Origin of the sequence: Mesobacillus jeotgali (assembly GCF_014856545.2) — a bacterium.
Lineage (GTDB): Bacteria > Bacillota > Bacilli > Bacillales > Cytobacillaceae > Mesobacillus.
In genome coordinates, this window is record NZ_CP109811.1 from 3,530,888 (window position 1) to 4,453,633 (window position 922,746).

The window sequence follows — 922,746 nt, forward strand, 5'->3', positions numbered from 1 at the left end:
TTAAGTGCTTTTGCCACTTTGATTTTGGAATTTTATCCGCTTTGGTCGCGATGATAATAACGGGTATTTCATAATGCTTCAAGAAATCATACATCATGACATCATCCTTTGAAGGCGGATGCCTCAGGTCAACGATCAAAAGCATTGCTTTCAATTGTTCTCGTGATGTGATATACGTTTCAATCATCTTGCCCCAGGCTTCACGCTCGGACTTCGAAACCTTGGCGTATCCGTACCCTGGAACATCAACAAAATGAAGTATTTCATTGATCAGATAAAAATTCAGTGTCTGTGTTTTTCCAGGCTTTGATGAAGTCCTGGCGAGGGCTTTTCTATTAAGCATTTTATTGATAAAAGAAGACTTGCCAACATTCGACCGGCCTGCAAGGGCGAACTCCGGAAGATTGCCTTCCGGATATTGATTCGGCCTTACAGCACTGATCACGATTTCTGCACTATTTACTTTCATTGAGAATCACCGCTGGCAAGAGCGTGCTTCAATACTTCATCTAAATGAGAAACTAACACAAATTCAAGCTCCTTACGTACACTTTCTGGAATATCATCAATATCTTTTTCATTATCCTTTGGACAAATAACCTTGGTTAAGCCTGCTCTGTGGGCGCTCAACGATTTTTCCTTAAGACCGCCAATTGGCAATACTCTTCCTCTAAGCGTTATTTCTCCTGTCATACCCACTTCCCTGCGGATCGGCTTTCCTGACAAAGCAGATACAAGCGCAGTAGCAATCGTAATACCCGCTGAAGGACCATCTTTTGGAACAGCACCTTCAGGAACATGGATATGAATATCATTCTTTTCATGGAAGTCCGGATCAATGTCCAGATCCTTCGCTTTTGAACGCACATAGCTGAAGGCAGCCTGTGCAGATTCCTTCATGACATCTCCTAGCTTACCAGTAAGGACAAGCTTGCCTTTTCCTGGTGACAGGGAAACTTCTATTTGGAGGGTATCGCCACCAACGGTCGTATAAGCGAGACCGGTGGCAACACCTATCTGATCTTCCAACTCCGCCTGCCCATACCTGAACTTAGTCTTTCCGAGGAAGTCCTCGACGTTCTTTTCACTGACGATCACACGTTTTTTCTCACCGGAAACAACGATTTTCGCTGTTTTTCTGCAGATGGATGCAAGCTGCCTCTCAAGGGAGCGCACACCAGATTCCCGTGTATAATAACGAATTACCTTCGTAATCGCTTCATCTTTCATCTGAAGCTGTGATTTTGACAGACCATGGTCCTTGATTTGTCTTGGAAGAAGATGATCCTTGGCAATGTGAAGCTTTTCCTGCTCGGTATAGCCTGCAATATTGATGATCTCCATTCTGTCGAGCAGCGGGCCTGGTACAGTTGAAAGATTATTGGCAGTAGCGATGAACATTACTTTTGAAAGGTCATATGCCTCTTCAATGTAATGGTCGCTGAAATTATGGTTTTGTTCCGGATCCAGTACCTCTAGCATTGCGGAAGAAGGGTCCCCACGGAAATCATTGGACATTTTATCGATTTCATCAAGAAGGAACACAGGGTTAATCGTTCCTGCCTTTTTCATCCCCTGGATGATCCTGCCCGGCATCGCACCGACATAAGTCCTTCTGTGGCCGCGAATTTCTGACTCATCACGGACACCGCCCAAAGATACCCTTACAAAGTTGCGGTTCAGGGATTTAGCGATCGACCTGGCCAGGCTCGTTTTACCGACTCCCGGAGGTCCAGCCAAACACAGGATCGGTCCTTTTAATGAGTTCGTCAGCTTCTGGACTGCCAGATACTCAAGTACCCTTTCCTTGACTTTTTCTAATCCATAATGATCCTTATCAAGAATCTTTTCCGCCTTGCTGATATCCAGGTCATCCTCTGTCGACTTTGACCATGGCAAAGCAACAAGCCATTCAATATAATTTCGGATTACTGCGCTTTCAGCAGAAGTTGTCGGGACTTTCTCGTAACGGTCGAGTTCCTTCAAAGCCGTTTCCTTCACATTTTCAGGCATTCCGGCAAGCTCGATTTTTTCGGTAAGTTCAGCAATTTCTCCTGTCTTTCCTTCCTTTTCACCAAGCTCCTTCTGGATTGCCTTCATCTGCTCACGCAAATAATATTCCTTTTGGGTACGTTCCATCGAACGTTTTACACGCTGGCCAATCTTTTTCTCAAGACCCAGCACTTCTTTTTCATTATGGATGATTTCGATGACACGATTCATCCGTTCCTTGATGTCAATTGTCTCAAGAATCTCCTGTTTCTCTTTGAGCTTAAGAGGCAGATGGGAGGCAATGATGTCCGCCATCCTTCCAGGCTCCTCGATATCAGAAACAGATGCATACGTTTCCGCAGAAATCTTCTTGGACATCTTTATGTATTGTTCGAAATACTCAAGCATTGTCCTCATCAATGCTTCATCTTCGACATCTTTTGACTCATCATCCTCGAAGGTTCTTACTTTGCAGGAAAAATGGTCATTCTCGTCAAAAAGTTCAATGATTTCAGCTCTGGACAACCCTTCAACCAGCACTCGGATCGTTCCGTTCGGGAGCTTCAGCATTTGTTTGACGCGAGTCAATGTACCCATCTGGTACAAATCCTCCTCGCCGGGTTCATCTATGGATATATCCTTTTGGGTTGTAAGATAGATTAAATGGTCATCCACCATTGCCTTTTCCAATGCCTGTACCGATTTTTCTCGACCTACATCCAAATGCAGAACCATCGTCGGGTACACAAGCAAACCGCGCAGCGGCAGGAGTGGGACAGTGTGCTCATTCTTATTCGCCATGACATTGCACCTCCAACATGCATTGTATCAAACCATAAGTATAATAATACTTTGTTGTTCAATTCTATCGTATTTATTTTCAGGTGTCTAATAACAAGAGCATTTAGCATCGTTTTGCGTCATTGATTAGTATCCTGATATTTATGCGAAAATATGTCTACATCTGAAGTTACTTTCAAAAGCAAACGGTATCTATTTTTGGAAGCAGCAACTTCAACATGGTAACCTCTATTACACCCTCTTTCCTTTTTCAGGGAAAAATAAACCCGCTTTTCTTCGTAAGTTGCTATGTGAATTATTGATGGAAGTTATTATAGTTTTTGTCTCTAACTTCACGGCTGCTCCCAGGATTTTTCTCTAAAAGGCCTATTGATCCCCTGGTCAGTAAAAAAACCCCTAAAAAAAGAACGCCGGCAAGCGTTCTTTTTCGCGTTATTAGCTCGTCTCTTTTTGTGTCAGTTCATCGGCTGCCTTGATAATCTGCTCTCTCGGATGATCTTTTAAAAGAGCAATTTCAAAGACTTCGATCAGGTGGGTGACTGGAATAATCTCTATATTAGTTATTTCATTAAGGATGGTCTGCACATTTTCCTGCGGAATAATTACCTTTTTGGCACCCGCCTTTTTCGCAGCCTTCACTTTAGGATAAACACCGCCAATCGGCTTCACATTGCCATGGATACTGATTTCTCCTGTCATAGCGACAGTATTGTCCATTGGGATTTTATAAATGGCTGAATAAATCCCCGTTGCCATCGCGATTCCGGCAGATGGTCCGTCGATTGGAGTACCGCCAGGGAAATTAACATGGATATCAAATTCATCGGCCGGGACACCCATCGACCGGAGAACGGTGATGACATTTTCAATTGACCCTCGCGCCATACTCTTTCTGCGAATTGATTTTCCCTGTCCGCCGATGCTCTCTTCATCGACGATCCCTGTAATATTGATGGAGCCTTTTTCTTTTGCTTTAATGACCGTCACTTCGATTTCAAGAAGTGCACCTGTATTTGGTCCATAGACAGCCAGCCCATTGACAAGACCAACTGCTGACTTTTCATTGATTCTTCTTTCCATTCTCGGTGTCAGCTGGCTTGAATGCACCACCCATTCGATTTCTTCTTCTTTAATGTAGGTACGTTCATCTGTTATGGCCAATCCTGCAGCAATCTGTACCATATTAACGGCTTCGCGCCCATTCCGTGCATAGTTTGACAAGATTTCAATCGCTTTATCACTCATAGTCAGTTGTACTTTTTCAGCAGCATTTCTGGCTACTTCAGAAATTTCCTCTTGGCTTAGCTCACGGAAAAATACTTCCATGCATCTCGACCTGATCGCCGGAGGGATTTCGCTTGGAGTTCTTGTCGTTGCTCCTACAAGGCGGAAGTCTGCCGGGAGCCCATTTTTGAAGATGTCGTGGATATGGCTTGGGATTTGAGTGTTTTCTTCATTATAATACGCACTCTCTAGGAACACTTTCCTGTCTTCTAATACTTTCAATAGCTTGTTCATTTGGATCGAATGCAACTCTCCAATTTCATCAATGAATAATACTCCGCCATGAGCATTGGTAACAGCCCCTTGTTTTGGCTGAGGAATACCTGCCTGGCCCATCGCTCCGGCCCCTTGATAGATCGGGTCATGAACCGAACCAATCAGTGGGTCAGCGATTCCTCTCTCATCAAACCTCGCCGTCGTAGCATCCAGCTCAACAAATACTGAAGATTTCTTGAAGGGGGATTTTTGGTTTTGCTTTGCTTCCTCCAACACAAGCCTGGCTGCAGCAGTTTTCCCTACTCCCGGTGGTCCATAGATGATGACATGCTGCGGATTAGGTCCACATAAGGCAGCTTTTAGTGCCTTGATTCCATCTTCCTGTCCGACAATGTCCTTGAAGCTTGATGGTCTGACTTTTTCAGCTAGCGGTTCACTCAGGGAGACCGATCTCATCTTCCTTAACTGTTCCATTTCCTTTCGGGATTCCCGATCGATTGACACTTTTTGAGTCCGCTGATTCTTAAGTAAATTCCAGAAATACAGCCCGATGATGATTCCGAAAAACAGCTGTATGAACAAGGCGATTCCGGTCCAACTCAATTATATTCCCTCCCATAAGTTGATACTATTGGCTTTAACCTAGTATCCCCCTGACAGTGTTGGAATAAACAATATTTTCAAGTGAATTTTCCCACCTGAAGAGACCTTGGTTTGGTAGTGAAATTAATAGTTTTTCTCCAATTCGAAAGAAGGTTTTGACCTAGTTCGGACAGCTTTTATTCTTTCAACACCAAACCTGTCTGAAGTTACCCTTTCTTCTGACAACTTTTCTTCCTTTAACAGCAAACCTGTCTAAAGTTGCCCTTTCTTTTGACAGCTTTTCCTCCTTTAACAGCAAACCTGTCTAAAGTTGCCCTTTCTTTTGACAGCTTTTCCTCTTTCAGCACCAAACCTGTCTGAAGTTCACCTTTCTTTTGACAGTTTTTCTTTTTTCAGCACCAAACCTGTCTGAAGTTGCTCTTACTTTTGACAGCTTTTCCTCTTTCAGCACCAAACCTGTCTTAAGTTACCCTTTCTTTTGACAGCTTTTCCTCTTTTAACATCAAACCTGTCTTAAGTTACCCTTTCTTTTGACAGTTTTTCTTTTTTCAGCACCAAACCTGTCTTAAGTTGCTCTTACTTTTGACAGCTTTTCCTCTTTCAGCACCAAACCTGTCTGAAGTTACCCTTTCTTCTGACAGCTTTTCCTCTTTCAACACTAAACCTGTCTGAAGTTGGCTCTACTTTCTCCGCTAAACCTGTTCGAATTTCATTGTGGCAAATAAAAAAATCCCGGTGAAAAATTCACCGGGATTTATGCTTATTAAGCTGAATTTCTTTCGTCTTTAAGAACAGTACCATCCTCTAACACGAGCTTTGGCGGCATGTTGTTTTCGATTGTTTCCTTCGTGATGATGCATTTAACAATGTCATCACGTGAAGGAAGGTCGAACATGACATCCAGCATGATGCCTTCGATGATTGAGCGAAGTCCGCGGGCACCTGTTTTGCGCTCAATTGCTTTTTTGGCAATTTCAATCAGTGCGTCGTCTTCGAAGTCAAGCTCGACATTATCCAGCTCAAGCATTTTTTGATACTGTTTTACAAGTGCGTTCTTCGGTTTTGTCAGGATTTCGACTAGCGCTTCTTCATCAAGCGGAGTCAAGCTGGCAATTACTGGAAGACGACCGATGAATTCAGGGATCAACCCGAATTTCAGCAAGTCTTCAGGAAGCACTTTTGAAAGCAGTTCCTTCTTGTCTAGATCTTCCTCTTTCTTTTCAGAGCCAAAGCCAATTACTTTCTGGCCAAGGCGGCGCTTGATGATTTGTTCGATACCGTCGAATGCTCCGCCACAAATGAACAGGATATTCGTCGTATCGATCTGGATGAATTCTTGATGTGGATGCTTTCGTCCACCTTGTGGCGGTACGCTTGCAACTGTCCCTTCAAGAATTTTCAGAAGTGCCTGCTGTACACCTTCACCGGAAACATCTCTAGTAATAGAAGGGTTTTCGGATTTTCTGGCGATTTTATCGATTTCATCGATATAAATGATTCCTTTTTCAGCCTTTTCCACATCATAATCAGCTGATTGGATCAATTTTAGCAGAATGTTTTCAACGTCTTCACCAACATAACCTGCTTCTGTCAGTGATGTTGCATCCGCGATTGCGAATGGCACATTGAGAATACGTGCCAAAGTTTGTGCCAGCAACGTTTTACCGCTGCCTGTTGGCCCGATCATCGCAATATTACTCTTCGAAAGTTCAACGTCATCAATCTTGCTGTTTGAGTTGATACGCTTATAGTGATTGTAAACGGCTACAGACAAATTCTTCTTCGCCTGGTCCTGCCCAATTACATACTCATTAAGAATATCGCGGATTTCCTGTGGTTTTGGAACATCCTTAAACTCAACTTCTTCTTCAGTGCCAAGTTCCTCTTCAACGATTTCTGTGCATAATTCAATACACTCGTCACAGATATAGACGCCTGGCCCTGCTACCAATTTGCGGACTTGATCCTGCGTCTTGCCGCAGAAAGAACATTTGAGCTGCCCTTTTTCATCATTAAATTTGAACAATGCCTTCACCCCTTGAGAACTTCTAAACATATATAAAGCTGCGATTCATAAGCAAACGATCAGTTAAGTAACAGTTTTTCTGCTTCAGTCGAGCAGGTATGTATTGCATTGTATCACATTTTGCCAGGGTACAGGAAATAATAACCCTCGGCCATTTCAGTTTCGCGCTTATGAATCGAAAAAAATATGTACTAACACATCTTATCCATAAATCATGCCATTAAATCGACTTAGAGCAAATTGCTAAAAAAATTATGTATGTATATTGGTGTTAATTGTAGAAAACAAGGCACGATTTACTCGCGCCTTGTTCCTATATTATATACTAAGTATAAAATTCACTTTGAGAAATGTCTAGCTTCAGCGCCTAGCCCCTCGAGTCACTTCGATCCGCCCGATGAAGTCAAAGAACGACTTCACCGGTCGGCCCTCCAGTGCTTGTCGGGGCTGACCAAGGCGCTTACGCTTTTCTCTTATTATGCAACAGTTTTGCTGTTTTCTACAAGGAAATCAACTGCTTTTTTCAATTGAAGGTCGCCTTTGATTCCGTCAAGGCTTCCGCCTAGTGCTGCTTGGATTTGGTCAGCAGTCATATTGTACATTTCAGACATTTTTTGAAGCTCTGCACTTACTTCTTCATCTGTAACTTCGATGTTTTCAGCTTTTGCAATTGCTTCAAGAGTCAGGTTCACACGTACGCGTGTAGCAGCTTCTTCTTTCATTTGTTCGCGAAGAGCAGCTTCGTCCTGTCCAGAGAACTGGTAGTACAGGTCAAGGTTCATGCCTTGCATTTGCAAGCGTTGTTCGAACTCATTTACCATGCGGTCGATTTCAGTATCGATCATTGATTGAGGAACATCGATTTCTGCGTTAGCTGCTGCTTTTTCTACAACAGTGTCACGTTCGAAATGTTCTTTTTGGTGACCTTTATCGTGTGCAAGACGATCTTTGATCTTCGTCTTAAGCTCATCTAAAGTTTCAACTTCTTCATCAGCATCTTTAGCGAACTCGTCGTCTAGAGCTGGAAGTTCTTTTCCTTTGATTTCGTGAATTTTTACTTTGAAAGTTGCAGGCTTACCAGCAAGTTCAGCTGCATGGTACTCTTCAGGGAAAGTAACCTCTACATCTTTTTCTTCGCCAGTAGCTGTTCCAACTAGCTGCTCTTCGAAGCCAGGGATGAATGAACCTGAACCAAGTTCAAGTGCATAGTTTTCAGCTTTTCCGCCTTCGAAAGCTTCGCCGTCAACGAATCCTTCGAAATCGATGACAACACTGTCGCCATTTTCAGCAGTGCCTTCTTCTTTAACAACAAGCTCAGCTTGCTTTTCTTGCATTGCTTTTAATTCGTTCTCTACTTCTTCATCAGTTACGTTTGTGTCGAATGCTTCTACTTCAAGTCCTTTGTACTCGCCAAGCTTAACTTCAGGCTTAACTGTAACAGTTGCCTTGATGATCAAGCTCTTGCCCTTTTCGATTTGTTCTACATCGATTTCCGGGCGGTCAACTGGCTCGATACCAGTTTCGTCGATTGCATTTGAATATGCTTCTGGAAGAAGGATATCAATTGCATCCTGATATAAAGACTCTACGCCGAAACGCTTTTCGAACATTTGGCGAGGCATTTTTCCTTTACGGAATCCTGGTACGTTAATTTGCTTAACGACTTTCTTGAATGCAGCGTCAAGACCTTGGTTGACCTTTTCTGCATCTACTTCAATTGTTAGAACCGTTTGGTTCCCTTCTCTTTTTTCTACCTTTGCAGACATACAGTTCCCTCCAACAATAATCTATTGTCATTTTCATTCGACGATGAATACTCTTGTTAACCAAGCAATATTCCAGATTAAATGTAAAATAGAATGATTTTTACATAATACAACCACTACATTATAACACAGGATTATTTCGTTTCAACAGCCTGGACTATATTATCGGGTAAGAAATTTCTTCTAGCCTCCGGATAAAGTCCAAAACCTGCTCTGCCGCCTCGGCCTCGCTATGGTATATTTCCGCAAATGACTCGAGCGGATCTTCGAATCCATAATACTCATTGGCGGTAAAATGGCAGGCAGCAGCCCATGCCGAAGCCTTCCCGATTGGCAGTTCGAAAGGATAGACCAAAAAGAGGTATCGTTCGACCAGCCTTTGTACATTTTCAAATAAAACAGGATCATCACTTTCAATCTCGCGGCTTAAAAGTTGGATGACACCGCTGTCCTCGATATATTCCTTCAGTTCGGGTAAACGTGCTGGATTGAACAATTCTTCCCATTCGAATTTATGCACCAGTGTTTCTTCTGCATACTCTTGTTCTTTCAATATATTAAGCAGCATCGTTTTTAAAAAGGGATGCCCTTCTCCTGATACGACATATTCCTTGATTTTTTCAATATAGGGTCTTATGTTTACCTTCGCAAGTTCAGCAGCAACCATTACCTGATCGTTCGGGCTCTTATAGTCAAACAGATTAAGCTCTTCCTCTTCAGGCTCATCTTCAAAACTCTCAATGGGTTCCATTTCTGTATCGCCGTTCAGCATCCGCTTGCCAAATTCAAGCATGGTGATGAAATGCTCATGCTTGTCACCCGGGATTTCCCGTTCCTCCAGAAGAGCTTCGATGGTCGCAACAACTTCTTTGTATTCATTCAACTGGACAAGGATCATTAGATACATATCAATCACTTGTATGTAATCACCCAGTCCGCTCCGGAGCATCTCCGCCACAATTTCCTTGGCCTGATGGGTATTGCCTGCTTCATAATTAGAAAGGGCGAGGCCAACGTATACATCACTGTTCTCAGGGTCATGCTCCAAAGCCTGCTCAAGAAACTGAATAGCATCCCTGTACTTCCGCTGTTTTAAATAGTCGAGGCCCTTTTCCAACAGACGCTTTTCCAGACCGGGAAATAGGATCACATTATCCTCGTTGGATTCCCGTTTTTTCATACACATACCGCCTTACTTTTTAAAAGTTCACTATATTAATTCCATTGTATTTTTCTTTGAGTTCAGCTTTTTTAGAAAGTTTAGCATGAATCCCTGAAAAAACAAAAAGATTCACAAGCTATGCCTGTGAATCAATCGTTTTTTATAAGTTAGATTACTTTTTCTGTATGCTTATTCTCATATTCTCTGATACTGTCTTCAAGCTGGAGCGTTAGTTCGATTTCATCCCAGCCATTGAGGAGCATGTTATACCAATACGGAGAGATATCAAAACTTGCTTTGAATCCCTCGTGGTCATAAACCACCTTCTGTTCCAGCGAAACATTTAGTTCATATTGCTGCCCGCTTGCATTCGTAAGCAAATAGGTTACGTCTTCCTCTGGCAGAACGATCGGGAGAATTCCGTTTTTCAGGCAATTTTGTTTAAAAATATCCGCAAATGATGGAGCAATCAAAACCTTGAAGCCATAATCCAGCAACGCCCATGGCGCATGCTCCCTGGATGAACCGCAGCCGAAATTCTCATTCGCTATTAAAATGGATGTTCCTTCGTTATCCGGATGATTCAGCTCAAATTCTTCATTGAGCTCACCGTTAGTCTTATAGCGCCAATCGTAAAACAGATACTGTCCAAATCCCGTTTTTTCGATTTTCTTAAGAAATTGCTTCGGAATAATCTGGTCAGTGTCAACATTTGTCCGGTCCATCGCAGCAACTTTCCCCTTCATTTCTGTAAATCCCGTCATTTTAGGCTCCTTTCATCGAAAAATATCTTTTTGTTAAACTAAATACATTAAAGTCGTAGCTTTTTCAAAGCAAACTCAGAAAATAGGTAGTGAAATGACCCGAAATTTCCGTTTTCGGGTCATTTTCAAGTCGGTATTTTTAGCTGGAAAAATTTTTCTCTTATTCAACGATGATTATTGCACGTAGGACCTCGATAATTGCACCATTCAGGCTATTATTTGAACAAAAAATCACATTAATTGCACCATTAAGACGACTAATTGCACCTTATCCCATTATTTGGTAAAAACCCTAAACGGTAATGCCCGCCATCGACCTGACATCGACAAAGTGCCCATGAAGGGCGGCAGCTGCTGCCATTGCGGGGCTGACTAAATGGGTGCGGGCTCCGGCTCCCTGTCTGCCCTCAAAATTCCTGTTTGAAGTGGAGGCACAGTGCTCGCCAGCCGGTACAATGTCTGCGTTCATACTCAGGCACATGCTGCAACCGGATTCCCGCCATTCAAATCCTGCTTCGATAAAAATCTTGGCGAGACCTTCTGCTTCTGCCGCCTTCTTGACCTGCTGCGAACCGGGTACGACAATCGCATCGACTCCAGCGGCCACTTTTTTACCTTTGACGATGTCGGCCGCCGCCCTGAGATCCTCTATTCTTGAATTCGTGCAGGACCCGATAAAGACTTTCGTTACATTAATATCCGTAATCAGCTGACCTTCCGTTAGTCCCATATAATCAAACGCTCTTTGTACAGACTTCCTTTCTGCATCAGTCTCACATTCTGCCAGATAAGGCACTCTTTCTGTTACTGGAGCAGTCATTGACGGGTTCGTACCCCAGCTGACCATAGTTGATATGGCATCGCCATCTACCGTGATGGTATGGTCATATTCTGCATCATCATCAGAGCTGAGCTGCTGCCATTCAAGGATTTTATCGAGGAAGGCATCTCCCTGTGCTACATATTTCCTTCCATTCAGATAAGCGAAGGTTTTTTCATCAGGGGCCACGAGGGAGGCCTTGGCTCCTCCTTCAATGGACATATTGCAGATAGTCATCCTTTCCTCCATCGACATCTTCCTGATGGCATCGCCGCAAAATTCAATTACATAACCGGTACCGAAATTGACTCCATGTTTACTGATAATGAACAGGATGAGATCTTTAGCGCTCACTCCAGGTGCAAGAGAGCCGGACACCTCAACTTTCAATGTTTTTGGCTTTGTCTGCCAGAGTGTTTGAGTTGCCAGCACATGTTCAACCTCACTGGTGCCAATTCCGAAGGCGAGGGCTCCGAATGCACCATGCGTAGAAGTATGGCTATCTCCGCAAACAATTGTCATCCCAGGCTGTGTTAATCCCAATTCAGGTCCGATGACATGGACGATGCCTTGCTCAGGACTGTCAAGGTCGGCCAGTGTAATGCCGAATTCAAGACAATTCTCCCTTAAGGTATCCATCTGGGTCTTCGCAACAGGATCAGTGATCTCATGCCGGTTAACTGTTGGTACATTGTGGTCCATGGTCGCAAACGTCAAATCCGGGCGCCGAACAGACCGTTTTTTCTGCCTCAGTCCCGAAAAAGCCTGCGGGGAGGTTACCTCGTGAACAAGATGGAGGTCAATATACATAAGGTCTGGTTTGCCTTCCTCCTGACGCACTATATGCTTCTCCCAAATTTTTTCGATGATCGTTTTCCCCAAAAATACCCTCCCCTTTTTTAAATCATTTTTCATCTATTTATTTGCAAACTGTCTGATAGTTTAAATTCCTGCTTTATGCGTAAGCACCCATGATATTCAGGATCGCTTCATTGTCCAGCAGTGCCGCTTTAATCTCTTCAACCATCCCTTCAGTCGTTAAAAATGGTGTGCCAAATACGGCAATGTCGCGGGTTCTGCTGCCAGCGTCCAGCACCTGCTCTACCGCATTCTCGATTGCCTCAGCTTCTTCTTGAAGGCCAAAGGACAGTCGAAGCATCATTGCGGCTGACAGGATCATTGCGATCGGATTGGCCGCGTTCATACCAGCGATATCTGGTGCAGAACCGTGGATTGGCTCATATAGATATGGCCCTGCAGCCGAAACACTTGCTGACGGCAGCATGCCAAGCGATCCGGTAAGCACGGAGGCTTCATCGCTTAAAATATCCCCAAACATATTCTCTGTGACAAGTACATCGAACTGGCGCGGGTTCTTGATCAGCTGCATTGCGGCATTATCGACCAGCATATGGTCAAGCTGGACATTTGGAAAATCCATGGCGACCTCTTCCGCTGTTTCGCGCCACATCCGGCTCGATTCCAGAACATTAGCTTTATCGACAGAAGTGACCTTCCCTTTTCTCATGGCAGCCAGTTCAAATGCGTAACGGATGACTCTCTCCATCTCGTTTTTCTGGTAAAACAATGTATCTACTACAGAAGCTTCGCCTTTCTGGACAGATCTCTCACTTGGCTTCCCAAAATAGAGCCCGCCCGTCAACTCCCTGACCACTACCATGTCAACCCCTTCAACAACATCCTTGCGCAGTGGCGAGATCCCGGAAATACTTGAGTAATATTGAACAGGACGGACATTCGCATACAAACCGAGCTCTTTCCGGATTTTCAGCAGTCCTTTTTCAGGGCGAATATGACCAGGCATCCGATCCCATTTAGGGCCGCCTACAGCACCTAACAGAACTGCATCACTGGACTTGCAGAGGTCTAGTGTATGCTCCGGCAGCGGCGTTCCAAATTCATCGATTGCTGCTCCGCCGATTTCTCCATAAGTAAAATGGAACTTTTGGTTAAAAAGTTCAGCAACTGCCTGGAGGATGGTAACCGCCCCCCTGCTTACTTCTTTGCCAACGCCATCTCCTGGCAGGATTGCGATCCTTTTTTCCATTACATTCGCCTCCGATTTCTTAAGTATATTTTTTAACCGCTGACTGCGACTTTCTTCGTTTCTTCCATAAATAGAACTCTATTGACTGCATTTAAGTACGCCTTTGCCGAAGCTTCAAGCACATCCTGTGCGAGGCCTCTTCCACTTGTCTCGACACCGCCAAAGTCCAGCTTTACATATACCTGCGCCAGGGCATCCCTGCCTGCTCCAACAGATTGAATCCTGTAATCTAGCAAGCTAGCCTTTTCTTCCATGCAATTTTCAAGCGTATTATATAAAGCTTCAATGCTGCCAGAACCTGTAGACGCTTCCTGGATCTTTTCATTTTGGCAGCCATAAAGGGTGACCGTCGCAGTTGGCACCTGGTTGGTCCCATATTGGACCTGAATGGAATCAAGACGGTAATATTGCTGTTCTTTTGACAGATTCTCTTCCAGGATGATGGCCACTAGGTCATCATCTGTCATTTCCTTTTTCCTGTCCGCAAGTTCCTTGAAAACGGAAAATAATTTATTGATATCCTGCTCAGGGACCGTCAGCCCAATCTCATTCAATCTGTTGCGGAAAGCGTGGCGGCCAGAATGCTTTCCGAGAACCATCGAGTTATTCTGCAGTCCAACAAGCTCAGGCGAGATGATTTCGTAGGTTGTTTTCTCCTTCAAAACTCCATCCTGGTGGATTCCCGATTCATGTGCAAAGGCATTCCTTCCCACCACGGCTTTATTGGCTGGTACCGCCATACCGGTCAACTTGCTGACAAGGCTGCTCGTTCTGCTGATCTCCTTAAGGTTCAATCTAGTTTCCGCCTGGTAAAAGTCTTTGCGGATATGAAGAGCAACTGCGAATTCTTCGATTGCTGCATTTCCTGCCCGCTCCCCTATCCCATTGATCGTTCCTTCAACCTGTGCGGCTCCTGCAGATACAGCTGCAAGTGAGTTGGCGATCGACATTCCAAGGTCATCATGACAATGTGCTGAAAGTTCGACCTTACTAATAGAAGGAACATGCTCTCTCAAGTAAGTGAATATTTGGCCATACTCCTGCGGCGAAATATATCCGACAGTGTCAGGAATATTGATAACCTTTGCACCGGCTTTAATCACCTCTTCTACAATTTCAGCAAGGAAATCAAGCTCGGTCCGGCAGGCATCCTCAGCAGACCATTGAATGACAGGAAACTTGGCTGCCGCATACTTTACGGTTCTTACCGCCGTTTCAATGACCTCAGCTTTTGTCTGCTTCAGCTTATGGATCCTGTGGATCGGTGAAGTGGCGATGAATAAGTGAAGCCTAGGCTCTGCCCCATGTCTCAATGCTTCCCAGGCAGCGTCGATATCTGTTGTAACCGATCTTGCCAGCCCTGTAACCGAACATCCTTTAATTTGGCGTGCAATTTCAGCTACGGAAGCAAAGTCCCCTTTAGATGCTGCTGGAAATCCCGCTTCAATAATGTCAACATTCAATCTCTCTAATTGCCTGGCAATCTCCAGCTTTTCGGAAAAATTCAAATTGACCCCGGCTGACTGCTCTCCATCCCTCAATGTCGTATCAAATATTTTAATTCTTCGCACTGGCAGCCACTTCTCTCTGCTTTTGTTTGTTGACAAACGGCATCATCTTTCTTAATTCTCTTCCTACCTCTTCGATCTGGTGGCGGTTTTCTTTTTCATTGATAGCATTAAAGACCGGCCTGTCGTTTTCATTTTCCTCAATCCAACCTTTTGCAAAAGTTCCTTCCTGGATGTCTTTCAGAACTCTTTTCATTTCCTCTTTAACCTGGTCATTGACCACTCTCGGTCCGCTGACAAAGTCGCCCCATTGAGCTGTGTCCGAAATCGAATAACGCATTCCTTCAAGTCCGCCTTCATACATCAAGTCCACGATCAGCTTCAGCTCATGCATCGTTTCGAAGTAAGCCAGTTCCGGCTGATATCCTGCTTCGACAAGTGTTTCGAAGCCTGATTTCACGAGCGAGGTCAAACCGCCGCATAACACTGCCTGTTCTCCAAATAGGTCCGTTTCGGTTTCTTCCTTGAAGGTTGTTTCAAGCGCACCGGCCCTCAATGCACCGATCGCTTTCGCGTAAGCAAGTGCAAGTTCCCTTGCAGTCCCCGATACATCCTGATGGATCGCGAACAGTGCCGGCACACCTGCTCCTTCTTGATAAGTCCTTCTAACCAAATGTCCAGGACCCTTTGGAGCTACTAGCAAAACATCACAGCTTTCCGGCGGGACAATCTGGTTAAAATGAACGTTAAAGCCGTGAGCGAACATAAGCGCCTGGCCTGTCAGCTGAGGTTCGATCTCATTTTTGTACACCGCAGTCTGCCGCTCATCCGGCAGAAGAATCATGACCACATCAGATGATGCCACAGCTTCAGCAACTGTTTTAACTTCAAAGCCATCCTGCTCCGCTTTCTCCCATGACTTCCCTTGTCTTAACCCAATGACAACCTCAACCCCACTGTCACGAAGATTTTGCGCATGGGCATGACCCTGTGATCCATATCCAACTACCGCCACTGTTTTCCCGTTAAAATAAGTCTCATTTGCATCACCGTTATAGTACATTTTCGCCATATTTACTCTCCCTTTCCGGATATAAAATTAGTGTATTTTTAATCGGTTTCTTCTTGAGTCTTGCTTTTCGATCAGTTCTTGAATGAAGTAACTTCTGCCAAAGATTTTCGTTTATCACTTGTTTGACTAACAACAACCTTTACGAAAAGATTTTTATCAAACAAATGAAAATGTTTTTTGCTGCCCTGTCCGCTGGTTTCCCCTAGGGAATGCTGTCGTTCCGGTACGGGCCAATTCTCTGATTCCGTATGGTTTAATCAAATCGATAAATGCCTCAATTTTTTCCGTTTCGCCTGTCAGTTGGATGATGATGCTATCCTTGCTGACGTCGATCACCGAGGCCCGGAATGGTTCAATGATCGAGTAGATTTCTGCCCGGTTATGCGGCAGGACTGGCACCTTCATGAGAATCAGCTCTCGCGCGACAATCGCCTGGTCACTGATATCTGCCACCTTAAGGACATCAATCTGTTTATTGAGCTGTTTCGTGATTTGTTCGACCATCCCGTCATTCTCCACATGGACAACACAGGTAATCCGCGAAACTCCCTCCTGCTCGGTGAGGCCTACTGAAATGCTTTCAATATTGTAGTTCCGCTTCGAGAATAAGTTTGTGATCCTGTTCAGTACTCCTGGCCGGTTCAATACCGTCATCGTTATGATTCTTTTCATTTCTTCACTCCCACCATTTCGTGGATTCCTTTCCCAGGTGCGATCATCGGGTAGACATTTTCGGCTCCGTCGACCCTGAAATCGAGCAGCACCGGCTCTTTGTCATGCAGGACCTGATTCAGAATTAAATGTGCTTCTTCCTCCGAGTGGATTTCAAACCCTTTGATGCCATAGGCCTCAGCCAGTTTTACAAAAGATGGCTGGACCGGATTTTTACTGTGGGAATATCTTTCTTTATAAAAAATCTCCTGCCATTGTCTGACCATCCCAAGCGCCTTATTATTGAAAATCGCTATTTTGATTGGCAGCTGGAATTCAGCAATGACCGCCAGCTCCTGTGTTGACATCTGGAAGCCGCCATCTCCGAGAACGGCGACAACACAGGCAGATGGATCTGCCAGCTGTGCTCCAATGCTTGCAGGCAGGCCAAATCCCATTGTCCCGAGTCCCCCGGAGGTCACCCATCGATCCGCTTGCTGGAACTGATAATATTGTGCTGCCCACATTTGGTGCTGGCCAACATCGGTCACGACAATCGCTTCACCCGCCGTTTTTTCATATAGGAGTTCCATAACCTTTTGCGGTTTTAGCATTTCACTGTTCTCGTAATGGTAAGGATGATCCTCCTTCCAGGCTGCGAGCGTTTCCACCCATTCTTCCTGGAGTGGAGGCCTGCCTTCCAGCTTTAACAACTGTCTTAATGCCTCTCCTGCATCACCGACAACCGGGATTTGCGTTGGCACATTTTTGCCGATTTCAGCTGGATCGATATCGATATGGGCAACAGTTGCTTTCGGAGCGAAATGCTTTAAATTTCCGGTCAGCCGGTCATCGAATCTTGCTCCAATATTGATCAGCAGGTCACAATTATACAGCGCCATATTTGCTGTATAGCAGCCATGCATCCCCGCCATGCCAAGGAATAGTTCATGTCCCGCCGGAAAGCCTCCCAACCCCAGTAATGTGTGGACAACATGAAGGTTCTGCTGTTCAGCATATTCTTTTAAGAGATTCGAAGCCTTTGCGTGAAGGACACCTGCCCCAGCAAGAATGACCGGCCTTTTTGCCTTGCTGACAGCTTCCGATAGTTTTCTTACTTGAAGGAAATTCGGCTCCACTGTCGGCTGATAGCCTGGAAGGTGGATTTCCTCCTCCGCTGGTACTGCCGATACGCCTGCTGCCATGTCCTTAGGGAAATCTATGACGACTGGTCCGGGTCTTCCGCTTGTCGCTATATAAAATGCTTCCTTGATGATTCTGGGGATGTCTTTGATATCCCGAATCTGATAATTGTACTTCGTAATAGGAGTCGTGATACCAAGGATGTCAGCTTCCTGGAAGGCGTCTGTACCGATTACTCCTGTCGCAACCTGGCCCGTAAAGACGACCAGCGGCAATGAGTCCATCATGGCATCAGCGATGCCGGTAATAATATTGGTCGCTCCGGGACCAGAAGTCGCGATTACTACTCCAGGTTTCCCGCTGATTCTCGCGTATCCTTCCGCCGCGTGGATCCCTCCCTGTTCATGCCTTGGCAAAACATGAAGAATGTTAGAATCATAGAGTTTGTCGTAAATCGGAAGGACAGCCCCTCCCGGGTAGCCGAAAATGACTTCGACGTTTTCCTTTTCCAGGGCTTTAAGCAGCATATCCGCACCGCTTACTTCACTCGTTTTAGCCTTTGTTTCCTTCAAGGCAGCTTCCATTTATCGAACCTCCCATTGTGAACTCACAGTTTTTTTCAAAATAAAAAAGCCCACTCCATCTCCATATGCCAGGTATGCCAGGCAAAGGGATGGAATAGGCTTTATCTCCTTATTCCACGGTACCACCCTTATTCACGCATGATGCGTGCACTCGTGACAGCTTCAGCTGCCGGTTTTGATAACAAGTGCAGGGCACTCGACCAGTTTTACTAGGTTTCCTTTCGAACTGGCGCTCCAGGGTGAGTTCACTTATCGCGGCATCTCCGGTTCCCAGCAATCCCGGCTCTCTGTGCATGCTGATCGCAATAAATTACTTGTCCCTGTCTTCGCTTTATCCATATTCAATTAGACTTTTATTCAGATCAACTGACTTGGTGGGCTTTTTCCGGATAGACCTGGATTCCATCGGCTACAACCTTTGCCCTGAACTCACGCAGGATGTTTTGCGTATGCTCTCCCGGCACTCCATCGCCGATGACTCTTCCATCTACTTTTACGACTGCGATTACTTCTGCTGCAGTCCCGGTAAGGAATACTTCGTCAGCTGTGTATACATCATGGCGGGTAAATGGTTCCTCCTTGACCTCATACCCCAGATTTTTGGCGATTTCAATGACGGCATTCCTAGTGATCCCTTCCAGTGCCCCTACGTACCCTGGCGGTGTGAGGAAAGTGTTGCCTCGCACGATAAAAATATTATCCGCGGATCCTTCGGCAACATAGCCCTGGTCATTCAGCATAAGTGCTTCACTTACATTTGCCAGATGAGCTTCGATTTTCACAAGAACATTATTCAAATAATTCAGTGATTTCACTTTAGGACTTAATACATCGGGACGATTTCTCCTTGTCGCGACCGTTACAATTTCCAGTCCACGTTCATACAATTCCTTTGGAAAAATAGCCAGGGGCTCCACAATGATGACGACATTCGCTTTCGGGCACTTATAGGGATCCAACCCAAGGTCCCCGACACCTCTGGAAACGACAATGCGGATATAAGCATTTCTCAATTGATTCCTCTCGACCGTGTCAACAACCAGGCCGGTGAACTCCTCCTTAGAGTGTGGCATGTTCAGCATAATGGACTTGCCTGACCGGTAAAGCCGGTCCATGTGTTCTTCCATCCTGAAAATGTTGCCGCTGTAAACCCGTATCCCTTCAAAAATACCGTCTCCGTATAGAAATCCATGATCATATACCGAAACCTTAGCATTTTCCTTGGTGACAAATTCACCATTTAAGTAGATCCACTGATCGGGCACAATAAACACTCCTTTAACGAATAGACGCTTTAAATTATTAAATTTACAGGTTAAAAAAATACAGTTTTACATTATTCACAAATTAATATAAAACTATGACTCGCTTTAGTTGCATTCAACTTGTTTTTTTATTTGAGGATTATCTTACGCCCAATTTTCACACTCGTCAACACCCTTTTTCTAAATTATTTGATAATTTAGATTAGTTAGTTTATTTGTATACGCTTACATTGTTGATATATTCACATTTAAATAAAATGAAATTTTTTTTGGTTGGCACATATATTGGACTTCGGTTTTCGAGATTGTCTACGAACTGGAGGGCATAAAAAAAACTCACCTTGGAGAAGGTGAGTTAAGGTATGTAGTTTAAATGGCGTCCCAGGAGAGATTCGAACTCCCGACCGTACGCTTAGAAGGCGTATGCTCTATCCAACTGAGCTACTGGGACTTGGTTGTTTTTTAAAGACAAGATTTATTATATTAGCCAAATAACTAAATGTCAATAAAAAATCAAAACTTTTTTCTGAGGGAAACCAGCTGACTCCCCTCAGAAAATCATTATAGTAGTTTTAACTTGTTTTGTGAAGTGAAAACTCCTGCCTTAACTCTGATATCTCACCATTTCCATAATCATAGATCCGCAATACCGCTTTTTTGTCTATCAGCTCCAGGATCGCATAGCTCTTTTCAGACCGGCCGCGTGGAAGCCTGATGCTTCCAGGATTGATGAACAGTACATCGTCTACCATTTCTGCACCCAGCAAATGGGAATGTCCAAAGCATACGACATCAGCCTCTAGTTCTTTTGCCTTATAGTACAAGTTTACGAGTGTAGACTTCACCGAGTATAGATGCCCATGTGTCACAAAAATCTTCACGCCATTAATCACATGAATTTCATCATCAGGAAAATGGCCATAAAAATCACAATTTCCCTTCACCGATTTGAAATTCTTAATAGCAGCATCATCTTCAGATAGCTCTGAGTCACCGCAATGGATCATCAAGTCCACATCATTGCCATGCAGCTTCTCAATTCCTTCTAGTAACTCTGTTGACCCGTGGCTGTCACTGACAATCAGCACCCTACTCATGGCGTTCCTCTCGCCCTTTAAGAAGATCATCCAGTTTTCTGATCGCATTGGCCCTGTGGCTGATTTTGTTTTTTTCGTCAGATGCCAATTCAGCCATAGATTTTCGCTTTGTTTCTACGAAGAAAATCGGATCATAGCCAAAACCGTTGGTACCGCGACGTTCATTAAGGATTCTCCCTTCACATGTACCGAATACAGTCACTGTTTCCTTCCCTGGCTCTGCCATTGCGAGTGCACAGCAGAATCTTGCGGTGCGCTCGCTTTCTGGCACATCGTGAAGTTCATCGAGAACTTTGTCAATGTTGTTTTCATCATTTTTCTCAGGTCCTGCGTAACGTGCCGAATACACACCCGGCCGTCCTTCCAATGCGTCAATCTCAAGCCCTGAATCATCTGCAATCACTTTTACTCCAAGAATATTAGCGATTGCCTCAGCTTTTAGGATTGCGTTCTCTTCAAAAGTTGTCCCTGTTTCCTCTACATCATCAAGCTCTGGGTAATCGAGCAAAGTTTTTACCGCCATCCCTTTTGGCAAAAAAAGTTTCTCGAATTCCTTCGCTTTTCCTTTATTTTTTGTCGCGATTATGACAGATTCCATTTTTAGAACTCCCCTATCTCTGTTTTCCGCCCGCAATTTTGGCAGTCAATTCTTCTCCCAGAGCTTCCTTCTGTTTTTCAAACAATTCCGTGATTCCATCCTGTGCGGCCTTTAAGAGCTCTTGTAGCTGGCTGTATGAAAAAGTAGCTTCTTCTCCCGTTCCCTGCAGCTCAACGAACTCCCCATTGCCGGTCATAACAACATTCATGTCGACATGGGCGGCAGAATCCTCGACATAATTCAAATCAACAACAGCCTCACCGTTCTTAAGGACACCGACACTCGTCGCAGCAAGAAGATCAGTCACAGGAAAAGCAGACAGCTTCTTTTGCTTGCTCAGCTTCTCAAGTGCCATAGCCATCGCAACAAAAGCTCCTGTGATGGAAGCAGTACGAGTGCCCCCGTCCGCCTGGATGACATCGCAATCGACCCAAACAGTACGCTCGCCAATAGCCTCAAGGTTTACAACTGCGCGCAAAGCTCTCCCGATCAAACGCTGGATTTCCATCGTTCTTCCTGATATCTTTCCTTTTGCCGCCTCACGAATATTCCTCTGTTCTGTAGCGCGCGGCAGCATTGAGTATTCTGCTGTAATCCATCCTTTTCCTTCGCCCCTCATGAACGGAGGAACACGGTCCTCGATGCTGGCAGTACAAATCACCTTTGTATCTCCAACAGAGATCAGCACAGAGCCTTCTGGATGCTTCAGGTAATCCGTTTCAATATGTATTGGTCTTAATTGCAAGGGTTCACGCCCATCAAATCGCATTATAAATATCCTCCTTAGCATGATCAAAAGCAGGCAGCCTGCCCGGTAACCACAATATAAATAAGAGGCAGGAAATACGCCTGCCTCTTCGAATGTCTTTAATTAGTATATCAAAATCTGGCTATTAAAAACTACCTGTGTTCACTTTTTCAGGCCTTGTAACCGGCTCAGCCAGCTTTTCTCCTGATTCTGTAAGAACATCTGCCTTTCCGTTCACCGTAAGAGCCACACTCTCAACCCCTGTCTGTTCTGTCAGTGATAGCACAAGGGAATTCAGCAGGTGTTCAGACACCATTTTTTCTTCAAAGCTGCCATAAATGGATTCATTGAAGTTCAATGTTACCTTGCCATCCTCAACCTTAGGTGCGTCAAGAAGCTTTACACCTGACTGGAAATCTGACAGAAGATTGGAAGCATACGCCGGCCCTTCAACAAGCTCGTTTACGATTGCAGTAATGTTATCCTTCATTTCATTGCTGACGCGTTTTGTTACTGGAACATAATAATATGCGCCTTCCTCGCCGCCAATATAATATACCGTGACCGCTTTCGTGTTTGTGATATCCACGACATCTGTATTGTCAGTATTGATGCCATCCGCACGGCTCAGCTCTCCACCGATAGGAGTGCCGCCTACAGGCATCGCTTCAAGAGGGGTGCCATTCATTTGAAGCTTAACTTCATCAATGGTATCAAACTGTGTGAGCGTCCATGTCACAGCCTGGAGAATCCTTTTCTCATCCTCTTTTTGATAGGATCCGAATTCCTTTGAAAAATCAACCGTTGCCGTGCCGTCCTTGATGTTCACTGTCATTTGTGTGTCAGCTGGGAGGACGGCCCTGAAGCCATTTGGAAGCATTTGCTCGACTGGCCCATTTGCAACAAGGTATTCCAGTGCCTGCTTAGCGACACTTTCTGTTTTCGGAAGATCCATTGTCTGTGAGACAACATAGCCATTTTTATCGATTAAATACAATTCTGTCTGGATAGATGTTTCAACCGCTTCTGTACCATCCTCCGTTGTTTCTGTAGAAACATTTTCATCAAGAGCCTCCCCCTCTTCCATGAACGTGACATCCTGCGGAGGATCGATCTTTTTCTTTTCCTCGCCCCCGAACAGCCCACACCCTGATAGGAATACCGTAGTTGCCAATGTAGCAGCTGTAACGACCACAGCCTTTTTATTTTTTGACATATAAATCCCTCCAAAGACAGTTTGTACTAATATGTATACGAGCCTATGGATATTTTAGACCGCCTTTAGGAAGATTTTTAAGAAATGCAGAAAAATAAAAAAGACCTCCGTCTCCGGAAGCCTTGTTAACCTAATTTAATTTTCTCAACGTTATCAATTGGCCTCTCCAGCCACTGGGATGCTATAGCAGAAAAAATTGTTCTGGAGCCTGTCATGTAATAGAAATGCTGCGGAAGTTCTTCTCTGTCAGCAAACATGTCGTTATGGCCGAGAATCGTGCTTACCTCTCGCGCTGTTTCCTCGCCTGAACTGATCACCTTGACCTCAGGTCCCATCACTTCCTTAATGAGCGGCTCGAGCAAAGGGTAGTGGGTGCAGCCAAGGATCAATGTATCAAGTCCCTGTCCCTGCAGTGGCTGAAGGGTTTCAGTTACCACTTTCTTTGCGACACGTCCATCGTATTCTCCACTTTCTACAAGCGGCACGAACTTTGGGCAGGCGAGTGCTTCAATGGCAGTCTTACGATTGATGGATTTCAAGGCATGCTCGTACGCACGGCTTTTTACCGTGCCTTCGGTTCCAATAATGCCAATTTTATAATTGTCTGTTACCTTGATCGCTGTCCGTGCACCTGGCTGGATGACACCTAACACAGGTATCGGGAGTTCATTTCTTATCTCGTCAAGGACCACAGCAGTCGCTGTATTGCATGCAATAACCAGCATTTTAATATTTTTTCCTAAAAGAAAACGGGTCATTTGCCAGGTGAACCTCTTCACTTCCTCAACAGGTCGAGGACCATATGGACAACGTGCCGTATCACCAACATAGATGATCTGCTCGTATGGCAGCTGTCTCATGACCTCCTTGGCAACGGTTAACCCGCCTACTCCTGAATCAATGATTCCTATTGGTCGATTCAAAAAACTCGCCTCATTCTCCACGCATTTCTTGATGTAATTTCGCTAAGCCCTCTTTAAGGGACACTATTTCCTCACCTGAAAAATCCTTCAATACCTCTTGAAGGTATAGCTGGCGTTTCTTGATCACTTCATCGATGATCCTTTCCCCTTCGTCCAGAAGATGGATGCGGACTACACGCCTGTCATTGGGATCCTTCACCCTGACAACAAGCTCATTTTTCTCCATCCTGTCTACTAGATCCGTGGTCGTGCTGCAAGCCAGGAACATTTTATTCGACAGCTCCCCAATTGTCATATCCCCATCCTCAAATAGCCATTGCAGCGCAATGAACTGTGGAGGCGTGATCGTGTAATTGCTGAGGAGCTCGCGTCCCTTCTGCTTAATAATACCTGATATGTAACGCAGATCCTTTTCGATATCAGCAACCGTCTCCAGTCCCTGATTCTTTTCTACCCCTTCAAGTTTCATCTGTAACAACTCCTAAAATCTATTTCCTTTATCCATAAAACTTGTTTTCCAAGCAGAGATGATTTTTACTATTGCCCTTATTTTCTACTTTTTTCGAGCAAATTTCAAGACAGAATTCCGATAAGAGCCTGTTTTACCCTATTAAACATCTTAACCGGCCCCCCATTCGGGATGGCCGGTCAATGATTAAAGTTCTAGCTCTCCCATACGCAGGAGCTCTACAACAGCTTGGGAACGCCCCTTTACACCAAGCTTTTGCATGGCGTTTGAAATATGGTTCCGAACCGTTTTTTCGCTGATAAATAATTCACTAGCGATCTCTTTTGTTGTTTTGTCTTGTACTAACAGTTCGAAAACTTCTCTTTCGCGTTTTGTGAGTAATGGCTTGTGAGTATAATCATTTTCCTTCAAGTATTGTAACCCTCCTTGCCTTCGCCAGCTGTGAACTGCGGGGTGGGTATAAATTTAGTCAAAATATCATATGTGAAGGAAAGAGGTGTAGTGACAACATTTAAGGGACTTCATGCCAATTTTTATTTTTATACGCAAAACTTATTTAACGGCGGATTTTTTGCTTTCTGAAAACAATTGCCTCATTTCCTCTGTCCAGGAAACACCCTTGCCTGTTCTCTTGGAAATTTGCACGATTGTCCCCCTGCCAGTCAAGCAGATTGAGCCATCCGCTTTTTTGACCATATAGTGAAGGTCAACTGAAGAATTCCCAATTGAGTTGGCTTTCACATATATTTTCAGGTCTTCATCAAAGAAAATCTGGCTTTGATAATCACACTGAAGATCGGCAACGACCGGAATCGTCTCATTCTCTGGCTTGACCCAATCCTGCATGAATCCCTGGCTTTTGAAATATTCAATTCTCGCCTGTTCGAAATATGTAAACGGAACTGTGTTGTTTAAATGCCCAAACATATCAGTTTCCGAAAACCGAACCTTCACCTGATAAAAAAATTCAAACTCCTCTTCCCAGCTTACAATCTCGTTAATGTATTCCATCTTTTTCATGCTGTAACCTCCCAAAAACTGAATGAACATTCATTCTTTTCTTTATTATAAATATATTTAGTCATTTTGGGAATAAAAAAGGCTAAAACAAAAACCAACACAGGAATATTATAGCTGTAAAAGAAAAAACCTCCCTTTCCGAAGAAAAGGAGGCTGGATTTTAAACTTGATCGCTTCCGAAGAAGTTCTTGAATGACTGGAATGTTGTATCACGGTTCAAGGCAGCGATTGATGTTGTCAATGGAATTCCTTTAGGGCAAGACTGAACGCAGTTCTGTGAGTTACCGCAGTTCGCAAGTCCGCCGTCTCCCATGATTGTTTCAAGACGCTCGCCTTTGTTCAAAGCACCTGTTGGGTGTGCGTTGAAGAGACGAACCTGTGATAATGGCTGAGGCCCAATGAAATCTGACTTGTCGTTTACGTTAGGGCAAGCCTCAAGGCAAACGCCGCAAGTCATACACTTGGAAAGTTCATAAGCCCACTGACGCTTTTTCTCTGGCATACGCGGACCAGGTCCAAGATCGTAAGTACCATCGATTGGAACCCATGCCTTTACGCGCTTCAAAGAATCGAACATGCGGCTGCGGTCAACCTGAAGGTCACGGACAACCGGGAATGTTCTCATAGGCTCAAGCCTGATTGGCTGCTCAAGCTGGTCAACGAGCGCAGAGCATGACTGGCGCGGGCGGCCATTGATGACCATAGAACACGCACCACAAACCTCTTCAAGGCAGTTCATATCCCAGGAAATTGGGGTAGTGGCTTCACCTTTTGTATTTACAGGATTACGACGAATTTCCATTAGTGCAGAAATCACGTTCATATTTGGACGGTAATCAAGTTCGAACTCTTCCTGATAAGGGGCTGAATCAGGAGTATCCTGGCGGCTGATGATAAAACGGACAGTTTTTTTCTCTGACATGCTCTATTACTCCCCTTTCTTCTTAGAATAATCGCGCTTACGCGGCTGGATTAATGATGTATCAACATCTTCATAATGGAATGCTGGCGCAGAGTTTGCATCAACAAACTTCGCCATAGTTGTCTTCAAGAAATCCTCGTCATTACGATCAGGGAATTCTGGTTTATAGTGAGCCCCACGGCTTTCATTTCGGTTATAAGCACCGATTGTGATAACACGTGCAAGCTGAAGCATGTTTTGAAGCTGACGTGTGAACACAGCACCCTGGTTGCTCCATTTTGCCGTATCGTTAATATTGATATTCTTATAGCGCTCCATTAACTCGACGATCTTTTCGTCTGTTTTCTGAAGTCTATCATTGTAGCGAACAACGGTTACATTGTCCGTCATCCACTCACCAAGCTCTTTGTGAAGGACATATGCATTCTCTGTTCCATCCATGGACATAACATTGTCCCACTTCTCCTGCTCCATCTTGACAGCATCATCGAAAAGTGCTGAAGAAATAGCATCTGAGCTCTTTTCTAGGCCGTTGATGTAACGGATTGCGTTTGGACCTGCAACCATACCGCCGTAGATTGCTGACAATAACGAGTTGGCACCAAGACGGTTCGCACCGTGCTGAGAATAATCTACCTCACCCGCAGCAAACAGGCCTGGAATATTTGTCATCTGATCATAGTCAACCCAAAGTCCGCCCATAGAATAGTGAACGGCAGGGAATATTTTCATAGGAACTTTTCTTGGGTCATCGCCCATGAATTTCTCATAGATTTCGATGATACCGCCAAGCTTGATATCAAGCTCTTTTGGATCCTTGTGTGATAGATCGAGGTAAACCATGTTCTCGCCGTTGATGCCAAGCTTCTGGCTTACGCATACGTCAAAGATTTCACGTGTCGCGATGTCACGCGGCACAAGGTTTCCATAAGCTGGATACTTCTCTTCAAGGAAGTACCATGGCTTGCCATCCTTGTACGTCCATACTCGTCCACCTTCTCCACGGGCAGATTCACTCATCAGGCGGAGTTTGTCATCTCCCGGGATTGCAGTAGGGTGAATCTGGATGAATTCCCCGTTAGCGTAATAACCACCCTGCTGATAAACGATCGCAGCAGCAGAACCAGTATTGATAACTGAGTTCGTTGTTTTACCGAAGATGATACCAGGACCACCAGTTGCCATAATGACAGCATCAGCAGCAAATGATTTGATTTCCATTGAAGTCAGGTTCTGTGCTACGACTCCGCGGCACACACCTTCCTCATCCTTAATTATTCCGAGGAATTCCCATCCTTCATACTTTGTGACCAAACCAGCCACTTCATGGCGGCGAACCTGCTCATCCAAAGCGTATAGAAGCTGCTGTCCAGTTGTCGCACCCGCAAATGCTGTACGGTGGTGCTGCGTGCCTCCAAAGCGGCGGAAATCAAGCAGGCCTTCCGGTGTACGGTTGAACATTACACCCATACGGTCAAGAAGGTGAATGATTCCAGGCGCTGCTTCAGCCATCGCTTTAACTGGCGGCTGGTTCGCAAGGAAGTCACCGCCGTAAACTGTATCATCAAAGTGCTCCCATGGAGAGTCACCTTCACCTTTAGTATTTACTGCACCGTTGATTCCGCCCTGTGCACATACAGAGTGGGAACGTTTTACCGGCACAAGAGAAAACAGTTCAACAGGAGTTCCTGTTTCTGCAACTTTTATTGTAGCCATTAAGCCAGCCAAACCGCCGCCGACTACGATCACCTTACCTTTACTCATCGTGACTCACTCCCTTAAATCCATGTCTGTCTTTCATATCCGATTAAAAGTAAATCTTTTTAGCAAATAGTCCTGAAAAAGGCCTTATACAAATGCTAGGATTGCGCGGACACCTACGATGGAAAGCGCAATGAAAACTCCGATAGTGACGTAAGTAGAAATCACTTGAGAACGTGGTGTTACAGTGATTCCCCAGCTCACGAAGAATGACCATAATCCGTTCGCAAAGTGGAAAGTTGTAGAGATGACACCAATTAAATAGAACCAAAGCATGAATGGAGATGAAAGGATCGTCTCCATCATCTGGAAGTTAACTTCTGCACCAAATGCTGCGGCAATACGAGTTTCCCATACATGCCAAGCTACGAAAATCAAAGTAATCACACCTGACACACGCTGAAGCATGAACATCCAGTTTCTGAAATAGCCATATTGGCCTATATTGTTTTTAGCCGTAAAAGCAATATAAAGACCGTAAATTGCATGGAATAATAACGGTAAGAAGATAATGAAAATTTCTAAAAAGTACCTGAAAGGCAATTGCTCCATAAAATGTGCTGCGTTATTGAATGATTCTTCTCCCCCTGTAGCAAAATGGTTGACTACAAGGTGCTGCATAAGGAAAAGACCTACTGGAATGACACCCAGCAAAGAATGCAGCCTCCGCCAATAAAACTCTTGTCTACCTGCCATAAGTATACCCCCCTGAAATTTGGCCGTGATGTCCGGTTTCTCTCCCCAACCCTATTAATCTAACAGATTGATCCAACCTAACATCAAAAAATAAGCATTTCTTACAATTATGTGACATGTCCATTTTACTCCCATCATAATAGAGCGTCAAGAAAACGGATACATAAAAATGCTTATATAAATAAAATTTTTAAAATATATTGATATTGTAAAAATCCCACTTTCTAATTATTCCAACGCGTTAAAGAGTATATTAAAATAATACTATTGCCTGTTGGATATGACTGATAAAATTTTCCCTATCCAATAATTTTTGAATAACGAAGTATCGGGTATGGTATAAACATGGAAAAATCTTATAGAATTTCTTATGCCATGCAAAATTTAACAACTTTTTAATTTTATGAATATGGTTGTTTTCACGGCAAATTGTTTATAATAGAGTGATAGAAAGAGGGGAGAACATGAGTGAAATAACTACTTCAGAGCAAAAAACAGAGAGCGAGCCACTGGCCGTCACTGCGTTTGGATATGAATTGGTCAGGGAAGTCCTCCTGCCGGAATTGCTCGGCAAAGATACACCAGAAATCCTGTATTGGGCCGGAAAACGCCTCGCCCGGAAATATCCTTTATCAACCCTTGACGAAACCTTCCGCTTCTTCCATGATGCCGGCTGGGGTGCATTAACCATTAAAGAAGAATCCCGAAGAGAAATGGTGCTTGAACTTAGCAGCGAGCTAATTTCCTCACGATTGAAAAATAACCCCAATTCCACTTTCCAGCTAGAAGCCGGTTTCATTGCCCAGCAAATGGAACAACAGAAAAAAGTAACAGTCGAAGCCTTCGAACACCCAAATAAAAAATCATCGAAAATCCTGTTTACGGTCAAATGGGATAAGAGTGATCTGATTGAATGATTGAGGAAATCAGCATCACTTTTAACATGATAGGATGGGTTACTGCGCCCGGATTTACCCGGGGCGCAGTAACCCTTTTATTTTTTTAACTAGTAATTGAGTGACCCAGGGTTCAGTCTCAAATTTCCCTTTTATGTTACCCATTTATCTCTCATCCCTAGTTCGGTCACAAGTTCCCCTTTCTTGTGACCGTGAGCTCTCGCTTTTTCCTTTCACGGGCACAAGTTTCACTTTCTTGTGACCGTGAGCTCTCGCTTTTCTCTTTCACGGTCACAAGTTTCACTTTCTTGTGACCGTGAACTCCCGATTTTTCTTTTCACGGGCACAAGTTCCTCTCTTTTGTGACCGTGAACTCCCGTTTTCTCTTTTCACGGTCACAAGTTTCCCTTTCTTGTGACCGGCAGCTCCCGTCTTTTCTTTTCACGGGCACAGGTTTCCCTCCTGCCCCCTTGGTCACCAGGCGGCACTTGGACCTGCACGCCCACCACCCTTGCACCTGGACAAAAAGCTTCCCCAATTTTACAACCAGGAAAGCTTCTTAACCGACTCTCTTAATTCGTCTTAACTGCTTCGGAGTATAGCTCAAATGCTTCATGCAATGATTCTACTGCGTTTACCATTTGTTTTTCATCAACTACAGTAGAGACTTTGATTTCGGATGTGCTTACCATCTTTACCTGGATTCCGTGTCCTTCAAGGACTTCGAACATTTTGGCAGCTACACCAGGGTTTGAAACCATTCCCGAACCTACAATCGACACCTTTGCAAGGCCGGTTTCGGATTCCACCGCCTGATAGTTCAATGCTTCTTTATTTCTTTCCAATACGTCCAGTGCCTCCGGGAGGTCGTTACTCTTAATGGAGAACGAGATATTCGCTAATCCCGCTTCTGTACGGCTCTGGACAATGATGTCGACATTGATGTGGTTCTGTGCCAGTGTTGTGAATATAGTTGAAAGTCCTTTTAATGAAGTGCTAACTCCTAGGACTGATACTCTCGTGATTTGGTCTTCAAACGCTACTCCGCGTACGATTAAATTCTGTTCCATTTCATTCTCCTCCTCGATGATCGTGCCTCTTTCTTTTTCCATGCTGGATCTTACTTCAAGCGGCAATCCATAGTTTTTCGCGAATTCCACCGCACGCGGGTGCAGCACGCCTGCCCCCAGATTGGCCAGCTCTAACATTTCATCATAGGAAACGCTAAGCAATTTCCTCGCGCTCTTCACATATCTTGGATCGGTCGTGAACACACCGGTCACATCGGTATAGATATCGCATTTATCAGCCTTCAGAGCCGCCGCAAGGGCTACTGCCGTGGTATCTGAGCCGCCGCGGCCAAGTGTGGTGATTTCACCATCATCCGTAACTCCCTGGAATCCCGCGACAATGACAACCTTGCCACTCTCTAAATCTCTGGCAATCCTGTCGGTCTCGATATCAACAATCCTGGCGTTCCCATGGACAGGTTCAGTTTTGATCCCTGCCTGCCAGCCTGTATAGGAAACCGCATCAATGCCATTTTGCGCTAATGCCATTGAAAAAAGTGCGATCGTAATTTGCTCACCTGTTGTCAACAGCATATCCATCTCTCTTTTTGATGGCGCGCTGGAAATATCATTCGCCATGTCGACAAGATGGTCTGTCGTCTTGCCCATTGCTGATACAACAACGACCACATTATTGCCGTTCTGCAGTTCTTCCGCTGTCCTGCTGGCAGCGTTCCTGATCCTTTCGACATTGCCAACCGATGTTCCGCCAAATTTCTGTACAATCAATCCCATAAGTTTCCCCTACCTTTTCATTCTGTATTTTTGCCTCTAATAGAGTTTCATGGCCAAGCCGCATATGTATTTTTCCCGATCCTTCTTTAAAAAAGTTCCAGAAAACAGAAAAAGCAATGGAAGTGGCTCCCATTGCTTGATAAACGTGTATATACGCTGCAACATGAGATAGCACTCCAAGATGGCAATCTTGACAATCCAGCGTTTATTCAACGAAGGACCAGCGAGAAAATCGATAGGCATTTCCCCACTTCGGCGAACATCCCCTTTCAAAGTCCATCCTCGAATCCTACAATTCTCCTGACTTTTACTCTTGAAGCTCGCACCTCTATCTTCACTTTAATGCTCTAAAGTGATAGCTATATGAAATTTTTCTCATTATAGCATACCTAAAAATAGAATGCTACCTTAATCCTGTAATTTCTGAAATAGCTCCTCTGCCACATTTGCCGGCAGGCCGGCAGCGTTCAACTCTTCCACAGAGGCGTCCCTCATTTTTTTCACCGAACCGAAATGCTTCAACAGGGCCTTCTTGCGCTTTTCGCCAATGCCTGGAATATCATCGAGGAGTGACTGAAAAGCGCTTTTGCCTCTTAGCTGGCGGTGGAAGGTAATCGCGAACCGGTGGACCTCATCCTGGATTCTTTGCAGCAGGTAAAACTCCTGGCTGTTACGCTCCAGTTCGATCACCTGCAGCGGATTACCGTAAAGCAGCTGGGAGGTCCTGTGCTTGTCATCCTTCGCCAGACCGGCAATCGGGATATCAAGTCCCAATTCATTTTCAAGTACATCACGCGCGGACTCGATATGTCCTTTTCCGCCATCGATGATGATCAAATCCGGCAGCGGCAATCCCTCTTTCAGGACACGTGTATACCTGCGCCTGACAACTTCCCTCATGGATTCATAGTCATCCGGACCTTTGACTGATTTAATTTTATATTTGCGGTATTCCCTTTTTTCAGGCTTGCCGTCGATAAAAACAATCATCGCTGATACCGGATCGGTTCCCTGAATGTTCGAGTTATCGAAGGACTCAATCCGATGAGGGGTGTAAATGCCCATTTGCTTGCCAAGGTTTTCAACAGCCTTGATGGTCCGTTCCTCATCACGCTCGATTAGTGAAAACTTTTCTTTCAGGGCGATACCCGCGTTCTTGGACGCCAGGTGGACTAGTTCCTTCTTCTTCCCGCGCTGCGGCTTTAGGACTTTCACTTCAAGCAGACCCTCTGCCAATTCCAGGTCCACTCCCTCAGGTACCAGTACTTCCTTCGGCTTGAAATGCTCATTTTTCGAATAAAATTGCCCCAGGTATGTGAGGATATCTTCTTCAGGTTCATTGTGGATCGGAAACATTGAAACTTCCCGTTCAATCAACTTTCCCTGACGGATAAAGAAGACCTGAACACACATCCAGCCCTTGTCGACCGCATAGCCGAATACATCGCGGTCGGTAAAGTCCGTCGTCGTCATCTTCTGCTTTTCCATCGTTGCCTCTATATGGGCGATCTTGTCGCGAAATTCCTTCGCTCGTTCAAAATCCAATTCCTCGGCAGCTGCAGCCATTTTAGCCGTCAAATCTTCCTTGATTTCCTTATAGCCCCCATTGAGGAAGCGAGTGATTTCATCCGTAATCTGCTTATACTCGTCCCTGCTGATGTCCTTGACGCAGGGTGCTAGACATTGGCCCATATGGTAATAGAGGCAGACGCGGTCTGGCAGCGTCGAGCACTTTCGGAGCGGATAAATCCTGTCCAGCAGTTTTTTTGTCTCGTTGGCCGCCTGTACATTTGGATATGGCCCAAAGTATTTGCCGCTGTCCTTCTTTACTTTTCTCGTAATGATCAGCTTTGGATGCCGTTCCGCAGTCAGCTTGATGAACGGGTATGATTTATCATCCTTGAGCATGATATTGTATTTCGGGTCATATTTTTTGATCAAATTGATTTCGAGAAGCAGCGCTTCCATATCAGAGGAGGTGACGATATACTCAAAATCCTCAATTTCATTGACCAGTCGAAGAGTTTTACCGTCATGCGATCCTGTAAAATAAGAACGGACCCTGTTCTTCAATACTTTGGCTTTCCCTACATAAATGATGGTCCCCTGCCTGTCCTTCATCAAATAACAACCTGGCTGAGCAGGGAGAAGAGCAAGCTTATTCCTGATCTGTTCATTCATGCCGTTCACCTCCTGTTACGGTGTCCATTTATATAAAATAATCTTATGATAGACTGGGTCAAAAATTTTACCCGAAGCAAAAGATTCTACCTTCTCGAGCTTCCCGTCAGGATCAAAACCCTGCGACCGGAAACCGTCGACAACACTGTTGGTTAGATAAACCGTCTTTCCTTTATATAACCCCTGGTCATGGAGGAAATTCCTATAGGTGTAAATTCTCTTATGCGGGTAAGACATTTCGAGATACTGAAGCACCCTTGTTTCTTCCCATGTATACAAAACAAAGTCCTCTTGCTGCTCCTCCAAATAATCCGCAAGCTGATAGACTGCCGGCTCGTTTACAGCCTGTTTCTGTATATAACCAGAAGAAATAATTGCCTGGGCAATGATTACTGCAACTACTAACGGGCTCGCATACATCTCTGCCCTTTTTTTAAAAAAGACAATAAGGCCGAGAAACACCAGCAATAGCGCCAGCGGCAGTATATGCCTCGGCTTATCGATATTCTGGGCAAAAAGTGCCCAGACAGCATAAGCGAGGAGCAGCAATACGCCGAGATAAACGCTGTTTTCCTTTAAAACTTTCCTTTTAGATGCCTGCAAAAAAATAACTATGCCAATAACTATATATAATACCATCAAAACAGTTGTTCGTGAAAAGATTCCCCACCATAAAATGTTGGTAAACAGGAATGCTTTCAACCTTGCCCAAAAAGACAGTTCATTTGACGCTGAGGTGCCGCCCCATTCCTGAAAATGCCCGCCAGTGAAACCAAAAGCAAGCTCCAGGAAATTAGAGAGGCCGCCTTCAGAAACAATCAGACCAGCAACCCAGATCAACTGAAACAATCCAGCGAGGACCACGTATTTGATAACGCCGCCCAAGGCAAGCTCCCGTTTTTTCCATTTCCTGTACAGCAGATAAATGAGCCCGATTCCCATCGGAATATAGCTCAGCCTGATTCCCAACAGGACACTGAACAAAATCAGGGGAAGCAGCATCCATTTGCCTGCTGGCCTGGACTCTGTGGCCGCGATACTCCAGAAAAACCACCAAAAAGCTGCAAGAGCGGCACCCTCCGACATTGGCTGGTTCACGATGATCAATGGATAACTGGCAGTATAAATGGCAGCTGCAATGAGGAAGGCATTCGTCCTGCTCAAAATTTTAGATGCAAGAAAATACACCGGCAGGATGGAGCTGGCATACACTAAGACATTAAATAAAACCAGTGCCTGATTTGGATAATCTACAAAAAACTTCAGCAGCATACCGCCCAAAATAAAATACGGATATCCGGGAAAATGCGGCTGCATCGCACGAAGATCATATCTGTCCATCGCCAGGGTAAAATCAACTTGATCCCATGAAGCGACGAAGGGATTAAGTGAGTTCAACTGGACGGCGAAAATGTAAAGGACCGCAAGCGAACTCAATCCAAGAATGATTATTCTGTTCAGTTTTTCTAAATTCATTATTTTACACCAACTAACTTCCACAGGGGGCATTTTTACGTATGAAAAAAGTACAAGGAAATTCCCTGTACTTTTCTGGAGAGAGGATCATGCAGCCTCAAAATCAAATTACTTATTTTACTTGTGGATTCAATACTACTTGCTTGTTCTCTGCTGCCTTATTGTCAGCAGCCTTTTCTTTCTTAGGACTGCGTGATGAAGTCAGCAGGAAGATCGCAGCAAAGTAGCCAAAATATGCGATTACCTCTTCAATTGAAGGCATAGATGAGTATCCAAACAGAGCCTTCAGGAAGATGCCCACATCGCCAGAGATCAGCGGTGCGACACCAGTATCACGAAGATAATGCGCATAATCAATCGGGTGTTCCGGCAGTAGCCACGTTATATCATAAACATGGTACATAACACTTCCGATAATGTTTACATCCTGCATCATTGAAATTGCCTGAACGAGCAATCCGGCAGAAATCAGGATAATGAATGCACCCGTAATTTGGAAGAAAGTCTTAAGCTTAACCTTCATAGTACCTTTGAAGAACATGTAAGAGACGGCAACGGCAATCAATGTACCTGTGATAGCTCCCCATCCCTGCATGGCAGCACCGATGTTACCACCTGTGATTGCTGCAAAGAAGAAGACCGTTTCAATACCTTCACGCAAGACGACAAGGAATGAATGGATGACCATACCGACAATATTACCTGTCGTGATGAATTTCTTCATTTTGCCTTCCATATTGCCTTTAAGGTCCTTACTGTGGCTTGCCATCCAGAATACCATCTGGGTCAAGAGAACAGTGGACACAATCATGATTCCTATTTTCAAATAAATTTCACTGCCCATTGCAGCGAAGCCTGTGAACACAACCTGGAACAAAATCGCAACTCCGATACTTGCCAAAACAGCAAGTCCGGCACCCAGCCATACATACTTTGTATACTTTGGATTACCTGTTCTCTTTAAATAGGTTGTGATGATTCCGATGATTAATAACGCTTCCAATACTTCCCGAAATGTAATCAATAACGCTTGAACTTCCATTGCTGATTCTCCCCTCTCCAAGGTGTCATCTATCTATATTACTTTCTACGTTTAATGCCAATCACAACTATTGCACCAATGACCGCAACGATCAAGATCAAAGGAATCCAGTTACGGATATTTGAACGATCTGTCCAGTCCTTTTTGCCAGGGCCCGCTTCTTCCTCTGTATCTGTAAAATGCCCGACTTCCAGACTCGGAAGATCAAATTCGTCTTGCAAGGTATTCAGGATATTTTCTTTTTTCTCTTTAAAGATTTCTATGTCAGAAGGCTTCTTCCCTACTCCAAAGAGTCCGGGATTTCCTAGTGCCTCAAGTGCAGCATCAAAGTCAGCTTTTATTTCTTTGTCTGCTTCAGGGTTATTCGCCTCTACCTTTGGTGATAGCGCTTGATATGTAGCATATCCCTTTGCCAGCAGTTTCTTTGAAGTGTCATACTCCTCAAAGCTTTTTTCAATGCTTTCAAGCCTTCTCGCAACATTTAACACGAGGAGTTTCTCCATATTTTCAATCGTAGCTTCTTTATCTTCTGCTTCCAGACTTTCGATGATTACTTCTCCCGGCTCGGTTCCCATGTGCATATCGATTTCTTCTTTAACCGTTTCAAACAGGGATGTGGCAGCCGAGAAGTTTGGAGGGTCCTCATCCAGCTTCAACTGCATTTCCTTATAGACTTCAGCGACTTTCTCTTCATTTGGATCACCATATGAATAAGCGCTGGCAGTCTGAGGAATGCCGTTAATGAGAATTAATATCAGTGAAAAACAAAAAAATAGAGCTTTTTTCATTTACTGTTCCCTCCTACAATGATAATGATAATGATTATCATTATGAATGTCAATCATATTTAATAATCGTCACTTTATTGTCACTATTTTTACTGTTTTTAGATGGGCATTCTTCCACCCTGGTTACCTTTGAGACAGGCCTGGACATTTCGCGATAGACTGCCGGCACAACATTCGTCATATATTTTTTGAATGAAATGAAAGATGTCCCCGTTGTCCTGACGCGGTATTTAATCGGAATTTCAAGGACCCTGAATCCCTTCCTGACAAGATTGAGCGTCAATACTTGCGCATAATTGTAATCATGGATGATTTCCGCATTCTCAAGCACTTTCCTCGAAAAAGCCCTCATCCCGGACTGGCCGTCATACAACCATTTTCTCAACAATAATGTTTGCAGGAAGGTGAAACAATAATTCCCCATCCTTCGATGAAATTTCATCCCTTTTATTGTGCCCATAAATCGGGAACCCATTGTATAATCCGCTTCCCCATTTAGTATCGGTTTGACTATTTCAGGTATCTGCCATGCCGGATACTCTCCATCTGCATCAATCATCACACCGACATCTGCACCCATCCGGAAGCTTTCTTCTATTCCCTTTCGGACCGCGGCACCAAGACCGCGGTTTTTCTCAAAGCTTATAATATGGTCAGCGCCAGCTTTTTTCGCTTCAGCAACAGTTCCATCTGTCGAACCATCATCAATGATTAAAACCTCCACTTGATCCGCTCCGGCGAAGGTACGAGGTATATTTTCAATCACTTCCGCAATAGATTCTTCCTCGTTGAAAGCCGGCAAAAATACAATAACTTTACTCAATTTAAATTCTCATCCTTCTCTGCTTTTATTGCATCCATTAAAACTTTTCCTCTGCTGCTCGCCGGATAAGGGGCACCCATCAGATAGGAAATCGTCGGTGCCAGGGATACAAGGCTGTGTTTCTCTTGCACTTTTACGCCCTTGGCGATGTGTGGTCCATGCATAAAAAATGGAACAAACCGTTCTCCTTCATCCAGGTGTCCGTGGCCGCCGATGCCATCAGCCTGTCCGTGGTCCGCACAGACTACTAGTGTTGTGTTCTCCATCTTCCCTTCAGTTTCCAGCCATTGAACAAACTCTTGGATCAGCGCGTCTGCTTCCTCAATCTTTTCAATATAATCATCATAGAGAACGCCGCGGCTGTGGCCAACCTGATCCGTACCGATCATCTGGACGATAAACAGATCCGGGTCCTGCTCATCCATGATTTTTCTTGCCCTCGCAAGCATGTTCGTATCTGCTTTGTCCTTATGCATGACAGCTGTAACGGTCTCGACATCACTGCCCATTGCATCAACAAGGTGAGCAATGCCAAGGAGCCGCCCTCTTTTGCCCACTTTGCGAAGCGAGTCAAATATTGTTTCTGTGTTAACTCCAAGTTTATAGACCATATTCGATTTGATGCCATGCTCAAACGGATAGGTCCCAGTGAACATCGAACTAAAGCAAACAACGGTCCTTGCAGGATACAATGTTTCCATATTCAAATATTCAGTTCCATTCTCTTTTAACTGATCGAGGAATGGTGTATTTGCTTCATAAAAGCGTTCTTTACGCATTCCATCAATGACAATGACAATGACCTTATCGGACAGGCCATTCTCCGGCACTTCCGGTCCATCATCCTTCGTGTAGCTCTCATAGGCCTTTGGCTTCCAGTCAAATAAATATCGGTGAAGAATAAAGGCAAAGAGGAGAACAAAGCCATAAAAAATAGCAATATCAAAAAACGGTAAATTTGCACCAGCGGTTAAGGTGCTGAATGACAGTTCCCATAGAGAAAGCAGCAGGAAAACTTTTGGAAGCTGCTCCTGGGCATTCCCGCTGGTAGAGTCACTATTCTTCAAAACAAGCTTCCAAAATCTCGTGAAGTTAAGCCATGAAGTACCAATCCTTAGGTGATAGTAAAGCGTTCCCCAGAAAAACACCGTGAAGAAAAAGTACAATCCAGCTGCGAAAAGCAGAAGATTAATATTAGGTTCAGGCCAAACAATCATAAAAACAACGAATGGTATCCACAAATAGTTTCTCAAGAAAAGTGGAAAATCATAAATAAAATAGATGACGAATATCGGAAGCACCATAAGGAAGGAAAGTAAAAACTCTACTATGCTTCCTGTACTCCCTAAGTCTCCGAGATGAAATAATACCATTGTGCCAACTGTAAAAATTGGCGTAAAGGGCTTCCCCTCATTAAGCAAATTCCAGCTTCGGGCCGCGAATTTCTCAAACTTCGAAGCACTTTTCATAATTCGTTGCCCCTTTCCCTAGTCCATTTTTTCAGTAAGTGCGCCGGTACAGGATAAGCAGCCAATGCAATCCCTCCGACTATAAAAGAAAATAAATATTTCAATCCATGGGTAATGACCGCAGCTGTATAGGCATTTTCAGGAGCTATTCCATTTGCTCCTAACGCAAAAACCATTATGGCCTCATAGCTGGCGATTCCTCCAGGTGTAATCTGGAAGATCTGCCCGGCAACCGTAATGCTGTTAACCCAAATTGCCTGTACAAAGCTGATGTTGCTTCCCCCATTCAATACAACCCCATAAATGACTGCTGCTTCCAGGATCCAGCTTATCAGGGTCAGCATAATGATCCAGATTCCCCGCCAGCCAATGAAAGCATTTTTCATTATAGTTAATTGTCTGTCAAAGAAAGCACGGAATTTATAGTAAAGAATAATTGTGACAACCACACCGCTTACTCCCAGCCATACGAAAAACTTCCCATTCAAAGGCAGCTCAAGAAAGGCCAAACCTGCCGAAGCCATTCCAAATAGAATGATCGTATCCATCACCCGCAGGACGATCACAGAATTAAATGCTTCTAACCCCGTAATATCAGGCTCCCTTGCTTTCAAGACACCAATCCTCGCAAAATCACCCGCTTTTACAGGCAGGAGGTGATTCAGAAGCAAGCTGTAAAAAAGACCGTACATGCAGGTTGTAAGTCGTACTCTATTGTTCAGATAAAGCTTCCAGGCTGCTCCTCTTGCCAAAAAAGCAAGGAAATAACTGCTGAAAATGAGCAACAAAATTCCAGGTTTTGTTGCGATTGCCTTTATTTCCTCTATCATCATCCCTGCATCAAGATAGTAAAACGTCATAATCAGAAATGCGGTAATCAGCAGAATGGAAATTAGTTTCTTAAAGGTAGTTTTCATACTGCTCAGCCCATGCCACAGTCTCTGCGATTCCTTTTCTGAAGTCCACCTCTGGTTCATAACCAAGCAATTCCCGTGCCAGGGAAAGATCAGCCCATGTCCTGTCTACGTCTCCGGCACGGTTTTCTTCACGACTAATTTTCATATCAGGATAGTAAATCCGGAGCTCGTCCAAAAGCTGATTCATCGAAACCGGCCTGCCGGATCCAATATTGATAATGGCACTTTGCTCTAAATTTTTTAGAGCAAGGCTCATGCCGTTCACAATGTCACTTATATATGTATAATCACGAGATCCGCCCTCGCCAAAAATCGTTATTTCTTCTCTGTTTTTCAATTTTTTTATGAAATTAGCGATTGCCATATCCGGCCTTCCCCATGGACCATAAACAGTGAAAAATCTTAGGATTTTAACATCCATCCCATATAAATGGCCATATACATGACAAAAAGATTCAGCTCCGTATTTTGAGGCAGCGTAAGGAGAAATAGGTTTGCCCGATGCCATATCTTCTTTGAACGGGATATTTTTCATCATTCCATATACGGATGATGAAGAAGCAAAAATGACCTGCTTCACACCAGCCTTTCCGGCTCCTTCTAGTACGTTAACGGTAGCCTTTACATCATAATCTATGTATTCAAGCGGACGAAGAATGGAATAGGCAACTCCCGGCAAGGCCGCAAGGTGCACAATTGCTTCCGGTGATATTCTTTTGATCATGTCGATGGTCTTCTCACGTTCCAGAAGATCTGCTTGATAAAACTGGAAATCACCAGCCTGCTTAATGACTTCCAGATGCTGTTTTTTTCTCTCCACAGAGTAGTAAGGGTGCATGTTATCGATGATAGCCACCTCATGCTGCTCCTTCAGCATTTTCACGGCAAAATGGCTTCCGATGAACCCTGCTCCTCCAGTAATCAAAATTTTCACGATTACACCTCTTTCTTTCTCAAGCCATTTTACCATAGTATTTCATCTAAAAACGAAAATAGAGCCGCATCGCTGCGGCTCCCGTTTTCTAAAGCAGACTATCTACTGCTGAAATCACTGCGTCGCCTTTTGCTTTGGCATCTTCCGGCTTATTTTCCGCAATGGCATTATACCATGCTTCAGCATCTGCAAATACGGCCTGAGTTTTTTCTTCACCTAACTTTTCAGTCATCTGCCCTTGAAGCATTTTCAGGAACATGTTCCCTTCCATTGCGCCTACTTTAGCTTCAACAGCATTATCTTCGGCTGCAAGCTTTGGTGCCTTTTCGTAATAGCTTTTGATTTTGCCGGCCACTGCTTTAGCGAATAATGCATTTGTTTCTGCAGCTTTGATTGTTGACGGATCCGTCGTGTTCAGCGTGAATAGTTTGTCTAACTCAGCAGCTGCTGCTTCATCTCCGCCGCCAAGTGATCCTTTAATTGCCTGGTAGAATCCCCATGCTTCAGCCTGCATGATGGACAATTCTTTTGCCTCTTTTCCTTCCTTCGCTCCAGCTTCCATCTTTTCAGCATATGATTTAGCTGCCAGGTAGTAGCTTCTGTAGATTGACTTGTCTGTTACTTGAAGATAAACCTGGAAGTCTTCAGCATTGCCTGAGTTGAGTGCTTCTTCCTGCGCGGATAATCCTGAGTTGATATTCTCAACAAGGCTAGAGTCACCGCTTAGTTCGTAGTAGTTATCTCGTTTTTCAGCTGTTGGAATAAAAACTTTTTCAGCCAGGTGCTTGATTTGTACGAATGCAAGGTTAGCATCTTCCTTCTTATCCTCAGTCAAAGCAGTTACTGCTTCCTTTTGTAGTGCTTTTTGATTTTGATAGAAATATGATTGCGTTGTCTTATCAGTCAATTGAACAGCGATAATTGGCTCCATTTCTCCGCTCTTTCCAGCTGTAAGCGCAGCCTGGATTGCCTGGTCGAATTCAGGGGTAAGCTCTGCTACGTCTTTTTGAAGACCTGCTTCATATTGTTGTTGGACAGTATCCCAGTTAACTTCCTGGCCTTCTTTTGCTTTTACTAGTTCGGACATCATATCAGCATAAGCTGCAGCCTGCTTTGCTGCATCTGTATCTTCTACCTTTACTTCTTTGTTTTCTTCAGTCTTTGTGTCTTCTTTTTCTTTATCTGTTTCAGCCTGTTTGTTTTCTTCAGGCTTCTCTGCCGTTTCATCTCCTCCGCAAGCTGCCAATACTGTGCTTGCCATTAAAAAAACTTGCAAAGACTGCTTTCAGATGCTTTTTCTTGTTCATGTTTCAAATCCCCCTATGTAATGTTAGTAATTTTATAAATGATAATGATTTTCATTGACAATTGTAATTATAGGCGAGAATGATTATCACTGTCAACGAACTTTGTGAGAAAACTTTGACAAACTTGTGAAATCATATTTTTCCCGGTTTAAAGGATCTTAGTCTACCGTGGTCGTTTTGGTAGAACCCATTCGAACATCAAAACTCTTATTGCCCCTTGATTATTAATGATATCATCGCGGTTAAAGGAAGTTGGGGAGTATAAGCTTCCGGGCGAGCGAGGACCGTATTTTGTTCTTTTTTACAGCTTATCCATTCTATCAGGTCCAAAACTCCTCAAAAAAATCCCGCCTTCGAGGAAGGCGGGATTTTCACATTCATTTTTAGATATGCTGTTGCAGGCGTCCTGCAAGTGCTTCTTTTGGTTGGAAACCAACTACTTTATCAACCGGCTGACCATCTTTAAGGACAAGTAGTGTCGGGATGCTCATGATGCCGTATTGAGCTGCAGTCTGCTGATTATCATCAACATCAAGCTTAACAATTTTCACTTTGTCTCCCATTTCTGAATCTAATTCTTCAAGCACAGGAGCGATCATTTTACATGGGCCGCACCAAGGTGCCCAAAAGTCAACAAGCACTAGGCCTGATCCTGTTTCGTTAGCAAAAGTTGCGTCAGTAGCATGTGTAATAGCCATTTGAATGCCTCCTAAATAAATCTGAATACTAACGTCAGTATATCACCGTTTACCAATTGATGCTATTTATCTGCTCTTGTTGTAATTTACCCTTTTCACATATGAATATTCCCATTTTATTCGTTTTTACAGACAAAAAAAACGGACGAGTGTGACGTCCGCTTTTTGGATTGAAATATTAAGCGTTTACTTTAAGCTTCTTGAATTCTTCAGTAAGCATTGGAATAACTTCAAATAAATCGCCAACAATGCCATAGTCTGCAACTTTGAAGATATTTGCTTCTGGATCTTTGTTGATTGCGACAATGACCTTGGAGTTGGACATACCTGCAAGGTGCTGGATTGCTCCGGAAATACCGGCAGCGATGTATAAGTCTGGAGTTACGACTTTACCTGTCTGCCCGATTTGCAGTGAATAATCACAGTAGTCAGCATCACATGCACCACGTGACGCTCCAACAGCTCCGCCAAGAACGTCAGCAAGTTCCTTCAATGGCTCGAAGCCTTCTTCGCTCTTCACACCGCGTCCGCCTGCTACTACAACTTTTGCTTCGGAAAGATCTACACCTTCAGTTGCTTTACGGACAACATCCTTGATAATTGTTCTAAGATCTTTAATCTCTGCAGAAACAGTTGAAATCTCACCCGACTTACCTGCATCCTTTTCAAGTGGAGCGATATTATTTGGACGGATTGTCGCAAACACTAGTCCATCGGTAACAATCTTCTTTTCAAAGGCTTTACCAGAATAGATTGGACGAGTGAATACAAGGTTGCCGCCTGCTTCTTCAACCGCTACAGCATCAGAGATCAGGCCTGAACCCAATTTGCTCGCGATTTTAGGAGCAAGATCCTTTCCAAGTGATGTATGACCAAAAATGACTCCTTCTGGACTTTCCTGCTCGATGACAGCCATCAATGCTTGTGAATATCCATCTGGTGTATATTGTGCAAGCTTGGCATCTTCTACTGCCACAACTTTGTCAGCACCATACTGGTATAGGTCGTTCCCTAATGAGCTTACAGACTCTCCGATCAATACTCCAACTACTTCTCCGCCCTCAGCAACTGTTTTTGCAGCTGCAATCGCTTCGAAAGAAACATTTCTAAGTTGTCCGTCACGTGCTTCTCCCAATACTAATACTTTTCTCGCCATTTGATTTACCTCCTGCGTATTTATTCTTCCTTTATGTCTTAAACGACTTTCGCTTCTGTGTGAAGCAGGTTGACAAGTTCCTTAACCTGATCAGCAAGTTCGCCTTGAAGGACTTTTCCTGCCTCTTTTTGCGGAGGAAGATAAATTTCGATTGTCTTTGTCTTAGCTTCTACATCGTCCTCATCCAGATCAAGATCATCAAGCTCAAGCTCATCAAGCGGCTTTTTCTTTGCTTTCATGATTCCTGGAAGAGATGGATAGCGAGGCTCATTCAGCCCCTGTTGTGCAGTTACAAGAACAGGAAGGCTTGTCTCAATGACTTCTGAATCCCCTTCTACGTCTCTAGTAATTGTAGCAGTAGTTCCGTTGATCTCTAGTTTCGTAATCGTTGTTACATAAGGCATTCCCAGCTGTTCAGCAACACGAGGTCCTACCTGGCCAGAACCGCCATCGATTGCGACATTTCCGCCAAGGATAAGGTCAGCTTCTTTATCCTTAAGGTATTCAGCAAGGATTTTTGCAGTTGTGAACTGGTCGCCGTCTTCAACGTCATCTTCGATATTGATCAATACCGCTTTGTCTGCTCCCATAGCCAAAGCTGTACGCAGCTGCTTCTCTGTTTCTTCATTGCCTACAGAAACGACAGTAACTTCGCCGCCGTGAGCGTCTCTTACCTGGATTGCTTCCTCAATCGCATATTCATCGTAAGGATTGATGATGAATTCAGCGCCATCTTCATTAATCTTGCCGTTTGAGATCGTGATTTTTTCTTCTGTATCGAATGTCCTTTTCATTAGAACGTAGATATTCATTTGTTCCCCTCCTAAGTATTCAAACATTTTAGCTGTTCTAAAGATTAGAAAAATTTATTTTAAAAAAATTTGCTGCTAAAAGGTTTGCTTATCTGCCTTTAAAATCAGGCTGCCTTTTTTCCAGGAATGCCTTGATTCCCTCCTGGCCGTCCTCCGACAGGAAGACATCGCCAAAATACTTGGCTTCTTCCTTAACACCTTTGTAAAAGGATTCATGCTTGGAATAGTTCAATAGTTTAATAGCTGCGCCCAGGGAAACTGGACTCTTTTTCGCAATTTTCCCGGCAAGCTTGTATGCGTTTTCAAGCAACTGTTCCTCAGGATAAGCATGGTTGGCCAATCCATATTGGACTGCTTCCACACCAGTGATGGGGTCGCTTGTAAACAGCATCTCGGCCGCTCTTGCTGCGCCCACATATCTTGGCAGTCGCTGGCTGCCTGCAAACCCTGGAATCAGACCAAGCTGCAGCTCTGGCAATCCCAATTTTGCGCTTTCGGCTACAAGGCGGAAGTGGCATGCCATTGCAAGCTCCAGGCCGCCGCCCAATGCCGCTCCATGGATGGCAGCGATAATCGGCTTTGGAAAATGCTCCATACGCTCGAAAAGATCCTGGCCATATTCAGCTAGTTTGGCAAAATCTTCTCCGGTTTTAATAGTGGTGAATTCTTTGATATCCGCTCCTGCAGAGAAGAACCTGCCTTCACCATGGATTAATACAACCCTGATTTCTTCATTCCCCTCGATCTCATCCAATACTCCTGAAATTTCTTTCAGCAGCCCGGATGCTAGGGCATTCGCCGGCGGACGGTCAATCGTGATCGTGGCGATCCTGTCCTCCGCAGACCATTTAAGATACTCCACATTTTCCCCTCCTTTTACATGAAGGCAAGTTTCGCATCCTGGAAAATCTCCTTTCTGCGAAACTAGCCTTTTTCCCCTGCCTTTTCCGCTTACTGGCATTCAAAGTGCCGGAAAGCCGGGAAAGACGTGATTAAAGGACCGGTTTGGTGTCCTGGTAACCGCAGCCATTGATTAGCAGCTGGTGTACCGCTTTTGCCAGGTCAGTAAGATTGTATTTCTGTTCATTCATTACCCATGAAGTCGCAGTTTCATCTACTGTACCAAAAATCATCTGCCTTGCAAGACGCAAATCCAGGGAGCTTGAAAACTCTCCATTCTCTATGCCTTCCAAAATGATTTTGTCGATCAGCATTAAGTAGCCCTTAAGCACCTCGTTGATTTTATGCCGGAGATCCTTATTTGACTGCCTTAGCTCCAGCTGGGTTACAATTGCAAGATGCCGGTCATCTGAAAGAATCTTAAAATGCGTTTCGACCAACATATATAATTTCTCTGTTGCTGTTTGTTTTCCTGCAATTTTTTCTTCAATACTTCCCACGAAGTAACCCATTTTCTCCTGGAACAGAGAAATCAGTATGTCTTCCTTATTCTTGAAATACAAATAAATGGTCCCATCAGCCACTCCAGCCTGCTTTGCTATTTTAGAAACCTGCGCCTGGTGGTAGCCGTTTTCTGCGATAATGACCACTGCTGCGTCAATTATTTGCATATATTTCGGCCTGTTTTTCTTCATTTCTTTCACTCCCGCTCCAGGAAAAGCACAAGCATTAAATGCTACAGTGGCACACTCCCGTTTACGATTTTTGTCTGCAATACTATCCACTGAATGAATCGTCATTCATATTTTTATAATAGTATTCACTCACATTTCTGTCAAGGAAATGTGTTTCATTTGGACAAGCCTTCTCATTCAAAAAGAAAGAGCCGATATTGGGAGCCGGCTTTTTAAGTTAAGCTCGCTTCTGCTGGTCTTCCTGGTTCTTTGCTTTCTCTTCATCCACCAATGCTCTTCTAAGAATCTTACCTACCGCTGTTTTGGGAAGTTCTGCCCTGAACTCATACAATCTTGGCACCTTGTATGCGGCAAGATGTTTTCGGCAATATTCATTCAGTTCATCTTCTGTTGCTTGTGCACCTTCCTTAAGCACGATATATACTTTTACCGTTTCGCCTCGATATGGATCCGGTATGCCTGCTGCTACTGCTTCCTGAACAGCTGGATGCTCATAAAGGACTTCCTCGATCTCACGCGGGTAAATATTAAATCCTCCGGCAATGATCATGTCCTTCTTCCGGTCAACAATATAAAAATATCCTTCCTCGTCCATATAGCCAAGGTCTCCGGTCAAAAGCCAGCCGTCCTTAAGCACTTGCTCCGTTTCTTCCGGCCTGTTCCAGTAGCCTTTCATTACCTGTGGGCCCCTGACTGCTATTTCGCCAATTTCACCAGGCGGAAGCGGTTCTCCGGTTTCCATTGAAAGGACGACAGAATCCGTATCCGGCCAAGGAACACCTATGCTTCCTTTTACCCGCTTTTTATCCCATAGGAAGTTGGCATGTGTAACCGGGGAGGATTCAGTCAGGCCATAACCCTCAACAAGCTTTCCGCCGGTGACTTCCTCGAATTTCTCCTGTACCTCTACTGGCAGCGGTGCTGAACCGCTAATACATGAATCAATCGAAGACAGGTCATATTTTTTAATATCTGGATGATTCAACAGGCCAATGTAAATGGTAGGTGCGCCAGGGAAGAGTGTTGGCTTTTGTTTTTGTATCGTCTTCAATGTCGTTTCAGGGTCGAATTTCGGTAAAAGTACCATTTTCTGGCCCTGCATGACAGAAAGAATCAATACTGCCGTCATACCATACACATGGAAAAATGGCAGGATTCCCAGGACTGTCTCTTCACCCTCTTTACATTTGTACAGCCAGGCATTGCTCATTGCCGCATTCGCAATCAGGTTTTTATGAGTCAGCATGACTCCTTTCGGAAACCCTGTGGTTCCTCCGGTATATTGCAACAAAGCCAGGTCAGCTTCAAAGTCAGTTTCATATTCTTTTATGTTTCCAGCCGGTTGTTTCATAATTTCGGTAAAAAGATGATTCTGGCCTTCATGCTTCACGTTTACGATGATGCCATATTGTTTTTTCTGGATGAATGGATAGACAAGATTTTTTGGGAAAGGAAGATAGTCCTTGATAGCGGTTACAATTACATTCTCTAAATCCGTATTTGCGATGACCTTTGACACCCTAGGGAATAATATGTCGAGCGTGATGATTGCCTTAGCCCCGGAATCCTTCATCTGGTATTCAAGCTCTCGTTCCATATACAAAGGGTTCGTTTGGACGACAATACCGCCGGCCATCAGGATTGCGTAGTAACTGATGATAGACTGAGGAGTATTTGGGAGCATGATCGCAACCCTGTCTCCTTTTTCAATTCCCAGGTCTTGCAAATAAGCAGCCAGTTTTTTCGCATAGTTGTAAACTTGCTTGTACGTCAGTTCTTTGCCCATGAAGTGGATAGCGATCTTATCAGGGTATTTTTCAGCAGTATGCTTTAAATAGTCCTGGACCGTTGCCTCCTTAAGGTCCAAATGAGCAGGGATTTCTGGAGGGTATTGCGACAGCCATGGCTTTTCTACTTCCATCTTGTTGCCTCCTTATTTAAAATTTTTTGAAAATTCTATCTCTCATTATAATATAATGGTCTTTTTATGACAATTAGAATAGTTTTTTGGAGGATTATAGGGACAAACACCCAAGTCTGGTGGAATAACACGTTGATTTCCACTCCAGACAGTTCGCTTTCCGCGGGCGTGGCGGGGAGCCTCCTCGGCGCAAAATGCGCCTGTGGGGTCTCCCCAGCCCCTCACTCCCGCAGGACATTGATTGAGCTTCCTCGAACCTGCCCACGCACGATGGAAATGCGTTAGCATTTTCGGAGGAGTTTACGTGCCTTCCGTTCCAATCAACTAGTGCCCGTTTCCCAGAAGATCTAGCAGCCAACTCCTTACACTATTCTGTTCAACCAAAAAAGCTAAAATAAATAAAAAAAGGCTGTAAATCAGAAGGTCAAATTAATACCTTTTATTTACAGCCCTTTCAAATCACTATACAAAAAACATCATATAGACTATGCCGACTAACAGGAATACTCCGCATAGAATCAGCAATATTTTAGCCAGTTTTTCCATTCTTTAGATCCCCCTGTTAAATTCCTGCGCCGATGATATAAGACAGGCCGATGGAAATGACCATGGATATCAGGCCTACTGCACGGTTGTCGTTTTCTATTTCCTTATCGATGTTGAACTTGGGTGTCAGGAATTCAAAAATAAAGTATCCGATCAAAAGCAGGATGAAACCGAAAACTCCCCAGCTGATCATCGTAAGCAGTGAATCATGCTGATTGATGGAATGGCGGAATATATTCGCTACACCGAAGATTTTCCCGCCGGTGGCCATTGCAACGGAAATATTGCCTTTTTTGATTTCTTCCCAATTGCGATATTTTGTCACTAGTTCAAAAACAGCAAGGAATACGACGATGCAGAGAATCGATACACTGTAGTAGCCAGCTGTCACTATAAATTCATTTTCCCAGAAATGATCCATATCCATTCTCCCTGATAAAAATTTACCCCACTGCCTATTATAAAGTGTTCAGACAGGGATTTACATTTATTTAGGCTTTTTGGGCAAAACTTTAAAGCTTTCAACGAACAATGAGCGTTTTAACCGTAACGTTACTTGAATTCTACTACAGTCACACCTGTTCCGCCTTCTCCTGCATCGCCGAATCTTATTTTCTTGACCGAACGATGGTTGCGAAGGTATTCCTGGACTCCCTGCCTTAATGCTCCAGTTCCTTTGCCATGGATGATATTGACCCTTGGGTAGCCGGCGAGCAAGGCATCATCGATATATTTCTCAACCCTCATAAGAGCATCTTCATAACGCTCACCCCGGAGGTCCAGCTCAAGGCCGACGTGGAAGTCCTTACCCTTCACGATCGCGAGCGGCTTTGTTTCTACCGGCTTAGGAGTATTGAGATATTCCATATCCGATTCTTTGACTTTCATCTTGAGAATGCCAATCTGCACTTGCCATTCTTTCGCATTGACGCGCTCGACAAGATGTCCTTTTTGGTCAAATGTCAGAACCTTGACCTCATCTCCAGCCTTGAATTCGTGCTTTGCCGGTTTCGCTTTGCCTCCGCCTTTTTTACTCTGGCTAAGCTCAGGAGTCGCTTCGCTAAGGCGTCTCCTGGCATCAATTAATTCATGTTCTTTGATTTCGGCTCCTTTTTCGAGCCTTAGCTTGCGAAGGTCGCGAATGATTTCTTCAGCTTCTTCCTTTGCTTTTTCCACAATGGAAGCTGCTTTACCTTTTGCCTTTTCGGCTAGTTCTTCTTTTTTCTGATAATACTCAGCCGTCTGCTTTTGCAGATCCATATGCAGGTGTTCTGCATCTTTTAACAATTGATGCGCTTCTTCCCGGTCTCTCTCTGCCTGCTTCCGGCTTGATTCAAGGGAAGCAATCATATTTTCGACCTCATTGCTGTCTGCGCTTATATAGGATCTTGCTGTATTGATGACCGACTCTCTTAAACCCAGCCTCTTGGAGATTTCGAAGGCATTGCTTCGGCCTGGCACGCCGATCAATAGTTTATAGGTAGGGCTCAGTGTTTCGACGTCAAATTCAACACTCGCATTGGTGACGCCTTCCCGGTTGTAGCCGTAGGCCTTTAACTCTGGATAGTGAGTTGTCGCAATCACTCTTGCACCGCGCTGATACACTTCGTCCAGGATCGAGATAGCCAGAGCGGCTCCTTCCTGGGGATCCGTGCCGGCACCCAGCTCATCGAAAAGCACAAGGCTATTGTGATCAACCTTTTCAAGGATATCTACGATATTGACCATATGGGAGGAAAAAGTACTTAAACTTTGCTCAATCGACTGTTCGTCACCGATATCGGCATAAACTGAGCCAAAAACTGCCACCTCAGAGCCATCAAGAGCGGGAACCTGCAACCCGGCCTGCGCCATAAGAGTACAAAGTCCGACTGTCTTTAAAGTAACGGTTTTACCCCCGGTATTCGGACCGGTGATTACGATTGTCGTATAATCATCACCCAAAGTGATAGTATTAGGGACTACTTCGTCCATCGAGATCAATGGATGCCTTGCCTGGAAAAGGTTGATTCGGCCGTCATCATTGACTTTTGGTTTCGAGCCCTTTATCTTTCTACCGTATCTTGCTTTCGCAAACATGAAGTCAAGCTCGCCCATGATGCTTACAATCTGCAGGAGTTCATCATGGTGATCGGCGGTTAGTGCTGAAAGCTCAGAAAGAATCCGTTCGATTTCCTGCTGTTCTTTTACACGGATGCTCTGAAGCTCGTTATTCAGCTGGACAACAGATTGAGGCTCAATGAAAAGAGTCTGTCCTGATGAACTCTGGTCATGGATGATTCCGCCGTAATGTCCACGGTATTCTTGTTTTACTGGAATGACAAAACGGTCGTTCCTGATGGTGATGATGGCATCCGAAAGCATTTTAGCCGCGTTAGAGGAGCGAATCATACTTTCTAACTTTTCTCGCACCCTTGATTCCCTCGTACGTATCTGCTGCCGGAGCGATCTAAGTGCTTCACTCGCACCGTCAAGAACTTCGCCGCCTTCATCGATCGCATTCCGGATCGATTCTTCCAAATTCGCCAGCACGACGATCCCTTCCGTATAGTTCAGAAGAATAGGTACTTCTGTAACCTCCTGCAGATCGTCCACAAAGCGCTTCATCTGTCGACTTGCATGGACAGTGCTTGCCACCTGGACCAGCTCAAGCGGACTGAGCATCCCGCCAATTTGCGCCCTTTTCACATGCGGCCTAATATCATGGATCCCGCCTAACGGTACATTTCCTTTTAGTCTCAGAACCTTTGCTGCTTCATCTGTTTCTTCCTGCAAACGGGATACTTCCGAGAAATCAACAGAAGGCATCAAAGCAATTGCTTTTTCCCGTCCTAACGATGATGAGACGTGTTCAATCAGTTGGTTCCTGATTTTATCAAATTCAAGTGTTTTCAAAACTCGCTGCTGCACAAAATTTCCTCCTTCTTCTTAATCGAAGGTTCTTTTTTAGGTTCCTATAAAATAGAAACTTTATTTATTACGGCCGTGCAGGAATTCTAGCAATCCGTTCAAATCCAATGCATTCAGGACGGATGATTCCTTGATCCAGCCTTTCCTTGCGGCTGTTACGCCTATCTGCATATGCTCTAGCGTATCCACTTTATGTGCATCTGTATTAATGACAAGCTTGACTCCTTCTTCCTGAGCTTTCCTGAGGTGTTCGTATGCAAGGTCAAGTCTGTTCGGGTTGGCATTCAATTCAAGTGCTGTATTTGTTTCTTTTGCCAGCTGAATCAGCATGTCGATATCAACTGAATATCCTTCACGACGTCCGATCAGCCTTCCAGTCGGATGGGCGATGATATCCACATGGGCATTTACTAGAGCAGTCTTCAAACGATTCATGATTTTTTCGGTTGGCTGGGAAAAAGAAGAGTGAATCGATGCAATGACCAAGTCGAGGTCTGCAAGCAAATCATCTTCAAAATCCAATGAACCATCCGGTAAAATATCCATTTCAATACCCGTTAAAATTGTGAAGTCATCGAACTTTTTGTTCAGTTCTTTCACTTCTTCAATTTGCTTTTTGAGGCGTTCCGGCGTCAGGCCGTTCGCTACCTTCAAATACTGGGAATGGTCGGTGATCGCCATGTATTTATAGCCTCTTGCGATACAATCCTTTGCCATTTCCTCGATGGAATGGCCGCCATCGCTCCACGTTGAATGCATATGAAGATCACCTTTAATGGCCTCCAGGGTTATAAGTTTCAAATCTTCTTTATATAGCTCGACCTCCGAGCCGTCTTCCCTTAACTCAGGCGGGATGAAAGGAAGACCGAAATACTGGTAAAATTCCTCTTCCGATTTGAAAGTGGTGTTTTCACCTGTTTCTACATTTTCTACACCATATTCGCTGATCTTTTCTCCTTTTTCCTTCGCAAGCTGCCTCATTCTCACATTGTGGTCTTTTGAACCAGTGAAGTGATGGAGCGCAGTAACAAATTCTTCCGGATCAACAAGGCGAAAGTCGACGTTTACATCATAATCCAGACCAAGTGTGACCGATACCTTCGTATCGCCAGCAGCGATAATTTCTTTGATTTTTGGCAGCTTGACCAGTTCGTCCTTCACAGCCAAGGGCTTTTTTGTAGCAATGATAAAGTCCAGATCCTTGATCGTCTCTCTCATCCTCCGCAGGCTGCCAGCTTTTGAGAATTGTTCGATATCCTCTATTTTTTGAAGATATGACTCAATTAATTCCGCAACTGGAAGCATATAAGCAAGCGGCAAGCGATCTGGCCTTGTGCCAAAGTTCTCGATCGCAGCAAGAATTTTTTCTTCCGATTTCTTGCCAAATCCTGCTAGGTCACGGATTTTTCCTGCCTTCGCAGCTTCTTCAAGGTCATGGATACTTTCCACACCAAGCTCCTTATATAACTTGGCAATCTTCTTCCCGCCCATTCCCGGCAGCTGCAGGAGCGGAATCAGCCCGCTTGGCACTTCTTCCTGCAATTCCTTCAGTTCTGTTGACTGTCCTGTATCCATAAATTCCTGGATCACACCAGCAGTGCCCTTTCCTATTCCTTTGAGTTCAGTGAGCTCACCCATCTCGGACATGCTGCGCTCATCCCCCTCAAGAGCAGCCGCGGCTTTACGGAATGCGGAAACCTTGAATGGATTTTCACCTTTTAATTCCATATATATAGCGATCGTTTCAAGTAATTGTACGATATCTTTTTTATTCACAGACATGATGTCCACCTGCCTTTTCAATTTCTCGACCGGATTATGCCGGACGCAGTCATTGTCTTCTATTTTATAGAAAACAAGCCCAGCTGTGAAATTAAATGAAAAATTTCAGGGTGTAGATTTAAAAATAGCCTGTATGTAAGCAGTTTTCTCTATGGTTATTTCTTTCCATCCACTGGCGAGCCTTTATGTAAAAGACCCAGTAAAAGAAAAAACTTCTCCGCAACAGAGAAGTTATGCAGCCATATGTTCGATCCAAAGTTGTTTAATTTGCTGGGAAAATACTGGGGTATTTTTTATGATATTTTCGGCTAGAATTGAATCGTTCAGAGGTCCCTGAACAGCCTGGATCGGCAATAAAGCAGCGATGTATAGAACGATAAACAAAAGCAGGTAAACTTCGACAAAGCCGAGGAACCCTCCGGCCCAGACGTTCAATTGCTTGAGAATTGGAAGGTGGGCGACAAAATCAAGCATCGAACCGATGATCTGGAGCAGAATTTTCACGGCAAAGAAAATGGCTGCAAAAGCAATTGCCCGGTAATATGCATCTTCTAAATTGGCATTCTCAAATAGCAGGTTCAATGTTGTATTGCTGCCAAGATTCGGATATGGAATCCACAGAGTCAGCTTTGGCGCAAGCTGGTCATAGTATATGTACGCAACGATAAAGGCTGCGATAAATCCAGCCAAATGGATGGTCTGCAGGATGAACCCCCTCTTCAATCCTACGATGAAGCCAATAAGCAAAATAGCTAATACAGCAAGATCAAGCATTCATTTTTCAGTCCTTTAACCTTTTAATTTCCGCTTCGAGCGATTCTACACGATCTTTCATTTTTATGTAATCATTAACGGCATTCACAGCCGTCAACACAGCTAATTTACTAGTATCAAGTGAAGGATTCGCTGAACCGATTTCTCGCATTTTATCGTCTACCATCGAGGCAATGAGCCGGATATGGCTGGTGCTTTCTGAGCCGACTATTGTGTATTGCTGTCCGTATATATCGACAGTCGACCGATTTTTTTTTGTGTCTGACAACATTTATGCCCCCATTCATAAGAATCCTATCTTATACTATAACATGAACGTAAAACGCTGGGAAGTATTTGCCTGTCAGATCAGTATGTTTTTTGGAAGAAAATGTCTAACTTTGAAAAGGCAAAACAGGGAGTGTAGAGAAATGGGAAATAGTGTCCTTCAGAAAAATCCGGAAGAAATCAATAAGATGAAAGAGTATTATCGTAAATTTCTAATTGATAAGCTTCCCCCCGGCAGCGTTTTTGCAGCCAAAACTCCTTCCTGTGCCATCACTGCCTATAAATCAGGAAAAGTACTGTTCCAGGGAAAAGATGGCGAGGCCGAGGCAGCAAGGTGGGGGACAGCAATGGCGCCTTCTGCTAAAAAAGCAGCCGCACCAGTTCCAGGATCGCATTTACCCAAGAATATAAGCGAAATGTCCATCATTGGTTCGGACGAGGTTGGCACGGGCGACTTCTTCGGCCCAATCACTGTTGTTGCTGCCTATGTCAGGCGGCAAGATATACCCGTATTAAAGGAACTAGGAGTCCAGGATTCAAAAAACCTCAAGGATGATAAAATCATCGAGATCGCCAGGCAGCTTGTAACCTTTTTGCCCCACAGCCTGCTGACACTGCACAATGAAAAGTACAACCAGATGCAGATGAAAGGTATGTCGCAGGGAAAGATGAAAGCCTTGCTGCACAATCAGGCGATCAATCATGTTCTTGAAAAAATTGCCCCTGAAAAACCTGAAGCGATTCTAATTGATGAATTCGCAAAAGAACCCATTTACTTCGCCCATTTGAAGGGCCAGCGGAAGATCATCCGGGAGAACGTCCTGTTCAGCACAAAAGCAGAAGGAATTCATCTCGGTGTGGCAGCAGCTTCGATGATTGCCCGCTACGCGTTTGTCCGTCACTTTGAGAACCTGAGCAAACGAGCAGGATTCACGATTCCGAAAGGTGCCGGCGCAGCCGTGGATAAAGCAGCGGCCAGGCTGATCCTTGATAAAGGTGTCGATGTATTGCCAGAATTCGTTAAACTTCATTTCGCCAATACTGAAAAAGCGAAGAAGATTGCGAGGATTTAGAGCGGTTTTTTCTGGAATAAATAAGCCGTTTTTTCCAGTTCGTGGAATTATTGGGGATTTTCGCGGGAATCCCCCGCATAATCGTGGAATCCTATGTGCCAGCCGCTCTATCAGAGCTATATCTGACTAATTTCAGTTTGATTTACGCGGGTAGGAGCTATTACGCCTGAGTTTCAACTGGTCTTTGGAAAGCATTCGCATAATTTCACGATTTATTACCGATGTACATATGAAAAAGGCAGCCCGGGGGCTGCCTTTTTAAATTTTATCCTCTTAAAACTGCTCCAGCTTTTTCTTCAAGAGCTGTAAGGACTTTATTATGTGCTTTTGCAATGTCCTCGTCTGTCAATGTTTTTTCTGGATCGAAATATTTCAATGAGAATGCAAGTGACTTCTTGCCTTCTTCCATTTTTTCACCTTCGTAAAGATCGAAAACATGTACTTCTTTTAAAAGTGCTCCGCCTGCTTCAGTGATGATTTCCTCAAGGTCCCCGGCAGCAGTTGCTTTTTCCACAACAAGAGCTATATCCCTTGTGATGGACGGGAAGCGTGGGATTGCTGTGTACTGCAGCGGTTCAGTTTCTGCTTCCAATAATGCTTTTAGTGATAACTCGAACACATAAGTTTCCTTCAGGTCGAGTGATTTTTGCATGGTTGGATGAACCTGGCCGATGAAGCCGATGACATTGCCATTCAGCAAAATTTCAGCAGTGCGTCCAGGGTGCAGTCCATCCAGCTGAGCCTTTTGGAATCCAAGCTGGCTTTCAAGGCCAAGCTTGGCAGACAGGCCTTCTACAATTCCTTTTAATACAAAGAAATCTACAGGCTTCTTTTCACCTTGCCATGGATGGCTTTCCCACAGACCTGTAATGGCTGCAGCAAGATGTTCGCGCTCCTCTGGAAGCTCTTCATTATTGTTTTTCAGGAAGACTGCTCCCGTTTCATAAACAGCGATACTGTCTATCTGGCGGGCATTATTGTATTTCAATACTTCAAGCAGCTGTGGCACGATGCTTAAGCGCAACAGGCTGCGGTCTTCACTCATCGGCATTGCCAGTTCAACAGGCTCGCGCTTATCCAAAGCGTATTGTGTTGCTTTCTCGGCACTTGTCAGGGAGTACGTCACTGCCTGGTAAAGTCCCGCGCCTTCCACGTAGCGGCGGACAACACGGCGCTTTTTCTGGTACTCCGATAAGTGTCCTGGTGTTGATTCACCTTCAGGAAGGGTAGTTGGGAGGTTGTCATAGCCATACAGACGGCCAACTTCTTCGACTAAATCCTCTTCAATTGTGATGTCTCCGCGGCGAGTAGGAACTGTAACTGTAATCGTGTCATTATCGACAGATGTTTCGAACTTCAGGCGGGCAAAAATGTCCTCAACCTGCTTCATTTCAAGGTCTGTTCCCAATACTTTATTGATTTTTCCAAGAGTGGTTGAAACAACAACCGGCTTCACATCGAGTGAATCAGCTTCCACTACGCCGCCAAGAAGTTCCCCTCCGGCAAGCTCGATCATCAATTCCGCCGCACGTTCTGCAGCAGGGCGCACTCTTTCAGGATCCACGCCTTTTTCATAGCGTGAGCTTGCTTCGCTTCGCAAACCATGGTCCTTTGAAGCCTTTCGGATGGCACCGCCTGTAAAATAAGCGGACTCAAGCAGGACAGTTGTAGTATCGCTGCCAACTTCGGAATTTGCTCCGCCCATTACGCCTGCAAGCGCAACCGGCTCTGTTCCGTTAGTGATGACAAGGTGATCAGGAGTCAATGTGCGCTTCGCATCATCAAGCGTTTCAATCACTTCCCCATCTTTCGCGCGGCGGACAAGGATTTCTTTTGATCCCAATTTATCGTAATCGAATGCGTGAAGAGGCTGGCCATACTCCAATAAGATAAAGTTCGTGATATCAACTACGTTATTGTGCGGACGGATGCCTGCAGCCATCAGCCTTGTTTGAAGCCAAACTGGTGATGGGCCAACTTTTACATTCTTGATCACTTTCGCAACATATAGGGGATTATCTTCTTTCGCCTCAACTGTTACGTTAATATAGTCGCTTGCCTGCTCTGATGAAGTCTCAGGCTGTGGATTCGGAAGTTTAACATCCTTACCTAGAATCGCTCCGACTTCATATGCGACACCAAGCATGCTCATTGCATCAGCACGGTTTGGGGTCAAGCCAAGCTCAAGGATTTCGTCATCCCTGTTAAGGACTTCCAGCGCGTCCTGGCCGATTTCCGTGTCAGGAGTGAAATTGTAGATTCCCTCAGCATACTCCTTCGGTGCCAGCTTGCCTTCAATGCCAAGTTCCTGAAGTGAGCAAATCATCCCGTGGGATTCTTCTCCGCGAAGCTTTGCTTTTTTAATTTTGAAGTTGCCAGGAAGAACAGCACCCACTGTTGCAACGGCAACCTTCTGTCCTTTGCCGACATTAGGCGCACCGCAGATGATCTGGACTGTCTCACCGTTTCCAAGGTCAACGAGTGTTTTGTTTAGCTTCTCTGCATTCGGATGCTTTTCACATTCAAGGACATGGCCGACAACTACGCCCTTCAAGCCTTCATTTAATTTTTCTACGCCTTCTACCTCGATGCCGCTCTTGGTGATTTTTTCGGCAAGCTCTTCAGCAGAAACGCCTTCCAAATCGATATATTCTTGCAGCCATTTATATGATACCAACATGGTTTTACCCTCCTAATCCTTATTCTTCAACTGAAAATTGCTTCAAGAAACGGACATCGTTAGTATAGAAATGACGGATGTCGTCGACTCCATATTTGAGCATCGTGATACGCTCAGGTCCCATTCCGAATGCAAATCCGGTGTATTTCTTTGAATCGTATCCAGCCATTTCAAGAACATTCGGATGGACCATCCCTGCTCCTAGAATCTCAATCCAGCCAGTTCCCTTACATACGCTGCAGCCTGATCCGCCGCAAATTTTACAGGAAATATCCATTTCGACAGATGGCTCAGTGAAAGGGAAGAAGCTTGGGCGCAGACGGATTTCACGGTCTTCGCCGAACATTTTCTTTGCAAAAACTTCAAGCGTTCCCTTCAGGTCGCTCATTCTAACATTTTCATCGACGACAAGCCCTTCAATCTGCATGAACTGGTGGGAGTGTGTCGCATCATCGTTGTCACGGCGATATACCTTGCCCGGGCAGATGATTTTAACCGGACCCTTGCCCTGGTGTTTTTCCATCGTCCTTGCCTGGACAGGGGAGGTGTGTGTGCGCATCAATGTTTCTTCTGTGATGTAGAAGGAATCCTGCATATCACGCGCTGGATGCCCCTTCGGAAGGTTCAATGCTTCAAAGTTATAGTAATCTTTTTCAACTTCCGGACCTTCTTCTACTGTGTAACCCATACCAATGAAAAGATCTTCAATTTCCTCGATGATGCTTGTAAGCGGATGATGGCTGCCGGTCTTTACAGGTCTACCAGGAAGTGTTACATCAATTTCTTCAGCAGCCAATTGCTTTTGGACGGCTGCCTCCTCGAGTTCCTTTTGCTTCACTTCGATCTGGCCGGAAATCGCATCGCGGACTTCATTTGCCAGGGCACCCATTTTCGGTCTTTCTTCAGCCGATAACTTGCCCATTCCTTTTAGCACTTCTGTGATTGGACCCTTTTTTCCAAGATAGGAAACGCGAATATCATTTAATTCTTTAAGGTCGGCTGCTGCGGCGACTTTTTCAAGAGCCTCAGCCTGCAGTTCTTTTAAACGATCCTGCATGGTAAATCCTCCTTCATATTCTTCTTTTTTGAACACAAAAAGACCTCATCCCGGATAAAGGGACGAGGTTCAAGGTTATCGCGGTACCACCCTTTTTAACAGGCAATACTGTTATGTATTACGTGTTCGCTTCATTGAGATAACGGCTTGTGCCGGTGCATCTTTACGCTTAGAGAAGCGGTCCCGATGCCAACTTAGGAGGTGAACTTCGCTTGTATGTTCCATAAAAATGCTTCCAGTCACCGGCATTTTCTCCCTGGATGGCCATCTTCAAGCTACTTTTCTCCGTCAACGTTTTTAAAATATTATTTTTGCTGTTTATTATATTATAATCTAAGCGCAGTATCAAATGGTTTTAGCGCCTATTTTGCTGTTTTTAAATAATATAGCAGAATACCTGCAGCCACAGCGACATTCAGTGACTCACTTTTACCGTAGATTGGGATATAAAGATTTTGCGTTGTTTTGTGCAGCAGTTCTTTCTTTACACCGCTTCCTTCATTTCCAACGAGCAAGGCGAAGGTTTCCTTATTGTCCACTTCCGTAAAAACAACTCCATTCTCAAGAGCAGTTCCATAAACCGGTATGTCCTCAGCTTGTAGTTTAGTGGTCCACTCGGACAGGTCGCCACTTAACACTGGCAAATGGAAATGGCTTCCCTGGGCAGAACGGAGCACTTTCGGATTATACATATCGACACTGCCTTTTCCGACAACGACTGCATCAACCCCGGCTGCATCGGCTGTCCTGATCATCGTACCCAGGTTGCCCGGGTCCTGGACAGAATCGATCAGCAAATAGCTTTTTCCTTTTGTCAGCGTCTGCTTCGGCTGCCGGCATACTGCAAATATCCCCTGAGTCGTTTCCGTATCAGCAAGCTGCCTGCTGATTTCATCCGTCACAACCGTAACAGGAATGGAACCGTAATCAAGACCAGGCGGCAGCTCCGTTTTTTCGCTTAAAATAATTTCTTCTACATCTTCTTTTTTTGTGAGTGCTTCTTCAACTAAATGGAAGCCCTCGACAAGGAACATGCGGGTCTTGTCGCGTTCCTTACGCGTCAGCAATTTTTTCCACTGTTTAACTTGCGGATTTTTATCAGATTGAATGTACTTCAACTCTGGCTCTCCTTTAATATGGCTTGTCAATTTTACTATTATAGCTCAAAACAGATACATAATAAAACCAAAATTGTTAATCCTATAACCATCTTGGTATTTTGAAAGGAGTTTGAACAAAGGATGAACTTAAACCTTAGGAATGCTGTCATTTCAAATGTAGCAGGAAATTCACAGGACGAGCTTAAAGATACGATCGTCGACGCAATCCAGAACGGCGAGGAAAAAATGCTTCCAGGGCTAGGGGTTTTGTTTGAAGTAATCTGGCAAAACGCCTCAGAGGAAGAAAAGCAGGAGATGCTGAACGCTTTGGAAGATGGATTGAAAGGAAAGCAATAATTTGGGAAGGACTCCTTCATTTTGAGGAGTTCTTTTTTTGTTGCTTTTACACCAAGGTGTAAAACGGGAATATCTTCGCATATTTATTTTGGAAGCATCTTCGAAAAGAGCTTCAATGCGAAAACAGCCATCTATAAAAATAAAGATGAGGAAGCCGTCGGCTCCCTCTTTTATTGCTTATTCAAAAGTTATTTTTTCAACTGTTTCTTTATCAAGACGCTTGATGACTTCAACGATCAGCTTTACAGCGTTTTCGTAGTCGTCACGGTGAAGCATCGCTGCATGTGAGTGGATGTAACGTGTCGCAATTGTGATGGACAACGCCGGTACACCGCGATGTGTCAGGTGGATAGCACCAGAGTCAGTTCCTCCGCCTGCTACTGCATCGAACTGATATGGAATATTCAGTTCATCAGCCAGGTCTGTTACAAAGTCACGAAGACCCTTGTGTGACACCATTGATGCATCATAAATGATGATCTGTGGCCCGTCACCCATTTTGCTGAGCGCTTCTTTTTCGGTTACGCCAGGAGTATCACCGGCGATTCCTACATCAACGCCGAAAGCGATGTCAGGCTGAATCATTTGTGCAGAAGTTTTCGCACCGCGAAGGCCTACTTCTTCCTGAACAGTTCCAACGCCATATACAACGTTTGGATGCTTTGCATCTTTAAGCCCCTTCAGGACATCGATCGCGATTGCACAGCCAATGCGGTTATCCCAAGCTTTTGCAAGAAGCATCTTTTCATTGTTCATGACAGTGAATTCGAAGTAAGGTACGACCATGTCGCCAGGAGTAACTCCCCATTCCTTTGCTTCGTCACGGCTTGAAGCACCGATATCGATGAACATATCCTTGATATCAACTGGCTTTTTGCGTGCTTCTGCAGGAAGGATGTGAGGCGGTTTAGAACCAATGACCCCAGTGATTTCACCTTTGCGGGTAACGATGGTCACTCGTTGCGCAAGCATGACCTGGCTCCACCAGCCTCCGACTGTCTGGAAGCGGATGAATCCTTTGTCATCGATGCTTGTTACCATGAAGCCAACTTCGTCCAGGTGGCCAGCAACCATAATTTTTGGTCCATTTTCATTGCCGACTTTCTTTGCAACCAGACTGCCAAGACCGTCTGTTGTTACTTCATCAGCAAATGGAGTTATGTATTTCTTCATTACTTCTCTAGGCTCACGCTCATTGCCGGGAATGCCTTTGGCATCGGTTAAATCTTTCAGCATTGTTAATGTTTCATCTAATTTCGCCATTATTTCGACTCCCTTAATATGTAGTTTCGAATCCTATTATACTAGACAAGCGAGGTATTGTACAAAAAATTCTGCCTAATAGCCTTGTCGCTGCCTATCATAATTTACTTCATTTTTCTTAATATATGCCTGTTCAATTTGTTCTTCATTCAAGCCTAGCAGCTGGGCAAGCTTCAGATAGCTCTGAAATAATTGTACGTAATCTTCTTTCCTGCGGCTGTTCCTGAATTTTTGTACGAACTCATAAATCGAGAGGAACTGCTTGGTAGTGTCCAGTTCATCCGATTGGCTTTGCGGGATTGTCTCGAGATCATCATAACCACACTCAATACCCAGAGACAGGATAAAATGAACTCCATCCACAAATTCCTCAAGGATGATTTCTGTTTGGGAGGGCGGCTTTACACTCCAAAACTTGAAGCATCTCGTCTCATTCGCAAGCTCGCCGATTTCAACAAGCAGCGCCAGAACCTTCCTGTCAAATAAATCTTCTGCCTCTAATTTATGCTGTGATTCAATATGATGATCCAGTGCTTTTTGCATTTCAAATAGGGTGATTGTATTCATTGTTCAGCTCCATTTAGTCATTTATTAATTAGTAGAAACTGGCTTCTCGATACAGACAGCCATTAGCTTCGTATACTTCAATTCTGCTTCATACACGAGGTTATTTTGACAGCTTTTCTTGCTTTCTCTACAAACCTGTCACAATTCCGGCTTTTTCTTGACAGCTTTTCTTGCTTTCCCATCAAACCTGTCACAATTCCGGTCTTTTCTTGACAGCTTCCCCTTGTTCTCAGTAAAACCTGTCCGAACTTGATCCGACTTCGAACAGTTTCCGCCGTTTCCCCCTAATCCTGTTTTCTGCTCGTGCGGGTACTCCACAAAAAAAGTATAAATCAATTATAAAATAGTTGAAACTATTTGGAATCTCATCCGTAAATAAGGAAAGTTCGCATTGGAGGGGCAGTCATGATCCTGCTTTTACGTATTGTTATCTTGCTTTTATTTATTTTTCTAATATACAGCGCTGTGAAATATTTATTCCATCCGAAAAGAAAGCTGGAGCTTGCTCATGAGCAGAAGCGTTTCTTTTTGCTGGATGATTCAGACAATGTCCGGAAGAATTTCTTATTAACATATAAGGGTGTTTTATTTGAAGGGGAAAAGTATTTAGGCACAACTCCATCTGCTTTTGAAGTTGTTTCCATTTTCATCTGGCCTAAAAAGACGTCTGCGTTGAAGGGGCTCGTCATGGAAGATTTCCAATTCATTGAACGGAAAATCCTCGAGAGCTATCCAGTGGCTAAAATCGACTGGAAAAGCCCGATTAAGGAGTTCATGGCGAATCATGACCAGGATGGGGAATTATAGAATTAAAAAGCGTCCGATCAATACCGGACGCTTTTTCTTATGCCATTAGAATCATAAAAGTTAGCGCTATGTTCTCGTATCAAAAAATTCCCGCCATTTAATGAACGTAATTTTCTCCCGTAACATATAGGCTAACACCAAAAATAAAATCATCAAAATAAGGCCTGTGGCTGAGTCAAACTCTCCGACATACTCCCCGAATATCGTATAAAAGATGACGAATGGAATATTCCCGAGAAATGAAGCAAACATAAAGTCTTTAAATTTACTTTTCCGCTCGTAAAGGCAAAAGCTAAGCAACTGGTAATGTATCACCGGCACAAGCCTCAACAGCGCAACCTGGGCGACGGTTAGATCCCTGAAGCGCCCAACCAGCCTTTTTTTCAGCCTGCTCAATTTGTTCAACATCTCTGGAATCTGTCTCATTAAAAAGTAGAATAATATACTTGCTCCCGACAAACCGAGCAGCGAATATACAATTCCAGGTACGACCCCAAAGATTAATCCTCCAGCGATGCAGACAACCGCAGGAGGTATGAAAACAAATTGGCGGAAAACATGAAACAAGATGAATACAACCGGTGCATACCAGCCTCCAGATTCCACAATTATCAGCAGCATTGACCACGCATCATCCATTCTTGTCACCTGCCCGCGAGTCTCTGTTGCTACTAGCTTATAAAATCATACAAGCTGTTATGCCAAAAGCTTAAATAAATATGTAAATATACCAATTTCAATAATTGCCAGCAGCGGCATTCCATACTTAAACTGGGTATGCTTCGTCTTATGCCTGTAATGCTTCATACCAGCTGTTGCCCCGGTCGCTCCTCCAAGAAAAGCAATATTCCATAATGTTTTTTCGCTTATTCGATAATGATTGTTTCTTGCCCGCTTTTTATCTATTCCCATGGTTAAAAATCCTGCAAGATTCATGACTATGATCACGCCAGCCAAAATCCAGTTCTCCATATCTCCACTTCCCCTTCATAGTTCTATGGCCTCATTATATCTTATAAAAAGAAAAAACCACTCTCAGTATGAGAATGGTTTATCTTATCGGTTTGATTACTTGTTGAATTGTTGCTTAGCTGTTTCAGCCAATTGAGCGAATGCTGCTGCATCGCTTACTGCAAGTTCAGCAAGCATTTTGCGGTTTACTTCGATACCTGCAAGCTTAAGGCCGTGCATCATACGGCTGTAAGAAAGGCCGTTCATGCGAGCTGCTGCGTTGATACGAGCAATCCAAAGTTTGCGGAAGTCGCGCTTCTTCTGGCGACGGTCGCGGAATGCATACATTAGGGACTTCATAACCTGCTGGTTAGCAACCTTGTATAATGTATGTTTAGAACCGAAATAACCTTTTGCTAATTTGATGACTTTTTTACGACGCTTGCGCGTAACTGTACCGCCTTTTACACGTGGCATGTAATTTCCCTCCTATATAAATCGAGATCGCTCGAGTTTACTTAATGTTGTCAAGCATGTGACGAATACGTTTGAAATCGCCTTTTGAAACGATTGCAGATTTGCGAAGCTTACGCTTAGCTTTTGTAGACTTGTTAGCAAATAAGTGGCTAGTGTAAGCGTGTGAACGCTTAAGCTTGCCAGTTCCAGTTTTCTTGAAACGCTTGGCAGTGCCGCGGTGTGTTTTCATTTTTGGCATAGGGACTTCCTCCTCGTTACTTTTCAGTTTTAGGTGCTAGTACCAGGAACATGCTTCGGCCATCCATCTTTGGATGCGATTCAATTGTCGCTACATCTTTGCAAGCTTCAGAGAAGCGATCAAGTACACGCTGACCGATTTCCTTATGAGTTATAGCACGACCTTTAAAACGGATTGATGCTTTAACTTTATCGCCTTTTTCCAGGAACTTGATAGCATTGCGCAACTTCGTGTTGAAGTCATGCTCATCAATTGTCGGGCTAAGACGTACTTCTTTTGTTGTGATGATCTTCTGGTTCTTACGTGCTTCTTTTTCTTTCTTTTGCTGTTCAAACTTGAATTTTCCGTAGTCCATGATTCGGCCTACAGGAGGCTTCGCGTTCGGAGCAACAAGGACAAGATCAAGATTTACGCGCGCTGCGATCTCAAGAGCCTCAGCTTTGGATTTAATTCCTAATTGCTCGCCGTTTTGATCGATCAGACGAATTTCGCGAGCACGAATTCCCTCGTTTAGTAACATCGCATCTTTGCTAATAATTAGCCACCTCCAGGGTTTTATCGAATACATTGTCAAGGAGAAGAAGTACATTGCAAGGACAAAGCCTTTATCTTGCTCACACAATGACATACGATATAGTCCAATTTTTATTTTGCAATAAAAAAAGTGCAGGCGACGACACCCACACTTACGGAAACAAAATAATTAGACGTTTACGTATTACCTGCCAACAGCTTAAGTGCGTCAACCAGGTGAGAAGCGGGTGCTTCTTCTTTCCTAAAACTTGTATTCAGTTCACTCTTGCTAATATAGCATAAAGAAATTGATGTGTCAAACGAATCACTTTCGTTAACTGCAACAAAAAGTATTGTATCAGATAGAAATTCAAGCTGCAATACTTTTTTTCATGCATATTTAAATTTCTCTGTCACGGAATCAGTGCAATATATATTTTGTCACAGCTAAAATCCTTATTTCTTGCTATAATTAATGGTAGAAATAGACAGGAAAGCTGGTGTACATATGCTGATCGCAATCATTATCACCGGTGTGGTCACTGGACTGCTCGCTGGCACCGCATTGAAGTTTTTCAGGACTGGCTATGGTTTTTCCAATGATATTGACAATACGCCTGTTAATATCAAATCATGCCGTAATTGCGGCCAGAGGATTCAGCGCAGCTATACAAAGAATTTGTGTCCTGCCTGTTCCAAACCGATTGAATAATAATAAAAAATAAGAGGAGCCAGCAGGCTCCTCTTATTTTTTGTCCAGCCCCATCGCTAGTCGGGACTGATCAAGGCATTTGCGCATTCCTTATTTCTTCGCTTCCTTCCTGAATGACTCCAGGAATTCATCAAATGAAATTGTTTCGGATTTCTGTTCGCCGTATTTACGGACGTTGACTGCTTTGTCAGCGACTTCATTGTCACCGACCACGAGCATGTATGGAACTTTCTGCATTTGCGCTTCGCGGATTTTATAGCCGATTTTTTCGTCACGGCCATCGATTTCAACGCGGAAGCCTTCTGCTTTTAGCTTTTCTTTGATTTCTCTTGCATAGTCATAATGGACGGAAGGAGAAACCGGGATAATTTGCGCCTGGACTGGAGCCAGCCAAGTCGGGAACGCTCCTTTGTATTCTTCGATCAAAAAGGCTACAAAGCGTTCCATCGTCGATACGACACCGCGGTGGATGACGACTGGGCGATGATGCTTTCCATCTTCTCCGATATAAGTTAGGTCAAAGCGTTCTGGAAGCAAGAAGTCCAACTGGACTGTTGAGAGAGTTTCTTCTTTGCCAAGAGCAGTCTTAACCTGGACATCAAGCTTAGGGCCGTAGAATGCCGCTTCGCCTTCTGCCTCGAAATATTCAAGACCCATTTCATCCATCGCTTCTTTAAGCATAGCTTGAGCCTTTTCCCACATCTGATCATCATCGAAGTATTTCTCTTTATCCTCAGGATCTCTGTAGGATAAACGGAAAGAATAGTCATTCATATCAAAGTCCTTGTAGACTTCAAGCACAAGCTCAACTACACGTTTGAACTCTTCCTTGATCTGGTCAGGGCGGACAAACAGGTGAGCATCGTTCAAAGTCATGCCGCGCACACGCTGCAAGCCAGCCAGCGCGCCGGACATTTCATAACGGTGCATTGTTCCAAGCTCAGCAATCCTGATTGGAAGTTCCCTGTAGCTATGGATGCTGTTTTTGTACACCATCATATGGTGCGGACAGTTCATCGGTCTTAAAACAAGCTGTTCATTTTCCATCTCCATTACCGGGAACATATTTTCCTGATAGTGGTCCCAGTGTCCTGAAGTTTTATAAAGGTCGACACTTCCCATTACCGGAGTGTAGACATGGTCATAGCCAAGGCTGACTTCTTTATCTACAATATAGCGTTCGATGATGCGGCGGATTGTCGCACCCTTTGGAAGCCATAGCGGAAGCCCCTGGCCTACCTTCTGTGAATTTGTAAATAAACTTAGTTCTTTACCAAGTTTGCGGTGATCACGCTCTTTTGCTTCTTCAAGCAGCCTCAAGTGCTCTTTCAGGTCTTCCTTCTTGAAGAAAGCAGTACCATAGATACGCTGGAGCATCTTATTATCGCTGTCGCCGCGCCAGTATGCACCAGCAATGCTCAGCAATTTGAATTCCTTCAGCTTTCCAGTCGATGGAACATGCACGCCGCGGCAAAGGTCAACAAAATCGCCCTGCTCATACAAAGTGACTTTTTCATCAGCCGGGATTGCTTCAATCAACTCAAGCTTATATGGATCACCAAGCTCTTTGAAAAACTTCACTGCCTCATCACGGCTTACTTCTTTACGTACAATCTCAATGTTCTCATTGATGATTTTCTTCATTTCCTTTTCAATTTCCGGCAAATCTTCCGGAGATAAAGAGTGTTCCATATCGATATCATAGTAGAAGCCGCCCTCGATTACCGGCCCTACTCCAAGGTTTACATCTTTATACAGACGCTTGATTGCCTGTGCCATTAAGTGAGCTGAGCTGTGGCGCAGGATTTCAAGCGCTTCCGGATGGTCCGGAGTGACGATTTCAATCGCTGCATCCTCTTCGATCGCTCTCTTGAGATCAAACGGCTGTCCATTGACCATACCGGCAATGGCTTTCTTCTTTAGGCCCGGGCTGATCGAGCTGGCGATATCTTCAGTCGTTGTGCCTGCCGGAAACTCCTTCACTGCTCCATCTGGAAACGATATTTTTAACATGTCTGCCATTGGCTTTTCCTCCCTTTAAAAAAGTGGCGCAATTTTTTGCGCGAAAAATAAAAAAACCCGTCCCTGAAACAGGGACGAGTTTGATCACACGTGGTTCCACCCAATTCCCACTCTTGCGCAAAAATAACGCAGGAATGGCTCTGGTTGCGGTAACGGCTTCTGCCGCCAGCCAATACTTGCCCTATGGGCGTTCACAGCTGGAGTTCAGAGGTGGTAAGCGTTTCTTTAGTGTTAGGAAGTTTTCAGCCAAGCCTTCCCTCTCTGGAAACCTTTCAAGAATGCCCATGTCCTCATCATTACATTTACTATTGATTTAGTATGTACGTAATTATAGTTTGTAATGTTTTGAAAATCAAGTGGGCTATTGTATATTTTCACGATCCTCTTTAAAAAAGTTTACTTTTCATCATGAAAAGCAGAAACTGGATTGACTTTCACACGTTCTTCAAAAAGATTGATGATCGTCCTTACTAACGGCTGATGGGGATCGTCCGTGTACAAGTAAATGGTCTCAGGCGCAATCGACAGCAGCGGAGCAATCGTTCCCGAGTCAACATAGACTGGATGATTGACAAGCAGCTTGCGGTCAATTGTTTTAAACAGATCACTCCGTTTCATTTCTGTGAATTGCTGATTATAAAAAATCATATTTTCGCCGATCACCAGATATAAATGGGACATCTGCGGTTTCCTTTCCTCCAGGAAATCTCTCAATGTATGCAGGAAAACCTGGTACTCCTGTTCCATCTTATACTCATCTATTGCGACCTCTACCCATTTCGAGAGCTGCTCAATATAGGCCTTCAGCCTGAACATCACAAAGGAGTCGAAGGAAAATGAAATTCTCTCATTAAAAATTTCATTGATTGAACTCTGGATGATCCCTTGCTCCTCGACACCTTCCATGAAAGGCACAAGTTCTTTACGATTGCCTTCGATGACGGAGTAAATGATATCAAGGATTTGATCCTGTTCTTCACTGTCATTATAAAAATATGATTCTGCCAGGATGACTCTTAGCCAGTCATCGCGTTTCACATTCACTATAAAATCATAAACACTTTTTTTGAGTAATTGCATTCTTTCCTTTTCACAAAATTCTTCTGGAATAATCACTCTATTTCGATCTTCATTAAGAAGAATTGAATTCGTTTCCTGCCATGAAGCAAGCCTGGTGACTAAATGCTGATACAAATTCCAGGCATCCTGCTTTTTTTGGAAGATGATTTCAATCAACCATATCCCCCCTCTTAAATAATCCCTGATTATATATATGGGGGACTTGGACAATTTAGAAGTATCCATATGATGTATAAAGGGGAATAAGTGCAAAAAAAATGCGCCGCAGCTTGATTAGCGGCGGCACATTTTTATATTCTGCGATTCTTGCCTTCGACTTTAACCGGCTCGGCAAGATATTTAATCCGTTCCATGATTCTTGCTGCCTTCAATTGTTCTTCTTCTCCCCGCTGGCTGTGCGTCAAATGATGCTCCAGCCCTTTAAGGTCAAAGTTCGATGTAAAGAAGGTTGGAAGGTTCTCCAGCATCCGGAACTGCAGGATTGTCCCGAGGATTTCATCCCTTGCCCAGCTGCTCATTGTTTCTGCTCCGATGTCATCAAGCATAAGAACATTTGCCTTTTTGATGGCTTCCAGCTTCTCATTGACAGTATGGTCACCAATCGCATTTTTCATTTCCCGGAAAAATTCAGGCACATATACAATCAATGAACTGATTTGTTTCTGTGCCAATTCATTCGCGATTGCGCCTAGCAAGTAGGATTTACCTGTTCCAAACGGGCCATGAAGAAACAGGCCCTTTTGCTTTTGGCCCTGCTCATAATTCTCAACAAAGTCTTTTGCCATCTTGATCGCCTTGAACCTGCCGGCATCATCGAGCTCAATATCCCCGAACGATGCCTTCAAAATTTCTTTAGGCACAAAAATGCTGTTGATCAGGCGTGCGTTCTTTTGCTGCTCATCATGCATGACCTTCTTTTTGCATCGGTCATATTTTATGTCAATGAAATTTCCTTTTATGAAAAGCTCTGGCTCATACCCTTTAATCATATTCTTGCAGCCTGCGAGGCTCTCGCAATCTTCACAGCCTTTGCTCTGGTTGGAGAACTCATACAACTTTGACATGCTGCCGTCGAGCATTTCCCTGGTAATATACTCAGCATTCTCATCCAGGAATTCCTTGATGTGCTTATCCTGCATGACCTGCCTCTTAATCGCTTCATATCGCTCCTGGAAATTCTGGTTATTCGCCAGCTTCTTCAACGTTTCATTAATGTTTTGCAAAAGGATCACCTCCCAGATTTAAATTTCTTCAGTTCTTCTTCAAGCTTTTTCTTTTCTATTTCAAAATCAGGGTCTGCGGCTGCAGGATCTGTTTGTTGCTGAGGTTCACCCTCGCCCTTTTTCCCAAACCAATCCGGCAGCACTTCTTTGCGGACGGGCTTTCTTTTTCCTGATGAGGAAGGTGTCTTCTTCCCTTCGGCCCATTCAAGATACTGCCTGTGCTCGCTTTTAGCCAGCTGCATCGCATCCTTGACCGTCGATATCTGCTTCCTGGACCAGTGGCTGGCAATTTTTTCGATGTAACCCTTGGTCAGCTTCATATCCGTCTTGAGCATAACATATTGAACTAAAACATTCACGACTCCCGGAAGCAGCTTTTGCTTGAACATTACCTCTTCAATGATCTGCAGATCCCCTTTAGACGGCTCGGCACCGCCTGAGAGATCAATCAGAAGCTGGCGAGGGGATGTTTTCTCAAAATAAACCACCAATTCCTCTTCCTGCGTTTTGGGCTTTTCGATCCCAGCTTTATGCTGGACAGGCTGCGTCCGGTCCATAAGTGCAGGAAGCTGGTCCTGGTGTTCAAATTGGTACCAGTCACGGGCGGCCTTCCGCAATTCCTCTACATCAATTTCATTTTCAGCATTTACAGAGCTCAATACGATATTCTTCATCTTCAGGGCATCAATTCCATATAGGAAAGCAAGGTTGCTGATTGCTTCTTTAACCTTCGAGGTAAAGGCCTTTTTAGGTATGAGAGATTCCTGAAGTCCTCCCAAAAGCAAATCGAAGTTGAACTCCGCAGGATCAATCTGTATTTTCGAAGCCTCGGACCTGCCGATAAACGCATTGCCTTCCTCCGTGTCAAGATCGGCCGCTGAATCCTCATTATGGATAAGTGCCTGAGTAGGCACAGACAAGAAAACGTCCTGGAATGCCTTCGTAATTTCCTCATAGCCAGGCTCGGATTCTGTACTTTTATCACTGAAAAATCGCTTGAGCCGCAAAAATTGATTTTTACCGACTTTGCGATACAAATAGACATTCAACATGCCATCAAGGAAGTATTGTTCAGGAGTCAACGGCGGCTGCAATTCATAAATGAATGAACGTCCTTCCTCGCCATTTTTCACATAGGTCTTCAGCAATCCCATGCCTTCAAGCTTTTGGCGAGCCTGATAAATATCCTTCAGGTTCATATCCATGATTGTCATCAAGTTATGGTGTGTGACAGGCTGTGACCAAAGACGATTTTCTTCGAGTTCAGCCCATAGGGTCATATAAAGGCTTAAACAAGCTGGCCCAATCAAAGGCTGGTATAAGAAAGTGAGCACCTTGCGATCGTAGTCATGCAATAAACCACCAGATGCAACAATATATTGGTCTACAGGCAAAGTCTCTTGCCAATGCTGAGCCATCCTATTCCCTCCATTCTTAATTGTAAGGCTCTGCTACCAAGGCTGTTGATTTCCGTTCCAGGCGCTTCGCTTTCCGCGGGGCTGGCGATGAGCCTCCTCGTCGCTTCGCTCCTGCGGGGTCTCATCTGACCAGCTAAGCCCGCAGGAGTCTTCGCGCCTTCCACTGCAATCAACAGGGCTTTTAAATAAAGTTTGACTTTAACAGAGCCTAATAAAAAAAAGACTATGTAATAAATCCCGAAACAAATTACATTTTCCTCTAGAAAAAACACATGAACAGCCTTAAAAAGAGCTGAAGTTCCCTTCAGCTCTTCAGGATGGTACCGAGGTGTTATGATTGTTCTCTCTTTAATAACTCTTTCAATTCATCAATAAAGACATTGATATCCTTAAACTGGCGGTAAACTGATGCGAATCGGACATAGGCGACTTCATCAATCTTAGCCAGCCTGTCCATGACCATTTCTCCAACGGCTTCGCTCTTAACTTCAGAGACTCCATGGCTGCGAAGTTCTTTTTCTACTTCGGAAACCAGATCTTCAAGTTCTTTTAAAGCGACTGGCCGCTTTTCACAAGCTTTAATCAGACCGCGAAGGAGCTTCTCCCGATTGAACTCTTCACGCGTACCTTCTTTTTTTACGACAATCAAAGGAATTTCTTCAACCTTCTCAAATGTGGTGAAGCGAAATCCGCAAGCTTCGCATTCGCGTCTTCGTCGAATTGATCGGCTATCGTCAACCGGTCTTGAATCAAGAACCCGGGTAGAGTTATTTTGGCAAGTTGGACATTTCATCTCGATCAGCTCCGAATATTTTGAAATATAGAATGAGCGAAGGACCATTCACTTTTTCCGCCAATACGTCCCTAAGCATTATCCTTAATATTATCTTATAAAAAAGATGGTGTCTGGACAAGTGGAACTATTGATTTCCGTATTTGCCTGCGCCAATGAATGTGTGCGTTTTGTCCAGCTTCTCATATATCTTAGTCAACTCTTGTTTGAGGACAGGGTTGATGCCTGCCAATGAAAACTTTTCTGTAGAGATATGTAAGTCGACCGCGGTCTCAAATGGTTTTGTCGTGATTACAGTGGCCGTTAAAAAGGCTGGAATCTTCCCCTTCAACTCGGCTGATATTTCTCCATGATCCTTGGAAACACTCGTAATCTTGTATGAAGAGTCAGCCTTCAGCAAGTCTTCGACACTTTGGAACATCTGGTTAAAGTTCGCTTTATAATAACGTGTCTTAAGCTGGTCGTCCCTGTTGTTTTCACTTGTTCCGCTGAATTTCTCGTACCGTCCTGTTATGGATTTTAATAATGACATCAAAAATCCTCCTGCATATTATTTCTACTAACAGTTTACCGTATTTTTAGGTAAATTAAAAAGAGGTGTATCGCTACACCTCTTGAGAATTTTCATATTTTCAATTATAGAGCTTTAGCTTGTGCTTGCTTTACATGCACAGGACCCATGCCGCGTGGAATTTCGATATTCTCACGAGTTTGAGCACCTAGAGCTTCTGCAATATAGTCAGCTGCAATGTTAGGATTCAGATCGCCGCAAGTGTATACATCAATGCTGGCGTACCCGTGTTCTGGGAAGCTGTGAATAGTTAAATGAGATTCAGAAATAATGACAACTCCGCTTACACCTTGTGGCGCAAATTTGTGGAAAGCCACCTCGCGGATTTCAGCACCTGATTTCAATGCTGCTCCAACAAAAGTTTGTTCAATAAAATCCATATCATTCAATTTTTCAAAATCGCAACCCCAAAGTTCAGAAATTACATGACGACCCATTGTTTCCATATTCAATTTCCCCCTCTAACATTATTAGAATGAATTCCTTAGCTTCAATGGTATCTTAACTACCACGGGGGAAAGTTAGTCCAGAGAGGTCCTAACCCTTTAAGTAGCCAATTGGTACCGTTATTAAGAAGTTCACGATGACTAGTATACTTTGTTTATATTTTTTTTGCAACACATGAAAACAAATTTTTTTCATGAATTTTAAGCTTGAATTTTTATAGTCTGATAGATAGCGAGTCCATGGGCTTTCAAAGGGTCTTCCGCTTAAAAATCGGTATGTATTTTACATGGTGATCTCTGAAAATCACGATCTGAAATGGGCAGTAATATTATACAAAAATAAAAAGCTTGCCGATAAGCAAGCTTTTTACATTATAAGAATTATCCTACCTTTACAGTTGCAGAGTTAGACATTGCGTGGGCTACATGCTTTGTCAGGTCAACAACTCTGCTGGAGTAACCCCATTCATTGTCATACCAGGCAAGAACCTTTACCTTGTTTGCTCCGATGACCATTGTAGACAAACCATCAATGATCGCAGAATGTTCATTCGTGTTAAAGTCGATTGAAACAAGTGGATCTGTCGTGATATCAAGAACGCCTTCGAGCTTACCTTTAGATGCTGAATAGAATGCATCATTGATTTCATCCACTGTTACCTCACGCTTCAGATCGACAACCAGGTCAACAAGCGAAACATTCGGTGTCGGTACTCTCAGCGCCATGCCATGCAGCTTTCCTTTAAGCTGTGGAAGAACAAGAGAAAGTGCCTTTGCTGCTCCAGTTGAGGTCGGAATGATCGATTGGCCGCAAGAACGCGCCCTGCGCAGATCCTTGTGCGGATTATCGATATTATTCTGGTCATTCGTATAAGCATGCACAGTCGTCATCAAACCGTTTTCGATACCGAAAGTATCATCCAGCACTTTCGCGACCGGTGCCAGGCAGTTTGTCGTGCATGATGCATTTGAAATGATATCATGTTTTTCAATATTTAATGCGCTTTCATTTACTCCCATGACAATAGTGATATCTTCATTCGTACCAGGTGCTGTCAAAATCACTTTCTTTGCACCAGCATCGAGATGAAGAGCAGCCTTGTCACGTGAATTGAATTTCCCTGTAGCTTCTATGACAATATCAATCTTCATTTCCTTCCATGGAAGCTCAGCAGGATTTCGATTGCTTAATAGCTTAACTTTCTTACCGTTGACAACCAGGTGATCATCAGCCGGGATGACTTCTCCAGCAAATTGCCCATGAGTGGAATCATATTTTATTAAATGCGCCAAAGTTTCAGCTGGATAGCTCGCATTAATCGCAACAACCTCAAGATTTTCTTCAAGAATGGCTCTTCTGAACACCATTCTTCCAATTCTCCCAAAACCGTTAATCGCAATTCTCGCCTTCATTGTACGGCCCCTTCCGAATTAGTGTTATACTCAATAACCCCTTTGTATGGTATTAGTATAACATATTAAAATTTATTTGTGATAAATAAATGCACACATTTAAAATTTAAAATAATTCTGATAATAATAATCATTTAGGAGGACCCAAATCAGGATAACTGTATTTAGTGAAAATGGAATTAAATTGAGTGAAATCAGGATTAAATCGGCCGAAAAAGGAATCCGCAGGCCAATCGATTCCGGGAAAACAAAAAAGAGCCTATTCGGCTCTTAAGATTTCCCATTCACTTAAAATATCCCTCAGCTGCTGCTTCGATTGCTCGATGTTGCCACTGTTATCGATGACTGCGTCTGCCAGACTGACTTTGTCCTTCAGCGGCATTTGTGATTTGATGCGCGCAGAGGCTTCTTCTTCCGAGAATCCGTTCCGCTTCATCAGCCTTTCCAGCTGAGTCTGTTCATCCACATAGACGACGATGATTTTTTCTACGAGTCCTGTCAGCTTGCTTTCAAACAGAAGCGGAATGTCCAGGACTACTGCCTTTTCATTTGCAGCTTCTGCTTTTGCTCTCTTTTGGGCCATCCGCTCCCTTACGGCTGGGTGGACAATCGAATTGAGCAGCAATCGCTTTTCTTCATTGTTAAAAATGATCTCACCCAATTTAGGACGATTTATCGTGGTGTCATCATCTAAAATGTCCGTGCCAAATTGGCTGACTATATCATTGTATGCTTTCTCTCCTGGTTCAACAGCAAGCCTGGCTTCAATATCTGCATCAATAACAGTCATGCCCATGTCAGTGAACATGGCGGATATCGTGCTTTTTCCGCTTGCTATACCTCCTGTCAATCCGATAACTAATGACATTCTCACTGTATCCTTTCAAGGGCCATTTAAAGCTTCATCAGCCCGATTATGATCAATAAAATTCCTGGTACAAAGGAAAACCTTTGCATCCATCCACTCTCCGAAAAATAACTGCCCATCCTCATTCCTGCATACACAAATAAAGAACTCATGAAGGCAACTGTCAAGGCTAGATATCCTGGAGAAAAACCTAAAAATGCTGCCCCTACCCCTGCACCAAACGCATCAAGCGACAGGGCAAGCCCGAGCATGACAGCTTCAATTCCATTGATGGTACCCGAGCGGTCAAAATCTGCTGTCATTGGCTTTTTCAAAATGTTGATAACGATGCCTAAAGATTTGATTTCTAGATTCAGAATGATTTTTTCGTGGCAGAGCAATTCTGTTTTGTCTTCGCGAAAAAATTGGAACAAGACCCATCCGCCTAAAACGATCAAGACAGTACCGCCCAGCGTCTCTGCCATTCCTGGTGAAAAAAAGCTCTCGAGAAAATGCCCGATCATCATCGCTGCCATCAGGACGACAGCCGAACAAACTGCAATTACAGAAATTGATTTAATCGGGATCTTCATTTTCCTCAATCCATACGTTAACCCTACACTGAAACTGTCAAGGCTGACAGCGAATGCAAGTAAAAGCAGGGAGATTGTTTGTGCCATAAACTGAGCTCCTTCCTGTCAATCGCTACGTTAGTATATGGAAGGAGCCCATTTATGGTGAGAAAATCAACAAGCCAATATACAAGAAAAGCGCAAGCGCCTTGGTAAGCCCCGACAAGCGTTGTAGGGCCGACCAGTGAAGTCGTTCTTTGACTTCATTGGGCGGACCGAAATCAAAAAGTATAGCCGACTGTCCAGAAACGCAGAAACTGGAGACTCCGACAAAGAAGCGCTTTTTGCTTCTGGGGCGGAGTTGAAGTTTCGGAGTTTCTAGGAGGTGCACTAGACAATTCGAAAAGCGGAGGCGACTGCCCAACTCCGACAAGCGTTGGAGGGCTTGACTGTGAAGTCGCTCTTTGACTTCATTGGCAGGACCGAAACGTCTCGAGGAGTTAGGAGCCGCAGCTATACATGCGTCTCGAGCTGCTCAAAGCTAACGCTTCTCGCAAGATACTCAGGGAAGCACAAGCAAGGATGAAAACTGGCTAGGCGCTGGAGCTGGACAATTCTCGAAGTTGAAATGATATAAATTCTGATATTATTATTTAAGCTTCTGGCACGACGGGCAGTAATGCGTTCCCCGCCCGCCAACAACGGTTTTCTCCAATGGTGTTCCGCAAACCTTGCATGGTTCACCCTTGCGCCCGTATGCATAAAGCTGAAGTTGGAACATGCCAATCTGTCCTTGTGAGTTCACATAAGAACGAATGGTACTGCCGCCTTTCTCAACAGCTTCAGACAAAGTGCTGACGATTTCCTTATAAAGCACTGCCTCCTCATCTGGAGTCAGAGTATTAGCAATCCTTTCCGGATGGATTTTTGCCCGGAACAGTGCCTCATCCACATAGATATTCCCGAGGCCAACCAGGATTTTCTGGTCAAGCAGAGCCGGCTTTATTTTCCGATTCGTCCTTTTCAGCTTTTCTGACAGCCATTCTACGGAAAAATCGTCCGAGAATGGCTCTGGCCCTAAATCGGCAAGAGGCTGCGTTTCAAACTCTTTCCCTTTTTCATAAAGGTGCATTGTGCCGAATTTCCTGACATCCTTGTAGCGCAATTCAGTTCCATCGGTAAAATGGAAAATGACGTGCGTGTGTTTATCCACAGGTTCATCCGTATTGAATACTCCATATTTCCCTTCCATCCTTAAGTGGGACACAAGCGCGAAATATTCCGTGTAAAAAATCAGGAATTTCCCTCTTCGGCCAACCTCTTTTATCGTCTGGCCTAACAGTGCATCGTTGAACTGCTCGACCTCATTCGGGCGCTTAATTATCTTTGGCCAAAAACAGAGACTTCTTTTATTTCTTTTCCTATCGTCAGGACCTCTAATGTTCGTCTGACGGTTTCGACCTCTGGTAGTTCAGGCATTTTATCCCGCCTTTCTCTGTAAGTATCCTGTTACAGCTCCTATTTTGCGTCATACCAGGTCGGGCCGTATGAAAAGTCCACTTTTAACGGTACTTTCAATTCAATTGCATTTTCCATGACATCTGGCACTATTTTTTTCAGCAGTTCGATCTCATCCTCAGGTGCTTCAAAAATCAATTCATCATGTACCTGAAGAAGCAATCTTGTCTTTACGCCTTCTTCGCGGAGTCTCTCTGCCATATCAATCATTGCCTTTTTAATAATATCTGCGGCACTGCCCTGGATCGGGGTGTTCATTGCTGTCCGTTCCGCAAAACTTCTCAAGTTGAAGTTGCGGGCCGTAATTTCCGGAATATATCTGCGGCGATGCAATAATGTCTGGACATAGCCCTTAGCTTTTGCATCTTTGATGATTTCGTCCATATACCCCTTCACTCCTGGATAGCTTTCCAGATAGCGGTCAATGAATTCGCCCGCTTCCTTCCTTGTGATATTCAGGCTCTGGGATAATCCGTAATCGCTGATTCCGTACACAATTCCAAAGTTGACCGCCTTCGCATGCCGGCGCATATTGGAAGTGACTTCATCTTTCCCTACATTGAACACTTCCATCGCAGTCTTCGTATGGATATCCATATCGTTCCGGAAGGCATCGATCAGTTTCTCATCTCCCGCAATATGGGCGAGGACTCGAAGTTCAATTTGCGAATAGTCAGCCGCGAAGATGACCCAGCCTTTTTCTGAAGGAACGAATGCCTGCCTGATTTTCCGGCCTTCTTCAAGCCTGATTGGGATGTTCTGCAGGTTAGGGTCTGTTGAGCTTAATCTTCCAGTTGCTGTTAAAGCCTGGTTGAATCTTGTATGGACTTTTTCCGTCTCTTTATTGACCACCTTTTGCAACCCTTCAATATAGGTGGATTGCAGCTTTCCCAACTGGCGGTAGTTAAGAATTTCTTCAATGATTCTATGCTTAGGCGCCAATTTTTCAAGGACATCCGCAGAAGTAGAATAACCTGTCTTCGTCTTTTTCGCAGCAGGCAGTCCCAGCTTTTCAAACAGGATGACACCCAATTGTTTAGGTGAGTTGATATTGAACTGTTCTCCTGCCATTTCGAAAATCTTTGTTTCAATTTCGGCTAAACGGCCTTTAATTTCTTCACCCATTTTATCCAGGCGGTCCATATCAAGCTTGACGCCCTGGTATTCCATATCCGCAAGCACAAGCGACAATGGCATTTCAAGGCTGCTGAACAGATCATGCTGATCATTGTCCCACAGCTCCTGCTCAAGCTTTTCTTTTAATGACACTAGTACAGCCGCCTTGCGCACAAGATGCTCTCCTAGGACGCTCTCCTCCGGAATTTTTCGTTTAGCACCTTTGCCATAGACAGTATCGTCTGACTGTACGCTCGCGAATCCATGCTGTTTCGCGATGGCAGCCAGATCGTCCGGTGACTCGGAAGGGTTGATGATATAGGATGCCAGTGACACATCGAAGTCAGCACCCTTCAGGTGGATGCCATGATGGCGCAGTGATACCTCAGATCGTTTCGCATCATAGACTGTTTTTTTGCTAGACTCATCCTCAGCCCATTTCTTGAACTCTTCAGACTCCAGGGCAACTTTTACAGGCAGGTAGAAGCTGCCGTTTTCATTTACAACAGCAAAGCCGATGATATCGGCGTAATGGTAGTTATCTTCAAGTACTTCAACATAAAAGCCATTATCTTTTGCAAAAATATTTTGTTCAATTTTATCCAGCTGCTTGAACTCAATGTCTTCAAGCTCTGCATCATCTGCTTCCGCAACTGCGCCCAGCTTGTCCAGAAGGGAATTGAACCCGAGCTCCTTGAACATTTTCACGAGCTTCTCGTTCTCTGCGCCTTCATACTCAAGCTCGCTCAACTCCAGGCTTACAGGGGCTTCACGAGTGATGGTCGCGAGTTCCTTGCTCATGACTGCCTGGTCTCTGAACTCTTCCAGTTTTTCCTTAAGCTTTTTCCCGCAGACTTGATCAATCGAATTCAAAAGATTTTCAAGTGTGCCGTATTCCTTCAACAGCTTGATTGCCGTCTTTTCACCTACACCAGGAACCCCAGGTATATTATCCGATGCATCACCCATGAGACCTTTCATATCAATGATCTGGTCGGCTGTCAGACCATATTTTTCCTTGATATGCTCAGGAGTATATTCTTCAATATCAGTGATCCCTTTTCTTGTGATACTGACTGTGGTCTTGTCAGAGCTCAGCTGTGTCAAGTCCTTGTCACCTGAAATGACCTTTGTTTCAAAGCCTTCTTTTTCAGCATGTAAACTCAAGGTACCGATAATATCATCAGCTTCATAATTCTCCAGCTCATATTGCGAAATGCCATAGGCCGTCAGCAATTCACGGATAAACGGAAACTGCTCCGAAAGCTCCGGCGGAGTTTTTTGCCTTCCTCCCTTATATTTGCTGAAGGTCTTATGCCTGAAGGTCGTTTTCCCGGCATCAAACGCAACAAGAATATGCGTGGGCTTTTCATCCTCGAGAATTTTCATCAGCATCATCGTAAAACCATAAACTGCATTCGTATGTATTCCTTTTTCATTGTTCAACAGCGGCAAAGCGAAAAACGCACGATATGCAATACTGTTTCCATCTATCAACACAAGCTTTTTAGACATGATATTCCTCCTCTTTGTAGACACAGGTATGTGGACCCGTTCCAAGTACAATTTTATGACTCTATATAGAAAAAAGACCGTTAGATTCCTTCCTATTTTATCATGAGAGATGATAGAAAGAAAAATAACGGCCTTTTGGTTGGCTCTATTAGTTTGTATAACCCATCAGCATTCTTGCGTACGGTGAATCAGATGGAAGGACAATGACGGTTTCGCCGTTGATTGTCTTTTTATAGGATTCCAGTGTACGGAACATCGAATAGAATTCTGGATCCTTGGAGAACGTTTGGTTGTATACTTTTGCAGCTTCCCCTTCACCTTCACCTCGGATGGTTTCAGCGTCTGCCGATGCCTTTGCCAGAAGCTCTTTCACTTCCCTGTCCGTCTGGGCGATGACTCTGTTTTTCTGGGCATCCCCCATGGATAGATATTCTTGCGCCTTAGACTCACGCTCAGAGATCATTCTCGTAAATACAGACATTTCATTTTCTTCCGGCAGGTCGGTCCTCTTCATTCGGACATCTGTCACTACGACTCCATAGTTACCGCCAGCGAGCAGCTCATTGACTTTTTCAGTCACCCTGTCATTCAATGATCCGCGGGATGACTTTTCATCATTGATGATTTCGTCATAGTCCAGCTTACCAAGCTCAGAACGGACTACCGAATAGATAAATTCCTCCATTCTCGACTCTGCACCCTCTAGCGTTCTCGCATTGCTAATCATCTTTTTAGGATCTTCGATTCGCCAAATGGCATAATTGTCGATCAACATTCTCTTTTTATCCATTGTGTTGATTTCCGCCTGGGAAACATCATATGTCATCTGATATTTAGGCAGAGTTGTGACACTCTGAATAAACGGGACTTTGTAATTCAAACCAGGTTCATCGATAATCCTGACAACCTCTCCAAATTGCCTTACCACTTTATACTCGCCTTGTTTCACGATGAAAACATTAGTGAAAATGAAGACAAGCAGCGCAATAAGGATGACCAGGAAAATTCCGAATTTAGTATATTTTCGCCAGGAACCACCACTGCGTTCATTTATGTCAATCACGTTTTGATCAGCCATTATCCTTTTCACTGCCTTCCTTCTCTGACTTAGGTTTATCTGCTTCAAGCGGGCGAATCGGGAAATACTTCATTGTGTTGCCATCATCATTCATGATGTAAATCTCCGAACCAGGCAAGACCTGCTCAAGTGTTTCCAAAATTAAACGCTGTCTTGTGATGTCCGGATTGGTTTTGTATTCAACTAGCAGTTTGTTGAATACCGCCACGTCACCTCTGGCCCGTTCGATCCTCGCGGCTTTTTCCCCTTGTGCCCTTGAGATAAGCGCATCCTTTTCCCCTTGCGCTTCATTCAGCTTCTGGTTTTGGTATTTCTTCGCTTCATTTATTTTCGTGTTCATTGTTTCACGCGCATCTGTAACATTGGTAAAAGCCTTGCGCACTTCTTCATTTGGCAATTCAACATCCTGGAGCTTTACACCAAGGACGGATACACCCATATCGTACTTTTCAATCAGTGATGATAACAAATCACGGACTTCCGCTTCGATTTCTGCTTTTCCTGAAGTCAATGCTTCATCAATTTCGGAACTTCCGATAATGCTCCTTACAGACGCTGATGTAGCATCATATAAGATTTCTCTAGGATTATCTGCGTTAAATAAATATTTTTCAGGGTCAGTTATTTTCCATTGAACAACCAGGTCGGCAAGGACGATGTTTTCGTCACCAGTAATCATTTTAGTTTCATCAGGAAATTCCTTAATTTCTCCATTCTTTTCCTCATAACCAAACTGAAGGCTGAACGTTTCTTTTGATAGCTTTTCAACACTCTGGATTGGCCAAGGCAGCTTGAAGTGCAAGCCCGGTTCACTTATACCTTCCTCCACTTTTCCAAACGTCAATATGACAGCCTGTTCAGACTCATCGACCGTATACCATGTCGTGAACGCTGAAATACCTAAAATAATGGCCAGGACGACAATTCCGCTCGTCACGTAAATTTGCTTTAAGCTCACCATCTCATTCCCCTCTTCCTATGTTTCTGTCTATATTTGTTTTTACGTTTAAAAAACGTAAAAGTTTCAAAAGAATGATAACTGAGTAACAGTTTTGAAACAATGGTGCTTTTTGGATTTTTAAAGGGTTCGAAAACTGGGGTATAAATCGAATGAAAAAAGCACAAGCGGGGTCGGCTTGTGCTTCTTTCTTGCTCCTTGGATGAAGGGGTTATTCACTAATGATTGTAACAAGGAACTGTTAAGGAAAAATAAACCTGTTGTTAAGGGAATGTAAATTCATTTTAAAAAAGGAAATAGCCCAATTCAGTTTCGAATTGGGCTGAGATGGTATGCTCATTGAATTTCCACTCGGATAGGAGAAAACTACTGATCTTTATTGAGGCAGCTTTTTAAAAAGCTTGATCGTAAAAGTTGTTCCTTTGCCTATCTGGCTGTCGACTTCGATATGTCCTTTATGAGCTTCAACTATGTGTTTCACAATCGCCAGGCCAAGGCCCGTTCCTCCGGAGTTCCGGCTTCTTGCCCTGTCCACCCGGTAAAATCGTTCGAATATCCTCGTTATTTCACTTTTTTCAATTCCTATACCGGAATCCTTGACCACAACGGAGACAGAATCTTCCTGGCCGGATAAAGTAATCTCAACCCTGCCGCCATTTGGGGTGTAGGTGATGGCATTGCTGACAAGGTTGATCAGCACTTGCTTCAGCCTGTCTGCATCTCCTTCAATAACCGCGCTATCGCCTGATTGACCAAGTTTCAGGAGGATATCCTTTTGAGCAGCTTTTCCTTTTAAAATTTCGATGACTTCATTAGCTTCTTTTATAAGATCAACCTCTCCTATTGTCAGCCGGAAGCCTTGCTGCTCGATCTTAGACAGATCTAGCAATTCCTGGATCAGTAACTGGAGACGATCACTTTCTTTTAAAATGATTTCAAGGAAAGCTTCCAGCGCAGCTTTGTCATTCATCGCTCCATCCAGAAGCGTTTCCGAGAATCCTTTGATCGAGGTGATTGGCGTCTTTAGCTCATGCGAGACATTCGCCACGAAATCCTTCCTAATCTGTTCCAATTTTTTCAGTTCGGTAATGTCATGGAAAACAAGAAGGATTCCCTTCCAGACATTGTTTGTACCGATAATCGGAACCCCGTATACTTCGAAGTGCCGCCTTTCGATTTCCATAGGCAAAACAACTTGTTTCCTTACTTTTTGCTCGGTCATAAAAATCTCTTCAACCATATGGGAGATTTCTTCATGCTCAATGACTTCATAATAAAGCTTGTATAGGTATTCAGCAGACTCCACATTAAAGATTTCCTTGTATGGCTTATTGATCAAGTTGATATAGCCCCTGCTGTCTATCAGAATCAAACCGCTGCCCATATTCTCAATGAGTGTCGTCAGTCTATCCTGCTGGGATTCCTTTAGCTTCATTAGTTCCTGAAGATTTCTTGCCAGGATATTAATTGAAGAACTCAGCATGCCCGTTTCGTCAATGTGATCTTCATAAGTTCTGGCCCGATAATTCCCTTTTGCCAGCTCAATCGCCACATTTGTCGCAGACTCGATTGGTTTCGTATAGCGGTTAGTGATTCTTGTACCAAGAAGGATGATCACAACCAAAGCCATGCCAAGACTAATGGTCAGAATCCACCAGATTTGCCGGTAAGCCTTCTGCAGTTCATCAATCTTTGTTGTTAAAAATACATACCCCTCTTTATTACCATCATGGAGAAGCGGGTTCCAATAATAGTGCAGATCAAAGCCCCCACCCACCTCAAGGTCACTCTGTTCCGACGGTTTGTCTTCCACGATGTCGCCAATTATATCCCTGTGCCGGTTGATTTTAGTGCTTGATAGTTCTCCCGTATCATGTTGAATATCACCCTCAAGATCAACAATCGTAATCCTTGCGTTAAGCAGGTCGCTCATCCTTGAAATTTCTTCGTTATCCAGTGAAGCGAGCCCTCCATTTTGTTCGATATTGGAGGTTAAAAGATTAATTTCAATCTTCAGCCGCTCATTAAATGAATTTATATAATAATTTTTGAATAATTGTCCTAAAAGCAGCCCCAGGCCTATCAACACGATGATGATCAAGGTAATGAGGGCAAATAGGAGACGAGTCCGGTACTTTGTCATTCTCCCTTTGGTTCCTCCAGCTTATAACCAAGGCCTCGAATAGTTTTGATATAGGATGGCTTCTTTGTGTTTTGTTCAATTTTTTCACGCAAATGGCTTATATGTACGTCGACAATTCTTGTATCCCCTGCAAAGTCATAATTCCAGACAGCACTGAGCAACTGGTCACGTGTAAGAACCCGTCCTTTATTCTTCGACAGATAGAGAAGCAATTCGAATTCTTTCGGAGTAAGTTCAAGTAATTTTTCCATAAAGTAAGCTTCATAGAATTCCGGCATGATTTTAAGCTCGCCAATTCTGATCTGCCCCTCGTCCTCCTGCTTTTCTTCCACTGGTTCATGCTGTGTCTGTGTCCTACGGAGAATCGCTTTTACCCTCGCTACAACCTCACGCGGACTGAATGGTTTGGTCATGTAATCATCAGCGCCTAACTCCAGACCAAGCACCTTATCAAACTCATCATCCTTTGCCGTAAGCATCAAGATCGGCACATTGATTCTCATCTGTCTGAGTTGTTTACATACTTCCATGCCATCCAGCTTCGGGAGCATCAGATCCAAAATCATCAAATCCGGCTTATCATCTGCTGCCAGGCGGATCCCTTCTTCACCGTCCATTCCAGTTACCACTGAATAGCCAGCCTGTTCGAGATTATACTTCAGCAGTGTCACAATCGATTGTTCATCATCCACAACCAAGACCTTCTTGTTCATATGAGCCTCCAAAAAAGTTATTACCCCTGTTTCATCCAATAGCTCTATTTACATTATAATATCAACCCAACAGGTAAAATCAAATTTAAAACTAAAAGGGATGCACAAATATTGTGCATCCCAAAAGTTTAAAAGTTTTCTAGTGCTTTACCATCCATACGCTGGACTGGGTATGGAGGACAGACGAGAAGTTTCCCCGTTACAACTGTCTCATCCTCTTCATTTTTTCCCATAATTGTAATTTCAACATTATGCTTGCTTTTGATCACTTCTGTTACTTCAAAAAAGAATTGGACTGTTCCATAATGGTAAACTGGTTTAACATACTCAATATCCTGCTTCAAAATATGACTTCCAGGTCCTGGTAGGTATTTTGAAACAGCTGAAGTGATGATTCCATTCAGCATGATTGCTGGGACAATAGGCTTTTCATAAGGTGTCTGTGACGCGTAATCATGCTGGATATATAAAGGATTCGCATCATTCGTCAATCCCAAATACAACAGGAGATCTTTGTCCTCGATTTTTTCTGTTAAGGTCAATTTTTCCCCGACAGTGATTTCTTCTATTTTCCTGCCAAGCTTACGTTTTCTTCCAAGCAGCATAGCATTTACCCCTTTGCAATAGAAGTTCTGGTCCCAAGTTCATATACTTTATAAATTGTGTAAAAAAATCGGGGAATATTCCCCGATTTTTTAATTTACTAGTAATCTGTTAACGACTAAGCAAGAACTGCCATGACGTTGCGGACAGCTTCTGCAGACTTATCAAGTGCTGCTTTTTCTTCAGCAGTCAGTTCAAGCTCGATTACTTTCTCGATACCGCCTGCACCGAGGATTGTTGGAACTCCAAGGTAAATTCCTTCGTATCCATACTCTCCTTCTAGATAGGCAATAGAAGGCAATACACGTCGCTGGTCCTTCAAGATCGCTTCGCACATTTCAACCAAAGAAGCTGCTGGCGCATAGTAAGCGCTGCCATTCCCAAGAAGGTTGACGATTTCGCCGCCGCCTTTGCGGGTGCGTTCAACGATAGCATCCAGGCGATCTTTTGGAATAAGTGTTTCAAGAGGAATGCCTCCTGCATATGAATAACGCACAAGTGGAACCATGTCATCACCGTGGCCTCCAAGAACAAAACCAGTGACGTCTTTAACTGAAAGGTTTAATTCCTGGGCAACGAAAGTACGGAAACGGGCGGTATCCAATACTCCTGATTGGCCGATTACGCGATTTTTAGGAAAGCCCGACTCTTTGAAAATAGTGTATGTCATCGCATCGACCGGATTAGTCAATACAACAATGAAACTGTCAGGAGAGTGCTTGGCGATTTCCTGGGCTACACTTTTCATGATTTTTTGGTTCGTCTGGACAAGGTCATCACGGCTCATGCCAGGTTTACGTGCAATACCAGCTGTTACAACAACGATGTCTGAGCCTTTCGTATCTTCATAGCTGGAAGTACCGGTAATGTTAGCGTCAAAACCCTGGACCGGGCTCGCTTCAAGCATATCTAGTGCTTTACCCTTTGTAGGATTTTCCATTTGCGGGATATCGACTAATACTACATCCCCTAGTTCCTTCTGTGCTAGCAAGAATGCTGTTGTTGCTCCTGTGAATCCTCCACCAATGACTGAAATCTTTTTGCGTTTCAATGACATAAGGCTTCCTCCTCAGAACGAATATATTTTTAAAATATATGTTATTTATGTAAAGGCTATCCTTATAAAGGATAGCCTTTCGCACATTTTTAGCCCATGTTCTTGATCAGTTCATCACCGAACTCAGAAGTCTTGACTTCTGTAGCGCCATCCATCAAACGAGCAAAGTCATATGTTACAACCTTTGAAGCGATTGACTTTTCCATAGACTTGACGATCATGTTCGCTGCTTCAGTCCAGCCAAGGTGCTCAAGCAGAAGTACGCCTGAAAGGATAACTGATGATGGGTTAACTTTATCTAAACCAGCATATTTAGGAGCAGTACCATGAGTAGCTTCGAAAATAGCGTGGCCAGTTTCATAGTTGATGTTTGCTCCAGGAGCGATACCGATACCGCCTACCTGTGCTGCAAGTGCATCAGAAATGTAGTCTCCGTTAAGGTTCATTGTTGCAACAACATCGAACTCTTTCGGACGTGTAAGAATCTGCTGAAGGAAGATATCTGCAATCGCATCTTTAACGATGATTTTGCCGGCAGCCTCTGCGTCAGACTGAGCTTTATTCGCTGCATCAGTACCTTGCTCTTCCTTAATCTTGTCATACTGAGCCCATGTGAATACCTTATCGCCGAATTCCTTTTCAGCAAGTTCATAACCCCAGTTTTTGAACGCACCTTCAGTGAATTTCATGATATTGCCTTTATGTACAAGCGTTACTGACTTACGGCCTTCAGTGATGGCGTAATTAATCGCTGAACGTACAAGGCGCTCTGTTCCTTCTTTGGAAACAGGCTTGATTCCAAGACCTGAAGTTTCAGGGAAACGGATTTTGTTTACACCCATTTCATTTTGCAGGAACTCAAGAAGCTTCTTAGCTTCATCAGATCCGCTTGCATACTCGATACCAGCATAGATATCTTCAGTGTTTTCACGGAAAATAACCATGTCAGTGTCTTGCGGGCGTTTAACCGGAGAAGGAACACCTTCGAACCAACGAACAGGACGCAGGCATACGAATAGATCCAATTCCTGGCGCAATGCAACGTTAAGGGAACGGATTCCGCCGCCGATAGGTGTTGTTAAAGGACCCTTAATAGCGATTAAGTACTCATTGATTAAATCTAAAGTTTCGCTTGGCAGCCACTCACCAGTCTGGTTGAATGCCTTTTCTCCAGCAAGAACTTCTTTCCAGACAATCTTGCGCTCACCCTTGTATGCTTTCTCAACAGCTGCATCAAGAACGCGGACAGAAGCTGCCCAGATGTCAGGACCTGTACCGTCACCTTCGATAAAAGGAACGATTGGATTGTTTGGTACGTTTAAAACTCCATCTTTAACTGTGATTTTTTCACCTTGCATGTTATTCTCTCCCTCCAGAATCCTAATTCATTAACAGAATCAAAGGTTAGCAGGCTTGGTTGCCACTAACCTTGCATGCGGAAATATCAGTCACCCTTTTCACCTATTAAGGAGCTGAAAAGGGTGCTTAACTTCCTTACTCTCCTATTACAGCAATTTTTCACTGAAAAGTAAAATATTGCTCCTCTATCTCTTTAAATTATCTCATTTCAATGGAAACATATTCCTGTTTACCAGGACCCGTGTAATCAGCACGAGGGCGGATCAGACGGTTGTTGTCATACTGTTCAAGAATATGTGCAAGCCAACCAGACACACGGCTTACAGCAAAGATTGGCGTGAACAGGTCATGATCGATGCCAAGGCTGTGGTATACAGATGCAGAGTAGAAGTCAACGTTTGGCGGCAGGTTCTTTTCGCCTGTCACGATTTCTTCGATTTTTGTGGACATTTCGTACCAGTGAGGTTCACCAGTCAGTCCAGTCAGCCTCTTGGACATTTCTCTCAAATGCTTCGCACGCGGATCTCCCTGGCGATATACGCGGTGTCCAAAGCCCATGATTTTTTCTTTGTTCGCAAGCTTTCCACGGATTGCCGGCTCTACATTATCAAGAGTGCCGATTTCAGTCAGCATCTTCATAACTGCTTCATTTGCTCCTCCGTGAAGTGGCCCTTTCAATGCACCGATCGCAGCTGTGACTCCAGAATACACATCAGAAAGAGTCGCAACACATACACGCGCAGTGAATGTTGAAGCATTAAGTTCATGGTCAGCATGAAGGACTAATGCCTTGTTCATTGCTTCTACAGCTACTTCATCAGGCTCTTCTCCAGTCAGCATGTATAGGAAGTTAGCCGCGAAGTTAAGGTCTTCTCTTGGCGCGATAGGCTCAAGACCCTTTCTTACTCTTGCGAAAGCCGTTACGATAGCCGGCATCTTAGCCTGCAGGCGGATTGCTTTGCGATAATTAGATTCTTTTTCCATTACATCCGCTTCATCATCATACAATCCTAAAAGAGATACAGCTGAGCGAACTGCAGCCATCGGATGGACCTTGTCAATCGGGTACATCTTGAAATGTTCCAATACTTCTTTTGGCAAAGCTGCATTCTCTGCAAGATGCTTCTTCAATTCGTCCAATTCTGCGGCTGTAGGAAGCTTGCGGTGCCATAATAAGTAAATCACTTCTTCGAAACTAGCATTTTCTGCTAGATCGTCAATGTCATAGCCAACATAAGTCAGCGTGTCATCGATAATAGAGCTGATAGAAGATGTTGTTGCCACTACCCCTTCAAGACCACGTGTTACTGTCATACTCAATCTCTCCTTTGTAGTTAATTTCCCCATATCCCATTTTGTCTGTATGTTGGACTGCTGTTAAAAACAGCGATGTCAGAAAATAGAAATTTCTGACACTTTATACGAAAAGCCGGACCATTCGCCGGCGACAGACCGAATTCAGCCGAAATGCCACTATATGATGCTATGGGTATCGAGCGCTTGCTCAGGCAACCGGCAAAAAGAAAATGCTTACATTTTGTTAAATATAAAAACCGTGGATTCTCACTCCACCCCCGGGCCTATGTAGAGGATGGAAGCAGTTACAAGTCCTATTATAAACAATTATCTGACATTTGTGAATGAAAACAACTTAAATCAAAATAAAATATTATTTTACAAAAAGGCTATTTAAAGAATTCAAAGATTTTCATAGCCGCAAATGCGATACCAGCCCCAATCAGAGGGCCTACTGCTACTCCTTTGAATAATGAAACAGCCAAAATTGTTCCCAGTACAAGTGCAGTTGTTATATGGGGATCTTCAGCAAGCAAGGTAACCCCGCCTTTTGCAAGCAGAGCAACTGCCATTCCTGAAATCAGGGCGATCCATGCATAAGGTGACTTGAAAGCACCGCCTAAATCTTTGAAGCCGATATCACCGCTTGCGATTGGTGCCAGGACAGCAATAGTGATGACCGTTACACCCCAGTTAATACCCTTCCCCTGCAGCAGCGAAAATGTCTTGGCCTCAAATCCGGCAATCTTCATCACAATCAGGACCAGCACCGCAAAAATTAGTGATTGGTTTTTCGCCAGAAAAGCAATCGCCAATAAAGTTAGTAAAAAAAGCATAGGCTCTAGCATAAATTTGTCATCCTTCCACGGTTAAAACTATTGTAACATAATTAAAAATATTACACCAAACAAGTAGGATTTTGATCAATGCACCTGCTGATTATACGCCTTAGCTGTTTGTTTAAATTCGAAAAATTTCTTTAGGATTTTGTTAGGACAAAACCAATCATGTGTCAGGCCATGAACGGGATATTTAGGACTTTAAAGGATTTTTAAAAATTAAATCGAATCTTTTAAAAAGGAAAGCCGTATATTTTAGGTAATTTTCAGGACTGGCTTCAAGATTTTAAGATATGCAAAAAGTATCGGCAACCAGTTGGCCATTCCAAAAGGAGGAACCTGTTTGAATCCCGTATACCTGCATAGAACATTGCGTTTCATTTTTGTCATTGGTGCCGTTGTGGCCGGTGCGTTTGCACTTTTTTTCGTTTCTAAGGTAACTTATCCATTCATCATCGGTTTCCTGATTGCCTTTATGATGAATCCGCTCGTCAATTTCTTCCAGACACAGGCAAAAATGCCAAGAGCCCTGGCAGTATTCATTTCCCTATTGCTGATTATGCTGGTGTTTGCAGGAATGGTTACACTGCTTGTAGTCGAAATTGCTTCGGGAGCAGAATACCTTGCGAAAGTAGTCCCTGAACATCTGATTACCTTGATTGATTATATTGAACATTTATTTGCCGCTCAACTCATACCCATTTACAACCAGCTAACCGGTATGTTCCAAAGCCTTGAGTCAGGCCAGCAGGATACCATAATGGATAATATCCAGAATGTCGGCGCAACCATCGGAACAACGGCAGGGAATTTTATCAAGGACTTTTTCGAAAAATCCCCAACATTCTGTCCTGGTTTCCGAACGCAGCAACTGTCCTCATTTTCTCGCTGCTGGGTACTTTCTTTATAAGTAAGGACTGGTATAGATTATCATCAATGGGTACTAGGATTTTGCCTAATCGCGCAAGGACAAGCAGCAAGACTGTGTTTGACGATTTAAAGAAAGCCTTATTCGGGTTTGTCAGGGCTCAGGCAACATTGGTTTCGATCACTACCGTCATCATTCTGATTGGATTGTTGATTCTTCGTATCGATTATGCCATCACGATTGCCCTCGTTACCGGTATAGTGGATATCATTCCCTACCTCGGTACGGGTGCAGTTTTCGTTCCGTGGATTATCTATGAGCAATTGCTGGAGAGATGAGTACGGCAATCGGGCTAGGTATTTTGTATGTTGTTGTATTGGTCCAGAGACAGATAATGGAGCCGAAAATTCTTTCATCAAGCATTGGCCTTGACCCGCTGGCGACCTTGATCGCCCTGTTCGTCGGCTTCAAAACCATCGGCTTCCTTGGACTGATTGTCGGTCCAGTCATCCTGGTGATTTTCAATACCCTGCAGCGCGCGAATGTATTCCAGGATATTTGGTCCTTCATTAAAGGAAAAGACGAGGTTATCATAAAATAGGGGCTTTCTTCTGGTTGAATCACTTGGTTTAAATAGAATACTAAAAAACGCCAACCGATAGGGGTTGGCGTTTTATTGTCATCGAATGACTTTAATCGTACCTTTATCGATCCAGTTACGGAATAATTTCAGCATCAGTGCTTTGAAAAACTTCCTGGTCGGTGGTGCCAGCAGTAAAAATCCCAGAGCATCTGTTATGAAACCCGGTGTCAGCAAAAGAGTACCTCCGACAAGAATGCTCACCCCATCCAGGATGACATCTCCAGGCATCATGCCTCTGCTTAACTGGTTCTGAGTTCGTCTTATCGTTTCCAAACCCTGCTGCTTTGCCAAAAAAGCTCCGAGGAAACCTGTAAGGATGATGAGCAGGATCGTCGGCCATATACCAATTGTTTGACCCGCAAGAAGCAGGACGGCAATCTCAGCAGCCGGAACAATAACTAAAAACAAAAAAATATATTTCATTCTCCACCTCAATGTATTGGAATAGCGTGTCCTTCTATTATACGTGCCGGGATGCTGAGAATACAATAATATGATTGCTGGAGATCTTTTAGAAATCGAATACTTGTCATGAATTTCGTTTAAAGTTTGTATGACCCAAAGTCAACTTCAGACAGCTTTTCCTCACTTCCTATGAAAGCTGTCCGAACTTGGCGCTACTTCAGACAGCTTTTCCCCGTTTCCTATAAAACCTGTCCGAACTTGGCGCTACTTCAGACAGCTTTTCCGCATTTCCTGTAAAACCTGTCCGAACTTGGCGCTACTTCAGACAGCTTTCCGCATTTCCATGAAAGCTGTCCGAACTTGGCGCTACTTCAGACAGCTTTTCGCATTTCTCATGAAAGCTGTCCGAACTTGCGCTACTTCAGAAGCTTTCCGCATTTCCTGTAAAACCTGTCCGAACTTGCGCTACTTCAGACAGCTTTCCCCGTTTCCTATGAAAGCTGTCCGAACTTGGCGCTACTTCAGACAGCTTTTCCGCATTTCCCAAGAAAGCTGTCCGAACTTGGCGCTACTTCAGACAGCTTTTCCGCATTTCCTATAAAAGCTGTCTGAACTTAGGCTAACTTGTGACATCTTTTCCCCGTTTCCTATGAAAGCTGTCCGAACTTGGGCTAATTTGTGACATCTTTTCCTCATTTCCTATGAAAGCTGTCTGAACTTGAGCTAACTTGTGACAGCTTTTCCGCATTTCCTATAAAAGCTGTCTGAACTTAGGCTAACTTGTGACATCTTTTCCCCGTTTCCTATGAAAGCTGTCCGAACTTGGAACGGCTTCAGCAACATAAAATAAAAGCGTGAAATCAAAGTTGATTTCACGCTAAATTTGGAGCCTACCTTAATTATAAAACGCTGGCATGTCCTTTGTAGATGACGCCTCTTGCAGAGTCTACGGTGATTTCCTGGCCATCTTTGAATAGTTGCATGGCGTTTTCTACGCCAACGATGACTGGGATTCCAAGGTTTAATCCGACTACTGCTGCGTGGCTTGTCAAACCGCCTTCTTGTGTGATCAAGGCGCTGCACTTCTCGAGTGCCGGCACCATTTCACGGTCTGAACCGATTGTTACCAGGATGCTGCCTTGTTTTACCTTGCTGATCGCTTCTTGTGCATCCTTTGCGACGACTACTCTTCCGTATGCAGATTTACGTCCGATACCTTGAGCCTTTGCAAGGATATCGCCTACTACATGAATCTTCATCAGGTTCGTAGTGCCTGCTTCTCCAACCGGTACTCCAGCTGTAATGACGACGAGGTCACCGTGGGAAACAAGGCCGCTGTTCACACTTTCTTCTACTGCGATAGCGAGCATTTCGTCTGTTGTTTCAGCTTTCTGGCCTAGTTGTGGATATACTCCCCATACAAGAGCCAGGCGGCGAAGAACATGGTCATTCGAAGTCGCTGCAATAATTGGAGCCTTCGGACGGTATTTTGAGATCATACGTGCTGTATGTCCGCTTTCAGTCGGCGTGATGATTGCATTGACTTCAAGATTCAACGCTGTATGTGCAACCGATTGTCCGATAGCATCCGTGATATTGTGCTCTGTGTCTTTGCTGCGAGCTGATAAAAGTTCTTTATGATCAAGCGCTTGTTCTGCACGTGATGCGATGTTATGCATTGTCTGTACAGCTTCAACTGGATATTGTCCAGCAGCTGTTTCACCGGAAAGCATGATGGCATCTGTACCGTCAAAGATCGCGTTTGCTACGTCACTTGCTTCCGCGCGTGTAGGACGAGGGTTGCGCTGCATGGAATCAAGCATCTGAGTTGCCGTGATAACAGGCTTGCCAAGTGTGTTGCACTTTTTGATCAAATCTTTTTGCACAAGTGGTACTTCTTCAGCCGGGATTTCAACACCAAGATCACCACGGGCAACCATCAAGCCATCAGAAACTTCAAGAATTTCGTTGATGTTGTCGACGCCTTCCTGGTTTTCGATTTTCGGAATGATTTGGATACGAGTTCCGTTGTTTTCCTCAAGAAGCTGGCGGATTTCCAATACATCTGTTGCACGGCGTACAAAAGATGCTGCGATAAAATCTACGCCTTGCTCAATACCGAAAAGAATATCCTTTGCGTCTTTTTCTGTGATTCCCGGCAAGTTGACAGATACACCAGGAACGTTGACACCTTTTTTATTCTTAAGCGTTCCGCTGTTAAGAACTCTGGTTTTGATTTCATTGCTAGACTTGTCGATGCTGATAACTTCCAGCCCGATCAAACCATCATCTAGGAGAATTTTAGCCCCTGGATGAACATCTTCGATCAACTGGTCATAAGTAACTGAAAACTTTTCTGCAGTACCCAGAACTTCTGTCATAGAAACGATGCACTCCTGGCCAGTCGTTAGCTCGATCGCTCCGTTTTCCATATCGTTCGTACGGATTTCCGGGCCTTTTGTATCAAGAAGAATACCAACATTCTTCCCTGTTTTACTTGCAGCTTCTCTGATATTCTTGATACGTGCTGCGTGTTCCTCGTGATTTCCGTGTGAAAAATTAAGACGGGAAACATTCATACCTGCTTCAATCAATTGAACCAATTTGTCAACACTTTCACTAGCGGGACCAATTGTACAAACAATTTTTGTTTTGCGCATAGCTTGCAACCTCCTGGTTTACTGTAAAGAGATTAGATAGAAAGCTCTTTCGATAATTTATATAAGTTCAAGTCAACAGTATGTTCCTTTGCCAAAGCTTCAATGATATCGTAATCAACTAGTTGATTATTTTCCATTCCGACAGCACGTCCACCTTTACCTTCCAATAAAAGCTCTACTGCCCGTGCTCCCAGCCTGCTTGCAAGTACACGGTCGAATGCTGTAGGCGTTCCGCCGCGCTGAACATGGCCAAGGACTGTTACGCGTGTGTCAAAGTCAGTCTCTTCCTGCAGTTGCTTCGCGAAATCATATCCGTTCATGACGCCCTCTGCCACAACAATGATACTGTGTTTTTTCCCGCGTTCATGCCCTTTTTTAAGGCGGTGAGCTATATCCTTCATATCATGCGGATCCTCAGGAATCAGGATTGTTTCCGCACCGCCTGCCAGACCAGCCCATAATGCCAGGTCTCCAGCATTGCGTCCCATTACTTCGACAACAAATGTTCTTTCATGTGAAGAAGCAGTATCACGGATTTTATCGATTGCATCGATGACAGTATTAAGCGCTGTATCAAATCCGATTGTGAATTCAGTTCCTGGGATATCATTGTCAATGGTTCCAGGCACACCTACACAAGGGAATCCCTGCTCCGTCAACGCCTTTGCCCCTCTGTAAGAACCGTCTCCGCCAATAACGACTAGTCCGTCAATACCAAGCTTATTTAACTGCTGTATTCCTTTTTGCTGGCCTTCCTTTGTCTTGAATTCTTCACTTCTTGCGGAATAAAGGAAAGTTCCGCCTCGATGAATGATGTCACCAACTGATCCAAGTTCCAGCTTTTTAATATTTCCGCTCATCAAGCCAGCGTAACCGCCATATACACCATAAACCTCTACATCATGGTAGATGGCTTTTCTAACAACCGCACGTACGGCAGCATTCATGCCAGGCGAATCCCCGCCGCTCGTCAAAACACCAATTCTTTTCATCTTTTCACCTCATTCAGTATGTACTGTACCAAAAAACTAATCACTGTAGTATCCTGTTACTAGCTTATCTTATTATGAACAGAATACCCGGGAATATTTCTAAAATACCACGTAGAATACCGTATCTCAACTGAATCCTCAATATTGACAATAAGACGGAATTATCACGTAATTGCAAGCGCTTCAATAGGATTTTTAGCCAAGCTGCCTCCGCATTTATGACTGATTTTAGGTACATGTCCGAGTTGTCAAGCTTAAATTTTATAAAATAAAAAATAAAACGTGCAGATTGGCACGTTTTATTTTACCCCTATAAATTCAGTTGGAAACGAAAACTCTCCAATTCGTTTGTATTTTTCATAGCGCTGGCTCAGCAGTGTTTCTTCATCCAGCACAAGCAGTTCGGACATCGAATCTTTTAAAACTTTATCCATATACTTTGCCTGCTGCTTCAGATCTTTATGCGCCCCGCCTTTTACTTCGGGAATGATCTCATCTATGATTCCAAGCCCCTTCAAATCTGGAGCTGTAATCTTCATCGTTTCGGCGGCTTTTTTCGCCAAGGAAGAATCCTTCCAGAGAATAGCCGCTGCGCCCTCAGGTGAAATAACGGAGTAGGTCGAGTTTTCCAGCATGTGAATATAATTGCCGACTCCAAGAGCGAGTGCTCCCCCGCTTCCGCCTTCGCCGATGACAACACAGATTACCGGAACCGTAAGTCCAGCCATCTCGAATAGATTTCGGGCAATCGCTTCACTTTGCCCGCGCTCTTCTGCCGCTTTTCCGGGATAAGCTCCCTTCGTATCGATAAAGCAGATAATTGGGCGCCTGAATTTTTCAGCTTGCTTCATCAAACGGAGAGCTTTCCTGTAACCCTCGGGATGTGGCATGCCAAAATTTCTGCGGATATTTTCCTTTGTATCCTTTCCGCGCTGATGGCCAATGACTGTCACCGGATAGCCATGGAACTTCGCAATACCGCCAACGATAGCTTCATCATCTCCAAATGTCCTGTCTCCATGACATTCAAAGAAGTCGGTAAATAACAAAGAAATATATTCAAGCGTAGTAGGGCGGTTCGGATGACGGGCAATCTGCACCCTATCCCATGGTTTCATGTTTTCGTATATTTCCGATTCAAGCTTTTGGAGCCTCGCTTCAAGTTTATCTATTTCAGAAGTGAGATCGACATCGGCTGTCCTGGTAAATTCCTTTAGCTCGCTGATTTTTTTTCTTAGTTCCAAAACCGGTTTCTCAAATTCTAGTTCTCCTGCCATTCGAATGTCCCTCCTGGCTGATGGATTTCAAGTATTCCCGCAATTTTCTCCTTCAGTTCTGTTCTCGGAATCACAGCATCTAGCTGACCGTGCTTAAGCAAGAATTCCGATGTCTGGAAGTCTTCTGGAAGTTCTTCACGGATTGTCTGTTCAATGATTCTTCGTCCTGCGAATCCAATCAAAGCTCCTGGTTCTGCGAGATTGTAATCCCCCAATGAAGCAAAGCTCGCAGAGACTCCTCCTGTTGTCGGGTGAGTCATGATCGAAATGATCAACCCGCCATTATCACTGAACCTTTTCAATGCGACACTTGTTTTGGCCATTTGCATCAAGCTGAGAACACCTTCTTGCATCCTCGCTCCGCCCGATGCGGTAAAAATGATGAATGGAATGGATAATTCATCGGCTTTTTCAATTGCCCTCGTAATCTTTTCGCCTACCACAGAACCCATGCTTCCCATCCTGAAGGTCGCATCCATAATCGCAATCGCGACATCAAATCCGCCAACACTGCCTACCCCAGTAACAACAGCTTCATTTAAGCCTGTCTTATCCTGGTCCTTTTCTAGCTTTTCCTCATATCCAGGGAAGCCCAAAGGATTGCCTGAAACCATCTCGCGGTTCAATTCCCTAAAACTTCCTGCATCCAGGAAGCTATCAATTCGTTCCGCTGAATTCATCTGATGATGGTAACCGCATTGGAAACACACCTTACAATTTTTATTCAGCTCTTTTGTATACATGATTTTCTTGCAGTTCGGACATTTCGTCATGATTCCTTCAGGAACATCCTGTTTCGCTGCTTCAGAAGGAATTGTCGCGTACTTTTTCTTTTTCGTTTTCGTAAAAAGCTCCTTAAGCAAGTTAAAACCCCCTCCGAATAATACTGGTTGTTTTGTAATACCCTAAATTTAGGAACAAAGCACTAAGTGGCCAGACCACTATTTCAAAAAAGAAAGAGAGGCTGCCCTCCAGGCATCATAGGCATGTCCACAAGTATATAACATCCTTTCTACAAAAGATGTTACTTCATGTCGTCATTCCGTCGACATTTTCCGCAACATGCGATACCTTTCCAGGATCAGATCTCCTTTTTTTGATTCAAGTGAGTCTGCCAGTTTGTGATAGTCTTGTTTTTCAGCTGGTGATGCTTTAAGCTGAAGAGCATTATAATAATCATTCAGTATATACCAAATTCGATAAAAAAGATGATTGTCGGCAAGTTCGGCAATTTTCCTGAAAAATTCCTCGTCCTCAAAATTATGGTCATCTATCCAGACCTTTAATCTTCTGATTTCGTCTTCCTGTATCTTTTCGGATGCCAGGTACAGACAATCGACCTCAATCATATTTTTCGTTTCGACAACATCATTTTTTGCTTTTTCATCCTGCAGGATAAAGGTGCTTAATAATTGGACAAGCTGGTTGCCGCGGAAGTCCCTGATGAATGTTCCTTCTCCCCTTCTCGTCTCAATCAAGCCGAGAAGCTCAAGGGCGCGTAATGCCTCGCGAACGGAGGAGCGCCCGGCATTCAGGCGCTCTGAAAGTTCACGTTCGGATGGAATTTTATCCCCTGGCTTTAAGCCGTCTTTATTAATCATTTCCCTTAGCTGCCTGACGATTTCCACATATACCTTTGTGCTTTTTTCAGGCTGTGCCACTAAGAGATCACTCACCTTTTCCAATCAATGCAAGGCGCATGGTGCGCTCTTTAACTTCTTCCGGATCCACTTTAATACGTGCGACACCGGTTTCCATCGCCGCATTTGCAACAGCCGCTGCAACAGCAGGTGCCACACGCGGGTCAAACGGGCCAGGAATGACGTAATCGCTTGAAAGCTCGGATTCCTCAATCAAGCTGGCGATTGCATTAACAGCAGCTACCTTCATCTTTTCATTGATATGGGTAGCCCTGGCATCCAATGCTCCGCGGAAGATCCCCGGGAATGCAAGAACATTATTCACCTGGTTAGGGAAGTCGGATCGGCCTGTACCTATGACTGCCGCTCCAGCTGCCTTGGCTTCATCAGGCATGATTTCCGGCACCGGATTTGCCATCGCAAAAATAACAGGATCATTATTCATCGTCTGGACCATTTCAGAAGTCAGTGCTCCAGCGACAGAAACTCCGATGAATACATCTGCTCCTTTAATCGCATCCGCAAGTGATCCTTCCACATTGTCTCGGTTCGTGAATTTAGCCACTTCGTCCTTGATCGCATTCATGCCGTTAGGGCGGCCCTCATAGATCGCACCCTTTGTATCGCACATGATGATGTCCCTGACTCCGTAAGAATAGAGAAGCTTAATGATCGCAATTCCAGCTGCTCCTGCTCCGTTCGCGACCACTTTAATTTCATTCATTTTTTTGCCGACAATTTTCAAGGCATTTACGAGACCAGCCACTGTGACAATCGCAGTTCCGTGCTGATCATCATGGAATACCGGAATATTCGTTTCTTTTTTCAAGCGTTCTTCTATAGCGAAACAATTTGGAGCTGCGATGTCCTCCAGGTTGACTCCGCCAAAAGTCGGCTCAAGCAGCTTTACAGTCTCGACAATCTTATCAACATCTGTTGTATTCAAACAAATAGGAAAGGCATCGACTCCGGCAAAGCTCTTAAAAAGAACAGCTTTTCCTTCCATTACTGGAAGTGCCGCTTCAGGACCGATATTCCCCAGGCCCAATACAGCTGTGCCATCAGAAACAACGGCTACCATATTGCCCTTCATTGTATAATCAAAAACAGTTTCCGGCTTATCATATATTTCCTTGCAAGGCTCCGCCACCCCTGGCGAATAAGCAAGGCTTAAGTCCCTTGCATTCCTTACAGGCACTTTTGATTTTGACTCTAATTTCCCTTTGTTTACACGGTGCATGTGCAAAGCTTCTTCACGTAAAGTCAACTCAGGTCCACTCCTTAGTTATAGGCTTTCTTCGTCAAAATTTGGCTTTTGCCGTACTCCATTCAGCTATGAACCAGAGAAGAGCAATATTTTAGCCAAAACGACAATGATAAAATACCTGGTTATAGAAAAAGTCTTCAGTGGTCTGACCACACATATCCTTTTCCAATATAACACATCTATTATACTTGTAAAGAACTAATTTTTCAGGACAACGTTATTATCACCCAATACCGTTCTTAAGTCTTCCATACTTCCTCGTTCTGTGTTCACGCTGTACTCGCCAGGCAGCAGCAGCGATTTTTCGGTTTCTTCGTTATACACAATTACCTGCACATCACCTGGATGTTTTTTCAATAAAGCTTTGAGTTCTTTCACCTTTTTGGCACTGTCCGTCCCTTTAGCGATCCGCAAATATAAAACTGGTTCTTTTTTCGCTTCCCTTTCAAGCTCAAGAACCTGGTTCACGATAAATTGGCTCTTTCCTTCCCGTTCATCGAATTTGCCTTCGAGCAGCGCCATTTTCCCCTGGCCTAAAACATTTCCATATTGCTTATATACTCCTGGGAATACGACAGCATCTGTTTCCCCGCTTGCATCGCTAATGGTAAGGAAAGCCATTGCTTCGCCTTTTTTCGTCCGGATTTTCTTATCCTCGGTGATATAAACGCCAAGCCTGACTTTGCTTCCAGGAGATTTCGAGGCAATCCTTTTGACACCGGCCGCCTTGAATTCTTTTTCATAAATGGATGCAGGGTGCTTCGACAAATACACTCCTAGTACTTCCTTTTCCAGGCTGAGTTTATCTTCGATCCGCATCGGATCGACCTCGGTATACTTTGGCTTCAGGGAAAACTCTGCTTCTGCGAACATATCAATCTGGCCGGAGTCATCAGGAGCCACAAGCTGTGCATGTTCAATCGCAACATCAACACTTGCTAAAAGGACGGCGCGGTCCTGGCCGAATTCATCGAATGCGCCTGAATAAATCAGTGCTTCGAGCACTTTTCTTGTAGCAGCCTTTTGGGGCACACGAATGCAAAAATCGAATATATCCTTAAAAGGCTGGTTTCGTCTAGCCTGGAATATTTCCTTCAGTGAGGCGATTCCTACTCCTTTTATTCCGGCGAGGCTGTAGCGGACTGCATCCCCTTCTGGCTGGAAGCTGAAGGCACTTTTGTTGATGGAAGGAGGAAGAAGTTTGATCCCCATTTGCTGCAGCTCTCTTGCATATTGTGCGATTTTAACATCATTGCCGATTGCCGACGTCAGCAGCGCCGCCATAAAATAAAGCGGATAATGAGCTTTGAGGTACGCCAGCTGGTAGGCAATCATGCTATATGCGACTGCATGGCTTCGGTTAAAGCCATAATTAGCAAATCGGACGATCAAATCATAGATAAGATTCGCTGTTTGCGTGTCATATCCTTTCTTTAAAGAACCATTCACAAAATGTTCACGTTCCTGGGCAAGAACTTCCTTCTTCTTTTTTGAAACTGCTCTCCTCAGCAAGTCCGCTTCTCCCAGGGAAAATCCGGCTAGCTGTGAGGCAATCTGCATGATTTGCTCCTGGTAAACGATGACCCCGTAAGTGTCCCGGAGAATGGGTTCGAGGTCCTTATGGTAATAGTCAATAGGCTGCCTTCCGTGCTTGCGGTCAATGAACAACGGGATATTTTCCATAGGGCCTGGACGATACAGGGCATTGACTGCGACTATATCTTCAAACCTCGTTGGTTCAAGCCTTGTCAGCACCTTCCTCATCCCTTCAGATTCCAGCTGGAAAATACCTGTCGTTTCTCCCCTTCCAAGCATTTCGAAGGTTAGCTTATCTTCAGGCGGGATATCGTGAATGTCCAGCTCACGCCTTGTCTTTTGCTTGATGGACTGAAGGATTGAATCGATCAAGGTCAGGTTCCTTAAGCCGAGGAAGTCCATCTTCAACAAGCCTAATTCTTCAAGGTGATCCATTGAATATTGGGTAAGGAACACTTTCGACTGGCCGGACTGGATCGGCACGACATTTGTAAGCGGCTGTTCACTGATCACGACACCCGCAGCATGTGTGGACGTATGCCGGGGCAAGCCTTCGAGCTTCATTGCCGTTTCAAGGATTCTCTTATTCTTGGACGATTCTTCGATAAAACTCCTTAACCCGGCAGACTCCTCGACTGCATCTTTCAGGGTAATGCCAAGCCTCGATGGTACAAGCCTTGATAGACGTTCGAGCTCTTTCGCGTTCAAGCCGAATACGCGGCCAACGTCCCTTACCGCTGCTTTTGCAGCAAGTGTTCCAAACGTTGCAATCTGTGCAACATGAAGCTCCCCGTATTTTGCCGCGACATATTCAATAACTTCATCCCTGCGGTTATCAGGGAAGTCGATATCGATATCAGGCATTGAAATACGTTCTGGATTCAAGAACCTTTCAAAGAGAAGATTATGTTCAATCGGGTCGGCATCCGTTATGTACAATACATATGAAACGATTGAACCAGCCGCGGAACCACGTCCCGGTCCGATGAGGATGCCTCTTTCCCGTGAGTATTTTATGAAATCCCAGACAATCAGGAAGTAATCGCTAAAGTTCATTTTCTTAATGACTGACATTTCATATTTCAGCCTGTCTTTGTGTTGTTGTGACGGATTTCCGTATCGCTCTTCTAGTCCCTTAAAACATAGTTCCTCGAGCATCTCATCAGCATTTTTTCCCGGAGCCACCGGGAACTTTGGCAGATGCCTTGTTTCAAAATCAAGCATGACATTGCAGTCCTCTGCTATTTTCAGGGTATTTTCCAATGCTTCTGGATACTCCGAGAACAGCTCGCACATTTCTTTTGCCGGCTTTAGGTAAAACTCACTGCTGCCCAGCTTTTCACGGGCATCATCCTGGAGCTTCTCCCCATTTCTAATCGCCAGCAGGCACTCCTGGGCAAATGAATCTTCTTTTTCCAGATAATGCACCTGGTTGGAAGCAGCCAGTGGAGTGTTGGTTTCTTTCCCCAGTCTTGCCATCTGTTCAACCAGCTCCCTTTGTCCTGGTAGGCCTTGGTCCTGAATGGCTAGGTAAAATTGATCCCTGCCGAATATCTGTTTATATAAATCCAGCGTCTTTAGCGCGTTCTCTTTTTCACCGTTCGTTAAGTAATATTCTATTTCTCCCTGGGTTCCCGGAGTAAGTGCAATAAGTCCAGAAGCGTAATGCTTCAGCCATTTCACCGGTATTCCCTCTGGAGATTTTGTCTGTACAGCACTTGAAATCTTGATCAGGTTCTGGAACCCCTGGTTGTTTTTCGCGAGCAGCACAAGCGGAAAAGACTCATGTTCCAAAGTCTGGCTGACAACGTCAACCGTCAGGCCCAGCAAAGGTTTGATCGAGTTCTTCAGGCATTCTTTGTAAAACGCTACTGTTCCGTACATTACATTGCGGTCCGTCAGTGCGAGTGCGGAAAATCCTTTTGCCCTGGCATCGCGGACTAGCTGCTCTACTGTCGCCGTACTCGTGAGCAGGCTGTATGCACTATAGACATGAAGGTGAATAAATGGCATTTCTCTCACACCCTTAAAGGTTAGGTTCATCTTCTTTCATTATAGGCTTTTCAGGCAAAAAAAGAAAATATGTTCTCATTGCTTCAAGGAAGTTTAAACATATTGATTGCAGATTGTCCATATGATGAATTACGAGGAAAAAATCTACCATTAACTGAGGGTGTTTTATTTGAATCAGCCATTTGCTTCCCATCTGTTCGAAGCCTATTTTATCGCGCTCGGTGTTTTGCTTGGCGGCTCGCTGATTGGCGGATTAGCCGCTTTTTTGACAGGACAGCCTTTGATGACGGAAATTGCCCGCTTCTCAAGTTCTATTCGGATATGGGCGATCATTGCTGCGATCGGCGGTACCTTTGATACTGTCTACAGCTTCGAACGCGGGCTTTTAAACGGTGAAACGAAAGATATTTTCAAGCAATTCCTATTGATCCTTACAGCCATGGGCGGTGCGCAGACGGGAGCACTGCTGATCAACTGGCTGACGCAGGAGCATGTCTGAAATGAGGATTCCGCCATATTACCGCAGGCCAGAGTGGCAGAGATTTTTTTCTGGTATGGCTATAGGCGCTCTACTGAGCTGGGTTTTGTTTTTATACATTAACGGAGTTTTATTGGAAAAACAGGCAAAAAAAATTGAGCAGCAGAAGGATGAAATAGCCGACCTGAAAAGCGATATCCAGATCTGGATGGAGGATTACGAAGAATTAAACAAGAAGAACCAGGAGAATTTGACTGTCCAGGAGATCAAAGTGAAAATCGTCAATGATAAAAAATATAAGCAGCTTGATACCCTAAGCATCTATGAGATCGAGGAGGAAACCAAGGGCCAGTTGAACATGCTGCTTGCCAAGGATCTAGATTCGGTTTTCAAGAGCAGGGATCTGATCACCAAAGTCATTGAGAACAAATCCATCAAGGTGAATGACAAACGCTACAAGCTGAAAATCAAGTCGATGGTCATCTATACTTCCGTGAGCATCCAGGTGGAGATTAGTTTGGATTGATCGGAGAGCCAGTATTCGTGCCTGGTTCGGGAGAGAGCATGGGGGATCCTTACGATTACAGCTGCTTTTTGACAGCTTTGGAGCGTTGTGCATGAGAGCTGTCACAATAACCGCGTTTTCTTGACAGCTTTGGAGCGTTGTGCATGAGAGCTGTCACAATAACCGCGTTTTCTTGACAGCTTTGGGCTTTGAACCCTGAAACCTGTCACAATAACCAAGTTTTCTTGACAGCTTTGCGCTCTCAATCCTGAAACCTGTCACAATAATCATGCTTTCTTGACAGCTTTGGGCCTTGAACCATAAAACCTGTCACAATAACCGCGTTTTCTTGACAGCTTTGCGCTCTCAATCCTGAAACCTGTCACAATAATCATGTTTTCTTGACAGCTTTGACTCTTGAACCCTGAAACCTGTCACAATAATCATGCTTTCTTGACAGCTTTGGGCCTTGAACCATAAAACCTGTCACAATAACCGCGTTTTCTTGACAGCTTTGCGCTCTCAATCCGATTAAGCCCATATAATTGTGTAAATAGAAAATGAGTCATATTAATTCCTTTTGTCCTACAATGTTATCAGCGACGAAAAACATGTGGAGGAATTAATTATGACTCAATTACAGTTTAACCTAAATCTAGATCTTTTAAAAGAATCCGTGATGGATTCAGACATCGATTCTGTGATCAAAGCATCCATTGTCCTGGTATTAAATGAATTCATGGAAAAAGAACGTGATGACCATTTAAAAGCGCGTGCTTATGAGCGTACACCTAGTCGACACGACTACCGGAACGGCTACTATGATCGTGAGCTTCTCTTAAGCATTGGAAAGATTGTGCTCAGAGTCCCTCGTACTAGAAACGGTGATTTTTCAACCACTGTATTTGAGCAATACGCTCGATGTGACCAGGCTTTCGTGCTATCCATGCTTGAAATGGTCGTAAACGGGGTTTCCACGAGGAAAGTAACCAATATCGTGGAACAGCTCTGTGGACATAAAGTATCCAAATCGTTCGTATCCACTCTCACGGAGAAGCTGGATCCTATCGTGAACCAATGGGCAAACAGGCCACTCAATACAATGTACTACCCTTATATCTTTGCCGACGCTATGTATATCAAAGTAAGAGAACACAATCGTGTGGTATCCAAAGCTGTCTATATCGCCACTGCCGTTGATGAGACCAACAGACGGGAAATACTGGGCTTGCGAGTCGATCATGTGGAGAGTTTTGAAGCGTGGCAGCGATTCTTTCATCACTTACAGTCACGAGGGCTACAAGCACCAAAACTGATCATTTCCGATGCCCATAAGGGCTTGAAGTCTGCCATTGAGAAAGAATTTGTAGGATCTGCCTGGCAGCGATGCACTGTCCATTTCAAAAAGAATATCATCACTCATATGCCGAAAAAAGATATGGATGAAGTAAAAATCGCACTAAAAAGAATTTTCGAAGTAGCGAAGGTAAAAGACGCTAGAAAGTATAAAGATGAGTTCATCAACACATTTGGTGACAATCCAAAATTGGAGAAGGCTATAGAAATCTTAGAAGAAGGTTTCGAAGATGCCATCCAATATCTAAATGAAAAACCCATGTTTCATAAGCATATTCGAAGCACAAATTCATTAGAAAGAATAAACAGTGAAGTCCGTAGGAGAGAAAAAGTGATTAGAATCTTTCCTAACACACAATCCGCATTCAGATTAATAGGAGCTGTCCTAATGGATTACGCTGAGGAAGTTAACAAGAGAATAATCCCTGAAAAAGAAGAGAAAAAACAGAAGAAGTAGTAGGCGCTGCGAAGCGAAAATTTTGATGTTCTGGAAGGGGGGTACCCCCCTTCCAGAACATCAAAAACATATAAGCTGTTTAACTTGTTTTTCATAAGGAATGAATTTACACAGAATAATGGGCTTGACTCTCAATCCTGAAACCTGTCACAATAATCATGTTTTCTTGACAGCTTTGACTCTTGAACCCTGAAACCTGTCACAATAATTATGTTTTCTTGACAACTTTGGGCTTTGAACCCTGAAACCTGTCACAATAACCGCGTTTTCTTGACAGCTTCGAAGCTTGCCACATAAAACCTGTCACGATTCCGGCTTTCCTTTGAGGAGTTCTACGCAGTAGCTGTCAAACTCCCGCCAGAAAATAAAGGGAATTCCCTCCAGTTACCTTCAGCTTGTGTGACTCTTGATAAAAACGGGAATTATAAGCATATGCGAAGGAATAGACAGGAGGGATTCATATGAGTTTTAACAATGGAGCTGGAAATAGCGGCAGTGGTGTTGGCGGAGGAGTTTTTCCGGCTTACGCCATGAACAACGCGAATCGTGAAAACCAGGTGAAATTGAATGAGGATCAGTATGATATATATGTGAATGATGATTTTGTCGGTCAAAAAAGCCTAAAAAATCAGGGTGAACATCTTTCTGACATCGATGACTTCTTAAAACAGCAAGGAATCACGGATTTTACAGCTTCCCAAGACGGTGACCACTATAAGATCCAGACCGATGGATTGAATGCGGAAATCATTGATGCTTTAAAGGTTTATTTTAATAATAGATGATGTGAATAAGAAAGGTGCGCTTCAGTATTGAAACGCACCTTTTTTGTGGAGTTTTATTCCTCACATGCTTTGATTAAGTCTGCAAGAACCCGGTCAACATCGTCCCATGAATAAATGGATGCACCTGCAGCCAGCGGATGACCTCCGCCATTGTAATTTCTGGCGATCGTATTGATAACAGGCCCTTTGGAACGCAGGCGCACCCTGATTTGATCCTCTTCCTCAATGAAGAATACCCAGGCCTTGATGCCCCTGACATTGCCCAGCTCACTTACAAGCAATGATGCTTCAGATGGCTTGACTGAATATTGATCAAGCAGCTCACGTTTCATCACTACCTTGGCCGCACCATTTTCCAGCAGTTCAAAGTTCTGGAGGATGTATCCGTTCAACTTCACCACATTTGGCGCCAGCTCATACATTTTGTCATAAAGCTCTGTACGCGAGAAGTTATAGTGGATCAGTTCTCCTGCATAAGCAAAAGTTTTGTTAGTGGTGCTCGGATACAGGAACCGGCCAGTGTCGCCGACAATTCCGGCATACAGCAATCTGGCTGCCTCATCTGACATCTTCAGGTCCTGGTCCTTGAAAGTAAGGTAAAACTCATAAATCATTTCACTTGTAGAGCTTGCTGAAGTATCTACCCATTGAAGATCACCGTACGGATCTTCATTCGGATGATGGTCAATCTTGACAAGCTGCTCCCCTAAACGGTAGCGCTCATCACATATCCGCTCGGCATTCGCTGTATCACAGACAATGACAAGCGCGCCTTTAAAAGTATCGTCCGAGATAGAATCAAGCCTTCTCAAGTAATTAAGCGATGGCTCCTCTGCGCCTACAGTGTAAATATTCTTTTCAGGATACGAAGCCTTCAGGATTTCAGCCAGTCCTCCCTGCGAACCGTACGCATCAGGGTCCGGCCTTACATGACGATGGATAATGATCGTTTCATAATTTTCAATAGCCTCAAGTATTTGCTCTTTCATAAAAATGCTCCTCCATCTTTTTCATATCTTAATTATGAACATATTTTTTGGAAAAGAAAAGCAGGAACCTCATCTGGCAGGGTACCGGCATTCTCTCCCATTCTTCAACCTTTGCTTGGCAATCCCCATGTATAAGCTGTAAAATAGAGTAGATTATGAATTTGGAGGAATCGCAATGCCTATTCTCGTTTTATTGATTGTTCTTTCATTTGTCTTCTATATCTTTTACAAGATTAAATATGTCCGCAGCAAAAGGCCTGCAGAGCGCAGCTGGCTTTCTGCCAAATCGAGCATCGCCCTGGGTTTGTTCGTCGCCTTGTTCGGAATCAATCAATTGTTCCTTTTCCAGACTGCTGTCACATACATCGTAGGTGCTATTTTCATTGTCATTGGTTCGCTGAGCGTCTGGGGCGGGATCAAAGCATATAAGTTCTACCTTCCACACGCTGCCAAGGAAGCTCAGGAAAATTAGACACAACAAAGCCGACCCTGTTAAGGATCGGCTTTTTTCAACTGTTAATGTCTGTCGATCAGCTGGCACATCATCATCGCCTTACCGACAAGAACGCCGTCATTGAAGGCTTCGATATCGACCTTACCGAACTTCCTTCCCACCTCTAGAACCTTCGGATAGATCTCTATGACACTGTCAATCTGCACCGGCTTGATAAAATAAATCGTCATATTCTCGACAACCAGATCCCCTTTTTTGTATCCACGCAGCACGCGGTTCGCGGCTTCTGTAACGATTGTTGTAAACACGCCATATGAAATCGTCCCAAGGTGATTCGTCATCTGTGGAGTCACCTGGCAGCGGAAAATGTCTTCATCCTTTGTTTTTCCTTTTGCCAGAACAAGCTGGTTCGTTACCGTATCATCAAGTGTTTCCCCCACCTGCGGCTGGCGCTGGATCATTTGCAGGGCCTTCAATACATCCTGTCTGCTGACAATGCCCTGAATCCTGTTGGCATCGTCCACAACTGGCAGGACTTCAATACCTTCCCACACCATCATGTGGGCAGATGACGCTACACTCGTCGAACCGCTTACGGTCATCGGTTGTTTTGTCATGATTTTCTCAATCAATGTATCCTGTTCATGCCCCATGACGTCCTTCGATGTGATCATCCCGATTACTTTCATATTCTGGTCCACTACCGGAAAGCGGCTGTGAAGCGTCTCATCCTTGTGTCGGTACCAATCTGACACACGGTCATTGGCCTTGAGGAAAATCGTTTCCGTGACCGGTGTAAGAATATCCTCCACAAGGATAATTTCCTTTTTGATCAACTGATCGTAAATCGCACGGTTGATCATCGTCGCTACTGTAAAAGTATCATAGCTGCTGGAGATGATCGGCAGCTGCAATTCATCGGCCAATTTCTTTACATGGTCTTCAGTATCAAAACCACCGGTAACTAAAACAGCTGCTCCTGCCCGCAGTGCCTGTTCATGTGCTTTGTCGCGGTTCCCGACGATCAGCAGGTTTCCTGCACCGGTATAACGCATCATCGCCTCCAGCTTCATCGCCCCGATGACGAATTTGTTCAATGTTTTATGAAGCCCGGCACGTCCGCCCAGCACTTGCCCATCGACGATATTAACAACTTCTGCAAAAGTAAGCTTTTCAATGTTCTCTTTCTTTTTCCGTTCAATCCTGATGGTGCCCACACGTTCAATTGTGCTGACATACCCTTTATTTTCAGCATCCTTAATTGCTCTATATGCAGTTCCTTCGCTTACGTTAAGCGCCTTGGCGATTTGGCGTACCGAGATCTTTTCTCCTATTGGCAATTCATCTATATATTGAAGTATTTGTTCATGCTTAGTTGCCAAGACTTTCACCCTTTTTAATATTTTTCCGTACAAAGTAGTTCTATCCATTATTATTATAAGGTTTATAAGGGTTGGATTCAATTTAATTAGGATGGAAGTCCTTTATATAGAAAAAACTGGCTGATCCTCTCAGCCAGTGTAAACGCGTGATTTTCTTTTCAAGCTGTTTTCCATCTTCCTGCTGCCTGCGCTGGAACGTTTTTTCGGCGTGTATAAAAAGGCTGCAAGATTTCCTGCGAAGACCAGCAGAGCCAGGAACAGCCATGAACCAGCAAATAAAGCTTCTTTTCCTCCCAGTTGGAAGTTGAGCTCCGGCATTCCTATGTAAAGCATCATGCCGCATAACAGCAAGTATAACAAGTAACGGTTCTTCTTCATTTTCCCCCTCCTACAGGTTGTCTTAGTTTATGTTTATGCTTCCAAAGCTAGAATTAGCATGTTAAATAGAAAAAGCTGCACAACTTTTTGTGCAGCTAGTGACTTCTATAATTCAATTGCCTCTCCTGCTTCGAGAACGGTGCCTTTGTTTTTCTTAAGCATTTTTATAAAAGCATGTGGATCCTGCTTGATTGGCGGGAATGTATTGAAATGGATTGGCACCACTTGCTTCGCGTTGAGGAATTCCGCGGCCAACGCCGCATCTTCCGGTCCCATTGTAAAATTGTCGCCGATCGGCAGGAATGCCAGGTCAATCGGGTGTCTCTCGCCAATCAGCTTCATGTCGGAAAACAGCCCCGTGTCACCTGCATGGAACACAGTCTTTCCTTCTGCCATGAACAGAATTCCGGCAGGCATGCCGCCATAAATAATTTCATTATTTTCAGTGACCATGCCTGTCCCATGGAAGGCAGGCGTCATTTTAACCTTGCCAAAATCAAATTCATAAGCTCCGCCAATCGACATGCCGTGCGTGTTCAAGCCCTTCCAGCTTAAATATGTAGCCACTTCGAAATTGGCGATTACAAGCGCATCATGCTTCTTCGCCAGCTCGACCGTATCCCCTAGGTGGTCTCCATGTGCATGGGTCAGGATAATGACATCTGGCTTCACATCCTCCACCTTCAGATCGGTCAGATCATTGCCGGTAATGAACGGATCAATCAGGATGGACTTCCCATTTGTTTCAATTTTAACAACAGAATGGCCGTGATAAGATACTTTCATATTATCTCTCCTTTCATTCTAGGCTTTTGGCAAAGGCTGTTGCATCAAATCAGCGCAACATGTACCTTTAGCGCAAAAAGCCCTATAACTAAAATATTTCAACACCCTTTGTCTATCTCCTTCTACCATTTTCTTTATACCCAACAGCATCATTCGTTAAAAGTTTTACTTTTCACCTGCGAATTGCTACTCTCATAGTGTGATGTACATATCAGAGGAGGAATTTCTATGACGGAAAGATTGGCTGCGTTATCAGGATGGATGAAGGACAATGGTGTAGATGTCACTTTTGTTACATCTCCTGACAATGTATTTTACCTAAGCGGATTTTTAAGCGATCCTCACGAAAGACTGCTGGCAGTTGCGGTATTCCAGGATGCCGAGCCTTTCATGATTTGCCCGGCAATGGATAGAGAAAATGCGAAGAATGCCGGATGGGAGCTTGAAATCATCGGCTACAGCGATACAGAGGATTCAATGGAACTTGCTTACAACGCGATTAAAAAGCGCGTTCCTTCAATCAAGAAAACCGCGATTGAGAAGGAACAATTGAACGTAGAGCGTTATGAAATAATGTCTGGCCTTTTTGGCGGCTCGGAGTTTGTTTCGGCAGAAGAAAAACTGCGCTTGATGCGAATGATCAAAAGTGAAGAAGAATTGCAGAAATTGAGAGTAGCATGTGAGCTGGCTGACTTTGCCATCCAGACAGGGGTTAATGAAATCCAGGAAGGCAAAACCGAGCTAGATGTACTTGCAGCGATTGAATATGAATTGAAGAAAAAAGGAGTAACGGAAATGTCGTTCTCAACGATGGTCCTTACTGGTAAAAATGCCTCGGCACCGCATGGCACACCAGGCCTGACAAAGATCAAAAAAGGTGACCTCGTCCTGTTCGACCTAGGTGTTGTGATGGATGGCTACTGCTCTGATATCACAAGGACCGTTGCTTACGGTGAGATCAACAAACAGCAGGAAGAAATTTATAACACCGTTTTAAAAGCACAGCTGAAAGCCCTTGATACCGCACGAGCAGGTGTTGCATGCTCGGAGGTCGACCTTGCTGCACGCCGTGTGATTGAAGAAGCTGGATACGGCGACTACTTCCCTCACCGCCTGGGCCACGGACTCGGAGTCAGCGTCCACGAATATCCATCATTGACCAGCACGAATCCTTTAAAAATGGAAAAAGGAATGGTGTTCACCGCTGAACCAGGGATTTATGTACCTGGTGTCGCAGGCGTAAGAATTGAAGATGATGTCGTCATCACCGAAGATGGAATCGAGATTTTAACGAAGTTCCCTAAAGAATTAGTATATGTATCGTAAAATAAACCACAAACCGCCTGAGATTCCTGATCCAGGCGGTTTGTTCTGGTGTAAAAGCTAATTACCATAGCGGAAATACTTCGTTTCGACTTTCTTATAGCGAAAATTTCTTTTTTATAGCGATTTTTGACTTTTTATAGCGAATTTCGATTTTTCATAGCGAAAAATTTCTTTTTATAGCGAAATCCCGATTTTTATAGCGAATTGGAAAATATCCGCGTTTTTTTCCAGTTAAAAAAGAGCAGCATGTCTAGCTGCTCTCCTTCTATTTAGCGATTATCCACTTTTTCAGGATACATGTCGTGGTTCATCATCCGGTAGTTTGCCATTTCTTCATACTTCGTTCCTGGCTTGCCGTAGTTAGTATACGGATCGATCGAGATGCCGCCTCTTGGCGTGAATTTGCCCCAAACCTCAATATACCTTGGATCCATCAACTTGATCAGGTCATTCATGATAATGTTCATGCAATCCTCGTGAAAGTCACCGTGGTTCCTGAAGCTGAACAGATATAATTTCAGCGCTTTGCTCTCAACCATCAATTTGTCAGGAATGTAGCTAATGTAAATCGATGCAAAATCAGGCTGCCCTGTGATCGGGCATAGACTTGTGAATTCCGGGGTATTGAATTTTACAAAATAATCCCGATATGGGTGCTTATTTTCAAACGTTTCAAGGATTTCAGGAGAGTACTCAAACAAGTACTTTGTTCCCTGATTGCCTAACAGTGTCAAATCTTTCATTTCCTCATCTTTTCTTCCAGCCATTATAAAAGCCTCCTATTTGATCTGCAACGCTTTTTTCGAGGCCCATGAACTCTGCTTATCAAATAAAAAACCATATCCTCTGGGATATGGTTGAAATTTTTCAAAGCCATAGTTTTTTATAGAGGGTGTCCGCTATGAACCTCTCCCGCGATTGCAGTATGATTTATTCATTTTTATATAGCAACTATAATGAAATACCCCTTCAAAGTCAAAAGAAAATTTTGAGAGGAAATATGACAAATTCATGTATTTCCATTTTTTATTTTAAACATATGTTCACGAGGTTATTTACATATGTTCACCTACCTGATATATTATTCATGTAAGTGACACATAATAAATTTGGGTTATATATTTTTTCATTTAGATGAAAGCGTTTCAACTATTTTTATACGGAAAGGGTTTGAAATTAATGACAAACGATTTAGCAAGAATGATTGACCACACATTACTTAAAGCAAATGCAACTGAAGCGGAGATTGTAAAGCTGGCTGAGGAAGCAAAAGAATATAAATTCGCTTCTGTTTGCGTTAACCCAACATGGGTACAGAAGGCTGCTGAAATTCTTAAGGATGCTGAAGAAGTGAAGGTTTGCACAGTAATCGGCTTCCCCCTGGGTGCTACAACTTCAGAAACAAAAGCATTCGAAACAAAGAATGCAATCGAAAACGGCGCGACTGAAGTCGATATGGTCATCAATATCGGTGCCTTGAAAGACAAGCAATATGATCTAGTTGAAAAGGATATCAAAGCGGTAGTTGACGCTGCAAAAGGCAAAGCACTGACTAAGGTCATCATCGAAACTTGCCTTCTTAACGACGAGGAAAAAGAAATCGCATGCAAGCTTTCTGTCAAAGCAGGCGCAGATTTCGTTAAGACTTCAACTGGTTTCTCAACAGGCGGAGCGACTGTAGAAGATATCGCTCTAATGAGAAAAACAGTCGGCCCTGATGTTGGGGTTAAAGCTTCCGGCGGAGTCAGAAGCCTTGAGGATGCACAGAACATGATCGAAGCTGGCGCAACAAGAATCGGCGCAAGCTCTGGCGTGGCAATCGTTAACGGCCTGACTTCTGAGTCTTCATACTAATAGGAACTGCTAAAAAATATCAATTGGGAATGGGGAATGGACGATGGATAAGAACACGCTTGTTGAAAAAGCAATTGAAGCAAGAAGCACAGCATACGTTCCATATTCTAAGTTTCAGGTTGGCGCTGCAATCATAACAAGTAATGATAATGTATTCCTGGGCTGCAATATCGAAAATGCATCCTACGGATTGACAAACTGTGCCGAAAGAACAGCCATTTTCAAGGCAGTCTCTGAAGGTGACACAGAGATCAAGGCGATTGCAGTAGTCGCTGACACTGAAGGTCCTGTTTCTCCTTGCGGTGCCTGCCGCCAGGTAATTGCAGAGTTCGCAACTGACGAAACGAAAATTTACCTTGCCAATCTGAATGGCGATGTAAAGGAAACGACAATCAGCGAAATCCTTCCTGGATATTTCACATCCAAGGATATGGATAAGGTTGATATGTCCAAGAAAATGGTATAGATTGATTATTCTAAGTTAACAAGGGGCAACTCCTATAGAGTTGCTCTTTCTTATTTGAACGCTTAAGGAGGAAAGAGCTGACCCATCAATAGGGCGGCATACATCATGGGAGACGCAGGTTTATTACTATCAGGCGCAGCACTCTTCCTGAACAGCTTGATGCTATTAGGAAAGGCTAACGCGAAGAGTGTAGCAGTATTCAATTTATTTATCGGGGCATTACAAGTAATCGTGCCCTTCTACTTGATTGCCGTATCAGACCAGAGCAACTGGACGGTCTACAGTCTGGCAAGCATCTTTCTCTTTGGTTTTACTTATTTATATGTTGGGTTGACCTTGTGGAACAATCTTGATGGCACCGGCCTTGGCTGGTATTCCCTCTGGGTTGCTGTCCTCGCCATCATTTATGCTGCGGTTGCCTATGTCCATTTTGATGACATCGTCAACGCGCTTACATGGCTGATGTGGGCCTACCTTTGGTTCCTGTTCTTCTTATCAATGGGATTGAACAAGAAAATAGATGCATATGTCGGGAAAGTTGCGATGGTACAGTCATGGCTGACATTAACCTTCCCGGCACTGTTGTCGATGACTGGTTTATGGAAAACCAACCAAGTTGCCAGTGCATGGATTTACTTCTTAATTGCCGCTTTTGTTTATTTTGCTTATATTACATTAAAGCTGAAGAGATCTTCGGCCAGAACTGAGAAATTCGCGTAATACCAAAAAACCTTCCTGCCGAAATGGCCAGGAAGGTTCTTTATTTGGATTTACTTCGCAAGTACGTTTGTCAAAACAGGAACGACCTGCTTCTTGCGGGAAACAACACCTTTAAGTGTCGCAGTATTATCTTCAAGAGTTACATTGAATGCTTCCTCAACAGCTGCAGCCTTTTTACCAATCGCAAGCGCTGCAGAATCATTCGTCAATATATCAGTGATGACCAGCAAGAACAGATCCAAGTTCTTTTCAGTTATCTTATTGATCAATGCTTCTTCAAGCTCTACCTTGCGCAAAAGAACATCATTGACATCAACAGTGTTTACCTGTGCGATTTCAACCTTGGAATCTCCCATCTGGAATTCCTTGGCGTCAAGGGAAATAAGCTCTTCAATTGTTTTGCTGCTAAGATCCGCGCCAGCCTTCAGCATTTCAAGGCCGTATTCCTCAGCATCTACTCCTGCGATTTCAGCCAATTCACGTGCAGCTGCAACGTCCTGGTCTGTGCAAGTCGGGGACTTGAACAATAATGAGTCAGAGATGATCGCAGACAGCATTAGTCCAGCGATATTCTTTTCGATTTTCACATTGTTTTCTTTGTACATCTTATTTAAGATTGTCGCCGTGCAGCCTACTGGCTCAACTCGGAAATAGAGTGGGTCACTCGTCTCGAAATTCGCCACGCGGTGGTGGTCGATAACCTCAACGATTTGAACATCTGTAATGTCATCAGCACTCTGCTGGCGTTCGTTATGGTCAACAAGGATAACCTTGTCCACTTCTTCTGAAACTCTGCCTGCAAGGCGTGGTGCTTCAGCTTTGAAGTAATCAAGAGCATACTGAGTTTCTCCATTAACCTGGCCCAAACGTACCGCTTCTGCATCGACACCAAGCTTTTGCTTCAAGTTAGCATAGGCAATGGCAGAGCAGATTGTATCCGTATCAGGATTTTTATGTCCAAAAACAAGTACTTTTTCCATCATGACACTCCTCAATAACAAATTAACACGGTCATTCTAGCAACTAGAATATATCCCATAAATAATATACGCTAAAATTGAAAGATTTTAAACAGCTTTGTCATAAATAGACTTGCTTTTCCAGTCCAACAGGCTAAATAAAAGATCCGGAATATTTCATCCGGATCCAGAAAAATTAAATTTGCTCTAACAATGTTTTTGTTTCAGAGTATACAAGGTTATGTGCTTCTGCTACTGCCTGGTAAGTCACATAGCCATTGAGCGTGTTGATTCCCTTCAGCAATGCTTCATTGTCCAGGCAAGCCTGCTTGTAGCCTTTGTTCGCAATCTGGACAGCGTATGGCACTGTCACGTTCGTCAAGGCGATTGTTGATGTTCTAGGAACTGCCCCCGGCATGTTGGCAACTGCGTAGTGAACGACGCCGTGCTTTTCATAGGTAGGGTTATCATGTGTTGTGATTCTGTCAGTTGTTTCAAAGATTCCGCCCTGGTCGATTGCGATATCGACAACTACTGAGCCTGGGTTCATTGACTGGATCATTTCCTCTGTCACAAGCTTAGGAGCCTTCGCGCCTGGAATCAATACCGCACCGATAACGAGGTCAGAAGCTTTGACTGCTTCAGCAATATTCAAAGGGTTGGACATTAGCGTTGTAATGTCAGAACCGAAGATATCATCCAGCTGACGAAGACGGTCTGGGTTCAAGTCGATCATTGTGACCTGAGCACCAAGGCCGACAGCCATTTTAGCTGCGTTCGTGCCAGCTACACCTCCGCCGATGATTGTTACTTTTCCTCTTTGTACACCTGGAACGCCTCCAAGCAGGATTCCTTTTCCACCGTGAACTTTTTCAAGGAACTGCGCACCGATTTGTGTAGACATGCGGCCAGCAACCTCACTCATAGGAGTAAGCAATGGAAGCGAACCGTTAGCCAGCTGTACCGTTTCATAGGCAATACCGACAACCTTATTCTCGATCAATGCCTTAGTCAGTTCTGGTTCTGGAGCAAGATGCAAATATGTAAATAAAATTAAGCCTTCACGGAAATACCCGTATTCTTCTGCTAGGGGTTCTTTAACCTTCATGACCATATCCTGTGCCCATGCTTCTTCTGCACTTCCAACGATCAGAGCACCGGCAGCCTTGTAGTCTTCATCTGTAAAACTTGAGCCAATTCCAGCTCCAGTTTCAATGAAAACTTCGTGCCCGAAATTTACTAGGTTAACTACTCCTGCAGGCGTCATAGCCACACGATTTTCATTATTTTTTATCTCTTTAGGTACACCGATACGCATTTTTGCATACCTCCTATATAATAATTGCCCTACCATTTCAGCCCTGCCACCACTATATCATTTTTTCAATGAGTAAAGAAATATCGAAGCAAGATGAAAACACTTTCATTTTAGTAGAAAAAAATACTTTTGGCAAAACAATTCGTACAAATTTCCCTAAAATATACTATTCTGTATATTTTTAATTTTCGAGGAAGGAGTAATGAAAAATAAAAAGGCTTGCCGAGCAATGGTTCTCAGCAAGCCACCCTAGCCAGACTATTTTACTTTTTTGATAGAGAACTTAGCAGGCATTATTATAGCCTGTAAAGATCGAATACGGCTTTATCTATGTTGCTCGTTGTTTTCTGCTGCTGCTTTCATCTGTTCCTGCGGGACTACTCCGCTGTTGTATGAATCCATGATTTGCTGGCTTACCTGCATGACACCCTGATCATCGTAATCGTAAAATGACTGGCCGCGCTGTTCCTTTTTATCCATGTGAAATCCTCCTTCAATATGATGCTTGCATCTATAGTTTTCGTTGGATTGTCACAGCTATACCAATGAAACTGTTGTATAATATAGGTAAAGGAGGCGAGAACTATGGCACTTTATTATAAGAACATTTTAGTTGCCGTTGATGGTTCTAAACAAGCAGCATGGGCTTTTAAAAAAGCCATTGAAATCGCAAAAAGAAACGACGCTCGTCTGGTCATGACCCACATAATCGATTTACGCACCTTTGCAACTGTAGAGGCATATGACCGCACCATCTCAGAGCGTGCGACACAGTTTGCTACAGAGTTGATGGAAAGCTACAAACAGCAGGCACTCGAAGCTGGTATCAAAGATGTAGAGTATGACATCGATTATGGTTCACCAAAGGTCAAGATTGCGAAAGATGTTGCAAAAAAATATAACGCCGACCTGATTATTTGCGGAGCAACAGGAATGAACGCAGTGGAACGCTTCTTCATCGGAAGTGTCTCCGAGCATATCACCCGCTATGCATCTTGTGATGTCCTGGTTGTCCGGACTGACAAAGAGAATTAACCTGACTGACATACAAAAAGCACGAAGTATCTTTATATTGATACTTCGTGCTTTTTTCCATTATAATGACGTTTTTGCTTTCTCGATCTGAAGTTTCACTTGTGAAAAACCTGTGCCACCAGCACTGTTTCGTCTTTTCACGGCATTATAAGGATTCAATGCTTCGAAAATATCTTCTTCGAACAATGGGTTCATGGATTTGTAGGCTTCCAGTGGCAGGTCTGCAAGATAGCAGCCTTTTTGGATACAATCAAGGACAAGCTTGCCGACGATTTCATGTGCTTCACGGAAAGGTATGCCTTTCGCTGCCAGATAATCAGCCAGCTCTGTCGCATTTGAAAAATCTTTTTTAACTGCTCCTGCCATATCCTCCGTTCTCACCTTCATCGTACTGACCATGCCAGCGAAAATTTTCAGGGCGCCCTTCACTGTTTTGACCGTATCAAACATTCCTTCTTTATCTTCCTGCATATCTTTGTTGTACGCCAAAGGCAACCCTTTCAAGACCGTCAAGAGCCCCATCAGGCTTCCATAGACGCGACCTGTTTTACCGCGGATCAGTTCTGCCATATCCGGATTCTTCTTTTGCGGCATGATGCTGCTCCCTGTCGTGAAGGCATCTGAAAGCTCTATGAACTGAAATTCCTGGCTCGACCAGAGGATAAGTTCCTCGCACAATCGTGACAGATGCATCATTAAAATCGAGCTATCTGACAGGAACTCAAGAATAAAATCACGGTCACTCACAGCATCCAGGCTGTTTTCATAGATGCCCTCAAACCCGAGAATTTCTGCTGTCATATGGCGGTCAATCGGAAAAGTAGTTCCCGCAAGCGCCCCCGCCCCAAGCGGAGACAGATTGATCCTTTTCATGCTATCCGCAAATCGCTGTTTATCGCGGTCAAGCATCCAAAAGTAGGCCATCAGATGATGGGCAAAAGAGATCGGCTGTGCCCTCTGCAAGTGAGTATACCCCGGCATCAATGTCTCAATATTTTGTTCTGCCTGTTGTACCAAAGCTCTTTGGAACTCAGAGACCAGCTCGATGATTTCAGATACCTGATCTTTCAGGTATAAATGCATATCAGTCGCCACCTGGTCGTTCCTGCTTCTTGCCGTGTGGAGTTTGCCGCCGGTTGGACCAATCAATTCTGTCAGGTGATGTTCAATGTTCAGATGGATGTCCTCGAGTTTGGCTGAGTATTCGAGTTCTCCATTACTTGCTTTCTCCTCCAGTTTTCTTAGTCCTTGGATAATGTTGTCTGCTTCAGCTTCTGATATGATTCCGCACTTCGCAAGCATAGTTGCATGGGCGATACTGCCCTCGATATCCTGCTTTGCCAGTTCCTGGTCAAAGCCGATCGATGCCCCGAATTCATCGACCCATTCCTCAGCGGAGCCGGTGAATCTGCCTCCCCATAATTTCTTCACACTGTCACCTTCTTGCCCTGGACCATGCTGTGGACAACTGTTGGCAGTCCCCACAGATTGATGAATCCAACAGCAGAATTATGGTCGAACTCATCGTCAGCAGTGTACGTCGCCAGTTTTTCATTGTAAAGAGAATATGGAGATTTTCTGCCTTCAATGATTGCATGCCCTTTGAAAAGCTTGACGCGGACAGTACCCGTCACATGCTTCTGTGTTGATTTCAGGAACGCTGCCAGGGCATCCTGAAGCGGTGAAAACCAGAGCCCTTCGTAAATTAATTCGGTCATCTTTTTCTCAATAACCGGCTTAAAATGGGCTACCTCTTTTACAAGTGTGATATCCTCCAGTTCCTTATGCGCCTTTATCAAGGTCATCGCAGCAGGAGCTTCATATACTTCACGTGACTTGATGCCGACTAGACGGTTTTCCACATGGTCAATCCTTCCGACACCATGCTTGCCTGCAATACTGTTTAGCTCAAGAATCAATTCTGAAAGAGGATAAGTTTTCCCATCAATCGCTGTTGGTACACCCTCAACAAATTCAATCTCGATGATATCCGGTGTATCCGGCGTGTCTTCAAGCTCCGCCGTCAATTCATAAGCCTCTACTGGAGGGGCCTGCCACGGATCCTCAAGAATTCCGCATTCATTACTTCTTCCCCAAAGGTTCTGGTCAATGGAGAACGGGCTGTCTAGATTGATTGGAATCGGGATGCCATTGTTGGCTGCATATGCAATTTCTTCCTCACGTGACCATTTCCACTCACGGACAGGTGCAATGACCTTCAGCTCGGGATTCAATGCTTTGATTGAAACCTCAAATCGTACCTGGTCATTTCCTTTTCCTGTGCAGCCATGCGCAACAGCTGTTGCACCCTCCATTTCTGCTACTTCTACTAGTTTCTTAGAAATCAAGGGACGAGATAATGCAGATACGAGCGGATATTTACCTTCGTATAAAGCATGGGCCTGCAGAGCGAAAAGTGCATATTCATTGGCGAATTCTTCTTTTACATCCAAAACGTATGATTGAATTGCGCCTACCTTCAAAGCCTTTTCTTTTATGAACTGAAGATCCTTTCCTTCACCAACATCAAGACAGCAAGCTATTACCGCGTAACCCTGGTCCTTTAGCCATTTGATCGCAACAGATGTATCAAGCCCACCAGAATAGGCAAGCACCACTTTATTTTCAGCCATTTTTTCATACTCCTCTTCTTCGAATATTTATACATAAATTTAAATTTTTATTCATGTTTATAAAGTTAACAGGTTTTTGGGCACATTTCAAGATAAAATATGATTTTTTTATAATCCCGTGCATCTGCTCATAAATCAGACTGGTCTGGAAGCAGGATTAAAAGTATAGTAGAATGTAAGCAAGATTACCGGAATGGGGGCACCATCAGAAATGGAACAATTTTTTCTTTTTAACAGCCGACTGGGCATTCCCCTGCCAGACCTGCAAGGTAACTGGGAAGATTACAGCATTGATACACGGCACGCAATTCTTCTCCATTGGGAAAAAATTCGCGGCAGCATACCTGACCGGATCGCCGAGCTCGAAAAAACAATCAACCTGAAGCAAGCCCAGCTTTCCGATGAAAGCGACTTCATCCGCTCCTGTGAACTGAACAGTGAAATTTCCGAGCTTGCGTCCATCATCAATGACCTCTGGCTCTGGTATCGCACCCAGCAGGACATTTCAGCTGAGAAAATTCATCGATAATACTTTCATATGCATAAAAAATAGCCTGGAAGCTCCAGGCTATTTTTTTATGTTTATTTTTATTGAAGAAGTAAACGGCTCCTATTAAAAAAAACTGCCGCTGCTAAACTCAATTACGGTTTCCAGTTTCCTCAAGTTGGTGTATGGTTTAACCAATAAGGGTGCTGCCAATCAACACAAAAAAATCGTGATTACTAACTTCATGTATGCTGCCTTATCAATTTTTTTCCCATGATGACATAAGCTTCACCTTCTTCATTTGGATAAAACGCATCGTTTAAAACAGTCCATCCCAGGTATTCATATAGACTTCGGGCAGATTCATTATTATGTTGTGTTGTTAAAACCGCTGTTTTATGTTCTGCACCATCTACCAGCCGGGTTACCAATTGTTTTGCCAACCCTTGATTTCTAAATGCAGGATGCACCCCTAACTCAACAAATTCAAAACAATCTTCCAGCCAGTTTTGATATTCTTCTCGGTTAAAAGCTTTTGTCAGCAGCCCATGATAATACTGACCCGGCTGAGAAAAGTAACCATAAGCATAACCAGCCATATCCCCCTGCTCAGAAATTGCCACAATTCCTCTATAACCCTCATAACCTGAATGCCTCAACACTCGGTCCCTAATGGAACTATCTTCCTGATCCCATACTTGCTGGTATAAGTCCGCAACTTGGTTCAATAACTCTTCGTCACTAATAATTTCTCTATACTCGAACATCTTGTTTGCTTCCCCCTTTTTCTTTTGGACAGCTTTTCTCGTTTTCCTCTCAAACCTGTCTTAAGTTCGCTCTTCTTTTGACAGCTTTTCTTGTTTTCCCCTCAAACCTGGCTGAAGTTTGCTCTTCTTCTGACAGCTTTTCTTGTTTTTCTCTCAAACCTTTCTTAAGTTGACCCTTCTTTTGACAGCTTTTCTTGTTTTTCTCTCAAACCTGTCTTAAGTTCGCTCTTCTTTTGACAGCTTTTCTTGTTTTTTTCGCAAACCTGTCTTAAGTTCGCTTTTCTCTTGACAGCTTTTCTTGTTTTCCCCTCAAACCTGGCTGAAGTTTGCTCTTCTTCTGACAGCTTTTCTTTTTTTCTCAAACCTGTCTTAAGTTGACTTCTTTGACAGCTTTTCTCGTTTTCCTCAAACCTGTCTTAAGATCGCTCTTCTTTTGACAGCTTTTCTTGTTTCTCGCAAACCTGTCTTAAGTTCGCTCTTCTTTTGACAGCTTTTTCTCGTTTTCCAGTCAAACCTGTCTTAAGTTCGCTCTTCATTGACAGCTTTTCTTGTTTTCCATCCAAACCTGTCTTAAGTTGCCCCTTCTTTTGACAGCTTTTCTCGTTTTCCAGTCAAACCTGTCTTAAGTTCGCTCTTCTTTTGACAGCTTTTCTCCTTTTTCAGTCAAACCTGTCTGAACTGAAGCTGATGCTAACAGATCAAATACCATTTCCCTTTTCTCTGGGAACTCCATTCAGTTATTCAACCTAATTGCTCAAATTCCTTTTAAAAAACAAAAAAAGATGAAATCCGTTAAGATTCCATCCACAATTAGTTATAAATCCTTTGTCAGTTCTCTTACTACGTGTCCAATTTCGGGAATGATCAGTTTTTCCATTGCCAAGCGTACAGCACCTGTTGAGCCTGGTGTTGAGAAGACGGCACGGTCATTCACGACTCCGGCTGCGGCACGCGATAGCAGGGCAGCCGAACCGATATCCTCGGTATAGCTGAGCATGCGGAAAATTTCACCGAATCCAGGTATTTCTTTTTCGAAGATGCTTTGGACTGTTTCGATTGTGACGTCACGTTTGGCAATCCCTGTGCCTCCATTGGTAAGCACGACATCCACATCAGAATTGCTGCAGCCTTTCAGGACTTCTGATTTAATCGGATCTGCCTCATCTTTGACGATTACATAATCGACAATCTTATGACCTGCAGCCTCGAGCATTTCCATCATCAATTTGCCGCTCTTATCTGTTTCCGGTGTTCTTGTATCGCTTACTGTTATGACTTTGCAGCGCACCTGGCTCGGTGCAGCCTGCTTGTGTTCCTGAGTACTCATAACCCTACAGAGCTCCTTTTTCTTTGAAATATCTCATCTGGTAAAATTTATGGGCAAAGTCAGTGACCCTTCTCGTCAATTGATAGTTTGCCCCTGCTCCAATCGCCATGCTGATCACCGGCATACCCTGGACATGCTTTTTGCGGAACATCAGAATCGCCATTCCCTTGAAAATCTGTTTGATTGGCTGTTCCAGCCATGTTACGTCCGTGAGATCATCATTGCCTTTATAGAAATAATAATCCTCTGCCTGTTCAAGGTCATTTTTCAACTCTTCCCAGCCAGCGCTCTGCATCCTTGAAGGCATTGTCGCCGTATGGAATACCTTCAATGCGACCATCATTTCAAATGGAGTATTTACTTCAAATCCATACGTCATCGCAACCAGCTGGACAATTCGCAGATTTATGACCGCCATTGCCGGCATATCTGCTCCTAGTACAAGGTTTCCACCGCTTCCCGACATACCGCCCTGGACAAAGGAATAAAGTCTGTGGCGGGCAATTTGCTGCCTGGCAATGAATTCAAGCTGTTCAATCGGCAGCTCCCTTAAATCCTCAATCGTTTCGAGGTCAGGCTGAAAAACCCGCCCGGCAGAAAGAATGCGTTCCTTGGCATCCATCTGCAGCTGTGAACCCTGAATAAGAGAGTGAAGATGGAAAAGCCAGCCGTCGAACAAAGTGAAAAAGCGTTCCTGAACCTCTTCTGGCAAAAGCGAAAAAGACCGTTCAAGATATCGATCATACGCCAATTCAAAATCATTTGGTTCATAATCGTAGAGATTGTTTTCCCAAGCACTTAATTCATCCAGCACCTTTTGTTCCCGTTGAGTCAAAGGCATTGAAAAACCTCCAGCATATCTGAATTTTCTTCCAGTATAGCACAAGAAAAGCGGAAGCGCCTTGGTCAGCCCCGACTGGAGCTGGACACAATCCAAAATTCCGACTCCACACAAAAAGGCAGAAGCATCTGCGCTTCTGCCTGAAGAAATGTGATTTATTTAGCCAAACGCACGACATCACGAGCGATCATGACTTCCTCATCTGTCGGGATGACCATTACTTTTACTGGAGAGTGCGGGTAGCTGATGAAAGCTTCTTCGCCGCGCACTTTGTTCAAAGCTGGATCCCAGTAGATGCCCATGAACTCGAGGCCCTGAAGGACGCGGGCACGAATTGCAGAACTGTTTTCACCAATTCCAGCCGTAAAGATGATCGCGTCGACACCGCACATGCGTGCTGCATATGAACCGATGTATTTATGGATTCTGTCTGCAAAAACTTTCAAAGCAAGCTCTGCACGTTCATTTCCTTTTTCTGCTTCGTCTTCTATGTCACGAAGGTCACTTGAGAATCCGGATACACCAAGCATGCCGCTCTCTTTGTTCAGTACATCCAATACTTCATCAGCGTTTTTATCTGTTTTTTCCATGATATATGGAATCAAGGCAGGGTCAATGTTACCTGAACGAGTCCCCATCGTCACACCCGCAAGCGGAGTGAAGCCCATGGATGTATCAATTGATTTTCCTCCTTCAATAGCCGCGATACTTGCACCGTTTCCAAGGTGGCATGAAATCAAGCGCAGGTGCTCAACCGGACGGCCAAGCATTTCAGCTGCACGCTGTGAGACATACTTGTGTGAAGTACCATGGAAGCCATATTTACGGATTCCGTACTTTTTGTAGTAGTCGTATGGAAGGCTGTAAAGGAATGAATTCTCAGGCATTGTCTGGTGGAAAGCTGTATCAAACACAGCAACCGCCGGCACATTTGGAAGCACCTGCTGGAATGCGCGGATACCAGTCAAGTTAGCTGGATTGTGCAGTGGCGCAAGCTCAGAAAGCTCCTCGATTTTTTGTAGTACCACATCGGTGATCAATACTGAATCACTGAACTCTTCACCGCCGTGAACAACACGGTGGCCGATTCCTTCGATTTCATCAAGAGACTGGATGATTCCTAAAGACGTTAGTTTATCAAGAAGGATTTTTACCGCTACCTCATGATTCGGGATATCAGTAACTTCCTTGTTCTTTTCGCCATTAACAGAAATAGTGAAAATGGAATCTTTCAAACCGATTCTTTCCACGATTCCTTTAGTGATAACTTCTTCGCTTGGCATTTCGAACAATTGGAACTTAAGTGACGAACTGCCGGCATTGATTGCAATTATTTTAGACATTTGTACCGCTCCTTTTATATAACAACCTGATTAAAAATGCAGTGAAATAGTACACCTTTATTGTGTGCCACAGGCTGCAAATATATCTCTCATTCCCCCATTTAAACACTGTCTTTTTCACATTTCAAGCAAAGCTTTTCTAAATAGAAAATGAGTTTTTATTCAGATACTTCTAAGGATTAGAAAAAAATATTGACATCGTCTATATACCCGAAACAAATGAAAAAAGAACCGGAAATCTATCCGGTTCTATTGCTGTTCTGTTTTATTGTCTTTAAACCATTGATCGATTTTATTCAGCATCCTGTTCACGGCTGGGCCGTCGGATAGCTTTGGAAGCTCGGCTAGGAGTGCCTGTTTTGGCGTTTTTACTTCTTCACCATTCTTTTGCAGGATAAGGATACTTTTAGCTGCCTGCTTGTTTTTAAACAAAGAAGCCGGAAGCTGTAAAATCCCCTGGACAATCAGATGGTTTTTAATGAACTCATGCAGCATTGGGGCTTGTTCACTTTCAAAGAGACCATTCGGGATCATGAAGAACAAATATCCGCCTTCTTTTACATGCTTCGTACCTTGCTCAATGAACATGTGATGAGAGTATGTATGGCCTTCTTTTGCTTTTACCTCATATTGCTCAGCTCGAAGGTCATTCGGATAATAACCGACTGGAAGGTCACAAATGACTGCATCCGCCGGATCAACAAACAATGGTTCAAGGCTGTCTTGATTGAAAAACTCCACCGGATGCTTCTGTAGATTGGCATTTACGAAAGCCAGCCTGATCAGCAGGTCATCAATTTCAACACCGACAGACTCGATTTCCTTATCATTCTGCTGGTTCAATACCGTCGCCAGCAGGTTCCCAGTTCCCACCGCAGGGTCAAGCAGCCTAAATGACTTCTTGTCGACAAACTTATTGACCAGGTAGCCAATGAACATGCCGACAGAATCAGGTGTCATTTGATGGTTCGGCTGAACGTGCTCCTTCATCCCCTTCAAAATTGCAAGCTGGAAACCTTTGCGGATGTCTTCTTTGCTAAAAGAATCAAGGTTAGTCTCCTTATAAACTTTTTCAAGACGTTTTGTTGTGATTTCGTTCAGTTCGTCCTGGAGAACTGTGCCCTGGAACATGTTTTCCCCGCTTTCAGCCAGAGCCTCTAAATATGTACATGATAACTCTTCTTTTAGGATATCTGCAGTTGTATTGAATGCAGTAAATAATTGTTCGACCGGAGTCATACTCACTTTTCTTCCTCCTGATTTGAATAGATATTTATATATTTTAGCCGTGTTTCGCCTTGTGTACAAGGCATATGGCTGGAAAGGAATTGGACAAGCTTTGCAAACCACGCATTTTAAACAGCTGTTTTATCGGACACTTTCCCCGCTTTCCGCCTTCTGTTTGGCCGATACAGCCTTCCTATCGGACACTTCCTCTGCTTTCCGCCTTCTGTTTGGCCGATACAGCCCTCTATCGGACATTTTCCCCGATCTACACCTTCCGTTTGTCCGATAGGAGGCTAGGCAGCGTTGGAACCTGTATTCAAAGTAAAACAAGCCGCAGTTCCATTCTGCGGCTTGTTCCAATGTTGTGTGTTTTAGTTTGCTTGCTTTGCAGCTTCTACTGCTGCTTCGTAATTCGGGTGGTCTGTTGCTTCGCTTACATACTCAACGTATGTTACTTTGTCGTTTGAATCAACAACAAATACTGCGCGAGCGAGCAGGCGTAGTTCCTTGATTGCTACTCCGTAAGCTTCTCCGAATGAAAGCTCGCGGTGGTCGGATAGAGTCTGGACGTTCTCAATTCCAGCTGCTCCGCACCAGCGCTTTTGAGCAAATGGAAGGTCAACGCTGACTGTCAGAATTTTAACGTTATCAAGGTTGGCAGCTTCCTCATTGAAACGGCGAGTCTGTGCGTCACAAACTCCTGTGTCAAGTGAAGGAACAACACTGATCAAACGTACTTGTCCTTTTGAATCCTGAAGTGTCACTTGAGAAAGGTCATTCGCAAGCACTTTAAAATCTGGTGCCTGGTCTCCTACCTTTACTTCATTTCCTAGCAATGTAACTGGGTTCCCCTTAAATGTAACAGATGCCATACCTGCTCATCCTCCTTGTCCATTTTATGTACAGTGTTAATATATCTTTTTAAGAATTTTTTTGCAATTATTTTAAATAAAGCGCAAATATGCTTTGCCCTGGGTCAGTCTTCTGGCACAAGCAAACTGCCTCTTCATTTTGAAAAGGCAGCGTGGTCCTAAATATCAAGATCAGTTTTCGGGCCATTATAGTCATTTTGCTTTTGATCCTTGTTCTGGCTGCTGTTCTGGCTGCTATCCTGGCTGTTCTGGTCCTTCTTGGACAACATTTGCTGGATTTTTTCCACCGCCTGAGGAGCCAGGTCTAGAATCTTCTCATACAAATGTGTATTTTCATCAAGATGAAGCATTTTCACACCCCTGGAACTGACGATCAAGAAAGCAATTGGCGTGATAGAAACACCGCCCCCGCTTCCTCCTCCGAATGGGTGCTGTGCTCCTCCGGATTGTCCTCCAGAACCGCCTGAGCCACCTGAACCTCCCTTCGAGCTTTCCAACACGAACTCACTTCCACCTGCAGCAAAACCGAAACCTACCTTTGAAACTGTCAGGATTACACTTCCATCCGGTGTTTCTACGGGGTCCCCAATGATTGTGTTGACATCAATCATTTCTTTCAAGCTTTCCATGGCAGTTGTCATTAATCCTTGAATTGGATGGTCGGACATTCCTGTTTCCTCCTTAATTTAGACAGAATTAGTATTTTCACCGGAAAGAGCGGATAATGGCTTTGATTTAAATTCAGGCCAGCCGCCTCTCCAATATTTAACCAGCTTTATACCTGCTAAAATAGCATGCCCGACTCTGACTTGTATCATACATTTAAAACTAGTAATTGATACGGTTTGCTGGAAGCTTGGTGTAATCGTCATGACAGGCATTTCTTTCATTTTCATATAGTTGCTCAGTACTCCAATGACCCCTCCTTTGACTGCCCAAAAGGCACCCGTTAATACGCCTGTGGCTGCTGCGTCCGAAACGCCCACCACCGTATGCCACTCAATATTCCTGATCGTCACCTTTTTTAAGAAATTCCGGATGATTTTATGGAGTCCGACGATGTGATTGATCAGCTGCTTGAAATCATGAAGGCTGCTTAGTAAATCATTTTTATCAACCTGAGTGGTTTTTTGTTGTTTCATATTTTCATCGGGCCCTGATCTGACTTTTTGCTCGGCAATAATGGTAGGAGAATTATCATCAATTTTCACAACCGGAACTTCGATCTTGAACTTGATTAATCCGCCCCAGGCTTTAATTGTTACCTTGAATGATCATTATCATTGCCGTGGAAATAATCTAAAAAAATCTTAACTTTTGTAAAAAGGATTATAAGTACAAGCACCGTGAGAAGCAGTATGGCCAGCAGCACCCATTTCATTGTCCTCCACAACCTTTCAGCTTATTATTATCAACAAAAAGGCAAAAAAATAAACCTGCCGCAGCAGGTTCATTTTAACGTGGTTCATATATGACGGTTGTATCAGCAAACAGGTCATGCAGGCCCTGTTTCTTTTTCGTAAAAGCAACGACCACATACAAAATCATGATCGTCGCTGAAATGAAGCGGCCAACCCACTCGCGGAAAATAACGGTTCCCCATGTAAGCCCCTTTCCATCCAGCTCCACCACTTTCAAGCCAAAGACCATTTTCCCAAGGGTTTGGCCAAAGAATTTTGTCATTAACACAAAATATAAATAGAAGACGACTGCAGTCGCGATGGTCATCGGCGAAAAAATTCCATCTTCAATCAACGATAGATCCAGTGCCCGGAATACAGGATTGATGATCATCCGGTTGATACTTCCGATGACAATCAAGTCAAGCAGGTAGGCCCAGAAACGTGTCCAGAACCCGGCATAGAGACCGGCATATATATGATTCTCCGGTTCAAACCCGCCTTTTACATAAATATCAGCTTCCGGATTGCCCCGGGCTTGTAAATTTCCTGAATCAGACTGGAGTGTTGGGCGGTCGGTTTCCGCTTGATAGCCCGATCTGTTATCAGAGGGTTCAGAACTATTCATGATATCGTTGCCATCTTCCGTTTGAGACGGTACATTCTCCCGATCTTTAAAGTCATCCGAATTCATTTTTCCCCCTCCTTATTCCGCATATAAATACATGAGGCGCGGAGAATTAGGCTGGGACAATAACTTCATCAAGCCTGCCATTTCTGCGTCTTTCCCCATGATTTTTTGGGCACCCATGCTGAAAAATGAACCGAATCCCAAGCTTTCTGTGTATTTAACAACAGTAGCGTCGCCAAGTTTTTGGTCCTTCCTGACACTGTCGATGACATCCTCAAGATAACCAAACCCATCGATCAAATCCAGCTGCTTTGCCTGGCGCCCATCATAAATCCGGCCATCCGCAATTTCTTTTACCCGTTCAACAGACAGATCGCGCCCTTCCGAAATGACCTTTACGAATCCTTCATACGAATTGTCAATCATCGATTGCAGGATTTTGCGTTCATCTTCTGTCATCGGTCTGGATGGGCTCATGATATCCTTGTATGGCCCGCTTTTGATTGTCGTGAATTCAACTCCATACTTTTCCGCCAGACCTGCATAGTTAACTCCTTGCATGATAACACCCAGCGATCCGGTAAGCGTCTCAGGGCTTGCAAAGATTTTATCTGCTGGAGCAGACACATAATAACCGCCCGAAGCGGCCATTGACCCCATCGATACATAAACCGGTTTTTTCGTTTCCTTTTGGATTTCCTTGATCTTGTCATGGATTTGAGCACTTTCCACGACGCCGCCGCCAGGAGAGTTCACTTGCAGGATGATCGCCTTAACATCATCTGCTTCCTTGACATAATCCAGCTGTTCCAAGAACGCCCTGTGATTATAGAGCGGACTTTCAAAAAATGATTCAGCATCCCCAGTATCCTGGATCACTCCATTAATGGACAATACTGCTATTTTGCTCAGCATGTCACCTTCTTCGATAATTTCTTCCGCAAACATTTCTTCCGAGACTGCAAACATATCTGTAAAAGCACTTTCTGCGTCACTGAAAGCGAATGTAGACAGAAGATTAATAACTGTTGATGCAATGAATAACCCGACGGCAATCCCTAAAGCCGCCCACCTTTTACCATTCATCTTGAAGCCCCCTTGTAAGTTTCTGTACTTTCACAACCTTATGAAAAAATGATAAACTGATGTCAATAACATTTATTTTAGCAAAATTTTTTAAAAGTGGGTAAAAATATGGAAGAATTACATAATGTTTGGAGGAATTTATAATGCCAGATCGCCGCAATATTTATTTTTACCATACGCCAGATACAACCATGTTGGAAAAAGTTGAGCCCTTATATGAACTGGCTCGCCGCTATGATTTTAATATTATAAATGACCATCGTACCGCAAATATCATCGTAAGCATTGGTGATGACGGTACCTTTCTTCAGGCTGTCAGAAAGACAGGCTTCCGAGATGATTGTCTGTATGCCGGCATTTCGATCACCGGTTCCCTGAATATGTACTGCGATTTCCATCTTGAAGACACAGATAAAATGATTGAAGCAATCACAAATGCCCAAATCGAGGTCAGGCGCTACCCGACCATCGAGGTAACAATCGATGAAGAGACAACTTTTGGCTGCCTGAATGAGTTCAGCGTCCGTTCAGCAATCATCAAAGCTTTTGTGATGGATGTATTCATCGACGACAAGCATTTTGAAACATTCCGTGGTGACGGGATGATCGTCGCAACTCCTACAGGAAGTACAGCGTACAACAAGTCGGTTAATGGCGCAGTTGTCGACCCGCTGCTCCCTTGCATGCAGGTGAGCGAGCTCGCTTCAGTCAATAACAACCATTACCGGACACTCGGCTCATCTTTCATCCTCAGCGGTGACCGCAAGCTTACCTTCAAGGTTGCCCAGGACGGCAATGATTATCCAATCATGGGGATGGACAACGAAGCGGTGAGCATCCAGCATGTCGAAAAATTTGATGTGAAGCTGAGCAACAAAATCATCAAGACTGTCAAACTTAAGGACAACTCTTTCTGGGAAAAAGTGAAGAGAACCTTTTTATAAGCAGCAAGTCTTAGACAAAAAAAGCCCAGGGTGAACTCTGGGCTTTTTAGGTATGGACCTTTCTATCAATCAATATTAGTGAGTTTGTGCCTTTTCTGAGCCTGCCAGGTATTGACCAATCTTGGAACTCCTGCTAATAAACTCACCATAAAACTCCACATCACATATCTCCATTCTCCTGTGAATACAGAGACTCCAAGAAAGAAAACAAGCTGTCCAACAAGCGCAAACCAAGTAGCAATCCAGGCAATCCTTAAATTCTCCTTCATTTCACCACTCCCGACTAAGCAATCTATTCCGTTATCATTTTAACATATTTTTCCTTTATTTACATCTTCACAATTAGAAAAGAGCTGCGGAATCTTCCGCAGCTCACTTTTTTACATAGGCATTCCTTTTTCTTTTTTCCACTTAACCGTCAAAGCTGCGGCCATCTTAGTTCTTGATAGAGAGTAGAGAATCAATGCCGACCAGATAAAGGTAAAGGCCAGCAGGTGGACGGACGAGAATGTTTCGTGATAGACGAAAACTCCAAGGATGAGCGTCAATGTTGGAGCAATATACTGCAGGATCCCCAGTGTTGCGAGCGGAATCCTTTGCGCTCCTTTTGCGAAAAACAGCAAGGGAACTGCCGTAGCCGCCCCTGCACCTGCAAGCAGCAGGGTCGTCGACATTGAACCCGAAAACAGGGAGTTCGTTCCCTGGATCATAAGGTAGCCAATGTAGATAGCTGCGAGCGGCATAACGACCAGTGTTTCGAGCGCAAGCCCAACAGCGAAATCCACCTTTATCAGTTTCTTCGCCAATCCGTACAGGCCAAAAGAGATTGCAAGTGTTAAAGCGATCCATGGAAATTGTCCGTAAGAAATTGTCATAATCAGCACACCGATTCCTGCAAGCGCAAACGATATATATTGCAGCAAGGAAAGACGTTCCTTCAGGAATACCATCCCTAGCAGGACGCTTACGAGCGGATTGATATAATATCCCAGGCTTGCTTCGATCATCTGGTCTGTATTGACTGCCCAGATATACATGAACCAGTTAATACTGATCAGCATCGATGCCACAGCCAGGGCGGCTAGTTGCTTCTTATTTTGGGCCAACCCTAGCAATGTCCCGGTGAAAAGTCCCCATTTCTTATTAAGGACTAGAATGGCAGCAATGAAGAAAAACGACCAGAACACACGGTTAGCAAGGATTTCATCAGCATTTACATGATTCAATAGCTTCCAATAAACAGGAAGGACACCCCATAATATATAAGAAAAAGCTGCGTACAAAACTCCAGCTTGTTGTTCGGTCCTTTTATCCATCCGAACAGCCCCCTAATCTTTCTAGACTCGAAATAATATCATTATAAAGGTGGAAGCTAGGACTGACAATCATTTTTTTTAGGTTAATTGCAGACAAAATTTGCGGATACCTCTACTTCTTGCTTCACCGTAAGGGCAATGGATGTCGCTTTTTTCTGATTCTGCACCTTTTTGTGTCTCCATTAGGGCGATGGATGTCTCTTTCTCTTGATCCAGCATCTTTAGTGCCTCCATACGCGGAATGGCTTCGGCTTTTCTCATAAAAAAATAACCCATACTTGGGTTATTTTACATTTCGTGGTTTAAGCTTGAAGTTATAGCCAAATGTCTCTTCAGCCGAGGATATTTTATAGCCAAACCCTGGCTTGAAATCCAGGAAGATTTTATCCGGGAGAGATTCCACAGACTTTTTTGGCACGAAAAAGTTAATGCCGCTTTCTGTTATCACTTCATCATCAGCCTGCTTTTCCTCTATTTGCAGTTGGATGTCCGTTGCGATCGAACATGTTCCAACAAACTCTGCAAGAATTCTTATTCCTTCGTTTTCGCTGAATTGGACCTTGTTTAACTCTTCTAGTGCAGCCTTCCTGATTTCGATTTCCATAGATGATCACCCTTTCTATTTTAAATATACCCAAGTTTTCATCCTCAACGCATCCGTTGCATTTCCCTATGTGTAAAATACAAAAAGCAGACACTTGGCCTGCTTTTTGTTATTACTATTTATTTTGCACCTTCCAATTCCTTCTTGCGCAATTCGATGCGGCGAATTTTACCGGAAGTTGTCTTTGGGAGTTCTTCAAGAAACTCAATTTTCCGTGGGTACTTATATGGTGCGGTCAATTCTTTTACGTGCTGCTGCAGCTCAGCAACAAGGTTCTCCTGTTCAGGACTGACACCGTCACGCAGGACAACAAAGGCTTTGACGATATGGCCGCGAATTTCATCAGGTGATGCGACCACAGCACATTCTTTAACATAAGGGTGTTTTACCAGGGCATCCTCTACTTCGAAAGGCCCGATCGTATAACCAGAGCTGATGATGATGTCATCGCCGCGTCCCTCAAACCAGAAGTAGCCTTCTTCATCTTTGCTCGCTTTGTCTCCTGTTACATAGTAATCGCCGCGGAACTGCATCGCTGTCCGCTCAGGATCCTTGTAATAGTTTTTGAATAGTGCTGGTGTTTCAACATGGACTGCGATATCCCCGACTTCTCCTGGAGCACAAGGCTGACCGTTTTCATTGATAATTTCGACGCGGTTTCCAGGCGTTGGCTTGCCCATCGACCCCGGTCTTAGTTCCATGCCTTTCGTTACGCCGACAAGCAGAGTATTTTCCGTCTGTCCATATCCATCACGCACTTCAACATTGAAATGCTTTTTAAATGTATCAATTACTTCACGGTTAAGCGGCTCTCCTGCAGAAACAGCACTGTGGAGCCCTGGCAGATTAAAGTCACTTAAGTTTTCTACCTTTGCCATCAGACGGTACTCCGTCGGTGTGCAGCAAAGGACATTCACATTGTATTTTTGCAAAAGTGATAAATATTTTTGCGGCTCGAACTTGCCCTGGTAAACCAGGCCGGTTGCTCCTGTGCCCATAACCGATAAAAATGGACTCCAGATCCACTTTTGCCAGCCAGGACCGGCAGTTGCCCAGACCGTGTCACCATCCTGAATGCCAAGCCAGTTTGTCGCTGCTGTGCGAAGATGCGCATATGCCCATCCATGTGTATGGACGACTCCCTTTGGATTGCCGGTCGTTCCGGATGTATAGCTGAGGAATGCCATATCATCTCGTTCTGTATTTGCCAGCTGAAGCTCATCCGATGCTGTTTGCATTTCTTCATCAAGATGGATCCAGCCTTCTTTCTCGTCTCCAATAACGAACTTTGGCAGGCTATCGGCTTCTTCGATTCCAGCGAATTCATTTGTAAAAGGTGCATAGCTGACAATTGCTTTTACATCACCATGGTTGATTCGATATTGAAAATCTTTCGTTCTTAGCATTTCCGAACTAGGAATGACGACCAATCCCGTTTTCAACGACGCAATATATACCTGGTAGGCCTCAATCAATCTTGGCACGACGACCAGCACGACATCCCCTTGCTGCAAACCATGTTTCAAGAAAACGTTTCCAATTCTATTCGCATTATTGAGTAGTTCTCGATATGTAATCTCTTTTGTACTTCCTGCTTCATTTTCCCAGATAATCGCTTTTCTTTCCTGGTCCTGTGCGTAACGCTCCATTTCTGACACCAGATTATACTTTTGCGGCGCAATCAATTGTTCCCTGTTCATACTCTTCCCCCTACTCATGTTTTTTTTAGGCTGTTCCGCATAGCGAATCATTGCCTGTCTATCCCCACTTTTCATTATACAAAATTATTTAAAAATTTAAAATTATATGATAACACTTTTTTAATATAATAAATTGCAACAAAAAAAGAGCAGGGCATCTGCCCTGCTCCTTGTAGCCATATTATTAATTTTTAATTAGCGAGAGAATCCGCCACCAAGTTGTTGTTCAGCCATTTGAACCAAACGCTTAGTGATCTCTCCACCTACAGAACCGTTAGCGCGAGAAGTAGTTTCTCCGCCCAACTGTACACCAAATTCAGAAGCGATTTCGTACTTCATTTGGTCAAGAGCTTGTGATACTCCAGGTACTAGAAGTTGATTTGAGCTGTTGTTGTTTGCCATGTGTTTCACCTCCTTGTGAGTATAGAATGTGTAGAAACACATGGCTTAATTCAAAACTTTAATTGGTAATTGTTCACAAATTTATCATAATCTAAAATAGGTCATTCATTGTATCATCCACTGTATCCGAAGCTGGTTTAAGAACGATTCGCTCAGTGCCTTCAACTGCTCTCTGGATCATTTCCTCGAAGTCGAAAAAACTTTCAAAGTTCTGGACTTTATCCAGCTTTGGCTTTGTTTTTGGTGATGAAGGAACAAAAACGGTACAGCAATCCTCATAGGGGCGGATTGATATATCATGGGTATCAATTTCATGGGCGATATCCATGATTTGCAGTTTGTCCATTGTGATTAAAGGCCGGATGATCGGCGTGGTAGTCACTTCATTGATAGCATACATGCTTTCAAGCGTCTGGCTGGCAACCTGGCCAAGACTTTCACCGGTGATAATCGCAAGGCCGCCCTGCTTTTCCCTAACGGCGTCCGTGATGCGCAACATTAGTCTTCTTGTCGTTGTCATCGTGTAGTTTTCCGGTATTTGCTTATGAATGGCCTGCTGGATTTCAGTGAATGGCACTATATGAAGCGCAAAATGTCCGTTCACCTCTGCAAGTTTCTTTGAAAGGTCGATTACCTTCTGCTTAGCGCGTTCACTTGTGAAAGGCGGGCTGAAAAAATGGACACCTTCGACTTCGAGCCCTCTTTTCATCGTCAGATAGCCGGCAACAGGGCTGTCAATTCCGCCAGAAAGCATCAGCATTCCTTTGCCGCCAGATGCAGCAGGAAGTCCTCCCGCACCCTTGATCGTTTCGGCAGAGATATAGGCAGCTTCTTTCCTGATCTCTATCTGAAGATTTATATCAGGTTTCCGCACGTCTACCTTCAAGTCTTCAACATTTCTTAAGATATGGCCGCCAAATTCCGAATTGATTCCGTTTGTGTCCAATTCGAATGTCTTGTCAGATCGTTTAGCGGTTATTTTAAAAGTTTTGCCAGGCTTATGGATTTTCCTGAAAAGCTCCAGCGCCGCATCTTTCATTTTTTCGAGATCTTTTTCAACCTTAATTGCTGGGCTGAAGGATTGGATCCCGAATATCCCTTTCAGTTTCTCGCCAATCCCATCGCTATCTTCACCGTTCAGAAGGATGAACATGCGGTCACGTTCTGCCTTGATGGCCACATTCGGATAGTCGCTTAAGACTCTCTTGATATTTTTCCTGAGGCGATCGATAAATTTATTCCTGTTTCTTCCTTTTGTCGATATTTCTCCATATCGAACCAAAATACGGTCATACATCATTTCTTTACTACCTCGCTTAAATGTTTTACTGTATCTGCAATTGCCTTTACGGCTATTTTTACTTCTTCTACTGTATTGCTGTATGTCAGGCTGACCCTGATCGCGCTCTCCGCTTCCGACAGTGGCACTCCCATTGCCAGCAAGGTTTTGCTGGCAGCTTTCTTCTTTGAAGAGCAAGCGCTTGTTGTTGATACATAAATATTCTTTTCTTCCAGCGCATGCACAAATGTTTCCGCCTTCAATCCATGGATTGAGAAGTTAAGGATATGGGGCGCGCTATTTTCTTTTGGAGTGTGAATAGTTATTTCCTTGATTTGGCTGATGCCACTTCTTAATGTTTCCATTGCCGCTACCATTTGATTCAGGTTTTCTTTTCTATGTTCAAATGTCATTCTTAGTGCCTTTGACATTGCAACAAGGCCCGCTACATTTTCTGTTCCGCTCCGCTGCTTCCACTCCTGATTCCCGCCAGAAAATAATGGGGAGAGGGTGACCCCTTCTTTGATGAACAATGCGCCTGTCCCTTTCAGGCCATGGAATTTATGACCCGAAATGGTGGAAAGGTGGATTCCAGCTTCGTAAAAATCCAAAGGCACCTTTCCAACTCCCTGAACGAAATCAACATGGAAAAACGCTTTAGGGTACTTTTTAAGCAAGCTCCCAATTTGCTTTACAGGCTGAATCGTGCCGACTTCATTATTGACATGGATCACGGAAACGAGGATGGTATCATCACGCATTTCTCTCTCAATCGAATCCGCACTGATAAAGCCGTTACCATCAGGTTTCACATACGTGATCTCAAAGCCGAGCGATTCCAGCTGGACCATGGCATTATGGATTGAAGCATGTTCAATGCTTGTGGTAATGATATGCCTGCCTCTTTCCCGATGAGCCAGAGCGATTCCTTTTACCGCTAGATTATTGCTTTCCGTTCCTCCGGATGTAAACAGGATTTCTGCTTCCTTTACATTTAGCAGCCTGGCGACCTGGGAACGTGCCTGCTGCAGCAGCTTCTCTGACTGGCCGCCAATTTTATGGAGTGATGAAGGATTTCCGAAAAAATCCGTTGAAACCTTAACAAATGAGTCCAATACTTCTTTATAGGGTTTAGTTGTGGCACTGTTGTCTAAGTAAATCATCGTATCCCCCCTTGTCTTTCATGCTAACTAAAAATCTTATCATAAGAAGTAATCAATGAAAATAAATGGAATGGATATTTTGTAGTATGCCCCGAAGCAGGTATCACCCAAAAAAACAGGTCTCCATTGCGGAGACCCAAGTTTACATCACTCTTTTTCAGATAACATTTGCTCAATTCTATTCAAGGCACCAGGATCCACTTCTTCAATTGAAGTCGCGGCCTGTTCAAGGGCTTCACGATAATCGTAATTGCGGAAATGTTCTTCTGCTTCCCGAAGTCCGCGGTCAACCGAAGGATATCGGCTTCGGTATCTGTTTCCATATTGGATGACCCGCTCGGCCAGCATGACAGTCTCAACGATTTCTTCAGTCGATGCTTCCAGCTTTTCAACTGTGAGCACTGAGATTTCAAGATATTGTTGGACAACAGGAATATCAAGCGGCTTTTCCTCAAGCTTTTCATTGACTTGTTTGATGCTTTCATTGGCATCTTCAAGAAGATATTTATATTCCTGTGACAAACCTGGCATATTGCTTTTCGAGACGGTGCGAATCAGATCAGAAATCTTTTTCGACAGATCCCTGACTTTCTCCCTTGCCGCCATTTCGTCCTTCCGGAGGGCACTCAACTTCTCCATCAATACTTTTTGCTCTTCGACAAGATTATCGAGCAGCTCTTTCGCTTCCTCAAGCTCCTGTTTAATCAGGCTTTGCGCTGTATCGTTTTCGGTGATTCTGTGATCGATCAGCTCAAAGCGCTTTAGCAGGCCTTTGAGCTGATGTTCTACATTCGTTTGTGCTGAGAGCTCTTTATCATTAAGGTGGTAGCTCTCCTGGATATGCTTTGTCTCTTCTTTCAACGTCTTGCTTTCTGTTATTGCTTTTACGAGAATTTCCTTCGCTTCATGTTCGGTCTTCGTGATGTATTGTTTAGCTATGACTTCCTCTTCAAGGAGATCGAATAGCTTCTCTATACGTTCCTTCAACCCCTGGATACCCTGTTCAGCGGCTTCGACATCGCCTTTCTCCAGAGAAGCTATATATTCAGTCAGTTCTATGCTGATTTCCTCAACTTCTTTATCAGCGTTCAGATGGTCAAGAACATATCCTTTTGCAGTCATCTCTCTGACTCCGTCCTTCAGGTCGCTCACCTGGGAAGGTATGACTGATTGGCAGTCATGCAGCAGCGCGGGAATTGATTCCATTTTACTGGATACCTGTTCAAGCATTGCCTGGATGGACAGCACGATTTCCCTTGCTTCAAGGTAGTTGCCATTCTCTGTTTTCTCATCAAACTCAACGAATTTTACCTGGATGTTTTCAAGCATCGCCTCAAGACTTGCCTCAGCGCTTCCGAAGCTGTGACGGTGCGAAAGAAGGTTTTTCTTGCTATCTCTGTATTGCTCCTTCAGTCCATCGATTTCCTCACGGTTTTTTTCTTCACTTCCGACAAGTTCATTCAATTCGCCAAGGATCTTTTTAATCTTATCCTCTGTCTCCGTAAGCCTTCGGTCAATGACTGCCAGAGATTCCTTGGCCTTCTTGAACCGATACTTATCGATATACTCTTCTGCATCAAACAGATAATCCTCGATGCCCGGCAGCTTGGATGTCACAAGTTCATCCCACTCCTGGCGCCAGCGCTCAAAAAGCTCCTCTGTCTGGCCAGTCATGTTCAACTGTTTTACTTTTGACATTTCATCGAGTACAGGACGGTTCATGATATCAATCTTCCATGATTCATACCTGTCGACCTCGCTGTAATACTTACGTTTCATAAAATATCCGCTTAAAAAAAGAATTATTAATAAAGCAATTCCGCCAATTATGTACTCCATTGTTATCCCCCTGGCCTCACAAATTCCAAGTTCTGAATCCTTCTATATAAAATGAATTTATAAATGAGTGTATAATGTATTTATATTACCATGTAAACGACATTTTTTGACTATTAAATTCATATTTTTTGTTGAAATTATCCGAAATAAGCCGATTTAACTTGAAATTTCGCCTTAAATATTACTTTAGGAGGTCAGAAATTATGAAGGATGGCCACGTTCACACATCTTTTTGCCCTCATGGCACGAAAGATTCGTTAGATGACTACGTCCAGCGGGCACTTGAGCTTGGCTGCAAGGAAATCACCTTTGCCGAGCATGCCCCTTTACCAGAAGGATTCAAAGATCCTACACCCTTGCAGGACAGCGCAATGCGTTTTGAGGATTTGGAACCATATTTTCAAAGTATCGAAGAAGCAAAGAGAAAATATCGCGGAAAAATAAAAATCAATACTGGTTTCGAGATTGATTTTATCGAAGGATACGAGGTTCAAACGGCCAATTTCCTCAGTAAATTCGGACCGCGGCTAGACGATGCCGTTCTATCGGTGCATTTTCTGAAAAATCCTGCAGGAGAATATGATTGTCTTGACTACAGCCCGGACAACTTCGGGAAGATGGTTAAAGAATATGGTTCTGCCGAACTGATTCATCGACACTACTATCAGACCGTCTTAAAATCCATTCATGCTGATCTGGGGCCATATAAGCCTAAACGAATCGGACATATTACCCTTGCGAATAAATTCCGCTTAAAATATCCAATTGCGCAGGAATGTACTGATGAAATCATTGAAATCCTGGAGACCGTATCGAAGTTTGGATATGAGCTGGATTATAACGGAGCGGGTACCGCAAAGCCTTTATGCCGTGAGCCTTATCCGCCAGATTGGGTAGTCAGCGAAGCCAAAAAGCTCGGGATCAGGCTTGTGTACGGATCTGATGCCCATCAGGCGAAGGAATTGGGACAGGGACTTGACAGAATGCTTGTAAAACAAAAATAAGGAAACCGGCATTTTGACCGGTTTCCTATATATTAATCAACATTTTTTCATGCACTTGATGGCCTGTACCAAGGGTTCCTTTGACCCATTGTGAGATCTCATGGCTGTACTTGTCAGCAAAGTATTTTTCATGAGGCTGCACATGCAGAACCTCCGTCACATAATGGGTGTTCAGGAACGGCATCGACAGCAGACCTTTTAACTGTAAAATGCTGTACTGGACGGAATGCTTTTTGAATTCCCCATTCTCCATCCCAGCCTCAAGCACCTTTTTAAACATATAGCGTTCTTTTACATGATAGGTGGACATAATCTCCCTGACAACCTGAGAATCGATTGTCATTTCTCTTAAAATGAACCTTGTCAATTGGATGTTCTGGCATTGGTATCTCAATACATTGTCAACCATTGCGTTCAGGCACAATTCCGCACCGTACTCCAGCAACGAAAAGCCCTTTTCCAATTCTTCCATATAGCTTTCGAAAAAAACGGTAAAACAATTTTCGAGGAGTCCATTCTTATTCCGGAAGTAGTATGAGATATTCGCTGCATTTACGTCTGCCTTTGCTGCAATATCCCTTACTGATGTCCCATTGAACCCCTTCGTATTGAATAAGTAGATGGCCGCATCAATAATCGCAGCTTTTGAATTTTTTCTCATTGCTCCGCCCCTCGCTTTCCGCAATTAACCTTACTGTTTACCTTTCTGGAAATCATTTAAATTTCCTTTATAAAAAGCTCGACAAAGTCTCCATTGTTTCGCCGATTTTTGATACAATGTAGATTAAAACTTCAAGAATGAGGGGGAAAAACTGTGTTTAAAGTCGAAACATACAGCGACAGCCGTGAAAAAAATTACGATTTATTGATAAAGCAACTCAAAGCCTTGGTGGAGGATGAAAAGAATGCGATCGCGAATTTCAGCAATGCATCAGCTTTATTGAACCAATTCCTCGATCGCGTCAACTGGGTCGGCTTTTATCTGATGGAGGATGGAGAGCTTGTCCTCGGACCATTCCAGGGCCTTCCAGCCTGTGTGAGAATCCCGCTCGGCAAAGGAGTTTGCGGTACAGCCGCATCCACCCAGGAAACATTAAGAGTGGAAGATGTCCATGCCTTCCCGGGCCACATCGCATGTGATGCCGCTTCCCAATCAGAAATCGTCGTTCCGATGATCAAAGACGGTCAAGTCATCGGCGTTCTTGATATTGATTCACCGGAAAAAAATCGCTTTGATGAATTGGACCAGCAAAAACTCGAGGAATTCGTTGACATGCTGTTACAGTATATAAGCTGATATTGAAAAACCCTCCCATTTCACGGGAGGGTTTTTGTAATGAATCTCTTAAATCGATCCAGTCTCCATAGTACTTTCTTTCCTTACAGCTTCGAATGCTGCTTCAAGATCATCTCTGATATCCTGCCACGCTTCCAATCCGACTGAAAGCCTGAGCATGTTGTCTTTAATACCCATTTTTTCTCTTGCTTCTTTTGGCACTACGGCATGAGTCATTGTCGCCGGGTGCTGGATCAATGTTTCTGCATCTCCAAGGCTAACCGCAATCTTAATTAGCTTTAACTTGTTGATAAATGCCTGTGCTTCCTTTTGACCTCCCTTTATATTGAAGGAAATAAGGCCGCCCGGCTTGCGCATTTGCTTTTTCGCAATGGCATAATCGGGATGCTTAGGGTCGCCTGGGAAGATTACCTCTTCAACAGCAGGATGGCCTGAAAGATACTCTGCCAATTTTTCGGCATTGTCACAATGGCGGTCCATCCTGACCGGCAGTGTTTTCAACCCGCGAAGCAATAACCATGCATCAAATGGCGAGATGACGCCGCCAATGTCCTTTTGTGTTGTCATGGCGATTTTAGACATAATATCCTTAGGGCCGACTGCTACACCCGCTATAACATCACCATGTCCGCAAATATATTTCGTTGCGCTGTGGATGACGAAATCACAGCCAAGCTCGATCGGATTCTGAAGATAAGGTGAGCTGAATGTATTATCAACAACTACCGGAATTCCTTTTTCCCTGGCGACGTCCGCGACCACCTCCAGGTCAACGAGTCTCATTGTAGGATTAATCGGCGTCTCGATATAGATGACTCTTGTCTCTGGGGTAATGGCAGCCAATACTTCTTCTCTTGTCGACATCATTGAAAAATCATGGTTAATCTCATATTTTTCTTTCATGAGCTGCAGAAGTCCAAACGTACACCCATACACTCCCTGTGAGCAGAGAATATGGTCACCTGTGCGTGTCAGTGCTACCAGTATCGCAGAGACAGCAGCCATCCCTGAAGCGAACGCAAGGGCTTTCTCCCCTTTTTCAATCGTCGCCATCCTTTCTTCAAGCATCGCAACCGTAGGGTTTCCAAGACGAGAATAGATGAATCCTTCCTCTTCCCCGGCAAAGCGCCTTTCTCCCTGTTCAGCAGTATCGAAAGTGAACGTACTAGTCTGAAATAATGGAGGCGCAAGGCTTCCCCTGAATTCGTCCGATTTATATCCGGAATGGATTACTTCTGTTTCGAATCTTTTCTCTCCCATTATGATTCCTCCTATTTGTTCTGTAAACGCTTACAATTTACCCCCATTATCAGGATATGACATTTACCCCTTTATTGAAAGTAATTTCTCTCACACCTCGACAAAAAGTCCTGTGGTTCATTAAACGAAAAAAGCACTCATTCCTGAGTGCTGACAAGAAAAGCTTTTGCGCCTTGGTCAGCCCCGACAAGCGCTGGAGAGCCGCCCTATGAAGTCGTTCTTTGACTTCATAGGGCGGCTTGAAGCGCTCGAGGGGCTTGGCGCTTGAGCTGGACAATTCTCAAAGTGAAGTTACACATTGTCACTAAAGCAAGATTGTTCTTCATTCTGGACGACTACTTTATTTTTACCTGACCCCTTTGCCAGATATAAAGCCTGGTCGGCCCTTTTAAAAACTGTCTTGGTCGTGTCCTCCTGTCCCCTGATCCATGTGGAGACACCGCATGAAACAGTGACATTCGGGTTCGTATTTTTTTCAACTTTATCTACCAGTCTATTCGCGATTTTGACACCAGTCTCGAGAGGGGCACCTGGCAAATAAATCGCCAGCTCCTCCCCGCCCCATCTTGCACCTATGTCTGTTCCGCGGATATTTTGGGCGATCTGGCGAGCCAGCTGGATGAGTACTTCGTCTCCAACCTGGTGGCCATATTGATCATTAACACTTTTAAAATTATCAACATCAATCAAAATAAAGGTTCCCTGTTGGTCTTCAAGCATGGAAAGATTCATTTTTTCATCTAAATACCCTCGAGAATACAGCTTCGTCAAATGATCCGTTACAACCATTTTCTCCAGCTCTTCTCGAAGCATCGAATTGGTGAAAGCCAAAGTTGAATGGTGAATAAGAGACTGGAGCAGCTTGAATGTATCAAACGCAAAGTGATAAGGCTCTTCATGCATGACAAGAGCAAATCCCTTTAATTCACCGCTTTGGATCATCGGAACACCCATTACCGAGTGGAAATGCAAGGGAGCGTCCTCACGATCTGAAGAGATATCTCCCAGGAACAATGGCTCCATATCCTGACGGATTCGATGGGCAACGCTCAATATGTAGCTGGAAGCCTCCTTTGAAAAGAAAAAGCTTGTGCTGCCCTGGAGGACAGAGTAATCTTCATGTTCATCGTCAAGCATAATGAAACCGACTTCCTGGGCATTAAAGGACTTGATGATTTGCCCGCAGATAAATTTCATGGTATCTGTCAGGCGCAAACTTGTGTTCAACTGATGTGAAGTTTCATTGATCAGCTGCAAGTCGGAAATCAATTTCCTGGATTGCTCATAAAGCTTGGCATTTTCCAGTGCACTCCCGGCAGTATTGGCGAGAAGCTTGATGAACTCTACTTCATTTTGCGGGAAAACCAGTGAGTTTGGGGCTATGACCTGCAAGACACCGTAAACACCCTGTTTTCCTTTCAAAGGGGCGTACATGATTGAATTTTTTTCTGAGACAGAGTCCTCGAACTGGATCTGTCCGCTTACATACGACTGCATCGCCGTCAGGTTATCGCTATCGTATTCAAGGTCTCTGACCGGTAAGCCCCCATATCCCTTATGATCATGGGACAACAGCAGGTAATAGGTGAAAGAAGGGTATACTTCCTTTAATGTGGAAATGATTTCACCAAGAACGGCATCCATGTCCATCGTTGAATGGAATTTCTTCGTAACCCTGAATAATTGCTTGTACCTTTTTTCTTCTTCCATTGTTTCCGCCAGGCTTCGCACTCTCTCAATGAACACATTGCATTCATAAGATAGCTTATTGAAGAAGAAGTCCGATAATCGGTTTAGGAAGTCGCTGTCCATTTGGAAGCCAAACAGACCCTTTGGTTTTTCATTATCTTTCAAAACCAGCAACAGTTCATGCTGAGGCATGGATTCTGGATATTTAATGAAGGCATAAGGTTTAGCTGCCAGCTCATTCACCAGACAATGTGGAAAAGTCTCCAACCCACCTTCATTAGTCGATAGACGGGTTGTGGCCTCCAGGAACATCCCTTCTTTCCATTCCTGGCAGCTGTAAAAGTCGACCACATCGGCTTGCAGAAGTTCTTTTAAAATAGCCGTCATTTGCGAGAGAACCTCTGAGGAAGAAAAAGAAAATCTGCCAGTGCTGATCAAATCGAAAAATTTACTTTTCAGTTCTAATATAATTTCCCGTTCTAATAATTCTTCCATATATATCACCTGATTTAAAATCACTTAACAGCGATTTGTAAGTAGCTGTTTTGACAGGCAGCTGCCTGAATAAACTAAAATGATTCATCACGCGGCAAGGTAATATCCAAATATTTGAAAAATAAAACAATTACTATTCATTATACCATAGACCTAGTAAAATAGTATGATATAAAAGACAAACTTTTCAGAGGAAAAGATAGATAATCAGAGGCTTAAATTTCAATATAGACTTGACTTCTACACATAATAAATTATATAATACTCTTTGTGTAAAATATCGCAGCCTATGTGGTCTACATTATGTATGTATTTTGTTCCTCAAACTATGTTTGATGGTGTATCTCGTAACCCGCTGCTGCTAGGGCGAAGGTACATGAAAACAAAATACCCATAAATGTTTAATCACAATCTGTTTTTATTTTACAAAATAAAAACTAAGGAGGAGTCATTCATGGCTCGTTATACCGGCCCAAGCTGGAAACTATCCCGCCGTCTTGGAATTTCACTAAGCGGTACAGGTAAAGAATTAGAAAAACGCCCTTACGCACCAGGTCCTCATGGTCCTAACCAGCGTAAAAAGCTTTCCGAATACGGATTGCAACTTCAAGAGAAGCAAAAGCTTCGCCACATGTACGGAGTTACTGAGCGCCAGTTCCGTAACTTGTTCGACAAAGCAGGCAAAATGCCTGGTAAGCACGGCGAAAACTTCATGATTCTTCTTGAAGCACGCCTTGACAACGTTGTTTACCGTCTTGGTCTTGCTCGCACTCGTCGTGCAGCTCGCCAGTTAGTAAACCACGGTCACATCATGGTTGATGGTGCACGCGTAGATATCCCATCTTACCGCGTAGCTCCTGGCCAGACAATCACACTTCGTGAAAAGTCACGCAACCTTGATGTAGTTAAAGAAGCAATCGAAGTAAACAACTTCGTACCTGACTTCTTGACTTTCGACGCAGACAAGCTAGAAGGAACTTTCACTCGCATGCCTGAGCGTTCTGAACTTCCAGCTGAAATCAACGAAGCTCTTATCGTTGAATTCTACTCTCGTTAATAGAGTGCTTAAAGAACCCCAGCCGATTTGGCTGGGGTTTTTGTTTTGGCGCAGAAAAAGTGTAAAAATTCACCGTTTGCGAATAAACTATTGATTTTTGCGAATAAATTTCTTTTTTTGCGAATAAAGTCATAAATTTTGCGAATAAACCTTCCATTTTTGCGTTTAAAAGTATTACATAAACCAAAATAACTTAAAAACAGCCACCTGGGTTCATCCAAGATGGCTGTTTTCTGCATCTAATGAGCTGTTTTTTCATATGATGCAACAAACTCTAGTACTTAATCATAAAGTATTTCTTTTTACCGCGTCGGACAATCGTGAACTGGTCTTCTATTTTGTCTGCATCGCTTAGTACATAAGCAGTATCAGTGACGCGTTCTCCGTTTAGAGAGACAGCGCCGTTTGAAACATCTTCACGTGCCTGGCGCTTGGAAGGAGAGATTTTTGCTGCAACGAGCAAATCGACTAGTCCTTGTTCTTCTTCCCCTTCTACTGTAAAAGAAGGAACGTCCTTGAAGCCTTGCTTGATTTCGTCAGCGCTCAGGTTTTTAATGTCACCGCTGAAAAGGGCCGCTGAAATCCTGATTGCCTGCTGTAAAGATTCTTCTCCGTGGATCATGCGTGTCATTTCTTCAGCAAGGGCTTTTTGTGCCTTGCGCAGATGCGGCTCTTCCTTAACAGCCTTTTCCAGCGCTTCGATTTCTTCTTTTTCTAGGAAAGTGAAGAATTTCAAGTATTTCACTACATCGGCATCTGCTGTGTTAATCCAGAACTGGTAGAACTCATATGGTGACGTTTTTTCCGGATCAAGCCATACAGCGCCGCTTTCTGACTTTCCGAATTTTGTACCGTCTGCCTTTGTGACAAGCGGGATTGTCAGACCGAAAGCCTTGGAGCCTTCATCAGACATTTTGCGGATCAACTCAAGACCGGTCGTAATATTTCCCCACTGGTCGCTTCCGCCAATCTGCATTTTGCAGCCGTGTTTTTCATATAAGTGGTAGAAGTCCATTGCCTGCAGGATGGTGTATGTGAATTCGGTAAATGAAATGCCTGTTTCAAGCCTTGAAGCGATTGTATCCTTTGCCAGCATGTAATTGACGCCAACATGCTTTCCGAAGTCACGCAGGAATGTTACGACATCCATGGAACCGGCCCAGTCGTAGTTGTTTACCATCATTGCTGCATTTTCACCTTCTACGCTGAAAATTTGTTCCAGCTGCTTTCTGATTCCATCTACATTTACCTGTACTTGTTCAAGTGTCTGCAGTTTACGCTCCTCACTCTTGCCGCTTGGATCGCCAATCAAGCCGGTCGCTCCTCCGACAAGAACAATCGGACGATGCCCTGCATTTTGAAAACGGCGCAGCGTAAGGAACGGAAGAAGGTGTCCGATATGCATGCTGTCCGCGGTTGGGTCCACACCACAGTAAAGAGAGATTTTCTCCTTTGAAAGCAAATCCTTCATTCCCTCTTCATCTGTCTGCTGGTAAATAATCCCGCGCCATTCGAGATCTTTTAGTAATTCCATTTCTTCTTCCTCCATTCAAAAATATATTTCGCAACCGGATTTTTAACAACAAAAAACGCCCCTGCAATAAATGCAGGGGCGCTGTATGCGCGGTACCACCCGGCTTGAAAACAAAATAAAAAAATGTCTTCCACTCAATAAAATAACGGTTAGACCGTCCGCGGCTACTATGTTACTTAAGTTCACTGCGGCGCTCAGGGAGGTAATTCATCCTTCTGTTTGTACCGGCTCACAGCAGCCGCCGGCTTTCTGAAACATTGACAGAAGCACTACTCATTCCCTTCACAGCTTTTTGCTATAAAGTTAATAAAGCATTTTTACCATAAAGCGATACTTGTTGTCAAATTCGACATTAATTTTCAGAAAAATTAACATTAGCATCTATTCGACAGCCTGTTTATGCTATAATGTATGTGATTTTAGGGGGAATGATATGAATGCATGAAGGAAAACAGGCTTGGAAAGAGAAGCTTAAATCCTTTGGTGCTTTTTTTACGAATAAAAAGACCGTAAAAGGAGCCCGGATTACTTATTCGGTTGTCTGGAACATGCTGTTGTTATTAATCATTGTATTAGTTCTCGGCGGTGGCTTCGCCGCAGGCACAGGTGCCGGGTACTTCGCATCCCTTGTCAAAGATGAACAAATCCGACCTTATGAAAATATGAGGAAAGATATATACAACTATGAAGAAACCTCGGATTTATATTTTGATAACGATGTTTATCTTGGCAAGCTCCGAACGGACCTTTACCGCGAGGAAGTAAAACTTGACGATATGTCGAAGCATTTGATAAATGCAGTAGTTGCAACCGAAGATGAGTACTTTTACGAGCATGACGGCGTCGTTCCAAAAGCAATCATGCGCGCACTTTTCCAGGAGGTCACAAATTCAGCAACATCCTCCGGGGGAAGTACACTGACACAGCAGCTCATCAAGAACCAGATCTTGACCAATGAAATTTCCTTCGAGCGTAAAGCGAAAGAAATCCTGCTCGCCCTTCGTCTCGAAAAATTCTTTGATAAAAAAGAAATCCTTGAAGCGTACCTAAATGTCGCTACCTTCGGACGAAACGCAAACGGCAGCAACATTGCCGGTGTCCAGGCTGCAGCAAAAGGCATCTTCGGAAAAGAAGCGAAGGATCTTACATTGCCGCAGGCTGCATTTATCGCCGGACTTCCGCAGAGTCCATTCGGCTACACGCCATTCAGCAGCGACCGCGGCAAACTGAAGGATACGGCCGGTCTTGAGCCAGGCCTGTCTAGATACAAGACAGTCATCACAAGGATGCATGGAGCTGGTTTCATTTCCGATGAAGAGTTCAACGATGCAATCAATTACGATATCACCAAGGACTTTGTAAAAGAAGTTCCAAGTGATAATACGGTTGAGCAATATCCGTTCCTTACTTTTGAAATCGAGAAACGATCCGTTAAAATCTTGGCAGAGATTCTCGCTCAGCGTGATGGCTATGAACCTGAAGATCTGAAAAAAGATGAAAAACTGATGGCAGAATACCAGGCCCTTGCAGACCGCGACATCCGCCAGAATGGCTATAAGATTTATACGACCATCAATAAAGAGATTTATGAAAAACACCAGGAAACAGCAAATAAGTACCCTTATTATGGCAGGAATAAACCACAGGAAGTTCCTGACCCGGATGATCCAAACAAAACCATTGTCATTGATGAACAGGTTGAAATTGGGGCCGTGTTGATCGAAAACAAAACTGGAAAAATTATCAGTTTTGTTGGCGGACGTGACTTTGACATCCAGCAAAGAAACCACGCGACCGATTCACCAAGACAGAATGGTTCCACAATGAAACCATTACTGGCCTATGCACCAGCGATCGACATGGGGAAATTGCACCCAGGTTCAGTCTTGCCTGACGTAGAGGTCCGTTTAAACCCAGCAAAGCCTGGAACACCTTGGCCGACCAACTATGATAAACAGTACAGGGGCTTAACCTCAGTTAGGCATGCGTTAACCAAGTCATATAATGTTCCAGCTGTTTTGGCATACAAAAATGTATTGGGACAAAGGCCTGCTACTTATTTAGATAAGATGGGCTTCTCTTCCCTTGTCAAAACCGACTATGAAATACTTGCACCATCTATTGGATCAATAGATGGCGGTGTAACTGTTGAGGAAAATACGAATGCCTTTGCAACTTTCGGCAATATGGGGAAATTCGTTGATGCCTATTTAATCGATAAAATTGTCGATAAAAATGGAAATGTCATTTTCCAGCATAAAGCTGAGCCTGTAGATGTGTTTAGTCCTCAAGCTTCTTACTTGACTCTTGATATGATGAGGGACGTTATCAATCGGGGAACGGCAACTGCTTTAAAAGGCAGGCTGAAATTTGGCTCTGACTGGGCTGGGAAAACAGGTACAGGTCATGATTATTATGATTCATGGTTTGTAGCCACCAACCCTAATGTTTCTTTCGGGGTATGGCTCGGTTACGACCATAACAAATCACTAGAGAGAAGCTACAAAGGGCTATCTTATGGAGTCCGGACCCAATATATCTGGGCTGACCTAATGAATGATGCCTATGATGTCGCACCTCAGCTAGTCGATCCTGAAGAACGCTTCAAGATGCCTGGCGGAATCGTCAAGAGGTCTTATTGTGCTGTATCCGGCTTGCTTCCATCAAGCGCTTGCTCTAAAGCAGGACTTGTTGAATCGGATTACTTCATTGCGAAATACGCACCAATCAAGGTAGATGACAGCCTGGTAGAAAACAAATTCGTTACCGTTGGCGATAAGCGCTATATAGCACTTGATACAACTCCGGCTGAATTCACGGATACTGGAGTAATATTGAATCCTGAATATATGGAAAGCATCATCGGGCATAAAATCAGTGACCCGCAGCAGCTCATCCCTAAAAATGATGCCTGGAATAAAATCCTCGTTGCGGATGATAAGCTGAGTGAAAACGGAAAGACGCCAGCAGCTTTGGGTATCAAGCTTTCCGGAAAAACGATTACCTGGGGCAAGCACCCAGAAAATGATATTGTCGGCTACCGGATCTATAACAACAAGAAAAAGGTCGGCAGCATCAAGGCAGGAGCTGAACTTGCTTTCAATGCAGGGGACGGTTCATTCTATGTTACGGCAGTCGATATCGCCGGTAAAGAATCCGCTCCATCCAATATCATTGAAATCGGACAGAAGCCAGAGCCTAAGGATCCTCCGGATGATCCTGAACCAAAAGATCCGCCACCAACCGACCCTAAACCGAAAGATCCACCTAAGCCACCGCCACCACCTCCTCCAGGAGACGGTGACGGAGATGGTGACGGAGATGGAAATGGTAACGGCAATGGGAATGGTAACGGAAACTAGCAATTGAATCTAAGCAGAAACACCGCATCTTGTTGGATGCGGTGTTTTTTTACAGTAATACAAAAGAGCGTGAAGTCAGACTTCACGCTCTTTTGTATGATTCTATTAGTCTTCCATTGTGGACAAATCGCCAGTTGGGAGATCGAGTTCCCAGGCTTTCAATACACGGCGCATGATTTTACCGCTTCGTGTCTTAGGAAGCTTGTCGCGGAATTCAATTTCTCTAGGTGCAGCATGCGCAGCAAGGCCCTTTTTAACGAATTGGCGAATCTCTTCGATCAATTCATCCGACTGCTCATAACCGTCACGCAATGCGATGAACGCCTTGATGATTTCACCTCGGACTGGGTCTGGCTTGCCAATGACACCCGCTTCAGCAACTGCAGGGTGTTCAACCAGCTTGCTTTCTACCTCAAATGGTCCAACACGCTCTCCGGAAGTCATGATGACATCATCAATTCGTCCCTGGAACCAGAAGTAGCCATCTTCATCCATATACGCTGAGTCACCTGAGACATACCAGTCACCAGGCATGAAGTAAGACTCATATTTCTGAGGATTGTTCCAAATCGTATGCATCATCGATGGCCAGCCCTTTTTGATCGCCAAATTGCCCATTCTGTATGGCGGCAATTCATTTCCCTGATCATCGACAATCGCAGCTTTTACGCCTGGGATTGGCTTACCCATTGATCCAGGCTTGATTTCCATGCTTGGGTAGTTACAGATCAATTGTGCCCCTGTCTCCGTCATCCACCATGTATCATGGATGCGCAGGTTGAACACCTTCATTCCCCATCTAACTACCTCAGGGTTCAACGGTTCGCCGACGCTCAGGATATGGCGAAGACAGCTGAGGTCGAATTTCTTCACTACCTCATCTCCAGCACCCATCAGCATCCTGAAGGCAGTTGGCGCGCTGTACCAGACTGTCACTCCGTACTCTTCGATCATCTTGTACCATGTCTCTGGATTGAAACGGCCGCCAATGATGACATTCGACGTTCCTGCAAGCCATGGACCGAAGATTCCGTATGATGTTCCTGTTACCCAGCCTGGATCCGCTGTGCACCAGTAGACATCTTCTTCTTTAAGGTCAAGTACCCATTTAGCAGTCTGATAATGCTGGATCATCGCATTATGTACATGGAGTACGCCTTTCGGTTTTCCAGTGGAACCAGAAGTATAATGCAGGATCAGGCCATCTGTACGGTCAACCCACTCGATATCAAGCTTTTTGCTGGCTTCTGATAGCTTTTGTTTGAAATCAACGTACTTGTCGTTCTCTTCAATATTATCGCCGACAAGAAGAATATGCTTCAGGTCAGGAAGTTCATCAACAGGAACACGCTCAAGCAGCTCAGGTGTTGTCACCAATACCTTTGCCCCGCTGTCCTGCAGTCTGTCACGGACAGCACCTTCCATGAATGCTTCGAAAAGCGGGCCAACGATCGCGCCTAGCTTGACCGCCCCGAGAACTGCGAAATACAGTTCTGGAGAACGAGGCATGAAGATAAACACGCGGTCCCCTTTTTCTACATCACCATAAGTTTTAAAGACATTGCCAGCTTTATTTGAAAGCTCCTTCATTTCTTTAAAAGTATATTTTTCCTTGCGCACCCCATCCTGATAATAAAGCGCAATTTTATTTTTCCTGAACCCTTCTGCATGGCGGTCAATCGCCTCGTAAGCCATATTGACCCTGCCTGTCTCGGACCAGGAAAACTCTTTCTCCGCTTCACTCCAATCAAACTGGCCATGAAGCTCTTGATAATTTTTCAGGTTATGATCCCCTTGTGTAACTGGTAGCGCTTCCACTTTCATATATCCATCCCCCTTGGCTTTATATTTAAAATCCATTATAGTATAAAAATTCGATTTTCTCAATTTTTAAAATATTGATAGAATATAAAACATTATTGGTGAGGTGCGATTTCCTTAAGAAAAGTCTTAAACTAAAAACAGAAAATTTTGTGAAAGCGCTTTTATTTGTTAGATTTTATGTATAATAGAATTATCGTTTGAATTGTTGACGGGTGGTGACTGAATGGAACATAAAAAGACTTATAACGCAAAAGAATTAAAAACTCCTCATGGCCGTTTGATCATTGAAGGCCCGATTTCTCCGGAAAAACTTGCAAGCTATGAATTCCATGAAGATTTAGTGGCTTTTCGTCCCCCTGCCCAGCAGCACAAGGCATTGGTTGAGATTGCCGGTCTGCCGGAGGGACGAATAATTGTAGCCCGCTCAGGCCATATGATTGTCGGCTATGTTACTTATCTCTATCCTGACCCGCTTGAAAGATGGTCTGAAGGAAAAATGGAAGATTTAATAGAACTTGGTGCAATAGAGGTCATTCCTGAATTCCGCGGCAGCCGGGTCGGCAAGAATTTGCTGATGGTTTCCATGATGGATGACGCCATGGAAGATTATATTATTATCACGACTGAATACTACTGGCATTGGGACCTGAAAGGAACCGGCTTGAATGTTTGGGAATACCGCAAAGTCATGGAAAAAATGATGAATGCCGGCGGTTTGACCTGGTACGCGACAGATGATCCGGAAATCAGTTCCCATCCAGCAAACTGTTTGATGGCGCGAATCGGCAAGAGGATTGGGCCGGAATCGATCCAGAAATTTGACCAGCTGCGGTTTATGAACCGTTTTATGTATTGATGATTAAAGCTCTTTTCGTAAACTTTGTTGCCTTCTCAACTTTATTCAGGGGTCTCCTCGAAAAGAGTCCCGACCTCTTTTAAGCACGATTTTAGATCATGTACGAAAGACAACAATCAATGCGAAAACAGCCTTTATTAATAAGAAGCCTCATCATGCAAGGAGGAAGGAACCATGATCGTCGAGGAAATTATGAAAAGGGATGTCACGACACTTTTTCCTGAAAATACAATTGCGGATGCAATCAAGCTGATGGCGGATAAAAAAATCCGCCACATCCCAATCGTGAATAAGGACCAAGGTGTGATCGGCCTGGTATCCGACAGGGATATCAAAGATGCCGCTCCGTCCGTTTTTCATTGGGATGAGCATAAGGGCGAACTTGACAACCCTGTAAAATCGATTATGACGACGAATGTGATCACGGGACATCCACTCGATTTTGTCGAGGAAATTTCTGCAATCTTTTATGAACATAATATCAGCTGCCTGCCGATCACCAAGGATAAAAAGCTGGTAGGTATCGTCACTGAAACGGACCTGCTCCATACACTTGTTGAGCTTACAGGTGCTCATCAGCCAGGATCGCAAATTGAGGTGAAAGTACCAAACAAAGCGGGCATGCTTTGTGAAATTGCATCTGTTATCAGCATGAGGAAAGCCAATATTCAGAGCGTGCTAGTGTACCCTGACCAAAAGGATGAACGTTATAAAATCCTCGTTGTAAGAATACAGACGATGAACCCAATCGCAGTGATCGAGGACTTGAAAAAAGCCGGACATCACGTACTCTGGCCTAACCTGCCGGGTGTTTCATCATGAGTGATCGCTCTGTCTTCGTCTTTTCAGAGGAGCTGCTGAACTATCGCTTCAGCAGCCACCATCCTTTCAACCAGATCAGGTTGAAGCTTACGCTGGATTTGCTGCGCAAGATTGGCGCAATTGATGAAGAGCATATAGTTGCGCCCCGGATGGCAACGGATGAGGAACTTCACCTCGTTCATGACCCCAATTTTGTAAACGCTGTTAAGCTTGCTGGCCAGGGAAAGCTTAAGGGTGAATCCGCGGAAGGATATGGACTGGGAACGGAAGACACACCAATTTTTGAAAATATGCATGAAGCGAGCGCTCTGCTTGTTGGGGGGACCCTGAAAGCCGTGGATTATGTTATGACCGGCAAAGCCAGCCACGCACTGAATCTCGGTGGCGGCCTTCATCATGGCTTCCGTGGAAAAGCATCCGGCTTCTGTATTTACAACGACAGTTCTGTGGCGATCAAGTACCTGCAGAAAAAATACAATGCCCGCGTCTTATATGTCGATACGGATGCCCACCATGGTGATGGCGTACAGTGGTCATTCTACGATGATCCTGATGTATGCACTCTGTCAATCCATGAAACGGGACGCTACCTGTTCCCGGGTACAGGAAATGTGAATGAACGCGGCCAGGGCAAGGGCTATGGATATTCCTTCAATATCCCTGTCGATGCCTTCACAGAAGACGACTCCTGGCTTGATGCCTATAGACATGCTCTGATGGAAGTGGCCGAGTTTTTTAAACCAGATGTCATTCTCACCCAGAATGGTGCAGATGCGCATTACCTTGACCCTTTGACTCATTTATCGGCTACGATGAAAATTTACCGTGAAATCCCCAAGCTTGCGCATGAAGTCGCCCATAAATATTGCGGTGGAAAATGGATTGCTGTAGGAGGCGGAGGCTACGATATTTGGCGCGTTGTGCCAAGAGCCTGGTCACTGATCTGGCTTGAAATGATTGAAAACTCAAACTGTTATGGCAGCTTGCCTCAGGATTGGATTGAGGAATGGAAGGATCAGGCACCTGTGGAATTGCCAAAGGAGTGGGACGATCCAGAAAATTTATATCCGCCAATTCCGCGAAAGCCGGAAATCACTGAAAAGAATGCCCAGACAGTTGAGAAGGCCTTGTATCCAATCAGGTCAAATAAAAAATCTGAAACTGTTTAGAGTGGAAACCGGGAGATTCAATGGCCCGGTTTTTTCTGTGTTTTTTAAAAAGCAGAGGATGACCGCAAAAGGTAATCACAATCGATCTATTTGGATTTGGTCGAAATAATTATGGATTTGGTCGAATAAATCGAAAATGTGGTCGAATTATTCGGAAAAGTGGTCGAATTAATTAGAAAAGTGGTCGAATAAATCACAAATGTGGTCGAATTATTCGAAAATGTGGTTGAATTAATTAGAGGAGGTGCCTGGGTCAATATATCCGTGGTAAAAAAACGGCTGTTATTAGATATATTTTGGTTCTTTGGTCGCACTTTTTCAATTCAGCGGCCAATTTCTCTTTTCAAACTCATGTTTTTGTCATTTTCTCTTCGATTACATAAAAAAGCCGCTTGCATCAAACTGCAAACGGCTTCCAAATTATTTCGTTGATTTCCTGTTCTCAATCCGGTGCGGAAGGACAACGATATTTTCATCTACATTTTCTTTGTTCATATACTTCGTCAGTAAGCGCATGGCAACTGCTCCGATATCGTATAAAGGCTGGACAATTGTTGTCAGCTGCGGACGTACCATAAGAGTCAATCTTGTGTTATCCGAACTGATTACTTCGAAATCTTCAGGAACGCTGTAGCCGCGGTCAAATGCACCATGAACTACGCCAAGTGCCATTTCATCCGAACCGACAAGGATTGCTGTTGGTTTCTGATTAAGCTCAAGGATTCTTTCAATTGCCTCGAGACCTGAATCATACGTATAATCTCCTTCGACAACAAGCTCTTCGTTATACTCAATTCCTGCATCTTTTAATGCTCGCTTGTATCCTTCGAGCTTCTTATCCTTATTGATTGGCTCAATCTGAGGACCAATAACGAATGCGATTTCTTTGTGGCCTTTTTCAATAAAAGCAGATACAGCATCAAAAGTTGCCTGCTCGTAATCAATATTGACGGATGGAATTTCACCTGTTTCCTCGATTGATCCAGCAAGGACGATCGGGACCGGGGATTTCTTGAATTCTTCAACATGCTCGGCCTTAATATTGCCGCCCATGAAAACAATTCCGTCTACTTGTTTGCCAAGCATTGTGTTTAACAGATGCAATTCTTTTTCAATATTCTGGTCAGAGTTGCTCAAGATAATATTGTATTTGTACATCGTAGCGATATCTTCGATTCCCCTTGCCAGCTCAGCGAAGAACGGGCTCGCGATATCAGGGATGATAACGCCGACAGTCGTCGTCTTTTTGCTTGCCAATCCCCTGGCAACAGCATTCGGGCGGTAACCCAGACGGTCAATGACCTCCATTACTTTCTTCCTTGTAGCCGGCTTTACATTGGGGTTTCCGTTAACAACACGTGAAACCGTTGCCATTGAAACGTTCGCTTCCCGTGCAACATCATATATTGTAATGTTCATCTATTTCACTCCTTCAGATAATAAACGGCGCTTTTCAGTTAGTGTACAGCAAAAATTGCCACAATAATCATATTTTAAGTTTGTGATTATATGTACAAGCATAATTATGTTATTAATCATACGACATCCTTATCAATCCCGCAATCTGAACAGCTTAAATTAATACATTTTTATCAGTATTTCTGATTAATCCAGCTGAATTTGGACGTAATGACCGTTTCTAATAAGTTACCCTGAAATTGTCCATAAAAAAACCTTCCTGATGAAAGGAAGGTTTCAAGAACTTTTATACTCTTACAAACGGAGTGGATTTCAATCCTTCTAAAAATTCATCAAACTGCTTCAGATCCATCTGCTGGGCATTGTCTGATAATGCTACTGCTGGATCTGGATGAACTTCTGCCATCACTCCATCTGCCCCGATTGCCAGTGCAGCTTTTGCTGCTGGCAGTAGCAGGTCTCTCCTGCCTGTAGAATGGGTAACATCAACCATGACTGGCAAATGTGTTTCCTTTTTCAAAATTGGCACTGCAGAGATATCAAGTGTATTCCTTGTAGCCCTTTCGTACGTCCGAATTCCCCGCTCACACAGGATGATCTGGCCATTGCCCTGTGACATGATATATTCAGCCGCATTGATGAATTCTTCAATTGTGGCGGCAAGTCCACGTTTTAGTAAAATTGGTTTATTCACGGCTCCTGCTGCCTTAAGCAACTCAAAGTTCTGCATATTGCGGGCGCCGATTTGGATAACGTCAAGGTAGTCGACAGCGATTTCGATATCAGCAGGTGTGACGATTTCACTAATCACTGCTAGATCATATTCATCCGCAACTCTTTTCAAGATTTTGAGACCTTCCACTCCCAGTCCCTGGAAGTCATAAGGTGAAGTTCTAGGCTTGAAAGCCCCGCCGCGCAGCATTCTAAAGCCTTTTGCTTTAACTGCTTCAGCAACGGTTGCCACTTGTTCATATGATTCAACTGAACAAGGACCAAAAACAAAGTCTGGTGTTCCGTCGCCGATTTTTAAACCCTTAATGTCAATGATGGTATCATCCGGCTTTTTCTTCCTGGAAACGAGAAGTGCTTTGCGGTGATCATCCGATTGAAGCTCCAGTCCTGCCTTGAAAATTTCTTTAAAAATATGTTCAATCGTCGAATTTTCAAAAGGGCCGTTATTTTGCTCTTTGATCAAATCAAGCATTTCCCTCTCACGCACAGGGTCATAACGGTACACACCCTGAGTTTCCTTTGCACGGCCAATTTCCTGGACGAGCAGGGCTCTTTCATTAATTAATGATAGAAGCTCTAAATTCAATTCATCCACACGATTTCTTAGCTGGTCAAGATTTTTACTCATTTTCTGTCCCGTCCTTTCGGAATACATTTTTGCCCTGACACCAAGACTTTTCAAACAAAGAAGCACCAAATCCTTTAACTGCACTCAAGAATTGTATAACCTGATCTCTTTACCACACCAGGATTTATAAAATCAGGTTTCTGCGGCTCCCAGCCTAAAGCAATGTCATTATAAAGCCGATATTAGAATAGGAGCTCGGGTGCAATGATGCAGTTAAAGTGCTATGGATCAAGCTGTATAATATGATAAAGGTAATTATATCTGAAATAATTTGGATTGTCACGTAAAATTCTTTAATAATTAAACGCTTTTAAGTGATAAAGCATCGTATGAGAACTTAAGTTAGAGGGTGCATGATGTGCATGTAAATAATAAACTATTTGCGCTAGATATAGGAACCAGGTCTGTAGTAGGAATCATCCTGGAGGAAGCTGATGGCCACTATGAAGCTGTCGACATCATGGTCAGGGAACACAAGGAACGGTCGATGCTGGACGGCCAAATCCATGATGTATTGTCAGTTTCTGAAATCATTACTGAAATTAAAGAGGCACTGGAAGTTTCACATGGCCCTTTGACCAAGGTCTGTGTCGCTGCAGCCGGCCGCGCGCTGAAAACAGAACAATCGAAAGTGGCAGTTGATATCTCCGGCAAGCCGATGTTTTCAAAGCAGGATATCCTCCACCTTGAATTAAGTGCAGTCCAGCAAGCACAGGCAGCTGTTGCTGGTGAAAAAAACAATGAGCATCACTATTATTGTGTCGGATACTCGGTTCTTTATTACCAGCTTGATGGAGAAGGAATCGGCAGCCTGATTGACCAGCGGGGAAATGAAGCCTCTGTGGAAATCATTGCGACCTTCCTCCCAAAAGTTGTCGTTGAATCATTGCTTGCTGCACTGGACAGGGCCGGACTTGAAATGGACGCACTTACCTTGGAACCGATTGCCGCGATCAATGTGCTGATTCCTGCATCAATGAGGAGATTGAATGTCGCTCTTGTTGATATAGGCGCGGGGACTTCCGACATCGCGCTCACAGACTCAGGGACAGTAATTGCCTATGGAATGGTACCAGTGGCAGGAGATGAAATTACGGAAGCTGTTAGTGATGAGTTTCTGCTGGACTTCCCTCTTGCTGAAAAAGCAAAGCGGGACCTGCTTGTAAATCAATCAATTACGATCACAGACATCCTTGGCTTTGAAACAGAGGTCAGCAAGGATGAAGCCGTTGAACGAATTGCGCCTGCGATTGACCGTTTGGCAGGAACAATCGGAGAGGAAATCCTGAAGTTGAATGGCAATAAGCCCCCTAAAGCAGTCATGCTTGTTGGCGGTGGAAGCCTTACCCCTGATTTACCCAGGAGGCTCGCCGCTATGTTAAACCTTCCGGAAAACAGGGTCGCCATCCGTGGTCTCGATGCCATCAACTCTGTTTCATTTGCAGCACATATTACGAAAGGGCCAGAACTAGTCACACCAATCGGGATTGCGATTGCTGCGAAACAGTCTCCTGTCCAGTATCATACTGTTCATGTGAACGGCCAGCCGGTAAGGCTTTTCGAAGTGAACAAATTGACAGTGGGCGACTGTCTGCTGGCTGCCGGGATAAAGATGAATAAGCTTTACGGCAGGCCGGGCCTCGCCAAGATTGTCAGCCTGAACGGCAAAAATGTGACAATACCAGGCAAGCATGGACAACAGCCTGTGTTACTGAAAAATGGGATTCCCTGCTCATTCGATGATCAGGTGGATGGAGGCGATCAACTCACTGTCCAAAAGGGCGAGGATGGAGTCAGACCAGAATTGACTCTTGGCGACTTAATCGGCGATCTTCCATCCAAGATGGTGATCATTAATGGCCAAAGGTATGAAGTTAGCGCGAAGATGACCTGCAATAATCTCCCGGCTTCTATGTCCAAACCAGTCGAAGACAGGGATGAGATCATCTTTGAAATGCCCGATACAATCGAAAGTATTCTGAAGGAACTAAACCTTGCAGAAATGCTTAATGACACTCGCCCATTTTTGATAAAGATTGACGGAATACAGCACAAGGTCACAGAGTTCATGGGAAAAATGTTTGTTAACGGACTGGAAGCAAAATTACAAACGAAAATTGACCATCTGGATAATATCCGTTTTGAAAAAGGAAAAAAACCTACCTTGAGAAGATTAGTAGAAAAACTGGGGGTCCCTGCTACTGAATCCATGCCGATTTTTTTCAACGGCCAGCAGGTTCAGCTCGAGCAGGAATTAATTCAATTCTCCCGCGGGGGCACTAAACTGGGAATGAACGAACGCATACACAGCGGAGACCTTTTAACCACTAAACAAAAGAATGTGCAGCCCTTCATCTTCCAGGACTTATTCAACTTTGTACAGTTTGAAATTCCAACGGACAGCCGAGGATTCACTCTATTAAAAAATGGGGAAAAAGCGGGATTCGACGACCGGTTGGCACCCGGTGATGAGCTGAATATAACTTTCGAGAACCCTATGGTTTTAAAGTAAAAAAACATCCTACCGGATGTTTTTTTACTTTACATTTTCTTCTTTTGCTCCCGCTAATGATTTTGCAGTAATTTTAAAATGGGAAGCATGCCAGGCAACGTCTGAATTCACAAATAAAATGGCCTGCGGCGATTCATGTTTGACATGGAATTTCTCAGCAATATGGTTGGAAAGGTCACGAGAATCCTGGACTGTCAGATAATATAAATTATCGCTGCCATTGTTTTCGAACTTCGCGAATTCATCGTAACCAGCTGCTGAGATCGGGCAAGTCGTGCTGTGCTTCAGCATGAAGAATGTTTCTCCGGAATCGACAAGTTGGTCAAACTGTTCAATTGAATCAATCTTTTTCATCTTACTCTCTCCTTTTTTAAGGCTCTTTACGGTAACATTGTTACTTTCAACAATTTCATACGAAAAAGGCTTTTATATAAAAAATAAAACGGTGAAGTTATCTTACCACTTCACCGTTTCATTGACAATTTTACTGATTCAGCTTGCTTTCGGTATCATCGAAAGCTTTTTGTGTTTCTTCAAGCTTCTTTTGGATTTCTTCTCCAGTGGCAGTATGCGTGTTGTCCATAGAGCTTGTCTCTGCCATTGAAGTAGGAACTTCTTGAAGTTCTCCTTCGTCACCATCTGTATTCTGTGAAGTGTCTTCGTTCTTGTTCTTCATATCCTTCACCTTGTTGACAATGGTTGAAGACTGCTGCGAAACAGTTTCTTTCAAGCCGCTTGCCTTCTCCTTCGCTGCAGAAGCAAGATCAGCACTCTTGTTCTTTAGGGAAGAAGTCTGCTCATTAAGTGAGCCTCTTAACTCTTTTCCTGATTTAGGAGCAAGCAATAGTGCCGCCAATGCCCCAGCAAGCCCCCCAACAATAGCTCCAGTCACAAAATCTCTGGAATTGCTGTTTGTTTCCCTCATTGATCCATTTACATCATACTGGCTTTGTTCCCTGTTCATTTTATCTCCACCTTTCATTAATACCGAACACGTTCACGCTGCCTCGTTACCATCTCTTCGCTCTCAAGCTGATGGTCAATCTTGGCTGTTTTTTTTGATTGCCACTTGTCCTTCAGTTCAAGGAATACATTACTCCACTGAACAACCTGTGAAATCTTGTCCTTATTCTTGTCAATCTGAAGGTCCACCATTGTCTGGACATTGTGAATAGATTGATTGAATCTCTGAACAGAATTTCCTACATCCCTCACAGCATTAACAACACCGTTCAAGCTCTCAGATTTTCTGGAAATATCGTCGGCCAAATTGTTAGTTTTGTGCAGAAGCTCCGTCGTTTCACGAGTCACTCCATCCAACTGCTTCTCCAGGCCATCAAGTGTGCCTGATACACTGTCTAAAGTTGTTTGTAAGGATTTAAGAGTTTTGGACAATGAGACTACCAAAACCAAAAACGCAATTGCTATAACAGCAACACTTAGATACAAAATAATTTCCACTGTTGAACACCTCCGTTAGCATATGTACATTTTACCCCGCAGATTGCGACATAAACCACCTTGTCTAATATGTATTTCAATATAAGCATACCCTTTTCCTTCCTGATTAAGAATATCTTTCTACAATTTATAAATCCAGCATTAAGTAGAGTTCAGAGGAGAATATTCATTCAGTCTGATAAAAAAGATAGAGGGGCTTTAATTTTGTTTTTCTGGCACAAATAAACTTCATTGATAGAGGCGGATTTGCTTGCATAGGGGCTCTTTCTCCCTGAACGGGGCCCTTATAAAGGCGGAAGAACTTGCATAAGGGTGTCTTTCACCTTGTACGGCACCCTTATAAAGGCGGAAGAACTTGCAAAAGGGCCTCTTTCGGCTTGAACGAGACCCTTATAGAGGCAAAAGGACAAGCATAAGGGCCTCTTTCAGCTTGAACCTACCCGTGCGCCAACTTGCTTAGGGTCACTGCATTAAGGAGCTAATCAAATTGATTATTCTTACAGCCCTAAAAGGAAATGAGCACAAACTTCTGCGTTTCGGTTACAATATGATTATGTGTTTTATTTTTATACATAGGAGTGATTTCGTGAAAGACCCTCGTATTCAAAAACTGGCAAAGAACTTGATCAATTATTCGGTCAAGCTTCAAAAAGGGGAAAAAGTCCTGATTGAGAACTTTGGACTACAGCGCGAGCTTGTTACGGCTCTCGTGAAAGAAGCATACGAAGCTGGAGGCTATCCATTTGTATCATTGAAGGACCACCAGGTGGATCGTTCATTGCTTATGGGCGCCCAGCAGGAGCAATTCGACATGATTGCTGAGTTTGAAGCTAATGTGATGAGCAAAATGGATGCGTACATCGGTCTTCGTTCTGGCGATAACATCAATGAACATGCTGATGTTCCGGCCGATAAAATGAAGATCCATGGTGATACGGTTGGCAAGAAAGTTCATAGGGACATTCGCGTTCCAAAAACGAGATGGGTTGTTCTTCGTTACCCTAACTCGGCAATGGCACAGCTTGCGAAGATGAGTACTGAAGCCTTCGAAGATTTCTACTTCGACGTCTGTAACCTTGATTACGGAAAAATGGATCAGGCAATGGACAGCCTGGCAGACTTGATGAACCGCACCGACAAGGTACGAATCACCGGACCAGGAACTGACTTGACCTTCTCCATTAAAGATATCCCAGCTATAAAATGTGCGGGTGAGCTAAATATTCCTGATGGTGAGGTTTATACTGCTCCTGTTCGTGATTCAGTCAATGGCGTAATTACCTACAATACTCCGTCCCCATACCAGGGATTCACTTTCGAGAATGTGAAGCTGACATTCAAGGATGGAAAAATCGTTGAAGCATCTGCAAATGATTCAGAGCGCATCAACAAGATTTTTGATACAGATGAAGGGGCTCGTTTTGTCGGAGAATTTGCAATTGGCGTGAATCCATATATCCTCCATCCAATGCAGGACATCCTGTTCGATGAAAAAATCGATGGAAGCTTCCATTTCACACCAGGACAGTGCTATGACAATGCATTCAATGGCAATCATTCGAATATTCACTGGGATATGGTCAATATCCAGCGCCCTGAATATGGCGGCGGAGAGATTTATTTCGATGACGTTCTGATTCGTAAAGATGGACGCTTTGTCATCCCTGAACTCGAGGGCTTGAACCCTGAGAACTTAAAATAAAACTAGAGGGCATAAATACGAAAAGGATGCGGACCAATAGGCCGCATCCTTTTCTTTATAACAGAGAGGATGAACTTTCTACTTCGAGAATTGTCCAGCTGCGGCTCCTAACTCCTCGAGACGCTTCGGTCCTGCCAATGAAGTCAAAGAACGACTTCACTGTCAGGCCCTCCAGCGCTTGTCGGAGTTGGACAGTCGCCTCCGCTTTTCGTTATACTTGTAACTCTTTTTCATATGCTTCCTGGAACTTCTGGATATCACCAGCGCCCATGAACAGGATGACGCCATTGCTATGCTCTTTCAGAAGCGAGGTATCTTCCTCAGCGATGATTTCTGCGTCGTCGATTTTTTCTTTTAGATCGGTAATTGATAGCTTCCCATGAATTTCACGGGCAGAACCAAAGATTTCGCACAAATACACCTTATCTGCTTTATTCAAGCTTTCCGCGAACTCGTTCAGGAATGCTTGAGTCCTTGTAAAGGTGTGCGGCTGGAAAACCGCGACGATTTCACGATCAGGATACTTCTGCTTTGCAGCTTCGATTGTTACTTTGATTTCTGTAGGATGATGTGCGTAGTCATCAATGATTACCTGGTCTGCAATTTTCTTTTCGGAAAATCTCCGTTTCACGCCTTCGAAAGTCTCAAGCTGGGCCTGGATCACTTTGGATTCGATATTTTCGTAATGGCATAAAGCGATGACAGCGAGTGAGTTCAGGACATTATGGTCACCATAAGCCGGAATCGAGAACGTATCATAGAATGTATTCCGGACAAAAACATCGAACGTCGTACCCTCAGTGGACTTAACGATATTGCGAGCCTGGAAATCATTTTCTTCGCCAAAACCATAAAATACAACTGGTACCTTGGCCTGGATTTTTTGCAGCTGCTCGTCGTCACCGCATGCGAAAATACCCTTTTTGACTTGCCATGACATCTCCTGGAATGCAGAGAAAACATCCTCGATATTGGCAAAGTAGTCCGGGTGGTCAAAGTCGATATTCGTCATGATGGCGTAATCCGGGAAATAGGAAAGGAAATGGCGGCGATACTCACATGCTTCAAACACGAAGTATTGAGCATCCTTGTCACCTTTTCCAGTGCCATCACCGATTAGGAATGATGTAGGTTTTGCACCTCTCATCACATGCGCCAGCAATCCTGTAGTCGAAGTTTTCCCATGAGCCCCTGTAATCGCAACACTTGTAAAGTTTTGCATGAAATCACCAAGGAATCGGTGATATCTGATGATTGGAAGGCCAAGCTCCAATGCCTCCTGAATCTCTTCGTGAGTATCCGGATAGGCATTGCCTGCAATAACTGTCATTCCAGGCTGTATATTTTCCTTATTAAACGGAAGGATCTTTATTCCAGATTTCTCAAGGGCTACCTGGGTAAAGAAGTGCTTATCATAATCGGAGCCCTGTACCTGATAATCCATATCATGGAGAACTTGAGCTAACGCACTCATTCCAGACCCCTTTATACCTACAAAATGGTAAATAGTCATATAAAGAACCTCCAACAACGTCTGTATGTAACACAGTATATGACAGATATCCCGATTTGCTCATTTCGCCTGTACACTATATCAAACAGTGCAAAATGCAATGGTGATGTGTCTGTCATTCATGTATTGAATCATTATAACATCATTACGGTAAATAACACAGTTTCATTAGTGCTGCTTCCAAAAGGACCGTTTTTTTTGCCAAAACTTATATCCAAAATGACAGTGCCCAATGAATCTCTCCGTTAAAAATGAAATCATGAATAAAAGTACATATTCCCTTAGTTAGTTGCTTTCAAACTTGTTAAAATTCGACTCTTTCAAGCCGGGGATTCGGCCAGAACCTTCTGCCTGACTTTGCCTGATGTTTTCCATTCAACATGACATTGTCGCCAGTAAAGCCTATTTTCAACTTTAACAGGCTGCCGCCTACGCCATACATGTCGACTGGCACATCATGCTTTTCAAACTCCAGGATCCTTTTTTCACTGAAGCCTCCGCTGACAACAATTTTAACATGGTCAAAGCCTTCATCATCAAGTGCTTTCCTTAGTGCGAAAATCAATTCTGCATTCACTCCGCGGGGGTCGAATGTTCCCAGCAAGTGCTGGTTGCGCAGGAAGTACTGGTCGATTAGTGTTCGTGAAGTATCTACCCTGACACCCTTCAGCTTTTCGCCAAACTCCCTTGCGACTTTCAAAGAGTCAGTAATCGCATCATTATTATAATCAACAAGAGCGATCAAATCATCATTCGGAAAGGTTTCGTGATAAGCACGGGTTGCTGCGACGATATCGCCATTGAACATTTGGATCAATGCATGCGGCATCGTTCCCATACCATGCTTTCCCCACCATTCATTCATCGCATGTGTGGCCTGGGCAGTGGCACCTCCGATATAGGCAGCGTAACCATCACCAGCTTGTGTTGTATAATGGTCGTCACGGTCTCCCATGAAAATGACCGGCTTTTGCTTACCTGAATAACTCGCTGCCTTCACAACATTATAAACATTCGTCGAGACAGAAGTTCTTCTCGCCAGGATGCCATCGATAATTCCCTCAAGATAACCAAAACTCTGGTAAGGACCTGTAATGGTCAAGACCGTTTCAAACGGAGAGATTTTATCCCCATCCTTAAGCGAATGGATTTCCAGTTCCTCAGGGCGGTCCGCGAACGTTTTTACCAGGGCGATCACTTCATCCGTACCACACAGAACAGCTTCGTCCTTCTGGAAAAACTGCATGGTGATGATGTTGTCTGCTTGGTATTTCTTTACGAGCTCCCGAGTCTTAAGGAAATACACAGCTGAAAACCAGCCGTCCCGGATCCTTTCATCAAATTTAAATGTATGATTGGTCAGGCGGCTGATTTTCCCCTGCATTTTCAATTCTATTTCTTTCATCCAAAAAGCTCCTTCAATACAACCCAACGTCTATAGGCATTTATCCTTATTATAATTACATGCAGATAAAGAATACCACTTATTAATTGAATGCACTACTTTCCTGGAGGGCCTCAAGGTCAGCAGCAGTAATCAAGACATCCCTTGGCTTGCTGCCCTTACCCTCAGAAATGAATCCTTGCTGCTCCATCATTTCAATGAGTCTGGCTGCGCGGTTATAGCCAATTTTAAAACGGCGCTGGACGCTTGAAGTTGAAGCGCCGCCCTGATCGATGACAAATTCACATGCTTCATAAAAAAGCTCGTCTTCGTCCTCTGTCACCTGGGCCTTCTTTAACAGTTCTTCCTGTTCAAACAAATATTGTGGATCCCGCTGCTCCCTGACAAATGCAACGATGTCATCGATCTCATTGTCGGTCACGAAGGTACCCTGCAGGCGGAATGGCTTTGATGATCCATTTTCCAGGAACAGCATGTCCCCGCGGCCAAGAAGCTTTTCTGCCCCACTGATATCAATGATCGTCCTGGAATCCACCTGTGAGGAAACAGAGAAGGCAATTCTTGTAGGAACATTCGCTTTGATCAGACCAGTGATGACATCAACAGATGGGCGCTGAGTCGCGATAATCAGGTGGATACCACAGGCACGTGCCTTCTGGGCGATCCGGCAAATCGCTTCCTCGACATCACCAGGTGCCATCATCATCAAATCCGCCAGCTCATCAATTACGATGACGATATATGGGAGCTTATCAGAAAATCTGCGATGCTTCTCGGCAAGTTCATTGAACCTGCTGATATCACGGACACCTGTATGTGCAAACAATTCGTAACGGCGTTCCATTTCCTCAACTGCCCATTTAAGCGAGGCTGTCGCCGCTTTTACATCTGTGATGACCGGGCTGACAAGGTGCGGAATGCGGTTATAAGGTGCCAATTCAACCATTTTCGGGTCAATCAGCAGCAGCTTCACCTCATCTGGATGGGCTTTATAAAGCAGGCTCACCAGCATCGTATTGATGCAGACACTCTTCCCGGATCCAGTGGCACCGGCAATCAATCCGTGAGGCATCTTTTTCAGATCAGTCACAATTGGATTTCCGGCAATATCAAGACCCAGAGCGACCGATAACGGAGATTCTAGATCCATAAAGCCTGCAGACTGTAAAATTTCACTCAATAATACCGGCCTGCTCGAGTGGTTTGGTACTTCAATACCGATTGTGTGCTTCCCTGGTATCGGAGCCTCGATTCGGATATCCTTCGCCGCAAGGCTTAGCTTTATGTCATCTGATAGATTGGTAATTTTATTGACTTTAACACCTGGTTCCGGCTGTACCTCAAAACGGGTAACAGATGGACCCTGTGTCACATTAACCACCCTGGCCCCTACATTAAAATTCCTCAGGGTTTCGTTAAGCATATGCTCCTGTTCTGAAAGCCACTCAGGATCAGGCGCTTTGAACACTGGAGGGCTCAACAAATCCAACGGCGGGAAATCGTATACAGCTGCTGGATGGACTTCTGTCTGCAGCGGCTCAACTTGAGTAAATGAATGGTGTTCTTCCTGTTCGGATTTCACTGGCGCTGGTGCAGCAGAGGAACTTGCCATTGTTGGTTCATCCTGCTGAATAAGCTGAACATCTGATGAATTTACGTCTTTAGATGAATGATCTTGTTCAATAACTGAAATCTCTTCAACATCAGATTGCTTATTCCTTTCTGACTGTTCAGAAGCACCCGTCTTTCTTTCTTCCGTCATAAAAGAAGGATATTTAGACATATTGCGTGCTTCCCATTTCCTCTTGTCCTGCTTAAGCATGAGAACATTAAAAGGAAGCTGCCTTTTTGGTTCTGCAGGTTTAGCCTCAACTGGTTCAGCGTCAAGATTTTGTTCTGCTTGTGGCTCCTCATATGAAACTTCTATTTCTTGATTTTCTACAGTTTGCACATATGAAGAATGACCATTTAGCACTTCCTCTTTTTGTTGGAAGTCTATTGTTTCTGAACTTTCTTCGGTTTGTTGGAAGTCTACTGTTTCTGAACTTTCTTCGGTTTGTTGGAAGACGATCACTTCATGTACTTCTTCGACTTGTTGAAAATCAATATCTTCTGGTTCAAGTTGCGGCTCAATCACTTCTATCTGTTCCTGGTCATGTTGATAGCTTATTGCTTCTGGCTCTTTGACCACGGGCTCTTTTCCGGCTTCAGTCAGCACTTCAATTTGTGAAATTGCATGACTAGACTCAGGCTCATTATCGAGAATGATATCGATTGCTTCAGATTCCAGGTTCCACTGTTCTGCTTGTTCCTCGATTTCAGCGACCTCAAAATCCTGGGTTTCAGCAAGATCATCTTCTATGTATATTTCTTGCGTTTGTTCTTCATTATGAACTGTTGTTGAATCAGGAAACGCCTCTACAGCAGGTGCTTGCGGCATCCTGTTTGTATCGGTTTGACTGGATTGTTCGACCAGGCCCGCTTGACTCCTCTCAAAACCAGTCAATTCGAATTCAACATCTTCAAGGTTTGTTTGAGTCTGACTTTTACTAGGAGGCCTGTTAAACGCATAAATCGGTGACGGTATTTCTGTTGGTCTGAATGGCTGCCTGAATTTAGGTCCGCTGTCCTTCCGCGTTTCGTAATGGAACTTTGCTGCAGGTTCCTCGGTTTTATTTGGCCTGGATGCTTCTTTTTGTTTCTTATTTGGTTCACGTTTGAATGTGCTTCGAGCATCCACGACGGGATCCCGGTGCGGATCGTGAAAAGGATCACTTCCAGGTTGACGTTCATTCGTCATTCTCAACGAACCTTGCTCTTTAATGAAAGGCTTTATTTCATCAACTTGGCTGGCCCTTTCCTGCCGCCCTTTTCTCGGCTTTGTTTTTTCTGAGGCTGGGTTCTCATCCGGGATCAGCGGGAAACGAAACTGACCTTTTGGATATTGGTATAATACTTTTGCTTCTATATCCCTTTTTTCACTCTTCTCACTTTTTAATGGCTTTGAGACAGGCTGATCCTGATCCATACCAGTAAATTCATCATCGTTATCGTTTTGGAACTTGGTAAAAATCTTTTTAATCCAACTCAATTTAAATCACTCTTTCTTTCGCATTTCATTATTATTTTAACAGTAAATCCATATTTTTCGAGATAAATTGAAAGAATGAGCATTTTTTACGAGAAGAAATCTTCAGGAACAATCAACTTTAGGCTCAGTTATTTACAAAACATGGCACCATATGTACATAAAGGAAAGTGCAAGCGCCTTGGTCAGCCCCGACAAGCGCTGGAGGGCCGACCGGTCAAGTCGTTCTTTGACTTCATTGGGCGGACTGAAACCGAAAAGTATAGCCGACTGTCCAGAAACGCAGAAACTGGAGACTCCGACAAAGAAGCGCTTTTTGATTCTGCCGGCGGAGTTGAAGTTTCGAAGTTTCTAGGAGGCGACACTAGACAAATCGAAAAGCGAAGACGACTGCCCAACTCCGACAAGCGTTGGAGGGCCTGACAGTGAAGTCGCTCTTTGACTTCATTGGCAGGAGCGAAACGTCTCGAGGAGTTATGAGCCGCAGCTAGACATTCGTCTCGAGCTGCTCAAAGCTAACGCTTCTCGCAAGATACTCGAGTAAGCACTCTCAGTGATGAAAACTGGCTAAGCGCTGAAACTAGACAAAGGAAAAAAGCCCGATATTTCCGGGCTTTCGCTACTATCCTTACTATTCCTTTTTTGTTTTCCCTAAAATAAAGATTGGTTCCAATTCTCCATCTTCATACAGGAAACTCAGAGCAGTGATTGGCACTCTTCCACTCGCAAAAAAGCTCATTGTCATTTGTGCCAAAATATCATAGCCTGTGTTATTTTCCACATCGGCGATAATCAAGACATCTTGATGGGGAACCGCCACAGTCATGGTTCCCTTCATTCTTTTCTTCATTTCATTCAAAAAACTTGTATTCAAAATCCTGCTCGCATCATAACCGTCATTTGTATTGAGGAAATAAAAGGTGTTCTCGGCCACACGGTCCTCTTTTATTTTTACAGAGAGGGAACGAACATTGAACAAAGCGGTCTCGCGGACCTGACCCGCTGACCATCCTTCTTTTTTCAAAAGCTTCGAATCAATCAGCCTGTATGTTGTGCCTAAATCCAAAGCATAATAGATCCTTGTTTCGGCGGTATGATCATCATAAAGGAATGGAACTCCTTCCTCAGCTTCCGTTGGGAATGATGTCGAACGGATGACAGGAAAAATATTTTTTTCCTTTCCTGACAATTCGAGCTGGCTTTCCATCGCATTGAGGCCTTCCGATACATAATAGACCACCTCATCAATCGCTTTTTCCTTTTGATCCTGCCACTTAGCGACAATCCCAGGCAAAGCGATGGTAATGCCGCGTCCAGTTGTTATATTTTCAATTCTCAACTGATCCTTTTCCCTGTCATAGGAAAAAGTCCGGTCGGGGTGTTGAAGACGATTCTCCAGCTCTTTTCGCATTTTTCTGCTATCCATAGTACTGCCCTCCATTTCTTCAGGAGTTTCTGCAACTCATTTTACATGAAATTTCCCTCCACCTCAAAAGATGGAGGGAAAGATTTAAGCAAGACCTTCAATGAAATTTTCGATTTCAGTCTGTGTCTTTCTGTTCTTGCTGACAAAACGGCCAAGCTCTTTGCCATTTTCAAAAGCGACAAAGCTAGGAATGCCGAAAACATCCAGCTGGATGCAAAGATAGATAAAATCATCACGATCAACCGAAACAAATTCGTAATCGCTGTATTTGCTTTCAATTTCAGGCAGCACCGGTTCGATTACACGGCAATCCGGGCACCAGCCCGCTGTAAATAAAAATATATGCTTGCCATCGTTTTTCAACGCTTCAAACTGTTCCATTGATTCCAAGTTTCTCATAACAAATCCTCCCGGGAAAATCTCATTGTACTTCCCTTATTTTACCCATGCATCTTTAAAAAAGAAACTAATCTGATTTAAGGCTTATTAGCAAAATTTGGAGACAGACAATACGCTGGCTGCAATAATCTGTACTTTAAAAGCAACAAACATTCCGGAAACAGCCCGAATAAAAAAACGCCATCAAATGGAATGGCGTCACTTCATTTTAACCGAGTTGGCAATTTGCATCATCGCTTCTGCGTCTTCTTTTACGTTTTCAGTTTCGGTAGTCAATTTGACGCCGCCAATCCCGACAATCAGCTGATAATTGTCTTCTTTCAGCTTTTTCACAAGCATATAGCCAAATTTCCCATCCTTACTGAAGGTTTCATTAGCATCCCATTCCTTCTGCTGCTTCACAGTAGAATCATAGACGACCTTACTATCTTCATTTTCATGCTGATTGTAGAAAAGGATATATGTTTTTTCTCCATCTTTGAGCAGTACATTATTAGGTGTTTCTTTATCTACATTGACGCCAGCCGGTAGATAATAATCTATGTCTTTCGTACTATTGTTTGTTTTTTCAGGTTGGCTTTCAAAGGTGGTCGCTACTTCCTCTTTTATATCAGCCTTTTGATCGGAAAACGAGGAAGAACAGCCGCTCAGCAGAAATAATCCTGCTATAACAAGCCCAAATGCCCTTCTGAAATTTATCATACTTTTTTCCCCCTTGCTAAGGACTTAACCACTTCTTTTCTATCATACCTTTCTTAAATGATTGGTGACAAGGCTTCGTTTACACTTTTTGGTGAAAATTATGGTATTTTTCAGAAATTTGTCGATAAATATTGGTTTACGGACTATTGCGGAATATCTGTTAGTTGCTAGACCGAGATTTTTAGGACATTAATCAGACTCATTGGTGACCTGTTTTTTCAATATCTGGATTTTAGGTCACCAATACGCTTTATTGGTGACCATTTTTTCCGTTATCTGGATTTTAGGTCACCAATCGGACTCATTGGTGACCTATTTTTCCGTTATCTGGATTTTTAGGTCACCAATACGCTTTATTGGTGACTTGTTTTTTCAATATCTGGATTTTCCGGGCACCAATCCGCATATATGGCCTTACCCAAGAGTCTGAATGAAATGTAAGGAGTAAAGAAAAAAACAGCCGTTTAGACTGTCTTTTTACCTTGCCCTATTTGATATTCATATTGTCCGGCAAGCAGTTTCATGACATGTGTGAACATTTCACTTCTGTTGATTTGTCCATTCGTAAAGATTCCGACTGCTCCTTCGTTTTTGCGGACGTTTTGTTTTTTTGCATATTCGTCCATTACCGGGCCTAGTTCAGCACCGTTCACCAACTGCCTGGCAATCTCTTCGGGGAGGGGAATTCTTGCGCCACCGGCAATGATTGGCTCCATCCCTTTTACAGACAGAACTCCCCAGTTGCATAGCATCAGTCCGAATGGAGTCTGCTGGACACCGCCTTCCAGTCCAATCCCGATATCAGCTTCAGCGATTTCTGCCGCCTGTATGGCCCTGTTGACTGCCCCTTTGATGGTTTCCTCATCAGACATCGGCTGCTCGCTGACACCTGATTCAGCATCTACCGAAATGATTTCGAATGAACCATCCATAAATGCGCCCTTAACGGCGTTTATTTTAGCCGGATTTTTTGAACCTACTGCTATTCTCATAATTTGTGCCACCTTTCATGCCATGAAAAAGGAGCAGCTTTTCACCTGCCCCCATTTCTATTACGATTAGCTATTTTGCTTGATCGTTTCCACAGTTGTTTTATCTGTTGCTTTTACAAGCTTAATTAGAAGTTCCTTTGCTGCCGCATAGTCATCGACATGGATCATGGATGCTGCGGTATGGATGTAGCGTGAGCAGATGCCGATTACGGCACTTGGAATTCCCTGATTGGAAGTATGCACTCTTCCTGCATCCGTTCCGCCCTGGGAAACGAAGTACTGGTAAGGAATATCGTGAGTTTCCGCCATATCTAGGATGAACTCTCTCATGCCTCTGTGCGTGACCATTGAGCGGTCAAGGATCCTTAACAGAGTCCCTTTGCCAAGCTGGCCGAACTCATTTTTATCACCTGACATATCATTGGCCGGGCTTGCATCAAGTGCGAAGAAGATGTCCGGATCAATCATGTTCGCAGCAGTCTGCGCGCCTCTTAAGCCGACCTCTTCCTGGACCGTAGCGCCGGAGTACAGCATGTTTGGCAGCTGGATATCCTTTGTTTCCTTTAACAGCTCGATTGCCAGGCCGCAGCCATAGCGGTTATCCCAGGCTTTAGCAAGAATCTTCTTCTCGTTTGCCATCGGAGTGAACGGACAGATCGGTACGATTTGCTGGCCTGGTTTAATGCCGATGTTGATGGCATCTTCTTTATCGTCTGCACCGATATCAATCAGCATGTTCTTGATTTCCATGGGCTTGTTGCGCTTTGACTCATCCAACAGATGAGGCGGGATAGAACCGATTACACCTGTTACCGGTCCATTTTTCGTGATGATCTGGACGCGCTGAGCCAAAAGAACCTGGCTCCACCAGCCGCCAAGAGTCTGGAATCGGATCATTCCGTTTTTCGTAATTGATGTGACCATGAAGCCAACTTCATCCATATGGCCAGCTACCATGATTTTCGGGCCGTTCGGGTCACCCTTTTTAACGCCGAACACACTGCCCAGTTTATCCTGGATCAGTTCATCCGAATACTGCTCCAACTGCTCGCGCATGAATTTGCGGACTGCATGCTCATTGCCTGGTGCTCCAGGCAGCTCTGTCAATGTCTTAAACAGACTCATTGTTTGCTCGTTCATATAACTTCTCCTTCTCACGAAAAATTTAGATTTACTAAAGATTATGTATTTATACAATTCATTTTACAGAACATTCATTATGCTTGCCAGTCTAAATCGTCCCATACGCATTTTTTGCGGGCATTATTTCTTTGCTCTCCATGTGTGATTTGTTATGATGAAGATAACTTGAAATTCCATATATAACCTTGGAGGTCCTTGACTATGAACTGGAAAGCCTTTTTCATTGGCGTTGGCGCCGGACTGGCTGGTGCTTATGCTGTAAAGGAACTTGCTTCACAAAAAGAAACCGTGTCAGCCGATAGAGTACTAAATCATGCGAAGGCAGCTTTTAAAAAATCAGGGCCAATCAGCGGCTCATGGATCAATATGACGGCTGAACCATATTCAAAACCACCTGTTGATTACCAGGTATATAAAGGCGGTATTTCCCGCAATGTCGACGGCAAGGTGGAACAATATGAATTCATCGCCGACGCAGCAACAGGCACTATTCTCGATGCATACCCGCTGGATTAATATCTGTTAAAATGAAGACCTGCATAGCGCAGGTCTATTTTTTTCTCTCAATTGTCTGAGTTATTTTGCCATCCTGATCAAATTTTACTGCGCGATAGACTGCATCATGATAAAAAGTGAACCAGGCATCCTTGCTGATTCCAAATTCAAGCCATTTCTGCTTGGCAAAAATCGAATCCATTGGATAATCATCGTACGCCATCACCCATAAAGGGTTTTGATGTGCATGAGTAGGCATGATATCTGCCATATGCACCACAGTCATCTCTTCATCCTCAATGATCAGGATTGAATGCCCATCACTATGGCCGCCGGTGTGGATCATTTTAATCGGACCAAATGACCATTCCTTTTCAAATGTCTCAACCTGCTGCTCAATTCCTTGCCAGTTTTCTTTCCAGTATGTACTCTTGGATCGGATATTCGGATTGCGCATTTCATCCCACTCGACCCGAGAAGTGATGATTTTCGCATTCGGGAAAACTGAGACAAGTTCCCCGCCTGAATCCTTCGTCAATCCGCAAGCATGGTCAAAATGCATGTGAGTCATCAATACGTAATCGATATCTTCAGGCTTCGAGCCTAGCTTTTTCAGCTCTGATATCAAGCTTGATTCCTCTAGGACTCCAAAATTGCGTTTTTGCTTCTCAGTCAGTTTTCCATTACCCATGCCGCTTTCAACAAGGAAATTCTTTCCCTCAGCCTGGATCAAGATTGGATCTGTCCGCAGTTCAATCTGATTTTTGTCATTCACCTCATATTTCCGTGACCATAATGGTTTCGGGACGACCCCAAACATCGCGCCGCCATCAAGATGAGTGACCCCGCCGTTCAGCCACTCCAGTTTTACATTCCGAAGCTCAAGCTTTTCCATCGCACATCCCCCTTTTTTACTTGATTGTAACACTGAGATTTTAAATTTTTAAATAATTCGGCTCCTTTTTTGAATCGGTGACTGAGATATGGCCCTATTTCTTAGCTTCATTCAAAAGGAATTCTATTTTATTGGCGGAGTTCACAATTTTATTGGCGATATTTCATTTTTATTGGCGATAATAAGATTTTATTGGCGAAAATAAACTTTTTATTGGCGATTTTCACATATTTATTCGCGAACTGGAAAATATCGTGTATTTTTTCCAGTTTTATTTCCATATAAAAAGCCGGTCGACAAATGCGACCGGCCCCACTACTTATTTAGATTGAAATTGTACCTCACAACGGTAAATGCGGCTGCCGCGGGAGGAGAATTTCTCTTCGTATTCAGTCATAATGTTGCCTTCGTAATCACTTTTGTGAAGATCAAGGCTGACATAGTTTAGCTTCATGCCATAATGTGAGAAGCTGACAAGGGAGTATTCAAACAAACCCTGGTTGTCTGTCTTGAAGTGGATTTCACCATTTTTCACTAGAATCGATTCGTATACTTCAAGGAATGACTTAAATGTCAATCTTCTCTTTTCATGGCGTGTCTTTGGCCATGGATCGGAGAAGTTCAAATAAACTCGGCTTACGTCTCCGCTCTCAAAGTACTTGGCAAGCTCTGCACCATTCACGTTCATCAGCTTGCAGTTCGGCAGATCTTCTTCAATCAGCTTGTCCAGTGCGCTGACGATGACACTCTCCTGCAATTCGATGCCAATATAGTTAATGTCCGGATTGGCTTTAGCCATACCCGTGATGAACTGGCCTTTTCCTGTACCAATCTCAATGTGGAGGGGCTGATCCTTCTCAAACACTTTCCCCCAGTTTCCACGGTGCTGTTCCGGTTCATGGATCACAAAATTCGAATACTCAAGTAATTTATCTTTAGCCCAAGGCTTGTTTCTTAGTCTCATTTTCACACCTCTGTACTATTTTCATTCGTTTCAAACAATATCATGCAACCAATATGTTTTCAAGGTGAAATTTATCGCGGCTGCATAAACACAAAAAGGAATCCACAATCTATAGGTGAATTCCTTTTAAAAGAAGGGTGATCATTGTGCCTTTAAGCCACCATGACCAGGTAAATTTATTGAAGGATATATTAAGCAACCAGCAGACTGACTGCTGCGGTTCGGTTGCAGAGTATCAGCAATTGGAACGCCTGATCAAATCGTTGATGGTCAACACAAATGTTGACGGCAACATCAAATCGATTCTGCAGGATGTTTATCAGTATAGCCAGAACGGTGTCAATGCCTCTGACCTGGAACAGCATATCCAGACAAATCGAGGCCAGTTAACCCAATGGGTCGATGACATCGGGCAATTCTCATGAGAAAAATTAAATAAGTGCCTTTAAAAAATCAATCCATTTTTCCATTTCTGGAATGCGGTTCTGGTTTTTATGCCATTGAATCGCAGAAAGTGACTGAGCAAGTGCATACCATTTCATCCGCTGCTGGAGGTTCTCCGTCAGGATGATGCCGTATTTCTCCAGCCAGTCCTCCCATTCTTCTACTGGTATATAGGAATACAGGAGAAGTCCAAGATCGATCGCAGGGTCGGCAATCATCGCACCATCCCAGTCGATTAAATACAACTGGTTGTCTTCGGTAAGCAGCCAGTTGTTATGATTTACATCACAATGGCAGACGACCTTTTCGTCAACATCGATATGGACAACGTTTGCCGTTAAAAACTTTAATGAATCTATTACAGCCTGCTTCGTGCGAAGCTCCTCATCCAATTCCTCATTCAGGGCATGAAGGAACATCTCGGGTTTCAGCGGGCTTTTGCCCAGCCTTGTAAGCATCCCAAGAAGCGGTTCTGACGCATGGATCTTCTTCAACAGCTTCGCCACACGTTCATTGTTCATATCCCCGGGCTTTAGCTCTCGTCCATTCATCCATTGCTGCGCCGTTATGACATCTCCGTTTTCTAACCTCTTCGTCCAAACAAGCTTGGGTACAATTCCTTCTGCGGAGAGAACAGCAAGAAAAGGGGATGAATTACGTTTTAGAAACAGCCTTTGTTCTTCATGCTGCGCAAAATAAGCGGCACCGGTTGCACCGCCTGCAGGAACGATCTCCCAATCCTGTCCAAATAAATGTTCCAAAGTTAGTCACCTTCATTTATCACTATTTCCCTTATGCTAAAAAACCGGAAATGGATTCTATAAAATCAAAATTCACTGTTGTACTTATTATCGGAAATAAAAAGACAGCTATTGATAGAAAAATTCACACACAATAGCTATCCTATAAATTTTATCCCCTAGAGGCTGAATACGTCAACCCCATGGATCTGAATTTAATATTGTGAAAAAGTTATCAAAAGAAAAGCAGAAGCCATTTAATTAGCAGGAAGCGGGCACTCGACCGTGGAGTATTGGTGAGTCTTGCTATTTTGCCAGCACAAACAACGAACATGGCTCCAGCAGGACTTTATCTCCTTCTATATGGCGGAATGGCTGTGCCGACGCTTTTTCATGGTCGGTGAGGACACTCCATTTTGTATCTTCCGTAAGTTCGACAAGATGCTGATCCATTGATGGATTAATGAGCACGATTATTTTTTCCCAATGTCCTCTATCTTCTAATTCCGTCAGCAAATAGCCAATCAACGGAGCTGGCAATTGCAAGAATTCCATATGCCTGCGAATCTGTTCATTGTCATGAAGGCGGAAAGCTTCGTTCGATTTGCGAATGTCAATGATTCCTTTAATGTAATCAACATTATCCATGTTTGCATCACGCAGGTCCCAATCAAGCCAGTTTATATCATCTGGAGACCGGTAGCTGTTGCCAATCCCTTTTTTCGATCTGAAAAATTCCTGGCCGCTGTGCAAAAAGGGGATTCCCTGTGCCAGCAAGACCATTGAAGTCGCCAGTCTGTGCTGCTTTTTTAAAATAGCTTCATCCTGGTCAGAATCACTAATTTTTAGCTTATCCCACAATGTATGGTTATCATGTGATTCAATGTAATTCACGGATTGTCCCGGCTGCAAAAACAGGCCCTGTTTCCGCTTTCCGATGCCTACGCTGCCAGCCATCACCTGTTTGGCTGCTTCCAGATAGCGATCATTGCCTAAAGCATAGCCTTTATCATAAATATTAAAGGTACTGCCTTTAATGGAATCGCGGAACCAATCATTGAACTGTCCTATTCCAGGCAATTTCGACTGATTTGAAATATTGGCTTTCCGGTCGGGCGGGAGAGGAGTATTCAGCTCCCAGCCTTCCCCTATAATCAATATGTCGGGATTCTCGGTATTTACCGCATTCCTGACAGCTGTCATTGTATCGATATCCAAAATGCCCATTAAATCGAAGCGGAAGCCATCGACATGATACTCATTCAGCCAATACATAACAGAGTCAACGATGTATTTTCGCGCCATCAGCCTTTCGGAGGCAATATCGTTCCCCACTCCGGTTCCATTTGAAGGAAGACCATGTGCATCGTGGCGGAAATAATAGCCGGGAACAATTTTTTCAAAAGGTGACTCCTCGCGGATGTAGACGTGATTATAGACCACGTCCATAATGACACCCATCCCCTGGAGGTGTATAGCATGAATCAACTGTTTCAGCTCGCTGATCCTGTTATAGGGATCACCGGGGTCAGAGGCATAGCTTCCATCTGGTACATTAAAATGAACCGGGTTATATCCCCAATTATAGTCCCTGTCACGATCCAGTTCGTCTACTCCCTCAAAATCGTGAAAAGGCAGCAGTTCTATATGCGTAACTCCCAGGCTTTTAATGTAAGAAATTCCAGTCTCCATTCCGTTAGCACTTTTTGTATCTGCTTCCGCTGCACCCAGGTATGTTCCTTTCCTGACAGCTCCACTGTTCGGGTGCATCGTCAGGTCCCTGATATGGACTTCATAGATGATGGCGTCAACTGGCTGTTTGAATTTCGGGACATCAATATGGGCTGCCTTTGCCTTTTTCTTGTCAATGACCACGCCATATTCACCATTGACAGTTAAAGCGGTTGCATATGGGTCAACAGCCTCTCTCCACTCAAGATTGATACAGACCAGGAATGAATACTTGTAAAGCTCCAGGTTCCGGTCGACCTCTATACTCCAAACGCCCTTATCGACCCGGTTCATCTCTAAAAGCTCGGGATTCTGGTTATCTTCCTTGAAAAGCCTCAGCTTTACTTTTGTAGCGGTCGGAGCCCATAGCTTGAAAATGGCACTTTCAGGTGTATAGCTGACACCAAGGTCATTCCCGCCGTAAAAAAATAATGAATCAAATTCCTCCGTTCGGATGACTGCTCCGATTTGCAGATCCGTTTGTCCGCCATGCTCATCTAAAATCACGTAAGTTTTACCTAACTCAGGCCTGATACTGCATAAGCAAATGTATTTTACTGCATCCTCCAGCAATACCTTCTCCTGGATTGCCAATGGCAAATCAACGCTTTCTCCTTTTAGGCGGAACTCATTGGAGGTTCCTTTAAAATATGAATAAGGAAGCAATACGGTAATAACATCCACTTGATCAAGATAGGCGTTAAATTCCCTTTCAATGGCAATCATTCATTTTCAACTCCTCGGTATGCCCTGGATTGCTTTTTCCAGATAGAATTTTCAAGGCTTTTGGACATGCCTGGATTTTCAGCGGTGTATGTCCGATTGCTTCACCGTCTGCATGCGGTAAAACTTCGGCAGTGGATTCAATGGTGATCGATTTACCGGTAAACTGCTCAACCTCCTGGAATTTTGTATGCTTACCCCAGAAGACACTGATGAAAACCAATAACAGCTTCAATCTCGAGATCTGATGCACGACCGTTATGTCGAGAATCCCGTCATCCGGGAGAGCAGCTGGAGCGATCTTCATGCCCCCTCCGTAGTATGGCTGGTTCGAAACGGTGACAAACCAGGCTTTGCTGTATTTATAAACATTGCCATCAACCGTCACCTCTATTGGAACCGTCCTGAAAGTGAGCAGTTTTTTAATAAGAATATAAACATAGACCAGCCTTCCCAGTGAAAAACGGTTCAGGAGGCCTTTCATCCGGGACTCATTTGAATCCTTTGCGACAGCAGCATCAAAACCTACTCCCATATTATTCATAAAATAGGTTTCCTGTAATTCATTGTGCTGAATTTTTCCGATATCGATTTCTGTTGGGTCACACCATTTATCGATCATCAAACGTAAAGCTAATGCTGACCTTTTCGGAATTAAGAATCCCCTTGAAAAATCATTCCCTGAACCGCCTGGAATGAACCCGATGGTTATGTTCGAGGAGGACGCCGCTCCGTTCACCACTTCATGCAATGTTCCGTCGCCTCCGACTGCCGCAATGATTGCGGGTTTGCCGTCAGCTTTTCGGGCTATAGACGCTGCCAGCTCTTGAGCATGCCCGGGGTATTCAGTAAAAACAGCAAGGTACGCAATGTCCAGGTCCTCCAGCTCTATCTCTATGTTTCTCCAAATCTCCCGGCAGCTCCCATTTTTCGCATTGGGATTGACGATAAAATAGATCTTCTCCATATGATCAACCTTTTTCTAATTAATAGGTCCTTTTATTATTCGCTCTTCGGATTGTTATCCCACTCAAGCCTTCTGACGGATGTTGTCTGGCCGTACTGCAGAAGAACCTGTGCTGCTTTTAATTGCATATGCTTCAATGGAGATTTCATGCCTCTCAGGGCCATGAACCATTCCTCGAAATTTCGTTTTTCAATGAATTGAACGCCATAAGGCGGCTGTGGATAGTCGATGAACCCATTCCTGCTGATCAGCAGTTTTTGCACTGGAAGCTCAACATCGTACATATCAAAAAGAGTCTTGGCGATTTTCTCTGTCCGGTTAAGCGCAATCAGCGGATTCAGGATTTTCTTTTCCTTATTCTTCGTTTTCTTGATCCAGAAGCGGTCCTTGGACCCTACATAAGCTGCATTCTCTTCGTTCTCGATGAACGAAATGCACATGGCTGCAGCTGGAGTGATGATGATCAACTCTGCTTCGACCGGAGCTTTTTTTAATAAAAATATAGGTTTATATAAAATGAGAAAGGTATCGGGAAATCGCTGCAGTAAAAATTTCAGGGTCGGATCGCTGAAAAATTCTTTTGCAATGAATGACCTTTCCGTCAATGTCGAGCTGGCCCATTTTAGCTGGAATGGCAGCAACCCATCGAGGAAGTGCTGTTTTAATTCCTCAATTGTCTTTAAGTGACTGATTGAATCCAACATACCATCGTCCATCAAATGATCCTGGTCTTCCGTATGTTCCCGTGTGCCCTCCTCCTTCACGGGCTCTGGCTGGCGCGCCATGCTTTTGAGCTTATGAAGGAGATTATTCGGCTGCTCCTCCTGCTGGATATCAAAGTGATTTTTAATAGTTTGTTCAGGACCGTTTTCCCATTTCTCCCTAATTCCCTCCCATTGTTTTTTCTTCAGACGGACATATCTGGAGGGATAAAGGTAAATGTCCTGTGCATACCGTGATACATAGTCCTGAAGCTTGATTAATTGTGCCATTATTCGACCTGCCTTTAATCCTGCTTCCCATTCAAATCAAGACCGGGAAGCAAACGGGAATAGTGTTATTGGTTCATATTTTGGACTTTTCCCCAAATGAGTCTTGTACAAAACGACCCTCTCAGCTTGAAAAGTTAGTTCTTTGTTAAAAGGGTTGACTGCATCCAGCTGGCCCGCTTGGAAGTCTTCTTCGCCTGCCCATTTCCTCGCCATGGTGATATGTGGGCTGAACGGGCGTGTTTCAAGGGTAAAACCAGCGGCAATGCATGCAGAAAAAACCTTTTCTCTTACTTCATTCAATTGTGTGGATTTTTCAAGACCGGCCCAAAAAATCCTTGGAGAATCCTTTCGGCCGAAGGTGCCTAATTGATTGATCTCCAGTTTAAAAGCTGGTGTATTGTTCAATGCTGCCTCAATCACTTCATTGGCAGCCTTTATTTTCGCTTCAGGTGCATTTCCGAGGAAAGCAAGCGTGATGTGTAAATCCTGTGGATGTACCCAGGTTTTAAAAGGCATGTTTTCCTTCAAGCTGTGGATTGTCTCCTCCAGTATTGCTTTTGTCTCCCCCGGAAGTTCGAGAGCATAGAAATAATGCGTATGCAATCAAATACACCCTTTCTTGTCCACTTGAATTTATTGTAGCAAATGGCATGTAATATTGGCAGAATTTCCTTATAAACATTTCTAATCCATACAAGTTGATAGGAATAGTCTTTTTTTATATGATAAAAAGAAGCTATAGTTATTTTTCAGTTGCTTATCATCAATTATTCACTAAATTGGAATACTAAAGCAGTCCATCACGATCAAGGAGGCTATCACATGAGAGTCGTTAATAATATCGCGTCATTAATTGGCGAAACGCCGCTTGTAAAATTGAACAAGTTGGCACCCGAGGGCGGGGCAGCGGTTTACCTCAAGCTTGAATACTTCAACCCTAGCAAAAGCGTAAAAGACAGGGCTGCATTCAACATGATTGTTTCAGCTGAAAATGAAGGAAAGCTGAAGCCCGGTTCTACAATCATCGAGCCCACAAGCGGAAACACAGGCATCGGCCTGGCAATGAATGCAGCAGCAAGAGGCTATAAAGCAATCCTAGTCATGCCGGACACGATGACAGAAGAGAGGATTAATTTGTTGAAAGCCTATGGAGCTGAGGTCGTGTTAACGCCAGGCGACGAAAAAATGCCAGGTGCGATCAAAAAGGCGGAAGAGTTAGTAAAGGAAATTCCAGACAGCTTCATGCCAATGCAGTTTGAAAATGGAGCAAATCCAGACGCCCACAGGCAAACAACAGCAAGAGAAATCATCGAGGCGATGGAAGAACTGAAAAAGCCTCTCAGCGCGTTCGTTGCTACCGCTGGAACTGGCGGAACGATCACCGGAACAGGCGAAGCCCTGAAAGATGAATTTACGGAACTGGCTGTACACGTTGTTGAACCTGCTGGGTCCCCAGTGCTATCCGGCGGCAAGCCCGGCAAGCACAAACTGGTCGGCACAAGCCCTGGCTTCATCCCTAAAATCCTCAATCAGGATGTTTATGAAAAAATCCATAAAATCGAGGATGAAGATGCCTATGAAACAGCTCGAAGACTGGCCAAAGAAGAAGGCATTCTTGTCGGCCCATCATCAGGAGCTGCTTGCTTCGCCGCCATCAATGTCGCCAAGGACCTGAAGCCCGATGAAGTCGTCATTTGTATAGCCTGTGATACTGGAGAAAGATATCTATCCAGTGATTTATTCAGGTTTGAAGATTAGCATTCAAAAAGCTCAATACAAAGAGGCGTGTGGTCATCCACACGCCTTTTAACTCGCTATTTATCCATCTCTTCCTCTTCATCTTCAAAAATCGTTCCCGAATGAAGTGTCACTCCTGACACGATTTCTTCCATTTCATCCTGAATCCTTTCAGTGATTTCCTCGCGTTCTTCAGGAGATAATTCCTCTTTTGTATAGCCGAAAAGGTAATTATCCAGATCAAACTCTCTCAGCTTGCACTTCGTATGGAAGATGTTTTCCTGATACACATTGATATCGACCATATCGAATTGATCTTTTACATTCTCGGGGATGTAGTTTTGGATCGAGCTGATATCGTGGTCGATGAACAATTTATTGCCATCTTTATCACGTGTAAAGCCTCTTACCTTATAATCGATTGTCATGACATCAGTTTCGAAGGAATGGATAAGGTAATTCAACGCCTTCAGCGGCGAGATTTCCCCGCATGTCGAAACATCGATATCAGCCCTGAATGTACTGATTCCCTCGTCCGGGTGGAATTCCGGATACGTATGGACGGTAATATGGCTCTTGTCCAGCTGCAGGACCACATTGTCAGGCAGCGGACCCGGCGACTCATCATACGCTTCATCAGGAACCTCGACGACCGGTCCTTCAGAAACAAGTATGGTCACACTTGCCCCCTGCGGCACATAGTCCTGCTTGGCCACATTCAGGACATGGGCACCAATGATATCTGAAACGTGAGTGAGGATTTTTGTCAGCCTTTCTGCATTATACTGTTCATCAATATAATCAAGATAAGCTTCACGCTCTTCCTTTGTCTTGGTATAACAGATGTCATACATATTAAAACTTAATGATTTCGTCAGATTATTGAATCCATGCAATTCAATATGCTGTTCCGAAGTGATTTTCATTTCTGTTCCCCCTGTTCGGTATTCTGCTGTAGTTTGTCTGAGTAAGAAAAAAAGCAGGTATCCAGATGATTTAAATATTTTTATGATACCCATTCCTGCCAGGAAAAAACAAATCAAGCGATAAAACCTTCAGGTACCCTTCTTTGAGCAAAAAATAACCTGCAGCGTTAAAACTGCAGGTTAATAATTATAATTGGCCGCACTGGCTTTCAATTTCTGCTTTAAAAAGTTTTTGGAGATTCGTTGTGACAGGGCCTGGCTCTCCGTTTCCTACAGGCTTACCATCGACTTCTACAATTGGCATGACTTCGACGGTCGTACCCGATGAAAAGACCTCGTCAGCAGCAGACAATTCATCAAGCGTATAGGCTCGTTCCTCAAAAGCAATGTTCTCATTTCTGCAAATCTCAAGAACCTTCTGTCTTGTGATTCCATTAAGGATCAAATTGTCAGCCTGATGCGTGATGATCACGCCGTCTTTTACAATTGAAATGTTGGAGTGGCTTCCTTCGGTAACAGTTTCCCCACGGTGAAGAATCGCCTCAAAACAGCCAGCCTCTGCTGCCTTTTGTTTCGAAAGCAAATTCCCAAGCAAATTCAAGCTTTTAATATCGCAGCGAAGCCAGCGAATGTCTTCATCAAGGATCGTTCTGACCCCTTTTTCCATGGAATCCACAGGGCGTGCCACCTTACGCGTGTACGCGACAAACGTTGGTGCCACATCTCCCCCTGGGAAAACATGGTTGCGCGGTGAAGTTCCTCTTGTAAACTGCATATACACGATCCCAGTGTCCAATTCATTTTTCGAAATCAGGTCTTCCATTTTTGACTCAAGCTCACTAGGGCCATATGGAAGCTTCATCCTGATTTTTTCTGCACTTTCAACGAGTCTGTTCAGATGCTCTTTACCAGTGAACATTTTGCCGTTATAAACCCGGATTACTTCATAAACACCATCGCCAAATTGATACCCTCTGTCCTCGATGTCTACCTTGGCGACGGCTCTGTCAAGAATCTCTCCGTCTACAATTACATATTCCATCCTCTTTCCCCTCCTGGTTGTTCGGGCATACCCTTATTCAATACAAATTGCTCATTTATTTTGCCAATTCATAAATTGCCTGTGCATAAATCGCTGTTGCTCTGAGAAGGTCCTCAATGATCATATACTCATCCTTCTGGTGAGCAATGTCAGGTCTTCCTGGGAAAAGCGGTCCAAATGCCACACCTGATTTCAGTGACCTAGCATATGTTCCGCCGCCGATTGAAATGAGTTCCGCTTTTTCACCAACCTGCTCTTCGTATACTTTTTTCAAGGTCTGGACAAGGAAATCACTTTCATCGACATGGTGCGGATTCGAATTTGAGAAATTCTCGATGGTCAGCCCTTCAGCCTCTAACACTTGATTTAAGATTTCCTTTGTCTTCTCTAGGTCGGTCGTTACAGGATAGCGCATGTTCAATCCAGCGCGGCCACCTTTAGCCTTTGAGTAAGACAGCTTGCCGACATTGATCGTCAGGTCCCCGGTAATGTCATCTGCATAAGCGACGCCCAGTTCTCGGCCGCGTGAATCTTTGCCCAAGTACTTGGCTACGAATTGAAAGAATTTTTCACTGCTTCCATCAAGGTTCATCTCAGAGAGGAAGCTAGCCATAAGCAAGCCAGCATTTTTGCCATTGTCAGGCTCCATGCCGTGTGCTGATACACCTTCAAGCTCAAGGATTAACTTGCCGCTTTCTACAACAGCTCTGCCATCCAATTCATTGTTCCTTTTGAATTCATCAAAGCGCTGGACAACATCTGTTTGCCCTTGCTGAACGACCAATTCTACCTTAGCAAAATCAGGTACCATATTATAGCGGCGACCGGATGAAAACTCGATTACCTCTGCATCAAAATCTTCTTTTTCAATTCCGGCTGCTTTTGAAACTAAGTCATAATCAGCAATCCCTTTTTCAGCGTAAATGATCGGAAAGTCGGCATCAGGCGCAAAGCCCATCGCTGGCATTTCCTCATGTTCAAAATAATGGTCAACACAGCGCCATTCGCTCTCCTCATCCGTACCAATGATCATCCTGACACGCTTATTAAGGGGCAAGCCTGATTCTTTAACGATTTTCATCGCATAATAGGCTGCCATCGTCGGCCCTTTGTCGTCGATCGCGCCGCGGGCATAGATTTTCCCGTCGCGGATTTCTGCACCATAAGGATCACTTGTCCAGCCGTCTCCTTCTGGTACTACATCAACATGGCAAAGCACTCCGACGATTTCCTCTCCCTGCCCGAATTCAAGGTGTCCAGCCAGATTGCCGACATTTTTGGCCGTAAAACCATCCTTTTCACCAAGCTGAAGCATGAAATCCAATGCTTCTCTGACACCCTCGCCTAGCGGTGCCTCAGCTGTAGCATTTTCCTCATCGAGCACACTCTTGATTTTAAGCAAGTCCTGAGCGTCCTTAATTAAATCAGATTCTCTTTTTTCTACTTCCTTCGTCCAGTTGATTGAAGTCATTCTTCCAAACCTCCATATCTTGTTCTATATGTATTTCCCTTAAGAATTACACTTAAGCCCGGCAATGTTCTTATTGTACCTTAAGTTTCAAGTTGAAAACTTGATTTTTATTTTACTCCTGTTAACCACAATTCGTAAACTGCAGCACATTAGATATTTTTTCTCAATTTTCTAATAACTGTCATAATTAACCTGTTTAAGACCATATCGTTAAGTATATAAACGATTTGAAGGGAGGCAGTTATCTAAATTAATTGTTAATTTTTCATAAAAAACAGTGAATAATCTGGAATTTTACATTATTAAAGTGTAAAATAGTCCAAAAGGTAAGACATCTTATGATTGCCTTTTAAAAATGGACGCAAAAGGAGCTGTCTGGAAAGAAGAAAACTACATACTTGGGGATTCGTCTTCAATCAATAGTCGGTTGCAGGAATATGACAAAGGGGTTTAAAAAAGGATAGGGAGTGGTTGTTTGAAACCTTCGACTAACCGGATGATAAACCGCATCAAATCCATCTACATGTATATATGTCAGAATGGTACTGTCACAACTCAAGATCTTGTAGAGGAATTCGGAATTACTCCTCGAACCATCCAGAGGGATTTGAATGTCCTGGCTTATAACGACTTAGTGAAAAGTCCGAGCCGAGGTAAATGGACAACGACCCAGAAAAAGGTGAAGATGTCGTCTTAAGAAGACTGTTAGAATTTCATAATAAAAAAAGAAATCGCCTGAGCTCGTCTCAGCGATTTCTTTTTTTATACCTCATAATTTTGCAGCATTTCCACTTCTTCATCGGTAAGTTCCCTGTATTCCCCAAGCTCCAGCGTTTCATCGAGCTTCAGCGGACCCATCGATAATCGTTTCAGATAAATGACCCTTTTTCCGACAGCTTCGAACATCCGCTTCACCTGATGGAATTTCCCTTCGGTAATCGTCAGCTCAATATCAGACGTTAAGCCTGATTTTAAGATAACAAGTTCACCCGGTTTTGTTTCATAGCCATCATCGAGTGTGACGCCTTTTTTAAACGCTTCGATATCTTCTTCCGTCACTTCTCCCTCAATTACCGCGAAATATGTCTTGGGGACATGTTTTTTTGGAGATAAGAGCCTGTGGGAAAGCTGTCCATCATTCGTGATCAGCAAGAGGCCCTCCGTATCCTTATCAAGCCTCCCTACCGGAAATGGCTCAAATACCTGGTCTTCAATCTCAAGAAGGTCGATGACCGTCTCATCACGGTTATCCTCAGTCGCGGAGATGACACCAGGCGGCTTGTTCATCATTAGATAAATAAATTCTCGGTAATGAATTTCTTCCCCGTTTAATGTGATCGAATCGTTTTCAGGATCCACATGGTGCTTTGCATCTTTAACAATTGCGTTATTTACTTTTACAGCACCGTCTTTTAAAAGTTTCTTTACATCTTTCCTGCTTCCGTATCCAAGATTGGAAAGCACTTTATCGATTCTCATTTTTGTACCTCCTTTATTCATATGGGCAGGTGCCCATTCCATTTCTTGCTAGCTTACATAGACTAATATCATACTTTACATCAGATTATGAGGAGATGACCTGAATGAACCATCGACAACAAGGACAAGGCTTGTACATCCCTATTCCCGGCCTGCCGGGAGGAGGCTTCCCGGGTGGTGGTTACCCTGGCGGCGGATATCCCGGCGGCGGTGGCCAATTTGACCAGAGACTAGACCGCCTTGAACGGCAGGTTCAAAGATTGAACAACCAGCTGGACCGGCTCGAGCGCAGGGTCGACAGGATTGAACGACGTTTGAATATACGCGATGACCAACAGTTTTTTTATTAGGGTGCATTAAAAATGGCCTTCATAACCGAAGGCCATTTTCCTATTAAACCGGCAGCCTTAACTTGCGCTTGATCTTGGTGACCCGGTCTCCGAATAGCCTGTCTACCAATTTGGTCCGGAATCCGAGGTAAAAATAAACCGCAGCCCCTACAAGTGCAGAGATTCCAATCAGCACAATCGACTGGAATTTTGCAGCCGGTGAAAGGAATTGGACAAGCATTTCATAGAATGCCATCGTCACTCCTGCCATTAAACCAGAGAAAATCAATATCAGGAAAATTCTTCTCGTCACGAAGCCCATTGGATATTTAGCGAATTTTTTAATTACAAACAAATTAATTAGGATTGCAGCGATATAGCCAAGAGCTGTTGACATTATCGCGCCCTGTGTTTCAAACACCTTAATTAATGGGATGTTGAATGTTAGCTTCACCAATAATCCCGTCAGCAAACTTAAAATCGTGAATCGCTGCTCGTTAATACCCTGCAGAATGGCTGCTGTTACAGTGAATAGTGCGAATAGGATAGCTACTGGTGCATAGGTTGTTAATACTTCAGTGCCCAGGTCGTTATGTGCATAGAAAACGGAATACATTGGTTCAGCTAGTATTGCGATCCCAATGGCAGCAGGTACTGTTAGATACATCAACACCTGGAAAGTCTGGTCAAGCTGCCGTCTCATACCCTTTCGGTCGTTTTCTGTAAAGGCCTTTGTAATGCTTGGTACCAGCGTCAATGAAAAGGCCGTAGCAAGAGAGACTGGTATGATAACAAGTTTATGCGATTGGAAATTCAAAACTGAAAATGCCGAACTTGCTTCATTTGAGCTAAATCCAATTGAAGTCATTGTTTTGGTAAAGGTCATCATATCAACAAACTGGAACAGAGGGTTGGCAATCCCGACAAATACAAAAGGTGCTGCATACAGCAAGATTTCCTTATAGATATCCTTTAAGGAGATATCCATCGCCCTCTTGTCTTCTTCCAGCAGCTTATCTAAATGAGGCTTCCTTTTTACCCAGTACCAGGCCAGTACCCCAAGACTGCCAAGCGCTCCAATGAATGCAGCGAACGTGGCTACACTTACAGCGGTAACCATATCCCCCTCAAGTACATTCAGGACAACAAACGCCCCGGCCAGCACGAATACGATCCTGACTATTTGTTCTACAACCTGGGAAACTGCTGATGGTCCCATTGACTGATGTCCCTGGAAGAAACCGCGAATCAAGCTCATGAACGGAACAACAATCAAGGCAAAGCTGACCGCACGAATAACTGTCGTCACATCTGCAGCGGTTATTTTCACATTTTCATCATTACTTGTATCCATGACAACTTCAGCAAGTCCGGGAGCAGTTACATACATAATCAAGAAAGATAAAATTCCGGTTGCCAGCATGACTGCCACACCAGACTTAAACAATTTCCTTCCGACCGCATACTCCTCAAGAGCATTGTATTTTGCTATGAACTTAGAAACAGCAAGCGGTACACCAGCTGTGGCAACACTAATGAAAATTGTATATGGAATGTAAGAGAAAGAGTATAATGCTGTCCCATACTCTCCCACAATCGCAAAAAAGGGAATAACATAAAATAACCCAAGCACTTTAGACAAAATCGTGCCAAGTGTCAATATGAACGTCCCTCTTAAAAGCTTTGATGACATAAAATCCCTACTTTTCAATCAATAAAATAAAAACAGATTACAAACTTGTATTTTACCATAAACACAAACAGACACTATGATATTTATCAATGGATGCAGATTTTTCCTGCATCCTTGCTGCAGATATTTCCTGCACCCCTGTCAGAAATTCCTGCATTCCCTAGTTTACTCCTTCTCCAGGCTGACTGCCAGTTTTCCGGCTGGGAATTCGTTTGAATAACCTCATTTATGACAATGTTTTTAGTGAAGAGTTGCATTATAATAATAAAAGTGCTGAAATGAGTTAAAAAAAGTGAAACGAAAAGTTGGTGAAGCAATGAAATACGATGTAATCGTCCTTGGCGGCGGTCCATCTGGCTTGATGGCTGCGATTGCTGCTGGTGAGAAAGGCGCAAAGGTGCTGCTGATCGACAAAGGAGACAAGCTTGGCCGAAAGCTGGCGATATCCGGAGGGGGCCGCTGCAATGTGACCAATCGGCTGCCAGTGGATGAAATCATTAAACATATACCCGGAAATGGGCGCTTTTTATACAGCGCGCTCTCCATTTTCAGTAATGAAGATATCATTTCATTTTTCGAAGGGCTTGGCATCCAGCTGAAAGAAGAGGATCACGGCCGGATGTTCCCGGTAAGTGACAAAGCTCAATCTGTTGTTGATGCCCTTTTATCAAAGCTAAAAGAATTAAAGGTAGAAATCAAGACGAACACTCCTGTTGCACATGTGCACTATAAGGATGGCAAGGCGGAGTCTGTTGAATTAAAGAATGGTGAAGTGTTCTATGCAGGCAGCGTCATCATTGCTGTCGGCGGAAAATCAGTGCCACATACCGGATCCACTGGTGATGGATATGCGTGGGCGGAGAAAGCGGGACATACGATTACGCAATTGTTCCCTACCGAAGTGCCGGTGACCTCAGCTGAACCATTTATAAAAGAAAAGGTTCTCCAGGGGCTTTCGCTGAGGGGAGTCGCACTCAGCGTACTTAATCCCAAGGGTAAAGCGCTGATCACTCACAAAATGGATATGATTTTCACCCACTTCGGCATCAGCGGTCCTGCGGTTCTCCGCTGCAGCCAGTTCGTCGTCAAGGCGATGCAAAAGTGGAATCTGAAAGAAGTCGTCATGTCCCTTGATGCCCTTCCCGATATGAAAGAGGAAGAATTGTTCCAGGAAATTAATAAACTGATCAAGGCCGAGCCGAAAAAAGCGGTGAAGAATTTGCTTAAAGGGCTGTTGCCCGAGCGTTACCTGATGTTCCTGCTGGAGCGCAATGAAATCGACCCGGCAATGCAGGGCGGACAGCTGGGCCATGAAAAAATCAGAAGTTTCGCCAAGTCTGTAAAGCAGTTCGAATTCAAGGTCAACGGCACCCTGCCGCTTGATAAGGCCTTTGTCACCGGTGGAGGCGTATCCGTCAAGGAAGTCGAGCCGCAAACTATGGCATCCAAGAAAGCAGAAGGCCTGTATTTTTGCGGAGAAATCCTCGATATCCACGGCTATACTGGAGGCTACAATATTACCTCCGCCCTTGTCACCGGCCGACTTGCGGGATCTAATGCCGGGGAATATGCGCTGCAACAATAAGTAAATGGCTAAGTGTCCGTCATTGTTTTTTTGACGGACACTTTTACTTATTACCCACCTGTTTTTGTCCGTCATGGGCTTGATGACGGACACTTTTGCCGGTTTCCCGCCTATTTCTGTCCGTCATGGGCTTGATGACGGACACTTTTGTATGTTTCCCGCCTATTTCTGTCCGTCATGGGCTTGATGACGGACACTTTTGCCGGTTTCCCACCAGTTTCTGTCCGATATCCTAAAATAAAACAAAGCCTGAGTGAAATCACTCAGGCTCTGTACACAACCATAGCTGAAAAACAGTAGATCTGTTCTTCGTCCTCTTCTTCTGGTATGACCGCGACATTGTATTTAATGTCCAAGAGTTTTTTCTCATCAAGTTTCTCCAGAAAGCGGTTCATATCCTGTTCTAAATCTTTTTCATGTTCATGATCAAATACTCTGACCTGGATCAAGGTTAGTCGCCCTTCCTTTTTAACATCCATTCTGGCCAGATTTTCAGAATTTTATAATTATGGACGTTTTGTTTCTCCGCCCCAGCTCATCATACCGCCAACCATGTTGCGGACTTTGTAGCCTTGCTCGTTCATGTAATGGCAAACGTTGCCGCTGCGTGCGCTTGAACGGCAGATGAAGATGTATTCCTTGTCCTTGTCGAATTCGTTCAGTCTTTCAGGAATCTCCCCCATTGGCACGTGCTTAGCTCCAGGAATCATACCTGATTCGACTTCATCATGTTCACGTACATCAACCATTTCTGGCTTTTCGCCAGCTTCCAGCTTCTTTTGAAGTTCTTCCGGAGAGATAGTCTCAATTTTATTCATTAGTCATTTCCTCCATTTTTAATAAAATTCATCCCTATAAAGGATTCAATACCCTATTATTGTATTTTCCCCTATTTATTATATAAAAACTCTTTTAATAATACAAAGAATAAACCTCTTGGGGTATATTACTATTTTAAACAAAGGACCGCCTAGGCGATCCTTTGCTAGTACATATTAGTTAGCAACGATATTGACAAGCTTTCCTGGTACAGCAATCACTTTACGGACTGTTTTGCCGTCGATTTGTTCTTTGACAGCAACATCACCCATTGCGATCTGCTCAAGTGTTTCTCTGTTCGCGTCTGCCGGTACCATCATTTTCGCTTTGATTTTACCGTTTACCTGGACAACGATTTCGACTTCATCGTCGACTAGCTTGGCTTCATCATAGGCTGGCCATGCTGCATATGTGATTGACTCACTGTGGCCAAGCTTAGCCCAAAGCTCTTCTGCGATATGCGGTGTAATCGGCGCCAGCATTTTTACAAAGCCTTCAACGTATGCTGTTGGAAGCTCTTCGGCTTTATATGCTTCATTGATGAAGACCATCATCTGAGAAATCGCTGTATTGAAACGAAGCCCTTCATAATCTTCCGTCACCTTTTTAACAGTCTGATGGTAGACCTTCTCAAGGTTCGTGTTTTCAACATCCTTTATTTTCTCATTCAAGCTGCCGTTTTCATTGACAAACAGGCGCCAGATTCGGTCAAGGAAGCGTCGTGATCCGTCCAGACCATTTGTAGACCATGCGATGGATGCTTCAAGCGGCCCCATGAACATTTCATAAAGACGAAGCGTATCTGCACCGTGGCTTTCTACAATTTCATCCGGGTTGACGACATTACCTTTAGATTTGCTCATCTTTTCGTTATTTTCACCAAGAATCATTCCCTGGTTGAAAAGCTTCTGGAACGGTTCCTTCGTGTGGACAACTCCCACATCGTAAAGGACCTTGTGCCAGAAACGAGCGTACAGCAAGTGAAGTACCGCATGCTCCGCTCCACCGATATAAATATCAACCGGAAGCCATTGCTTTAATTTTTCCTTATCAGCAAGTGCCTTGTCGTTCTTTGGATCGATATAGCGCAGATAGTACCAGCAGCTGCCACCCCATTGCGGCATCGTATTCGTTTCCCTGCGGCCTTTTTTGCCTGTTTCAGGATCCACAACATTCACCCAGTCATCGATATTGGCAAGTGGAGACTCCCCTGTGCCAGAAGGCTTGATATCCGTCGTTTTAGGAAGAACTAAAGGCAACTGGTCTTCAGGTACAGCGGACATTGTTCCATCTTCCCAGTGGATGATTGGAATTGGCTCTCCCCAGTAGCGCTGGCGGCTGAACAGCCAATCGCGAAGGCGGTAGGTGACCTTTTTCGTACCAATGCCTTTTTCCTCAAGCCACGCAATCATCTTGCTGATGCCCTCTTCTTTGTTCGTGCCGTTAAGGAATTCAGAATTGATGTGCTCGCCATCACCAGTGTAGGCTTCTTTTTCGATGTTTCCGCCGGCAACGACTTCCTTGATTTCCAAATCGAATTTTTTGGCAAACTCGTAGTCGCGCTCATCATGTCCTGGTACTGCCATGATTGCACCTGTACCATATGAAGCCAGCACATAGTCAGCGATCCAGATTGGCATTTTTTCGCCGTTCGCCGGGTTGATTGCGTAAGCGCCAGTGAAGACACCCGTTTTGTCCTTCGCAAGGTCCGTACGCTCAAGGTCGCTCTTGCTCTTAATTTCATCGATATATTTTTCGACTGCAGCCTTCTGCTCGGCTGTCGTGATTTTATCAACAAGCTGATGTTCTGGTGCAAGGACCGCATAAGTTGCGCCGAAAAGTGTATCTGGACGAGTTGTGAATACAGTGAATGTTCCTTCATGTCCTTCGATGTTGAACGTGATTTCGGCACCTTCTGAACGGCCGATCCAATTGCGCTGCATATCCTTCAGGCTTTCCGGCCAATCAAGCAAATCCAGATCCTCAAGCAGGCGGTCTGCATAGGCAGTGATTTTCAACATCCACTGTCTCATCGGACGGCGCTCTACCGGGTGGCCTCCGCGTTCACTTTTTCCATCGATTACTTCTTCGTTCGCTAAAACAGTTCCAAGTGCCGGGCACCAGTTAACTGCTACTTCATCAATGTAGGCAAGGCCTTTTTCATAAAGCTTAAGGAAAATCCATTGCGTCCATTTGTAGTATTCAGGATCTGTTGTGTTGACTTCGCGGTCCCAATCGTATGAAAAACCTAATGCCTTGATCTGGCGGCGGAACGTGTTGATGTTCTGCTCCGTGAATTCAGCCGGGTCATTTCCTGTATCCAATGCATACTGCTCTGCAGGAAGGCCGAACGCGTCCCAGCCCATTGGATGAAGGACGTTGAAGCCCTGCATCCTTTTCATGCGTGAAAGGATGTCAGTCGCTGTGTAACCTTCCGGGTGTCCAACGTGAAGGCCGGCACCAGATGGATACGGGAACATATCAAGCGCGTAGAACTTCTCTTTCCCTTTATCTTCAGTTGTTTTGAACGTTTTGTTCTGTTCCCAATGCGATTGCCATTTTTTCTCGATTTCCTGATGGTTAAAACTCATCGTCAATGTCCTCCTGTTTTAAGTTCGATTTATTTTGCGGATGGGATTTTCTTTTTAAAAAACAAAAAACTCCCGTCCCTGTAAAAGGGACGAGAGGCTATGTATGATCTCCCGCGGTACCACCCAAATTAGTGTGCAACACTCGCTTCATTCATCCTTAACGCGGAAAACGGCAAACGCTACTTGTGTGTTCACGTCTGCGACTCAAAGGCGAGTTCATGATGGACCCGTCTGGCTTGCACCAACCGCCAGCTCTCTTGCACAGGTTTTACACCACTACTACTCCTTGTCAAAGTCTTTCGTTATGATATAGAGATATTGTAATAAAATTCCCTTCCATATGCAAGCGGGTACGAAATAAATGATTATGGAGACTAGTTTATGACTGTATCATTTGTTTGGTGTGGGATTTTGAAAGGAGATTCGGACACAAAATTGGTAAAAAATGCTGAGAATTTCCAGTTTGCGAATAAAGCAATACTTTTTGCGAATAAATCTCCTTTTTTGCGAACAAATGCATTTATTTGCGAATAAACATACCTTATTTGCGATTAAGAAATATTTTCTAAGAGTCTTAATACTATTTTTTATGAAGAGAGAGTTTTCTCACTGAATTCATATATTAAAAGAGGTAAAATTTGATTAAGATGAAAAGGAGTGATGTACTTGATATTAAAAAAGAGGACAATCCCAGTGAAAATTCTAATTTATGAAGCAGTAGTGAAAAGGCTACCCTTTAATCATCCCCGTAAAAAGGATTTCCAGACAAAATTGATGAAATTAAAGGCTGGATACAAAGGGGAAGTTGATTTGGACTATTATCTTTCTCAACTTCCAGAAAAGGAATATATTCTCCTCCAAGGCTTGAGAATTCCTCATTTAAAGACCCACTTTCAAATCGATACCCTTCTTCTATATCCTTCATTTTTTATTAATTTCGAATCCAAAAACTACGCAGGCGAAATTGACATTGATATAGCATTTGATCAATTAATCAGAACGATTGATGGAAAACAAGATATATATGGGAATCCCATTTTACAGGCGAAGACCCAAACCACAAATTTAATCACCTGGCTTAATAACAATTCCTTCTCCTTCCCGCCTATAGAGTATTTCGTCACCATCAGCAGCTCCCAAACAATGATTAAAAACTCAAACAAGTCTCCAGAAGTATTCTATAGACTTTGCCGCACCGCGCGCGCGCTTTATAAAATTGAGGAAGTGAAATTAAAATATAAATCCGAAACTCTCACAATAAAGGACCTAAAGAAGATTGCTCACAAATTAATAAAATCCGATCAGCCACTAATCATTAATCCAAAAGAATTGAATCTCCCGCTTACTGATTTGACAAAAGGAATCCAATGTCCTGAATGTCAGGTATTTGGGATGAAAAGAATTCATGGAAATTGGCTATGTTCCTCTTGCGGCCACCTTTCAAAAACTGCCCATATCTCCGCTATTAAAGACTTTTTTCTATTACATGGTTTTTCCATTAATAATAGACAGCTTCGTGACTTTTTAGGCATTGACTCTGTTGATCTTGCTACTCATATATTAAAGTCGCTTAATCTTATCTCTACCGGATCAAAGAAAAACAAAACATATTCCCCGCCGCCAGATTTTTTCAAATGAACAAAAAAACCAGCCTCCCATAGGGAAAGCCGGTTTGAACTTACTGAATTGTATATCCTCCGTCAATGACTGCAGCCTGGCCAGTGATTCCTTTCGCAGCATCACTGGCGAGGAACATAACATAACTGGCGATTTCATCGACAGCCAGCAGCCGTTTTTGCGGCACAAGCGGAAAAATGACTTCTTCAAGTACTTTTTCAAGTGGTACATTCCGTGTTTCTGCAAGGCTGCAAAGCTGGTTGCGCACAAGCGGTGTGTCAACATACCCGGGGCAGACTGCGTTTACTGTGATGCCGTGCTCAGCCGTTTCGAGTGCGGCCACCTTTGTCAATCCAATCACACCGTGCTTGGCGCTATTGTATGCTGCTTTTCCGGCAAATCCAACAAGCCCATTGATGGATGCCATGTTGATCACCCTGCCAGAACCCTGCTTTTTCATGACTGGCAGCACATGCTTCAAAGTTATGAATGGAGCAGTTAGCATCACTTTTATCAGCAGCTCAAATTTTTCCGTTGGGAAGTCTTCGATCGTGGAGACATATTGCAAGCCTGCATTATTGATGAGAACATCGACAGTACCAAAGTGCTCAAGGCATTTTGCAACTGACTCCTTGATGTCTTTTTCGCTGGTAACATCGCATTTAAAGCCAGCGGCATCATGCCCTATTTCACGCAGACTTGCAGCCGCCTTCTCCACAGCTTCTTCCTGTAAATCTGACAAAAATACCTTTCCGCCCTGCTCAGCAAAACTCTTGGCGATCTCATACCCGATTCCCTGGGCGGCACCGGTAATCATCACAACTTTATCTTTTACCATTGGAATCTCCTTTCATTAAATACCTAATCCTAGAGAAAATAGAACAATCGCAATTGCCACACCAATCAACGGCACAATGACAGTCACAGCCGCAACTGGATTGTATGCATCCTGATGGGACTCGCCACAGATCGCCCGGACAGTCGTGACCACGTACCCGTTATGCGGCAGTGAATCCAGTGCTCCGGAGGAAATGGCAGCTACCCTGTGCAGTGCTTCCGGATTGACGCCCATATCCATGTAGTGAGGTGCAAGCAATGGAAGCGCAATAGCCTGACCGCCGGATGCAGAACCAGTCATCCCGGCAATGACACTCACGGCAATTGCCGCCCCAATCAATGGGCTTCCAGGTATGTTTGTCATCGCATCAACCGCCGTCTGGAAAGCCGGCACTGCTTTTGCGACACCCCCGAATCCTACGACAGCAGCAGTGTTTCCAATCGCAATTAAGGCACCCATCGTTCCTTCTGAAAGTGCTTCCCAGAAATTTTTGAAGTACTTGCGATTTAATAGATAGGCAGATACAACCCCGCCAAGAAGAGCAATGATCAGTGCTGATTGTTTCAATGAATCATGGAAAACGAATGAAATCACCAGTACCACAACTAAAGGAATAAGGCCCATCAAAGGATGAGGCAGCGCCCTTTTTTCCAGCATTGGATCTGTCTTCCTCGCTTCGAACTTCTCGCCTCTTGCAACCGCTTTTGTAATCATTCGTTTCAGCCACCAGTAGCCAAAGATCATCATGAAGACGGCAACGATGGCACTGACCTCCCAGCCTGCAACCGGGGTAGTATCCAGGAATTGAATAGGAATCCAGTTCTGGATTTCCGGAGAACCGGCAGAAGTCATTGTAAAAGTGACCGATCCGAAGGCCAATGCAGCCGGAATGAATCGCCTAGGCAAATTCGCCTGCCTGAACAAGCTCAATGCCATTGGATAAACTGAAAATGCGACAACAAACAAGCTGACGCCGCCATAGGTCAACACGGCACAGGCCGCGACAATCGCAAGCACTGCATACTTCATGCCCAGCTTCTCGACGATTAACTCAGAAACACTGTCAGCCGCTCCGCTGTCCTCCATCACTTTTCCAAAAATCGCCCCAAGAAGGAACATCATGTACCAGGCAGTAACAAAACCAGAAAACCCAGACATATAGTTGCCGACAAAGTTAGCAGCTCCTTCTTCAACCAGCTGCGGAAACAACGGCATTCCGCTGAACACAGCAACAAACAACGCAGAAATCGGCCCGACAATCAGCAGATTCATGCCTCTCATCGTCAGATAAATCAACAAAGCCAGACCGCCAATCAACCCAATCATACTCAGCATTCTTTTTCCCCCTTTAAATTTTTAAAGTAAAAACGACCACTGCCCTCCCTGCCCAATTTAGATGACAACGCTTACAAAAGATTGAATAAAATTGCTGTATTAACCTATTGCAACTATCGTGCCAACTTTTCAGGGTATATGAATCAGTGTTTATTTTTAATTTTCAGTTATTTCATTCCGGTTTTCCGGACTCTATCATTCTTCCATTGCTTTTACTTAATAGAATACAAGTTATTCGACCTGTCCAGTTCCCGCAAATTAATACCATTCATACAGTGAAAAGCCTTTTAAATATTACTAGAAATGAAAGAAGTCCGGAAACTCGGACAGCATTCCGAATTCCCGGACTACAAGAGGCCGTATTTATTTAGCTTTTCATAAAGGGTTGACCTGCTGATCCCCAGTTCCCTCCCCACAAGGCCTTTATCGTCATTGTTCCTTTCTAGGCTTTGCTTCAACACCCATAGTTCTGTTTCTTCAACAATATCCTTAAGTTTTTTGTTCTTAAATCGGTAAATGGCTGTCTGTGATTGCAAGTAATCCGGCAATGAATCCAGCGTAATCTGTTCTCCTTTTGTCAAATGAACAGCAGCTTCAATGACATTTTCAAGTTCTCGGATGTTACCCGGCCAGCTGTATGATTTTAGAATTTCCAGTACGTTGCTTTCAATTCCTGCGATCCGCTTGCCTAACCGATTCGTGACCTTGTCAATAAAATAGGCGATCAGCAGTGTTAAGTCCTCAGCACGTTCCCTTAATGGAGGAACACTGAAAGGAACGACATTGATCCGATAAAATAAATCCTCCCTGAATCTTTTCTCCTCAATCATATTCTCAAGCGGCCTGTTTGTGGCAGCAATAATCCGGACATTAACCGAAATCGATTTTGTCGAACCAATCGGTTCTATCTCCCCGTCCTGCAAGGCACGCAAAAGTTTAACCTGCATGCTGAGCGGCATGTCACCGATTTCATCAAGGAAAAGGGTCCCGCCATTAGCCAATTGGAACTTCCCCTTTTTCCCTCCTTTTTTCGCGCCTGTAAAAGCTCCTTCTTCATATCCAAATAACTCGGATTCAAGCAGGTTTTCAGGGATTGCTCCGCAGTTCACCTTAATGAATGGCTTCTGGCTTCTGCTGCTTAGCTGGTGGATGCTGTGGGCAAACAATTCCTTCCCTGTTCCGCTCTCTCCCCTGACCAGAATGGAAATATCGCTGTTGGATACCATTTTCACTTTTTCTTTTAAACTGATAATCTGCTGTGACTCGCCAAGGATGTCATCTAGCGTGTATTTCACTCCCGAATCAATCTTCTGGATGTATGGCTGCATCCTGGTCAGCAGGCTTTTTACATGGCTGTCCATTTTCATCCATTCCTGTGTATCCCTGAAAAACACCGTTCCAAATGCAGCGATTACTTCGCCATTTTTAATGATGGGCACCCTGTTGGCAATCATATAGTTTCCCTTGATGAATTGCAGATCAGCCAGTTCCTCTTTTCCGGTCTGAGCCACAATATGCATCCTCGTATTCTCGATCACTTCGGTGACATGCCTGCCAATCGTTTCTTCACGATTGACTTCAAGGAATTCACAGTAATTATGGTTGATATAGATGATTCCTCCTTCTCTGTCAACAACAACAAGCCATTCAAACGCATTCTCGACAATGGTTTCAATAATATCTGCAGGGATATGTAAAAGCTTCGTATTCATAGTCCGCCACCTGGTTTTTCTTTTGATTTTATCACATTTTTCTGAAAACGATGCAAGACATAAAAAAAGCACCTGACTCAGGTGCTTTAGTCTACATTAGCTGCATTGTTGTAATGCAAGTGGCGTCATTCTCAAAAGTGGATATTTCTGATTCTACAGTTTTACCGTTATATCCAATCTTTGTTTTGAACTTTTGATCACGTGGAAGCCACAAATCGATGAAACCATTCTGATGGGATGTCATTTTCTCATCAACGACCACATTTCCATCCTCATCCTCAATATATACATCAAACTCTTTTTCAACCAGTTCACCTTGACAACCTGTCAAGCTATGATTTGTTCAAGGATGGGTTTGATTTTCGTAAGGCGCGATTGAGACGAAGAAGTCTTCTTCCGAAATATCGTAGACTTGCTTGTCCCCTTCACTGTCGGCAATTGTCAGCTCATGTGAGGTGATGGACGCATTGTGGCCCTTAATTTCGCCCGTGCTGTAATCACTCACCAATTCCTTGATGTCTTGTTGTTGTTTTTCAGGTTCAGCAGATTGTTCCCCGCCATTACAGGCAGTTAACAAACCGGCAGCCAAAAATGCAATTCCAAGGATTTTAAGTTTCAACCCATTCACCCCCTTGTCTTTCAATGTATGATTATATCATAAACTCACAGTCCTATATTAGATGTAAAATATGCATTTTTTATCGAGAAAAAATGCATAAATTGTGACTGATTAGATAGGAGCAGTCCCCTTGTTCAGTCCTGGCAAACTCTGGTCCCGGACAATCCCCAGATTTTAAAAAGAGCCGGGCATCCGGGCCCGGCTCTTTACTGATTCTTTATGCTTGTGCAGCAACGTTATGTGATTCCTTTAGTTTGCGGTCATAGATGACAGTAGTGAAGATACCGATAAACATAAGCGCAATAAGGATTGCGAATAACATTGGCATACCGTATAGGTCGACAAGGATCCCTCCCATAAGCGGGCCGATCATCCTGCCGCCAGTTGCGGTGCTGTTGACAATCCCCTGGTAAAAGCCTTCCCGGCCTTTAGGCGCCAGGTCATTTGCGATAGTCGGAACAGCAGGCCAGATCAGCATTTCACCAATCGTCAGGATTACCATACCTGCCACGAAGCCTGAGAATGCATTAGCTCCTGCAGCAACTGCATAGGAAACCATGAAGATGACCATGCCGATGATGATTTGCAACTTCAGTTTATTCTGGAACGGCTTGATCAGCCTGTTCACAACTGGCTGGCCAAGAACGATCAAAGCACCGTTGATTGTCCAGAGGATGCTGTATTGATTCAGGGAAATGTTCAATTCCTGGGTATAAGCGGCAATCGTTGTTTGCCATTGGACGTAACCAACCCAGCAAAGCAAGTAGCCAACAGCAAGGATAAGAAGCGCATACAGCTTCGTATGGCTCTTGACCGCACCATTCTCCTGAAGTACGTTCGTCTGCTTCGCTGCCCGGGTGTCGATGCTGCGATAGCCAAAAATAGCGATCATCATAAAAATCAGGTACATGGCTGCGTTCGCCATGAAAATCAGCTGGAAAGAGTAGGAGGCGACAAAACCGCCAAGCGCAGCTCCAATGGCTACGCCCAGGTTCTGAGCTACGTAAATGGCATTGAATGCTTTACGGCCGCCTTCCTTCCAGACAGAGCCTGCCATTGCGTACATCGCCGGAAAGACGATGCCAGAGCCAAAACCAACCAATGTCAAAAAGAAAATATATTGCGGCCATCCTGGCCATAGGGTTAGTCCAAGCAACGCCAGGATGGTAATGCTGATTCCGAGAATGATAGACTTATATCCGCCGATTTTATCAAAAAGACTGCCGCCAAAAAGATTGCCAATAACACTGGCTGCAGAATTAAGCATCAATACGATCCCAGCAACAGACAAGGATTTGCCAAGGTGCTCATGTATATAGATTGTGTTCAAAGGCCATAAAAAAGAGGAACCAGTAACATTGACTGCCATCCCGATAATTAAAAGCCACAAGGCTCTAGGCATTATTCACGCCTTCTTTCACTCATAAATTTCGAATACCAAAGTAATTCTAGAGCTTTTCACAATTGGTTGCAATAGGAATTTGTGCTGGTAAATGAAGTTGAAATTTTCTATTTTTTTGAAGTTAAACTGGGAAAAATACGTTGTTTTTTCCAGTTTGCGAATAAACGATATTATTTGCGAATAAATGGAGGTTATTTGCACTAGCTTTGCAACGAGACACCAAATTTAGTTAATTTTAGTTTAAATTTCAAATTTAGTTACCTAGCTAGTTAGCGTTGGAAACAAAAAAAGGAACACCTGGTTAAAACAACAAGTTACCAAGCAAGTTAGTTAGCACCTTATTATCCGTTTATCTTTGGACAATTTGGACGGTCTTCAACTTCTTGGGATATTTTCTTGGCCGGCCGGGTTTTCCTTTCTTTCGCCTTCCTTTGGATGTTCTGCTCGGCTCCCTGAATAAGGCTTCCATAAAATAATCCCATGAGTCATACCAGTATTGACGAAGGTACTTGAGTATTTCCCACGTGGATTTTTTAGAACCTGTCTGAATCCTGACCAATTCGCAAAGCCCATAAGCAATCATGGCGAGCCACAACTGATTCCAGACAGCCTCCTTTTTATGACTGTAGAACTTCACTAGTTTGAGGTGCTGTTTGATCCATTTGAAAAAGAGCTCGACTTTCCATCGTTGGCGATAGATCTCCGCGACTTCACTCGCAGTAAGGTCCCGTCGGTTCGTGACTACCCTGTATTTATTGCTTTCGTCATCAAGGAACTCTATGAGACGCAATGCAATGGTCTCTTCCGTTTTAGGCTTTTTGACTTGAACCTCGGCGTCTAAAACAATGTTAGGTTCGTCATGAATGTCATGCTTATTCACGATTGTCAGCTTTGAATTCATTTTTACCCTGGCGACAAATTTCAGGTTCTTTTGAATTAAATCCGAATAGAGACCATAACTGATATACCCTCGATCATAGATGTAGGTGACAGCTTGATCGACCACTAGTTCGAGGGCGACTTCCTTGTCATCTACTCCGGTAGTAGAAAGAATTGATTTGCCAGGATAATAGGTATTTTCATCCGCGACAATCAAACAGAGATGGAGCTTTACTCCATTGTTTTTCTTGGTGGAATAAGCCCATTCACCCGCCTTGGAAGGGAGTGAGAACTGAGAAGAGTCTACAGCGGCCAACTTTCCTATCTTGTCAAAGCCAGGCAGACGCTTGTGATGCTGGTCAATCTGCTTAAAGATTCGAAATGCAGTCTCCTGCAGGAGACCGGTTGGCAGCTTCTCAAGCTTTCTGTTAATAGAAGAGCCATGTATACTCTTTAGCTCAAGCAGTTCCTTGAACACCTTCTTGGACTTGAGGTTCTCACTCAAATCCCATAAGGATTCACGTCTCATGAGCATTCCTTCCACCGCCATGGTAATAACATGGCCAGAAAAAAGTTTGTGTGCTCTATGGTCCATAAAGGGGTCACGATAATTCACAAGATTTAACAATGTCAAACACTTTTGAACTACAGTTGAGTCGGGTAAAGTTAGATTGGGTATAGAACTCTTTGAGTTCATAGGAATCCTCCTCTTGTAGAATAGGTGTTTGGCAACTTGTTGTTACCATTCTACATAGGAGGATTTTTTCTGTTTAAAACCTTTTATTGTTCGAATACCATTATTTGGAACAACTTTGCAAGCCTAGTGGGTTATTTGCGAACAAATGATGGTTTTTCGCGAACAAATGCAGTTTTTTGCGAACAAACCTTATCTAACGAGTTTTTTATCCCTTTTCTTACATCCTGTCTTGTTTTTTTCACACTACTGAACATGACAGATCCCTAAATCCGGTTACCCACCCAGACCTTTTAATCAAAAATCAACTCACTTTTCATCGGGCGTGATCAATTTGTCTTGACTCCATATGAATTTTTTGCAAAACTAAAGAAAACACCGTACAAACTACCATTGCACAGTGTTTTCGTATTTATCTTTTCTCTAAATTTACTATTCTCTATTTTTTTGGAGCTGGCTGTTGTGCCGGGAAGTAACTGTTCACTGCTTTGTCTTTCTTCTTGAAGTTATCTTTTTCGTCGTAAACAGCCTTCTTCACTTTTTCAATCTCTGTTTTAACTTCTTCCAGATTTACGCCTTTCTTGGTCAATTCCTCGATAGCAAGATTGATCGCCTCATTCGACTCTTCAATTGACACCATCAATGAATCCATTGATCCCTGCGGGTTGTGGAAGCCTGCTGAGCTTTCCGCAGCAACGATATCCCAGAACCATTGTCCTTTTCTGATATGCTCCTGAGCCTGCTTGATCTTTTCTTCGCTTACTCCAGAAGTGATCATCTTATTCACGTAATAGTGTGAGGTGATTGAAATATCCTCTGCCTTATGAAGTGCTTCCATATGTTTATCCTGGATATCGATTACACGTCCTTCAAGCTCCTCCATATCCCGATTGGTATGGCAGGTTGCACATGATTGATCCATGGTCTTAAGCGGTGACGTCCACCAGTGTGAGCTGATTTTCTTTTTACCATCTACTCTGTCATATGGCATGTGACAGTCTGAACATGTAACCCCTGCTTCACCATGCGGGCCTTCTATATGAGTCTCAAAATCAGGGTGCTGTGCTTTTAGCATAGGCGTTCCTGAAACATTGTGGACCCAGTCTTTTTCAAAGCCTTGTTCCTTTGCAGTAGTTTCGTAGTATTCGTACATATTTTCTGGTTCAAAGCCGTTTGCCCAAGGATAAGTTACTTCTCCGTTGTCTGCAGCGAAGTAGTACTCTACGTGGCACTGGCCGCAAACATAGTTCCTCATATCATTCTTCGTTGGGTTGGACATGTCGATTCCCTGTGACTCCATTGCCTTAATGAAGCTAGGGCGTGTGACGCGCAAGTCCATTGTCTGCGGGTCGTGGCAGTCTGAGCAGCCGATCGGTGAATGGCCCATCGCTTCTGCCTTTGGCCAGATATCTTCGTTAAAATTGCCGCCCCAGTAATCGTCACCCATTTCCTCGATCATGTGAGGAACAGCAGTCGACTTACAGGTTAAGCATGATCCAATTGATTTGTCAGTGATACGCGCAATCGCCCGAACATCCTCATTTGCATAGATATGGCCGCGATCCTCATTGTACTCAGTCGCAAAGCCATAGCCGTTAAAAAGGACTGGCAGATACGGTTCCTTATCATGGTCGTACTTGCTTCGTTTGACGGAACCGCTGTACTTCGTATCCTCCATTTTTTCATTTTGCTTGTAGCTGTCATATTGCAGCGGGAAAAGGTCCTTGAAGGCCTCATTGCTGATTTCGTCTTTGCTCAGCCCCGTTTTCAGCTCGCTTGCGGAAGTTGCTTCTTCTTCCGAGCTGGAGCAGCCTGTTATGATGAGCATGACAGCCGCAAGGAGCAAAAATGCCCAGCGGAAATTTCTAGCCATTGTTCATCGTACCTCCTTTATTTTCTAAAAGCTCGCCTGGTTTCGGCGGTTTAAAATAATCCTCTGTTTTGAAGCCTTTCCCGTGCGGCACTGCCTGGTGGCAGCTTGAACAGCTGTCTTTCGCATCATGTGAAACGTTGTCCAGCGTATTCTCATGGCAACTGATGCAGTTCTCATTTATGACTTCCTCAGAACCTTCTGTTGCGTGGAGTACCTTCGGGATTTTTGCCTCGCCCAGTGTATTGAAATACACATGCGTCATTCCTGCCTTTGCCTTATAGGTGTATTTATTAACCATCGTATCGTGCGGCAAATGGCAGTCGCCGCAGGACAGACCGGCGTGGTTGGAATCAGAGAACGAGTCATGGACCTCTGTCATGATATGGCAGCTCGAGCAAAATTCAGGTGAATCCGTATACGCAAGCGTTTTGACAGTGACGACAGAAACAATGATTCCAGCAAATACGCCAATGAATAACAGCATCTTTTTGTCTATTCCCAGTAGCTTTTTCAGCATCTTTTTCACCTCCCTTAAAGCGGATTCCAGCAATCTACTAAAAGCTGTATTCGCATGGTTCAACCGAAAACAGCTTATTAAAACACGGATGTGCTTTAACCAAGGTTATGGTGAAACTTTTTCCTGGATCATTTTAATCAAATCGTCTTTTGTTGTCGGGCCGGAGAAACGTTCAACAATGACGCCGTTTCCGTCGATGATGATGGTCTCAGGCTGGCCTATGACATTGTAATCCTTTGAAATCTCTTCTTTTGTGTCTAAAAGATACGTAAGCTCAGAGCCGCTTTCCGAGATGTATTTTTCCATCCGTTTCTTCGATTCGCCTTTAGCGAGGATCAGCAGCTTTGCATCCTTATACTCTTTGCCGAATGCTTCCAGTTCAGGAGCTTCGTCAATGCACGGTGCGCACCAGGTTGCGAAAAAGTTAAGGACCACTGGCTGGCCTTTAAAATCCGACAGTTTATAAGTGTTGCCTTCGATATCCTGCAGTTCAAAATCGATGGACTGGTCACCAGGCTGGGCTGATGCTTTCCCTCCCAGTCCGCTGACCAAAAAGCCGAGAACTCCGATGACGGCAGCGATGACAATGACCGGAACAATCTTTTTGCCCATTCTATTCACCCGCTTTTAAAAATCTGAGTTCCATTCTTCAAGTAGTTCGAGCTCTTTCTTCAGCTGCTTCTGGCGGCGCCCAAGCACTACTACATAACCAGCGATCAACGTCCAAATAACTGAGTAAGCCATGAATAAGTAAGTCATTTTAAACTCCTCCTTAGTAATTATCCTGCAAGCTTTTCAATTGCTTTTGACTTTGCCTTTTTGACGATATGCCGCATTTTTTCAATTTCGATTCCTTTGCGCATCAAGAACGCGTACAGCACGGTTATCGTAAAAATCGAGAACAGCAGTGCAACCAGCATATCGGGTTCGATTCCGCCGCCTGACTGGTTTTTGCCTTCACCGAAGACAACTGGATGCAGCTTCGTGTTCCACCAGCGGATTGCCATGAAGACAATCGGGACATTGATAGCGCCAATGATGCCAAAAACAGCTGACAGCCTTGCGATCTTTTCGGTAGAACCATCCATTTTGCGGACGAAAAGATAAGCTACATAGATGAACCATAGAATCAGTGTTGTCGCAAGACGCGGCTCCCATGTCCACCATGTATTCCAGCTTGATTTTCCCCAGATCATCCCGGTAATCAGTGTGATTGTTGTAAAAAGAACGCCAATTTCTGCGGAGATTCCAGCATTGATATGATGCTGCAGCCTAGGCTTGATCAGCACCCTCACGCTGTAATAGCCAACGACTCCGAAGGCCAAAAAGGCTACCCAGGCACTGCCCACATGAAAGTAGAAAATTTTCTGTGAAGCGCCCATTATCCTTTCAACAGGCGACCATATAAAAATCAGATAAAGTGCTATGAAAAATGACGGAATTAACGTGAACAGCAGCAGCCGGTCGATAATGCCAGTATTCTTTTTCATCAAGACCCCTCCATAATAAATTCGAATAAGAAAAAGCATGCAGCCAAGAACAATAAATCGTAAGCAGCCATCAATCTGATCCAGGAAGATGCATCCGCAATCACTTCATTTTCAAGAATGATTCTCGTCGCCTGGACCCCGGCGATCAGCAGCGGGCTTAGAAGCGGCAGCAGCAATACCGGCAAAAGCATCTCGCTGTTCTTTGCGTTTGCCGATAGCGCAGCCAGGAAGGTCCCGACTATGATGAAACCGAGCGTACCAATGATGACCACAACGATGAACCAGCTTACTTTTCCATAAAAGCGATAGTCGAACAACAGAAACAAAACAGGGATGCTGACAATCTGTACGGCCGTTACGAGGATGAAGTTTGCCAGCACCTTGCCAAGATAGATGCTCGAAAGATCGATTGGTGCCGAACGCAACCCTGTCAGTGCATCGTTCTCGTGCTCAGAAAGAAAGGAACGATTTAGTCCCAGAATTCCGGAAAACACGGTAATCAGCCAGACGAGCCCTGGAATGACAGCTTTGACCATATTATTTGTCGGATCGAAGGCAAAGCTGAAGATCAGGACGACGAGACTCGAGAAGATGACCATCATCCCGATTGTCTGCTTTGTTTTGATCTCATTGCTCAGGTCTTTACTGGCAATCGTCCAGGCATCTCTTAGAATTGACATCATGTGCTCTTCACCTCTGCTTCGTACCAGGTTTTCATCTCTGCCAGGCTTACTTCCTCTCCAAGAAGTTTGGTTGAGACAATCTTTCCTTTTTTCAATACGGCCGCCCTGTCAGCAAGTGCATGAACCTGTTCAAAATCATGTGAGATGATCAGGATTGACGTCCCGCTGTCCCGTTTCTTTTTAATGATTTGGTTCAAAAGCGCAACGGCCTCCTGATCAAGGCCAGTATGCGGCTCATCGAGCATCAGGATATCAGGATCCGGGAGCAGCACCCTGGCAATCGCCAGTCTTTGCATCATCCCTCTTGAAAAAGACCGGATCGGCATATCCCTGAAAAGGTAGAGACCCACTTCCTTTAAAAGCGCATTGGCTTTGCTTTCAAGATCCTTCACCTTGTAAAGCTTTCCGTAAAATTTAAGATTTTCAATCGGGGACAGGTTGTTATAAAGAAATGATTCATGACCCAGGAATCCAATTCGCTGCTTTACCTGTGGTGAATTCTTCTTGACCTGTTCACCGTCGAGGAATATTTCCCCGCTCGTTGGCTGCAGGAGTCCGACTGTGCATTTAAAGAAGGTGCTCTTCCCTGCTCCGTTCGGGCCAATCACCGCTAAGATCTCCCCTTTTTCCAATGAAAGGGTGATGTTCCTTAATACGAGCTTATCTCCCAGCATTTTGGTCATTTTCCTCAGTTCCAGCATGGTCCCCAACTCTTTCGTTAAGTGTATTGTTCCAGTTCCTTGTTTACCTCGGCGAGATGGCTCTGATAATCAAGCTTCATCCTGTTAAAATTCTCCTCGGTGATTTCCGCTGCCTTCAGTCTTGCTTCAAGTCCGTCCAGCTCCCCTTCAATCACTTTTTTCCTTACCAAGAGGTGTTTGAACAACTGGTCTTCCTCACCAATGATGTCTTCAGCAGGCTTCCTCCGCTTTCGCCAAAACCAGACAGCAGCCATGACAGCAGCTAATACAATCAGTACATAGTGCGGGTTCACCATATTCAACCCCGGTGTCGTCAGCCAGAAGTTCACAAGCCATTCAGGATGGTAGGCAGGTGCCATTATGATCACCCCTTCTGCTGGCGAAGCTTCTTCAGCTCTCTAAGAATTTCTGCTTCTGCTTCGGCATCCTTTAGCCTCTTTTTGCTCTCTGAAAGATGCTTAGCCTTTCCTTGCTTGAGTACCTCTGTTTCTTCCTTTAACATTTCAGCACCAAGCAATTGATAATTCTCTTTCAATTTCTCGAAATCCTCACGGGTGATTTTCTTCATTAAAAAGTCCATTTCCAGCTCATTCACAGCACTGTAGACCTGCTCCAGCGTCAGCTTTTCACTCTCAGCCTCCACTCCCTCGGCCGGCACCTCGCCAGCCGAGAAGAAAGGAGAAATGATGAAGTAAAAACAAGTAATGATTACGAGTGCACCTATTATTAAAAATACATAATCCATTTTGATCAGCTCCTAGAAAAGCTTCCGGCGCTCTTCGTCAAATGTTTTTGCCGCAATTTCTTTTTCCACTTCCGAATTCCATGCAGCCTTCGTCTCAAGCTTTGATTCTGCCTTTTTGACCGTTAATTTCCTTAGCCAGACACCGACAATCACACTGCCGATTCCGACTCCCGCAGCTGGCATTCCCCAGGCAATCCAGCCGCTTGTGCCGCCGCCTGGAGTTCTCAAAGCCGCCTGCCCGTACTCATCAACATAGGACTGGATGATTTCCGGTTCTGTTTTGCCGCCGTTCAGCATCTCAACCACTTCATCGTAATAGATCTTCTTTACTGAACAGGTGGATAATTCATGATCAGCATGGCCCTGCATATCAAGCTGTCCGATGATGTGCTTGAATTCCTTAGAGTTATAGGTGAAGGCTGTTGTCATTCCAGGAATGATGATGAGCAAAAGGAGTGTTGTCATAAGAATTTTCCTGTTCAATTTTTTCACCCTCCCACTCTCGAAATGCCTTTATTGATCTGGTAGCGGAATGTTGTCGGCCTGCCGCCTATGAGCGCGAACGCTGTGCCAATCACCATGATGATCCCGCCCATCCAAATCCAGCTTACGAATGGATTCACTTTAACCATGAACGTTACCTTGTCTTTGTTCTCCCAGGAACTTAAAACGACGTACAAATCCTGGCTCCAGTTCGTCTTAATTGCTACCTCTGTTGATGGTTCCGGCCATGTTTCGTAAAAGATTTTTTCCGGCTTGATTTTGCCGATATACTTGCCCTTATATGTCACATCTATATCAGCCACGACCACACCATTGCCGTTTTTCGTATGTTCGGTCAGTTCGTTGAATCTAAGACTGTAATCTCCAGTCTTGATGCTGTTGCCGGCATCTACCGTTTTCAGGACTTCAGTCGAATATGAATGAGATGAAATGACACCCACGGCGATGACTGCAATCCCGATATGGACGATATAACCACCATAGCGGCGCTGGTTTTTCACCGTCAGCTTGAACGCTGCCTTCAGGATGCTTTCCTTCGTTGCTTTTCGTCTGGCACTGATGCCTCTGGCAAACTCCTGTAAATGCGTTCCGAACATGAAGCTTGCAGCCGATAATCCGATAATCGCGTAAATTCCCTTAATGCCAAAAGCGAACAGAATGATAGCTGTGGCAACACCCATTGCCAGCGGCCAAAGCATGTTTTTCATGAACTTTTCAAATACCGCTTTTTGCCAGGCAATCAATGGACAGATGCCCATCAATACAATCAGCACCAGCAGGATCGGAGCCATCACTTTATCAAAATAAGGCGCGCCGACATTGACCTTTGTACCTGTGAAAGTTTCTGAAATCAGCGGGTACATCGTTCCCCAGAAAACAGCGAAAGCTGCAGCCACGAGGATCAGGTTGTTCAGCAGGAAGCTGCTTTCTTTTGAAAAATAAGATTCAATTGGGCTGCTGTCTTTTTTAATCATTCCGTATCTTGTCATGACCACATAAAGAGAAAACAGCATCATGAACGCCATGAAAACAAGGAAGTAAGTACCCAGATTGCTGTCCCCGAATGCATGGACACTCGTCAGGATTCCGCTCCTGACAAGGAATGTTCCAAACAGCGTCAAGATGTAAGATAAGATAATCAAGCTTACGTTCCACGTCTTCAGCATGTTTTTCCGTTCCTGAATCATCACTGAGTGCAGGAATGCTGATACGGTCAGCCATGGCAGGAATGAGGCATTTTCAACCGGGTCCCATGCCCAGTAGCCGCCCCAGCCTAACTCAAGGTATGCCCACCAGCCGCCAATAACATTGCCGAGCGTCAGTAACAGCCATGCAAGCAAGGTCCATCTTCTCGTAAGCTTGATCCACTCTGAATCCATTCTCTTCAGGATCAGTGCTGCAATCCCGAATGCGAAAGGCACTGCCAGCCCGACATAACCCATATAGAGTGTGACAGGATGCAGAATCATTCCCGGATTTTGGAGCATCGGGTTTAGCCCTTTTCCGTCAGCTGGTATTTTATCTGTCATTTCAAACGGGTTGGCATTCAGCGCCATCACTGTGAAAAAGAACAGGATGTTGACCATCAGAATGCTGGATACGTACGGCATCATCGGATTCTTTTTCTCTTTTGAAAAAACGACCATGGCCGCATACAGTGCCAAAAGGAATGCCCATAACAGCAGGGATCCCGCGTTGCCCGCCCAAAATGCTGTTAATTTATAAGCCATTGGCAGGCTTTCATTTGTATAGGAAGCCACATATTTATATTGGAACTGGCTTGTGCCGAGCAAGTAGAGCAGCAGGAAGGAGGCAATGCTCGCTACGAAAGCCAGTGAGAGGACTGCCCCCCTTGCGCTTTCAATCCACTTGCTGCTTTTCTTCTTGATCCCGACGATATTGGCAATGATCCCGTAAAGCGAAATCACGATTCCAAGGTAGATTGAGATGTTCCCAATTAGATACATACAGATAACCACCCATCTGTTTTATTCCTGCTTGTCATTTTTGTATATTTCCTTATGCATTTCAGTATCATAGTTCTCCATGTCTTCGCCTTCATATTTTGTCGGGCATTTCGTCTGGACTTTTTCCGCTTCGAACACTCCGTCTTTTTGGATGAAACCTTCTACGAGGACGATGACATCTTCTGAGAAGTTATCCGGCTTGATGCCTTTATGGAATACCTGAAGCGTTCCCTGGCCTTCCTCGTAAAGCTCAAAACGGAGCTCAAGCTTGTCGGCATCCCATTTCACCGATTCCTTATTGAGCAATCCCTGCGTCATAATATAATCGCCTTCATATTTCGAGCCATTTTTGCTGAGGTCGGCAATTGTGATTTCCTTGCTCCCTGCGCTCGGCATTGTTGAAAACATCATGATCACGAATGCCACTGCAGCCAGGCTCAGCCCCACTACGATTTTTTTATTTTTGGACATTACTTTCTACCTCCCAGCTTTTTGATCAATTCGTTGTACTCTGCTTCAGTTATGCTTCCTTCCACAAGCATTGAACGGAGCTTTGCCTTTTTGGCATCAAATTCATTGTTTGCACCTCTTTTTACCGGCTGAGCTTTCTTTTTCCTCATGATGAAAATTAATAAAATCGCTGCCAATATAGTCACACTGCCAACGACAGTAATGACAAGCCACAGAGGCATTTTTTCATCATTTTGTTTTACAGTGCCGGCCTTCTTTACATCCCCGGCCATGTTTTCCATGATTTCCGCTGTAGTCCTATCGTCAGTTCGTTTGTATTCAAGTGAGATATTCTTTTCATCACCAGGCTTCATTCCCTGGCTTTGATACAGAAACATGTTCATGTTGTAAGAGTTTTTCTGGTGCTGCTCGGAAGCAGGCTCCAACTTGAAACTTTCCGTGTTGAGCGGCTCAACGAAAATCAAGTTAAACAATCCGATATCAGCGAAGTTTTTAAAATCATAGGTCATTGACATCTTGTCGTCATTTTCCTTGATGCTGTCGGTATAATACTCAATCACAAACTTGTAAATCTCCTGTGGCTGAATTTCTTCGCTCGTTTCCCAGGAAATCGTTCCTTTTTCTTTATCCAGCTCATATTCAATTTCATTCATTTCTGTAAGGTCCCGTGAATAATCGGCCACAAAACCAATCCTGAAATTCTTCTCGTCCATTGGTAGCGGAATGACTACCTGGCCTTTTTGCGCCTCTTCAGCATTGTTCTTCAAGGCCCCATGATAGCCCACCAATAGCGGGGCATTCTTCTTCTTATCTTTTGGGTGATACGAATATTCCGGCATCACCTGGATCGTAAGTTCCTCCATATTCAGGACATTGGATTTTGTCTCAGCGTTACCCTTATCAGGCAGCTGGAATATGAAAAATAAAATGATGGCCGATACTAACTTCATGACTTTCATTTGATTGACTCCTTTCTATATGTGACAAATTCGTGAATGTTTTCACAAGATAACTCAGATGAAAAAAACGATTTGTTTTCTAATGGCATTTTAAAACTTAATCATTCCCTGACCCTTTTGGTCTACCTTATTTAAACCATTTCTGAATGACCCCAATCTGTGATTTACATCACGGAATTTTCGTCAGTTTTATCCGATTTGTGAACGGGGGGTATTAATCAAAATATGCTTTTCGCCTTATTACACAAAAAAACCCCACTTCCGCAAAGAAGTGAGGGTGTTACAAATTTATGAAGATTGCTCTGGTTCAGGATGGAATTTAGATTTTACAGGCTGCCCGCCGCTTTTTTCATATTTTTTCTTCGCTTCTTTTACCGGATCGTGATCCATTCCAAGCTCTAGATCCTGGTTATTAATGCCGTTCCTTGTTTTTTGTTCCGGGTTATTCTGCTTTGAGCGCTTTTTCAAGATGTCTTCCCTCCTGTTTTAGTGATCAAGCAAAATCATGTTGTTTTGGACTTGCTGCAGTTGAAGCCTCATTCTGTGCAATTGCTCGCGCTGCTGCGAATTAGCGCTGAAGGAAAGCTTGGCAAGATCATTGTATGCGTCCTCAAGTGCCTGCAGTGCATTGGTAAAATTGCCATCATTATAATGCTGCTGTGTGGCAGCATCCTTGTATTGATCCTGGGCAAGATTGATTGCATCCTCACATTGCTGAAGTAACTGGTCAACCGATTGACGTGTTGCCAATAGTAGCCCCTCCTTTACTTGATGCTGAAGCAAAGTCTGCTTCTTCTTTATTTTGTTCACAATACATTTTCCTATCACGATTTTGCGAATGTTTAATGATGGCAAAAGCTTTTTGTAATCTTTTTGCAATTGGATTCACTTATTCTAAGTGGTACAATTTTTATTATTACTGACTGACAGGTTTTAAGGAGGTTTCTGGCATGAAGCAAGCCAACCCTTTTCCATACGCAACAGACGATAAACGATACCATACCTGGAACTACCATCTACGGAACCATTTTGGCCATAAGGTTTTTAAAGTGGCGCTTGATGGCGGATTCGATTGTCCAAACCGAGACGGCACTGTAGCCCACGGCGGCTGCACCTTCTGCAGCGCAGCTGGATCGGGGGATTTCGCCGGTGACAGAGTAGAAGATCTCGGCACACAATTCAAGAAGATAAAAGATAAAATGCATTCGAAATGGAAAGACGGCAAGTACATGGCCTATTTTCAGGCTTTCACGAATACCCATGCACCTGTCGAGGTCCTGAGGGAGAAATACGAAACGGTACTGAACGAGGAAGGTGTCGTGGGGCTATCAATTGCCACAAGACCCGATTGCCTGCCTGACGATGTCGTGGAATATTTGGCAGAGTTGAATGAGCGAACATATTTATGGGTAGAGCTTGGACTTCAGACAGTTCATGAAAAAACAGCCAATCTGATCAATCGTGCTCATGATTATGAAACGTACAAAGAAGGCGTGGACAAGCTCCGGAAGCATGGTATCAGGGTTTGTTCGCATATCATCAACGGACTGCCCCAGGAAACACCTGAAATGATGATGGAGACTGCAAAAGAAGTCGCGAAGCTCGATGTGCACGGTATCAAGATCCATCTTCTTCACCTGCTGAAAGGGACTCCGATGGTCAAGCAATATGAAAAAGGGCTGCTGGAATTCCTTAACTTTGAGGACTATGTAAAATTGGTCTGCGACCAGCTCGAAATTCTCCCTCCAGAGATGATCATCCACCGAATTACCGGAGATGGACCGATTGAGCTGATGGTCGGACCGATGTGGAGCGTCAATAAATGGGAAGTACTGAATGCGATTGACAAAGAAATGAAGCGTCGCGACAGCTGGCAGGGAAAATTTTATACTGGGAACAAAGTGGTGATTGAAAATGAAGCTTGAACGGATTCTTCCTTTTGCCAGGAACCTTCTTGAACTGGCAGTGAAACCCGGTGACATCGCAGTCGATGCGACAGTCGGCAACGGGCATGATACGATATTTTTGGCCAACCTGGTCGGCCCTTCCGGCAGGATTTATGGGTTTGATATCCAGGATGAAGCATTAATGTCATGCAAAACGAAGCTTCGTGAACATGAGCTGCAGGACCAGGTGACACTGTTCCATACCGGACATGAAAACATCACAGAATGCATTCCCCCGCTGCATTTCGGAAAAATAACCGGCGCCGTTTTCAACCTCGGCTATCTGCCCGGAGGCAATAAGGATATCGTTACAGTCCCTGAGACGACCATCCAGGCCATCGACCAGCTCCTGGAAATCATGGCGCCAGAGGGCATCATCGTAATCGTGATTTACCATGGACACCCAGAAGGCAAAGTTGAACGGGAATATTTATTGCGTTATGTAAAATCACTGGATCAAAATATAGCACACGTATTGGAATATAAATTCCTGAACCAGAAAAATAATCCGCCATTTATTATTGCGATTGAGAAGAGATAGGAAAGAAGTATCGATTTTATGACGTACACTTTTTCGTGTTTCCCATAGATTTTTGTCCGTCATCGCCTTGGTGACGGACACTTTTTTAAGATTCCATCAAGTTTTTGTCCATCATCGCCTTAATGACGGACATTTTTTCAGGATTCCACCGATTTTTTGTCCGTCATCGTCTGTATGACGGACACTTTTTCAGTTTTCCCACAGGTTTTTGGCCATCATCACCTTGATGACGGACACTTTCTCGGTTTTCCCGAAGGTTTTTGTCCGTCATCGCCTTGATAACGGACACTTTCTAGATAATCCCACAGGTTTTTGTCCGTCATCTCCCTGATGACGGACACTTTTTCAGTTTTCCCACAGTTTTTTGGCCATCAGATGACAGACACTTTTTCAGTTTTCCCGAAGGTTTTTGTCCGTCATCGCCTTGATGACGGACACTTTCTAGATAATCCCACAGATTTTTGACCGTCATCTCCCTGATGACGGTCAGTCCTCACAAAAAAACAGCCAGGGAATCTAATCCCTGACTGTACTTTTACTTTATAAACACTTTCGCCACTCCCGAAGGAACCCATCTCTGCAATGACCGATATGCTCGTCCATTGATATAAAAGAAGTAGCTGACGGGGCCGGCTGTTTTAATCATTTCCCTTGCCAGCTTCCTGATTCTTTCCTGGCGCCTTACTTTTTCATCGGACAGGTAAACGCCGAGCAGTCCGCGATTAATCAGCTTGTGGAAGTTCCGATGCGGCAATCGAGCCGTGTGATGATCGGCATTTTCCACGAAATGCCGGAGCCGCTCGAATAATGCTTCTTCATTTTCATAATAGAAGCAGAAGTTCAGATCCCCGCCTTCGCGGTCCTCTTCCTGGTCAATAAAATAATCGAGCAGGATGTGCAGCCCTTGTATGTATGGAAAATAGCCATTTCGGATGCTGTCAGCATACTCTGGTTTGAAATCATCGCGAAGCGCGTAGCTCACGAGGCAAAAGATTCCAAGCGTCGAGCCGGTGCATGCAGAGAATTCATACCACTCCATATCCGGTATATTTTCACGGTGGCCGTCGAACCATGTTTGCAGTCTCGGGACACGCTCTTTGACCTCAACATGTTTGTGAATCTGCAGATCACAGTAATAATCACATAGCTCCAGTAGATGCTGCTGGATCTTATGATAATGATCCAGCTCACCAAGTACTTCCCGGCAAACTGTCACCAGCTCGATCAGATATCCGCCATCATTCTGGTCTTCCCGTTCGCGATAGTAATTTTTCAACTGGCTGTCAAGAGTCAGGGCATCCGCCATTGATTCATGCAGCGCTGAAAAGTCCACTGGGTCCATTGACGTGCTGCGATCACAAAGATTGTCGAGATAATCGCTGATTGTCTGGTATGCGACAATGAACCGGATCGCCTGCTTATATTGCTTTTTCGCGGTCAGGCTTAAAATCGAGCCGCCCTCACAATGGAATGTCTTATGCTCGATACTGGCCAGCGCCTGTTTCCTTAATTCCGGATTGGGAATCTCCTCTGCCCTGCTTTTCCAGTATGCAAGCTCACGGTGTACTTGGGGCAGGACCTGCCTGTATACACGGTACATCAAACTGATGGGCATTGATGGGATCATCATGCTGCAGCTTCACCCTCTCCATATCTAATACACATAACCAATCGCCTTCAGCTGACTGATGACAAAATCATGTGCATAATCAAAAACCTCTTCTCGTTCAGGTTCGTTGAACACTTCATGAAAGCACTTCGGCCATTCTTTATATCTTTTTTCCGACAAGGGAGCATGATTGAACCATTCCTTGACAGAACGTTTATCAACAATCTGATCATCGCCACCTTGAACTAGCAAAGTCGGGACGTCCTGTACTTTATCTATATTTTCAAACGCCTGCTCCATTGCTGCCACCAGCTCGCGGTACCAGCGCACCGACACCTTGGTAATGTACAGTGAATCATTCGCGTCGACTGCCCTGACATCCTCATTCCTGGTGGCCATCTCCACTGACAGACCAGGAGAAATTCTGAAAGTCGGCACAATGACATTCAAGCCATGGGACAGCATATCCAGCATTTTCGAAGGATAATTCACTAAACCGAGGCAAGGCGATGACAAAATCAGGCCGGCAATTTCGACCCTCTCTTCCTGCAGCATGCGGATGGCAACTAGTCCGCCCATGCTGTGGCCCAGCAAAAATACCGGGAGATCAAAGTCATACGCAGCTTCAACCCACTCTTTCACTTCCATGATATATTCGTCAAATGAATCAATATGGCCACGGTTCGCCCTTGTTGTCATGCCCTGCCCAGGCAAATCACCCATTATGACATGAAATCCGGATGAGCGCCAGGCTTCAATCAGCCAGCCATACCGGCGATGATGCTCCAGCGCACCATGAATCATCACGATTACAGCCTTAGCATCCCCATCAGCTTCCCATTTCCACATGACCATTCCCCCACTCAAATACTTTTTCTTTCTTTAAAAGAACTATAATATATAATTAGTAAAAAATAAAAATGAAAGCATCAATAAATTACAGGAGTGTGTGCAATGATTTACCCCTACAAAGGAAAAACGCCTAAAATAGCGGATTCCGCTTTTATTGCGGATTATGTAACGATTACCGGAGACGTCGAAATCGGCGAGGAATCGAGTGTCTGGTTCAACACCTCGATCCGCGGTGATGTCTCGCCTACCATTATTGGCAATAAAGTGAATATCCAGGATAACTCAGTCCTGCACCAGAGTCCGAACAATCCATTAATCCTCGAAGACGAAGTCACGGTCGGACATCAGGTCATCCTCCACAGCTGCATCATCAGGAAAAAAGCCTTGATTGGCATGGGCTCAATCATACTAGACCAGGCTGAGATCGGAGAAGGTGCGTTTATCGGTGCCGGCAGCCTTGTTCCGCAGGGAAAGAAAATCCCGCCCAACACGCTTGCTTTTGGTCGACCGGCAAAAGTCATCCGCGAATTGAATGAGGATGACATCCGCGATATGGAACGGATTTCCAGAGAATACGCTGAAAAAGGACAATACTATAAAAGTTTGCAACAAAGGTGAATGAATCTCTAAAAAAACTCCCTCACCAGTCCGATACTAAATAATATAATATACCCTTTTTATTTTTGAAATATGCGGACGTGGTGATGGATGTGGACAAACTGTATTTACCGCTTGCAGCAATCATACCTCTGCTGCTCTTGTTTTATTTGTTGATCCGAAAACAAAATAGCATGATGAAATCCATCCTGATGTTCCTGTTTGTTTTTACTTCGATCCTCGGCGCTTTCCTGATGGAAAATGTGCAGGCTTCCCATGTTGCCAAAGCCGTTCAGTCAGTTAAAAGCTGGCTTGAAGAGCCTGAACCCTCTGCCGAAAGGGCACCTGTGATCATCGAAAATGAAGAACCTGATATCATCCCGATTAAAAAACAGGTAATCCTTGACGCTCCAGTTATCTGGCAAATGCCTGAGCTCCCAAGAGGATGTGAGGTCACAAGTTTGGCGATGCTGCTGCAGCATCAAGGGGTACAAACTGACAAGCTGACACTCGCAAGAGAAGTGAAGAAAAACCCTGCACAATACCGTCTCAATGATGGCAAAATTTATTTTGGCGACCCGAATAAAGGGTTTGTCGGCAATATGTATACCTACACAGAACCAGGACTTGGAGTCTACCACAAGCCGATTGCCGACCTGGCCGAACAGTATCTTCCCGGCAAAATAAAAGATTTGACGGGCGCAGAATTACAAGAGCTGAAAATCCACCTGTCGGATGGCCGGCCGGTTTGGGTAATCACGAACACGGAATATAAGAAGCTTGACGAAAGCTTTTTCCAGACATGGTACACGCCTGACGGGCCCGTAAAAGTAACCATGAAGGAGCATTCGGTCCTGATTACAGGCTATGATGAAAATTTCATTTACTTCAATGACCCATTAACGGGTGAAAAAAATAAAAAAGCACCCATGAAAGACTTCGTGGAAGCCTGGGTGCAAATGGGAAGGCAGGCCATTACCTACCTTCCCTGATTTTTAAGACTGCAATACTTTTTGAGCCTCATACTCCTTCTGGAAGGAGTATTTTTTTTCGACATATACATCATGCCACATCATGAACATCAATACCGTCCAGATTTTGCGGCTGTTATCGGCCTTGTTCTGGCAGTGGTCATCCAATAGCTTCAAAAGGTATGACTTATTGATGAGATGTTCTGTGTTGCTTTCCTTGATGATATTCTTTGCCCATTCATTCATTTCATTCTTCAGCCAGTGGCGGATCGGCACCGGGAAGCCCAGCTTTTTGCGGGTTAACACGTGCTCAGGAACCACACCTTCAGCCGCTTTACGTAAGATATACTTCGTTGTATTGTTAGCCGTCTTCAGGCTTGTAGGAATCTTCGAAGCTGTTTCGAAAACAATCTTATCCAGGAATGGAACACGAAGCTCAAGTGAATGAGCCATCGTCATTTTATCAGCCTTCAATAAAATGTCACCGCGCATCCATGTATGGATATCGATATATTGCATCGTATCAACTGGGTCATATCCTCTGCTCTCTCTGTAAAGAGGCTTCGTGATATCCCTGTAATCGTACTGTCCGTTATACACGTGCAGCAGCTCGCTCTTCTCTTTTTCAGAGAACATCTTCGCATTTCCGATATAACGCTCTTGCATTGGTGTCACGCCGCGTTCAATGAAGCTTTTCCCCTTCATTCCCTCTGGCATCATTTTCGCGATGCCTTTCAGCATGACCTTCCCTGCCTGAGGGATTTTGTTGAACATCTCAAGATCTTGCGGTTCACGGTAGATATTATATCCGCCGAACAATTCATCCGCACCCTCACCAGAGAGAACAACCGTTACATGCTTCCGTGCTTCACGGGCAACGAAATACAAAGGGATCGCTGCTGGGTCGGCAAGCGGGTCATCCATATGCCACATGATCTTCGGCAGTTCATCCATGTATTCCTGCGGACTGATCACATAGCTGATGTTTTCGACACCAAGTCGATCAGCTGTTTCCTTCGCGACGTCAATTTCGCTGAATCCATTCTGTTCAAAACCAACAGAGAATGTCTTGATCCCAGGGTGATACTGCTTCGCAATCGACGCGATAATGGAGGAATCGATTCCGCCAGAAAGGAATGATCCAACAGGCACATCACTGCGCATGTGGATTTTTACGGATTCAAACAGGACGTCCCTGATCTCCTTCGTGAATTCATCCTCCGTTTTGTGGATAGGCGAAAAGCTCGCTTTCCAGTAACGCTTGATTTCCATCGGCGAACCGATTTTTTTTGTAAAATAATGCCCCGGCTCTAGCTTGTAGATGCCTTCTGACATTGTATTTGGTTCTGGAACAAACTGATACGTCAGGTAATGCTGTAATGCCTTATAATCAAGGACATCGTTTTCCAGTGCAAGCAAGATACTCTTTTTCTCAGAACCAAAGAACGTGCGGTCGCCATCTTCAAAATAGAAGAATGGTTTGATGCCGAAATGGTCACGGGCACCGTAAAGAACCTGCTCTTGTTTATCCCAGATGACAAACGCGAACATTCCGCGCAGCTTGTCGACAGCCTGCTCTTTAAGATGGCTGTATAGGGCAATGATGACTTCAGTATCCGAGTGAGTTTCGAAGCTAAGCCCTTCTTCAATCAGCTCTTCACGAAGCTCAAGATAGTTGTAGATTTCCCCATTGAAAATGATCCAATAGCGCTCATTTTCATAGGTCAATGGCTGATGGCCAGCCTCAAGGTCGATGATGCTCAGACGGCGGAAGCCGAATTGGATATGCTCATCATAGAAATATCCATCATCATCAGGACCGCGATGGGTGATGATGTCATTCATATTTTTAAACAGCTGCTTATCATCGCCGCTGAATTCCTGTGCATTTTCATGTACACAACCGATAAAGCCACACATTATGTACTTCACCTTCTCCATTTCAGAAAAAATTTAGTTTTGCGCTGATTTCCGCTCTAGGCGCGATTTTTATAACAAAGAACCTAATAGAAATGCATCTTTCTAAAAACATACCATCTAATACTATCATTAAACGCAAAATTTTTGCAGTAAAATCTAAGGGAAATTTAAGGTAATACTCTATTTTACACCTTTTGAACCAGGTGCAAACCTGATGGGTTTTTGAGTGTTCCCTGATTAGACGGCAAATAATAAAGGGAGTTACATATTTCTATGCAACTCCCTTTGTACTTTTTTATTTTCCTAGTGCTTGAGTGCGAAGTGCCTCAGCCTTGTCTGTACGTTCCCATGGAAGGTCAACGTCAGAACGGCCAAAGTGTCCATAAGCAGCTGTCTGCTTGTAGATTGGCTTGCGCAGGTCAAGCATATTGATGATTCCGGCAGGACGAAGGTCGAAGTTGCTTTCTACAACGTCGATCAAAACATCTTCGCTGACTTTGCCTGTTCCGAAAGTATCAACTGAAATCGATACCGGACGAGCAACACCGATTGCGTATGCAAGCTGAACTTCAACTTTTTCAGCTAGGCCGGCAGCTACGATGTTCTTCGCAACGTAACGGGCAGCATATGCAGCTGAACGGTCAACTTTAGTAGGATCCTTACCAGAGAATGCACCTCCGCCATGGCGAGCGTATCCGCCGTAAGTATCAACGATGATCTTGCGGCCAGTAAGACCTGCATCACCCTGTGGTCCGCCGATTACGAAACGTCCAGTTGGGTTAATGAAGTATTTTGTATTTTCGTCGATCAATTCTGCTGGTACAACAGGCTTGATGACATGTTCTTTTAGGTTGCGCTGGATTTGCTCAAGCGAAACTTCTGGATGGTGCTGAGTTGAGATAACGATAGTATCGATGCGGACTGGCTTGTCGTTCTCATCGTATTCAACTGTCACCTGAGTTTTTCCGTCCGGACGAAGGTATGGAAGGATCTCTTCCTTGCGAACTTCAGTCAGGCGGCGGGAAATCTTGTGAGCCAATGAAATCGGCAGAGGCATAAGCTCTTTCGTTTCGTTGCAGGCAAAACCAAACATTAAGCCCTGGTCTCCTGCACCGATTGCTTCGATTTCTTCATCAGACATTTGTCCTTCACGTGCTTCAAGTGCCTGGTCAACACCCATCGCGATGTCTGCAGACTGCTCGTCGATTGAAGTCAAAACTGCGCAAGTTTCAGAGTCAAAACCATACTTCGCGCGAGTGTAGCCAATTTCCTTGACTGTTTCACGAACAATTTTCGGAATATCTACGTATGTAGATGTAGTGATTTCGCCTGCAACTAGTACAAGGCCTGTCGTAACTGATGTTTCAGCAGCAACACGTGCATTAGCATCTTTTGCAAGGATCGCATCCAAAATCGCGTCAGAAATCTGGTCGCAGATTTTATCCGGATGGCCTTCTGTTACTGATTCAGAAGTGAACAAACGGCGTTTGTTTGACATCTGAGTTCCTCCCTCATGTATAAAAATTGATCGAGGCTGTCCCAATACAGACCTCGGGTTGATACGGTACTCATTCCCTATGTAGTATGAAATAAACGCTGAGTTTTTATTAGAAAAATTTGTTTAGGATTCATGGTGGATTTCTCTTTTCCTAATTTCACCCACGGGAGCAATGACACCTAAGAAGGCAGTCCAGCAGCATTTTCATGCATCGGACAGAAAAAAGCAATATAAAAAACCTCTCCAATTACGAGGAAAGGTTTTTGCTTAAATCCGCGCCTTTCGCTCTTATCGTTCAAGGGCAGTTCCCTTGCGTCAGGTTAGCACCTTTGCCCGGAAAAAGATCAGCATTCCAAAGGCTGTTTTTTCACGTCTGCAGGTTGCTGGGTTTCATTGGGCCTGTCCCTCCACCAGCTCGGGATAAGAGAGTATCCGTTCAAGTCCAAATCATAACGAAACTATAATTGCATGTCAATGGTTTTTTCGGTAAATTTGTCGATAGTTGTTGAAAGTTTTCTTGGAAAATAAAGTCGATTGTTAATGAAAGTTTTTATGTAAAATAAAATCGGCCCGAAAGCATCTTTTCGCTTGACTATATAAAGAAAGAATTATATAACGCAAGTTAGGTACAAGGTAATTTTTCGAGTCATTAGTATAGATTAATTAAACTAATGTGTTATACTAATAACGAGATGTAAACACTTACAAATTATTAAACTTTTAAAAAGGAAGGTATTCTCCGATGAATGTTGTAGGAATATCAAATGAACTTTCAGCTTTATTAAAAGGAAGCAATGTACAGGTGCAGTTATCCGTTCCCCAGCTTGTTGAAAAAGTCCTGAACCGGAACGAAGGGCTCCTGACTTCAACTGGTGCAGTCAGAGCGACTACTGGTAAATATACTGGCCGTTCACCTAAAGATAAATTCATTGTCGAGGAAGAGTCCGTGAAGGATAAAATTGACTGGGGTTCTGTCAACCAGCCGATTTCCGAGGAATCTTTCACAAAACTATATAATAAGGTATTAAATTTCCTTAAAGAAAAAGAGGAAGTATTTGTATTCAAAGGATTCGCTGGTGCTGACAAGAAATACCGCCTGCCAATCCAGGTCATCAATGAATACGCCTGGCACAATCTTTTCGCACATCAATTGTTCATCCGTCCAACTGAGGAAGAGCTTGTTGACCACGAATCTGAATTCACGGTCATTTCAGCACCGACTTTCAAAGCGGATCCAGAGGTTGATGGAACAAATTCCGAAACATTCATCATCGTTTCCTTTGAACAGCGCGTCGTGTTGATCGGCGGAACAGAATATGCAGGTGAAATGAAGAAATCGATTTTCTCCGTGATGAACTACCTGCTTCCTGAAAACGGCATCCTTTCCATGCACTGCTCTGCAAACGTGGGACGCGAAGGTGACGTTGCCTTGTTCTTCGGCTTATCCGGAACTGGAAAAACCACTTTGTCAGCTGATAACAATCGCCGCCTGATTGGTGATGATGAGCATGGCTGGTCAGCTAATGGTGTTTTCAACATCGAAGGCGGCTGCTACGCGAAGTGCATCAACTTATCGAAGGAAAAAGAACCGCAGATTTATGATGCAATCCGCTTCGGATCTGTTCTTGAAAATGTCGTGATCGATGATGAAACCCGCATTGCGGATTATGATGATGGCAGCCTGACTGAAAATACTCGTGCAGCTTATCCAATCCAGGCGATCGATAACATCGTGGACCCTAGCATTGCCGGTCATCCAAACGCTATCGTATTCCTGACTGCTGATGCATTCGGAGTATTGCCTCCAATCGCTAAGCTTACGAAGGAACAAGCAATGTACCATTTCTTGAGCGGATATACATCAAAGCTTGCTGGAACTGAGCGCGGCATCACTTCACCGCAGGCAACGTTCTCAACTTGCTTCGGCTCACCTTTCCTTCCGCTTGCAGCAACAAGATACGCGGAAATGCTCGGTGAAAAGATCGACGAGCACAATGCGAAAGTTTTCCTAGTGAACACAGGTTGGACAGGCGGGGAGTACGGTACAGGCAGCCGCATGAAGCTGGCGTACACACGCGCCATGGTCCAGGCAGCTCTTGAAGGCGAACTGAACAATGTCGAAACCGTCAAGGACGAAATCTTCGGCCTGGATATTCCGGCACATGTACCTGGTGTACCTGACGATGTCCTCCAGCCAGTCAAGACATGGAACGACGAAGAAGCATACTACGCAAAAGCAAATGAACTCGCAGGAAAGTTCCGCGAAAACTTCAAAAAGTTCACAAATGTACCAGCAGTGATCGAAGAAAAAGGCGGACCGACAGCGAAATAAGAAGTTGATTGAGGCCATCTCTGGAGAGGAGATGGCCTTTGCTTTTACTTTTTTTCTTGCTCTCGTTATTTTCAGGCAATGAAGGGCATCTGCTTTTACCGTTTTCCTCTCTTCCGCTCTTTTTCGGGCAATGTAGACCTCCTGCTTTTACCGTTTTTCTCCCTTCCGCTCTTTTTCGGGCAATGCAGACGCTTTTCTTTTACCGTTTTTCTCCCTTCCGCTTTTTTTCGGGAAATGAAAACCTTCTGCTTTTACCGTTTCCCTCTCTTCCGCTCTTTTTGGGGCAATGCAGACCTTCTGCTTTTACCGTTTCCCTCTCCTCCGCTCTTTTTCGGGCAATAAAAAAACAGAGCACAAAATGTGCCCTGCTTAGTTCGTAGAATTTAAGGATACTAATTGATAAGTAATTGTTGTCTCATTTTCGGTCCACTCGACTTTTGATATGACGCCTGTTCCTGTCAGGTCGCCTTCGATTGTTTTCTTGACTTCTAGTGGAATGTCAATTGGATAAAGCCTGTAGCCTTCCTTTTTCAGAGAGAAGAAATTGTCTTCGAGCCTCTTTTCCCGGCCCTTTGTAACGATCATTGTATTCAACTCTAATGGCATCCCCATCGTACTCGCTCCTCTATTTTTCATCATTGATTTCATATTCATTTTATCATTGTTGTTCGTGTGATTTCATCCAATTCGTTAAATCGGTGACCACTTTCCGGTTCATCACCGGGGGAAAATAGTGCGTATATTCATCAAAGTACCAGCTTTCCACTGGCTTGTCCAATTCTTTTAACCTTTTCTCGATGCGATAGGAATGTTCAATCGATACATTGCGGTCATTCCTGCCGTGGATCAGCAGCACCGGGGCCTTTAGGTTTTCGATTTCATACAACGGTGTCCTGAACTTATATCTTTTCGGCACCTTTTTCGGCGACCCGCCGATTACCCTTTTCATCATCCGGCGCAAATCCTTTCTTTCCACATACGTCAAGAACATATCCGTTACCCCTCCCCAGGTAACGACCGACGCTGTCTCCGGAAATTGAATGGCCGTCAGCAAAGCCATCAACCCACCGCGTGAAAAACCAAAGATATGAACCTTTTCCACTCCTGGCAAGGATTGAAGCAGCTTGAATCCGGCGAATGCATCAACCCGGTCATCACCGCCGAAATCCTCATCCCCTTCACCCCCCTGGTTCCCCCGGTAAAAAGGAGCGAAAACCGTGAATCCTTCAGACGCAAATTGTGCAATGCGGGCAGGGCGTACCTTGCCTACATTTTTGATTCCGCCGCGCAGATACAAAAATCCTTCTGTACCACTTCCATCAGCAGGCTTGGCCAGAAGCCCCTTTACCCGCAACCCGCCTGCATAATAGCTGACCATTTCCAGCTCGACGGCCGGATTGGGGGAAGGAAATTTATAAGCTGAGATGATTTGCCCGTCATTTTCCAAAGTTAACACTCCTTCTATATGAATTTTTTCAAAATTGGTTCCTGGGCATTCACACATTTTTGGGTGATTCATACGATACTGTAAGCCCAAATTAAGACAGATTTTTAGGAGGCATCATCATGAAAGAATGGTTCAAAGCCGGTTTTGCTTTATTTTTGATTGCAGTACTTATTATACCTCTAGCTGCCTGCGGTCAAGACAAGGTACAGACTGTCAAAGTTGCAGAGGTAACACGTTCAATCTTCTATGCTCCTCAATATGTTGCCCTTGAAAAGGGATTTTTTGAGGAAGAGGGATTGAAAGTTGAATTAACGACAACTTGGGGCGGCGACAAGACGATGACAGCCGTGCTCTCTAATGCAGCAGATATCGGCCTCGTCGGTTCTGAGACATCGATCTATGTTTATGCCCAGGGATCAAATGATCCGGTCATCAACTTTGCCCAGCTGACGCAAACAGATGGCACCTTCCTCGTTTCCAGAGAAAAAATCGATGATTTTTCATGGGATCAGTTAAAGGGATCTACCTATCTCGGCCAGCGTACAGGTGGCATGCCGCAAATGGTCGGTGAATTCGTCCTTAAGAAGCACGGCATCGATCCAAAGGCAGATTTAGAGATGATACAAAATATTGATTACGCGAATATACCTAATGCCTTCGCTTCCGGAACTGGTGATTTCGTACAGCTATTTGAGCCGCAGGCCAGCATGTTTGAATTAGAGGGCATAGGACATATCGTCGCTTCTTTCGGGACTGAGTCCGGTCATGTACCATATACCACATTTATGGCCAAACAAAGCTACATGAAGAAAAACCCGGAGACAATCGAGAAATTCACCCGCGCAGTCCATAAGGCACAGAAGTGGGTGGAATCACACAGTGCCAAAGAAACAGCGGAGGTTATCCAGCCATTTTTTAAGGATACAGATTTGTCGATGATCGAAACGGTTGTTGATCGATACAAGAGTCAGGGTTCATTCGCAACTGACCCGATTCTAGATGAAGAGGAATGGAAAAACCTGCAGGACATCATGGATGAAGCAGGGGAACTTCCTGAGGAAGTCAGCCATGACACCTTAGTCAACACAGAGGTGGCAGAAGAAATCATGAAATAACAGGAGGTTGCAGCCAATGGACTTTTTGACATTAACAGGGATTCAGCACACATATTTCACACAAACAACCGCTGTCACTGCTTTGAATAATATTTCACTACATGTCCAGGAAGGTGAGTTTGTCTCCTTCCTGGGTCCGAGCGGCTGCGGCAAAACAACGTTGCTTTCAATTATCGCAGGGCTGATTGAGCCTACTGACGGACTGGTAAAATTGGAAGGGAAATCAGTCAAGGAGTCTGCAAATCAAACCGGATATATGCTGCAGCAGGATTATTTGTTTCCTTGGAAAACAATTGAGGAAAATATCTTTCTTGGCTTGAAGATTAGCGGAACGATGGAAGCTTCAAAAAAGGATGAGGTTTTATCGCTACTAAGGCAAATGGGTTTGGAAAATGTAGAAAAGCATTATCCAAAACAACTTTCCGGCGGAATGCGGCAGCGTGTGGCACTGGTAAGGACACTGGCAACAGAGCCGAAGCTGCTTATGCTCGACGAACCTTTTTCCGCATTGGACTATCAAACGAAATTGAAACTCGAAGACCTGGTTTCCAATACATTCAAGACTTTCGGAAAAACCGCGATTCTCGTCACCCATGATATCGGGGAAGCAATCGCAATGAGCGACCGGATCTTCCTGTTTTCGCCAAGACCTGGCCGTTTGCATAAAACTTTTACCATTCCGGAGGAGCTGCGGAACATGAGTCCTTTCGAAGCAAGAAACCACCCTTTGTACAATGAACTATTCCAGAAGATATGGAAGGAGTTGGAATCCATTGAACCAGAAGAACACTGAACTCCTTCATCAACAATACCTGAAAAAGCTAAGCCGAGAGCGAAGAACCGTCCGCGTCTACCAATTGCTGATATTCATTGCCTTTTTTGCCCTATGGGAAATCTCAAGCCAGCAAAAGTGGATTGACCCGCTGCTTTTCAGTTCACCGTCAAAAATCTGGAATATGTTAATTGAAAAAACGATGGATGGGTCACTAGCTGTTAACCTTGGGGTGACGCTCGCGGAAACCGTACTCGGATTTATCCTCGGTACACTGGCCGGCACGATATTGGCCGCTCTTTTATGGTGGTCGCCGATGCTGTCAAAAATCCTTGATCCATATCTTGTTATCCTGAATTCAATGCCAAAGGTCGCGCTTGGCCCGATCCTCATCGTCGCCCTTGGCACCAATATGACCTCGATCATAGCGATGGGCGCGATCATCTCGGTCATCATCACGACAATCGTGGTGTATACGGCTTTTAAGGAGGTTGATCCCAACTACCTGAAGGTGCTGCAGACATTCGGAGCTACAAGGACACAGTGTTTCAGGGAAGCCATCCTTCCAGCCTCCTTCCCGACTATCATTTCTACGTTGAAAGTGAATGTCGGCCTGAGCTGGGTAGGTGTTATTGTCGGAGAATTCCTCGTTTCGGCACGCGGTCTTGGATATATGATCATCTATGGATTCCAGGTTTTCAACTTCACGCTCGTCTTTTTGTCACTGCTCGTCATTGCCGTGTTTGCCACCGTGATGTATCAGCTCGTCGAACTGCTTGAAAAGAAACTGATCAAAAGCAATCAGTAACGAAGCCGGGAGGATATCCGGCTTCTTTTTATTTCCTCAGAAAGCGGGCTTATTTAGAATAAGTAGCGGCTGCGCCAATAAAATCTGATTTTCGCCAATATCCAGTATCAAGGGTTAAACCTACGGCTGATTCTGATGCAAATTTAACTCCATAAGAACAAAAAAAGCGGCGAATCCGCCATTTTCACAACTTTTTCCGCAAAAATTCCAAACTATGCTTGATTACATCGTCCTTCATGATAAAACTGTACTCGTCCTTCATTCTTTCCACCAATAAATCTCCACTTACAAGTACAGGGCCGGCAGTTTCCAGGTAATCATCTTTTAGCTCGACTTTTTCTGCTTCACCGTAAAAGATTCTTTTAACAAACGACCCCTCTTTATCACTTACTTGATACTCCCCAATACTGACTAACCTGCCTAAGGCTGCGCCAGTCTCCTCCATGACCTCACGCCGGGCTGCGTCCTCCAGTGTTTCCCCTTTTTCCACTTTGCCCCCGGGGAACTCAAGACCTCTGACTCTATGTTTGGTCAAAAGCCATTTGCCTTGATATTTACAGATGACCAGCACGTGGCGGGCACTTTTTTCAAAGGCATTTTCCTTAAAGGATAAGGTCACCTCTCCACCGTTCATGTCTTTAAATTTCATCATGAAAACTCCCTGCCTAAATTCATAACCTAATTATATAGAAAACCAGAAAATGAATAAACCGCAGACATCTGTCTGCGGCTGCTCTATTTTTCAGGAAGGATTCCCATGCTTTCAATATGGTTCCTGGCTTCTTCATCGCCGAGATTATAAATCATTTCATATGTCTGGATCAGCTGTCTGTCGAGGGCATCATTTTCACGGTCATAATGGTATTGTACATATGGGACGTGCGCCCTCATGAAATTCTGCCAGCCTGTGGAATGGCTCTGATCGAATATTTCCCTTAAGGCGGTGATCTCCTCATCATTTGCCTCAATTTTAAAATTCCATGGAGATGCAGTTGAATCTCTTGAAATATGGCCTTCACTGATGTTGATATAATATGTTTTTTTGCCTTCTGGCATGTGCCTCACCTCATGGATATCGTTCCCTGCGTCTATATTCGTTTATACTGAATATCTTTAAAATAAATAATTTTTTCTGCCCTCCAAATTACTCTTAAAGTTGTCAGTATGTTAAAATTAGACCAAATATAGATATAAGCAAACCAGCAACCCAAAAAGGAAAATACTTCAATTCCAAGGCATATTTTTTCCGATGGAGGGTATTAAATAAGTATAAGGAATTATGGACGATTAAGAAGGAGAGGTGAAATTCATGAAACTGATTGATGAGCTATACGAACTGTACCGCAATAAATTGACCGGTGATGAAGAGGATATCGATATGCTCGCTTTTGCCTTCCTTGAAGAAATGAGCCGTGAAGACTTGTTGAAGATCATCCAGGACCTTGATAAACAGGAGCTATATGATTTGATGGGGCTTTATTTGATCGAGAGCTTGAAAGGAAAGTTTGCCCAGGACGATTTCGGCGCGCGCTCTGTTAATTCATATCCTTCCAGGAATGTGCACTAACCTTTACAATAACAATACATACAAACCGGCTTCGGCCGGTTTTTCTTTTTGTCTTGATTTCCTATAGCATTGAAAAAAACTGGCCGTTTTTTCGGCCAGTTCCCCCTTTATCCAAGATAAGCTTTGAACATCCACATATGCTTGCGCAGGCTCATTTTCACTTCTGTCAGCATGTCGGCTGTAGCTGTGTCTGCTGCATTTTCTGCAAGTTCAATTGCACCATGGAGCTCGTCCACGATTGTAGCAAAATCATCGTGCAATTGTTGGACCATTTCTTCTTCATTTTCAGACCCTGTTGCTTCTTTAACTGATGATAGTTCAAGATATTCCTTAAGCGTTGCAACAGGCTTTCCTTCTAATGCGAGAATTCTTTCGGCGAATTCATCAATGATTGTCGCAGCTTCGTTATAAAGCTCTTCGAATTTCGTATGGAGTGTGAAGAAATGACGGCCTTTCACATACCAGTGATAGTTATGAAGCTTTGTGTAAAGTACCGTCCAGTTTGCAACCTGCTTATTCACTGCTTTGATTAAATCTGTTTGTGCCATTAAATTTCATCCTCCCTTTCAGTCATAGTATATATTCCCCTTCCAGCTTTATAAAAAACATGCTGGCAGCAACTTTTTTCCTATCGCTGAAAGGAACATGCTACAATAATTTTGAAGCAAAGGAGGCCTTTTTATGTATACCGTTTTGATTATCTCAGTCATTATCGTTATCATTGTTTTAATATTAAGCGTAGTCACTACTTCGAAGGCTTATCAGTATAAACATACTGTCGATCCGATTGATAGCAGTAACACCCTTGAGGATACTACTGACGCATCTGAGGAAAAAAAATAAAGGAGCTGCTCTCAGCTCCTTTTTTAGGATTTAAAGAAGGGATGAACACCATGCTAAAAAAAGCATTCATCGGCATCATACGTTTTTATCAGGTTGTCATTTCGCCATTGAAGCCGCCTACTTGCCGATTTTACCCGACATGCTCCCATTACGGGCTTGAAGCGATAAAAAGATTTGGTCCCATCAAAGGCGGATGGCTGACGATTGTACGCATCCTTAAATGCCAGCCGTTTCATCCAGGGGGCATGGACCCGGTACCAGAAAAGTGGCCATCAAAGAAAAACGCTAAAGCTCATAACCATTAAATTTACTTTTGGTATCCATCAATGACTTGATCAAGCCTTCCTGTTGAAGGATCGATCACAAGCCCATGGACTGGAACATCCTTAGGCATCAAGGGATGGTTTCTTACGATTTCGACACTGTGGGCAACGCTGTCCTTTACATTCTCGAAACCGTGAAGCCATTCCTTCACGTCTATTCCTGAGTAATTCAATGTATTCAGCATGTCATCCGTGACTCCGCGGCGCTTCATTTCTTCAATCATGCCATCTGGCTTCATCCCGCTCATGCCGCAGTCATAATGCCCGATGATGGCCACTTCCTCGGCCTGAAGCTGGTAAACCGCGACAAGCAGGCTTCTCATGATACTTCCAAACGGGTGCATGATCAGCGCACCGGCATTCTTGACAATTTTCACATCACCATTGCGAATATTCAAAGCCCTCGGCAACAGTTCAACAAGCCTTGTATCCATACAAGTTAAAATAACCATCTTTTTATTTGGAAACTTAGTCGTGGTGAATTCTTCATATTTCTTTTCTTCTACAAACTTTTCATTGAAATCTAGAATTTCATCAAGCATTCTCATATATTCCTTCTCCTTTTAAAAATTTTCTTTCTAATAGAATACCGTAAACTGCTTCCGAACCAAAATGTTTTACTTGATTTTGTTTCTATCCTTTTGTATGATACAGAAGGTAAATCGTAACCATTACGAATTAATATTTTTTCCTTATGACAAGAAAACTAATAACAAATATAATTTATTTTCTAAATCGTAATGAGTCCGTTTTGACTAACAGGAGGCACATATGAAAAAAACTGCATTTATTTTATCTTTATTTATGATCATTGCTGCTTTTCTAAGCGGCTGTGGTCAAGATGCTGCTAATCAGGAGAAGAACGAAGATTTGCTTCAAGTCTATACCACTGTTTATCCACTCCAGTTTTTCGCACAGCAAATTGGCGGTGAATATGTAAATGTTGAAACCATCTACCCACCGGGAGCGGATGAGCATACATTCGAGCCTTCCCAAAAAGATATGATGGCACTGGCAGACGCAGACTTATTTTTCTATATCGGCCTGGGCCTTGAGGGATTTGTGGATAAAGCAAGCAAAACACTTAAAAACGAAGATGTAAAAATGGTTCCGGTTGGTGAATCTTTGCATCTTGATGAAAATGACGAACACCAGGACGATGCGCACAGCGAGGATGGCTCGGCTGAAGAAAATCATAATGAAGAAGGACATGACGAGGAAGAGCATGCTGATGAAGAGCATGCAAATGAACAGCATACAGATGAGGATGGGCATGAACACGGAGATTTCGACCCTCATGTCTGGCTTGACCCGATTTACGCGAATGAACTGGCTCTTGCAATCACAGAACAGTTAACTGAACAGATGCCTGAGCATAAAGATACTTTCGAACAAAACTATACCGAGCTATCTGCTCAATTGAAGGATCTTGACAAGGAGTTTTCAGAGGTCATTGGTTCAGCCAAGCGCAATGAAATCCTTGTATCACACTCTGCCTTCAGTTACTGGGAGGAGCGTTACGGAATCCAGCAAATCAGTATTTCTGGTCAATCCACTACAAATGAACCTTCTCAAAAAGAGCTTCAAAATTTGATTTCACATGCAAAAGATGAAGAAATCAAATACGTTTTGAACGAACAAAACTTTAATTCCAAGCTGGCAAAAATGGTCCAGGAAGAAATCGGCGCAAAATCACTGACACTCCACAATCTGTCCGTTTTAACCGACGAAGATATTGAAAATAATGAAACCTATTTCACGTTAATGGAAAAGAATATCGCTACCCTTGGAAAAGCTTTGAATGAATAAATGCGGCAGCCTCCCTTTTTTGGGAGGCATTTTAATTTTACAGCCTGCTTTCCTGATTTTAGCCAGAATAGGGACTCTTGGTTCGCTGCATCCTAAGGTTGTATCAACCAAAAAGGAGTGGTACAACGATGGCAAAAGATGTATTGTGTGAAGTTAACAACTGTCATTATTGGAAAGATGGAAATCTCTGCAGCGCCGACAAAATCTATGTAGTCAGCCATGCCGGGGAGCAAGCCGACAACAGCCGAGAAACAGACTGCAAAACATTTGAAGCGCTGAGCTAATAAATAAGACCGGGTTAGCCCGGTCTTTTATACTTACCTGACCAAAAACCAATACACAAGGATGATTCCCATGTCACTTAATACATGTCCGATGATTGCTGCCGTGATGGAACCCGTTTTCTCTCTAATATAGCCCCAAAATGTGCCCGCAATGAATACAGGCACAGCTGCTATAAGGCCGAAAAAGCCTTCAAAAATTGGAATCACCGAGAGTAAATGGTACAAAGTGTAAAAAGTGGAGGTCACCAATATAGCGTACTTAGCTGTTCCATCCCTTCTCAGCTTTTCATATATATACCCTCTCCAATAGACTTCTTCCAGAATCGGATTAGCCACCAGCAGGATCAGCACGAGCCAAATCTCACCACTTCTAGAAAAACCCCATTCCCAAAGCAAAACCCTTAACTGATCGATATCCAAAAGATAAATATGCAGCCAGTGTAACCCTCCATAAATGAACAGGAAAAAGAGCAGTCCGCTCCCGACACCCAACATTACAGCCTTGCTTGTCGCTTTAAACCTTTCCCGGGGAATTCCATGACCAAGCAACGGGACTGCAAGAAGCCATCCATAGAAGAGCAAGAACGTAACGATTACGCTCTCAAACATTTGAAGCCCTATGAAAATCATGATTGTCGGTCCCACCAACAGGAATATTTTCTTCATATCCACTTACCCCAGTCCTGCTTTTTTCTTTTGGAGTGGCTTTAAAAAAGTATCGATAATAGCGTTGAATTCCTGATGGGACCTGGGCGGCAGTTGATGGGTTCCGTTCTTTATATAAACTACTTGTGTCTGCGGAGCTTTTTTCAGAAAAGGAATGCGGTAACGATGCATTGGCTTTTCTAATGAACCGTATATCAGAAGGATAGGGAGATCCAGCTTATGAAGCTGGCTGCTGGAATCATATTGAAGCCCTGATTTAATATACTCGTAAGAACGATGAGCATCAGAGAGACGCGCTAACTCAAATATTTCTTTTTCATCCTCCTGATCACATTGGTGAAACTTCGCCTGCCATTTTGCAGCGAGAGACACTTGGCCGAATTGAACCATTACCTGCACTAACTTGATAATAAGCTTTGGTATTAGAGTATCTATTTTTGAAAAACCGCCGGACAAGATTAACGCTTCTGACCGTTCAGGATACTTCAGTGCAAATTCCTGGGCAACCAATCCGCCATGAGAATAGCCGCAGAGCACCGCTTTCTTGATACCCAGCTCGTCAAGCATCCTCTTCAAATCATCTGCAAGTCCCGCAATGCTTACAGATTTGTTTCCCTTCGTACTTCGTCCATGGCCCGCCAAGTCAAAAAAGAGCGTCTTGTAACGTTTGGCGAGTGCTTCCTGATGCTTAAAAACATTGTGCCCCATCACAAACGGATGAATAAAAACAACAGGCAGCCCTTCACCTTTCATATGATAGTAAAGCGATAGAGAGTTATCGATTTTGGCAAACGGCATATAAGATTCACCCCTTTATGCTGCATTTACCCGAATCTTAGATACGCAAAAACAACGAGGGAATTTACTATATGATTGGTGCCTTCAAGACAAGCTGATTAAATCAAATTCTTTTCACACCTCTTCAACTCTTCCAGTTCTTTGCCGATCCTTTCCGGGTCTATACGTTCGAATAATGGATCTACATTCGTCAAGGTTTGAGGACTTACTAATATAGGCTTCCAGCTGTGATCCGTTATTTGCAGCATACCTTTAACCTTTTCGCTTGAAAAAGGAAGGAATGGCGCCAGGATATTGGCCAGATTTCCGATGATATATGCACAGTCTGCGAGAGTCTGTTTACATGCTTCAGTATCTTCACGAACCTGGTTCCATGGCTGTTGTTCATCGAAGTACTTGTTTGAATATCTCACTAGTTCGAACACTTTTTCCAGAGCTTTTTTAAAATTGGCGCTTTCAATATATCGTCCGGTTTCTTCGTATAGGAGATTAATCCTGTCTGCTATTTCTATGTTAATCTCCCTTTCCGGAAGAATACCATCAAATGTTTTCTGTATGAATTTCAAGGTCCGATTCACCAAGTTTCCATAAGCCCCCAACAGTTCACTATTGTGACTGTAGATGAACTCCTTCCATGAAAAATCTGCATCCCTGCTTTCCGGTGCATTGGTGGTCAGAAAGTAGCGGATAGAATCAGGGTCGTACTTTTCAATAATATTCGGCACCCAAACTGCCCAATTTCTGCTTGTGGACAATTGTTTCTTTTCCAATGTGAGATATTCATTAGAAATGATATGGGTTGGAAGTGCTTCGATTCCAAGGCCTTCGAGAATCCCAGGCCAAATGATCGAATGGAACGGGATATTATCTTTCCCGTGTACATAATAAGACTTAGCAGCAGAATTCCAAAAAGGGGCGTCATCCTGTCCAGTTTCTTCCGCCCAGAGCTTGCTTGCTGTATAGTAACCCGAAACCGCCTCGATCCACACATAAATTTTCTTATCCTCATAACCTTTTACCGGCACACTTACCCCATTAGGCAAATCCCTGGAAACTGCCCGATCCTGCAGGCCTTCTTGTAAGTACCTCTTGGTCAATGATATGGCGTTCTCTCTCCAAAGCTGTTTCTGTTCAGCATTCTTTGTATAATTCTCCAAAGAATTTTGGAGTGAGCTTAATGCAAAGTAAAAATGCTCGGTTGTTCTTATTGTTGGCGGATTGCCGCATATTTTGCACTTTTTCTCCAGCAAATCAAGCGGTTCCAGCACGCTTGAACAATAATCGCATTGATCTCCTCGAGCGTTCGCCCCGCACTTTGGACAAATTCCTTCAACATACCGATCAGGCAAAAATTGCTGGTCCTGTCTGTTCAATCTCTTTCTTATAAATAAATCCTTTATCAAGCAGCTTCAAAAACAATTCCTGAACGACCTTATGGTGATGTGCTGCATCGGTTCTTGTGTAGATATCATACGAGAAACCCAGTTTCGTAAAACTTTCTTTGAACTCGTGGTGGAACTTGTCTGCAATTTCTTTTGATGACACGCCCTCTTGCTTAGCCCTGATTGCAATGGGAGTTCCATTGCAGTCACTGCCTGAAACATATAAAACCTTTTCCCCTTTTAAGCGATAATATCTCGCTAAAATATCCCCTGGCAGCAGGCTCGAAATATGCCCTAGATGCAGCGACCCATTAGCATAAGCCCATGCTCCTCCAATAAAAATACTCATTTGAATGACCTCCTTATGAAATTAGAAAAAACAAAAAACCCCGCCCTTAACTGCAATAGTTAAGGACGAGGTTTGGAATCCCACGTGTTACCACCTTATTTCGCAAACAGTTCACACCATTTGCCTCATCAAGTACGGAGCATGTGACGCGCGATCTTATACTGTGACATTGATAACGAGTGCCAATTCTCGCCGTATCCTACTTATGCTAAAAAGCATGTTCAGGACGGAGCTCGGAGACCATTTTTCAAGTGTCTGTCTTTGCTTCTTTTCAGCTGCCGAAGCTCTCTGTAAAAAACTGTTGCACTCTACTTTTTCTCTTCATCGCTTTTCAAAGATATTAATCTGTATTTTATTCAGAATTTTCCAGGAAGTCAATATCATTTTTTTTGAAAATAGCCTTCACAAAAATCAAACTGGCGTTTTAAATGACAGTCATTATTCTAGGTAAAACAATCAAGGTCAATCTAATATAATATTAGTATAACAATGAATAATGGAATTTTATGTTAAAATAAACGTGAGATACTTTATTTTTGTTCTTTAACAAACGGGGGAGGATAGTTGAAGATGCCTGTAGAAATTAAAGTGAAAAAATATAGGAGTTGGAGTTATGGATGTGAACTTAAAGGAACATATAAAAGAATTGGAAGAAAGGCATACAGGACTTGAAGTTCGTAAAAGTCGTGAAGAACTAGATAAAATACTTGCAGATGATTTCTTTGAAATAGGTAGTTCTGGTTATATGTTTGATAAAAAGGAATGTCTCGAATCTGGAGTTGTGCTAACTGAAATGTCACTACATAATCATGAGATATATCCCTTATCTTCAGAAATAGTTTTAGCTACTTATTTTGTAAGTGATAAAACAAGAAATCGGAATACACTTCGCAGTTCTATTTGGAAATTAATTGATGGTAGGTGGCAATTATACTTCCACCAAGGTACAATTTCCCCATTACAATTAAACGATGTTCTTAAAGGCAGCAAATGAAAATGTTATGTATTACTGGTGCTTTAATCCAAGAAGGGTTAAAGCTCCTTTTTGTTGAATTCCTTATTAAAGAAACGATGCAGTTTTGTTTAAGATTGGTATATTTTAAAAGGGGGATGAAGCCGTTTGAGTATTGAAGAAGGGTTAAAAATGATGGAATGGGTGGCTTTTAATTTAATGCCGATCATTTGTATTGTTTTTGTTTTAAATTGTGTGAGTATAGCAAAAAAAATAAGAACAGGTGAGAATACTGCTAAAAACACGGTTTGGATAACAATTACATTTATATTGATAATTTACTCAATAATGAGTGTAGCAGCATTAAGTTATTGAACTAAGGGGTGCATTGGTCCAAGAAGGATTAGTCACCTTTTTTGTTGAATTCCTTATTAAACAAAACCAGCTAATAGTTTGTCAATATTTTTCATTAAAATTTCGAAATCCCTCGTGATATACTAAAAAAGGGTATACCAATAACCTTCTTATTCTCTGAAATGGAAGGTTTTTCGTTATTTAGTAAGATGGTGTTTCTATACTATATCTTGGAAAGTAGTTCTGTTTTTTAAAAGGGCAAATATCCAATGTAAGAGCTTATTTACACAAGCAATTACAGCTACTTTAAATGGTTTTCCTTCTTCACGTTTCTTATCATAGAACTCTCGTAATTTCTTATTTCGAGGAATGATCTCATCGCTTGTTTTGCTCTTCCGGCAGTCACGTATAGCACAACGAACAGCCATATATAAGGCGTGACGAAGCCTGCTGGATCCTCTTTTTGTGATTCGGTTTTTAGTGGCAGTAAACTTACCGGATTCGAAAACACTTGGGTCTACTCCAGCGAATGCTACCAGCTTTTTGGGGTCAGTAAATCGATCTATCTCCCCAATTTCAGAAATGATCGTTGCAGCGATCTTTTCACCGATACCAGGGATAGATTTGATAATATTATATTCTTCAACTTCTCTAGCGAGGGCATCTATCTCTGACTCCAACGTCGATAGGTGCTCTTTGTATTGAAGAATAATATCAATATACATACCTAAGCTTAAGATATGACTCTGATAGACTGTCTTTTCAAAGGGGTTCCGAGCTGCCGCCTCTTTTAATTGTAAGGCTTTTTCATTGGCCCATCTGATTGAGCGACTTTTACATAATTCCTTGATCCTCATTGAAAGAGTTTCATTACTAGCTTCTAAGATGTCTTCAGATGACGGAAACTCCTTTAACGTTAAGAGTGATACCACAGAATATAAATCACCGAACACTCCACGATATTCAGGAAATACTTGATCCAGAATAGCCTGGAACTGAAGCTTTGTCTGAATCATGACACCTGTAATATTCTCGTGTTGTCTTGTAATGTTACGAAGGTTTAAAAGCTAGACCCCTCGCTTTTTATACGGCTCTAACTCCTCCTTGTAAAACAACTCGCAGAGGTGGTAAGCATCGATGGCATCTGTCTTTACTTTCCTTAAACTTGAACTTTTCGCCTTGTAGGAAATCAAAGGGTTGATTATGATTAATAAATACCCACGTTCCTCTAAATATTGGACTACTGCTGATTGATAGTGTCCAGTTGCTTCAAGAATAACCGGAGGTTTTAGACCTGTTTCTTTTTGTACTACCTCTAAAAACTCCACAAGTAAACCAAGACCCTGAAGAGTATGTGCTACTTTAAAGCTTTTACGGAATGGTTTGCCTTTATCGACAAAAGCCTGAACCTGACTTTCTCCCTTAGAAATATCCAGACCAACGACTGGATTCATCCTGTATCATCTCCTAATCTTTTATTTTGCCGGTACCCCTTGTTCTCCTTGCAGTGTCACAGCTTCGCTTGTTATACGAGATCTATGTCCCAACCAGCCTCAATCATGTTTCTACAAGTAGGGGGCAAACTGTTTTGTTGACGGGATCCAGGTCCCACGTGCAGTTACGTTTTACCCCGGCTACCGTTATAATAAGACCATATAGAAAAAGGTCAACCAGAAATATTTTCTTTTCTGGATGACCTTATAATACGAACGATGCAGGTTAACTCAATAAGGATACTTTACAGACGATAATAAAAGCTACAAAATAAACTAAATTAGAGGATGACTAATGAGAAAAAGATTAAGAAAAAAAATCTGCCAAAAGCAGATATTTCAACTTGCTGGTAAAGGGCAAGTTGAATGGATCCGGGAGTCGTTAGATTTAGGAATAGATATTAATGCAAGAGATCGCGGTGGATATACTCTTCTTCACTGGGCAGCACAGGAAGGTCACTTAGAGGTAATTCGGCTTCTGTTATCACTAGGTGCAAATATCAATTTAAAGGATGAAAATGGATTTTCGCCATTGTATATAGCTGCTGGAGAAGGTCATACACAAATTGTTGAGGCTTTAGTTAAAAATGGTGCCAATATTGACGCAAAAAGTAATAATGGTTGCACTGCATTGATCATAGCTTGCTGTTATCACCATAAAGATACAGTTGAATTGTTGATGAAAAGCGGAGCCAACGTTAATGTGGAAGATGATGAGGGGAAAACTGCTTTGGATTACGCGAAAGAGTATGATAGCAAGGAGATTGCCAGCCTTCTAAGGAAGTGAGTAAAGGGTTGCAGATGCAGCCCTTTTGCTTATTCGACTAACGATGCAGTTTAGTAGAACAACAATTGATTATTAATTTATTGCAACTAGGATTAGAGGTGTTCATAATGTTAGGAATAAAAGATTACAATCCTAAGTTTTATACCGAACTATCTCAAATATTAAACGATCATAAAACAAGGTTACAAGGCCTTAAAGGGAAGCGAATAGAGGAGATTTGGGTTGCGTGGGAACAAGAGGAAGATGAGTGGTTTAAGGATTTACCCGTTGTAATAAAGTTTGAAGATTGTCAAATAGAATTATGTGCTTATAAAACAGATAATTACGCTATTACATTTGACCAAATTAATTTGTCTGACGAAATTGATTATTATGGTACCGATTTGGTGCTTAGATGGGAAAAGAATAAGTTAAAAGACCTTAATAATTTTATTAACGAACGAATAGTTAAGGTTGAAATTATTGAATGGATATCACAATTAACTGGGATGGGTTTTCACCTAGAAGAAGGTTATTTTGCAGTACGTAACGGTTTTGACGAGAATGAAATATGTACTGATAGGAATGAAGAACCACAATACAAATATACATATGTGTAAAATAATCATATTCCTATTAAACAAACGCAGCAGTAATGTTAAAGAAGGAATTGTTATATTTTGGTCGAATAAGTTATTATATTATGAAGTCTTGGGGTGATATTATTGGGTTGGGAAACAGCACAAATCGTCCAAGTGGTCGGAGGTATACTAGGAGCTATTTCTTTGTTCGCATTCTTTGCATTTTGGGGCAAATATGAGAAGAGCAAAGGAAAGAATCAAAAATCGAAATAAGAGCTGTCGCTTAGACAGCTTTTTCTATTGAGCTAACGAAGCAGTTTAGGTGAAGAAGGAATTTAAGTAAAATAAAGAGGAATTTTAAAAGTATTGGATTTAGGAGGAAATAATGAGTAAGGTTAAATATCTAATATTGCTGATAAGTTTTTTGGGGTTTTGTGTTGTTGGAGGAATAATACATATTGAATATATAACAGCAGATGAGTATGCAGAGTTTGACGGAAGTCTACAGGCAGCAAAAAAAGCATTATATTTAGAAATTATAAATACAATTTATTTTCCCATTATACTTATAATTCATCTCACTCTTTTTATTATCTTTAAATTCAAAGGATCAAGGAAATCATTTACAAAAGTTAATCCCAAGTTGAAATGATAAAATGGCTTTCTTCTTGGACTAACGGGGCAGGATAGCTTAATAAGGTATAATCATCATCATAGCTATGCTCGTAGATAATTGATAAAGGAGAAATCATAATTTATGTTTAATGTTTTCAATAAGGCAAAATTACAAAAAGACGATTTAAAAGGCATTGCGAAATTAATGTATCAGGATGTATCCAATGATTCCTGGGATAAAGAGAACCTTACTAAAAGAAATTTAGACTTTACTATTGAAAGTGTTCGATATATTGATATGTACACAAAAAGATTAATGGGTACGGAGTTTGGCACTGAACTCTTAAGTAAGCATTTTGATGTTTTAGTGCTTCGTATCGGTGCATATGTAGGTGAAGTTATTAAAAGTAATATTAACCAAGATTATTACTGGTATAAATCTGATTCTGTAGAAAATTATTCTCCCAATCTCAATGAATTGCATAGTGTTAATAAGACACAGAGTGTACTTTATTCTAAAAAGAAGGATATAGTTATATTACCTTTAAGTAAAGTTTCGAAGCTTTTGAAAGGAAACTGCCAATACAGTAGTTTACTTACTTATGTAGAAGAAATGATTAAGCAAAATTCTTAAACATTACGATGTTGATCCACGAAGGATTGAGGCACCTTTTTTTGAATACCTTATTGAACATACGGGCAGGTTAGCACAACAAACGATTACACACCGAGTAAGGATTAATGCCTTATTGTGTGTTGAGCTGAGTTGAAAAGCCAAAAGGAATTTTTCCTGTAACTGTAATGGGATCGGAGGCGGAAATAGAAATGGATAAAACACATACGTATACTTATTTTGGAATAGAGAGTAATGGACAAATCGATAGCAGAGGTTTAGTTGGAAACAAAAGAGGGATTTTTAATCCTGACGATATAACGAATGTACTTGGAATACAGCCGATTCGTTGCTGGAAAAAAGGAGATAAAAGAAGAAATGATACGGAGTATTTGTTTTCCTCTTGGGATGCGGAAAAATCTGATATAGGGAGATTGGATGTCGAAGCACAAGTATTGGATACAATTAAAAATTTAAAAAACAAAATATCAATATTAAATGATATTAAGGAACAGTATGATGTGAATTATGTAATTATGGTTGTGCAAAGTATTTATGGAGATGAAAGCCCTCTAATTGGTTTTAACGAAGATATTATAGAATTTTGCTATTTGACAGGTACAACCATTAACTTCGACACTTATATCTATCAAGACGAAGAGGAAGCAAGCCAGCGAATCAATTAGTTATTTTATATAGAAATGAAAAAGTTTGTGAACAAATGTACTTAAACTCCCTCAGTTTAATACGATTATCTGGCAAATGCTCGCTTATTCGCAGGATTTCATCCTCCTAGGATTACATTTTAATGACCGTAAGGAGTGGATACTGGACATTTGGCTACGTGAAGGCATAGTTAAATAGAAGAGTAGGAATATACTCCATATTTTACCATATAATGTACATCTCCACGCCGCCCCTGGAGGCTTTCCCTCCCATGTCTCAACGGGTCTTCGCCCTCTCATTCCTTCGTCATGCCTATCCAAGGGGTGGAGGCCAGTCTAGCTAACGGAATGGGTCAGTGCCCTTTTGTTTAAGTAACCTGGTACTCCGTACATATTTAGAAATCCTGCGAATAAGCCAACACTCGATCTTTTTTCTTTTCAATTAACCAAAAATATTAAACTAAGCTGCCAAATCTGTTAATGGTTGTACCTTCTTGGGACAATACGATTCGTTATGTCGTGCTATTCCTACAAAAACCCTAGCCAATTTACCGACCAGTTTCATAATGGATTTCATCTTTTTCATTTTCTTAACTTTTACGTTGTTAGAGTGGAGGGTCTTAAATTCTTCATTGTTCACCACCAGGCTCAAAGTGGCAAGGTAAAGGAAACGCCTAAGCCTTGACCTTCCTCGTTTTGAAAGGACTATTTTTCCTTTCCACTTCCCAGAACTAGCTTCAGAGAGATGGAGTCCAGCGTGACGAAGTAATGAATTGCCGTGTGAAAATCCACTTAAATCGCCTGCTTCCCCTAAAATACCCGCTAATGAAATTTCACTAATTCCTTTGATCTTAAGTAGCTTATCTGCAAATGGAATTTTAGGTAGTTCTTCCTTGATTGCCAACTCCACTTTATCAAGTTGGTGAACCGCAAGGTCGTACTCTTCGAGTAATTGTTCTAGGTGGAATTTGTGAGCCTCTACAGCTTGTCTGGTACCGATAGATTTCCTGGCTACATTGAGAAGTAAATAGGCTTTCTTTAACCCAGGCTGCCTTTTCATAAGCGACTTCCAACCGGTCACAATCTCATCTGGCTTCAGGGATTCTAGTTCCATTGGGGTTGGAAAAAGCCGTAATGTTGCGATTGCCCCTTTGCAAGTTATGTCTTTAAAGACTTGTCTTAGTTCGGGAAAAACAATATCCACCCAGCGATTTAATTGATTAACCGAGCTTACAAGCCTTTTAACAATTACATCTCTGTTTGACATTAGAACCCTAAGTTTTTCAAATGGCTCAGAGGAATGTCTGACAAAGGAGTAGTAACCATTCTTCACCATGTCGGCTATGACTAGGGCATCTTTCTTATCACTCTTTGATTGCGTATTATCACGATTTTCCTTATTCCTTTTGACTAAATGGGGATTAACTGTTACTACCTCAATATCACGCTTTATTAGCCATTTAGAAAGATTGATCCAGTAATGGCCTGTAGGTTCCATTCCGACAACGGTTTCCTCTAATCTATGTACTCTTTTAAGATTCTTAATCCAGTTTAATAGTGCTGAAAAACCGTCTTCATCGTTTTGGAAAGTGATTGGATCACCTACCACAATTCCTCGGAAATTGACCGCTCTGGCTACGTGGAATTGTTGGGCAATATCTACCCCAACGACAAGATGTTTGTCAGAAATTCTTTCGATTAGTTGATTTTGTTTGTCCTGCATTTTAAAATTCATAGTAGGGGTTCCTCCTAAGGTTAGAGTTAGAGTCGTGTCTTACTCATATCTTACTGAGGATCCCTTTTTTTATCAAAGCTCAAAAATAACGCTCTACAGGAATGCTATAGGGTGCTAATGTTGAATACGAACCATTATATTTTGAATCCAAAAATACAATCAATTAGAAAAATGGCGTGTCAAAACTGTTGTCAGTTTACACGCCATTTTCATTGTCATTTAAAAGATATGCACCCTAAAACGGAACGGTTTAAAAGAAGGGAGCAAAGTGTTAATTAAGCTTCAAGACTTGCCATTGGACCGAAGAATTCGAAATGAATTCTGTTTTCTGTGACGCCAAGATCTTTTAACGCTGCGTTGATTGCTTTCATGAATGGTACCGGGCCGCAGAAATAGAAGTCAGATTGAGCGAGATCCACATTTTCTTTTAGCCATTCTTTTGTAATATAACCTTCGACGTCAAAGTTGTTGTTCTCACGGTCTTCTTCAGTTGGCTGGTCGTAGAATACCACTGAATTCACCTTTGCCTTTGCAGCAGTTGCCGCGACTTCATCTTTCAGTGCATGGACTTTGCCGTTCTGGGCTGCATGGATGAAAGTCACTTCTTTCTCAGGCTGAAGATCTGCTACTGTGTTCAGCATGCTGACCATTGGAGTCAGGCCAACGCCGCCGCTTAGCAGGACAACTGGTGTATCTTTTTCTGTATCGAGGAAGAAGTCGCCAGCTGGTGCGCTGATCTGCAGGACTTCTCCTTCTTCTACAGTATTGTGAAGGTAATTCGATACCTTGCCATCCGGAGTTTCCATGCCTGTTTCCTTTTTAACGCTGATGCGGTAATAGTCTTTTCCAGGAGCATCCGATAAGCTGTATTGGCGGATATGCGTGAAGTCTTCCCCTTCAATCTCAAGCTTGACGCTGATATACTGTCCTGGCTTGAAAGAAGCGATTGCTTTTCCATCAACCGGCTTCAGGTAAAAAGAAGTGATGACTTCACTTTCATCAACCTTTTTCGCAACAATAAATGGACGGAAGTCCTTCCAGCCGCCTTTTTGGTTTGCAGCTGCATCATACATTTCCGCTTCAACAGAGATGAATGCGTCGGCAATTACGCCATATGCATCTGCCCAGGCATTGATGATCTCATCTGTAGCCGCATCTCCAAGCACTTCCTTGATCGCGATCAGCAAGTGCTTCCCAACGATCGGGTAATGCTCAGGCAGGATGCCAAGACTGCGGTGCTTATGAGCGATCTGGTTTACAACCGGCAGGATTGCTTCAAGGTTGTCGATGTATTTTGCAGCAGCATAGACTGTTCCAGCCAACGCTCTCTGCTGTCTGCCCTGCTTCTGGTTCGCATGGTTAAAAATATTCAAAAGCTCTGGATGATTTTTAAACATAGTTTTATAGAATACTGTCGTGATTTGTTCACCGTGAACTTCAAGGACCGGTACTGTGGATTTGATGATATCAATTGTTTTCTGATCTAGCATAATATACACTCCCCTATGTTTATATCTTCTCGTTGAGGTTTGTTTACCTCATTCCCATAGTGATTATAATAAATTATTTAGGCAGACTAAGTGATTCAAATCACACTATTGTAAAATAGTGCTTTCGAATTACAGTTTGGAAGGGAATTCGCCTCATTCCAAACGAATTTCTTACTAAAAATGCACCCGATTAGGAAATATGACTGTTTAGACCGACTTCAACCTTATGAAAAAAAGTCTGAGAATACTTTTTATAGCGTAAATTCCATTTTTATAGCGAATTATTGATTTTTATAGCGATTTTTAAAATTTTATAGCGACTTTTTAACTTTTATAGCGAAAATCAACTTTTTATAGCGACTTGGAAAAAAACGCTGATTTTTTCCAGTTTTGAGAGAACAAAAATAAAGCACTGCCTAAGCAGTGCTTCTCCTTGCTAAAATTCAAAACGTTCTTCAAATACAGTTACTTCCTTCATTCGCTTCCTGTTCAGTTCAAAGCCGATACCCGGGCTGTCTGGCACCTTGATCATTCCGTTTTCAACTTTGATTTCCGGCTCGATGATATCTTGCTCCCAATAACGGTCTGAGCCTGATATATCACCTGGAATCGTAAACCCTGGGAGAGATGTGAGAGCTATATTATGCGCTCTGGAAATGCCAAACTCTATCATCCCGCCTGCCCAGACTCGAATCCCTTTGGAATGGCAGAAATCATGGATCCGTTTCGCTTCGCCAAGTCCGCCCACCCGGCCGATTTTAATATTGATGACCTTGCAGCTGCCTAGCTCGACTGCTTTCCTTGCGTCATCAAATGTCACGATGCTTTCATCAAGGCAAACTGGTGTCTCGATTTGCCCCTGCAGCCTGGCATGGTCAATGATGTCATCATATCCCAGCGGCTGCTCGATCATCAGCAGTCCGAACTCATCGAGTGCTTTTAAGCGGCCAACATCCTCCAAAGAGTATGCCGAGTTGGCATCCGCCATCAACGGTAGATCAGGATACTGCTTACGAATTTCTGATATATAATGAAAATCATCTTCGGGACTAATTTTTACTTTTACCCGCTTGAAACCTTGCTCAAGATAGCTCTCAATTTGCTTGAGTGCCTCCGCTAAATTCGGGTTGCCTACCACCACACCTGCAGGGATGGATTCTCTGGTTCCACCAATCAGCGTGGATAATGGGACTCCCTCAATTTTCGCCTGTAAATCCCAAAGTGCTGTTTCCAGCGCAGCCTTTGCCATATGATTTCTGCGCACGGAACTAAACAATTCCAAAGCTTGGTCAGGGTGGCTGATCCCCTTCTTTTTCAAAAGTGGAATTAAATAATCCTTTAGCATATGGTATGAAGTCTGGACGGTTTCCTCTGTGTACCATGGAGATGAAAAGGCTACACCTTCCCCATAACCAATAAAACCATTGTGACCTTCAACCTCTACGATGACCGCTTCTCTCTCAGTAACTGAACCCAGATGGGTAGTGAAAGGGTGCTTTAACGGCATTTTGATGATGGCTAATTTAACGGCTTTAATATCCATTGCCATCACCTTCAGCTTCGAGCCACTCGCGCAGTTTACGCCTTAATAATTTCTTCGCGGCATTCCTTGGCAGGTTGTCAACAAAGTAAAATCTTTTCGGTAGCTTGTATTTTGCGAGTTTCTCTTCGCAAAGAGCCAGCAACGCATCTTCTGATACGCCAGGATCGCTTTTTACAATAAAAGCCACAGGTACCTGTTGCCACTTTTCATCTGGCGCTCCGATCACACCGGCATCAGCAACACCAGGGTGGGAAAGCAGAATGCCTTCGATTTCTGCAGGATAGATATTTTCACCGCCAGAAATGATTAAATCTGAACGGCGGTCAAGGACATAAAGAAAACCATCGGCGTCCATATAGCCAATATCACCGGTATGAAGCCACTTCTCACGAATTTTATCAGCAGTCTCACCGGGACGGTTAAGGTACCCGATGGTTACGTTCGGCCCTTTGACGACAATCTCTCCCTCAGCACCTGAAGGAACCTCCTGGCCTTCACCATCGATAATCCTGATCTGGTTAGGGAACAGCGCTTTACCAGCAGAACCAAGTCGTTCAATGCTGTATTCCGGTGATAATGTCGCAAACTGCGATGAAGTTTCGGTCATGCCATAGGTCTGGAATACAGGGATATCTTTTTCGAGACAGGCCTCCAGCAAAGGAAGCGGTGCTGGCCCTCCCCCAAGCAGCATGCAGCGGAAGGATTCCGGCAATCTTCCTGATCCCAGTTCTTCAAGGATCCGTCTCAACATCGTGCTAACAACCGACATGATGGTTATTTCGTATCGCTCGATATCCTCGATTACCTTCTTTTCGTCATAAGACGAATGTAAAACAACGGGCATTCCGTAAATCTGACTCCTCATCAAAATAGAATAGCCGCTGATATGGAAGATAGGGACAGTGCAAAGCCATTTATCATGTTCATACAGACCGAGATTAAGTGCAGATGCATTCGCGCTCCACCAATGGTTTCCATATGTTTGCATGACACCTTTCGGATTGCCGGTGGTGCCGGATGTATACATGATTGTTGTGACCTCGTTCATGTCGTATTCATCAAGGACTAAGGAATCACCATCCTCTAGCTGTTTCAGCTTGTAAGTACTGACGAATTTGATTCCTGAGCTTATTGACGTTACCTTTTCATCAAACCCGGATTCATACACCAGCACTTCAGCATCACAATCACCCAACTGCCATGAAAGCTCCTCCGATGTCAGGCGATTATTCAAAATCACAGCCTTGAATCCGGCCATCTGCAAGGCGTATAAAATGAACACAGATTCTGCTTGATTAGAAAACAAAACCGCCGCCGTAGATCCTTTATGTAAACCCAGTGTCCCAAGCTTGCCAGTATAAGCTTTTGCTTCTTCAAAAACTTCTGAAAACGTATATGTCCGCCCCTCAAAAATCAACGCTTCACGATGGGGAGATAGTTCTGCCCGCTTTTTCAGCCAGTTTGGCATGGTTTCAGTCATGGATGTCACCTCTTCTCTACATACTAAAACAGCTTGATGGAGGTCCATCAAGCTGTTTGCAAACTATAAAATCAAGGGAATCTTGGGAACTGACCGAAGTCTGGCTTGCGCTTTTCCTTGAATGCATCGCGGCCTTCTTTTGCTTCTTCTGTTGTATAGTAAAGCAATGTTGCGTCCCCAGCCATTTGCTGAAGTCCAGCAAGTCCATCAGTGTCAGCGTTCATTGCAGCTTTTAAGAAACGAAGTGCTGTCGGACTCTTCTCAAGGATTTCCTCACACCACTTGAGTGTTTCTTCTTCAACCTGATCAAGAGGTACAACTGTGTTTACAAGACCCATGTCCAAAGCTTCCTGGGCATTGTACTGACGGCACAAGAACCAGATTTCGCGAGCCTTTTTGTGGCCGACGATTCTTGCAAGGTAACCTGAACCGTAACCAGCATCAAAGCTTCCTACTTTAGGGCCTGTCTGGCCAAAGATTGCATTATCAGCAGCGATAGTCAGGTCACATACGACATGAAGCACATGTCCGCCGCCGATTGCGTAACCTTTAACCTGTGCAATTACCGGCTTAGGGATTACACGGATCAAGCGCTGAAGGTCCAGGACATTCAAGCGTGGGATCTCATCTTCACCAACGTAGCCGCCATGTCCGCGTACTTTCTGGTCTCCGCCTGAGCAGAATGCATCATCTCCAGCACCTGTTAGCACGATTACGCCAACGCTTGAATCATCACGAGCATAAGCAAACGCATCGATCATTTCCATAACCGTTTTTGGACGGAAAGCGTTACGCACTTCCGGGCGGTTAATAGTGATTCTGGCAATACCGTTATATGTTTCATACAGAATATCTTCATACTTGCGTTCTGAAACCCATTCAACTGTCATTAAGACAACCTCCTATTATGTATTCGACAAAAACTCACTTACTATTGTACCAAATTTTTCACGTTCTTCCACATGAATTGCATGGCCGCAGCCATTTATCGTCAAATGTGTCGGATTTGGGAGTCTGGAAGCCATGTCTGTGGCTATTTTACAGAACTTTTCATCAAGCTCACCTGTAATCAAAAGGGTCTCGAAATCGAAGTTTTCCAGCTGGTCCCACCATGAAGGCTGGGCACCTGTCCCCATACCCCTAAGGCTGTTGGCCAGTCCGACAGGGTTATTCCTCAGCCTTTGACTTCTTATTTGTTCCCTTACTTCTTCAGGAAGATTCAGCTGTGACTGAAATAGCGGGATCGATTCCCAAAAATCGATGAATGGTTCCAGGCCTTCCTGCTCGATTCTGGCTGCCAGCTTGTGGTCCTGTCGGATTCTTGCTTCACGGTCCTCAGGATTGACCAAACCTGGTGTCGTGCTTTCCAGAACCAGCTTCCTTACTCTCTCAGGATAAAGACTCGCAAACGTGATCGCCGTCCTGCCTCCCATTGAGTATCCAAGGAAATCCGCTTTGTCAATGCCCAGCTGATCTAAAAGCATCTTCAAATCATTTGCGGCTTTCTTGATGTCATATCGCGCCATATCGCCTGGCGATTCAGTCTCACCGTGGCCAATAAGGTCGGCCATCAGCAGCTGGGAATGCTGTCCCCACATAGGAGAAAACGGCTTCCAAGTAGAAGCCGCGCCAGTAAAACCATGAAGCAACACAAGGGGAAAGCCATCGCCGCACTGCTCGACATGATATCGTACGCCGTTGATCAACGTCTTCATTTTGTGTCACCTTTTAGCATAGCAGTTATTTCCCGGGAAACAGAATTCCACAAATCTCGATGTTCCTTCAGGTTGGAATCCCTCGTAGTCCTGATTTCCATCACTTTTAAGCCGCCAATCTCTTGATTTTTGGCAAAAGTCTCTGAAAAATGCTCCCAATCTTGGATTAAATCATATTTCCCGTTGTACATTTCGACAGCAAGGCTGAAATCCAGGTCCAATGGGGTACCGAAAAGCTTTTCAAAATGCTTCGGTTCCCTTGCCTGAGGCAGGAACGAGAAAATCCCTCCGCCATTATTGTTGATAAGCAAAATATTGATATCGATATTATATAATTTTGAAGCCAGTAAACCATTTAAATCATGATAGAATGTCAGGTCGCCCAATACAAGATAGCATGGCTGGGATACACTCGCTACACCAAGTGCGGTGGAGACGATACCGTCGATTCCATTCGCCCCTCTGTTTGCCATTACCTTGATATTCTTCTCATTTAATAGGAAGAACGAATCAAGGTCCCTGATTGGCATGCTGTTTCCGACAAACAATGTTGAGCCTTCTGGAAGCATTTCAGTAAGCTGCTGGAATAGCTTGCCTTCACTTAAGTCCTCAACTTGAGAAATAGCTGCTAACTGTTCTTTGGCCAGTTCATTGACGTTGAGCCATTTTTGCAGATAGTCAGACTTTCCTGCAGGTGAAGCAGCCTCGCTTATTTTTTTACAGAATAAAGCCTCATCGCAATATAACATATCAGAAGCTGACATCGTAGGCTCACGCCAGCCAGCACCGCTGTCGACCACGAATTGGCGGGCATTACGGTTTTCTTTTATAAAAATAGTCAGAGCTTTAGAGATTGGCATTGCTCCAAACCGGATGATGACATCAGGCTTCAATTCTTCCTTCGCATCTTCATTTCTTAAAAACGCATCATAGGCATCAATGATGTGTTGTCCATCATGCTTTCCGCTGCGCAATTGTGACAGCGGATCCGCGATGATTGGGAATTGCAGCTTATTAGCAAGGGCAATGACTTCATCGGTAAATTCGCTATTGTCGAGCTGTCCGCAGACAATGATTCCCTTTTTATAAGAAGCGATACCCTCACTGATTGCAGAAAACATTTGATCTGATAAGCTCAGATGGCCAGTCTCAATTTCCACATAACCGCCAACGCGCTCAGGCAGCTCGAACAAGTTATCATTCATTATCGGAATCAGAGGCTCCCTGAACGGGAAATTCAAATGCACCGGACCTTGTGGATAGCTTGCAGCAGTAGCCGCAGCTCTTCCGCAAACAGTTCTGGCATAGCGGATCATATCCTCCGTTTTTTCCGGCGGTGCCATTTCGACGAACCATTTTACATTTTTGCCGTACAAATGAATCTGATCTATCGCCTGAGGCGCGCCGACATCACGCAATTCATGCGGACGGTCTGCTGTCAGGACAATCAGTGGAATCCTTGAAATACTTGCTTCAATCACCGCTGGATAATAGTTCGCCGCAGCAGTACCTGATGTACAAAGCAAAGCGACGGGCTTTTGGGTGGCCTTCGCAATTCCAAGCGCGAAGAAGGAAGCAGATCGCTCATCAACCTGGATATGGATGCGCAAGTCTGGGTGCTCGGCCATAACCAATGCCATTGGCGTTGACCTTGAGCCAGGACTGATGACAACATCCTTTACTCCTGTTTTCGATAATTCTGCAACAAATGCTGCGATATAAGCTGTTAAACCTTCCTGGTGGCTCATGTATTTTTTCCTCCAAGTGCATTAAGCATCGGCCGGAACTTGATGCTAGTTTCTTTATATTCACTATCGGCATTTGAATCTGCTACGATGCCGCAGCCCGCAAATAGCGATGCTTCATTCCCCTGAATCAGGCCTGAGCGGATCGCTACGGCAAATTCTCCATTTCCCTGATAATCCATCCAGCCAACAGGTGCGGCATAAAGGCCTCTGTCCAGCTGTTCAATTTCCCTGATTTTCTCGATCGCTGCCTGCTTCGGCAAGCCGCCCAATGCAGGAGTCGGGTGAAGTCTGTTTACTAAATGAAGAAGTGACGTACCTTCCCGATTTTTACCGATGACAGGTGTATATAAATGTTGAATATACTTCATTTTCATTAAAACAGGCTGTTCAGGGAGGATCACCTGATCACAGGTTTCTTCCATCGCACTCCTGATCATGTCCACCACATATTGGTGCTCAATCAGATTTTTCTGGTCTGTTAAAAGTTCCTCACCGAGCTTTTCATCTTCTTCAGGAGTACTGCCTCTGGCAATCGAACCTGCCAGACAGGCTGAAAACAGGCTTGCTCCATCCTTTTTGACCAGCCTTTCGGGAGAAGCTCCGATAAAGCAGTCACCATTGGATTCATACGCAAATGTAAAGCTTTCTTGTTGATTCTCCAAAAGATTCGCCAAAACGCTTTCTGCCTGGACTTCATCTTTAAAATGAAGACGAAGCTCGCGCGCAAGCACGACTTTCTTCAGTTCGCTATTTTCAAAACCATCTACAACATCCGTGACTGTCTGCTTCCATGCTTCAGGATCGATTTCGATAATATCCTTTAGATCAAGCCTGGCTAGCACTGGTTTCTGTCCAGCCTTCGAAAGAACCTCTTCCCTCTCCCTAGTGACTTTATCAAACAGTGATATATCATCATGCTGGGTGCAGACTACATTGGTTGTAAAATAAGCCTCTCCCTTTACAATCGTCAGCATATATTTAGGAATGTGGAAAAGAGCTTCCGAAAATTTCGACCATAATCCCGTCTTCTTTTTCAGAGGATCAAAGGTAAAACCACCAAGCATCGATGGCCCCGTTCCATTTACATTACATTTATTAAAAACCAATGCCGTATCCATGAAGCGCTTCCACTCTTTTTCAACATGAAAAAAGCGGTCAGCTCCCTGATCCGACTGTATTTGTCCGCATATACCCAATCCAGTTAGATAGTGTTCACCTTCAGGATCCTTCCAGAAAAAGCGCTCTCCAAAAAACTTTTCCCTGCCTGAAGCAAAAAAATAAAAAGGATCTATACGATTTATTTTATGGACCTCGCTGACCAAAACCGACTGAGATTGTCCTTTGGCCCGCTCAATCGCCTCTAGAATTCCTTGTCTAAGTTCCGTTTCCTGAATGGCAACCAAAATTATCCCCCCAATAACAGCCTCTCATCTGTTATCACACGTTTTAAAGCTTATTTTAAGATACACCTCATACACCACGATGTCAACGATGGCGGGCTTTCCTAACCTTTTACCATCCTTATTATATATATTGCACGCAGACAGTTGAGGCAATCTGGAAAAACCATCCTCATTATACGTGAAAATACTAATTGACAGTGCATATGTGAATATCTACACTAATAATTGTAAGGTAATTTAGCCTAGATATGAAAGGTCTTTTTGACAATTTTGGCTCTTTTAGATAAAATATTAAGGTTTGATAGATTGATATTATAAGGGAGAGAATTAGTTATGCAACCACAGCTACAGCCTAGTTCTTCACCAGCAGTCAATGGCGCAGACTGGAGAGTCTGGTGGCAGCTTACACGGCCGCACACTTTGACAGCCGCATTTGCACCTGTCCTTCTGGGGACTGCTTTAGCGATTGAATACAGTGGTGGAATCCATTGGGGAATGTTCCTCGCGATGTTAATAGCCAGTCTGTTGATTCAGGCAGCAACGAATATGTTCAATGAGTATTATGATTTTAAACGCGGACTTGATAATGAAAACTCCGTTGGAATCGGCGGGGCAATTGTCCGTCACGGTATAAAGCCTAAAACCGTTTTGAATCTCGCTTTTGGCCTATATGGAATTTCAGTCCTTCTTGGTATATATATTTGCATGAGCACCAGCTGGTGGGTCGCTGCTGTCGGCGTCGTTTCCCTGGCTGCTGGTTATCTTTATACAGGCGGTCCATTGCCGATTGCCTACACTCCTTTTGGAGAGCTTGTCGCAGGATTTTTCATGGGTGTACTGATCATCCTTATTTCCTTCTACATCCAGACAGGCACTGTCACTCCAACTAGTGTACTTGTTTCATTTCCTAGCTTTTTGCTTGTCGGAGCGATCCTGCTTGCGAATAATATTCGCGACCTGGATGGCGACAAGGAGTTTGGCCGGCAAACTCTGGCAATCCTGCTTGGACGAAAAGGGGCCATCAGGCTGCTAGCAGGAATGTTCATTGTATCCTACGCCTGGGTAATCGGCCTGATTTTTACAGGTGTCGTGTCACCTTGGCTGGCGATTGTTGCTCTTAGCATTCCTAAGGCTGTAAAAGCAACGAAAGGCTTCATCGGAAAATCAAATCCATTGCAAATGATGCCGGCTATGGCAAACACAGCAAAGACTAACACGATTTTCGGCTTGCTTTTATCTGTAGGGATTTTCATCAGTTTGATATAGTCACACTCGAGAAGCTTCTGCCTTTGGCGGAAGCTTTTTCTATGTTTCTTAAAATGACGAGCGGGTATTTAGTACGTATGACACGAATCAAAACTAAGGATGTGTAATGATGCTGACAAATGACCAGCTTACCCAATTGAAGCAAATGCTAATAGATGAAAAAGAAACACTTATTACTCAAATAGATAACAATGAAGAGGAAGGTTATCTGGAGGGCAGCCAAAGAGATGCTACCGGAGAGCTTTCTTCATACGATAATCATCCAGCTGACAGCGGCACAGAGCTGTTTGAGCGCAGTAAAAACCTTGCGCTGGACGAGCATCATGATGACCAGATTGAGAAAGTGGATCATGCCCTGAAGGCTATTGAGGATGGTACTTACGGTAAATGTGCAGAGTGCGGTAAAGAGATCCCGTTTGAACGTCTTGAAATAGTCCCATATACATTATATTGTGTCGAGCACTCACAAGAACAGAACTTATCAAACGACCGTCCAGCGGAAGAAGATGTTCTTGAGTATACTCACGACACAGATTTCGATCGCAGGCAAAACGAGGAGATGGCCGATAACAGGAACAGCTTTAATGATGTAGCTGAATTCGGTACTTCTGAAACACCATCTGACCTTACAGGTGATCATGAAGATTATAATAAGCTCTATATTGATAATGAAAAAGAACGCGGCTTCACGGAAGACTATGAATCCTTCAGTGCAACAGATATTGAAGGTGATGACCGCCAAGTATTCCAGAGTGACAGCGAAGAAGATTACGAAGAAATGCTCGACGAAGCCGGTATGGAGTCCGAGCTTGGAGATATCCCTTACAAAGAGGGCGACAGCTATATCAATGATGATAAGAAAGAGAATAAGGAATAGACAACAGCCTCAGTTCATTTTTTTGGACTGAGGCTTTGTTATGCAGTGGATTTATTAAACATTATCATAAAAAAATGATACCCATTTAAATAGAATATTTGATATCTCGATTATAATTTTATGATTGGCGATAAATTTTCCAGTATATAGAAGGTAAGTAGACCAAGAGAGTCGATTGGTGACCTTAATTTCAATTTTCAGGGAAAACAGGGCACCAATAAGCACCATTGGTGACCTTAATTTCACTTTTTACGAAAAACAGGGCACCAATAAGCACCATTGGTGACCTTAATTTCACTTTTCCTTTTAAAAAGGGCACCAATGAATTCAAACTGCGACCCAAATTGGAGCTTGATAAAAGTTCCACAAATCTACTCACTTTCCATTTTCCACTACGACACTACTGCTGATTGGATTTCCTCTATAAGCTAATGCCCCGTGATTATTGGAATTAAGTGTGACCATAATTTCATTCTCGCCTTTTTTCAAAGAGTCCAAATTATAGAAATGTCCATACAGCCGATTGACTTTTTTGCCGTTCACATAAATATGGGCATGGCCCTCGTTAAAACTAGGATCAGCGTTCCCTACTTTTTGGGGCGCGAACCTAAAATGATTAGTATCAACACTTAATAGCCAGGTACCTGACTTGTCTTCAGTGACGCTAATATTCACAGATGGAACCTGGTAACCCTCGGGAATTTCTACATATTCATGCTGCATATGGTTCGCTGAAGAGGGATTGTGCTCATTATTACTAGTAAAATAAAAAAAGAACACAATGAACGGTATAAAAAAGATTAAAAAACTTTTTAACCTTGCCACCTTCTGCACCTCACCTTCACGCATTCGGCTCCAACCGCTTAATCATAAATCCGATAACCACTAACAGAGCACCTATCGCCAAAAATGCCAGGTCGTACATCAAAGGATTTTCTGCCATGGGCTTGACGCGATGCACTTGCAGGATATGATGATCAACAATTCCTTCAACGAGATTGAACGCTCCGCCGCCGATGAAGATTCCGCCAAGGAAGATCCTCCAGCTGGAACCAAGCTGGTTCTTTCGGGCATCCTGGAAGATTTTCACCCCGCCCCAGAGAAGCTTTGCAGAAAACAATGCGGTGAATAACCCGTCTGTAAAAATCTCCAGCTGAATATTATCGCTAAGGACCATATGGTGCCATTGGAGCAGCTGGTGGAACACGATTCCATCTATTGCGCCCAATAATCCTAATCCCAGGATCAAGCCGGCGATAAATAAATTCTTATTTTCTTTTTTCAACAAAATACACCCTCTTAAAAGATTTCATACTATCACGATTAGTGCCCAAAAATTATCCGGATTATACGGCAAAACAAAAAAAGATTGGAGAGCTCTCTCCAATCCTAATGGAGCAATACTCTCCAACCCTATTGAAAAAATGATCTCCAATCTTGTTACCGCTATTTACTCCGCTTCCATCGCATCTGCTTTTGTTTCGTGGACAGTTCCGAATGGATGCTCAGGTGGTGCATATATTACATATACTTTCAGCTTTGTATCGCCGATATTCGTAACATTATGCCATTTCCCCTCAGGAATCAAAATCGCATAATCATCGGAGACTCTAGCCTCAAAATCGAGATTATCTTTACTGTCCCCCATTTGTACAAATGCTTCTCCTTCTTCTACTCGAATGAATTGATCGCCGGTTTCATGGACCTCCAGACCAATGTCATCACCGACATCAATGCTCATGACAGTCAACTGAAGGTTGGTGCCGGTCCATAAGGCAGTACGGAATGTTTCATTTTGCACGGTAGCATCTTCAATATTGATGGTAAAAGGCTGCTTTCCATAATCAATTAATGGTCTGTGCTCTTCTTGCCTTAAACAGCCAAATCTTGTTGCATGCTCAATTTCATCTGCAAATGCCCGAAAGAAGACATTTCCTACCGGAAGATACTGAGTCAGCAAATAACTGTTGCGATATTCATGATAATCTTCTACTTCTGCTTCATATGCCTTTTGCAAGCCTTCCTGATAAGAGCGGAAATCCACTTGATCAATCTGGTATTGCGGCGATTGCCCTGTAAGTGTGACAAACAGGTCGGTAAATTGTTTTAAGTGGACTTGCTTATCTTCCAGCGCCTGCTGTATCGCTTTCTTATGCCTTTGATTTGGTGCAGATTGTGCAAGGCGACTGTAAAATTCAACTGCTGAAGCTTCCCCTTTTATTCCAGCAAGCAGCGCTTCAAGTACCTGCTGATGGCTGTTTTGACTGGATCTTGCCATAAAGCTTGGGCTATTTGCTCTTGAGTAGTCATATGGATAGGAATAGGATGGACCGTTATACAAATTGCTCATTCCCTTCACAGGTTTTATCAACCTATCCTATGCCCAGTCCTCAGGAAACGTACATTGTTCGATTTATGGACAGAATATTCTTGCTTCAGAATCCCAAACTAAGAGTAACTTTTTAGAAATGGAGTTAAACGATGAGTATTATTTTAGCCTTATTGGCCGCGCTATTCGCTTCCTTTACTGCCATTCTCGCCAAAATCGGAATCAAGGATGTCGATTCAAACCTGGCAACTGCTGTCAGAACAATTGTGGTCGTCATCATGGCCTTTCTGATGGTTGTGATTACCGGTCAAACGGAAAATATAATGGAAGTGTCAACAAAGTCATTCATCTTTCTTGTGCTCTCTGGATTGACGACTGGTCTTTCCTGGCTTGCCTTTTTCAAAGCAATCCAAATTGGGGATGTTTCCAAAGTAGTCCCCATTGATAAGGCAAGTGTCGTGTTGACCATCCTGTTATCATTTGTTGTTCTTAGGGAGCCTGCGACCATGCCTGTTGTGGCTGGTGGTATCATTATATCTATTGGAACTTTTGTACTGATCGGAAAAGATAAAAAGAAGAAAAAGCAGAGGAAAAAGGTGTTCAATACCAAATCATATATTTTTCTCGCCATCATGTCTGCAGTTTTTGCCGCCCTGACCAATATCCTCGCTAAAATCGGAATTGAAGAGGTTGATTCCAATGTTGCTACCTTTATCAGAACAGTGGTGATCATTATTTTTGCCTGGGGAATTGTGTTTTTCCAGGGGACTGTGAAGGAGCTCAAGAGAATCTCCAGGAAATCTTACATATTCCTGATCCTGTCCGGCGCAGCAACTGGCTTCTCATGGTTATGTTATTTCGCAGCTCTGGCAATCGGCAAAGTAAGCATAGTCAATCCAATTGACAAATTCAGCGTTGTATTGACGATGATCCTAAGCTTCATCATTTTAAAAGAAAAGCCAACCAAATCCACTGTTGCAGGTGCTGTACTGATCACGATAGGAACCGCGTTGTTGATTTTATAGCGAAGAGTGAGCCTTTTTCAGATTCAATGGTCCCATTTGGGCTTATAGACTTTTCTATATGCCCTTTTTAGCTTCTTTGATCTCATTCAGGCTTATAGAATCTTTCTAATGCCCTTTTGGCGTTCCCGCTACCTCATTTGGGCTTATAGAATCTTTCTATACGCCCTTTTGATGTTCCCGCTAACTCATTTGGGCTTATAGAATTCCGACAAGCTACCAATCCATGAATATAGCAAAAAGGCCAAGTCGTCCCACGACCTGGCCTTTTGCAATATTAAACTTTTAAAGCTGATTGTACCTTCCAGATTTGGTCTGCATACTCCATAATGGTCCTGTCACTGGAGAAATAACCTGATTTCGCGATATTAACCAGGCTCTTCTGCAGCCAAGCGTTTCGGTCCAAATAACTCCGGCTGACATCCTGATGGGCCTCTGCATATGAAGCAAAGTCCCTCAAAACGAAGTACTGGTCATTATGTCCGAGCAAGGTATCGTAGATTTCATTAAAATGGTTTTCTGTATCCGGGAAGAAGCCATTGACCAGCTGGTCGACCACTCCTCGGATCCTTTCATCATGGTGATAATATTCGAGTGAATGGTAGCCGCCATTGGTCTGGTAATCCAGCACTTCCTCTGCGGTCAACCCAAACAGGAAGATATTCTCCCTGCCGACCAAATCGGTGATTTCGACATTGGCGCCATCAAGCGTTCCAAGTGTCATAGCTCCGTTCATCATGAATTTCATATTCCCGGTGCCAGAAGCCTCTTTACTGGCGGTTGAGATTTGTTCACTGATATCCGCAGCCGGAAAAATTTCCTCCGCCAGAGATACCCGATAATTTTCTAGGAAAACAACCTTCAGCTTTCCATTCGTCGCTGGGTCATTGTTCACCTTATCTGCCACGCAGTTAATCAGCTTAATGACCTTCTTGGCAAAATAGTAACCTGGAGAAGCCTTTGCCCCAAAAATAAATGTGCGCGGATACAGCAGTGCTTCAGGATCCTTTTTTAAAGCATTATAGAGATGCATGATGTGCAGCACATTCAGAAGCTGCCGCTTATAGGCGTGCAACCTTTTTACCTGGACGTCAAAAATCGATTCCGTATCCACCTGGATCCCGGTTTTATCCAAAATCCGCTTGGCCAGACGTTCCTTGTTGGCCAGCTTGATTCCGTGCAGCCTTTCAAGGAAAACAGAGTCATCCTTAAACCGCATTAACTCTTCCAACTTTTGAGGAGAAGAGACCCAGTCACTGCCAATGGCATCTGTAATCAATCCGGACAAGCCAGGATTCGCCTTCAGCAGCCAGCGGCGGTGGGTAATTCCATTTGTCTTGTTATTGAAGCGGTCAGGATAAAACTGATAAAACAGGTTCATCTCCCGGTTTTTCAGGATATCCGTGTGAAGCTGTGCAACACCATTGACACTATGGCTGCCGACAATGGCAAGGGGCGCCATCCGTACCTCGTCATGGGCGATGATCGCCATGCTCTCAACCCGGGCCCAGTCTCCTGGATACTGATCCCAAACCTGCTTGCAGAAGCGCTCATTGATTTCCTCGACAATCATGAAAATGCGCGGCAGCAGCGGCTTGAAAATCCGGATCGGCCATCTCTCCAGTGCCTCAGCCAGTGTTGTATGGTTCGTATAGGAAAGCGTCTGGACGGTGATATCCCACGCATCTTCCCAGCCAAGGCCCTCTTCATCCATCAAGATCCTCATCAGCTCTGGAACAGCAATCGCCGGATGTGTGTCATTGATATGGATACTTACATAATCATGGAACTCTAGCAAGCTCTTATTCTTCTTTTTAAAAGATTTCACGATCGCCTTAAGGCTGGCGGCGACAAGGAAATATTGCTGCTTGAGGCGAAGGATTTTCCCCTCATCATGCGTGTCATCCGGATATAAAAATTCGGAAACAGATTCTGTATCCTTTTTGTATTTAAAAATATCAGCGTTTGCCGGGAACCTTGATGGCTCTGCATTCCAAAGCCTCAACGTATTTACAGTCTGTGTCTCATAGCCGATGACAGGCAAATCATATGGTACTGCCATGATTGTTTCTGCATTCAAATGCCTGAAGACAAGCCGTCCATTCTCCATCCTGCTTTCGATTTCACCCCAGAACGGAACCTCAACCGCATCATCCGTTTTGCGTATTTCCCAGACATGACCATGTCTAAGCCATTGCTCAGGAAGCTCCACTTGATAACCATCCACTATTTTCTGCTCAAATAATCCATGTTTATAGCGGATTCCGCAGCCATGTCCCGGCAGGTCAAGAGAAGCTAGGGAATCAAGGAAACAGGCAGCCAGGCGGCCGAGACCGCCATTTCCAAGCCCGGCATCCGCCTCGATTTCCTCCAGTTGATCCAACTCAATGCCCAGCTCCCCGAGCCCTTCACTGACCACCTTTTCCACTCCTAAATTGATGAGGTTATGCCTTAGCAGCCGGCCGAGCAGGAACTCGATCGACAAGTAATAGACCTGCTTTTTCGCTCCGGCACGATATAGTTCGTTTGTTTTGATCCAATCAGAACTCACATGCTCCCTGATCATATGCCCGAGAGTCTGGAACTGCTCCCGGCTCGTGCTTTCTTCAAAGCTGGTTCCAAACATCATCTCGAGTTTTTTCAAGAAAGCATTTTTGAATTGGGGAACACTAGAAAACATGCGATTCACTCCTTGAGATGAGATCGGAATATAATTCTTCATATTGTCTGGCAGACTGTGCCCAACTGTAGTCTGTCTCCATAGCATTTTTCGCCAGCTTAAGCCATTTTTCGCGCTTATGGTAAAAAGACAGCGCCCTTTCAAGCGTAAACAGCATGTCATGGGCGTTGAAGTTGGCAAAGGAAAAACCATTACCTTCACCATTAAATTCATTATATGGCTGTATAGTATCGTTCAGGCCGCCAGTTTCTCTGACAACAGGAATTGAACCATAGCGCATTGCTAGCATCTGGCTTAGCCCGCAAGGTTCGAATTTGGATGGCATCAGGAACAAGTCGGAGCCTGCATAGACTTGATGGGCCAAATTCTCATCAAATCCAATGTATACGCCGCACTGCTCAGGATAACGCGCTGACATTTCCCTGAAAAATTGCTCAAACTCAGGGTCGCCTGTTCCCAGCACGACAAGCTGCATTCCAGTCGCCATGATTTCATGGAAGACTCCCCTGACCAAATCGAGGCCCTTCTGCTTCGTCAGCCTTGTGATCATCGCCACAACAGGGATCTCTTCGTTTTCCGGCAAACCGAAATCACGCTGTACTTGAAGCTTGTTTTCGACTCTTCTTTCAAGTGAGTCCACTCCGAAATTGACAGCCAATCCAGGATACTTTTCAGGGTCGTATAAATCGTGATCAATCCCATTCAAAATCCCGGATAAATCCTCCCTTCTTTTCCGCAGAATGCCATCCAGCCTTTCACCATAAAAATCAGTCTGGATTTCTGCCTTGTAGGTAGGACTGACAGTCGTAATATGGTCAGCAGCAATTAAAGCTGCTTTCATGAAGTTGGTGTTCCCGAAAAATTCCAGCTGCTCTTCATTAAAATAACGGCTGTCAATCTGCAGCAGGTCCCCCAATACCTCTGGAGGGAAGATTCCCTGGAACTGCAGATTATGAATCGTGAACACGGACCTGATCAAACCGTATCCAGGACGCTTATAGTACTCTGTCCTGAGTAAAAATGGAATCATCCCTGTGTGCCAATCATGGCAATGGATCACATCAGGATAAAATTCGATTTCTGCGATCAATTCAAGGACGGCCCTGTTAAAAAATGCGAACCGTTCACCATCATCATAATGACCGTAAAGACTATCGCGCTTGAAATAATATTCATTATCTACAAAATAGAAAGTAACGCCGTCGTACTCAAGAGTTTCAATGCCGCAGTATTGCGAGCGCCAGCTTAATTGCACATTATACTCTTTCACTTTCTTCATTTCAGAGCGGAACTTCTCGGGGATCAGCCCATACTTCGGTAAAATCACCCGGACATCCGTCCCCAGTTTTTTGAGTTCCTTCGGAAGCGAACCTGCTACATCAGCCAAGCCTCCTGACTTGATGAACGGGACACATTCCGATACAGCAAATAAAACCCTCACGAGCTGCTCCCCACTCCCTGAACCGTACCCTTGCGGATGACAGCCGGTGACTCTGCTGGCGCTGTAATCACTGTCCCTGCTTCGATTCTTGCATCCTTATCAACAATCACTGAATCCAATAGACAATTCTCCTTAATTTGTGTCTTCTGCATGATGATGCAATTGCGGATGACAGTACCTTTGCCGATTTTTACCCCGCGGGCAATGATGCTGTTTTCCACCGTGCCCTCAATCATTCCGCCGTTGGCAACCATCGAATTTCGTACCGATGCGTCCACATCATAACGGGTCGGCGGCTCATCCTTTACCTTGGTCAGGATTGGCCTTTCTTTCGGAAATAACTCTTTCCAAACTTCTGGCTTCAGCAGATCCATGCTGGTCTTGAAATAATTTTCAATCGTAGCAACCATTGAAGCATAGCCTTCAAAATTGTAATAACAGAGATGGAACTGGCTATCGAGATCGGTCACGACATCCCTCATATTCGAATAGCCCGTTTCATTACGCGTCAAGACCAAATCCATCAACAATGTCTTTTTTACGAGGTATATGCCAAGCGATTTCCCATCCTTCTGCACCTCGGTGATGTCGCAGCCAGATTTAATATGCCAATCAAGCAGCGGCTGGAAATCCATATTGAATACCGTATAGGAATTCGAAATGAGCGCATACTCCTGGGTACTCCGTTCAAAGAAGTCTATGTTGTCAGCAAAGTGGTCAAGCGTGCCGATTCCTGTATAATGTTTATCCAGGTTAGGTGCAGGGAAGAAAAATAGTCCATCCCTTTTCCTGTTAAGATCCCAGTTCCTGCCTGACCCCAAATGGTCCATCAGCGACCTGTATTGAAATTTAGGAAAAATAGCCACGCTCTGGATTCCTGAGTTGACCATATTGGAAAGGATAAAATCAATCAGCCTGTATCGCCCGCCGAATGGGATGGCTGCCACCGACCGATGAACGGATAGTTCCTGGAGATCATCGTGGACAGTTGTCGCATCTATTACTCCTAATAATTGTTTGTTCATTTCTTTTTCCTCCCGAATCGGTTCAATTGGATTGCAATTCTCCGATTGTTTCTTCAGATACTAGTGTAATGTCATTCGCGCTCTCGCCTGGCTTTATGATTGTTCCATCCGGAACATAGACTCCTGGGGATACAATCGCCTTTTCAATCACACAGTTGTGTCCGATAACAGCATCCGGCATGATTACGGTTTCCTTTACAACTGCTCCCTTTTTTACGGTCACTCCCTGAAAAACGACCGTCCTGGAAACTTCCCCTTCAATTTTGCAGCCCTCATTGACCAGCGACTCAGACACTCCGCCTTCTGGACAAATATATTGAGGTGGCTGGTTAGGGTTCACCGAATAAATACGCCATGAATGATCGAAAAGATTCAATTCGCAGTCCTTATCCAATAAGTCCATATTCGCTTCCCAAAGACTTTGTACTGTCCCTACATCTTTCCAGTAGCCTTTAAAAGGATAGGCAAATAACTTCATATTTTCTTGTATTAACAGAGGAATAATATCCTTGCCGAAATCATGGCTGGATTCAGGGTTCTGGTCATCCCTTATCAGATATTCCCTTAAAACGCTCCATTTAAAAATATAAATCCCCATTGAAGCGAGATTATTTTTCGCCACATCCGGCTTCTCCTCAAATTCAGTGACTCTCAGGTCGGAATCCGTATTCATGATCCCGAAACGATTTGTCTCTTCCCAAGGTACTTCAATGACCGAAATCGTCACATCGGCACCTTTTTCAATATGATAATTAAGCATCAATTCATAATTCATTTTATAAATATGGTCACCGGAGAGAATCAAAACATATTCCGGATCATACTGATCAAGATAATTCAGATTCTGATAAATCGCACTTGCCGTGCCGGAATACCATTTAACTTCGGAACTTTCAGCATAAGGCGGCAGTACGGTCACACCGCCATCCTTCCTGTCGAGGTCCCATGCGCTGCCGATGCCAATATAAGAATTGAGCAAGAGCGGCTGGTATTGTGTTAAAACGCCCACTGTATGGATGCCCGAATTGGTGCAGTTGCTTAATGGGAAATCAATGATTCGGTATTTGCCTCCAAAAGGGACAGCTGGCTTAGCGAGATTCTTCGTCAGTGAGTGCAGCCGGCTTCCTTTTCCTCCTGCCAACAGCATTGCTACGCATTTCTTCTTTTGCATGATTGTTTCTCCCCTTTCTTTTTATAACAGGACGTAAAACTGAGATTCCGAATGGAGAAATACTCATCTCTATAGAATATGGCCTTCCATGGAAGGCTATTTCTTCAGCTTTCAAAACTTTTTTGTTTATTACGCCTGAACCGCCAAAGTCTGCAGCATCGCTGTTCAAAATTTCTCGATATTCGCCAGGCTTCGGTACACCGATTCGATAATCGCTATATACCTTCTCTGTAAAATTGCAAACAATGACCAGAAGTTCTTCAGGATTCTTCCCTTTTCGGATAAAAGAAAAAATCGACTGATCCCGATTATCAGCATCGATCCACTCAAAGCCTTCATAGCTTTGGTCAACCTCATACAATGGTTTTGATCTCTTATACAATTTGATTAGTTCCTTATTGTAATGATTCATTTTTGCATGCATTTCATAATCGAGGAGATTCCAATCAAGCTGCTCCCTGTCTTTCCATTCCGAAAACTGCCCAAATTCAGTACCCATGAATGTCAGCTTCTTTCCAGGATGTGCAGTCATGAACCCAAGCAATAGTCTAAGCTGTGCGAACTTTTGCCAGTAATCGCCCGGCATCTTATCAAGAAGCGATTTCTTCCCGTGAACAACTTCATCATGTGAAAAAGGCAGGACAAAATTCTCTGAGAATGCATAAAGCAGCGAAAAAGTAACCTTATCATGTATATGCTTCCTGTTATGGGATTCTTCCTCCATATACTTCAAGGTGTCATTCATCCATCCCATGTTCCACTTGTATGTAAAACCAAGACCGCCATACTCCACGGGAGCTGTCACCTGCGGCCAATCAGTCGAGTCTTCGGCGATCATCAATGCCCCTGGCTCAAAATCTTTTACCGCTTTATTCAGCTTCTTTAAAAACTCCACTCCATACTGGTTCGCTGCCTGGATTGAATTTGGCCAGTAGATGATATTAGCCACCGCATCAACCCTGAAGCCATCGATATGATATTTTTCCAGCCAGAAAAGGGCGCTCGAAATCAGAAAGCTCTGGACCTCCGTTTTTCCGAGGTCAAAATTGGCTGTTCCCCAAACCTGGTTCTCACGATCATTCTCCCGCTGATATTCAAACACATAGCTGCCATCAAATTGGTACAGACCGTGGGCATCTTTACAAAAATGCCCCGGAATCCAATCAAGGATGACACCAATGTTGTTTTGATGACACATATCAACGAAATACATGAAATCATGAGGCGTACCATATCGGCTCGTAACTGAAAAATAACCTGTAGATTGATAGCCCCAGGAAATGTCGAGCGGATGCTCAGTTAGTGGCAATAATTCAATATGTGTGTATCCATGCGCAACAATATATGGGATCAATTCATCAACAAGCTCACGATATGTAAGGAACGAACCGTTATCATGCTTCTTCCAGGAACCCACATGAAGCTCATATATGAACATCGGCTCGTCGAGAGTAGTCCGTTTTTCACGCTTTTGCAGCCACTTTTGGTCTTCCCATTTATAGTCATCCAATGAGTAGACAATCGAAGCCGTATTTGGCCTTACTTCCGAGAAAAATGCATAAGGATCTGATTTGAGCAATCGCTCACCCGACGCCGTTACAAGCTCATATTTATAAATGGAACCGGTCAAGTCACCCTCCAGAGCGAGCTGCCAGACACCCTCCTGATTGACTTTATGAAACTCGTGCCCACGTCCATCCCAATTATTAAAATTACCTGTTAGCCTTACCTGAGTCGCATTTGGAGCCCACACACAAAATCGAGTATATGTTTCAGTTCCATTTTTCATGACATGTGCTCCAAATAAATTGTAGCTCTGGAACAGATTCCCTTCATGGAACAAATGCAATTCAAACTCAGTAGGATTAATCACCATTGCCCTCCACCTGCCTTTTGTAAAACTAAAGAAACTGCCTATTTCAGTAGTATTCTAGTTACCTTAAGGAATTCCTTGTAAACATTTTTTTAATATTTCGACAATAATACTTAGAAAGAATTAAATTTCGACAAAACCACTAAAATGGTAGCGCTTTAATGTACTAAATCTTCCAATTACGCGAAATTTGGAGAACGAAAGTTCAAAAATGAATAATGATTCATTAGAAAGATTAGTTGAATTTATTAGGTTTGATAGAGGAAATAGGAGAAAAAATGTTTTCCACTGATAACGTTTTCATCTTTTTGGAGGAAGTGACTTGTGTCGTGATTCTAAATTTAAGTGAGGATCCTAGGTTGGAGTTGCTATGACATGGAGCTAGCAGTATTGTGTGGGTAGCTAAGTAAGGGCATTTTGATTGAGTCTGTTATGAAACACGTATTATTTGGCTTTACTCTCGCTTATTCGGACATTATAATAATCCCCAACACTACTACTTTATGTGACGGGATTTCTCTTCCTATCACTGACCGGGCATATACCTCTTCGTATGTTACCGGTTTTGAACTTGTCTCTCATAACGAGGTACATATTTCTTCTTTTTGTTACCGGTTTTGAACTTGTCTCTCATAACGGGGCACATATTTCTTCTTTATGTTACCGGTTTTGAACTTGTCTCTCATAACGAGGCACATATTTCTTCTTTATGTTACCGGTTTTGAGCCAGAATCTTCATAAGTGGGAATAAACTAATTTTGTTACCGGTTTTACCTTTACCTCCTTAACCAGTCACATAATGTTTTTTTCTTGCACCACTAACCGGGCAATAATATATTAGCCACTTTTAAACAGCTTATTTCTTTCTTAGTGCATGCTGCTTGATGTATTGAAAGATAGCAATTCAAAAGTACATTTGGATTAAATACCTGGAATCCAAAATTACATGAAAATGAAAAAAAGCCGTTAGCATAATTGCTAACAGCTTTTCTTATGACCCCTACGGGATTCGAACCCGTGTTACCGCCGTGAAAGGGCGGTGTCTTAACCGCTTGACCAAGGGGCCTTATGGCGGAGAAGGAGGGATTTGAACCCTCGCGCCGGTTACCCGACCTACACCCTTAGCAGGGGCGCCTCTTCAGCCTCTTGAGTACTTCCCCAGAAATATGGCTCCGCAGGTAGGATTCGAACCTACGACCGCTCGGTTAACAGCCGAGTGCTCTACCACTGAGCTACTGCGGAATAATATAAAAAATGGGCCTAAGTGGACTCGAACCACCGACCTCACGCTTATCAGGCGTGCGCTCTAACCAGCTGAGCTATAGGCCCTCATGGAGCGGGTGATGGGAATCGAACCCACTACATCAGCTTGGAAGGCTGAGGTTTTACCAGTAAACTACACCCGCATATAAAAAAGGGGCGACTGATGGGAATCGAACCCACGAATGTCGGAACCACAATCCGATGCGTTAACCACTTCGCCACAATCGCCATATCTATAATTGCATTTCATTTAAATTAAATAAGGTGGCTCAGGACGGAATCGAACCGCCGACACAAGGATTTTCAGTCCTTTGCTCTACCGACTGAGCTACTGAGCCACTATAATATTGTTGCCTAAACTTTGACTTATTTAAGTCCTTTGCTCGAATGACTTTCGGTCTTTCTCGCAGATTGCCGCAGAAGCTTATTCAGGAAGTGAGCAATCTGCTCTACCGACTGAGCTACTGAAATAAAAATGGCGGTCCCGACCGGGATCGAACCGGCGATCTCCTGCGTGACAGGCAGGCATGTTAACCGCTACACCACGGGACCAGGATCTTTTCAAGTGCAGTACTTGAAAAGAACTTAATTGATTGCGGGGGCAGGATTTGAACCTGCGACCTTCGGGTTATGAGCCCGACGAGCTACCGGACTGCTCCACCCCGCGACGATATTAATTACATAATTTTGTTGATGCTCTAAGTGAGCATGGACTGTCCCGATCTCAGGAAGCTTACTCAAGTAGCAGCTCGATCGGTACAACTCGCAGCATATTCAGTGAAGTAACGCTCGTTGCTCCACCCCGCGACGATACTATTTAATAAAATTATGGAGGAGGTAGAGGGATTCGAACCCCCGCGCGGTGTTACCCGCCTGTCGGTTTTCAAGACCGATCCCTTCAGCCAGACTTGGGTATACCTCCGTATGAAAATCAAGTAAAATGGTGGACCTTGTAGGACTCGAACCTACGACCGGACGGTTATGAGCCGTCTGCTCTAACCAGCTGAGCTAAAGGTCCAGGATATCCTAGATTGAATAGGTTCAACCAGATTAAAATTGGTAGCGGCGGAGGGGATCGAACCCCCGACCTTACGGGTATGAACCGTACGCTCTAGCCAGCTGAGCTACACCGCCAAATTATTATTTTTTAAAACTTATGGTGGAGCCTAGCGGGATCGAACCGCTGACCTCCTGCGTGCAAGGCAGGCGCTCTCCCAGCTGAGCTAAGGCCCCAAATTATAAAAAGGATGGTCGGGAAGACAGGATTCGAACCTGCGACCCCTTGGTCCCAAACCAAGTGCTCTACCAAGCTGAGCTACTCCCCGATAAAGAGAAAATATAATGGCACGCCCGAAAGGAGTCGAACCCATAACCTTCTGATCCGTAGTCAGACGCTCTATCCAATTGAGCTACGGGCGCATATTTAGTACATTAGCTAACTTGGTGGTGCCGAGGACCGGAATCGAACCGGTACGGTAGTCACCTACCGCAGGATTTTAAGTCCTGTGCGTCTGCCAGTTCCGCCACCCCGGCTTAGGAACTATGGAGCGGAAGACGGGATTCGAACCCGCGACCCCAACCTTGGCAAGGTTGTATTCTACCACTGAACTACTTCCGCATTATATTGCTTTTTGAAGAAATGGTGCGGGTGAAGGGAGTCGAACCCCCACGCCTTGCGGCGCCAGATCCTAAGTCTGGTGCGTCTGCCAATTCCGCCACACCCGCATATTATTTCAAAAAAGTGGTGAGCCATGAAGGACTCGAACCTTCGACCCTCTGATTAAAAGTCAGATGCTCTACCGACTGAGCTAATGGCTCGTACAAAAGGTGCCGGCAAGAGGACTTGAACCCCCAACCTACTGATTACAAGTCAGTTGCTCTACCAATTGAGCTACACCGGCATGGTGAGTAAATAATGGTGGAGGATGACGGGATCGAACCGCCGACCCTCTGCTTGTAAGGCAGATGCTCTCCCAGCTGAGCTAATCCTCCATTTGAAACTGCCCGGCGACGTCCTACTCTCACAGGGGGAAACCCCCAACTACCATCGGCGCTGAGAAGCTTAACTTCCGTGTTCGGTATGGGAACGGGTGTGACCTTCTCGCCATCGTCACCAGACATTTTTTAAAGACAATATCTATTATACTGTCTTTTATGCATTTTGCAAGAGAAAAATTAAGTAAGTTTTTCACTTAATGAAAAGCTTTTATTCCCTCAAAACTAGATAATGTGTAAGAAGAATTCAAGAAAAACGAGTAATCAATGTCCAGTTTCGGCTCCTAGCCTCTCGAGATTGCTTCGGTCCATCCGCTGAAGTCAAAGAACGACTTCAACTGCTGGCCCTCCAGCACTTGTCGAGGCTGAACAGTCGCCTACACTTTTCGTTTTTGGTTAAGTCCTCGAACGATTAGTATCAGTCAGCTCCACACGTCACCGCGCTTCCACCTCTGACCTATCAACCTGATCATCTTTCAGGGTTCTTACTAGCTTGCGCTATGGGAAATCTCATCTTGAGGGGGGCTTCATGCTTAGATGCTTTCAGCACTTATCCCGTCCGCACATAGCTACCCAGCGATGCCTTTGGCAAGACAACTGGTACACCAGCGGTGCGTCCATCCCGGTCCTCTCGTACTAAGGACAGCTCCTCTCAAATTTCCTGCGCCCACGACGGATAGGGACCGAACTGTCTCACGACGTTCTGAACCCAGCTCGCGTACCGCTTTAATGGGCGAACAGCCCAACCCTTGGGACCGACTACAGCCCCAGGATGCGATGAGCCGACATCGAGGTGCCAAACCTCCCCGTCGATGTGGACTCTTGGGGGAGATAAGCCTGTTATCCCCGGGGTAGCTTTTATCCGTTGAGCGATGGCCCTTCCATGCGGAACCACCGGATCACTAAGCCCGACTTTCGTCCCTGCTCGACTTGTAGGTCTCGCAGTCAAGCTCCCTTGTGCCTTTACACTCTGCGAATGATTTCCAACCATTCTGAGGGAACCTTTGGGCGCTCCGTTACTCTTTAGGAGGCGACCGCCCCAGTCAAACTGCCCACCTGACACTGTCTCCCGCCCCGATCAGGGGCGTGGGTTAGAATTTCAATACAGCCAGGGTAGTATCCCACCGACGCCTCCACCGAAGCTGGCGCTCCGGTTTCTCAGGCTCCTACCTATCCTGTACAAGCTGTACCAAAATTCAATATCAGGCTACAGTAAAGCTCCACGGGGTCTTTCCGTCCTGTCGCGGGTAACCTGCATCTTCACAGGTACTATAATTTCACCGAGTCTCTCGTTGAGACAGTGCCCAGATCGTTACGCCTTTCGTGCGGGTCGGAACTTACCCGACAAGGAATTTCGCTACCTTAGGACCGTTATAGTTACGGCCGCCGTTTACTGGGGCTTCGATTCAGAGCTTCGCGTGAGCTAACCCCTCCTCTTAACCTTCCAGCACCGGGCAGGCGTCAGCCCCTATACTTCGCCTTGCGGCTTCGCAGAGACCTGTGTTTTTGCTAAACAGTCGCCTGGGCCTATTCACTGCGGCTCATCCGGGCTATTCACCCAAATGAGCACCCCTTCTCCCGAAGTTACGGGGTCATTTTGCCGAGTTCCTTAACGAGAGTTCTCTCGCTCACCTTAGGATTCTCTCCTCGCCTACCTGTGTCGGTTTGCGGTACGGGCACCTTTTATCTCGCTAGAGGCTTTTCTTGGCAGTGTGGAATCAGGAACTTCGGTACTATATTTCCCTCGCTGTCACAGCTCAGCCTTCACGCAAGCGGGATTTGCCTCACTTGCAGCCTAACTGCTTAGACGCGCATATCCAACAGCGCGCTTACCCTATCCTCCTGCGTCCCCCCATTGCTCAAACGATAAAGAGGTGGTACAGGAATATCAACCTGTTGTCCATCGCCTACGCCTTTCGGCCTCGGCTTAGGTCCCGACTAACCCTGAGAGGACGAGCCTTCCTCAGGAAACCTTAGGCATTCGGTGGATGGGATTCTCACCCATCTTTCGCTACTCATACCGGCATTCTCACTTCTAAGCGCTCCACCAGTCCTTACGGTCTGACTTCAACGCCCTTAGAACGCTCTCCTACCACTGACATCTAAGATGTCAATCCACAGCTTCGGTGATACGTTTAGCCCCGGTACATTTTCGGCGCAGAGTCACTCGACCAGTGAGCTATTACGCACTCTTTAAATGGTGGCTGCTTCTAAGCCAACATCCTGGTTGTCTAAGCAACTCCACATCCTTTTCCACTTAACGTATACTTTGGGACCTTAGCTGGTGGTCTGGGCTGTTTCCCTTTTGACTACGGATCTTATCACTCGCAGTCTGACTCCCACGGATAAGTCTTTGGCATTCGGAGTTTGTCTGAATTCGGTAACCCGATGAGGGCCCCTAGTCCAAACAGTGCTCTACCTCCAAGACTCTTACAACGTGAGGCTAGCCCTAAAGCTATTTCGGAGAGAACCAGCTATCTCCAAGTTCGATTGGAATTTCTCCGCTACCCACACCTCATCCCCGCACTTTTCAACGTGCGTGGGTTCGGGCCTCCAGTTGGTGTTACCCAACCTTCACCCTGGACATGGGTAGATCACCTGGTTTCGGGTCTACGACCACATACTCATTCGCCCTATTCAGACTCGCTTTCGCTGCGGCTCCGTCTTCTCAACTTAACCTTGCATGTAATCGTAACTCGCCGGTTCATTCTACAAAAGGCACGCCATCACCCATGAACGGGCTCTGACTACTTGTAGGCACACGGTTTCAGGATCTCTTTCACTCCCCTTCCGGGGTGCTTTTCACCTTTCCCTCACGGTACTGGTTCACTATCGGTCACTAGGGAGTATTTAGCCTTGGGAGATGGTCCTCCCAGCTTCCGACGGGATTTCTCGTGTCCCGCCGTACTCAGGATCCACTCAGGAGGGAACGAAGTTTCAACTACAGGGTTTTTACCTTCTCTGACGGGCCTTTCCAGACCACTTCATCTACCCCGTTCCTTTGTAACTCCATGTTGAGTGTCCTACAACCCCAAGAGGCAAGCCTCTTGGTTTGGGCTATGTCCCGTTTCGCTCGCCGCTACTCAGGGAATCGCGTTTGCTTTCTCTTCCTCCGGGTACTTAGATGTTTCAGTTCCCCGGGTCTGCCTTCAATGCCCTATGTATTCAGGCAAAGATACTGTTCCATTACGAACAGTGGGTTTCCCCATTCGGAAATCTCCGGATCAAAGCTTACTTACAGCTCCCCGAAGCATATCGGTGTTAGTCCCGTCCTTCATCGGCTCCTAGTGCCAAGGCATCCACCGTGCGCCCTTTCTAACTTAACCGTATGACATAAATGTCATGGTTGTTTGTTTCTCTATTAAATAGAGAGAAAAACTAAAATGGCGATCACTCGGTTTTTTCTTGGTTCTTCTTACTTACGATTATCTAGTTTTCAAGGAACAAAAAAGCTTTGAGAGAATTGCTCCCTCAAAACTAAACAAACAAGCGTACAACTATGTGGATTACATCCACAGTACGAATCGAAAGATTCGCATTCCGATTGCCTTTACGGCAATATCCTTAGAAAGGAGGTGATCCAGCCGCACCTTCCGATACGGCTACCTTGTTACGACTTCACCCCAATCATCTGTCCCACCTTAGGCGGCTGGCTCCAAAAGGTTACCCCACCGACTTCGGGTGTTACAAACTCTCGTGGTGTGACGGGCGGTGTGTACAAGGCCCGGGAACGTATTCACCGCGGCATGCTGATCCGCGATTACTAGCGATTCCGGCTTCATGCAGGCGAGTTGCAGCCTGCAATCCGAACTGAGAATGGATTTATGGGATTGGCTCGACCTCGCGGTTTTGCGGCCCTTTGTTCCATCCATTGTAGCACGTGTGTAGCCCAGGTCATAAGGGGCATGATGATTTGACGTCATCCCCACCTTCCTCCGGTTTGTCACCGGCAGTCACCTTAGAGTGCCCAACTGAATGCTGGCAACTAAGATCAAGGGTTGCGCTCGTTGCGGGACTTAACCCAACATCTCACGACACGAGCTGACGACAACCATGCACCACCTGTCACTCTGTCCCCCGAAGGGGAACGCCCTATCTCTAGGGTTGTCAGAGGATGTCAAGACCTGGTAAGGTTCTTCGCGTTGCTTCGAATTAAACCACATGCTCCACCGCTTGTGCGGGCCCCCGTCAATTCCTTTGAGTTTCAGCCTTGCGGCCGTACTCCCCAGGCGGAGTGCTTAATGCGTTTGCTGCAGCACTAAAGGGCGGAAACCCTCTAACACTTAGCACTCATCGTTTACGGCGTGGACTACCAGGGTATCTAATCCTGTTCGCTCCCCACGCTTTCGCGCCTCAGCGTCAGTTACAGACCAGAGAGCCGCCTTCGCCACTGGTGTTCCTCCACATCTCTACGCATTTCACCGCTACACGTGGAATTCCGCTCTCCTCTTCTGCACTCAAGTTCCCCAGTTTCCAATGACCCTCCCCGGTTGAGCCGGGGGCTTTCACATCAGACTTAAGGAACCGCCTGCGCGCGCTTTACGCCCAATAATTCCGGACAACGCTTGCCACCTACGTATTACCGCGGCTGCTGGCACGTAGTTAGCCGTGGCTTTCTGGTTAGGTACCGTCAAGGTACCGGCAGTTACTCCGGTACTTGTTCTTCCCTAACAACAGAACTTTACGACCCGAAAGCCTTCATCGTTCACGCGGCGTTGCTCCGTCAGACTTTCGTCCATTGCGGAAGATTCCCTACTGCTGCCTCCCGTAGGAGTCTGGGCCGTGTCTCAGTCCCAGTGTGGCCGATCACCCTCTCAGGTCGGCTACGCATCGTTGCCTTGGTGAGCCGTTACCTCACCAACTAGCTAATGCGCCGCGGGCCCATCTGTAAGTGACAGCCGAAACCGTCTTTCAGCTTTCCCTCATGTGAGGGAAAGGATTATCCGGTATTAGCTCCGGTTTCCCGAAGTTATCCCAGTCTTACAGGCAGGTTGCCCACGTGTTACTCACCCGTCCGCCGCTGATCTTCAAAAGCAAGCTAATGAAGATCCGCTCGACTTGCATGTATTAGGCACGCCGCCAGCGTTCGTCCTGAGCCAGGATCAAACTCTCCAAAAAAGAGTTATGAGTTTAGCTCATAAGTTAAAACGTTGGCTCATGATCTTCTATATATAGAAGCCATGATAATTTATTGTTTGTTGACGCTTGTTTGTTTAGTTTTCAAAGAGCAAGTTGTTCAGTTCGTCGCCCAGAAGCGACTTTATTAATATAACACGCTGATTTGTTATTGTCAACATCGTTTTTTGTTTTTCTTTTTCGTAAAAACCGATGTTTGATTTTCAATTCAACGTTGTTTTCCTGAAGCGAGATTAAATATACCATGGATAAAATATGTTTGCAATATAATTTTAAAAGAATTTTTCACAAGATGAGAACCCTTTTCAGGTTTTCCGAGTTTCTTCTTAATTAAATGTTTTTATAATAATTTCTTACAAGTCCTCATATAATGCTTTGGACAAACTATTTTACAGAGGTGATCTTACTTGCTGCAATCAATTGCACTATATCTATCATTATCTATGGCAATTCTTTTATTTAGCATTGCCTATATTGAAGCCATTAAAATTGCAAACACTGAAGGAAAGGTTCACGGAGGAACTCTTATTTTAAGCTCTGTCTGTGCATTATTATTTTCAAGGTTCACTTACCTATTCATTTAAAAACATTAAAAAATCCCCTCTATGAAGGGGATTTTTTTGTTTACACCTTAAGTTCTCGCATCTATACTCTTACAGTTTTTCTCTAGCAGCCTGGGAAAGCAGTTTTAAATCTGTCCACATATATGCTACTTCGATATATTCTCTGCCTGCAATTCTCACAACTTCTTCCCCAGCTTTTTGCGGCTTAAGGTTCTCATAAAATTTCCGGCTTTCATTATCGGCTAACACCCACACGAGGATGGATTCGTAATTTTGCGCCAGCAAATCATCCAGACCGGCTTGCAGCAGCCTCAGGCCCAGTTTTCCTCTTTGATACTCTTTAAGGATATAAATCGCGTACAATTCTCCATCGGCTTTAAAATTCCTTGATCTTTCTTTTCCAAAAGATGCAAAGCCTACTATTTCCCCTTCTGGATTAACAGCGACAAAAACCGGAGAGATATTAGCACTTTGTGATAAGCTATTTTCCCATAAAGGTTTCCGGTCCTCCACCTTTAAAGAATCCAAGTAATCCTGGCTTATAATCCCCTGATAAGTTTCTTGCCAGCTTCTGACATGAACCCTGGCAATTCCGCTCGCATCATCTTTTGTTGCCTTTCTAATCTGCACATACATCCCCTACCCAGATATTGATTTGATTTCGGCTTGATTTTTCAGCTTCATCTTTCTTTCATCTACTAAAAACAATGTTATGCCTGCAATAACAACTAGTCCTCCGATAATCTGTGTCCAAATGACTTTTTCACCCAGCAGATAGAAGGCAAGTACGGTTGCGCCAACCGGTTCGAAAAGTATCGCCATCGAAATAACTGAGGCGCTAATCCATTTTATTGACCAGTTGAACAGTGTATGGCCAAGCAGAGTTGGGATCAGAGCGAGGAGAATAAAGTAAACCCAATCGCTCGTAGGATATGGATAGAACGAGTCACCAACAGCTATTACATAGAAGAACAATGTAATTGAACTGATGCTATAGACGATAAAGGTATAGGTTATTAAAGACATCCTCTTCCTGACTGTTTGGCCAAATAAAAGGTATACGGTTACCAACGCACAGGCTACAATCGCCAAAAAGTCCCCAAAAAGAGCACTTCCACTGATTTTAAAATCACCCCAGCTGATGATGACGCTGCCGCCAATCGCAATCACACCGCTTAAAATTGCCTTAGCCGAAACACGCTCTTTAAAGAATAGATAAGCGCCCACAAATGCGAATAAAGGCTGAAGGGTGACCAGCACGGTTGAGCTCGCTACCGAGGTATAGTTTAATGATTCAAACCAGAGGATAAAATGGAAGGCCAGAAATATCCCGGCTATTCCGGTGAATACCCAATCCCGTTTCGTAATAAGACGAAGTTCTGAAACATACTTTATAAGAAACACCGGCAGCATTAATAGTACAGAAAAGAATAATCGATAAAAGGCTATGACACCAGACGGCGCGGATGAGACCTTGACCAGGATCGCAGAAGTTGAGACTGCCACGACACCGATTGCTACCGCCATATACGGATTTACTTTAGGTGATTGCATTTCTATTCTCCTTTAAGTTACACAATGTGAATTAAATGTATTTTACAATGAATTCGAACTTTTATCTTGAATTAAATTTTATTTTTTAATAAAAAGTTTAGTCCGTGATTTTTAGGGAAAGTAAATACATCTTATTTAGGGGCAGGAGAAATGACATGTTCTTTTCAATTGATATGGAAATACTGCTTAAGTTGGGGATATCCGCATTCTTGGGCCTGGTGATCGGGCTCGAACGGGAGATTAAAAGAAAACCGGTGGGACTTAAAACAAGCCTGGTTATATCGATCGTAAGCTGTCTTTTGACGATTGTATCAAGTGAGTCGGCTTATATGTTCCCTGGGGATGAAGACGTAAATATCACGATGGATCCGCTCCGTTTAGCAGCACAAATCGTCTCAGGGATAGGTTTCCTAGGTGCCGGGGTTATTTTACGAAGAGGGAACGACACAATTTCAGGTCTGACCACGGCAGCGATGATTTGGGGTGCCGCTGGTATCGGGATCACGGTTGGTGCAGGTTTTTACTGGGAAGCCATTGCTGGTGTTGCTTTACTCATTGTGAGTGTGGAATTCATACCGTTCCTGATGACTTTCATAGGTCCCAGGCAATTAAGGGAAAAAGAGATCCGTCTGCAGTTCAATGTCAATAGCCGGGAAAGCATTGCCGATATTATTACAAGGATCAAAGAAGAAAAAATCTCGTTGAAAAACGTCCGTATTAAGGATCTTGCAGAGGGAAACCAGCTGGTGCAATTGATTGTAACCGTGGACTTCCGCAGAAAGACGACGGATGTGTATGAAACGGTGTCGGAAATCGACGGAATCAACCGGGTTGAAATTGAAGGTTTGTAGGGGAAAAGCCGCTTAATGCGGCTTTTTTAGTTTGTACATAAAATTTTGTCTTGCATGTACGGGAAGATGGTTATATAATCTTTCTTGTACCTTATCTATTAGATATGGGGGATTAGCTCAGCTGGGAGAGCGCAACGCTGGCAGCGTTGAGGTCAGGGGTTCGAGCCCCCTATTCTCCACTTACTAAAAAAGCCGTCAAACCAATTGGGTTGACGGTTTTTTTCATTACTGATTATCTTATTCAATGAAGGGATAACACTTTATAAATACTCCTCTCTATATCCTTTTTCTGTTTCCCATACCCAACCAATATGCATTTTTTTAATAAAATAAGGAAAAATATTCATCGAGCCCTTCAGTAAACTTTATAAGACAGTCTAAACCCTTCCTGATTCAGACAATTTGGTTAAAGAATCTAATATTTAATTGAGGTGCCAAGTACATGCCAATGCTGAATATGAAAAATACCAGCCTGTATTATACTGTAAATGAAGCGGAACTCCGATCGTTTTTATCCATCCTCCAGTATTGACTTCAGTAAACTTCCAATATCAATTAGAAGAACTCTCAAAAAGTTTTCAAATCATTACTTTTGATATTAGGGGACACGGAAAAAGTCCATACTCGCCAGAACCTATAACCTATCCACTGATTATTAAGGATATCATTCGACTATTGGACCATCTTAATATAGACAAAGCGTTTATATGCGGATATTCGACGGGCGGTTCTATTGTTTTGGAATTCATGCTGACGTTCCCAGAGAGAGCTTTGGGAGGAATTTCGGTTGGGGCAATGCCCGATGTAAATGACGATTATTTGAGAAGGAAGATTTCTATAGCAATCAAGCTTTCAAGCAAAGGGGCTATAAACTTGTTGGCCTGGTCCATCTCCTGGAGTAATTCAAATAATATGAAGTTGTTTAAAAATATGTTTTCAGAAGCTAAAAAAGGGGATTACCGCAACATCGAGCAATATTACCGCTATAGTCTAAAATACAATTGTGTCAATCGGCTGCATGAGATTAATCTGCCTATCATGCTGGTTTATGGCAAGAAGGATAAGCCCTTTCACTCTTATGCAAGGCAATTGCATGAAAAATTGCCCCAAAACGAACTGCATTTTATTGAGAATGTTGACCACCGTATCCCGACTAAGGCTGCCAAGGAATTTAACCAGCTAATTTCACAATTTTTAAATAAAAAATGACAGGTATCTAACTATAGGTACCTGTCACCATTCTTGTAAAATCAACTTTATGTCATTCACTATTCTGAAGTTCGTTTACCGTAATAAATCTATACCCCTCTTCACTCAATGTCTCCAAGATTCCCTCAAGTGTTTTAAGCTCTTCACCTGTCTCATCGTACATCGGATGCAGCAGGATGATGGATCCCGGTTTTACATTGTTATTAATGTAATTTATTTTCTCGGAGGATTTGGTGTAATAGGTATCAGGCTCGAGATTCCAGGTGATCGTGTCGATACTTTGCTGGTCCAGGTAATAAGGAAGGGCGAGCAGTTTTTTCCCATTAGGCGGCCGGAAGTCAATTTCACCCTCATAACCGGCTTCTAATATCAGCGTATTGGTTTTCTCGATTTCTTTTTTTATAAAGGAAGAGGATTTCAACACCATTCTGTTGTGGGAGTATGTGTGATTTCCAATTTGATGACCGGCCCTGGCGATCATCTGTGCTGCTTCTGGATTTTTTTCGATTTCATTGCCAATCAGGAAGAATGTTGCCTTGGCATCGTACTTTTCTAGTATTGGCAAGATGTCTGCCACTTGGTGTGTAGGACCATCATCAAAAGTTAAAGCGACCACTTTTTCTTCAGTTTCCACTTGTGATGTCAGTCCGCCGAACAATTGAAATGTCCTGGAATTCATTAATTTATAAGTACCTAGTAAAAGAAGGATTAATACTATAGTTAAAGTTCCAAAATAGATGATTCTTTTTTTCATAAGTTACCCCTTAATAAACTAATTTTCTTCAGTTGTGTATATTCCTGCTTTAGATTCAGAGCTTCTCCTTAAACAACCCGATCCTCTTTATTTCTTCAAGATGAATCTCGGACAGGCCCTCGAGGATTTCCATTCCTTTATGTGTTACATCTACAAAGACACTCCGCCCGTCTTCCGGGTTTTTCCTCCGTGAGACGAGTCCTGATTTTTCGCAGCGGTCAATCAGGCCGACACATGAATGATGGGTGATTTGCATACGTTCTGCCAGCTCGCTCGGTGTAGCATAATCTCTTTCCGGGTACCCTTTTATGGCTAGCATCAATTGATGCTGCTGGGCTGTGATCCCCATATTTTCTGCTGCTGTTTCACTGAATTTCTGGAACTTCCTCAATTGGTATCGAAACTCAGCAAGGTACTCATATACGTCTTTACTAAGCAAAAATTCCACCTTACTTTCTTATTGATAAATATATCTTAACACGATATAATTAAAATACAAAATATCGTAATACGATATTTCCATCTAAATAAAGGGGTGCTTTTTATGGATTTTTTACATTATCTATCTCCAAACTCTATTTCAGGAGTCATTATTTTTCTAGCCGGCAGCATATTAACCATTTACTTGAACATTAAAGTTTATAAGCTTTAATTCGGGATTAAATCTATAAACAGGAATCGATCTTTTTTAGTAAAATAATCCTTTGTCACTTTTTCCTCACCTAATCTATAGTTGATAGGGAATGCAAAGTTAGGACCATCGAATACAAATGAATGGAATTCTCCATTTTCTCCGCAAATATCAAGGTCTTTTGGATATTCCCTGATAAACTTCCTGTCATATACTTTGCCTGCATAAGATGGGGCCAGCCTTAGTAAATCAACACAGGTTAAGACCGTTTTGAATCCAAGATCAACAAAATCACGGCTTACTGCCTCCACCGGTATACCCCAGAGCGGAAAAACAGGGGTTAATCCTGATGCCGAAAATAATTTCTCCCGATATTCCCGAACATCCTGAAGATGTATGTCCCCAAAAGCGATATGGGTAACTCCATCTTCTGTCATACCAGCCATAGCTTTCCCCATTATTTCTTGATACTTTTCATCCGGACAATCCTGCGGAAGCCAGACCTCTCTTAACGGAATTCCCAATGACTGAGACTGGAGCTTCAACAGCTCATAGCGGACTCCATGAATCGATACGCGGTCGAATCCTTCTGTCAGGGTCACGAGTAATGAATCAACCTCGAAATCAGGGTTGTTTTGTATTTTATATAATGCCAGCGTAGAGTCCTTCCCGCCACTGAATGAGATTGCTATTTTCATTATGGTCCTCCTATACCCTGATTCGCCTTCACCCGGTGATGTCAAAAATTGAGACAATGACCGCTTCTAATAGAATACTACCTTATTATACTCACTGTGAAAAGTTGCAAAATGGACATGGAGGCAATCACTACTCATATAATGACGGATCCACGACTGCCGCATAGATTAAGTAAATCACCATACAGATCGCCATCGTGATGAATCCCCAGCCGAGAATGATTTGGTCAACTACTAAGTAACTATTGCAAAGCTGATCGTTCGCTTGAATATATAGCCAGCCCATACCTAAGAATATCACTGTAAAAAATGCAATCGTATAATTCTTCCGATTCTTGCTGAGTTTTTTCCAGGAATCTCTTAGAGGTACTCCTGCGAGGAATGGCAAACTGATAAACTTGAATAATTCTACACTATTTACAGTCAAGGCTTCATCCATTGTGCGCGGCAGCATCCAATAACCCATTATGATGACAAAAAGAAGAATCCCTGGGATGCCATCTTGATTATATTTTGAAAAGAAATGAGGAAAGCGCTGCTGGAAAAACTGTCCCATGAAAAATCCAGCGATCACCAGCATCGGCATCTGCATATGCATGTGGATGATCATGACCGATTCCATTAAGTTTGCAACAGGAGGAAGCATTAAACTTATTAAAAGGACGAGCCCGAACAGAAACTGATTCATCTTTATTTCCCCCTGTCTGCTTCTAAAGTTTCTTTCAACTTATCTGCTGCCTCTTTTACCTTCGTAAAATCCATTAAATCCACTAGTGCGCCTTGCCGGTCCACTAAATAAAACGCTGAATTATGCGCGAAGTTCCCATTTCCATCTGGAATCACAATGACGCCAAACTTCTCCAGCAAGTTATCTAACTGAACCTGGTCAGGAATCCTTGCCATTCTCCATGTCTCCCCATCACTTCCGAATAAATCCTTATACCTGTTTAACGTAGCAGGATTATCATTGCTCGGGTCAAAGCTTATGCTTAAAAAGACAACCTCTTTGCCTAGATATTCATTGGGAAGCAGATCGTACACCTGGGACATATTTTCTTCTAGTTTGATGCATATCGTAGTGCAGCCTGTATAAATAAAAGTGATAAATACATACTTACCTTCGAATTCAGATATAGAGTAGGTCCGACCCTCACTATCCTCAAAGGTTACTTGTGGAAACTGGGGCTGTTCCTCAACCAGCTTTGTCACTCTTGCTGTCTCTGCTGTATAAGCAGTGAATCCGTCTGTTCCTGTATAATATAAAAGCAGTCCAAATACCAAAACAACTATACAAGATACGGTCGTTTGCCGATTTTTGATCAAATTGATCACATCCCATTTTTTCAGTTGTGGCTCTTCTAAAGACCCCGATTTCACATATCGTATTGATTTGAAAGAGATAGCCCTGAATCAGGAGCTATCTCTTTGCTTAGTTTTTAAGAAAGTAAGAAGGTTTTTGCACTGAGATTGGTGTCCAGCTCCAGCGCCTACCCCCTCGAGTCGTTTGTCTAGCTGCGGCTCCTAACTCCTCGAGACGCTTCGGTCCTGCCAATGAAGTCAAAGAGCGACTTCACTGTCAGGCCCTCCAGCGCTTGTCGGAGTTGGGCAGTCGCCTCCGCTTTTCTTTTTACCATGTTTTAAATGGCGGCGACCCAGGAGGTGCATTCATAATCATGTCTGCGATTGGCAACACATATGCCATTGAAACGACCAACAGCATGAGTACAACCCAGATTCCCCAGCGCTCTGTCCAGTATGGAGTTTTCGCCGCTCCTGCTTCCTCTTCGGCAATTGGGAATTCTGTTACTCCCTTTGGTGCAAAGAACATGAGGTTGAACACTGCATAAACTTGAAGGATGACGGCAATCAGCAAGAAGCTTGCTCCTATGCCTACAGCTGCCATATAAGGATTCCAGCCAAGTTTTTCTGCAAATTCCCCATAGGTGGTGAATGAAGTTCTCCTTGGTGAACCGAAGAGACCTACAGCATGCATGGAAATCGACATGATCACCATGCCTATAGTCCAAATAATTGTTTGAATCACGCCCAATCTATTCATGGCAGGAGACAGCACCCGTTTTGATAGATATGGAACGAGCCAGTAACTGATGCCGAAGAATGTCATGATGACAGACATACCAAGTGTCAAATGGAAGTGGCCTACCACCCACATCGTGTTGTGTACAACCTGATCCAATTGGTTCGTGCTTTGTGCAATTCCGCCGGCTCCAGCCGGAATGAATGCTACCATGGCGATAAACGGCGACAGGAATCGTACATCTCCCCATGGCATCTTTTTATACCAGCCAACTAAACCTTTCCCGCCTTTCGCTCTTGCTGTACGTTCAAATACCCTGAACATTGCATATGCGGTCATTAATGAAGGGAACCCAATAGCAAGGCTCATGAATACGTGCATATATTTGATGGACTCCGAAATACCAGGGTCAATGATCTGATGGTGGAATCCGCCTGTGATGTTCATGATCACTAGCGGAATGACAACCATACGAGTCAAAAGATCATTCCAACGGTTTCCGCCGATTATTTTTGGTACGATTACATACCATGCTGAGACAGCTGTCAGATACCAAATGTTAACGGCAGTATGGCCGAATGCCCAGAAAAGTGTACGCGCCAGCAATACGTTTATGCCATCAGTCCAGCCAAGTGTCCATGGAATGATCATGAAAAGGACTTCTACTGCAACAAAAGCTGTTGCGCCGACTAACAGGACGAAGACACCAGTTGCAAAGAAGGCGAGGATTGGGAGGTGTTGTCCCTTATGATTCCTTCTCCAGTTCGCAACCTGAGTAAATGCTCCGGCGGAAAGCATCCAGATGCCCAATACAATGAATACCAAACCAAAGTAAAACATTGGTGATGCAGCCATTGGCGGATAGAAGGTGTACATGACAGATGCTTCATTTTTTAAAATCGGAATGACGACCAAAACAAAACCGAAAATCTTCATCCAAAAGCCAATCCATGCCATTTTCCTTACTTTAGGCAATAATCCTCCCAGTGTGTGAGAGAGTCCGGCATAAAAATACCCAATCGTGAAAAACGCGGACAATACAACTACTAACAGGATTCCATGGGCTGTCAGCACCTGGTAATAGTTAAGCCATGGCGGCAATTGCAGGACACCAGCCCGATTGAGACCTTGCAGCAAGCCTAGGAAACCGCCAAGCAGCAAAGCGATAAATGCGATAGATAAGTATGATTTCGAGATTCTTGCATCTTCCTCGCTGATTCCTAATATCTGATTGGTTTTATGTTTAAATGAAGTTGATTTTAATGCAGACTGCATATTCTTTCCCCCCTTTTATTTAACGATGATTTTCGTGCTCATGGCCTGGTGCCCTGCACCGCAATATTCATTACACAGAACCAAATATTCACCTGGTTCATCAAACTTCTGTGATATCTTTTGGATATGTCCCGGCATAACCATTGCGTTCAAATTCGTATTTGCCACCTGGAAACCGTGAACAACATCCTTGGACGTTAACGTGAAGTGGACAGTTGATCCAGCAGGGATTTCGATTTCCATCGGTGTAAAACTAAACACCTGAAGGGTCATGACGACTTCATACTCATTTTCGCCAATTTGTTTTATTCCCGGCTCGTCAAACGGAGCTGTTTGATCGACCTTTTGGGGATCAATCGTTTCTTTATGGCTTGGCGGCCCCATTCCCAATGCCACTGCCTGGTACCCAGTAAAATCATGAACCCCATAATCATTCCAAAACTTAAAAACAGCCAGATCTTTTCATCCAAATGCATTTCTTCTCTCCCCCTTCTAAACTCTTGCCATATAGAGTCCAAATAGAATAAAGTACGTAGCAAGAATGACCGCTCCTACTACTCCAACTGATATCCAGGTTCCTACTTTCGATTTGTTGCCACTGGCAACCTCTCCGATTTCTTCCTGAACTTCTGCCTGGGCCTTTCTGTCTGTCACTTTCAACCAAATCCCCTCCTTTGATTTCTTACTTTCATCTTAATTGCGAATGATTATCAACGTAGTGAGTCAAATCACATATAAAACCCCTGGGAGTACTATAAATTAATCTTTTTTTTTCAAAACAACAAAAACCCTCGCTTCATTCATCGAGGGTTTAAAAAAATTACTTGTAATGTTCATACGCTTGGGGGGCGAACCCCTTATGTAGTTCAGAATGAGTTTATTAGTTTTCAAAAGAGGGTAAACAATCATCTATCAAGAAAGCCAGCTTCGGTTTTTCCATTACGGGATTTTTATATTTCCAAACACATAAATAGTACAACAGGAGGATTTCATATGTTTAAGGATATTTTAACTTCAGAAGAACATAATTTAGTGAAAGAATTAAAAATGAAGGTTATAGATGTGGATAATAAGAATGAAAGAGAATCCATTCACGGCGAAATCAATGCGATTTTTGAACAGGCGAAAACTCGCTTTCTATCGAGTATAAATAACTAGTCGGTCTTCAACTGTAAAAGAGGCAGAAAAACCAATTGGTTTTTCTGCCTCTTGTCTTTATCGATACCTTTCTTAACTGATGTTCCTAAATTTATTTATTTCAATAATCCAGCTTCTCTTAAATACTCCCGTGCTGTCTCCTCAGCGGATTTCCCTTCTACATTCACCTGGTAATTCATTTTTCGCATTTCGTCATCGGTGATTTTACCGGCCAGCTTGTTGAGTGCTTTGACGATTTCGGGATATACCTCTGCTGTTTCAGCTCTCATGAGAGGGGCTCCCTGGTATGGAGGGAATAAGTTTTTATCATCTTCAAGCACGATGAGCTTATATCGCTGGAGCTCGCTGTCGGTTGAGTAGGCATCCACAAGGTTTATCTCACCATTTTTAATCGCCCTGTACCTCAGTTTCGGTTCCATCGTAATCAGGCTTGGCAGGTTTAGGCCATAGAGCTTTTGGATCCCTTTGTATCCATCTTCGCGATCTGAAAATTCAAGTGTGAAGCCTGCTTTCAGCGAGGATTCAATTGTTTTTAGATCCGAGATGGTTTTCAGGTTATTTTCTTCAGCAAAGTCTTCAGGAACAGCTAACGCATAGGTATTGTTATAGTCCATTGGCTGAAGCATTTCCATATCGAACTCTTTTTTCATCCCTTCTCTTGCCTGCTGGTATACTTCTTCCCTGTTTGTGCTGCTGGCTGTTTCTTTTAAAAATTCCGAAATAGCCGTGCCAGTGAATTCAGGATAGATGTCGATATTGCCGTTTTCCAATGCTGTAAAAACAAACGATGTCTTTCCCAGTCCAGGTTTCAACTGGACAGTATGGTCCGTTTCTTCTTCAATTAGAAGTTTATACATATTGATTAAGATCTCTGGTTCGGAACCTAGTTTTCCTCCAATGACAATCTCGTCTTCATATTTCTCGCCTAAAAATGGAATGACCATTATGAAAAGGACTGCTAAGGATAAGGCACCAATGGTGATAAGAGATTTTTTAAAGGAAACCGTTTCGAACCTCCTAAGCACGAGGTCGAACAGGATGGCAAGCAAGGCAGCAGGTATTGCGCCAAGAACGATTAATGCCGTGTTGTTCCTGTCGATTCCAAGAAGGATCAGGTCGCCCAAACCGCCCGCTCCAATCAGCGCGGCAATCGTAGCAGTTCCGACAATCAAGACCATCGCTGTTCGGATTCCCGCCATGATGACCGGCATCGCCAATGGGAGTTCAACTTTGAGCAAACGGCGCTTGCTGTTCATTCCCATGCCCCGGGCGGCTTCAATTAATGATGGATCCACCTCATTGATTCCTGTATATGTATTTCTTAGTATCGGCAGTAGCGCGTATGCCACAAGGGCAATGATTGCAGGGACCTTGCCAATCCCGAATAAAGGAATCAACAATCCAAGGAGCGCAAGGGATGGAATCGTCTGGAGGATCGCAGTAACCCCAATGATTCCTTCTGAAATCCGCTTCCTTCTAGTCAGGAAAATCCCGAGAGGAATGGCGATTAAGACTGCAAAAAACAGCGCAATAAAGGAAATTTGCATATGTTCAAGCAGTGCACTTAACAGCTCGTCTTTTCTATCTGTAAAAGTGGAAATCCAGCTGTTCATTTAATCCCCTCCATCTGCCGGGATAAGATCCTGATCATTCCCTGTCTATCTATAGTGCCGATTAACTCACCTTTTACTTCAACTGCCAGCTGTTCTTGCTCGCTCAATAAGCCGAGGATTTCATTGATCGGAACACTAGAGGAAATGACAGTAAGATGGTCCATTTCCCCTGGATTTGCAGGCTTGACACCTTCACGGATATCCACGGTTTTTGCCTGAGCCTGGTCAATCCCGACAAATTCACGTACAAAGTCATTCGCCGGCTGTTGGAGCAGTTCTTCCGGAGTTCCTGTCTGGACAACTTCTCCATTCTTCATCAGGCAAATCCGTTCTCCGAGCTTTAGTGCTTCACTCATATCATGTGTCACAAATACGATGGTTTTCTTTATGTTTTTTTGCAGTTCGATAAGATCATCCTGTAGCTTCTCCCTGCTCAGGGGATCCAGTGCGCTGAATGGCTCGTCCATTAAAATAATCGGCGGGTTTGCGGCAAGTGCACGGGCCACGCCAATTCTTTGCTGCTGTCCTCCGGATAGTTCATGAGGAAGTCTTTTACGATACGTTTCCGGTTCAAGTCCGACCATATGCAGCAATTCATCAATGCGTTGATTGATCTCTTTCTGTCCCCATCCTTTCATTTCCGGAACAACCGCAATATTTTCTTCAATCGTCATATGCGGAAATAAGGCAATTTGCTGAAGGACATACCCGATATCCCAGCGCAGCTCGTGAATATCATAGTCACTGATTTTCTTATCCTTGATTTTAATGTAGCCCTCCGTAAGAGGAATCAACCGATTGATCATTTTTAAAGTTGTCGTTTTACCGGAGCCGCTTGGACCAATCAGGACAAGCAGTTCCCCTTCCTTGATATGTAAATTAAAATTCTTTACCGCGAAGGTTCCATCATCATATCTTTTCGATACATTTTCAAAGCTGATCACTTTTTCACCCCTAAGTCTCTGTTCATCTTTTCTTATAAGATATTGTTAACTCTATGAAGATTTCTTATTTTTAGTTAGGCTTTCACGGGAATACAAACTAAATACTATCAAAAGAATAGCCCTATTGAAAAAAGAAGGCACTGAGAAGGCACATAGATAGGTGAATCACTAAATCCTTTTATCCTTAACGGGCTTCTTTATGTGCCCCGTTTTCTTATCACTTCCCCTAACCGGGCACATATCTCTGCTTTATGTGCCCCGTTTCCTCTTTACTTACACTAACTGGGGACATCCCAACCTTAATGTGACCGAATCCTCCCTTCCTTTACCCTGACTTAAGAAAAATATTCCAAAAAAAAGCTGTAAAACCAATTGGCTTTACAGCTTTGTTTGGACTACTTATTTTAAAATTTCATCAATCATGTTCAATTCTGATTCGCTGAAATTAAGATTGTTCAGTGCAGCGACGTTTTCTTCAATCTGGCTGACCTTGCTTGCACCGATAAGTGCTGAGGTGATTTTTTGTTCCCTGAGCACCCAGGCAAGTGCCATCTGGGCAAGTGACTGGCCGCGTTCCTGGGCTATTTCATTTAATTGTCTAACCTTAGTAAGGACTTCTTCCGAAACATCTCCTTCGTTCAGGAAGCTGTTTGGCTTCAAGGCCCTGGAATCTGTGGGAATTCCATTGATGTACCTGTTGGTCAGCAATCCTTGTGCCAGCGGAACAAATGCAATCGAACCGACTCCTTCTTCTTGAAGCAGATCGGTAAGTCCATTTTCTACCCAGCGGTTAAACATCGAATAAGCAGGCTGGTGAATCAGCAAAGGAGTACCCAGCTCTTTTAAAATTCCGATGGCCTGTTTCGTCTCCTCGACGCCATAATTGGACAGTCCTACATACAAGGCTTTTCCTTGTCTGACGACATGGTCAAGTGCCATCATTGTTTCCTCTAAAGGCGTTTCTGGATCTGGTCTGTGATGGTAAAAGATATCGACATAATTAAGGCCCATCCTTTTTAAACTCTGGTCTAGGCTGGACACGAGGTATTTTCTTGAACCCCAGTCGCCATAAGGTCCCTGCCACATTCCATATCCTGCTTTTGTTGAGATGACCATCTCATCACGGTAGCCTGAAAAGTCCTTACGCAGGATGCTGCCGAAGTTTTCTTCTGCTGATCCAGGTGGCGGACCATAGTTATTCGCAAGATCAAAATGGGTAATACCAAGGTCAAAAGCTCTTCTGATTAACGAACGGCCATTCTCAAAAGGATCCTGGCCGCCGAAATTATGCCATAACCCCAGTGAAATAGCTGGCAATTTAAGTCCTGATTTGCCGCATCTGTTATAAGTCATTGTTTCATAGCGATTGCTGTCTGGTTGATATGCCATTAATTGAAACCTCCATTAAATAGTCTGTTTTAGTTACCAACCCAATGGGTCAGCTTGAAGCTTTTGTTCCCATATCTCCTCTATCTTTTCTGCTTTTTCAACAGAGATACTTTTATCTGAAGCAGACAGATTTTCTATCAGCTGCTCGAGATTTTTGTTTCCAGGAATGACGGTAGAGACTTCCTGATAATTAAGAATATACCTTAAAGCCAACTGGACCAACGATTCACCAGGTTCCAGCATTTCCTTAAGGACAGGCAGGAGTTCTGCTCTTTTCTTAAGCTGTTCACGGCTCCAGCGACTCCGGATGTCTGTAAAAATACTGTTTTCACCATATTTGCCTGACAGCCACCCAGAATCAAGCGGAACTTTTACAATCAGTCCGACATTTTTTTCTGCTGCCTTCTTGAAGGCTTTTCTTGGTTCCTGATGAAAAATGTTGAACATCACCTCAATAACCTGGCTTCCGGTATTCCGAATCAGCTCATCCATTTCTCTCGCAGAGTCCACTGAAGCACCATAAGCCCGGATCTTGCCTTCCTGTTTGAGGGATTCCAACACATCAAAGTGATCCGTAACCCCGGTCAGGATTTCAAACGGTGGGTTATGAAGCAAAATCGAATCAAGATAATCCGTTTTAAGCCGGCGTAGGCTATTTTCAACCGAACTGCGGATCTTCTGTGAATCGAAATTCAGGGTGTTATCTGGATGATGACCGAACTTGCTGTTAATCACCGCCTCGCTCCTTCTTCCAGTAAGAGCTTTCCCAAGCAATGACTCACTATTGCCCCCGCCATAATTAGGGGCGGTATCAAAGAAATTGCAGCCCTGCTCAAGCGCTTCATGCACCAGCTTGACTGCCTGATTGTTCTCCATACCTTCCCAGTCCCTGGCGTTCCCGAGCTGCCAGGCACCAAACCCAACTTCCGATACTTTTATCCCTGTGCTTCCAAGCTGCCTGTATTTCATCCGCTTCGCCTCCTTAAAGAAAACTACTTATGCTGTTTGCACCCTGTCATCAACCAGGACCTTCTTCTCCCAGACTCGGCTTCTCCATCTGATATACATAATGATTCCTCTGAACCATTCATCAACGATAAAAGCTATCCAGATGCCAGAAAGACCGAAGCCCATTGTAATTCCTAAGAAATAGGCGAGCGGAACACTGATTCCCCACATCGAGACAAGTGCCATTTTCACAGGGAATACCGCATCTCCAGCTGCCCGGAGAGAACTGATTACAACGATGTTGAAGGTTCGGCCAGGTTCCAGTATCAAGCAAAGGAGCAGAACCATACTTCCTTCCCTGATGATTTCCTTATTATCGGTAAAGACCCCAAGTATAGGTTCTCTGACTGCAACGATTACCACGGTAATCGCCATTGTGATGATGATACTTAGCTTCAAACTTTTTAATAGCTGATGGTAGGCTTTATCAAACTCTCTTGCCCCTACTTTATATCCAATCAGTATTTGCGTGCCCTGGCCAATCGCGATTCCGAATAGCATCATAAATGACATGATGTTAAAGGTGTATACCCTTGTTGTCAGTGCCATAGCCCCCAGCAACCCAATAATGACGGTAATGGCCATCTGGCTGGTGTTATACACAACATTTTCACCAGCAGAAGGAACACCTATCTTCAATATCTTTTTGATAAAAGATTTATTGAAGTTCAAATAATCTTCTACAGCAATTTTCATAGGGAGCCTGCGGTACAGCAGCCGGAATATCAGAATCACTGCGATTGCCCGAGATATGGCTGTTGAAATAGCAACACCCTGAACACCCATTTCCGGTACGCCGAATAGTCCGTAAATAAATATACTGTTACCCGCTAGGTGGATGATGTTCATGACGATCGAAATCACCATTGCCTCTTTTGTTAACCCGTTTGCCCGCAGTATAGCTGATGCAGTAACAAGGAGCGCCTGGGTAAAAAGTGTTCCGCCAACAATCGTCAAATACTGTTGAGCAAGACGGTGTATTTCGGGCGTCAGATTGAACATTTGTAAAAATAAATCGTTGAAAACAACAACAATGATACTGACCAGCACTCCAAATATGAGATTCAGAGAGAGTGAGAGACCTGAAATCTTCCTTGCATCAACCTGCAGTCCTGCTCCAAGGTTTTGTGATACCAAAACTGCAGTTCCTGTGGCTACAAAACCAAATACAAGGATCATGAAAAATACGAGCTGATTGGCCACCCCTACAGCCGCAACAGCTTCGTCCGAAATATGGGACAGCATGAAAGTATCCGTGCTGCCCATTAACATGTGCAAGAACATTTCTATAAAAATAGGCCAGGTAAGTGCTAATAAGCCAATCTGTTTAGGCAGACTGTTGTTTTTCTGTATAGTCATCTTGCATTTCCACCTTTTAAAGTTCACTATGATGGTCAGTATTACGCTGGCCTCCGCTCATTCAACTGTGATTGTTAATAAATTTTTAAGCAACGCAATGGAATAGAAGGAAAAAGGCAGAAAAGACTTGCTGTTCTGCCTCTTGATTCAGACCTATTTGAATTTTATTGGCGAATTTCATAATAATTCGACCACATTTTGAGTTTTATTGGCGAATTTTTAAATAATTCGACCACATTACCAATTATTTCGACCAAGTCGCCCCATCCGCTAATTAACTTAGTTTTTTATGATGCTTACATTGTCTAGATAGACATTCGTTGCCGCATTGCCGTCTAAAATATTGCCGAGTTCGAAAACGATTTTGCCATCGTTAAAGGTTTCTTCAGTCATGACAAAGATATAGCTATGTCGTTTCATTTCAGTCGTTAAATCCACTGTTTTTGTTGGCATATAGCTAATGAACCAAGGATCGTATGACAACTCTTTCCCTATATTGACATTCATTTTCCTTGGCACATCTGCTCTTGCATCAAACGTTACTGTATAGCTGCTGCCATTTTCAAAAAGCAGGTCCTTCTGAAAGACTTGAGGGGAATATGAAGCACCGCCAACCTGTGAAATCGCAACCTTCAGTTCTCCATTTTCAGCAACCATCTCTCCAACAGCATAACCGCCCCACTGGTCGCCCCACCATGCTGTCCAACCTGCTGTGCCTTCACCGAATGTTCCGTTGTCAATCCCAGGTGTGGAAACAGGCTCTTCTTCGGCCGTAGCGTCTCTAACCTTTAACACCACGTTATCGATAAATACATCATGTGCGCCGACTGGTGAAAGAGCGTTTTTACCAAGAAGCATTTTGAAAGACGCAATGTCATCATCGGGCATGGTGAATTCATATGTGAATTGCTGCATTTCGTCACTAAGTGGGATCACTTTTTCGAAATACCTGTGGTACTGTGCGTTTTCTACCGTAACCTCTGCCTTCCTCTCCTTCGTAGAGCGAGCGGCAAAGCTAAGCTCATAGACTACTCCCTTAGCAAGGCTTAAATTCGGCTGTTCCAAAAGGACACTCCAGGTTTCATTGCCTTCATGGCCGATACTAACTTTTGCCTCGCCATTTTCTACTGTAACTTGGCCACCTGCATCGTAATGCACATAACTTCCCCATGATGAAAAACCGTCTGAAAAATCACCATTCTTCAAAGGATATAAGTCGATATCTCCATAATCTGGAGTATTTGAAGTCTTCAACAGGACAACATCATCCAAATAGACATCGCCATCTTCGCCTCCAAAGTTAAAGACGACTCGAGCTTCTGAGTCAGATACATCTTCTGGCATTGTAAAATCAAATGTGTGCTCTTCCATATAGGAAGTGAGCTCGATTGTGTCCATTCCAGAGTAATTAACCGTGTCGTCCACGTTCATAAGACTGACTTGAATTTTTCTTGGTTCGTCTGATCTTGCTTTAAAGCTAAGCTTATAATCATTTCCCGCAACCAGGTTCATCCCTTTTTGGTCAAGCTGGACTGCTTCCGGATGGCTGCCACCATCTTCAATTGCCACTTCTAGTTCTCGTGTGTTTTCAGAAACAGATGCCGATGCAGATGCCTCGCCGACTGAGAAATTCCAATACATCATTCTATCCATGCCGCCCTGGTCAAATGTACCATTAAAAACGTGATTCCCATTCGGCAGCGGCTGCTTAGTCGCATCTTCGTCGACCGGAGTCCCAGTAATATCTTCTACTTTCACGTTACCAATCCAAACTGGGTTGGTCCCGTTTCCGCCAAGATTGAATTCAAGTCTGGCTGCGATATCGGTTTCATTCAGCATATCAAAAGTGAAGTCATAGGTTTTCAGTTCATCGGATAGCTGGAAGGATTCCTCATTAGAATACTTTACCCAGTCTCCTTCAGCGCCCGCACCAACTTTTACCATCATGTTTCTGGCAGCTGTCGATTTGGCGTCAAAGCTAACCTTATACTTCCCGCCATTTCCTAGCGAGATGTTCTGAATCATTTGCAGGGAATAAAGCGCTGATCCCGGATTTGAAATTTCTGTCTTGGCAAAATTTGTGCCATCCAGGTTTTGAACTGAAATGCTGCCAACTCCGCCAAAATCCGGTAAGTGGACAAAGTTCCAATACTTTAAATTCAGCTCATCACCAGGCATACTCACATCAGTAATTGCTTCCTCAAAATTCTGGTCATATACTAAATTCCCATCTTCCAGCGGCTGCTTTGCATTGTCAGGCAAAACAACAGGCCCTGCCACTGGCTCAACCGGCTCACGGTAATCGCGTTTTTTCAAATCGTAGACCCTTACATAATCTACTTCCATCTGGCTCGGAAACTTCGTTGTCTCATCAGGATCTCCGTCAAACCAGCCGCCAACTGCGAGGTTCATAACTAAATAGAATTCCTGATCAAAAAGTGCAGGGTAGGAAAAGTTTGCTGCATTATCCTTTCCTTTTGAGTACCATTTATTTTGAGTTTGATAGAGTTCTCCATCGACATACCAGCGCAGCTCGCCAGGCTCCCATTCAAGGGCATATGTATGCCAGCTGTCGATTCCCCTGTTCTTAGGAAGTTCGAACTCCTTGCCAGTATATTTATTGTTTGGCCAGCCTTCTCCATAATGAATTGTTCCAGCTACTTTATGCGGACTGCTTCCCCACGCCTCCATAATATCGATTTCACCTGAAGCTGCCCATGTACCATATTTATCTTCTTCAGGAAGCATCCAGATCGCGGGCCAAAGTCCTTTACCTGTCGGCAGTTTCGCCTTGATTTCGTATCGCCCGTATTTTTTGCTGAACAGGCCTTTTGTTTTCAGCTTGGCTGAAGTGTAATCATACGTTCCAAATTGATCTGTAACCTGTTCTTTTTTCGCTTTTATGACCAGCTTGCCATCATCTATAAAAGAGTTTTCACTTGAATCCGTATAATACTCTTTTTCATTGTTGCCCCAGCCTGAGGTGATTCCATTGCCATTCTCATCCACGATCCAGTTGCCAATGTCATAAGTCCATTTGCTGCGGTCGATTTCCGTGCCGTTAAACTCATCTGACCACACAAGAGTCCACTCGGATTTGTTCTGTTTGAGATTCAGGTCGTTATTTCCCGTTTTATCTTTTGGGGCAGCGATACTGGCTGCAGGCAAAACCATCATGGCACTCAACAAAAGAGCCAGAGTCTTCTTCATACCAATTCCTCCTTCATTATATTTCAAGCGTTAAAACAGACTCCTAAATTAAAACCACCTCCTTTTCATGTAATTCACTTAGCATAAAGTACATTTTGTCATGACAAGGAGGTGGCAAGCCTTAACTTTCTATAATGAATGTTGTAATCGAATGACCAGGCAGCTCGGCTTTGGCAGTCTTGCCTTCGACCGATAGTGAGAATGACTCAGTGGTTTCTGCGTCATTCATGACAACCGCAACAATCGAGCCATCTTCGTTTTTAAATGATACTGCTTTTAAAGTTTCATGATTAAGTTCATGGCCGATTCTAACTGCATTCGGCTTGATGTACTTACTGAAGTGACCAATATAATAAAAGGAACTATTATAGTGAACCTCTCCGGTTTTAGTATCAACGATGACCGGTGCATCGCAATAATTTCCTACATGGTTTGGTCCGCCCTGTTCGTTCAGGACGATATTCCAGTCAATCCAGCCTTCAAGCCAGTTGTTAATATCACCCATGATGTTCCTTGCGTAACGTTCTCCAGTATGCCATGCGCCTAGCTGTACTCCGCCTTCAATGCAGCCTTCGGTAAAAATCAGGTGCTTATCAGGGAAGTCTTCATGAATCTTGCTCAAATTCTCGAATTCTTCTGAGACATACCAGTGGAGGCCTGTGCCCCAAATATATTTAGCAGACTCTGAATCTGATAAAATCGTCTTTGCACGCTCATAGGCGATATCCCTGTTATGATCCCAGATGATGATTTTTTTATCTCCAAGGCCTTCCTGCTCCATGACAGGCCCTAAGTGGTTTTTAACGAAGTCCCGTTCTTCTTCTGCACTATATCTGCAAGAATCCCAAACCTGAGTTGCCTCCGGTTCGTTCTGAACAGTAATTCCCCAAATCGGCACGCCTTCCTTTTCCATCTCCTTGATGTACTTCGTATAGTACAACGCCCATGCCCCATAAAACTCAGGCTTCAGCTGCCCGCCATTATTCATTTCATTGTTTGTCTTCATCCATGCTGGAGGGCTCCAGGGAGAAGAAAGGATTGTCAATTCCTCTCCCCTTGCCTTCACAGCATCCTTGATAAGCGGCAATACATATTTGTTTTCACGTTCAATTGAAAAGGTTTTAAGTTCCGTGTCATTCTCTTCAACATAGGTGTAATTCTCTAGAGCAAAATCACAGCTGTGGATATGTGTCCTGCCCAGGCTGTAACCAAGACCTGTCTCCTGGTTAAAATAGCTGTCGATTATTTTTGCGCGTTCTTCCGCGGGAATTTGTGCCAGTGTGTAAGCAGCTGCCTCTGTAAAAGCTCCGCCGAATCCCATGAAGCTTTGATATTTCTTATCTGGATCAAGCTTCATCACAAAATCTTGGCCTGGCTCATCTGTAAAAGAAAGATTGCCCTTATCAGCAAAACGTTCTTCGGTATCCTTAGCAGTCTGGATCATTTTCAATTCCATGTGTCAGCACCTCATCTATTAATCTAGGTAAACATCCATTCTTGATACTTTTCCGTCCCTGACAGCTTGTGCATAGGTTTCCTGCAGCTGCTCGCTATGAATCTCAACCTCTTCGCCATTTATATGGAGGACATATTTTACTGTCTTGGCACCATCGTCCCCGAAAGTATTTCTCCTTGAAGGATTGTGATAGGTTACCGTAATCTTGCCCAGCATGGTAAATTGCACCTTGCCCTCTGAATCGAAAAGCCATGAAGGAAGAATCGGCTCGAGCTTCAACGTCAACCCTTCTTCGTTTACGTCAAAAAGCTTTTTCCCCATCATCATCAATTGCCAGATGCTTAAGAACTCTGCCGTTGTTCCACTCAGCCTCGCAACAAAACCTTGACCATGGAGACTTGAATCAGGGTTCACGCTGCTAGCGATAAAGGATGAGTTTTCAAGGACGCTCCTTCCATACACTTCCGCATCCATGAATGGAGGCATCGCATAGTTGATATCTTCATAGAACTCATCATACAATCCGGATTTCAAGACACTGAGCAGATACTTGAATTCCATATGCATGAAGATGGATTCACGCTCAAGCCATCCAGGAGTAAATGCCCTCGCCCGGCCGATATCAAAGGTTTGGTCTTCAAGAGAACCAGAAGTTTTGTACATTTTCAGCTTACTATCGTAAATTTCCGAGTTCCTTACATGCTGATAGGTCGACCTCGCTGTTTGGTGATCAGCAGTCTTCAATGCCCTTGCAGGACCTTCAAGGAAATGCGGAAGAACAGACACTTTAAAGCTATTGACCTTTACTAAAGGCAAGCCCTTTTTATTCTGTTTTTCATTTCCGCTTTCATCCACAATCTTTTCCCAGTCAACAGCTTCGAAAGAGAAGTAGGTAGGAATCAGCCCATTGCCAAGCTCTGTCGCTTTATCGATTCCCGCTTTTGTTTTAAGAAGCATTTGCTTTGCATAAGCAGTAAGCTTTTGTAACTCAATGTTCTTTTCTGTACCTTCAAATCCGTTTTTCACTAACTCGCGGTATTTTTCACGGGCAGAGGCTGTTTGATCCCAGTAGCTGTACTCATCCAGCTCGCCATTTTCAATTTGATTCAGGAATTCCACAACTGTCTCAGCCAGATCGACTACTTCTGCAGGAAGTGTAACCTCCAGCTCACCAGCATCTCCAGAAGCGATGACAAATTCGAACAGGCGTTTCAGCTCTAATGTCTCACTCATGGCTGATCCGAAAATTCCTGGCAGGCCATTCATGGAATCATTCCAGCCTGGCTTATTCGCTTCCATTTCCACACCCATACCATAAGGATCCAATGTAGAAAATTTCAGCAGTGCAAGCGAGAATAGTTTGCTGTAAAGATTGGATGTAAAGAACTCACCGTCAGGCTTCCTCACCCAATTTGACTCTTTCTGATGTCCAAATTCAGTAATGGCATCGTATTGGCGGACCTTGCCATTTGCCAGGACATATTTTTCAGAACGCGGGTTCACAAATACTGGGCTAAGGAAGTATTTGTAGCCATGATCATCAAATAATAGCTGCGCCTTATTTTCTGGATACACCTTCAAATAGTTTTCAACCAAATCGAGATTGTACGTCCAGTGGTCCATCCAGTAGCCTTCTCCAAACTCCGCTTCAATGTTCTGGGAGCTCCTTGAAAGAACTTTTTTCAGGAAATCCGGAAGAGATGAAGAAAGCTGAATGTCACTGTCTGAGATCGTTTGAAGTAAATCACCTGGTGTATAGGTTCCGCTCAGCTTCTTTTTGATGAATTCAGCATCCTTCTGGTCTGGAACCACCTCATCAAGCCAAGCCCAATCAGATTGATCTTTTAGTTCAAAGCTTGCTCCTTTTACAACGAGCGGATTATAGCCATCCGCCTGGATCAGGCTCATGAACAGCTTGATATTGTAGTCTCCCGTCTCAGGATGGAAAAATACGTCATTCCTGCGGTTCTGGTTCACATCCCGGAAGTTGCCGTTCCCCTGCGAGAAGTATTCAGGCGCAAGCGAGAAGAAGTTGTAATCCCTCTCCAGATCGCCGTGCTTGCGGGAAAAAACATAATAAGTAAAGGCTGAATCCTCACTTTCCAATTCAATTGGAAAGCCGCCTCGCAGCACATTGTCAAGATAGCTCTGGTTTACATAGGCATCAAATAGTGGTGACGCTGTCTTTGTTTCAATATCCTTCGTAATCTCTGTAACAAGGCTCTGTGCTTCTTCATATTTTCTTTCCATATATCCGCCAGCTCTGATGTCGGCTGCTTTTTCATTGATGATTTCAATGTCCTTCACATGGCCGATCAGGGTATGGAAGGAAAGTTTAGCACCTTGCTCAAGCACTCGGCCCAAACCGGAGAAACCGCAAGGAACCTTATTGGAGGTTACCGGCTCAGCTGCTATTAACTCATCAATAGACGATTTTTCAAACTCATCAGGATAAGACAGTGAACTGTTCGAACCAAAGATCAGGTCCACATCCACGATTGGCTTGATCAGCTGACCTTCATCATCAAAGCTTAAATAAAAATGTCCCTTTGAAACCTCTTCAACTTCCGCCGAATCATTCGTTGATGAGCGGACTCGGTAGTATGGAATGCCATTTTCAAGATTGAATACATCCATCCAGCTTTTCAGTGTGTTCCCAACTGCTTTATAAGCAGCGTCATCAATTCCAAACGGGATAATTGCAGGCAGCCCATCAATGATCTCAAATTCAAGTGGACTCTCAGAAAGATTTTCGACTTCCACCTTTCTTGCCAGAGCGCCAAAGTTCTCATTCGGAAGCGTGAAATACGTTACTACTGTTTTCACGCCATGTTGATGGTTGATTTCTTCGAGCTTCATCTCATTTTCTTTTATATACATCGTTCTCTTTCGGTCTTTCTTGCTTCCATATGAAGAAAACGGCTCAAAAACGGTATTTCCATTCAGCTTGATGAATGTGCGGAAACCATTTGTCCCTACTCGCTGATACGCCTGATTTGCCGGGAAAAATTCAGTTATAGCATGATTTTTGTCCTGCACACCGAAGCTGACAATTCCCTGCCCTCGGTTGACGTAGAACGCCCAGATTGGTATACCGTATAAACCTGCCAGGCCAGGGAGAAAGCTTGAGAATGTTTTTGCCTGATCGAATTCCTGTATTACAAGATATTGATTTTCATCAAAGCGGTATCTTTCCATTATTGATCACTCCGAAGTCATTGGATTTAGATTGAACGGTTCCTGATAATTTCTGCATAACGGTAACCGCTATCTTTAAGAATTCTTTCCTGAGTTTCAAAATCAACATAAGTAATTCCAAAACGTTTGTCGTAGCCAAATGCCCATTCGAAATTATCGAGCAATGACCATAGATAATATCCAGCGATGTTCATGCCCTCTTCATTAAGCTCGGCAACTGCCTGAATATGCCTTTCTACATAATCCTGTCTGTCAGAATCATGGACACGATGGTCATCTGATACGTAATCATCAAACGCCGAACCATTTTCGGTAATATAGATTGGCAGATTCGTATATTCCTTGCGCAAGCGGTGTATCAGCTCTTTAAATTCAGCCGGTGATATATCCCATCCCATTCCTGTCTTCGGATAATCCGAGTATGCACTCTTGAACAGGAAGTCCGATGCTGCATTGAATTCAACAAGACTTCGATTATAATAGTTGATTCCAAAGAAATCACATTCTACTGAAATCTTCTCCAAGTCGCCTTCCTGGATAAAGTCGAAGGAATGGACATATTTGGAGAACAAATTCATCATGTCAACCGGATAATGACCTTTAAGCACAGGATCCAGGAACCACCTGTTCGTGTAGCCATCCGCATTATTGGCAGCCAACTGATCATTGGCAGAATTGCTTGCCGCGTACATCGGTGACAGGTTCAGCGTAATGCCGATCGGAGTTGTGGAAGCAAATTTCCCTTTAAGCAAGGAAACCGCCTCACCATGGGACAGAAGCATATGGTGGACAGCTTTCAACGCCTCTTCCATATTGGTATGGCCTGGCGCATGTACTCCCTGATGGTAACCAAGGAATCCTGCGCACCATGGCTCATTATGGGTGATCCACATTTCTACATGCTCATCAAGTTCCTCAAAGCATTTCTCTGCATACTCCATGAACCAATCTACGGATTCTCTGTTTGTCCAGCCGCCCTTTTCATGTGCCCACATTGGCAAATCCCAATGATAGAGTGTAACAGCAGGCTTGATTCCATTTTCAATCAGTCGGCTAATAAGCTTCTTATAAAAGTTCATTCCAGCTTCGTTATACTTGCCCTGCTCGGGGAAAATCCTTGGCCAGGCAATCGAGAAACGATAGGAGTCCACACCAAGTGTCTTTAAAATTTCTACATCCTTCTCATATAAGTGGTAATGGTCACAGGCGACATCCCCGTTATCCATATTGAAGACCTTGCCGGGAGTACGCGAAAATGTATCCCAAATGGAAAGACTCCTGCCGTCTTCTTTATACGCCCCTTCAATCTGATAGGAAGATGTAGCGCTTCCGAAAATAAAATCTCTTGAAAATCTAGTCATCTATTTCTCACCTCAAATGTTATTGGTCTTCTCTCTTGTAAACTTTGATGTAATCAACTGTCATTCGCTGTGGGAACTGGGTTGTTTCATCCGGATATCCAGGCCATTTCCCCCCGACAGCAAGATTCAGCTGGAGGTAAAATTCTCGATCAAAAGGTGCAAAACCAGGCTGCTGTTCCTCTGATTCCGAAGCCTTGCTGAACCATTCACTCTGCCTTGCATACAGGACATCATCTACATACCATCTGAATTCGCCTGGTTCCCAATCAAGGGTGAAGACATGAAAATCATCAGAGAATTTTTTACTGTCAGGAAGCGTATAATTTTCACCTGTATATGTGTGAGGCATGCCGTAATGCAGCGTTCCATAAACCGTACCAGGCTGATGGCCGATCAGCTCCATGATGTCAATTTCCCCGCAGGCAGGCCATCCAGTATACTTTTCCATATCCTCTGGCATCATCCAGATTGCTGGCCAGATTCCCTGGCCTTCCGGCAATTTAGCTCGAATCGAAAATCGCCCGTATGTCCAGGCTGCCTTGCCTCTGGTCGTCAATTTAGCGGATGTATAATCCATCCCGTTGTACTCTTCATTCCTGGCCTCAAGAACGAGCATGTCATTTTCAATCCGCGCGTTTTCATTTCGTCTTGTATAGAACTGGGATTCTTCATTCCCGAACCCAGTGCCGGCCTCAACAAAATTCCATTTGTTTTCATCTATTTCAGAAAGACTAAAGTTCTCTTCCCAAACTAATTTCCACTCTGCTTCAGCTTTTGAAAGCGTCATCATTTCTTTGTGTAATTTCCCATGATTTTTTGAGTCCACCTAAACTGCCCCCTTCTGACATACTGATTGCTTCGAACAAAACATATCTCAATTCCTATTCTACCTTTGACAGCCAGGCATCTTGAGATAGAGAATTTTGTTTAGGGTGTCAATATTTTAGAAGAGCGTAGTTCCCTGTGAAAATGCTTCCAAAAACTCCTAAAAACGGGTGATTTTTTAGAAACGTCTGGCGGGAGATGTTAAAGAAGGATGAAAAAGGAATATGGGGATGCTTCGGATAAAACGAAGCTGCTCTGACGAGTTTTTGTCCGAACTTGGGGTGACTTCGGACATTATGAATCCTCATCGAAGATCTTTTGTCTGAACTTCGGGTGCTTAAGCAAATGGAGTCACATACGAGATAAAAAATACCCAATCAGAATTATAAGCAGTACTTTTGCAACCTCCGTCTTGAGATTTCAACGATAACTTTAAAAACTGAAAAAGAGAGCCAATTCGGCTCTCTTCATCCATTCATTTCCCGAAATTCTTTTGGTGAAATTCCTTCGACTTCCCGGAACACTCTCGCAAACTGCTTTGGGTTCTTGTAGCCGACCATCTCACTGATTTCCAGTATTTTAAAATCCGTCTCCTTCAACAGCCGCTTGGCACTTTCTACTCTGACCATTTTTAGATAGTCAACGAAGTTTTGTCCAATATACTCCTTGAACATATGGCTGAAATAGGAGTAATTCAATGAAATGTAATTCGCAACTACGGCTAGATTCAAGTCCTTATGGTAATTTTCCCTTATATAAGCAATTGCCCTATCCATGTACTTTTGCTCTGAATACACTGCTTTTACCTGTTTATTGTATTCATGGATTCTCATCAACAAATCCTCGAGAGCATGGAAGTATTCATGGAAGTTGTCAAAGTTATAGATATTGTCTATCTTATTCAAAAGCTCGAAAGTTACTAGAGATTCTTCCCCCAACCTCTTGAAAAAGCCTTTAAAAATCGTCTCATTGATTTCCTCGTTAAGGTTTTCAAGATAATCGATGCTGCTGTGGGCAATGACATCAAAGTCCATAACCTGTCTAAGGTTATCTTTAATTTCCTTTTCACGTTCAGTCCCTAGCATATTGGAAATTTTATTGATCAGGTCTGCCGGAAGAGAGGCTACATCTGGTTTCTCTTTAACATTCTCATATAAAATGATTTGGCGGCGCGGATAAAGGAAATGATACTTGATCGCTGTGGCTGCCTGACCATAGGTTTTTTTAAACTCTCTTATATCCTGTGCCTTTTCGCTAATTCCAATGGTAAAAATTGAATGCCTGTCCCTGCCAAGCTGTTCTTTCAGAATAGAGAACTGCTCAAAATCTGCTGAAATGATTGTCACCCGTCCGTCTTTATCAAGGAATGGAATACTGTCACTGCTGGAATAGAGCAGCTGATTAACTTTATTAAGAAAGTCCTCTCCATCTATATCTCCATCCACCTGAATGATTCCCACGTAGTATCCTTCAGGATAAGATTCTATTTTCATTTTCTTATAAAGATCTTCTACAACTTCCTGTTGGATATTAGGATTAAGCAAAATGTAATTCAATTGGCTGGCACGGTAGTCATCCATGTGCTGGTAGGTCATTTTCTGGCTGTTTTCCAGTTCTTCTATGATCGTATTCAAAGTTTTGAATAGCTCTGTGCGGTTTACCGGCTTTAATAAGTAGTCTTTCACCTTATGTTTGATCGCTTCCTTGGCATAAGTGAAATCATCGTATCCGCTGAGGATCACAATCGATGTTTTAATTTCTTCCTGCTGTTGGAGCTCTTTAATTAATTGGATACCATCCATCCTTGGCATTTTACTATCAGTGATTACGATATCCGGTTTATTATCCAATATACCATCAAGGGCTTCCTGTCCATCTGAAGCAATGAATGTTTCGAAATCTGGATATTCCCGCTTGATCATAGCCTGTATACCCAACCGGATATTTTTCTCATCATCTGCTATAAGAACTTTATACACTTTGGCTGCCTCCTTTCATGATTTTACAAGGCATTTTTACCGTCACCATTGTGAATGCGCCTTTCTCACTTGTCACAAACACTCCATACTCCGGCCCGTAGTAAAGCTGGATTCTTTCATTCACATTATGGATACCTATACCATTTCCACCTTTAGAACCAGAGAATTGATTTTTCACCCCTGTTTGAATGGATAAGTTGAGCGACTCGCACTCTTCTTTTGTCATCCCCACACCATTATCTTTTATCTCAATGATGATATGGTCCTCTGAACATCTCGCATTCACCTGCAGGATGCCTTCATTTTTCTGGTCGTTAGGAATGATTCCATGTTTGATTGCATTCTCAACGATCGGCTGCAGCGACATTTTCAGAACTTCCTGGTCATACAGTTCCTGGGGGACATCAATGTTCAAGGTTAACAAGCCATCCAAACGCAGATTCATAATCTCCACATAGTTCTTTATATAATTCAGCTCTTCATCAAGTACTACAAAGTCATTCTTCCATTTAAGATTGTAGCGCATCATCTCACCAAGGGAGGTGACAGCATCAGAAATAGGATACTGTCCTTCTATTTCTGCCATCATCTTGATGTTTTCCAATGTGTTGTAAAGGAAGTGAGAATCAATTTGGGTTTTCAACGCCTTTAATTCTGTTTCTTTTGCTGTTGCCTGCTTGTTGACAGCTTCGGCGATCAATCCATTCATTTTACCAAGGAGACTTTTAAAATGAAATGCCAGCTCCGAAATCTCATCTTGCCCACCAATTTCAACATCAACAGAAAAGTCGCCCTGTTCTACTCGCTTCATTGAATCTTTCAATTTGTACATTTTTTTCAGGAGCAATAAAACCAGTACATAGGTGACAAAAGAAAGAATGATAACTAGGAAGATAATTCCGCTAAAAATGACATTCCTCGTCTTGGCCGTTTCCGCATATAGGCCTTCAAGCGAAATGACATTCAGCAGATAGGCATCCAAATCATCAATATAGGCAGTGATGACAAGATAAGGGGTTTCATTGTTTTCGAATTGAAAACTGCCGGTGCCTTCGTGTTTTGATTTATTGAATTTAAGTTTGAGTTCTTCAGTGTCAATTCCCTCATCTTCAAAATAGGTGTGATGGAAATTCCTGATCATGTTGTTATCCTTATCGATGACGACATAGACCGAATCAGGGTCCTGCACCGTTCCGAACATCTTGGGGAAAAAGTTTTTAAGGAACATATTGATTTCGATGATGCCTAAATGTTCATCCTTCGGGTAATCCAATTCCCGCAGCAATGAGATTTTCGCTGTGTTTTGCGATGGCAGTCTTTCAAGGACATCTTCTGTCTGCTGGTCGAACCACCAAACCTCCATCCCATTCCTGTTGATGACCTCTTCTCTCCATGGCTTATCCATGATTCGATCTTCTTTAAAGAGAATCGGCCACATTTCGGTTATATATGGATTGGTGGTATACAGGCGGATATTTTCAATCGCTGGGTTATTAGCCTGCAGCCTGGTAACATTCGAAAGCTCATTCATTCTGAAATCAATCAACTGATCAATATTTGCTTCGTTCCTGCTTTTCACAAAATCAATGAATTCTATGTCCGAAACGACCATTTGAGCCGTTCGTCTCATTGATTCAATATTGTTTTTTATATGGATTTTCTCGATTTCAAGAGCATTTTCACTTTTAATCCTGATTTCATTGATCGCTCTGTCATACACGTTACTGGAATAAATAGAGATGAAAATAATAATAGGAATAATGATAATAATGATATATAAGGCAATCAGCTTTTGCTGCAGGGAAAGTCGATTTAACCATGATGCAGCTTTGTTAATTGTTTTTTGAAAATTCATATTTTCACATCCATTTTTTCCGCATAAAAAAATTATAAATTATATTCAATATTAATATTGTGGTAAAGTGTTTCAATTTAATGAAATTATGTTGTAATCCATCGCAGTTTTTCTAACCTATATGCAAAAAGAGGAATAGACTGCCCCCTCAAGAAATTTAATTCTAGAAGGAACAGTCTTTCCATAGTTATTTATTTTGCTGCATCAAGTTTCTCTTTGTTCTTTTCATAGATTTCCTGCTGGTACTTTTCCACTTTTTCATAGCCGAAAGAGTCACGCTTCTTGAGGAAGCCTTCAAAGATTTTATCGAACTCTTTATCTGATTTAGCTAAAAGGAGCTTAGGAAGAGTTTTGCCCCATTCCTGTGCGATCTTGCTTGCTGCTACACCTTCAGCTGAAGTTCCAGTTGGGCTGATGCCATCAAATTCTGCATAGCTGACTGTTTTGCCTTTTGTCCAGTCTTCCATTTGCTTGAATGGTTCAGAAGCAGGAGGTGCCCACGCAAGGCTCATGTTTGTATCCATCAGCATCCAATATTTGAATGATGCGCCATACTGCTGGTCAAATGCTGCGCGGTCTTTGTTCAATAGATCAAGTACTTCTGGCTTGAATTCAGGCTTACCGTTAACCATATCATACGTTTCGCCTTCTTTACCCATGTAAAGATCCATTTGTCCTTCTTCACTGATCATGTAAGTCAGGAACTGGATCGCTCTTTCTTTATCTTTTACATCCTTAGAAATCAAAGTAACTGTCCAGCCTGAGATGCTGTCACCTGCTAATGCTGGTCCATCTCCATTTGAGTTAGCTGGTCCGTCTACTGCGATATAAACTGAGTTAGGATCTTTTGCATACAATGCGTGCTGTTGTGCTGCAAGGTCACTGCGCTGGTAAAGCATTGCGAAGTAACGGCCTTGTGAGATTTTCTCTTCCATTTGCGGACGCTTATCGATAAAGATATCCTTTGCAAGAAGTCCTTTGTCATTTGCTTCTCTGAAAGTCTTTAACCATGCAAGATACTCAGGATCCTGGCTGCGGTCATAAACCTTTCCGTCTTTTTCCATAGGAATGTTCAGGAAGTTTTGCAGATAGCCTTCAAGAGAAGTATTACCTACATCAGTAAACTCATTCAAACCAAATGGAATCAATGGTGCACCATTCACTTCAGGGAATTCCTTCTTAGCAGCTTCAAGTGCCTTCAAGAATCCTTCTGGAGTGCTCATATCAGGGCTGCCAATTGCTTCATACATATCTTTTCTAACAAGGAAAGTCTGGTTAGAAGGCTTAAGGTCTTTATATTTGTCAAAATCCTTTGGTGAAGAAGAAGCGTTCGGGTAGCCATATGTGTTGCCATCTTCTTGCTTATACCACTCGATTTTTGCTCCATCTGCTACTTTATAAAAATATGGATCATATTGATCTGCAAGTTCATTTAATGGAAGGACAAGCTCGCCTTCGATCATCTTCTTAACAGCATCTTCCCACCAGCCAATCGTGATGAAATCAGGAAGTTTTCCAGATGCGATCATTGTGTTCATTTTTTCTGCTTCGTTACCAGCAGGTGAGATAAAGTTGACTGAAACACCAGTTTTATCTGTTACATACTTGGAAACAGCATCGTCGCCCCATTTATGTGCGAACCAGGAAAAGTTAACGTACCAATCAAACGTAATAGGTTCTTTATTGGATTGCCAGCCGGGTGCATCAGCCGTTGCCTTTGGTTTGTCCGCGTCCTTTTCATCGGAAGCGTTTTCATTTGTCTTACTAGAACAGCCTGAAAATAGTGCTAAAACCAATGACAGAACAAGCAATAGTGAAAAGCCTTTGGAAAAGAATTTTCTCCTCATTTTTTGACCCTCTCTCTTTTGTGTTATTTTGGGCCACATTACTAAATGTACACTGCTTTGAAAAAGCGGGAAAGGCTTTTTTCCTAAGTACCAGCCTTTCCCAAGGTCAGAAGGGGGTATCCTTCATGTATAAAGCAGGACATATCAATAATGAAGCCAGGATTATTTAAATTTCTTCTATGAAGAAAAATTTAAATCGAAGTTAGTAGATCAACCTTTTACAGATCCAATCAGCATTCCTTTTACAAAGTACTTTTGCAGGAATGGATAGACTAACATGATTGGAAGTGTAGTAACAACCATCGTTGCCAATTTGATAGACTGAGATGTTACCGTCTTCGTGGCAATCGACCCTGCTGCATTCGTCATCATCTGGTTTGAGCTTGACTCAGCAACTACTTTGTATAAATAAGTCTGGATCGGCTGCAGGTCTGGATTATTCACAAAGATGACTCCGGCAAAGTAGTCGTTCCACTGGTATACTCCCTGGAACAATGCAATGGTAGCAATAACCGGCATTGAAAGCGGGATGATTACTTTGATAAAAATCATAAAGTCATTTGCGCCGTCCATTTTTGCTGCTTCCTCCAGAGACGTTGGCAGCTCCCTGAAGAATGATACAAAAATGATTAAGTGGAAGAAGTTAAACATTGTTGGAATGATATATACAAGGAAGTTATCAAACAATCCTAGATCCCTGATCAACAGGAAGTAAGGAATCAATCCGCCGCTAAAAAACATTGTGATGACACCGACCAGCATGTAGAAGTTCCTGCCGTAAAGGTCACGTCTTGAAATTGCATAAGCAACCATTGCGGTAAAGAATACATGGGTGATCGTCCCGATAACCGTTTTGGCAATTGTCACGCCAAATGATGTGACAATACCCTGGGTTTCAAAAACAGCCTTGTAGTTTTCCAAAGTAAATTCTCGCGGCCACCAGTAAATCCCGCCTCTCATGGCGTCCACACCATCATTCAATGAATTGACGAGTACATACCAGATTGGGTAGAGCGTAATGGCACAGATAAAGAGCATGATCAGAATGTTAATGTTGTCAAAGATGTATTCGCTTGTTGTTCGCCGGTTCCGTTTAAAAAGCTTAAACACAACCTCACCCCCTTAGAATAAAGATGTTCCATTCAGTTTCTTCACAATCTTGTTAGCAGACAGGAGCAGGATAAAGGCAATGATTGCTTTTAATAAACCGACTGCTGTTGCGTAAGAGTAGCGGGCATTCTGAAGTCCCATTTGATAAACGTAAATGTCAATTACATTACTTGCGCTTTCATTCAATGAGTTACGCAAAATCAAGATTTGGTCGAAGTTTGAATTCAAGACACCGCTTACAGCAAGGATGAAAAGAATGGTGATTGTCGGGCGAATCGATGGCAATGTAACATGCCACATCTTTTGGAAACGATTTGCTCCGTCAATTGTTGATGACTCGTACAGTTCTGGTGATACACCAGCAATTGCTGCAAGATAAATGATTGCTGACCAACCAAGTTCTTTCCATATATCCGATAGAATGACGATCGCCCAGAAGTTATCAGGTGAAGCAAGGAAATTCGTACGTTCGCTGATCAACCCTAAACCAAGCAGGATATCATTTAAGACACCGATATCTGCCAGCCATGTTGTCAAAATCCCTCCAAGTACAACCCATGAAATGAAGTGTGGCAAGTAAGAGATCGTTTGAACCGCTTTCTTTAGCTTCATTGATGTAAGTTCATTAAGCAAAAGAGCAAAAATGATTGGAAGCGGGAACCCGATAATTAGTTTGATCAAGCTGATTCCCAGTGTATTTTTCAGGACAATCCAGAAGTTCTCATCCTGCAGGAATTCCTTGAACTGCATCAATCCTACCCATGGTGCTTCTGAGATCGTTTTGATAATGCTGTATTCCTTGAAAGCGATGATCAACCCATACATCGGGATATAGTTGAAGATGAACATCCACACTACTCCGAGAAGCGCCATCGTTTGCAAATACTTTTGAGAAATGATTGTCTTTTTGATTTTTTTGTATTTTTCCTTTTTTGTAGGCTCTACCATTATGGTGTCACTGACTTGTTGTTCGACTGGCTGTTGAATCTTGACTTCCATTTCTTCACCACCTTAGTTGCTTTGTCTTTCTTGTACCTTAATCATAAAAAAAAGGGCTTACATTTATAAGCCATGGAATTTTGCTTATGGTACCAATTTTTTAGTTTTAGGTTTATTGAGTAAAATATTGATACCATCGTGTTGGTATCGTTTACAAAAAGGGCAGGATTATGACAATGCGGCCATATAACGGATCCTGCATATATGCTCCTCAAACCTAAAGGATGGATTTTCATAACTAAAAAGGATAATCTAATCGTAGAGTTTTTTAAATCGAAGCTAATGGAAAGGAATATATTATGATTGCGAAAACAGAGGAAGATTTTAACGGCTTGAAAGAAATTGGCAGGATTGTCGGCTTGATACGTGATGAATTGGTCCAAAAGACCATACCTGGAATTACCACCAAGGAACTTGATGAAATCGCGGGTGCCATGTTTGAGCAGCATGGTGCGATTTCTGCGCCAAAGGGTGAGTACAATTTTCCAGGGTACACATGCATCAGTGTGAATGAAGAAGTAGCCCATGGAATTCCGGGAAGCCGCGTCATCCAAGAAGGCGATATTGTGAATATCGACGTTTCCGGATCGAAAAATGGATATTTCGCTGATACCGGCATCTCATTTGTCGTTGGCAAAGGGGATCCAATTTTAACGAAGATATGCGAAACAGCCGTCGAGGCGTTTGAAGCAGGTCTGAAAAAGGCGAAACCCGGATCGAAGAAAAGCGGACTAGGTAAAGCAGTTATCGCAACTGCGAGAAAGAACGGCCTGACAGTCATCAAGAATTTGACCGGACACGGGATTGGACGAACAATCCATGAGGCACCCGATCATATCTACAACTATCATGAGCCATGGGATGACGAGCTTTTAAAGGATGGAATGGTCATCGCTTTTGAGCCATTCATCTCAACTCGTGAGGAAGAAGTCTTCCAAAATGAAAACGATGAATGGACATATGTAACAGAAAACAGCTTTGTCGCTCAATGTGAGCATACAATCATCCTTACGAAGAATGGGCCGATTGTCATTACTCGATAGAGCTTTTTTCTCGATTGAAACCCTTGCTGCTGCAGGGGTTTCTCTTTTTTTGCCTGACCCCCCTGGCAGTTCATACTATATTCCTATTTTTCGTATTGCTAAAAAAAATCCAACAAAATGATTGACACTTTTTCTATGACACAGTAAAGTAATAAACAAGATTTACAACTCAATATTCGTTACTTCTTATCAAGAGAGGTTGAGGGACTGGCCCTATGACACCTCGGCAGCGGACTCCTTTGGAGGACTGTGCCAAATCCAGCAAGCATGAGCTTGACAGATAAGAAGAGGCCGACTTTTCATTTGATGTCCTCTTCTTTCTGAAGGGGACTTTTTGTTTTTTACAAATATCCCCACTTTAAAATTTCATATCGATACTTTCTTATCAAGAGAGGCGGAGGGACTGGCCCTATGAAGCCTCGGCAGCGGACTCACATTGAGGACTGTGCCAAATCCAGCAAGCATGAGCTTGGGAGATAAGAAGAGATATTGTCCAGCATTCGTTGCGGCATGCCCTCTTCCTGTTTCCGGGAAGAGTTTTTTTTATGCCCTAAAAAGGAGGAAAACAATGATTACGTTTGAGAAAGTGGAAAAAGTTTATGAAAGCCGCGGAAACAAGGTAGCGGCACTGAATGGAATTGATTTGGAAATCAAAGAAGGAGAAATATTCGGAGTCATTGGTTTCAGCGGTGCAGGAAAAAGTTCATTGATCCGCTGCGTAAACCTACTGGAACGGCCAACATCAGGCAGGGTGATTGTGGATGGCTGCGATATGACTTCCCTTTCAGTAAAAGAAGTCAGGGAGATAAAAAAGAATATCGGCATGGTATTCCAGCATTTCAATCTTTTAAACTCGAAAACTGTTTTTGATAATGTTGCGATGCCGCTCATTCTCGCAAAACTTCCAAAAGACAAAATAAAAGAAAGGGTGTATCAGCTCCTCGACTTTGTCGGCCTGGCTGATAAAGCAGACAATTATCCAGACCAGCTTTCAGGCGGCCAGAAGCAGCGTATCGGAATAGCCCGGGCACTGGCAACTCAGCCGAAAATCCTGCTCTGTGACGAAGCGACTTCTGCCCTTGACCCGCAGACAACCAGTTCCATCCTGCAGCTTTTGAAAAAAATCAACAAGGAGTACAACATTACGATTTTAATCATTACCCATGAAATGTCCGTCATCAGGGAAATTTGCGACAGAGTTGCTGTCATCGAGGATGGCAGAATCATCGAAGAAGACACTGTCTTCAGTGTTTTTTCAGCTCCTAAAACAGAAACAGCAAGAAATTTCATCAGCACCATCATGAATGACAGTATTCCTGATTCCGTGTACAGGATTATTGAAGGAAATTCAGGGCTGCATAAGGTATTCCGGATCAACTTTGTCGGTGAGTCAGCCGGTCAGCCGCTTCTTTCTCAGCTTTCTAAGAAATTCGATATCAATGTCAATGTTCTCTTCGGCAATATCACAGAGCTTCAGGGCATTCCATTCGGTAACCTGATTGTCGAGTTCCAGGGCAGTGATAAAGAAATTTTGAGGGCTCTTAATTTTATCGATCAACAAAAAGTAAGCATAAAGGAAGTGACAGCAAATGCTAGTTAATTCAGAGCAAATCATCCAAGCCTTAATTGAAACACTGCAAATGGTTGCATTCTCTCTCCTGTTTTCGGCAGTTCTGGGGGTGCCACTGGGAATTGCGCTTGTGGTCACACGGAAAGGCCATTTACTAGAAAACGCACCTATTTTCAATGTACTCAACAGCGTCATCAACGTCTTCCGCTCTGTGCCATTCATCATCCTGCTGGTTGCCATCATCCCGCTGACCCGGTTGATTGTTGGCACGTCGATTGGTACAGCCGCAGCTGTCGTCCCGCTCGTCTTCTATGCAGGTCCGTATATTGCCAGATTGGTAGAGAATTCCCTGCTCGAAGTGGATCCTGGCGTGATTGAGGCAGCCGAATCAATGGGAGCCACGCCCTGGCAGATTGTTTTCAAATTCATTCTTCCCGAAGCGATGAGCTCGCTGATCCTCGCATTTACGATTGCGACTGTTGGATTGATCGGTGCATCAGCAATGGCCGGGGCAATCGGCGGCGGCGGACTGGGCGACCTGGCGATTACATATGGCTACCAGCGATTTGATACCCAGACGATGTTCATCACAGTCGGCATCTTGATTGTAATGGTTCAGGGGCTTCAATCCCTTGGAAATATATCAGCTAAAAAAATCAGAAGAAGATAACCAGGAGGAAACCAAAATGAAAAAACTTTTATTAGCTTTGATTGTACTTAGTCTAGCAGTAATCAGCAGCGCATGCTCCAGCTCTTCATCATCAGCGAAAGGCGGAGAAACCGTCAAAGTGAAACTTGGAGTCAGCGGCACCGATCACCGAGTATGGGATTTTGTCGCCAAAAAGGCAGAAAAAGAAGGAATTGAAGTCGAAATCGTCACTTTCTCTGATTATGTCCAGCCAAACCTGGCCCTTGCAGAAGGTGAATTGGATGCAAACTCATTCCAGACCGTTTCCTATTTTGACGCTTTTATCAAGGAACATAATCTTGACCTTGTACCAATCGCAACGACACAGATTGCACCAATGGGTATTTATTCAGATAAATATAAAGACGTAAAAGACATCCCTGAAGGCGGGAAGATTGCCCTTGCAAATGAAGCTACGAACATGGGAAGAGGACTTCTTTTACTTCAGGAAGCTGGGTTGATCAAGCTTGAGGACGGCTTCGATGGCATTGGCTCCCTCGATAAAATCGTTGAAAATCCGAAGAATCTTGAACTTGTTACGCTTGTTGCCGGCCAGACTCCAAGGGTAATGCCAGATGTAGCAGCATCCATCATCAACAACGGAATCGCAGTCGATGCAGGACTTACACCAAAGAAGGATGCGATCTTTCTTGAGAGTGCAACGGCCACTCCATATATCAACATCATTGCAGTCCGCGAAGAAGATAAAGACAATGAAACTTTGAAAAGATTGGCTGAACTCTACCAACAGGATGACACAAAGGAGTTCATCGAGAAAGAGTACAAAGGAAATACACTACCTACATTTGTTCCGCTTAGCGAGATTGGGTGGTAGGTTAATAGGCTGAACGGCAATTTATAAAACGGAAGGGATATCAGACAGGCTCTGCACCCTTCCTCTCACTTTAAAAAATTGAGGAGGATTCAGGATGACAACACCAATAAAAACACTTCAGGAGTTAAAGGAAATTATTACAGGTAACGTTGAGCTTAATAAGGAGCTTTACTTATCGGCCAGTCATGATATCCATGAAAGACCGGAGATCGGTAATGAAGAATTTTTCGCCTCTGCACGGCTTATCAAGATTTTAGAGGATGAGGGTTTTGAAGTAGAAAAGGCCGTAGCGGGACATGAAACCGCCTTTGTTGCACGGAAAAAATCTGAAAAAGATGGACCATCTATCGCCTTTCTGGCAGAATATGATGCTCTTCCGGGGTTAGGCCATGCTTGCGGCCATAATATCATTGGCACGACAAGTGTTGCCGCAGCGATCGCACTAAGCAAAGTGCTCGATGAGACTGGCGGTGAAGCAGTCGTTTTTGGAACGCCTGCCGAGGAGGGCGGCCCAAACGGAAGCGCTAAAGGAAGTTTTGTAAAGCATGGCCTAGTTGAGGGAATTCATGCGGCATTGATGCTGCACCCTTCCGGACAAACAAGGTTGACTACGTCTTCCCTTGCTGTTGATCCACTTGACTTTGAATTTATCGGCAAACCAGCCCATGCGGCCGCATCGCCTCATGAAGGTATCAATGCATTGGATGCGGTGATTCAGCTTTTCAATGGCATCAATGCATTGAGACAGCAGTTGACTGATGACGTACGAATCCATGGAATCATCACTCATGGAGGTGATGCACCAAACATCATTCCTGAATACGCAAAAGCACGATTCTTCATACGGGCTGCAACACGGAGCGGATTAAATGAAGTGACCCGCCGCGTCAAAGCAATTGCAGAGGGTGCAGCCCTGGCAACTGGTGCTGAGCTGAATGTTATTGCCTTCCAAAATGAAGTTGATAATCTTCTATTAAATGATCGATATAATGAGGTTTTTAAAAATGTTATCGAAGACCTTGGGGAGACAGTTGCAACTGATGAAAGGGACGGAATTGGCTCAACCGATGCCGGCAATATCAGCCAGGTGGTGCCAACCATCCACCCTTATATCAAAATTGGACCGGATAATCTTGTTGCCCACACTGTTCCATTCCGGGAAGCAGCCGCTTCTCAGCAGGGAGATGAAGCCTTGCTTAAAGGAGCTAAAGCACTCGCTTTGACAGCTTTTCAATTAATCACAGACCAGGAGTTATTAAAAGATATAAAAGCAGAATTCGAGATTAGAAAAGCTGCGGAAAATAATTAGTATACATTTACCTCATATAAGAACCCTTGCACAACCGCAAGGGTTCTTTATTTAATGCTCGAAGTCAGCATCCATGATTGTAACTAAACTCATACAAAAAAACAGAAGCAAGTCTACTTCTGTGCTTTTGATCCTGCCAAACTGATTAAGAAATCGATTGCTTCCATTTCTTCTCTTGTCAAATACCGTCCCAATTCCGGATTCTTCAAAATGGCTTCTGCTTGTTCGATCGTCATATGATTCTCTCCTGAACTAAAATTCATCCTTCTATACTATCGGTTGAGAAGAGCAGTTTTTTAACAGACACTAACATATCAAAATTTCGCGTGTGAATAACTATATTCCCTGAATAAAGCCATCGGCTGATTTAAACACCAAACTGCTTTCCTTCTATTCAAAAAATACTAAAAACTTAATTGACTTGTGAAGAGTTAGTATATATAGTAGTGTGTATTATTCTTCTTTTGGGTTGGTTTTGAAGCTGGGCTATATTCTCTTGTGATAGATTGAACAAGCTTTTACTCTATTTCCAATACTTGGAGTTCCCTTTCCTATTTTTAAGGTTTTATCTAAATTTCTCCTAGTCCACCTAAAGAAGTACTTGAACCAGAAATTCACAACAACAAGAAGAGGAGACAAGTTATATGCAGCAAAAAATTTCGTTTTCAACTTATGCCCTGATTGGGACCATGCTATTTGGGATGTACTTTGGAGCGGGGAATTTGATTTTCCCTATTCAACTAGGACAGCTGGCAGGCACGAACTTCTGGCCTGCATTGATCGGCTTCCTGGTAACAGCCATCGGCCTCCCTTTTTTAGGCATATTGGCGATTGGCCTTTCGGGAAGCACTGGCCTGCGTGATTTAGCCAGCAGAGTGCATCCTGTTTTCGGCATCGGCTTTGCGACAGTTCTTTATTTGACGATTGGACCCTTTTTCGCAATTCCACGGACTGCAACTGTCCCGTTCGTTGTTGGGTTTGAACCCTACATTGCTCCAGGACAAGCTGGTTTGTGGCTGGGAATTTTCAGTTTCGTTTTCTTTGTCATCGTTTACTTTTTTTCACTGCATCCTGCGAAGGTGATGGACTACATTGGAAAATATCTGACACCTGCTTTTCTCGTTTTTCTATTTATATTAATTGGGATCTCTGTAATGAAGCCAATGGGCAGTTTTGGGGAACCGAGCGGTGCTTATGCAGATTTAGCTTTTATCACAGGATTCAAAGAAGGCTATAATACAATGGATGCCCTTGCATCCCTGGCATTCGGGATTGTTGTCATCAATGCCATTAAAGGGCAAGGAATTACCACCACGAAAGAAATTGCCAGGGCTACATTGAAATCCGGCATTTTCGCAATGTCACTGATGATGCTGATATATGGACTAATAACGTATATGGGAGCATCTAGCGTATTAGCCATCGGAACATTCGAGAATGGCGGACAAATTTTTTCCGCAGTCGCAAAACACTATTTTGGGCCCTACGGTGCAATTTTGCTGGCTATCATTATTGTACTGGCATGTTTAAAAACTAGCATTGGGTTAATCACTGCATGCAGCGAGTTTTTTCATGATCTATTGCCAAAGGTTTCATACCAAAGGTTTGTGCTTCTTCTTTGCATCGTTTCATTCACAATCGCAAATTTTGGTCTGAACAATATCATCCAATTTGCTGTACCGGTTCTAATGTTCCTGTACCCATTAGCGATCATCCTTATCTTATTGACTCTAATATCACCGCTTTTCGGAAATAAGCAAAGCGTATACGCCGCTTCAATTGCGATGACATTCTTAGTGAGTTTTATTGATGGATATAGCGCTTTGGTCGCGAATCTGCCAATTATCGATATTTCATTATTCAATTCTGTCACGTCATTATATATGGACCACCTTCCTCTATACGATATTGGCCTTGGATGGATCATTCCAGCTCTAATCGGGGCTATAATAGGCTCTATTTTACCTAAAGTGCATTTACCGGTGAAAAAATACCAAAAAGAACTGTAGATTACTCTGCAGTTCTTTTTTCTGGTTTTTCGGTTATCAAATTCTAAAAAAACCTCAAGTGGCTGACTAAATTATTTATTTAGTTTCCTTTGAGCTTTTAATGCTACCTTTTCAAAACCATTTCCTCTTTCCTCCGCAAATTCAATATCCGCTTTCGGAAGAGCTTTATTATGCTTCGGTTTCTTTTTCGCCATATGATCACCCCCTTCGTATATTACAAGCAAACTTTTCTATAACCTTTTCGCGGGTTCACACCATTTTAGACCCTGTCAGCGGTAATAGCTGCTGACTATGGATAGCGCTTTTTCCGCTGTCCGACCCCTTTTATGTCTCCATCGTGCCTATGGATAGCACTTTTTCCTAGGATCGCTGCTATTCGCGTCTCCATCAAAAAAAATACCCTGGCTTTAGTTTTTGTTCTTTTTAATCAGGTATGCTTTTTTTTACTAAGTAACCTCTAACGTTTATAAGGATTATGACCGGGTATGTTTTAGATAATAATAATCCTACCCAAACATGGTTGTTTGGATGAAAGGAGACTTATCATGAAAAAGAAACTTTTTTATGGAATCCCATTGGCGCTGGCTATTTTCATGGGTGGTTGTTCTGCAGAGACGGACCAGGAAAATGAACCGCCGGTTGAGGATACTGAAAATGATGTGGAAGATGAGGATTTCAAACTGGATGATGATAAATCAGACAGTGATGGAGAGTAATTCCATGGTGTCCGAAAAAAATGCTGCTCCTTCGTTTCAGAAGGAACAGCATTTTTCATTTTATGGTTTATAAGTGATTGCTTGTTTTCCAAACTGCTCCCAGCCTGCAACAAACTCTTCTTTTGAGAGCTTATCATTTTTGCCGCCTAGCGGATCGTTGACATACACGTTTTTGTCGTCAAAGCCGGTGACCAGTACCGAGTGCCATTTGTAAGTAATCTTCTCTTTGCCTTTCTTGGTATTCCAAGTTTCCCAGTGCTTGTCTGGTACGACAGCAAAGGTACTTGGTACCAGCACCCATACTGGACGGCCATCTTTTACATGTTTCTCCACTTCGTTAAATTCTTCTCCGGTCAGGTCAAGTATTTTTCCGGGAAGGTAAGCTTCTCCTAGTTCCGCTACGGGACCATGATAGACACCTAGCCCCGGCTTGTCCAATGTCTTCATATTGCCGACAAATCCCTCTCCCGGATGCCCCCTCATGCCGTCTTTCTCAAAGGGGACATGGGCAATTTCCTTTGACAACTCCATCTTGTCAACATCCTTGCCAGCATGCTGTAAGAGCATGGCAAGGGTTGTGACCTCGCAGCCTCTTTCTAATTCAGGCAATTGCGATATATGGGGAGCGTCAAGTTTCGCTTTTGTCTTACTGTCTTGTTCTGAATTATTTTTTTCATCGGAGTTCTCCGTCTCAGTTTGTTGCTGCTTATCAGGGGCCGAGTCTGACTCTGGAGGAGGGCTATCAGCACCCGTACAACCCGCAAGCAAGAAAATCAATGGTAAAATCGCTTTCCTCAACCTTTTTCGCTCCTTTTGATAAAAGTAGGACTTTCTAATGAAAAAACCTTAGTACCACGACGGTTCTAAGGTTTTTCGTCATACATTATTCTTCAACCGATTCCTCGATTGTTTCCTGTTCCTCTTCGGTTAATTCCTCATCATTCTCGGTTGTGCCTTCTTCGGGTTCATCAGGTAATTCCTGTGTTCCATCTGGTGCCGGAGGAGCTTGTTCATCCTGTTCCATCACCGGATCTTCTTCCGGGGGCGGCTCTTCTGTGGCTCCGCAGCCGGCAAGCAATAGGCCTGTCCCAAACGTGAATGAAAGCAGTAGATTTCTTTTCTTCATGTTTGCCACTCCTTCCTTTTCTGTCTTATTTTACATTTAGCCCAAATAGATGCAGATAAACATGGACAGAAAGAATAGATAAGGAAATATATGGTTCATTTGGAGACTTTTGATTTAGATTTAATGCAGCTAAAATTATCAAAGCCACGGTGGCCATCCTGGTGCCAGTTTGTAAGTACACGACCGGGGAATACTGTTATAAGGCTCTATCGGACAAAACGAGCGGGCTTTTCACGATTTGTGTCCGTTAGAAGGGCTCTATCGGACAAAACGAGCGGGTTTTTCACGATTTGTGTCCATTAGAAGGGCTCTATTGGACAAATCCATCGGGCTTTTCGCGATTTGTGTCCGTTAGAAGGGCTCTATCGGACAAAACGAGCGGGTTTTTCACGATTTGTGTCCATTAGAAGGGCTCTATTGGACAAATCCATCGGGCTTATCCCGGTTTGTGTCCGTTAGAAGGGCTCTATCGGACAAATCCTTCGGGTTTTTCTCGGCTTGTGTCCATTAGAAGGGCTCTATCGGACAAATCCTTCGGGTTTTTCTCGGCTTGTGTCCATTAGAAGGGCTCTATCGGACAAATCCTTCGGTCTTTTCTGTGTCCGTTAGAAGGGCTCTATTTTGATACATTAAAACTGATGGCCTCCTCTTTTCACAATTTGTTTCCATAGTGGAAGAAGCAATCATATAGCGGGGTGTTAAAATGAAATTAAGTGTACTTGACCAGTCTGTCATCAGTAAGGGGGATTCAGCTGGCCAGGCGTTAAATAAGACGGTTGAGTTAGCACAGATCACTGAAGAACTTGGTTACACCAGGTTCTGGGTGGCTGAACATCATAATACCAATGGCATAGCTGGTTCTTCACCAGAAGTATTGATATCCCTTATCGCTTCGAGGACGAAAAAAATCAGGGTAGGTTCAGGAGGTGTTCTGCTCCCGCAATACAGCCCTTACAAAGTCGCGGAAAACTTCAAAGTTCTGGAGACTTTGTTCCCTAACCGGATTGATGCTGGTATAGGCCGCTCTCCGGGTGGATCAGCCACGACAAGGCTGGCATTGACGGATGGGACAAGGAAAAGCTTAAACGAATTCCCGAGACAGGTCAAAGACCTCCAAGGATTTTTAAGAAATGATTTACCCGCTGAACATCCATATCATCAGGTAAAAGCGTACCCTGAGGGATCTGGATTTCCTGAATTATGGATATTAGGAATCACTCACCGAGGCGCGAGACTCGCTGCAGAACTTGGAACAGCTTTTACATACGGCCATTTCATTACGCCAGTTAACGGCAAACGGGCACTGGAACAATATTATCGGGAATTCCAACCTTCCCATTTACTGCATAAGCCTAAAGCAAATGTTTGTGTATTTGTTATTTGCGCGGAAACACAGGATAGAGCCGAAGAATTAGTTTTAAGCCAGGATATATGGCTATTGCGAGTTGAAAAGGGATTGGACACAAGAATCCCATCATTGGAAGAGGCAAGGAATGCTCCACTTACTTCTAGCGATCGCTCCAGGATCAAGGAAAATCGAAAACGAATGATTATTGGTACACCAGAAAAAGTAAGAGATGAACTTTTAAGGCTCGGTGAGGTTTACAGAACGGATGAATTTATGATCATTAACAATCTGTTTAGCTTTGATCATAAGGTAAATACTTACACTTTGCTGGCTGACGCCTTGCTTTAAGAAGGGGGAAATCCCCCCTTCTATTATTCCTTTAAATCTTTTTTGGTCATTTCGCTTCGGATATTTACATCTTTGGAGATATTCCGCTCTTTATTGTTAGGGTATTTGTTTTTCCGTTCGCGGTTATCATTACGATTTGTCATGGCTATCCCTCTTTCTTATTTATTGCGGCTTTTACCGGAGTTGATGTCCCGATCATTACCTAACTCACCGTTCGTGCGGCCTTTTTCCTTAGCGATTTTTCCGCCAAGTCTTACATTAGGCTGGCTGATTTCTTTTTCCCTCATATTTGTCACCCCCAGTTTTAAGATGCTCCATTTTTAAAAATAAAATATCAGAAATTAAATCTTTAATCATTGCACAACCATTCTGTTATGTAATATAATTTAATTAAATATTCTGTTATATAACAATGAACGGTAAATTTATGAGGAGAGAGGTAGAACGGATGACTAAAACGGATGCAATTGCACGAAGGATTTTGGGTTGGAAGCTGAACAGGTGGGATCGCTGGTTTGATTATGAAAAAGGCGTTTTCATCAATGACTCTGAATTCCAGCCGGAACAGAACCTTGTACATGCGATGCTGGTTGTCGAAAGATTGGAGAAATTAGGCTATAAATTCTCAACCAATGGAGTTTCCGAGGCCGCTTTTAACCAATTCAAAGGTACCGGGGAAAATCTTCCTGAAGCAATCACAAATGCTGCCTATGCGATCATTGAAAATGACTCAGTCGTCACTAGTTCATCTTTGTGGCGCAAGCTTTCGTAAAATCCACACAAAAAGAGCTGTCATCCAGACAACAAAGGATGACAGCTCTTTTAATTTATTCCACCTTTTCGTCCTTCCCTGCCAGCCAGAATGACGCAATAATCGATGCGATGATGACAATGAAAGGAGCATAAAACATAGTGAATTCAGCCATTTTCAAACCTCCTATGCGTGGTCGTTCCTCTTCCCCTGAACATAGTCCTTATTAAATAAAAACAGCCTCAGCAGCAGGTACAGTGATGGTAACAGCAGCCCAAGCCCTGCGATGAACGCGATGATGAGCGCAATGGCCATTGCTTCATTTGTAAAGCTGTCGTATATGCTGAGAAACGGATATAGCAGATACGGGTAATGCGAAATACCATAGGCAAAAAAGGCGATAAAGAATTGGCCGGTCAAAAGTCCGAACGCCACTCCGTATGCCTTGCGTTTTCCAATCAGGTACACGGTCCCCACAAACAGGATGAAGGAGATGGCAAACAGCCACCATAAATCAACCAGTCTGCTGTAATGCTCAGGGTTATGGCCCCTAAGTTCCACGATGATGCCTGTTGCGGTTACGATTGCCGGCACAGACCAAATCAAGGCATACTTCCTCAGCAGTTCCGTAGCCGGTTCATCCTGTGCCTTATTTGCATACCAGGTCAAAAATACGGCAGATATATAGAGAACGGCAGTCAGACTAAGAACAACAATGCTCCAGGTCAATGGACTGGTGAACAGGGCCCAGTAGTCCAATTCGATCCCCGAGGCAGTCTCCTCCACAAAGCCTCCCTCTGAAATCGTCAGCACGATCGATAGTGAGGCAGGGATGAACAAGCCAGTGAGTCCATATAAATACGTGTATCTCTTATGCTTCAATCCTCCGTAAGTCGTGAACGCATAATAAGCCCCGCGGATCGCCAGCAAAACAACTCCAATGCTTGCCGGAACGAGCAGGATGGTTCCGTAGTAATATGCCGTTTTAGGAAAGAAGCCGACAATTCCTACGAAGAAAAACACAAGAAATACATTGGTGACTTCCCAGACAGGCGATAAGTATCGCTGGATGATTCCTGTGAGGATATGCTGCTTTCCCCTGAACAAGCTGTATGCATTGAAAAAACCTGCTCCAAAATCGATGGAGGCTACGATGACATATCCAAAGAGAAAGATCCAGAGCACCGATATCCCAATTATTTCAAGTGTCATCGAAACTCACCTTCCTTCTCCAGTTCCCTGTCTGCCAGTTCCTGTTCAACTGTATTTTTCCGGAACATCCTCGTTAATACTACGGTGCTGCCAATTGCCAGGATCAAGTATAAACCTGCAAACAGAATTAGCATCAAATCGACCTGTCCGCTTTTGGTAGCCGCATCCTCAACCTTCATAATTCCCCGCAGGATCCAAGGCTGCCTACCGACTTCCGCGAACCACCAGCCCAGTTCGATCGCCAGCATCGATAACGGTCCGCCGAAGACGATCAGCCAGCGGTACCATCTTGTTCTGATAAAACTCCATTTCATCCACACGCCCACAACATAGACAAGCGAAAGGGCCATCATCCACATCCCGATTGTCACCATTCCATCAAACAGATAATGGATGTACAATGGCGGAATCTCGTCTTCAGGGAATTCATTAAGGCCAATCACTTCAGCGTTAGGGTCGCTGTGAGCCAAGATACTCAGTGCATAAGGAATCTTAAGCGCATATTTTACTTCGCCGTCATCAAGAACACCATATAACATCAACGGCGCCCCCTCATGCGTCTCGAAGTGCCATTCTGCTGCTGCCAGCTTTTCCGGCTGGTATTCAGCGAGGTATTTTCCTGAAAAATCGCCGATGACCGCAGCGGCAATCGAAAAGATAAGGCCAATCTTCATCGTTAAAAACAATGCTTTTTTATGGTAGACATGATTCGATCCTTTTAAAAGCCGGAATGCGCCAATCGACGCGAGTACAAATGCTGAAGTCATATAAGCTGTCGCCAGCACATGTGCGACCTTCGTTGGCATCGCCGGATTGAACATCGCCAGAACCGGGTTGATATTGACCAGCTGGCCGTTAACAAGGTCAAAGCCTTGCGGCGCATTCATGAATGCATTGACAATCGTGATGAACACGGCTGAAAAAGAAGCCCCAACTGCCACCGGAATCAACAGCAGCAAATGTTTCTTCTGGTTTTCAAACCGGTCCCATGTATATAAGTATATTCCTAGGAAAATTGCTTCAAAGAAAAACGCGAACGTTTCCATGAACAGTGGAAGAGCGATGACATTGCCCGCCAGTTCCATAAAATTAGGCCACAGCAAGCTCAGCTGCAAGCCAATCGCCGTCCCGGTCACAACACCGACCGCTACAGTAATGACAAAACCGCGCGTCCATCTCCTTGCCAGCAGGATATAATGCTCATCCTGTTTCTTGATTCCCAGCCACTGAGCGATCATGATCATCAGCGGTATTCCCACTCCAATAGTGGCGTAAATAATATGGAAGGATAATGTAAGCTCCGTCAAGACACGGCTGAAAAAAACTGATTCTTCATTTCCCATTTTTCAATACCCCTTTTCTACCCAGCAAAAATTCTTCCGATAAAAGACAAACCCATGATTGCCGCCACAATAAAAGCAAGCCACATTAGCATTCTTTCTTGTTTTTTATACATAAAGTCACCTCTGGAGTTTGTTCACTAAATCACATTTTCGCGCAGCCTTTGACCTAATTCTTTATACATTATAAATGTGAGAGAAATATGTTATGTAATCCAATTTGGCGTCTTTCTTTTCATTCCCGTTCTCTGGCCTGTTAAAACGAAAAAAACAGTTTATTGTCAGTGTGAACGTTTAGTTATTTCAAGCTTTTCTTTATATCTTTGGAAAAACCAAATAACGGCTGCCACCCATAGGCCGCTTGCCAGAAAGCCGCCGATGATATCACTCGGATAATGGACACCTAAATAAACCCTGCTCAACCCAATCGCCAAGATCATAAAAGTGCTGAGGATGATGATAGTGACTCTCCCCAGCCAGGTTGGAACATTGCGCCAGAGCAGAAAAGCAAGGATGCTGTAAAACGAGAAAGCGTTCATCGCATGGCCGCTCGGAAAACTGTATCCCCCTATTTCAATCAGCCTGTGGAAATCCGGTCGTTCTCGATGAAAATACAGTTTCAGTAACCTGTTCAGAATCGGTGTAATATAAACAACAGACAGGAAAACAAGAATTTCCAGCCTGTGTCTTAACACATAAAAAAGGAATAGAAAAATGGGAATGGTCAAGATTACGATGAATTTTAAGGAGCCGATATAGGTAAAGAATTTCATCGCCGCAGTCAGACCCTCTGCTTCGAGCCCCTGGACCGCATCAATGACAACCTGGTCGAACACCAGCAAATGTTCCGCTTGTACCAGATAAGACATAAAGATAAAGCCGAATAACGAACCAAAAAAGGCAATTAAAAGCTGCAGATTGAACTTCATGAATCTTGTTCCCTCCCATGCATTCTAAATCACCCTTACTATTCCCAGTTCCGTTATTTTAAAAAGCCCTTTGGATGTTTACCTCATTAGCAAGTTAGTAACATTCATAAGCCAAACAAAAAAAGGGATGAATTCAATCATTCCCTTTTAAAATAACCGCCGGCCTCCCGACTGGATAATATTCAATTGTCCCGCATGCCTTCAGGCCAGCTTCATCTAAACAGTTCCTGCCGTCAAAGATGATTGGCTGCTTCATGACAGCCACTAATGCTTCGAATTCTAGCTGCCTGAACTGCTCCCACTCTGTGACGATGAACAGTGCATCTGCACCTTTTGCAGCCTCCATTGCTGAGTCCATATATGTGATGGCATCGCCGATGACTTTCCTTGCATTGTTTTCCGCAACTGGGTCGCAGGCTGCAACCTCAGCTCCAAATGCGGATAAGGCCTGTGCAATTTTGATCGACGGAGCTTCCCTCATATCATCCGTATTCGGTTTGAAGGAAAGGCCGAGCATGGCAATTTTCTTTCCCTTTAGCTCGCCGAAACGTTTCATGGCCTTATCAACAAGCAGCTTTTGCTGCTGGTCATTGATGGCAATCGTCTCTTCCAATAATGTGAACGGAATCCCCAGCTGCCTGGATGTGTGCAGCAACGCTTTTACATCCTTTGGAAAACAGGATCCGCCGTACCCTATTCCGGCCTTTAAAAAGGCCGATCCAATCCGCTTATCATAGCCCATTCCCTCCGCTACATCCTCGACGTCAGCTCCTGTGGCTTCACACAGATTGGCAATTCCATTGATAAAGCTGATCTTCGTTGCCAAAAAAGCATTGGAAGCGTATTTGATCATTTCAGCGCTTCTCACATCCGTCAATAAAAATGGCACATTCAGCGGCCGGTACATCTTTCGGATTTTTTCAGAGGCACCTTCATCATCAGAGCCTATGATAATCCTGTCAGCTTTCAAGGTATCCTGGATGGCTGATCCCTGCCGCAGGAACTCCGGATTGGAGACCATCTTGATTTCAACATTATTTTTCAACTGCCCTAGTAACAGTTGTTTCAAATATTCATTCGTTCCCACTGGAACCGTACTTTTTACGACGACAATACAATCCCGGACGATATGTTCAGCGAGGTCCTTTGCGGCTTGCTCAAGAAAGCTCATGTCTGCCTGCCCATCATCACTCTGAGGTGTACCGACGGCAATGATGATGATTTCCGCTTCCCTTAATCCTTGCTGATGAGAAGCAGTGAAAGTCAGTCTTCCTTCGAAGGAGTTTTTAACCAGAAGTTCTTCAAGTCCTGGTTCATAAATCGGGGACCTGCCTTGCTTGAGGATAGCGATTTTGCTTTCATCAATATCTATGCAGACGACTTCGTGGCCGATTTCAGCGAGGCAGACACCGGTGGATAATCCTACATAACCTGTTCCAAGTACAGCGACCTTCATGTCAGTCGCACTCTCTCTTCATGCCCGTCATCTCGTACACATCTTTTAAATACTGAATGACATCATCCCTGGTATCTTCCCTTTGCAGTGCAAAGTCCATCGTTGCTTTGATGAAACCGATTTTATCCCCGATATCATACCGCTTGCCCTCGAAGTTGTAGGCCAATACTGCCTGCCGTCTATTCAGCTCATTAATGGCATCGGTCAATTGCACTTCTCCGCCGTGGCCGGTGGGCAGCTGTGCCAGAACTTCAAAGATTTCCGGCCTCAATACATAGCGTCCCATAATTGCATAATTGGAAGGAGCCTTATCTTTTGACGGCTTTTCTACCAGCGAATCGATATAAAACAAGTTTGGTTCCAGGTTCGCACCCTTTGGCTTTACGATTCCATACTTGCTGACATCAGTATCTGGTACGCTTTGAATAGCAATGACAGAGCTATTGCAGTATTCAAATACGTTGATGATTTGCTTTAAGCATGGAATCTCTGACTTTACGATGTCATCTCCAAGCAAAACAGCAAATGGTTCATTGCCGATGAAACTCCTGGCACAAAGGATGGCGTGCCCAAGGCCGAGCGCCTCCTTTTGCCTGACATAATAGATTTTTGCCAAGCTGGATATAGTTTGGACCTCTTCTAAAATAGCAAGCTTATTCTTTCTTAGTAACGCATCTTCCAGCTCATAGGATTTATCGAAATGATCCTCTATCGATCTCTTTCCCCTGCCGATGATGATAATGATTTCCTCAATCCCCGAGGCGACTGCTTCCTCTACGATGTATTGGATTGTCGGCTTATCAACGATCGGCAGCATTTCCTTTGGCTGCGCTTTTGTTGCCGGTAAAAATCGTGTCCCGAGCCCGGCTGCCGGGATAATCGCTTTGCGGATTTTCATATGCTGCCTCCCTTTTGAATTCCATAGTCTTGTATATTCAAAAGGCCAAGCTCCCGTCACGTTAAAGGCCTACCAATTTGAAAATAGACTATAATTAGCTAGATTCCTGTCTATTCATGAAGAGGCCTGTAAACTTTTTTAATGAAGCGGGGCAGCAGCTTCGGAAGGATCTTCTTGCGCCTTTTCAACAGCACAGTCACCATCGCCTTTTTCTCTTCTTTCGTCATCATCCAATCATCAGGGATGGTAGAAACAATTTCCTCTATTAAAAAAATCGGGATCGTCTTGATTAACTCGAGGTATTCAATGAATTCCTCTTCTTTTTCAATAAAAGCTGCCATCATCCGCTGGGCTGCACTTTTCCTCAACCCTGTCGGCAAATTTCCGATGCTTGGAATCTCCCAATTATATGATCCTAGAATCTCGGCGTGGTCAATGATCCATAAATGATAGATATCCTTTGTATCTTCCTGTAAAAGAATATTTTTGCGTGTCCGATCCCTGTTGCCAAGCCAGTAATCAAGCAAAATGATTCCCGCCAGCGTCTCTGCATTCACAATCCCGGAAACATTTGTCACCTGGTGGCCGTCAAGGCAGTTCGGCACATACAAAGAGGCAAATTGAAACTGCGAAGGAGTAAATTGATCGTAATCAGGAATCATTTTAGCAAATTCCTCAGGGATTTCGACCAGCCTTGCAAAAGGAACAGGCAAACCGAGGTATCTTGCGAGGCAATAGGCTACCCATTCATTTGGCAAAGTCTTTTCAAAACCAGCCTGGAAAAATTTCACCACATAGTCTCTGCCATCATCGAAAGCGATGAGATGGGCATTCGATTTCCCTTCTAATTTCCTCCGGTAGGCGACGGGTTTAATCACGGCTGATCTCCTCCTCTGTGCTGCCATGGATGATTTCGTACAATAAATCGATATACTGGTCCGCAACGACTTCAATCGCAAAATGCTGCTGGACATGCCGGATGGCTGTCTTGGACATTTGCTGCTGCCGATCAGGGGAGTCAATAATGGAGTATAGCTTTTTGACAGCATCCTCGACATTTTGTCCGTAGTAGAGCATGCCGGTCTTCTCCTGAAGCACCAGCTCTGTTACCGGCATCATGTTCGAAGCCACTACAGGTACACCGCATGCCATCGATTCAATAAAGGTATTGCCAAAGGATTCAGACTTGGTTGTCGCCAGCGTGCAGCCTCCGGACTTGCGGATTTTCGCATAGACATGCGGCATTTGTTGATAAGGAATGACGGGGTGCCATTTTACGATATCTGTCAGGTTCTCCTCCTGCCATTTGGCGGCGAACTGTTCCCGCTGGACGCTTTGCGCGCCACCGATCAGCCAAATTTCAATATCATTTCGTTCAGCTTTGATTCTTTTGGCTATTTCTAGAAGCATCGGCCAGTTTTTCCGTTTATCCACTCGTCCGATCCAACCAATGATTTTCTTTTCTTCCGGCATCACCGGGGCTTGATGATAATCGATTTCCCTTTCCCTCAAAGGGCGGAAGAACGATGTATCCACTCCGTTATAAATCACCTGGACTGGCTCAGTTTCAGTTAATATGGAAACGACTCGCTTTTGATAATTGGAAGGGACAATGATGGTTTCAGGTTCGATTCCCCTGAAGGTTTTTAAATGAGGCTGAAGCTTGATAATTTCCGGGGTACGGGCCTCTATAATCACAGGGCCTGTATAATTCGCTTTCCGGATCCATTTATAGGCATCCTTCGTATCGACAACGATAATCGCATCATAATTATTGGCTTTGATGATCCCTACTATTTCGTTTTCATCTTTCGTCAGGTAGACTGGAGCAATATCCTCCATGATATGAAGACCGCCATGATCTGTCGTATATAAAAATTCGGTATCAATTCCATGCTTTTTAAAATAGATGGAACGATTCCTCCACCCGGCGTTCACTCCGCCAACAGTCAGCAGCCGCCAGATTACTAGTACTTTCATTTTGGAATCTCCTCTCTATAGATTGGGCATCCTCCTGGACTTACTTACTTTTTCCGCTTCTTTTTTTTCTTTTTCTTATCCAGGCTCTTCATGATCTTATCCCACGATGGGTCTCCAGCAAGGCTGTTCGTTTTTTCAGCATTTTTATTAAAAAATGAAGATAAATCTACTTGTCGCTGCTTCTTGTTTTTACCTTTAAGCTTTCTTGCCTTTTTAGGTTCCAATCCCATTTCTCTTCCCTCCCAGTATTCATCGATTTTATCCATGACCGCTTCTGGGTCCTCTCCACGGGCAAGCATTGTTTTCACCCATTCCTCCTTGAACACCTTGTGCATCATGTTTTCAAGCTGGCGCATATGAACCTTTTTATCAGATGTAGTCAACAGCCGGCCGCTCAGCTCGCTCAATTTTTCCTTATCCGGTTCCTTTTCAAGCAATAAATAATAGATTTCCCTGGAGATATCCTCCATCTCGATATAGTACTTCCATTCCTCATACAGCTCTGGCTTCAGGGATTGAACATGCTCCAAAAAGATCTTCTTATTCTTTTCGCCAAGTGAAGTCATCAGCTTCCTGGGATAAGGATATACTCTGTCACGCCAGACGGCCCTGGCAACGTCAATCACTTTCAGACTGCCATCAGGCTGAAGATAGATTTGCCTTTTATGATGATCAATTCGGTCATAGCCAATCTCCTTGAAGGTGATCAGCATATGGATCAATTTCAGCGACAGCTCCTCACTCAAAGGCTGGGACTGCAAGTACTCCCTAACATCCACCCCTTTGATGATCTCCATGGCAATGTACAAATCACCCTTCGCATATAGGCGAGGAAAAAGATCCGACTGCTGGCCGAGAGAAAGAGCGTAATATTCTCGCTCACAATCTTCTTCATTGCCGAACACCTTCACACAAATATCATCAGTCAATTTAAAAACAGCCCCCTGGCGGCCTTTGCCGATCATCTCCAGAGGGGAATCATTCACAACGTCAACATCCTCATTCTCCAGGTTCGTCACCTTGATTTCCTTCATGCATTTTTTCAAATACTTCGTATCCACAATGCTCCTCCTTGCTATCCTCAAGTTCCAGTTCTTAATTAATAAATTCAGGGTTGGCCAAAAACGGAAGGGCATGAATCTAGTAAAAGCAAAATGTGTGCAAGTAGAGATTTAGTGGAGATGGATGACGGACGAAAAATGCTCTTTTTCACCTTTTCTGTCCGTCATAGCCTTGATGATGGACAAAAACTACTGCGTTTCCTTCTTTTCTGTCCGTCATGGTCTGGATGACGAACAAAAATTGCTGAGTTTCCTCCTTTTCTGTCCGTCATAGAGATTCGGCATTGTTTCATTGTCTTTCACCAACAAATGGCTGACGCTTTTTTTCTTTGTCTTGTAGAGGTAAAATAAATCTGAAAGGAAGTGGAAAGATGGCAAACTCAACTGCAGGCACCACTCAGTCGCATTTAACTCAATATATCCCGCCTAAGGGCATGTACGAACAATTTGAGGATGAAGCTCATTATCTCGAGAAGGTCAAAGAATGGGGTTTGAGCACGAAGAAAGAGTTTTGGTATAAAGACAGATACCAGCATTGTCTTGTTACGATAAAGGGGTATGAAATATTCGGTGAAACAGCTGAATTCAATACTCTTGTGGTTGAATTTCCGGATGGCACCTTAACTTGTATCCACCCGGCGTACTTAAAGGAGATGCAATCTTCCAGCTTCGGTAAGGAAATCATCGCTCCAGCTCCCGGAGATGGAAGTGAATCTGCAGAGGTGAAGGTAGAGAAGCCTAAAGCAGCTGCTCCCGCGGCAACAGAAGCGAAATCAAAAACTCCTGTAAAAAAGGAAAAAGCGAAAAAGGAAAAGGCTCCTAAATTAGTGCTGCCAGAGGAAAAGGTTCATTTTACAGCGACGGTGAAGCAGTTTGCGCTAAGCTGGAACCATTTCAATGAGGATAATGACGAAGTAGTCGTGTTCGAGAATGTCAGGATCGAGCAGGAAGAACCAATCGAGGTTGAACTGGCATGGGGCTCTCACAGCAAAACACTGAAAAAGCATGAACTCGAGCCTGGACAGCAGCTTGAATTCGACGGTAAAATCGTCAAAAAAAGCCTTCCAAAAGGCAAGGACGTCGAAGATGAGTCTATGCTACTCGATGTTTCTGTCGCCTACAAAATCAATAACCCTTCAAAAATCACTAAAAAATAAGGATGGACTGGCGTCATAAGAGCCAGTCCATTTTTTTATAAGAATCTTTGCGCATAAGATCAATCTCTAGATCTTTTCGGGGCTGACCCATTATTTTGAGAAGGTTTGAAGGAACTGGATCAGTGCCGGGCCAAGCAAGACGATGAACAAGCTTGGAAAAATAAACAGGACAAGAGGGAACAGCATTTTAACCGGAGCCTTCATCGCTTCTTCCTCGGCACGCTGCCTGCGTCGTTCCCGAACTTCATTCGACTGGACACGGAGAACCTGTACCATGCCTATTCCCAGCTTTTCGGCCTGCAGAATGCTGCTGATGAAAGCTCGTACTTCCTCGACCTCGATCCTATTTTTGATTCCGGTAAGCGCTTCTCTCCTCGTCCGGCCAAGTCTCAGCTCTTCAAGGCTCCGATGGAACTCGGCAGACAGGACGCCATTCTTTTTCGCTACGACCTTGCTGACAGCAGAATCAAATCCAAGACCCGCTTCAAGGCTGACCGTCAATAGATCGAGGATATCAGGAAGCTCTTTTAAAGCGCTTTTATTCCTTGCCTTTTTCTTGATGCTTAAATAATAGTGCGGCAGGAAAATGCCGGCTGCCAGGCCTATGATCAGGAACAGGAATATCCCCGCATAGCCTGCCTGGAGCAGGGCGCCATATCCGCCTGCCAAAAGCGGGAGCAGAAGCGCGAGGGAGATTTGCAGCAGCCTGAAATCAACAGGTGACATTCCAAAAGGACTTCCGGCCAGCTGAAGCTTCGTCTCGATTTTCGCTTCCTTTTCGCCTGGCATCCTCCGTTTAAAGCTTCTTTTGAAATCATTGATCAATGGCTTTCCGATTCGCTCAAATAAGGAAGCATTGCTGCTCTTTTCAGTGACATCCGGATTCTCTTCCTTCACGCCGCTGACGAAGGTTGACATACGCTTTTTCAGGTGAGTGGCCTTCTCTGCCCGCATTAAGTACAGTCCATAGATGGCTAATGAAATCGTTAAGAAAAATGTAAAATATAGCATCCCTACACCTCGACTGCCGTAATTTTGCGGATCAGTACGAATCCAATGATGCCGGAGAAAATGCCGGCAACCGTCAATGCAATTCCTATTGGATGACGGAAAAGCGTTCCGATATATTCAGGTTCGATTAAATAAAGGACGAAAGCCAGAATGATCGGGAGCAAACCAATGACAATTCCCGATAGTCTACCTTGAGCTGTCAGTGAAGAGATCTGCCTGTGGATTTTTGTCCGCTCCCTGATCGTCTGGACAATTTTATCAAGCACCGTGGCAAGATTCCCTCCTACCTGACGCTGAATCAAAATGGCCTGGATCATTAAGTCCAAATCCTCGCTGGGCATTCTTTCTTTAAGCTCATTCAAGGAATCCTCCAGACTCGCTCCATATTGCATTTCTTTGATGACACTGTCCATTTCTTCCTTTATCGGTGAACCCGCTTCTTCTATCACTGTTTTCAAAGCCTGCTGGAAGCTGAACCCGGCCCTTAAAGACCCGACAATCGTGGAAATCATATCTGGAAGCCCCTCGTTGAATTTCACGATTCGTTCCTTGATTTTCTTTTTTACATACCAGCCCGCCAACAAGAATCCTATGAAAAACCCTACAACCATCAGGAGCATGTTTCCGGAAACAAGGAGCAGAAAAAATCCGGTGACTCCTGCTGCCAGCCATTTGAATAGGATATATTCCTCAGGCTTAAGCGGAAGCCCTGACCTTCTGAGCATGGTCTCGAGCTTCGAATTCTTCTCCTTGGTCAGCATATTTTTCCTGACCTTTTGCTTTGTCATTTGGTAGTAAACCATCAAATCATATTGCTTCCGGTCAAGCTTCGTCCCTGAACTGGCCAGGTATTTTTCAATCCGCTTTTCCAAGCGCTTGTCCGATAGAAAAATCCGATGAAAAATCGAGTAGAAAAGCAAAAATACTGTCATCATGAACAGGGCGGTAAGGACATAGATCATTCTCCCCACTCCTCGCCTTCGATAAAGACATTTGCGGGAATGTGGATTCCTGATGCTTCAAGACGCTCATAGAACTTAGGCCGGACTCCGGTCGGGGTCAGGCGGCCAATGATTTTACCGTTATCATCCACTCCTTGTTGTTTATACGAAAAAATATCCTGGAGGACGATGACATCTCCTTCCATTCCCTGTACCTCGGTAATGCTGGTTATTTTTCTGGAACCATCCTTCAAACGGGATTGCTGAATAATCACGTCAAGTGCTCCAGCGATCTGTTCGCGGATTGCTTTGACCGGAAGTTCTACACCTGCAAGCAGCACCATCGTTTCCAGACGGGCAATCATATCCCTTGCACTATTGGAGTGACCGGTTGCGAGAGAACCATCATGACCTGTATTCATAGCCTGAAGCATATCCAGGGCTTCGGCACCGCGGACCTCACCGATTACGACCCGATCCGGCCTCATCCGAAGCGAGTTCCTTACAAGATCCCTTATCGTGATCGAACCCTTTCCCTCGATATTGGGCGGCCTGGATTCCAGTGAGACAACATGATCCTGACCCAGCTGAAGCTCAGCCGCATCCTCGATTGTGATAATCCTCTCATCATGAGGAATGAAATTGGACAATACATTGAGCGTGGTCGTTTTTCCGGAGCCCGTTCCGCCGGAGACAAATATATTAAGCCTTGCTTTTACACAGGCCTCTAGAAAAATCGCCATTTCATTGCTAAGTGTCCCGAAGTTGACCAAATCTTCAATTTGAAAGGGGTCCTTCGAAAACTTCCTGATCGTAACTGTTGGCCCATTCAATGCCAGCGGAGGAATGATCGCATTGACACGTGAACCATCCGGCAGCCGCGCATCGACCATCGGTGAGCTTTCGTCGATTCTCCTGCCAAGAGGAGCAACGATTTTATCGATGATGCTCATGACATGCTCTTCGTCTCTGAACATGATCGATGTCAGCTCAATCTTCCCTTTTCGTTCACAATAGACCTGAGCCGGTCCATTTACCATAACCTCGCTGACATCTTCATCAATCAAAAGCGGATTGATCGGTCCAAACCCCGTCAAATCATTCCTCAGTTCATCGACGACCTTTTTCCGGTCAATGCTGCCCCTGAATTGTTCATCCTCTTTCATGATTTCGATCGCCATCGCATCTAGCTGAGGAATGATGTCCTCTACAGGTGCATCTTTAAAGTCTTGAAGAATCTTTTTATGAATGAGGTTTTTAAGCTCCTGATGTTTATCCTGCTTCCTTTTGATTTCCGGACTGACAGCCTCTTTTTTATGCGGCTCCCTGAACACAGCCCGGATGTCAACCTTTTGCTGCGGATTAGCATGGGCAACAAATTCATCGTGCTGGCTCTCTACTGCTTCGGCTTGCTGTGTCCTTTCCTGGATGCGGTTCAGAAGGCTCATTACACTGTTCCTCCCTTCATGCGTTTTCTGCCAATTAATTTTGATAGGAAAGAAGGTCCTTTTGCTTCCTTGAACAAGGTAATTTCCCGCCTGCTCGAGATTCTCTCTGCCATTTTAAAAATGGCTTTGGCTACATCGGTCTTGCCCTGGTTGATGACAAAAGGAATTCCAATATTAAGAGATTGTGAACATGTTTGAAAGTCATTTGGAATATATACTGGATCCTCATATCCAAGAATCCTGGCCGCATCTGCTGCCTGGATGACGCTCTCCATATTCGCCCGATTCACTACGAGTGTGACTTTATTTTTCAGTTCAAGGATATCGAAGGTCTCAAGCATCAGCTTCGTATTCTTTAATGCTGTCATCTCGAGATTGGCCATAACCATGATTTGGTCTGCTTTTTCAGCGATATGGACTGTATGATCATTAAGGCCTACAGATGTATCGACGACTACATAGTCATAATTCAGCAGCATCAGGTCGAGGATTTTATCGACTGCTTCTTTCGTAACAAGATCTGCAAACTCAGGCCGGTCCGGAGCCGCCATGACCTTCACACCGCTTTCATGCTTCGACATATAGCCTTCCATAGAATGTTCATCGAGAGTGCTCATCCCCTCAATCACTTCTTTAATGGTAAAAGAAGACTTCAAATCCATAGCTAGCCCGATATCTCCAAATTGAAAATCTCCATCCAATATCGCCACCGATATATTTTTCTTCACTAAAGCTCCAGCCAGATTGACAGTCAGGACCGTGCGACCAATCCCGCCTTTTGCACTGCAAACGGCAATAAGCTCGCCACGTTTCATCTTAGCCGGCTTCTTTTCATGTATTTGCAGTTCATCCGTGTTTTCCATGATTGGTCACCCTCCATCTTCTTCAATCTTGATCGCTGTCGCCCGCTGCTTCTTTTTCCGTTATGACTGGCCGCTTATGCAGCATGAAATGGATATTGCCTTGTTCGGCTGAATTGACAAGTTTTAAGGCATCCGCCGGCTTAAGTTCTACCGTGACTGACGTATATTCGGCATAAGGTTCTTGTGTATCCTCAGGCAGGACCATTTTCCGCCCAACCGCCAGTACCCTTGCTTTTTCCAAAATGATTTTAGACTCAACTTTCCCTTCCTGCCCCGGAAGCTTTTTAGAGAACATAATGTCGACTTCATCTTCAGGTTCAATCAGGTTCGCAGTTGATTGATTTAAATTAACCCCTACAGAAACTGCACGATAGCCATCCCTGACTTTTCTCGAAACATAGATATCTTCTGCTGTCTGGGATCCCAGCCGGTGGGAAAGGATTGGCTCGCCTTGCTCAATCTCAGCGTTCGCCAGCTTCCCTTCAACATCGCCAAAGCTTTTAATAGAGTTGGCGTGCAATGCCTTTTCAGGAACCATGGCAGTTTCCAGTTTTGCAGAAGTGATTTGCTCATTTTTCTGGATTTTCTCTTTGGCGACAACAATCTCCACCAAATTACTATTCATCGCCTTTTCAGCTTTCACTTGATTCATATATTGAAAGAATAAAAATGTCGTTACTATGCCCATTACTAATGCGAGGACCAAAACAAGCTTTGACCGCATATTTGATCACCTACTCCGTTATTCGAATGCTGTATGCGCCCTTAAAGGCGGCTGTTTCCCCTTCAAAACCCGTTCCTGCGCGTTTGATGAAAATCCCCTTGATTGAAGTGTCATGGCTGTCCATCGGATCCGTAATGTAAAAGTAAGCGAATCCAGTGATTTTCACTTCTTTTACCTGGTTTACATCGTGGTTATAAGGCTGATAGACAGGGACAAGCAGGATCCGTGAGCAGTTTCTTGAATGAATATCCCTTGGCAGTTCTGGACACGAATTCACTTTCTCCTTGACCACTTCCCTTGTTTTACCGGCAATATTACCTGTTTGGGTGATGACGATATCCCCTACAGAAAGCTCGTTTTGATAGCCGTTGCGGAGGTTTTCTTCATACGGCCGGGCCCCTGTATCGCCCAGGGCAAGGACGCCGAAATTGCCATATTCCACTCCGCCAGTATCCACTTTCAGCTGGTATTCCTTATTAAACTCCAAGGGGATGCTGTCATCGATGCCCAGCGGTGCTGCCCCTTCTGCCCGTCCCATCGTTCTTAACTCGGCAGCAGAATGCGCTTTGACATCGACAGTTTCAAAGCCAAGTAGTTTTGAGAATGCGAGATCTACCTTTTTGGATAAATCAATACCGACTTTCTTCTCCATGTCTATTGATATATTGTCTACATTTGAGCCATCTTTATGGGCTGCAACGATGCTTCGTACCACCTCTTCAACCTTCGCTTCATTGTTTGTCAGCTCCTGTGCTCCAGAAAGGACAGCAGCATTAGCCGTTTTCTGCAGCTCTGCCTTCGTCATATATACCATCCCGCCGTCAATTGCAAGACCGGCCATGCTAAGGATGACAAACATTGAAAGGGCCGCCAAAAGTATGGTGTTTCCTGATTCATCCGCTAACCATCTTCTTGCCATTTTTTCCTCCTCACTCCACTCTGATCGTTGACTCCGCCTTAATCGTCAAGGATGAAGAAAACAGGCTGGATATAAACGGAGTGAAAAATTGATAAGGATATTCCAACTTCACAGTTATATAGTCACCAGCAACACGCCCTGCTTCTCCAGGAGAAATAGTGATGGCCAGTTGATCAATTTCATTCAGCTGTACATAATCCCTGGCAAAAGCAGTGACTTCGGAATCACTTTTACCGAGACCTCCCACCCTGACGGTTTCCTGGGCCGCCATATGAAGATGGGCATAAGAATACATAATCCTTCCGAAATCCAAAATGCCTACCAACAGCAATAAAAGAACCGGCAGAACAAGGGCCGTCTCAACAAGTGATTGCCCTCTCTCATCACGTCTCAAAGCAATCCTCCCCCAGCTGGAAACACAATGGCAGCCAAAGCTCCAATCGCGATGGCCACCCCATATGGATAGGTGGTGTTCAAGGCTTCCTTATCCAGTCCAAGCGGGACTTTCATACCGCTGCGCAGCCCGCCAAGGAACATGCCGATCTGCTTTAGCCTGTTTATAGCACCCTTTCTGAAAAACAGGATGATCAGCGCTATAATTCCTCCAGCCAGCGCCATATAAACAGCCGCCGTCAATACAAATACAGCTCCCTTTAAGCCTCCAACCACCGCAAGCAGTTTCACATCCCCAGCTCCCATCCCTCCAAGCAAATAAGGGATCAGCAAAATAGAGAAACCCACTGCTGTTCCTGCAAGTGCAGAGGTGAGGCCAGCAATTCCACCAGTAACTGAATTCAAAACCAGTCCCGCCAGTAAAAACGGCAGCAGCACCTTGTTATAAATCTTCCGTTCTCTCAAATCGGTTATGACACAAATAACTATTAATGCGATCAATAAAAAGTCGACTAACATCGATCTACCTCATTTCAGTGAGGAGTTTTAAAAAAGCCTCACGTTTCTCAACGCGAGGCTGTTTATTGGTGTACCTCTGACTACAACTTATAAGTGAATGTATAAATGTATCAGTCAATAGTAACGATTATGGTGTAGGAGGAGTATCATTTCTTCCGGTTACTGCTGTAGTTACCTCTTCAAACATAGCTAGAATCTCTTCACGTAATAAAGCCAACACACCAACAACCGCTACCGCAATAACTCCAAGTACCAAACCGTACTCAGTCATACCTTGTCCTTGTTCTTCAGTGAATAGTGCTTTTAGTTTTGCTTTCATTGTTTAAAACCCCTTTTCATTTTATTAGTTTGATAGAATGACCGACTTTCGTTCCGCTATTCCGGATCGTGCCTTCTGGAAGCTCGAAGACGGAATATGCACCTTTGCAGCGCTTTCCCATTTTCGCAGGCTCAAGTTGTTCGTCCGCGCCTACAATTTCGTCGTTCTCGTTGATGTAAAGAACATCGATGGAATAGTTCATAAAAAAGGTATGGATGGACCGGCAGGGTTTTATATAGAGACTGTGTCCTTCTGGCAAGCTTTCTGTCAGCATCAACCCTTTGAATCTGCTGAAAAAGGTATCTGCTATTTTTACATCCGCTGCCAATTCTTTGCCGTTCGATTCGTTCACAAGTCTCATTTCGCTTTTCACCTCCGACTGTACAAAAATAACCCCGCCTTTACCGAAAGGGGGGTTCGCTGAATACATATTTCATGTAATTCACCCTGATCTTTCGGTAGCTGGCTGGCTTAGCAATGGTTTGCCGTAGCCCCTTTAGCTTTGCGTCGCTGGTTTTCACCAGGTTTGCCTTTATCGAGAACCAGTGTATATCCGACTGATCTCTTACCCACATCTTAATTTGAATCATTCTTCAACAAAATCCATCAAAAACCCTGATTTTTCTAAAAATTTAACCAGGTATTTTTGCTCAGGAAAAAGAAACTACTTTTCCGATAGATAGTTCTTAAATCACAATTTGGGTGGTTAACAATTTTCTGTTGTGAATAACTTAACTGTACAAAGCTTTTATTGTGGATAATTAGGCATGCTTCCTTTTAAGTTTTATAGGTATAATGTTATATTTTCTGTGGATTTTTCTGTCTTAACTAGGCCATAAACCACTGGATGTTCTTGAAATAAATATAGATTTTATAATTAATTTGCATTTCTTTAAAAAAACCGTCATGCTAAAAGAGGAAGTAACAACAATGTAATAGAGCGAGCAGGTGAAAAAAATGATTGAAGTTAAAACTTCTGAAATTAGCGATGGGGAATTCAATAGAGGGATATTCGCAACTCGTGATATTGCAAAAGGCGAATTGATCCATGAGGCTCCCGTGCTATCGTATCCGAACGACCAGCATGTCCATATCGAGAAAACGGCGCTGGCGGATTATGCCTTCGAATATGGCATTAATCATTCTGCTATCCTTCTCGGATATGGAATGTTATTCAACCACTCATACGAGCCTAACGCAACGTATGAAATCAATTTTGACAATCACACATTTGATTTCTATGCCTATCGTGATATCAGCGCCGGGGAAGAAATTTTCATTAACTATAATGGGGAAGAGGATAATAACGACCCATTATGGTTCAACAAAGAAGAAGAGTAACACGAAAACGGCTTCCGATTCAGGAAGCCGCTTTTTTTATGGTTCTCTCTGCCCTATGTCTCCAAACATTCCAGTTCAACAATCACTGTGGTCCCCTTACCCTCTTCACTTATGATCTTCATTGTTCCATCATGCTCCTGGATGATTTTATTGCTCACCGTCAATCCAAGTCCAATCCCTTTATCTTTTGTCGTATAAAAAGGCGTCCCAAGGTATTTAAGCCGGTCTGATTCGATGCCTGTTCCTTCATCTGAAATGCTTATCTGCACCTGACCCGAATCTTTCATCTGAAGGTCAATATGAATTTTTCCGCCTTCAGGCATGGATTCAATCGCATTTTTCAGGAAATTTAAAAATACCTGTTTTAGCTGGTGTGGATTGCATGATAGCATCAGATTCTTTTCTGGATAATGAGTGATGATTTGGACATTATGCAACAATGCTTGCGGGTGAATGATTTTGATAGTGCTGTCCAGGATTGACTTCAGGTCTCCCTTTACAAACTTTACCGCCTGCGGCTTTGCAAGTGACATGAACTCATTGACAATCGTATCGATCCTGTCGAGCTCATTCATGATGATAGCCAGGTAATCCTCCTGCTTCTCCTTATCGAGACATGTCTGCAATAATTTTGAGAAACCTTTTAATGAAGTAAGCGGATTGCGAATTTCATGAGCTACTCCTGCTGCCAGCTGTCCGGTGACAGAAAGCCTGTCGAGGTTTCGGATCGTCGCGTCCTGCTTGACACGGTCGGTAATATTCCGGCCGACACTGACAAATGACTCTATCTCTTTTCTCTCATTGTAAATCGGTGAAAAATTGTACTCTGTGTAAACCGTGTTTTGATCACAAGTCGTAAACTTCTTCCGTAAAATCTGGGGTTCACCTGTTTCTAAAATTTCCTTCAACTTTTTATCAAGAATGACATCTTCTTCAGGAGTCAAAAATTCACTCAAGCTCTTGCCGACAATTTGCTCTGGCTTCAGACTGATTACTTTTTCATGCGAGGGTGAAGCGTATACAATCACTTTATTCTTATCAATCACCTTGATCATATCAGTCGTATTCTCGGTGATCAATTCGTACAATTCCCTCGTTCTATTCAGTTCACGCTCCATGTTCACCATTTTGGTGATGTCACGGTAAATCGCAATGATAGCGATGATTTTCCCGTGCTTATTCTTGAACGGAGAGTAGGAGACCGCAATATCCAGCATGGATCCATCTTTGTGATATCGCTGTGTTATCATATTTGTAAAAGCTTTTCCATTCTTGACTTGGGCTATGATTCCTGGAACAAAATCAGGGTTCGAGAACTCATAAAAAGTTCTTCCAATTAAGTCTTCTTCTGTATAGCCGAATATTTCGGTATACTTTTGGTTTATTCTTAAAAATCGATTCTCCATATCGACAATAGCAAATCCATCAGCTGTGCAATCCAAAAATAAACTTAGCAGTTCATTAGGATTATAGATTGTTTCATCATCTGTTCCAAATATTGGAAAACTACTACGCATAGAGATCTCCCCAAACTTTTTAAGCTTCTAGCTCTATTTTACAGAAGATTTAGATATTTAAAAAGAAATATTTGGCTTTCACACTATTAAAAGTAAAAAACCGCTACCTTTTAAAGATAGCGGCAGATATTACTTGGAAGTTAGATGGCTGATTACTTTCACCACCGCAGATTCCGCCTGGTCGATACAGCCGGGGATGCCCACGCCCTCGAATGACCCTCCTGCAAGGAAGACGCCAGGAAGTTCCTGGCTAAGCTGCTTTTTTACCTGGGCGATTCTTTCAAGATGCCCGACCGTATATTGCGGCATCGCTTTTCTCCACCTTGTTACGACATGGAAGAGGGGTCTAGCAGTAATGTTCATTGTCTTATTCAAATCTCTTAAAACCAGTTCCACAATCTCCTCATCTGACAAATCCACTGCTTCCTGGTCATTCGGTTTACCGACATAACATCGGAGCAATGCCATATCATCAGGAGATGTGCCAGGCCATTTCTTGTGCGTCCAGGTACAGGCAGTTATCCTGAAATCGCTGTTCCTTGAAACGAGGAAGCCAGTTCCGTCGATATCTTTCTCGATTGCGGATTTTGGGAATGCCATCGCGACATTTGCCACGGAATTGGACGGCATATCTTTAAACTGGTCCATAAATACGTAATCGGAAAGCATCCGCTGGGCATGAAAATGATCAGTGGTAATGACAACACTGTCCGCTGCTTCCACTTCTCCAGTTTCGTAGTGAACTTGATAGGTATTTCTTGTCTTCACTACCTTCTTTACAGCCGTGCCCTTCATAACAGTTCCCTCTTCCAGGCGGCTTTCAACCCGGTGGATCAACTCTTCAAGGCCCGTTGACAATGAAATGAACATTCCCTTTTTTGAGCCAGGTTTTTGGGCAGTTTTCGGGGGCTTCGGCATCGATTTGTTCAATCCTATCACCAGGCTGCGATGCTTCTGCTCAATTTCATAAAAGTTCGGGAACAAGGACATCAGGCTCAGTTCATCAATATCGCCCGCATAGATACCTGACAATAATGGATCTATCAGATTATCGACCACCTCATCACCCAGCCGATGACGGAAAAAGGCACCAAGTGACTGGTCTGCTGTCGGTGCTCCTTTTGGTAAAATAAAATCTCCTGCTGCACGCAGTTTCCCCAGCGGTGAAAATAATCCTGATAACGCAAACGGAGTTACCTTCGTCGGAATCCCCATGAAAGATCCTTCCGGCATTGTATGAAGCTTGCCCCTAGCGTAAATATAGGATTTCCCGGCTGTGTTAGAAATGATTTTATCTTTGAGGCCAACTTCTTCTATCAATCTCGTAGCACTTTTCTTTCTCGCTATAATCGAATCCGGGCCTCTTTCAATAACGAATCCATCCCGCTTCTCAGTGCTGATGACACCACCAAGGCGTTCGCTGGCCTCAATCAATTTCACTTTAATGGGTAATTGCTTTTCCCTGGCTTCCTTTTGCAGGTAATATGCTGTTGCCAGCCCAGTGATCCCGCCGCCAACAACAATGACCTTCTTTTCATCCATTCCGCTCACCTATTCTTTAGTAGTGTAATGTATTGTATCGATTATCCTATTTTTTAATTAAGTAGGTATGTGAAGTTTTTAACATATTTAAGTATAGCACCCAAAATGAAAAGGATGATGGCTGTTTTTTTACTAAAATGTGAACGAGGAATTTGAGAAAAGCCCTGTGTGAAAACTAGTTCGTGCAATTTTGCAGAAGCGGATGCATTTTCATGGACCTTGGTAGAAATAAAGATATTTCCTTCGCTGGAGCTAGATCTTTTATTGAAATGTACCCTTATAGCAGACGTAAACCTCGCATAAGGGTACATTTAGCTCTTTAATGTACCCTTATACAGACGTAAGCCTCGCATAAGGGTACATTTAGCTCTTTAATGTACCCTTATAGCAGACGTAAACCTCGCATAAGGGTACATTTAGCTCTTTAATGTACCCTTATAGCAGACGTAAACCTCGCATAAGGGTACGTTTAGCTCTTTAATGTACCCTTATAGCAGACGTAAACCTCGCATAAGGGTACGTTTAGCTCCTTTATGTAACCTTATAGCAGTTGAAAGCCTCACATAAGGGTACGATTCCACACTTATGGGAAGTGACCCCCCGCATATAGGTGTGTTTAGCTCAGGAATCATATATTCATATCTCTTTTTCTGTAAAAAACAAAGGTCACAATGGTGAGCCCAACCAGCAGCACGAAGGAAATCACTAGATACATAGGATCAAATCCGCCTTCCTCTAAAATCAGCTTTGCATCATAGTATTTGAATGGAGTCAGGAATTTCAATCCTTCCAGCTTTTCAGTCAAATCAATTGCGATTGACAGAATGAAGAGGATGAGCAGGATTCCTGTTGCCAAAGATGTGGCTTTTTTGGCGTTCTTTAAAACAGCAGCAATCGCAGTCCCAATTACTAGGAAAAGCAACTGAAGAATAAGCATTCCGACCATCAGCAGAGTAATGTCCCCCAATATGTCCTCCCCTTCAGCATATTTCTGAACCATGCCGACGGAGGAGGCGAAGGTCACAAGATTAAAAATCAGGATATTGACCAAAGCCGCCAACAGCTTGGACGTGATCATTTTCGTTCTCGAAACAGGTTTGACCAGCAGGAACTCTACCGTTTTGTCTCTCTCTTCCTTGGCGATGATATTCGATCCGAGCATCGCTGCATGAATGGCTCCCATTACGGCCAGATACAAGAAAAGGACTCCAAAATAACCGATGGGTGTCGACAGATCGAGCGAACCTGTACCCATGATTGCCTGGAGCGATTTAGGCATGTCGGCCATCAGTGCATTCATTGATTGCCCGGTCCCTTCCAGGCTAGAAAACTTGCCCATGCCCGAAGCGACCATAAAGATGACACCGATGCTCCAAATGATGAGCGACTTGAGATTTGCTTTCATTTCCCTTTTAAAAAGATTCAAGATTTTCCCTCCTCCCTAAACGGAATGGACATCCTTTTTACCGTACAAATAATAGCTGGCCGAGACCGCAGCTATGATAACCAGCGTACCGGTTACCAGAAAAGAAGTTTCATAGCTTGCATGCTCCGTGATATATGTCGAGTCGAAATAATTGAAGGGTGTTAAGTAACGCAAGGCTTCATCCTCCGTTGTCGAACTGATCATTCCGAGCATGAAAAATCCGAACACAGTACCGAGCGAAACAGAGATTACCGATTTTATTTTAGGAAAAATCACTGAAATGACGATTCCCAGCGCCATAAATATAAGCTGAAGAAAGAATAGGGAAATCGAAATCAGGAATAAGGCTTCTTTGTTAAAATCGTCCCCAGCCACGATCGATGCCATCATAAATGTCGCTGCGATAAAAACGATATTGGTGGTAACCAGGGAAACCAGCGCGGCCAGCAGCTTCGAAGTAACGACCTGACCCCTTGTAACTGGTTTTGTGAGCAGGAAGTCTGCTGTCTTCTCCCGGGATTCCTTCGATAAAATCGAGGTTCCCAGATTCATAGCCTGAATGGCGCCCGCCAGCTTCAGGTACAGGAACGCATACGAGAAAAAACCAATCAATGTCGCAATGCTGTCCACCGACAATCCAATCGCTTTTCTCAACTCAACCGGGAAACCTTCAAGCAGCTTCTTGAATTCTTCCGCATCCTTTGAAAAGGAAGGAAACATCGATAAAAACAACACCACCAGCGCCACCAATGACAAGGTCCATATCATCGTCGATTTCCGGTATGCCTTCAGTTCATGAAGGAATATATTCATGACCTATTCCTCCTTTTCATAATAATGCATGAAAATCTCTTCAAGGTCAGGCTCCTCCACCCAGAGGTTGGCGACCTCGATTTCCGCGATTTTTTTCATGATGGAGTTGATGTTGCCCCTGAAAAGGAAGCTGATTGTTCCGTCTTCCTGCTCAAGCTGGTTCACACCTTCAAGATCAAAGAGATTTTTATCGATTCCGGATTTGGATTCGATTTTGAATTTCTTGTATGTGTTTTCTTTTAATGTGCTGATTTTTTCAACAGTGACAATCCGCCCATCCTTTATGATGGCGACCCTGTCACACAGCCTTTGCACCTCGCTGAGAATATGGGAAGAAAACAGGATTGTCGCGCCTTTCTTGTTTTCTTTTTCTAGAAGGTCAAAGAACTTCTGCTGCATCAGCGGATCAAGGCCGCTCGTCGGTTCATCAAGAATGATCAATTTCGGTTCGTGCAGCAGCCCCTGGACAATGCCGACCTTTTTCTTGTTTCCAAGCGAAAGGTCATCGATTTTCTTCGTCAAGTCCAGCTCCATGATGTCAGCAAGCTCCTTTATCCGTTTGGTGCAATCCTTTTTGTAAAAGCTTGCCGAATACTTGAGCAAATCCATGACCTTCATATTGTCATAGTAAAACACTTCAGATGGCAGGTAACCGATATCCTTTTTGATTTCCGGCGCAGCCGTAATGATGTCCTTGCCGAAGATCGTCGCGCTGCCGCTGGTCGGATAAATCAATGACAGCAGCGTCCGGATCGTCGTCGATTTCCCCGCGCCATTCGGGCCGATGAAGCCGAATATCTCCCCTTCTTTCACATCGAAGCTGACATCCTCAATTCCCCTGGCCTTGCCGTACATTTTTGTCAGATTGTTAATCTCAATCACGTTCATGCCAGACCCTCCCAGATACTTTTCTTTTTTATAAACTTTTGTAAAACGCCTTCTTCATCATATCTATGTACACTTCGGCTTCTTTGAATGCCTCATCGAAGTTGGGCTTTACAATATTCAGTCTTTTAGCTTTTTCCAGTTCCTGACTACTGAAGCCCTGGAGCGTCCACATGATGATGTTGATGGCTCTTTGGATATCGACTCCTTCCCGGAACCTGGTGGTGTCGATATTCTCGAATAACCGGCTGTAGCTTGCCTGGATCAGCTCTGTATTTGTGTTATTCAATATTTCCTTTACTTCTTCCGCGGTTTCCATGGAAGCAGCAACCGTGAATTCGAATACTTCCGGATGCTTCACCATCAGTTTGTTTTTCAAGATCATCAGCGTTTTCATCCGTTCAAAAATGTCGCGCTCATTTAGGTCCAATTCATTAAAGAACTCTTCTACCATCACATGTGTAAAGTGGTTATAAAGGAACAGATATAGTTCTTTCTTGTTTTTAAAATAATGGAAAAGCAGTCCTTTCGAGATACCTGCTGATTTAACCATTTCATTCGTAGAGGCATTTTCGTATCCTTTTTGGGCAAACTCCTTGAGAGCAGCGTTGAGAATACGTTCCTGTTTTTCAGGATTCAAGCTTAAGAATTTCGAAGACATCATGACCTCCTAAAAAACTACTTTATTGACCAAACTGGTCAACATCATTATATTCCTCATTGACCAACCTGGTCAACAACAACCATAGTATATTTTTCGACAGAAAAAGGGCTGCCCAAATCTAGGCAGCCCCTTCATCCTATTCTATTTTCCGAACCACAGCTCTCACAGGACTGCCGTCTGCCTGTTCCAGCGGCAGAGGCAGTGCAGCGAGCTCGTATTTTCCTGGTTCAATTTTATCGAGTACCAGTCCTTCAAGAATATGAATACCCTGGTTGTTCAATTCATGATGGGCATTCAAATCCTTGCTGTCCAATGGATCCACCGATGGCAAGTCAAGACCAAGCAATTGTACACCATGTCCAGCAAGATAGGCAGCCAATTCAGCCTCGATATGCGGAATCGACTCCGGGAATACAGTCTTATCCTGCCAAGAGTCGGTCCTGATCAATAGACGTTTCACTCCGTTCAGATCCACGCCTTGCAGCTCTTTCATTCCGATACTTTCAGGCTTCTTCACATGAATCACAAGAGCAGGTCCAATGTATAAGTTGAAATCCAGCTCAATTACTTTTTTGCCATCGTTTTCGAAATGAAAAGGCGCATCAATGTGTGTGCCGGTATGCGTACTCATTTTCACCTGGCCGACATTCACGGAGCCGCTTTCTTCCATTCCCCAGCTCACTTCATATTGAAATGGTGTGTCACCCGGCCAAACGGGAATGTTATTATTTAAAACCTGCGAAATATCAATCCAATTTCCCATACTTTTTCCTTCTTTCTTTTTATAGCTTCGTCCTCAGGCTCCATAGCTCAGGGAAGAATCTGTGATCGACGACCTTTTTCAAATAGGATACACCGGCAGAGCCGCCTGTTCCCGTTTTGTGGCCGATGATTCGTTCGACAGTACTCATATGGTTGAAGCGCCATAGCTGCTGCTGGCTGCCGATATCGACAAGCTTTTCTGCAAGCTCATACAGGTCCCAATATTGATCGACGTTACGATACACCGTAAGCCATGCTTCCTCGACACTGGCATTTGGTTCGTACGGAGCAGACCAATCACGATTTAGGGCCGCTTCATCTATCGGCAGGCCGCGCATCGCCATCGCACTGATCGCTGCATCATAAATCGACCGTTCATGCAGCGCATCCTCCATTTGTTTATACAGTTGTGGATCATGTTGGTAAACAGACAGTACATGTGAGCTTTTTTGGCCAAGAGCAAATTCAATCAATCGGTTCTGGTAGGATTGGAACCCTGATGAATGGCCAAGCTTGTCTCGGAACTCCATATATTCAGCCGGAGTCAGCGTCGACAAGACACTCCATGACTGGATCAGCTGCTGCTGGATCCTCGACACCCTTGAGAGCATCTTGAAGCTCGGCTCCAGGTCATTTTTACGGATGCAGTCAATCGCCGCGCTCACTTCATGTAAAATCAGCTTCATCCACAGTTCGCTGGCTTGGTGGATGATGATGAACAGCATTTCATCATGGTGATCCGACAGGCGCTGCTGGCTGGATAAAATTTTATCTAATTGTAAGTAACTGCCATAAGAAAGCTCTTTTGAAAAATCAGTATGAATTTGATGTGTTTTTTGCTCTTCCTTCATTCCCGGTCTCCTCCCCTACGCCACAACTCCGCGCTCATTGCTGAATTTCTCGTATAATTTATCTTCCATGATTTCTTTTAGAATCTGGACAGCATTCCAGACGTCAGTATAGGAAGTGTAAAGCGCCACAGGTGCAAGGCGTACGATGTTCGGAGCGCGGAAATCAGGAATGATTCCTTTTTCCTTCAAAGCCTTGCAAATCCTTGCTGCTTCTTCATGCTCGAGACTGACATGTCCGCCCCGCCGGAAATCTTCTGTTGGACTGCCGATTTTGAAACCGGCATCGCCAAGCTCCTGCTGAATCAGGTCCATTAGATATTGATTGATACTCAAGGATTTTTCACGGATATTTTGAATTCCCGCCTCGGCGAACATCTCCAATGATCCAAGCAAAGGAGCAAGACTCAATACATGAGGGGTTCCAATCTGGTAGGCCCCCGCATTTTCAGCAGGTGTCAGCACATGCTCCATATCAAACTGTTTGTCTTTTCTCGAACCGAACCAGCCTGCAAGTCCCGGCTTCGCGCCAAAATGCTTTGAATTCACATAAAGGCCTGCTACGGCTCCAGGTCCGCCATTCAGATGCTTATAGCTGCACCAATAAGCAAAGTCGACTCCCCAATCAGAGAAGGCATGCGGAATCGCGCCAATGGAATGGCAGCCATCGAATCCAATCAGGATACCACGTTCATGAGCTGCTCTTGTCAACCGCTCCATATCAAGTATTTGCCCGCTGCGGTACAAAACAGTCGGCAGTACCACAAGCGCAATTTCTTCCGTCATTGCCTCAATGATATCGTCCTCATCAAGAAATCTTCCGTCCCTGCTCTTCACCCTGACCAAATGCGTATCATGATCATAGCCATGGATCCGCAGCTGGCTTTGAAGCGCATAGATATCGGAAGGGAAATTCAATTCGTCTGCGAGAATTTTTGTTCTTCTGCCTTCCGGCTTGTAAAAGGTAGCCACCAGCTGATGCAGGTTGACTGTTGTGGATCCGCTTACAATGACCTCCTTTGGTGCAGCACCAACGAGCGGAGCAGTCAATTCTCCAAGTTTTTCAGATAAATAGAACCACGGATGGTTGCCATCCATCCAGCCATCGATGCCCAGTTCGCGCCAGTCAGCCAGTGATTCAAGCAGTGTCTGTTCAGCCCTCTTTGAAAGAAGACCAAGCGAGTTTCCATCAAGATAAATACGATCAGGTTTCAGATAAAATTCATCCCGGTAACGGGCCAGTATATCTTCGCGGTCAAGCTCTGCGGCAAAGTCCGCATCAGGTTCAAAAGAATAAGGCTTCATCATCATCTCTCCCATCCCATTTGCAACTAGAGAAATCGTAACAAAGAACAGAAGCAAGCGTCAACAAAAGGTCAGATAATTCTAAGAAATGCAGAAACGCTGTGGTCAGTTGTTTTTTTAGAAAAGAAAAAACAGCCTCCATTGAAGGCTGTTTAAGCGAAACGATAATAGATCAGCACAAAGGTCGAGAGAACGAAAATGAAGTTCAAAAAGATAAAAACGAACTGGTCCACCCTTGTCTTATGCAGCTTGATTGGCGGGTTATAAAAGGAAACTCCTTCGATGATGAAGATGATCAGGACAATATGGATCATGAAATGGCCGATGATTTCTGTAAAGCCGAATAACATGGTCGTTAAGATAAAGATGACCGTGACAACAGCACCTAATACACGATTCAAAATACCGACGACCAGCAAATAGCCGACAACAAATTCAACAAAAGCTGCCATCACGATAAATGCTGCTGGATCAAACCCGAAAGTAGGCACCTGGTGGTTTGCGACGATATCAAGCGACATCGTAGGGTACACCCATTTTTCAACAGCGACCCAGCATAGGGAAAGCCCCGTCCCCAAATACAAAAACGGAAAGCCAACCTTCTCCAGCTTCGTTTTGCCAACAAGCAGCACACCGATGATTGCCACATAAAAACCGTAATCAAGCATATAGAAAATTCCGTACTCTACAGTCACCATAAAGAATAATATCAGTAATATGGCCGCCCCAATTTTTGTTGCAATGTGATGCGGCACAAGGAGCAGGGCAATTGTAACCCACGCTAAAATCGTCATCAAGGTGCTGTCCAGGTGGAACTCCGGTGCAAATAAGGTACCGTTAATCACCTGGATGATCAATGCCAGGGCTGTTCCGTATTTTAATAAATATCTGGAGTATTTCCGGAAGCCTGATAGGAAATCATCCCACTTTTTGATTAGCGGCCATTGGGTCATTCTTGGGATGATTAACGTCAGTGACGCGAGCACCACAGCCGCGAGAAGCGCTAGCCCCATAAATAACGGTGATAAAATGTTTTCAATACTTTCTTTCTTAGGCGCCACTTCGGTAAACCATTTTACATGGGCATCTGTATAAAAAGGTGTCAGAATAAGTCCAATCATAATAATAATTTGTGATAGTTTTTTCAATATAAGACCCCCCGATAATATAAACACTATTGGAATAGTAATAATACTACTGATCCATAAGAATTTAGCATACGAGTTATGAACATTATGCGAAACATTTCACAACCGATGAGCTTGGATAGTTTTACATACAAAGTTTGCCCTTCCGCAAGGGTAGTATGCTTTTTTAATCAAGTATTAATGGGTATATTGGTGATAAGGAGTAAAGGATGGTGAAAAAGCCTTGGGACGATTATTTTCCCTTTTGATTTTAGGAGCCCTGCTTTATTTTGCATGGCCATTTTTAACGAATGAAAAAGATCTTCAAAATTTAAATAATGAAATAAACAAAATAAAAGAAAACCCTGAGCTCAGCAAAGCACTGGAAACAGTCAATAGCGGGATCAATCAGTTGTTATGGAAGCTTGATGAGAAGAAGGAAGAATTGACAAAGGATGAACAAAATCTTTTGCCGAAAGTGGCTAAACCGGAGCTGGAGACCCCTTCTGAGAAAACCTTTACCATCCATAATATCGGAATTGGTGATGCGAAGGGCGAAGTTGAAAAACAGCTTGGCAGCCCTAAACGGGTTTCCGTGAACGAGTATGGAACCGAGTGGCATGCCTATCACGAGAATTTCCAGAACTTCATCCTGGTTTCCTACAGCAAAGACGGGGTTGTAAATGCTTTGTATACAAACCAGGATTTGATCGCGGCCAAAAATGGCCTAAAGTATGGCGCTCCGAAAGAAACAGTGCGTCAGACTCTTGGTGAACCACTTGGCGAAATCAGAAAGGGCCTTGTTTATTACCAGTTCCAAAAGGACCAGGACTATGATGTCTATCAGTTGGACGACAGTTATGTGACGGTGTTTTATGATAAACATAGAAATAATAGTGTCGCTGCAATCCAGATTGTCAGCGAAAAATTGGAGCAAAGCAAGGCAGACTTTTATACCGAATCTAGTGAGGCATTGAAGGAAGGCTTTGAATATCAGCTGTTTGACCTGACCAATGCTTCAAGGGTGGTTCACGGGTTGGGGATTCTTACCTGGGACGATCAGGTCAGGATAACTGCCCGCAAGCACAGTGCCGATATGGCGGAAAACTCGTATTTCAGCCATACTAACCCTGAAGGACAATCGCCTTTTGACAGGATGGAAGAGGATGATATTGCTTTTTCCGTCGCCGGAGAGAATCTCGCGTATGGACAATTCAGCAGCATTTTCGCCCACGAAGGCTTGATGAACTCGCTTGGCCATCGCGAAAATATCCTGAAGACGGACTTCAAACTGCTCGGAGTTGGCGTCGCCTTCGGTCCGAAGCATGAGCCTTATTTTACCGAGAATTTTTATACGAAACGAAAGTTTTAAACCGAGTCAGATTGGCTCGGTTTATTTATTTTTGGCTGGAAAAAATCGCGGATAATTTCCAGTTCGCTATAAAAAGCTGAAATTCGCTATATAAAATTGAAATTCGCTATATAAAATTGAAATTCGCTATAAAAAAAGAAAAGTCGCTATATAAAGTTGAAATTCGCTATAAAAATGAAAAAGTCGCTATAAAAACATAAAATCTCAATACGAAAGAGAGAGTTCACTATATAAAATCCGTATTCTCTCTCTATAACAAAAGTTTTGGCGATAAAATCGGCTGCCCCTTGTTAATTTTCATTAAAATGCCATTCATTTCATGCCTTTTTCTTCATTGAAAAAATTTTATTGGCGATTTTCACAACTTTATTAGCGATTTTTAATTTTTATTGGCGAAAAACTAAATTTATTGGCGATTTCTATAATTTATTGGCGAAAATCAGATTTTATTGGCGAACTGGAAATTCCGGGCGTTTTTTTCCAATAGATGCAACCCAGAATACAGTAAAAAACCGCTCAATCGTCATCAGACAATCAAGCGGTTTTCTACACTACTACTATTTATTTCACACGAGGGAAACCGAAGCCTGATGCATAGTCATCACCAGATGCTGCTCCTGATCCGCCAAGGATGTCGTTCGCTTTTGCGCGGTTCTGAAGTTCTGCACGAAGTTGGGTATGGCTCATGTTTGGATTTTCAGCCCAAATTTTTGCTGCCAACCCGGATACGTGCGGAGTCGCCATTGATGTTCCGCTGATTGTGTTATAAGAACCGTCATACCATGTGGATTCAATCGCTCTTCCTGGTGCGGATACTTCCACATCAAGCTCACCAATCACATAGTCACCGTCAGTAAGCGGGTTACCGCGGGATGAGAAGTCTGCGACACGGTATGTACCGTTTTGCTGGACATCCTCTAAAGCGGCAACAGCTACTGCATTTGTTAGGGCACCTGGATAACCAATTGTATTGGCATTTGGTCCGCTGTTACCAGCAGCTGCAACCACAAGGACACCTTTTCCATAAGCATAGTCAACTGCATCAGCAATCATTGCGCTCTTGCTGCTAGAACCGAGTGACATGGAGATGATTACCTTTGAGCCAGTACGCGACGCTTCGTCTGCAGCATGCCTGATTGCTCCGGCGATATCATCCGAATAGCCTGAACCTCTATCGTTCAATACCTTATAAGCCCAAAGGTCGGCATCCGGTGCCACTCCGTAAATTCCCAAGCCTGTTCCGCCATGAGCAAGGACTGTACCGGCAACATGGGTTCCATGGCCATTCTTATCGGAACATGAATTATTGACAATCGGTGATTTACGCTGTGTGAAATCCTTACATTGTTCATCGCTGCCAGCTAAATCAGCATGGTTTACATTGACCCCTGTATCGAGGACGGCTACCTTGACGCCAGCTCCGCCAGATGTGGCCTGTAGATTATTATCATTATAGATTGCTTCCATACCCCATGGAGTTTGATCAGTTGGTGCTGCCTGTGCGCCAGAACCCGGCTTGGCTTCCAACTGTACCTGGGAAACTGTTTCTACTTGTAGATTCTTATTTTTCAATAGTGCCTGGTATTGCTTGGCATTGACTGTTGTTGTAAAACCTTTCGCTCCGAAATCCCATCTCTTGCCGTACTGATCTTTTGCCTTAGCTTTTTCAGCCGCAGGACCCTGGACCAAAACCCGGTATGTATCCTGTGCCTCTGGTGCCTGGCCAAATGCCCCAGCCGTAAACATAGATAGACCCATTGTCATGCTTAGTAGTGCTGCTCCCAGTGCTTTTCTTTTTTTCATTCAACCACTCCTCTGCATTTTATGGTGTTGCTGGTTTTACAAAATCTATTATATTTAAAATATTCTGATAACATCAATATGCTAATCTGTTCATTTTTAAGTCTTTAGAATCAGGTAATTCTGCACGTTTACATAAAAGTCACAAGCATATTTGACTATTTTAAAATTTTCCCAATATCGAAAGCACTAAAAAGAGTGACCATTTTTTTACAGGTCACTCTTTCAGATTGGAAAATAATAGGATTTTAAGCACTTGTTTTTTAAATGAACAGAAGCAAGCTAACTGCCATGACAGCCATACCGGCAACCAATCCATAGATGGCGAGGTGGGATTCGTCATATTTTTTTGCGGCCGGCAATAATTCATCGAGTGAGATGAACACCATGATACCCGCTACAGCTGCAAAAATGACCCCAAACATAATATCATTCAGGAACGGCATCAAGAAAAGGTATGCCGCAAGTGCGCCGATCGGTTCGGAAAGACCGGAAAGAAATGATAGTTTAAAAGCTTTCTTTCTATCGCCAGTCGCAAAATAAACTGGTACGGAAACAGCGATTCCCTCTGGGATGTTATGAATGGCGATCGCTATGGCAATTGCCACACCCAAAGCAGGGTCCTGAATTGCAGAGGTGAAGGTGGCGATCCCTTCCGGAAAGTTGTGGATTCCGATTGCCAGAGCTGTGAAGGTGCCCATTTTCAGCAGGGCCGCATCATTGGCAGCTTTTGATGGTGCATTCATGTCCTCGACCTTTTTCAGTTCATGTGGATTTCCTTGCTTGGGTATGAACTTATCGATTAATGCAATCAACAAGATTCCTGCGAAAAAGCCACCCACGGTTGCCCAGTTTCCTGATTGTACCCCCAGCGCCGATACAAGGGAATCCTTCGCTTTTACGAAGATCTCGATCATCGATACATAAATCATGACTCCAGCTGAAAAACCAAGCGCTAGTGACAGGAACTTTGTATTGGTCCTCGATGTGAAAAAGGCGAGTATACTTCCGATGCCGGTGGCAAGACCTGCGAATAAAGTCAAACCGAAAGCAAATAAAATCTCCTCTGTCATTTTTATTCTCCTTTGAATATGAATTTAACCTGACCCGTGTAATTATCAAGAAGGAAAACAATAATTCTTAGTTTATGCAACTGCTTGAAAAAGTTTCACATTCAGGGATAAACCTTAATTGATGGACTTACTCTAAAGTGTTTCCTTAAGGCAACTTTTTGGGTGCAGGAGTCCTTTGTAAAAATAATATATGCGCGTAGGTCAAAAAGTTTCCTTTGGTAAACATTTTATCGCATAGGAAACTTAACCTGCAACTAAATTGTTTAAGAATTTTTATAATTTGTTGATAGATATCGAACTTTTACATGATATCACTTAGATATTAGCAATAGAATTCGACATGCCGGGATAGATTGCCTCCTGGTGACGGAGTCAAGGAACAAGAAAACCCCTGCAAATACTGCAGGGGCTCAGGACAACTATAGATAACTTTTAATTTCATATTCTGCTTTTTTCTCCTCCAGCCAGTTCGGGTATTCTGCCTGGATTCTCTGGTCAAATAACAATTCTTTAATTTCATCCTTATGATCATCAAACTTTGCGGCCTTCGCAGCTTTTTTATCAACAAGCTTGATGATATGGTAGCCAAACTCCGTTTTTACCGGTTCACTGACCGCACCGGTTCCCAAAGCGAATGCTGCCTTCTCGAATTCCTCAGCCATTTCTCCTTTTTCGAAATAGCCGAGGTCGCCGCCGTTATCGGCATTGCTTGTATCCGTTGAATACTCTTTTGCCAGTTCAGCAAAGTCCTTACCACTATTAAGCTCTTCCTTGATTTTATTGGCAGTCGCCTCGTCTTCTACTAGTATATGGCTCGCTTTCACCTGCTCTTTTTCATCAAAGGAATCTTTATTTTCCTCGAAATATGACTTTAGTTCCTCCTCGGTTACATCGATAGAAGAACCCATCATTTTTTCAGCGAGCAGATATATTTCGATGTCCTCTCTGATTCTGTCCATTGACACTTGGTTTTGCTCAAGCGCAGCCGTAAAGGCTTCTTCACCGCCATATGATTCCTCAAGCTTCGCCAGCTCTTCATCTATCTCATTGCCGGTCACCTTCACCTTTGCCTTCGCCGCTTCCATTTCAATCACTTTATTTGTGATCAGCGAATCCAAAATATCAGGGCCATACATTTCGGTCAGTTTAGTATTAAGTTCTTCCTTGGTGATCTTTTCGCCATTAACGCTTGCCGCTGTTTCTGTTTTTGTAAAAGCTGTCGCAAAGATTAAGAGAAGAACTAAAACGATCACTCCAAATATAATCGGCAGTTTATTGTTTTTCATAAAAGCACTCATCATTTCCCTCCATTATTCAGCGCTTGAAGCAGACAGATCAACCTTCAAGGTTTGCTGTTTGCCATCACGGTATATTTTCAATTCGACATTGTCGCTCTTTTGAATTTTCGTATACATGTATCTTCTTAGGTCACTCGCCTGTTCCACTTTTTCATCATTGATTCCAACGATGATATCCTGCTCCTGAAGGCCAGCTTTGGCTGCTGGAGAATTGGGGTCTACGTAAGTAACCATCGTACCTGACTCGATACTGTCAGGAAGATTCTCAAGATACATATCTGGTATTTGCGCCAGATCCGCAAGGCTTACACCCAGATACGGGCGTTCTACTTTCCCCTTTTCTATCAGCTGGTTGACGATCGGCAAAGCCTCGTTGCTTGGAATCGCAAAGCCTAGGCCTTCCACGCCATTCTGCGAAATTTTCAAGCTGTTGATGCCTATCACCTTGCCATTCGTATCGATTAACGCACCGCCGCTGTTGCCCGGGTTGATTGCTGCGTCCGTCTGGATGACATTCATTTCCCATTCCCCGGCAGAAGTCGGTACTGAGATGGACCGGTCTACCGCACTGACAATTCCCTGCGTTACCGTCCTCGATAAATCAAGGCCAAGCGGGTTTCCTATCGCAAGCACCTGGTCTCCAGCTCTTAAGACTGATGAATCACCAAACTCGATGACATCCGCTGCTTTGCCTGCGTCGATTTTAACAACCGCTAAATCAGTCAATGCGTCGGCTCCAACAACCTCTGCCGCAACCTTTTCCCCATTATATAAGCTGACTTCCACCTTGGATGCCCCTTCAATGACATGGTTGTTTGTCACAATGAAAGCACTATTGCCTTTCTTTTTAAAAATTACCCCTGATCCAGAGCCGCTTTCTACACTGCCCTGACTTTGGGTAAAAGGATTGTTTTCTGACTGGATGTTGGTAATGCCCACAATCGATTTTGAAGAAGATTCGATAATATCAGCAATTGAGCCAGAACTCTTTGTTGAAGTTGGTGTCGTTACGATGTTTGAGTTACTTTCCGTGGCTGTTTCCGTTTGAGGCTGAAGCTGATTTCCTGCATCTGCTTCTGTAAAATTCACAGCCGCGAGTGTAATCGCCGAGCCGACCACACCTGCCATGACAGTCGAAAGTACACTTTTGAATCTATATGATTTTTTGACATGTTCCTGTTCTTGATAACGGGAATGCTGTTCAAATTCATTCATGCTTTTTTCCTCCTCGATTCTAACTTGTCTTCATCTTAACCAGAAATTATGAACAAATTATTAACAAACTGAGGCAAGGATTTTAAAATATGAGGAAGATTTTACGTAAAGGGGGAATGGATGAAGCCACCCTTTTTGTTGGGGTACTTGAAGGGCTATGCGGCGGGACATTAATCACCCAATAAAAAAACTGCAGACAAAATTGTCTGCAGCTTCACTAAAATCTTTTACATTTCAATATTTTTCATCAAATTAGCCATTTCAATCGCGGACATTGCAGCGTCCCAGCCTTTGTTGCCAGCTTTTGTGCCGGCGCGTTCAATTGCCTGCTCGATTGTATCTGTTGTCAGAACTCCGAAGATGACAGGTACTCCTGAATTCATCGCAGCCGCTGATACACCTTTTGCTGTTTCATTGGAAACATAATCGAAGTGTGGCGTGGAGCCGCGGATGACTGTGCCTAATGTGATGACCGCGTCATACTTATTGCTTTTTGCCATCTTTTGCGCAACCAATGGGATTTCGAAAGCACCTGGAACCCAGGCAACATCGACATTGCTTTCCTCGACACCGTGTCTTTTCAAAGCGTCCTGTGCACCGCCCAAAAGCTTGCTTGTGATGAATTCATTAAAGCGCCCGACTACGATTCCGACTTTAAGACCCGTTCCTACTAAATTACCTTCAAATGTTCTGTTCATGTCCTATTCCTCCAATTAGATGGTTTAATTCCCATTAAAAATTCAGCAAGTGACCTAATTTGCTATGCTTTGTTTTTAAATAATTTTCGTTTTCTTCTCTTGTTGGCATCTGGATTGGCACCCGGTCGACCACTTCCAGGTCATAACCCTTAAGCCCTTTGATTTTCCTTGGATTGTTAGTCAGCAATTTAATTTGCTTGATGCCAAGGTCTTTCAAAATTTGGGCGCCAATTCCGTATTCGCGAAGGTCTGCACCAAATCCCAGTTTTTCGTTGGCCTCAACGGTGTCATAGCCCTCTTCCTGCAGCTTATACGCCCGCAGCTTGTTCATCAAACCGATGCCTCTGCCTTCCTGGCGCATGTACAGAAGAACACCGCGCCCTTCCTTGTTGATCTGGCTCAATGCTGCATGAAGCTGCGGGCCGCAATCACAGCGGAAGGAACCAAATACATCGCCAGTCAAACATTCAGAGTGGACCCTTACAAGCACCGGTTCATCAGGGTCGATTTCTCCTTTTACAAGAGCAATGTGTTCTTTGTCATCTACTACATTTGAATAACCGACTGCCTTGAAGATTCCAAACTCAGTAGGAAGATTGATTTCAACCTCTCTTTTAACCAACTGGTCCTTCCGATTGCGGTATTGAATGAGATCCTTGATTGTAATCATTTTCAGCTCAAACTGGTCGGCAATCTTGCGCAGCTCCGGAACCCTGGCCATGGTGCCATCTTCATTCATGATTTCGCATATGACCCCGGCAGGCTTGGCGCCGCTCATCTTAGCCAGATCGACAGCCGCCTCTGTATGGCCAGCTCTCCTTAATACTCCGCCTTTTTTGGCTACGAGAGGAAAGACGTGGCCAGGCCTTTTAAAATCAGCGGCCTTTGACTCTGGGTCGAGCATGCTTAATACAGTGGCCGAACGCTCGAAAGCGGAAATCCCAGTTGTCGAATACTTATGGTCAATGCTCACGGTAAAAGCTGTGCCATGAGGGTCGGTATTTCGTGAAACCATCGGCAATAAATCCAGCTTCTGGGCTAATTCCTGTTCAATCGGTACACAAATCAATCCCCGGCCGTGTGTTGCCATGAAATTGATGACATCCGGTGTCGCCTTTTCTGCCAGAGCGATGAAGTCTCCTTCATTCTCACGGTCTTCATCGTCACAAACAATGACTACATTTCCTTGCATGAGTTCATATATAGCCTCTTCAATTGGATCAAACATTTACATCACCCTCACATAAACCCGTTATCCTCTAAGAATTGGGCTGTAATATTGTTGCCGCGTATTGGTGCTGACGGAAGCTGGTTGCTCAAAAAGTGCCCTACATACTTGCCAATCATGTCACATTCAATGTTGACGATATCCCCTTTTTCCTTGAACCCTAAGACTGTATCTTTTAAGGTGAGCGGAATCAACGATAGAGTCAGGCTGTCTTCTGAGACTTCAAAAACAGTCAGGCTTGTACCATCGACAGCGACAGAGCCTTTCATGATGACGTATTTCAGCAATTCAGGATCCACTTGAATTTCATAGTAAACAGCGTTCTCAATTTGCTTTTTCCCTTTGATGGTTCCGACACCATCCACGTGGCCGGCGACAAAGTGCCCGCCGAACCGGCCGCCAGCTGCCATTGCTCTTTCCAGGTTTACCTTTGATCCTCGTTTAACGGATTTCAAGCTTGATGCTTTGACCGTTTCAGGCATGACATCTACTGTAAATCTATTCTCTGTAAAGGAGGTGACGGTCAGGCACACCCCGTTAACAGCAATACTGTCTCCAAGATGAACATCAGTCAGGACTTTCCTTGCGTCAATCGTCAGGACAAACGACTCGCCGCTATGCTGGATATTGGCGACAGTCCCTATTTCTTCAATTATTCCTGTAAACATATAAACCTCCTTTTAAACCGGCTCAGCGATGATCCTGATATCCTGGCCAATTTGCTTAACATCTTTAATATCCAATGAAATAGTATCCTCGAGCCTGGCAATGCCTGCGCCTCCGTATGCAGCAGGTGCATTTTTCCCGCCGAGCAGCTTTGGAGCGATATACGCTATGACTTGCTGAAAGGCCTTCTCTTTTAAAAAGCTGCCATGTACCTCGGCTCCGCCTTCTACGTAAACAGATGTGATAGCCCGATCTCCAAGTTTTTTCAGCATGTCATGAATCTCGACTTGCTCAGTTTCCAGCTTGATAACCTTAATGCCTCTCTCAGTAAACTGCTTTATCCTTTCAGGCTCTGCCCGTGCTCCGGTCATAATCATGGTTTCAGCAGCCTCGTCATTCACGATCCTTGAATCCAGCGGAGTGCGAAGAGTATTGTCCAGCACGACCCTCACCGGATTCTTCCCTCCAGCCTTAAGTCTTGTGGTCAGGCTCGGATTGTCTTTTATCACGGTGTTGACCCCAACTAAAATAGCATCATGTGAATGACGGAACCGATGGACATCCTTTCTTGCCTCTTCTCCGGTGATCCATTTACTCTCCCCGGTAACTGTTGCGATTTTACCGTCCAGGCTGGTGGCTGACTTCAACGTAACATACGGCAAGCCAGTGCTTATGTAATGAAAAAACACTTTATTCAGTGCTTTTGCTTCTTCCTCCATCAACCCAACCTGCACATCTAAGCCCGCCTCAAGCATCTTCTTCACCCCTGCCCCGCCGACAAGCGGATTCGGATCGACTGAAGCGACAAATACTTTCTTGATGCCTGACTCTATCACCAGATTCGAGCATGGAGGCGTCTTTCCGAAATGGCTGCATGGCTCGAGGGTCACGTATAGTGTGGCATCCTTTGCCTTATCCCCAGCCATTGTGATCGCATGCACCTCAGCATGGGGTTCACCAGCCTTCAAATGGGCGCCCATACCAATCATTTGGCCGTTTTTCACAAGAACAGCGCCAACCTGGGGGTTCGGTGATGTTTGGCCTTCAGTCGCACTGGCGAGATTGATGGCTAATGCCATATAGTCCTGGTCGTTCACCTGGAATCCTCCTTCCTTTTTTAAAAAAAATAAAAAGACCCCGAAACAAATTGCTTCGGGGTCCTAAAAAAGGCAATGGCAAATTAGAGGGTCAAAAAAGGGCATACTTATCCCGTTCTTCTAATCCTCGTTTTTTTCCTTCTCCCATCCAGACTTTAACTGTCGGCCCTGGAGTTTCACCAGATCCACCGTTTAACAAATGTTAACCGGGTCACGGACTAAGAAGCATCGCTTCATCACCGCCGGTTGGGAATTTCACCCGACCCCGAAGGAATGTATTTAGTTAGAGTCATTATACAGAACATTAGATTAAATGAAAAACAATACTACTTTTATTTTTTCATCAGCTTCTCAATCGTGGTCAACAGTTCATCAACGACTTCATCGTCGCCTTCTTGAATTCGTTCGACGATGCATGATTTCATATGGCCTTCGAGCAGAAGTTTGGCCACACTGTTCAGTGCCGCCTGTGTTGCGGAAATCTGAGTGATCACATCATCACAATACGTATCTCTCTCAATCAGGCCTTTAATACCGCGAATTTGCCCTTCTATCCGATTCAATCTCGTCACGAGATTCTTTTTTGTTTTTTCAGAGTGATGGCTCTTTCTTTCTGATGAGCAACAGCTGTCGCCACAATCAGATGGGTTCACTTTGGGCTCCAATATGTCCATCAAAAAACCCCCTTTATCTTTTAAGCTTATTTTATCATACCCTCACATAGTAAATAATCGCAAATTCGCTATCACCTCTTACATATTAAACGTCTTTATAGGAATAACTATTTTTAACGAACTCAATATGCAAGTTTAATATTGCTCATAAAAGAGTGGTGTGATAATGAAAAAATTCCGTTTGCCAGCATTTAATAATGCGAATAGGAAAGTTCATTGCAGCGGTTATCAAATAATTAAAGCAGCCTTCCAGCATACAGGTGATTTTAAAGAGTTGGAGTTCAAAAGGGATAATACCACCTTACTATTTTGTTTCCTTGAAACACTCATTTCAGAAGAAAAATTCAAGGAGTATTTATTAATTCCCTTATTGTTGGAAGATTTCAAAAGGACTCCGGAGGAACTGGAATCCTTGAATGGAAAAAAGGTGGATAATCCAGAGGAGCTGATCAGCGGCATTTTAAATGGCGGCAATGTGCTATTTTTATGTGAACGTGATGAAGCGTGGCTATTCTCATTTCCCAAGGATCTCCAACGGTCCATTCAAGAACCGGTTAATGAAGGGGTGGTCCGTGGCCCGCATGATGGCTTCGTCGAAAACCTCGACACAAATATCAGTCAGCTGCGGTTTAGGATTAAGAGCCCGGACTTCAAGGTTAAGTATCACGAATTAGGTAATAAGACAAAGACCAAAACAGCTGTCATTTACATGAAAGGCATTGCCGATGAGAAATTAGTTGAAGAAGTTGAAAGAAGGCTCTCCTTCATTTCTACTGATATGATATTAAGCCCTGGCTATATAGAGGAGTTCATTGAAGATGACCCATTCTCCTTGTTTCCGCAGCTCATCAATACTGAGCGGCCAGACAGAGCTATGGCGAATTTAATGGAAGGCAGAATCATCATCATTGGCGAAGGCAGTCCGACAGCCTTAATCTTGCCAGTCACCTTTTTTGCCTTTTATCAATCCTCGGATGATTATAACAGCAGGTGGATACCCTCTACTTTTATCCGAATGCTTAGGTATGTCAGTTTTCTTATCGCAATTACACTGCCAGCTTTTTATATTGCGATTATCGCCTATCACCTTGAAGTAATTCCACACGAATTGATTCTCCCACTGAAGGGATCTGTTGAGGGAATTCCATACCCTCCACTTCTGGAGGCTTTCTTCATGGAGATTACGATTGAATTAATCAGAGAAGCAGGGGTCAGGCTTCCTAAGCCAATTGGACAAACCATTGGCATTGTGGGTGGTCTGGTCATCGGCGATGCTGTCGTAAGTGCGGGACTAATTTCTAATATCATGATTGTCATCGTGGCCCTCACTGCTATATCAGCGTTTGTCGTCCCATCCAATGAAATGAGTACATCAGTCCGGCTGATCCGGTTTCCTTTGATGGTTTTGGCTTCTATATTAGGTTTTGTGGGGCTGACTTTTGGTTTAATCTTTGTCTTTATTAAATTGTGCAAGCTTGAATCTTTTGGAGTTCCATACTTTTCGCCATTGGCTCCTTTGCAAGTCAGAGACCTTAAAGATACATTTTTGAGATTGCCACTTTGGAAGATGGATGAGCGTCCGCGTAATTCCCTTGCTGTAAACGTCAAGAGACAGCGGGACTCAAGAGGGTGGAAGACAAATGAACCGAGATAAAGATACGATCACCTATCAGCAGTTTTTCTTTTTAATCATCCAGACACAACTGGGTGTAGGTGTCCTTTCGCTTCCATATATCATGCACAACTCTGTGCATTCAGATGGATGGATATCGGTTCTTTTGGCCGGCCTTTTGCTTCAGGGAGTCTTATTCGGCTATATCATGCTTTTTAAAAGATTCAAGTCAAGGAATATCCTTGATATCGCAGGTTTGCTGTTTGGCAAGAAAATCGGGAAGCTTATCACCCTTTTTTATATACTTTATTTTATCAGTGTAGGGAGTCTGATTCTCGTACTCTATGCCAGGGTTGTCGACCGGTGGATCCTTCCCAATACACCAAACTGGGTAATTTGTGCCTTGCTTGTGGTGGCCGGAATTTATTTAAGTGTAGACGGACTGAAAATACTGGCACGGTTTTATACACTTGTCACTCCACTTGTCATATTGCTTGTGCTGCTTGTTTCCTATACGTTGAAGGATGCGAATATTTATTATATTTTCCCTATCGGGCAGGCTGGCGTCAAGAATATCGTAATTGGCAGTAAAGATGCAATTCTGTCTATGCTCGGATTTGAGATCATTCTCCTGACTTTTCCTATGGTATCAGGAACGAACCGCCAAAAATTCAAGGCGGTTTCCTATGCTAACTTGTTCATTACACTACTCTATACCTATTTGGTTGTCGTCAGTTTCATTTACTTTAGCCCTGAAGAAATCAAAATACTGCCAGAACCTTTGCTTTATATCTTAAAATCATATACCTTCAAAATCATTGAGCGAACGGATTTACTGTTTTTGTCACTCTGGATTTTCCTTGTATTCACTTCTTTCGGAAGTTATCTGTTCTTAGCCGCCGAAACAGGCACCAAGCTCTTTAATAATAAAAAACATCGAAGACTCGTGTACTATTTTGCGTTTATCATTTTTGGCATTTCTTTTTTACCTGAGTTTGATATACAGTTTATTGATTACATGAGCAGCTATATTCCGAAAACCAGTTTTATCTTCATCCTGTTTCCCGCCTTTATGCTCATCGTTTCATTCCTGTTCAAAAAATCCGAACAAGGATGTGAAGCCAATGATCCGAATTCTTAAAATAAGCATTCCTGCTATTGTCACCATGTTACTGCTAAGTGCCTGCTGGGATCAGCATTTATTGAAAGATGTAAAATTATTCATGGCAGCCAGCTTCGACTTGACACCTGACGGAAAAATACTTGATGAACTTACATCCCCAATCATTAACAAGAATGAAGGAGGCGGAACGGTTAAGGGAAATACCGTTACATCAGGAATCGGGAATACGCCAAGAGAAGCACGATGGGACATTGACAGGAAAACAGATAAAATTTTTGAAGCATCAAAACTAAGGGTATTAATTATTGGAAATGAACTCGCAAAGAAGGATTTATATTCTGTACTAGATTTATTCTATCGCGATCCCAAAAGTTCCTTGAGCGCCAAAGTAGTCATTGCTGAGGGGATGGCAAAGGACTTGCTGAGATTAAAAATAGAGGAAGAGAAAATCAGTTCTTACCTATTTGATTTATTAGAGAGCCAAGAAATTGCTTCTCTGATACCCGAAGAAAATATTCAATCAATTTGCGCTGAGATGTTTGATCCTGGAGAGGACTTTGTTTTACCCTACCTTCGAGCTGATGATGATGGCAAAATGGCCAGTGCCGAGGGGATCGCCTTATTCAATGAAAAAAAATTCACTGGTAAGATTCTTACTGGGGACGAGGCGGTGATTTTCCTATTGCTGGATGGCAATGCGGGTAAGTCACCTAAATTCACAAAAAAAATAGCAGAAAGTGACAACGAAAAATTCACACCTCAAAATTTTGTCTCTTTTAATGTTAAACAAGCGAGGGAGGCAATGGACGTGAAGGTAAATAACAAAAGAGTAGAAGTTACTTTGAATTTAAGACTAAAAATCGAAATCACTGACTATCCCAGGAACCAGCTCTACAAAAAACAGGTAATTGAAAAACTGAATAAGAAACTGTCTGAGATGCTGACCAATGATGCTGTAGCAGCAATTAAAGTTCTTCAGGAAGCAAACAGCGACAGCTTCGGAATTGGAAGAAGGCTAATCGCACATTACCCGGATTATTGGAAGCAGGTCGATTGGAAAAAGGAATATGCCAACGTTTCTATCACCCCTCATGTCGATTTGGAAATCATCGGCCATGGCATTATCGAGTAGGTGTCTTTACTTCAATATATTAATTTACGCCAATAAGTTGTTTGGGTGAAAATCCACACATAATCTATTACAAAAGAAGAAGATTCTATAGAGCGCAAATTTCGTATAAAATAAAAACACTCCACATGAGACGTCATTTGTATTGGCGGATCACGTAGAGTGTTTTTTATATAATTGCTATATTTCTCGTTTCTCTCTGGCTGGCTGTCCAAAGGCAAAAATCTCCCATGACACTCCAGCAGCAAAAAGGCATCCAATCAATATGGCCAATGTTCCGTATAGAGGGTCTGTCACCTTTGAAAAAATTAGTTGGGCATAGAAGTAAAATCCTGATCCGATGGCTAGAATGAGTAAGGTATTCCAAAAATATCGGTACATTTTTTTCCCTCCTGAACCTTATATTAATTAAAACATTATCATAGACTCTACTAGTTGGTTATTGGGAAATTTCCTGTCGAATACAGTTGAGATGTGAAAGGGATGAACCAAAAATTGAAACAAAAAACTACATTAATCACCATATTCTCATTAGTCATCATCTTAGCCATCATTTTGTTTTTTCATACAGAGGAACCTCCAGCTAAGGCAGTCCAGCCTAGAGGAGAGCTGTCAGCAGAAATCAACAAACTTTTAACAAGTGAGCCAATCCTTGATGGAGCTTTGGCTGGTGTCAGCATCAGGTCTGCGGAAGATGGAAAGCTGTTATACGAGCATATCGGGAATACTCGGCTGCAGCCGGCCTCTGTGCTGAAATTGTTCACGGGTGCAGCGGCGCTTTCCGTTTTAGGAGAAGATTACCGCTTTACAACTGAAGTTTTGGCAGATGGAAAAATGAACGGCGGAACGATTGAGGGCGACTTATTTTTAAGCGGAATGGGCGATCCAACCTTGCTCCCGGCAGACTTTGATGAGATGGCAAAGCGACTTAAGAGTAAAGGAATCAATAAGGTGGCCGGCGATTTAGTGGCTGATGACAGCTGGTATGATGATGTCCGATATTCTGAAGATTTGACCTGGAATGACGAGCATCAATATTACGGATCCCAGGTTTCCGCCTTAACCGCTTCGCCGGACGAGGATTATGATGCCGGCACTGTCATTGTCAATATTTTACCAGGCAAAAAAGGAAAAGCAGCAAATATTTCACTTGAACCTGAGACCGATTATGTAAAAATCATTAATGAAACAAAAACAGTAGATTCCGAGGGAGAACATGATGTAAAAATTGAACGTGAGCATGGATCGAATAGCATTATTATAAGCGGAACAATTCCGGCAGGTGCTCAAAAAGCAAGGGAATGGGTTGCCGTCTGGGAGCCCGCCCTTTATGCCGGAAGTCTTTTTAAAAAGTCACTAGAAGATCACGGAATAAAAGTAGTTGGGAAAATTAAAACGGGGCATGCAGCCGACACAATGGCCAAATTAATTTCTCATAGTTCGATGCCTCTTTCTGAACTGATGATTCCCTTCATGAAGCTGAGCAATAACGGACACGCCGAAGTGCTTGTTAAGGAAATGGGCAGGGTCGTTCGTGGTGGAGGCAGCTGGGAAAAAGGACTTGAGGCTATGACTTCTGAACTTTCCAGGCTCGGAATTGACTCCAAAACGCTTGTATTGCGTGACGGATCCGGAATCTCCCACGCTAATCTCATTCCAGCAAACGAGATTACAAAACTTCTTTTTATGGCACAGAAGGAGGCATGGTTTCCTGTATTCCAGCGTTCGCTTCCAGTTCCCGGAGTTAAGGACAGGATGATTGGCGGGACGATGCGCAATCGGCTGAAGGAAGCTAACCTGAAGGATCGGGTGGCCGCTAAAACAGGCACACTGACAGGCGTAAGCACCCTCGCAGGATACGTTGAAACAAGCAGCGGGAATACGCTTATTTTTTCGATAATGCTGAATAACCTGCTGGATGATCGAGAAGGAAGGAAAGTTGAGGATCAAATCGTGAAGATCCTTGCGAGATACTGAAGTAAGCCTGAAATGTGCCAATATGTAAGTGAAATGCGATTCATAAGGGTACATTTAAACTCGAAACATGGCTTTATGCCGGTGAATTGCCTTGCATAAGGGTACATTTAAACTCGAAACGTGCCCTTATGAGGGTGAAATGCCTTTCATAAGGGTACATTTAAACTCGAAACGTGCCCTTATGAGGGTGAAATGCCTTGCATAAGGGTACATTTAAACTCGAAACATGCCCTTATGCCGGTGAAATGCCTTTCATAAGGGTACATTTAACATCGAAACATACCCTTATGCCGGTGAAATGCCTTACATAGGGGTACATTTAACATCGAAACATGCCCTTATGCCGGTGAAATGCCCTGCATAAGGGTACATTTAACATCGAAACGTGCCCTTATGCCGGTGAAATGTCTTGCATAAGGGTACATTTAACCTCTATAGAGCACTTCAAAAGCTAGAATTTTCTTCATAAAGGAACATTCTCATGTACTTTACTCTATTAACAGAAAGCCTTCATCCTTCTCTTTAATAGTATAGTGAGCACCACGGCCACAGCCGCTTAATGTATAGTTTTCGAAAACCATGTTTCTGATGGCTTTTTTTGTTTTGATTGATTTACACCATTCTTGAATCCTGCTGACTGTTAATTCTTCTTCCGGTAAAAGTAATTGTAGCTCCCTTACACTTCTCAATACGGCTGATTGAATGTTCTCCTTCTTCCCACAACTATTGCAGATCAATGTTTTTCTCGTGACAATGGTATTCAAGGTATGACAATGGGAACATGTTATTCCCTTTTTCAGCATGCCAAAACTATATCCAGGAAGCCTCTCATATGGGGAATCATGGGAGTGCAGGGAAAGCAGCCGTTCTGCCAGATTTGAATGGATATTACGTATTGGAGTAATTTGTTTTTGCAGGTTATTAAGAAGTCTTGGAATTTGGTTAGGAAAGATAATTGGTAAATTGCGCGGCGCTTGATAGAGGTAAAAGTTTGGGTTTACGAAGACTAGAGTTGATTCGATATTCATGTTGAATCCAAGGTCTCGTACCATCCTTCGCAGGAGTGACTCTGCTCTTTCCATTTGTTGTAGAGGATTCTTGATTTCTACTCCGTTGCTAGTATACCACCGATCACCTTCGATAAAATAATCGCCTTCGAAATACTTCACTTCGAACAAATGGATCATCTTCGAAATGAATAGTGAATCGATTTGAAATTTTGTATTTCCATATTCAAGGAGCAGATCATTCATAACCAGGAAACCTTTTTCAACCTCCTCCATCCACCGGTCAAAAATCACTTCTCCTTCATAACCTTTTTCCAGGTATAGATAGTTACTGTACTCTTTCGGAGATAAGTTCATTCGAGCATTCAGCATTCTCAGAATCTGTAGCTCCAAGGATTCAACACGAGATTTAACTATCAAAAAACATTCCTCCATTCAATATGTATTGCAATTAAATAGTATGTTTTTTTTGAGAACTTAACAAGCTTTTTATTTGCCCCTATGGGTATGCGGGAAAATAAAGCACCCTCAATTGAGAAAAAGCCGCACAGATTGAGAATCTGCACGGCTTTTTCCAGTTGAATAAGTTTTACTTCGCGAATCTATGGTTTCCGATTGTTATGGTCACTTCTCTTGAGAATACCCACTTGCTTACTGCTGTTTTTGGGTTAAAGAAGAATAGTGAGCCACTGCCTTGCCCTCTGAAAGCAAGCGCTTCTTTTACAGCTTTCTTTGCTTCCGCATCAGCTGGTTTATTGATTGCACCATTTTTTACAGGAGTGAAGGCATAGTACCCGTTTGCCTTTTCATAGACGACTCCTTTTACTGTGTTAGGGAAATCCGGGCTTGCTACTCTATTCAAGACAACAGTTGCTACTGCTACTTTCCCTGCATATGGCTCGCCTTTTGCTTCAGCATGAACCAGCCTTGCAAGCAAGTCCTGATCTGCTGCAGACACTGACACAGCCGGGATTGTCAACTTTTGTCCTGGATATAGTAGAGTGCTAGTTCTATTGTTCACTTTCTTCAATTCTGTCACTGGAACACCATACTTGCTGGCGATTCCCCACATCGTATCTCCTGTTTTCACTTGATAAGTTGCCGCTTCAGCCGCTGCGCCCATTGAAAATAAAGATAAAGATACAACTGCTGTTAGCGCTGCCAATGTTTTTTCATGTTTCTCATTTTCCATACCTCCCAGTATTGCTGCTCTCTATTTCTACTTTTAAGGCTAGCAGTTGTAACATAGTTATTCATTGTCCAATAAGTGCCAATAAGGATATACCTCTTCTATCCATTGAAACCGCTTGATTATTTTTAAACCTAGTAATTTTTCCCACCCCTGTCCACTTTCCTACTATAACCAGTCTTGTAAGTTAACGGCTCAAATTTTACATAGTGTTACAGGTTTGTAACTTGAAACTATCAACTAAATTCAGCAAGCGTGTTGAGAGTTTCATAACTTATAGTGATTACTTAATTAAAATAATTATAATTAAGTATTGATTTTTAATTGAAAAGTGTTATCATTTAGTCATAAACCAAATTCATTAAAAAAGGCGGGTTGAATAAATGAGCAATCAAAAGAATCATCTAACTACAAGCTGGGGAGCGCCGGTTGGGGACAACCAGAACTCCATGACTGCGGGACATAGAGGACCTACTTTAATTCAGGACGTCCATTTACTTGAAAAATTGGCGCACTTTAACCGTGAGCGTGTGCCAGAGCGTGTTGTTCACGCAAAGGGCGCTGGAGCACATGGATATTTTGAAGTGACACATGATGTGACCAAGTATACAAAGGCAGCTTTCCTTTCAGAGGTTGGCAAGAAGACACCTCTTTTCATTCGCTTCTCTACTGTTGCAGGAGAACTGGGATCAGCCGACACTGTCCGTGACCCACGCGGTTTCGCGGTGAAGTTTTATACAGAGGAAGGAAACTACGATATCGTCGGGAACAATACTCCGGTATTTTTCATCCGTGACGCGATCAAGTTCCCTGATTTTATCCATACACAAAAGAGAAACCCACAAACACACTTGAAGGATCCAAATGCTGTTTGGGATTTCTGGTCACTTTCTCCTGAATCGCTGCATCAGGTAACCATCCTGATGTCCGACCGCGGCATTCCGGCTACCCTCCGCCATATGCATGGCTTTGGCAGCCACACGTTCAAATGGACAAACGCTGAAGGTGACGGTGTCTGGATCAAGTACCACTTCAAGACAGAGCAAGGCGTGAAAAACCTTGCAGCTGCTACAGCTGCTAAAATTGCAGGAGAAAATCCTGACTACCATACAGAAGATTTGTTCAACGCGATTGAAGCTGGGGACTTCCCTGCATGGAAGCTTTATGTGCAAATCATGCCTCTAGAGGATGCCAACACCTATCGTTTCGATCCATTTGATGTCACTAAGGTTTGGTCACAAAAAGACTATCCATTAATTGAAGTCGGCCGCATGGTATTGGACCGCAATCCTGAAAATTACTTCGCGGAAGTTGAGCAGGCTACATTCTCTCCTGGAAATCTCGTCCCTGGTGTCGATGTTTCTCCAGATAAAATGCTTCAGGGCCGCCTGTTTGCATACTCTGACGCACACCGCTACCGTGTTGGGGCAAACTATAATCACCTGCCGATCAACAGGCCGAAATCAGAAATGAACTCTTACCAGCGGGACGGCCAGATGCGTTTCGACGGAAATGGCGGCAAAACAGTAAACTATGAGCCTAATAGTTTCGGAGGACCAACTGAGGTAAATGAACACAAGCAGGCAAGCTTCCCTGTCAGCGGTGTCGCTGAAAATGTTGGATATGACCATGACGACCATTACACCCAGGCTGGTGACCTGTACCGCCTGATGAGTGAGGAAGAACGCGAGCGCCTTGTCGCTAACATTGTCGCTGCAATGAAGCCAGTTCAGCGCGACGATATTAAACTACGCCAGATTGGCCACTTCTACAAGGCAGATCCTGAATACGGAACACGCATTGCTCAAGGATTGGGACTGCACGTGCCGCAGGAAGTTTAATAGTACGAGAAAACGGATGTCCTTAGTGGGCATCCGTTTTGTTTATATAACCTTAAAGAAAAAAGAAGCTGCCTATTGCTCTATTGAGCCTAGGCAGCTTCTTTCGTTTCTTTCTATTTTTAGAAAGTGTGCGCCAAATCCTTAGCACGCGCAATTCCGTTTTCTTTGATTTCCTGTGCTTTTTCAGGGTTTGCATTGTGGCCTTCTAGGTATAGGCATTCCATTGAAGGTACACCGAAGAAATTCATCATTGTTTCGATATAGCGATTTCCCATCTCCATGTTTGCTGCCGGTCCTTCTGAGTAGTAACCGCCGCGGGCCTGGATATGAAGGGCTTTTTTGTCTGTCATCAAACCGACAGGTCCTTCCTGTGTATATCTGAATGTTTTGCCTGCTACCGCAACTGCATCCAGATATGCCTTCATGACTGGTGGGAACGAGAAGTTCCAAAGCGGTGTCACGAAAACAAATTTGTCTGCTGCTGTGAACTGGTCAACCAGTTCTGCAAGACGTCCTACTTTTGCTTGTTCGTCTGCTGTCAGCTCAGTGAACTCAGTGCCTTTTTGCAGTTTGCCCCAGCCGCCTAATACGTCGGCATCGATGTGGGGAATGTTTTCCTTAAACAAGTCCAGATGAATGATTTCATCATTCTGGTTCTGATCTTTGTACGTATCCAAGAATGCTTTTCCTGCTGCCAAACTGAAGGATTGTTCTTCTGTCAGCGGGTGTGCTGTGATATATAAAACTTTAGCCATGATGTAATTCCACCTATTCTTTGTTGGTTTTAAAACTATTTTGTAAAAAAAATCTCGAATTTAAAATAGCTTACTTCGAGATATTAATCCGTTTTTCATCAAAGGTCAAAAGAAATGCTTATCTTAATGTTTTCAGTGCACCGCTCCATGCCTCTACTTCATTCAGCATAGCGTTTACGTTATCGAGGTGCAGGGCTTGTGGCTTAAATTCTGTACCGTTCTCAAAGTCTGTAAACAGGGATAATGTCGGATGAGTGCGCACGTCGGCAATTTTCAATTCTCCACAGATTCCTCTTAAGTGTTCAGCTGCTCTGGCTCCACCTGTGGAACCATAACTTACGATTCCAGCAGCTTTGTTATACCATGCTTCGCGTGCAAAATCTAGCGCGTTTTTCAAGGCACCTGTAATGCTGTGATTGTATTCCTGAACAATAAAGACGAAACCATCAAGGCTTGCGAGCTTTTCATTCCAGGCAGCAATCCCTGGCTCTGACCCGTCAGTTGTGCCCAGGAAAGGCAATTCAAAATCCGCAATGTCTACAATCTCATAATTTACATTTCCGCGCTGGTCAGCAATCCCTTTTACCCATTCGCCAACCTGAGGGCTGACACGCCCCTGTCTTGTGCTGCCCAAAACGATCCCAATAGTCAATTTTTCAGTTGTCATCTTTGTTTCCTCCTTCTTTTTACTTCCAAAAATTTTGCTTAATAAGCCCATCATATTCACCTTCAAATCTTCAAATTTTACTTAGCTGTTTCCAGTTTGATGCGGTTTCCTGAAGGATCTTCTGTTATAAAAATGCCTTTTTCCTCCGAGACAGCTGCCCCGATTTCTTTCAAGCGGGCTGCAGTGTCTTTCATGCTCGCTTCGTCGGGCAGTACGAGAGTATAAGATTCAAGTCCCACGCTATTAGCAGGCGGTTGAGGAGCCCCCACGCCGTTCCATGTGTTCAGGCCGATATGGTGATGATACTTCCCAGTAGAAATGAAGAGAGCCTGTGGTCCATAACGGCTGACTACTTCAAAACCAAGTCCCTTTGTGTAAAACTCTTCTGTTTTTACTAGTTCTGCGACGTGTAAATGGATATGTCCCATCACTGTTCCTGCAGGAAGCCCGTTCCAGTTTTGCTCCATGCCCTCTGCAAGAAGGTTTTCTGCATCAAGTGCCTCAGTAGCCATCACTACTTGCCCACCATTCCAATCCCATATCGACGCTGGTCTATCTGTATAGATCTCAATTCCATTTCCATCCGGATCTGCTAAATATAAAGCCTCACTTACAAGATGGTCAGATGCCCCTTGCAATGGATATCCAGTCTGCAGGAAATGCTTCAGTATTTTTGCCAGGTCAGCTCGGTCAGGCAACAATAGCGCGAAATGATACAATCCAGTAGTTCTTCCCTTCTTTGGGATCACATCGGATGGCTGCTCAATGCTTAATAGCACCGTTTTTCCATCGGCAGTTAACTTGGCGGATTTTTCTGTTTTTTCATATATCTTAAAACCAATTACCTCTTGATAAAAGGCAAGGGAACGTTCCAAACTTTGTACCTTTATATTTACTTGGCCTACAAAAGTAACCGGCGGTTGATGAAAACTCATATATCCTTCCTCCTTTAAGCACTCTTTGATTGAAAAATAACATTATCCAGGGCAAAAAGCGATTTGTTTGTAATAGCCAGAAAAAGGGACATTGCCAGAAGGGCCAAATCAAGTTCAAAGCCAGCCATTTGTCCATTCCCCAAAAATCCTCCGGCAAGCTTTACCTTTACAACTGCTACTGCCAGAACGATTGCGAATAAAATTGAAACAACCCTTGTTCCTACACCCAGGAGCATCGCTAATCCACCAACAAGCTCTACCAGGGCAACAATGTATGCAGAGAATCCTGGGAAACCTAAGCTTTCAAAAAAGCCGACTGTATTTTCGATACCTCCCTGGAACTTTGCAGCTCCATGAATCAAGAATGTCACTCCTAATACTAATCTTAAAATAGTTGCTGCTGCTTCATGCTTATTTATCATATCCATTACTCTCCTCAAAAATATTTTATAACTTAGCTGCAGTAAGTAGGTTACTTTATGTAAGTAACTATATAACTGTAATTTAATTTCGTCAAGTAACTTTTTTATAAAAAGTAATTTATTTTTCAGGTGATATGTTTATAATATTAGTAAGGAGTGATTGAAATGGATAAGTCGATTTGTCCCAGATTTGAAAAAGCCATGACAATCCTAAGCCAGCGTTGGACTGGAATGATCATATACCAGCTGCTTTCTGGACCTCAGCGTTTTTGTACGATTGAATCCTCTATAGGGGTCAGCGGAAGAGTGCTTTCAGAGCGATTAAAGGATTTGGAAAGCGAAGGGATTGTTAGACGCGAAGTTCATCCTGAAACTCCAGTCCGAATTGAGTATTCATTGACGGAAAAAGGCAAGGCCCTGGAACCTCTTATGAAAGAAATTGAAAAATGGTCACAGAGCTGGCTGCAGGCATAGTAATAGGTTTCGATATGGAATTACATCAAAAGCACCCATTGAACGGGTGCTTTTTGTTACGATTTTTTCTACTCCCCCTCGAGTAAACCGCAAACAAGACGAACATTTCGTTCCGGCATCGCGCTTGAAATTTAAATTTCCATAAAACATCTGATTCTCGCCGATCGCTTGAAATGTCCATCGTAAAAAAAGACGTATGCCGCGGCATACGTCTTGCTTCTCTCATTTTTTATCTCCCAAGGAAGGAATTCAGCATCCACACATGTTTTTCTAAGCCTGCGTGAATGGATAGCAGCAGGTCGCTTGTTGTTTCATCATTAACTTCCCCTGCCAGTTCCATGCCCTTCTTTAGCTCTTGGGTCATTGTTGAATAATCTTCTACTATGCTTGCGACCATATCAGTTGCGCTTTCATTTCCTGATGCTTCTTTTACAGATGCCAGTTCTAACGCACCGGACATGGTTGCGACTGGTTTGTCACCCATTGCCAACAGTCTTTCTGCAAGTTCATCGATATGTAAGGCAGCTTCGTTGTAAAGCTCTTCGAATTTTGCGTGAAGAGTGAAAAATTCCGGACCTGTCACATACCAGTGATAGTTATGAAGCTTAATGTAGAGTACAGTCCAGTTCGCGATTTGTTTGTTGACTGTTTGTGTCAATTCATTTTTCATCTTGAATCCCTCCTATTTTTATGTACGGATTCATTATAGTCCAAGATTATCCAACAAAGAGTTTGAGCATGAATTGTTCACAGGAATGTCAACTTTTTAGACAAGTTATGTGCTAGTACCGGGTCAAAAACCAAAATTCTCCATAAACTATACATAATAAAGCAATTATTTCTCCAAACTATGCATAGAACTGGAGGTGTTAAAGAATGGGTTTGTTTAATGCGCTTAATCAATGGAGAAATGCCAGATATGAAAACCATCTTTCGAATATGAAGGACCAGAATAAATGCCCGGACTGCCATGGCAGAGGATATTACGCTTTTTCCGCGAATGAGTTTGTCTACTATGCAGCACCTTACGAATGTCCTGGCTGCAGCGGCAGTGGATTATATACAGATTGGAACAACAGTACAATATAAAATGGCCACTGCTTATGCAGAGGCCATTTTTCCTTTCGACAACATCAATTATCTTCTCAGGATCATACAATTCTTCATCCCCACATGGACTAGATCCCATTCCCGAAGCCCGCCTATTTATATTTAGTAGGTTAATCCGTGACCAAATTCGTACAGCACCCCACCACTATAATCAGGAATCGTAACAGGCAGCTTCCCAGTTGGTGCGAATTCACCAAATAGCATTCCCGCCGCTGCTTCAAAGGCTGATGGATGAAAACCATATTGGGTCATATAAGCGTCGATTTTAGAATAAGCCATAATGTCGTATGGATTGCGGATGCCGACACCGATGACAGGAGCATCTGACATTTTAATGATTTGTTTGACCATTGCCATTTGCGTGCTCGATGGCTTCCTGCCTGACACATTGTAAGTATATGTGCCGACTACTACCGCGTTGGCGCTTTTAATTTGTTTTAGCTGATTCTCTGTCAGCTTAAAAGTTGAAGCTGTAATGACAGTTGTATTTCCGTGACGCTTTTTTACTGCATCACCCAGGCTGCTGATAAAAGTGTTTCCCACAACGACAATTTTCTCACTGCTATCCAGCTTTAAAGGCAGTCCTGCATTATTTTTAACCAATGTCATTGATTTCTCAGCCGCTTCCTTTTCAATTTGCTTATGCTCGTAAGAACCGACCACCTTAACGGCATTAGCAATTTTGTCTTGAATTGAAACCGAAGTTTCTTCCTTAATCACGCCTCTTTTTACCTTAAGCGTTAAAATACGTCCGACAGATTCCTCAACGCGTTCCTCGGAAATCTCGCCAGTCTTCACAGCCCTAAGCAGTCCTGCTGCTACTTCTTCAAGACCAACCGGCATTAAAATGATATCGGTGCCTGCTTTTACCGCTGAGATGGCTGCGTCGACAGGACCGAAATGGTCAGCGATCGCTTTCATGTTCATAGCATCTGTTGTGATGACACCTTCATAGCCCATTTCTTCACGCATCAACTCTGTCAGAACTTTATATGAAAGTGTTGCCGGAATTGCGATTTCTTCTCCAGTTTTCCGGGAGACAGCTTTGGTTCCATCGATTTCAGGGAAAGTGACGTGTGCAGTCATGATCGCATCAATCCCCTCTTCCATTCCTTTTTGGAACGGATACAGTTCGATTTCCTTCAAACGTTCTTTATCATGTGGAACTTTAGGGAGTCCAAGGTGGGAATCGACTGCTGTGTCCCCATGGCCCGGAAAGTGTTTGGCTGTCGCCGCGACACCAGCAGCCTGTAGTCCTTTTGTATAAGCTATACCCATGTCTGCCACGAGTTCTGGGTCTTCACCAAATGAACGTACGCCGATGACCGGGTTGTCCGGATTGTTATTAACGTCCATAACCGGTGCCAAGTTCATATTGATGCCCAGTGACGCCAATTCCTCGCCAATTGCGTTACCTGCGTTATAAGCGACTTCTGGTGACCGTGTTGCTCCTATTGCCATACTTCCTGGCATATCCGTGCCAGATTGAAGTCTGGTAATAATTCCGCCTTCCTGGTCAATCGTCACCAGCAGGCCGAACTTTTCAGCCGCATCCTGGTAATCAGATACTAAGCGTGCACTCTGTTCCGTGGAAACGACATTCTCACGAAAAAGGATGACTCCGCCTAAATGGTATTTTTTAACGAGCTGCTGAATTCCCGGCAGCATTTCCGTTACATTTTTACCCTTCCAGGTTATGAAATCCGGCATCAGCATTTGGCCAGTTTTTTCCTTCAAGGTCATTTTGCTGATCGCTTTGCCAATCAAATCATATCGCTTGCCTTCCTGCTTGATGACCATCACTTCCGCTTTCGAGGATGGCTTCACATTATAATCGACTGCGATCTTGTCCTTGAAAGCACCATCTGTCACTGTAATGAACGCCCGTCCATTCTGCCCCGTGAATTCCACATTTCCATCATGGTCAACTTTTGCGACATTTTCATTCGCCGACTCCCACACAAGCTTTTCAGATGTCAGCATAAAATTCCCTTCAGAATACACATGGAGTGCTTTCAATTGTATCTTTCCATCTTTCACTGCTGCTTCCGCTTCAGGCATATTTTCGTAAATCACCAGATCCTCCACTGAGTTCCTTTCCTCGGCACTAGCCTTCTCCAATGAAATGCCGGGAAGCATTTGTGAAAATGCCAGCACGAACACTATAAAATAGAGCATTAGCTTACTGATTTTCCTCATGAAATCTCCTCCACTTTGCCTATTTTATCCAATCCGTTAGAAATTACCAAACTCAGTCTTTTCTTCCTTTTCACAACAAGTGAATTTTCGTTATGTCCAAGAAACATACCCTGAAAAAAGAAAAATCCCGTAACTGCTCACACGGGATTTTGGAATGTTTTATAGTAGCAATATTCAAAAAAATCAACAGAAACTTTCCTACATGGAACTTCGTGAATTATTGCCGCTTGTTCTCCTCTTGTTTAATCCAATACCTGATTCCCTTACCTGCTAGAGGTTCATCCTCGAATCGCGGAATCACATGCAAATGGGCATGGAAAATCGATTGCCCTCCAGCCTTTCCGGTATTCCAGCCTACACTGTAACCATCTGGAGCGTATTGATCGTCAAGAATCTTCTTCGCCCCAAGCAGTAACTCCCTTGAATCCTTCCATTCCTGGTCTGATAACTCAAAAACATTTTGCTTATGGAGCTTCGGGATAATCAGCCCGCTTCCCTGCAGGACTTGCTGCTCCGACTCCTTCTGGATAAAATAACATGTTTCATTCTCCAAGACGATTTGCTGCTCTTCATCTGTGTTCACATTGCAATATGGGCAATTCTCCTGATACATATTCTAGTGCCTCCATTTATTAATTGGAAAAAAATAGATATTTTCCAGTTCGCGGAATTACTCCTGATAATCGCGGAATCCGTTCGGCATTCGCGGAAAAAACCATAGTCTTCGCGGAATTTCCGGGTTGGATAAACTCAATTTACGAACGGAGTCTTTACTTCTTATCACTTTTTTTATCGAGCCTATTTAACCAACTTTCATAAAATTCATATACCGAGCCTGCAGCGACAAACCCGATCAACAGCATTATGACTGAAAGGGTCTTTTTTATCCATGTGATGTCAATGAAAAGGAATAATGCTCCAGCTGCCGCAAAGGAAACGAATAGTATGATCCATCTTCTCAGAAGCCTTGAATCCTTATCCGTGCTCATATCACACACCTGCCTTCCTTATTTAGTAATACGTAATAAGGGATAACAGGTTTCAACAAACAGGGCCCAAAATAGGACCCTGCAAATTTATTACTAAACTAATTTTCTCATCGCGTGAATTTGGCCAAGATGATAGGCTTCATGGAATAATGCCATGTTCGCAAGCTCTCCGAAAGTCTCAAGCCCAAGGAAAGGCTTCTTGAGCTTTTCATCCAGCATTGAAGCTGGCACTTCCTTGACCCTTCCCAGCTGCGCTTTTAATTGGTCCCTCAAAACATCAACGGAAGGAACATCTCCAGTCCATTCAGATGGTCGGGTACCGTTCCCGAATAACTCTATGTAGTTTGCAGGGAGATGACTCGATTTTTTCGGAAATCCCATCATGAATTGTTCTGTAACTGTCAGCACATGCCCGATGTGCCAGTGGATGTTATTATTGAAGCCCTCCGGCTGAACACTTACCTGTTCTGCTGTGATGGCCTCAATGTTTTTCAAAAAAGAAACTCTAGTTAATTCAAACTGCTTGAATAAAAGCTCACTCATAGTAACCTTCCCCTTTCCAGCTTGTACTTCTAACTATATTTATTCTATATATTTCCAACATATGCGACAAGGAAAAAGAACAAATCGCCAAAATACCCCTATATGTATTAATTTCCATTTAAGGAAATCAATTGACAAAATTTGTTCAAAACATTATGGCTGATATGTGTCTTCACACTTTTTTCACAGATTTCCATAAATTGCTTTGATATCTTATAAGTGTAATCATTATATATTTTGAAGGGAAGCGATTTAGATGTTCGCTAAATGGTTAAGAGAAAACAATATTGCTGCTGGCCTGTTGACTGTGATTCGTGTTTGGCTAGGTTACAACTGGATGACTGCTGGATGGGGAAAATTGACTGGTGAAGGATTCGACGCAACTGGATATTTGAAAAATGCAGTTGCCAATCCGGTAAAGGGGCCAGACGGTAATGCAGTTTATGGTTGGTATGTAAACTTCCTTGAAAGCTTTGCGATCCCGAATATCGAGCTTTTCAACTTCATTGTTCCACTGGGAGAATTCCTCGTTGGTCTTGGTTTGATCCTTGGAACACTGACAACTGCGGCCATGTTCTTCGGCCTTGTGATGAACTTTAGCTTCTTCCTTGCCGGAACAGTATCTCACAATCCAACAGACATCTTCTTCGGCTTCATCATCCTGTTCGCTGGCTACAATGCTGGTAAATACGGCTTAGACCGCTGGGTGGTTCCATTCATCCGCAAGACTGTTTTCAAACAGACACCAGAAGCTGCACATAAATCTGCTTAACGATATTGCAAAAGCCCTCCGCCGATAAGGCAGAGGGCTTTTTTATCAGGACTTTTCCTCAATTGTTTTAAGCATGATTTTTTTCCTGAAGCCGCCACTGCGATTCTTCTTTAGCTGGCGCATGAACTCCACTTCCGATTCAGTGATTCCCCTGTGCTCGGCAATCGCATAGACCACCTCAAGCAAATCAACGATTTCACTCAGCAGCCTGTCCGATCCAGCATGACGGAATTTCTCAACTTCCTCATTGAACTTCTCCATCAGTTTTTCACTATATTGACTGCCTTCCAAAATTTCAAATTCTACTTTCTTGCCCTTTTCCTTCATTAAATCAGGAAAAAGGTCTCTTACGAGTTTGTTATATTCCTTTATCTCCATGTCGATTCCCCTTTTGATGTCCTATTGATAAACATATCCTTTAAACGAGATGTTCAAACACTATTCTTGAAATATGGCTGCAGTACAGAGGGTTGTTGATTTCCAATCAGGCCACTTCAAAGATGGATTCATTCCAGGTACTATCCGTCTGCATAGTAAAATGGAGCATTAGAAAAAGCCTGTGGATCGGTCCACAGGCTTTTCGTATAATATAGGAAAGGTATAAATCGAGATTTGTCCAGCTACAGCGCCTAGCCCCTCGAGACGTTTCGGTCCGCCCAATGAAGTCAAAGAACGACTTCACTGGTCGGTCCTCCAACGCTTGTCGGGGCTGACCAAGGCGCTTCCGCTTTTCTTCTCAAACCACATAATCTTCAGTTAACTTACTGCAAGCATTCGATAGATTCTGCAAGCATTCCATCCTTAGCTTTTCGTCACAGATAAAGTCATTAAGCAGCTCTTCTTCAAGCTTCAATTGAATTTGATTGATTTCTTCCCGGAACCTCTCTCTTTTTTCAACCTCAGATAAATGAAACTCTATCTCCCGTTCAAAGTACTCTACCGTCCCAAATAAAACCGTCAACGTTTCCTCCACCTTTCATAAAAAATTGAATATCCTATGTGCTGAAACCAAATCTGCCAAAAGGATCATTTTATTTTGTCCTGTCAAGTAACTTAAGTATTATTTATCCTATATCGCAAAATGCAAACGTGAAATTCGTTTCTTTTTGCAATATGGTGCAGAAAGAGACATTCCAAAAAAAAATCCCCCAAAAGGACGGCGGATTTAATGCGGCAAACAGTCTTCAAAACCATCCGCCTGTACCTGGTGTTCTCATCCGTTCTTTTTTGGCAACCCGACGATCATAGCAGTAATGCCTTAGACTCGTGGCTTTGCGTCCTCATCTTTCAATGAGTTTGCCTTTTTCAGTTCTAATTAAAATATAAAACTTTAGTACTGTTATTTCAACAATTTTCGCCATTTTCTTACAAGGATGAGTCTTTTTTCCTACAACTTTGTGAATACCAGGTACCATCTCTTGCTTTTGAAGAAAAGAGAGACCGTCTCCAGATGGCACGGTCTCCTGATTATGCTATGGCAATAAACTCTTCAATGGTTTTGCGTAGACATTATAATCCTGGCTGCCGATGAATAAAGTTTCGTTGATGATCACAGGTCCTCCAGGCGATAAAGGCCCACCTAATTTAATTTTATTCAGCAGTTTTCCATTGCTGGCTTGCAGGACATAAAGATTTCCTTTTACATCCCCTGCATAAACCTGGCCATCCTTTACGGCTGGTGCACCTTTGATGCCTTCACCTGCATTATGCTCCCAAACCTTATTTCCGGTTGGAATATGGTAGGCCATGAGTGATTTGGTATAAGGACTTCCTACGAATGCATACTCGCCGTCAATCGTGACTGCACCTGATGTATTCGTATGCGGAATTGGCACCTTCTGGTCTGGTCCCGTCCCCATTAAGTCCTTCCATAGCAGCTTTCCGGTTTTATTATCAAATGCGTAGATAAAATGATAATTTTCTGCATCATCACCATATAGCCTTTTTTCCTTTTGAGTTATTTTAAACGCCTTATTGGGCATGTTCTCGCCATATTTTTCCCATAGCTGCTTTTTATTCTGCTGTAAATTCATTTTCGCTCCGGTCACAATCACTGTATTCCCCGCTACAGCAGGCGGTACATCTGTTACAGATCCAAGCTTTCCCTGTTTCCAAATGATCTTCTGTCTTTCTAAATCAACAGCAACGAGCTTATCCAGTGCGCCGACATATAAAATATCGTCTTTGATATGTGGAGATGACATGCTTGCCCAGCCAGGGAGCTTCAATTTCCATTTCAGCTTTCCGGTTTTAGCGTCCAGGGCATAAAGATGGCTATCCCCTGTGGCAATGTAAACATTTCCTTTGTAATAGGCAGGTGCCGGCATGACCTCACCCTCTGTCTTATACTCCCAAACTTTTTCACCAGTCTGTGCCTGAAATGCTGCTACTCCGCTTTCACCTGTCCCTCTTACCTTTTGCTTGAATGGGTCTTTGAATTTTCGGTTGCCATACCCTACATATAGAATGCCGTCATGGAAAATCGTATCGGCATGGATCCAGTTTGCCACAGATGCCTTCCAATTGATTTTTCCAGAAAACAAATCGAATGAATAGAGGTCCCCGCTATTATGGTTGCCGACATACAGACTGTTTTTAACAATCACGGGATTCGCCCGGACTTCATCACCTGTTGAATAGATTTTCTCAATCGAGCGACTATCGCCATTTGAATAAACAGCGTTATTGGATGTATCGAACCGGTATTGCTCCCAGTCATTAGGACCGTATTGCAAATCACTTGCTGAAGCAAAAGACCCAAAACTCAACAACATCAAGAAACTAATAATTACCTTCATTTTCTTCCTCCTTTGAAAAAATACCCCATCGCCCATATATGCTTATAATTCCCAAATAATTTTTAGCGAAACCGCTTACAAGTTATTACCATTTTAGGTCTGCTCTCATTCTTATTGTTTTCACAATGTAATATCCCAGCAATCTCTATGTAAAATTCACTTGCTAGAATAAAAGGAAGAAGCTTTATTACAGGCGAATGGCAGGGGGATCCTTATGGAACAGCATGTTAAAAAGTCGCTAGATGAATGGAAAGCAGAAATTGAAGAGATTCTTCAAGAGATTGATGCGGAGTATGAAGAAGTTAAAAACGAGTTAAGTGTGTATACACATAAATTCAACATCACAAAGCAAGTCGTCCAGTCGACAGTAAATCCAGATTTGAACAGGAAAATCCGTGAACTGTATCATCAGCCATTTGAGGAAAAATTCAATGATTTAAAGGAATATATCAAGGAGTTGGAAGAGAAAAAGAGAGTCTTCCAGATGTTCACCGATAAAATCGAAAAAGTGACGGAAAAAGAAGATACACCGCAACTCGCAATCGCGCAAACTGAATAAAAAGAAAAGCTTGGCTGATTGATCGAAATCTGAACTGCTCCCGGTCAAGTAGACAGTGGAAATAATAAAAACAATCTAAGCGGCTTTAGCCCTGTATTCTAGGGGGCTAAGGCCGTTTAATCTTTTTTGGTAACGCTTATGGTTATAAAAGTATATGTACTCATCAATCGCCGCAGATAGTTCCTCAAAGGTCTTATATTTCTCCAGGTAATACTTCTCGCTTTTCAGTGATCCCCAAAAGGATTCCATTGGACCATTGTCAATACATCTTCCGACTCGAGACATACTTTGAGTCATCTCTGCTTGATCTATTCTTCGTTTAAATCCGAGATGGGTATACTGAAAGCCTCTGTCGCTATGTATAAGTGGACGGTCTCCATTCAAAAGGGCTGTAGCCTGATCCAGCGTATCAAACACCAGTTTATTGTTGTTGGAATGCCCAAAAACGTAACTGACGATGGTTCCATCGTGTAAGTCTTTAATCGCACTCAAATAAGCCTTTTTTGCTTCTCCATACTTGAATTCAGTGACATCCGTAACCCATTTCTCATTTGGATTTTCGGCTTGGAATTCACGGTTTAACACATTTTCTGCGACATGTTGAGGGGTTGACTTTTTATAGCGTTTCTTCTTTTTCCGGATTACGCTTTGAATGCCGACAATCTTCATCAGCCTATAGATACGCTTATGGTTGAAGCTCTTGCCCAACTTTCGATTCAGAGCCATCGTAATCCTGCGGTAGCCGTAGATTCCTTTAACATCTTCATGGAGAGCCTTCATTTCTTCTACAAGTTCTTCATTCTGTCGTTCACGGATTAAAGGTACTCGCTTCAGCCATTTGTAATATGAAGATCTAGCCACCCCCGCAATTTCACAAAGCATGACGAGAGGGAATCCCTCCTCCTGGTGAAGTTCCTTGATCGCGATATATCTCTCCTCTAGGCGTACCTGGCTTATCTTCGCCTCCTTTCGATCTCCTCTAACTTTTTTAGGAATGCATTCTCTGCACGTAAGCGTTCGTTTTCGCTCGCAAGCCTCTTCATCTCCAATTTCATCTTCTGTTCTGGAGAGAGTTCAACTTCTTCCTTTTTCCTCCCACGTTTATCCCCTAGGGCTTCTTCGCCGCCATCCTCATACTTTTTAACCCATTGATATACTTGTTGGTAAGAGACCTGGTAGGTCTCAGCTGCCTTCTGATAATCTTTGCCGTTCTCAAGGCAATATAGCACAATCTCTTTCCGTTCATTTATAGTAGTGTTTCTTCTAGTCATAGTGTTTGTCCTTCCTTGGAAAGTGTCCTTTAATTCTCTATGACTATTATACTTTTTAATCCACTTGCGAAGGAGAGAAGTAGTGGAAATTTCATATTTCCTCGTAACTTCCTGAATGGAGTAATCTCCGCTAAGATAGTCCTGAACTGCCGACAGTTTAAGTTCCTTCGAATATCTCTTCCAAGTAGAGGATTCGTTCAATCCTTCCACTCCGTATTTTTCAAACTTATAGATCCAATCATAAATTGCCATATTGCTCACTTTGTATATAGATTCCAGTTCCGAAATGGTATGGTTCCTGTTTTCCAAAGCCTTTATAATCTTAATTTTATCTTGGAGTGAAAAGGCCCTTTTTGACATATAAAAACTCCCCTTTAAGTAAACAGATTATATTTTTTAATCTGTCTACCTAAAGGGGAGCATATCATTGATCGAAATCTCAGCCAGGCTTTTTTATGCTTATCTCTTCCACCAAGAATCAAACATGGATGCGGGCATATGCCGTTTATGCTCTGAAGCAAGGTATCTGCCTTCAATTTTAGCAGCGTCTCCTTCGTCAATCTGCTTTCCTTCAAGATAGTCATCGATTGCTTCATAGCTGACTCCAAGCTCGGTTTCGTCTGACTGAAGCGGCTTGTTGTCAAGAAGGTCGGCAGTAGGTTCCTTCAGGTACAGTCTCGGTTCTGCGTTCATTGCCTTCAGCAGCTCCCTGCCCTGACGCTTGTTCAGTCCGGATAAAGGCAACAAATCGGCACCGCCATCTCCGTATTTTGTAAAGAATCCGGTCACAGCCTCGGCAGCATGGTCAGTCCCGATTACCAGCAGGCCTTCCTGTCCTGCAATGGCATACTGTGTGATCATCCTCATTCTGGCCTTTGCGTTTCCTTTATTAAAGTCCGTCATATTATCGCCTATCGCTTCTTCAAACTGTGTATTGAACGTATCGACAGCCGGCTGGATATTGAAGGTGATCGTCTGGTCAGCCTTGATGAAGTCCAATGCTTTCTGAGCATCTTCCTCATCTTTTTGCACAGCGTACGGAAGTCTGACTGCTACGAATTTGGCCTCCTTGCCTTCTGACCGCAATTCCTCCGATGCTAGCTGCGCCAGCCTTCCAGCCAGAGTGGAATCCTGGCCGCCGCTAATTCCAAGCACGAACCCTTTCGCCCTTGAGGCAAGCAAATATTCCTTTAAAAAATCAATCCTCTTCCTGATTTCCTGCTGGGGATTAATTTGCGGCTGCACATTCAATGCGTCAATTATCTGTTCTTGCAAGTTCATAATAAACCTCCTAAACACTTTAAACTGATATCAGGCTCTTTTGTCCATTTACGTTGAGAAAGCCTTTGCTAGAATCTCATTATAAAAGAGCATATCCCTTACAAAGCTTAAAGTCCAGATTTTGGTCAGGTTATCTAACATTCATTTTACAAACGAAATTCTACTGTACTATTTTACCCATTCACCTGTTGTTCGTAACATTTTGTCACCAAGGATTTTTTTGCTAGACTATAACTTAGACTACTCATGCTTAAACAAATTGGAGGCATTCATAATGGCAACTCATGAAAAATTAAAAGGCTATTTTGGTACATATACAAAAGGGGACAGCGAAGGCATCTACTCATTCACCCTAGATTCTGTGAATGGAAAAATCCTCGACGTGGAACCAGCGGCAGCCTTGGAGAATCCTACATACCTGACAATCAGTGACGACAACCGCTTTCTTTATGCCGTCGCAAAGGAAGGGGGTACCGGAGGTGTGGCAGGCTTTGGTATCCTTGATTCCGGGAAGCTATCATTCATCAATTCGGAGCTTGCTCCAGGAGCGTCACCATGCCATGTGAGCGTGAACAAGGAAAATAACCTGCTTTTATCTGCCAATTACCACAAAGGGTCTGCTGATTCCTATCTGCTGAACTCTGATACAGGCAATATTGAGTCAGCCTTATCAAGTGCGGTCCATGAAGGATCAGGCCCGGATGAGCGCCAGGAAAAAGCGCACACCCATTATGCAGGTTTCACACCGGACGGAAACTATGCGGCAGTTGTTGACCTTGGCATCGACCAGTTGATTACCTATACTCTGGATAACGGCCAGCTGATCGAGAAGAGTATGCTCCATATTGCACCAGGAAGCGGTCCAAGACATCTTGTTTTCCATCCAAACAATGCCATCGCCTATTTGATGACAGAATTCAGCTCTGAAGTTCTAGTTTTAAAATACAATTCACAGGACGGCAACTTTGAACAGCTCCAGGCAATCTCCACCCTGCCTGCAGATTTTAGCGAAAACAACCAGGGAAGCGCCATCCATATTTCATCTGATGGAAAATTCGTCTACGCTGCCAATCGCGGCCATGACAGTATTGCAATTTTCAAGGTAGACCCAGAAAGCTTCCAGCTTGATTTTATCGAACATACGTCAACGGAAGGTAATTGGCCAAGGGATTTTGTGCTGGATCCGAGCGAGAAATTCCTGATTGCGACGAACCAAAATTCCAGTAATGTAGCGCTTTTTGCCCGTGACACAGATACAGGCCGATTGACACTTTTGCAGTCAGATGTGAAGGTTCCAGATCCGGTATGTGTGAAATTTTTAAATTACTAAAGGTTGTAAAACAGGGCAGGTGCCGTTAAGCGCACCTGCCCTTTCTTTTACATGTCACTTGGGAATCTGACACCCATTTGCGATCTTGCTTCATCAAGAATCCTCATCGTGATCCTCGAGTTTTCAAGCGAATTGTTCCTTGATTCCAATTTTCCTTGCTGAATCAAATTGATGAATTCCTCTGCTTCATAAAACATATTATCAGCCAGTTGTTCTCTAGAAATATCTTCGGATTTCCCGTCGCGATAAAGAATTTCCACTTTTTCCGGCGTGCTGATCTTATCAATCCTGATGTTCCCATTCTCGCCGTGTATTTCAGAAGGTAGAGACGAATCAGTGATTTTCGAAAACATGATGACCGCATCCATTTCCTCATATTTCAAAATCAGGCTGCCTTCCCCATCCACCCCTGATTCAAGCAAATAGCCGGTTGCCTGAATCGACTTTGGCTCTCCAAACAGGACGACAAGCGGATAGATGCAGTAAATACCGATGTCCATCAGCGAACCTGCCGAAAATTTCGGGTTGAAGGCGTTCAACACGATTCCTTCTTTATATTTGTCATAGCGGGATGAATACTGGCAATAGCTGGCGAAGTACCTTCTAATTGTGCCTATTTTATCCAGATTCTCCTGGACAGCCTTGAAGTTCGGCATCAAGGTTGATTTTAGCGCCTCCATTAAAACAACCTGATTATCCTTTGCCGTCCTGACCATATCGTCCAGCTCGCGGCTGTTGGACGCGATTGCTTTTTCGCAGAGAACATGTTTGCCATTTTCCATAAGCGCCTTCGCCTGGCTGGCATGCATAGAATTGGGACTAGCAATATAGACAGCATCAATTAGATCGCTTTTTGCCATCTCTTCCAGGTCTGTAAAAATAGTATCCACTCCGAATTTGCCGGCAAACTCCGCGGCACGGACCTCTGTACGCGAGTAAACAGCAGCAAGCTGAAAATCCTGATGATGGCTTGCCCCCTTGATAAATGCTTCTGTAATCCAATTTGTACCTACTACTCCGAAACGCACCATGTTGTTTCACCCTTTCAAATAGCAAAAGCCGGGGATCAACGCCCGCAGCTTCTTTTTTCATCTTATCGAAAAGGGAGTTCGATCACAAACTTTGACCCTTTTCAGCGGAAATTTCTCTTTAACTAAGGCTCTGTTAATCTAGGCTGTCGATTTTCGTTCCAGGCGCTTCGCTTTACGCGGGGAAGATTTATGAAAAAGCCCAACTGCCGGCTTTTTCAAAGTTCAAATTCTTCCTTGCAGTCGGGGAGCCTCCTCACCGCTTTCAGCGCCTGCGGGGTCTCTCCATGACTTGCTCATCCCGCAGGACATTGATTGAGCTTCCCTGAACCTGACCACGCACGATGGAACTGCGTTAGCATTTTCGGAGGAGTCTTCGCGCCTTCCACTACAATCAACAGGATGCAAAAACAACAATGGGCTTTAACAGAGCCTTACCTAAAAGGGAGCTCGATTACAAACTTCGTCCCTTTTCCATGTTCGCTTTCTACGGAAATGTTCCCATCATGCATCTGTACCAGCTGTTTGACGATGGATAAACCGAGACCGAACTCCCCAAACGGGTTGCTCGTCCTAGAGATATCAGCCTTGTAAAATCGATGCCAGATTTTTTCGATTTCAGCCGGTTCAATGCCAATGCCTGTGTCCTCGATTTCTATCACTGTCTTCGGCCCATCCATCCTGCCGCGAAGCCAGATTGTCCCGTTTTCAGTGAACTGGATGCTGTTTTTCGTGATATTGATCAAAATCTGGACAAAACGGTCATAATCAGCATGGACCATGACGGATTCTGCCGTTTGAATCTCAATTGAATTATTGCGTTCCTCTGCCTGCAGCCCTAGCTGGTCCTGGATGATTTCGAATACCTCAATCAGTTCAATATCTTCTTTTAAAAGCTGTACCTGATTCGAGCGGATTTTATCATAATCGAGGTTCTCATTAACCAGTCTAATCAGCCGCTTCGTTTCCTGGCTGACCAGATTGATGCCCCGCTCTTTTTCCGCCTCGGGAATCATGTTATTCCTTAGTCCCTCGATGATCCCGCTGATGGTCGTAAGCGGCGTCCTCAATTCATGGGAAACATCTGACATGAACTGGCGACGCCGGTTTTCCAGGCTTTCGATTTCTGAATTCGAATCATTCAGTTTGCTGACCATACTGTTAAAATCATTCGCCAATTCACCGATTTCATCGAAGTCAGAGGACGGAACTTTTACGGTATAATCCCCTGCAGAAACGAGCGATGTGGCTTCCTGCAGCTTTTTGATCCTGTTTACATGGATGCGCGACAGCACCCAGCTAAGCAGGAACGAAACAGCCAGCGCAATCAGCACCGTATAAAATAAATATTTATTGATTTCCGTAATCATTTCCCGTGTCCCGCTGATTGGCGAGGTCAGGAGAATGCCGCCGATAAAGTTCCCACGGTCCACATACGGCAAAACAACCAGGGTCACAGCACGATCATACCGTTCGAGATCAAAATTTTTCACAATCGGATTTCCGTTTGTGAGCTGGCTCCACTCTTCTTCCGATAACTCGATCGCCGGCCCTCTCCATCTGATTGGATTCAGCAGCTGGATATTCTCATCGAATACACTGAATTGGATATCCCGGCCGAAAAGAACCCGGGCATACTGATTGATCACCTGATCAGGACGTTCACCGCCCCGGTCAAGATCACGGAGGATATTTTCCCCGTAGGAAATCAGCTCCTCCGTTTTATTTTTATAAACCAGCGTTTCCACGTACTGTGTGAATACGAGGCTCAGGATGAGAAAGGCAACGATGATAATGCTGATATGGCTCAGAAATTGCTGGTATATATACTTAACCTTCATGCCCATCAACCAGTTCATCGAATTTATAGCCTACGCCCCAAACCGTATGGAAGAATGGCTGTTCTGAACTGCCAATTTTCTTCCTTAGACGCTTGATATGGACATCCACCGTACGTTCATCCCCGTAAAACTGGTATCCCCAGACACGCTCAAGAAGCTGTTCCCTCGTGAATACCTGGCGCGGATGCTGGGCAAAAAACAGGAGCAAGTCGAACTCCTTAGGCGTCAAATTCGTCACAGGGCTGCCATCCAGGCTCACTTCTCGAGTTTCTTTATTGATTTTCAGAGTGCTCGTCCCAACCTCACTATGCACGTCGGGTTTCTGTTTTTGATATCGTCGGGCCACAGCCTTGATCCTCGCCATCAAAGCCAGCGGACTGAACGGCTTCGTCACATAATCATCCGCCCCCATCTCCAGTCCGAGCACCTGGTCCGATTCACTATCCTTGGCCGTCAGCATAATGATCGGCACATCACTGCCCTCCTGCCTGATCTTCCTGCACAGCGTGACACCATCCATGCCTGGAAGCATCCAGTCCACAATCAGCAAATCCCAATCTGTGCTTTTGTAAGCCTCATAACCCTTGAGGCCATCGTTCACAAACCTGCCTTCGATGCCCTCTTTTAAAAAGAACATCTCAATCATCGCGCAGACACTTTCATTATCCTCAATCACTAATATTTTCACGGCAATCCCCTCTGTTCCGACTTCTGTTATATATAAATTATAGCGCAATGGGGCGAGAATCAACTGTTTCGGGTGTTGGTACAAATTATTTAATGAATTGGTCATAGTTTGTTCATGATTGTAGGGGGATTCGTTTAATTCGAGCGCCAATACACTCCATTGTTTGGAATTGCTTGCATTATGGGATTATCTTTCGACTTGAATGGTAACCTTATAGAGGCAGAATCGCTTGCATAAGGGTCTCTTTCGACTTGAATGGTACCCTTATAGAGGCAGAATCGCTTGCATAAGGGCCTCTTTCGACTTGAATGGTACCCTTATAGAGGCAGAATCGCTTGCATAAGGGTCTCTTTCGACTTGAATGGTGCCCTTATAGAGGCAGAATTCCTTGCATAAGGGTCTCTTTCGACTTGAATGGTACCCTTATAGAGGGAGAATCGCTTTACTAAGGGTATCTTTCCACTGAACCTTACCCTTATAGAAACGAAAATGGTAATCTCTCATTCTAAATTATTGCAATTCAGGATCCCATACGCTCCAATCCCCTAATAAATAGAGCCAGCTCATCAACTGAGCTGGCTCTTGTACTAATCCTTTTTAACAGGCAATCCTTCTTTTTCCCATGCGGAGTAGCCGCCGTCGAGGTTGACTACATCCTTGAATCCATTTTTCAACAGCAGGCTTGTTCCGATTGCGGAACGTGCGCCTGACTGGCAGTGGGCGATGATTTTCTTGTCCTTTGGCACCTCGGCAAGCTTGTCTGTCAGGTTTCCGAGCATCATATGGTGGGCGCCTGGAATATGGCCGCTGTCCCATTCGCTCTGATTGCGGACGTCGATGACAAAGTAGTTTTCATCTTCCATCATTTCTTTTGCTTCACTGGCGGTGACAGTCTTGTATTCTTCCAGGCTGCCGCCTAGCTCTTTCGGGTCAACATACCCTGTAACCTGGTCAAGTCCGATTGACTGCAATGATTTTTCGATGTCAGGCAGTTTTTCAGGATCAGCAATCAATACGATGTCCTGATCATAGCTTAATAGCCAGCCTGCCCAGTTCGTGAAGGATTTATTGTAAGGGATGTTAATCGTTCCTTTTGCATGTCCCTCGGCGAACTCATCTGCCGGACGGGTGTCGACAACGACTGCATTCCCTGCGTCAGATAATGACACTTTAGGAGTTTCCTCGCGTCTGAGCAGTTCAGGGCCTACTTTATTCAGCTTTTTCATCTGGGCAAAGTACTTCGGAGGCTCCGGCTGTCCGGCAAGCAGTTCCTCAACAAATTTGTCTTCCTCATGAATCTGGAAAGCCCAGTTGAATTTTTTCTCATATCCTAAAGTAGACATTGGCACAGCGCCAAGCGATTTTCCGCAAGCGCTACCTGCTCCGTGTGCTGGCCATACCTGCAGGAAGTCAGACAGCTTTTCCACTTTGCGAAGCGATTCGTACATCTGGTGTGCACCCGCTTTGGATGTATCCTTGATGCCTGCGGCTTTTTCTAGAAGGTCCGGGCGGCCTACATCGCCTACGAACAGGAAGTCTCCTGTGAAAATCCCCATCGGCTCATTGGCGCCGCCACCCTTATCTGTCAGCAGGAATGATATGCTTTCCGGTGTATGGCCCGGCGTGTGGATGACTTCAAAATAAATATTCCCAATATTGAACGTCGAGCCCTCTGTCAGCAATTCATGCTCATACTGGTCGACATATTGATACTTCCAGTCCTTATCCCCTTCATCGGAGACATACAGCTTCGCGCCATGATGGTGGGCAAGCTCCCTTGCTCCTGACAGATAATCTGCATGAATATGGGTTTCTGTTGCAGCTGAGACTTTGAGGCCTTCTTTTTTGGCGATATCCAGATAAGGCTGGATATTCCTTGCCGGGTCGATGACAATCGCTTCGCCCGTTCTCTGGCAGCCGATCAAGTAAGACATATGTGCAAGCTGATCATCAAAAAACGACTTGAAATACATATGAACTCCTCCTTCAGTTTGATAGGTGTATGAAGACTATACTCTCTTATACCCCGCCCCATATCTTTTAAAAGTCAAAAAACCATCAGTGCGAGTCGCTGCCTTGACTCTAATATATACCTATATCTGTATTTTACTCTGTTGAAAAATCTTCTTCAAATAAAAAGAACCTGCTCCAAAATTGGAACAGGTCTATTTTCCAGCAGGAAGCTTCATCATCCAAATATAGAGAAGAAGTGCAACGGAAACGGAAATGGCGGAAGCGATATAGATGCTGCCATAGCCAAGCCAGTGACCGATCTGGCCAAAAGTCATCGCTCCGACACCAACGCCCAAATCGAAAAAGGAGAAGAAGGTTGCGTTAGCCATACCTTTTCGATTCATCGGTGCATCCTGAACTGCCCATGCCTGAAGAGCCGGCTGGACCGAGCCGAAACCGAATCCGTACAAACCTGCTGCGATGAACATCACAAGGCTGTTTGGCAGCCAGGCTAACAGGATCATGGCGATCATGATTAGAAATGTCCCGGGTAGGAAGACGGCGCCATGTCCTTTCTTGTCATAGAGTTTGCCCGCAAATGACCGGGATAGCATTAGGGTAATCGCAAAAATAAAAAAGTACCATTCTATCCCTTCAATCCCCTTCTGTGCTGAGTAGAGAGGCAGGAATGAAGCGATTCCTCCGAATGTTGTTGTAATGAACAATAATAGCAAGGACGGCTGCAGGGCGGACTTTTCGTATACATCCCATCGTCGCTTGACCGCATTCTCTTCCGCTTTTCCTTCCGGTTTCTCCACCTTTTTATAGGTGATCCTTGATGCCAGCAGGAAGGCAGCAAGACCCAGGATCGCACTGATTAAAAATAACTGCTTGAATGTGATTGCCGCAGCCAGCGCAAGACCAAGCGTCGGTCCCATCGCGAGCGCAACGTTCCCGGAGAGACCGAAATATCCCATTCCTTCTCCCCTGCGCCGCGGCGGTATTAAGTCGGTTGCGATTGTACCAGATGCTGTTGTGGAAAATCCCCAGCCAATCCCCTGGACAATCCGCATTAAAAACAAGAAGGCAATTCCTGAAGCAAATCCAAATGAACCTACAGATACCACGAAAATGGCCAGCCCTGTCAGGTAAATGAACCCCCTCCCTTTCGTTTCTAGCATCCGTCCTGCAAATGGGCGCACAATCAATGCCGAAAATGTGAAAATCCCTACAACAAACCCGATCAATTGGTCATTCCCACCCAGATGCTCCACAAACAGCGGAATGGTAGGCAAAGTCATTTGAAAACCCAGGAAGATGAAGAAATTCGCCAGGAATATAAACATAAAGTCCCTGCTCCAGATTTTTTCAGTGCCCTGAGGCTGTTGAGCTGCTCCTGTTGATTGATCCATCTGCTTTCATCCTTTCTGATTCCATGCTTTGTTTAGGCACTGTTGCCAATCCATCCTTTTAAAAAGATTCACGTTCAATATTCCGTCAATTTGTTGTTGCATTTGTGTGAACAACTTCACAATTTGCTCATTTTTATTTCGGATTCTGATATATTGTAAGTGTAATCAATAATTACTTATTTTTGAAGGGAAGCGATTTAGATGTTCGCTAAATGGTTAAGAGAAAACAATATTGCTGCTGGCCTGTTGACTGTGATTAGGGTATGGCTCGGATATAACTGGATGACTGCTGGTTGGGGCAAATTGACTGGCGAAGGCTTTGACGCAAGTGGATATTTGAAAAACGCCGTTGCAAACCCGGTAAAGGGTCCAGACGGAAATGCAGTTTATGGCTGGTATGTGAACTTCCTTGAAAGCTTTGCGATCCCGAACGTTGAACTGTTCAACTTCATCGTGCCGCTGGGTGAATTCCTGGTTGGACTTGGCTTGCTCCTTGGAACTCTGACAACAGCAGCCATGTTCTTTGGACTTGTGATGAACTTCAGCTTCTTCCTTGCCGGAACCGTATCTCACAACCCAACTGACATCTTCTTCGGTTTCATCATCCTGTTCGCAGGCTACAATGCCGGCAAATACGGTTTAGACCGCTGGGTGGTTCCATTCATCCGCAAGACTGTATTCAAAAGAGAACCCGAAGCTGCCCATAAAGCAGTTTAACTTAAATCATAACCAGAGAGCTGGGCATTAGCCTGGCTCTTTTTTTACGTTTCTCCCAGCTAATTATTAACTTCCCCATTAATTCTTTATCCTCCCTAATTTTTCTCATCACACTATTTCCACGTCATTGCTTTTCCAAAGTGTTCAAAATCCTGACAATATGTTTTAGCTAATTTGTGAACAACAACTTGGAGCCCGCATTTCAAGGTAGAAGATTAATATATTGTAGTGTAATCAAATAATACTTCATCCTTGAAGGGAAGCGATTGATATGTTCACAAATTGGTTAAGGGAAAATAAGGTTGCCGCTGGCCTGTTGACTTTTTTAAGATTATGGCTTGGTTATAACTGGATGGTTGCTGGATGGCATAAAATGACCGGGGAAGGCTTTGATGCAACTGGATATTTGAAAAACGCCATTGCCAATCCGGTAAAAGGTCCTGATGGAAACATGGTTTATGGCTGGTATGTCTCTTTTCTGGAAAACTTCGCGCTGCCAAACATTGAGCTGTTCAACTTTATAGTACCGGTCGGTGAATTCCTCGTCGGCCTGGGACTCATCCTTGGCTGCCTGACAACTGCAGCAATGTTCTTCGGCTTAGTAATGAATTTCAGCTTCTTCCTAGCCGGAACCGTATCACATAATCCAACAGATATTTTCTTCGGCTTCATCATCCTCTTCGCTGGTTTTAACGCAGGGAAGTATGGGTTGGACTACTGGGTAATCCCATATATCCGAAAAACAATTTTCAAACAGAAAGCAGCCACTAAATGAATTTTCGGCCTCCTGCGCTCAGGGCAGGAGGCTTTTGGTATTCCTTGTCCCAACTGGAAAACTTAGCTATAATTTTACATAGAACGCCTATTAGAATAGGAGCGATTATTTTGTTCAACCTCGGTGCACTAGAAACCCACCAACTTTTAAATAAAATCAATGAAAATATTTTAATTGCTGATCAAGAATACAAAATCGTTTTTATCAATGATTCTGCTCTAAAACTATTGGCCAAAATTGGGCCGTATGTAGGAATTAATGATCCAGAAGACTTCGTTGGCAGGGATTTAGGAGAGTTCCATGGCAGCCGTCAGCAAAAAATCCTGGCTGAAGGGAAGTTTCCTCATTTCGCCAGCATCACTTTGTTCAATAAATTTTCAGCCGAGATTATGGTAGATCGACTTACCATTCATGAAGGCAAGGAAAGCGGATTTATTCTTACGTGGAAAGATGTCACTGAATTCGAAGAGGCACTGGAGGAAAACAGGAAACAGCTCCAAGTTCTTGATATGCCTGTCATCCCGCTATCCGTTGACTCAGCTGTCCTGGTTCCGGTCATGGGAAAATTGACTGAAGACCGACTGGCGCTTCTTGGTGACAAAATCCTCTCGCACAGCGCCAGGCAGGGAAATCAATTTGTCATTTTTGACTTTACCGGTGTTTCGGACGAACTGGATGCAGCTATCGCGTTCCGACTGCAGCAGGTCATCAATTCTTTGAAACTTATGGGTGTGCAATCCATCTACGTAGGAATCCGTCCCGAAATGGCCAAATCAATCGTGCTAAATGGTTTGCATGTTAATGTTCCGACTTTCAACACATTTGTCCATGGAATCCGCTATGTGTGGAAAGAGACGGGTTTTGAACTTGTAAAAATTGAAGATTAATCATAGAAGAGGCTCGGTTCACTGACCGAGCCTTTTCATCTATTTATATCGTTGGAAGGTCGGAAACTGTTCTTTCATTTAGTTCTTCGCCTGTATTTACGGTTGTTTTCGGTTCGAAAAAGATAACATGTGCTTCTTCTTCTGCAATGGGAAGGTGCTCAACACCTTTAGGTACAATCATGAATTCCCCTTCTTTCAGGTGTACATCTCGATCCCTGAATTTAAGCAAAAGCTCTCCTTTTACAACAAGGAACATCTCATCCTCATGTTCATGCATATGCCAGATGAACTCACCTTTCAGCTTGGCGAACTTTACATGCATATCATTTATTTCCCCGGCGATTTTCGGACTCCAATAATCACTAAAAAGCGAAAATTTTTCTTTTATATTTACCTTCTCCATTTTTCCAAATCCCCCTATTGCCCAAAAGGAAACTCTGTATGAACTTCCCAATATTTTGTTATCGTTTTCCCGGTTGGTAAAATAAACCCTATCTGCACTTTTTCTGTTTCATTTTCAAAAGTCAATATACCATGAGGTAAGTAGTCGTATGTAAGTCCAGTATTATACTTGAAGGTCCTCGGGCTTTCATTTATGTCTTCTATGACTTTGGCAATCTCGTCCGGATCTTTTATTATCAGAATTGTTTTGCCCTCCATGCCGCTGACTGTCAATTTGTTATAATTACCTGATAGGACCTTGTAATTATAAGCCCAATATACTGTCAAAAGAATAACGCACATCATAACAATAATGACTGTTACAAGCTTTTTCCTTTTAGCCATCCTCTCCCTCCCCCTATCATTTTACCATTTACTTCAATAAAAAAGACCAACCCATTGGATTGGTCTGTAATTCTATTTTACATCACAATAAGCTTGAAGATCGTCAAACCAATACCGATCAGGAAGCCGCAGACGGCTCCGTTCACCCTGATCCATTGCAGGTCTTTTCCGACGTTGTTTTCCATCATGTCAATCAGTGTTTCTGTATCGAGCTTATCAAGATTTTCTCTGACAAGCCTGCCGATTTTAGAATGGTTTCTTTCAATCAGACCAGCTATCTTTGCATGCAGCCAGGTTTCGATTGCTGTTACCTTTTCATTATCAGCTTTGATTTCTTCAATGAACTTTTTTACCACTGGTGTAACCGTATCATCTACAAAGCTGTCTTTTTCGATGTGCGCAATTGCACGATCCTTTGCCTTGGCCAATACACCTTTGATTTGTTGTGTTAAGTCCATTTCTTCGACCATCTTGTTTTTCCAGGTCTGAATTTCTGACATGAGTGCTTCCCGCTCATTAATGCTTCCCAGTTCTTTGCGGATTTTATCAAGAATCATATGGCGGTAGCGATTATCATCCTGCTGCAGGTTCTTCATTCTTTTTAAAATGAATGATTGCAAAATATTGCCGACCTTTTCTTCCGTGATCATATTGCTGAACGATTGGATCGCGAATTTCAAAAGTCCGTCAGCTTCCGTTGTATCGATCGCCTGTTTTCCCAGTTTGCCAAGAACCAGTTTCGCTTCATCCTGGGAAGCCCATTTCTCCGTCTCTTGCAGTACATAGTCAAAAGCGGCCGAGTCATACTCTTTTGCAAGTATATGGCTGGATGCTTTTTGTAAAAACTCGGAAGAATCTGCTGATAATAGGAAGCCTTTGATTTCCTGTTCGATCGACGGTGCAAATCTTTCTACGTCTATTTTTTTCACGACATCCAGACTGAATGACTGGATACTTTTCTTAACAGAATCAGAATGCAGTTCCTTCTCAACCGTCTCGAAAATTTTATCAAGAATATGAATCTGCTTGAACTTTTCCATGATGCTCTCTTTCGTGAGCCAGTCATTCTCAAGCATGTTGATTAACGCGCGCGTTACTTTATCACGATTTTTCGGCAAAAGTGCCGTGTGCGGAATCGGGATTCCCATCGGGTGCCTGAATAGTGCCGTAACGGCAAACCAGTCAGCAAGTCCGCCGACAAGACCAGCCTCAAAGCCGCCCATCAGCAATTTCCCGATCAATGAATCCTGAAACGGAATCGTAGCAAGGAACCCCGCTCCCATAATCGCCAGCGAAATAGCCGCTAAATGTCTAGATCTCTTATCACGTTTTTCCATATATCTCCCTCTGTTACTGTTTGATTGATGCCAAATTCCAACTTGTTCGTCAAGATCCTGCTATTAAAAGAACAAAAGAGCCTTCCTAAAATAAGTCTCTTCAATATTTTAACCAATTTATAGGGGAGAAAGCTATAAAAAAGGAAAAGTCCCGGGAGCTTAGGTTTCCGGGACTTCATTAAATATAACTTTCTTACTTCATCCATTCTTGCTTACGATAAAACAAGGGCACCGTAAACAAGGGATCCTGCGATGACATAGGCAGGGTGGACTTTAAGTTTTTCCATCAGGAAGAAGCTGATTCCGCCAATCAGAATGGTCTGAATCAGGCCGACACCCTCATAGGAAGAGAAAAAGAAATCATAGGTCATGACCCCTAATAGGACGGCAATGACTGGGCGGACGACGATTGTCAATCTTTTGACACGGGGTGAATCTTTGAACTTCATCAACAAACCGAGCAAGCTGATCATCAGGATTAGGGATGGTGCTACCGTGGCAAATACTCCAACTATAGCACCGAGGATTCCACCTTCTGCATATCCGATATACCCAGCCATCTTGGTAGCAATCGGGCCTGGCAGGGCGTTCCCCATCGCCAGCACCTCACTGAATTCATTGACTGACATCCATTCATAACGGTCAACGACTTCATTTTCGATTAATGGAATGGAGGCAGGACCGCCGCCATATCCTAAAATTCCAGGAATGAAAAAGGCCAAAAATATATGGAAATAAATCACTGCTGCTCCCCTCCTGTTTGTTTATTTTCTGCGGTAACAGGGTCTTTTTTCAGCAAGGCTCCGAGCAGCAATACAAAAATTAAAATAGCAGGATGCAAATTCAAGAATTGAAGAAGAACCAGGCTGCCAATGAGCGCCACAACTGTCCACGCCCATCCGAGGTTTGATTTGCCTGATTTCTTGATAAAATCCCATGTCAGGACGGCAAGCATGACGGCAACAACTGGAACAACAGCCTCTGCCATTCCTTTCACCCATGGCTCATCTTTGTATGAGTTCAGGCCGGTCAGCAGCAGGATCATCAGGATGATTGCCGGAATCATCGTTGCTGTAAGGGCATTGATCATACCAAGGTATCCGCCTACTCGATAGCCAATGTAGCCGGCCATTTTTGTGGCAATCGGACCTGGCAGCGCATTTCCCAAAGCAAGAACATCACCGAACTCATCAGAATCCATCCATTTATATTTTTCAACCACTTCCTTATGTACAAGCGGGATCGAGGAAGGGCCGCCGCCATATCCGAGGATTCCCACGCGAAAAAACGCTAAGAATAAATCTTTTTGCTTCAAGACTTCACCTTCTCTTCTGTTATTGGTACATGAACAGACTCTTTAACATTACTCTATTATCTCTTATTTATTATAGACTCATATAATCGATCCTGCATGTCAAATTCAAGAAAAGAACCTTGACTGAACAACGAAAAAAGCAGGCTGTTCATTACAGCCTGCTATAACATTATTTTATTTTCGTAAACCTGTTCAAATCTCCATTCTCGCCAAGGACAATCAGGATATCCTCTGCTCTTAGCGTTTTCTCCGGATCTGGAGAGATGTCGACTTTGTTAGCGGTCTTCACGCCGATAACCGTGATATTATATTTGGCACGCAGATTGATTTCAATCAGGTTCTTCCCTGCCATGCTCAATGGAAGTTTGATTTCCTCGATACTATAGTCATCAGATAGCTCGATAAAGTTCAATACATTTGGTGATGCCATCAGCTGATGGGCAACTCTCTCCCCCATATCCCTTTCCGGGAAGATGACTTTATCCGCACCAACCTTGAACAATACTTGCGCGTGGTGTTTGTTAAGGGCTTTTGCAACAACATTGGCAACACCCATTTCTTTTAAAATAAGAACGGTAAGGATACTTGCCTGGATATCGTCCCCGATTGCCACAATTACTGTATCAAAGTTCCTGATTCCTACAGCCTTTAACGTTTGCTCGTCCGTTGAGTCGCCGATTACCGCATGGGTAACAAACTCTTTATAGTCCTCGATATGTTGCTCACTTTTATCAATCGCCAAGACTTCGACTCCTTCATTGTATAAAGTCGTCGCTACACTTGAACCGAAACGGCCCATGCCGATTACTGCGTATTGTTTTGCTGCCATAAAAAAAACATCCTCCTACCCAATCATCACTTTTCCAGCTGGATATCGATAATGATCCTCTTTTCTTTTTTTCGTTATTGCAAAAGCCAGTGTCAGCGGGCCAACCCTGCCTGCGAACATCGTAATCGTTATTACTATTTTTCCATATGGTGATAGCTCAGGGGTCAAGCCCATAGAAAGCCCTACAGTTGAAAAGGCAGAAACTGTCTCAAAGAATATCATCAAAAACTCTTTTCCTGGTTCAGTGACGGTCAACACCATTGTAACCAATCCTATTAAAAAAAGTGAAATCAGTGTAATCGTCAATGACTTGGAGACAATGCTTTGATCCATTCTTCTGCCAAAGAATGTGATATCCTCCCTGCCGCGGATTTGTGACCTGACTGCACCAATCAGGACCGCAAATGTGGTCGTCTTGATTCCTCCACCCGCAGAGCCTGGCGAAGCGCCAATGAACATCAGGAAGATGATCAAAAACAAGGTTGACTGCTTCAAGTCAGGGATATTCAATGTATTGGATCCCGCTGTCCTTGGTGTGACAGCCTGGTAAAACGCTCCGAATATTTTACCAGTCATCGTCATTGGCTTCAAGGTGGATGGATTGTTGAATTCCAGGATGAAAATCAGGAGAGCTCCTCCAAACACCAATACAGCCGATATTGCTAAAACGATTTTCGAATGCAGGGAAAGTCTTCTTGTCCTGCGATAGTCAAACAACTCATTCATGACAATGAATCCAATCCCTCCCAAACTAATGAGAGTGATCATGGTAAGATTGACGATCGGGTCTTCAGCATATACAGTAAGCCCTTTGAATCCACCCATCAAATCAAAACCGGCATTATTAAAGTTCGATACGGCATGAAAAAAACCAAAATAAATCGCCTTGCTTGCAGCCATCTCCTGTGAAAACCTCAGAGAAAGAATGATTCCGCCAGTGATTTCGACTGCGGCTGTAAAAAGAAAGATTCGTTTGACAAGCCTGACAATCCCTTCTACAGTCGCGTTATTCAATGATTCCTGGATAATCAGCCTTTCTTTAAAAGAAATTCTTTTTCCTAAAATAAATGCAAGTAAAGTGGCGAAACTCATGAACCCCAGTCCGCCAACCTGAATCATCGACAGGATGACCATTTCACCAAAACGTGTAAAAGCATCGCCTGTGTCAACGACGACAAGGCCTGTTACACAGGTTGCTGAAGTTGCCGTAAACAATGCATCCAAAATCGGAAGTCCCCTGCCATTCACTGTAGAAGCTGGCAGTGAGAGCAACACAGTCCCTAACAAAATAATGGCACCAAATCCCAAAACAAGTACTTTCGGGGGATCCATCCTGAAAAACAATTTCCTGCGCATGATTCTTCCTTCTTTCCTTAGTATGAGGAATTATGCGTCTAATATTTCTTTGCAGGGACTTTGTTCAAACTGGAATTTTAGCATAGCCGGCATATCTAAAATACAGCAAAACAAAAAAGCCCCCAGAGGCTAAAAGATAGCAGCCTTGTGGACTTTTGAACATACATGTCACACAAGCTTCATCTTCCTCTTCTGCAACGCTTACGGAGTTAGCTGTCGGATTAGGGCTCAGAATAGCCCCGCCTATGATTCAGGCCTCACCCCAAGTGGATTTCCATCCACAAAGTTGGTTCCCCCGCTCCTATCGGATTCAGCGATTTAGAAATATGAAACTCATTCAATATCTTAAACTGCTGTAATCATACTCCTCCTGCATTCTACTTGTAAACATGAAAAGAACGCCAAAAACGACTCTTTTTATTCAATTTAATCCAATATTTATGCCAAATCGCAGTCTTTCTCACTGAATCACCGTTTTGCTTCATTTTTTACTTCTGTAGTAACGCGGCAATTCCCACTTGTTTATAGGGATTCATTTAAAGGTAAATAATAGGGTTGATAAAAACTTATTTCTGTAAAATAGATTTTGGGGAGGTTATCCTGGATGAAAGCCATGATTATTTTAAATCCATCTTCAGGAAAAGAGAAAGCGGCTGACTACGCTGAAAAAATAGAGGAAACCTTAAGAAACCAATACGATGATATAGATATTCGAAGAACTGAAAAAGAAGGCGATGCAGCGGCATTTGCTACCGAGGCCTGCGTTGCTTTATATGATGCTGTCATTGCCATGGGCGGGGACGGGACAATCAACGAAGCGATAAATGGACTGGCTGAACAAGCCCACAGGCCTGCTCTCGGCATCATCCCGCTTGGTACGGTCAATGATTTTGCCAGGGCACTCAATATTCCGCTTGATCCCTATGAAGCTATTTCTGTTCTGGATGGGCAAAACCTGCAGCCAGTAGATATAGGTAAAATCAATGAGCATTATTTCGCAAATGTCATAGCAGTCGGCGCCATTGCAGAAGCTTCTTACAGCGTGAGCCCTGAACTAAAAACAAGACTAGGTTCACTGGCCTATTTTATGGAAGGTGCAAAATCGTTCCTAAATGGCGAGGCAATCGATATATGTGTCGAGCACGATAACGGTAAATGGGAAGGCCAAACTTTCCTGCTGATTGCTGCGCTTACGAATTCTGTAGGCGGGTTCGAGGCCCTTGCCCCCAAAGCCAGTGTCAATGATGGCAAGTTTCATGCATTCATTATTAAAAAGATGTCTGTCCCGAAAATTGCAGCCCTGATCCCATCCCTCATGAAGGGAGAATTGCAGGAAAGTGAAGAAGTAGAATATATACGAAGCTCCTTCCTTAATGTGACTTCCGGCAAACACCATGTGGTGAACATCGACGGTGAAGAAGGCGAACCATTGCCATTCAAAGCGAGAGTGCTTCAGAGCCATCTGGAAGTTTTTGTTCCTGAAAACGGTAAATGAGCTAATAGAAATCAAATATGAAAAAACCTGAGCAGGAACGAACCTGCTCAGGTTTTTTCAGCGTTATTTATTTTACACTAGAATTGAAGTTGTAGAAGAACTTAGCTGTGATTGATCCATCTTTGTTTTCTTTAATATCCGTTACATGGATACCAGAATCAGCAGGTGTATCGCTAAAACCTTTCCAAAAGTAGTACGAACCAGTGTGAACGTTGCCGCTTACTGGAGTGATTTTGCTGCCAGTCTTGAAGAAGTCAGCAGCATCACCGCGGTTAAGGTTTCTTTCAAGGTCATACTTGCCGTCTGCCTGAAGGACAGATAGACCATAGTGTGTGACAACATCGCCATTGCTTGCAGTCTGTGACTGGTTGAACTGGAAGCGCTTGTTCATCCAGTTTTCAACGTTGTTTGGACGGAAGCCAGCAGTCTGGTAAAGATTGATGACATTTTCATCAACATGCCATGCAACTAAACCATGAGCGTCTTCACCTTGGCGAACCATACCCTTGTTAAAACCATCCTGCTGCATATTTTCGAATAGGAAGTATTCAGTTCCGTTTGATCCTGGAACTTCCATTTTGACGATTCCGTTATCAGCATCAGCTTTGTTTGCCGCCGGTAAAGTGATCGTTTGTACTCCACTTTCTGGTGTTACTTCGATTGGTTCAGCCCATCCTAAGAAAATCTTTGAGAATGGATCGAAGTGAGTAGGAGAGTTTCCACCGTACTCAGCCTTATTAGGATAGCGCATCCAAGATCCGCCAGCCATCATTGAGTAGTTACCTACACCTTCAGATGAGTAAACAGTATCATAGAAGTCAGGCAATCCAAGAGCATGTCCAAATTCGTGTGCATAAACACCAGTTTGTACCGGGAATGGACCTGTTTTTGCTTCTTCTTTGTAAGTGTTTGTCGCTGCGTCGAAACCAGCTACGTTACCGCCGATACCAGGCTGGATGTTGTAGTTGTTAACGATTACGCCGTCATATGTCATGTCTTCTTTTTCTGTTTTTGCAATCCATTCAGATTGGCTCATGCCTGCATGAACGTCCGCTGGCTTGCCAGTTTCATAGTATTTTCCATAGTAAAGGGCACTTAGCAAGCTCCACTTGTGTGACCAGAACTGTGCTGGGTCACGGCTGTATTCAGCACCTGTTCCTTCGTGAACGACGAATACGTTTGGAACTTGGCCACTTTCATCAGCGTATTTAGAAAAGTCGACTTGATCATCCGCTGCTTTTAACAGGTCACGGATGAACTCACCTGTATGGGCATCACCATTTACGTTTCCAAGCTTATAGACTCCGCCTTCTGCATAAGTGCCTTCCTGGTCAAGATAGTAAGAGGCACCTTTCGGAAGCTCAACCCACACAAAATCTGTGTTTTCATGGCGGACCAAGTTCGTTTTTCCGTAACTTGACTCCTTATAAGCGTTTTGCATTGTACGGTCTTTTGGAACATCTGGGCCGTCATACTTCTGGAATTGTGGCAGCTCGTAAGGATTATATACATCTCCGAAAACTAAATCCTCATAATATTTCGCTGGAACCTGACCAGGCATGTCGCCGATCGGCTCGTCTCCCTCTTTGTACTTTGCCAGAATAACGAGTACCGGAATATCACCAGTTGCTTCTTTGTACGCTACATGGTTATCGCCAGGCTGCTGGAATTTAGCTCCATTTTGTGCAGCCTTTTCAGCAGGATCGACCTTAGAAATATCAATCCCTAATTCCTTTGCTCTATCAACTAGCTCTGGAGCTGCACCTACATGGTGAGCAAGGCTTAGTTCATATTTACTCTGTGGTTTTACAGCGGAATCAGTTGGGCTGATTCCCGCAAACACTGCGCTCCCCGCCAAAGCAAGGGAAAGCGCTGATGTAGAAAGAACTTTTAACACATTATCCACTCCCTATTAGAATATTTCTATTTATTAAATAATATAAAAGATTCAGTATATTCTAAATAGGGAGAAAGTATTGTTTGATAGTTTTTTTCGTGAGTCGAAAGGCTTAACTTTTCATGTTTTGTATAAATATTAACTATATTGCCATAATAAACCAGATAGTAATTCTTCCTAACCAACTCGGTAGGAAGATGTTTTGGGGACTTTTACTGTCCTTCTCTTAATTTTACGCAAAAGTTGCATCTTGTTCTGACAACTTCTCATGCTTTTCCTCCAAACTTGTCTAAAGTTGGATCATCTTTTGACAACTTTTCCTGCTTTTCCATCAAACCTGTCTGAAGTTGGAGCATCTTTTGACAACTTTGACGCACTCAGCATAAAACCTGTCACAATAACCTCGCTTTCTTGACAGCTTTGGGGCATTCTGCTTAAAATCTGTCACAATAATCGCGTTTTCTTGACAGCTTTGAGCTCTAGCCCCTCAATCCTGTCATAATAACTATGATTTCTTGACAGCTTTGGGGCACTCGGCTTAAAATCTGTCACAATAATCGGGTTTTCTTGACAGCTTCAAGGCTCTTCCAATAAAACCTGTCACAATAACCTCACTTTCTTGACAGCTTTGACGCTCTCCCCTTAAAAACTGTCATAATAACCTCACTTTCTTGACAGCTTTGAGGCTCTTCCCATAAAACCTGTCACAATAATCGCGTTTTCTTGACAGCTTCAAGGCTCTTCCAATAAAACCTGTCATAATAACCTCACTTTCTTGACAGCTTTGCGGCTCACCCCTTAAAACCTGTCACAATAACCTCGCTTTCTTGACAACCTCGAGGCTCGCCCCATAAAACCTGTCACAATAATCGCGTTTTCTTGACAGCTTCGAGGCTCACCCCTTAATACCTGTCACAATTACCTCGCTTTCTTGACAACTTCGAGGCTTCCCCTTAAAACCTGTCATAATAACTTCCCTTCCTTAACCCTAAAAAAACAAGACTCCGCAAAAGCGAAGTCTTGTTTAAACAAATCCTTACAGGATATCCATCCAAATCTTGATTGCAGTACCTAAAATCAAGAATGCGAGGATATACTGTAGAATCTTAGTATTTACTTTCTTACCAGCATTTGCACCCATTGGCGATGCGATTAGACTGGCAACTACCATGATCAATGCCGGCCAAAATTCTACCTGGCCAGTAGCTAGCTTACCCACTGTCGATCCAATTGAAGAAATAAACGTGATGGCAAGTGATGTTGCAATTGTCATTCGAGTAGGAATTTTCAATACGACAAGCATGATTGGCACTAGCAAGAATGCTCCGGCAGCTCCTACGATACCTGCGCCAACACCAACGATAAGTGCGAAGAATGCTGCCAGCCATTTATTGAAAGTTACCTGATCAAGCGGGATATCATCGACATTTTTCTTTGGAACAAACATCATGACAGCGGCAATCAATGCAAGAATTCCGTATACAAGGTTGATGCCGCCTTCAGACATGAAGCGGGAACCGTAGCTTCCGATCAAAGAACCGACCAGGATTGCGGAACCCATATAAATAATCAAAGTTTTGTTTAGGTATCCACCCTTACGGTAAGCCCAGACACCGCCGATTGTCGCGAAGAAAACCTGGACCGCACTGATTCCTGAAACTTCGTGAGCGCTGAATGCGGCAATGCCGAACAATGGCGGAATGTATAATAGCATTGGGTATTTAATGATTGAACCGCCGATTCCAACCATCCCGGAAATATAAGAACCGATAAAACCAATTAGAAAGATGACAATAAGATACGTGAAATCCATCGGGCTTCCTCCTTTTTGTACATAACTGCTTCCACAGGAATGCCTCAAAGCATTCCTCATTCAAAAAACGCAAAAGAAAAGGGAGACGAGCCCCCCCTTTCGTTCAATTACGCCTTCTTCATCCAGAACTTGAACACACCGTTTTCTTCTTCGTGCTTCAGAAGTTCGTTTCCAGTGGATTGTGCCCAAGCTGCTAGATCTTTTACCGCGCCTTTATCAGTTGTATGGATTTCTAGTACATCTCCAGATTGAAGGTCAGTGATAGCCTTCTTCGTTTTTACGATTGGCATTGGACAAGCTAGTCCCTTTGCGTCTAATACTTTTGCTACGTTCATGTTAAAATCCTCCTTGGTTGTATAAAAAGTTGTATTTTTCAATGGTGATCAGGGAGCAAAGCCCCCAACCAGATTTATCTTACCGCACAGCGGTTTGGTCCAATTTCCATTTCTCTCTGCTTCTCATCGTCTGGGTTGATTTTACCCATGTTTGTTTCACGAATTTCCTGGTATGCATTTGGCTGTGGCGGGAGGTTCTCAGTTACAAGTCTTCTGAATTCAGCCTCGTCTTCGATATTCAAACCATGGTTCTTAGCGAAAAGAGTACCTAGTTTTTCAGATACGCTGCCATCTTCGTTCAGCTCTTCAATGATCATGAAGTGCGCAGGCAGTACGACAAGCTCATCAGAAAGCTGCTTGTAGCGAGTGTAAAGAGAGTTTCTCAAGTCTGCTACCCAGTCTTCTGCTTTACCAGCAAGGTCCGGACGTCCAATTGAGTCAATGAATAGTATATCCCCAGATAAAAGATATTTTTCATCTACTACAAAAGAAGTAGAACCGATTGTGTGTCCTGGTGTGTATAGTGCGTTGATGTCGATGTTTGTTTCACCGATTTTTACATTATTGCCATCTTCAAGAGGCTGGTAGTTGAATATTACTTCATCAGCGTCTTTTGGAGGCAGCCAATATGCTGCACCTGTAGCTTCAGCAATTTTTCTGCCGCCGGAAATATGGTCAGCGTGCAGGTGTGTATCGAATACATGCTTAATTTCAACGCCAAGCTCTTTAGCGAAATCAAGATATACATCTGTCATTCTTGTTGCATCGATCAATGCAGCTTCACCGTTAGAAACAACTGCGTAAGACAGGCAGCCTTTTCCGATGCGGACGAACTGGTACATTGCTCCGCCATCTTTAAGCTCTCCAACCTTTACTGGCTCAAGGTGTTCACTCCATGCTTTCATACCGCCTTGAAGATAAGATACTTCACGGCCTGCTTCCTCAAGCATTTCAGCGACCATTACTGAAGAACCTTCTTTAGCACATACAACTAGAACTTCTTTATCGGTTGGTACTTTATCAAGGATTTCTTCTACTCCGTCAAGAAGATCGAAGTATGGGATGTTAAGGTAGTCGAAGTTTTCGCCTTCGATTTTCCAGTCGTTGAAGTCGCTCTCGTTTCGGACATCAAGGATGAAAAATGGTTCTTTATTGAATACTTTTTTCGTTACTTCTTTAGACGTCATTGCTTTCATAAACTATTTTACCTCCCTGGGTATGATTTTTTCAAAAAAATAAATTATTGTACTTTTGTTTCAGTTGGGCCGTTCCATTCAGTCATGCCTGGCACCACGTTCCAAACCTTCTCAAAGCCTTTGCCTGCAAGTGCCTGGGAAGCCATATCACTTCTGTTGCCTGTACGGCAAACAACCAGGATTGTTTTGGACTTATCAAGTTCTTCGAGTCTGCTTTCAAGTTCACCAAATGGAATAGAAACTGCATTTGGAATGTGGCCAAAAGCATATTCAGCCGGCTCTCTTACATCAAGGACAACAACATCCTCTTTTGCTTCAAGCTTCTTGACAACATCATCGTTTGAAACAATGTTTGGATATTTTGTTTCTTCTTGTTCCTCACCAGAACCGCCCTTGCGGATATAGTGTTTAAGAACATCGCCTTCCTCAATCGTTCCAAGGTATTGGTTGCCAGAGCTTTTAGACCAAGCCTGGATATCCGCCTTAGAACCTTTATCCGTTGCAAGCACCTCTAAAACCTCGCCAGGTGTTAAATTGTTGATTGCTTTTTTGGTTCTGACAATCGGCATTGGGCATGCAAGCCCTTTTGCGTCGATTGTTGCATTTGTTTTAACAGTTTCCATTTGTCGACCTCCAGTTAATAGTATCTATTAGATGAACAGGTTGACGTTTCCGTTTTCCGCATCAGCCAGGTAAGCTGCTACACCAGCAAACTCAACGCCTTCCATGATTTCTTCTTGCTTAAGGCCAAATAAGTCTACTGTCATTTGGCAGGCAACAAGCTTTACATCCTGCTCTTTTGCCATGTCAATCAAGTCTGGAAGCGGCATTGCATTGTGCTTCTTCATTACATCCTTGATCATTTTAGGTCCGAAGCCTGCATAGTTCATTTTTGACAATCCCAATTTGTTAGCGCCTCTTGGCATCATCTTGGCAAACATCTTTTCGATGAAGCCTTTGTCAGCCTGGATCGGCTCATCTTTCCTTAGTGCGTTCAAGCCCCAAAATGTGTGGAAAATTGTCACTTCATGATCATAGGCCGCGGCACCATTAGCAATAATATAAGCAGCCATGACTTTATCATAATCCCCACTGAATAAAATAATTGTGGTTTTTTTCTGTTCTCCCATTATTTATCTCCCTCTCTTTAATTACCGTAACGGGTATTTATGACTGCAAAAAAATATAATATCTTTTCTAACGTGATTACGTTGTTAAATACCTCACAGGGTATATAATATAAAAGATCAACACCTTTGTCAACCGTAATTATGAATTTTTTATGACTTTTTTTATCATAATTAATCATAACCTTAAAAAACAGTTCTTTGACGCGGATATAAACATCATATGTTTCTATTTTAGATTGTTGAATGGAATTAGATTTAAAGCAATATGTTGGAAATCGAAAGACACGCAGCTGATAACATAAATATAGAAGAAAATAGTTTTCTGAAATAAAAAAGCTATGAAATAGCAGCTAGTCAGATAAGAGATATTAGTGTGAATTGAGTTAGAAGAAGTAATAGTGGGATAGTAATAAGAAAATAGAAGCCTGAAGAAATAAATCTTTATAATTAGCAGATTGTAAAGATTGTGATCCAGGCTTGATTAGTCTTCATCAAGCATTCTAAATTTTACACTTTCATCGTAAAGCCCGTTTTTCTTGCTCCAGGCCCAGACAATCCCTGCTGAAGCAGTGAATGCGAACATAACCATTAGTAAGAGCCAAGCTCCAGGTACCATAATTGCACCTCCTTTTTGAAAATTGTCCTATACTATCGAATTACTCTAACAGAAATATCGGAAACCGTCCAGAGTATATTTTTAGGGGTTGTAAAAAAAAACCTTTGGGATTACAATGTGTTCAAATTAATTTGGGAGGTAAACAAATGGAACATCAATCCCTGGGTTTTTACTTCGATTTGATTTATTATATCGGAGTCCCTATCTTGATTATCCTCGTCCTTGATACACTGCGCAAAAAGTATAATAAAAAAGAAGAATAAAATTAATAATCTCCTGACAGAGCGAAATCCTTCCGCTCTGTTTTTTTTTGGGCAAAAATTGTAAATTAACGTGTTTTTTTCAGTTAGACAGCAAGTATAAAATAATTGGATAACACTATAGAAAAATTGAATAACTTTATTTCCGTATGGGATGTATCATGAAACATAGCAGATTGTGAATAAATTGTGAAATTTATGTGTTTATTTTATGAACAAGGGAGTGTCAAAATGTTTACAGACGAAAAGTGGAGTTCATCCAAAAATTGGTTCATCGCTGCTGTCTTTTGGATTATCATCGGCATGAGCATGGGACTTCTTACTGCAACAAAACAAATTTGGCCAGAATTGTTGAACAACCGCTGGACAACTTATGGGCATGTTCGCTCTGCGCACGTTATGCTCGTCATCTATGCGTGGTTATCGATGGCCTATGTAGGATCAATGTTCTACATGATTCCAAAGCTCGCTAAAACGAAGGTTTATAGCGAGAAGATGGGAAATTTTGCGCTAGTTTTTTATAACATTGTCATTTTGGAAGGTTTCTTCGCATTGCTGTTCGGCCAGACGGAGGTCATCGAATACGGCGAATTTCCATTATGGGTTGACGTTCAGCTTCTTGTCGCAATTGGACTTGTAGCTTATAACCTTTTCAAGACAGTTGGACGCCGCCAGGAAAAAATGCTTTATGTCAGCCTTTGGTATTTCCTTGGATCACTGCTATGGCTGCCATTGACCTGGATTGTCGGCAACTTCCCGGCACAATGGATTCCAAGCGGGGTACAGCAAGGTCTGATGGGCTGGTTCCTGGGCCACAATGCAATCGGCCTTTGGATGACAACAGTAGGTGTTGGACAAATTTATTATCTGCTTCCTAAATTGACCGGACGTCCGCTATACAGCCACCAGTTATCCATGATTGGTTTCTGGGCAATCGCTACATTCTATGTTTGGAATGGTCCTCACCACTTGATGAATGGCCCGATCCCAGGCTGGATTTCAAAAGCCGGGGTTATTCCATCGATCGTTCTATTGATTCCGGTTTGGGCAGTTCTAGCCAACTTCTGGGGAACAATGAAAGGATCCTGGTCACAGACAAGAACAAGCGTGCCGCTTCGTTTCACGGTTGCGGGAACGATTTTTTACCTGTTCGCATGTCTTCAGGGACCATTGCAAGCCCTTCCATCTGTAAGTTCAGTCATTAAGTTCACTCACTGGACTGTCGGGCATGCACATATGGGACCATTCGGTGCGTTCTCTTTCACATCTTTCGCTGCAATCTATTACATCCTGCCTAAGATCGTTGGGCGCGAGATGTTTAGCAAAAGAGCAATGGAAGCTCACTTCTGGTTCTCTACTGTTGGTTTCTTAATATTCGCATTCTCATTGTGGATCGCAGGCGTTGTCCAGGGATTCGCATGGATCGAAGGCGTTCCATTCCTGCAGACTGTATTGATGATGGAGCCTTACGTACAAGGCCGCGCAATCGGTGGAACAATGATATATGTAGCTCAATTCTTCCTTGCATGGAATATGTATAAAACTATTAAACTTGCAAAACTTGAGAAAAAACAGCAAGCTCAGCAGCAAGCTGCTAGTGCTTAATGAGGAGGGAACACGTTGGAACGTAAACCATCAGCTGTATTAATCGTTGCTTTAATTCTATGGACTTTCGGTGTAGCCGGAACCGTCATCCTTCCCCTCTTCGACCAGGAAATCAACTCTGCAACTGCGAGCGGCGAGCTCCGCAACTATCCAGAGGATTCCGCTGAAGCTAGAGGAAGAGAAATTTATATCCAGAACGGCTGCCAGACTTGCCATACACAATTTGTAAGAGCATTGCCTGCTGATACGAACCAGAACCTTGGACCAGTAACCAAAGGCGGCGACTATAAATATGATTTACCCCATCTCTTGGGTTCTAACCGTACAGGCCCGGATTTAATGTGGGTTGGCTTGAAATATAACGAAGACTGGCAGCGCCAGCACTTGATTGACCCACAATCAACAAGCCCTGGAACAATCATGCCTTCTTTCGATTATCTATCGAATCAGGAACTTGATGACCTTGTCGCTTACTTAATGAGCCTAAAGCCAACAGAAGAGAGATTGGAAGAGTACAAGAAAGAACTCGAAGAAGCAAAATTGAATGAACGGAACTAGACTTCATTTTACTAACCATTACCTTAAGCCCCGGTGGTTTAAGGTAATGATTTTCTATCACAGCATTTAAAGGCAGGTGTGAAAAATGAAAAAAGAATATCAGCAACATGATAGCAAAGAGGCGGATATTGTCTCTGATATTAAAATTGAACACAATAAAGTGCCGAAGCTCCTGGTAGCTGTATTTTATGTTGTGGCCATCTGGGCGATCGGATATGCAATCTTCATGCCCGGAAAGCTTGCAGTCGAACCTGCTGCCGCTCCACAGGATAATAAAGGAGAGCTTATTTTTGAAGGGACTTGCCTGAACTGCCACGCTACAGGTGCAGCACCTGACTTGAGAGGTGTAACCGACAGGATGCCGGAAGAGGACATCAAGAATGTCATTAAAAAAGGCCGTAACACGATGCCTGCGATCGGACACCTTTATACAGAGAAAGAAATCGACAAAGTTTATGAATACTTAGAGGACTACAGATAAGGAAAGGAGGATTCTTGTGGGTAAAACTATAACAAGATGGGCATTTTTTATCATTATTTTCACTCTTCCATTCTGGAACGGCTTCAGGATGGATATCGACAATGAAAAATTGTTTTTATTCGGCTTCGAATTATCCTATGAAGCTGGCTATCTATTTTTCGTTTTCTTATTCTTGTTCCTGATGGCTTTCCTGGCACTATCGCTGATCGTGTACAGGGCATTTTGCCAGTATGCATGCCCGCACAATACCTTCAGCATGCTTTTGAATAAGATTGAAGCAAAATTAGGTGAGAAAGGAAAAGCGGTAACCTTCCTGCTGGCTTTTGTGGTAAGCATCTTCATGGCTTACGCGACTGTAAGTTACTTTTACAATCCTATCACGATCTGGGAATCACTCGTTAACTTTAAAATGAACAAATATTTCTTCCTTGTCACTTCAACTGCTGTGCTATATACAGCTTTATCTTACAAGGCTAGGAACTCATTCTGTAAGGTTTGCCCGTACGGACTTGCCCAGGGCATTTCACGTGTGGATGATAAAACTCAATGGCTTACACATCCAGGAGTATGGATTACATGGGGTACAACGACTGCCCTTGTACTAGTCCTGCTTGTTGGATGGTTCTAAAGAAAAACAAAGCGAGGTGAAAACATAAATGAATAAAATCTTGAAACTGTCAGCATTCGCACTACTTTCAATTTCTCTTACTGCATGCTCTGAAGCCGCAGTAAAAGATACATCTCTTGATGATGTAAACAAGAAGGATCTTCCTCCAATCCATGAAGACTATTCATCTAACTGGTGGAAAGACCAGCCGAACGGAAACGCGGATACCAATAAGGACTGGGACGGCGAAGGCTGGATCTTGACAGCAAACGAAGTTAGTAACGGTATTGCCATAGCTGATATTAAAACTGGCAATACCGTAAAATACATCCAAAGCTCAGGTACACCCCACCATGTCCACTTGAACAAGGACCAGTCTTGGGCTTTTGCGACACAGCGTTACGGAACAAGCGTCCTAGCTATCAATATGAAAACTCTGGAATCCCATAACATTGATTTTCCTGGATTTGATTCCGATCCCGCTCCTCAACACTTAACGTTTTCAAGGGATGGCAAATATGCTTTTACCTCTTTGAACGGCGTTGGCGCGGTTGGAATGATTGATGCAGAAAAAGCTGAATTTGTTAAGGTCTTCAAAGATGTTGGTAAAAAGCCAAGGGATTTGAATGTCACTCCCGATGGCAAAAAGTTGTTTGTCAGCTTGCAGGCTGAATCTTTCATTACAGTCATCGACATCGAAACAGGTGACATGAGAAACCTGGAAAGAACGGAAACTGACTACGGAAAAGGAACAGGTTCCGGAATGGATATGTCAAACGATGGCAAGCTTGTAGCTGTTTCAAACACAGCAGACGATGAGATTGCTGTCTATGATGCGGAGTCGGAAAAACTTCTCAAGAAATTCGAGGATATTCCAAAGCCAGTTAACGTCCATTTCATGGGTGACACCTATGACCTTGTAACAGGCAACCGTAATGATGGATCCATTTCCATCATTGATGCAAAAAAATTAAAGTTCATCAAGACAATTAAAACAGGTCCCGGAACAAACATCCCTTATCTTGGTCCAGACGGATACTGGTATACTTCCCAGAATGGTGCTGGGTATTTGACAGTGCTGGATCCAGAAGACAACTACAAGATTGTAAGGAAAATCTGGGGCGTCCAGAATATCCACTGGCTAAGCTGGAGTCCTGATGGCAGCATGATGTTCGGTTCAAACTGGGGAGACAAAACCCTTACTAAAATCGACCTTACAAAGAAGAGGGACTTCAGACAGACAATACCTGTTGGTCTGAATCCAAATGGAATCGCCATTAAAACAAATGTACCTAAAGACCAAATTTTAGCCTACCAAAAAGGCAACGAAGAAGAAGCGAACAAAATCAAGAAAGCATCCACTCTTGTCTTCCCGGATGCAAGAAATGTCAATGAAGAAGCATTCCTTGGTACTTGCTTAACATGCCATGATATCGGCCGTATCATGAGAAACAACAGTAAAGGTCCCGAGGCATGGACATCAGTTGTTGACCGTATGAAAGGAAACGGAGCGAAAATGACCGATGAAGAGCGTCAGCAAATCATCGATTACCTGGCTTCTGACGAGCATAAGTCCCTTTCAATCCAAACGGAACTCGAAATGGAACTGGCGGAACAAAACAAAGATAAAGAATAAGAACAACTAGCTCGAGCGCATTTGGCCAGAACCAACCTATACGCTGTTGCTGCACAAAAGAAAAATCCTAATGCTTCTTAACAGGGAGCATTAGGATTTTCATCTAATTCTTTTATATAGTCCCATAGTCTCTCATGAAGATTTGATTTGAACTGTTTATCCTTCCTTAACAGGTAAAATGGGCGGAAACGATCCCTGTCTTTGAAAGAACTGACCATAAGCTGTCTTGTTTTGACCTCGTGGCAGATCGCCAGCTTGGAAAAGACAGCCACACCAAGTCCATTTTTCACACCTTCTTTGATGAGCGTGTTGCTATTATACACGAGGACGGATTTCGGTTTGATATTCAACCTATACCATAGATCAAGGGTTGCCTGCCTCATCGCACAGCCTGGCTCTCTGATCAGCCAGGTCATTTCTTCGAGCTTGGCAGGGTCCTGGGCTTCCGGGTCTACCCTAAGCTGTGGAGAAACACCCAGAACGAGCAGGTCATCATAGAACTCATGAGAAATGAAGTCATACCGGCCGGCCTGTCCCTCGACAAGCGCAAGGTCAATATCAGAAGCATACAGCAAATCTGTAATGTGAATAGACGTTCCGATGGTGATCTGGATCTGATTGCTTGTTATATCAGGATTCAACTTAATGAAGTCTTGAACCATTTTCGAAATCAGGCATTCGCCGATCGTATTGCTGCAGCCAATCTTGATTGTTTGACTTGAATCTCCTTCTGCAAGGATATTTTCCAGTTTCTCATTCAAAGCAATCAACTGCTGGCCATGTTCATACAATGTTTTGCCAGCCTCTGATAACTTGATTTTACGATTGGCCCTAATGAACAACTGTTTATTGTAGTAAGCCTCTAACTGGCTGATTTGATGGCTGACGGCTGGTTGGGAAAGATTTAGCATCTTCCCTGCCTGGGAGAAGCTTTCATATTTCGCAGCAGCAATAAAAGTCTTTAAATGTTCCAGATTCAATATGATCGCACCCCTTTATACTATAGCATTGGAGGGAATAAAATGAAAAAAGTAGATATCATCATTACCGTTATTGTATTATCTGTTTTTATCTTGGGCTTAATGTACTTTACCAAGGATAATTCCGTCACATATCGCGACGTTAAATTCGAAATTGCTTCATTGGCCATTTTAACCACTGTTTCCCTGTTCACTTATTTCGGTATCAGAAGAAATTTAAATCATTAATTGGCATTATACCACACAGGGTTTAAGATGTGAGAGAAATATTGTTGAGTAAAACCTAGGAGAACTCCTAGGTTTTATTTTGTTCCTTGAAGCAGTATACTAGCAATCAAAAGCAGGAAAACCTTGCTGGCAAAAATAAGAGAATAAATTTGAAACTTATCTACAGTAATTATACAATAAAAACATACTATACCAACAGGGGTATGTTTTTAAATACTCTTAATTAATCCTTAACAAAGACATCACAATATAGATAACAGAAAAGGAGTGAAATATATAATGACGGAAATTGGATTATTTTTTGCTTTTACTGCTGGAATTTTATCATTCTTCTCACCATGTGTATTCCCCCTACTCCCCGCTTACATAACACATTTGACTGGCGGAAAGATTGAGGGATCTAAAGTAGCTGTGGATCGTGCTACACTTTTTACCCGTTCATTCGGATTCATTTTAGGCTTTAGTTTGATTTTCATTGTCATGGGAGCGTCTGCATCGTTCCTTGGACAGGTTTTCGCAAATTACCGGACAATCGTGATGCAAATTGCTGGATTGCTGATCATCATTTTCGGCCTTCAGATGGCTGGATTACTGAATATCAAGTTCCTGATGATGGAGAAAAAGGTCCAATCTGAAAATAAACCAAAAGGTGCATTCAGCTCAGTATTCCTAGGAATGGCGTTTGCGAGCGGATGGTCACCTTGTGTCGGACTTGCACTCTCATCCATCCTGCTTTTGGCGAGCTCTTCCGATACTCTATACCAGGGAATGTACCTGCTGACTTCTTATTCTCTTGGAATGGCAGTTCCTTTCCTAATCATATCTTTTGTCATTTCTTATTCATTAAAAGCAATCAAGAAAATCAACAAATATCTTTCTAAGCTTGCACTTGTGAATGGTATGATTATGGTAGGAATGGGCTTCCTTGTCCTTTCCGGGCAAATGCAGAAAATCAGTGCCTGGCTGTCTGCTTACAGCTTATTCGGAGTTTAAGCATCCAGCTGTAATGCTTTTCAAAAAGTTGATGTAAGGCAGTATTAAGGAGTGACCTATGCAGTGAAGAAAGAACTGGTTGGAAAAAGTGTACTGGTTGTCGAAGATGATCCTAAAATCCGTACGCTTGTAAAGATCTATCTATCAAATGAAGGCTATGAGGTCCTTGAAGCGGACAATGGGATTACTGCACAGGAAATGATTGAAAAATATGATCCATGCATCCTCATCCTTGACCTTATGCTCCCTGGCAAAAGCGGCGAGGAGATTTGCCGCTGGCTGCGGAATGACCTGGAAAGTATGATGCCTGTCATCATGCTTACCGCAAAAGCTTCTGAAAAGAGCAGGATCGAAGGCTTTAAACTTGGCGCCGATGATTATGTCGTAAAACCATTCAGTCCAGCGGAGTTGATGGTCAGGATTGAAGCGGTGCTAAGGAGGACGGCAAGCCGATGCGGGAAGCTGACTTTTACAGGACTAACCATTAAACCGGCTAAGGGGCAGGCACTGGTCGATGGCGAACCGCTCGATTTGACCAATTTTGAATTCAGGCTTCTTCATATGTTCATGCAGCACCCTGGTCAAATCCTTTCAAGGACGCAAATACTCGATACCATTTATGAAAACAACGAAAAAGCCGTTACTGAACGGACCATTGACGTCCATATAAAAAATCTCCGTGAAAAAATAAAAGAAAAATCGCCGAGAGATTATATTCAGACTGTAAGAGGAATGGGGTATAAATTTGCGGCGAATTAAAAGCATGGCGAATTTATTACTATCTAAGCTTGTGGCAATCAACAGCGTTGTCATCCTGCTGGTTATTATGCTGGCAGGGATATCGGTAAAAGATTATGCCTGCTTCCTTGTCAACCATGAACAAGTGACCGGTGCGCAGCTTGTTGACACTTTAAATTCCTTCCTGATCAAAGTAAGTGTCGTGGCATTTGTCATTGCCGGTCTTTTGCATTATTTTTCAGTGAAAAGGATTGTCAATCCTGTAAAAGCAATGGCATCAGCGGCAAATCAGGTTAAAACAGGGAATATTCCGCCGAAAATTGATGTTCCTGCAAGCGGAGAACTCGGTGAACTCGTAACAAACTTTAACGCCATGACAGAAACACTATCTGTTGTTCAAACAAGGCGGGAAGAAATGTTAAGGGATATCGCCCACGAATTAAGGACCCCGCTTACGAATATCAACGGCTACCTGGAAGCCCTTCACAATGGTGTTTTAAAGGGAGACGAAGAGCTTTTCGGGTCGCTTCTCGATGAATCCAGGCGGATCACAAGGATCGTCGACCTGATTGCCGAGTTGGATGCCTGGAGTCAGGAGTCCCATTTCCCTGAAAAACAGTTTGAAGAAATTAACATGAAACAGGTGTTGGCCGAATCCCTTGCCGCCTTCCACCTGAAGCTGTCGGACAGGTTTGGGTCATTCAGCCAGCAGATCGATCATGCTTCAATTCTTGGCCATAAGGACGGTTTGAAACAAGTGCTGGCCAATCTGCTGCAGAATATCATTGATTATGATACCGGCGGTCACCTTGCCATCAAGGGACAGCAAGATGCTGAAGGTTACAGGGTTACTTTTACCCATGAAGGAACCTATATTGATCCAGAAAAAAAAGAACTTATTTTTGAGCGATTTTACAGGCTTGAAGAATCTCGCAGCACAAAAGCGGAAGGTGCAGGACTCGGGCTGGCCATCGCCAAAAGCATTATTGACGCCCATCATGGGACAATAGGCCTCGATACAGATGGGCACCATCACTCATTCTGGATAAGAATTCCAACCCGTTCCATTTCTTAATCAAACCTTAACAATACGATAGCATACTGGTCTGTAAATCTAGTTTGCGTATTGAAGGAGAGATTGCCATGGAATTTACTTACTATAATGAAAAGCTGATCGGACAATTGGAATATGGATTCCTTCCAATTTCCCCGAATACTGAGATGGGCTACAGGCCTATGGAACTGTTCGTATCCTCATTGACTGGATGCAGTACCTCGGTGCTGGCAAATATTCTAGTCAAGAAGAGAATAGACTATAAAAGAATTGACGTCGAAGTGACAGCAGTCAGGAATGCCAAAGAGGCCAACCGAATTGAACAGTTGACATTCAATGTGGCCGTCCAGACTGATACAGAGGATAAGGCAAGCCAGGCTGACAAAATTGCCGGACTTGTCCTGAAAAATTGCGGCATGATTCAATCTGTCATTGGAAGTATTGATATCCAATATCAGATTGCTTTCACGCCAGACCAGCCAAAAAAAGGTGATGTTGCTTGAACTATATAACATTAGGCAGGTTCACGCTGCCTGCAGATTTACTTGCAGCGTTTGCCGCCATTTTTATTGGAGCCATGATTTACCGGCTCAAGGAAAAAAAGAGTATCGATGATTGGTTTTGGAACAGCTTCTTCATTTACATAGCGATTTATAAACTCAGCTATGCAATCTTCAATTTCAAGCTTTTCATTGATACCCCATTCTCCCTTCTCTACTTTAATGGCGGTACAGAAGGCCAGATTCTAGCATTTCTAGGAATCGCAATATATTTATTTTGGCTAACAAGGAAAAAAGACAGTACCATCAAAGCTGAGGACTATCTCCCTGGGTACTTTATTTTCTTTTTACTGTATTGGACAGGATTATTTGCCTTTTCACAGGATTTCTTTGCCGCTGCCATCCAGGCCATTTTATTGGTGTTGTTCATTATGTTTTACTTAAAAAACATAAAGCTTTCTGCTGAGTACGCTATATTGTTCCTGATGCTAGAAGCACTGATACTTAGCCTTTATTCCAATTTACTGGCAGTGGAGAATCTGTTGATTTTCGCACTCGGAATTTACTTAATCATTTTTCAGCGTTTTAATAAGGAGGAATTTCAGCATTGAATAAAAATCTATTATCATTCGCGATTTTAGCACTGGCTGTTGTCATTTTGGTCGTGAATATCTGGAAACCGGGATCGACAGAAAGCCAAAAAGATACGACTGCTCCATCAGGCGAATCAGTAGAAACAACTGAAGATATTCCAGGCGCGAAGCTGTCTTCGCTGCGTGAAGGCGCCGAGGCACCTGATTTTGAGTTAACTACACTCGACGGTCAGCCTGCAAAGCTTTCAGATTACCGTGGCCAAAAGGTCATCTTGAACTTCTGGGCGACCTGGTGCCCGCCATGCAGAGCAGAAATGCCTCACATGCAAAACTTTTACGAAGAACATAAAGATGACGGAGTGGAAATTCTTGCGGTTAACCTGACAAGCATGGATAAAGGCAGAGACGCAATTGAAGAGTTCGTCAACGAATTTGGCCTGACCTTCCCAATCCCACTTGATGAAGAGGGAGATGCAGGAACGACATACCAGGCATTTACCATCCCAACCAGCTACATCCTTGATGAAAACGGAGTGATTATTAAGAAGATAGTCGGACCGATGGATGAGAACATGATGAAGGACCTTACTGGGGTAAAATAAGAAAAGTCGCGGCAGATGCCCGCGACTTTTCTTGTTTAATGGACATTTTGGTGATGCTCCGCCCTCGAAATGTCTATAAAAACTACTTTCTTGAACATTTTGGTGATGCTTCGCCTTCGAAATGTCCATTAAACCCTCTTTCTTGGACATTTTGGCTCTGCTTTGCCTTCGAAATGTCCATTAAACCCTCTTTCTTGGACATTTTGGCTCTCCTCCGCCTTCGAAATGTCCATTAAATTCTCTTTCTTGGACATTTTGGTGATGCTTCGCCTTCGAAATGTCCATTAAACCCTCTTTCTTGGACATTTTGGCTTTGCTCCGCCTTCGAAATGTCTATTAAACCAAGGATCCTATGTGCTTAGGATCATCGGTTCTTGATCAGCTTTGAATGTTCCCTTTTCTTTTAAAAATTGCTTAATAGCATCTATTGCATGTACACCATGGTAGGTTTTATCAGCCTCTGCGCCTTTGAACAGCTGCTTGCCTGCCCCCGCGATTTTGTATTTCTTTTTCAGATCAATCTCCTGCCCGCCAACTAGAAGCTTCTGAATTCTGTTCCCTTCCGGATTGTATGGCTTGAAGGACATGAATAACCCAGAGGACCTGAGAATATATCCGCCTTTTTGCTTGAATGGGTCTCTTGAGAACACCATCTCCAAATTCTTCTCGAGGGCATTCATCAGCCGCTCTCCTGTCATCTCCAGAGTGAACATTTCCGGATTCGTCGGGATGATGGTATGCAGGTCATACTCGGTCAAATCCCCTGCAGGGACAGGAGTACCATACCTCCAGCCATGTGAAAATGCCAAATCACTATCGTACGCATTTAGATAGGCATCGGTAATCAATTGATCCATCGGTGCTTCGTTCAATGTCATCCTGTGTAAAATCGACTCCGTCCTGCCAACGATATTTCCCCGTTCCTTACTGAATGGCTCTAATAAATCAGCAATGATTCCCGACATTTCCTCGTCCTCAGGGAAACTTTCGTCGATTGCCACCAATTCGTATCGATAGTCCTCCATTTTTCCGCTTTCGAGGGTGATCTCCAGTTTTCCAAGAAAGGATGCACTAGAACCAGCCTGGACGACGAGCGTATCATTGACAGTGATTGGTTCCTCTACCCTGTCATGGCTGTGGCCGGATAAGAGGATATCAATCCCATCAACAAGCGCAGCCAGTTCAACATCAAGCGGGAGGCCCATATGGCTCAGCAGCACAATCAGATCCACGTTACCTTTTAATTCATCAACACATTGACGGGTCTCTTCCACCCCTTTTGAAAATACTAGGCCTTTTGAAAAGCTTGCAGGCATGGTTTCGTCAACATAAGGATAGGTAAGTCCAATGACCCCTACCTTGACGCCCTTGAGCTCTTTGATGATATATGGCTTTATGAATGACTGATTGTCATTCTCCTCTTTTACGTTGCATGCAATAGTCGAGAATGGAAGCTCTTTTACCAGTGAAGCCAATTGCTCCTTTCCATAAGCAAAATCCCAGTTTCCAGGAACCCAGCCATCCAGCCCCATCTTTTTCAAAGCTGGCAAAATAGCTTCGCCTTTTGAAGCAACCAAAGGAAGTGTTCCATGGAACAGATCCCCTCCATCAAGGAATAGAACATTTTCTGTTTGTGATTTTATGTCTTTAATGTACCTGGCGATCCTCGGGAAACCACCTGTTTTACGAAGTTCAGGCTGGTTCTCTTTCCAGAATAGTTCATGATGGAGTTCCAGGCTCCCATGTGTGTCGTTTTGCTGGATAATCGTCAACTTGGTCATAGTATCCTCTCCTCCATTGTTAAAGCTGTTTCCATAAGCGTCCTGTTATGCATGAAGCTTATGGAAAAAGCCTTCATTTTATAAGCTTTGTTAACTTTGGCTTTTGGTTTTTGTACCCCTATTCTTTGTATCAAAAAGGGGCACCTTTTGACTTAAGGTACCCCTTTATTGCGATATGCTTCAGCGCCAATTTCCTTAACGGAAACATAAGACGCTTTGACTTATCGATTTATCTTACTGCGCAACGGTTCGGACCGATTTCCATTTCCCGCTGTTCTTCGATGTCCGGGTTGATTTTACCCATATTCATCTGCCTTATTTCCTGGTAGGAGTTAGGCTGAGGCGGAAGGTTTTCGGTTACGGTCTTCCTGAACGTATCTTCACTGTCGATTTGCAATCCGTGGTTTTCGGCGTACAGCACGCCAAGTTTTTCGGAAATGCTGCCGTCATCATTCATCTCATTGATTCCCATATAGTGGGCAGGCAGGACAAGCAATTCATCCGCAAGTTCTTTATAGCGCTGGTATAAAGTATTCCTCAAGTCGCCTACCCAGTCCTGAGCCAGCCCGGCTAAGTCAGGGCGTCCGATTGAGTCGATGAACAGAATGTCGCCCGTCAGCAGAAATTGGTCATCAATGATGAACGAAGTACTTCCGATCGTATGACCAGGAGAGTACAAAGCCTGGACCACGGTGTTTCCAACCTTGATCTTATCGCCATCCTGAAGTGGTTCATATTGGAATGTCACTTCTTCTGCATCTTTAGGCGGAAGGTAATATTTTGCTCCCACTTTATCAGCAAGCTTCTTACCGCCGGAAATATGGTCAGCATGGAGGTGGGTATCAAGCAGGGCTACCAGCTTGAAGTCCTTGCCTGACATGAATTCCTCATACTGTTCAATCATCCGGTTTGTGTCGATGATCGCAGCCTCGCCATTTGATTCAACGAGGTAGGAAAGACAGCCTTTGCCGATACGGACGAATTGATAAAGCGATCCGCCATTTTTCATGTCACCGATCTTGATAGGCTCTAAATGTTCACTCCAGGCCTTCATGCCGCCCTCTATAGAGTAAACATTCGTATAACCGGCCTCTTCGATTTGTTCGGCCACGAATTCTGACGAGCCACCTTTTGCACATACGACGTAAATTTCCTGATCCTTCGGCAAAACATCCTTTACGGGATCCACACCTTCAAGCAGGTCAAAATACGGCGTATTATGAACTTTTACATTACGGCCTTCGATTTTCCAATCATCGAAGTCATCTGTATTTCTTGTATCAAGGATAAACAGGTCTTCATGGTTAATGACTTTTCGAGCTAATTCTTTTGCTGTGATTGTCTGTACCATTTCATTCCTCCTGTTATGCTTTGATTTTAGAACGTCAACGTAATGTTCGCATCGCTTGCGAAGTGAAGGAATGAAGCCGCTCCGCCAACGTCAATGCCATCTACGAACTGGTCTTTTTGAAGAGACATAACGTCCATTGTCATCTGGCAGGCAATCATCTTGACGCCCATTTCTGCAGCCATTTCAACTAGCTGCTCTACAGGAGGAACGTTTTCTCTTGCGAAGCCTTCCTGGAAGTGCTCAGTTCCTGCTGGCATAGGAAGCTGCTTGTGCGCTTCTTTATGGATCAGGTTAAGTCCTTCAAATGTGAAGAAAATTCCTACTTCTGCGTCTGTTGCTGCTGCAGCAGTCGCGATATTGAATACTTTGTATGCATCGAACATTCCGCCGTTAGAGGCGATGATAGCTACTTTCATTTTTTGGTTCCTCCTTATTTTTCAACTGATGTTTCCGTAGGGCCTGTCCAGTCCTTCATTCCGGAAACAACATTAATTGGTTTCTTGAATCCTTTTTCAGACAGCTTCTTCGCTGCCATATCACTTCTTGATCCAGAGCGGCAAATGATGTAGACATCCTCTTCAGGGTCCAATTCATTAAAGCGCTGCTCCAGTTCCCCAAGCGGAATTGATTTTGCATTTGGAATATGCCCAAAAGCGTATTCAGCTGATTCCCTTACATCAAGAACCGTTATTTTTTCATTGCCTTCCAGCTTTGCAAGCACCTCTTCAAGTGTTGCTGTATGCGGGTGCGGCGATTCATTGTTCAGTTCATCTTCACTGGCTTTGCGGAGATAATGTTTAAGCACATCTCCTTCAGTGATCGTACCGAGGTATTGATTGCCAGTACTTTCAGCCCATGCTTTTAAATCGGTTGTTGAACCTTTATCCGTGGCCTGTACTTCAATAACCTGGCCTGGCTCCAGCTCATTCATGGTTTTCTTCGTCTTGACAATCGGCATCGGGCACGCAAGACCTTTTGCGTCCAGTACTTTATCCGCAGAAATTGACATAGTAATCCCCCTTCCTACACTTTAGTATTTATGAATTCGCGGAATCCATACTGTAAAAATACTCCCTAGTTTATATACCTCCTACGGTAAAAACTATGCGTATATTGTAAAAAAAATAAAAAAAAACAGCAACCATTTTGCCTTGGCTGCTGTTTCCTGCTTATTCTTTGTCAAAATAGGTATTTGGATAAGGAAGATAACTGTATCCGCTCCTGCTAAACCACGGAATGTAACTTACAGGGTTCACACTGATTGTGTATCTGAACATATTGTTCATCATGCTGTCCATCCCCATAAAGCTCATGTTCATTACCATATACATTGCCTTGATTGTATTAAACTGTGAAAACTCAATCACATATACGATCCTGTCTGCCATAACTCCAATTTGGCCTTCTGTCCATAAAATCCTGTCAGCCATGAATCCAATTTGGTCTTGTGTATATAAAACTCCTTCTAATGCTTGTGTAAAGGTATCAGCACCCATTTGACCCACATACACGATGGCTCTGCTAGTTGCCATCTGCATCACCTCCCAATAGTCAGGATATGTACCCCTGGGAGGATGGTGTCTGGTTATATACGATAAAACAGAAATGGCTGCTAAGGATTCAAGGCTGCTGTCTTAATGCTCAATTCTCCCGTTAACCAGTAATCTCTTCCATGTCCTGCCGCCGTCCTCAGACTCGTAAAGATCGTTAAGGATGGTCATGAAAGCGATTCTTCCCTCCTGGCGCGGGTCTGCGGCTATATATGTAATCGGGTTATCATGATCAAGGTGCGGAATTGTGAGGTTTTCCGCCTTCTCTGTATTTTCGGCATCCAGCCTGTACAGTTGGATTGTTTGCTGATGAACGGGAGAGATATATAGTGATTCCTTTGAAAAAGCGGCTGCTGTTACCAGCTCATATTCACCGGCTCTTTTCATATTTTTTCCATAGTCGTCCGTGATGAAGACACCTTCCTTTGTGGCCATTGCAAAGGTACCGCCTTTGTCAGGATGAACTGCCATCATTCCCAGTGTAGTTGACTCCAGGCCACCCAGCTCAACAGGCTCCCAGCTGCTGGCTTGATCTCTGGATAGATAGACACCCCTTTCCAGCTTTGAATTGGGCTCTTCATTGATTAAATACAGGCTGCTGTTGCTGTAACCAGCGGAAAGGAAGTGGAAATCACTTTCGCCGGAAAAAGCGATTTTCTCGAGTGTCCTGCCCTTATCCGTACTTTCTACAAGGCCAAGCGGATCCTTTAAATTCGAGCCTTTTTCCGGATGTCCACTTGCAAAAAAGCCTTCTTCAGTTGCCTGAAAACCCATATAATCATGATTTTGCCCGGCAGTTTCCAGCCATTCTCCCTTTCTGTATATCTTTAAGCCATTGTGGGTGGCAACATATAGGGCATCATCATTACCTGGATATCCAATCCCATGAACATGCTCTATTTTTTGCGCCGACGCCTTTCTGATGAATTCTTCATCAGGGATATCGCTCGTTATGTCCTCTTCCATGCTCTGCTGGTTTTCCCCTTGTTCCTTCGTGTCCTTCGTGTCCTTCGTATCCTGCTTTTCCTTCGTTTCCTGCATTTCCTGTTTATCCTGCGTTTCCTCCTGGTCCGCACATCCTGTCAAAATCAGCGCCATGAAAGCGAATGCTGCGGCCATCAGCTTGTTTCTATAGCTCATTCTAAATCCTCCGTTTTCTTTTTCTTCCTAGTCCAATAATAGTAGCAGACACCTGCAACGATCGCAAAAACAGCCATTGAAAGCTGATATTCCGTTTTCCAGCCCAGCAGTGTATTGACTGAATACGCTTCAATGAAGAGGGCTGGGATTTTTCCAATCGTACTCGATACCATGAAACTCGGTGCTCCCATTTTGCTGTAAGAAGCAGCAAGCGTCACCAAACCCGAGGGAGCGAATGGGAAAAGCCTCAATAAAATCACGAGGACAAAAGCCTCTGCGCCTGCAGTGTTCTTAAGTCGTTCCAATCCCTTGATCGATTTGCGGCTAGAGATTTTTTGCGCCAGTTTTTTTGACCCCTTTTCGGTACAGAAAAAAGCTGATGATTGCACCTGCCGCCTCTCCGATGATTGAAAGAGCAAGCCCGCCGGCAAAACCAAAATAAATGATATTAGCAGCGGTTATAAACGCACTGGGAATGACCCCCAGGACTGCAATCGTAATACTGACAGCAAGGCTGATTAAAATTGCAAGCCAGACTGGCTGGCCTGATAAAGTTTCTAATAATGGCATTTGTAAGCCTCCGCTAAATAATCCATTAATTTGTCTTTGCTTCTGCTAAGTTTTTGCAAACTGTCCCGTTAAAATAGCTCTATAAATGAAAGGAGCTGACCAAGTCATGAAAAAACTGACGTTAAGTATTTTAGGTGCAGCATTTATACTTGGAGCGAGTACTGTTGCCTTTGCAGAAAAGGGATAGACGGTAAAGGCACTTTTAATTTTGGCCAGATGAAGCCGTTAATTGAAAAAATGCACCCAGACCTGTCCGATGAAGAAGTCAAACAAATGTACATTGATTGCCACGGAACAAATGGTGCCATGCCAAGCAAAAACTTTAATATGATGGATAGCAGCCATATGGATATCATCGACTGAACTACCAGAAAAATCAATAATGAAAAATAACAGCGTTGATCCATTAAAAAACAACCTGACCAAAATGGTCCAGGCTGTCTCAAAAAAGCTCCTTAAACTAATACTTCACTCTGATCATCCTGTGACGGCAAGTCAGCTAAGATTGTTCCGCTCTGCGAATGCTGTGACGGCAGGTCGGCTATCATTGTTCCGCTCTTCGAGTGCTGTGACGGCAGATCGGCTATCATTGTTCCGCTCTTCGAGTGCTGTGACGGCAGGTCGGCTATCATTGTTCCGCTCTTCGAGTGCTGGGATGGCAGATCGGCCAGGTTCTTTTCAGCAGAATTCAAACCGAACATACCAACAACAAAAGCTGCAATAAGGGGCAAGATTATTTTTTTCTTCATTTTAAACCTCCTCTGCCTGGGTCCATTGTCCATATAAATAATCAATAATATTTCAGTAATTTTCCCATTTCATCCATAACTAAGCTGGCAAACTTCTCATTCTTCTGAAGCTTGAAAATCATGATTGCCTTTTCCAGATATTCCTTGCCTTTGTTTTCTTTACCCAATTTTATAAAATTCATGCCTGTTTGGTAATAAAGTTCTCCAAATAAATACATATTTTCTTCATATATACAATTATCGATTCCTTTGCTGCAGTAAATGAGAGATTCTTCATATCTCTCAAGCTTTGACAGTGCCTGTGCAAGACCATAAAGGATTCTTAGCCAGATGCTTGAATCGAGGACTTGAGGCAGACCTGTCAGCTCGTTCAGGGCATTCTGAAACAGTTCGACAGCCTTGTCCAGGTTGCCGCTGTCTTTTTCGATGATGGCCATACTGGTCAAAATCTCAATCTCGCGCTCTGACATTCCAGCCTGTTCCTGATGGGTCATTTTCAATGCTTGACCAAGCAGGCTGATCGATTTCTGTCGATCTCCTTCAAGGTAATAGGTGCATATCCCCTGGTGCCATATTAAAAATTGTTTGAAGGATGTATGTTTAAACAGCGGATTATCCTGCTCCTTCTGAACTATTTCATGAATAGCGGCATAATCCCGCTCTCTTTTATACTTTTTAATTAATTCCGTGACAGCGATTGCGTAATTGTATGTATCAGTGGAAGCAATATCAAAAAAATGGTTAAGCTCTACGTCAAGCTTTGAGGCCATTTTGAATAATTGATCGATTGTTGGATATTTCTCTTCTTTTTCAAATTGAATGATATCCACTTCAGAACATATACCTTCAGCCAACTGTGCTTCAGTCAATCCTTTAAAAACTCTTGAAGACCTAAGAATTTCTCCGAAGTTATACCCAACCAGGCTCATCCCTACACCCCATTTAATAGTATTATTTTTATATTATCACAACGTTATGAACTTTTAAAAATTCAAATAATAAACCAGGATCAAGAAATTGAATTTCCCAATCCTGGTTATGTTTATTTTATATAAGTAAAGTAAGGGAGGATGAGAATGGAGATTGAGAGGACACTGATCACGATTGCTCCTGCCTTGTTCTTTTCCTTCCAGATTGTCACTGCGAAAGCAAATGAATATAAAGATACCAGTAACACGGCTCCCCAAATCAAAAAAATCATCTCAGTCCCTCACTTCTTGAAGACTTGGCAGTTTGGTCTGCCGTCCAAATTCACCGAACCGGATATCGACACTGATATTTATTTCTGCGTCAGGATAGGATTTCATCCAGTCGAAGTCCCGGAACTCCTTAAGGGTGGCAAAATTCTTTCTTATCGGGATGGATAGATGAAAAGTGTTCCCTTTAAACTCTTCCTGTGTATATTTGATATATTCCGTTAAATGTTCTTCCATCGATTTCGTCAGCGAATTCTTGAGTTCAGCGACTTTTTCTTCGTTTTTAGAGAAATTAACCATTCCTGGGTCACTAAGGATTTCAATATACATAGGAACTCTAATATTGATAAGCGGCCTCCCTGATTGCTGCTTGAAATGGTAGGTGTTTTTTCTTGGTTTGGTCAATCTTGCAGATATTCTGTATCGTTCGTCAAAGGGATCTTGGAATGTTGTTTTAAAGTCTTGCAGTTCCCATGTATTATCCAGCAGGCTTGAGATCCTAGTCTCTTCCCCAGTAATTTTCCCAATCATTATTCCTTCTTTAAAAACTGCGGACCCGGCAAACTGCGCAGCCTTCTCTTTTCCGCCGAACTGAAAATCACCAGCGATAAAATCATCATCGGAAGTGGCTCCATAGTCATTTTCTTCAGTTTCAGTTGTTGCGTAGATTCCCAGGAATAAATCCGAATCACTTTCCGCTACCTGAAAAAAATCATTCAGGTCAGTGTCTGGAATCATTCCAGTTTCCTTGCCCCTGCCAATCTTGAGTTCAAAAAATTTATGAGGCCTTGTCTCAAGTGTTGGTTTGTTGTTCATGATGAACTTTTCTGCTCTTTCTTTCGTAACGACCAGCTCTGTGCTTCGCTTAATTTCCCTGTCTTTCGCGGCAGAGTAGATCACCCTTATAAAGTCGGGCTTTCTTGCGAGCTCCTCGGATACGATAATGACGCTAAGCAGGTCATAGGAAAGTTCTTTGGAAATGACGGTGTTGGCTGTATTTCGCGAACTGATAAAATCATCGGCAACGAATGAAACGACTTCCTGCGTCGGCTCATTCGTGCCACCGCCCGATTGCTGGGAGCCTATCTCTGGATTGGCGATTAAATAGGTCACCTTAATTTTCCCTTCCTTTTCATGCGAGTCCAGGCCCATTCCAATTACATAGGCCTTCTCATCGAGCTCTGTCTTATCCCAGCAGCCAGCCAGGGAGAGGACAATGCATACCAATATCAAGACTTTAACTAGATTCTTGTACTGTCTCATTTTTAAAATCTCCCCGAATTTTGGCGATCAGCCACATTAGCGGCGGCAGGCATAAAAACGCCGGGCTAAGCAGCATCAACAGTTTTTGCCTCATGATATAAAGGAAAATCGATGGACTGTCAGGCGCCAAGCCTAGAAGTAAAACGATGATCGTAATTAATGGAATCAGATATTCGAATTCTCCAATTTTCAAGATTCCCCCGAGAAGCACCGCACTCATATATAAGTAAAATGAAAATCTTATGAATGTAGCAACAAGCCAAAACGGGAAAAATAAAGTTTCCACGTTTGGCAGGAATCCGATCTCGATATAGCGGATTGTTTCATGAAAAGGGTAATTGAGCATCTCTGCGGTTGTGTAATCAAATAGCATTACATATGAGATCATCGCCAGGCTAATTTCAAATGCCACAATGAAAAGGCCTATTATGGTCCCCTTCCTGAAATCCTTGGAAGAGGCTACCAGCGGAGCAATTAAACCTATAAAAAGAAAATCTGAGAATATAGATACATTCTTGACTGAGGATTTCACAATTTCCATTTTCCCTTCACCCCATATAGGAAAAATGAAATCAAAATGGCCTGCATTAAAACTGACTAGTAATGCAATGAACAGAGTGACTTTTAAATATGGAATCAATACCCATGCTACAGAGCCGATCTGCTCAATCCCCCTTTTCGCTCCGTATGCACAGACGAGCATAAGAACCATGTAAATGATACTTGCCGGCGTCTTGGTAAAATACATCGTTCCGATAATATCAACATATGTTCCGCTGTCAACTGTCACTGAAGCCACGCCTGCCAGCAAAAGGGCAATGGATATGATATTGCCGAAAAACCGCCCAAACAGGTGGATGATCACTTCATGCAAGTTTTTATCAGGATGGGCTGAAAAAACTTTGACCAGCAAGATGATCGGAATGAAGGCCATTCCACCCATAAGCAATACCGCAATCCATCCAGCATTCCTCGCATCCTCAAAAATGATCGAAGGTGTATCGTCACTAAGCTTGGTGCCAATAGTCAAGGCAATGATGGCCACATATTCTTTTATCCCGATTTTCCCCTTGTTTTGTTTCATTACTTATGCCCCATCGCTCTTTTTTTGTGAATCGGATGTTTTCAGAAAACCCGGCCTAAGCTTTTCATTTTTCACAAGCCTGCGAAAAATTGTATCTTTAGAAGATTTATAACTTGGTGACAGCGGCGCTAAATATGGAACACCAAAAGATTTAAGTGATACCAAGTAAAAAATTCCAGCTGCAAAAAAGGCTGTCATCCCGTAGATGCCGATCATTGATGCACACAGAATAAAAGCAAAACGGATGAGCCGGACAGCAAAGTTCAGGCTTAAATCACTTACGGCAAAGGAGCTTAGTCCCCCAAGGGCAACCACAATGATCACGATTGGACTGATGATATTCGCCTCAACAGCGGCCTGTCCAAGAATCAACGCCCCTACAATTCCTATCGTGGGGCCAATTGGACTGGGCACACGAAGACCTGCTTCACGTATCAGCTCGAAAGCTGTCTCCATGATCAAAATTTCAATCACGGCCGGAAATGGGACTTTTTCACGTGAAGACGCAATCGCCAGCAACAAATCGGGCGGAATCATTTCAGCATGGAAGGTTGTAATCGCAATATAGATGGCCGAAGTGAAAATGGTAATAAATAAAGCCACCATTCTTAGAGCTCTAGTAAAATTCCCATAATGGATTTTCAAATAATGATCTTCCGGACTGTGAAAAAAAGCCCAGAAGGTCGCTGGCAAAATGAGACTGTCAGGCGAATTATCCATTAATAGAGCTATATAACCATCTTCCAGAAAAGAGGCGGCTCTGTCAGGCCGCTCCGTGGTCAATACGCTAGGGAACAGGGAATAGTTCCGTTCCTCAATATATTCTTCAAGCAAAGATAAGTTTTGAACCGCATTGACTTCAAGACTCCCCAGCCGTTCCTTGATGTTATCCACCAGCTTTTCATTAGCAAGCCCACGAATATAAACGATAAACACATCATTATGGGACCGTTGGGAAACTTCGATTGATTCAAAAATCAAGTTCTCATTCTTTATTTTTTTCCTGAGCAGTGAGATATTCACCACCACTTTTTCATTGAATGCCTCTTTCGGTCCCTTGATTAAAACCTCAGTTTCCGGTTTCTCAATTGCTCTGCTTTGGAAATCCGGGCAATCCAGGATATATGCTTTTGCTTCTCCATCAAGCAGCAGCAAGGCATTTCCTTTATTCAAATCTTTGACGGCATCCTTAAATATACCGACTTCAATAACCATCTGTATGGAAACAACATCTTTTACCTTTTTATTCGCAGATGTATTTTCCACCAATGGCTTGAGGATGTTTTCTTCTATACTCTTAACATCTGTTATGGTGCTGATGAATACTAGGGCAGCATTTTTATTGAAGCCTTCAAGATACATTTCCCGCAATTTTACATCCTTATTGTCGGGAATGCTGTACAGCGTCCTGATCACCGACAGATTTTCCTGAAGATTGCTGCTAAACTGCTGTTCCTTAAGGTCCGTCCGTTCACCCACGACCTTTTCTTTCGCGGGAGGTCCCTGGTTTTGCTGTTTCTTGAACAGCCTGAGCATTTCCTTTAACATATTGAATCTTCTCCCTGCCAGTACCGGGTTATATTTCCTTTTCTTAACCTTTACTAACCTGCTGTGTTTTATGAGTTTTGGCCATATAAAAAACTCAGGAAATTTCCTGAGTTGGTTAAAGCTTCTTTTGTTTTCGTGCTGCCAGTATGTATACTGCACCTCCCCCTAACGCAATGATGCTGACAGGGATGATGAATGGCTTGGCAATGTCCTTAATTCCTGTCCAATTTTCACCGAGCATGATTCCTAGATAAAGGAAAAATACTGTCCATGGAATCATCGCAGCGATAGTATAGAGTGTGAACTTGATGGCTGACATGCCTGCAATCCCCGCAGGTATTGAAATCGCATGCCTTACGACCGGGATGAACCTTGCCGAGAAAATGACACCTGAACCATACTGATTGAACCATTTTTCTGATATTTCCAGGTGATGCTTGTTGATCAATAAGTACTTCCCGTATTTCTCCAGCATCGGGCGGCCGCCAAAATAACCAAGCCAGTACAGAAACAGCTGCGCGATAGTCCCGCCGATCGTTCCGGCAACCACCGCCCCTGTAAAACCAATGGTCCCCTCGGAAATCATATATCCCCCATACCCAAGGACGATTTCACTCGGGATGACCTCCAGCATCAAACCGAGAGCAATCCCAAGATACCCAAGGCTCGACAGCCAATCCAAAGCATTCATCATGAAATCATGCATTTCACCAACTCCCATTCAATTCCTCTCTTTTAAAAATATATTGAACGATGTACAAGTTTATCTCTATTTTCTTTTTCACACCCGAAGAAAACCGGCTTTCTGATACTAAATTGGGTGGCGTCACGATTTTGCATATGTTTGGGCAATTCCGGTCTGTTTTCGGGAGATTATCTCGATTGATTAAGAGATTACGCAGGATGATCGAGCAATTATGGGTGCTCATTAAGAGGATAGTTACCCTTCACGGAAACAGCACACAGAAAAGAACCTGCCAATAAGACAGGTTCTTTTAGAAGGAACGTCAGCCGCGCCAGCCGCCTCTGAACAGTACCCGCAAGCCGATAAAAATAATGACGAAAGCGAAAAGCACGATAACAATTACACCAATAATTCCAAAGATACCTAGCCCCGCAAGAGTCAACAGAAGCGGCCCAAATTCAATCAAAGCCCATCCAGCAAGCATACAAGCGAGAAATAGCAATACATTCGATCCCCAGTTGAATGACATATCATCATCCCTCCTTTCACTATTCAGCATATGTATGCCAGAAATTTTGGTACGGGCTGATGAACTATTCCTGAATTTTTTGTGTAAAAAAGAACCTGCTAGACGAAAATAGAATTACATAAATTTGGCTAAAACAGTTTTTGAACAGAGGATCAAGGGAAAAGTAATTATTGTTTTCATACATAAAACAAGAAAAAAGTGAGGGGGACTATGATGACTAATCATTTATATATGCGTTTCGTAAAACTTCCGATTTTGTTGAGGATCCTGATGATTGCCTCTATGATGATTACTCTGTTTGGTGTAGTCATTCATTTTGTTGAACCAAAAAGTTTCCCGACAATTTTTGATGGTGTCTGGTGGGCTATCATTACTGCATCAACGGTAGGATTCGGAGATTTCTATCCCGTTACAACATGGGGACGAATCACAGCCATCCTGCTCCTGTTGATTGGAACAGGATTTTTATCATCGTATTTCATTCATCTTTCAGCTGCAACGGTTACTAAACAAAATGCATATAGTGAGGGAAAGGTTGGCTTCAGAGGAAGCAGCCACATAATCATCATCGGTTGGAACGAGAGGTCTCGTTCTGTTATCCGCTCTCTTATAGAAGCGGATGAAACCATCATATTGGTGGACGATACACTGGGGTCAAACCCCATTAAGGATGACAATGTTCATTTCATCAGGGGCCGTGCGAACAAGGATGATACCTTATTGAGTGCAGGTATCTCAACAGCAAGGAAAGTAATTATTACATCAGACCAGAATCTGGATGAGCTGCAAGCCGATATGAACACAATCCTCACGCTGCTTGCCATCAAAGGATTGAATCCGGACATCCGCTGCATCGCTGAAATCCAAACAAGCGAACAAATCAATAATGCGAGAAGGGCGGGGGCTGATGAGCTGATACCTGCGAACGCCCTAACCAGTGCGGTACTTCTGAACAGCATCGCCTCTGCGGAGGTAGTGAACCCTTTATTGGATTTGCTGGGTAAACTGAACGGGAAACGCCTGACTTATATAGAGGCTGAAGCTTCTCTGATTGATAAGCATTTTCAGGAGGCAAGCAGCTTTTTGCTGAAAGAGCGCAATATTATCTTGATTGGACGTAAAAGAGGGGATGACGTAATCGTCAACCCCAAAAACAATATCAAAATTAAATACGATGACCAGCTGCTTGCTATTTTAAACGACGATTAATGTAATAAAGCAGATTCTACTTCACGGACAAGCGATCTGCCGACTTCGATATACTTTTCCGGGAAGCTCGCATCCTTATCCACCGGTTCCTGGAACTGGTTGAAGGATGCGCTCGCATTCCCAATTTCCGCATGATCATCGATTCCGCGCTGATATTTATGTGACAGCAGGAAAGGACGCTGCATCATTACTGTGCAGCCTTTTGAATCAAGCTGGCCATCAATTGCCTTAAATGGAAGCCTCAGAAATTGGTATCCAACTTCGTCATCTATTTTATAATCGAACGTACCATGGTCATAATCCCAGTTTCCGCCGATGCTATATCCCAAAGGTTTAAGCAGCTGCTCCAGTTTAAAAAGATCAAAATGTTTGCCCTCAAGCTCAGATTGTATCTCAATCAATGGTTGTTCCGCCTTTCCAAGTGTGTTTATGCTTAGTTTTAACCAAAAGCGGTATTTTAATGAGCAGCGAACGATTGGATGAGCCATAAATGAGGGTAACGACTGCCGTGTTTTAGGGAAAAAATTTTTTATTGGCGGTTGTCACCACTTTATTGGCGATAATTTATTTTTATTGGCGATTTTCCGATTTTATTGGCGAAAATCCAATTTTATTGGCGGTTTTCACAATTTTATTGGCGAACTGGAAATTTCATGCGTTTTTTTCCAATTTTCAAGACACCAATTCACACAAAAAGAGCACCCGCTCGTGTCGGGTGCTCCTTTTCAGCATTATTTAAGTCTCTTTTCCAATTCAGCTTTCTTTTCTTCGAAGCCTGGTTTACCAAGCAATGCGAACATATTCACTTTATATGCCTCAACGCCTGGCTGGTCGAATGGGTTCACACCAAGCAGGTAGCCGCTCATGGCGCATGCTTTTTCGAAGAAATACACAAGGTATCCGAATGTATACTCATCCAATTGAGGAATCGTCAGAACAAGGTTCGGTACGCCTCCGTCTGTATGGGCAAGCATTGTTCCTTCGAACGCTTTGTTGTTGACGAAATCAACTGTCTTGCCAGCAAGGTAGTTCAAGCCGTCAAGGTCGCTTGCCGCTTCTTCAATCACCATTTCATGGCGAGGTTTCTCCACCTTGATGATTGTTTCAAACAAGTCACGGCGGCCTTCCTGCACATATTGGCCAAGTGAGTGAAGGTCAGTCGAGAAGTTCGCTGAAGAAGGATAGATCCCCTTCTGGTCTTTCCCTTCACTTTCGCCGAACAGCTGCTTCCACCATTCAGAGAAGTACTGAAGGGATGGCTCATAGTTGATCAGCATTTCAATCGTCTTGCCTTTGTTGTAAAGCGCGTTACGGACTGCAGCGTATTGGTAGGCAGGATTTTCTTCAAGCTCTGACTTGCCGAAGTCTTCCCTCGCCTGTGCCGCACCCTTCATCATCGCTTCGATATCTGAACCGCTGACAGCGATTGGCAGCAAGCCTACTGCAGTCAAGACAGAATAACGTCCGCCGACATCATCAGGAATCACGAATGATTCGTAGCCTTCCTCGTCAGCAAGAGTTTTCAAAGCACCGCGTGCTTTATCCGTTGTCGCATAAATGCGCTTGCGTGCTTCTTCGACTCCATACTTTTCCTCAAGAAGCTTGCGGAAAATACGGAATGCGATCGCAGGCTCCGTCGTTGTACCTGATTTTGAGATGACATTGATGGAGAAGTCTTTTCCTTCCAGAAGGTCCATCACATCTGTCATATATGTTGAACTGATGTTGTTGCCGATAAAAATGACTTGCGGTGTCTGGCGCTTTTCTTTTGGAAGAGCGTTATAGAAGCTGTGCTGCAGAAACTCGAGCGCAGCACGGGCACCAAGATAAGAGCCGCCAATCCCTACTACGAGCAGGACATCAGAATCACTTTTAATTTTTTCTGCTGACTTCTGGATGCGTGCGAATTCTTCTTTATCATAGTCTACAGGCAAATCGATCCAGCCTAAAAAGTCGCTGCCTGCACCAGTCTTTTCATGTAATGAATGATGGGCTACTTTTACAAAATCCCTTAAGTATGTAACTTCGTGTTCACCAAAAAAGCTTAACGCCTTTGAGTAATCAAAACGAACATGTGTCATGTCTGATCCTCCATTATTTTATATTCTCTATCACTTTATCGAAATGAATCTCAATAATCAAGAAACACTCTCAGATGTAAGCGTGCCCAATTGTGAAATTTTAAGTAAACTTTGCAAAAAGTTTTTTTCATCACGATTGGGCACTCTTATTGTTCTTTTTTCCAAAGTGAAAAATGCCGATTGCCAGCCAGATTACGAACAGGATTCCGGTACCAATCAAGATTGGTATTGGGCCAAATTGTGCAATCAGCGGCATGGAAGCGGCGGTGAACAGGCCGCCACCGACAATGGGCTCAAACAGGATTTGTTTATAGCCGAAACCCTCGAGGGCAGGTGTTTCTTTATCCGGATCAACAATCTGCAGCAGGAGCAGGCCAGTTGTTGTCATACCCATCGACTGCCCATATTGAAGAATCCCTCTTTCAAGCCAATATTCTGGCATCACCCTTTTTGCAAGGAAGAAAAAAGCAGCGAGATTCAACGCAATCCCCGCACCCGCAAGGATCAGGAAAGGCAGAATATGTTCACTGATCGCTGAAATGGATAGAGTAGTGATGGATGCAACGATTAAAATATCAAGGGCAAAGCCCTCAATTCGAGCTAGAACTTTTTTATCAATGAGCTTGTACGGGCTGAACCGATCGTATAGTAGCTGCGTTGCCACTCCTCCAAGCAAGGCCATTGGAAACAATGGGACATGCTTGATAATTTCAATATCGTAAGCCGGACCCCAAGTGGTATTTTCCAGTAACAAAAGGCCTTTTAATAAAAGCATTCCCGCGCCCACTGCCACAAAAATGAACAGGAAGTTGACTGTCAGCGATTCAATTGACTCCGATCTTGTTGATAATTCTCCAGCCGACTGTTCTTCATCTTCTGGATACAGGCCTTTTTGCTCCCTGTCAGACAGCTCGGAAGCTTTTTTCGCTTCCTTTGCCATACCTTTTCTTATGCCCCAATTGACAATGATAATGCCGGTGATCACACCAGTAAGGATGCCGACTGTTGCCAGGCCAAGGGCAATACTGGCTCCTTCAGAAAAATCGAGTGCCTCGAATGTCCCTCTCATTCCGGCAGCCGTACCTGGCCCGCCTTCAAATCCGATTTCAATCAAAGCGCCTGCCATAGGCGGCAGACCGAAAAATGGTTTCAAAACGAAAATCGCCAGAAGGATTCCGACCACATACTGGCCCCATGAAACAGTTTGGCCATAGGCAACTTGTGGACCGGCAATCTTCCATATCTTTTTGATCCCGGGAATTTTTTTACCTAAAAAAAGCGAGGCAAAAATAATGGTGATCGCGACTTCAGGAATCGAAAGCATCGCATCGTACACTTTTTCGGGATATAGGCCATTTTCCAAAAAACCTGCTCCAGGAATGATCGACCCCAGCTTTCCCAGTGCTTCCTTACTCATTAACAAACCAATTAGACCTGCAATAAGGGAAGTAGGAATAAAATACTTTTGGAAAAAAGGAATCGTCATCCGCAGGAGCATTCCGGCAGCCAGCAAGACTGCAATAAACACGAATGCCAGCAGAACACTGTTAAATTCCATAATCTCCTCCTAGAATGAATCATTTCTCCTACTCCCATACCCTCTCATGGATAGTAAAAACACAGAATCTATTATGGCTTGATTTTCGCTTTTACAATCAGCCTGTGTGTTGCCGTATCAATAGGCGTGCATGTGATAAGGGTTAATACCTTTTCATCCTGGCTGCCATTGAGTACCGAGGTTTCATGTGGCTCAACCACCAGCGTTTCGTATACTTCATATTGGTAAGAACTGTTTTTATCTTTGACCGTCACGGTATCCCCTACGCCTATTTCATCGAGCCGGTTGAACATGCTTCCGTAGGCTCTGTTTCGATGGGCAGCAATTGCGCTGTTCCCAGGCATCCCTGGAGCCGGCGTTCCTTCCAGGAGGCCGGCGCCTTTATCCAAGTTTGCATCCGATGCACCATTCAAAATCGGCAGCTTCACGCCAATCTTGTCAATTTCAATGACACCAACCATGTCAGCTCGCGATTGCTGCTTTGTTTTTGTTGTGTCAGACGCTGTTACGTTTACGTCCCCAGTCTCTTGATTTCCAACTGGTGTAATGTCACTCCCACTGCTCTCAGCCTGCGTTTCGATACTGAATACTTCCTCAAGTTCTTTAAGGCTCTCAGCAGCCACCGTATTCTCCTGATTGCTGCCTTCCCATTCTTCAATCATATTCTCCTGCTTGTAGGAGGTGTAATAATCCTTTGCAGCTGGATAAAAGAAGGTCGAAAGACCAGCTATTATCAAAAATATCGACATTACTTTTCTCATTAATTTCACCTCATATAAAATAAGAGCCAAAAATAAAGAGGGGAATCTCTTCCCCTCCAACTTCTTTAGTTCTTCAATGGATCCCTGAACCTTAGCATGACTCCTCCTGCAGCGATCAGGAAGCCCAGCACATAGAACATCGTTCTGCTGTTTTCACCAGTTTGAGGAAGGACCTCACCATTCCACACTTGTTCATTTGTTGTGCCATCAGATGTATTTCCGGAACCTGAATTATTGCCAGGTGCTGTCGTCTCATTTTCCTCTTCTGTATCAGCCTCTTCCGTTTCTTCCTCGACTATTTCACCATTCATACCCCAGTTCACTTGAAGTGTAAGGACACTTTCCACGATTTCCAGAGACTCGATATTTGAGAGCAGGATCAGCTTCGTTTCACCTTGGCTAGTAATCTCAATGCCACGAATCAATTCCAGCTGGACTGCTTCAGTCAGAGTGAGACTGAAAAGTTCATTGACTCTTTCAAAATCAACTCTCTTCCCGCTCATCATCAGCAGTGTCACCTTTTCAATCTGGCGCGGATTCTCGTCAATCATAATTTTTATCATAGATAGCAGTTTCAACGTTTCATCAGTATCCTCTGAATCGTCCTTTTCCGATGGTTCTTCTGCAGGAAGCTCACAGCTTTCCAGCCAGTAATTGACAGAGCCTTCTGCTTCAACCCCCACTTTTACTTCACCGACTGGGACAACCAGCTCTTCACCTGCTGTAAAAATCAACTTGAATGCCGTAACATCATCTTTAATGAACTCCCCATCATCAAATGCTTTAAATAAAGGGGAAGAACCAGGATTCGTCATCTCCTGCCACTCACCGCTAATCTGGACATAGGCCGTTTCAACAGGATTGACACATTGATCGATGTGCAGGTGAATCTGGGTGCTTTTATTATCATTGCCTGGCACGGTTCCATCCTCAGCTGGTGTCGACTCATTTTCGCTGTTTGCCGCCGTATTATCTTCTTGGCCATTGTTTTCTTCTGTATTTTGTTCCTGATTATCTTCCTGACTTACACTGTTTTCGGATTCATCAGGATTATTTGTTTCTTGTACTGAGTTATTTTTAGCTTGTCCAATTGACTCAGAGTCGGTATCTTCCTTACTTTCAGGGTCATTTTTCGTAGACGCTGCTTTTACATCACCATTGGATTTCCCCTTCTGGTCAGCAGACTTTTCAGCTGCTTCGTTATTTTTTTGGTTCTGTTCACCTTTTTTACTATTTTCTTTGATTTTTGCTTCTTGCTCACTATTTTCGGCTGCAAATACACCTGTAACCGGGAAAGTAATCATAAGCAAAAGCATGAATGCAGCTAAAATGGATAAACGTTTTTTCATTTTCATATTTTCTACTCCTTTTCAATTAAAATCGAGCACTATAAATAAACTGAATTTTCAGTTATTTATAAAAGCATTTTTCCCTCCTTTTACAAGTATTCATTCTATTTTTCTCGACAAAACAACAGCTTGAATTCCTCTATCCATGGCAACTAGGACAATCTTAGCTAGATGGCAGCCTTAGACTCCTTGTTTTGAGTCCCTGTCTTTCAACAGGTTTGCCCTGAGCATGATGATGTTGATCGTGCTTATGTAAATTATTCCTGCCGCTCCATTGTCTTACATTTAGAGACTTACCACAGTTACCCAGTTACTTAAACATTTAGACCCAGAAAAAATATTGGTAAATTTTTCTTCACCTTCTTTTTTTACCCGTAAAGAGTGATTTTTTCAGTACATCTACGTCTATTACAAACAATCTTCCTGAGTTTTTTTGCCCATATAAAAGACAAAGGACCCAGGAAAAACTCCCAGGTCCTTTAAATGTTTATAATGACATACGATAAATTTCTTGTACGTCGTCTTTATTCATTTTCGCAAAGTTGCCAAATTCACCGTTCGCCATCGCTTTATCTGCCATCAATTCCAGCTTGCTGTCATCAATGTCATAATCAGCAAGGCGTGACGTGCACCGATGCTGTTCCAGAATTCACGCAGCTTTTCGATTCCTTCCAAACCTGCTTCTTCGTCAGTCTTGCCTTCTGGGTTTACGCCGAAGACCCTGACAGCCATCTTCTTGAACCGTTCTGGTTTTACCTTAAGGTTATGCTTCATCCAGTTCGGGAACAGGATGGCCAGACCGCCTCCGTGAGGAATATCATACACTGCCGATACTGCGTGCTCGATATTATGAGTCGCCCAATCACCGCGGTAACCCATGTTAAGGATTCCATTCAAGGCCATTGTTCCTGAATAAAGGATGGTTGCGCGGTATTCATAGTTCTCCAGGTCTTCAAGCAGCTTCGGAGCTGTTTCCATCACTGTCAGTAGCAAGGATTCGCACATGCGGTCCTGGAATTCAGTGTTCTCTGTCAAATGGAAATAGTGCTCGAACACATGCGACATCATGTCAACGATGCCATAAATCGTCTGGTCCTTCGGAACGGTAAATGTATTCACTGGATCAAGGATAGAGAATTTCGGGAATGTGACCGGGCTTCCCCAGCCATACTTTTCATTTGTTTCCCAGTTTGTGATGACAGAGCCTGCATTCATTTCAGAGCCTGTGGCTGCCAAAGTGAGTACCGTACCGAATGGTAGAGCTTCTGTTGCAAAAGCCTTCTTCGTGACAAGGTCCCAGGCATCTCCATCGTATTTAGCGCCTGCAGCGATTGCTTTCGTGCAGTCAATGACACTGCCGCCGCCTACTGCCAACAGAAATTCAATGCCTTCCTCTTTGCAAATCTTCACGCCTTTATGGACAGTAGACAGACGTGGATTCGGTTCCACACCAGAAAGCTCGAATACTTCCGAGCCAATTTCTTTCAGAGTGGCCATGACAGAATCATAAAGTCCATTGCGCTTGATGCTGCCGCCGCCGTAAACAAGAAGTACCTTCTTGCCATACTGAGGGACTTCATTTTTCAGCTGCTCCAGCTGGCCTTTGCCAAATATCAGTTTCGTTGGATTGTAAAAAGTAAAGTTATCCATTTAAATCACCTTCCTCAAGGCTAATTATGTTCCTTTTTAAAAAGCAATGCAAAAAATACACTTCTTAATATTCTCCAATGTGCTGTAAAATGTTACAGTTTTTTTCTTACGGGTAGGTAATAAATACAGGGCGAATGAATAATTCATTTCGTGCTGAAACAATCTATAAAAGAACAAATTTATTTTTAAGGAGGAAACATCCATGAGCGGTATTCAACGTGCAGCACTTGTACTTACCATTATTGGGGCCATCAACTGGGGCTTAGTAGGATTCTTCCAATTTGACCTTGTTGCAGCTATTTTCGGCGGACAGGATTCAGCATTGGCTCGAATCATCTATGGATTAGTCGGTCTTGCCGGTCTCATAAACATTGGGCTCCTTTTCGCACCAAGCGAAAGAGAAGAGAGAGCGGCAGAACCAAGGGCTACTCGATAATTAGATCACATGAAAAACCCGCCCTATTTTGAGGCGGGTTTTCGCATGTTTATGATAATACTTTCTTGATTCTTTCGATTGCCCAGTCCAGTTCTTCCTGGCTGATGACAAGCGGTGGAGCAAAACGAATGACAGTATCATGCGTTTCTTTACAGAGCAAGCCTTCTTCTTTTAAATCTTCACAATATTTGCGTGCTGGTTCGGTCAGCTCAACGCCAATGAACAGGCCGCGGCCGCGGATATCCTTGATGATGGAGTTGTCGATTTCACGCAGTTTGCTGATGAAATATTCTCCAAGTTCAAGGGAACGGTCTGCAAGCTTCTCATCAATCAAGACATCAAGGGATGCAATGGAAACTGCGCAAGCCATCGGGTTGCCGCCGAAGGTAGATCCATGAGAACCAGGATTGAATACTCCCAGCACATCATTGTCAGCTACGACGCATGAAATTGGGAAAACCCCGCCGCCAAGCGCTTTTCCAAGGATGTACATATCAGGTTCGATGTCCTCCCACTCACATGCGAACATTTTCCCTGACCTGGCAAGGCCGGCCTGGATTTCATCAGCAATGAAAAGGACATTATTTTCTTTACATACCTTGAACGCAGCTTTCATGAAGCCTTCTGGCGGAATGACGATCCCCGCCTCACCCTGAATCGGTTCAATCAGGAAGGCAGCTGTGTTAGGAGTAATAGCTTCCTTAAGCGCTTCAAGGTCCCCGTAAGGTATCAGTTTGATCCCTGGAAGCATGGGCCCGAAGCCTCGTTTGTATTCCTCTTCAGATGATAATGAGACCGCCGTCATTGTGCGGCCATGGAAGTTGCCGATACAAGCGATCACTTCAGCCTGGTTGTCCGCAACGCCTTTTACATCATAAGCCCAGCGGCGAGCTGCTTTAATAGCCGTTTCAACCGCTTCCGCTCCCGTGTTCATCGGCAATGCCATTTCTTTGTTCGTTAACTTGCAAATCTTTTCATACCATGGTCCAAGCTGGTCATTGTGGAATGCTCTTGAAGTAAGAGTCACGCGGTCTGCCTGGTCTTTAAGCGCCTGGATGACCTTAGGATGGCGATGCCCCTGATTGACAGCCGAATATGCACTCAGCATGTCCATATATTTGTTGCCTTCAGGATCCTCTACCCAAACTCCCTCTGCCTTCGAAATCACGATTGGCAGCGGATGATAGTTATTCGCACCGTACTTTTGAGTCTGCTCGATCAGCGAGCTAGTTTTTGTTGTCATGAACCTTCCTCCGTTCCAATGAAAAAATTGGTTAGACAATCATATTGTAACCTGTAAGCTCTTTCATTTTAACCCCCTAAAAAAGAATGACGGAGGAAATTCGGTTTATTTTATGAGGATATTATCGGTTCTGCTGGTTTTTTCGGTGGGTGATGGGGGGTTGAAACTGTGGGCATGAGTAGTATTGCTATTTTCGGGGTTATGTCCCCCAAAGAAAACTGATTGGGCAGTAAGCTGCCTTAGAATCGCGATTTCTTCCGCATAAGGACACCGGTCTGCACGATAGATACCCTTAGGATCGCCATTTTCCCCGCATAAGGGTGCCGTTCTACTCAATAGATATCCTTATGCTTCGCTTTTTTCATCGTAAGGTTACCGATCTAGCCATAAGATACCATTTAACAACTTTGGTGTTTATTCCTGACTCCTGTCCGAAGGAGACCGGATTAAAACAAAGAAAAAAACCGGACAAATGTCCGGTTTTTCGTTCGAAAGCTTATTTTTTAGCCATATCTGACTGGTTGATCCACTCTTGAAGCTTATCCTTCAAAGTGTTGAAGCCTTGAGCTGAATCATCCTGGTGCTGAACTACAGCAGCTGGACGCTTGCTGCGTGGCTTTTTAGCGCGTTGTGGCTGTTCTGGTGCTTCTTCAGTAGCACGGATTGATAAGCCAATTTTTCCAGCAGCTTCATCAATTGACAAAACTTTCACTTTCACTTCATCGCCAACAGTAAGGTGCTCGTTAACATCCTTAACATAACCGTGTGTGATTTCTGAAATGTGCACTAGACCTTGTGTATTTTCATCTAATGCTACGAAAGCGCCATATGGCTGGATTCCTGTTACTTTTCCTGTTAAAACGCTGCCTACTTCGATATTTTCTGACATGGAAACACTCCTAAATATTGTTTTATTTTATCCCATTAATACGCAATTAAAAATTATATCATATTCTGTAGCATTTATCAAAAGGAATAAGATAATTCTATAGGAGTGCTCCCATTATTGGAATGGCAAATATTGGACTTTCCAGATACCGTCCTCCTGGACCGTTTGGAAGACTGGAGCATCAGGGCGGTCTTTGAAGTGAAGCTGGATTCCAATCACTTTTTCCGGATCATCCTCCGAATGGTAAAGGGAAGCAAACTCATATCCTTTTAGGGCTTTCCCTACCGCCACTTTCGCTTCCTTCATTTCTTGTATATATTGTTCTTCTGGAGGCTGACCGCCATTCTTGCTGTATAGTGCGTATTTGGTTTCGTAATCACCCGCCTGGTCTGCATGGAAGTATAGCTGCATGATTTCAAACGGCCCGTAATTTTTCAGGATATTGAAGTTCTTCTTGGCCGCGAACTCCTTATAGCTAGACAGCAGAGCATCTGAGAGCGGAAGCACTTTTCTGTCAATGACGTCCTCCTGCTTTAAATGGGCTGGAATCTCCATATATCTTGGAAAATCTAGCTTCTCGACATCAGCCGGCTTTTGGAAGTTGTTGCTTTCCATCTTTTTGTACATATTTTGCACCGCTGCAGCTGTGTCGGTCTCCGGATAGGTCTCAATCAAATACAAATATGCTTTTTTCACTTCATCTTTTAACTCGTTATTATTGTCATAAATGTGTTGACTGACAACAAACAGGCCGAATAGCGATTGTACATCATTCCGCATCGTTTCTTCGATGTTCGCATCCTCGACTGTCGCAATTGTTTTTTCGAGCTTTACAAGTAAATCTGCCAGGCTCTCAAAGGAAATCACCTCTCCGTTTCGATCCTGAACTCTGTTGCTCCTAAGCTCCAAATACTTTATAAAATCTTCATTCGCTGCTCCGCGAAGGCGGTCTGCTATGCCGCTAAAGTTAGCATAAGGAACTATCCTGCCATCCTCTTCTCTAAAAGCATAGCCATTTTCAACAGCCTTTGTTGACATCTCTTTCAACTTAGTGGAAGAAATATCTTCTCCGCCTGCATTCATCTTTTTGACTACCTCGGCGACATTTTCTTTTTCAATGGCTTTATTTAAATCATCTTCATAAAATGTCATCGAAAGATAATAAGCTCCCAAAAAAGACTCCAGTTGATTAAGGAGGGTATACTCAGGACCATCTAAAGAAACTTCGTCATTTTTTTCTTGTAAAAGCCTGTCAATGATCTCTGATGGCATGGTGAATGCATCATCGATGTGAGTGGTAAGTCTTTTCTTTGTATCTTCCCACTCAGTTTCTCGATAGGCTTCAAGGTTGGATAGAACAGCTGCCTCTGCATCATTGAGCTCCATCGGAATATCCCGGTATAGATAATTTTCAAATCCTGATAAGAAACCCAGCTTTTCTTTAGTCTCGAGTTCCTTCTCCTGATAATAATTCTGTAAACCCTTAAATACGTCTTTTACATCCGCTTCACTCAGCTCAAAGGACTTATTTTCAACGGGTGATGCCTGGTGTTGTTCTGTTTTCTCATCAGCAGGAGCATGATCCCCGATATATTGCATCATCAAAACCCCTGCGATCATCCCCACTCCAATAAAGCTTGCTGCGTAAGGCAGGTGAAACCACTTATTTTGTTTCTGCTTCTTTTGGTCCTTTTTGATTGCCGCAAGGATGGCTGAACGATTCTCATCTTCCGGCATGTCATCGTATGCTTTTTTCAGGCTGTCCAGACGCTTTTCCAATAATTGATCATCCATGGTTTGCACCCTCCTTTTTTTCGGCTAGAGTCAGCAGTTTCTTCAAATGTTCTTTCCCTCGTGACATCCGTGTTTTTACATTTGCCAATGATGCACCTGTTATCTCCGCGATTTCATCATAGCTTTTATCGTGAAAATAAAAGAGGACAACCGGGATGCGATACTTCTCATCAAGTTTTTGGATGCATTCATGCAGAGTCCGGTCTTCCTCATAGCGAAGAATACTTTCCTCGGCGGTTTTCCCGTCATATGAGCGTTCTTTGCCGATCTTCAGCACCTTTCTGATTTGCCTTTGTTTATTGCGGGCAAAATCCCTTGTGACATTCAGGGTGATTTTATAGAGCCAGGTCGTGAATTTGGCATGTGAAAATTGGTCGAGGAAGCGGTAAACCCTGACGAACACTTCCTGCGTGATATCATCTATGTCGTCATATTTGTTCCCAAGCTGGAAGGCAAAGCGCTTGACGGTTGGAGTATGGATATCGATCAGCTCCGCGAAAGCCTGCATATTCCCATTCCGTGCCCGGAACACTAATTCATCATCGTTCATTTTGAATCCCCCAAACTGGTTACCTATCTTTTTTTGATTTTAACAGCGACGGCTGCGGCCGCTTGCGTTTCCGTCGCTTTTAAGTGAAAATCACTTTATCTATAAAACGGCGTATTTCGGTTTTTGTTTCAAAAAAATAACAAATACATTAATAATTGTTTAAAGCCTGAAAATGCTATGCTTTTTCCTGAAAAAATAGTAACATGAAAAGGTATTTTTTTATTTTGTCAGAAAATATAAATATTCAGATTTTTTAAAAGGAGTTTTCTCATGAACAAGCACGAACAATGGACTTCAAAGCTTGGCTTCATTCTGGCTGCAGCGGGATCAGCCATTGGACTCGGGGCGATTTGGAAATTCCCCTACATGGCAGGAACAAATGGAGGCGGCATCTTTCTGATCTTCTTCTTGCTGATGACTATTTTTATAGGCGCACCTATCTTGCTGGCTGAATTTATCATTGGCCGCAATACTCAAAAGGACGCTGTTATGTCTTATAAACACCTGGCACCGAAAAGCGCTTGGCCTTTGCTTGGGTATGGCGGTGTCATTGCGTCCTTCCTGATCCTGTCTTTCTACAGTGTAGTTGGCGGGTGGATCCTTTCCTATTTGGCGCGGAGCCTTACCGGATCACTTTCAGGATTGACCCAGGCGGACTACGGTGCAACATTCGAAAGCATCATAGCCAATCCTGTTGAAGCTGTTGCTGTTCAACTGTTATTCCTTGTCCTGACCATCTGGGTCGTGCAGGGCGGTGTCCAGCAGGGCATTGAAAAAGCGAGCAAATACATGATGCCCGCTCTGTTCATCCTTTTTATCATCCTCGTAATCAGGTCTTTAACTCTGGATGGAGCGATGGCCGGGGTTGAGTTTTTCCTGAAGCCAGACTGGTCAGCGGTAACAGGTCAAACCATTTTGATGGCACTGGGACAGTCCTTTTTCGCTTTAAGTGTCGGACTTTCCGTAATGGTGACTTATGCTTCTTATTTGCCCAAGGGTGAAAGCCTGGCAAAATCCGCTTTTTCTGTAGTCGGGTTGAATATTCTCATATCGCTGCTAGCCGGCCTTGTCATTTTCCCGGCTGTATTCGCGTTTGGTTTAGAACCTGAAGCAGGTCCCGGACTCGTTTTTGTCGTACTGCCTGCCGTATTCAATGAACTTGCATTTGGCGGGGTATTTATGACGATCTTCTTGATTCTGCTGCTTTTTGCGACTTTGACATCCGCGTTTTCAATTCTTGAGATCATCGTCGCGGTACTTTCCAAAGGAAACAAAAATAAACGGAAGAAGTTTTCCTGGATTGCTGGCCTGCTTGTTTTCGCTGCGGGAATTCCGAATGCTCTTTCCTTCGGTGTTTTATCGGAGGTGAAATTTTTCGGAAAAACCTTCTTCGATCTTGCTGATTTCCTGACGAGCAATATTGCCCTTCCGCTGGGAGCTTTCTTCATCGCCATATTCGTCGGTTATGTCATGCCCAGAAAAGTGGTCAGACGTGAATTGGAGGAAGGTCCTGAAAGCAATCGCTTATTATTCAACATCTGGTATTTTTCTATCCGATACATCGTACCAATAGGTATTGGCATTGTTTTTTTACAATCGATTGGTATAATCTAAAGTTAAGAAAACGTTCACATTATTGTCGATATTTTCAAAATTTTAATGATAAACTTATAGTAAGAGATATTTTATTTTTGGAGGTGATGAGCGATGACTGCAATTGGACAGAATATCAAGATGTGCCGTGAACGAGTCGGAATCTCCCAGGAGGAGCTCGCTTTAAAAATCAGGGTAGGTACGCGGACGATCCAAAGATACGAAAGCGGCGAGCAAACACCTAAATTGCAGACGATTCTAAAGATCTCGACAGCCCTTGATGTCCCTGCATCCGAATTAATGGGAGAGGTTTATTACGCTGCACCGCCAGAACTCGACCAAAGACCAAGCAGCTTGTAACCTGCAATGATCATAAAACTACTTAGCAGGCAGTTTATTCTGCCTGCTCTATTTTTTTGGCTGCCGTTAAAGTCAGCCGCAGAGAATGAGACCCAGCTATTAAATTTTTTTTTAAAAAAATGTATACTATTCTGCCAATCTGGCTATCCTAGTCCCATAAGGCTTTCTAGTATTCCCCCCTTTTTTAATGGGCACCAGCATTGGTCGCCATATTTTTTGTTTTTTATTGTGTGAAGCAGCGTTTTGCGGGGAAAATAAATGGCATACCTTGCCTAATATGTCAGGAGTGAAAGCCGATGGAATTTGCCAGGAATAAAACCGTTAGAGGAATCGACCTTTACTATGAGCACTACCAGAACCCTGACGCAGAGGAAACTTTGGTTCTGCTCCATGGTTTTCTGTCCTCTACTTTCAGCTTCAGGCATTTGATTCCTCTGTTAAAAGAGGATTATAACGTGATTTCAGTGGACCTTCCCCCTTTTGGGAAAAGCGGGAAGTTATCGAGCTTCAAATATTCCTATGAGAACTTGGCCGCGACAGTCGTTGAGCTGATGAAATCCCTAGGCGTCCACGAATTCAATGTCGTAGGGCATTCAATGGGCGGCCAAATCGCCATGAATATCCTTTTGCATCATCCGGAGTATGCGAAAAAAGGAATCTTGCTTTGCAGTTCGGGATATTTGAAAAAGGCAAAGCTGCCGCTTGTCCTTTCAAGCTACATCCCGTATTTCCATCTTTACGTAAAGTTCCACCTGGCACGCTCTGGTGTAAAGCAAAACCTGCAGAACGTCGTATATGACCATTCGATGATCAATGATGAGATGCTGTATGGCTATCTCTCTCCATTCCTGGAGGATGATATTTTCAAAGCCTTGACGATGATGATCCGCCACCGGGAGGGCGACCTTTCATCCGAAGAGTTAAGGCGAATCGAAGCTCCTTGCCTGCTGATATGGGGTGAACACGATAAAGTCGTCCCCGTCCGGATCGGGAGAAAGTTGAATAAAGATTTGAAGAATTCAGAGCTCATCATTTTAAAAGAAACCGGCCACCTCGTCCCCGAGGAACGCCCGGAGGATGTCCATCAACTGATAAACAGGTTCATAGCAGCAGAGGAAACAGCTGAAGCAACAGTAAACGGCAGCCGCTGATGGCTGCCGTTTCTGTTCGTATAGAGAAGAGTTATAAGGAGCAGACATCTTCATTTTTGATCGCAAGCATTGTGTTTGCGACTGTCAGGCATTGATCATACGGCAGGACATGTTCGAACGAAAACTCGAAAACGGACTGGATCCTGCGGGCGATTTTATCGGCTTCGTCATAATCATGGACAGCCTGAAGGATATCGGCGATTTCCGGGTCGAACTGGCCTTCGCCAACCTTGAAGGGATCCCATTTATTTAAAACATCTATTAATTTATAACTAAGTTCTTTCGATTCCAATCCAATCACCTGATTATTTTTTAATAATATTTTATCATATAGTTAGAGCAGGATAAATTTTTAAAGGAGAAGGCGGTGCGTACATAGTGGAAAGAATAAATTTTGACAAGGTAGTGGACAGGAACAATTCGCATTCAGTAAAGTGGGATGCGATTGAGAAGGTTTTTGGCAAAGATGATGTCCTGCCAATGTGGGTCGCAGATATGGATTTCCATCCTCCCAAGGCGGTCACCGATGCACTGAAGGATCGGATCGAACACGGGATATTCGGCTATACCTTTGTTCCGTTGTCAGTAACAGAAGCCATCCAGGATTGGATGAAAAATCGCCATGATTGCGAATTCAAGAAATCATCCATTGTTTTCAGCGAAGGTGTCGTCCCTTCGATCAGCACGGCTATTCGCGCGTTTACGGAAAAAGGCGATAAGGTGCTTGTTCATTCTCCAGTGTATACACCATTTTTTAACATGGTCAAAAATAACGAACGCACCCTGGTTACTTCTAATCTATTGATAGAGAATAGCCGATTCGAAGTGGATTTTGCCGACTTTGAAGCCAAGCTGCAGGATGGCGTGAAAATGTTCATTCTTTGTAACCCGCATAACCCTGGAGGCAGAGTCTGGACTCGGGATGAACTGAAAAAAATCGGCGATCTTTGCGTAAAGCATGACGTTCTGATTGTTTCCGATGAAATCCATTCAGATCTTGTGTTCAAACCCAATGTCCATATTCCAATCGCCTCGATCAAGGAAGAATTCACGGAGATCACAACCACCTTCGTCGCGCCAAGCAAAACCTTCAACCTTGCCGGACTCCAGGCTTCCGCTGCCTTGATCCCGAACAAGGAACTCAAGGCGAAATTCAAAAAAGTCCAGGAGCAGCAAGGCTTCTTTACATTGAATGCCTTTGCGATTGCAGGAATGGAAGCTGCCTACCGTGAAGGTGAAGAATGGCTGGAGCAGCTGCTTGAATATTTAGATAAGAATATGAATATCGCAACTGATTTTATTGCCGAACACCTGCCAGCACTAAAACCGATGAAAGCAGATGCTACCTACCTCCTCTGGATCGATTGCCGCGGACTCGGTTTGAGCGACGAGGAGATCAAGGATCAGCTGCTGGAAAAAGGGAAACTCGGACTGGAACCGGGAACGAAGTATGGTGAAGGCGGCGAAGGCTTTGTCCGGATGAACCTTGCCTGCCCGCGCGAAACCTTGAATGAGGGACTTGAGAGGCTGAAGCTGGCATTCAGTTAGACTTTTAGAAAACAAAACTGGAGCCTTCCCATTCGGGATCGCTCCAGTTTTTATGCGCTCACTTCCAGCGCTTCGTAATATGGCTCTAAAGAATAGCCAATGATCGTGTCCATGAATGGATGCAGCCTTTGCGGAATCAGCATGCGCGCATAATCCCAGGCATTCATCTCAATCTGGAGGGCCATCCTCTTCTTCAACACGTCATTGCCGGTTTCCTCCATACGCTGGATCAGCTCCGCTAGTTCGCTATCCTCGGCATGACCAATCTCATGCGCAAGAACAACGGCAAGATAATCTTCAAAATGATCCAAAGACGTAAAGACCTGCAGACATTGCGCCTTGATCTCTTCAATATATATAGTAATCGTATGAGTTCCAAAATTATATTTCCCGCCCGCAAAACGGTCGCCCGGGAAAAAATCCTCAAGTTCTACCTTCACACTGCTGCCAGATTGGACAAGAGTTTCTTCGACAATCTTCTCTATCTGTAAATTCTTCAATTTATACCCCTAACTTCATTTTAGAATATAAATTGTATTATAACGTTTTAGTAAAATAATGAAAACATGACTTTTACCCCGATTTTTTATCGTTTAAACCAGAAATTTTGGTTTTTACGGTCAATTTGCGGTGAATTCCGCGAATTAGGGGTATAATTCCGCGATATCGATGCAGGCTTCCGCGAAATCTACCCTTAATTCCGCAAACTGGAAATTCCGTTCGAATTTTACCAGTTTTTTCGCCCATAAAAAAGAACAGCCAATCAATCAGCTGTTCTCCTTATGATCATTCATTTGTTTCATTATTGCCTGCTCGTGCTCCCTTGCTTTCTGGGCTTCCCTTTTGGAAACTTTGATGATGTACCTCATCGTCAGGATCGCTCCGATCAGGAAAACGAGTGAAGTGAACGCGGCCGGGATATATTCTGTCTTGTCTTCCGGAAAATATAAAAATAATGAGATGACAAACCACTTACTCATTCTCATCTTCCTTTCATCAGCTCTCCAAACATTATATCAAGGTTTGGATTTTCATCCAACCGCAAACAACTTCCTATTTCAGTACATTGATTTTTTCGATGACGACATCTTCCTCTGGCTTGTCCTGAGCGCCCGTTGGTGCAGAGGCAATCTTATCAACAACATCCATTCCCTCGACTACCTGACCGAACACAGTGTGTCTGCCATCAAGGTGTGGCGTGCCGCCAGCTTCATACATCTTCAGGACTTCTTCAGGGTAACCTGCCTGCTTCATCTTCTCTGGCAGACTAGCATCAAGTTCCTTGTTTTGGACGATGAAGAACTGGCTTCCATTTGTGTTAGGTCCGGAATTGGCCATTGATAATGCACCGCGGATGTTGAAGAGCTGTTGTGAAAATTCATCTTCAAATGGAGCGCCGTAGATGCTTTCACCGCCCATCCCCGTTCCATCAGGATCGCCGCCTTGGATCATGAATCCGTCAATAACGCGGTGGAAAGTGACTCCTTCATAGTAGCCCTCTTCGCTATGCTTAATAAAGTTCTCTACCGCTTTTGGAGCCTGCTCAGGGAAAAGCTTGATTTTAACAGTTCCCATGGAAGTGACCATTTCCACAAGCCTTTCATTTTCCTGGACTTCTGCTGTCGCTTGAGGATAATCGAGATCCTCCTCAACTGCTTGTCCTGCATTCGTCTTGTCCTCGGTCTGCTTGTCTGCTTCCTGCTTTTCGTCAGCGGTGCCACAGCCAGCGAGAACAACCATCATTGCAAAAAGTACTGCCAATATTTTTTTAGTCATTGTATGTATCCCTCCTATAGACACTTTAAACGATTACAAAATGTTTTGCACCTTTGTTTTTGCTATAATAAAAGAAATTATGTGTATTCCGAAAGGAGCATTAACATGGCTGAATTGAACATCGGCGATCAAGTAACCGCCATTTACAAAACCGGCAAATACATAGGCGAAATCACGGAACGCCGGCCACAGCACTATCTTGTCCGAGTGTTGGCTGTCGCAAAACATCCAATGCAGGGCGATCTCCATAACCCGAAGGATGCAGCGGTTGGCTTTTTTCACGAGAGAAAAGCATTATCTTACCGCGAACAGGCTAACATCCCGGAAAAAATGGTCAAGCCGTACGATGGCGAAATCCCTGATTACCTTGAATCGTTAAAAGAAGCGACAACCAAGCTTCGCGGTGAACTTGAAGGCGACGATTCATCATGGGCGCAGCAGAGCCTGAGAAACCTCGAATCTCTGGAAAAAGATTATTTTAAATAAGGCTCGTTCCGAGAACTTTGTTTCTTTCTCAACCAAAAACAGCATAGACGCAAAAAGCCAGATTGTTTTTTCCAATCTGGCTTTTCTATGCAAATTTATTGAGCAGTTTGGAAAAGTCGACCATGTCCCCGATTGTAGCCGGTTCCGGTCTTTGCAAATATTGTTTGTCTTTTTCCACAAGCTTGTAAATATGGTAGGTCGTCAAAGCATCATCAAGGGCGCGGTGATGTTTGCCTGTACCTTCCCTGCCATACTCCTGCACTGCCTTCCATAAACCTGTTTGGTTCTGGTCGCCGAAGAAACGCTTATATTCCATCGAAAGATCGATCTGCTTACCCGGCAGCGGAAAAGCGACAGACGCCTGCTGGCAATTTTGCAGCAACACCTTCATGTCCATATTGCCCCAGGTGACAATCTGGCAATTCTTGCTTCCCCCCATTGACCTAAGCTTATCTACCAAAGCCTTGAACGTAATACCCGAATTCACCTGCTCCTGGGTGATGTTCAGAAATGAACGGCAGCGATCTGTCAAAATCGGAAAACGCAGCGGCCGGACATACGAAGAAAATTGTTCAACCACCTTGCTGTTCTCAACTAGGACAGCGCCAGCTTCAATGATTTCCGGGTAAAAGCCCCTTCCCCTGCTGTTCCGGTCAGGCATCGTAAACTCAAAATCAATAAATAATGTTGTCCTTTCTTTTTCGCTCATGCTTCCCCAACTTTCTGAAAAGCCAGTAGTTGTATGTAACCAGTATATGCTTTTCGGTCGATTATTTTATCTATTATAGCACGTTTTTTAATAAATTTTTAAATTTTCTGCAATTTAGATGTAGCAATTTTTTGACTAAAAAAGAAAGTAAATTTCAGCTCGTCTGTTCCGATATTATGGAGAGTGGAAAGAAAAATGAATGCAGAAAGGAATTACCGTGAGGATTATAACAGGCTACCTTTTGATACTACTATTAATTCCAGCGTTTATTACCGTTGTGACCTTAACCTATACAGAAGCAGGAAATGCTGTAAGCTTCAGTGACACCCTTGATCAAAATATCGATTTGACCAACACGAAGCTCTCCCAAACGAGCAGGATCCTTGCAAATAATGGTGAAGTCATTACCGAGATTCACCGGCCGATGAACAGGAGCTATGCTGGAGGGCATGAAATCCCTGATTTCATTAAAGAGGTATTCATTGTTTCTGAAGACCGTAATTTTGAAAAACATCCCGGTTTCGACTTGCCGGCAATTGGCCGCGCGCTGGCCATCAATATTCATTCAGATGACATTGAACAGGGCGCAAGCACGATTACCCAGCAGCTGGCGCGGAACCAATATCTTAACCACCAGAAATCATATAATCGCAAGCTGAGCGAAGTATTATATGCATACCAGCTGGAGAAAACTTTTTCAAAGGCAGAGATTCTTGAACAGTATTTAAATGCGATTTATTTTCACAATAATGCATATGGAATCAAGGCCGCAGCGGACTTCTATTTTAAAAAAGCCCCTATGGACCTTTCCGAGGCGGAACAAGCCTTCCTTGCTGCGATTCCAAATAATCCGTCTTATTATGACCCGATACAGCACTTCGAGCGGACGAAAAAACGTCAGGAACGGCTGTTGGAGCAGCTTGCACAACACGGAAAAATCAAACCTGCATCCGCCCAAAAACTAAAGCATGAAAAAATCATACTGAAAGTCGAATCCCGGAAAAATTCATATCCTGATTACACTTCCTATGCTTTACACGAGCTGAGGGAATTGATTTCAGAGAAGGAAAATCTTAATGATAGCGACGAACTAACATCAAGAATGGAGGAATTGCTTCGTTCAGGAGTGGTCATCCATACAAATCTGGATATTGGTTTACAAAAGCGGACAGTCAAGGCTGTTAAAACCCACCTCCAAGATGCTAAGGTTCAAGGTGCCGCCACAGTGGTCAACCATGAAACCGGGCAGATAGTGGCAGTCGCCGGAGGAAAGGATTATCGGATCGGCGACTTCAACCGAGCATACCAGGCGTTTCGCCAGCCAGGCTCTTCGATTAAGCCATTGCTGGTTTATGCACCTTACTTTGAAAGGTTCGATGCCAACGAGGATTCTCAAGTAAACGCCGGCCCGCTTTGCATCAAGGGTTATTGCCCAAAGAACTATGGGGGATCAAACTATGGGATGGTCCCGCTTGAGAAAGCATTTATTCATTCCTACAATACACCGGCAGTAAGGCTTTTACAGCAGGTTGGAACAGATGAAGCCTTCAGTGACCTAGCACCCTTTCAATTTGAAAAAGTAACAGCACAGGATCATGTGCTTGCCGCGGCAGTTGGCGGCTTCACAACTGGAGTCAGTCCGCTTGAAATGACATCAGCTTATACCGTTTTCAGCAATAAAGGCCTTTTCCTAAAGCCAAGGGCAATCTCGAATGTAATAGGTTCGGATGGGGAAGTACTTTATAAATGGAACGACGAGCCTGCACAAGTGTGGAATCCGAGCACTGCCGAAAAAGTTCGGAGCCTGATGCAAAAGACCGTTGCCGAAGGAACTGCAAGAAAAGCTGCTGGTGCCGGACCTGGTGCCGGTGGCAAGACCGGAACGACAAATGACTTCAAGGATTTCTGGTTCATCGGCTTCAACGGACCGTACACAGCAGGAGTCTGGGTCGGCAAAGACAAGCCGCAGAGCATGGAACATATCAATCAGCAGTCGCCTCATCTATTGATCTGGCGTGATATCATGAAAAAATAAACCGGGCAGTTCGAATGAACTCTGCCCGGTTCCTCTTAAAACACCCGTCAGCGCCATTATGACGGACATTTTTTCCTTCTGTACGCCAATTTTTGTCCGTCATTACTCTTGTGACGGACACTCTTTTCTGCTGCTCGACCATTTTTGTCCGTCATCACTCCTATGACGGACACTCTTTTCTTCTGAACGACCGATTCTGTCCGTCATCACTCTTATGACGGACACTTTTTCCTTCTGCACGCCAATTTTTGTCCGTCATCACTCCTATGACGGACACTTTTTTCTTCTGCACGCCAATTTCTGTCCGTCATCACTCTTTTGACGGACACTCTTTTCTGCTGCACGATCGATTCTGTCCGTCATCAACCTTGTGACGGACACTTTCCCCCTTTTGGCACAACCAATTTTCGTCCGTCATCTCATCTCTATGATCGGATTTCTCCCAATAAAACGGCTAAATCGGCAGGCTTGCGATCAGGCTGTTATACACTTTTACCGCAATATAAATGATGCCCAGTACGAGCGTACTCCAGAGGATGACCTGGAAGAACACGGTTCCAATCAGTCCTGCGGCTGTGAGCTTGGGGCTTATTTTATAAACAAAGTAAATGAAATAGACGATAGTTGTTATTAAAAATATGGAACCTATTCCGGTGAAACTGAAGAAGCTGGCCAATGCTGCAATTCCGCCAGCAAAGTAAACAATGGCTCCTTTGTGGATCAGTTTCAGGCTTTCCCCCTCATGATCCCTGGAAAATAGTAAAAGGGTGACTTCATTGATGGTATCGGCAATCAACTTCAAGGCCGCGAACACCATGAAATATACAACCATCAGCAACGCCAGCAAAGACAGTTTAATACCGGTATCTGAAAAGAATTCCAGCATCCCATCGTAAATCCCGGCATTTTTCAGGATGGCGATTAACTCGATTTCCGTGCGCAGGGACAGGGCCAGGCTGAACATAATGATCGACAGCAGCGGAAAGTAGCCTGTTAAGTACGGGTTTCTCATAGAACAATTCACTCAATTCTTTCATTTCCTGCTTCTCATTATGAAAGAAATTATAGTGACCGGCAATAAGAATATGAGCCCAAGCTCTTCGTAAGCTTTTCCCGGAGCTAATCGCCAGGAAAAATCACAAAAGAAAAAAGCCCCTTTGCAGGAACTTTAATTTTTTTGAAACCTTTTTGCATCTCGTCCGTATGAAAAGGTTGGTGTTATTGTGGAACAATCCGGACGTATTCTCTTGAACCGAATGGTACATAATTTGCTGTTTCAACCTCGTCCATATCTGATTGCTGGATTTTCAGCACTCCAGGTCCTTTTTTTTGACAACTCTTTGTCATCGTTTTGATCGAGAAACATGAACCCCGTGAACAAACTCAGGAATATCCCAACGCATACAATCAGCTTTCGGGCCATGGCTTATCCCCCCTATTCACTGTTAGTATGCAAAAAGAATCATGATTTTATTCAGCAATGGATAAAACCTTGATTCTTCAAGGTCGATGACATGCATCACCAACTTTTTTACGATATAATTTTTACATCAGTGAGTTGGAGGCATGAACTTGGTTAATTTGGCAAAAAATATAATGTTAAGCCATGAATTTGGAATTAAATAAGGAGGTATTATCTTTTGTCGTTACTTCACCTTGCAGTTTTATCACCGCTTTTACTCGCGATCTTAATTCCATTTTTACATAAGTATTTCAAGAGTATCCATACGGGCTGGTTCCTGTTGCCGCTACCTGCCGTGCTGTTTGCCTATTTCCTGCAGTTCATCAGCACAACAGGCCATGGCGGGACGGTTATGGAGACCGTACCCTGGATTTCCTCGCTTGGGATTGATTTCACGTTAAAAGTTGACGGCCTTGGGCTATTATTCGCCCTGCTGATCACTGGAATCGGCGCACTGGTTGTCCTGTATTCGATTTACTATTTAAATCCTGACAAAGAAAAGCTGAATACTTTCTATGTCTACCTGCTTTTGTTCATGGGCGCGATGCTCGGGGTTGTTCTCTCGGACAATCTGATAGTGCTCTATACTTTCTGGGAATTGACCAGCTTTTCGTCTTTCCTGCTGATTGGCTACTGGAACCATCGTGAACGCTCTCGTTACGGTGCTCAAAAATCAATGCTGATCACAGTTTTCGGAGGATTGTCGATGCTCGGGGGCATCCTGATGCTCTATATCATTACAGGAACATTCAGCATTACTGAAACAATCGAAATGTCCAATGAAGTCGTGAATCATCCTTTATTCACCGCAACACTGATCTTGTTCTTGCTGGGGGCTTTTACAAAATCAGCTCAATTCCCGTTCCACATCTGGCTTCCTGATGCAATGGAAGCACCAACGCCTGTCAGTGCGTACCTGCACTCTGCTACGATGGTAAAAGCGGGAATCTATCTTGTTGCCCGCATGACTCCTGTGTTCGCACATTCAGGCACCTGGGTCTGGCTCGTTGCCGGAGTTGGTGTGATTACATTATTCTGGGGTTCGTTCTCAGCGGTAAAACAAACGGATTTAAAAGCGATTCTTGCGTTCTCAACCGTCAGCCAGCTCGGTATGATTATGTCGCTTCTTGGGGCCGGTGCCGCTGCGCTTCATTATGGCACAATCGAGAATGGATATTATATCGTTGCCGTCACTGCCGCAGTCTTCCACCTGATCAACCATGCCACATTCAAGGGCAGTCTGTTCATGGTAACAGGAATCATTGATCATGAAACTGGGACAAGGGATATCCGCAAGCTTGGCGGTTTGATGAATTTCATGCCAATCACCTTCACGCTTGCGATCATCGGAACGTTTTCAATGGCTGGAATACCGCCGTTCAATGGGTTCCTGAGTAAGGAAATGTTTTTCACAGGCATGCTGCGCATAGCAGAAATGGATATCTTCAATATGGACACATGGGGCATCCTGTTCCCAATCATCGCCTGGACAGCAAGTGTTTTCACATTCCTTTACAGCATGATGTATGTATTCAAGACATTCATGGGCAAATACCAGCCTGAGAAATTGGAAAAGAAGCCGCATGAGGCGCCAATCGGAATGCTTATTTCTCCGGTTATCCTTGCATCACTAGTCATCATTTTCGGCATTTTCCCTAATGTACTGTCACATAACATCATTTCGCCGGCAATGGGATCGATTCTTCCTTCATTGCTTGAAAGCGGAGAAGGATTCGATGTTCATATTTCACATTGGCACGGGCCAACTGCTGAATTGTTCATGACAATCGGTGTGATTACATTTGGGATTTTACTTTACAAGTTCATGCCTAAATGGGCAGGGATTTATAGCAAGCTTCCTTCACGGATGACATTCAATCGTATCTATGACCGCGGTACTGAACTTTTGGAGCTGACATCAAGAAACATCACAAAGTCGTACATGACCGGATTTATACGGTCATATCTCGTTTATATTTTTTCATTCTTTATTTTGGCTCTTGCTTCGACACTCATTTTCAAAAACGCATTCAAGCTGGACTTGAGCGATGTTGCACCAATCCGCTTTTTTGAAGTCGTGCTCGTGTTGATCATGGCCGTGTCAGCAATTACCATCTTATTTGCCAAATCAAGGCTGACTTCGATAATCCTGCTGGGCGCGGTTGGCTATACAGTAGCACTATTCTTCGTCCTGTTCAGGGCACCTGATCTGGCACTGACACAGCTGGTCATTGAAACGGTATCTGTTGCGCTGTTCCTTCTGGCGTTTTATCACCTGCCGCAGATTAGGAGAAATGAGGAGCGAATTCGCTTCAGGGCTGCAAACGCGCTGATCTCGATTGCCGTAGGTGCAATTGTGACGATGATTGCCTTATCTGCTCACAGCAATAAGACGTTTAGCTCCATCTCGGAGTATTATGTTGAAAATACTTATAAAAAGGCCGGCGGCGAAAATATGGTCAACGTTATCCTCGTTGATTTCCGCGGCTTCGATACAATGTTTGAAATTGCCGTTCTTGGCATTGCTGCCCTTGGTATTTTCGCGATGATCAAGCTTCGGCTGACAAGGGGGAGAGAACTTGATGAAAACAAATGATGTCATCCTCCAGACTGTTACAAAGTTCGTCCTGTTCGTCATCATCCTGTTTTCGATCCACCTGTTTTTCGCAGGCCATTATTATCCGGGCGGTGGATTCATCGGCGGATTGATGACGTCTGGAGCGATTGTATTGCTTTTACTGGCTTTTGATATCAAGACAGTCAAGATGATTTTGCCGTTTGATTATATAAAAGTTGTCGCTGTCGGTCTGCTCATTGCGATTGGAACAGGTGCTGGTGCATTATTTTTCAATATGCCGTTCCTGACACATGCATATACTTACGCTTATTTGCCGCTCCTTGGCAAGACATCTTTGCATACAGCGGTACTGTTTGATACAGGGGTCTTCCTTGTCGTCATTGGTGTGACAATGACCATTATTCAAACGATTGGAGAGAGCGAATAATGGAAATCTTAATGTCTTTTCTAATTGGAATTTTATTTATGACAGCCACCTACCTTATGCTTTCAAAAAGCTTGCTCAGGATCATTATTGGTACAGGGCTGTTAAGTCACGGTGCTCACCTTCTCCTGCTGACAATGGGAGGCCTAAAAAGAGGTGCGGCTCCGCTTCTGGGAGAGCATGCCTCATCCTATGCCGATCCGCTGCCACAGGCACTGATCCTGACAGCGATCGTCATCAGCTTTGGTGTTACAGCATTCTTCCTGGTTGTGGCCTACCGCGCCTACCAAGAGCTCGGAACCGATAATATGGATCGCTTGAGAGGAAAGGAAGGACATGAATAATCTAATCATATTACCCATCTTGATTCCTCTGATTACAGGGGTTGTACTTATTTTTTTCACTAAAAACATCATGGCCCAGCGATGGATTTCTGCGATAAGCGCACTGCTCACGATTGTTGTTTCCTTCATGCTGGCAAACCATGTTTATCGGAATGGTATCCAGACAATGGATCTCAGTAACTGGGAAGCACCATACGGCATCACGCTTGTATCGGATATGCTTTCCGCCCTGCTTGTATTGACGACAAGCATCATCGCCTTTGCAGCGTTGTTTTACTCCTTCAAATCCATAGGAGAAGCTCGTGAAAGATTTTTCTATTATCCAGTCGTCAACTTCTTGATTGTCGGGGTTAACGGAGCCTTTACGACGGGTGATATTTTCAACTTGTTTGTATTTTTTGAAGTGATGCTGATGTCATCATATGTATTGATTGTATTGGGCGGAACGAAAATCCAGCTCCGAGAATCGATTAAATACATACTCGTCAACGTTATTTCATCTGCCTTGTTCGTTATCGCAGTCGCCTATTTGTATTCAGTGGTAGGAACGCTGAATATGGCGCATATCTCAGTGCGACTCAGCGAAATAGGGAGTGCCGGAATCATTACGGTGATTGCTGTATTGTTCTTGATTGTATTCGGACTGAAAGGCGCGATATTCCCGCTTTATTTCTGGCTGCCAGGATCGTATTACGCGCCGCCAGCACCTGTCATGGCGCTGTTCGGGGCATTGCTGACCAAGGTTGGCGTATACTCGATCACTAGAACCTACACTTTGTTCTTTTACCATGATGTCGGCTATACACATCAATTGCTGCAAATCCTCGCTGTCATGACGATCATTGCCGGGGTCATCGGGGCACTGGCTTATACCGATATCAAAAAAATCATTATCTATAACATCATCGTAGCGGTCGGGGTCATCTTATTCGGGGTATCCGTCCTGACACCGGAGTCTCTCACTGGATCAGTCTTTTACCTGATCCACGACATGAACATCAAGGCGACACTGTTCCTGTTGATTGGGATTATTATCGTGATTACCGGTACGAGCGACCTTGAGAAAATCAGCGGCCTGATCAACAGATACCCTGCACTTGGGTGGACGTTTTTCATCGCCACAGCTGCGCTTGCCGGCATTCCGCCGCTTAGCGGTTTTGCAGGCAAATTGATGATTGTGCGCTCTGGATTTGAAACTGAAAACTATATTGGTGCTTTCGTGGTACTGATGTCGAGCTTGCTAGTCCTGTTTTCAGTCATGAGAATTTTTATAAGGGGCTTCTGGGGAACGCCAAGAGCCTACAAGAATGAAGAAAAGGCACCAGTAAAATGGCTGCTCGTTGCCCCAGCAATTCTGACTGCGTTTGCTGTGCTTTACGGCTTCGGAACAGAAGCTATCTATCCGGTTATCTCAACAGCTGCCGAAACGCTTGCCAATCCGGAAATCTACATCAATGCTGTTTTAAAGGAGTGATGAGCCATGGCTTTTCAAATCTTGCTGAATTTCATTCTGGCCTTTGTCTGGATGTTCCTTAAGACATCCTACTCCCCGGCCTCCTTTTTCGTCGGGTATTTCTTTGGCCTGCTCATCATTTATATTTTCCGGCGTTTCTTCACTTCCCGCTTTTATTTATTGAGGGTTGTGGCCGTATTGAACTTGATTTATATTTTCACATTGGAACTGATCCTTTCCAATATATCCGTTTTAAAGGCAGTACTAAGGCCCAAGCTTAATATAAAGCCTGGAATCTTCGCCTTTCCGACAGAATTGAAGGAAGACTGGGAAATTACGATGCTCGCAAATCTGATTACTTTGACTCCTGGAACGCTTGTCGTCGATGTTTCACCTGACAACAGGATTTTGTATGTACATGCGATGGATATCAGTGATGCGGATGAAGCAATCCAGAGTATCAAAAATACGTTTGAAAAAGCGATTATGGAGGTGAGCCGATAATGTTTGAAGCGGTTTTATGGATTTCAGTTACCTTCATATCACTTGCGATGTTCGGTCTTATTTATCGCGTGATCAAGGGCCCTACGGTAGCAGACCGGGTAGTGGCCCTCGACGCAATCGGCATAAGCCTAGTTTCTGTGATTGCTTTAGTTTCGATTGTTCTTGAAACCAGTGCTTTTCTGGATATCATCCTGCTGATTGGTATCCTGGCATTCATCGGAACAGTAGCCTTTTCAAAATTCCTTGAGAAGGGAGTAATCATGGAATATGACAGAAATGGAGATCGTTAAGTTTTTTGCAGGAGTGTTCATCCTGCTCGGAGCCTTTCTAAGCCTTGTGACTGCTTTTGGGCTGATCAGGCTTCCTGACGTTTATACAAGGAACCACGCAGCATCGAAAAGTGCAACTATGGGAGTCATGCTCGTATTGCTTGGCACATTTCTTTACTTCTGGTTGATTGAACATCATTTCAATTCCCGTTTATTGCTGGGGGTAGCCTTCATTTTCCTGACCTCTCCTGTTGCAGGGCATTTGATTGCAAGGGCTGCCTATAACAGCGGGGTCAAGCTATCAGACCGCACTGTCCAGGACGACCTTGCAAAAGCACGGAAAGCGATGAAAGCTGAAGAATTGAAATAATCATGTTAAAGGTCATCAGGTATATCCACCTGATGGCTTTTTTTGTACATGTAAAATTCAATTTTTATCCATACCAACCAAAGGATTAGTCACGTATAGTTAAGGTAGGATTAGGATTCCTGTTTTGCGTAATGGAGGTTAAGTGTTATGAACGATGCAAGAATCTCAATTGTCGGCGGCGGAATCAGCGGGTTAAGCACAGCAATTGCACTGCAAAGGAAAGGAATATATGCGGAGGTATATGAAAAAGAAAAAATGGTACATGAACCTGATACCGGAATCATTCTAAGCGGCAATGCCATTCGGGCCTTCTACATTATGGGATTGGGACCTGAATTGCGCGCAAGCGGATTGGATGCTGACGGCTGTTTGCTTAAATCCGATTCGGGCAATACCATCGCCGAATTCGACTATCATGCACCATCCCATATCCCAAATTACCTGTTCATCCACCGTTCTGAACTTCACAGAATTTTGACAGATGCACTCCTTCCTGGGTCCCTCCACTTTAATAAGCATATGATTGATTTTAAACGCGATGATATATTGACATTATTTTTCGAAGATGGCACCAGTATAGAATCTGACTATCTTATTAGCTGCGACGGTGCAGCCTCACAAATTCGCAGAAAACTGTTTCCAAATAGCAGCCTGATTTATACAGGTTTTTCCTGCTGGAGAGGCATCTTGGATGATCCGCCAATGCAGGTGCACGACTACACTGAAACCTGGGGGGCAAGGGGAAGATTCGGGATTGCTCCGTTAACAGATAATCAGGTGTTTTGGTATGCATTGAAAAAATCCTCTACAGAAAACAGCGACATGAGCGAATGGTCCCCTATCGATTTATTGTTCAACTTTTTCTACTATCATGAACCAATACAGGAAATACTGGAAAATACCACCCACGACCAGATCATTTACGATAAGCTATATGAATTGAGGCCACTGACACCTCTTCTTGCGGGTAAAATTCTGTTACTTGGTGATTCAGCGCATGCATCCATGCCCAATATAGGCCAGGGTGCATCACAGGCTGTTGAAGATGCTGTATATCTGGCGAAATGGATCAGCATTGAAGAGACAATTGATCAGGCATTTGTAAAGTATGAAGCACACAGGCAGGAGCGTATGAAGATTGTTAAAGACGAAATGAAAATTTATGGGTTGGCAGCGCGGATTGATTTCCCTGTTCTTTGCTCAATCCGTAACAAATTACTACAGATGACACCTACTGCCTTCCATAATGAGAAGCTGAGGAGGGTGTTTGAAATAGAAGAAGATATGGATGCATTGTGATGGGAATGGGGATGACTTTTGACAGTTTTTTCGTGTTTCTAGTAAAAGCTGTCTGAACTTGGGCTGACTTCTGACAGCTTTTCCATGTTTCTTGTGAAAGCTGTCTGAACTTGGGCTGACTTCTGACAGCTTTTCCGGTTTTCCTGTGAAAGCTGTCTGAACTTGGGCGATCTTATGACAGCTTTTCCGGTTTTCCTGTGAAAGCTGTCTGAACCTGGGCGATCTTATGACAGCTTTTCCGGTTTTCGTGTGAAAGCTGTCTGAACCTGGGCGATCTTATGACAGTTTTTCCGGTTTTCCTGTGAAATCTGTCTGAATCTGGGCGATCTTATGACAGTTTTTCCTCTTCATAAGCCAAACCTGTCACAATAATCATTTTATCTTGACAGCTTTTCACCATCACAGGCCAAACCTGTCACAATAACCATCTTTTCTTGACAGCTTTTCTCCTCCGCAAGCCAAACCTGTCACAAAAACCACTTTTTCTTGACAGCTTTTCCCCTTCTCAAGCCAAGTCTGTCACAATAACCATCTTTTCTTGACAGCTTTTCCCCTTCTTAAGCCAAACCTGTCACAATAACCATCTTTTCTTGACAGCTTTTCTCCTTCTCAAGCCAAACCTGTCACAATTACGGCTTTTTCTTGACAGCTTTTCTCCCTCTCATGCCAAACCTGTCACAATAACCATCTTTTCTTGACAGCTTTTCTCCTTTTCAAACCAAACCTGTCACAATAACCATCTTTTCTTGACAGCTTTTCTCCTTTTCAAACCAAACCTGTCACAATAACCATCTTTTCTTGACAGCTTTTCCCCACCTCAAGCCAAACCTGTCACAATCACTAACCACTAATCACCGGCTTTCAGCACTCTTCCTTTCCAATCCTGACCAATTGCAAAAACCAGCCAATTTGGCTGGTTCATTTCCTCCGTTTTATAACGGCGATTGTACATCTTGAAATGCAAACAAGGTTTTCTTCTTCATCTGTAATTTTTATATCCCAAACCATGGTTGTTTTTCCCTGATGGAGGACAGTTCCGACAGCTGTTACCAGGCCGTCCTTTTTTGCCTTGATGTGGTTGGCGTTGATTTCAAGGCCGACCACTACTTCGTTTTCCTTGTCGACTAGCTCGAATGCTCCAACGCTTGCAACCGTCTCTGCCAGTGCGACAGAGGCTCCTCCGTGCAGCAAGCCGAATGGCTGCCTTGTACGGTCGTCTACAGGCATTGTCGCTATTACCTTTCCTTTTTGCAGCTGAGTTATTTCTATTCCCAGTGATCCAAGCAGTGTGTTGTTAAGTTCCAATCTTATTACCTCCTTATATTTGCCAAACAATTTACTATCAAGAACAGGAAAAACTATTATAGTCCTTCAAAAAGGACGCATCATAAAAACGAGGTGATCCATATGAACCGAGTTCGTGAAGGCATGATTCCTGCGGTGCTAGGAACGGCTGTAACAGCAGCGGGTTACGCTATGAAACAAAATCGCAAAATCGATAAGATGGTTTCTAACACCATATTCGGTTTCGGGTTAGCCCATATTGTTCTTGGAGCCATTGACCTGGTCGAACACCGGAATGAGTTTTAGCCAGCCAGTCCGAATACCTGGCATATCACTGTAATGACTGTTTTACAGGAATGGCGGCTTTTTAGCCCTCTTTCCAAAAAAACATCCTCATCAAGAGGCGGCTATTTTTTGCTGCCTCTCCAGATAAATTCCTCATTAGAAGGTTTTGCTGCCTTCCCGAAGAACCCCTCCTCAGGAATGCAGCTATTTGTGCTGCCTTTCCTGAAGGATAACTTCTTCAGTCCCAATCGCGGCCTTTATTTTTCTCCTGCGCAGGACGAAAATGAAAGTTATAATCGATAAACCGAGGATCACTAACCAGACTTCCCTGTTGTACTTCATGACTAAGTCCATTTTATCTCCAAATAGATAGCCTAGCACAAAAATGATAGAGACCCACACGAATGCGCCACTATAGGCAAAAATGGCAAAGGTTTTAAACGGAAGCCTGCTGAAGCCATAGAGCAAAGGCACCAAGTATCTGACTCCCGGGGCAAAACAGCTTAACGACAATGAAAAAGCATGGTACTTCTCCATTAGCTTCATTGCAGATTCAATTGAATTCGCGAATCGTTTCTTTTTTTCCAATAACCCCAGCACTCTTCTCCCTATTATTCTCCCCAGTAAATAGCTGGTGGTAAAGGCTGCAGAAATCCCCATGTATGTAACAAAAAATGCAGGAACTGGGTGCAATGCTCCTTTTGCCGAAGCGAGTCCTACAGTCGTCAGAATAACCTCATTGGGAACTGGAATGACGAAAACCCCGAACCATAGCCACAAAAACAAACCCAAATAGCCATTATCCTCAATTATATTGATAACCAGCTCCAGATCCATGGGTCACCCCCTCCATCCCACCTTGGTCCGATTCTATTTCACAATAGAAGTTAATATGTATAAGAATTCTCCTTTCGTCCTTATTTCACCTCTTTTTTTCCTATTTTACAGTGCTTTAGCTTTTCCCTTCTTCATACTTAAGGACTTATGTTCATACATTGAAAAAGGTCGAAAACTTACCCGTAAGGAAGGGGAAGCTGCTTATGCATTGTTTATTTTTTCATAAAAATCATGCTCGTCCATTTCCCGAAGTGAATGCTACACTGTTCAAAACTTCAGCACAAAAAGCCATTTCATTGATGGATGACGCCAACCTTGTGATGACCAAAATAACTTCATCTACTTCTTTTTCCAGTGATTTAATGGCTGCCGCACAGCAATCTCAGCAAAATGAAGTAGAAAGGTTGATCCAATCAACCGGAATTAAGAAGAAACCAAAAATCACTTTTAACCCGGATGGAATCACGATGAACTTTGTGGATTATGCAGGAGACAAGGAATGCTGCCATATCATTACGCAGCTGAGATGGGAATGAATGCTTAGAAAATGCCGCTGTTCCAAAACAGCGGCCATGTTAATTAGTTTCAGTATTTAGTAATAAAACGGATATCCATATCCGTAGCCATAGCCGTATGGCGGGAATCCGCCGTAGCCGTAGCCATATGGACGCGGATATAGTAGTGCGCTGCCTAACAGTCCTCCGAGTACTCCTCCAACAAAAGGACCTCCAAAGCCAAAGCCAAATGGGCGTCTGCCACCGTAATATGGTCTTCTTCTATACATTAAGCTACCTCCCTCATATATTTGCCTACATTACTTCATATGCGAACATTGAGGGTATTGAATGGGCGTTTGTCCATTAGACTAGAAAAAAAGCCTAGTCCCAGGTCATCCGCTGCTCCTTCCATGGATCACCATACATATGGTAGCCATTTTCTTCCCAGAAACCGGGTTTGTTTTCCGATACGAACTCAATGTCTCTGATCCACTTCGCACTCTTCCAAAAATACAGATGAGGAATCACGGCTCTTAATGGATAGCCATGTTCAGGGGTAAGCTCCTTCCCGTTATGGGAATGGGCCAACAGGCTCGTATCCTTAAGAAAATCCTCAATCGGCAGATTCGTCGTCCAATTTTCCTCAGCATGGAGAATGACATATTTAGCCCTTTCGGTCGGCCTGGCCAGCCTGGCTAACTCCTGTGTGGCAACCCCTTCCCACACATTATCCAGCTTGGACCAGCCAGTCACACAGTGGATGTCATTGCCGGATGTCATTTGCGGCAATGACATCAGTTCTTTATATGATAAAACCACTTCTTTTTCTACAAGACCAAAAATCTTCAAGGTCCAATCATCGAGATTCTTATAATACGGCACATTGCCATAATGCAAGACAGGAAAAGAGGTCGTGACATTTTGGTTCGGCGGGACTCTGTCCGATGGGCCCTTTTTACGCGTTTTTCCGAAATACATGAATGATCCACCCCTTCTTTTTAAAAAAGGCTCTGTTAATCTTTAATGTTGAAAAATGATATAAAATTCGGGAAACCCTTTATAAAGGTTTCCCGATACCTTTTATACACCATTTAATATATGCTCTAAATATACAATCCCCATAAAAATTAGCCAGACTGCTAATGGAATTGCAAAACTCTTAATGGCTTGTAAAGGTTTAAAATCTTTATTTTTCTTTTGTAGAACTCTATCTGTAATAAAGAACAACAATGAAGCCCCTAAACTATACAATAGTAATATAAGACCAAAAACAGCGTGTAAAATGCCAGAGATAACTATTTCAGATTTTTCATTTTTCATTTTTGTTGAAATGAATTGACTGACTTTATCACTAATGATAGAGGTTAATACTCCATAAATTAAAATTGCTGGGAAACTATACATCAAATAAACAGGTGTGCTTAATGCAACAGCAAATAAATAATTTGGTATTGATGAAATAGTTCCACCAAATGGATTAGGTACGATTAGACCTAACAAAATAGTAAACATAGAACCAGAGACAGATGCAGAAATTATTTTTCGTGATATTATTTTGTTCACCTCCACACTACTCATTTTAAACAGAGAATTATGAAACTCTAAACCTTAAATTTTGCCATACGCAAACTATCATAAGTATCCTTCATTTCAAATACAAATGATGTAAGCAAGAACTCTTTAATATTGTGTTTTGTGCTTTCATTGCTTCGGCTATCTACAAACAAGAACCAAGAAAGGTAGTTGTCGAGGTATTTCGTAGACACGCCTTTAAAACGGTCTATCCATTGTTTCATACGAGAATGTAGACCATTAACATTTTGAATGTGATACAAACCCTTAATAACGTGTTTGCCATCATTTGATTTGATTCTGTAATGCTCTATTCCTTTTTCTTTTGCATAGGTTTTGTAGGCTCTCCAAGCATCTGTAACCAGTACATTATCAGGTGACAGTTTAGAACCAATCATAGTTTCAACCTTAGTTTTCACAACACGCCCCATACAAGCTACTTTTGATACAGTTGCTTTTGTGCGGTCTCTGGCAACAAGAACGCAAACTTGTTCGTGACTAATTCCTCTGTGTTTGGATTTCCCACCACGTTTACGGGGTTTACGTTCAGAAATACCACGTTTACCTTTTTCAGAGTAAAGGAAATAGGTCTCGTCAACTTCAACGATACCTTCAAATTGTTCAAAATCCATTTGTTTTAGTGCGTTTAACAATTTGTGTCTCCAATAAAAAAGTGTAACCCAAGTAACCCCTACGATTTCGGCAGATTTTCGTAGGGAATAGCCTTTGAACATGCAATCAACAAATGTAATCCATTCGTCACCTTTTCGAGTGCGATATAAGACTGTATTTGTTGTATCAGTAAAGGACTTACTACAACACTTACAACGGTAGCGTTGCCGACCATTATATTTTCCGAACCTAACAACGTGTTCAGAAGCACAATGAGGGCATTCAAATCCTTCTTTAAAACGAGTTTCTCGCATTTCATTGATTAGACGACCACCGACAGAAGAAGAAGGTTGAACATAGCGTTTAACCCATTGATAAACTTGTTCTTTTTTCGTATGTGGTAGTTTATCAATGTGTTTTAACAAGTTACTAAACGCTTTACTCATACTTACAACCTCCCGAATACTTGTTCTTATATTGATTATACTAAGATTTCGGGCAGGTATCAAATATCAACATTTACCTTTAACAGAGCCTTAAAAAAAGAAACTCTTAGATTGTGTCTAGCTCCAGCACTTTTCTTATTATCCTACCGAATTTCCATTTTAAAATAAACAAAGCCGCCTTGCCCAAAGAGCAAGACGGCTATATTTTTCACAACTATAATACCATCGCGGCAATCCAGCCGAAAATGATCAACGGAATATTATAGTGAACGAATGTTGGGACAACCGTGTCCCAGATATGGTTGTGCTGAGTATCAGCATTCAAACCGGCAGTCGGGCCAAGTGTGCTGTCAGATGCAGGTGAACCTGCGTCACCAAGTGCAGCAGCCGTTCCAACAATCGCAATCGTCGCCATCGGGCTGAAACCGAGTTGAAGGCTGAGCGGCACAAATATCGTAGCGATAATTGGAATCGTAGAGAAAGAAGAACCGATTCCCATTGTAACCAGTAATCCGACGATAAGCATCGCCAGAGCGCCTAGGGACTTATTATTGCCAATTGCGTCAGCAGCCTGTGCTACCAGCGTTTCAACGTGTCCGGTTTCCTTCAGGACATCAGCGAAACCAAAAGCAGCAAGCATGACGAATCCGATGAAAGCCATCATCTTCATGCCTTCTGTTAAAAGATTGTCAGCTTCACGCCACTTGATTGCTCCGCTCGCATAGACAACAAGGATACCAGCCAACGCACCGATAATCATCGAGCCAAAGTAAAGTTGGGCAGCAAGCGCTGCAACAATCGCAACAATGGAGAAAATAATTCCGACTTTGGAATACTCGCTTGTTTCTACCTGGACTACTTGATAGTCCTGATAGTTTCTAGGCTTTCGGTAAGATACGAAAATGGCGATCAACAATCCAACAACAAGGCCAGCAACTGGCAGCATCATCGCTGTCGGGATATCACCCATATCGATTTCCATTCCACTGTCTGCCATGTTCGTTGCCAGGATATCGTGGAAAATACCGCCGAAACCAACTGGCAGTAAAATATAAGGCGCCGTCAGGCCGAATGTCAATACAGAAGCAATTAACCGGCGGTCTATTTTCAGCTCATTAAAGATAATCAACAACGGCGGAATCAAAATTGGAATAAACGCAATGTGGATTGGAATCAAGTTTTGCGAGAAAATCGCCATCATTAAAATAAGGATGATAATAATCGCTTTAGAATATGTTTTGGCTTTCGACTCTCCGTTCTTGCCAATCATGCCGATCATCCAGTCAACCATCAAATTGGGTAAGCCTGTTTTGGAAATAGCGACAGCAAAACCTCCAAGCAGCGCGTAACTAAGCGCAACCTCGGCACTGCCTCCTAGTCCTCCGGTAAAAACCTCAATCGTTTTCTCTATACTCAAGCCGCCTGTAAGCCCGCCGATCAGCGCTCCGGCAATCAATGCCAACACAACATTGACACGAAGCAGGCTCAGGACAAGCATCGCCAGGACAGCAATAATAACTGCATTCATTATGAGTTCTCCTCTCGATGATAGTTTGCATTTTACTTTAGTATGGTAAATTGGTAGAGAATTAAAATGACAAGTATTAAATTATCATAAATATGTTTTTTGTGTCAATGGGTTTGTTTGAAATAGTATTTGGAAAAAGATGATATTTTATGGTCAGCAATTAAGGGGATTTGAACCGAAATAAAAAACCCCCAAGCATTATAATCAGCTTCGGGGGTTTTCAATCTACTATTCTTTATCTGCTGCTGTCTCAAATCTTTCGACAAGCAATGCCAGTGTGCGGGCCATGACGCCGGTTGCGCCTGCTGGTCCGAGGTCATATTCTTTGCTGGTTGTCGCTGTTCCGGCGATGTCCAGGTGCACCCATGGAGTGCCTTCTGCGAATTCGCCGACAAACGCTCCGCCCATGATGGCATGGCCTTCTGGGCCTGGAGAATTATTCAGGTCAGCGATCTTGCTGCCGCGGACGCGCTCAATGTCGCGCTCGAACAATGGCAGGCGCCAGATTGGCTCACCAGATTCATAAGAAGCCTCCAGCACTTGTTCAAAAAACTCTTCGTTGTTCGTCAAAGCTCCTGATGTATGCAGGCCTAATGCGGTAATGACACCGCCAGTCAGGGTTGCGATATCCACCAGATAGTCTGCGCCATGATGCTTCGCGTAAGTCATAGCATCAGCTAACACGAGGCGCCCTTCCGCATCTGTGTTCAATACTTCAATGGTTTTGCCGCTCATGGACGTAATCACGTCATCCGGTTTGAATGCAGTTCCCGAGATCATATTGTCTGTAGACGGAATCACTGCTACGACGTTTTGCTCCGGCTTCAGTTCGCCGATGATTTCCATTGCGCCAAGCACTGCTGCCGCACCGCCCATATCCGACTTCATGCCGACGATACCAGACTTTGTTTTGATTGAGTAACCGCCTGTGTCGAAGGTGATTCCCTTGCCGACAAGGCCGATTACATCCTTCCACTCTTCCTTTCCCTGATACTTCAGGACAATCATTTTCGGCGGCTGTGAAGATCCCTGGTTGACCGCAAGTAATGCGCCCATACCGAGTTTTTCCATTTCTTCTTTTTCTAAAACTTCTGCTTCGAATTCATATTTCTCTGCCAGCTTCAACGCATATTCAGCCATGTCTGTCGCAGTCAAAAGGTTGCCCGGAGTATTTACGAGTGTACGTGCCGAATTTGTTCCTTTACCAAAAACATAGCCGACCTCAGCTGCCGCTTCCACTTCGCCCGCTTCGTCCGCGCTGTAAATAGTCAGGCTTTCAATCCGCTTCTCAGGCTCGTTTGACTTTTGCTTGTAGCCTTCGAACTCATATGTAGCCATCGGGAATGCTTCCCCTAATGCGTGCGCCGCGTCGTTAAGCTCGACCTTCTCACTTGTAAAAGTATCTAAAAGCACGGCTGCTTCCGTCCATTTCTCTTTCTTTGCAGTCTTGAAAAGCCGGCCGAACGCGTCCCTTAATGTTTCGAAAGTATATTCCTTTTCATAGCCAAGGCCGACAAAATATACTTTTTTTGCGCTAATTTTACTGAAAGTATGTATTTTGGAAATTGCTTTTTTCTTAGTCGAGATATCCCCGCTCTTCACCAGTTCAGTCAGCTGACCGTCAAAAAGCTGGTCGGCTTCTGCCATGGCGCCTTCAAAGCCAGACGGCTTATTGAACAAGCCAATCACCAGGCAGTCATGGCTGTTTGAAAAACTAAATTGATCATTCACTTTAAACAAATCATTCACCCCTACAGATTGATAAGTTCATTATATCGAAACTCTTATAATATTTCGACTTCCTAATCTTGCTGACAGGTACATTCTCTTGCATCAGAGCATTTTTCAATCTTCAAGATACAAATATAAAACCGGAAGCTCTGGCAGTGTCGGAACTTTCTCATACGGGACCCGGTCGATCTCAGCAGGGAAGGTACTCAGGCATTCATCGATGAAAGGATAAACTTTCTCTAAATCAAGCCCCCAGTATACCGGACGGTAATTTTGCAAATAGTCGTGGGCAGCCTGCATCATTAGCCGTGCTCCCTTCACATTCCCGTAACTGTAATGGTAAATGGCGACGCTCATCTGCAGCAGGCCTTTTAAAAATAGATTGCCTTTATCCGTCATCCACATATCTTCAAGTAAGTCATGGCAGGTATAATAGTCCCCTTCGTTGAATTTAATAAAGAACTCGTAATACTCAACAGGGTAGTCCGTCAAATCCTTCACCTCAATCCTGAAGTAATAAAACTATTTTATCAAACCTTTAAAATTAGCTGTAATGTTATAATTGAACTTGGGTATTACTTAAGAAGGTACTTTTTTATATATAGGGGGAACAGCCATGGAATTATTAACGAATTTCCCATTATGGGCTTCACTAGCTGCGATTTTTTTCGCGCAGTTCGTAAAGGTCCCGATTCAATATATTGCGACGAGAAGAATCGATTGGTCGCTTTTGACAAGTACAGGCGGAATGCCAAGTTCCCACTCTGCAGCGGTTACAGCACTGGCTACAGGTGTGGCGCTTGAAACCGGGCTGGATTCAGCCGTTTTCGCGGTTGCCGCCGTTTTTGCGATTATCACGATGTTTGATGCATCAGGTGTCCGCAGGCAGGCGGGGGAGCAGGCCATCGTCCTGAACCAGCTCGTGGCTGATTTTGGCCGGTTCGCCCAGGAAGCAAAAGGCTGGCAAGATAAGCCTGAAAAGGAGAAACAGAAGGAACTGAAAGAATTGCTCGGCCACAAGCCAATTGAGGTTTTTTTCGGTGGGCTGACAGGTGTAGTATTGACATTGCTTCTTCACTATCTTCTTTAAGGCTCGAGTGAATTAGATTAAAAGCAGGTGAATTAATTGAGAGTCATATCATTATGTCCCAGCAATACAGAAATCATGGAATTCCTTGAGCTGACGGATCTCCTTGTCGGTGTCGATGATTTTTCAGACTGGCCTGAATCGGTAAAAACACTGCCTCAGCTCGGACCTGACCTATCGATTAACCTTGACCTCGTCGAGGAATTGAAGCCAGACCTAGTCCTTGCGTCATTAAGCGTTCCGGGAATGGAAAAGAATATTGAAGGCCTTGATGCGCGCAATATTCCTTATATCGTATTGAATCCGCAATCCCTAGCCGATATAGAAAATGATTTAATCACTACGGCCAATGCCCTGTACATGCCTGAACGCGGCCAGGAAGCCGCAGCCAGGTTCAGGAGCAGACTGGAGAACATCAAGCAAAAAGCAGCAGGTATCGGCCAAAGACCAAAGCTTTACTGGGAATGGTGGCCAAAGCCGGTATTCACTCCTGGCAGCATCAACTGGCTGACAGAAGTGTCTGAGGCTGCCGGTGCTGAAAATACTTTTAAGGACGTTGAGCTCGCAAGCGTGCAGACGGACTGGGATGATGTGAAATCGCGAAACCCGGATTACATCTGTGTCGCCTGGGTCGGCGTCAGGAAGCAAAAGGTGAAGAAAGAATTGGTCATCAACAGGCCTGGATGGGAGGAACTTGAAGCTGTGAGGAATGACCGGATCCTGATTCTCGAAGAAGAGCTATACTGCCGTCCCTCCCCAAGGCTTCTCGATGGCCTGGAAAAACTGTATCATCTCATTCATAACTAATGCCAGAAAGCACAAAAAAGGCACTTTCCACTCAAGGAAAGTGCCTAAACTTTTATGATTTTTTACCGCCTGTGTATTGCTGGCGGAAAACCTGCATAGATTCATTCTCGTTAAGGGCCTTTAAATCGGCTTCTGTAAGCTTACCATTGCCCATCTCAATGACATATACATTCAATGTCTTCTTGCCCCACTGCTCGTATACATCCTTTACCGTATCATAATAAAGGTCTACCTTATTCCCCTTGATTGCGCCGCCTTTATCGGCTACCACACCGAATCCGTATCCCGGGATAAACAGGATTGTCCCAATCGGGAATACGTTTAGATCAGCCGCGACAGTTGAATACAGGTCACGCTTCACTTTTACACCAGAATAAGTAATTCCATACCCTGGGTGGCCAGGATTTTTCCCAGTGGATTCAATCCCTGCTGTATACCCTGTTGCGACGATTTTCTTGGTCGGGTATTGTGACCAGTTCAATGACTCCTCAAGTGTGGGCTGCGTTCCGGCTACCTTTTCACTAGAAGAAATTTTAGTTGTAAAATCAGATATTTTTTTCAAAAACTTAAAAGCGAGTCCTATGGATTTCTTTTTATGATCTATACTTGAGTTTTCCTCTTGTTGAATTCCTGCACTATCAAAAACGTATGTAGAAACAGTAGAAGCTTCAACTCCCGAAATCGAATAAAACGTAGAAGTTATAGCAGCAAAAAATAAAACCGCCATTGCTGAGCGTCTTGCCCACATTTTTAAAATATTCATATAATTTTTCACTCCTCCCAAAACTATTAATTTCCCAACGAAACAAGAAATATTCCAAAAGGAGCAAAAAAGTGATAAAAGTCCTATTTACATTTCCATTAAAAGTAAAATTAGATCGATACTTAATTATAGTATCCAACAATGAGGCCGATTTCATGCATATAAAAAAACCTCCAAATAATTGAAGGTTTTTTGTATCAGAACATTTGATATCCTTTTTTTCGCAAAAGCCTTATGACTATACCAGCTAAAATGGCACCTGCCAAACCGCTGCTTAAAATCAATACGTCGGCCATTGCCAATTGTGTAAGCCGCTGTCCGAGATCACTGAAGGCTTCACCGCTATTCCTGAAGTAGTCGATAAACGGATACTTATCAATAATGAAAATCGCAATTAATGGATAAACTACCGCCATGATCCATGACATCCTCAGCAGCATATTCAATAAAAAGCCAATCCCGAAGAACAGGACAAAAAACAATAACATCGAAATGATCAGTGTGACAACTGTCATCATGTCTATATCCCCCCATTAAACATCATTTCTAGTTTACTGTTTGTCCGTTTTCGAGTCAATGAAATGGTGTAAGTCTCAGGATTTTGGCCAAAAAGAAAAACCCCGCATTGTGCGAAGGTCAAAGATGCAGTGCCTTATTTTTTTGATTTTCCGGATCCGCTGCAGCATGTGCATGTTTCTGAACCGCCAAGCAACAGTTGGAAGTAGCCTTTACCAGAGCAGTATGGACATTCCTTAGAATCGTGTGTGTGCATGTTCATTTATGAACCTCTCCTTTTATTATTGAATTTTCTGATAATATATCAGACATTCTCTAATTTTGAAAAGGTTCAAATTTGACCAAAAAACCACATTGAAAACGGATACATCATCTTTTTTCTTTAATTATCTGTCACTCTCTTTAAATTTCAGAAAATTATAAAAATAATTGATATGCACTATAATGAAATTGCTCTCCTGGATCCAATCCAGTTTTTCCAGGCACAACGTGTTCAATTGGCTTACTTAAAAGGAAGTGCAGAAGCAGCGAAGTATCGGAGTCTGCTTTCAGTTGTTCAGGCAGCATGAATCTTGCATCATACAGCTCACTTTCCTCAACCTTTACCTTTTGATCCGGCAACGGAATCAGCCGAAAAACGAGCATATTATCACTGATGGACTCCCGGATCACACCAGTCCGCAGCCCAAGCAGCCCGCCAACCCTACACTCCACACCAGTTTCTTCATACACTTCCCTGAGGACTGCCTGATCCGCCGTCTCCCCTTCATCAACAAAGCCTGCCGGAAGTGACCAACTGCCTTTCAGGCCACCATATCGCTTTTTGACGACAAGCCAGCGCCCATCCTCCGAAATCACAACACCAGCTACACCAAGCCAGACATTCTCACGTTTCCCCATTTATTTTCCCATCCATTGCTAGTTTGTACTATTATTGTACCCTACCAGACGGGATTCGTCAGGGTATCTGTCCGCCTGGTGAGACTCGCATGATAAGAAAAAATGCGGAAGCGACTCTTCGCCTCCGACATTAGCGGGAGCTAAACTAGTCAAAAGCTGGTAGACAATAAAAAAACAGACCCACTTAGGAGCCTGTTTCCCATTATCTATTATAGAATGTTGAATTTACCTTTTTTAAGAACCATTGAAGGACCGCCGATCATGTAAAGCGCACGGTTGTCGATCATTTTTTTCATGAAGGAAGCTTTCGTGCCGACCATTTTCTTGCCAAATGCAACGCCAATCGCGTCGTCTTCACCAAGTGAACATACTGTTCCCTTGATATCTGGAGTGAAGGTTTCAAGCTCGGATTTGCCTCGGACTAGAGCTGCAAGATTCCTTGCACATACTTCACCCTGCTGCATTGCGATTTGTGCAGTCGGAGGATATGGACGATTGATTTCTTCATTGATGATCAATGAGCAGTCACCAACGATGAATACATCTTCTGAACCTGGCAGGCGAAGGTCCGGCTGGACTTTCACACGGCCGCGCATTGCTTCGATGCCTGATTTTTCGATGACAGAGTTTCCGCGGACACCCGCAGCCCAAACCACTGTTCCAGCTTTGATTTCTTCGACTTCTTCTTCTCCTTTGGCAACGATGATGCCTTCTGGAGTCGCTTCTTTAATGGCTGTACCGATGCGGAATTCCACACCTTTTTTCTCTAGCTGGGCAACCGCATAGTTCACAAGCTCAGGATCGAATCCAGGAAGAACCATTGGCGCAGCTTCGACACATACGATTTTCACCTTATGGTAATCTACATCATATTCACGGCAAAGTTCAGGAACACGGTTTGTCAGTTCTCCAAGGAACTCGATTCCTGTAAAGCCTGCACCGCCAACGACGATTGTCAGGCGCTCATCTTTCTTTTCCGCTTCAGTATTGTAAGTTGCGAATTGGTACTCGATATGCTCACGGATTTGTCTGGCTGAGTTGACATTGACGATAGAGAAAGCATGCTCTTTCAAGCCTTTAATACCAAAAGTTTCAGGTTCAGCACCAAGGGCGATGACTAGATAATCATAGACGACGTCACCACTATCAAGGATTACTCGCTTTTCCTCCAGCTTGATTTCTTCAACAGAACCCTGGACGAACTCAACCTTATGGCGATCGATTACATCACGTACATCATAACGGACTTTGTCATGGTGCAAAGTTCCTGCTGATGCTTCATGCAGCCATGTAGTTTCATAGTGGTAATCATTTTTGTTGATAAGGACAATGTCAGCTTCGTTTACTCCTACAGCTTTTTGTAAACGGGTAGCTGTCATTAATCCCCCGTATCCTGCTCCTAAAATTACGATCTTTGGCTTTCTCAAAGTGATCACTTCCACCTTTTTAAAATATTTTTGGTCGAATGGCTCATCTCTATCTGCCGCCATCTTTTTCCGGATAAGTTTGTGATATTATTCACTAGAATGTTCAAAAAAATGTCCTAAAAATGTCACAAAATCTTAACATTATTGCCTATCATCCATCTTATTCTTTTTGCGGCGCATTTTCAAGCGATTAAGTTAACTTAGAAATATTCAGAAAATAGGTTGATTTCACTATTTTTCAGTCATGAAAAGGGAATTTTCTATGCAATATATTGTTCCACAAGGAATCTTCTATTATGATTAGGAGTTTATTTTTACGTTTTATGGTATTATAAAAATTGGAGCAATTTTACTACATGTGAGGGGGATATGGAGTGAAAGAAGATCAAAAAGTTTATGACATCACGATTATCGGCGGGGGGCCTGCTGGTCTGTTCACTGCTTTCTACGGCGGAATGAGACAAGCATCTGTTAAGATTATTGAAAGTTTGCCACAATTAGGCGGGCAATTGTCAGCACTTTATCCTGAAAAGTACATATATGATGTTGCGGGTTTTCCAAAAGTCCGTGCCCAGGAGCTGATCAACAACCTGAAAGAGCAAATGGCGAAATTCGAGCCAGCTACTGCTCTTGAGCAGTCAGTTGAAAAGCTGGAAAAACTGGAAGATGGTACAATTAAGCTTACTACTGATAAAGAAGTTCATTATACAAAAACAGTCATCATCACAGCAGGTAACGGTGCATTCCAGCCTCGCAGACTGGAACTTGAAAGCGCTGCCCAATACGAAGGCAAAAACCTTCACTATTTTATCGACGACTTAAACCAATTCGCTGGCCAAAAGGTTGCCGTATTAGGCGGAGGCGATTCAGCCGTTGACTGGGCATTAATGCTTGAGCCAATCGCTGAACAAGTAACCATCGTCCACCGACGCGATAAGTTCCGCGCCCATGAGCACAGCGTCGAAAACCTGCAGAACTCAAAGGTTGATATCAAGACTCCTTATGTGCCAACAGAGCTTATTGGCGATGACAATGCAATCAGCCAAATCGTTCTTAAGGACGCAAATAGCGATGATACTGTAGCCGTTGATGTTGACGCAGTCATCTGCAACTTTGGTTTCGTTTCATCTCTTGGACCAATCAAGGAATGGGGCCTTGAAATCGAAAAGAATTCCATCGTCGTCAACTCGAAAATGGAAACGAATATCCCGGGCGTTTACGCTGCAGGCGACATCTGCACATATGAAGGAAAAGTCAAGCTGATCGCAACAGGATTCGGTGAAGCTCCTACAGCTGTCAACAACGCGAAATCCTATATGGATCCAAAAGCGAAGACACAGCCGCTTCACAGTTCATCGATGTTTAAATAAAAGCGGAAAAGCGCAAACGCTTCTCTTAATGCAAAAAAAAGCAAGGTCCTCGGACCTTGCTTTTTTCTTTAGTTTAACACTCTTCAGGTGTTCCTTCACGAGTTGCCGTTTTGAAACTAGAACCGCAGCCGCATGATGCGATCGCGTTCGGGTTGTCGATCGTAAAGCCGCCGCCCATCAAAGACTGCTTATAGCTGATCTTCGTCCCATTCAGGACCGGTGCGCTTTCCTTATCAACAAGGATTTTGATGCCATGCTGCTCCAGCTGAGTGTCGCCTTCTTCCACTTCATGGGCGAAACCCATGCCGTAAGAAAGGCCGCTGCAGCCGCCGCCTTTTACAGAAACGCGAAGGTAAGCATCTTCCGTCTCGTTTTGTTTCATCATATCTTTAACCTGCAATGCAGCTTCTTCAGTAAGAATCACAATATTGTCCACGATAAAACCTCCTTGATCCCTTTCTTTTGTCCAGCTCCAGCGCCTAACCCTCTAGACGTTTCGGTCCTGCTAATGAAGTCAAAAAACGACTTCACTGACATGCCCTCCAACGCTTGTCGGGGCTGAAAAAGGCACTTACGCTTTTCTTATAGTATATACAGCATTTTTCCAATCCTCAACCAATCAAGCTGAAAAAGAATCATCTTCATATTTTTCCACCGGAAATCCAATTTTACTGGTATAATATACCCATAATATATAGGGAAATGGGCAGGTGACAAAAATGACTCAAATAGAACCGCTCTATGATAAAAAGTACACATGCGCAATGTGCGAAAATTCCTTTACAACCAAGAAAGTTCGCTCGCGTTTTGTTAAAGTCCTCAACTTTGATACTGACTTTGCCCCTCTGTATGCGGATGGTTATGAAAACCCCAACTTTTACTATATCAATGTCTGTCCTGACTGTGGCTATTCTTTTACCGATGACTTCAGCGGATATTTTCCGCCAGGCGCTAAACAAGTCATTCAGGATAAAATCTGCAATCAGTGGGTGCCGCACGACTATGGTGCAGAGCGGACAATCCAGGATGCATTGAATACTTTTAAGCTTGCAGCATACAGCTCGATGCTAAAAAAGGAGAAACATATCGTCACAGCCGGTCTTTACATTCGAATTGCCTGGCTGTATCGCTCAACTGAAAACCTCGATCAGGAATTGCGTTTTTCAAAACTCGCCCTGAAGGAATATACTGAGTCGTACAGTACAGGAGACTATAAAGGAACCCAGGTATCAGAGCTGCGACTTATGTACCTGATTGGTGAACTCTCTAGAAGGCTTGGCCAGACCCAGGACGCGGTCCGCTTTTTCTCAAAAGTAATCGAAAAGCAGAGGCAGTCAGTTGAACCGCAGATCATCCAGCTGGCAAAGGATCGCTGGCAGGAAATGCGTGAAGATAAAGTCGTTTCAGGCAGCTAGGTTCTGCCTTGCTCACATGAAAAAAGGCTGGCGATGGGTCCGAACCCACCACGCCAGCCTATTTCTATATTAAAACATCGGATTCTCGTCCAAATATTTATAAATATTTTCTACTAGTTCTTCGGGAGTATCTCCCACTACCGGATCCCCGTTTACAAGCGCAAACATGGACTGGGCGCATTTTCCGCAGTAACCAAGACAGCCGTATTCAATGACGTCCAGATCGTAATCCTTTTCCAGCTCCGCCCTGGCTTTTTGCGAACCGCTCGCTAGATTGCTGATACAAAATTCAATGATTGGCTTAATCATTTGTTTCACCTCTCTACTAATTTTTAATCGTAACCTTTTTCAGGAAAATCGTCAATTTTCCCGGCTCGCAGCCTCCATAAAATTGTTGTTATTTTGTCACAATTTCGTTATACTTTTTATGGTGATTTATTGAGCATATAAATATTGCAGAATAATTTCGAAAAATGTATCCGTTTACGGATTTTGCAGAACGAGCTGGAGAAACTTCATTAACTGTCTTTCGAAGAGTTAAAAAGGGGAAATTCACATGAAAAATCTCGTTATCCTTGGCGGCGGCTATGGCGGCATGCGTGTCCTTAATAAATTGCTGCCGAATGATCTGCCGGAAGATGTATCGATCACGCTGATTGACCGTGTTCCATACCACTGTTTAAAAACAGAATACTATGCCCTGGCTGCAGGTACGATTTCAGACCAGCATATCCGGGTGGCCTTTCCTGAGCACCCCCGCCTTCAGGTAAAATATGCGGAGGTCACTGCCATCAATCTCGAGGATCAAAAGGTTGAGCTGCACGGAGATGAGTCCGTTCAATTTAATGATCTTATTATCGGACTTGGCTGTGAAGATAAATATCATAATGTTCCAGGAGCTGACCAGTTCACATACAGTATCCAATCAATTGAAAAGTCCCGCGCAACCTATCAGGCACTGAATAATTTGCCAGCAGGTTCCACCGTTTCAATCGTCGGCGCTGGTTTAAGTGGTGTTGAGCTTGCAAGCGAATTGGCGGAAAGCCGCAAAGACCTGAAAATTAAGCTTTTTGACCGCGGCAACCATATCTTGTCTGCCTTTTCTGAACGCCTGAGCACATATGTCGAAAATTGGTTCGATAATCATAATGTTGAGATCATCAACAACGCGAATATTACGGAAGTACAGAAAAATGTACTCTATAATCACGATGAACCGATTGTATGTGACGCCATCGTCTGGACGGCCGGAATTCAGGCTAATAGACTTGTACGCGAGATGGACGTTGAAAAAGACGGCATGGGCCGTGCACTGGTAACACCGCAGCATAATCTGCCAGGCTATGAAAATGTTTATATAGTCGGTGACTGCGCGAGCCTGCCTCACGCACCAAGCGCCCAGCTTGCAGAAGGCCAGGCAGAACAAATCGTCCAGGTACTGCAAAAACGCTGGAAGGGTGAAGAACCGCCTGAATCATTCCCGCCGATCAAGCTGAAAGGCGTCATCGGTTCACTCGGCAAAAAGCACGGCTTCGGCCTTGTCGCCGAACGCCCGATAACTGGCCGCGTCGCACGTTTGCTAAAGTCAGGTATTTTGTGGATGTATAAATATCATAATGGTTGATCAATTGTGAACCGGGCGAGGATGCCCGGTTTTTTTAATTCATACGAAAACTTGAAATTGGTAAAAATCGAGTAAAATTTCCAATTCGCTATAAAAGTGAAATTTTCGCTATATAATTTTTAAAGTCGCTATAAAAATAAAATTTTCGCTATATAATCTCAAAAGTCGCTATAAAAACAAAAAAGTCGCTATATAATCTTTAAATTCACTATAAAAAGTTTTTCGCTTTTTAAATAAATCGGGATTTCAAAACCATTCTTCTCAAAAAGAGAAAAAGCACCCCAATTCGGAATGCTTTTAACAGTTTTAAGCTGGAACGTAGCCATATTTCTCTAATTCTGCGTAAATTGTTTTCAATTTCGGGTTTCCTTCGCCGACGATCTTGCCTTCGAGCAGGACGACAGGGTAAAACATGTCTTCTTCGATTACTTTTTCGGCGAATTCCTTTTTATCTTCCTCTGCTGGAGGGTTGTAGATATCAACATAAACAATTTTAAATGGCTGGTCTGCGTATTTGCGGCCGATCGCCGCTTCAAGCCATTCATATGTTTCTTTTGAGGATGGCAGGTTTACACAGCTCGGGCATAACACTTCTGCACCGTAAACGACGATTTCTACCTCTTTACGTTCCATTATCAATTACCCCCTGTTATTTTCTTTTATTTTACTATACGATGAAATAGATGCATAAGGAAAAAACTGTGTTCACTGGTTTTTCAGTTTATTGGATAGATTTTTCCGGCCGATAAGATTATAATAAGTATTATGAAAGGAGTCGATTTGCATGACTGAACAGCAAATGTTTGAGCAAGTACAGGAAGTATTAGATAAATTGCGCCCATTCCTTCTTCGCGATGGTGGAGACTGCGAATTAGTTGATATTGAGGATGGCATTGTTAAACTTCGCCTGCTGGGTGCATGCGGAAGCTGCCCGAGCTCCACAATCACGCTTAAAGCTGGAATTGAACGCGCACTATTAGAAGAAGTACCTGGCGTTGTTGAGGTTGAACAGGTATTCTAATTAACCAATAATAAAGCGGTTTTGCCTGTGAATGGCAAAACCGCTTTTTTTAAGGGTTTTTTGAAAATATGGTAGTACATTTCACCTAAATAATGACCTGCAGCCTTCTTGATCAATCTGCAGGCTGAAAATCTCCATCCCCGTTAGCTGCCGTTTCAATTTTTCTGCCACTTCTTCCCCTTTTCCGGGTTGAGCCAGGCAGAGAAGTGATGGCCCCGCCCCACTCAGTGCTGCTCCAAATGCTCCTGATTGAATTGCCTTTTCATGAACTTCTTCATAAAATGGCACAAGTGCTTTCCTGTATGGTTGATGGAATAAATCTGCTCCCATCATCCTGCCTGCGAGAGCCCAATTCTGTGTCATCAGGGCAGCCAGCAGCTGGTTAGCAACAGCACTCGCCTGGACACTTCGCTGAAAGTCCATCACAGCCGGGAGGACATCACGTGAAGCTTCTGTCAGCAGCTCCTGCTTAGGAACGACCAGTACCGGGTCAAACTGGATCTGGTCAAGAACGGTTAAATCGACCTCATCCCCAATTTGACTGCCTACCACGACGCCTCCGAACAGACTCGCTCCGGCATTGTCTGGGTGGCCTTCAAACCTGGAAGCGACCGTCAATTTTTCATAACGGGTCAATTGTAAACCGCAAAATTCATTGGCCAGTTCGACACCCCCGACGATGGCTGCTGCGCTGGAACCAAGTCCCCTTGCAAGCGGAATCTCACTTTTCACAGAGATATGGAGAGAAGGCATTTCTTGCTTGTACATCTCAGCCGTTTTGATTGCAATCTGGCAAATGAAATTTTTTCCATCACCAGGAAAACCTGCTAAGGAATTCGATAAGGGAACAACATTCCATTTTTCGCTTATTTCAGCCTGCACTTCCATATAGAGATTCAAAGCGACGCCGAGGGAGTCAAAACCAGGGCCCAGGTTCGCTGAGCTGGCCGGAACTTTTACACATAAGGCTCTTCCTCTGCCTACCCTGGCTGCTAATGGCTCCTCGACTCCCTTCATTGCCGGACCACTCCTCTGATATAGTCACTGACGATGCTTTCGTCATTTGGAAGCAGCACTGGTGAAATCGAGCTGATGTCAATCGCTGTTGAAGGATCCTTCAAACCGTTTCCTGTCAGCACGGCAACGATTCTGGAGCCTCGAGGTATTTCTCCCCGTTGTAAAAGTTTATGGATACCCGCAAGCGATGCACAGGATCCTGGCTCAGCGAAAATCCCTTCCGAAGCCGCCAGCTTGCTGTATGCTTCTAAAATTTCGTCATCCGAGACAAAATCGATTTTACCTTCAGATTCGTTACGGGCTGAAAGGGCGAGATCCCAGCTTGCCGGGTTGCCAATGCGGATTGCCGTTGCAATCGTCTCCGGCTGTTCAATCGGCTGGCCCTTGACAATTGCGGCTGCCCCTTCCGCCTCAAAACCGAACATCCGCGGCAAACCAGTGCGCTTACTGGCATCGTATTCTTTGAAGCCTTTCCAATAGGCACTGATATTTCCGGCATTTCCTACTGGAATGGCGAGGATATCAGGTGCGCCGCCCAGCTGGTCACAAATTTCAAAGGCAGCTGTTTTTTGCCCTTCAAGTCGGTAAGGGTTGACTGAATTTACGAGGGTCACAGGTTCTGTTTCACTGATTGCCCTGACCATTTTCAATGCTTCATCAAAGTTTCCTTCAATCGACACAATGCTTGCGCCATACATCACGGCCTGGGCGAGTTTGCCCATCGCGATTTTCCCATCAGGGATGACAATGATGGACCTCAATCCTGCCCTTGCCGCATAAGCTGCTGCGGAGGCAGAGGTATTGCCTGTGGAGGCGCAGATGACTGTATCACTGCCTGCCTCCTTAGCCTTGGCGACTGCCATGACCATCCCTCTATCTTTGAATGAGCCGGTAGGATTTACTCCTTCTACTTTTACATATAGATCGATCCCCCACTCCTCTGACAGCTGGTCAAGCCTGATCAGCGGCGTATTGCCTTCATGGAGGGTGAGCAATGGTGTTTCAGCATTAACCGGCAAGTATTCACGATATTCACTCAAAAGACCTCGCCATCTCATGCGCTGACACTTCCTTCGACCCTGTATGAGCTTTTAACGTCCTTCACTACCCTAAGGTCGCGCAGTTCCATTAAAATATTCTGGTAATCCCTCAGAGAAGCTTGATGTGTAACGACCACAATCTCCGCAAGCTCCTTTTCCTTCAAAGGCATCTGGAGAATTTTTTCGAAGCTGACGCCATGGTTCGCGAAAAGAGAGGTGATTTCCGAGAATACACCCACTTCGTCATGGACATGGAGACGCAGGAAGTACTTTGAATTCACTTCTCCATCATCCTTCAGCTGCTTCTCATACTGTGGAGTGACAAAAGAATTGCCATTTACTCCAAGGCGCATGTTTTTGACGACGCCAACAAGGTCCGAGACCACTGCTGTGGCAGTTGGCAAGCTTCCAGCTCCAGGACCGTAAAACATGGTCTCCCCGACTGCTTCACCATAGACATATACCGCATTGTACTCATTATTGACAGATGCAAGCGGATGCGATGAAGGCAGCAGTGCCGGCTCTACGCAAACCTCGACTTTTTCGCCTTCACGAACGGCGATGCCGAGCAGTTTCATCGTATAGCCCAGCTGTTTCCCATATTGCAGGTCTTCCTCGGTTACAGAAGTTATTCCTTTGAATTTAACATCATCAAGATCAATCTTCATCGAAAACCCTAATGTGGCCATGATCGCCATTTTCCGCGCCGCATCCAGTCCTTCTACGTCAGATGCAGGGTTTGCCTCCGCGTACCCAAGCTGCTGCGCTTCCTTCAGCACGCTATCATATGCCAGCCCCTCCTGGCTCATCTTCGTTAAAATGTAGTTTGTTGTGCCATTCACAATCCCCATCATCTTTGTGATTCTGTCAGATGCAAGACCATCCACCAGACTTCGCAAAATCGGAATTCCTCCGGCGACGCTCGCTTCAAAAAAGAGATCGCAGCCATTTTCATTGGCAACTGTTAAAAGCTCGGAACCATGGACAGCCATCAAATCCTTGTTTGCCGTCACAATATTCTTTTTGCTCCTTAATGCCTGAAGCAAATGTTCCCGAGTATCATCAATGCCTCCCATCACCTCGATGACTACCTCAATCTCCGGGTCTTCCATAATATCTGCTGGATTCACCGTCAGGAGGGAAGGGTCCACTTTAACCGACCTTTCTTTTTCAACATCCTGAACAAGGATTTTCTTCACTTTAATCGGGCACCCAACCTGGTGCATTAATTTATCCTGGTGGTTTTCAATAATCCTGACCACACCTGACCCCACTGTTCCTAAACCCAGAAGTCCAACCGAGATTGCCTGCATTTTCTCTTCCCCTCTCTAATGTCTATTCTAAATGTACACTTGTATTTGTATAGTAGACATTATAAAGAGCAAAAACAGCTTTTACAAGGAATTTTTAGGATGCTTTTCCTGTGTAAACGCTTAATCCTATGGTGCTGTAAGTGTAAAAAAATTTTAAATATTTCAATTAAAAAAATCCTTCCCGTTCATAAGGGAAGGATTTTTAGATTATTGGATCACTTCTTTATTGACGATTGTCTTCGGACTGTCTCCTGTCAGTACGGCTTTCACATTTGTGCAGCACAGCTTGATCATCGCTGTCCTCGTTTCAGTGCTTGCGCTGCCTATGTGCGGGATCGCAGTCACGTTTGGCAGTTCGAGTAATGGATGTTCAGAGGTAATAGGCTCTTTTTCAAAGACATCGAGACCAGCACCTGCTATCTCACCATTCTTAAGTGCATCATATAATGCCTGCTCGTCCACAACCGGACCTCGGCCTGCATTAATGAAAATCGCGTTTTGCTTCATTTTTGCAAAGACATCGGCTGTAAAAAGATTTCTCGTTTCCGGCGTCAATGGAGCGAGAGAAACCACAAAATCAGATTTTGCTGCAAGATCGTCGAAAGAACTGTAGACAGCGCCAAATTCTTTTTCAGCTTCGTGTTTGCGGGAGCGGTTATGGTAAAGGATTTCCATGCCAAAGCCTTTAGCCCTGCGTGCGACTGCTTCACCAATTTTACCCATGCCAACAATCCCGATTGTCTTTCCAAAAACATCATGCCCGGCAAGCAGGTACGGACTCCAGCCACCCCATTTGCCATCCTTTATATATTCAGCCGCTTCAACAATCCGTCTGGCTGAAGCCATCAACAAAGCAAAAGTAAGGTCTGCTGTTGTCTCTGTCAGCACATCCGGCGTGTTCGTCACGATGATCCCACGCTTTGTCGCTGCTTCAAGGTCAATGTTGTCAAAACCAACTGCCAGGTTGGCGACCACTTTTAGATTATTACCTGCAGACAACACTTCCATGTCGACTTTGTCAGAAAGCATTGTAATTAAAGCACTGGCTTTTTGGGCTTCTTTTAAAATAACTTCTCTTGGGGCAGGGGTATCTTCTTGTTCCCACATTTTCACCTCAAAAAGCTCAGTGAGTTCAGCAATCGTATCTTCAGGCAATTTCCTGGTGATATAAACATACGGCTTCATAATCTACTCCTTTTGTAAGCGTTTAATATTGTAGAATAACTTCATTCTACCATAAAATCACACTTTCTTAAGGCGGAAAAGCCCGTTTACCTTATGAGCCAATCGACTCCTGGAAGTTTTGCCGCTTTTACAGGTGCGTCACTAATATGGTAAAAATGGCTCAAAAAACGCTCATGATCACTGCTTTGATTCAAATACTTTCGCAACCGGTCCTCGAGCTGTCGTTTCGTCTGTTCCGATTGGGTAATATAATAATTTTCGACTGTCTCATAGTAATGGAGCGGGAATAGCAATCTGGCGTAAAGCAGCCGCCACGAAAAAGGCGATAGCATCGTCAGTGATTGATACTCAGCCAGGAAGGTCTTGATCTCCGGCTGACTCGTCTGGATATTGGCAAAATAACGGTCCCTGACCCATTCAGCGAGGTCCCGGCTTGCATGGTCAAATACCCACTCAAAAGGATTTTTGACAAAATAGTCTCCTCTCCAGACCGTGTTAGTAAAGCGCTCATGGCAGACAGTGCCATGGTCAATCCTTGTTGGCTTATCATCAATCTCTGTATCGGCAAGATATTGAATGGCATTTTCAGACAGCCCCATGTAATACGGAAAAGATTCCATAAACATTTTTTCAAAATCGTTCTCCGGTTCAGTGTAAAGCTTTCCGCTCCACACCTTCTCCATCTGATCGAGCCGCTTTTCCCACAGCTGCTTCCATTGTCCCACTCGGCTCATGCTTTCCACCTTGAAGGGGATTTGCCGCCCTCTTGCATGAAATTTAGCCAGTTTCCTCCCTGTTTTCAATTTCCCTGGCATCGGGACGGCCCTGTTTGATAACACGCAGTATTTCCGACCCTCCCAATCACAAATTTGCTTCCCTTCCTTATCTGCAAGAAGCATCGACACATTACGGTCCCCAGACTTCTGCATGTGATCCGCAATCCTCGCCAGCTCGCTTATTTCTTGCTCTTTTACACCATTAGCGTCCATAATCAGATAAAGCCCTTCATTATGCTTATATCCATGATATCTTCCAAGAGATACTTCTGAATCTGCCGAAATCCCATATACTTCTTTTAACATCTTTTGAAACATTTTAGCACCTCATTTCCAAGCCACTCTTTTACAAATATATGTATTGGATTGTAAAACTTGATTGAACATTACAATGAATAAGCGGCTCCATTAGGGAAATGATTTAAAGGAATGAATTCTTTCACTAAAACGGATTAAGCGGAATATTTTAGGTTAAATAGGATAAAGAGTATGCTGCAATCAAAAATAGAAAGGTGATGCAGATGTTAGAAAAGAAACGCGCCATCCATATGACAGAGGAAACTGCCCGAAAGTGGCTCCATGAACGTGGGGTTGAAATAGAGGATATCGCCAATCTCGTCTATTTCCTGCAGGAAAAGTACCACCCGAACCTGCAGATGGATGACTGTATCGAAAACGTAGAACGAGTTTTATCCAAACGTGAGGTCCAAAATGCGATTTTGACAGGAATCCAGCTGGATATCCTCGCAGAGCAAAAGAAGCTTGGCGAACCGCTGCAATCAATTATTGAAACAGACGAAAGTTTGTACGGCGTAGATGAAATCCTCGCTTTTTCAATCGTGAATATATATGGATCGATCGGCTTCACGAATTATGGATTCATTGATAAAGCGAAACCAGGCATTCTGGAAAAGCTTAATGACAAGGAAGCATCCGGCAAATGCCATACTTTCCTCGATGATATCGTAGGGGCAGTTGCGGCAGCAGCTTCAAGCCGTCTAGCCCACAGAGCAGCAAATGTAGAGGATTAAGAGAAAAGCGCAAGTGCCCTGGTCAAATCCGACAGGCGCTTGAGCGGAATTAAAACAAAGGGACCTGATGCCTTCGCGGCTCAAGTCCCTTTTGTTGCTGTGGCTATTCTTATACTTCCCAATCGTCCAGCGAATCCACTGTGTAAGTTGGCATTTCATTATAACCTTTCAGCAATTCCCTTGTCGTTACCCCTGTGTGGACGAGGAGTGTGTCCATCCCTGCCCTCATGCCTGCAAGGATGTCGGTATCATAATAATCACCAACCATAAGGGTCTCCTCTTTTTTTGTGCCAAGTACCTTTAAAGCCTGTTCCATGATCACCGATTCCGGCTTTCCGATAAAAATCGGATCAGTTTGTGTGGAAACAGCGATTACTGAAGTCAGCGAACCGTTCCCCGGAAGCAAGCCTCGTTCAGTCGGGATGGCAATATCCCCATTTGTCGAAATGAAGGTTGCACCGTTCCTGACCGCGAGACAGCCGACAGCCAGCTTTTCATATGTAATTCCGCGATCGATGCCGGATACAACAATCAGCGTCTTCTCCGGCAAATTTCAGGCCCTTTTCCTGGATTGCCGTCTGGATTCCCTCTTCGCCAATCACATATACGGTCGCGTCTTGTTTTTGCTCATATATATAGTTGGCCGTTGCCTGGCTTGTCGTGAAAACCTGCTCCTCAGTCGTTGGGATATCAAAGCCGCGGAGCTTTTCCGCCACCTGTGCCGGTGTGCGTGATGAATTATTCGTTACAAACAAATACGGAATTTCCGCTTCAATCAGCCTTTTTATAAAATCAGAAGCCGCTTCGATGCGCTCTGAACCTCGATACATTGTTCCATCTAAGTCAATCAAATATCCTTTATATTTTTTCATGATTATCACTCCTAATTATATCGTTCCCATCTCGTTTAAAAACGAATACTCCCATTTTATTAAAGCTAGACAGCAAGTGCAAAGGACAAAGCTCACTGGCTGGAAATTTGTTGTATAAAAGAAAAGAGACCGCGCAAAATAACGGTCTCTTCTGTCATATTTACTTTTTAAAAGCGGAAACCGGCCCTAGTTCATTCGTCAGGTACTCTCTCACTTTTTCTGAAAAAAGCTTCAGATGAGGGAGCTCGGACTTGAAAGTTTCAATCAGGCTGGCATGGTCCACAGCTGTGTACTGCTGCACCAGCATCTTCCGGAACAGGACGATTTTTTTCAATCCCACGCTCATTTCCGGGGTAACCACCTTTTCATCATCGAGAATATCAATGATGTCTTCATAGCTTCCCGGGTCGCGCATGATGAAGCCGTCGATCATCGCGTTTCCCACATCGAGGACAGCTTCAATCATCGTATGTGCTGCACGCTCAAGGGCTGATTTTTCCATTGGCGTTTCCCATGGCCCGTTGCTTTCGAAAAAGTCAATTTGCCTGTTTAAATACTGCAATGTTTCTTCGATTTGATCCCTGTCGACAAAGTACATTCAATATCACCTCATAAAGATGCTAGACGGTTTTCAGTAATCCAGGACGGGCGTAAAAATATCCCTGCGCCAGTTCAACCTTGTTCCGTGACAGGACCGATGCTTCATGTTCATTTTCGATTCCTTCCGCAATGACCGTGGATCCTGCTTCCCTGGCAACAAGCAGCAACCCTTTCAGCATCGACTCCTTAACAGAGTTTTTATCAATATTCTCGATGACGGAACGGTCGATTTTGATGACGTCCGGCATGATTTCACTGATCGTATTTAAGCTGGCATATCCTGCTCCAGTATCATCAACCGCAATTTTGATTCCCATTCCTCTTAACACCTTTATATTATAGATAAAATTCTCGATTCCCTCAATCGAGTCCCTCTCGGTGATTTCCAAAGTAATCTGATTTGGCTGGATGCTGTCATAAGATTGCATCAGCTTTTTCAGGTCTCGAATGAATCTGGAATTCCCGAGGGTAATCGGGGTGAAATTAATGAAAATATCATCACGGCAGCCAGTCGATGTAATTTGCTCAAGCGTTTTTTTCAACACAATCATTTCCAGGTCATAGAGCATATTTGTCTGCCGGGCAACGGAAAAAAGCTGCAATGGACTCTCAAGCTCGGTTCCCTCTGGCCCTCTGGTCAGCATCTCCCAGGCACGGATTTCCTTTGTAGCGACGTCTATGATCGGCTGCGCTAAAAGCTTGATATTTTGCTGCGCGATAATTCTTTTCATTTCAAAGACCATTTCATTGAATTCAGTTTGGATTCTTTTTTCAGCCATGGCAAAAGCTTGCTGGTGTGCCTTTAAGACAGCACCGTGCACGGAACCGACCGATTTATCGATAAAAATAAACCCGGTATCAAAAACAGGCTGGACAGTAGGATACTCAAGGAAAATCCTGCTTTCCGCCTCCCTGAGGATTTTCTTCATTTTCGCATCGATTTCAGAAATACAGTACCTGTTATGGTCAATCCGCATGAACAGGCTCAGGCTGTCGCTAAAGTAATCATGCAGGACAATCATGTCCTCTTTATCGATTTCCTTTTCGATCACCGCTTTGAAATGCCGTTTCAGAGACTTATGAAACTTCCAGTTCTCCTCACCAAGCTGCGAAGCAAGGTCATGATGATTCTTGATCGTGTATGCGATAACAGCAACTTCAAAACCATTATTAAAAGCCTTCTTCACCCCTGATACGACAGGATCCCTCAAAATGAACTGCGGAGGGTAATAACAAATTGATGAATGAGGCAACATTATTTTCCCCCAACCAAGCAGGTTGTCTAATATGCTAGTAACACGGCGGGCCATAGGTTTCAATCCTCTCAGAAGATCGCTAGAACTTTTTCTTAATTGTACCATATTTAGCTAAAATAGACCTTTTTTCCTAGAGAGTTATTTCGAAATATTTTTACTTCTTTATTACTGTGAGAATGTGGATAAGGTTTGGTGGTGAAGTGAAATGAATTTGGATGGACTTGGGCTATTGTGTTAGCGACTAACGGAATGCGAGTTTGATTTTGACAGCTTTTCTCGCTTTCCCTTCAAACCTGTCACGAATCCGGCTCTTTCTTGACAGCTTTTCTTCTTTTCCTGTCAAACCTGTCACGAATTCGGCTTTTTCTTGACAGCTTTTCCTCCTTACCGGCCAAACCTGTCACGATTACCGCTTTTTCTTGACAGCTTTTCTTCTTCTCACGCCAAACCTGTCAGTCGTAACCAACTCGCCGATTGTAAGCTCGAAGTTGGGATTTCTTTGACAGCTTTTTCTCTTCTCAGGCCAAACCTGTCTTAAGTTGGGCTTTCTTTTGACAGCTTTTCCTCTTACTACGCCAAACCTGTCTTAAGTTTAACTTTCTTCTGACAGCTTTTCTTCTTCTCACGCCAAACCTGTCTTAAATTGGACTTTCTTTTGACAGCTTTTCTTCTTTTCACGCCAAACCTGTCTTAAGTTGGGCTTTCTTTTGACAGCTTTTCCTCTTCTCGCGCCAAACCTGTCTTAAGTTGGGCTTTCTTTTGACAGCTTTTCCTCATAACCAGCCATAGCTGTCAGAACTTGAACTTGCCATGCAAAATGACAAAAAATACCCTGAAAAATTCAGAAATCATTATTTTTCTGGTAAGATTGTTGTTGAGTGAGAATGCTGTCGAAAATGGAGGAGAAACATTTGGAACGCGAATTGGCACTTGAAATTGTAAGGGTTACGGAGGCTGCTTCGCTTGCGTCTGCCCAGTGGATGGGCCGCGGCAAGAAAAATGAAGCGGATGATGCAGCCACAACGGCAATGCGCAGAATGTTCGATTCAGTCAATATGGATGGGATTGTCGTCATTGGTGAAGGAGAATTGGATGAGGCTCCAATGCTTTATATAGGAGAAAGGCTCGGCACAAAGATGGGCCCAAAAGTCGACATTGCGGTGGACCCGCTGGAAGGGACGAATATTGTCGCCAAGGGTCATAATAATGCAATGGCCGTCATTGCGGTCGCGGATAAAGGCACCCTCCTTCATGCACCAGACATGTACATGCAAAAAATCGCGGTCGGCAAAAGTGCAGCTGGCAAAATCAGCCTTGATGACCCAATAGAGAAGACGATCGAAATCGTAGCAGAGGCCAACAATAAACGAATCCAGGATTTAACTGTCATCATTCAGGAACGTGACCGCCATGATGAGCTTATTGAGCGTGTCAGGCAGAAAGGCGCCAGAGTGAAGCTTTTCGGCGATGGCGATGTAGGTGCAGCGATTGCGACTGCCCTGCCGCATACAGGTGTCGACCTTTTCGTAGGAACTGGCGGTGCGCCAGAGGGAGTCATTTCAGCTGCTGCCATCAAAGCTCTTGGCGGCGATATGCAGGCAAGGCTCGTACCGCAGACGATAGAGGAAGAAGAGCGCTGCATTGCTATGGGATTGAAGGATCCAAGACAATTGCTGATGCTCGATGACCTTGTTTCCGGAGACGATGCGATTTTTGCTGCGACAGGTGTTTCTAGCGGTGAGCTGCTCGACGGAGTTCGCTTCCTTGGCGGAGATCTTGTTGAAACCCACTCCATTGTCATGCGTTCAAAAACCAAGACAGTCCGTTATATCACAGCACACCATCATTTGGAGCACAAGCCACACTTAGTGATGGTTTAGCAGGAATTACATACCTAGGAGGATCACGATGACTGAACAATTTTTTTTATATGATGATACTGAAGAAACAAAAACGCGTTATGTAAGCTTTGTAGGCGATAACCAGCGCTTCGATCTTGCCATTATGCAGACTGGGCGATATTATGGCAAAAGCATCGTGATGGATATCCAGGGAAGCCGATTTGCCATCCTCGGCCAGGATGATCTCGATGAAGAAGGTTATCTCGAATTTGCCTATAATCTTTCTGAAGAAGACGCAGAGGAACTCCGCTCTTTCCTGCGGCCGATCCTTTAAATTTGGAACGAACTGTTTGTTTGATTTGTCTTTAGGAAGAAATACTAAAGACAACAAGCAAAAGAAGGTGAGTTCATGAGCAAGGAAGACAGTGAAAAGTACTCGGATTTTTCGAATGTAGAAAAGCAGCGCAACTATGTAACCGCTGAAGACTATCCAGAGGGTCCTTATGGATCTCCTTTCCGGAAAGATGAACCTGTAGAAGGCAAAAGCACGCCGTGGCGTGAAGGGCAGCGGTCCTACAGTAACTTTAACTATGAGTTCAAGTCTCTCCATCAGGGAACACCAAGGAAAGAAGCGGGCGCCCATCCAACCCATGATGACCCGAATGAGAGTGAACAGGCGCCGTACAGCGATCTATAAGAAAGAAATGCTCCAATCATGTTGATTGGAGCATTTCTTCATTCTTTCTTTATTTATCCTGGGCTTGTTTCGCGACCTTCTTGACGACGAAATAAGCACAGCCAAAATTGCAATACTCATATAAGTACTCGCTGACGGTACTGATTTTTGTATCGAAAGTTGACTTCTGGTTTTGATCATCAAAAAAGCCTCTTAACCGGAGCTGTCCGTATCCCCAGTCCCCAACAATATAGTCGTATTTCGTCAATATCTCGCTGTATCTGCCGCGGAAGGCTTCCTCATTAAAGCCGTCCCTGCTTTCATCCACTATTTCATAGCATAGATTATTGATGCAAATCATCGGTAGGTCCACCTCTTTTTCCGTAGCAATCTGTCTTTATCCTTAGCTTTTCTTAATTATAACTTATTCCCCATCAATTACTAAGCAAAAAAAATAATTTCAGAGCCATTCTAATGATTAGGGGGTGTTTTAATTGAAAAAAGCATTAATGGCTCTTGGTATTTGCGGAACAGTGGCTATGACGGGTTGTGCAGGTGGTGACGATAACGCCTCACCAGGCGGCCGTGATGGCGGAGCTGGAATTTACCAGCAGAGCGGTAACACACTGAATGTAAACGATCAGCGTCCAGACTTATACAATGAGGGTGGACGAAAAGGTATGAAAGACAAAAGCGAGGACTTCGGGTATGTACGCCATCAAAAAACAGGAGTGATGGGTGCCGATAATGGGCAAAATGCCTACCAGGCGATCGACCGTGAACAAATTGCGGACATGATCAGCAAATTCAGCTTGATGGCCCAGAATGTGGATGATGTGTCTACACTCGTGACAGATGAAGAAGTTCTGATTGTGTACGCAACAGATTCTCAAAATCGCAACGAGACAGCCGACCAGGTGAAGCGTATGGCAATGTCAGTCGTACCGCGCTGGTTCCATGTGTATGTATCCGATGATACCAGTCTGCGCAATGAAGTCGAGAACTTTGCTTCACTTGATACCGATAGCCGTGATGTCGATGAGTTAGTTGATGGAGTGGTTAAACAAATGCTTAAATCCCCTCAAGGCCGTGACATGAGCACTGGTGAAAATGCGAATGGCGAAGCCAAGGGTGAATTGAACGAAGAGACGGACAAAGACGATCTTTCAAGACAGATGCAACAAGGAAAATAATGAAAAGAGTTCAGCATGGATGCTGAACTCTTTTTTACGATTGATTCCGGTAAATTACGCCTGTTGGGCTTCCTGCTCTGCAAGCTGCTGTCTGTGCTTTGCCGCAGAGTTGACCTGTTCGTCGGCATGGTAAGATGAACGGACAAGAGGACCAGCTTCACAATGGCTGAAGCCTTTTTTGAGCGCGATTTCCCTAAGCTCGGCAAACTCATCAGGATGATAGTATTTTTGGACCTCAAGATGCTTCTTGGATGGCTGCAGGTATTGACCAAGCGTAAGGATGTCCACATTGTTGGCACGCAAATCATCCATTGCTTCAATCAATTCTTCCTTCGTTTCACCCAGTCCAACCATGATGCTGGATTTCGTAGGGATATCCGGCTGCATTTCCTTTGCACGGCGCAAAAACTCCAGAGAACGCTCGTATGTTGCGCGGGCACGGATTCTTGGCGTCAGGCGCTTTACCGTTTCGATGTTATGATTCAGGATATCTGGACGTGCATCCATAAGTGTTTTCAGGTTCTCCTCAACTCCACCCATATCGGAAGGCAATACTTCAATTGAGGTGAACGGATTTTTCTTGCGGATCGCTCTGACAGTCTCAGCAAAAACTGCTGCTCCCCCGTCCTTCAAGTCATCACGGGCGACGGCAGTCACGACCGCGTGCTTCAGGTTCATAAGTTCTACGGAATCCGCTACTCTTTCTGGCTCCTGCCAGTCAAGCTCGGTTGGAAGTCCTGTTTTTACAGCACAAAAACGGCATGCACGCGTACATACATCACCTAGGATCATGAAGGTAGCAGTCCGTCTTACAGCCCAGCACTCGTGGATGTTCGGGCATCTGGCTTCTTCACATACAGTATGTAGATTTTTCTCACGCATCATCTTTTTTAAGCCAGTATAGTTTTCGTTCGTATTTAGCTTTATCTTCAGCCATTCAGGCTTTCTCTGTACCTCTTTTTTGCTCATTATTTTCACTCCATTCCTGCTGCATTACATCAAGAACACCATGTAAAAATCAAGGCCGGTATACAGCTTCTCTGATGTCACTTTAACACAATGAAAAACTCTCGACAAGTACGATAACCTTGCGTTCCTTGCGATTACCATTATTTGATATTTATGAAAAATCCCCATCATCGCAAACTAACAGAAGAAAAGCGGAGGCAGTGTTTTTTGCTTAAGCTGTAATTTATAGGAGCTACATCCTGAAGGGAGGATTACGGTGAAAATCCTTAAAGCAGTCATCGTTCTTTTTTTACTTTCCCCGGTCCTGTTAAATGAAGGTGCAAATGCAGCCGAGCAGGGTCAAGAAGATGTTTACAAAAAAAGAATGGAGCTTTATACAAAAGTTGAAGCGGTCAGCCAGATTCCCTGGTACTATATTGCTGCGGTAGACCAATATGAGCGGAATGTCCGCCAGGCAAGAAAAGATTTACCCAAAGCGGAAGGAGTTGCCGGGGTTTATTTCAAACCCGAAGAGTGGGCAGGACTCCTGAACCCAAATCTTGAAGATGAAAATCCAGTTTCCATACAGTTTTTCAATGGAATTGGTTTCGATGGGAATGGTGATGGCAAAGCAAGTTTAAAGGATGACGAGGACGTACTCCAGGCTTTCGCCCAATACTTGCTTTCATATGGTACAGACCATGAAAACTTAAAAATTGGGCTGTGGAACTACTATAAGCGTGATAAAACGGTTGGGATCATCGTTGGCAAAGCGATGATTTACAAGCACTTTGGGCGTTTAGACCTTGATACTCATGTCTTTCCTATGCCACTAAGGAGCAACCACAGTTACAACAATACCTGGGGCGACGCTCGCGGCTGGGGTGGCAGAAGGATCCATGAAGGAACAGATATTTTTGCCGGCTATGGAGTACCTGTACGCGCGACAGGATATGGCATTGTGGAAATGAAAGGCTGGAACAAGTATGGCGGATGGCGTGTCGGAATCCGCGATATCAATAATACTTACCATTATTTTGCCCACCTGAGCGGCTTCGCCAAGGACCTAAAGGTCGGACAGATCGTCGAACCAGGCACAGTCATTGGAGGTGTCGGAAGCTCGGGCTATGGCCCTCCAGGAACAAGCGGGAAATTCCCACCTCACCTGCATTATGGCATGTACAAGGACAATGGGTATACTGAATGGTCCTTTGACCCATACCCGCATCTAAAATCATGGGCCAGGCAGGAAAGGGCGAGGCTCAAGAAAAAATAAGCATTCAAAAAGGCCAACCATTCCGGTTGGCCTTTCTTTTTTATGAACGGGCTTTCTTGACAGCATACAAAACACTTGCTGCAAGTCCTCCCCAAATAATAACCATACCCACAACCATCATTGCTAATGCGCTAGCATCCATTATTTAGAAACCCCCTTGTCTTGTGGAATTTCATAAAGTGCTGCATCCCACTTCTTTGCTTTTGCGAAAATGAATCCGACTAAAATCGCACCGATTGCGACCAACCAGCCGAAGTAGACGTTGAACATGACCGGATAACCGCCATAGCTCGTTTTAATATCTGTCATGATATTCATGACCATCATGATACCCAGTACTACTGGAGTGATGTATTTCAAAGAAATGACCCACCAGCTTCCAAGGCGGATATCAGAGATGGCATCAGCGTGGTTTTGCAGGTTAGTCAGTTCCTTTGCTACCCATACAATGAAGACTACTTCTACAAGACCAGCAAGAGCGACACCATAGTTATTGATGAATGCATCCGTTGTATCAAGGAAATTCAAGCCGCCCTGTGTAGCGAACAGGATGGAGATCAAAGCAGACAAACCGCCGCCGATTGCCACTGCCTTTGTACGGGAAACATTGAATTTGTCCTGAACACCAGCAACATAAGTCTCTACGATTGAAATCAATGAAGAAAGTCCTGCCAGAGTCAAACTGACGAAGAACAATACTCCGAACGCTGCACTGAATGCAGGCAATTCATTAATGATTTGCGGGAATACCGCAAATGCAAGGATGACACCTTTGCTTACCACTTCATCGATTGGAGCTCCCTGCTGCATGGCCATGAAGCCCAATGCTGCGAATACCCCGATACCAGCCAGCAACTCAAAAGAAGAGTTAGCAAAAGCTGTAATGAATGCGTTGTTTGTAATATCAGATTTCTTAGGAAGATAGCTTGAGTAAGTGATCATGATGGCGAAAGCAATGGATAAAGAGAAGAAAATCTGTCCATATGCCGCAACCCATACTTTACCATTAAAGATCTGGCTCCAGTCTGGTTTGAAGAATGCGTTGACACCATCGATTGCTCCATCCAGAGTTAAAGCGCGAACGACAATCACAAAGAATAAAAGTACAAGTGCAGGAATAAAAATCTTGTTCGCAACTTCGATACCTTTCTTTACTCCCTTGAACAAAATACCAAGAGTGATGACCCATACAATGACCAATGGAAGGAATACACCTGGTACGATACTTCCAACCTGGCCAGCGTCAACTACTTTTAAATAGTCTCCGACAAGGAAAGTCAGCGGATCGTCTCCCCATTGCTTGCTTAGCGAGAAATAAGCGTAAGACATTGCCCATGCGATAATGACTGCATAATAAGTTGAGATGACAAATGAAACAGCAAGCTGCCACCAGCCAATCCACTCGGCACCTTTACGCATCTTGAAGTAGCTTAATGGTGCTGAACCACGGTATTTATGGCCAATTGTGAATTCCAAAATCAAAATTGGAATACCTGCTGTCAAGAGTGCGAATAGGTATGGGAAGAAAAATGCTCCCCCGCCATTCTCATAAGCTACTCCCGGAAAGCGCCAAATATTTCCCAACCCTACTGCCGATCCTACCGCGGCAAGAATAAATCCCGCCCTTGTTCCCCACTGTGGACGATTTTCCATTTTGAATCCCCCTCGCCTTCTAATCACCTGGAAAATATTGATGAATTAGAAAGTTTTATATTTTCAGATTATTTAGTCTAGGAATAGTATAGCTAGTTTTTAATTGCTTGTCAAAATATTATTTTGGTCATAATAAAAATATTCCTAAAAATTTTCCCAACTATACCAATAACCCTATTAATCAGGATTCTATTCCCACTTTCTTGAAAATATGAAAAGGCTGTCTGAATTTCAGACAGCCTTTTCATTATTCTGCAAGATTTTCTTTTAGCACTTCTTCCTGGGTTGTCTTGCTTCCGAAAATGAAAGCAAAAGCAATAAGCAAAATTGCCACAGCTGCAAGTGCACCTAGCGTGCTTCCAGTGAAACCAATGATTAGGAATCCAACAGATGAAATCGCAGCAGAAATCAAAGCGTATGGAAGCTGGGTCATGACATGGTCTAAGTGATGTGAGCCAGCCCCAGTTGATGACAGGATCGTGGTATCGGAAATTGGTGAACAGTGGTCACCAAAAACTGCGCCCGCCAATACAGCTGCCAATGCTGGCAGCATCATAGTGATATCAGCTGCAGCTGCAATATCCCCTGCAATTGGCAGCAGGATGCCGAATGATCCCCATGAAGTTCCTGTTGAGAAAGCCATGATTCCAGCTACTAGGAATAGCAGGAACGGCAGGAATGAAATATTGATATTCGAGCTTTCAACAATACCAGCAAGATACTTGCCGGTTTCAAGTCTGCCAATCAAATCAACAATGACCCATGCGAAGAACAAGATATAAATAGCCGGAAGCATGGATTTAATGCCCTCAACCATTCCTTTTCCAAATACACTGGCATTGACGCCTTTTAATACAACTGCCTGTCTCACAAAGAAAATCAACGCTACAGCAAGGCCAAGCAATCCGCCAGTTACGAGAGACTTAGTAACATCTGTGTTTTCAAAAACCCCGAAAATGGTTACTTCACCTTCAACGGCGCTTGCGCCAGTCCAAAGCATCATGCCAACTGTTCCAGCGACAAGGGCAACAATCGGCCATACAAGGTCTCCAACTGTCCCTTTTGTGCTTGTAGGCAGGTCATCCTTCAGTTCGCCAGGTACAGGCTTGTCCTGTGGAACGACAATTCCTTCCATGATTGCACGTTCTTCATGCTTTTTCATAGGCCCGATTTCGATGTTTCGAAGAGCTACGATAAAGACCATTGATAATGCTGCAAGTGCGTAGAAGTTCATTGGCACAATTTGCATGAATCCTGAGAACGCACTATATTCATTAACACCGTGTGCAGCAAGGATTGTACCGATCAAAGCAATAATGTATGCACCCCAGCTGGAAATTGGTGAGATGACACACATAGGTGCTGAGGTTGAATCAATAATATATGCAAGTTTGGCCCGCGAAACCTTCTGTCGGTCAGTGATCGGACGTGTGATTTGGCCAACTGCCAGAGCATTGAAATAATCATCAATGAAAATAATAACTCCCAAAAATGCGCCGACAAGCTGTGCTCCGACTCTTGTTTTCACACGCTTCATCGCCCATTCGCCAAACGCACGGCTACCGCCAGAAATGGAAATGAACGCAGTGATTGTACCCAATAATAATAAGAAAAGGATGATGTACAAGCTATATGTGTTCAATTCCCCGTCAGCGACAACGATTCCTTTAGCCGCGTCCCACATAATAGCAAATGTTTCTGCGATATTAAATTCAGCCAGCAAAAAAGCAGCTGCGACGATGCCTGTTCCCAATGACAACAGCACTCGCCTTGTGATCACTACCATTAAGATTGCCACTAATGGCGGCAGCAATGAAAAAATTGTGTTTTCCATTCTTTCTTTCTCCTCCTTGTTTTTGACAGGGGGAAACTTTTTACATGAAAAGAGTTTAGTTACTTCCTTTTAAAAAAATACAAAAAAGGGCAACGATAGAGAACATTCTATCGCTGCCCTTAGTAAGCAACTAGTGTCTCCATCACGATCTGTAGCTCCCCATTATGGATATTCCTCCATAATGACAGTGATACTCTTGTTCAAAGTATCCCCAGCAATAAAAAGTGTGACTCACCTTATTATTGCTTCGGCAAAATCCCCTTTGAGCTGTGATCAACGTTGTCATCCTCACACAGCTTACTATTGAATCCTGCGCCTCTACCCCATCGGAATGATGTGGTTTATTATTCAATTGGTTTTATAATATAACAATATCGTTAACTTGACAACTGTTTTTATTCTCCAGGAAGCTGGATGGCTGGTGATGTATCTCCGCCGCCATTGTAGAACTGTGGAACTTTTCCTGGGTAGTAGAAGCTGCCAATTGGAATATTTTCCTGCACAGTCGCAATTTCAGTCGCGAAAGGAATGATGATCTGTACATTTACTTTTACCCTGACCGAAACATTGATCAATGTATTGTTGATTCCATGTTCTTCTGTCTCCCACACAACATCAGCTGTCACATCACCGATGGCGCTGAATTTTACCGGCACCCTTGGCCCCATGTTACCAAGAAGCGCGTTGTTTGTTGCCTGGCCCAATGGTACATAATAAATGATTCCCGCTTCCCTATCCTCCTCATCGGTGACCAGTTCGACATCCGAAAGCATCTCAAGAGAGGTCAGGTTCCCTCTTTCTGCCTCCTTCAGGTTCATTTGCACGATGTTCGTCGTTTCCGCTTTTACCCTGTTGATAATTTCAGTATTGAACTTCACTACAGTGGTCGTGCCGCCATCCACCGGAACGAACTCGATTACTTTATCAATGTCCATCCCATTGGCAATTTTTTTATTGATGGCCTTGTTAATGACCAGGGTGGCAATCTTTCTTGTCTGGGATTCAGCGTAGTTCATCAATGTGGGCTCGAGCCCTTTATCTATAATCCACAATCCTCCTGCTGTTGAAAAGGAAAAAAAGACGAATGTCAGCAGGAATACATACCTGAAAGGCAAGGGCCCTTTCCGAGGCAGCCGCCGGCCGAATTTTGCCAAAACAAATCCCCCCTCTAAAGCTATATGTATGCTTCAAAGGGGGGAACTAGCCTAAAAACTTGTTCTAATACTGCTTGGACTATTCAACTAGCAATATTAAATTAATGATTATTAGCGTATTCATATTTAATGATCGTATCGCAGCTGACAATCATCAGGGATAGATGTGATTGCAAATCTAGATGATACGGTGCAATTTTTTGGCCGTTTTCCTCCAGTACACGGACAACAGGCCGCTCACTCAAGCCGGGATTCTGTTCGGCCACAACTCCCTTGCGTCCATCACTCAGGATGACTGTCAAACCGACCGGATAAATCGCCACAGCCCTCCGGAAGGCGTCGACCACTTTCGGATCAAACAGGCTGCCTGAGCCTGAATAAAGTATTTCAAGTCCTTCATGGGGCAGCATGGCAGGTCTATAAACACGATTAGACGTAACCGCATCAAACACATCAGCCACACCAAGTATTTTACCAAATAAGTGGATTTCATCCTCTTTCAATCCACGGGGATATCCGGCACCATTCAACCGTTCATGATGCTGATATGCACAATGGGCGACTATCAGCGGGACAGTCGGGATATTCCTTAGCAGCTGAAAGCCATCCTCGGCATGAGCCTTAATGACCTGGAACTCTTCCACAGTCAACTTGCCTGGTTTCGCTAAAATGTCCTCAGGCACCTTCATTTTCCCAACATCATGCAAAATTGCTCCCAGTCCAAGCTGTTCCAGTTCCTTTGGGGACAGCTTCATTTCTATTCCAATCGCAAGTGCGTAGAGTGTTACATTCAGAGAATGTGAAAAGATATAGTGGTCATGAATGAATACATCAGAAAGCAGATTTAAGAGCTCCTTGCTGCTGTTCAGCTCATCAAGCAAAGCAACAACCAGTTTCTTGAATTTTCTCGCCGATTTTTCGAGTACGAAGGTTTGCGATATCTTTGAATCCAGCTGAATCTGCTTGAACGTTTCACCAATTGTCATGATCGCATTGATCCGCAGGTCATCTGATATCGAATTTTTCACGATAATATCTTCGGTATCAGGATCCATGATATATATATAATCAATTCCAAACTCTTCAAGCCGATTCAGAATCTTTCGCTCGAGCCGCGCACCCACATTGAGCAGGATTTGGCCCTTGTCATTATAGATGGCTTTTCCGAGTAAAGCCCCTTCCTCTACCGATGTGGTGGCTATGAGTCTCATGTCTATTCCCACTTTATCTGTTAGTTGGTGTTGGCTGATTCCGCCGATAACTTTCGAAAAAAAAGAAAATTTTACATAAAACGACAATATTTTCTTATATTCTATCACAATAATTATTCGTGTGGTGATACCTTTTGTTTTTCGAGTTGGGAAAAAAGCAGTTCAGTTAATATATCGGATAGCTGTATTCATTCTTAACAATTGCCACAATATATTCACATATACACGCAAAAAGACAGCCTGCTCAGGCTGTCTTTTTAATTCATAAGCAATAATGCTTCTTTGCCGATCATACCTTTTGTTGCACCAAGGTTCTCCGCTTCATACGTAACGGACTCCAGCGGGGCTTCAAGCAATTCCTCAATCGTTTTTACCCCAACCGCCCTGCCGGCAATAACCTTCCTGCCCTTTAGTTTTTCATTGAGAAGTGCGACATCCAGAGCGCCGCACATAATATATCCTTTATCTCCTGTAACGACAAGCAGGTTTGTCTTTGGCAGTTTTACAGAAATACATAAAAACGTCCTGCCTTCTATTTCTATAGGTGACATGTCGATCATGACCACAACTCCTTCCTTCAATCCCAATAACACTCTATGAAGGAGAGGGGAAAAGCGTGATATTTTGATGAGGCTCTTTTCGTAAACTTTGTTGCATTCTCAGCCAAAAACGCTCTATGAGCAGAAATAAGGAGAGCTTAGAGTTTAAGCGGAAATTTTCCGTTTATTTTTCCAACTATGAAAATCCTAACTATGAAGATCCTAAAGAGATTCCAGCTTCCACTCCAGCAAATTGCGAAGGAATTCCGGAAGCCAGTATTGTTTTTCCTCAGCCCGCTGGATTTCAGGGAAGAAGCGGCCGAATGTGAACATATCAGGAATGGCCAGTGTATAGTGTTCCTTAGGGTTTATTAACTTTCCATTGATGAGAACCTGCTGAACATTCCCTTTTTGCTGAAACTCGATACCATCGTACTCCATGATCCCCATGACGGTGCCGCGGAATCCGAGACCCTTTATCTGCAGATGGGGCCATTTTTCATCTCTGGTCTGAAGGAGTACTTCTTTTAACTCTGCTCCTGACATCCTGATTGTACAAGGATTGATTGGATGTGGACAGATTTCCAGCAAGTCGAATTTCGTGACTTCTCCCCGGTTCAGGCCTTTTAGGATCATGCCGGCATTCATGAAGGCGCAATCGGCATCGCACCATTCTCGTAATGCCTGAGTGAGCAACTTTGTAAGCTCTGAATGCTTCAGTGGGTCTGCCTCTAATTCTTGTGGCAGAGATGCAATACTTTCTGCCATCAGCCTTTTGCCTTCGAGAAAATACCCTTCTGCCATTTCTTCTTCGCCTTGTGCCTGATCTGCCTCATTCATATCATAAAGTACGGCTTTCCTGTGTAAAACCTGCTTTGTTTTTACATCCAGCTTCAGGGTTACATGGCCGGTATAGTATCCAAACTTCCCTGCTCCCGCCAGCAAGCTGGAGCCAACCTCCTTGCCCTCGTGTAAAATATGATGGGTATGGCCTCCAAGAATGACATCAATCTCCGGAAACTTCGCGGCAATCAGTTCATCATCATGGATCCCTAGATGTGACAGGAGAATAATAAGGTCGGTTTCACCTCTCAGTTGGTCGATGCATTTTTCCAGCTCATCAATCGGGTCATTCAGCTTCCAGCCCAGCTGTGCATAAAACCGTGCAAAATTCACTGTTACCCCAATAACACCGATTCTCGTCCCGCTGTTGGTTATGTATACATGATAGGGCTTCGCCCACTCAGGTCTGCTTCCATCCTGTTTATATAAGTTCGCTGCCAGCAGTTCGAAATCTTTTTCAAGATACATCGAATCCAGATCCTCGAAAGGAAGAGTGATGCCTTCGTTATTCCCTATCGTCGCTGCATCGTAGCCAGCTTCGTTTAGTAGGCGGCAATTCGCCTTTCCCCTAGTCGCATCTGATAAAGGGTGCCAGCGGTCCATATGATCACCGATATCGAACACAAGAACCTCATCACCGGCTTCTTCATGCCAGCGTCGACGCTCGGTCACAAGCTTATGGATGCTCGGCCAGTGCTCCAAATGGCTATGCAAATCATTCGTATGGTAAATATGAATAACTTCTTCCATCTAACCATCCATCCTCTTTTTAAAATGAAGTGCCCCCCTGCATGCTGCCAGGAGGGTGCAAATTGTTTAAAACAAATCAAGCTGCCTCGGGTTTAACCCTTCATATTCGATATCCAATAGCTCAACCATCTGTTTAGCATTATCCGCTGCATCCCCGCCGGAATTGTTGTTGAACAATGCGAAAACCTGGGAAGTACTATCGTTCAACTTTTTCAGGTTATCTGACCATTCCTGTAATTCTGCCTGATTATAGCGATATAAATAGCGGACTTCGCGCCAATCCTGGCCTTTCCCTTTCTTGTTCCAGCCATGGACATTGCGGCCGTGAAAGCGGACAAGAACCTTATCCTTTGAAGTGGATTCGAGAACTGCAGGAATGGAACCCTCCCCTGCTTGCGGTTCATCGCAAATGCTGTGAATCCATTTCTCTTTCCTCATAAAATCCAGTGTTTTCTCGCGCATATCATCTCTGAACCATGATTGGTTTCGGAACTCGAGCGCACAGTCGATATCCCCCATCTGGTCGCGGCACCAGCGCAAATAATCGACATTCTCCTTACGCAAGTCAAACCACGGCGGAAACTGGAAAAGTGTAATGGCATGCTTATTCGCCTCAAGATAAGGCTTGAGTGACTCTTTGTACGCATTGAACATCTCATTTTTATCAGTAAAAGGAATTTCGCCGCGCTGATGCCCGGTCATTCCCTGGTACGCTTTTACGATGAACTGAAAATTGTCTGGTGTGTCTTCTACCCATTTCGCGGCATTCCTCACAGGCTGCACAGCGTAAAAAGAGGCATCGACCTCAACTGCAGGAAAGTGGCTGGAGTACTCCTTCAGTTTATCACGCGGTGAAACCTTGCCTTCATATAAACTGTCATGGTCTCCCCAGCCCGTTAAGCCAACAATAATCATCTGTGCACCTCCATTTTAGTTTCATGATAGCATATTTCCCCACAATTGAAATGGAGAAACAATCTGGGGTTTGCCCTTAAATGGGATATTGCATTTTGTCTTCGATTTAGTGCAGGTGATAATGCATGTTCTATTGCATTTTTTTTAAAAAAATTGCATGAATTGCATGAAAATTGAATTGAAAGCAATAAAAGTGAATTTACTGCACTTTGAATTGCGCTAAAACATAACGAAACCGTATTATGTGAAGATTTACCGCTTAAATTTTATAATAATTTCGAGCTGGAAAAATTATTCTCCTAATCAAAGAGCTTAATCTCTCAAACTTTTCGCTTCAATAATTGCCCACTAATCACAATAATCTCCCAAAAATCGCCTTTTTCATAACATCTTCCTAATTATGTAAAAAGCATGCTGAATCCAGCTAAAAAAAATCCACCTGCCATAAGCAGGTGGATTCTGTAACTATCATTATTAACCGATTGAACCTTCCATTTCGAACTTGATCAGGCGATTCATTTCGACTGCGTATTCCATTGGCAATTCTTTTGTGAATGGCTCGATGAAGCCCATTACGATCATTTCTGTTGCTTCTTCTTCGGAGACTCCGCGGCTCATCAGGTAGAACAATTGCTCTTCTGATACCTTGGAAACCTTCGCTTCGTGCTCAAGAGAAATGTTGTCGTTCAGGATTTCATTGTATGGAATCGTGTCTGAAGTAGACTTGTTATCCATGATCAACGTATCGCACTCAATGTTAGAGCGGGCGCCGTCGGCTTTGCGTCCAAAGTGGACGATTCCGCGGTATGTTACTTTTCCGCCCTGTTTTGAGATTGATTTTGATACGATGGTTGATGATGTGTTTGGCGCAAGGTGGATCATTTTCGCACCTGCATCCTGGTGCTGGCCTTTACCAGCGATTGCGATTGATAATGTCATACCGCGTGCGCCTTCACCCTTAAGGATGACTGCCGGATATTTCATTGTCAGCTTAGAGCCGATGTTGCCATCGATCCATTCCATTGTCGCGTTCGCTTCACAGACCGCACGCTTTGTAACAAGGTTGAAGACGTTGTTTGCCCAGTTCTGGATTGTTGTGTAACGGCAATATGCGTCTTTTTTGATGATGATTTCAACGACTGCACTGTGAAGGGAGTTCGTTGTGTAAACAGGAGCTGTACACCCTTCAACATAGTGTACGTGCGCGCCTTCATCAACGATGATTAGTGTACGCTCGAACTGACCCATGTTTTCAGAGTTGATGCGGAAGTACGCCTGAAGTGGAGTATCCACTTTGATGCCCTTTGGAACATAGATGAAAGATCCGCCAGACCAGACCGCAGAGTTTAATGCTGAAAACTTGTTGTCTGTCGGAGGGATGACTTTTCCGAAATGCTCACGGAAAATATCTTCGTTCTCTTTAAGAGCTGAATCTGTGTCCTTGAAGACAATTCCTAGTTCTTCGAGTTCTTCCTTCATGTTGTGGTATACAACCTCTGATTCGTATTGCGCAGAAACACCTGCAAGGTACTTTTGCTCAGCTTCAGGAATACCAAGCTTATCGAATGTCGCCTTAATTTCATCAGGAACTTCATCCCATGATTTTTCAGAGCGCTCAGAAGGTTTTACATAGTAAGTGATTTCATCAAAGTTTAATGAAGCCATATCGCCGCCCCATTGAGGCATTGGCATATTGTAGAAGTGCTCCAATGATTTTAAACGGAAGTCCAGCATCCACTGGGGCTCTTCCTTCATTTTTGAAATTTCTTCAACGATTTCACGCGTCAGGCCGCGCTTAGACCGGAAGATGGAAACGTCTTTATCGGAAAATCCGTACTTATAATCACCGATCTCTGGCATTTTTTTAGCCATCGTCGAATTCCTCCATTCTTAAAGCAGGGAAACAAGGTTTCCCGCTTTGTAGTTGTTCGCTGCAGGCCAATCCCCCGCAGCTGCAAAAGCGTAAGTGCCTTGGTCAGCCCCGACAAGCGCTGGAGGACCGACCAGTGAAGTCGTTTTTTGACTTCATTGGGCGGACCGAAGCGACTCGAGGGGCTAGGCGCTGAAGCTAGACACTAATCCAAGTTAATAAGTCAACCTTTCTTATACAGCCAAATAAATCATCAGGTGATGATTTCTTATTGGCTGTCTTCCTCTTCCTTCAGGCCTTTCTCCATTGCCTTCCATGCAAGAGTAGCACATTTGATCCTTGCAGGGAATTTTGCCACACCTTGCAGTGCTTCGATATCCCCGAGGTCCAGATCATCCTCTTCATAATCTTTTCCCTGCATGATGTCAGAGAAAACCGTTGAAAGCTTTAAAGCTTCCTCGATGGGTCTTCCTTTGACCGCCTGCGTCATCATTGAAGCAGAGGACATGGAAATCGAGCAGCCTTCCCCTTCGAATTTTGCGTCCGCTACCTTGCCGTCTTCGACTTTCATCGTCAGCTGGATGCGGTCGCCGCATGTCGGGTTGTTCATATTGACTGTCAGGCTGCCTTCTTCCAAAACACCTTTATTGCGAGGGTTCTTATAGTGATCCATAATAACTTGACGATAAAGGTTATCTAAATTATTAAAAGACATCGCTGAAATACTCCTTTGTTTTGACAAGTCCGGCTACGAGCTTGTCAATATCTTCTTCTGTGTTGTACAGGTAGAAGCTTGCACGTGCTGTCGCGGACACCTTCAGCCACTTCATCAAAGGCTGTGCACAATGGTGTCCCGCGCGGACGGCGATTCCTTCAGCATCTAATACAGTTGCCACATCATGTGGATGCACATCATCAATATTGAAAGTTACGAGTCCAGCACGCTTGCCGGCTTCCTTCGGTCCATAGATGGTCATGCCTTCGATTTCAGACATTTTATCCATGGCATAAGCCGCAAGTGCGTGTTCATGCTTTTCGATATTGTCGAGTCCGATCTCATTCAGGAAGTCGATTGCGGCACCAAGACCAATCGCACCAGCAATGATCGGTGTTCCGCCTTCAAATTTCCACGGCAGCTCTTTCCATGTTGATTCGTAAAGACCTACGAAATCAATCATTTCGCCGCCAAACTCAACCGGCTCCATTTTTTCAAGAAGTGCCTTCTTGCCATATAATACGCCGATACCGGTCGGCCCGCACATCTTATGTCCGGAAAAAGCGAGAAAATCGCAGTTTAGGTCCTGAACATCAATCTTCATATGCGGAGCGCTTTGGGCGCCATCGACAACCATGATTGCACCATTCTGGTGTGCGATCTCGGCAATCTCCTTGATCGGGTTCATGACACCTAGTACATTGGAAACCTGCATGATGGAGACGATTTTTGTATTCTCTGTCACGATTTCTCTGACAGTATCGAGTGAAATCGTGCCATCCTCCTGCAAGTCGATATATTTCAAAGTTGCACCCGTTTGTTTTGCCACCTGCTGCCACGGGATGATATTGCTGTGATGCTCCATATAGGAAATGACAATTTCATCGCCCTCTTTTAGATTATCACGGCCATAGCTAGCAGCTACCGTGTTGATTGCAGTCGTGGTACCACGGGTGAAAATGATTTCTTCGATTGATTTTGCGTTAATGAACTTTCGGACTTTTTCCCTTGATCCTTCGTACCCATCAGTGGCTCTTGTTCCAAGAGTGTGCACACCGCGATGGACGTTGGAGTTGTATTCGCGATAATATTTGTCCAGTGCTTCGATAACCTGCACCGGCTTCTGTGATGTTGCCGCACTGTCCAGATAGACTAGCGGGCTGCCATTGACTTCCTGATTTAAAATCGGAAATAATTCACGAATTTCGCGGGCGTTCATTATTTAACTTTCCTTTCGATTACCTCAACCAACTGCTTCTTAACTCCCTCAATCGGAAGCTCATTAACAACTGGTGCAAGGAATCCGTGGATGACAAGGCGCTCTGCCTCATGCTTCGGAACACCGCGGCTCATCAAGTAGTAAAGCTGCAATGGATCAACGCGTCCTACAGAAGCAGCGTGACCAGCAGTTACATCATCTTCATCGATCAGAAGAATTGGGTTCGCATCTCCACGAGCTTTTTCGCTAAGCATAAGAACGCGTGATTCCTGTTCTGCATTAGACTTGGAAGCGCCGTGCTCGATTTTTCCAATTCCGTTGAAAATTGAAGTTGCGCTATCCTTCACAACACCGTGCTTCAGGATGTAGCCTTCAGAATTTTTACCAAAATGGATGATGCTAGTTGTGAAGTTCTGTGTTTGATTTCCACGTCCGACAACAACAGTCTTAGTGTCGCCGTAAGAACCATCACCAACCAGGTTGGTTACATTGTCAGAAATTGTGTTTCCGTCGTTCATCATGCCAAGAGCCCACTCGATACGAGCATCTCTTCCGGCATGGCCGCGGCGGTTCACATAAGTTGTAACGCCTTCAGCCAATGTATCAACCGCACCGTATTGGATTTTCGCGTTTTGGCCTGCGATCGCTTCGGTTACGATATTTACCAATCCGTTCACTTTGCCAGTTGTTGAGATATAGTTCTCGACATAGGTCACAGAAGAGTTGTCTTCAGCAACGACAAGCACGTGGTTGAAAAGGTTCGCTTCTGCATCATCATGCAGGAAGATTGCCTGGATTGGGTTGTTCAGCTGAACGTTTTTAGGAACATAAAGGAATGCTCCGCCGTTCATGAAAGCTGTGTGAAGAGCCGTCAAACGGTGCTCGTCATTTTTAACAGCCGTCATGAAATACTTCTTCAGCAGGTCGCTGTATTCGCGTGCCGCTGTGAAAATATCTGTGAAAATAACACCCTGCTCCTGCATTTCCTTTGAAAGCTGCAGGTATGCAGGCTTATTGTTACGCTGCACATAAAGGCTATTTTGCTTTGCTTCCTGGTCTACTAACGCTTTAACATCCTCAGGAAGTTCGTCGATGGATGAAAAAACATCGCTTTTCACAAGCAGTTTTTCAAACTGAGTGAAATTCCACTTGTCAATTTTCGTTTTATCCGGTCTTGGCATGGAAAGATCTTCAGCTTTCGCAAGTGATTGTACACGAAGCTCTGTCAGCCATTCCGGTTCATTCATTTCTTTTGAGAAGGAAGTAATGTACTCCTGGTCAAAAGCCCATTTCGTTTCCGTAGTCATTATAAATCCCCCCAACGCTTAAGCTTCTTGCCCAACTGTTTCGTCTTCGATGCCCAGTTCTTTCTTAATCCAGTCGTATCCTTCTGCTTCTAAGCGCTGTGCAAGTTCTGGTCCACCAGACTTCACAATACGGCCCTGCATCATAACGTGAACATAGTCAGGAGTGATGTAGTCAAGAAGGCGCTGGTAGTGAGTGATAATCAAGCAGCCGAAATCTTCGCCGCGCATTTGATTAATTCCTTTAGAAACAACCTTCAATGCATCGATATCAAGTCCTGAATCGATTTCATCAAGGATTGCGATTTTTGGTTCAAGCATCATCAATTGAAGGATCTCGTTACGCTTCTTCTCACCGCCGGAGAAACCTTCGTTTAAGTAACGCTGTGCCATATCAAGGTCCATTTCAAGGAATTCCATTTGCTTATCCATCTTGCGGATGAACTTCATAAGAGAAATTTCATTTCCTTCGCCAAGACGGCTGTTCAATGCAGAACGCAAGAAGTCAGCATTCGTTACACCGCTGATTTCGCTAGGATATTGCATCGCAAGGAAAAGACCAGCGCGTGCTCTTTCATCAACTTCCATTTCCAGAACATCTTCGCCATCAAGCGTAATTGTTCCATTTGTTACTTCATACTTAGGGTGTCCCATGATAGAAGAAGACAAAGTGGACTTACCAGTACCGTTTGGTCCCATGATCGCATGGATTTCTCCACCCTTAACTTCAATATCCACACCTTTTAATATCTGCTTGCCTTCAATCTCAACTTGAAGGTCCTTAATTGATAATACAGATCCTGCCATAATATTACCTCCGTCAATATAGAAAAGATTTTAAGCCGACTCTTGCCGTCAAAAGCTCTATTCTCATTTTATTCTCATTACAATCTTATAACAAATAGAAAGTGTTAGCAACACTTTAGAAGTGGAAAGAAATACAACGAACACTGTAGAATTTTGTCAAACCGGAAAGCAGCAACCACTTTGATTTTTGGCTCATGCCGAGTGGGAAGGAAACGACCGAGCAAATTCTTTTGCTCGCAGCGTTTCATTTCCGCTCGGCAGCTTTTCAGCTGAGGCTGAAAAGCCAGTGAAGCGTCAGCTTCACGAAGTGAGCCAAAATCAGCAGAAATTCTGATTTACATTTATATCTGCAGCTTAGATTCCCTTGTCTTCTTTCCACTTCCCCACCCCGCCATTCAGCTCGCTGAATGGCGACATACGACGACCAAACATAATCACATTTTAACAGAACAAGCCAATTAAAGTCGGGTATTCCGCTCATAGCTTGTACATCATTTTATTTTTCACCTTCTATTATAAAAAAATGTACTAGATAGCCTAAGCAATGCGGGATCCTGCTGGATTAATTATGGAGCCTAGGAAATATGCGAAGTTAGACCGACTTCGGACAACTTTTCCTCCTTTGGCACCAAACCTGTCTGAACTTACCTCTACTTCGGACAACTTTTCCTCTTTTGCCACCAAACCTGTCTGAACTTACCTCTACTTCGGACAACTTTTCCTCTTTTGTCATCAAACCTGTCTGAACTTACCTCTACTTCGGACAACTTTTCCTCCTTTGGCATCAAACCTGTCACAATAACGGTTTGAGTAGGAAACTGATCTTCCCGAGGTAATTTCAGTACAACATAATAAAGAAACCAGTGCATAAATCACACTGGTTCCAAGACATTTCTTCTATTATATATTCTATCGCTTACGAGTGGACTTTTCTGTCCAGGTCAGCGACCATCCGTTGGCTTTTGATATAGTCTCTTTCGCGTTTCCTTTCGACTTCCATTCTTGCGTCATGGTTCATGCTGTATACCTCATAACTAATTCCATGGGCTCCATGCATCGCTTTTTCCATTTCACTTGTGTAGTTCAGTTTTAGCTGACTAATAGTGAATCATCCCTTCGGTTTTTCGCTTTTTAAAAAGCGTTTTTTTGTTATTGCAATCGTAACACCTTTTATTTACCACTTTCAAAGCGATTAAAACCGTTAATTTTTGGATGTGATGGAATATGGGGGCCTAACGCGACTTCACCTCTGCCATTCTTAAAATACTGGCAATATCCTCCCAAATGAAGCCTTTCCTGTTATTTAACAGCCAATTCTGCTGTATGAAAAAGCTTTTACTGCTTCAAAGTATTCAATTCGGACATTGCTTCCTGGACTAATGTCACGGCCTGGCTCATTGCCGCACCGCCGCCGAATGCAGCTGTGACCCCAACCGCTTCCAGTATTTGTTCCTCAGATGCTCCTTGATCCAGGCAGCCTTTTACATGGTATATTATGCAATATTCATCCTGCGAATATAAAGAGATCCCCAGGGCAATCAACTGTTTTTCTTTTTGCGTCAAAGTGCCTTCCTGGAAACATACTTCAGTAAACGCATTATAGTGGCTTGCAAGCTCGGGCATTTTTTGCGTAAAAACGCCCAATCCTTGTTTATATTCATGAAGAGCTGCTTCTGTAGAATTCCGGGGTTCATAATGATGCTCCATTTTTCCCACTCCTATCTGCTTTTTTCTCGGTTAGTATGGTAATTTTCCTGGCGGGTTATGCGGCAAAAAGAAAAAGCAGGCTGCTCGCCTGCTTTTTCTAATGAGTTATTCTTTTACCGGTACGACTGCACCTTCATATTTTTCAAGGATGAAATCCTGGATCTCTTTTGAATGAAGCACTTCAACTAGCGCCTTGATTGCTGGTTTGTCGGCATCTCCTTCACGGACAGCAATTACGTTCACATAAGGAGAATCGCTTTCCTCGATGGCAATTGAATCGTTTAATGGGTTCAACCCTGCATCGATTGCATAGTTAGAGTTGATCAATACTGCGTCGCCTTCACCATTGTTGAAGATTTGCGGAAGCATAGCTGCTTCATACTCTGTATCAAAATCTAATTCTTTAGGATTTTCTGCAATATCATCAATTGTTGCTTTTACTTTTTCTACGCCTTCTTTAAGGGTGATCAGTCCCTCTTTTTCAAGCATTGTTAAAATACGGCCATGGTCTGCTACCGAGCTGCTCATGATGATGTGCGCTCCCTTTGGCAGGTCATCCAGTGTAGTATGTTCCTTTGAATATACACCGATAGGCTCGATATGGATGCCGCCTGCGTTTTCAAACTTATAGCCGTGCTCAGCCATTTGGGACTCTAAGTAAGGTATATGCTGGAAGTAGTTTGCATCCAGTTCTCCTCCATCAAGTGCCTGGTTTGGAACAACATAGTCGTTGAATGTCTTGATTTCCATTTCATAACCCTTTTCTTCAAGTAACGCTTTTGCTTCTTCCAAAATTTCTGCGTGAGGCACGTTCGAAGCACCTACGACGATTTTCTTGCTTTCTTCGTTGCCGCCTTCTCCAGATGTGTTATCCTCGGAAGTTCCGCAAGCTGCAAGTCCTGCTGTTAAAACTAATGCTAATAATGCTAATAACCATTTTTTCAATTCAATTCTCTCCTTTATCTCTTATCTAATTTCCTGGTGAAGAAGTCACCTGCAAACTGGATTATAAACACAATAATCAAGATAATAATTGTGGCCATTAAGGTGACATCATTTCGGCTTCTCTGGAAACCTTCAAGGTATGCCAGGTTCCCAAGACCGCCTGCGCCAATGACTCCGGCCATTGCTGTGTAACTGACTAGCGCAATCGCCGTTACCGTAATACCAGAAACCAAAGCTGGCATCGATTCTGGAAGCAGCACCTTCCAGATAATCGTCGTCGTCTTGGCACCCATGGACTTGGCTGCTTCAATGACACCTTTATCAATCTCACGCAAGCCGATTTCTACCATCCTTGCGTAAAATGGCGCCGAACCGATAATCAGAGCAGGTAGGGCAGCATTTTCCCCAATCATCGAGCCAACGATAATTTTTGTAAAAGGAATCAGAAGTACGATCAAGATAATGAATGGGATCGACCTAAAAATATTAACAACTGCGCTCAATACTAAATTGACAGGTTTATTTTCCCAAATATTTCCCGGGGATGTCAAAAAAAGCAGCAGTCCGAGGAGTGCTCCAAGGATAAAGGTAGCCACTACAGAAATGGCACTCATGTACAGTGTCTCAACTGTCGCTTCCCACATTCGGTCCCAGTTGACATTTGGAAACAATGTCTCAGCCATTCGAAATCACCTCCACGCCGACTTCATGCTGGCCGATATACTCGATTGCCCGGGCTACTTCGCCCTCTTCACCATCAAGATGGATGAACAAAGTTCCATACGAACCATCTTGTGTCTGTGAAATTTTACCCTGAACAATATTGACCGTTATTGAAAACTCACGGATCAAGTTGGTGATCAACGGCTGTTCTGTCCCTTCACCTACGAATGTGAGCTGTACAACGCGGCCATGTGGATAGCGCTCCAGTAAATGGTCAACAGTTTCTTTTGTTTCTTCAGGTTCTGTCACCTGCTGGACGAATCTTTTCGTAATCGGCTGCTGAGGATTTTTAAAGACTTCCAGTACAGGTCCTGTTTCAACAATCTTTCCGCCTTCCATTACAGCGACTCGATGGCAAATTTTCCTGATAACATGCATTTCGTGGGTGATCAGGACGATTGTCAGGCCAAGCCTTTTATTGATATCAACTAGGAGATCGAGAATTTGGTCAGTCGTCTGCGGATCAAGTGCTGAAGTTGCTTCATCCCCAAGGAGTACTTTCGGGTTATTGGCAAGCGCCCTAGCAATTCCGACCCTCTGTTTCTGGCCGCCGCTCAACTGGGACGGATAAGCATCTCCCCGGCCTTCAAGACCTACTAATGTGATCAATTCTTTTACCCGTTTCTCTCTCTCTGCTTTTGCCACTCCGGCAATTTCAAGCGGAAACTCGATATTCTCCGCTACAGTCCTTGACCATAGCAGATTGAAATGCTGGAAAATCATGCTGATTTCCTGGCGAGCCTTGCGCAGATCTGCTCCCTTAATCCTGGAAACTTCCCTTCCGGCTACCACTACAGAACCTGATGTTGGGATTTCCAGCCCATTCAGCATGCGAATCAAAGTACTTTTGCCGGCACCACTATAACCGATAACTCCATAGATTTCGCCTTCCTTGACTTCAAGGTTGACATCATCGACTGCCTTAACATCCCCCTTGTTGGAAGGATAAATCTTTCTGGCATTCTTTATCGTAATCAATTGACTCCCCCTCTTTGCAACCGAGTATTCCATACTTATTAAAACCGTTTAATTTCCCTGAAAATAAGAAGGTTATCAATCTAGTTTCCCATTCCCTAACCAAAAAAATTCAAACTCAGCAAAATCGGGCAATGGGCTCTTATCCTAAACGGGAAAATTGTACTCTTGTGATAAAATCTTTTCGGACAAGCTTTTTAGCTATAACTTTTTAAGCATTTATTCGAAAAGAACAAAATAAAAGCCTTCCTGCAAGTGAGCAGAAAGGCATAATAATAGTGGATTCCTTTCTCTCATCTGCCAAAGCGATCTGCTTTGTGTGAATTGGCACCATTTCAGCAAGCAATGCTTACTGACGGTTGCCGGGCTTCATAGGGCACTTCCCTCCACCTCTCTTGATAAGAGCACGCTATTAAATTATCTAATCGGTTTTAAGTTACGAGTGTGATTGTAGCACGGATTAAAAAAGGGTGTCAATAAAATTATTTTCAAATATTTTCTGGAAGGTTATGGATTTTAAATTCCAGCAGGGACTCCAGGTACTCCGGTCGCTTTTTCGATCGCCTGCTCCAGGTCTTCAATGATATCTTCCACATTTTCAATCCCGACGGAAAGGCGGATTAAATCCTCAGGAACCCCAGCTGCTTTAAGGCCTTCTGAATCCAGCTGCTGATGGGTTGTGCTTGCAGGATGGATGATCAGGCTTTTAGCATCGCCGACATTTGCGACATGGGACCATAATTCTAGTGAGTTGATCAGCTTTGCTCCGGCTTCCCTGCCGCCTTCAATCCCAAAAATAACTACTGACCCGGCTCCCTTTGGAAGGTAGCGGTCTGCGAGGTTTTTATCAGGATGAGACTCATGGCCAGGATAGCTTACCCAGGTAACAGCAGGATGAGACTCTAGGTAATCTACAATTTTTCGTGTATTGGCGATATGCTCCTTCATGCGTACATGTAAAGTTTCGATGCCAAGGTTAAATTGGAAGGCGCTCTGCGGACTGATTGCCGGTCCCAGGTCACGCAAAAGCTGGACTCTTGCCTTAACGATATATGCGGCAGCTCCGATTGCTTCACTATAGACAATGTTATGATAGCTGGAGTCCGGCTCATTAAAGCCTGGGAATTTAGCTGAACTCCAATCGAACTTTCCTCCATCCACAATAATCCCGCCCATGACTGTCCCGTTCCCTAACAGCCACTTGGTTGCCGAGTGGATGACGATATCAGCTCCATGGTCAATTGGCCGGCAAAGATATGGTGTCGCAAAAGTGTTATCGATGATCAGCGGCACACCTGCTTCGTGGGCAACTTCGGCAACAGCTTCAATATCCAGGATCCTGAGACTCGGATTGCCGATCGTTTCTGCATAGACTGCTTTGGTTTTCGGAGTTATTGCCCTTCGGAAATTTTCAGGATCAGCGGAATCAACCAGGTGGACTTTTATTCCATACTTCGGCAGGGTGACAGCAAATAGATTGTAGGTGCCACCATATAGATTAGCGGCAGCAACAATTTCATCGCCCGCATGCGCAATGTTCAGGATGGCCATCGTGATGGCAGACATCCCGCTCGATAAAGCGAGCGCACCTACACCGCCTTCAAGCAAAGCCACTTTTTCTTCCAGGGCAGTAACAGTCGGATTATGTATCCTTGAGTAAATATAACCCGGTTCTTTAAGTGCAAATAAATCTGCTGCATGTTCTGTATTTTCAAATTGGAATGCATTGCTCGAATAAATCGGTACAGCCCTTGCTCCGGTCACCGGGTCTGGTGACTGGCCGCCGTGTACCCCCAGCGTTTCAATCCTGTAACTCTTTTGCTCATTAGCCATCTCCATCTCTCCAATCTAAATAATTTGTCTAAAAAACAAAAACCCTCTTCCTAAGAAGAGGGTCATTTATCATCTCTCCTTATCTTTTCAGAGCAAAAACTCTGCTGGAATTAGCACCGTGTTTTCACAACCGGTTGCCGGGCTTCATGGGGCCAGTCCCTCCGCCTCTCTGGATAAGAATATTCAATTCTGTTTTTACTGCGTTAAAGTGATAATATCACGTCACAATTTACCAGTCAATATATTTAGACTATTCAGATATAAATTTATATACAGGAAGTGGTCTTGCAAGGTAAAATAACGATTCCAGTACCAATTGGGCGCGAAAAGAACAATCAGTTGTAAAATAATTCATTTTTATCCCCTGCAGCAATTTAAGATTCCCATCAAATAAGTGCTCAAAATAGGCACCCCTGCCAGACAGCGTTGCAGTTTTTCCCATATCCATGCAGGAATCACACCAGGCAACCTTGCCATCCTTAAAAGACACGTAGTAGGTGTTATCGTCTGCCTCTATTTTTAAGATTAAATCCAGTTTTGTCACTAGCTGCTGAATATGCTCTTTGTTGGGAATCTCATTCACAAACCTGTCTATTCGTTCTTGCATTCCGATCAACTCCCTCATATTACATATTCCTTGTAATTAGGGGAAAACCTGTAGAAATCCTTCGACAAATAATTCGATGAAAATTGAATTAACATCGTGAATAACATAAAAAAAGACAATACCGTGTGATATTTCGGCATTGTCTTTCATTTCCCGAGAAATAAATCCAAAGAAATACAGTAATTAAGCCGTTTTTGTATTCACTATGCCGGATTTTGGCTTATCCATCGTTTTGAAGACTACGAAGAAATAAGTTGATCCAACTAAATACAGACCAGCAGTGATAGTAAATACTGTTGCATATCCCCAATAGGAACCGTATTTCAAGACGATCCCAGTCGATACCGGCCCCATAACAGCCCAGCCGAGATTAAACACCATTTGATTCACAGAGTTGGCCAAACCCTTCATGGAATCATCAACCTTCGACATCATTAACGACATCTGGATTGGATTGCCCGCGTTCATTAGTGCCTGACGGAATAAAAAGCCTAGAGCTGCCAGCCAAAAACTCTGGGTGTACGCTGTCAGCAGCAAAAACGGAAGCGACAGAAGCTGCAACACGACCACTGCCTTCACTTCCCCAAGCCTGCGGACTACCATAGGCCCGATGATCATCGCTACAGCTGTGGCTCCCTGACCCAGTGAAATAACCAGGCCAATCAATGAATTAGAGGCCATGAACCGATCCGCAAAATAGAGGTTCAAATATGGAATGACCAATCCCGCTCCAAAGCCTATCATCAATTGTGCAACGGCAAACAGCAGAATGATTTTGAAACTGGCTTTGTGGAAGATTCCTTTTGTTTTCCCTTTCATATCGCTAGCCGATATGCGGTTTGGCCGGTCTTCCTTCAATTTCATAACCGGAATCAGAGCTGCTAAAAACAAGAACGAACCAATGATCAATGTATATCTGATACTTTCAAGTCCAGGTGCGATCATGCCGAATAAGTCTGTGAGGATACCACCCAAAAGACTTCCAATTACGTTGGCACCCGTCATCACCGCAAAGTGAATACTGAATAAATGTACGCGTTGTTCAGGCTTCGAATTCTCCGCCAGCCACGGAATAATCGACACCTGGATAAATGCGGAAGCAAGTCCTGTTCCAAATGCAAAAACAATTAATAGTGACTGACTCTCAACGATGCTCCGGGTGAATAAAATCAATCCTGTTCCGATTGCTCCATAGAGCATCAGCTTTTTCCTCCCTGCTTTATCACTAAGGATGCCTGCAGGGATAAGAACGAGAGCAGTTGCCAGCGAGGTCATGGCTATGACCTTTCCGTTTACAAGTTCATTATAGCCTAACTCCCTAATGTAAAAGTTATAGATGACCATGAAAATCCCAAGGCCAATCTGGGTCAGTATGTTCGCAATGAAGGTAAGTCGTATGTTTCGATTATAGGTTTTAATTTGTGCCGCCCATTCCTGGTATAGAGCCATTTTATTTCGCCCCTCAATTATTTCGCTAATCTAAATATAATATTTTTGGAACGATATGTAAATCTCTTTTGAAGATTCTATACAATTAGGATAGTAGCTCATCCTAGGAGGAAATATCTTTCCTATCCGGCAATATCTTCTTTTATGGGTAAAAACAAAACCCATATCTGAAATAGGCAAAAAAAAGAAAAAAACGGCAAAGCCGCTTTTTACATCAATTTAATCCTTTAAGTTTTTCATAAAGGTATGGAACAGATTGAAAGGCATAAATTTTTTCTAGCACCTCTCCCTTGTTCAACATTATCAGACATGGGACACTTTCAATCTCAAATCGTTCCGCCATCTCAGGCAGATAATTCAAGTCTGCTTTGCCTGAAGGTATTTCCGGCAGCAGCTGATCGATGACAGTAAGCATCTTTCCAGCTACCTGGCAGGTACCACACATTGGTGTGTAAAAATATAGGTATCCTGTTCTTTTTTCTTCCAGGAAGGTATCCATCTCTGATTTTGTCCATTCTTCCATCTACAGTCATCCTTTTTCTAAATACTCTGCATGAACATCGATATTTGCTCCAATTAAAACTGTAGCAAGGTGGTTTTCTGGTGCCGTCGCCACTTCCCTGTACATCCTGTCAATGTACAAATGGTTTGCCTCAGGAAACTCCCTTTTAAATTGCTTCCTCAACTTTTCCCCGGACGCATCCGCATCCACGAGGATATATACATCTTTATCGAAAAGGGAATCAATCAGTTCATCCAGCTTTGAAACACCAATCGTTCCATTCGTACAAATAATTTCAACCGGTTCATTCAGCACAGCTTGAACTTTCTTTTTGTCTGACGAGCCCTCCACTATGATCACCTTGTGATTTTCGTCCATCGTCATAACCACCTATGCACCAGAGATAATAACTACCTTACAATATTATAAACATGGATATTGAATTTGTGCTGTTATGTTCATAATTCTATTGTCACTGTTTTTAAAGGAGATTGCAAAAAATTAGACTAGCATGCTTAAAGAAAGCTTTCATGCGTGGTATAAAGAAAAACAGCGGCCTGACTGGCCGCTGTTCTGATTTGTTTAACACCAGCCGCCTTCATCACAATCAGTATACCGAGTTTCTGATTGATCCGGCACTGATACATGCTGGTAAATCTTATTCTGTTCTGCCTCATAGTGATGCTCCAATTTCATCTGCATTCCTTCTGGAAGCTCTATGGATCCAATGTGTTCGTTTTCCAGGTAAAGCTGTACCTGTCCGTTTTCTAGCTTTCCTGTCACTCTGTCCGTTATATCTAGCTTTTGTTTGTTCAGTGTCATGAGTTTCACCCTTCTTGGATAGTTGATTACTTTTAGCTTGTCCGAATTCAGGCAATGAATTGATGGAAAAAAGAAGGAGTTTCTGCCGGGGAATTATAAAACGCCTTGAATCATCAAGGCGTCGGTTTAATTTATTCTTTGATCATGTCTTCGTATTGTTCAGCTGTCATAAGCTTTTCAACTTCGCTGTTGTCAGATAGCTCAACAGTAATCATCCAAGCTTTTTCGTATGGTGATTCGTTAACAAATTCAGGGCTGTCATTTAATTCTTCGTTAATTTCCACTACCTTGCCGCTTACTGGTGCATAAAGCTCTGAAACTGTTTTTACGGACTCTACACTTCCGAATGGCTGGTCAACAGTGATTTCGTCGCCCACTTCTGGCAGTTCGACGAATACGATGTCGCCAAGTTCAGATTGCGCGAAATCCGTGATTCCGATGCGAACCTTTTCTCCCTCTACTTTTACCCATTCGTGTTCTTCAGAATAACGCAACTCTTTTGGTGCATTCATTGACTATCCCTCCAATTGTATATCTCTATCGATTAATATCGATGGGACCAAAATTACAGCCAGGCTTTTTCAAATTCTTCCTCTTTGAAGCCTACAGTTACCTTCTCCCCGTCTGTCATCAGCGGGCGTTTGATGAGCATGCCGTCAGATGCAAGCAGTTCCAGCAGCTCACTTTTTGATGCTGTCTTGATTTTGTCTTTCATCCCAAGTTCCCGGTATTTCTGGCCGCTCGTATTGAAAAATTTCTTGATCTCGAGGCCACTTTTTTCCAGCATTTCTTCAAGCTGGGATTGGGAAGGCGGGTTTTCGACAATATGTACTTCATTATAGTTTACTTCATGCTGGTCCAACCATTTCTTGGCGTTCCTGCATGTGCCGCATTTAGGGTACCAATAAAACGTCTTTGCCATATTTTTCACCACCCTTTGCTAGTATCCCAATAATAAAACCCTCTAATCGGATAGTAACATAATAAGGCTGAAAAATACTAACATTCCGTGTTTAAATTCCCCGATATTTTAAGCATCCATTACTTTATTCTACATAATTCGAAAAATTCCTTCATGAATTAAAAGGCAGTCCAAAAAAGTAAACACTCCTCCCGGAAACAGGAGAAGTGTTCATGTACATTTGATTAAACGATGAATCGCTCTGCTTCGATCAGCTTTTCAGATGCTTCACGTTTCTTCGCAATGACATTGATTGGTGTATGTCTTGTGAACTTGCGCAATGCAGAAGTCAACATGCGAAGCGCGTCGCCTTCTTCTGTTGCAACAAGAGTTTCTTTTGCGTCACGCTCGATCTCATTAAATGCTTCCTGGCAGAAGATTTGCGTGTAAAGAAGCTTTTGCTTGCTCTTTTCCACTCCATCTTTAGCGATTGCCTTTTCTGTACGAAGAACAGCAGATTCCATTGAATAAGCATTAGAGATGATGTCCGCGATATTAACGAGGATCTCCTGCTCTTTTTCCAATGCTTTGCCGAACTTTTGTGCAGCCAGGCCAGCGGCAAGCAAGCCGATTTTCTTCGCATTTTTAACAAGGTATTTCTCCTGTGCCAATGGCTCATCGCCTGGCTCTTCAGGCATTAGCATCATGAGCTCTTCCTGGAGTTGCTGAGCTTTTTGCAATAATGGAAGCTCGCCCTTCATAGCTTTGCGCAGGAATGTTCCTGGTACCAGCAGGCGGTTGATTTCGTTTGTACCTTCAAAAATACGGTTGATCCTTGAATCACGGTAAGCTCTTTCGATTTCATACTCTTGCATGAAGCCATATCCACCGTGGATCTGTACTCCTTCATCTACAACATAGTCAAGTGTTTCTGTTGCGAAGACTTTGTTCATTGAGCACTCGATCGCGTACTCAGCGATTGAGTCAGCGACTGCTTTACCATTGTTGATTTCTTCTTCAGACAACTGGTTCATTCTCTCTTCGAACAAGCCTACTGTACGGTATACAGAGCTCTCAGTTGCATAGATTTTGGAAGCCATTGTCGCAAGCTTCTCTTTTGTAAGGTTGAATTGTGAAATAGGTGTCTTGAACTGCTGGCGCTGATTAGCATACTTTACAGTCAGACCGAATGCCTGCTTGGCACCGCCAGTTGCGCCTACTCCCAACTTATAACGTCCAATGTTCAGGATATTGAAGGCGATAAGGTGACCTTTCCCTGCTTCGCCAAGAAGGTTCTCGACAGGAACTTGAGCATCTTCAAGAATCAATGTACGTGTAGAAGAGCTCTTGATCCCCATTTTCTTTTCTTCAGCACCGACTGAAACTCCTGGGTATTCTCTTTCAACGATGAAAGCTGTGAATTGTTCGCCGTCGATTTTAGCATAAACCACGAATACGTCTGCAAAGCCAGCGTTTGTGATCCATTGCTTTTCGCCGTTAAGCACATAATGAGTGCCTTCAGCATTCAGCTTAGCTGTAGTCTTCGCGCCAAGTGCGTCTGAACCTGAGCCTGGCTCTGTAAGTGCATAGGCTGCAAGCTTTTCGCCAGTCGCCAGTGCAGGAAGGTATTTTTGTTTTTGCTCTTCATTACCGAAAAGAACGATTGGCAATGAACCGATTCCTACGTGAGCACCGTGGGAGATGGAGAAACCGCCGGCAACTGCCATCTTCTCAGCGATCAAAGCTGAGCTGATTTTATCAAGGCTCAATCCGCCGTATTCTTCAGGAACGTCAGCTCCAAGAAGGCCCAGCTCTCCAGCTTCCTTCAATAGTTTCACAGTGCGGTCAAACTCGTGCTGCTCGATATATTCAACCTGAGGCAATACTTCGTTCGTTACGAAATCCTCAGTCGTTTTCGCAATCATTTTATGCTCATCTGTGTAATCCTCTGGAGTGAAAACATGGTCATAAGTTACATCTTCGATTAAGAAGCTTCCGCCTTTTACAAGCTTTTCTGTTTGGTTACCCATTTATTGTTCCTCCTATCCATTTTGGGGAGGGGCTGAGACCCCTCCATATATTGTTTTAAAGTAGTTCAAATACTCCAGCTGCGCCCATTCCACCGCCGATACACATCGTAACGACACCGAATTGTTCATTTCTGCGTTTCATTTCATGGATTACGGTTAAAGTCAGTTTCGCGCCAGTTGTTCCCAGCGGGTGGCCCAAGGCGATTGCTCCGCCGTTCACGTTGACTTTATCTTCATCAAGGCCCAGCTCACGGATGACCTGGATTGATTGTGAAGCAAATGCTTCGTTCAGTTCGAATACACCGATATCGGAAACTTGCAATCCAGCAAGCTTCAATGCTTTAGGAATCGCTACCACGGGACCGATTCCCATGATTTCAGGCGGTACTCCGCCAAGTGCGAATGACCTGAATTTAGCCAGAGGCTTCAATCCAAGAGATTCAGCCTTTTCGCGGTCCATGACCATGACTGCTGCTGCTCCGTCACTAGTCTGTGAGGAGTTCCCTGCAGTTACTGTGCCTTTAATATTGAAGGCCGGGCGCAGTTTAGCAAGTGTCTCCATGTTCGTATCAGGACGTACACCTTCATCCTGTTTGAATTGGATTGTCTTTTCAACAAGCTTATTGTCTTTTCCTACTGTACGGAGGGTTACGTCGACAGGAACGATCTCATCCTCGAATTTGCCTTCCTGGATTGCCTTTGCCGCGCGCTGATGGCTTCTAACTGCAAAAGCATCCTGATCTTCACGGGAAATACCGTACTTCTTGGCTACTTCCTCAGCTGTATGGCCCATTCCCATATAGTACTGAGGAGCACTTTCAGCCAATTTTGAATTCGGGCGTACAACATGGCCCATCATTGGAACAAGGCTCATTGATTCCGCACCACCGGCGATAATGGTGTCTGCATGCCCAAGCATGATTCTTTCTGATGCATTCGCAATCGCCTGCAGTCCTGAAGAACAATAACGATTGATTGTGATCGCCGGCACTTCATGTGACAGACCGGCAAGTGCGCCGATATTACGCGCCATATTCAAGCCCTGCTCTGCTTCTGGCATTGCACAGCCGATGATTAAATCATCAATATTCCCTTCATAATTACCTGCTCTTTTTAGCGTTTCTCTTACTACAAGAGCTCCAAGATCGTCAGGCCGGACATTAGCAAGAGTTCCCTTTTTTGCTTTTCCGACCGGTGTCCGGGCTCCGGCTACGATTACCGCTTCTCTCATCTCATTCCCTCTCTTTCCTTGGATGTTAAAATATATTTCACTGTGAAACTATCAATCTATTAGTTGCGCAATGGCTTGCCTTTTACGAGCATATGCTGCATGCGCTGCTGTGATTTCGGTTCTGCCACAAGGCTCAGGAATGCTTCTCTTTCAAGGTCAAGCAAGTATTGCTCATCTACTTCGGTTCCGTATGGCACTTTTCCGCCGGCGATGACATACGCAAGCTTCTTCGCGATTTTCAAGTCATGCTCAGAAATGTAACCTGATAGATGCATCGTTTGAGCACCCAGCAGCAGGGTTGCATATCCCGGTTCGCCTGTTACAGGAACTTTCTTCCTCACCGGTGCTTTATAGCCGCTTTCATATAAGTTCAATGCAGCCTGTTTCGCATCATATAACAAGTGATCGCTGTTAACGCTGATGCCATCTGCTTCATTCAGGAAGTTATTTTCACGTGCTTCTTCACCTGAAGTGGAGACTTTAGCCATTGCGATGGTTTCAAACACTTTATTCGCAACCTTTTGAAGGTCAAAGTCGACACCTTTTGGCAGTCCTTCAAGATGCTTGATATAAAGCTCCTTGTTTCCGCCGCCGCCAGGAATCAGGCCTACACCAGCTTCAACAAGACCCATATATGTTTCCATGGATGCCTGGATATGGGCTGCCGGCAAGCACATTTCAGCGCCCCCGCCAAGCGTCATACCAAATGGCGCAGCTACAATTGGCTTGGAGCTGTATTTGATTTTCATCGTCGTCTGCTGGAATTGGCGGACGACCATATCAAGATCCCAAATGTTATCGTCTTGAGCTTCCATCAGGATCATCGCCAGGTTCGCACCAACTGAGAAGTTCTTGCCCTGGTTGCCGATTACAAGACCCTTATAATTCTTTTCTACTTCATCGATTGCGAAGTTGATCATCTGGAGGATGTCAGGTCCGATCGAATTGCTGTGGGAGTGGAATTCCAGAAGGGCGATTCCATCTCCAAGGTCAATCAGGCTTGCGCCGCCATTCTTTTTAATGACACCCTTTTGCTTTTTCATGAGCTTCAGGTTAATTGCCTTTGGATTTTCTTCTACAGCTACGTATTCACCATTATGGTAATAGCTTAGTCTGCCATCTTCTTCTTTGTAGAATGAAGTGAAGCCTTTTTCGACCATTTCTTTTACCCATGCAGGGACGGTCTTGCCTTCTGACTCCATTTTGCTGATTGCTTTTTCGACGCCTAGTGCATCCCAAGCTTCGAACGGCCCCATTTCCCAGCCGAATCCCCACTTCATTGCACGGTCAATCGCGACGATATCATCGGCAATTGTGCCAAGCAAATCAGCTGAGTAAACAAGCACAGGGCTGAAAATATTCCATAAAAGCTCACCGCGCGGTCTTTGCTATAAACAAGCGCTTTCATTTTATTGGCAAGGCCTTTTTCCTGCTTCGCCATTTCAGTAGACGCTGTCTTTAATTTTTGTCGTGGACCATATTCCAAAGTCTGTGGATCAAGTTCAAGGATTTCCTTGCCCTGTTTCAGGAAGAATCCCTGCCCTGACTTGCTTCCAAGCCAGCCGTTTTCAAGCATCTTCTTCATGAACTCAGGTACTTCAAAGACTTCCTTTTCTTCCCCATCAACCTGGTCATACACGTTTTTCGCAACATGTGCGAAAGTATCAAGACCAACTACATCCAGCGTACGGAATGTTGCGCTCTTAGGGCGGCCGATCATTGGGCCAGTTACAGAATCAACTTCACCAACACTATAGCCGCCTTTCACCATTTCTCTTACTGTTACGAGCAATCCGTAAGTACCGATTCGGTTTGCGATGAAGTTAGGTGTATCCTTCGCTTCAACGACACCTTTGCCTAGCTGGTCTTCACCGAAAGTCTTCACGAATGAAAGGACTTCAGGGTCCGTATCTTTAGTAGGGATCACTTCAAGCAGCTTCAGATAACGCGGCGGGTTGAAGAAATGCGTGCCCAGGAAGTGCTTTCTGAAATCTTCGGAACGCCCTTCTGCCATTGCCTCGACAGAAATTCCAGACGTGTTGGAGCTAATGATGCTTCCCTGCTTGCGGTATTTATCTACATCAGTGAAAACTTTCTTTTTAATATCAAGGTTTTCAACTACTACTTCAATTACCCAGTCGACATCCTTGAGTTTTTCCATATCATCTTCGAAATTGCCTGCTTCAATTAGAGCAAGATTCTTTTTGGAGGCTAAGGGTGCTGGCTTTTGCTTCAATAACTTCTGCAGTGCTCCTGCACTGATCCGATTGCGCACCTGCTTGTCATCAAGTGTCAGGCCTTTCGCTTTTTCCTGTTCCGTTAATTCCCGAGGTACAATATCCAGCAGCAATGTCGGAATTCCGATGTTTGCCAGATGTGCGGCAATCCCTGATCCCATGACACCTGAACCAAGCACCGCTGCCTTTTGAATTTGTCGCATCAAATTTGTCTCCCCCTTTGACTCTTTTTGAATGAATACTCATTCATTTTTGCACCAAAAAAAATATGCATATAAATGAGCTCTGTTAATTACTACTATAAAATATTTAAAAAATTTCCGCAATAATAAGGTGCGGAAAAAAGAAAATTTTTTGAATCTTTATTCCTCATGCTTATTTCTCCTCACTTGGGCACTCTATAAAGGCAGTACTTTTATCATTGAAAACACGGAGGTATGAACATGGCTAGATTGAAAAAGGACCCATCCAAAGCTGGCGTCAGCGCTGCCAGTGTAAAAGGAGATGCAGGCCCATCTATGAGTAAGGGCGGCGAAAGAAAGCAGAACAGCCAGAACAGCCAGTATAAAAAGTAATCAAAAACCGTCCAATCTAATAAAAACAGGCTGACAAATTTGTCAGCCTGCTGATCATTATTTCTTTAACATTCCTTTTAAAACAAATGCCACGTTTGCCGGACGCTCTGCAAGGCGGCGCATGAAGTAACCGTACCAGTCTGTTCCGAATGGGACATAAACGCGCATCGTATAGCCTTCTTCGGCAAGCTGAAGCTGCCTTTCCGGCATGATTCCAAACAGCATCTGGAATTCGAACTGGCTTTTCGGAATATTGTTTGCCTTCGCGAATTCCTTCGTGAAGTTGATGATATTGTCATCGTGTGAAGCAACAGCAGTATAGTTGCCGTTCAACAGATGCATCTTGATGATTTTCTTGAAATTTTCATCTACATCCTTCTTCTCAGGGAAAGCCACTTCCGGTGACTCTTTGTAAGCTCCCTTTACAAGGCGGAGGTTTGGAGAATATTGATTCAAATCCTCAATATCTTTTTCAGTTCTATATAAATAAGCCTGGATGACCGTGCCGATGTTGTCATATTCAGACTTCAGCTGCTTAAAGATATCCAGAGTCCTCTGGCAGCGCTCGTAGTCCTCCATGTCGATCGTCACAAACACATTGTTCTCCTTGGCAGTATCCATGATCCGGCGCATATTGTTCATGACAACCCTGTCAGAAATATCAAAGCCGAGCGAAGTCATTTTGACACTCATCTGGGCATTCAGTTTTTCGCGGCCAATGGCTTTTATCATTGCAATCGAGTTTTCGGCTCTCTCATTCGCTTCTTTTTCATTGTCGACGAATTCGCCAAGGAAATCGACAGTTGCTGCAAGGTTCTTGCTGTTCAGCTGTTTGATGACTTCCACCGACTGCTCGACCGTCTCGCCGGAAACGAAGCGTTTTGCCCCTAGACGAAGGCCGTATTTCTTGGCCATCTTCGTAAAAAATTTATTTTTCGATAGAAAAAGAAAGAAGTTCCTCATTAATTGTTCCATAGCTTTTCCTCCCCTTAATGAAAACGATTACAATACCCTTTAAAAAAATTGCTTCATCTATATCTATTTTGCAAAATTATTTTATCACTTTTTATTAGCTTTGAATATTACTTTCGTAGGAAAATGTTCTTTTTTGACGAATCTTGTCCTGCATACTTTATTTCGGCCCGGGAACGATAATATCCGTAGGAATGAACTTAAAAACAGGAGGTTCTAATATGCAGCAGCAAAACATGAATTTTCAAGGCCAGCAGCAAGGGATCATGCAGACGCCGCCGTCCGTTGTTTCGACTAAAGATTCTTTATACTTAACAGATATGCTTTCATGGAATTTACTTGCCATGAAAAAAGCACATTTTTTTGCCCAACAGTGCCAGGACCAGGAACTGAAAATGGAAATCGAAAAGTGCGGACAAATGCACCAGAGACATTACCAGAAAATCCTTACGCACTTGAACAGCCCGCAAAACCAGACATATTCCCAAACGCCAGGAATGCAATAATCGAACTAGACAGGAGGAAAAAGCGGATGAACCAGAACCAAAATCAGCAGAAAATCCAAAATCCAGAAACTCAAGTCCAGAAGACACCGCAGATGAATGACCGTGATTTCATCAATGATATTTTAACGACCGAAAAATACATGACTCAGGGCTATGATACTGCTCTTAATGAATTAAGCCATGACCAGCTTTACCAGGATGTACTAGCAATTTATACTGAAACAGCCAACGCCCAGCGCAGCCTTTATAACCTGATGTTCAAGAAAGGCTGGTATGGTGTGGAAGCGGCAGACGCGCAAAAGCTTCAGCAGTCACACCAGCAATTCCAGGGATACTCAAATCAATTCCCATATGGCGGACAGCAGCTTCAATAATGGAAGCTGTCTTTATGAAGGAGCCGGGCTTGTTCGCCCGGTTCTTATTTTTGTCGGACATTTTTTAGGGAATTCCTCTTGGTTTTGTTCGATAAGACACTTCTAACGGACACTTTTCTGAGAGTTTCTCTTAGTTTTGTCCAATACAGCCCTTCTAACGGACACTTTTCTGGGAATTCCTCTTGGTTTTGTCCAATACAGCCCTTCTAACGGACACTTTTCTGGGAATTCCTCTTGGTTTTGTCCAATAGAGACCTTCTAACGGACACTTTTCTATGAGTTTCTCTTAGTTTTGTCCAATAGAGACCTTCTAACGGACACTTCTCTGAGAGTTTCACTTAGTTTTGTCCGATAGAGCTCTTCTAATGGACACTTTCCAAATACGTCCTCTTGGTTTTGTCCGATAGCAAAAAAACAGACAAAAAAACCACCTCGCTAAGAGATGGTTCTTCGTTATTTCTGGCGGTTTTGCTCATTTAGTTCTTTTACTTCTGCGATAACGTTTTTAATCTGTTCCTTGGCATCCGGATATTCTGCATTCCAGTGCTTTGCCAGCGGAGGCATCGACTTGGCGATATGGCTGTACAATATCCATGTTTTTACCTTCTCGATATTTTCAGCTGAGCCTTCACCGACCAAGAGTTCTGTGTATTTTTCCAGCAATCCATCGATTTGTTCTGTGAAATTTTTATCCATTTAAACACTCCTTTGTTTTAAAATCCGCATGTCCGTGGACAGGTTTTGCAATAACTGCCCTTTTCCTTTAGCAGATAGCTGTAACAACAGGTTTTTCGTATCCTGATATAAGAATCAGCCTCTTCCTGATAGACTGGTTCACTGTAGTACCTGGCGATCGGGTTATTGTGATAGCGTCCGAACAACTTCCCGGGGGCAGACTTGATGAGAAAGGAGAAGTCATCTTCGGCTCTAATCTTCACCTCGTGATCCTCGGTCTGGCTTAATATCTTTTCATAGAGCCAAAAAATATAAACTGCGACATTTTCCCATAAGATCAATTTTGAGATTTTAGCAGAATTTGAGATGGCATCCATGACCGGAAACAGATTATCCACAAACAAATGCCTGACTGCTTCCTTCCTCCACTCTTCCCGCTGCCCCGAAGGACACACGTCTGTACTTTTATTTTTCAGATAAAACTCAGGCAGCCAAAGACCATCCTTTATGGCATCTGCCAGGATAATATTCTCCGGTGAAACATCCAGCCTTTTGTTAAAAGCCGTCATGGAGTAAAGATACAGGACGGCTAGAAAGGCATGCCGTTTCATGAAAACGGATGCCGCCGTTTTAGCATCCGGAGCCTTCAGCCCTTCATTGAACCTTTCCAGGTAAACGCCCATTTCCGATTCATCCGTAAATGGCCTGAAATCAATTTGAATGTCCTTATCAGGCTCGGAAACGACAAAACGATAGTTGGCGAGAATACCGATTTCAGCTGCCGTCAGTTCCGCCTTCATACGGGAGCTCCCACTTTGTCCCTGATGATACGGCGCCCTTTTCCATGCGGAATGCAAAGCGGCGTGCCGAATAGCGGGTCGATGGTCACTTCACAATCCATCCCAAAAACATGCTTCACAAGACCGCAGTTAATGACAACTTCTGGCTTTCCCTGGTCAAAAATCTTCTGATCCTTGATCGCGACGATATTATGCGCATATCGGCAGGCAAGATTCAGGTCATGCAGTACCATGACAATCGTTCTGCCCTCGTTCTCATTCAATTCAAAAAGAAGATCGAGAATCTCAATTTGATGAGTCATATCCAGATAGGTTGTCGGCTCATCGAGGAGGATGATGTCCGTATCCTGCGCAAGTGTCATCGCAATCCAGGCACGCTGACGCTGTCCCCCGGATAGAGAATCGACTGTGCGGTCCTTCAGGTGGTCAATCCCTGTTGCCTTCAAAGCGTTTTCCACACTTCTTTCATCCTCTTCCGACCATTGCTTCAGCCAGGTCTGGTAAGGATATCTTCCCTGTTTTACAAGCTGCATGACAGTCAAGCCTTCCGGTGCTAAGGGGGACTGGGGCAAGATGGCCATTTTACGGGCGACTTCCTTCGTTGACAGCTTGGAGATCGACTCGCCTTCCAGGAGAATCGCTCCTGCCTGCGGCTTTAGCAGCCTGGCAATTGACCGGAGCAAGGTCGATTTTCCGCAGCCATTTCCTCCGATAAAAACAGTAATCTCCCCTTTGGGAATACTTATGTCTAATTCATTTATGATAATGGAATCTCCATAGGAAAGCGTCAGTTTCTCCGTTTCAATTGCCTGTTTCATGTCGATTCCCCTTTCTGTCAGGTTTAAGAATTTCTAGTTTTGTATAGCAGGTAAATAAAATAAGGTGCGCCGATTCCGGCAGTGAAAACGCCCGCAGGGACCTCTAAGGGCGAAAACATTGTTCGTCCGATCAAATCAGCCAGCATGACCAAGATCCCGCCAATTATCGCTGATACTGGCAAAAGTGCCCCGAATGCTGAGCCGACGAGCCTTCTCGCCATATGCGGAGCCATCAGGCCAACGAAACCGATTCCTCCGGCAAAAGCGACCGAACTGGCAATCAATGCCGTGCTGACAAGCAGCAGTACGAACCGCTGTCTCTGCACATGGCCGCCGACACCTGTGGCTATATCTTCCCCAAGCTCCTGAACATTGACATTCCTTGCAAAAATAAATGCAATCAATAGCATGATGACTGTCCATGGAACAAGCACGGCGACATTACTCCAGGTGGATCCATAGACCGTTCCCGTAATCCAGATATTCGCCTGGCTTGCGCGATAAATCGGGCCCATGATCATCATCAATGTGGTCAACGCCTGCATCATCGCGGATATCCCGATGCCAATCAATACAAGGCGCACAGGCGATACACCATTTTTCCAGGAGAGAAAGTAAACAAGGAAAGCTACAATGGAGGCACCCGCAAAAGCTGCTACCGGCATCCATTCTATGCTCACCGTCAGTGCATTATTATCTCCGCTAAAAATTGCCAGGAATCCGACAACTGCCACTGCTGCGCCACCAGTGATCCCGAGGATATCAGGTGAAGCAAGCGGGTTCCTGATCATCCCCTGCAGGATTCCACCGGCTACGGCCAAACTGATGCCAACCATCAGGGCGACGATGATTCTCGGCAAGCGGAAGGATTGCACGACCAGTCTCTCCATATCGCTTCCGCCGCCAAAAAACACCGCAATTACGCTCAATGGGCTTATCGCCATATCGCCCATGCCCGTGCTGATGACAAATACGGCTATTGCCACCAACAGCAGCCCCAAAAAGATTCCTGCTGCCTTTTTATCTATCAAGAAAGATACTTTATCTTCAAAAACCCTTAGACTTCTATACTGGCTCATTTTCCGTTGAACCCCTTTCTCGCTATATAAATGAAAAATGGAGTTCCGATCATCGCTGTCATGACGCCGACAGGGATTTCCTGAGGCATCAGCACGTATCGGGCAGCGATATCCGCTGCTAATAAAAGCATTCCTCCAAAAATTGCCGAGAAAGGTATCACCCAGCGGTGGTCAATGCCGACTACCGCCCTAGTCAAATGTGGAATGACAATCCCGATAAACCCAATTGGTCCGGCTACAGCCACAGCTCCGCCAGATAAAAGGACAATGATGATGCCTGCACCGAGCTTTACAAAGCCAGTATTCAAACCGAGACCTTTCGCAACATCTTCCCCCATGGACAGCACGTTCATTTTCGAAGAAATTAAAATTGCTGCCAGCCACCCAAAACCTAAATAAGGAAGAACACTGACAAGCGTTTCCAGTTTGCGTCCCTGTACTGAGCCAGCAAGCCAGTAGAGTACCTGCTCAAGAGCCGCCTCATCAAGAACAAGAAGCCCCTGGGTGAAGGAGGAAAACATTGCTGTCATCGCTGCGCCAGCAAGAGTCAGTTTCATTGGAGTCAATCCTTCACGTCCGGCTGAGCCAATCACATAGACACTGACTGCTGCCACGGCTGCACCCAGGAAGGAAATCCACGCAAAGGCTTGGAGGCTGCCGACTGAAAAAATAGTCACAGCCACGACTACTGCAAATCCGGCTCCGGCATTCACACCAAAAATCCCAGGTGAAGCGAGCGGATTTTTCGTTAACGTCTGCATCAGGACACCGGCAATCGCCAGGCTCGCACCGACAGCAGCCGCAATCAGCGCCCGCGGAAGCCGGACGGATTGAATGATGATATGTTCATTGGAACCATCATAATCGGTGAACGCATTGAAAGCTGTTCCCCATGATGTATCGGTATAACCGTAAACGATACTTGCACATATTAAAAATAAGATAAAGATGATGGCCGCTACTAGACCGATCCATCTTTGGCCATTGGATTTCAGAAGCATGCTGGTTACCTTTCTTTCTGCCGGGAATACTGTTATCTATTCTTTCTTCTCAATAGCATTGATCACAGCTAATAAAAGTATTTTAAAAAGTTGCTTATGTTGTTAATTTAACATTACGTGAAAAAAAGTTCCTTTTCACCAGTTCGGCTGACAAGTTCACAAAATCGTCAATGATGATGAAAATCATTATCAATTAGTGTTGACATCCTACTCAATTGCATTTTATCATAAGGATGCAGTAATTGAAAACGATTATCAATAACAATCTAGGAGGACCTACATATGAAAGTTACAAAACATTTACTGGCTCTTATCAGCATCTTCACCGTCCTGCTTTTGGCAGCATGCGGCAGCAACGAAGATGATGCAAAGAATACAGCAGAAGCACCAAAGGAAAAGGAAGAAGGATACACAGTTGAACATGCAATGGGTGAGACCACCTTGGAAAAGACTCCAGAAAAGGTTGTCATCCTGACAAATGAAGGTACCGAAGCACTTCTTGCGCTTGGAGTCACTCCAGTCGGTGCAGTCCAGTCATGGACAGGCGACCCTTGGTATGAGCATATTGCTGAGGATATGAAAGATGTGGAAGTCGTTGGTGTTGAGAGTCAGGTTAATGTAGAAGCCATCGCTGCGCTTCAGCCAGACCTGATCATTGGCAATAAAATGCGCCAGGAAGATATTTATGAACAGCTTAAAGCAATCGCACCTACTGTTTTCGCAGAGGACCTTCGCGGAAATTGGAAGAACAACTTCGAACTTTACGCAAAAGCTGTAAACAAAGAGGAAAAAGGCAAGGAAGTCCTTGCTGCATATGACCAGCGTATCGAAGACTTTAAAGAAAAGCTTGGAGATAAGTTAGATACAAAAGTATCGATGGTCCGCTTCATGGCGGGCGATGTACGTATTTACCACAAAGATTCATTCTCAGGTGTTATCCTTGAACAAATTGGCCTTGCTCGTCCAGAAAGCCAGGATAAAGAAGACTTTGCCGAAAAAGGTGTAACAAAGGAAAGAATCCCGGCAATGGATGGAGATATCCTCTTCTACTTCACATATGATGAAGGTGACGGCAAAGCAACTGAAGTCGAAAAGGAATGGATTGAAGACCCGTTATTCCAAAACCTTGAGGTAGCGAAAAAAGGTGAAGTCCACAAAGTGGATGATGCCATCTGGAATACAGCTGGCGGCGTCATGGCAGCCAACCTTATGCTCGATGATCTTGAAAAACATATGTTGAAATAGGCTCTTTTCTCAAAAATTTTACGAAAGCAGCCATAAAATAAAATCCCCCCAAGATTTTATTTAACTAATCCCCCTTCCCCATATATATTACAGAAAAACCCGCTGAATCTTGCGGGTTTTTCTTTTTGTCCATCCCCCATTCATGTGCAAATCAAATCAAGAAAACAATCTTCATAATCCTCCCATTTCCGGAAAGAATAAGTGTAAATCCAGATTGGCGGAGATTAACAATGAGACATCCATTCAAGAAAAAACTAATGCAAGAAATTGAGAAGGAAGCTGCACGACAAGATACAGAAGGACAGAAGCCTGAGCAATATCTCAATGAGCACGAATGGGAAAAAGCGCTTTTAAAGTCACATGATTTTAAAAAGACTTTTTACGTGAATCAAAAATCAGAAAAAAAATTCTGTTTCTCTTTTATGTCAACTTTAGTAGATGAAAGCATCCTTCAGAATAATGCCCTCCCCTATCTGCTGGAAGGCGAATTAACGGAAATCGAAGATGTTAAAAGCCTGATCCCTATTGCTGATGTCCAGGTATCAGATAAAAATGAGGATATTGAGACTAAATTGTTTAATGGGTACGTCCTTTTAACTCTGGAGGGTGAACAAAAATATTTCGCTTTTATTGCAGCCCAAAAAGAAGTGGTCAGAAATGTTGCACAGCCCGAGGTAGAGTTCAGTGTAATCGGGCCAAAGGAATCCTTTGTAGAGTCGATTGACCATAACCTTAATATGATTCGCAAAAGGGTTCCTGTAAAAGAGCTGGTCATCGAAAATTACACGGTAGGCTCCCTTTCCAAATCAGGTGTGGCCATCCTGTATATTGATGGGATTACAAATAAAGATAACGTCAATACTGTTGTACAGCGGGTCAAAGAGATTGAATTCGATGAAATCACTGATAGCTCCTATATCGTCCAGCTGATTTCAGATAACCAGAACTCTCCCTTTCCGCAGCTGCTTGATACAGAAAGGCCAGACCGTATTGCGGCAATACTTGCAGAAGGTAAAGTTGCCATCCTTGTAGATGGTTCACCGCACGCATTAATCGGGCCAACGACCTTAGTAGAATTCTTCGGATCATTCGAAGATTATTTCCTTAATTATTTATTGTCTTCTTTTTTCCGGCTGATCCGTCTATTCGCCGTTGCTTTCTCTATCCTGATCACACCGATTTATGTAGCAGCCCTTTCCTATCATTATGAATTGATCCCGAAGGACCTGCTAAGTACATTGATTACGTCAAGAAGGGAGATTCCGCTCCCTCCTATCCTAGAAGCGTTGTTCCTTGAGTTGACGATCGAGCTATTGCGTGAGGCCGGGGCCCGCCTGCCAACCAAGGTCGGCCAGACAATCGGTATCGTAGGCGGAATTGTAATTGGGACGGCTTCCGTTGAAGCAGGCCTGACGAGTAATGTCCTGCTGATCATTGTCGCACTGGCAGCGCTGGCGTCTTTCACCACACCAGTTTACCGGATGGGCAATACAATCAGGCTGCTGCGTTTCCCGTTCCTGTTCTTCGCTGAACTTTGGGGAATGCTGGGAATCATCGTTTCCTTTTCGTTCCTCCTGGCCCACTTGCTTCGCCTTACATCATTGGGCAGGCCTTTCCTGGAGCCTTTGTATCCTCCTAGGGTGAAGGATTTCAAAGATGCGATCATTCGGCTGCCTTTTACCATGCAGTATAATCGGCCTCAATATTTAAGAACAGAAAATCCAGTCCGTTTCAGTGAGAAAAAGGCAAAGCAAAAAAAGGACATCGATGAGTGAGCATTGGAGGTTTTGAAAAAGCATGCAGCAGCCAATACCTGAAAGATTGCAAGTATCACCATTTCTCGTTCTCTACCTGATTATGTCCATGCAGATCGGCATCGGGGTTCTTGGCTACCAGCGCATCATCGCGAAGAATGCAGGTTATGATGCATGGATATCAGTTCTTGCTGCTGGCTTAAGCATTCATGTCATCGTTTGGATGATCTATAAAATTTGCGGGACGGTTGAAGGAGATATCGTGGCAGTCCATGCTTATGTTTTCGGCAAAAAAATCGGCAACCTCCTAAGTACGGTCTTCATCGTCTACCTGCTGATATTTGCACTGGCTGTCTTAAGGACTTATCTAGAAGTCGTCCAGGTATGGATGTTCCCTGAGATCAGCCCTTTCTGGTACAGCCTTGTCTTTTTGATTCTCTCAGTGTATATCGTTTTTGGCGGTTTTCGGACCGTAACCGGTATAGCTTTTTTCTGTATCGTCCTTCCCAGCTATTTGCTGCTGACGTTTGGCTTTGCACTCAGGTATGCAGAATTCAGGAATCTGCTGCCCATACTCGATCATTCCTTAAAAGACATGGCTTTAAGTGCGTTCAATATGTCCCTTACGTATATCGGGTTTGAAATACCGCTATTTTTCTATCCATTTATCAAGGATGCACCTAAATCACAAAAATGGGCCCATCTAGCTGTCTTTATAACGACCATTATTTATACCATAATGGCGATTATAACTTTTACTTATTTTTCAGAAGCACAACTGGCTAAATCCATCTGGGCAACACTTGAAATGTGGAAAATTGTCAGCATGCCCTTTGTTGAACGATTTGAATATATCGGAATTGCTAACTGGAACCTGATTATCCTCCCGAATATCTGTATTGCTCTTTGGGGTGCCAGCATGATTTTAAAAAGATCATTTAAGCTGCGGCAAAAAAAAGGAGTGATTGCCCTCGCACTCATTTGCTTGATCGCCATTCCTTTTTTGGATACAAGGGCTAAAATAAACTTATTGAATGACTGGGTCGCACGAATTGGATTCAGTGTAACCTTCGTCTATGTCCCTTTTTTATTTATCGCAACATTGATTGCCAAGAAGGTGAAAAATAAATGATGAATAGGATTTTGGTCATACTTTCGTTTTTTTCCCTTTTGCTTACAGGATGTGTCGAGAAGGAAATTATTGATGACGTTAATATCGAAATGGGCGTGGGTTATGACCAGAAAGATGATGAAATAGAGGGCACGATCATGGTCCCTATTTTTAACCCCGATAAGAAAATTGGTAATTTTACCTTTTCCGCAACAGCTTCGAGCAACAGGGATTTATTTCAGGAGATTCAGCGAAGGTCAGCACAGCCCATCGTAACAGGCTCCCTGGAAATTGCCATCTTTGGTGAAGAAATTGCTAAAAAGGGAATCAGGGATTTCATCGATGCTTTTGAACGCGACCCAAGCATCGGTGCCAGGGTATATTTTGCCGTTGCAGATGACAAGGCAAAAGAAATTTTATCCGGAACATATGGAAACAGAGGGAATGCCATTCATTTATCACAGTTAATCAAACACAATACTGAAACTCGTAATTTGCCGGTTACCAACATGCATCTCTATTTGTTTGAACTATATCAGGAGGGACAAGACCCCTATCTCCCTATCCTGAAAAAAGAGGAGCCTGAAGTAATTGACATTACGGGAATCGCATTATTCAAGGATGACAAAATGGTGAGTCAATTGCCTTCCGATAAAATGTTCTTCTTTAAGCTTCTTACTGATAAATTCAGCGAAGGCTCATTTAAACTGGAAGTGGATGACAAGGATGTCTCAGTTAAAGATTTGGATTCAAAAAATAAGCTCAAACTAAGGAAACGGGAACCCTATGTTATAGACTTAGAAATCGAGATTAATGGACTTATTCGTGAGTATACCGGAAAAATTGTGACACCTGAAGTGATCAAGAAGATTGAAAAGGAATTCGAGGACCAAGTCAATAAAGAAGCCACCGCAATGATACAGGACTTTCAGGAAATGGGGATAGATCCAGTCGGGTTTGGCCAGTTTATTAAAACTAAAACAAGAGGCTTCGATTTTAAAAGATGGGAAGATGAATATAAGAATTTAACGGTGAATGTTAAAACTGATGTGATCATAACTGAGGTAGGGATTGTTGAGTAAATGAAAGAGGGTGTCCTATGGCACCCTCTTTTGTTTTATGCAGTAGTTGAGAACATGTATTTCTTGTAATGGTACCGAATCGAGAAAATCAGGCTAACAGCGAGCATATTTCCCATTAACGAGCTTCCCCCGTAACTGATAAATGGCAGAGGAATACCCGTGATTGGCAGAAGGCCAATTGTCATGCCGATATTCTGGAATACGTGGAAAGTGATCATGCTGATGACGCCGACACAGATGTAAGTGTAGAAATCGTTTTTTGTTTCCATGCCAATCTTGGTGATTTGATAGATGAGCAGGAAAAACAAGCTTACGATGATACTCGCTCCAACGAAGCCGAATTCCTCGCCAATGATGCTGAAGATGAAGTCAGTATGGCTCTCAGGCAGATACACTTCCCTTGTTCCATAGCCCTTCCCCACTGTTTCACCTGAACCGATGGCCAGCAGCGACCTCGTCAGCTGAAACCCGGTCGTGCTCTGGTAATTATAAGGGTCAAGCCAGGAATAGATCCGGCCAAATTGATATTCCTTTACACCAAGATATTTTTCGAGAATTTCAGGCTTCCAGATCACAAAATAAAATATGATTGAAATCAGTGTCAGGCCTGTCCCAAAAATAGGCACAAGCAGCTTCCAGGTAATGCCCGAGATAAAAATCATCCCAAGCATGATGGCAATATAAACAAGCGATGTACCAAGGTCAGGCTGCTGCATGACGAGCAAGAGCGGCACCATCGTGACAATACCGATTTTAATCAAAAGCCAGAAGTCTGTTTGCATCGATTTCAGCCGATATTTCTGATGGTGGTCGACAATCACCCGAGCAAGTGCCAGGATGATGAACACCTTCACCAGCTCGGAAGGCTGAAGGGTACCCATTGCTGGCACCCTGTACCAGCTTTTCGCCCCATTGATGACAGGAGCAATACTTGAAGGTGCGACAATCAGCCCTGCCAGAAGGACCAGCCCAAAACCATACGCATACCAGCTCAATTTTTGCAGCTGATCGGAGTCAAGGGTGATGACCGCGGTAATAATGCCAGCACCTATTATGTACCAGATGATTTGCTTGATCAAAAAGTTTTCAGAGCCATACTGCCCCGTCGTCTGGGCGCTGTAAATGGCGATGCAGCTTGACAGAAATAATAAGATCAATATCGTAACCAGCCCATAGTCGAGCCGGGAATTCGTTTTAGGATTCGAAGTCATTTTTATTCCCCTTTTATATGAAGGCAGATTCCATCTGACATTTGAGTAAGCTTTTATTAAGGCATAGAATTGAGCCCTAAATGAAGAACTGTTCAATACTTCATTATATTTTTTTCGACAATAAATCACAACTTCTGACTATGAAATGGTTATTATTACATATCAAAATATTTTTATTCAGGCAATTTGGCGGAGGGAAATGGATGAGGTTTCCTTTTTAACTTTTGTGCCTTAATGACGGACAGATTTGCAGCTGTCTTCTGGATTTTTGTCCGTCATGGCCTCGATGATGGACAGTTTTTCTGCATTCCTCTGGATTTTTGTCCGTCATGGCCTCGATGATGGACAGTTTTTCTAATTTTCCCGGGATTTTTGTCCGTCATGGTCTCGATGATGGACAGTTTTTCTAATTTTCCCGGGATTTGTGTCCGTCATCGAGTCACCTGTAAATTTACGTGCATAGAGATGGGACATGTTTCATAGCTTTGTAAGGGACAAAGTCTTTGAAAAAGTGGGGATTCTGTATGCTATCAAAAATTGAAGCTTTCATCCTTGGGATTATCCAGGGGCTGACTGAGTTTTTGCCGATCAGCAGTACCGGGCATCTTTATCTTGGCAGAAATTTGTTCGGTCTTGAGAAGGCCGGCCTCCTGCTCGATACGATGCTTCATGTAGGTACGCTGCTGGCAGTGTTTGTGTTTTATAGATACGAGTTTATCAAGATTTTGAAAAATCCGTTTGGGAAACTGACCTTCCTCCTTGTTGTCGGCACGCTGCCTGCTGTCGTGGTCGGATTACTGTTTGAGGATTACTTTGATGAGATATCAAAAACCGGCGTGACGATTGGCTGGGAATTCCTGATTACCGGGACATTGATGTGGTTCGCCGACTCAATCAAAAATGGCCGCAAAAAGATGGACGATATCAGCTATACAGATGCGCTGGTGATTGGCAGCTTCCAGGCAGCGGCAATTTTTCCTGCGATTTCCCGTTCCGGATTAACGATTGTTGCGGCGCTCTGGCGTAAGCTCGACCGCGAGACAGCAGCCTATTTCTCTTTCCTGCTTTCAACTCCTGCGATTCTTGGCGCTATCGTTTTGCAAGGAAAAGATCTTTTCAGCGGCGGAAGTGAGACGATTTCGATTCAGGCGTTGTTGATTGGGATCATTTCAGCAGCGATTTTCGGTTATATTGCGGTAAAATGGATGATTGGCTATTTGAAAAAACATTCTTTGAAGCCTTTTGCGATTTATGTGTGGGTAATGGGGCTGGTTGTGTTGTATTTTCAGTATAGCGGGCAGTTCTAAAACTTTTTATAGCGGAAATCTGAATTTTATAGCGAGTTTTTATTTTATATAGCGACTTTTTCGTTTTTATAGCGAGTTTCTCTGTTTTATAGCGACTTTTTCGTTTTTATAGCGAGTTTCTCTGTTTTATAGCGAAAATCCCATTTTTATAGCGAATTGGAAATTCCAGCTGTTTTTTTCCAGTTCCCACAATCACGAAAAAATGCACACCATTCACAAAGTGGTGTGCATTTTTCATTTTATCAGCAGCCGCCGTCTCCGCCCATCAGGACAAGACCTTCACGATACTCGTCATATTCAAGTGCCATACCTTGAGTATAGTCGACGATATTGGATTCGATTGCGACTTGGATTTCGTTGATTACTGTTACATGATCATCTTCTTCCGGCTCCTCCAGAGCCAGACCAATCTGCGGGCCTCCTCAGCCAAAGCCGCCGAAGTATACGCGGATACCTTCTGCGTTGCGCTCAGCGAGGATCTCTTTTAAAATGTCGCGCGCTTTATCTGAAATCTGCATTCTCCCTTTTCCTTTCTTCATCAAATCTGTCTAGTGCTTAGTTTACCATGGTATCAATAATAAATATACAATACTGCCCGGAGTATTTTGCGAAGGTTATATTTGGAAAAAATAACCTCCTCCGTCTGAAATTGTGAACAACATGTGATTAAAACATGACAAAACTAAACGAAACTTAACAAAACTAAACAAAAAGTATACCCATCTACTAAATATTCTATTATATTTAGTTTAGGATGAAAAGGAGGGAAACCATTTGCAAATTTACACTCCCGATGAAATCGCTTCCATGCTGAAAATTTCCAAGCATACTGTCTATGAAATGATTAAGCGTGGCGATCTTGCAGCCTTTAAAGTAGGCAATAAAATGCGGATTGAAGAAAGCGAGTTTGAAAGATATAAAGCCAGCATGTCCGCAAACCCAGTAAAAACACAGGAGTCAAAGGCGGCAGCCCAGCATTCTTTGCAGCTCGCAGGCAGCCATGATTTCCTTGTCGAACAGCTGGTAAAGTACATAGCGTCTGAAGGAACAGGACTTTCAATCACTCCCTCCTACATCGGCAGTCTGGAAGGATTGATGATGCTTTACAGAGGCAGTGCCGACATCGCTGCGGTCCACTTGCTCGACCCGGCATCGCAGCAATACAATCTTCCCTTCATCCGCCAGCTTTTTGTCCATGAGCCGATTACGGTGATGAGACTTGCTTCAAGGGAACAGGGCATGATCGTCGCAAAAGGAAATCCAAAGAACATCGCCGGAGTCAAAGACTTGGCTAGGGATGATGTCACGATCATCAATCGGCAAAAAGGTGCCGGAACCCGCTTCCTGCTCGATTCATTCCTTGCGACTGAAAAATTGGAACCAGCAGCATTAAAAGGATATCAAAATGAGGAATGGACTCACCTGGGTGCGGCGGCACATATCAGCAGAGGCACCGCCGATGCTGCCTTCGGAATCAGATGCGCAGCAAGCCAGCTTGGACTAGATTTCATCCCGCTCACTAAGGAACAGTTTGATCTTGTATTCCGCTGGACTCCCGGAAACAAAGATGCGATCAAACATTTGATTGACCTGATCCAGCTCACTAATTTCAAGGACAGCATCGCGGACCTTGATGGCTATGATGCTGAGGAATTCGGAAAAATCATCTATGGAAACCATTTATCGGAGGCATAAAACAATGAAACTGAAAAATTTAATTTCTATCTTATTCGTTCTTATGTTAGCTCTTGTAACCGGATGTTCAGATTCTGATTCTACTGCCAATGAACCAGAAAAGGCTCCAAAAGAAGAAAAAACAGACCTGATTCTCGCGACTACAACCAGTACCCAGGACAGCGGGCTGCTTGATGTGTTACTGCCTGAATTCGAAAAAGAAAACAACTACAATGTAAAAACAATTGCGGTCGGTACTGGCCAGGCGCTTGAAATGGGAACGCGCGGCGAAGCGGATGTTCTGCTTGTCCACGCTCCTGCTGCAGAAGAAGAGCTTGTTAAGAGCGGCGATGCAATTAACCGCCAGAAAATCATGTACAATGATTTCATCCTTGTCGGCCCTGCTGAAGACCCAGCTAAGATAAAGGGGTTATCTGTTGCTGAGGCATTGACGAAAATCACTGAATCAAAAGCTTCATTTGTATCACGCGGTGATGATTCCGGAACACATAAAAAAGAACTAGAGCTTTGGAAAAAATCTTCCCTGGATCCGAAAGCACTTGGTGATGCCTATATCGAGGCTGGGCAGGGCATGGGTGCAACACTCAAGATTGCCTCAGAGAAAACAGGCTATACACTGACAGATCGCGCGACTTTCCTGGCGCAAAAGAAAAACATGCCTGACACGGAAATTCTGGTAGAAGGCGATGAGAGTCTGCTGAACATTTATCACGTTATGCAGGTCAACGATGATAAGCATGAAAAAGTAAATGCAGAAGGTGCGAAAGCATTCGTTGAATTCATGACTGCCGAAGGCACAAAGAATATCATCAAGGATTTCGGTGTGGATGAATACGGTGAGCCTCTCTTCTTCTTGTTCGAATAAGAGCACCGGTAATGTATAATCGTATTATGCAGAAAATTTAGAAGGAAAGCCTGATTGCGCATGGAACTTTTACTAGAAGGATTAAAAAAAGCTATAGAGATGATTCTGTCGAGCGATCCGGAGATTCTTGAAATTACCTTGCTGACATTGAGGGTGTCGATTTCTGCCGTACTTGTGAGCACATTGATCGGTATTCCAACAGGTATGTTCCTCGGTCTCGCCCGTTTTCCAGGGAGGCGGTTCATCCTTGCCATCATCAATATTGGCATGGGCCTCCCTCCGGTCGTTGCCGGCCTGTGGATCACCCTTTTCCTGTGGCGGTCAGGCCCGCTTGGCGATTGGTCCTGGCTTTATACGCCGACAGCGATCATTCTCGCGCAAATCCTGGTTTCATTGCCAATTGTCACAGCGCTGACAAGCACGGCCTTTCAGCAGATCAATCCGAAGTTGATCTTACAGGTGAAAGCGCTTGGAGCGACGAAAATTCAGCTTTATTGGATCTTAATGAAAGAGGTAAAGCTGGCGATTCTTGCGGCCATTATCGCCGGGTTCGGCCGGGTCATTGCCGAAGTAGGAGCTGCGATGATGGTCGGCGGCAATATCAGCGGCGAGACGCGAATCCTTACGACCTCAATTGTCATGGAAGTTTCGAAAGGCAATTTTGATATTGCCCTGGCACTTTCATTCATCCTGATGACGCTGGCGTTCATCATTACATTCAGTTTGACTTATTTACAGCAAAGGAAGCGGAGCCTATGACCCCACTGATTACTGTGAAAAATTTAGAAGTGAGAGCCGGGAAGAAAACCCTGCTTTCCATCCCCCATTTTGAGATTCAAGAGGGGGAAGTCCTTGGGGTCATGGGACCGAATGGCGCAGGAAAAAGCACGTTCATCAAAGCGTTATCGATGCTTGAAAAACCTGCCCATGGATCGATTTTTTTAAAAGGTCGCGATATCACGGTTGACCTGACACTGGAGGCGCGGAGAAAGTTCGCTGTCGCGATGCAGCAGCCGCTCCTTCTTGATACGACTGTTTTCCAGAACATCGCGGTAGGACTGAAGCTCAGGAATCTTCCACGCCAGGAAGTGAAAAACAAGGTCGCCTATTGGCTCGATAAATTCCACATCAGCCATCTTGCTAAAAAACAGGCTGCCCATCTGTCTGGCGGTGAGGCCCAGCGTGTCAATCTCGCACGGGCCATGGTCCTCGAGCCAGAGGTCCTGTTTTTGGATGAACCATTCTCAGCACTGGACTTCCCCACAAAGATCCAGTTATTGAAGGAAATCAAGTCGATCATCCAGCAGACGAAAACGACGACCGTTTTTGTCAGCCATGACCTTATGGAATTGAAATACCTGGCCGGAACGCTGGCGATCCTGATGGATGGCGAGCTGAAGCAGACCGGTCCGACAGAAGAAGTGTTGTCATCCCCCAACACATCGACATCCACTTTTATAAATGATTGGAAAAGCCTTCTCAATTAGATTGTTTCAAGCATGGCTGCAGAAAGCCATGCTGTTTTTTTATGGAAGTCAAAATAGTCTATTATCCTTAGCTATAAAATTCCGGATATAGTATGATTCAATGCAAGCATTATTTTAACATAAAGGAGAGTGTATATATTGAAATATGCAATCATCACAGGTGCTTCAAGAGGGCTCGGAGCTTCTGCAGCACAGAAAATGGTGTCTGAGGGAATTCATGTGATCACCGTGTCCCGGAGTGAGAACAATTCATTAAAGCAGGCTGCAGAACAATCCGGGGCGGGATATACCCATCACAGCTGCGACCTTAGCTCAGAGGACCAGGTCTTAAGTGTATTCGCCGCAATTGCAGATGATGTTTTTAAAAAGGCGGAAGCTGTTTATGTGATTAATAACGCTGGAATCATCGAACCGATTGACGTTGCAGGAGAGCTCGATGCGTCTTTGGTGCAGAAAAATATCCAGGTTAATCTAACAGCACCAATTCTGATCAGTAATTTGTTTTTACAAAAAGCAAAGGAAGCCGACAGCAAGGTAGTGATCGCGAATGTAACATCTGGCGCTGGTGAGAGGCCAATCCAGGGGTGGAGCATTTATTGCAGCACGAAAGCCGCTGTCAATATGTTCACAATGACCGCAGGCCTTGAGCTCAAGAACAGCGAGAGCAGCAGCAAGGTCATCGCCTTCAGTCCCGGTCTGATGGACACCGATATGCAGATGACGATCCGCTCTTCTTCTGAAGAATCATTCGCTGATGTCGATACTTTCAGGAATTATAAAGAAAGCGGCAGTCTACGCAGCCCGGATACTGTTGCCGAAGCACTTGTGAATCTTGTATTGGACAATGACCTCGAAAACGGAAGAATTTATAAAGTGAATGATTTGCTTTAGTATTTAGCGCAGTCCTGGTGGACAGTGGATATAGAAGTAGGAAGCCAAAAAGCGAAGGAGCACTGCTTCTTCGCTTTCTTCATTCACATATTCGTTTCCTTCGCCTGGTCAAGTTGCTCTTCTCCATTAGAATCAATGAAAAAGGGAATATTCATTTCAAGCAAAAGGTCCAGCAGTTCCTGTTTTTTCTTGATATTGCTTAACCCGATATTGAAAGCGGGGAATCCTGTCCTGACATTCAATCTCGCCAGACGCTGTCCGCCTTTTGGCATCGAGTCGATGTACTTAGCTTCATCATTTAAGATAATGCCCAAAGTGGCATTATTATGTACCTCGTATGGCAGAAGCCCTTCGATATCCTCCCATGGAATAAAACCAGGACCTGCTTTGCCTCGCAATGTCAGTCCTTTATCACTGATCGTCACATTCGCTTCTTTTTCAAAGAATGTTTTCCCTAAAAATAACAGGCTCCATCCCAGTATGATGATCAGCGCACCAAACAGAATTATCCCCATGCCATTCCCTTCCGGCTCGGACAGCATACTTATAAACCCGATGAAAGAACCAATGGTCATAAGGCCAATAACAGCAAAGAGAAATGCAATTCTTATCTTTGAAAAGTAAAAATCCCTCTCCATGTTTCCCCTCCTCCATAATATACACTTGGATAAATTACCCATTAAACACAAACATAAACCAATTTATTCCATATATTAATCATTTATTCTGCTCTATTTTTGGATACTTTTTTAGTATGATGGGGTAAGATTGATAATGGGAGTGGCGTAAATGGATCGGATTTCTTTTAAAATCGGGGCGGTTTTTTTCATAACGATACTGCTGGTCGAAGGTTTCTTATTCTACTACCTTCATTCTTCTATCATCCATTCGAGGATTGACGAGGAGCTGGCTTCCCTGCAAACGCGGGGAAATAATCATCGTGATATCCTGGAAACTTCCTATAGCCAGGAAACCATTCACCATATTACGATCATGGAATCAAAGACGGATACCCATGTCATTATCACTGATCGAACAGGCGCAATTGTTTCTTCTTCGGTCCCGATCGATAACTCCATACAGGATATCATTAAAGAAACACCTTCGGATGTACCGCGGACTGGCTTGATTTTAGAGGATGACTGGCAGGACAGGCAATATATAGCGTCAGTCAGTCCCCTGGAGAACAATGGTGCTGTTTATATGTTCAAGAACACACAGCGCGTCCAGAGCCTGATTGCCAAGCTGAATAAACACTTCTGGCTTGCCGGAATCCTGCTGCTGATATCAATGGCTGTGATTACCCTTTTTCTATCCAGGTTCATCACCAAGCCAGTCATTAGGATGAATGAAGCGACTTATAAAATTCGCCAGGGCGACTATTCCGTTACTCTGCCGCGCCGTGGAAACGATGAATTGGGAGAGCTTTCAGAGTCGATCCAGGTACTGGCAGATGACCTGAGCCACATGAAAAGGCAGCGCAATGAGTTCCTCGCGAGCATTTCCCATGAATTGCGGACCCCTCTCACCTATATAAAAGGCTATGCGGACATAGCGGGCAAAGCAGGGACAGCAACAGAGGACACAAGTCATTACCTTCAAATCATCCATGAAGAAGCAACGAAGCTTTCCGGTCTGATCAAAGGGTTATTTGACCTCGCCAAAATGGACGAAAACACTTTTACCATCCAAAAAGAACGTGTTGAGCTTTGTGAATTCATGCGTGGAATACACACGAGGATGGCACCGTCTTTCAGCGAAAAAAATATCGCGCTTAATTTTGACTGTCCTGGGGAAGTCTATATCGAGGCCGACCCTACCCGCTTTGAACAAATCATCATTAATCTGCTTGATAATGCAAGAAAGTATTCTGATGAAGGTACTGCGACTTCAATGCAGGTTTTTAAAAAGAATGGCGCAGTTTATATCATCGTGAAGGATGAAGGAAAAGGAATTCCTAAAGAAGATCAGGCCTGGGTTTTTGACCGGTTTTACCGTGTCGACAAATCACGGTCAAGTGCTTTAGGAGGTTCAGGGCTAGGGCTTGCAATCGTAAAAGAGCTCGTGGAAGCGCATGGCGGAAAAATCATTCTCAGCAGCGAGCTTGGCAAGGGCACAACTTTCGAAATCATGATCTGATTGGTTTTAAAATCCTGAAACATGGAATACATAACTAGAGGGGTGATGTCATTGAAACAAGTTAATTCGTTGGTGGAAATTGTTGAAGCTGTAAAGAAAGACAGCAATGGCAACAGAGTTTTGCTCAATCAGCACGAGACCTCACGCTCCGCCGTCACTTTGGGTGACGAAGACACAGAATCCGGCACGAGGCTCCATGTGAAAGCAATCCTTGACAACACGCTCTACTACTCAGAAGTATTTACCGATGACACACTGTATGAGGAAGCAAACAGCCTGATACAGGAGCTGAAAGGTCTGGCAGAGGTTGAGTTAGTAAGCGAGGAAGAGATTGACCGACTAATTGAAAAGTAAGTGATAATGGGCAGCTGTGTGCAGGCTGCCTTTTTATTATGCCTAACCTCGGTTAAAAAGTTTTACATATTGCCACCCTTTTACCGGGAAAACTAAGATTGTACTCACTAAAAGGAGGGCTTGTAATGACGAAGAAGTTCAATAAAGGCAGCAGAAACCAAAATTCTCCCAAGCTCGGGAACCAGATGGCCGAGTTTTCCGGCGAATTGACAAGCGGCGACAACAGCAAGGGAAACAAACACAACAAAGACCAGAGTGATAAAACCGATCGTCACCATTAATGTGACCATGAAAAAAGCCGGCAAACAATTGCCGGCTTTTAGTCCATATCTGTCAGAATGGCTGTCTGGTTATTCAGGTTAGCAGGATCGACTCCGTTGCTTTCATTTTCATCGTAAAAAGCCTCCTGGAGCTTCATGTTCGCTTCCGATGTTTCCCTTTGTTCTTCTTCAGAACCTGGATTGACAGGCTTTGCGTTTGAATCAATATTAACAAACTTATCCTTTTCCATGGTGTATCCCTCCTGATGCTAGTATCAGCCTTGGACTTTACTTTTACCCGGATAATGGCTAAGGCGAACTAGAAAAATCAGGAATTACCTGCGGACAGAAGCTGCCATCCGGACATAAGTATGCCGTTTGCCGCGTACGACAATGGAATAGGCCATAATGTTCTCAGGTGACGCGATTCCTCCTGCCCCGGCGTCCCCAATATGGTAGAGATCGGCTCCGGCCATCTTGCTGTTCAGGGCAATTTGTTTGATCGTTTGCTCATCCGCCCCCTCCTGGCTAGTACCTGTCGTCAGGATTGCTAGCGCTCCTTTTTGGTGGACGAGCTCAACTAGCTTAGCCGTCTTTTCAACCGTAAAACCTGGTACTGTGCCTGGCGAAGGAATCAGGATAATGTCAGCACCTGCTTCGACAAACCTATGCAAGGTTTCTTCCGTCATCATTGTGCTTCCCGTCTCACCAGCCACCCCTGCACCATGCATCTTTCCCGCAATGATCAAACCATCTGGGCCGAACGCTGCCCTGGCTCTCTCAATCGCCTTCGTGATCTCGGCATTCGTCACGCCTGTTTTAGGATTGCCTGTCAGGCAGACGAAATCGAAGCCAAGCTCCTCCGCTCTTTTGAGGGAAGCATCGGTAGCAATCCTTCCTTCAGGCAGCTGCTGCAGCGCCTCAAGTTTGTCCGCCTCGAGGTCAACCGGTTCAAGGTTCAAGCCAACAGGACGGCCGATGAGCTTTTTTAATTGGGTGATTACTTCCGCAGGTTCTGCTTCTGGCAAGCTTTCAATCGAAGGATTCATTACATCGAAGAAATTCAGCAGGATCAGGTCTGCGCCAAACGCGGCAGCCAGTTCCGCATTCGTCACGGCAGGGTAAAGCGGCGAGAATGCTCCGATTACCTCAGATAAAATCGTCCGCCCCTCCGAAGCAATGATCGCCTTTTTCAAACCCTGTCCTGTCATTTGTTCAAAATCTGAGGCTGTGCAGTCAAGCAGACGTTTCATGATTATATCCCTCCATTTTATGTATAGGTTCTAGTTCACCAATTTCTCCATTTAGATAGCCTGTAAAAAAAGACCTGGCGGTGAAATGCCGCCAAGTCTGTCTAGCTAACTCAAAAGTATAAATTTTTACACTTAGATTAGTGTCTAGCTGCGGCTCCTAACTCCTCGAGACGTTTGTCTGGTGTCGCCTCCTAGAAACTCCGAAACTTCAACTCCGCCGGCAGAAGCAAAAAGCGCTTCTTTGTCGGAGTCTCCAGTTTCTGCGTTTCTGGGCAGTCGGCTATACTTTTCGATTTCGGTCCTGCCAATGAAGTCAAAGAGCGACTTCAATGTCAGGCCCTCCAACGCTAGTCGGAGTTGGGCAGTCGCCTCCGCTTTTCTATTTCCGCTTCATCTCATTGGCCAAAAACTCTACATCGGTTCCGACAATGACTTGAAGGTCTGTTTTATTCAGTTTCAAAACGCCTTTTGCGCCCAGGCGCTTGAGCTCTGCTTCATTTACTTTTGCCATATCGTCTACTTTTAAACGCAAACGGGTTACGCAATTATCCAGATCCTTGAGATTGCCTTTGCCGCCTAATGCTGCAAGGTAGTGATCTGCAAGCTCTGCGTAATTCCCTTTTGAAGAACCGCTATCTGTGAACTCGCCTTCAACCTCGTCTTCGCGTCCTGGAGTCTTGAGGTCAAGCTTGATGATCAGGAAGTAGAAAATCACGAAATACAGAACTGCATAAACGAGGCCGACACCAAGCAGCAGCAAAGGCTTTTGCGCGATTCCGTAGTTCAGCACATAGTCGATCGCACCGGCTGAGAACCCGAATCCATGGTGGATATCCAGCATGTAGGTGATGGACATGGACAAACCAGTTAATACAGCGTGGATTCCATAAAGTACAGGAGACAGGAACATGAACAAGAATTCGATAGGCTCCGTAATTCCTGTCAGGAATGATGTGAAGGCTAATCCGATTAGCGCTCCGGCAGTAGCCTTTTTGCGCTCCTTTTTCGCCGCGGCAATCATCGCGAATGCAGCAGCTGGAAGACCGAACATCATGACTGGGAAGAACCCGTTCATGAAGATACCGGCATCAGGGTCACCGGCGAAGAAACGGTTCAGGTCACCTTTTACAATCTCCCCTGCCGCATTCGTGAATTCGCCAAACTCAAACCAGACAAGTGTGTTCAAAACATGGTGAAGACCCATTGGAATTAATAAACGATTCAAGAAACCGAATACGCCTACTCCAACTGCACCCGCGCCAACAATCCATTCACCGACATTGTTGATGCCCTCCTGAATTGGCGGCCAAACATAGCCAAAAATACCGGCTAAAACGATCATCACCAATGAAGTGATGATTGGAACGAAACGCTTGCCGCCGAAGAAGCCAAGCCAGTCCGGCAGTTTAATATCGTGAAAACGGTTGTATAGCAAGCCCGCGATGACCCCGGATAAAATCCCGCCAAGCACCGCCATATTGATTTCTTCGTTGACAGCACCTGCGCCCTTTGTCAAAACAAAGTAGCCAATCGCACCAGCTAGACCGGCTGCACCGTGCCCATCCTTTGAAATACCAACTGCCACACCAATCGCGAATAATAGTGCAAGGTTGGCAAAAATTGCGTCACCTGCCGCAGAAATAAAAGCAATATCCAATAAGTCCGGCTGCCCAAGACGCAGCAATAATGCAGCTGCAGGTAAAACAGCGATGGGAAGCATCAGCGCCTTCCCGATCCTTTGTAAGAATCCTAGCATCTTCAACACCTCTTCCGTCAAAATTGTAAGTGCTTACATTTATCCGTGGACATTGTAGAAATTTGTAAACACATTCCCAGTTTAACACTTCGACTCCCTAAAGAATACCCTATAAAAAGACTATTTTTAATGATGACTTCCGGAATGATGAGCTCTCCTTTCTTCAGTTCGTCACCCTTGAAACTGGACAGGGCTGATACTAATAGCTTATTCGCATATTTTTATAAAATTCCACGGTGCACCAGGAGCTATCCACAAACAAAAAACCCGCATTTCTGCAGGTTCATTCAGTTCTCACAAGGCATTTGCCTTTGTATTTCGTGAGCAGCGGTCCAGCCGTGAATACCGGACTATTCCCATGACAGCTCCGGCAATCTCCACTACCTCGCCATTATTCATAACAGGCATGAGCGAGATCGCATACGTATTTCCGCCAATTTCAATTTCAAAAACAATCTTCTCATTATTTTTCCAGACACAGTCATAGTATCGTTCAATTCTTCCCGCTTTTTCGGGCAGGAATTCACCAAGGGTCTTGCCATTGATATCATTCGGGGTGAAGCCTAGGTCGTCCAGCAGTCCGCCGCCGACAATGTGGTGGATGAAATCATTTCCCTGCTTTGACAGCTTAAAAATGATCCCATAGTGGCTATGGATCATTTCCTCGGTTCTCCTCCATAACTTTTCGGGAGGGTCCTTCAGAAAGCTGTCGTCCGCAATCGCCGAAAAGTAAAATCCTCTCATGATGAAAAAGTAGCCAATCGCCTTGTATAAATGTCCAGTAAAATTATCGATATCATAAACGCTCTGGTAAATGGTGAACACGAGCTCAGATAAAAAAAGAAACGTGAATGCCAGCGCTACGTACAGATGCTGGCCGTTCTTGCCTTCGTTATAAAAATAAAGCGATATGACAATAGAGATGAAGTGAAGGAAACTGACACCGTATTCTATGAGGTTTTTCAAGATGGTTGTCCCTTTGCCTTCAATGACGAGCAGCGGGAGGCTTTGTTCATACTTGAAAATCACGAACATGATGACACCTATAACACCTGTACAAATTGCCAGGCAGATACGCCTTGGATCCTGCTGCAGCTTGCGTTCGGGCAACATGAGGACAAGCACCATCATCAATGCTTCAATACTGCGTGCCGTCACCCAGAACCATGTCGCCTTCGCAATCGAGCTTTCGGTTATAAAAAAGGGCATCCCTTTGAAAGTAAGTGTGTGCAATAAGTCGAGCATTCCGACTATGAAAAATAAAAAGCTCAGCATCAGGATTTTCCGGGATTTCGAAATACCGAAAACTTTCCAGCCGTATGAAAAGATTGAAAAGGAAACAGCAATACTGAAAAATTCCAAAATCGTATGGATGGCAAGATAATTTTCAGGATTCAAATAGGACGAAAGGTCGGCATGATAGAGATGGATCAGCATCAAAAGCATGACCGCAGCTACAATGTAAACGAGAAACCTTCCCTCCGACATGCTCTTCTCCATTTTGCTCACCTGCTTAGGGAGGATATAATTACCTTTATTATAAGCACCATCCGCGCCCCCTGCTTAGCGTACATATAGCCGTTTTGTGAATATTGACAATTCCGGCCAAATACATATAAGGGTTTTGCTATTTTTCTTTTATTCGGTAAAGTGGTAGTTAGATAGATTTGAAGGACGTGTAATCATGAAAATGAAAGAACTTTTGCCCCGTTTTAGCGTGCCTGTCTTCAAGGGCATTGCCTTAACCCTGGTTCTGGCACTGGCCGCGCGCTTGATCGCTGGCCTTCCATTCTTCGCGATCCTGGGACAGCTTGTCATTGCCATCATGCTTGGAATGATATGGCGGGCGTCTGTCGGAGTGAACAGCGGACTATTGGAAGGTGCCTCATATTCCAGCAAAAAGCTGCTTCGCCTCGGAATCATTTTGCTTGGATTCAGGCTGAATCTCTATGATATATACAATGCCGGAACGACGGTGTTTTTGATCGCATTCGCGAACCTTACCTTCGCTTTAATCGCTGTTTATGGATTAAGCCGGCTCTTTAAGGTCGAGAAAAGGCTTGGCATCCTGACTGCCTGCGGCACTGCGATTTGCGGAGCGGCGGCTGTCGTTGCGATCGCTCCAGTCATCAAGGCAAATGAAAAAGAAACGGCTGTCGGTGCAGCCAATGTTGCTGTGCTTGGAACGATTTTTACCATTCTTTATACCTTGATCTTCTCCTATCTCGACTTGAATGCGCTCGATTATGGTGTTTTTGCGGGAGGAACCTTGCACGAAATCGCCCATGTCGTAGCCGCTGCCGACCCGGCTGGCCAGGCAGCACTCGACCTCGCCATTATCGTAAAATTGACCAGGGTTGCGCTGCTTGTTCCAGTTGCTATTTTGATAGGGTTCCTTCTGCAGCGAAAAGAAAGCGGTGAAGCTGGTAAAAAAATGACGCTGGCTAACCTCCCGATTCCCTGGTTTATCCTTGGGTTCCTTGCGGTGAGTGCATTCAATACCACAGGAGTTGTCAGTGATGGCGCTGCGTCAGCCATCGTCAGCCTCGCCTACTTGCTCATCGGCATGGCCATGGCAGGACTCGGTTTGAATGTTGACTTCAAATCATTCAGGCAAATGGGTGGAAAGGCTCTGACAGCAGGACTTGCAGGATCTGTGCTGCTTTCGGTGTTTGGGTACTTATTGGTGGTGCTAATGCTGTAGGTGAGCGATTGTTCAGACGGACAGATTGAGGAAAAGTTGGCGTGATTGTGGACGAGCCAGGGACTTTTCGGACAGCTTTGAAGTTAAGATGCGCAAAGTTGTCCGAACCCGGGGCTACTTCAGACAGCTTTGGGGTTTCAATCCGAAAAGTTGTCCGAACCCGGGGCTACTTCAGACAGCTTTGGGGTTTCAATCCGGAAAGTTGTCCGAACCCTAGCCTGAACCCCATTTCATTTGGATTATTCCACAAAGATCTTCCCAGGATTGAGAATTCCGTTCGGATCGAGGGTTTTCTTAATCGACTTCATGACATCATAGGCAGCGCCATGCTCTAATCGCTGATATTTTGCTTTCCCCAGGCCAACACCATGTTCTCCTGTGCAGGTGCCTCCCCGCTTCAGTGCATAGTGGACGATTTCCTGATTGATCCGTTCGCCTTCTTTTACTTCAACAGGGTTTTCCTTGTCCATCAGCAGCAAAACGTGATAGTTGCCGTCACCGACATGGCCGACGATCGAACCTTCAATCGCAGAAGCATCAATCAATTCACGGGTGTGGAGAATCGCCCCGGTCAATTCAGAAACCGGAACACTGACATCCGTCAGCATGATGCTTTTCTTGCCGGCTGTATGTTTGTAGGCGTAAAGCAGATTGTGCCTTGCTTCCCAAAGCTGGTTGCGCGCTTTGGAGTCTGCCTCGAATTGGAAGTTGTAGCATCCATGGTCCTTCAAAATCTCAGTGGCAAACTCTACATCCTGTGCCAGTCCTGCTTCGTTGCCGTGGAATTCCATGAACAGCGTCGTGCTTTCTTCATAATCTGTTTCCATGAACTCATTCACTTTTTTTACCGACTCTGCATCGACGAACTCGATCCTGGCCACTGGAATGCCTCCGGCCAAAATGCCAACCACGGCATCGACTGCATTTTTTACAGAAGGAAAAACTGCCCGCCCTGCGGTGATCGCCTCTGGGATGCCATATACTTTCAGCGTAAGTTCAGTGATAACACCAAGCGTTCCTTCCGAGCCGACAAACATGCCGTTTAAATGTATTCCTGAAGATGACTTGGCTGCAAGGCTGCCGGTATGGATGATGTCACCGTTCGCAAGCACAACCTCAAGGTCCCGCACCTGGTCGCGCATGATGCCGTAACGGACTGAAGTGGTGCCGCTTGCATTCGTTGCCGCCATCCCGCCAAGCGTCGCATCTGCACCTGGGTCAACGGTGAAAAACAAGCCATATTTCTTCAGCTCTTTATTCAGGACAGAACGTGTTACGCCAGGCTGGACTTTGACGAGAAAGTCGCTTTCCTTCACTTCAACGATGGAATTCATCTGTGAAAGGTCAAGAGAAATTCCGCCATTCACCGGGATGACATGTCCTTCCAGACTTGTTCCCAATCCGAAAGCCACGACAGGAATTTTCCGCTCATTTGCGAATTTGAGCACCTTGCTGACATCCTCTTTATCCTGCGGGAATACAACGACATCCGGCAGGCGCGGTTCGTGATATGATTCATCCCGGCCATGAAGCTCCAAAACCGTTTCATTCACCGTTACAAGTTCCTCACCTATGACCTTCTTCAACTCATCTATGTAGCCTGCCATTTCAATCTCCCCTTTTAAAAAAGTTATGAATATTGGAATCCCGCATATCAGAAACTTGCTTTTAACTGGTTACGAACCCAGGTATCTAGCATAATAGGATTTTGCTTTTACCGTATCATTCGTGCCATGGATGAGGACCCTTCCGTCCTGGAAAATGACCATGGTGATTTCCTCGTTCGGCATGAAGCGGAGCAAAAATGGATTGCCTTTGACCTCTCCATTATTTTTCAGGGTGCTGGCCAGTTTCTCCAGATCCTGTTTCGTTTTTTGCCGCGGATTGATCTGGATGGTGTTCCGGCCGCATAAGGATGCATAGTTAATTTGCTGGTCTGATGAACGATCTAGAAATTCGTAATTGTGGTGGACACATGCCGGGCATTCTGGATTACGCCCCTGGCTGACGTCCATTTGCAAAAAGGAGTTGTACCAGATATCCATCTGTTCAAGATTCGGATTCGACTCTGCCCCCACGAGTATCTTGAGTACCTCGACTGCTTCGAAGGATCCGATGATATCCGTAATCGGCGAAAGCACACCGATGCTGTCGCATGTTTCACCCAGTCCCGCAGGAACAGATGGGAACAAGCAACGATAGCAAGGAGTTTCACCCGGCTTGATGACGGCGAACATCCCACGTGAACTGACAGCCCCTCCGTACACCCACGGAATGCCATGTTTGACGGCAACATCATTGATGAGATAACGGGCCATGAAATTATCGGTCCCATCGACAATGACATCAAAGCCTGCAAGCAGATCCTCTGCGTTGTCGAGCGTCAAATCTGCGATGATCGGCTCTACTTTAATCGCAGAATTAATCTTTTTCAGTTTTTTTTCAGCGGCGACGACCTTCGGCAGGTTGTCGCGCGCATCATCCTCATCATAAAGAGTCTGACGCTGGAGGTTCGAAAGCTCCACCAGGTCACGGTCGATGATGCGGACATGCCCGACACCTGATCGAACCAGATGATTCGAAATCACCGTCCCCAGCGCGCCCATGCCGACGATGACAGCTGAGCTCTTCAATAGCTTCTCCTGGCCATCCCTTCCAATTGGCTTGAATAAAATCTGCCGTGAATAACGCTCCATTTCTATCATGCATATCCCCTCATTTCTATTTCATTATATCTTTAAATAAAGCTTTTTTTTAGGCTGAATTTTCACTATACTTAAGATTAAGAGGAAAATAGGCCTCTTGTATTATTTTTTATCCATACTAAATGAAAGAGGTGGATTAGTTAAGATGAATTTCGGGGGATTTAAAAACAAAGAAGTAGTAGTTGACTTGACAAATGGCAGTGTCGATTACCGTGGCATCAATGAAGAAGATGTCAAAAAGTATGTCGGCGGCCGCGGTCTTGGGGTTAAGTATGTTCTCGACAACGGGCCTGAAGTAGAGCCTTTGTCAGAAGAAAACATCCTGTGCATCATGACGGGGCCTGTAACAGGTTCACGTTCATCAATGAGCGGACGTCTTGCAGTGGTAACGAAGTCTCCATTGACAGGAACAGTTACTGACTCGCACATGGGCGGATGGACAGCAGCTCGTTTGAAGTGGGCTGGCATCGACAACGTTATTTTCAAAGGCAAAAGTGACAAGCCTGTGTACCTTTATATCGAAGACGGTAAGGCAGAGATCCGCGACGCTTCTCAATTGTGGGGATTGAGCACGCGCGCGACTGTACAGTCTTTGAAGGATGCACATGGCGAAGAAAACCTAAGCGTTATGACAATTGGCCAGGCTGGTGAAAACGGCGTGCGTTTTGCCGGTTTCATGAACGAGCATGACCGTGCTGCAGGACGCGGCGGTACTGGTGCGGTTGCAGGCTACAAGAAGCTGAAAGCAATCGTCATCAAAGCTGCACAAAAAGGCAATATGCCTGAGCCGGCACAGAAAGATGATTACAATCAGGCGAATAAGAAAGCAGTTAAAGCCATTCTTGAAGGCGGCCTGACTGCTCCTAATAAGGGCGGCTTATCCGTATACGGAACAAACGTCCTTACTAACTTGATCAATGAAGTGGGAGCGCTTCCAACGCGCAACTCTCAATTGACACACTGGGATGAAGCTGAAAAGCACTCAGGCGAGTGGGTAAACGAGCATATTCTCGTTGCCAACAACACATGCCACGCTTGCCCGGTCGGATGTAAGATCGAGGTTGAAGTCAAGGAAGGCAAATATAAGACTCGCGTAGAAAGCTTTGAGTTCGAATCTGCATGGGCACTTGGTGCGAATAGCGGATTGAGCGACTCAGAAGCGATCGCATACTTAATCGACATCTGTAACGAATACGGTATGGATACAATCGAGCTTGGCCATGCTATCTCTGTCACAATGGAAGCCTACGAAAAAGGCATCGTTGAAGAGAAGCTTGACTGGGGCGACGCAGACGGCATGATCGAAATCGCTCGCAAAATCGCGTTCCGTGAAGGATTCGGCGGCATTCTTGCTGAAGGTCCTGCACGTGCAACTGCTGCATGGGGCGTTCCTGAATTGTCGATGTCAGTTAAAGGTCAGTCTATCCCGGCTTATGATCCACGCGGAATCCAGGGTATCGGCCTTGGCTATGCGACAAGTAACCGTGGTGCCTGCCACCTTCGCGGCTACACAATCGCATCTGAAATTGCCGGCATTCCTGAGCCAACAGACCGTACTGTTGCAGAAGGCAAGGCAGAGCTTCTGAATGTATTCCAGAACCTGCTTTCATTCTCAGACTCTATGAATATCTGTAAATTCTCTTCTTTCTCTGAAAACGCAGAGCATTATGCTGAGCAATACAGCACAATGACTGGCATTCCAATGACAGCTGATGATGTCATGCTTGCAGGGGAAAGAATTTACAACCTTGAGCGTTATTACAATAACCTCGCTGGCTTTAACAAGCGTGAGGATGACTTCCTGCCAAAACGTTTCACGGAAGAAGGCGCTTCTGGAAACAGTGAAGGACTCGTTTCTCGCATGGATATCATGCTTGAAGACTACTATAATGTCCGCGGCTGGAAAGATGGCGTTGTTACTGAAGAAAAACTTCGCGAACTTGGCATCATCGGCGAAGAAACAGCTCCAGCTACAGAAGAAGTTTAATATTTTTGAAGAAAACCAGGCGATTTGCCTGGTTTTTTGTTTTTTGATCGACTTGAATAAAAGCGGATGGAGCAACTTGGTCGATATAATTGGAAAAGTGGTCGATATATTTCAAAATTCGCTGATAAAAGTGAAAATGTGGTCGATATATTTCAAAATTCGCCGATAAAACTCAAAATGTGGTCGATATTTTCTAAAGCGGGCTCCTTTGAGGTATAATTTCCCTTTCCTATTAGTGTAAAACGACCGCTAATCGGAAAAATTCACAATTTCAGCCTAAAATTAGAAGTTTTCAAGCCCAAATAATAGTTTTCAAACTAAAAATAAAAAGGCTCCGGCAATAAACTGCCGAAACCTTCGCTACCCGCCTACCCGGGTTGTTTTATAACGGTAATTTTTGATCAGCTGTTCGAGCTCATCCATGGTTTCCGCCTCAAAGCGGATATGTACAGCATTGACGATGAATGTTTTTGTAAAAGCAAGCTCATCCTCGCTTAAGATTTCCGCTCTCCATCCTTCCGCCTCATACACAAACGGGAAGGAGTCGGTCACGAGCCTGCCGCCCAGCTCTTCAAAATACATTCCAAGGTGACCCCTGTTGATTCCGCGGAATTCTAGTATTCTATCAACCATATCAGCCACCGGCAACCGGAGGAAACAGCGCGAACTGGTCGCTTTCTTTTACATACGTTTGAAGGTCCTGGTCATGGACGATGTTCCGGCCATTGATGTAGACATGCACAAATGGCTTGAGCGTCTTTTCTTCTGTAAAAATCTCTTCGTGTAAAACCGGGAACATTTCGCACATTTTATCAAGCACGTCCATAACCCGGTCTCCATCAGGCTTCACTTCGACTGTCACGCCTCCGCAAATCTCCCTGAGATTAGCAAATACCTTAACCTGCATCCTAAACGCCCCTTTCTCCTTACCTTAATAATAAATTGAAAAATGAAAAATGTCATTAGCTCTTTCAGCAGGGACTCTTCACTCTCATTTACGATTTTTGATTCACTATTTCTGAGAACTGTCTGATCATCGGAGTGTTTTCAGCATCTGTATGGGTCACAAGATAAAATTCCCGTTCGTATGGTTCAAACATGTCAACGATTTTAATACGGCCAGCTCTTTGTGCAGGCATTGCCGCCAGCCTTGAAATAAAACTGATGCCAAGTCCTGCTTCAACCGCAGCGATTACGGATTCTGTGCTTCCGATGGATACGGCAACTGTCAAATCTTCAAATGACAGGCCTTTTTCTGCTAAGTAATGCTCCATCATTTTGCGAGTGCCCGATCCTTCTTCACGTAGGACGAAATCATATTGTTGAAGTTGTGAAAAATCTGCTGAATCCGTTTGGACTAATGGGTGGCCTTCTGGCGTAACTAAAACCAGCGAGTCCGTGGCAACCGGGTTGCTTTTTACCAATCGGGATTCGACCTTCATCCCGATGATCGCAGCATCAATCTGGTGGTTCTGCAGTTTTTCAAGTATTTTTTTCGAATCGCCGATTTCGATTTTGACATCCACCTTCGGAAAAAGGCTGCGGAACCTTTTAACCCAGCCGGGAAGCAAATAGGTTCCTGGTATGGTACTCGCCCCAATTGTCAGAGTGCCTGTCAAGGTTCCCTGGAATTCTCCGAGTTCGCCCTCCAGCATCCTCCACCGCTTGGCAATGTCCTTTGCCGCTGTATACACAAGCACACCTGCAGGAGTCGGCCTGATTCCTGCCGCCCCTCTGTCAAGCAGTTCAAATCCCAGCTCATCTTCCAGGCTTTTGATTTTGAGACTGACAGATGGCTGCGAGCTCTTAAGCGCGGCCGCTGCTTCAGAAAAACTATTCTTTTCGACAACCATTATGAATGCCTCTAGTTTTTTCAAATTCATATTATTTACTCCATCTGCTGTTCGACTTCTTATTTATTCATTTTAATATATTAAGGGCTTGTATTGGGCAAGATATTTATTATCCTGAATTTTACTGTTAAAATAGTATTGACATATTATTATCTGAATATTAATATAGTTCTTGTAAATATATTTTACAATAATAAAAATCGATGACGAGAACACGTCCTTTATGGAACCTGATCCGCAGAGAGCCGGTGATTTGCTGCAAGCCGGTGTTCAGATTATAGAGGAACATCATCTCTGAGATGCAAAGCTGAAACCTGATTCCAGTAAGCTTTGCCGGCTGGTCCGCCGTTAAATGGAACACGTATGATGGTACGTTGATGAGAGCCGCATGTTTGTGCGGAATCAGGGTGGTAACGCGAGAACAACTCGTCCCTATTTTTCAGGGGCGAGTTTTTTGTTTTTTATTGTATAACATTCCGTTCCGGATTTCCTATACTCTCAGTGCCAGAACATTATATTAGGAGGAGAAAAAGGATGGGAAGCTTAAGGGGTAAAGAAACACTCACAATCGGTCTGATGTTATTTGCATTATTTTTTGGAGCAGGGAACCTGATTTTCCCGCCGTTCCTGGGGCAGGAAGCAGGAGCGAATTTTTGGCCAGCCATGCTTGGTTTTGTTGTAACCGGAGTTGGACTGCCATTATTGACTGTTGTTGTCATCTCGATGGCTAAGGATGGTATAAAAGAAATCGGCTCTAAGGTACACCCAGCTTTTGCAATCGTTTTCAGTGCTGCAGTGTATTTGTCAATCGGGCCTTTCTTCGGCATTCCAAGGAGCGCCAATGTCGCTTTTGAAATGTCCGTTAAGCCGTTCCTTGGGGAATCCGGAGTGAATTCTCCAGTACTTTGGCTGTTTACACTAGTCTTTTTCGCACTCGTTTACTGGGTTACGTTAAACCCTTCAAAAATGGTCGAACGGATTGGAAGCATCCTGACGCCTGTTTTGCTTGCAGCGATCGTCCTGCTCGTGATTGGCAGCTTTTTTAAGCTGGAAGGTTCGTTTGGACAGGTATCTGAAAAATACACATCAGCTCCATTTGCTACGGGATTCCTGGAAGGGTACCTGACGATGGATACCATTGCTGCGTTGGCCTTCGGTATCATTGTGGTTGGAGCTATCCAGCAGAAAAAAGCGCTGGAACGCAAACAGGTTGTACGGGAAACATTGAAGGCTGGTGTCATCGCTGGCATCGGATTAGCTTTTGTATATGTTACAGTCGGCCTTCTAGGTGCAAAAATGGCCTCAGTTGGTGAATACGAAAATGGCGGTGCGATTTTAACAGAATCGGCAAAGCTGATGTTCGGGGCGCCGGGCATGCTGCTGCTCGGATTGATCGTAACACTTGCCTGCTTCACAACGGCAGTTGGCCTTGTGGCCGCGACAAGCCAATTTTTCGCCAAAATGATGCCAAAGGTTTCATATAAGACTTTCACACTCGTTGTGACAGTGATCAGCTTATTGATCGCGAATCTTGGCCTCAACCAGATCATTTCGATTTCGGTACCAGTGTTGATCGTCCTTTATCCGATCACGATCGTCCTTGTCATCCTCTCCTTCCTTGACCGTTTCTTCAAGGGAGCACGCGGAGTCTATGTGGGAGCGGTATTTGCAACAACACTTGTGAGTGTAGTTGACGGTTTGAAGACATTCGGTGTTGAGTCAGAGGCACTCGGATCACTACTAAAATCATTGCCGCTATATGCGGAGGGACTGGGCTGGCTGCTGCCTGCACTTGTTGGTGCACTTGCTGGCTGGGCCTTTGACAGGCTGGTTCCATCTAAAGAGTTAAAGACGGCTTCAGAATAATAGGAATGAAATGGACCGGGCGTGAAAAATGCCCGGTCCATTATTTTTTATATGGAGATAGCTTCCCACTCCGACCTTAGGATTCCCATATTGATTCGGTCGTAAATTTTGCCATCACGATGGACCCCTTGTCTCACCCTGCCTTCGATTTGAAAACCGGCATTCTGGTAGGCACGGATTCCCCGCTCATTATATTCAATGACATCCAGGCCGACACGGTTCAGGTTCAGTTCATGAAAGGCATAGCGAAGAATGAGCTGCAGCGCTTCGGAACCATATCCTTTACCACGGTCATTGGCGTTGCCGATGCCCATTGCGAGCATCCCTGCCCTGTTATTCCATTCGATGCTGTGGATGACGATAAATCCAATCAGCCTGTCATCCTCGATCGTCCGTAAGCGGAAGTAAAAGCTGTTCGAACCAGGATCACCCTCACCTTCAAAATGTTCAACCGGGCGCGGTATCGCAATATCGGTGTCCACATTTCTCAGGTACTCAGGGTCTTCATCCCAGGAAGCGATGATTTCTGTATCCCCTTCCCTTTTTGCTGTAAGCTTTAGCGTTTGGCCGCGAAAAAGATTTTTTGTCATGATTTTTTTCTCCTATTCTAGTATTAATTTCACCTCTGCATCTGAAAAAACCAATTTATATATACGCAATATACTATCCCCTTTAGGTTTGATATTTCCATCTTATGGTTTACGGATGCTTAAGGCAATAAAAATTATTGTAAGTTTTAGGTTCGATGTATAAAGGTATAATCCAAACAAAATCTAAATGATGAAAAGTGAACAGGAGGCTGCTATGACACTAAATATCAAAATCTACTCTGATTACGTTTGACCATTCTGCTTTTTGGCGGAGTTTCCGCTAATGGAAGCGATAAAAGGGAAGGATGTCCGACTTGAATGGATGCCTTTTGAATTGAGGCCCTATCCGAACAAAACACTCAAGCCTGAAGAACACTATCTGCAAAGCACCTGGAAGCAATCCGTCTACCCAATGGCTGAGCGGATGGGAATCGACATAGTCCTTCCGGATGTGTCTCCCCAGCCATATACTCATCTGGCATTCGAAGGCTATCAGTATGCGAAGGAGATAGGAAAAGGAAATGAGTATAACGACCATATGCTCCGGGCTTTTTTCCAGAGGGAGCTGGATATTGGGGATATCGAGGTGTTGACGATGCTTGCCGAAGAGATCGGCCTGGATGAAATGGAGTATCGTGAAGCACTGGAAACTAGGAAATATAAAGAAGCACATCTACAGGCTCTTCACCATGCCTATAACGAGGTTGATATAACCGCTGTCCCTACCTTTATCATTGGTGACAGGGTCGTTCCGGGAATGAGATCGAAAGAAGCGCTGGAACAAATTATTAAATCAGAAATGGGAGATTCAGGTGATGGTTTATCATGCGGAGTGGATGGATGTTAAAGCTAAAAAGGGCAGCCACAATTTGTGGACTGCCTCTTTTAAAATATAAAATGTATAAAATTCAACTTCGAGAATTGTCCAGCTTCAGCGCCTAGCCCCTCGAGTCGCTTCGGTCTGCCCAATGAAGTCAAAGAACGACTTCACTGGGCAGACCTCCAGCGCTTGTCGGGGCTGACCAAGGCGCTTACGCTTTTCTTACTATGCCCTTTTAAACGGCCACCAGTTTGCTTCACCGAAGTTCTTCACCAGTACCGGGATGAACAAAGGCAGCATGATGAATGCGTATAAGAACAATCCAACAAGCAGGATTGACGCGATTTGCAGCAGGGACATCATTCCTGATGGCATCATCGCTGCAAATGTACCGCCGAGGATGACAGCCGCAGAAATAATGACTGTTCCCATCTTTTTCATCGACAGCAGCATAGCTTCGGAGATTGACAGATTCTTATATTCATTGAATCGGTCCATCAAGAAGATGCTGTAGTCGACTCCAAGGGCAACAAGGATGACAAAGGCAAAGAACGGTACTGCCCAGCTGATGCCTGAATATCCAAGGATATCAACATAGATGACCTCGTTGACAGCCATTGCCGTATAATAAGTTAAAATCAGTGAGCCGATAATGTAGATCGGCATGATGATCGAGCGGAACAGGAACACAAGGATAATCCCGATCCCCACCAGCATCAAGATGACCGTCCGTGAGTAGTCCTGGCCGGACATCGTATCAAGGTCGGCGTTCGTGCTCGTGATGCCGCCAATTGCCACTTCCGCATTCTCAAGCTTCGTCCCTTTCGTCGCACGCTCAACTGCTTCCTCGATTTCAGCAACCTGAGCCATGGCTTCATTTGAATAAGGATTTGCTTCAAAAATAACGTCCATCGTCATGACTTTGCGGTCGTTTGACATATAAACATCAAATACCTGGGTGAATTCTTCACTCTCAAGTACATCAGCCGGCAAATAGAAGCCGTTGAAATCAGATTCAGCCAGGCCATCCAGATATTCCTGTGCAGAGCCAAGACCTTCAGATACCTGGTTCAAGCCGTCCGTACTCTGGTTAAGACCATCTGTAAGCTGGTCCAGCTGGCCTCCAAGACCGCCAAACCCTGCCAGCAGCTGCTGCTGTCCGGCATTGATTCCAGTCAGTCCATCCGTCAGCCTCGGGAAATTATCAACGATTTGACCCTGGCCGTCAGCCAGCTGGTCCAGTCCTGACTGCTGCTCCTCGATTCCGTCGATGAGCTGCTGGAGTCCAGGACCTAAGTTTGCCTGCTGTGCCAGAGCATCGGCGAAGGCTTCATTTGCTTTTGCCATGCCGCCTGTAAGCTGAGGCATTTTCTCATTAAGTTGGTCCAAACCTGTTGATGTTTGGGCTAATTGATTCTGCATATCTAAGAGATTAGTTTTAAGGGTTTTATATGTGTCATCATCTGCCCCGTATTCACTTTCAATGTGACTGAATAATTCGAGCTGTTTCTGTGATATACCTGCAGATAGTCCAGCAAGACCATCACCAATTCCTTTGTAACCAGCTTCAAGCTCTGCCAGACCTGTCTGCATCTCAACATAATTCCCCTGAAGCTCCTTATACCCAGCAAGCAGTTCCTCGGCTCCCGCCTTAGCTTCTGCTAATCCGGCCTGAAGCTGGTCAGAACCAGCAGATCCCTTTCGGATGCCGTTTTCTATTTTTGCCAGGTTGGTCTGGATCTCCCCAAGACCTGACTTAATTTCGGTCGTTCCATTGATTAACTGGTTGATGCCATCAGCAGCACCATCCAGTTCCGGAGCTGATTTGGACAGCTCTGATTCTGCTTCCTGAAGTCCTTCGCTGATTTTATCCAAACCTTCTTTTCCTTCTCCAAGTCCTGAACCGAGTGTTTCAGCCTGCTTGGATACGAAGAAGTCTTGTATTGGTTCGCCGGTTGGCCTTGTTACCGAGCGAACTGTGTCAACGAGGTCGACCTTTTCTAATTCAGTGCTGATTCTCTCAGCCAGCTCGATGTATTCTGCTGAATCCATTCTTTCGTCATTTTTCAAAATGACCTGGGTTGGCATGGATTCACCAGGTCCGAAGCTATCGGCGATTGCGTTAAAGGCCTTGATTGAGTTTACATCCCCGCTGATTTCATCCAGTGAGTTATAGCTTAACTCCCCATCGTATGAAAACAGGAATGGTACGCATACTGCCGCTACAATCAAGAGGCTGAGGAATGGACGAGCCAGTGAGAAGCTGCCGACCGTGCCCCATAATTTGCTTTCACCATGTTCAGCGCTCTGTTTTGAAGGCCAGAAAATCTTTTGTCCTAATACCGCCATAAAAAATGGGACAATAGTGAATAATCCGAGCAAGAGCATTGCGACACCAATCGCTACGGCTGCAGCAGACTGATATAAAATAAATTGGGAGAATCCTATAGCGGCGAATCCGATCATAACCGCTACACCGCTGAAAAAGACTGTACGTCCCGCGTTTTTGTATGTTGCGACAATCGCAGCCGGCACGCTTTCATTATGCGTCATCTCTTCCTTAAAACGGCTGAGCAGCAAAATACAGTAATCCGTTCCGATTCCGAACAATACGGCCACTAGGAAAATCTGCGTATAGTTTGAAAGCGGGAAATCGAATTGATCAACAAGCATGGCTACGATTGATTGTGAAACAAGATAGGCCATCCCGACTGTCAATAATGGAATGACAGGAGCGACGACAGACCTGAATACCAGCAAAAGCACCACGAGGATAAAGACCACTGTGATTCCTTCAGTCTTTTTCAAACCTTCTTCAGAGCTTGTCATCAAGTCTTCATTGATCAGCCACTGACTTGTGTAATAGTGGTCGACTTCGATATCTTCAATCGTTTCATACAGAAGCTTGCTTACCTCCGCTGGTTCGCGGTCATTCCAATTGACCGTGACTGAAGTTAAGATCGATTTCCCATCGTCAGAAACAAGCTGTGCCTTAAGGCTCTCTTCATTGAAATGTGTCAGAATATCGGTGATCCCAATTTCCTCGCTGTTATCTTCAAGTGCGCGGATTGCTTTCTCCGCTTCATTGATTTCTTCCTGGGTCAATTTCTTTTCACTATGGAAAACAAGTGCGACCTGGGTATCATCCCCTCCGCCTTCTTGTTTCCTTACGTCGTCCATGATTTTTCCGGCCAGCGTCGATGAATATTCGTCCGGCACGGTAATCTGGCCTTTTTCCCGGACAAGCTCCGCCATATTCGGCGCAGCCATGAACAGACCTGCAGCCACAAGAATCCATGCAATAATAACAAACCATTTCTGCTTAATAATGAATTTCACGTTATTCCACCCTGCTCTTTCTTTCTGTTAAAATGTCATTCAACTTGTCGTAAGTCTTTAGAAACTGAACGATTTCATCCTGATCGAATTTTTCAATAAAGGATCCTACTAGTGCCTGAATCCTTTCCTCTGCCTTCTGGAATAATTCATTTCCCTTTTCAGTCAAAGACAGGTAGACCAGGCGCCGGTCATTTTCATCCCGCTCCCGCTGGATCAGCCCTTTTTCCCACAATCGGGTAATAATTGCGGTAATCGCACTTTTTTTGACATCGAATACTTCCGCCAGCTCGGAGGACGTACAAGTGTCAACCTTATTGATATACCGCAGTGTATAGTGCTGATCATTCGTCAGGTCTGAACCTATTTCTTCCTTGATCAGTCCCTCGGCAATCTTGTTGACCGAAAAAGAAACATGGATATAATGGTCAACTAAATCCTTGATTGATTTATCACACATGTCTATCTATTCACCTCGCTCAAAACTTATTCCATTGTTTAACTGTTCAACTGTTTAACTATTAACCTTTTTAACTTTAATCCTAATTACTTTTTATGTCAATAAGAAAACAAAAAGACTGCCCAAGTTTATCAGGCAGTCCAGCTATTTAAAAGGTGTTATAAATATTCGCGCACTCTTCCCCTGTTGGTTCATAAAAACAATGAAGTTTAAATCGGCCGACATGCGGCTGATTGTACCATGTCGGCGGGCAATCTCCTGGCGGACGGAAATACCACAGGCTAAATTTAGAAGGCCATAGCCTCTCTCCTTTAAGTGCACGCCTCGCAAGTCTTTTTTCGGACTCTCTCGCCCGCTGGTAAAAATAACCCTTTTGTGTTGCTTCAAAAGCATGTTCCTGGTAAATCATCTGCGGAACGGTCCTTAACCCCTTAAAATCGGAACAGTTCGCCCGTATCCGGTTGATCCCTACATTTCCCACCATCAGCATTCCCTGCAGCCCTTCACCCTCAGCCTCTGCTCTTAACAATCGGGCCAACAGATCGACATCAGCCTCCGTATGCTTCACTACTGCCATGGCATAACCTCCACCATCGGATTCTCAATACATAGTTGAATAACCCTCCTGTTTCCGGGCTATACTCCTTCACTCTTATTCCTATTATTCAAAAGCTTGGGCTATACAGGTTTCTTCTTCTTTTGCATAACATATTCGCTTTGCCCCGTATAGGATAGTAGCAGGACGTAGGTGACGATCATCATGGAAAATGAGAAGAAGGAACTTTTTGGCGCCTGGGTTCAGGCAACCGGAACTACACTCTCAGCAATTGGAAGCACGCCCTTGAAGGTTTTTACCGAAAACGAGCTGACCAGCTATAACCTGTGGGGAAACGAGCTTCAGGCTTTGGGTAATGCACTGATTGCAGACAGCGAGCCCTATTTTACAATGGAGAAGATTGGAAACATGATACAGTCTGCAGGGAATCTCACGGTAATTGCGGGCATTCTTCTTCCGGGAATGCAGCAGGAGCTGGATATCAAAGGCAATCTGATGCAGGCACTCGGAGGCAGCGCCGTCCTTAAAGATACTTTAACAGAAGAGCAATCCGTGGAATCACTCTACCATTTATATGGAAACCTGCTTCAAATCATCGGGAATTCACTGCAAGCGATCTCAGGCATCATCGAGCTTCAGGGCGGGGAAGGGGAAAATATCAATACCGCCGGGAGCTGGATTCAGGCTACAGGCTCCATTATTGAGGCAGTTGGTTCCACAATAGATTATTTGGATGAAACTGGATAAAAAGCAGAAATATTCTTGTTTTCTTCAACACAGCATGGGTAAATTCATAATACCTTTATTAGGTAATCCAGCATTCGAGGAGGTAATGAACATGGCAAAGAATAATGACAACGGAATGGAACGTGAAGATTATTTCAAGGACCGCGCTGGAACCGATGATGCAAGATTCCACGCTGTACCTCATGATGAAGAAGGCTGGGCAGTCAAAAGAGAAGGACAGGATGACCCAGAACTTACAACTGACTCAAGATCCGAAGCTGTGAGCGAGGCTAAGCGAATGGCTGAAGAAGCCGGCACGATGGCCTACATTCATGATGAAGATGGGAAGATTGAGGATCAGTACAATTACAGCAACTAATAGCGGCGGAGCTTTGACCAGATAGCTGTCAGCTGTTTCCGTCAAAAAAATCAAAGCCTTGCAGATTGCTGCAAGGCTTTAGTCTATTAAGCTTTTAAAACATCGTGATCAACATAGCGCTCGCCGTTCAGCTCACTGATAACGTTGATGGCAACCTTCGCACCGTCTCCAGCCGTGATGATGGTGTGCATGCTTACGCCTGCACAAGTGCCTGCAGCCCATACGCCTTCAACATTTGTTTTTCCGGCAGCATCGACATCGAAAATTGTCTTGATTCTTGGCTCTGTGCCATCTTTTGTTGCAAGACCTGATGCTTCTGCTACATCCGTCATCATGCCTGATGCGATGATAACATGCTTTGCTTCATACTCGCCGTTTTCAGTTACGACTTTAACGCCGCTGTCTGTTTTGCTGACAGAAGTCACTGTCGTTTCAACAAACTCAGCACTAAATTTTTTCGCTTGCTTGATGCCAGTTTCTACTAAGTCAGGACCTGCAATTTCTGGAGCACCATAGTGGTTCTCCATCCAGGCGCGCTTCGTTACGCTTTTATTGTTGTCCAGCACGATTGTTTTCTTGCCAGCCTTCGCTGCGAAAATTGCTGCGCTTCCGCCTGCAGGGCCCGCTCCGATAATTGCTACATCATACATAGGAAAATTCCTCCTTTTCTCTATTTCAATATAATCATAACAGATTTCCTTCTATAAGCGAATATTTTAAAACTAGGAGTTTTATCACAAAAGACTCACCAAAAATGATGAGCTATTCCAGTTTAATTCGCGGGTCCACCACACCATAAAGGATATCGGCGATCAGATTCCCCATGATCATGATGGTGGAGAACATCATCGTCAGATTCATAACCATCGCGTGATCCCGCATGTTAATTGACTTTATGAACAGCTGGCCGATTCCTGGATATGTAAAAATTGTTTCAACAATGATCGCACCATTCACGATGTTCACTAAATCAATTCCTAGAAAGGTGACGATAGGAATCAGGGAATTTTTTAAAATATGGACATTGTAGATCCTCTTTTCGGAAAGCCCAATGGATTTTGCCGTTCTGACATATTCCTTTCGGCTGTTTTCCACGATATCATCCCTCAGAAATTGTGTGTATGTAGCTGTCCCGACAATCCCCAATACAGTAGCCGGCAATATGAGATGATGTACCCTGTCAAACCAGTATCCCCATGTCCCTTCAGTCACGGTGATATCGACTGAGCCATTGGAGGGAAACCAGTTCAGCTCAAACGAAAAGAAATAGATCGAATAAACGGAAACAACAATCAACGGCAGGGAGAGTCCAGTATAATTCAATCCGCTAATCAGCCTGTCCCCCAGTGTATTAGGGTTCCGGCCAGCGTACCTCCCCATGAAAAAAGACAGCAAATAGGTGATCAGCAAGGAAGCAATTCCCAGAATAAGGGTATTAGTCATTTTTTCCCTAAGAATCAGCGAAACCGGCACACGATAATACGACGACATTCCCAGATCCCCTGTCAGAAAGCTGGCAATCCACTTTTTATATTCCATCCATAGAATCGCAAGGTCATAATCAGCCCCCATCACCCTCGGCATCATCATGAATAAAAAGAAGACAACCATGGAGGTCAGCAGCAAACTAGGAATGGCAATCATGATTCTTTTAAAGGAAAAGATCCATACTTTCATGGTAAACCCTCTCAAACATCAGCTATTTTTGATCATGAAGAATACTACAAAGCAATACTTCACCTGCTGGCTGCTCCGGATTCTTTTATCATTACCTTTATTTTACTGATGAAATACATATTTTCATATAGTAAATGTTCTTCGGGCTGACTTATGAAAATATAACACCTGCATAAAAATAGCCGGCCAGTTTGCATGGCAGGCTATGACCGGCTTGCTATTAAGGTGCCTGCTGATATAGCAGCGCCTGGGCAATCCCGACAAAATATTCTGATTCCCGGATGATATGGTCCAGTACCACTTTGGCGGTTGGGTTATTTTTCACCGCCTCGCTTTCAGTTTTAATCTGCTCGCACAATTTGATAAAATCAAGACTTTGCTCCAAATAATACGAGGTCAGCTTCAACACATGCTGGTGCAGCTGGGCTGGTATGTAATTGGCGGACCTCGTCACCGTCTCGATGAATCTTAAAACTTGATGGCGGGTCTCCCCCAATACCCTTTCCCATTCCTTCAGTGCATTCACATATTCCTGTTCCAAATCAGGAGTCAACTCCCTGATTACAACAGTATGCTCCTCCTCCTGATGCTTCCAGAACTCAGCTTCATCCAATATCCGCAAGGGCATCTGCTGGCCGTAATAAAACTGCATGTTCTCACCCTCCTCAAATCTGTAATCGTATGAAATGTATGTTTTTCTAACCATATATATGCCAGCTGAGAATATGTTAAAGTAAGAGTGTGATTTGGAAAAAATGAACTATTAACCAATTGGAGGAAGGCTTATGAGGGAACTTTTTGAGCCAGGTACAGAAAATGTCTTTAAGCTATTTTCCAGTGTTCACCTGTCTACACTTGCGGCTTTCCTGCTTATGGTGATCCTGCTCTTTCTGTTTCGTAAAACACTGAGGGATCCTCGTATCAATCGTATTGCACGGGTTGGATTATTTCTCGTGCTGATCCTATCCGAAATCAGCCTGCAGGCATGGCTGTGGTGGAGCGGCCATTGGAGTTACCAATATTCGCTGCCCCTTCATCTGAGCAGCATCTCACTTATTCTTTCCGCCCTTTTACTTTTAACAAAAAGATATGCATTATTTGAATTCACCTATTTTGTCGGTGTCGGCAGCGCGCTCCAGGCAATGATCACGCCGGACATCAGCCTGTATACCTTCCCACACTACCGCTATGTCCATTTCTTCATTTCACATGGCGGAACGGTGATCGCCAACCTGTTCATGGTATTTGTTGCAGGATACAGGCCGACATGGAAGTCCATTTGGAAAGCATTCCTTTGGCTGAACCTCTATACACTCATCGTCTTCATCGTCAATTTCCTGATCGAGGGAAACTATATGTACATCTCCGAAAAACCAGTCAATCCGTCGCTCATCGACTATCTCGGACCATGGCCCTGGTACATCCTTTCGCTGGAAGCCATTGCGCTTGTAACTTTTATCATTTTGTATTTGCCATTCTGGCTTACCAGAAGGTTGAAAAGTGACAAACAGCAGGATTAACGAAAAAGGAGCTCAGAGATGATTCTCTGAACTCCTCTTTTTTTATCCGCTTGATATGCTTTTCTGTATGAGCAGCATCTCTTCCGACAAGGAATGTATTCTTGATAAGCCAGGATCACTTATCTCGTTATCCTCATTAAAAGCGCCATTCTGTACAAAAACACTTCCATTCGGAACAACTCCTTTAAATTACTGGTCCTGAACTTGTTGAAACTAGCAAAAACAAGCAAGTAAATTTGGTGCGGAAACCGTAGAAGATAGTTTCATTCGAAACATCAGGTTACTAATCAAAACTCCCATACTATATCAGCCTCCAGCCACTTTAAGTCAGCCTTTACTGCTGTTGTGAAAACAAATCAATTCACTAAAAAGGATCACCCTTTTCGGATGACCCTTCTTCTATTCTCTATACAGCTGTCATTTGGAGTCATCTATTTATCCATTGCTTTTTATTTTTGTTACTTCCCATGTTCCTTCCTGTCTCTATCTTGCGAATCCATTGTGTGACGTTCTTCGGTTCCGGATTTTTCATCATTCATCTCCCTTTCACCTTGAGTTGTAGATGGTGATTGATACTGACTGTGGTCAATTTGTTTTTGTTCCGTTTGATTACTTTCCACATTTTGTTTGTCAACTTTTTCTTCCCTTGTGATAGTTTTTTGACTCGGCTGCTTGTGTTCCATTTCACTACCGGCCTGAGTTTCCTTGTCCGGCAAACTGCCATGAAGTTCTTTTTCCTGAACCTGATGATTCGAATTTCCCCAGTTTACTTTATAACTTGTTTCAGGAAATATTTGTTTTGCAGGAATTTTGTTTTTCACCATATACTCGGCTGCACTGTGTTCCCCATGTAATTGATTCCCGCTGATTTCAACTCCATGTTCTTGTGCATGATTCTTCAGCATATATTCATTCATTGTATAGCCAGACTCTTCAGCTTCCTGCCATTGGTCTTTTGTCGCTGGATTGATTACGATATACCCTGATATTTTTTTTGATTCTAACACCCGGTTAATCAACTCAAATAGTTTTTCCTCATTGATTGCGGGAGTCATAGATTCATCGAGATGGACCAGACTAACCATCACAATTACTTCATCCTGTTCTATATTGCCATCGGGACTGTTCTCTCTTTGTACTAACTCCTGAATAATGGAATAGAGTTCCTTATTATCAAGTTTAATCGAATTGACTATATTCTCGCCCTCTGCATCCAATCCCTTCATTTTTTGTACAATCCCGTTTTCATCCACTTCCAATTGGATGCTCGAATTCATATCCAAGTTTACATAAGCGGCTGCGGATGTTTCGCCGATTTTCCCGTAAAACATGCTTGCAACAAGAAGAAGGATCATGGCGGCTGCTGAAATCCATTTTTTATTTGAATGATATATTTTAAAGAACGGCTTTTTGTTATATGCTTGCTTATTCTCTGCTCCTTCTTCTGGCAGGTCTATTTCAATCATCTCTCCTGGAGAAGGGGATGATCCCTCAGGAATGGATAGCTTTTGAAATTCACGATTTTCCGTGAATACAATCATTTTTCCTTCATCGTGTTTAATATTCGATACAAGCACCCTTGTTTTCATATCGACCACTCTCTCTTAAGCTCATTCATCCTTGATCCCTCCGAAATCTTTTATCGATGCAAATTGCCTTTCCGTGATGATAATAATCATTGCAATCAGATACTTTCTTCCTTTCTCGAGAACTTTGCGGCTCACTTTCACCCGTTTCATTACTTCTTTTACAGGTAATTGCTTTTTTGCCTTTAAAGAAGAAAGAATGTCATCCTCATGGCTGATTATCATTGCTATGTCTAGCAAATTTTCTCTGGTATCACGATGTTTCGGAGAAGCACCTACGAGATCTTCCATTGTTATTCCAAATTCGATCAAGCGTTCCTCAAACTCTGCCAGGGTGGCTGCCATCTCCAGCTGTTCCTGTCTGCGGAGGTGGTCATCTACCGCCTTATCCCTTTCAATTTTACTTACTTCCACTTCTTCTTCATCTTTTCCTGCATCGATCGGAAGGTGATGATGGCGCTCTTCTTTTCGGAAATAATCGATCAATCGTTGCTGAATAATCTTATGGGCAAAAGTTAACAAATTTGCTCCCTTACCAGGTTCATATTTTTCAACTGCTTCATGAAAAGCAATAAGCGCTATACTTAATTCGTCATCCTTATCCCAATAAACATTCCTCTTGCATATCCGTTTCGTTGTTTTGTATATGAAAGGGCGCTGCTGTCGAACCAATTCGCCAAGCGCTGATTGGTTCCCTGCTTGATACTGTTCAACAAGTTCCCGAGTCGCATCCTGCATAGTTATCACTCCACTATATTGTTATCCGTAAAGGATTTCAATTTTTGGTAGATTAAAGGTCCAAAAAAAATATTTGTTTAACAGGTTCCTATTATAACAATACCCCTTATAGTATAAGCAGGGAAAAATTGAACATTTTGTGATAAAAAAAGAACGTATGCCAAAGATAATGACCGATACTGTATTTAGTGTCAGCGCATTTATACCGTTCCATGGTTGTTATGATGAAGAAAATTCCAATATATAAGTTTTAAAAAACAGTCAACGCACCCCCTAAATTTCAAACTCCCTTCGGATAACAGAAGGTAAGGGTACCCGTTACAAAAACAAATAAAAAATGGAGGTCATCCAAATGATTATCCCAGGAAAAATAGCTTCTATTACACTAAGCACAATATTAGGTGTCAGCGGCCTCGGTGTTGCGAGTGCAGCTCTTTCACCAGACAGCCAACAGGAAGGCATAAAATATCAAACACAGGTAGTAAGTACCGATATAAGTAACCCATCTGAGACAAAAACAATACAAGTTAATGCAAAAACTGTTGTAAACGCCGTAAAGGAAATATCTCCTGAACAAATGCAAAAATTACATGATAATTGGTTAGTCGTAGCTGATTATGGAATGAAAAATAAGACGGATGATATTTACGAGAAAATGATCCAAAAGGACCGGCAATTGATGGAAAATGTCACTCGAGAAAAAATGGAGGAACTTGACAGGGGGTGGATGAAGCAAACCGATAACCTTCATCAAAAGTGGGAAAGGATTGCCAAGAATAGGTCTACAGTAGATTATAGAGATCGATACGAAAAAATGATTGATTTGGATCAGCAAATGATGAAGGGTATAAGACCTGAACATTTCATGCAATTGGATGCAGCTTGGATGAAACAATTGAAGCCGCAACATCAAATGGCTCCATCATCATCTAAACAAGCCGCGACTGTCTCAAATACATCAAAAAATATCGACAAACAAGCACCATCTGTTTCTAGTCCAGCTAAAAATATCGAGAAGCAAGCAGCATCTGTTTCTAGTCCAGCTAAAAATATCGAGAAGCAAGCCGCTAATTCACAAAAAAACATGGGAAAACAAGCTGCGGCCAACCATTCCTCTTCCATGAGTAACGAGGAAATCAATCACAACACGGAAGAGCCAAGCGTGCACTCCAGCCATGATAAAACTAATAGGAATCATTCCCAAACAGAAACCAATCATCAAGTAAACATGAACGAAAATCACCAAGTAAACCAAAAGCATCAATACAAAGGCCCAAATTCCGAGGGCCATCAAAACCGCGGCCATAACTAAAATTATGGAATATGAAGAATCTCCCCTTACCAGCTTAGTAAGGGGAGATTTCTTTATATTGATGGCTGTTTGTAAAGATTGTTGTTAAAATCCTAAAGCCTATGTACTTGAAAGTTTAATGAATTTGCTGTTCAGTTTGTGTGGACTTTACATCCCTTTGTCCTGCACCTTTACAAAATTCTATATGGTCATATATACATACATAACAATCTTATAAACTACCATAATCTCTGTCAACGGGATAGTTTGTAAGAATTGCCTTCTGGCTAAGTATTGTGAGAAACTGATATCCATGTTATGTTTTTATATGAATAAGTGTTCATACACAATAAGATAGGATGATTGATGAATGCAAAAATGGTAGCAGAAATTCACGATTGCTGCTACCATTTTTGCCCTTATCCTTGGAAATTTGGTGGTTGCAACGAACTCAGGTGATGCTTGCGGATCCGACTGGCCAAAATGCAATGGTAAGTTAATTCCGGATTTTTCAAGCATTAAAGTACTAATTGAATATTCACACAGGCTTTTTACTACTTCTTTAGGTTTCATCATTCTTATTAACGCAATCCTCGTATGGAAAAAGCTTAGAATATCAAATGCGAAATCGATTTGGCCGATTTTAACAATCGTTCTGCTGCTTGTTCAATCATTGGTTGGGGGTTTGAATGTTTTATTGGGAACTCCGGTAGGATTTACCACACTCGATGTGACTGTAAGTCTTTTTCTGCTCGTTTCCGTAATTTATACTCATAACATTCTTGAACCTCCCCTTATAGAGAAGAAGAGTACACCGATTAAAAAAAGCGCTTTGGCTTTATTAGTATTTATTTTTATTGAAACAGTCATTGGAGCTGTTTTCAAACACTTTCGAATCAGCAAAATGCTTATTTCAGATGAAGGCGGCATTTCATATATCATTTATTCGGTCCATGGATTACTTGGTATAGCAGTATTGCTAGCATCATCTTATATCTTGTTCTTGTCCATAAGAAATAAAACATTCATTCTGCTGTCTAGTAGTCTGGTTGTCTTTCTCTTATTAACTGGAGTGTATGGATTCCTTGCAAAGGTTAGTTCACTGGCTCCGGCCATTGCTTCACTCCATATGATCTTTACTATTCTTTCTATTTCCGCTGCGAGTTTCCTTGCTGCAGAACGAAAAGGTTTTGGGAAAACAATCATTAAGTCCAATCAAGAGAAAAACAACAAAATATATTAGCAAATAATCTAGATCATAGAGAATGCTGAGACCTGATCAAACTCCGGGCAGGGGGCTTCATCTAAAACCCCCTACCCATGTTCCTTTTCCGAAATATTGTCTTTATCATAGTAGTCTCCTAATTGAAGATTAAACTCTTATGACTAAATAATCACCACTTTTCATTTGAACTACATCAGCTTTCATGGCTTTGGCAACATCCTGAGCCATTAGTTTCTGCTGCTCTACATTCTCAGCAAACAGGGTAAGCTGTTTACCTCCCAGTATCCTTTCCTTATGTAAAGTGACAATAGACAATATCTCATAACCTGGTCTCTCGGTAGATTCTCTTCCCATTGTCTACTCCTTTCCGACAAGATTAGTTTTCATAACTGTATGGCTTTTTTTGACGCTTTCAAGTAATGGAGTTTTTTTAACAGCTTCAATCAGCTTATCCTTGTCTTTAATGATAGGAACAAGTGTAATTACAATCTTTCCTTTTTCGTATTCCTTCCTTGTAAAATGATATCTCTTAACTCCCAAAACTCTCGTAGCTTCAAAAAGCGCAGCCTGTCTTTGCCCAAAGTTATCCAAAGCGATCCGAAAATGTTCCTCATGAGGATAAATCACCACAGCCAATCCTTCATTGCTAAACATCTTAGCAGCATTTTCCGATCCTAACTGGTTGGTCACATAAATTCCATCCACGAACAGTTCCGAGCCTTTTACCTCAATTTTGCCTTCTTCAACTTCAGCAATATCACCTATTGTTTTTCCTTTAGAAAATCTTTTTAATAAGTAAACTACTACAGCACCCACAATTGTACCCGAAATGATATTAATTAATTTCGACTCACTATCCACAATTTGAATCGTGAGGGCTGTCATAAAAGAAACGATTAAAGCAAAGTAATTTCTTGCTTCAAATGTCTTGGCAATCCCGTCGATATATGCTTCTCCACGGTAAGCATATTCCGTGTTTTCGATATCTTTCAAACTTTCTCTTTCAGATTTTCTCACATCCCGAAACTGTTGGATGGCGAGGGTCAAAAATGTCACTGCTACAAAGTTTTTCGTCATTAAGGCCGGGATGGCAACTGCACCAAGGGAAGCAGCAACAAACCCAGTAACCAAATGGATCAAATAGCCATTTGGATAGCTAGGATACTGTCTAAAATCTTCCTTTATAGTCAGAATCCTAGCCAATGTTCCGACGCAAACAGCTGTAATAATCATAACAATATGCTCAGATGATATAATTCCCTCTTTCATGGCAACCTCCTTCATTCTTCAGTAATCATTCCCGATTATTAATGGAAAAATACTTAAGATGACAAGATAGCATTCTTGGGTGATTAGTTGATAAAGCACTGTGGCATAAGAGCGATGTAACCAAACTTCTCAGAGCTTTCATTGATGACCGATAAAGCGAATTTATCGAAAAGCGGGGCTCCAATAACGTCATAGTCTACATACTCATCCCTCTTTCACAAAAAAAAGGCCAGTGGCATTTCACTGGTCCCTAATGAGAATACTCCTCTTTTTCCTTATGAGCAAAATTCCTTCCTTCGAGCTGAAGGGTAGCATGCTTTACTTTAAACCTTTCTTTTAAGAGGTTTGTTGCCATGTTCAGCAGGTCATCGCGATTAATTTTTGGCTCAACAACGAGGTGGCCGCTTAATGTAGGCTGCTCGGAAGTAATCGACCAGATATGAAGATCATGAACTTCTTCCACACCATTCAGTTCTTCGAGTTTCATTTTCACCTCTTCTACATTAATGTTCGAAGGAGATCCTTCAAGCAAAATATGAATTGACTCTTTTGTCACTCTCCACCCACTTACCAGCACCAGAATAGAAACTACAATACTGGCAATCGGATCGGCCAGATTCCAATTAAAGAACAAAATCAGCAATCCGGCGACTATTGCTCCAACAGAACCCAGCATATCCCCAAGAACGTGCAAAAACGCACTCCGGAGATTAAGGTTTTCTTTCGTGTCCCCCTTTTGGAGAATCCAGGCTGCAACTATATTGACTATTAATCCACCAACAGCAATATATAGCATGCTGGTACTCACTTCCGGAGGCTCGGAAAACCGGTTGAAGGCTTCCCAAAAAACATAAATGGATATTCCCAGTAAAGTTATCCCATTTAAAAACGCTACCAGTATTTCTACTCTTTTGTAACCATAGGTTTTGGCAGCTGTAGCTGCTTTCTCGCCGATTTTAATCGAAAGCAAACTTAACCCCAGCGAAACCGCATCACTTAACATATGTCCAGCGTCACTGATCAGCGCAAGACTATTTGTCCAAATTCCGCCTATTAGCTCAATTATCATGAAACCAAAAATTAAAATAAAGCTGATCAAGAGTAACTTTTTGTTGCTGCTGGTTTCATGGTTATGTCCTTGACCCATTCGTACACCTCCCCTTAACGTTTAATTAAGTTTTCTTATCCTTTATCCTGTATTGGGGAGTTTAAAACTACCCCGTCGGCCCGTCTCATATTTTGGAAAATAACTGTCACAAAAATAGAAAACATGTGGTTCACTCCCGAATCGACCAGGAATTAGATCATGCAATGGGCACGTAGAGTCTATATTACTTGAATAAGCAAAACTTACAGTCCCATTCTCACTATGATAAAATGATTTGAGCATTCAATTAATTTAGTTTAAGGTAGTGATATTCCAATGAGTTTATTTGAAAAACTATATACTTTTATTATCTTTTTAGCAGTAATGATTGGCATAGGGATAGGACAGGTGGAACTTATAAGAGCAAATGCGGAGAGCTTTATTCTTCCTATATTAGTAGCCATGCTTTATATTACGTTCTTGCAAATCCCTATCGAGGATATCAATAATGCTTTTAAAAACATCAAGTTTACTTATACTTCAGTCTTGATCAACTTTGTCTGGACGCCTATCCTGGCATGGCTGCTGGCAATGGTGTTTTTAGGTGATAACCCCGCTTTATATATTGGATTTATCATGCTCATGGTTACCCCATGCACTGACTGGTACTTAATCTTTACAGGAATAGCAAAGGGAAATATTGCGTTATCAGCAGCAATCTTACCTTTAAACTTAATCTTGCAAGTCATTTTGCTGCCATTTTATCTTCTCATTTTTGGCGGAACAACAGGGGTTATTGAGTTCTCATTTCTAGTGGAAAGTATCTTAATTGTTTTGTTCATCCCATTAGTTTTAGCTTATCTCACAAAAATGCTCTTGAGAAATAGACAAGAGTTAAGAGAAAATCTTATATCAAGGTTCAGCGTGTTACCGATCATTTTTTTAAGCCTTGCAATTGTCGCGATGTTTGCTTCGCAAGGTCAATTACTGCTTGATAATTTAGATTTAATGTGGCAAATTTCCATCCCCATTCTATTATTTTTCCTAATCAATTTCTTTGTTGGTCAAAAGGCTGGACAACTTATGAAGTTCCCGAACTCCGACAGAACAAGCTTAAGCCTGACTACTTTAGCAAGGAATTCACCCATTGCTTTAGCCATTGCGATGACCGCATTCCCCGACCAGCCATTAATCGCTTTAACATTGGTGATCGGCCCATTATTGGAATTGCCTATCCTGGCAATCATTACCCAGATTTTATTATTTATTTCAAGAAAGCACACATCATGAAAATAAGGATGTGTGCTTTACAACCTGTTGTGATACCTTATTTATCTTTTAAAAAACATCATTTCGCAGGTGAAAGTTCCTGTTCTGTTACCCATTTATGATTTTTCACAACGTCTCCTCCGCTCGTTGGAGTGAAACAAAATAGAAAGCAAGGTTTACATTTTTATAATTCGGTTAAACAAAATATACACCCAAAAAATGAGGAGGGATAGAGATGGCTAAAATTGCAGTGGAAGAGCCGCTTACTGATATTAAACAAGCTTTAGAGGAAAAAGGACATAATGTAGAAATGTTTAAAAACGAAGAAAACCTGCCTTCCTGCGACTGCTGCGTAGCAAGAGGGACAGAAGATTTAGCTGATAACCAGTTAAATGATGTACCAGTTGTGGATGCCACAGCTCGTACTGTAAACGATGTGGTTTCTAAAGTTGAGAACATTGTAAAGTAAATCAATTAAGTACTTGCTATAATTCAAGAATTGATAAAGAAAAAAGCCTCCTAGTGAGGTTTTTTTACGTTTTTTACAGTTGACACATTATTTCTTCTTTCTATTAAAAATAATCCAAACGACCAAGAGAATTACTGCAATAATAAAAACTAAAACAGCCAAAGAAAAAGAGTGTTTGTTCTCTTATATTGAAAATCATGCGAAACTTACAATGCAGAAACAGCAAAAAAGCCTAACTTTTACTCTTAAGGAAAAGCTAGGCTCTGATAAAATGATTAAAGAGTTTGACAGAGTATTTGTATATCTTAAGGAAGTTTCCAAGCTACATTGTAGTCATTTTCCCCGCCATAATACTGCCAAATTTGTGCCTTTTCGGTTGTACCCGGGAAATTGCCCCAGTCTGGATTGCTGATTGTTAAATCTTCTGGAATGTCACCAGGGTAATAGGCCACCCAGTAAGCTCCCGGAGTGCTTGGCGAAAAATCCTCCATTGAAACTTCCCAGCTCCATTGTGAGGAATAGGTACCTGGCTTAACGCCTTCTCCATATTGATTCAGATAATTGACAAAAGCGGCCGTAGCTGAATCAGTTCCAAAATAATATTCCGCTTGAACATCAGTTTCAGTTTCAGCCTTTTCTTCCGTTGGGCTATTGGTAAAAACCGCTGAATTTGGGGCAGCATGCAATCTAGCATTTTTACTTGCATGCAAACCTGCCTGCGATTTGATGATTCTATTGTCTTTCTTCAGCTGAGCCTCAGCATTTTTAGACTGTGAAGGATCGGCAATCTTTTCTGCTGTTTCAGGCTGGGCATCAGTCTTAGACTCTGCTTTTGCTTTATGCAGTGTCAACTTTTGACTTTGCTGGTGTCTGTGTCTGACCTTCCTCCTTTACAGCAGGTTCAGCAGGTTTCCCAGCTTTTATCTTCTTTTTTATAGAAGGAATACCCTTTTCATTAGTCCTATCCGTTTTGGCTGATAACTTTTGTACTGGCCGGGAATCAGACTTCTGCACTGGTTTCTGAACAACCTGTTCTGGCTTCTTATTCACGCTATCAGGATTAACGGGGACTGCTTTATTCGCGGCCTCAGGAGTATCCGCTTTACGTATAACTTGATTATGTACTTCGGTGTTTTGAGGTACCGGCTGACCGGCTGAACCATTTTTCTCAGCAAATGTATCAATCGGAAAGAAAGAGGCCGCCCCTAAAAAAACACCCATCAGGATAAAATGCCGGATTCGCATTATCTCACCCCCTTTCAGAAGCAGGGATTCATAACTTTCATTGACAGCATTCGACAACGCTATGCAATTTTTTGGCGGTTGTTTGCCCCTTTAAAACGAAAGAGTGCTTTTAACCCAAGCTGATTTTAATAAGGTTGAGTCCATTTTCCTTGGTTATGGTACTATTTGTATTGTTGAAATTAGAAAGACTGACTTTTAAATTCTGATATTTTTCCAAAAAATAAAAAAGCATAAGCCTGCCATTTGGCAAACTTATGCTTTATTCTTTAAAAATAAAAATCCACCAACATATGTATTGGTGGAGACGGTGGGAGTCGAACCCACGTCCAAAGATATTGGCACTTAAGCTTCTACGAGTGTAGTCGGCATATTGGCGATTCGCTGGTCCTTTTGCCTACCGACAGGCGGCCGGCCAGCTAGCCTGGTTGTTCTCTTCCTTCATCCTCAGGCGGTGGAATCCGGCGTAGCCCACTTAGAGTGAGTCCGCTACCCTACCACATGGGCGATGGAGGGGCGAACCGCTATGCAGTATTAAGCTGCGAAAGCGAAGTTGTTGTTTTCTTTGCCAGTTATAGGCGTTGACGTTTTTACGAGGCCGATCCCCTCGACTCGCCACTTAAGCTCAAACTACCCCTGTCGAATCCGTAACGTCCCCATATAAAAGGTTGCTGTATCCATGATACAGACGTTAGGAGAACTCGGTTAAGCCGAGCATTAAGTTATGTGTCACTCGCGGTGACAGTTACTATTATAACACACTGAGTACTTTTTTCAACTGGTACACTCTTCCTCAGCTGACAAGCTTACATTTTCTGGCGCTCACGGAATGCACGCTCGATATCACGGCCTGCTTCCTTCTTTTTCAACGTTTCACGCTTGTCATAGTTCTTTTTACCCTTACCTAAGCCGATTAAAACCTTCGCATAACCGTTCTTCAGGTATATCTTCAATGGCACAAGAGCATAACCTGCTTCCTTCGTTTCACCAATCAGCTGGGCGATTTGACGTTTGTGTAGCAACAGTTTCCTTGTGCGCAGCGGATCATGGTTATAACGGTTCCCCTGTTCATATGGGCTGATGTGCAGATTATATAAGAACAACTCGCCATTATGAACCTTTGCGTATGAATCTTTTAGCTGGACGCGTCCGTTACGGATCGATTTAATCTCTGTTCCCTGAAGGACCACTCCGGCTTCATAAGTTTCTTCGATGAAATAGTCGTGGTTTGCTTTTTTATTCTGTGCGACGACTTTTCCCTCACCTTTTGGCATAAAAACTTCCCCCTTCTTATGTTCTCTCATTTTAGCAAAAATAGCCTTCTCCCACAATGAAAAGCGCAAGCGCCTTGGTCAGCCCCGACAAGCGCTGGAGGGCCGACAGGTGAAGTCGTTCTTTGACTTCATCGGGCGGACCGAAATCGAAAAGTATAGCCGACTGTCCAGAAACGCAGAAACTGGAGACTCCGGCAAAGAAGCGCTTTTTGCTTCTGCCGGCGGAGTTGAAGTTTCGGAGTTTCTAGGAGGGCGACACTAGACAAGCGACTCGAGGGGCTAGGCGCTCGAGCTAGACAATTCTCAAAGTAAATTGTACTTCGTATGACGAGGACAACAGAGAGCCCCTTCAGCAGGAGCTCTCTTTTTCAGTTGCCTATTTTCTCTTTTTAGATTTACGCTTTGCGGCCGGGGCGTTCTCAAAGAACTTTTTCTTCTTGCTTTTTGGTTTTGATCCAGAGCCTGAACCGGATCCGGAGCCATTTCTGCCTCCTCCTGATCCTCTTCCGCCGCCTGAACCTCTTCCGCCTCGCTTGCCTTCTTCTTCTTTACCGCGGCGCGGCTTTTTGTCGCTGCTGCCGGTCTTGAAGATCTTTGGCTGGGCAGGTCGCTCACGTCTTGGCGTGCCCTTCATGCCGACGATTTCAAAATCAATGGAGCGCTCATCTTTGTTCACCTTGATGACTCGGACAGTAATTTCATCACCGATTCGGAAGACATTGCCTGTTCGCTCGCCAATCATCGCCAGATGGCGTTCATCATAGCGATAATAATCATCTGTCATGTAGCTGACATGTACGAGGCCTTCGATTGTGTTAGGAAGCTCAACGAACATCCCAAAGTTCGTGACGGAGCTGATGATGCCATCGTATTCCGTTCCAACCTTATCTTCCATGTATTCCGCTTTCTTAAGCTCATCTGTTTCTCGTTCGGCTTCAACTGCGCGGCGTTCCATGTTGGATGAATGCTCAGCAATATCAGGCAGCATCGCATTCCATTTTTCCTTCGTTGCCTGGTCGAGCTTGCCCTCGATCAAGTAGGTCCTGATCAAGCGATGGACAATCAAGTCAGGATAACGGCGGATTGGTGATGTGAAGTGCGTGTAGAACTCTGTTGAAAGACCAAAGTGTCCTAGGCTTTCAGGATAGTATTTCGCCTGCTGCATCGAACGGAGCATGACAGTTGAAACCACCATTTCCTCAGGCTTTCCCTGGACTTCCTCGATGATTTCCTGCAGGGCTCTTGGATGTACTCCATTTGCGGATCCTCTGACAAGGTATCCGAAGTTTGTAATGAAATCAAAGAATTTTCTCAGCTTATCCTCTTTTGGATCTTCGTGAATACGATAGATGAATGGCACATCAAGCCAGTGGAAATGCTCAGCTACCGTTTCGTTCGCTGCCAGCATGAATTCTTCAATCAGCTTTTCAGCGACAGAACGCTCCCGTAAAACGACATCCGTTGGGTGGCCTTCTTCATCAACCAGTACCTTTGATTCTTTAAAATCAAAATCGATGGCGCCTCTTTCCATCCTTTTTTTACGAAGGATAGCAGCAAGCTCTTCCATCATCTCGAACATTGGCACAAGAGATTCGTAACGTGAGCGCGTTTCTTCGTCTTGATCAACGAGAATCCTGTTCACATCGAAATACGTCATCCGCTCCGTCGTCTTGATGACACTCTGGTAGATTTCATGATCTACGACCTGCCCGTCTGAAGTGATCTCCATGTTACAAGATAGCGTCAGTCGGTCGACCTTCGGATTCAGCGAGCAAATACCGTTCGATAAGCGATGCGGAATCATCGGGATAACCCGGTCAACCAAATAAACACTCGTCGCTCGGTCTTCTGCTTCTCGGTCAATCGGTGAGTCCTCGGTTACATAGTACGTAACATCGGCGATATGGACACCAAGTTTATAATTGCCGTTTTCAAGCCTAGTAACCTGGACTGCATCATCGAGGTCTTTTGCATCTGCGCCGTCAATTGTGACGATGACTTCATCACGCAAGTCGCGGCGGTTCGCAATCTCGCTCTCATTGATCTGGTCCGGCGCTTCATTCGCCTGCTTAAGTACCTCATCTGGGAACTCCATTGGCAGTCCGTGCTTATGGATGACGGACAGGATATCGACGCCAGGGTCATTTTTATGCCCGAGGATTGCGGTAACCTCACCCTCTGCACTTTTGCGGCCCTCTGGATAGCTCGTCAGTTTTACGACGACCTTATGCCCTTCGACTGCACCCATCCCTGCCTCTTTTGGAATGAAGATGTCACTCGTGAACTTTTTATCATCAGGAATCACAAACCCGAAGTGCTTGCTTTCAGTATAGGTACCAACGATTTGCGAGACACCTCTCTCAATGATGCGTACAACAGTACCTTCACGGCGCTGCCCAGAGCTGTCTGATGAAACTCGAACAAGGACTGTATCCCCATTCATTGCATTGCTTGTTTCATTTGGCGGGATGAAGACGTCATCCATTCCCTGCTCTTCAGTGATGACAAAAGCAAAACCCTTGGCATGGGCACTGAAACGGCCGCGCACAAGGTTCATTTTTTCAGGCAGGCCGTATCGATCACTTCTAGTCCTGACTACCAGCCCCTTTTCCTCCATGACCACTAGCGCTTTAACAAAATCCTTGAATGTCGAGGAGTCCTCGATTCCAAAGGCGCTTTCCAGTTCCTGAACCGTAAGAGGTTTGTAAGCTTCATCCTTCATATAATGCAATAGCCTGTCTATATGGCCTTTAATATTTTCATCCATTAATAAATCCCTCCTTTATTGGGCTATTTTCGTTATCTTGTCGCTCATGGTGTGAAAAACAACACAATAAATTTTTATATGTTTTTATTCTTTCCAATTTAATGACTCTAGAAACTCGTAAACATCTTCGTGCAGCTGATCGCGTTCTTTATCAAGAGTGATGACATGCCCTGATTCCTCATACCACTTTAACTTTTTATGTTCAGACTCGATGTTATCATGGATGATATTGGCGCTGTCAGGGTCGATAATGACGTCATGGCGAGCCTGGACGACAAAAGTCGGTGTATAAATCAGGTCGATGCTTCCTCGGACTTCTTTGATTAGTTCCTGGAGGTCTTTCAAAGTGTCCATCGATTTCTGTTCAAGTTCCTTTACCTCTGCCTCGATCTGATCCTCAGGCTTGCCTTCCATCCTCTTATATTCACGCGCATACTCAAGCACACCACGGTACATTAACTCTTCCGTCTTAAGATGCATTGGTGCGCACATCGGCACGATTCCCTTTAATGGCTTGGTATATCCGAGTTTCAGCGAAAGGACACCGCCCAGTGACAAACCGGCTACAGCAATCTCCTCATAGCCTTCATTCTTGAGGAACTCGTATCCATCTAGCGCATCCTGCCACCAATCCTCAGGACCAGTATGTATCAGTTCTTCAGGCGGGACACCATGCCCTTTAAACACAGGCGCATGGCATGTATACCCTTTTCCTTCTAAAAATCGGCCCATCATCCTGACATCCGCAGAATTGCCGGTAAATCCATGCAGCAGCAATACCGCTCTTTTTCCAGCTTTAAATGTAAAAGGTCTTGGCACTAACTTTCTCATTTTCCTACTCCCTCTATCAGATATCTTCCTTAGTTTTAACAAACATGCTTGTAACATTCAATTAAAAGCCTTTATATATGTAAATACCCATATTCAAAAGAAATATGTGAGAATTTTGCTTATGTAAACACAATAAAACCCGGCCTCTATTGAAGCCGGGTCATTGTGTGTATTATAGTTCGAAATAAGTAACGGCAATAGTCAAGACAAAGAATAGAACAGACAACACGATCGTAACACGGTGCAAGACAAGGTCAAGGCCTCTTGCCTTCTGCTTACCGAACAATTGCTCAGCGCCGCCGGAAATCGCACCGGACAGACCAGCACTCTTGCCTGATTGAAGAAGAACAACTCCAATAAGAGCAATGCTGACGATCACTAAAAGAACAACTAACAATGTATGCATGACGTACCTCCCGATAAAACTGCTAACAGTATTTTAAATTTATCACATTTTCAGGAATGAAACAATACTTGTCTGAATTGTTGAGGATTATTATATCATAATGCCTGATAGAACAAGGACATCTTCATGAATTCCATCCCCTGTTTGTCTATCGGACACTTTCTTCAGTTTCCTGCTTCTATTTGTCTGATAGGAACCCTCTATCGGACACTTTTTTCGGTTTCTCGCTTTCGTTTGTCCGATAGGGACCTTCTATCGGACAGTTTCTTCGGTTTCATGCTTCTGTTTGTCCGATAGGGACCTTCTATCGGACACTTTCTTCAGTTTCATGCTTCCGTTTGTCCGATAGGGACCTTCTATCGGACACTTTCTTCGGTTTCATGCTTCTGTTTGTCCAATAGGAACTCTCCTCGGACACTTTCTTCGTTTTCCGACTCTTGGTTGGCCGATAGAAGTTCATGAAAATAAAAAAACACCGGCAGCATCGTCATGCCACCGGTGTCCTGGTATTACAGGGTTGAATCGCAACAATAGCGATTCTACCTCGTAAAATTACTTCTTAAGGTTATAGAAAGATTTGATTCCGTTGAAGCGAGCTGTTTCGCCAAGCTGGTCTTCGATGCGAAGAAGCTGGTTGTACTTCGCTACGCGGTCTGTACGTGATGGTGCACCAGTCTTGATCTGGCCAGCGTTTGTTGCAACAGCGATGTCAGCGATTGTTGAATCTTCTGTTTCACCAGAGCGGTGAGAGATAACTGCTGTGTAGCCTGCACGCTTCGCCATTTCAATAGCATCGAAAGTTTCTGTCAAAGTACCGATTTGGTTTACTTTGATCAGGATAGAGTTGCCAACGCCTTGCTCGATTCCTTGAGCAAGCTTCTTCGTGTTTGTAACGAACAGGTCGTCACCAACAAGCTGGACTTTGCCGCCAAGGCGCTCAGTCAATAGCTTGTGGCCTTCCCAGTCGTTTTCATCCAAACCGTCTTCGATTGAGATGATTGGGTATTTAGAAGCCATTTCTTCGTACCAGTCTACCATTTCTGCAGAAGTTTTAACTACGCCTTCACCAGAAAGGTGGTACTTGCCGTCTTCTTTGTTGTAGAACTCAGAAGATGCAGCGTCCATAGCCAGCATGATTTGCTCGCCTGGCTTGTAGCCTGCTTTTTCGATAGCTGTTACGATTGTTTGAAGTGCTTCTTCGTTTGATCCAAGGTTTGGAGCGAATCCGCCTTCGTCGCCTACAGCTGTGTTCAAGCCTTTTTCTTTTAAAACTGCCTTCAGGCTGTGGAAGATTTCCGCGCCCATGCGAAGTGCTTCACGGAAGTTTTCAGCGCCAACAGGCATAACCATGAATTCCTGGATGTCCACGTTGTTGTCAGCGTGCTCGCCGCCGTTCACGATGTTCATCATTGGAACTGGAAGCTGCTTGGAGTTGAATCCGCCAAGGTATTGGTATAAAGGAAGGTCAAGGTAGTCTGCAGCAGCGTGTGCAACAGCCATAGAAACGCCAAGGATTGCATTTGCGCCCAGCTTGCCTTTGTTTTCAGTACCATCTAACTCGATTAGCGCCATGTCGATTCCGTTCTGGTCTAGAACGTTGAACTCTTCGCCAACCAAGAATGGAGCGATGATTTCGTTTACGTTTTCAACTGCTTTTAAAACACCTTTGCCAAGGTAGCGGCCTTTGTCGCCGTCACGAAGCTCAACTGCTTCGTATTCGCCAGTTGAAGCACCACTTGGAACTAGCGCGCGTCCGAATGCGCCTGATTCTGTGAAAACTTCTACCTCAACTGTTGGGTTACCGCGGGAATCTAATACTTCACGTGCATATACGTCTGTAATGAATGGCATAGTAATCTCTCCTTATTTTTTAATTAATGATGTTCCTGTCATTTCTGCTGGCTTATCCAGTCCCAGCAATTCTAGCATTGTTGGGGCAAGGTCGCCGAGAATTCCGTCTTCACGAAGCTCTGCGCCTTCCTTCGTAACAATGACAGGCACTGGATTTGTCGTATGGGCTGTCATTGGGTTTCCTTCTAGCGTCACGACTTCGTCCGCGTTTCCGTGGTCAGCAGTGATGATCGCAGTACCGCCTTTTGAAACAATCAGGTCAACGATGCGGCCTAGGCATTCGTCAACTGTTTCAATAGCCTGGATCGTCGGCTCAAGCATGCCTGAGTGTCCAACCATGTCAGGGTTCGCAAAGTTCAATAAAATCGCGTCGAAGTTATCGGCTTCGATTTCCTTGATCAATGCATCTGTTACTTCATTAGCGCTCATTTCCGGCTGCAAGTCATATGTTGCAACCTTTGGCGAGTTGATCAGGATCCGCTGTTCGCCAGGGAATTCCTGCTCACGTCCGCCGCTCATGAAGAACGTTACGTGCGGGTATTTTTCCGTTTCAGCAATACGAAGCTGAGTCATTCCAGCCTGTGAAATCACTTCACCAACCGTGTTATCAAGGTTTGATGGCTCGAACGCCACATAACCGTCAACCGTCTCACTGAAGTGAGTCAAGCAGACAAAGTGAAGGTTCTCAGGATGCCCTTCGCCTCGATCGAATGAACGGAAATCTTTATTTGTAAAAGTATTAGAAATCTGGATTGCGCGGTCAGGACGGAAGTTGTAGAAAATCACAGCATCGTCGTTCTGAACCGTCGCAACCGGTGAACCATCCGGGCGCACAAGCACAGATGGGACAACGAACTCATCAAAGATTCCGTTATTATAGTTATCTTCGATTAATTCCATAGGGTTCGAATACGTAGGTCCGTCGCCGTACACCATTGAACGGTAGGATTTCTCCACGCGTTCCCAGCGCTTATCGCGGTCCATAGAATAGTATCGCCCAGAAATCGTCGCAAATTCACCGACGCCGATTTCGTTCATTTTTTCTAGCGTTTGTTCAATATAACCTGGCGCAGTTTGCGGTCCAACATCACGGCCGTCAAGGAATCCGTGTACATATACCTTTTCAAGACCTTCGCTGGCAGCAAGCTTCAACAAAGCATACATATGCTCAATATGGCTGTGCACGCCGCCGTCAGACAGCAAGCCCATCAAATGAAGGGCAGTACCCTTTTCCTTCGCATGCTTGATCGCTGCAAGGAAGGTTTCATTTTTCTCGAATTCGCCTTCACGAATCGAAATATTCACGCGTGTAAGGCTCTGGTACACGATACGGCCGGCACCGATGTTCAAGTGTCCAACCTCTGAGTTACCCATTTGGCCCTCTGGCAGGCCGACCGCTTCCCCGCTCGCAATTAACTGTGCATGCGGATAGTGGTTCCAGTAGCGGTCAAAATTCGGCTTTTTCGCCTGGGCAACGGCATTTCCCATCCGTTCGCCGCGCAATGCGAATCCGTCCAGAATGATCAAAGCTGTTGGTGATTGTTTACTCATTGGTACCTGCCTCCAATAGCTGCAAGAAGGAATCAGTCTCAAGGCTTGCTCCGCCGACCAATGCGCCGTCGATGTCAGGCTGTGACATGTATTCCTTGATGTTCGCCGGCTTCACGCTGCCGCCATACTGGATGCGGACTGCTTCAGCCACTTCTGGTGAAAATTGCTCTGCAATTACCTTGCGGATGTGCGCGCAAGTTTCGTTCGCATCTTCAGCTGTAGAAGATTTGCCTGTTCCAATCGCCCAGATTGGCTCATAAGCGATGACCGTTTGCTTAACCTGCTCGTCTGTCAGGCCATTTAGACCTGCTTTGATCTGGCCGCCAACAAACTCGTTTGTTTCGCCGTTTTCACGCTGTTCAAGCGTTTCACCGCAGCAAACGATCGGAGTCAGATTGTATTTGAATGCAGACAAAGTCTTTTTATTTACTGAGTCATCTGTTTCATTGAACATTTCACGGCGTTCAGAGTGACCGATGATCACGTATTTCGCGCCGATGTCCTGCAATGCTTTCGGGCTGACTTCACCCGTAAAAGCTCCGCTTTCTTCAAAGTGCATGTTTTGCGCACCAATTTCAACGTCTGAATTCTGTGTAAGCTCGACTAGCTGTCCAAGGAACAAAGCTGGAGCACATACTACAGATTCAACCTTGTCCTTTGAAGGTACAAGTCCGCTTACTTTTTCGATAAAATCCTTTGCTTCAGGCAGCGTTTTATGCATTTTCCAGTTACCTGCAATGATAGGTTTTCGCATGCTGACACTTCCTTTCAAGATTGCTGTTTTTCACAGCGTTGTAATGCTTATTAAAAATTCCCTCTGGATGTTGGGCTTATCACTATGATTGTAGGCTCTGTTAATAAAGGCTGTTGATTTTCGTTCCAGGCGCTTCGCTTTCCGCGGGTGGCTCGGGGAGCCTCCTCGTCGTTTCACTCCTGCGGGGTCTCCCCTGACCCATGCTCCCGCAGGACTTTGAAAGGCTTCCTCGAACCTTCCCACGCACGATGGAAATGCGTTAGCATTTTCGGAGGAGTCTTCGCGCCTTCCACTACAATCAACAGGATACTAAAGAACAACATTGGGCTATAACAGAGCCTTCTTGCAATTGAGCTATTCGTTAACAATGGTCAGGATCCGCACCCTTACATTGCTGCTGTCATAGCTCCTGCTAAATTCAAAACTTACTTATCGTTCAATGCTACTACTCCAGGAAGCTGCTTGCCTTCCATGAATTCTAGGGAAGCTCCGCCTCCTGTGGAGATGTGGCTCATTTTTTCAGCTAGGCCAAATTTTTCTACTGCTGCTGCAGAGTCGCCCCCGCCGATGACTGAGTATGTATCGTTAGCATCGGCTAAAGCTTGTGCAACAGCTTTTGTTCCTTGCGCGAACTTATCGATTTCAAAAACTCCCATTGGTCCGTTCCAGATGACCAATTTAGACTTTTGAATGACATCGCGGTAAGTTTCAGCTGTCTTAGGGCCGATATCTAGAGCTTCCCAATCTGCAGGAATTTCTTCAATCGCTACGACCTTAGAATTCGCATCAGCAGAAAAATCATCGGCAACGATTGCATCTACAGGCATGTAGAAGTTAACGCCTTTTGCCTTTGCTTTTTCCATGAAGCTCTTAGCCAATTCAATTTTATCTTCTTCTAAAAGAGATTTTCCGATTTCGTGGCCCTGTGCTTTTACGAATGTATAAGCAAGTCCGCCGCCGATGATCAGGTTATCTACTTTTTCTAATAGGTTGTCGATTACACCGATCTTATCTTTAACCTTGGCGCCGCCGATGATGGCTGTGAATGGGCGCTCAGGATTTGATAATGCTTTTCCAAGCACATCAAGTTCTTTTTGCATCAAGAAGCCTGATACAGCAGGAATGTACTTGGCAATGCCTTCTGTTGAAGCATGCGCGCGGTGTGCAGCTCCGAATGCATCGTTCACATATACATCTGCAAGCTCTGCAAATGCCTTTGCAAGTTCAGGATCATTTTTCTCTTCGCCAGGATAGAAACGGACATTCTCAAGAAGCAGGACATCGCCTTCGTTCATGCTGTCGATCTCGGATTTTACAGATTCGCCGTATGCTTCATCTGTTTTCTTAACATCCTTGCCAAGCAGCTCAGATAAACGCTTCGCCACTGGAGTCAAACGCAATTCTTCAACAGCCTGCCCTTTTGGACGGCCAAGGTGGCTTGCAAGAAGGACTTTAGCTCCCTGTTCAACCAGGTACTGGATCGTTGGAAGTGCTGCACGGATCCTTGTTTCATCCGTTACCTGCCCATCCTTCATCGGCACGTTGAAATCAACGCGGCAAAAAACTCGTTTTCCTTTTACATCCACATCTTTTACTGTCTTTTTGTTCAAGGCTAGAGACCTCCTTTAAAATAGCGCAAATGCGCGATTAAGCAGAAAAAGAGGAGAGGGAATTACCCCGCTCCCCTTTTCATCCTACTACATTATAGTCAATATTGGATTGGTTATCCAATCTTAGCTTACAGACCTTTTTTAGCGATGAAATCAACTAGGTCAACTACACGGTTAGAGTAACCAGACTCGTTGTCATACCAAGAGATTACTTTTACCATGCTGCCTTCCATAACCATTGTTGAAAGTGCATCGATTGTAGAAGAGTAAGCATTGCCGTTATAGTCGCTTGATACAAGCGGCTCTTCGCTGTAGCCAAGGATGCCTTTAAGTTCGCCTTCAGAAGCTTTCTTGAATGCAGCGTTGATTTCTTCAACTGTTACGTCTTTGTCAAGCTCTGCAACAAGGTCAACTAGTGATACGTTAGGAGTTGGAACGCGCATAGCTCCACCGTTCAATTTACCTTTAAGTTCAGGCAATACTAGAGAAACTGCTTTTGCAGCACCAGTTGTTGTAGGGATGATATTTTCCGCAGCTGCACGTGCACGACGGTAGTCTTTGTGCGGAAGGTCAAGAATTTGCTGGTCATTTGTGTATGAGTGAACAGTTGTCATCATACCACGCTTGATTCCGAAGTTGTCGTTCAACACCTTCGCGAAAGGAGCCAAGCAGTTTGTTGTACAAGATGCATTAGAAATTACATGGTGGTTAGCTGCATCGTACTTGTCATCGTTAACACCCATAACAATTGTGATATCTTCGTCAGAAGCTGGTGCAGAGATGATAACTTTCTTAGCGCCTGCTTCAAGGTGTTTCGCAGCGTCAGCGCGCTTAGTGAAACGTCCAGTTGATTCTACAACTACTTCTACGCCAAGGTCGCCCCAGCCAAGTTGTGCAGGATCTCTTTCAGCTAAAACTTTAACCTTCTGTCCTGCAACTACAAGATAGTCGCCGTCAACTGTTACTTCTTCGTTCAAAGTTCCGTGAACTGTGTCATATTTTAAAAGGTGAGCAAGCATGTTTGCATCAGTTAAATCGTTAACTGCTACTACTTCCACGTTAGGGTTCTTCAATGCTGCGCGGAAAACTACGCGTCCAATTCTTCCAAATCCGTTAATACCAACTTTTACTGCCATGTGTATTTCCTCCTTTGATTCCTATAAAGATGTTGTTTATATTAAGGTGTTACCCTTGTAACAATGTTTTAGCGGCGCCCTCATCCGTGATCAGGATCGTTGAGGAAGGTGCCTGCTTCATATAGGCTCTGATCGCCTTTGCCTTTGATTCTCCGCCGGCAACAGCAATGACATCCCCTACATTTTTGAGATCGTCCATTTGGAGACCGATCGTCAGCACTTTGTGGACGATTTCCCCGGCTTCGTTGAAATAGTAGCCGAAAGCCTCGCCAACTGCATTTCCATTGAGAATCTTATGTAGATCCTCCGGGCTGGTATTGCGACGTTCCGCCATTGTAATAGCGTCTCCAATACCATGTAAAACCATGCTTGCTGATTTAACTAAATTCCAAACCTCATAAATCAGCGGTTCTTTGATGAAGGACTTATATACCTCAGTGCTGACCTGATCGGGTACGTAGAATACCCGGTGCCGCGAATTCGTGTTATCGGCCATGATGGCGCAAATTGTGTTTGCCTGATTCTTGACGTCTTCACCAATCCCGCCTCTTGCCGGCACAAACAGCAGGTCCTTCTCGCCGAAGTCGGGTGTCAACATATCCGCAACAGCCGCCATTGTCGATCCCCCGGTCACAGCAATTATATTTTTGCTTTGAAGAAGATCCTTCATGCAATTGGCTGTAGCGCGCCCCAGCTCACTTTTCACCCAAGGCGACCGGTCGCTGTCCCCCGGGACAACAATCACTTTCCGGATGCCCATGCGCTCCTGAAGCTGACGCTCTAATGTGTTTATACCCATAATGTCCCGCATTACTCTTTCAAGACTTTCCAGTATATCTTTTCCCTCTTGAGTCAGTGTCATTCCTTGACCTGACATCAAGATCAGATTCTGGTCCTTCAAAAACTCCACCTCAGAACGCAAAACCCGTTCGGTCAAGTTCAGGCTGACTGATAGGTTTCTCCTGCCAACTGGCTGCATCACGTTTATGTACTGGAGGATGAGGTATCGTTTTTGCATAACTTGCAATAAATCGGGCAATATTCTTTTTTGAATATCAATGAGCGAAAAGTCCATGTTGATATTCTCCTTTTCCAGCGTTGGACTCTAAATGTCCCGCTAAGACATATTATGTCCCACTCGCGGTAAAAAAAATCACCCCTGCTACAGACTTCATTCTAACAGGAGTGAAAACCTTAATCAACTTATAAACTCAAGGTTTTTTCGTGAAAACGCTTCACTTATGAACATTTTGTTAATGATGCCGTATTGGAGCTCTTCACCGTCCAATTCGATCACCGGAATCATGATTCCGTACTTTTCGACGAGCTCGTCATCAAGGTCGATATTAATTTCTTCTATTGTAAAATTCCATTGCTGTTGTAAGTCTTCGAGAATCTCCCTGGCGTTCTCGCACAGATGGCAGCGCGGGCGGGAGTATAGTTTGACTGTTTTTTGCATGTTTGTCTCCTTTTCTAACTGATCAGACCTCTTAATCAAACCGCTTCCTTTTTGACGATGATGGTATCCCCAACTGGTCGCGGTATTTTGCGACAGTTCGCCTGGAGACGACCATGCCTTCATTCTCTTCCAACATCTCTACTAGTTTTTGATCTGATATAGGCTTCTTTTTATCTTCCTCTTTAATATACTGCTCGATTGCCGCTTTTACATTTTGCGAGGAAGCCTGGTCGTTTTCTGTGGTAGCGATGGCGCTTGTAAAAAATGATTTCAATTCGTATGTGCCGGCTGGTGTCTGCATGTATTTTTCGCGGACGGTGCGACTTACCGTTGATTCGTGGATTTCGAGCTCATCGGCTACTTCCCTCATTGTCATTGGCTTCAGGTGTGCAGGACCTTTTAAAAAGAAATCATGCTGTTTTTCGATGATTTTCATCGAGACCTTCAACAGCGTTTCCTTCCTTTGTTCAAGGCTGCGCCTGATCCATTGGTAATCCCCCTGCTTTTCCTGGAGGAATTTATTGACTTCAGGATCTCCGTGCGCAGACAGCTGCCGGAAGTATCCATCGTTAAAAGAAACTTTCGGGATCAATTTATCAAACACACTTACAGAGAGTTCGCTGCCTTCTTGTTTGACCACTACATCGGGAACGATATAGGCAAGTTTTTCACGCTGAAATGCAGCACCTGGTCTCGGATTGAGCTTTTGTATCTCGTCATGGACTTTCTGGATATCCCTTGTTTCGACCCCAAGCATCTTCGCCAGTGCCTTCCACTTCTTCTCCGCAAAAAGAAGAAAGTGATCACGGATGATCGTGAGTGCCAGCTCGTTTTCCGGTGTCCGCTTTTGTCTCATTATTTGCAGCAACAGACACTCCTGCAGATCCTTAGCTGCAATTCCAGCAGGATCGAGTGACTGAAGCTTGAAGAAAGCAGAGTCAACAAGCTCTTCCTCCACGCTGAACATTTTAATAAGGTTTTCTTTTTCGAGATTCAAGTAACCGTTTTCATCTATGTTTTCAATTAATTCATGTAAAATCAGTTTTTCCTCAGGACTAGCTTTTAGCAAGTTTAATTGTGATAGCAGATAGTCTTCGAGCGTATCAGTTGCTCCGCCGCCGATCTGCTCAATTAGATTTTTCTGGTCCCGTTCGAATGTCTTCTTTCTCGTTTTTCGAGTGCTGTCCATACTGGCATCAAAATTCGAGATATTTTTAAAGTCTACTTGCATCAGGGGGTTTTCCATTGATTTAGCTTCAAGAAAGGCCGCAAGCTCCTGTGCTGAATATTGCAAGAGCGCGATTGCCTGGGTCAGCTCTTGGGTCATCGCCAATTTTAATGTCTGCTTTTGCCATAAACCAGCTTTCAAATCCATCCAAATCACCCCTGCACTCATTTTACATGATAAACAGGCATTGGTGTATGGAAAGAATTTGGCATTGGCCGGAAAAAGACACAGCCAATCCTGAAAAAAGGTAACTGGAAAAATTATTCTCTTAAAGATAGGCGTTAATTGCACCGTCAGCGGTTAGAATTGCGCTATCAAACATGATAATTGCACCAAACTTGTCCAGAATTGCACCGACATCATAAATAATTGCACCGTGTTCCAAATTCAGGAAAAAAAGAACATAAAAAAGGCTTTCGCAGAGATCGGACAAAACTTGGACAGTTTTATCGGATTACTCACAAAAGCCATTTGAATTACGTATTTACGCCCTCGGCAGGAATCGAACCCACATCTCAAGAACCGGAATCTTACGTGCTATCCGTTGCACCACGAGGGCATGTTTAAAGTTGGCGTTACGCTTACCTATTATAGGGTAAGTTTACTTGCTTTGCAAGGAAGTTTTTTTGGAAGCTCAGCCATTGCTATTGTTTAAAAAACACAATCTTGGGTAAGATGGATACGGTACAGTAATTTGGAATATACATTAATGTCGAACAGTTTTTGCTGCTATTGCAAGCGATTCGTTTGACCTTTATTGACCATGCGTGTATCATGAAACTACATAGGTGCTCTGGCAAACGAACCAGTTTATGCCAGTCTGCAATCTGCCTCTTCAAGGGCAGTCATCTGCTTTATAAAGACCCTTTTATAATAGCAGTGAAATGATCTTTACGTTAAAGGAGGAAAACAAACATGAACTTGATTCCTACAGTTATTGAACAAACGAATCGGGGCGAAAGGGCATATGACATTTATTCCCGCCTTTTAAAGGATCGCATCATTATGCTTGGAAGCGGGATTGACGACAATGTTGCCAATTCAATCGTTGCCCAGCTGCTTTTCCTGGAAGCTGAAAATCCGGAAAAGGACATCTCCATCTACATCAATAGCCCGGGCGGCAGCATCACTGCCGGCATGGCAATCTACGATACTATGCAGTTCATTAGGCCAGATGTGCAAACAATCTGTATCGGTATGGCTGCTTCAATGGGTGCGTTCCTTCTTGCTGCTGGTACAAAAGGCAAGCGTTATGCCCTTCCAAACGCTGAAGTCATGATTCACCAGCCACTGGGCGGTGCTCAGGGACAGGCGACAGAAATCGAAATCGCTGCTAAGCGCATTCTTTTCCTCCGTGAAAAGTTGAATACCATCCTTTCTGAGCGCACTGGCCAGCCGCTTGAAGTCATCGCGAAAGATACTGACCGTGACAACTTCATGACTGCTGAGCGCGCGAAGGAATATGGTCTTGTTGACCAGATCATCACTCGCAACGTTCTTGAAGAAAAGAAGGATAAATAATCACAATGAAAAACTCGCCCCTATACGGGAGCGAGTTTTTTGCTTTCAGAGAATTAGTTTTCTTTCTGGATATATTCAGCCAGCTTTTCCACTGCTTCCTCTTCATCATTGCCTTCGGCGATCAGGTTAACGGATGCGCCTGCGCTGACAGCAAGACTCATCAATCCCATGATACTCTTCGCATTTACCTTTTTCCCATCCTTCTCAAGAAAAATATCAGATGAGAATCTGTTGGCTTCCTGCACGAATAATGCTGCAGGGCGAGCCTGTAAACCAGTTTTCAATTTTACTTCCACCTGTTTTTCCACCATTGCATTTTCCTCCTCTAGCCCTCTATTTATTTATAATTTGCCCGGCACGCAGTTTATCCGCTATTTCATCGATCTTTCTCAGCCGGTGATTGATTCCTGATTTGCTGATTGTTCCCCCACTTACCATCTCGCCCAGCTCTTTAAGGGTGACATCCTGGTAGTCGACTCGGAGCTGAGCGATTTCCCTCAGTTTATCCGGTAAAATTTGCAGTCCGACGGTCTCCCGTATGTAACGGATATTCTCTACCTGTCTTAGTGCAGCACCAATTGTTTTATTCAAGTTAGCTGTTTCACAATTCACGAGACGATTAACCGAGTTTCTCATGTCGCGGACAATCCGGATATCCTCGAATCGCAGCAGCGCATTATGGGCGCCAACGATGTTAAGGAACTCAGTGATTTTTTCCGCTTCCTTTAAATAAGTGATGAAGCCCTTTTTCCGCTCTAGCGTTTTGCTGTTCAGCCCGAATGTATTCATCAGCTCACATAATGAATCATTATGTTCCTGGTACATTGAGGCAATTTCCAAATGATAGGAAGATGTCTCTGGATTGTTTACAGAGCCTCCGGCAAGGAAAGCGCCTCTTAAATAAGAACGCTTACAACATTTCTTTTTCACTAGTTCAGGCGAAATGTCATGGATTATTTCAAATCCTTCTCCTATAATCTTTAAATCCTCCAGAATTTCCCTGGCTGATTCCTTAAGGCGGACAATATAAACATTATTCTTTTTCAGCCGCATCTTTTTTCGCACCAGAAGCTCTACCTGAACCTGATAACTTTTCTTGATCAAGGTATAGATGCGCCTGGCAATCGCGGCATTTTCCGTCTGTATGTCTACGATGAGTTTGCGATTTGAGAAGGAAAGGGAACCATTCATCCGGATTAAAGCGGACAGTTCCGCGTCTGCGCAGCAGCCCTTTACGTCAATATTCGTAAGTTCCTTTTTTGTTTCCGAAGCGAACGACACCTTCTCACCCCCCTGGTTACACAGCGCTGTCAAAAGCGCAGCAGCTGATTTTTTATTTTTGCTGAGTGGCCGATAATACCCCGATCACCCGTTCCTAAAAGAGAGACAAACGCTTGCATCCTATATTTACGCGTTATATCTCTTTTTGGTTTCATCTATTATCATAGAATATAAAATTTCTGAAACTTTTTTTGTGTCATGCCTGATGACATTGCCGTCGAGCTCTGCGATTTCATCCTGTACGACTTCAATTCCCAGAGACATTAGCCGGTCAAGGTCAAAATGGACAGGCTGGGCAAGCTCTTCCTTATAGCGGAGCTCAACATCCGGCGGGATTGTCTCACTGTTCACAAGGATTGTATCAATAAACGCACAGTCCATGTGATCATAGATGGCCTTTATATGGTCACTGGCAGCAAAGTCATGAGTCTCTCCTGCCTGGGTCATCAGGTTGCAAATATATACCTTGCGCGCCTTCGCTTTGCACACTTCCTTGCCAAGTCTCTTTACGAGCAGATTCGGCAGGATGCTTGTATACAAACTCCCAGGTCCGATTACAATTAAGTCAGCTTCCCTGATTGCCTGGAGCGTTTCAGGCAAAGGCTTTACGCCTTCCGGATTCAAAAAGACCCTTTTGATCCTTTTTCCAGAGTAAGGAATCTTGGACTCTCCTCTGACAATGCTGTCATCCTCCATCACCGCATTGAGCATGACACTCCTGTTTGCTGCCGGCAGCACTTTCCCGCGTACATTCAGAACCTTGCTCATTTCCTGGATTGCGTGGACAAAATTGCCGGTGATCGACGTCATCGCCGCCAGGATCAAGTTGCCGAGTGAATGACCGGCCAATTCATTAGCTGTATTGAAGCGGTGCTGGAACATCTCTTCAATCAATGGTTCCACATCTGAAAGCGCTGCAAGGACATTCCTGATATCACCGGGCGGAGGAATATGCATATCCTCCCGCAATCGGCCGGAACTGCCGCCATCATCAGCAACCGTGACAATCGCAGTAATATCGACGGGGTGCTTTTTCAAACCCCTCAGCAGGATTGGGAGTCCGGTTCCACCACCGATGATGACGATTCTTGGCAATCCATCATTCATCATTTTAAAAGTCCCTGCCTTTTATCGATATCACGATGAGTTACACGAGTATGATAGTCCTTTTCAAAAAACTTGGCGATATGTTCTGCCAGTGCAACGGAACGATGCTGGCCGCCTGTGCAGCCGATGGCGATGATGAGCTGCGCCTTTCCTTCTCGCTTATAGTGTGGGAGCATAAAACCAAGCAAATCCGTCACTTTTTCCAGGAACTTGGAAGTCTCATTCCATTTTAAAACATATGTCGACACGTCTTCATCAAGACCAGTTTTCGGTCGCATATGCTCGATATAATGCGGATTCGGCAAAAAGCGGACGTCAAAAACAAGGTCTGCATCAATCGGTATTCCATGCTTGAATCCAAAGGACATGACATTCACCGTGAAAATTGTCTTCTTGTTGACCGAGAACTCCTCAAGGATTTTTTCGCGGAGGTCCTTCGGCTTCATGCCCGTTGTTTTATAAATAAGCTGCGCTCTGCCCTTCAACTCCTCCAAAAGCTCACGTTCAAGCTGGATGCCTTCGAGCGGCAGTCCTGACGGAGCAAGCGGGTGCGAACGTCTGGTTTCCTTATAGCGGCGCACAAGAGTGGAATCATCCGCGTCAAGGAACAATACCTGCGGTGTCACCCATGAAGTTTCAGCCAGTTCATCCAGCGCTTTAAATAGAGAGTCGAAGAATTCGCGTCCCCGTAAATCCATGACGAGTGCCACTTTATTCATTTTTGTGCCAGATTCCTTCATTAATTCCAGGAATTTCGGCAGCAATGTCGGCGGCAGGTTATCAACGCAGAAAAAGCCTAAGTCTTCGAAGCTCTGAATGGCAACAGTCTTACCTGCGCCAGACATACCTGTTATAATCACGAGCTGGGTATCAGTGCTTGAACCGGTACTCATTTCTCTTTCCCCCTGCAAATTATTTATGTTATCAATTTGGATCGAGCCTGTAGTTGATCAGCTCAAATTCCGGTGTATAAGTAAAAGTGCCATAGATAATTCCTTGTCCATGGACCATGTATTCCAGGATATGATAATCTCCCGCAGCCATTGGCAGGTCTTTGATGCCGTCAAGCTCATGCCAGGAAATCGTTCCTTCCTCGGATTCATCGAGATTGATGCCATCTGCCTCAGTCGCGTAAAACGTGAACATCATCCATTCCGAGACGACTTGATCATCTTCCTTGATGACAAATGTAAAAATCCCTTTGATTTGCGGATTGCGAAGATAAATCCCTGTCTCTTCACGGAATTCCCGGACACATGAATCCTTCACGGTTTCTCCTGGTTCCATTTTTCCGCCTGGAGCCACCCACCAATTTCGGCGCGGCTTTTGCAGCAGTAAAATTTTTTCATCTTTTACTAAAACACAATTCGTCACTCGCTGCATCAAATCCACCTCTTTATATGTGCTTGCGTAAGAGCAAGTTAGGCACTTTAAAAGTATTCCTGATCAATGCTGTTTTTCTCACTGTTTTTAAATTAAAAAGCTCCAATACGAAAAAAACAGACCTGTAGTTTAGCCGAACTTTTATTCTTTCCATTATACTATTTTTAGTTTTTCGCCACAATGAATACAAAGATGATATTTTTGTTAAGTATTAAGCAGGTTCAGCGAATCGGAGTTTTAACTTTTTTATGGTGTTATAATCCTTTACAAAAGCCTGTTTCACTTTTTCGCAAAAAAAAAGAGCACAGGATAACCTGTGCCGTCAAAGGATTATATTTTTAAAAGGGGGTCAATTTCTACTCCTATAATACCCCATGATTGTTTCACTACTGTTACAGTAGAATTAATAAATAATTACGTTTTGTTAATTTATGCCGAGACATGCTGTTTTTACCATTAGATTGGAAAAGCGTTTAAAGAACCCGCTGAATCAATCCAGCGGGTTTGGCATTTACATTATGCGTTTGCTTTCAATTCTTCGATCAATTCTTCGACAAAATGTTGTGCGTTTTGCGCCGCGATACTGCCGTCGCCAGTCGCTGTAACGATTTGGCGAAGTGTTTTTTCACGGATGTCGCCAGCTGCGAAGATGCCAGGCACTTTCGTTTCCATCTGCTCATTCGTTTCGATATAGCCATTGCTGTTCGTAATGCCAAGGCCTTCAAATGGCTTTGTCAATGGAACCATTCCGATGTAGATGAACACACCATCTGCTGCGAACTCCTGCTCAGCTCCGTCCTGTGTTGAAACAAGAGTCACGCTGCCGACTTTGCCATCCTTGTCGTTGATTTGCTTAACAGTATGATTCCAAATGAAATCAATTTTGTCATTGGCAAAAGCGCGATCCTGAAGGATTTTTTGCGCACGAAGCTCATCACGGCGGTGAACGATTGTCACTTTTGACGCGAAGCGAGTCAAGTAAACGCCCTCTTCTACCGCTGAGTCTCCGCCGCCGACAACAACAAGTTCTTTGCCCTTGAAGAATGCGCCGTCACAAACCGCACAGTAAGAAACTCCGCGGCCGCCTAGCTCCTGCTCGCCAGGAATGCCAAGCTTTTTGTACTCCGCACCTGCCGAAATGATGATGGAGCGTGCTTTGTATTCCTTGTTGCCAGCCTTGATTGTTTTATATTCCTTGCCGTCGATGACTTCTTTTACATCACCGTAAGCATATTCAGCACCGAACTTTTTCGCGTGGTCGAACATTTTCGTGGAAAGCTCAGGTCCGAGAATGTGGTCAAAGCCCGGGTAGTTTTCAACTTCTTCTGTATTGGCCATTTGTCCGCCCGGCACGCCGCGCTCGAGCATCAATGTCGACAAGTTCGCACGTGAAGTATAAACAGCAGCCGTCATTCCAGCCGGACCGGCTCCGATGATAATGACGTCGTAAATTTTCTCTTCTGACATGGTGTACAACTCCTTTGAATATCATAATCCGTTAAATTTCGGTTTCATACTATAATTAGTATTTCCTGCCTAAACATATCCTATAAAACAAGCGGCGCATAGTCCAAAAATATGCTTAAGTTCACGGAATTGACATATAGTTTCACAATACCCTCATTTGTATATTTTAAAAAGGCTCTTTTCTCAAACTTTCTTGCTTTTGAATACAAAATAAAGTTAAATGACGCAAAATTGACTCCTTTGTAAGAAAAGAGAATGCAAACTTATTACCGACCTGCAAAATGGCCTTATAATACGTTAAAATCGGCGTTAGGATTTTAACAACACTCTTTACGAAAACAGCCTTTAAAAACGAGAAAAGGGTAAACCTTGTCTCGATTGCTCGGACTTAGCTTACCCTCTTAAATGCTGTCTTCTTCATGAAGAAACTCGTTTGCCAAATTTATATATTTGGACAGAGTTGATACGGACAATCCGTATTTTTTCGCTACTGTCGCTTTTGAAGTCTTGATATTTCTCAGCTTATCCCAGAGATAATCAACCGCTGCGGCCCATGCTTTTTTGTTCTTGAAGTCATAGCCAGCTTCTGATGCCTGCTCGAATACCGAGAACCACATGATGTATACCCCAGCTTCATTTTTTCCGATCGGCTGGTGGTGGTCATAAAGGAGCTTTGCCGTTTCGTGCGCGCCCTTTACTTCATCTTCCTTGCTGCTCAATTTGCCGGATGCCACAAATGCAAGATATGATTTTTCCATTTCGGTCATTTTATCCGTTGACGTCTCCGCTGCGAGAATCTCCTTCTTTTTAGCGGATAGTGATGTAAGGAATAGCGCAAAAAGCCGTTCCTCCGGATAATCACTGTTCAGCTGGTTCAGGATCGCCGAAACCTGCGTTTCGAACTTTACGCCCGGCTTGTCAGCCCAAGGCTCCATTCCCTCTTTTTCAGGACTGAACTCGAGCACCTTTTTCCAGGCAGACACTGCTGTATTTTCCCTGCCGGTAAAATAGGAAGCATGCGACAGCCAGTAATAGAAAGCACCGTCGCCTTCAAAACCTGTTTTTTGCAGCTTTTTCAGCCAACGGTAAGCCAGTTCGTACTCGCCGACCAGCGCAAATGTGGCGCCAAGCTTGAACTGGTGTTCAATGTGGATCGGATGTATTTTTTCCAGGGAATCCTTAAGATCCTGGCCTTCCTTCTCATGTCCCTGGTAATGCGCAAACACAAGCGCATTGCACAATGCATGCAGGTTGCCAGGGTTCCGCTCAAGCACATCATTCAGGATGTCACGTGCCTTGGTTGTCTCGCCAAGGTAAAAATATGCCAGCGCCAGATTATTGTATGCTGACCAGTATTCAGGATACTCCTCGATGACCTCCTGGAAGATCTCGATCGCCTTTGGAAACTCGCCGGATTCCAGATGATTGCGGGCTTCCTCCTGCTTGACGATCAGGTCATCTTCTTCATAATAATCCTCATCCATCTCTTCCGCTTCCATCGTAAGAAGCTCAAGCAGATCATTCGTATCTTCCGCAAACTCGCCGTCTTCATTCAATTCCAAATAAAGATTAGCATGCCTGAACGCATCACGGAACAAACCCATATGAGCGTAGTTATTCGCTAAGAAATAATGGCACTCGGCCATGTTTTCATCAAGTTCTTCGAGGACCAAGTGCAATAGGCGGTTAGACTGCTGGTATTCACCAAGCTCCGACTGTACGATCGCCAACTGGCAAACGATCATCGGCTCGCCAGGCTCAAGATGCATCGCGCGCTGGAAATACTTCTCAGCCTTTTTAAGGTCCCGCCTGTGGAAAGCTTTGATCCCTTTGGTGAAATAATACTCACCAGTAGGAACGAATGACAGCAATTGGCCTTTTTGCTTCATTGCTTTAGAGTCTTTTCCCATGTGATCCTCCATTTGTATTTTAGTAAAACTATATCCTTTGAACCTTTGAATTGTATAAGAATACACAAACAGTGTTATATCGAAGCAACTTTAACTAATGTAGTATAACATACGGACAGAGTGTTCGAGAAGGTGTGGATTTGAATTTGTGGTTTTGGGATATATCCAGTTGGTGGAAAAAGTCTGGTGTGTTGGCGGTTGGTCGAATTATTGTGAAAAGTGGTCGATATAATTAAAAATCCGCCGATATATCGCAAAATGTGGTCGATATAATTAAAAATCCGCCGATATATTGAAAAATGTGGTCGATATATTTCACTAATCGTGAATCTGTACGGTAAAAGAAGGTATTTTCGGTGATGCAGTCGAATATTACAGTACTAATATTAAGGAGTGATAGCATTTGATTGGGAAAACAAGAGAATACCCTAAAGAGATCATGATTTTAGAAGCAATAGTAAGACGTTTTCCTCCTGATGACTTCAAAAAAGCAGAATTCGAGAAGAAACTTTACCGAAAACGGGCAGGCTACAAAGGAGAAAAGACACTGGATTACTTTTTAGAACAAGTTGACCACTCTGAGATGGTAATTTTGCACGATTTGAGAATTCCGATCAACAGTACTCACTTCCAAATCGACACCCTCATTATTACCCCTTATTTTCTCCTCATCATTGATTCCAAAAATTACGCAGGAACACTCATTTTCCTTCCAGAATTCAATCAATTGATCAGAATTCAAAACGATATAGAAGAAGTTTTTCCCGACCCGATACTCCAGGCTAAAATCCAGGCATCCCAGTTAAAAGCTTTTCTCAAAAAATTTCATATTACACCGCCACCAACTGAATATCTAGTTGCAATTAGCAATACACAGGCCCTCATTAAAAATCCAACCAATGACAAGGAAGTCAGTTATAGAGTCTTCAGGTCATCGAATGTCGCTTTCAAAATCCCGCCAATTTACAAAAAACATCCCCAGTCACTTCTTTCCAAAAATGACATGAAGAAGATAGCCAGACTTTTAATTAAGGCGCATGAACCGTTGGTACCAGACCCGAAGTCTATGAACCTTCCGATTGAGAAAATGGTTAAGGGTGTGCAGTGTGCTTCCTGCGAGACATTCGGTATGGACTACCATCAGGGGAAATGGACGTGTAAAAGCTGCGGTCAAAAATCTTTGGATGCCCATATTCAAGCCTTGAGAGATTATTTCCTTATTTACGGACCTTCTATTACAAACAAACAATTCCGGGATTATCTAAAATTAAATTCTTCATCTACCTCAAAAAGACTCTTGTCTTCCATGGATTTGGTGTTTTCCGGCACAAATAAAGGGAGGATCTACTCTCCGGGAAAAAGCTTCTTTGATTAAAAGCTATTTTGGCAGCCTAAATGCAAATAAAACCCAGCGCAATCTATTCTCCTGCGCTGGGCTTCTTTCTTTTATTCAATACTACTAGTACTTCTTTTAGCGGCAGTTTCTGTTCCTGCAGCAAGACCATCAGGTGGTAGAGCAGGTCGGCAGCTTCCCACTTCAACTCTTCGGGATCGCGGTTTTTGGCGGCGATGATGACTTCCGATGCTTCTTCACCGACTTTTTTCAAGATCTTGTCGACGCCTTTTTCAAATAGATAGGTGGTGTAGGCGCCTTCCGGCATGTCCTGTTCGCGCTGGCGGATCGTACTTTCCAGCTCGAGCATGACGGCAAAATCGCCCAGTGAAGCGAGCTGGCCATCGGATCGCTCCAGCGTGCTTTCCGGTGAATCACCATCATCGGAACGCTCCAGAAGGTTTTCAGAGAAACAGCTGACTGCACCTGTATGGCATGCCGGCCCTGCTGGTTCGACGAGGACCACAAGGGCGTCCCCGTCACAGTCGTATTTAATCTCGACTATTCTCTGGGTGTTGCCGCTTGTTGTGCCTTTATGCCAGAGCTCCTGGCGGGAACGGCTGTAAAACCAGGTTTCCCGTGTTTGAAGCGACTTGCCAAGGGATTCTTCATTCATATAGGCAACAGTCAGGACTTCACGTGTCGTTGCATCCTGGACGACTGCGGGAATCAGGCCATTAGCATCAAACTTTAATTCTTCAATTTTCATCGTACGGTCACTCCTTTTTCTCGGAGATAGGATTTTACTTCTTTTACAGAGGTTTCGCGGTAGTGGAAGATCGATGCAGCCAGTGCGGCATCTGCTTTCCCTTCGGTAAAAGCATCAGCAAAATGGTCGGCGTTTCCGGCACCGCCAGAGGCAATCACCGGGACCGTCACCGCTTCGCTCACAGCACGGGTCAACGCCAGGTCAAAGCCTTTCTTTTCGCCATCACTGTCCATGCTTGTCAGTAGAATTTCCCCTGCTCCAAGGCGGACAGCCTCTTTTGCCCAGTCAATCACTTCCCAATCTGTCGGCTTCCGCCCGCCATGGGTATAGACACGCCATGATCCGAGCTCAGGGTCGTACTTTGCATCGATGGCGACGACAATGCACTGGGCGCCAAAGAAATCAGAGCCTTCAGCGATTAATATCGGATTGTTGACAGCTGCGGTGTTCAAGGATACTTTATCTGCACCTGAACGAAGCATCCTCTTCATATCCTCAAGTGTGTTAATGCCCCCTCCGACTGTGAACGGGATGGCCAGTTCTGACGCTACTTCCCTGACCACCTCGACCATTGTCTTCCTTCCTTCAACGGAAGCTGATATATCAAGAAAAACGAGCTCATCGGCTCCTTTCTCATCGTAGAAACGCGCCAGCTCGACAGGGTCGCCGGCATCGCGGAGCTGCACAAATTGCACTCCTTTTACGACGCGGCCGTCTTTTACATCTAGGCAGGGAATGATCCGTTTGCTTAGCATCAGGACTCCCCCGCTTCCAACGCAGATTTCACCGAGAACCGGCCTTCATAAATGGCTTTGCCGACGATTGCACCGCTGACACCATCTTCACGCAACTGTCGAAGGGCTGCCAAATCATCAAGCGAGCTGACCCCTCCTGAAGCGATGACACTTTTGCCCGTTTCCAAAGCAAGCTGGCGGGTTGCCGCGACATTTGGCCCTGTTAGTGTACCGTCCGTGGCAATGTCGGTAAAAATGAATGTCTCCGCTCCGGCATCGGCGAATCTTTTGCCAAGCTCGACAGCACTTACCTCGGAAGTGTTCAGCCAGCCATGTGTCGCGACGAAGCCATTTTTCGCGTCAAGGCCAATCGCAATTTTCGCGCCATATTTCCTGACCATTTCCTCAGCGAACTCCGGATTGGAAACGGCAATGCTGCCAATGATGACTCGGGTGACGCCATTATCAAGATAGTGGTTGATATCATCTTCACTTCGGATGCCGCCGCCAATCTGGATGTTCACGCCAAGCTCCTTTGCAGCCTGGATGACAAATTTGTCATTGACCCGCTTGCCGTCCCTTGCGCCATCGAGGTCGACCATATGAATCCACTCTGCCCCTTCATCAGCGAATTTCTTCGCCATTTCAAAAGGGGAATCTCCATAAACAGTTTCCTTGTCATAATCACCTTGCAGCAGCCGGACACATTTTCCGCCGCGCATGTCGATCGCCGGGTAGATTGTGAATTTCATTAGTTTGTCTTCCTTTCTGTTGCAAGGTTGGCAAAATTCCGGAGCAGTGCCATTCCCATATCGCTGCTTTTTTCCGGATGGAATTGCATCCCGAAGATATTGTTCCTGCAAACGATGGCCGGCACTTCAACATCATAATAATCGCCGACTGCCACCAGGACTCCCGGCTCGTTCGTTTTTACATAATAGGAATGGACAAAGTAAACATAATCTTCTTTAAGTGATGCCACCAATGGCGATTCACCTGTAAAACGAAGCTTGTTCCAGCCCATATGCGGAACTTTATAGTTTTCCCCTACAGCCGTCTGGCCGGTAAACCGCTCCACTTTTCCAGGCAGCAGGTTCAAGCCCTTCGTCAGGCCATTTTCCGTGCTTTCTTCGAACAACAGCTGCATGCCCAGGCAGATTCCGAGCACAGGCTTGCCGGTAGCGGCGAAAGCGTGGATCATTTCCGTCAAACCGGTACGGTTCAATACTTCCATTGCATCACGGAATGAACCGACGCCTGGGACAAGCAGTGCATCTGCTTCCATCAAATTGCCCTTATATTGTGAGATAAAGTATGGTGCATCCAGCCGTTCGAGCGCTTTGCTTACGCTGAACAGATTGCCCATGCCGTAATCGACGATGCCAATCATGAGTTAACTTCCTTCCTGTACAGATTGCGTGTTTTCTTTCACACCACGGAGGTCACTGCCTCATCCTTCGCTTCAAGTTCAAGGATTTTTCTTGGCATGCTTCTAGTTCCTTAAAGCATACCCTTCGATGAAGGAACGCCTTTAACCCGCGGATCGATGGTCGTCGCTTCATCTAGCGCACGGCCAAGAGCTTTAAATACTGCTTCGATCATGTGGTGAGTATTTTTTCCGTAATGGACGATGACATGCAGGTTCATTCTTGCCTCGAGCGCCAGTTTCCACAGGAATTCGTGCACTAGCTCGACATCGAAGGTGCCAACCTGCTGGGCAGGGAATTCTGCGCGCATTTCGAGGTGCGGGCGGTTGCTGAGATCGATGACTACCTGCGCCAGGGCTTCATCCATTGGGACAAAAGCGTTTCCGTAGCGTTTGATTCCTTTTTTATCGCCGAGTGCATCGCGAAGCGCCTGTCCGATGCAGATGCCGATATCTTCGGTTGTATGATGTCCATCCACCTCAACATCACCCTTCGCATCAACTTTCAAGTCAAACTGGCCATGCTTTGCGAATAAATCGAGCATATGGGAAAGAAAAGGCACACCAGTTTCCAGTTCCGTTTTCCCCTCACCATCGATGCTAAAATCAAGATCTATCTTTGTTTCATTCGTATATCGATTCACCGTTGCGGTGCGTTCCATGAGCGTTCCCTCCATCATAACTATTTTAGTCTTGCCTCCACGGCCCGGGCGTGGGCTTCCAGGCCTTCAAGCCTGGCGAACTGAGCAATCTTTGCACCATTGTCATTCATTGCTTTTTCGCTGTAAAGGATGATGCTTGATTTCTTTTGGAAATCCTCGACACTCAACGGGCTTGAAAAACGCGCTGTCCCATTCGTAGGCAGGACATGGTTCGGTCCGGCAAAATAATCACCTACAGGCTCTGAGCTGTATCTCCCAAGGAAAATCGCGCCAGCGTGCTTTATTTTCCCCAAAAGCTCCATCGGATTGTCCGTGACGATTTCCAGATGCTCTGGTGCAAGCTGGTTGATGGCGCTGACTGCTTCTTCCATATCAGCGGCCACATAAATTGCCCCGAAGTTTTCGATAGCCTGTGTGGCGATCTCTTTTCTCGGCAGTTGCGAAAGCTGCTTATACACTTCATTTTGTACGTCTTCAGCTAGAGTACGCGATGTTGTCACTAAAACCGCACATGCCCGAGGATCATGCTCGGCCTGGGAAAGCAAATCGGCCGCAATTTCATTGGCCCGCGCTGTTTCATCAGCCAGGATGCCAATTTCGCTTGGTCCGGCGATCATGTCAATCGCGACGTCTCCGAAAACCTCACGCTTGGCGAGGGCGACATAGATGTTTCCTGGCCCTGTGATTTTATCGACCGGCTTGATCGATTCAGTGCCGTATGCCAGTGCAGCAATCGCCTGTGCTCCACCGACTTTATAGATTTCTTTTACCCCGGCAATATCTGCGGCAACGAGCACGCCTGCTGGAAGCTTTCCGTCCTGTCCTGGCGGTGATACCATCACGATCCGCTCAACACCGGCGGTTTTTGCCGGAATGACATTCATTAAGACCGATGAAGGATAAGCGGCTGTCCCGCCAGGCACATACACACCGACAGAATCAAGCGGTGTCACCTTCTGGCCAAGCATCGTGCCATTTTCTTCTGTCGTCATCCAAGAAGGGCGCAGCTGTTTTTCATGGTATTTACGTATATTGTCAGCTGCCTCTGTGATGATGTCCACGAGCTCGCTGCTGATCGTTTTATAAGCATCTGAGATTTCCTCATCCGTCACCAGGAAATCATTGAGCGCCACTCTATCAAATTTTTCGGTAAAAGTCCTGAGCGCCTGATCACCTGAAGCGCGGACTTCCGCGATTATATTCTGTACGGCTTTTCGCTGCTCTTCCGTTCCGCCATCAACGGTTCGTTTGAGTGACAGACTTCCATCTATCTGTAAAATTTCCATGGGAGAATCAAATCCTTTCAGATTCACAATCTATATGACTTCATCCAGCCGTTTGATCAGGTCATTGATCCGCTCATCCTTGATCCGGTAGCTGACGGGATTGACGATCAGCCTCGATGTCACGCTTGTAATCGTTTCATACTCTACCAGGCCATTTTCCTTCAATGTCCTTCCGGTTGAAACGATGTCGACGATCCTGTCGGCGAGCCCGATCAATGGCGCAAGCTCGATTGACCCATTCAGTTTGATGATTTCGACCTGTTCGCCCTGTTCGCGGAAATAGGCTGCAGCGATGTTCGGGTATTTCGTCGCGATTTTCGGGGCGACATCATTCATTTTTGTATCTGGGAGCCCTGCAACGGCAAGATAGCAGCCGCTTATTTTTAAATCGAGCAGCTCGTACACGTCCCGTTCTTCCTCAAGCAGGACGTCCTTGCCGGCAATCCCTAGATCAGCGACACCATGTTCGACGTATGTAGCCACATCCATTGGCTTCGCTAAGATGAAGCGGAAGTTTTCTTCTTCCACGTCAATGATCAGTTTGCGGGAATCATCAAATTCAGGAGGCAAATCAAAGCCAGCGTTCCGCAGCAGTTCAACCGCTTCAGTAAAAATCCTGCCCTTTGGCATCGCAATGGTCAGCTGTTCATTCATTGCACTCCCTCCTTCCCAACAAGGTAAACGACATCAGCATAAGCGGCAGAACATGCATCAAGATTGCGTACGGCGCTGATGTCCTGGAGAATGATCCGTTCACCGTCTTCCCTGCGCTGTGCTGCAAGCTGATATGCTTCCTTTCTCCGTTCCTGACTGAAAAGGATGCAAGTGACCGGCTCAGGCGCGCCCAGATCGCCAAGGCTTTCAAGCAGGCGGTCGAGCCTGATCGCGAACCCTGTGGCTCCGGTTGATTTCCCGAATTTCTCGAGCAGCTTGTCATAGCGGCCTCCATTGCCGATTGGAAAGCCGACCATTCCTGCATAAACCTCAAATAAAATGCCTGTATAGTAGCTCATATGGCTGACAATCGTTAAGTCAAATTTGACCCGGGTGCTTTCACCGAAGTCTTCGATGATTGAACAAAGCAGCTTCATTTCATCCAGCGCCACTCTGCCTTTTCCGTTTTCGATGAGCTCGGACGCTTTGTCAATCACTTCCGGCCCCCCGCGCAAATCAAGGAAAGCGAGAAGTCTTTGTGAATCGATTGATGACAGCGGCAGTGCTTTGACATGTTCTCGATAACCGACATAATTCTTTTCATATAAAAATTTCGTCAGCTCCCTGGCTCGGTCCTCTGTGCCAAGTATCTGTACAAACAACTCGTTGACGAAGCCAACATGACCAACAGAAAGCTGAAACTGTTCCAGCCCAGCTTTTTTCAGCGAAGAAATCGCAAGTGAGATCATTTCGCCATCCGCGCTGACCGAATCATCACCAATACACTCGACACCAATCTGCTCGAATTCCGCCGGCCTTCCGCCTTCCCGCTGCTGAGCACGATAGACATTTGCAGAATAGGCCAACCTTAATGGGACCTGGTCCTTGAACAATTTAGACGCCGCAACCCTGGCAATCGGTGCGGTCATATCCGGCCGCAGCACGAGTGTATGCCCCTGCTGGTCCAATAGCTTGAACAGCTGCTGATCCAGGATTGCTGAAGCCGTTCCCACTGTTTCGTAATATTCAAGCGCAGGCGTTTCGATAAATTGGAAACCCCATTGCTTCATTTCTTTTTCGATTGTGCTCCGGACTCTTTCCTTCGCTTCATGCAATTCCGGAAGTGTATCCCGCATGCCAAGCGGCTTTTCAAACATGAATAATCTGCTCATTGTTTCCACCCTCTTCGTTGCTGGTGTTATCTATCTTAATTATCTAAATCCTTTAGTTCGCTAATATGGTAACAAGATGAAGTTATATGTAGTTTATCGTTGATTCTATTATTCGTCAACCTTAAGCTGTTCATGTTCTGCTTTTTAAAATAGAGCTGGAAGTCGGCGACCAGATCACGGACCTGATAGCCGCAGAAAGATCCGTTTTAAGGGCTGTTCCTTCCGTGAAGCACACGAGTTTGCTGACAAAACCATCAATTGTTATTGGAAATTTCATATGAATAGGCAATAAATTTTAAGATTGACTATTGCTGGCCGCCCATTTTAGCTGGATGAGACTTTTATTGGCGAAAAAATTTTTTATTGGCGATTTTCAAATTTTATTGGCGATAATTTGATTTTATTGGCGATTTTCACAACTTTATTGGCGAAAATCAATTTTTATTGGCGACTTGGAAATTTTCGCTGATTTTTTCCAGTTCATGAACTCAAGCGCACCCGTTTTTTCATCGCAGGCCACAATTCGATATAGTCAGGATCAACTATGAAAAAATGCAAAAAAGCGAAGCGGAGTAGAATCCGTTTCGCTTTTAGTTAGTTGTTTGTCCCATAAATTTCATCATTTGCCCAGCGTTGTGCCAGTTCTTCCTTTGTGTAGATCACACGCATCGGGTTGCCGCCGACAAAGGCTCCGGCCGGGACGTCTTTGTGGACTAGTGTTCCGGCGGAGACGATGGCGCCGTCCCCGATCCTGATGCCGGGCATGATGGTGGAATTGGCGCCAATCATGACTTCGCTGCCAATCTCAACATCGCCGAGGCGGTATTCCTTAATCAAGTATTCATGTGCCAGGATGGTCGTGTTATAGCCAATGACCGTATTGCGGCCAACGGAGATTTTTTCCGGGAACATGACGTCGAGCATGACCATCAGCGCAAAGGAGGTCTGGTCGCCGACCTTCATCCGCAGAAATGTACGGTACAGCCAGTTTTTTATACCGAGGAACGGCGTATATCGTGCCACCTGGATGACGGCGAAATTTTTGACGACCTTCCAGAACGGGACGGTTTTATAAACATGCCAGAGTGAGTTTGCTCCTTCTACTCGATAACGAGTCGTCCTTCTCATTCTACACCCCAAGGATTGGCAGGATATCAGCCATGTTTTCCAGAATGTAGTCTGGCTTGTATTCCTCTAGATGCTCTCTTCCTTTTATGGACCAGGCAACTCCAGCCGTTTTTGTGCCGGCGTTTTTGCCGCCGAGGATATCATGATGGTTATCACCGACCATGATCGCACGGTCCGGTGAGGATCCAAGCATGTCCAATGCTTTTAAAAGCGGCTCGGGATCGGGCTTCGCTTTTTCAACATGGTCAAGTGCGACGACCACCTCGAAAAACTCGTCCAAACCTGTCAGCTTCAAGCCCATTTGAACTACATCAGATCGCTTAGTCGTGACGATTCCCATATGGAAGCCGTTTTCCTTCAGCGTCCTGACCGTTTCATACACTCCCTCGAAACCTTTTACCAGCAGGTCGTGGTTTGCCAGGTTGTAAGTCCGGTAGGTTGTGATCATTTCCTCGTAGCCTTCTGGATCCAGCTTCTCGAATGATTCCTTTAAAGATGGCCCAAGAAACGGAAGGACATCCTCCCGTTTGTATTGGCCGGGATAATAGGTTTCCATTGTATGGAGAAAAGATGAAATAATCAGTTCGTTTGTATCAATCAAAGTCCCGTCAAGATCGAACAGGACTGTATCTATTTTATTGCTCATATACTGCTTCCTTTCTTTTCGCGATGTCCGCGCGGTTCCAGATGATCGCGACTGTGATTGTCAGTAATATTGCTACACCAAGGCGGATCAACAACAGCGGCAGCACTGGAATGCCAAGCGGAACGAAAATCAATGTATCCTCAACTACAGCGTGGCAGGCAACAAGGAAAATAAACGCCAGCGTGACATCCTTTTTGCTGACTCCATCCTCCTGGACTGCCTGGATCATTACGCCAGCGCCATATGCAAGCCCGATCAGCAGGCCGGCTGCCATTGTCGTCGAGGTGTTCTCCTTCATGCCGAGCGCTCTTGTTGCAGGTGCCATCCATCTTGAAAAAACGGCAAGCCACTGCTTATCCTTCATGATCTGGACAACGACCATCAGCGGTATGACGATGATGGCCAGCTGAAATATGCCGAGCCCCGCCTTCGTAATGCCTTCAAGCAGGATCGCTCCCCATCCTGAAACCTCTTCACTTTTAGCAGGGATCATCCCGTATTTCGCGATTTCAGATCCGCCATTCCAAACAAGATTGATGACCACTGCAGATATGAACGCAAGCCCTAAACGTACGAGGACGATGATCCACAGCTTGACGCCAACCTTGACGGCTACACTCGATTCAACCAGCATATTATGCGAAAAGCTCAGCATCACCGCAATGATGAAGACTTCTTTTACCGTCAAATCAAGCGTCAGGATTGCTCCAATTGCTGCGTATAAATTAAGGAAATTCCCAATGACAAGCGGAATCGCCGCATCTCCTGACAAGCCGAACAGCGACATCAAGGGCGTGATCAGTTTGATTAACCACGGAAGGATTGGGGTGTATTGTAGGATCGACACAATCAAGGTGACGGGAAAGATGACCTTCCCGAGCGCCCAAGTTGTGTTCAAGCCAACCATCAACCCTCTTTTTAATGTAGAACCCATTGAAGCATCTCTCCCATTTGTTATGCCTTGATTCATTTTATTTATTGATTTTCACTTTTAGTAACCCGAAATTCTAGTTCTCTAAATATCGTACTTTCGAATAGCCTTTGACTCTTCTGAAAATCCATAAGCCGATTGCAAAAACAATCAATGCGATCGAAATGGTCTGGGCAATCCTCAATGATTCTGTCAGCATCAGGCTGTCTGTGCGCATTCCTTCAACGAAGAAGCGGCCGATTGAGTACCAGATAACATAGCTGAGGAAAATCTCCCCGCGGCCCAGGTTGACTCTGCGCAATGACATCAGCAGGATGAAACCAAGCAAATTCCAAATTGATTCATACAAGAACGTTGGATGATAATATGTTCCATTGATATACATCTGGTTGATGATGAACTCAGGCAGGTAGAGGTTCTCCAAAAACGCCCTCGTCACTTCCCCGCCATGTGCTTCCTGGTTCATGAAGTTTCCCCAGCGGCCGATTGCCTGTCCAAGGATGATGCTGGGCGCTGCGATATCCGCAAGCTTCCAAAACGAAACGTTCCGTGACTTCGTAAAGAAATACGCAGTTACAACGGATCCGATCAGCGCACCGTGAATCGCGATGCCGCCATTCCAGATCTTGAAAATCTCGCCTGGATACTGTGCGTAATACTCCCATTGAAAAATTACATAGTAAAGTCTCGCTGATAAGATCGCGATCGGTATGGCCCAGAGCATCAGATCCGCAAAAATATCTTTTGGCAGACCGCGGCGTTCACCTTCTCGCATGGCAATCCACAATGCAAGCGCAATCCCAAGCCCGATGATGACGCCATACCAGTGTACCTGAATCGGCCCGAGCGAAAAAGCAATCGGGTCAATCGGCTGAATATTTTTCTCCATGTCATTTCCCCTTTTTCACAAGAAAAGCGCAAGCTACTTGTCCAGCCCCGACAAGCGCTGGAGGGCCGACCGGTGAAGTCGTTCTTTGACTTCATTGGGCGGACCGAAGCGACTCGAGGGGCTAGGCGCTGAAGCTGGACAATTCTCGAAGTGAATTTTATATATAGCGAATAATTTTAAAAATCATTCGTACCAACACTTTAGCCGTTATTAATCAAACGTTTGATTAAGGCTTATTATTGTTTTCAAATCAAGGTTTTCAAGACCCTCTTGTAAAAGAGTCCCCACTTCATTCATGCAATTAGCTTTGTTTACTTCTTAATGTTCATCATGGTCGCCGTCTTCGATGACATCGGACAGCCTGTTGGTGAATTGCTCTGCTGCATTGACACCCATGCGCTTCAGCCTGAAGTTCATCGCTGCTACCTCGATGATGACAGCAAGGTTTCGGCCGGGACGTACAGGAATTGTCAGCTTGGTTATATCGGTGTCGAGAATTTTCATCTTCTCTTCATCAAGGCCCAGTCTGTCATAGGATTTTTTCTGATCCCAAATCTCAAGGTCAATGATCAGTGAAATCCGTTTATGCGAACGTACGGCACCAGCACCGAACAGCGTCATCACATTGATGATTCCTACCCCGCGAATTTCCAGAAGATGCTCAATCAAATCCGGCGAATTTCCGACCAGAGTCCCGATATCCTCCTGGCGGATTTCAACACAATCATCGGCTACGAGACGATGTCCCCTCTTTACCAATTCGAGCGCTGTTTCACTTTTACCAACTCCGCTTTTTCCGGTGATCAGGACGCCGATTCCATATAAATCGACCAATACCCCGTGAACTGCAGTTGTCGGTGCCAGCTTGCTCTCGAGATAGTTTGTCAGATGACTGGAGAGCCTAGTTGTTTTTTGCTTCGAACGCAGGAGTGGCACTGATTCTCGCTCTGCCGCCTCGACCAGTTCAACTGGAACCTCCATGTCCCTTGTGACAATGATGCCCGGAGTAATATCTGTACAAAGCTTTTGCATCCGCTCTGTCCTGTCGCGAGAGTTCAATTTCTCAAAGAAGGTCAGTTCTGTTTTACCGAGAAGCTGCAGGCGCTCCGCAGGATAGTATTCAAAATAACCAGCGATTTCGAGGCCCGGCCTTGAAATATCAGTAGTCGTAATCGGACGATTGATTCCTTCCTCTCCGCTTACCAATTCCATGTCGAATTTCTTGATGAGGTCTTTAGTACGGACTTTTGGCAAAGAAGTTCCTCCTTTATTAGGACGTTAATTTTCCACATGATAACAATACTTTTTATTTTAGCACTTTTTCATGAAGAACCAAATACAAGGAGCTAAAAAACAGCTTAGATTCGCAGAGAACATTTGAATTCGTATTAGCAGAGACGAGTGGCGGTCTATACAACCGCTGGCGGGCATTTGTATAATAAGAGTAACAAAGGGTAAAGAAAGAAGAACAGGACATAACTATCAGGTGATAAAATGAAGGATTTAATGCTGATCAATGCCAGTGTGTTAACACAAGATGGCATGATTGAAAAAGGTTACATTTTAATAAAGGACGGGAAGATTGCCGAAACGGGATCCATATCCTCCCTCCCCCAACATCAGGCAGAGGTTGTCGCGCTTCCAGAAGACAGCACGATTGTCCCAGGATTTATCGATGTGCACATCCACGGTGCAGGTGGAGCCGATACGATGGATGCGACCACTGAGGCGCTCACGACGATGGCGTCAACCCTCCCTGAGGAAGGAACCACAAGCTTCCTGGCAACGACAATCACCCAGGAGCAAAAGGCCATTATGAATGCTTTGGAGAATGCTGCCGAATATATCGAGCACCATAACCAGCCGGGTAAAGCTGAGGTACTTGGGCTTCATTTAGAAGGTCCTTTCATCAATGAATCGCGAAAAGGAGCTCAGCCAGCACAGTACATCCTCACACCGGATATCGAGCAGTTCATGAGGATGCAGGAAGCTTCGGGAAACAATATCAGGCTTGTAACACTCGCTCCGGAAAAAGAAAATGGCAATAAACTTATAGCTTACCTGGCCGAAAATGGTGTCATCGCCTCGGTCGGCCACTCGGATGCCACTTACGGTCAAATGGCTGAAGCAGTAAAAGCAGGAGCTACCCATGTGACGCATTTGTTCAATGGCATGCGCGGGATGCATCATCGAGATCCGGGCGTAGCCGGTGCTGCCCTGCTTTTTGAAGAGTTGAAGATTGAAATGATTGCGGACGGAATCCATGTCGTTCCCGAAATGGTCGATTTATCGATTCGCGCCAAAGGAACGGATGGAGTCATTTTGATTACCGACTCAATGAGAGCGAAGTGCCTTAAAAGTGGCACTTACGACCTTGGCGGACAGGAAGTCAGCGTCGCGGACGGGAAGGCTCTTTTAGCTGATGGCACATTGGCTGGCAGTATTTTAAAAATGAAAGATGCTTTGAAGAATATGATGGAATTTACAGGCATCAGTCTTGAAGAAGCAGTTAAGCTTGCCAGCGAGAATCCCGCCAGGCAGCTGAAGGTTTTTGACCAAAAAGGAAGCATTGCACCTGGCAAAGACGCTGATCTTGTCGTATTGGACCGTAACCATCAGGTTGCCATGTCGTTTTGCCGTGGAGTACCTAGCTATACTCGATAACAACAGCTTTGAAAGAGGTGATGACGTATGAAATTGATTTCAACTTCAAACTACGAGGAACTGAGCCAAAAAGCTGCAGAGGAAATCATCTCACGAATAAAGCAGAATCCATCGCTCAACCTTGGACTTGCTACCGGGAGTACGCCAACTGGCCTCTATCAGGAGCTCATCAGGGATCATAAGCAGAACAGGACCTCCTACAAAGAAATCAACACATTTAACCTGGACGAGTACATTGGAATTCCCAAAAAAGATCGAAATAGCTATCACTACTTTATGTGTGAACATTTATTTGAGCACATTGATATTCCGCTTGACCAAACTCATATTCCAGATGGAACAGCGAACAACCTGGACGAGGAATGCATGCGCTATGAACAGTTCATTGTTGAGCATGGCGGCATTGATCTGCAGATTCTCGGAATAGGACAGAACGGGCATATTGGTTTTAACGAACCAGGGACTCCCTTTGACAGCAGAACGCATATCATCGACCTGGCAGAAAGCACACGGAAAGCAAACTCCAGGTTCTTTGAATCATTGGAGGATGTTCCTAAGCAAGCGATCACCATGGGAATTGCCTCGATCATGGATAGCAAAGAAATCTTCCTGCTTGTTTCCGGAGCCTCCAAGGCAAAAGCACTATCTCGTTTAATCAATGGCGAAGTCAGCGTGCAATTCCCTGCCTCCATCCTTCAAAAGCATGAAAATGTGACGATTTTTGCTGATAAAGAAGCGACAGGATTACTTTAAGACTTCTATATGAAAATGCTCTTTTCGCAGAAAGTATATAGAGACCCAATTTTAGGGTCTTTTTTTAATGAGAAGTGAGAGCTGATTTTCGTTAAATGTCGAAAAGGAAAATAAATCATTGCTTATTTCCACGGAAATAATCGAACCTGCCTGTCGAAATATTTGTCTCGCTCGCTTAAAATGAGGGTACTACATAAAACAAAAGGGGTAGATGTCATGTTGAAGAATTTCCAGATTGATGATCACATTAAGAACCAAATGACGGATGAAATAAAGAGATATTTCCTTGAAGAACGTGGAGAGGAGCTAGGGGATCTGGCTGCATTGCTGATTCTTGAGTTTGTTGCAGATAAGCTCGCTCCCCACTTCTATAACATCGGAATCCAGGATGCCCACGAGTTTATGTCGCAACGGGTTGAGGATATTTTTGAATTGAATAAATAATAGCTGAGTTATTTTCGGAGGATAAGTCCCCTGTAGAAGGATGGTTAAGAAAAGCAATACCCCATTTAAAAACTGGCTTTATCTAATGTCACTATGTCCTTTTTCTGCCTTTGGTCATATATATACTGATGAGGAAATCTTTTATCGGAAGGTGTGATAATCTTGAAGATCATGCTTGATGCTGGGCATGGCTACAACACCCCGGGTAAGCGAAGTCCTGATGGTATGAGAGAATATGAGTTTAACAGGGCTGTGGCGAATTACGCCAGACAGCTGCTGGCAAACTATAAGAATGTTACAGTGTATTTTTCTCATTCCGATCAGCGGGATGTATCATTGAAGGCTAGGACAGATAAGGCAAACAGCCTGAATGTAGATATATTTGTTTCGATTCATGCCAATGCTTTTGGCAGCGGCGGCTGGAGCAATGTCGGCGGTATTGAAACATTTGTCTATCCAACAAGGCCGCCTGTGGCTTATCAGTTAGCGCAAAAGATTCAACGCACCCTTGTCATCTCAACAGGCCTCGAAAACCGTGGTGTAAAAACAGCCGATTTCCATGTCCTAAGAGAAACTGAAATGGACGCCGTGCTGGTGGAATGCGGCTTCATGACCAACCGAAATGAAATTAAACTGCTCCGTTCTGAAACATATCGCCGAACGATTGCAGAAGGAATTGTGAAAGCATTAGCAGAACAGTTCAGGCTGCAGCGCAAGGCTAATGCTGCACCGGCACCTACACCAGCGCCCGCACCAAAGCCAGAACCAACGCCTGCTCCGTCATCCGCCAAATCCTCTGCGCCAGCCAACAAAGGCGGGCTATATAAGGTTCAGGTTGGAGCATTCGAAAATGAGGAAAATGCCCAGGAACTTGCACAACGATTACTGAAAGCGGGCTTTGAGGTCTATATAGATAAAGAATAGATAAAGGCCGACACAAATGTGCCGGCCCTTTATATTTATTCTTTTGATTCACGCAAGAATGTGTTCTGGATGACCAGATTTGCGATTGACATGATGATTGCCGTAAGCAGTGCCATGCCAAAACTGGAGATCTCGAAAGAACTTCCCATCAAACTATCTGTCAGTGTCAGCGTGATTGCATTGATGACAAACAAGAATAGTCCCAGGCTAATCACAGTTACAGGAAGTGTCAGCAAAATCAAGATTGGCTTAACGAGAACATTCAAAATGGAGAGAATGAAACTTGCTCCTAAAGCGGCACCGAAGCCAGAAAGATATATATCATTCTCGAAATAGCCGGCAAGAGCCATGAAGAGAACAGCGTTAATGACAATCCCTAACAGCCACCTCATCTTTTTAATACCCTTCCCTGTTTGGCATGACGAACACTAATATAAGGTAGATCATAGCCATTGGAAAAAATGCTGTACTGAACGTCAAGATTACAAATAATATGCGCAGCAGCCCCGGACTCATCCCAAAGGATTCGGCCATGCCCCCAAGCACGCCTGCCAGCATTCGATTTTTCCTTGAGCGGGTTAATTTCATTTCATTCACCCTTCCTGTTTTCGCATTTCTATTGGATTAATTTCTTAACGGCAATTGAGCCAGTTTTTGTATCCGCATGGAGACTGACAGCTTTTTGCCCGCTATCCGCAGGCTTGAAACGCAGGTTTTTCTGGACCATATCGCTTTTCTCCTCAACCACCTGGATGCCGTCGATTTCAATTGTAAAACCGCCCAGATTTGATTTCAGCTCACCGCTGGCCGGTGTCTTCTCAGGCAGGAAGACCTCGATGCTGCCGGTAGTCGCCTTCACTTCCACACTCTCACAATCTTGATTTTTCACAGTACATGTCACATTACCATTGAAAGACTGAAGATCGACATGATCGAAAAAGCCATCCGCCTTGATGGCGCCATTGATTGTTTCAGCCTCCAGTTCCTTGATTGCGCTTCTGGTGATATTGATCTGGCCATTTGCTGTTTCTGTTTCGAGCTTTCCGCACTCAAGATTTCCAAGCAACACTTTCCCGTTCGCTGTTTTTGCGCGGCAATCCTTCACTGTTAAGTTTTCACCTTCGATAGAGCCATTAAACAGGCGGATTCGAACATTCTCATATTCTTCTTTAGGAATATGGATGACCGCATCGACCTTCATCCACTTTTGCTGGACCGAAAAACGGAGTTTCTGGTTTTCAATTGTGAAAATGGCATCCTCTAAAAACTTCCTGCGCGCCTCATCCTGGTTTTCCACTCTGTATACTTTCGCGCTGCACTCGATGCGTACATCCTTTTGCTCCCATGGCACAACCTTAACAGATCCATTTGCCATATCGATATCCACCTGATTCAGATAGGCGTCGCCCTGCTGGAAAATATGCGTGATATCGACAGACTGGCCAAAGTTAAGGTCCAGATCAAAGTCCTTAATTTTTTTGAATGCTGAATCAACAAAATCCAGCACCTTGTCTTTCATTGTGTTGAATTTATAGGAATTGAAGTCTTCTTTTTTGAACTCTTCTTTTTTCGCATCCTCAAACTTTACATCTGTTGACAATGCAGTTGATTTCTCCTGGTGCTGTGCATTCCCGTGCTCCAGCTGCTCGATCATGAATAAAGCTTCATCAACTGTCAATTTTCCTTCTTCAACAAGCTTAAGAATCCTTTTACGTTCTTCCTTCATCATTTCCATCCCCCTCAATTTATATTAAGCACTTTTATCCCTTTGACCAGATTCCAAATTAACACGATGAGGCTCAATATGACCATCAATATAGCGCTGCTGAACATGAGTACAGGGAAATCCCCCGTTCCTCCTGTAAAATCCAGAAAAGCTGAAATTAAAATAAGCGGCAGCGGGATCAGCGGAATGAGATGAGACAAAAGAGCCTTTTTCGCATGAACCTTTACATCCTCATCCTCTGATGCAAAATAAGCTACAAGAGGAAACAAAATCCCGGCAAACATAATACTGAAATAACACAAAGCAGATAGAATCCTTTTCGTATCCATCCTCTTCAACTCCTTAGAAATTAATACGCTCGGGAGTCATGGAAGTTTCATTTCTTTATGAAATTAGTTCGACAAATTGCGATGTAACCCTTGTTTATCTTCAATTCTAGGTGGTGAAAGTTATGTGAATGTTTTTCGTAGGGGATTTCCTTTTGATTTTCGTCGTTTTATAGGATTTTCGAGTGATATTGATTAAATTCACCTGGCTGGAAAATTTATTCTCTTACTCATAACCCTTAATTGCATCTAGAATCATCATAATTGCACAAAGATAGGTGATAATTGCACGCTTGCAGGCTGTAATTGCACGGAAATCATGAATAATTGCACCTTCACCCTAATTTTGGAAAAACAAACCCACTTTTCACAAAGAAAAACCCTTCCATAAAACGGAAGGGCACGAATTACTAATACGCATTGCTTGTGCTTTTTTCTTTTTCCTTTATTTGTTCTTTCATCCGCAATCTGTCGCGTTCCAATATCGGTTTGAGATACTTGCCTGTGTAGGAATCAGCCACTTCGGCAATCTTTTCTGGTGTTCCGGTGGCAACGATCGTGCCGCCGCGGTCACCGCCTTCAGGTCCGAGGTCGACGATGTAGTCGGCTGCTTTGATGACATCAAGATTATGCTCAATCACCAGAACGGTATCCCCGTTTTCGACGAGTCGCTGCAGGACTGTCAGCAGGCGGGAAATGTCATCGACATGCAAACCTGTTGTTGGTTCGTCTAAAATGTACAGCGACCGGCCGGTTGAGCGGCGATGCAGCTCGGAAGCCAGCTTCACACGCTGAGCTTCCCCGCCGGAAAGAGTCGTCGCAGGCTGGCCAAGTGTGATGTATCCAAGTCCTACATCGTAAATCGTCTGGAGCTTGCGGGCAATCTTAGGAATGTTCGCGAAAAATTCCACCCCGGCTTCAACCGTCATTTCCAGGATATCGGAAATGTTTTTGCCTTTATACTTTACTTCCAGAGTCTCGCGGTTGTAGCGCTTGCCATGGCAGACTTCACAAGGCACGTACACATCCGGCAGGAAGTGCATCTCGATTTTGATGATGCCGTCGCCGCGGCATGCTTCACAGCGCCCGCCTTTGACGTTGAAGCTGAAACGTCCTTTTTTATAGCCTCGGACCTTAGCTTCATTTGTGGATGCAAATACGTCCCGGATATCATCAAAAACACCCGTATAAGTAGCCGGGTTCGATCTCGGCGTGCGTCCTATTGGCGACTGGTCGATGTCGATGACCTTATCGAGGTGCTCGACACCCTTGATTTCCTTGAACTCGCCTGGCTTGCTTTTCGCACGGTGCAGCTGCATCGCCAGCGATTTATGAAGGATTTCATTGATCAGCGTACTTTTACCAGAACCGGAAACACCAGTCACAGCCATGAAGGTTCCAAGCGGGAACTTCACACTGACATTTTTCAGGTTGTTTTCCTTGGCGCCCTTGATTTCAATATAACGGCCATCTGGCTTTCGTCGCTCAATCGGCAGCGGGATGAACTTTTTACCGGACAGGTACTGGCCTGTCAGTGAATTAGGATCATCCATTACCTCAGCAGGCGTACCCTGGGAGATGATTTCCCCGCCATGGACACCTGCTCCGGGACCGATATCGATCAGGTGATCGGCCGCGAGCATTGTGTCTTCATCATGCTCAACAACAATCAAGGTATTGCCGATGTCGCGCATGTTTTTCAGCGTATCGATCAGCCTGTCATTGTCGCGCTGATGCAAACCGATGGATGGCTCATCAAGTATATAGAGGACACCAGTCAGGCGCGAACCAATCTGGGTTGCCAGCCTGATACGCTGGGCCTCACCTCCGGATAGCGTTCCAGCCGAGCGGCTCATCGTCAGGTAATCCAATCCGACATTGATCAGGAAGCCAAGGCGTTCCGTAATCTCACGGAAAATCATATTAGCAATCTTCATTTCTTTTTCCGAAAGTTCAAGACTCTGGAAAAATTGATGCGCTTCCTCAACCGATAATGAGGTCACTTCACCGATATGGCGACCGTCCACAAGGACAGCAAGCGTTTCCCGCTTCAGCCTGTATCCTTTACAGGTCGGGCAGGCGTGCTCGCCCATATACTTTTCCATCTGTTCGCGTATATAATCGGAGCCTGTTTCTTTATAGCGGCGCTCGATATTTTTCAATACGCCCTCAAAAACAATATAGTTCTCACGTACCTGGCCCCAGTCATTTTCATAGCGGAAATAAATCCGGTCTTTTTCTGAGCCATAAAGGATTTTGTCCATCTCATGGTCAGGCAGGTCCTTCACTGGTACGTCCATATCGATTCCATAATGATTGCAGACCGCTTCAAGCAGCTGCGGATAATACTGCGAGCTTGTTGGTTCCCATGGGGCGATTGCATGCTGCTTCAATGAGAGCTCCTTGTTCGGGACAACCAAGTCCACATCAACCTCTAACTTTGCACCGAGCCCGTCACATTCCGGGCAGGCACCAAACGGGCTGTTGAAAGAGAACATACGAGGCTCAAGTTCGCCGATTGAGAAGCCGCAAATCGGGCAGGCGTGGTTTTCACTGAACATCAGCTCTTCTTCTCCGATTACGTCGATCAGGACATTTCCTTCGCCTAGCTTGAGAGCAGCTTCCATGGAGTCCGCCAGACGGGCAGCAATGCCTTCCTTGACGACAATCCGGTCGATGACGACTTCAATCGAATGTTTCTTATTTTTCTCAAGTTCAATTTCGTCGCTCAGGTCATGCATCTCTCCGTCAACACGGACACGTACATAGCCTTGCTTTTTCACATCCTCAAAAACCTTTACGTGCGTCCCCTTCCTTCCGGAAACAAGCGGAGCAAGGATTTGCAGTTTTGTCCTTTCTGGATATTCAAGCACACGGTCGACCATCTGCTCGATTGTCTGTGAGGAAATTTCGATATTGTGAACCGGGCAGGTTGGACGTCCTACTCTGGCAAATAGCAAACGTAAATAATCATAAATCTCAGTCACCGTTCCAACTGTTGAACGGGGGTTTCGGCTCGTCGTCTTCTGGTCGATGGAAATGGCCGGGGATAATCCTTCGATTAAGTCAACATCCGGCTTGTCCATCTGGCCAAGGAATTGGCGCGCGTACGCAGACAATGACTCTACATAACGGCGCTGTCCTTCTGCGTAAATCGTATCAAATGCCAGCGAGGACTTTCCTGAACCGGAAAGCCCTGTCAGCACAACAAGCTTGTCTCTCGGAATGGTGACATCTATATTTTTCAAGTTATGGGCCCTGGCGCCTTTGACAATCAATTTATCCATAGCCATGGTATCGTCATCCTTCCGCTTTTAACTCAAGAATGAGGTCACGCAGCTCGGCAGCCCGTTCGAAGTTGAGGGCCTTCGCTGCTTCCTTCATTTCTTTTTCCATATTTAAAATCACTTGTTCGCGATCTTTCTTCGTCAATTTCTTCAGGCCTTCTGCCGGGCTGTAGTCTTCCTGCTCCTCGGCAGCAATCGTCGCCCGGATCACATCGCGGATACTCTTCTGGATCGTTTGCGGCGTGATGCCATGCTTTTCGTTATATTCTTCCTGGATCTCACGGCGGCGCTTCGTCTCGCTGATCGCCTTTACCATCGAATCCGTCATCCTGTCGGCATACATGATGACATGGCCATTCGAATTCCTCGCCGCACGTCCGATTGTCTGGATGAGCGATCTTTCCGAACGCAGGAAGCCTTCCTTATCCGCATCGAGAATGGTGACAAGGGATACTTCCGGAATATCCAAACCTTCCCTCAACAGGTTGATCCCGATGAGGACATCGTATTTTCCAAGCCGCAGCTCGCGGATGATTTCAATCCGCTCGAGTGTCTTAACCTCTGAGTGCAGGTATTGAACCTTGATACCGATTTCCTTCAGGTAATCGGTCAGATCCTCGGACATCTTTTTCGTCAAAGTCGTCACGAGTACGCGCTCGTTTCGCTTCGTCCGCTCCTGGATTTCGCCGATCAGGTCATCGATTTGGCCTTCGATCGGCCTTACATCGATTGTCGGGTCAAGCAATCCTGTCGGGCGGATGATCTGCTGGACCATTTCCGGGGTATGCTCCAGCTCGTACGGACCTGGAGTCGCCGATACGAACACGGCCTGCTTGACGTGTTTCTCGAATTCAGCAAATGTCAGCGGCCTGTTGTCCATCGCGGACGGCAGGCGGAAACCATGATCTACCAGCACCTGTTTACGTGCCTGGTCACCATTAAACATTCCCCGTATTTGCGGCAATGTAACATGCGACTCATCGACCACAATCAAGAAGTCTTCCGGGAAGTAATCAAGCAAAGTATATGGAGTTGCACCAGCCGGCCTTAATGTCAAATGGCGGGAATAGTTTTCGATGCCAGAACAAAAGCCCATTTCACGCATCATCTCAAGGTCATATCTTGTCCGCTGCTCAAGCCTTTGGGCTTCAAGCAGTTTTTCCTCGGCACGAAGCACTTCCAGGCGCTCTTCCAGTTCTTTTTCAATGTTCTCGATGGCAATTTTCATTTTCTCTTCGCGGGTAACGAAGTGGGACGCCGGGAAAATCGCAACATGATCACGTTCGCCGATAATCTCGCCAGTCAGCGCATCGACCTCGCGAATCCGGTCGATCTCGTCGCCAAAAAACTCAATCCTCATGCAGTGTTCATCACGGGATGCTGGGAAAATCTCGACAACATCGCCGCGGACACGGAACGTCCCGCGCTTGAAGTCAATGTCATTCCGTTCATACTGGACATCGACGAGCTTGTGGAGCAGCTTGTTCCGTTCAATTTCCATACCTGTCCGGAGTGACACAACCATGTCACGGTATTCATCCGGATTACCGAGACCGTATATGCAAGAAACACTGGCAATGATGATGACATCTTTGCGCTCAAATAATGAAGATGTAGCGGAGTGACGCAGCTTGTCAATCTCATCATTGATGCTCGCGTCCTTCTCAATGAATGTGTCCGTCTGCGGCACATACGCCTCTGGCTGATAATAATCATAGTAACTGACGAAGTACTCTACCGCGTTGTTCGGGAAAAATTCCTTAAACTCGCTGTAGAGCTGCCCGGCCAATGTCTTGTTATGGGCAATGACAAGCGTCGGCTTGTTCACTTCCTTGATCACATTGGAAATCGTGAACGTCTTCCCTGTTCCTGTCGCTCCAAGGAGTGTCTGATGCTTCTTGTTATCGCGGATTCCCTGCACAAGCTCTTTGATAGCCGCAGGCTGGTCTCCCTGCGGAGAATACTTCGAGACTAATTCAAATTGGTCCTTCACAGAAAAGCCTCCTGTAATTTAAAATTTCATCTATATACGCCTTACATAGTTGTCAAAAAGTCATATCCTCATTCTACCACAAAGAAGGTAAAACAAACCAACAAAAAGCGAACAGACATTCGAATTCATATTTTAGTTTTCGAGGTGGATGCAGTATTTAGTCGAAAGCTTGTTAATCAAACGTTTGATTGAACCTTGGTTCAAGCTGCTATAAAAAGAAAAACCCGCCGAACAAAGTTCGACAGGCTTACTTGAAGTTTTATGATTGCTTCTTGTTGCGCTTCATCATCCGGTTCGCAAAATAGAAACCGACAGTTAATGAAAAAGCATCGACGACAATCAGCAAGAAAGAATCTGTGTACCCTTTATAAACAGAAGCCGCAATCAACGCGACCGTCAACACGAGCGCAAGGATGTGGTTATAGGCTACCCTGGTGAAAAACACGACCATGAAACCAGGCAGGAACAGTGCGGACAAGTATTTCAGCACCAATTGATTAAACACCTCATTCAGAGAAAATAACGAAAATTTTAAATAACCTATTAAAAATATAACTTTTTTGTTCATTGGATACAAGAATCTTCCTAACATTGATTGAAGCTCTAGTATATTTCCCAGGGGTTTCCTTTTCGCTATTAAATGAAAAAGCATGCGCATGCATGCTCAATGGATTTATGGATTCACTTCGCTTAAAACCTTGGTGGCCCAGTCACTTGCTTCGCCATAGAGCCTGAATAGTTCCTCCTTTGGTATTTTAGTAGGATTGAACGTCAACTCTAAGTCTTCGTGAAAGGAGTGTTCGATGTCTTTTAAAAATTGAAGCATAGCGTATTCATCGTTTTTTTCACCCGATAAGGCGGCCTTCATTTCATTGCTTAACGGCAGGTCTTCAAGGAGCTCCTCCATTGGATGATGCAGTAAGGAATCCATCAAGGAAAACATTCCGAGCAAGAAGTATTTTGACGCCAACACTTCCCTGCCTACCTTCCTGCCAATTAATTCTCCCAGTTTCCCACGCTTAAGAGACAACTCAATGATTTCCCGTTCCTTGGAACCACCCGATCCTTTGTCGGCTCCCCTGATTGCCAGCACGTAAATCCATTTTTTGATTTCATTAAGGCCCAATAGAATGATGGCTTGCTTTATCGAGGAAACTTCATTTCTTGGCCTGAAAACCGGGTTATTGATTAGTCTCAGCAGTTTATAGGAGAGTGAAATATCCTTCTCGATAACATCCTTTATTTTTTCAATATCAGGATCCGGACTTTCGATCTCTTTTAAAATCTGAAAATACGAATGATAGTATGATGGGATATCATAGCTGTTCAGGATGACAGGTTTACTGAAGTAAAAACCCTGGAAATAGACAAAGCCATCCTCTTTTGCCTCTAGGTATTCTTCAATCTTTTCAACTTTTTCAGCAAGGAACTTGATGTTCCTGCCTTTTATAAAACGAATCATTTCCTGCCTGTCAGTTCGGTTCGTCGCTCGGAAATCGATCTTGATAATATCAATATAATCCAGGATCTGAATCGTCAATTCGTTCCATTGCGAAACGAAAAAGTCATCGAGCGCAATTGTATAACCATGCGCCTTCAACTCTTTACAGATCCCCAAAATGTCTTCATTCAGTTCTACTGTCTCGAGAATCTCCACAACGATGGATAATGGATTGAAATAAGACGGAACACCCAGTTTTAATAGTTTTTCAGTAAAATTAATAAAACAAGGCCTGCCATTTGATAATTCCTTGATTCCAATATTCAAGAAACTATTCACGATTACATCCGTAGTGGCCTGATCCCCATCTGTGTGCTGATAATTATTGACTGAGCTGTTTCTATATAATAATTCATAGGCAACAGTCTCTTCATTTATATCAAATATAGGCTGCCTGGCAACATAGATATCCATATACAATCCTCCCGGGGACTTAAAACGACAAACAGTTCTATTGTAGGAAAAATATACTATTATTTTACAAGTATTACAAGAGGAAGAAGGTGATTACCAAAAATTCCAGGCAAATGGACTCTATGTCCGGTCCCAAAAAAGAACAGGCTAGTTTTAGCCTGTTCTCATTCTACCTTATTTCAAAAATGCGTTATAGTAGCGTGTCATGGCAACGGCAAAGTCGCCGCGTGTATTTTTCACAGATGGGTTGAAGCTTGCTGTTACCTTTGGTTTTAAATCATAGGGCCCCTGTGTCACAGCGAATTTCGCATTGAGGATATTCAGGTCGAGAGCCACCTGGACATAGCCTTTCAGGTGTTCAGGCACTTCTGCGGCATCTGAAATCGCGATTCTTTCAGAGTTATATAGTACTGTCAGATTTCCGCTGAACTCTTCCGCCTCTTTTTGCAAACCTAATGCCTGAACCAGTGAGTATGCTAATTCTGCACGAGTCACAGCATCCTTTGGAGCGAACTTGCCGTTTGCTCTCGGCAAGATAACCCCTTTCTGGACATGCTGCTGATCGCGGAATGAAGCTCCTTTTGCTGTTGCTGCCTCAACGAATGGAAGGTCTGTGCTTGATACATCAGTGAAGCTCGGCGCCGCTGGCAATGATTGCTTGATTTCAGCACCCATCACCAGGTATTTTGCCAGCTCTGCTCTTGTTAAAAGCGCATCCGGTTTGAATGCTCCATTCGAGAAGCCATCGAATAATCGTTCACTCACACCCATTTTAATGGCATTTGCTGCTGGATGGCCAGCAATATCGTTCAGTCCTGAAAACCCGCTGACCTTCGTGAACGCCATTTCGCCTTTTACTGTTTCGGGTAAAGCAAGGCCAAGTGGATTGGCATCTGCGCCGCGAAGTCCGCGGATTTCAGCCTTCCATGCACCGGGTGCCGGCGAAGTCACCGATACGGTGCGGTCATAGTAGAGCGGGAACAGCAGGCTGACGCCCGAGCTGTATTCTGTGCCATCCGGTGCGATCAGCACAAGGTTGATTGGATTGCCTGTTTGTTCCATTAGACCCGCTCCATCAACTTTTGCTACAAGGCTGGACAGCCCTTCTTCGACTGTGAATGCGTACTGATTATCAGAAATTAATGTCAACGGGTTATAATCAACCGAGAATTCCTTGCGTTCTGTGGAGGATTTAACATTGCTGTTAAATGTCTGAGTTGAGTTCAGTGTTGCGCCATATGTTGTATCATTGAATGCCTGATCAATTGCAGCATAGGCATTCACATAGCCTGCGCCAACTTCCCAGGTTTCATAGCCTGGCATATTCGTAGCTGTCTGTTCAAGAATCGACTTGACTTCAGCCGGTGACAGCAGCGGGTTCGCCTCAAGCATCAGCGCCACGATTCCCGCCACATGAGGTGTCGCCATCGATGTACCGCTCATTGTTGTGTAATAAGGAAGGTACGCCGGTTCAATTGTTTGGGCATCCTGGTCGATTGCAAGTGTCGAAACCGGTGCGATGACTCGCGTTGATACGATATCCACTCCTGGAGCCGTGACGGTCGGCTCATCCTTCCAGCTCCATTCCTTACCATCCATTGTAAAAGTACCGCCGACACCTTTTGTTCCTCTTGAAGAGAAATCGGCTAACTTACCATCCTTGACTCCCGCAGCGACTGAAATGACCCACGGAGCCTTTGCATATGGGTTGTGCGTGTTCTCTCCTGGTCCTTCATTCCCTGCTGCAAAAAGAACCGTGATACCGCGGTCGTGCGCTTTTTTGCTGGCAATGTTAATTGGGTCATTCGGGTCAAAGTCTCCTGATGAACCCCAGGAATTTGTGATGACTCGGATATTGTATTGAGACTGATGTGTAATCGCGTAGTCGAATCCTCCGATGCCATCAAGGACGAATAATGCTGCTCCAGACCCGTAACCAATCAAATCCGCACCAGGTGCAGCGCCTTCATACTTGCCGCCGGACATCGCACCGGTTCCGCCGACCGTGCCGGCAACATGTGTACCGTGACCGGAATTTGTATCAGTATTCGGAACGTTTTCCAGGTAAGAGACTGGCAGCAATCCTGGTGCCAGTGCATTCAGGTTGGTGGAACCCATGACATTCTGGACAAGGTTTTTCCCAAATTCGTGGTCCTTATGGGTTCCGTCAACACCGCTGTCGTTCACGACGACTCCGATTCCTTTTCCTGAAACAGGCAGGCCGCCGTTTGCCTTGCGGAAGCTGTCATCTGTCCTCGCTTTATCGACGCCTGTGATTGCGGTGGCATCCGCGTTGAAGTAACTAAGCTTTCTGTTCATGTAGATCGACTGAACTTCCGGATTTGCCGCAAGCTTTTCAATTTGCGCTTTTGTCGCGATGACTCCGGCAATCGGCAGGGATTTCATACTGATTCCCGTTTCGATCCCGAGCGTTTTTAACAATGATAATTGTGAGCTTGTTGGAGCGCTGTCTCCTTTAAAAGTAACAATGACTTCCAGTGAACTTGCAGTGTCAAGCGCCTTGCTGACAAGCGGATCGACAACAGCCAGGCTGCTCGCCTTCCCCTGTGGTGCAGCAAATACCGGAAAAATGAGCAACATGGCAAACAGCAAATACATAAAACGTTTCATCTAATTCTCCTCTCATCCAATAGAAAATTTTGAATATTTCTAACTTGATTATCATGAATTCACCGCTGGAAAACTATTATTCAAAGGTCATAAAATCGAATTCCGAAATATCTATTCTGACATCGTACAAAAGTTATAGATGGAATAGTGCTTTCTAGGAGGAGGTTTTCCAATCGCAGCGGAGTAAAAATCTCCCTTGCTCGAGCAAGGGAGATCAACTCATTATCATTCATTTTTATTAAAAGCTGCATCCACTGCACCATATGCATTCACATAGCCTGCGCCGACTTCCCATGCTTCGTAATCCGGCATGGATGTGGCTGTATTTTCAAGGATCGACTTCACCTCGGAAGGCGACAGCAATGGATTTGCCTCAAGCATTAGCGCAATGATGCCGGCGACATGCGGAGCGGCCATCGATGTTCCGCTCATCGTCGTGTAATAAGGCAGATAGGCGGGATCGATGAATTCAACATCCGCAGTCGCACCAAGCGCTACGAGCGGGCTGATGACCCTGGTTGATACGATGTCGACTCCAGGCGACGTCACGGTCGGCTGATCCACCCAGTTCCAAGTCTGCCCGTCAACTGTTACCGTTCCGCCATGCCCCTCTTCACCGCGGGAAGAGAAATCTGCGAGATTGCCAGACTTATCTCCAGCGGCCACGGTAACGACCCAAGGAGCCTTTTTATAATTACCGGAAATCGTTTTAGCGTCCGGACCTGAGTTCCCTGCGGAGAAGACGGTTACGATTCCGCGGTCATACAGCTTTTTCGTTGCGATATTAATAGGATGATAGGGATCGAAGTCGGTCCCTGCGTCTCCGGTGTCTCCCCATGAATTTGTGATTACGCGGATGTTGTATTCCTGCTGGTGAGTAAGCGCATAATCAAAACCGCCAATTGTATCAAGCATCGCGACTGCCGCTCCTGACCCGTAGCCAATCAGGTTCGCACCAGGTGCAACTCCCTCATATTTGCCTCCTGACATTTCGCCAGTTCCGCCAACAATACCGGCTACATGCGTTCCATGGCCGGAACTTGAATCAGTGTTCGGGACATTTTCAACATAAGAAACAGGCAATAGTGCACTAAGCGCATTCAAATTAGTCGATCCCAACACATTTTGAACGAGATGGCTGCCAAACTCCAGGTCACGATGCGTCCCGTCAACTCCGCTGTCATTGATGACGACGCCAATCCCCTTTCCAGTGACCGGCAAGCCGCCATTCAGCTTTCTCATTGTGTCATCTGTCCGGACCTGGTCCACTCCGGTGATGTCTGTTGCTTCTGCATTTTCGTATTTCAGTTTCTTGTTCAAATAGATGGAAACAACCTGGTCACTCTGGGAAAGCTTATCAATCTGTGATTTTGTCGCGAGAATCCCTGCGATCGGCAGACTGTTCAGTGTCAAACCCTTGGTGATACCAAGCGTCTTCAGAAGATTCACCTGCTCCGGCAGAACCCCCTCTTCACTTTTAAATGTAACAATTGCCTCGACCGGGGTGATGGTCGTCAAAAGCTTTTTCGTCAACTCGGAGTCAACCACCGCGTTGACAGGCTCGACTGCCTTTGTCGACGTCCCGGGAACGAGCGAAGCAAACACCGTCGCGGCCATCAGGATAAAAGATAAAAATGCAGCTTTAAACTTCATTCAATATTTCAGCTCCTTAACATTTTTCTTAATATTCCCACAATATTTACATTGAAACTATTCTGCATTGGAATTAAAAAATAATATCCTCTGTACTAATCTTAGATACTACTAAAGTAGTATCCAGGTATAGCGCTCGCATGAAAAAAGAGCCCTCGTTAAGAGGACTCTTCTCTTCTTATGCTCCGTTCGTTGTCGGCGGGATTGGCACGAGCTGGTGCTGGACAGCGTGGATGACGACCTGGGAGCGGCTTTTGACGTTCAGCTTTTTGAAGATTTTGCTGACATGGATTTTGACAGTTTTGTCGCTGATGAACAGCCGGTCGGCGATTTCTTTGTTGCTGAGCCCTTCAACTAGACAGAGCAGCACTTCCTTTTCACGCTCGGTCAGGGTTGTGTCCTCCTGCTTTGTTTCTTTTTGCTGGTGGAAGGCGAGCAGCTTCCTCGTCATCGACGGATGGATTACCGATTCGCCGCGGGCGACGGTCCGGATGGCCTCGACGACCTGGTCGGAAGGTGCATCCTTCAATAAATAACCGTCCGCCCCCTCGCGAATCGCGGACATAAAGTATTCTTCATGACTGTGCATCGTCAGCACAAGGACTTTGATATGCGGGTATTTCTTTTTCAAAATGCCTGTGACTTCAACGCCATTTCTCATCGGCATGTTGATATCCATCAAGATCATATCCGGATTGCATTTTTCCACCTGCAAAAGGGCATCGTCGCCAGTAACAGCTTCGCCGACGACTTCGATATCTTCTTCAACCGATAGGATATTGCGGAGTCCGTCGCGGAGCACGGCATGGTCATCCACTAGCATGAGCCTGATCATTCGTATTTTCCCCCTCGATTCCCATTCTGGGAACGGTGATGCTGACTTCCGTTCCCGAGCCTTCCTTGCTGTCTATCTGCAGGGAAGCGTTGATTTTTTCAGCGGCATCGTTCATTTGCAGGATACCGAAATGCGGCTGGTTCCTCGCCTTCAGCATCGCCTGGAACAGCGAGAATCCTTTTCCTTCATCCTTGACTTTTAAAAGGATATGTTCCGTTTGATAGCTTAAAAGAACCTCTACCTTAAGTGCCTGCGAATGCTTGATGGCATTGTGGAGGCTTTCCTGGAAAGTGTCGAACAGAACTTTTTCGACCATCGGGCTAAGCTCCTGCTCCTGCCCTCTGATTTCGAATTCGATATCCTGCCGGTATTCCTTCTGGACAGCTTCGATTTTTCGTAAAATCGCTTCTGCCAGCGTAGCTTTTTGAGTTGGGTATGGGCGCAGCGCGTAAATTGATTCACGTACCTCCTTCAGGCTTTCCCTAAGGCCGCTGACACTTTCGTCCATAAGCTTCCTTGTTTCCTCGGGATTTTTAGTGAATTTCTTTCCTGCCGTTTCCAGCTTCATGACTGCACCGGCAAGTGTCTGTGCCACACCGTCATGGATATCGCGGGCAATCCGATTCCGTTCCTCTAGGACAATCACCTTTTCTTTTTCGGTAAAAAGCATCCGCGTCTTGATGATGACGGCAAGCTGGTTGGCAAGCGTCGCAATGGATTGGACATCGTGGTCCTCGAAGCTTTTCGTCCGGCTTCGGGCGACAATGAACATTCCAATGGTCTCGTTTTCGATGACAAGCGGCGAGTAGACGAACGCCTTCACGTCTTCTTCAAAGCAGGCAGCTGCCACACCGCCATCTTTTTTTCGGTCATTATAGACCACGGGTCTGCGCATTCCATCGAATTCAGCAAACGCCCCTGATGTCAGCTCGCATTTCGATCGCGCCCTGCCATCTTTGAAGCTAAGCTCCCAATCGCCATCCTTTTTGATCCATAGTAAACTGGCCTCTGCGCCAATCAATTCATTGAAGCTTCCTCTTAAAGCTGAAAGCCAGTCTTGCGAAGGAAGCATTTGGTTCAACTGTGAAGTGATAGAAAAAAGCAGCTTCAAACGATTTTTCTCTCTTTTCAGCCTGGCAATCGTCGCGCTTAACAGCGAGATTCCGACAAGCGGCGAGAAAAAGAAGAAATATGCAAAGACATCGATTTCACCGCGATTTTGACTGCCGACGACATACAGGGTGATTCCGTAAATCAAGGAAATACCCGCACTATTCAGTTCCGTGAAACTCTTTTGCTTCCACATTTTAAAAGAATAATGCTGCGGCCTGATAAAAAGAACAAGATCGACAATCACGTTGTTGACCAACACATAGATTGCCAGCAGCATAATATAACCCAGCATTCCTGCGATAATCGGTGTGGGTGCCAGCTGATCCAGCAGCGGTTCCAGCAGCGGCAGCATGGTTGCGGCAGCGTAAAAACTGAGCACCAGCTGGGCAGGATTGAACAATACTGTTCGGAGCGGCCTTCTATGCATAAGGTTCACAATCAGGACGGCACAGGCATAAGCAAGCGCAGTATACGAAAATCCATACAGCAAAAATAGCACGTAGACAACCGGGAATGTGATCGCCGTATGCCCTCGCCAAACCGGCATCGGATAGTACTCGCTAATTAGCAGGAATAAAAATAAAAGAGCCAAAACAACCGGTTCAGCAGGCGGTTCTAATTTTACAAAGGAAAAAAGGATGAGCACCCAGCCAATCAATGAGACACTGTTCATGAACAGCTTTGCGGACTTTTCCCTTCTTTGAGAAATTCTCTTTTCCAATCAGCCACCTCCCCATAAGTTTAGAATTTTCAGTTAATTAATTTTATACCGCATGCCCTTAAAAGACAAATAAAACCCACTCACTGGCCGAATGGGAGTGCCACTAGCCAATGAATGGGCCAAACTCACGAAGAGTTTTGTTGAAAACTATTATGGCAAAATATTTGCGAGCAGACTATTCATCAAACGGGGTATTTTTATAGTACGAAAGTGTTATAGTGATCTACTCCCCCTACATATCCCTGTTCTTCCTGACCATATCCTTATGCTTGAAAAAGTCGCTCAGCGCCTTATTGATCATTGCCACACTCAGGGCAGTCAATGCGAAAAACAGGATCGGTACATAGACAATCCACTCATATGCAAGCATAAAACGCTTGTTGAGACCAATCAATCCTGACCATTCATGTGTGACCGAGGACGGAGGACCCTCACCCGTGATCGTCCCTCCAAACAGAACTTGCAGGACGCCAAGATGGATGAGGAGCGCCAGTACCTGCAAGAACTGCTGGCCAAACATCAAAATCCATTCTTCGTACAGCTGCGGAAGGACATGCTTGAAGTAAATATGCCGCTTGCTCCCGCCAAGCGTAATCGCCGATTCTATAAATTCTTCCTTCCAGACCCTGCGCTTTTGCTCGATCAGCTGGACGGTCAACGCTGGCAGCGCAATCACGACCAGAATGATAAACTCATAGACCACCCTGACCCATAAAGGATGATGGAAGCCGTGGATTGTATACATGACAACTGTGACCAGCAGGAAGTAGGCAATCAGCGTCTGCGGGAAAAAGGATAATGGTTCCGAGACCGTTTTTACCAGATTGAAGATCCGATCCGGCAACCTGAATAGAAAATAACTCAACAAAATGGATAAGAACATCCTTAAAAAAGCGACAACCAGCACGATGCCAATCGAATACTTTGCCCCTTCAATCACGGTGTGGAGCATATCATAGCCATACATATCCGAGCCAAACAGAAAAACATCAAACGGCGGGTATGGCGGCGCTTTTTCCAGGGTCCCATCTTCATTGTAGATGAACTGAATCTGTCTTATTTTCCCGTCATTCACAACGGTGTTCAAAATGCTCAGGGTCAGCAGGAGCGTCAGAAAAGATACTCCAAATAGGAATTTTTTCGTTTTCAGCAATCTGATCATATCGATACCCTTCTAAAATCTATTAGTCTGTAAATCAGGAAAAAAGGCGTAAAGAACAGGATGCAGCTAAACACAAACAGCTCGACGGAAACATACTTGATATTGAACAGCATCAAACCATTAAGATTAAATATGTATTCGACCATGAACAGCGTCGAGAGCATCATCCAGACAATCGTCTTGAAGTGCCCTTTCAAATCCTGGCTGATATTCCGGACCACGTGGACATTCAGCATGTAAAAATATGACAGCCCTTTCGCTTTCGCTAATAAAATGTATTGTTTATCCAGCTCTTCAAAGATTTTAAGGACGATAATCTGCGTCAAAAAAAAGAAAAGTCGGCAGGCTCAGGCTGATAAGCGGAAGCAGGACAGCCTGATGATCACTTCCGAGCGAGGTCGTCTGGACGAATTTCACACCGTATGTTTTAAAAATCCAAATCACTGTAGCCTGCAAAAGGAACATCCATAACACATCAGGGATGGAACGGATGATTTCTATGAAGCTGAGAATATAGTCTTTTTTCTTTTCAAAAAAGAGCACGATCAAATAGGATAGCAGGAACGCCAGCGCTGTGGCAGCGAACAGAGCCATGCCCAATGTCTTCATCGAATAGAAGAAGCGGCCCAGCACTGCCGGCAGCATCTCGTGCTGGCCATCGTAAGTCAAATTGCTTAATGTGAAAATTTTAACGGCCAGATCGCTAATACTGTTAAAATAGCCCTCCGTGTCAAAGGTCAAATCCCTTAGGAGGACGGGCAGGCTTCCAATGATAATAAACAGAAGCACGCCTGTTATGTACTGCAAAATAAATGCTATGAAACGCATTGCACTGCTTTTCACCATGACGAATCTCCTCAGCTCTACCTTTAGTCCATAAAATTATAGTTGACTTCTCTGTTTATTTCCAGTTTTTTCATGACGGACGCTTAAGTGGTAGAACACAATAATCATCGTCTGAGAAAGGAGGTAGATAGGGAATGACCAGTACATTTTGTACCCTTTATCGAAATGGAACAAGCCAACCTTTAGCCCGATCCATTCCAGCAGCATCGAGAGCCCAGACCATAACAGGATATAGGGAATGATTTTAAGCTTCTTAATGTTCCATTTAACATAAAAGTAGACAAAGAAATATCCATATGGACCATACATCACATAGCTCAGGAAATCGATGAACTGATAGGATGAGTTGTCGTTGACATCATAATAATCCCAGGGCTTAATTGAGAGGGTATGATCATAAAACAAGCCAATGTAGATGCCGAAAATATAATACCCGACACTCTCCAGCTTGCTGAAAATTTTGGGAGCGAACCATATAGCCAGGTTCATGACGATGATGCTGATGATCACGAACCATTCATTTTCATTGAACGCAGAGTCATAAACTTTCATTTTGACGATTCTCCAATGTCTGTATGAATGATACCAGCTTCAAAACACCTACGGACGAGAGCAGGAAGCCGGCATTCAATAAAATCGTATAGAATAAGTTCCACTTAATATAGGTAATGATATGAAATTGCACAGCAAGCTCATGCGTGCCAACCATCACTGCCAGCGAGAGCAGGAAGGTTACTGCTTTATAAAATGGTGAGCTGGCGTGCACATAATAATTCGCAAAAAGCACAGCGACCATCGGAGTCAGAATGTCCCGGCAAAGGATCAAACAAATGAACAGCCAATGATCCTCGGTCATTTTAAAAAAATGCCATTCCAGCGCCAAAAGTGTCACGCATTGGCGGGTAATGATGGCAATCACCATAAAAACCAGCGCGTTCTGCAGGAAATTCAGCGGTTTTTTTACATGATAAGCAAAATGCAGCAGCAATATCGTAATCGTGATATAAATCGAGATAGCCATAAAAACATCCTCAAATAAAATTCAATTCATCATTCCTTACTTTGTCCATCTTCAAGCATCCTAACCATTTGAATTTAAATAAGCATACAGCCGGAACTGTATGCTTGTAGTCAATAATTATTGGCACAGGCGGACATGTTTTCTTTTGCCGTTTGCGGATGGCAGTGAGATTCTGGATCTGGCGCTTTTTCGAGTGCCATCCATTTCCCGCGTTTGAACTGAATAGCCAGCACAATGGCACGGAATGCAATGTCGGCGCCAATCGCGATCCAGACACCCGCAAGGCCCCAGCCTAGCTTGATTCCAAGGAGATAGACTAGCACCGTCCGTACAGCCCACATCCCGAATCCTGTCAGATACATCGGGAACTTGGTGTTGTTCGCACCCTGGAATGCGCCAGTCAGCACCATCAATACGGCTAGGAATGGCTGGAAAACACCTGAAATTTTCAGTGCTGTACCGATATTGTTAATAACCTGTTGATCTTCAGTAAAAAAGCTGCCGGCCCAGTCGCCCAGGAAAAAGAGCAAGGCTCCGAGTACGGTCATTGAGCCAACTGTAAGATATGTCGATAGCCTGGCATAATGCTTTGCCTCATCCAGGTTCCCGGCTCCGATTTGCTGGCCAACAAGGATGGTGGCCGCTGTGGCGAAGCCGTAGCCAATCATGTAAGAAAACACTTCAATGTTGCCGGCAATCTGGTGGGCCGCAAATGCATTGGTTCCGAGGGCTACGACGAAACCAAAATAAACGATTTGCCCCGCGCGCATGACCAGCCTCTCACCCGCGGCAGGAGCTCCGAGGGTTGTCAGCTCCATCAAATGAGTCTTGTCAATGCTCCAGTAATCCTTGCGGAAGGTAAGCGTTTCTGTACGATTCACATAGTAAAATAATGCAATGCTGCCAATCAGGCGGGAGAATACCGTTGCCAATGCGGCTCCGACAATCCCCATTTCAGGGATGAACAAGAACCCGAAGATGAGAACGTAATCCAAAACAGCATTGATGATATTAATGACAATGCTGACCTTCATCGGTGATTTTGTATCGCCCGCCCCCCGCAGGATGGCGCTTAAAACAAACATAAAGCTCATTACAATGGACGGAATTCCGACAATCCTGAAGTATAGGGCTCCTGCTTCGAGGACTTCGGCTTCTATGCCCATAAGCTTCAGCAGCGGCTCTGCAAATATCAACGTTATAATTCCTGTTAAAATACCAAAAACCGCTGCAAGGACGATGGATTGCTGTGAAATATGCCGGGCTTTTTCCGGCAGATTCGCACCAAGGAAGTTCGCAATCCTGACATTGGCCGCTACCCCGATTGCCATGAACAAGGCAAAATAAATAGCAAGGACTGCATTGGTTACCCCTACGGCTGAGACTTCGGCCAGCCCAATTTTAGAAACAAAGTAGGTGTCAACAAAACCGAGGACCGTCTGGAAAAAATTCTCGATAACTGCCGGTATTGCCAGCACAGTAATGATTTTCAGCCGCCCTTTGTTTGTTTGCGGCATGCTGATTTTCCCTTCAATAACTTTATCCTTCAACACATATAACCTCCCTATTTAGAAACTAAAAGAAAGGCACACTACGACAGTGTGCATTTGTTTTTAGCATAGCCTACTCCTGGACCTCTATTACAAAAGGAGCGGTATATAGTTTCCCTTTGTACTTGAATTGTCCCCAGATTTTGTACAACCCTTTGCGTGGGAAACTTGTCATATACTCAACAACGGCAATCCCCCGCCAGCCAACGAACGCGGCTGGAAGGATACGATTTTGGTCGAGCCAGGCGAAAAAGTGAGGGCAATCGCAACCTTCGACCATAAAGGTTTGTTCATGTACCACTGCCATATCCTTGAGCATGAAGATGCAGGGATGATGGGACAGTTCAATGTGGGATAAATGTTGAGCTCCGATTCACATTGATTGAAAATAACCGGAAAAATTCCGCTTAAATTTGAAACGACCCTTGTTTTCTTAAAAATAAGGGTCGTTTTTCCGGTTATTTAATCCAAATCGTTCGATTTTGTTATATTTATATTAGTTAGCCGGAATATCTCCGCTTATTTCAGCTTCATAAGCGTATTTATATACAATAGCCGGAAATTCTCCGCTTAAGAATTCATATACCTACATCAAAATTCAACAATGAATCATAACTGGCTTTTCAAATAAAAAAAGCATGGGCTCAGCTTGCCTATGCTAGTTGTTTTCAGGATAAAAAATCCCCTATTTTAACAGTTCAATTAACTCGGCTTTTCCGAACCGGTTGATGAATTTGTGCATTTGCTCGCGTTTTCTTCCTTGCTCACTATAGATTTCGATTAATCTGTCTACCTTTTGATAAAGTTCATCTGGTGTCAGCTGTTCGAATAACAGGGTCCCAGCTGCAGCGTCCTGGCCCTTTGATTTTCCGCCAGCATACAGGCTGTAGCCGTCTTTCACTTTCATGATGCCGATGTCGTTGATCAGCGGTTCACCGCAGCCAACCGGGCAGCCGGTATAGGCTGGTTTCAGGGTAAAAGGAACAGGTTTGCCAGCAATCCTTTTGTTGAGTTCGATTGCGACCGGCATTCCTTCCTCCTCCGCTCCTTTGCAAAAATTGCAGGTCCGCAGGCTTTTCACGAAGCTTCCGACAGGATAACAGCTGAGTCCAGCCTGTTCAAACTCTGCTATGGCCTCATCTTTCCTGCTTTCCGGAATTTCAATATATAACTGCTGGAACGTAGTCAGCTCCAGTTCCTGATCTTCTTCCATATATTTTGCCAGGACGAGCAGCTGTTTTGAGTTCAGTTTGGAGCCAAATCCAATCCCGCCATTAACAGCAAGTTTCACTAAATTATCCATAGTCGTCATTAACCCGACCTCCCCTATTTATAACCATATCATAAATGGCAAAAATGAAGAATGTGTGCAGATTCTCTCACTTGGCATTGAAAGCATCTTTAGGTAAAATGATATCGAATTTCGTTATTGGATTTCGATATCAATGAAAGAAGGAATTTTTCATGGAGGATAAAGTCCTCAGGAAACTTTTTCTCGGATTCATCCAAATACATATTTTGCATCATGCGAAGGAAGAGCCGATTTTTGGGCTATGGATGCTGGAGGAGCTTAAGGAGCATGGCTACACCATTAGCGCGGGCACCCTATATCCAATCCTCCACAGTATGGAATCGGACGGTCTTCTGTTAAAAGAAGAAAGAAATGTTGAAGGGAAAATCCGGAAATACTACCGGACAACAGATAAAGGCAACAAAGTGCTTGGTGAAGCCCGGAAAAAGGCTTATGAATTGTTCAGGGAAATCAAGGATTGAGAAAGCTTGAAAGCAGTTTGGGTTAGCCGGATTCATGGGAGGGAAGCAGTTTGTTTGAGCTTAAGAATGTACAAGTAGATGGGATCGTTCATATCGATGAGTTGACCATTCCGTCCAATCAATTCACCTGCATCGTCGGACCAAGCGGCAGCGGAAAATCGACGCTCTTGAGATTATTGAACGGTCTATCGAGCCCAGACCATGGAGAAATCCTTTTTAAAAATAAATCCATCAGCACCATGGATCCCCTTCAACTCAGGAGAACCGTTGTCATGGTTTCGCAAGCGCCGGTCATTTTTGATGGAAGCATTGAAGACAACCTGCAGATTGGCCGTTCTTTTTCTGAAAAAGAGCCGGCCAGTGTTAAGAAAATGGAAGAAATGCTACAGTTATTTCTGCTTGATAAAAGATTGGACGAGGAAGCGGAACACCTTTCCGGAGGCGAGAAACAGCGGCTCTCCTGGGCACGGGCAATGCTGCTTGATCCTGAAGTGTTTTTGCTGGACGAGCCGACGTCTGCGCTGGATGAGGATACAGCCCGTACTGTGTTATCAAGATTTTATGAATATGCTAACAGAAATTTTAAAACAGTCATCATGATCACCCATTCGAAAGAACTTGCGGGCCTTGTCGCCGAGAATACAATTGACATGTCGCAATATTCAATCGACAGCGGGGTGAGCTGATGGACGTTGTAATGGATTTATCCTTTCTGCAGCTTGCAGCAGCATATATTTTCATCCTGATTTTGATCGTCATTGTCAGGGTCCGCGGGATTCCGCGAGAGAAAGAAATCCTGCTGGCGACCGTGCGCATGTCCCTCCAGCTAGTCCTGGTCGGGTATCTGCTCGTTTATCTTTTTGATAATCCGAATCCCTTTTATACGTTAGTGATCATTGCCATCATGCAGATTTTTGCGATTTATAATGTCTACAAACGGACGAAGTATCCGCTCGGCGGGGCGATGAAAAAGCATATTGCCTTTGCGATGGCAATCGGCATCCTGACGAGTCTGTTCTTTTTCATTCTCGTTGTCCTGGATGTTACTCCATGGTACGAGCCGCGTTATTTCATCCCGATTGCCGGGATGATCATCGGGAACTCGATGACAGGTGTTTCCCTCGGTGTAAACAACTTGGTATCAGGATTCGAGGCGAACAAAGCACAAATCGAGGGGGCTCTGATGCTTGGGGCAACTCCGAAGCAGGCGGCGAAAAAAGTGGTCAACCAGGCCTTTGACGCCGCAATGCTGCCAACGATTAACTCGATGGTCGGCATGGGGATCATTTTCCTGCCTGGAATGATGACAGGGCAAATCCTCTCCGGAACATCGCCAATCGTCGCGGTAGAATACCAGATCGCGATCATGCTCGGAATCGTCGGCAGCGTGTCACTGTCGGTGATTCTCTATTTGCAGCTGGCCTATAAATCGTTCTTCAATGAACGACTACAATTAGTGATGAAGGAGAAAAAGAAATGACAGAGAAAAAAAGAGTTACCTTCCAGTCGCTGCTGGAAATTCTGATGGTTTCCACCAGGCTCGGCCTGACATCATTCGGCGGGCCTGTCGCCCACCTCGGCTACTTCCATGAAGAGTATGTCCGCCGCAGGAAGTGGTTGGATGAAAAAAGCTATGCTGATCTGGTGGCATTATGCCAGTTCCTTCCCGGTCCCGCAAGCAGCCAGGTTGGTATCGGCGTTGGTTTAATGCGCGGCGGATTGCTCGGTGGATTGTTCGCATTCCTCGGATTCACGCTGCCTTCGGTTTTGGCACTGATTATTTTTGCGATTATTTTACAGGGATTTGATATTGGCGACGCAGGCTGGATTCATGGCTTGAAAATTGTCGCTGTAGCAGTAGTGGCCCACGCGATCCTCGGAATGGCGCAGAAACTGACTCCCGACCTGCCGCGGAAGACGATTGCATTATTTGCGCTCGCTACAACGCTGCTGTGGCAGACCGTGTTCACGCAAATCGGCGTCATTATCGTTGCGGGTATTTTAGGATACGTTTTATTCAAGTCCCATCATGCAGCAGAGGATGACAGGATGACTTTTTCACTATCCAAAAGTGTGGGCTATATCAGCCTTGCTTTGTTTTTCGGCTTGCTGATCCTCCTGCCTATTTTACGAGAGGCGACTTCATTGAATTGGATCGCGATGTTCGACAGCTTTTATCGTTCCGGCTCGCTTGTGTTTGGCGGCGGCCATGTAGTCCTGCCATTGCTTGAACGTGAATTCGTTCCGACTGGCTGGCTGAGCGAGGAAGCCTTCCTTGCTGGTTATGGTGCTGCCCAGGCTGTTCCTGGCCCATTGTTCACATTCGCTGCCTATATCGGGGCGATGATTAACGGCTGGCAGGGCGGCTTGCTTGCGACACCGGCAATCTTTTTGCCGGCATTCCTGCTGATTCTTGGTACTCTTCCATTCTGGGACGCGTTAAGGAGAAACAGCAAAATCAGCCGCGCGCTAATGGGCGTTAATGCAGCCGTTGTCGGAATCCTGATCGCCGCGTTCTACCATCCAATCTGGACGAGTTCAATTCTTGAGCCAAGTGATTTTGTATTCGCGGCCGTGCTGTTCAGCATGTTGGTATATTGGAAGCTTGCACCGTGGATTGTTGTTGTTACCGGAGCGGTTGGCGGATTGGTTTTATCGATGATTTTCTAAAATAAACCGGGCTGATGTCCGGTTTATTGCTATTTAACTAAGGTTTCATTGATATAGTACTATTATCTCGCTTCTTTTTTTCGGTAAAGTTGGTTTTTTTTGCGTAAATCAGATTTTATCGACCACATTTTTGAATATATCGGCGGATTTTCGAACATATCGACCACTTTTTCGAATATATCGGCGGATTTTTAATTATATCGACCACATTTCCGAATATATCGACCAAGTGAATCAAACACACATGCATAGAGTAAAAAAGAACCTTGACAATGGTCAAGGTTCTTCTACTTATTCAAATGTCCCTTTCACAATTGGAAGCTTATTCTCTACCATGACCTTCCCCATCGCAATGACAGTGTCAATCTCAAGACTGTCATCAAGCAGGACTAAATCTGCATCCCGTCCAGCTTCAATCCTGCCTTTTTGCGATAGTTTCAGGACTGCCGCCGGGTTTGCGGTAATGACACGGATGGCAGCTTCGAGCGGGATGCCCTCACATAAAACAGCATCCTTGACCGCTTCGTATAAAGAGGAAACCTGCCCGATCTGCAAACCCATCAATTCACCATTTTCATCAAATTCAGGCAGGCTCGCCTGTCCGTCAGAGGTGAAGGTGATTTGTCCGATCTCAACTCCGGCTTCAAGCATGCGTTTCAGCGCAACACTGCACTTAACTTCGCCCTCCTCCAAAAACTTCGGAATCGAACTTGTTGTAAAATCAACCCAGCCGCCTTTCTTCGCATACTCAATGCCTGCTTCGAACAGATGCGGATTCCGGTTAATATGGGTCGGATAAAACTGCCTGATTGGGATATCGGTATGCTCGACTACTTCCTCGATCAGCTTCAAATGGTCAAAGCTGTCACCGACATGGACATTGACGATGCCGCTCTTGCCAGAAAGCATTCCGCCAATGCGCGCTGCCGAAGCGATTTTTGCCAGTTCTTCAGTAGTCGGCTGCGAGGAGCGATGGTCGGCAATCGCGATCTCCCCGGCCCCGATGATTTTATCGATTAAAATGATATCGTCCTCGATTTTTCCGGTCAGCGTTTTGACTGGGACCTGATAGGAACCTGTCTGGACATAGGTAGTAATCCCTTCTTCCTCAAGCGCGCGGGCCTTGGCAATCAGGTCTGGCATCGTCCGGGTCGTCCCGTCGGTGCCGAGCACACCGACTAGCGTCGTGATGCCAGCGGTCGTTGCCTGTGTCAGCTGGATCTCCGGCGTTCTCGTGCGGAATCCGCCCTCACCGCCCCCGCCAATCAGGTGGACATGGGCATCGATGAATCCCGGAACGATCTTCTTACCTGTCGCATCAATAACCTTCACGTATTTTTCAGCAAGCTCGATTTCCTCCTCTATAAACCCGATTTTCCGATCGACTATCAGTAAATCCTTCTTACCAAGATAATCCGGGGCAAAAACCTCTCCATTTTTTATCAGCGTGAGCATTTGAATTCCTCCATTTTTCGCACAATGTATCCTTATTATAAATTAAAAAGACAGAATCTCTTGACACTTTTTTATTATCATACTATAATTTCAAAAAACATTTTAATAAGTTGAAGCGTTGAAGAGAGTCTATTAAGCCGGTCTCCCTGTTAATAGAGAATCAGTGGTTGGTGGAAACTGATACAAAGGCCTGGTGAATTTCGTTCTTGGAGCTTTTCCTTTTTTTAAAAAAAAGGAACGGTTGTGGCCGTTATCCAGTAACTTGAGCGGGAAGCAGCATGCTTCCAAATAGGGTGGTACCGCGTGTTCAGCCACGTCCCTATCCAGATTGATGGATGGAGGCGTGGCTTTTTATTTTGCCGTGACATCAATCCCCCGCTGAAATAGAGAGAAAAAGGGAGAAATCAACATGGAGAAAGAACAATGGTCATCGAAAATCGGGTTCGTCCTGGCCGCTGCCGGTTCGGCAATTGGCATCGGAGCGATCTGGAAGCTGCCATATGTAACGGGAGTGAGCGGCGGCGGGGCATTTTTCCTGATGTTTATTCTATTTTCGTTATTCATCGGACTGCCCTTATTGCTGGCGGAGTTTGTCATCGGCCGCAGTACCGGCAAGGAAGCGATCCGTGCCTACTTGGAAATCGCGCCGAAAAGCAAATGGTATTTGATTGGGATACTTGGAGTCGTCACCAGCTTTGTGCTGCTTAGCTTCTACAGTGTGGTCGGCGGCTGGATCAGCCTTTATTTTGTAAAAGGGCTGGCTGGCGGAGTGATCAAAGAAGGAGCCGATTATGGCGAGCTGTTCGGACAGACGATCAGCAGTCCCAGGAGTGTGCTCGCAGCCCAGGCTGCCTTCTTATTGATTACGATTATGGTCGTGGCCAAAGGAGTGCAATCCGGGATTGAAAAAGCGAGCAAAATCCTGATGCCAGCTTTGTTCCTGCTTTTCATCATTCTGATCATCCGTTCACTGACGCTTGATAACGCGCTTGCTGGCGTGAAGTTTTTCCTCGCTCCTGATTTTTCAAGTATCACTTCGGAAAGCATCCTGTTCGCGATGGGGCAATCGTTTTTCTCCCTGAGTGTCGGCGTATCGGTAATGGTAACCTACAGCTCATACCTGCCGAAAAAAGGCAGCATCGTCCAGCCTGCCCTATCGGTTGTCGGGATGAATCTTTTTATCGCACTGCTTGCCGGGCTGGCGATCTTCCCTGCGGTTTTCTCGCTCGGATTTGAACCGGCAGAAGGACCTGGGCTGTTATTCGTCGTCCTGCCAGCTGTCTTTGAAAAAATGGTTTTCGGGGAACTGTTCCTGCTGCTGTTCTTGGCATTGTTCCTGTTTGCGACACTGACCTCCGCTTTCTCGATGCTTGAGATTGTCGTTGCCACCCTTGCAAAAGGCAATCAGAAAAAGCGGGCAAAATTCTCATGGATTGCCGGCGGATTGATTTTCCTGCTTGGGATCCCTTCTGCCCTTTCATTCGGAACGATGGCAGAAGCGGCGATATTCGGGAAGAACATCTTCGACACAGCCGATTTCCTTGTAAGCAACATTTTGATGCCGCTTGGAGTACTGCTGATTTCGATATTTGTCCCACTTAAAATCAAAAAGGAAGTACTGCGACAGGAGCTGCTGCAGCAATCAAAGGCCGGGAGCTGGCTCTTCACTCTCTGGTACAATGTGATGAGGTTTGTCGTGCCTCTAGTTATTATCATCGTGTTCCTTGATTCACTAGGAGTTTTATAATTGGAAGCTGACAATACGTCAGCTTCTTTTTTTCATACAATCACAGAAACTATCATCAGTATAATTTTTCCCTTTAATGCAAAACCTTTTGTGTAGGTGATTGCATCGGAGGGATTTTGATGTTCTTTAAGAAAAAGAAAGCAGAAGCCGACAACAGCAGCAAGAATCAAAAAAACCTCGACGAAAAGGAATTAATCCCTGTAGATAAGGCCGAATTTATTCAAAAAATCAAGGAATGCCTTCATGATAGTGCGGATTTAAATATTAAGGAACTCCAAAATGGCTTTACACTGATTTTCTTGGACACATTGACGGATAAGAAGATGCTGAATGGAGACGTTCTCGCTCGTCTTGAAGATGCGCAAGCTTCCCCAAACGAGGCGCTTAAGCATATTACAGTATCCAGTACTTCCAAACATAAATATGTCGAAGATGTGGTTGATTCGATTTTACATGGAGCAGTGGTGGTCCATTCGCAAGGCCACCCTGTCATCATCAGCGCATTGGTTGGTACCCAGGAAAACCGGTCCTTGACCCGGCCGGAAAATGAATCACAGGTTTTGGGGCCTCAAATCGCCTTTAACGAGAGTCTTGCAACCAATATATCTCTTATCCGCCGATTTCTTACAAATCCAAATTTATGCAATGAGAGCTTTTCTTTAGGAAAACAAACGAATTCAGCGATTTCGCTTCTCTATTTAAAGGGAATTGCGGACGATGATATGATCGATCGGATGCGTGAGCGGATCAAATCAATCGACATTGACGGGATCCTTGACAGCTCAATTCTGGTACAGCTGATTGAAGACAATTCATTTGCCATTTTTCCGCAGCTGCTGCTGACAGAAAGACCGGATCGTGCCTGCGCCTGGCTCTTGAATGGAAAAATGGTGGTCCTTGTTGATGGCAGTGTGCAGGTTATCGGTGCACCGCAAACATTCATCGAGTTTTTCCAGAGTATGGAAGATGAAAGTGTTAGATGGCAAATCGCGACATTTCTCAGAGTCTTAAGGGTGTTCTCCATGGTTGTTTCGATTTTTTTCACGGCAATCTATGTGGCAGCTCTGACATTCCATTATGAAATTATCCCGCAAACCCTGCTGATCCCGCTTGGTGAGTCGAGGTCACGTGTACCCTTCCCGCCCATAATCGAGGCATTATTGCTGGAAACGATGATTGAACTCTTGCGGGAAGCCGGAGCCCGGCTGCCAACAAAAGTCGGCCAGACGATGGGTATCGTTGGCGGTATCGTCGTCGGGACTGCTGCCGTAGAAGCTGGATTCACAAGCAACATCCTGATCATCATCATCGCCGTTAGTGCACTCGCTTCGTTTACAACGCCAAACTATATGATGGGCAATGTTATTAGAGTCTTGCGTTTCCCATTAATCATACTTGCAGGATTCTGGGGATTTTACGGATTGATGGTTGGCTTTTGCTTCCTGCTGATCCATCTGCTCCGCCTATCCAGTCTGGGAACACCGTTTTTGGCGCCTTTTTATCCGCCGAGAATTGAAGATTGGCGAGACAGCATCATACGCCTGCCTATCGGATGGACAAACAACAGACCGTTGCAGACTAGGCCAATGGACAGATTGAAGTATCAGAAACGAAAAACCAAATAATAAGTTGTGGTGTTATAAATGAAAGTTCACATCGAGCCTAAGCCTCAAAACATGGTCAATACATTCCTGCTTATCTTCGTGATTCATTCTATGCAGGTGGGCGTTGGCATCCAGGGCTTCCAGCGGATCATCTATATGGAAGCAAGGCATGATGCCTGGATTTCCGTCATTCTTAGCGGGATTGCCACTGCCATCATAGGGTTCATTATGGTAAAAACATTAAGTTTATATGAGAATTCTGATATATATGGAATCCAATATGATGTGCTTGGAAAGTGGCTCGGCAACCTGATTAATATCTTGTTTGTCATCTATTTTCTTGGAGGCTTCCATATTATCGTTCGGAATTATGTCGAAGTTCTGCAGGCATGGGTTTTCCCTGAAGTCCCGAACTGGCTGATTGCTCTGACTCTCGTATACCTTGTTTACTATGGCTTGAATGGCGGGCTGCGGACAGTTGTGGGTGTCAGCTTTTTTAGCGTTATCCTATCTTTGTGGCTGATAATGCTGCTCGCCTACCCCTTCCAGTTCACTAACTGGGATTACTTATTTCCGATGTTTGAAGCGAAGATAACTGAAATACTAAGAGGGGCAAAGCAAATGACATTCACGGTCATCGGCTTTGAGATCATTTACGTTATCTATCCCTTTTTAAAAGAAAAAGACAGGGTCCATAAATATATGCAATATGGTCTTGGGTTCACGACTATCCTGTATCTTGCGCTCATGGTCGTCTCCCTGGCCTATTTCAGCGGCGGCCAGCTGGAACGGACAATTTGGGGTACGCTTTCCCTTTTTAAAATCGTTCGCTTTCCCTTTATTGAACGCTTTGAATACGTGGCAATCACTTTTTGGGTCTTGCTGATCCTGCCAAACCTGATGCTCTATATGTGGGCAGCCACTCGGGGAATCTCAAGGATTTTCAATAAAAAAGAACAAAAAGTAAGCTGGGTTCTCTTACTATTCATTTTCCTGACCCTGCTTTATCCGCTCAGCAGAGTGCAGATTAATCTATTTAACGATTATTTCGCGAGGGGTGCTCTCTATATTGTTTTTGCCTATCCATTACTCCTGTTCGGCGTTGTTCTGATCAAGAAGAAATTATTCGGTAAAAAGGATGAAGCCAATGCGCAATAAAATCCATAAGCTCATGATTGTAATCCTTGTGATTCTCCTTTCTGGCTGCGCTGAAGAGAAAACTCTGGAGAAAATGGGTTTGCTCACCACAGTGGGCTATGATCTTACAGAGGATAAGCAGATTCTAGCGACAATGGTTCTTCTCCAAATCGACCCGGAGGCTCCGCAAAGTTCTGTCATCCTGACGGCAAAATCGGCAACAAGTAAAGGTGCGAGAAATGAGGCAGATTTGAAAAGCCCTAAAAGGCTGCAGTCAGGGCAGCTGAGGGTAGCACTTTTCAGTGAAGAAGTTGTTCGTACAGGTCTTATCAATCTGGCAGATACACTCGCACGCGATCCATCGATTAGTGATCTTACCTATCTCGCGGTAGTTGAGGGAAGCACCAATAAGCTACTTAACCAAAAAAATGAACAATTTTCCGATATCAGCCAGCTCATTTATAAGGAATTGGATCAAAACATAAAAGGTGAAAAAATCCCATCCTCCACCCTGCAGGAAGTATTGCATGATTTCTATGCACCAGGAATTGATCCCATCCTGCCAACTTTAAAAGGTGATAATGGCATCGTTAAAATTTCCGGGATGGCTCTAATAAAGAATGATAAAATGGTTGGCAAAATCACCCCAAAAGAAGCCTTTTATTTAAAATTGGTTAATGACCGCTACGAGGCAGGAGCCATAGAGCTTGAAATTGACAAAAAAGATTTTGATCTGCCCGAGTCTACTGAATCGCCCGTCAAACTCGCAGTAGTTCTTGACACAATCCATAGCAAAAGTGACATCAACCTGATCAGCAAAGAAAACCTGCAATTCGAACTGAATGTCAAATTACAAACAAGACTGCTTGAAGTCAATCAGGCACTGGACTTAAAAAACCCCAAAGAGCTTTTGCTGCTCGAAACCAAGCTAAAAGAAAAAATTACCTCAGATATTGAAAAATTGATCAAAAAAGCACGGGAATCAGGGGCAGATCCATTCGGGTTTGGAGAGATCTATCGAAAAAGTGTCAGACAGGCCAACTTGACCACCGAGAAATGGCATGGCATGTACCCGGAAAGCAAAGTCGATGTGAAGATCGAGTTTGAGATTATGAGGACTGGAGTCGTGGAATAAAAGAAAAAAGCGGGAGCCCCGGTTTAGTGGTGCTCCCACTTTGTTAATCAGAACCCGATAGAGGGGGATAAGCTACTTCTAAATCATTGTAACTCTATTCCGCCCTTCATGCTTTGATTGATACAATCCTCTGTCCGCCCGGCTTATTAATGTATCGACTGAGTCACCCGCTCTAAACTCAGTCACCCCAAAACTTACTGTCTGTCTGCCAGCTGTTTTAAAATGGTATTCACTGATTTTTAAACGAAGTTCTTCAGCCAGCTTCAGTGCATTTTCACCGGATTGAGAGGAAATGATAATAAACTCTTCCCCTCCCCAGCGGCCAAATTGTTCATTAGGTGTCAGATTTTGTTTCACAAGTACAGCTAATTCCTTAAGGACCGAATCCCCAACTTTATGTCCGTATGTATCATTAACAGCCTTAAAATGATCAATGTCGAAAAATAATATAGATACTGGTGCTTCCTTTGTTCCCGACACTTTTTCATCCAGCCAGATGTCGATTTGATGACGGTTGGCTGTTCCTGTCAATGCATCAGTAAAAGCATTCTCTTTCATATTTTCAAAGTCTGAAAAAAGCTTAATTAATAACCGTGAGTAATAAATAATCAGGATGTAAAAAAGATAGGCTACATAAAACTGAATAACCGATATTAAATAATCCTCTGACATCTCAGGAAAATTCATTAAACCCATAACAAAGATGACCAAAAATACAGATAGGGAGAAGACAAGCCCCCGCCTAGCTCCGAGAATAAGAAAAAAGCTGAGAATCACAGCAGGAACCCACATAACTGTAACTCCAAATGCACCAGCTTTATCAGTGGCAATATAATTAAAAAAGCCATCGTATACTGTTCCTATATGCATAGCAGAAATGATTATTAATGTACCATACTCCACAAGAGGCATGAGCCTTTTGTGATATAACAGTATTAAACTGATGGTAAACCAGCAAGTCAGAACTACTGTAAGTATTAAATATTTCCCATGCCCTGGCTGGTTGAATACGAAAAGCATGTAAGAGATCATAGCCAGCAGACTGGGAATAATCATACTTAGATAGACAGTACGTTTAAAGTCCTTCAGAGAGCCCAATTTCTCCATTGTGTTTTCTCCTTTATGTCAAAAGAGACCAATCAATCACCTGATTAGTCCCATTATACCTGGAATCAGTAACTGGCTGACGCAGCCTTGGCCGGCCTAAGTTCCTTTAGTTTTGAGGCTTCATTTTAAAAAAATTTGCCGCAATATCCAATTTTAATTATACTCAATTTTCAACTGATAACTGAAGATAGTTTATATATAAGGAATAATCTATAAAAATAGAAAGTCCTTCGAGACATTATCTCCAAGGACTTTCCAGCACGCCAATTAAATTTAATAAGCTTTCAAAGAAACAAAATTAAACAACGGCACTGTCCCACTTCTTTTCACCCTGGACAAAAAGGATGCCAAGTTCGTGGTGATCGCCTTCATACAAAGCCCTCTGCACGAAGCGGATTTGCCCGTTCGTATCAAGGACTTCAAGCTTGCAATGCGCCCTGTTTCGCGACAGAGCTTCATAGAAGGTTTGTTCATCATGGACATTCGTGCCGTTGACCTTTGTGACAAGCTCGCCTACACCAAGAGCCATTTTATCGGCCGGGGATTCAGGAAGGACTCCGAGAATCATCACACCATGGTTCTTTTTCGAAAATAAAACGGCCTGCTTTCTTCCTGCATCCTTTGCATGAGCGTCAAGGCTTCGCGTCCAATCATGGCAATCGCAACAGCTACAATGGAAGCGATTGGGTACCAGTATCCCGCTGCAGCAATCAGCGTGATCAGGATACCGAGCCCAACGACGCGGCTGCCCAATTGACTGACAGCTTCTTTTGGCAGCATGCTCTGGATTTGCTGATGTAAACCGATCGCAAATGGAACGAGGATCAGTGAATATGTATTGTCGCCGAGTGCGAACACAGGCCACCATTCGAACGGCAGCGTCAGAATTTCGCCCGGAATGAGCATGAATGCCGGAACAACCCATAGTCGCTTTACCTCGTGGACACCAACCGTCTGGCCGCGCTTGCTCTTGATCAATTTAGGAGAAGTTCCCTTTTTTCCATTTCGTAAAATAAGGAAGCCTTCGCCAATCGTTAATAATGCTAACAAAATCGCAATCGATGGAAAGATTTTTTCATCAAGGCTTGAAAATAAGTCGCCTGCTAAAGGGAGATCGATTTGCCTTCCTGACAGGAAAATCAATGCGAAAAACGCTGCCCCGACTGTAAATGCAGGAGCAAGCAGTCTGACCCTTGTTGTCAGACTCAATAGCAGTGTTGCTGCAGATACTAAAACGATTGCTGCGAATGGAATCGCGATCCCCGCGGCAATGGTTATGATCGAAATGGCGAGCCCGACCAGCAATCCCAGCGGAAACAGCTGCCTGAGCTCAAAATAAGCATCCTTCGCCCTTACCGTAAAGTTTTTCCGCTCCCGCTTCACGCGCGAAACACCCAGGACAGCCGCCAAAAATAAAGAATAATAGAACACAGGGTGAAGCAGAAGCCTGCCCATCCCTTTCAAAAGTTCAATGAACCAATCCTGTGCCACCCCTATGTCACCAGCCTTCATAAATTACATGATATTAAGCTTATTCTATCAAATCTGGGTGGTAAAACCTATCAATAGTTGAGGAAACTTGATGGGATTTTTTTCTTGTGGAGCTGTTTTAGGGCTGAATCTTGGGATGGGGTCAGGAATTTGAATAATTATAGGCAGATCTAAGTGTCACTTCGGCAGTCAAGGTACTTCCAAGTATGAAATTCACCCAATTTTGAAGTGAATCCAGAGGGTTTCATTAAAAAAAGGTCGCTGGAAAAATTATTCTGTAGGTTCAACTCAATAATTGCACGTTCAGCTTTAATAATTGCACTGACATTAGCCATAATTGCACACTCAGACACATTAATTGCACGTTCATCCAAATACAAGCAAAAAAAAGCTGCACCCCATTTTAACCAATCAAATGAGATACAGCTTCTTTTATTGATTCGCCAGCAGCCTCAATGCGGTCTGCAGCTGAAGGTCGTTTTCTTCTTGTTTCATCGCTTTCCTGGCCGCGTCTTCGAGTGCGGAGGCAGTTTTTGCATCAATGACACCTGTTACAGTCATGTCATTTTTGCGCTGGAATGCTTTGACGGCGATTTCGGTCATGCCGCTGAAGTATCCATCCGTACGGCCCGGCTCAAACCCGAGCCCAGCAAGGATTTCCTGGGCATTTTTGACCTGCTCGTTATTCATGTCCAGCTTGAGCGGTTTTTCAGCCTGGATAGGATGGGTATCATAAAGCGCCGGCTGATTGACCTCGACGGTTGGCTCGATGCCTTTTTTATGGATCCAGTTGCCGTCTGGTGTCAGCCATTTGAACAGCGTCAGCTTGATATTGCTGCCATCCCCCATCGGCACAGCCTGCTGGACTGTCCCCTTGCCGAAGGTCTTTTCGCCAATGACTGGATAGCCGCCTGCTTCCTTCAATGCCCCGGCCAAAATTTCCGATGCGGATGCACTGCCGTCATCTGTCAGCACAGCAATAGGATACTGCTTCGCTTTTTCCAGATTGGAGAAGTAGCGAGTCTTATCGCCGCTACGTTCTTCGATTTGATAGAGCGGCTTCTCCTTGGAAATCAACTCTCGTAAAATTTCTTCAACACTGGAAAGCAGCCCGCCAGGATTGCCGCGTACATCGATCAGCAGCGCATCCAGCCCTTCTTTTTCAAAAGCCTTAAGCTCCTTATTGAACTCTTTGGAGGTATCTTCTGAGAACGAGGTAATCTCCATGTAACCAATCTTCTCTCCGTTCACCTTTTTCATGTCAGCATGGACGGTAATCTGCGGAATCTCATCGCGAATCACTTTAACCTTCAGTGAATCCTTCAAGCCTTTACGCTCGATTTCCAGCACTACAGGTGTCCCTTTTTTGCCGCGGATTTTCAAAGTCGCCTCATATAAATCCAATCCCTCGATACTCTCGCCATCGACCGTTAAAATCTGGTCATTTGGCTTCAAACCCGCTTTCTCTGCGGGGGAATTTTTAAAAGGAGAAACGATCACGATTTTTCCATCGACCGTACTGACTTCAGCACCAATTCCTTCAAAGGACGACTCCAGCGTCTCATTGAATTGTTTGGCCGTTTCCTTGTCCATATAGACCGAATACGGATCCTCCAGGGTGGAAAGCATCCCCTGGATCGCTCCTTCAACCAGTTTTTCTTCTTCTACCTTTTCTACGTAACTGTTAAAAATCAAACTGTATGCCTGCTCGACTTTTTCGAGACTGCTTGCATCGCCTGCCTCTGCACCTGCATGATCTTTCAGGGGCACAATCTGGCGTTCCAGCACACCTGCCTTGCTTTCGTACCATTGCATGCCGGCGTATGTACTTCCTGCACCAGTCAGCAGCGAGCCCGCCATCAAAATGGCAATCCACTTACGCTCCATTGCCAAACTCCTCCCTGTTTACCGCATCTACTGCTCCTCTGCCGTAAAAATTTCTATGATTCCCATTATATGACGAACAGGGACAGGGTATGAAGGATAAATTTAGCAGCTGATCTCGAAAGAGGTATCATCCAGTGGTGATTTGTGCCCGTTTTTTAGTACGAGCCTGAAGATTCAGTTAGCACCACAAGAATATCACACCTATCTTTAAAAACATCAAGTTTACATACTCTTCAATCATCATAAACTTTATCTGGACACCTATCCTTGCATGGCTCCTAGCAATGATTTTTTCAGGTGACAATCCTGCGTAATATATTGGATTTATCATGAAAGTTCTAGCTTTAAATTATTAATCTCTAACCCTGGCCTTTCTTATCAAAAAATAGCCAATTACATAATATATAAATGCAGACCCAAGTATAAATAGTCTGTACTCAAGCAATTGACCTTTCCCTGCATAATATTCTCCATCAATAACGGATGTAAGGAACATCCCCCCGAAAACAACCAATCCGATGATAATAAACACTTTCTTGCTGCTGAAGGGTTGGTACTCTTTTGGCATTTTTCATCCTCCTATCCATTCTTTATAATTAATGAAAAAAAGCTTGGTATTAAGGCAAATTTGAAATACTCAACCATTTCTACAAATACTGTACCTTTGAGGATTACGTCCTCAACAATTAAACTCCTCTGTACCCTAGTAGCTTATAGTGATATATTTTTACGCATTAATTATATACCATTACAGTATAGAACCAAAACAGAGTAAGAAAGGCCATCGTATGAGTACGACGGCCTTTCTTACTTGGGTAGGGACTTATATTCAAAAGGGGGTTTGATGTCCTAGCTATTTTAGAATAATATATGATTTTGCAGATATTATGCAAAAGGCATTACGAATATATTACATTTTTTCATTCACAATTCCCTCAAATTATTCAAATACTCTTCTTCATATTCTCCTAGTTTGTTTTCCAATTCATCATTCTTTTGATCCTTTGACCAGGCAAAGAAGATGAAGCCAATGACTGTCCCATATATGATTTCCTGGATGAACTTCATGAATGCGCCACCTGCTTGCTGGTCATCTAATGGGCCAATTCCAAATAATTGCGGTGCTTGCATATATGAAGTATATAGCAGGTCTTTTGAGAAAATGATTAGCGCACATGCCGGAGTGAGCAGGATGCCCATCACGCATATATAGGCTATTTTATATAACGGCTTCATCGTTCCCTTGAATTCCGCCGGAGAGACGACTGGCCACCACATAATTAGGGCCAGGACAAATAAAACAAATGTCGATAAACCCATGAAAAAGGAGTTGGTCATTAAATAATCAAAAATAAATGGAACATGGTAAAAAGAAAAAATTCCATTAAAAAGCAAAACCGCAATTACGGGTTTGGTTAAGAATCGTATTGAGCTTTGTAATACACCAACCCTGTTCAAAACTTCTCCCAGTTTTCTTTTTGGAAGACCATAAAGCAATAACGGCGGAACTGCTAGGTAAATGATCGATTGGATGACCATATGGACAGAAAAAAGATAATGGCCAATACTATATACAGGAGTCCCCATTGCTATAGCAAATAAGGCTAATCCAGTGTAGAATGAGCCTTTTTGCTTTTGCGTTAACTCCATTTTAATAGCTTGTTGTTTCCGTTGATAGTAAATGCCAACAGCAAAGCACCCAAGCAAAAGCAATATATTCCATTCATAAATAATTCCACTAATCGGGTTATGTTCCATCATTACAATTCGATTCCCCTTTGTTTCTGATCCAATCTAGCGCTTTCCCTTTTTATATGCTTTATAAAGAAAGATGCCGTAAACAATTGAAAGCGTAATAAGCACGACAATCAACAGTATAAACATTTGCATCATTTTATCACCCCTTCAGTTTCTACTGTCCAAAACAGGTTCGAGTTTTCATTTTAATTTTGATATAGTGCAGTAGTCAGTTCTCAACTTCCTATTTTTGGATTTTAGTATAAAAATTATGAAGAAAATAGAAAATGTGCAGTCTTCTATCATACTAGTAATAAACATTCACATTACGACAATAAACTCCCTAACCGGTTAGGATTGGACAGGGAGCTGATTGATTATGGCAAGTTTCGGATCAACTATCGGCCAGAATACCTTTCAAGTCTTTGTCCTTCACAACTAATCCAGCATCTTTTAGTTCCTTTTGCAAAATATCCTGTGCTTTAGATTGGTCAATTTTCGAAAGTTTCAATTGATATTCTAACTCTTTTGCCATCGCATCAAAGGATTTTTTTTCTTTTCTATCAGTTAGCTCAATGATGTGATACCCTAATGAGGACTTAACGGGATCGCTAACTTGTCTTACTTCTAATGAATAAGCTGCTTTCTCGAACGCAGGATCCATTTTTCCAATTCCAAACCAGCCAAGATCCCCACCACTTTCTGCTGAAGACTTGTCGGTGGAATATTCTTTTGCTAACTTCTCAAACTTATCACCATTTGCCAATTTACTTTTAACTTCATTCGCGGTCTTCTCATCCTTTACCAGAATATGTCTTGCTTTGATTTCTGGCTTGTAGGCATCATAGCTCTTCTTAATTTCCTGATCAGTGACTTTTATATCTTTAATTAGAGCCTTTTCCATTAAGAGTTGACTTTTCAGCACTTCTTTCAACTCATTTTCATCCTTTATACCATTTTGCATTAGTACCATTTCAAAGTTTTCACCCGTCTGGTCCTTGATTTCCTTCAATTTTCCACTTACTTCCTTATCACTTACCTTGTATTTGTTAGCAAGGACTTTTTTATAGACAAGGTCTTGCAATACTTGTTCTCCATATTTACCTTTCATGGATTCGTACAATTCTTCCTTAGTAATATTTCCGGCTTCTGTTTGTACAATCACCTCGGAGTTTGCGGGACCTGTGGAACAAGCACTTAAACTGATTATTCCTGCAGCCAACGAAATGCCAACTAGTGTTTTCTTCATTTAAATACACCTCTAAGTAGTTTAATAGTTAATGTAAGTTACTGCATGATGATTCGAAAATGAATTACCTTTAATGCTTATATGCTCATATATGCATTATGTTATACTAATCATTATAGGTCAAGTTGTTTATTGATCTTTTTAAAGCGTTTGAATGATTCAAATCTATAAAAATATCGGGAGGATGTATTGTTGCTCGCTACTATTGCTGCAGGCCTGGCACCGGGATTAGCGCTATTATGTTACTTATATTTAAAAGATAGATATGATCAAGAGCCATTATCGGTAGTGGCTAAAGTATTCTTTTCAGGTGCCTTGTTAGTTTTCCCGATCATGTTTATTCATTACGTTTTGGATACAGAAGACTTGATACCCAGTTCAATTATTGAATCGTTTATTACCGTTGGCTTACTTGAGGAATTTTTCAAATGGTTCATTTTGTACAACATGGTATACAGCCACTTGGCATTTGACAAACCTTATGACGGTATTATATATAGTTCGGCTGTTTCTCTTGGGTTCGCTTCTGCGGAGAATATCCTTTACCTGTTTGCTAATGGATTGGAACTCGCATATAGCCGTGCACTATTACCCGTTTCAAGTCATGCAATATTTGGAATTATCATGGGCTACTATTTTGGGAAAGCGAAATTCTCAAGTAGCCCGCCCCTTAGGTGGATAGTCCTGTCCCTGATCATACCCACACTACTTCATGGAGGATATACATACATCCTTCTTACAGTAGAAGATTGGCTGCTGCCTATTGTCTTTTACATGGCTTTCCTCTGGTTTTTAGGGATTAGGAAGTTTAGGCTAGCAACATTAGCCTAAAAAAATCACCATGTTTATTAGATTAGAAAGGCTCCTTCATTACTGAAGGGGCCTATTTTTAATAGAGTACATGTTCAAGACCTTCTAACAAAACATAGTATGTCGGCCGCTTTATAAGTTAATGAATTGCTTGGTTTGAATCGCATTCGTGAACAAATTTGACAATTTAGTGAATATTTTGAATAATATGTACAAAGGTGGTGAAATGAAATGACGAATGAAAAAATTCTTCAGACAGTTAAATTGCTGGGTGGAACCCTTCTTTGTATTGGAATATCGACTTTTCTCACAGGTCTTTTCGTAAGTAAAGGCGAAATTCTGGCAGCAATTGGAGCAGGCACGATTGTGGGTGCCGTTTTCATCTTCCTGATGGGGATCTTTTTTGTTGCTTCAGGAGAGGTATTGGAAAAAACACAACATAAGAATAAAAAAAGAGCGCCATTTTAGACGCCCCGTTGATTAACACATTTATTCATAACCCCATATCAGGGTAAGCAATGAACCAAAGATGGTAACTAAAGCAATGAAAACTGCGTAATAAATATTGGTGTAAATGGACGGTTTATCTTCGCTTTCACCAGCGTGCATAAACACAACCAACTGCACCGCCGCCTGGATGAAGGCTGTCACCAGCAGAATGGACATTCCAATGGTATAAGACAGATCCATGAAATAAACAGCAAGAGCCACTGCAGTGAGGATTAAAGAAAATACAAACCCCATTACTTGTTTTAAAGGAAATAAATCTTTCATGTTTACATCATTCCTTTCAAGTAGACGAAGCTGAAGATAAATATCCAGACCACATCTAGGAAGTGCCAGTACAACGAAAATATGAACGATTTATTGGCTGTTTCAGGCGTAAGACCTCGTTTCTTGATTTGCATAATGATCGCAAGACCCCAGAACAAACCAAACGTTACGTGTGCACCGTGTGTACCCAATGTAGTAAATAACGCAGCTGAAAAACCGCTAGTCTGCAGTGTCAGACCTTCATGGATATATTGTACAAATTCATAAATCTCCAAACCTATGAATCCCAGTCCTAGAATAAGAGTAATGATGAAGAAATTGATCATCGCTTTTACTCTGCCAATCCTCATAGCATGAATTCCTAAGCCAATTGTGAAACTGCTAGTCAAAAGTAATAGAGTTTGAATAATCAGGGTCGGAGCTTTAAACACTTCTTCCCCGCTTGGGCCGCTTCCGGTTCGGTCCACTAAAATAAAGTATGCAGCGAAAAGCGTTGCAAACAGGGCTATTTCCGCCCCCAGGAAAATCCAAAAACCTAAGATTTTCAACCTATTTTCTTCTGTACTATATTCAAGCGGGAGTGATTGATCGATTTTCATTTTCAGATACCTCCCAATTTCTTTTCAGTTTCTTTGATTTCCTTAACGGAAATGTAGTGGCCATGGTCCTTCTCGAAAGAACGGTATAACATACAACCAAATATCCCTAATACAGAAAGAATAGCTAGTGTCCACATGCTGAATACCATCGCGAATCCAAATACAAAGAAGAAAGCACTCAGAACAAAAGGCAACCCACTGTTATTTGGCATATGAATCTTCTTGTACTCACCCGGGAACAAGTCATGACCGTTTTTCTTTGCATCCCAGAACGCCTCAGATGAGTTCACATGAGGCACAATCGCAAAATTGTACTCCGGTACCGGACTGTGAGTAGCCCATTCAAGAGACCTTGCATCCCATGGATCAGATCCGATATTTCGAGGTGCATAGCGAGTGCTGTAATAGATATTGTATACAATCAGAGCAAATCCTATGGCGAGACCTATTGCTCCAATAAAGGAAAGTCCATTCCAAATTCCATATCCTGTCGACTCAGAATAGGTATACATGCGACGCGCTTGTCCGTCAAGACCAGAAATAAACATCGGGAAAAATGTCAAACAGACACTAATCGCGATGAACCAAAACGACCATTTTCCGATGCGTTCATTCAACATGAAACCAAAAATCTTCGGCCACCAGTATGTCATTCCCGCGATCATCGCGAATACTACACCTGGGATGATAACCAGATGGAAATGGGCCACAAGGAACATCGTATTATGATACTGGTAATCCGCACTAGCCATGCCAAGCATGACGCCTGTTACTCCACCGATTGTAAAAATCGGGATAAAGCCAAGGGAGTATAACATAGGAACCGTAAACCTGATTTTTCCTTTCCACAGTGTAAGAAGCCAGTTAAAGATCTTAACCCCTGTAGGAATTGCAATTGCCATAGTCGTTATCGAAAAAATACTATTCACAAGGGCACCCTGTCCCATCGTGAAGAAATGATGGACCCAGACGACAAAGGACAATGCCGAGATCGCCACAATCGAAACGACCATAGACTTGTATCCATATAGATTTCGGCGGGCGAAAGTCGGAATGATTTCACTGTAGATCCCGAATGCTGGCAGGATTAAAATATAGACCTCTGGATGGCCCCAGACCCAGAAAAAGTTGGCCCACAGCATATCCATGCCGCCATTTGTTGTCGTAAAGAAGTTGGTCCCAAATAAACGATCCATTGTTCCCATCGCCAATGCCACTGTTAATACCGGGAAAGCGAAAACAATTATTACATTGGTAATCAGTGCTGTCCATGTAAACATCGGCATCTTCATTAACTTCATACCTGGCGCTCTCATTTTTAAAATGGTAACAATGAAGTTAATACCTGTGATTAAAGTACCAAGGCCTGCAATTTGAATTGCAAGCATATAATAGTTCGTTCCTACTGATGGACTGAATTCATTTCCAGCGAGAGGGAAATACGATGTCCAGCCTGAATCAGGAGAACCACCTACCACGAAAGAAATGTTAAATAACATCGCTCCCATAAAATATAACCAGAAACTTAAAGCGTTCAACCGGGGAAAGGCAACATCACGTGCTCCAATCTGCAAAGGGACCACAAAGTTCATTAAAGCCATGACGAAAGCCATAGCCATGAATAAAATCATCACTACTCCGTGTGTCGTAAAAACCTCATTATATTCCTGGGCATTCAGTAATGTATTCTCAGGTATAGCAGTTTGAGCGCGCATCATCAAAGCGTCGACCCCGCCTCGGAATAACATCAGCAAAGCGGAAATGAGATACATGATGCCAATGCGTTTGTGGTCAACCGTTGTTAACCATTGCTGCCACAGATAGCCCCATTTTCTAAAATAGGTCAGCCCAGCTAAAATAGCTATAATTGTAAGACCAATGGCTACCATCGAAGCGTAAATCGTTGGGCTTGGATTCGGGACAATAAATCGATCAAAAAATTCCATACTCCTGCAACTCCTTTCAAGAAGTTTTAAGTTGTTATACTACCTTACTTATAATCTTCTAGTGATTCATATCCTCCATATCATTTTGATCCATTTCTCCATCAGGATTTTGTTTTTCATCACCATTATTATCCTTTTGAGTGCTTGCCGCTTCTTTTTTGTGATGGCCCTCTGGAGGTGGAGAGAAGGATAAATGTGTTCCTGTATAAGTTAATTGACCTAGATGGCTGGGTTTTAACAGTTCATTGAATTTTTCTTCAGTTAATGGTTTAGCAGTTTTCTTGATCTCTTCTACCCATTTCTCGTATTCAGCCTGCTTCATAGCTGTTACATTAAAGCTTTGCTCTGCGAAACCAGAACCTGTAAAATTCGCATTCCTTCCGCCGTACTCACCAGGTACGTCTACAGCTAGATTTAACTTATTAACCATATCTGCCATCGCATATTTTTGGCCCCCTAATTGAGGAATCCAAAAACTAGAAATCGGCCCATATGAATACAGACGGAACTCAATTGGTCTGTTCGTTGGGATAAAAAGATAGTTGACAGTTTCAATATTTTCTTCTGGATAGCTGAAATGCCATTTCCAATTTGAGGAAGCAGCATATATCACTAATGGTTTCTGATTTTCATAGCCTTCTGGTATCGACTCTACCTCATATGTGGATTTCACTGTAATTATTGAAAGAAAAATGACAATTATGATCGGAATCCCTACAAAGATTGATTCAATCACCTTGCTCCCTTCAATATGTGGCGGTTCATAGTTTTCACTTTGTCTAGAAGCCCTGTACTTGACTAACATGACGATGAAAAGTACAAAAACCGCAATGACAACGAACGCCATAGTCCAGATTGAAATCATGATTACATCTGCAGTTGTACGTGCTTGCGGACCTTTCGGATCAAGAACCATAAGTGGTTCACATCCCGATAGTAAGGTGAAAACACCCAGAATCAACGACAGAATCGCCCATTTCACTTTCATCGAGTTACCCCTTTCTTTAGTTGATGAGACAGTAGTTAGAATCCATGTCCAATTTATATCGCCTTATTTATGTGAATTACATCACATAGGATAACATTATAAATTGTTTTACAATCTGGAAGCATGAAAGTTAACTTAAGAGAATGAAGCTGCAAATCAAACGAATGATATATGAACATATATACATAAATTACCTAAAAGTCATTGATACATGAACACATATACATACATGTTTTCCAGAAAGAACGAACAGTTTCTAACACGGTTATAATGTTAACATACTCATCCAGCTGATAAATTTCTATTTGTGACAAATTTATGAAGGTTTTTATTTACATTTTTGTATTATTCTTTTCCTTTTACTAACTCCAAAAGAATTAAATTAGGAATCTTCACACTTTTATCACAAACAAATGGTAATAATAAAAATATTGACTGTTAATCAATTATGCTATATTTAAATTTTGAATAAAGGGAGATTAATCAATGCGGAAGACTATAGGTGTGTCCATTGCTTTAATGGTTACGTTAATACTTACAGCTTGCGGGCAAGATATAAAGGATCCTTTGAATTGGGAAATAAATGACTTCACTTTCGAAAATCAAAATGGCAAGAAAGTAGGAATGGAGGATTTAAATGGCGAGGTATGGGTAGCAGACTTTATTTTCACTAGCTGTGAAACGGTTTGTCCCCCTATGACGGCTAATATGGATATCCTGAATCAGAAGTTGAAAAAGGAAGGAATAAATAACATTAAATTTGTTTCCTTTAGTGTTGATCCTGATGTTGATACCCCTGATAGAAGAAAAGATTATATGGAGCGGTATGATATCAATCCTGATAAGTGGCACTTTTTATCAGGATACTCTCAGCAAACAATCGAAGACTTTGCTTTGAAAAATTTTAAAACTATTGTTAAAAAGCCTGAAAATGACGATCAAGTTATTCATGGCACTTCCTTTTATCTGGTTGATAAAGATGGGGTAATCGTAAAAGATTATCCAAGTCTTTCTGATGTTCCCTTCGAACAAATGATTGAGGATATTAAGATTCTATTGAACGAGTAGTCATATTTTCAGGGGAATTGTTGCCGAGTTGGCCAAAACGGCAGAAAGAGGGTGACCTGATGGGTTACCCTCTAATAGTTTTTTTACTTGTATATAGGTCATTTTATATCCAGCCAAAATATCTCACAGTTTGGGCAATAAGAAACGTTACACAAAGGGCGATGGCGGTTGGAATGATAAAAGCCATAAATGTCCACTTCTTGCTCTTTGTTTCTTTATAAATATTAATCAATGTTGTGCCGCAAGGATAGTGTAATAGAGAAAAAAGCATCATATTCAACGCAGTGAGCCAAGTCCAATTATGATTAATAAAAATTTGCTTAATATCTTCTATTCCTCCTGCATCAACCAGTTCACCTGTTGATAGATATCCCATAAGAAGGACAGGCAGCACAATTTCATTTGCAGGGAGTCCGATTATGAATGCCATCAAGATATACCCATCCAAGCCTAACATTTGGCCGAGCGGATCAAGAAATTGGACAATGTGCAATAAAATGCTCGTGCCGTTCACATGGATATTTGCCAATATCCATGTCATGACCCCCGCGGGTGCTGCTACTTTAACTGCTCGTTTTAGTACTGCTAGAGAATTGTTCAAAGAAGAACGAATGACAGTATCAAATATCTTCGGCTTTCTATAGGGCGGGAGTTCCAATGTATAGTGTGTTGGGACACCACTTAATACAGTTTTTGATAGAATCCAAGAAACAGAGAATGTTATGATGATCCCAAATAATACAATTCCCACTATGACAGCCGTTGTTATAAAGGATTTGATTCCCCCCGTAAAACCAGCCGCCATAAACAAGGAGGCCAGCAAGATTAACGTTCCCCATCTCCCATTGCAAGGAACAAAATTATTGGTCAGGATGGCAAGCATCCGTTCCCTCGGTGATTCTATTATTCTTGTGGACATCATGGCTGCTGCATTACAGCCAAAACCCATCGCCATTGTAAGGGATTGTTTGCCATGTGCTCCAACAGTTTTAAAAAGCCGATCCATGTTAAATGCTACTCTAGGAAGATATCCATAGTTCTCGAGAAGTGCGAAAGTAGGAAAAAATATCGCCATCGGAGGCAGCATCACACTGATGACCCATGAAGTTCCCCGATAAAAGCCCAATACCAATACACCGTATAGCCAATCTGGAGCTTTTACAAGCTTAAATAATACTGTAATATGTCCCTCAAGCCAGCCAAAAAAATCCGCGAGCATAGAAGAGGGAATATTGGCTCCTGCAATGGTTAAGTAAAATACCGCTCCGAGCATTAGAAGCATGATAGGAAAACCCCAAACAGGAGAAGTAAGCACCGAGTCTAATCGCTCCGTTCTTTCGTCATGTTTTGTTTTGCTATATTCAACTCCCGCCTCAATACATCCCCTGCTATTCCGATACAGAGCCTCCACAATCTTATCGCGTGTTTTTGAGGATGATAATTTCTCTGCTTGCTCAAGCAGTTCAACGAACATTACTTGTTCAGAGGCTGCTTTTTCCATCAGTTTAATCCCTCCTTTGATAAATGCCTATCCTTCAGTTCTTCGAGCAACTTTTCATCACCATCCAATAGCCTTAAAGAAAGCCATCTGGCTGGTACATTGTTTCCGAATACCTTTTGGACCATCGGTAAAAGGTATTCTAATTTTTGTTCAGTTTCGTCATCATATTGAACTTTTACAGGCGAACAAGGAATGACACCTGTTACTACCCTTTCAATTGTATCCAACAAAAGCGGCAGTCCTGTTTTATTTCTGGCTGATATTTTAATGACAGGGACCCCAAGGCGTCTCATCAGTATTTTTTCATTAATCCTGATACCCATTTTCTCAGCCTCATCCATCAAGTTGATGCATACAATGACTTTCTCAGTCAATTCCAGGACCTGCAACGCAAGATTTAAATTGCGCTCGAGTGCAGTAGCATCCGGTACAACAATCGTCAATTCCGGTTTCTCAAACACTATAAAATTTCGCGCTGTCTCCTCATCAAGTGAATTAGAAAAGAGGGAATACGTTCCTGGCAGGTCAATCATGTTGTAGGATTTACCTTTGTGTACGAATGCTCCTTCTTTTATATCCACGGTCTTGCCTGCCCAGTTGCCCGTATGCTGCTTTAGCCCAGTCAAGGTATTAAACAAAGTACTTTTTCCGGTATTTGGATTTCCTGCTAGTGCAATCCTGATTTGATTGATCATTTCTCGACCAGCTCCCCTATAATATTGAGACTCTCTTCTTTCCTTAAAGCAACAGATGCACCGCTTACCCGATAAACAACAGGGTCACCTAAAGGACTTCTTCTCACCACCTCGACTATTGCTCCTGGTACAAATCCTAAATCCAGTAGCCTTCTCCTCATCGTTCCGTGGATATTGAGACTTAAAATTTTTATAAAATCCCCGATTATGCCATCATACAAACTCAACTTGTTTGTCCGTATCATCTTTTTTTCCTCCTAGCCATAGTTTTTCCCTAGAGAAACATTTCTGGTTTATTTCATTATATGTTCACTTATTCATATTGTCAAAATGATTGTAGGAAAGTTTTTTAGCATTTAGGTGTATGCGTGGCTATACAGTATGAATATTGCAAATGCCTTAGTCAGTCTGGACATTGCCTCGAGACACATATTGTTACCCACTACGATATTATTAAATAGTTCTATGCAATAAGAAAAGCGCAAGCGCCTCGACCAGGCCTGACGGTGAAGTCGTTCTTTGACTTCATTGGCAGGACCGAAGCGTCTCGAGCTGCTCAAAGCTAACGCTTCTCGCAAGATACTCGAGGAAGCATACTCTTGGATGAAAACTGGCTAGGCGCTGGAGCTAGACACTAATCTGAGTGTAATAAGTTTATACTTTCTTATAAAACAAAAAAGCTTGCAGGAGGCTCTGCAAGCTTAAAGTTTCTAGTATTAATGATGTCTGGCATGGTCAATTATTTGTTTCAGGACACCCATTACGTGTTCATCATCGCACGAATATATCATGGAAGTACCTTCTCTTCTGTACTTTACTAATCTTAAATTTTTCAGGAATCGTAACTGATGAGAAACAGTGGATTGGAGCATCTCCAGTTGTACAGCAATTTCGTTGACTGATTTTTGTCCTTTTGATAACAGGTGCAGGATCTTGATCCTAGTAGGGTCAGATAACGCTTTAAAAGTTTGCGATACTATAAACAGCGTCTCTTCATCCAAAGTGTTTTCAAGATTCACCATATCAACTGGTTCATGTTCTGATTTCTTCAATTCGTTCACCTCAAGGTTTTATAAGGTTCATTATATCACAGCATGGCCAGCTATTCGAAGTCAATTTAACTGCCTACCAGATTGATATCACCATGATCATCAACTTTATTGAACCAAGTGCAATAGCTAATATGAATAGCAATCTTGAAATTGAAACGGTCCCAATACTTTTCCAGAAAATTTCGTATAAAGCTATATAACTTATAGTCCCTATTGCCGCTCCTATTACCAGTGTATAAAACTTAAGCGGGACGACAGGAATAGTTTGACCTGCAAAGATTGTGAAACCGACGCCAAAAGACAAAATGGCACAGGAAATCCAGAAGATGGTGGACCTTAGTTTATTTTGGAGGATGGCTCCCATTAATATTACTCCTTCTGGAATATGATGAAGCACTACGGCTATCGTTAAATAAAAATTGTCGACTTCTTCATTTAAGAAGCTTAAACCAAGTGCAAACCCTGTGGGTATACTATGGGTATACAGCGCCAAAAATAAAAGGATGAAGGCTGACCACCCCGTCTGGGCTTTGTGATTGAATTGGCGAAAAAAACGGTCAATTGTCAAGATGAGCAAAACACCTGAAGAAATCCCTATAAAAACCCCTAATGGATCTAATCGAACCAGCGCTTCTGGAATTAAGTCGAATGTGATTAAGCCTAATAAAAGACCGCCACAGAATAAATGTATAGATTGATGATTCATATTCCATTTCTTATTAATGAAAAATGTCATGTATCCCCCAAACAGGAGGCCCAGGAAAACGATCCATGCTAATATGGCACTTACACTTGCAGGTTGCAATCCATCCTCACACCTTCCGGCCAAAACTTCTTTAAGATGTATATTCAATTTTTCAATGGACATGCTGATTGATTTGTTGATTAAAATGGCATTTCCAGTTTTAGCGAAGGCAAGGAGGGAAAAGAGAAGTAAAAAAAGGAGCAGGACAGCTTATGGGTAAAAACAAACACAAAAGTATGGGAGTTGCCTTTTTTCTAAATCTTTCATTCACGATTATAGAAATTATAGGAGGAATCTTGACAGGAAGTATCGCCATCATTTCTGACGCGATACACGATTTGGGTGATTCAATCTCCCTTGGGATGTCATGGTACCTCGAACGGAAGGCTAGTAGGAAACCCAGCGATAAATACACCTTTGGATATAAGAGATTATCCTTGATGGGGTCATTGCTGAATGCAGCAGTCCTTATTTTCGGATCCCTCTATGTATTGATTGAGGCTGGAAAAAGGCTATTTGAACCTGTGTCTCCAAACTCTCAGGGAATGTTTTGGCTTGCGATTCTTGGTATAGCGGTAAATGGATATGCAGCGTATCGTATAAAAAAAGGGGAAAGTGGAATGAACCAGAAAATGCTCTCATGGCATTTATTAGAGGATTTACTCGGGTGGATTGCAGTCTTAGTGGTCAGTATCATCATGCAATTCAAAGAAATTCCTATCTTAGACCCTCTTCTTTCCATTGGGATCACTCTCTTTGTACTTTACCATGTAATTAAAAATCTCAAGAAAACACTTGTCATCTTGATGGATGCGGTCCCTCAGGAAGTTAATCTCAAAGACATGAAGGATCAGTTCCTGAATCTAGAATATGTTATGGATATTCATAATTTACACTATTGGTCCCTTGACGGTAAGTCGAGTGCATTCTCCACCCACCTTATCGTCCAAGAAAAATTGGAAAATGGACAGGAAGAAGTAATTAGGAATAAAATCAGGCAAATCTTGAAGAATAATGATGAAGGTATTGACTTCATTTCGATTCAGGTCGAACGTGGACGAAAAACATGCTAAGAATAAGAAAATCGCAAGCGCCTTGGTCAGCCCCGACAAGGGTTGGAGGGCCGACCGGTGAAGTCGTTCTTTGACTTCATTGGGCGGACCAAACTCTAAAAGCGAAGGCGACTGCCCAACTCCGACAAGCGCTGGAGGCCTGACAGTGAAGTCGCTCTTTTACTTCATTGGCAGGACCAAAAACGAAAAGTATAGCCGACTGTCCAGAAACGCAGAAACTGGAGACTCCGGCCCTGCCGGCGGAGTTGAAGTTTCGGAGTTTCTAGGAGGCGACACTAGACAAGCGTCTCGAGGAGTTAGGAGCCGCAGCTAGACAAGCGTCTCGAGCTGCTCAAAGCTAACGCTTCTCGCAAAATACTCGCGGATGCACATTCTTGGATGAAAACCGGCTAGGCGCTGGAGCTGGCCAATTCTCTAAGTTGAAATGCTATAAATTCTGATATTATTTAAAAAACAGGAAGACTGCCAGGGAGTTTCCCCAGGGTAGTCTTCCTGTTTTTATGACCTTTAGTTACAAGTCCCATGCTGAGTAGGACAACCAAATTCCAATTTCTCCGTTTGGATGGTACTATGATCAATTCCGAACTCGTCATGGAGAATCGCCTGTGCTGCATGGAGAATGACATCATGGTTCCCATTATCCTGGATGGTTATATGACAGCTTAATACAAGAACCCCAGAAGTAATGGACCAAACATGCAGATCATGTACGTCTTGAACATAGGGAATTGCATGCAGCGATGATTTCACTTGCTCATAATCGATATGGCTTGGGGTGCCTTCCATCAGGATGTGGAAAGAATCCTTGGTCACTCTCCAGCCGCTGATGATGATCAATATCGAAACGATCACACTCGCAATCGGGTCGGCAATGCCCCAGTCGAAAAAGTAAATAAGCAATGCAGCCGAAATGGCACCGACCGACCCAAGCATATCCCCTATAACATGTAAAAAAGCACTTCTGACATTTAAATTTTCGTCTTTATCACCTTTCATCAATAACCATGCCGCTATGATATTGACCATCAACCCGATGATAGATATTGTTAGCATACCAAGGCTTTTTACCTCTGGAGGGTTAAGGAACCTTTGATATGCTTCATAAAATATATAGAGTGAAATCAATATTAATGTGACACCGTTAAGTGCAGCTGCAATGATTTCAAACCTTTTATAACCAAATGTTTTCCCTATCGTCGCCTTTCGTTCTCCAAGTTTGATGGCCGTTAAGCTTAATCCTAATGCTGCAGCGTCACTCAACATATGTCCTGCATCTGATAATAGGGCAAGACTATTTGTAATGATACCGCCGATCACTTCCACAATCATGTACGTCGTAATAATAATAAACGAAAGGAACAGTGCTTTTTTATTATTTGCATTCCCATGGCCATGACTATGTCCATGAGCGTGTGAATGTCCGTGTCCCATAATGAACCTCCTTTTTATGAATATATGCTCATATATATATTATTAACATATGATGGGTGTATTGCAATCCTTTTTGAGGAAACCAGGCATTTATTTTTACCCCAGTTGCAATTTTTTATTCTTCTTCAATTTTATTGTTATTCAAAACACTTTTCTGTGAATAATTATTGTAGTTAAGTAAATAATCATGTTGAAAAGAAATAGAAATCAAATCAGAAAATTAGGAAGGAATCAGGAAATGGGGAACTCTACTGTAAAAACTGGTGAAAAAGGCGCCTGGATCAGCATTTCTGCCTATATTTTTTTGGCTGCATTCAAGTTGATCATGGCAAACCTGGGGAATTCTGAAGCACTTAAAGCGGATGGTCTGAATAATTTTACTGATGTGTTTGCTTCCGTAGCCATTTTAATCGGATTAAAAATTTCAAAAAAGCCAGCTGATGAAAACCACAAATATGGTCACTCCAGGGCAGAAACCATTTCGTCCCTGATCGCTTCGTTCATCATGTTTTTTGTAGGGGTCCAAGTTGTAATGGATTCCTTCCAGAAATTCTACAAACCAGGTGAGGGCCAGCCGGAGCTTTTTACCTCATTCGTCGCCTTGATCAGTGCTATAGCCATGTTTTATGTATATAGGATAAATATCAAGCTATCCAAGGAAATCGGAAGCAAAGCCTTGTATTCAGCGGCACAGGATAATAAATCTGACGCCTTAGTCAGCATAGGAACGGCAGTAGGAATCATCGGTGCTTTTTTCGGCCTTGGATGGCTTGATCCGCTAACAGCCGCCTTTGTTGGTTTGATCATTTGTCATACTGCCTGGGATATCTTCAAAAATGCTGCCCATGACCTGACTGATGGCTTTGAGGTTCAGACACTTAAGGAATTTGAAGATACAATCAATGATACCCCAGGCGTAAAGTTCACTAAAGATATTAAAGCAAGATTATATGGAAACCAGACAGCAGTAGATGCAACCATTTTCGTTGACTCAAATCTGTCAATCATTCAGGGTCATGCTATATCAGAATTGGTAGAACAACGCTTGTTTGAATACCACAAAATCGGCCATGTCCATATCCATATCGAACCTATTTAAGCGTGTCCTTTGAACCCATTTTTTCCTCCAATTCTTTTAGTTCTTTATCCGACTTTTTCTTAAATAAGTAGATAACCCCTATAGCCATAAGTGACAAAATTGAATATGCGGCTACTGTTGGGAAAAGTTCAGCAATATTTAAACCAAGAACAAATTGCATCTTCCTCACTCCTTCTAATGTGTTTTTAATGACCTGCCGTCATAAGTACGATATAAGCCATAAATACGAAAAACAATCCAAATACCACGGATCCTGCTACCATGTTTTTACGAGTAAAACTGAGTACCATTAGAATCAATAAAATGGTTGATAAGAATACTCCAAAAAGAAAGGAGGCATCCACATTTAACTGTACTATATCATTAGTTAGAAAGGGATGAAACCACTTATACAACTGTGAATAGCCTTCTGTTTTAATCATTGATTCTATATCATGCGGTGGAGATTGAATTCCCAGTGCACCAGTCACAATAAATATCAAGGTTATAAATATGCCCTCTGCTCTCATCCATTTAATTGTTGAGGGACCTGGATGCTCTGCTTGTTTTTTCATCAATATTCCATTGATAAATGCAAAAACTAATAGAGGAATTATAAGTATATGTTTAACTAATAAAGCCTGTCCATATGGAAGCATCCAAGAAGAGACATAATCTTTAGGGTCCACAACCAGTTTCATGGTCATGAAACCACTTACAATGATTAAAATTAGACAAAGAATAGCTGTAGGTGTAAACCAAGACAAAAATTTACTCCAGTTACGCACGTCCTTTGAGAATAGAGAAACAATCAATAATATACCTGTCCAAACCACTACTCCAAGAAAATGTATTGTGTGAGATGTCAGGCCATACCAAAAGGACAAACTTGCAGCATGGCTCGAATATCCAACGGCAATAATTAACAATAGAACTAGAAAAGTTTGAAAATACTTGGATTTATTAAATAAAATCATGAAGTATAAAAGCAGTCCTACCCATGAAGTAAACATCCAAGCTTTTCCTACTTCAAAATCAAATAGAACTGAACGTAATGTTTCCCAAAAACCTAAAGCTTCTATAAAGTAGAAAATCACTTGAACTACTGGCCCTATTGAAGCAAAAATGATTCCCAGTATCGATAGAAAATATACTGCTCTTGGAATTTCAATTTTTGGTTTAAAATTTACAGGAACGAGCTGAAAAATCATAGCTCCAACTAAAATAGAAAAAGAAAGGTACAAAATAGTTTCAGATACTATTAGATAAAAGGTCATTTTTTACCCTTTCTGAAAATAAAGAGTGCCATAATTAGTATGGTTAAGGCTGCTGCAGGCAAAAACCACTTTTGGAAATTTGAATTTCCCACTCCCTCTTGTTTATTTTGTTCGTCTTGGGACAAAGTGTCATCTTCCTTGTTTTGCTCCTGACCCTCCTGCTCTGAGTCTTCAGTTTGGTTCTCGGTTTCATCTTCTCTGTTAGAAGCTTCAGTTTGAGTTTGATCAGGTACTTGAACGGTAAAAGAAATGGTTCCCTCCAGAGGATGACCATCTTCTCCAACTATTTTCCAAGTCGCCTTATACTCGCCATTTTCTAATGGCTTATCCAATTTCCCAATTAATTTATCTTCCTCAATCGTAATATTTTCAACTTGGTATGTCTCGTTATTATGTGTTAAGAATAGCTCACCAATTGTTTCAATTTCTGTTTCAAAGGTGATGTCTATCATATCAAGCGGTTCCTTTACAATCTCCCCTTCTGCAGGATTCGATTCTTTTGTATAAGAATGGGCAAAGACCTCAATTTTTAAATTAAAGCTAATAAGAATAAGGATTGCTATAACCCAGATCTTTTTCATTTTCGAAAACCTCCTACTCAACTATAAAATCCATTTTGGGCATGTTGTGCATCCCTCTAGCAGTTACATGCGCGATAATAGTATATTTTCCTGCTTCGGAAAAAGACTTTTGGATGGCATAGATTCCAGATTCACTATTTTTAGCCTCTAGCTTTTCATGAGTTTCCTGGCCTTCTTTCCAAATCTCAAATTGTACAGAGTCAGCATCATTCACATTTTCTTTTCCCTGAGTAATTCGGGCTTTCAATGCTACAGTTTCCCCTTTTTTTATTACTTCAGGCAGAATAATTTCAACATCAACCATTTCGAGTAGGGATTCCTTGTTACTTTCCTGTGCACACCCACCCAATATAAAAAATACAGAAGCAAATATTATCATTATAAATGATTTCATTTAAATCAACTCCTTATTCCAAGGCTTAAGGCTTTTCTTTAACAGTGAATATATGAGCAATCAATCATATAAAATAATACTAATTTTAAGAGTATAAATCAATATCTTTAGGCAAATGACTTTCCATACTTACTATTAAGGCTTAGGTTAAATTATGAAACGTTATGAAAATAAATTAATCATAAAGAAGCCCACATTCATCATTTCCAATGTGGGCCCTGGCCAAAATTAAACTTTCATTAAAACTATTTTTTGGTACATACCATTGAATAATGATTTTTTTCTCTCTAATAGTCTTATACTCTTCGTTTCATTCGCGATGGACTCAAAGGATAAACCAATATCTGTACCTAATAGTCTAATCAATGGTCGAATTAATCTTTTCGATAATGAAAGTTCTTTCTTACCGTCAACAAATTTATCAAAAACAACAATCTGTCCACCATATTTCGTAACACGGGTCATTTCATCAAGGGCTTTTTTGCCATCGGGAACGACAGTTAATATCAAGCTGCCAATGACATAATCAAACGTATTGTCTGGCAGGTTCATGCTTTGAGCATCCATTTGTATAAATTCAATTTTTTCGCCTTCGTACTTCTTTCTTGCTTGATTTAGCATGTCTTCTGAAAAGTCTATGGCTGTTACCTTGAGGCTGTTATAAGGGACTTGATCGATATCCGCCCCTGTGCCAACCCCTACGAAAAGTACGGATTCTCCTGCTTTAAACTCTATATCTTGAAAAACTCGTTTTCTTGCTTCTAAAAATAGTCCGGAATTAAAAAAGTAATCGTAGATGGGGGACCAAATTTTATAGATGAATCGATTCCAATTATTATTCATCTGATTACCCCGTTCGTTAAATTATTCTTTTACCCTCAAAAGTCGCAAACCGTTTAAAGTGACAATAAGAGTAGCCCCCATGTCGGCAAATATAGCGATCCATAAGGTAAGCCATCCTGGTATCACTAGCAGAAGTGCAATAAGCTTGATTGCCAGGGAGAATGTAATGTTTTGCTTGATGATCGTTAAGGCTTTTCTGCTTAACTTGATAGTAAACGGCAGTTTCTTGAGATCATCGCCCATTAAAGCAATGTCTGCAGTTTCCAGAGCCGTATCAGTCCCTGCTCCTCCCATGGCGATTCCTACAGTGGCAGAAGCTAGAGCAGGTGCATCGTTGACCCCATCTCCAACCATGGCCACTTTACCGTGTTCATCACGCAATTTCTTGATAAATGCCAGTTTATCCTGTGGAAGAAGTTCCGCTTCGATGTCAGATACTCCGACCAATTCACCAATTGCATTTCCAGTCCCTTTATTGTCACCTGTCAGCATGATGGTCTTCTTTATTCCAAGTTCATGGAGTCTGGCGATAGTGGAACGGCTGCTTTCCCTAACTTCATCTGCTACTGCAATCAACGCGGATATACTATCCGTAGTGCCCACAACCATGACTGTTTTTCCTTGAAGCTGTAATTCATTAATTTTTTTACTAATGTCAGATGAAATACTCTGATTTAACAACTCTTCAAATAACTTTGGATTTCCAATAAAGTAGGTTAACCCGTTTATTGTTCCTTTTATCCCTTTTCCCGTAATCGATGAAAAATCCTCCACAACTAGGTCCTTGAAAGAAATTTCTTTTTCCTCTGCTTTTTTTATTATCGCTGAAGCAAGAGGATGCTGAGAATTATATTCTAATGCAGCTATGATACTCAGCAGCTCATTTTCCTTCTGCTCATTATCAAGCATTACATAATCAGTAACTGCAGGTACGCCTTTTGTTAAAGTACCTGTTTTATCAAATGCGATGGCGTTAAGCGCACCCGCTTCCTCAAGATAAACTCCGCCTTTGATTAATACTCCATTCCTTGCTGCATTTCCTATTGCAGTTACAATGGCAACCGGCGTCGAAATGACAAGTGCGCAAGGACAGCCGACAACTAGGACCGCAAGCCCTTGATAAATCCACTCACTCCAGTCTGCCTGGAATAGAAGCGGCGGGATTATAGCCACAAGTGCAGCAATCACAATAATGGCCGGTGTATAATACTTTGCAAACTTATCGACAAAAGCCTGGGAAGGTGCTCTCTCCGCTTGGGCTTCTTCTACTAGGTGAATGATTTTCGCAATTGTTGTATCATCGACCCTTTTTGTTACTTTGACTTCCAGTAAGCCTTCTGTATTCAATGTACCTGCAAAAACATCATCATCCACTGATTTTTCCAGCGGTACGGATTCTCCAGTAATTGCTGCCTGGTTAACGGATGAATATCCTTTAACGACAATTCCGTCCATAGCAATTTTTTGACCTGGCTTCACGATCATGATATCACCGATTTGGATATCATCTACTTTAATCAATAGTTCCTGACCATTACGACGGATGAGTGCTTCTTTTGGCGCGATATCCATTAATGAACGAATCGAAGCCCGAGCCTTATCCATGGAATATTTCTCAAGCGCCTCAGAGATTGCAAATAAGATAACAACTACTGCACCCTCAGTCCATTCGCCGATAAAGCCAGCACCGATAATGGCAATCGTCATGAGAGTTCGCATGTCGAACTCTAACCGGAAAAGATTTTTCAAACCCGTTTTAAATAAAGAAAATCCTCCAATTAAGATGGCTGCCAGAAAAGCCGCGATCGTTGGCAGACTTTCTTCCCCATTAATAGACTGAGAGACATAACCTAAAACCACAAACAGTAATGAAGCCAAAACTGTGGAATATTCCTTCCAGAATGGTTCTTTTTTCTGTGGTTTCATCTCACCCTTTTCAGGATAGATCTTCAAATTTTCAAAAGCTCCAGCCTCTTCCAGCTTTTCAATCGTTGTGTTTCCAACCACCGTTATTTTTGAGGCACCGAAGTTTACACTTGCATCCAAAACACCATCCAGGTGCTTTACGTTCTTCTCGAACGTTCTAGCGCAGCCCGCTCAAGAAAATCCTTCGATGCGATAAACCGTCTTCTCTGCATTAAGATTCTGTTCTAAAGCCTCAGTCAAGGGTACTCAACTCCTTTTGATGTTCAAATGCAATACTAATCAATTGTTTTACATGTTCATCCGTAAGAGAATAAAAAACCAATTTCCCTTCTTTCCTGTACTTTGCCAAACCCATATTTTTAAGTAAACGCAAGTGATGCGATGCAGTTGCAGTTGAAGCCCCTACAATATTGCCAACATCACATACACAAAGCTCATCCTCCAAATAAAGGGAGTAGGCAATTTTCATCCTTGTTTCATCTGAAAGGGCTTTGAATATCTTGGCCACATCCTTTGTTTCATCAGGTTTTAGGATGGCTTTTACCCGATCAACCCTTTCTTGATCCACACATGCCACTTGACATACATCGATTTCCTTCAAATTGATCACCTCCGTTTCACCAACATTCAAATGGACGTTTGAATACATTATATTCAAAAATGTGTTTGAATGTCAAAGATAATAATTTTTAATTTCCCTCAAAAGCAGCTCGAATAACCAGTCCGAGTATGAAGCGACAAAAAAAACCAAAAAGAGCCGACCCATTAAGAAAAGGGACAGCTCGCTATGTCATCGGTTCTTGCGCTTAATCAATAGAGCCATAAAAATGATAATAAGAGTAAATGCTGTGAATGCTAAGAATGGTATGGTTATAAAACCAAACCAATTGATATATTGAGCCGTACATGGAACACCACTGACACAAGGTTTAACTTGTGCAAATCCAGGAACCTTTTGTACTAGGTAGTGATTAAGAGATATCAGCCAACCTATGACAGCTAAAGGCAATACGAATTTTTTTACAGCTGTATCATTTTGAAATGTCGCAATTCCTAATAGCAACACCAAAGGATACATAAGAATGCGTTGGTACCAGCATAACTCACAGGGAATAAAGCCAGCTATTTCACTGAAATACAGACTGCCCAAGGTTGCCATCAGTGAAACAACCCAGGCTAAATAAAGGTAGATTTGCTCGCCATTTACGCTTTTCATCATTGTTTTTCCTTTAAGCCTTCTTCTATTAAGGAAATGATCAACTCATAATCAAAAGGATCTTCAAGTATCGTGTCATTCACCATAATGGTTGGAGTCTTCTCTACTTTAAATTCCTCTACTAGTGCAGTGTCTTTGTCCAACTCCTCTTTTATCTCCTGGCTCCGCATATCTTTTTCCAGTACCGCCAAATCAATCCCTGGTACAGTGGAAGCAACTTCTAATGCCTTTTCCTCTGTAAGCCAGTTAGAGTCATGATCGGCACCTGGTTGTTCGCTAAATAACTGTTTATGGAATTGCCAATAACCTTCAGGACTCTGTTTGTAGACAGCTTCTGCAGCAGCTGATCCCACTTTAGATTCTTCACCATGAAACAGCACATTGATGTACACAAATTTCACTTTTCCCTGGTCAATGTAATCTTTAATTAATGTGGGAAAGAATTGTTCTCCCCAGGCTTTGCATGCTGGGCATTTATAATCACCGAATTCGACTACAGTAACTGGCGCATCCGCCACTCCCAATGTAGGCTGCCCTTCGATCGGCGGTAATTTGTCTGTGGTTGTGTCAGGATTTGTTTCTGACTTCGAATTGATCATAACTAATGCTGCCAGAGCTACTACTACAACAAGGGTTATAATGACTGCCATTTTAAAGAATGAATTATTTTTTGGAACCATATTTCTCCTCCTGTAAAGGTTTCATGAGTTTACCGACAGCCTTAATTTTATCAAATAGACTATTGTTATTCAAATAGAGTTTTGAATATTTTATGACTTCTAAAAGCTAATATGAAAGATTAATAATCTAATAACAGCTTAATATTATCCATCGAAACCATTTATTAAGATTCCCGAAGGACTCTCTTTACACTCGGTCAATACAAGAATAAATTCAAAAAAAGTGGTGCCCCTGTATGATCAAATTACGGGACACCTTCATATTTACTCGTTCGGATAAATCTTTTCGTAATTATAACGCGACCGATCTACCGGAATGAAATCGGCAGGTGTATAAAATCGGAGCAAATCCCCATTAATGACGCTGTCAGATAACAGGAGTTTACCTTCTGCCGCTTTCTGATATTTTTTTGCTAATTGCAGGCTAGCATCATCCTCAACTTCTGCTCCAGTGGCAGAATCGTATACTTTTCCATCCACGAATGTTAATGATGGACTGACAAAATCTCCATTTCGAAATGGGACAAGTTCATCATGTTCCTCCGATAAAAGATCTGTACCAAACTGTACATAATTTTTGGTATCTTTGCCGAGCAAATGAAGTAGAGTTGGCAGGAGATCGATTTGTCCTCCGTATTCACTATTTATCCCACCTTCAATTCCTGGAACCCGAATGAAAAGAGGAACTCGCTGCAAACCTGCATTTTCAAAAGGAGTAATCTCCTTGCCGATTACCTCGCCCATTGCCTTATTACGATTCTCTGAATTCCCATAATGATCTCCATACATAACGATGATGGAATTATCGTATAAACCCGATTCCTTTAAATAATTAAAGAACTGCTCTAGTGCTTCATCTGCATATCGTGCCGTTTGGAAATAACCATCAACTGTTGGATCGCCCGTTGTGTTTGGTGGAATCGTTGCCTCAGAGTCATCAATTTTGTAAGGAAAATGATGGGTGACTGGAATGAATTTCGCATAAAACGGTTGCTGCAACGACTCCAATAACGGAATGGATTGCTGATAAAATGGCTTATCCATTAATCCGTAATCAGTTAGATTTTTTTCATTTTGCATCTCGTAATAGCTAGAATCAAAAAACTTATTGTAACCAAATGATTTATAAACTTCATTCCTATTCCAAAAGCTTCCGCCATTTGAATGGAACACTGCTGACGTATAACCTTGCTGCCCTAAAATAGCAGGGGCTGCTTGGTACGTATTTAAACTCTTCGTTGTAAAAGCAGAGCCTTGTGGCAAACCATAAAGCGAATTCTCAAGGATGAATTCTGCATCCGAGGTTTTTCCCTGTGCCGTTTGGTGAAAAAAGTTATTAAAATAAAGAGTATTTGGATCTCGCTTTAACGAATTTAGGAACGGCGTTACTTCCTCACCGTTCATCTTGTAGTCTATCAAAAAATTCTGCATTGACTCCAGATGAAAGTAGATGACATTCATCCCTTTTCCGGCTCCAAAATATTCAGGGTTTGGCCTAGCATGGTTCGATTTCGTAAAGTTGATTACCTCTGTAAGATCATCGCTATCCGCAAGGACCCGTTGTGCGGATGCTTTAGTGCTAACGACAGCATCATATAGCGTATAGTTATACATACCTAAATACTTCACTATATAATTACGGTCGAACCCTCTCGTCAATAATTGAGGTCGATCCTTTTCCGCTAGGGCAAGATTGAAAAATGATACGCCTAACGCAATAGATACGACAGCGACTGGTAACCTTTTACCAGTCTTTGAGTTGTCAGGTTTTATCGTTCCGGATAAAAACAATGCTAAAAGCACTGCTAAATCCATAAAAAACAAGATATCATAACCTCTTAACAGTGAGCCGATACTGCCGCTGACATCTCCAAAATTTTGAGCCTGAGTGATTGTAGGCAACGTAATGTAATCATTAAAAAATCGGTAGTAAAGAACATTAGCATACAATAGGAAAGACATAATAAAGGATAGACCAATAACGCCATAGTATTTTTTTCTTCCCTTTAACAAGAAGGCTAGGGACAATATAAGGATTATAGATCCTAAGGGATTCAGGAATAGCAAAAACTTTTGCAACTCACCTTCAATTCCCAAGCTGAACTGTGTCAGTTGAGCAAGGTATGTTTTAATCCAAAGAAGAGTAACCGCTAAAAAGAAGAATCCTAAATATTTATTATAAAGTGTTTTTTTCATGTAATCACCTGCTTGTTAAACTAAGATAATAGACTGAATGTATACAAGGATAGCATATCGTAAACATTTCCTTCAAATATTATTCAGCAAACAAAGGGATGTAAATGTTTCCCATTATTCTGTTCTCCATGATTATTTATAACCTCACAACCCGTTTTACCCGGATTTTCTACATAACAATCCAATTTGAACAGTACCTTTTATACATCTGCTTTCGAGAAAATAAAGAATCATATTCTTTTCATTTCACAATAAACCTCATTCTTAAACTGAATCCTAAAAATTAGATGAATTACTAAAAGTATAATAACGAACTCTCGTAACCCTTTCGCTACTTGGAAATCATTGCAAGTTTCACATTGAGTTATACCGGGGAAATAAAAAAGGAAGAGAAAAAAGTCTCTTCCAGATTATATATAGGCAAGTGATTACATATAGGCAAGTGGGTTTACTGCATTTGATTTTGACGCATTCCAAGAACCTTTGTGAAGCTCAAAATGTAAGTGCTGACCGAAAGATTGCCCTGTATTTCCCATAGTCCCAATTCTTTGGCCACGGGTTACCACTTCATTATTACCTACACGGCGGTCGCTCATGTGGGCATAAACAGTTGTCCATGTCTGCCCATTCAGTGAATGTGCCACAAAAATAACATTTCCGTAACTTGAAGAATAATAAGAACGGATTACAACACCATCAGCAGCCGCAACAATAGGAACATTTGAAGCTTTATTTGCTACGTCAAGGCCGGCATGGAAAGATCCCCACCGTGCCCCGACATTCGACGTAATTCTACCGTTTGTAGGCATCTGAATCATGCCCCCAGAAGCCGGTGGTGCCGATACTGCTTGAGAGTCTCCGGTACTCGTAGAACTGCCGCTTTTTTTGGCTGACGCTGCAGCTCGTTGCCTTTCCAGTTCTGCCTTTCTAGCAGCCTCAGCAATTTGGGCCTGTCGCTTCTTTTCAAGAGCGATCGCCTGCTGCAAAGCCCCTTGTTGAGCGGCAAGTAGGTCCCCTTCTTCTGCTAATGATAGTGCCGCAGCTTCCATCTGTTCTTCTTCTTGTTTTAAAGTGCTCATTAATTTATTCTTTTCCTTGATTTGTGTATTCAGTTCAACCTTTAAAACCTCAAGTTCTGATTTCATCTCTTTCAAGTTTTCCAGCTTCGTTTCTACCTCTTGTTGTTTCGTTTCAAGCTCCAGTTTATCCTGTTTATGCTGTTCAAGGATATTTTTGTCTGCTTGTACAATTGTTGTGACTGCACTCACACGGTCAACGAAGTCGCTGAAACTATTAGCTCCGAGCAATACATCAATATAGTTAACTGTACCGCCGTTTTCCTGGAAGGAACGTGCCTTGTCCTTTAGTAATTCGTTCCGCTGTTCTATACGCTTCATCAATTCCGCAATTTCAACTTTTAACTGCTCAATCTCTCCTGTTGTCTGGTCAATTTGAGCATTCTTCACTTGGATTTTCTCCTCTGCTTCAGCAACAGCAAAATCAAGAGTCTTGATTTGTTCATTCACTTTTTCTTGCTCACTTTGCAGTTCATCAATCTTTGATTTCTTTTGGCTAATTTCAGCGTTGATGCCTGAACGTTTATTCTGTAATTCTTCCTTTTGCTTTTGCAAGTCCGAAATGCTTGCAGCTTTTACTTGATCAACTGTTAATGGGCTTAATAAAGAACCCAGGCTTAAAGTACTGACTACTGCTAGTGAGAGTATCTGCTTTTTCACTAGATCTTTCCCCTCTCTTACTCATGATAGTTTCGTAACTTTGTCTTTCTATCTATCGTCTATTGGCTTTGTAGTGTTAAGGAAGACTTTACTATCTTCCTTACACTTTTAAGAATTTACGGACGGACATGAGACTTCCCCAGATTCCAATTGCCGCACCCATGATGATCAGGATTGCAGACAGCTGGTATACAAACGGATTGAATTCAAGCAATTTGATAAAATGGTCTTTCAGTTTATCGTTAATGAAGTCATAAGCGTAATAATAGGCTGCAGAGACTACCGCGATCGGCACCATTGCCCCAAGGATTCCCAGCCAAAGGCCTTCAAGGAAGAATGGCCATCTGATAAAACCATTGGTAGCACCGACAAGTCTCATAATCTCAATTTCTCGTTTACGTGCCATAATCGTAATTTTGATAGTGTTTGAAATTAAGAACATGGCTGTAAAAAGCAGTCCAACAATCAGGATAAGTCCAACATTGCGGCTTACTTTTATAAAACTGAATAACTTTTCAACCTTGCCTTGCCCATACTTTACAGTAGCGACATATTCGAATTTCTCAATCTGCTTGGCAACTTTCATTGTGTCAGTTGGGTTTTTCGTCTTTACGACGAACACATCGTTCAAAGGATTGTCCTGTTCAAACAGCTGGAAAGCTTCTCCTTCATCTCCCAGACTCTCAATAAGGCTTTTAAGTTCTTGTTCCTTGGAAGAATAGGTCACATTTTTAATACCAGAAACCTGGTTGATTCGCTGTTCCAATACCTCTTTATCTTTGTCGTTCGCTGCTACATCCACATGGACCCGGATTTCTACATCTTCCTCGATCGTGGTTGCGACTTTATTTAAATTCATCATAATGACGAAAAAGACACCGACCAAAAGCAGGGTAACTGTAACGGCGCTTACGGAGGCAAACGTCATCCAGCCATTCCTGCCTAAGCTTTTAAAGCTCTCCCGGACATGGCGGCGAAATGTTCTAGCTTTCATATCCGTATTCACCTTTCATTTCGTCACGGGCAATCCTGCCATTCTCAATCGCGATGACGCGATGCGTGATTGTGTTGACGATTTCTTTGTTGTGGGTGGCCATGACGATCGTGGTTCCCCTTAAGTTAATCTCTTCGAAAATGTTCATGATTTCCCATGAGGTATCGGGGTCAAGGTTTCCAGTTGGCTCATCGGCAATCACCACTTTTGGTGCGTTCACAATTGAACGAGCAATGGCAACACGCTGCTGTTCCCCTCCCGATAGCTCGGTAGGAAGCGCTCTTGCCTTGTGCTTAAGTCCGACAAGTTCCAGGGTTTCCATTACACGCTTCTTGATATATTGCGGCTGTTCCTCGATTACTTCCATCGCAAAAGCGACATTTTCATAGACTGAAAGAGTGTTCAACAATTTGAAGTCCTGGAACACGACGCCAATATTACGGCGAAGCAATGGTACTTTGCTGTCCTTTAGCTTGGCTAGATTGACACCATTTATTATGATGGAACCTTTGGAAGGCTTGACCTCCCGGTACATCATTTTTATAAAAGTGGATTTTCCAGCACCGCTGGGCCCTACTACGTATAAAAATTCACCTGCATCTATATGAACATTAATTCCATTAGCGGCAACGATGCCGTTAGAATATGTTTTATACACATCCTGCATATCTATCATTTTTGTATCACCTTAGATAGTTTGTCTTATCAATCGGCTATTCTTCGACAATTTGTAACAAACCTATTATAGCATCTCCCTATAGTAAAAAAACCCTTTTAATTATTACAGTTTCTTTTCAAATTAGCCTTTTTATACCAATTAATCCCTATGAAGGATATTCTATCTAGTAGTTTAAGCACTTTTTTGCTTTAAAAGCCAGCAATTTACCTAGTAAAATACTGATATAATACAGTTTCTCATTTAGTAGAATTTTTAGTTTTATTACCAAGCTGTAACAAGATTTTGTCATAACTTGTATGGACATTTTGTGAAGCTTGCTGAATTGCTAAATAATTTGGCGATTTTTCGAAAATGCATAAAGACAGCAATTTCACTATGGTTGTATTGGAAAGAACAGCATAAAAAAAACGCCCTGTAATCAGGACGTTTCCTTAAAACTCTTATTTTTTGTTAGCCAGCCATTCAGCCACTGCTGATGCATCGTCGCCTTCAAGCAGTTTTGGAGGCATTGAGCCTTGGCCGTTAGCGATTACACTTTCAATGTCTTCTTGTGACAAACGTGAACCTACATCGCTTAACTTAGGTCCAACTCCGCCTTCCAGGTTACCGCCATGGCAGCTAGAGCATTTTTGATTATAGAGCTTTTCTGGATCCGCACCAGCTGTGTCCCCGCCGCCAGCTTCGTCGCCGCCCCCGCCGCAAGCTGCCAGTACCAAGGAGGTTCCCATTAATAGAGCCAATAATTTCTTCTTCAACTTAACTCCCCCTAAGAAAATTTTGCATACACGACTATTTTATACCAATATCAAGCCCTTTTAAAACCCTCACCCAATACCTCAGAAGCATCCATTACAATGACAAATGCTGATGGGTCAATGGATTGGACCAATTGTTTCAATTTTGTGAACTCCGTCTGGTCCACGACACACATGATAATTGGCCGTTCCTGGTCGGTATAGCCGCCGTATGCTGATAGTTTTGTCACTCCACGGTCTATTTTATTCAAAATCGCTTCACGAACTTCATCCTGTTGGTTTGTAATGACCATTGCCATCTTCGAGCGCCCGATGCCCACCTGCACAAGGTCAATCGTTTTGCTAGTCACATAAAGCCCGATTAACGCATATAGACCGCGTTCAATATCGAATACAATCGCTGCAGATAATACAATCAGTCCATCAATCAACGCCACGCAGGTTCCAAGCGATAGCCCCGTGTACTTGTGGATAATTTGCGCTGCCAAGTCTGTACCGCCAGTTGAAGCGTTTCCTCTGAATACAATTCCAAGTCCGAGACCGACACCAATACCGCCGAACAATGATCCAAGCAAAGGATCGAGAGTCCATGGCTTTACGTCATTCGTCAAAAACACTATAAATGGAAGAAAAATGGTCCCTGCAAGAGTTTTATACCCATATTGTCGCCCAAGTAAAACAACCCCAGCAATAAACAGCGGGATATTAAACGCCCACTGGACATACGCAGGCTCCCAGCCAAGCGTAGCATCCAAAATCGTACTGATCCCGCTGACCCCGCCGGAAGCAACCCGGTTCGGCAGCAAGAACACATTGAACGAAATAGCTACAATTCCAGAACCAATCAACACATATACATATTCAATCAGCTTTTCTAGAGTTGGATTTATCGTATGATTTCGCCGTTTTTTCACAGTCCTATCTCCTTTTTCCTTTAATGCCGTCAGTGAGTATAGCACGTGTCGAATTTTCTGTAAACGCTAGCAGTGCGCCGTGTTAAAGGGTGAAAGTTGATATTGAATCCCTTCTCTGGCGGTGCGTTATTTGGAGCTTATTTGATGTAAAAACGAATATTATCATTTTCACTAACACTATTACTGTAAGACAGAGCCTATATTATAGAAACAATTCGTCTAGCTTATTTTGCAAGCACAATTTTGTAGGAATTAGATAGTTTGTGAAATTATGAACTATTTTTGACGTTTCACCAAATACCCTTACCCCTAGTCGTACTTTGTGATACATTTCACGTATAAGGAGGCGGTCATATTGATTAGTCTTTCCTGTAGAAAAGAAAAATACTTTTTTTAACATCTCACATGCTCACCATTACACAATATCCGGGTCAAGCATCTGGCCAGACTGTAGATTGCGGATTATAAATAAAGAGCGTGTAAGCAACTGACCAATAACAAATCGAAACGATATAAATTTTTAAGAAAGAGGGTAATATACATGGCAAAAAAAGTGGTAATCGTAGGTGGAGTTGCTGGCGGAGCTACAACGGCTGCTCGTTTAAGAAGATTGGATGAACAGACAGAAATCGTGATGATCGAACGCGGTGAATATATTTCTTTCGCAAACTGCGGACTTCCTTATTATATTGGCGGTGCGATTCAGGAACGTGACGCATTGCTGGTGCAGACAGTTGAAGGCATGTCAAAGAAATTCAACATGGATATTCGCAACTTGAGCGAAGTCACACGCATCGACCGCGAGCGCAAAGTGGTTGAAATCAAGAACCTTAAAACGGGCGAAACTTATGAAGAGAGCTACGATGTGCTTGTTTTATCACCAGGTGCAAGCCCAATTAAGCCTCCGATCCCGGGCATCAATGAAGCAGAAGCATTGTTCACGCTTCGCAACATTCCTGATACTGATAAAATCAAAGCGTATGTTGATGAGCAGCAGCCGAAGAAAGCGACAGTCATCGGCGGCGGCTTCATCGGTGTTGAAATGGCTGAAAACCTTTGGGAACGCGGTGTTGAAGTAACACTCGTAGAGATGGCTGATCAGATCATGGCACCCATCGACTTTGAAATGGCTTCTATTTTACACCAGCACCTCCGTGAAAAAGGCGTGAAGCTTGTTCTTGAAGACGGTGTGAAATCTTTTGAAAAGAACGGCAAAGTCATTAACCTGAACAGCGGCAAGCAAATTGACACTGACCTTGTTATCCTTGCGATTGGCGTTGCTCCTGAAAATAAATTGGCTAAGGAAGCTGGGCTTGAGCTAGGACTTCGTGGTGCGATCCGTGTCAACGAGCGCCTGCAGACGGCTGACGAGAGCATCTACGCAATCGGTGACGCGATTGAAGTGAAGGACTATATCAACGGACAGGCGACTCACATTCCGCTTGCATGGCCGGCCAACCGCCAGGGACGGATAGTTGCGGACCATATCAACGGCATCGATTCCAAGTACCAAGGCACGCTTGGCACATCGATCGCGAAAGTGTTTGACATGACTGTTGCGGCAACAGGAAATAACGAGAAGACTTTGAAGCGTCTTGGCATCTCTTACGATGTCGTGCACGTTCACCCAAGCTCTCACGCCGGCTACTATCCTGGCGCATTCCCAATCGCGCTAAAATTGATCTTTGACCGTGAGACAGGAAGAATCTTCGGTGCACAAGCTGTATCTTATGATGGCGCAGATAAGCGCATCGACGTACTGGCAACTGCCATCAAAGGCGGCATGACGATTTTCGACCTGCCAGATCTTGAACTGGCATACGCACCGCCGTACTCTTCTGCAAAGGATCCAGTCAACATGGCTGGCTACGCAGCGAAAAATATTGCGGAAGGCCTCGTGGAAACGGTACAATGGCATGAAATCAATGACATCCTTGCTGACGGCGGCTATCTGATCGACGTCCGCGAGCCAATCGAGCGCGATATGGGTATGATCGAGGGTTCTGTGAATATTCCGCTTGGCGAGCTTCGCGACCGCCTCGGTGAAATCCCGACGAAGGAAGTGTACGTTTACTGCCAGGTCGGCCTTCGCGGTTACCTAGCTACACGTATCCTGATGCAGGCGGGATTCAAAGTTCGTAATTTGGATGGCGGATACAAGACTTACTCTTGCGTGTATGAGCCAGATGCAAGTGAGAACTGTGGTACACCGATCAGCGACAATGGCGTTGCTCAGCGAAATGCTGCAATGGAGGAAATTGCTGCTGGCGCTGCCCAGTCTAGTGTTGGATTGGCTGTTGAGGCGGCTCCTGTTGCTCAGGCACCCGCAGCTCCTGCCGTGACAGCTGCACCGCCAACTGTAAAGACAACTCTTGATGCTTGCGGCCTGTCTTGCCCTGGTCCGATCATGAAGGTTTATAAAACAATCGGCGACATGCAGGACGGCGAGGTGATGGAAGTCCACGCAACAGACCCAGGCTTCGCAAAGGACATCAAAGCGTGGTGTGAGAAGACAGGCAACAAACTGATCAGCAACAATTTTGAGGATAAGAAGTTCAAAGCGCAAATCATGAAAGGCAATGTGGTCGTGCCTATGAACACGATGGCAGCTCCTGTTGGAGTTCCAACTGGCGTACCAACTGCGGCTCCTGCTAAAAATGGCGCAACGATGGTTGTGTTCAGCGGCGACCTCGACAAGGCAATTGCAACCTTCATCATCGCATCCGGCGCGGCGGCGATGGGCAAAGAAGTAACCTTGTTCTTTACCTTCTGGGGACTGAACATCCTGAAGCGCAACGACGCACCATCAACCGAGAAAGACATGATGGCAAAAATGTTCAGCATGATGATGCCGAAGGGCGCAAACGACCTGCCACTGTCCAAGATGAACATGGGCGGCATGGGCTCCAAGATGATTAAGACAGTCATGGCCAACAAAAACGTCGACAGCCTTGAAACTCTGATGAAAAACGCCATGGACGCCGGCGTCAAGCTAGTAGCATGCGGCATGAGCATGGACATCATGGGCATCGCAAAAGAAGAACTCATCGACGGAGTCGAAATCGGCGGCGTAGCAGCTTATCTGGGTGATGCGGAGGATTCTGGATTGAATTTGTTTATCTAATGTTGGTTTGGAGAGCGGCCTTCCTGTGTGGGAGGCTAATTTTTTGTTGTTTTTCTTCCTATTTTAGGAAGACGGTGCAATTAAATCGATTAATGGTGCAATTAATTAGCAGTACCGTGCAATTAATTCAAACAACGGTGCAATAACCTAAAACAACAGTGCAATTATCCCCCTATATTAGCAGAATAATTTTTCCAGCAGCAAGTGAACTATATTAAAACACGATATGACGTCAAAACAATACTTTTTGGTTCTTCTACCTACCTCCGTTTCATCCAAAAACGCACTTGCGTAAGATGCAGAATAGCTTTTCACACGTATTTAGAGGAAAAATTGAAGTTTTTTTTGATAGTTACCTTTTTTACTCTAGATCGGTTCGGTGCTTGCTCACTAGATTGTGCTTCTTAACTAGATTGTCCTCACCTTGGCACATGGGGTTGTTGAAAATAGGTAATTGAGGGCTGAACCGCTGTTTAGTTTAAAGTTACCTTTATTACTCCAAATTAGTTTGATTCTCGCCTACTAGATTGTCCTCCTTATCCGGGTTGTCCTCTATCTTGGCGCATGGGGTTCTTGTAAATAGGTAATTGAGAACTGAACCGTTGTTTAGTTGGAAGTTACCTTTTTTACGCCAAATTGATTTGGTGCTTGCCTACTAGATTGTGCTCCTTATCTGGATTATCCTTCTCTCCTGGCACTTGGGGTTGATATAAACAGGTAATTAAGAACTGAACCGTTGTTTAGTTTAAAGTTACCTTTTTTACTCCAAATCGGTTTGATGCTCGCCTACTAGATTTTGCTCCTTATATGGATTGTCCTTCTCTCCTGGCACTTGGGGTTGATATAAACAGCTAATTGAGACTCCGACAGTTGAAAGATACCATTTCTTCAACCGATAGCAACCAAGATAAAAACTTCTCTCTCTTTAACAGGATTTATTCCGATAAATGTCGAATAATACACTCATCAACCTAAAGGAGTGACAATTTTTGATAGCGAAACGCAGAACGACCCCACGGAGAATCCTCGTTAATGAAGCACTACTGCGCAGACTTCCTCCAAACCATCCAAAGAGGCCAGATATTCTTAAAGATTTGCTGATTAAAAGAGCAGGATTTAAAGGCGAACAGGATATGGATTATTACCTTAGCCTGTTGAACGAAAACGATTTTTACATCCTCCAGGATCTCCGCATTCCACTTGGCACAAACTACTTCCAAATTGATTTCCTTCTTTTATCAACCAAATTCGCTCTGCTGATTGAAAATAAGAATATCCCTGGAATAATAGAATTTGACCCTGCCTTCAAGCAAGTTTTCCGAACGTATAATGACAGCACGGAAATATACGACTGCCCGGTCGACCAGGTAAAAAGACAAGTCTATCAATTCAGGAACTGGCTGAAGAAACACAATATCGATCCACTTCCACTTGAATTCCTCGTCACCTATAGCAATCATGGCTCCATCCTTCAAAATCCCAGTAAAAATCAAGAAGTTTATAATCGAATTTGTAAAGGAGGACAATTGGTCTTTAAAGTAGACGAAATTCAAAATCGTCACCAAAGAGAGGTTCTATCGATTAAGGATGTAAAAAGGTTAACGAAATTGCTGATTAAGAGTCACGAACCGGAGAAAGCTGATATTAGCAAGTATAATTTATCCCCATCTGACATCATCCCAGGTATACAATGTCCAACGTGCGAGCAATTTCACATGGAGAGAATCTCAAGGAAATGGTACTGTGCCCATTGTGAAACTACCTCAACTAACGCACATCAACAGGCTATTCTTGATTATTTTCTGCTGATTGGACCGACAATGACAAATAAACAATTGAGAGTTTTTTTACGCCTGCCGTCACGGAGTACTTCTACAATCTTATTGAGGAATATGAGCCTACAACATACAGGTAGTACGAAAAACAGAGTATATTATCAAGCATGATTATAACCTCCTCTTCCTTTTGGCCGAGGAGGTTTTTCCATTATTAGGATGACGGTGCAATTCCGGCATTTAACCGTGCAATAAAGAAGAATGAGCGTGTAATTACTCTAGTTGACGGTGCAATTAGCTTCAATTATGGCGCAATTATGACGTTTAACCGTGCAATTACCCCAAATTCAATCAGACTAGCAGCTCATTAAGCGCAAAAATCCCCCGCCAACCCGGCGGGGGACTCCAAAAACTCATATTCAGTTCGGTCTACTCACCCAAACTCAACTTAGAGCGTAAATATGCATCAATAAACATATCAATATCACCGTCCATGACTCCCTGCACATTGCCGGATTCGGCACCGGTGCGATGGTCTTTTACCATTGAATACGGGTGGAATACGTAGGAGCGAATCTGGCTGCCCCAGCCGATTTCTTTTTGCTCGCCGCGGATTTCGTCCAGCTCGGCTTGCTGCTGCTCGATTTCACGCTGGTACAGCTTCGCTTTCAGCATCTTCATCGACGTTTCACGGTTCTTGATCTGTGAACGTTCTGCCTGAGATGATACAACGACACCAGTTGGCAAGTGCGTGATTCGGACGGCTGAGTCAGTTGTGTTGATGTGCTGACCGCCGGCGCCGCTTGCACGATACGTATCGATTTTCAGGTCTTCCGTACGGATTTCAATTTCAATTTCGTTATTGAATTCCGGCATCACTTCGCAAGATACAAAAGAAGTATGGCGGCGTCCAGAAGAATCAAATGGTGAAATACGTACGAGACGGTGTACGCCTTTTTCCGCTTTCAGATAGCCGTATGCATTGTGTCCGTTAATCTTCAAAGTGACACTCTTAATTCCCGCTTCATCCCCTGGAAGATAATCCAGCGTCTCCACCTTGAAACCGCGCTTTTCCGCCCAGCGAGTGTACATACGCAAAAGCATCGAGCCCCAGTCCTGGGATTCCGTTCCGCCAGCACCTGGGTGAAGTTCAAGAATCGCGTTATTTTTATCGTGCTCTTCGCTTAAAAGGAGCTGAAGCTCAAACTCACTCATGCGCTCTTTAAATTCCACAAGCTCCTTCTCCAACTCTTCGCGAAGATCCGCGTCGTCTTCCTCTTTTACAAGCTCATAAGTCAAATCGAGATTTTCGTATGTCTCGTTCAGCTCGTTAAAAACATTAACCTGTTCCTTGAGCGCATTTGCTTCGTTGATGACAACCTGTGCCTTCTGCTGGTCATCCCAGAAGTCCGGCGCAAGCATGCCATCCTCTAGTTCAGCAATTCGCGCTTCTTTATTTTCGAGGTCAAAGAGACCCCCTGAAGTCCGCTAATTTCTTAGCTGTTTTTTCAAGCTCATTCCTGATATCTGCTAATTCCATATCATTCACCTCAAAAGAAAGTTAATTACTATTATACCTTATTCTATGCAGCAAGGAAAAAGAGAGCCGGTTACCCGCGCCCTCTTGTTGTTCTTTAACACATCACCGCACCGGGGGTCAGACCCCCGGTGCGGTAGTGCGGTAAAGCTTATTCTGCTTTGCCGCAGCAGTTTTTGTATTTCTTGCCGCTGCCGCAGATGCATGGGTCATTGCGGCCGACATCCATTGATTTGACGACTGGCTTCTTCTTTACTTTTCCGCCTTCGCCTTCTTTTGGATTTACCGCGTGGCCTTTCGCTACTTCCTGGCGCTCAAGGTTGCTGCGGATTTCAGCTTTCATGATATATTTCGCAACGTCGTCTTCGATGGAAAGAACCATGTTTTCGAACATCGCGAAGCCTTCATGCTGGTATTCGCGCAGTGGATCGATCTGGCCATACGCACGCAGGTGGATACCCTGGCGCAGCTGGTCCATCTGGTCGATATGGTCCATCCACTTTGAGTCAACCGAGCGAAGCACGATAACTTTTTCAAACTCACGCATTTGCTCATCTGTCAGCATTTCTTCTTTTTCATTATAGCGCTCTTTCACCTTTGCCATGATCGCTTCGATGATTTCATCCGCCTCTTTGCCGCGAAGGTTTTCAGCAGTGATGTCGCCTTCGTGTAGCAGATTGCCGTTCACATAGTCCATAATGCTGTTCAGATCCCATTTTTCCATATCCTCGCCTGCTGGCGTATGGGCAGAGACATTGCGCTCCAATGCAGACCTGATCATTCTTTCTACGATGTCGCGGAGGTTGTCAGATTCAAGAACCTCATCACGCTGCTTGTAGATGATTTCGCGCTGCTGGCGAAGGACATCATCGTACTGAAGCAACTGCTTACGGGCATCAAAGTTGTTGCCCTCAACGCGTTTTTGCGCAGATTCAACGGCTCTGGAAACCATCTTGCTCTGGATTGGCTGGGTATCATCCATGCCAAGACGCTCCATCATTGATTTCATATTGTCAGAACCGAAGCGGCGCATCAGCTCATCTTCCATTGAAAGGTAGAACTGAGTCACACCAGGGTCTCCCTGACGTCCGGAACGTCCACGAAGCTGATTATCGATACGACGGCTCTCGTGACGCTCTGTACCAATAACCGCAAGGCCGCCAACTTCTTTAACGCCTTCGCCAAGCTTGATGTCCGTACCACGGCCCGCCATGTTCGTCGCGATCGTAACCGCGCCCTGATGGCCGGCTTCAGCGATGATTTCCGCTTCACGCTCATGGTTTTTCGCGTTCAGAACATTATGCTTGATGCCTTTTTTAGATAAAAACGCAGAAATGATTTCCGAAGTTTCAATCGCAACCGTACCAACAAGGACCGGCTGGCCAGCCTGGTGGCGTTCAGCAATGTCGTCGGCTACCGCCTTGAACTTCCCTTGCATCGATGCGTAGATTAAATCCGGACGGTCGTCACGGGCAATCGGACGGTTCGTTGGAATCACAACAACGTTCATATTGTAAATATTGCGGAATTCCTCTTCCTCAGTCTTCGCCGTACCGGTCATACCGGAAAGCTTCTCGTACATACGGAAGTAGTTCTGGAATGTGATCGTCGCAAGCGTCATGCTTTCATTCTGGATTTCAAGGCCCTCTTTTGCCTCGATTGCCTGGTGCAAGCCTTCGCTGTAGCGGCGGCCCTTCATCAGACGGCCAGTGAACTGGTCAACGATGACGATCTCGCCGTCCTGGACGACGTAATCCACATCCTTGTGCATGCTAGCCTGGGCTTTCATCGCCTGGTTGATATGGTGAAGCAATGTCACATGCTTGATGTCAAAAAGGTTCTCGATGCCAAAAGCCTTCTCGGACTTCGTGATTCCTTCCTCCGTCAGCTGGACACCCTTCGTTTTTTCATCATAAGTGTAGTCCTCTTCACGCTTCAAAGTGCGCACGAATGCATTCGCCTGAATGTAAAGCGCAGCAGATTTTTGCGCAGAACCTGAAATGATCAATGGCGTACGCGCTTCATCGATCAAGATGGAGTCAACTTCATCGATAACACAGAAGTGCAGCGGACGCTGAACCTTCTGGTCTGAGTAAAGCACCATGTTGTCGCGCAGATAGTCGAAGCCGAACTCGTTGTTCGTACCATATGTGATATCTGCACGGTAAGCTTCCTGTTTCTCTTCCTTCGTCATGCTGTTCAGGTTCAAGCCGACAGAAAGGCCAAGGAACTCATACAGCTTGCCCATTTCAACGGCATCACGGCTAGCAAGGTATTCGTTGACCGTGATAACGTGCACACCGCGTCCAGTGATCGCGTTCAGGTAAACCGGCATTGTCGCTGTAAGGGTTTTACCTTCACCAGTCTTCATCTCGGCGATATTTCCCTCGTGAAGGGCGATACCACCCATCAGCTGGACCTTATAAGGGTAAAGCCCAAGAACACGCTTGGCACCTTCACGTACGACAGCAAAAGCTTCAATCAGCAAGTCATCAGTAGACTCTCCGTTTTGGTACCGGTTTTTGAACTCTTCCGTTTTTTCCCTCAGCTGGTCATCAGACAGCTTTTCCATATCGCCTGCAAGTGCATCAATCTGATCCGCCATCTTCGTCAATTTCTTAATATCGCGTTTATTCTGGTCGAAAATTTTCGCTAAAATCCCCATACAGACGCTCCTTTTATCTATTGAATCTCGTTGTATTTTATAAGTTGATTGTCGTAAAAAATTGTCCCAAAGAAAAAAGATTCGCTGTTAACGCACCGAATCCCTTTTAGAAAAATTCGATTTATTTCTTCTTACTATTCTACCACTTACAAAAGGGAGTGACAACCAATCGGAAAAGGCGAAAAGTCCCACTGCCGGCTGACAGAGGGACCCATGTTTTATTGATTTTTCATAAACTCCAAAACTTCGAGGTCGATTTTGCCCTTCTCCTGCTCTCGTTCTTCAAAGTTTTCGGTGTGGATATAGGCAGTTAGCGCTTTGTGGAGTTCTTCGTTGTCAGCTGGATCTGCCTTCAGGTAATCAAGGCGCTTGAGATGCTGTACGACTGCCTCCCTGACCTCACCCTCAACTTCCACTACGTTCTCAGGCTTTGCTTTGGCAAAATAAAGCTGCTGCAGGCCGTAGATGCGGATTAATTCTGTGATGGGGTCCGGATGGTCATCGACACGCAGATCGATATAACGATCATTGTAGCCGCCGTATCCACCCTTCTCTTTGACGACAAGAAGTGCCGCCGACTGCTGGCCCCTGCTGTCGCCACCAGCTTGCTGGCCGGCGTTGAGGGCCTGGAGTAAACGGTGTGCAAGCGAGCCTTTTTTCGACTCAAATGTCTCAGCCATAGCTTTCACAGTATTCTCATCCACTAAGATATTTCCCTGTGCCGCAAAATGCTTTCCAGTAATGCCGCCTGCCCAGTCATAGCAATATGTACCTGTAAAAGTTGCACCATTTCCTTCGGCGTCAATCAAACCGACCTGGCGCATTTCCTTGTCCGGGTCGTCCTTCGTGATCAGCTCCATCACTTCCTCAGCTGATTTCCCCTGAGCCATCAACTCTAGCGCCTGCGGGCCATATGCTGTATTTGCGTATGACTGAGTAGCAACAGCTCCAACTCCAGCCTTCGCAAACGGAACAACCGCCCCGACTCCAAGGAACTTCGACTGTACGGCAATTCCCCATTCTTTTTCCTGCGAATCATAACCTACGATTGAAAATGTCATTATGTATCGCCTCCTGAAAAAATATTTCGGCACTCGGTATAATTTTCCCTTCAAAAGTACAAATTAAAACCCACAGCCAATTTCTGGCTGTGGGTAGAATTTAAGATTATTATTGAGCTTCAATCAAACCATAGCGGCCGTCGTTTCGCTTGTAAACAACATTTGTTTGGTTTGTTTCAGCGTTTGTGAACACGTAGAAGCTGTGGCCCAGCATGTTCATCTGCAGGATCGCTTCCTCGCTGTCCATAGGCTTCAAATCGAAGCTCTTTGTGCGGACAACTTCAAGATCCTCATCTTCTTCAACCTGCTCAACTTCTGTGAAAATTGGAGCGTAATCCTTCAGGCTTTCCTTTTCACGGAATTTGCGGTTGACCTTTGTTTTGTGCTTGCGGATTTGTCGCTCGAGCTTATCAGTGATCAAATCGATCGCAGCATACATATCTTCATGAGTTTCCTCTGCGCGAAGCACAAGGTCCTTCATCGGAATCGTAATTTCAACTTTTGATTTTTTATCCTGGTAAACTTTCAGGTTCACGTTCACATTGGCATTGGGTGACTCGGTAAAATACCGGTCAAGCTTCGCAACCTTCTTCTCTACATACTCTCTGATTGCTGGCGTTACCTCAATGTTTTCTCCACGAATGTTGTAGTTCATAGTGGACTCCTCCTTTGGGATATGACTATGTATTACTAATTCTATTTTACCCCAAAGAACTCCTGCAAAAACAGTCTGAAGATTTGACATTTTTATGTCTGTTTTTACCGTCGGAATAGTGGATAATTTGTTGAGGCTTGTCCGAATATAGGAAAACCGCCCGGTATTGGGCGGTTAGAAAATATAATAAGGCTTTATCTCCTGGTCAATTTTATTTCTCCAGTCCTCAAAAACCGGATAAATTTTTTTACTGATAATCTGTTGAACCATTACGATGTCATCAACTTTCCCTAGCAATTCAGTTGCCTCAAGAACTTCTTCAAACTGATCAAAGCAATCCAGAAGAGCAGGGTTGTCGACAAACTGTTCAGAAATGGCCGAATTGGAGTCATCAATCTGTGAAAAAGCAAGCAGGATATCTTCCCAGAGATTTATTGCTCCTTCATACCTTAACTCCTCAAAACAGACCACTATATGCTCGAATGCCTCCTGAATCGTCTCCAGCAAGCCAGCATACTGCTGTACGAGAAGAAATTTCTCTTCAGTCAAGGTTGCCATCCAATCATCCTAATTTCTTTTGTCGTAAAACACGCCGTCGGTCGAAAGGTTTTCATAAGGGTTGATATACTTGCTATTCGATTCCTTCTTGGCCTGCAAATTTTTAATATTCTTTTGAATCAGGAACTTTTCAGACTGTAAAAGTTGCATGAGCTTGGAGTTCAGCAGAATCAGCTTTTTTCCGACCTCTACCTCATCGGGAGAAAAAGGTGGAACAATCTCGTTCATCAGGTTCTCGCGTTCATCCAACAAAGCTTCCACACGACTGATTTTCCCATCGCGCTCGTCTGCAGATTCAAGAACGGAGATCAATTCCGCTGTCCGCGCGTAAAATTGGCTGACCGGACCCACTAGACTCTTCCGCCCTCGCCAAACTGCTTCTGGCGATTCACCTGGATGACCTGTTTCCATGTATCGCGGAATTCCGTTACAAGTCCTTCAACTTCCTCCAAGATTGCTACTTCATTCTTGATATTCGCCTCGATTAAACGGCGGTTCATATAATCATAAAGAGACATCATATTCTGTGAAACTTCCAAATCCATATTCAGCGTGACCATCAGTTCCTGAACGATTTTTTGCGCCTTGATGATATTCATATTTTTCATTTCAATGTCCTTCTGGGCCATTGCATGTTTCGCCAGATTGATAAATTTCAAACATCCGTTATATAACATCAACGTCAACTCACCCGGCGAAGCCGTGTTGACGGATGATTGCTGGTATGACTGGTAAGGATTATTTAATGCCATTTAGAACGCTCCTTTTTAAAACTTACATACTGAACTGCTGCATGAGATATGCTGATTGGCTATTCGCTTTTTGAATCGCTTTTTCCATTGCCGTGAACTGGCGCCAGTAACGGTCCTCCACCTGAGTCAGACGGGATTCGAAACGCTTAATCTGGTTATCCACGCTTAACAAGTCTTTTCCCAGGCTGAATTGCTGGTTAGTAGAAAAAGCATTCCCCGCCTTTGCCTTAAGCTTGTCCATAATTTCATTAGCCGTATCATATAACCTTTGTGTAATTCCCTTTTGCGAATCAGTCGCGCCAGAGGCATTGAATAATTTTTCGACAGACAGTGGATCTGCTTCGATTGCCTTCTTCAATTCTGCCTCATTGATCTGCAGCTTCCCACCTTCAAGGTAATTAGCTGATGTGGTGATCCCGATGCTGGCCAGTTGGTTAAACAACGGGCTTACCTCGGCATTCTCGACAGGAGTATAAAAATCCATCCGCATTTGCGACAATGCTCCAGTAAGGATCGAATCCCGTCTCAACAAGCCACTTTTAGACTTTTCTTCCCACTGCTCCTGCTGCTTTTCACTCAAGGATTCACGCTGTTCGTCTGTCAGCGGCTGATAATCTTTATAGTATGTTTCAGACGTTTTCTTTTGAATCTTATCTATCAGTTCATTGTATTTATCGACGAATTTCTTAATATTATCAAACACTTTCGTCGTATCATTGTTAATATTAACCGTAATCGCAGGATCTGTGTTCAATGCCGGTTCTGTACTCGTATTGAAGGTCTGCTTCAATGTGAAAGTTACGCCATTCATATCGAAAGTATTCGATGTCCGCTCTGTATCTAGGCCATTGATGGTAAACTCAGCGTTGGCTCCGACTGTCGTCACCAAGCCTGATGCAAATCCCAGGGTATTTTCTATGAAGCTTCCGGAAAAATCGATCTCATTACCAGCTGTGTTGAAATCTCCGGTCTCCTTCCTCGTCATGGTCATGCTTTTGGTAAAATCATCATAAAACATCGTGACGCCTGCATTGGAGGAGTTGACCTCGTTAATGACCTGGTTCAAGGACTCATTACCTTTCACCAGGAAATTCTCAGTCACCTTCACATTCCCCGTTTTATAAGAAGAAACGGAAAAATCGGTATACTTTTGATCATAGGTCAGTTCAAGCTTTATTGGATCCGTTGTTGATTCGGCCAGCGTGCGCATAGCATCAGAAACCTTGATGTTGCCTGTGACGGTATCCAGCACTCCTACCTCTTCAGTCCCCCTCATGATTCTCCTGCTGTTCGGTTCACCTGTCACTGCTTCAAGTGTCAGATTTTCCGGAGCAGCCGTGCCGATATGCAATTTCAATCCTGTGATAGTATCTAGTGCCCCATTTGTAAGCTGCAGAGCCTGTGTGTCCTTAGTGATCGCAGACGTCGTTTCGGTTTTGGTTTTTGATACATATTCGACAGCCACTGAGCTGTCTTTACTAATCGCATTACCGAAGATCAAGTTACCAGTGCTTGTATCAAATTGCACCTGGTCCTTCCCGGCAGTTGGTGTTCCCGTGACGACCTCAAAGCTCTTGCCGTTCACCTTAACACTCCATGATGACAGCTTTGCAGGATCAAGGTTGGCTATTTCAGTTGCACTAAGCCCAAGATTGACGGTTGTACCTTCTGCAGTCGTCTTCACTGTCTTACTTTCCACCACGCCATTGCTAAAGGTTAATCCATTTGAAAAAGTTTGCGATACCAACGGTTTACTGCCATCAAAACCTGTGCCGGCAATGGCACCTGAATTTTTCACAGTTTCCGCACTGGCCAATCTTCTCACACTGGAAATCGAAAATGACGATTGGCTGGCAGAACTATTGGCAGTCGCTGAAACACGGGAATCATTTGTTGAGGATGTCGTCCTTACCCGGAAGGTCGATGATAGCTTCATCGTCGTCAGTTCTTTCCGGAAATCCAGGAAAAGATTATTCATTGTACGATAATCATCCCGGCGCCACTCTAGGACCTGCTTCTTTTGCTTCAGTTTATTAACGGGCATCCGTTCTGCCTTCATCAAGTCGGCAACGATACTGTCGATGTCCATGCCGCTTGCAAGGCCGCCGATTCTTACCATAATTTCTGCACCTGCCTTTAAATCTTTTTATCTACTATTAATCCGAGGAATTCTGTCATCGCCGCGTAAAAATCAAGCATTTTCTTCGGCGGGATTTCCCTGACGATTTCCTTTGTTTTTTCATCTACCAAGGTCACATAGTATTCCTGCAGCTTCTCATGATACTGGAATTTCAAAGCGGTATTGCTTTGCATAAGATACTTATTCAGCCCCTCAACTACACCTTCCATTTTTTCTTTAGGAATCGACTGCGACTCTTCCTGCACAGGTACTTGTGCTGCATTTTCTTCTGCAACGGTCTGTGAACCGCTATCAATACTATCAATCTTTGTCTTAATCGTTTCATAGATGTAGGAACCTGATGTATTTGAAGAGAGACTGCTAATCATGAAAATTGCCTCCTCGAAAGCGCATATTATATTGTTTATATCGGAATGACTGCTACAAGTCTTTAACATTTTGTGAAAAATAAAAAGCCTCCTCACATTGAGAAAGCTTTACGTATAAATATTAATCAACATTCCCTGAATTTCACCGACAAGGCCTAAGAGGTCAATTCCCTTCTTTTCCTTATCAAGTACCGAGTTGGTAAGGTCGATCAACTTGCTGTCCACTTCTTTGACAAGCTTATAAATCTTCGAAGATCCACGCTGATTGAAGCCTCTATGCTCTTTAAGCTCAAGTCCATTTTGGACAGCGTCCTCCATGAAATCTTTTACAAGCTTCTTATATTTCTTCAGGTTTTCGACTGAGCGGGTATCAACTAATTTTTTTCCTTGCTCCTCAATCGCCTGCATTTTCTTGCTTAAACGCTCAAAAGTAACATCCGTACGACGCTGACTGACCACTTCACTGAAAGAAATCGAATCCTTCGCGACTGTTTCCTTCATTCCTGTCTTGGTTAATGAAGCTTTGGAAACACGCTGAATGTCCATCCTGCTCACACCTTTGCGTAAAAATAGCTATCTTTAATTATATCATACCAAAGGGAGAGACGTTTGCTGCCCCTCCCTGGTCAAATCCAATTATTTCAATAATTGCAGAACTCCCTGTGGCATCTGGTTAGCCTGTGAAAGCATTGCCTGTGCAGCCTGGTTCAGAATATTATTCTTTGTAAAATTGGACATTTCCTTTGCCATATCAAGATCGCGGATACGGGATTCAGAGGACGTCACGTTTTCAGTCATGATTTTCAAGTTGTTCACCGTATGCTCCAGACGGTTCTGAATTGCGCCAAGGCGTGCTCGTTCTGAAGAAACCTTTTGGACGGCATCAGAAAATATCGTAATGGCTGCCTGTGCTTTTTCATGGGTAGAAACATCTACCGCATATTCCACGTTCGTCCCGTTTACAACAACTGACTCATCGGCATACCAGACCTTTTGTTGTTTACCGTTCTCCAACGTAATTGAGCTTTCACCCGCAATATTGGCAGTCACTCCCAATGAAATCCCGCGCATATCATTTACTTCCAATGTAACGGATTGGCCTGAGTTCGCCCCAATCTGGAAGTTCATTGATCCGTCATTGCCAGTAGTGACTTCTTGGACCTCGAAGCTGAAGGAGCCTTCCTTCAAGGCAAAACTGTTCATTACCAAGCCCTCGGTTACATCGAATGCCAATACAGCCGGGTCCACACCATCAGCAACCTTTGCCGCTACTTCCTGCTCAACACCACCCATTTCTATGGAATATGTGTAAAAAGGCACAGTTGTCGGCGTATTGAAGGTAATTTTGTCTCCATCAGCCATATCAATAGTGGAAAACTTGAAAGATATGCCGTGATTGTCGTAAAGGTCCGTAGCAGCTACTGTGTCTGATACAGTCGGCGTACTTGCTCCGTCTGGCGTAAACTCCACCAACCAGTCCGTACTGTTCTTCGTCAGCGTCCATTCACCGGCCGCTGCCTCAGTTGAAACAGTGATTGGCTGTGTGAAACCAACATTATTTTTCCCAGTATTACCTGGTGCAAATCCCTGCTGCATGGTTCCCAAAGTGCTGGACTGAGCATTAATGATAAATTCTGCCTTATCGCCTGCGACAAAGCCAGCAGCGTCTTCGATTTGGAACTTAATGCCGTGATTATTATATTGTTCACCAATCGTGTAGGTATCATTGATATTACCTGAGCTGTCTTTTACGCTAAAAGTAGCAGCATCAATCATTTCAAGGGTAATCGTATCATTTAATGCCGGTGCCGGGTTGCCTTTGCTGCGGTCATAGGAAATGCTATTTCCGGCAAAAATAAGTGTTCCTGTTCCAGTAAGAGTAAGCTCGTTTATGGAAAGGGGGATCTCCTGAGTCTCTTTTCCATTTGCAAAGAAAGCTCCTGCAGATGATTTGGATACATTCACCGTGTAGCTTCCAGGTTCAAATGCATCCCCAACCGTCAAATCCATTCCGGTTACAGCATCAAACTGGCTTGCTTTTCCATCTGCAAAAGCCTTCCCTGCAGGAGCCAGCGTATTCATCCTGCTGCCATCCAAAAGAGAAGCATTATTAAACTCAGTGGCATTGCCAATTCGATTAAGTTCAGATGTCAATTGATTGATTTCCTTCTGGATTTCTGCTCGATCTGTATCCGTGTAGGAATCATTAGCCGCCTGCACTGCCAGCTCACGCATCCGTTGAAGAATTTCATGGGAAGAGGAGAGAGCTCCTTCAGCTGTCTGGATCAGAGAGATGCCGTCGAGCGCATTTCTTTCTGCCATTTCCAGACCGCGAATTTGCGAGCGCATCTTTTCGGAGATGGCAAGACCAGCCGCATCATCGGAAGCCTTATTAATCCTTAGACCTGAAGACAATTTTTCCAGACTTTTCGCTGTGTTGGTATTATTAATCGCCAGATTGCGATAAGCATTCAAAGCAGAAATATTATGGTTGATTCTCATTCTGTATGACCCCTCTGTTTCTTTTAGTTTTGAACTCTCATTATGCTATTTTCATAAGCTGACACCTTACGTACGGTGCTGGATTGAGAGACATTCACTTTTTTCTTTAAAATTTCATTCCAGGCATGGATAATCGGCTCAATCAATGTAATCATATCCCTCAGGATTGAAACATCTTTCTTAACATTCGCAATGATGATTTGATCTGCCATATAGTTATATAGCATGTCCAGCTGCTGTCCAATAGGACCTGCCTCATACTTCAGTCCAACTCCAAGTCTATGTAAAATATCATTTGTCCTCTGCAATTTGGCATTTGCCTGCACATAGGACTTTTCATTGATCAATTCGATCGCCTGCTCCAGATTATCGATGATTCCTTCATACAGGAGAGCCGTCAGTTCCTGGGGACTTTTCTTGAATATGACGTCCTTTGTCAGTGCCTCCATCATATACCTCCATTATGGTAACTATTGATTCTATCGGTAAAACCTCTCATTTATTTAATAGTTTTTCTCCAATTCCTCAAGCAGGATGAAGATCTCCGCAATGACTCCGTATAGCTGTGGCGGGACAGAATCTCCAAGGTCAATGTCGAGCAAATTCTGAAGCAGTGAGGAGTCCGCTTGGAGATGGACGTTATTTTTCTTCGCAAGCTCAATGATTTGCTGCGCGACTGCCCCATTTCCCTGTGCCACCACGGTCGGAGACTTACCGGTATTATCATCATATTTAATGACAGCCGCCGAAGGGCCGTTCAGCTGCCTTCTGTTTTTCTGGTTAAAATAAAGATTGTTCATATCGTGAAATTATACCCCTTCTCTGTAAAAGCAGGCGTTAATTTTACAGTTTGCTGGTCAGTGGATTCCGTTTCTGCTTCGACAGCTGGCTTCTTCGTTTTCAGTGCCTCAAGTTTGTAGCCGATTTCCTGCAGGCGTTCTTTGGAAATCTCAGTCATTGGATCAAGCAGCTTGTCCAACCCGTCCTTTTTGCTGTTAAAAGTGATCGAGATATTTCTGTTCTGGGCCGTCACCTGGATGCCGACCTCGCCAAGCTTCTTCGTTTCGAGCACGAAATAAAGACTGCAATTTTCCCAATCGATTTTTTCACCGGATTTTTGAGAATTGATGAAAACCTTGATGTTTTCCATTTCCTGATTCAGCAGGAAAGGCATTTGCAGGAAAAGATTTTGCATACCGGAAGAGTCCTGCTTATTTAAAAGCTGCTGTCCGGTGAGATTGGCAAGTGTCTGCTCTGCTTTTGGATATCCATCTGCGTCCTGAGCCATCTGGATCAGCCTTGCTTTCAGGTTTTGATTTAAATCTCCCTGATCACCTTTAGAGCCGAAAACCAAGCTGTTCGCCGCATCATTCTCATGCGTCAGACCGAGACGCCTTACAGATTCAAACACCTGACGGGCAGAATAATCCTGGTCAGGCATCGGCCTGACTGCCTGTCTGACAGCTTGAGCCAGCTGCTCATCCGATGTCACGGTTGTTCTCAGCAGACTTTGCTCATTCACGAAGTGCTGTACCCTGGTATTGGATGGCTTAAAGATAATCTGGTCAAGGGTAGCTTTCACATCTTTCACAATCGTGATGGCTGCCGTATACTCTCCTTTCGCAAGCAGGTTGCGCGCTTCAGAGAGACGTGAACTAGCAGTCAGCATCTTCTTCTCTGTCAGCATATCGGTATAAAGCATGAAATTGCTTTTAAGGATGGCATTGTCCAATTTATTGATTGCCGCATCCAGTGTCTGCCTCGCATTGACCTTGCTTCCACCTTTGTCTAGCATCAGAGCTACGTGATCGAGACTCTTGGTGATTTCCTGCTTGATTTTTTTAAAATCAATCGCCAGTTGCGACAACTTTTGTGTAATTTCCATCACCAATACAGACTTCGATTGCAAGGCAAGAGATTGGAGCGACTCATTGATCGCATATTGCTCAGCTTCCGTCAAAGTCAACTGTTCTCCGCCTTTTTGAATTGAAGGATGATCTTTTTCCAGCTGGTTCATCGCTTCCGCCACTACCTTGCGAGCAGATAGCTCCCTGCCCTGTTCAGCCATCTGAGTGGCCTTTTCAAACGAAGCTTTCAATTGAGTTATATCAATGGTTTTATTGCCTTTTAATTCGTCAAGAACCTTTTCGATTATGTCCAGTATCTTAGTTAATGACGCTTCTTTCTGAACATCCTTTAAAAGGGATTTTAGAAGGAGCATGTCCTGATCAGGAGTCTCGATTATAGCCTGCTTCATGTTTTGGGCAGTCAAAAATTCGAGTGCTTCACGCAATCTGGCAGCCGCAATCCTCTGCAATTTTTCCCCATCAGCAATTGCTCCCTGTCTGACTCTGTCCGTCCCCGCAGCATGAATCTGCAGCGCTTTTGTGATTTCCTGCTTCAATTGTTCCATTTCCGGGCGTCCGTTGGCATCAAGGCGGCGGACCAAAGCTTCTATGTCCTTAAGAGAGACATTTCCATTCTTTAGGTCACGGATGATCTGTTCAATATTTTTTAACTCCGGCTTTGGATTAACTCCGCTATCCGTTGAATTTGCATGACCTTTAGGCATCTCGACCTTGATCTCTCCAGCCAGTTCCCTCAGAGCGTCCTTCATACCCATGCCATGCAGGGCCGTATGTATGGCATTCAAATGATTCGCTGCCATCGGAAGATTCTTCTGAGCCAACGCATTCACCGTTTCCATTTTTTCCATCGGCTTGCCTTGAGCTTCGGTCAAGAACTTCTGCAAAGTCACCATCTCGTCTTTGGTCAACTGAATACCCTTCGCATCGAAAACCCTCACTGCATCCTTTAATTCCGGGAAGGCCCCAGGGTCAAACCCAGCCTTCAATAGACGTCCATTTAATGATTCAGCATTGGCAGCTTTCATAGCTAAAGAAGCAGACGCCTCCCTTAAAACAAGCCTCCCAGATTCAGGCCTATCCACCACCTCAGCAAGCAACCTGTCAGAAGACGGAACCTGCCCATCAAATCGGGCACTAAACTCCTGTCCCTTAAAAAGAACCGTAGCCTCATTGCCACCCAAACGATCCTTGATCAAAACAGACCCAATTTCCCCCGAAGAGATGGAAGCCTTGTGATCATTCAACTGTCTTGAAACCATTTGATTTGTTACCTGCATATAAACACACTCCGAACATTATCAATCTAACAATTTTATCGGCAGGAAAAGGATTATCTTAATGTGGAATTTATACCAATTTGGTGGGAAAGGTAGATAAAGGTTTTAAAATGTTGGATGAAAGATTCTTTGAGAGAACTGGGGTAGAAAACCTTTGGAGAAATTATTGAAAATAAAATGGAAAAGAAGCATAAGTTCATCGAATTTCAAGATGAGTAATTGACACTTAGTAGATTGTATCATCAAACATAAACTCTTATTCCATTTAGTACAATATTAATTGTTAAATCACCTTTTCACTATCTCACCTTCAATTCTTCTTTCACTTGAAATAGGAAATGCTCAAAAGGGGCTCTAGCAATGCTATAGCCCCCCCTATATCAAAATATCAATTCAATACCACTCGCTTCTGCTTCTCTTTCACTTTTGAAGTCTGGTCCTTACTGATTTTATTTGTTCTTGCACCCAAAATCGAACAAAATATATCCCAGCATCTTCATTTAGTTTATATCAGAGCCATCATGTTTAATTGCTGCTTTCAAGCAAGTTTAACTCGGCTCCTGTGTCGCTTCCTTTGACACAGGAGCCGAGTTTCCCCTTGGTTCTGCTTAGCCTGTGGCTGTTGTTTTTGTGACATATGAAGAATTGGATTGGTTTTTTATGGTCTTGGTCATATTATTAAAAATCTTCCCCACTCAACTCTTTTTATAGATTAAATAAACTAGAAGCGGCGAGAAACTTATCGAGAATTGGCTCTCTGTATCATTCTAGCAAAATACAAAATATTCACTACTGATCTAGATTCACTTAAATGGCTAACAATCTCTACAAGTTCTTTTATTATTTGGAGACCGTTTATTGAAAAGTTCAAATACTGGATTTTACTGTTCATTGAAATATCTTTTGCCCTTTCAATATCCTCACTACATTCTTCAAGTAAATTATTTTTTGCCATATATAGAGCTCTTTCAAGGAATGATTCCACCAAATAAACTGTGTTGTCCGAAATTCGTATGTCTTTTGTATAAATCTCCTCGATAGGAATATCGTGTGTTTTTTTCACTGCTAATCGATGATACTTCATAGTAGCTTCCTGCAGATTGTTTATTTGGATGCTTTCTATTGCTGTTCCGCGAGTTCCTGAATGAACTCGATAATGTAAAGTTGGTAAAGGCAATGCCATTGTATTGAAATGCCTACAGATACGCATCCACATATCATAATCTTGAGCCCTAATTAAATTCTCATCCCATTTACCTACCGTTTCATAACATTCTCTTCGAACAATAACACTAGGAGTAAAAAAACGATTTCCCTTAATCTGTTCCTTCAGAGCATACTGAGGTTCTATATTTCTTGCACTCCATACACCAGAGTAGGCCAAAGAATCATTTTCCTTTTGGAAGTATATAGTTGATGTATGAATAAGTCCAACACTTTTATTTTCTTGAAATTTTCTTATTTGCACCTCCAATTTTTTGGGTAAAGCAATGTCGTCGTCATCAAATATCCAAATATATTTTCCTGTCGCGCTTTCCATTCCAAGATTTATAGCTGAAGATTTCCCTCCATTTTTCTTTGAAATATAAGTTATCAAATGTTGATATTCACTAAGAATTAATTCCGTGTCATCAGTTGAACCATCATTCACCACTATTATTTCCTTATTTTTATAAGTCTGAGAAATCAAACTTTCCAATGCCTCTTTTAAGTGACTAGCTCTATTATAAGTTGGTAGTATAATCGATACTTTCTCATTATAATCTATATCTTTCAATTTATGAGGTGGCAGGAAATTAGAAACCATAGTAATATTACTTTCTCTATCAGTTTCTTTTTCTACATCTATATAACATAATATCCACTGACCAGGCACTTCATTTATCCAGTTTATTTTGCTACTTGTAAAAGAATTTATTAAGGAAGCTATATTTTGTTTAGTAAATATTCTCACATGATCAGGATCTGGGATTGCATACCCTTTAGGAACACTGATGACTATTCTCCCTCCATGTTTGCATATCCTTAACGCTTCTTCAATAAAAGGCGCAGGATCCGGTACATGTTCCAATACTTCAGCCAGTATAACTGTATCAAATGTATTTTCCTGAAATGCAAGAGCTGCACCGTCACCAAGATTAAAATAACAATTATCTAGACCGAGTGTTTTGACTTTGTATCTAGCTAGTTCAATTGCTACCGGGTCAATATCTATACCGAATACGTTAGTTGCATGCATGGCAATAAACGTAGATAAATCTCCGCTTGCGCATCCTACCTCAAGAACATCTCCCCTACATAAGGGAGCAGTGATTCCAATTCTATTCAATTCACTTTTGTTTCTTGGTCTCCTATAGTTTCTCCATTCCCTGTCTTCAATTTTATTTGATAATAGGATAGATAATAGCTTTTTATTTCTAGGTAAAGTTATATAATTGTGATATTTATCAAACCCAACCTCACTAATATAAAAATCTGAAACTTCTTGATTACCTGTTGAAGAGGAAAAAACTGCTAAATATATTTTTATTATCTCATTATTGGGAGTCTTTCCTAATTCATCGAACAATATGGAATAAGCTTTAATGTAATTCCGATCTATAAAATATTCTAGAGACTCATAACATTTTGTTTCGATATTCTTATCCATGATGGCTTATTCCTTCCTTTTTCATGACTGTAGATATTGATTTTTCAACCACTGACTATCTGTATATTCCATTAATGCATTAGTTATCAAATTCTCTTTCTTCTCATCATCACCTAATGTATTGAGTATTTCTATAGCAAATTTATAAAATCTAAAATCATCTTTATTTACAATAGCGTACTTAGAAACGTCTAAAGCATCTTTTAGATTACCTGACTCAATTAACCCAGTAATAATATTTATAAAGTCTTGCTCATTGAATAGATTCCAATCACATAAACTATATAACTGCAAAGATTCACCTTTAAAACCGTTTGAAAATAATATTTTAGCAACTTTATGAATTGTATATTCATCACTATTCTCTATTTCCTCTAAAATAACATTACATAAATCATATTTCTTATATACAAAAAGTAGTTGGAGCACATGGGTAATTAAATTATTATCAATATTAGTAACTGACTCCTCACCATTTAATAAATTTAATAGTTTGCTCACTTGCCCATTATGATTTAAAGAATTAAATACTAGTAAATAATCACCTACCACTTTATAATCATTTAGTAATATTAAATCTACTATATTAATCCAATTGGATTCAATCATCGTTTTCATTATATCCGGTGTAAATAACTCTTCAAATTGTTCAATATCACCGTGATTATTAATACAAAGTTCCTTCAAGTGAGCGACCTTAGTTAACAATACAAATTCATCATTGTAGTCATTTAGCAAGTTTACTGCTAAGGAAGGATTACCTACTTCAAAACTTGCTCTTACGTAATCTATAATATTGTTACCATTTACTAATTCATTTGATTTCAAAAAATTTGTAATTTCTTCAGCAGTATGAAAATTATTTAATACGTATACTACTTTATTAATAGCGTCTTTATTATACTTATCTATGTTCAAAACGCTAGAGTAATGATAAATTGAGTTATCGAAATCATCTTCATAAAGATATATTTTCCCTAACCTATTATGTGGTTTCAACTCTTTTACATCGGGCATGAGTATTATATCAATATATTTTTCTTGGTTATTTAAAATTTGAAAATACATTTGTTTTGCATCGTCTAATTGTCCTTTAATTAAAAAGATTTCCCCTTTTAAGTATGGAAACTCGGGTGAACCCGCATATATTTCTTCAGCATCTTTAATTACCTTTAAAGCATCATTATATCTTTGTAAACGCATTAAACAATTTATAATTTGTATAATATTATATGAAACCCAAGGGGTCCTAAAATTACCTTTAAGTTTATATGCTTGTAAATATGATTTAAGTGCTTTTTCATATTCTCCAATTGAAAAGTACTCATTGCCAAAGTTAAAATAATCAAATGCTTGTTGACTTCCCGTATTCAATTCTTTTTCTAGTAGATGTCGGTTGCGTTCGTTCTTATTTTTCTTCTTAACCGTATCTTTTAGATAGCCTGAGTGAAAGATTAATAAATTTGAATTCCTTGTTTTCAACTGTTCGTCTTTAGCACTTTTTAATTGTTCATGAATATGACGATAATAAACAATATCACGATTATTTTTATAAATTCTGCTGTGATAATTTTGAACTAAACTCTCTCCATAAAAACCAGTAAAATTTAATATCTTTGCAGTATAGGTATCAAAAAGACCATTGTCATTATGCAATTCTCGTATAAAATCTTTAAAATTTTCTTCATCGATATATTCGTCAGCATCTAACACTAAAATCCATTCTCCTGAAGCTTTTTCAGAAGCATAATTTCGCGCGGCTGAAAAATCATTACTCCATTTGAAGCTATAAACATTATTTGTATACTGTAATGCAATTTTTTTAGTATTATCAGTAGATCCTGTATCTATAATAATCATTTCATCAATTAAATTAGCCACTGATGACAAACAACGATTTAATACTTTTTCTTCATTTTTGACAATCATACAGAGTGAGATAAATGGTTTCATAGTTTTTAGCCCTCCAGGAATAATAGATTTAATAAAAATATCGTGCTTGAAAATATCTTAAGCACGATATTTCTTTAAACCTATTAACTTTAATTAACGGAGTAACTGTAGCACGCCTTGAGGTTGCTGATTAGCTTGTGCAAGCATTGCCTGGGCAGCTTGAGAAAGAATAGAATTCTTAGTTTGGTTCATCATTTCTTTCGCCATATCAACATCACGAATACGAGATTCAGCAGCCGTAAGGTTCTCAGATGAAGTATTCAAATTATTGATGGTATGATCCAGACGATTTTGATTAGCTCCTAAATAGGATCGAATTTCAGAAACTTTCTCTATTGCAGCGTCAATCGATGCTATTGCTGCACTTGCACTAGCAGCATCAGATACATCAATTGAAGCTATTGTTAAGCCTGTTGGATCTAGGTCAATGTTAATCGAAATATTTAAGTCTTGACCGTCATTAGCACCGATTTGTAAAGTTATATTTAATGATCCATCAAGTAATTCCTGTTTATTGAACTGAGTCGTATCTGAAATTCTAGTAATTTCGTTATTTAACTCATCAATTTCAGCCTTAATAGCATTTCGATCTTCAGTTGTGTTTGTATCATTACCACCCTGAACAGCTAACTCTCGCATACGTTGAAGAATGGAATGTGTTTCATTTAACGCGCCTTCAGCAGTTTGGATTAGTGAGATACCGTCTTGAGCATTTTTAGATGCTTGATCTAATCCGCGAATTTGTCCACGCATTTTTTCAGAAATTGAGAGTCCTGCTGCGTCATCCCCAGCTTTGTTAATACGTAGGCCAGAGGATAATTTCTCCATTGAACTTGATTGTGCATTAGAAGCGCTGTTTAACTGACGATGCGTGTTCAATGCAGCGATATTATGATTGATTCTCATTACTTATTTCCTCCTTGAATTTAAGGGTTCACTTCCTTGTGAACCTTAATTAGTTTAGTTCGAGTCGTCCAGGTCGGCCGCCCTGTTCTTCTCTACTTATGTTATCGTCGGATTGGGTGGGTTGTTTAATAGTTTTTAATTATTTTTTATAATTTTTATTTCTTTAGGTTCGTCAGCAGGGCTGTGATGTCTTTTGATGCGTTCTGATTTTCTTCCTGAATCTGTTCGTAGATTTCTTTTCTCAGGATTTCGATGTTTTTGGGTGCTTTGATGCCGATTTTGACCTGGTCGTTTTTGGATGAGACGATGGTGATTTCGATATCGTCACCGATTTTGATAGTTTCGCCGTTTTTTCTTGTCAGTACGAGCATTCATCTCACCCCTTTACCTTTTGGAATAGGTTATGTTTGGTCTTGTAGCCTTCTTCGACGAGAATGACCTGTTTCGCTTTGTTGTTAGCTTTATTGATGATGACGGGTGCCTGAAGGTTGGCGGTTGTTTTCTCGAATGGGTCTTCGACTGTTAGGATTGCGTAGACCGAGACATCTTTCTCAGATTCCACCCCTATCTCTTCAACCACTGTATCCTCAATTTTAAAGTCATATTCCTTGAAAAAGTCAAAAGGATTTGCGACCACAAATGCCAGTCCTGGTGTTTCCACTGACTGCATCACAGAGAATGATCCATCTTCATTTAGAGGCAAAATCACGAATCTCTTTTCGTCTGGAAATCCAGGTATTCCTTTTTCAAACTGCAATACTTCTGTTTCATGTATTTCTACTTCATTATGATATTTTGTAGTTAATTTCATCACAAAATCTCCTTTAGATTTCAAAATCAATGTTCAATGTATTTTTTTGCGCTAAATAGATATTGGTTTTACCAGGATAATAGTTAATCACTGGTTTGTTCGGAGTAACTTCGATATTTACAGGACGAGTTTTCCAGTTAATCCTTGTTTCGCCCGGATCATAATTAATTTTGACACTATTATGCGATGGAATCCAGCCAATGTTAATATCAGCCATGGGCGGAAGGCTATTTCGTTCGGCTTGGCTATGGAGGGCAGAAAAACCATGCTCGATCATCATCAGCTCGTCCCCTTCCTGGGAAATCCTCGCTATGGCATTCATCGCTTGCTGATAGCCGGCCTGGGCAGCATCTTCGGTCATCCGAAACACGCTTTTCAAGTTGGCATCCTCGAAAGCTCTTGTCTGGTCAATCGTCAGCCTGGGCGGTCTCCGATCAATCATCAATTTGGCCATAGGCTGCTCCATCTGCATATCAGCATGACGCTGCTGTATTTGCATTTCTCCCCTGCTTGTTTCGATGCCAATCTGTGCAAAAGTCGATTGCATTCTTATTTGTGGTATGTTCATTGGTAACTCCCCCTATAAGAAAAGCCTTATCAATTTTCATGATAAGGCTTTAGTTAGGCACTTTTCGTAAATCTATTATTCCTAATAGTTCGGAGTAAAGTTCAACTAGAAATGAACCTTATCTTAAGAAATCCATCAATGTCGGCTGAATGACTCTCGCACTCACGCTCAACGCCGCACGGTGGACACTTTCTTGGGACTTCAAGTCCATAATGACACGTTCAATATCGGCATCCTCATTATCAGAAAGAATTTTTGTAGCCATCACTTCCTGTTGACCAAGCCGTGTTTCGACCATTTCTAGGCGATTGTATCGCGCACCCAACTCGGAGCGCTCTGCCGACAAAGTGTTCATCACTTTATCGAGATCCTCAAGCAGCTGATCCATTCCCTTTGGATCCGGACTTTCGAGTTGTTCCTGGATTTTTTGGACTGTATCGAACATTTCCTGGTTGAATACATTGCCCGGATTGACGTTTGCTTTCATAAAGACACCGCGGGATACCTCGATCTGATAGTTATTGATTTTGTCGGATGTGAGGTTGTCTGCTACCTCCACCGGATTTTCCGATGTGACGACCGGTTTCATGATATCCGTACCGTGGAAAATATAGCGACCGCCAATCTTAGTATTTGCTGTTGCCGCTAGGCTTTGCTGCAATTGCTCGATTTCACGAGCAATTGCTTTGCGGTCGTCCGGGCTGTTCGTGTCGTTCTGCCCCTGAATCGTCAGCTCTCGTACACGCTGCAGAGCGCTGTTCGCCTGATCAATCCCGGCTTCGGAATTTTCCATCCAAAGGTATAGCTCGGATAGATTGCGCTTATATTGTTCAATCTCCGTCAGATTGGAGCGATAGTACATTCCCTTCATCGCGACAACTGGGTCATCGGAAGGTTTATTGATCTTTTTGCCTGTAGCAAGCTGGTCTTCGTACTTTCCCATTCTTCTGTAACTCTCGCTCAGGTTCCTAAGCGAGTTGGAAGACAGCATCGATTGTGTGACTCGCATCTATATCACTTACCTTCCACCAGTTCCCATGCCATTGATGATTTTATCCAGAAGTTCGTCCTGGAGAGAAATCATTCTTGCAGAAGCATTATAGGCATGCTGGAATTGGATCATATTCGTCATTTCTTCATCGAGAGATACCGTGCTAATCGATTCGCGTTTATTCTGGACAGCTAGTTTAAGCGCTTCCCCATTCGCCGTCAATCGGTTCGCTTCCTGCGCCTGAACAGCCATGCCGCCAATGATTCCTTCATAGTAATTGCGGAAATCAGCTTTCTCCGATCCGCCGTCATAGCTCAATTGCTGCGTAATGATATTTGCCAGATTAAGGACGTTCGAGCTATCTCCAAGTGTGGCTTTGGTGATGTCATCCCCAGTTGCAGATGCAATATTGTCCAGACTCGCAAGGATTTGATCATCCATCGTCATCCTGCCGGCAAATCCTTCGCGGTCTCCGATTGCTGCAGATTCGGCATCAGCGAAGAACGAGATTTCCTCTGCCTTCGGGCCGTTCCCGTCAGTTCCATTAATTTCATTTGGACTGAAGCCAGCTTTATGTACATCATTGAAGGCATTAGCAAAAGTATATGCCAGATTGTCCAGCTCTTTTAGCATTTCAGCATAGACGCCAGAGACTTCCCCTTCATTATTTTTAAAGGCAAAAGCTTCTACAAGTCCCTGAAGTTTCCCCCTTGATTGCAGTTCATTGAAGGGGATTTCAGTATTGCCGACTTTCATGCTTGCAATCGCATAGTCTGCATCTTTATTGATGGAAACTTCGTTAAAGCCACCATTCCCGACCAGGATCCCGTGCTGTTTGCCTGTATCGCTTACAAGCTTGATAATCGCTTTCCCTTCAGCGCCTGAATGGGAAAGGCCGCCGGTTTCTGAATACTCGACTTTAACGTTAACGATAGAAGATAATTCATCAATCAGTCGGTCACGTACATCATAAAGGTCGTTCGGCAAATAGCCATGCGGCTCCACATCACCGATCTGCTTATTCAGTTCATGAATTTGCTTCACCAGGGAATTTACCTTGTTGACAGTAACATTGATTTCATTACCAATGTCCTTCTGTACCGCCACAAGAGAATTGTGCAAATAATTGAATGTTTCCGCTACAGCGATTCCCCGTTGGCGGACTACAGACCTGGCTCCCTCGTTGCTCGGATTCACGGCTAAATCTTGGAGAGCCTGCCAGAATTGATCCATCGTGTTAGCCAGACCGGAATCAGAGGGTTCATTCATGATTTGTTCCATCTTTTGATAGGCTTCAGCCTTCGCTGATGAATAACCTAGCTTGTTCGATTCATTTCTGTATTGGACATCAAGGAAGCCCTCGCGAATGCGCTGCACAGCATCGGCTTTCACTCCTGTGCCAACTTGACCAGGGATATTGGGCCTGTTGAGCGAGGCTGCCGGATAAGGCTCCGTCTGGGCAAAATTAACCCGTTGCCTTGAATATCCTGGTGTATTGGCATTGGCAATATTATGTCCCGTAGTATGTAGAGCGGATTGCTGCGTGAACATTCCGCGCCTTGCTGTTTCTAATCCCATAAAGGTCGAACGCATAAGTGACTTCCTCCATTATTACGCTTTTGAATTAAACAGGCTCTTGCTTGGCGAACCTGGCTCTCCTTGCCCATAATTGAAATCTTCCTGCGACGGGGCGATCAGGCTCATTGAAAAAGAAATGAATTTCAGGGACTGATTAATCAATCCCTGATTCAATTCATTCAGCTGTTGAATTTGGCGTATTACATCCTGGAGCTCCTGACTAATTTCTAAAAGAGTCTCTTTCTCTTGTTCTGGCCATTTATCCAACAGTTCACTTAATGTCTGATCACCAGTGACCCTGCGTCTCTCAGCCTCGAGCTTTTCGATCGCAAAAATATGTGTCTGTTCTTCTTTCAGAAGATTTGTCAAAGCAGGTACATCTTCCGCTTCAAGAATGCCTGTTTTTTTGAATGCCAGTTCCAGCAGGCTTTTATGAAGCTTTAAAAGCTTGGCCATGCTGTCAATAAGTTGATGGATACTCATGTTTCTCCCCCGACCTATTTTTTATAATAGAAATCCATAACACTTTTTGCGATATCCTGTGGATTTGGCTTATAAGTGCCATTCTCCACTTGAAGCTTCAGCTCTTCTACCTTTTTCTGGCGCAGCTGTTCAACTTCTGACATCTGCTGCATAGCCTTTGCTGTAGGTGAAATCTCCACCTTATCAACTGGTTTTTCAGCCTTCTTCAGTTCATCAATTTTATTCATCTGTCTGTTATATGGGTTGATTCGATTTGTGCCAAAATTACTGATCTTCATTCAATATCCCTCGCTTTCATTAAGTTAAGGATTCTCTACCGTACATATCGGATATTTCCCCGTTATCTTTAGTAATAATGTAAAATAGCGACTTTAGTCTTATTCATTTCTTGTAAAATACGTCGCCTTATGGCTGCTAATTTTTTGTTTAAACTCTTCTTCCCGCTCAAGATGTTTTAAATCGGTTCTGAGCTCATTAGCGCAGCCCTCACAAAGTCTTCCGGTCCGAATCACTTTACCGCACTTGTCGCAAGGATACCCAAGGTTCGGGAATTGCGCTATCTGAAGCTTGCCATTTTTAATGAACTTCAGGATCAGTTTTTCCGGTACGCCTGTCGCTTCAACCACCTGTAGCATCGTCGCAGCCCGATTCTCACGTTTTCTCATATATTTAGCGACAGTATCATACGCCGCTTCTTCTTTTCTCCAGCACTTTTCGCAAACATCGCGAAATTTGCTTGCCACATATATTTCGCCGCATTGCGGGCAATTTTGAAGGTCCACTGTCCTTCCTCCTTCAATAATATCTCATCTAGCGTGCCAAAGTGAATGAATACACCTTCGCCGCTCCGTTATCTTTTAGTATTTTGGCTGCATGCCTCAGCGTGGAGCCTGTAGTATATATATCGTCAATCAGCACAATTGTTTTACTGTTAAGATTTAGGTCTGTTTCCAATTTGAATACTTGCTCTATATGAATTCTTTCAGAGCGCGATTTTTTTGACTGTTTTTCGGTATGGACTCTGGAGAGCAGGCGGGTTGGTTTGAAGCCGGCAGTGGTGATGAGGGCTTCTGCCTGGTTGAAGCCTCTTTCGTAGAGTCGTTCTGCACTGAGCGGGATTGGGACAATATAATCATATTGGAAAGCTTGCAAAGCCTGGCGAAGATCTACTGCAAAAATCTCCGCCAGTACATAATCCCCGCGGAATTTGAATTTCGCCACCACATCTTTCGTAAAATCAGTATAGCGATACAGTGAGCGGTTTTGGTCAAGCCTCCCGCTCCATTGCTCGTCTTCCTCCCAGCGTTTGCAATCCAGACAGACACTACCTAACCTGAATTCCGCTTCCAAAAAGGCAAATGGTCTGCCGCAGATTCCACATATCTCCCCTGTAATCGGCGCAAAGTTCTCATAACATCCTCCACAAATCTTTGATGTTTGATCATCCCCCAAAAGAGTTCTCCACGACAAAACAGGTTCTATCTCAGCGTGGCATATCAGACAATAACTCACTTTCATACATCAATCAATCCCTTCTTGATCCCCTCTTTGTTCATCATCGTAATTTGGCTGCGGGCACTGAGCATTGCTTCTGTTTTGCCATAATGAAAAAATGTCACATCGCCTGTTGGATATTCTGCACTTCTTCCTGCCCGGCCGGCAATCTGCACAAGAGCACTCTCTGTAAAAATACTGTCCTCCGTGCCAATGACAGCAACATCAATATTCGCTACCGTAACACCGCGTTCAAGAATAGTTGTGGTAAGCAATATGGGCATCTCTTTATTTCGGAACTTTATTACTTTTTCTTTTCTATCAGGATCTTCAGCATGGACCGATTCAATAAGAGGATACAATTGTCGAAGGATGGTGAGGATTTTGTCCATGGCGGCGATTTTCGGAGCAAAAATCAATGCTTGTTTTCCGTTGGCTAATCTAGATTCCACCCATTTTTTTATTGGAGTAGACAACCTTCCCTTACTAAGGTGTTTCTCCCAGTTTCCCGACCACACAAACTGTGGCACCGGCAGAGGATGGCGGTGGAAGCGGGCAGGAATCGTGACATAATCTCTTTTCCCAAGACGGCACTCTTTCTGCCATTGTTTTTTAGGGGTGGCAGTTAAATATATCAACGAGGATTTTAGCTTCTTTGATTGCTGGACTGCATATTGAAGAGTTTCGTCAATGGAATAAGGGAAGGCATCCACCTCATCGACAATCATTACGTCGAACGCCCTGTAAAAGCGGAGCAATTGATGCGATGTCGCGATAGTAAGCTGAGCTAATTCGTAGCGGTCTTCACTGCCGCCATAAAGAGCTGCGATTTTTATATCTGGGAACACTTTTTTAAAACGAGGTGCCAGCTCAAGAACCACATCCGTCCTTGGCGTAGCCACACAAACCCGCTTGCCTGTGGAGAAAGCCTGAGCAATCCCTTCAAATAACACTTCCGTTTTACCTGCCCCAGCAACCGCCCATACAAGGAGCTCAGATGAGTTTTCCACAGCTTCCGCAACCTGACGGGAAGCAACCTTCTGTCCTGCTGATAATTTCCCGTCCCAATGAAGAGGTTGGGCAATTCGATTAAACTCTGGTTCAGGCCCCGCCCAGCTAATAAGCGGCGTGCACTCACTCACCCGTCCCATCATCAAGCATTTGCGGCAATAGAACTCTACTTTCCCACAACGGGAACACGGGAATTCTGCAAACCAGGTTGGATCAGTTGTACCGCATCTTGTGCAAGAAAGCGGATCTCGGTTGACTCCCTTGCGGTATACTATATATCCACTTTCATGGTGTTTCTGAATTTCCTCTCTCGAAAAAGGCAATTCCTCATGCAGCAGCTGTTTCCCAGTCAGCATTTTTTGCAGTTCAGGATTGTATTGGAAAGAACGATCTGTGGATAACGAGGAAAATCTGTCGGTGAATGCCTGTTCATCAACAGAATGAATTACATTGGGGATTAAATTTTCTTCTTTCAACAAAGTTAATCACAGCCTTTTGTGGATTTTTATGTGGATAACAAGGTTTTTATGTGGATAATGTGGGTTAAATTGTTGGTAAGTGTCTGTTTAGGGTGATGAAAGCGGTTTTTACTGTGGATAATCAGATGTTGATTGAAAATATCTGTTGGTAAGTGAATCTTTTTGTTGATAACTACTATATTTATGTGGATAATCAAATAAAGCGCCACATCCCCATACGGATCCGGCGCTTCATCATTGTTGTAAGAACTCTTCCGTAATTATTTCTTATACCAGCCCATCCCCATCGAACCTTCCCCAAGATGGGTTCCAATGACTGGACCGAAGTAGCTTAACATGAATTCAACATTCGGGAACTGAGCTTCTAGCTCGCTTTTCCATTCAAGTGCTTCTGCTTCACGATTGGCATGAATGACGACTGCCCTGTAATCATCCCCGCTGTTCGCATCCTCCGCAAGCAGTTCGACGACACGGTTCATCGCCTTTTTACGTGTACGGACCTTTTCAAACGGAACAATCTTCTTGTCCTCAAAATGAAGCAAAGGCTTCACTTGCAACAGGCTTCCAATCAATGCCTGAGCACTCGACAATCGGCCGCCGCGCTGAAGATGGCTTAAATCATCCACCATGAAGTAGGCGCGGATGGAGTGTTTCATCTCATTCAAGCGCCCGATGATTTTCTCAGGTTCAACACCCTGCTCTGCCAGCTCTGCCGCTTCCAGAGCATAAAAACCCTGGACCATCGCGCTGATTTCAGAATCAAATGGATATACTTTTATCCCATCAACCATTTCGCCCGCGCTCACCGCACCCTGGTAAGTGCCGCTAATCCCGCTGGACAAATGGATGGTGATGACCGAATCGTATTCTTTTGCTAGTTTTTCAAAAAGCTCGACGAACTCGCCAATCGGAGGCATCGAAGTTGTCGGAAGCTCGCGCTGCTTCACTTCTTCATAAAACTCTTCTGCGCTGATATCTATTTCTTCTCTATATGTCTCATGATCGAAAATCACGCTCAACGGAATCATGTGGATATTCCATTTCTCCCGCAAATCCTTCGGGATGTACGCAGTGCTATCCGTGATAACTGCCGTTTTCATTATTATATTACCATCCTTATGTTTTTCTCTACAGTTTGTACAATCCCATTTTATATGAACTTCCTGCAAAATGCATTCTTTCAGGAAAACTATTTTAATAAAGAGATTGGAAATGCTAAATAGAAAGATACTATATAAGTTGAACTAGAAAGTTTACCTTTTCATTTCGCTCCAGGTGCTTCGCTTTCCGCGGGCGGCCTGGGAGCCTCCTCGGCGCAAGCGCCTGTGGGGTCTCCCACTGACCTTTCATCCCGCAGGAGTCTTCGCACCTTCCGCTTCATTAAATCGATAATTGTTAAGTTCAACTTACACCTCTTTTGGATTTACAGATTTTTTCTATGCGTCCTACTATCGACAAATCCTCTCAAACAGGTATTTGTTAAAAAACAAAAAGACACTAGCAATCGATTGCACAGTGTCACAAAATTAAGAAACGTATTGTTTTTCTAAGCTTTTTAAGCCTCTGTTATTTATTTCTTCCATTAGCATTTCAATAAAGGTTTCATCCAAATTTAACAGAGTAGCCTTTTGGTATGCTTCTAGTAACTTTTCATCTGTTAGTTCCCATAGTGTAGAAATGTTGACCACCCCTTCGATTTACTTTCCCTCATTATATCGGATTTTATTAAGAATTTGTAAATCTCTGGCGGTTTTTCTGTCGTATTTTTCCACCAAAAACCGACAAAAACCACATCTGCCATTGTCGACAAATGTGGTTTCTTCGTTTCTTCATTTTATCTCACTTCTACCCAGCCATTCTTGATGGCAACGACTACTGCCTGGGTGCGATCGTTTACGTTCATTTTTTGTAAAATATTGCTTACGTGGTTCTTGACTGTCTTCTCACTGATGAACAGTGCTTCGCCAATGCCTCTGTTGCTTTTTCCATCTGCCAGCAGCTGCAAAACTTCGCATTCGCGGCGTGTCAGCAGGTGAAGAGGACGGCGAATTTCAACCGGGGATATGTACTTATCTGTTCCGCCTTCATCAGCGGATAAACGGCGGTATTCTTTTACAAGGTTATGCGTTACACGCGGGTGAAGGTATGAACCTCCATCTGCAACAACTTTAACAGCTTCGATTAGCGCATCTGCATCCATTTCCTTTAACAGATAGCCTGTCGCGCCTGTCCTAAGTGCATGTGTTACATAATTCTCATCATCATGGATGGAGAGGATGATGACCTTTGATTCAGGATACTTTTCAATCAGTTCAGCTGTTGCCTCTACCCCATTTGTGTTCGGCATGTTGATATCCATAATGACAACGTCTGGCTGATGCTGGTCTACTAGCGAGATAGCTTCGCTGCCGTCGTCACCTTCTGCCACTACTTCAAATGATGGTTCAAAATCAAGGATCCTTTTTACCCCTTCTCTGAAAAGTTGATGGTCGTCAATAATGACAATCTTTGTTGTCATATCATTCGCCTCCCTTTACGGCTTCTATCTCTATTTTTTATCTTGGCAGCGGCTGGTGCCGCATTGGATACGCTGCTATTTTCATAGATTCATCGGAACCTGGATGATGACTAAAGTCCCTGTACCAATTTTCGAGTGGATGTTCAGTTCGCCATTTAGAAGCTCCACCCTTTCCCTGATTCCAAGGATGCCGAATGATTCTGGTTTGGCATCGTTGACATCAAAGCCTCGGCCATTGTCTTTTACCACTGCTATTACCAGGTCTCTTTTTATCTCCAGCTTAACCTGGATAATCGTAGCATTGGCGTGCTTCAGCGCGTTTTGCACTGATTCCTGGATCATTCTGAACAGAGCGACTTCATAATTGGCAGGAAGTCTTTTATCCTCACCCATATTGGAGAATTCTATTTTTGTCGTCTTATGATAGTCTTCGATTGTCTGTAAATATTTTTTGAGGGTAGGAACCAAACCTAAATCGTCAAGAGCCATTGGCCTCAAATCGTAAATGATTCTCCTGACCTCATATAGTGCCGAACGGACCATCTTTTTCATGTCTTTAATTTCTTTGATCGCTTCGCTTGCACTGCGCTCTTTATAGATTTTCTCGATAAGGTCCGACCGCATCATCACATTCGCCAGCATTTGTGCGGGCCCGTCATGGATCTCACGGGAAAGCCTTTTTCGCTCATCTTCCTGGGCTTCAATGATTTTCAGGCCAAAATCCTGCTTCTGCTTCGCCGTTTCCAGCGCCTCACCCATTTGCCTGATATCGCTCATCAAATAATTCATGACGACGGTTATTTGCGAAACAAGGTGTTCAGCTTTTTCAATTGTTTCACTTAATCCTAGAAGCCTTCGTTCAAGATCATCCCGTTTCTCCCGAAGCTGTTTTTCTATCTGCCTGTTCAATGTCAAATCCATTTGCAGCTTATGAGCAACCTCATATGCCTCACGGACCTGCACTTCGGTATAATCCTTGAAATGCTTACTTACTTCTGACAGCCTTTTTCTCGCTGCCCTTACCTGGGTATCAAGAAAGTCACCTTCATTGATTGTTTGGGCAACCTTTCGTTTAATTTCTCGCAATTCATCTGTAATCGACTCATAATCCGAGCGGCATTCTTCGCCAATTCGAAAAATTTCGTCTTTACTTTCGCCAACAGTTTCAATCATTTTTTCAAGAATCATATCAAGAGCTTTAGAATCAAACATTTTAATAACCATTTAAACTCCCCCATGGGTGGCACACATAGATATTTTATCGTGAAACATGGATGGTTACTAATTTCAACAAGAAAATCATGCCAATTTTAATAAAAATCGTCATAAAGACACAGAATCAGATTACCATTCTAAGTCTTATATCCTATAATTTTAGGAAATAAACTCTTCTTTGAAAATTAAAACATTTTTCCAAAAATATTAATCGGAGCCTTTCCTATTGGTAGGACCACTAAACATTATAACATCCATACATATTTACTGTATTAAAGTTATATTACAATCATAAGACAGGAATTGTCCTATGATAAGCTGTAAACTTATAATGAATTGTAGCACTAAAAACTATTAACGAAAATAAGCACTGTGTCAAAATGACCATATAGAGTATTGGGAAATTTTTTAAAAGAGAGGAACGAACCTAATTGCTTCCAAATTACTATACAGTAAAAGGTTATGGAGAACATGAAATCGAGATTCAAAAATCCCGGTTCATAGCATATATAGATAGAGCGGAGACAGAGGAAGAAGCCCAGGAGTTCATCCAGTCCATTAAGAAAAAACACTGGAATGCCAATCATAATTGCTCTGCCTACATGATTGGCGAAAATGATCAGATCCAGAAGGCTAATGATGATGGAGAACCAAGCGGTACTGCAGGGGTACCAATCCTTGAGGTTTTAAAAAAGAAGCATTTAAAGGATACGGTTGTGGTAATCACACGTTACTTCGGCGGCATCAAACTTGGAGCCGGCGGTTTGATTCGCGCATACGGCAAGGCCACTTCCGAAGGTTTGTCAGCCACAGGAATCGTAGAGCGAAAGCTGATGCGAATCGTTCACACCACTGTTGAATACACCTGGCTTGGCAAAATCGAAAATGAGCTAAGATCATCCGTATATCAATTAAAAGAAATCCACTACCTGGATAAGGTGGAGATCGAAACATTCGTGGAAGAAGCACAGACAGAAACGTTCAAGGAATGGATGGTTGAACTGACGAGCGGACAGTGTGAATTGCGTGAAGGCGACATGCAATATTTAGAGGAGCCAGCTGCCGTTTAATCGGATCTTTGAAAAATTCAATTTACGAAACATGATAAAAATTGTAGAATAAAATGTGGCTTACAAAAAAAGGTTGATTATTTTTTAACAAAAGGAGCTATCTTATGTCTGTTGATAGACGTTCACTATTGAAAAAGCGCAAGAAACGAAGAAGAATCGTTTCCACCGTATTGTTTGTCGTGCTATTCACTGTCCTTACTGCAGGTGGATACGGAGCATTCTTATATAATAAAGCACAATCCGTCATTGATGATTCTTATAAACCGCTGGATCGCCAGTCAGATAAACGAGACAAACAAGTTAATCCGGATGTCGATAACATCTCCGTCCTGTTTGTCGGAATCGATGACAGCGAAGCACGTAATTTCGAGTCCGCATCGCGTACTGATGCATTGATGCTGGCAACACTTAATGAAAAAGACAAATCCATCAAGCTGTTAAGCATCCCTCGTGACTCGCTTGTCTATATCCCAAGCAAGGGCTATGAGGATAAAATCAACCACGCGTATGGTAAAGGCGGCATTACTTCTACTATTGAAACGGTCGAAGAACTGCTCGATGTACCGGTTGACTATTATGTCCAAATGAATTTTGAAGCATTCATTGATGTCGTTGATGCCCTGGATGGCATTGAAGTTGAAGTCCCATTTGAATTACATGAAAAAGACTCAACTGACCGTAATGGTGCGGTTTACTTGAAACCTGGACTCCAAACCCTTGATGGTGAGGAAGCATTGGCACTGGCACGCACAAGAAAGCTCGATAACGATATCGAACGCGGCAAACGACAGCAGGAAATTCTTAAATCAATCATGAAAAAAGCAGCCTCTGCTAAATCGATCACAAAGTACTCAGACGTAATGGAAGCCGTTGGCGACAACATGCAGACGGACCTATCTTTCAGTGAGATGAAAGCATTGGTCGACTATGCTACGGCAGGATCAAGCCTGGATGTCGAAACAATGTCTCTCCAGGGTGCCGATGCAACGATTGACGGCGTATATTACTACCAGCTTGACGAAGAGGCATTGCAGCAAACGATGCTTGACCTCAAAACCCACCTGATGGTATCAGGGCAAGAAGACTCGCACAAACTTGCCGAAAAAGATGACGAAGAATAACATTTCCAGGACAGTATAAAGCTGTCCTTTTTATTTTGCAGAAAACATTGTGCTTTTATGTAGTGCCCTTCATCATTTATTGCAAAATGAATCTAAATCACACCATATTTTCTATATATCCAACACCACTAAGACTAAACATAATTTTTTTACCTATCCCTAAACAGTCCATTTTCCCAACAAAAAAGCCGTTCCAATTCAGGAACGGCTTACTTCATTATGATCGATCTTTTGCTGTCGAGTAACGACGAACAAATTTTAATAATGGACGATGGTTCTTCCCCATCAAGCCGATACTTTCCGCTAACACTTCAATCAGCAGCAACAGGCCGGCAATTACAAGGAATGAACCCCATACCTTTGCCTGGGAGAAAATCACAGCTGTTAATCCGAAGAATGCTGCAAGAGCGTAAATCAAGATTACAGTCTGGCGATGCGAATACCCAAGTCTCAATAAGCAATGATGCAAGTGTGATTTATCAGGTGCCGATAACGGCTTTTTATTCACTACCCTTCTGATGATCGCAAAAAATGTATCAGATATGGGTACACCGAGGATAATAATAGGAACAATCAATGAAATGACTGTGACATTTTTGAATCCCAACAGGGAAAGTACAGCTATGATATAGCCCAGGAACAATGCTCCTGTATCTCCCATGAAAATCTTTGCTGGATGGAAATTGTAAAACAGGAAACCAAGTGTGCTTGCAAGCAATATTGCAGCGATAGCAACAACATAATAATTACCCATAATCAACGCCATAAAAGCGATGGTAATTAATGCAATGGATGAAACACCGGCTGCCAGGCCATCCAGACCATCAATCAAGTTGATGGCATTGGTTATTCCGACAATCCACAAAATGGTCAGCGGGATACTCAAGTAACCGAATTCGATTACTCCGCCAAAAGGCAGGTTGATAAACGATACGAGCACATCGCCCCAAACGACTACAACAATGGCTGCTGCCAATTGTCCGGCTAGCTTAATTTTAGCGGAAAGCTCGAACATATCATCGAAAATTCCGGTTAAAATAATGATTAAGCTGCCGAGTACCAGCGGCCAGTGGGTTGCACTGCTTGGCTGGAGTACGAGCAAGCCGACGATGAAGCTGATATAAATTGCTAAGCCCCCGAGTCGAGGCATGATTTTTTGATGGACTTTTCTTTGATTGGGTTTATCTGTCGCGCCGATTTTAATGGCAAACCTTTTTACCAGCGGCGTGATCAAAATGGAGGTGATAAAACAAATGAACATTGTAACATAAATCATGTTGGTCCTCCTTAATAAATAGCATAACCAATGCGGGTTTATTTTGAACATCTAATTGATGACTTTTCCGTTATAAATTGTCAGTCCACAAAGCAGCTGTCAGGACTGTCTGCAGTGCATGTTTTTAGCCGAAATGAGCAATTGCTCAGATTACCACAAAAAGCATTATAGCATAAGTTAGTAATCTCTGAAACAACTAATATTCCTAACTATCGACAAATATCTTCATTTTTACTAGTACCATTTCCCGATTCCCTTGAAAAACAAACGTATTCCAGCCTCCTATACTTTTCGTAAATAACCTTATTATTTAGTGGGTATTCAACTCAATCTTTTATATAGACGTTGTGTAATACGAATAAGTTACCGAGAATAATAGAAAAATTTGTCACCTTGGCAAAACATACTATTATAAGGAAATAAATGATATACTACTATAAAAAGCGCAAGCGCCTTGGTCAGCCCCGACAAGCGCTGGAGGGCCGACCGGTGAAGTCGTTCTTTGACTTCATCGGGCGGACCGAAACGACTCGAGGGGATAGGCGCTGAAGCTAGACACTAATCAAAGTGTAAAAGCTTAATTAAATATTCAAACATGATTAAGGGAGCGTTAATGGATGCTGTCGATTTTAAAGAAGAAATTTGGCGATTCGAATGAGAAGCGCCTTAAGAAATATCGGGAGTTAGTACAACAAATTAATCAAATAGAACCAGAGATTGAAAGACTCAGTGATGATGAGCTTAAAAATAAAACAGTTTACTTTAAGGAGCAGCTTGCCAGCGGCAAAAAGATCGATGATATCAAAGTCGAGGCCTTTGCTGTCGTTCGCGAAGCATCAAAGCGCGTGCTTGGCCTGCGTCACTATGATGTCCAATTGATCGGCGGCCTTGTCCTCAATGAAGGCAATATTGCTGAAATGCCTACTGGCGAGGGCAAAACATTGGTCGCTTCACTGCCGAGCTATCTTCGTGCCCTTGAGGGAAAAGGTGTTCACGTTATCACAGTCAATGATTACCTTGCTACACGTGACCGTAACCAGATTGGCAAGATCCATGAGTTTCTAGGGTTGACGGTCGGATTGAATGTGCCGATGATGGAGGCAAATCAAAAGCAGCTTGCCTATCAGGCTGACATTACATATGGAATCGGGACAGAATTCGGCTTTGACTACTTGCGTGACAATATGGTCGCCAGCGTAGCACAGCGTGTCCAGAGGCCTTACCACTTTGCGATCATCGATGAGATTGACAGCGTGTTGATCGATGAAGCGAAAACACCTTTGATCATTGCCGGCAAAATGGAATCAAGCGCGGACCTCCATTATATTGGAGCCCGACTTGCCAAACGCTTCGAAAAAGATGTTGATTATACCTTCGATGAAGAAACGAAGGCAACAAGCCTTACGGATACCGGCATCAATAAAGTTGAGAAAGCATTCGGTGTCGATAATCTTTATGACCTTGAACACCAAACGCTGTATCACTATATGATCCAGGCAGTGCGCGCACATGTGATGTTCGAACGGGATGTTGATTATATTGTCAAGGATGGCAAAGTCATGCTGGTCGATATGTTCACAGGCAGGATCATGGAAGGCCGCACGATGTCAGATGGACTTCATCAGGCACTGGAGGCCAAAGAAGGTGTAGAGGTTACAGATGAAAATAAAACACAGGCATCGATCACAGTACAGAACTATTTCCGTATGTACCCAATGATGTCTGGTATGACTGGTACTGCCAAGACAGAAGAAAGCGAATTCCGCCAGGTTTATGGGATGGATGTCATTCAAATCCCTACTAATAAGCCTGTCATTCGCAAAGACCTTACAGATTTTGTGTTTGAAACGAAGGACCAAAAATACACCGCTGTTACAAATGAAGTCAAGGAACGAAATGTCAAAGGCCAACCAGTTCTTATAGGAACAACCTCAATCCTTCAATCGGAAAAAGTTGCAGAATACCTCAAGAATGAAAACCTGCAATTTGAACTTTTGAACGCCAAGACGGTTGAACAGGAAGTCCGCCTGATTTCCCAGGCTGGACAGCGCGGCAGAATCACAATCGCGACCAATATGGCCGGCCGCGGAACTGACATCCTCCTTGGTGAAGGGGTAGCGGAATTAGGCGGACTGCATGTCATCGGTACAGAAAGGCATGAAAGCCGCCGTGTCGACAATCAGCTTAAGGGCCGTGCAGGACGACAGGGTGATCCTGGATCTTCTCAATTCTTCATCTCGATCGAGGATGATATGTTCCGCCGGTTCGCCCAGGATGATCTGGAAAAGCTCAAGCCTACCGTGGTTACTGATGAAAAAGGCGTCATCCAGAACAAAAAGATATCCGAGTTTGTCGACCGCACGCAGCGGATTGTGGAGGGTGCAAACTTCTCCATGCGCGAATATAACCTGCAGCTGGATGATGTCATTAACGAGCAGCGCAATGTCATTTATACTCTCCGCAACAGGGTACTTGAAGAGCAAGATCAAATTTCGATCATCTTGCCGCTTGTGGATCGTACCGTCAAGCACTTATTGGACAAATATTGCCTTGAGGACGAAATTCCAGAGAACTGGCCTTTGAAAGATTTAAAGCTCGAGCTGGATCAATTCCTTCCAGGAATGAATATTGAATTCCCTGATGAGAATTTTGACGAGAAAACCATCCAGCAGCTTACTGAAGGCCGTGTTTCAGAATTCAAAGAAAAAGCAGAGTCTGTACGTGATAACCTGCAGCTGCAGGAAGCTTTAAGAGGGTCTAATACCTTTGTGATCGACCGCAATTGGATCAGGCATCTTGAAAACATGACAAGGCTGAAGGAAGGCATCGGAATGCGCCATTATCAGCAGGAGGATCCTATGCGCCTTTATCAGAAGGAAGGCCTGGAACTTTTTGAAATGGCCTATTATAAAATCACGAAAGAAATCAGCATCCAGACTGCACAGCTCATGATTGTAGCTGAATCCCAGGAATAGAAAGGATTAAGGATATGTTTTCTTTTTTCAAAAAAAACAAAAAAGATAAGATTGAAAAACTAGGCGAAGATACTGTAGTAGCTTCAAAGGAATTGCTTGATGACGAAAGTGCCGTTGAAGATAACCAGGAAGTATACACAGAGCTGTCGCTGCACCCATCGATGAATGTACCGCAGGAAACACAGTATGTACTGCGTTTCCTCAACAATGAGCTTCCTCCTTTGAAGCCGAACCAGGTATCACTTTCAGGAATTGAGCTTCGTGCAGAAGAAAGCCAGCTGGTTGTCTCTGCATTTGTCCGCAATAGTGTGCCGAAAGCGATCAGTCTTAATGAATCACCAATACTGCTGATTGGTCCAAATGGAGAGCATTTGGCTCGCAGGGTGTTCGATTTAAGAGAGCTTGGTGAAATTCCGGCAAACAGCAGCAGACCATGGCATTTCCATTTTCAATTAAGTGATGTCCTGACCAATGAAATACCTCCCGAAGGCTGGAAGCTTGCATTTGAAATCAAAGCTCCCCACCGCCTTGATCTGGATCCGGCATGGGAAAACGTCCTTCCGGATGATGAAAAGGAAAAGCTCGTCAAGCTTGTTGAAAAACTTGGACCGCCAAATGATGGTGAAGTGAATTTCATGGGGCTCCAGGCGAAGAAAAACGAGAATGATGGCCTGAATGTCACGATATTCATCCGAAATGGGAATAACAAGAATGTTCAGCTGCATCAACTTCCTCTTCAAGTCGAGGACGCAGCCGGAGAAGTGATTGCCAAAGGTGGATTCGCTCTGGAACAGTTCGAGGTAAAAGCCAATACAAGCAAGCCTTGGACATTTATTTTCCCTAAGGAGCTATTGCTTGTTCAGGATCCTGACCTTTCGAGGTGGAAGGTTAAAATTGTCGAGCATAAAGAAACCATATAATGAATGAAAAAATCCGAATCCCCCGTTTTGGAGGATCCGGATTTTTTATATTTATTTGACTGTTGCAGTGCTCGAAAAGTCACATGAATCTTCCAAAAGCTGCAATCAGTATGAAGACAGGACTTCTCAAAAAATGAAGAGTACCCGCTTTTTAAGCGGGTACTCTTCATCGGCCATAACCAACCCTTGCACATTTGAAAAATAACAAAACAGGAATTGTGCTACATTACTATTTTACCACGTTGGCATCTTTATACAAGGATAAAATAAGAAATATTGTCATATTTAGCTAGTAAATTTATTTATTACCTGAACCAGGTGTTCTTTTGATAATTGACTGAATTTTGCAAGAAAAAAATAGAAGAGGCGCTGCCCCTTCCATTCTATTTATTACTTCATATACACTTTCAGCTTATATGGCTTGATGGTTGAGCTGCCATGGAAATCGCTGATTTTGATCTGGTAAGTTCCCTTTTTCAAAGAAGCTGATAACACTTCGGCATCACCTTCTGGATAGAAATCAGCCTTAGAAACCAGTTTACCGTTTTGGTATAGCTCGATTTTGCCATCTGTCTCAATAGAACCTTCCAATTTGATGACACCTGAAGAGTTGCGCTCAAGGGTGAATGTATACCAGTCCTCGTCACCGAATGTTAATCCGGAATTGAAGTGGCCTGTTGACTCCCATGTATGAACTGTTAATTTCTTCATTTTTACAGGCTTGGATGCTTTATTGTTTACTACTTTATTGCCTGCGTCCTCATCCTTCGTATTAGCTGCAGCGACAGTCAGCTTGTAAGGCAGTAGAGTTAACGGTGTGCTACTCTCTGGCCAGCCAGCTGCCACGATAATGTAGTTGCTGCCTTTTTTAGCCTTGAAAGAACCAAAGGTATAGCCGTTATATACTCCCTTTTCAATATATTGAGCAAGGTTGTATTCAAATTCATCCACTTTGCGATTTTTGTTCCGGTCTTCGATGATCTGGACAAAGCCGTAGAACGGACTGACGATTTCTTTCGGCAGGCGGCTAAGCGTTTTGGTCAAAGCACCACGCTCGAGAGTAACACCATGGACTCCGGTAGTCTTTGCCTTGAAGTAGAATACATCCTGGTCGTTTGGCATACCGAAGTTGCCTTGAACCACTGCACCTGGCATGTCTTTTACTTTTTCCAGCTTGTCATTGTCCTCGTATTTATCCATAACATCCTTCGTGACAAGTCTTGAATTGAATGCATATGAATTGAAGCTGATTTCGTTCCTCATATAATCGTTGTTCAGTTTGATAAGGTATTTCTCTCCCTTTTTCAAACCTGTGTATACTTTAGTGGTGACTCCATTGCCAAACATTTCCCAGGTGACATTTGTTCCGATATAGTTAAGCCATTTGAACTCTTCACCTTCATCATTCTTTTCAGTTTCGAGCTTATAGATTTCAAACCAAGGAATATTGCCTGACTTATCGAGTGTGAACTCGTATACTCCTGTTTGCTGAGGGCTGAGTGTAAACCAATCCTCATCCTCGAATGATGATAAATATCCGTCTGCACGTTTGCCGATTGTATATGGTCGTGCATTCTCCTGGACCATATTCAGGTATTCCAGTTCAGGGTTTTCCTCATGCGCTGCATGATAGGCTGAAGCAATTTTAACCCTTTGCTGCTCAAGGTCTCCTTCAGCATGTTCTTCCATCGGCTCCTCTGACATTGGCGGTTCCTCCATGAACGGAAGATTGTCTTCATCCGCCGGCATTACTTTACCGTTAATACTGAAGAAATATGGTACCAAAGAGCTTTCAGGCTTCACCATTGTTTCAGTGAACATATCATAGCCATAATAGAATTCATACATACCATAGTAGTTGCCAGGCTGATTTGAAACTTTTACAGCATAAGGCATTCCTGGCTCAGCAGTAAAGGTCAATGCTTCCCCTTCACTGATTCCGCCATTGTTGGCATAGTACATTGGCTCGAATTCCTCGCCATGTTCACCTTCATGCGCCGCCTGGTATTCACCTTTATCAGGATATTCTCCCTCAGGCATCTCACCTGAAACTGGCAGGATCATATCAGCCGGATAAACACTGATTGCCGAGTTGGTTCCCGGAACCGCACTTACTTCCAGCTTTACGACCTGTCGTTCTTCTACGGAAAACGTGAAGTAGTCATCATCTTCTCCATACCTTCCTGTAAAAGTCAGCGGATTCTCGTCATTGCTGTATGGAATCGTTTCGATTGCCACTGGATTCTCAAGGTCTGAATCATCTGTCAGATGACCGGTTGTCCTGCTTACCTGCAAAGTATATTTAGATGTTTTCTTTTTAGAGTCATCATAGTTTGCATTGACGTCCTTTACGCCTATCGCCAGTACTCCATCAGCTGGAGCTATGAAAAGCTTGCCTTCCGCCTTGCCTTCACGAACTTTATTGACTTCATGAATGCGCTTTGTGCTGGCAGAAGTGAATCGCATCATCATTTTGTAATCATATTTATCCGCACCGGATAATACAGACTGGATGTTGTCCCCTTTTTTCACATCGAACTTGATCCATTTTTCCTCGTAAGGCTTAGTGATTGCATCAGTGAACAATGATTGCTCGCTGACTTTCACGTTTTTGGCAGCTGCGAAGATTTCTTTTTCCGTCATTTTCTTATTTACGATGGAAGGAATCTTCTTCTGGTCAAATTGCAGTGCTTTTACAGGATTCACTAACCCGTGTCCAAATTTTACGTCAAAACCTTTTTCGCCCAGGTCATCTGCACTGTGCTCCAGAATATACTCAACCTGTGAGGCAGTAAGCTTTGGATACTTGGAAAGCAAAAGTGAAGCAGTTGCTGCTACGACCGGAGATGCCATGGACGTACCGCTCATTTTACGATAGCTTGATAGTTTTTCCGGTTCATAGATTGTACTGTAGACATCTTCTCCCGGAGCGACGATGTCAACAGAAGGCCCGAAAGAAGAATAGCTTGATAGTTTTTTATACTTATTGGTAGAACCAACGCTGATGACACCTTCATATCCCGCCGGATAGTTTGTCCAATCAGTAGCATCATTGCCGGCTGCGGCAATAATAACCACATTCCTGGCGACTGCCTGCTTGACGGCATCCTCTATGATCGGCGAAGGCATTGGGCCTCCAAGGCTCATATTGATGACTCTTGCCCCGCTCCTTACAGCTTCGAGGATTCCTTCGGCAATCGCATAGTCACTTGCGCCCCATCCACGGTCAAAAACATCGATAGAAAGGATATCAGCATCCGGATTGATTCCATACCCGCCGATTCCGTTATCTTTTTTCGCAGCGATAATTCCGGCAACGTGAGTTCCATGTGAATCGGCCATCCCGGGGCTGATAGGATTGACGGTATTTTTGCTTGAAATGATTTTCCCTTTTAAATCAGGATGGTCTGCTTTAATCCCAGTGTCGATGACGGCAACCTTCACTTTATTTTTCCCGGAAAGCTTTTGCGCTTTTTCGATCTGCAGCTGGGTTAAATGATACTGCTCCCCAACCTTTGGGTCTTTGAGGCCAAGCTGCTGGTACAGTACAGATGGAGTAACTGAAACAACTTTATCAAGCTGCTGGTATTGTGAAATGACCTTATGTAGGTTCTTTTTATCCTTCACCTGAACAACAGCATATTTCAACCCTGAAACCTGATGGACCAATGTTCCCCCGAGCCTGCGATGTTCTGTTGCAGTCAGAGGCTTCTGGTACTTTATAACCAAAGTATCCTCACTGAACGGCGGTTTTTTCTGGTCGAGTTTTTGCTGCAGCAATGGTGAATTCACCGAAATTGCTGATGTCCCAACATGCTTATCACTAGATTTTGCAAATGTTGCTCCTCCCGGCATGAGTGCTGTGCCTGCAATTAGGCTGGCACTGACACCAATCGAAACGAGGTTCTTTTTCCATTTCCCCAATTTCCACTCCCCCTGTCTCTACTATTGGAATTCTCATCCAATTCTAATACTACTTTTTTTCGATGACTTTTACAAGAAATACCATACAAAGAAATATCGCATCAACCGACAATGCAGGTGTTGAAATTTCGTGGATTATGGAGAGTGGTCCAATGGGACAGGCTTTTTAGAGGTAAAGAAAAGGCTGCCAGATTCTGTCTGGCAGCCTTCTTTATTCATTATTACTGACGTGGAGAGGTTGTTCTTTTAACTGATCATATGAGAAGTTTTCAAGCTGGTCTGATAAACTCTCTACTTTTTCTTTGTATTCTTTTTCAGATTGAATCGGTTTCTCGAAAGCCATTTTCTCGAGCAGGATGTCATTTATATATGGAAAGTAATGAGAACGATCGATATAATTCCCGACATTGAAAGTGATATCTGCTTCATCCTGGAAATCATAGACTTCCGTATTCTTATAGCTTTTTAATTCGTTAAAGATTGCCAGCTTGGTCTGAAGTCTGTCTTCGTTAATGTCAGGCTTCTGGGACTGGATCACCATATGCCTTGTAATGGGATATGGAGCATAAAAGAACGTGAACTTCGTGTCTGGATATTTTTCTACCATATACAGCATGTTCTTCCTGAAGCTCTCCATATAGGATTCCAGGTTATGCGATGCTTCAGGCGGTGCATTCAGCCCCTCCGTTTGAGCCCTCATTTTATCGATTGTCAGCGGCTCTTTTTTCGCACCGAATTTATAGAAGAGATGTGGATTGACATCGTCTTTTACAAGATGCTGATTCTTGATCTGGTAATCAATCTTTTTGATTGCTTCGTAACTCAGAAGGTACGGAATGTCATTGATTAAATTGCGGTCATACAGGAATTTAGGGAATGTCGCATCAACACGGTCCGGATCACCGGCCAGCGAATCATAATTGATTTCCCAATAGATATGATCGATATCCTTTGACTTCATCGCTAACTCAACCGCCTTCCGCTGTTCTCTTGCGGAGGAGCCGGATATCGTTGCATTGAACGATTTCGTCTTCAAGACTTCATCTATTTTTTCCTCGGTAAAATTGTGTGACATCGATGTGCCAACAAACAAAGTTTCGTACTCCAGATTCCTGATCAAACCGGGCATCTGGTAGCGCATATTGAAATTTTTCGTGAAAGTCCGCTTGTAAATTCCCTCTTTATGATAATAGACGTAAGGGTCAGTCACATAAACGAACCCAGCAATGAGGATTAGCACTGCTGCGAAGACGGCTATGAATTTAAGAACGTACTTCTTATATTGATGCTCCACGTGCAGAACTCCTTCAAACATTAAAAGTTAAAATACAGGAACTCGGAAACTTTTCCAAGTTGTAAAATCGATACGATCGAGATAAGCACGATGAATACCATGTTGATGTTGTTTGGCTTGAATCTTTCAAGCATTTCGAATGAATTTTTTCTAAACGTCACGACTAGCACGCCGATGATGATCAGCAGTACGCTCGGGGTTGTATAAAGCATCGGGCCATCTGGCAAAAGATTGATATTGAAGATTGGTTCCAGGACTCTTGCCACCCTGGTTGGCAGCTCTATTTTACCCATTCCGAACATTGCTTTTAGAATTGCGATCGCTTGCGCGAAGCTTTCTGCCCGGAAGAACACCCACGCTGCATTCACAAATTGGAAGGTGATGAACCATGCGAGCAGCTTGGGCATTGAATAGCCGCGACGGTTCCACCATCTGTAAATGACAGAAGCTACCCCGTGCATGAACCCCCAAAATATGAACGTCCAGCCGGCGCCATGCCAGAAACCGCTGACCATGAAGATGATCATGATGTTGATGTAGGTACGCGACGGGCTGATTTTGCTGCCGCCAAGCGGAATGTAGATATAAGCCGTCAGGAAACGGCTTAGCGTAATATGCCAGCGGCGCCAGAAATCCTGGATGTTCAGGGCCTTGTATGGCGAGTTAAAGTTAATCGGCAGCATGATGTTGAATAAGAGCGCCGCCCCCACTGCCATGTCCGCATACCCGCTGAAATCGAAGTAAAGCTGGAATGTGTAAGACAGCGAGGCGATCCAGGCTTCGACAAGGTTCAAGTCGAAGGCGTTTTTATATCCATCGTTTGCCCATATCGCAAAGGTGTCGGCGATCATGACTTTTTTGAACAGGCCGATGCCGAAGATGTACAATCCAAGCGAAATGTTCTTCGCATTCAACCGTGAATTCTCGTTATGGAATTGGGACATCACTTCTTTATGATGGACGATCGGACCGGCAATGAGCTGCGGGAAGAACACGACGAAAAGCATATACTCATCGAATCGGTATCCCTTTGTTTCATAGCGGTAGCTGTCGACTAGGTAAGCGATTTGCTGGAAGGTGAAAAAGCTGATCGCCAGCGGCAGCGCGAGATGAAGCAAAGGAAAGCTTTCTTTTAGCACAGTATTTACTGTAGCAATGAAAAAATCAGTGTATTTATAATAGCCCAATAACAGGACATTGAAGATGATTCCGATTGTAAGGACAGTTTTACGTGTTCCCAGTTTGTTGGTTTTGCCGAGGTAAGTTCCGACAGCGTAGTTGACCACAACAGACGCCAAGATCAATGGAAGGTAACTTACATTCCACCAGCTGTAGAAAAATAAGGATGCCACGACAAGCGAAATCTTCGCCAGCCGCGAAAGACCCGCATACTGAAGAACAAAATAAATAACAAAAACAGAAGGCAGAAAAAAGAAAATAAATTCATACGAATTAAATAACACAGCACACGCACCCTCATTAAAAATATTTACTGCACAATTATACATAAATTAAAGAATAATGTCATTTCATCCCGAAATATGGCACAAAAGAGAGTCGCTTTAACGCTGTGAACCATCGGGGGTCAGACCCCCGGCGCGGTGATGCGGTGAACGAATGGGGGTCAGACCCCCAGCGCGGTAAAGCGCTGAAGGACTGACCCCCATTTCATAAAATCATATTATAATTCTAATTTTACTTTTGGTTTTGCAGTGCCCTGTATAGGAATAGGGCGTATTGGATGCGGTCGACTGTGTTGGCTGGCTTGTACAGTGTGCCGTATCCTTCGGTGATTTTGTTTGCGTACAGTGCTGAGATCGCATTGTATGCAAAGCTTTGTTCAGGGACATCTGTAAATGGTGTCACTGCTGTGCCCTCTAATTTAAAGCCTTTTTGCAGGATGACGGCCATCTCTGCTCTCGTCAAAGGTGCATTCGGGTCGAAAAGCGTCCCGTTTTGTTTACCTGATATAATTCCGGCATTCGTAATTGCCGCTATTTCATTATAAAAACGGTATGTCTTCGGAACATCCACGAAGTTTACATCCTGCACGTTTGTGGTATCAAGCTTTAATGACCGTACAAGCAATAATGCTGCATCGATACGCTTCAGCGTGTTTGCAGGCCTATACGTGTTGTCAGCGTAACCAGCAATAACATCCTGATCATATAAATACTTGATGATTGAGTAATATTTATGCGTGCTAGGGATATCCACAAAAGGAGAATCATTTTTCACCTTAATCGGGATTTGTTTTGTCATGTTGCCATATGTCGCGACGATTACTCCGTCACCAACTTTAGTCGTTTTTAAAGTGTTGCCTTCAAATGTGCCCATTGTGCTGGAAAGTTTCAATTTTGACGGATCCTTTGCCAGCGGGTTGTAAAATTGGTCAAGTACATATTTAAGAGAAACCGTAATGGTAGATCCAACATTGACAGACGAACTTGAAAGCCCTACGCCAAAGCTGGTCTCGGCCCCAACTGGTGCAGTGCTGATCGCCTGCAATGTCGTGGACACCGATCTTTCCCAGCCGTCAGATGGCCGGTTGATCAATGTAGCCATATCGCTTCCATAATTACGGGCAAGCATCGTGGTCGAGCCGCCTCCATCTAGATTAAGAGCTTTATAGGCGCCTAGTTTTACAAGATACTGGGCGAACTCTGTCAGGTTCATCCCCTTACTATAACCGGATTGCCTTCCATCCACGGTGACCAGGAAAACCTTACTCAAAGTTCGGTCAACTGCGATTGCGGTTCTTGGTGCTCTCTCAGTAGCACGTGGGCTCGAAGGAGTTATGCTCAAGGAAACTGCTCCATTATCCACAAGCCTCGGGCCGCTCGCCAATATGTATTTAGCGCCCTTCCACTTCTCATCGATTCCAATCGAAATCTGTACCTGCTCTCCTACCTGCATATATTTTAGGAATTCCATCGCAGTACCGTGCGCAGATAGTACAAATCCGTCCGCAGGGATTTTTGTTGGTGTTGCATCATTATATAGGCGTTTAGCGCTGACAGTTCCAGTGATGGTATCACCGAATGATAGATTCTTATTTTTCGAAGCTCCTGTAAAAATAACCTCATAACCGAATGCATTGGTATTCGTATATCCATCCATATAATCCGGTGTATACATAATCAAATTATCATTATTCCTGATTTTATTCAGGCTGGTGACTTCAGCTTCTGTCCCATTATGGACAGCAGTTAGGTCAAGGTCAAAATACTCGATTTGTGCCTTGCCGGCTGCATTGATCCCAAAAGCGATCGGTTCATTCACATACTGGTCGCGCCCAGAGGCGATGATCCCGGAATTCACCAAAACATCATTTTGAGCAATAAGGTACATTGGCAGTTTGGTGTTTGTATCGAAAAAAGAACCATTAATCGCTCCTACTACTCTATTGCCTGCTCGGTGAACAGCTTTCGCCTGCGCTGTAGTACTTGAGATTTTTCCGATTTCCGGAATTGAAACATCCAGCCTCGTATATGGATCCTGAAGATTCACTTCAAGAACTTTGATTGACTGCGTGTTACTGTTAATATACTCCTTGTTTTCAGTGTATTTAACGCCTGGTGACACCTGGAATTGTTCAAATACACTTGCAAACCCAGAATGCACTGTTACTGACTGAAGGAACAGAAGACTCACGGCTAATGTGACGACTACCTTCTTTACAAACTTCAACTCTTTTCCCCCTATTATGTAATCTACCATTATCTGTATCTACCAAAATATTTTTACCACAATAAACATATTTTGTCGATTGGTGATTGATGGGTATAAATAGGCATTTTTACATAATAAGCCTGTGTATTGCCATTTTCTGAGTTAACTTTATCCTTTAATTACCAATATATTTATCTAGTATTCATATGTAAAATTTAGCTGACTACTAGATTATAAAGGGGGAAATACAATGCGGAAAATGACCGTATTGCTGCTTGCTTTTACAATTGTTCTTGGTTTGCACTCGAGCCCTTCTGCTTCAGCTTCTGCGACATTTAAAGATATAGATAGGTCGCCAATGAAGTTTTACATAGAAGAACTCGCGAAAAACAATGTAATTTCCGGATATGCTGATGGAACGTTCAGGCCTAAAGAAAATTTGACAAGGGCGCAGTTTGCTAAAATGCTTGCTCTTGCCATGGAACTGCCATTAGATTCAAAGGCCGCTGCACAATTCACAGATTTAGCCGATTGGTCGCGGCCATATGTAGGCGCGCTGGTAAAAGCGGAAATCACTTATGGAAAATCAAAGACATTGTTCGGAGCGAACACTTTGATTACTCGCCAGGAAATGGCCGTGATGTTTGTCAGGGCGATGGGATTAGAAGAATTCGTGGTCCTGCTGGAGTATAATGCCAGTTTTGCAGACATTCAAAAAGTATCCAGCTGGGCCCAGCCGCATGTGACTTTTTTGAAGGATATCGGTTTTATCGAAGGGAATGGAAAATATTATTTCCCTCATGACCCGACTACTCGCGAAGCGTTCGCTAAGCTGACCTATCGTTTCAAAATGGAAGAATTGAAGTACTACGAGCTTGCACTTAACCGAATCATTCTGGAACTGGTCGAAGAAGCTATTGATGTTGAGTTGATCGACGGAGAGACAATTGAAGTAACTTATGACGACGGGGAAATTTATGAATATGAGATCGCCTACTTCATGCAGGGGCTGTACATGACATTCCAGTACGAATCGCTCGCATACCTTGATGGCTTCATGTGGCAGCAGATGACCTCAGCTGAAAAGAAAGAAATTATCATGTTCGCGATCAGTTATTGGGACAGCGAGTATAGCGAGTACATTTTGAAAAGACCAGCAGAACAAGCCTACAACCTTCTGCTCAGCAGACTTGACGGCTATTATGTAAACAGCATCAACAACAAAGACAACCTCCTGCGAACACTCCTGTGGAGCGCAGTAGACACATACACAATCGATTACATCCACCAAGAACAACAATAAATCACCGCGTCACAGCATTGGGGGTCAGACCCCCAACGCTTTAACGCATAAAACCCCTGGGGGTCTGACCCCCAGGGGTTTTATGCGTTAAATTAGTGCTGTGCCTGTTGTGCTTGTTCCTTTTGTATCGATATTGATTGATACTGGCGTTGATTTGACTGTGAAATCGAAGTTCTGTTCGATGTCGTCTACATAGATGATTCCTTTTTTACCAGCTAGGTCTGGTGAGATATCAAATGTTACTGTCATGCGGTCTTCTGAAAGAACAGCATTTGCCATAACTGGCATGGTCATTGATCCATCTTCGTTTTCAATATAGATCAAGAGGCCATCTGCGATATCCTGAGGTGTATATTCCACAGGTGCCGCTTCTTCCAAAGTAACCTTCAATGTATTTGAATCCACAAATTCAGAAGTTACTGCATATGGGAAGTAAATGTTCTCATCTATGAACATGAAAGTTCTATACAGGAGGTTGGCAAAATCACCACGAGTGATGTTCATGTTGGTCCCAAAAGAAACCGCTGTCTTACCGAACGTAATTTCAGTTCCATATAAAGATTCGATATAAGGCCCAAACGCTCCGACTGCATCTGTGAATGGAGTTTCAACAGCAAAGTCCTCTAATCCAAATCCTAAAACAAGAATTTTTGCCATCGCGCCACGAGTCAAAGGCTCATTCGGGGCAAATTTGCCTTTACCGACGCCGGAAATGATACCAGCTTCAGCAAGTGCATTTACCGATCCTTCAATACGTGGAATCAGGTCAGTAAAACCAGCATCAGGTGCATTTTCAATATCAAGGCCAAGAGCATTTGCCATGATGACAGCTGCATCCCCACGAGTTAAGTTAAGGTTTGTCCCGAAAGTAGTTTCTGACTTTCCGTTGACAATGCCCCAATCATGAAGAGAATAAACTGCTTCTTCATAGTTTCCGCTCACATCTGTAAACACATGATTATCGTGAGCCAATGCTGCCGGTGCAACCGCAGAAACGACAATCGCCGCAGAAGTTCCTGCTGCTAAAAATTTGTTAAAAGAACGATTTGCCAATGTAATTCCTCCTGGAATAATAAGTTGATATTTTACAAGAAACCCATTCTTGCTAAAAAGATTTTAGCAAATTTAAAGTTTTTCTAATACATGTAAATATTCCCTTATTAATAGGGAATATAGATAGTATAAATATCTCATGCAATAACCCCTTTAACAGGTATATCCCCCTACTTCTGCTTGATAGATTGCAAGGATTCTCAAATCAATTATATATCCCATCATATTATTGTTTTAAAGCATCAATATCTTGTAAAGGATAAGATAAGCATATTAAATCGGAGGTTTTATACACATGACCCGCAACGCCAAAGGGAATAAAAAAATATGGAGACGAATTTTGATTGCGTTCTTCCTGTTGATGATTTCAGCAATCGGGATCTACTCCTATTCTTTATATAATTCAGTAACTAAGACAGTAGATTCCATACACGAGCCAATCAGCCGGGAAAAATCCGAAAAAAGAGTTACACCCATTACACTTGAAAAAGCAGAACCTTTCTCCGTACTAATGCTTGGAGTCGACGAACGTGACGGCGACACCGGCCGATCCGATACGATGGTCGTGGTTACGGTAAACCCTGATCAGAACTCTGTAAAAATGCTGAGCATTCCCAGGGATACAAGAACAGAAATCATCGGAAGAGGCTTTCAGGACAAAATTAACCATGCCTATGCTTTCGGCGGTCCAGAAATGTCATTGGATACCGTGGAAAACCTGCTTGATATCCCGCTTGATTATTATTTGCAGGTCAATATGGAAGGCTTTTTAGAAATTGTTGATGCCGTAGGCGGTGTGACTGTTCAAAATGATTTCAGCTTTAAATATGGAGGCTATGATTTCCCCAAGGGTGAAATTGACCTTGACGGGAAAAAGGCGCTTGCTTATTCGAGAATGAGATACGAGGATCCGAGAGGCGACTTCGGCCGACAGCAAAGGCAAAGGGAAATCATCCGCGCGGTAATCCGCAAGGGGGCCAAACTTTCTTCTTTAGGGAACTACGATGAAATACTTACAGCTTTAGGCAACAATGTTAAAACAAACCTGACATTTAGCGAGATGTATGATATTCAGTCTAAATACAAAAAAGCCGGCAAACAAATCGAGGAGATTGAGATGAAGGGCACAGGCGGAAAAATTGATGGGATTTACTATTACCAGGTGGATGATGCCGAAAAACAAAGGGTTCAGGAAGAGTTTAAATCACACTTGGGGATAAAAAAATAAAAAAATTATTTAGGACAAAGTCCTCAAAATCCAGTTTTACTTTTTGGTTTTTCGACTATAATTACCCATTTAGTAGCGGTAATTCCCTATAAATATGGTTATTACAGTGTATTTTGATATTTTTTTACACTTAATTCTTTATTTTACCATAATGAATTACCCTAATAAAACTTAGTTAGCAAGCGTAAGATATATTAGATTTTGGTTGAATAGCCATTTTGGGCTTCCCCCTTCTTCTGGTAAAAGACGGGGGTTTTTTTATGCCCTTTACCATACAAACGCACTAACGCGCGGGGTCTGACCCCCGGCGCGTTAGTGTGGTAAAGTTATTTTTTCTTTGTTTTATTGGCGATTTCAATGGCTCTGTCTGTTCCTTCTGCTGCCTGGTCTAGTGCTTCTTGTGGCGGTGTTCCCTGGTACATGTTTTCAAGTGCGGTGACGACTTGCTGGCGTGATTCAGGGAAGACGGAGATCAATGCACCCTGGGTCGCAAAGGATGGTTTTGTATCCTGCAGCTGGTCTACTGTTACCTTGAACTGCGGATACTTTTCCCACTCTTTCTTCACGATGTCTTCTTCATATGCAGCCGGGTTGATGGCGAAGTAGCCTGTGCCGATATGCCATTTCGCCTGGCTTTCCGGTGAGGCGAGGAACTTCATGAATTCCCATGCTGCCTGCTGCTTATCCTCGCCAATCCCTTTGCTCATCCATAATGATGCTCCGCCAATTGCGACACCCTGTCTCTCGACTTCATCCGGATAAGGGATATAGGCTACTCCTACATCAAATGATGAGTTATTGATCGCGCCGGCAACACCTGCTGATGAATCCATGTACATCGCGACTTTTCCTGTCTGGAAGGCAGCCCGGATGTCATCCCAGTTCGTTCCGTAGTTGCCGAAAGTTCCAGCTTTGTTCATGTCGTCCAGGAACTTGAAGACACGAAGGCCTTCTTCTCCATTAAACACAGCTTTTGTTGCGTCATCAGAGCGGCCGTTATCATTGTCGACATACAGACCACCCTGTGTGGCGACTAGCTGTTCAAAGAACCAGCCATATGTCAGCATTGAGAAACCAAAACGCTCATTTTTCTTCGTCAGCTTTTCTGCAGCAGCTTTTACTTCGCTAAACGTTTGTGGCGGGCTTTCAGGGTCCAGACCCGCTTCTTTAAAAGCATCCTTGTTATAAATCATTACCGGAGTCGAAGAGTTGAATGGCATCGAATAAAGCTTGCCATCAACCTTATAGTAGTTAAGAATATTCTCTTCAAGTTGGGACAGATCATAATTGTCCTTATCAATGAATGTCTGCATCGGCTCGATGAAGCCGCTCTCGATCATATACTTCGTCCCTACTTCGAATACCTGCATGATGGCCGGCGCATTATCGGTGCCGCCAACACTGCGAAGCTTTGTCAGCGCTTCTTCATACGTACCCTGGAATTCTGCATTGACCACAACTTTATCCTGAGAATTGTTGAAATCCGCGACAATGCCATCAAGCGCTTCCTGGCCCGGCCCCGACATCGCATGCCAGAACGATATTTCTGTTTTCTCGCCCGGCTTCGTGCCGCCATCCTTCTCCTTGTCTTTGTCATCTCCCTTGCTTGCATCATTCGAGCATGCCGTCATGACCAACAGACTGAAAATCGCACTAATCACGAGGAACCATCTGAACTTTTTCACCATCTTGCTGAACACCCCTTTTATTAAAATGCTTCTGGATACCAGAAGTTGAAACCTAAATGAATTACTTGAGCGCTCCCTGGGTCAGGCCTTTTTGGAGCTGCTTCTGACCTGCAAAAAGCAATAGCAGCGTCGGGATGATGACCACGATCACTCCCGCCATGACGACGCCCCATTCAGTGGCAACTTCCTGGGATTGCAGCTGCTTCAAGCCGATCTGCACCGTCCTTACCTGGTCCGTGCTTGTGACGAGCAATGGCCATAAATACATATTCCATGTCGTCAGGAATCCGTAGGCACCCAGCGTGACAAGGCTTGTTTTTGACACAGGCAGTATCACTCTCCAGAAGAAAGCAAACTTTCCAAGCCCGGCAACTTCCGCTGCTTCATGCAGCTCCTTGGGAATCGTCTTGAAGTGCTGCCGCAGCAGGAAGGTCCCGAACGCCAATGCGAAAAATGGCACGGTCAACCCTTGATATGTGTTCATCCAGTCAAGCTTTTGGATGGTAAAAAAGTTAGGAATCATCGTTGCTTCCCAGGGAATCATCATCGTCGAGATAAACACGAAGAAGATGAAGTCCCTTCCCTTAAATGGAATGAAAACAAAGGCATATGCCGCCAGACTGCAGACTACCAGCTGGCCAAGCATGACGCCGAAAGACACGACGAAGCTATTGATAAGGTAATTCATCAGCGGCAGCCGGTCGAACACTTTTACATAGTTATCAAAATGGATCGATTCAGGAAAAAACTTTCCCTGCAGGATTTCCCCGCCAGACATGAAGCTGATCATGAAGGCATACATCACCGGGAAAAAGACAAGGAAGGCAGAAATCGCCAGCAAAATGTAAAACAGGATTTTTTTCGGTGTCGACATCATCATTGATAGTGCACCTTCTTTTCTCCGAGCTTAAATTGCAAAATCGTCACGATTAAAATACAGATGAACAAAAAGACTGCCTGGGCGCTTGCCGTCCCGAACTGATAGTTGACGAATGCTTCCCGGTAGATAGAATAAACGATTAGGTTGGTTGCCTGGGAAGGGCCGCCCTTCGTTAAAATATCGACCTGCCCGAATGTCTGGAATGCATTGATCAAGGAAATCGTGATGATGAAAAACAATGTTGGCGACAGCATCGGAATCGTGATCCTGCGCAGCTGATACCAGTAGCCGGCACCGTCGATCTTCGCGCTTTCATATAAATATTCATCGATGTTTTGCAGTCCGCCGAGCAGGATGAGAAAAGAGAACCCGATATTCATCCAGATTGTTGAGATTGAAATCGATACGAGCGCCCAATCTGGATCAAGCAGCCACTGCACACCTGGCAAATTCATGACATTCAGCAGCCGGTTGAACATCCCGATGCTGGGGTGGAACAGAAACAGCCAGACAACAGAGGAAGCAGCGACCGAAATGCCCATTGTCGAGGAATAGACAGTCCGGAAGAAGCCGATTCCTTTCAGCTTTTCATTAGCGATCAGAGCCAGGAACAGCGCGATGATCACCCCTGTTGGAACGGTATACAGGACAAATAGCACCGTCGCCTTGATACTGTTGCGGAATTCCTTTGACTCGAAAAGATAGGCGTAATTTTCAAAGCCGACAAACAATGCAGCGGCACCCTGCTGGTCGGTCAGGAAAAAGCTCAGGTAAATCGTCCGGAACATCGGGTAAAAAATGAAAACCGCAAACAGGAGGATCGACGGAAACAGATACAAAAGGGCTGTGCGGGCGTTAAGTGATTTCCTCCAAAATCCCAGTTTCCGAGGAGCGTCTGCTTTCATAGGAACACCTCTTTATCAAACACATGGTTCTCGATGTCTGTAGGAATCTTGATGATTTTTTCCGTAGAGCTGTCAAACAGGCAGACCGAATCATAGCTGATGACAATTGGGACCAAATCCCCGACGTCAATCCGCCACTGGCCGGTCCATTTCGCCATCCATTCCCTGCCGCCCATATCGAAGGAGAAAATCGTTTCATTGCCGAGCACCTCGACATTGGTCGTCTTCACATAAATCTTATCCTCCACCTTCGTCTCCTTCGTCGCTGCCTTAAGATGCTCGGGACGGATACCGACAATGATCATGTCTGTTTTTAACAGATGACGATCTTCTACCGGTATGGCTAGTTTTGCTTCCTCACTGAATACAATCTCATCCTTTTCTTGATTGACCTTCCCTTCGCCAATATTCATCGGCGGTGAGCCAATAAATGTCGCGACAAAAGGATTGGCCGGATTATTGTAAATATCGATCGGCTTGCCAATCTGCTGGATTTTCCCGTCATGAAGGATCATGATCCTGTCCCCCATTGTCATCGCCTCGACCTGGTCATGGGTGACATAAATCATCGTGATGCCAAGCCGCCTCTGGATTTGGCGGATTTCCGACCGCATATGCGCGCGCAGCTTGGCGTCCAGATTGGATAATGGCTCATCCATCAGGCAAATCGGGGCCTGGTTGACAATCGCACGCGCTAGCGCGACCCGCTGTCTTTGGCCGCCGGACAGCTCACGGGGCTTCCTTTTCAGGTACGGTGTCAGTCCGAGCATTTCCGCGACATCCTCACAGCGCTTTTTCCGCTCTGTTTTCGGGACTTTTTTTACATGAAGCCCGAAGATGATATTCTCCTCAACCGTTAAATGTGGATATAGAGCATAGTTTTGAAAAACCATTGAGATATCCCTTTTGCTTGGCGGAAGCCAGTTCGCCTCGACATCGCCAATCTTCAGGGTTCCGCCCGTGATTTCCTCCAGGCCGGCGATCATGCGAAGCATCGTACTTTTTCCGCAACCGGACGGACCGACGAGGACGAAGAACTCTCCGGGCTCGATTGTGACTGTAATATCTGAAATGACTTCTGTTTTTTATCATATGATTTCGAAACACCAACCAATTCTACTTTTTTCATGCTCGCCACCCTTTCTCTATAAATCCTTTTCCTGAAAAAAGAGACCACAAATAATGCCTATCCATTCAGGCAGTAGATGTGGTCTCCTGGTCTCCGTCACAAAGTATTAACTTGTAAAGTTTGCAATATATATTGAGAGTATATGTTTTTTAGTTTGCTAGTATGTTAGGAAATTACATTTCACAAAAAGTGAGGGAATCATGAGAACTATATCGCTTTTATTCCTCTGTTTAATTTTGCTGGTAAGTGCCGGTTGTGAGAATCGCAGAGTTGCACCAGCTTTTGTTTTAACGGAAGATTTCATCATCATCGCTCATAGAGGAGCATCGGCCTACGCGCCTGAACATACATTGCCTGCTTATGATCTGGCAGTGCACTCAGGTGCCGATTATATCGAAATAGACCTGCAGATGACAAAAGACGGTGAATTGATCGCCCTGCATGATTCTGAACTGGACCGAACGACGAATGGCTCCGGGCTTGTAAAAACGCAAACTCTGGATAAAATCAAGGCGCTGGAAGCCGGTTCGTGGTTCAATGAGCAGTACCCACAACTCGCAGATTCCGCCTATGAAAAGGCAGAAATCCCCACACTCGAGGAAATTTTTCAGCGTTATGGAAAAAGCGTAAATTACTACATCGAAACCAAATCGCCAGGGATGGAAGTGAAGTTAATCAATCTACTTAGGAAGCATTCGCTGGTTCAGTCTGAATCGAAAGTCATCATTCAATCTTTTCACAGCAAAAGCCTGAGGAAAATCCATAAGCTGGAACCGGGAATTCCGCTGATCCAGCTTTACAGATATTCTGGTAAGGCAAGATTGACAGACCGAGAGCTCCGGTCGCTGAAGAAATATGCGTCCGGAATCGGAGCCAACTTCGGAAAGGTAGATGTAGAATATATTAAAAAAGCCCATCGTCATGGGTTGGCGGTCCACCTTTTTACCGTCAATAGTGACGACGACATTCAGCAGGCTTATGAGATTGGAGCGGATGGAGTGTTTACGGATTATCCTGAAAAAAGGCCAGGGAGTTATTAAAGAAAGGCTGTTTTGGCACTGATTGTTCCTTTTCGTACATGATTAGGTGATCACGCTGAAAAATGTGTCGGTTATTTTTGAGAAGGTTTCTGAATTAAACTGCAAACCGATTTTTACTTCTGGTAACAAAGTTTATTACACGAGCCTAAATAAAAAACCTCCTTATAAAAGGAGGCTTACTGAATATTATATCTGTACTTATTCAACCGGTATGGTCGCCTTATTGATTTCTTGATCAAGTTCTGCTTCGAATCTAGCTTTTTCAGCTTCTGACCAGCTAAAGAGTTCCGCCATATAATTGCTGACACCTTTTCTTGTTTTATATACGGAATCGATATCAAACAGTAAATCTCCCGTTCTTCTGAAGTAGAAATCAACAAGTGTGGCAATAAGCTCATGCTGAATTCCATAAGCCAATTTCGCAAAGGTAATGAGCGGCAGATTGAATTTCTCAGCCTCTTCCTTTCTTTCATTGATCAGGCCAAACACGATCGGAGCGTTGGAACCATAAAATGATGCAATGTGCTTGGCATCCTCTTTAGACAGGCCAGCTTTTACTCCTTGCTGCGCTGCTGCTTCAATAAACTGCTGGAACTTTTCTGAACCTCCAAAGTCTCCTCCAGAAATAGGCAAATGCATCGTTTGGCTAGAATTGAGCTTCCGGCCTTCTGAGGACTCCAATTTCCCGGCCACAAGGTCAACAATTGTTTCCGCCATCTTGCGGTAGCCTGTCAACTTGCCGCCGGCAATCGTAATCAATCCTGACTCTGATTCCCAAATTTCATCTTTACGGGAAATCTCGGACGGTCCTTTTCCTTCTTCGTGGATTAACGGACGGATTCCAGCCCAGCTGGACTCGACATCCTCAGGCTTTGCTTTAACCTCCGGGAACATGTAGTTGATCGCATTGATCAAATAGTTCATATCGGCTTGGGTCATTTTCGGATTTGCTTTATCCTCATCATAAAACGTGTCGGTCGTGCCAACATATGCTTTGCCGTTGCGAGGAATTGCGAACACCATTCTTTTATCCGGCGTATCGAAATAGACTGCCTGCTTGAGCGGGAATCGAGACTGGTCGATAACAATGTGGACACCTTTTGATAAAATTAAGCTCTTGCCTTTCTTGGAGCCGTCTTTTTCACGAATGTTATCCACCCACGGACCAGTAGCGTTGATGATTTTCTTTGCATAGACCTCGTACTTATTCCCTGATAGCTGATCATTGACTATGACGCCAACAATCCTGCCGTTTTCATAAAGAAGGTTCTCTACCTTGGCATAATTTAGTGCTGTTGCGCCTTTTTCAACCGCTGCCTTCATGACCTCAATTGTCAGTCGCGCATCATCCGTGCGGTACTCGACGTAATATCCGCCACCCTTTAAACCTTCCTTTTTAATAAGCGGCTCTCTTCGCAATGTTTCATCCTTGGAAAACATCGTTCTCCTTTCGGCCTTTTTTACACCTGCTAGAAAGTCATAGACTCGCAGGCCAATTGAAGTCGTAAAGCTGCCAAAGGTTCCGCCCTTGTGAAACGGAAGAAGCATCCACTCAGGAGTCGTTACATGCGGCCCATTTTCATAAACGATCGCTCTTTCCTTCCCTACTTCAGCTACTACCTTCACATCCAGTTGCTTCAAATAACGAAGGCCTCCATGAACAAGCTTTGTAGAACGGCTGGACGTACCTGCCGCGAAGTCCTGCATTTCAAGAACAGCGGTACTTAACCCTCTCGTAGTGGCGTCAAGAGCAATTCCCGCACCTGTAATGCCGCCGCCGATGACTAGCAAATCAAATTTATTGTTTTTTAAATTGGAGATAATATCATTGCGTTTTGTATTCGTGAACATGGTGTTTTCCTCCCTTAGAACAGAAAAAGAGACCACGAAAAACATTACCTAATGGACGGTAATGCTTCGCGGTCTCTCCAGATCTCCTGCCGTTTTATTAACTTGTTATCATTGTATCAAATTCCACTGTGAAATGATAATGTCTTATTTTTGAATTTTTCTTTTTAAGCACTCGAAACAGCCTTTATTTAAAAGCCATAGCTGCGTTGACAGCCTTTTTCCAGCCGCTGTAAAGCTGGTCGCGGTCCTCGTCAGACATCTTCGGTTCAAATGAAGAGTCGATCGCCCACTGTGAGGCAATTTCCTCCTGGCTTTCCCAATAGCCCACTGCAAGACCCGCAAGGTAAGCAGCTCCCAACGCTGTCGTTTCGTTGACAACCGGTCTTTCGACTGGGACATTCAGCACATCGCTCTGGAAGTTCATCAAGAAATTGTTCATGACTGCACCGCCGTCAACACGGAGTGTCTTCAGCTCGATTCCTGAATCTGCTTCCATTGCTGATAAAACATCCTTCGTCTGAAAGGCAAGTGACTCAAGAGTCGCACGAACAAAATGCTCTTTGCTTGTCCCGCGAGTAAGCCCGAATACCGCACCTCTTACGTCGCTATCCCAATACGGTGTTCCCAAGCCAACGAATGCCGGGACAACATAGACACCATCTGTGGATTCAACCTTCGTTGCATAATCTTCGCTGTCCTTCGCACTTTTCAACATTCTTAAACCGTCACGCAGCCATTGGATTGCAGATCCGGCAACGAAAATGCTTCCCTCAAGTGCATACTCAACCTTGCCATCCAATCCCCAGGCAAGTGTCGTCAAAAGGCCATGCTCTGATTTTACCGCTTTTTCACCAGTGTTCATGAGCATGAAGCAGCCTGTGCCGTACGTATTCTTCGCCATTCCTTTCTCGAAGCACGCCTGGCCGAACAATGCCGCCTGCTGGTCACCAGCTGCTCCAGCGATTGGAATCTCCTGTCCGAAGAAATGGTGAGTGACAGTGTTCGCATATATATCAGAAGAAGGTCTAACCTCCGGCAGCATTGATGCCGGTACTCCAAGGATGTCAAGGAGCTCCTCATCCCACTTCAAATCGTAAATATTGAACATAAGCGTACGCGAAGCATTGCTATAGTCAGTAACATGGGCGCTTCCGCCAGATAGCTTCCAGATCAGCCACGTATCAATCGTTCCGAATAGCAACCTTCCATCCTCAGCTTTCTGTCTAGCACCCTCTACATTGTCAAGGATCCACTTTACTTTGGTTCCTGAGAAATAAGCATCAATCAGTAATCCTGTTTTATCCCTGAAAAGGTCGTTGTAGCCTTTTTCTTTTAACTCATCACAAATCCCGCTCGTCTGGCGTGATTGCCAAACAATAGCATTGTATACTGGCACCCCTGTTTCCTTATCCCAGACTACTGTTGTTTCGCGCTGGTTAGTAATACCTATTCCCGCTATTTGCTCTGGTTTAACACCTGCCTCAGATAAAACACTTGCAATAACAGCTAGTACAGAACCCCAAATTTCATTCGCATTGTGCTCAACCCAGCCCGGCTTTGGGAAATGCTGCGTGAATTCCTTTTGTGCCACATGCACAATCTCTCCAGCTTTGTTAAAAAGAATAGCCCTTGAACTTGTCGTTCCCTGATCTAAAGATAAAATGTACTTTTCCATGAAAGTTTTCCTCCCCTTATCGACTTAACCGCTTTCAATTTTATCCTTACTACGCCCCAACCTGCATTTATCCTTATGCTCCAATATTAGATGGATTTAATTGTCCAGCTTGTTTTTTTCCTACTGTATAAGCTAATGCTAGAACTACTGCCACTATACCAATTACCAGCCAAAAAGTCCCTGTGATTGCTCCTGTGAAAAGAGCTTTGTATGCGACTGCTCCCAGTGAACCACCTAACAGCGGTCCAACAACCGGAATCCATGAATATCCCCAGTTTGATCCGCCTTTGCCTGGAATCGGCAGCAGGAAGTGGGCGATACGCGGCCCCAGGTCACGCGCAGGGTTAATCGCATATCCTGTTGTACCTCCTAGTGACATACCGATAACTACAATCAACAATCCAACTGCGATAGGGTTTAACCCCTCAGTAAACTGATTTGCTCCGATGAACAATAATCCTAAAACAAGAATAAAAGTGCCGAAAACTTCACTGAATAAGTTTGAAAAAGTGTTTGGAATTGCAGGTCCTGTTGAGAACACGCCCAATTTTGTGCCAGGATCTTCTGTTGCCTTCCAGTGTGGAAGATAATGCAAGAATACTAGAGTTGCTCCAATGAATGCACCAATCATCTGCGCCACCATATAGCCTGGTACATCTGCCCACGGGAATGAGCCATCAATCGCCAGTGCCAATGTAACCGCTGGGTTAAGGTGTGCTCCGCTTATTGAACCTACCGCAAAAACCCCCATTGTAACTGCCAGTCCCCACGCAATTGTAATGACAATCCATCCAGCGTCCTTCGCGTAAGAATTCTTCAACGAAGAGCCAGCGCCAATCCCGGCACCGAAGACAATCAAAATCATTGTGCCAATTAATTCTCCCATAAATGCTGACATAAACAATTCCCCTTTCGTGTATATCAATAAGATGTATATACAGCTAAGAAGATGCAAAAAAAGGGAGATTCACACAGCATACCTAAAAAAGCATAGGTATTTCAGTGTGAATCTCCCAATCTCCGTCACATTCTTAACTTGTAATTGGAGTATACTCAAAGCTGAAAGCGCTGTCAACAGGTTTGTCTCATATTTTTGATTTTAATAGTGTGTATAATCAATCCATCAACCCGATTCAGGTTTCTAATGAGATTTTCCGTCTGCCACACGGCACAGCACGATAAGCCTATTAACCTCTATTTAAAAGCCCCCTGCTATACGGATACTACCGCTCAGAAAGAATGTTAAATCTATTACTTCTTTATCCTATATCTATTGATCCCTTCACCTTCAAAAATGACTAGGCCTTTTTCCAGCTCGACGTAAAGAGTCAGCTTGCCTTGAGAGTTTTTTAACATTTCATCACGCAGGTCCTTCGCTTTTTGTTTTCGGTCATTAAAGGCAGAGTGTTTCATATTGACTATGAAAGTATGATTATGGCTTAAATAGACTTCTGTTTTACGAATTCCCATGGGTTTCGTTTTTTGGACATGCTTAAGGGAAAACCAGATGCAAAAATCATCATTGTAAGACTTGGTCGGAAATAGCCAAATCCCCAGATGACAGTTGATTTTAATCGGGCACATATTGATATCGCCCAGTATTTCCCTCGCACTTTTCCGGCCAGCATGAAAATCAGACCCGAGATCAAGCATCGTCTTGTTAATCACTTCAATCGGCCTTAAATTTACAAGAAAAGTGTTTTCGCCTTCGATCACTCTTGTACACAGTTTTCCGTTTTCGTCATACTCTCCTGTCAGCAACACTGTTTCCTGATTAATTCGATAATCATTTAATAGGCTCACTCATTAGTCCTCCTATGTATTGCAATCTCTGACAAAACAGGTATACTAACAGAGTTGGTATACCAACACGCTGTCCTCAGGATTGTCCGCACGACTTATTCCTGGGGACTTTTTATATTAAATTCACCCCACAACCTCCTGTCCTGTTAACAGGGCATGTGCGTCATTGCTCTCGGTGATGTTAGGATAGCCCTATAGGTATTATTATATTTTTAGTGGCATTTAAATGTAAATCTGTATTTTTAGCTGAATTTCACTCTAGTTCTTATGGAATATTGCTAAAAATTCATTTTATTAGTATAATATAATTTTCTGCGGACCTGCTTTCAGGTCCGTTTTTTGCGTTTACCGGCCTTTGATTGAGAGTATCGGCAGCCTTACTCCTATAACGATATTACTAATATGCCAACATAAGGCTGGAAAAATATTTTTCAGGAGTTGTCTAAAAAATTTCACAATTGCTTTGGAACCGAAAATATTAATAGCACCTAATTGATACATCCTGTGTAAAAAGGCCTTGAAAATTCAATTTTGAGGCCTTTTTTTATATTTTTAAGCTATTTTGCCTTCCAAAATTCAATTTTTGCGATTGGTGTATGATCCATATCCGGGAGTATGGTAAAGCTACCCGGGAATACAATGGAACGCGCGCGATCCCGAAAGGATTGCACCACAATGGAAGGCTTTGACCAACTGGCAAAACAATATGAACCGATGATCCATAAAATTATCTCTTCACTTAATATCTATAAAAATAAGGAAGACTACTATCACATCGGCCTGGTCGGCCTCTGGGAAGCTGCAGAAGCATTTAATCCAGAAAAAGGCGAGTTCACCAATTACGCTTATTCATATGTAAAAGGACAAATCCTCAACGAAATGAACCGAAACAACCGGTTTGCAGAACGGAGCATCCATCAAAAAGAGGAATATTGGGAAACCATCGAGGAGACGAACGCAGACCAACCGCTTGAGCTTGAGTTTCTGCTCAGCTATTGCCAGGGCCTCACGGAAAAAGAAACAAAGTGGGTCGTCTACTCTTGCATTGACTTCCTGACTGTGAGGGAAATTGCTGAAAAGGAGAATGTCTCACTGTCCGCGGTCAAGCAGTGGCGAAATGGGGCTAAAAGGAAGTTAAAAGAACAAATGATGGAGATAGTAGATTAGAATGCTGCACAACAAAATTAGGACCGTCCTCAGCAGCAACGGTCCTAATTTGCCAAATATTATTAAATTCCAGAAGCTTAGCCTTAGTTGATCTCCAGAAACTTTAGTCTTTCAACTCAAGAAGCTTTACCTAATGGATTAGTCTTTTAACTCCAGAAGTTTTACCCTCAGTTCATTTTCCATCGCCGCAAGATCCTGCTCGGCCAGGCGGCGCTTGGTTCGACCTTCCTCCTGGATTCTCAACGTTTCTTCCAGCGTGGAAATCAAGTTTTCCTGTGTCTTTTTCAATGTTTCAATATCGACGAGGCCGCGCTCATTTTCCCTTGCCGTCTCAATCGTATTCGTTTTCAGCATTTCAGCGTTTTTAAGCAGCAGCTCGTTGGTCGTCTTGGAAACCTTCTTTTGTGCTTCCACGGCATGTCGCTGACGGATGAGCGTCAGCGCGATCGCGACCTGGTTTTTCCAGAGTGGAATGGCCGTGACAATGGAAGACTGAATTTTTTCAACCAGTGCCTGGTTTGTATTTTGGATCAGGCGGATTTGCGGCGCACTCTGGATCGTAATTTCCCTGCTTAATTTTAAGTCATGGAGCCTTTTATCGAGACGGTCAGCGAACTGGATCATGTCGTTCACTTCCTGGTACTTCATCTGATCGTTCGTTTCCTTCGCCGCCTTTTTCAATGCTGGAATCGTTTTATCATGAAGCTCCTCCAGCTTAATTTCACCGGCCGCGATATAAATATTTAAGGCATTGAAATATTCCTTGTTTGTTTCATACAATTTTTCCAGCATGCCAATATCGGAAAGCAGCACATTCTTGCTTCGGTCCAATTTCACGCTGATCCGGTCGATCTGGGCACCGGTCTTCTGGTACTTGGAAAGCACTTCCTGAATCGAGCCGGACACCCGACCAAAAACCCTTGATAGAAAGCCCTGCTTCTCTACACTTAATTCATCAGGGCTGACATGATTCAGCTGCTTCATAAGATCACTGATGATGTCCCCTATTTCACCAACGTCCTTTTTTTGAACATGTTCTAGCATGGAATGAGAAAAAGATAACAATTTTCCTTGCGCCTGTGTTCCGTAGGTGATCATCGCCTGATGATTTTTCGGGTCGATTTGCTCTGCCAGCTGGTAGGCCTTGGCCCGGTTTTCCTCTGGAATCACATCAATCAATTTTACCGGCTTGCTCTCCGGCTCCTTCTCCACTGCCTTCAAAACTAATTCTCCTTGCTCGCCAAAAGGGTTGGCCAGCATATCATCCATAAGACTTCCGCTGTTTTTCAAAAGATCTATATCTTTCTCTGTCATTTTTTCGCCCTCCAGTTTCCATCAAGATACTTCGGCTCTTTTACCGAATTAAGCCTGCGCTTAGCTACATCTATCTCAAAATTCAAATGGTCATAGTCATCTGACAGGACTTGATAGAGGTCCTTTTCCACAGCACCTGTCATTTCAATCAATGTCTTTTGCGTATCGTCAAGTGTGTACTGCATCTCACGGTTCGTTTTTGACTGAGAAGATAGAAATGCGTACTTCTCAGTGAGTTCAAGTACAGAATCCAGGTGTGAAAAATAAAACTGCTCGGCCTGATAAAATCGCTTCGGTTCTTTCCGGGTCAGGCTATAAATATTCCGGACCATACGGACAAGCTCCATTCGCTGCTTCAGCGACCTGATGTGGCGGATTGAAAACTGCACCTTTTGCAGGCGGTTGATTTTCTGCTTCGCCTCGTCCAGATTCTTCTTTATATAATGATATTCCTTTCGGGTCAGACCGTGTTTTTTTAAAAATCGGCTCTTCATGATACTGCCAAGTCCGAAATAAACAAGTCCTCCCGCTCCAAGGGCAATGAGCGAAGCCATTCCAAACGTCTGATCAAAACCAGCATAACTTAAAAGCCATATGAATCCTGTCGAAGGGATGGCTATAAGTGTACGGATAATAACTGAAAGAATCGGGTTCATCGAAAATACACTCCTTCATGGAATCCTTCCTATGTATACGAATGACATAGGGTCATTGTTTCACTTTTTCCATACTTTCATATTACCCATAAACTCCCCTGTCATTAACAGTCTAGTAATGTAATGTTGTCTAAGACCTGAGACCGATTTTTTCGTTAAGAAAATACCAGTTAACATTCTTTTTCGATCCAGCCGCCGAAATGCATGGTAATCAAGGCTAATTCATCGTCTGGAATTTCATCTCCAATCACGTCCTCAAGGTGGGAAATGACCTTCTTTGTTTTCTGGAACAAATCGGGATAGTTACATTTAATCATGTCGGTAAGCGGATTATCATACATTTGCCCGTGGACAATGCGATAGTAGGCTGATTTTAAATGGAAGAATAAACTGCGTTCGAGCGCGTCACGAGTTTTAAACATTACACCAGCTTCCACTTGGAACTGATCGACCATTTCGTGGATGACACTCTTGAGGATGTCCATGTCCTCTTCACTGCTGTTGGCGAGCGGGTGCTGATTCTTGGCAGCCATCAGGCAAATGGTGATATAGCATAGCTCATCATCTGGAATTTCGACGCCGAACGTTTCTTTCACCTTTTCACCTATAAAGCTTGATGCCTGAAATTCTGGCGATGGCTTAACCACAACCTTTTCGACCGGGTCGAGGTGGATGACCTTCCCCTGTTTATATCTTGATAGCAAAAGCAATAATTGTATGCTTAATAATTCGATTACATCTTCAGGATAGCTGACATTGAGGTATTTTTGTGAATCTAATATAATTTGGTGGATTTTCAAGGCATGCGGCGGTGCAACCAGGTCATTGCGCCACTCTCGGGTTGAATGCGTATTTTGGATGATCCAGTGTGTTTCTCTGTGAGGGTGTAATTTTGATAAAAAGTGGGTTAGGACCTTGCGTTTGTTTTGTTCATCTCCTGAAATGGAGTAGCCTTTTTGTCTGCTGAAAACCAACTTCAACCTGAAGGGCAAAAGAGTATCTACGAGCAGTTTCAGGTCGCGCTGGATGGTACTTTTGCTCATGGTGAATTTTTCGGTGAGATCATTTGGGAATATGGTTTGCTCCCTGGTCAGGAGAAGAATGCCGACCCAGGCCGCCCTCTCACCACGGGAACTTTTATATTGTCTGTCTAGGTTAAGCTCCCCAAGTCTCTCTTTAATAAGGGCCTTGCCAGCATGCTCAAAGTAAAAGCCGGCGGAAGGATGATATTGGACAACAGCTAGTTGATGGTCTTCCAGCCATAGATTGATATTTTCGACATCAGTGAAGATAGTCCTGCTCGAAACCCCCATCCTCTGCGCCAGCTCGTTCGCAGAAACATACGAATGGGAATCAACAAGCCTTATCAAGATCCCAACACTCCTCGCATTCAGAACCATCCTAAGAGCCTCCCATCCTCTTAAACTGCGAAAACAGCCAAGCGTAAATTCCATCTACCTTCTATTATACTGCCAGCAAAAAGGAAAATCATTAAGAATAGAAAGTAGAAGGTCCTTTACCACACCACCGCGCGGGGGTCAGACCCCCGGCGCGGTGGTGCGATGAAGCGAGTGGAGTTCTTACCTAATGGCTTCAGGTTTTTGTTTTAAAGCTACTTCATGTTCTATTACCTTTTTATAGTGTTGTTTTGGCGGATCCGGGAAGTAGGATAGGATTCGATCAGTGGTGATATGCGGATTTACTCTGCTTGAAATGTAAGCTTGGTAACTGCTCCATTTATACTCTGCAGGATTCTGGACCATATTCCCTTCCAATGGGTTGAGGTGAATGTAGCGGCTGGCGTTCAGAAAATATTCATCAGAGTCAATTAACTCAGATTTGTATCGGCCTTGAAAGACATGTCCGACCAAATCATGACGTTTATTAAAGTAGATTCCATATCGGGAGTTAAGCATTTTCATAATCTCTTGTGGATGATGGTTGATGGTTTCCAACAGAAGATGATAGTGGTTGGTCATGAGGCAATAAGCGTGAAGGGTGAATGGGCGATGTACGCGGGTTTCCTCTAATAGATGCATAAATTTGAAGCGATCCTTATCATCACTGAAGATAGGCATTTTCCTATTCCCCCGGTTTGTGATGTGGTAGACGGCTCCAGGATACCATATGCGTGGTTTACGGGACATGTTATAGCTCCTTTATAATATTTTGACTTTTAATAGATGTTTAATTTGATTGAATGAGCACCTCCCCTTTGTTTTTTTATTATATCATCATCCTGAATTGCAAGAATAGTTATTGCTCTTCTTTTCAAATGGAAAGGAATTGTCTCATCAACCCAAATTTTGTTGTTTTTTTTTTAAGTTTAAGTTAATTACGTGTAACATATTTTCAGAAAATTTTACCATAGCAAGAGAATTATTGAAAAAACATGGGCAATATATCATCTTTTAACGTAAAATGTCGCTTTTTGTAATATAAACGTAATTTTCCTGTTATTGGTCTGTAACCCCTTTCGATATATACTATGTTTAACATCTAGCAAACGGGGGTAAACAACTTTGTTTAAGAGAATTATAGCTTCTACGATGCTCATCTCACTACTTGCCACTGCCACTCCGTCCATGGATCAAGCTTCAGCTGCTGGAACAGCTTATCATATTAATGTAAGTTCCGGCTATTTAAATGTTAGAAATCAACCATCACTATCTGGTAAGATTTATACTAAACTGCCAAAAGGCTACAATGTAACGGTAACGAGCCAAGGTAATGGATGGGCTAGAATTTCTTACAGTGGAAAAGTCGGTTATGTAAGTTCAAAATATATTGCTCCTGGAAGCACTGTAACAAAAGCTTCTACAGTCAGCACTGATTATAAATCAAAAGCAATTTCAATTGCGAAAAGCCAAATGGGCGTCAAATATGTTTGGGGAGGAACAACTCCTAGCGGTTTTGACTGTTCTGGCCTGGTAACATACGCATTCAAAAATGCTGGATACAACAAACTGCCACGTACAGCAGGAGAAATGTACAATGTAGGTACAAAAGTGACCTCGTACAAGCCTGGCGATCTATTATTCTACGCAACTAGCGGCGGAAAGAAAGTCACACACGTTGCGATTTACATCGGCAATGGCCAGATGATCCATGCTGCAACTTCTAAAGGTGTATCAATCGCCAGCATCAATAACTCATACTGGAAGCCAAGATTCATTGGCGCTAAAAGACTATAATTAATGAAAGGTGGCTGATTAGCCACCTTTTTTTGATTTACATACCTTTAACACTTTACCGCACTGGGGGTCTGACCCCCAGTGGGTTAATGCTTTACAACGTTAGTGTTCATGTTATTACCTCTTGTCTTATGACTTCTCTAATTGTTCTTTATCCCGAATATCACCGTAAAATTCATCAGGAGAATCTTAATGGTTCGAAGTGCCAACAGTGTGCTTATGAATAAATTAATCCGTTCTTTTACCTATCAATATCAAGTAAAAAGCAGAAGTTCACATGACCATTTTCCCGAATGCCGTCGTTTCTTATCGAGAACATTTTGTACAAACTCTTTAACTTTTCGTATAGAATTAAATTAACACTATTTGGGAGGAGTTAATTAATATGCCTTTACTTCAGATGAAGGAAGTCTATACGCCACTCAAACTGATCGGGATAAAAGTTTTTAAGTGCAAGGAAGGCCATACATATATTAAATTTTGGGACAAACCACGAAAAAGAATGAGCAATTAACTTGCATTAACAACAAAAGAGCAGACAATAATGTCTGCTCTTCACATTTTAAACTCTATAAAAATTGCCCGCTGTTTATGATAGACTGCCTTTTGCTGTAACCTGGACTTAAGCTTTTGGCAGACGGCATCTTCCATTAACACTTCGTTATACTTTTGCAATAATAAATGAAAACGGTATTTTAACTTAATTACAGATTTTAACACATTCTTTCCTCCTTTTTATCACATAAATCGCAGGAGTTCGTGTTCGGAAACTGGCTGACATAGTCATAGAGTCACGACTTTAGTCCCTATAGTTTTGCGTCGCCATTTTTCAATGACTTTGCCCTTATCGTACGTTTTATGTGCTTTCTATTCTGAAATTACCAAAATTAAACACATTTAGTAAGGGTCTAAAGTCCTATTTGAATGGTTATCACTAATAATCTATATTCCTCCTTTCCACCCTCTAAAAACTCTTTGGACAGAATAAAACCCCAAAATTGAACATAATTATCCTTATGAACTTCCTTTTTAAGGGGTGGTGAAAATGAGGAAGAGGCGAAACCAACTGCCCATACTTCCCATACTAATTGGTATTCTCCTAGTATCATTTTTATTAATTGGCTGGAGATTTTTTTTATTTAGTTCCTCAACTCAAGCTGAAGATACTGTTGAAAGATTTTATCAATATGAACAAGAAGGTAATTTCTCAGATTCATGGGAACTTTTCCATCCTTATATGAAGGAAAGGTTTACTAAGTCATCATTCATACAGGATCGAGCTCACGTTTTCATTGGCCATTTTGGGGCGGATACTTTTTCATATGAGATCAGTAAGCCTCTTGAATTTGATAAATGGAAACCCGAAGATGGCCAGGATAACTTTAGGGATGGTTACAAAGTGGTTGTTACTCAGACATATTCAGGTAAGTATGGTAAGTTCAACTTCCAGCAGGAAGTTTATGTTGTAAAGTACAAAGGTAAGTGGGCTATATTGTGGGACTATAATTCTAAATAGATATTGATCATAAATTACTATTAACAATTCTTATACCATATCCGATATAAATATAGGCAAAATCATTGAAAGGTGATGACGCAAAGCTATAGGGGCCTCTGTCTAAGGCAAGGCCAGCCAGCTGCCATCAAAGAGTAAAGGAGTATTTTGATGTCTACTTACTATTGGCTTACACCAGAGGAGAAGCAAAGAAAGAAGAGGAGAAACAAAGTTTTAATGTATACTTCCCTCCTTTTCTTATCAGTAGTATTAAGCGCACTCATAACCATTCTGGCAAACCAACTATAAAACTACCTCAAGACCCTGGAGTTACCCTCCAGGGTCTTTAGTTTTGAACTCACTTCACCGCTTTAAATCACTGGGGGTCTGACCCCCAGTGCGGTGCTGTGGTGAAGCTTTTTATTTTCTTCTTATACTTCATTGTTATTTTCCCCGCCTTTTTCCTGTTTTCTCTTTAATTATCTTTCATTTTCTCCCCTTTTCATTTCACTGCATACTTATGAGAATATTTAAACAATTATACATTTTATCCTGCTATACTCCTATTAAAGGTTGGCCAACCTTAGTACTAGTTTTCCAAATGTAATAGATATGATCGTATATATAAATGATTATAAGGTGGGATACAAAATGAAAAAATTCATTAAAAAAGGAATCATTGTCGGGGCTTTGGGAATTATGCTTCTTCCTTCAGGTGCATCGGCCCATTTTCTAGGCTACGATTCAGTCGACGGCAAGGAAATCCGCTGGGGAACTTACCATGGAACTACAAAATGGACAACCGCCAGGAACGCAGCGATCTCTACCTGGAACGGAATCAATCCAATCAATATTCTTGGCGATACATCCTCTACCATCGAGGATCTATCCTTTAAGGATGCTAATCGCTCAGATGTAACCTGGGCTGGATTATATAGCAATTTATCTGGCGCAGACAGAATCCAGTTGAACAACTATTATCTAAATGGCTATACAACCGCTAAGAGGCAGAATGTCTTCACACATGAACTGGGACATGCACTGGGACTGGCACATAGCTACTCTGATCAAATCATGCACAAATATGTCACCTCCAAGACTAGCTTAGGCTCACACGACAAATCTGACTACCATTCCCTTTGGGGCTATTAATTTAAAGGAGGAATCGCTACCATGAAAAAGATTACGATCTCACTAACTCTAGCAGCCGTCATTACAGGCGGATTTTTAGGTGCAAATTATATAAATAACCAACAAGCAAGTGCAGATAACGTTGTCGTAAGGGAAGCACATGCAAATTTCATTGATGATTTTTCAGATAAAAGAAAGCTTGTAGGAGCAACGGATAATGTTTTCATTGGAAAAGTCATCGAACAGGCTGGATCAAAATCGTTGGATGGCGGTCCAGAGACACAGTTTACAGTGGAAGTCATCTCGACGGTAAAAGGTAAATTGTCTGGTGAGGTTCTTGTCAATCAACAAGGGGGTTACCTGGAAAATGAAGAAGGAGAAACAGAACTTCTTCTAATTGAAGACGACCAGCTTCTTGTACCAGGTGAAACATATTTATTCGCAACAAGATACTTAGAATCTGAAAACTGGCATACTGTAGTCCCAGCTTACGGGGACATCAAAATCGACAGCGAAGCTAAAAAATCTGAAATTATGAAGGCCTTCAAGGAAGCATACAAGAACCAGGTTATACCAGCAGACTTAAAGGATAAAAAATAAAGTCGAGCTCAAAGGTGTAGATAATTTTCTACACCTTTTTTATCGGCTAGTCTGGCACTTTATTGCCGGAACATTGCCAGTTTGTCCTGCACCAATTGAATATAATCTTCCTTTTCCTGAAGAGTAAAAATCGCACCAGCCTGCTGCAGGAAATAAATACCCTGTGTCACATCGCCCCGCTCAGCAAAAATAAACCCTTTTTGATAAAGAAGCTCCCCCAGCAAATAATTCGAATCATTCTCAAGTGCTAAAGAAATCCCTTTGTCAGCGACAGATAATGCACTATTACCATCAGCGAGTTTGTAATAAATTTTACTTAAATTATAGTAAACCCTGATTAAGATTGAAAAATCCATTGGATATAAAGCTTTATTATAAATTTCCTGAGCTCTCAAAAATGATTCCTTCGCCGCTTCCCACGCCCCTTTTTCCCCATAGATGATCCCGGTACTATTGATGATCTGTATATCCTGCTCAGTCGCCTGGATGGAATCCTTTAAATTCAGCGCAGCCTTCAAAGCTTCTATAGCCTGCTCAAAATCATGGTCCAAATAGTAAATACAAACTCCCTCTATAAATATTGATATATCAACGGTTTGACCCGTTGGTGGGATGTCAAAAAAATATTTTCCGACATACACCCTAACAGATATTAATAAATATGTGATTCTCTTACAATTGGTGGGTACGCTACGCGGTCACTACTGGATAATGATGGTAAGTAGTGATTGTTAGATATACGATGCACAATGGATCTCTGCGTAGCTTATGATGACGTACCCTCCCATGTCTCTGGGCATCAAAGTGCCTACATTCCTTCGTTCGGTCTAGTCATAAGGCAGAGGCTAGCGAAGCTCCTTTAGGGACTCGAGGTCGGATGGTGTTTATAGTGCCAGCTTCTCCGTGTCATCCTGTTGTCTAGGTCTTTTAAAGGGATGCAGGACTTTACATAGCCTCTGCGAGACTAGGAATATCCTTCATCATTCGCTTTGCGTCAAACGCTTTGTGCTTCGTGCTAATCCCGTGGAGAACTTTTAAGAGTTTCCCGCATAGGACCACGATGGATTGTTTCTTGCGTAACGGATTGTCCTTACGATTTGTGTAATACTCATGTAGCTTTCTAAAGGCATCATTATGACGAACCATAGGCATCATCACTCGGAATAAGAGCGCTCGAAGCTTTCTTCTGCCCCTTTTGGAGATTCTCTTTTGTCCTTTGTGCTGGCCGGATGAATTTTCCCGTAATGTCAATCCCGCGAGTTTGATTAGTTGGCGTGGATCTTCATAGTGAGAAAAGCTTCCGATTTCAGCGAGTAAATCAACAATCGTGGTATTTCCAAGGCCAGGAACAGTTGAGAGCCATTCGTATTCCACTGATGTTTTAACAAGGTCGACCAGGTGCTGCGTAATGCTTTCAATCTCCTGTTCCAACTGGTGGTAACGGCGAACGAGTGTGGCGATTTCAATACGGGCCATCTCCCGCCCTTCTGTTACCCCAATCGAGTCTGAAGCGAGTTCTATGAGTCGTATGGCTTTCGGCCTTTGGGGGGATTTGAGCCCCTCGACCTTACGGTAAAGTGCCAATACTTCATCCGGTTGTTTCTGATGAAGATCGGCCGGAAATGGTGTGCACTCCAGGACAGCCATTGCCATCTTCCCGAATGACGGGAAGACCTGGGTGAACTCAGGAAAATAGCGATCGATCCAGCGAATAATCATGTTTTTGACAGACCCAAGTTCCTCGGTCAACTTGCTTCTGAACGTTGAACCCACACGGAGTTCAGCCTCCATATCCTTTAGGATGCGAGGATAACTGAAGCGCCCGTCCTTGATTAAGCGAGCGATTACCAGGGCATCCTTGCGATCATGTTTGGTTGGCAGGTTATCATCCAACTCCTTTGATCGCTTGACGTGCATAGGGTTGGTCATCGCCAGGGGAATGCCCCGTTCCTCAAGGAAATAGGCTAGATTTAGCCAATAATGGCCGGTTGGTTCAATCCCGACAATGACCTCCGTCTTTTTATATTCTTTCATGGCAGTCAAAATACGCTGGTAAAAACTTTCGAAACCCTGGCTGGACTGTAATACCGAGAAAGACTTTCGGAGCACACGTCCACGGTCATCGACAAAGCAGGCGAAATGTTTTCGCTTCGCAATATCGATTCCGATTACGAGTGTATTTTCGGTGACTTGATTTATTTTCTGATTTTGTTTAAAATCCATGTTGGAGTCCTCCTTGGTTACCTAAGTTAGGGGTCATCTCGGTCCACGATTTGACACCCCGTATCATACCAAGAGGGCTCTTTTTTGTTCAAGTCCCCGAAAATCCTTCTAACAGGAATGCTCCTTTATGCCAGGAAATGAATTGCTTTTCCTCAATATTTTGAAAAGATGGATGCTTCTCAAGTTTACTGATTATCCTTTTTACTTCCCTATAGTCCTTCTTTTTGATATGTTCCCGTACTCTATATTTCGATTGGGTGACAAACTCATAATGTTCCTTGGAAATTTGATTGATGAAGTGGTTGGTGTTGATACCTAATCTTTCGGAAATATTCACTAGCGTGTGTATATACGGACTGATTTCCCCTGTTTCAATCTTACTGATCTGCGATTGACTGCAAATTCCGCTGGCGAGATCTTTTTGACTGATTCCAAGTTTAACTCTTATGGAATGTATCGATTCACCTAGATTTTTAAAATTAAATTCTCCCATATGTATTTCTCCTATCCTATCTTTGAATATTCCTATAAGAATATTCGTTATCGATAACAAGGGATTTTATCGGAAAATTCCAACAAAATAACCCAAAAATCGCTTGTAAGTAAAAATACCTATAATTTCATACCATGGTATATTTTTCTCAGGAGGGATTATGATGAAAAAACTATCTAAAATTTTATTCGGAATTGCCATTCTAGGTATTATGTCATTTGCTGTTCCTGTCGCCCAAACTTCCGCACATGCAGAAGCACCAACGCCAACTGTTGATCTGCCATTCGAACACTAAAATGCTCTAAGTTAATAATATACTTAAAATGAAATATTTGTAAAAGACAAACTAGAATGTAACCATTTTACACGCTGGAATATCACAGCGTGTCTTTTTTTGCGCAGCGCAACGAAATAATAACTGATAAATATCCAATGCTAATACAAAATTGTAAGACGATTGAAATTTATCATGAAAAAAGACCCTTTCTATTAAAATCAGATATTGATATACTAAAAAAATGAGTGAATTGTTATATTTTTCTTCTTATTCCAATAAAAATAAACAGGAGCATATATACTATGGTTTTTGATGGTATTATTTTAGCAGTTATTGTCGGATATCTTCGGAAAGGCTGCCTTAAATCTCTTGCAACTTTGAAGTTAAAATTCGGCTGGGTATTCCCGCTTCTTTTGCTCGTCCAGATTGCCGTTTTTTCACTTCAGAATGAAATCCCTGCTCTTGGCCAGGCAAGTGGCTTTATATTTATGCTCGTATATATTGCAGGTTTGTTCTTTTTGGCAATGAATTGGCACTATAAGGGGTTTGCGATTATTTTCATAGGCGTATTCTTGAATTTCCTGGTAATGGCTGTTAACGGCGGCCGGATGCCCGTATCAATGGAAGCAGCTGTCATACTGGATCCAGCATATATTGAAGCAATTAAAGCAGAGCTATACGCGAAGCATGCCGTGCTGACAACTTCCACAAACCTGGGCTTTTTGGGAGACATCATCCCTCTAACTGACCCATATCCGAAAAATCAGGTAATTAGCATTGGCGATGTCTTAATGAATATCGGCATTTTCATGTTCATCCAGCATCTAATGCTAGGCCATTTTAAAAATAAACCGAAAGACGACGTCTCCTTTCAATTGAAAGGAGGTGAAACAAGTTGAAAAACACAAAAGGTATCGTACTTAACGCAATTATCCTTGGTTCTTTAATTATCGCTTTGACATCTGGTTTTAAACTAATCTAATACTTAATCCTTTAGGGGAAGTTGGGTATTTCTACGACCACTTCTCCTTCCTAATTTATAAATGTGAGTGATGGAAATGCATAAATTAAAAAATCCTTCCACAATATATTTAATTATCATCTCTTTAATTGGAATTAGTACATTCACCGCTTTGCACCAGGTTTATTTTGATGCAAGCGCAAAGACAGTTGTCTTGTATGCGCTCATTGGTGCAATAGTGCTAGTAAATAAATATCCTATTCCCCTGCCGCCTGATGGCAACTCCATCTCTATGGATTCCGCCATTTTCCTTGGTGCTTTATTTCTGTACGGACTGGGAGATACACTCGATGTCTTGTTCATATATACCCTGATCTTTGCAGGCATCCAATGGAAAATTAAATGGTGGAAGCATGTGTTCAACTTCTCTATCTATTCCATAATGATTATCGCAGCACACTTTGCATTCCTTTTTTTCGGCGGAGAAGTCGGTGATATTAATTCATCAAATATCATCCCTTATATTGCCTCTTTAACGGTCTATTTTATTTTGAATACCACTCTTGTCAGCACTTATTTTTTTCTAGCGCAAAAAGAAAGTCTTTTGAATGTTTTCGGTGGCTTTCTTAGAGATAGGACATTCCAGGCCAGCTATTTCATTATTTTCCTACTTTCGCTTGTACTAGCGATCCTGATGCAGCATGAACATATTTTCGGGCTTTTCTTGTTCGTTTCAATTGCACTTCTGCTGTCAGTTGCCTTTAACCAGCATTTTCAGGATCTCCAGGTGGTTTCACAGAAGGCAAAGCATGATTACTTGACCGGACTATATAATCATGGCTATTTTAAGGAACAACTTGAAAAAGAAGTTGCGTTACTCCAGGAACACTTCAAGCCACTAAGCGTTGCATTGATCGACCTTGATGATTTTAAAAAATATAATGACCTTTTCGGACATGTCCAGGGTGATAGATTATTGAAAGAATTCGGCACGCTGCTTCACCAGCATTCAAAGAAACAGGAATTCCTTGTAGCTAGATACGGCGGTGAAGAGTTTGCTGTCCTTATGCCGAATAAGACGAAAGAAGAGGCATTCGCTTTCCTTGATAAGGTGAGGAAAACTATTAATGATACAGCATTAAATGGTGTAGAAATCCTTCCTTATGGCTGCCTGTCCTTTTCTGCTGGAATTGCTGAATTTGAAAAAGGCACCTATAATATTGCTGAACTTTTAAATAAGGCTGACCAGGCACTTTACTTTTCAAAAGCACAGGGTAAAAACATGGTCCATATTTATGATAAAACAGATCAGCAATTGGATTCTTCCTACTCCTTTGAAAAACAATTTGAGGAGGCGGAGCAGCAGTTAAAAATTTTCTTATCAAAAGATATTTATACATACCGCCACAGCAAAAGGGTTTTTCAGTACTCAGTTGATTTTGCCAGGAAGATTGAGCTTTCGGATCATGAACGTCGAATTTTTACGCTGGGCGCGCTTGTCCATGATATCGGTAAGCTCGAAATACCGAGGGATGTCATTAACAAAAAGGGAAAGCTCGACCCTCATGAATGGGAAATGGTCAAGAAGCATGTAATCTGGGGAAAAGAAATCATATCTACCAATAAGGAGCTTCAAGAACTAATCCCGCTGGTAGAGCTGCATCATGAGCGCTTCGACGGAAAAGGCTACCCGCACGGTTTAAAAGGAGAAAGCATTCCGAAGCTTGCCAGGATGCTATGCATAATTGATTCTTTTGATGCGATGACAACGGAGCGCCCTTACCAGAAAACGAAAAGCTTTGCCGAGGCCATTGAGGAAATCCGCTCATGCGCTGGCGAACAGTTTGATGCCTATTACGCAGAGCAGTTTATCCAAATGATCGAGCAGCAGTACGATATAAATAGGAAAGTTGAAGAAGAAATTGTTGTATAGGTGGTAACCCCCTTTTTGAAGGGGGTTTTTGTTTTAACACATTAAAGCACCGGGGGTCAGACCCCCGGTGCTTTAAAGGGATGAAGAAAGCCCTCCGTTGGCGGGAGGGCTTTCTTGTTTCTACTAATGTATCAATTACAATAATTATTTGTTGTTCAGTAGTGACACAACTTTAGCTGCTTGTGCTCTTGTGGCTTTGCTCTTTGGCTCAAATTTGCCGCCGATGCCTACCATGAAGCCTAATTGGCTTACTTCGTTGACTGATTCTTTAGCGAAGTTGGAGACTTTGCTGACATCAGTGAATTTAGCTGGTGTTGTAGCATCGTATTTTTTGCCTGTCTTGAATTCGTAAGCACGGACAAGCATTGCAGCCATTTGCTCACGGTTGATTTGTGCGTTTGGATCGAACTTATCTTTAGTCATGCCTGCTGTGATGCCTGCTTTGTAAGCAGCTGCGATATCAGCTTCAAGTGCGCCTCCAACATCCTTGAACGGATGCTCTTTAGCAGCTTCAAGCTTCAAAGTTCTAGCAAGCAATGAAACAAATTCTCCTCTAGTTACATTTCCGCTTGGCTCAAATTTATCAGCAGACTTTCCTTTAATAATGCCCATCTCAGTCAGTTCTGCAATAAAATCGAAAGCCCAGTGGTCCTTGTTAACATCTTTGAATCTTTGAGGTGTTTGTACAGGGACTTTAGCTTTTGTACTCATATCGATAGAATACTTAGCAAAACCGTCTTCCTGAGTAGCCACATACTTATAGTTATCAGTTGGTCTTACAAACTTTTGGCCTTCTGGTGAAGACAAGAAGTATACATTTACATCCTCCTCAATTGTCTTGAATGACCAGTTCATATCTGGAGTCGGATCAATGACCTTCTTATCAAGAACATAAGCGGATACAACTTCCCTGCTTGACTCAGGAGACTTTACGATAATCTCAGAACCTTGTACTCCAGGGAAAGTTCCAGATGCACGGTAGTCGTTAGTTGCAACTACGAATTTTTGTGCAGGGTCAATGGCTTTTCCTTCGAATTGCAGGTTAACAATACGGCTAGAATCAGCGTTAACTACCTTTCCTTTCGCATCATACTTAGCCGGCTTTGTTACATCGATTTCGTAAGTAACACCATCAATTACATCAAAGTTGTAAGAACGGTATTCGCCATTTACAAGATTTTGTTCTTCTGTAATATCAGTTTTAATTTGGTTGAACTGACCAGTAGTCATTTCTAGCCATTCTTTAAGCTGCGCACCAGTTACAACAACTGCATGTAAAGTGTTGTTATCATACAAGTATAAGTCTGCAGCATTTTTAATTTGCAAAGTTCCCTGAGGAATATTTGTATAGTAATTTGGATTGTCACGAGTACCAGCTTTGAATGGTGCAGCTGCTGATAGAACTGGAAGCTTTTCAAACTCAGTTCCCTGAATAGCATTTTCCGTGTACCATTTTTGAGCTTCGTTCAATACCTGGATGGCTTCGTTGTCTTTAATTTGTGAGAAATAGCTGTTGATTGGCGCAGTTGCTTTACCTAGCGCGCCCTTCATGTAGTCCTTAGTAGCTTCATGGTCATGCTTAACTGCATCAACAACACCTTGATGTACGTCTGCATTTGAATGTGTACCTGTAGAATCTTTAGTGAAAATTTGACGTGTAGAGCTCTTAGTGTCCGTAATTGTCCACTTACCAGAAGCATCTTTTTCAAGAGTCATGTCAATTAAGCCCAGATTGTCTCCCCACATACCTGCCTGTACAGTCGCAACTCCGTTCAGAGTTCCTTTTTCCAGGTCAGCACCTTCTAATCCTTTGTATTTATCACTTGGGAAAGTAGCATGTGAGTGACCGAATAAAATTGCATCAATTCCTTCAACCTTGCTCAAGTTGTAAGTAGCATTCTCTTCGTTCTTTCCATTTGCGTTGACATCGATTCCAGAGTGAGGAATAGCAACGATCAGTTCTGCACCTTTTGCTTTCATTTCTGGAACAAACTTGTTAGCCGTTTCAATTATATCCTTCGCGATGACTTGTCCGCCGATGCGAGCTGCATCCCACTGAGTGATTTGTGGAGGAACAAATCCGATTACGCCAACCTTAATCTTATGTTTCTCGCCATCACCGTCAATTACTTCTTTATCCAAAATAACATAAGGTGTGAAGGCATTTTTATCATCAGTAGCATCATCAATGTAGACGTTAGCATTAACATAAGGGAAATTCGCGCCTTTTAACGTACGGTCAAGGAAGTCTAGTCCGTAGTTGAACTCATGGTTTCCTAGGTTACCTGCGTCGTAGCCCAGTAGATTCATAGCTTTATATACAGGGTGAACCTCGCCGTTTTCTAACTTATTTACCTTTGCGATGTAATCACCCATCGGGCTTCCTTGAATGAGGTCACCGTTATCAAACAATAAACTGTTCGGAGATTCCTCTTTCGCTTTTTTGATCAATGTTGCTGTTTTGGCAAAACCAAAGTTTAATACTTCTTTATCTTGATAGTAATCGTAGTTCATCATGTTGGAATGCAAGTCAGTCGTTTCTAGAATGCGGAGCTTAATAATGTCCTGATCCATGACCTCTGCATATGAAACCATTGGTGTCGCTTGAGGTATAATTAGACCAAGCGCTATAGCCGTTGCAGCTAGTTTCTTCATCTTTTTCAAGGTATTTCCCCCTAAATAATGTAATCGCTTGCAAAGGATATTGTAGCCTACCAGAAACTAAAAGTTAAGAGATTTTTTCTATATTAATAAATATTTTACAAATAGGCCAAATTTCATGCTGGAATTTAACATATTAACGCAGCACATCGGTGGGGGTCAGACCCCCACCGATGTGCTGTGTTAAAGGATTTTTATAGATATTAAGCTAAGTAGCAGGTATGCAAAAAGTACCAGAGGTATTGAAAGTTTTTTTATATCTTTATTTATCTTTTTTTGATGGTTTGTGTGCCAAGAGAAATATTATTAACAATGTTATTGAAAGAACTAGCAGCACAAATTCTTCTATATATTCCACTGAATAAAAGGAAAACTTTCGTCGTATCTGATGTAAGAAAGGTTCAGGCACTGGTTCCTTACGAATTTCTGCATACTTAATATGTTCGACTGTATTGCCGCCTAATGCCGGTTCCAATCCATACTCTCCACCAGTCAGCCAAACTTCAATAACATCACCTACTGCAATATCCATCCTTTCTCCTCCGGTGTATTCATTAGACTGCCAGGACGGTATGTACCAGTAAAACACTTCTATAGCCGTCTTTTCTTTTGCATCTTCAGATCCTTTGATCAAGCGATCCACTCTTAAACTCATACTGCGAATTTGCTGCGGGTATTTTTCATCCTGGGATATATCCTTAAACTTCGCATCAGCGGTGACCGTCCCGATTAGATGTAAAGGTGCTTCCTTTTTTCTCTCCTCTACTTCAGTCGGAGGAGGTGCTGCCAAACCAGTAGACTCCAGCAGAAATATTCCAACAGAAAATATGAGGCATAATAATGTTAGCATTTTCTTCATTTATCAGAACACCTCTCTCTTGTTAATTGACCGGGCCGGTATAAAGTTAGGACTCACTTCTATACAATACATAGACGTACTATTTCGGAGAGACGTTTCAGAGGAATTAATGATATAACCTTGTTCACTTTATCCTGTTAACGTGTCGGGGGTCTGACCCCCACTACTTTAACGCTGTACACTAAATTTAAACAGGCACCATCCGATTTCGGAGGGTGCCTGTCCTTTTCACTTTATCACTTTACAGTTCCGGGGGTCTGACCCCCAGTGCGGTGGTGCGGTGAAGCAGAAATTATTTGATTTCGCCTAGTGCGTCAAGCAGGCGGTAAAGGATGACCGCTGATTGTGCACGTGTTGTGTCGGCTTTTGGTGCGAATATTTGATCTGCGTAGCCGTTTACTAGCTTAAGTGCTGCTGCTTGGGCTACGTAGTCTTTCGCAAAACTGCTGATCTTTTTATTATCCTTGAACGAAGCTGGTGCTTTTACGCCTTCAAGCAGGCTTGCGTCCTTGTACTGGATCGCTCTGATTACCATTGCAGCCATTTGTTCGCGTGTAATCTTCTCATTTGGAGCAAATTTGCCATTGCCCATTCCAGATATGATTCCAGCACGGTTCGCTGCTTCGATTTCAAGTGCTGCCCAGCTTAATCCAGCAGGTACATCCTTGAATGTTCCCTGGTATTCAGCAGTCTGCAGGTTCAATGCGCGAGCTACCAGAACCGCGAATTGGGCACGAGTGACGCTTTCGCCGTGAGCGAATAGCTCATCCGTTTTACCTTTGATGATCTCGCGTGAAGCCAAGACTTCAATCTCATCTTTAGCCCAGTGAGTTTTCACATCCTTGAATGTCTTGCTGTTTTCATAGACTGCAAACTTGCCAGTTTGGTGCGTCTTGAATGTGAATGTATCTCCAGTTACTTTACCGCCTTCGTAGTCTGACTTATTGCCAGCTACAGCGTATGCAGCAACCTTTCGCTTATCAGTGAGCTTTTTGCCTGCTAGAGACACCGAAACTGCAACTGGCTTATCAAACTTCGTATAAGCAGTTTTCGTACCGTCCTTCTCCACCACTACATACAAGTTCACTTCTGCAAGAGCCTGTGCAGCAGATGCTTTAACAGCCGGTTTACCGATTGTGAATACAACATTGCCTTTCTCTTTAGCAAGATCAGCTAAAACTGCCGCAGGTACGTCTACAGACTCGCTGCCTGTCTTAAGAGTCAAGCTCTTCTTGCTCTCTGCTGCTTTAGCAACGGAGTCAGCAGGAAGCTTTGCATTAACCGTAGATACCTTATCTGATACTGAAGAGAAATCTAAAGTTACATTTTTATCAGAAGAACCATTAAGTGCTGCGGCAAACTTCTGCTCATCAACAGCGACTGTCGCTTCTCCTTTAGAAGTATCTACTGCGACTTCCCCTAAGTCACTGCTAGGTGATGGAGAAGGTGCAGGCGATGGACTTGGACTTGGATTCGGAGTAGGACCAGGTACCGGATCACTTCCCCCTGGATTTTCATCCTTTACTAATTTCTTTATAGTCACTTTCTCGGTTACCTTATTACCAGCTAAATCAGTGACTTCAAAAACGAAATGATTATCTCCATCTATTAAGGCAAGGTCGACATTGATTGTTTTATTGAATCCACGCATTTCATATGGTTCAACAAACTCATTAAAGAATACCTCGTTGCCATTTACATAGGCACGAATTTCATCAAAGTTATCTTCCACCTGAAGTGTGACGGAAACATTATCAACTTCAGGTCCAACTGTCTTAGAAACGCCTTTGACCTTCAAAGTTGGAGCAGTTGAATCTACAAACAAGGTGCGTTGGAAGGAAATTTCGTTATTCTTTCCATCAACCGCTGTGACATCGAACTTCTTGACTCCATCAGTATCAAAAGTCAGTTTAGTTGAGAAGTCATAACGTTTCTCCGCTGCGTTGTAAACCAGATCTGCAGCTTGTCCAGCAACCTTCAGATCATGGATTCCAGAATTGTCAGCAACCCATCCAGAAACAACTGTTTCTTTCGTGTTGATGGTTCCAAAAGCATCTGGAGTTAAAACGTGTACATCCGGAATTTCTGCATCTACTGCATCCTGTGCATTAACAACTGTAATGTTTCCTGCATAGTCCACAGCTACCACGTCAACATACGATGTTTCAGGAATTGAACCAAGGTCATATGTTCCGTCACCGCTTAATGGAGCATCCAATACTGACTCACCATCAACAAGAACATCCACATATGCCAAGCCGCTTCCATTTTCATTGTCAGCTGTATTTGTCAGTGTTAATTTTTTCGTTTCAGCATCGTATTCTGCTTCAACTGTTGGAGCAGTAACGTCAACTTTTACAGGGTACGTGTAAGACTGCCACTCAGCACCTGGGTAGTCTACTACGGCTCTGACTTCGATGAAGTAATCTCCTTCTGCAACATTTTTAAGATCAGCGACGCCATCCCATGCTCTTGCAGGGTTCAGGGAGTAATTAGCGCTTCTTCCGCCGTCATAGTAGTTCTTCCTTACATTGTTCTCAGTACGGAGCGTACGGATTTTGTTGCCATCCTTATCAAGGACGTTAAATTCAACTTTCTTAGCATTCCTCAGGAAAGATACCAACGGAATTACCTTATCCTGTGAACCATCTCCATTTGGAGAGAATGCCATAAATTCCTTTTTAATATCTCCATTAAAAACGTCGTAGCCAAGGAAATTATAGTTTTCATCCAATAGGCCAGTCATACCATAGAATGACTCAACCTCCCACTGTGCAGCATCAACGATTGGCGCCTTGCCCCATTCACCATTGAAACCAACGTAAGGAACAGTCAATTGAGGGTAAGTGTCAGCTTTATCAGTTAAAGTGACATATCCTTCCACGAAATAACCATTCTTGAAAATGGTTGCCGCATCAACATAATCGCTTGCATCGCTATTAAAAACTTTAGCGGTAGATAAATCCATCGCTACAGTGATTTCTTTTTCTTCGCCAGCAGCCAATTCGACCACTGCTGTTTCCTCACCATTAATTGTTACGTCAACACCCTCAAGCGGTTGTGCCTCCAGCTCACTTAACTGGAAACCCATCTCTCCAAAAAGGACAAGGTCAGTCTGAACATTGACACCTACATCATAGCTAACAGTCTCATTAGAGTAGTTCTTAGCTTTTAATGTAAAAGTAACATTGTCTCCAACTTCACGCAGTGCAACTTTTGCTTCCCCAGTTGATTTTTCTGCAACTACCACAGGTGTTGATAAGGCTGCATGCAATTGCATTAACCCCGCACCCTGACGTCGTGGCGAATATGGAATACTTAAACCGAGTAGTCCGTTGGCAGTACCTTTATCAATAACAGGCGCACCTGTATTCATCAGGATATTTTTTGCAAGATTGACCCTCTCAAGGCCCGTTACACCGAATTCGGAATCCACACGCTCCAGTACCAAAGCAGATCCCCCGGCAACATGAGGAGCTGCCATGGATGTACCGCTCATCATACCGTATTTGTCGTCCTGGAATGTTGATAAGATCTGTCCACCAGGGGCTGTTATTTCTGGTTTAAAATCAAGATTTGGGGTCAATCCCCATGAAGTGAAATCACTCATTTTATTTGCGGATGGATTGGACGCTTTAGCTGTATCTCCTTTAAACTCTAAAGTAACTGGTGTTCCAGCATCTAGCAGAGCCTTCATTTTTTCTCCATCAGTCTTCAACATGAATAATTGAGGGATTTTAATGCTTGCTTCAGATGCCATGCTCAAATAACCATCAGCATTATTATAAATGATTACTCCAGCAGCTCCAGCCTCCTGTGCATTTTTAGTCTTATCTACAAACCCAATATCTCCACGTTGAATTAATGCATACTTACCATTAGATTAACTTTAGCAACGTCTTCTGGTTTTCCCAATCCGGCAGCCACTACTTCAAATGTTTTATTTTCTACATCGTTAGGGTGTACAGAGCTAGCAGATAAGAATGGCACCTTCTCAACATCTTCACCCACTGCATACGTGATAGCGTCTAAATTCATATAACTATTCTCATAAGATGCTACCTGCAATGAATTGTAGGAAACACCTGGTGACCCTGAAACACCAATATCAGGGTTGGAAGGTGAAGGGTTTGCTGCAGCCCAACCATTCCCAAAATGCGCTGAGTTACCGGCAGAAATCGCCATCATGACACCATTCTCAACTGCTTTTTGAACAGCCTTTTGTTCAGGGTCATCCGGCAATACGAATCCTGCAGTCGAACCCAAGCTCATGTTGATAACGTCAACACCTAGCTTGATTGCATCATCGATTGCTTTTACATAAATATCACTGAATGTAGATGGCATTTCAGGGTCATTACCGAAAACCTTCAAACCAAGGATCTGTGCTTCTGGAGCAACCCCCTTCAAGCCTCCGTTTTCTTCATCACCGTTTGCACCTACTGTTCCAGAAACGTGCATACCGTGCATGGATGCTTCCTTGCCAAGGTCAAGGATTGTATCGTTGTCATCCATATAGTTGTATGCGTATGGAACTTTCTCTGTATAATACTTACCTTTTAAGCCATTTTCTTTGGCAATTGCTGCGACTTCTTCTGCTGTGAGCTCTTCTTCTGTTTCCTCAGAAAGAATCATGTCTCTGTGCTCAGGATCGATACCAGTATCGATGACACCGATGACCATCCCTTCACCTTTGTAACCATACTCGTCCCATGCCCTTTGAGCTTCTACCAATTCCTTACTGTAAAGCATTTCAGGCTTTGTTTCAGGACGCTTGTATTCATGAGCTATGTAAACTTCAGCTACATTCTCAAGATTTTTAATAAATTTAATGTTTCCATACTCTACTTCAGCACTAAATCCATTCACCACAGTTGTAAAATTTTCAAGGACGTTGATATTCAGTTTCTTCGCGCTCAACTGGGAAACAACTTCATCCTGTTGCTTAAGAGCTGCAGATTCCAGGCTTTCTTTAGTCGCTTCATCAAGCTCGCTGTATTTAACGCCTTTTTGCTGAGCAAAATCAATAGTCGGTTGATTCTTAAGCTCTACGATCACACGGACCTTTTCAGTATCAGCTAACTCGACAACAGCGTTATTCAGGTTTTTTTGAACTTTAGTCTTTACTTTAGCAGCCGGCTCAGGCACTGCTGCCATAGCTGCATTAGAAAATGCAAGAGACATTACAAGTGCACTAACTATACCTTTTTTTAACACCTATTTTCCCCCTTAAGTAGTTTAGTAGATTACAAATTATACTCCTTTCTTTAATATTCTGGAATTTATAAAGATTCCGATTATTTAATTAATACCATATATTACTTTAGTAGTAAATATTTATTAAAATACTATTTCAAAAGAATTAGATTTTTAATTTTTCGACAAAAAAGTACCAGATTTAATCCATTAATCGGATTAAATCTGGTACTTATACACCATCTTATAATTTTAGCCATTTATCTACTAACAATTAATCGACTTTAATTGCTGCTTTTATGCCATTCCCAAGCGGTTGCAATAATATTATCCAAATTTCTTTCTGCCTTCCATCCAAGTGCCTGCTGAATTTTTTCAGAGGATGCTACAAGTCTTGCCGGGTCACCGGCTCTTCTTTCAGACATGACAACATTGGCTTTGCGGCCAGTCACCTTTTCACATGTGTTGATTACTTCTTTCACAGAATATCCATGCCCGTTACCTAAATTATAGATGGCTGTTTGAATCTTTTCGCTCAGCAGGGATTCTAGTGCCGCAATATGGGCACTAGCCAGATCCGTTACATGGATATAGTCACGAATGCAGGTTCCATCTGGTGTGTCATAGTCATCTCCAAAAACGGAAATTTGCTCTCGCTGGCCAAGTAAATGCTGCAGGATGATGGGAACCAAGTGTGTTTCAGGATCATGCATTTCACCAATTTTCCCCGAAGAGCTTGCACCAGCAGCGTTAAAATACCTCAGCACAACAAAGCGCAGATCATAGGCAGAAGCGAAATCACCCAAGATTTTTTCCACCATCAACTTTGATTGTCCATAAGGGTTGATAGGCACGGTTGGACTTTCCTCGCTGATCATATCTGCGTCCGGAATTCCGTATGTTGCCGCTGTCGATGAAAAAATAAAGTTTTTCACATCGTACTTCAACATTACTTTTAATAGCGTAAGGGTAGCAGCTACATTATTTTCATAGTATTTTAACGGATCAACAACCGATTCTCCTACCAGGCTGTTCGCTGCAAAATGCATGACACCTTTAATAGGATATTTGCTAAAAACAGTCTCCAAATCCTCCTGACTTCCCAGATCCCCTTTTACAAAAATAGCTCGGGAATCAACCGATCTTTCATGCCCTGTTGAGAGATTATCCAATACAACAACCTCGTGCGACTTAACCAATTCCTCAACAAGATGACTGCCAATATAGCCAGCCCCGCCCACAACTAAAATCATACAATTATCTCCCTCTAATTCAATCTGTACTCTTAGTTTACTATAAATAAAGCGACAGGCACCACCCAATAATTGGATGGTGCCTGTCACTTTATTTTATAGAACCTCTTCCCATCCATCTGATGTAAGAGCCATAAATCTTTCTTTATCCTTCAATTCCAATGCGAGGTCAATTTCTTCTGTTCTCTTTTTTTCCAGGAATTCCTGTTGGACTTTTTTGATGACAGCGTTGGCGCCTTTTGTGTATCTAGTTCTCTCCTGGTTTAAAAGGTGTTGCGTGTTATCTTCCAAACTCACAGCGTCGTGATACAAGTCAATAAATTCTTCTGGTTTATAAAAATTAGGCTTTTTATCATTGTTCATCATCAACACCTCTTCCCGATTGTTATATTAATTTCTATTTACCCACAATTTGCCTATAATTAAACGCGCCTGATAACTTCCTTTTATTTGAAAATCACCAGGCGCGCAAGATTATTTCTTCGGATATACTGATTCAGCCCTTCTCTCCCAATAATCCGCAGTATTATTTTCGTTTTAAAAAAATTACAACTTGGGCTTTAGGCGTTTTTTAGCATATTCTCTAAGTCGGTTGATTTATTCCGGTGAATCTCCTTAATTTAATAGAGACTACATTCCTCTTTCCTCTATAAATCTCATCATTTCCTGATCGATTATTCGAACCACTTCAGGACGACTGTACATAGTTAAAACTACTTCCTTTAAATCGTCTTCTATATGTATTTCAGCTTCAATCCTGATATCAGCGGTTTCCCCTTTGTAAGTGAGCGGAAAGGTTCCAATCTCATTAAGTTCATGGTCTACCTTCATACCCTCAATTTCAGACTGGATAAAGTCAATTTGCTCGCTCGTAAAGCCTTGATTGAAAACCTGTGATAACTCCTCCAAAAAAGGACCCACATTCTCAAGATCAAAATTCATCCCAGCAGCAAGTTGCTCCCCCTGTTTAACAGCATCTCCCCTCTTAACAAACAACACATAAACTCCCCCAGCAATCACCATCAACAGTACCAGACAAAGTAGAGTCTCCATCCAAATCACCCTCCATAAACTTCACCGCGTTAAACGGTTGGGGGTCAGACCCCCAACCGTTTAACGCGGTGAAGCAGTTCATTCGTATTATGTCTGACTTTGTTGTCGATTTTTCTAAGTATTTGATGAACGATACTTATTATGCCTTTTGACCTATAAGGAAATACTTTGGATATTAAAAAAAGAGAGGTGAGAGGAATGGGATTGCCAAATTTGAGGATGCCTACAGGTGCGGCCGCGTATGGTGGTTCACACTAGATAGCAGGAATGGGTTTAAGTTGCAAAAAAAAACAAATTGACGGGGCATTATAGGGTGCTTGATCCTGCGGACTACCGGCTTGACTGGGGATTAAATGAACATGATATCCGCGACACTTTTCAAACTGTATCAAGGTAATAATACAAGCTAAAGGAGGTATATTTAATAATGAAAATACAAATTCCGACCCCAATGGGACCAGTAATTGTTGAAACAGATTCTTGTGGTAAAGGGAAATAAAAGATTGATTTCAAATGACTATTAAAAATACAGAAAAGGCAGGGAATTAAGCTCCCTGCCTTCCTTATGCTTCCTTCTGCCAGGCAAAACACATAAATCGCGCATCAGACGTAAGCCATTTTTGTGCATGAGCCTGATCAATTAGCTCCTTATGTTCAAAGAAAATCTTCTTGGCATAAGGAAGTTTTACATCCCTAACCGCTTCATTCAATAAACTCAAAATCCTCTTGTCCTTATTTGTCAGCATAGCAAACTCATTTGTTTCTTTTTCTTTGGCAATAACTTTGACCAAATCCTTGGATTGTTGGCTAAACATATGAAAGTGATTCGGTTCAGTTATCCGGTTCCATTCCTTTAAAATGACTTCTCTAGCTGCCCCGTAGCGTTGTTTACTCATTAGATTCTCAATTTTAAAGACAACACTTTCGATTTTCACAATTAATCCCGTCCATAAGTTTATTTAATCTATCTCTATTTTAATTAGTAAAATAGTCCTAGTCAATCTATATTGAAGGAATATTCAATCATTATTAGTTCTTCTATTACTAATTTAAATTAACGAAATAAATGGAGTTGGCGTTCGTTAGGATTAGATAAATCAAAATGAAATAGTAACACTATTGCTTTGATTTTCTCTCTTGCTACCAATGGACATCAGCCAGCTTGTGACTTACTTTACCACTTTAACTCACCGGGGGTATGACCCCCGATCCTTTAACGCGGTAATGCCAGAATTACCACCTCATCTTATCTTTACGTTCTTTTTCTACTATAACATCCAGGTATTTTAAGATATCTGAGCGAAGGTTAGGGTCTTTCAAAGCGAATTCAATGGTGGTCTTTACGAAACCTATTTTTTCACCCACATCGTACCGTTTTCCTTCGAAGTTATAAGCGAAGACGCGTTGGATTTGATTGAGCTTTTGGATGGCATCTGTCAGCTGGATTTCACCGCCTGCTCCGGTTTCCATCTGGTCTAGGAACATGAAAATTTCAGGTGTAAGGATATATCGCCCCATAATCGCCATGTTGGAAGGTGCCGTACCTGGAGCTGGTTTTTCAACGAGATTCTCTACAACATACCGCCGGTCCTCCAACTCATCCCCATCTATAATTCCATATCGGTGTGTCTCACTCATTTCCACTGGCTGCACCCCAAGTATCGTTGATCGCGTTTTATCATACTGTTCCATTAATTGCGCCAAACAAGGTGTGTCACTCTGGACAACATCGTCCCCAAGCAGGACCGCAAATGGTTCATCACCAATAAAATGCCTGGCACACCAAACAGCATGCCCCAAACCCTTAGGCTCTTTCTGCCTGATATAGTGGATATTCGCCAGATTTGACGGATACCGAACCTTTTCGAGCAAATCAAGCTTACCTTTTTGCTCCAGATTCATTTCTAGCTCAGGTGAAAAATCAAAATGATCCTCAATCGCACGCTTGCCTTTACCTGTCACGATGATGATATCCTCAATTCCAGAAGCGACCGCCTCTTCCACTATATACTGGATTGTCGGCTTATCAACAATTGGCAGCATCTCTTTCGGCATTGCTTTTGTCGCCGGCAGAAAACGCGTACCCAGCCCAGCAGCAGGGATAATCGCCTTTCGAACTCTTTTTTTCATACTCCCCCTCCTCTGCAATCCCCTAACTCTTTGGTCTTTATCTTATCAATTTATATTATCAGTCTAGATTCTTTATGAAAATTATATTTTCAAACCACTATCCTTTCTTAATCAAACGTTTGATTAAAACCCCTTGAATCCAAGCATGTCAAGACCTCATTCCATCAGAACAAAAAAACCTCACCCTTTAACACAGTAACGCACCGGGGGTCAGACCCCCAGTGCGTTACTGTGTTAAAGCAGGCATGAATTTGTAACTTCTCCCTTCTCTGCCCGTCTAAGTTAATAACAATAATTAGAGGATATTATGAGGAGACATCATGTAGTAGCCGCTTTGCTAGGAGTCGCCATAACCATTTCAGGATGTGGACCGAAGGATAATGTTAATAATAGTTTCGATACAACAACGGGAACGCAGGTCCAGAATTCTCTTCCTGCGAATGAATCAGGCTGGAAAACGATTGAGGTTGTCAACAACAGAGCCATCATTGCCAAGTTGAAGCAGACTGCCAAAGGGACCCCGGAACGCGATAAGAAACTTCAAGAATTCAAGGACCGAGAGGATTTTAAAGACGGCTTGTTTGGTAAGCCGACTGATGAACTAGCAGAAGCACTTACTTTGCAATCTGTCGAAGGAACTAGGCTTTGGAAAAAATCTATGGCGGATACAAAGGACTAGAGGATAATATGGTGGTTTTTCTAGAAAACAGCAATCAAAACGGTGAACAGATAGTCTTTTGGATTGGTGTCAAAAAGGCAGATGACCGCTTGACCAGGTACTTAGAAGAAATGCAGACAAAAGTCGATGCAGGAGAAATTAAAGCGGAGTATATCCATATCTTCTATTCTCCTTACACAACAACTGAGAACTATGATTTAACCACTAAGGTATATGAGACTGTAAAAAGCATTCATAGATTATCAGGTTATACCAGCGGAAATCACTCTTCCCATGTAAATACCGTCACTGGAGAAATCATCATTGGCCACAACTTCCTTTCAGAAGAAGAGAAAAATCAAATCATAAAACAGTTACCGGAAAGAAAAGTCGTCTTTGAACAGAGAGGCCGAATGATTCCCAAAGGAGGAGATCCTGACACCTTTTACCCTGAAAAGGAATTAATCGACCAGCCCTCCAAGGAAGGCAATCATATCATGCAACTATCCGAAGGTGGTTTGCTTGCGGTAAGTGCACAGGGGCGTGTGTACAACAAAGCAACGGGAGAATTGCAATTTGGCGCTACCCACTTCTCTTTCCCTAAGGCCGCCCAAAAGTTGAAAATTGAGCAAAGGCTTGAAGTCAAAGCGGACGGACCGATCATGGAATCCTACCCAGGCCAGGGAGGCGCACTCTATGTCACATTCCTGCCAGAATACAAGCCTGCTGGCGCGAATATGTCCGAATCCCAGGTAGTCAGAAAAGCCATCCCGGAGGCTAAAAAAACAAGCAGCGATGAATTACTCATTATCCGAGACATCTCTTATAATGCAGAAAAAAGCGTCTGGACTGTAAACTTCCAGTATGGATTTCGAGGACAAGAAATTGAAATTAAGATTCCAAAGTGAAGGAAACCCCCCTATTTTTCCAGGAGGTTTCTTAATAATTAATAAATCTATGTCTGAAGACTTTCCTTCCCGAATATATAAATCTAGAATTGCTATGACGAAAGATTCCCTTGAATGTACATCCAACGTTTTTCTTAGGTTTATCCGTCTCAACAATGTTCTCAACCTCAACTAAATTTCCACCAACTTTATTATTGTTGGTTTTATTTCTCTTTACTGCTTGATTCCAAGCATGGGGTTGGTAATCCGATAAGTCATTCGGATCCAAATAAACAGGTTCGATCTCTTCTATTTCAGACCAATCCGCAATATTTTTAAATGAATGTGAATTTCCATATGTGCCTACAACCCGAAAAGTAATTCCCTCTTTTCCAGCAAAGTCTTGGGCAGCTTTAAACTTAGCCTGATTTTTCGGGCTTCCAATATCTCCAGATAATTTAATTTCAATTAACTCTCTTCTACCATCCTGATAAGTTACCATTAAATCCGGTTTATAATGGCTGCTTATCCTTTTATAAAAATACTGTATTCTTATTGGTTCTACTTCAAGTTCAAGTACATCATTGTTTTTATTTAAATCTCGAATAACTTTATGCTCTAAGGGACTTCTACAGATTCCCTTTTGTTTCATTTTGCTAAGGTGGATGGTACATGGGTAACCATTTGATATTTTTTTATTGGAAACTGACGGGTTGTTCTTTAGTAATTTATCTTTCTTAAGTTCTCTATACAACCGAACTTTCAACTGTGTTATATCTAATTCGAAATTCTGAGGATATGCAAAGGCTGTAAATCTATTGGGATCTGCATAAAACTCTTCCAAAGAAGGACTTTTTAATTTAAAAATAATGGATAAAGGAATGCATTTTTCTGATACAAGATTATTTTTAATTTCACAATTCTGCACCCTCTTTAGATTGAAACACCTAATATCTTTTTCTAAATGACAGAAACCAAATAAATAGTAAGATTTATTCCTTATCAGTAAATACCAGGGGTCCACAGTTCGTTTTTTAATACCCTCTTCACTGAAATAATCCATTTCTATTTGGCATGCTTCTTCGATAGCTCGGGCCAATTGAGGTTTTAATATTCGCAGTCCTCTCATAAGTTGCCTCACCTTACCTGTTTGATACCTAATATATCGGTCGAAATCTTGTATTTTTTTATCATCATCCCAAAAAAGATGGTGCCTGTCACTTTAAACCCACCTTTAACCCTCCGATATTAATAGCATCCAAGTTATTCAACAAGAAGGGACAGAGTATGAAAAGGAAAAGGTTTCGTAGTTTAGTTGTCGTTCCGTTTGCTGCAGTAAGTCTTATGGTTACGTCTGTATCTCCTGCGCTTACATTAGCGTCGGCTCCGATCACCGCAATGCAGAAATCGGAAGTTGTCGTAGTTTACAAGAATTCAGCCGGGCGAGAAAAGGTTTTGAATCAGGCGATCGAAGTAAAGGATGAGTTTACATCCTTGAAAGCCATTAATCTAGTATTACTGGATTCTGCAATTCATTTTTAAAAAATGACCCGGATATCAGCTATATCGAGCACCAGATCGATCAACAGGTAGAATTGCTGGGAACCCCCGGACAGTGGAATGTAGAAGCTGTCAACGCTCCTAAGGCTTGGGCACAAGGAATTACGGGCCAGGGAGTAAAAGTAGCGATCATTGATTCAGGTGTTGCCTATCATAATGAAATGCCGAATGTAGTAAAGCGGGTCAGCTTCGTAGAGGACGACCCAGCAACCCTAAAAGACGAGTCCTCCCCTTTTGACAATCATGGCCATGGCACACATGTTGCCGGGATTGTCGGAGCGAAAATCGGCGGGCCGACCTCGATTGAAGGCAGAGAATTTGTAGGTGTTGCACCCAATGCGAGTCTCTACTCACTGAAAGTCATGGACGGTGACGAGGGAAGTATTTTGAACGTCATTGAAGCGATTGATTGGGCGATTGCCAATGATATGGATATCATTAATCTCTCCCTTGGCCTGTCTAGCCACGTTCAGTTATTACAGGATGCAGTTGACAGAGCATATAATGCTGGGATTTTACTTGTTGGCGCTGCAGGCAATGATAATGTGGGCAGTCCGGTCAATTATCCTGCTAAGTACGAATCGGTGATTGCCGTTTCTTCAGTTGACTCAAGAAAAACACTATCCAGCTTTTCCTCTACCGGTGCAGAGATAGAATTCACAGCGCCAGGCAGTGGAATAGCCAGCACATATGTTAATGGAGGCATTTCAACTTATGGAATGATGAGCGGAACATCCCAGGCGGCCCCTCATATTGCAGGATTCCTCGCGCTATTGAAGCAAAAGAATCCATCCAAAACGGCGAGCGAGCTTCGTGTCGAATTGCAAAAATATGCAGAGGATTTAGGTTCTGAAGGCCGCGATGAGTTTTATGGATACGGGTTAATCGATTACAATACTTTGGACGAAGTTCCACCGGGTGATGTAATGAACCTCCAAGCAACCGAAACAACCACAGAATCTATTACAATTTCTTTTACAAAGCCGGCCGATGCGGATTTTGTAAAAACAAACCTTTACCTGGACGGTGTGTTCTCAGGTGAAACGACACTGGACTCATACACACTGACTGATTTGAGTCCAGACACGGAATACAATATTAGCATTAAAACTGTTGACGGACATGGCAATCTTTCTAATGGTGTCAGTATATTGATAAAAACAAAGGCTTTACCTGATACCACTGCACCCTCTGAAGTAACAGAAATGAGAGCAGAAAGTATCACAGAAACTTCCGCAATAATTTCGTGGACAAACCCTGCTGAGGCTGATTTTTCCCAGGTGAATCTTTATCTTAATGATGAAAAAATAAAGACAGTGCTGAAGGAAGAAACTCCTTCTTATACATTGACGGGCCTTGCTCCTGACACTGCCTACTCTGTGCTCATCAGGACAGTCGATCAGGCAGGGAACGAATCAACTGGTAAAACTATTGCTTTCACTACAGAGGCTAGTCCAGTCGAAGTTCCTGTTGAATCACCGTATCCTAGCGAACCAGGCGAGCAGGATCCATCAGAGCCGGGCGGAGAAGAACAGCCAGTCAACCCGGGGCCATCAGAACCTGGCACACAAGACCAGCCAGTCAGCCCGGTACCTACTGCACCTGCCCCGAGTCCGGTTGAGACTTCACCGATATCGGGTGATCATGGTCAATTATTGGTTACCAAAGAAAAACTGGTTGAAAACAACGGTAAAATCGAGTTGACTTTACCATCAAACACAGAAAAAATCATTTTCTCTCCGGATGTTTGGAATGAGTTAAAAATAAAGAATAAAGACCTCTACGTGTCGTTTAATGAATTGTCTATTTTAATGCCAAAGGAAAATATAGCGAATTTGAGACTTGAGCACCTTACCGAGATCTCTGTTAGCAAGGAAACATCGGCACCACCAAAAGGTGCTAGCCTATTAACTGACCTCGCAAAAATCGAGATGGTCGACCAAGTGACTAAAAGGCCAATCAATACTTTTGTTAAGCCACTTACAATCACATTAGATCTTCCAGCTGTTCAAATTGCTGGCCTTGAAAAAACTATGTTCGGAGCTAGAAAGGCAGGCGGCGAGTGGCAGTTTGCAGGCGGAAACATTGCCGGTGGAAAATTAGTTCTGCACACAAAGCAGTTAGCCTCTTTTGCTGTATTGGAGAATCATCGAACATTCCTGGATATTAAAAATCATTGGGCTAAACCCGAGATTGAACAGCTTGCATCACGGTTCATCATTCAGGGCAAAACGGCCGACCTATTCTCACCTAACGAGGAAGTCACACGCGCCCAGTTTGTCGTGCTGCTCGCAAGAATGCTCAGCATTCCGACCAGAGAATACTCTGGAACGTTCAAGGATGTACCTAAAAGCCAGACATGGGCTGTCGGATTTATTGAAGCTGCTCAACGCCATGGAATTACCTCTGGGCTTGGCGATGGCACATTCCAGCCGAACCGCGTCATTACCCGCCAGGAAATGGCAGCCATGATCGTGCGGGCACTGAGAGTCGAAAATCCTGATGCCCTCCATGAAAACTCAAAAATGACTAAACCATTTACAGACGACAAGCAGCTAAGCACCACCTTCAAGCAAGAAATCTATCAAGCAACCAAAGCAGGACTCATAAAAGGCCTCCCAGACGGAAGCTTCAACCCGCTCGCCAAAGCAACAAGAGCCCAAACAAGCGTAGTACTATACCGCGCACTACACTAAAGCATAAACGCGCCAATGCGCCGGGGGTCAGACCCCCGGCGCATTGGCGCGTTAGTTTGTTAAAGTCACACTTCATTCACATTTTTAAATTTTCATAGGTCTCTTTTTGCTTTATTGAATTGAAGTTTCTTTGAATCTATTGTAATATTGAGAGGAAAACTTGTTGCAAGCGTTTGCATTTATTAAAGCCTAATTTTTTTATTCACTTGTGCAAACGGTTTCACTAGTGGTAAAGTACTAGATTGATTTTTTATAATCTACTACTCTACTGCATAATTAATAAATTAAGGGAGGAAAAATGTTAATGAGAAAGAACACCAAGCGTAATTTCTCGATCTTCTTGACTGCGATCATGCTGTTGAGCCTGTGGTTGCCATTTGTGCCTGCTCCTCAAGCATTTGCAGAAGACACTGGCACTGCTGTGGAATCAACTGACCGCACTGTCCGTGTGACTTACATCCGTGAAGATCAGCAGTACGAAGGCTGGAATATTTGGGTCTGGGGTACTGGCAGACAAAATGATCAGATTAATTTCCAATCATATGAAGGTGGAGTGGCAACAGCTGATATTGCAGTTGCACCTGAAACCAGCAGTATTGGTCTTTTGATCCGCAGCACAGACAATTGGGACACTGCGGTAAAAGAATTCGATAAAGACCGCAACATTCCGGTCAATAAAAATGACTCCATCACTAAGGCATTCATCACTAGTGGTGTTGAACAGATGCATATCGTCCCTGATGGATCTGGTCCTAAAATTGACCAAGGAAATGCTACTTTCTACTATCGTGACAAAGAACTTTTTGCTAAAGATGAAATGGACACGATTGAAAAAGTAGAATTGAAATTTAATGATAAAATCATTCCAATGAACTATGAGTCAAAGAATGAGAGATTCGTAGCTACTTATGAAAATATTCCTAATGGTACAACTGCCTACTCTTACGTTGTAACCATGAAAGACGGAACTACAGCTGAAGTTAAAGACCCATACAATCCGACTTCAGAAATCGTCTTCCAAAAGGCTGAATTAACTGTTTCAGGAACAGTTAAGCCAGCAGCGATTGATTACAACCAGAATGCTGTATTAACCGTTGATGTGCAAGGAATGACTGATGGCCTATCCATCAGCAAAATCACAGCTGATATTTCGGCCCTTGGCGGTTCTGACAAGCTGGAAATCGATCCTTCCTTAAATACAATCACCATTGCAGTGGATGACAATGTAACAGCAGGAACAAAAGAAATTCCACTAACTGTTGTAGATTCTTTCGGAAACTACTACAACGGTTCAGCTAATGTAGAAGTTAAAACAAGACAAGCTGTCGGCGAAAATGACTTCGACTGGGATGAGTCGATCATTTACTTCATGCTGACTGACCGTTTCTTTGACGGTGATGACACGAACAACGATCCTTACAACCTGAACTACGATGCTAAAAATGACCGCGGTACATACCAGGGCGGTGACTTTAAAGGAATCACGCAAAAATTAGATTATCTTGATGACCTGGGTGTAAACACCATCTGGATCAGCCCGATCGTGGAAAACACCAAGCATGATGTACGCTACAATGAACCTGAAGGCCACTCTTACTACGCTTACCACGGATATTGGGCTAGTAACTTTGGTCAATTGAACCCGCACTTCGGTTCAATGCAAGACTTCCATAACCTGATTGACGCAGCTCACGAGCGCGGCATTAAAATTATGGTGGACGTAGTATTGAACCATACTGGTTATGGTCTGAAGGATATTGATGGCCAAGTGGCTAATCCTCCTGCCGGATTCCCGACAGATGAAGATCGCGCAATATTCAGCGACTTGCTTCGCCAGGGAGAGAACGTTGGCGAGGATACAGTCGTTGGCGAACTATCTGGCCTTCCTGACTTGAAGACAGAAGACCCTGCAGTACGCAACGCGATCATCCAGTGGCAGACTGACTGGATCGAAAAATCCAAAACAGCTAAAGGAAATACTATCGACTACTTCCGCGTGGACACTGTAAAGCACGTTGAAGATGCAACATGGATGGCGTTCAAGAACGCGATCACCGAAAAAATGCCGGAACACAAAATGATCGGCGAAACTTGGGGAGCAAGCGCTGGAAATGACTCTGGCTACCTTGAATCAGGTATGATGGACTCCCTGCTAGATTTCGGATTCAAAGGCATTGCTCATGATTTCGTAAACGGCAAGCTAAAAGCAGCCAACGATGCCTTGATTTCCCGCAATGGGCAAATTGACAACACTGCTACACTTGGCCAGTTCCTTGGCAGCCATGATGAAGATGGATTCCTTCATGCTGTGGGCAATGACGAAGGCAAGCTGAAGATTGCTGCCTCCCTGCAGGCAACAGCAAAAGGCCAGCCTGTCATTTACTACGGCGAAGAACTTGGACAAACAGGAGCGAATAACTATCCGCAATACGATAACCGTTATGACCTCGCCTGGGATCAGGTAGAAGGCAATGACATTCTTGCACACTATAAAAAAATCCTGAACTTCCGCAGTGATAACTCTGAAGTTTTCGCTAAAGGTGAACGTGCGACAATCGGCGGAACAGACGCTGATAAGTTCATGGTTTTTGCCAGAACTTATGGAAATGAAGCTGCATATGTCGGCTTGAACGTTTCTGACACAGCAAAAGAAGTGAAATTGACAGTTGATGCAGATGCGGTCGTTACAGACCACTATTCAGGCCAAACTTACACTGCTTCAGAAGCGGGAGAAGTCGTTTTAACAATCCCTGCCAAAGCTGATGGCGGTACTGTTTTACTTACAGTTGAAGGCGGTGCGATTACGGCTGCTGTATCGGCTGGTACTGAAGATGGCGGCGGAAATGGTACTGTTGATCCAATTCCTGAAAATCATGTTCGAATCCACTACAAGCGTGACGACAACAATTATGAAAACTTCGGTGCATGGCTGTGGAATGACGTAGCCTCCCCTTCTGCCAACTGGCCAATGGGTGCTACAATGTTCGAAAAAACAGACAGCTATGGCGCATACATTGACGTAGAGTTAAAAGAAGGCGCCAAAAACATCGGTTTCCTGGTAATGGATGTAACAAAGGGTGATGCTGGTAAAGACGGCGGAGACAAAGGCTTTACAGTCACATCACCAGAAATCAACGAGATTTTCATCAAGCAAGGCGATGACAAAGTTTATAAATACGAGCCAGTCAACCTTCCTGAAAACACAGTCCGCGTTCACTATGTACGTGACAACGCTGACTACGAAAACTTCGGGCTTTGGTTCTGGGGAGATGTTACATCTGCTCCTACAAACTGGACAGCAGACGCTCCAAGCTTCGAAAATACAGACCGTTATGGTGCGTATGTCGATATTGAGCTGAAAGAAGATGCAAAAGAAATCGGGATGATTACCCTAAACAAAGCAACACAAGAAAAGGACGGCGGGGATAAGAATTTCAACCTCCTGGACAAATACAACCACGTATGGGTAAAACAAGGCGATGACAATGTCTACGTTTCTCCATACTGGGAGCAGGCAACAGGACTTGTATCTGCAGAAGTTCTCAATGAAAAAACAATTCTATTGGGCTTCACGCTAACAGACGGCCTGACACCTGATGCTCTAAAAGATGCTCTTGAAATCAAAGACGCAGACGGTACTGTAGTAACAATCGACAGCGTCGAAATCACAGGCGCTACTTCTGTAAAAGTTACAGCACAATTCGCTTTAGACAAGCTTCCATTATCCGTAACATATGCAGGCAGAACCGTTTCAGCTGCTTCTGGCTGGAGAATGCTTGATGATATGTATGCTTATGACGGAAATGACCTTGGTGCTACCTACAACAACGGCGGAGCAACATTGAAGCTTTGGGCTCCAAAAGCAAGCAAGGTTGTCGCAAACTTCTTCGATAAAGACAATGCAGCTGAAAAAATCGGCAGCATCGATTTGGAGAAGGGTGACAAAGGAGTCTGGTCTGTTGACATCGCTCCTGAAGACCTAAACGCAACTGATCTTGAGGGTTATTTTTACCAGTATGATGTAACAAATGACGGAGTGACTCGTCAGGTTCTTGATCCTTATGCAAAGTCAATGGCAGCTTTCACAGTTAATACCGAAGGAGAAGCTGGTCCAGACGGCGACACTGTCGGCAAGGCAGCAATCGTTGACCTTAGCGATACAGATCCTGAAGGATTCAGCCACGCGAAAATCGATGGCTATGAAAAGCGCGAAGATGCAGTCATCTACGAGGTTCATGTACGTGACTTCACTTCAGACCCTTCGATCGAAGGCGACTTGAACGCAAGATGGGGCTCTTACAAAGCGTTCGAAGACAAGCTTGATTACATTAAGTCTCTCGGCGTAACACACGTCCAATTGCTTCCTGTAATGGCTTGGTATTATGGTGACGAAACAAAGATGGGCCAAAGAGAGCTTGAATACTCTGCTGGCAAAAACGAGTACAACTGGGGCTATGACCCACACAGCTACTTCTCGCCGGATGGAGCTTACTCACTTGACCCAACAAACCCTGAACAACGCGTAAAAGAACTGAAAGAAATGATTGATGCAATTCATGATGCTGGAATGGGTGTTGTCCTTGACGTTGTGTACACTCATATGGCAAAAGCTAGCCAGCTGAATGATATCGTTCCTGATTACTATGCGTTCCAGGACGCTCAAGGCAACTTCCTTGGCGGCTTCGGAAACAACCTGGCAACAAGCCATACAATGGCTGAAAAGCTGATGGTAGATTCAGTGAAATACTGGTTCGAAGAGTATAAGATTGACGGCATGCGCTTCGATATGATGGGTGACGCCACCTATCCATCTGTTCAAAATGCATATGACGCAGCAGCAGCAGTAAATCCTAATGCATTGTTCATCGGCGAAGGCTGGAGAACATTCGCAGGCCACATCGCTGAGCCAGAACTAGCTGGCATGGGTGCTGACCAGGATTGGATGGACAAGACAGATGACGTTGGCGTATTCTCTGACGAAATCCGTAACGAATTGAAATCAGGCTTCGGTTCTGAAGGTGAACCTCGTTTCATCACAGGCGGAGCAAGAGACATCAACACAATCTTCAACAACATCAAAGGTCAGCCAAGCAATACCGCTGACGACGATCCAGGCGATATGGTCCAGTACATCGCAGCGCATGATAACCTGCCGCTTCACGATGTTATTGCACAATCAATCAAGAAGGATCCAGCAGTACCGGAAAATGAGTTGGAAATCCATAAGCGTATCCGCATTGGAAACTCGATTATTTTAACATCACAGGGAACAGCATTCCTTCACGCTGGCCAGGAATATGGCAGAACGAAGCAGTGGAAAGCCGATGGAGTTCCTGAGCAAAAGTACCACGAGCTGAAGGATGCACAAGGAAAATCATTCGGATACTTCGTCCATGACTCTTATGATTCATCCGATGCAATCAACATGTTCGACTGGGAAAAAGCAACAAACAAAGACGAATACGAAGTAAACACAACAACCCAAGCCTTCACAAAAGGTTTGATTGAATTGAGAAAGTCAACGAACGCTTTCCGCCTTGGCGAAATGGAATTAGTTGACCAAAACGTAACATTGCTTGATATCCCTGAAATTCAGGATACAGACCTTGTCATCGCATACGAAAACGTATCGACTGACAACACCGGCAACTACTATGTATTCGTGAACGCAGATACACAGGCACGTACATTGACGCTTGGCGATTACAACTTCACTGGAGGCAAGGTACTTGTTGACAGTGACGAAGCTGGTGCGAAGCCTGTAGCTGAAAGATCTGGATTCAAATTAACAAACGACACTCTGACAATCGACCCATTGACTACAGTAGTAATCAAGCTGGATCGAAAAGCGACAGACGCTCCTGCTGACAATGGTGGTTCCAATCCAGGACAGCCAACAGACCCTGGCAAGCCTGCTGACCCAGGCAAACCAGCTGAGAAGCCTCACACAATCGAGCTTCCTGAACATGCAGCAGAAGTCGTGAAGGAAAAGAACCCTTCAGGCATGATTGAAGTCATCACGAAGGTAGCAACAAATAAAGTAGCTGAAATCGTCAATGCGATTACAGCTGAAAAGTCAAACGTAGCTGTTAAGCTTGAAAAGCCGGCAGCTGGCGAAAAAGTAAAAGCACAGCTTCCTGCAAGCTTATTTACTGAAGCTGCAAAGAAAAACAAGCAGGCAACAGTTGAAATTGTTACAGAAGATGCTAGCTATACTCTTCCTGTTTCAGAAGTAAATGTTGCGGATCTTGCTAAAAAGCTTGGCGTGTCTGCAAGCGACGTCCAGATTACTGTTTCCGTGAACGTGGTGAAGCCAGACGCTAAAAATAAGCTGAACATTAAATCTGCGATCATCGACTTTACAGTTGAAGCAGCAGCCGGAAGCAAGAAAGAAGAAATCAAGGAATTCAGCACCTATGTGGAACGCGAAATCCTTGGTGATTCAAACTTCAACGCTTCCAAAGCAGTCGCTGTAAAACTGAACGAAGATGATACATTCAGTGCAGTTCCTACATTATTCGATGGGAATAAGGCAACGATCAAGTCATTGACTAACTCAACCTATACAATTGTTGAAAATGATGTGACTTTCACTGACGTAAATAATGGCAAAGACTGGGCTGAGCAGTACATCGAAGCTCTTGCATCCAAGTACATCATCAAAGGTAAGGGCGACGGAACATTCGGCAGCACACAGCAGCTGACTCGTGCAGAATTCACTGCATTGCTTGTACGTGCGCTTGGACTGCCTGGCGAGAAATACGACGGCCGCTTCAAAGACGTAAAAGGCAATGAATGGTTCAACGACAACAACGCATTGATGGCAGCAATCGAATACGGCATCATCCAGGGCAAAGGCAACGGAACATTTGCTCCTGGCGAAAAGATCACCCGTACAGAAGCTGCAGCAATGATCGGACGCGCGATGAAACTCGATTTCATCAACTACGATCTATCCAAATTGGATAAAACGAAGACACTTAAAAACTTCACAGATGCTGGATCAATCGGCAACTGGGCCAAAGCAGACGTAGAAGCAGTGTACCAGGCAGGCATCATGAACGGAAAAGCAAAAGACAAGTTCGGACCTGCAGGCAACACACAACGTAACGAAATGGCCAAAATCCTTGCTAACTTCCTCGAAAAAGCGAAGTTGATGAATTACTAGGAAAAGTGTAAGTGCCTTGTTCAGCCCCGACAAGCGCTGGAGGGCCTGACAGTGAAGTCGTACTTTGACTTCATTGGCAGGACCGAAGCGACTCGAGGGGCTAGGCACTGAAGCTGGACAAAACAAAGTGCCAGGCACCTCCCATTCATTGGGAGGCGCCTGGCACTTTTTCATATCATTACAAGCTTCCTATTCTTCTTGTTATGGTACATATCTTGGTCTGCCTCGTTAACAAGCTTATCCATTTTATATAAAGAGTGATCACAAAAAGCATAACCAACTGAAAGACTGACAGATAATCCAATGCTATCAATACTATGGCTATTCACCTTTTCAGCGATTTCTTTAACCATTCTGTCCATATGATCGCGGCTAAAACCAGTGGCTAAAAGGGCAAACTCATCTCCCCCCATTCTGGCAACGACGAGTTGGTCAGAAGCAAAACAATTCAAGATGCTGGCAGCCGTTTTGATTAACAGATCCCCTGCCTTATGGCCATAATGGTCATTCACATGCTTCAAATCATCCAGGTCGCACATAATGACCGCAGCAGATAAATCCTCAACAGAATCATACTTTTCAAGTACCTTCTCAAAATAACCCCTATTGTACAGACCTGTCAGATCATCATGATTGATCCGATACTCCAGTTCCTCCTGAAGTTTGATTTTCTCTGAAATATTTCGGAGTATTCCCTGCAAAGCGACGATTTCTCCATCCTTGTAAACAGGGGTCGTATATTCTTCATACCAGGTATAGCCGCCTTTCCGGTCATTTATCCTATATATGATCGGCTGATTGTAATCCACCTCGCCCCTGATTTTCTTCCATAGCATTTCTAAATCGTCAGGATGTACCAGGTAAAAGAATTTTGATGGATCCACGAAGGCGTCCTTCGCCATTTCCTCTCCGAAAAAATGCTCCAGAGGCGGCATGACATAACGAAACTGGAACCCCGGCTTCTTTTCAAAATAATAAATAATATCCTTCGTACTCGCTACCAGACCAGAAAAGCGCTGATCCTCCTCAAACTGTTCCCTTTGAATCCTTCTCTTCTCAAAAAAATGAAAAACCCCAAAACCAGCAGCCCCCGCCAACAAACCAAACAAAAACATCATCAACTCCACTTAATTCATCCCTTCCAGGTGACAGGCACCATCCATTTAATGGATGGTGCCTGTCACCTAATTCAAATTCAACTCTTCTTTTACATAGGCTACTGGCTTGAGGTTTTGATCATAGATAACAAGGGTGATATAGAACTTGCCGTCTTTATTGGTTTCTTTGAAGTTGGTTATGGCAACTGCCGATAAACCGAAGCTGTCATTAATTTTAAAGATGCGGTCTCCTTTGGCGGAAATGGCATCATTGTATGTGAAATCTGAATAACTGCCGTGCAGTGAATAATAAGATCCAAGTGTCTGATAGTTTGCAGGAAGATTCGTGGAAATGAAATAAACCCCTCTGCTATTGTCCACTTTGAAAATACCATTGCCATCGATTTTGTCTGCTGAGGTTTGGGTGATGATAGCAGGTTTGAGTGTAATTACATTTTCCTGGTAGGCCAATGGCTTTTTATCCTTGTCATAGAAAATGACCGTAACATATCGTTTTGGATCAGAAATTTCTTCACTAGAAATGTGGGTAATAATGGCTGAATTTCTTCCAATCGTATCGATCCTCCCAGGCTTTCCCATCATTTCTGAGAGGTTAATCGGTTTTTCTGACACCTTCCATGCCAAGAATTCCATCCCGGGCTGAACGTAGTCTTTAATTTGACTTAACACTCCGCCTTTCCCGCCGAGAGCAACATGGGCTTGATTGGTAGTCCAATAATATGGGTTATCCGTATCCAGCCCGACCAGATCAACTTTAGGAAGACTGACTGACTTTTCATCATCAGATGGTGTCTTAAATCGGTCATCAATTGCCCTGGCTAAGAAAACCGAGAACTCCACTCTCGTTAATGGTTTATTCGGTCTGAAGGTTTTATCAGCAAAACCAAACGTGATATTGTTAGCGGCAAGCAAGTTAATATCATCATAGGCAAAATGTGTTTTGCCCACATCTTTAAATTGACCTTTATAATTCCCTTCCAGCTTGTATGCCTTCGCTACAATAGAGGCCATTTCACCGCGCGTCAATGACTTGGAAGGCAACAGCTTGCTTTCTGTAATGACTTCCGTCAAAATACCTTCACCAATCAGAGCTTTTACCGGCAGATAATATGGACTTGTTTTACCGACGTCCTTCAACCCAGGATCCTTGTACTTGGAACCATCCAACTTAAAGGCCCTTGCAATCATGATGACAGCCTGTCCACGGGTAATATTTTCCCCCGGACGGAATGTTTGGTCCTTATAACCCCCAATCACACCCTTTTCAACTAAAAAACTGATTTCCTCCGACGCCCAATATGATTCATTTACATCTACAAATTTAGCTTTAGCGAACCCAGGTCCAACGGCAATCAAACTTCCAGTCAGTAAAAACATAGCCAACAAAACTATAAATCTCTGTTTTCCCCTCACCATCACAAACCTCCTACTATTTTCCTATACTTATTTTACCAGATTATTCTAAAAGTCAATATAGAAAAAGTGACAGGCACCTCCCTTTTTTTTGGGAGGTGCCTGTCACGAAATACCTAATCGCTCTGCAAGTTCTTTCGTATATTCTTTTTGCGAGTCATACTCTGCCCGCTTGTAGGATTCCTTTATTCGTTTCTTGGCTTTGTCGCTATAACCGTATGCATGGTACAGGATGGTTAAAAAGTGTGGGGTTTCGTATTTTCCCTGTTCTTCATACTGTTCCATCTCTTTTATTACATCATCTATGCTATTAAACCGTTCGAAGTAAGAGAAAATGACAGTTTCAATGTCAGCTTCAATCTGCTTCTTCAATTCCTCAATATTGGTGTCTGAACTAAGCTTATACCAGTGGTCTGGTATATTTTTCAGCTCGGTAATCCTTTGCCTTAGCACTGAATTCACTTCGGTCGGGAATTGCGGTGGGGCAAAGTCATAAAAGGTCCCAAAGAGTTTATCTGTAAAAATCCCTGTATTGATCGTGAATTCAACCTCATCTGCTGTATTCCACCTTGAGGACTGGATATTCACCGTCAAAGCGAATTCGCCACAGTCCTTTGCAAAATTATTCCCTCTCTTTTTGAAACCCTTGGCTTTATATAACGGGGCAATCGTTTCCTTTATGATTTCTTTTAACATTTGCTGCATGGTCAATGGCTGTAGACTCCCCTTTAATCATTTTTCTTAACACTTTTTGCTATAAGCCAAATAGTGAATGCACCCACTAAAACTATCATTCCAGCAGTAAGCCCTGTTTCAATTTTAAAAATAAAGTGATGGAGCCTCATCATGAATCTCCTTCAAGCTTTAGTTTCGACCAGTCAAACAAGCTTCCCGGATCGTTCTTTCGTTCAGGGGCGTACTCATCATGCCCAATAATATGCTCTCTGTTCCGCAGAATCTTCTTATTCCTGGCGAGGATATCTTCAAGCAGAAGGTTTAGTGACTGGTATTGAGCTTCCGTGTAACCAATATGCTCTTGAGGAATCTTTTTATAGACATCTGCAGAAAGGATTGTTCCCATTTCGGCTTCAGTACCAATCGCCATAAGCTCGATCCCGATTGAATAGTCATTCAAATCATCTTTATATTCAGGATACCCTGGCAGCTCTCCTTTGCCCGCATGCCTGGCAGCCCTGGTTTCCGGCAGCAAATAATAGATTTTCCCTTCGCGGTCAATCATATAGTGAGGTGAAACATCATAATTCACAAAAATTTCCCGGATATCCTCATATATATATGGATTCTCCGGATTCATTGCCGCATGGCTGATAAAATGGAGCACCACATGGGTTTGAACATTACTCCTCGGCACAAAGTTAAGCCTTGGCATGAAATCCTGAATGACAGGGATTCGAATTTCTGTGTAAACATCTCTGCTTCTCTTCGTTTCAGCCTTAACCACAACCTCTTCATGAGTTTGACCAGAACAACCACCCGTTATCACCAAAGAAATCAGAAGCAACAGCAGAATTCTCCCATTCATCCCTGCATTCTCCCTGCCCGTAAATTATAATGAACTACTTCTACATCTGGTCACCATATTCCTTTAAGGTGACAGGCACCATCCATAAATTGGATGGTGCCTGTCACCGATTTTATACCTCTTGAAGTTCATTCATTGAAAACTGTACCTCAATCTCATCTACTTCAACTTCGATTGTTGCGTCACAAAGGTAGACTAATACACTCTCAATTCCAAGGTACTCTTTAGCAAGGTACATAAAGCGCAGCTGCGATTCTCTTAGATTGTCTCTTCCCTTCTTAACTTCAGCAAAAAAGATAGAATCTAAGTTATAAACAAATAAATCCGGGTTTTCTATTGAGACGTTTCCTTCAATCAGCCGGGTCACTTCCTGCTTAAAAGCTGAAATCCTTTCATGATCAATAAGAGTCGCAATCATCCGGTTATATGGGTCAAACATCGATTTCTTTGAGAGAAAATTAAACTCATCCGTAAAAACATGATAGCCATGACTGCGGAAATACTGCTCAGCATGCCATTCACCAAATCCGTACCCATTGCTGATTCCCGGCCCTTTACGGCCAAGCAGAAAAGCAGGAACAACTGCAGGATTCCGTCGTTTCCATTTATGCAGCAACTCTGGATCATAAGGAATCGTAATTTTACTGATGTTTAATGAGTGCATATAAACTCCTACCTTCATCATGTAGTGACATTATTCTCTCTTTTATGTGAGCAGGCCAGTCGCAAGAGTCCCAACTATATAATATTCACAATCTTGAAATAAATTAGTTATTTTTTCCTATTTTATCATAAAATGAAAAGTGTTGTCTGTCTCTTTTTTTCTCTTTGTCTATTTTTAAAAATCATTATATTCCCTCAAGACTCCTCCCTGTTTTAGGGATACTGGGCTAATTAGTCCGAAAGCCACCGGATTTTCTCTCCCACTTCCTTTATACTAATTTTATAGAATATCTAATGAGGTGAAAACTTGAAAAAAGTTATTATTTCTATTGTTTCTGCTGCCATGTTATTTGGTGTTTTCGGAGGCGCTTCAGCAGCCGCTAGTGCGTTTACCGATATTGATTCCTCGCCGATGAAGCCTCATATCGAAAGGCTTGCAAAGGAAAACATCATTAGTGGATATATGGATGGCACGTTTCGGCCAAAGGAAAAAGTAACAAGGGCTCAATATGCTAAAATGCTTGCGCTTGCGATGGGACTGTCTCCAGATGCAAATGCTGCCCGACAGTTTACCGACCTGTCTGACTGGTCAAGACCGTATGTCGGCGCGTTGGTGAAGGCCGGAATCTCCCATGGCAAATCCAAGACGTCTTTTGGCGGAAATGACTTTATCACTAGACAGGAAATGGCCGTTATGTTCGTACGCGCCATGGGTCTGGAAGAGTTTGTTCACATGCTCGACTACAAAAATTCATTTGCCGATTCCAGCAAGATTTCAAGCTGGGCCAAACACCATGTATTTTTCCTGAAGGATATTGGCTTTGCTGACGGAAATGGAACATACTACTTCCCGCAGGATGCAACCACACGTGAAGCATTCGCCAAACTGACCTACCGATTCACAATCGAAGAACATAAGTACTTCGAATTAGCATTGAATCGCATTGCTTTAGAAGTTTATGAAAATATTAAAAAGGTCACCTATCTGGGCGACAGCCTGATTAAGATCACCTATACTGATGGCACAGTGGAAGATGATCATGCTGAGGTATTTCTTGATGAACTGTGGTGGAACTATCATTACTATTCTCTCGAGGAGATGGACGGCCACGACTGGTCCGCAATGAATAGTACCGAAAAACGCGAGCTGATCATGTTCATCCTCGACTACTGGGACACTGACTATGATATCTATGTTCTTACAAGAACGAAGGAAGATGCCTATAGAGTCCTGTTAGAAAGAGTGAATCTTGTATTCCTGCACGAACACCAGCGTTACCAGAACTTCATGCGCGAATTCATCTGGGCAGCCGTTGATACTCGCACAATCGACACTGTCGATGAAGAATAAGAAAGCAGGCTCACCAGTTCCGAATACACGGATCTGTGTGAGTCTGCTTTTTCTAATTACCTGGAACGTGCCTGTCACCTTCCTGTCTCTGGAAGGTGCCTGTCACTTGGTAACTCCAACCAAATCCTCCGGTCAGAACTCTCCAAATACTACCAAATATTAAAGATTGCTAATCTGCAACCCAGCAAAGTAATATCATCTTAATACTACTGAAATTTTTAAATAGGACGGGTGCAAATTTGGTTAACTTCTTAGTGCTGTTTCTATTCTATTATCCACTGGTAATGGGAATTATTTGGGTTACAGGAAGCTTGATTTATTATGTAAAAAAAGAAAAACGCAATTTCATTCCTGAAGAAAATATCAAGGATTTACCCTTCGTTTCTCTGATGATTCCTGCATATAACGAGGAACAGACAATCGAGGAAACAGTAAAATATGCATCAGATCTCAATTATCCGGATTATGAAGTGATTGTCATCAATGATGGCAGCAAGGACCGTACACTTGAGATACTGAAATCATTATTAGACATCTATCCAAGATTGCGTGTCGTCAACATTGCAAATAACAAAGGCAAAGCAAATGCCCTGAAACAGGGTGTGCTCGCTTCCAAAGGTGAGCTCATCGCAACAATTGATAGTGACGCCATCCTCGACAAGGATGCACTCAACTATATCGTCCCGCATTTCATTACTCCTAATAATGGGGAAAGAGTGGGAGCGGTAACCGGCAACCCAAGAATCCGCAACCGGACAAGCCTGCTTGCGAAAATCCAGCTTGTAGAATACGCCAGCATTATTGGTCTGATAAAAAGGACGCAAAGAGTGCTCGGAAAAGTGATGACAGTTTCCGGAGTATTTGTCGTTTTTCGTAAAAAAGCCCTCCTGGACGCGGGGATGTGGGATACTGACCTGATCACGGACGACATTGGTATTACGTGGAAGCTGCAAAGGAGATTCTGGGATGTTCGCTACGAACCGAAGGCACTATGCTGGATGCTCGTTCCAGAAACATTGAGGGGAATCTGGAAGCAGCGGCTGAGATGGACCCAGGGCGGTATCGAGGTCACCCTCCGCCATATGGATATCTTTCTCGACTGGCGTCAGCGGAGGCTGTATCCTGTCTATCTCGAGCAGGTGCTGAGCGTTCTTTGGTCAATCACCTGGTTTGTCTCGCTGCTCATTATGCTGTACAGATACTTTTTCCATCAGGAATTCATCATGCCAACTTTGTGGATCGGAAACTATCTATCTATCATTTGTCTGCTGCAATTCCTCGTCGCCCTATTCATTGAGAAGAAGTATGAAAAAGGAATCTTGAAATACATGCTTTGGGGAATCTGGTACCCAATCCTTTACTGGCATATCAATGCCCTGCTTGTGATCAGGGCGCTCCCAAGAGGGCTAAAGATCCTCAAGAAAAACAAAAAACAGTTCGCAACCTGGGAAAGTCCTGACCGCGGACTCCATTTATAAGGAGACAACATGATCATAAACAACAAGCAGTCCAAACCGCGAAAACTCATAGATCTTCTCTTCACCTTGTTCGGCTGGGCATTTCTCGCATTGTTTCTGTATAACTTCATTACTCATTACGAAGGTACCCTGGATTTCACCTTCCTTGAACTGAATTTAGCTAATGCGAATTCAATTATCCTTATCACCATCCTCGTGGTGATCCTGAGTGCCGCTTTCCTCAGCTGGTGGAGTTCCTATAACAGGCGCAAATACGGACCGCTTAAAAGAAGGACCTTCCCGCCTCAGACAGGCGAAAAAGAACTGGCTGAGTATTTTCAGGTGACCGAAGACGAACTGGGTATAATCCAAGACAATAGTTATATTGATCGGAAGTAAAATTAGCGAGAACACATTGTTTTTTCGGAAACCATTCCAATGTACGTATTGAACTGCACCTCCATAGTAACCACCCTATGGAGGTGTTTTTGTCATCGGCCATTTAAATTGACAATAAACATCCCTTTTTAAACCTAATCTTCTTTATTACCTCATACCAATTCCTCACTAGTCAGTAAGACTCATTTTCAAAAAATACAGCAGTTTCCTGTTTAACCGGCTACTCAACCGGGAAAGAAAGTTCATAGTGCATTTATTCATTTCAGAATTTTCTTTATGTCTTAAGGGCAAAATTGCTGAAAGGCAATGACGCAAAGCTATAGGGGCTAAAGCAAAAACTACGCCTGCCAGCTGCCATCAAACTACATAGTAAAAGGGGATTTATTTGATGTCGACAATCTACCAGCACCTCACACCAGAAGCCAAGCTCAGGAGAAAAAAACGAAACAAAGCTATTATGTACGCCTCCCTCATTCTCCTATCTATTATACTTAGCGCATTAGTCACACTACTTGCCAACCAAATCTAAGGGTGACAGGCACCATCCAATTATTGGATGGTGCCTGTCACTTTTTTTAATTTGGGCCTTTCTTCTCATTTTTGGTAAATAAATGTAAATTATTCGATATTTCACACATCTTTTCTATATAATGGAAAAGTCATTTGCAAAAGACCTATATTGTATGGTCTGTACAAAAGAAAGGGTTGTGAATTATGGATCAAAAAAAGTTTGTATGGGTACTGTTTTCGTTGATGCTTGTCTTAAGTGCTTGTGGAAATGATGAAAAAGCTTCGAAGGCAGAGGCTGAAACGAAACCGAAAACGGAAGACAAGGAAGAAGCGAAAGAGGAAAAAGAAGATTCAGAGGAAAAAACTGAGTCGTCAGCTAGTTCTAATGGCGAACTAAACCCGGCGATCGCTGAGGAAACAGAGGGAAATATAGAGGTTGTCTTCACAAACAATGATGCTAAATATACTCATGATATGAATGGTTTCAAGGTTTCGGTCGATGGATATGAAATTGCAAAGGTGACTGACATAAATGATAGCACGAAAGTATGGTTTGACGATCAAACAGAAGGATATGTCGTTACTGCTAAAGTCACTATTGAAAACGGAACAGACAAAAAAATGTGGTATTCGAACTACCACCGTCTGCAGCTGGCGAATGATTTTGATTTTATCCAGTCAGACGGGAGTAACTTGATTCCGGAAGAACAGAAGATTTTTATGATCAAGCAGAATCAAGATGATTTTACCTTATACGAGCCAAAGGAAAAGGTATCTGGAATGGTGACCTTTGCCCTAACAAATGAAGAGTTTGAGAGAATGAAGACAGTAAAGCCGAAGTACATAATCGAGGGTGGAGTGGCTGATAATGATAGCTTTGAAAATAGCTATCTGCAAAATTCACAATCCTACGATTTTGTTTACAACGATGAGCAATCCAAGCAGGTTGCCTCCCAGCAGGAATTCTACCAGGACCGTTTGACTTCTGATAACTGGGCTGATAAGAAGATGATCTTCGAGAAGAGCGGAATCAATGAGACCCAGCAAATTGGCGATGTAAAGGTGACACTTGACGGTGTACAGTACACGGAAATCATCCCAACAGAAGCCAACAAAGAGATGTTCACTGACTTCGGTGAAAACGGTATAACAGCACTGACAGTGAAAGTGAATATCGATAACCAATCAAGTGAGGCAGTCAGCATTACCAACCTTGGCACAATCCTGAATATTGATGATAACCGTGCACGTTACTTCAGCCAGGGTATCGCTGAGCCAAGCCAGCCGCTCGAAATCGCAGCAGGCCAGCAAGGTGAAAAACTGCACGTCTTCCTATTCAGAAAAGACGAATTCGACCTGTACAAGAAATTCACCCTAGAATTCGGACCGTTTATAGGGAAAGACGGCAACGAAGCCTTCAAAGGAAAAACCGCCACCTTCAACCTGCCAAGATAAAGTTCAGGCACCATCCATTTATTGGATGGTGCCTGTTATCTTTATTTGATATATGGTGATGCAATGTAGCCGATTTTTCTTGTATTGACGTCCTCGACGAGGTACCATACAAAATGATTTGCGGATTTTGAATTTTGATCGGCCATTGGTTCGCCGATTATTTTCACCCTAGAACCTGTGGTTATTGCAATTTCAGATCCACTTCTTGAAGGAATCGCACGCAGGCGGTTTGAATCGTATGTCACAATGTCCCCTACTTTGAAAAATTGTGTTGACGGAGTCAGGTCAGCTGCGTTCAACTGATATGATTTTTTAAGGAACTTGATTGGTGTTCCTGTATTCGGATCGTACTGGAAGTCTTCCTTTTTCAAATCCAGCTTATCAATATTGGTTTCAAGCTGTGGATCGCCTGCATAGAGGTTCCCTTTATCCAAAATGTCAAAAACCAATTCTTGATAAGCTAACGTATTCCTTTGTCCAGTTGCCTGTACTACAGGACTGTTCTTAGGAACAATGCCATTATAGGCCATCACAGCAAAATACCAGCTTTCAAGCATCTTAGGGTCATGGTTATTGATTTTCGGCAGATCGGAACGATCGTAAAACGCCGTTGTCAAAAAGTTAACACCTGCTTTGATGTTTTCCTTCACATTGTATCCCAGTTGTTGTTCAGTGTAGCCAGCCTTGTTAGTAATTTGCATCAAGCCAATGCCGCCATCACCATTTGAGTTCTTTAGTGGATTTCCATCAACAAACTGTACCCAGCCGCTTTCCTTCTCGGCAACTGCCTTAACAATTTCCGGCGGAACATTTGAATCTCTTGCCACTTCCGTAATCAAGCAATTGATTGTCTGTGGATCTGGATTTACCGTTGAGTTTGGATCGTAATCACATGCAGTTCCGAATCTATTAATAGTTTTGAACAGCAAAGTCGCAAAATCACCACGTTTAATCTCATTTGTTGCTCCGAAACTATTAGCAGATATCCCTTTGGTGATACCAGCAGCATAAATTGCATCAATATAGTCAGCGAATGCGCCAGTCGCATCGGTAAATGGTGAATTCTTCACATTCAGCGGGATGTTATAAGCTTTAACAAGAATCTTAGCCATATCTCCTCTTGTCAACTTTTTACTGGTTAAGAATTTACCGCCAGATCCGCTTATTATACCTCGGTAAGATAGATTATTCACCGCGTTGGTATATTGCCCATCAACGTCTGGAAAGCCAGCATCTGGAGCAGTTTCATTTTCTAGTCCTAGTGCTCTTGCAATCATAATTGCTGTAGTACCGCGCGTCATACTATCATTTGTACCATACAGATTTCCAGTTCCCTTTACAATCCCATTAGAATTAAGATATTCAACCGATGATAGATATTTTTCTGGTACATCATCAAACGGCAAAGCCGCTTCAGACGCAGACGGAGCAGCTACGCTTGCCATCACTACAGCAGCAGTTCCGGCTGCCAATAGCTTTTTGTAAATAGATTTATAGATTGCCATTACTTCTTCCCTCCTAGATGAGTGTTTTAAATATGTAGATAGAGAATATTTCCTCTTATTCCATCTATCAGTCTACTAGAATTGGAAGGATAATGGAAGGATAAAAGAGCTTAAGTTTTATATCATAATGCCTTATCGTTATACAATTTAAGTATCGAGATGATAAGGTAAAGAAAGATGGTAAATAAATGGTAAGGAGGAGGAGTAATGAATAAAATAACTCGGATTTTGTTAAGCGCTATGTTATCCTCAAGCCTCTTTGTATTCAATGGTGAAGCAAAAGCCAGCTCATTTAGTGACATCACCAATCACTGGGCAAAGGAAGAAATGGAGTATTTGGTGCAGAAAGGGATTATTGGTGGCTATGCGGACGGAACTTTCAGGCCGAATGAAATTGTCACCCGCGCTCAAGCTGCCATTATGATTGGCCGTGCAAAGGGAATACCTGGGGAACAGCCGGTTGACACAAGGTTTCCTGATGTTCCAGCGAGTGTAACGGGTTCTGGCTATATTCATGAGTTGGAACTAATCGATGTACTGACCGGATTTGGTGACGGCACCTATCGCCCGCATCAACCAGTAAACCGGGGAGATGCAACCGTTCATTTAATCAGATCCGCACTTGCTCCATCAGATCAGCAGCCATATCCTGAAAATCCTTTTACAGATGTTTCATTAAGCCAACTGTCAGGACCTTTCGTCATCATCGCTTACCATAACGGCATCGTAGACGGTTTTGCAGATAAAACATTCCGTCCATATGAGCCGATTACTCGGGCTCAATTTTCAGTCTTTCTATCACGGTCTTTGCAAAAAATAAACTAAGCGGAGAAATCTCTGTCTTACACTTATGCTAGAAGCTCGTCTGTTTAAACAGCCGAGCTTCTTATTGGCTTCCCCCTGAAAGTTTTACCAATGGAGGCAGCCGATTTGCTTTTTCTATCATCAGTGTCTATATTTTCAAACATAAAAAGCCTGCCAAAGGGTAACCCCCATGGCCGACTCTACTCTCCATTTAATTTAATACCCCGTCTCTACCATTCTAATGAAATCCCCTAAAGTATGTTCTTGCAGGATCATAATCCGAGGCAGTTCATATCGGTCACTTTGATCTGTGCTGAGTCCGCCGCCTACTTTGAATGCGCCTTTAAACCCTAGTTCCTCTAAAACGGAGATTGTATCGGCATTATAGCTTCCATATGGATAGGCGAAGGTATTTGTTGTTCTGCCTGTTAACTTTTTAAGGGCATTCGTTGCTTCGTTGATTTCTGTGTATTGCTGCTCCCTAGTTAGATCGGCAAGCGCTGGATGTGTTACGGAATGATTTTGGATATCTACCCCGTTCTCCATTACTGTCAGAAGTTCATCTGAAGTCATATTCCAGCTTCCATCCACCCAATTGGACACCGTGAATTGAGTCGCCTTCATCCCATACTTCTGCAGGACTGGATAGACATACGGATAAAAATCATTTGAATTGTCATCAAACGTCAGGAGAATTGGCTTATTTGGCATCGCCGCTTTTTTATCAAGGATGTTAAAGTATTGCTTCATTGTTAAAGTGCGGTAGCCATTTTCATGAAGATAAGCCATATGCTTTTCAAATTCTTCCAGACTGAATTGATAAGGATTATTCGGGTCTGGATCAGGTTTCACGACATGATAAAGCAAGACAGGAATTTCAACCTGTTCAGTTTGTTTAGCGTTGGCTGGCAGCTGGAATTGAGTACTTGCAATTAGTAATAGGATCAAAGCCATAAACAGTCCTTTAAATTTTTTCATCCGCACCGTTCCCTCCTATTTTTAGCTGCATCCACTTTGTTGTTTAAAACAACAAAGTGGATGCAGGAATTCCCAAGGAAATGCAATCTATTAAGCTATTTATTCTTTTAGTCAATAATAGCCCAATAAGCCGGCTTGGCATTGTATTCAGTATCGAATACAAATGGCGCGTCTACTCCCACTCCATCATTGTACTGTTCGGCACGGTCATTCAGCCAAGTATGGTTATCGGCAACACCCCAGAATGTCACACTGCTAATCTTGTCTCCCAGACTTTCATAAAGTTCGAACAGCTTATCATAGCGTTCTGCCTGGCGTTCGAATTCGAATTCTGGAATTTCATTATAAGATGGATAAGCAGGTCTTGGCGGCCATCCATAGAGGCTTACATCTAGCTCTGTAATTTGATTGTCAAGGCCTAACTCAGCAAACATGTTAATGGAATCTTCCATTTCCTGAAGAGATGGCCAGCCGATTTGGATATGTGCCTGATGCCCAACTCCATCGATCGGAACACCCTCTTCAACTAGTTCCTTCACCAGATTATACAAGTGGGTTCTCTTCGGTTCTACCTCAGTGTTGTAGTCATTGATGTAAAGCTTGGCGTCCTTTGCGGCAAAGCGATTCGCCGTTTCAAAAGCAACCTTGATATACTCTTTACCTGTAATTTGGTACCATGGAGATTCTCGTAAGCCCTCTTCGTTAGGCGCATACTCATCAATTACTTCATTGACAACATCCCATGAGCTCACATCATTTTTATAGCGCTTGACGACCGTTTTAATATGAGTTTCCAATCGTTTTAGCAATAGCTTTTTGTTCTTTTCACGCTGCTTAGGATCTGTTTCATCGACCATAGGGTTTCCTTCTTTATCCAGGAAGAACCAATCAGGGACCTGACTGTGCCAGATCAGCGTATGAAAACGCAGTTCCATGTCATTTTCTTTCGCAAACTTAACGATTTTATCCGCTTCCTCAAAGTTGAACTTCCCTTCTTCAGGCTGGATATTAATCGGTTTCATGACATTCTCGGCCACAATGCTGTTAAAATGACGCTTTAGGACATCAGCGTCCTTTCCTTCGAGCATGCTAGGCTCAACGGCTGCCCCAATATCGAATGAATCTGCATACCTTTCATCAAGTTCCACTTCGACATCCAGTGCACTCACCGGTTCAGCTGCTGCAACATTGGATAATCCGGCAGGTAAAAATAGGGCCAAAGCCAGTCCAGTAAGAAATGGTTTACGCAATACTTTTAACATATTAGGAGTTCCCCGCTTTCTAAAATTGTTTTTTAGCATTTTACACAGTTCTAACGAATTCTCCCCCCTCAATCAGTTTACTTGGTCAGGAACATAAGAAAGGGCTTTCATAGAGGTGTAAAAAAATAGGCAGCAGTTACCTGACGTAAGAAGATTATATCAGCACTAAACTTTGTTTATCCACTTAATAAACTAATAATTTAAAGTTTTCTCTAAAAATGATAAAATAGGACTAGATGGAAAATAAGCCATTTGCATCCTGAATTTTTGTACATTTTACCTGAAATAGACATATCAACAGCGATTAGGAAAGGAGATATAATAGTAAATACAAATACTCATAGAAAAGAAAGGCGAACTCCCCGTGCTGAAACAACTAAAAAAGTGGAACACATTACGCAACCAGATTCTATTTATCTTTTTGATTGTCATGGTCATTGTATTATTGATCGTGAGTCTTCTAACATTAGGACAAGTTTCGGCACTGCTTCAGAACAACGCCGAAAAGCAAATACAGCAAGTAGCGATTGAAGCCAATGGCCGAATCGAATCTCTTTACGAGCAAATCAATATGAATTCAAAGCTTGTCATAACAGATGAAGGGGTTCAAAGAATCTTAACGGATGTCCATGACGGAAAACAGGTCTCTTTTAGCGACAGGCAGCAATTAATGGGGCATATCAACCGGATTATCGGGAATACGGATGGGATTTTTTCCTTTCAGCTGTTTTCTGACAAAAAGCAGCGGATCCTCCCCCTTGATGAGGATGAACTAATAAACCGAATCGGCAAAAAGTGGATTGATGAAGCATATAAGGCAAGAGGACGGATCGTATGGATTGGTGAAGATCCAAATGATAAAAACTACTACCTGGCGATCCGAAGAGTTAATTTAATGGAAAGACAATATAGAAATGGCGGCTATCTTTTAATCAGTATTAACCGGAATCATTTTCACTTTGCGAATGAAAAGTATGAGAACGACCAATACTCGATTCTTTTGGATCAAGATCAAAATCCAATCATTCAAAATTATACCGGCGATATCGAGAGTATCATTAAAAGCAAAGAAAACGTCGTACAGCTAAATGAGCGGGATTATATCGTAACAAAGCAAACATCAAGCCTTACAGGGTGGACTGTCTTCATTTTAACACCTGTCAGTGAGCTGACTGAGGGAATGTCCTGGATCAGGAACGGCATTATATTGTCAGGGGTTGTCGGCCTCATCATTTTTACCATCAGTTCTTTCTTTCTGTCTACCTTGATTACAAGCCCGATATTAAGATTGACAAAAACGATGCAGCGAGCTGGAGACGGTTCATTAACTCAGAATCCGGAAGTGTATTCCGTTAATGAAATCAATGAATTAAACAGCACTTATAACCAACTGGTAAAAGAAACGAACCACTTGATGCAGATGGTTTATCAGAAGGAGATTTTAAGGAGCCAAAGTGAGTTGAAAGCGCTTCAAGCACAAATCAACCCGCATTTCCTATTCAATACGTTAGATGCGCTTCATTGGTCACTTGATGAAAAAGATGAGGAAGAGCTTGCTGAACTGGTAGTGGCCATGTCTGATTTGTTCCGTTATACCATTACAAAGGAAACCGATGATGACTGGGTGTACCTGAAAGACGAAATCAAGCACATCAGCGACTATATGGAAATCATGAAAATGCGTTTTGGCAACAGGCTGCAATGGCATGTCTCGGTCCCGGAAAAATATGAGCATGTCAGAATTCCTAAACTAATCATACAGCCTCTGGTAGAAAACGCAGCCCTTCATGGAGCTGGAAATAAAACAGGAAACTGCCAGATTTCTGTAACCGTGGAACCCGTCAAATATGAGAACGAAGAGCGGATTCGTATCATCGTAAAAGATGATGGATCCGGGATGGATTCAGAGAGGCTGTCACAGATTATCCAATCAATTGAAGATGGCGGTACATCCTCTGCGAGCGGAAAAGGGATGGCTATTTCAAACGTCTATAAGCGCTTAAAACTATATTACCAGGGCCTTTCACACACAGATCTTTTGATTGAGAGTGAGTTGGACCATGGAACTCGGATTACGTTCGAACTACCGATTGAAGGAGGCGAAAAGAATGTTGTCTAAAAATATTTTGATTGTGGATGATGAACCGAGAACGAGGCAAGGCTTGCAAAGAACACTGGAAAGCTGGAACAACGGTGAATTCACCATCCTCACTGCAGAAAGCGGTGAGGATGTCCTGCGAATTGCACAGGAAAAGAAGATTCATATTTTACTATCCGATATCCGGATGCCGGAAATGACAGGTCTGCAGTTATTAAAGACACTGAAGGAAAAAGGAATGAGGCCCGTAGTGATTGTCATATCCGCCTATTCCGAATTCGAGTACGCACAGCAAGCATTAAAGCTCGGTGTCATCAATTATCTTTTAAAACCCATTGGCAAAAAGAAGCTGATCGAAGCTGTCGAAGACGCTGTGAAAATCATGGAAAAGCAAGAAAGGGCCGGGTTGATCGAAAAAGTGGTCGACGAGAAAATAGTCGATACCAGCAACAAGATGGATTCAACCAAAGATACAATCCGCAAGGCAATCATTTATATTGACCGCAATCTAAAGGAAGATTTCACATTGAAAGATGTTGCTGCCCATGTACACTTAAATCCCAGCTATTTTAGCGTATTGTTCAAGGAGCAAGTCGACCTTAATTTCAGTGAATATGTGACCAGAAGAAGAATCCAGCGCGCAAAGGAATTAGTCCTTTCGACGACCCTCCCGATTAATGAGATAGCAGAAGAAGTCGGCTATAAAACCGCAAAGTACTTTATTAAGATTTTCAAAGAAATAGAGGGTATGACACCGAGTGCTTATCGAAAAACAGGAAATGAAAGGGCTTTCTAAAAATAGTAGTATTTTTCCTAATCATAGTTGCCTTTTTTGGTCTCCCCCCTGGTGTTAGACTTTAACTGTAAGGCATAGACAAACAAACAATTGAGGGGGTTTTGGATTGATGAAAAAGAAAGCGTTTTCCTCTGTGATGACCTTGGCATTGGCAGGCGGACTGATTTTGGGAGGCTGTTCTTCCTCTACTGGTTCCTCAGGCGATGAGAAGGCGTCCAGCGGAGATAAAACTGTCGTGAAAATGATGCATCTATGGCCAGAAGGAAGTTCAAATGCACAATACACTATTGTGGATGACATTATCAATGCATATGAAAAGGAACATCCTGATGTAGACATCCAGACCGAAATTCTAGGCAATGAGCAGTACAAGGAGAAAATCAAAGTATTATCTGCTTCAAATGAACTGCCGGATGTTGGGATCACCTGGGCTGCTGGATATATGAAGCCTTTCGTTGATGGAAAGATGTTTGCTCCATTAGATGACATTGCTAAAGAAGACAATTTCGTTGCTGGTACGCTTGATGCTTTCTCAGTTGACGAAAAGCCATATGCTGTACCTCTTGAATTGAACATCACCCCGGTATATTACAATAAAGAAATTTTTGAGAAATATAATTTAGAAGCTCCAAAGACATATGATGAATTCCTGAATGTCGTTGAAACACTTGCTGATAACAAGGTTACTCCGATCACTCTAGGAAACAAAGACCGCTGGACTGGATCCATGTGGTATATGTACCTTGCTGACCGCATTGGCGGACCTGAAGCTTTGAACAATGCAATCAACCGTTCTGGAAGCTTTGAAGATCCAGCTCTTGTCCAGGCAGCTGAAGAAATTGAAAAGCTTGTTAAGATGAATGCATTCGTCAAAGGCTACAACGGTCTTTCCAATGATGAAGCAAAAGGTTACTTTATGAATGAACAAGCTGCTATGTACATGATGGCGACATGGGAGCTTCCAAACTATACAACAACTCCTGATGTATCCCAGGAATTCAAGGACAAAGTTGGTTACTTCAAGTTCCCTACCTATGAAGGCGGAAAAGGCGATATTGACAGCTATGTAGGCGGACCTGGTGTAGGACTGTTCGTATCCGAACAATCAAAGGTTAAAGACGAAGCGAAAGAATTTGTCTCCTACCTGGTAGAAGAATGGGGCAAGCGTTCCGTTGTTGACGCTGGAGTCATTCCGGCTACAGTCGTTGATACATCCAATGGCGAGCTTCACCCAATGTACATTGACATCCTGAATGACTTAGGAAACGCAACGAACCTGACTCTATATGCAGATGTTCAGATGTCTGCCAGCGTAGCAGATGTTCACTTGAACCAGATTCAAGCATTATTCGGCGGACAAACAACTCCTGAAAAGTTTGCAAAAACGCAAGAAGAAGCACTCGCTGCTGAGAAATAATACTTGCTTAGAAAGAGGGCATATTGCTGATGAATATGCCCTCTTCTTTATAGGAAAGGAAGGCGGCTAACCAACATGAAAAATGTTATGTCGAATAAATACGTAATCGCCCTTTATACGCTTCCAGCATTACTTCTCATCCTTACCCTTATCTATATTCCCATCGCTTTATCAGGCTATTACGGTTTAATGGACTGGGACGGAATCGGTGAGATGACGTTTATTGGGCTGGATAACTATATCACCCTCGTTCAGGATAAAATGTTCTGGACAAGTACCTATCATTCTTTTCTTTTAGCTATTTTTTCAACGGCAAGCTTGCTGCTGTACCTGGTCATTTCCCTGGTTTTAGCCAGTAAAATCAAAGGTTCGGATCTATTAAGGAAAATTTATTTAATTCCAATGCTATTATCCTCTGTTGCCATTGCCCAGCTCTGGATGAAGATTTTCGATCCAACGAACGGAATGGCAAATAAATTACTTGAGATGTTTGGTGTGGAAAATACACCCATATGGCTGGCAGATCCAGAAATCGCGTTATACGCAATTTTCATTCCAATTATCTGGCAGTTTGCAGGGTTCTATATTCTGATTTATTATGCAGCATTGAAGAATGTCCCGGACGAAATCATTGAAGCGGCAAAAATTGATGGAGCAAGCTCATTCCAGATTGCCTATAAGATCAAACTGCCCCTGATTTCTGGAATTTTTAAAGTGACAATCATGCTTGCAGTAGTTGGTTCACTGAAATATTTTGACTTGATTTATGTTATGACAGGCGGAGGGCCGAACGGGGCCAGTGAAGTAATGGCTTCTTATATGTATAAAGAAGCATTTAAATTGAATAATTTCGGTTATGGAAGTGCCATCGGTTTTGGACTACTAGTCATCGCACTCTTCATGACCTGGTTAATTTCGAAACTAACGAAATCTAAAGACGATGTTCAATTTTAAGGGAGTGAAACATAATGAGCGAGGTTAGCACACAACCAGCAGCAACGACCCTTTCCGCACCCCAAAAAACAAAGAAATCTTACTTGAACAAAATCGGATTTGGATTTCTTTATCTAATATTAGGGTTATTTGCTGTCATTCAAATTTACCCATTAGTATGGCTGTTGTTCTTTTCATTAAAAACCAATCAGGAAGTATTCGGCATGTCACCTTTCTCGCTGCCTCAAGATCCGCAATGGGGCAACTACACAAAGGCCTGGACTTCAGGCAATATTGGTGTCTACTTCTTCAATAGCGTATGGATCACCGTTTTATCTGTTGCTTTGACGATCATCCTGGCCAGTTTCGTGACATTTGCGGTGACACGAATGAGCTGGAAGCTTAGCGGCCTTGTTCTTGGACTATTCCTGGTCGCTTATATGATTCCATTGCATTCGACCATCATCCCTTTGTTCAATATGTACAACAACGCTAACTTAATTGACAGCCCTGTATCGATTGTCTTATCGTATACGGCATTCAATTTGCCTTTGACGATTATGATTCTATTAGGTTTTTATCGAACATTCCCGCGGGAGATTGAAGAAGCTGCGGTCATGGACGGATGCTCGATCCACAGGATTTTCTTCCAGATTACCCTGCCGATGACCGTACCTGTTCTATCAACAACCGCCATCATCAATATGATCTACAACTGGAATGAGTTCGTGTTTGTGAACACCTTCATCAGTTCAGATAACTGGAAGACACTGACGGTTGGGATCAATAACTTCGTAGGACAATATTTAACAGACTGGGGAGCGATTGGAGCAACTCTAGTAATCAGTATAGTACCAATTCTGCTAGCTTTCTTGTTCTTAAGTGACAAGATTGTTGAGGGGATGGCAGCTGGGTCTGTTAAGGGGTGATTTTGAGCTTCAAATAGATTCTTAATTAAAAAAATAAAGACTGTAGACACACCTCGATGAACTTGAGCTTGTCTACAGTCTTTATTTTTGACTGAGGTGAAATGGGGCTGTTGATTTCCGTTCCAGGCGCTTCGCTTTCCGCGGGGCGGGCGGTGAGCCTCCTCGGCGCTACTAGCGCCTGTGGGGTCTCACCTTCCCGCTGATCCCGCAGGAGTCTACGCGCCTTCCACTGCAATCAACAGGACTTCATAACTTTTTTTGGAGCAGTACTGAAAGCTCACTATAAAATAGACTTATATAGTGCATGACCAAAAATCCTGTTCCCTCACTTTTCATTGCCAGAGCAATAACTAAACCCAATGAGATTGTTCACAAACATTCAGCAAACAGTCCCATCGGGTCCTTTTCATGATTAATATTTTTACTCAGATATACTTCTTTTCCTGTCCATCTTGCCGAAAACGAGATAGGCTGCGGACATGATGATGGCTGCTATGAGGCTGCCGCCGAAGAAGAAGCCTAATGCAGGAATGAATCTTATCACGAATAGCACTGCGGCGATGCCTGCGATCATCACTATGTTTTCAATCGGGCTGATGAGCATCATCAGGAAAGAATTTTTAACGATCTGGAACCACTTCAATTCAAAGTGTACATATACCGGGAATAGATAGAGTATAGTCATGATTGCAGCGAACATAAACAAGTAGATGGGAATTTGAATGACACTTGTAAAGCCGGTTCCTGACTTTTCTACGAAAACTAGGTTAAAAACAATAAGCCCAACGAATACAGCCACGAGCACTCCTAATCCATTGCTGCGGAAAAACTCTGATTTCCAGGTTGTCCAAAAGGTCCGAAAAATCGGGATTTCCGTTTCCCCTTTCAGCCATTTGCGAATTATTGTGAACATCGCAATCGTCGCCGGAAAAAAACCCAGGACAATGAGCCCTGCCAGTGAGAACCCAATCCATAATAGATTTATATAGGCAAACTTCGTAATCCATTCCGTAGCTGCAAAAGCCCGGTTTGCCAATGTATTCATCCAATCCCTCCAACTAAAACCCTTAACATGTAATCCATTTATATATTTCTTATCAGCATACCAACTTAATAAATGAAGGCTAAAACTAGTGTTTTTATACGGATTAGCCCCTTGGTAATATTATAAATCAGTTTGTTGAAGCGTCCATCTCCTAAATTTAAAAAAGAAAGCACAAAGTAATATTTGTGCTCCGATCGCTCATTCCAGAAGCCCTTCTAACCTTTGATTCATCTAGAAGGATATTGTTCGGACTCTTAGATACCCTTATGTGACACTTTTCCTTTACATAAGGGTACCGTTCACACTCATCAAGATACTTATGCAGCACTTTTCCTCCACATAAGGGTACCGTTCGACTGGGTGCTCTGATGATTTCATACTTAAAAATTTCGATCAGTATGGCCCTCTGATAAATTCCTTTACATTCTCCTGATAAAAACGCTGAATTGTCTGCAGTTCTTCTTCAGTGAATGGCTTTGTTTCCAATGTTCCAAGGTTATCCTTTACTTGATCAATGTTTTTAAATCCAGGTATGATGCAGGTAATCTCATTTTGGTCGAGAATCCAGCGCAGTGCTGCGCTCGCCATCGATTGGCGTCCTTCCACAATCCACTTTAGCTGGTCGGCCAGTTCAACACCCTTCTTGAACCCAAGGCCGGCAAATGTTTCTCCGACATTAAATGCCTCTCCATTTTCATTGAAGCGGCGGTGGTCATCCTCTTCAAACACATGCCCTGACGTAAATTTACCAGTCAGCAGCCCGCTTGCAAGCGGCAGTCTTACCAGCAGTCCTACTCCTTTTTGATAGGCTTGAGGGATTAATGTTTCCAGCGGCTTCTGGCGGAACATATTAAAAATGATTTGCAGGCTTTTTACATTTGGGTTTTCGAGGCTGATCAGCCCTTCTTCCACCGTTTCGACACTGACTCCATAGTGACGGATTTTCCCTTCTGCTTGGAGACGGTCGAGCACTTCAAACACACTTCCATCCTTCAAAATCTCAGTAGCCGGGCAATGGATTTGATACAAATCAATCGCTTCCCTGTTCAAACGGCGAAGACTATCTTCACAATAAGACCTGACTGTTTCATAGCTGTAATTCTTCGGATCAAATATATCACCCTGGCGGCAGAACTTTGTTGCGATATGAATCTGGTCTTCCTTGCCTTTGGTGGCCTTCGCTAACAACTCTTCACTATGGCCGTCACCATAAACATCGGCAGTATCGAAAAAATTGACACCCTGGTCAATCGCGTACTCCAGAGATCTTAATGCTTCTTCATCATTAGTCTTGCCCCATGACCCGCCTATTGCCCATGTCCCAAAGCTCACTTCACTGATCTTGATCCCGGTATTTCCTAATTCACGGTAATTCATTTCATCATCTCCTTATTCCAATCCAAATTTATACTTTGTGATAGACGAGTACATCTCCCCTTTGTCCAGAATCATCGATGGAAAATGTGGGTGATGAATGCTATCAGGAAAGGCTTGTGTTTCCAGACAGATTCCCAAATATTTTCTGCATGGAACACCCCTGAATTCCCCTTCCGCCTTTAGAGAATTACCTGAGTACACGACAACAGCAGGTTGATCTGTTTCAACCGTCAGGGTGCGTCCGCTTTCAAGGTCCTTCAGAACAATTTCATGATCGTGATTCGCATCTAATATAAATGGATGGTCATATCCATGTCCTACGAGAACATTTTGTGCTTGATCCGATTCAGCGCCACTTTTTACAGTACCACCTTTTGTAAAATCAAATGGCGTATCTTTGACATCCAATATACTGCCGGTCGGCAGGAACTCCTCATCCAGCTCAAGTAAACGCGAACTTTTCAGTTGTAAGGTATGATTTAAAACATCCCGTTTCAAGTTGCCGCTCAAGTTAAAATAAGAGTGGTTGGTGACAGTAAGCAGCGTTTTTTGATCCGTTTGCGCCCGGTACTGGATCGATAATTCATTGTCGTTGTTCAGTCTATAAGTTACTTCTATGTATAAATTTCCAGGATAGCCTTCCTCGCCGTCCCTGCTTAAATAGGAAAACAGAACACCGTCGTCAATGACTTTTGCATCCCATACCACCTTGTCAAAACCTTTCAATCCGCCATGGAGATGGTTGGTGTTATCGTTTTGGGCCAGAGTAAAATTCTTACCATCCAGTTCAAAACTGCCGCCTTTGAGTCGTCCTGCCACCCTTCCGACAACAGCACCGAGGAAGTAAGGGTCGTTCAAATAATCATCAAGTGAGTCATGGCCGAGAACAATATTTTCAAATTTCCCATCTCGATCGGGAACAATCATTTTCGTGATAATACAGCCGTAATTAATGGCCGTCACTTCCATGCCATGGTCATTTCTCAAAGTAAAGGAATGCACAGGCTGGCTGCCAATCTGGCCAAATTTCTCTTTCAATACTTCCATGCAGATCCTCCTCTCTTTTAAAAGAAAGCCCCACATGAAGTGGGATTCAAATTTATCTCCTGAATTCTTTTAACTGGTCATTAAGCGTTCTAGTCTGTGTGTATACATCCTGATAGATGGAAAAGAGCTTCTTATATTGTTCAACATTTTCAGGAATTGGCTCATAGGTTTTAGACACTTGAATGAATGCTTTTGCGCAATCCTTCAGTGATGGGAACCAGCCGCAGCCATATGCAGCAAGCATCGCCGCTCCCATTCCAGGTCCCTGTTCACTAGCCAGCTTTTCAATTTTCGCATTGAAAATGTCTGCCTGCATTTGCAGCCATGTCTCATTTTTGGCTCCGCCGCCGATGGAGATGATAGAATCAATGGTCTTTCCGCTGCTTCTAAAAATTTCAATGGATTCATTCAGGGAGAATGTGATTCCCTCTAGCACTGCCCGTGCAAAGTGCTTGCGCTCGTGTGAAGCATCGATGCTAATAAAGCTGCCGCGAATGGCTGAATCAGCATGCGGCGTTCTCTCCCCGACGATATAAGGAGTAAACAACAGCCCGTTGCTGCCGGCTGGCACTTCACTCACTCCTTCTAAGAACTGGTCAAAAGCCTCCTGTTTCGCAAAGGTATCCTTAAACCAGCTTAAACTGTAACCTGCTGCCAGCGTTACGCCCATCGTGTAATAAGCATTCTCTTCACCATGGTTAAAATAATGAACCTTTCCGGCAAAATCGAGGTCATTTCTTTCTTCATAAGATAGAACAACACCAGAGGTTCCAATGCTGCATAAGCTTTTTCCTTCCGATAAAATCCCGGAGCCAATCGCACCACATGCATTGTCTGCACCGCCAGCGAACACTTTTGTTCCTTCCGTTAATCGGGTTGCCTTCGCAAATTCAGGTGAAATGGTGCCAACGAATTCATGGGATTCCACCAATGGCGGACAGAACTCAGGAGAGAGACCAAATGCCTCGAGGATTTCCTGGCTCCATTGACGCTCAGCCACGTTCAACAACAAAGTCCCGGCTGCATCCGAGTATTCCATCTGAATCTCCCCGGTAATACGATAGCGCAAATAATCCTTAGGCAACAAAAAAGTGTTGGCACGTTCAAATACTTGCGGCTCATTTTCTTTTACCCAGAGGATCTTTGGCAAGGTGAATCCTTCCAATGCAGGATTCTTCGTTACCTCTATCAGCCTCTCCTTGCCAACAACACTGTAAATCTCCTCACATTGCTGCGTTGTTCTTGTATCATTCCATAAAATCGCATTCCTTAATACCTGATGGTTTTCGTCCAATAAAACAAGCCCGTGCATTTGCCCGGAAAAACTGATGCCTTCAATATCAGCGGCATCACCATCAAATTGCCCTAATAGTTCAGCAAGACCCTCAGTGGTTTTTTCAACCCATTCTTCAGGGTTTTGTTCACTGTAACCTGACTTCTCAATGATAAGTGGGTAAGATTTAGAAACTTCCTTACACACTTCTCCATTTTGGTTAACCAGCAGTATTTTAACGGCACTTGTACCAAGGTCCACACCGATGACGTATTTCATCGAGATCCTCCTATTCTATAGAAATGGGGCTGTCTAACAGGGCTGGTCCTCACTGCGAGGATTTACCACTTCGTTATTTAGACAACCCCAATGCTTATGTTTAAATTATACTTTTACGATTTAAAGTGTTTCCAGAAGGTATTGATTGATCACTGCTTTTAAACGTTCTGTTCTGCCAGACTGGTTTTTAATCTCGGTTAACTGAAGAGCATATTCTTCAAGTTCACGGAAGTTTGTTTTACCTTCTGCGATTTTCAGGCCGATACCAGTTGTATAGCTGCTGTAGCGTTCTTCAATGAAACTATCAAGAACCTTATCTTCGATTAATTTGTTTGCTACTTTCAGGCCGATTGCAAATGCATCCATTCCTGCAATGTGTGCGTGGAAAAGATCTTCCGGCTCAAAAGAACCTCTTCTAACTTTAGCATCGAAGTTCAAGCCGCCGCTTCCCAAGCCGCCATTTTTCAGAATTTCATACATTGCCAGTGTATTAGTATACAAATCTGTTGGGAATTCATCTGTATCCCAGCCTAGCAGTGTATCACCCTGGTTCGCATCCACTGAACCAAGCATACCATTGATGCGTGCCGTTCTTAGTTCGTGCTCAAATGTGTGGCCGGCAAGTGTTGCGTGGTTCGCTTCAATATTGAACTTGAAGTAGTCTGTCAGATCATATTTTTGCAAGAATCCTAGACCAGTAGCAACATCAAAGTCGTATTGGTGTTTAGTAGGCTCTTTTGGTTTTGGTTCAATCAGGAATGGTACATTCAAGCCGATCTCTTTTGCATAATCGACTGCCATATGGAAGAAACGTGCCAGGTTGTCCTGCTCAAGCTTCATGTCCGTATTCAGCAGTGTTTCATAGCCTTCACGGCCGCCCCAGAATACATAGTTTTGTGCTCCAAGTTCTTTCGCTACTTCAAGGCCTTTTTTCACCTTCGCTGCAGAATATGCAAAAACATCAGCATTCGGAGCAGTCGCAGCACCATGAGTATATCTCGGATTCGTGAACATATTAGCCGTGTTCCAGAGCAATTTTGTCTTGCTAGTTTTCATATAATCTTTAATCATCGAAACAATTGCGTCCTGGTTTTCGTTTGATTCTTTTAAAGTGCTGCCCTCAGGAGCGATGTCGACATCGTGAAAAGCAAAGAAAGGAACATTCAATTTTTCAAAAAGTTCAAATGCAGCCTCAACACGTGCTTTTGCCAAGTCCATACCATCGAAGCGGTCCCATGAACGGATTGCAGTTCCAACACCAAATGGATCTGTGCCATCAGCTGTGAATGTATGCCAGTAAGCAACTGAAAAACGAAGAAGTTCCTCCATTGTTTTTCCATTGATTCTTTCTTCCGGATTATAATATTTAAATGCAAAAGGGTTGTTGGAGCGTGGACCTTCAAATTGGATTTTGTTCACTGATTCAAAATAAGCCATGCCTTAATTCCTCCCTGATTTGTGTTTAAAAATCATTCATGTAAATGCTTACAAAAATTTGTTTTATCAAATATCTTTTATCCTGTTACAAATCAAATTATAGCATCGCTAACTTAGTTTGTCTATCTGATAAACTAAGATTACAGGAAGAATTTTTGCGATATAATTTAGAAGAAGCTCTGTAATAACCCAGACATCATATATAACCTCAGGTTTGATCAGCCATATTTTTTAGCCTGCTCTCCGAAGTTTGTATGTTTGGCAAACTAAGATTGTGATAAGATAAAATTATTATTGAATAAGGAGCTATAAATAAGTGGGAACCTTAACGTGGAATCAGCATGTTGTAAAGAAAAATAACAAAGCACTTGTCCTGAGTTTGATCATTGAAAAAGAGACGATATCCAGAGCTGATATTGCCAATGTAACAGGTTTGAATAAGACGACTGTTTCTTCTTTAGTCACTGAATTACTAGAGGATGAACTGATTTACGAATCCGGACCGGGGATCTCAAGCGGTGGCCGGCGACCGGTCATCCTCCATTTCAACAGGAATACTGGCTACGCCATCGGTGTTGATATCGGCGTTAACTATGTCCTTGCAGTGTTAACCGATTTAAAAGGGAAGATTATCGTTGAGAAAAGCCAAAATGTGAACCGGACCTCCTATTCTTCCATTATCAGCACTGTCCAAACCATGATTCAATCCCTGATGGATGAGATGCCTAACAGCAGATATGGCATTGTCGGAATTGGAGTAGGTGTCCCTGGAATTGTGAACAAAGAGGGATCAGTCTTGCTTGCTCCAAATTTAGGATGGACTAACATTCAATTAAAAGAGGACCTGGAAAGAATCTTTAACGTGCCAATCATCATCGAAAATGAAGCAAATGCCGGAGCTGTAGGCGAGCAGCAATTTGGCGCAGGCCAGGACTATCAAAACATCCTTTATGTCAGTGCCGGAATCGGTATTGGCGTAGGAATTATTTTAAACACAGAGCTGTACCAGGGGAAAAGCGGATTTTCGGGCGAAATGGGCCATATGATTATTGAATTGAACGGAAAACGCTGTAATTGCGGCAGCAGAGGGTGCTGGGAAGCCTACGCCTCTGAAAACGCCCTTCTGGAAATGGCCGGAGAAAATATTGACTCATTGGAGTCCTTGATTGAGCATGCTAAAAACGGAGAGAAATCAGCAATCGAGCTTTTTGAAAAGATTGGACAGTACTTAGGGTTCGGGATTAATAACATCATTAATACCTTCAATCCCGACCAGGTGATTATTGGAAACCGGTTGGCATTGATCAGAGAGTGGATTGAGGAGCCAATCCTTACGACGATTGAAAATCACACACTTGCCTACCATCAAAAGGAGATGCAATTACAGTTTTCAAAGCTTGGAAAATATTCAACTGCCCTGGGTGTTTCTGCTTTTGTCGTTGACCATTTTATAAAAGCTGGAGAAGCATAAAACAACCCCCGATTCAGCCTCTGAATCGGGGGTTTCTCTGTACAAGTTTATCGGTCAGCATAAGGGTCGATCGTCTGGATCGTTCCATCTTCATTATATTTTAGTTCCGTGAATTTAACAGAACGTTTATGGTTTACTCCGCCAGACATCGAGCAGTCATGATAGAACAAATACCACTTATCTTTGAATTCAACAATTGAATGGTGAGTTGTCCAGCCGCTGACAGGTGTAAGGATCGTGCCTTTATATACAAAAGGCCCTTGTGGATTCTCGCTGACAGCGTAAACAATTTTATGAGTCGTGCCGGTAGAATAAGAAAGATAGTAAAGACCGTTGTACTTATGGATCCATGGTCCCTCAAAATATCTTCGGTCCTCATCACCTGCGAGAATCGGATTGCCATCTTCGTCGACAATGGAGATTTCCTGCGGCTCGCCTTTGAAGTTCAGCATATCATCCGTCAACTCAGCAACGATTGGCCCCAAAGCAGGTGCTGTCGGCGCTGGACCCTCAGCATCAGCAATGAACTCTCCTGTCTGCCACTTTTCAAGCTGCCCTCCCCATAGGCCGCCAAAATAAACATAAGCTTTGTCATCTTCATCCACAAACACCGCCGGGTCAATGCTGAAGCTGCCAGGAATATAATTCGGCTCAGGTTTGAAAGGCCCTGCAGGACTTTCACTCGTCGCCACACCAATTCTGAAAATCCCCTCTTGGTCTCGCGCCGGGAAAAATAAATAATATGTGTTGTTTTTATAAGCAGCATCTGGAGCCCATAGCTGCTTGCTTGCCCAAGGGATATCTCTTAGATGAAGCACTTCTCCATGGTCAATACATGGAGCATCCGCATCTTCCATCGAAAGGACGTGGTAATCCTCCATTTTATACTGGTCCCCATTATCATTAGAAGGCTCATCATGATCAAGGTCATGCGAAGGATAAATATAAAGCTTCCCTTCAAAAACATGCGCGGAAGGATCTGCCGTAAAAATATGCGTAACTAAAGGTTCATTCTGCTTAGAGTTTTTCACACTGATAACCTCCATGTTCATATTATGATCTACTCAAATTATAAACGAAGTTCATCTACTTTGTATACCGATTAAACTAACTTAATTTACGAGGGGACACAGGGACGGTTTTCCTATCCAAAAATTGAAAGATATTTCTCGTTTTTGCCTGGCTATCCGATCTTATATACTTACTTCCTCTTTCTTTTTTAAAGATGAATAACAAGCATCAATGACACGCATATTTGCAATGGTCTTTTCTGCTGAATAGATCAGGGGTTTCTTTTCAAGAATCGTTTCGGAAAGATGATCTATCTCGTATAAATAGATATCTCCATCAACCTGTTCAGTTCTTTGCTGGCCGTCAGATTCAACTATAACCAACCCAACACCACCCTCTACATCCGGACGGAAAGCTCTGGGTACCAGAATCCTCCCCTTCGTGCCCACTACCTCATACTCATGTCTGAAGCTTGCTTCAAAACTGCAATCAAAAACACCCTGAATACCATGGTCAAATTCCAGATAGGCCACCGCCGAAACATCTACACCTGTCTCCGGATCGAGTTTACCATGTGCATGGACTTTCACAGGATCAGCTCCTAAAATAAACCGCATGCTATGGATGCAATAGCTGCCCACATCATAAATACTGCCCCCGCCCAAGCTTTTATCCATGCGAATATTCGTATCACCGTCCTCCATGTAATAGGAGAAGCTGCTTCGCATCAGTTTGACCTCACCAATTTCTCCAGACGCGATGATCTCCTTAACACGCTCATGCTGAGGATGAAATTGATACATAAAAGCTTCCATGAATAAGACATTTTGCTCCTTGCAGTACCTGTCCATTTCAATCACTTCCTCAGCTGTTAAAGCTGCCGGTTTTTCACATAGAATGTGCTTCCCATGTTTGGCTGCTTTGAGGACCCATTTTCGATGGAGACTGTTAGGCAGAGGAATATAGACAGCATCGATGCTTGGGTCTAGCAGAAGCTCTTCATATGTATCATATACTCTTGGAAAATTCAGCTTCGCGGCCACCTCTGCCGCTTTGCCGCTAGAACTGGCAATCGCCGCAACCTCTGCCATAGCCGACCTTTGAATCGCAGGAATGACTTGTGTTTGAGCAATATTCGCCGTACTTAAAATTCCCCATTGGATTTTTTTCATTAGCTTTCCTCCTATCAGTTCAGGATTAAGAAATTGTTGCGGAGCTTATAAAAAAGAGATGAGGGTTTCAAATTATAGTTAACCACCCTAATCTTAACAACCACTATTTTTTTTGTCTATCCGGTTGACTAAGTTAAATCCAACACTTCACCGCATCACCGCACCGGGGGTCAGACCCCCGGTGCGGTGATGCGGTGAAGCAAGTTTGTTGCTCTACCCCAAGAATTCAGGAAAATGGATATACCCCTCTACTCTATTGTTTCTAAATCAAAACTACTAATCTTCCAAGGCACTCTAGTCCCTTTCTCTCATTTATTTCGTAAATCGAAATATTCGACAAATTACAGCACCAATTCTCTATTAACCCTATTAAAATAGCTAGGAAATTACTTTTACTAGTTAAAGGAGCGATGTGTCGATGAAGAAGAACAAAGTAATCACCGGACTAAGTGTTTTGGCATTATGCACTGCCCTTGCTACGCCAACACTGGCAACCAACTCGCCAAATGGGAAACTCTACAACGAAAATCAGGTTTATTCAGTCAATGGATTTACCGATTATGCTGAAATGGTCAAAAGACTGCAGCAAATCGAAGCGAATAGCCAGGGAAAAGTCGCTTTGGAGGTTGTCGGCCAATCAAACCAGGGAAGGGATATTTACCAGGCAAGAGTCGGGACTGGCGAAAAAGTTGTCCTGATTGAAAGCGAGATCCATGGCAATGAGAGCACTGGAACAGAGGCGCTGCTTAGCATGCTTCAATACCTGGGATCTAGCAATTCACCTGAAGCTCAAAAAATCCGCGAGGAAATCACTCTCGTCACTTTGCCAAAAATGAACCCTGATGCATCCGAGCTGGACCGCCGCGGCAATGATATGTCATGGGAAGAGGTCGTCGAGGATTTCCCTCAGCTTGCAGATGCAGCGTCTCCTGCCTGGAATTACTATAACAACCGTATCATCCAGGACAGGGACTACAATGGCCGTCCTGGGTTTGACGTAAACCGGGACTTCAACCCTGACCTTAATTATGTACCAAAGGCAGAAGATTTCCCTGGCACATCAAGTCAAGCTGGCTGGTACATCACGCCTGAATCACAAACCGTGCGCGATGTTTACAAAAAGCTCCAAGCAGAGTTCGGTAAAGTAGATGTCTTCATTGACCTCCACCACCAGGGCCAATATTATGTTGAAGGAACCGACGACCTTGTCACTATGTCTCTTTCAGCAGACTTTGTTCCGGATCCGAGCACTGAAGAAGGCGCTAAATACGCTGAGTACAAGGACAACTATAATTTCGAGTTTTCCAAGCAACTGAATCTTGCCGCCTATAATGCGCTGCAATCTCTTGGTGAAAACTCACCTTTCAACAATATCACTCTTTATCAACAAAACCTGGATCTCCCAGGAACAGCACTTGGAAGCTTCGCTTTGAACGGAAGCGGCACAGTCCTTTTCGAAGTAAGAGGCCAATCGCACTCCTTGGGGCAAAAGAAAAAAGGCCAGCTAGTCAAAGCCGTCGAAACCGGACTATATGGGATTATCAACGGAGTGGTTGATGGTTCAGTAGAGACGCTGGATGCGGATGAATATGATAACATCCCGCAAACTGCCTATTCACCAAGTTTATAAGAGAATGAAAAAAGCGGAGGGCTAAGACCTCCGCTTTTTCAATACCTCCTAAAAGCCAATCAACGCCGCCAGGCTCCTGACCCGCTCTTGAATAGACACTTCCATTTTTAAAAATGGCCTTTCGTTTATGTATAGCAATCCTAACAACAGCATCATCAGGAACATTGGATATAGACGAAACACACTTGAAAGAACTCTCCTCTTATTAGCAACCAAATAAGAAAGGCCTAAGATAATACCAATCCCCACACTTACCCCTACCATATTTGCTACTGCGTCCAAAAACTCAGTGCTTCTTCCAGGGTCCAGGAACTGCCGGTACTCCTCAATGATTCCGACCGTCACCAAGGATAACCATACAATCTTCAGCTGTTGTTTAACACCGTCAGGACCCGAGATTATTAAAAGGAATATTCCTATTAACACTGAAACACCTGCAAAACCCAAGAAATGCATGAGCTTATCCAGTCCGAATATCAGTTGAAAATCCAGCAACCCGATCACCTCTTTAACCCCAGCCTAGCCAAAGTGAGCAGGCGATAATCATTGCGGGAACTGAATTAGGAAGCCCTTCTTAAGCCCAAGGCCATCTTCCTGATAGATTGGAAGCCAGGTTTGCAATTCCCCCTCAAAAAAAGATATTATACTTCTCCTGGATCAATACGACAAACTTCAAGTTAGATTGGTAAAGTTCGACAAATTCTTATTGAGTAATACCCCTATAAGGATTAAAATAGAGGTGAGTTTTAGAAAAATTATCCAAAGGATGTTTTAGATGGCAACTCCTGCACAGAAACATTTTAAAAAGGAAATGAATAAGCTTAATCGGGACGGCTTGAATTTTGAACAGGAAAGCATATATTATCCCGTTAATAGAAAAAAGAGAAGTAACAGGCCGTGGTGGACCTACAGTTTTGCCGGAATCATCCTTTTTGCCATCATGTTTTCTACTATTCCAACCAAGATTTACAATGACTTGATCGTTAATAAACACGACAAAATTTTCAACTACCTGGAGGCTCACCGAGAATATACCGAGAAAAGTGACGCTCTTTTAAATCAACATTTAACCGTAACACCATTTCCTTCAGCTGTTGACTTAGCCTCTTTACAGCAAGATAAAACCTCCCTTAACGTCCTTCTGCTGGAAGCTGAGAAGTTAAAGGTCCCTTCCGCATTCAAATCCCATAAACAATCATTCCTGGAGGCTATGGAGAAACGCCTGTTCATCATTACCTATCTTGAAGTACTTAAAAAGACAAATAGCCCTTATAACGGAGAGCTTACACAGCATATAAATGAACTGAATGTAAAAAAGGAATTGGAGAGGTCTAAATTAATGGGGATTTTTGAAACAGAGGACATTGACTACACTGTCGAAGCGGACGGAACGTTTATCTATCACCTTAAAACCTATTATCCTAACAATTACAACCAGTGAGTAAAATACAGATCAAAATTCATGTAAAAAAATGCCTGGCTGTCTAAAGCCAGGCACTCAGACTACTTCAGGTTACCATCAATCGCTTTCCAGAACTCTTTCGCTACTATTTTATAGCCTTCCTCGCTAAGATGTATATCAGCTGGATTAGGAAGGTATTCTTGATAACGTTTTGCAATTATTTTTTCCGTTGGAACAAAAGTGTCACCGTTATCTTCGGAAGCTTTTTCAATCGTTTGATTCAAATTCTCAAGCAATGGCATCAAGGACGCTTGCTGCTTCTCCGGCAAGTGTGGGAATGGATTATAGTAACCCATTACGTAGACATCGACATTTGGATTTAATTCATCTATTGTTTTTAAAATTTGGTTTAAATTGTTCTGCACTCCTACCAAGGCTGCCTGGATTTTCACAAGATCGTTCGATCCCAGCTCCTTCAAAAGATCATTTGCCCCAATGTCCAGCACGATGACTTCCGCATCTTCTATGGATTGTATGACATCCGTGTTTGTCAGCACATCTTTTAATAACTGACTGGAAACATATCCTGAGACACCATGTTTATTTAAATCCCCTTTGAACTGAGATTGTTCAAACCTTGCTTTTAAAAAATCCCCATATCCCGAACCAATTTCACGATATGGAGTCTGTCCTGCAGCCAAAGAATCACCTAGTACCGTTAAATCTACTACCTTTTTTTCCGGCTTTGCAAATGCACCACCAGGTAAGCCTAATAACAATGTCCCCGTCAGCAATACACTGGCAAACTTCTTTGTAAGAATCATAGTATCCCCCTTAAAATCGTTCTTAATAGAGCACAATTTTATTTTATCAGAGAAAAACAATAAAAGATAGAATATTTAGTTAATTTATCTTTCTGCTCAATAGTAGCAATTACCGAGTTTCTTTTTCATACAATTAGGAAGGAAGAAGGACATCTCATGTCTTTCAAGCTTTTAGAAAAGAAACTGACAATATTGCTAACCTATGATAATCTCAATACTTTTTCAACAGACTGTTTTGTGTTTAAAAAATGAGAAACCTTTAGTATTTATTACCGTCTAATTTATTTAGAAAGGGTGATGTACATTGAAAACCATCAAGCTTCCACTTCTATTCACTTTAATTTCATCACTATTATTCGTATATGGCTGCAGTAATGACCCAGAAAACAATCAGCAAAACTTCGATGTAATCACCAGCGAAAAAAACTTGCCTGCGAACATGCAGGAACTGGCATTTGAACGAGAAGAAACGCCGCGTTCTCAATATTTAGTGAGGATGCCAGATAACCAAGCAGACTTTGAAAATTTTTGGAGCTTGTATGGATTTAAAAAACAAGCACCTGAATTAGACTTTAAGGAGAAAAGCGTTTTCTTTATAGGAGTATATGAATCCGGAAGCTGTCCATCCGAGATTGAAAAGGTAGAACTTAATGCGGACAACACTACAATAACCATTGCTCACCCAAACGGTAATTGCACTGCAGATGCAACACCGAGGACATTTGTCATCCAGATAGATAAAGAAGAAGCCAAGAATATAACGAGCTTCATTATTATTGAAGGTGGTACAGAAACAACCGTGCCATTGGAGAACTAGCAATTCCTGGGTAGTGGACAAAGCTCTGCTATCATTTACGAAGTATGTAGTTGTAATTATTTTTCAGGGGGTTAAGGCGTGAGAGCAGATAAACATACAGGAAAGAAAAAAAGAAAATGGCTCCGAATTACTGGTGTCGCATTTCTTTTATTGATGATTGCAATTGGTGCTTACATCTATAATGTATACTCTTCCCTCACAAATGCAGTGGAAACGATGCACCAGCCAATCGATAGGGATCAATCAAGCAAGAGGGAACAGAAAGTCACTATTGAAAGCAAGGAGCCTTTTTCTGTTCTGATGCTGGGGGTTGATGAAAGACCTGGTGATAAGGGACGATCAGATACCATGATTGTGCTGACTGTTAATCCAGAACTCAATTCGACGAAAATGTTGAGTATTCCACGTGATACAAGAACAGAAATTATCGGAAAAGGCTTTGAGGACAAAATCAATCATGCCTATGCATTTGGCGGAGTGGAAATGTCCATCGACACAGTGGAAGAATTCCTTGATATCCCGATAGATTACTATATTCAGGTTAATATGGAAAGCTTCGAAGACATCGTAAATGCCGTCGGCGGAGTTGACGTTCACAATAATTTGGCTTTCTCCGCAGGCGGACATAACTACCCTGAAGGTGAAATCACCCTTGACGGCAAGGAAGCCCTATCCTATGTCAGAATGAGAAAGCAAGACCCGAATAACGATTTCGGCCGCCAGCAAAGACAAAGAGAAGTCATCCAGGGTGTTATAAATAAAGGTGCCAGCTTCAGTTCACTCACTAGATTTGATGATATCTTTGAAGCACTAGGAAAAAACGTCAAAACAAATATGACATTCGAAGAAATGACAGATATCCAACAACATTATAAAAATGCAGGCAAAGACATGCAGCAGCTGCAATTAGACGGAACAGGAACAAAAATCAATAAGATTTATTATCTCATTGTAGAGGAAGAAGAAAGACAAAGAGTTCAAAAAGAGTTGAAGGAACATTTAGAAGTTCAATAGACTGTGAAGGAACGGTAACACTTGAAACCGTTCCTTTGTTTTATCAAAAATCCCATCCAGTTTAGCGCAAATTAGATATTCATTAAAACTAATGGGTTAGTTTCAATTATTTTTCCACAATCGCCTTTATATTTCCATTTAGTATAAAAAGAGAGAGAAAATTTTTCTCTCTCTTCCTTCCTTATTTATTTCCACTGCAAATCTTCGTATCCTTTGTCTTTTATTCCTTGGTTTGTTTCCTTGATGATGGCCGCTCCTCCACGTTGGAGGTATTCGTCAACTAATTTATCCCAGTCAGAGACAGGCCTCTGGCCAGCGATCATCTTGGCTTGTTCATTCATAAGGAACTGCATCAGGTCTGTTCCCTTTTCCTGGTCTGTCTGTGAAATGACTCCGTTTACAGGGTTAATATACATCTCATTTGATTCGAACATATCTTGTAAGGAATTCACCAAGTCCTTCATTTCCGCTAACTTATAATCATCTGCGTAACGAATTTTTGCATCAGAAGGTACGTGCTCCCTGTTATCTAAGAAATAGGTAGATGGAGCAAGGCCATCGGAGGAGAAGTTTGGCACACGGACTGGCTGGTCTCCTTCCATGTTATAGCCTGTTCCTTCTTTACCCCACATCCAGTCGAAATCCTGGTTTTGAGGATTTCTTTCTTCTCTCGGATAGAAAGTTTTCCCTGCATCCACAATCTCAAGTGCTCTGTAAATTTCCCCTTCGTCATCGGCAAGCTTTGCATTAAGAGCAAGGATTCCTGAGTTTCCAGAACCCATCGTGAAACCTTGAGAACCATCAGGAGCTTTGAAAGGTGGAAGAGCTACAAACTTTGCTTCAGGATGGATGGACAATAATCCTGACATATAGTCTTCGCTCATCCCTGAAACGCCGCCGACAAAGATTCCTGCTTTGCCTGAGTAAAATTCATTATTTGTATCTGCCCAGTTCAGAACAGCAAAATCTTTTGTCATCGCACCCTCTTTATAAAGGTTGGCGAAGAACTCAATCAAATCTTTGCGCCCTTCAGAAATCATGCCTGGAATAAAATCACCATCCTCATTCTTATGGTACCAGGCACCAAAATCCCAGTAAGCGCCCATATTGAAGTTCGGGTTGATATTTTCGCCGATAGCAAGGCCATAAGTATCATTTTTACCGTTTTTATCAGGGTCATTTTTTGTAAATGCAACCGCCACGTCTTCTAGCTCTTCATAGCTTGTAGGAACCTCTAATCCGAGATTATCTAGCCAGTCTTTACGGATGATTGGCACGAGCGGATATTCATTTGAATAGCGTGGAATACCATAGATTTTACCGTTCACTTTAAAAGCATCGTAAACGTGTTCTGGTATTTTCGAAAGTGTCGGGTAATGCTTTAGGTAATCATCCAAAGGAAGGAATGCGCCTTCCTTTGCCCACTGATAAAATCTTGTGTCATTTGCCTGGAAACCAACTAAATCTGGCATGCTTCCAGAAGCAACAATAGCTGAAGATTTTTCCGCATAATCACCCTGAGGTATTATTTCAGGCTTGAAGTCAACATTGAATTTCTCATTGATCATATCCAAACCAGGGCTTTTTGCTGGCGGCGGATCACCAAAGCGGAACGTCATCCCGGAAATCTCATACTTTTTGCTGTGGTCAAACGGATCGATGGCACTTTCTTTTTCATCTTTATCCTTCTTATCGGTGTCGCTTTTCGTTTCTTCCGATGTACAGCCAATTAACGACAAGCTAAGAGAAAGACTCAAAAAACTGACTAAAAGATTTTTTCTCCTCAAATTAACCCCTCCAGCTTCTTTTTTATATTCAAATGAAATACTTCCGCAAGCACGCCTCCAAAGTCATCAGCCTTTTACAGAACCCAGCATCACTCCTTTAGCAAAATGTTTTTGCAGAAATGGATAAACAATTAATATTGGAATGGTCGCTAATAGGATAGCTGCCATTTGTACCGTTTCTGGCGGAGGTAATGACTCCATCATTTCATGGGCGCCGAGTGCAGCGTTTGGCTCGTTCACAATGACGATTTGTCTCAGGATGACCTGGATCGGCCATTTTGCAGGGTCATTCAAGTAAAGCACGCCTGTGAAATAACTATTCCAGTGGCCGACCGCGTAGAAGAGCCCAAATGCGGCTAGCGCTGGTTTTGATAATGGTAAAATCACCTTCGTAAAAATCTGAATATCATTCGCACCATCAATGATTGCTGCTTCCTTGAGTTCTTCCGGTATGCCCATAAAAAACTGCCTCATGATAATTAAATTAAATGGGCTGATGGCAACAGGAATGATCAAAGCCCACCATGTATTCAGCAAGCCTGTCGCTTTTACAATCATATAGGTTGGAATCATCCCTGCTGAAAACAGCATCGTAAACAGTACCAGGAAAAGAATCGCTCGCTGCCCATAAACTCCTCTCGTCAATCCGTAAGCCATGGTCGAAGTGAACACCAGGTTGACGAACGTCCCGACCACCGTTATGTAAATCGTGACGAAGATTGACCGGATGAATTGGTCAGATCCAAGGATGAAGGTATAAGCATCGGTCACCCAGTCCTTTGGCCATAAAAGCAGATCATTTTCGAGAAAGTCGCTGAGACTTGAAAATGAAACTGCGAAGATATAAAAGAATGGGAAGATCATTGTTGCAGATATGATTACTAACAAAATAATATTTACGCCATCAAAAACTTTCTCTCCGGCTGAAGTTTTATACATCACTATCCCCTCCCATGCACGTTAATATAGACCCTCTTCTCCAAAGCGTTTCGCCAATCGGTTCGCCATGACGACCAGTATGAGGCCGATTATGCCTTTGAATAATCCGACAGCGGTCGCAAAGCTATAGTTCGCTTGCTGGATCCCTTTAAAATAGACGAAGGTATCGAGGACGTTTCCGGACTCCATATTGAAGGGATTGAGCATCAGGAAGATTTGTTCAAAACCACTGTCCATTACATTCCCTAAACGCAGAATCAGCATGATGATGATCGTGCTCTTGAGAGCAGGCAGCGTAATGTGCCAGATTTGCCTCCACCGATTCGCCCCATCCATCACAGCCGCTTCATATAAATGCGGGCTTATCCCTGATAGCGCTGCCAAAAAGATGATCGTTCCCCAGCCAGATTCCTTCCAGATAATCTGGAGGACAATCAGCGGTTTAAACCAAGCTGGATCTGTTAAGAAAGGCAAAGCATTCATACCAAGAACATTAACGATAAAGCTATTAATCAACCCTTCACTCCTTAAAAAGATGACCGTAATACCTACTACGACAACCCAAGATAAGAAATGCGGCATGTAAACAACAGACTGTAAAAAACGTTTAAGCAGCTGGCTGCGCAACTCATTCAGCATCAGTGCAAGTACGATCGAAATTGGGAATGCGAAGATGATTTGCAGCATCGATATTTGCAACGTATTCCAGATGACCCGGACAACCTCTTTATCCTCAAATATCAGCTGGAAATACTTAAGCCCTACCCAAGGACTGTCGGCAAAGCCCCGAAATGGACTATAATCCTTAAAAGCTAGTAAAAGTCCAGCCATGGGAATATAGCGATAGATCAAGAAAAACAAAACACCTGGTAAGAGAAGCAGGATCAAATATCGGTCACGCCATAACTTCCTTTTGAATTTACTCCATCTTGTATCGGGTTTTATTTTATTGTGAAGGTCCGGGGAAGATTCATATTCAGGATTGTGCTTGACTTCCAATAACTAGCTCCCCTTTCTCGTATGTATTTTTCGCATGTGTACCCCACTTCTAATACATGTATATGACATGTATTTATAAAGTAACAATAATACAAATTTTAAGAAAATTCAATATATATTTTAAATCTTTTATTCGCGTGCTTTTTGATCCAGGAGCTCAAACAGCCTTAAAGAGAGACTCATTAATGGCAGGGCAATTAAACTTCCACCAAAAAAAGGCAATAGACCTGGAACTTTAATCATTAAATAGTATGGGAAATAAAACCCCAGGGCCATGAGTACAGAATAGATGGGGTTCGAAAGTGCAATTAAAATAGAGTTCCTGATATATTGGAACATCCGCAAATCATATTGGACATAGACAGGAAAAGCGAATAGCAGGGATGCAAGATAGAACACACCAAGGATAAAAAAGAAGAACGAGAAAAGAGTGCCCCATATAGACGGGATGCCGCGGAAAAACAGGAGATCTACATAGAGGATCACCCCGATGATAATCCATACATATCCATAAAGGTTGGCTTTAAAAAATTCACGCTTGTACTCCTCTGTAAAATGAAGGTACAAAGGCACCTCCATATCCCCATTTTGTCTCCATTTTCTGATGACAGCAAACATGGCAACAGTGGAGGGGAAAAACCCTGCAAGAACAGCGCCGATTAAAATCCCACCAAGCCAGAGCAAATTCAAGAAAGCCAGCTTCATAGCACAGTTTCCATATCGGTAAAGGCCACCCTTCCATCCTGTTAAGTCCATCGGTGTGTCACCCTTTCAAAAAATAACCAGATGTGTAAATAATCTGACTATTCCAATCTTACAATAGCTTCTCTCTTTTTACTAGACTGCTCTGAAAAATAGGTCCAAATAATAGATACCCGCTGACAATTCAAACTCCAGAACACCTTTTTCTGAATCCCAAAGAACCTGCTTTTCACTAGGAGGGTTACCGTTAAGCAAAATACAGTGAGGATTAGCCGCTAGAATATATACTTTCCCCTTCTGATGCTGCTCTATTTTCACTTTTGCAGATTCTTCATAAAAAGAGCCGGAAACATTTATGTTTTCACTAGAATGAACGAGGACGGTTTCATTCAATACTAATTCATTGCCACCAACAATCCCGAATTTGATAGGCGCTTTCTCATCATGAGCAAGCGCAATCCAGCCCTGTTCTGCTTTTATCTTCACTTGATTGTCTTTACTAGATTGATAAACAGTTGTTCTCTCCTCATTCACTAGCAGATAATCTGTTATGCCTAAGTCGGGATCTGTTACCTTCAAATCAAAAAACGGACCTGAACGGAATAATTCATAGCTTAGTTCATTCTTATTTTCTGACCCACAAGGCCTGATCAAGGTAACGAGGTTCTGAAACCTCTCACTTTCTTTGAGCCTAACCTGCAGACAAGCTCCATACTGCTCTGCTCCTGGATATCTGGTAACCACTTTTTCTGCATCGGAAGGATAACAAACCGAGATCTCTGCCACAGCTTTCTCACCGGTAAAGTGAAGAGTGTTTTGATTCAGTTGTTCTCCAGCTGCCAGAATCTCTCCCCCCGCGTGGATACTGGCAGGCGTATGGAACAAAAAGGATAGATCGCTCTCATTAACCGATTTTTCCACTTTATCGAACATCACAAAATAACGCTGATCAAGATGAATGATTTTCCGTTCCCAGCCAATTATCTCAGGACCATAGGCTCCGCTTGCGTCCCCAATGATGTAAGAAAACCCTTCTGAAGTATAGTAATCTACAAATCTGCTTCGGCCCCTGTACATTTGCCCCTTGCCATCGACAAGCATACTATTATGTCCAACTGTTCCCAGCGTGAATTCCCTTCTTGGTCCCTCAACATAATCCTGATAGCCAGGATTCGTAATCAACCATTCGCCCGCAGTATGCAAAACGAAATTATTCTGATCGAAATGGTTATGATCTTTTCCGGATTCACTCGAATTAAAAGCAAGCAGATGATCCCCTTCCTGCCAGCCGCTTCTTAGTGACGCCCAGCCGATAACTGGAAACACCTTCGAGTTTTGCTTGTAAAATTGGCCAGGTTCCACAGGGGCTGGTATCTTTTTAAAGTCCAGCAATAAATCCAGCTTCTTCTCTGGAAATCGGTGGATAAACCAGCTTGCAACAGGATGATTCCGATTCGATGCAAGCACAGCCATCGAATACAAAATATCCAGCTTATAAAATGAATCCGAAAAATTAACGAAGCTGGCATTCGCACCCGTGCCTAACATGTACATAAAAACATCAGGAAGAAAGCTGAAGTATTCATGGTTGATCAACTCATCGCGTGAAGCAGACCGCTGCAGGATGTCAGCAGCCATTAACAAATGGCGTGCCGCAACATTCAGATATAATAAGCCTTCTATTTCTGGATCCTTCAATCGGTTATCCAAATAAGTGCTGATGTACTCAAATGAATTTTCCAGGAAAAGCTTGACCCGATCCGTGTATATCGGGACATCCAGTATCGCCAGTGCGCCAACGAACATTGAAACTCGCTTGGATGCAATGATATTATGGCTGTCCTGGTTATCGAAATCGATCTCCAGCGGTTGAAGTCCCTTTGAAAAAATCGCCTCTTCAATCGTCTCTTTTTCCTGAGCCGATAATGTGTTGAATACCGCATCATAGCCAATTGCCACTCCTAACAGGAAATGCGCATTGCTTAAATTGCCCTCGGCTCCACGATGCGGGAATTCATACCATTTTGAAAAAGAAGATAGAGACAGCAAATATTCTTTTATCATTGAAGAGTAACGGACATCCCCTGTCATTCCATAAGCAAAGCTCAGTACCTTAATCCGCTCCTCTATTGCTCTGGAATACATCGTCCAGAACGGATAATCCACATAGCCAGGAGGGTCGCCTACAGGATCAAGCTCAACAAGTGGCAGTGTGATGTCGAGTACAACATCACAGCTTGGATACGCCACCTTGAAATCATTCTCAGCGAGATATTTCTCTGCTTGCTGCTGGACTTCCTCCCAGATTTCGCCGAAAGAGATAGCGCTGGCACCGGCAGCGTCATCCACACTTACCCGGGATTTGATTTCTTTTATCTCCCGAGCATTGAACAAAATTCTTGGATGAGGCTTTAAGTCTTTAAGAAACTGGATTGTATCCATTTTAAACAACAAATCCTTTCCGGCTATAGAGCTTATCAAAGAAAAGCTAAGAAACGATGACTCCTTTGTTTAGCATGTCATCAATCCTTTTGCAGCTGACTTCTGCTTTTTCCATATTGGCCCATAACAAATGAAGCTCACTTTCAATCAATTCCAGTTCCTTAATTGTCACATTGAGATCCTTTACGGTCACAGCATGGGGCATAATGTCCTTGAAGGCATTGTAATGTGGCGGATGCACCCCTGGCTGGAGCAAGTAATTGTCTTCAGCCACGAAACGCAGGACTGGAATCGTACAGCCATTCTGTTTGACCATCGTTTGCGCCTCTGTACTGACCATATAGCTAACCAGTGCCTGGGCTGCTTCCTTCACCTGACTGTCTGCATTGATTCCCAGCGCTCCGCCAAGCAGCAATGTAGCGGGTACTGACTTCTTCGGTGGAGGGAGGATATCCCATTTAATTTTGTGATCCCTGAACTCATTCATAAAATAATAGGTTGTTAAAATCATAGCTGCACGTTCACGCATGAAAAGATTTTCAGCAAGGACATTGCTCCCATGTGAAAAAATAGGCGAAACTTGATGTTTATACATCAGGTCCACACAAAAATCGAGCGCTTCGATGTTTTCTTTGCTGTTCATTCGTGACTTTGAACGGTCATCTGACATGAATCGCCCATTGTTTTGCAAAAGGAAAACTGGCCAGCGGTTTGTCAATGATGAGAAACAAAATCCGTATTGATCGATTAATTGGTTACCATCAGTATCTTTTGTATTGCGGCGGGCAATATCCAGCAAGTCGTCCCATGTTTCCATCTTCACTTTTTCAGGAATTCCCGCTTTTTCAAACATCTTTTGGTTGTAGCAAATCATAACCGGAGAAAATACGAATGGTGTGACGAGCAGTTTCTGTTGATAAGTGAACATTTCAAAAACCTTGTCATAGCTATCCTTTTCTGGATTGATATTTTCAGGTAAAAATGGCTCAATGACGCCCAATTGCTCCGTCTCAGCCATCTGCCGGAAATGGTAATCGGATACAACGAACACATCTGGACCGTTGCCTGCTCCGATTGACTCCGTCAAATTATACACATATTGACTGTTAGGCAGGATTTGAAGGTTTACCTTGATATAAGGATTCAACTGTTCGAACCGTTTAATGATTAGTTCTACTATTTCAATTTCATAAGAATCCGAAAACCAGCCAAGATTAATGGTTTGCTTCTGGGTATCGTGTGGAATCGTAACCCTGTTTCCTTTTCCAGGTATCTTCTCAATCAGGCCTTCCTCCACCAACTGTGCCAGTGCCTTCCTAATGGAAACACGACTTAAATCATATTCTTTGCTTAATGTATTTTCGGGAAGGATGAATTCACCAGGACGAATTCTCCCTGAGATAATCTCTTCTTTGAGGTCGCGGATGAACTTATTGTACCGATCCTCAAAATCACTTTTTCTTTTCAGCATTCACAGACAGCTCCCATACAGCTTAATAACCCTAATTTTAATAGAGTTATCGAAGTTTTGCAAAAATGATTTTCACTCTCTCAGCACGTATCCGCAGACAGCCAGCGATCAAGAAAAGAATACGATAGCTCCCTGATTTCAGGCGGGAAATCATGTCCAGAATTTCCAATCAAGGAAGTGAATTTCCCTTCCTCTCCCAGCCATTCATATAAAGTATGCAAGTCTGCGAGACCCTCTGCTGCCGACTTCCAATGAGGGAAGATCCGATCATTTTGGCCATCCACATAAATAACGGTGTCGACGCAGCCAGCGCGGCAATCTCATTAAATTCAAATGGTGTTTTCCCTTGAGCTATATCGTCACTAAGCTTCGGGATATGGGAAAACCACTCTCTCCTGCCCCAACGATGAGTTTCAGGATCATCAGCCAAAGGAGAGAAGCCGCAGCTGCAGACCACTGCCTTGACTCTTTGATCAGCACCTGCAAGAAAATAAGCATTATAGCCTCCTAGCGAATGGCCGATTACACCAATTCTCTCTGGATCCACCAATTTAAAGGCTTGGAGCAGGCTTATACCTTGCTGATGGTCAATTATCATTTTTGCGACAGCAGACCATTCGGGATGCTTTTGATAAAAAGAGGCAGTATGGAAAGGCTTGTCATCATCCAGAATTCTCTCTCCAGCCGTGACCGTATCAGGTGCGAGCACCACATAACCCCTTTTCACAAGCTCCAGGCCGTATTGGCGGTTCATTCTTCCTGTGGACAAACTGATGTCGTCCTTTCCAGTCTCACTCGTAGGGTGTAGTGCAAGTATTGCAGGAAAGGCCTTTTCTGAAAAACCTCTGCCGGAAAATAGCATCACCTGTACTTCTTCATCATTGGTTATATGAGCGTCATGAAGCTTTGGGATTAGCAAATTAGCCGTTACCCAATCATCGTAAACTGAAGAATAGCGAATTTTGATAAGATAATGGTCTTCATTGGCCGCCCAAGAATCGATTGTCATACTCATATCGACAAGCCGTGGAAGGCCTCCGATACAACTTAGCCATTTGCGCTGAATCGATTCCCTCTTCCTGTTCCAGTCATCACGCGATCGTACCCCCTCCAGCAAGGGCGGAATCCCCTTTGCAGAGAGTGACCTTAAAGAATACAAAATCTTCACCTCAATCCTATGTTCATCCTCAATAGAATTTATATAGGTAACTCAGTCAGCTTTTATACTGTATAGATGGCTTCCGCCTCCGTAAAACACCCTCCCATTATGCAGGATCACTCCGCTTGACGCCTCCTCAGGGAGAGTGTGGACAACAATAGGGTCATTAAAGCTCCCTCCATCAATTTCAACTGAAACCAATGTGTTTGTTAATAGAATCAGGAGTTTACGAGAATCTTGATCATAAACAAAGGCATTGCGGACGACACTTCCCCATCGTGACAAGTCTTTTCTGTAGTGCACTTCATGGGTCAATGGATTGCATACAAAGTAAAGGCACTTGTCTGTCAGGCAGTGTGCCCGATCAAACGGATCGATATAGATTTGGGCAATTTCCCCCGTTCCTTTTACTGGGATAAAAATATCTGCAATCCTCTGATTCTGCCAATTCAGCAAAAACAGCCGGGCATCTTTCTCAGCGGAATTCGCTCCTCCCGGTGTATCAATGCTTGTTCCGCCAAGGATCAACCCCGAGCTTAGTTCTCCGAGACTTACCGTGCTTTGGTTCGGAACAACCTGATTATGGGACAGAACTGTATTTTGTTCGGTAACGGTATTGTAGATGCCCAGACCGCCGCCAACCATTCCATAACCGGGGAAGCCTCCCCAAATAATATGTTTTCCGTCGTTAACAGCAAAGGAACAGCGCGGACGATGAATCTCCTCTGTCTGCAAGATCAGCCTAGGGTTATTCCCTTTAATAAATGGTTTTTCCGTATCAATGGTGTACAGCTTACCGCCTGCATAAGCTGCTCCAACGAGGAGCCTGCCTTGTGCTGCATAAGCTGCGATATTTCCACCACCACCATGCTCCATCACCTCACCGCCAAAATTCGTTAACTGATTATTTGAAAAATCATATCTAAATAACTGGAGCGGATGCATGGACGTCCCATATAAATGGCCATCAGGACCTTGGACCAGCGTGGACAGGCTTGCCCCATCAGATTGATAGCTGAACTCTATCCGTCTTAAGGCACCTGTTTCTTTATGCACTAAATCAACATAGCCCTCTGAAAGGCTGTAAGCAGGCACTTCATACACTGACTCCATACTTTGGTGCACTTTTTTAAAGCCAGTACCTGAAAAACGTGAAGGTCCCAGAACACGCACGCCACATTCCTTCACCCTTCCATCGAAAAATCCCATCCAACGTGAAGACTTGTTTACCTCTTTTAGATCAGTGGCTTCCCAATGGCCATAAACCTCACCATCTGTACCTAAATAGACATATCCCGCTCCCTTTTCCCGCTCGATCTCAGGAACAAGGTTCCTTCTTTCTCCACTTTCAGGATGGAAGGCAACAAGATTCTTATGCTCTGTTCCAATTCCGATATAAACCCAGCCGCTGTAATCAACCGCTGCGCTTCCTGGGTATTTTTCCATCGCATCCATTGAGCCGTAATCCAGCACTTCTTGCCTTTTGGGACAATACCTGAGCAGGTGACAATGTGGATAAGAAGTGAAATAAATATAGCCAGCCTTATCCTCGGCAAAGCTGAAGCCGACAATTTCTTCCCCATTATCAATAACTGTATGAAAGATGAATTCCTCCAAAAAGGGATCAAGGACGAGCAGCATTTGGCCGGCCCCTGTGTAAAACAATCCATTGCTGCTGAAAGAAGAAAATGGATACTCCTTATTGCCGTCGGGAAAAAAAACTTGTTTTGCAGTCCCGGTATCAGGATTAATGATGAGCACAAACCCTTTGGCAGCAATAACCAACCTTGTTTCATCCTCTCTAGAACAAAAAGCAGCGGTCCGTTCCTCATCAGCCTGTACCGGAATCCCGTGGTCAATAAAACCCTCTTGCACTTCCATCTCCATTCCTCCCTCTATAAATGTTGATTTATCAACGGTTTGACCCGTTGATGGGGTGTCAAAAAAATATTTTTCGACACGCTTCCTAACAATATCTTTAAATTATGTGAAACTATTCCATTACATGGGTGCGCTACGCGGTCACTACTGGATAATGATGGAAAGTAGTGTAGGAATTTATGCGATGCACAATGGATCTCTGCGTAGCTTATGATGACGTACCCTCCCATGTCTCTGGGCATCTAAGTGCCTACATTCCTTCGTTCGGTCTAGTCATAAGGCAGAGGCTAGCGAAGCTCCTTTAGGGACTCAAGGTCGAATGGAAAAAATAGTGCCAGCTTCTCCGTGTCATCCAGTTGTCTAGGTCCAATTAAGGGGATGTAGGGATTTATGCAGCCTCTGCGAGACTAGGAATATCCCTCATCATTCGCTTTGCGTCAAACGCTTTGTGTTTTGTGCTAATTCCGTGTAAAACTTTTAATAGCTTCCCGCATAGAACCACGATGGATTGCTTCTTGCGTAAAGGATTAACCTGACGGTTTGTGTAGTACTCGTGTAGTTTCTTAAATGCTTCATTGTGTCGAATCATTGGCATCATCACTCGGAAAAGGAGGGCCCGCAGCTTTCTTCTGCCCCGTTTGGAGATGCGTTTTTGTCCTTTATGCAGGCCGGAAGAGTTTTCACGTAACGTTAGTCCCGCTAGTTTGATTAGTTGGCGTGGATCTTCGTAGTGTGAAAAGCTGCCGATTTCCGCTAATAGATCGACAATCGTTGTATCTCCAAGTCCTGGAACCGTTGATAGCCATTCGTATTCTACAGTCGTTTTTACAAGCTCAACCAAGTGTTGAGTAATGTTTTCGATATCTTTTTCTAGTTGATGGAAACGACGGACGAGTGTGGCGATCTCAATACGGGCCATCTCACGTCCTTCTGTTATTCCAATAGAGTTGGCTGCGACTTCCATAAGGCGCAACGCTTTCGGTCTTTGTGGGGATTTAAGCCCCTCAGCCTTCCGATAAAGGGTTAAAATTTCATCGGGCTGTTTCTCGTGAAGGTCACTCGGAAATGGGGTATATTCAAGTACCGCCATGGCCATCTTTCCAAAAGTCGGAAAAACCTGAACGAACTCTGGAAAATAGCGATCCAGCCAGCGAATAATCATGTTCTTGACAGCACCCAATTCATCTGTCAATTTACTTCTAAACGTTGACCCAACGCGAAGTTCGGCCTCCAATCCTTTCAAGATGCGAGGATAACTGAACCGTCCGTCTTTCAACAGTCGAGCGATCACTAGTGCATCTTTACGGTCATGTTTGGTTGGTAAGTTGTCATCCAGCTCTTTAGATCGCCTTACATGCATCGGATTGACCATCGCCAGGGGAATGCCCCTTTCCTCAAGGAAATAGGCTATATTGAGCCAGTAATGGCCTGTTGGTTCAATCCCGATGAGGACCTCTGTTTTTCCGTTCTCTCTCATGGCAGCGAGAACACGCTGATAGAAAAGCTCGAATCCACCTCCAGATTGAGTAACAGAGAAAGATTTTTGGAGCACTCGTCCTCGATCGTCCACAAAGCAGGCATAGTGTGTCAGCTTCGCAATGTCGATACCGACTACAAGTGTTTTTTCGGTGACTTGATTTATTTTCTGATTTTGTTTAAAATCCATGTTGGAGTCCTCCTTGGTTACCTAAGTTAGGGGTCAATTCGGTGCACGATTTGACACCCCGTATCATACCAAGAGGGCTCTTTTTTGTTCAAGTCCCCGAAAATCCTCTTAACAGGAATGCTCCTTTCAACTATCAATATATAAATCCAGGGTATAGAACTTTTTTGCAGCAACCCTTTTCTGCGGTCCATCTGATCTGGAGCAGAAGTCTACTTTGTCGTACAGCAACGGTTCTTTTAATAGCCCCCCTATCACCATCACCTTGCATAATAAGCAGCTACCTTACTTACAGCACTGATCATTTCTTCAATATCCTGATTAGAATAAAACTCATTCAAGTTTAGGCGAACAGCAGTATTAAGGATTTGTTCGGCGTTAGGACAGCTGCCCGGTGAATAATCATATGTTCCCTGGTCGAACGGATAGTGGCTATTCTTATAGGCTTGCCTTTCCTGAAATAACGACTGCGCATAGAGAACCTTTGGGATATAACCAGCCTGGTTAGGAATCCCTTCCGCTGTGAGTGCATCAGAGAATTCTGCTCGTGTGCAGCTCAGTTCGTCTAAATTAAGCGTTAGCATGTAAAACCAATAGCTGCACCATCCCCCGTCAGTTATTTTCATCGGTATGATGCCTTTCAGGCCTGTTAGACCTTCATTCAGTCTTTCACCGAACTCGTTCCTTCTCGTGCAGATCCATTCAAGCTTCTGGAGCTGTGCAATTCCTACGGCTCCCTGTAGTTCTGTCATACGGTAATTCGGTGCCAGGTACTCTAAATCCTTCGTGACTGAATTCCCATGTCGGTGATAGTTCTTATCCGCAAACGCATGCGTGGTAAAATAATCTGCTTCATTCCCTGAGTTGACCGTGACAATGCCGCCATCCCCGGTAGAAATATGCTTAAAATCATTGGTGCTGAAACAGCCGTAGTCACCAATTGTCCCTGTTAAACGTCCCTTATAAGTCGTGAGGTAGCTCTGGGCACAATCCTCAATCACCTTGAGGTTATGTTTTCGTGCCAGCTCCATGATAGAATCCATATCACACGGATTTCCGGCAAGATGGACAACCAGAATCGCCTTCGTTTTCGCCGTAATCTTCTTTTCTATGTTTTCTGCTGTCATGTTATAGCTGTGCGGATCGAGATCGGCGAACACTGGAACCGCATTTTGATAGAGGATTCCGATAACCGTCCCCTGATCTGTAATCGGGCTCGTGATCACCTCGTCACCTGCAGTAACGCCAGCAGCGCCGAGAGCTACATGCAGGGCCGCAGTGCCTGACGAAGTCGCAACACTATATCTCACCTGATACATATCGTTAAAAACAGCTAGGAACTTTTTTACTTTTCCCCCGAAGTGGTAAAACAGGGTATTTTGCTCAAGAGCCTCAAGCAACTCTCTCGCTTCTTCAAGCCCGAACCGCTTTCCTGTCCCAAAAGCGGTCTTTTTCACACTTTCGCCGCCATGTATGGCTAACCGAGTATGACTCATGCTCCTTCCCTCCCCTCTTCCTAGACGATATTCGATACTGTCTTGACCTTACGGCATTGGAATCCGAACCTTTTCACTGTTTCTTCATCATCGGAGCACTGATTAGCTGCCAACGGAACAAGCAGGACAAAGTCGTCCCGGCCGATAACACCGTCAATTTTAATTTCACCAGAGACCCCTTCAATTACCACCTTTCTCCGTGCTCGTTCCCATTGATTGACTTGCTTCGATGTCCAGAAGGTGAATTCTTGATCCCTGGCCGTCCGAATCACTTCAATGATCGCTTCCCTTACCTTAGGCTGGTTGTAGATATGATATTGATGGAACAAAAAGTGGGCCAAGCCATTCACCCTTTTAACACCATCCAGAAATGGCTGTATTACACTTGAGTCAGCAAGAGTATTGTGGTTTAAATCCTGAGTCAGAAAGCCCATTTCGAGGACATCATAATGGCGGTTTTTTTCATCGGCCCAGGCAACCGGAAAATAAGGGTGGCAGGTACCAAATAAAAATCCGATATTCCCCTTCTTGCTCGGACCTCTTGTCTGATCCGTTTCGATTCCATACTTTTCGCACCAGGAAAATAGCTCCCCCCAGCCTTCAAAAAGTGTGTAATGGTTTTTATTCGAAGTGAAATGATTCAGTCCTGTCACCTTTTTGAGCCACTCAAGCTGGTCGGAAAAGGCTTTTTCTGACCAGACACCAGCGTCTTGATGGAGCGCATTATAATGTAACGCAAGCTCATGTCCATCAGCTTTGATTTTTTCATAGATTGGTGGATTGTATCCCGGCGCAATCATGCACCAAGTCGTTTGGACATCTTCCGCTTTCAGCGTTTCTAATGTCAGAAGGGCCGATTCATCTACGTTCAAATCACTGTCATGCGAAATCATCGCTACATGCTTCACATCATCAGGCCAGTAATCTATAAAAGGAACCGTCAGTGATTTTTCCGCGGCACAGGCAAAAAGATGCCCGACAATCGCTTCCTTCCACAGATCAGCATACGGATGTGCGAAGTATGGCATGCCTGTTTCCGTATGGGAGCGGTCCATTTCCCAGTCCAATTCAAATCCATCATCCGCTTTTAAAAGGTTTTCATCCAGGTTCGCCGTCCCATCCGGAGCCGGGATGCCATCCTTAGTAACAGGCCGGGTCCCTTGCTGCAGGCCGACAATGGTTCGCGGCACATTAATGGACCATCGCTGGATCGTGCCATTTCCATATGCAATCTGCTGCAGAACAGGAACAGCACTATCAGCAGCTGCATTCGTTTTACTCATAGAACCTTTTTCTTTAACTTTCAGCAGACCAGCCCCTGGATTCCATGGGTCAGCAGCAAGATACCTTAACGGTGGCAGGTCCTGGGATAGAACATTTGATAAAAAGGCGTATCCTTTCTGATCCACGGCAATGGAATCAAAGCCAAGAATCTCTTGCAACCCTTCCAATCCACAATAAGATATCAGCGTGCCACCAGTGCTTACATATTCAAGCAGATCCTCATCTGATTCCATTCGCTTGCTTTCGAGGACAGCTATTACGATATCAAATGATTCTAGAACATCATTAGCTCCTATCTTTTTATAAGGGATCCTGAGATGCTCGAACACTTCGAAAAGAAATACCTCGAATACATTTTGACCTGAAGCCCACCGCTTCTCGGCTTCTTCCTGGTCAAAATACAACCCGATTTTCGCCATATTCATTTTTCTTCCACCAACCTTTATATATACATGTATTTAACATGTATTTTACTTTCCTTTATAGTATTATAACTCCCCTGCATTTTCAATGAATTATTTGATAATTTGAAAAATAATAAGAGGGAAAAGTCTAACCGTTTATTTAGGGCGATTAATTCTCTTCACATCCGGCCATTAATATTGAGCTTTTTCTCAGCAAAAAAATAAAACCCGGAAATGAGTAAATCTCATTCCCAGGTCTAACTACAGACTTTTACCTACTTATTCCCGCCAGCGTTATTAATCCATATCGAAACAGACTGTGTTTCGACTGTAACGCCATTCAGCTTCACATTGGCGGAAACTTCTACTCTGCCACTTTTCAGCGCCGTCATAATGCCATTCTCAACAAAAAGCATTTTTGGTTTATCAATCTTGTATTCTACGACTGCCCCTTCAAGGTCAAGTGTACTTCTTTGCTTTTCCAGAAGGCCTTTGATTTTAATAGTCTGACTGTCGCCAACTGTAAGCTTTTGGTCTTCGACGAGCAACTGCGCGCCTGTGAGATTCACTAGCAGAGCTTCATCAACATACTTATAAAGTCTATTTCCGCTAGATAAATAGAAAGCTCCAAAGTCATCCTGAGCCAGATGGTCGACACTGCCGGCAATGAATTCGAATGTCCCTGTTTCCAGCTCGAATTTGAAAAACTTATGGCCGATGATGCCATAAATATTTCCGTCTGTTCCAACTTCAAGGGTAGCGTTGCGCCAGTTGCTCGATGCGAGCGGGTCAATTTCATGCTCCCCAATGACCTCATTAGTTTCAGGGTTCAGCGTAAACAGAACTCCATCAGCCATTCCCCAGATATTCCCGTCTGGTCCAACAGTTAAAGCCGTCAAAGCACGCTTCCCTGCTACAGGGACCAATTCAGCTGTTTTCTCCCTCTTTTCTACATCCCATACAAACAGTTTGGATTCAGTTGTTGTCGGTATTGAACCCTGTCCGCCTGCTACAGTCGTACCTCCGTAAACCTTACCATCCTTATAAACCAATGAAATGATACTTTGGTCAGGCATCAGGTTCCAATGCACTTCAGGATCCTTCCCTGTGCCTGGCTCGTAAATCGTGAAGGCACCGCCAAGATTTCCATTCTTAGGCACCGTTCCAATGAACAGTTGATTATACTCTTCAACACCCAGCATCGCAAATGCTCTATCCTGTGGAGTATAGCCCGGGATATCCGTATTTTTCTCGAGGCTGAATAGTAAGTTTGGATTCAGCGCATTGGAATCGGTCCGGTTCCACGCCTTGAAAGGGTCGAACTCATACATTTTCGCATTTGGATAGATGCCTAAGTACATCTTTCCGTTCAGGTTGGCCATCCCTTCACTTTGACTGATGCCATCAAAACGGATGTTTTCTCCTGTTGTCGGAACATAGGCCCCCATATTTCCTGGCAGGTAGCCTGTACTGTAAATTTTTCCGTCCGGACCTTTAGATAAATCGTGAATCAACGCAGGCTCTGAAGGCAAAACCAAATCGGTCAGCTTCAGATTTCCAGTCTCAAGATTATACTTATACATCTTCCCACCATTACCAGATAGTCCGACAAGCGAATAGCCTGGGAAGCCTTCCTCATTCAGCTCAAGGAACTTATAGCTGATTGCACTTCCTTTAATATCAACATTCAAAGACTTGAATGTATTTGTATCCAAATCATACTCGTACAGGATTCCATAATGGGTAAAATACACCTTGTTAGCTACCGGTGATTTGCCTGAAATCCCACGTGATGATTCAGGAATATCAAATGTTTTCTCGCCTGTATCTCCATTCGTCGCTTCCACCAGTTCACCAGTCGCAGTATCGAGAACAAACATTTCAAAGGCTGATTCCTTCTGGGCAAACAGTTTTCCCTCGACCAATCCCATATCATAAACAGAAATAATATCTGAATACTTAGGCGGAAGGATATTGCGCTTTTCGCCTGTAGAGATGTTATACTCAATCAGATGCGCTTTACTGCCTACACCAGCGTAAATTTTGTTGTTCTCTTCATCATAGACTGTGCTTCTCACCCAGCTTTGGCCGTCTGCCATCCTGCCGAAGTCCGTGAATTCATTAGTGGCTGGATCATACTGGTATACGCTGCCGGAGCTATAAGCACCGCCGTAAATCTTTCCGTCACTGGCGATATCCATTGGGTACAGGACAGCATCGCTTGAGGATACTGGATGTCCTAAATTCACTAACTCATCTGATTCTGGAAGATAACGATAAAGATAACCTTTATTGTAGCCTCCTAAGTATACGGTACCGTCGGCAGCCACCTTGATTCCCCAAGCTCCCGAAGTATCCTCAAGCGGATAACTCTTGATCAAAGTCTCCGTTTCAACATCAACAATGGCAAATTTCGCTGGCGCTCCCGCCACTACTGTATAGATGACATCACGGCCGTTTGCGTCCTTTCCGATGTCCCCGAGCATGACGGTCGTTTTTGAGACCTGGATTCCTAAATCCTCGCCGACTTCTTGAATTGACTGTATTGGTTCAATCTCCATTAACATTGCATCATCATAATAGAAGGTACCTTTATTTCCTTTCCCTGAGTAAAATAATACCGCGGCAGAAGCAGCATTCTTTGGGGCAACAGCATTTACCCGGATGTCAATCCAATCGCTGACCGGGCCTGGGACAGATTTATTCAGACCGGTAATGTACTTACCATCTCCGTCGAAGAAACGAATATAAATTTCACCTGCACCAGCCGTGCTCTTCATCTTGGCTGAAGCAATATACTCCCAGCCAGGATTGACGGGAACATTGTCACTAATGATTCCAATATTTTTACTGTCCGTATCGATAAGCTCCAGGCTTTGCTTCCCAGAAGCGTGTTCATGATTTGCAATCGCAATGCCCCCTGTCCCAAAATTCTGTGTCCATCCAGGGATCATCCCGTTCACCACATTTTCTTCAAAGCCAGGATTCAATAAAGGAATATACTTAGCAGCCCCTTCAGCATTAGTTTCCTGATGAAGCCAAGGCAGCACTAGCTGCAGCATCAAAACACTGCACACAAAGACGATAAATCTGGTCATCTTCTTCATAATTTCCTCCTCAAGAAATCTATTTTTCTTAAAAAAATCTAAACTCACACCTCCCTTTTGGATAGCAAAAGTATTAAAATACATGTATATTACTTGTATTCAATTTAAAAATAGTACTTATTATCAGAAAAATCAATAAATTATTAAAGCGTTTTCAAAGAACAGGACTTTCGCCCTACGCGAAGCACGGGGACGGTTCTCGCGTTCGTGAAACACGAGAACCGTCCCTAAGTACCAATTAAAGACATATTAAAGACATTGTCTTAATTTATTTCTCTAGATAACATGGAAGTGTAAGTATTCTGAATTTACGAAAAACTGGGTTCGGAATATTTTAATCTATCAAAAAGTTTAAGGGAGGGTTTAGAAATGGAGTCTGGTGTTAACCAAAGTCCTATTACTCCTGGTCAGGAAGCTGGAGTAAAGAAGAAGAATTTTTTTAGTCTTTTAGGACCTGCTTTTATTACATCTGCATTGGTGCTTGGTCCAGGCAGTTTGACGCTGTCTTCAAAGATCGGGGCTATTTATGGAATGCAGTTGGTCTGGGTGCTGGCAGTTGTCGTCTTTTTTATGATGATTTATACCGAAATGAGCACAAGGATCGGTCTTGCAACTAAGGAGTCATTCATCCAGGTTATGAAGAATAAATGGGGTAAACCTGCTTCACTCTTAATTGGGTTAGGAGCATTTCTCGTTACAGCATCTTTCCAGGCTGGAAATGCTCTAGGTTCTGGGCTGGCAATCTCTACGATTACGGGCTTTTCTTCAACATTTTGGATAGCAGCGATAACATTGCTAGGCATGGCACTCTTATTCGCTAAGAACTTTTATAAAATCCTTGAAAAACTAATGCTTGGTCTGGTTCTCATCATGCTTGTCTCCTTTGTGATTACTCTTATTTTAACAAAGCCTTCTATCACTGAAATCTTTTCTGGATTTGTCCCAATCATTCCAGATGGTTCACTTCCTCTCATCATCGCGCTCACAGCTACAAGCTTTTCTATCGTTGGGGCGGCTTATCAATCTTACCTTGTCCAGGAAAAAGGCTGGACGCTCCAGCAGAACAGCTCGAGCATTAAGGAAACCTATTGGGGAATTTTCATTCTTGGATTCATCTCGATGATGATCATGATTTGCGCAGCCGCCATCCTCAAGCCGCAGAGTATCGTCGTTAATTCCGTTTCAGAAATGGGTTTAGCCTTGGAGCCTCTCTATGGGAACTGGGCGACAATTTTATTCATGGTCGGGTTATTCGGCGCCTCCTTTTCGTCTCAAATGGGGAATGCCACCATTGGCGGATCCATGCTGGCTGACGGGCTCGGACTTGGCAGCAAGCTCTCCTCCAAAGCGGTTAAGGGGCTCATTTTACTTGTCATGGCATTTGGCTCACTGATTGGGATCATCTTTGGAGCTGCGCCGATTAATATGATCATTTTTGCCCAGGCGATTACGATTGTTATAGTTCCTTTCATCGCCATAGCTCTCCTTGTCGTGGCAAACGATGAAAAGATCATGGGATCATTAAAAAATACTCTTTGGAAAAACATTTTTGGAATCGCTGGATTAATTGTTCTGATTTTGCTGGCAGTTAACAATATTATTAATATCTTTCTCAAATAATTTAGGAGGTGCTTTACATGAAAACAATTGCAGAAATTGAAGAAGTCATGACTATTCCCTCGGAAGAATTGATCAACGATTTGTGCAGCCTTGATGGCGACATCCTCATCCTTGGCGTGGGAGGAAAGATGGGGCCGACGCTGGCAAAAATGGCTGTCCGTGCACTGAGAAAAGGAAATTCAGCAAAGAAAGTCATTGGGGTCTCTAGATTTTCTTCCGGCACTCTACAGGAAGAGCTAGAAGCTGCTGGCGTAGAAACAATTGCCGCAGATCTCTTAAATGACGATCATCTTCAAAATCTGCCAGACGTCAAAAACATAATCTATATGGCCGGGAATAAATTCGGAACAAAAGGCAATGAACATTACACTTGGGGAATGAATGCCTACCTGCCAGGACGCGTAGCCGAGAAGTTTAAGGATTCCAAAATTGTTGTTTTTTCAACAGGCAATGTCTACCCTCTTGTACCAGTTTCGCAAGCTGGATGTGATGAAGAGCACCCTGTCAATCCAATTGGCGAGTACGCGCAATCCTGTCTCGGAAGGGAGCGAATCTTCACGAACTTCTCCCATCGAAACAACACACCGATGACAATCTTCCGACTGAATTACGCAATTGATATGCGCTATGGGGTCTTACTCGAAATTGCCCGCCAGGTATATGAAGGAAAAACAATTGATTTAACGATGGGACATGTGAATGTCATCTGGCAGGGCGATGCCAATGAATATGCTCTTCGCTCCCTGTTACTGGCCGACAGTCCGCCAGCAATCCTGAATGCGACTGGCCCTGAGACGATTTCTATCAGATGGCTTGCAGAACAATTTGGCAAGGCCTTCAATAAGGAAGTCTTATTCGTGAATGAAGAACAGCCTACCGCGCTGTTGAATAACTCTGCCAAAGCACACCAGCTGTTCGGATATCCTAAAGTGTCTTTGAACCAAATGATTTCCTGGACTGCGGACTGGGTCAAGGAAGATGGATATGTCCTGAACAAGCCGACGCATTTTCAAGAACGCCAAGGAGCTTTTTAATATGTTGAATGAAAATATTAAACAGCTATTGTTTGAGGGTACCGTCATCCCTGCTCACCCACTGGCATTGAACGAGGACCGTAGCCTCGACGAAGACAGCCAAAGAAGGCTGACGAACTACTATATGGATGCTGGCGCTGGGGGAATTGCCGTCGGTGTGCATACCACTCAATTTGAAATCAGGGACCCTGAATTCAATCTTTATGAAAGGGTTTTGCGCCTTGCTGTAGAAGAAGTTAACAAGAAGAACCTTACTCGCCCATTCATCAAAATCGCAGGTATATGCGGACCAGCCGATCAGGCGGTTGAAGAAGCGCAAATTGCCAAAGGATTGGGCTACGATATGGGATTGCTTAGCAATGGCGGTTTATCTGGGCTCTCGGAAGCAGAGCTTCTCGACAGGACCAGAAAGGTCGCAGACGTGATTCCAGTTTTCGGTTTTTACTTACAGCCATCGGTAGGCGGACGACCCTTTTCCTATGAATTCTGGAAAGAGTTTGCCGAAATCCCGAACGTCCAAGCGATTAAAATCGCCCCTTTTAACCGCTATCAGACACTTGATGTCGTAAGAGCCGTTTGCCATTCTTCACGCTGTGAAGAAATCGCCCTGTACACAGGCAACGATGATAATATTGTCAACGACCTGTTAACAACTTACCAGGTCAATGTCAACGGTCAACCTGTCAAAAAGCAGATAATTGGCGGCTTGCTTGGACACTGGGCTGTCTGGACGAAAAAAGCTGTGGAATTGTTCGATGAAATCAAAGCTGTCCGAGACCAGGATACTATCCCTGCTTCCCTCCTGACAAAAGGACAGGAAATCACAGATGCAAATGCTGTATTCTTTGATTCAGCCAACAGCTTTAAAGGATGCATCGCTGGTATCAACGAGGTACTTGCTCGGCAAGGTCTTATTAAGGGAAACTGGTGCCTGCTTGATAAGGAAAAACTGAGTACTGGCCAAGATAACGAGATTGACCGGATTTATCAAGACTACCCGCACTTGAATGACGATGCCTTTGTAAAACAAATCCTTTTTGAATCAACAAAATAGCCTAATGACCCGTTGCAAGAAGCTCTGTTAGTGATAATCGTTGTTTAAAAAGCACCTTTTGTCACTAACAGACTACTATTAAAAAGCCATATTTCCTGAACTTCTTCCTGCCTGAAGTGTGTTCAGTTTTACCGGAGGGATAGCATGCAGAGCCAAATTCAAATCGGGGTCATCGGTCCTGAAGTTCTTTTCGAAAAGATCAGAGAGTGTCTTCAAATGTTCCCAAATTTCCAGCCTATTTTCCGCTTATCAAACCAAATACTCGACGCACCAGCCTTCACAAGAGAACTGGCAGACCAGGTTGATGTTCTTTTATATTCAGGGTGGTCGCCCTATTCCCTCTCCAAACCTGATATTCCTTCACATATCCCTGCCCACTATATCCCGTTAAAAGGATCTGGACTATACAAAGCTTTATATAAAATCAAGCAGACCCAGCCCAGGGTTATTGGCCTTTCGATTGATACAATGCCTTCTGCAGAAGTTAATCGGGCACTAAGAGAATTGAACGAAGACTTTAATGTCTGCTTTTATGAAGAAACCTTCCATTTAGAACGTATCGAAGAGATGATCTCCTTCCACCAAAATTCCTTCATTTGTGGAAAAACGAATGGAGCGATTACCGGTGTCAAGATGGTGGCAGACGAGTTAACGAGACTGAACATTCCAAATCAGTGGGCAGTGCCAACTATCGATGATATTATCGTGACGCTTGAACGGACCCTTTTATCAACGAAAAAACGGAGGAATCGGGAATCTCAGATTGTGTTTGGGATGATTCAAATAGATGCCTACCATGAAATCGTGAATCAAATGACTTCAGAGCATCTGATCCAGAGGCAGAACCTCCGCTTATACCGGATGATATTGGACTATGTGGAACAGCTCGAAGGACATCTTACCCCACTCAGCGGCAATGAGTATATGTTCATTACAACGCGAGGAGTCTTCGAACGAATTACGCAGGGCTACAAATGGATCCCTCTTATTAACGAGGCAAAAAAACAGCTGAAAATGAAATTATCGATGGGGGTAGGGTTCGGGTTGTCCGCGAACGAAGCTGGCACACATGCCCGTATTGCACTCATGCAGGCTAAAGACTTCGGAGGAGAAAGCTGCTTCATTGTAAAAGAGGACCGCAGCGTGTTCGGACCAGTAGAGGTGTCTGCCCCAATAGCCTATCCATTGTATATCACGGATGAGACCTTGTTAAAAAAAGCAGAAGAAGCCGGGATGTCAGCGGTCTATCAGCAAAAACTCATTTCTTTAGTTAAACGGAAGAAGGACAGCCAGTTCACAGCGCATGAACTAGCCGAAACACTTGGAATAACGGCCCGCAGTGCCCACCGAATCATCTTGAAATGGCTCGATGCTGAGCTTATTTCCATTATCGGAATGGAGAAAATGTCGACACGAGGCAGGCCGAGACAAGTGTACCGTCTCAATGACAGTAATCTTTTAAAATTATAAGGAGGATAGATGAATGCGACCATTAACAATTGGCATGATCGGCCTCGATACTTCTCATTGCCTTGAATTTACAAAGCTGTTAAACGAACCAGAACACCCTTTTCATGTAGAAGGAGGCACGGTTGCCTTTGCCTTTCCCTTCTATTCCGAGGATCTGCCAATTAGCAAAGACCGAGTTCAGGGTTATACAGAAACACTGCGTGATGAACTTTCGGTCAAGATTACCAGCTCGATTGCAGAAACGGCCCAAGCCAGTGATGCAATTCTATTAACAGCCGTTGACGGCCGGAAGCATCTTGAATTATTTAAACAACTGGTCCCTTATAAGATTCCTGTGTTTCTTGATAAGCCGCTTGCACTTTCCATGGCAGAGGCAAGGGAGATATACGCCTTGGCTGAAAAGCATAACATCCCGATTATGAGTTCCTCCTCCCTGCGTTATGCAGATTCATTAAAAGTGGCAATCGAAAACAAGAAAGATGAAATCAGTTCAATATATGTTCATGGCCCCCTACCGATGCAGCCCACCATGCCTGGCTACTTCTGGTATGGTATTCATATGATCGAAATGGTCATCACCGCAATGGGAATAGGAGCAAATAATGTAACGGTAAAAACAAGCAACGATCACGAAACGGTCCTTGTCGAGTGGGAAGATGGCAGACACGCCACCATACGGGGAGAGTACGAATGGCACTCGAGATTCGGAGCAACCCTCCATACCAAAGACAGATTCCAGCACGTCGATATCAAAAAAGATACCAAGCCTTTCTACGCTTGTTTATTAGAACAAGTCATCCAGTTCTTCCAGTCAAAAAAATCTCCAGTACCAAAAGAAGAAACCCTGGAAGTGATTAAACTAATTGAGATGATCAACAATAAGCGAAACATGGGGACGTTTCTCGTGTCCCAAAAATCGGACTAATGATCTGATTTTTGGTGCACTTGAGCCGTCTTTTTTATTTAAGGAAATGAAATAGTTATTGAACTCACAAATGGAAAAATATATAATTAAAGTGTAAATTTACACTTTGAGAAGCTCGTAATAATGAAAAGGTTCTGGATCATACTAACCTACTTTGTCATCGTATTTTTCGCAGGCTTTCTCATTTTCAAGATCAATATGTTCCACTATGAAAAAACAGCTGACAGCCGGATTACAAAAGCGATGGAATTTCAGAAAGTAAATTTATCTGAGGGAAAAGTAGAGCAAAGCTCTTTCAACTATAAATCCGGCTGGACAAAAATGGTGTATTACAATGATGATCCAGAGATTCGATATGAATATGTATATGACAGGTCAGAAAATGAAGTAGATGTGTATGGCAGCTATAAAAATATGTCACTTGATTTAGCCAAAAAAGAAGCTAAATATCCGTTGGGAAGCTTTTGCTTTTTAAAAAATGGCGAAATCGAGGACTTTCATCATGAGTGAGCGGCCCCAAGCACGCTCCCCTAAAAAAGTGTCACCTTCTCTTCTTCGATCAATGATTATTACACAGTGAGGAGGAAATTCTATCAAATCGCTATGGTTCGTAGTTTCGTTAATTCCTAGTCCATTTTTGTTTCATTACCTTGAAATTGCTCTCTCCCCAAGACCTGCTATTCTGCTGTCAGGCACGTTATTATTTGTCGTTGTGGCAGGTCTCTTATCATGCAAATTAAAAGTCCATGTGATTATCTTGGCTAACATTATTACTATATTAATATCAGTTTTTTTGGGTACAGAGTTTATCACTCCTCCAAATCCTTCCTGGTTTAACCCTTTTGGAAGGAATTTCGCGATTATTGCAACTGGTATTATTATGTTAATCGGGTTGCTACTTATTCGTTTTATTACGAAAAGCATATTATTAAAAATAAAATTTTAAAAGGCAATGGAGAAGCCAGTGTCCCGTCTATGGGCACTGGCTTTCATCTGATCTGTGCGTTCATATACCCCAGAAATTAATGTCGACTGACTTTTCCCATCCTAGAATAGTTTCACTTGATAGGCATCAAGCACATGTCTTGGGACTAGGAATCTCGCTGTCAAAAGCGGGTCGACAATTTGCGATACCTGGACCTGGCCAACGGCACTCATAAGCATGGTCAGTTCAGCCAGGCTCAAATCTGTGTGGGGCTGCAAAGTATCAATGAAAATCTCCACAGCTGCTTTGGCCGCTTCATCCAGCGTCTCTTTCGAAACTAGAACAGCCATCCCCTCTTCATTTTCAAGGAATGGGTAAGGAATACTCTTCCCTTTGACGACTTCAAGTGTAACGGTTACTTTTCCAGGAATCTCAATGCCTGAAACGCCAATTTCTCCGTCTCCCATCGCTGCATGCAAATCGCCGAGGCCAAACAAGGCTCCTTCCTGGAATACCGGGAAATAAAGCGTTGCACCAGTCGTGACCGATGTCGTGTCCATATTTCCTCCGTGAGCCCCTGGAGTGCCGCATGAAACAGGATCTGCTTCAGGAGCCACGCCAATTACACCGATCATCGGATTCAAAGGAAGCTGGAGCTTTTCATTAAAGACCGCCTTGCCATTTTCAATCGGGATCACTTTAACCGTAAACTCATCGATTCGGTGGCCCATAACGCCAAGTCCCGGACCGGTTGCCATCACTCCCTGATTCCCCAATTCAATATTGTCGATCTTCACCTTAAGGATATCGCCCGGCTGGGCACCTTCTACATATATTGATCCAGTAGCCGGGTTAATCTGATTCCAGTCAATTGAATTGAACGCTGCATCGTTACTCTGAATCTGGTTTTGGAAACAATCGTACGTTTCAATCACTACCTGTGAACCCGAAGGCACCTTTAGCGCTGATTTATTCTCCTTGCTGAATGCATAGAAATATTGCTCTTTTGCTATAGTATGTACCATGAAAACACTCCTCTCCTCTTTCTCTTATTATAAAAAAGGATGCCTGGTTGTGCAGGTGTTTTGTTTGATTTTATAAAATTTTCTTACTTTTAACCCTATTTGTCTCTCACGGCTTAATTTCCGACATCAACATTTTCGGCAATATCTCTTAGTGCCTCTGCACGAGAAACAATGAAATTTCTCATATACCTCTCCAAAAACAACTTATCGGCTAAAACGCCAATTGGGCCAAATGGTGACTTATACTGAAATTTATCGATCATTATGGTGCCTTCTCCTTTCTCAAGAAACTGATGTGTATGAACAAAGGAATGGAAGGCTCCCTTCACCATAATATCAACAAACTTTTTTGGTCTTTCCATAAACGTCACCTTGGCTGTCAGCCTTTGTTTCACACCAAAATGAACAGCTTCCCAAGTAACCGTATCGCCCTCTTCTAGTAATCCCTCTGTCACTCCCCCTACCGCACTTTCCTTTGTTTTAGAGGTTGTTTGAGTATGGATATCCACGTTCCTCGCAAGGTCAAAACAGACCTGAATGGGTGCATGAATATATTGTTGATGCTCAATAACAGGCATTGTAATTCCCCTTTAAAAGCGCTGGAGCTTTATTACTTAACAGTGGCTTCAAATGTTTTACGTACATGGTTATCCTGATCACAGATTAATCATATCCCTTCAATCTTATCAGCCACTTTTTAAAAATCATACTATCACTTAATTTTCTATTACTCATTTTTAATGTCCTAGAATTGTCCTGGACTGATCCTGCCCCCTGTCCTTTCGTTTCCCGATATAAATTTTATAATGTCAGAATTTTGTAACATTTACCGTCATAAAGTATACCAGAGCTGGTAAACAAGTTTATAAAGGAGGAAATAGTTTTATTGGCTGAAACGAAGAAAAACCGCTGGTTGATTGCTGCTGCCGCTGTAGGAATCCATATTTCGATTGGTTCTGTGTATGCCTGGAGTAATTTTACGAATCCCTTGAAAGATTTATTTGGCTGGTCTGATTCGGACGTGGCTCTTACCTTTAGTATCGCGATTTTGTTTCTGGGTCTTGCTGCTGCGTTTTTGGGTCATTTTGTGGAAAAGCATGGTCCGAGGAAGGCTGGATTGCTTGCGGCAACTTTCTTTGGAATTGGGATTGCTGGTTCTGGTCTTGCCGTCCTGCTAGGTTCAAAAATCCTTCTTTACCTGTTTTATGGGGTGCTAGGAGGGATCGGACTTGGTGTCGGCTATATTGCACCGGTTTCTACGCTGGTAAAATGGTTCCCTGACCGGCGCGGGCTTGCTACGGGACTTGCAATCATGGGATTTGGCTTTGCTGCTGCCATTTCAAGCCCAATCATGAACAGTTTGATTGAAAGCCTTGGAGTCGCAAACACGTTTTTCATTTTAGGAAGCGCCTACTTCATTCTAATGACTGCATCGTCTTTGTACTTGGAAAAGCCGCCTGAAGGATGGTTGCCGGAGGGCTTTAAAGAGAAGGTCGAGTCTGGTGCGGCAAAGCCAGTCATGGACCTGTCTCAGCTAACGGCGAACGAAGCGGTAAAAACAACCCGTTTCTGGTATTTATGGCTGATGCTGTTCATCAATGTCACATGCGGAATCGCCATTTTAGCTGTGGCAAAACCGCTTGCGATGGAGTCGATCGGAATTGGGACAGCCGCCGCAGCTGCTCTGGTTGGGGCAATCGGGATTTTCAATGGACTGGGCCGGATTGGCTGGGCATCCATTTCAGATTTCATTGGCCGCCCAAATACGTATACGACTTTCTTCGTCCTGCAAATCGGATTGTTTTTCATGCTTCCGCACACGACCAATGCCCTTCTTTTCCAGGTCATGCTGGCGGTCATTTATACGTGCTATGGCGGAGGATTTGCATCCATTCCTGCCTATATCGGCGACTTATTCGGCACAAAGCAGCTCGGAGCCATCCATGGCTACATTTTAACAGCATGGGCAGCAGCTGGCCTGGTGGGACCAATGTTTGCCGCCTATATAAAAGATACAACCGGATCCTATGCCGGCAGCTTATCAGTGTTTGCAGGGTTATTTGTGGCAGCATTCGTTATTTCCCTTCTGATCAGAGTAGATATGGCTAAGCTTCGTAAACAAAATGAATCAGAAATAACCGCCTAGATTAGACTTTTCCCTATTTTGTTTGCGTACGGGGGAGGAACAAAAGATCATGTCAAGGACGAGAACAAAACGAACCATTACCCGTTATGTAAATGGGAACATTGAGAAAGTTGAAGATGATATTGCGACCGAAAAGCCATTTACGATCAAATTGAATGAAAAAGAGTTTGCTACTCTAGTCTGCACGGCTGATTACATTGAGGATATGGTCGTCGGATTTTTAGCTTCAGAAGGTGTAATCAGGAAGTTCGCCGACATTGATGATTTATGGATCCAGGAAAAAGAAGGATTTGTTCATGTGAAAACACATTATACCAATTCCTTTTATGAAAAATTCCACTCGAAACGTTATATCACCTCTTGCTGCGGTAAAAGCAGACAGGGATTTGTTTTCTTTAACGATGCGAGATTATCCCACCATTTCAAGCAGGTGAATGTTCTATTAACCTATCAAGATTGTTTTCGATTAATGGAAGAGATGCAAAATCGTTCAGCTGTTTTCCAGGAAACAGGCGGGGTCCATAATGCGGCACTGTGTACAAGGGACGGTGTCCTGCTGTCCCGCCTGGATATTGGACGCCATAATGCTTTGGACAAAATATACGGGTACTGCCTTCGTCATCAAATTTCTTTGGAAGATAAAGTCATCGTGTTCAGCGGACGGATCTCCTCTGAAATTGTCACAAAAGTGGCCAAAATCGGCTGTGAGGTGGTGTTATCGAAATCGGCACCGACGGAAATGGCACTAGAGCTTGCAGAAGAACTGGGAATGACGACGGTTGGCTTTATTCGGAACAATGCTTTAAATGTCTATACGAGACCAGATCGAATTGTAGAAGTAATAGATTAAGGAGGTATAAAATCGGCATGCAGGATCAACCAAATCAAGTGGAAACGATATGCGGTTTTTGCGGTACAGGATGCGGTCTTGTCGTTGAAACAGAAGATAACAAGATTAGCAAAGTAAAAGGATATAAGGAAAACCCTTCGAGCCATGGGGAAACATGTGTGAAAGGTGCTCTCGGTTGGGGATATCTTCATAGTGACCGGAGGCTGACACAGCCGCTGATCCGAAAAAATGGAGAGTTAACACCAGCCAGCTGGGATGAGGCATTGTCCCTGATTGCTGATAGATTTTCTGAGATCAAAGAAAACCATGGCCCGGATGCCTTTGGCTGTTTCAGCTCTTCCCGTTCAACCAATGAATTGAACTATCTCGCGGGAAAATTCATGCGGACCGTCATTGGCACGAATAATATCGACAGCTGCAACCGAACCTGACACGCTCCAAGCGTCACCGGTCTGGTGACTGTATTTGGTACGGGTGCTGCCACAGGTTCTTATGACGAACTTGAGGACACCGATGTGATTCTTGTCTGGGGAAGCAATACGCAGGAATGTCACCCGATTATTTTTAACCATATGCGCCGCGGGATCAAAAATGGAACAAAAATGGTGGTCATTGACCCCCGTCAGATTGATCAGACGAAACTGGCCTACAAGTGGCTGCCAGTCCGAGTCGGAACCGATATTGTCCTGGCGAATGCGATGGGCCATGTAATCATTGAAGAGGACTTAGTCCACAAAGGGTTTATTGAGAAGGCAACAGAACAGTTTGATCAGTATAAGGAAGAGGTCAAAAAATATACTCCTGAATTCGCGGAGCAAGTAACCGGCATTCCAGCGGAAGATATCCGGGAAATCGCCCGGCTATATGCAAATGCCGATAAAGCAACGATTTGCTGGACGCTGGGAATTACTGAACATCATAATGGAACCGAAAATGTCTTTGCGTTGATTAATCTTGCCTTATTGACCGGTCATATCGGCAAGTATGGCTCGGGACTGAATCCGCTGAGGGGACAAAACAATGTCCAGGGTGGCGGAGACATGGGCGCCCTGCCGAACAGGCTTGTCGGCGGTTGGAATTTTGACGACCCTGAAGGAAGAAAACTGCATGAACAAGTATGGGGCACCCCGGTTCCTGAAAAAATCGGAAAGCATCAAACCCTGATGCTCGAGGCAATGGAGAAAAAAGAAATTAAGGCAGTCTATGTGATTGGCGAAAATCCGGTTCAATCGGACGCCAATGGGAATCAGGTTGATAAGATTTTTAAAGATGTCGAATTTCTCGTTGTCCAGGATATCTTAATGACAAGGACGGCGATGCTTGCGGATGTGGTCCTACCGGCAACAGGCTGGGCTGAAAACGACGGGACACTAGTTAATTCTGAGCGCAGGATTCAACGGGTCCGGCCGGCTTTAAAAGGACCAGGCGTGTCCCGGCATGATCAGGATATCATCCAGGATATTGCCAATAAGATGGGAGCAAAATGGACTTATCAATCAGCGGAAGAGGTTTGGGAGGAAATCCGCAAGCTTGCACCTAATTTTGCTGGTATAACGTACGAGAGGATTGACAAAGAAGGCGGTTTGCAATGGCCATGTCCTGATGAAAATCATCCAGGCACGCCATTTCTCCATAGCCGTCTCTGGTCAGATAAGGTAGGAATGAAGGCGAAATTCGTGCCAACCCATTTTCAGCCCCCTGCCGAGGAGCCAGATGAAGAGTTTCCTTTGATGCTGACAACCGGGCGCAGACTGCAATTTTATAATACAGGTGTGCAAACAAGAGATTATAAAAAAATGAAAAACGCAGAAGAAGCATTAGAGATTCATGCAGAAGATGCAGCGAAATATGGATTGCAAGACGGCGATCCTGTAAGGGTTAGCTCAAGAAGAGGAAGCCTCGTAACCAAAGTCAACATCAGCAAAAAACAGCCAAAGGGCCTGGTCTTCATGTCCTTCCACTTCCCAGACCAGGCAAGCACGAATGTTTTGACTAACTCTGCAACAGACCCGCTGGCTGGGACTGCTGAGTTTAAGGCTTGTGCGGTGAAGATTGAGCAAGTAACGTGAAGTAAGTGGACGATCCTTAAGGCTAACAATCAGACCTTTGAGCCAAGAAAGGCACGATGAGTATGTTAACATGCTCATCGTGCCTTTTGATTGTGGGTTCTTCCTCCAATTACCGGAGAAGGAGCTGTGGTTCTGATCTAGGGGTATTAATTTTTTCCCCCTCAATCATCACCCTTCTTTTCATACAAAGCCATCCATTCATCAATCTGGTGGGACTCAACCCGATTATCTGAATTTATTTTAACAGAAAAATAGTCCTGAATTTCTTTACTAGAATCTAAGATATATTGCTCCACTCGTTCCATTTGTTCTTGGCTGCCAGCAGTTCTTGCTACCCAGGATGGGAATTGGAAGGTTTTCTTGCGATTGATAGATTTTGTTTCCTGTAGATCCGCCTTCGTCATTAACTCTTTCCACTGACTGATTGATAGTGCCCTTACATGGCTTTCATCTCTTAATTTTTCTACCATGTTCATGAATTCATCCAATGCTTCATCCTCTGGCGCAACATTATCTATTAATAAGAACTTTCCACCCTGCTTCAATACTCTGCCTGCTTCTTCAATAAACCGTCCTGGATTTGGAAAGTGATGAGGAGCAATTCGACATGTCACTAAATCGAAGGTGCCTTCGAGAAATGGCAGTTTTTCTGCATCAGCAACAACATACCAGATATTTTTGAACTCCTCATTCAAATGCTTGGCAGTATTCGCAAGCATTTCCTCTGTTAGATCTGTTGAAAAAACAGTTCCGACATAGGGCGCAAGTGTCTTGGTGACATGCCCGCCGCCAGTTGCGATATCGAGCATCACCCAATCTGAATCAGGCTTAATCCATTCGACTAATAACGGCAGGTCGCTTCCCTTTGCATGTGATTCACTCGTTACATATTTCTCAGCGTTCTTTCCAAATACCTCTTTAACCTTTTGTTTTATTTGCTGCTCATCCATTGCCTTTCCCCCTCATCATTGGTCTTCCTGCATGAGATTTTCTAAAACAGCAGGCAAAATTCCACCGTTGTTATAGTAATCTACTTCAACGCTGCTATCCAAACGAACAATTGCACGGAACTCAATCTTAGAGGATTGGCCAGTGGCAATGATGATTACCTCCTGGCCAGGGACAATTTGCCCTTCAAGCCCTTTGATGCTAAAATCCTCAGTTCCGTCTAAATTTAAAGTACTTGCATTTTCTCCCTCAATAAACTGCAGTGGTAAAACACCCATTCCTACTAAATTACTGCGGTGAATTCTTTCAAAGCTTTCAGCCAAGACTACTTTTACCCCCAGAAGAGATGTTCCTTTTGCTGCCCAATCTCTTGAACTGCCAGTTCCGTATTCTTTTCCCGCTATGATCATTAGGTTCTGATTCGTTTCTTTGTATTTCATGGCGGCTTCGTAAACGGACATGGTTTCACCAGTAGGCAAATAGATGGTGTAGCCGCCTTCTTTACCAGCTGCAAGCTTATTTTTTATACGGATATTTGCGAATGTACCTCTTACCATGACTTCGTGATTCCCTCTGCGTGCACCATAAGCGTTAAAATCTCGCGGGGAAATCCCCTTCCCAGTCAAATAAACACCTGCAGGGCTATTCACAGGTATATGACCTGCTGGAGATATGTGATCCGTTGTAATTGAGTTACCAAGCAGCAATAGAACCTTTAAGCTTTTTACTTGTTCGCTCACATTCTTTCTTTCTGTTTCTTCATTAAAATAAGGGGCTTTCTGTATATAGGTCGATTTCCTGTCCCATTCGTACAGGTTTCCCTGAGGCGCTTTTAAGGAGGACCATCTATCATTTTCAAAAATATCTTGATATTCCTCTCTAAACAGCTTTTCATCAATTGTGGATGAAATAACATTCTGTATTTCTTCAGAAGTTGGCCAAATATCCTTGAGATAAACTGGTTTATCATTGTGACCGATTCCGATTGGATCGTTTTCTAGATTTTTGGCAACAGTCCCTGCTAATGCATAGGCGATTACAATCGGTGGAGAGCTTAAATAGTTTGCTTTTATTAATGGGTGAACCCTTCCCTCAAAATTTCGATTCCCGCTCAAGATGGAGGCTGCGACTAAATCATATTCTTTTATCGCTTCCTCTACTTCTTCAGCCAGGGCACCACTATTTCCACAGCATATTGCACATCCGTATCCATCCACGAAAAAGCCTAGCTTTTCTAGGTACCTAAGCAGTCCTGCTGACTCTAAGTATTTTGTCACAACCTTTGAGCCAGGTGTTAAGCTGCTTTTAACAAAAGAAGGTTTTTGCAGGCCAAGTTCCACCGCTTTCTTTGCTGCTAAACCAGCTGCAACCATTACACTTGGATTGGATGTATTTGTACAGCTTGTAATGGAAGCCAGCACTATTGAACCTGCACCAATTTCAGTACCATCGCTTAGCTTGACCTTCTGCTTAATAATATCCTCATGTAAACCATAGCCGCGTTCTGCTATGGGCTTTATAAGTGTATTTGCGAAATCCTCACTCAATGCTCCAAGTTCCACACTATCCTGAGGTCTTTTAGGACCGGCAACCGTCGGCTTTACTGTTGCTAAATCAAGTTCGATTACTTCTGTAAAATCAGGGTCAATTGTGTAGTCAGTTCGATATAACTCTTGTGCTTCATAATATGCTTTTGCTAGTGGCACAATATCCCCGCGGCCAGTAAGGCTTAAATAATCCATCGTCACATCATCAACCGGAAAATAGCCCATTGTGGCACCATACTCAGGTGCCATATTTGAAATGGTTGCCCGGTCAGTCAACGAGATATTTTTAAGACCTTCTCCAAAAACTCGACAAACTTGCCAACAACCCCTTTTCGACGAAGTAAACTGGTAATTGTTAACGCCAAGTCTGTTGCCGTCACTCCCTCTTGAAGTTCACCTGATAATTTCAGGCCGATAACATCTGGAATGACAAAATAAAGAGGCTGACCAAGCATGGCTGCTTCCGCTTCAATCCCGCCAACTCCCCAGCCAACGGTTCCTAATCCATTGATCATTGGGGTATGTGAGTCAGTACCAACTAATGAATCTGGATATACATGATAATTTCCATTTACCTCTTTCACCACCACGGAACTTGCCAAATATTCAAGGTTTACTTGATGAATAATTCCGTTCGACGGCGGAACTGCTCTAAAGTTTGAAAAGGCCTCCTGTGCCCATCGTACAAATCGGTACCTCTCTTGGTTCCTTTCGTACTCCTTCTCAACATTTGCAGAAAATGAGCCTTTGTTTCCGGAGTCTTCTATGATGACAGAGTGATCAATTACAAGGTCTACAGGGATTTGAGGATTAATTTTTGAAACATCTCCGCCTTTTCGTTCAATCGCATTTCTCATCGCAGCTAAATCCACGATTGCTGGAATACCAGTGAAATCCTGAAAGACAATTCGTTCCGGCTTAAACGGCACTTCTTTCTTCTCATACTGGCTTTTACCCCAATTTCTTAATTGGTCTATATGCTGCTCTGTTATGTACTTTCCATCAAAATGACGAAGTGCTGATTCTATCAAGATCTTTATTGAAAAAGGAAGTCTAACAGCGGTCTTTAGTTTGTTCACATCATAATAGACATATTGCTTTCCATCTAATGTAAACGTATTTTTATAACTAGATTTCAGAGTAGATGTTCCCATCACTATCCCTCCATTCTATTCTCATAGAAAAATAGTCTAGGTGATTACATCATCAACTAGACTACTTTTTAATCGGGCCCCGCCCTGTCCCCATGTCCCGCTATTCCGGAATGTAGAGGTCGCCTTTCATGATTCTGCGAGCTGTACGGTCCAGGCCAACAAATTCGACGTCAGAACCATCATCTGTTAGAGCAACTCGGACTTCGGCAATTCCTTCTGGGTGTCCAATTCTTATTAATTGTTCTTTGCCATGATCCTTTTTATTAAAAAACTGGTTTGGTATTGTACCCTTTAGCAGAACCGAGGCTGCAAGGTTATATAAGCCACTTCCTGCGAACGTACGGTGAAATTTATGCATGGAGACCATTTTTGCTACGATGTCTACTTCTTGAGCTTTGATCATTTTGCCAGCAGATGTCACATAATCTTGAGGCTCAGCTACAATCGCAATCTTCGGGATGGCTGGAGCATTTTTTGCCTCCGCCACAGAGGAATACATCCCAGCTTCCAATGCCATCTTCACTCGAATTGATTCTAATTCAGCTAGCAGCTTTTCATCAGTTGCCAATTCACTATTCAATTCCGACCCCTTTAGGCCAAACTCACTTGCTGCCACAAATACAAACGGATTTACTATGTCTACAAATGATGCCGGATAAATTTTTACTTCCGTCGAAACAAGGCCTGATGAACCTAAAGGCAGAGTATGACGCGTCTTTCCCCCACCGGGTGAAAGGATATCAACTTTTATTTTAGCACCGGTTTTTACTAAACCTGGCATATCATAACCCCCTGATACTTTGGCCTTTCCATTTACCACGGGTACTTCCATGCGGATCATTTTACCGATATTTCGATTAAAAGCTGAAACCGTGACAAACTCATCTGAAGAATTTGTCTTCACTAGCCCTTCATCTACCGAGAATGCCCCTACTGAAGACATTAAATTACCACAGGTTCCCTCATCATCAACTACCTCTTCACCGATGCCAATTTGGTAAAAAGTATAATCTACATCTGCTCCATCCACAGTTGGCGGAGCAATAACCATTACCTTGCTTGTGTGTGACGTACCACTTCCTAGTCCATTGATCTGACTAGGATTGTAAGCATCAATTCCAGCTAAAAAGATTTCTCTTTGACGCTCTTTTCCCTCTGGGAGATCCTTATCATGAAATAAAAGCCCTCGACTTGTTCCACCTCGATAGACAGCTGCAGGAATTGAGTACTGAGAAATAGGAAACACCCCTTTACTTCATTTCAGGAAGAATCGTTTTGGCTATTTGCTTATCTAAATCCTCATAATCATGTAATTTAATAGTTTCATAGAGCTCTTTTCGCGATTGCATTTGATGTAATACATCCTTTTGAGTGCCCTTTTCAAAAACTTCCGTAAAAACCTGCTCGTACGCCTTTGCGGCAGCACGCAGCGAGGTCACAGGATAAATCACCATGGAGTAACCGAATGATTCAAACTCTTCTGCTGTAAAATATGGTGTCTTCCCGAACTCTGTCATATTTGCAAGAATGGGCAAATCAAACTGTGCGCTAACCTCTTTAAATTCTTCTTCAGTCGTGAATGCTTCAGGGAAGATGGCATCTGCACCAGCTTCGACATATTGCTTTAAGCGATTGATGGCTGACTCCTTCCCTTCAACTGCTAAAGCATCTGTACGCGCTACAATTACTAAGGTTGGTGCAACCTCTTTGATCACCTTTATTTTTTGAATCATTTCTTCTGCTGGGATAAGCTTTTTCCCGTTTAAGTGTCCACATTTTTTAGGAAGGTCCTGGTCTTCAATTTGAATAGCCGCTACCTTTGCTTCGACCATTTCCTTTGCGGTCCTTGCTACATTGATAATTCCTCCAAATCCTGTATCAATGTCAGCTAAAAGCGGCAGATTTGAAGCTCTGACAATTTCAAGCGCACGCTCAGCTACCTCTTGAGAATGCAAAATCCCTAAATCAGGCAACCCTCTGCTCGCGGTATACGCAGCCCCAGAAAGATACAAAGCTTTAAAGCCAACATTCTTGGCTACAAGGGCAGCCATTCCATCATGGGCACCCATAATAGTTAAAATAGGGCCAGCAGTCATTAGCTTTCTAAATTCATTGGCTAATTCCTCTTGACTCTTCTGATTTTCAACTAACCATGTCATTCTTAATCGCCTCTCTTCAACTTTAGTAAAACTGCCTTCTTAAACTATCCAACTCCAATAAAAAAAGACTGAACAGAAGACAACCGCTACCCAGAGCACCATTGAGATTAGTCCTACCCTAAACAAATCCTTCTCAGTAAAGTAACCATATGAATAACTGATCAAGTGAACAGGTGATTGTGTGATTAATAAAAATCCAGGCACTCCTGCCAAAAATACTGCCATTGCCATGATTAAAGGATCAATGGCAGATATATTTTGTCCTACAGTTATTGCTACAGGAATAATAATGGTTAAAAATCCCAATACATTCACAAAGATGATTCGTACCAAGGCGGTACTAATAACAAGAAATATTAGAACTACATACGGTGAAAAAGAATCAAATGTACTTACCAATTCATCTGCTATCCATACGACTGTTCCGGTTTCAATAAGCATCTTAGATACCATTAATGTAGCGGCAAAGAACAAAATCATATCCCAATCAATCGACTTCTTTGCTTCTTCCCAATCCCAAACCCCACTAAAGGGAAGGACTGTAAAACTAGCTCCCAACATGGCAATCAAAGGAATCGAAAATCCATGAAAACTTTCAGTCATCCATAAAAGTAACGTCATTCCTATAATGACTAAAACCTTTATTTCAGGTATTGTAATTTTACCTAACTCATTGATCTGCTCATCTATTAAGCTTAAAATAAGTGTCTTGTTTACGCTTTCCGGCGGGAAATATAACAAAAATAAGACCCACAGCAGGACTAGAAAAAGAACAATCGGCGGGCCAAAATATAAAATCCAGCTAACAAAGGTCACTTGAGAAGTTATTTCCCCAAACATACCAAATGCATAGATTGTAGAGCTCGCGCCTGTTGCGACAAAGGCCCCTGAAATAGAAACAATAAAGGCGACCCCAATAAACAAAGATTTTGATAGATTGGGGACGCTCACTATTTTCTTTAAACTTTTTACAAGACTATCTAATACAGAAGCGACAAGACTGCCTTTTCCGATATTGGATGGGATAAACAAAGAAAGAACAAACATTAACAAAAAGGATAGAAAAATTAATTGTTTTCCAGATCCCTGAGACATCCTAAGCATTTTTAACGATATCCGACTGGCCAATCCCGTCTTGATAAAAGCACTCGCCATGATAAACGTAGAAAATAATAACCAGATAATCCCTGAACCAAAATAACTCATCGTTTCTTCAAACGTAAAAAAGTTAAAAGAGAGGATCAGGATTAATAAAACCGAACTAAAAGCTAAAGGAAAGACTCTGCCAATCCAAAGAATTTGTATAATGACTAATGCCACGAATGCTTCTACTTTTATATCCCATCCAATAAAAGGAGTAAGAAAGATGAAATATAGAAGGATTGACAGATAAAGCAAAATCATTTTTTTGTTCATTTTTGTTCACACCCACAATGAAGCGATTAATTATCCATTATTCAGCTTCCTGTACTTTTCTGTTCTTTAACCAACTAACAATAAATGGGTACATTAATGATAAAACCGTCAGGATAAGAAGTGTTATAGTGATCGGCGAACCGAATAACACATCTGAAATCCCATCATTCCCTACAATACTTTTACGGAAGTTCTGTTCCATATCAGATCCTACAATTGCAGCCAAAATTAACGGTGCAATTGGGAACTTCAAAAGCTTCATTACAAGGCCCAATAAACCAAAGATGACTAAAATGTAAAAGTCGATGACGTTATAGCTCAATGTATATGTTCCGATAAATGCCAGAACTAAAATAAGCGGGTATAAGACCTTTGGTGGTGTTTTTAATATTTTCACCAGGAGTCCTACCAATAAAATGTTTAAAATGACAAGAAAAATATTCCCGATAAACATACTGTTTACAAATGTCCAAACCATTTCTGGATTATTTTCAAATAATAAAGGTCCTGGACGAAGGCCTAACATAATGAGAGCCCCTAAAATAACAGCAGTTGTACCAGATCCAGGAATCCCCATGGTTAACATAGGAATAAATGCTCCAACTGCAGCAGCGTTGTTTGAAGATTCAGGTGCTGCAACCCCAACGATTTCTCCTTTTCCAAACTCATCAGGATTCTTTGAAATCTGTTTTTCAGTTGTGTAGCTTAGCATTGAAGCAATAGCCCCACCTGCACCAGGAAGTACTCCAACAACAAAGCCTAATGGTGCATTTCGAATCATTGGCCACTTCGTACGCTTCCACTGCTCTTTCGTAATCCAAATCTTCCCCATGCCCTTATGTTCCTTGTTAACAGGCTTATCGATTGTAATGTAGTTATAAAGCACCTCACCAACTGCATAAATACCGATTATGACAATTAAGAAATCTACACCTTCACTTAATGCTGGATGGTCAAACGTAAAACGGTGTACACCTGTCTGTAAATCAATTCCCATTGTTGAGACCAATAGACCTATTGTCATGGCAATAAACCCTTTAACCATTGCACCCTTAGACAATGCCACAATGGCAGAGAGAGTAAAGACCATTAATAAGAAATATTCTGCAGGTCCGAATTTTAGCGCAAAGCTTGCAAGTGGTTTAGCCAAAACGATAAATCCCACCATAGCTACTAATCCGCCAATAAGAGATGCAATTGCTGAGATTGCAAGTGCTTGCCCTGCCTGACCCTTTTGTGTCATCGGGTACCCATCAAAGGTTGCAGCAATAGCTGATCCATCCCCCGGGGTATTTAACAGAATCGAGCTTCTTGAGCCCCCATACATTGCGCCATAATAAATAGCAGCCATCAGCACTAGAGCACTAGTAGGCTCCATTCCAAATGTCACCGGAATTAATAATGCCACCGCTGTTGCAGGTCCAAGCCCTGGCAACATCCCAACAACTGTTCCTAAAAAACCGCCAATTGCCACCCATAATAGGTTAATAGGTTCTAAGGCTGTCATAAGCCCTTCCATAAAAATCGAAAAATCTACTCCCATAACTTAAGTACCTCCTCTCTACGGTAAGCTGACTTTTAGTAATATTCCAAATGAATACCAAGCAATTCCTGAAAATAATACAGCAACAAGAATATTTACCAACCATTTCTTCGTCCCATTTATAATAAATAGAAGGCCCCCTAAGAAAACCATCGTCGAGAATAAAAATCCGATCCTTTCAAATAGGAACGTATAAATAAAGCTCATAACGATTGTACTGATTATTAAAAATGGCATTCGTCCACTTAAAAGCATTTTCAGTTCTTTGAATTCTTCTTTTCTGTGCTTAAATTCCTGAAAGAAGTAAATCACACTTAAGAGAACTAAAAGAATCGTAATCATTGCTGGAAAGTATAATGGAGCATTTGGGTCACCGAGACGTGCTTTCGGTAAGTTTAGGGTAGCGACAAGAAACCCTATTCCGACAGCTAAAAAAAACAGTGGAGTTACTAACCTGTACATACTCTCTCCCCTTCCTCTGTACAGCTATTATAAGAAGAATGGACCCTAACCTTACCGGGTCCATTGAAATAACTTTCTTTTTCCTATTAATCTGTCAATCCAGATTCAGATAGTAATTCGTCATAATTCGCATTTTGTTCTTTTAAGAACTCAACTGTTTTTTCACTATCTAAGTAGTAGCTGGACCACTCATTATTTTTCAATAATGTTTTCCAAGCTTCTGTTTCTACCATTTCTCCAATTACTTTATCCCAGTATGCAATTTCTTCTTCTGTCATATCAGGTGGTCCCATGATCCCTCTCCAGTGTGGGAATACCATGTCTACACCTTGCTCTTGCCATGTTGCAACTTCTTCCAGGCCTTCAATTCTTTCATCGGAAGAAACACTTACAATTCTAAATTTGCCAGCTACATGCTGCTCTTTCGACTCTGATACAGCCATTGTTGCAACGTCAACGTGACCGCCTAATAATGCAGTAACTACATCTCCGCCACTTTCATAGATCATGAAGTTTAATTTTGTAACATCAACACCATATGTCTTTGCTGCTTGCACGAAAGATAAATGGTCATTATTTCCTAAACCTGGTGCAACCGCAATTTTAAGCGAAGTTGGATCCTCTTTTAATTGCTCCATAATTTCTGTTGCGTTTTGAAACTTTGAATCATTTGGCACAGCAATTGAGATCCACTCAGTGGTTAAAATCGCTAGTGGAGTAAAATCCTCAAACGTCAATTCACTTTGACCAAGTAAGTTATTAGTTAAGACTAGACTGGAATTAATGGCTAAGCTATGTGCATCTTGCTTTGAAAGATATTGCCAGCCTACTTCCCCGCTTCCGCCTGGCTTATTGACAACATTAATGTTCTGGTCAACAATCTTCTCATCCTTCAGGATTTTTTGGATAGCTCTAGCTGTACCGTCCCAGCCACCACCAGGAGTCGCAGGTGCAACCAATTCAATATCCTTTTTTGGGAACTCGTCAGAACCTGTTGTAGCAGATGAACAAGCAGCTAGCAATGCAACCGCCGCAATGGTTAAAACTGAAAAAAACTTTTTCATTTTCTCCACCCCTTTTAATTTTCTCAAATTTCTTAATTTTTATAATACATGCGAAGATTTGGTTTGTAACCGTTTTCAATTTTAAAAAATTAAAAGAAAATAAGTACATTTTGTTCATTTTGTTCACTAATTCAGTTTTTCCTATTTGAAAAATACATCCTTTCTGGGCGGCCAACAATCCCATACTCTAGCTCTGCTTTTACTTTTCCTACTGATACTAAGTACTCCAAATATCGTCTGGCCGTCGTTCTCGAGGCACCTAATTTCATCCCCATTTCCTCTGCAGTTATACCGTTCGGTAAATCATCAATAAATTCAATTACTTTATTTAAAGTTAGGAGATTAACCCCTTTTGGTAATGGCTCACTTCTTGCCCCTTCACGCTCCATTGATTTATTTCCTATAAGGTCATCAATGAAAGTTTGATCGACAAATTCAATGGAATCTATTGTGTTCCTTCTTTTTTTATAGCTTTCAATGACATCCCTAAACCTTTCAATTGAAACGGGTTTAAGTAAATAGTAAAACACACCTGATTTAAGGCTTTTATCAAGCAACTCAATATTATTTGCCGCCGTAATCACAATGAAATCTATATCCAATTGCCTTGCTTTGATTTCTTGGATCAACTTTGTGCCCAGCTTATCTGGAATATAAATATCAAGAAGGATCAAATCTATGTGTTTTTCCCCGATGATCTCCAATGCATCACTTGCCCTAAGGGCCTTACCAACGACCCTGACACCCTCAATTTCTTTTAGAAATTTTTCGTGAATATCTGCGATACGAAAATCATCTTCAACAATTAAAATATTTATCATGTGAATCCCCCCTGCCTTCAAATTCTTTTTGGAATATAAACAGTAAACGTTGTTCCATGCCCTCCACTATCCACTTCAATCGTTCCCCCTAAATCATGTACTGCTTCACTTACATTAGCTAACCCATAGCCTCTGCCATCTTTTTTCTTCGTAGAAAAACCTTTTTTAAAGATATGGTCAATTTCTTCATCCGGAATTCCTGAGCCGTTATCCGTTATTTCAAAGATAATATCCTGCCCTAAATCCAAGGCAAAAAAGCTTACATTTTTCTCACCTTTCAGTTTGCCTACCTCTTCCAGGGCATTATCTATTAAATTGCCAATGATTGTTGTTAATTGTCCCGTTTCAATATGTTCTGGAAGAATTTCTAGTGAACTATTTTCGTCGACTTGAAAGGCGATCTTTTTCTCAGATGCCTTGCCGATTTTCCCCAGAATAATGCCTTGAACTTTTGGATCTTTGATTTGTTCGAACACAAGTCTGTTATTGTTTTCAGTGATATCAATTTCATTTTGAATCATTTCAATGGCTTCCTCGGAATAACCGAGTTGCAGGAGTCCAGAAATAGCATAGAGCTTATTAGTAAACTCATGGGCTTGTGCCCTAAGATCTTCAGAGTATTTTTTTACCTCAGACAATGTGTTAATCATTTTCTTCATTTCTGTCTTATCCCGGAAGGTAATCACTGTCCCTACCTCTTTATCTCCATCTTTAATAGAGACAATGGTTAAAATAATATCCCTGTTATTCACAACCAGTTCAAGAGTCGAATTTGTCCATTTATTCTTAATTAAATTTACAACTGACAGGTTAGGGATGGCGTAATGAATCGGCTTATTTACAAAGTCCCCCGTGAGATCCAAGAGCATTTTTGCGGTTTGATTGATTAGAGTGATTTTATTAGCCGTATCAATGGCAATTAATCCCTCATTAATAGAAGAAAGAATTGCATTCTGATCCCTATATAAAGTAGCAATTTGACGCGGTTCTAACCCCAATGTATCTTTGCGGATATTTCTTGCTAAAATGATACTTGCGATGACGCCAACCAATATTGCCCCAAGTGCAAAGTAAAGAATCTTTTTAATCCGGTTCATTATGCTAATCACAATCTCTTCGTATAAAAAACCAACAGTAACTACACCAATTATTTGTTTATTTTCATTTATAATTGGAGCTTTTCCGACTATTGCTTTTCCAACATGCTCATCTGAATGAAGTGTATAATAGCCTGCAAATACAATTGCCTTGTAGTTATCATTGATTGGATTTATTTTTCCAATTTGATTGGTGTCAGGGTGGGTAAGGATCCTTCCATCACGGTCTTCAATCACAATAAAATTAGCGTCTACCTGTTCCTGAATTCTCATTGCAGTCGGCTGCAATGTCAGTGACGGATTTTCCTCTTCAAACGCAGCCTGTACAGAAGGCATAAAAGAAATTGTCTTGGCAGTTTGCGAACCTATCTTCCTTGAGTTTTCCATAATAATCTGAGAATCCATATAGGCAAAAATACTACTTAGAAATAAAATGATTGATAAAATGAGTGCGATAACTAAACCTAATATTTTTGTTTGCAATGATCTTTTGAATATATTTTTTTTCATCACTTCACCCAATTCCCATTTACATATGGATTCTCAATAATTATTATTTTCATACAATTTATCATATAGGTGGAGACATAGAAAGATGTTCCCGATCATTTATATCCATTTTCAAAATTATATTAAAAATCTTTTATTCTTATAAAGTCAGAATAACAAAGACACCATCCATTTACTGGATGGTGCCTGTCACCTAATTAACTTGAGGGACTTGATCCCATTTTCTTAATTCATGTATTGTCTTCTTAATATCAACCAAGCCATTTTCTGTAGTTTGAAGGTAATCTGGACGAATGGCGATGGTGGTTGTTTTTCCGGTGCGCATTCTTGCCGGCTTTTGTACCTGGAGGTTCCGTTTTGTGGATTCCTCTAACACCTTATGCATTTCTGCCCTGCTAAACTCGTGGATATCCACTCCATCTTTTGCTTCAAGTTTAACGGTTAGCGTTTGCTCCTCAAGCTGAAGATAATATTCCTGCTCTCCAAGCGGTTTCCACCAAAAGCCCCAGAAGCCTCCACGCGGATTAGAAACATAACCCCAATTGCCATCCAACTCTTTTTGGAGCTCCTGGTAAAATCCCTGCCAGGCATATCCGTCCCATTCCTGGACTCTTGTATTCTTGTAAGCATGAATCTTCTCATCCAACTTTTCCAGATGGTTCAAGTAATCCAGGAAAATAGGATTGGTAACTCCTCGCTCTCTCCCTCTTTTTAATACCTGCAGCATCCTCTCCCGCTTAAACGGGTAATAGCCGGTCTTTTCAACTGAGCGATAATGGCTTTGATCTGTAATTTTAAAATAAATTGGCAGCTGAATCATTTCAGGGTAAGCCTCAGCTACAGCATTACAATAACGGCCTAACTGACCAGAATGATTAGAAGTAAATGTCTTATCTTCTATTAAAATAGCATATGTATCATTTATAATAGCAAGGATATCCAGTCCCTTAAACTGCCTTATGATCTCGATCTTTTCAATAACAGGCACAGGGTAGTTATGGACATTGAAAATCATCGACATAAAGTCAACTGCCGCATGGTGCAAGTTTTCATCTAAGGAACGATGTGTTAAAGGACTCCATGACATCAACCAGCACAGGAATGCATCCTGGGACAATTCACTCGTAGCAAATTCAAACAAGTTTGGCGTCTCCATATCACTAGCCTCATTGTAACGGGCATTTTCAAGAAGGACTTCAACATCATGATTCCCAGTATAGTCCTCCCAATAGCCCCTCGCCAGTATAGAATCGTAATGAATTTCTTGGAAAAGAACATTATCTCTTAAATCCAAGATCCTACCACGATTATTTGGGTACAATAACAACAATTGGTCTTTCCCCTGTTGGGCAATAATCTTAGGAACAGGCTCACTCCGTTTCATATATCCACAAGTACTTTCAGGACAAATATAAATCGGATGTGCATCAATCGTTATCCCGCCATCCGCAGTTTCCTGGAGATTCTCCCAATCTTTATCAATCAGTGCTGAACCACATCTTGGACATTTAAATCTCGCCATTTGAAAACCCTCCTTAAACTTATCTTCACCTTCCATAATCTAGGTTGGTGCCTAGCATGTTTTTTATATCCTTCTTTTCTTAGATGATTAACTATTACTTTCACTCTTTGTAAAATCATGATGCTTACTGATAAACCTGATTGTCATGTCTGGTGGAGAACCAATCACCTCGAAGCTGTAGTCCTTGAAGATCGTGAAGGCTAGCAGAACCCCTCCAACTGCAACAGCGGCAATGATTGTTCCAGTACCAACTGTCGATGCAGCCGCGGTTGAAGCAAAGGCTGCTACGCCAAGGGATGTACCTGCAGTAAAAGGTGCTGCAACAGCTCCTGCGCCTACAGCCCCTGCTAATGCGATGGCAGCTGTTTTGCTTAGCTTGCTAATCTTTTGTGCCTTTAATAGTTTTTCAGCTAGTTCCCCTGTAACCATAAATTCTTTCACTTTGTTATCTTTTGCCTTCTTTAACTGCTCTTTCGTGTTAACGATTAACATATCCATCACCTGTCCTGTCTTTTAAAAGATTGCCACTTGGAAACCTTTGGGTTGTTTCCGTTTTAGATATTAGCTATTTTATTTCTTCACTATTATTTCGGTAGTATTTGAATTAACTTTATAAAAAGCTGTTAATTATATCCAAAGTGCTTTAAAGAGATACACACTTAAACTTCTATAGCTCATGCTAAAACATATAGTTAGTGAAGAGTACTTCTTTTGGCTTATTGTTTTCTTAAATATGAAAATCCTTTTTTACTATTTTTTTTAAGGTGGAGGTTTTAGGATGAAGTTCGAAGAAAAAAAAGAGGTTTTTAATTCATTTCAAGATTTAAAAGAGCGATCTATTAGCTATAGTAGAATTAACTATGAATACCCTGCTAGTGTGCAAAGAGGAAAGATTCTAGCCAGAGAACTGCATCCGAGCGGAAACGGATATGTGTTAGGTAAATACATGTCAGCCGATGTGGTTAAAAGCAATGGATATTCCGTAGATTCAAGAGGTTGGATTTCTATAAGTAATTTTACTAGGGAAGAATTAATAAATGTAATTAATAATGCAATGATGTCAATGTCTGGTAAGGCTACTAAGTCTTAAGAACAGAAACTACAAGTTAAAAATAATATAACTCAACCGAACAATAAGCATAGCTAAAGGGACAGTTTTGTAACTAACTGTCCCTTTTCCCTTCTAAATTGCTTTATATGACTCTTGTTTACTCTGTATAGTTGGTCCACTAACTTCGTCGTAAAAAGACACAAGAATCATCCCTATAACCATTTATTTATTAAAAATGAATCCATATAAAATACGTCTTACTAATCATACAAAGTAATGAATTTAATTGGTAAGGCTCCGCCCTTTTACAGGTAAGTGCTCTTTTGCAATTTTCTCCAAGCCGTCCAAACCGATTGTTCTGTAATCAAAAAAGTCGGATAATAAGACGGTAATGGTTCTATCCTTCAAACTTAATTCTCCTTTATATAGTTGCGGTTTACCTTTGCTCAGTTTATAACTTTTAAACTCTACCGAGTCGAAATTTTGTTCAAAGAAGCGTTTTTTAGCATGTTTAGCTCCGATTCCAATTATAGTATCTGCAACTGAATATTCAATTGCCTGTTTCAAAACCCTTCCCCTTTGCTTTTGTAGGTTCATATAAAAGTCATCTAATTTGGAATGAGGATTAAACTCAAAAGCCTTTATATATTGTGAGCAGTTAATATTTTCAAATGGCCAGTCATCTCTTTCATTCTTACGAGGAAGTGATCTAAAATCCATTAATGATACATTATATTGAGAGTTTCTGTTATATAAACTTCTCTGATAATATTCCTTGATTTCTTTATAGGCATCCTCGTCTTCCGATTTCTTTAAAAACCAGTTTCGATTAGGTTGCAAAATATTTTTTATGATCCTCGCCTGAAATTCTAACATTGGGGCAAATAAACTATCTTCTGAATTCAACCTGCCTCTTAAGTTCAACAGCACTTTTTTATAGTTTTCTTCAACATTTTCTGGAATTTCATAATAACCATCTTTCCAATTATCAACATTCAAGTAGGTACTGGAATTTTTTCCGTAGGCTTCATATTTTGCCTTTATTGAGTAGTCCAATTCATACCCACCTAAACCCTCTTCATTACCAAGAAAAATAATCTTACTTTTTCTAAGGTCTCCATAACCTATAAATGCCTGCAGCTTCTCTAATTCATCATTTGACAATGAATACGCACCTAATTTATTTAAATCACTTATCGTCGTATTACTACTCTTATCGGACACCTGTCGCTTATAAAAATTTCGCTCTAACTTTTCAAAATCAATTTTTTCTATATTTTCATCATCTTGATGTAATATACCGTAAAAGCCTATATCTTTAAGGACAGTTGTATCTTCCCTACCAGCTGTAAGGTCGTCTAAATAGTCCATGTGTTGGTAGAGACTATCCTCATTTCGGCTTGCATCCCAAATATCTGGATAATCTTTAAGCATTTTTCTGGCAAACTTGCGCCCAGTTTCTCCTATATTTCCTCTTTTTGTATTCAACATAAACATGCGATATTTCGGCATTTCTAAGATACAACGTTTGTTCTCTTCAAAATTCCAACGTGCACTCATATACTATCCCCTCACATTAAAAGTTTATATAGTTTTATTGATACTTCATCAATCAAATGCTTATCCAAAATCTCTCTCCATAACCCCTCCGGCAACTCTTCAAACCCACTCTCCAACCCGGCCAACCCACCTGCTATAGCGGCAATTGTGTCCGTATCATATCCTTCATTGGCTGCACCAACTACAACATCAAGGTAGTTATCATTGTTCAATAGCCAGTACAGTACCCAGTTCATTGTGTGTACTACAAAGCCATCAGGGTTGTTACCAGGCTTGCGACCGTCAAGTATTTCTTCAAAAATGGTCCCTGTGATTTCTTCCTTGATTGCCTGCTTCAAAGCACTTCCATGCAATACCTTGAAAGCGATTCGGTTATAGATTACACAGGCTTCTTCTGCGAGCATGTCGTAATGTGTCATTCGGGATTGTTTTCTGGTGATGTCTTCAACTGTTTCGAGGTTACCATAGGCCAGCGCTACAGGGAGGCATCGCATCAGTGAGCCGTTTCCTGCAGATCTTCCATCCAGAAATTGATAATGGGCTCTCCTGGCTGCTTCGTTCCAGTCTCCATCATAGATTCCCAGAACAGTACTTATAATGATCCCAACATCCTTTGGTCTTGAACGATACCAATTTAGAAACTCGTCCCCAATCGCTTCAATCGGATCATCTGGTTTTTGTAAAATTCCCCTGGCGACAGCCAATGTCATGGCAGTGTCATCAGTAGTTTCACCTTTTTCGAGTTTCCAGGCTCCACCTCCCAAAATTTCGGTGACTGCTCCATATTTCTTCTTTATTTCTTCCTTTGTTAAAAATTCTGTTGTACCTCCGAGAGCATCACCAATCGCAAATCCATACAAAGCGCCTTTAATTTTATTTAACACTTAAATCACCTCTGTTTATTTATACAAAAGGAGAACAACACCATATGTTGGTCAAACACATTACTATGTATCTATAAAACTAAAGGAGATGATTTTATGGGAAGCTGGAATAAGTATCAGCAGGTGTGTGCATCATGCCGTTATTGGGCTGGCCACAGAGAAATTGACTTTACTGCAACACACTTCAACGCACTGGAACCTGCTGCTCAATGCCAGAAACCATTCGGCCCTTTTTATGGCGTTCAGATGGGAGAAGGCTCCTATTGTCCCCAATGGGAAAACTATAATTAACCAACTGATTTGGAGCGGCTGTCTCCAAGCAGCCGCTTTCCTTCACACCTTAGAGGGTTGAAAATACAATTGATGCATTTCCAAAACGTCCAGCTTGACTTGCTCTCGCAAATCGATTGGTTCAAGCACCTCTACATGCTGACCCTGTTGAAGAATCCATAGCTTTATTCCCATTAGTCCATTAACCTCGACCTGAACATTGTGCCAGCCGCCTTCGAGGACAGGCCCCACTTCCGCGTCCGGAAAGTTCCTCATTAAGAATTCGATATTTGTCTCCTTCACTTTCATCCTGACTATGACAGTTTTCCCGCTATACATATAGGCCGACTTTACAATATAATCACCTATACTTTCAGGAAGACCCGAGGTAACAAAACGTTTAACCGTAATAATACAATCCTCGATCCGGTCAATTACAAAAGCTTTTGGCTGATCACTGTCTTTTTTCTTTGCATGGAGGTAAAACTTCCTATCATGATAGGTAATCGTAACAGGGATAACCTCTTGTACACTAATCTCCCCTCTGCCATTTGTATAAGTAAACTTTACGAATCTCCTATTAGAAATCGCCTGGAAACAGGTTTCAAACAATTTTAGCAGTGGCTTCTCTTGTACAGGTTTGTAATGGTATAGATAACTTCGGAAAAACTCGTTAATCTTTATTTGTTCTGTTTTTGAAAATAAACTAGTCAGCTTATACGAAATATCCTTTAGCTCTTCTTTATTCAAGGCCCTCGAACCATAAAGCATCATAAGCATGATTAGAGCATTTTCGATTGTAAAATAGTCTCCATCGACATTCAGGCCGTATCCCTTTTCGCTGCGCAAGTATTCCACCCTTTTATTATAGGGCTCAAGCGTGCCACGAATAACTTTAATATCTCGCTGCAGAGTGGCTCTATTAATATTAAATTCTTTTACTACACCTTCAACAGTCACTATTTCATTGCTTTGGATTCTTCTCGAAATTTCAAGAATCCGTTCTTGCGCACTATACTTTCTCCTCCTGCCAATGCTGGGACGGGCGGCGGCAAAATCATCGAAAAAAAGTGGATCTACGAAATCTGTCTCATAAGCGAAACAATCATTCTCCTTTAGCAGTCTGACAGCATCGGCCCATGAGTGAACCATTTCTGACAAAACTGCCTCCTCGTCACCATGTTTTTTTTCAAGCCAAAAGACACTCCGTCTTTGAGTAGAATCAACCAAAAGACTATATGTTTCGTTCTCATTCAGGAACCTGCACACAACAACAGCATCTAAAAACATATGGTTCTTCTCCCTTTTCTAAGTCGATACCTTTCATTTTTTGCACATTCTTTTTTCATGCCAACATATAGTGCTTCTCCAAGTTGTTATAATAGGAAAAACTTTTAAAGGAGTGGTTCTTATTAATACATTCTTCTGGAAAGCAGTTAGAAAGAAGCGAAGAGAGGTCATTTTGGCACAGTTTCCACATATTGAATTTACCCCTGATGAAAAATTCACATTGTTAAAGGAAAACATGTCTTTAAAAATAGATGAATTGGTTGACTCCTTATTGAGTGACAGCTCGTTTTCCATTAGTCAACTCAATGAGCTCCTTCACCGGGCACTGAGGTTTAAGTACAAATATGCAGTTGAAGCTTTTTTGCAAAAAGGCGCCAACCCTAACGGTGTGAATTATCAGGGCATCGCCCCTCTTAACCTCACAACCTTGTATACGACCAATCAAAAACAAATAGTAAACTCTTTATTGAAACATGGCGCAGACCCTAACCTGGAAGGCAAAGATAATTCCACTCCAGTCGCAAAAGCAGCGTTGTTCTGCAATTTTGAGATTCTGAAAATGCTTCAGGAAGCAGGTGGCTGTTTGGAAGGAAAACACTTAAATACGGCTCTGTCTCAAGCTGCTCAAAGGAATGACCAGCATCTTATTGACGGACTGTTAGAAATGGGAGCGGAAATCACAAACAATATTTATTTCATGTGTGCAGTCTCCTTCCAGCCAGCTGCAATCCCTTATTTGTTAATGAAAGATGATAAATTTTCTTTAAACATTGAAGATAACTTTAACTTCTTTAACGCAGCCGTTTCTCGAGGCTATCTGAACATCATTAAGCTATATATCAAAAAGGGAAAGCAACTCACTACGATGGATCATTTTAAAAGAACACTGTCTCTTGCCCTCTTTGCTGCCATCCAGGAAAACGATGGGCGGATGGTAAAATACTTGATTGAACAAGGAGCAGATGTAAATTATATCGACGAAGATGAGACACCGCTTGATTTTGCAATGAGTACTGGCAAGCACAGTATGGCGTCACTCCTCAGAAAACTAGGTGGTTCCAGAAATGGAGAATTAGTATAAAAGGGAAACTATGAGTTTCCCCCTTTCTTTTTACCCATAACTAAATACCTGTATTTTATTCTCGTTTTCTATGGAAGATTCCTTTATTTTTCCAAATGACCACTCAAAAATTCTTTCAACTGAGTACAAACATTTGAAATATCCCCCTGAAGGGTAATATCGTAATTTTCTTCAGTAATTACATTATTTATATACACAATAGGAATATTAAGCTCCCTGGCAACTCCCGGCAGCAGGTTGAATGGAGATACATTTAACGAAGTTCCCGCAATAATCATCAAATCACTATCCGCAATTAATTCTTCCGCAATATCCAGCCCTTTTACAGCATCTCCGAAAAAAACAACATCAGGTCTTAGAACGGTCCCGCATTCACACCTTGGCACTGTTCCAACCTCAAAAAATTCTTCAAGCTTATAGGAGTTATCACAAACTGGACAGGAGCAGGTCATGACATTGCCATGAAACTCAATGACCCGGCTGCTGCAGGCCTTTTGGTGCAATCCATCGACATTCTGGGTAATGATAGAAACTTGCTTTCCCGCTTTTTCGAGATCCGCAAAAAAAGCATGGCCATCATTAGGAACAATCGAGTCAATTGCTGTCATAACGGCCTGTTTAGTTGGATAAGGTATAATATCATCAAGAGTAAGAGCAAATAAATCATAGTAACTTTTCCAAAACAGTTCAGGTTCTCTTAAGTATACAAATTGATTCAGAGTTTGCAGCAAGTCAGGCTTTTTCCTCCAAACTCCCTCTATAGCAGATCGATAATCGGGTATTCCACTCATTGTCGATATCCCCGCACCAGTCAGAACGGTTATGTTACCAGATGCTTTAATTAATTCAGCTAAATCCTTCAATTGATCCTGCGGCTTTCCTTCATAACCAGGATCAAGCTGTGTAATTCTCCTCTTAATCCTACTATTTATTTCTCTCTTCAATGAGTGCTCCATGTTCTTTTGTACCTCCTTTGTAAAAGTCGCAACAGGTTTACCATCTGAATCGTAAGGAGAAATACCCCAATAAGCACTATCAAAAGCAGGCAGCTCTTCAATGGAATCAATCAAATAGGAAGTAAAGTTTCCATGCCTGCTAATAGTTGCTACTCCATTAATCGCTCCTTCATGGAATAAGAACTTCCATGCTTCACGATAAGATACAGCCAACAATTCCCTTTTTTCAATATTCCTGATTACATAGCCAACAGCTTCCGAAAGGTGTTGGATACTGGGGATACGAAGGACATGCATAATTTCATACGGATTTGCAGTATTCGGAGGAGCACCTTTTCGAATTTCCCATGCTGAATCGGTCTTCTCCCGTTCCTCAGCATCGAAAGTATAATCACAAAGGACAAAGGTGCCATACTGGTTTTGATAATTTAAATCCCGAATCGTAAGCCTGGCGTCAAAATAACTCAACTCATCACCCACCTTCAGATCCCTGGGCAATTCACTTCTCAACTTGACCATTTTCTTCGTTTCATATCTAGGCGTAAGCACATCTCCCTTTTTTAAAAAATAAAGCAGTGAACAGAATAATCTATTCACCGCTTTTTAAAACTCAGTGAATTACTCTTGAAAAATATTCTTTAATTTGGTTGGAAACTTCGAGATCAGAAGGAGAAGAATCAAGCTTAATTTGAGACAAACATTCTGGAAGATATTTAAGAAAAAGACATTCAAAAGAGGAAATCGAAATTTGAGACGAACGAAGAAGATCTTTAAAAATATCATTCAATACTTTAACATTCCTAAAATAATAAGATGGAGAATTCACCTTTGGATTAGAACGAATAACCAAACAAGAATTAATACACCCCTTATTCCTTTTAAACCAAACCACAAATTCAACTAATCTCATATAACCCCTCCAATTCATTTCATTACAGGGATTATTATAAAATGCCACAACGACATCATATGTCGTTGAAAAACAGGGTGACAGGCACCATCCATTTTATTGGATGGTGCCTGTCACCTTAAAATGTTCATATCATAAATAGGACCTAAGACTCAAAAATATATGTATTTTATTCAAATAAGAAGTTATATTTAACTTAGAGGGGGAAATTTATGGAAAATAATACTCAGTCTTCTAGACATTATGATTTGGACTGGATAAAGATATTGTCTATGTTGGTCGTGTTCCTTTATCATTGCTCCATGTTTTTCAATTCGTTTGATTGGCACATTAAGAACAATATAATCGATTCTACATATATTGAGTTCTTCTCCCTCTTAGTGGGAAACTGGATCATGCCCATTTTCTTTGTGGTGTCAGGAATGGCTACTTACTACGCTTTAAACAGAAGAAATGCGAAAAGTTTTGTCAAAGAGAGGCTTTTACGGCTTGGTTTACCCCTTCTTTTAGGTATTTTTCTGTTGTCACCTCCCCAGGTGTATATTGAAAGAATAACGAACCATCAACTTGAAGGCTCATTCCTGGAATTCTTTCCTCATTACTTTGATGGACTCTATCTGGAAATGGGCGGTACCGGGAACTTCGCATTCTTTGGACATCACCTTTGGTATCTTTTGATGTTACTGCTATTTTCAGTGATTACTTTGCCTTTTTTCCTAAAAACCAAGGGAATGACAGCTGGCAAAGAATTTAGTATTCTCCATTATTTATTCATCCCTATCCCTCTATCAATCGCCGCTTTGACTGTCAACCATGTTGTAAATTTAGCGAGTTGGGGAATAACTTTTTATCTACTATTATATATTTTTGGATTTTATTTTTTTGCGAGAGAATCATTGAGGGCGTTTGTGCGTAAAATAGGGGTTTTAGCTGGAGCTATGAGCATAATGAGTACAGCTGCCTATATATCTTGGGTATTTTTCTATGGGTTCCCCATGCAAATATCATTGAGTTGGGCAGTATTCATGAGCATCCGTGTACTATTGGTATGGAACATGATCTTCTTTATCCTATACATAGGTGATAAGTATCTGAACGTTTCCAACAGAGCATTGAAATATTCAAGTGAAGCCTCCATGCCGTTTTATGTGCTACATCAGCCTATCATCATTATAATAGGATTTTTCATTTATAACCTGGGATGGACTGTACCTGTAAAATTGATCTTTTTAATCTCCGCATCATTCCTCATCATTATGGGCTTATACGAATTGATCATTCGACGAGTTAGTTTTCTTCGTGTTCTGTATGGGTTAAAAGCAAGCTGGCCCGGTGACGGGACTCACTTTCCTACTAATACAAGTACTTATGGCAGAAAACATAATTGAATTACCAGGGAGACATAGGGACAGATACCTTTGTCTCCCTTTGATTTCAGGCAAAAAAAGAAAGCATAGAGTAGTAACCCCATACTTCGTAAAATGTCTCTTTAGGCAGTTTCAATATTTAAACTTCCCCTCAATAGTATGTGCACTGGAGATTCTGGTAGCATTTCTGCCTTGAGAAGGAAAATGAACCTTTTTCTTTTTGCCAGGTGTATAATACCCAGGTTGTTGGAGTATCGGGTTATTATGTCTATTTCTATTTGACTTCTGCAGTTTAGGAGGTGGATTTTTTATTTGATTATCTAAGTGTTTAATAAGATTAGATAATTGATTACTTATATTCCCTATTTTACCTTTTAGTATTGGATTATCAGCGTCTTCCTTCGCATTCAAAAGGCTCTCATGTATCATATCTAGATCAACAATTAAATCTTTAGTTTTTTTCATGTAGTTTTCCCCCAGCGTATTATATATTTTTTATCGTCAGAAGGAATAAGTTTTTTATATATTCTCTCTTTTACTATTTTATATTTTTACCGATATAAGTATTAATCATCGTGTAAGACAGGTGGTATCAAAATGGAAACTACACTTAATTTTGCATCCTATAGCTTGGGTTTTTATTACTTTCATTTAAGCATGTCGAAGATTAGGTTGATTTCTTCACAAACGAATACTCACCATATTGATTTATTCTATAAAGATGAGCGGATAAAAGTTGAGTTAAAGTTAGATGATTCCGCTAGCGATTACATAAAAAACCTTTTTAATGCTAATGGAAGACAAAAAACTTATAGAAATCAGCAATACTCTATTATCCATAGGGCAATTAAATATTATGATCTTCATATTGAGATTCCATTATCCGCTCATGAATTCCAATCTTGCCTTTACGGCAATATCCTTAGGTTAAACAGTAATCCAGATTATGTATCTGACCTTCAATTTCAGATAGAATGGTATTTAAACGAAAAGGATCTAGATCACCTGTGGGCAAAACAATTCAAAGCTGAAAATACATCTGCCGAAATTGCAGAACATTCATCTGTGACAACTCCTAAAAAGAAAAAAAAAGAAGAAGAAATCTACTAAAGACAAAGCAAATAAAAAACTTAAGTCAAGTACTCAAGAACTAATTGAAGCTTTCAAGGAATATGAGAGATTACAAGCAAACAGTCAAGTTCAGGACGCCAAGATTCTAAACAAGAAAGGTATTTATCTCAAAAATCCTAAATCATTTAGAAAATGTGAAAACTGCGCAAACTATACTTCCACGGATAAATGTTCCTCACATAACATACAAGTAAGCGAGAATCATAGCTGCAGCAGGTTTTACAGCTACAAGACTTGGTATGGAGGGTCCTTTTCTCCTAAATAAAAACACTTGCAGAGGGACGGTTCTTTTGAAGAAATGCAAAAGAACCGTCCCTCTGTTCATTTTATCCATAAGCCTTTCGACTGGTTTTTTCTAGAAATCTCTCCTGCTTCTTTAATCTACCATTATCCCTATGTTAATCTTGTAATCGTAGAAAGGAGTGGAGAAAGGTGAAAAAACTATTATTGTTGATTTGTTCTGTGTTTTTGTTCAGCATCTTTACCCCTAATGTAAATGCTAGTACGGAATTTACGGATGTACATCCAAGCTACAATTTTTATGACGAGGTTATGTATCTGTATGATCGCGGGATTATTAGCGGCTACGGTAATAGTGAATTCAAGCCAAATGCTGTTGTAACGAGAGATGCTGCCGCGGCTATGATTGGCAGAGCGTTAAAGTTAGATGGTACACAAAGAAACACAACTTTTTCGGATGTGGGTGCAAGCAATTATGCATCCGGATATATAGATTCTGCGGTTAAGCAAGGAATTATCAGCGGATATGCTGATGGCACATATAGGCCAAAGGAGCCGGTCACACGCGGGCAAATGGCTATTTTCCTGGCCAGAGCGTTTAAGTTAAATAATGAAGCAACTGTTTACTTTTCAGATGTAAGCCCTAGTATTACGGCATACTCCTCTATTAAAAAAATTCTTGCCTTTGGCATAACGACAGGATATGCAGACAATACCTTCAGACCAAATAAACAGCTGTCTCGCGGAGACTTTTCTGCTTTCTTGGCTAGAGCTTTAAATGATAGTTTTAAAGTTGAACCCCCTGCCCCAAGCGGTAAATTAGCTGTTCACTTCCTGGATGTTGATCAAGGAGATAGCAGTCTATTAATTACTCCAAACGGTAAAACAATTCTAATTGATGGCGGCAAGCAAACAGCGGGAGAAAAAGTTGTTTCTTACCTAAAGGCAGCTGGTGTAACTTCGATTGATTATTTAGTCGCAACTCATCCTGATGCGGACCATATTGGCGGCTTAATTCCGGTGTTAAATCAAATGCCTGTTAAAAATGTTATCGATAGTGGGAAATCTCATACCTCTCAAACGTACATGGATTACTTAACATTGATTGACCAGAAGAACATCCCTTTCCATGTTGCACAAACAGGTGAATTCATTGATATAGATCCTGCAATCAAAGTTCAAGTATTGAATAGTGGCGAAGGTTCTTCGGATAATAATGAAGCATCCGTTGTATTGAAAGTAACTCATGGTTCAAAATCTTTCTTATTTACTGGGGATGCAGGTACCCAAGCGGAAGCAGACATGGTGTCCAGCTTTGACGTGAATGCTGATGTGCTTAAAGTATCGCACCATGGATCTGAAACAGGATCTTCTCAACTGTTCTTAAACGAGGTCTCACCAGAATGGGCAGTATTATCTTTTGGAGAAGGGAATAGTTACGGACACCCGGATAGCGTTGTTGTAAACCGACTAACAGCTATGGGTGCCACAGTTGTACCAACAACCAATGGAGATATCGCTTTTGAATCAAATGGTTCTTCCATACAGCTGGTCAAAGGTGTTCCAGGAACTGAACCTCAACCAAATCCCAATACTGGTAAAATTGATATAACCAATCTAGACCTGGATAAAGAAATCGTTACATTGAAAAATATCGATACAAAAGATATTTCGATGGATGGCTGGACATTAATCAGTGTTGATGGAAACCAGCAGTACAACTTCCCAAGTGATTTTGTCCTGAAGAAAGGTGCCACGGTTACTGTGATGACTGGAAGAAATGCTTATGAAAGCAGACCAACCCATCTTCTTTGGACTACAGCTTATATCTGGGATAATAACGGGGATGCCGCAAGGCTCGTAGACCCACAGGGGACGATAATTGATGAACTTGCCAGGTAAGTACACACTCGATCGATTCGAAAAAGAAATGGCTGTACTGTTGTTTAGAGATGATGAGACTAAAGAGATTTTACTAAGTAGAGAATCCTTACCCTCAAACGCTGCAGAAGGCGATATCTTATTTGTTGAATTTACTCAGAATGGCAGTGTACAGCGAATTAACTTGTTAGAGGAAGAGACCGAGGCTGCAAGGCAGAAGGTTGAAGATCTGATTAATAAACTTAAGAGGAAGTAAATCATGGTCCTTCCTTATGGTGAAAGGAAAATTTATACTATTAAGGGACTACCACTCGACTTAAATAAGAGGTGGAGAATCACTCCTCTACCTCTAAATTAAAGTTCTATAAATAATAAAGCACTCAGGGACGATTTTTTATTTCTTGAGTGTTTTTCTGTTTTAAGAAAAAAATGTCGAAATTACTTTATTTACTTTTATAACAGTTTGAATTATTATTTAACTAAATAAACTAAGTTACTTACAAACACTGTTCTATCAACGTTTATTGAGTAAATTTGTTAAAATTACTTATTACTTAGAGAGGGGTTATGAAAATGAATGTTTGGTTAATGAAAACTTTTAAGGATTGGGCAGCTCGATTTATGAAGGGGGATCCCGAACCATTTGTTGCTATCGACGAGCCTGGTGTTGATGTCGGATATGGTGATTTATCCGATGCAAAACAATCAAAGTTATTTAGGGATTTAGAAAAGTCCTCTGATTCAAAGAGAAGATGGGGATTAATAAAAACTTTCTTTGACCGGTTTTATATCGATGTCAAAAAAGGTGATGTTCTAGTACTAGGTACCGGGCAAACAACTAAATTCTTCGTTTATGCAATTGTAAAAATTAAAAGCGATGCTTATTACGTTAATGCTCCCGATAGTACACACTCTAGACATCGCCGAGATGTTGAAATACTTTGGATGGATGAACCATTCCAGGTAGATGAATGGGGTTGGGCAAGACGCTTAGAAATTCTGGACACAAAAGACCGTTTAAAGGAATTCATCAAAGTTTATACTGAACTAAAAAATTCAAACTAGAAAATGAGTCGATATACGACTCATTTGATTGCTCAGACAATGACCAAGTATTAGTCGATCTTCACTTCTCTCAGGAGTCTATATATGAACCGGGACTATTTAGTTCCACTTCTATTTGCACTTTTCAATACACGTTTTTTCATTAGAGACCGCCAAATATTTAAAGAAAAGACCTGAACACCAATTTAAGTGCTCAGGTCTTTTCACTTCCCTTCAATCAAATCCGCAACAAGGATATATCGCTCCGGTGCATCTCCAATGAAATCAAAAGGATAACAGGTTGTTACTGTCAGTGTGGCGCGGGGTTTTGGAACGATTACTGTTCTGTCATCGGCATCCACAATGCGGACTTTTCTCACCTTGTACGTGAACTCTCCTACTTCTGTCGAGACAACGAGCAAATCTCCTTTGCCTACATTGCCAAGCTGGCGAAAAACAGTATCACGGTGGCCGGATAGAACAGAATTATCCTTTTCACCCGGAAGTACGCTGCCGGCGAAGTGTCCAACTCCTTTTTCGAGCTCATCCTCATCAGTGCCATGATAGATTGGCAAATTGGCATTGAGTTTAGGAATGGTCAGATTACCGATCATTTCTCCTTTTTCAGGCCTCTCGGAATAGAGAATGGCAGGATTCTCTTGCGTTTCTCTATCTGCCGTCTTACCAGGCTTATTGGCAAGGACGACCTCTGTTTTGGGGTCGCCATTTTTAAAAAGCCAATAGCCCTTCATGAATTTATATGCGTTTGTTCCGCTGAACCAGAAACCAAATGCGATTATGACAACGGATAAGGAAAGAAGAACCAGCTTTCCGGTTCTTCTCTCTTTCATATATTTAAGCACGTTTAACTTTCACTTTCCTGAATACAATAGCTCCTAAAAGAATCATAGCTAATCCAGCCATTGTATTTTGCAGGTAATCTGAAGCGGTGTTTGGAAGTTTGCCGCCCTTGACAGTTTTAGCAGGTGCTTTGGCCGCAGGGGATTTCTCTTCAGCTTTTTCCATTTCTTCTGCAGCATTTTTCACTTCTTCAACTGCCTCAGTTGTATCTTCCAGATTTTCTCCGGTTTCTTGCATGAATTCAGAGTCGAACATTTCCTTCGTGATGACCATGTCAGCTAAAAGATCACCATTAATTGAAAGGATTTTTATCATTAAGTCCGCTCCATTGGTAGAATCCATTTGCATAAGGGAAGTAAATGAAACAGGAGACTCAACGCCATCCTCAACCAAGTAGTATTCTACTTTCAAATCCAACAGAGTAAGCATACCATCCCAGATGTCAATAAATTCGGCAATGTCTTCAGCTGAAAGATCAGATGCACTGTCAAACTCAGGGAAATCCATTAATCTTGCACCGTATTCCTCCAACGCTGTGAAAAATTGTTCAGCATCAAGGTCAGGATTTTCCATAATCGAAATCACATGATTGGCAAGGTTATTGGCTTCGGCCAGCGAAAGACCAAAAGAATCCAATGTGTTGATCAAGTCATCTTTGGATTCCATGAAGTAGTGTTCAGCTACTGCAAATTCAAGGTCTTCAATATATTCGTAGTTTTCGATTGAATCATCATAGGAATTCAGGAAAGCTTCCAATTCTTCAATCGATGCAAATTCATAATCTTCAAGAAGCGTTTGCAGGTTTTCGTCAGTAATAGGGGTCCATTCTTCAGTGTAAAGCCATTCTGACACACTGAAATATAAATCATCGTAAAAAACGAATTGTTCCAATGTTGCTCCATTTTCCTCAAGCAACAGGTTGAATTCTTCCTCTGTCATTTCAAAATCAGCAAGCAATTCCTGGAGATTTTCTTCATCGAGCTCAGCTCCCAGGTAGTCTGTCAACTCTTCCAGTGTTTCAAACTCTTCCAAAGAGTAATCATGCCAGTCTTTCATATAGGCAACGAACTCCTCCTCAGACATTCCGATTTCCTGGAGATAATTTTGGAACTCTTGATCCTGTGGAATTACCGCAGCAAAAGCAGCAAATGGAAGCAGTCCCAATGTTAATGTAAAAGCCAAAAGAATAGATAAAACGCGCTTCAAGTAAGTCTTCCTCCTACAATTCATATATAGTACAGAAGAATTATATAATTATAATAATAAAACAGATAGTGGATATTAATGGGATAAAACAGCGGAACGATTCTTCTCCTGACTCTCACTCCCCGGACACGAAAAATGAGTGCAGGAAGGCTTTTTCCCTGCAATAATCCACCCATTAATAACCATTTTTTGATATGATTCTACTAAAGTATAAGGGGTGATTTAAATGGAATTAGAACATCAGATTACAGAGTCACAAAAAACAAGAGCTTTTATAGGGAAAAAAGCGGACGTTTATTTCAGGAAATGGGGATTGACTGATGAACATGCAGACTTATCGGCTGAACCTGTTAAGAGGATTTCTTGGAACTGGGCCGCGGCTCTATTTAGTGGTGCATGGCTGGGCTACCGAAAGATGTACAAGGAAGCTATCATTTATCTTTTAATCTTAATGACAGTTTCTTCACTTTTAGGGGTTGCCAATGAGTTTACAATTTTAGATATAGGAGTGTTTGTGATACTGGGCTTCTTGGGTAACAGGCTTTATTTCCACAAGGTGAAAAGAGAGGTAAACAAAGTTGAACCTGATGATAACGCCCTTGAAAAATTATCAGCCGCAGGCGGTACAACGTGGCTTTGCGCCTTGGGTATTGCAGTCCTAGGCGGTTTCATGGGTATGATCTTTGGAGCAATTTTTAATTGGTAGAGGATGTGGGCAATATCCTCTTTTTTTGCTGACAATAAGATTCTGACTTTTTTCTTCAGAGTTTATTCCAAAAGTGCATTTATATAGGTTAGACTCTGATTCCTTAAGTTGAATGAATATGGGGATAGGGTGTTAACTATACAAACAAGCCATCCTGAATTATTTAGACAATACATTTCAACTCTCGACTAGGGGTTTTATTCATTTTTTTTACCTTCTGTACATCAGTACAAGCAATTTTGCTTAGTTTTCATATAGTTAATTAACAACTGCGCCGTTGTAATGAATGAAAGAGAGGGGATTTAAAAAGTGAGTAATACCAGTACAATGACGACTTATTTTAACAGTGAAAATGAAATCAGCAAAGAGCAGTATGAGAGTTTGAAGGAGAATAGTAATTCTATAGGGGTACTGCAGCAAGGAGAAGTTTCCTGTCCAGTTACCGTAAATTTTTGCTGTAGAATTGAGATTCCACCTGGGTTTAATAGAGATTCCACTAATTTCCCGGAAGGGTTTGGTTTCCAATTCGATTTGTCCAATATTAGGTGCTATAAAGAACCATTACTTGCAACTGCCAGTGTTCCGACTTGTGTAGGTGGCGAACCGTTGGAATGTGAGGTTGTAGCTGGATATGCTGTAAGAGTGTGTGGAAGTAGCACTTTATTAGTCAATGCACCACTTTTTGCTATAGAACCTGGTTTCTTCAATGATAAACTACCAGCTAGAGGGTGCTGCAGCAGTCAAACTCCAGTAGATGATATTATAGCTTATACATGCAATCCTGCTCCATGTACACAAGACTGTGTGACAGATATTACTGGAGGTTTTGTAAGCTGGAGTGCGGTTTCGGATGAATGTGGTGAGTATATTTTAGTAGTTTCAGAAATTACTCTAGCTTACGCTGGATGCACTACGGATTAATAGAACTTAGAAGTACAGTACAATAGTGGACAAGGGACTAGGCATTTAGCTGAATCTCTTATTGATGGTTCGTCTCAGAAATGGTGCCTAACCTTTCAGAACAGGGGCACAGGGACGGTTGGAGGTTCTCTTGTCCAAAAATGGCCTTAGATTAGCTGTTGTACCTTTACCTTGCTCCCATTCATATACATTCTCAAAGCTGTACTCCCACCCCTTTCTCCCGCTTCATTTTTGGCTCTGGATTCCGATATTAACTGTGAGGATGCCCTATTAAACTCTCTAGCTCCTCTCCATAATTCTATTTATTTACCTTCCGAATAAGACATAAGAACCGTCCCTTCATCGCGCCTTTGTCCTGTTCAAATAATTAATAAGGGGTTTGTTATGCGTATTTTTTTGTCTTTGCTTTTATTGTTTTCTATTTTTCAGCCGTTAAGTACCCAAGCTGCTGTCTGGGACGATGGTGTGTATTCGTATGAGGATGTTTCTAATGAGATTAAAAGATTGAAAGGAACTTTTCCTGATTTGGTAGATTATCATTCTTTGGGGAAAACTGCTTATCAAAGAGAGGTGTGGGCGGTAAAGCTCGGTAAGGGGCAGCGAACGGTTTTCCTGAATGGTTCTCACCATGCCAGGGAGTGGATCACCACTCAACTAATCATGAAAATGATTGAAGAGTATGCTAATGCCTATCAAAAGAACTCTCTTGTCGGTAAATACAATGCTCGTGATATTTTAGATGAATATACGATCTGGTTTGTTCCTATGGTTAATCCCGATGGTGTGACGCTGCAGCAGCGGGGCTTATCTGCATTCCCAACAACGGTTCATTCAAAGCTAATAGCAATGAATGAAGGAAGCAGAGATTTCACCCGCTGGAAAGCAAATGCAAATGGGGTTGATCTGAACAGACAATACCCCGCGAAATGGGAAAATCCAAGTGAAGCCAGCAAACCCTCTTGGGCAGGTTATAAGGGACAAAAACCTTTTCAAGAAAAAGAAGTGCAGTACATAAGAGATTTTACCTATAAAATCAAGCCTGATATGACAACGGCCTACCATACATCAGGGGAAATGATTTTTTGGTATTTTTACAACAAGCAAAAAACAAGAGATTATAAGCTTGTAAAAGAACTGAGCAATATTACCGGATACCGGATCATTGGCACGGATGTAAAGCCAAGCGGCAGAGGTTATACAGATTGGTTCATACAAGAGTTCAATAAACCAGGATTCACACCAGAATTAAGTCCTTATGTCGGGAATCGACATGTTCCTCAAAGCAATTTCCCAAAGATCTGGGATAGAAATAAAACAACCGGCTTATGGATGGCAGCAAAAGCCGGAGAAATTTTCCCAGAGAAATCCGTTTATCTTAGCGCTAAAATGAAACTCGAAAAATCTTATACTCTCTATACAAAGCCATCTTTCGACTCGATCACGTCGAATAAAATAGCTTCAGAGATTGTGAGTGCCAAGAGGAAACAAGGGAATTGGTATCAGATCGGGACTTCATTCGGGGACCGCTGGATTTATGTTTCGAATAATGAAGGGATGTTATATGGACAGAACTTCTGGGATGTGCCTGTTTCTTATTGGGCACGGGAGTCGATCGACTATACATATGAAAATAAGTATATGGTAGGCAATGGTCCTTATTTCTTCCCTAATAACTCAGTTACAAGGGCAGAAGCGGCAGCGGTAATTTCAAGGGTTTATTCTCTGACAGCGCCCACTTCTACCAGTAAAACCTTTTCGGATGTCCAGCAATCATATTGGGCATACGACTCTATCGAAGCTGTGAATGCACAGGGAATTATGAATGGAACAAGCAAAGGTGTATTCAGCCCACTTGCTCCGGTGACCAGAGAGCAAATGGCAGCGATGATAGCAAGATTGTTTGGTGAGGAAATACCAGATGTGACCGAAGCTCCTTTCCTTGATGTCAGTCCTGCTGCATGGTCAGCAGATTCCATCGCTTTTGTAAAAGAACGCGGCATTTTCTTGGGGGATGGCCAAGGATTCTTCGGTCCACAGGAAAAGTTAACGCGCGCACAGTTTGCAGCTTTAATTACACGCCTTAAAACAAATTATAATCTACAGCCAACAGATAACGCGGAGGAAAGTCCTGTAAAAGAAGAACCAGTAGAAAATGAAGCTCCTTCTGAGGATACGGTGGAAGTTACCGGTCAACAAGAAACAGTTCCAGGAGACGTAACTCCTACTGAGGATATAGTGGAAGACCCTGTACAAGAGCAAACTCCTGTGGATTTAAAAGTGGAAGAACAAACGCCTTCTGCAGATGCGGAAGAACAGCCAGCACAGGATGAATTACCTGCTGGTACACAAGAAGAAAATCCTGTAGTTGAAGAAGAAACTCCTTCATCAGAAGGCATTATTGAAGAAGCAGAATCTACACAGGAAGAATCAGACAAGACAGAATACAGTACAGAGGAAGACCAACTTAATCAAGAAGGTTCACTTTAGAAGGAATAGCTTTCTGATGAGAAAGCTGCTTCATAGTTATTTTGTATGTTTGGGCTAAGCTAAAAATAAAGGGCAGGATGAGCAATTAAAACAGCTCACCTGCCCTTTTCCATATAGAAAGATTTGTCCAAAATAAAACAGATTCCTGCAAAGAAAAAGCCCACCAAGCGGATTTTCTTGCCTGCTCAGTCGGTTCCTTCATTGTGTCGTTTCTCGTATGGGGGCAAGAAACCATCCTCATAATAAGCTTAACCTAATTACAACCACACCTAGTTATCCCATAAACATTGCGAATCTTCATTCCACAAGATGAACAAATAGTCGGGTCCTCTTTGAGATCAAATTTCATAGCAGTATTGATTTGGGATTTATCAGAAGCTCTATTCATCCGCTTCCGAGCCAACTTCTCAAACTCCTTATTTGATATTCCTCCATCTATTCTTTGCTTATATGCCTCAATAATCTTAAGATCTTTCTCGTTATATATTATTTCCCCTTTTTCATCCCTGTCAAAATAATATATATAGTTTTGTTCAATCTTTTTAGACCATTTGTTTAATTGTTTTGAGGTAATATTTAATTTATTGATAACTTCTTGCCAATTCACTTCAATCATCCAATCAATATTTTTTATGTTTACATCTATAATACTAGTACCATATCCTTTGTCTTATCACAATTTATTGAGTAGCTATCATATTTACCATATTAACCGCCTACAGCAAACAAAGTAGGGAGAAACTACCCTCCTACTCCCCATCTTTTGTCCCAATACTTATCAGCAGGTTAGTAAAAAATGCTGCTCGTTCTGGGATTTGGCTGATGATGATGTGTTCGTTTCTTGCATGGATTCCGTCTCCAATGGTACCGAGACCATCCAGGGTTGGGATTCCCATGTTGGCTGTGAGGTTTCCGTCGCTCCCTCCACCAACAGTAGCTTCTTTTAACTTGAAGCCTTCTTCTTTTGCTGCTTCTTTGGCGGTCTGGAATAGATCTTTTGTATCTTGATTTCGTTCCATCGGAGGGCGGGAGATGCCTCCTTGAACGTCGATACTTGTCCCCTCTGTGAACGGTGTCAACCCATGAATTATTTCATCGATTCTTTCTTGTTCTTCACTTGTTCCCGCTCGCACATCAATGCCAATCTCTGCGTGGTCGGCCACGACATTGAGCTTGCCTCCGCCTTTAACAAATCCCACATTGACGGTGGTTCCAACCTCGTAATCTGTTAATGACTCTAAAAAATCAATGGTCTTGGCAGCCTCTTGAATAGCACTAGCTCCTTCATGATGGTTGTTGCCAGCGTGGGCAGCCTTGCCTGTAATATCAATATAATAACGCGCCGACCCTTTTCTTGCCGTTTTTAAGGCACCCGTCCGGACAACGGGTGGTTCCGTAACTAATGCATAATGGCATTCCTTCGCTATCTCTTCAATGACATAGCGTGATGTCGGGCTGCTCACCTCTTCATCACTGGTAAAAAGGTAGACAATTTTCTTAGACAATGGAATATTCAATTCCTTAATGGCTTTTATTGCCCAAATCGCCTGTACAAGGCCGCCCTTCATATCCAGGATGCCAGGTCCGTATGCAAGATCGCCTTCGATTTTAAACTCTAAATCCCCAGGCTCCCATACTGTATCAAAATGGGAAAGGATTAAGATGGTTTCGTTTCCTTCCCCGAATTCAAATTTCAGATGATTTCCGTACTTCTCTTCTTCCATCACTTCTGCCCGTTCACCAAAGTAGCGATATAAAAGCCCCTGAATCCTCTCTCCACACTCGTCCACGAGTTTTTTATTTAATGACGGAGAGTCACTTTCGACCAGAAACTTGATATCATCTAAAATCTCCTGCAAATGGTCCTCCATAAACTGCCTTATGGAATCCATTAATATCACGCTGCTTTCTTATCTGTATTTGATAAAGCCTGCATATTATCTATGCAGCCTCAGAATATTACGATTTTACTATTATAACATTTATATTCTATGTTATAGCCTGTCATGATATCGATTCCATCATCATCGCAATAATGGCTGCCTAACCCACACTAATGGCCAGACGACCACACCTGCGATAAGCATTGGTACTTCATTACACTTGTTGGAACATATAAAACAGAACCGCCCTCCCCAACTTACCGCTGAAAGTCTCAAAAGCCTTTTCCTTTGCATCGGACAGGAAATGTTTGTTAACATGACAAATGTACTGAATTATCAAAAAATATTTGGAGGGGTTGGATGAAAAAAATAAAGATATTTGGCTTTTTAATGATGGCAGTGATGCTGGTTTTGGCTGCATGTGGATCGAACGAGTCAGCAAACGGCGGTGGGGATGAAGACGGGGGCAATACGTACACTGTTGGTACGGATACGACTTATCCACCGTTTGAGTTTGAAGAAAAGGGAGAGTATAAAGGAATTGATATCGATATCATCAATGCCATTGCAGAGGAAGAGGGCTTTGAGATTGAATTGAAGCCGATGGACTTTGGCGGCATTATCCCAGCAATCCTTGCTGATCAGCTGGACGTAGCGATTGCCGGCATGAGCATCACGGATGACCGAAAAGAAAAAGTCGACTTTTCTGATCCGTACTTTGATGCCGGGTTAACACTTGTTGTTTCAGAAGATAACAACGACATTACCAGCGTTGATGACTTAGAAGGTAAAGTTGTCGCCGTTAAGAATGGTACAACAGGTGCTGACCATGCCGAGAAAATTAAAGAAGAAGCTGGCATTAAAGAGGTGCGCCAATTCAATGACAGCCCATCCATGTTCCAGGAAGTTGCAAACGGGAACGCAGATGTATTGATTGAAGACTACCCGGTTATCGCATATGCGATTAAAACAAGCAACCTTGACCTGAAGACCGTCGGGGACCGCTTAAACGGCGACCAATATGGCATCGCTGTAAAAAAAGGCGAGAACCAGGAACTGCTTGAAAAGATAAACAGTGGTCTTCAAAAAATCAGAGACAACGGCAAGTACGACGAAATCTTGAACACTTATCTTGAAGAGTAAGAGTTCTCTCAGCGCGCTCCCAGTAAGCGCGCTGTCTTTTTCTAATAAAGAAAGGAGCTAGAAAATGGAAATATTCCAGGAAGCCCTTCCCGTCCTGTGGGCCGGGATAAAACTGACAGTCTATATAACACTTATCGGCTTGCTGTTTGGATTCATAATCGGTTTAATTACAGCACTTTTCCGCCTTTCTCCGATTCCGCCTTTAAGGTGGATCGCCATTTGGTTCATTAACTTTGTACGCGGAACGCCCTTCCTCGTTCAATTATTCTTTATTTACTTCGGATTGAATTCACTTCCCTTCATTTCGTTGCAACCTGTCACAGCTGGTATCGTAGGGATTGCCATTAACGCAGGCGCATATATAGCGGAAATTGTCCGAGCTGGCATCCAGTCCATCGACAAAGGGCAGACGGAAGCTGCACGTACACTGGGACTGACGAGTGCGCAGACGATGCGTTATATCATCCTGCCGCAGGCATTAAGAAGGATGCTGCCGACATTTGTGAACCAGGCAATCATCAGCCTGAAGGACACATCACTCCTGTCCGTTATCGGAATCGCGGAACTGACACAAAGAGGTCAAGTCGTCGTATCAGCAACCTATGAACCTTTTAAAATATGGGGAATGGTCGCTCTCATGTACTTCATCCTGATTTACCTGCTTACCAAACTCGGCGACTTTATAGAGAGGAGGTATGAACTGCGATGAGCGTAATCCAGGTCAATAACCTTAAAAAATCCTTTGGGGAACTCGAAGTTTTAAAAGATATTAGCACAGAGGTGAAAGAGCAGGAAGTAGTCTGTGTCGTAGGTCCTTCCGGTTCTGGAAAAAGTACCTTCCTGCGATGCTTGAATAGACTCGAGGAAATCACAGATGGCCATGTCATCGTGAATGGAAATGACATCACCGACCCGAAAATCAACATCAATAAAATCCGCCAGGAAGTAGGGATGGTGTTCCAGCACTTCAATCTCTTCCCTCATAAAACCGTGCTGCAAAATATTACCCTGGCACCGATAAAGGCCAAGGGGGTCGACAAAGAGGCTGCGAAACAGACAGCCCTCGAACTTCTCAGAAAAGTAGGTCTTGAGGAAAAAGCAGACAGCTATCCCGGAGAACTATCCGGCGGACAAAAGCAGCGTGTCGCCATTGCCAGGGCACTCGCCATGGAACCAAAGGTCATGCTGTTCGATGAACCTACCTCTGCCCTCGACCCCGAGATGATCGGAGAAGTCCTCGAGGTTATGAAAGACCTCGCTCAAGAAGGAATGACGATGGTCGTCGTGACACATGAAATGGGATTTGCCCGTGAAGTCGGAGACCGCGTCATCTTCATGGACGGCGGGTATATCGTTGAAGAGGATGTACCAGGTGAATTATTTGGGAACCCCAAACACGAACGTACGAAGGCTTTTCTTGGGAAGGTGTTGTAAGGGGGATGGTGAGGAAGCAGGAGATCCTATTCTTCTTCATGGCTTTTCCCCCATATTTACTAGATCTATTTTTCACAACCATTGGCTCATTCTCTTCGCGATACTCATTCATAAAGTTTCAGTAAATAAGATTTAGAATAAAACTTCCCATAAAATCAATAAACCAGATTGGATACCCTCTCCGACCTAGTTTTAAATTATTTGCTGAATATAACTAGTGGTACCTCGAATCCTGACCCATAAACCAGGACCCTAGCTAATGACAGCTAGGGTCCTTTACATTAAGAGAAATAAACTATCTGTTTTTTTACCATTTATTCGGCTCCCAAACGGGACAAAAGTACCGTGATGTGTCTCAATGAAATAAAATAAATATTATGGTTTGCATTCATCGCAAAGATCACCAGACTTTGTGGGCATTTAAAGTGCTTTTCTTTTATACCCTTAACACATATCACATCGATTATCAACCTATGTCAAATAAATAAAAGACTATTACAGTAAGGAACATGACCGCTGCTATAACACCAAAGTTTACCCATCCACCATATAAAAAGTCTAATATTGTATCGCCTATTTGTTCACCACCTTGTTTAAACCACATTCCAATTATTGAACCCAAAAAGTAAACCCCTATTGTTTCTAATAAAGTTAACAGTATAAGGCTAATTCCTTTATATATAAAGCACAAAACGTTTCACCCCAAATCCACGCTTACGATCAAAAAAATCCTTATGATATTAATTTACGAAGTAATGGATAGGAGATTTTATAGCGGAAAGAATACAAATAAATAAATTATCAAAACAGTTACTTTCCCACTTTTCATCAAGCTTTTCGAGTTGTACAGGCATTAACGAAAGCTCTCTTTATTTATTTCGGCTTCCCAATGCATACGAGAATCGTCCTCTTGTTTTTAAATACCGCTCATCTCCAACATTATCTTTTGAATTGCCTCTTGGTCGTCGTTTTTAATGGCTTCTTCTAGTTGTTCATTCAATATTTGCAGCCGGTTATTTTGTTGTTTGTTTTGCATTTCCTGATTGAACTTGTCTTGATCTGCTTGTAGGATGGTGTATATTTGTTGTTCTGTGGCAAGGATGGTTGCTCGTTCTGCTTCTTCATGTTTTATTGTGGCTTCCAGTTCTTCCGCTGCTTGTTTTAATGTTTTTTTAATGATTTGTTCAGCTTGTTCCCATTCTTCTTTTGAGGACATAATTTTTCACTCCTATTAGTCAATATAGCTCTTTATAGGCTGAAGACCCTCCAGTTTTACATCCTGCATTTTGTTATCCAGTCCATCTAGCGGGTTCTTGTTATAGACGTTCATCATTAAATTGGATGCAAGCGTTACAAGTTGCATATTATTTTCCTGTAGTCCCTTTTCAAGTACCTTATCGGCAGAGCTATATAATCGTTCACGTTCTGCGAAACTGTTTTCCATGAACTTCTCAAACTTGTCTCTTTCCAGCTCGATCTTAGCGGTAATGGCATTGAGGCAAGAAATCAGCCGCTGTCTTTCGGTTTCTTCCACTTCTTTTGTCTTCAAGTAACTTGTCGCCGAATTAATCGTTTCTGTTACAACTGATGCGATATCCAATGCGCTAAAAACATTCTTTACACTCATTATGACTTCCCCTTTTGATTTGATGTTTTCACTATATTTTTCGGACTAATTGCTCTAACTGTTTAGTCAGTTCCTGATA

General features: G+C 43.4%; 853 protein-coding genes, 24 tRNA genes, 3 rRNA genes, 1 other RNA gene, 14 pseudogenes, 15 riboswitches and 8 other annotated features (2 of these 918 only partly in view). Of the genes and pseudogenes, 240 read left to right on the plus strand and 655 right to left on the minus strand.

The window, feature by feature from the left end; genetic code table 11:
• From yihA to FOF60_RS18290, 26 genes are all read right to left on the minus strand, one after another.
• On the minus strand, positions 1-469 hold the 5' portion of the coding sequence (gene yihA, locus FOF60_RS18165) for a ribosome biogenesis GTP-binding protein YihA/YsxC (protein ID WP_192471489.1). It extends 116 nt beyond the left edge of the window; only the first 469 of its 585 coding nucleotides appear in the window; it begins with the start codon at positions 467-469; the stop codon falls past the left edge of the window.
• On the minus strand, positions 466-2,793 hold the full coding sequence (gene lon, locus FOF60_RS18170; RefSeq protein ID WP_192471488.1) for an endopeptidase La: 2,328 nt from the start codon (positions 2,791-2,793) through the stop codon (positions 466-468). Before lon ends, yihA begins: the two co-directional genes overlap by 4 nt.
• A gap of 435 nt (positions 2,794-3,228) precedes the next feature.
• Positions 3,229-4,896, minus strand: a complete 1,668-nt coding sequence (lonB, locus tag FOF60_RS18175; protein WP_192471487.1) for an ATP-dependent protease LonB — start codon at positions 4,894-4,896, stop codon at positions 3,229-3,231.
• A 763-nt stretch (positions 4,897-5,659) separates the two neighbouring features.
• The gene (clpX, locus tag FOF60_RS18180; protein ID WP_192471486.1) at positions 5,660-6,922 is read right to left on the minus strand and encodes an ATP-dependent protease ATP-binding subunit ClpX; all 1,263 of its coding nucleotides are present in this window, start codon (positions 6,920-6,922) and stop codon (positions 5,660-5,662) included.
• Positions 6,923-7,398: 476 nt separating this feature from the next.
• Positions 7,399-8,688, minus strand: coding sequence for a trigger factor (gene tig, locus FOF60_RS18185; protein WP_192471485.1), 1,290 nt, complete (start codon positions 8,686-8,688; stop codon positions 7,399-7,401).
• A 157-nt stretch (positions 8,689-8,845) separates the two neighbouring features.
• A complete protein-coding gene (locus FOF60_RS18190; protein WP_192471484.1) occupies positions 8,846-9,868 on the minus strand; it encodes a tetratricopeptide repeat protein in 1,023 nt (340 codons plus the stop codon).
• A gap of 149 nt (positions 9,869-10,017) precedes the next feature.
• Positions 10,018-10,614: a 3-isopropylmalate dehydratase small subunit gene (leuD, locus tag FOF60_RS18195; RefSeq protein ID WP_192471483.1), complete on the minus strand. Its 597-nt coding sequence runs from the start codon at positions 10,612-10,614 to the stop codon at positions 10,018-10,020.
• Positions 10,615-10,906: 292 nt separating this feature from the next.
• Entirely contained in the window at positions 10,907-12,316 is a 1,410-nt protein-coding gene (leuC, locus tag FOF60_RS18200) for a 3-isopropylmalate dehydratase large subunit (protein ID WP_192471482.1), read from the minus strand.
• A gap of 73 nt (positions 12,317-12,389) precedes the next feature.
• A complete protein-coding gene (leuB, locus tag FOF60_RS18205) occupies positions 12,390-13,502 on the minus strand; it encodes a 3-isopropylmalate dehydrogenase (protein ID WP_192471481.1) in 1,113 nt (370 codons plus the stop codon).
• Between the two features lie 32 nt (positions 13,503-13,534).
• Positions 13,535-15,073, minus strand: a complete 1,539-nt coding sequence (locus tag FOF60_RS18210; RefSeq protein WP_192471539.1) for a 2-isopropylmalate synthase — start codon at positions 15,071-15,073, stop codon at positions 13,535-13,537.
• Positions 15,060-16,082, minus strand: a complete 1,023-nt coding sequence (gene ilvC, locus FOF60_RS18215) for a ketol-acid reductoisomerase (RefSeq protein ID WP_192471480.1) — start codon at positions 16,080-16,082, stop codon at positions 15,060-15,062. The genes FOF60_RS18210 and ilvC overlap by 14 nt, the downstream gene beginning before the upstream one ends.
• A gap of 156 nt (positions 16,083-16,238) precedes the next feature.
• Positions 16,239-16,754: an acetolactate synthase small subunit gene (gene ilvN, locus FOF60_RS18220; protein WP_192471479.1), complete on the minus strand. Its 516-nt coding sequence runs from the start codon at positions 16,752-16,754 to the stop codon at positions 16,239-16,241.
• Positions 16,751-18,460 (minus strand): acetolactate synthase large subunit, encoded by a 1,710-nt coding sequence (ilvB, locus tag FOF60_RS18225; RefSeq protein WP_192471478.1) that lies wholly within the window; start codon positions 18,458-18,460, stop codon positions 16,751-16,753. Before ilvB ends, ilvN begins: the two co-directional genes overlap by 4 nt.
• Before the next feature lie 82 nt (positions 18,461-18,542).
• Positions 18,543-18,796, minus strand: a binding site (T-box leader).
• 26 nt (positions 18,797-18,822) lie between these two features.
• Positions 18,823-19,725: a branched-chain-amino-acid transaminase gene (gene ilvE, locus FOF60_RS18230; protein WP_192471477.1), complete on the minus strand. Its 903-nt coding sequence runs from the start codon at positions 19,723-19,725 to the stop codon at positions 18,823-18,825.
• Between the two features lie 374 nt (positions 19,726-20,099).
• Positions 20,100-20,176 (minus strand) — tRNA-Arg (locus FOF60_RS18235).
• A 121-nt stretch (positions 20,177-20,297) separates the two neighbouring features.
• The gene (locus FOF60_RS18240) at positions 20,298-20,822 is read right to left on the minus strand and encodes a metallophosphoesterase (protein ID WP_192471476.1); all 525 of its coding nucleotides are present in this window, start codon (positions 20,820-20,822) and stop codon (positions 20,298-20,300) included.
• Positions 20,815-21,420 (minus strand): XTP/dITP diphosphatase, encoded by a 606-nt coding sequence (locus FOF60_RS18245; protein WP_192471475.1) that lies wholly within the window; start codon positions 21,418-21,420, stop codon positions 20,815-20,817. The genes FOF60_RS18240 and FOF60_RS18245 overlap by 8 nt, the downstream gene beginning before the upstream one ends.
• A gap of 13 nt (positions 21,421-21,433) precedes the next feature.
• Positions 21,434-22,189: a ribonuclease PH gene (gene rph, locus FOF60_RS18250; RefSeq protein ID WP_192471474.1), complete on the minus strand. Its 756-nt coding sequence runs from the start codon at positions 22,187-22,189 to the stop codon at positions 21,434-21,436.
• Between the two features lie 124 nt (positions 22,190-22,313).
• Positions 22,314-23,384, minus strand: coding sequence for a GerMN domain-containing protein (locus tag FOF60_RS18255; RefSeq protein WP_192471473.1), 1,071 nt, complete (start codon positions 23,382-23,384; stop codon positions 22,314-22,316).
• Between the two features lie 125 nt (positions 23,385-23,509).
• Positions 23,510-24,307: a glutamate racemase gene (gene racE / locus FOF60_RS18260; RefSeq protein ID WP_192471472.1), complete on the minus strand. Its 798-nt coding sequence runs from the start codon at positions 24,305-24,307 to the stop codon at positions 23,510-23,512.
• Positions 24,308-24,317: 10 nt separating this feature from the next.
• Positions 24,318-24,776 carry a MarR family winged helix-turn-helix transcriptional regulator gene (locus FOF60_RS18265; protein ID WP_192471471.1) on the minus strand — a complete coding sequence of 153 codons (459 nt, stop codon included), beginning with the start codon at positions 24,774-24,776 and terminating at the stop codon, positions 24,318-24,320.
• Between the two features lie 186 nt (positions 24,777-24,962).
• Positions 24,963-25,187: a helix-turn-helix domain-containing protein gene (locus FOF60_RS18270; RefSeq protein WP_042459328.1), complete on the minus strand. Its 225-nt coding sequence runs from the start codon at positions 25,185-25,187 to the stop codon at positions 24,963-24,965.
• A gap of 141 nt (positions 25,188-25,328) precedes the next feature.
• Positions 25,329-25,796 (minus strand): acyl-CoA thioesterase, encoded by a 468-nt coding sequence (locus FOF60_RS18275; protein WP_192471470.1) that lies wholly within the window; start codon positions 25,794-25,796, stop codon positions 25,329-25,331.
• Positions 25,797-25,956: 160 nt separating this feature from the next.
• Positions 25,957-26,718, minus strand: coding sequence for a succinate dehydrogenase iron-sulfur subunit (gene sdhB / locus FOF60_RS18280; protein ID WP_192471469.1), 762 nt, complete (start codon positions 26,716-26,718; stop codon positions 25,957-25,959).
• Between the two features lie 6 nt (positions 26,719-26,724).
• Complete coding sequence (gene sdhA / locus FOF60_RS18285) at positions 26,725-28,482, minus strand: succinate dehydrogenase flavoprotein subunit (RefSeq protein ID WP_192471468.1); 1,758 nt, start codon at positions 28,480-28,482, stop codon at positions 26,725-26,727.
• 84 nt (positions 28,483-28,566) lie between these two features.
• On the minus strand, positions 28,567-29,175 hold the full coding sequence (locus FOF60_RS18290) for a succinate dehydrogenase cytochrome b558 subunit (protein ID WP_192471467.1): 609 nt from the start codon (positions 29,173-29,175) through the stop codon (positions 28,567-28,569).
• A gap of 464 nt (positions 29,176-29,639) precedes the next feature.
• Between FOF60_RS18290 and FOF60_RS18295 the strand changes: the two genes are divergently transcribed.
• Complete coding sequence (locus FOF60_RS18295) at positions 29,640-30,092, plus strand: YslB family protein (RefSeq protein ID WP_192471466.1); 453 nt, start codon at positions 29,640-29,642, stop codon at positions 30,090-30,092.
• Positions 30,093-30,643: 551 nt separating this feature from the next.
• On the opposite strand, the gene FOF60_RS18300 is transcribed toward FOF60_RS18295, so the two are convergent.
• The 21 genes from FOF60_RS18300 to zapA all read right to left on the minus strand — a co-directional run bounded on the left by FOF60_RS18300 (position 30,644) and on the right by zapA (position 55,275).
• Positions 30,644-31,876 carry an aspartate kinase gene (locus tag FOF60_RS18300; protein ID WP_192471465.1) on the minus strand — a complete coding sequence of 411 codons (1,233 nt, stop codon included), beginning with the start codon at positions 31,874-31,876 and terminating at the stop codon, positions 30,644-30,646.
• 161 nt (positions 31,877-32,037) lie between these two features.
• A riboswitch (Lysine riboswitch) is annotated at positions 32,038-32,215 on the minus strand.
• 69 nt (positions 32,216-32,284) lie between these two features.
• A complete protein-coding gene (gene uvrC / locus FOF60_RS18305; RefSeq protein WP_192471464.1) occupies positions 32,285-34,057 on the minus strand; it encodes an excinuclease ABC subunit UvrC in 1,773 nt (590 codons plus the stop codon).
• Positions 34,058-34,072: 15 nt separating this feature from the next.
• Positions 34,073-35,533, minus strand: a complete 1,461-nt coding sequence (locus FOF60_RS18310; protein WP_192471463.1) for a glycosyltransferase family protein — start codon at positions 35,531-35,533, stop codon at positions 34,073-34,075.
• Between the two features lie 112 nt (positions 35,534-35,645).
• The gene (locus tag FOF60_RS18315; protein WP_192471462.1) at positions 35,646-36,575 is read right to left on the minus strand and encodes an FTR1 family iron permease; all 930 of its coding nucleotides are present in this window, start codon (positions 36,573-36,575) and stop codon (positions 35,646-35,648) included.
• A 38-nt stretch (positions 36,576-36,613) separates the two neighbouring features.
• Entirely contained in the window at positions 36,614-37,363 is a 750-nt protein-coding gene (locus FOF60_RS18320) for a hypothetical protein (RefSeq protein ID WP_192471461.1), read from the minus strand.
• 49 nt (positions 37,364-37,412) lie between these two features.
• Positions 37,413-38,186, minus strand: a complete 774-nt coding sequence (locus FOF60_RS18325; RefSeq protein WP_192471460.1) for a glycosyltransferase family 2 protein — start codon at positions 38,184-38,186, stop codon at positions 37,413-37,415.
• Positions 38,183-39,655 carry an alkaline phosphatase family protein gene (locus tag FOF60_RS18330; RefSeq protein WP_192471459.1) on the minus strand — a complete coding sequence of 491 codons (1,473 nt, stop codon included), beginning with the start codon at positions 39,653-39,655 and terminating at the stop codon, positions 38,183-38,185. Before FOF60_RS18330 ends, FOF60_RS18325 begins: the two co-directional genes overlap by 4 nt.
• Positions 39,652-40,572, minus strand: coding sequence for a lysylphosphatidylglycerol synthase transmembrane domain-containing protein (locus FOF60_RS18335; protein WP_192471458.1), 921 nt, complete (start codon positions 40,570-40,572; stop codon positions 39,652-39,654). Before FOF60_RS18335 ends, FOF60_RS18330 begins: the two co-directional genes overlap by 4 nt.
• A complete protein-coding gene (locus FOF60_RS18340; protein WP_192471457.1) occupies positions 40,556-41,506 on the minus strand; it encodes an NAD-dependent epimerase/dehydratase family protein in 951 nt (316 codons plus the stop codon). The genes FOF60_RS18335 and FOF60_RS18340 overlap by 17 nt, the downstream gene beginning before the upstream one ends.
• Before the next feature lie 88 nt (positions 41,507-41,594).
• A complete protein-coding gene (locus FOF60_RS18345; protein WP_264647589.1) occupies positions 41,595-42,767 on the minus strand; it encodes a hypothetical protein in 1,173 nt (390 codons plus the stop codon).
• A gap of 429 nt (positions 42,768-43,196) precedes the next feature.
• Positions 43,197-43,511 carry a thioredoxin gene (gene trxA, locus FOF60_RS18350; RefSeq protein WP_023627075.1) on the minus strand — a complete coding sequence of 105 codons (315 nt, stop codon included), beginning with the start codon at positions 43,509-43,511 and terminating at the stop codon, positions 43,197-43,199.
• A 178-nt stretch (positions 43,512-43,689) separates the two neighbouring features.
• A complete protein-coding gene (locus tag FOF60_RS18355; RefSeq protein ID WP_192471455.1) occupies positions 43,690-44,667 on the minus strand; it encodes an electron transfer flavoprotein subunit alpha/FixB family protein in 978 nt (325 codons plus the stop codon).
• A gap of 38 nt (positions 44,668-44,705) precedes the next feature.
• Positions 44,706-45,479: an electron transfer flavoprotein subunit beta/FixA family protein gene (locus FOF60_RS18360; RefSeq protein WP_192471454.1), complete on the minus strand. Its 774-nt coding sequence runs from the start codon at positions 45,477-45,479 to the stop codon at positions 44,706-44,708.
• Positions 45,480-45,567: 88 nt separating this feature from the next.
• Positions 45,568-46,341, minus strand: a complete 774-nt coding sequence (locus FOF60_RS18365) for an enoyl-CoA hydratase (protein ID WP_192471453.1) — start codon at positions 46,339-46,341, stop codon at positions 45,568-45,570.
• A gap of 130 nt (positions 46,342-46,471) precedes the next feature.
• The gene (locus tag FOF60_RS18370; RefSeq protein WP_167832747.1) at positions 46,472-47,074 is read right to left on the minus strand and encodes a fatty acid metabolism transcriptional regulator FadR; all 603 of its coding nucleotides are present in this window, start codon (positions 47,072-47,074) and stop codon (positions 46,472-46,474) included.
• Positions 47,075-47,291: 217 nt separating this feature from the next.
• The gene (locus tag FOF60_RS18375) at positions 47,292-48,995 is read right to left on the minus strand and encodes a long-chain-fatty-acid--CoA ligase (protein ID WP_192471452.1); all 1,704 of its coding nucleotides are present in this window, start codon (positions 48,993-48,995) and stop codon (positions 47,292-47,294) included.
• A gap of 562 nt (positions 48,996-49,557) precedes the next feature.
• Positions 49,558-49,962 carry a DUF350 domain-containing protein gene (locus tag FOF60_RS18380; RefSeq protein WP_192471451.1) on the minus strand — a complete coding sequence of 135 codons (405 nt, stop codon included), beginning with the start codon at positions 49,960-49,962 and terminating at the stop codon, positions 49,558-49,560.
• Positions 49,963-50,093: 131 nt separating this feature from the next.
• Positions 50,094-52,451, minus strand: a complete 2,358-nt coding sequence (locus FOF60_RS18385; protein ID WP_192471450.1) for an endonuclease MutS2 — start codon at positions 52,449-52,451, stop codon at positions 50,094-50,096.
• Positions 52,452-52,511: 60 nt separating this feature from the next.
• A complete protein-coding gene (gene polX / locus FOF60_RS18390) occupies positions 52,512-54,233 on the minus strand; it encodes a DNA polymerase/3'-5' exonuclease PolX (RefSeq protein WP_192471449.1) in 1,722 nt (573 codons plus the stop codon).
• Between the two features lie 231 nt (positions 54,234-54,464).
• Positions 54,465-55,007, minus strand: coding sequence for a CvpA family protein (locus FOF60_RS18395; RefSeq protein WP_192471448.1), 543 nt, complete (start codon positions 55,005-55,007; stop codon positions 54,465-54,467).
• Positions 55,008-55,014: 7 nt separating this feature from the next.
• Positions 55,015-55,275, minus strand: a complete 261-nt coding sequence (zapA, locus tag FOF60_RS18400) for a cell division protein ZapA (RefSeq protein ID WP_192471538.1) — start codon at positions 55,273-55,275, stop codon at positions 55,015-55,017.
• 142 nt (positions 55,276-55,417) lie between these two features.
• Here zapA and rnhC point away from each other — a divergent pair, with 142 nt between their 5' ends.
• Positions 55,418-56,347 (plus strand): ribonuclease HIII, encoded by a 930-nt coding sequence (gene rnhC / locus FOF60_RS18405; protein ID WP_192471447.1) that lies wholly within the window; start codon positions 55,418-55,420, stop codon positions 56,345-56,347.
• Positions 56,348-56,612: 265 nt separating this feature from the next.
• Here the strand turns inward: rnhC and pheT are convergent, their stop codons facing one another.
• From pheT to FOF60_RS18420, 3 genes are all read right to left on the minus strand, one after another.
• Complete coding sequence (gene pheT, locus FOF60_RS18410; protein WP_192471446.1) at positions 56,613-59,027, minus strand: phenylalanine--tRNA ligase subunit beta; 2,415 nt, start codon at positions 59,025-59,027, stop codon at positions 56,613-56,615.
• 19 nt (positions 59,028-59,046) lie between these two features.
• Entirely contained in the window at positions 59,047-60,084 is a 1,038-nt protein-coding gene (pheS, locus tag FOF60_RS18415) for a phenylalanine--tRNA ligase subunit alpha (RefSeq protein WP_192471445.1), read from the minus strand.
• Between the two features lie 55 nt (positions 60,085-60,139).
• Positions 60,140-60,385, minus strand: a binding site (T-box leader).
• 61 nt (positions 60,386-60,446) lie between these two features.
• The gene (locus FOF60_RS18420) at positions 60,447-61,202 is read right to left on the minus strand and encodes a TrmH family RNA methyltransferase (protein ID WP_192471444.1); all 756 of its coding nucleotides are present in this window, start codon (positions 61,200-61,202) and stop codon (positions 60,447-60,449) included.
• A 123-nt stretch (positions 61,203-61,325) separates the two neighbouring features.
• Between FOF60_RS18420 and sspI the strand changes: the two genes are divergently transcribed.
• Complete coding sequence (gene sspI / locus FOF60_RS18425) at positions 61,326-61,541, plus strand: small acid-soluble spore protein SspI (RefSeq protein ID WP_023627056.1); 216 nt, start codon at positions 61,326-61,328, stop codon at positions 61,539-61,541.
• A gap of 177 nt (positions 61,542-61,718) precedes the next feature.
• On the opposite strand, the gene FOF60_RS18430 is transcribed toward sspI, so the two are convergent.
• Together FOF60_RS18430 and FOF60_RS18435 are read right to left on the minus strand one after the other, a co-directional pair.
• The gene (locus FOF60_RS18430) at positions 61,719-62,804 is read right to left on the minus strand and encodes a M42 family metallopeptidase (RefSeq protein WP_192471443.1); all 1,086 of its coding nucleotides are present in this window, start codon (positions 62,802-62,804) and stop codon (positions 61,719-61,721) included.
• A gap of 75 nt (positions 62,805-62,879) precedes the next feature.
• Complete coding sequence (locus FOF60_RS18435; RefSeq protein ID WP_192471442.1) at positions 62,880-63,371, minus strand: dUTP diphosphatase; 492 nt, start codon at positions 63,369-63,371, stop codon at positions 62,880-62,882.
• A 405-nt stretch (positions 63,372-63,776) separates the two neighbouring features.
• Between FOF60_RS18435 and FOF60_RS18440 the strand changes: the two genes are divergently transcribed.
• Positions 63,777-64,178, plus strand: coding sequence for a sigma-w pathway protein ysdB (locus tag FOF60_RS18440; RefSeq protein WP_192471441.1), 402 nt, complete (start codon positions 63,777-63,779; stop codon positions 64,176-64,178).
• 66 nt (positions 64,179-64,244) lie between these two features.
• Here FOF60_RS18440 and FOF60_RS18445 read toward each other — a convergent pair whose 3' ends face one another.
• The 5 genes from FOF60_RS18445 to infC all read right to left on the minus strand — a co-directional run bounded on the left by FOF60_RS18445 (position 64,245) and on the right by infC (position 66,364).
• Positions 64,245-64,817 (minus strand): TVP38/TMEM64 family protein, encoded by a 573-nt coding sequence (locus tag FOF60_RS18445; protein WP_192471440.1) that lies wholly within the window; start codon positions 64,815-64,817, stop codon positions 64,245-64,247.
• Positions 64,818-64,874: 57 nt separating this feature from the next.
• Positions 64,875-65,150: a DUF1294 domain-containing protein gene (locus tag FOF60_RS18450; RefSeq protein WP_192471439.1), complete on the minus strand. Its 276-nt coding sequence runs from the start codon at positions 65,148-65,150 to the stop codon at positions 64,875-64,877.
• 96 nt (positions 65,151-65,246) lie between these two features.
• Entirely contained in the window at positions 65,247-65,606 is a 360-nt protein-coding gene (gene rplT / locus FOF60_RS18455) for a 50S ribosomal protein L20 (protein WP_102263819.1), read from the minus strand.
• 37 nt (positions 65,607-65,643) lie between these two features.
• Entirely contained in the window at positions 65,644-65,844 is a 201-nt protein-coding gene (gene rpmI, locus FOF60_RS18460; RefSeq protein WP_023627047.1) for a 50S ribosomal protein L35, read from the minus strand.
• A gap of 16 nt (positions 65,845-65,860) precedes the next feature.
• Positions 65,861-66,364 (minus strand): translation initiation factor IF-3, encoded by a 504-nt coding sequence (gene infC / locus FOF60_RS18465; RefSeq protein ID WP_144477486.1) that lies wholly within the window; start codon positions 66,362-66,364, stop codon positions 65,861-65,863.
• A gap of 132 nt (positions 66,365-66,496) precedes the next feature.
• Positions 66,497-66,623 (minus strand) — a sequence feature (ribosomal protein L20 leader region).
• Between the two features lie 242 nt (positions 66,624-66,865).
• Here infC and FOF60_RS18470 point away from each other — a divergent pair.
• Positions 66,866-67,069 carry a hypothetical protein gene (locus FOF60_RS18470; RefSeq protein WP_192471438.1) on the plus strand — a complete coding sequence of 68 codons (204 nt, stop codon included), beginning with the start codon at positions 66,866-66,868 and terminating at the stop codon, positions 67,067-67,069.
• Between the two features lie 90 nt (positions 67,070-67,159).
• Here the strand turns inward: FOF60_RS18470 and thrS are convergent, their stop codons facing one another.
• From thrS to FOF60_RS18575, 21 genes and pseudogenes are all read right to left on the minus strand, one after another.
• Positions 67,160-69,091: a threonine--tRNA ligase gene (gene thrS / locus FOF60_RS18475; RefSeq protein ID WP_192471437.1), complete on the minus strand. Its 1,932-nt coding sequence runs from the start codon at positions 69,089-69,091 to the stop codon at positions 67,160-67,162.
• 396 nt (positions 69,092-69,487) lie between these two features.
• A complete protein-coding gene (gene ytxC, locus FOF60_RS18480; RefSeq protein ID WP_192471436.1) occupies positions 69,488-70,327 on the minus strand; it encodes a putative sporulation protein YtxC in 840 nt (279 codons plus the stop codon).
• A gap of 134 nt (positions 70,328-70,461) precedes the next feature.
• On the minus strand, positions 70,462-71,394 hold the full coding sequence (dnaI, locus tag FOF60_RS18485; RefSeq protein ID WP_192471435.1) for a primosomal protein DnaI: 933 nt from the start codon (positions 71,392-71,394) through the stop codon (positions 70,462-70,464).
• 5 nt (positions 71,395-71,399) lie between these two features.
• Complete coding sequence (locus FOF60_RS18490; protein WP_192471434.1) at positions 71,400-72,812, minus strand: replication initiation and membrane attachment family protein; 1,413 nt, start codon at positions 72,810-72,812, stop codon at positions 71,400-71,402.
• Between the two features lie 331 nt (positions 72,813-73,143).
• Positions 73,144-73,605 carry a transcriptional regulator NrdR gene (gene nrdR, locus FOF60_RS18495; protein ID WP_041967634.1) on the minus strand — a complete coding sequence of 154 codons (462 nt, stop codon included), beginning with the start codon at positions 73,603-73,605 and terminating at the stop codon, positions 73,144-73,146.
• 127 nt (positions 73,606-73,732) lie between these two features.
• Positions 73,733-74,137, minus strand: coding sequence for a hypothetical protein (locus tag FOF60_RS18500; protein ID WP_192471433.1), 405 nt, complete (start codon positions 74,135-74,137; stop codon positions 73,733-73,735).
• 104 nt (positions 74,138-74,241) lie between these two features.
• Positions 74,242-74,622: an adenosylmethionine decarboxylase gene (gene speD / locus FOF60_RS18505; protein ID WP_192471432.1), complete on the minus strand. Its 381-nt coding sequence runs from the start codon at positions 74,620-74,622 to the stop codon at positions 74,242-74,244.
• Positions 74,623-75,003: 381 nt separating this feature from the next.
• Positions 75,004-76,035 (minus strand): glyceraldehyde-3-phosphate dehydrogenase, encoded by a 1,032-nt coding sequence (locus FOF60_RS18510; protein ID WP_192471431.1) that lies wholly within the window; start codon positions 76,033-76,035, stop codon positions 75,004-75,006.
• A 259-nt stretch (positions 76,036-76,294) separates the two neighbouring features.
• A complete protein-coding gene (gene coaE / locus FOF60_RS18515) occupies positions 76,295-76,903 on the minus strand; it encodes a dephospho-CoA kinase (protein WP_192471430.1) in 609 nt (202 codons plus the stop codon).
• A gap of 26 nt (positions 76,904-76,929) precedes the next feature.
• Positions 76,930-77,562, minus strand: a complete 633-nt coding sequence (gene ytaF / locus FOF60_RS18520) for a sporulation membrane protein YtaF (protein ID WP_192471429.1) — start codon at positions 77,560-77,562, stop codon at positions 76,930-76,932.
• 541 nt (positions 77,563-78,103) lie between these two features.
• A pseudogene (gene mutM / locus FOF60_RS18525) lies at positions 78,104-78,933 on the minus strand (DNA-formamidopyrimidine glycosylase).
• Positions 78,934-78,972: 39 nt separating this feature from the next.
• Positions 78,973-81,603, minus strand: a complete 2,631-nt coding sequence (gene polA, locus FOF60_RS18530; protein WP_192471428.1) for a DNA polymerase I — start codon at positions 81,601-81,603, stop codon at positions 78,973-78,975.
• Between the two features lie 148 nt (positions 81,604-81,751).
• A complete protein-coding gene (gene hflC / locus FOF60_RS18535; protein ID WP_192471537.1) occupies positions 81,752-82,681 on the minus strand; it encodes a protease modulator HflC in 930 nt (309 codons plus the stop codon).
• The gene (gene hflK / locus FOF60_RS18540) at positions 82,674-83,642 is read right to left on the minus strand and encodes an FtsH protease activity modulator HflK (RefSeq protein WP_192471427.1); all 969 of its coding nucleotides are present in this window, start codon (positions 83,640-83,642) and stop codon (positions 82,674-82,676) included. The genes hflC and hflK overlap by 8 nt, the downstream gene beginning before the upstream one ends.
• 373 nt (positions 83,643-84,015) lie before the next feature.
• Entirely contained in the window at positions 84,016-85,782 is a 1,767-nt protein-coding gene (gene pnpS, locus FOF60_RS18545) for a two-component system histidine kinase PnpS (RefSeq protein WP_192471426.1), read from the minus strand.
• Positions 85,779-86,495 (minus strand): response regulator transcription factor, encoded by a 717-nt coding sequence (locus FOF60_RS18550; RefSeq protein ID WP_192471425.1) that lies wholly within the window; start codon positions 86,493-86,495, stop codon positions 85,779-85,781. The genes pnpS and FOF60_RS18550 overlap by 4 nt, the downstream gene beginning before the upstream one ends.
• Positions 86,496-86,623: 128 nt before the next feature.
• The gene (locus FOF60_RS18555; protein WP_192471424.1) at positions 86,624-87,100 is read right to left on the minus strand and encodes a MaoC/PaaZ C-terminal domain-containing protein; all 477 of its coding nucleotides are present in this window, start codon (positions 87,098-87,100) and stop codon (positions 86,624-86,626) included.
• Between the two features lie 116 nt (positions 87,101-87,216).
• Positions 87,217-88,155, minus strand: coding sequence for a malate dehydrogenase (gene mdh, locus FOF60_RS18560; RefSeq protein WP_192471423.1), 939 nt, complete (start codon positions 88,153-88,155; stop codon positions 87,217-87,219).
• Positions 88,156-88,244: 89 nt separating this feature from the next.
• Positions 88,245-89,513, minus strand: coding sequence for an NADP-dependent isocitrate dehydrogenase (gene icd / locus FOF60_RS18565; protein WP_192471422.1), 1,269 nt, complete (start codon positions 89,511-89,513; stop codon positions 88,245-88,247).
• A 199-nt stretch (positions 89,514-89,712) separates the two neighbouring features.
• Entirely contained in the window at positions 89,713-90,828 is a 1,116-nt protein-coding gene (gene citZ / locus FOF60_RS18570; protein WP_192471421.1) for a citrate synthase, read from the minus strand.
• 371 nt (positions 90,829-91,199) lie between these two features.
• A complete protein-coding gene (locus FOF60_RS18575) occupies positions 91,200-91,658 on the minus strand; it encodes a DUF441 domain-containing protein (RefSeq protein ID WP_192471420.1) in 459 nt (152 codons plus the stop codon).
• Positions 91,659-91,992: 334 nt separating this feature from the next.
• Here FOF60_RS18575 and ytvI point away from each other — a divergent pair.
• A pseudogene (gene ytvI, locus FOF60_RS18580) lies at positions 91,993-93,118 on the plus strand (sporulation integral membrane protein YtvI).
• Positions 93,119-93,196: 78 nt separating this feature from the next.
• Here the strand turns inward: ytvI and FOF60_RS18585 are convergent.
• The 8 genes from FOF60_RS18585 to dnaE form a co-directional block, all read right to left on the minus strand.
• Positions 93,197-93,583 (minus strand): FxsA family protein, encoded by a 387-nt coding sequence (locus FOF60_RS18585; RefSeq protein WP_192471419.1) that lies wholly within the window; start codon positions 93,581-93,583, stop codon positions 93,197-93,199.
• Between the two features lie 881 nt (positions 93,584-94,464).
• Entirely contained in the window at positions 94,465-96,225 is a 1,761-nt protein-coding gene (pyk, locus tag FOF60_RS18590; protein WP_192473743.1) for a pyruvate kinase, read from the minus strand.
• Between the two features lie 32 nt (positions 96,226-96,257).
• Entirely contained in the window at positions 96,258-97,217 is a 960-nt protein-coding gene (gene pfkA, locus FOF60_RS18595; RefSeq protein ID WP_192473742.1) for a 6-phosphofructokinase, read from the minus strand.
• A gap of 299 nt (positions 97,218-97,516) precedes the next feature.
• Positions 97,517-98,494 (minus strand): acetyl-CoA carboxylase carboxyl transferase subunit alpha, encoded by a 978-nt coding sequence (accA, locus tag FOF60_RS18600; protein WP_192473741.1) that lies wholly within the window; start codon positions 98,492-98,494, stop codon positions 97,517-97,519.
• Complete coding sequence (accD, locus tag FOF60_RS18605) at positions 98,479-99,357, minus strand: acetyl-CoA carboxylase, carboxyltransferase subunit beta (RefSeq protein WP_192473740.1); 879 nt, start codon at positions 99,355-99,357, stop codon at positions 98,479-98,481. Before accD ends, accA begins: the two co-directional genes overlap by 16 nt.
• A 174-nt stretch (positions 99,358-99,531) precedes the next feature.
• A complete protein-coding gene (locus FOF60_RS18610; protein WP_225650517.1) occupies positions 99,532-100,095 on the minus strand; it encodes a FadR/GntR family transcriptional regulator in 564 nt (187 codons plus the stop codon).
• A 67-nt stretch (positions 100,096-100,162) separates the two neighbouring features.
• On the minus strand, positions 100,163-101,401 hold the full coding sequence (locus tag FOF60_RS18615; protein ID WP_192473738.1) for an NADP-dependent malic enzyme: 1,239 nt from the start codon (positions 101,399-101,401) through the stop codon (positions 100,163-100,165).
• 198 nt (positions 101,402-101,599) lie between these two features.
• Entirely contained in the window at positions 101,600-104,950 is a 3,351-nt protein-coding gene (dnaE, locus tag FOF60_RS18620; protein ID WP_192473737.1) for a DNA polymerase III subunit alpha, read from the minus strand.
• A 169-nt stretch (positions 104,951-105,119) separates the two neighbouring features.
• Between dnaE and FOF60_RS18625 the strand changes: the two genes are divergently transcribed.
• From FOF60_RS18625 to FOF60_RS18640, 4 genes are all read left to right on the plus strand, one after another.
• Complete coding sequence (locus FOF60_RS18625) at positions 105,120-105,449, plus strand: sporulation membrane protein YtrH (RefSeq protein WP_031308334.1); 330 nt, start codon at positions 105,120-105,122, stop codon at positions 105,447-105,449.
• Position 105,450: 1 nt separating this feature from the next.
• Complete coding sequence (gene ytrI, locus FOF60_RS18630) at positions 105,451-105,954, plus strand: sporulation membrane protein YtrI (protein WP_192473736.1); 504 nt, start codon at positions 105,451-105,453, stop codon at positions 105,952-105,954.
• A gap of 607 nt (positions 105,955-106,561) precedes the next feature.
• Entirely contained in the window at positions 106,562-107,746 is a 1,185-nt protein-coding gene (locus FOF60_RS18635; RefSeq protein WP_192473842.1) for an IS256 family transposase, read from the plus strand.
• A gap of 461 nt (positions 107,747-108,207) precedes the next feature.
• Entirely contained in the window at positions 108,208-108,531 is a 324-nt protein-coding gene (locus FOF60_RS18640; RefSeq protein ID WP_192473693.1) for a hypothetical protein, read from the plus strand.
• Positions 108,532-108,584: 53 nt separating this feature from the next.
• On the opposite strand, the gene FOF60_RS18645 is transcribed toward FOF60_RS18640, so the two are convergent.
• Positions 108,585-109,520 (minus strand): DHH family phosphoesterase, encoded by a 936-nt coding sequence (locus FOF60_RS18645; protein ID WP_192473692.1) that lies wholly within the window; start codon positions 109,518-109,520, stop codon positions 108,585-108,587.
• Between the two features lie 175 nt (positions 109,521-109,695).
• Between FOF60_RS18645 and FOF60_RS18650 the strand changes: the two genes are divergently transcribed.
• A complete protein-coding gene (locus tag FOF60_RS18650) occupies positions 109,696-109,992 on the plus strand; it encodes a YtpI family protein (protein ID WP_192473691.1) in 297 nt (98 codons plus the stop codon).
• A gap of 44 nt (positions 109,993-110,036) precedes the next feature.
• On the opposite strand, the gene FOF60_RS18655 is transcribed toward FOF60_RS18650, so the two are convergent.
• The 3 genes from FOF60_RS18655 to FOF60_RS18665 all read right to left on the minus strand — a co-directional run bounded on the left by FOF60_RS18655 (position 110,037) and on the right by FOF60_RS18665 (position 112,520).
• On the minus strand, positions 110,037-111,356 hold the full coding sequence (locus FOF60_RS18655) for a CBS domain-containing protein (RefSeq protein WP_192473690.1): 1,320 nt from the start codon (positions 111,354-111,356) through the stop codon (positions 110,037-110,039).
• Between the two features lie 129 nt (positions 111,357-111,485).
• Positions 111,486-111,734, minus strand: a complete 249-nt coding sequence (locus FOF60_RS18660; protein WP_192473689.1) for a hypothetical protein — start codon at positions 111,732-111,734, stop codon at positions 111,486-111,488.
• A gap of 105 nt (positions 111,735-111,839) precedes the next feature.
• On the minus strand, positions 111,840-112,520 hold the full coding sequence (locus tag FOF60_RS18665) for a metal-dependent hydrolase (RefSeq protein ID WP_192473688.1): 681 nt from the start codon (positions 112,518-112,520) through the stop codon (positions 111,840-111,842).
• Between the two features lie 228 nt (positions 112,521-112,748).
• Here FOF60_RS18665 and FOF60_RS18670 point away from each other — a divergent pair, with 228 nt between their 5' ends.
• Positions 112,749-113,846, plus strand: a complete 1,098-nt coding sequence (locus FOF60_RS18670) for a M24 family metallopeptidase (protein WP_192473687.1) — start codon at positions 112,749-112,751, stop codon at positions 113,844-113,846.
• A gap of 269 nt (positions 113,847-114,115) precedes the next feature.
• Here the strand turns inward: FOF60_RS18670 and queF are convergent, their stop codons facing one another.
• A complete protein-coding gene (gene queF / locus FOF60_RS18675; RefSeq protein ID WP_167832694.1) occupies positions 114,116-114,613 on the minus strand; it encodes a preQ(1) synthase in 498 nt (165 codons plus the stop codon).
• A gap of 412 nt (positions 114,614-115,025) precedes the next feature.
• On the opposite strand from queF, the gene deoC reads away from it, so the two are divergent.
• The 3 genes from deoC (at position 115,026) to FOF60_RS18690 (ending at position 116,886) form a co-directional block, all read left to right on the plus strand.
• Positions 115,026-115,700 carry a deoxyribose-phosphate aldolase gene (deoC, locus tag FOF60_RS18680; protein WP_192473686.1) on the plus strand — a complete coding sequence of 225 codons (675 nt, stop codon included), beginning with the start codon at positions 115,026-115,028 and terminating at the stop codon, positions 115,698-115,700.
• Positions 115,701-115,743: 43 nt separating this feature from the next.
• Positions 115,744-116,166: a cytidine deaminase gene (locus tag FOF60_RS18685; RefSeq protein ID WP_192473685.1), complete on the plus strand. Its 423-nt coding sequence runs from the start codon at positions 115,744-115,746 to the stop codon at positions 116,164-116,166.
• A gap of 105 nt (positions 116,167-116,271) precedes the next feature.
• The gene (locus FOF60_RS18690) at positions 116,272-116,886 is read left to right on the plus strand and encodes an AmiS/UreI family transporter (RefSeq protein ID WP_192473684.1); all 615 of its coding nucleotides are present in this window, start codon (positions 116,272-116,274) and stop codon (positions 116,884-116,886) included.
• 50 nt (positions 116,887-116,936) lie between these two features.
• Here FOF60_RS18690 and FOF60_RS18695 read toward each other — a convergent pair whose 3' ends face one another.
• The 3 genes from FOF60_RS18695 to FOF60_RS18705 all read right to left on the minus strand — a co-directional run bounded on the left by FOF60_RS18695 (position 116,937) and on the right by FOF60_RS18705 (position 119,643).
• Positions 116,937-117,866, minus strand: coding sequence for a manganese-dependent inorganic pyrophosphatase (locus FOF60_RS18695; protein WP_192473694.1), 930 nt, complete (start codon positions 117,864-117,866; stop codon positions 116,937-116,939).
• Between the two features lie 175 nt (positions 117,867-118,041).
• Positions 118,042-119,163, minus strand: coding sequence for an alanine dehydrogenase (ald, locus tag FOF60_RS18700; protein WP_167832692.1), 1,122 nt, complete (start codon positions 119,161-119,163; stop codon positions 118,042-118,044).
• Between the two features lie 324 nt (positions 119,164-119,487).
• On the minus strand, positions 119,488-119,643 hold the full coding sequence (locus tag FOF60_RS18705) for a hypothetical protein (RefSeq protein ID WP_192473683.1): 156 nt from the start codon (positions 119,641-119,643) through the stop codon (positions 119,488-119,490).
• 105 nt (positions 119,644-119,748) lie between these two features.
• On the opposite strand from FOF60_RS18705, the gene FOF60_RS18710 reads away from it, so the two are divergent.
• Complete coding sequence (locus tag FOF60_RS18710; RefSeq protein WP_192473682.1) at positions 119,749-120,198, plus strand: universal stress protein; 450 nt, start codon at positions 119,749-119,751, stop codon at positions 120,196-120,198.
• Positions 120,199-120,258: 60 nt separating this feature from the next.
• Here FOF60_RS18710 and argH read toward each other — a convergent pair whose 3' ends face one another.
• Positions 120,259-121,629, minus strand: a complete 1,371-nt coding sequence (gene argH, locus FOF60_RS18715) for an argininosuccinate lyase (RefSeq protein ID WP_192473681.1) — start codon at positions 121,627-121,629, stop codon at positions 120,259-120,261.
• Positions 121,626-122,831, minus strand: coding sequence for an argininosuccinate synthase (locus FOF60_RS18720; RefSeq protein WP_192473680.1), 1,206 nt, complete (start codon positions 122,829-122,831; stop codon positions 121,626-121,628). Before FOF60_RS18720 ends, argH begins: the two co-directional genes overlap by 4 nt.
• Before the next feature lie 211 nt (positions 122,832-123,042).
• Between FOF60_RS18720 and FOF60_RS18725 the strand changes: the two genes are divergently transcribed.
• Entirely contained in the window at positions 123,043-123,360 is a 318-nt protein-coding gene (locus FOF60_RS18725; protein WP_192473679.1) for a hypothetical protein, read from the plus strand.
• A 200-nt stretch (positions 123,361-123,560) separates the two neighbouring features.
• Here the strand turns inward: FOF60_RS18725 and FOF60_RS18730 are convergent, their stop codons facing one another.
• From FOF60_RS18730 to sppA, 10 genes are all read right to left on the minus strand, one after another.
• A complete protein-coding gene (locus FOF60_RS18730; RefSeq protein ID WP_192473678.1) occupies positions 123,561-124,085 on the minus strand; it encodes a GNAT family N-acetyltransferase in 525 nt (174 codons plus the stop codon).
• 814 nt (positions 124,086-124,899) lie between these two features.
• On the minus strand, positions 124,900-125,412 hold the full coding sequence (locus FOF60_RS18735; RefSeq protein ID WP_192472551.1) for a MogA/MoaB family molybdenum cofactor biosynthesis protein: 513 nt from the start codon (positions 125,410-125,412) through the stop codon (positions 124,900-124,902).
• 4 nt (positions 125,413-125,416) lie between these two features.
• A complete protein-coding gene (locus tag FOF60_RS18740; protein WP_192472550.1) occupies positions 125,417-126,253 on the minus strand; it encodes an EcsC family protein in 837 nt (278 codons plus the stop codon).
• A gap of 155 nt (positions 126,254-126,408) precedes the next feature.
• Complete coding sequence (locus tag FOF60_RS18745; protein WP_192472549.1) at positions 126,409-127,596, minus strand: acetate kinase; 1,188 nt, start codon at positions 127,594-127,596, stop codon at positions 126,409-126,411.
• Between the two features lie 249 nt (positions 127,597-127,845).
• Complete coding sequence (locus FOF60_RS18750; protein WP_192472548.1) at positions 127,846-128,841, minus strand: class I SAM-dependent methyltransferase; 996 nt, start codon at positions 128,839-128,841, stop codon at positions 127,846-127,848.
• Positions 128,842-129,194: 353 nt separating this feature from the next.
• The gene (tpx, locus tag FOF60_RS18755) at positions 129,195-129,695 is read right to left on the minus strand and encodes a thiol peroxidase (RefSeq protein WP_192472547.1); all 501 of its coding nucleotides are present in this window, start codon (positions 129,693-129,695) and stop codon (positions 129,195-129,197) included.
• A 158-nt stretch (positions 129,696-129,853) separates the two neighbouring features.
• Positions 129,854-130,363, minus strand: coding sequence for a GerW family sporulation protein (ytfJ, locus tag FOF60_RS18760; protein ID WP_192472546.1), 510 nt, complete (start codon positions 130,361-130,363; stop codon positions 129,854-129,856).
• 18 nt (positions 130,364-130,381) lie between these two features.
• Positions 130,382-130,906: a DUF2953 domain-containing protein gene (locus FOF60_RS18765; RefSeq protein ID WP_264647590.1), complete on the minus strand. Its 525-nt coding sequence runs from the start codon at positions 130,904-130,906 to the stop codon at positions 130,382-130,384.
• Positions 130,907-131,150: 244 nt separating this feature from the next.
• On the minus strand, positions 131,151-131,723 hold the full coding sequence (locus FOF60_RS18770; protein ID WP_192472554.1) for an RDD family protein: 573 nt from the start codon (positions 131,721-131,723) through the stop codon (positions 131,151-131,153).
• 78 nt (positions 131,724-131,801) lie between these two features.
• Positions 131,802-132,812 (minus strand): signal peptide peptidase SppA, encoded by a 1,011-nt coding sequence (gene sppA, locus FOF60_RS18775; protein ID WP_192472544.1) that lies wholly within the window; start codon positions 132,810-132,812, stop codon positions 131,802-131,804.
• Between the two features lie 143 nt (positions 132,813-132,955).
• Here sppA and FOF60_RS18780 point away from each other — a divergent pair, with 143 nt between their 5' ends.
• Positions 132,956-133,756, plus strand: a complete 801-nt coding sequence (locus FOF60_RS18780; RefSeq protein WP_192472543.1) for an NAD kinase — start codon at positions 132,956-132,958, stop codon at positions 133,754-133,756.
• Positions 133,757-133,821: 65 nt separating this feature from the next.
• Here FOF60_RS18780 and FOF60_RS18785 read toward each other — a convergent pair whose 3' ends face one another.
• The 9 genes from FOF60_RS18785 to ezrA form a co-directional block, all read right to left on the minus strand.
• Entirely contained in the window at positions 133,822-134,025 is a 204-nt protein-coding gene (locus FOF60_RS18785) for a hypothetical protein (RefSeq protein ID WP_192472542.1), read from the minus strand.
• Positions 134,026-134,136: 111 nt separating this feature from the next.
• Positions 134,137-135,072, minus strand: a complete 936-nt coding sequence (rarD, locus tag FOF60_RS18790) for an EamA family transporter RarD (protein ID WP_192472541.1) — start codon at positions 135,070-135,072, stop codon at positions 134,137-134,139.
• A 78-nt stretch (positions 135,073-135,150) separates the two neighbouring features.
• Positions 135,151-135,291, minus strand: a complete 141-nt coding sequence (locus FOF60_RS18795) for a hypothetical protein (protein WP_192472540.1) — start codon at positions 135,289-135,291, stop codon at positions 135,151-135,153.
• 64 nt (positions 135,292-135,355) lie between these two features.
• Positions 135,356-135,676 (minus strand): iron-sulfur cluster biosynthesis family protein, encoded by a 321-nt coding sequence (locus tag FOF60_RS18800; RefSeq protein WP_192472539.1) that lies wholly within the window; start codon positions 135,674-135,676, stop codon positions 135,356-135,358.
• A gap of 119 nt (positions 135,677-135,795) precedes the next feature.
• Complete coding sequence (mbcS, locus tag FOF60_RS18805; RefSeq protein ID WP_192472538.1) at positions 135,796-137,376, minus strand: acyl-CoA synthetase MbcS; 1,581 nt, start codon at positions 137,374-137,376, stop codon at positions 135,796-135,798.
• A gap of 195 nt (positions 137,377-137,571) precedes the next feature.
• Positions 137,572-137,778, minus strand: a complete 207-nt coding sequence (locus tag FOF60_RS18810) for an alpha/beta-type small acid-soluble spore protein (protein ID WP_023626976.1) — start codon at positions 137,776-137,778, stop codon at positions 137,572-137,574.
• Positions 137,779-137,869: 91 nt separating this feature from the next.
• Entirely contained in the window at positions 137,870-139,078 is a 1,209-nt protein-coding gene (gene thiI, locus FOF60_RS18815; protein ID WP_192472537.1) for a tRNA uracil 4-sulfurtransferase ThiI, read from the minus strand.
• Positions 139,075-140,220, minus strand: coding sequence for a cysteine desulfurase family protein (locus tag FOF60_RS18820; RefSeq protein ID WP_192472536.1), 1,146 nt, complete (start codon positions 140,218-140,220; stop codon positions 139,075-139,077). The genes thiI and FOF60_RS18820 overlap by 4 nt, the downstream gene beginning before the upstream one ends.
• A 147-nt stretch (positions 140,221-140,367) precedes the next feature.
• Positions 140,368-142,059: a septation ring formation regulator EzrA gene (gene ezrA / locus FOF60_RS18825; RefSeq protein WP_192472535.1), complete on the minus strand. Its 1,692-nt coding sequence runs from the start codon at positions 142,057-142,059 to the stop codon at positions 140,368-140,370.
• 203 nt (positions 142,060-142,262) lie between these two features.
• Here ezrA and hisJ point away from each other — a divergent pair, with 203 nt between their 5' ends.
• Entirely contained in the window at positions 142,263-143,063 is an 801-nt protein-coding gene (gene hisJ, locus FOF60_RS18830) for a histidinol-phosphatase HisJ (RefSeq protein WP_192472534.1), read from the plus strand.
• Between the two features lie 25 nt (positions 143,064-143,088).
• Here the strand turns inward: hisJ and refZ are convergent, their stop codons facing one another.
• Positions 143,089-143,724 carry a forespore capture DNA-binding protein RefZ gene (gene refZ / locus FOF60_RS18835; protein WP_192472533.1) on the minus strand — a complete coding sequence of 212 codons (636 nt, stop codon included), beginning with the start codon at positions 143,722-143,724 and terminating at the stop codon, positions 143,089-143,091.
• 153 nt (positions 143,725-143,877) lie between these two features.
• On the opposite strand from refZ, the gene FOF60_RS18840 reads away from it, so the two are divergent.
• Complete coding sequence (locus FOF60_RS18840) at positions 143,878-144,360, plus strand: GAF domain-containing protein (RefSeq protein WP_192472532.1); 483 nt, start codon at positions 143,878-143,880, stop codon at positions 144,358-144,360.
• Positions 144,361-144,408: 48 nt separating this feature from the next.
• On the opposite strand, the gene megL is transcribed toward FOF60_RS18840, so the two are convergent.
• Positions 144,409-145,620, minus strand: a complete 1,212-nt coding sequence (gene megL, locus FOF60_RS18845) for a methionine gamma-lyase (protein WP_192472531.1) — start codon at positions 145,618-145,620, stop codon at positions 144,409-144,411.
• Positions 145,621-145,911: 291 nt separating this feature from the next.
• A complete protein-coding gene (locus tag FOF60_RS18850) occupies positions 145,912-147,804 on the minus strand; it encodes a sensor domain-containing diguanylate cyclase (protein ID WP_192472530.1) in 1,893 nt (630 codons plus the stop codon).
• Positions 147,805-148,258: 454 nt separating this feature from the next.
• Here FOF60_RS18850 and rpsD point away from each other — a divergent pair, with 454 nt between their 5' ends.
• Positions 148,259-148,861, plus strand: coding sequence for a 30S ribosomal protein S4 (gene rpsD / locus FOF60_RS18855; RefSeq protein ID WP_079510073.1), 603 nt, complete (start codon positions 148,259-148,261; stop codon positions 148,859-148,861).
• Between the two features lie 274 nt (positions 148,862-149,135).
• Here rpsD and tyrS read toward each other — a convergent pair whose 3' ends face one another.
• The gene (tyrS, locus tag FOF60_RS18860) at positions 149,136-150,395 is read right to left on the minus strand and encodes a tyrosine--tRNA ligase (RefSeq protein WP_192472529.1); all 1,260 of its coding nucleotides are present in this window, start codon (positions 150,393-150,395) and stop codon (positions 149,136-149,138) included.
• Between the two features lie 71 nt (positions 150,396-150,466).
• Positions 150,467-150,690, minus strand: a binding site (T-box leader).
• Positions 150,691-150,832: 142 nt separating this feature from the next.
• On the opposite strand from tyrS, the gene FOF60_RS18865 reads away from it, so the two are divergent.
• On the plus strand, positions 150,833-153,757 hold the full coding sequence (locus FOF60_RS18865) for a transglycosylase domain-containing protein (protein WP_192472528.1): 2,925 nt from the start codon (positions 150,833-150,835) through the stop codon (positions 153,755-153,757).
• A 105-nt stretch (positions 153,758-153,862) separates the two neighbouring features.
• Here FOF60_RS18865 and acsA read toward each other — a convergent pair whose 3' ends face one another.
• A complete protein-coding gene (gene acsA, locus FOF60_RS18870; protein ID WP_192472527.1) occupies positions 153,863-155,581 on the minus strand; it encodes an acetate--CoA ligase in 1,719 nt (572 codons plus the stop codon).
• Positions 155,582-155,804: 223 nt separating this feature from the next.
• Here acsA and FOF60_RS18875 point away from each other — a divergent pair, with 223 nt between their 5' ends.
• The 3 genes from FOF60_RS18875 to FOF60_RS18885 all read left to right on the plus strand — a co-directional run bounded on the left by FOF60_RS18875 (position 155,805) and on the right by FOF60_RS18885 (position 158,428).
• Positions 155,805-156,437 carry a GNAT family N-acetyltransferase gene (locus FOF60_RS18875; protein WP_192472526.1) on the plus strand — a complete coding sequence of 211 codons (633 nt, stop codon included), beginning with the start codon at positions 155,805-155,807 and terminating at the stop codon, positions 156,435-156,437.
• Positions 156,438-156,611: 174 nt separating this feature from the next.
• Positions 156,612-157,259: an acetoin utilization AcuB family protein gene (locus FOF60_RS18880; protein WP_192472525.1), complete on the plus strand. Its 648-nt coding sequence runs from the start codon at positions 156,612-156,614 to the stop codon at positions 157,257-157,259.
• Positions 157,256-158,428 carry an acetoin utilization protein AcuC gene (locus FOF60_RS18885; protein WP_192472524.1) on the plus strand — a complete coding sequence of 391 codons (1,173 nt, stop codon included), beginning with the start codon at positions 157,256-157,258 and terminating at the stop codon, positions 158,426-158,428. The genes FOF60_RS18880 and FOF60_RS18885 overlap by 4 nt, the downstream gene beginning before the upstream one ends.
• 420 nt (positions 158,429-158,848) lie before the next feature.
• Here FOF60_RS18885 and ccpA read toward each other — a convergent pair whose 3' ends face one another.
• Both ccpA and FOF60_RS18895 read right to left on the minus strand, forming a co-directional pair.
• Positions 158,849-159,847 carry a catabolite control protein A gene (ccpA, locus tag FOF60_RS18890; RefSeq protein ID WP_192472523.1) on the minus strand — a complete coding sequence of 333 codons (999 nt, stop codon included), beginning with the start codon at positions 159,845-159,847 and terminating at the stop codon, positions 158,849-158,851.
• A gap of 286 nt (positions 159,848-160,133) precedes the next feature.
• Complete coding sequence (locus FOF60_RS18895; protein WP_192472522.1) at positions 160,134-161,207, minus strand: bifunctional 3-deoxy-7-phosphoheptulonate synthase/chorismate mutase; 1,074 nt, start codon at positions 161,205-161,207, stop codon at positions 160,134-160,136.
• A 358-nt stretch (positions 161,208-161,565) separates the two neighbouring features.
• On the opposite strand from FOF60_RS18895, the gene FOF60_RS18900 reads away from it, so the two are divergent.
• Entirely contained in the window at positions 161,566-163,719 is a 2,154-nt protein-coding gene (locus tag FOF60_RS18900; protein ID WP_264647591.1) for a cell division FtsA domain-containing protein, read from the plus strand.
• Between the two features lie 24 nt (positions 163,720-163,743).
• On the opposite strand, the gene ytxJ is transcribed toward FOF60_RS18900, so the two are convergent.
• The 3 genes from ytxJ to FOF60_RS18915 form a co-directional block, all read right to left on the minus strand.
• Positions 163,744-164,073 (minus strand): bacillithiol system redox-active protein YtxJ, encoded by a 330-nt coding sequence (gene ytxJ, locus FOF60_RS18905; RefSeq protein ID WP_192472521.1) that lies wholly within the window; start codon positions 164,071-164,073, stop codon positions 163,744-163,746.
• A 130-nt stretch (positions 164,074-164,203) separates the two neighbouring features.
• Positions 164,204-164,683: a YtxH domain-containing protein gene (locus tag FOF60_RS18910; RefSeq protein WP_192472520.1), complete on the minus strand. Its 480-nt coding sequence runs from the start codon at positions 164,681-164,683 to the stop codon at positions 164,204-164,206.
• A gap of 17 nt (positions 164,684-164,700) precedes the next feature.
• A complete protein-coding gene (locus tag FOF60_RS18915) occupies positions 164,701-165,180 on the minus strand; it encodes a DUF948 domain-containing protein (protein ID WP_192472519.1) in 480 nt (159 codons plus the stop codon).
• A 586-nt stretch (positions 165,181-165,766) separates the two neighbouring features.
• On the opposite strand from FOF60_RS18915, the gene FOF60_RS18920 reads away from it, so the two are divergent.
• Positions 165,767-166,882: an aminopeptidase gene (locus FOF60_RS18920; RefSeq protein ID WP_192472518.1), complete on the plus strand. Its 1,116-nt coding sequence runs from the start codon at positions 165,767-165,769 to the stop codon at positions 166,880-166,882.
• A 211-nt stretch (positions 166,883-167,093) separates the two neighbouring features.
• Here FOF60_RS18920 and murC read toward each other — a convergent pair whose 3' ends face one another.
• The 8 genes from murC to FOF60_RS18960 all read right to left on the minus strand — a co-directional run bounded on the left by murC (position 167,094) and on the right by FOF60_RS18960 (position 177,547).
• Complete coding sequence (gene murC / locus FOF60_RS18925) at positions 167,094-168,395, minus strand: UDP-N-acetylmuramate--L-alanine ligase (RefSeq protein ID WP_192472517.1); 1,302 nt, start codon at positions 168,393-168,395, stop codon at positions 167,094-167,096.
• A gap of 304 nt (positions 168,396-168,699) precedes the next feature.
• Positions 168,700-169,800, minus strand: a complete 1,101-nt coding sequence (locus tag FOF60_RS18930; protein WP_192472516.1) for a nicotinate phosphoribosyltransferase — start codon at positions 169,798-169,800, stop codon at positions 168,700-168,702.
• Between the two features lie 82 nt (positions 169,801-169,882).
• Complete coding sequence (locus FOF60_RS18935) at positions 169,883-172,891, minus strand: DNA translocase FtsK (RefSeq protein WP_192472515.1); 3,009 nt, start codon at positions 172,889-172,891, stop codon at positions 169,883-169,885.
• A 628-nt stretch (positions 172,892-173,519) separates the two neighbouring features.
• The gene (locus FOF60_RS18940) at positions 173,520-174,314 is read right to left on the minus strand and encodes a DUF1444 domain-containing protein (RefSeq protein WP_192472514.1); all 795 of its coding nucleotides are present in this window, start codon (positions 174,312-174,314) and stop codon (positions 173,520-173,522) included.
• Positions 174,315-174,398: 84 nt separating this feature from the next.
• Positions 174,399-174,713: a thioredoxin family protein gene (locus tag FOF60_RS18945; RefSeq protein WP_192472513.1), complete on the minus strand. Its 315-nt coding sequence runs from the start codon at positions 174,711-174,713 to the stop codon at positions 174,399-174,401.
• A 198-nt stretch (positions 174,714-174,911) separates the two neighbouring features.
• The gene (locus tag FOF60_RS18950) at positions 174,912-175,415 is read right to left on the minus strand and encodes a hypothetical protein (protein WP_192472512.1); all 504 of its coding nucleotides are present in this window, start codon (positions 175,413-175,415) and stop codon (positions 174,912-174,914) included.
• 464 nt (positions 175,416-175,879) lie between these two features.
• Entirely contained in the window at positions 175,880-176,407 is a 528-nt protein-coding gene (locus tag FOF60_RS18955; RefSeq protein WP_192472511.1) for a DUF84 family protein, read from the minus strand.
• Between the two features lie 66 nt (positions 176,408-176,473).
• Positions 176,474-177,547 carry a M42 family metallopeptidase gene (locus tag FOF60_RS18960; RefSeq protein WP_192472510.1) on the minus strand — a complete coding sequence of 358 codons (1,074 nt, stop codon included), beginning with the start codon at positions 177,545-177,547 and terminating at the stop codon, positions 176,474-176,476.
• Between the two features lie 204 nt (positions 177,548-177,751).
• On the opposite strand from FOF60_RS18960, the gene FOF60_RS18965 reads away from it, so the two are divergent.
• Entirely contained in the window at positions 177,752-178,066 is a 315-nt protein-coding gene (locus FOF60_RS18965) for a PepSY domain-containing protein (RefSeq protein WP_192472509.1), read from the plus strand.
• Between the two features lie 34 nt (positions 178,067-178,100).
• On the opposite strand, the gene FOF60_RS18970 is transcribed toward FOF60_RS18965, so the two are convergent.
• Positions 178,101-178,940 carry a YtnP family quorum-quenching lactonase gene (locus tag FOF60_RS18970; protein WP_192472508.1) on the minus strand — a complete coding sequence of 280 codons (840 nt, stop codon included), beginning with the start codon at positions 178,938-178,940 and terminating at the stop codon, positions 178,101-178,103.
• Between the two features lie 319 nt (positions 178,941-179,259).
• Complete coding sequence (gene trmB / locus FOF60_RS18975; RefSeq protein ID WP_192472507.1) at positions 179,260-179,904, minus strand: tRNA (guanosine(46)-N7)-methyltransferase TrmB; 645 nt, start codon at positions 179,902-179,904, stop codon at positions 179,260-179,262.
• 146 nt (positions 179,905-180,050) lie between these two features.
• Between trmB and FOF60_RS18980 the strand changes: the two genes are divergently transcribed.
• Positions 180,051-180,329, plus strand: coding sequence for a YtzH-like family protein (locus FOF60_RS18980; protein WP_192472506.1), 279 nt, complete (start codon positions 180,051-180,053; stop codon positions 180,327-180,329).
• A gap of 6 nt (positions 180,330-180,335) precedes the next feature.
• On the opposite strand, the gene FOF60_RS18985 is transcribed toward FOF60_RS18980, so the two are convergent.
• The 5 genes from FOF60_RS18985 to thpR all read right to left on the minus strand — a co-directional run bounded on the left by FOF60_RS18985 (position 180,336) and on the right by thpR (position 186,104).
• Positions 180,336-181,109 (minus strand): phosphotransferase family protein, encoded by a 774-nt coding sequence (locus FOF60_RS18985; RefSeq protein WP_192472505.1) that lies wholly within the window; start codon positions 181,107-181,109, stop codon positions 180,336-180,338.
• Positions 181,110-181,394: 285 nt separating this feature from the next.
• A complete protein-coding gene (gene pulA / locus FOF60_RS18990) occupies positions 181,395-183,545 on the minus strand; it encodes a type I pullulanase (protein ID WP_192472504.1) in 2,151 nt (716 codons plus the stop codon).
• Positions 183,532-184,509 (minus strand): diacylglycerol/lipid kinase family protein, encoded by a 978-nt coding sequence (locus tag FOF60_RS18995; RefSeq protein WP_192472503.1) that lies wholly within the window; start codon positions 184,507-184,509, stop codon positions 183,532-183,534. The genes pulA and FOF60_RS18995 overlap by 14 nt, the downstream gene beginning before the upstream one ends.
• 35 nt (positions 184,510-184,544) lie before the next feature.
• Positions 184,545-185,501 (minus strand): NERD domain-containing protein, encoded by a 957-nt coding sequence (locus tag FOF60_RS19000; RefSeq protein ID WP_192472502.1) that lies wholly within the window; start codon positions 185,499-185,501, stop codon positions 184,545-184,547.
• Positions 185,502-185,537: 36 nt separating this feature from the next.
• Positions 185,538-186,104 carry an RNA 2',3'-cyclic phosphodiesterase gene (gene thpR, locus FOF60_RS19005; protein WP_192472501.1) on the minus strand — a complete coding sequence of 189 codons (567 nt, stop codon included), beginning with the start codon at positions 186,102-186,104 and terminating at the stop codon, positions 185,538-185,540.
• Positions 186,105-186,323: 219 nt separating this feature from the next.
• On the opposite strand from thpR, the gene cysK reads away from it, so the two are divergent.
• Positions 186,324-187,259, plus strand: coding sequence for a cysteine synthase A (cysK, locus tag FOF60_RS19010; RefSeq protein ID WP_192472500.1), 936 nt, complete (start codon positions 186,324-186,326; stop codon positions 187,257-187,259).
• 56 nt (positions 187,260-187,315) lie between these two features.
• Here cysK and speD (FOF60_RS19015) read toward each other — a convergent pair whose 3' ends face one another.
• The 3 genes from speD (FOF60_RS19015) to pepV form a co-directional block, all read right to left on the minus strand.
• On the minus strand, positions 187,316-188,164 hold the full coding sequence (speD, locus tag FOF60_RS19015) for an adenosylmethionine decarboxylase (RefSeq protein ID WP_192472499.1): 849 nt from the start codon (positions 188,162-188,164) through the stop codon (positions 187,316-187,318).
• Between the two features lie 187 nt (positions 188,165-188,351).
• On the minus strand, positions 188,352-189,206 hold the full coding sequence (gene dat / locus FOF60_RS19020) for a D-amino-acid transaminase (protein ID WP_192472498.1): 855 nt from the start codon (positions 189,204-189,206) through the stop codon (positions 188,352-188,354).
• A gap of 55 nt (positions 189,207-189,261) precedes the next feature.
• Positions 189,262-190,677: a dipeptidase PepV gene (gene pepV / locus FOF60_RS19025; RefSeq protein ID WP_192472497.1), complete on the minus strand. Its 1,416-nt coding sequence runs from the start codon at positions 190,675-190,677 to the stop codon at positions 189,262-189,264.
• 475 nt (positions 190,678-191,152) lie between these two features.
• On the opposite strand from pepV, the gene FOF60_RS19030 reads away from it, so the two are divergent.
• Positions 191,153-191,374 (plus strand): DeoR family transcriptional regulator, encoded by a 222-nt coding sequence (locus tag FOF60_RS19030; protein ID WP_023626930.1) that lies wholly within the window; start codon positions 191,153-191,155, stop codon positions 191,372-191,374.
• A gap of 65 nt (positions 191,375-191,439) precedes the next feature.
• Here FOF60_RS19030 and FOF60_RS19035 read toward each other — a convergent pair whose 3' ends face one another.
• The gene (locus tag FOF60_RS19035; RefSeq protein ID WP_192472496.1) at positions 191,440-192,156 is read right to left on the minus strand and encodes a pseudouridine synthase; all 717 of its coding nucleotides are present in this window, start codon (positions 192,154-192,156) and stop codon (positions 191,440-191,442) included.
• 104 nt (positions 192,157-192,260) lie between these two features.
• Here FOF60_RS19035 and FOF60_RS19040 point away from each other — a divergent pair, with 104 nt between their 5' ends.
• Positions 192,261-192,506, plus strand: coding sequence for a hypothetical protein (locus FOF60_RS19040; RefSeq protein WP_192472495.1), 246 nt, complete (start codon positions 192,261-192,263; stop codon positions 192,504-192,506).
• A 43-nt stretch (positions 192,507-192,549) separates the two neighbouring features.
• On the opposite strand, the gene FOF60_RS19045 is transcribed toward FOF60_RS19040, so the two are convergent.
• Positions 192,550-194,178: a putative polysaccharide biosynthesis protein gene (locus FOF60_RS19045; RefSeq protein WP_192472494.1), complete on the minus strand. Its 1,629-nt coding sequence runs from the start codon at positions 194,176-194,178 to the stop codon at positions 192,550-192,552.
• Between the two features lie 316 nt (positions 194,179-194,494).
• On the opposite strand from FOF60_RS19045, the gene FOF60_RS19050 reads away from it, so the two are divergent.
• On the plus strand, positions 194,495-195,763 hold the full coding sequence (locus FOF60_RS19050) for a BaiN/RdsA family NAD(P)/FAD-dependent oxidoreductase (RefSeq protein WP_192472552.1): 1,269 nt from the start codon (positions 194,495-194,497) through the stop codon (positions 195,761-195,763).
• A gap of 263 nt (positions 195,764-196,026) precedes the next feature.
• On the opposite strand, the gene FOF60_RS19055 is transcribed toward FOF60_RS19050, so the two are convergent.
• From FOF60_RS19055 to leuS, 3 genes are all read right to left on the minus strand, one after another.
• Positions 196,027-196,212 (minus strand): sporulation protein Cse60, encoded by a 186-nt coding sequence (locus FOF60_RS19055; RefSeq protein ID WP_192472493.1) that lies wholly within the window; start codon positions 196,210-196,212, stop codon positions 196,027-196,029.
• Positions 196,213-196,269: 57 nt separating this feature from the next.
• Positions 196,270-196,581 carry a rhodanese-like domain-containing protein gene (locus FOF60_RS19060; RefSeq protein ID WP_192472492.1) on the minus strand — a complete coding sequence of 104 codons (312 nt, stop codon included), beginning with the start codon at positions 196,579-196,581 and terminating at the stop codon, positions 196,270-196,272.
• Between the two features lie 177 nt (positions 196,582-196,758).
• A complete protein-coding gene (leuS, locus tag FOF60_RS19065) occupies positions 196,759-199,173 on the minus strand; it encodes a leucine--tRNA ligase (protein ID WP_192472491.1) in 2,415 nt (804 codons plus the stop codon).
• A gap of 82 nt (positions 199,174-199,255) precedes the next feature.
• Positions 199,256-199,475 (minus strand) — a binding site (T-box leader).
• Positions 199,476-199,866: 391 nt separating this feature from the next.
• Here leuS and FOF60_RS19070 point away from each other — a divergent pair.
• Positions 199,867-200,811 (plus strand): nuclease-related domain-containing protein, encoded by a 945-nt coding sequence (locus FOF60_RS19070; protein ID WP_192472490.1) that lies wholly within the window; start codon positions 199,867-199,869, stop codon positions 200,809-200,811.
• 40 nt (positions 200,812-200,851) lie between these two features.
• Here the strand turns inward: FOF60_RS19070 and FOF60_RS19075 are convergent, their stop codons facing one another.
• The 21 genes from FOF60_RS19075 to FOF60_RS19175 form a co-directional block, all read right to left on the minus strand.
• Entirely contained in the window at positions 200,852-201,628 is a 777-nt protein-coding gene (locus tag FOF60_RS19075) for a 3-hydroxybutyrate dehydrogenase (protein WP_192472489.1), read from the minus strand.
• A 15-nt stretch (positions 201,629-201,643) separates the two neighbouring features.
• Positions 201,644-202,963, minus strand: a complete 1,320-nt coding sequence (locus FOF60_RS19080) for a GntP family permease (RefSeq protein WP_192472488.1) — start codon at positions 202,961-202,963, stop codon at positions 201,644-201,646.
• Between the two features lie 347 nt (positions 202,964-203,310).
• On the minus strand, positions 203,311-204,675 hold the full coding sequence (locus FOF60_RS19085; RefSeq protein ID WP_192472487.1) for a sigma-54 interaction domain-containing protein: 1,365 nt from the start codon (positions 204,673-204,675) through the stop codon (positions 203,311-203,313).
• Between the two features lie 91 nt (positions 204,676-204,766).
• Complete coding sequence (locus tag FOF60_RS19090; protein WP_192472486.1) at positions 204,767-205,294, minus strand: CueP family metal-binding protein; 528 nt, start codon at positions 205,292-205,294, stop codon at positions 204,767-204,769.
• Between the two features lie 217 nt (positions 205,295-205,511).
• On the minus strand, positions 205,512-206,696 hold the full coding sequence (locus tag FOF60_RS19095; protein WP_192472485.1) for an MDR family MFS transporter: 1,185 nt from the start codon (positions 206,694-206,696) through the stop codon (positions 205,512-205,514).
• Between the two features lie 349 nt (positions 206,697-207,045).
• Complete coding sequence (locus tag FOF60_RS19100) at positions 207,046-208,272, minus strand: IS4 family transposase (protein ID WP_192473841.1); 1,227 nt, start codon at positions 208,270-208,272, stop codon at positions 207,046-207,048.
• Between the two features lie 436 nt (positions 208,273-208,708).
• The gene (locus FOF60_RS19105; protein WP_192473447.1) at positions 208,709-210,142 is read right to left on the minus strand and encodes an ammonia-forming cytochrome c nitrite reductase subunit c552; all 1,434 of its coding nucleotides are present in this window, start codon (positions 210,140-210,142) and stop codon (positions 208,709-208,711) included.
• A complete protein-coding gene (locus tag FOF60_RS19110) occupies positions 210,135-210,659 on the minus strand; it encodes a cytochrome c3 family protein (RefSeq protein WP_023626911.1) in 525 nt (174 codons plus the stop codon). The genes FOF60_RS19105 and FOF60_RS19110 overlap by 8 nt, the downstream gene beginning before the upstream one ends.
• Positions 210,660-210,764: 105 nt before the next feature.
• The gene (locus FOF60_RS19115) at positions 210,765-211,271 is read right to left on the minus strand and encodes a TlpA family protein disulfide reductase (protein WP_192473446.1); all 507 of its coding nucleotides are present in this window, start codon (positions 211,269-211,271) and stop codon (positions 210,765-210,767) included.
• A 15-nt stretch (positions 211,272-211,286) separates the two neighbouring features.
• On the minus strand, positions 211,287-211,418 hold the full coding sequence (locus FOF60_RS19120; RefSeq protein WP_023626909.1) for a CcmD family protein: 132 nt from the start codon (positions 211,416-211,418) through the stop codon (positions 211,287-211,289).
• 20 nt (positions 211,419-211,438) lie between these two features.
• On the minus strand, positions 211,439-212,149 hold the full coding sequence (locus FOF60_RS19125) for a cytochrome c biogenesis protein (protein ID WP_264647592.1): 711 nt from the start codon (positions 212,147-212,149) through the stop codon (positions 211,439-211,441).
• Positions 212,149-212,832: a heme exporter protein CcmB gene (locus tag FOF60_RS19130; RefSeq protein ID WP_192473444.1), complete on the minus strand. Its 684-nt coding sequence runs from the start codon at positions 212,830-212,832 to the stop codon at positions 212,149-212,151. Before FOF60_RS19130 ends, FOF60_RS19125 begins: the two co-directional genes overlap by 1 nt.
• Positions 212,829-213,533, minus strand: coding sequence for a heme ABC exporter ATP-binding protein CcmA (ccmA, locus tag FOF60_RS19135; RefSeq protein WP_192473443.1), 705 nt, complete (start codon positions 213,531-213,533; stop codon positions 212,829-212,831). Before ccmA ends, FOF60_RS19130 begins: the two co-directional genes overlap by 4 nt.
• Positions 213,534-213,550: 17 nt before the next feature.
• Positions 213,551-213,892 (minus strand): hypothetical protein, encoded by a 342-nt coding sequence (locus FOF60_RS19140; protein WP_192473442.1) that lies wholly within the window; start codon positions 213,890-213,892, stop codon positions 213,551-213,553.
• Between the two features lie 5 nt (positions 213,893-213,897).
• Positions 213,898-214,278, minus strand: a complete 381-nt coding sequence (locus FOF60_RS19145) for a hypothetical protein (RefSeq protein WP_192473441.1) — start codon at positions 214,276-214,278, stop codon at positions 213,898-213,900.
• Between the two features lie 12 nt (positions 214,279-214,290).
• The gene (locus tag FOF60_RS19150) at positions 214,291-214,761 is read right to left on the minus strand and encodes a cytochrome c-type biogenesis protein CcmH (RefSeq protein WP_192473440.1); all 471 of its coding nucleotides are present in this window, start codon (positions 214,759-214,761) and stop codon (positions 214,291-214,293) included.
• A 5-nt stretch (positions 214,762-214,766) separates the two neighbouring features.
• A complete protein-coding gene (locus FOF60_RS19155) occupies positions 214,767-216,749 on the minus strand; it encodes a heme lyase CcmF/NrfE family subunit (protein WP_192473439.1) in 1,983 nt (660 codons plus the stop codon).
• A 21-nt stretch (positions 216,750-216,770) separates the two neighbouring features.
• The gene (locus FOF60_RS19160) at positions 216,771-217,220 is read right to left on the minus strand and encodes a cytochrome c maturation protein CcmE (protein ID WP_192473438.1); all 450 of its coding nucleotides are present in this window, start codon (positions 217,218-217,220) and stop codon (positions 216,771-216,773) included.
• Complete coding sequence (locus FOF60_RS19165) at positions 217,220-218,179, minus strand: hypothetical protein (protein ID WP_192473437.1); 960 nt, start codon at positions 218,177-218,179, stop codon at positions 217,220-217,222. Before FOF60_RS19165 ends, FOF60_RS19160 begins: the two co-directional genes overlap by 1 nt.
• A 288-nt stretch (positions 218,180-218,467) precedes the next feature.
• Positions 218,468-218,647, minus strand: coding sequence for a glycogen biosynthesis protein GlgD (locus FOF60_RS19170; protein WP_192473436.1), 180 nt, complete (start codon positions 218,645-218,647; stop codon positions 218,468-218,470).
• 18 nt (positions 218,648-218,665) lie between these two features.
• Positions 218,666-218,929 (minus strand): YtzC family protein, encoded by a 264-nt coding sequence (locus FOF60_RS19175; RefSeq protein WP_192473435.1) that lies wholly within the window; start codon positions 218,927-218,929, stop codon positions 218,666-218,668.
• Positions 218,930-219,129: 200 nt separating this feature from the next.
• Between FOF60_RS19175 and FOF60_RS19180 the strand changes: the two genes are divergently transcribed.
• Positions 219,130-220,104, plus strand: a complete 975-nt coding sequence (locus tag FOF60_RS19180; RefSeq protein WP_192473434.1) for a tRNA modification radical SAM protein MnmL/YtqA — start codon at positions 219,130-219,132, stop codon at positions 220,102-220,104.
• On the plus strand, positions 220,094-220,666 hold the full coding sequence (locus FOF60_RS19185) for a tRNA 5-(aminomethyl)-2-thiouridylate-methyltransferase MnmM (RefSeq protein ID WP_192473433.1): 573 nt from the start codon (positions 220,094-220,096) through the stop codon (positions 220,664-220,666). The genes FOF60_RS19180 and FOF60_RS19185 overlap by 11 nt, the downstream gene beginning before the upstream one ends.
• Before the next feature lie 535 nt (positions 220,667-221,201).
• On the opposite strand, the gene FOF60_RS19190 is transcribed toward FOF60_RS19185, so the two are convergent.
• Both FOF60_RS19190 and FOF60_RS19195 read right to left on the minus strand, forming a co-directional pair.
• Positions 221,202-222,296, minus strand: coding sequence for a tetraprenyl-beta-curcumene synthase family protein (locus tag FOF60_RS19190; RefSeq protein ID WP_192473432.1), 1,095 nt, complete (start codon positions 222,294-222,296; stop codon positions 221,202-221,204).
• A 24-nt stretch (positions 222,297-222,320) separates the two neighbouring features.
• A complete protein-coding gene (locus FOF60_RS19195; RefSeq protein ID WP_192473431.1) occupies positions 222,321-223,124 on the minus strand; it encodes an alpha/beta hydrolase in 804 nt (267 codons plus the stop codon).
• 105 nt (positions 223,125-223,229) lie between these two features.
• On the opposite strand from FOF60_RS19195, the gene FOF60_RS19200 reads away from it, so the two are divergent.
• Both FOF60_RS19200 and FOF60_RS19205 read left to right on the plus strand, forming a co-directional pair.
• Complete coding sequence (locus tag FOF60_RS19200) at positions 223,230-223,745, plus strand: gamma carbonic anhydrase (RefSeq protein WP_192473430.1); 516 nt, start codon at positions 223,230-223,232, stop codon at positions 223,743-223,745.
• Between the two features lie 86 nt (positions 223,746-223,831).
• Entirely contained in the window at positions 223,832-224,716 is an 885-nt protein-coding gene (locus FOF60_RS19205; RefSeq protein WP_192473429.1) for a C39 family peptidase, read from the plus strand.
• A gap of 3 nt (positions 224,717-224,719) precedes the next feature.
• On the opposite strand, the gene asnB is transcribed toward FOF60_RS19205, so the two are convergent.
• Positions 224,720-226,615, minus strand: a complete 1,896-nt coding sequence (asnB, locus tag FOF60_RS19210) for an asparagine synthase (glutamine-hydrolyzing) (RefSeq protein WP_192473428.1) — start codon at positions 226,613-226,615, stop codon at positions 224,720-224,722.
• Positions 226,616-226,910: 295 nt separating this feature from the next.
• The gene (gene metK, locus FOF60_RS19215; protein WP_192473427.1) at positions 226,911-228,113 is read right to left on the minus strand and encodes a methionine adenosyltransferase; all 1,203 of its coding nucleotides are present in this window, start codon (positions 228,111-228,113) and stop codon (positions 226,911-226,913) included.
• A 285-nt stretch (positions 228,114-228,398) separates the two neighbouring features.
• A riboswitch (SAM riboswitch) is annotated at positions 228,399-228,540 on the minus strand.
• A 315-nt stretch (positions 228,541-228,855) separates the two neighbouring features.
• Here metK and pckA point away from each other — a divergent pair.
• Positions 228,856-230,445 carry a phosphoenolpyruvate carboxykinase (ATP) gene (gene pckA / locus FOF60_RS19220; protein ID WP_192473426.1) on the plus strand — a complete coding sequence of 530 codons (1,590 nt, stop codon included), beginning with the start codon at positions 228,856-228,858 and terminating at the stop codon, positions 230,443-230,445.
• 369 nt (positions 230,446-230,814) lie between these two features.
• Here pckA and FOF60_RS19225 read toward each other — a convergent pair whose 3' ends face one another.
• Both FOF60_RS19225 and FOF60_RS19230 read right to left on the minus strand, forming a co-directional pair.
• Positions 230,815-231,057: a DUF2584 domain-containing protein gene (locus FOF60_RS19225; RefSeq protein ID WP_192473425.1), complete on the minus strand. Its 243-nt coding sequence runs from the start codon at positions 231,055-231,057 to the stop codon at positions 230,815-230,817.
• A 46-nt stretch (positions 231,058-231,103) separates the two neighbouring features.
• The gene (locus FOF60_RS19230; protein WP_225650437.1) at positions 231,104-231,892 is read right to left on the minus strand and encodes an alpha/beta hydrolase family protein; all 789 of its coding nucleotides are present in this window, start codon (positions 231,890-231,892) and stop codon (positions 231,104-231,106) included.
• A gap of 119 nt (positions 231,893-232,011) precedes the next feature.
• Here FOF60_RS19230 and FOF60_RS19235 point away from each other — a divergent pair, with 119 nt between their 5' ends.
• The 3 genes from FOF60_RS19235 to FOF60_RS19245 are packed head-to-tail and all read left to right on the plus strand — an operon-like array spanning position 232,012 to position 234,587.
• Positions 232,012-233,007, plus strand: coding sequence for an ABC transporter substrate-binding protein (locus FOF60_RS19235; protein ID WP_192473424.1), 996 nt, complete (start codon positions 232,012-232,014; stop codon positions 233,005-233,007).
• A gap of 16 nt (positions 233,008-233,023) precedes the next feature.
• The gene (locus tag FOF60_RS19240; RefSeq protein WP_192473423.1) at positions 233,024-233,800 is read left to right on the plus strand and encodes an ABC transporter ATP-binding protein; all 777 of its coding nucleotides are present in this window, start codon (positions 233,024-233,026) and stop codon (positions 233,798-233,800) included.
• Positions 233,781-234,587: an ABC transporter permease gene (locus tag FOF60_RS19245; RefSeq protein ID WP_413632774.1), complete on the plus strand. Its 807-nt coding sequence runs from the start codon at positions 233,781-233,783 to the stop codon at positions 234,585-234,587. Before FOF60_RS19240 ends, FOF60_RS19245 begins: the two co-directional genes overlap by 20 nt.
• A gap of 184 nt (positions 234,588-234,771) precedes the next feature.
• Here the strand turns inward: FOF60_RS19245 and ytkD are convergent, their stop codons facing one another.
• A complete protein-coding gene (gene ytkD / locus FOF60_RS19250; RefSeq protein ID WP_192473421.1) occupies positions 234,772-235,239 on the minus strand; it encodes an RNA deprotection pyrophosphohydrolase in 468 nt (155 codons plus the stop codon).
• 83 nt (positions 235,240-235,322) lie between these two features.
• On the minus strand, positions 235,323-235,643 hold the full coding sequence (locus FOF60_RS19255) for a hydrolase (protein ID WP_192473420.1): 321 nt from the start codon (positions 235,641-235,643) through the stop codon (positions 235,323-235,325).
• A 253-nt stretch (positions 235,644-235,896) separates the two neighbouring features.
• On the opposite strand from FOF60_RS19255, the gene FOF60_RS19260 reads away from it, so the two are divergent.
• Complete coding sequence (locus FOF60_RS19260) at positions 235,897-236,154, plus strand: DUF6154 family protein (protein ID WP_023626881.1); 258 nt, start codon at positions 235,897-235,899, stop codon at positions 236,152-236,154.
• A gap of 107 nt (positions 236,155-236,261) precedes the next feature.
• On the opposite strand, the gene FOF60_RS19265 is transcribed toward FOF60_RS19260, so the two are convergent.
• Positions 236,262-236,702, minus strand: coding sequence for a Dps family protein (locus tag FOF60_RS19265; protein WP_192473419.1), 441 nt, complete (start codon positions 236,700-236,702; stop codon positions 236,262-236,264).
• Positions 236,703-236,835: 133 nt separating this feature from the next.
• On the opposite strand from FOF60_RS19265, the gene ytzI reads away from it, so the two are divergent.
• Both ytzI and yidD read left to right on the plus strand, forming a co-directional pair.
• Positions 236,836-236,997, plus strand: coding sequence for a YtzI protein (ytzI, locus tag FOF60_RS19270; protein WP_192473418.1), 162 nt, complete (start codon positions 236,836-236,838; stop codon positions 236,995-236,997).
• A 50-nt stretch (positions 236,998-237,047) separates the two neighbouring features.
• Complete coding sequence (gene yidD, locus FOF60_RS19275; RefSeq protein ID WP_192473417.1) at positions 237,048-237,302, plus strand: membrane protein insertion efficiency factor YidD; 255 nt, start codon at positions 237,048-237,050, stop codon at positions 237,300-237,302.
• Positions 237,303-237,304: 2 nt separating this feature from the next.
• On the opposite strand, the gene FOF60_RS19280 is transcribed toward yidD, so the two are convergent.
• Entirely contained in the window at positions 237,305-237,868 is a 564-nt protein-coding gene (locus FOF60_RS19280; protein ID WP_192473416.1) for a beta-class carbonic anhydrase, read from the minus strand.
• Between the two features lie 223 nt (positions 237,869-238,091).
• On the opposite strand from FOF60_RS19280, the gene FOF60_RS19285 reads away from it, so the two are divergent.
• Both FOF60_RS19285 and FOF60_RS19290 read left to right on the plus strand, forming a co-directional pair.
• Positions 238,092-239,129: a metal ABC transporter solute-binding protein, Zn/Mn family gene (locus FOF60_RS19285; protein ID WP_192473415.1), complete on the plus strand. Its 1,038-nt coding sequence runs from the start codon at positions 238,092-238,094 to the stop codon at positions 239,127-239,129.
• Between the two features lie 128 nt (positions 239,130-239,257).
• Positions 239,258-239,413, plus strand: coding sequence for a DUF1540 domain-containing protein (locus FOF60_RS19290; protein ID WP_192473414.1), 156 nt, complete (start codon positions 239,258-239,260; stop codon positions 239,411-239,413).
• Between the two features lie 33 nt (positions 239,414-239,446).
• On the opposite strand, the gene FOF60_RS19295 is transcribed toward FOF60_RS19290, so the two are convergent.
• From FOF60_RS19295 to metG, 3 genes and pseudogenes are all read right to left on the minus strand, one after another.
• Positions 239,447-240,079, minus strand: a complete 633-nt coding sequence (locus FOF60_RS19295) for a CPBP family intramembrane glutamic endopeptidase (protein WP_192473413.1) — start codon at positions 240,077-240,079, stop codon at positions 239,447-239,449.
• Between the two features lie 6 nt (positions 240,080-240,085).
• Positions 240,086-240,877 carry an alpha/beta fold hydrolase gene (locus FOF60_RS19300; protein ID WP_192473412.1) on the minus strand — a complete coding sequence of 264 codons (792 nt, stop codon included), beginning with the start codon at positions 240,875-240,877 and terminating at the stop codon, positions 240,086-240,088.
• Between the two features lie 98 nt (positions 240,878-240,975).
• Positions 240,976-242,608, minus strand: a pseudogene (gene metG, locus FOF60_RS19305) (methionine--tRNA ligase).
• Between the two features lie 58 nt (positions 242,609-242,666).
• Positions 242,667-242,942: a binding site (T-box leader), on the minus strand.
• A gap of 279 nt (positions 242,943-243,221) precedes the next feature.
• On the opposite strand from metG, the gene FOF60_RS19310 reads away from it, so the two are divergent.
• The gene (locus FOF60_RS19310; protein ID WP_192473411.1) at positions 243,222-243,602 is read left to right on the plus strand and encodes a nuclear transport factor 2 family protein; all 381 of its coding nucleotides are present in this window, start codon (positions 243,222-243,224) and stop codon (positions 243,600-243,602) included.
• Between the two features lie 126 nt (positions 243,603-243,728).
• The gene (locus tag FOF60_RS19315; protein ID WP_192473410.1) at positions 243,729-243,935 is read left to right on the plus strand and encodes a hypothetical protein; all 207 of its coding nucleotides are present in this window, start codon (positions 243,729-243,731) and stop codon (positions 243,933-243,935) included.
• 197 nt (positions 243,936-244,132) lie between these two features.
• Here the strand turns inward: FOF60_RS19315 and FOF60_RS19320 are convergent.
• Positions 244,133-245,368: pseudogene (locus FOF60_RS19320) on the minus strand (IS110 family transposase).
• 334 nt (positions 245,369-245,702) lie between these two features.
• Here FOF60_RS19320 and FOF60_RS19325 point away from each other — a divergent pair.
• The 5 genes from FOF60_RS19325 (at position 245,703) to FOF60_RS19345 (ending at position 248,668) form a co-directional block, all read left to right on the plus strand.
• Positions 245,703-246,194 carry an ankyrin repeat domain-containing protein gene (locus FOF60_RS19325; RefSeq protein WP_192473820.1) on the plus strand — a complete coding sequence of 164 codons (492 nt, stop codon included), beginning with the start codon at positions 245,703-245,705 and terminating at the stop codon, positions 246,192-246,194.
• A 107-nt stretch (positions 246,195-246,301) separates the two neighbouring features.
• A complete protein-coding gene (locus FOF60_RS19330) occupies positions 246,302-246,793 on the plus strand; it encodes a hypothetical protein (protein ID WP_192473819.1) in 492 nt (163 codons plus the stop codon).
• 346 nt (positions 246,794-247,139) lie between these two features.
• Positions 247,140-247,406, plus strand: a complete 267-nt coding sequence (locus FOF60_RS19335) for a hypothetical protein (protein ID WP_192473818.1) — start codon at positions 247,140-247,142, stop codon at positions 247,404-247,406.
• Positions 247,407-247,511: 105 nt separating this feature from the next.
• Positions 247,512-248,003, plus strand: a complete 492-nt coding sequence (locus tag FOF60_RS19340; RefSeq protein WP_192473817.1) for a hypothetical protein — start codon at positions 247,512-247,514, stop codon at positions 248,001-248,003.
• A gap of 191 nt (positions 248,004-248,194) precedes the next feature.
• Entirely contained in the window at positions 248,195-248,668 is a 474-nt protein-coding gene (locus tag FOF60_RS19345) for a DUF4279 domain-containing protein (RefSeq protein ID WP_192473816.1), read from the plus strand.
• A gap of 439 nt (positions 248,669-249,107) precedes the next feature.
• Here FOF60_RS19345 and FOF60_RS19350 read toward each other — a convergent pair whose 3' ends face one another.
• The 8 genes from FOF60_RS19350 to FOF60_RS19385 all read right to left on the minus strand — a co-directional run bounded on the left by FOF60_RS19350 (position 249,108) and on the right by FOF60_RS19385 (position 259,761).
• Positions 249,108-250,382 (minus strand): IS110 family RNA-guided transposase, encoded by a 1,275-nt coding sequence (locus FOF60_RS19350; protein WP_192473834.1) that lies wholly within the window; start codon positions 250,380-250,382, stop codon positions 249,108-249,110.
• A 275-nt stretch (positions 250,383-250,657) separates the two neighbouring features.
• Positions 250,658-251,872 carry an NO-inducible flavohemoprotein gene (gene hmpA / locus FOF60_RS19355; protein WP_192473562.1) on the minus strand — a complete coding sequence of 405 codons (1,215 nt, stop codon included), beginning with the start codon at positions 251,870-251,872 and terminating at the stop codon, positions 250,658-250,660.
• 436 nt (positions 251,873-252,308) lie between these two features.
• Positions 252,309-253,415, minus strand: coding sequence for an o-succinylbenzoate synthase (gene menC, locus FOF60_RS19360; protein ID WP_192473563.1), 1,107 nt, complete (start codon positions 253,413-253,415; stop codon positions 252,309-252,311).
• Positions 253,405-254,895, minus strand: a complete 1,491-nt coding sequence (locus FOF60_RS19365; protein WP_192473564.1) for an o-succinylbenzoate--CoA ligase — start codon at positions 254,893-254,895, stop codon at positions 253,405-253,407. Before FOF60_RS19365 ends, menC begins: the two co-directional genes overlap by 11 nt.
• A 71-nt stretch (positions 254,896-254,966) precedes the next feature.
• Positions 254,967-255,785, minus strand: a complete 819-nt coding sequence (gene menB, locus FOF60_RS19370; protein WP_192473565.1) for a 1,4-dihydroxy-2-naphthoyl-CoA synthase — start codon at positions 255,783-255,785, stop codon at positions 254,967-254,969.
• 15 nt (positions 255,786-255,800) lie between these two features.
• Positions 255,801-256,610, minus strand: a complete 810-nt coding sequence (gene menH, locus FOF60_RS19375; RefSeq protein WP_192473566.1) for a 2-succinyl-6-hydroxy-2,4-cyclohexadiene-1-carboxylate synthase — start codon at positions 256,608-256,610, stop codon at positions 255,801-255,803.
• The gene (gene menD / locus FOF60_RS19380) at positions 256,607-258,358 is read right to left on the minus strand and encodes a 2-succinyl-5-enolpyruvyl-6-hydroxy-3-cyclohexene-1-carboxylic-acid synthase (RefSeq protein ID WP_192473567.1); all 1,752 of its coding nucleotides are present in this window, start codon (positions 258,356-258,358) and stop codon (positions 256,607-256,609) included. The genes menH and menD overlap by 4 nt, the downstream gene beginning before the upstream one ends.
• Positions 258,355-259,761 (minus strand): isochorismate synthase, encoded by a 1,407-nt coding sequence (locus FOF60_RS19385; RefSeq protein WP_192473568.1) that lies wholly within the window; start codon positions 259,759-259,761, stop codon positions 258,355-258,357. The genes menD and FOF60_RS19385 overlap by 4 nt, the downstream gene beginning before the upstream one ends.
• Positions 259,762-260,094: 333 nt before the next feature.
• Between FOF60_RS19385 and FOF60_RS19390 the strand changes: the two genes are divergently transcribed.
• Together FOF60_RS19390 and FOF60_RS19395 are read left to right on the plus strand one after the other, a co-directional pair.
• On the plus strand, positions 260,095-261,027 hold the full coding sequence (locus tag FOF60_RS19390) for a 1,4-dihydroxy-2-naphthoate polyprenyltransferase (protein WP_192473569.1): 933 nt from the start codon (positions 260,095-260,097) through the stop codon (positions 261,025-261,027).
• 106 nt (positions 261,028-261,133) lie between these two features.
• Entirely contained in the window at positions 261,134-261,904 is a 771-nt protein-coding gene (locus FOF60_RS19395; protein WP_225650468.1) for a TraR/DksA C4-type zinc finger protein, read from the plus strand.
• A 375-nt stretch (positions 261,905-262,279) separates the two neighbouring features.
• Here FOF60_RS19395 and FOF60_RS19400 read toward each other — a convergent pair whose 3' ends face one another.
• The 3 genes from FOF60_RS19400 to FOF60_RS19410 form a co-directional block, all read right to left on the minus strand.
• Positions 262,280-262,753 carry a hypothetical protein gene (locus FOF60_RS19400; protein WP_192473570.1) on the minus strand — a complete coding sequence of 158 codons (474 nt, stop codon included), beginning with the start codon at positions 262,751-262,753 and terminating at the stop codon, positions 262,280-262,282.
• Positions 262,746-263,192, minus strand: a complete 447-nt coding sequence (locus FOF60_RS19405; RefSeq protein WP_225650470.1) for a DUF2243 domain-containing protein — start codon at positions 263,190-263,192, stop codon at positions 262,746-262,748. The genes FOF60_RS19400 and FOF60_RS19405 overlap by 8 nt, the downstream gene beginning before the upstream one ends.
• A gap of 162 nt (positions 263,193-263,354) precedes the next feature.
• Positions 263,355-264,254 carry a cupin domain-containing protein gene (locus FOF60_RS19410; protein ID WP_225650472.1) on the minus strand — a complete coding sequence of 300 codons (900 nt, stop codon included), beginning with the start codon at positions 264,252-264,254 and terminating at the stop codon, positions 263,355-263,357.
• A gap of 131 nt (positions 264,255-264,385) precedes the next feature.
• On the opposite strand from FOF60_RS19410, the gene FOF60_RS19415 reads away from it, so the two are divergent.
• Positions 264,386-265,258, plus strand: a complete 873-nt coding sequence (locus tag FOF60_RS19415) for an EamA family transporter (protein ID WP_192473571.1) — start codon at positions 264,386-264,388, stop codon at positions 265,256-265,258.
• A gap of 274 nt (positions 265,259-265,532) precedes the next feature.
• On the opposite strand, the gene FOF60_RS19420 is transcribed toward FOF60_RS19415, so the two are convergent.
• From FOF60_RS19420 to FOF60_RS19570, 31 genes are all read right to left on the minus strand, one after another.
• Positions 265,533-267,935, minus strand: a complete 2,403-nt coding sequence (locus FOF60_RS19420) for a glycogen/starch/alpha-glucan phosphorylase (RefSeq protein ID WP_192473572.1) — start codon at positions 267,933-267,935, stop codon at positions 265,533-265,535.
• Complete coding sequence (gene glgA / locus FOF60_RS19425; protein ID WP_192473573.1) at positions 267,925-269,376, minus strand: glycogen synthase GlgA; 1,452 nt, start codon at positions 269,374-269,376, stop codon at positions 267,925-267,927. Before glgA ends, FOF60_RS19420 begins: the two co-directional genes overlap by 11 nt.
• The gene (locus FOF60_RS19430) at positions 269,373-270,401 is read right to left on the minus strand and encodes a GlgC family sugar phosphate nucleotidyltransferase (protein ID WP_192473574.1); all 1,029 of its coding nucleotides are present in this window, start codon (positions 270,399-270,401) and stop codon (positions 269,373-269,375) included. Before FOF60_RS19430 ends, glgA begins: the two co-directional genes overlap by 4 nt.
• Before the next feature lie 22 nt (positions 270,402-270,423).
• Positions 270,424-271,572, minus strand: coding sequence for a glucose-1-phosphate adenylyltransferase (locus tag FOF60_RS19435; protein WP_225650474.1), 1,149 nt, complete (start codon positions 271,570-271,572; stop codon positions 270,424-270,426).
• Entirely contained in the window at positions 271,490-273,448 is a 1,959-nt protein-coding gene (glgB, locus tag FOF60_RS19440) for a 1,4-alpha-glucan branching protein GlgB (RefSeq protein ID WP_192473575.1), read from the minus strand. The genes FOF60_RS19435 and glgB overlap by 83 nt, the downstream gene beginning before the upstream one ends.
• 991 nt (positions 273,449-274,439) lie before the next feature.
• A tRNA-Glu gene (locus FOF60_RS19445) sits at positions 274,440-274,511 on the minus strand.
• A 3-nt stretch (positions 274,512-274,514) separates the two neighbouring features.
• Positions 274,515-274,605 (minus strand) — tRNA-Ser (locus tag FOF60_RS19450).
• Between the two features lie 7 nt (positions 274,606-274,612).
• Positions 274,613-274,687 (minus strand) — tRNA-Asn (locus FOF60_RS19455).
• 13 nt (positions 274,688-274,700) lie between these two features.
• Positions 274,701-274,774 (minus strand) — tRNA-Ile (locus FOF60_RS19460).
• A gap of 3 nt (positions 274,775-274,777) precedes the next feature.
• Positions 274,778-274,851: transfer RNA gene (locus FOF60_RS19465), tRNA-Gly, on the minus strand.
• A 12-nt stretch (positions 274,852-274,863) separates the two neighbouring features.
• A tRNA-His gene (locus FOF60_RS19470) sits at positions 274,864-274,936 on the minus strand.
• Positions 274,937-274,973: 37 nt separating this feature from the next.
• Positions 274,974-275,046, minus strand: a tRNA-Phe gene (locus FOF60_RS19475).
• Positions 275,047-275,184: 138 nt separating this feature from the next.
• Positions 275,185-275,260 (minus strand) — tRNA-Asp (locus FOF60_RS19480).
• Positions 275,261-275,301: 41 nt separating this feature from the next.
• Positions 275,302-275,375 (minus strand) — tRNA-Met (locus FOF60_RS19485).
• A gap of 162 nt (positions 275,376-275,537) precedes the next feature.
• Positions 275,538-275,630, minus strand: a tRNA-Ser gene (locus FOF60_RS19490).
• A gap of 19 nt (positions 275,631-275,649) precedes the next feature.
• Positions 275,650-275,726: transfer RNA gene (locus FOF60_RS19495), tRNA-Ile, on the minus strand.
• A 39-nt stretch (positions 275,727-275,765) separates the two neighbouring features.
• A tRNA-Met gene (locus FOF60_RS19500) sits at positions 275,766-275,842 on the minus strand.
• Between the two features lie 23 nt (positions 275,843-275,865).
• Positions 275,866-275,941, minus strand: a tRNA-Ala gene (locus tag FOF60_RS19505).
• A gap of 15 nt (positions 275,942-275,956) precedes the next feature.
• Positions 275,957-276,033: transfer RNA gene (locus FOF60_RS19510), tRNA-Pro, on the minus strand.
• A gap of 17 nt (positions 276,034-276,050) precedes the next feature.
• Positions 276,051-276,127 (minus strand) — tRNA-Arg (locus tag FOF60_RS19515).
• A gap of 25 nt (positions 276,128-276,152) precedes the next feature.
• A tRNA-Leu gene (locus FOF60_RS19520) sits at positions 276,153-276,241 on the minus strand.
• A gap of 10 nt (positions 276,242-276,251) precedes the next feature.
• Positions 276,252-276,326 (minus strand) — tRNA-Gly (locus FOF60_RS19525).
• 22 nt (positions 276,327-276,348) lie between these two features.
• Positions 276,349-276,433, minus strand: a tRNA-Leu gene (locus FOF60_RS19530).
• A gap of 17 nt (positions 276,434-276,450) precedes the next feature.
• A tRNA-Lys gene (locus FOF60_RS19535) sits at positions 276,451-276,526 on the minus strand.
• Between the two features lie 10 nt (positions 276,527-276,536).
• Positions 276,537-276,609: transfer RNA gene (locus FOF60_RS19540), tRNA-Thr, on the minus strand.
• 15 nt (positions 276,610-276,624) lie between these two features.
• A tRNA-Val gene (locus FOF60_RS19545) sits at positions 276,625-276,700 on the minus strand.
• A 10-nt stretch (positions 276,701-276,710) separates the two neighbouring features.
• Positions 276,711-276,826: ribosomal RNA gene (gene rrf, locus FOF60_RS19550) — 5S ribosomal RNA — on the minus strand.
• A 269-nt stretch (positions 276,827-277,095) separates the two neighbouring features.
• Positions 277,096-280,029: ribosomal RNA gene (locus FOF60_RS19555) — 23S ribosomal RNA — on the minus strand.
• 242 nt (positions 280,030-280,271) lie between these two features.
• Positions 280,272-281,821 (minus strand): 16S ribosomal RNA (locus FOF60_RS19560).
• The 16S, 23S and 5S rRNA genes sit together here with 21 tRNA genes alongside, the layout of an rRNA operon.
• 671 nt (positions 281,822-282,492) lie before the next feature.
• On the minus strand, positions 282,493-283,032 hold the full coding sequence (locus FOF60_RS19565) for a GNAT family N-acetyltransferase (protein ID WP_192472239.1): 540 nt from the start codon (positions 283,030-283,032) through the stop codon (positions 282,493-282,495).
• A 9-nt stretch (positions 283,033-283,041) separates the two neighbouring features.
• On the minus strand, positions 283,042-283,956 hold the full coding sequence (locus FOF60_RS19570; RefSeq protein ID WP_192472238.1) for a DMT family transporter: 915 nt from the start codon (positions 283,954-283,956) through the stop codon (positions 283,042-283,044).
• Between the two features lie 155 nt (positions 283,957-284,111).
• On the opposite strand from FOF60_RS19570, the gene FOF60_RS19575 reads away from it, so the two are divergent.
• The 3 genes and pseudogenes from FOF60_RS19575 to FOF60_RS19585 all read left to right on the plus strand — a co-directional run bounded on the left by FOF60_RS19575 (position 284,112) and on the right by FOF60_RS19585 (position 286,016).
• On the plus strand, positions 284,112-284,807 hold the full coding sequence (locus FOF60_RS19575; RefSeq protein WP_192472237.1) for an MgtC/SapB family protein: 696 nt from the start codon (positions 284,112-284,114) through the stop codon (positions 284,805-284,807).
• 106 nt (positions 284,808-284,913) lie between these two features.
• Positions 284,914-284,986, plus strand: a tRNA-Ala gene (locus FOF60_RS19580).
• Between the two features lie 263 nt (positions 284,987-285,249).
• A pseudogene (locus FOF60_RS19585) lies at positions 285,250-286,016 on the plus strand (alpha/beta fold hydrolase).
• Positions 286,017-286,068: 52 nt separating this feature from the next.
• On the opposite strand, the gene FOF60_RS19590 reads toward FOF60_RS19585, so the two are convergent.
• From FOF60_RS19590 to FOF60_RS19625, 8 genes and pseudogenes are all read right to left on the minus strand, one after another.
• Positions 286,069-286,770, minus strand: a complete 702-nt coding sequence (locus FOF60_RS19590) for a polysaccharide deacetylase family protein (RefSeq protein WP_192472236.1) — start codon at positions 286,768-286,770, stop codon at positions 286,069-286,071.
• 55 nt (positions 286,771-286,825) lie between these two features.
• Positions 286,826-287,218: a MarR family winged helix-turn-helix transcriptional regulator gene (locus tag FOF60_RS19595; protein ID WP_192472235.1), complete on the minus strand. Its 393-nt coding sequence runs from the start codon at positions 287,216-287,218 to the stop codon at positions 286,826-286,828.
• A gap of 200 nt (positions 287,219-287,418) precedes the next feature.
• Positions 287,419-288,099: an adenine nucleotide alpha hydrolase gene (locus tag FOF60_RS19600; protein ID WP_192472234.1), complete on the minus strand. Its 681-nt coding sequence runs from the start codon at positions 288,097-288,099 to the stop codon at positions 287,419-287,421.
• 130 nt (positions 288,100-288,229) lie between these two features.
• Positions 288,230-288,787, minus strand: a complete 558-nt coding sequence (locus FOF60_RS19605; RefSeq protein ID WP_192472233.1) for a hypothetical protein — start codon at positions 288,785-288,787, stop codon at positions 288,230-288,232.
• Between the two features lie 2 nt (positions 288,788-288,789).
• Positions 288,790-289,422: an SCO family protein gene (locus tag FOF60_RS19610; protein WP_192472232.1), complete on the minus strand. Its 633-nt coding sequence runs from the start codon at positions 289,420-289,422 to the stop codon at positions 288,790-288,792.
• 304 nt (positions 289,423-289,726) lie between these two features.
• Positions 289,727-291,412, minus strand: a complete 1,686-nt coding sequence (locus FOF60_RS19615; RefSeq protein WP_192472231.1) for a cbb3-type cytochrome c oxidase subunit I — start codon at positions 291,410-291,412, stop codon at positions 289,727-289,729.
• Positions 291,413-291,427: 15 nt separating this feature from the next.
• Positions 291,428-291,888: pseudogene (locus FOF60_RS19620) on the minus strand (cytochrome c oxidase subunit II).
• Positions 291,889-291,904: 16 nt separating this feature from the next.
• The gene (locus FOF60_RS19625; RefSeq protein WP_192472230.1) at positions 291,905-292,072 is read right to left on the minus strand and encodes a hypothetical protein; all 168 of its coding nucleotides are present in this window, start codon (positions 292,070-292,072) and stop codon (positions 291,905-291,907) included.
• 333 nt (positions 292,073-292,405) lie between these two features.
• On the opposite strand from FOF60_RS19625, the gene FOF60_RS19630 reads away from it, so the two are divergent.
• Complete coding sequence (locus FOF60_RS19630) at positions 292,406-292,570, plus strand: hypothetical protein (RefSeq protein ID WP_023626813.1); 165 nt, start codon at positions 292,406-292,408, stop codon at positions 292,568-292,570.
• A 95-nt stretch (positions 292,571-292,665) separates the two neighbouring features.
• Here FOF60_RS19630 and opuFB read toward each other — a convergent pair whose 3' ends face one another.
• The 15 genes from opuFB to FOF60_RS19705 all read right to left on the minus strand — a co-directional run bounded on the left by opuFB (position 292,666) and on the right by FOF60_RS19705 (position 316,672).
• Positions 292,666-294,183 carry an osmoprotectant update ABC transporter permease/substrate-binding subunit OpuFB gene (opuFB, locus tag FOF60_RS19635; protein WP_192472229.1) on the minus strand — a complete coding sequence of 506 codons (1,518 nt, stop codon included), beginning with the start codon at positions 294,181-294,183 and terminating at the stop codon, positions 292,666-292,668.
• Entirely contained in the window at positions 294,180-295,127 is a 948-nt protein-coding gene (locus FOF60_RS19640; protein WP_192472228.1) for an ABC transporter ATP-binding protein, read from the minus strand. Before FOF60_RS19640 ends, opuFB begins: the two co-directional genes overlap by 4 nt.
• 399 nt (positions 295,128-295,526) lie before the next feature.
• Positions 295,527-296,516 (minus strand): L-glyceraldehyde 3-phosphate reductase, encoded by a 990-nt coding sequence (gene mgrA / locus FOF60_RS19645; protein ID WP_192472227.1) that lies wholly within the window; start codon positions 296,514-296,516, stop codon positions 295,527-295,529.
• 33 nt (positions 296,517-296,549) lie between these two features.
• Complete coding sequence (locus tag FOF60_RS19650; protein ID WP_192472226.1) at positions 296,550-297,485, minus strand: aldo/keto reductase; 936 nt, start codon at positions 297,483-297,485, stop codon at positions 296,550-296,552.
• 27 nt (positions 297,486-297,512) lie between these two features.
• The gene (locus FOF60_RS19655) at positions 297,513-298,883 is read right to left on the minus strand and encodes an MATE family efflux transporter (RefSeq protein WP_192472225.1); all 1,371 of its coding nucleotides are present in this window, start codon (positions 298,881-298,883) and stop codon (positions 297,513-297,515) included.
• Between the two features lie 279 nt (positions 298,884-299,162).
• On the minus strand, positions 299,163-302,093 hold the full coding sequence (locus FOF60_RS19660) for a carbohydrate binding domain-containing protein (RefSeq protein WP_192472224.1): 2,931 nt from the start codon (positions 302,091-302,093) through the stop codon (positions 299,163-299,165).
• Positions 302,094-302,214: 121 nt separating this feature from the next.
• Positions 302,215-303,549 carry a glycoside hydrolase family 30 protein gene (locus FOF60_RS19665; RefSeq protein WP_192472223.1) on the minus strand — a complete coding sequence of 445 codons (1,335 nt, stop codon included), beginning with the start codon at positions 303,547-303,549 and terminating at the stop codon, positions 302,215-302,217.
• An 18-nt stretch (positions 303,550-303,567) separates the two neighbouring features.
• On the minus strand, positions 303,568-306,747 hold the full coding sequence (locus tag FOF60_RS19670) for a cellobiose phosphorylase (protein ID WP_192472222.1): 3,180 nt from the start codon (positions 306,745-306,747) through the stop codon (positions 303,568-303,570).
• Positions 306,748-306,773: 26 nt separating this feature from the next.
• Positions 306,774-308,108 carry a GH1 family beta-glucosidase gene (locus FOF60_RS19675; RefSeq protein WP_192472221.1) on the minus strand — a complete coding sequence of 445 codons (1,335 nt, stop codon included), beginning with the start codon at positions 308,106-308,108 and terminating at the stop codon, positions 306,774-306,776.
• A gap of 19 nt (positions 308,109-308,127) precedes the next feature.
• Positions 308,128-308,934, minus strand: a complete 807-nt coding sequence (locus FOF60_RS19680) for a glycoside hydrolase family 16 protein (RefSeq protein WP_264647593.1) — start codon at positions 308,932-308,934, stop codon at positions 308,128-308,130.
• 466 nt (positions 308,935-309,400) lie between these two features.
• Complete coding sequence (locus tag FOF60_RS19685) at positions 309,401-310,912, minus strand: response regulator (protein ID WP_192472220.1); 1,512 nt, start codon at positions 310,910-310,912, stop codon at positions 309,401-309,403.
• Positions 310,905-312,767 carry a sensor histidine kinase gene (locus FOF60_RS19690; protein ID WP_192472219.1) on the minus strand — a complete coding sequence of 621 codons (1,863 nt, stop codon included), beginning with the start codon at positions 312,765-312,767 and terminating at the stop codon, positions 310,905-310,907. Before FOF60_RS19690 ends, FOF60_RS19685 begins: the two co-directional genes overlap by 8 nt.
• A gap of 191 nt (positions 312,768-312,958) precedes the next feature.
• Positions 312,959-314,614, minus strand: a complete 1,656-nt coding sequence (locus FOF60_RS19695; protein ID WP_192472218.1) for a type 2 periplasmic-binding domain-containing protein — start codon at positions 314,612-314,614, stop codon at positions 312,959-312,961.
• Positions 314,615-314,824: 210 nt separating this feature from the next.
• Entirely contained in the window at positions 314,825-315,724 is a 900-nt protein-coding gene (locus tag FOF60_RS19700) for a carbohydrate ABC transporter permease (protein WP_251615557.1), read from the minus strand.
• 12 nt (positions 315,725-315,736) lie between these two features.
• Positions 315,737-316,672: an ABC transporter permease gene (locus tag FOF60_RS19705; RefSeq protein WP_225650232.1), complete on the minus strand. Its 936-nt coding sequence runs from the start codon at positions 316,670-316,672 to the stop codon at positions 315,737-315,739.
• 350 nt (positions 316,673-317,022) lie between these two features.
• On the opposite strand from FOF60_RS19705, the gene map reads away from it, so the two are divergent.
• From map to FOF60_RS19730, 5 genes are all read left to right on the plus strand, one after another.
• The gene (gene map, locus FOF60_RS19710) at positions 317,023-317,766 is read left to right on the plus strand and encodes a type I methionyl aminopeptidase (RefSeq protein WP_192472216.1); all 744 of its coding nucleotides are present in this window, start codon (positions 317,023-317,025) and stop codon (positions 317,764-317,766) included.
• Positions 317,767-317,949: 183 nt separating this feature from the next.
• A riboswitch (SAM riboswitch) is annotated at positions 317,950-318,053 on the plus strand.
• Positions 318,054-318,145: 92 nt separating this feature from the next.
• Positions 318,146-318,249, plus strand: a riboswitch (SAM riboswitch).
• A gap of 85 nt (positions 318,250-318,334) precedes the next feature.
• On the plus strand, positions 318,335-319,366 hold the full coding sequence (locus FOF60_RS19715) for a methionine ABC transporter ATP-binding protein (RefSeq protein ID WP_192472215.1): 1,032 nt from the start codon (positions 318,335-318,337) through the stop codon (positions 319,364-319,366).
• A complete protein-coding gene (locus FOF60_RS19720; RefSeq protein WP_192472214.1) occupies positions 319,356-320,006 on the plus strand; it encodes a methionine ABC transporter permease in 651 nt (216 codons plus the stop codon). The genes FOF60_RS19715 and FOF60_RS19720 overlap by 11 nt, the downstream gene beginning before the upstream one ends.
• Positions 320,007-320,022: 16 nt before the next feature.
• Positions 320,023-320,859, plus strand: a complete 837-nt coding sequence (locus tag FOF60_RS19725; RefSeq protein WP_192472213.1) for a MetQ/NlpA family ABC transporter substrate-binding protein — start codon at positions 320,023-320,025, stop codon at positions 320,857-320,859.
• A 94-nt stretch (positions 320,860-320,953) separates the two neighbouring features.
• Entirely contained in the window at positions 320,954-322,168 is a 1,215-nt protein-coding gene (locus FOF60_RS19730) for a M20 family metallopeptidase (protein WP_192472212.1), read from the plus strand.
• A 113-nt stretch (positions 322,169-322,281) separates the two neighbouring features.
• Here FOF60_RS19730 and FOF60_RS19735 read toward each other — a convergent pair whose 3' ends face one another.
• Positions 322,282-322,404, minus strand: coding sequence for a hypothetical protein (locus FOF60_RS19735; RefSeq protein ID WP_264647594.1), 123 nt, complete (start codon positions 322,402-322,404; stop codon positions 322,282-322,284).
• Between the two features lie 408 nt (positions 322,405-322,812).
• On the opposite strand from FOF60_RS19735, the gene brnQ (FOF60_RS19740) reads away from it, so the two are divergent.
• Positions 322,813-324,177, plus strand: a complete 1,365-nt coding sequence (gene brnQ, locus FOF60_RS19740) for a branched-chain amino acid transport system II carrier protein (protein WP_192472211.1) — start codon at positions 322,813-322,815, stop codon at positions 324,175-324,177.
• Positions 324,178-324,248: 71 nt separating this feature from the next.
• On the opposite strand, the gene FOF60_RS19745 is transcribed toward brnQ (FOF60_RS19740), so the two are convergent.
• Positions 324,249-324,371 (minus strand): hypothetical protein, encoded by a 123-nt coding sequence (locus FOF60_RS19745; protein WP_264647595.1) that lies wholly within the window; start codon positions 324,369-324,371, stop codon positions 324,249-324,251.
• 351 nt (positions 324,372-324,722) lie between these two features.
• Between FOF60_RS19745 and FOF60_RS19750 the strand changes: the two genes are divergently transcribed.
• On the plus strand, positions 324,723-324,893 hold the full coding sequence (locus tag FOF60_RS19750; protein WP_192472210.1) for a hypothetical protein: 171 nt from the start codon (positions 324,723-324,725) through the stop codon (positions 324,891-324,893).
• Positions 324,894-324,953: 60 nt separating this feature from the next.
• On the opposite strand, the gene FOF60_RS19755 is transcribed toward FOF60_RS19750, so the two are convergent.
• Together FOF60_RS19755 and FOF60_RS19760 are read right to left on the minus strand one after the other, a co-directional pair.
• Positions 324,954-325,691, minus strand: coding sequence for a C39 family peptidase (locus tag FOF60_RS19755; protein ID WP_192472209.1), 738 nt, complete (start codon positions 325,689-325,691; stop codon positions 324,954-324,956).
• A gap of 85 nt (positions 325,692-325,776) precedes the next feature.
• Positions 325,777-326,019 carry a hypothetical protein gene (locus tag FOF60_RS19760; RefSeq protein ID WP_192472208.1) on the minus strand — a complete coding sequence of 81 codons (243 nt, stop codon included), beginning with the start codon at positions 326,017-326,019 and terminating at the stop codon, positions 325,777-325,779.
• A 703-nt stretch (positions 326,020-326,722) separates the two neighbouring features.
• Here FOF60_RS19760 and FOF60_RS19765 point away from each other — a divergent pair.
• The gene (locus tag FOF60_RS19765) at positions 326,723-327,715 is read left to right on the plus strand and encodes an LLM class flavin-dependent oxidoreductase (RefSeq protein ID WP_192472207.1); all 993 of its coding nucleotides are present in this window, start codon (positions 326,723-326,725) and stop codon (positions 327,713-327,715) included.
• 158 nt (positions 327,716-327,873) lie between these two features.
• On the opposite strand, the gene FOF60_RS19770 is transcribed toward FOF60_RS19765, so the two are convergent.
• A complete protein-coding gene (locus tag FOF60_RS19770) occupies positions 327,874-328,002 on the minus strand; it encodes a hypothetical protein (RefSeq protein WP_264647596.1) in 129 nt (42 codons plus the stop codon).
• A 161-nt stretch (positions 328,003-328,163) separates the two neighbouring features.
• Between FOF60_RS19770 and FOF60_RS19775 the strand changes: the two genes are divergently transcribed.
• Positions 328,164-328,487 carry a BC1872 family protein gene (locus FOF60_RS19775; protein ID WP_192472206.1) on the plus strand — a complete coding sequence of 108 codons (324 nt, stop codon included), beginning with the start codon at positions 328,164-328,166 and terminating at the stop codon, positions 328,485-328,487.
• A gap of 55 nt (positions 328,488-328,542) precedes the next feature.
• Here FOF60_RS19775 and cydS read toward each other — a convergent pair whose 3' ends face one another.
• From cydS to FOF60_RS19815, 9 genes are all read right to left on the minus strand, one after another.
• The gene (gene cydS / locus FOF60_RS24595; protein ID WP_413632775.1) at positions 328,543-328,641 is read right to left on the minus strand and encodes a cytochrome bd oxidase small subunit CydS family protein; all 99 of its coding nucleotides are present in this window, start codon (positions 328,639-328,641) and stop codon (positions 328,543-328,545) included.
• Positions 328,642-328,652: 11 nt separating this feature from the next.
• Positions 328,653-329,678: a cytochrome d ubiquinol oxidase subunit II gene (locus FOF60_RS19780; protein WP_192472205.1), complete on the minus strand. Its 1,026-nt coding sequence runs from the start codon at positions 329,676-329,678 to the stop codon at positions 328,653-328,655.
• Positions 329,675-331,021 (minus strand): cytochrome ubiquinol oxidase subunit I, encoded by a 1,347-nt coding sequence (locus FOF60_RS19785; protein WP_192472204.1) that lies wholly within the window; start codon positions 331,019-331,021, stop codon positions 329,675-329,677. Before FOF60_RS19785 ends, FOF60_RS19780 begins: the two co-directional genes overlap by 4 nt.
• Positions 331,022-331,299: 278 nt before the next feature.
• Positions 331,300-331,947 (minus strand): phosphatase PAP2 family protein, encoded by a 648-nt coding sequence (locus tag FOF60_RS19790; RefSeq protein WP_192472203.1) that lies wholly within the window; start codon positions 331,945-331,947, stop codon positions 331,300-331,302.
• A gap of 133 nt (positions 331,948-332,080) precedes the next feature.
• Positions 332,081-333,403 (minus strand): UDP-glucose dehydrogenase family protein, encoded by a 1,323-nt coding sequence (locus tag FOF60_RS19795; protein WP_192472202.1) that lies wholly within the window; start codon positions 333,401-333,403, stop codon positions 332,081-332,083.
• Between the two features lies 1 nt (position 333,404).
• Positions 333,405-334,301 (minus strand): UTP--glucose-1-phosphate uridylyltransferase GalU, encoded by an 897-nt coding sequence (gene galU / locus FOF60_RS19800; RefSeq protein ID WP_192472201.1) that lies wholly within the window; start codon positions 334,299-334,301, stop codon positions 333,405-333,407.
• Between the two features lie 110 nt (positions 334,302-334,411).
• Positions 334,412-335,179 carry a HipA family kinase gene (locus tag FOF60_RS19805; protein ID WP_192472200.1) on the minus strand — a complete coding sequence of 256 codons (768 nt, stop codon included), beginning with the start codon at positions 335,177-335,179 and terminating at the stop codon, positions 334,412-334,414.
• Complete coding sequence (locus tag FOF60_RS19810) at positions 335,172-336,281, minus strand: glycosyltransferase family 4 protein (RefSeq protein ID WP_192472199.1); 1,110 nt, start codon at positions 336,279-336,281, stop codon at positions 335,172-335,174. The genes FOF60_RS19805 and FOF60_RS19810 overlap by 8 nt, the downstream gene beginning before the upstream one ends.
• Positions 336,282-336,325: 44 nt before the next feature.
• Positions 336,326-337,342 carry a serine/threonine-protein kinase gene (locus FOF60_RS19815; protein ID WP_264647597.1) on the minus strand — a complete coding sequence of 339 codons (1,017 nt, stop codon included), beginning with the start codon at positions 337,340-337,342 and terminating at the stop codon, positions 336,326-336,328.
• A gap of 371 nt (positions 337,343-337,713) precedes the next feature.
• Between FOF60_RS19815 and FOF60_RS19820 the strand changes: the two genes are divergently transcribed.
• Positions 337,714-338,499, plus strand: coding sequence for a hypothetical protein (locus FOF60_RS19820; protein WP_192472198.1), 786 nt, complete (start codon positions 337,714-337,716; stop codon positions 338,497-338,499).
• Positions 338,500-338,589: 90 nt separating this feature from the next.
• On the opposite strand, the gene FOF60_RS19825 is transcribed toward FOF60_RS19820, so the two are convergent.
• The 10 genes from FOF60_RS19825 to FOF60_RS19870 form a co-directional block, all read right to left on the minus strand.
• Positions 338,590-339,510 (minus strand): type II secretion system F family protein, encoded by a 921-nt coding sequence (locus FOF60_RS19825; RefSeq protein WP_192472197.1) that lies wholly within the window; start codon positions 339,508-339,510, stop codon positions 338,590-338,592.
• A 2-nt stretch (positions 339,511-339,512) separates the two neighbouring features.
• A complete protein-coding gene (locus FOF60_RS19830) occupies positions 339,513-340,472 on the minus strand; it encodes a type II secretion system F family protein (protein WP_192472196.1) in 960 nt (319 codons plus the stop codon).
• On the minus strand, positions 340,469-341,899 hold the full coding sequence (locus FOF60_RS19835) for a TadA family conjugal transfer-associated ATPase (RefSeq protein ID WP_192472195.1): 1,431 nt from the start codon (positions 341,897-341,899) through the stop codon (positions 340,469-340,471). Before FOF60_RS19835 ends, FOF60_RS19830 begins: the two co-directional genes overlap by 4 nt.
• Entirely contained in the window at positions 341,899-342,762 is an 864-nt protein-coding gene (locus FOF60_RS19840; protein ID WP_192472194.1) for a CpaE/TadZ family protein, read from the minus strand. The genes FOF60_RS19835 and FOF60_RS19840 overlap by 1 nt, the downstream gene beginning before the upstream one ends.
• Positions 342,763-342,784: 22 nt before the next feature.
• On the minus strand, positions 342,785-343,486 hold the full coding sequence (gene cpaB, locus FOF60_RS19845) for a Flp pilus assembly protein CpaB (RefSeq protein ID WP_192472193.1): 702 nt from the start codon (positions 343,484-343,486) through the stop codon (positions 342,785-342,787).
• Positions 343,487-343,496: 10 nt separating this feature from the next.
• Positions 343,497-344,405 (minus strand): pilus assembly protein TadG-related protein, encoded by a 909-nt coding sequence (locus FOF60_RS19850; protein WP_192472192.1) that lies wholly within the window; start codon positions 344,403-344,405, stop codon positions 343,497-343,499.
• Between the two features lie 10 nt (positions 344,406-344,415).
• Complete coding sequence (locus tag FOF60_RS19855) at positions 344,416-344,799, minus strand: TadE/TadG family type IV pilus assembly protein (protein WP_192472191.1); 384 nt, start codon at positions 344,797-344,799, stop codon at positions 344,416-344,418.
• Complete coding sequence (locus FOF60_RS19860; RefSeq protein ID WP_192472190.1) at positions 344,796-345,317, minus strand: A24 family peptidase; 522 nt, start codon at positions 345,315-345,317, stop codon at positions 344,796-344,798. The genes FOF60_RS19855 and FOF60_RS19860 overlap by 4 nt, the downstream gene beginning before the upstream one ends.
• A gap of 127 nt (positions 345,318-345,444) precedes the next feature.
• A complete protein-coding gene (locus tag FOF60_RS19865; RefSeq protein WP_192472189.1) occupies positions 345,445-345,636 on the minus strand; it encodes a Flp family type IVb pilin in 192 nt (63 codons plus the stop codon).
• A gap of 16 nt (positions 345,637-345,652) precedes the next feature.
• The gene (locus FOF60_RS19870; RefSeq protein WP_192472188.1) at positions 345,653-345,997 is read right to left on the minus strand and encodes a DUF192 domain-containing protein; all 345 of its coding nucleotides are present in this window, start codon (positions 345,995-345,997) and stop codon (positions 345,653-345,655) included.
• Positions 345,998-346,090: 93 nt separating this feature from the next.
• Positions 346,091-346,177: riboswitch (cyclic di-GMP riboswitch) on the minus strand.
• Positions 346,178-346,593: 416 nt separating this feature from the next.
• Here FOF60_RS19870 and FOF60_RS19875 point away from each other — a divergent pair.
• Positions 346,594-346,977 (plus strand): SET domain-containing protein, encoded by a 384-nt coding sequence (locus tag FOF60_RS19875; RefSeq protein WP_192472187.1) that lies wholly within the window; start codon positions 346,594-346,596, stop codon positions 346,975-346,977.
• Between the two features lie 53 nt (positions 346,978-347,030).
• On the opposite strand, the gene FOF60_RS19880 is transcribed toward FOF60_RS19875, so the two are convergent.
• From FOF60_RS19880 to FOF60_RS19925, 10 genes are all read right to left on the minus strand, one after another.
• Entirely contained in the window at positions 347,031-348,494 is a 1,464-nt protein-coding gene (locus FOF60_RS19880) for a PAS domain-containing sensor histidine kinase (RefSeq protein WP_192472186.1), read from the minus strand.
• A gap of 129 nt (positions 348,495-348,623) precedes the next feature.
• Positions 348,624-350,036: a protoporphyrinogen oxidase gene (gene hemY / locus FOF60_RS19885; protein ID WP_192472185.1), complete on the minus strand. Its 1,413-nt coding sequence runs from the start codon at positions 350,034-350,036 to the stop codon at positions 348,624-348,626.
• A 628-nt stretch (positions 350,037-350,664) separates the two neighbouring features.
• Entirely contained in the window at positions 350,665-351,462 is a 798-nt protein-coding gene (locus FOF60_RS19890; protein ID WP_192472184.1) for a DUF2705 family protein, read from the minus strand.
• Positions 351,463-351,477: 15 nt separating this feature from the next.
• Positions 351,478-352,275, minus strand: a complete 798-nt coding sequence (locus FOF60_RS19895) for an ABC transporter permease subunit (RefSeq protein WP_192472183.1) — start codon at positions 352,273-352,275, stop codon at positions 351,478-351,480.
• A gap of 3 nt (positions 352,276-352,278) precedes the next feature.
• On the minus strand, positions 352,279-353,163 hold the full coding sequence (locus FOF60_RS19900; RefSeq protein ID WP_192472182.1) for an ABC transporter ATP-binding protein: 885 nt from the start codon (positions 353,161-353,163) through the stop codon (positions 352,279-352,281).
• Between the two features lie 28 nt (positions 353,164-353,191).
• The gene (locus FOF60_RS19905; protein WP_192472243.1) at positions 353,192-353,821 is read right to left on the minus strand and encodes a TetR/AcrR family transcriptional regulator; all 630 of its coding nucleotides are present in this window, start codon (positions 353,819-353,821) and stop codon (positions 353,192-353,194) included.
• 139 nt (positions 353,822-353,960) lie between these two features.
• Positions 353,961-354,587, minus strand: coding sequence for an arylformamidase (gene kynB / locus FOF60_RS19910; protein WP_192472181.1), 627 nt, complete (start codon positions 354,585-354,587; stop codon positions 353,961-353,963).
• Between the two features lie 19 nt (positions 354,588-354,606).
• Positions 354,607-355,437 (minus strand): tryptophan 2,3-dioxygenase, encoded by an 831-nt coding sequence (gene kynA / locus FOF60_RS19915; protein ID WP_192472180.1) that lies wholly within the window; start codon positions 355,435-355,437, stop codon positions 354,607-354,609.
• 15 nt (positions 355,438-355,452) lie between these two features.
• Entirely contained in the window at positions 355,453-356,739 is a 1,287-nt protein-coding gene (kynU, locus tag FOF60_RS19920) for a kynureninase (protein ID WP_192472242.1), read from the minus strand.
• A 152-nt stretch (positions 356,740-356,891) separates the two neighbouring features.
• Positions 356,892-357,860 (minus strand): hypothetical protein, encoded by a 969-nt coding sequence (locus tag FOF60_RS19925; RefSeq protein WP_413632906.1) that lies wholly within the window; start codon positions 357,858-357,860, stop codon positions 356,892-356,894.
• A 250-nt stretch (positions 357,861-358,110) separates the two neighbouring features.
• On the opposite strand from FOF60_RS19925, the gene FOF60_RS19930 reads away from it, so the two are divergent.
• On the plus strand, positions 358,111-359,238 hold the full coding sequence (locus FOF60_RS19930; protein WP_192472178.1) for a CAP domain-containing protein: 1,128 nt from the start codon (positions 358,111-358,113) through the stop codon (positions 359,236-359,238).
• A gap of 561 nt (positions 359,239-359,799) precedes the next feature.
• On the opposite strand, the gene FOF60_RS19935 is transcribed toward FOF60_RS19930, so the two are convergent.
• The 9 genes from FOF60_RS19935 to FOF60_RS19975 form a co-directional block, all read right to left on the minus strand.
• Positions 359,800-361,041 carry a S8 family peptidase gene (locus FOF60_RS19935; RefSeq protein WP_192472177.1) on the minus strand — a complete coding sequence of 414 codons (1,242 nt, stop codon included), beginning with the start codon at positions 361,039-361,041 and terminating at the stop codon, positions 359,800-359,802.
• 260 nt (positions 361,042-361,301) lie between these two features.
• Positions 361,302-362,111: a zinc transporter ZupT gene (zupT, locus tag FOF60_RS19940; protein WP_192472176.1), complete on the minus strand. Its 810-nt coding sequence runs from the start codon at positions 362,109-362,111 to the stop codon at positions 361,302-361,304.
• Between the two features lie 419 nt (positions 362,112-362,530).
• Positions 362,531-363,412 (minus strand): peptidylprolyl isomerase, encoded by an 882-nt coding sequence (locus FOF60_RS19945; RefSeq protein WP_319801544.1) that lies wholly within the window; start codon positions 363,410-363,412, stop codon positions 362,531-362,533.
• Positions 363,413-363,421: 9 nt separating this feature from the next.
• Entirely contained in the window at positions 363,422-364,624 is a 1,203-nt protein-coding gene (locus FOF60_RS19950) for a S1C family serine protease (RefSeq protein WP_192472174.1), read from the minus strand.
• A 227-nt stretch (positions 364,625-364,851) separates the two neighbouring features.
• Positions 364,852-365,322 (minus strand): 6,7-dimethyl-8-ribityllumazine synthase, encoded by a 471-nt coding sequence (ribE, locus tag FOF60_RS19955; RefSeq protein WP_192472173.1) that lies wholly within the window; start codon positions 365,320-365,322, stop codon positions 364,852-364,854.
• A gap of 34 nt (positions 365,323-365,356) precedes the next feature.
• A complete protein-coding gene (locus tag FOF60_RS19960; RefSeq protein ID WP_192472172.1) occupies positions 365,357-366,550 on the minus strand; it encodes a bifunctional 3,4-dihydroxy-2-butanone-4-phosphate synthase/GTP cyclohydrolase II in 1,194 nt (397 codons plus the stop codon).
• Positions 366,551-366,561: 11 nt separating this feature from the next.
• The gene (ribE, locus tag FOF60_RS19965; RefSeq protein ID WP_192472171.1) at positions 366,562-367,218 is read right to left on the minus strand and encodes a riboflavin synthase; all 657 of its coding nucleotides are present in this window, start codon (positions 367,216-367,218) and stop codon (positions 366,562-366,564) included.
• A gap of 12 nt (positions 367,219-367,230) precedes the next feature.
• On the minus strand, positions 367,231-368,313 hold the full coding sequence (ribD, locus tag FOF60_RS19970; protein ID WP_192472170.1) for a bifunctional diaminohydroxyphosphoribosylaminopyrimidine deaminase/5-amino-6-(5-phosphoribosylamino)uracil reductase RibD: 1,083 nt from the start codon (positions 368,311-368,313) through the stop codon (positions 367,231-367,233).
• Between the two features lie 132 nt (positions 368,314-368,445).
• Positions 368,446-368,590: riboswitch (FMN riboswitch) on the minus strand.
• Between the two features lie 55 nt (positions 368,591-368,645).
• A complete protein-coding gene (locus tag FOF60_RS19975; protein WP_225650214.1) occupies positions 368,646-368,987 on the minus strand; it encodes a metal-sensitive transcriptional regulator in 342 nt (113 codons plus the stop codon).
• A 166-nt stretch (positions 368,988-369,153) separates the two neighbouring features.
• Between FOF60_RS19975 and FOF60_RS19980 the strand changes: the two genes are divergently transcribed.
• The 3 genes from FOF60_RS19980 to FOF60_RS19990 are packed head-to-tail and all read left to right on the plus strand — an operon-like array spanning position 369,154 to position 372,854.
• Positions 369,154-370,641 (plus strand): spore germination protein, encoded by a 1,488-nt coding sequence (locus FOF60_RS19980; RefSeq protein WP_192472169.1) that lies wholly within the window; start codon positions 369,154-369,156, stop codon positions 370,639-370,641.
• On the plus strand, positions 370,628-371,740 hold the full coding sequence (locus tag FOF60_RS19985) for a GerAB/ArcD/ProY family transporter (protein ID WP_192472168.1): 1,113 nt from the start codon (positions 370,628-370,630) through the stop codon (positions 371,738-371,740). Before FOF60_RS19980 ends, FOF60_RS19985 begins: the two co-directional genes overlap by 14 nt.
• Positions 371,724-372,854: a Ger(x)C family spore germination protein gene (locus tag FOF60_RS19990; RefSeq protein ID WP_192472167.1), complete on the plus strand. Its 1,131-nt coding sequence runs from the start codon at positions 371,724-371,726 to the stop codon at positions 372,852-372,854. Before FOF60_RS19985 ends, FOF60_RS19990 begins: the two co-directional genes overlap by 17 nt.
• A gap of 177 nt (positions 372,855-373,031) precedes the next feature.
• Here FOF60_RS19990 and FOF60_RS19995 read toward each other — a convergent pair whose 3' ends face one another.
• Entirely contained in the window at positions 373,032-373,232 is a 201-nt protein-coding gene (locus FOF60_RS19995; protein WP_192472166.1) for a hypothetical protein, read from the minus strand.
• 114 nt (positions 373,233-373,346) lie between these two features.
• Between FOF60_RS19995 and dacB the strand changes: the two genes are divergently transcribed.
• Positions 373,347-374,828, plus strand: coding sequence for a D-alanyl-D-alanine carboxypeptidase/D-alanyl-D-alanine endopeptidase (gene dacB, locus FOF60_RS20000; protein WP_225650213.1), 1,482 nt, complete (start codon positions 373,347-373,349; stop codon positions 374,826-374,828).
• Positions 374,829-375,316: 488 nt separating this feature from the next.
• Here dacB and FOF60_RS20005 read toward each other — a convergent pair whose 3' ends face one another.
• Both FOF60_RS20005 and FOF60_RS20010 read right to left on the minus strand, forming a co-directional pair.
• Positions 375,317-376,255, minus strand: a complete 939-nt coding sequence (locus tag FOF60_RS20005; protein ID WP_192472164.1) for an NERD domain-containing protein — start codon at positions 376,253-376,255, stop codon at positions 375,317-375,319.
• A 169-nt stretch (positions 376,256-376,424) separates the two neighbouring features.
• Positions 376,425-377,027, minus strand: coding sequence for a cell wall hydrolase (locus FOF60_RS20010; protein ID WP_192472163.1), 603 nt, complete (start codon positions 377,025-377,027; stop codon positions 376,425-376,427).
• 380 nt (positions 377,028-377,407) lie between these two features.
• Between FOF60_RS20010 and katA the strand changes: the two genes are divergently transcribed.
• Positions 377,408-378,865: a catalase KatA gene (katA, locus tag FOF60_RS20015; protein WP_192472162.1), complete on the plus strand. Its 1,458-nt coding sequence runs from the start codon at positions 377,408-377,410 to the stop codon at positions 378,863-378,865.
• Positions 378,866-378,984: 119 nt separating this feature from the next.
• Here the strand turns inward: katA and FOF60_RS20020 are convergent, their stop codons facing one another.
• From FOF60_RS20020 to FOF60_RS20035, 4 genes are all read right to left on the minus strand, one after another.
• On the minus strand, positions 378,985-379,620 hold the full coding sequence (locus FOF60_RS20020; protein ID WP_192472161.1) for an FMN-dependent NADH-azoreductase: 636 nt from the start codon (positions 379,618-379,620) through the stop codon (positions 378,985-378,987).
• A 118-nt stretch (positions 379,621-379,738) separates the two neighbouring features.
• Positions 379,739-380,338 carry an NADPH-dependent FMN reductase gene (locus FOF60_RS20025; RefSeq protein ID WP_192472240.1) on the minus strand — a complete coding sequence of 200 codons (600 nt, stop codon included), beginning with the start codon at positions 380,336-380,338 and terminating at the stop codon, positions 379,739-379,741.
• Positions 380,339-380,364: 26 nt separating this feature from the next.
• Entirely contained in the window at positions 380,365-381,222 is an 858-nt protein-coding gene (locus FOF60_RS20030; protein ID WP_192472160.1) for a VOC family protein, read from the minus strand.
• Between the two features lie 14 nt (positions 381,223-381,236).
• Positions 381,237-381,644 (minus strand): DoxX family protein, encoded by a 408-nt coding sequence (locus FOF60_RS20035; protein WP_192472159.1) that lies wholly within the window; start codon positions 381,642-381,644, stop codon positions 381,237-381,239.
• 165 nt (positions 381,645-381,809) lie between these two features.
• Between FOF60_RS20035 and FOF60_RS20040 the strand changes: the two genes are divergently transcribed.
• Complete coding sequence (locus tag FOF60_RS20040) at positions 381,810-382,118, plus strand: winged helix-turn-helix transcriptional regulator (protein ID WP_192472158.1); 309 nt, start codon at positions 381,810-381,812, stop codon at positions 382,116-382,118.
• 229 nt (positions 382,119-382,347) lie between these two features.
• On the opposite strand, the gene FOF60_RS20045 is transcribed toward FOF60_RS20040, so the two are convergent.
• On the minus strand, positions 382,348-382,788 hold the full coding sequence (locus tag FOF60_RS20045) for a Dps family protein (protein ID WP_192472157.1): 441 nt from the start codon (positions 382,786-382,788) through the stop codon (positions 382,348-382,350).
• A gap of 206 nt (positions 382,789-382,994) precedes the next feature.
• On the opposite strand from FOF60_RS20045, the gene FOF60_RS20050 reads away from it, so the two are divergent.
• Positions 382,995-383,207 carry a methionine aminopeptidase gene (locus FOF60_RS20050; protein WP_192472156.1) on the plus strand — a complete coding sequence of 71 codons (213 nt, stop codon included), beginning with the start codon at positions 382,995-382,997 and terminating at the stop codon, positions 383,205-383,207.
• 123 nt (positions 383,208-383,330) lie between these two features.
• Here FOF60_RS20050 and FOF60_RS20055 read toward each other — a convergent pair whose 3' ends face one another.
• The 4 genes from FOF60_RS20055 to FOF60_RS20070 form a co-directional block, all read right to left on the minus strand.
• Positions 383,331-385,427, minus strand: a complete 2,097-nt coding sequence (locus FOF60_RS20055) for a glycoside hydrolase family 3 protein (protein ID WP_192472155.1) — start codon at positions 385,425-385,427, stop codon at positions 383,331-383,333.
• A 217-nt stretch (positions 385,428-385,644) separates the two neighbouring features.
• Entirely contained in the window at positions 385,645-386,040 is a 396-nt protein-coding gene (locus tag FOF60_RS20060; RefSeq protein WP_192472154.1) for an HIT family protein, read from the minus strand.
• A gap of 157 nt (positions 386,041-386,197) precedes the next feature.
• Positions 386,198-386,416, minus strand: a complete 219-nt coding sequence (locus FOF60_RS20065; RefSeq protein WP_192472153.1) for a hypothetical protein — start codon at positions 386,414-386,416, stop codon at positions 386,198-386,200.
• 93 nt (positions 386,417-386,509) lie between these two features.
• The gene (locus tag FOF60_RS20070; protein WP_192472152.1) at positions 386,510-386,959 is read right to left on the minus strand and encodes a DinB family protein; all 450 of its coding nucleotides are present in this window, start codon (positions 386,957-386,959) and stop codon (positions 386,510-386,512) included.
• Between the two features lie 256 nt (positions 386,960-387,215).
• Here FOF60_RS20070 and FOF60_RS20075 point away from each other — a divergent pair, with 256 nt between their 5' ends.
• Positions 387,216-387,731: a DoxX family protein gene (locus FOF60_RS20075; protein ID WP_192472151.1), complete on the plus strand. Its 516-nt coding sequence runs from the start codon at positions 387,216-387,218 to the stop codon at positions 387,729-387,731.
• Positions 387,732-387,776: 45 nt separating this feature from the next.
• On the opposite strand, the gene FOF60_RS20080 is transcribed toward FOF60_RS20075, so the two are convergent.
• The 3 genes from FOF60_RS20080 to FOF60_RS20090 all read right to left on the minus strand — a co-directional run bounded on the left by FOF60_RS20080 (position 387,777) and on the right by FOF60_RS20090 (position 390,529).
• Complete coding sequence (locus FOF60_RS20080) at positions 387,777-388,109, minus strand: nucleoside triphosphate pyrophosphohydrolase (RefSeq protein WP_192472150.1); 333 nt, start codon at positions 388,107-388,109, stop codon at positions 387,777-387,779.
• Between the two features lie 358 nt (positions 388,110-388,467).
• Positions 388,468-388,692 (minus strand): hypothetical protein, encoded by a 225-nt coding sequence (locus tag FOF60_RS20085; RefSeq protein ID WP_192472149.1) that lies wholly within the window; start codon positions 388,690-388,692, stop codon positions 388,468-388,470.
• A gap of 265 nt (positions 388,693-388,957) precedes the next feature.
• A riboswitch (cyclic di-GMP riboswitch) is annotated at positions 388,958-389,042 on the minus strand.
• Positions 389,043-389,203: 161 nt separating this feature from the next.
• The gene (locus FOF60_RS20090; RefSeq protein ID WP_192472148.1) at positions 389,204-390,529 is read right to left on the minus strand and encodes an outer membrane protein assembly factor BamB family protein; all 1,326 of its coding nucleotides are present in this window, start codon (positions 390,527-390,529) and stop codon (positions 389,204-389,206) included.
• Between the two features lie 214 nt (positions 390,530-390,743).
• Here FOF60_RS20090 and FOF60_RS20095 point away from each other — a divergent pair, with 214 nt between their 5' ends.
• The gene (locus FOF60_RS20095) at positions 390,744-391,088 is read left to right on the plus strand and encodes a hypothetical protein (RefSeq protein ID WP_192472147.1); all 345 of its coding nucleotides are present in this window, start codon (positions 390,744-390,746) and stop codon (positions 391,086-391,088) included.
• Between the two features lie 75 nt (positions 391,089-391,163).
• Here FOF60_RS20095 and FOF60_RS20100 read toward each other — a convergent pair.
• A protein-coding gene (locus FOF60_RS20100; RefSeq protein WP_192473838.1) for an IS3 family transposase occupies positions 391,164-392,719 on the minus strand; the annotation gives its coding sequence in 2 pieces (ribosomal slippage) (positions 391,164-392,080 and positions 392,080-392,719; 1,557 coding nt in all).
• 99 nt (positions 392,720-392,818) lie between these two features.
• Entirely contained in the window at positions 392,819-393,640 is an 822-nt protein-coding gene (gene nadE, locus FOF60_RS20105) for an NAD(+) synthase (protein ID WP_192472555.1), read from the minus strand.
• A gap of 274 nt (positions 393,641-393,914) precedes the next feature.
• Here nadE and FOF60_RS20110 point away from each other — a divergent pair, with 274 nt between their 5' ends.
• Positions 393,915-394,970 (plus strand): lactonase family protein, encoded by a 1,056-nt coding sequence (locus FOF60_RS20110; protein ID WP_192472556.1) that lies wholly within the window; start codon positions 393,915-393,917, stop codon positions 394,968-394,970.
• Positions 394,971-395,017: 47 nt separating this feature from the next.
• Here FOF60_RS20110 and FOF60_RS20115 read toward each other — a convergent pair whose 3' ends face one another.
• The 5 genes from FOF60_RS20115 to FOF60_RS20135 form a co-directional block, all read right to left on the minus strand.
• A complete protein-coding gene (locus tag FOF60_RS20115; RefSeq protein WP_192472557.1) occupies positions 395,018-396,001 on the minus strand; it encodes a Gfo/Idh/MocA family protein in 984 nt (327 codons plus the stop codon).
• Positions 396,002-396,432: 431 nt separating this feature from the next.
• Positions 396,433-397,839 (minus strand): sensor histidine kinase, encoded by a 1,407-nt coding sequence (locus tag FOF60_RS20120; RefSeq protein ID WP_192472628.1) that lies wholly within the window; start codon positions 397,837-397,839, stop codon positions 396,433-396,435.
• Positions 397,829-398,527: a response regulator transcription factor gene (locus FOF60_RS20125; protein WP_192472558.1), complete on the minus strand. Its 699-nt coding sequence runs from the start codon at positions 398,525-398,527 to the stop codon at positions 397,829-397,831. Before FOF60_RS20125 ends, FOF60_RS20120 begins: the two co-directional genes overlap by 11 nt.
• A 587-nt stretch (positions 398,528-399,114) precedes the next feature.
• Positions 399,115-400,500 (minus strand): MBL fold metallo-hydrolase, encoded by a 1,386-nt coding sequence (locus FOF60_RS20130; protein ID WP_192472559.1) that lies wholly within the window; start codon positions 400,498-400,500, stop codon positions 399,115-399,117.
• 192 nt (positions 400,501-400,692) lie between these two features.
• The gene (locus FOF60_RS20135) at positions 400,693-401,892 is read right to left on the minus strand and encodes an MFS transporter (RefSeq protein ID WP_192472560.1); all 1,200 of its coding nucleotides are present in this window, start codon (positions 401,890-401,892) and stop codon (positions 400,693-400,695) included.
• Between the two features lie 201 nt (positions 401,893-402,093).
• Between FOF60_RS20135 and FOF60_RS20140 the strand changes: the two genes are divergently transcribed.
• From FOF60_RS20140 to FOF60_RS20150, 3 genes are all read left to right on the plus strand, one after another.
• On the plus strand, positions 402,094-402,609 hold the full coding sequence (locus FOF60_RS20140) for a DoxX family membrane protein (RefSeq protein ID WP_192472561.1): 516 nt from the start codon (positions 402,094-402,096) through the stop codon (positions 402,607-402,609).
• Between the two features lie 271 nt (positions 402,610-402,880).
• Positions 402,881-403,384: a DoxX family protein gene (locus FOF60_RS20145; RefSeq protein WP_192472562.1), complete on the plus strand. Its 504-nt coding sequence runs from the start codon at positions 402,881-402,883 to the stop codon at positions 403,382-403,384.
• 110 nt (positions 403,385-403,494) lie between these two features.
• Positions 403,495-404,271 carry an STAS domain-containing protein gene (locus FOF60_RS20150; protein WP_192472563.1) on the plus strand — a complete coding sequence of 259 codons (777 nt, stop codon included), beginning with the start codon at positions 403,495-403,497 and terminating at the stop codon, positions 404,269-404,271.
• 43 nt (positions 404,272-404,314) lie between these two features.
• On the opposite strand, the gene FOF60_RS20155 is transcribed toward FOF60_RS20150, so the two are convergent.
• From FOF60_RS20155 to FOF60_RS20185, 7 genes are all read right to left on the minus strand, one after another.
• On the minus strand, positions 404,315-404,674 hold the full coding sequence (locus tag FOF60_RS20155) for a cupin domain-containing protein (RefSeq protein ID WP_192472564.1): 360 nt from the start codon (positions 404,672-404,674) through the stop codon (positions 404,315-404,317).
• 14 nt (positions 404,675-404,688) lie between these two features.
• Positions 404,689-405,057 carry a hypothetical protein gene (locus FOF60_RS20160; RefSeq protein WP_192472565.1) on the minus strand — a complete coding sequence of 123 codons (369 nt, stop codon included), beginning with the start codon at positions 405,055-405,057 and terminating at the stop codon, positions 404,689-404,691.
• 77 nt (positions 405,058-405,134) lie between these two features.
• Positions 405,135-406,394, minus strand: a complete 1,260-nt coding sequence (locus tag FOF60_RS20165; RefSeq protein WP_192472566.1) for a DUF445 domain-containing protein — start codon at positions 406,392-406,394, stop codon at positions 405,135-405,137.
• Between the two features lie 212 nt (positions 406,395-406,606).
• A complete protein-coding gene (locus tag FOF60_RS20170) occupies positions 406,607-407,137 on the minus strand; it encodes a chromate transporter (RefSeq protein WP_192472567.1) in 531 nt (176 codons plus the stop codon).
• Complete coding sequence (locus FOF60_RS20175) at positions 407,134-407,709, minus strand: chromate transporter (RefSeq protein WP_192472568.1); 576 nt, start codon at positions 407,707-407,709, stop codon at positions 407,134-407,136. Before FOF60_RS20175 ends, FOF60_RS20170 begins: the two co-directional genes overlap by 4 nt.
• 169 nt (positions 407,710-407,878) lie before the next feature.
• Positions 407,879-408,538: a potassium channel family protein gene (locus FOF60_RS20180; protein WP_192472569.1), complete on the minus strand. Its 660-nt coding sequence runs from the start codon at positions 408,536-408,538 to the stop codon at positions 407,879-407,881.
• 15 nt (positions 408,539-408,553) lie between these two features.
• Positions 408,554-409,894, minus strand: coding sequence for a TrkH family potassium uptake protein (locus FOF60_RS20185; protein ID WP_192472570.1), 1,341 nt, complete (start codon positions 409,892-409,894; stop codon positions 408,554-408,556).
• 182 nt (positions 409,895-410,076) lie between these two features.
• Positions 410,077-410,220, minus strand: a riboswitch (cyclic di-AMP (ydaO/yuaA leader).
• Positions 410,221-410,498: 278 nt separating this feature from the next.
• Between FOF60_RS20185 and FOF60_RS20190 the strand changes: the two genes are divergently transcribed.
• Positions 410,499-411,389, plus strand: coding sequence for a diacylglycerol/lipid kinase family protein (locus FOF60_RS20190; RefSeq protein WP_192472571.1), 891 nt, complete (start codon positions 410,499-410,501; stop codon positions 411,387-411,389).
• Positions 411,390-411,456: 67 nt separating this feature from the next.
• On the opposite strand, the gene FOF60_RS20195 is transcribed toward FOF60_RS20190, so the two are convergent.
• The 7 genes from FOF60_RS20195 to FOF60_RS20225 form a co-directional block, all read right to left on the minus strand.
• Entirely contained in the window at positions 411,457-413,286 is a 1,830-nt protein-coding gene (locus FOF60_RS20195) for a M6 family metalloprotease domain-containing protein (RefSeq protein WP_192472572.1), read from the minus strand.
• Positions 413,287-414,322: 1,036 nt separating this feature from the next.
• Complete coding sequence (locus FOF60_RS20200) at positions 414,323-415,099, minus strand: sulfite exporter TauE/SafE family protein (protein ID WP_192472573.1); 777 nt, start codon at positions 415,097-415,099, stop codon at positions 414,323-414,325.
• Positions 415,100-415,206: 107 nt separating this feature from the next.
• On the minus strand, positions 415,207-415,434 hold the full coding sequence (locus tag FOF60_RS20205; protein ID WP_144478685.1) for a sulfurtransferase TusA family protein: 228 nt from the start codon (positions 415,432-415,434) through the stop codon (positions 415,207-415,209).
• 74 nt (positions 415,435-415,508) lie between these two features.
• The gene (locus FOF60_RS20210; protein ID WP_192472574.1) at positions 415,509-416,630 is read right to left on the minus strand and encodes an MBL fold metallo-hydrolase; all 1,122 of its coding nucleotides are present in this window, start codon (positions 416,628-416,630) and stop codon (positions 415,509-415,511) included.
• A gap of 44 nt (positions 416,631-416,674) precedes the next feature.
• The gene (locus tag FOF60_RS20215; protein WP_192472575.1) at positions 416,675-417,253 is read right to left on the minus strand and encodes a sulfurtransferase TusA family protein; all 579 of its coding nucleotides are present in this window, start codon (positions 417,251-417,253) and stop codon (positions 416,675-416,677) included.
• Between the two features lie 27 nt (positions 417,254-417,280).
• Complete coding sequence (locus tag FOF60_RS20220; RefSeq protein WP_144478679.1) at positions 417,281-417,760, minus strand: DsrE/DsrF/DrsH-like family protein; 480 nt, start codon at positions 417,758-417,760, stop codon at positions 417,281-417,283.
• 481 nt (positions 417,761-418,241) lie between these two features.
• The gene (locus FOF60_RS20225) at positions 418,242-418,376 is read right to left on the minus strand and encodes a hypothetical protein (protein WP_264647598.1); all 135 of its coding nucleotides are present in this window, start codon (positions 418,374-418,376) and stop codon (positions 418,242-418,244) included.
• A 491-nt stretch (positions 418,377-418,867) separates the two neighbouring features.
• On the opposite strand from FOF60_RS20225, the gene FOF60_RS20230 reads away from it, so the two are divergent.
• From FOF60_RS20230 to FOF60_RS20250, 5 genes are all read left to right on the plus strand, one after another.
• Positions 418,868-420,241, plus strand: a complete 1,374-nt coding sequence (locus FOF60_RS20230; protein ID WP_192472576.1) for a cbb3-type cytochrome c oxidase subunit I — start codon at positions 418,868-418,870, stop codon at positions 420,239-420,241.
• Positions 420,242-420,256: 15 nt separating this feature from the next.
• Positions 420,257-420,799, plus strand: a complete 543-nt coding sequence (locus tag FOF60_RS20235) for a cbb3-type cytochrome c oxidase subunit II (protein WP_192472577.1) — start codon at positions 420,257-420,259, stop codon at positions 420,797-420,799.
• 85 nt (positions 420,800-420,884) lie between these two features.
• Positions 420,885-421,280 carry a c-type cytochrome gene (locus tag FOF60_RS20240; protein ID WP_192472578.1) on the plus strand — a complete coding sequence of 132 codons (396 nt, stop codon included), beginning with the start codon at positions 420,885-420,887 and terminating at the stop codon, positions 421,278-421,280.
• Positions 421,281-421,296: 16 nt separating this feature from the next.
• A complete protein-coding gene (locus FOF60_RS20245; protein ID WP_192472579.1) occupies positions 421,297-421,908 on the plus strand; it encodes a 4Fe-4S binding protein in 612 nt (203 codons plus the stop codon).
• 28 nt (positions 421,909-421,936) lie between these two features.
• Complete coding sequence (locus FOF60_RS20250) at positions 421,937-423,523, plus strand: beta-propeller fold lactonase family protein (RefSeq protein WP_192472580.1); 1,587 nt, start codon at positions 421,937-421,939, stop codon at positions 423,521-423,523.
• 77 nt (positions 423,524-423,600) lie between these two features.
• Here the strand turns inward: FOF60_RS20250 and FOF60_RS20255 are convergent, their stop codons facing one another.
• Positions 423,601-424,503 carry a LysR family transcriptional regulator gene (locus tag FOF60_RS20255; protein ID WP_192472581.1) on the minus strand — a complete coding sequence of 301 codons (903 nt, stop codon included), beginning with the start codon at positions 424,501-424,503 and terminating at the stop codon, positions 423,601-423,603.
• 42 nt (positions 424,504-424,545) lie between these two features.
• Here FOF60_RS20255 and FOF60_RS20260 point away from each other — a divergent pair, with 42 nt between their 5' ends.
• The 7 genes from FOF60_RS20260 (at position 424,546) to FOF60_RS20290 (ending at position 429,211) form a co-directional block, all read left to right on the plus strand.
• Positions 424,546-424,731, plus strand: a complete 186-nt coding sequence (locus FOF60_RS20260) for a hypothetical protein (RefSeq protein ID WP_192472582.1) — start codon at positions 424,546-424,548, stop codon at positions 424,729-424,731.
• Between the two features lie 279 nt (positions 424,732-425,010).
• Positions 425,011-425,724, plus strand: coding sequence for a cytochrome c biogenesis CcdA family protein (locus FOF60_RS20265; RefSeq protein WP_192472583.1), 714 nt, complete (start codon positions 425,011-425,013; stop codon positions 425,722-425,724).
• A gap of 63 nt (positions 425,725-425,787) precedes the next feature.
• Positions 425,788-426,483, plus strand: a complete 696-nt coding sequence (locus FOF60_RS20270) for a response regulator transcription factor (protein WP_264647599.1) — start codon at positions 425,788-425,790, stop codon at positions 426,481-426,483.
• On the plus strand, positions 426,470-427,537 hold the full coding sequence (locus FOF60_RS20275; RefSeq protein WP_225650302.1) for a HAMP domain-containing sensor histidine kinase: 1,068 nt from the start codon (positions 426,470-426,472) through the stop codon (positions 427,535-427,537). Before FOF60_RS20270 ends, FOF60_RS20275 begins: the two co-directional genes overlap by 14 nt.
• Positions 427,538-427,605: 68 nt before the next feature.
• The gene (locus FOF60_RS20280) at positions 427,606-428,019 is read left to right on the plus strand and encodes an OsmC family protein (protein WP_192472584.1); all 414 of its coding nucleotides are present in this window, start codon (positions 427,606-427,608) and stop codon (positions 428,017-428,019) included.
• On the plus strand, positions 428,016-428,627 hold the full coding sequence (locus tag FOF60_RS20285) for a hypothetical protein (RefSeq protein ID WP_192472585.1): 612 nt from the start codon (positions 428,016-428,018) through the stop codon (positions 428,625-428,627). The genes FOF60_RS20280 and FOF60_RS20285 overlap by 4 nt, the downstream gene beginning before the upstream one ends.
• Positions 428,624-429,211 carry a redoxin domain-containing protein gene (locus FOF60_RS20290; RefSeq protein ID WP_192472586.1) on the plus strand — a complete coding sequence of 196 codons (588 nt, stop codon included), beginning with the start codon at positions 428,624-428,626 and terminating at the stop codon, positions 429,209-429,211. The genes FOF60_RS20285 and FOF60_RS20290 overlap by 4 nt, the downstream gene beginning before the upstream one ends.
• A gap of 350 nt (positions 429,212-429,561) precedes the next feature.
• Here FOF60_RS20290 and FOF60_RS20295 read toward each other — a convergent pair whose 3' ends face one another.
• The 8 genes from FOF60_RS20295 to FOF60_RS20330 all read right to left on the minus strand — a co-directional run bounded on the left by FOF60_RS20295 (position 429,562) and on the right by FOF60_RS20330 (position 435,603).
• On the minus strand, positions 429,562-430,992 hold the full coding sequence (locus FOF60_RS20295; protein WP_192472587.1) for a bifunctional metallophosphatase/5'-nucleotidase: 1,431 nt from the start codon (positions 430,990-430,992) through the stop codon (positions 429,562-429,564).
• Between the two features lie 229 nt (positions 430,993-431,221).
• Positions 431,222-432,343, minus strand: a complete 1,122-nt coding sequence (locus tag FOF60_RS20300; protein WP_192472588.1) for an MBL fold metallo-hydrolase — start codon at positions 432,341-432,343, stop codon at positions 431,222-431,224.
• Positions 432,344-432,369: 26 nt separating this feature from the next.
• Complete coding sequence (locus FOF60_RS20305) at positions 432,370-432,759, minus strand: DsrE/DsrF/DrsH-like family protein (RefSeq protein ID WP_192472589.1); 390 nt, start codon at positions 432,757-432,759, stop codon at positions 432,370-432,372.
• A 14-nt stretch (positions 432,760-432,773) separates the two neighbouring features.
• On the minus strand, positions 432,774-433,352 hold the full coding sequence (locus tag FOF60_RS20310) for a sulfurtransferase TusA family protein (protein ID WP_192472590.1): 579 nt from the start codon (positions 433,350-433,352) through the stop codon (positions 432,774-432,776).
• A 160-nt stretch (positions 433,353-433,512) separates the two neighbouring features.
• Positions 433,513-433,875: a hypothetical protein gene (locus tag FOF60_RS20315; protein WP_192472591.1), complete on the minus strand. Its 363-nt coding sequence runs from the start codon at positions 433,873-433,875 to the stop codon at positions 433,513-433,515.
• 102 nt (positions 433,876-433,977) lie between these two features.
• Positions 433,978-435,033 (minus strand): F510_1955 family glycosylhydrolase, encoded by a 1,056-nt coding sequence (locus FOF60_RS20320; RefSeq protein WP_192472592.1) that lies wholly within the window; start codon positions 435,031-435,033, stop codon positions 433,978-433,980.
• Positions 435,030-435,422, minus strand: a complete 393-nt coding sequence (locus FOF60_RS20325) for a VTT domain-containing protein (RefSeq protein WP_264647600.1) — start codon at positions 435,420-435,422, stop codon at positions 435,030-435,032. The genes FOF60_RS20320 and FOF60_RS20325 overlap by 4 nt, the downstream gene beginning before the upstream one ends.
• Positions 435,358-435,603 carry a TVP38/TMEM64 family protein gene (locus tag FOF60_RS20330; RefSeq protein ID WP_225650306.1) on the minus strand — a complete coding sequence of 82 codons (246 nt, stop codon included), beginning with the start codon at positions 435,601-435,603 and terminating at the stop codon, positions 435,358-435,360. The genes FOF60_RS20325 and FOF60_RS20330 overlap by 65 nt, the downstream gene beginning before the upstream one ends.
• A 216-nt stretch (positions 435,604-435,819) precedes the next feature.
• Between FOF60_RS20330 and FOF60_RS20335 the strand changes: the two genes are divergently transcribed.
• On the plus strand, positions 435,820-435,966 hold the full coding sequence (locus tag FOF60_RS20335; RefSeq protein ID WP_225650307.1) for a hypothetical protein: 147 nt from the start codon (positions 435,820-435,822) through the stop codon (positions 435,964-435,966).
• A 92-nt stretch (positions 435,967-436,058) separates the two neighbouring features.
• On the opposite strand, the gene FOF60_RS20340 is transcribed toward FOF60_RS20335, so the two are convergent.
• From FOF60_RS20340 to FOF60_RS20375, 8 genes are all read right to left on the minus strand, one after another.
• Positions 436,059-436,352 carry a hypothetical protein gene (locus FOF60_RS20340; RefSeq protein WP_192472593.1) on the minus strand — a complete coding sequence of 98 codons (294 nt, stop codon included), beginning with the start codon at positions 436,350-436,352 and terminating at the stop codon, positions 436,059-436,061.
• A gap of 41 nt (positions 436,353-436,393) precedes the next feature.
• Positions 436,394-437,281 (minus strand): helix-turn-helix domain-containing protein, encoded by an 888-nt coding sequence (locus tag FOF60_RS20345; protein WP_192472594.1) that lies wholly within the window; start codon positions 437,279-437,281, stop codon positions 436,394-436,396.
• 113 nt (positions 437,282-437,394) lie between these two features.
• Positions 437,395-437,553, minus strand: a complete 159-nt coding sequence (locus FOF60_RS20350; RefSeq protein ID WP_192472595.1) for a hypothetical protein — start codon at positions 437,551-437,553, stop codon at positions 437,395-437,397.
• A 1-nt stretch (position 437,554) separates the two neighbouring features.
• Positions 437,555-438,811: a Ger(x)C family spore germination protein gene (locus FOF60_RS20355; RefSeq protein WP_192472596.1), complete on the minus strand. Its 1,257-nt coding sequence runs from the start codon at positions 438,809-438,811 to the stop codon at positions 437,555-437,557.
• Positions 438,786-439,895, minus strand: a complete 1,110-nt coding sequence (locus tag FOF60_RS20360) for a GerAB/ArcD/ProY family transporter (RefSeq protein WP_192472597.1) — start codon at positions 439,893-439,895, stop codon at positions 438,786-438,788. The genes FOF60_RS20355 and FOF60_RS20360 overlap by 26 nt, the downstream gene beginning before the upstream one ends.
• Before the next feature lie 3 nt (positions 439,896-439,898).
• On the minus strand, positions 439,899-441,443 hold the full coding sequence (locus FOF60_RS20365; RefSeq protein ID WP_192472598.1) for a spore germination protein: 1,545 nt from the start codon (positions 441,441-441,443) through the stop codon (positions 439,899-439,901).
• A gap of 115 nt (positions 441,444-441,558) precedes the next feature.
• Positions 441,559-442,149, minus strand: coding sequence for an undecaprenyl phosphate transporter UptA (locus tag FOF60_RS20370; protein WP_192472631.1), 591 nt, complete (start codon positions 442,147-442,149; stop codon positions 441,559-441,561).
• A gap of 301 nt (positions 442,150-442,450) precedes the next feature.
• Complete coding sequence (locus FOF60_RS20375; protein ID WP_192472599.1) at positions 442,451-442,657, minus strand: hypothetical protein; 207 nt, start codon at positions 442,655-442,657, stop codon at positions 442,451-442,453.
• Between the two features lie 213 nt (positions 442,658-442,870).
• Here FOF60_RS20375 and FOF60_RS20380 point away from each other — a divergent pair, with 213 nt between their 5' ends.
• The gene (locus tag FOF60_RS20380; RefSeq protein WP_192472600.1) at positions 442,871-443,866 is read left to right on the plus strand and encodes a potassium channel family protein; all 996 of its coding nucleotides are present in this window, start codon (positions 442,871-442,873) and stop codon (positions 443,864-443,866) included.
• Here FOF60_RS20380 and FOF60_RS20385 read toward each other — a convergent pair.
• The 6 genes and pseudogenes from FOF60_RS20385 to FOF60_RS20410 form a co-directional block, all read right to left on the minus strand.
• On the minus strand, positions 443,863-444,267 hold the full coding sequence (locus FOF60_RS20385; RefSeq protein WP_192472601.1) for a YugN-like family protein: 405 nt from the start codon (positions 444,265-444,267) through the stop codon (positions 443,863-443,865). The genes FOF60_RS20380 and FOF60_RS20385 overlap by 4 nt on opposite strands.
• A 330-nt stretch (positions 444,268-444,597) precedes the next feature.
• Positions 444,598-445,947, minus strand: a complete 1,350-nt coding sequence (locus FOF60_RS20390; RefSeq protein WP_192472602.1) for a glucose-6-phosphate isomerase — start codon at positions 445,945-445,947, stop codon at positions 444,598-444,600.
• A gap of 130 nt (positions 445,948-446,077) precedes the next feature.
• Positions 446,078-447,505, minus strand: coding sequence for a sodium/glutamate symporter (locus FOF60_RS20395; protein WP_192472603.1), 1,428 nt, complete (start codon positions 447,503-447,505; stop codon positions 446,078-446,080).
• 71 nt (positions 447,506-447,576) lie between these two features.
• Positions 447,577-448,266, minus strand: a complete 690-nt coding sequence (locus tag FOF60_RS20400) for a class D sortase (protein WP_192472604.1) — start codon at positions 448,264-448,266, stop codon at positions 447,577-447,579.
• 65 nt (positions 448,267-448,331) lie between these two features.
• Complete coding sequence (locus FOF60_RS20405) at positions 448,332-449,621, minus strand: LPXTG cell wall anchor domain-containing protein (RefSeq protein ID WP_192472605.1); 1,290 nt, start codon at positions 449,619-449,621, stop codon at positions 448,332-448,334.
• A 138-nt stretch (positions 449,622-449,759) separates the two neighbouring features.
• Positions 449,760-449,848, minus strand: a riboswitch (cyclic di-GMP riboswitch).
• Positions 449,849-450,102: 254 nt separating this feature from the next.
• Positions 450,103-451,265: pseudogene (locus FOF60_RS20410) on the minus strand (iron-containing alcohol dehydrogenase).
• Between the two features lie 202 nt (positions 451,266-451,467).
• On the opposite strand from FOF60_RS20410, the gene FOF60_RS20415 reads away from it, so the two are divergent.
• A complete protein-coding gene (locus FOF60_RS20415; RefSeq protein WP_023626663.1) occupies positions 451,468-451,701 on the plus strand; it encodes a DUF378 domain-containing protein in 234 nt (77 codons plus the stop codon).
• Between the two features lie 49 nt (positions 451,702-451,750).
• On the opposite strand, the gene FOF60_RS20420 is transcribed toward FOF60_RS20415, so the two are convergent.
• The 4 genes from FOF60_RS20420 to FOF60_RS20435 form a co-directional block, all read right to left on the minus strand.
• A complete protein-coding gene (locus FOF60_RS20420) occupies positions 451,751-452,944 on the minus strand; it encodes an ornithine--oxo-acid transaminase (RefSeq protein ID WP_192472607.1) in 1,194 nt (397 codons plus the stop codon).
• 496 nt (positions 452,945-453,440) lie between these two features.
• A complete protein-coding gene (yugI, locus tag FOF60_RS20425; protein WP_192472608.1) occupies positions 453,441-453,833 on the minus strand; it encodes a S1 domain-containing post-transcriptional regulator GSP13 in 393 nt (130 codons plus the stop codon).
• A 114-nt stretch (positions 453,834-453,947) separates the two neighbouring features.
• Positions 453,948-455,627, minus strand: a complete 1,680-nt coding sequence (locus FOF60_RS20430) for a hypothetical protein (protein WP_192472609.1) — start codon at positions 455,625-455,627, stop codon at positions 453,948-453,950.
• Entirely contained in the window at positions 455,620-456,177 is a 558-nt protein-coding gene (locus tag FOF60_RS20435) for an RNA polymerase sigma factor (RefSeq protein WP_192472610.1), read from the minus strand. The genes FOF60_RS20430 and FOF60_RS20435 overlap by 8 nt, the downstream gene beginning before the upstream one ends.
• Before the next feature lie 270 nt (positions 456,178-456,447).
• On the opposite strand from FOF60_RS20435, the gene FOF60_RS20440 reads away from it, so the two are divergent.
• The 3 genes from FOF60_RS20440 (at position 456,448) to FOF60_RS20450 (ending at position 459,281) form a co-directional block, all read left to right on the plus strand.
• Complete coding sequence (locus FOF60_RS20440) at positions 456,448-457,791, plus strand: sodium-dependent transporter (protein ID WP_192472611.1); 1,344 nt, start codon at positions 456,448-456,450, stop codon at positions 457,789-457,791.
• A gap of 93 nt (positions 457,792-457,884) precedes the next feature.
• The gene (locus tag FOF60_RS20445; protein ID WP_192472612.1) at positions 457,885-458,130 is read left to right on the plus strand and encodes a helix-turn-helix domain-containing protein; all 246 of its coding nucleotides are present in this window, start codon (positions 457,885-457,887) and stop codon (positions 458,128-458,130) included.
• 296 nt (positions 458,131-458,426) lie between these two features.
• Positions 458,427-459,281, plus strand: a complete 855-nt coding sequence (locus FOF60_RS20450) for an alpha/beta fold hydrolase (RefSeq protein WP_192472613.1) — start codon at positions 458,427-458,429, stop codon at positions 459,279-459,281.
• 31 nt (positions 459,282-459,312) lie between these two features.
• Here the strand turns inward: FOF60_RS20450 and FOF60_RS20455 are convergent, their stop codons facing one another.
• Positions 459,313-459,573 (minus strand): DUF1871 family protein, encoded by a 261-nt coding sequence (locus FOF60_RS20455; protein WP_192472614.1) that lies wholly within the window; start codon positions 459,571-459,573, stop codon positions 459,313-459,315.
• A gap of 86 nt (positions 459,574-459,659) precedes the next feature.
• Between FOF60_RS20455 and FOF60_RS20460 the strand changes: the two genes are divergently transcribed.
• Positions 459,660-460,829 carry a MalY/PatB family protein gene (locus FOF60_RS20460; RefSeq protein WP_319801545.1) on the plus strand — a complete coding sequence of 390 codons (1,170 nt, stop codon included), beginning with the start codon at positions 459,660-459,662 and terminating at the stop codon, positions 460,827-460,829.
• Between the two features lie 50 nt (positions 460,830-460,879).
• Here FOF60_RS20460 and FOF60_RS20465 read toward each other — a convergent pair whose 3' ends face one another.
• The 3 genes from FOF60_RS20465 to FOF60_RS20475 form a co-directional block, all read right to left on the minus strand.
• Positions 460,880-461,329 carry a hypothetical protein gene (locus tag FOF60_RS20465; protein ID WP_192472615.1) on the minus strand — a complete coding sequence of 150 codons (450 nt, stop codon included), beginning with the start codon at positions 461,327-461,329 and terminating at the stop codon, positions 460,880-460,882.
• A gap of 267 nt (positions 461,330-461,596) precedes the next feature.
• On the minus strand, positions 461,597-461,809 hold the full coding sequence (locus FOF60_RS20470; RefSeq protein ID WP_192472616.1) for a hypothetical protein: 213 nt from the start codon (positions 461,807-461,809) through the stop codon (positions 461,597-461,599).
• Between the two features lie 73 nt (positions 461,810-461,882).
• Positions 461,883-462,605, minus strand: coding sequence for a peptidylprolyl isomerase (locus tag FOF60_RS20475; protein ID WP_192472617.1), 723 nt, complete (start codon positions 462,603-462,605; stop codon positions 461,883-461,885).
• A 105-nt stretch (positions 462,606-462,710) separates the two neighbouring features.
• Between FOF60_RS20475 and FOF60_RS20480 the strand changes: the two genes are divergently transcribed.
• A complete protein-coding gene (locus FOF60_RS20480; protein ID WP_192472618.1) occupies positions 462,711-463,091 on the plus strand; it encodes a kinase-associated lipoprotein KapB in 381 nt (126 codons plus the stop codon).
• A gap of 85 nt (positions 463,092-463,176) precedes the next feature.
• On the opposite strand, the gene kapD is transcribed toward FOF60_RS20480, so the two are convergent.
• Complete coding sequence (gene kapD / locus FOF60_RS20485) at positions 463,177-463,800, minus strand: 3'-5' exonuclease KapD (RefSeq protein WP_192472619.1); 624 nt, start codon at positions 463,798-463,800, stop codon at positions 463,177-463,179.
• A 199-nt stretch (positions 463,801-463,999) separates the two neighbouring features.
• Here kapD and FOF60_RS20490 point away from each other — a divergent pair, with 199 nt between their 5' ends.
• On the plus strand, positions 464,000-465,835 hold the full coding sequence (locus tag FOF60_RS20490) for a transglycosylase domain-containing protein (protein WP_225650309.1): 1,836 nt from the start codon (positions 464,000-464,002) through the stop codon (positions 465,833-465,835).
• A 454-nt stretch (positions 465,836-466,289) separates the two neighbouring features.
• Here FOF60_RS20490 and FOF60_RS20495 read toward each other — a convergent pair whose 3' ends face one another.
• A complete protein-coding gene (locus FOF60_RS20495; protein ID WP_192472620.1) occupies positions 466,290-466,847 on the minus strand; it encodes a DUF5366 family protein in 558 nt (185 codons plus the stop codon).
• Positions 466,848-467,475: 628 nt separating this feature from the next.
• Between FOF60_RS20495 and FOF60_RS20500 the strand changes: the two genes are divergently transcribed.
• From FOF60_RS20500 to FOF60_RS20535, 8 genes are all read left to right on the plus strand, one after another.
• On the plus strand, positions 467,476-469,893 hold the full coding sequence (locus tag FOF60_RS20500; protein WP_192472621.1) for a Na+/H+ antiporter subunit A: 2,418 nt from the start codon (positions 467,476-467,478) through the stop codon (positions 469,891-469,893).
• Positions 469,880-470,302 carry a Na(+)/H(+) antiporter subunit B gene (locus tag FOF60_RS20505; protein ID WP_023626644.1) on the plus strand — a complete coding sequence of 141 codons (423 nt, stop codon included), beginning with the start codon at positions 469,880-469,882 and terminating at the stop codon, positions 470,300-470,302. The genes FOF60_RS20500 and FOF60_RS20505 overlap by 14 nt, the downstream gene beginning before the upstream one ends.
• Complete coding sequence (locus FOF60_RS20510) at positions 470,302-470,643, plus strand: Na(+)/H(+) antiporter subunit C (RefSeq protein ID WP_192472622.1); 342 nt, start codon at positions 470,302-470,304, stop codon at positions 470,641-470,643. Before FOF60_RS20505 ends, FOF60_RS20510 begins: the two co-directional genes overlap by 1 nt.
• Positions 470,636-472,117 carry a Na+/H+ antiporter subunit D gene (locus FOF60_RS20515; protein ID WP_192472623.1) on the plus strand — a complete coding sequence of 494 codons (1,482 nt, stop codon included), beginning with the start codon at positions 470,636-470,638 and terminating at the stop codon, positions 472,115-472,117. Before FOF60_RS20510 ends, FOF60_RS20515 begins: the two co-directional genes overlap by 8 nt.
• Positions 472,118-472,123: 6 nt before the next feature.
• Positions 472,124-472,600 (plus strand): Na+/H+ antiporter subunit E, encoded by a 477-nt coding sequence (locus FOF60_RS20520; RefSeq protein WP_192472624.1) that lies wholly within the window; start codon positions 472,124-472,126, stop codon positions 472,598-472,600.
• Entirely contained in the window at positions 472,600-472,890 is a 291-nt protein-coding gene (locus FOF60_RS20525) for a Na(+)/H(+) antiporter subunit F1 (protein WP_192472625.1), read from the plus strand. Before FOF60_RS20520 ends, FOF60_RS20525 begins: the two co-directional genes overlap by 1 nt.
• Positions 472,868-473,239, plus strand: coding sequence for a monovalent cation/H(+) antiporter subunit G (mnhG, locus tag FOF60_RS20530; protein ID WP_192472626.1), 372 nt, complete (start codon positions 472,868-472,870; stop codon positions 473,237-473,239). Before FOF60_RS20525 ends, mnhG begins: the two co-directional genes overlap by 23 nt.
• A gap of 147 nt (positions 473,240-473,386) precedes the next feature.
• Positions 473,387-474,538: an FAD-dependent monooxygenase gene (locus FOF60_RS20535; RefSeq protein ID WP_192472627.1), complete on the plus strand. Its 1,152-nt coding sequence runs from the start codon at positions 473,387-473,389 to the stop codon at positions 474,536-474,538.
• Between the two features lie 918 nt (positions 474,539-475,456).
• Here the strand turns inward: FOF60_RS20535 and FOF60_RS20540 are convergent.
• Positions 475,457-475,843: a PaaI family thioesterase gene (locus FOF60_RS20540; protein ID WP_192473822.1), complete on the minus strand. Its 387-nt coding sequence runs from the start codon at positions 475,841-475,843 to the stop codon at positions 475,457-475,459.
• 102 nt (positions 475,844-475,945) lie between these two features.
• Between FOF60_RS20540 and FOF60_RS20545 the strand changes: the two genes are divergently transcribed.
• Positions 475,946-476,128 carry an asparagine synthase gene (locus FOF60_RS20545; RefSeq protein ID WP_167833633.1) on the plus strand — a complete coding sequence of 61 codons (183 nt, stop codon included), beginning with the start codon at positions 475,946-475,948 and terminating at the stop codon, positions 476,126-476,128.
• Positions 476,129-476,311: 183 nt separating this feature from the next.
• Here the strand turns inward: FOF60_RS20545 and FOF60_RS20550 are convergent, their stop codons facing one another.
• Positions 476,312-476,944, minus strand: a complete 633-nt coding sequence (locus FOF60_RS20550) for a DedA family protein (protein ID WP_192473823.1) — start codon at positions 476,942-476,944, stop codon at positions 476,312-476,314.
• Positions 476,945-477,147: 203 nt separating this feature from the next.
• Here FOF60_RS20550 and FOF60_RS20555 point away from each other — a divergent pair, with 203 nt between their 5' ends.
• A complete protein-coding gene (locus FOF60_RS20555; protein ID WP_192473824.1) occupies positions 477,148-477,480 on the plus strand; it encodes a YuzC family spore coat inner layer protein in 333 nt (110 codons plus the stop codon).
• Positions 477,481-477,536: 56 nt separating this feature from the next.
• Here FOF60_RS20555 and FOF60_RS20560 read toward each other — a convergent pair whose 3' ends face one another.
• The 7 genes from FOF60_RS20560 to FOF60_RS20590 form a co-directional block, all read right to left on the minus strand.
• On the minus strand, positions 477,537-477,728 hold the full coding sequence (locus FOF60_RS20560) for a hypothetical protein (RefSeq protein ID WP_102264185.1): 192 nt from the start codon (positions 477,726-477,728) through the stop codon (positions 477,537-477,539).
• Positions 477,729-477,822: 94 nt separating this feature from the next.
• Positions 477,823-478,419 (minus strand): sulfite oxidase-like oxidoreductase, encoded by a 597-nt coding sequence (locus tag FOF60_RS20565; protein ID WP_192473825.1) that lies wholly within the window; start codon positions 478,417-478,419, stop codon positions 477,823-477,825.
• Positions 478,420-478,521: 102 nt separating this feature from the next.
• Complete coding sequence (locus tag FOF60_RS20570; protein WP_264647601.1) at positions 478,522-479,004, minus strand: hypothetical protein; 483 nt, start codon at positions 479,002-479,004, stop codon at positions 478,522-478,524.
• A gap of 38 nt (positions 479,005-479,042) precedes the next feature.
• Positions 479,043-480,071: an IS1595 family transposase gene (locus FOF60_RS20575; protein WP_192473835.1), complete on the minus strand. Its 1,029-nt coding sequence runs from the start codon at positions 480,069-480,071 to the stop codon at positions 479,043-479,045.
• 214 nt (positions 480,072-480,285) lie between these two features.
• A complete protein-coding gene (locus FOF60_RS20580; RefSeq protein WP_192470171.1) occupies positions 480,286-481,599 on the minus strand; it encodes a Na+/H+ antiporter family protein in 1,314 nt (437 codons plus the stop codon).
• Positions 481,600-481,827: 228 nt separating this feature from the next.
• Positions 481,828-483,339, minus strand: a complete 1,512-nt coding sequence (locus FOF60_RS20585) for a leucyl aminopeptidase (RefSeq protein ID WP_192470170.1) — start codon at positions 483,337-483,339, stop codon at positions 481,828-481,830.
• A 105-nt stretch (positions 483,340-483,444) separates the two neighbouring features.
• Positions 483,445-483,822 (minus strand): DUF309 domain-containing protein, encoded by a 378-nt coding sequence (locus FOF60_RS20590; RefSeq protein WP_192470169.1) that lies wholly within the window; start codon positions 483,820-483,822, stop codon positions 483,445-483,447.
• 124 nt (positions 483,823-483,946) lie between these two features.
• Between FOF60_RS20590 and FOF60_RS20595 the strand changes: the two genes are divergently transcribed.
• Together FOF60_RS20595 and FOF60_RS20600 are read left to right on the plus strand one after the other, a co-directional pair.
• Positions 483,947-484,420, plus strand: a complete 474-nt coding sequence (locus FOF60_RS20595; protein WP_192470168.1) for a divergent PAP2 family protein — start codon at positions 483,947-483,949, stop codon at positions 484,418-484,420.
• Between the two features lie 36 nt (positions 484,421-484,456).
• Positions 484,457-485,224, plus strand: a complete 768-nt coding sequence (locus tag FOF60_RS20600; protein WP_192470167.1) for a cobalamin-binding protein — start codon at positions 484,457-484,459, stop codon at positions 485,222-485,224.
• Positions 485,225-485,276: 52 nt separating this feature from the next.
• Here FOF60_RS20600 and FOF60_RS20605 read toward each other — a convergent pair whose 3' ends face one another.
• From FOF60_RS20605 to FOF60_RS20625, 5 genes are all read right to left on the minus strand, one after another.
• The gene (locus tag FOF60_RS20605; protein ID WP_192470166.1) at positions 485,277-485,987 is read right to left on the minus strand and encodes a 3D domain-containing protein; all 711 of its coding nucleotides are present in this window, start codon (positions 485,985-485,987) and stop codon (positions 485,277-485,279) included.
• A gap of 197 nt (positions 485,988-486,184) precedes the next feature.
• Positions 486,185-486,505 (minus strand): YuiB family protein, encoded by a 321-nt coding sequence (locus FOF60_RS20610; protein WP_192470165.1) that lies wholly within the window; start codon positions 486,503-486,505, stop codon positions 486,185-486,187.
• Positions 486,506-486,639: 134 nt separating this feature from the next.
• On the minus strand, positions 486,640-486,765 hold the full coding sequence (locus FOF60_RS20615) for a YuiA family protein (RefSeq protein WP_192470164.1): 126 nt from the start codon (positions 486,763-486,765) through the stop codon (positions 486,640-486,642).
• Between the two features lie 155 nt (positions 486,766-486,920).
• A complete protein-coding gene (locus tag FOF60_RS20620; protein ID WP_192470163.1) occupies positions 486,921-487,403 on the minus strand; it encodes an NUDIX domain-containing protein in 483 nt (160 codons plus the stop codon).
• A gap of 209 nt (positions 487,404-487,612) precedes the next feature.
• On the minus strand, positions 487,613-488,830 hold the full coding sequence (locus FOF60_RS20625; protein WP_192470162.1) for an NAD(P)/FAD-dependent oxidoreductase: 1,218 nt from the start codon (positions 488,828-488,830) through the stop codon (positions 487,613-487,615).
• A gap of 374 nt (positions 488,831-489,204) precedes the next feature.
• Here FOF60_RS20625 and FOF60_RS20630 point away from each other — a divergent pair, with 374 nt between their 5' ends.
• Positions 489,205-490,200, plus strand: coding sequence for an NAD(P)/FAD-dependent oxidoreductase (locus FOF60_RS20630; RefSeq protein WP_192470161.1), 996 nt, complete (start codon positions 489,205-489,207; stop codon positions 490,198-490,200).
• 73 nt (positions 490,201-490,273) lie between these two features.
• Here the strand turns inward: FOF60_RS20630 and FOF60_RS20635 are convergent, their stop codons facing one another.
• On the minus strand, positions 490,274-490,636 hold the full coding sequence (locus FOF60_RS20635; protein ID WP_192470160.1) for a HesB/IscA family protein: 363 nt from the start codon (positions 490,634-490,636) through the stop codon (positions 490,274-490,276).
• Positions 490,637-490,919: 283 nt separating this feature from the next.
• On the opposite strand from FOF60_RS20635, the gene FOF60_RS20640 reads away from it, so the two are divergent.
• Positions 490,920-491,615, plus strand: a complete 696-nt coding sequence (locus FOF60_RS20640) for a DUF2225 domain-containing protein (protein ID WP_192470159.1) — start codon at positions 490,920-490,922, stop codon at positions 491,613-491,615.
• 69 nt (positions 491,616-491,684) lie between these two features.
• On the opposite strand, the gene FOF60_RS20645 is transcribed toward FOF60_RS20640, so the two are convergent.
• Positions 491,685-491,924, minus strand: a complete 240-nt coding sequence (locus FOF60_RS20645; RefSeq protein WP_192470158.1) for a YuzB family protein — start codon at positions 491,922-491,924, stop codon at positions 491,685-491,687.
• Positions 491,925-492,171: 247 nt separating this feature from the next.
• Here FOF60_RS20645 and FOF60_RS20650 point away from each other — a divergent pair, with 247 nt between their 5' ends.
• Positions 492,172-493,239: an NAD(P)/FAD-dependent oxidoreductase gene (locus FOF60_RS20650; RefSeq protein WP_192470157.1), complete on the plus strand. Its 1,068-nt coding sequence runs from the start codon at positions 492,172-492,174 to the stop codon at positions 493,237-493,239.
• Between the two features lie 306 nt (positions 493,240-493,545).
• Here the strand turns inward: FOF60_RS20650 and FOF60_RS20655 are convergent, their stop codons facing one another.
• Complete coding sequence (locus tag FOF60_RS20655; RefSeq protein WP_192470156.1) at positions 493,546-493,872, minus strand: YuzD family protein; 327 nt, start codon at positions 493,870-493,872, stop codon at positions 493,546-493,548.
• Between the two features lie 151 nt (positions 493,873-494,023).
• On the opposite strand from FOF60_RS20655, the gene FOF60_RS20660 reads away from it, so the two are divergent.
• On the plus strand, positions 494,024-494,260 hold the full coding sequence (locus FOF60_RS20660) for a NifU family protein (RefSeq protein ID WP_041966137.1): 237 nt from the start codon (positions 494,024-494,026) through the stop codon (positions 494,258-494,260).
• An 81-nt stretch (positions 494,261-494,341) separates the two neighbouring features.
• On the opposite strand, the gene thrB is transcribed toward FOF60_RS20660, so the two are convergent.
• The 5 genes from thrB to yutH form a co-directional block, all read right to left on the minus strand.
• Positions 494,342-495,277 carry a homoserine kinase gene (gene thrB / locus FOF60_RS20665; RefSeq protein WP_192470155.1) on the minus strand — a complete coding sequence of 312 codons (936 nt, stop codon included), beginning with the start codon at positions 495,275-495,277 and terminating at the stop codon, positions 494,342-494,344.
• Positions 495,274-496,335, minus strand: a complete 1,062-nt coding sequence (thrC, locus tag FOF60_RS20670; RefSeq protein ID WP_192470154.1) for a threonine synthase — start codon at positions 496,333-496,335, stop codon at positions 495,274-495,276. Before thrC ends, thrB begins: the two co-directional genes overlap by 4 nt.
• Complete coding sequence (locus FOF60_RS20675) at positions 496,332-497,630, minus strand: homoserine dehydrogenase (protein ID WP_192470153.1); 1,299 nt, start codon at positions 497,628-497,630, stop codon at positions 496,332-496,334. Before FOF60_RS20675 ends, thrC begins: the two co-directional genes overlap by 4 nt.
• A gap of 207 nt (positions 497,631-497,837) precedes the next feature.
• The gene (locus tag FOF60_RS20680) at positions 497,838-498,818 is read right to left on the minus strand and encodes a 2-hydroxyacid dehydrogenase (RefSeq protein WP_192470186.1); all 981 of its coding nucleotides are present in this window, start codon (positions 498,816-498,818) and stop codon (positions 497,838-497,840) included.
• An 83-nt stretch (positions 498,819-498,901) separates the two neighbouring features.
• Complete coding sequence (yutH, locus tag FOF60_RS20685) at positions 498,902-499,909, minus strand: spore coat putative kinase YutH (protein ID WP_192470152.1); 1,008 nt, start codon at positions 499,907-499,909, stop codon at positions 498,902-498,904.
• A gap of 203 nt (positions 499,910-500,112) precedes the next feature.
• On the opposite strand from yutH, the gene FOF60_RS20690 reads away from it, so the two are divergent.
• Complete coding sequence (locus FOF60_RS20690; protein WP_192470151.1) at positions 500,113-500,622, plus strand: phosphatidylglycerophosphatase A family protein; 510 nt, start codon at positions 500,113-500,115, stop codon at positions 500,620-500,622.
• 109 nt (positions 500,623-500,731) lie between these two features.
• On the opposite strand, the pseudogene FOF60_RS20695 reads toward FOF60_RS20690, so the two are convergent.
• From FOF60_RS20695 to FOF60_RS20705, 3 genes and pseudogenes are all read right to left on the minus strand, one after another.
• Positions 500,732-501,494, minus strand: a pseudogene (locus FOF60_RS20695) (TIGR01457 family HAD-type hydrolase).
• 160 nt (positions 501,495-501,654) lie between these two features.
• Positions 501,655-502,092 carry a DUF86 domain-containing protein gene (locus tag FOF60_RS20700; RefSeq protein ID WP_192470149.1) on the minus strand — a complete coding sequence of 146 codons (438 nt, stop codon included), beginning with the start codon at positions 502,090-502,092 and terminating at the stop codon, positions 501,655-501,657.
• A 22-nt stretch (positions 502,093-502,114) separates the two neighbouring features.
• Entirely contained in the window at positions 502,115-503,350 is a 1,236-nt protein-coding gene (locus FOF60_RS20705; RefSeq protein ID WP_225649833.1) for an EAL domain-containing protein, read from the minus strand.
• Positions 503,351-504,261: 911 nt separating this feature from the next.
• On the opposite strand from FOF60_RS20705, the gene glpX reads away from it, so the two are divergent.
• The 3 genes from glpX to FOF60_RS20720 all read left to right on the plus strand — a co-directional run bounded on the left by glpX (position 504,262) and on the right by FOF60_RS20720 (position 505,888).
• Positions 504,262-505,230 carry a class II fructose-bisphosphatase gene (gene glpX, locus FOF60_RS20710; RefSeq protein ID WP_192470147.1) on the plus strand — a complete coding sequence of 323 codons (969 nt, stop codon included), beginning with the start codon at positions 504,262-504,264 and terminating at the stop codon, positions 505,228-505,230.
• Positions 505,231-505,258: 28 nt separating this feature from the next.
• On the plus strand, positions 505,259-505,525 hold the full coding sequence (locus tag FOF60_RS20715) for a DUF3055 domain-containing protein (protein ID WP_192470146.1): 267 nt from the start codon (positions 505,259-505,261) through the stop codon (positions 505,523-505,525).
• A 75-nt stretch (positions 505,526-505,600) separates the two neighbouring features.
• Positions 505,601-505,888: a cytosolic protein gene (locus tag FOF60_RS20720; protein WP_192470145.1), complete on the plus strand. Its 288-nt coding sequence runs from the start codon at positions 505,601-505,603 to the stop codon at positions 505,886-505,888.
• Between the two features lie 49 nt (positions 505,889-505,937).
• Here the strand turns inward: FOF60_RS20720 and FOF60_RS20725 are convergent, their stop codons facing one another.
• Positions 505,938-506,228, minus strand: coding sequence for a YutD family protein (locus FOF60_RS20725; RefSeq protein ID WP_192470144.1), 291 nt, complete (start codon positions 506,226-506,228; stop codon positions 505,938-505,940).
• A 133-nt stretch (positions 506,229-506,361) separates the two neighbouring features.
• Here FOF60_RS20725 and FOF60_RS20730 point away from each other — a divergent pair, with 133 nt between their 5' ends.
• Positions 506,362-507,060, plus strand: a complete 699-nt coding sequence (locus FOF60_RS20730) for a YhcN/YlaJ family sporulation lipoprotein (protein WP_192470143.1) — start codon at positions 506,362-506,364, stop codon at positions 507,058-507,060.
• A 54-nt stretch (positions 507,061-507,114) separates the two neighbouring features.
• Here FOF60_RS20730 and lipA read toward each other — a convergent pair whose 3' ends face one another.
• On the minus strand, positions 507,115-508,029 hold the full coding sequence (gene lipA, locus FOF60_RS20735; RefSeq protein WP_192470142.1) for a lipoyl synthase: 915 nt from the start codon (positions 508,027-508,029) through the stop codon (positions 507,115-507,117).
• Between the two features lie 304 nt (positions 508,030-508,333).
• On the opposite strand from lipA, the gene FOF60_RS20740 reads away from it, so the two are divergent.
• Positions 508,334-509,284, plus strand: coding sequence for a M23 family metallopeptidase (locus tag FOF60_RS20740; protein ID WP_225649840.1), 951 nt, complete (start codon positions 508,334-508,336; stop codon positions 509,282-509,284).
• A 40-nt stretch (positions 509,285-509,324) separates the two neighbouring features.
• Here FOF60_RS20740 and FOF60_RS20745 read toward each other — a convergent pair whose 3' ends face one another.
• The 28 genes and pseudogenes from FOF60_RS20745 to FOF60_RS20880 form a co-directional block, all read right to left on the minus strand.
• Positions 509,325-509,426 carry a methionine/alanine import family NSS transporter small subunit gene (locus FOF60_RS20745; protein ID WP_192470140.1) on the minus strand — a complete coding sequence of 34 codons (102 nt, stop codon included), beginning with the start codon at positions 509,424-509,426 and terminating at the stop codon, positions 509,325-509,327.
• Positions 509,426-510,937: a sodium-dependent transporter gene (locus tag FOF60_RS20750; protein ID WP_192470139.1), complete on the minus strand. Its 1,512-nt coding sequence runs from the start codon at positions 510,935-510,937 to the stop codon at positions 509,426-509,428. The genes FOF60_RS20745 and FOF60_RS20750 overlap by 1 nt, the downstream gene beginning before the upstream one ends.
• Before the next feature lie 247 nt (positions 510,938-511,184).
• Positions 511,185-512,771, minus strand: coding sequence for a Na+/H+ antiporter NhaC family protein (locus FOF60_RS20755; protein WP_192470138.1), 1,587 nt, complete (start codon positions 512,769-512,771; stop codon positions 511,185-511,187).
• A gap of 144 nt (positions 512,772-512,915) precedes the next feature.
• Positions 512,916-513,100: riboswitch (Lysine riboswitch) on the minus strand.
• Positions 513,101-513,166: 66 nt separating this feature from the next.
• Positions 513,167-513,925 carry a sporulation protein YunB gene (gene yunB / locus FOF60_RS20760; RefSeq protein ID WP_192470137.1) on the minus strand — a complete coding sequence of 253 codons (759 nt, stop codon included), beginning with the start codon at positions 513,923-513,925 and terminating at the stop codon, positions 513,167-513,169.
• 101 nt (positions 513,926-514,026) lie between these two features.
• On the minus strand, positions 514,027-515,136 hold the full coding sequence (locus FOF60_RS20765; RefSeq protein WP_192470136.1) for an HD-GYP domain-containing protein: 1,110 nt from the start codon (positions 515,134-515,136) through the stop codon (positions 514,027-514,029).
• 257 nt (positions 515,137-515,393) lie between these two features.
• Entirely contained in the window at positions 515,394-515,696 is a 303-nt protein-coding gene (locus FOF60_RS20770) for a YunC family protein (RefSeq protein ID WP_192470135.1), read from the minus strand.
• A gap of 201 nt (positions 515,697-515,897) precedes the next feature.
• Positions 515,898-517,268, minus strand: coding sequence for a bifunctional metallophosphatase/5'-nucleotidase (locus tag FOF60_RS20775; RefSeq protein WP_192470134.1), 1,371 nt, complete (start codon positions 517,266-517,268; stop codon positions 515,898-515,900).
• Between the two features lie 66 nt (positions 517,269-517,334).
• Entirely contained in the window at positions 517,335-518,183 is an 849-nt protein-coding gene (locus tag FOF60_RS20780; protein WP_192470133.1) for a DUF72 domain-containing protein, read from the minus strand.
• Between the two features lie 474 nt (positions 518,184-518,657).
• Positions 518,658-520,055 carry a Fe-S cluster assembly protein SufB gene (gene sufB, locus FOF60_RS20785; protein ID WP_079507085.1) on the minus strand — a complete coding sequence of 466 codons (1,398 nt, stop codon included), beginning with the start codon at positions 520,053-520,055 and terminating at the stop codon, positions 518,658-518,660.
• Between the two features lie 266 nt (positions 520,056-520,321).
• On the minus strand, positions 520,322-520,768 hold the full coding sequence (gene sufU / locus FOF60_RS20790; protein ID WP_192470132.1) for a Fe-S cluster assembly sulfur transfer protein SufU: 447 nt from the start codon (positions 520,766-520,768) through the stop codon (positions 520,322-520,324).
• The gene (locus FOF60_RS20795; protein WP_192470131.1) at positions 520,758-521,987 is read right to left on the minus strand and encodes a cysteine desulfurase; all 1,230 of its coding nucleotides are present in this window, start codon (positions 521,985-521,987) and stop codon (positions 520,758-520,760) included. The genes sufU and FOF60_RS20795 overlap by 11 nt, the downstream gene beginning before the upstream one ends.
• Positions 521,987-523,294 (minus strand): Fe-S cluster assembly protein SufD, encoded by a 1,308-nt coding sequence (gene sufD / locus FOF60_RS20800; RefSeq protein ID WP_192470130.1) that lies wholly within the window; start codon positions 523,292-523,294, stop codon positions 521,987-521,989. The genes FOF60_RS20795 and sufD overlap by 1 nt, the downstream gene beginning before the upstream one ends.
• Positions 523,295-523,312: 18 nt before the next feature.
• Positions 523,313-524,098, minus strand: coding sequence for a Fe-S cluster assembly ATPase SufC (sufC, locus tag FOF60_RS20805; protein ID WP_041966111.1), 786 nt, complete (start codon positions 524,096-524,098; stop codon positions 523,313-523,315).
• A gap of 1,335 nt (positions 524,099-525,433) precedes the next feature.
• Positions 525,434-525,805, minus strand: a complete 372-nt coding sequence (locus tag FOF60_RS20810) for a carboxymuconolactone decarboxylase family protein (protein WP_192470129.1) — start codon at positions 525,803-525,805, stop codon at positions 525,434-525,436.
• A gap of 105 nt (positions 525,806-525,910) precedes the next feature.
• A complete protein-coding gene (locus tag FOF60_RS20815; protein WP_192470128.1) occupies positions 525,911-526,750 on the minus strand; it encodes a MetQ/NlpA family ABC transporter substrate-binding protein in 840 nt (279 codons plus the stop codon).
• A 14-nt stretch (positions 526,751-526,764) separates the two neighbouring features.
• Positions 526,765-527,433, minus strand: coding sequence for a methionine ABC transporter permease (locus tag FOF60_RS20820; RefSeq protein WP_192470127.1), 669 nt, complete (start codon positions 527,431-527,433; stop codon positions 526,765-526,767).
• Positions 527,426-528,484: a methionine ABC transporter ATP-binding protein gene (locus FOF60_RS20825; RefSeq protein ID WP_192470126.1), complete on the minus strand. Its 1,059-nt coding sequence runs from the start codon at positions 528,482-528,484 to the stop codon at positions 527,426-527,428. The genes FOF60_RS20820 and FOF60_RS20825 overlap by 8 nt, the downstream gene beginning before the upstream one ends.
• A 254-nt stretch (positions 528,485-528,738) precedes the next feature.
• A riboswitch (SAM riboswitch) is annotated at positions 528,739-528,853 on the minus strand.
• A 111-nt stretch (positions 528,854-528,964) separates the two neighbouring features.
• The gene (locus FOF60_RS20830; protein WP_192470125.1) at positions 528,965-530,281 is read right to left on the minus strand and encodes an O-acetylhomoserine aminocarboxypropyltransferase/cysteine synthase family protein; all 1,317 of its coding nucleotides are present in this window, start codon (positions 530,279-530,281) and stop codon (positions 528,965-528,967) included.
• Positions 530,282-530,357: 76 nt separating this feature from the next.
• Positions 530,358-530,461: riboswitch (SAM riboswitch) on the minus strand.
• A gap of 70 nt (positions 530,462-530,531) precedes the next feature.
• Positions 530,532-530,888 carry a hypothetical protein gene (locus tag FOF60_RS20835; protein WP_192470124.1) on the minus strand — a complete coding sequence of 119 codons (357 nt, stop codon included), beginning with the start codon at positions 530,886-530,888 and terminating at the stop codon, positions 530,532-530,534.
• 183 nt (positions 530,889-531,071) lie between these two features.
• Positions 531,072-532,337 (minus strand): MFS transporter, encoded by a 1,266-nt coding sequence (locus tag FOF60_RS20840; RefSeq protein WP_192470123.1) that lies wholly within the window; start codon positions 532,335-532,337, stop codon positions 531,072-531,074.
• A 214-nt stretch (positions 532,338-532,551) separates the two neighbouring features.
• Positions 532,552-532,860, minus strand: a complete 309-nt coding sequence (locus tag FOF60_RS20845) for a thioredoxin family protein (RefSeq protein WP_192470122.1) — start codon at positions 532,858-532,860, stop codon at positions 532,552-532,554.
• Between the two features lie 6 nt (positions 532,861-532,866).
• Positions 532,867-533,223 (minus strand): toprim domain-containing protein, encoded by a 357-nt coding sequence (locus FOF60_RS20850; RefSeq protein WP_192470121.1) that lies wholly within the window; start codon positions 533,221-533,223, stop codon positions 532,867-532,869.
• 198 nt (positions 533,224-533,421) lie between these two features.
• Positions 533,422-533,661: a YusG family protein gene (locus tag FOF60_RS20855; protein ID WP_192470120.1), complete on the minus strand. Its 240-nt coding sequence runs from the start codon at positions 533,659-533,661 to the stop codon at positions 533,422-533,424.
• A gap of 131 nt (positions 533,662-533,792) precedes the next feature.
• Positions 533,793-534,173 carry a glycine cleavage system protein GcvH gene (gene gcvH / locus FOF60_RS20860; RefSeq protein ID WP_192470119.1) on the minus strand — a complete coding sequence of 127 codons (381 nt, stop codon included), beginning with the start codon at positions 534,171-534,173 and terminating at the stop codon, positions 533,793-533,795.
• Between the two features lie 53 nt (positions 534,174-534,226).
• Positions 534,227-534,583 carry an arsenate reductase family protein gene (locus FOF60_RS20865; RefSeq protein ID WP_192470118.1) on the minus strand — a complete coding sequence of 119 codons (357 nt, stop codon included), beginning with the start codon at positions 534,581-534,583 and terminating at the stop codon, positions 534,227-534,229.
• Between the two features lie 224 nt (positions 534,584-534,807).
• Positions 534,808-536,592 carry an acyl-CoA dehydrogenase family protein gene (locus tag FOF60_RS20870; protein WP_102264237.1) on the minus strand — a complete coding sequence of 595 codons (1,785 nt, stop codon included), beginning with the start codon at positions 536,590-536,592 and terminating at the stop codon, positions 534,808-534,810.
• Positions 536,593-536,647: 55 nt separating this feature from the next.
• A complete protein-coding gene (locus tag FOF60_RS20875) occupies positions 536,648-537,823 on the minus strand; it encodes an acetyl-CoA C-acetyltransferase (RefSeq protein ID WP_192470117.1) in 1,176 nt (391 codons plus the stop codon).
• A 59-nt stretch (positions 537,824-537,882) separates the two neighbouring features.
• A pseudogene (locus FOF60_RS20880) lies at positions 537,883-540,263 on the minus strand (3-hydroxyacyl-CoA dehydrogenase NAD-binding domain-containing protein).
• A 240-nt stretch (positions 540,264-540,503) separates the two neighbouring features.
• Between FOF60_RS20880 and FOF60_RS20885 the strand changes: the two are divergent.
• Positions 540,504-540,635, plus strand: a complete 132-nt coding sequence (locus tag FOF60_RS20885) for a YuzL family protein (RefSeq protein WP_192470116.1) — start codon at positions 540,504-540,506, stop codon at positions 540,633-540,635.
• Between the two features lie 57 nt (positions 540,636-540,692).
• Here FOF60_RS20885 and FOF60_RS20890 read toward each other — a convergent pair whose 3' ends face one another.
• Positions 540,693-541,610: a proline dehydrogenase family protein gene (locus tag FOF60_RS20890; protein WP_192470115.1), complete on the minus strand. Its 918-nt coding sequence runs from the start codon at positions 541,608-541,610 to the stop codon at positions 540,693-540,695.
• 218 nt (positions 541,611-541,828) lie between these two features.
• On the opposite strand from FOF60_RS20890, the gene FOF60_RS20895 reads away from it, so the two are divergent.
• Both FOF60_RS20895 and FOF60_RS20900 read left to right on the plus strand, forming a co-directional pair.
• Positions 541,829-542,113: a hypothetical protein gene (locus FOF60_RS20895; protein WP_192470114.1), complete on the plus strand. Its 285-nt coding sequence runs from the start codon at positions 541,829-541,831 to the stop codon at positions 542,111-542,113.
• 26 nt (positions 542,114-542,139) lie between these two features.
• On the plus strand, positions 542,140-542,487 hold the full coding sequence (locus tag FOF60_RS20900; protein ID WP_192470113.1) for a spore coat protein: 348 nt from the start codon (positions 542,140-542,142) through the stop codon (positions 542,485-542,487).
• Between the two features lie 453 nt (positions 542,488-542,940).
• On the opposite strand, the gene FOF60_RS20905 is transcribed toward FOF60_RS20900, so the two are convergent.
• The 5 genes from FOF60_RS20905 to FOF60_RS20925 are packed head-to-tail and all read right to left on the minus strand — an operon-like array spanning position 542,941 to position 546,860.
• Positions 542,941-543,183: a YusU family protein gene (locus tag FOF60_RS20905; protein WP_192470112.1), complete on the minus strand. Its 243-nt coding sequence runs from the start codon at positions 543,181-543,183 to the stop codon at positions 542,941-542,943.
• Positions 543,184-543,200: 17 nt separating this feature from the next.
• Positions 543,201-543,962 carry an IucA/IucC family C-terminal-domain containing protein gene (locus tag FOF60_RS20910; RefSeq protein ID WP_192470185.1) on the minus strand — a complete coding sequence of 254 codons (762 nt, stop codon included), beginning with the start codon at positions 543,960-543,962 and terminating at the stop codon, positions 543,201-543,203.
• Complete coding sequence (locus tag FOF60_RS20915; protein WP_192470111.1) at positions 543,959-544,780, minus strand: ABC transporter ATP-binding protein; 822 nt, start codon at positions 544,778-544,780, stop codon at positions 543,959-543,961. Before FOF60_RS20915 ends, FOF60_RS20910 begins: the two co-directional genes overlap by 4 nt.
• A 23-nt stretch (positions 544,781-544,803) precedes the next feature.
• On the minus strand, positions 544,804-545,859 hold the full coding sequence (locus FOF60_RS20920) for a FecCD family ABC transporter permease (RefSeq protein ID WP_192470110.1): 1,056 nt from the start codon (positions 545,857-545,859) through the stop codon (positions 544,804-544,806).
• The gene (locus FOF60_RS20925) at positions 545,856-546,860 is read right to left on the minus strand and encodes a FecCD family ABC transporter permease (protein ID WP_192470109.1); all 1,005 of its coding nucleotides are present in this window, start codon (positions 546,858-546,860) and stop codon (positions 545,856-545,858) included. Before FOF60_RS20925 ends, FOF60_RS20920 begins: the two co-directional genes overlap by 4 nt.
• Before the next feature lie 282 nt (positions 546,861-547,142).
• Between FOF60_RS20925 and FOF60_RS20930 the strand changes: the two genes are divergently transcribed.
• The 4 genes from FOF60_RS20930 to FOF60_RS20945 all read left to right on the plus strand — a co-directional run bounded on the left by FOF60_RS20930 (position 547,143) and on the right by FOF60_RS20945 (position 552,052).
• A complete protein-coding gene (locus FOF60_RS20930) occupies positions 547,143-548,105 on the plus strand; it encodes an ABC transporter substrate-binding protein (RefSeq protein ID WP_192470108.1) in 963 nt (320 codons plus the stop codon).
• Positions 548,106-548,335: 230 nt separating this feature from the next.
• Positions 548,336-549,880, plus strand: coding sequence for a spore germination protein (locus FOF60_RS20935; RefSeq protein ID WP_413632776.1), 1,545 nt, complete (start codon positions 548,336-548,338; stop codon positions 549,878-549,880).
• Between the two features lie 22 nt (positions 549,881-549,902).
• A complete protein-coding gene (locus FOF60_RS20940) occupies positions 549,903-550,991 on the plus strand; it encodes a GerAB/ArcD/ProY family transporter (protein WP_192470107.1) in 1,089 nt (362 codons plus the stop codon).
• Positions 550,988-552,052, plus strand: a complete 1,065-nt coding sequence (locus FOF60_RS20945; protein WP_192470106.1) for a Ger(x)C family spore germination protein — start codon at positions 550,988-550,990, stop codon at positions 552,050-552,052. Before FOF60_RS20940 ends, FOF60_RS20945 begins: the two co-directional genes overlap by 4 nt.
• A 35-nt stretch (positions 552,053-552,087) precedes the next feature.
• On the opposite strand, the gene FOF60_RS20950 is transcribed toward FOF60_RS20945, so the two are convergent.
• Positions 552,088-553,263 (minus strand): FtsW/RodA/SpoVE family cell cycle protein, encoded by a 1,176-nt coding sequence (locus FOF60_RS20950; RefSeq protein ID WP_192470105.1) that lies wholly within the window; start codon positions 553,261-553,263, stop codon positions 552,088-552,090.
• Between the two features lie 524 nt (positions 553,264-553,787).
• Between FOF60_RS20950 and FOF60_RS20955 the strand changes: the two genes are divergently transcribed.
• The 6 genes from FOF60_RS20955 (at position 553,788) to FOF60_RS20980 (ending at position 559,508) form a co-directional block, all read left to right on the plus strand.
• Positions 553,788-554,570 carry an undecaprenyl-diphosphate phosphatase gene (locus tag FOF60_RS20955; RefSeq protein WP_192470104.1) on the plus strand — a complete coding sequence of 261 codons (783 nt, stop codon included), beginning with the start codon at positions 553,788-553,790 and terminating at the stop codon, positions 554,568-554,570.
• A gap of 774 nt (positions 554,571-555,344) precedes the next feature.
• A complete protein-coding gene (locus tag FOF60_RS20960) occupies positions 555,345-556,265 on the plus strand; it encodes a helix-turn-helix transcriptional regulator (protein ID WP_225649830.1) in 921 nt (306 codons plus the stop codon).
• Positions 556,266-556,269: 4 nt separating this feature from the next.
• The gene (locus FOF60_RS20965) at positions 556,270-557,130 is read left to right on the plus strand and encodes an ABC transporter substrate-binding protein (protein WP_192470103.1); all 861 of its coding nucleotides are present in this window, start codon (positions 556,270-556,272) and stop codon (positions 557,128-557,130) included.
• A gap of 60 nt (positions 557,131-557,190) precedes the next feature.
• Complete coding sequence (locus FOF60_RS20970; RefSeq protein WP_192470182.1) at positions 557,191-557,889, plus strand: ABC transporter permease; 699 nt, start codon at positions 557,191-557,193, stop codon at positions 557,887-557,889.
• On the plus strand, positions 557,886-558,617 hold the full coding sequence (locus FOF60_RS20975) for an ABC transporter ATP-binding protein (protein ID WP_192470102.1): 732 nt from the start codon (positions 557,886-557,888) through the stop codon (positions 558,615-558,617). Before FOF60_RS20970 ends, FOF60_RS20975 begins: the two co-directional genes overlap by 4 nt.
• Positions 558,618-558,746: 129 nt before the next feature.
• Positions 558,747-559,508 carry a (S)-benzoin forming benzil reductase gene (locus FOF60_RS20980; RefSeq protein WP_264647602.1) on the plus strand — a complete coding sequence of 254 codons (762 nt, stop codon included), beginning with the start codon at positions 558,747-558,749 and terminating at the stop codon, positions 559,506-559,508.
• 83 nt (positions 559,509-559,591) lie between these two features.
• Here the strand turns inward: FOF60_RS20980 and FOF60_RS20985 are convergent, their stop codons facing one another.
• On the minus strand, positions 559,592-560,146 hold the full coding sequence (locus FOF60_RS20985) for a PH domain-containing protein (RefSeq protein ID WP_192470100.1): 555 nt from the start codon (positions 560,144-560,146) through the stop codon (positions 559,592-559,594).
• A 151-nt stretch (positions 560,147-560,297) separates the two neighbouring features.
• Here FOF60_RS20985 and FOF60_RS20990 point away from each other — a divergent pair, with 151 nt between their 5' ends.
• From FOF60_RS20990 to FOF60_RS21000, 3 genes are all read left to right on the plus strand, one after another.
• On the plus strand, positions 560,298-561,647 hold the full coding sequence (locus FOF60_RS20990; RefSeq protein ID WP_192470099.1) for a sensor histidine kinase: 1,350 nt from the start codon (positions 560,298-560,300) through the stop codon (positions 561,645-561,647).
• A gap of 51 nt (positions 561,648-561,698) precedes the next feature.
• Positions 561,699-562,001 carry a hypothetical protein gene (locus tag FOF60_RS20995; protein ID WP_192470098.1) on the plus strand — a complete coding sequence of 101 codons (303 nt, stop codon included), beginning with the start codon at positions 561,699-561,701 and terminating at the stop codon, positions 561,999-562,001.
• A gap of 125 nt (positions 562,002-562,126) precedes the next feature.
• Positions 562,127-562,282, plus strand: coding sequence for a hypothetical protein (locus FOF60_RS21000; protein WP_192470097.1), 156 nt, complete (start codon positions 562,127-562,129; stop codon positions 562,280-562,282).
• 38 nt (positions 562,283-562,320) lie between these two features.
• On the opposite strand, the gene FOF60_RS21005 is transcribed toward FOF60_RS21000, so the two are convergent.
• From FOF60_RS21005 to FOF60_RS21025, 5 genes are all read right to left on the minus strand, one after another.
• Positions 562,321-562,512 (minus strand): hypothetical protein, encoded by a 192-nt coding sequence (locus FOF60_RS21005; RefSeq protein ID WP_192470096.1) that lies wholly within the window; start codon positions 562,510-562,512, stop codon positions 562,321-562,323.
• Positions 562,513-562,596: 84 nt separating this feature from the next.
• Positions 562,597-563,514, minus strand: coding sequence for a DUF7916 family protein (locus FOF60_RS21010; protein WP_192470095.1), 918 nt, complete (start codon positions 563,512-563,514; stop codon positions 562,597-562,599).
• A 144-nt stretch (positions 563,515-563,658) separates the two neighbouring features.
• The gene (locus FOF60_RS21015; RefSeq protein WP_192470094.1) at positions 563,659-563,844 is read right to left on the minus strand and encodes a hypothetical protein; all 186 of its coding nucleotides are present in this window, start codon (positions 563,842-563,844) and stop codon (positions 563,659-563,661) included.
• 49 nt (positions 563,845-563,893) lie between these two features.
• Positions 563,894-565,270: an N-acetylglucosamine-specific PTS transporter subunit IIBC gene (gene nagE, locus FOF60_RS21020; protein ID WP_192470093.1), complete on the minus strand. Its 1,377-nt coding sequence runs from the start codon at positions 565,268-565,270 to the stop codon at positions 563,894-563,896.
• A gap of 294 nt (positions 565,271-565,564) precedes the next feature.
• The gene (locus tag FOF60_RS21025; RefSeq protein WP_192470092.1) at positions 565,565-566,770 is read right to left on the minus strand and encodes a membrane-associated sensor domain-containing protein; all 1,206 of its coding nucleotides are present in this window, start codon (positions 566,768-566,770) and stop codon (positions 565,565-565,567) included.
• Positions 566,771-566,954: 184 nt separating this feature from the next.
• Between FOF60_RS21025 and FOF60_RS21030 the strand changes: the two genes are divergently transcribed.
• Complete coding sequence (locus tag FOF60_RS21030) at positions 566,955-567,974, plus strand: YeiH family protein (RefSeq protein ID WP_192470091.1); 1,020 nt, start codon at positions 566,955-566,957, stop codon at positions 567,972-567,974.
• Positions 567,975-568,213: 239 nt separating this feature from the next.
• Here the strand turns inward: FOF60_RS21030 and FOF60_RS21035 are convergent, their stop codons facing one another.
• Both FOF60_RS21035 and FOF60_RS21040 read right to left on the minus strand, forming a co-directional pair.
• On the minus strand, positions 568,214-569,581 hold the full coding sequence (locus tag FOF60_RS21035; protein WP_192470090.1) for an FAD-binding oxidoreductase: 1,368 nt from the start codon (positions 569,579-569,581) through the stop codon (positions 568,214-568,216).
• A 69-nt stretch (positions 569,582-569,650) separates the two neighbouring features.
• Positions 569,651-570,679, minus strand: coding sequence for a ThiF family adenylyltransferase (locus FOF60_RS21040; RefSeq protein WP_413632777.1), 1,029 nt, complete (start codon positions 570,677-570,679; stop codon positions 569,651-569,653).
• A 145-nt stretch (positions 570,680-570,824) separates the two neighbouring features.
• Here FOF60_RS21040 and FOF60_RS21045 point away from each other — a divergent pair, with 145 nt between their 5' ends.
• Entirely contained in the window at positions 570,825-572,666 is a 1,842-nt protein-coding gene (locus FOF60_RS21045; protein ID WP_192470089.1) for an aldehyde ferredoxin oxidoreductase family protein, read from the plus strand.
• 360 nt (positions 572,667-573,026) lie between these two features.
• Here the strand turns inward: FOF60_RS21045 and FOF60_RS21050 are convergent, their stop codons facing one another.
• The 3 genes from FOF60_RS21050 to FOF60_RS21060 all read right to left on the minus strand — a co-directional run bounded on the left by FOF60_RS21050 (position 573,027) and on the right by FOF60_RS21060 (position 574,549).
• Entirely contained in the window at positions 573,027-573,299 is a 273-nt protein-coding gene (locus tag FOF60_RS21050; protein WP_192470088.1) for a MoaD-like domain-containing protein, read from the minus strand.
• A 1-nt stretch (position 573,300) separates the two neighbouring features.
• A complete protein-coding gene (locus FOF60_RS21055) occupies positions 573,301-573,573 on the minus strand; it encodes a ubiquitin-like small modifier protein 1 (RefSeq protein ID WP_192470087.1) in 273 nt (90 codons plus the stop codon).
• Positions 573,574-573,661: 88 nt separating this feature from the next.
• Positions 573,662-574,549 (minus strand): selenium metabolism-associated LysR family transcriptional regulator, encoded by an 888-nt coding sequence (locus FOF60_RS21060; RefSeq protein ID WP_192470086.1) that lies wholly within the window; start codon positions 574,547-574,549, stop codon positions 573,662-573,664.
• A 164-nt stretch (positions 574,550-574,713) separates the two neighbouring features.
• Positions 574,714-574,956, plus strand: a binding site (T-box leader).
• 97 nt (positions 574,957-575,053) lie between these two features.
• On the opposite strand from FOF60_RS21060, the gene brnQ (FOF60_RS21065) reads away from it, so the two are divergent.
• Positions 575,054-576,385 carry a branched-chain amino acid transport system II carrier protein gene (gene brnQ / locus FOF60_RS21065; protein WP_192470085.1) on the plus strand — a complete coding sequence of 444 codons (1,332 nt, stop codon included), beginning with the start codon at positions 575,054-575,056 and terminating at the stop codon, positions 576,383-576,385.
• 47 nt (positions 576,386-576,432) lie between these two features.
• On the opposite strand, the gene FOF60_RS21070 is transcribed toward brnQ (FOF60_RS21065), so the two are convergent.
• Entirely contained in the window at positions 576,433-576,975 is a 543-nt protein-coding gene (locus tag FOF60_RS21070; protein ID WP_192470084.1) for a GNAT family N-acetyltransferase, read from the minus strand.
• A gap of 214 nt (positions 576,976-577,189) precedes the next feature.
• On the opposite strand from FOF60_RS21070, the gene FOF60_RS21075 reads away from it, so the two are divergent.
• A complete protein-coding gene (locus FOF60_RS21075; RefSeq protein ID WP_192470083.1) occupies positions 577,190-577,822 on the plus strand; it encodes a DsbA family oxidoreductase in 633 nt (210 codons plus the stop codon).
• A 198-nt stretch (positions 577,823-578,020) separates the two neighbouring features.
• On the opposite strand, the gene FOF60_RS21080 is transcribed toward FOF60_RS21075, so the two are convergent.
• The 3 genes from FOF60_RS21080 to FOF60_RS21090 form a co-directional block, all read right to left on the minus strand.
• Positions 578,021-581,134, minus strand: a complete 3,114-nt coding sequence (locus FOF60_RS21080; protein WP_192470082.1) for an MMPL family transporter — start codon at positions 581,132-581,134, stop codon at positions 578,021-578,023.
• A gap of 1 nt (position 581,135) precedes the next feature.
• Positions 581,136-581,591 carry a MarR family winged helix-turn-helix transcriptional regulator gene (locus FOF60_RS21085; RefSeq protein WP_192470081.1) on the minus strand — a complete coding sequence of 152 codons (456 nt, stop codon included), beginning with the start codon at positions 581,589-581,591 and terminating at the stop codon, positions 581,136-581,138.
• 148 nt (positions 581,592-581,739) lie between these two features.
• Positions 581,740-582,168: a cell wall hydrolase gene (locus FOF60_RS21090; RefSeq protein ID WP_192470080.1), complete on the minus strand. Its 429-nt coding sequence runs from the start codon at positions 582,166-582,168 to the stop codon at positions 581,740-581,742.
• Positions 582,169-582,339: 171 nt separating this feature from the next.
• Between FOF60_RS21090 and FOF60_RS21095 the strand changes: the two genes are divergently transcribed.
• The gene (locus tag FOF60_RS21095; protein ID WP_413632778.1) at positions 582,340-582,894 is read left to right on the plus strand and encodes a DUF6944 family repetitive protein; all 555 of its coding nucleotides are present in this window, start codon (positions 582,340-582,342) and stop codon (positions 582,892-582,894) included.
• A 91-nt stretch (positions 582,895-582,985) separates the two neighbouring features.
• Complete coding sequence (locus tag FOF60_RS21100) at positions 582,986-583,252, plus strand: DUF2188 domain-containing protein (RefSeq protein ID WP_413632779.1); 267 nt, start codon at positions 582,986-582,988, stop codon at positions 583,250-583,252.
• Between the two features lie 86 nt (positions 583,253-583,338).
• On the opposite strand, the gene FOF60_RS21105 is transcribed toward FOF60_RS21100, so the two are convergent.
• The 3 genes from FOF60_RS21105 to FOF60_RS21115 form a co-directional block, all read right to left on the minus strand.
• On the minus strand, positions 583,339-583,902 hold the full coding sequence (locus FOF60_RS21105; protein ID WP_192470078.1) for an FAD-dependent oxidoreductase: 564 nt from the start codon (positions 583,900-583,902) through the stop codon (positions 583,339-583,341).
• 112 nt (positions 583,903-584,014) lie between these two features.
• A complete protein-coding gene (locus tag FOF60_RS21110) occupies positions 584,015-584,929 on the minus strand; it encodes an ABC transporter permease (RefSeq protein WP_192470077.1) in 915 nt (304 codons plus the stop codon).
• 220 nt (positions 584,930-585,149) lie between these two features.
• A complete protein-coding gene (locus FOF60_RS21115; protein WP_192470076.1) occupies positions 585,150-585,581 on the minus strand; it encodes a DUF2935 domain-containing protein in 432 nt (143 codons plus the stop codon).
• Positions 585,582-585,714: 133 nt separating this feature from the next.
• Here FOF60_RS21115 and FOF60_RS21120 point away from each other — a divergent pair, with 133 nt between their 5' ends.
• The gene (locus FOF60_RS21120) at positions 585,715-586,449 is read left to right on the plus strand and encodes a YwaF family protein (protein WP_192470075.1); all 735 of its coding nucleotides are present in this window, start codon (positions 585,715-585,717) and stop codon (positions 586,447-586,449) included.
• A gap of 458 nt (positions 586,450-586,907) precedes the next feature.
• On the opposite strand, the gene FOF60_RS21125 is transcribed toward FOF60_RS21120, so the two are convergent.
• Positions 586,908-588,038, minus strand: coding sequence for an anti-sigma-I factor RsgI family protein (locus tag FOF60_RS21125; protein ID WP_192470074.1), 1,131 nt, complete (start codon positions 588,036-588,038; stop codon positions 586,908-586,910).
• A gap of 21 nt (positions 588,039-588,059) precedes the next feature.
• Positions 588,060-588,773: an RNA polymerase sigma-I factor gene (gene sigI, locus FOF60_RS21130; RefSeq protein ID WP_192470073.1), complete on the minus strand. Its 714-nt coding sequence runs from the start codon at positions 588,771-588,773 to the stop codon at positions 588,060-588,062.
• A 352-nt stretch (positions 588,774-589,125) separates the two neighbouring features.
• On the opposite strand from sigI, the gene FOF60_RS21135 reads away from it, so the two are divergent.
• Positions 589,126-590,085 (plus strand): hypothetical protein, encoded by a 960-nt coding sequence (locus FOF60_RS21135; protein WP_192470072.1) that lies wholly within the window; start codon positions 589,126-589,128, stop codon positions 590,083-590,085.
• A 415-nt stretch (positions 590,086-590,500) separates the two neighbouring features.
• Positions 590,501-591,307: a COX15/CtaA family protein gene (locus tag FOF60_RS21140; protein WP_264647603.1), complete on the plus strand. Its 807-nt coding sequence runs from the start codon at positions 590,501-590,503 to the stop codon at positions 591,305-591,307.
• Between the two features lie 129 nt (positions 591,308-591,436).
• Here the strand turns inward: FOF60_RS21140 and FOF60_RS21145 are convergent, their stop codons facing one another.
• The 3 genes from FOF60_RS21145 to FOF60_RS21155 form a co-directional block, all read right to left on the minus strand.
• Positions 591,437-591,643: a capping complex subunit for YIEGIA gene (locus FOF60_RS21145; RefSeq protein ID WP_192470070.1), complete on the minus strand. Its 207-nt coding sequence runs from the start codon at positions 591,641-591,643 to the stop codon at positions 591,437-591,439.
• A 3-nt stretch (positions 591,644-591,646) separates the two neighbouring features.
• Positions 591,647-592,558: a YIEGIA family protein gene (locus tag FOF60_RS21150; RefSeq protein ID WP_192470069.1), complete on the minus strand. Its 912-nt coding sequence runs from the start codon at positions 592,556-592,558 to the stop codon at positions 591,647-591,649.
• 250 nt (positions 592,559-592,808) lie between these two features.
• Positions 592,809-593,705, minus strand: a complete 897-nt coding sequence (locus FOF60_RS21155; protein WP_192470068.1) for a cation diffusion facilitator family transporter — start codon at positions 593,703-593,705, stop codon at positions 592,809-592,811.
• Between the two features lie 276 nt (positions 593,706-593,981).
• On the opposite strand from FOF60_RS21155, the gene FOF60_RS21160 reads away from it, so the two are divergent.
• Positions 593,982-594,935, plus strand: a complete 954-nt coding sequence (locus tag FOF60_RS21160) for an arsenic resistance protein (protein WP_192470067.1) — start codon at positions 593,982-593,984, stop codon at positions 594,933-594,935.
• A 58-nt stretch (positions 594,936-594,993) separates the two neighbouring features.
• On the opposite strand, the pseudogene FOF60_RS21165 reads toward FOF60_RS21160, so the two are convergent.
• A pseudogene (locus tag FOF60_RS21165) lies at positions 594,994-595,071 on the minus strand (DUF1541 domain-containing protein); the annotation flags it as partial.
• 78 nt (positions 595,072-595,149) lie between these two features.
• Here FOF60_RS21165 and FOF60_RS21170 point away from each other — a divergent pair.
• Positions 595,150-595,383, plus strand: coding sequence for a YkuS family protein (locus FOF60_RS21170; protein ID WP_192470066.1), 234 nt, complete (start codon positions 595,150-595,152; stop codon positions 595,381-595,383).
• 305 nt (positions 595,384-595,688) lie between these two features.
• On the opposite strand, the gene FOF60_RS21175 is transcribed toward FOF60_RS21170, so the two are convergent.
• The 4 genes from FOF60_RS21175 to smpB form a co-directional block, all read right to left on the minus strand.
• A complete protein-coding gene (locus FOF60_RS21175) occupies positions 595,689-596,234 on the minus strand; it encodes a hypothetical protein (RefSeq protein WP_192470065.1) in 546 nt (181 codons plus the stop codon).
• Entirely contained in the window at positions 596,221-596,628 is a 408-nt protein-coding gene (locus tag FOF60_RS21180) for a hypothetical protein (RefSeq protein WP_192470064.1), read from the minus strand. The genes FOF60_RS21175 and FOF60_RS21180 overlap by 14 nt, the downstream gene beginning before the upstream one ends.
• Before the next feature lie 296 nt (positions 596,629-596,924).
• Positions 596,925-597,283: a transfer-messenger RNA gene (gene ssrA / locus FOF60_RS21185) on the minus strand.
• Between the two features lie 148 nt (positions 597,284-597,431).
• Entirely contained in the window at positions 597,432-597,899 is a 468-nt protein-coding gene (gene smpB / locus FOF60_RS21190; RefSeq protein WP_023613945.1) for an SsrA-binding protein SmpB, read from the minus strand.
• 109 nt (positions 597,900-598,008) lie between these two features.
• On the opposite strand from smpB, the gene FOF60_RS21195 reads away from it, so the two are divergent.
• Positions 598,009-598,161, plus strand: a complete 153-nt coding sequence (locus tag FOF60_RS21195; RefSeq protein WP_264647604.1) for a hypothetical protein — start codon at positions 598,009-598,011, stop codon at positions 598,159-598,161.
• A 114-nt stretch (positions 598,162-598,275) separates the two neighbouring features.
• Here FOF60_RS21195 and rnr read toward each other — a convergent pair whose 3' ends face one another.
• The 13 genes from rnr to FOF60_RS21260 form a co-directional block, all read right to left on the minus strand.
• On the minus strand, positions 598,276-600,666 hold the full coding sequence (gene rnr, locus FOF60_RS21200) for a ribonuclease R (RefSeq protein WP_192470062.1): 2,391 nt from the start codon (positions 600,664-600,666) through the stop codon (positions 598,276-598,278).
• An 84-nt stretch (positions 600,667-600,750) separates the two neighbouring features.
• Positions 600,751-601,497 (minus strand): alpha/beta hydrolase, encoded by a 747-nt coding sequence (locus tag FOF60_RS21205; RefSeq protein WP_192470061.1) that lies wholly within the window; start codon positions 601,495-601,497, stop codon positions 600,751-600,753.
• 172 nt (positions 601,498-601,669) lie between these two features.
• Positions 601,670-601,903, minus strand: coding sequence for a preprotein translocase subunit SecG (gene secG / locus FOF60_RS21210; RefSeq protein ID WP_102264285.1), 234 nt, complete (start codon positions 601,901-601,903; stop codon positions 601,670-601,672).
• Between the two features lie 356 nt (positions 601,904-602,259).
• Positions 602,260-602,388, minus strand: a complete 129-nt coding sequence (locus FOF60_RS21215; RefSeq protein WP_264647605.1) for a hypothetical protein — start codon at positions 602,386-602,388, stop codon at positions 602,260-602,262.
• Between the two features lie 67 nt (positions 602,389-602,455).
• Positions 602,456-603,754 carry a phosphopyruvate hydratase gene (eno, locus tag FOF60_RS21220; protein WP_192470060.1) on the minus strand — a complete coding sequence of 433 codons (1,299 nt, stop codon included), beginning with the start codon at positions 603,752-603,754 and terminating at the stop codon, positions 602,456-602,458.
• A gap of 12 nt (positions 603,755-603,766) precedes the next feature.
• A complete protein-coding gene (gene gpmI / locus FOF60_RS21225; RefSeq protein WP_192470059.1) occupies positions 603,767-605,305 on the minus strand; it encodes a 2,3-bisphosphoglycerate-independent phosphoglycerate mutase in 1,539 nt (512 codons plus the stop codon).
• Positions 605,298-606,059 (minus strand): triose-phosphate isomerase, encoded by a 762-nt coding sequence (gene tpiA / locus FOF60_RS21230; protein ID WP_192470058.1) that lies wholly within the window; start codon positions 606,057-606,059, stop codon positions 605,298-605,300. The genes gpmI and tpiA overlap by 8 nt, the downstream gene beginning before the upstream one ends.
• A gap of 425 nt (positions 606,060-606,484) precedes the next feature.
• A complete protein-coding gene (locus tag FOF60_RS21235; protein ID WP_192470057.1) occupies positions 606,485-607,669 on the minus strand; it encodes a phosphoglycerate kinase in 1,185 nt (394 codons plus the stop codon).
• Positions 607,670-607,797: 128 nt separating this feature from the next.
• Entirely contained in the window at positions 607,798-608,805 is a 1,008-nt protein-coding gene (gap, locus tag FOF60_RS21240) for a type I glyceraldehyde-3-phosphate dehydrogenase (protein ID WP_192470056.1), read from the minus strand.
• A gap of 49 nt (positions 608,806-608,854) precedes the next feature.
• Positions 608,855-609,880, minus strand: a complete 1,026-nt coding sequence (locus tag FOF60_RS21245; RefSeq protein WP_192470055.1) for a sugar-binding transcriptional regulator — start codon at positions 609,878-609,880, stop codon at positions 608,855-608,857.
• A gap of 123 nt (positions 609,881-610,003) precedes the next feature.
• Positions 610,004-610,264 (minus strand): glutaredoxin family protein, encoded by a 261-nt coding sequence (locus FOF60_RS21250; RefSeq protein ID WP_192470054.1) that lies wholly within the window; start codon positions 610,262-610,264, stop codon positions 610,004-610,006.
• Between the two features lie 31 nt (positions 610,265-610,295).
• A complete protein-coding gene (gene rpoN, locus FOF60_RS21255) occupies positions 610,296-611,639 on the minus strand; it encodes an RNA polymerase factor sigma-54 (protein WP_192470053.1) in 1,344 nt (447 codons plus the stop codon).
• A 340-nt stretch (positions 611,640-611,979) separates the two neighbouring features.
• A tRNA-Arg gene (locus FOF60_RS21260) sits at positions 611,980-612,051 on the minus strand.
• A 356-nt stretch (positions 612,052-612,407) separates the two neighbouring features.
• On the opposite strand from FOF60_RS21260, the gene clpP reads away from it, so the two are divergent.
• Complete coding sequence (gene clpP / locus FOF60_RS21265) at positions 612,408-613,013, plus strand: ATP-dependent Clp endopeptidase proteolytic subunit ClpP (protein ID WP_192470052.1); 606 nt, start codon at positions 612,408-612,410, stop codon at positions 613,011-613,013.
• Between the two features lie 53 nt (positions 613,014-613,066).
• Here clpP and FOF60_RS21270 read toward each other — a convergent pair whose 3' ends face one another.
• The 7 genes from FOF60_RS21270 to FOF60_RS21300 form a co-directional block, all read right to left on the minus strand.
• Positions 613,067-613,324, minus strand: a complete 258-nt coding sequence (locus tag FOF60_RS21270; RefSeq protein ID WP_041967465.1) for an HPr family phosphocarrier protein — start codon at positions 613,322-613,324, stop codon at positions 613,067-613,069.
• A 22-nt stretch (positions 613,325-613,346) separates the two neighbouring features.
• A complete protein-coding gene (gene whiA / locus FOF60_RS21275) occupies positions 613,347-614,294 on the minus strand; it encodes a DNA-binding protein WhiA (protein WP_192470051.1) in 948 nt (315 codons plus the stop codon).
• 126 nt (positions 614,295-614,420) lie between these two features.
• Entirely contained in the window at positions 614,421-615,404 is a 984-nt protein-coding gene (locus FOF60_RS21280) for a gluconeogenesis factor YvcK family protein (protein ID WP_192470050.1), read from the minus strand.
• Positions 615,401-616,294 carry an RNase adapter RapZ gene (gene rapZ, locus FOF60_RS21285; RefSeq protein ID WP_192470049.1) on the minus strand — a complete coding sequence of 298 codons (894 nt, stop codon included), beginning with the start codon at positions 616,292-616,294 and terminating at the stop codon, positions 615,401-615,403. The genes FOF60_RS21280 and rapZ overlap by 4 nt, the downstream gene beginning before the upstream one ends.
• Before the next feature lie 31 nt (positions 616,295-616,325).
• Complete coding sequence (locus FOF60_RS21290; RefSeq protein WP_192470048.1) at positions 616,326-616,784, minus strand: NUDIX hydrolase; 459 nt, start codon at positions 616,782-616,784, stop codon at positions 616,326-616,328.
• Positions 616,785-617,300: 516 nt separating this feature from the next.
• Positions 617,301-618,251, minus strand: a complete 951-nt coding sequence (gene trxB, locus FOF60_RS21295; protein WP_192470047.1) for a thioredoxin-disulfide reductase — start codon at positions 618,249-618,251, stop codon at positions 617,301-617,303.
• 401 nt (positions 618,252-618,652) lie between these two features.
• Complete coding sequence (locus FOF60_RS21300; RefSeq protein ID WP_192470046.1) at positions 618,653-620,161, minus strand: tetratricopeptide repeat protein; 1,509 nt, start codon at positions 620,159-620,161, stop codon at positions 618,653-618,655.
• Positions 620,162-620,564: 403 nt separating this feature from the next.
• On the opposite strand from FOF60_RS21300, the gene FOF60_RS21305 reads away from it, so the two are divergent.
• Positions 620,565-621,536 carry an NERD domain-containing protein gene (locus tag FOF60_RS21305; RefSeq protein ID WP_192470045.1) on the plus strand — a complete coding sequence of 324 codons (972 nt, stop codon included), beginning with the start codon at positions 620,565-620,567 and terminating at the stop codon, positions 621,534-621,536.
• 43 nt (positions 621,537-621,579) lie between these two features.
• On the opposite strand, the gene hisIE is transcribed toward FOF60_RS21305, so the two are convergent.
• From hisIE to hprK, 13 genes are all read right to left on the minus strand, one after another.
• The gene (gene hisIE / locus FOF60_RS21310) at positions 621,580-622,263 is read right to left on the minus strand and encodes a bifunctional phosphoribosyl-AMP cyclohydrolase/phosphoribosyl-ATP diphosphatase HisIE (protein WP_192470044.1); all 684 of its coding nucleotides are present in this window, start codon (positions 622,261-622,263) and stop codon (positions 621,580-621,582) included.
• Positions 622,260-623,018: an imidazole glycerol phosphate synthase subunit HisF gene (hisF, locus tag FOF60_RS21315; protein ID WP_192470043.1), complete on the minus strand. Its 759-nt coding sequence runs from the start codon at positions 623,016-623,018 to the stop codon at positions 622,260-622,262. The genes hisIE and hisF overlap by 4 nt, the downstream gene beginning before the upstream one ends.
• Positions 623,018-623,749, minus strand: a complete 732-nt coding sequence (gene hisA / locus FOF60_RS21320) for a 1-(5-phosphoribosyl)-5-[(5-phosphoribosylamino)methylideneamino]imidazole-4-carboxamide isomerase (protein ID WP_192470042.1) — start codon at positions 623,747-623,749, stop codon at positions 623,018-623,020. Before hisA ends, hisF begins: the two co-directional genes overlap by 1 nt.
• Positions 623,749-624,387: an imidazole glycerol phosphate synthase subunit HisH gene (hisH, locus tag FOF60_RS21325; RefSeq protein WP_192470041.1), complete on the minus strand. Its 639-nt coding sequence runs from the start codon at positions 624,385-624,387 to the stop codon at positions 623,749-623,751. The genes hisA and hisH overlap by 1 nt, the downstream gene beginning before the upstream one ends.
• A 110-nt stretch (positions 624,388-624,497) precedes the next feature.
• The gene (hisB, locus tag FOF60_RS21330) at positions 624,498-625,085 is read right to left on the minus strand and encodes an imidazoleglycerol-phosphate dehydratase HisB (protein WP_192470040.1); all 588 of its coding nucleotides are present in this window, start codon (positions 625,083-625,085) and stop codon (positions 624,498-624,500) included.
• A gap of 20 nt (positions 625,086-625,105) precedes the next feature.
• Positions 625,106-626,371 carry a histidinol dehydrogenase gene (hisD, locus tag FOF60_RS21335; protein ID WP_192470039.1) on the minus strand — a complete coding sequence of 422 codons (1,266 nt, stop codon included), beginning with the start codon at positions 626,369-626,371 and terminating at the stop codon, positions 625,106-625,108.
• A 30-nt stretch (positions 626,372-626,401) separates the two neighbouring features.
• On the minus strand, positions 626,402-627,025 hold the full coding sequence (gene hisG, locus FOF60_RS21340) for an ATP phosphoribosyltransferase (RefSeq protein ID WP_192470038.1): 624 nt from the start codon (positions 627,023-627,025) through the stop codon (positions 626,402-626,404).
• The gene (locus tag FOF60_RS21345) at positions 627,022-628,197 is read right to left on the minus strand and encodes an ATP phosphoribosyltransferase regulatory subunit (protein WP_192470037.1); all 1,176 of its coding nucleotides are present in this window, start codon (positions 628,195-628,197) and stop codon (positions 627,022-627,024) included. Before FOF60_RS21345 ends, hisG begins: the two co-directional genes overlap by 4 nt.
• Positions 628,198-628,791: 594 nt before the next feature.
• Positions 628,792-629,325, minus strand: a complete 534-nt coding sequence (locus FOF60_RS21350) for an acyltransferase (RefSeq protein WP_192470180.1) — start codon at positions 629,323-629,325, stop codon at positions 628,792-628,794.
• A gap of 1 nt (position 629,326) precedes the next feature.
• The gene (gene ppaX / locus FOF60_RS21355; protein WP_192470036.1) at positions 629,327-629,971 is read right to left on the minus strand and encodes a pyrophosphatase PpaX; all 645 of its coding nucleotides are present in this window, start codon (positions 629,969-629,971) and stop codon (positions 629,327-629,329) included.
• The gene (locus tag FOF60_RS21360) at positions 629,961-630,905 is read right to left on the minus strand and encodes a nucleoside recognition domain-containing protein (RefSeq protein WP_192470035.1); all 945 of its coding nucleotides are present in this window, start codon (positions 630,903-630,905) and stop codon (positions 629,961-629,963) included. Before FOF60_RS21360 ends, ppaX begins: the two co-directional genes overlap by 11 nt.
• A 73-nt stretch (positions 630,906-630,978) precedes the next feature.
• A complete protein-coding gene (lgt, locus tag FOF60_RS21365; RefSeq protein ID WP_192470034.1) occupies positions 630,979-631,791 on the minus strand; it encodes a prolipoprotein diacylglyceryl transferase in 813 nt (270 codons plus the stop codon).
• 318 nt (positions 631,792-632,109) lie between these two features.
• Positions 632,110-633,045 (minus strand): HPr(Ser) kinase/phosphatase, encoded by a 936-nt coding sequence (gene hprK / locus FOF60_RS21370; protein ID WP_192470033.1) that lies wholly within the window; start codon positions 633,043-633,045, stop codon positions 632,110-632,112.
• A gap of 240 nt (positions 633,046-633,285) precedes the next feature.
• Between hprK and nagA the strand changes: the two genes are divergently transcribed.
• The 4 genes from nagA to FOF60_RS21390 all read left to right on the plus strand — a co-directional run bounded on the left by nagA (position 633,286) and on the right by FOF60_RS21390 (position 636,576).
• Positions 633,286-634,455 (plus strand): N-acetylglucosamine-6-phosphate deacetylase, encoded by a 1,170-nt coding sequence (gene nagA / locus FOF60_RS21375; protein WP_192470032.1) that lies wholly within the window; start codon positions 633,286-633,288, stop codon positions 634,453-634,455.
• A 27-nt stretch (positions 634,456-634,482) separates the two neighbouring features.
• Entirely contained in the window at positions 634,483-635,208 is a 726-nt protein-coding gene (gene nagB, locus FOF60_RS21380) for a glucosamine-6-phosphate deaminase (RefSeq protein ID WP_192470031.1), read from the plus strand.
• A 216-nt stretch (positions 635,209-635,424) separates the two neighbouring features.
• Positions 635,425-635,652, plus strand: a complete 228-nt coding sequence (locus tag FOF60_RS21385; protein ID WP_192470030.1) for a DUF2164 domain-containing protein — start codon at positions 635,425-635,427, stop codon at positions 635,650-635,652.
• Between the two features lie 171 nt (positions 635,653-635,823).
• A complete protein-coding gene (locus tag FOF60_RS21390; protein ID WP_319801591.1) occupies positions 635,824-636,576 on the plus strand; it encodes an N-acetylmuramoyl-L-alanine amidase in 753 nt (250 codons plus the stop codon).
• 35 nt (positions 636,577-636,611) lie between these two features.
• On the opposite strand, the gene FOF60_RS21395 is transcribed toward FOF60_RS21390, so the two are convergent.
• From FOF60_RS21395 to FOF60_RS21480, 18 genes are all read right to left on the minus strand, one after another.
• Entirely contained in the window at positions 636,612-636,968 is a 357-nt protein-coding gene (locus FOF60_RS21395; RefSeq protein ID WP_192470028.1) for a phage holin family protein, read from the minus strand.
• Positions 636,969-636,972: 4 nt separating this feature from the next.
• Positions 636,973-637,164, minus strand: a complete 192-nt coding sequence (locus tag FOF60_RS21400) for a PspC domain-containing protein (RefSeq protein WP_192470027.1) — start codon at positions 637,162-637,164, stop codon at positions 636,973-636,975.
• A 28-nt stretch (positions 637,165-637,192) separates the two neighbouring features.
• A complete protein-coding gene (locus FOF60_RS21405) occupies positions 637,193-638,305 on the minus strand; it encodes a DUF4097 family beta strand repeat-containing protein (RefSeq protein ID WP_319801546.1) in 1,113 nt (370 codons plus the stop codon).
• An 11-nt stretch (positions 638,306-638,316) separates the two neighbouring features.
• Positions 638,317-638,631, minus strand: coding sequence for a magnetosome magnetite crystal formation protein family (locus tag FOF60_RS21410; RefSeq protein ID WP_192470026.1), 315 nt, complete (start codon positions 638,629-638,631; stop codon positions 638,317-638,319).
• Between the two features lie 407 nt (positions 638,632-639,038).
• Positions 639,039-641,921 (minus strand): excinuclease ABC subunit UvrA, encoded by a 2,883-nt coding sequence (gene uvrA, locus FOF60_RS21415; protein ID WP_192470025.1) that lies wholly within the window; start codon positions 641,919-641,921, stop codon positions 639,039-639,041.
• Between the two features lie 7 nt (positions 641,922-641,928).
• Entirely contained in the window at positions 641,929-643,908 is a 1,980-nt protein-coding gene (gene uvrB, locus FOF60_RS21420) for an excinuclease ABC subunit UvrB (RefSeq protein ID WP_192470024.1), read from the minus strand.
• 259 nt (positions 643,909-644,167) lie between these two features.
• On the minus strand, positions 644,168-644,401 hold the full coding sequence (locus FOF60_RS21425; RefSeq protein ID WP_192470023.1) for a CsbA family protein: 234 nt from the start codon (positions 644,399-644,401) through the stop codon (positions 644,168-644,170).
• Between the two features lie 180 nt (positions 644,402-644,581).
• Complete coding sequence (locus FOF60_RS21430) at positions 644,582-645,823, minus strand: EAL and HDOD domain-containing protein (RefSeq protein WP_192470022.1); 1,242 nt, start codon at positions 645,821-645,823, stop codon at positions 644,582-644,584.
• Positions 645,824-645,997: 174 nt separating this feature from the next.
• Positions 645,998-648,454: a S8 family serine peptidase gene (locus FOF60_RS21435; RefSeq protein WP_192470021.1), complete on the minus strand. Its 2,457-nt coding sequence runs from the start codon at positions 648,452-648,454 to the stop codon at positions 645,998-646,000.
• A gap of 225 nt (positions 648,455-648,679) precedes the next feature.
• The gene (locus tag FOF60_RS21440) at positions 648,680-650,107 is read right to left on the minus strand and encodes a S8 family serine peptidase (RefSeq protein WP_192470020.1); all 1,428 of its coding nucleotides are present in this window, start codon (positions 650,105-650,107) and stop codon (positions 648,680-648,682) included.
• A gap of 178 nt (positions 650,108-650,285) precedes the next feature.
• Positions 650,286-650,942: a response regulator gene (locus tag FOF60_RS21445; RefSeq protein WP_192470019.1), complete on the minus strand. Its 657-nt coding sequence runs from the start codon at positions 650,940-650,942 to the stop codon at positions 650,286-650,288.
• Complete coding sequence (locus FOF60_RS21450) at positions 650,917-652,776, minus strand: GAF domain-containing sensor histidine kinase (RefSeq protein WP_192470018.1); 1,860 nt, start codon at positions 652,774-652,776, stop codon at positions 650,917-650,919. Before FOF60_RS21450 ends, FOF60_RS21445 begins: the two co-directional genes overlap by 26 nt.
• Positions 652,777-653,008: 232 nt before the next feature.
• Positions 653,009-653,938 carry a peptide ABC transporter permease gene (locus FOF60_RS21455; protein ID WP_192470017.1) on the minus strand — a complete coding sequence of 310 codons (930 nt, stop codon included), beginning with the start codon at positions 653,936-653,938 and terminating at the stop codon, positions 653,009-653,011.
• Complete coding sequence (locus FOF60_RS21460) at positions 653,935-654,264, minus strand: hypothetical protein (protein WP_264647606.1); 330 nt, start codon at positions 654,262-654,264, stop codon at positions 653,935-653,937. The genes FOF60_RS21455 and FOF60_RS21460 overlap by 4 nt, the downstream gene beginning before the upstream one ends.
• On the minus strand, positions 654,242-654,784 hold the full coding sequence (locus tag FOF60_RS21465) for a hypothetical protein (RefSeq protein WP_264647607.1): 543 nt from the start codon (positions 654,782-654,784) through the stop codon (positions 654,242-654,244). The genes FOF60_RS21460 and FOF60_RS21465 overlap by 23 nt, the downstream gene beginning before the upstream one ends.
• Before the next feature lie 36 nt (positions 654,785-654,820).
• Positions 654,821-655,336 (minus strand): hypothetical protein, encoded by a 516-nt coding sequence (locus tag FOF60_RS21470; RefSeq protein ID WP_192470015.1) that lies wholly within the window; start codon positions 655,334-655,336, stop codon positions 654,821-654,823.
• Positions 655,323-655,805, minus strand: coding sequence for a hypothetical protein (locus FOF60_RS21475; protein ID WP_192470014.1), 483 nt, complete (start codon positions 655,803-655,805; stop codon positions 655,323-655,325). Before FOF60_RS21475 ends, FOF60_RS21470 begins: the two co-directional genes overlap by 14 nt.
• Before the next feature lie 110 nt (positions 655,806-655,915).
• Positions 655,916-657,322, minus strand: coding sequence for an MATE family efflux transporter (locus FOF60_RS21480; protein WP_413632908.1), 1,407 nt, complete (start codon positions 657,320-657,322; stop codon positions 655,916-655,918).
• A gap of 217 nt (positions 657,323-657,539) precedes the next feature.
• Here FOF60_RS21480 and FOF60_RS21485 point away from each other — a divergent pair.
• Positions 657,540-657,713, plus strand: a pseudogene (locus FOF60_RS21485) (multicopper oxidase domain-containing protein); the annotation flags it as partial.
• A gap of 327 nt (positions 657,714-658,040) precedes the next feature.
• Here the strand turns inward: FOF60_RS21485 and FOF60_RS21490 are convergent.
• Positions 658,041-658,667, minus strand: a complete 627-nt coding sequence (locus FOF60_RS21490) for an NAD(P)/FAD-dependent oxidoreductase (protein ID WP_192470012.1) — start codon at positions 658,665-658,667, stop codon at positions 658,041-658,043.
• Between the two features lie 152 nt (positions 658,668-658,819).
• On the opposite strand from FOF60_RS21490, the gene FOF60_RS21495 reads away from it, so the two are divergent.
• From FOF60_RS21495 to chrA, 4 genes are read left to right on the plus strand one after another with little or no spacing between them, the layout of a single operon-like run.
• Positions 658,820-659,128: a PadR family transcriptional regulator gene (locus tag FOF60_RS21495; RefSeq protein ID WP_192470011.1), complete on the plus strand. Its 309-nt coding sequence runs from the start codon at positions 658,820-658,822 to the stop codon at positions 659,126-659,128.
• Positions 659,129-659,178: 50 nt separating this feature from the next.
• Positions 659,179-659,814 carry an ABC transporter ATP-binding protein gene (locus FOF60_RS21500; RefSeq protein ID WP_192470010.1) on the plus strand — a complete coding sequence of 212 codons (636 nt, stop codon included), beginning with the start codon at positions 659,179-659,181 and terminating at the stop codon, positions 659,812-659,814.
• Positions 659,814-660,608 carry an ABC transporter permease gene (locus FOF60_RS21505; RefSeq protein ID WP_192470009.1) on the plus strand — a complete coding sequence of 265 codons (795 nt, stop codon included), beginning with the start codon at positions 659,814-659,816 and terminating at the stop codon, positions 660,606-660,608. Before FOF60_RS21500 ends, FOF60_RS21505 begins: the two co-directional genes overlap by 1 nt.
• On the plus strand, positions 660,605-661,798 hold the full coding sequence (gene chrA, locus FOF60_RS21510; RefSeq protein WP_192470008.1) for a chromate efflux transporter: 1,194 nt from the start codon (positions 660,605-660,607) through the stop codon (positions 661,796-661,798). Before FOF60_RS21505 ends, chrA begins: the two co-directional genes overlap by 4 nt.
• Before the next feature lie 291 nt (positions 661,799-662,089).
• On the opposite strand, the gene iadA is transcribed toward chrA, so the two are convergent.
• Entirely contained in the window at positions 662,090-663,253 is a 1,164-nt protein-coding gene (gene iadA, locus FOF60_RS21515; protein WP_192470007.1) for a beta-aspartyl-peptidase, read from the minus strand.
• A 109-nt stretch (positions 663,254-663,362) separates the two neighbouring features.
• Positions 663,363-663,577, plus strand: a binding site (T-box leader).
• An 85-nt stretch (positions 663,578-663,662) separates the two neighbouring features.
• Here iadA and FOF60_RS21520 point away from each other — a divergent pair.
• From FOF60_RS21520 to FOF60_RS21535, 4 genes are all read left to right on the plus strand, one after another.
• Entirely contained in the window at positions 663,663-665,000 is a 1,338-nt protein-coding gene (locus FOF60_RS21520) for a sodium-dependent transporter (protein ID WP_192470006.1), read from the plus strand.
• Between the two features lie 119 nt (positions 665,001-665,119).
• A complete protein-coding gene (locus FOF60_RS21525) occupies positions 665,120-666,625 on the plus strand; it encodes a spore germination protein (protein ID WP_192470005.1) in 1,506 nt (501 codons plus the stop codon).
• Between the two features lie 18 nt (positions 666,626-666,643).
• A complete protein-coding gene (locus FOF60_RS21530) occupies positions 666,644-667,762 on the plus strand; it encodes a GerAB/ArcD/ProY family transporter (RefSeq protein WP_192470004.1) in 1,119 nt (372 codons plus the stop codon).
• The gene (locus tag FOF60_RS21535; protein WP_192470003.1) at positions 667,752-668,876 is read left to right on the plus strand and encodes a Ger(x)C family spore germination protein; all 1,125 of its coding nucleotides are present in this window, start codon (positions 667,752-667,754) and stop codon (positions 668,874-668,876) included. Before FOF60_RS21530 ends, FOF60_RS21535 begins: the two co-directional genes overlap by 11 nt.
• 78 nt (positions 668,877-668,954) lie before the next feature.
• Here FOF60_RS21535 and FOF60_RS21540 read toward each other — a convergent pair whose 3' ends face one another.
• From FOF60_RS21540 to FOF60_RS21570, 7 genes are all read right to left on the minus strand, one after another.
• Positions 668,955-669,983 carry a GGDEF domain-containing protein gene (locus FOF60_RS21540; protein ID WP_192470002.1) on the minus strand — a complete coding sequence of 343 codons (1,029 nt, stop codon included), beginning with the start codon at positions 669,981-669,983 and terminating at the stop codon, positions 668,955-668,957.
• 298 nt (positions 669,984-670,281) lie between these two features.
• Complete coding sequence (locus FOF60_RS24465; protein WP_413632780.1) at positions 670,282-670,554, minus strand: PDZ domain-containing protein; 273 nt, start codon at positions 670,552-670,554, stop codon at positions 670,282-670,284.
• Positions 670,551-671,474, minus strand: a complete 924-nt coding sequence (locus tag FOF60_RS21545; RefSeq protein ID WP_319801547.1) for a PDZ domain-containing protein — start codon at positions 671,472-671,474, stop codon at positions 670,551-670,553. The genes FOF60_RS24465 and FOF60_RS21545 overlap by 4 nt, the downstream gene beginning before the upstream one ends.
• A gap of 432 nt (positions 671,475-671,906) precedes the next feature.
• Complete coding sequence (locus tag FOF60_RS21550) at positions 671,907-673,361, minus strand: S41 family peptidase (protein WP_192470001.1); 1,455 nt, start codon at positions 673,359-673,361, stop codon at positions 671,907-671,909.
• Between the two features lie 352 nt (positions 673,362-673,713).
• Positions 673,714-673,929 carry a hypothetical protein gene (locus FOF60_RS21560; protein ID WP_192470000.1) on the minus strand — a complete coding sequence of 72 codons (216 nt, stop codon included), beginning with the start codon at positions 673,927-673,929 and terminating at the stop codon, positions 673,714-673,716.
• Positions 673,930-674,285: 356 nt separating this feature from the next.
• The gene (locus tag FOF60_RS21565; protein ID WP_192469999.1) at positions 674,286-675,122 is read right to left on the minus strand and encodes a cytochrome c oxidase assembly protein; all 837 of its coding nucleotides are present in this window, start codon (positions 675,120-675,122) and stop codon (positions 674,286-674,288) included.
• A 370-nt stretch (positions 675,123-675,492) separates the two neighbouring features.
• Positions 675,493-676,347 carry a peptidylprolyl isomerase gene (locus tag FOF60_RS21570; RefSeq protein WP_192469998.1) on the minus strand — a complete coding sequence of 285 codons (855 nt, stop codon included), beginning with the start codon at positions 676,345-676,347 and terminating at the stop codon, positions 675,493-675,495.
• A 192-nt stretch (positions 676,348-676,539) separates the two neighbouring features.
• Between FOF60_RS21570 and prsW the strand changes: the two genes are divergently transcribed.
• Both prsW and FOF60_RS21580 read left to right on the plus strand, forming a co-directional pair.
• Entirely contained in the window at positions 676,540-677,178 is a 639-nt protein-coding gene (gene prsW / locus FOF60_RS21575) for a glutamic-type intramembrane protease PrsW (protein WP_192469997.1), read from the plus strand.
• Positions 677,179-677,388: 210 nt separating this feature from the next.
• On the plus strand, positions 677,389-677,625 hold the full coding sequence (locus FOF60_RS21580; protein ID WP_192469996.1) for a hypothetical protein: 237 nt from the start codon (positions 677,389-677,391) through the stop codon (positions 677,623-677,625).
• Positions 677,626-677,646: 21 nt separating this feature from the next.
• Here the strand turns inward: FOF60_RS21580 and qoxD are convergent, their stop codons facing one another.
• The 4 genes from qoxD to qoxA are packed head-to-tail and all read right to left on the minus strand — an operon-like array spanning position 677,647 to position 681,464.
• A complete protein-coding gene (qoxD, locus tag FOF60_RS21585; protein ID WP_192469995.1) occupies positions 677,647-677,931 on the minus strand; it encodes a cytochrome aa3 quinol oxidase subunit IV in 285 nt (94 codons plus the stop codon).
• Positions 677,932-677,933: 2 nt separating this feature from the next.
• On the minus strand, positions 677,934-678,530 hold the full coding sequence (gene qoxC / locus FOF60_RS21590; protein WP_192469994.1) for a cytochrome aa3 quinol oxidase subunit III: 597 nt from the start codon (positions 678,528-678,530) through the stop codon (positions 677,934-677,936).
• A 2-nt stretch (positions 678,531-678,532) separates the two neighbouring features.
• Positions 678,533-680,476: a cytochrome aa3 quinol oxidase subunit I gene (qoxB, locus tag FOF60_RS21595; protein ID WP_192469993.1), complete on the minus strand. Its 1,944-nt coding sequence runs from the start codon at positions 680,474-680,476 to the stop codon at positions 678,533-678,535.
• 58 nt (positions 680,477-680,534) lie between these two features.
• The gene (gene qoxA, locus FOF60_RS21600) at positions 680,535-681,464 is read right to left on the minus strand and encodes a cytochrome aa3 quinol oxidase subunit II (protein ID WP_192469992.1); all 930 of its coding nucleotides are present in this window, start codon (positions 681,462-681,464) and stop codon (positions 680,535-680,537) included.
• A 486-nt stretch (positions 681,465-681,950) separates the two neighbouring features.
• On the opposite strand from qoxA, the gene FOF60_RS21605 reads away from it, so the two are divergent.
• Positions 681,951-682,532 carry an SCO family protein gene (locus tag FOF60_RS21605; RefSeq protein WP_192469991.1) on the plus strand — a complete coding sequence of 194 codons (582 nt, stop codon included), beginning with the start codon at positions 681,951-681,953 and terminating at the stop codon, positions 682,530-682,532.
• A 103-nt stretch (positions 682,533-682,635) separates the two neighbouring features.
• Here the strand turns inward: FOF60_RS21605 and FOF60_RS21610 are convergent, their stop codons facing one another.
• The 5 genes from FOF60_RS21610 to FOF60_RS21630 form a co-directional block, all read right to left on the minus strand.
• Positions 682,636-684,033 carry a ferrous iron transporter B gene (locus FOF60_RS21610; RefSeq protein WP_192469990.1) on the minus strand — a complete coding sequence of 466 codons (1,398 nt, stop codon included), beginning with the start codon at positions 684,031-684,033 and terminating at the stop codon, positions 682,636-682,638.
• Complete coding sequence (locus FOF60_RS21615) at positions 684,033-684,725, minus strand: FeoB small GTPase domain-containing protein (RefSeq protein ID WP_192470178.1); 693 nt, start codon at positions 684,723-684,725, stop codon at positions 684,033-684,035. The genes FOF60_RS21610 and FOF60_RS21615 overlap by 1 nt, the downstream gene beginning before the upstream one ends.
• Positions 684,725-684,973 carry a FeoA family protein gene (locus FOF60_RS21620; RefSeq protein WP_192469989.1) on the minus strand — a complete coding sequence of 83 codons (249 nt, stop codon included), beginning with the start codon at positions 684,971-684,973 and terminating at the stop codon, positions 684,725-684,727. Before FOF60_RS21620 ends, FOF60_RS21615 begins: the two co-directional genes overlap by 1 nt.
• A gap of 471 nt (positions 684,974-685,444) precedes the next feature.
• Entirely contained in the window at positions 685,445-685,750 is a 306-nt protein-coding gene (locus FOF60_RS21625) for an ArsR/SmtB family transcription factor (protein WP_192470177.1), read from the minus strand.
• A 103-nt stretch (positions 685,751-685,853) separates the two neighbouring features.
• Positions 685,854-686,516 carry a ZIP family metal transporter gene (locus tag FOF60_RS21630; RefSeq protein ID WP_192469988.1) on the minus strand — a complete coding sequence of 221 codons (663 nt, stop codon included), beginning with the start codon at positions 686,514-686,516 and terminating at the stop codon, positions 685,854-685,856.
• Positions 686,517-686,737: 221 nt separating this feature from the next.
• On the opposite strand from FOF60_RS21630, the gene FOF60_RS21635 reads away from it, so the two are divergent.
• Positions 686,738-687,598, plus strand: coding sequence for a cation diffusion facilitator family transporter (locus tag FOF60_RS21635; RefSeq protein WP_192469987.1), 861 nt, complete (start codon positions 686,738-686,740; stop codon positions 687,596-687,598).
• Between the two features lie 145 nt (positions 687,599-687,743).
• Positions 687,744-687,911, plus strand: a complete 168-nt coding sequence (locus FOF60_RS21640; RefSeq protein ID WP_264647608.1) for a hypothetical protein — start codon at positions 687,744-687,746, stop codon at positions 687,909-687,911.
• Positions 687,912-688,105: 194 nt separating this feature from the next.
• Here the strand turns inward: FOF60_RS21640 and FOF60_RS21645 are convergent, their stop codons facing one another.
• The gene (locus tag FOF60_RS21645; RefSeq protein WP_192469986.1) at positions 688,106-689,029 is read right to left on the minus strand and encodes a cation diffusion facilitator family transporter; all 924 of its coding nucleotides are present in this window, start codon (positions 689,027-689,029) and stop codon (positions 688,106-688,108) included.
• Between the two features lie 238 nt (positions 689,030-689,267).
• Here FOF60_RS21645 and FOF60_RS21650 point away from each other — a divergent pair, with 238 nt between their 5' ends.
• Positions 689,268-690,128 (plus strand): cation diffusion facilitator family transporter, encoded by an 861-nt coding sequence (locus FOF60_RS21650; RefSeq protein WP_192469985.1) that lies wholly within the window; start codon positions 689,268-689,270, stop codon positions 690,126-690,128.
• Here the strand turns inward: FOF60_RS21650 and FOF60_RS21655 are convergent.
• The 15 genes from FOF60_RS21655 to FOF60_RS21725 all read right to left on the minus strand — a co-directional run bounded on the left by FOF60_RS21655 (position 690,121) and on the right by FOF60_RS21725 (position 704,298).
• On the minus strand, positions 690,121-690,288 hold the full coding sequence (locus tag FOF60_RS21655; protein WP_192469984.1) for a hypothetical protein: 168 nt from the start codon (positions 690,286-690,288) through the stop codon (positions 690,121-690,123). The two genes, FOF60_RS21650 and FOF60_RS21655, sit on opposite strands and share 8 nt — an antisense overlap.
• Positions 690,289-690,313: 25 nt before the next feature.
• Positions 690,314-691,384, minus strand: coding sequence for a copper resistance D family protein (locus FOF60_RS21660; protein WP_192469983.1), 1,071 nt, complete (start codon positions 691,382-691,384; stop codon positions 690,314-690,316).
• Positions 691,381-691,965 carry a copper resistance CopC family protein gene (locus FOF60_RS21665; protein WP_192469982.1) on the minus strand — a complete coding sequence of 195 codons (585 nt, stop codon included), beginning with the start codon at positions 691,963-691,965 and terminating at the stop codon, positions 691,381-691,383. The genes FOF60_RS21660 and FOF60_RS21665 overlap by 4 nt, the downstream gene beginning before the upstream one ends.
• Positions 691,966-691,978: 13 nt before the next feature.
• Complete coding sequence (locus FOF60_RS21670) at positions 691,979-692,359, minus strand: FixH family protein (RefSeq protein WP_192469981.1); 381 nt, start codon at positions 692,357-692,359, stop codon at positions 691,979-691,981.
• A gap of 228 nt (positions 692,360-692,587) precedes the next feature.
• A complete protein-coding gene (locus FOF60_RS21675; RefSeq protein WP_192469980.1) occupies positions 692,588-693,202 on the minus strand; it encodes a class I SAM-dependent methyltransferase in 615 nt (204 codons plus the stop codon).
• A 21-nt stretch (positions 693,203-693,223) separates the two neighbouring features.
• A complete protein-coding gene (locus FOF60_RS21680) occupies positions 693,224-695,368 on the minus strand; it encodes a heavy metal translocating P-type ATPase (protein ID WP_192469979.1) in 2,145 nt (714 codons plus the stop codon).
• Positions 695,361-695,729, minus strand: a complete 369-nt coding sequence (locus FOF60_RS21685; protein ID WP_251615222.1) for an ArsR/SmtB family transcription factor — start codon at positions 695,727-695,729, stop codon at positions 695,361-695,363. The genes FOF60_RS21680 and FOF60_RS21685 overlap by 8 nt, the downstream gene beginning before the upstream one ends.
• 189 nt (positions 695,730-695,918) lie before the next feature.
• Entirely contained in the window at positions 695,919-696,344 is a 426-nt protein-coding gene (locus FOF60_RS21690) for a disulfide oxidoreductase (RefSeq protein ID WP_192470176.1), read from the minus strand.
• The gene (locus tag FOF60_RS21695; protein ID WP_192469977.1) at positions 696,344-697,024 is read right to left on the minus strand and encodes a DsbA family protein; all 681 of its coding nucleotides are present in this window, start codon (positions 697,022-697,024) and stop codon (positions 696,344-696,346) included. The genes FOF60_RS21690 and FOF60_RS21695 overlap by 1 nt, the downstream gene beginning before the upstream one ends.
• Before the next feature lie 264 nt (positions 697,025-697,288).
• Positions 697,289-699,220: a lipoteichoic acid synthase gene (locus FOF60_RS21700; RefSeq protein ID WP_192469976.1), complete on the minus strand. Its 1,932-nt coding sequence runs from the start codon at positions 699,218-699,220 to the stop codon at positions 697,289-697,291.
• Between the two features lie 428 nt (positions 699,221-699,648).
• Complete coding sequence (locus FOF60_RS21705) at positions 699,649-700,956, minus strand: murein hydrolase activator EnvC family protein (RefSeq protein WP_192469975.1); 1,308 nt, start codon at positions 700,954-700,956, stop codon at positions 699,649-699,651.
• A 100-nt stretch (positions 700,957-701,056) separates the two neighbouring features.
• Positions 701,057-701,950, minus strand: a complete 894-nt coding sequence (gene ftsX, locus FOF60_RS21710) for a permease-like cell division protein FtsX (RefSeq protein ID WP_192469974.1) — start codon at positions 701,948-701,950, stop codon at positions 701,057-701,059.
• Positions 701,940-702,626 carry a cell division ATP-binding protein FtsE gene (gene ftsE, locus FOF60_RS21715; protein WP_192469973.1) on the minus strand — a complete coding sequence of 229 codons (687 nt, stop codon included), beginning with the start codon at positions 702,624-702,626 and terminating at the stop codon, positions 701,940-701,942. Before ftsE ends, ftsX begins: the two co-directional genes overlap by 11 nt.
• 443 nt (positions 702,627-703,069) lie before the next feature.
• On the minus strand, positions 703,070-703,384 hold the full coding sequence (gene cccB, locus FOF60_RS21720) for a cytochrome c551 (RefSeq protein WP_192469972.1): 315 nt from the start codon (positions 703,382-703,384) through the stop codon (positions 703,070-703,072).
• Positions 703,385-703,434: 50 nt separating this feature from the next.
• The gene (locus FOF60_RS21725; RefSeq protein WP_192469971.1) at positions 703,435-704,298 is read right to left on the minus strand and encodes a YitT family protein; all 864 of its coding nucleotides are present in this window, start codon (positions 704,296-704,298) and stop codon (positions 703,435-703,437) included.
• A gap of 541 nt (positions 704,299-704,839) precedes the next feature.
• Between FOF60_RS21725 and FOF60_RS21730 the strand changes: the two genes are divergently transcribed.
• Positions 704,840-707,422 carry a CoA-disulfide reductase gene (locus FOF60_RS21730; RefSeq protein ID WP_192469970.1) on the plus strand — a complete coding sequence of 861 codons (2,583 nt, stop codon included), beginning with the start codon at positions 704,840-704,842 and terminating at the stop codon, positions 707,420-707,422.
• 989 nt (positions 707,423-708,411) lie between these two features.
• A complete protein-coding gene (locus FOF60_RS21735; protein ID WP_192469969.1) occupies positions 708,412-709,368 on the plus strand; it encodes a nuclease-related domain-containing protein in 957 nt (318 codons plus the stop codon).
• Between the two features lie 258 nt (positions 709,369-709,626).
• On the opposite strand, the gene prfB is transcribed toward FOF60_RS21735, so the two are convergent.
• The 31 genes from prfB to FOF60_RS21895 form a co-directional block, all read right to left on the minus strand.
• A protein-coding gene (gene prfB, locus FOF60_RS21740) for a peptide chain release factor 2 (RefSeq protein ID WP_192469968.1) occupies positions 709,627-710,737 on the minus strand; the annotation gives its coding sequence in 2 pieces (ribosomal slippage) (positions 709,627-710,664 and positions 710,666-710,737; 1,110 coding nt in all).
• A 148-nt stretch (positions 710,738-710,885) separates the two neighbouring features.
• The gene (secA, locus tag FOF60_RS21745; protein WP_192469967.1) at positions 710,886-713,399 is read right to left on the minus strand and encodes a preprotein translocase subunit SecA; all 2,514 of its coding nucleotides are present in this window, start codon (positions 713,397-713,399) and stop codon (positions 710,886-710,888) included.
• Positions 713,400-713,617: 218 nt separating this feature from the next.
• Positions 713,618-714,460, minus strand: coding sequence for a DUF1028 domain-containing protein (locus FOF60_RS21750; protein WP_192469966.1), 843 nt, complete (start codon positions 714,458-714,460; stop codon positions 713,618-713,620).
• Positions 714,461-714,569: 109 nt separating this feature from the next.
• The gene (gene hpf, locus FOF60_RS21755; protein WP_192469965.1) at positions 714,570-715,115 is read right to left on the minus strand and encodes a ribosome hibernation-promoting factor, HPF/YfiA family; all 546 of its coding nucleotides are present in this window, start codon (positions 715,113-715,115) and stop codon (positions 714,570-714,572) included.
• 174 nt (positions 715,116-715,289) lie between these two features.
• A complete protein-coding gene (locus FOF60_RS21760) occupies positions 715,290-715,673 on the minus strand; it encodes a DUF8042 domain-containing protein (protein WP_192469964.1) in 384 nt (127 codons plus the stop codon).
• Positions 715,674-715,682: 9 nt separating this feature from the next.
• Positions 715,683-716,024: a flagellar protein FliT gene (locus FOF60_RS21765; RefSeq protein WP_192469963.1), complete on the minus strand. Its 342-nt coding sequence runs from the start codon at positions 716,022-716,024 to the stop codon at positions 715,683-715,685.
• Positions 716,024-716,425, minus strand: a complete 402-nt coding sequence (fliS, locus tag FOF60_RS21770) for a flagellar export chaperone FliS (protein WP_192469962.1) — start codon at positions 716,423-716,425, stop codon at positions 716,024-716,026. Before fliS (FOF60_RS21770) ends, FOF60_RS21765 begins: the two co-directional genes overlap by 1 nt.
• A gap of 22 nt (positions 716,426-716,447) precedes the next feature.
• Entirely contained in the window at positions 716,448-718,544 is a 2,097-nt protein-coding gene (gene fliD / locus FOF60_RS21775) for a flagellar filament capping protein FliD (RefSeq protein WP_192469961.1), read from the minus strand.
• Positions 718,545-718,561: 17 nt separating this feature from the next.
• Positions 718,562-718,933, minus strand: a complete 372-nt coding sequence (gene flaG, locus FOF60_RS21780) for a flagellar protein FlaG (protein ID WP_192469960.1) — start codon at positions 718,931-718,933, stop codon at positions 718,562-718,564.
• A 108-nt stretch (positions 718,934-719,041) separates the two neighbouring features.
• Positions 719,042-719,479, minus strand: coding sequence for a YaaR family protein (locus tag FOF60_RS21785; protein WP_192469959.1), 438 nt, complete (start codon positions 719,477-719,479; stop codon positions 719,042-719,044).
• Positions 719,480-719,569: 90 nt separating this feature from the next.
• The gene (locus FOF60_RS24470; protein ID WP_319801548.1) at positions 719,570-721,435 is read right to left on the minus strand and encodes a flagellin N-terminal helical domain-containing protein; all 1,866 of its coding nucleotides are present in this window, start codon (positions 721,433-721,435) and stop codon (positions 719,570-719,572) included.
• A gap of 23 nt (positions 721,436-721,458) precedes the next feature.
• Positions 721,459-721,887 carry a flagellar export chaperone FliS gene (gene fliS, locus FOF60_RS21800; RefSeq protein ID WP_319801549.1) on the minus strand — a complete coding sequence of 143 codons (429 nt, stop codon included), beginning with the start codon at positions 721,885-721,887 and terminating at the stop codon, positions 721,459-721,461.
• A gap of 51 nt (positions 721,888-721,938) precedes the next feature.
• On the minus strand, positions 721,939-722,235 hold the full coding sequence (locus FOF60_RS21805; protein ID WP_192469958.1) for an EscU/YscU/HrcU family type III secretion system export apparatus switch protein: 297 nt from the start codon (positions 722,233-722,235) through the stop codon (positions 721,939-721,941).
• Positions 722,232-724,580 carry a coiled-coil domain-containing protein gene (locus FOF60_RS21810; protein ID WP_192469957.1) on the minus strand — a complete coding sequence of 783 codons (2,349 nt, stop codon included), beginning with the start codon at positions 724,578-724,580 and terminating at the stop codon, positions 722,232-722,234. Before FOF60_RS21810 ends, FOF60_RS21805 begins: the two co-directional genes overlap by 4 nt.
• A 739-nt stretch (positions 724,581-725,319) precedes the next feature.
• Positions 725,320-727,230: a glycosyltransferase gene (locus tag FOF60_RS21815; protein WP_192469956.1), complete on the minus strand. Its 1,911-nt coding sequence runs from the start codon at positions 727,228-727,230 to the stop codon at positions 725,320-725,322.
• A gap of 21 nt (positions 727,231-727,251) precedes the next feature.
• The gene (locus tag FOF60_RS21820; RefSeq protein ID WP_192469955.1) at positions 727,252-729,183 is read right to left on the minus strand and encodes a tetratricopeptide repeat-containing glycosyltransferase family 2 protein; all 1,932 of its coding nucleotides are present in this window, start codon (positions 729,181-729,183) and stop codon (positions 727,252-727,254) included.
• Positions 729,184-729,276: 93 nt separating this feature from the next.
• Entirely contained in the window at positions 729,277-730,089 is an 813-nt protein-coding gene (locus FOF60_RS21825; RefSeq protein WP_192469954.1) for a flagellin N-terminal helical domain-containing protein, read from the minus strand.
• Positions 730,090-730,244: 155 nt separating this feature from the next.
• The gene (gene csrA, locus FOF60_RS21830) at positions 730,245-730,460 is read right to left on the minus strand and encodes a carbon storage regulator CsrA (RefSeq protein WP_192469953.1); all 216 of its coding nucleotides are present in this window, start codon (positions 730,458-730,460) and stop codon (positions 730,245-730,247) included.
• Between the two features lie 5 nt (positions 730,461-730,465).
• Positions 730,466-730,900, minus strand: a complete 435-nt coding sequence (gene fliW / locus FOF60_RS21835) for a flagellar assembly protein FliW (protein ID WP_192469952.1) — start codon at positions 730,898-730,900, stop codon at positions 730,466-730,468.
• Positions 730,901-730,913: 13 nt separating this feature from the next.
• Positions 730,914-731,468 (minus strand): DUF6470 family protein, encoded by a 555-nt coding sequence (locus FOF60_RS21840; RefSeq protein ID WP_192469951.1) that lies wholly within the window; start codon positions 731,466-731,468, stop codon positions 730,914-730,916.
• Positions 731,469-731,586: 118 nt separating this feature from the next.
• Positions 731,587-732,477 (minus strand): flagellar hook-associated protein FlgL, encoded by an 891-nt coding sequence (gene flgL, locus FOF60_RS21845; protein ID WP_192469950.1) that lies wholly within the window; start codon positions 732,475-732,477, stop codon positions 731,587-731,589.
• A gap of 9 nt (positions 732,478-732,486) precedes the next feature.
• Positions 732,487-734,052 carry a flagellar hook-associated protein FlgK gene (flgK, locus tag FOF60_RS21850; RefSeq protein WP_192469949.1) on the minus strand — a complete coding sequence of 522 codons (1,566 nt, stop codon included), beginning with the start codon at positions 734,050-734,052 and terminating at the stop codon, positions 732,487-732,489.
• Between the two features lie 18 nt (positions 734,053-734,070).
• A complete protein-coding gene (locus FOF60_RS21855) occupies positions 734,071-734,520 on the minus strand; it encodes a flagellar protein FlgN (RefSeq protein ID WP_192469948.1) in 450 nt (149 codons plus the stop codon).
• Positions 734,521-734,534: 14 nt separating this feature from the next.
• Positions 734,535-734,798, minus strand: a complete 264-nt coding sequence (gene flgM / locus FOF60_RS21860) for a flagellar biosynthesis anti-sigma factor FlgM (protein WP_192469947.1) — start codon at positions 734,796-734,798, stop codon at positions 734,535-734,537.
• Positions 734,799-734,897: 99 nt separating this feature from the next.
• Positions 734,898-735,302: a TIGR03826 family flagellar region protein gene (locus FOF60_RS21865; protein ID WP_192469946.1), complete on the minus strand. Its 405-nt coding sequence runs from the start codon at positions 735,300-735,302 to the stop codon at positions 734,898-734,900.
• Between the two features lie 28 nt (positions 735,303-735,330).
• Positions 735,331-735,972, minus strand: a complete 642-nt coding sequence (locus tag FOF60_RS21870) for a ComF family protein (protein ID WP_413632781.1) — start codon at positions 735,970-735,972, stop codon at positions 735,331-735,333.
• A 62-nt stretch (positions 735,973-736,034) separates the two neighbouring features.
• On the minus strand, positions 736,035-737,381 hold the full coding sequence (locus tag FOF60_RS21875; protein ID WP_192470173.1) for an ATP-dependent helicase ComFA: 1,347 nt from the start codon (positions 737,379-737,381) through the stop codon (positions 736,035-736,037).
• A 383-nt stretch (positions 737,382-737,764) separates the two neighbouring features.
• Entirely contained in the window at positions 737,765-738,604 is an 840-nt protein-coding gene (locus tag FOF60_RS21880; protein ID WP_192469944.1) for a DegV family protein, read from the minus strand.
• Positions 738,605-739,030: 426 nt separating this feature from the next.
• The gene (gene sda, locus FOF60_RS21885; protein ID WP_264647609.1) at positions 739,031-739,192 is read right to left on the minus strand and encodes a sporulation histidine kinase inhibitor Sda; all 162 of its coding nucleotides are present in this window, start codon (positions 739,190-739,192) and stop codon (positions 739,031-739,033) included.
• Positions 739,193-739,338: 146 nt separating this feature from the next.
• Positions 739,339-740,022 carry a response regulator gene (locus FOF60_RS21890; protein ID WP_192469943.1) on the minus strand — a complete coding sequence of 228 codons (684 nt, stop codon included), beginning with the start codon at positions 740,020-740,022 and terminating at the stop codon, positions 739,339-739,341.
• 81 nt (positions 740,023-740,103) lie between these two features.
• Entirely contained in the window at positions 740,104-741,246 is a 1,143-nt protein-coding gene (locus tag FOF60_RS21895) for a sensor histidine kinase (RefSeq protein ID WP_192469942.1), read from the minus strand.
• A gap of 422 nt (positions 741,247-741,668) precedes the next feature.
• Here FOF60_RS21895 and FOF60_RS21900 point away from each other — a divergent pair, with 422 nt between their 5' ends.
• Both FOF60_RS21900 and FOF60_RS21905 read left to right on the plus strand, forming a co-directional pair.
• Positions 741,669-742,307 (plus strand): YigZ family protein, encoded by a 639-nt coding sequence (locus tag FOF60_RS21900; protein WP_192469941.1) that lies wholly within the window; start codon positions 741,669-741,671, stop codon positions 742,305-742,307.
• A gap of 104 nt (positions 742,308-742,411) precedes the next feature.
• A complete protein-coding gene (locus tag FOF60_RS21905) occupies positions 742,412-743,428 on the plus strand; it encodes an LCP family protein (RefSeq protein ID WP_192469940.1) in 1,017 nt (338 codons plus the stop codon).
• 217 nt (positions 743,429-743,645) lie between these two features.
• Here the strand turns inward: FOF60_RS21905 and FOF60_RS21910 are convergent, their stop codons facing one another.
• The gene (locus FOF60_RS21910; RefSeq protein WP_192469939.1) at positions 743,646-744,704 is read right to left on the minus strand and encodes a glycosyltransferase family 4 protein; all 1,059 of its coding nucleotides are present in this window, start codon (positions 744,702-744,704) and stop codon (positions 743,646-743,648) included.
• Between the two features lie 617 nt (positions 744,705-745,321).
• Between FOF60_RS21910 and secA2 the strand changes: the two genes are divergently transcribed.
• Entirely contained in the window at positions 745,322-747,679 is a 2,358-nt protein-coding gene (secA2, locus tag FOF60_RS21915; RefSeq protein WP_192469938.1) for an accessory Sec system translocase SecA2, read from the plus strand.
• 14 nt (positions 747,680-747,693) lie between these two features.
• Positions 747,694-748,599, plus strand: a complete 906-nt coding sequence (locus tag FOF60_RS21920; RefSeq protein ID WP_192469937.1) for an accessory Sec system S-layer assembly protein — start codon at positions 747,694-747,696, stop codon at positions 748,597-748,599.
• A 390-nt stretch (positions 748,600-748,989) separates the two neighbouring features.
• Here FOF60_RS21920 and FOF60_RS21925 read toward each other — a convergent pair whose 3' ends face one another.
• The 4 genes from FOF60_RS21925 to FOF60_RS21940 form a co-directional block, all read right to left on the minus strand.
• Positions 748,990-752,523 (minus strand): S8 family peptidase, encoded by a 3,534-nt coding sequence (locus FOF60_RS21925; protein ID WP_192469936.1) that lies wholly within the window; start codon positions 752,521-752,523, stop codon positions 748,990-748,992.
• 211 nt (positions 752,524-752,734) lie between these two features.
• Positions 752,735-753,817, minus strand: coding sequence for a hypothetical protein (locus FOF60_RS21930; protein WP_192469935.1), 1,083 nt, complete (start codon positions 753,815-753,817; stop codon positions 752,735-752,737).
• A gap of 20 nt (positions 753,818-753,837) precedes the next feature.
• Positions 753,838-755,280, minus strand: a complete 1,443-nt coding sequence (locus FOF60_RS21935) for an MBOAT family O-acyltransferase (RefSeq protein WP_192469934.1) — start codon at positions 755,278-755,280, stop codon at positions 753,838-753,840.
• Positions 755,281-755,512: 232 nt separating this feature from the next.
• A complete protein-coding gene (locus tag FOF60_RS21940; RefSeq protein WP_192469933.1) occupies positions 755,513-757,507 on the minus strand; it encodes a phosphodiester glycosidase family protein in 1,995 nt (664 codons plus the stop codon).
• Between the two features lie 232 nt (positions 757,508-757,739).
• Here FOF60_RS21940 and FOF60_RS21945 point away from each other — a divergent pair, with 232 nt between their 5' ends.
• The gene (locus tag FOF60_RS21945) at positions 757,740-758,792 is read left to right on the plus strand and encodes an S-layer homology domain-containing protein (RefSeq protein WP_192469932.1); all 1,053 of its coding nucleotides are present in this window, start codon (positions 757,740-757,742) and stop codon (positions 758,790-758,792) included.
• A gap of 87 nt (positions 758,793-758,879) precedes the next feature.
• Here FOF60_RS21945 and FOF60_RS21950 read toward each other — a convergent pair whose 3' ends face one another.
• Entirely contained in the window at positions 758,880-759,845 is a 966-nt protein-coding gene (locus tag FOF60_RS21950; RefSeq protein ID WP_192469931.1) for an S-layer homology domain-containing protein, read from the minus strand.
• 295 nt (positions 759,846-760,140) lie between these two features.
• On the opposite strand from FOF60_RS21950, the gene FOF60_RS21955 reads away from it, so the two are divergent.
• Entirely contained in the window at positions 760,141-761,073 is a 933-nt protein-coding gene (locus tag FOF60_RS21955; protein ID WP_192469930.1) for a polyisoprenyl-teichoic acid--peptidoglycan teichoic acid transferase TagU, read from the plus strand.
• Between the two features lie 326 nt (positions 761,074-761,399).
• Here FOF60_RS21955 and FOF60_RS21960 read toward each other — a convergent pair whose 3' ends face one another.
• The 4 genes and pseudogenes from FOF60_RS21960 to FOF60_RS24475 all read right to left on the minus strand — a co-directional run bounded on the left by FOF60_RS21960 (position 761,400) and on the right by FOF60_RS24475 (position 765,675).
• On the minus strand, positions 761,400-762,761 hold the full coding sequence (locus FOF60_RS21960; protein WP_192473606.1) for an ABC transporter substrate-binding protein: 1,362 nt from the start codon (positions 762,759-762,761) through the stop codon (positions 761,400-761,402).
• 61 nt (positions 762,762-762,822) lie between these two features.
• Positions 762,823-763,635, minus strand: a complete 813-nt coding sequence (locus FOF60_RS21965; RefSeq protein ID WP_192473624.1) for a carbohydrate ABC transporter permease — start codon at positions 763,633-763,635, stop codon at positions 762,823-762,825.
• A gap of 2 nt (positions 763,636-763,637) precedes the next feature.
• Positions 763,638-764,546, minus strand: a complete 909-nt coding sequence (locus FOF60_RS21970; RefSeq protein ID WP_192473607.1) for a carbohydrate ABC transporter permease — start codon at positions 764,544-764,546, stop codon at positions 763,638-763,640.
• Positions 764,543-765,675 (minus strand): annotated as a pseudogene (locus tag FOF60_RS24475) (ABC transporter ATP-binding protein). The gene FOF60_RS21970 and the pseudogene FOF60_RS24475 overlap by 4 nt, the downstream one beginning before the upstream one ends.
• 200 nt (positions 765,676-765,875) lie before the next feature.
• Between FOF60_RS24475 and FOF60_RS21985 the strand changes: the two are divergent.
• On the plus strand, positions 765,876-766,715 hold the full coding sequence (locus FOF60_RS21985) for a glycerophosphodiester phosphodiesterase (protein WP_192473608.1): 840 nt from the start codon (positions 765,876-765,878) through the stop codon (positions 766,713-766,715).
• 198 nt (positions 766,716-766,913) lie between these two features.
• Here FOF60_RS21985 and FOF60_RS21990 read toward each other — a convergent pair whose 3' ends face one another.
• The 4 genes from FOF60_RS21990 to FOF60_RS22005 form a co-directional block, all read right to left on the minus strand.
• Positions 766,914-768,566, minus strand: coding sequence for a glycerol-3-phosphate dehydrogenase/oxidase (locus FOF60_RS21990; RefSeq protein ID WP_192473609.1), 1,653 nt, complete (start codon positions 768,564-768,566; stop codon positions 766,914-766,916).
• Between the two features lie 184 nt (positions 768,567-768,750).
• A complete protein-coding gene (glpK, locus tag FOF60_RS21995) occupies positions 768,751-770,241 on the minus strand; it encodes a glycerol kinase GlpK (RefSeq protein ID WP_192473610.1) in 1,491 nt (496 codons plus the stop codon).
• 73 nt (positions 770,242-770,314) lie between these two features.
• Positions 770,315-771,139, minus strand: coding sequence for an MIP/aquaporin family protein (locus tag FOF60_RS22000; protein ID WP_192473611.1), 825 nt, complete (start codon positions 771,137-771,139; stop codon positions 770,315-770,317).
• A 353-nt stretch (positions 771,140-771,492) separates the two neighbouring features.
• Positions 771,493-772,044, minus strand: coding sequence for a competence protein ComK (locus tag FOF60_RS22005; protein ID WP_192473612.1), 552 nt, complete (start codon positions 772,042-772,044; stop codon positions 771,493-771,495).
• A 675-nt stretch (positions 772,045-772,719) separates the two neighbouring features.
• Here FOF60_RS22005 and FOF60_RS22010 point away from each other — a divergent pair.
• Positions 772,720-773,211, plus strand: coding sequence for a sigma-70 family RNA polymerase sigma factor (locus FOF60_RS22010; protein WP_192473613.1), 492 nt, complete (start codon positions 772,720-772,722; stop codon positions 773,209-773,211).
• A 138-nt stretch (positions 773,212-773,349) separates the two neighbouring features.
• Here the strand turns inward: FOF60_RS22010 and FOF60_RS22015 are convergent, their stop codons facing one another.
• The 4 genes from FOF60_RS22015 to FOF60_RS22030 all read right to left on the minus strand — a co-directional run bounded on the left by FOF60_RS22015 (position 773,350) and on the right by FOF60_RS22030 (position 777,328).
• Complete coding sequence (locus FOF60_RS22015) at positions 773,350-774,525, minus strand: toxic anion resistance protein (RefSeq protein WP_192473614.1); 1,176 nt, start codon at positions 774,523-774,525, stop codon at positions 773,350-773,352.
• Positions 774,522-775,181 carry a 5-bromo-4-chloroindolyl phosphate hydrolysis family protein gene (locus FOF60_RS22020; RefSeq protein WP_192473615.1) on the minus strand — a complete coding sequence of 220 codons (660 nt, stop codon included), beginning with the start codon at positions 775,179-775,181 and terminating at the stop codon, positions 774,522-774,524. The genes FOF60_RS22015 and FOF60_RS22020 overlap by 4 nt, the downstream gene beginning before the upstream one ends.
• 170 nt (positions 775,182-775,351) lie before the next feature.
• Complete coding sequence (locus FOF60_RS22025) at positions 775,352-776,581, minus strand: BglG family transcription antiterminator (RefSeq protein ID WP_192473616.1); 1,230 nt, start codon at positions 776,579-776,581, stop codon at positions 775,352-775,354.
• Positions 776,582-776,761: 180 nt separating this feature from the next.
• Positions 776,762-777,328 carry a transposase gene (locus FOF60_RS22030; protein WP_192473617.1) on the minus strand — a complete coding sequence of 189 codons (567 nt, stop codon included), beginning with the start codon at positions 777,326-777,328 and terminating at the stop codon, positions 776,762-776,764.
• Positions 777,329-777,703: 375 nt separating this feature from the next.
• Here FOF60_RS22030 and FOF60_RS22035 point away from each other — a divergent pair, with 375 nt between their 5' ends.
• A complete protein-coding gene (locus FOF60_RS22035) occupies positions 777,704-778,375 on the plus strand; it encodes a C40 family peptidase (protein ID WP_192473618.1) in 672 nt (223 codons plus the stop codon).
• Positions 778,376-778,930: 555 nt separating this feature from the next.
• Here FOF60_RS22035 and FOF60_RS22040 read toward each other — a convergent pair.
• A complete protein-coding gene (locus FOF60_RS22040; RefSeq protein WP_192473619.1) occupies positions 778,931-779,095 on the minus strand; it encodes a hypothetical protein in 165 nt (54 codons plus the stop codon).
• A gap of 42 nt (positions 779,096-779,137) precedes the next feature.
• Positions 779,138-779,228: riboswitch (cyclic di-GMP riboswitch) on the minus strand.
• A gap of 192 nt (positions 779,229-779,420) precedes the next feature.
• Between FOF60_RS22040 and FOF60_RS22045 the strand changes: the two genes are divergently transcribed.
• From FOF60_RS22045 to FOF60_RS22055, 3 genes are all read left to right on the plus strand, one after another.
• Complete coding sequence (locus tag FOF60_RS22045) at positions 779,421-779,891, plus strand: hypothetical protein (protein WP_192473620.1); 471 nt, start codon at positions 779,421-779,423, stop codon at positions 779,889-779,891.
• A 45-nt stretch (positions 779,892-779,936) separates the two neighbouring features.
• Positions 779,937-780,020: riboswitch (cyclic di-GMP riboswitch) on the plus strand.
• 501 nt (positions 780,021-780,521) lie between these two features.
• Positions 780,522-781,022: a matrixin family metalloprotease gene (locus FOF60_RS22050; RefSeq protein WP_192473621.1), complete on the plus strand. Its 501-nt coding sequence runs from the start codon at positions 780,522-780,524 to the stop codon at positions 781,020-781,022.
• A gap of 21 nt (positions 781,023-781,043) precedes the next feature.
• Positions 781,044-781,601, plus strand: a complete 558-nt coding sequence (locus tag FOF60_RS22055) for a hypothetical protein (protein WP_192473622.1) — start codon at positions 781,044-781,046, stop codon at positions 781,599-781,601.
• A gap of 59 nt (positions 781,602-781,660) precedes the next feature.
• Here the strand turns inward: FOF60_RS22055 and FOF60_RS22060 are convergent, their stop codons facing one another.
• The 3 genes from FOF60_RS22060 to FOF60_RS22070 form a co-directional block, all read right to left on the minus strand.
• Positions 781,661-782,152 carry a hypothetical protein gene (locus FOF60_RS22060; protein WP_192473623.1) on the minus strand — a complete coding sequence of 164 codons (492 nt, stop codon included), beginning with the start codon at positions 782,150-782,152 and terminating at the stop codon, positions 781,661-781,663.
• A 394-nt stretch (positions 782,153-782,546) separates the two neighbouring features.
• Positions 782,547-783,824: an IS110 family RNA-guided transposase gene (locus tag FOF60_RS22065; RefSeq protein ID WP_264647610.1), complete on the minus strand. Its 1,278-nt coding sequence runs from the start codon at positions 783,822-783,824 to the stop codon at positions 782,547-782,549.
• A gap of 88 nt (positions 783,825-783,912) precedes the next feature.
• Positions 783,913-784,317, minus strand: a complete 405-nt coding sequence (locus tag FOF60_RS22070; protein WP_192471054.1) for a helix-turn-helix domain-containing protein — start codon at positions 784,315-784,317, stop codon at positions 783,913-783,915.
• A 163-nt stretch (positions 784,318-784,480) separates the two neighbouring features.
• Here FOF60_RS22070 and FOF60_RS22075 point away from each other — a divergent pair, with 163 nt between their 5' ends.
• The 3 genes from FOF60_RS22075 to FOF60_RS22085 all read left to right on the plus strand — a co-directional run bounded on the left by FOF60_RS22075 (position 784,481) and on the right by FOF60_RS22085 (position 787,488).
• Positions 784,481-784,612, plus strand: a complete 132-nt coding sequence (locus tag FOF60_RS22075; protein WP_192471053.1) for a Phr family secreted Rap phosphatase inhibitor — start codon at positions 784,481-784,483, stop codon at positions 784,610-784,612.
• Between the two features lie 284 nt (positions 784,613-784,896).
• The gene (locus FOF60_RS22080) at positions 784,897-785,493 is read left to right on the plus strand and encodes a DUF5317 domain-containing protein (RefSeq protein ID WP_192471052.1); all 597 of its coding nucleotides are present in this window, start codon (positions 784,897-784,899) and stop codon (positions 785,491-785,493) included.
• 159 nt (positions 785,494-785,652) lie between these two features.
• A complete protein-coding gene (locus FOF60_RS22085) occupies positions 785,653-787,488 on the plus strand; it encodes a bifunctional diguanylate cyclase/phosphohydrolase (protein WP_192471051.1) in 1,836 nt (611 codons plus the stop codon).
• Between the two features lie 144 nt (positions 787,489-787,632).
• Here FOF60_RS22085 and FOF60_RS22090 read toward each other — a convergent pair whose 3' ends face one another.
• From FOF60_RS22090 to galU (FOF60_RS22130), 9 genes are all read right to left on the minus strand, one after another.
• Positions 787,633-790,143, minus strand: coding sequence for a bifunctional 2',3'-cyclic-nucleotide 2'-phosphodiesterase/3'-nucleotidase (locus FOF60_RS22090; protein ID WP_225650006.1), 2,511 nt, complete (start codon positions 790,141-790,143; stop codon positions 787,633-787,635).
• Positions 790,144-790,411: 268 nt separating this feature from the next.
• Complete coding sequence (locus FOF60_RS22095) at positions 790,412-791,008, minus strand: hypothetical protein (RefSeq protein ID WP_192471049.1); 597 nt, start codon at positions 791,006-791,008, stop codon at positions 790,412-790,414.
• A gap of 292 nt (positions 791,009-791,300) precedes the next feature.
• Positions 791,301-794,870, minus strand: coding sequence for an S-layer homology domain-containing protein (locus tag FOF60_RS22100; protein ID WP_319801593.1), 3,570 nt, complete (start codon positions 794,868-794,870; stop codon positions 791,301-791,303).
• The gene (locus tag FOF60_RS22105; protein ID WP_192471047.1) at positions 794,870-796,225 is read right to left on the minus strand and encodes a S8 family serine peptidase; all 1,356 of its coding nucleotides are present in this window, start codon (positions 796,223-796,225) and stop codon (positions 794,870-794,872) included. Before FOF60_RS22105 ends, FOF60_RS22100 begins: the two co-directional genes overlap by 1 nt.
• A gap of 263 nt (positions 796,226-796,488) precedes the next feature.
• A complete protein-coding gene (galE, locus tag FOF60_RS22110) occupies positions 796,489-797,457 on the minus strand; it encodes a UDP-glucose 4-epimerase GalE (protein WP_192471046.1) in 969 nt (322 codons plus the stop codon).
• Positions 797,458-797,553: 96 nt separating this feature from the next.
• On the minus strand, positions 797,554-797,823 hold the full coding sequence (locus tag FOF60_RS22115) for an IDEAL domain-containing protein (RefSeq protein WP_192471045.1): 270 nt from the start codon (positions 797,821-797,823) through the stop codon (positions 797,554-797,556).
• Positions 797,824-798,087: 264 nt separating this feature from the next.
• The gene (locus FOF60_RS22120) at positions 798,088-798,510 is read right to left on the minus strand and encodes a hypothetical protein (protein WP_192471044.1); all 423 of its coding nucleotides are present in this window, start codon (positions 798,508-798,510) and stop codon (positions 798,088-798,090) included.
• A gap of 563 nt (positions 798,511-799,073) precedes the next feature.
• Positions 799,074-799,445 carry a hypothetical protein gene (locus tag FOF60_RS22125; protein WP_192471043.1) on the minus strand — a complete coding sequence of 124 codons (372 nt, stop codon included), beginning with the start codon at positions 799,443-799,445 and terminating at the stop codon, positions 799,074-799,076.
• A 298-nt stretch (positions 799,446-799,743) separates the two neighbouring features.
• Complete coding sequence (gene galU / locus FOF60_RS22130) at positions 799,744-800,640, minus strand: UTP--glucose-1-phosphate uridylyltransferase GalU (RefSeq protein ID WP_192471042.1); 897 nt, start codon at positions 800,638-800,640, stop codon at positions 799,744-799,746.
• Positions 800,641-800,947: 307 nt separating this feature from the next.
• Between galU (FOF60_RS22130) and FOF60_RS22135 the strand changes: the two genes are divergently transcribed.
• A complete protein-coding gene (locus FOF60_RS22135; RefSeq protein ID WP_192471041.1) occupies positions 800,948-801,319 on the plus strand; it encodes a hypothetical protein in 372 nt (123 codons plus the stop codon).
• Positions 801,286-802,206, plus strand: a complete 921-nt coding sequence (locus tag FOF60_RS22140) for a hypothetical protein (RefSeq protein WP_192471040.1) — start codon at positions 801,286-801,288, stop codon at positions 802,204-802,206. The genes FOF60_RS22135 and FOF60_RS22140 overlap by 34 nt, the downstream gene beginning before the upstream one ends.
• Positions 802,207-802,237: 31 nt before the next feature.
• Here FOF60_RS22140 and FOF60_RS22145 read toward each other — a convergent pair whose 3' ends face one another.
• The gene (locus tag FOF60_RS22145) at positions 802,238-803,314 is read right to left on the minus strand and encodes a WYL domain-containing protein (RefSeq protein ID WP_192471039.1); all 1,077 of its coding nucleotides are present in this window, start codon (positions 803,312-803,314) and stop codon (positions 802,238-802,240) included.
• Between the two features lie 158 nt (positions 803,315-803,472).
• On the opposite strand from FOF60_RS22145, the gene FOF60_RS22150 reads away from it, so the two are divergent.
• The 3 genes from FOF60_RS22150 to FOF60_RS22160 all read left to right on the plus strand — a co-directional run bounded on the left by FOF60_RS22150 (position 803,473) and on the right by FOF60_RS22160 (position 813,609).
• Positions 803,473-803,727, plus strand: coding sequence for a hypothetical protein (locus FOF60_RS22150; protein WP_192471038.1), 255 nt, complete (start codon positions 803,473-803,475; stop codon positions 803,725-803,727).
• A 53-nt stretch (positions 803,728-803,780) separates the two neighbouring features.
• Positions 803,781-806,441, plus strand: a complete 2,661-nt coding sequence (locus FOF60_RS22155) for a S8 family serine peptidase (protein WP_192471037.1) — start codon at positions 803,781-803,783, stop codon at positions 806,439-806,441.
• 304 nt (positions 806,442-806,745) lie between these two features.
• A complete protein-coding gene (locus FOF60_RS22160) occupies positions 806,746-813,609 on the plus strand; it encodes a pullulanase (RefSeq protein WP_413632782.1) in 6,864 nt (2,287 codons plus the stop codon).
• A gap of 170 nt (positions 813,610-813,779) precedes the next feature.
• Here FOF60_RS22160 and FOF60_RS22165 read toward each other — a convergent pair whose 3' ends face one another.
• From FOF60_RS22165 to FOF60_RS22185, 5 genes are all read right to left on the minus strand, one after another.
• The gene (locus tag FOF60_RS22165) at positions 813,780-814,727 is read right to left on the minus strand and encodes a sensor domain-containing diguanylate cyclase (RefSeq protein WP_225650002.1); all 948 of its coding nucleotides are present in this window, start codon (positions 814,725-814,727) and stop codon (positions 813,780-813,782) included.
• A gap of 66 nt (positions 814,728-814,793) precedes the next feature.
• Positions 814,794-816,143, minus strand: a complete 1,350-nt coding sequence (locus tag FOF60_RS22170; protein WP_192471034.1) for an S-layer homology domain-containing protein — start codon at positions 816,141-816,143, stop codon at positions 814,794-814,796.
• Between the two features lie 102 nt (positions 816,144-816,245).
• The gene (locus FOF60_RS22175; RefSeq protein ID WP_225649999.1) at positions 816,246-816,845 is read right to left on the minus strand and encodes a DUF4304 domain-containing protein; all 600 of its coding nucleotides are present in this window, start codon (positions 816,843-816,845) and stop codon (positions 816,246-816,248) included.
• 139 nt (positions 816,846-816,984) lie between these two features.
• Entirely contained in the window at positions 816,985-817,683 is a 699-nt protein-coding gene (locus tag FOF60_RS22180; RefSeq protein WP_192471032.1) for an N-acetylmuramoyl-L-alanine amidase, read from the minus strand.
• Between the two features lie 112 nt (positions 817,684-817,795).
• A complete protein-coding gene (locus FOF60_RS22185) occupies positions 817,796-818,347 on the minus strand; it encodes a hypothetical protein (RefSeq protein ID WP_192471031.1) in 552 nt (183 codons plus the stop codon).
• A gap of 306 nt (positions 818,348-818,653) precedes the next feature.
• Here FOF60_RS22185 and FOF60_RS22190 point away from each other — a divergent pair, with 306 nt between their 5' ends.
• The 4 genes from FOF60_RS22190 to FOF60_RS22205 all read left to right on the plus strand — a co-directional run bounded on the left by FOF60_RS22190 (position 818,654) and on the right by FOF60_RS22205 (position 823,518).
• A complete protein-coding gene (locus tag FOF60_RS22190; RefSeq protein WP_192471030.1) occupies positions 818,654-819,697 on the plus strand; it encodes an S-layer homology domain-containing protein in 1,044 nt (347 codons plus the stop codon).
• Between the two features lie 239 nt (positions 819,698-819,936).
• Positions 819,937-821,175, plus strand: coding sequence for a poly-beta-1,6-N-acetyl-D-glucosamine synthase (gene pgaC / locus FOF60_RS22195; protein ID WP_225649983.1), 1,239 nt, complete (start codon positions 819,937-819,939; stop codon positions 821,173-821,175).
• Positions 821,176-821,184: 9 nt separating this feature from the next.
• Positions 821,185-821,553, plus strand: a complete 369-nt coding sequence (gene pgaD / locus FOF60_RS22200; RefSeq protein ID WP_192471029.1) for a poly-beta-1,6-N-acetyl-D-glucosamine biosynthesis protein PgaD — start codon at positions 821,185-821,187, stop codon at positions 821,551-821,553.
• Positions 821,554-821,829: 276 nt separating this feature from the next.
• Positions 821,830-821,912, plus strand: a riboswitch (cyclic di-GMP riboswitch).
• A 355-nt stretch (positions 821,913-822,267) separates the two neighbouring features.
• Positions 822,268-823,518, plus strand: coding sequence for a DUF5068 domain-containing protein (locus tag FOF60_RS22205; RefSeq protein ID WP_225649982.1), 1,251 nt, complete (start codon positions 822,268-822,270; stop codon positions 823,516-823,518).
• Positions 823,519-823,559: 41 nt separating this feature from the next.
• Here the strand turns inward: FOF60_RS22205 and FOF60_RS22210 are convergent, their stop codons facing one another.
• Positions 823,560-825,023 (minus strand): S-layer homology domain-containing protein, encoded by a 1,464-nt coding sequence (locus tag FOF60_RS22210; protein WP_192471028.1) that lies wholly within the window; start codon positions 825,021-825,023, stop codon positions 823,560-823,562.
• Positions 825,024-825,230: 207 nt separating this feature from the next.
• On the opposite strand from FOF60_RS22210, the gene FOF60_RS22215 reads away from it, so the two are divergent.
• The gene (locus FOF60_RS22215; protein ID WP_192471027.1) at positions 825,231-825,848 is read left to right on the plus strand and encodes an S-layer homology domain-containing protein; all 618 of its coding nucleotides are present in this window, start codon (positions 825,231-825,233) and stop codon (positions 825,846-825,848) included.
• Between the two features lie 195 nt (positions 825,849-826,043).
• On the opposite strand, the gene FOF60_RS22220 is transcribed toward FOF60_RS22215, so the two are convergent.
• The gene (locus FOF60_RS22220) at positions 826,044-826,805 is read right to left on the minus strand and encodes a polysaccharide deacetylase family protein (protein WP_225649981.1); all 762 of its coding nucleotides are present in this window, start codon (positions 826,803-826,805) and stop codon (positions 826,044-826,046) included.
• Between the two features lie 107 nt (positions 826,806-826,912).
• Positions 826,913-828,067 (minus strand): endo-1,4-beta-xylanase, encoded by a 1,155-nt coding sequence (locus FOF60_RS22225; protein ID WP_192471026.1) that lies wholly within the window; start codon positions 828,065-828,067, stop codon positions 826,913-826,915.
• A gap of 364 nt (positions 828,068-828,431) precedes the next feature.
• Between FOF60_RS22225 and FOF60_RS22230 the strand changes: the two genes are divergently transcribed.
• From FOF60_RS22230 to FOF60_RS22250, 5 genes are all read left to right on the plus strand, one after another.
• The gene (locus FOF60_RS22230; protein ID WP_192471025.1) at positions 828,432-830,186 is read left to right on the plus strand and encodes a sensor histidine kinase; all 1,755 of its coding nucleotides are present in this window, start codon (positions 828,432-828,434) and stop codon (positions 830,184-830,186) included.
• Positions 830,176-830,961 carry a response regulator transcription factor gene (locus FOF60_RS22235; RefSeq protein WP_192471024.1) on the plus strand — a complete coding sequence of 262 codons (786 nt, stop codon included), beginning with the start codon at positions 830,176-830,178 and terminating at the stop codon, positions 830,959-830,961. The genes FOF60_RS22230 and FOF60_RS22235 overlap by 11 nt, the downstream gene beginning before the upstream one ends.
• Positions 830,962-831,070: 109 nt before the next feature.
• Positions 831,071-832,378 carry an extracellular solute-binding protein gene (locus tag FOF60_RS22240; protein ID WP_192471061.1) on the plus strand — a complete coding sequence of 436 codons (1,308 nt, stop codon included), beginning with the start codon at positions 831,071-831,073 and terminating at the stop codon, positions 832,376-832,378.
• 75 nt (positions 832,379-832,453) lie between these two features.
• Positions 832,454-833,332 (plus strand): carbohydrate ABC transporter permease, encoded by an 879-nt coding sequence (locus tag FOF60_RS22245; RefSeq protein WP_192471023.1) that lies wholly within the window; start codon positions 832,454-832,456, stop codon positions 833,330-833,332.
• Between the two features lie 14 nt (positions 833,333-833,346).
• Positions 833,347-834,240 carry a carbohydrate ABC transporter permease gene (locus tag FOF60_RS22250; protein WP_192471022.1) on the plus strand — a complete coding sequence of 298 codons (894 nt, stop codon included), beginning with the start codon at positions 833,347-833,349 and terminating at the stop codon, positions 834,238-834,240.
• A 421-nt stretch (positions 834,241-834,661) separates the two neighbouring features.
• Here the strand turns inward: FOF60_RS22250 and FOF60_RS22255 are convergent, their stop codons facing one another.
• The 5 genes from FOF60_RS22255 to xylA form a co-directional block, all read right to left on the minus strand.
• Positions 834,662-835,285, minus strand: a complete 624-nt coding sequence (locus FOF60_RS22255; RefSeq protein ID WP_192471021.1) for a YesL family protein — start codon at positions 835,283-835,285, stop codon at positions 834,662-834,664.
• A gap of 393 nt (positions 835,286-835,678) precedes the next feature.
• Entirely contained in the window at positions 835,679-836,662 is a 984-nt protein-coding gene (locus FOF60_RS22260; protein ID WP_192471020.1) for an aldo/keto reductase, read from the minus strand.
• 12 nt (positions 836,663-836,674) lie between these two features.
• Positions 836,675-837,709: an aldose epimerase family protein gene (locus tag FOF60_RS22265; RefSeq protein ID WP_192471019.1), complete on the minus strand. Its 1,035-nt coding sequence runs from the start codon at positions 837,707-837,709 to the stop codon at positions 836,675-836,677.
• A 52-nt stretch (positions 837,710-837,761) separates the two neighbouring features.
• On the minus strand, positions 837,762-839,261 hold the full coding sequence (xylB, locus tag FOF60_RS22270; RefSeq protein WP_192471018.1) for a xylulokinase: 1,500 nt from the start codon (positions 839,259-839,261) through the stop codon (positions 837,762-837,764).
• Between the two features lie 120 nt (positions 839,262-839,381).
• On the minus strand, positions 839,382-840,698 hold the full coding sequence (xylA, locus tag FOF60_RS22275; RefSeq protein ID WP_192471017.1) for a xylose isomerase: 1,317 nt from the start codon (positions 840,696-840,698) through the stop codon (positions 839,382-839,384).
• Between the two features lie 316 nt (positions 840,699-841,014).
• Between xylA and FOF60_RS22280 the strand changes: the two genes are divergently transcribed.
• Positions 841,015-842,169: an ROK family transcriptional regulator gene (locus tag FOF60_RS22280; protein WP_192471016.1), complete on the plus strand. Its 1,155-nt coding sequence runs from the start codon at positions 841,015-841,017 to the stop codon at positions 842,167-842,169.
• 47 nt (positions 842,170-842,216) lie between these two features.
• Here FOF60_RS22280 and FOF60_RS22285 read toward each other — a convergent pair whose 3' ends face one another.
• Positions 842,217-843,200, minus strand: a complete 984-nt coding sequence (locus tag FOF60_RS22285; RefSeq protein ID WP_264647611.1) for a glycoside hydrolase family 43 protein — start codon at positions 843,198-843,200, stop codon at positions 842,217-842,219.
• A 162-nt stretch (positions 843,201-843,362) separates the two neighbouring features.
• A complete protein-coding gene (locus FOF60_RS22290; protein WP_192471015.1) occupies positions 843,363-844,352 on the minus strand; it encodes a Gfo/Idh/MocA family protein in 990 nt (329 codons plus the stop codon).
• A 418-nt stretch (positions 844,353-844,770) separates the two neighbouring features.
• Between FOF60_RS22290 and FOF60_RS22295 the strand changes: the two genes are divergently transcribed.
• A complete protein-coding gene (locus FOF60_RS22295; protein WP_192471014.1) occupies positions 844,771-845,982 on the plus strand; it encodes a M14 family zinc carboxypeptidase in 1,212 nt (403 codons plus the stop codon).
• Positions 845,983-846,030: 48 nt separating this feature from the next.
• Here FOF60_RS22295 and FOF60_RS22300 read toward each other — a convergent pair whose 3' ends face one another.
• On the minus strand, positions 846,031-846,477 hold the full coding sequence (locus FOF60_RS22300) for a VanZ family protein (RefSeq protein ID WP_225649993.1): 447 nt from the start codon (positions 846,475-846,477) through the stop codon (positions 846,031-846,033).
• 280 nt (positions 846,478-846,757) lie between these two features.
• Here FOF60_RS22300 and FOF60_RS22305 point away from each other — a divergent pair, with 280 nt between their 5' ends.
• A complete protein-coding gene (locus tag FOF60_RS22305) occupies positions 846,758-847,423 on the plus strand; it encodes a hypothetical protein (RefSeq protein WP_192471012.1) in 666 nt (221 codons plus the stop codon).
• A 62-nt stretch (positions 847,424-847,485) separates the two neighbouring features.
• On the opposite strand, the gene FOF60_RS22310 is transcribed toward FOF60_RS22305, so the two are convergent.
• Positions 847,486-848,208 carry a GDSL-type esterase/lipase family protein gene (locus FOF60_RS22310; RefSeq protein WP_192471011.1) on the minus strand — a complete coding sequence of 241 codons (723 nt, stop codon included), beginning with the start codon at positions 848,206-848,208 and terminating at the stop codon, positions 847,486-847,488.
• 304 nt (positions 848,209-848,512) lie between these two features.
• On the opposite strand from FOF60_RS22310, the gene FOF60_RS22315 reads away from it, so the two are divergent.
• Positions 848,513-849,025, plus strand: coding sequence for a hypothetical protein (locus FOF60_RS22315; protein WP_192471010.1), 513 nt, complete (start codon positions 848,513-848,515; stop codon positions 849,023-849,025).
• Positions 849,026-849,103: 78 nt separating this feature from the next.
• Entirely contained in the window at positions 849,104-850,039 is a 936-nt protein-coding gene (locus tag FOF60_RS22320; protein WP_192471009.1) for a polyisoprenyl-teichoic acid--peptidoglycan teichoic acid transferase TagU, read from the plus strand.
• 185 nt (positions 850,040-850,224) lie between these two features.
• On the opposite strand, the gene FOF60_RS22325 is transcribed toward FOF60_RS22320, so the two are convergent.
• From FOF60_RS22325 to FOF60_RS22380, 12 genes are all read right to left on the minus strand, one after another.
• Positions 850,225-851,826, minus strand: a complete 1,602-nt coding sequence (locus FOF60_RS22325) for an extracellular solute-binding protein (protein ID WP_225649980.1) — start codon at positions 851,824-851,826, stop codon at positions 850,225-850,227.
• 66 nt (positions 851,827-851,892) lie between these two features.
• A complete protein-coding gene (locus tag FOF60_RS22330; RefSeq protein ID WP_192471008.1) occupies positions 851,893-852,765 on the minus strand; it encodes a carbohydrate ABC transporter permease in 873 nt (290 codons plus the stop codon).
• A gap of 21 nt (positions 852,766-852,786) precedes the next feature.
• Positions 852,787-853,710 (minus strand): ABC transporter permease, encoded by a 924-nt coding sequence (locus tag FOF60_RS22335; RefSeq protein ID WP_192471058.1) that lies wholly within the window; start codon positions 853,708-853,710, stop codon positions 852,787-852,789.
• A 183-nt stretch (positions 853,711-853,893) separates the two neighbouring features.
• On the minus strand, positions 853,894-854,520 hold the full coding sequence (locus FOF60_RS22340; RefSeq protein ID WP_192471007.1) for a YesL family protein: 627 nt from the start codon (positions 854,518-854,520) through the stop codon (positions 853,894-853,896).
• Between the two features lie 81 nt (positions 854,521-854,601).
• Positions 854,602-856,908 (minus strand): heparinase II/III domain-containing protein, encoded by a 2,307-nt coding sequence (locus tag FOF60_RS22345; RefSeq protein ID WP_192471006.1) that lies wholly within the window; start codon positions 856,906-856,908, stop codon positions 854,602-854,604.
• 46 nt (positions 856,909-856,954) lie between these two features.
• Positions 856,955-858,379, minus strand: coding sequence for an extracellular solute-binding protein (locus tag FOF60_RS22350; RefSeq protein ID WP_192471005.1), 1,425 nt, complete (start codon positions 858,377-858,379; stop codon positions 856,955-856,957).
• A 169-nt stretch (positions 858,380-858,548) separates the two neighbouring features.
• Positions 858,549-859,496, minus strand: a complete 948-nt coding sequence (locus FOF60_RS22355) for an alpha/beta hydrolase (protein WP_264647612.1) — start codon at positions 859,494-859,496, stop codon at positions 858,549-858,551.
• A gap of 93 nt (positions 859,497-859,589) precedes the next feature.
• Positions 859,590-861,419 carry a ligand-binding sensor domain-containing protein gene (locus FOF60_RS22360; protein ID WP_192471003.1) on the minus strand — a complete coding sequence of 610 codons (1,830 nt, stop codon included), beginning with the start codon at positions 861,417-861,419 and terminating at the stop codon, positions 859,590-859,592.
• A 388-nt stretch (positions 861,420-861,807) separates the two neighbouring features.
• Positions 861,808-863,085 (minus strand): IS110 family RNA-guided transposase, encoded by a 1,278-nt coding sequence (locus FOF60_RS22365; RefSeq protein ID WP_264647613.1) that lies wholly within the window; start codon positions 863,083-863,085, stop codon positions 861,808-861,810.
• Between the two features lie 257 nt (positions 863,086-863,342).
• Entirely contained in the window at positions 863,343-864,578 is a 1,236-nt protein-coding gene (locus FOF60_RS22370) for a DegT/DnrJ/EryC1/StrS family aminotransferase (protein ID WP_192471001.1), read from the minus strand.
• A 20-nt stretch (positions 864,579-864,598) separates the two neighbouring features.
• The gene (locus FOF60_RS22375; RefSeq protein ID WP_192471000.1) at positions 864,599-866,287 is read right to left on the minus strand and encodes a polysaccharide deacetylase family protein; all 1,689 of its coding nucleotides are present in this window, start codon (positions 866,285-866,287) and stop codon (positions 864,599-864,601) included.
• A gap of 254 nt (positions 866,288-866,541) precedes the next feature.
• Complete coding sequence (locus FOF60_RS22380; RefSeq protein ID WP_192470999.1) at positions 866,542-869,373, minus strand: NHL repeat-containing protein; 2,832 nt, start codon at positions 869,371-869,373, stop codon at positions 866,542-866,544.
• A gap of 369 nt (positions 869,374-869,742) precedes the next feature.
• On the opposite strand from FOF60_RS22380, the gene FOF60_RS22385 reads away from it, so the two are divergent.
• From FOF60_RS22385 to FOF60_RS22410, 6 genes are all read left to right on the plus strand, one after another.
• Positions 869,743-870,993 carry an Nramp family divalent metal transporter gene (locus FOF60_RS22385; protein ID WP_192470998.1) on the plus strand — a complete coding sequence of 417 codons (1,251 nt, stop codon included), beginning with the start codon at positions 869,743-869,745 and terminating at the stop codon, positions 870,991-870,993.
• 17 nt (positions 870,994-871,010) lie between these two features.
• Positions 871,011-872,027, plus strand: coding sequence for an NAD-dependent epimerase/dehydratase family protein (locus FOF60_RS22390; protein ID WP_192470997.1), 1,017 nt, complete (start codon positions 871,011-871,013; stop codon positions 872,025-872,027).
• Between the two features lies 1 nt (position 872,028).
• Entirely contained in the window at positions 872,029-873,081 is a 1,053-nt protein-coding gene (locus FOF60_RS22395) for a dihydrodipicolinate synthase family protein (RefSeq protein ID WP_192470996.1), read from the plus strand.
• Positions 873,082-873,225: 144 nt separating this feature from the next.
• Positions 873,226-874,551 carry a GGDEF domain-containing protein gene (locus FOF60_RS22400; protein WP_192470995.1) on the plus strand — a complete coding sequence of 442 codons (1,326 nt, stop codon included), beginning with the start codon at positions 873,226-873,228 and terminating at the stop codon, positions 874,549-874,551.
• A 13-nt stretch (positions 874,552-874,564) separates the two neighbouring features.
• A complete protein-coding gene (locus FOF60_RS22405; protein ID WP_192470994.1) occupies positions 874,565-875,476 on the plus strand; it encodes a Gfo/Idh/MocA family protein in 912 nt (303 codons plus the stop codon).
• Positions 875,477-875,599: 123 nt separating this feature from the next.
• Positions 875,600-875,986: a DUF3139 domain-containing protein gene (locus FOF60_RS22410; protein WP_192470993.1), complete on the plus strand. Its 387-nt coding sequence runs from the start codon at positions 875,600-875,602 to the stop codon at positions 875,984-875,986.
• A gap of 537 nt (positions 875,987-876,523) precedes the next feature.
• Here the strand turns inward: FOF60_RS22410 and FOF60_RS22415 are convergent.
• Together FOF60_RS22415 and FOF60_RS22420 are read right to left on the minus strand one after the other, a co-directional pair.
• Complete coding sequence (locus FOF60_RS22415; protein WP_192470992.1) at positions 876,524-877,426, minus strand: acetamidase/formamidase family protein; 903 nt, start codon at positions 877,424-877,426, stop codon at positions 876,524-876,526.
• Positions 877,427-877,539: 113 nt separating this feature from the next.
• Entirely contained in the window at positions 877,540-878,004 is a 465-nt protein-coding gene (locus tag FOF60_RS22420) for an SRPBCC family protein (protein ID WP_192470991.1), read from the minus strand.
• A 308-nt stretch (positions 878,005-878,312) separates the two neighbouring features.
• Here FOF60_RS22420 and FOF60_RS22425 point away from each other — a divergent pair, with 308 nt between their 5' ends.
• The 4 genes and pseudogenes from FOF60_RS22425 to fdhF all read left to right on the plus strand — a co-directional run bounded on the left by FOF60_RS22425 (position 878,313) and on the right by fdhF (position 882,491).
• The gene (locus FOF60_RS22425) at positions 878,313-879,572 is read left to right on the plus strand and encodes an L-lactate MFS transporter (protein WP_192470990.1); all 1,260 of its coding nucleotides are present in this window, start codon (positions 878,313-878,315) and stop codon (positions 879,570-879,572) included.
• Between the two features lie 49 nt (positions 879,573-879,621).
• Entirely contained in the window at positions 879,622-880,422 is an 801-nt protein-coding gene (gene fdhD, locus FOF60_RS22430; RefSeq protein WP_192470989.1) for a formate dehydrogenase accessory sulfurtransferase FdhD, read from the plus strand.
• Between the two features lie 17 nt (positions 880,423-880,439).
• Positions 880,440-880,601 (plus strand): annotated as a pseudogene (locus tag FOF60_RS24600) (hypothetical protein); the annotation flags it as partial.
• Positions 880,581-882,491: a formate dehydrogenase subunit alpha gene (fdhF, locus tag FOF60_RS22435; protein WP_413632912.1), complete on the plus strand. Its 1,911-nt coding sequence runs from the start codon at positions 880,581-880,583 to the stop codon at positions 882,489-882,491. The pseudogene FOF60_RS24600 and the gene fdhF, both read left to right, overlap by 21 nt.
• A gap of 161 nt (positions 882,492-882,652) precedes the next feature.
• Here fdhF and FOF60_RS22445 read toward each other — a convergent pair whose 3' ends face one another.
• The 12 genes and pseudogenes from FOF60_RS22445 to FOF60_RS22500 form a co-directional block, all read right to left on the minus strand.
• A complete protein-coding gene (locus FOF60_RS22445; protein WP_192470987.1) occupies positions 882,653-883,441 on the minus strand; it encodes a class I SAM-dependent methyltransferase in 789 nt (262 codons plus the stop codon).
• Positions 883,442-883,456: 15 nt separating this feature from the next.
• Positions 883,457-886,140 (minus strand): annotated as a pseudogene (acnA, locus tag FOF60_RS22450) (aconitate hydratase AcnA).
• Positions 886,141-886,240: 100 nt separating this feature from the next.
• On the minus strand, positions 886,241-887,386 hold the full coding sequence (locus tag FOF60_RS22455) for a PrpF domain-containing protein (RefSeq protein WP_264647614.1): 1,146 nt from the start codon (positions 887,384-887,386) through the stop codon (positions 886,241-886,243).
• Between the two features lie 4 nt (positions 887,387-887,390).
• Positions 887,391-888,299, minus strand: coding sequence for a methylisocitrate lyase (gene prpB / locus FOF60_RS22460; RefSeq protein ID WP_192470985.1), 909 nt, complete (start codon positions 888,297-888,299; stop codon positions 887,391-887,393).
• Positions 888,300-888,338: 39 nt separating this feature from the next.
• A complete protein-coding gene (locus tag FOF60_RS22465) occupies positions 888,339-889,715 on the minus strand; it encodes an SLC13 family permease (RefSeq protein WP_225649978.1) in 1,377 nt (458 codons plus the stop codon).
• Positions 889,716-889,752: 37 nt separating this feature from the next.
• Entirely contained in the window at positions 889,753-891,258 is a 1,506-nt protein-coding gene (locus FOF60_RS22470) for a tripartite tricarboxylate transporter permease (protein WP_192470984.1), read from the minus strand.
• A gap of 18 nt (positions 891,259-891,276) precedes the next feature.
• On the minus strand, positions 891,277-891,720 hold the full coding sequence (locus FOF60_RS22475; RefSeq protein WP_192470983.1) for a tripartite tricarboxylate transporter TctB family protein: 444 nt from the start codon (positions 891,718-891,720) through the stop codon (positions 891,277-891,279).
• Between the two features lie 86 nt (positions 891,721-891,806).
• On the minus strand, positions 891,807-892,784 hold the full coding sequence (locus tag FOF60_RS22480) for a tripartite tricarboxylate transporter substrate binding protein (protein WP_192470982.1): 978 nt from the start codon (positions 892,782-892,784) through the stop codon (positions 891,807-891,809).
• A 131-nt stretch (positions 892,785-892,915) separates the two neighbouring features.
• Positions 892,916-893,605, minus strand: coding sequence for a response regulator (locus tag FOF60_RS22485; RefSeq protein WP_192470981.1), 690 nt, complete (start codon positions 893,603-893,605; stop codon positions 892,916-892,918).
• Between the two features lie 17 nt (positions 893,606-893,622).
• Positions 893,623-895,212 (minus strand): ATP-binding protein, encoded by a 1,590-nt coding sequence (locus FOF60_RS22490; protein WP_264647615.1) that lies wholly within the window; start codon positions 895,210-895,212, stop codon positions 893,623-893,625.
• A gap of 193 nt (positions 895,213-895,405) precedes the next feature.
• The gene (locus FOF60_RS22495) at positions 895,406-896,734 is read right to left on the minus strand and encodes a PD-(D/E)XK nuclease family protein (RefSeq protein WP_192470979.1); all 1,329 of its coding nucleotides are present in this window, start codon (positions 896,732-896,734) and stop codon (positions 895,406-895,408) included.
• Between the two features lie 87 nt (positions 896,735-896,821).
• Positions 896,822-897,226 carry a hypothetical protein gene (locus FOF60_RS22500; RefSeq protein ID WP_192470978.1) on the minus strand — a complete coding sequence of 135 codons (405 nt, stop codon included), beginning with the start codon at positions 897,224-897,226 and terminating at the stop codon, positions 896,822-896,824.
• A 286-nt stretch (positions 897,227-897,512) separates the two neighbouring features.
• Here FOF60_RS22500 and FOF60_RS22505 point away from each other — a divergent pair, with 286 nt between their 5' ends.
• Entirely contained in the window at positions 897,513-897,824 is a 312-nt protein-coding gene (locus FOF60_RS22505; RefSeq protein ID WP_192470977.1) for a hypothetical protein, read from the plus strand.
• Between the two features lie 243 nt (positions 897,825-898,067).
• On the opposite strand, the gene FOF60_RS22510 is transcribed toward FOF60_RS22505, so the two are convergent.
• Entirely contained in the window at positions 898,068-899,345 is a 1,278-nt protein-coding gene (locus FOF60_RS22510; RefSeq protein ID WP_192470976.1) for a hypothetical protein, read from the minus strand.
• 11 nt (positions 899,346-899,356) lie between these two features.
• Positions 899,357-900,229: an ADP-ribosylglycohydrolase family protein gene (locus FOF60_RS22515; RefSeq protein ID WP_192470975.1), complete on the minus strand. Its 873-nt coding sequence runs from the start codon at positions 900,227-900,229 to the stop codon at positions 899,357-899,359.
• Positions 900,230-900,325: 96 nt separating this feature from the next.
• Here FOF60_RS22515 and FOF60_RS22520 point away from each other — a divergent pair, with 96 nt between their 5' ends.
• Entirely contained in the window at positions 900,326-900,520 is a 195-nt protein-coding gene (locus FOF60_RS22520) for a hypothetical protein (RefSeq protein ID WP_192470974.1), read from the plus strand.
• 42 nt (positions 900,521-900,562) lie between these two features.
• Here FOF60_RS22520 and FOF60_RS22525 read toward each other — a convergent pair whose 3' ends face one another.
• Positions 900,563-901,789 carry a helix-turn-helix transcriptional regulator gene (locus tag FOF60_RS22525; protein ID WP_192470973.1) on the minus strand — a complete coding sequence of 409 codons (1,227 nt, stop codon included), beginning with the start codon at positions 901,787-901,789 and terminating at the stop codon, positions 900,563-900,565.
• Positions 901,790-901,961: 172 nt separating this feature from the next.
• Between FOF60_RS22525 and FOF60_RS22530 the strand changes: the two genes are divergently transcribed.
• Positions 901,962-902,870 (plus strand): ankyrin repeat domain-containing protein, encoded by a 909-nt coding sequence (locus tag FOF60_RS22530; RefSeq protein WP_192470972.1) that lies wholly within the window; start codon positions 901,962-901,964, stop codon positions 902,868-902,870.
• Between the two features lie 83 nt (positions 902,871-902,953).
• Here the strand turns inward: FOF60_RS22530 and FOF60_RS22535 are convergent, their stop codons facing one another.
• The gene (locus FOF60_RS22535) at positions 902,954-904,294 is read right to left on the minus strand and encodes an SIR2 family NAD-dependent protein deacylase (protein WP_192470971.1); all 1,341 of its coding nucleotides are present in this window, start codon (positions 904,292-904,294) and stop codon (positions 902,954-902,956) included.
• Between the two features lie 142 nt (positions 904,295-904,436).
• A complete protein-coding gene (locus tag FOF60_RS22540) occupies positions 904,437-904,736 on the minus strand; it encodes a hypothetical protein (protein WP_192470970.1) in 300 nt (99 codons plus the stop codon).
• 212 nt (positions 904,737-904,948) lie between these two features.
• Here FOF60_RS22540 and FOF60_RS22545 point away from each other — a divergent pair, with 212 nt between their 5' ends.
• Complete coding sequence (locus tag FOF60_RS22545) at positions 904,949-906,124, plus strand: acyltransferase family protein (RefSeq protein WP_192470969.1); 1,176 nt, start codon at positions 904,949-904,951, stop codon at positions 906,122-906,124.
• A 111-nt stretch (positions 906,125-906,235) separates the two neighbouring features.
• On the opposite strand, the gene FOF60_RS22550 is transcribed toward FOF60_RS22545, so the two are convergent.
• Positions 906,236-906,568, minus strand: a complete 333-nt coding sequence (locus tag FOF60_RS22550) for a hypothetical protein (RefSeq protein WP_192470968.1) — start codon at positions 906,566-906,568, stop codon at positions 906,236-906,238.
• 132 nt (positions 906,569-906,700) lie between these two features.
• Between FOF60_RS22550 and FOF60_RS22555 the strand changes: the two genes are divergently transcribed.
• The 4 genes from FOF60_RS22555 (at position 906,701) to FOF60_RS22570 (ending at position 910,420) form a co-directional block, all read left to right on the plus strand.
• Positions 906,701-907,213, plus strand: coding sequence for a hypothetical protein (locus FOF60_RS22555; protein ID WP_264647616.1), 513 nt, complete (start codon positions 906,701-906,703; stop codon positions 907,211-907,213).
• 453 nt (positions 907,214-907,666) lie between these two features.
• Positions 907,667-909,376 (plus strand): S-layer homology domain-containing protein, encoded by a 1,710-nt coding sequence (locus tag FOF60_RS22560; protein ID WP_192470966.1) that lies wholly within the window; start codon positions 907,667-907,669, stop codon positions 909,374-909,376.
• Positions 909,360-909,611: a DUF3006 domain-containing protein gene (locus FOF60_RS22565; RefSeq protein ID WP_192470965.1), complete on the plus strand. Its 252-nt coding sequence runs from the start codon at positions 909,360-909,362 to the stop codon at positions 909,609-909,611. Before FOF60_RS22560 ends, FOF60_RS22565 begins: the two co-directional genes overlap by 17 nt.
• Positions 909,612-909,928: 317 nt before the next feature.
• Positions 909,929-910,420: a hypothetical protein gene (locus tag FOF60_RS22570; protein WP_192470964.1), complete on the plus strand. Its 492-nt coding sequence runs from the start codon at positions 909,929-909,931 to the stop codon at positions 910,418-910,420.
• Positions 910,421-910,623: 203 nt separating this feature from the next.
• Here FOF60_RS22570 and FOF60_RS22575 read toward each other — a convergent pair whose 3' ends face one another.
• Entirely contained in the window at positions 910,624-911,250 is a 627-nt protein-coding gene (locus FOF60_RS22575; RefSeq protein WP_192470963.1) for a class D sortase, read from the minus strand.
• Positions 911,251-911,254: 4 nt separating this feature from the next.
• Positions 911,255-912,466, minus strand: coding sequence for a processed acidic surface protein (locus tag FOF60_RS22580; protein ID WP_192470962.1), 1,212 nt, complete (start codon positions 912,464-912,466; stop codon positions 911,255-911,257).
• Between the two features lie 226 nt (positions 912,467-912,692).
• On the opposite strand from FOF60_RS22580, the gene FOF60_RS22585 reads away from it, so the two are divergent.
• The 3 genes from FOF60_RS22585 (at position 912,693) to FOF60_RS22595 (ending at position 916,580) form a co-directional block, all read left to right on the plus strand.
• Positions 912,693-913,172: a DUF2628 domain-containing protein gene (locus tag FOF60_RS22585; RefSeq protein WP_192470961.1), complete on the plus strand. Its 480-nt coding sequence runs from the start codon at positions 912,693-912,695 to the stop codon at positions 913,170-913,172.
• Positions 913,173-913,481: 309 nt separating this feature from the next.
• Positions 913,482-914,093 (plus strand): hypothetical protein, encoded by a 612-nt coding sequence (locus FOF60_RS22590; RefSeq protein ID WP_192470960.1) that lies wholly within the window; start codon positions 913,482-913,484, stop codon positions 914,091-914,093.
• Between the two features lie 384 nt (positions 914,094-914,477).
• Positions 914,478-916,580 carry a M14 family zinc carboxypeptidase gene (locus FOF60_RS22595; RefSeq protein ID WP_192470959.1) on the plus strand — a complete coding sequence of 701 codons (2,103 nt, stop codon included), beginning with the start codon at positions 914,478-914,480 and terminating at the stop codon, positions 916,578-916,580.
• 253 nt (positions 916,581-916,833) lie between these two features.
• Here FOF60_RS22595 and FOF60_RS22600 read toward each other — a convergent pair whose 3' ends face one another.
• Together FOF60_RS22600 and FOF60_RS22605 are read right to left on the minus strand one after the other, a co-directional pair.
• Positions 916,834-917,187, minus strand: a complete 354-nt coding sequence (locus FOF60_RS22600) for a hypothetical protein (RefSeq protein ID WP_192470958.1) — start codon at positions 917,185-917,187, stop codon at positions 916,834-916,836.
• A 142-nt stretch (positions 917,188-917,329) separates the two neighbouring features.
• Positions 917,330-918,439, minus strand: a complete 1,110-nt coding sequence (locus FOF60_RS22605; RefSeq protein WP_319801550.1) for a M20 family metallopeptidase — start codon at positions 918,437-918,439, stop codon at positions 917,330-917,332.
• Between the two features lie 384 nt (positions 918,440-918,823).
• Between FOF60_RS22605 and FOF60_RS22610 the strand changes: the two genes are divergently transcribed.
• From FOF60_RS22610 to FOF60_RS22620, 3 genes are all read left to right on the plus strand, one after another.
• A complete protein-coding gene (locus tag FOF60_RS22610) occupies positions 918,824-919,606 on the plus strand; it encodes a transporter substrate-binding domain-containing protein (RefSeq protein WP_192470956.1) in 783 nt (260 codons plus the stop codon).
• Between the two features lie 64 nt (positions 919,607-919,670).
• Positions 919,671-920,315 carry an amino acid ABC transporter permease gene (locus FOF60_RS22615; RefSeq protein ID WP_192470955.1) on the plus strand — a complete coding sequence of 215 codons (645 nt, stop codon included), beginning with the start codon at positions 919,671-919,673 and terminating at the stop codon, positions 920,313-920,315.
• A complete protein-coding gene (locus FOF60_RS22620; RefSeq protein WP_192470954.1) occupies positions 920,312-921,040 on the plus strand; it encodes an amino acid ABC transporter ATP-binding protein in 729 nt (242 codons plus the stop codon). Before FOF60_RS22615 ends, FOF60_RS22620 begins: the two co-directional genes overlap by 4 nt.
• A gap of 466 nt (positions 921,041-921,506) precedes the next feature.
• On the opposite strand, the gene FOF60_RS22625 is transcribed toward FOF60_RS22620, so the two are convergent.
• The 4 genes from FOF60_RS22625 to FOF60_RS22640 form a co-directional block, all read right to left on the minus strand.
• Entirely contained in the window at positions 921,507-921,662 is a 156-nt protein-coding gene (locus FOF60_RS22625; protein ID WP_192470953.1) for a hypothetical protein, read from the minus strand.
• 294 nt (positions 921,663-921,956) lie between these two features.
• The gene (locus tag FOF60_RS22630) at positions 921,957-922,256 is read right to left on the minus strand and encodes a hypothetical protein (RefSeq protein WP_192470952.1); all 300 of its coding nucleotides are present in this window, start codon (positions 922,254-922,256) and stop codon (positions 921,957-921,959) included.
• A gap of 15 nt (positions 922,257-922,271) precedes the next feature.
• On the minus strand, positions 922,272-922,667 hold the full coding sequence (locus FOF60_RS22635; protein WP_192470951.1) for a hypothetical protein: 396 nt from the start codon (positions 922,665-922,667) through the stop codon (positions 922,272-922,274).
• Positions 922,668-922,698: 31 nt separating this feature from the next.
• Positions 922,699-922,746: the final stretch of a hypothetical protein gene (locus FOF60_RS22640; protein WP_192470950.1), read on the minus strand. It continues 816 nt past the right edge of the window; the window shows 48 of its 864 coding nt (coding positions 817-864); the start codon falls outside the window, past its right edge — the gene reads right to left on this strand; the stop codon is at positions 922,699-922,701.

What these genes read in the sequence shown, in the direction of transcription:
- hisH (WP_192470041.1), bottom strand. Translation starts at nt 624,387, where the DNA reads ATGATTGGCATCGTCGATTACGGCATGGGCAATCTGTTCAGCGTAAGC.
- FOF60_RS22250 (WP_192471022.1), top strand. Translation starts at nt 833,347, where the DNA reads ATGAGCGAGGTTAGCACACAACCAGCAGCAACGACCCTTTCCGCACCC.
- FOF60_RS18640 (WP_192473693.1), top strand. Translation starts at nt 108,208, where the DNA reads ATGAGTTTTAACAATGGAGCTGGAAATAGCGGCAGTGGTGTTGGCGGA.
- FOF60_RS19895 (WP_192472183.1), bottom strand. Translation starts at nt 352,275, where the DNA reads ATGAATATATTCCTTCATGAACTGAAGGCATACCGGAAATCGACGATG.
- FOF60_RS19650 (WP_192472226.1), bottom strand. Translation starts at nt 297,485, where the DNA reads ATGAAATACAGGCAGCTTGGAAGCACAGGGATAAAAGTATCGGAAGTT.
- FOF60_RS20020 (WP_192472161.1), bottom strand. Translation starts at nt 379,620, where the DNA reads ATGGCTAAAGTTTTATATATCACAGCACACCCGCTGACAGAAGAACAA.
- hflK (WP_192471427.1), bottom strand. Translation starts at nt 83,642, where the DNA reads ATGGTGAGCTTAAAGCAAATTTACGTGACGAGCGGAATTGTCGTCCTG.
- FOF60_RS21690 (WP_192470176.1), bottom strand. Translation starts at nt 696,344, where the DNA reads ATGAAAAGCGTAAATGGCGAGCAAATCTACCTTTATTTAGCCTGGGTT.
- FOF60_RS22540 (WP_192470970.1), bottom strand. Translation starts at nt 904,736, where the DNA reads ATGAGATTAGTTGAATTTGTGGTTTGGTTTAAAAGGAATAAGGGGTGT.
- fliD (WP_192469961.1), bottom strand. Translation starts at nt 718,544, where the DNA reads ATGGTAAGAATCGGCGGCCTTGCAAGCGGCATGGACATCGACAGTATC.
- FOF60_RS21045 (WP_192470089.1), top strand. Translation starts at nt 570,825, where the DNA reads ATGAATTTCGGGGGATTTAAAAACAAAGAAGTAGTAGTTGACTTGACA.
- FOF60_RS20010 (WP_192472163.1), bottom strand. Translation starts at nt 377,027, where the DNA reads ATGGAAAATGAGAAACATGAAAAAACATTGGCAGCGCTAACAGCAGTT.
- nrdR (WP_041967634.1), bottom strand. Translation starts at nt 73,605, where the DNA reads ATGAAATGTCCAACTTGCCAAAATAACTCTACCCGGGTTCTTGATTCA.
- FOF60_RS21525 (WP_192470005.1), top strand. Translation starts at nt 665,120, where the DNA reads ATGTTCTTTAAGAAAAAGAAAGCAGAAGCCGACAACAGCAGCAAGAAT.
- FOF60_RS20445 (WP_192472612.1), top strand. Translation starts at nt 457,885, where the DNA reads ATGACTGCAATTGGACAGAATATCAAGATGTGCCGTGAACGAGTCGGA.
- leuB (WP_192471481.1), bottom strand. Translation starts at nt 13,502, where the DNA reads ATGGAAAAAAGGATCGCAATCCTGCCAGGAGATGGCGTTGGCAAAGAA.
- speD (WP_192472499.1), bottom strand. Translation starts at nt 188,164, where the DNA reads ATGAAAATCACTTCGGAACAGCATATTGAATTGCATGGATTCAATAAT.
- FOF60_RS20885 (WP_192470116.1), top strand. Translation starts at nt 540,504, where the DNA reads ATGGCTAGATTGAAAAAGGACCCATCCAAAGCTGGCGTCAGCGCTGCC.
- FOF60_RS18265 (WP_192471471.1), bottom strand. Translation starts at nt 24,776, where the DNA reads ATGAAACTTGAAGGGGTAGAAAAGAATCAGGGACTGGAGACGGTTGCT.
- FOF60_RS21245 (WP_192470055.1), bottom strand. Translation starts at nt 609,880, where the DNA reads ATGGACTTTTCGCTCATTGATATTCAAAAAAGAATATTGCCCGATTTA.
- FOF60_RS22575 (WP_192470963.1), bottom strand. Translation starts at nt 911,250, where the DNA reads ATGAAAGAGAGAAGAACCGGAAAGCTGGTTCTTCTTTCCTTATCCGTT.
- hisJ (WP_192472534.1), top strand. Translation starts at nt 142,263, where the DNA reads ATGAAGGATGGCCACGTTCACACATCTTTTTGCCCTCATGGCACGAAA.
- rnhC (WP_192471447.1), top strand. Translation starts at nt 55,418, where the DNA reads ATGGGAAATAGTGTCCTTCAGAAAAATCCGGAAGAAATCAATAAGATG.
- ccpA (WP_192472523.1), bottom strand. Translation starts at nt 159,847, where the DNA reads ATGAACATTACAATATATGATGTTGCACGGGAAGCGAACGTTTCAATG.
- FOF60_RS18785 (WP_192472542.1), bottom strand. Translation starts at nt 134,025, where the DNA reads ATGAAGGAGAATTTAAGGATTGCCTGGATTGCTACTTGGTTTGCGCTT.
- FOF60_RS21000 (WP_192470097.1), top strand. Translation starts at nt 562,127, where the DNA reads ATGACGAAGAAGTTCAATAAAGGCAGCAGAAACCAAAATTCTCCCAAG.
- FOF60_RS22010 (WP_192473613.1), top strand. Translation starts at nt 772,720, where the DNA reads ATGGAAGGCTTTGACCAACTGGCAAAACAATATGAACCGATGATCCAT.
- FOF60_RS20350 (WP_192472595.1), bottom strand. Translation starts at nt 437,553, where the DNA reads ATGATTTTTTTGATTTGGGGAGCCGTGTTACTGGTATCTTTATATTCA.
- FOF60_RS20280 (WP_192472584.1), top strand. Translation starts at nt 427,606, where the DNA reads ATGGAATTTACTTACTATAATGAAAAGCTGATCGGACAATTGGAATAT.
- FOF60_RS19600 (WP_192472234.1), bottom strand. Translation starts at nt 288,099, where the DNA reads ATGAAAATAGCAATCTCATTCAGTGGCGGGAAGGACTCTACGCTGGCA.
- FOF60_RS18725 (WP_192473679.1), top strand. Translation starts at nt 123,043, where the DNA reads ATGGAACAATTTTTTCTTTTTAACAGCCGACTGGGCATTCCCCTGCCA.
- FOF60_RS22410 (WP_192470993.1), top strand. Translation starts at nt 875,600, where the DNA reads ATGAAAAGGTTCTGGATCATACTAACCTACTTTGTCATCGTATTTTTC.
- FOF60_RS20090 (WP_192472148.1), bottom strand. Translation starts at nt 390,529, where the DNA reads ATGAAGGTAATTATTAGTTTCTTGATGTTGTTGAGTTTTGGGTCTTTT.
- FOF60_RS20705 (WP_225649833.1), bottom strand. Translation starts at nt 503,350, where the DNA reads ATGTTGCCTCATTCATCAATTTGTTATTACCCTCCGCAGTTCATTTTG.
- FOF60_RS21280 (WP_192470050.1), bottom strand. Translation starts at nt 615,404, where the DNA reads ATGATGAATGATGGATTGCCAAGAATCGTCATCATCGGTGGTGGAACC.
- FOF60_RS20165 (WP_192472566.1), bottom strand. Translation starts at nt 406,394, where the DNA reads ATGGAAAAACGTGATAAGAGATCTAGACATTTAGCGGCTATTTCGCTG.
- FOF60_RS18740 (WP_192472550.1), bottom strand. Translation starts at nt 126,253, where the DNA reads ATGCCTTTGACTCAACGGGAACAAAAGGTGCTGGATGAATTAAGTGCT.
- FOF60_RS18865 (WP_192472528.1), top strand. Translation starts at nt 150,833, where the DNA reads ATGCATGAAGGAAAACAGGCTTGGAAAGAGAAGCTTAAATCCTTTGGT.
- FOF60_RS22520 (WP_192470974.1), top strand. Translation starts at nt 900,326, where the DNA reads ATGGGAAGCTGGAATAAGTATCAGCAGGTGTGTGCATCATGCCGTTAT.
- FOF60_RS18255 (WP_192471473.1), bottom strand. Translation starts at nt 23,384, where the DNA reads ATGTCAAAAAATAAAAAGGCTGTGGTCGTTACAGCTGCTACATTGGCA.
- FOF60_RS21920 (WP_192469937.1), top strand. Translation starts at nt 747,694, where the DNA reads ATGTTTTCTTTTTTCAAAAAAAACAAAAAAGATAAGATTGAAAAACTA.
- ftsX (WP_192469974.1), bottom strand. Translation starts at nt 701,950, where the DNA reads ATGAAAGCTAGAACATTTCGCCGCCATGTCCGGGAGAGCTTTAAAAGC.
- secG (WP_102264285.1), bottom strand. Translation starts at nt 601,903, where the DNA reads ATGCATACATTGTTAGTTGTTCTTTTAGTGATCGTCAGCATTGCTCTT.
- clpP (WP_192470052.1), top strand. Translation starts at nt 612,408, where the DNA reads ATGAACTTGATTCCTACAGTTATTGAACAAACGAATCGGGGCGAAAGG.
- FOF60_RS22220 (WP_225649981.1), bottom strand. Translation starts at nt 826,805, where the DNA reads ATGAAAAAATTTAAAGGACTGTTTATGGCTTTGATCCTATTACTAATT.
- FOF60_RS21675 (WP_192469980.1), bottom strand. Translation starts at nt 693,202, where the DNA reads ATGAATAATAATTGGAATCGATTCATCTATAAAATTTGGTCCCCCATC.
- FOF60_RS19240 (WP_192473423.1), top strand. Translation starts at nt 233,024, where the DNA reads ATGGACTTTTTGACATTAACAGGGATTCAGCACACATATTTCACACAA.
- FOF60_RS20475 (WP_192472617.1), bottom strand. Translation starts at nt 462,605, where the DNA reads ATGACTAAAAAAATATTGGCAGTACTTTTTGCAATGATGGTTGTTCTC.
- FOF60_RS18370 (WP_167832747.1), bottom strand. Translation starts at nt 47,074, where the DNA reads ATGAAGAAAAACAGGCCGAAATATATGCAAATAATTGACGCAGCAGTG.
- FOF60_RS20335 (WP_225650307.1), top strand. Translation starts at nt 435,820, where the DNA reads ATGAAGCCGTTAATTGAAAAAATGCACCCAGACCTGTCCGATGAAGAA.
- FOF60_RS19785 (WP_192472204.1), bottom strand. Translation starts at nt 331,021, where the DNA reads ATGGGAAATGAAGAATCAGTTTTTTTCAGCCGTGTCTTGACGGAGCTT.
- citZ (WP_192471421.1), bottom strand. Translation starts at nt 90,828, where the DNA reads ATGACAGTAACACGTGGTCTTGAAGGGGTAGTGGCAACAACATCTTCT.
- FOF60_RS18245 (WP_192471475.1), bottom strand. Translation starts at nt 21,420, where the DNA reads ATGGAATCTGTCATAATCGCGACAAAAAATAAAGGAAAAGCGAAGGAA.
- FOF60_RS18910 (WP_192472520.1), bottom strand. Translation starts at nt 164,683, where the DNA reads ATGAACAGGGAACAAAGCCAGTATGATGTAAATGGATCAATGAGGGAA.
- ytzI (WP_192473418.1), top strand. Translation starts at nt 236,836, where the DNA reads ATGTATACCGTTTTGATTATCTCAGTCATTATCGTTATCATTGTTTTA.
- FOF60_RS21535 (WP_192470003.1), top strand. Translation starts at nt 667,752, where the DNA reads ATGCGCAATAAAATCCATAAGCTCATGATTGTAATCCTTGTGATTCTC.
- FOF60_RS21070 (WP_192470084.1), bottom strand. Translation starts at nt 576,975, where the DNA reads ATGACAAAAAATCTTTTTCGCGGCCAAACGCTAAAGCTTACAGCAAAA.
- FOF60_RS19695 (WP_192472218.1), bottom strand. Translation starts at nt 314,614, where the DNA reads ATGAGGAGAAAATTCTTTTCCAAAGGCTTTTCACTATTGCTTGTTCTG.
- FOF60_RS19180 (WP_192473434.1), top strand. Translation starts at nt 219,130, where the DNA reads ATGAAGCAAGCCAACCCTTTTCCATACGCAACAGACGATAAACGATAC.
- ald (WP_167832692.1), bottom strand. Translation starts at nt 119,163, where the DNA reads ATGCGTATCGGTGTACCTAAAGAGATAAAAAATAATGAAAATCGTGTG.
- lgt (WP_192470034.1), bottom strand. Translation starts at nt 631,791, where the DNA reads ATGGAGAAAAATATTCAGCCGATTGACCCGATTGCTTTTTCGCTCGGG.
- FOF60_RS19860 (WP_192472190.1), bottom strand. Translation starts at nt 345,317, where the DNA reads ATGTTAGTCGACTTTTTATTGATCGCATTAATAGTTATTTGTGTCATA.
- FOF60_RS18335 (WP_192471458.1), bottom strand. Translation starts at nt 40,572, where the DNA reads ATGAAAACTACCTTTAAGAAACTAATTTCCATTCTGCTGATTACCGCA.
- FOF60_RS20870 (WP_102264237.1), bottom strand. Translation starts at nt 536,592, where the DNA reads ATGGGTAACCAAACAGAAAAGCTTGTAAAAGGCGGAAGCTTCTTAATC.
- FOF60_RS24470 (WP_319801548.1), bottom strand. Translation starts at nt 721,435, where the DNA reads ATGAGAATCAACCATAATATTTCTGCTTTGAATGCTTATCGCAATCTG.
- FOF60_RS22340 (WP_192471007.1), bottom strand. Translation starts at nt 854,520, where the DNA reads ATGGACTTAACAGGATGGAAGGGTGGCCTTTACCGATATGGAAACTGT.
- FOF60_RS18345 (WP_264647589.1), bottom strand. Translation starts at nt 42,767, where the DNA reads ATGGCAAGCACAGTATTGGCAGCTTGCGGAGGAGATGAAACGGCAGAG.
- FOF60_RS20180 (WP_192472569.1), bottom strand. Translation starts at nt 408,538, where the DNA reads ATGGCAGCAAAACAATACGCAGTAATCGGCATGGGCCGTTTCGGTTCA.
- FOF60_RS19570 (WP_192472238.1), bottom strand. Translation starts at nt 283,956, where the DNA reads ATGCAATCACCTAAAGTAAATCCGTATATGGCGGTAGCAATCGGTGTC.
- FOF60_RS20110 (WP_192472556.1), top strand. Translation starts at nt 393,915, where the DNA reads ATGGCAACTCATGAAAAATTAAAAGGCTATTTTGGTACATATACAAAA.
- FOF60_RS20315 (WP_192472591.1), bottom strand. Translation starts at nt 433,875, where the DNA reads ATGGCAACTAGCAGAGCCATCGTGTATGTGGGTCAAATGGGTGCTGAT.
- FOF60_RS22305 (WP_192471012.1), top strand. Translation starts at nt 846,758, where the DNA reads ATGGCAACTCCTGCACAGAAACATTTTAAAAAGGAAATGAATAAGCTT.
- katA (WP_192472162.1), top strand. Translation starts at nt 377,408, where the DNA reads ATGAGCAATCAAAAGAATCATCTAACTACAAGCTGGGGAGCGCCGGTT.
- FOF60_RS18635 (WP_192473842.1), top strand. Translation starts at nt 106,562, where the DNA reads ATGACTCAATTACAGTTTAACCTAAATCTAGATCTTTTAAAAGAATCC.
- FOF60_RS20140 (WP_192472561.1), top strand. Translation starts at nt 402,094, where the DNA reads ATGTTCGCTAAATGGTTAAGAGAAAACAATATTGCTGCTGGCCTGTTG.
- sspI (WP_023627056.1), top strand. Translation starts at nt 61,326, where the DNA reads ATGAACTTAAACCTTAGGAATGCTGTCATTTCAAATGTAGCAGGAAAT.
- FOF60_RS22205 (WP_225649982.1), top strand. Translation starts at nt 822,268, where the DNA reads ATGGATCAAAAAAAGTTTGTATGGGTACTGTTTTCGTTGATGCTTGTC.
- FOF60_RS21085 (WP_192470081.1), bottom strand. Translation starts at nt 581,591, where the DNA reads ATGTGTGATAAATCAATCAAGGATTTAGTTGACCATTATATCCATGTT.
- FOF60_RS20675 (WP_192470153.1), bottom strand. Translation starts at nt 497,630, where the DNA reads ATGCAGGCAATCTCGGTTGGACTTCTGGGTTTAGGAACAGTGGGGTCA.
- FOF60_RS20985 (WP_192470100.1), bottom strand. Translation starts at nt 560,146, where the DNA reads ATGGAGAGGGATTTTTACTTTTCAAAGATAAGAATTGCATTTCTCTTT.
- FOF60_RS19810 (WP_192472199.1), bottom strand. Translation starts at nt 336,281, where the DNA reads ATGAAAGTACTAGTAATCTGGCGGCTGCTGACTGTTGGCGGAGTGAAC.
- csrA (WP_192469953.1), bottom strand. Translation starts at nt 730,460, where the DNA reads ATGCTCGTACTGACAAGAAAAAACGGCGAAACTATCAAAATCGGTGAC.
- FOF60_RS19835 (WP_192472195.1), bottom strand. Translation starts at nt 341,899, where the DNA reads ATGAGCCTTCTGAACCGCATCCAGGAAAGGACACAGCAAGCCGAAGCA.
- FOF60_RS22620 (WP_192470954.1), top strand. Translation starts at nt 920,312, where the DNA reads ATGAGCGTAATCCAGGTCAATAACCTTAAAAAATCCTTTGGGGAACTC.
- FOF60_RS22265 (WP_192471019.1), bottom strand. Translation starts at nt 837,709, where the DNA reads ATGGAAGTATTGAAAGAGAAATTTGGCCAGATTGGCAGCCAGCCTGTG.
- FOF60_RS21820 (WP_192469955.1), bottom strand. Translation starts at nt 729,183, where the DNA reads ATGAAACCATTTATCTCACTCTGTATGATTGTCAAAAATGAAGAAAAA.
- FOF60_RS19130 (WP_192473444.1), bottom strand. Translation starts at nt 212,832, where the DNA reads ATGATGTCAATTCTAAGAGATGCCTGGACGATTGCCAGTAAAGACCTG.
- zupT (WP_192472176.1), bottom strand. Translation starts at nt 362,111, where the DNA reads ATGACAGAGGAGATTTTATTTGCTTTCGGTTTGACTTTATTCGCAGGT.
- FOF60_RS21300 (WP_192470046.1), bottom strand. Translation starts at nt 620,161, where the DNA reads ATGGGAAAAGACTCTAAAGCAATGAAGCAAAAAGGCCAATTGCTGTCA.
- cysK (WP_192472500.1), top strand. Translation starts at nt 186,324, where the DNA reads ATGAGAGTCGTTAATAATATCGCGTCATTAATTGGCGAAACGCCGCTT.
- FOF60_RS22160 (WP_413632782.1), top strand. Translation starts at nt 806,746, where the DNA reads ATGAGAAAGAACACCAAGCGTAATTTCTCGATCTTCTTGACTGCGATC.
- fliS (WP_319801549.1), bottom strand. Translation starts at nt 721,887, where the DNA reads ATGATGGAGGCACTGACAAAGGACGTCATATTCAAGAAAAGTCCCCAG.
- FOF60_RS20390 (WP_192472602.1), bottom strand. Translation starts at nt 445,947, where the DNA reads ATGACACATGTTCGTTTTGATTACTCAAAGGCGTTAAGCTTTTTTGGT.
- FOF60_RS21730 (WP_192469970.1), top strand. Translation starts at nt 704,840, where the DNA reads ATGGCAAAAAAAGTGGTAATCGTAGGTGGAGTTGCTGGCGGAGCTACA.
- coaE (WP_192471430.1), bottom strand. Translation starts at nt 76,903, where the DNA reads ATGTCATTAGTTATCGGATTGACAGGAGGTATAGCAAGCGGAAAAAGC.
- FOF60_RS18795 (WP_192472540.1), bottom strand. Translation starts at nt 135,291, where the DNA reads ATGCTGGATCAAGAGAAAGAGACATCCATCGCCCTAATGGAGACACAA.
- FOF60_RS20490 (WP_225650309.1), top strand. Translation starts at nt 464,000, where the DNA reads ATGCAGAAAGGAATTACCGTGAGGATTATAACAGGCTACCTTTTGATA.
- FOF60_RS18585 (WP_192471419.1), bottom strand. Translation starts at nt 93,583, where the DNA reads ATGAAATATATTTTTTTGTTTTTAGTTATTGTTCCGGCTGCTGAGATT.
- FOF60_RS19310 (WP_192473411.1), top strand. Translation starts at nt 243,222, where the DNA reads ATGGATGTGAACTTAAAGGAACATATAAAAGAATTGGAAGAAAGGCAT.
- FOF60_RS20145 (WP_192472562.1), top strand. Translation starts at nt 402,881, where the DNA reads ATGTTCACAAATTGGTTAAGGGAAAATAAGGTTGCCGCTGGCCTGTTG.
- FOF60_RS18705 (WP_192473683.1), bottom strand. Translation starts at nt 119,643, where the DNA reads ATGGATAAAAAGGAACAGCGCGGCCAGTCATTTTACGATTACGATGAT.
- FOF60_RS19945 (WP_319801544.1), bottom strand. Translation starts at nt 363,412, where the DNA reads ATGATGAGTGCTTTTATGAAAAACAATAAACTGCCGATTATATTTGGA.
- FOF60_RS22045 (WP_192473620.1), top strand. Translation starts at nt 779,421, where the DNA reads ATGAGGAAGAGGCGAAACCAACTGCCCATACTTCCCATACTAATTGGT.
- FOF60_RS19900 (WP_192472182.1), bottom strand. Translation starts at nt 353,163, where the DNA reads ATGAACGTGATTGAGATTAACAATCTGACAAAAATGTACGGCAAGGCC.
- FOF60_RS18190 (WP_192471484.1), bottom strand. Translation starts at nt 9,868, where the DNA reads ATGAAAAAACGGGAATCCAACGAGGATAATGTGATCCTATTTCCCGGT.
- thrC (WP_192470154.1), bottom strand. Translation starts at nt 496,335, where the DNA reads ATGAGATGGCGAGGTCTTTTGAGTGAATATCGTGAATACTTGCCGGTT.
- FOF60_RS19975 (WP_225650214.1), bottom strand. Translation starts at nt 368,987, where the DNA reads ATGGACATATTGGAGCCCAAAGTGAACCCATCTGATTGTGGCGACAGC.
- FOF60_RS19340 (WP_192473817.1), top strand. Translation starts at nt 247,512, where the DNA reads ATGTTTAATGTTTTCAATAAGGCAAAATTACAAAAAGACGATTTAAAA.
- FOF60_RS19790 (WP_192472203.1), bottom strand. Translation starts at nt 331,947, where the DNA reads ATGAAGTTCAATCTGCAGCTTTTAATTGCCTTTTTTGGTTCGTTATTC.
- FOF60_RS21495 (WP_192470011.1), top strand. Translation starts at nt 658,820, where the DNA reads ATGGAGGATAAAGTCCTCAGGAAACTTTTTCTCGGATTCATCCAAATA.
- ytkD (WP_192473421.1), bottom strand. Translation starts at nt 235,239, where the DNA reads ATGATGAAATTTAAAGACATGAACGGTGGAGAGGTGACCTTATCCTTT.
- flgK (WP_192469949.1), bottom strand. Translation starts at nt 734,052, where the DNA reads ATGCGTTCGACCTTTATGGGATTAGAAACAGCAAGGCGCGGAATGTTC.
- FOF60_RS20610 (WP_192470165.1), bottom strand. Translation starts at nt 486,505, where the DNA reads ATGATGACAGTTGTCACACTGATCATTTCGATGTTATTGTTTTTTGTC.
- FOF60_RS20065 (WP_192472153.1), bottom strand. Translation starts at nt 386,416, where the DNA reads ATGAGCACGGATAAGGATTCAAGGCTTCTGAGAAGATGGATCATACTA.
- FOF60_RS21550 (WP_192470001.1), bottom strand. Translation starts at nt 673,361, where the DNA reads ATGGAGCGTAAGTGGATTGCCATTTTGATGGCGGGCTCGCTGCTGACT.
- FOF60_RS21965 (WP_192473624.1), bottom strand. Translation starts at nt 763,635, where the DNA reads ATGTCGACACCGAAAAAAATCCTGTTTTACATTTTGCTGGCGATTTCT.
- hisIE (WP_192470044.1), bottom strand. Translation starts at nt 622,263, where the DNA reads ATGAAAATTGAAGAATTAAAGTTTGATGCTAATGGCCTGATTCCCGCA.
- FOF60_RS20025 (WP_192472240.1), bottom strand. Translation starts at nt 380,338, where the DNA reads ATGGGCTTATTAAGCAAAATTTTTGGAAGTAAAAAGAAGGAGGAAACA.
- FOF60_RS20515 (WP_192472623.1), top strand. Translation starts at nt 470,636, where the DNA reads ATGAATAATCTAATCATATTACCCATCTTGATTCCTCTGATTACAGGG.
- FOF60_RS18695 (WP_192473694.1), bottom strand. Translation starts at nt 117,866, where the DNA reads ATGGAAAAAGTACTTGTTTTTGGACATAAAAATCCTGATACGGATACA.
- FOF60_RS19865 (WP_192472189.1), bottom strand. Translation starts at nt 345,636, where the DNA reads ATGAAAGCAAAACTAAAAGCACTATTCACTGAAGAACAAGGACAAGGT.
- FOF60_RS22185 (WP_192471031.1), bottom strand. Translation starts at nt 818,347, where the DNA reads ATGCACTCATTAAACATCAGTAAAATTACGATTCCTTATGATCCAGAG.
- FOF60_RS19115 (WP_192473446.1), bottom strand. Translation starts at nt 211,271, where the DNA reads ATGGGCAAAAAGATTGTTCCGGTCATTGTCATCGCTGCCGTCATCGGA.
- FOF60_RS22115 (WP_192471045.1), bottom strand. Translation starts at nt 797,823, where the DNA reads ATGATGAACAATGATAAAAAGCCTAATTTTTATAAACCAGAAGAATTT.
- nagB (WP_192470031.1), top strand. Translation starts at nt 634,483, where the DNA reads ATGAAATTGATTTCAACTTCAAACTACGAGGAACTGAGCCAAAAAGCT.
- FOF60_RS21470 (WP_192470015.1), bottom strand. Translation starts at nt 655,336, where the DNA reads ATGAAAGTTTATGACTCTGCGTTCAATGAAAATGAATGGTTCGTGATC.
- galU (WP_192471042.1), bottom strand. Translation starts at nt 800,640, where the DNA reads ATGAAAAAAAGAGTTCGAAAGGCGATTATCCCTGCTGCTGGGCTGGGT.
- FOF60_RS21455 (WP_192470017.1), bottom strand. Translation starts at nt 653,938, where the DNA reads ATGATCAGATTGCTGAAAACGAAAAAATTCCTATTTGGAGTATCTTTT.
- FOF60_RS18430 (WP_192471443.1), bottom strand. Translation starts at nt 62,804, where the DNA reads ATGGCGAAATTAGATGAAACATTAACAATGCTGAAAGATTTAACCGAT.
- FOF60_RS21700 (WP_192469976.1), bottom strand. Translation starts at nt 699,220, where the DNA reads ATGAAAAAAACACTTTATAATAAATATTTAGGATTCTTCTTTTTAGCG.
- FOF60_RS20075 (WP_192472151.1), top strand. Translation starts at nt 387,216, where the DNA reads ATGTTCGCTAAATGGTTAAGAGAAAACAATATTGCTGCTGGCCTGTTG.
- FOF60_RS19745 (WP_264647595.1), bottom strand. Translation starts at nt 324,371, where the DNA reads ATGGCGAAAAAGAAACCGAAGCATAATAAAGCTCTTCCGAAAGCGGAT.
- FOF60_RS21490 (WP_192470012.1), bottom strand. Translation starts at nt 658,667, where the DNA reads ATGACGACTATGGATAATTTAGTGAAACTTGCTGTTAATGGCGGGATT.
- FOF60_RS19120 (WP_023626909.1), bottom strand. Translation starts at nt 211,418, where the DNA reads ATGACTTACTTATTCATGGCTTACTCAGTTATTTGGACGTTGATCGCT.
- FOF60_RS18555 (WP_192471424.1), bottom strand. Translation starts at nt 87,100, where the DNA reads ATGCTGCTTGGAAGAAAACGTAAGCTTGGCAGGAAAATAGAAGAAATC.
- cydS (WP_413632775.1), bottom strand. Translation starts at nt 328,641, where the DNA reads ATGGCTGAATTCACTATGTTTTATGCTCCTTTCATTGTCATCATCGCA.
- trxB (WP_192470047.1), bottom strand. Translation starts at nt 618,251, where the DNA reads ATGTCAGAAGAGAAAATTTACGACGTCATTATCATCGGAGCCGGTCCG.
- FOF60_RS18850 (WP_192472530.1), bottom strand. Translation starts at nt 147,804, where the DNA reads ATGGAAGAATTATTAGAACGGGAAATTATATTAGAACTGAAAAGTAAA.
- FOF60_RS20700 (WP_192470149.1), bottom strand. Translation starts at nt 502,092, where the DNA reads ATGTACTTTGTCGACAGGGATCAAATCGAAGAAACATTGCAGTATTTA.
- ribE (WP_192472173.1), bottom strand. Translation starts at nt 365,322, where the DNA reads ATGAACAGAACATTTGAAGGTAATTTAGTAGGAACGGGTCTTAAAGTC.
- FOF60_RS21970 (WP_192473607.1), bottom strand. Translation starts at nt 764,546, where the DNA reads ATGAAAGCAGACGCTCCTCGGAAACTGGGATTTTGGAGGAAATCACTT.
- FOF60_RS21815 (WP_192469956.1), bottom strand. Translation starts at nt 727,230, where the DNA reads ATGGATAAGAATATCGAAACAAAATGTTATGAGTCTCTAGAATATTTT.
- FOF60_RS20650 (WP_192470157.1), top strand. Translation starts at nt 492,172, where the DNA reads ATGAAAAATCTCGTTATCCTTGGCGGCGGCTATGGCGGCATGCGTGTC.
- FOF60_RS19735 (WP_264647594.1), bottom strand. Translation starts at nt 322,404, where the DNA reads ATGACGATCGAACAAGCAGAAGCCATTTTGAAGAATCCGGAATTGGGA.
- FOF60_RS20420 (WP_192472607.1), bottom strand. Translation starts at nt 452,944, where the DNA reads ATGACAACAAAAACTAGCTCGCTGATCGAGCAGACTCAAAAGTACGGT.
- hflC (WP_192471537.1), bottom strand. Translation starts at nt 82,681, where the DNA reads ATGGCTGATCAAAACGTGATTGACATAAATGAACGCAGTGGTGGTTCC.
- FOF60_RS18940 (WP_192472514.1), bottom strand. Translation starts at nt 174,314, where the DNA reads ATGGATAGCAGAAAAATGCGAAAAGAGCTGGAGAATCGTCTTCAACAC.
- kapD (WP_192472619.1), bottom strand. Translation starts at nt 463,800, where the DNA reads ATGAGCGAAAAAGAAAGGACAACATTATTTATTGATTTTGAGTTTACG.
- FOF60_RS21805 (WP_192469958.1), bottom strand. Translation starts at nt 722,235, where the DNA reads ATGAACAATCTTTATTTTAACCAGAAAAACAGAAGGCAGCTGAACGGC.
- FOF60_RS21670 (WP_192469981.1), bottom strand. Translation starts at nt 692,359, where the DNA reads ATGAAATCATTTATAATGATAATATTTGCTTCTGTATTTTTTATATTG.
- FOF60_RS19430 (WP_192473574.1), bottom strand. Translation starts at nt 270,401, where the DNA reads ATGAACAAACAATTATTAGGAGTAATAGATGCGACAACTGTCCACGAT.
- FOF60_RS20210 (WP_192472574.1), bottom strand. Translation starts at nt 416,630, where the DNA reads ATGAAAGCAATGACGTCTAAAGAAGTAACGAAAAAAGTATTCAATAAA.
- FOF60_RS20260 (WP_192472582.1), top strand. Translation starts at nt 424,546, where the DNA reads ATGAAAAAAGTAGATATCATCATTACCGTTATTGTATTATCTGTTTTT.
- FOF60_RS18550 (WP_192471425.1), bottom strand. Translation starts at nt 86,495, where the DNA reads ATGAACAAGAAGGTCTTGGTTGTGGATGATGAACAATCGATTGTGACA.
- rph (WP_192471474.1), bottom strand. Translation starts at nt 22,189, where the DNA reads ATGCGATTTGATGGGCGTGAACCCTTGCAATTAAGACCAATACATATT.
- FOF60_RS21665 (WP_192469982.1), bottom strand. Translation starts at nt 691,965, where the DNA reads ATGAAAAAGATCTGGGTTATAGCAATCCTTATTCTTATTAGCTTTAAT.
- polA (WP_192471428.1), bottom strand. Translation starts at nt 81,603, where the DNA reads ATGTCTAAAAAGCTTGTGTTGATAGATGGAAACAGTATTGCATATCGT.
- FOF60_RS19935 (WP_192472177.1), bottom strand. Translation starts at nt 361,041, where the DNA reads ATGAAAAAAAGAAAAGCACTGGGAGCAGCACTACTAAGCATGACAATG.
- FOF60_RS21480 (WP_413632908.1), bottom strand. Translation starts at nt 657,322, where the DNA reads ATGCCGCAAACAAACAAAGGGCGGCTGAAAATCATTACTGTGCTGGCA.
- FOF60_RS20040 (WP_192472158.1), top strand. Translation starts at nt 381,810, where the DNA reads ATGGATAAGTCGATTTGTCCCAGATTTGAAAAAGCCATGACAATCCTA.
- ytxJ (WP_192472521.1), bottom strand. Translation starts at nt 164,073, where the DNA reads ATGAAAAAGATTGATTCAATTGAACAGTTTGACCAACTTGTCGATTCC.
- FOF60_RS18800 (WP_192472539.1), bottom strand. Translation starts at nt 135,676, where the DNA reads ATGGAAATCGAAATCAGGAAGGCTGCACTAGAAGAGTTAAACAAGGTC.
- smpB (WP_023613945.1), bottom strand. Translation starts at nt 597,899, where the DNA reads ATGCCAAAAGGTGAGGGAAAAGTCGTCGCACAGAATAAAAAAGCAAAC.
- FOF60_RS18450 (WP_192471439.1), bottom strand. Translation starts at nt 65,150, where the DNA reads ATGGAGAACTGGATTTTGGCTGGCGTGATCATAGTCATGAATCTTGCA.
- FOF60_RS20230 (WP_192472576.1), top strand. Translation starts at nt 418,868, where the DNA reads ATGTTTACAGACGAAAAGTGGAGTTCATCCAAAAATTGGTTCATCGCT.
- FOF60_RS19190 (WP_192473432.1), bottom strand. Translation starts at nt 222,296, where the DNA reads ATGATGATCCCATCAATGCCCATCAGTTTGATGTACCGTGTATACAGG.
- FOF60_RS19225 (WP_192473425.1), bottom strand. Translation starts at nt 231,057, where the DNA reads ATGGGGATGCCATTAGAGTTGAATACAATGATCGTTACAAAGGGCCGG.
- rpsD (WP_079510073.1), top strand. Translation starts at nt 148,259, where the DNA reads ATGGCTCGTTATACCGGCCCAAGCTGGAAACTATCCCGCCGTCTTGGA.
- FOF60_RS20745 (WP_192470140.1), bottom strand. Translation starts at nt 509,426, where the DNA reads ATGGATGCTAGCGCATTAGCAATGATGGTTGTGGGTATGGTTATTATT.
- FOF60_RS22150 (WP_192471038.1), top strand. Translation starts at nt 803,473, where the DNA reads ATGAAAAGGAAAAGGTTTCGTAGTTTAGTTGTCGTTCCGTTTGCTGCA.
- pheT (WP_192471446.1), bottom strand. Translation starts at nt 59,027, where the DNA reads ATGTTGGTATCATATAAATGGCTGCAAGAATATATCGATTTGGAAGGC.
- glgB (WP_192473575.1), bottom strand. Translation starts at nt 273,448, where the DNA reads ATGGTGATTAATCCTACTGAGTTTGAATTGCATTTGTTCCATGAAGGG.
- FOF60_RS22085 (WP_192471051.1), top strand. Translation starts at nt 785,653, where the DNA reads ATGCATAAATTAAAAAATCCTTCCACAATATATTTAATTATCATCTCT.
- brnQ (WP_192472211.1), top strand. Translation starts at nt 322,813, where the DNA reads ATGCAGCAAAAAATTTCGTTTTCAACTTATGCCCTGATTGGGACCATG.
- FOF60_RS18995 (WP_192472503.1), bottom strand. Translation starts at nt 184,509, where the DNA reads ATGGAGAAGATCTATTTTATCGTCAATCCCAATGCGAAAAATGGGAGC.
- secA2 (WP_192469938.1), top strand. Translation starts at nt 745,322, where the DNA reads ATGCTGTCGATTTTAAAGAAGAAATTTGGCGATTCGAATGAGAAGCGC.
- FOF60_RS19345 (WP_192473816.1), top strand. Translation starts at nt 248,195, where the DNA reads ATGGATAAAACACATACGTATACTTATTTTGGAATAGAGAGTAATGGA.
- FOF60_RS21945 (WP_192469932.1), top strand. Translation starts at nt 757,740, where the DNA reads ATGCGGAAAATGACCGTATTGCTGCTTGCTTTTACAATTGTTCTTGGT.
- opuFB (WP_192472229.1), bottom strand. Translation starts at nt 294,183, where the DNA reads ATGAACAGCTGGATTTCCACTTTTACAGATAGAAAAGACGAGCTGTTA.
- secA (WP_192469967.1), bottom strand. Translation starts at nt 713,399, where the DNA reads ATGGGGATTTTAGCGAAAATTTTCGACCAGAATAAACGCGATATTAAG.
- FOF60_RS18275 (WP_192471470.1), bottom strand. Translation starts at nt 25,796, where the DNA reads ATGAAAAAGATGGAATACATTAACGAGATTGTAAGCTGGGAAGAGGAG.
- FOF60_RS18955 (WP_192472511.1), bottom strand. Translation starts at nt 176,407, where the DNA reads ATGAGAATAGCAGTAGGTTCAAAAAATCCGGCTAAAATAAACGCCGTT.
- FOF60_RS18300 (WP_192471465.1), bottom strand. Translation starts at nt 31,876, where the DNA reads ATGGGATTGATTGTACAGAAATTTGGCGGAACATCGGTTGGCAATGTC.
- FOF60_RS18240 (WP_192471476.1), bottom strand. Translation starts at nt 20,822, where the DNA reads ATGAGTAGGGTGCTGATTGTCAGTGACAGCCACGGGTCAACAGAGTTA.
- FOF60_RS19410 (WP_225650472.1), bottom strand. Translation starts at nt 264,254, where the DNA reads ATGAGCAATTTGTATAACGGTCCATCCTATTCCTATCCATATGACTAC.
- FOF60_RS19795 (WP_192472202.1), bottom strand. Translation starts at nt 333,403, where the DNA reads ATGAAGGTCGCTGTACTTGGAACAGGTTATGTAGGATTATCCACCGGT.
- FOF60_RS21910 (WP_192469939.1), bottom strand. Translation starts at nt 744,704, where the DNA reads ATGATTTATGTTACAATGTTCATTTGTTTTATCACCTCCATTTTGATC.
- FOF60_RS21180 (WP_192470064.1), bottom strand. Translation starts at nt 596,628, where the DNA reads ATGCGAATCCGGCATTTTATCCTGATGGGTGTTTTTTTAGGGGCGGCC.
- FOF60_RS19265 (WP_192473419.1), bottom strand. Translation starts at nt 236,702, where the DNA reads ATGGCACAAACAGATTTAATCAAAGCAGTGAATAAGCAGGTTGCAAAC.
- FOF60_RS20405 (WP_192472605.1), bottom strand. Translation starts at nt 449,621, where the DNA reads ATGAAAATGAAAAAACGTTTATCCATTTTAGCTGCATTCATGCTTTTG.
- sufC (WP_041966111.1), bottom strand. Translation starts at nt 524,098, where the DNA reads ATGGCAGGATCTGTATTATCAATTAAGGACCTTCAAGTTGAGATTGAA.
- FOF60_RS19035 (WP_192472496.1), bottom strand. Translation starts at nt 192,156, where the DNA reads ATGAGAATCGATAAAGTGCTTTCCAATCTTGGATACGGAAGCAGGAAA.
- FOF60_RS20835 (WP_192470124.1), bottom strand. Translation starts at nt 530,888, where the DNA reads ATGCAAGAACGAATAGACAGGTTTGTGAATGAGATTCCCAACAAAGAG.
- accA (WP_192473741.1), bottom strand. Translation starts at nt 98,494, where the DNA reads ATGGCAGGAGAACTAGAATTTGAGAAACCGGTTTTGGAACTAAGAAAA.
- FOF60_RS19435 (WP_225650474.1), bottom strand. Translation starts at nt 271,572, where the DNA reads ATGCAAAAGAAGAAATGCGTAGCAATGCTGTTGGCAGGAGGAAAAGGA.
- FOF60_RS19415 (WP_192473571.1), top strand. Translation starts at nt 264,386, where the DNA reads ATGAGTATTATTTTAGCCTTATTGGCCGCGCTATTCGCTTCCTTTACT.
- FOF60_RS22215 (WP_192471027.1), top strand. Translation starts at nt 825,231, where the DNA reads ATGAATAAAATAACTCGGATTTTGTTAAGCGCTATGTTATCCTCAAGC.
- FOF60_RS20310 (WP_192472590.1), bottom strand. Translation starts at nt 433,352, where the DNA reads ATGTCAATTTCTGCGGATAAAGTACTGGACGCAAAAGGTCTTGCGTGC.
- FOF60_RS22310 (WP_192471011.1), bottom strand. Translation starts at nt 848,208, where the DNA reads ATGATTCTTACAAAGAAGTTTGCCAGTGTATTGCTGACGGGGACATTG.
- FOF60_RS18330 (WP_192471459.1), bottom strand. Translation starts at nt 39,655, where the DNA reads ATGAAAAGTGCTTCGAAGTTTGAGAAATTCGCGGCCCGAAGCTGGAAT.
- FOF60_RS22145 (WP_192471039.1), bottom strand. Translation starts at nt 803,314, where the DNA reads ATGAGAGGACTGCGAATATTAAAACCTCAATTGGCCCGAGCTATCGAA.
- FOF60_RS18665 (WP_192473688.1), bottom strand. Translation starts at nt 112,520, where the DNA reads ATGAAAGTATCTTATCACGGCCATTCTGTTGTTAAAATTGAAACAAAT.
- FOF60_RS22210 (WP_192471028.1), bottom strand. Translation starts at nt 825,023, where the DNA reads ATGGCAATCTATAAATCTATTTACAAAAAGCTATTGGCAGCCGGAACT.
- FOF60_RS21385 (WP_192470030.1), top strand. Translation starts at nt 635,425, where the DNA reads ATGTTGAAGAATTTCCAGATTGATGATCACATTAAGAACCAAATGACG.
- FOF60_RS18895 (WP_192472522.1), bottom strand. Translation starts at nt 161,207, where the DNA reads ATGAGTAAAAATCTTGACCAGCTAAGAAATCGTGTGGATGAATTGAAT.
- FOF60_RS20810 (WP_192470129.1), bottom strand. Translation starts at nt 525,805, where the DNA reads ATGGAGCATCATTATGAACCCCGGAATTCTACAGAAGCAGCTCTTCAT.
- FOF60_RS21115 (WP_192470076.1), bottom strand. Translation starts at nt 585,581, where the DNA reads ATGCAGTTTTATTACGGCCAGCAGATGCCCTTGCGGATATTGGATGAA.
- FOF60_RS21825 (WP_192469954.1), bottom strand. Translation starts at nt 730,089, where the DNA reads ATGAGAATCAATCATAATATCGCTGCATTGAACACGCATCGTCAGTTA.
- FOF60_RS19365 (WP_192473564.1), bottom strand. Translation starts at nt 254,895, where the DNA reads ATGACTGAAACCATGCCAAACTGGCTGAAAAAGCGGGCAGAACTATCT.
- FOF60_RS19925 (WP_413632906.1), bottom strand. Translation starts at nt 357,860, where the DNA reads ATGATTGGACTTATTCTGACACCTTTTTATACAGATGCCCATGTAAAA.
- FOF60_RS20370 (WP_192472631.1), bottom strand. Translation starts at nt 442,149, where the DNA reads ATGCATGATTTCATGATGAATGCTTTGGATTGGCTGTCGAGCCTTGGG.
- FOF60_RS21475 (WP_192470014.1), bottom strand. Translation starts at nt 655,805, where the DNA reads ATGGCTATCTCGATTTATATCACGATTACGATATTGCTGCTGCATTTT.
- FOF60_RS20770 (WP_192470135.1), bottom strand. Translation starts at nt 515,696, where the DNA reads ATGATCGACATGTCACCTATAGAAATAGAAGGCAGGACGTTTTTATGT.
- FOF60_RS20365 (WP_192472598.1), bottom strand. Translation starts at nt 441,443, where the DNA reads ATGTTAAAGGAAATGCTCAGGCTGTTCAAGAAACAGCAAAACCAGGGA.
- leuD (WP_192471483.1), bottom strand. Translation starts at nt 10,614, where the DNA reads ATGACGGGATTTACAGAAATGAAGGGGAAAGTTGCTGCGATGGACCGG.
- FOF60_RS19825 (WP_192472197.1), bottom strand. Translation starts at nt 339,510, where the DNA reads ATGCTATATTTTACATTTTTCTTAACGATTTCATTAGCCATCTATGGA.
- FOF60_RS21570 (WP_192469998.1), bottom strand. Translation starts at nt 676,347, where the DNA reads ATGAAGAAAACACTAGTTGGCATTTCGTTGGCTGCAGGAATAATCAGT.
- FOF60_RS18290 (WP_192471467.1), bottom strand. Translation starts at nt 29,175, where the DNA reads ATGGCAGGTAGACAAGAGTTTTATTGGCGGAGGCTGCATTCTTTGCTG.
- FOF60_RS19615 (WP_192472231.1), bottom strand. Translation starts at nt 291,412, where the DNA reads ATGCAGTCTGCATTAAAATCAACTTCATTTAAACATAAAACCAATCAG.
- thrB (WP_192470155.1), bottom strand. Translation starts at nt 495,277, where the DNA reads ATGAAGGGAGTCGAGGAGCCATTAGCAGCCAGGGTAGGCAGAGGAAGA.
- pulA (WP_192472504.1), bottom strand. Translation starts at nt 183,545, where the DNA reads ATGATTGCCATTGAAAGGGAATTTAACGCCTATCTTGATCAAGTGGAT.
- FOF60_RS18730 (WP_192473678.1), bottom strand. Translation starts at nt 124,085, where the DNA reads ATGTTCGAGTATAGAGAAATTATTAGTGACGAAGAGTTATTGAACCAA.
- FOF60_RS21760 (WP_192469964.1), bottom strand. Translation starts at nt 715,673, where the DNA reads ATGGCAACCTTGACTGAAGAGAAATTTCTTCTCGTACAGCAGTATGCT.
- FOF60_RS21400 (WP_192470027.1), bottom strand. Translation starts at nt 637,164, where the DNA reads ATGAAATTAACCCGCTCAAGGAAAAATCGAATGCTGGCAGGCGTGCTT.
- FOF60_RS19145 (WP_192473441.1), bottom strand. Translation starts at nt 214,278, where the DNA reads ATGGATTATGTATTTTTAATAATAGGTGCACTCGTAATCATTACTTGT.
- FOF60_RS21605 (WP_192469991.1), top strand. Translation starts at nt 681,951, where the DNA reads ATGCGGAAGACTATAGGTGTGTCCATTGCTTTAATGGTTACGTTAATA.
- FOF60_RS19260 (WP_023626881.1), top strand. Translation starts at nt 235,897, where the DNA reads ATGAAACTGATTGATGAGCTATACGAACTGTACCGCAATAAATTGACC.
- FOF60_RS20330 (WP_225650306.1), bottom strand. Translation starts at nt 435,603, where the DNA reads ATGCCATTATTAGAAACTTTATCAGGCCAGCCAGTCTGGCTTGCAATT.
- FOF60_RS22050 (WP_192473621.1), top strand. Translation starts at nt 780,522, where the DNA reads ATGAAAAAATTCATTAAAAAAGGAATCATTGTCGGGGCTTTGGGAATT.
- FOF60_RS22545 (WP_192470969.1), top strand. Translation starts at nt 904,949, where the DNA reads ATGGAAAATAATACTCAGTCTTCTAGACATTATGATTTGGACTGGATA.
- FOF60_RS20845 (WP_192470122.1), bottom strand. Translation starts at nt 532,860, where the DNA reads ATGGAAGAATGGACAAAATCAGAGATGGATACCTTCCTGGAAGAAAAA.
- FOF60_RS20715 (WP_192470146.1), top strand. Translation starts at nt 505,259, where the DNA reads ATGACTGAACAATTTTTTTTATATGATGATACTGAAGAAACAAAAACG.
- FOF60_RS18745 (WP_192472549.1), bottom strand. Translation starts at nt 127,596, where the DNA reads ATGTCTAAAATAATTGCAATCAATGCCGGCAGTTCGTCACTTAAGTTC.
- FOF60_RS22415 (WP_192470992.1), bottom strand. Translation starts at nt 877,426, where the DNA reads ATGGTACATACTATAGCAAAAGAGCAATATTTCTATGCATTCAGCAAG.
- FOF60_RS21580 (WP_192469996.1), top strand. Translation starts at nt 677,389, where the DNA reads ATGACGAATGAAAAAATTCTTCAGACAGTTAAATTGCTGGGTGGAACC.
- FOF60_RS20780 (WP_192470133.1), bottom strand. Translation starts at nt 518,183, where the DNA reads ATGATTATTGTTGGCTTAACGGGCTGGGGAGACCATGACAGTTTATAT.
- FOF60_RS22360 (WP_192471003.1), bottom strand. Translation starts at nt 861,419, where the DNA reads ATGGAAGTGCAAGAGGGTTTTATTGACCACGGGATTCCGGTACAGGCT.
- FOF60_RS19590 (WP_192472236.1), bottom strand. Translation starts at nt 286,770, where the DNA reads ATGAAAAAAAGAATCATCTATTTTGGAACTTTAACTATAGTATTAATC.
- FOF60_RS18510 (WP_192471431.1), bottom strand. Translation starts at nt 76,035, where the DNA reads ATGAAGGCGAGAATTGCGATTAACGGTTTTGGGAGAATTGGAAGAATG.
- sigI (WP_192470073.1), bottom strand. Translation starts at nt 588,773, where the DNA reads ATGCAGGATGCGACTCGGGAACTTGTTGAACAGTATCAAGCAGGGAAC.
- FOF60_RS20190 (WP_192472571.1), top strand. Translation starts at nt 410,499, where the DNA reads ATGAAAGCCATGATTATTTTAAATCCATCTTCAGGAAAAGAGAAAGCG.
- pyk (WP_192473743.1), bottom strand. Translation starts at nt 96,225, where the DNA reads ATGCGCAAAACAAAAATTGTTTGTACAATTGGTCCCGCTAGTGAAAGT.
- FOF60_RS19750 (WP_192472210.1), top strand. Translation starts at nt 324,723, where the DNA reads ATGAAAAAGAAACTTTTTTATGGAATCCCATTGGCGCTGGCTATTTTC.
- FOF60_RS19840 (WP_192472194.1), bottom strand. Translation starts at nt 342,762, where the DNA reads ATGGAAAACACGGATGAACTGCAAATACATGAAAAGAAGCCGGCTAAG.
- FOF60_RS21160 (WP_192470067.1), top strand. Translation starts at nt 593,982, where the DNA reads ATGAGTTTATTTGAAAAACTATATACTTTTATTATCTTTTTAGCAGTA.
- FOF60_RS20965 (WP_192470103.1), top strand. Translation starts at nt 556,270, where the DNA reads ATGAAACTGAAAAATTTAATTTCTATCTTATTCGTTCTTATGTTAGCT.
- FOF60_RS19960 (WP_192472172.1), bottom strand. Translation starts at nt 366,550, where the DNA reads ATGTTTGATCCAATTGAAGAGGCTATATATGAACTCATGCAAGGAAAT.
- FOF60_RS21565 (WP_192469999.1), bottom strand. Translation starts at nt 675,122, where the DNA reads ATGATGGAACATAACCCGATTAGTGGAATTATTTATGAATGGAATATA.
- FOF60_RS18930 (WP_192472516.1), bottom strand. Translation starts at nt 169,800, where the DNA reads ATGAAAGAAATAGAATTGAAAATGCAGGGGAAAATCAGCCGCCTGACC.
- FOF60_RS18470 (WP_192471438.1), top strand. Translation starts at nt 66,866, where the DNA reads ATGCTGATCGCAATCATTATCACCGGTGTGGTCACTGGACTGCTCGCT.
- FOF60_RS19140 (WP_192473442.1), bottom strand. Translation starts at nt 213,892, where the DNA reads ATGGCACCTGCCTACCATCCTGAATGGCTTGTGAACTTCTGGCTGACG.
- FOF60_RS20620 (WP_192470163.1), bottom strand. Translation starts at nt 487,403, where the DNA reads ATGGGGAAACGTGAGAATGTCTGGCTTGGTGTAGCTGGTGTTGTGATT.
- FOF60_RS20825 (WP_192470126.1), bottom strand. Translation starts at nt 528,484, where the DNA reads ATGGAATACTCGGTTGCAAAGAGGGGGAGTCAATTGATTACGATAAAG.
- FOF60_RS22070 (WP_192471054.1), bottom strand. Translation starts at nt 784,317, where the DNA reads ATGGGAGAATTTAATTTTAAAAATCTAGGTGAATCGATACATTCCATA.
- FOF60_RS22370 (WP_192471001.1), bottom strand. Translation starts at nt 864,578, where the DNA reads ATGAGTCATACTCGGTTAGCCATACATGGCGGCGAAAGTGTGAAAAAG.
- FOF60_RS19200 (WP_192473430.1), top strand. Translation starts at nt 223,230, where the DNA reads ATGATTTACCCCTACAAAGGAAAAACGCCTAAAATAGCGGATTCCGCT.
- FOF60_RS18375 (WP_192471452.1), bottom strand. Translation starts at nt 48,995, where the DNA reads ATGGAAGTAGAAAAGCCATGGCTGTCGCAATACCCTCCAGAAATCCCT.
- FOF60_RS19075 (WP_192472489.1), bottom strand. Translation starts at nt 201,628, where the DNA reads ATGGTAAAAGATAAAGTTGTGATGATTACCGGTGCCGCCCAGGGAATC.
- FOF60_RS20440 (WP_192472611.1), top strand. Translation starts at nt 456,448, where the DNA reads ATGAACAAGCACGAACAATGGACTTCAAAGCTTGGCTTCATTCTGGCT.
- FOF60_RS21120 (WP_192470075.1), top strand. Translation starts at nt 585,715, where the DNA reads ATGAGGGAACTTTTTGAGCCAGGTACAGAAAATGTCTTTAAGCTATTT.
- FOF60_RS18645 (WP_192473692.1), bottom strand. Translation starts at nt 109,520, where the DNA reads ATGAAAGAGCAAATACTTGAGGCTATTGAAAATTATGAAACGATCATT.
- FOF60_RS20990 (WP_192470099.1), top strand. Translation starts at nt 560,298, where the DNA reads ATGGATCGGATTTCTTTTAAAATCGGGGCGGTTTTTTTCATAACGATA.
- pgaD (WP_192471029.1), top strand. Translation starts at nt 821,185, where the DNA reads ATGATCATAAACAACAAGCAGTCCAAACCGCGAAAACTCATAGATCTT.
- FOF60_RS21035 (WP_192470090.1), bottom strand. Translation starts at nt 569,581, where the DNA reads ATGGCAGGCTACATAGATGAGTTGAAGAAGGTCATAGGTGAGGAACTT.
- FOF60_RS19290 (WP_192473414.1), top strand. Translation starts at nt 239,258, where the DNA reads ATGGCAAAAGATGTATTGTGTGAAGTTAACAACTGTCATTATTGGAAA.
- FOF60_RS19725 (WP_192472213.1), top strand. Translation starts at nt 320,023, where the DNA reads ATGAAAAAACTTTTATTAGCTTTGATTGTACTTAGTCTAGCAGTAATC.
- FOF60_RS21125 (WP_192470074.1), bottom strand. Translation starts at nt 588,038, where the DNA reads ATGAAAACAAGGGTGCTTGTATCGAATATTAAACACGATGAAGGAAAA.
- FOF60_RS21530 (WP_192470004.1), top strand. Translation starts at nt 666,644, where the DNA reads ATGAAAGTTCACATCGAGCCTAAGCCTCAAAACATGGTCAATACATTC.
- FOF60_RS22500 (WP_192470978.1), bottom strand. Translation starts at nt 897,226, where the DNA reads ATGTTAATCGTTAACACGAAAGAGCAGTTAAAGAAGGCAAAAGATAAC.
- gap (WP_192470056.1), bottom strand. Translation starts at nt 608,805, where the DNA reads ATGGCAGTAAAAGTTGGTATTAACGGATTTGGAAGAATTGGACGCGTA.
- sdhB (WP_192471469.1), bottom strand. Translation starts at nt 26,718, where the DNA reads ATGTCAGAGAAAAAAACTGTCCGTTTTATCATCAGCCGCCAGGATACT.
- FOF60_RS20045 (WP_192472157.1), bottom strand. Translation starts at nt 382,788, where the DNA reads ATGAAAAATGAATTGACACAAACAGTCAACAAACAAATCGCGAACTGG.
- FOF60_RS20340 (WP_192472593.1), bottom strand. Translation starts at nt 436,352, where the DNA reads ATGAAGAAAAAAATAATCTTGCCCCTTATTGCAGCTTTTGTTGTTGGT.
- FOF60_RS21560 (WP_192470000.1), bottom strand. Translation starts at nt 673,929, where the DNA reads ATGCCAAAAGAGTACCAACCCTTCAGCAGCAAGAAAGTGTTTATTATC.
- FOF60_RS21155 (WP_192470068.1), bottom strand. Translation starts at nt 593,705, where the DNA reads ATGGGTCAAGGACATAACCATGAAACCAGCAGCAACAAAAAGTTACTC.
- dat (WP_192472498.1), bottom strand. Translation starts at nt 189,206, where the DNA reads ATGGAATATGTAATTGTAGACGGAGAGATTCTTGACAGAGCCGTCGCC.
- FOF60_RS19285 (WP_192473415.1), top strand. Translation starts at nt 238,092, where the DNA reads ATGAAAAAAACTGCATTTATTTTATCTTTATTTATGATCATTGCTGCT.
- queF (WP_167832694.1), bottom strand. Translation starts at nt 114,613, where the DNA reads ATGGCTGGAAGAAAAGATGAGGAAATGAAAGATTTGACACTGTTAGGC.
- FOF60_RS20250 (WP_192472580.1), top strand. Translation starts at nt 421,937, where the DNA reads ATGAATAAAATCTTGAAACTGTCAGCATTCGCACTACTTTCAATTTCT.
- FOF60_RS22090 (WP_225650006.1), bottom strand. Translation starts at nt 790,143, where the DNA reads ATGAAGAAACTAGCTGCAACGGCTATAGCGCTTGGTCTAATTATACCT.
- FOF60_RS20820 (WP_192470127.1), bottom strand. Translation starts at nt 527,433, where the DNA reads ATGGCTGAGACATTGTTTCCAAATGTCAACTGGGACCGAATGTGGGAA.
- pepV (WP_192472497.1), bottom strand. Translation starts at nt 190,677, where the DNA reads ATGACTTCAATCAACTGGACGAAGGAAGTAGAAAAAAGAGAATCTGAT.
- sdhA (WP_192471468.1), bottom strand. Translation starts at nt 28,482, where the DNA reads ATGAGTAAAGGTAAGGTGATCGTAGTCGGCGGCGGTTTGGCTGGCTTA.
- FOF60_RS20035 (WP_192472159.1), bottom strand. Translation starts at nt 381,644, where the DNA reads ATGATAAATAAGCATGAAGCAGCAGCAACTATTTTAAGATTAGTATTA.
- FOF60_RS19665 (WP_192472223.1), bottom strand. Translation starts at nt 303,549, where the DNA reads ATGGAATTGAAAATGATCCAGACTGCTAAGGATACCGAAGAACGTTTT.
- hmpA (WP_192473562.1), bottom strand. Translation starts at nt 251,872, where the DNA reads ATGCTAGATCAGAAAACAATTGATATCATCAAATCCACAGTACCGGTC.
- hisD (WP_192470039.1), bottom strand. Translation starts at nt 626,371, where the DNA reads ATGGAAATTTTACAGATAGATGGAAGTCTGTCACTCAAACGAACCGTT.
- FOF60_RS20905 (WP_192470112.1), bottom strand. Translation starts at nt 543,183, where the DNA reads ATGGATAAAAATTTCACAGAACAAATCGATGGATTGCTGGAAAAATAC.
- megL (WP_192472531.1), bottom strand. Translation starts at nt 145,620, where the DNA reads ATGGGAGAGAAAAGATTCGAAACAGAAGTAATCCATTCCGGATATAAA.
- FOF60_RS22295 (WP_192471014.1), top strand. Translation starts at nt 844,771, where the DNA reads ATGAAGAAGAACAAAGTAATCACCGGACTAAGTGTTTTGGCATTATGC.
- FOF60_RS22485 (WP_192470981.1), bottom strand. Translation starts at nt 893,605, where the DNA reads ATGATAAATATTTTAATTGTTGAAGATGATTTTCGTATCGCAGATATT.
- FOF60_RS22240 (WP_192471061.1), top strand. Translation starts at nt 831,071, where the DNA reads ATGAAAAAGAAAGCGTTTTCCTCTGTGATGACCTTGGCATTGGCAGGC.
- qoxD (WP_192469995.1), bottom strand. Translation starts at nt 677,931, where the DNA reads ATGAAAGATTTATTTCCTTTAAAACAAGTAATGGGGTTTGTATTTTCT.
- FOF60_RS20320 (WP_192472592.1), bottom strand. Translation starts at nt 435,033, where the DNA reads ATGAGCTATAGAAACAAGCTGATGGCCGCAGCATTCGCTTTCATGGCG.
- FOF60_RS19630 (WP_023626813.1), top strand. Translation starts at nt 292,406, where the DNA reads ATGTTTAAGGATATTTTAACTTCAGAAGAACATAATTTAGTGAAAGAA.
- FOF60_RS22490 (WP_264647615.1), bottom strand. Translation starts at nt 895,212, where the DNA reads ATGAAAAAAAATATATTCAAAAGATCATTGCAAACAAAAATATTAGGT.
- yutH (WP_192470152.1), bottom strand. Translation starts at nt 499,909, where the DNA reads ATGTTTCAAAAGATGTTAAAAGAAGTATATGGGATTTCGGCAGATTCA.
- metK (WP_192473427.1), bottom strand. Translation starts at nt 228,113, where the DNA reads ATGTCAAACAAACGCCGTTTGTTCACTTCTGAATCAGTAACAGAAGGC.
- FOF60_RS20660 (WP_041966137.1), top strand. Translation starts at nt 494,024, where the DNA reads ATGACTGAACAGCAAATGTTTGAGCAAGTACAGGAAGTATTAGATAAA.
- menB (WP_192473565.1), bottom strand. Translation starts at nt 255,785, where the DNA reads ATGACAGTTGAATGGGTTTCAGAACGCAAGTATGAAGATATTCTGTAT.
- FOF60_RS21010 (WP_192470095.1), bottom strand. Translation starts at nt 563,514, where the DNA reads ATGAAACGTCTGCTTGACTGCACAGCCTCAGATTTTGAACAAATGACA.
- FOF60_RS22375 (WP_192471000.1), bottom strand. Translation starts at nt 866,287, where the DNA reads ATGAATATGGCGAAAATCGGGTTGTATTTTGACCAGGAAGAAGCCGAG.
- FOF60_RS19000 (WP_192472502.1), bottom strand. Translation starts at nt 185,501, where the DNA reads ATGGCACAATTAATCAAGCTTCAGGACTATGTATCACGGTATGCACAG.
- FOF60_RS19850 (WP_192472192.1), bottom strand. Translation starts at nt 344,405, where the DNA reads ATGGCAAGAAGATGGTTAGCGGATGAATCAGGAAACACCATACTTTTG.
- FOF60_RS20955 (WP_192470104.1), top strand. Translation starts at nt 553,788, where the DNA reads ATGCTATCAAAAATTGAAGCTTTCATCCTTGGGATTATCCAGGGGCTG.
- fliW (WP_192469952.1), bottom strand. Translation starts at nt 730,900, where the DNA reads ATGAAATTAACTACAAAATATCATAATGAAGTAGAAATACATGAAACA.
- FOF60_RS20935 (WP_413632776.1), top strand. Translation starts at nt 548,336, where the DNA reads ATGAGACATCCATTCAAGAAAAAACTAATGCAAGAAATTGAGAAGGAA.
- FOF60_RS20470 (WP_192472616.1), bottom strand. Translation starts at nt 461,809, where the DNA reads ATGAGTAAGTGGTTTGTCATCTCATTATTTTTATATTTTCCGGAAGAC.
- FOF60_RS22555 (WP_264647616.1), top strand. Translation starts at nt 906,701, where the DNA reads ATGGAAACTACACTTAATTTTGCATCCTATAGCTTGGGTTTTTATTAC.
- FOF60_RS21060 (WP_192470086.1), bottom strand. Translation starts at nt 574,549, where the DNA reads ATGAATTTGAAAAAACTAGAGGCATTCATAATGGTTGTCGAAAAGAAT.
- FOF60_RS19770 (WP_264647596.1), bottom strand. Translation starts at nt 328,002, where the DNA reads ATGAGGGAAAAAGAAATCAGCCAGCCTAATGTAAGACTTGGCGGAAAA.
- FOF60_RS20545 (WP_167833633.1), top strand. Translation starts at nt 475,946, where the DNA reads ATGAACCGAGTTCGTGAAGGCATGATTCCTGCGGTGCTAGGAACGGCT.
- FOF60_RS21610 (WP_192469990.1), bottom strand. Translation starts at nt 684,033, where the DNA reads ATGGAAAAAGCAGCCTCTGAACAAGTAATGTTCGTTGAACTGCTTGAG.
- menH (WP_192473566.1), bottom strand. Translation starts at nt 256,610, where the DNA reads ATGAAGACGTTGATCAACGGCGTACGATATCATGTCGAGCAGTGCGGC.
- FOF60_RS21960 (WP_192473606.1), bottom strand. Translation starts at nt 762,761, where the DNA reads ATGGTGAAAAAGTTCAGATGGTTCCTCGTGATTAGTGCGATTTTCAGT.
- FOF60_RS21050 (WP_192470088.1), bottom strand. Translation starts at nt 573,299, where the DNA reads ATGGTTGATAGAATACTAGAATTCCGCGGAATCAACAGGGGTCACCTT.
- FOF60_RS20605 (WP_192470166.1), bottom strand. Translation starts at nt 485,987, where the DNA reads ATGAATATTTTAAAAATGTGGGCAAGACGCTCAGCAATGGCGGTTTTA.
- FOF60_RS20970 (WP_192470182.1), top strand. Translation starts at nt 557,191, where the DNA reads ATGGAACTTTTACTAGAAGGATTAAAAAAAGCTATAGAGATGATTCTG.
- FOF60_RS20240 (WP_192472578.1), top strand. Translation starts at nt 420,885, where the DNA reads ATGAAAAAAGAATATCAGCAACATGATAGCAAAGAGGCGGATATTGTC.
- FOF60_RS18880 (WP_192472525.1), top strand. Translation starts at nt 156,612, where the DNA reads ATGATCGTCGAGGAAATTATGAAAAGGGATGTCACGACACTTTTTCCT.
- FOF60_RS20945 (WP_192470106.1), top strand. Translation starts at nt 550,988, where the DNA reads ATGATGAATAGGATTTTGGTCATACTTTCGTTTTTTTCCCTTTTGCTT.
- FOF60_RS21895 (WP_192469942.1), bottom strand. Translation starts at nt 741,246, where the DNA reads ATGGTTATTAAAATGTTTGATTCTAAAGCTCTTGATATGATTCTTGAA.
- tpx (WP_192472547.1), bottom strand. Translation starts at nt 129,695, where the DNA reads ATGGCATCTGTTACATTTAAGGGGAACCCAGTTACATTGCTAGGAAAT.
- FOF60_RS20690 (WP_192470151.1), top strand. Translation starts at nt 500,113, where the DNA reads ATGTTAGAAAAGAAACGCGCCATCCATATGACAGAGGAAACTGCCCGA.
- FOF60_RS22075 (WP_192471053.1), top strand. Translation starts at nt 784,481, where the DNA reads ATGAAAAAACTATCTAAAATTTTATTCGGAATTGCCATTCTAGGTATT.
- brnQ (WP_192470085.1), top strand. Translation starts at nt 575,054, where the DNA reads ATGGGAAGCTTAAGGGGTAAAGAAACACTCACAATCGGTCTGATGTTA.
- FOF60_RS21660 (WP_192469983.1), bottom strand. Translation starts at nt 691,384, where the DNA reads ATGACCTTTTATCTAATAGTATCTGAAACTATTTTGTACCTTTCTTTT.
- FOF60_RS22405 (WP_192470994.1), top strand. Translation starts at nt 874,565, where the DNA reads ATGCGACCATTAACAATTGGCATGATCGGCCTCGATACTTCTCATTGC.
- FOF60_RS20510 (WP_192472622.1), top strand. Translation starts at nt 470,302, where the DNA reads ATGGAAATCTTAATGTCTTTTCTAATTGGAATTTTATTTATGACAGCC.
- FOF60_RS18965 (WP_192472509.1), top strand. Translation starts at nt 177,752, where the DNA reads ATGAACTGGAAAGCCTTTTTCATTGGCGTTGGCGCCGGACTGGCTGGT.
- FOF60_RS19690 (WP_192472219.1), bottom strand. Translation starts at nt 312,767, where the DNA reads ATGAATTTTCAAAAAACAATTAACAAAGCTGCATCATGGTTAAATCGA.
- FOF60_RS22445 (WP_192470987.1), bottom strand. Translation starts at nt 883,441, where the DNA reads ATGGATGAGCAGCAAATAAAACAAAAGGTTAAAGAGGTATTTGGAAAG.
- hisB (WP_192470040.1), bottom strand. Translation starts at nt 625,085, where the DNA reads ATGGAACGCACCGCAACGGTGAATCGATATACGAATGAAACAAAGATA.
- FOF60_RS19720 (WP_192472214.1), top strand. Translation starts at nt 319,356, where the DNA reads ATGCTAGTTAATTCAGAGCAAATCATCCAAGCCTTAATTGAAACACTG.
- FOF60_RS18660 (WP_192473689.1), bottom strand. Translation starts at nt 111,734, where the DNA reads ATGAAGAAGAACCGTTACTTGTTATACTTGCTGTTATGCGGCATGATG.
- fliS (WP_192469962.1), bottom strand. Translation starts at nt 716,425, where the DNA reads ATGGCATTAAATAATCCTTACCAGTCATACCAGCAATCATCCGTCAAC.
- FOF60_RS20430 (WP_192472609.1), bottom strand. Translation starts at nt 455,627, where the DNA reads ATGGATGATCAATTATTGGAAAAGCGTCTGGACAGCCTGAAAAAAGCA.
- FOF60_RS20920 (WP_192470110.1), bottom strand. Translation starts at nt 545,859, where the DNA reads ATGAGCCAGTATAGAAGTCTAAGGGTTTTTGAAGATAAAGTATCTTTC.
- FOF60_RS18690 (WP_192473684.1), top strand. Translation starts at nt 116,272, where the DNA reads ATGGGAGACGCAGGTTTATTACTATCAGGCGCAGCACTCTTCCTGAAC.
- FOF60_RS20830 (WP_192470125.1), bottom strand. Translation starts at nt 530,281, where the DNA reads ATGGCTAATGAGCAAAAGAGTTACAGGATTGAAACGCTGGGGGTACAC.
- FOF60_RS20360 (WP_192472597.1), bottom strand. Translation starts at nt 439,895, where the DNA reads ATGAAACAAAACAAGGGGAAAATCGGGATAAAAGAATATGTGGCCATC.
- FOF60_RS19185 (WP_192473433.1), top strand. Translation starts at nt 220,094, where the DNA reads ATGAAGCTTGAACGGATTCTTCCTTTTGCCAGGAACCTTCTTGAACTG.
- FOF60_RS19050 (WP_192472552.1), top strand. Translation starts at nt 194,495, where the DNA reads ATGAAATACGATGTAATCGTCCTTGGCGGCGGTCCATCTGGCTTGATG.
- FOF60_RS18440 (WP_192471441.1), top strand. Translation starts at nt 63,777, where the DNA reads ATGATCCTGCTTTTACGTATTGTTATCTTGCTTTTATTTATTTTTCTA.
- FOF60_RS21990 (WP_192473609.1), bottom strand. Translation starts at nt 768,566, where the DNA reads ATGTTCACGAATACAAAACGCAATGATATTATCTCCAATTTAAAAAAC.
- FOF60_RS22480 (WP_192470982.1), bottom strand. Translation starts at nt 892,784, where the DNA reads ATGAAAAAGTTTTTTTCAGTTTTAACCATTGCGGCGGTTGCATTGCTA.
- pfkA (WP_192473742.1), bottom strand. Translation starts at nt 97,217, where the DNA reads ATGAAAAGAATTGGTGTTTTGACGAGCGGCGGGGATTCGCCTGGCATG.
- FOF60_RS20415 (WP_023626663.1), top strand. Translation starts at nt 451,468, where the DNA reads ATGAGCGGTATTCAACGTGCAGCACTTGTACTTACCATTATTGGGGCC.
- nagE (WP_192470093.1), bottom strand. Translation starts at nt 565,270, where the DNA reads ATGCTAGGATTCTTACAAAGGATCGGGAAGGCGCTGATGCTTCCCATC.
- FOF60_RS20055 (WP_192472155.1), bottom strand. Translation starts at nt 385,427, where the DNA reads ATGAGGAAAATCAGTAAGCTAATGCTCTATTTTATAGTGTTCGTGCTG.
- hpf (WP_192469965.1), bottom strand. Translation starts at nt 715,115, where the DNA reads ATGAACTACAACATTCGTGGAGAAAACATTGAGGTAACGCCAGCAATC.
- FOF60_RS21040 (WP_413632777.1), bottom strand. Translation starts at nt 570,679, where the DNA reads ATGATAGAAATGGAGCGTTATTCACGGCAGATTTTATTCAAGCCAATT.
- rnr (WP_192470062.1), bottom strand. Translation starts at nt 600,666, where the DNA reads ATGGATGAAAATATTAAAGGCCATATAGACAGGCTATTGCATTATATG.
- sufD (WP_192470130.1), bottom strand. Translation starts at nt 523,294, where the DNA reads ATGACTACGGAAACGAAATGGGCTTTTGACCAGGAGTACATTACTTCC.
- thiI (WP_192472537.1), bottom strand. Translation starts at nt 139,078, where the DNA reads ATGATGTATGACCGTATTTTGGTTCGATATGGAGAAATATCGACAAAA.
- rplT (WP_102263819.1), bottom strand. Translation starts at nt 65,606, where the DNA reads ATGCCACGTGTAAAAGGCGGTACAGTTACGCGCAAGCGTCGTAAAAAA.
- FOF60_RS22225 (WP_192471026.1), bottom strand. Translation starts at nt 828,067, where the DNA reads ATGTTAAAAGTATTGCGTAAACCATTTCTTACTGGACTGGCTTTGGCC.
- FOF60_RS20865 (WP_192470118.1), bottom strand. Translation starts at nt 534,583, where the DNA reads ATGGCAAAGACGTTTTATTGGTACCCTAAATGCGGCACATGCAGGAAC.
- FOF60_RS21630 (WP_192469988.1), bottom strand. Translation starts at nt 686,516, where the DNA reads ATGACATTTTTCATTAATAAGAAATGGAATATGAATCATCAATCTATA.
- FOF60_RS19165 (WP_192473437.1), bottom strand. Translation starts at nt 218,179, where the DNA reads ATGAAAGTCATGAAGTTAGTATCGGCCATCATTTTATTTTTCATATTC.
- ppaX (WP_192470036.1), bottom strand. Translation starts at nt 629,971, where the DNA reads ATGAGCAATAAAATAGATACAGTCCTGTTCGATCTTGACGGGACTTTG.
- FOF60_RS21345 (WP_192470037.1), bottom strand. Translation starts at nt 628,197, where the DNA reads ATGAGCAGATTATTCATGTTTGAAAAGCCGCTTGGCATGCGGGATACA.
- FOF60_RS19880 (WP_192472186.1), bottom strand. Translation starts at nt 348,494, where the DNA reads ATGCGTAGTAGTTTTCCAATATTTGGAACAGATGATGAAACAATCTAT.
- FOF60_RS20300 (WP_192472588.1), bottom strand. Translation starts at nt 432,343, where the DNA reads ATGGTACAGACAATCACAGCAAAAGAATTAGCTCGAAAAGTCATTAAC.
- tpiA (WP_192470058.1), bottom strand. Translation starts at nt 606,059, where the DNA reads ATGCGAAAACCTATCATTGCAGGTAACTGGAAAATGCATAAAACGCTG.
- FOF60_RS22350 (WP_192471005.1), bottom strand. Translation starts at nt 858,379, where the DNA reads ATGCTGAAAAGAAAAAGTGATTTTGAGGATCGGTACAATAAGTTCATC.
- FOF60_RS21100 (WP_413632779.1), top strand. Translation starts at nt 582,986, where the DNA reads ATGGCAAAGAATAATGACAACGGAATGGAACGTGAAGATTATTTCAAG.
- FOF60_RS20030 (WP_192472160.1), bottom strand. Translation starts at nt 381,222, where the DNA reads ATGAGTTTTCATCAACCGCCGGTTACTTTTGTAGGCCAAGTAAATATA.
- FOF60_RS20070 (WP_192472152.1), bottom strand. Translation starts at nt 386,959, where the DNA reads ATGAGTGAGCTTTTATTCAAGCAGTTTGAATTAACTAGAGTTTCTTTT.
- FOF60_RS22065 (WP_264647610.1), bottom strand. Translation starts at nt 783,824, where the DNA reads ATGGATTTTAAACAAAATCAGAAAATAAATCAAGTCACCGAAAATACA.
- FOF60_RS19295 (WP_192473413.1), bottom strand. Translation starts at nt 240,079, where the DNA reads ATGAAGAAAATATTCCTGTTGGTGGGACCGACAATCATGATTTTCATA.
- FOF60_RS18355 (WP_192471455.1), bottom strand. Translation starts at nt 44,667, where the DNA reads ATGGCGAGAAAAGTATTAGTATTGGGAGAAGCACGTGACGGACAACTT.
- FOF60_RS22095 (WP_192471049.1), bottom strand. Translation starts at nt 791,008, where the DNA reads ATGAAGAAAATGCTAACATTATTATGCCTCATATTTTCTGTTGGAATA.
- FOF60_RS22525 (WP_192470973.1), bottom strand. Translation starts at nt 901,789, where the DNA reads ATGTTTTTAGATGCTGTTGTTGTGTGCAGGTTCCTGAATGAGAACGAA.
- FOF60_RS22135 (WP_192471041.1), top strand. Translation starts at nt 800,948, where the DNA reads ATGAGGAGACATCATGTAGTAGCCGCTTTGCTAGGAGTCGCCATAACC.
- FOF60_RS19040 (WP_192472495.1), top strand. Translation starts at nt 192,261, where the DNA reads ATGAACCATCGACAACAAGGACAAGGCTTGTACATCCCTATTCCCGGC.
- FOF60_RS18780 (WP_192472543.1), top strand. Translation starts at nt 132,956, where the DNA reads ATGCCAGATCGCCGCAATATTTATTTTTACCATACGCCAGATACAACC.
- FOF60_RS19990 (WP_192472167.1), top strand. Translation starts at nt 371,724, where the DNA reads ATGATCCGAATTCTTAAAATAAGCATTCCTGCTATTGTCACCATGTTA.
- FOF60_RS19235 (WP_192473424.1), top strand. Translation starts at nt 232,012, where the DNA reads ATGAAAGAATGGTTCAAAGCCGGTTTTGCTTTATTTTTGATTGCAGTA.
- FOF60_RS21145 (WP_192470070.1), bottom strand. Translation starts at nt 591,643, where the DNA reads ATGGGAAGAGAATCTACCGAGAGACCAGGTTATGAGATATTGTCTATT.
- FOF60_RS21880 (WP_192469944.1), bottom strand. Translation starts at nt 738,604, where the DNA reads ATGAAAACGGCAGTTATCACGGATAGCACTGCGTACATCCCGAAGGAT.
- FOF60_RS21505 (WP_192470009.1), top strand. Translation starts at nt 659,814, where the DNA reads ATGGACGTTGTAATGGATTTATCCTTTCTGCAGCTTGCAGCAGCATAT.
- FOF60_RS20930 (WP_192470108.1), top strand. Translation starts at nt 547,143, where the DNA reads ATGAAAGTTACAAAACATTTACTGGCTCTTATCAGCATCTTCACCGTC.
- FOF60_RS19085 (WP_192472487.1), bottom strand. Translation starts at nt 204,675, where the DNA reads ATGAATACGAAGCTTTTACATATCCCTGCAGATATTATTGAAACCATT.
- FOF60_RS19985 (WP_192472168.1), top strand. Translation starts at nt 370,628, where the DNA reads ATGAACCGAGATAAAGATACGATCACCTATCAGCAGTTTTTCTTTTTA.
- FOF60_RS19705 (WP_225650232.1), bottom strand. Translation starts at nt 316,672, where the DNA reads ATGGTAGAGCCTACAAAAAAGGAAAAATACAAAAAAATCAAAAAGACA.
- FOF60_RS20940 (WP_192470107.1), top strand. Translation starts at nt 549,903, where the DNA reads ATGCAGCAGCCAATACCTGAAAGATTGCAAGTATCACCATTTCTCGTT.
- FOF60_RS20495 (WP_192472620.1), bottom strand. Translation starts at nt 466,847, where the DNA reads ATGAGAAACCCGTACTTAACAGGCTACTTTCCGCTGCTGTCGATCATT.
- trxA (WP_023627075.1), bottom strand. Translation starts at nt 43,511, where the DNA reads ATGGCTATTACACATGCTACTGACGCAACTTTTGCTAACGAAACAGGA.
- cpaB (WP_192472193.1), bottom strand. Translation starts at nt 343,486, where the DNA reads ATGCGGTCAAAGCTTGTTTTGGTCCTCGCATTAGTAATGGGCATAGTA.
- mdh (WP_192471423.1), bottom strand. Translation starts at nt 88,155, where the DNA reads ATGTCATTGAAACGCAAAAAGATTTCAGTCATTGGTGGAGGATTCACA.
- FOF60_RS22470 (WP_192470984.1), bottom strand. Translation starts at nt 891,258, where the DNA reads ATGGGAGTAGATTTTTCGATTTTTATGGAAGGGCTTATGACAGCCTTA.
- FOF60_RS22055 (WP_192473622.1), top strand. Translation starts at nt 781,044, where the DNA reads ATGAAAAAGATTACGATCTCACTAACTCTAGCAGCCGTCATTACAGGC.
- FOF60_RS20850 (WP_192470121.1), bottom strand. Translation starts at nt 533,223, where the DNA reads ATGACGATGGACGAAAATCACAAGGTGATCATAGTGGAGGGCTCGTCA.
- gcvH (WP_192470119.1), bottom strand. Translation starts at nt 534,173, where the DNA reads ATGAATGCACCAAAAGAGTTGCGTTATTCTGAAGAACACGAATGGGTA.
- FOF60_RS22235 (WP_192471024.1), top strand. Translation starts at nt 830,176, where the DNA reads ATGTTGTCTAAAAATATTTTGATTGTGGATGATGAACCGAGAACGAGG.
- FOF60_RS20130 (WP_192472559.1), bottom strand. Translation starts at nt 400,500, where the DNA reads ATGTATTTCAAGTCGTTTTTTGATGATCAGCTTGCACATATGTCTTAC.
- FOF60_RS19670 (WP_192472222.1), bottom strand. Translation starts at nt 306,747, where the DNA reads ATGGAAAGATACCGCTTTGATGAAAATCAATATCTTGTAATACAGGAA.
- FOF60_RS20925 (WP_192470109.1), bottom strand. Translation starts at nt 546,860, where the DNA reads ATGCTTCTGAAATCCAATGGCCAAAGATGGATCGGTCTAGTAGCGGCC.
- FOF60_RS20975 (WP_192470102.1), top strand. Translation starts at nt 557,886, where the DNA reads ATGACCCCACTGATTACTGTGAAAAATTTAGAAGTGAGAGCCGGGAAG.
- FOF60_RS19400 (WP_192473570.1), bottom strand. Translation starts at nt 262,753, where the DNA reads ATGCGTGAAGGTGAGGTGCAGAAGGTGGCAAGGTTAAAAAGTTTTTTA.
- chrA (WP_192470008.1), top strand. Translation starts at nt 660,605, where the DNA reads ATGACAGAGAAAAAAAGAGTTACCTTCCAGTCGCTGCTGGAAATTCTG.
- FOF60_RS20775 (WP_192470134.1), bottom strand. Translation starts at nt 517,268, where the DNA reads ATGGAAGAAGTTATTCATATTTACCATACGAATGATTTGCATAGCCAT.
- FOF60_RS19080 (WP_192472488.1), bottom strand. Translation starts at nt 202,963, where the DNA reads ATGCTGAGTATGATTGGGTTGATTGGCGGTCTGGCTTTGTTGATTTAT.
- FOF60_RS21005 (WP_192470096.1), bottom strand. Translation starts at nt 562,512, where the DNA reads ATGGAAAAGGATAAGTTTGTTAATATTGATTCAAACGCAAAGCCTGTC.
- leuS (WP_192472491.1), bottom strand. Translation starts at nt 199,173, where the DNA reads ATGAGTTTTAACCATCAGGAAATCGAGAAAAAATGGCAATCGCATTGG.
- FOF60_RS21215 (WP_264647605.1), bottom strand. Translation starts at nt 602,388, where the DNA reads ATGCTGCCGGTGTTTTTTTATTTTCATGAACTTCTATCGGCCAACCAA.
- FOF60_RS21090 (WP_192470080.1), bottom strand. Translation starts at nt 582,168, where the DNA reads ATGGCAGTAGTGAAGCATACGGAGGCTGATGTCGATCTGTTGGCCCGA.
- FOF60_RS20160 (WP_192472565.1), bottom strand. Translation starts at nt 405,057, where the DNA reads ATGGCTAAAAGGAAAAAGCTTGTAACAGTCATTATTGTTATGATGTGC.
- ccmA (WP_192473443.1), bottom strand. Translation starts at nt 213,533, where the DNA reads ATGCTGGAACTGAGGAAAATGACCAAAATGCTGGGAGATAAGCTCGTA.
- FOF60_RS19675 (WP_192472221.1), bottom strand. Translation starts at nt 308,108, where the DNA reads ATGACTAGATTTTCAAGAGATTTTATTTTCGGAAGCGCTACATCTTCC.
- FOF60_RS22465 (WP_225649978.1), bottom strand. Translation starts at nt 889,715, where the DNA reads ATGAACAAAAAAATGATTTTGCTTTATCTGTCAATCCTTCTATATTTC.
- FOF60_RS22475 (WP_192470983.1), bottom strand. Translation starts at nt 891,720, where the DNA reads ATGTACAGGTTAGTAACTCCACTGTTTTTTTTAGCTGTCGGAATAGGG.
- yidD (WP_192473417.1), top strand. Translation starts at nt 237,048, where the DNA reads ATGCTAAAAAAAGCATTCATCGGCATCATACGTTTTTATCAGGTTGTC.
- FOF60_RS21750 (WP_192469966.1), bottom strand. Translation starts at nt 714,460, where the DNA reads ATGACATTTTCAATCGTAGGTTATGATTCGCAGGAAAAAGAATGGGGA.
- FOF60_RS22595 (WP_192470959.1), top strand. Translation starts at nt 914,478, where the DNA reads ATGCGTATTTTTTTGTCTTTGCTTTTATTGTTTTCTATTTTTCAGCCG.
- infC (WP_144477486.1), bottom strand. Translation starts at nt 66,364, where the DNA reads ATGTTACTAAACGAGGGAATTCGTGCTCGCGAAATTCGTCTGATCGAT.
- FOF60_RS20560 (WP_102264185.1), bottom strand. Translation starts at nt 477,728, where the DNA reads ATGTATAGAAGAAGACCATATTACGGTGGCAGACGCCCATTTGGCTTT.
- FOF60_RS20535 (WP_192472627.1), top strand. Translation starts at nt 473,387, where the DNA reads ATGAACGATGCAAGAATCTCAATTGTCGGCGGCGGAATCAGCGGGTTA.
- FOF60_RS19655 (WP_192472225.1), bottom strand. Translation starts at nt 298,883, where the DNA reads ATGACTATACAGAAAAACAACAGTCTGCCTAAACAGATTGGCTTATTA.
- FOF60_RS20155 (WP_192472564.1), bottom strand. Translation starts at nt 404,674, where the DNA reads ATGGAGAAGGTAAATATAAAAGAAAAATTTTCGCTTTTTAGTGATTAT.
- FOF60_RS22610 (WP_192470956.1), top strand. Translation starts at nt 918,824, where the DNA reads ATGAAAAAAATAAAGATATTTGGCTTTTTAATGATGGCAGTGATGCTG.
- FOF60_RS22420 (WP_192470991.1), bottom strand. Translation starts at nt 878,004, where the DNA reads ATGCCTGTTATTGAGCATCAACAATATATTCATGCACCCATTCAGGTC.
- FOF60_RS19155 (WP_192473439.1), bottom strand. Translation starts at nt 216,749, where the DNA reads ATGTATCTAATTGGGAACATCTCAATCTACCTTGGAATCGTGATTTCG.
- FOF60_RS18435 (WP_192471442.1), bottom strand. Translation starts at nt 63,371, where the DNA reads ATGAATACAATCACCCTATTTGAAATGCAAAAAGCACTGGATCATCAT.
- FOF60_RS21030 (WP_192470091.1), top strand. Translation starts at nt 566,955, where the DNA reads ATGAAAATGAAAGAACTTTTGCCCCGTTTTAGCGTGCCTGTCTTCAAG.
- FOF60_RS20355 (WP_192472596.1), bottom strand. Translation starts at nt 438,811, where the DNA reads ATGAGACAGTACAAGAATCTAGTTAAAGTCTTGATATTGGTATGCATT.
- FOF60_RS22330 (WP_192471008.1), bottom strand. Translation starts at nt 852,765, where the DNA reads ATGTATAAAACTTCAGCCGGAGAGAAAGTTTTTGATGGCGTAAATATT.
- FOF60_RS21445 (WP_192470019.1), bottom strand. Translation starts at nt 650,942, where the DNA reads ATGATCAGGCTCATGCTAGTGGATGACCATGCCGTGCTCCGCGACGGA.
- FOF60_RS18295 (WP_192471466.1), top strand. Translation starts at nt 29,640, where the DNA reads ATGAGTGAAATAACTACTTCAGAGCAAAAAACAGAGAGCGAGCCACTG.
- FOF60_RS20380 (WP_192472600.1), top strand. Translation starts at nt 442,871, where the DNA reads ATGACTAATCATTTATATATGCGTTTCGTAAAACTTCCGATTTTGTTG.
- asnB (WP_192473428.1), bottom strand. Translation starts at nt 226,615, where the DNA reads ATGTGTGGCTTTATCGGTTGTGTACATGAAAATGCACAGGAATTCAGC.
- murC (WP_192472517.1), bottom strand. Translation starts at nt 168,395, where the DNA reads ATGACTATTTACCATTTTGTAGGTATAAAGGGGTCTGGAATGAGTGCG.
- FOF60_RS21650 (WP_192469985.1), top strand. Translation starts at nt 689,268, where the DNA reads ATGGGGAACTCTACTGTAAAAACTGGTGAAAAAGGCGCCTGGATCAGC.
- ytrI (WP_192473736.1), top strand. Translation starts at nt 105,451, where the DNA reads ATGAGGATTCCGCCATATTACCGCAGGCCAGAGTGGCAGAGATTTTTT.
- FOF60_RS19420 (WP_192473572.1), bottom strand. Translation starts at nt 267,935, where the DNA reads ATGTTTTCTAGTGTTCCCCAATTCAAAAATGCTTTCTTGAAAAAACTC.
- FOF60_RS18970 (WP_192472508.1), bottom strand. Translation starts at nt 178,940, where the DNA reads ATGGAAAAGCTTGAGCTTCGGAATGTAAAACTGGAGTGGCTGAACGGC.
- menC (WP_192473563.1), bottom strand. Translation starts at nt 253,415, where the DNA reads ATGGATATTAAAGCCGTTAAATTAGCCATCATCAAAATGCCGTTAAAG.
- FOF60_RS20910 (WP_192470185.1), bottom strand. Translation starts at nt 543,962, where the DNA reads ATGAAGGCGGAACTGACGGCAGCTGAAATCGGTATTCTCGCCAACTAT.
- FOF60_RS20215 (WP_192472575.1), bottom strand. Translation starts at nt 417,253, where the DNA reads ATGGAAACTGTTAAAACAAATGCAACAATCGACGCAAAAGGGCTTGCA.
- FOF60_RS20435 (WP_192472610.1), bottom strand. Translation starts at nt 456,177, where the DNA reads ATGAACGATGATGAATTAGTGTTCCGGGCACGGAATGGGAATATGCAG.
- mnhG (WP_192472626.1), top strand. Translation starts at nt 472,868, where the DNA reads ATGACAGAAATGGAGATCGTTAAGTTTTTTGCAGGAGTGTTCATCCTG.
- FOF60_RS19105 (WP_192473447.1), bottom strand. Translation starts at nt 210,142, where the DNA reads ATGGCTAGAAATTTCCGCTGGGCATTTTTGCTCCTTGCGGCTGTCATG.
- gpmI (WP_192470059.1), bottom strand. Translation starts at nt 605,305, where the DNA reads ATGAGTAAACAATCACCAACAGCTTTGATCATTCTGGACGGATTCGCA.
- FOF60_RS22000 (WP_192473611.1), bottom strand. Translation starts at nt 771,139, where the DNA reads ATGTCAGCATTTATGGGAGAATTAATTGGCACAATGATTTTGATTGTC.
- FOF60_RS22175 (WP_225649999.1), bottom strand. Translation starts at nt 816,845, where the DNA reads ATGCAGCAAATGTTAAAAGAAATCATAAAGGAAACGATTGCCCCGTTA.
- FOF60_RS18960 (WP_192472510.1), bottom strand. Translation starts at nt 177,547, where the DNA reads ATGAACGAGCAAACAATGAGTCTGTTTAAGACATTGACAGAGCTGCCT.
- FOF60_RS19995 (WP_192472166.1), bottom strand. Translation starts at nt 373,232, where the DNA reads ATGTACCGATATTTTTGGAATACCTTACTCATTCTAGCCATCGGATCA.
- FOF60_RS19395 (WP_225650468.1), top strand. Translation starts at nt 261,134, where the DNA reads ATGATGCTGACAAATGACCAGCTTACCCAATTGAAGCAAATGCTAATA.
- iadA (WP_192470007.1), bottom strand. Translation starts at nt 663,253, where the DNA reads ATGCTCACGCTGATAAAAAATGGAGAGGTTTTTGCCCCGGATTATCTT.
- FOF60_RS22290 (WP_192471015.1), bottom strand. Translation starts at nt 844,352, where the DNA reads ATGAAAAAAATCCAATGGGGAATTTTAAGTACGGCGAATATTGCTCAA.
- FOF60_RS22025 (WP_192473616.1), bottom strand. Translation starts at nt 776,581, where the DNA reads ATGGTTCTGAATGCGAGGAGTGTTGGGATCTTGATAAGGCTTGTTGAT.
- FOF60_RS21430 (WP_192470022.1), bottom strand. Translation starts at nt 645,823, where the DNA reads ATGGATATCTATGTTGCCAGGCAGCCTATATTTGATATAAATGAAGAG.
- FOF60_RS21360 (WP_192470035.1), bottom strand. Translation starts at nt 630,905, where the DNA reads ATGGGTTCTACATTAAAAAGAGGGTTGATGGTTGGCTTGAACACAACT.
- lon (WP_192471488.1), bottom strand. Translation starts at nt 2,793, where the DNA reads ATGGCGAATAAGAATGAGCACACTGTCCCACTCCTGCCGCTGCGCGGT.
- FOF60_RS21395 (WP_192470028.1), bottom strand. Translation starts at nt 636,968, where the DNA reads ATGAGGTGGCTGTTAGGGATTGTCATTAACGCTGTTCTCTTCATGGCT.
- flgM (WP_192469947.1), bottom strand. Translation starts at nt 734,798, where the DNA reads ATGAAGATCAGTAATTTTGGCACAAATCGAATCAACCCATATAACAGA.
- FOF60_RS21170 (WP_192470066.1), top strand. Translation starts at nt 595,150, where the DNA reads ATGGCTAAAATTGCAGTGGAAGAGCCGCTTACTGATATTAAACAAGCT.
- yugI (WP_192472608.1), bottom strand. Translation starts at nt 453,833, where the DNA reads ATGTCAGAAAATATCGAAGTAGGCAGCGTTTTAACAGGAAAAGTAACA.
- FOF60_RS21540 (WP_192470002.1), bottom strand. Translation starts at nt 669,983, where the DNA reads ATGGAGAAATTGGGCTCTCTGAAGGACTTTAAACGTACTGTCTATCTA.
- FOF60_RS22630 (WP_192470952.1), bottom strand. Translation starts at nt 922,256, where the DNA reads ATGTCCTCAAAAGAAGAATGGGAACAAGCTGAACAAATCATTAAAAAA.
- FOF60_RS20120 (WP_192472628.1), bottom strand. Translation starts at nt 397,839, where the DNA reads ATGAAGGTTAAGTATATATACCAGCAATTTCTGAGCCATATCAGCATT.
- FOF60_RS21105 (WP_192470078.1), bottom strand. Translation starts at nt 583,902, where the DNA reads ATGTATGATGTAGCAATTATCGGAGCGGGCCCTGCAGGCGGAAGCGCA.
- FOF60_RS20525 (WP_192472625.1), top strand. Translation starts at nt 472,600, where the DNA reads ATGTTTGAAGCGGTTTTATGGATTTCAGTTACCTTCATATCACTTGCG.
- FOF60_RS19195 (WP_192473431.1), bottom strand. Translation starts at nt 223,124, where the DNA reads ATGTGGAAATGGGAAGCTGATGGGGATGCTAAGGCTGTAATCGTGATG.
- nagA (WP_192470032.1), top strand. Translation starts at nt 633,286, where the DNA reads ATGAAGGATTTAATGCTGATCAATGCCAGTGTGTTAACACAAGATGGC.
- FOF60_RS20200 (WP_192472573.1), bottom strand. Translation starts at nt 415,099, where the DNA reads ATGGATTTCACGTATCTTATTGTCATCTTTCTAATTGGTTTTATCGGT.
- qoxC (WP_192469994.1), bottom strand. Translation starts at nt 678,530, where the DNA reads ATGAAAATCGATCAATCACTCCCGCTTGAATATAGTACAGAAGAAAAT.
- FOF60_RS22550 (WP_192470968.1), bottom strand. Translation starts at nt 906,568, where the DNA reads ATGAAAAAAACTAAAGATTTAATTGTTGATCTAGATATGATACATGAG.
- FOF60_RS22570 (WP_192470964.1), top strand. Translation starts at nt 909,929, where the DNA reads ATGAATGTTTGGTTAATGAAAACTTTTAAGGATTGGGCAGCTCGATTT.
- deoC (WP_192473686.1), top strand. Translation starts at nt 115,026, where the DNA reads ATGACAAACGATTTAGCAAGAATGATTGACCACACATTACTTAAAGCA.
- FOF60_RS22245 (WP_192471023.1), top strand. Translation starts at nt 832,454, where the DNA reads ATGAAAAATGTTATGTCGAATAAATACGTAATCGCCCTTTATACGCTT.
- FOF60_RS20550 (WP_192473823.1), bottom strand. Translation starts at nt 476,944, where the DNA reads ATGGATCTGGAGCTGGTTATCAATATAATTGAGGATAATGGCTATTTG.
- FOF60_RS21855 (WP_192469948.1), bottom strand. Translation starts at nt 734,520, where the DNA reads ATGAGTATCCATCAACTTATTGACAGCATGGCCAAGCTTTTAAAGCTT.
- speD (WP_192471432.1), bottom strand. Translation starts at nt 74,622, where the DNA reads ATGGAAACAATGGGTCGTCATGTAATTTCTGAACTTTGGGGTTGCGAT.
- FOF60_RS21785 (WP_192469959.1), bottom strand. Translation starts at nt 719,479, where the DNA reads ATGGACATTCAGCGTGTTTCCAAAGCTTCATTAACCAAGACAGGAATG.
- tyrS (WP_192472529.1), bottom strand. Translation starts at nt 150,395, where the DNA reads ATGGAATTACTAAAAGATCTCGAATGGCGCGGGATTATTTACCAGCAG.
- FOF60_RS19335 (WP_192473818.1), top strand. Translation starts at nt 247,140, where the DNA reads ATGAGTAAGGTTAAATATCTAATATTGCTGATAAGTTTTTTGGGGTTT.
- FOF60_RS21645 (WP_192469986.1), bottom strand. Translation starts at nt 689,029, where the DNA reads ATGGGACACGGACATTCACACGCTCATGGACATAGTCATGGCCATGGG.
- thrS (WP_192471437.1), bottom strand. Translation starts at nt 69,091, where the DNA reads ATGGCAGACATGTTAAAAATATCGTTTCCAGATGGAGCAGTGAAGGAG.
- FOF60_RS19605 (WP_192472233.1), bottom strand. Translation starts at nt 288,787, where the DNA reads ATGAATCAGTTTCTGTTCGGGCTCGTCCTTTTAATAAGTTTAATGCTT.
- polX (WP_192471449.1), bottom strand. Translation starts at nt 54,233, where the DNA reads ATGTCTGTGAATAAAAAAGATATCGTACAATTACTTGAAACGATCGCT.
- FOF60_RS22015 (WP_192473614.1), bottom strand. Translation starts at nt 774,525, where the DNA reads ATGACAGAGAAAGATATAGATCTTTTGAAAAACAGCGGAAGTCTTATG.
- flaG (WP_192469960.1), bottom strand. Translation starts at nt 718,933, where the DNA reads ATGATTAGCAGTCTCTCTTCAAATACATCAGGTTCCTACATCTATGAA.
- sufU (WP_192470132.1), bottom strand. Translation starts at nt 520,768, where the DNA reads ATGTCTTTTAATAATTTAGATAACCTTTATCGTCAAGTTATTATGGAT.
- FOF60_RS22495 (WP_192470979.1), bottom strand. Translation starts at nt 896,734, where the DNA reads ATGGCGAGATTTAAATGTCCAAGATGTGGTTCAGCACTGATTGATAAA.
- FOF60_RS20755 (WP_192470138.1), bottom strand. Translation starts at nt 512,771, where the DNA reads ATGGAAAACACAATTTTTTCATTGCTGCCGCCATTAGTGGCAATCTTA.
- FOF60_RS20265 (WP_192472583.1), top strand. Translation starts at nt 425,011, where the DNA reads ATGACGGAAATTGGATTATTTTTTGCTTTTACTGCTGGAATTTTATCA.
- FOF60_RS18310 (WP_192471463.1), bottom strand. Translation starts at nt 35,533, where the DNA reads ATGAATTTAGAAAAACTGAACAGAATAATCATTCTTGGATTGAGTTCG.
- FOF60_RS19660 (WP_192472224.1), bottom strand. Translation starts at nt 302,093, where the DNA reads ATGAAGAAGACTCTGGCTCTTTTGTTGAGTGCCATGATGGTTTTGCCT.
- refZ (WP_192472533.1), bottom strand. Translation starts at nt 143,724, where the DNA reads ATGAGAAAAAATTCAAAAGCTGCGATTATTGATGCGGCCATCTACTTA.
- FOF60_RS21620 (WP_192469989.1), bottom strand. Translation starts at nt 684,973, where the DNA reads ATGATACGGACAAACAAGTTGAGTTTGTATGATGGCATAATCGGGGAT.
- FOF60_RS20640 (WP_192470159.1), top strand. Translation starts at nt 490,920, where the DNA reads ATGACTCAAATAGAACCGCTCTATGATAAAAAGTACACATGCGCAATG.
- FOF60_RS22170 (WP_192471034.1), bottom strand. Translation starts at nt 816,143, where the DNA reads ATGGTGAGGGGAAAACAGAGATTTATAGTTTTGTTGGCTATGTTTTTA.
- FOF60_RS20750 (WP_192470139.1), bottom strand. Translation starts at nt 510,937, where the DNA reads ATGGAAAATCGTCCACAGTGGGGAACAAGGGCGGGATTTATTCTTGCC.
- FOF60_RS20115 (WP_192472557.1), bottom strand. Translation starts at nt 396,001, where the DNA reads ATGGTGCGTTTCGGAGTAGTAGGTACAAATTGGATTACAGAAGCATTT.
- FOF60_RS19870 (WP_192472188.1), bottom strand. Translation starts at nt 345,997, where the DNA reads ATGAGACTTGTGAACGAATCGAACGGCAAAGAATTGGCAGCGGATGTA.
- FOF60_RS22030 (WP_192473617.1), bottom strand. Translation starts at nt 777,328, where the DNA reads ATGTCCCGTAAACCACGCATATGGTATCCTGGAGCCGTCTACCACATC.
- nadE (WP_192472555.1), bottom strand. Translation starts at nt 393,640, where the DNA reads ATGAACTTGCAAGAACAGATAATTGACGCATTGAATGTGCAGCCGCAA.
- FOF60_RS21205 (WP_192470061.1), bottom strand. Translation starts at nt 601,497, where the DNA reads ATGAGAAAGTTAGTGCCAAGACCTTTTACATTTAAAGCTGGAAAAAGA.
- FOF60_RS19715 (WP_192472215.1), top strand. Translation starts at nt 318,335, where the DNA reads ATGATTACGTTTGAGAAAGTGGAAAAAGTTTATGAAAGCCGCGGAAAC.
- rpoN (WP_192470053.1), bottom strand. Translation starts at nt 611,639, where the DNA reads ATGGATTTGAAAGCTGGTTTATGGCAAAAGCAGACATTAAAATTGGCG.
- mgrA (WP_192472227.1), bottom strand. Translation starts at nt 296,516, where the DNA reads ATGGCATATCAACCAGACAGCAATCGCTATGAAACAATGACTTATAAC.
- FOF60_RS19160 (WP_192473438.1), bottom strand. Translation starts at nt 217,220, where the DNA reads ATGTCCAAAAATAAAAAAATCGTAGTGGGGCTGAGCCTGGCTGCAGTG.
- kynB (WP_192472181.1), bottom strand. Translation starts at nt 354,587, where the DNA reads ATGGGAAATTGGATTGATATTTCGCAGGTTTTAAATAATAACATTCCC.
- rarD (WP_192472541.1), bottom strand. Translation starts at nt 135,072, where the DNA reads ATGGATAAAAGGACCGAACAACAAGCTGGAGTTTTGTACGCAGCTTTT.
- flgL (WP_192469950.1), bottom strand. Translation starts at nt 732,477, where the DNA reads ATGCGAGTCACACAATCGATGCTGTCTTCCAACTCGCTTAGGAACCTG.
- FOF60_RS21955 (WP_192469930.1), top strand. Translation starts at nt 760,141, where the DNA reads ATGACCCGCAACGCCAAAGGGAATAAAAAAATATGGAGACGAATTTTG.
- glpK (WP_192473610.1), bottom strand. Translation starts at nt 770,241, where the DNA reads ATGGAAAAGTACATTTTATCTTTAGATCAGGGAACGACAAGTTCAAGG.
- FOF60_RS18885 (WP_192472524.1), top strand. Translation starts at nt 157,256, where the DNA reads ATGAGTGATCGCTCTGTCTTCGTCTTTTCAGAGGAGCTGCTGAACTAT.
- mbcS (WP_192472538.1), bottom strand. Translation starts at nt 137,376, where the DNA reads ATGAACAGGGAACAATTGATTGCGCCGCAAAAGTATAATCTGGTGTCA.
- FOF60_RS21695 (WP_192469977.1), bottom strand. Translation starts at nt 697,024, where the DNA reads ATGGTTCCAAAAAATAATTCATTCTTTAAAATGGCAGTCATTATAACC.
- tig (WP_192471485.1), bottom strand. Translation starts at nt 8,688, where the DNA reads ATGTCTGCAAAGGTAGAAAAAAGAGAAGGGAACCAAACGGTTCTAACA.
- sufB (WP_079507085.1), bottom strand. Translation starts at nt 520,055, where the DNA reads ATGGCTAAAAAAATGCCAGAGATCGGTGATTATAAGTACGGATTTTCC.
- FOF60_RS20875 (WP_192470117.1), bottom strand. Translation starts at nt 537,823, where the DNA reads ATGAGAGAAGCGGTAATCGTAGCCGGAGCCCGGACACCGGTCGGAAAA.
- FOF60_RS19205 (WP_192473429.1), top strand. Translation starts at nt 223,832, where the DNA reads ATGGATGTGGACAAACTGTATTTACCGCTTGCAGCAATCATACCTCTG.
- FOF60_RS18575 (WP_192471420.1), bottom strand. Translation starts at nt 91,658, where the DNA reads ATGCTAGAGCCTATGCTTTTTTTACTAACTTTATTGGCGATTGCTTTT.
- FOF60_RS22395 (WP_192470996.1), top strand. Translation starts at nt 872,029, where the DNA reads ATGTTGAATGAAAATATTAAACAGCTATTGTTTGAGGGTACCGTCATC.
- rpmI (WP_023627047.1), bottom strand. Translation starts at nt 65,844, where the DNA reads ATGCCAAAAATGAAAACACACCGCGGCACTGCCAAGCGTTTCAAGAAA.
- FOF60_RS22510 (WP_192470976.1), bottom strand. Translation starts at nt 899,345, where the DNA reads ATGAGTGCACGTTGGAATTTTGAAGAGAACAAACGTTGTATCTTAGAA.
- FOF60_RS19780 (WP_192472205.1), bottom strand. Translation starts at nt 329,678, where the DNA reads ATGACACTTGAAATAATTGGGATATCGGTGCTCTGGATCTTTCTCTTT.
- FOF60_RS20400 (WP_192472604.1), bottom strand. Translation starts at nt 448,266, where the DNA reads ATGAGAAAAGTAATGTCGATATTTTTGATAATAGCTGGTCTTTCGACC.
- FOF60_RS18380 (WP_192471451.1), bottom strand. Translation starts at nt 49,962, where the DNA reads ATGGATCATTTCTGGGAAAATGAATTTATAGTGACAGCTGGCTACTAC.
- FOF60_RS21025 (WP_192470092.1), bottom strand. Translation starts at nt 566,770, where the DNA reads ATGGAGAAGAGCATGTCGGAGGGAAGGTTTCTCGTTTACATTGTAGCT.
- FOF60_RS22165 (WP_225650002.1), bottom strand. Translation starts at nt 814,727, where the DNA reads ATGATGTTTTTGTTTGGTTTGTTGGCGGGGGCTGCTGGTTTTGGGGTT.
- FOF60_RS19110 (WP_023626911.1), bottom strand. Translation starts at nt 210,659, where the DNA reads ATGCTGAAAAAGCTACTGGGAATAGACAAAAAGATGCTGTTATTCATT.
- FOF60_RS21520 (WP_192470006.1), top strand. Translation starts at nt 663,663, where the DNA reads ATGGAGAAAGAACAATGGTCATCGAAAATCGGGTTCGTCCTGGCCGCT.
- FOF60_RS20050 (WP_192472156.1), top strand. Translation starts at nt 382,995, where the DNA reads ATGGGTTTGTTTAATGCGCTTAATCAATGGAGAAATGCCAGATATGAA.
- FOF60_RS19765 (WP_192472207.1), top strand. Translation starts at nt 326,723, where the DNA reads ATGAAATTAAGTGTACTTGACCAGTCTGTCATCAGTAAGGGGGATTCA.
- FOF60_RS19820 (WP_192472198.1), top strand. Translation starts at nt 337,714, where the DNA reads ATGGCAAACTCAACTGCAGGCACCACTCAGTCGCATTTAACTCAATAT.
- FOF60_RS21150 (WP_192470069.1), bottom strand. Translation starts at nt 592,558, where the DNA reads ATGAAAGAGGGAATTATATCATCTGAGCATATTGTTATGATTATTACA.
- FOF60_RS20505 (WP_023626644.1), top strand. Translation starts at nt 469,880, where the DNA reads ATGAAAACAAATGATGTCATCCTCCAGACTGTTACAAAGTTCGTCCTG.
- FOF60_RS22020 (WP_192473615.1), bottom strand. Translation starts at nt 775,181, where the DNA reads ATGAACCCGATTCTTTCAGTTATTATCCGTACACTTATAGCCATCCCT.
- FOF60_RS19905 (WP_192472243.1), bottom strand. Translation starts at nt 353,821, where the DNA reads ATGTCTTCGAAATTCTTAAGCTTGAATCCTGAAAAACAGGAACGTATT.
- FOF60_RS19125 (WP_264647592.1), bottom strand. Translation starts at nt 212,149, where the DNA reads ATGAAAAAGAATACTGGCATTATCGACCGGCTGCTGCTGTTCACGTTA.
- FOF60_RS20135 (WP_192472560.1), bottom strand. Translation starts at nt 401,892, where the DNA reads ATGGATCAATCAACAGGAGCAGCTCAACAGCCTCAGGGCACTGAAAAA.
- kynU (WP_192472242.1), bottom strand. Translation starts at nt 356,739, where the DNA reads ATGAAGCCTTATTCTTTTGAACCTGATGCGGACTTTGCCGCAGAGCTT.
- FOF60_RS20915 (WP_192470111.1), bottom strand. Translation starts at nt 544,780, where the DNA reads ATGAAACAGGCAATTGAAACGGAGAAACTGACGCTTTCCTATGGAGAT.
- xylA (WP_192471017.1), bottom strand. Translation starts at nt 840,698, where the DNA reads ATGGCTTATTTTGAATCAGTGAACAAAATCCAATTTGAAGGTCCACGC.
- FOF60_RS18770 (WP_192472554.1), bottom strand. Translation starts at nt 131,723, where the DNA reads ATGAATAGTTCTGAACCCTCTGATAACAGATCGGGCTATCAAGCGGAA.
- FOF60_RS20795 (WP_192470131.1), bottom strand. Translation starts at nt 521,987, where the DNA reads ATGAACGCCCGCGAAATTCGTGAATTATTTCCGATTTTAAATCAGGAA.
- FOF60_RS19350 (WP_192473834.1), bottom strand. Translation starts at nt 250,382, where the DNA reads ATGAATTTTAAAATGCAGGACAAACAAAATCAACTAATCGAAAGAATT.
- FOF60_RS20890 (WP_192470115.1), bottom strand. Translation starts at nt 541,610, where the DNA reads ATGGAACAATTAATGAGGAACTTCTTTCTTTTTCTATCGAAAAATAAA.
- eno (WP_192470060.1), bottom strand. Translation starts at nt 603,754, where the DNA reads ATGCCATTCATTACAGACGTATATGCACGTGAAGTATTAGATTCCCGC.
- FOF60_RS20580 (WP_192470171.1), bottom strand. Translation starts at nt 481,599, where the DNA reads ATGAATGCAGTTATTATTGCTGTCCTGGCGATGCTTGTCCTGAGCCTG.
- FOF60_RS18360 (WP_192471454.1), bottom strand. Translation starts at nt 45,479, where the DNA reads ATGAATATCTACGTTCTAATGAAAAGGACATTCGATACAGAAGAAAAA.
- FOF60_RS20895 (WP_192470114.1), top strand. Translation starts at nt 541,829, where the DNA reads ATGCAGCAGCAAAACATGAATTTTCAAGGCCAGCAGCAAGGGATCATG.
- FOF60_RS19575 (WP_192472237.1), top strand. Translation starts at nt 284,112, where the DNA reads ATGTTCTTTTCAATTGATATGGAAATACTGCTTAAGTTGGGGATATCC.
- uvrA (WP_192470025.1), bottom strand. Translation starts at nt 641,921, where the DNA reads ATGGCTATGGATAAATTGATTGTCAAAGGCGCCAGGGCCCATAACTTG.
- FOF60_RS18320 (WP_192471461.1), bottom strand. Translation starts at nt 37,363, where the DNA reads ATGAAAAAAGCTCTATTTTTTTGTTTTTCACTGATATTAATTCTCATT.
- FOF60_RS22380 (WP_192470999.1), bottom strand. Translation starts at nt 869,373, where the DNA reads ATGAAGAAGATGACCAGATTTATCGTCTTTGTGTGCAGTGTTTTGATG.
- FOF60_RS21135 (WP_192470072.1), top strand. Translation starts at nt 589,126, where the DNA reads ATGATTATCCCAGGAAAAATAGCTTCTATTACACTAAGCACAATATTA.
- FOF60_RS21985 (WP_192473608.1), top strand. Translation starts at nt 765,876, where the DNA reads ATGAGAACTATATCGCTTTTATTCCTCTGTTTAATTTTGCTGGTAAGT.
- FOF60_RS19875 (WP_192472187.1), top strand. Translation starts at nt 346,594, where the DNA reads ATGATTGAAGTTAAAACTTCTGAAATTAGCGATGGGGAATTCAATAGA.
- FOF60_RS20450 (WP_192472613.1), top strand. Translation starts at nt 458,427, where the DNA reads ATGGAATTTGCCAGGAATAAAACCGTTAGAGGAATCGACCTTTACTAT.
- FOF60_RS20575 (WP_192473835.1), bottom strand. Translation starts at nt 480,071, where the DNA reads ATGAGTAAAGCGTTTAGTAACTTGTTAAAACACATTGATAAACTACCA.
- FOF60_RS21890 (WP_192469943.1), bottom strand. Translation starts at nt 740,022, where the DNA reads ATGACAACAAAGATTGTCATTATTGACGACCATCAACTTTTCAGAGAA.
- lipA (WP_192470142.1), bottom strand. Translation starts at nt 508,029, where the DNA reads ATGAGCAAAAAAGAGGTACAGAGAAAGCCTGAATGGCTGAAGATAAAG.
- FOF60_RS20345 (WP_192472594.1), bottom strand. Translation starts at nt 437,281, where the DNA reads ATGAGCCTGGTTGGGTATAACTTCGGAGAAATTCTTAGGTCTTCAAGA.
- FOF60_RS20595 (WP_192470168.1), top strand. Translation starts at nt 483,947, where the DNA reads ATGGAATTATTAACGAATTTCCCATTATGGGCTTCACTAGCTGCGATT.
- icd (WP_192471422.1), bottom strand. Translation starts at nt 89,513, where the DNA reads ATGCAAGGTGAAAAAATCACAGTTAAAGATGGAGTTTTAAACGTACCA.
- FOF60_RS20840 (WP_192470123.1), bottom strand. Translation starts at nt 532,337, where the DNA reads ATGGCTCTATACCAGGAATGGGCGGCACAAATTAAAACCTATAATCGA.
- FOF60_RS18685 (WP_192473685.1), top strand. Translation starts at nt 115,744, where the DNA reads ATGGATAAGAACACGCTTGTTGAAAAAGCAATTGAAGCAAGAAGCACA.
- FOF60_RS21390 (WP_319801591.1), top strand. Translation starts at nt 635,824, where the DNA reads ATGCTTGATGCTGGGCATGGCTACAACACCCCGGGTAAGCGAAGTCCT.
- FOF60_RS22390 (WP_192470997.1), top strand. Translation starts at nt 871,011, where the DNA reads ATGAAAACAATTGCAGAAATTGAAGAAGTCATGACTATTCCCTCGGAA.
- FOF60_RS22180 (WP_192471032.1), bottom strand. Translation starts at nt 817,683, where the DNA reads ATGAATGGGAGAATTCTGCTGTTGCTTCTGATTTCTTTGGTGATAACG.
- FOF60_RS20950 (WP_192470105.1), bottom strand. Translation starts at nt 553,263, where the DNA reads ATGACTTCGAATCCTAAAACGAATTCCCGGCTCGACTATGGGCTGGTT.
- ftsE (WP_192469973.1), bottom strand. Translation starts at nt 702,626, where the DNA reads ATGATAGATATGCAGGATGTGTATAAAACATATTCTAACGGCATCGTT.
- FOF60_RS22260 (WP_192471020.1), bottom strand. Translation starts at nt 836,662, where the DNA reads ATGAATTACCGTGAATTAGGAAATACCGGGATCAAGATCAGTGAAGTG.
- FOF60_RS21435 (WP_192470021.1), bottom strand. Translation starts at nt 648,454, where the DNA reads ATGAAACGTTTTATGTATTTGCTGTTTGCCATGTTGCTCATTTTTCCG.
- FOF60_RS22345 (WP_192471006.1), bottom strand. Translation starts at nt 856,908, where the DNA reads ATGGATACAATCCAGTTTCTTAAAGACTTAAAGCCTCATCCAAGAATT.
- FOF60_RS20395 (WP_192472603.1), bottom strand. Translation starts at nt 447,505, where the DNA reads ATGGAATTTAACAGTGTTCTGCTGGCATTCGTGTTTATTGCAGTCTTG.
- FOF60_RS21110 (WP_192470077.1), bottom strand. Translation starts at nt 584,929, where the DNA reads ATGAAAGTATGGATCTTTTCCTTTAAAAGAATCATGATTGCCATTCCT.
- FOF60_RS20720 (WP_192470145.1), top strand. Translation starts at nt 505,601, where the DNA reads ATGAGCAAGGAAGACAGTGAAAAGTACTCGGATTTTTCGAATGTAGAA.
- FOF60_RS20520 (WP_192472624.1), top strand. Translation starts at nt 472,124, where the DNA reads ATGGCTTTTCAAATCTTGCTGAATTTCATTCTGGCCTTTGTCTGGATG.
- FOF60_RS19300 (WP_192473412.1), bottom strand. Translation starts at nt 240,877, where the DNA reads ATGCCGTTTGCCAAAATCGATAACTCTCTATCGCTTTACTATCATATG.
- FOF60_RS22400 (WP_192470995.1), top strand. Translation starts at nt 873,226, where the DNA reads ATGCAGAGCCAAATTCAAATCGGGGTCATCGGTCCTGAAGTTCTTTTC.
- FOF60_RS19775 (WP_192472206.1), top strand. Translation starts at nt 328,164, where the DNA reads ATGACTAAAACGGATGCAATTGCACGAAGGATTTTGGGTTGGAAGCTG.
- galE (WP_192471046.1), bottom strand. Translation starts at nt 797,457, where the DNA reads ATGATTTTAGTTGTGGGCGGGGCTGGCTATATTGGCAGTCATCTTGTT.
- FOF60_RS18315 (WP_192471462.1), bottom strand. Translation starts at nt 36,575, where the DNA reads ATGGAAGTTCAAGCGTTATTGATTACATTTCGGGAAGTATTGGAAGCG.
- FOF60_RS20900 (WP_192470113.1), top strand. Translation starts at nt 542,140, where the DNA reads ATGAACCAGAACCAAAATCAGCAGAAAATCCAAAATCCAGAAACTCAA.
- FOF60_RS22585 (WP_192470961.1), top strand. Translation starts at nt 912,693, where the DNA reads ATGGAATTAGAACATCAGATTACAGAGTCACAAAAAACAAGAGCTTTT.
- FOF60_RS19095 (WP_192472485.1), bottom strand. Translation starts at nt 206,696, where the DNA reads ATGCCTAGAGCCTTGTGGCTTTTAATTATCGGGATGGCAGTCAATGTT.
- ilvN (WP_192471479.1), bottom strand. Translation starts at nt 16,754, where the DNA reads ATGAAAAGAATCATAACGATGACGGTATTGAACCGGCCAGGAGTACTG.
- FOF60_RS20480 (WP_192472618.1), top strand. Translation starts at nt 462,711, where the DNA reads ATGGCTGAATTGAACATCGGCGATCAAGTAACCGCCATTTACAAAACC.
- FOF60_RS20295 (WP_192472587.1), bottom strand. Translation starts at nt 430,992, where the DNA reads ATGACCAAGTTGACGATTATCCAGCAAAACGACACACATGGGAGCCTG.
- FOF60_RS18710 (WP_192473682.1), top strand. Translation starts at nt 119,749, where the DNA reads ATGGCACTTTATTATAAGAACATTTTAGTTGCCGTTGATGGTTCTAAA.
- ezrA (WP_192472535.1), bottom strand. Translation starts at nt 142,059, where the DNA reads ATGGAGTACATAATTGGCGGAATTGCTTTATTAATAATTCTTTTTTTA.
- xylB (WP_192471018.1), bottom strand. Translation starts at nt 839,261, where the DNA reads ATGAAATACGTCATCGGTGTGGACCTTGGTACAAGTGCCGTTAAAATA.
- FOF60_RS18445 (WP_192471440.1), bottom strand. Translation starts at nt 64,817, where the DNA reads ATGGATGATGCGTGGTCAATGCTGCTGATAATTGTGGAATCTGGAGGC.
- FOF60_RS21625 (WP_192470177.1), bottom strand. Translation starts at nt 685,750, where the DNA reads ATGGTGAATCTTGAAAACACTTTGGATGAAGAGACGCTGTTTATAGTA.
- FOF60_RS19100 (WP_192473841.1), bottom strand. Translation starts at nt 208,272, where the DNA reads ATGAACTCAAAGAGTTCTATACCCAATCTAACTTTACCCGACTCAACT.
- FOF60_RS19325 (WP_192473820.1), top strand. Translation starts at nt 245,703, where the DNA reads ATGAGAAAAAGATTAAGAAAAAAAATCTGCCAAAAGCAGATATTTCAA.
- FOF60_RS18610 (WP_225650517.1), bottom strand. Translation starts at nt 100,095, where the DNA reads ATGATTAATAAAGACGGCTTAAAGCCAGGGGATAAAATTCCATCCGAA.
- FOF60_RS18490 (WP_192471434.1), bottom strand. Translation starts at nt 72,812, where the DNA reads ATGGCTCAGCATTGGCAAGAGACTTTGCCTGTAGACCAATATATTGTT.
- qoxB (WP_192469993.1), bottom strand. Translation starts at nt 680,476, where the DNA reads ATGGAATTTTTTGATCGATTTATTGTCCCGAATCCAAGCCCAACGATT.
- FOF60_RS19980 (WP_192472169.1), top strand. Translation starts at nt 369,154, where the DNA reads ATGAAAAAATTCCGTTTGCCAGCATTTAATAATGCGAATAGGAAAGTT.
- FOF60_RS21840 (WP_192469951.1), bottom strand. Translation starts at nt 731,468, where the DNA reads ATGAACATACCACAAATAAGAATGCAATCGACTTTTGCACAGATTGGC.
- acsA (WP_192472527.1), bottom strand. Translation starts at nt 155,581, where the DNA reads ATGAAAGTGGAAGCGCTACCAGTTACACAAGGGGATCATAACCTGAAA.
- FOF60_RS21290 (WP_192470048.1), bottom strand. Translation starts at nt 616,784, where the DNA reads ATGCAGCGAGTGACGAATTGTGTTTTAGTAAAAGATGAAAAAATTTTA.
- hemY (WP_192472185.1), bottom strand. Translation starts at nt 350,036, where the DNA reads ATGGATGAAAAGAAGGTCATTGTTGTTGGCGGCGGGATCACTGGGCTG.
- hisG (WP_192470038.1), bottom strand. Translation starts at nt 627,025, where the DNA reads ATGAATGAACAGCTGACCATTGCGATGCCAAAGGGCAGGATTTTTACT.
- prpB (WP_192470985.1), bottom strand. Translation starts at nt 888,299, where the DNA reads ATGACATGGTTAGTTGAAAATCAGAAGAGTCAAGAGGAATTAGCCAAT.
- FOF60_RS21350 (WP_192470180.1), bottom strand. Translation starts at nt 629,325, where the DNA reads ATGAGAAGGACGACTCGTTATCGAGTAGAAGGAGCAAACTCACTCTGG.
- FOF60_RS21270 (WP_041967465.1), bottom strand. Translation starts at nt 613,324, where the DNA reads ATGGTGGAAAAACAGGTGGAAGTAAAATTGAAAACTGGTTTACAGGCT.
- FOF60_RS22505 (WP_192470977.1), top strand. Translation starts at nt 897,513, where the DNA reads ATGAAGTTCGAAGAAAAAAAAGAGGTTTTTAATTCATTTCAAGATTTA.
- FOF60_RS21635 (WP_192469987.1), top strand. Translation starts at nt 686,738, where the DNA reads ATGGGTAAAAACAAACACAAAAGTATGGGAGTTGCCTTTTTTCTAAAT.
- FOF60_RS19330 (WP_192473819.1), top strand. Translation starts at nt 246,302, where the DNA reads ATGTTAGGAATAAAAGATTACAATCCTAAGTTTTATACCGAACTATCT.
- FOF60_RS18820 (WP_192472536.1), bottom strand. Translation starts at nt 140,220, where the DNA reads ATGATTTACTTAGACAACAGTGCCACAACTAAACCCTATAAAGAAGTA.
- ilvC (WP_192471480.1), bottom strand. Translation starts at nt 16,082, where the DNA reads ATGGCGAAAATGTACTATAACGGTGATGCAAATGAGACTTATTTTAAC.
- FOF60_RS19255 (WP_192473420.1), bottom strand. Translation starts at nt 235,643, where the DNA reads ATGCCAGAAGGCAAAAAAACATATTATATCAACATCAGTGAAGGCCAT.
- FOF60_RS22365 (WP_264647613.1), bottom strand. Translation starts at nt 863,085, where the DNA reads ATGGATTTTAAACAAAATCAGAAAATAAATCAAGTCACCGAAAAAACA.
- FOF60_RS21905 (WP_192469940.1), top strand. Translation starts at nt 742,412, where the DNA reads ATGTCTGTTGATAGACGTTCACTATTGAAAAAGCGCAAGAAACGAAGA.
- FOF60_RS20225 (WP_264647598.1), bottom strand. Translation starts at nt 418,376, where the DNA reads ATGGTACCTGGAGCTTGGCTCTTACTAATGGTTATGTTCGCATTCACT.
- FOF60_RS20375 (WP_192472599.1), bottom strand. Translation starts at nt 442,657, where the DNA reads ATGTCATTCAACTGGGGATCGAATGTATTGCTATTTCTCGCTTGTATG.
- ilvB (WP_192471478.1), bottom strand. Translation starts at nt 18,460, where the DNA reads ATGGAAGCTGCCTTGAAGGAAACAAAGGCTAAAACGAGTGAAGTAAGC.
- FOF60_RS20765 (WP_192470136.1), bottom strand. Translation starts at nt 515,136, where the DNA reads ATGAGACTCATAGCCACCACATCGGTAGAGGAAGGGGCTTTACTCGGA.
- map (WP_192472216.1), top strand. Translation starts at nt 317,023, where the DNA reads ATGATTGCGAAAACAGAGGAAGATTTTAACGGCTTGAAAGAAATTGGC.
- ytfJ (WP_192472546.1), bottom strand. Translation starts at nt 130,363, where the DNA reads ATGTCCGACCATCCAATTCAAGGATTAATGACAACTGCCATGGAAAGC.
- kynA (WP_192472180.1), bottom strand. Translation starts at nt 355,437, where the DNA reads ATGAAGGAAGAGCAAAAAACACATCAAATTCATACTGATTTTTCAAAA.
- FOF60_RS20725 (WP_192470144.1), bottom strand. Translation starts at nt 506,228, where the DNA reads ATGATTTGCATCAATAATCTATGCTATGAAATAGTGGATGAAAGCAGG.
- FOF60_RS18395 (WP_192471448.1), bottom strand. Translation starts at nt 55,007, where the DNA reads ATGCTTGATCTTGCTGTATTAGCTATTTTGCTTATTGGCTTCATCGTA.
- FOF60_RS18500 (WP_192471433.1), bottom strand. Translation starts at nt 74,137, where the DNA reads ATGTCATTATTAAAATCCATAACAGGACGGTACGAGAAATTCAGCGGA.
- FOF60_RS22565 (WP_192470965.1), top strand. Translation starts at nt 909,360, where the DNA reads ATGAACTTGCCAGGTAAGTACACACTCGATCGATTCGAAAAAGAAATG.
- pheS (WP_192471445.1), bottom strand. Translation starts at nt 60,084, where the DNA reads ATGCAGGATCGTTTAAAAGAACTGCAGGCTGAGGCTCTTGAAAAAGTC.
- FOF60_RS19760 (WP_192472208.1), bottom strand. Translation starts at nt 326,019, where the DNA reads ATGAAGAAAAGAAATCTACTGCTTTCATTCACGTTTGGGACAGGCCTA.
- FOF60_RS21440 (WP_192470020.1), bottom strand. Translation starts at nt 650,107, where the DNA reads ATGAAGTTTAAAGCTGCATTTTTATCTTTTATCCTGATGGCCGCGACG.
- FOF60_RS18945 (WP_192472513.1), bottom strand. Translation starts at nt 174,713, where the DNA reads ATGAGAAACTTGGAATCAATGGAACAGTTTGAAGCGTTGAAAAACGAT.
- FOF60_RS20185 (WP_192472570.1), bottom strand. Translation starts at nt 409,894, where the DNA reads ATGCGCAGGAAATTGTTTTTCAGGATGGATCCCCCGAAAGTACTTGTT.
- FOF60_RS19280 (WP_192473416.1), bottom strand. Translation starts at nt 237,868, where the DNA reads ATGAGAATGCTTGATGAAATTCTAGATTTCAATGAAAAGTTTGTAGAA.
- FOF60_RS22255 (WP_192471021.1), bottom strand. Translation starts at nt 835,285, where the DNA reads ATGAATACATTGGCAAACCGGGCTTTTGCAGCTACGGAATGGATTACG.
- FOF60_RS22635 (WP_192470951.1), bottom strand. Translation starts at nt 922,667, where the DNA reads ATGAGTGTAAAGAATGTTTTTAGCGCATTGGATATCGCATCAGTTGTA.
- FOF60_RS20855 (WP_192470120.1), bottom strand. Translation starts at nt 533,661, where the DNA reads ATGACACTGAACAAACAAAAGCTAGATATAACGGACAGAGTGACAGGA.
- FOF60_RS22615 (WP_192470955.1), top strand. Translation starts at nt 919,671, where the DNA reads ATGGAAATATTCCAGGAAGCCCTTCCCGTCCTGTGGGCCGGGATAAAA.
- fdhD (WP_192470989.1), top strand. Translation starts at nt 879,622, where the DNA reads ATGTCAAGGACGAGAACAAAACGAACCATTACCCGTTATGTAAATGGG.
- FOF60_RS20060 (WP_192472154.1), bottom strand. Translation starts at nt 386,040, where the DNA reads ATGTATCAGGAGAATTGCCCATATTGCAATGTGAACACAGATGAAGAG.
- FOF60_RS22120 (WP_192471044.1), bottom strand. Translation starts at nt 798,510, where the DNA reads ATGGAGACTCTACTTTGTCTGGTACTGTTGATGGTGATTGCTGGGGGA.
- pckA (WP_192473426.1), top strand. Translation starts at nt 228,856, where the DNA reads ATGAATGTTGTAGGAATATCAAATGAACTTTCAGCTTTATTAAAAGGA.
- FOF60_RS20655 (WP_192470156.1), bottom strand. Translation starts at nt 493,872, where the DNA reads ATGGAACGTAAAGAGGTAGAAATCGTCGTTTACGGTGCAGAAGTGTTA.
- uvrC (WP_192471464.1), bottom strand. Translation starts at nt 34,057, where the DNA reads ATGAATGAACAGATCAGGAATAAGCTTGCTCTTCTCCCTGCTCAGCCA.
- FOF60_RS21655 (WP_192469984.1), bottom strand. Translation starts at nt 690,288, where the DNA reads ATGCAATTTGTTCTTGGTTTAAATATTGCTGAACTTTTCCCAACAGTA.
- FOF60_RS20220 (WP_144478679.1), bottom strand. Translation starts at nt 417,760, where the DNA reads ATGGGAGAACAGAAAAAAACCACAATTATTTTATTCAGTGGGGATTAT.
- FOF60_RS21465 (WP_264647607.1), bottom strand. Translation starts at nt 654,784, where the DNA reads ATGGTGAAAAGCAGTGCAATGCGTTTCATAGCATTTATTTTGCAGTAC.
- menD (WP_192473567.1), bottom strand. Translation starts at nt 258,358, where the DNA reads ATGAGCCACCAGGAAGGTTTAACAGCTTATATCGCAGCATTTGTTGCA.
- FOF60_RS21055 (WP_192470087.1), bottom strand. Translation starts at nt 573,573, where the DNA reads ATGCAGGTTAAGGTATTTGCTAATCTCAGGGAGATTTGCGGAGGCGTG.
- FOF60_RS19730 (WP_192472212.1), top strand. Translation starts at nt 320,954, where the DNA reads ATGACAACACCAATAAAAACACTTCAGGAGTTAAAGGAAATTATTACA.
- FOF60_RS18720 (WP_192473680.1), bottom strand. Translation starts at nt 122,831, where the DNA reads ATGGCTGAAAATAAAGTGGTGCTTGCCTATTCTGGTGGGCTTGATACA.
- FOF60_RS20645 (WP_192470158.1), bottom strand. Translation starts at nt 491,924, where the DNA reads ATGATTAAGCCAATCATTGAATTTTGTATCAGCAATCTAGCGAGCGGT.
- FOF60_RS20080 (WP_192472150.1), bottom strand. Translation starts at nt 388,109, where the DNA reads ATGGAGATAAAGGAATATAACAAACTCGTAAGAGACCTTTTTCCTGAT.
- FOF60_RS21250 (WP_192470054.1), bottom strand. Translation starts at nt 610,264, where the DNA reads ATGCAAAAAACAGTCAAACTATACTCCCGCCCGCGCTGCCATCTGTGC.
- FOF60_RS22385 (WP_192470998.1), top strand. Translation starts at nt 869,743, where the DNA reads ATGGAGTCTGGTGTTAACCAAAGTCCTATTACTCCTGGTCAGGAAGCT.
- hisA (WP_192470042.1), bottom strand. Translation starts at nt 623,749, where the DNA reads ATGAAATTCACAATCTACCCGGCGATCGACATGCGCGGCGGAAAATGT.
- FOF60_RS20615 (WP_192470164.1), bottom strand. Translation starts at nt 486,765, where the DNA reads ATGAACATGCACACACACGATTCTAAGGAATGTCCATACTGCTCTGGT.
- FOF60_RS18875 (WP_192472526.1), top strand. Translation starts at nt 155,805, where the DNA reads ATGGAACATAAAAAGACTTATAACGCAAAAGAATTAAAAACTCCTCAT.
- FOF60_RS21810 (WP_192469957.1), bottom strand. Translation starts at nt 724,580, where the DNA reads ATGCAGGTAACAAATCAAATGGTTTCAAGACAGTTGAATGATCACAAG.
- sppA (WP_192472544.1), bottom strand. Translation starts at nt 132,812, where the DNA reads ATGAATGGTAAAAGGTGGGCGGCTTTAGGGATTGCCGTCGGGTTATTC.
- FOF60_RS20555 (WP_192473824.1), top strand. Translation starts at nt 477,148, where the DNA reads ATGCATTGTTTATTTTTTCATAAAAATCATGCTCGTCCATTTCCCGAA.
- FOF60_RS19830 (WP_192472196.1), bottom strand. Translation starts at nt 340,472, where the DNA reads ATGATCTATGTCCTTACCGCCCTGTTCATGATGACAGTATTTTTGCTT.
- FOF60_RS21405 (WP_319801546.1), bottom strand. Translation starts at nt 638,305, where the DNA reads ATGATGAAGGAAGAACGTAAAAGGATTCTTAAGCTTGTTGAAGAAGGA.
- FOF60_RS19390 (WP_192473569.1), top strand. Translation starts at nt 260,095, where the DNA reads ATGCAACCACAGCTACAGCCTAGTTCTTCACCAGCAGTCAATGGCGCA.
- ribE (WP_192472171.1), bottom strand. Translation starts at nt 367,218, where the DNA reads ATGTTTACAGGAATAATTGAAGAAATAGGGACTGTCGCCAATATCCAG.
- dnaE (WP_192473737.1), bottom strand. Translation starts at nt 104,950, where the DNA reads ATGCCATTTATTCACCTTCATGTCTATAGTGCATACAGCCTGCTCACG.
- FOF60_RS18735 (WP_192472551.1), bottom strand. Translation starts at nt 125,412, where the DNA reads ATGAGTACTCAGGAACACAAGCAGGCTGCACCGAGCCAGGTGCGCTGC.
- FOF60_RS21875 (WP_192470173.1), bottom strand. Translation starts at nt 737,381, where the DNA reads ATGCTGACTGGGAAACAGCTGCTGCATGAGGAATTGCCTTTTTCGAGA.
- qoxA (WP_192469992.1), bottom strand. Translation starts at nt 681,464, where the DNA reads ATGAAAGTGAAATGGGCGATTCTGTCGTTGATTCTGGGTGTTTTCACC.
- hisF (WP_192470043.1), bottom strand. Translation starts at nt 623,018, where the DNA reads ATGCTAAGCAAACGGATCATTCCCTGCCTAGATGTAAAAGACGGCCGC.
- FOF60_RS18650 (WP_192473691.1), top strand. Translation starts at nt 109,696, where the DNA reads ATGCCTATTCTCGTTTTATTGATTGTTCTTTCATTTGTCTTCTATATC.
- FOF60_RS22080 (WP_192471052.1), top strand. Translation starts at nt 784,897, where the DNA reads ATGGTTTTTGATGGTATTATTTTAGCAGTTATTGTCGGATATCTTCGG.
- FOF60_RS18810 (WP_023626976.1), bottom strand. Translation starts at nt 137,778, where the DNA reads ATGGCAAACAACAACAGCTCAAATCAACTTCTAGTACCTGGAGTATCA.
- ytaF (WP_192471429.1), bottom strand. Translation starts at nt 77,562, where the DNA reads ATGGCACAAACAATCTCCCTGCTTTTACTTGCATTCGCTGTCAGCCTT.
- FOF60_RS20095 (WP_192472147.1), top strand. Translation starts at nt 390,744, where the DNA reads ATGGAACAGCATGTTAAAAAGTCGCTAGATGAATGGAAAGCAGAAATT.
- galU (WP_192472201.1), bottom strand. Translation starts at nt 334,301, where the DNA reads ATGAAAATCCGCAAAGCGATTATCCCGGCAGCCGGGCTCGGGACACGA.
- FOF60_RS18670 (WP_192473687.1), top strand. Translation starts at nt 112,749, where the DNA reads ATGACGGAAAGATTGGCTGCGTTATCAGGATGGATGAAGGACAATGGT.
- FOF60_RS19950 (WP_192472174.1), bottom strand. Translation starts at nt 364,624, where the DNA reads ATGAATGAATTTGAACAGCATTCCCGTTATCAAGAACAGGAACATGTC.
- FOF60_RS20565 (WP_192473825.1), bottom strand. Translation starts at nt 478,419, where the DNA reads ATGTATTTCGGAAAAACGCGTAAAAAGGGCCCATCGGACAGAGTCCCG.
- pnpS (WP_192471426.1), bottom strand. Translation starts at nt 85,782, where the DNA reads ATGACAAAGTACCGGACTCGTCTCCTATTTGCCCTCATTACCTTGATC.
- FOF60_RS20205 (WP_144478685.1), bottom strand. Translation starts at nt 415,434, where the DNA reads ATGAACGTAGCAAAAGTATTAGACGCAAAGGGACTAGCTTGTCCAATG.
- FOF60_RS18950 (WP_192472512.1), bottom strand. Translation starts at nt 175,415, where the DNA reads ATGATAAATTTCAGAAGGGCATTTGGGCTTGTTATAGCAGGATTATTT.
- FOF60_RS19045 (WP_192472494.1), bottom strand. Translation starts at nt 194,178, where the DNA reads ATGTCATCAAAGCTTTTAAGAGGGACGTTCATATTGACACTTGGCACG.
- trmB (WP_192472507.1), bottom strand. Translation starts at nt 179,904, where the DNA reads ATGAGACTAAGAAACAAGCCTTGGGCTAAAGATAAATTACTTGAGTAT.
- rapZ (WP_192470049.1), bottom strand. Translation starts at nt 616,294, where the DNA reads ATGAGTACCGGTTCAAGCACTGATACCCAGCTCGTGATTATAACAGGT.
- FOF60_RS19060 (WP_192472492.1), bottom strand. Translation starts at nt 196,581, where the DNA reads ATGAATAAAATTGAGACTATCTCTCCGGAAGAACTTCAAAAGAAGCTG.
- FOF60_RS21410 (WP_192470026.1), bottom strand. Translation starts at nt 638,631, where the DNA reads ATGGATACGAAAAGGATTCTATCTGCTTTGTGTTATTTCAGTATTATG.
- FOF60_RS20305 (WP_192472589.1), bottom strand. Translation starts at nt 432,759, where the DNA reads ATGAAAGTAGCTATCATCGCCTCTAACGGCGGAATGTTCGATGCATAC.